The sequence below is a fragment of the Paenibacillus sp. FSL R7-0331 genome, from assembly GCF_000758645.1.
Lineage (GTDB): Bacteria > Bacillota > Bacilli > Paenibacillales > Paenibacillaceae > Paenibacillus_AQ > Paenibacillus_AQ camerounensis.
Genome location: NZ_CP009284.1, coordinates 3,693,323 through 4,616,068 on the forward strand (window position 1 = coordinate 3,693,323; position 922,746 = coordinate 4,616,068).

Consider the following 922,746-nt stretch of genomic DNA (forward strand, 5'->3'; position numbering starts at 1 on the left):
CCAAGCTGTCCTCCGCTATTCAAATTGCCAAACGAACACGTGCCATTGTCTGGCAGAATATTGTGTTCGCCTTGCTTGTTAAAGGCATGTTCCTGCTGTTAGGGGCCTTCGGCATAGCTACCATGTGGGAGGCTGTAATTGCCGATGTGGGTGTAAGCGTGATTGCGGTTCTTAATGCAATGCGTGTGCTGAAAACAAAACCTGTCCTAGCCGAATAAGGCCACCGGATATCCCTGATTTATATCTCTTACCCTTCAACCCTTTCACTTTCTCTGAGGAATGTGGAAGGGTTTTTTGTATAATAGAAATCAGATAATGAACCTGATGAAAAATATTCAAGCAGAAAGGAATACCGAAATGTCTTTACAAACTCTGTGGCCTGCTAGTTTGCTCGGCTTAGTACTCCTGAGCGGGTGTACATACGCCCACAATGAGCCGTTACCGGAGACGGCAGATGCCTATTATGTTGCTGCGGGCGGGGATGATAGTAACCCCGGTACTATTGATTCCCCTTGGAAGACGCTTCAGCATGCTGCCGACAGTGCAGTGCCCGGGAGTTACATCTACATTCGCGGTGGTATATACCACCAGAAGCTATATATCACAAATGGGGGAACGGAGTCAGCCGGACCTGTCGTTTTCTCGGGTTATCCCGGCGAAACAGCCGTTCTGGACGGAGAAGGTCTGTCTGTTGACGGACTGGAGGGACTCGCTGAAATCGATCATGCCAGCTATGTGACGATTCAGGACCTGGAAATCCGCAACTACCAAACGGCGGCACAAGACGAAGTTCCCGCCGGTATTTATGTGCACGGGTCAGGACAAACCATCTCGCTGCTTAATAACCGGATTCACTCCATAGCTAATACAGCCACGCCAGCAGGCAAGGAGCTTTCCGGCAGAGATGCCCATGGCATTGCTGTGTATGGGACAGAAGCAGATGAAACACTCAGTAATCTGAAGATTGACGGCAATGAAGTATATGATCTGGTGCTCGGTTCAAGCGAGGCGCTGGTGGTGAACGGCAACGTGGACTCTTTTGAGATAACGAACAACAGAGTTCATGACACTGACAACATCGGGATCGACATTATCGGGTATGAGGGAACGGCAGGAGACCAGGCTGTGGATCAGGCTCGTAACGGAACGGTTAGCGGAAATGTGGTGTATGGGATATCGTCCAATAATAATCCGTCATATGGGACTTCTCTTCCTAATGATAACTACTCCGCAGGGGGAATTTACATAGACGGGGGCAGAACGATCCTGGTTGAGCAGAACCGCCTGTACGATAATGATATTGGGATTGAGCTTGCATCCGAGCATAAGGGAAGGCTGACCAGTGATATAACTGTCCGGGATAATGTTGTCTACCGCAACCGGCTGACCGGCATTGCCATGGGCGGTTATGACGAAGAGCGTGGAGGCACGAGCGACAGCACTGTGGTGTCTAACACCCTGTATCAGAATGATCTGCTGGGCGGCGGCAATGGTCAGCTGTACCTGCAGGCTAACTTAAGCCGTAATATTATTACCGGTAATATCATCGTGGCCGGCGATACCGGTGTTCTAATTAGCAATGATTATACGAGTAATAAAGATAATACGGTTGATAGTAATCTTTATTATGCAGGAACAGAAGCGGACGAAGCTGTCTGGGTGTGGAACAAGAGGGAGTATAACGGCTTCAGTGCCTATCAGCGCGGAACGGGAAATGACCTGAGCTCACAGTTTGCCGATCCGCAGTTCAAGGATGTAAGCCGTGACGATTTCCGGCTGGAACCGGATTCGCCGGCATTGAAATGAAATCATTTGCAAATCGCTGATGTTCTGGCTATAATTCATTGATTGCAATTAAACGAAATTATTGAAGGAGTTGTACATGAATGAGTTCATCCCAATTTAAAGAAACCCCGCATATTAAGCCAAACGGAGCAGAAATTGCAGAGACCATTTTGCTGCCTGGAGATCCGCTCCGCGCAAAATTCATTGCTGAAACCTATCTGGAGAATCCGGTACAGTTCAACGAAGTACGGGGAATGCTCGGATATACCGGCACCTATAAAGGCAAGAAAATCTCTGTCATGGGTACAGGGATGGGCGTTCCGAGCATTGGTATTTATTCATGGGAGTTAATCAACGTATTCGGTGTAAAGAACTTAATCCGTATCGGCTCAGCCGGTGCGTTACAGGACAACCTGAATCTGTATGATATCGTCTTAGGGATCGGAGCTTCGACCAACTCGAATTACGCTTCCCAGTTCAATCTGCCGGGCCAATATGCCGTTACCGCTTCCTATGAATTGCTGGAAAAGGCCAAGAAAACAGCTGATGCCCAAGGGCAGAAGGTTCATATCGGTAACATCCTTACCAGTGACACTTTCTATAATGCGGACAAGTCTGCAGCAGCTAAGTGGAAGGATATGGGCGTCCTGTGTATCGAGATGGAAGCAGCAGCGCTGTATCTGAATGCAGCTCAAGCAGGTGTTAACGCCCTGTGCATCCTGACGATCAGTGACCACATTTTCCGGGCTGAGGAGACTACCTCTGAAGAACGCCAGACCTCCTTCACTAAAATGATGGAAATTGCTTTAGAGCTGGCTTAATTCCAGCTTGTGCCTGATTTCCCGCAATCTCTTCGATTGCGGGATTTTTTGTATGCAAAAAAAGCTAACCGGCTGTTCATGGCATGATATTCATATAATCGCAGGATTTTATTATTGAAGAGAGACAAGCCTGAATCTAATATAGAATGGTAACCCCATATATTAATATATTTGTTATTTGATTAATAAAAGGAGCGTTTAAATGTGCATGAATTATTGTATGGCGTAGCTTATTATGACGAGTACATGCCTTATGAACGGCTGGATGAGGATATCCGGATGATGAAGGCTGCCGGCATTAATCTGGTCCGGATAGCGGAGTCCACCTGGAGCACACATGAGCCCCAGAACGGTGTATTTGATTTTACCAGCGTAGACCGGGTACTGGATGCGATGCACAAGGCTGGAATTCATGTCATTATCGGAACACCGACCTATGCCGTGCCTACGTGGATGGTCAAGGAGCATCCTGAGGTGCTTGCTGAAACCTCCCGCGGACCCGGCCGTTACGGTGCACGTCAAATTATGGACATCACCAGTCCTGCATACCTCTTCTATTCGGAGCGCATCATCCGCCGGTTAATCAGCCGCGTCAGTAAGCATCCGGCTGTAATCGGCTATCAGGTCGATAATGAAACGAAGCATTACGGAACCTGCGGCCATAATGTACAGCTCAAATTCGTAAAATATATCAAAGACAAGTTCGGAACACCCGAACGGTTGAACGATGAGTTCGGACTCAGCTACTGGAGCAACCGGATCAACAGCTGGGAGGACTTCCCGTCCGTCGTGGGCACAATTAACGGCAGCCTCGGTGCAGAGTTTGCCAGGTTCCAGAGGCAGCTGGTTACTGATTTTCTGGCCTGGCAGGTTTCAATTGTGAATGAGTACAAGCAGGCTAACCAGTTTGTCACCCACAATTTCGATTTTTCCTGGAAAGGTCATTCCTTCGGTGTACAGCCGGATGTCGATCATTTTGCAGCTGCTGCGGCACTGGATATTGCCGGAGTGGATATTTACCATCCTTCGCGCGACGAGCTGACCGGTAAGGAAATTTCGTTCGGCGGAGACTTAACGCGTTCGCTTAAGCAGAGTAACTACTTCGTGCTTGAGACACAGGCGCAGGCCTTTCCGGAATGGACTCCCTACCCGGGACAGCTAAGGCTGCAGGCATTCAGCCATCTGGCATCTGGAGCGAATATGGTTGAATACTGGCACTGGCACTCCATTCACAATTCGATCGAGACCTATTGGAAGGGCTTGCTCAGCCACGACCTGGATACCAATCCAACCTATGAGGAAGCAATGAGCATCGGCCAGGATTTTGCCCGGCTGTCACCTGAATTAATCAGTCTCCAGATTACGAATGAAGCCGCAATTCTCGTAAGCAATGAAGCGTTGACCTCATTAGAATGGTTTAAACTTCCCGGTGGCCAGACTGACTACAACGTTATTGTCCGCTTGCTGTATGACCGGCTGTATGAGATGAATATCGGCTGTGATCTGGTGCACCCCGGTTCGGCGGACGATTTGGACCGGTACAAGCTGATTGTCGTCCCGGCTCTCTATGCAGCATCGGATGAGCTTCTGGAACGGTTGAACCGTTACGTGGACAATGGGGGCCATGTCGTTTATACCTTCAAAAGCGGGTTCGCCAACGAGCACATTCAAGTCAGAAACACAGTCCAGCCAGGTATAATCGGACAGGCGTGCGGCATTAAGTACAGCCAGTTTGTTACGCCAAGTGCAGTCAAGCTGAAGGATGATCCTTTTGGTGCCGGCGAAGAATATAATACTGTAAATACATGGATGGAGTTAATCACTCCGACTACTGCTAACGTTTTGGCCTGGTACGAGCATCCGCACTGGGGGGCATATGCTGCTATAACGGAGAACCGCTATGGTAAAGGGGTTGCCACTTATATCGGGTGTCTGACAACTCCGGAGGTTACAGGCAAGGTATTGGAACGGGCTTGCAGGGAGGCGGGACTATGGGGCCAGGATCAGCAAATCCGTTTCCCGCTGATTGTTAAGTCAGGGAAGAACCTGGCAGGACAGACGATCCGGTACTATTTCAACTATTCCGCAGGCAAACACTCATTCAGCTATCCGCACGGCAACGGCCTTGAACTAGTCAGCAGCCAGCCTATAGCATCAGGAGAAACCATTCTGCTTGAAGCATGGGGCTTTATTATTGTCTTAGAATAATGATCTCTAACGGGTAAACATCAGAAAGGCTATGCTCCCAGCGAAAGCGGAAGCATAGCCTTTATTGTACTGTTACAGCTTTCTTGCCTTCATTACAAACGTTACAGGCAGCACATTTGCTTTTTTGGCAAAGTCGCTGCTGTCGCCCTGAGCCTGCAGTAAATCATCATCTGACTCCTCGACCATCTGTTCGATTACAAATCCTGCTTTGGCGAGTGCATTTACGTAAGTAGACATTTTGCGGTCAGATAAGGATAATGTGTTGCCACCAAGCTCGACAGAATACCAGGATTCATCGAAATAGCTCTTTTTGAATACAAGCATGTCCTTTTCGGCTGCAACACATTTATGTATCGGGTGGGACCAGCTGAAGAGGAATACACCGTCTTTTTTCAGATAAGAAGCGATCCGGGCAAAAGTCCCCTCAAGATCAGTGGTCCAGCCAATAGCGTAAACGGAATAAACGATGTCAAAATAATCCTCAGGCAGGCCGCACTTGTCCTCCATAGGCGCACAGATCAATTCTGCTGACAAACCATGCGACTCCAGGAGCTGCCGGGTTTTGCCGATCTGGTTCTCTGATATATCCGTACCCCACAGCTCAGCTGCCTGGCGTTCACCGAGATACTGGAGGGACTGTCCGCTTCCGCAGCCGATCTCCAGAATCTTTTTACCGCTAACATCACCAAGAAGCCGGTGATTTTCTTCCGAGACAAAAGCGCCGTATAAGGGAAGGGCGGTTGCTCCTAAAACCTCGTTTCCTTTTGTATCCCAGAATAAGCTGTTTGTCTGGTGTATAACGTCCTTATCCATCTCTACAGTTACTGCGACACCAGCCTCGCCGCCGCCTATAATATTTGCCCTGAAATTAGCTTGTTTGCTCATACATAGCCTCCTCACAATAGTATACCTTTCCAGTATATAGAATTCTGATCCAGGAGGTTATGACATTAAGACTCATTTATCAGGCGCAGTGATGTTCCTTTCGCCCCAGGCTACGATTGACTGAATAAGCGGAACTAATTCCCGGCCGGACGGAGTAAGGGAGTATTCCACCCGCGGAGGGATTTCATTGTATTGCTGCCGGTGTACAATTCCGTTATCAATGAGGTCTTTAAGACAGTTTGTCAGTGTCGTACCTGTAATTCCGCTCAGCCTTCTTTTTAATTCGTTGTACCGTATATTTTCTTCCTCACTCAAACAAGCGAGGATGGGCAGATTCCACTTGCCGCCAATCACCTGAAAGGCAAAGGTTGCCGGACAGAGCTGGTCCATACTCATCTCATATTTCATTGTAGATCCTCCAATAGTATATATTTTATACTAGGTATTATTAATAATAGTACTTGTTAAAAATTTTATACAAAATATAATCATACTATAGAAAAGATAGTAAATCATATTCATTAAAATGTAAATGAAGGGTGGATGCAGTAATGAGTGATTCCAATATGATGTGCGACCTTGAGACCGGTATGTGCGGCGTTGCCGGTGAGGATACGATGCAGGTGGTTGATCTGAATGAAATCAAGAAAAAAATAACGCTCTATTATGTTACCGATCCGATTTGTTCCCATTGCTGGGCGTTAGAGCCTGTACTGAACCGCTTTATACAGGAATACGGCCATTATTTTGATGTAACAACTGTTATGGGCGGACTGCTGCCGAGCTGGAAAGGCTTTTCAGATGGAGGGAACGGTATCCACAAGCCTGTAGATGTTGCCGAGCACTGGAGAGAAGTGGGCGAGCATTCCCGCATGCCTATAGACGGTTCACTGTGGCACACCAATCCGATTCTTTCGTCATTCCCGCCTTCCAGAGTGTTTAAAGTTATACAGGATAAGCACACAGGCAGAGCGGAGGAATATCTGAGAAGCGCGCGGGAGGCGGTATTCGTATCCAATCTGAACATCGGTGAAGAGGAAGTGCTGATATCTATCGTTGACAGGCTGGGGCTGGACGGCAGACGTATCGTAGAAGAAGCTGCGCTTGATTCCGCACAGGAGCTGCTGGATGCGGATTTTCAGCTGGCAGCCCGTTTGGGAGTGCGGGGATTTCCATCCCTGATCATGGTGAATGAAGAGAATAAAGGGGTAAAGGTTGCCGGAGCAAGGCCGCTGGCTACTTATATAGAGGCTCTGCAGCAAATTACAGCACAAGAGATTACGCCCAAAGAGAAGCCGCATCTCTCACAGCTGATAAAGGACGGACACAAGCTTTTCTCAAAAGAGATTGAGGAGATGTACGGGCTTGCCGAAGATAAAGTGGAGGCATTTATTGACTCAGAATTACCTGCCGATGCTTACCGGGTCCAGCACATCATGAATGAATTGTATGTTGAGAAAATAGGTTAATGGAGATAAACCGGAATATGCAAGGCAACAGGTTTAATGACCTGTTGCCTTTTTTTATTAATCATTCACTTCTTTATATTCGTTCCCAGTACACCCGCAATAATAAGCAGAGCTCCAATGATGTGATAACCGCTGACCGGCTCATGCAGAATCCAGGCACCGCCGGCAATAGACACCAGTGTGGACAGGTTGCTGAATACGCTCATTTGAGAGGCTTCCAAATGGGTTAGCGCAAAGCTGGATAAGAGGGTCGTGAGCATAGTGGACGCAATTGCCAAGTAGGCCAGTGCCAGGATATAGGTTCCATTGCTCAAGGGCTGCACATATGCATCCAGCGTTCCGCTGTATGCATGCCGGATGAGTGCAGCAGCATTAAAGGAAATACAGCCGGTCATTAAGGTAACCCAGGTAAGCTCAAGCGGCTTGTATTTCCGGGTTAAGGGACGGGCCAGCACGCCATAACCGGCGAAAGAAAGAACCGAGAGCAGAAGCAGCAGGCTGCCTTTGATGCTAATGGAGGACGTAGAGACTAGCCCGCCCTTCATCGCAAAAATAAAAACAACTCCGGAGACAGAGAGCAGCATAAACAGCTTTTGAGCCAATGTCGTCCGTTCCTTCAGGAATATGGAGGCGAGAACCAGCGTGAATACCGGAACCAGTGCCTGGATTATACCGGCTTCTGAGGAATTAGAGGTGACAAGTCCAAAGGTCTGGAAGGCAAAGAACAGGACAGGGGACAGCAGGCCTAGCGGAAGAATCCGCCATATATCCTTTGCAGACAGCCGGATACGCACCAAGCCTAATAAAATGGGGATGCTGACAACGATTAGTGAAAGAGTAAAACGGTGAGCGAGGACATCCAGCGGATGGGTGATCGCCAACGTCATTTTAGCGAACATGAACGATAAACCGATAATCATGGCGTATAAAAGAGCTGCGCCGTAAGCATATGTTTTTACTGTCAAGTGTTTCATGATGTTTCCTCCATCCTGTTGTCTGTGAACATGGATTCAATATACACGCTGACATTTCGTGTTACAATCTAGAAAAACACGAATTGTACCGGTACAGTTGAGGAGGAACCGATATGAAAAAATTTGAAATCATTGCCCGTTCGCTGGAGCAATGGATGCAGGAGCAGACAGCGCTGCTCAGCCAGAACAGCCGGGAGGTGAAAGGCTTTAAGCTCCCGGCTGTCCGGACGCTGGCTAAACAGTATGAATGCAGTATCAGCACGGTTTTACGTGCCTATGAATGGCTCGAACAGCGGCATCTGGTGTACGTTGTTCCACAGTCCGGATACTATACAGTTCCTGCCGGCGGTTTGCCGGCGGAGGCGCAGTGGGAAGGCCCGCTCGATTTCACTTCGGCCGCGCCTGATCCGCGTGTGTTCCCCTATGCGGATTTCCGGCACTGTGTGGATCAGGCGATGAAGCAGAAGCAGGCTGAGCTGTTTCTCTACGGTACCGACCGCGGCTTACCCTCACTTATCGACTTGCTCCGAAAACAATTTGCGGATTATCAGGTGTTTGCCAAGAAAGAGCAGCTATTTATCACATCCGGTGTACAGCAGTCACTTGCCGTGCTGGCGCTGATGCCTTTTCCGAACGGTAAGCAGCAGGTATTGCTGGAGTTACCCGGCTATCACAACATGCCTCCGCTGTTAAAGGGGCTTCATGTGCCTTATGCCGGGGTACACAGAACAACAGAAGGCCTGGATTGGGACGGGCTGGAACGCAGCTTCAGGGAGGACAACATCAAATTTTTCTATGTAATGCCGCGCTTTCATAATCCCCTGGGAACCTCACTGTCAGCCCATGACAAGAAGCGGCTGATTCAGCTTGCTCATAAATATGATGTCTATCTCGTGGAGGATGATTATCTGGCTGATTTGGAAAGCGATTCGAAACAGGACCCGCTTTGGTCAGAAGATACGGAAGGCCGGGTCATTTATCTGAAAAGCTATTCCAAAATCCTCTTTCCCGGACTGCGTCTCGGCGTAGCTGTGCTGCCGCATTCACTCGTACCCTTGTTCGGCGCGCACAAAAGAATGCTCGATATCGACACTTCACTGTTATCACAGGCTGCTCTTGAAATCTATATCCGCAGCGGCATGTTTGCCCACCACGGCAAAGTGATCCGCAGCCGGTACGCCGAGCGTATGCGTAAGGTGCATGAACAGCTGGATGCATTTGCCGACCTGGCTCCGTTCGCTCGCGCACCGCGTACCGGAGGAGAACACACGGTGCTCCCTTTGCCTGACCGCCTGCCTGTGAGCGTATTGGTCTCCCGGCTTACGAAGCGCGGTGTCCTGGCAGACACAACCGAGCGCTATTATCCGCAAGAATACCCCTGGCAGGATAAGATGCTGCGGCTTAACATTTCCAATGTGCCAAGCCTGCGGGTCGCAGAGGGCATGAACATCATCCGGGAGGAAATACTGAAGCTGGCTGGTCCAAACGAGCGTCACCCGCAAGCTTAGTACGATTTATGGATAAAATACCTATAGTCATATAAAGATGTGAATCCCAGGAAGCGAGATAGCATCCGTAGCACGTTATGGCTAATCAAACAATAGCTCGAATGGGTAGTTTCGGTGTAATTCACTGAGTTGTAAAAAAGAGTTGATGCTTTCATGAACGTTTAAAGGCAAAGAGGTGACCGGAACCGTTTTAGTTAAAGATAAAGATATAATAATTTAAAATAACCAAAAGCTTATATAAGGAGGCACTAACGCAATGGGCATCGATACAGTGCTGTGGAGCAGACTGGTGACAGGCTTGACACTGGGCTTCCACGTTATTTTCGCAACGATTGGCGTAGGTGTTCCGCTAATGATTGCAATCGCCGAACTCATGGGAATACGCAAAAAAGATCCGCACTATACGCTGATGGCAAAGAGATGGGCCCGCGGGTTTGTCATTTCTGTTGCAGTTGGTGTTGTTACAGGCACTGCAATTTCACTACAGCTGGCCTTGGTATGGCCGAATTTCATGAAGCTTGCCGGTAATGTTATAGCGCTCCCGTTATTTATGGAAGTATTCGCTTTCTTTTTCGAAGCCATCTTCCTGGGTATTTACCTCTATACTTGGGACCGGTTCAAGAAACCGTACATACACTGGCTCCTTACGATCCCGATTGTCGCCGGTGCAGGGATGTCCGCAGTTTTTATCACGACAGTTAACGGTTTTATGAATCAGCCCGAAGGCTTTGCTATGTCAGGAGGACAATTTACCGCCGTTAATCCGGTACAGGCAATGCTGAATACAGCGACGTTCTCCAAGGTGTTCCATGTATTAAGCTCAGCCTATCTGACCGGAGCCGCACTGCTGGCAGGGATTGCCGCATTTGCACTCCTTAAGAAGGGCGCTTCGGAATACCATAAAAAAGCGCTGAAGCTGATGATGGCCGTTGTTATGGTGTTTGGACTGCTAAACGCATTGGCCGGAGATGTGTCCGCGAAATTTTTGGCTGAGCATCAGCCGGAAAAGCTGGCTGCGGCAGAGTGGCATTTTGAAACCGAAAGCGGAGCAGACCTGATTCTGTTAGGGTGGCTTAACGCAGAGCATGAGGTGCTGGGCGCACTCCATATTCCCAAGCTGCTCAGCTTCCTTGCCTTTGGAGACTTTAATGCAGAAGTGACAGGACTGAATGAATTCCCACTGGACGAGCAGCCGCCGCTTCTGGTGCATTATTTGTTTGACCTGATGGCAGGTGTCGGCTTCACGCTGTTAGGCATTTCATTCCTGTATTTCCTGTTTGTATTCTGGAAAAAGCGCAATGAGCATAACAAGTGGCTGCTGCGTGCGATCGCATTAGGTGCTCCGCTTGCATTTGTGGGAGTCGAGCTGGGCTGGTTTTACGCTGAACTCGGCCGGCAGCCCTGGATTTTACGGGGATATATGCGTGTAGAAGAGGCGGCAACGACCTCACCGAGCGTGAGAATCCTGTTCTTTGTTTTCCTGCTGCTGTACATCCTGTTAGGGACGGTTTGTGTTCTCGTGCTGCGGCGCATGTTCAAAAACAACCCGGCAGAAACCGAGATGGAGAAGTGGAATCAGCATCCCGGTGACAAAACAACAGTAAAGGGTGAGCACGCAAAATGAGTTATGAGTTGATTGGAATTTCCGTGCTCTGGTTGTTTTTATACGGATATTTAATTGTAGCCTCGATAGATTTCGGAGCCGGCTTCTTTGCCTTTTATGCCCGCCTGACAAAGCAGGATCATCTGATTAACCGTCTGATTTCCCGCTACTTATCACCCGTCTGGGAGATCACTAATGTATTTTTCGTCTTTTTTTACATTGGACTTATCGGCTTCTTCCCGGATACCGCTTATTACTACGGCTCAGCGCTGCTTGTTCCGGGAAGCATTGCGGTTATACTGATCGCGATCCGCGGCTCATTCTATGCGTTTGAGAATTACGGCTCCAAGAATAACATCGTATATCTTTTCCTGTACGGAGCTTCAGGGTTGCTTATTCCCGCATCATTGTCAGTGGCGCTCACTCTGTCGGAAGGCGGCTTTATATACAAGCAGGGGGAGACCGTCTCTCTGGATTACTGGGCATTGTTCACAAACCCGTTATCCTGGAGCATTGTAGGCTTGGCGATTGTATCCGTGTTGTTCATCAGCGGCTCCTTTCTGGCCTTTTATGCTTCCCGGGCAGAGGATCATTCCGCACTGAAGCTTATGCGGAGCTATGCGCTGTTCTGGAGCACCCCGACCATTGTTACCGCACTGACAGCCTTCATTTATCTGGGCCAGCACAATGAGCGGCATTTTCAAAATATGATGGATTTATGGTGGCTGCTCGCCCTTTCCGTTGCTTTCTTCATGCTCGCAATGTGGCTGTTGTACAGCGGACGCCGTTACGGATTGGCTTTCATAAGCATCATGCTGCAATTTTTATGCGCCTTTTTCGCTTATGGGATTGGGCAGTACCCTTATATTCTGGATCCGTTCATTACGATCGAGAACAGTATCACTTCACCGGCGATGGGCTTGGCACTGGTCATTGTGTTCATCGGTGGCATGTGTATGCTTGTTCCTTCCCTGATTTTGGTGTTCAAGCTGTTCCTCTTTGACGCAGATTATGTGAAAGGGAAGAAGTAGATGAAGAAGAAAACAAGCCTGATCGCTGAGCAGATGTCAGGGCAACGCAAACAACTTGTTATGCTGACAATCCTTTCGCTCTTGCTGGGCATTGCCATTGTAAGTCAGGCCGGGTTGCTGGCTGAAGCAGTCCAGCGGGTTTTTGTGGAAAAAGCCTCCTTATCATCCGTTGCCCTGCTGCTCGCTCTTCTGCTGTCCGTTATGGCTATCCGCACTTTGCTGTCATACGGAAACGGAAGGGTAGGCTTGCTTATGGCGGCTTCCGCCAAGGCCAATATGCGTTCAGCTGTACTGCAGAAGCTGACCCGTGCTTCCATGCCTTCAACCCTGCAGGGACAGACGGGAGGCAAGGTCAGTGTGGCCCTGGATGCAGTCGACGAGGCTGACAGCTATTTCAGCCATTACATGCCGCGTATGGTCGAAGCCGCGATCATCCCGGTGCTGATTCTGATTGTTACGTTTATCTTACATGCTAATACGGGCTTCATCCTGCTGTTCACAGCACCGTTCATTCCGCTGTTTATGATTCTGGTGGGACTGCAAACGAAAAACAAATCCGAAGAAAAGTATGCGCAGCTTGCAGAATTCTCTGCTACATTCCTTGATTCACTGCAAGGGCTGGTGACACTAAAAATATTCGGACAGGCACGCCGTCAGCAGCAGCGAATTGAGCGCAGCAGCCTGGGCTACCGTGACGCCACAATGGATATTCTGAAGGTTGCCTTTACAAATACCTTTATGCTGGAATCGATTGTGATGCTGAGCATCGGGATCGTTGCCCTCGAACTGGCTATTCAGCTGCTTGTATTTAAATCGATGCCGTTTCACACCGCCTTTCTTGTTCTGCTGCTCGTTCCCGAATTCTTTAACCTGCTTAAGAATACGGGTACCGCTTTTCACAGCGGGCGGACCAGTATGGGGGCGGTTCGTAAGGTTGAGCACATGCTAGCTGAGACGAATGACAGCTCCGGGACACAGCCTGCTGAGGTACAGAAGTCCGTTGCCAAGCTGCTCCCGGCACCTCCGTCCATGGAGCTGAATGATATCCATTTCCATTATGCACCCGGTTCGTTTGAGCTTAAGGCCGGGACGATTTCGATAAAGCCGGGAGAGAATGTCGCTATTGTCGGCAAAAGCGGCTCCGGCAAAACGACTCTGCTCCATCTCTTTGCCGGACTGCTGAAGCCGGTCTCAGGCACGGTCAGGGTGAACGGAAGCCCGCTTGGGCAATTGGACGAAAACGCATGGTTTGAGCAGGTTAGCTACATTACACAGCATCCTTATATTTTTGCAGGAACGCTCGCTGATAATATCACAATCGGTGCCGGACGTAACATCACCAGGGATGAAATCTGGCAGGCAGCAGAGGATGCGGGGCTTGCACCGCTTGTTGCCCAATTAGAACAGGGCTTGGATACCTTTGTCGGTGAAGGAGGCCGGGGACTGTCCGGCGGAGAGAAGCAGCGTCTTGCTTTAGCACGGGCTTTTTTGAAGCGGCCGGCCCTGATCTTGTTTGATGAGCCTACCGTTGGCCTCGATCTGCAGACCGAACAAATTCTGCAGAGCTCCATAACTGTATTAGCCAATAACGCAACGATGATTACAGTCGCACACCGGCTATATACGATCCGGCAGGCCGATCATATTTTGTTTATGGATCATGGGAAATTAGCGGCATCAGGAGTCCATGATGAGCTTCTTGAATGCATACCTCAATATGCCGAAATGGTTGATATTCAGCGAAAGGGAGGTTCAGCATGAATGAGCTGGCGATTTTGTCTAAGGCAATGATATCAGAGCGAAAGGATATTCTCCTTTCGATTCTGGGAGGATTTATTGCCGGCGCAGCCGGTGTGGCTCTCTTTTCTGCGAGCGGGTATCTGATTTCACAGACGGTCTTTATGCCGCCGCTCTACACCTTAATTATCCTTACCTCGCTGGTCAAGCTGCTTGGCCTGCTCCGTGCGGCAAGCCGTTACGGTGAACGTCTTTATTCGCACAGAGCAACGTTCTCCATGCTTAGCCGGCTGCGCACAGCCTTTTTTGACAGGCTGATTCCGTTAACGCCCGGGATATTGAACAAGAACCGCAGCGGCGATCTGCTTGCACGGATCGTCGGGGATGTGGAGAGCCTGCAGAATTATTTTTTGCGCGTCGCATATCCTCCGGTTATCGTTATTACGGTCTTTTTAGCAACCATGGTGTTCAGTGCTTCCTTTTCGTTCTGGATTGCCTGTCTGTTTGTAGCAGGAATGCTGTTAACAGCATTAGTTGTACCGGGCATCGTGCTGCTGGGCCAGCGGTCGATACACGGCCGTGTCCGTAAGCAGCGGGCTCTGCTGTCGACGGAAGTAACGGAGGCATTATACGGCTTCCGGGATCTGAAGGTGTACGGGCAATTACCACAGAGAGAACAGCAGCTCCAGCTTGCCTCTGCAGCATTGACCGCGAAGCAGCAGCGGGCCGCCGTCCATCTGCTGCGCGGCCAGGCTATGCATACCTTTGTTACCTTTTTTATCTCCTGGGGTGTACTGACGCTCGGCGCGTATCTAATTATGGAAGGCGCGCTGGCCGGCGTATTCTTAGCTATGCTTGTCATGGCCTCACAGACCGTCTTTGAAGAAGCCGCGGCAATGGCTACTTTACCTGCTTATAAGCAAGACAGCGAGCACGCGGCTAAACGGCTGACCGAAACCGTATTGACTGCCGGTGATCAGCCATTGCAGCCGGTCCGCACTTTGCCAGCTGAAGAGGCTGTTTCGGTGGAGCTGGCCGGCGTTACGTTCCAATATGAAGATGAATGGCGGCCGGCATTGACGGACCTGTCACTACAGCTCCCGGCTGGCTCCAGAACAGCGATTGTCGGACCGAGCGGGTCCGGCAAATCAACCCTGATCGATTTGCTGCTCAAACTGCGCACGCCTGTATCTGGTGACATACGTTTAAACGGTGTTTCTTTACAGGTGCTGGATGAGGCAAGCATTTGGGAGTCCTCTAATGTCGTGCTGCAGCAAAGTCATTTTTTCCGCGGAACCGTTAGGGACAACCTGCTGCTTAAGGGAGAAGAGCAATCTGACGAGGCATTACTGGATGTTCTCGCTAAAGCCCAGCTGCCGGATCTGGCATTAACCGATGCAATATTCGAAAAAGGAGAAAACCTGTCCGACGGTGAGAAGCAGCGGCTGGCTCTGGCAAGAGTCATGCTCCGCAAAGGGCGGTTATGGCTGCTGGATGAACCGACATCTTCGCTGGATTATGTAACGGAACAACGAGTGTTAACCCATCTCTACGAACAGTCTGCCGGAGATACATTACTGTTCATTTGCCACCGGCTTACTGGCCTGGAAAGTATGGACAGAATTATAGTAATCGAGCAAGGCAGGATAATCGAAGCAGGCTCCTATTCCGAGCTAATGGAACAAGAGGGCTATTTTTACCGGATGAAGCAAATTGAGCTGCAAATGGTTGGCGAGTAATAGGCAGACCAGAAGCCTAAGCAAAACGGAGGTGCAGAGACATGACTAATACCCATAAACGAATTCTGCTGGTAGACGACGAAACTCGAATCCGCACGCTGCTGAGGAAATACTTGGAGAAAGAAGGCTATGTTGTAGACGAAGCGGATAGCGGCGAACAAGCCATTCTGAATTGCTGTATGACCGGCGGAAAATATGATCTGATGGTGCTGGACTGGTTGTTACCCGACATAAGCGGCATAGAGATCTGCAAGCATGTGAAGCTGAACCACCAGGAGATTCCGATCCTGATGCTGTCCGGACGTTCAGAAGAAAAGGACCTGCTCGAAGGCTTTAAGGCAGGCGTTGACGATTATGTCGTCAAGCCGTTTAGTCCGAGGGAAGTTGTATTACGTATCCAAAGTATTTTGGCCCGTGCCCAGGAAGCTTACCCTTTCGACAAAACGGTCTCCGGCAGTCAAATCCTGATTGCAGAAATTGTAATCCAGCCGTCAGCCCGGCGAGTGCTTGTACAGCGCAATGAAATTCATCTGACTCCAAAAGAATATGATCTGCTCTATTTTCTCGTAACCAATCAGGAAACTGCCTTCTCCCGGGAAGCTTTACTCAAGGAAGTATGGAAATCATCCTACCAGGAGATCTATGACCGGCGCACCGTAGATAACCATATCAAACGATTACGGAAAAAGCTGTTTTACCGGTACCCGAAAGGGGATGAATACATTCAGACGATCTGGGGACAAGGCTACATCTTCCGCTCGCCCTAGCTCACTGCGATACCGCACAAGAATTTCCTCCTAAGCAGGATTGTTATAATAGGTGCAAATTCAGCTTGAACCGGTGAAAATCGCGTTGTCAATATACAAAGGAAGCTCCGCGAATTGCGGACTTCCTTTGTTTGTTTAGGACATATAAAAAACACAAGTATCTTTTATACTGGCCTAAACATTGAACCGGGAGTGAAGATTCATGAAAAAGCTGATTCCTTCGGCGTTGACACTGGCCAATCTGCTGGCCGGATTCCTCGCTATTTTATGCATTTACAAACAACACCTGCCCGCAGCCATGCTGTTGATCGGGCTTGGAATGATCTGTGATTTCTTCGACGGCTTCTGCGCGAGAAAGCTGGATGCCGCATCAGAGCTGGGCAAGGAACTGGACTCCCTGGCTGATCTGGTGACATTCGGTATAGCGCCAGCTGCTCTCATCTATGCTGCTTCACTTAATGAAATCCGCGTAGCCGGTGCCATGGGCTGCCTGATTTTTGTCTGCTGCAGTGCGCTGCGGCTGGCACGCTTCAATACCGGCCAGAGTCATGTGCCGGGCTTCGTCGGAATGCCGACCCCAATGGCAGCTATGGCGGTATTACTGCTCACAGTAATTCCGTCAGCATCTGCCGCTGTCATCGGAATGCCGGTAGTCGGCGCACTGATGATTAGCCGCCTGGCTTTTCCCAGCCTGAAAAAAATGAAGCCTGAGCCTGCCGAGGACTGCTGATGGAGAACGTGATGCTTTTCCTGACAGAGTATGGCTATACAGCGATTTACGGACTGCTGGCACTGGGAATTATCGGATTGCCCGTTCCCGATGAGCTGCTTATGACTGGCGTCGGTTATTTAACAGCCATCGGGACAATGAAGCTGCCTTATGCCCTGCTGTTCAGCTTCATGGGCGCTTTGAGCGGAATGATGATCAGCTATCTGATCGGACGTAAGGCAGGGCGGCCGCTGCTGGACCGCTATGGAAAATGGGTGGGGCTGAAGCCGCAGCGGATTGCCAAGGTAGAAGGCTGGATGAACCGCTATGGCCGGCTGTCCCTGATATTCGGCTATTTCATTCCGGGCTTTAGGCATGTCACCTGCTACATGTGCGGAATCAGCCGGATGCCGCTAAGGAAATACAGTTTATTTGCAGCAATCGGCGCCCTGGTGTGGTGTCTGTTTTTTATCATTGCGGGTAAAATATTGGGACATGCAAGTCTTTGAACTTGGGAGAAGGGAGGGTGGTTCTTTGTCAAAGAAAGTCCTGATTGTTGAAGACGAAGTACGGATCCGTGAGCTCATCACGGATTATTTTACCGCGAAGCAATGGCTTGTTGTCCAGGCTTCTGACGGCAGTGAAGGGATGCATGCCTTTGAAACAGAGATCCCGGATCTTGTGATTCTGGATCTGATGATGCCGGAGATGGACGGATGGGAGCTGTGCCGCAGAATCCGGCAGACCTCGGGCGTACCTATCATTATCCTGACCGCAGTGTCCGGTGCTGAACGGCAGATTGAAGGGTATGAGCTGGGAGCCGATGATTACGTGACCAAGCCGTTCAGCCCCAAGGTACTGGTATCCAAGGCGGAAGTGCTGATGCGCAGAGTAGACGGCAACCTTATATCAGCAACACATACGCCTATCAGCTCCGGCGTTCAGCTGAACAACCGCAGTCACGGACTGGAGCGTGAAGGCGAAACCTTTGACTTGACCCCCAAGGAATACGGTATACTGCAGCTGCTGCTGCGCAACCGGGGAATCATCATGTCACGCGATGCCATTCTGGCCTATATCTGGGGAGCTGAATATGAAGGAGATGTGCGCGTTGTCGATACGCATATCAAAAAGCTGAGAGGCAAAATGGGCCCGGCAGCAGACAGTATACGGACTGTATTCGGCATCGGCTACACCTATGAGGAAAAGCCATGAAAAGAGGCGGAATAACCGCTAAGCTCTTTATTGCCACAGCTGCCACCTTTATTCTATTTTATGTTGTTGTGCTGCTGGCCCAGCTGCTGGTCTTCCCGCAATTCTACGAGCACCGCAAAATGGCAAAGCTGGAGCGTGATGCAGCCTATCTCGCTTCTGTCTACCGGAAGAACCCGGAGGAGCTCCGCGCAACAGACTCAGCTGTCATGTTACGGATGCGCCGGGAGGATGTGAACTTTGTACTGACCGATTTTGAAGGAAGCAAGGTGGCCAACGACCCGTTCCGCATGCACATTATCCGTGCTGACGGTACAGCGCTCGATGTTTCACTGATCTATATCTATTTGACATACCGGTCCGAATTTGAACAGCTGAGGCTTGTGCCGGGAGAAGAGGTTACCCTGTACGGTGAACGCGGCGAGACAGGGGACAGCGAGGTTTTTTACCCCTACTATATTGCCAAAGCCGGCGGTGATGATACACCCGCACAATCTGCCGGAGATAAAGGGGAGCAGAATGAATACGATGCGATAAAGGGGACGATTGAAACCGTCAGCGTACCAGGGCTGAACAAGCCGGCGCGGCGCCTGGGGCTTCTGTTTCTGGCACTGGATGAATTTTTCCCCTTATCCGACACCTATACCCGGCAGCTGAAAAGAATGGAGCCGGTCGAGCTGGAATGGATTGATAACTTCGGAGGGAACCGGAGCGGTATTCTGATTCAGCCTGTGCCCGGTGATGACGGTGAAATTAATTTGCTGCTGCTGGTAACCTCCCTGCAGGAAATTAAAGAGACCAACAGCGCGTTACGCCTGTTTTTCGCTTATCTGGGAGCGGGCGGGCTCGTGCTGATTGTGCTGCTCTCCATGCTGTATTCCCGTCTGGTCACGCGTCCGCTTCTGATTCTGAATAAGCGGGCGGAGCAGATGAACAGTCTCGATTTTACCGGAGAGGAGCCTATTCAGCGTAAGGATGAGCTGGGCAATCTCGCAAATACGCTGTACGAGCTGTCAAGCAAGCTGGGATTGACCTTGGATGAGCTGAGTACGGCTAACATCCGGTTAACCAAAGAGATTGAGCAGAACAAGGAGCTGGAGCAGCTGCAGAAGGACTTTTTCGCCAATGCTTCCCATGAGCTAAAGACGCCGCTAAGCATTGTACGCGGGTTCGCGGAAGGCATGCAGGACGGCATCAGCGCGGGCAGACAGGAGCATTACATCAGTGTGATTGTGGAGGAAAGCGAGAAGATGGAGCGGCTTGTTCAGGATATGCTGGAGCTGCTCCGCTTGGATTCGCCGGCAGTTAAGCTGTATAAATCCACAGTATTACTCAGTGAGCTGACGGATGAAGTGCTTCAGAAGCTTGTCTATCAGATGCGGGAAAAAGAACTCACTGCCCAAGTCATCTTACACGAAGAGAGGGCAGTCCAGGTGGATGCCGGGAAAATGGAGCAGGTAATGGTGAATCTGCTGACCAACGCGATTCGTCATGCGGAAGCAGGCAGTACGATCGAAATCGGTATATCGGGTACGGAGGGCAGCTGCTGCTATTACATTCACAATAAGGGGGATAGTATCCCAGAGCCCTATTTGAAACGGATCTGGGAACGGTTTTTCCGTGCAGAAGCCGCAAGGGACCGTAAGAGCGGAGGAACCGGACTAGGCCTTGCTGTTGTAAAACGAATTCTGGAGCTGCACGAGTGCGGCTATACTGTAGAGAACAAAGACGGCGGCGTGACATTCACTTTAATTTTCCGGCTATAAATCTTGCAAACAAGGGGGTGTCTCAAAAGCCATGAAACGGCTGCTTGAGACACCCCTCGTTTTTGAGTTAGAGATACGTTAGCTCGTGGTGAGGACGCTCCGCGAACGGACCGTTGTTCCAATCGCTGTGCTCTCCAGATTTTTTCATTCCCCTTAGCGGTGAAAATCCGGAGACCAAGGCGACCGCTGCCGCTTTTCCACAATCAGTCCGTCCTCTCCGCTGTTTAAGCGAGAATTGATTCTATTTTCTTTTAAAAAGACAACAAAAAAATCGCCCTTTTAGTGAAATGGAGTTACCACACAACCATCTCAAAAAGGAGCGATTTCTTTGTACATTCAATAAACCATGGACCAACTTTACTTGCCAATGGACCTGGAATAAGATATTCCAGAACACCACCTCGTTCGTGTTGTAAAAGCTGCCATCAATCGGCTGGACGCCACCACCTTTGAAGCAAATTAAAACATTTATTGCCTGTAAGAAGGGAAGTCGGAATGGAATAATTACGTCGATAAATCAAATAATAACCTTCGTCAAATCATTTCAAAAATTACGGAGGTTTATCGAATGAAATTACCTGAAGATAATAAGCATAAGATAAGTGCGATGATGACAGAGCAATTAGAAGATTTACGTGATGAAGAACAGATCATAACCGTTTTTGTGGAGAAAGATACTAATATTAGTACTGCATCTTTTAATGAAGAAGTTGAGATGGCTGGGGCTAAAGTAATTGAGCGATTTGATGCAATAAACACAGACGTTGTACAAATAAAAGCAAGTCAACTTAAAAATATTCTTAAAAATTCAGGTGTTAAATCAGTGTCGATGGAGCAAACCTATCATTTAGCATTGGATGTCGCTCGAAAAGTTATAATCGATCCTCAAGGAACTCCTCCAATTGAGACCAATTTAAGTGGAAAAGGAGTGACGATTGCAATTATCGATAGTGGTATATACCCTCATCCAGATTTAAACCTACCTAATAGTCGTATAATTGGTTTTTATGATGTCTTTAAGCAACAAGAGGTTCAGCCTTTCGATGACGGTGGACATGGGACCCATTGTGCAGGGTGTGCCGCTGGCAATGGATACAGTAGTGATGGTAAATACAGGGGGTTAGCTTATCAGGCAAACCTTGTAGGAGTGCGCGTTTTTGAAGGTCGCTCCACAACGACTACGAACATCAGTCGCGGGGTTCAATGGTGTATAGATAATAAAGAAAAGTATGGAATTAAAATTATGTCATGTTCTCTTGGAGGTATGGCAATAAACCCGCCAGAAACTGATCCATTGTGTAAAATTTTGAGAGTGGCTCAAGACCAAGGCATTACAGTCGTGGTCGCAGCAGGCAATGAAGGATCAAGACCACAAACAGTAGGAAGTCCCGGAGTCGACCCCGAATTAATTACTGTTGGCGCCACCAATGATAACAGTACTGAGAATAGTTTAGATGATGTTATAGCTAATTTCTCAAGCCGAGGACCAACAAAGTTTGGTCATCAAAAACCAGACATTGTTGCACCAGGCACAAATATTATCTCACTCCGATCAAAAAACTCTGAGTATGACAATGACTACCCTCAATTTAGAGTTGGAGAATGGTACTGCACTATGGATGGAACTTCAATGGCTACCCCTATCGTTGCTGGATTGATAGCACTTCTATACGAAGCAAAACCAGATGCAACACCCCAAGAAATAAAGGTAGCCGTTCAAAATGGAGCATATGACTTGTTTCATGACGTGAATAGTGCGGGCAAAGGATATTCCAGTCTAAAAGGTGCTTTAGAACATTTAAATATTCCGGTAACTGTATAATATGATTAGTGTAGAAAGAAAATAGATTTTTCCGGCCTATACTTTATTATCTTCTTTCATCATGGAGACAGTGAAGCCTGGAGTCGGTTAGTTTTCGCTTGCCACAATTATATTAAAGCAAGCTGCAAATGACCAAAAAAAGAGCAATAATTCTCCAATGACAGGAGAATTGTTGCTCTTTTGGCTTTTTGGCGGTTTTACAAATGAGAAGGATTTGTCTACTCGTAGAAGACTAGTTTTGGGACAGCCTCTTGTTTGCGTTCAAATCAGGGAATTAAAGGTTTTCTCACGATAATCTAGAATATGTAAAAAAAGATGATAAATACATATCCACGGATGTGAGAAAATGTAGGGAGGTTATGAGAAAAACTATGAGCCATGCAACAAAATGGTTAAAGAGAATCGGCATACCCCTTGTAATAGCAGGTGCTGTCCTGACCGGCCTGCTGCAGATTAAAGCTCCAGCACCTGCAGATTTGAATGCATCTCCCGACTCGTTCTCGGCGGAACGTGCGATGGAGAAGCTCCAAGTAATTGCTAAGGAACCGCACCCGATTCAAACGCCTGAGCATGATAAGGTTCGGGATTATCTGCTGTCAGAGCTGGAAGGACTCGGCTTGCAGCCGGAAATCCAAAAGCCCTTTGTCTCGAACGTATGGAACGGGGAAAGAATTCTCGGATACATCGAAAATATCGTCACGAGAATTCCAGGCACCGATAACAGTAAAGCGGTTATGATTGCAGCCCACTATGATTCTGTAGCCACAGGTCCGGGAGCCGCAGACGATGGTGCAGCAATTGCTGCTATGCTGGAGACAGTGCGTGCATTACAAGTATCCGGTCCGCTGAAAAACGATCTGATCCTGCTGATGACAGATGCCGAGGAACCGGGTATGCTTGGAGCCGAAGCGTTCATGAATGAACATCCATGGGTGAAGGACGTTGGACTCGTGTTTAATTTCGAAGCGCGCGGAAACAAAGGCGCATCGTTTATGTTTGAGACAAGCGGGCAGAATGGCTGGATGGTTCAAGAGTTCTTAAAAGCAGCTCCACAGCCGCTGGCTTACTCTCTCCTCTATGATGTGTATAAACATATGCCTAACGATACTGACCTGACAAAGTTCCGTGAGGGCGGACTAGCCGGATTAAATTTTGCCTTTGCATCGGGTCTCGACACCTATCACCAGCCAACCGATACTCCGGACAATTTGGATCAGGCCAGCCTGCAGCACCACGGGGAATATATGCTTAGCCTAACCCGGCACTTTGGTAACCTCGATCTGACTCAAGTGGAACAAGAAGACCGTGTCTATTTTAACGTAATCGGCTGGAATGTGGTTAGTTATCCGGAGTCTTGGGCTACTGGGTTCACTTTATCAGCTGTATTGCTATTTGTTATAACCTTATGGCACGGGATGCGCAGAAGCCGTATTCGTATGACGGGAATGGCAGGCGGATTCCTGATTACACTGCTGTGTCTGGGAATTACATATGGTGTTATTACGCTTTTATGGAATGTAGTTAAGTCTAATTTGCCCCGAGATGAATACATCTCTTTACTGCTGGATTCTCAATTAAGTTTAACCTATCTCTTAGGATTATTGGTCTTGACGTTGTTTATTTCGTATATCCTAATACATGTGTTATCGCGCTATATCCGTACAGAAAATCTTTGGATGGGTGCATTGTTCCTTTGGCTGTTACTCTGCATTGCCAGCACTGTGTATCTGACTGGCGCCAGTTACTTATTCACGTGGCCTCTTATCTTTAGCCTGATCGGTATGAATTTGTCCTTCTTAAGCCGTGAGGGTGAATGGACATGGCTTTCGGCAGTGTTCGCGTCGGCCGGTTTTATACTGTTATCACCAATGATCCGGCTTGTGAATGATATGATGACGCTCGATTTAGCAGCATTACTTATGACAGCTTCAGCTTTAGGGCTCACTCTCATATATCCCGTGTTCAGTAAAAGGATTATTAGCCCTTAATCTTTTCAAAATTTGGAACATTAACGCTATTAATAACGTATTACCATTTAACAGATAAAGGAGGAATCATAATTATGGATGTTGCTGAAAAGAAATGTACTGCATGTGGCGGAAATTCCTTTGTACAAGCTACGGATTTTATCAATCTTCGCCCGCTGGATAAGAAGCTGGCCATCGGCTCTGAAAAGGTCTATACGATTTGCTCGGACTGCGGAGAGGTTGCTTCCATAAAAGTGAAGAACCCGGAAAAGCTGTTAAAATAATTGAATACCGAAGATGAAGCCAATGATGAATCAACTCATTTATAAATGGGTTGATTTTTTTATGGCCGATTTCCCGGTAACAATCTACTATATTTATTTTGGGGCAAGGAAGTCCAATCTATCATCGAAGCTTCTCAATATGATAACGTATAAACCCGAAATGGAGTGATGATAAATGTCGACCATTATAAGCTATGGCTCTCAGGCAAAAATCCCGTTAGACCCGCTTAACACAGCTGTATCGATTGCCGGAATTGTTGGAGCCGGGGCGGGGCTGGCTGCTGTACAAGTTAATCTAAGCCCCGCCAACCCTGCTTCTTTCTCCAGCAGAGTCGAACTAAATGGCAGCTTTAGTGTCACAGCCCTAGCTGACAGCGAATTTTACGTTATAATACGGCGTGCCGGAGTCGATATTTATCGGTCTTTTTTCCGCTTTACTACCATAACGGATATTCAATTAAATGTTCTGTGGGTAGACGGTCCTTATCTGGGAATCCATAACTATGAACTGGTTATTCAAAACGCCAGCACCCTGCCTATCAATCTGTTCGGACCGATAGCCTTCACAGCAACTGCTATTGGAGGAGAAGGCGTTATTTAGTTAATACAAGCTGAAAGGACCTGTCAGTAAATATACTGATAGGACCTTTCATGTTTAGAGGACCATGAGCTGTTGGTGATAAACAGATTACCATCTATATGTTGACAGAAGACCCATTGTAACTTATATTGTTACATGTAACTATAATAGTTACATTCGAGAAACAGGAGATGCTAATAATGACAACTGAACAGCTTTCATTAATCTATGTATGGGACGCCTATTGCGGATGGTGCTATGGATTCTCAAAAAGCCTGCGCACTTTTCACGAGAATAACCTGGAGCTTCCCGTAAGGATAGTATCCGGCGGTCTATTTACAGGTGAGCGAAGCCAGCCTCTAACCGCATATCCATATATGCCGGAGGCGAATAGCCGGATTAGCCAGCTTACAGGAGCAGTGTTTGGTACCGCCTATGAGCAACTTTTGAAGGAAGGGAGTCTGGTCCTTGACTCAGAAGCAGCCGCTATCGGCTTCTCCGCATTACGTGCGCTTGCTCCTGAACGAGCGCTGGATCTGGCTTCGGCAATGCAGCAGGCATTCTACTTCAATGGCAAAAGCCTAAGTGATGCCGCAACTTATCTGGAGCTTGCAAGCACGTACGGCTTGGATGAACAGCAGCTCATTGAAGGCCTTACTGCACCAGAGACTGTAGCGGAGGCACATGAAGATTTTGAGATAGCCCTTAAGCTTGGAGCAAGAAGCTACCCTACATTGTTATTGCAAAAAGGGGATGAGATATTCGAGCTGGGCGGAGGTGCCATGACAGCTGACAAGCTGGAAGCCCGATTCGCCGGGTTGATTGCACACCAGTAATCATTCTGGATGAACTAAAGCATGCTGCTAAGTACAATTATCTAATTACTTTGAACACCAGATAATTCGAGAATGCAATCGTTATTCTACGTCAATGGGATGATGCAGCTTATCCTTGTAATTATCAAAAAAAAGTTGGCCGTTACTTCCTTTTACAGCGTAGAATACATCCTCAATATGTTGGCCTCTTTCCTTCAGCTGAGAAGAAAGCCAAGATTCAGAAATATGATTAGCCTTGAGATTGACTATCAGCAGCTGCCCGTCAATTATTAGCTCAATTGGGAACTGCTCAGAATGACCGGGCTTTAACTTCAGGTCCTTTAATGTCACAGCTTGCAATTCCTTTTTCTTTTGAACCGATAGCTTGCCGTTAACCTCAAGCAGAGCATATTCTACTTCTTCAATATCAAAAATCTCTTTCTGCCGAAGCTGTTGATTTAATGAATCCATAGACATATTATTTTTCTTTAGATTGTCTTCTAAAATCAGTCCCCCTTCTATGAGAACTGTAGGCGTTCCTTCTGTCCACATCTTAAATCCTCTTAATTTTAAAAACAGCTTGGATAACGCATAAGAAGTACATGTGAAAACGGACAAAGCTATTAAAAGATGGGTAACTTCAATTTTCTCATTAAATGCAAAGTTGGCACCCGTAGCACCTAGAATGACTGCTGTTACAAATTCATGGAAGTTCATATTGGACAGAGTTTGTTTGCCCAATACTCTGGTGATAACCATTAGGATGAAAAAAGCCGATATACTTCTGATCAATATCACGAGATGCTCCATCATACACCAAAATCTCCTTAACAAAAAATAACACACCTGATGTTAAGGATAGCCGGTTTACCGGATAAATAAACTGCCGGCAGGACTACATATAAGTTAATTAGCCCGTGCCATGACTACGGCAAACAAGACGTTCATACCCGCGGGCCGCCGTGGAGGCTTGAACGTCTTTTTACATTTAATCGCACTTTTCTGGTAAGGGATTACGTTACCTTCGCCCCGCGAAGGAACAGGGTGATCAGCTTCTGACCCAGGATCAGAGGAGATTCATATTTATTAAGGACATTCTCACGGTTTCCCATCAGCATCAAGGTCGAGAAGGTCTCTGCCAGGAACATTGGATCTTCTTCACGAAGGAACTGCTGATCCATGGCAAGCCTGAAGTGAACAGCTAACAATTCATGAATATGCTGCTCAGCTTCCCGGATCGCTAGTATCTGCTCTTTTTCAAGAAAAGGCTCGGCTTCTCTCATCATCGTCTCAATCTCAGCATGGGGATTTGCTAATATGACTTCAGCCAGACGCACCAAGCCATGCTCCAGATGATCGGCTTCATCCAGCATTTGAGAAGTAACTGCCAAAATATTTTGGAGCATTGTTGTTATGGCAACCTTGAATAGTTCGGGTTTACTTGCGAAATGATAATAAATAGTCTGTTTGGATACGCCGCAGCGTTGTCCGATCTGCTGAAGCGACACCGTTTCGTAGCCGTATTCCTTAAACAAGGCAGAAGCTGTAGAAATAATAGCCTGGTGAATGGAAATGTTCATGTCAGCCTGCTTGGGCCTGCCCGGCAAACGTTTTGCTGATTTCTCTGGCATTGCACACTCTCCTTCATATTTATATTATGACATTCTCCAGGTATAAGTAAAATCCTCTTGTAATTTTACTCACCGGTAAATATAATTTAATTTGTAGTTAAAATATGAAGTAAAGGTGGTTAACCATTGAAAACGGCTAAGCGCATGAGCAGATGGAAGAAAATACTGATATGGATAAGCGTCGTAGCCGTTGTCCTTGTAGCCGGCGGGTTTATCTTTCTGGCGTCGGTTACTTACAGCCCTTCAGGGCAGGCTGAAGCCGCAATGCAAAGCGACGCTAAGGTTCTTGTCACTAAGATTAAGCAGGGGTACCGGTTTGAGCCGCAGGGAGCAGAAGCAGTTGAGCCGAATATCATTTTTTATCCCGGAGGACTGGTAGAACCGGAAAGCTACTCTCCCCTCGCCAGAACAATGGCCGAACATGGACACAGAGTATACATTGCCAAGATGCCGCTGAATTTAGCCATATTCGGTCTAAACAAGGCAGACTCATTCATTGCTGAGCATCCTGATGAAGCTTTTGTGATTGGCGGACACTCGCTGGGCGGCGCTTTTGCATCCCGTTACGCAGCAGATAACTCCGGTAAGCTCGAAGGAATCTTTTACTTTGCGGCTTATGCCGATGACGGCGGAAGCTTAAGTACAACCGGCTTATCCGCTTTGCAAATTACAGGAACGTCTGATGGTGTACTTAACAAGGAAGAATGGGAGAAGACCAAAACCAACCTTCCCGCAGACACGACATTCGTTAGTATAGAAGGCGGCAATCACGGACAATTCGGATCATACGGTATGCAAAAGGGTGACAATGTACCAGAAATCACCGAGGATGAGCAGCTTAAGGATGTTGTTCAGGCATTGGATGATTGGTTCAGCACGTTAAATAAGTAATTCCCCTATGGAATGTTGGACAGCACGCTCAGACAACGGTACTATTTAAATTGTGCATTACGTCTGATCTCATGCCGTTACATACAGGATTTCGTTAGGGAGGTAAGCATCACATGTCTGAAGTGCATAATCATGAGCATAAATACCGTAAAGATATTATTAATCGGCTGGCTAAGGTAGAGGGACATATCCGTTCTGTCAAAGAAATGACGATCAGCGGACGCCAGTGTCCCGACATTCTGCTGCAGATTGCTGCCGTGCAAAAGGCACTGGATGGAGCAGCTAAGCTGCTGTTGAAGGATCATTTGGAGAATTGTGTGGTAGATGCCGTTCATCATGGCAATGAAGCCCAAGTGATTGCTGAACTGAATGCTGCAATAAACAACTACATCCGATAATTTCGTCCGAGCCGGCTCAATAGGCGTCAGTTAGGCTCTAAAGTCCAGCAGGTATAATCTGCTGGACTTTTTTTGGATTAGCGAAGAGGCCGATTTGATCATTTGCTGAAATCTAAACTACAATGAGCTTAGAATATGAAGGAATACTGGCTGAAGGGGATGGCATTAACATATGATTAGATCTTTATATACAAGGGTGGTATTAATCTTCTTGGCCACAGTAATCGGCGGCACCTTTATTTCCTTTTTACTGGCAGCCTGGGTATTGAAAGATAAGCTGAATGAGAACCTGCAGATACCTATGATTTACTTTGGCCGGGATGTTGCCCGAATATTTGAAACACTCCCTTTGGACAAGGCAAATGCTTATGTGAACGGGATGAGCCTGCTGGAAATGTACAACGTCAGGTTTTTTGATGAAACCGGCCTGTACCAGTCCTTCGGAGGACCTGAGGGATATAAACCGGCTACAATTAAAGAGGCACTATGGAGCAAGGTTTTGGAGGGGAATACGGTTCAGGCAAACCGCGGGGTGGTCAGCACCACACTTGTCGGACTGCCCTTTACAAGTGAAGGGGAGATCAAGGCTATGTTCATAGAGCCCATAACACCAACCTCTAACACAGTGGCCGTAGAATTTTTGCTGATTTTCTCAATCTTTACCCTGGTAACAGGCAGTCTGGTTATTCTGGTTGCTACCAAGTTCCTCGTGAATCCGATTAAAAAGCTGACCGATGCAACCATGCATATCGCCAGCGGGAATTTTAATATCAGGCTAAACATTAAGCAAAAGGGAGAGCTGGGCACGCTGGCTCAGAGCTTTGAAAAGATGACACATGATCTGCAGCAGGTCGAACAGATGCGCAGGGATTTTGTATCCAACGTATCACACGAGGTTCAGTCCCCGCTTACTTCAATTACCGGATATGCCAAAGCGCTGAAACAGATGAACCTCCCGGTCAGCGAGCGGGGACGCTATCTTGATATTATTATCTCTGAAGCGGAACGGATGTCCAAAATGAGTGATAGCCTAATGAAGCTAAGCCTGCTTGAATCACAGTCACAGCAGCTGCAGCCCAGCACCTTCAGCCTCGATGAGCAGATCAGGCGGGTCATTGTGGCGCTTCAGCCGCAATGGTCAGCACGCAGCATCAGCTTTGAGCTTCAGTTAAAGACCTTTCGGATTGAGGCAGATCATGATCTTTTAAATCAGGTCTGGACGAACATTCTCGGCAACAGCATCAAATTCTCGAATGAAGGGGATACCGTCACCGTCAGCATCAGACAGGACGGCAGAAATGTTATCGTCCGTATAACCGACACGGGAATCGGTATATCTCAGGAGGACCAGCAGCGCATTTTCGAAAGGTTCTTTAAGGCGGATCGTTCTCATAGCCGCCAGTACGGCGGCAGCGGCATGGGATTAGCTATTGTGAAGCAGATTATTATGCTGCATTCCGGCGACATCCGGGCAGAAAGTGAGTCCGGCAGCGGGACAAGCATCATAGTTACCTTACCCATCCGGCAGCCGGCAGGGCAGGATCATTCAGCTTAAGCATAGTCATCCCATTCAGAGTAGGAGGAGATACATCTTTGAGGTGTATCTCCTCTTTTTTATGCCCGTTCATACTCCGTTCATATTGCCGTCACGATGGGGACACATTGTCTGGGTACACTTTATCTATGCCGTTATTATTATGGCTCTACAGATATCAGGACAGGAGAAGATGAACGTGACAGAAAAGGCAGACATCAAGAACGGGACGGGAATCCGCAAAAAACGGAGACTATGGTTAAAGATATTGGGAGGCATTGTCGGTGCGCTTGTATTGTTCATGGGCATTGTATTTGTTGTTCATGTGATCAGTAAGGGAATCGAAAAAAAGAAGATTGAGCCTTACGGCCAAACCGTATCTGTGGATGGCAAGCAAATGAACGTGTACATCCAAGGCAGCGGCGCACAGACCATTGTCCTTCTTCCCGGTCAGGGGACCCCGTCGCCAGTGCTTGACTTTAAATTATTGATCGACGAATTGTCTCCAGATTACCGGGTCGTAGCGATAGAACCCTTCGGATACGGACTTAGCGACACAACGGAGAAAGCGCGGACAACGGAGAATATCGTCAGCGAAATTCATGAAGCGGTACAGCAGCTGGATATCGACCGCTACATTCTTATGGGACATTCCATTACCGGACTGTACGGTGTGTCATATGTGAACAGCTACCCTGACGAGGTTCTTGCTTTTGTCGGTATCGACAGCAGTGTTCCGAATCAGCCCGGCATGGATGTCAAATTACCTCTGAAGACGATGCAGTTCATGCAGAAGTCAGGGCTGATGAGATTTCTGCAAAAGGTGAGCGGCGATTCCTATGCGTCGCTTGACTACGATGAGCATACCAAAGAACAGATCCGTCTCATTACAAATAAAGTCGGGAGCAATAAAACATTAATGAACGAGCTAAAGCATCTCGGTTCCAATTTCAAAAACGGAGAGAAGCTGACTTATCCAAACGATCTGCCGCTCCTTCTCTTTGTCCAGTCGAATAACGAACAGAATGACCAGTGGATTCCGCTGCATGAGGCACAAGTCAAACAATCAGCACTGGGCCTTATGATCCCGATGGAAGGCTCCCATTACCTACATCATACGAAATATAAGGAAATCGCCGCTGACTTTAAAGAATACATGAAGACAATCCAAACATCCAACTGATTCCAAAATCATCATGCATTCATTGCATACGCAAGTGCCTCAGAACGGGTTAATTCTGAGCCTTTACTCCAGTATTCATGGAATTTCTGTTATGTAAACACACGAAGAAGCTCATCCAGAGCTTCTTCGTGCTCTATGGAGAAGTTAGCCTGAGTATCCCCGCCAAAGACCGCACGGCCCTTTTCTGCTGCTCCTAAAAGGGTAGCCGCTGCTATATAATCATTTTTCGCACATAATGAGATAGCTAAGCCCTCTATTCCCCGGAAAAAAATCCAGGCTCCATGGTAAATCTGACTGGCAGCGATACATTTTTTGAAACAAGTGGTACCGATTCATTTCAACACGTTTCCGTTTATTTTCAAATGTTGTCCCCATCCTTGTTGGAGCTCCGTCTTCTACAGGGAGAGGGGGCTCTTTGGGTTCATAGGGTAGACAGGCCTGAGTACCCGGCGATGATTGGATGAAGTTTACTTGAATTTAGTTAAAAGTGTGCTACTATTTGGTGTGGAAGAGGCGCTTTATTTCTTTTCTGGAGAAAGTTCGGCTTAAGAGGAGATACGGTTATGATTTCGCAGGAGCATCCATTTCATAAGAAGAAAAAGATTAGCTTATCCGTCGTATTTATAAGTTTTATCAGTCTCTCGATGCTTTTGACGATGATAATTGCTCTTGTCTCCTCGACCGAGACCCAGAAGGAATCATTAATTAATAATACACTGGAACTTAATTACTCCACAGCGCAGCAGATGAGTCAGACTATGGACACGTTATTCGAATCCATGAGTTCCAGTCTTAGGAATGTCTCCCGGACGTTAGTACAGGACGACGGACTGCTGAGTAACACCGAGCTGGCAAATAATCTGAATCTTGTCCGGAGCAGCAGCAGTTCCTTTAACTCCATTATGGCTGTTGACGAAAAGGGGCAGATACGTGCTGTATCTCCTGAAACTGTAGGGGGAGTCGGCGGTTATATTTCATCGGAACAAGCGCTGCATGCCTTGGACTCCAAGAAGCCTTTCATTTCGGAAGTCTATACTACTCCCAGGACCAAACGGAGAATTATACTGGTGACAGAGCCGGTTTTTGATACAAAAGGGAACTACAGAGGTATGATTGGAGGAACAATCTATTTAGAGAACAAAAATATTCTGAATGATATTTTTGGCAGCCAAGTAAAAAAAGACAGAAGCACTTACTTCTATATTGTTGATTCCAGGGGTTTAATTGTATACCACCCTGATAAGGCCCGTATCGGCAAGGATCTCAGCCAGGTATCCGTTGTTCATCAGCTGAACAATGACAGGGAGGGAAAGCAGCAATACACTAACCTGAGTGGGGTCGATTTGCTGGCGGGTTATACCAAAATTTCTTCCACCGACTGGGGGCTGGTCGTTGTTTCGCCTGCCCAGACAATCTATAATCAGCTTTACCGGCATGTAAAGCTCATGCTTTTTTATATGGCCTTACCTCTGCTTATTCTGCTCTTGGTTGTGATATGGTCCGCGTACAGAATCGTTACTCCTTTCATCCTGCTGGCTAATCTCGTCCAGAGGTTTGATCAAGGGAATACAGAGATTCCAGAGATGCGTGCGCACTGGAACCGGGAGGCAGATTTGTTAACACGTACGGTACTGGGAGCACTGCGTAATATTCATAGACAGAATGAACAGCTGAGTCACGAAGCTAAGACGGATACGCTGACAGGCTTAGCAAACCGCAGAGTGTTTGAGGACACATTGAACAGCTGGACAGAACAGGATATTTCCTTTGCGGTTCTGGTCTTGGATATTGACCGTTTCAAAGCGGTTAACGATACTTACGGACATCAGGCGGGAGATGCTGTACTGAAGCATGTGGCGGACATCTTACAGGAGCACATTGCATCTCCTGATTTGAGTGTCCGTTTCGGCGGCGAAGAATTTGTAATCTTACTCAAGAATAAGAATAGTGCCCTGGCTTTCCAGACAGCTGAGCAGGTCCGTCTGGCTGTGGAGGGAACAGCTGTTTCTACACAGCTTCAAGTTACCATATCCGTTGGAATTGCCCTCTTTCCACAACACGCAACCAATCCATCCGAATTATTTCATCTTGCCGATAATGCCATGTACCAGGCAAAGACGGAGGGACGCAACCGTACCGTCGTCATTCAAAATCCACAATCCTAGCATTTTGCAACAGTTGCTAGAATCAAGTCTAGAGCAGATGAGAGTATTACATTCAAAAACCAGACTCCAACATTCGTAAGTAATCCGTTCACGAAGCAATGAAACGTAATGCCCTTTCGCTCCTTTGTGAGAAATGAAAGGGCATTCCTTTTTTTAACCGCCCGAGCTTCTGCAATTGCCGATCATAAAATAAATACATTAAATTGAGTTAAATTAGTGTTACTATGATTATACTCAATCCGTATACAGCCAAGAAGGGGACGACTTATGAAGGAACAAGGCAAATTCAACGGGTGGCCCTTTATTGGAGACATGAGCATGGAGCGCAAACTGCTGCTGGTCTTCCTGGTTATCGTTACACTGCCGCTTTCCATTATCGGCATTATCAGCTATAAGAGCTATTCAGAGTCAATTGAAGCCAATACCGTTGCTTATTCAGAGAAGCTGATTGATCAAATGATGGACGGAATCGACGACTACATAGAAGATATGAAACGGATTTCTTCCATGCCGGCTTATGTAAACGAAATCAAACAAAATCTGATTGCCTCCAACCGTTATCATGAGCAAAAGAGCCTGAGTGAAGGCGACACAGGCAGCAATTCAGTTGCACCGCGGGACTTTGACCTGCTGTTGTCCATCCAGCGGGGGATAGAAGGCAATATCTCTTTTATCAACAATATTAAACGGGGGACGAATTCTGTCTATATTTTTGACGCCTATGGAAACGGATACTATTCTGCCAAAGACGGGGGTGTCAGGCTGGATCTTGATCAGAGCTACAAATTCTGGAGCCTGCAGGCCAGGGATTCCAGCGGTGAGGCCCTGCTCTTTGGCACCCAGGCTTATACGACTAATCTTCAAAGTACACGTTATGCTTATACTGTTGTCCGGAAAATTGTTGACGGCCTCTGGAATCCAATCGGGCTGATCGCGGTAGAGGCTAATATAAGTAATATGGAAGCCCAGGTAGCTGAACTGGACAACGTAACCCGGGGTAAATCCCTGATCGTGGACCAGGATGGTAAGGTTGTTTATGATAGTGACCAGAAACTGCTGACTACGGATATTTCGCAAACCATGCTGTTCCGGAACGCTCAGGGAGCGGCAGGAAGCTTTTATGATACAGTGTCAGGCAAGCAGCGGCTTAATATTTATTCCAGTTCAGCCAAGACAAATTGGAAGGTGATTATATCCATTCCTGTTGATGAACTCACCCGTGACGTCAAGCTCACCCGCAACGCAACCTTATTAGCCACTCTGATTATTATTGTCTTAGCCTTAATCATTTCTATTGTACTGTCATTCGCATTGACCAAACCGCTGAAGCAAATGATTCAGCTGATGAAAAGGGTTCAAAACGGGGATCTTGATGTGAACTTTCTTGTGAAGCGGCGGGACGAAATCGGGCTGCTGGGTCATCAGTTTAACCGGATGCTAGCCCGCATCAGAGAGCTGATTCAGGATATCTACCGGATTGAGGAGCAGAAGAAAGAAGCGGAGCTTCATGCCCTGCAGAGCCAGATCAATCCGCACTTCATATATAATACATTAGAATCCATACGGATGACCGCTGAAATTAATGATGATGTGGAAGCTGCCGATATGATTTCGATTCTGGGTAAGCTGCTGCGTTACAGCACAGGCGAAGTAACCGGCCGCACAACAATGAAGCAGGAGCTTTTGTATGTCCGCAACTATGTTGAGCTGTTAAACAGCAGGTATCCCGGAAGATTTGTGCTGCAGATTGATGTTCCTGAAGAATTAAATGATTACAACATTATCAAGCTGGTGTTCCAGCCGATTATAGAGAATGCCGCCTATCACGGACTGGATGACAGCAAAGAGCACATGCATATCAGTATCAGATGTGAATTCACAGCACATAAACTGCTCTTCCATATCCGCGACGACGGCTGTGGAATGGATCAGCAGACCCTGGATAAACTGAAAGACGATTTGAAGCGGGAGACTCCCCACAAGAAGAGCATTAACGGCGGTATCGGCATGAAAAATGTTCATCAGCGGGTGCAGCTCCATTACGGGACGGCTTATGGTATTGAGCTGTTTAGTAAGCAAGGGGAGGGAACAGATGTAATCCTCACACTGCCGCTCCCCTCATACCGCAAGGAAAGCATGTCTGATACAGAAGGGGGCGATCAGGATTGAAAAGGGTTAAAGAGCATTGGCCGCTGCATACAGTACTGCTTCTCCTTATCCTATTCACAGCGGGCTGTTACAAAACGGGCAGCAAACAGGATCTCTCAGCTACTCCGGCTGCAGATAATGAACAAGCAAGTCTGTCCGGCAGCATTCTTATGCTTACAAACCGGATTGACCTTATAGAGAATGGCACAATGCAGGGTTTCGCTGATCAGTTTAATAAGAAGTATCCCGAGGCTACTGTTGAATTTGAAGGCTTATCCAACTATGCCACAGATATAATGGTCCGGCTCTCTACCAAGGATGCCGGAGATGTACTGCTGCTGCCGGTTAATCTGCCTGCGAAGGAGCTGAGCTATTTCTTCGAACCCCTGAGTGAGGAGATGTCCACTGATGAGAGGTTCAAAAGCTTTACGGCTTTTGACGGCAAGCGGTATGGTCTGTCCACCGGGACAACTACAAGCGGGATTATCTACAATAAGAAAGCATTTGAACAGGCGGGTATCACGGAAATTCCGCAGACTCTGGATGATTTCTACGCAATCTGTGCCCAACTGAAACAAGCCGGTATCATACCGCTATACATGAATTATGGCGCAGTCTGGCCGCTCCGGGAATGGGGCAACAATATGGTCAATTATATGACCGGTGATCCAGAATATCTAAATGAAATGGTTCATACCAACAATCCTTGGCAGCAACATAACGAATGGGGGCGCTCGCTCGGTATCGCCCGTACACTGGTTGCCCGGGGATATGTGGAGGATGAGTTGTTCTCGAATAACTGGGAGGTCTCCAAAACAAGGCTGGCCAAGGGGGAAGCAGGGATGTACCTGAGCGGGAACTGGACAATTCGCCAGGTCCTTGATGCCGGGGCAGCTTCGAAGGATATCGGGTTTTTCCCGTTTCCTTATGATAACGGCCGGACACATCATGCCCCATTGAATCCTGACTGGTTTATCGGCGTCAGCAAATTCAGTAAAAATAAGGAGCTGTCGATGGCTTGGGTGAACTTCCTGGTTAAGGAAACCACTTATTCGGCAGAGAGCTTCCTTCCAGTAGATGGTGCATCAGAGCCTTCGATGGAACAATATACTGAATTTAATTCGTATCATCCTGAACTGGTGGAAGCAGTGGTACAGACAGACGCATTTATTGAAATGGCTAACCGCTCGAAGCTTTCCTTTGCGACCGGGGACTACATACAGGAGCTGATCGCTGCACCTGATCTGCAGAAATCCTTCGATGAGCTCAATGACCGATGGAAGGAAGCCCGCGAAGGGCAGTCCGCTTCCTTTCAGCCTTAAACGGCACAGCAATTCAATCCAAAAAAGGCCAAGCAGCAAAAAGCGGCCCCGGACAGAAAGTTATTCTGCCGGGGCCGCCATTATTGATGCGCAAAAGTTACAGATTACAGCTGCAGATTACGGTCAATCAGTTCTATGCGCTGCTGAACAGAGGCGTAAGAGCGGAGCGGGTCTTCAGGAGTATTCAATACATAATCCAGCATCTGGTCAATGGTTGTAGTCGCAACATGAATACGGGTGTCCGAGGAAGCGTAATAGATATACACCTCTCCGTTATCACGGGCAATAACACCGTTACAGAATACTACATTGGATACATCCCCGACACGTTCTTCGCCATCAGGGGCAATGAAATGGCCGCCGGGCGCATGGGTAACCTTATTAGGCTCCTCCAGATCAGACAGAAAGGCGTATAGCACATAACGCAGACCCGCAGCCGTATTGCGGACGCCATGAGCAATATGGAGCCAGCCGCGAGCTGTCTTGATCGGAGCCGGACCTTGTCCGTTCTTTACTTCCTTGATTGTATGATAGTAACGCTGATCCATGATGGATTCGCTGGCGATGACAGCATTCTCGATGGTGTCAGACAGGCCCCAGCCGATACCGCCGCCGGAACCTGCGTCAATGAAGCCATCCTGAGGGCGTGTATAGAAGGCATATTTGCCCTCTACAAATTCAGGGTGCAGAACAACATTACGCTGCTGGGCAGAACCGGTCTTGAGATCCGGCAGCCGCTCCCAGGTCTTGAGATCTTTGGTGCGGGTGATGCCGCACTGGGCTACAGCGCTGGACAGATCACCGCGTGCAGCTTCCGGGTCTTTACGTTCAGTACAGAATAGCCCGTAAATCCAGCCGTCGGCGTGTTTGACCAGACGCATATCATAGACATTGGTATCAGGAATATCCGTTTCGGGCAGGATGACCGGATAATCCCAGAAGCGGAAGCCGTCTACCCCGCTGTTGCTCTCAGCCACAGCAAAGAAGGATTTGCGGTCGTTGCCTTCCACACGGGCTACTATATAGAATTTGCCGTCCAGTTCAATCGCACCAGGATTAAAAATACCATTCACGCCGATTCTTTCGGCAAAATAAGGATTGGTTACGGGATTAAAATCATAGCGCCAGACTAACGGTGCATGTTCTGCCGTCAGCAGCGGATATTGATAACGGTCATAAATCCCGTTGCCGAAAGGCATCTTTTCATTTTTGCGGTCAATCAGTGCCTCGTAACGTCCGGTTAACAGGGCTTTGCGCTCCTCGAATACTGTTGTCATTACACGGTCTCCTTTTCTCACTCTGCAAATTAAAAAATAACAAAAAAATAACGTTATTAATAAAATACGTATTAGCGATAACAAAACACAATTAAGTTATAACGTTTTTTTCACCGGATTACAAGAGTCTAATATGTAATGTAAAGACAAGACTATAAAAGAGCAATACAACACATTTTATATTGAAGGCATCAGGCCTATAATTAGAATGGTAGCGCCATCATTTTGCACGTGTATTACAACTGGAGGCGATTTTCTAGGTGATCAGAATCATGATTGCGGATGATGAGGAAGTTATCCGCCGCGGGCTTGAGAAAATAACTTCCAGAATGGATCTGGAAGTGAAGGTTATTGGCTCGCACGGCAATGGAATGGAGGCATGGAACCAGCTTTCGACTATAACAGCAGAGGATATTGATCTGTTGATAACGGATATCAAGATGCCCAGGATGGACGGCTTTATGCTGATTGAAAAGGCTAGAGACTGGATGAAGGATCTGCCGATAGCGGTGTTGAGCGGTTTTAGTGATTTTGACTATGCCCGGCGGGCGATACGTTTTGGTGTACTGGATTATCTGCTCAAGCCGATAGAGAAAGCACAGCTGTATGATCTGCTGAAACGTGTAGAGGAGAACAAACAAAGCATTTCTTCCGAACCGCAGCAGCTGGTTGTCCAGACATCTGAAGGTGGTGAGCATTACGTAGTCGAGCAGGCCAAAGGTATTCTTGAAAAGGAGTATGGACATATTTTCGAACTGGAGCGTCTGGCAGAGACAGTAGGAATGAATGCCAGTTATCTTAGCCGCCTGTTTAAGTATAAGACCGGTCAGACGATTACTGATTATCTGATCGGCATACGGATCGCCAAAGCCAAAGAGCTGCTGATCAGCCAGCCTGATCTTAAAAATTATGAAATAGCCGAAAAGGTCGGCTATAGTGATCCCGTATATTTCAACAAGCTGTTTAAGAAAGTATGCGGTGTAACTCCAAAGGATTATAAAAGCGGTTGCAGAGCTCCTAAAGCATAAGCTGCTAAAGCTGCAGCTTCATAGGGAAAATGGATCACTAGAGGGCGAAAAGCCCTCTTTTTCTATTTTATTTTCATAACAAATAATAATATATAAAACAAAAATAACAAATAGAAGACCAGAAAAAGCAATTCAGACCATCGTTTTCATGCTTTCAACGCATTATAATGTGTTTGTAAGCGATAACAACAAGCTTTATAAGACTGAAAAGGAAATATTATTCTTTTTAAGTTATTAATCGTTTGTTATCATATTAAACTTGTTAGTTTTTTGTTATTACAAAGGTTGAATGGAGAGAGGGGTTTTATCAATGAAAAAAACAAAAGCAATTACCGGTCTAGCAGCATTAACACTGATGGCAGGCTTATTCGCAGGCTGTTCATCGAACAATAATGCAGACAATGCCGCAGCAACCAACGCCGGAACGGAAGCAACGGCAGCTCCCGAAGGAGATGCCGCCAAGGACATTAAAGGCAATATCACAGTGATTACGCAAAGAACCGACATTGTTGATACCGTGTTCAAAGATTATGCAGCTAAATTCAATGAACAATATCCGAATGTTAAAGTGAACTTTGAAGCACTCTCGACTTACGAGGATCAGATCAAGATCCGTATGAGCACCGATGATTACGGTGATGTGCTCCTGCTGCCTACAAGCGTGGCTATCAAGGACCTTCCGGAGTTCTTTGAACCGCTGGGCCAAAAAGCGGAGCTTGAGCAGCAATATACCGGTCTTGAGGAACGCAGTGTGGACGGTATTGCTTACGGTATTCCGATTACCGTTAATTACTCAGGAATTATCTACAACAAACAAGTGTTCAAGGATGCAGGCATCACAGAAGTTCCAAGAACCATTGATCAGTTCATGACCTCACTGCAGAGCATTAAAGACAACACGGATGCTGTTCCGCTGTATACAAATTATGCAGCAGGATGGACGCTGACCCAGTGGGAAGCCGTTCTGGCAACAGTTGCCGGCAACCGTGACTATGTAAATATTACTCAGGTCGCTTCAGATGATAACTTTGTGCAGGGACAACCTCACTATGATTTGTACAAGGTAATGTATGATGCGGCAAAGAACGGACTGATTGAAGAAGACCCTACAACCACTGACTGGGAATCCTCCAAGGCTGATCTGGCCAACGGTAAAATCGGGACAATGGTGCTCGGCTCATGGGCGATTGGTCAAGTTAAAGGCTTGGCAACCAATCCTGATGATGTAGGCTTCATGCCGTTTCCTACTAATGCAGAGAAGGTACTTGTACCGCTTGCTGACGATTATAACCTCGGGATCAGCATCCACAGTAAAAACAAAGAAGCAGCCAGAGCATGGGTTGACTGGTTCATTAATGAATCCGGCTATCCGACAACTGAAGGCGGCGGCATGAGTCCTGTAAAAGGTGCTGAGCTTCCGGAAATTCTGAAGCAATTTGACGGTACAGAAGTTACGTTTGACACCCTTGCCCCTGCCAAAGAGGGTGAAGAAGGCTGGGTCGATGCGATTGACAAGGAAGCTGAAATCGGACTTTGGCAGCCTGACTTCAAGAAAGTTATTATTGAAGCAGCAATCGGCAACCGCAAAGATTCTTATGACGATATCATGAAGGACCTGAACGATAAATGGAAAGCAGCAAGAGCAAAAGTTACAGCTGCCCAATAAACCCTGGAAGCTGACGGTATTATCGCAGAGTGAAGACAGAATCAAGAGGTCGGGGGGATGCGCTTAGCGCATTGTCCCCTTCACTTTTGCAGCGTTCATTGAGGATCTGGAGTAAGTAGCATCATGTGTTCTTTCTTGGGAGGTGTGGAGAGCTTGTCTAACTTAAGTTATAAAAATCAGCGTATTTTAATCATCCTTTTATTCTCGCTAGTTCCGGTTGTCCTGCTGTTAACATTCTCATATCTGCCTGTATTAAAAATGTTCCAATACAGCTTCACAAGCTGGGACGGCTTCAGCAAAAAAATGGAGTACGTCGGATTCGACAATTATAAGACTATTTTTACAAGACCGGAGTACTTTGCGGTATTCAAGGTCAGTCTGTATTACTTCTTTGCCACGTTTGTGCAGATGGGGCTGGCTCTCTATTTCGCAACTATTCTGAGCTTTAATGTCAGGCTGAAGAACTGGTTCAAAGGTATTTTGTTCTTTCCAACCTTGCTTAACGGAGTGGCCATCGGTTTTATCTTCCTGTTCTTCTTCAAACCGGAAGGGACGTTGAACACGCTTCTTGATCTGATAGGCCTTGGGGCCTGGCAGCAGAAGTGGCTGCTGAATCCGCATTTAATTAACATTTCGCTTGCGTTCGCTTCAGTGTGGAGATACATGGGGATGAACTTTATTATCTTCCTGGGTGCCATTTCATCCATCGGCAGCGATATTTATGAAGCTTCGGAGATTGACGGCGCCAACCGCTGGCACCAGTTCAGACATATTATTCTTCCAAGCATCAAGCGTATTCTGCAGCTCAATCTGATTCTGGCGGTAAGCGGAGCCATCGGCGTATTCGAAATTCCTTACGTCATGACTGGCGGTTCAAACGGCAGCAGCACCTTTGTCATTCAGACCGTCGATGTGGCCTTTAAATACAGCAAGCTGGGCCTTGCTTCGGCAATGGCAGTAGTTCTGCTGGGTATCGTTGTCATCGTAACTATTCTGCAGCGTGTTCTAATAAAGGAGGAGAAGTAAGAGATGCATACGATTAAATACAGCGCAGCCTCCTTCTTTAAATATCTCACTTTGGTTTTAGGAGCTTTTGCCTCCCTCATTCCAATTATTGTTGTCTTTTTCGCATCACTCAAAACGAATACCGAGTACGCCAATACCGGTCCGCTAACTTTGCCTGAGAACTGGCTCAATTTCAGCAATTACACCAAGGCCTTTGTTGACGGCAACATGCTGCTGGGCTTTATGAATACTATTATCATTGTGCTTATTTCTATAGCGGGAGCGACATTGACCGGATCAATGATGGCCTATATCCTGGCCCGTTTCAAATTCAAAGGCAGCAAGCTGCTGATGGGCGCTTTTCTGCTGGCTACCCTGATTCCGGGAGTAACGACACAGGTTGCCACCTTTCAGATTATCAACTCGCTCGATTTGTTTAATACCCGCTGGGCGCCGATTCTGATGTATCTCGGTACGGATATTATAGCCGTATATATTTTCATGCAGTTCCTGGACTCGATCTCCGAGTCGCTGGATGAATCAGCAATGCTCGACGGCGCCTCATACTGGACGATCTACTGGAGAATTATTCTGCCGCTGCTGAGTCCTGCAATTGTTACGGTCATTATTGTGAAGGGTGTCAACATCTATAACGACTTCTATACCCCTTTTCTGTATATGCCCAAAAGCAGCCTCCAGGTTGTCTCCACCGCGCTTTTTAAATTCAAAGGTCCTTACGGCTCACAATGGGAGGTTATCTGTGCGGCGATTATGATTGCCATTATCCCTACGCTGATTGCCTTCATTTCCTTGCAAAAATATATTTACAACGGCTTTGCCCAAGGCTCGGTAAAATAATATTCGGTAGGCCAAACCAGATTTGAGAGGAGAATGAAAGATGAAACAAGTGAACATAATTGGGAATAATCTGCCGAATATCCCATGGCAGGACAGACCGGCCGGCAACGACAATCCGGTATGGAGACATAATGATAACCCGGTGATCAGACGGAATCCGGCCAAAGGTGTCGCACGGATTTTTAACAGTGCCGTAATTGCTTATGAAGGCAGCTTCCTCGGCGTGTTCCGTGTAGAAGACAATACAACCCGCCCTCACCTGCGGATGGGCTATAGTGCCGACGGCCTGGACTGGAAGATCGGGGATGAGCCGATTCCGTTCATTGATGAAGACGGCAACCCGTACGCACCGCGTTACGCTTACGATCCGCGTCTTGTCAAAGTGGAAGATACGTATTATATCATCTGGTGTACCGATTTTTACGGAGCAGCAATCGGGGTTGCGCGGACACAGGACTTCAAAACCTTTGTGAGCCTCGAAAATCCGTTCCTGCCGTTTAACCGCAACGGGGTACTATTCCCCAAAAAAATTAACGGTAATTTTGTAATGCTGTCCCGTCCTAGTGATAGCGGCCACACGCCGTTCGGTGATGTGTTCCTGAGTGAAAGCCCGGACTTTGTCTATTGGGGCAAGCATCGCCATGTCATGTCCAAGGGCGGACAAGGCTGGTGGCAAAGCACCAAAATCGGCGGCGGACCGGCGCCGATTGAGACAAGTGAAGGCTGGCTGATGTTCTACCATGGCGTAACTACAACCTGTAACGGCCTTGTGTATAGCATGGGCGCAGTAATCCTGGATAAGGATGAGCCATCCAGAGTCAAATTCCGCTCCAGAAACTTCGTCCTGACCCCAGAAGAATGGTATGAGGAGAGAGGCTTCGTTAATAATGTGCTATTCCCTTGCGCAGCTCTTACCGATGCTGAAACAGGCCGTATCGCCATTTACTATGGCGCTGCTGATACTTATGTTGGCGTAGCCTATACGACTGTTCAGGAAATCGTTAACTATGTTATTGAAACCCACGAAGAAGTCGGTGACGATGCCGGGCTTGGCAAAATCTGAGCCGGACATAAGGAGAATCATCCATGAACGAACGATCTTTGCCCCAATTACAAGCCTATGAAGGGATCAGCCCGAAGCCGGCTGATTTTGACCGGTACTGGGAACGCGCCTTAAGTGAATTGGATGCCCAGTCTTTGGAATATGAGCTGGAGCCTGCGGCATTTACAAGTGCGCTTGCGGAATGCTTCCATTTGTATTTTACCGGAGTAGGCGGAGCCAGAATTCACTGTAAATATGTAAGACCGAAGAACCAGACCGAAGCAAAAGGACCGGGTGTCGTCATGTTTCACGGATATGCCTGTGACAGCGGCGACTGGTTCGAGAAAGCGGGTTATGCGGCTCACGGAATCAGCGTACTGGCAATGGATTGCCGCGGTCAGGGCGGGGTGTCCGAGGATAACCTGACTGTTCAAGGCACTACGATACGCGGGCATATTATCCGCGGAATCGATGATCCTGATCCGGATAAGCTGTACTACCGCAATGTATTTCTTGATACAGCACAGGCGGCGCGCATCTTGATGGCCATGCCTGAGGTGGACCCGGAACGCGTCGGTGCATTCGGTCTATCCCAAGGCGGCGGTCTTACGGTTGCCTGTGCTTCGCTGGAGCCCCGAATCAAAATAGCGGTGCCTGTCTATCCGTTCCTCTCCGATTATAAGCGGGCATGGGAAGCAAACATAACGGCGTCCGCCTATGAGGAGCTTAATTACTATTTCCGTTTCTTCGATCCGCATCATCTGCGTGAACAAGATATTTTTAACCGGTTAGGTTATATTGATATTCAAAATCTGGCCGACCGGATAAAAGGAAACGTATTGTGGGTCACAGGACTAATGGACCCGGTTTGTCCGCCATCGACACAATTTGCTGCATATAACAAGATTAAGGCGCCAAAGGAATTACTGGTTTATCATGAATACGGCCATGAGTATCTGCCTTATCTCTCAGACCGGACTCTGCAAATCTTTTTAACTCTGTAAGCAAAATGGCACTTGTTAATGGCTGCAGCCCTTACGACTTGTAGGGGCTGCAGCCATTTCCGTGCGATTTTTAAAATAAATCGTGCATCACCCTCATATGAACTTTCATCTTTAATTGTTACTATAACGGTGTAGCAAGTGAATACAGATTATATTAGGAGGGTTAAAGATGTTGAAATGGAAGCGTTCTCTTACAGTACTGGCCATGACGGCCTTGCTGGGAACGATGGCAGCATGCGGCGGAAACAACGGAACGGAAATGGTGCCACGAACAAGGCAGAGCCTACTAGCGAGCCTGCCAGCACTACTGCAGCTGCGACAGCTGCACCAAGCAGTGAGCCAGTTAAACTGCGTATAATGTGGTGGGGATCACAGCCGCGCCACGAGGCGACCTTGGCTGCGCTGGACTTATACACTAAGAACAATCCTAATGTTACGTTTGAGCCGGAATATTCAGGCATGGATGGATACCTGGATAAATTATCGACACGGGCTGCAGCAAAAAATGCACCGGATATCGTTCAGCTTGACGGTAAGCAATTCGCTGTTCCTCTCGGCTCGGTAGCCTTCGGAATGGTATACGATCAGGCAGCTAACGTGTATCATGCCAGGCCGGTTCCAGATCCGCATGAAGGTGCCGGGGCAGGCGGATTACACGATCCATGCAGGCGAGAAGAATTGGCTCATCATCACAGAGAAGTCATTCTAACGGTAAAGATTATCTGACCTGTTGAAATATAATTACATTAGCTGAATAAGCACTTGGATAATATGGAAAACTTCAAACGTACACAAAGCTGTATGATTTGAATTTCCAGGAGGGTAATTTATGACAACGCAGGATCCAAAGGAGCTTCTAAAGAAAAAACACGAGCTGGATGAGCAAAAACAACAGTTCACAAATTTTGCACGCAGTGCCAGCGGGCATGGTGAGTCAGAAGCAGGCCAGGAATTTAGCCATGACCGGCTGCCTGATGATCAGAACCGTATGAAATCTGTTGAGAACAGACAAGATTGATTATAAGCCTCTTCACAATAAAGCCGATCCCTTCATGGGGTCGGCTTTATAAATGAGTGCAAACTGCGCAGTGTTTATGGACAGTGGCATCATACCGTTCCATATGATGCTCATTGTGAGCTGGGACGAATGGATTACGATACCTTTGGTGGAACAGCAGTCTCTGTACAGCATCATCATATCGATCCGTATGGTCTGGCTTTTGTCGAGGACTCGCTTAGGCTTGCGGAATTGACTGGTAATCCTTCATGGCAGGAAAGGGCAATTGCAGTCTGGGATAATGCAATGCTAGGAATTTTGGACGGCAATAAGAGTGTGATGAGGCTGCCTTTATCCTTCATCTGATTCAGGCTTCTCCCCGTATTCTTTACCGAAATTCTCCATCCCCTTAAGGACAGGCAGCAGCTTGATTCCCTTTTCTGTAAGTGAATATTCAACCCGCGGGGGAACTTCCGGGTACACATCGCGCTTGATAATACCATCTTCCTCGAGTTCCTTGAGCTGCTTTGTGAGCGAGCCTTGGGATAAGCCTCCAAGGAAATATTTAATCTCGGTGAACCGGCGTCTTTCACCTTCCAGATACCAGATAATGAAATATTTCCATCGCCCCGAAAGTATATTTTGAGTAAAGGCTATTGCGTACATATTACTCTTCTCATTAATAAAGTCCTGTTCAAATCCTTCATTACATACCCTCATGATCTCGCTCCCAGTCTAAAAGTACAAATAGATGTACTAAGTTCATCTAATTTGCCTTCTTTGCAAATGAAATATACGGATTTATGATAGTACCCAGGCGGCTTATGGATACAAACATTATTTAATCATTAGCAAGCTAAAGATTATTGTAACATATCCCCCCGCGAAGAGACCCTTTTAGCTCGACATTAATATGCCATTAGGGTGCGAAAGAGAGGATACTAATCATGAACAATCGTGTAACAGAGATTCTTGGTATTGAAAAGCCTATTTTACAAGGACCGATGAGCTGGATTACGAATGCTGAATTTGTTGCTGCCGTGAGTAATGCAGGTGGCTTAGGGATTCTTGGTCCCAATGCCGGTCAAACAACAATTACAGCCTCACCAGAGGAAACCGCAGAACGCATGCGCCGCGAGATTCGTAAGACCAAAGAACTGACGGATAAACCGTTTGGAACAACTTTGATTACTGATGCAGATATGAAGTTCACTTGGCCCATTTTAGAGGTTGTCATAGAAGAAGGGGTTCAAGTTATTCTGCTTAATGGTGTTGAAGGAACGTTAACAGATAAGATCATTACCCCATTGAAGGAAGCAGGCATTAGAATTGTCTACCGTCCTTTGACTCCAACGGTCGAAGACGCAAAAGCTGCTCAAGCCATGGGTGTGGATGTGTATGTGGTTACTGGATTTGATGAAGGCGGGACATTGCCGACAAGTATCATTGGTACGTTTACGATAACCCCGATGATTGTTGACGTGCTTGATATTCCAGTTATCGCTGCTGGTGGGATAGGGGATGCCCGCGGTGTTGCCAGTGCCTTTGCATTGGGGGCAGAGGGTGTCTTTTTAGGAAGCCGTTTTATACCGACTGTTGAAAACCCTGCAGCACAATCCGTAAAGCAACTGATCGTGGATTCATCTGCTGCGGATTTGTTATTGTACCGTACTTTACCAGCTTATTACCGTTCGTTGCCTACACCGTTTGCCGAAAAATTAGTAGCAATGGATAACCAGGGGGCATCTCGTGAAGACATCGCTAAGGCCGGGGGTGGTTCTAGTGTGATCCGCATTGGTATGCTTGAGGGTAACGGGGAAGGCGGCATTATCACGGTTGGTACTGGAATTACGACAATCAAGAAGATCCAAACGGTACAAGAAGTGGTTGACGAGCTGGCAGCTGGTATTAAGTAAATAGACATACAGGGATATACCAAGAAGTAAAGGCCATTAGGAATATGGACACCTCGATTTCACAATGTTATAGTTAGTTCGCTAAATATACTTTATAAGTTGAGGGTAGACTATGAACGATACAGTTGATTGTGATATTCGTCAGTCGTTAGACCGGATTTCTTCCCAAATGCGCCGGGATTACAGTGAATCTTTAAGGGAGCTTAACCTCTATGTGGGCCAGGATAATTTGATGTACCGGCTTTGGTTGGGTGATGGGATTACACAAATGCAAATAAGAGAACATTTGAAATGCGAACCGCCCACGGTTACCAATATGGTTAAGTCACTGGAGCAAAACGGATTTATATACCGCAAGCGTGATGAACAGGATGCACGGGTTATGCGGATTTTTCTGACAGACAGAGGAAAGGAGTTAGAAAAGCCGGTCGAAATTAAGTGGAAGCAGCAGCAGGAAAAATTATTGAAATCCGTTTCACCCGAAGATCGCTTACTGTTGAGGCAGCTTTTGAAGCAAATGGAGAGTAACTTATTATAGGTTCTCTCATTCCATTAAAGTTAGCCTGCTAACTAAACGGAAATGATATGGAGGAATTTAAATGAGATTTGGAATTATAGGTGCAGGACCAATCGCGTCGAATATCTCGAACAAACTGATTGAAAATGGACATGATGTCAAAATTGCAGATGCCCGCGGGATTGAACGGCTGGAAGGAAAAAACCTTTCGGGAACACCGGTGAGTGTAGAAGATGTCATTACAAATATCGAAGTTCTCATTATATCTATACCTTTCCAGGCACTGCGAACCCTTCGCAATGTTATAGAGAAAGTGGGGGAGGAGGTAATCGTGCTAGACACTTCAAATTATTATCCCTATAGAGACAACAAGATTGAAGAAATTGAGCATGGGTTGGTTGAAAGTATTTGGGTATCCAATCAGTTAGGAAGACCTATCATTAAAGCTTTTAACAATTTATTAGCCTATACATTAGAATATAAAGGAACTCCTGAAGGTACTAGCGGGCGTATAGCCATAGCGATTGCCGGTGATAACCAGTCACATAAACAAGTAACCATGAACGTAGTAAATGAGCTTGGCTTCGACCCAGTGGATAGCGGATCATTAAATGACTCGTGGAGACAACAGCCGGGAACCCCGGCTTACTGCACGGAGCTTACCAAAGCGGAACTGATCGAAGCATTACAAAAAGCTAATAAAGAAAAAGCCCCGATTCATCGGGATAAAGTGCTAGAAAAGCTATCGTCAGCTACTGGCGGATATTCGCACCAGGATATTGTGAATCTGAATAGAGAGATCTATAACTCCTGATTAGGATCATCCTATGCTCAAGCCAGGGCTGAAAATTGTGGCAGCAGTAAAAAATGAAATCAAAGCACTGAACGAAAAATAAAGACAAAGCCCCTGTTCTTAATGAACAGAGGCTTTGTCTATTTTATGCTAATAATAGTTGAAGCGCTTCTTTTACACCAGCCGGTTTGCGGCCAAGCAGCATCTCTAAATCAGACGGATTAATATCTAATCCGCCTTCGCGAATGCCTTGCTGAATCATAGTTAACATACCAATCATTTCTGCTGGTAAGTTAGCTTGCTCTAACATCCTACTATAAGTGGCATCATCTACGTTCATCACTGCAATTTCTTTACCCGTCACATCGTTTAAGGCTGTAACAAATTCAGCTTGTGTTAAGTTATCTCCACCTAGTTCATATATTTTGTTGTCGTGACCGCCAGTAGCCAGAACGTTTGCAGTTGCTTCAGCTAGATCAGCACGTAGTACCCAGCCCACTTTACCTTCACCAGCGGAAGTTACCCAAGGTGCACCGTTTAAACATTGTTGTATAGTGGCTAATTCGTTTTCTACATACCAGTTATTACGTACGAATACATATGGAATGCCTGATTCCTTTATGATATTTTCACGTACCAGGTGTGGACCTGCTAAAATAAATGGGCTTACGTCAGCACGCGGGGCAGAAGAATACACCAATTGTTGTACACCTGCTTGTTTTGCAGCTTCAACAGCATTTGTTTGTTGGCGTACGTATAATTCCAGATCACCAAAGGTTGAGACGATAAATACTTTATCGATACCCGTAAATGCTTCTACCAGAGAAGCTTGATCTTCAAAATCTGCTTTACGTACTTCAATTCCTTGAGCTGTTAAACGTAACGCCTTTTCAGAGCCGGGGTTTGTTGTCCCTGCGATAATATCCCCAGCTGGTAATTTTTTCGCTAAAAATTCAATGATTTTTCCACCTAAATGTCCAGTAGCGCCTGATACAAAAATTTTCATGTTAATGTGCCTCCAATAATAACTAGATTTATATTTGCTTAGCGCTATAATAAAGCATTATAAATATTAATATAAGTACGCACATTTTCATGACATAGTCACAAAAATGAGACCTTGGAGGAAGACCTATGGCTAGACATCTGTATGATCAAATAGACGTTTCAACAGACACCATCGAAAAAATCTGTCCGCTGACCTTAGCTCAAGATGTGATTGCAGGACGTTGGAAAATTATCATTTTATCGCATTTGCATGAGCATGGAGTGATTCGGTTTAACGAATTACTGCGTATGGTACCAGGCGTATCAAAAGGTATTCTGACGCGTCAACTGCGCGAACTTGAAGAGGATGGGCTTGTACACCGGGAAGTATATAAGGTTGTTCCCCCGAAAGTAGAGTATTCATTGACCGGGCAAGGCAAACAATTTCAGCCTGTACTAGAAGCTATGCATGTATGGGGGAAAATGATTTTACAAGATAAACAAACGCTAGTATAAACATGTAAAAAGTCACTGTGCCAGTTAGGAGTCGCTATTGTAGCGGCTTTTTTTGGTTGCATCCCGCATTTCCTTCCAGCACATCCGAATAAAATTACATTATTTATGTATTTTAAGACCGTCAAAGAGGATTGACACCGCACGGGAAGGGTATAGCTTGCTGTCTCCAGATGCCTGAAGAATACCGATAAAAATGATTTTAATATCTTCTATCTCAACGTCACTTCTCACATAACCTTCCTGTTGTGCACGGACAAGTAATTTTTCAATACCGCTCCAGTATTCTGATGCAAGCTCTGACCGTCCTATGTCTACATGAAGATTTCCAATAAGGGCATCCGTAATTGCTTTATTAGAAATGCCTTCACGAATAATTTTATCAAGGTAGGAAAAGAATGCTTCACCGGGTTCTTCATGATTGATTAACTGATTTGCCTCTTCAATAAGGCGGGATTTGTGGCTAATCATAACAGCCTCAAACAACTTTTGTTTATTTGGAAAATGACGATATACTGTTCCAACACCAACACCTGCATGCTTTGCAATTTCATCCATAGAAACGGAAATACCTTGGGTTGTGAAGACCTTTTGAGCAATTTCGAGTAAAATATCCCGGTTTCGCCGGGCATCTTTACGTATCCCCTTCTTTGAAGTCTCATTACCTTCATTAGAATTAGACATGTAGAATGAACACCTCACTTTATCCAATAGTATAGCATGTCAGGTGGGTTTGACAAACGGAGGGGTGGTTCCGTATAATCTTAAACGGAACCACCCCTCCGTTTATTCCAAAGGAATATGAATCTAGAGAGGGCTCAAAATTAATTGTATTCTAAGGAGGAAACTACTTATGTCTAATTCAAGCAACAAAAGCGCGCTGTTGGTAATGGATATGCAAAACAGTATTGTTTCACGTTATGTAGATAACGACAAGGTTCTATCCCCATTTCAGCAGTCTATTGCGTTTGCACGTGATCAAGGAATTCCTGTTATTTACGTAAAAGTGGCTTTCCGTGCTGGTTTTCCTGAAATTAATCCCAGTAACAAAATGTTTGGAAACACACGTAATCGGGCAGGATCAATGACAATACCAGAAGAGATGACACAGATTCACCAATCAGTTGAACCCAGAGCGGAAGAGATAATTGTGAACAAACTTCGAGTGAGTGCATTCACGGGTAGCGACCTTGATGTGATTCTCAGATCCAACCATATCGACACACTTATACTTAGCGGTATTGCCACTAGCGGAGTTATTCTGTCGACATTAAGAGAAGCAGCAGATAAGGATTATACTATTAAGGTTTTATCCGATGCTTGTATTGATCCGGATCCAGAGACTCACCGTGTTCTTATCGAGAAGGTATTCCCAGCTCAAGCTGAAGTAGTTACAGTTGATGAGTGGATTATCTCGCAAAGTCATAGTTAGAAAAAAAGGATGATACCACGCCCAAAATTACCGTGGTAAAAGGATTCAAAAGGATTCCTCTTCAGTATAGATGCGAAGAATTATGTGATGACAACATAGGTAACTCGTTATTAAATTGCTGATCGGTTATAATGAGATCGCAAGGCAAGAGACCAATCACATAAATTCTCTGATAAGGAGTTCGAAACATGAAGTTTCAGCGTGCACGATCCGAAGAACAGAAACAAGATCGCATTCAAGAAATCCTTAATGCATCATCTATTATCTACGATACTGCGGGTTATGAAGGATTAAATTTCACTGCTATTTCAGAATATACAAAATTCACGAGGCCCAATCTATATAAATATTTTAAAACAAAAGAAGAAATTATATTATTAATCTTAAATCAGGATCTCAAGTCTTGGATAGCTAAGCTAAGTAAATCTTTTGTAATCAACAAGCTGTATTCTATCCAAGAGATAGGTGAAATATGGACCGAAACTTTAATGGAGTATGAACGACTTATAGAATTGCATGCCATCCTATATACGACTATTGAAAAAAATGTCACTGTGGAAGCACTTGCTGAATTCGAGAAAGCTTCAATTGAAAATAATGAAATGATTAGCAGCTTAGTACGTCAGCTTTTTCCAAAGGCAGATATGGAGAACATAGCGAACTTTATCTATGCCGCTTTTACATTAGCTTTTGGCTTATATCCAATGTGTAAGTTAAGCGATTTACAGATAGAAGCAATCAAATTATCCGGTTCAATTTATACTCCGCCTGATTTCAAGAAAACCTATCTTGCATCCCTCTATCAATTAATGTACTGCCTGGAACATTCAATCCAAATAAAGTAACCTGAATGATAAATTGAATCCAATTGGCCAGTTAGAAGTCGCTATTGTAGCGGCTTTTTTTGGTTGTATTTCGCATTCACCTTCAGTACATCCGATAAAGAACACGAATTTAATTGACTTCGTGTAATTTAAAATGTATATTAAGTTACATGAAGTAATTTATAAATAGTGTTGACTGTTTCTAAAGACAGAATAGCATTGCAAGTTCAATTAAAGGAGTCGATGAAATATGAAAGTAACATAATTCGGCGCATTCATCCCAATGTGAAGATAATCAGAGCGATCTAACGATATTTCGTTGTTTATGTTTGATCAGATTTCAATTCGAGGCTTCGTACGTAAACTCAAGGAGGACAACTTTATGTCACTGCAAACAATTCAAGCAAAAATGGATTTGAAAGAACTGGTGGATATGTACGCAATATTAACGGATGAAAAGCGAATTTCCGATCAAATGCTATTATTTACACCAGACGCGAAATTCAAGGTCTATATGGGTGAGCAATTGGTATCTGATGTAACTGGAACGGTGCAATTGGAACAGGATTTTAATGGTCATGTTGGCTTTGTAAAACGTTATTTCTCCATGAACGGACAGCATGTTGTAAGCGTTGAGGGAGACAATGCGACAGGTATTCTTTTCTCTCAGATGAAAATGCTCCGGGATGAAGAGGGTAGGGAAGTTATAACCGATTACAGCGTTCAATATAATGATGTTTACGTACGTCAAAACGAGAAGTGGCTCATCAAAGAGCGCACCTCCAAATACATTTTCATTCAAGCTAAGGGATAAAGTAAAACGAAATCATTAAATAATAAAATGGGCTGCTGCAGTCTATGACAAATAGGACAGTATAGTACTTGTAATTCGAGTATTATACTGTTTTTTTATTAAGCTTATGGTTGACTTTGTACTTAGTCCTTACTTTATAATTTTGAAATATGATGCAAGACATTTCTTGACGAAATTATATCGCAGAGCGCTCGCATCTAGCAGAATCTCGAACCATTATCAGAGAAGAGGTTAAATATTATGGAATTTTATAATGAAAGCAGTTTTTTTGATCTTCCACATAAACGAATGGTAGATGATGTCATGGAGAGAAACGGACCTGCTACTGAAGAATCTTTCACTCCGTTCAATGGTTGTAATTTTATTATTGGGGAAATAATGAACGGTCCGAGATCCAGGTATCTAAGTTTAGATGAAATAAAGGAGAACATTGAGGAATTTCCAGTAGCTGACAAACCCGAGAACATAAACGAATCCGATCTTGTAAATTACTTGCGAAAAAAACTAACTGACTTAAAGAATAAAATAGATGCCTATCCTGTGGCAGACGAGGATGAAGAGATACAATCTCTAATGTACGATCCAGTTACTGGTGAGTCATTCACGCTATCAGATGTATACGTATCTCCTGAAATTGACAATGGTGATGAATAATGAGTGGGAAAATGAGTTTGAATAAACTTACTAAGCACTTGCTTTTAGAATATTGCATCTATTTTAGCCAAGGAAGTGGAATCCAAAAATCTTATTGCTATAAATATATCAAGAACGATTCCGATACCAATCGTGATAAATATACGGATAAAGATGCTCAAACCGTTGCAAAAGCTCAGTTAATGAAAGAAATATTCAGATTAGGTCAAGGTGGAAAGGGCGGAACAGGGAGAAAGCAAGATCCTGAGCTGGAAGAGAAAATCAATCATTTTGTACAGCATAATTCTAAAGACGCTTTGAGGAGTATATTGAATGTAGAGTTAAGGTTTGACAGGAGAAGAGATTATCTTTTTCAAATTCTGGACTCTTGTAATGAATACAATAGAGATCTTAGTCAAATAAACTGGGGTCTGGTACATAAGGAGTTAGCAATTCAACAAGAAATAATTAAGAAAGGACTGGAAGAAAAAGAAGAGCGCTATTATATGGTGTATATGCTTGAATTGGCCAAGCGACCCTACCCAGATCATTTAGTTGAACAGTTAATTGGATTCCATGCCACTATATTGTTGTCAATATTATTCGTAGATAGCTGTGATCCATTGCTAATGGATTGGCTACTCGATGATCCCGATGAACAAAACGATTATTCAGTTCTCCTGAGGAAGAAGAATTTCAGTGAGGAATCAATTGACTCTTTAAAAGAAGAGTACCGGCATGGGATTCCAGCAGATAAATACGCCGATTTATATTTCAGATATGTACAAAAAAACTATATGAAAATCCACATTTGCACTTCATATTTATTAGATAAATTCGGTTCTAACAAGCTGGATTTATGGGTTTCAGATACATCAGCTATCAAAAAAACAGCTACAGTGATGTTCGGACTAGAGCAACCAAAATTCGAACTGTTGTAAAAGCGATAACATAAGGATTATCGAGTTCTTCCGAATACTGTGATTTAACTTTAACATGCGGGGTTGTTCAATATGACAGATATTCTTTTTCAAGACAAACAGTTCGAGAAATCCGTCCTCACGCAAATAGACAGCTCTAAAGTACGATTAACGCTTGAAGACATTCAACAGATCAATGGAATTCTCATTACGCATAAAGATACATCAAAGGTGTATATCCCATGGTATGACGATACGTGGGAGCTGGATATTCCCATGCGTGATGATTCAAGCCTTCTTTCGGATGAGGATCATTATCCATGGAAGGTTCCGATGATTAGTCCGAATCTCAAGTTCAATGTCGCTATCACAGAGAACGGTCACTGGGAGCAAGATTTAAGACATTTTTCACATATAAAGGCACTGCATCTCTATGCGCCTACGTGTGATCTGAGGCTTCTCGGTGACTTCGCTAATCTTGAAGAGCTATACGTTGTGGATAGTCAAACTAGGGACTGGAGCTTCATCCAAAATTTAATAAATCTCCGTTTGCTCTTCCTCAGTACATGTGATGAAGATATTGACGCAAATCCAATTTGTGAACTATCAAAGAGCCATAATAGATTAAGCCATATAGGGGTGGAGTGCTGCATTGATGGTATTCCATTAGTTAATCCAGTAGCTGAATTCATAGAGCTTGGTGTAAACGCTTCGCTTTCAAATAGGAGCATGCGAGCGGAACTTTGCTGAAAGCTTGTCTATAGCCTTGAGCAATATAACGCAGGGTGTCTGATAAAATAATCTCTCAGGGAATGTACTATAGCACATACCCTGAGAGATTAAAGTGTTATTGCAACGTATTCAAGAGCGATGTTACTGGATCTATTCTTAAGAACCAAAAATAGTTTTTATATGCGGTTGTTGCAACCAATCCTTCAGCGAGGTCAGTTGGAGATCAGGGACAACCACGCGATCTTTCACGTCAAAATAGTTCAGAGAATGAATATTGGCTCCAATCCAACGATAAAAGCCTGCAATACCAGCTGCTTGATCTGCCCCCAGTACTGGAGAAAGTGCTGCTTCAAAATTATCATAGTTCAGGAAATTGAAGCTTATATCTTGTCCCAACGCTTGTGTAAAACGCTCGCCGAGTTCTGCACCAGTAAGTGCTTCTGAACCTGGAGCTAACAGCACTTGTCCTGCCAGCTCAGGATGGGTTAGCGCATAATAATGATATTGCGCTGCGTCTTCGGAGCTGATCCATGGGATCGGTTTATCTGCTGGTACAGGGTAGAAGAGCATCCCATTATTGATCAGACCCGGAATCAAGAAATTTTCCATATAAAGTGTGGGTTTTACCAAAATAGTTGGAATACCGCTTTGTTGTACGTACTCGATCAATTCTCGTTTAACATCCAACGTTTTGGTGTCGGTTGGCTGTTCTGGTAAAAATCCATTCGAATTCACAACGATCAATTTAACTTGAGCTTGTCGCGCAGCTTCAACGGCATTCGTAATTTGTTGCTTCATTAGAGCAGTGTCATACTCGATTGGCATATTCAAGAAGACTTTATCTACACCGTTGTTAACTTCATTCAACGTTTCTGGTACAGACAGATCACCAACAAATGCCTCTATACCTTGCTCTTTTAAAGCAGCTACATTTTTGTCATGACGTGTAATGGTGCGAACAGCTACCCCTTTTGAAGTCAACAATCTTGCTACGGCTCCACCTTGTACCCCTGACGCTCCATAGACTAATATCGTTTCCATATATACAACAGCTCCTTATAGTTACATTCATTTGTTCAGTATCAAACTAAATGTTATATTTATAATAACTAACCCACAAACTTTATGTAAGTACGCACATTCGGGATATCAGGTATCTCTTGTGATACTTTTGGAGGTAAACTTATGGAGATCGAACCATTGGAAAATTGCAGTACTTGTCCGGTTGAATTTGCAGTCAACGCAATCGGCGGCAAGTGGAAAATTCTGATTTTGTACCATTTATTGAATAAAGATATTATACGGTTTAACGAACTACAAAGATCGCTCTCCACGGTGACGCACCGCACACTTACGCGTCAATTGCGTGAGCTTGAAGAAGGTGGGCTAGTGAACCGCGTTGCTTATGCTGAAATGCCTCCTCGTGTCGAATACTCACTAACAGATAAAGGACATAGTCTCACCCCCATTTTGTTACAATTGCAAAACTGGGGTCTACAGCATATGTAAGCACCTTGAACACAGAAATACCATTAAAGTCGCTGTAATAGCGGCTTTTCCTATTATAAGAAGATTATTTACAATTAAGCCATGTTGTCTCCGTCGAATAGCTATTCATTCATAGTTAAAGTGTAAACCAAGTATAATAAGGCTTTAAGAAAAATGATCTAAAAGGGGATAAAAATGATAAAGGATCGATTTAAATTTATAGTCTTTATTTTAGTTATGCTGGTAATTGTAAGTGGTTGTAAAAATATTTCACAACAACAAGAGAGCAAAAGAGAGGAAGATGCTATTAAGACCTAGAGGAATGCTAATTAAGGCAGCGATCCATGGATCCTCGTGGGCTCCCGTAGACATGACTGAAGGACATACAAAGTGCCTATCATTGTTGATGGCTGTTCCTTAAACATCTTGACTTCTTCTAACGTAGGCAAGGCTGCAACAGCTCCGACACGATTTGCAAATGCTGCAAATTCCTGTAGCCGTTGTGCATCGGAGTTGAACTCTTTTGGCTGTCAACTGGGTTCCCCATAGGTTACTATTTTACCCGATTAGGCGGTTCTCAATATTACGAATTTTTTTGAGTATTCATTTGTTGAAACTCAATATAAGGTTTATAAGCCGACAAGCTCTATTGGCAGGGTTGTCGGCATTTTTTTATGGTGAATTTATATTAAAGAAGTTCTTTGTTGTTACAGGTGCACACATCATTTTGTATTCACCTATTGACAAAATGTAATCACTTAGTTACATTTAGAATGTAATCATATCATTACATAAAGAAAGGAGTAAGTTACTTTGATAAGAAATCGGATTAAAGTATTGAGAGCTGAGCGTGATTGGACACAAGCAGATTTAGCTGAAAAGGTTGCTATTTCCAGGCAAGCGGTTGTCTCAATCGAAAAGTATAAGTATACACCATCGCTTGAATTAGCTTTTAACATTGCAAATGCTTTTGGTCTTTCAGTGCATGATGTATTTGAACAGGAGGAGAAGGGTGATGAGTAAATTGATTGTGCTATTATTAATAATAATTGTAGGTGGTTCTCATTTGTATTTAAATATCTATAAGGCAAAAAAACAAATAGACTATAGAAATGACGAGCGCTGGCAAGCTATTCAAATTAAAACAAATGCGATCGGGTCAAGGTATAATGACTTTTTGGTGTTAGGTATTGCAGTCGGCTTAGTAGTATCACTATTCGTTGAGTATAAAATTAATATAAGCTTTGACGAGATACTTATTTATTCCTTTCTGGCCTTGTCGTTTCAAAAAGTAGTTGAGATGATAGCGATAAGCATCTACAATTCGAAAATGTAATTTTAAATTTATGGAGGAATAGAATAATATTATTATGAAACCTAAATAATCTTGAACGAAGGTGTTACCGAATTAATAGATTGGACCACCTGAAGACTATGATGGAGTCATGTGAACGAGCCTTTTCAACGGAATAATTTAGCGATCGGGGGGACGGATACTGAAAGCGTGTAGACCGGTTCCTCGATGGCATCATTTATTTGGATGGCGCAAGGCTAAATATTGTAATGACTCGGGGCTGTTATACTAGCACCGTGCTGGCAGCTTATGATTATGCTGGCATAAACTCGTAAGGCGTTAGACCTTGGATACAAACGAGGTAGCTGAACATTAGAAGGCAATAGGACCAAGTTCTTGTCCTCCGACAACAATTACGTAAAATAATGTTATGACAAATAAGTATCCAACCCAACTACATATGTACAAAATACGGGTTTTGTGAAGAAGTAGTAAGTAAACAATCCGGATCAGGCTGATTTAAGCTGATTTATAGCCTAATCCGGATATTTCAGCATTCTGCATATTATGTAATTTAAGTGCTCTATATCTTTCTTTTATGTATCGTTTATTTAGTTTTGATTATGTTGTTGTTTGTATGTTGTTACTTATGTTTCTACTTGTAATGAAATTTGAATCCATTAATGATCTTTGAATCCATATTTGCAAAACTACATCCAAATCCCAGATTGCCGGTTTAACTGACCGCTCAATTAAAATCCATCATCCAATATTAATTTGCACAATTTTACCATATATTATCCTTTACTGACTTTTAGTTCTCTTTAAGCTTCTTCATCAAAGCCAGAATCCGGTTGTTTTTCGTCTCATCCTTTTTGGCCAATTCGATGTGATTGAGCTGCTCCCGCTTGATATAATCAGGCTGACCCAGGAACTGCTCCAGAAGCTGGTGTTCCTCCAGAATTGTTAATAGGTTATCCGGTACGGTTAAACTACGCTTTTCCTCACATTTCGTTAAAATAACATGAAGCTGATCGCCAATCTCTTTACGCACTTCCCGGCGGATAAATTCATTATATACCAAATAATGCCCATTTTTTGACGGCAGCAAGGTATGCTCGAACTTGTGACCATCCACGGTGATGTGTACGGGCACCTTACCGCTGGTGCTGAAACATTCCTGAACGGAATATGGGAAATAAATCACTTTCCATTTCATTTTACCTTCGAGCATCTTAATCTCACTGTCAAATTCAAAGTTCATGATTAGCAGCACTCCTTATTATAAAAAAGCTGAATTTGATTCTTCGATCAGCAGTATATCCAAGTAATGGGATTACGACTATATTCTAGCCTCAAGAATAAAATCCCTGCTTGCACTCTACTCTGCTATTGGCAGATTTGTGAATCTCCAAGGCTGCAGGATAAACTTGGATCTCATTCTTCATAAACATGGATAAATATAACTTTATTATTTTATAGCCCCCGGGAAATCTTTCATTTTACATGGATAAATATGCTATTAGATAAACTACCCACCTTCTGATCTGTACAAAATATAAAGGCAGCCTCTGCTTATGAGCATCAGCTGCCTCCTCATCATATGAGCACTGTTAATTCATTCGCCTCTCCCTGCTTATCCGTCCAGTAATCTAAAATTACTCATCATCATCCGGAAGACTACCTTAATTATTCCGCCCATAGTAAAGCTTCAGATTGGTCACATCCACCAGATACAGGATATCAATTCCTTTGGGACTACGGTCCACTGCAAGCCGCTCAATCGGGATGCCCGGAGCAAGCGAGGTTTCAGCCCAGCTGCCGCCAGTATTTACTGCCATGAAGGCGCGGTCTGTTCCGCTGCTTTTTACATAATAGATTCTTGCCGCATTACCTGCCCAAGTTACATCTATAGCTGCATTGGTAGGGGCTGCGTTAAAGACCGTCTGCAGGTTCCAGCCGGAAGCATCGTAAGTGGCCAGTTTGACTGCAAAGCTTGCACTGCCCACTTCACGGTAACGGTAAGCGATTACTGGCCGATTGGCGGAATCAATAGTCATTTTTGCGCTTTGAACGCCTGGACCGCCCGGATCGCTGCCGCTCTGTACATAGGCTTCACCAGGAGCCAAAGGCTGCACAATGTCTGCCGTAGTCAGAGTTACCGGAGTTGTTACCACTGTTCCATCTGCTTTGGTAAATTCGTCCATAGCCGGACTATATTTTAAATAGGATAGCTGATGACGCAGCGGACTGGCGGCAAAATGTGCCCATTCAAACAAAATGTGCAAATCTCCATTTGAATCAAATACCAGGTCATCCGGATAGGCAGACCGGTTCAGATGTGTAGCAATCACTTTGACCTGAGTCCATACGGAATCGGCATTGTTCCAGCGGAAAAGCACTGTGTCTCTTTTGCCGGCCGGATCTTTATCTGCCCGTACCATTAAATACAAGTCCCCGTTTGGAGCGGTCGTCACCACCGGATAGGTTACGGTCATGCCCTGAGGCAGTTCATCCGAGTGATTCTGTGGAATGCCGCCGACCGTATCTGAGCGGTAATACCGCCAGGCATTGCTGTGCATGGAAGCAAACACATGAAACCGGCCGCTGCCGTCTCTGGCCATTGATGGCTGATTATGACCAAGATCGTCAAGGTACTCTGCAGGTGCAGCCCCGTCCATAAGCGGAAGCTTGCTCCAATTCCCGTCATTGTCCCGTCTCGCAATAGCTACCGTGTGCTTACCCGGAATAGATCCCGGAGCATTATAAGCCATATAAGCATATTCAAACCCCAGCCCGTACGTAGCAAGCGGTGACCACCACCCGGCCTGATTGCTCGAATCCATCGGAAAAGGAACCGCCTCCAGCACCGGAGCGGCATTACCCGCTCCCGCCGGCACCAGAGTCAGCATTGCCATTATAACGGCCGCCACCTTCCATTTTTTCATTTTGTTCAAAACTTCCGCCTCCCTCATTTAAATACATAGAAGACATTGCAGGTACGTCTTATTTACTCCCGCATAATGTAAACGCATTCAAAACAATTTGTCAACTCCTCCTTTTATCTGAATATTCAAATCCCGCAGCCCAAAGATAGCACGCCGCAAGCGGAAATGTTACTGTACTTTTGCAAGATTGCTGTACATACAGGAGCTTTTGGACAAAAAAAGAAAAGCCCGGAATCCGGACTTTGATTAATTATGAGTAGTATACCTTAGATGTTTCTAAAGGGGAGAAGCATACGTTTCTAAAGCATTAATCGTCATATCTAAAATATCCAGGTACTGTTTGCGGCTGCGGGCTCCGCGGATAAAAGAGGTATCCATCCCTGCTTTGCGCAGTTTCTCGATCCAATCCAGCGCTGCCTCACGTCCCATTCCTTGCTGCAGCATTCCATAATACATATACACCAGCTCATTACTTACATTTGTATTAAAAACCATTGGATCATCCGAGTTTACATTGACCAGCACATTCTCCAGTGCAGAATTACCGGCAGACTGCAGTTTAAAAAGTTGATTCCCAAACACGGAGTCAATTTCTCCGATCGCTTCATTCGATGAGGGATTAACCTCAATAACAATGCCGCTCACAGAGACCTTGTGAATCAGATAATTTTGCATATCGCTCATCATCATCTGTTCAATTTCATCGGTCATTACATAAATGGGCTCTTCCATTTTCAGCAAGGTTTCCTCCTGATGATAGGCTGCATACAGCTTGTCCTGCAGTTTCATTGTGCGCTCGTAATCCTCAGGATTCCTCTTCTTTTCTCTTTCCTGTTGAAGCTTCGTCACCTCTGCTGTGCGCCTTTTAAATCTGCGTTCATAAACGTCATATAATATTGAACTACGTAAATCGCCTGCAGACACAACTTGTTCAAACAACTTTAAAGCAATACGGTCAATCGTTCGCTCCAAATACACCAGGGTCTCTGTCTGCAGTTTGGCTGTATAACTATAAACTCCCCAAATCCAGAGCAAATTGTCCAAGTATTCTCCACGGGGCATAATGACCAGCGGGTTATGCCGTACCCACTCCGGAATATCTACACCTAGCGCGATACCGTGCCCGATCCGGTCTCCGGCATGAAGCTTGCAGTAGCGTATGACTTCATCAATACGGCGAAGACCGGAAATAAGGTGCCGAAAGTCCTCGCCCGCATGAAAAGTAAAGAACAAACTTTGCCGGGGTAAAATATTCCCTTCCGGATCGACGATGCGCAGAGCATCATATTTACTGTCCCGTGCTTCCTCAAACACTGGAGCAAACACCTGCACAGGTGTGTTGTTCTCAAGACTAGCCGCATCCAGACCGACAATAAAGTTTGTAGCCATCGGTATGACTCTGCGAAGCTCCTGCAAATGTTGTACCTGCTTAATATACTGCTCCTGTAAATCGCCGAAGTGCAGCGCTTTTTTCAGCGTATGGTCCCGTTCCCCATCATACTGCCATAAATCCTTATTTGAATTATCTGGCTGCTTAATAAGATGGTATACGATACCAAGCATGGGAAAGTCTACTTGCGGATCATCCTTGACCTTATAATCCTCCTGAAGTACCTCACGGTAAGAGCTTAATATTTCGTACAAAGTCTGCTTATTTGTCTGCAGCTTGTTTTTTATTGAGATACGCAGTTCTACTTTTTTCAGGTAACGGTTTTGGAATAAGGTTCGCAGCATTGTTTTAAAATAGTCCCTATTTTTGGTAATCCCGTCTGTCGCCCGGTCAAAATACCCCCGAAAGAAATCAAGCCCGTGCATAACGGTCGGCTGGGTAACCTGCTGGTAAAATTCGTTCTTAATGGATACGTAAATAAAAAAAGTACGGAAAAATTGTTCGAAATTCTCATTAAACAAAGGCGATTTCTCGATAAGCTGTTTATACGATATAACCAGATGCAAAAAAATATTTTCCCCGTAAGTTTTAATACCACCGTGACTTTTGAAAATATTGAAAATAAAATCTGACGGTTCCGGATCCCCTACATCTATATAAGCAATCCTGACTCGTTCTATGGCGCTTAACAATTCTTCCGGTTTCGCAAATTCACAGCTCTTATCTCTGATTAAGCTCCATAATAGCTCTAGGGTCTGAGTATCCTTATCAAAGCTATTTTTCAGCCAGCTAAAAAACGTTGGATGTTCATGTACCACCGCTTCCGTCTGGCAATTCTCAATATGGTTTCTGTAAACCTGTTCTTTCAGATAGATAGTCATCACTAACCGGAGAAGCCTGGCCGTCAGAATGTAGGACTCTACATTGTGTTTTGAGGTGGCAAGATGATTGGGCAGAAACTTCTGCAAATATCCCGCTCCAATACGGCCGTTCATAACCGTCTGCCACAGGATAGAGAAATTAAATGCAGCCGAAGCATGAATATGATTCTCTGCCACTCCCCGGCGCAAGATGTCATCCAGCGCTGCATCCGCCAGATTGACATGCTGATAGAACTCATGAAGCTGAATAGGATCGTGCAGCCCGTTTTTTATAAAATGCAGCATAATAATCAGGTCAAGCGGGATAAAGCGGCTTATTGCATGAAAAAAATGGACCTTATCCTGTCCCTTGTATTGATCCATAAAGTCAATGAACTTCCACTGCTTGTCTTGATTGATATCGTTCTTCCAATACTTGAACACCACATCTCCGTCACGGTAAGAGATAAGGGCATCACCGAATTCCTCCAGGATGTGAAAATAGTGCAGATATATCTTCTTCTCTATGGGAGGTGGATTCTTGGAGGCTTTAAACCGGAAACCTGATCGATCAGCTTCCTCATCGCTGCAAAGCATCGGGTAAAATTTTTGCATCAGCAAATTGATCTCATCCATACTTTTGGGACGTGCTTTCCGCAAAACCTCATTCTGAATCTCGATCCGAAGCTCCTTTTGAGCTTTTTGACGATCTGCTTTCCCCACTTCACTTTTCTCTTCTATGTAACCCAGAGCCGCCATTATTTTCTTCTGACCAAGGAAACTTAGATTCTGAAACGGGAAAAGGGAGATGTTTATGAGGAGATTGATTTTGTTAATCATTTGTAGGGTCTCCTGGATTCTCCTTTATCTCATTTCTTTTATCTTCCCACAGTATTTGATGCAAGCGCAATTTAGTATTATTTTGTTCAGCCAGTTCTTCAATTTCTAAATCTTCCAATTTCAAGTTATACCCTTTGATATCGGCCAGTGTCTTTGACTGGAATCTATTATGTGCTTCGTGTAGTTTTCGTTGAATAAATTTCTTTGCGTTTTCATAGGCATCCATCTTTGTCTCTACTTCATTGGCTCCTACATATTTAGCGTACTGATGTATTGTATAGCTTTCCTGTTCTGAAAATTCTTCATCTGAGAATCTGGACGCCTTTTTTAATTTAGGAAGAAAAGCAATAGCTTCTGGACGTCCATAGTAAACTTTATTATTTTGCGATAATTTTTCGATTGTTCTAAAGCCAAAGCTATATGTTGTAAAATTTATATGGCTTCTACTATAAAAAATCGGTTCAAATGCTGACTTAGCGTAATTGAATCGGGTATTGTTAATTCCTGCGGGAGCTTCCATAAAAATTCTTGCCTCTTTGTCATCAATGTCCTTCAGTTCAACTGACTTGTCATCACCAGAGAATTTAATTAGAATATCTTTTGCGAACTTTTTCATCCTATTCTCTAATGTTGAATAAATTGCATCAGGCACTTTGGCCGAATTACCACTATTTTTTTTATTACCATTAATTACACTTAGCGTATAACCAATATCAGTAGATTTCAGCTCGGACTTTTTAAGCACAACTGCTTTATTTTTAATAGCAATGGTGGAATTCAAAAACAATGACCGCTTTATTTGTAAATCAATGAACTCATTTAATCTGTTTTTTTGGTGCTCCATGTTAGTAGCAGGTTTTTTCAATTCATTTTGCTTTTTGTCAAGCACAGCGTCCCACTCGTTCATTAATAGTTTAAATTGACGTTCTGCAATAATAACTTCTGCTGTTTCCGCACATAATGAATCCAATAAGTTAAGACTAAAGTTTGCCAGCTTACTATTTATATCATCCTGATTTGAGTATGCTTGGTAATACAGTTTATCAAATATTGTTAACGCATTTTCCCCAGAGTTCCCTCGCTCCTGCCTTTTGAAACTCAACATCATTTCTTCTTGAAGTAAGAGTGTGTGAATCACACCAATAACATATTCGTCCTTTGCTTGAGCATCTTCAGAAGCCCATCTGCTTTTGTAATATAAATCTAGATTTATATTAGATATTAATTCGGATAACAATGCAGAAATTTCAGTATGAGCGAATATTGCCAGTGTCTCGACAAGAAAAAATAATCGGTAATCAGAATTCTGATTATATTTTAAATATCGTTCGTCTATAGCTTGACCTGAATTCCCTCTAATTTCGTTTGGCTTAAATAATAATTGATCCATTACTTCCTTTCGCCAAATAGAATAATGGATTTGATCATAATTTACCCTTGGTAATAAATATGTCACAAGTTCACCGATTACGTATAACGCTACTTTCAAATCATCAATTTCTTTAAACATTCCGTAAGGATAAATTAAATCATGCAACATAGCGTAATGAATAAACGAACTTTTCGCCTCACTCCCCCAAATTATAAATTTCCCGAAAACTAACTCTTGATGAAGCAGCAGTTTTGTATTTGATGAAATCAATGTATCGATAAATGCTTTGGCTAACTGAAAAAATTTGTCCGGATTATTTGCTTGTCCATTCTGCTTTGCCTTTATCAGTTGATTTAGATGATAATAAGCATTAACAATCCCTCTGGGCTTCTCATCAAAGATTATATAACTTCGCTTAATTGGCTTATTAATCGCTTTATTAGCTTCTTCATCCTGGTAACTGAATAAAGACCAATTACCAAACACGCATGTCAGCTGATCCAACAGTGTATTATTTCCAAAAGTAAAATAAGGGATTGTGTTCTCGTTCCACTTTACTAATTGATGACGACTCGCTGGTGGGATGATCTTCTTCAGATATTCATGAGCTAGATTTGTTTTCCGTTTTAGGATGGTCAGTTTCCCTTCTTTATCCGACTCCTGCTCACTATCCTTATCTAACACCTTCAACGATTCATAAGCGCCTAATCCAAGCTCTTTCAGCGGTTCATCCTGCAGCAAAGCCAATGTCAATGATTCAGTTAAAATCTCATAGTCGCCTGACAACACAGTTACAATATGCGGATGATTGGTATACTGTAAAAGCGCCTCCATAAGTTCACGGGTCTTGGAGGTTTTCAAGTCAATATCATCAATAAAAATATAAATCAATGCAACTTGGGATTTACATTCATCTATCCCTCTGTCACATTTATCACTTGGCTCATGAGTCATTAAAGCTTTTTTAACATGCACAATGGTATCTATAAGTATCATTAGCTTCTTTTTAAACTCGATATCAGGAATCAACAGCCGCTCTGACTTGCGGATATGGGTTGCAAGATCAGCATAATTCTGTCCTAACATGTCCCGATATTGCGGTTCAGTGTAAAGATGGTATTCAATAGTTTCATCTATAATCTGTTTGAGTGGATTATTAGGCTTCAATACACCGTTATTAAAATAGAAGCTCAAATCGTCAGGTACATTCATCTCATTCTTTAATAAATGTAGTTGTTTTAATAACTTCTTTCCCTCTTCACACAGCAGCCCGACAATCGACCCGATAATTTTCGTATTTTCACCAAAGTTATCCGGCTCAATTAGCGGAAGTAAGATATTCATGGTGTCTTTAGACAGATAATTCCGAAGCGTATAGAGCGCCGACGATTTACCAGTCCCCCGTGGACCAAAAATACCTACGGTATTATTGAAATCCTGTTTATCGTTTTCATAACAGCGACTTTGCTTTTTAAAAGCTTGCTTAGCAGCAGTCGACCGAATTTCCTTTAGCTGCTCCAATAAAAGATCGTAAGTTGGCATAATCTTATACACTTGCTCGCCTAGTGCTCTGGCACCGAGGATTACTTCCTCTTGACTCTCTGATATATTAGTATTCGAATTCATTTATTGATCTTTCCTTCCATTTTCAATTTATTTACCTTTACCGCAGGCTGCATCCATCTTTCTGTTCAACTCAACCAACTGCTCCAAAAAAGCAATGGTACCCTTGCGCGGATCCGGATCACGCGAAATAATCGGTGTGATCCCGCGGGCTCGCAAAAGTCGCTCCTGAATCGGATTAGGACTGGTCAGGAACATATATACAGGAGGACGTTCAACAGAGGAGTGAAAGGATTTCCATATCTTATCCAACTTATGAAGCAGCACCCGAATATTAATGTCGCTTAGACTGTGACCTAGGAACAGGATCGACTTGCCTAGAATGTCTGAACGAAACTTTATATCCAGCGGAGACTCAAAATCCAGCCGGTCAAAAAAGCTCGACTCGGTCAGGACGATCGTTGATTCATCTTTCGTCTCCATATCACCATGAAATTTAATAATTTGCGTATCGCATCCGCTGCTTTTGGCAATATCCTCTACGTTTGCAATTTTGTGATACTTAGTACATGGGGCATATTCTTCAAAAGCCATCTCTAATCCGTTGTCATAATTAGTCGTATAGATAATTGGGAATTTCAGCTGTACAAGCAATTCATGAACTTTAGAGGCTTTGACCATTTCCGAGCTGACCATCCACTTACTCTGGAATCTTTCCATCAGCGGAGTCATGGAACCTGTTTCTAATAGATAGTACTCAGCTAAAGCCAAGTAATCTTTGTTGCCCAGCTCCCAATAAATCTCTGGATCGAAGCTCAGCTCCTCGGCCAGCTGATTGATTAATTCTTCATATGTAGGAAGTGATAGATTACGGGATACCCCTGCTCCAGCGAACAAAATTGTATTTCCATTCTGAATACTTCGTGCAAGCTTATAGATATAACCATCACTCATCCTCAAATCGCTCCTTTTGACTGCAAATCTTTAAGAAACTTCTTTATCGCTTTTCTGCGCATTGAAGTTCTATTCTTATCCTCAGGTGACATCTCAGCAAAGGTTTCTTTATGACCTTTCGGAATAAACACTTGATCCCAGCCGAAGCCGTTATCTCCGCGCGTCTTTTTTGCCAGTTTTCCTTTGACTTCTCCCACAAACGTATGTATTTTCTTACCGTCGATGTAGCCTATATACGTTTTGGCAACTATTTTACGGTCATCTTCTACCAGCTTCATGAATTGTTCGGGTGTTAATTTACTCCAGATAATCTGTGTCAATCCGCCGGGAAGTTGTCCCCAATCTTTCAAGTGCAGACTCGTGTGCTCGACTAACAAAGGACGTTTAATTTTTTTGAAAGCCTCCATAGCTTTATGATGAATTAACTTGTCCATGTCCTCTGTTTGAATTTCGCTTGTCTCAACTATGTGATGTTTGAACTCAGGTTTAACTTTGCCGGAGAATTGTTGAGTAATCTCCACAAGTTCTCTATATTTATCCTCACTGCTGGTAACAAACCAAATTTCCTTCATGCATTTCCCGTCCCTCTCCTGATAAAAATTAACAATCTCACATTAGATTCTGTCTCGAATGTAATAATCCTGCTTTAGTTTGAAAAAAATGTCGTTTTCTGCCCGGATTTTCATCTAATCCCCCTACTTACGACCTATAAAACAAGACATGGGCATCATTACTGGCAGCCCATGTCTTGTTTTGAATAGATTAGATTAAATACTCAGAACATCTCCCCCACGCCCCAAAAGCTCCAGCGCCGTCTCCTCTGTCGTAACCAGCACATTCATATACCCGCCGCGCAGCGCACCCAGAATTCCAGGAACCTTCTCTTTGGATTCTGCAATACCGACAGACAGCCGCGCCTTCGCAATCTGCTCTAAAGTAATGGTAAGTGTTCTGCCATCCAGACTCGTGTTAACCGGAACCCCTTCACTGTTATAAAAGCGTGAGCAGATATCACCGGCTGCCAGGCCGCTTTCAAGCTCGCTAATAACAGCTTCGCCGTAAAACCCTCTCCAGGCTTCGCTCCCCTGAATTTCTGCGGACCCGATGCCAAATAGCGCGATGTCGATTGTGTCCCAATAGCCGGTGATTTGTTGAAAATATGGAGCCTGCATCAGCAGATCCTTAATCTCGCGATGCTCAGTAACCGCCGGTGCATCAATCATCAGGGAACGGGCACGCCACCTGGAGGCTGCCTGATAACAGAGCGTGTTCACATGGAACCGGCTTTCCAGCCGGCCTGAAGGGCCGCCCACCATCGGGAGAAACGTTATAAACGGCATATGGTCAGCTTGCATAGCCTCAACAACAGCGGCCAGACTGCTCCCCCAGGAGAAGCCGATAACATCCTTGGATTTAACCCTTTGCTGCAGCCAGCGGGCGCAGGCTTGACCCATTGCCTGTCTTTTCAGTTCCCCAGATTGACCGGGATCAACGGTAACTACAATCGCCTCCTGAAGCCCGAAACGCCGGCAAAGCTCCTGTTCCAAGGAGAACTGGTCTTCCGCCTCATCATGAATAGTAATGGTTACAATGCCTTCTTCCCGGACCCGCTTCAGCAGCCGGCTGATCGTAGTGCGGTAAATGCCCAGCACCTTTGAGATTTCACTCTGCGTCATATCCTGCTCATAATACATCCGGGCAATTCTAATTAGCAGCTTTCGCTCGTCCTTTAAGTTCATCGTATCGCCTCTACCCTTCTGAAATGCAATTGACAGATTCAAAGATCACTTATATAATCAACCCGCTCCATTTAGCACACTTTATATCATCCAGCACATATGTGCAACACTATTTTAACCTGGAGATGATTTCTTTGGACAAAGAACAGCTGCGTATGAAAGCGGCCCATGAGGCAATTAGCTACATACAAGAGAATACCGTTATTGGCCTTGGAGGCGGCAGTACGGTTGCCTGTTTGATCCGGCTCCTTCATCAATCCGGCAAGCAGGTTAAAGTAGTAACTCCCTCTGCTTCAACAACATCATTATGTATACAGTACGGCTTGCCTATACTACCATTAGCGTACGTGGAGCGGATCTCGGTTGCTTTTGACGGATGTGATGAGGTTGATGCCCGGTTCAGGGCCTTAAAAAGCGGTGGCGGCATACACACCAGAGAAAAACTGGTCGCGGGCATGGCGGAGCACTATATTTTACTAGTGGATGAGAGCAGGCTGGTGGAAAGTCTGACGTTCAGGCATCCGGTGGTGCTGGAGATTTTGCAGGAGGCATTAGGTTATGTACAGCATTCAGTTAGCTTGCTTGGAGGCACCGGTACAGTACGTACAAGTCCGGCAAAAGACGGCTATACGATTAGTGATAACGGACATCTGCTGCTTGATGTATCGTTCCCTGAATCAGACCGGCTGGACATTGAAGGGCTGCAGGACAATCTAAAAAGTATTAACGGCGTTATCGAAACCTCTCTCTTCATAAAGGAAGTAACCGGAGTGATTGTAGCAGGCGAGCACGGGGTCCGGACGATTTTTCGGGAAACATACGGCAAAATTAATTAAGAACGGAGGATTCAGATGAATCAGTTACAATGGGGAATCATCGGGCCGGGGGCTATTGCCGCAGAATTTGCAGAAGCACTTCTAAGTGTGGGTGGCTCTCTATATTCAGTATCATCTAGAACAACAGTTAAAGCAGAGGATTTTGCCAAACGCCATGGGGCTCTGAACGCTTACGGAGATCATCATGCAATGCTTGCGGACCCTGATCTCGATGTTGTCTACATTGCTACGCCACACAGCCATCATTACCAGTACATCAAGGACAGCCTTATAGCAGGAAAACATGTCTTCTGTGAAAAAGCGATCACCGTAAACAGCACGCAGCTGCGTGAACTGATGCATCTTGCTGAACAGAACCGGTTAATCCTGGCTGAAGCCATGACCATCTACCACATGCCGCTTTATCATAAGCTCCGTCAGCTGATCGATGAAGGTGTGATCGGCCGGCTGAAGATGATTCAGGTCTCGTTCGGGAGCCATAAGGAGTATGATGTGAACAACCGCTTTTTCAATAAAGAGCTTGCTGGAGGAGCACTGCTGGATATAGGTACCTATGCGCTTTCGTTTGCCCGGTATTTTCTCTCGGAGCAGCCGCAGGAGATTCTGACCACCGTTAAGACGTTTGAGACCGGAGTCGATGAGCAGTCAGGTATTCTTTTGCAGAATCATGCTGATGAAATGGCCGTTATATCGCTGACTATGCGGTCCAAAATGCCCAAGTGCGGAATTGTGGCCGGTGAGCTTGGCTTCATTACGGTAGACAATTTCCCCCGTGCCTCAAGTGCTGCCATTCAATATCTGGACGGGCGTCAGGAGCAGATTCAAGCCGGAGACAGCGCCAAAGCACTACAATATGAAATTACAGCAATGCATAGCCTTATTACAGGCAAGAGCAGCAATGAGACGCTCCCGCTCTCGCTGGATGTAATGGATATAATGACCTCGGTAAGAGCACAATGGGGCAATCAGTACAGCTTTGAATAATATGCACCACCCGGGTCATGCAAATGCAAGAAAGACGGTTGCCCCGCAAAGGGCAGCCGTCTCTTCATATCATCAGGATTTTCGCACAGACCGCACGAACCTCTCCAACGCTTCCGTGCTCGTAATGCTATGATTACAGGCAAGATTGTCCATGCAGACATACTGCCCCACAGAGGCGATGTTGTCCTGCGAGGCATGTACAGGCTTGGTTGACACCGAGAGAAAGGCAAGCTCCTGATGCCGGTTGCAGAACAGGCAGTATCCCTTCTTATTCACGGGTAGCAGCCTTCCTTCAATTCCAATGAACCGGCCTTCGTACGGATAGACAATGAACAGCTTATTGGCAGCGATATCTAACCAGCTCAGATAGGTGATGTACCGGAAATCTATAGTACTAAGATCAGGCACCTTCAGCTTCTTGGTCTTGGGAAAAAGCTTCTGGATCTGCTTAAGCGTAACGTCCGGATAAGGAACCATAAGCGGCTCCAGACTGTCAAGAAAACGCTGAAAGTCATAACCCGACTCAAAGACCGAAATCTGTTCCAGCAGCTGCCGCTGGTCCGCAGTCAATTCAGTAAAAGCATTAACCACCGTGTCAGCCGCAGTGTACCTCACCGTCTCCAGTACTCTACGGTCTGCAACTGTCCGCAGCGTGTTCTGCAGGAAATCCGCTTGCTTCTTAATGACGTTAAATTGATGGTTTCTAATAAATGGTGTATTCATAGGTTTTCGCCCCTTAGATATGATAGTTACTCTCATACCGGTGCAAAGCCTACTATTAGAAACGATAAAATCTAGTTTGGGCGACTGGCTTGTAACCTTTTATCGCACCCCACGCAAAGTATCGCCCCTGATCAGGCTTTGCATGAGGACAGCCTAGCTAATGAGCAATTCAATAATGCCATCGGGTTAACCCCCTATTCCGTTCACATGCCAAAAGTATAGCAGGAAAGCGGCATTCGCTCAATCACAGCAAACATGTCTACCGTTCATCCATCATTGCCAGCAGCTGCCCGTAGCGCTCCAAGGTAGCTGCATCCTCTACCCTGACTCCTGACTGATAAAAGACAATATCCCCGCTGGCGTTCTCCAGCAGCTCATTTTTGTCCAGTATCCGCTTCAGATTCCTCGCCGTGCCCAAGCTGCCTGAGATCAGATCAGTGCCTTCCGGGAACAGATCCCGTAGCACATCGGTGAAATAAGGGAAATGGGTGCAGCCTAGCACTACCGTACCATACTGGCATAGATCAAACCGCGACAATTCCTGCCGCAGATAGCTGCCGACTATCTCTTCATTAAACTGATGGCGCTCGGCGAACTCCACCAGACCCGGAAGCGCCAGACAATTAACGATATCCTGATGATCAAGCCGCTTGACCAGGTTATTGAACTTTTCTTCTTTTAACGTCAGATTGGTGGCCAGGACGAGCACCTTTTTGCGGTCAATCTCCCATTTCTGCACAGCCGGCTTCACCGCCGGTTCAATTCCGAGGATTGGAAAAGCATACCGCTCACGCAGCTCCTCAATAGCGACGCTGGTTGCTGTGTTGCAGGCGATGACAAGTGCCTTCACCTGCTGGTCGGCAATGAACTGAACGGCCTGAAATATATATTGTTTGACTTCTTCTTTTGTTTTCTCTCCGTAGGGGACATTCTGCGTATCTGCATAGAACAGGTAATCTTCATTCGGCAGAAGCTTCAAGGCCTGGTGCAGCACCGTAATTCCGCCGATTCCGGAGTCAAAAAAACCAATCCGCATAGTTTCACTCTTTTCGTGCTTGATAATTGCTTATCTATTTTACCACATGTGCCTTTGAATATTTGAAAAAAGACAGCCGTATTCGGCTGCCCCATAATTTATGCAAATTCGCGTAATATGTTCTGCTAAGGTGATAAAGTGTGCTGCTGTACCGCCCTGTTCTTATGTACAAGGATATTACACAGCACCAGGCTAAGGGCGACATATACAGCAATCATGCCGATAATCCCGATCCAGCCGAAATGCCCGTACAGCACACCGCCGCCGGTACCGCTTAGACTTGAGCCCACATAGTAGAAAAAGAGATACAGTGCATTAGCCTGCGATTTGTGTTCATCGGCAACAAGGCCAACCCAGCTGCTGGCAATGGAATGCCCGCCGAAGAAGCCGAAGGCGAACAGCGCCAGGCCGATGATTTTGACCCACAGATACGGATGCAATGTGCAGAGCGCACCGCTCAGAATGATCGCCAGCGCCAGGATGAGCACTCCGGTCCGTCCGTAGCGGTCAGCCAGCCTCCCCATCCAGGTGGAGCTGAAGGTCCCCATAAGATAGACGACAAAAATACTGCCGGCCAGCGACTGGCTCAAATTATACGGCGCACCCGTCAGCTCAAAGCCGATATAGTTGAACAGGGTGACAAAGCTGCCCATTAACAGGAATCCGAGGCCGTACAGACATAAAAGCCGCGGGTTACGGCATTGTGACCAGAGCAGCGGAATAACCCGGCTGAGCTTGCCGGGCTGCTTCACGAAATGGCGTGACGGAGGAATAACCATCCAGAATATGACGGCTGCTGCAAGTCCAAGCACACCGATTCCGCCGACGGCTGCACGCCAGCCGAACCAGTCGGTCAAGAGGCCGCTGATGATCCTCCCGGCCATGCCGCCGATCGAGTTGCCGCTGATATACAGCCCCATTGCATAGCCGAGGCTGGCCGGATCAATCTCTTCCACCAGATAAGTCATCGCAATAGCCGGAAGGCCGGCCAGCGCGATGCCCTGCACAATTCGCAGCAGCAGCAGCACCGGAAACTGCGGGCTGAAGGCAGAGAATACGGCGATTAGAGAAGCTGCAACCAGGGAAGCCGTCATGATGGCCCTGCGCCCTGCCGCATCGGAAACGGAGCCGATGAACAGCATGGTCAGCGCCATCGCGATGGTTGTAACCGACAGGGTAAGACTGGCTTTGGTAGGTGTAATGCCAAAGTCCCCGGTTATTTCCGGCATCAGCGGCTGCAGTGTATACAGCAGTGCAAAGGTAACAAAACCTCCGGCGAACAGGGCCAGGCTGATATTGCGGAATTGCGGTGAACCTTGCTGAATCTTCATGACGTCCAACCTTCTTCATGTTAAGAAGCTCCGGTTGCCTTGACAGGACCGGTTGACCGGAACCTTCTGTTTGTATTTGTGTTTACTTGCGGAACAGCTTGCGTTCCATCGAGGTCAGGAATTCATAGCCGTCTGCCGTAACAACAACCGTATCTTCAATCTGGAAGCCGCCCGCTCCCAGCTCATAGTATGGAACCTCGACACACAGTACCATTCCCGGCTCCAGCACACGGTGGTCACCGGGTGAGAGTGTAATATCATCGTAGAGCTCCAGACCGATGGCATGTCCTACATGCTGGCGGCGGTAATGAGGAATGCCTTCCTTTTGAACTCGCGCTACCGCTGCATTAAAGACTTCAGACGCTTTGACTCCGGGACGCACCGTTTCAAGCGCCTGCTCCCAGCCGCTGCGCACCGCGGCGAAATGCTGCTCCATCCACGGTGTGGGCTCACCAAGCACAACCGTTCTGCCGGTATCGCCCCAATAGCCGTCCAGCTGAAGGCAAAGGTCAAAGCGGACCTGATCCCCGTGCTCGATCTCGCGGAAATAGTTCTCGATCAGCGGCAGCGCACTGCGGGGACCTGCTCCGACAGCGGTCATCGCCGGAGTGCCTCCGGCCTTCATGACAGCAAGCCGGTAATGCTCGGCAATGTCCTTCTCATGCACGCCTGCAGCAATCATATCGATCAGCTGCTGCTCAATCGCTTCATTTAATTGGGCCGCTCTGCGAAGCCGCTCAATTTCAAACGGCGTCTTGATCTGGCGGATCTGACGGAACAGCTTATATGCAGGCATGGCTGTCCCGCCGGGGAGGCCTTCCGAGAATTTAGCCAGCATGTCCGGGGCAATTCTCATCTCATCCACCCCTACCGCCTGCCCTTCCAGGCCCAGATCCTTCAGTGCCGCGTTAAGTGCTTCTACAGGACCGGCATGGCTGGTTGTATTCTGCATCAGGGAATAGAACAAATCGATATCTGGTGTAGATGCTTTGCCAGCGATGGAGCCTTCCACAAAAAAGTCACTGTACACGTACAGATCCGCGCCGGAAATTCCCATCTGGGCGATAACGCCAAGCCGGTTAGTTGGAATGATGACCGCGGGACGGGCGTTAACATCCTGCGGCAGCACCGCATAAATCTGCATCGTCCAGTTGCTGGCCCGCAGCTGGGAGCCGAGGATGTAGTTTATATTTTCCGGCGTTGTCGCTACAAGTGCGGACAAGCCGTGCAGGGCCATATGTTCAGCCGCACGCGGCCGGTTCACTCCGGATACAGAAGATTGCTGCTGATTGTCCATATAGTTCAAGACCTCCTCTTATTCTGTCTGCCTCCGGCCAGTGTATCAAGGCCCGGAGCCGTGCGGATGACCAGTTTGATTGCAAAGAACAGCGCAAGCGCAAATGCAATAAGGACCACAGAAACGACGGCAACCGTCGGGTCCTGCCATTTCTCCATATACAGGAACAGCTGAATCGGCAGAGTATAGCTTCCCTGGCGCAGGATGAGCAGCGCTGTTTCCACCTGGTCAAAGGTAAAGACGAACGCAATCGAGCCTGCGAGCAGCAGAGACAGCTTCAGCTGCGGGAGAGTCACCGTGAAGAAGATCTTCAGCGGTCCTGCTCCTAAATCGGCAGCCGCTTCACGGTGCGCCGGATTAAGGTTAGCCAGCGCGCTGCCTACAATGGACAGCACAAACGGCAGAACAATTACCGCCTCGCCCAGTATCAGGGCAAATAGCCCGCCGGCGATGTGCATTTTGGAGAACAGGATCAGATAGGCAACGCCAAGCGTAATCTTCGGCATCACCATCGGTGACATGAAGAACGCCCGCAGCAGGCCTCTGCCCGGAAAAGAATAATTCACAATCGCCAGCGCAGCGAGCGTGCCGGTAACCAGCGCCAGCAGCACCGCTCCGGCAGATGCGATCATACTGTTGCGGAAAGCCTCCAGGAACTGCGTCTGCTCACCAAGCTTGCTGTACCATTCAAGCGTAAGCCCTTCCGGCGGAAACTTGCTGGCACTCCCGCTGCTTAGCGAGGTCAGCAGGATCATCAGCAGCGGCAGTAACAGATACAGGCCGATGAGTCCGGCAAATGTATAAAGTACCCATTTGTAATTACGGTTTCCTTTACGCATGCTTCTGTCCTCCCGTCCGGATGCGGCGGAACATCAGCCAATCAGCGCCCTTGTTCACAAATAGCGATACCAGAATCGACGAAGCGAACAGGAAAAGGCTGGCTACCGCAGCCATTGGCCAGTTCGTATCCAGCGTGCGCTGATAAATAAGTACGGGAAGTGTCATCACGCGTCCGCCGCCGATCAGCTGCGGTGTTGTAAAGGCCGTCAGGCAGAGCGTAAAGACGATCTGCACTCCGCTGGCAATTCCGCGGGCTGACAAGGGCAGCGTAATGGTGAAGAAGGTCCGCCATTTGCCGGCGCCGAGATCGTGTGCGGCCGCTTTCAGCGTGCCGTCCGTCTGGGTCAGCACATTAAGCAGCGGAAAGACCATAAACGGCAGAAAAATATGTACAAGTGCGACAACTACACCAGTCTCGTTGTACATCATCTCGAATCCGCTGTCTGTCAGTCCAAGCTGGATAAACAGCCAGTTGATGAATCCCTGGCGTGACAGCAGCAGCTGCCAGCCGTAGGATCTGACGACTGCACTGACCAGCAGCGGCAGGAACGTCAGTAGAAGCAGTGTCTGCTTAATCCCCGGCGACTTCAGGCCGGCAATAACATAAGCCAGCGGATAAGCAAGCAGTAGACTCCAAAAGGTGACTAAGGCTGCAACTCTAAACGTGGTGGCGATCAGCTTCCAGTAGTACGGATCGCCAAGAAAGGCACGGTACGTATCCAGATTCCAGTCGCGGACCATCCGTCCGTTCTCATACAGATCAAAGCTGTACCGGCCAAAAATCAGCAGGCCGCCCAGATAGACCACCCCCATCAGGGCAAGCGCCGGCAGCAGCAGCAGAAGCTGCGCCGCCCAGGAGCGGTTCCCTGAGGTGAACAGCCCTGTAAGCCTGCCGGCTGCGCGCATCATAGAGCACCTTCCCGGTCCGTCGACGGATCATCCGGCAGCAGGAGGCCATCCTCGGGATTGAAGCCGGCAGCGAGGGTATCGCCCGGCATATAACGGGCCTCCCCCCGCTGGAACAGGCTGCTCGCCTGCAGCTGGATGTGTCCGCCCAGATCCAGAGTATAGCGGATGCTTGCACCGCCGTATACACTGTCTGTCACCCGGCCCTCCAGCCGGTTTACACATTCTTTGGCTGCATCACCGGTCCGCAGATACTCATAGCGGACCGACAGGAAACCTGTGCTTCCAGCCGGCAGCACAGGTCCTGTTGCCGGCTCCCGGACAGCCAGCTTTAGCCCCCCGGCCTGAACCCATACATTCCCCTGCTCCGTGCCCAGTACTTTAACCTTCAGCAGGTTGGTATCCCCGATGAATTTGGCAACAAAGCTGTCCACCGGCTGCTCATAGATCTCATCCGGGGTGCCATATTGCAGCAGCCTGCCGCCACGCATGACGCCGATCCGGTCGGACATATTCATTGCTTCGTTCTGATCATGGGTAACGAAGATGAAGGTCCCCCCGAAGTCACGCTGAATGCGCTTCAGCTCACGCTGCATGTCCAGCCGCAGCTGCATATCGAGTGCGGAGAGCGGCTCGTCCAGCAGCAGCACCTCCGGCTTGTTGATCAGGGCGCGGGCAATCGCCACGCGCTGGGCCTGGCCGCCGGACAGCTGGGATACAGCGCGCTTGCTGTAATCCCCGAGCTGCACCAGCTCCAGCATGTCATGGACCCGCTTTCTGATCTCGGCCTTTGGTGTTTTTTTCACTTTTAAGCCATAGGCAATATTATTGAAAACATCCATATGGGGAAACAGCGCCAGCTGCTGAAAAATCATGTTGGAATTCCGCCCGTAAGCGGGAATACCGGAAACATCCTGTCCTGAGAGCAGCACTGTGCCCTCATCCGGCTGTTCCAGGCCGCCAAGCATCCGCAGCAGGGTCGTTTTGCCGCAGCCGCTCGGTCCGAGCAGAGAGACGAATTCTCCCCGTTTGACCTGCAGCGATACCCGGTTCACAGCTGTGTTACCCGCATAACGCTTAATGACATCCCGTGTCTCAATGGCAATGGGCCCCTGTCCGCCGCTCATGGTCTTCATCTCCTGTTCCTGCCGGCTGCCTGGAGCAGCCGGGTTATCATCTTACCGCTTTGTTCATTACAGTTCGGTCTTAACCATACGGTCCCACAGTTCCTTCCAGGCTGAGCTGTTCTTCGCAAGGGTATCCCAGTCCGGGTTAATGCCTTTGCTCTGCTCTTCTACGGAGAAGGAAGGGTCCGCCTTGTATTTATCGGGAACTACGGCAGTTGTGCTTGTTACCGGTGTTCCAGTAGCATCAGCATATCGGGACAATGCATCCGCACTCAGCAGCTCATTAATGATTTCATTAGCGACTTTCTGCTGCTCCGGTGTAGAGCCTTTTACGACCTGCAGGGAGTAAGGGAACGAAATAGCGCCTTCCTGCGGATAGGCTACTGCCAGCGGGGAGCCGCCGTCAATCCAGGTCTGCGCCACCTGTGCGCTGAACGGTGCGATCAGGGCATCGCCGGAATCCAGCAGCCCTTTAAGCTGGTCATTGGAGGTTACCAGTGTACCGATCTGGTCGCTGTTGTCAGCCCAGAACTGGAACGCCGGCTCAGGGTTCTCGTAGGACGCACCCAGCTCCTCGCCTTTTACAGCCAGCAGCGGGGACAGGTAGGAATAGAACATGTAATCCCAAAGCGCGGTTTTGCCCTTGAACTCCTCGCTGCTCCACAGGTCATTCCAGCTGGTCGGCGGGGTTTTCACCAGATCCTTGTTATAGACAAGCGCAAAGCTGGAGACGCCCCAGACGATGCCTTTATTGTCAGCGGTGTGGAACTGCTCGGGAATATCCTTCATATTCGTTACAATCGCAGTATCCAGTGGCTCCCACATATCGTCGTTAATACCCTTGGCCGAGGCATCCGCATTAAAGTAGCCGAAGTTTACAACCGGATTATTAGGGTCTGCCTGCTTGCCGGCCAGCATTTTCGGATACATTACGGAGTTAGACGACTCCTCAAAGGTAACCTCAACATTCGGATGATTCTTGACGTACTCTGCTACAACTTCCTTAGGCACCACGTCCTGGTTGGAACCGGCCCAGATGAACATCGTCAGCTTAACTTTTTCCCCGCTGCCTGCGGCACCAGAGCCGTCAGTAGCGGCTGCATTGGTAGGAGATGTATTGCCGGCTGCATTATTGGCGTTATTTCCGCCGCAGGCAGAGAGTGCCACCATCATGGCAAGCGATAATGCAGGTACAAGATAAGTCCGTTTTGTTTTAAACATAGTAGTCATTGGTTGTCTCTCCCTTAGGTTAGATTATTTATGTGGTCATGCTAACCAGCATCTCTGTTCATCAGCGCAGGCCGATTGCCATGCGGAGCTGTTCCATTACTTCAGGTACTGCCTGCGGAGTTACTGCTTCACCCGTACGGGTGAGCTTTTCCACTTCCGCCATCGTCTGACGCTTCAGATAATCACGGAGTGCCAGCGGATATTGGCTTAATGCATTGATAACAGCAAGCTGCATCTCGTCAGCCCACAGCGCCTCGAATGTCTCGCGTGCTTCTCCGAAGCTGAAGGCTTCTGAGCTGCCGGCTGTGCCGGAGCGCAGCAGACCGGTGGCTGCTTCATCGACAGTATTGCCGGCAATTTCTACACCGTAGCCGTCCCGGGCCTGTTCAGCCGACAATAGCCCTTTCAGCACATCCTCAAGCACAAGTTTCGGCTCCCGCTCATACGGATCACCATAACCGCCGCCACCCTGGGACAGGAAGGTTACCGTATCTCCCGGCTGCAGCAGCAGCTCGTCAATCCGGCCAAGGCTCCGTTCACCCGCACGCCCTTCATTCAGGATGGCCTCACCATGCCCCCCAACACCGCCGCCGACACGGCCCCAAGGCTGAAACTCCATCCGTTCCATATTTCTGGCTGTCATCACCGTGTCCGGACTGAGAATCCGCACGCGCAGATCAATGCCGCTGCCGCCTCTGAACCTGCCGGCCCCGGCTGAATCCTTACGCAGTCCGTATTGCTCAATCAGAATTGGCATTTCCGCCTCGACCGTTTCCGCCGGGATATTCCGCAGATGGCCTACTGCAAAGTCCATCCCGTCAATCCCGTCCTTCATCGGCCTTGCCCCTGAGCCGCCGCAGATCGGCTGGATCACGCCGACCTTGCTCTTGCCGTCCGCCGGATCGGTCATCGCCATCATCACGATACACGCCTGGCCGGCTCCCGCCGCAGGCACTTTATTCACCTGTGCCTGGCTGAGCGCGCCGGTAATCACATCCATCACCCGGATAAAGGTTGCAGCCCGTGCGCCGACTGCCGCATTCACCTGCGGATTGAGCAGCGAAGCCGGCGGCGCATAGTTGCTTACCATCCGCACCATTCCTGAATTCCAGGGAATGGTCGGATCCATCGTCCGGAAATAGCGGATCAGCGCCGGGACCAGCATGTAATGCCCCTGCTGGTTATGGGTCGGGATATTAAAGGAGGCTCTGACCTGCGGATCGGTTCCGGTGAAGTCCAGATGGATATCCGAACCGCTGATAGTCATCCGGCAGCGCAGCCGGATCGGGTAACCGCCCGGCCCCTTCTCCAGATAATCCCAGAAGTCATAGGACCCGTCGGGAATATCCTCAATGATTGTCCGGGCTTTCAGCTCGGCATATTCAAGCAGGTTCTCAATGCCCTGCTCCACCTGCTCCGCACCATAGCGTCTGATCAGCTCCTTCAGGCGGACCTCGCCTCTGTTCAGCGCAGCCATCAGGGCATTCAGATCACCCTGGTTCTGCTCCGGTATGCGGCTGTTATCCAGCAGCAGACGAAGGACCTGCCCGTTGAGCCGGCCAGCCTCATACAGCTTGACCGGAGCAATGCGGATTCCTTCCATATGAATGTCATAGGCGGTTGGCGACACGCTGCCGGGAACCTTTCCGCCGACATCGGAGGAATGCACGAAGCATAAGCCGAAGGCGATAATCCGGCCTTCATGGAAATAAGGCTTGATCAGGTGAATGTCCGGCAGATGGGTAACCATGCCTCCGGTGGTATAAGGATCATTGCAGATCACGATGTCGCCTTCCTGCCAGTCCTTAATCGCATTAATGGCAGTTGCTGCGGGAATGCCGAGTGACAGGTTATAACCGGTATCCAGCGGCGAGCCGAAGGTTTCCCCGGCAGGCGAGAGCAGGTATGTGCCGAAATCCCCGGTCTCCTTAACAAAGGCTGTGAAGCCGGTACGGAGGACGACATTAGCCATCTCTTCGACGGCAGCCTGAATCCGGTTATTGAAGATTTCGAGAAAGACTTTATCCGTAATCATAGCTCAGCCTCCCCGATGATGTTGCCGCCGGCGTCTCTGTAGATCGCAAAGCCCGGAGGGATAAAGACGGTCGTATCATATTCCTCAAGAATGACCGGACCGGAAATCCGGCGCTCCGGGCTTAGCTGCTCCCGGCTGAGCACCTTGGCCTGATGCTCCAGTCCGTCAAACCTGATGCTGCGCAGCTCGGCTGGCTTACTGCTGCCGGTTGCCTGCACCAGCTCTACCGTCGGCTTGCTCGGCAGCAGCCCGACAATGCTTGCCCGCAGATTGACGAACATAACCTCAGCATCCGGCTGGCTGATACCGAACACGGACTCATACTGCTGGTGGAACTTAAGCCTGGCTCCATCAGGATTGTTTATTTCCGTTTCTGATAAGGTGACCTCAAGGTCAAAGGCCTGTCCCTCATAACGCATATCCGCACTGTAAATCACATAGGTCCCTTCAAGCTCTACGCCGCCGCTGGCTTCTTCCTCAATCCAGCGCCGTCCCTTCCGCTCAAGCAGGGAGTACTGTGACAGCAGCTCGCCATCCTGCAGATGCCCGCTGCTCTTGTGGAAGGTAAATACGAAATCATTACGCAGGTTAGCGACCGTACAGCCCATGGCACACAGGGTACCCGGTGACGGAGGAATCAGCACCTTACGGATGCCGACTTCACGGGCCATCAGAAAAGCATGCATCGGACCTGCGCCTCCGTATGCCAGCAGGGTGAAGTCACGCGGATCGACACCCTTACGCGCCATCAGCGGCGAGAACTGGGCATACATATTCGCGGTTGCCACATCCAGAATTGCCTGGGCAGTCTGCGTGGCACTCAGTCCGAGCTGACTGCCAAGCCGCGTCAGCGCCTGCTCGGCCAGCTCCGGGTACAGCCGCATCTGGCCGCCAAGGAAGCGGTCAGCCTGAAGAATTCCCAGATGCAGATAGGCATCGGTGGTCGTAGCCTGCTCTCCGCCGCGGTTATAACAGGCCGGACCGGGTGTTGCACCGGCGCTGCGCGGGCCGACCTTCAGCACGCCTACCGAATCGACCCATGCGATGGAGCCGCCGCCCGCCCCAATGGCCGTTACATCGACAGCGGGAATGATAACCGGATAATCGCCGACCTGGTTCTCTGTGGAATAAGCCGGTTCCTTGTCGATCAAGGCGACATCCACGCTGGTTCCGCCCATATCGAAGGTGACAACCTGGCTGATTCCGGCCTGTCCGGCAATGTAAGTTGCCCCGATTACACCGGAGGCGGGACCGGACAGCAGTGTTCTGACCGGCTCGGCCGCAGCACGGGCTGCCGTCATCATGCCGCCGTTAGACATCGTGGACAGCAGTGTCGCCGATACCCCGTATTGACCGATTCCAGCCTGCAGACGTTTAAAATAGGAGCCCATCTGTTCGCCGACATACGCATTCATCACCGTCGCCAGCGTACGCTCGAATTCTCGCTGCTGCGGCCAGATGGCGCTGCTTCTGCAAATGAACAGCTGAGGATAACGCTCACGGATCAGCTGCTCCGCTTGTGCCTCATGAGTATCATTCGCGTAGGAATGCAGGAAGCTGACCGCCAGCGCTGTTACTCCCTGCTGAACCAGCTCCTCCACTGCTGCCAGCAGCTCCTGCTCATCCAGCGGTGTCAGCACAGTGCCGTCGGCAAGCTGGCGTTCATTGATTTCCTTCACCAGCTGCCGGGGAACCAGCGGCGGTGTCTTATCGCCATACAGATTGGTTGTATTCTCGAGGCGCAGCCGGCGGATTTCCAGGACATCCCGGAAGCCCCTGGTGACCAGCAGTCCGGTAACGGCGCCGCTGCGCTCAATCAGTGTGTTAACCCCGAGCGTCGTGCCATGCACAAAAAGATCAATCTGCTTCGTATCCACACCACGATCCTGCAGCTGTTTCAGCGCATTAAATATTGCCTGCTCAGGCGCATCAGCAACCGACGGTGTCTTGAGAGTGGTAACCACCCGGCCCTGATTGTCTGTTACGATGGCATCTGTAAACGTTCCGCCGATATCTATGCCTAAGCGGTACTTGCTGTCCACTGCTTCCACTCCTTTAACCGGAGCAGCCTAAGAACCCGGCTGCTCCTGATTCTGAATTGCATAATAACGTTTGACATCTTCAATCATCTGGTTGATATGCGTGACCATGGCTGCTTCCGCCTGCTCAGCTGAGCCTGCGATTACAGCATCGAGAATGTTGCGGTGATCCACGACGAGCGCACTGCCTACGGTGCGGCGGATATCTGCGGTCTCCAGGAAATCCCTTCCTGTCTGCCAGACCAGCTGAACCGCATGCAGCAGCACCTGGTTACGGGCTGCAAGCGCGAGCAGCATATGGAACTCGCGGTCTTGCTCGTACGGGATGATATCTCTGGACAGCAGCTCCAGCTGGCTGGCGATGGAGGCTTCAAGCAGCGTGATTTCTTCAGGCGTAGCCCGTATGGCCGCAAGCGAGGCTATCTCCCGCTCGAGCGCCCGCCTGGCAACCAGCACATCCAGCAGTGCTGACTCACCGGAATTGTTCAGCAGCCGGAGAAGCTGCGAGTTTACATTCTTTTGCTGCAGCTTTTTTTCCAGATAATGTACCCGGGCAACCCCCTTCTCTGTCAGCACCCGGCCCCTGCGGCCCTTAAGCACGGTATAACCTTCATAATCAAATTCCATCAGCTTGCGCCCGATCGTTGCCTGGCTTAGCGCATATTTCTTGCCGAGTGTATGTACAAGGGTACTGGCTCCCAGCGGAGCCCGGGCTTCCAGCAGTACCTGTAAGAATTCGTATTCCAGCTGTAAAGGTTGAATTTCCAGCGTCATTCAGCCCATCCTTTCCTGTTGTCCGATTAGTGAATGTATACGATGTTATATTGCATTTATCGTTGTTACTCATTGATGATTAATAGGATTATAACTGCAACTCTATAAATTATCAACTATCCGCACCTAATTAGTATGATTAAATTTTATGGAAAAAGCCTCCTGCTCCGGGAAGCAGAAGGCTGCAGGCTTTCACCTTATTTCATAACCCTATTTCATAACCTTATTTCAGATACGTTCCGCTTACACCAATTCCGCCGCTGCCGTTCAGCACATAGACTCTTGCATTGCCTTTGCCGGAGCAGTTCAGCGTAATAGTGCCGTTTGTTACATTTTTGATGTCCCCCGTTACTGCATCTACATAAGTTCCGTTAGGAATGCCTGTGAAGGTAGCATTGCCGGAAATTGTTACGAGCGCAAAGCTGTCGATGCCTTTGGACGCGTCGGTGTATCTTCTTTTAAAAGCCAGATTGCCGCTGACGTTCTCTGTGGAGTATTGTCCCTTTTGCAGGGCAGGCACAGCTCTTCTGATCAGATTCAGCTGACGGATGTGCTTGGCCAGCGGATGATCCAGAGATTCAGCGAGTGTACCTGTAGCGTTCGTATATCTTCCAAAATCCTGTACGGTGACGCTGCCTTCAATGTGATCGCCGAAATAAGCGCGTCCGGTCGTGCTGAGCGGCGCATTCGGGCCGACGTCGATTACTTTCCCCTTCTGGAACTCAATCTCGGAGCCGTAGTAGATAGCCGGGATGCCGCGGAAGGTGAACATCAGCGCCAGATTCTCGGCCCAGGTGTCCTGTGTTCCTGCAAACCGCTGATTTTCCGGTGCCTGGTCAGGGGCATAGTCGTGTGAATCAATATAGGTCACATTCCAGGTAGCATCATTATAGAACTGGTCGCCGCTGCGCATGCTGAACGCTTCCTGCGCTGTTTTGAATGCCCAGTGCATCGGGAAGTCGATGACATCCATCCCCGATTTCATCGAATAATCCGGTGTATGATAAGTATTGCCGATCAAGAAAGCATTGTTCGACGTCGGCTGGCCCGCGGTTGTAGCATTATCCGCCCATTCCTGCTCGACGGACAGCTTATTGGAAGCATAGTCATTTTGACCGTCTCCAGGGTAAGCTTTTGCTGATTTCCAGGTATAGAACGGTGTGGAGATTGCCGGTATGCCGCTGTTCCAGACATCTCTGTACCGGGTCGCCACCTCGCCGAAGATAAAGAAGTTCGAGCCCCCTCTTTCCTTCCACGCCGGAACAAAATACTTGTTAAAAATATACCGGCTGACATGCTTCACCGTATCCACCCGGAAAGCATCTACGCCCATATCAATATACTGGTTGTAGCTGTCAATCAGATACTGGTTGACCACAGGATTCTCCGTGTTAAGGTCCACACAATCCCCGGCGATCTGTCCGGTCTGGACGGTGTACGACTCCCAGGAGAGGCTTTTTTCCGTGTGATAGATATTGTTGTTGGTCTCGGCAGTCTTCATCAGGGCCAGTCTGGCCTGATACTGCTGGTCCGGGGTCATGGAATCGTAGTTGGCCGGCAGCTTGTCGGTTATTTTGAGCAGATTCGCAATCGTGTCCGGCTTGGTTTCGTCCTTCTTGAACATCGGGAACAGGTTCTCCTCGCCGAAGTTACCGGTATGATTAACAACGATATCCTGAATGACCTTAATGCCCTTGGCATGTGCGGCGTTAATCAGTTCCTGGTAGGAGGCGCCTGCGGACTCGTATCGCGGATCGATTTTGGCAAAATTAATCGCGTGATAGCCGTGATAATCATACCCGCTGGCATTCTGCACGACAGGTGTAATCCAGATGGCGCTGAAGCCGAGCGCTTTGATGTAGTCAAGCTTTTGGATCAGGCCCTTGAAATCTCCTCTCCAAGCTGGATCGGAATCCGGGTTGCCGGCCTTGGCATCGTCCCAGGAATGGGCATTGTTGCTGGTATCGCCGTCATAGAAACGTGAAGTGATTACAAAGTATATCGAATCCTCGCGGAAATCCCCCTTGCTGCCGATGCTGTAGACGAAGCTTTGGACCGTCCGGTTGCCAGCGGCGTCAATAACGAGGAATTTCAGTGTTGTCGTCTTGGCGATCAGGATCTGCGGACCGGTCAGCCCGGCCACAACATTACCCGTGAGGTATACTTTGGAGCTGGCAGTAGGCTCTGTGCCGTCCTCAGTATAATAGGCGGTTACCGTTCCAGTCTTATTGTCTTTGATGTTAAAAGAAACATTTACCGCTGTAGCGTTCTGCCCTACCGGCAGGTTCGGCGTAATCACCGGCGGCTGCAGATCGGCATTCAGGTCAATCACATAGGCAAATGAAGACACACTCCCTGCTACGCCGTCCGCATTAACACCAAACGCTTTGATCGTCATCGAGGACGAAACTTGGATTGGTGCGGTGTATAAAGCCGAGGCTGCCGTCGGTGTGGAGCCGTTGGTTGTATAGTAGATTTTGTCGCCGGTATTGCTGCTGGATAGTGCAACCGTTTGTGCAGAATCGTATGTTTTTGGAGCCGGGGAGACCGTGATGACCGGTGTCTTCAGCGCCTCAGGATTCGCGGTATACCAGACGTTGTCTGTGTAGTACCAGCTTTCTTTTACATTACGGGTTAAATCGCCTGTCTGTTTGACGCTGCTGTCGTTAAAAATCAGGCTGGTGCTTGCAGCGCCGGGAATGGTATAGCTGTACCAGTCGTTCCCGTCAGAATTCATCAGAATACCGGGCCAGGCTCCGCTGACAGGTACCGATACCGGGCTCAGGTTCCAGTAATGGATGCGCATTGCCGAATTCCAGCCGGACGGCTTTTTCACATGGACTGTAATGCCTGCTGCAGGTGTCGGGCTGACTGTAGGGCTTGGTGTAGGTGTTACTGCAGGTGTAGGAGTTGCTGTTGGTGTATTCGTAGGTGTGGGTATTGCTGTGGGTACAGGCGTTGGTGTTGGTGTAACCACTGGAGTTGGTGAAGGAGTAGCAGATGGAGTTGCTGTAGGCTGGACTGTCGGCACCGGAGTTGCCGTTGGTGTTGGTGTTGCTCCCGGCAGAACCGTTACATAATCGATATTAATATTTCCGCTGTCCGCCGAATCGTATTTGTAGGTGATGGTGTTGCTGCCTGCCTGCAGATTAAGGGACTCTGTCTGGTCAGCCCAGGAATCCCAGCTGCCCAGACTCGCGAAGGTGGATTGCTTGATTCGGGTCCCGTTCACATATACGGATACCGTCTTGCTGCTGCCTGTCGCGTTCGCATATCGCAAGGTTGTGTTGTAGGTGCCTGCAGCAGAAGCCTGCACTGTAAAAGCTGTAGCTGCCCCGCTGGCCGTATACCCGTCCACAAACCCAGCTCCAGAGTAGCCGGTATGATTGGTGTTTACTTTTGCCCCGCCAGTTAATGCTGCATTCTCCGCTTCATATCTGCCGGCAGAGGGGATCGTTACGGTCCAGTTTTTGCCGCCGTTACTGTCCCAGCTGTCGGTTGGAGCGGTGATGTGATAGCAATACGTCAGGGTAGCACCTTCAGCAACTGATAAGTTCGCCGTGAAGGTCGTTCCGTTTCTTGTCATTGCAGTGTCCGTAATACTCGACCAGTTGTTGGCCGTCCAGTGCAGGGTTACAGCCGTTGCAGTACTGTTGGTGTAAGTAACGGTATAGTTGGTGTTGCTGGCGGATGCACCGCCTGATACACCGAACAAGCTGAAGCAGAGCGCAAAAATGACTAACCAGGAAAGAAAACGCCTCGTTTTATGTTTTACCAAATAGACTACCTCCTGCTCAAATGGTTGAAAACAGAGCTAACCTCTTTAATGCGCAAACGTTTGCAAAAATAAAAATACGAGATTACCCGGCAATCGGCTAAAGCTACCTGCACTACACCATCCATCACCCCCGCGGACTGACGGAAAAGCTCCATTGTATGCGTTTGCAAGATTAGAGTGAAATAAAGCGGCCGTTGCCGCTTTTGCTCCAATGAATTTTTCCTGATTCTGATTATAGTATCCTGGAGCAAGCGCGGTCAATGGATCTTTTGAGCTAAAATTCATAATGATACCTGAGTAATACTCACGCATACTACTAATTTGACATTCAGAAACCGGTTTCCTGTTTTTGATAAAATATCTGCTGACGGAAGCAATGCTATTATTCATCCCGTTTATTATTAACCCTATTAATTATATATACAGGGAAAAAAGAGGGTTCAAAACCCCCTCCTCCCCTGCTGCCAAGCCAACTATTAATTGTTAATAGTCAGATTAAAACCGGACTGGATGTAGTTCAAATCCGGATAGGCAATATTGCTTGTAATGAGATTGTTGAAAGCTGCCGCACCGTTACCTGTATACGTATAAATGGCAGCCCCCTTGTGCGGTCCGGAGAAACGAGAGGTTGTGATTCCGTCAAGTCCCGTTCCGTTAATATTAATGTTATTAAATACGATATTCTCGAATCCGCCTCCATAACCGAGCTGGATTGCATCACGCTGAGTGTTGATGATATCTATATTGCTGAATGTAATATTTTTAACCGCATCATTGGAGGCTTCAAGGTCAATAGCCCCTCTCTCCCCGTTATAAAGGTCCTGGCTGGTGCCGCTGGTGATAATTGTTGTATCCGAGAATACAATGCCCGTGTTGTTCTGGAAATGATAACCCGGAAATACGGTGTTCAGCCGGATACCGGACCCGCCCACCGTATCAATGATGTAGTTATGATCGGCCTTATGGCCGCTTCCCCCGAAGAAGGCTATCGCTGCAGCGCGCCAGTTATTCTCGATCGTATTGTAGGAGAACGTATTATTAACTCCGGCCGGTGCTCCGTTCGTGTTGCTGGTCCATACGGCAAGCCCGTCGTCCCCATTATTGCGGATGCTGCTGTTGCGCACAGTGGAATTACTGGTTCCCTGCGCAAAATTGATGCCGTCGGCCAGATTGTTGCGGATCCGGCTGTTTTCCACTACCAGTCCGTTTGCATAAATCGCTGGTGTGTGCGCATAATCGCCCACCCACATCCCGCATTCAAAATGCTCCACCCACACATCATGGATGACGGAATTAGTACCGAAGTTGTCCATGAAGCCTTTATAAATGGCGTTCTGGCCATATCGTGAGCGTAAATTTGAATTCATGTAGACATTGCTGAAATCCAGCTTGCCGGTGATTCGCAGCGAAATGCCGCCGCCAGCCGCATTCGGATTGGTGAACTGAATATTGGTATGCCATAAGCCGGCGCCGGTTATGGTGATATTGCTGATTTTGCTGCTGACCGAGCCGATCTCCCACATGCCGCTTAGATGGAAGGTGCCCTCCGGAATATACAGCGTCTTGCCGGCAGCCACAGCTGCACTGACCGCAGCTTTGAAGGCGGCGAGATCATCTTTGCCGTCGTTTGCTATTGCCCCGTGGTCGGTAACGGACACTGCACCCGCCGGACGTGCGATAGCTGCAGGCACCGGTTCAATCTCCAGGAAATCTACACCGTATTCATAGGCATCCCCGTTCGTTTTCTGGATACGGATGGTATCTCCGGCCTTGAGCGCAGTGTCCAGCTTGAAGTGTACCTCATCGAAGCGGAACAGCGGGCGTCCTCCGCCCGGAGAATCAGACGGCATATCACCCGAGAAATACTGCCAGTTGAAGTAAGAGGTTAAGGCAACTGTCTTTGCCTTGGTCCCATTGACATAGACATCGAGCGAGCCGCTGAGACCCATTCCGTCTGAGGAATCCGGCATGGTGAAGCGCATGGTTACTCCTGCACCGCCCTGCCCGGATCTGACGGTCCATTCGGCATAGGAGCCATTGGAAGGAAGAGCAATATACTTTTGGCCGGAGGCTTCTGAGGCAGTCAGGGACTGATCGAACGTTGGAGCTGTCCGCAGTGCGGCAGTACCGCCTTTAACCGCATCCTCCGTATCGTACCTGCTATATGGTACGCTGGCTCCACGTTGGGCATAGACAACCAGATTAACCGAGCTTGTATTATTCGTCTGCTTCGCAGGCACCTCGTTTCCGTCTGCTGCTATTGATGTACTGACGGTATAATTTCCGTTTACAGCAGTCCAAGAGCCCGGGATAGCAACATTAACGGATGCCCCCGCAGCAATGACACCGTTATACGAGGTATTAAAGGTCTGAATCGTTGCTCCGGCGGCATTTTTAAGGACAAGCGTTACCGGATGGGCTCCGCCAGCCGAGGCAACAATCCCCTGATTCTTGATGCTGACGGAGAAAGCCACACTGCTGCCTGCTGACGGCATACCGGGAGTCCAGTCGGCCGTAACGGCCAGGTCAGAACTCGAGACAGGATTAACGGCGAGTGCTGCTGCATGGCTATAGCTGTTATTGGCTTCATTCTGCTCTATTACCAGATTGTCTTCATCGGCCTTCGCACTCACTGAATAGCTGCCCGCAGGCTTGCTTCCGGCATTCAGAGATACGGTGGATGAAGCACCTGGAGCCAGTATTCCTACGGCGGCTGACCCGGCAAGCTCATTGTTCAGGTAGAAGTTGACAGTCGTTGCTGCGGAAGCGGCAGTTCCGGCATTTTTTACCACGGCATTCAGCGTAACCGCACTTGCTTCATCCGGAGACCCCGGTGTCCATGACATTCCGGTGATGGTCAGATCCGGATTGGCAGCCGGCACACCGAACACCTGAAATTCGGCAATCTGTCCGGCCGGTGCTCCGCTGTTCGCCGTAATGGTAAGCTGCAGACGCATAACGGTGGCTGTTACCGGAATAGTGACAGTGTTCCCTGAGGCAGGATTAAAGGTATAGCTCTGTGCAGATACCAGATTGCTGAACGTTGTTGTGGTCTGATTATGTCCGAGGACTTGAATCGTCTGGGTCCGGGTCCCCCATTCGGCAGCCGGATTCAGCTTAAGGACGATAGATGTAATATTGTGATTAGCCCCCAGATCCAGAATCAGATGGCTTGGATTTCCGCCGCCTTCCCAGTAGGTTGCGGTATTATTATCGTTTGCATTGAGGGCAGCATAGCTTTGCGTAGAAGAAGAAGCAGTGACTGGTTTGCCGGCAGCGATATTGCTGCCCGGAGGTGTGGAAGGCGTCACAGTAGGTACAGGAGTTGCGGATGGGGACGGTGTAGCTGTAGGTATTGCTGTAGGTATTGCTGTAGGTGCTGTTGTCAGCATAGCTGTAGGTACAGGAGTCGGTGTAGCCGGTAATGGTGTTGGAACCGTTGTCGGGGACGGTGTAGCAGCGGCAGCAGCGTATATTTCAACCTCTGAGAACTGTGCCGCAGGCCAGCCTGTATTGGCCGTTACAGTGATCCGAACATACCGGGTACTGGCAGCATTAAAGTTAACGGATACCGTATTGCCCGATGCGGGATTGAAGACATAAGCAGCACTACCAGCAAGTGTAGTATAAACCGTTCCATTTGAGCTGCCCTGAACAGTCAGTGTCTGGGTGCGGGCTTCCCAAGCGGCCGGCAGCTTCAGCACAACCTGGTCGATGCTTGTACTTGTTCCGAGATCAACCTGAATCCATTGCGGAAATGAGCTGTTTGAACTTTCCCAGTAGGTGCCCGGGTTGCTGTCTTTTACATTACCCGGTGCATACTCCTGAGTGTGGCCGCTTGCCGTTACTGCTTTACCCGGTGTCAGATTCTGCCCGCCGGCGGCATAGGTGATGCCGAACGAACCGGCAGCCAGGTACAGGGTTGAGACCAGCAGCGCTGCTACAAGTGACCAGATGACATACTTATTGCGCATTTTACTCCTCCTCAGCTAAAAATAGTGGGTGTACACCCCCATTATAGTGACCCTTTTAGCCTGGTAATAAGAGGCAATTCTACGGGAAAGGTAGGCATTTCCACGCTCTTTTGCAATAAAACCCCGCACTTGTCTTTATGCAGAATTATGTAGTAGCAGTTACAACCGCAGACAAAAAGTAAGAGAGAGACATCACGGAACTCGGGGAATTTATGCTGCGGATTGCCGGTGTTCCGGCCCACCTGCGACAATCGGCCGCCCGGAACGAATACAATCGTTCCAGGCGGCCGTTATTCACACTACCAGATGCACCGATCCGTCCTCATAGATATCAACCCGCTGGGCGCACAGCAGCATTCCAAGCCCGCTGGCGGCCCCTTTTTCACGGATATCCCTTTGCCTGCGCTCCCAGATTTCCCGGTCATGTATAATATCATACTGGTAATACTGCTCCGCGCCTGCCGCTTCCATAACCTCCACGAAGATAAAATCTCCGCTGAAAAGGGAGCGGAACCATGCTGCCGCCTCCTGGTGGGAGCCAAACGCAGGCAGATCCTGTTCAAACTGTTCCGGCAGATAACGCTGCTTCAGCCTGCCTATTCTGACATAATACGTTTCAAGATTATCCGGAGTAATCACTTGTCTTCCCCCTTGGCATGAAATTTGCCTAAAAATATCATATTCCGGGGCTCGGCTCCTATGACATTGAGCATTCCATCTAATGGAAGGGTTACCCCCATTAACCCCGTTTTATCTCAGCAGACGGAGTCCGCTAAGAATAACTGCCAGCGTGCTCCCTTCATGGCTTACAACGCCCGACGGCAGATTCAGCCCGCCCCAAAAATTCGAGACAACCAGAATCACAATGACCGCCAGCGCAAAGGCAATATTCTGTCTGATCACCCGGCTCGTACGTCTGCCGAGCGTGATTGCATACGGAATTTTTGTAATATCATCATTCATGAGCACCACATTGGCTGTTTCCAGGGCGACATCGCTTCCGGCAGCTCCCATGGCTATACCGACAGAAGCTGCTGCCAGTGCCGGGCCGTCGTTGACCCCGTCACCTACCATGGCAACCTTACCGTATTTCCCGGTTAGCTCTTTAATCATCTCCAGCTTCCCGTCCGGCAGCATTTCAGCATAGACCTCATCAATTCCGCACTGGCGGGCGATGGCTTCAGCGGTATGACGGGCATCCCCGGTGAGCATGATGACCTTCTTGTTCATATTCTTAAGCTGCTTTACCGCCTCTGCCGAATGGCTGCGGACCCTATCCTGAACCGCAAGCATTCCGGCAATATGTCCCCCGGCTTCAACGTAAATCACCGTGTTGCCGTCTGCCTCCAGCTGTGCTGCTATCGCCTGGCTGCGTTCATCCAGCTTTTGAGTTTGGAGCAGGCTTCGTTTGCCGATCATACAGAGGGCACCGTTCACAATCCCGCTGACGCCGAATCCGGTCACATCCTGCATTGCAGTAACCGGCGCAAGCGCAATCCGCTTAGCCCCGGCGCATTCAACTACCGCCCGGGCAACCGGATGCCGGGAGAGCCGCTCCAGTGAAGCCGCAAGCCCTAGCAGCTCTGCTTCCGTCATCCCATCTGCCGGGTACACGGCGGTTATTACAGGCTTGCCTTCTGTGAGTGTTCCGGTTTTATCAAATACAACAGCCTGCACACCGGCCATAGCCTCAAGATGAATGCCTCCCTTAAAAAGAACCCCTTTACGCGCCGCATTGGAAATTCCGGAGAGAATAGCAGGCATGATGGATGACACCAGTGCACAAGGCGAAGCTACTACCAAAAAAATCATTGCCCGGTAGATGGTATCCTCCCATGTCCATTGCAGCAGGTAAGGCGGCAAAATCATCAGCAGCAGCGCTGCTCCCACTACAGTCTTCGCATAGATGCCTTCGAACCGTTCGACAAAAAGCTGGCTTGGCGGGGTCTCATTTTTGGCTTCCTGCACCATATGTATAATTCTTGATAACAGCGTATCTTCCGCCGGTTTTGTAACACGAAGCTTCAGCGCACCCTGTCCGTTGATCGAGCCTGCGTAGACACCGTCGTCCGGCATTTTATCGGCAGGGACGGATTCGCCGGTCAAGGTTGACTGGTCAACGGCAGATACCCCTTCGAGTACAATACCGTCACACGGAATACGCTCACCCGGCCGGACCCGTACGATATCTCCGGTTATAAGCTGAGAGGCTTGGACCGTTACTTCCGTTCCATTCTTCAGCAATACGGCTGTCTCCGGACGGTATTTCAGAATAGCCGCAATATCCTGATTCGTCTTCTCCATCGAATAATCCTCAAGTGCTCCGCTCAGGCAAAAAATAAAGATAAGCACAGCACCATCCAGCCAATATCCGATTGCAGCTGCTCCAATTGCGGCCACGACCATCAGAAGGTCTACATCAAGGTCCTTCTCCTTGATTAACGTCTCCATGCCCTCCCAGGCCTTACGGTATCCGCCCACTGCATAGGCCAGCACGAACAATGTAATGGCTCCTGCCTGCAGACCCTGCCTTTCCAGCAGCCAGGCCAGTGCAATCAGCACCAGACAGGCAGCAGCAATGAAGATCCCGCCGTTTTTCTCCCAGACTACTCGTACTGAACGTTCTTTTACAGCCACTTCTCCCATGATTATCACTCCTTATTTATTATAAATGAGAACTATTATCATGAAATATATCCCCCCGGGGGGCATACTGTATGTGATTTTTGTATCACAGAACTTTGCACATTAAAAAAGCTGAACCCGCATTTTCTGCGTGCCCAGCCTGCAATGTTCAGCCTATCATTCCTGCTCTTTTTAAAAAATGCGAAACTATTTGCTGCTGGTATTTGACCCGCAGGGCAAAATCTAAGCTCCAGCAGGTTTCAACCGTAACAGCCCGGGCGCCCAGCAGCTGCTGGACCGCCATCCGTGAGGTACCGGAGCGCTCCCGGTGCTTAATATTGAAACGGTGAGCGGTAATCCCGACCTTTCGGTTCATCTTATTAATAATCTGGCGGGCTGCAGCAGCTGCACTTGTGCCCTGACTTACCAGCAGGGTCTGGCCTACACGCTTGCGGTTAAGCTGGGACAGTCCGTTAGCTTCATGCAAATCCAGATACCAGGTGGGACGATGCTGCCGGGCTAGACGGAACAGGGCAGCAGACAGCGGATGACCCGCCCGGGAAGCTGAGACATGGGGAAATGTCCGGTTTAGATCCGGTACCCCCCGGCTCTTCTGCCGGTAAGCCCGCTGATTCACCAGCGGAACTATGATCAATCTGCCGCCGGCAAGCACCAGCTCCCTGCGCCGGAATTTCCCTGCCAGCGCCTGCGCTGCGCGGATGCTCGCCGGTTCATTGCCATGGATGCCTGATACCACCATAAAGACCGGACCCGGCCTATGGCCATTGATCACATAATACGGGGTCGCATAGGGCGTATTCGGTGCAAGGATATGCTTTGTAGCGGACACAGGCAGCTCCTCCTTTACGATACTCCGTAACCTGCGTTAAGCAGCATACTCTGCTAATTGCGTGTAAGGATAAGGATATCTTCCTATAATGTATGCAGCCTGCCGCCCCGGGTATGGACATTTGCTGTAAAGGGTTAAACAAAAAAAGCAGAACATCAAATAGATGTTCTGCTGGTTTAATCCCAAATCCATACCCATAATTTACCTTAAAAATAGCTGTTTGACAAGAAAAACAGGCTGATGTGCTGAAAAATCCCCTTTAGCTGCTAAGCTGTACTACCCTTAGCTCTACATGCGCTGATTCCGCCCCAGGCGTGCTTTGCTGTTCATTCAGCAGCCGATCTATACTGAGACTACTCTGCGCAGAGAATCCTTAATCACAAGGAGCCAAAATGTCAGTCAAAACAGCTGTATACCGGCACGTAGTCACTGAAGGTACTCATTATGAGGTCGGCCGCGCACTTGGAGCTTGTTTCAGCCAGAACCGGGAGTTAATAGACTTTCTGACCTCTCCCTTTATGGGAGCAGCACCGTTGAAGCCGGAAGCTGCAGAACGGGCTATGGAGCAATTCGAGCAGTATTGTCCAGGCCTCAATCAGGAAATCCGCGGCTTCGCCGATGAAACCGGCGTTCCGGCAGAGAATATTGTGTTCTACTATTCCTATGTCCAGCCTGCGGGATATTGCAGCCAGGCGGCAGTCAGCACCGGAACAGGCAGCGGGAGCCGTACCTACCATATGCGAACCTATGACTTTGGCTGGGAGGATGCTCCCTACAATCAACTACTGCTCAGTACAACCAGAGTTAAAGGCAAGCCGGCACATACCGGATTTGCGCTTCAATTGTTCGGACGGTATGACGGCATGAATGAAGAAGGATTATGTATAACAACAACGTCCGGGCGGATAAGACCGGCTCTGTCAGAGACTGGTTTTGTTTTTCCGGGGGTGGCACGGGCAGTGCTCGACAGCTGTGCTACAGCCCTCGAAGCTGCTTCTCTACTGCGCAGCATGCCCATCTCCGACTTCAGGAATTTTCTAATCTCTGACAGGCATGGCTGTATGGCACTGGTTGAAACTGCCGGAAGCAGTAAAGACATAGAATATCTTGGTGCAGCAACAGCAGACTCACACAAGCTGGCTGTCTCAGCCAATCACTATACCCTCTCTGCTATGCAGCCGCACAACCTGCAGATCATGCCTAATTCACTGGCCAGAGCCCGGCTTATGCAACATTCCCTGAGCCAGGTAACCGATCCGCAGGAGATAATTGCCGTTATGAAGCAATTAACCGGGAATTCCTTTCCGCAGGGCATCAGCTGTCATCATTACAGTGAAGGCCTGGGTACGCTATGGTCCATGATCTGTGATAATGCAGCCCGCGAGCTGCATGTTTGCTTCGGTTCACCGCAGCTGAATCCGTGGAGAACCTTCGGCTGCAGCAACCCTCCCGGGATCAGTGAATACTATGCCAAGCTGCCAGACGAACCATCCTGCCCTGACTTCTGGCGTGACTGAATACACTTACAATATCTTAGTGAATCGCTGGACCGGAATAAAGTGCCAGCAGCCGTCTCATACTATAGGTTAGCAAACGGAGGTGAAATTCATGCCCAAGAACAGTGCTGACCCAAAATATGACCGCGCAAATAACCGTGCCGACAAAAAACACAACCAGCAGAACCACGCTTCAATAACAGAGATTCCGCAAATGGTTGATCCGGACAAAGCAGCTGATTATGTGCCGAGTCTTAACGGAGTGACCAAAAACGAAACCTAGTTTACAGCCATAGGCTGCTCACAGTCACAATAATGACTTGAGCGGCTTTTTTTACATCTCCTTAAGGCCGCAATATCGCTGCATAGATTGACTTCTTCCGGCCGTGAATGATAGTCTTTTCTTCTAGGATTGTCCACTTTAAAGGAGAATACAGGATGAAAAAAGCAACGATGAAGGATATCGCGCGGCTGGCTAATGTATCAGTAGCTACGGTCAGCTATGTGCTGAATAATGTCAAAAACCAGACGATCCCTGACCCCACCCGCCATAGTATTCTTAGCATAGCCAAAGAGCTGAACTATGTCCCTAATCTGGCTGCACGCTCGCTTGTTGTCCAGCGGACGGGAATGGTAGGCATACTCATTAACAAAGCTCAGAACCTTCCCTATTGGAAGCGCCAGAGCCATATGTCCCTGACCGACACTCTCGAGTCAAAGCTAACTGCAGCAGGCTACCATACACTGGTAATCAGCCTTGATCCGCTCAATCCGGCGATGGATATAATCCGGGAGCGCAAGCTGGATGCTGTGTTTGTTGTGGATGTCATGGATGAGATGTTTTACCGGATCTCCGCTAATTTTGTGGACGGTGTCCCCCTGATTCTGATCGGCAGCCTAATCAACGACCGGATGTTTAATCAGGTTAATTATAATTACCCTCAGGCGCTGCAATCGGCGGTCTCCTCTGCTGCTGCTTCCTGCTGCCTGGTTATGGAGAGCTTTAACAATACAGCACTTGCAAGCTGGATTATGGACAACTCCGGAATTGCCCTGGAAGATATTTATGTATCGGCAGAAGCAGGTCAGGCGTACGAAGAGCTTGAAGCTTTTTTGCAGCGGAACCAGGGTAAGCATGTTATTGTCATGAATGAATTTCTGGCAAAAGCGGTTGGACGCACCGGGCTCGCCGCCTCGGTTACAGTGCTGTGCACATGCGGATTCCCGGAAATTGTGCAGCCGGATGCAAGGATTATCCGGTTTCAGAATGACCGGGCTCAGACTGCTTTTGAACTGATGGTGAAGCTGAATTCTGCACCGGATGATCCTGCTATCGCTGCGGGCAACCAATTTTTAGTTGATGTCGCTCCTTAATTTCTTTATAATAACTTAAACGTTTAAGTTATTATGGGAGGTCACGCTATGATTCCAACTGCCGCCGGAACCGGCCAACCGTTAACCGAGCCGCCCCGTATGTACCCGGCTCTGCACAAGAACAGGGTATTCCTTTTGCTTTTCTCAGCCAGCACCTTGTCTGTTCTGGGGAACGCTTTTCACGCCCTGGCGCTCAGCCTCTGGGTATTGCAGGAAACAGGCAGTGCGCGGATGATGAGCGTATTAACGATCAGTAACCTGCTTCTGTGCTCATTGCTGGGCAGTGTCACCGGTACACTTGCTGACCGCATGAACCGCAGAACGCTGATTTTGTGCTCATATCTTGTGCAGAGCCTAACCGTGCTGGCCATTGCATTCACGCTTACACTGCAATCACCGTCCTATATTCTTATTATCTGCCTAACCGGAATCGTGACAGCAGCCGGACAGTTTCAGGCGCCTGCCTTCCAGGCCTCACTCCTTCCCGTAGTCGGGAAAACTTATATTCAGCAGGCTGCAGGCTGGATGACGCTTTCAGAGAATATTTCGCGGACGACTGGTTATGCCCTGGGCGGTATATTTGTTGCCGCGTTTGGCGGAGCATGGGCGGTATTTGTAGACGGGATGACGTTCATGCTGGCTTTTCTGCTGGTTGCAGCTGCCGGCGCTTTTGCTGCCTATACTCCTGTCACTACTGCGTATCGTTCCTTTAAGCAGGATGTCGCCGGCGGCTTCCGCTATATCTGGAGTCATTCTTTTGCCCGGTCAATACTTATTCTGCTGCCTGTGCTTACCATGTTCTTCCTCTCCTGCCTGATGCTTACCCAGGTGATGGCTGTTCAGGTCTGGAAAGCGTCGCCTTTGTAGTTCGGTCTGCTGGAGAGCAGCATTCCGCTCGGGTACATGCTGGGCTCAGGACTGATCATTCTGGCGGGCAGCAAGCTGAAGCAGCGTGGTAAAGTCATTTCTGCCAGTCTGCTGCTGCTCGGACCGCTCTACCTTCTCCTCTCTTTCACCTCCTCCATGAACACGGCACTTCCCGTCATTCTACTGATCGGCTTCACCTTCTCCTTCAGTACTTTACTGATTAATATCATTCTTAGGCTGGAGGTGCCGGAAGAGCTGCAGGGCCGTATGTTCGGCGTATTGGGTTCGCTGATGAGTGTAGCTCCCCCGCTGGGCTTGGCCGTTTTCTCAGCAGGTGCGGATGTATTTGGCGTCTCACAGGTTTTGGCAGCTGCCGGAGCTCTGCTAAGCCTGTTCGGGACCGCAGCAGTGTTAACGCTTAAGCAGATCCGCAGATATAAGTAGAGCGAGGCAGGATGGTTTGTAGTAAAATATGTGAATTACAAGTACACGGAGGTGATGAAAAAATGAGTAATTATGATACGGTTATGCGTTACCTGCGCAGTAACCCGCTTAAGAACATTACCCCGTTAAAGATGCTGACAGCCTACCATCAGGTGATGGACAGCCATCTTTTGGAGCAAGGAAAAGAGTGGGGAGTGGTCCTGCTTTTGCCGGCAGATGCTTACTATTACGACAGGAAAATATACCCTGAAGCGAATTACGTCGTGCTTATGGATTATACCAGCCCTGAATTGCTTCCTGACCTTATAGGAAGAATTCCTGCTGATGCCAGGCTTGTATTCAAGCTTCAAGAGGAGGCCGGAGAAGCTATTGCTCCTTATTTCCCGCTCACGCCGGTCCGCCGCTTCTACTCTTACAGCTCTGTTCCCGGACACAGCTATATCCCGGACGGCCAGGCCATCGTTAGCAGCCGGTTGGATGAGCGGCTGCTGCCGCTGTGGATGGAGAACGGATATACTACGGTGGAGATAGAGGAATATTTTCAGGACGGCGCCTTCTCGGTGGCTCTTTACGGGGGAGTAACTCCGCTTAGCACCTGTATCGTCTTCCGCAACGAAGAGCAGATTTGGGAGATCGGGGCAGTACATACGGCAGCATCAGGCCGCCGGCAAGGACTTGCAGCACGCGTGCTACGGACAGCGTTACACCATACCCTGGAGAGGGGTTATATTCCCAGATATCAGGTGCAGGATACCAACACGCCATCCATCCGGCTGGCTGAAGCGTCTGGACTCAAGCTGGCAGTAAAACTTCAGCACTGGATAAATTACACACCGCAGCAGAAATAAATGAACCTGAGATCTCCTATAACGGGAACATATGTAATATAATGAACGTATGAGCTTTTTATAAGACGCATTAGCCATCATTTAATTAGAGGAGTTATATCATGAATTATCAACCGTATGGTCAACAACAGGATTACTACCCTCCCCCGCCGCCTCCGCCTGCCCAAACGAACGGCAAATCTATTGCCTCGCTGGTACTGGGGATTCTATCCATCGTCACCCCTTATATCGGCCTGCTGTTCGGAATCGTGGCCATTATTCTGTCTGCCCTCTCCCTGAAGGAGATCCGTAACCGTTACGAGGGAGGCAGAGGCCTGGCCATTGCCGGGCTGGTCTGCGGCATTGTCGGTACGATTATTTACGCGTTGCTTATCATCTTTTTTGTGGTTATTATTTTGTTTGCAGTAGGATCAAGCAATGCCACGTTCAGCAACTTCAATAATATTTAGACGCGAGGAATATAGATTACTAATTTTAATCTAATAGTACAGAAAGAAGCAGCAGACACCGGTTTAATACCGGAATCCGCTGCTTTTTGCTGGAATGGGGCATTACTTTGCACCGGATGTTAATTTACACCTGATGGCGGCTGAATCAGAGATTTAGTTCGATTTTCGCCAGTTAATAGGTGATAGCCTGAAAATAGCTAAAAAAATCGACTTCATTTGATTAGCAGCCTCTGCCGCTCCAATTTTGATAGATCCTGAGCAGCCAGCTTCTTCTCCTCTTACTCCCCGCGTTTCCACCTGTCCAGCACAGACAGCAGTCCGGGCACATCGAGCCCGTCCATGGAAAAAGCCTTGCGCAGCAGGTCATGAGGAATGAACTCATCATATTTGCCGAGATACGGAGCCTCATCCGGCCCAAGCAATGATAACGGATCGGCAGCTGCCGCGCTCTCTGCGATGATCTCTGCTTCCAGCGTCTCCGCATCCGCCTTGCCGGCTACGACCATGTAATAGGGCTCCATCGGCACAACGGAGCGCAGGCCGAGCCGGCCCTTGAGGTTGTTCTTCAGCAGTCGTTCCAGCGTACGGAACTGCCGGCTGCCCGCCCAGGGCAGAATAAAAATTGAATCACCGCCAGCCGGAAGCACCTCGCGGGTCAGCAGCCCGCTCTCCTTCGCCAGCCGTCGCGCCCGCTCCAGCCTGGCAGCCGCGCTTGGCGCAAGGTATGAGTATATTGCTGTTGAGCCGAGCACCTCACGGATCTTGGTCATGATGCGGGTATGCACATCACCGCCTGCGCCAAGCCATAGGGTATCCACCTTGCCGCGCGAGCTTTTGACATAGACCGCTTTGTGGCGGTTATCGACCTCTTCGATCTTCCACAGCTTGCCGGCAAGCGTGAAGCAATAACCCGGCGGCGGCACAGTGGTAATGGAACCGATCTCCTCGGTTCCGTTATATACAACATGCTCTTCATCATCCTTGAACACTGCGTAGAAACGGAAGTTATTGACGATCTTCTCACCGGCCAGGCCGATCAGCACCGTGCCCTCATCCATCCTCTCGATATGACCCATCGCAATCATATAGTCCATAAAAGCATCATAATCCGCAGGATCAATCCCGCGGAAGGAAGGCAGTGTTAATACGGCCTCCTTCAGCTCCTCCGGCTCGGCTTCGCCCATGCTCTTGAGGATGCTCATCGTCTGATGATAGAGCAGCCCTGCCGGCAGCTGCCGTACATTCAGCGGCTCCACCCATTTCTCGCGCACGTACAGCTCGATGACTGCAATTGCCCGCAGCAGCGTCCACGGCATCCGCGCAGGAAGCTGCGCCTCCTCGTCCTCCTCCTCGGGCGTGACGAAGATCATCTCGGACGCGGCATCGCCGCGCCGTCCGGACCGCCCCAGCCGCTGCACGAAGCTCGCGCAGCTGTAAGGCGCGCCGAGCTGCAGCACGCGCTCCAGCTCGCCAAGGTCAATGCCCAGCTCCAGCGTCAGCGTCGCTGCGGCAACAGCAGGGCCGGAGCCCTCGCGGAGCGCGGCCTCCGTCTCCTCGCGCAGCATCGACGAGATGCTGCCGTGGTGCACATGGAACACGTCGCGCTCCCCGCGCTTCGCGGCCACCCGCCGCATCTCGAGGATGGTCTCCTCCGCATCCGTGCGGCTGTTCGTGAAGACCAGCGCCTTCTTCAGATGCGTATGGTCGTAGATGAACCCGTAATAGCTTTGCCGCGCCTGCTCCAGCCGCTCGGCCTGTACCTCGTCCCGCGCATCCGGGAACGAGAAATGCTCCACGCTCAGCCGGAGCTTGCGTCCGCCATGCGGCGCGGATACCTCTACGCTCTCGCGCGTTCCGGCGGCCAGCCACTCCGTCACGGAGGCATAGTCGCTGAGCGTAGCGGAGAGCCCGATCCGCCGCGGATGGCAGCCGGCCATCCGCGAGATCCGCGCCAGCTGGCTGAGCACCTGGATGCCGCGGTCCGCGCCCATAAACGCATGCACTTCATCAACGATGATGAAGCGCAGATCATGGAACAGGGCCGGAATGGCATTCGGCCGGTTCATCAGCAGGCCTTCCAGCGACTCCGGAGTAATCTGGAGGACGCCGGAGGGCTTCTGCATCAGCCTGGTTTTGTCCGCCTGAGGCACGTCGCCGTGCCAGTGCCAGACCGGGATGTTGCCCTCGCGCAGCAGATCATTTAACCGTGTGAACTGATCGTTGATCAGTGCCTTAAGCGGCGCGATATAGAGGATGCCCACGGAATCGGACGGGCGTTCATACAGCTCGGTCAGCGCCGGAAAAAAAGCCGCCTCCGTCTTCCCCGAAGCCGTCCCGGAGGCGATCAGCAGATGATGCGGCGTATCGAACAGCACCCGGCAGGCATCCACCTGGGCCTCGCGCAGCGTCTCCCAGCGGTTCTTGTATATGAACTCTTTAATAAACGGGGCCAGCCTGTAGAACGGGTTGCTGCTCATAGGTCAAACTCCGCCAGCAGGCCGTCCAGATCATTCTCATCTGTTGCATCCGGTTTAATCATCCGCTCACCCACCAGCTTCTCAAAGGACAGCTCAGGATGCTGGCTCAGCGTATGCAGCAGATCCATGAAATCACGCACAATTTCACGCGGGGTCAGCAGCTCATCCGCGCCCAGCCTGCCCACGGCTTCCTCCATGAAATGCACCAGCTGCTCCTGGGTCAGCCTGGCTTCATAGCCGTAGTGCAGGGCGTGAATATCCCGCAGCTTTTGCAGCAGTACCAGAATCTCTTCATGCGAGAGCATCTCCAGCGCAATAATCGGCCCGGTAAAATTATTCAGCCCTGCCCCGCCGTAACGTCCTGCAACCAGCCGCGAACGCAGTGCCTCATAGCTGAACAGGCCGCGCCGTCCGTCTTCAACGAACTGCGGAGTGCCCCCGATAAAGATGCCCAGGCGCTCCGCCTTGCCCTGCATCGTGTCATTAAACATGGTCAGCAGCTTCTCATAGTTACTCTGCCGGGAAATGCTGTTGGTGATTTTGTAGAGATTCACGCCTTCGTCAATAAACAGCAGCAATCCCTTGTATCCGATCGCTCCGGTGAACTCCGCCCAGAGCTTCATATAATCGTACCAGTTATCGTCATCAATGATGACACCGACACCGAGTGCCTTACGTGCCTCTGTACGGGTGGCGAATTCGCCCCGCAGCCAGCGCAGCGCATCCTGCTTCAGCTCATCCTCTGCCAGCTTGTGGCCATTCCAGTAAGACGCCAGCACCTTGGCAAAATCAAAGCCGTGTACCAGTCCGCGCATACCCGAGGCGACCGTATAAATCCGCTGCTCCACTTCCTCCGCCAGCTGCGGGGCATCCGGAGAAATGCCTTTTTCCTGTATCACAGCCTGCTGAAGTCCCATGATCCATTTCTGCAGCATGATCTCCAGTGCTCCTCCATCCGGACGGGTGCGTGTTGACAGGTGGCTCATCAGCTCCCGGTAGGTCGCCAGCCCCTGTCCTTTCGTCCCCACCAGCCTGCGCTCAGGCGACAGGTCGGCATCCGCCACCACAAAGTCACGGTCCATCGCGTAGTTGCGGATAATCTGCAGCAGAAAGCTTTTACCGCTGCCGAACTTGCCGGTAATCAGCTTGAAGGCCGCGCCGCCGTCTGCGATATTCTCCATATCCCGGAGGATCGCTTCGACCTCAGGCCGGCGTCCTACAGCGATATGCTCCAGTCCGATCCGCGGCACGACCCCGGCAGTCAGGGAATTGACCAGTGCCGTTGTCATCCGTTTCGGTATTTTTAATTCACCCATTTAATCATTCACCTCATTAAATAAATACAGCATCGGCTTCCATTCCTCAGCCAGCTCCTCACCGTCGATCAGCAGATCACCGAGTATGTTCACCGCAAGCTCATTGATTTCATCATATACAAGCTCCGGCATCGTTCCGGCCGCAGCAGCAATTCTATTAACCTGTGAAGATCCGTTGTCTGCAGCAAGCGCCAGCAGCACCTTACGGTGCAGCGGAAGCAATTCACCGTTGAGCTCCGCCCATTCGGGAGGAACACCGTCAGATAATTGTACAGCAGGAGTTTCGCCATCAGCAGCAGTATTGACCTCAATCAGCTGGCCGTAATCCTGTTCCGGGCTGTTCTCTTCTTCTATTAAATTCTGTTCCGGTTCATACGCCTGCTCCGTCAACGGCTCATCATATGCCTCTACAGTCAGCAGGCTGCGGACAACCTCTGAATCGCTCTTCAGCTGCTCCAGCTTCGACTGGTCGATAACAACCGCCGGACCTTTAGCCTCCTGCTCCGCTTTGCGGAATTCCCGCTGCAGATATTTCGTGATCAGCTCGTCCATATCCGGGTCAATCCGGATATCCTTCAGCCGGCCGCGGAAGCCCGTCAGCTCTCTCAGCTTGTTCTCGGTCAGCCGGAACAAGCGGGTAATCAGGCTGCGCAGCGGCAGCAGTTTGCTGATCCGTACCACAGGCACAAGTACAGAATAGCCGTATCGCGAGATATCATATACGGCACTGCGGAACAAATAGCGCTCCCGCATAACCGGAGGACCCGGAGGGAATTTTTCAATCAGCCGTGCCCCGTGCTTTCTCGCGACATAGGCATCAATTAAGGCTACCACCTGCGGTATGTAGCGTTCAGCCGCTTCTTTTCCTTCGCCGGCATAGAACTTGGACTTGCTGATATCATAATCGGACATCACCGTCAGGACCTCAAAGGTCAGCTGCTCCGGGGTGGAGGTGAGACAGCGCAGCAGCTCGATCTCCGCCAGGTCGCCGGACAACCCGCGTGTGCGCGCAACAATCAGCGACAGGGGAACATCCAGCTTGTGCACAAACGAAAAATCCGCCATCCAGCTGCCGAGATACTGGTCCAGCCGTTTATATTGGGACCGGTAAGCTTCCCAGATCAGCCCCAGCTGCCGGTAACCCTCCTCCGGCTCTCTCCAGCCGATGCCGTTAATGAGTTCATATACATGCAGAAAGATATAAGACAAATCCGTCTTCGGGAATCTCCCCTGTCTAACCTCATTACGCCAGTAAAAATACCAGCGGCTCTGTTCAGCAGTCATGTGGCTGTAGCTGGGCCAGTAGCTTTTGAACGGAACAAGCTTTGCTTCATCTGCAGTCATATCCTCCAGCTCAGCCGCCTGCTGTACGAATTCGCTTTCCGTCTCCTTTTTGGCGGTGGAAGCGGCTGGCGCTGTACGCGGCAGCGGAGGAGCCGACTTCATCCGGGGTTCTTTTGGCGGAATATTCCACTCTTTCGGCTGATCCGCCTTCTGCACAGACCGTTCCGCGGAAGCGGACGGGCTGCCCTGCTCCAGATCCCACAGCTGCAGCTGCTGCGGAGCAGCTTCGTCAGACTGTCCGCTTTTGTCCGTCTTACTATTAACCTCGCCACTGTTCAGACTGTCTCCGGAACCCCGCGGGGGAACCGCCATATTCTGCTCGCTGCTCTCCCAGACCAGCTCCGAGAAATGCAGGCCCTGCTTATCTTTGGGCATCCGTAATCTCTCCACTCGTATACCATAGTCATTTCAACATTATATCATATACCGCGTCTGCCTGATGCAGCGGTTAAAGGCTTATGTGCTGAATATAAAACAAGACCCTGAGCGCCTCCCTCAAGATCTTGTGATGAGCCTCTGTCAACTCATATAGCCCGCAAACAAGAACATTTGTTTGTATATATTAAGATTGAATATACTATAGTATTCAATAACTCCGCAATAGCAGGACATCATACAAATAAAAAACCGCCGGATCGCTCCGGCGGCAAAGTCAGCTATATGGATGTATATGCCCTGCTTAACTCAGTTCCGTTCCCTTCGTTTCTTTACCAAGCACCAGAACTGCAAGAGCCCCGATAACTATGGTTACGAAGAATAGCATAAAAATCGCACTGATGCTGACATCCTTACCTACCATCACCCCTACCAGCAGCGGGGCAATAATGCCGCCGATCCGCCCGAAGGAGGTGGCCAGTCCTACACCGGTCGAACGGGCTGCTGTCGGATACAGCTCAGGACTATAGGCATACATGCCGCCCCAGGCGCCCAGATTGAAGAAGGACAGGCAGATCCCTGCAGCCATCAGCATGCCTTCAGTTGTGGCGTTGCCGAACCAGGCGGCACTGACAGCGGTCAGAAGGAGATAGATGACAAGCACGAATTTGCGGCCGAACTTTTCAATAAAGTATGCGGCGGTGAAATAGCCGGGCAGTTGGGCCAGCGTCATAATCAGGACATACTCAAAGCTCTTGACCAGGCTGAAGCCCTTCAGCACCATAACTGTAGGAAGCCAGAGAAACATTCCATAGTAGGAGAATACAACCGTAAACCAGAGAATCCACAGCATGATTGTCGATCGGCGGTATTCGGGTGACCAGACCGCTGCTATCCGCTTTCTGAGCGGGACAGGAGCCTGCTTCTTCATCTCTTTGAACCGCGGGGAATCATCAATGGCCTTGCGCAGGTACAGTGCATACAGCGCCGGAACCGCGCCTATGGCAAAAGCGACCCGCCAGCCGTAGTCCGGGATGATGAAGAAAGCGATTAAAGCCGAAGCAATCCAGCCGACCGCCCAAAAGCTCTCCAGCAGAACGACAGCCCGTCCCCTCTCAGCGGCAGGCATACTCTCAGATACCAGCGTCGAGGCTACCGGCAATTCACCGCCCAGCCCGAAGCCGGCAATGAACCGCAGCACGCACAGAATGGCGAACCCTGTAGCAAATGCAGACAAGCCGCTTGCTGCAGAGAAGATTACAAGTGTCCACAGCAGGACTGATTTGCGTCCGAAACGGTCAGCCAGCAATCCGGCCGCCGCTGCACCTACCGCCATTCCGACGGAATTTATACTGGTTAACAGCCCGATCTGCTCCGGACCCAGCTGCCATTCCTTGGCCAGCGCCGCTACGACAAAGGATATCATGCCGACATCCATCGCATCGAACATCCAGCTTAAGCCTGCGCTCAGCAGCAGCTTACGCTGCTTACGATTGCGCAATAGCGTCATTTGACCCATCTTTCCAAGCACCTCTTCCTTACTCCGGCTATGCGGTGCACCCGGAACCATTATATACTCCTACACATTCTAAATTTGCACGGGTCAAAAATCAAGGAATAAAGCGGCATTGCAGTATTGTCTTGCCAGCGACTGAAAATAACAGGTCTGTACAGAAATTGCCGCTATCATCAGCATGTTGCGCACTGCATCCTTCTCTGAAGGGTTAAGGTGCGTAAGCTTGTCCATCATTTTATCCATCGCACCCTTAAGCGTACTGTCGGTCTTCCAGGAATATTGCTTGCTGGCGCTGCGCTCGGCAATCCCCTGCGCCTGCAGCACAGGACTCCGCTTCATATCCTCGATAAGCTCTGCATAACCGAAGTACAGCTCCGCCGGCTCAACCAGATCATCATCATCACGTTCAGGCGCCAGGAACAGGATACGGAACAGCTGGCGTATGCTTTCAAAGTCCAGGGCTGATTTGAGATCATCTATTATAAATAGAAGAGCAGCCTGATTAACAGAGTATTTCCTGCCCAGCCTGGGTGAGCCGAGGTATTCCTTGAAATCGCGCTTGACCCAGTTCTGCATAGCGGTGGCTGATAGGGTGGAATATTCAATCAGCTGGCCCAGGGCCGCAATATCAGCGAGTGACAAACCGTTAATTTTCGTACCTTTAATCATTTTCTGCATAATCGGCGGGATATCAGTGGACAAAAAGGCAGTGAGTGACATCCCCTTACGCACTTCCTCCTGGTGAAACTTCGCCCATGCATCCTGCAGGATGCTCAGTGTATTGCGATCACTTTTTTCCGTCAGGGACAGCAGGAGTGCAGACATTTCCTTACGGCTTAATGAGAAAGCTTGCATTGATGGCATCCCTCCGCCATTTGATTTTTTAACCGAAAGTTCGTACAATGAGTTCATATGAACTCATAATATGAGTATAACCTATTTTAATGACGAGAGGGATGGTAAAGATTTTATGGGTATAGGACTTAGTTTGACGTTGGTGGCTATTTTGATTGTTTTAACCGCTTTTTTTGTAGCAACGGAATTTGCAGTGGTACGGCTTAGAGGCAGCCAGGTAAGCCAGATGGTGCTCGACGGCAAGAAGAATGCTTTGGCTGTGCAGCGTGTAGCGGCTAACCTCGACGGTTATCTCTCCGCGTGTCAGCTGGGGATTACCATCACAGCACTCGGGATCGGGGCACTTGCAGAACCGGCCTTTGAGCAGCTGCTTATGCCACTGTTCGATATGGCGGATATCAGCCACAGCATTAGTGAGCCTATTGCTTTTGCACTGGCATTTATCATCGCCACATTCCTGCACGTTGTCGTGGGTGAGCTTGCTCCGAAGACAGCAGCTATAAACATTCCGGAAAAAATCGGTCAATTTACCTCACCGCTGATCATTTGGTTCTACAAAATTCTTTACCCCTTAATCTGGCTGATGAACGGCTCGGCCAACATGCTTGTCCGCTTGTTCGGGATGAAGCCGGCCAGCGAGCACGGAGATGCGCACTCTGAAGAAGAGATTCGCCTGATCCTCTCCGAGAGCTATGAGAACGGGAAGATTAACAAGGCTGAGTACGGTTACGTGAACCGGATCTTTAATTTTGATGAGATGCTGGCAAAGGAAATTATGGTGCCGCGTACCGACATGATCTGCCTGTTTACTGAGAATAGCCTACAGGAGAATTTCGATATTATCCGCAGAGAGCAATACACCCGCTTCCCGGTGGCGGACGGCAGTAAAGACAATATTATCGGGATGATTAACACAAAGCAGTTGTATCTGCAATATGACAATAATAATGCTGACTTTGATTTCAAAAAACTGATCCAGCCGCTTCTGACTGTATCTGAGGTAACTCCGGTTAAGACCCTTCTGACCCGTATGCAGATGGAACGTGTACATATTGCCCTTCTGCTGGATGAATACGGCGGTACTTCCGGCCTTATCACGATTGAAGATATTCTGGAAGAGATTGTCGGCGAGATCCGAGACGAGTTCGACGGAGACGAGAGCAAAAATGTGGAGCAGCTGGATGATTCCCGTTACCTGTTCGACGGCAAGGTATCTCTAATGGAGCTTAAGCAGCGGGCCGGCATTGATCTTCATGATGATGAAGTAACTACCATCGGCGGCTGGCTGTACAGTCACATGGCGGAACCTGCCATCGGCAAAAGTATGGGACATGAACATATTACATTGACCGTACGTGAGATGAACAAGAACCGGATACGCAAAGTCGAAGTGTTTATCGGCGAGAAGGATGCAGATGGACAGCCAGCGGAATAATACTTATATACAATAGCAAGAGGCGCTCCTGTGACGGGAGCGCCTTTATTTGTGTCCAACAGCTATGCCAGGATTTTACCCATGTAATACTCGTCTATCCATTCACCGTCTATGTATAAGGACTTCTTCTTCAGCCCTTCAACCTCAAAGCCGCATTTCTTATATAGTGCGATTCCACGTTCGTTATGTGCCATAACCGTTAGCTCGAGCCGCACAAGCCCCTTAGCACGCGCCCGGTTCTCCATCTCCCTGAACAGCCCGCTGCCGATTCCAAGGCCCTGAAAGGCTTTCCTGATGCCGATAACAATGTAGGCGCTATGTCTGATCCGCTTTAATCCTTTGCCTTGGAGCGAAATATAGCCGGCCAGCTCACCAGCCACCTCAGCACAGATTAGAACGGAATTAGCTGACTTCCCGGCTGCCTCTATCATTTCCCTGACTTGCTGCACATTTGTCTGCCGTTCATCCGGCTCCAGCAGCATAAATGCCGTCTCCTCATCCAAGGAGTGCTGCAGGCTGAGCAGGCTGCCGGCATCCTCCGGAACAAGCTCTCTGTATACTATACTCATTATAAGATCCTCCGCGAAAATCCAGGTTATTTGTTTCTTAATCCAGATACTTCTTATACAGCCGGCTACCTCCGCCGTCATAGCCCAGACGTTCATAAAAACGGTGGGCGTCTTCCCTGCGGGCATTGCTGGAAAGCAGCAGCACAATTTAATCTACACTCTAGATTATTCGATAATATCTGCCGTTTCCCTGCCCCTCTTAGTGAAGCAGCAGCAACTTATGCTATAATCTTGAAGGATAATTACAAGACTTCGGGGGATTGATGGTTTGGCTAATATATCACTGGGGCATTTAAAACTGACACCGCCCAAAATACTGTCACTTGGCTTCATAGCGCTGATTGCAATCGGCACACTGCTGCTCTGCTTGCCGGCCGCTTCAACCAGTGGACAGATTTCTTTTATCGATGCCTTATTCATGGCTACCTCCGCAACCTGTGTAACCGGTCTTGCGGTAATCGATACCGGAACCCAGCTGACCGTGTTCGGCCAGATCGTCCTGCTGGTGCTTTTCCAGTTCGGCGGACTTGGCTTTGTTACCATGGCCACCTTGATTACGCTCGTCCTGAACAAAAAAATCTCCCTTAAGGAACGCCTTCTGCTGCAGGAATCGATGAATCAGAGCTCGATGCAGGGTATTGTAAAGCTGATCCGCCGGGTGCTTATTTACTCTCTGGTCATTCAGCTCATTGGAGCCTTGCTCTTTACTGTCAGATTCCTGATGGATATGCCTGCCGGGAAGGCCGTTTATTATGGACTCTTCCATAGTGTATCGATCTTCAACAATGCGGGCTTTGACCTGTTCGGCGATCTTCACGGGCCGTTCAGCGGGCTTACGCGTTATGCGGAGGACCCGATTGTCAATATCACCTCCATGCTGCTGATTTTTCTCGGCGGAATCGGCTTCATTGTCTTGTCCGATATCGTCGACTTTCCGAAGCGCAAGCGGCTGACCTTGCATTCCAAAGTCGTGCTCGCTGCCTCGGCAGCGCTGATTCTAATCGGTGCGGTAATCTTTTTTTGGCTGGAGCTGAATCAGTCGCTTAAGCCGCTGCATGCCGGCGGCAAAATCATGGCGTCCTTCCTGCAGGCCATAACACCGCGCTCCGGCGGGGTGACCACCATTGATATTCCGCTGCTGCGCGAATCCACCCAGTTTATGATGATCCTGCTCATGTTCATCGGTGCAGCTCCGGGTTCAACCGGGGGCGGGATCAAAATCACCACCTTTGCCATCCTGGTAGTCACCGCCTACAGCAAAATCAGAGGCAAAGAGGACATCGTCATGTTCCGTCACCGGATTTCCAAGGACAATGTCTATCGAGCCATTACGATGACGCTTCTCTCTCTGATGCTTGTCGTTATAGCTACTATGCTGCTGTCTGTTACGGAAAGTGCTGACTTCCTGACCGTCCTGTTCGAGGCCGTATCCGCCTTCGGTACCTCCGGTATTACGATGGGACTGACACCTGAGCTGACCACCCCGGGTAAAATCCTGGTCATCATCCTGATGTTTGTCGGCCGTACCGGCCCGCTAACGCTGGCGTATGCAATCAAGCCCAAAAAGAACAAAGAGCTCTTCCGTTACCCGGAGGGGAATATTACGATCGGATAACAAAATGCGACCCTTAGCAGGCAGCTGATGCCCTAAGCGGTCGCATTTTTGGATTATTCTACAGGTTCCTCCTGGGTGTCCAGAGCGGCATCCAGCAGCTGGTTAAAGAAATCATCATCATTCTCCAGCAGCCCGTCCACCTCAAGGAACTGCTCCTCACTGCCCGGTTCACCGGCAAAGCTGAGGCTGTAGTCCCATTCACTGCCTCTTTTGCTGAAGAAAGTGATCTCATAAGGAGAAGTGTGCTGCTCTACGGTGAACACGGTTCTCCCGATAAAGCTTCTGTCCTCCTCGCGTTTCAGCTCTGCCTTTACAATTTCCACGTTCATGCTTGTTTCCTGCCTTTCCTCTGATCAATCTCACATCCATAGTATAGCATTTATATACATCAAAATCCTTCCCTTTACGACGCAATTGACTTTTTTCATCCGGCGGTTAATAATTTAGTACAATGCTTTACAGAAGTAAAAATAGAATAAATATGGAGGAAAACCAATGACTGATTTTGCAGCAAAGCTCAGCAAGTATGCAGACCTCGCCGTAGAGATCGGAGTTAACGTCCAGCCGGGCCAGACTCTGGTCGTTAATGCACCGGTTGCCGGAGCCGAATTTGTCCGTCTGATTACAGCCAAAGCCTACAGCCTGGGAGCAAGCCTGGTCAAAGTGAACTGGAGTGATGAGTTTGTTACCCGCCAGCAGTTCGAGCACGCCGCCCCCGAGGTGTTCACCAAACCACCTACCTGGTTTGCCAGAGAAGTAACGGAATTTGCCGAGAACGGCGCAGTCTTCCTGAATGTAATCGCAGAGAACCCCGATGCCCTTAAGGGTATTGATCCCGAGCGGATTGCGGGCTTCCAGAAGACACGGGGAGCTGCACTTAAAAAATACCGTGAGCTGCAGATGTCTGATAAAGTCAGCTGGAGCATCGTTGCGATCCCGTCGCAGGCTTGGGCGGATAAGGTATTCCCTGATGTTCCGGCTGAGGAGCGCGTAGATAAGCTGTGGGAAGCAATCTTCCATACCGTACGCCTGGACCGTGAAGATCCTGTTGCCGCCTGGCAGGAGCATCTTGATAACCTGGAGCAGAAGGCAGATGTTCTTAACGCCAAGAAATACAAAAGCTTGCATTACATAGCACCGGGGACTGACCTTACGATTGAGCTGCCAAAAGGCCATTTGTGGGCACAGGGTGACAGCATTAACGCCCAAGGCCATTCTTTCGTCGCCAATATGCCGACTGAGGAGGTTTTTACAGCACCGCTGAAAACCGGAGTCAACGGAACGGTCAGAGCCACTAAGCCGCTCAGCTACGGCGGTAATATTATCGAAGGCTTCTCCATTACCTTTGAGAACGGCCGTATTATCAGCGTCAGCGCCGAGAAAGGCCAGGATTCACTGGAGTACCTGATCGGACTCGACGAAGGCGCCAAGTATCTGGGCGAGGTTGCGCTTGTGCCGCATAAGTCTCCTATCTCTGAATCGAACATTCTTTATTTCAACACCTTGTTTGACGAAAATGCCTCCAATCACCTTGCGATTGGCACAGCCTACGCTTTCTGTCTGGAAGGCGGCAAAGAAATGACTGAGGATGAGCTGGTTGCAAACGGCCTTAACACAAGTGTTACCCATGTTGACTTCATGATCGGCTCGTCCGAGATGGACATCTACGGAATCCATGAAGACGGCTCACAGGAACCTGTCTTCCTGCAGGGAAACTGGGCATTCTAAAATATACAGACACATTTGAGGGGAGCTGGACCAATGCTGGATTTCAAGCAAAAGCTGGAGAACTATGCACTGCTCGCGGTAAAAGTCGGGGTCAATATCCAACAGGGACAAATCTTGGTTATCAATGCAGATATCGAGTCTGCGGAATTAGTCCGCCTGATTGTGCGGCAGGCCTATGAAGCAGGAGCTAAGCAGGTTAAGGTTAACTATAGTGATGAACGGGTAACCCGGACTCGGTATGAGCTTGCACCGGCCGAAAGCTTTTTGGAGCCGCCGAAGTGGCAAGCGGATGAATTGGAGGATTTAGGTAAAAAGGGGGCTGCTTTCTTAAACGTGGTCTCCACTAACCCCGATCTGCTGAACGGGATCGAAGCCAGCCGGATTGCTGACAATCAGCGTACAGCCGGCACTGCTATGGCTCCTTATCGTGAAATGCTGATGTCCAACCAGATCAGCTGGAGCATCGTGGCCTACCCGTCCCCTACGTGGGCAGCAAAAGTATTTCCGGATGCCCCGGCTGAGGAGCAGGTAGGACTTCTCTGGGATGCAATTTTCAAGGCGGTACGTGCTGATCATGAAAACCCGGTTGAAGCCTGGAGCAAGCATCTTGACGGCTTGAAGCAGCGCTGCGATATCCTGAATGAGCGTAAATACCGCAAGCTGCATTATACAGCTCCAGGTACAGATCTGACTCTTGAGCTTCCGGAAGGACACATCTGGTGTCAAGCCGGTGCGGTTAACGGGCGCGGTGTACCTTTTCTCGCCAACATTCCGACGGAAGAGGTCTTCACTGCTCCGCTCAAGACAGGCGCGAACGGAACCGTCAGCAGCACCAAGCCGCTCAGCTACAGCGGTAATATTATCGACCGCTTTACTCTGACCCTGGAGAATGGTAAAGTAACAGATTTCACTGCAGAAGTGGGCTATGATGCTCTGGCTTCACTGTTAGCTATGGACGAAGGCGCGGCATACTTTGGTGAAGTTGCGCTTGTTCCTTACCATTCACCGATCTCCGAGAGCGGTATTCTTTACTTCACAACCCTGTATGATGAAAATGCTTCCTGTCACCTGGCGCTGGGCGCAGCATACGCCTTCACCCTGCAGGACGGCATTAATATGACGAAGGAACAGCTTGCCGGGCATGGGATGAATCATAGTCTCACGCATGTGGACTTTATGATGGGCTCAGCAGAGATGAACATTGACGGCATCACTGATGACGGTAAGACAGAACCTATTTTCCGCTCAGGAAACTGGGCATAAGGTAACCACCACCTATATTTAACGTATATAAGAAGCTAACAAAATGCCTCCTGTTCCCACTTTAGGAGAAATGGCGAGCATCGGATTGAGCTCCCCTGCCAAACGCTAACCTCAGTCAGTGGGTCCAGGGTCAACTCAGGTTAAGTGTACTTTGTACAATTAAAACAAAGGAAACGAACAATTATAAGGGATTAATTGTATTCTGTACATCTATTTTCCTCGAAAAAGCCGTTTTCGGGCATTTTTAGTTAAAATAAGTGTACAGAGTGCAGTTATAGCCTACAGTGGGGCTAATTAGTCAGGTTTAGCTGCAGAAAGTACAGTTATTTCGGCTCGGCTCACCATTATCCGGTGCCATTAACTATAAAACAGGTCAAGTGCATCACCGAAAAGAAGAAAAGGCGGATACTGCCGCCTTTGTTCGGTTTTATAGATCCCTTCTCTCTGCTTACCTTTAAACTCCATCGAAGGACTTTCGCTGTGGTAGCGATAGAGCGCCTCCTCGTCAGGTTATACGTTCTATATAGCCGAATAGACTGCAAATAGCAAGCCCCCTGCTGTGCTCAATGAGTTCAGCAGGGGGCTATTTGTTCAAATTTAAACTTTTGTTTCATTTACGTTCACAATATCGTTGAATTTTATTCACAAATATGTCACAATACAATCAAGGATTGTATTTCCATATATGATCCATGAATATTGGGAGGGAGCACTATGAAAGAATCGATGTCCCCGGAACAGGAGCAGCCCGAAACCGGGCGACCTAAGCTTCAGCCCCCGACGGATGCAAGCATCGTAGCCTCCAACGCAATCAAATACACAGCCTACATCATGCTTATATTCGGTTTCCTTTATTTTCTGATTGCCTACCTGGCACCCATGCTGTAAGGCTGATTTATGATATACACTTTCTAGTAAGCGCTTACCGGGATGTTGTGCAGGCCGTTTCCGGCCTGCACAACATCCCCCGTTTTTTATAGAGACAATACTTTATTGATCCAGGCTTTTGCCTCATTCGTCCACCGGGCTTCCATAGCCGCTTGCAGCCATTCTGCGGCTTCTTCACGTGATCCCCCGAAGCTATGCAGGTTATTCTCCTTCATCCAGCGGGCGGCTGTCTCAAAGGACGTGCTGTTCCAGCCGTTTACCTCACCCTCTGCATTCCGCCGGGCTTTGACCCCTGAAATGACGATATCTGCTGTGCCCTGCAGCTCGTTCAGCGCGTTATCAAATGCCGTCTTCTTCTCTTTGGCCTTCATCTCCGCCAGCGAACGCAGCTCCCGCGTCTCAATCCCTTCATTATCGCGGATGATCTGCAGCAGCTGTACAGCCTCTCTGCTGGCCAGTCCGTTGTTGTACCGCTCTTCCAGCTCCATTGAGCTCCCCACAGCCTTTACAAAGGCCGGAAACCACTCCCGCGAGACTAACACGGCCTTCTTGCGGATGAACTTGCCGTAGCCCGCCAGCCCTTCCCCGGGGAATCTGGCCCGCCAGGCCCAAGGATCAAGCTCTGAGCCGGTATGCCAATTCTCGGCCTTGGTCAGCCTGTTAAGCGACGGATGTCCGGGGATCAGCTGGGCCAGCGGCAGTATTCCCAGTCTGTTCACCACTTGAGACATTTCTTCAAAGGTGGTTACAATACCTTGCTCGTCCATTCTGAACATCTCTCCCTTAGGATTAATTATCAATCATCAATTCATTTGCGGCTTAATCCCCGGTCCGCATACAGCCGATTCCGGCAATGTAAGCATCGATTAACCGGGTCAGGCTCTCCTCCAGGTCCAGCGGCATCCCGAAGCCGCCCTTGTTCCTGAGAGCAGCGAAGCCGTGCAGAATGCTTCTTAACCCCCGGACTGCATGCAGCTCACCTGACTTGCCCAGCTCATAGCCGGACAGTACACTGATGATTAGCTGCAAGGGCTTTGCGCCTGCTTCCTCAAGGCCGGCATTCCCCTCTTCCGGAGCCTGCAGCGTGGTTTCGTAGAGGCCGGGACGCTGCTGCGCGAACTTTACATAGGCTCTGCTGATGGCGTGGACAGCGTCCCCTCCGCTGACCCCTTTTATTGAGGCTGACATGTCAGCATAAAGCAGCTGCAGTCCGTGTATTGCCAGCAGAATTCGCAGCTCCTTAAGCCCGTTAACATGATTATACAAGGAAGGAGAGCGGACGCCCAGCTTGGCCGCAAGCAAAGCCAGTGTCACTCCTTCCATACCATACTCATCAGCGAGCTCCGCTGCGGCAAGTACCAGTGTTTGTGTATCCAATCCGGCTCTGGGCGACATTTAGCTTCCTGCCTTTCTTAGTGTCTGTTCTGATCTAAGGATCGCTTGTTTCATTGCCTCCATAGGTTCTTTAAGTAAATTGCCATGGCCTACGGCCAGAACCGCCGGTGACAGCTCAGCAAGCTTAACGGCGCTTGCCAGCGCCAGCTCTTTATTCCAGGTAGCCATGGCCGGAAAAGGGAACAGCGGAACCACTGTGCCTGATACAGCTGTCCTGTGGAAAGCCTGAAAGGCATCACCAGCTATTATTGCCCTGGTGCGCGTATCTATAAAGGACATCGAGCCCGGAGTATGGCCCGGTGTGCTGATAGCCTGCAGTGAGCCGATAAGATCCCCTTCCTGCAATACAACATCAGGTCTGGTCTTCAGCTTCTTTGGCACTGATCCCTTAATCGGCATCTGGGGCTCACCCGCCCGCAGAGAACGGTCCCCCCTTAAAAGGGCAGCATCGCGTTCGGAGATGTATACCTTCGCTGCAGGAAGCCGTCTCTTCAGCTCATCCAACGCCCCCACATGGTCGCCGTGGGCATGAGTAAGAACGATCCTTGTAACCGGTTTGTTCAGCTTGGCTGCTGCGCTAATAATACCTTTTACACTAAACGGCAGCGCTGCATCAATCAGGGTCAGCTCATTCTCTTCAACAACAAGATAACAATTCACAGGAAAAAAATCCGGCAGCCAGGTAAGCTGTACCAAGTTCCCAATCTGAGTAGTTCTCATATCGTTCCCCCTAAAACTAATGTCATTAGTTATAATATAAACTAATACCATTAGTTTTACAAGATATAAAAAAGAAGCACCTCTAAGGATGCTTCCCTTCCCTCATGCCTGACACTATCAGCCGAAACGGCCCATGATGTATTCCTGTGTCATCTGGTTCTCCGGATTGCTGAATACCTTCTCAGTCTTGTCATATTCCACAAGCGAACCCAGGTAGAAGTAAGCTGTATAGTCCGAAATACGCGCTGCCTGCTGCATATTGTGTGTAACGATAACAATGCGCAGCTCTTCTTTCAGCTCCTTGATCAGCTCCTCCACCTTACCTGTCGATACAGGGTCAAGTGCGGAAGCAGGCTCATCGAGCAGGAGGATTTGCGGGTTAACCGACAAGGCACGGGCGATGCAGAGGCGCTGCTGCTGGCCGCCTGACAGGGCGAGTGCAGAATCCTTAAGCCGGTCCTTGACTTCATCCCACAGGGCGGCGCGGCGCAGGCTGCTCTCAACGATCTCATCCAGTGCAGCCTTGCCTTTGATGCCATGATATTTTGGACCAAAGGCAATATTGTCATAAATGGATTTGTAGAACGGATTCGGCTTCTGCCAGACCATTCCGATCTTCTGGCGCAGCTTGATAACATCCGTCCCCTGAGCGTTAATATCCACTCCGTCGATCCAGATACTGCCTTTGGTTGTTGAGCCGGAAATATCGTCATTCATCCGGTTCAGTGAACGGAGAAAGGTTGATTTACCGCAGCCTGAGGGTCCAATCAGCGCAGTAACCGTATTTTGGGCAAAAGGCAGGCTAATTCCCTTAACCGCTTCGTAAGTCCCGTAAAAAATGCTAAGATTCTCTGTTTGAAATGATTCGCGTACCGCTGCCGCTGTTCCCATCTCTTACTCCTCCTGTTTATCTCTAATGAATACCTGCTAGTTTATTCTTTTGGATGCTGTCAGCTTGCGGTAGATAAGTCTGCCGAAATACCGGGCCAGCAGGTTGAACAGCAACACTGTAATTACGAGTACCGCCGAGGCTCCGGCTGCAATTTGAATCGCATCAGGTGCAAGGCCCTCACTGTTGATTTTCCAGATATGAACCGCCAGCGTCTCTGCCGGACGGAACGGGTTCAGCGGAGAATTTGCATGCAGCGGATTCCAGTCTGAGAAATTCAGACGCGGGCTGCTCATTCCCGCAGTGAACATCAGCGCTGCCGCTTCACCAAATACACGTCCTGCGGATAGAATAGTTCCGGTAATGATTGTAGGCAAGGCTACCGGAAGCAGCACCGAGGTTACAATCTTCCACTTGGATAAACCGAGAGCGAATCCGGCTTCCTTCTGGGCTTTTGGTACAGTGCGGAAGGCCTGCTCTGTAATACGTACCATCAGCGGCAGATTGAAGAACGTAAGGGCTATAGCACCTGAAATCAATGAGAATCCGAGATCAAAATAGTTCACAATCAGCAAGAGGCCGAACAGTCCGACGATGATCGACGGGAAGGATGACAGTACTTCCACAATCAGACGGATGAAGTTCGTAAGCTTGCCGGGACGGGCATATTCCGCCATGAAGATACCGGCGCCAAGGCCGAGCGGAACGGTAATGAGCAAGGTCAGTACGAGCAGGTAGAGCGAGTTAAAGAGCTGCGGCCCTACCCCGCCGCCTGCGCGGATTTTTTGCGGTGCCGAGGTTAAGAAATCCCAGCTGATATGATTGAGTCCCCGTACCAGGATGTAACCCAAAAGGCCAATCAAGATGGCTACAATAAGCAATGCGAAAAAGACGATGAAGGTAGTGGCGATTTTGTCTGCTGTTTTCGGCTTCAAATCTTATTTCTCCTTTCGAGCATTCTTACGAGGAGGACGAATACGAACGTCATCAGCATAAGAACCAGCGCCATACTCCACAGCGCATTATTTAACGTCGAACCCATTGTTGTGTTCCCCATGCTGAGCGTAATGACACTCGTCAGCGTGGAGGCCGATTCAAAGAGTGAACGCGGCACGAAAGGCGCATTACCGATAACCATCTGGACAGCCAGCGCTTCACCGAATGCGCGGGCCATCCCCAATACTACCCCGGTCATGATGGCCGGCATTGTAGTCGGGAGAATAACCCGTGAGATTGTCTGCCAGCGGGTGGCACCAAGCGCAAATGAAGATTCTTTCAAATTTTGCGGCAAAGAAGCAAGCGCATCTGCAGCCACGCTTGTAATCGTCGGAAGGATCATGACCGACAGCACAAGCGCGCCTGCAGCAACCCCGATGCCCTGGCCGGGAAACGTATCCCGAAGGAACGGAACAATAACACTGAGGCCTACAAAGCCGTATACAACGGATGGAATACCGGAGAGCAGCTCAATGACTGGCTGCAGCAGCTTTTTCCCCCACCCCGGGACAATTTCAGTCATGAACAGTGCTGCACAAATACTCAGCGGGCTAGCAATCAACGCCGCAAGCAGTGTTACCAGGAATGAACCGGAGATGAAGGGCAGCGCCCCGAATGAAGGTGTATCTGCCTCAGGCGCCCATTTTGTTCCAAAGAGGAAATCTGACAGGCTCACTCTGCCGCTGATAAAGTTGGCTAAACCTTTGGACGCTACGAAATAGACCATTGAAACAATGATCACGATCAGAAGCAGCACGCAAAAGGACATATAAATACGTCCAACCAAGTCCTCAATATGATGTTTTTCGATCTTTTTTTTGTTTGTTTTTCCCCGCAAGATGCTCCCTCTTTCTAAAGTGAAAAGAGAGGCAGAAGAGTTCCGCCTCTAATTCACATGAAGTTCTACTGGATAATATCCTGTGTAAAGCCTGGTTTATTTCGCTGTTACGTTACCTTCTACATCACGGGAAACCTGCATTGCAGAAGCAGGAATGTATCCCAGCTCAACAACATCACCGTTCTGTACTTCATCAGTCAGCATGTAATCAAGGAATGCTTTTACAACTTCATTAGGTTCACCGTTAGTGTACATGTGCTGGTACGCCCATACCGGATAATCACCGCTCACTACGTTGTCTACGGAAGGCTCAACGCCGTCATAGTTAATAGTCTTAATAGTGTCATCGAGGTAGGACAATGCAAGGTAACCGATTGCTCCCGGTGTTTCGCCGATCATTTTCTTAACAGTACCGGAGGAATCCTCTTGTACGGAACCTTGAAGGTCTTCTGTCTTCGTTCCGAGTGCGAATGCTTCAAAGGTAGCACGTGTACCGGAGCTGCTTGGACGGTTGATGATCTGAATCGCCTGGTCGGCACCGCCAACTTCGCTCCAGTTAGTGATTTTACCGGTGAAAATATCAACCAGCTGCTGTTTGGTCAAGCTGTCAACACCTGCATCCGGGTTAGATACTGCTGCGATTGCAACAACCGCTACCTGATGGTCAACGAGTGCTTCCGCTTTTGCAGCATCGGCATCCTTCAATTTCTCTTCTGCGAATACGTCAGAGTTACCGATATCTACCTGGCCTTCAGAAACCTGAGTAAGACCGGTACCGCTGCCGCCGCCTTGAACCTGAATATCAACGCCGCTGTTAGCATCCATGAAGCTTTCAGCTGCCAGTTCAACCAATGGTTGTAATGCTGTAGAACCTGAAGCCAGGATCGATCCGCTCAAGTCTGCACCGCTGCTGCTCTCTGTAGGTGTGTTTGTCGCAGCTGCGTTGTTGCCCCCGTTATTAGTTGTCGCATTATTGCTGTTACCGCATGCCGAAAGTGCTACTACGCTTGTTAGTGCCAGAGCCATGATCCACGATTTTCTGAATTGCATTGATTTTGTTCCTCCTAAAGTTTGTGTTTTAGTGCACCATTGAATCTGCTTCTACAAAACTCACTTTGGAAGCTTCCTCTATGTTGTCTCTCCGCTTTACTCTTCTTATTCTAGAACCCGTTCGTTAGATAAAAGTCTGCGTTTTGTAAAGCGAAAGATAAAAATACTAATAGAAAATGTATATTGTTATAGATATAATCTATATTAGATAGATAAAGTAACATCTGTTCACCATTTAAGCGGAGGAAAGTCATGAACATAACGAAACTGCAAATCGTCGTCCTGATCGAAAAATATAAGAAAGTTACAGATGTAGCCGCCGAGCTCGGCCTAAAGCAGCCCACAGTTTCCTTCCATATGAAAAGCCTGGAGACAGAGCTCGGGACCTCCCTGTTCCAATACCGCAGCGGACGTGTTCTGTTGACGGATGCCGGCCGGGCGCTTTACCAGTATGCTGTGCGGATTGTATCGCTTGCGGTGGAAGCTGAACGGAGTCTAAAGCAGTTCTCGTCCCTTTCATCCGGTAATCTGGAGCTGGAAGCTTCCTATATACCTGGTACATATACTTTGCCAAAAATACTGTCCCGATTCATCCACCTTCACCCGGGCATCGATGTCACTCTGAACGTACACAATGACGCTTCGCTCAGAGAGCGGCTGCGCAGCCGGGATATTCAGCTGGCAGTGCTTCACATGACGGATAATGATAATGAAACCTTTCAGACACAGGACATCGCCCCGGATGAGACGGTGCTCATTTTCGCTCCCGAACATCCCCTATCCCAAGAATCAGAGCTGACTCCAGAGCTTGTTGCGCTTGAGCCGTGGATTCAGCACGAACAAGCCACTTATCTGGCTAATGCTGCTGACAGCTGGGCACAGGCCAACGCTGTACGGCTATGGAATCATGCTATTGTAAACTCCCCTGAAGCCTATAAAGGGATGGTCATGGAGGGCGGAGCGATTGGTATATTCGCTAAAGCAGGCATCGAAACCGAGCTGGCTCTGGGCAGGCTGCGTTGTTCTCCCTTGCCCGGAATAGTGCCGCCAGCAGCCCGTTTTGCTTACGCCTGGCGCAAGGATCATGCATTAACGCCGCTGCAGCAGGCTTTTATTGATATGGCCGCAGAAACAAATCACCAGATTAATAATTAACTATATTAAGTATATAAATAATAAAAACGGACTATCCCTTCAGCTTTTAGAAAAAGCGCTAAAGGTACAGTCCGTTTATTTATGTCTATCTCTTTTCGGCCACCAAAGTAAAGGTTTTGGGAATGCCTTTGTCATACACATCGGATGACAGGTTCGGCTCCTCCGCCAGCTCGCAGATAACAAGCCCGCTGCGTGCCGCTGCCGTCACCAGCTCGCCAAGTGTCCAGCGCCGCCAGTATACGACACTTTGCTTCACTTCGCTTCCGGGAACATGGGCGGAAGCCGGGAGGTATTTGGAGTATGAGACCCTCTTCTCCTCCAGTGAAGTATCGAAATAATCGCCGTCCACCTTATGCTTGCGCACCTTGGCGGTGGAGCCTTTTGAGGATATCAGCTTGGTTGTGACCGGGTGAAAATCACGCAGGACGAACCGTCCTCCGGAAGTAAGCAGCCGGCAGACCGTGGCCATGAACGGTGCAAGATCGGTGAAATAATGAATAATGCCCATCTCGGCAAATACAATATCGTAAGAACCGTCCAGCACCTCTTCCGGCAGCTTTAGAACATCTGAGACGATATAATCGAGACCGACTCCGGCTGCTTCTGCCAGCTCTGCCGCATACCTTGCATTAGCCTCGGAGAAATCAGCTACACTTACTTCTGCACCAAGCAGAGCGAGTGCAACTCCCTTCATCCCGTTGGAACCCATGAGATTCATAATCTTCTTGCCCTGAATTTCCCCCAGATAATGATGGAGCGGAAACAATCTGCCCTGCGGGTCTTTGTTCAGCTTGGCAGCCGCTTCTGCCGGTGTCCCGAACCTGCTCGTCCAGGCAGCATACGTATCCTCGTTCCATGTCTCTTCACTGGACGGGACCACAGCCTGCTGCTCCTGTCCCTCATTCAAATTCTGTTCATTCATTATATTAAATACCCCTTTATGTAATTAATGTGAAGCTTGTCCGAGCACTCTTATGATGCGGATGGCAGAGGCTCAGCAGTTTGTGCTGCTTTTTTACGGCCTGCATACAGATAGACAGCCAGTCCGCTCATGACAAGCAGCCCGCCTGTCCACTGCAGGCCGTTGAGCTTCTCACCAAGCAGCAGGAAGGCCAGAATACTGGCACCGACAGGCTCACCGAGAATATTCATGGAGACTGTCGTAGCTGATACGTACTGCAGCAGCCAATTGAACAGGATATGACCGAATACGGTTGGCACAATCGCCAGGAGTACAAAGATGCCCCACTCCTTAGGCGGATAGTCAAAGAACGGGATTCCGGCAACCAGATTGTAAACGGCAAAAACAACGGAAGCAGAGATGAATACAATCAGGCTGTACAAATAAGAAGGCATACGGGAGACCAGACGATGGCCAACCATCATATGTACGGAGACTGCGATTGTACCGCCAACCGACAGCAGGTCACCTTTTATATTATCTGCTGACAGCCCGATGTCGCCCCAACCGATGAATACCGTACCGAATATCGCAATCCCCAGGCCCAGAATCGCTGATTTGGTGCTTCTTTCCTTATACAGCATATACGAACCGATCATAATGAATACCGGCTCCAGCGCCATAATCATCGTTGAACTTGCTACAGAGGTGAACTTAAGCGAGCCCATCCACAGCAGGAAATGCAGTGCCAGCATGAAACCGGAGAATCCGAGCAGGAGCCAGTCTTTCTTCTTAAGTGCGAAGGCAGCTCCGCTGTATGGCCGGACAAAGGGCAGCATCAGCAGTGAGGTGAACAGCAGGCGGTACATGCCCTGTATGGAAGCAGGAGCAGAGGACCATTTTATAAAAATAGCAGAGAATGAGATGGCTACAATTCCGATCAGCATGAGCAGCGGAACCGGAACCGGCGGTTTTTTGAAATTCACAGAGCAGCTTCCTTTCAGATATAAAGAGCATAAATTAAACCTAACTTAGAGCTTATATCCTGGTTACCCTTTCAGTCAACCAAAAAACCCGCCGGATGATCCGGCAGGCTGTCTCTGCTCACTCGCTGTGTCTGCTATGGCTACAGTATAACCTTGATGCAGTCCTCTTCCTTCTCCCCTAACACCTTATAGGCATGCTCTCCCCGGCTGATCGGGAGACGGTGGGTGATAATATCGGTTGCATCGAAGTTGCCGTACGAATCGGAATAACCGAGCATACCGCCGGTATCCTTGGCGTCTAATGTTATAACCCCAAAATCCTGCAGATTATCCCCGATCCGGAAAGTTTAGCAACGATTATAAGGCCCCTTCTTCAGTGCCTGCAGGCGGATACAGCAGCGGCGAATACATCATCAGCGCATGATTCTCAGCCACTGCCTCATCACCGGCCAGCTCACCGCTGCGCGTCAGCACCCGGCGCCGGATCCGGTTGCTGCGGATATAACCGCCCCATGGCTCCAGGCTGATTACATGCTCCGCTTCATATATATCATATTGATACAGCTGCTCTGCATCGCATCTCCACTCCCCGTGCAGATGAGCGTCATCGAGGTAAAGCTTCAGCTGATAAGTATGCTCCGTATGATTGGTAAGCTGCAGATCCAGATAATTATAAGCACAGGTCGCACCGCTGCCAAAGGGCTGGGTGCGCTTCTCATCCGGGAACACATCATAGCTGTGGCGGTGACGCTCGGTCACCGTCAGCGGGGTATGGAGTGCCATCCAGTAGATCAGGTTCGACAGCTGGCATAGACCTCCGCCTGTTCCGGTGCGGAATCCGCCATAGAATAACACCATACCGTCCAGATAACCTTTACGGCGGGTCGGCTTACCGATGCTCTGCCAGTAGGAGAAGGTTTCACCCGGCCTGATCAGCAGTCCGTCAAGCTTCGCGGCAGCCAGTCTTAAGTTCGTAATTTTGTTGTACTGCAGCTGCATGTCCACGTTACGAAGCTTACGAAGCAGCGGGGTTGCATGAGCGGCGGCTGTATAAGCCAGCACCTCTGCACTGTGGGTCCTTGCCCGTGTACCTGAAGCAGTCAGCCACTGCCAGTATCTTGCCCAGGTGTAATACCGCTTGCCGGCAAACAGCCTCAGTCTTGAGCGGCGGATCGGCTTCATTTCCGCTTTGGCCTTTCTCATGCAAAGACGATTTCATCTGCCTTGCGAAGGCTGGCAAATCTTCCTCCAAGCACCCCGTTATGGTGGCGCACGATCTCTTCCCCGCTGAAATTCGCATTATCAAATGTACTATGTGCATCTTGTACCAGAATATTGCTGTACCCCATGCTGTAAGCGCGGCGGCAGGTTGTATCAAGACAGAATTCAGTCTGCATGCCGCAGATGACCAGCCCTGTAACACCTAATCGTTGAAGCTCCTCATGGAGCGTTGTCCGGTGAAATGCATCCCAGGTCGGCTTCTCCACAACAGACTCGCCATCCTGCGGGGTAATCCGGCTACTGATCTCCCAGGTCGGCAGGCCTTTGGTATATTCCTCATCTTCCGTATGCTGTATGTAGACAACAGGCACTCCCGCCGAGCGTGCTTTACCGAGCAGTGCAACAATACGGTCCATCACTTGCTCCCCGTCGTAAAGGCTCATCCCCGGATATGAAAACATCGCTTCCTGCACATCAATAATCAATAATGCTGTAGTCATTAAACATTCCCCCTTGAATTAGTCAGCTGTTCAGGAACTGAATTGATTTGCGGAGCGTTACATTCCATTCTGTTCCTCCCTTTCTGCAAACAATAAATCCAATTTTATACACTCCTAATAGTATAGTAGTAATTCATAGCGGACAACCTCAAAACAACAAAAAGAACATGTGCAAGCATCATCAGATGCTTGCACATGCCCTTAGTTATCATTCGTTTATTTGCCCCGTTTGTTATGCCAGATCAGTGCATGCAGCTGCGGCAGCACTCTGACCCGGTTCATGGCCGGGTCGGCAATGACCAGATTGAACAGCCACTCCAGCCGGCCCAGCAAGCGGGCGGAGATATCTCCCGGCTCCGTGACATCCTCGTTACCAGGCTGCAGATACATCGGAATCTCCGGATAACGCCGGTGAACATTCCGCGCGTAAGCAAAGTCTTCCTCGTTAAATACAACTACCTTCAGGCTATGGGCAGCTTTCCCTGCCAGCCTCAGCCTATTGATAATGTCATCCAGCTTCTCCCAGTCTGTCACCATACCCGAGCTGGGCGGCTTTGGACTGATGGTCAGCACATCAATATCATAGAACCAGTCCTGCCAGCGGCTGCCCTGGGTTTCGATGGCCGCCTGGATGCCGCGTTCATGAAGGAGCTTCACGAAATCAGCCATGCTCTCGCCGATCAGGGCCGGATTGCCCCCGGAGATGGTGACACAATCAAAGTTATCGCCGGCAAGATCCAGCAGCTCATTCAAGATCGCCTCCGGCTCCATCAGCTGCACCTTATCCTTGGCTGAGCCATCCCAGGTGAATGCGGAATCGCACCAGCCGCAGCGGTAATCACAGCCGTAGGTGCGGACGAACATCGTTTTGACGCCAATAACGGCCCCTTCCCCTTGGATCGTAGGGCCGAAGATTTCAATTACAGGAATTTTACTCACAGTCACAGCCCCCGTGCATCCGGTAGGCTGGCCCGTCCTGCGGAATATCCTCGGCCAGCACCTCTGCCCAGGAGGTCGGCGTCTCCCACAGCCTCACGGAGTAAAGCGGCAGCTCCGCCAGCTTCAGCCGGTAGGCGATATAGGCAGACATATTCTCGACGGTTGTGCGGAAGCCCAGCAGCGCCACCTTGGAGCCGGTCTGATTCAACGTCTCCAGCACAGGCTCATTGCCCATAGCCAGAAAAGCATGATCCAGCCGGTCCACCAGCTGCTGCTGTACGGTCGCTTTGATATCGCTGAAATCAATGACGAAGCCCTCATCCGAATGCCCGGCCTCCTCCAGCGGCTTGCCTTTAAGCATAACCTCCAGCTTATACGTATGCCCGTGCAGATTGCTGCATTTACCTTTGTGCCCGATCAGCTGATGCGCAGAATCAAAGGTGAATATTTTGCAGACTGTTACTTCGCCCGGCATTACAGCTCACCCGGCTTTCGTTCTGCCACATACTGCTCAAGCCCGCGCTGGCGCAGCAGACACGCGGGACATGTGCCGCAGCCGCTGCCGATAATGCCGTTATAGCAGGTCAGCGTATGCTCGCGGACATAATCGAAGTGGCCGAGCTCGTCGGCCAGCTTCCATGTTTCTTTTTTATCAAGCCACATCAGCGGAGTGTGAATGACGAACTCATAATCCATCGACAGATTAAGCGTAACATTCAGTGATTTTACGAACACATCCCGGCAGTCGGGATAACCGCTGAAGTCAGTCTGGCACACACCCGTAATAATATTCGCATAGCCCAGCTGCTTCGCCAGAATGGCGGCAAACGACAGGAACAGCAGGTTCCGTCCGTCCACGAATGTGCTCGGCAGCTCCCCGTCCTCTCCGGCTTCAATCGCAATATCATCCCGGGTGAGCGCGTTAGGCGCCAGCTGATTAAGCAGTCCCAGATCAAGAATGTGCTGCTTTACGCCGAATGTAGCGGCGATCTCTTTGGCTACCTCAATCTCTGCCGCATGACGCTGGTTATAGTTAAAAGTAACGACCTGCACCTCTTCAAATTGCTGAAGTGCCCATACGAGGCAGGTGGTGCTGTCTTGTCCGCCGCTGAAGACGACGAGTGCTTTTTTATTCATACGTTTACGCTCTCCTCCCATGCCTTCTGTCTACCGGTTATCCACTTTCTCAGGATACAGATCATGATTCATCAGCCGGTGCCCGGCCATGGCCTCATACTTGGTACCCGGACGCCCCCAGTTGCAGTAAGGATCAATGGAGATGCCGCCGCGCGGTGTGAACTTGCCCCACACTTCAATATAACGCGGATTCATCAGGGAGATCAGGTCATTCATAATAATGTTTACACAGTCCTCATGAAAATCGCCGTGATTGCGGAAGCTGAACAGGTACAGCTTAAGTGATTTCGATTCCACCATTTTGATGTCGGGTATGTACGAGATGTACATCACGCCGAAATCGGGCTGCCCGGTTACCGGACACAGGCTGGTGAACTCCGGACAATTGAATTTGACAAAATAATCGCGGCCGGGATGCTTGTTATCGAACGCTTCCAGCACTTCCGGATCGTATCCAAAATTATACTTGGTTCCCTGGTTACCCAGCTGGGTTACCTCCGGCATTTCCTCTTTCAGTCTGCCTTCTGACATGACAAAAAACCCCTCTCTTTTCCCCCGGCTTGCTACCGGAACAGGAAAGAAGAACGAGATTTCGAAAACCTGGCTCTACTAAATAGTTTTTTATAGAGGGAGTTCGCGAACCTCTCCTGCGTATGAATGCAGAATTCTTCTTATGCTTGTATATTAGCGTCTTGAACTATATCATGTTTCCCCTTCCGCTGGCAAGCGTTACAGGTGATCCAGAATCAGTGAGCACAGCATCCCCATTGCAGCAGCGAGCCCGGTCACCGGTCCGCCATCCTTGTAGGCTTCAGGCATCATACTGGATGACACCATAGCAATAATTCCTCCTCCGGCAAAAGAGGCAATCAGCGCTGTCGTATATCCGTCAGCATGATCCATAAACGCATAGCCTGCTCCGGAAGATGCAGTCGAAATAACCAGTACACTCAGCCAGAGCAATATCACTTTTCCTTTGCTGTATCCGTCCTGCTTGAGTCCTGCGGTACTGGACAGCCCTTCCAGTATACTGCTGAACCGGATTCAGCTCCCCATAATAATGCATCCCACATCAGTGTTCCCTCATTTCACGGAAATTGCGCCGAATACGCATAAACGTATTGTACACATCATCCGCTACCGGCAAACATCCGGAGCCGGATAACCCGGTGGATTCAATCCCGCCGAACGGGGTAACATAGAATATAATCTCCTGCATAAAGGATGGGATCGCTTATGGAACTAGCTGTACAGCAGCTTAAAGATTGGTTGAATTCAGAAGCAGGACAGACGGTAGTCATTACAAAGCAGGAGCTTGACGATGTCGATACCGTCCATTTCAGCCTGGAGTCGGTAGATTACCGCGGGGCTGAGGAGGTCATTGACGATTATCTTGGGGATGCCTTAATTCTCAGGGGAAGCGGAAATACGCTGAACGGGGACGGTGAGCTTGTACCGCTTCCGCAGCCGAGCTATGAAATAGCTGTAAGCGGCTTACAGCTGCATTCGGCGGAAGCCGACAGGGCGGAGCTGCAGACAGACCGGGCTAAATACACCCTCTCCTTCGGACAGGCTTAAAGCAGCATTGTTAATTGGGCAATAAAAAGGAGGCCGCAGCACTTGTCTGCGGCCTCCTGCTCAGTCTTCCCCGATAATTCTGACTTCCGGCTCCAGCTCAATGCCGAATTTATCCTTGACCGCAGCACGGACATGATGGATCAGCCCGATGTAATCATTGGCTGTGGCATTATCCGCATTCACAATAAACCCGGCATGCTTGAGGGATACCTCTGCTCCGCCTATTCTCACACCCTGAAGCCCGCTCTCCTGAATCAGCTGTCCGGCAAATCTGCCCGGCGGCCGTTTAAACACACTTCCGCAGGAAGGGTATTCCAGCGGCTGCTTCGACTCGCGCAGATCGGTCAGCTCATCCATCTTGGCTCTGATAACGGCCGGCTCTCCCGGCTGAAGGGCAAATCTCGCTTCCAGTACAATGTAATCCCCGCCTGCAAAAACACTGTGCCGGTAACCAAATTTCAGCTCCTCACCCAGCAGCGTAACAAGTTCACCGTCTTTATTCACGGCAAGTGCGCTGTGCAGCACATCCTTGATCTCACCGCCGTAAGCACCGGCGTTCATATACAGTGCACCGCCTACTGTTCCCGGGATGCCGCAGGCAAATTCCAGACCCGTCAGCTCCCGCTCAAGCGCATAGGAGGATGCGTCGATAATTTTGGCGCCGCACTGGGCAACCAGCAGACCGTTCTCTATAGTCATCTTATCCAAAATAGAAGTATACAGCACAATTCCGCGGATACCGCCGTCGCGGATAATAACGTTTGATCCGTTACCCAGCACGGTTAGAGGAATATCCTGCTCCTTGGCATAGGTAACCACACGTTGAATTTCTTCATAGCTCGCAGGCGTTGCCAGAATGTCGGCAATGCCGCCGATTTGTGTAAATACATAGGGCTTCAGCATTTCCCGGCTTCTTACCGTTCCGTCCGGAAGAAGCTGCTGCAAATCCTTTTCGGTTTGGCTTATGTTCATCTTTCATGCTCCTTTATAATCAATACATGATCCGGTGATCAGCCTGATTGATGGCATCCACAACTGTAACAACGAACAGGCTCCCTTGTCAATGACGGGAGCCTGTTGCTGCTGCTGTGCTTATAGAGTTTATGCGGACATTTTATGAAATATTATTTCTATGCCTGTCCTGCTGATGCCGGTTTCCTGAACTCCGTCCGGCGTACCGCCCGTTCCTCTTCTTTCAGCCGCGGGCAGGTATAGCAGTAGCTTCCTCCTTCGGTCCGGTAATAGAGGCAGCAGCGGTTGCGCATATTCACGGTCTTATCCGGATCAGCCAGCGATTCAAGCTTGCGCACCTGGACGCGGAACGGATTTTTCTTCAAACCGAATATTTCTGCCGGTATTTCTTCGCACAGGTACCTGTAATCGTCCTGCAGCGTATTCAACAAGCGCTCAGGAAGCCCCCCCGAGGTAAAGACCTCCAGGTAATAGTTAAATTTGGTAGGCAGCTGTCCCCAGATTTCTCCACCGGATAGTCCGGTGACCCGGGACAGCATGGACAGCATCGGAGCAGCCGTATCCCGGTAGAACCGTATCAGCTGCTCATTGCGCCATTCTCTCCGCTGCCCGGCTTCCGCCGGAGCAGGCTCAAATGACCATTCACCCAGAGAAAAGGCCGCACGCCAATATCCATCGGCAGGAATGAGATGTACAGACAACCTCTGCAGACTGACGACAGGGACAGCGGATGCTACGGTGAGCGCATACTGGACTGCAAGAGCAATATTTCCGAATGCTCCGGCAAAGTAGGTTGCTGCCACCTTATCATCCAGCCCTTTTATCAGCGGCCTGTAGCATTCGATAAAGGCTCTCATTCCGGCTTCATCAGCCATATCTCCGGCATTAAATGAATGCTTAGTGCCTTCGGGGATACCGGGATGAAGGTCAAATTTGCTGCCGAAATCCTTTATCTGTTCCTGCTCCTGTTCTTCTGTCATCTCATTTCCTCCTCCTGATGCTTCCCTTAAACTATTTATAATCCGGCTGCCTTGTACGCCGCCAGCTCATACGGCAGGCACAGCGGCACACCGGTCCGCGGATCAGCAACAATGTCACATTCAATCCCGAATACCTTACGAAGCACATCCGGAGTCATAACCTCAGCGGGAGCCCCTTCACTGATGACTGTGCCTGCCTTGATCGCCACCATATGCTGCGCGTAGCGGGAGGCATGGTTCAGGTCATGGACTACCATAATAATGGTCCGGCCTTCCTCCTGGTTCAGCTTCTGCAGCAGCTGCAGCACTTCCAGCTGGTGGGCCATATCGAGGAACGTAGTCGGCTCATCCAGAAACAGAATCTCCGTCTGCTGGGCCAGAGCCATAGCGATCCAGGCACGCTGGCGCTGTCCGCCGGAGAGGCGGTCGATCGGGCGGTCATGGAATTCCTCCATACCGGTCACTGTAATGGCATTAGCGATGATTTCACGGTCTTCCGGCGTCATTGTGCCGAAGCCCTTCTGATGCGGATAACGGCCATAGCTGACCAGCTCGGACACCGTCAACCCGTCCGGTGCCGTCGGGTTCTGCGGCAGGATCGCCAGCTGGCGGGCTACTTCTTTGGTAGACAAGGTATGAATAGATTTGCCGTCAAGCATAACGCTTCCGCTCTTGGGCTTCATGATCCGGGCCATTGTTTTAAGAATTGTAGATTTGCCGGAGCCGTTAGCTCCAACCAGTGCGGTGATTTTCCCGGTTGGAAGTGACAGGTTAAGCCCCTTCACTATTGTTGCTTCCGCGTACCCGATACTAAGCTGTTCTGTATTCAATCGTTCTGACATGTTCTCCACTCCTTAAATACTTATGTATAGTGATGCTTTGAAATTGGATTATCCAATTGAAATCGTTTATCAACCGACTGATATTGTTTCTCAATTACCATTATCGCAAATATATGAAAGTTGTACAAGAGTTCACACAAAAAGGCCGCCTCCGTCATCAACGGGAGCAGCCCTTTTCCTATTCCCCGACTATTTATGCAGATGGTACGGTACTGTTGCAACTACAATATCCTTCTGATTCATGAGGTAAGAGCGGATGAACAGACTGGTCTGATTATGGAGAACCGCCTGCCACCAATGCTTCGTAATAAACTGCGGAATCAGCACCGTAATATGGTCCGTTGAAGCGGTCTTCCACTCTACGGTTTCAATAAACTTGACCAGCGGGCGGATGATGCTGCGGTACCGGGAACGCAGAACGATCAGGCGCACACCCGGATTCCATTCCTCCCACTTCTGCTCCATCCGGTGAATCTCCTCTTCATCAAACCCTACATATACAGCCACCACATTATCCGTCAAGGACTTGGCATAGCTGATTGAATGAAGCACGGCGCGGGTTACACCGGCTACAGGCACGACAACGGTACTTCCTTTAATACACGGCTTATCGGTTGCCGGGCAAATGCGCAGCTGGTCTGCTGTGTTCATGTAATGGCGGTGAATCCGGTGGAACACGAACATGACGACCGGCAGGAAGATGAAGGCCATCCACACGCTGGAGAACTTCGTAATAATGAAGATCATAGTAATTGTGAGTGTAGTGAGCATGCCGACCGTGTTCACTGCAAACTTGTTCTGCCAGCCCTTGGGTCTTGTTTTGAACCAGTGCACCATCATCCCGAGCTGGGACAGTGTGAACGGGATAAATACGCCGACTGCATACAGCGGAATCAGACCTTCTGTATTTCCGTGAAAAGCAGCTACCAGCACCGCCGACAGGACGCCGAGAAAAATAATTCCGTTAGAGAAGCCCAGCCGGTCTCCGCGGACCATAAATGCATGCGGCAGATACTTGTCTTTGGCAAACATGAAGGCCAGCAGCGGGAACGCCGAGTAAGCCGTATTTGCAGCCAGGAAGAGGATGACAGCCGTAACCCCTTGAATGAAGAAGTACAAACCGCCGCGGCCAAAGGTTGACTCCGCAATTTGTGACACTACTGTTGCTTTTTCATCCGGGGTAACCCCATACCAGTAAGCCAGCAGGGTAATACCTGTGAACATCAGACCGAGGATAAGCCCCATCATCATCAGCGTTTTGGCGGCATTTTTTTCAGCCGGAGCCTTGAAGTTCGGGATCGCGTTGGAGACTGCTTCTACCCCGGTCAGTGCCGAACAGCCGGAGCTGAATGCTTTTAATAATAAGAACAGACTGACATTGGACACCGCCGAGCCGATTTCAGGAACACTGGCATGAGCGCCTACAGTCAAGTATTTGAACACCCCTGCACCGATCAGAAAGAAGATCGAAACGACGAATAAATATACCGGGATTGCGATAAAAGAGGCCGATTCCGTAACCCCGCGCAGATTGACGATCGTTAACAATAGAATAACAGAAACAGCAATAAGTACAGTATGATCATGCAAGCCTGGAAAAGCCGATGTGATCGCGTCCGTGCCCGCCGAGGCGCTAACGGCAACGGTAAGAATATAATCGACCAGCAGCGATCCGCCGGCTAACAGGCCAGTGGGTACACCGAGATTGCTTTTGGCTACGATATAGGCTCCTCCGCCCTGCGGATAGGCAAAAATCGTCTGCCGGTAGGATAGAATGAGTATGGCCAGCAGGCCCAATACGGCAAGCGCGATTGGCAGGGAGTACCAGATGGCAGTGAAGCCCGCAGCCACCAGCACCAATAGAATTTGTTCCGTTCCGTAGGCTACAGACGAGAGCGCATCAGAAGACAGGACAGCCAGTGCCTTTACCTTGGATAACTTTTCATGATCGTGTTCGTTCGACTTCATCGGACGTCCGATCAATAGTCGTTTTACCTTGCTTACCATTGTTGTAACAGTTCCTCTCTTTGTTAGTTGAACCGGTTATACCGTGCGCTGTTTTCATCGTTTTCATAGGGGGATTTTCATAAATGCAGGCACAAAAATAAGCATACGGAAATGATCCGCATGCTTCTGGCATGGTCATTATCCCACCTTTGCTTACGAGGTTAGCTGGCGGATTCGGACTGTGGAAAGCCCTACGGTTACAGCCTTTACGGCCTGCTTCCGATTCACCCCGTCGGCCTTTCAGCCGAGTTTGGTTCCCCCGATTTCCCTGCGGAAAATTCAGCGCATATTCAACTTCTCACAAGGCTTAATGATAGTCTACAAAGCATTCCCAGTAAAGCTGTGAAACAAATGAAAAGACATGAAAAAACATCCAAAACACGCAATTCCAAGATCGGGGATGAATGGCTCTTTCATTCTCTTGCATTATCCCTTTGTATCTTGGTTTTAACGTATTTCGGATGTTATTTGTGACAAAAAAATCATGGTTTATTATGTGCTGAAGCCTGCTGTCAGCGGTCTATTCCCCTGCCGTATCTTTGCGTCCTGTCCACAGTAAAATTGTAATCAGCGTGAAGGCGGTCAAGGCCATCAATGGGATGGTAATAAAGCCTAATAGATTCACATAATCAACATTGCAGGGAACGCCTACTGTACAAGGAAGCACCTTGCTCAGTGCAGGAATCTTCTGCTCTGCATAGTGATAGATGGAGATGCTTCCGCCGATGATGCTTAACGGCAAGACGTAAGGAATAATCTTTTTATCCCCGCGGTACGTGGCAATTCCCAGCAGAAACAGCTGCGGATACATGAAGATACGCTGGAACCAGCATAGCTTGCACGGCTCATATTTCAATACTTCGCTCAGATATAAGCTCCCTGCAACCGCAATAATGGATACGAACCAGGCCAGATACAGACAATGACGCCGGCAAAAGGCAGTGAACCTCATCACTGGGCAACCGCCGCTTCGGAAGCGGCCTGAATCTGGGCATCAATAGCCTCCATATTAAACGGCTCATTGACCATTACCCCGTTGACAAACAGCGTTGGTGTAGATGATACGCCGGATGCTGTAGCCAGCTGCACTTCACTCTGGATCTGGCTGTTATACGTTTTGTCTTCAATGTCTTTGCGGAGCAACTCGAAATCAATTGGCAGCTTCTCTTTCTGCGCCAGCTCGACCAGGAAGTCAGGCGTAGCCCATTCCTTATTCTCGTCGCCTTGATTCGCATAGAGAGCATCATAGTATGTCCAGAATGCATCGCTGTTCTGATTATAAACCGACAAGGCTGCAAGGGCTGCCGTTGTTGAGTCAGGACCAAGGAAGGCCAGATTTACAAAGTACAGGGCTGCCTTATCCTGATTTACATATTCCTGAACAATCTGCGGCTTGATTACACCTGCAAACTGGGCGCAAGCCGGGCATTTGTAATCGCCGAATTCCACGATTTTGACCGGTGCATCTTCACTGCCCAGTCTCGACATTTCACTGTAATTGAATTCAACCGGTGCAGCTGGTGTGCCTGCTGTTGAGCTGTCTCTGCCGGCCAGCATAAATAATCCTGCAAAAATAACAGCCACCACCACGATCGTCGAAACAATCACTATCAGTGTTTTCTTCTTTTGGTTCTCCATCTGCGCTACGAGCTTCTCATTTTTGCTCTTCTGGGGAAGTGCAGCGCTTTTGCGTTTGTTTTTGCTCAAGTGAGAGTTCCTTTCTGTCCCGCGGGACCCGTTGAATATGAATCATATAATTTAAAATTATATAATTAAACTTCTCACTTTGGCAAACCTAAGCTTATACAGCCTCCGTTTTCAGCTCCAGGGAGTCCGGCTCACTAAAGTCCCGGGACTCTTCGCCCTCCATCTGTCCTGAATCAAGCATCAGGCTGAAAACAGCCTCAGTCCCGGTACCGGGTTCTGAGTTAATTCTGATGTTCCCGTCCATCAGCTCCACCAGCTTCCTGCAGATCGCAAGCCCAAGCCCGGTGCCCGGATACTGCCGGTTATGTGAGGCATCCAGCTGGGTAAAGGGTTGAAATAACAGCGGCAGCTTATCCGCAGGGATGCCAATACCGGTATCCTTGATGCGAAAAGTATATTCTCCTTTTGTGCCCTCTACTGAGCTGAACCCAACCTCAATTGTCACCCCGCCGTCAGGCGTAAATTTGACGGCATTGCCGATCAGATTCACCAGAATTTGGCGGATTCTCAGGCTGTCCCCTTTTACATATTCAGGAATATCCCCGGTAACCTGCAGCTTCAGCTGCAGTCCCTTTTCCTTCGCAGCCGACTCGAACAGCTCGGAACATTCCGTAAGCAGTGCCTGAAGCGGAAAAGCTTCGCTGCGCAGCTGCAACCCGTCCGAATCCAGCCTGGAGAAGTCCAGCACATCATTCACGACACTCAGCAGCGCCTGACTGCTGTTATACTGCAGCCTCAGCAGCTCCTGCTGACCGGGTTCGGCAATGTCATCGGCAAGGAGCTGATTGATCCCGATTATACCGTTCAGCGGTGTGCGGATCTCGTGGCTCATCGTTGTCAGGAACTCGCTTTTCATCCGGTCTGCGCCTTCTGCGGCTTCCTTGGCTTCAATCAGCTGCTGCTGAAACTGTATAAAGGGCGTAATATCCTCAGCAACCAGATATACCAGCTTCTGGTTGCCGTGAAGAAGCGGGAAAACAGTCGTGCTGCAGATCATGGTTCCGCCGTTTTTTATTATTACTTCAAGTTCAATCTTGGAGGAATGACCCGAAACTGCACGCTCTACCGCTTGTTTCAGCATGGCTTCATCCTTTGGGGTACTGAAAATACTTTTGTAATCACCAAGCTCCTCCTTACGGTAGCCGGTTGTCTGCTGCAGGGAGGGGTTGGAGCTGATCACCTTCCGGCGTACCGGATCTATGCACAGCACCATATCAGGGCTGGAGTCAAACAAGGCTGTATACCGCTGTTCATTGAAGCTGGCCGAGAAAAGGATACGCTGCCGGTCCCTGTACAGCAGTATCAGTACCGCCATGACTATGAATAAAAAGGAAACAGCCAGTACAACTGCCAGCAGGGAATCAGGCAGAAGCGGGACTGTGCCGCTGTAATTAAAGGTCCCTGAAGCGGAGAATACCGCTCCGTCCATTGCAGCATAATGAGATCCGCTCAGGCAGGCAGTAAGTACGAGCACCAGCAGCACTTTTTTTAACGTTAACATATTGTACGGCCCTGCAATCCAGCGCGGATTATACAAGCAGACTACCGCCGGAACAATCAGTGCGAAGCCAAAGGAGTACAGGATGGAGAGCAGGCTCTGCTCATAATTCCCAAAAAATTTCATCGACAGAATGCCGCAATAATGCATAATCAGAATCCCGGCGCTAAAAAGAACACCACCGAACGCCAAAAACAGCCGATTGCGGGTGTACGGGCTGCTGAGCAGCAAAAATAACGCATATGAGGCCGCTACCGGTACGATCAGGGACAATAGCAGCAAAGGAAAATCGTAAGCGACGCTCATATCCGTCCGCATTGCCCGCATCCCGATAAAGTGCATGCTCCACATCCCTGTGCCAAGCAAACCGGACAGCAGCAGAATAAATTTATGTCCCCTATTCTCGCGAATCAGCCGTTCAGCAAGATCCAAAGCTGAAAAGCAGGACAGCAGCGCTATAATAACAGAAAAGAGCACCAGCAGGTCACGGTAATGATCCGGATGTTGCAGCATGCGCTCCTCCCCCTTCTTTTAAAAATGGTACAAATAATGTATTTACCCTACCTTTACCCTCCAAGAAACGTCACGAACCTGCTAAATATTAGATATTATATAATCTGATAATTGATCAAAAAAAAGGCACAGCGCATTTACCTGCGCCATGCCTTATTATACAACCGTTACGCTCCGGCTTCTTCAGCCAGTATCTGCAGCTTCAGCAGCTTGATCCGGGATATCCGTTTGTTTTCGGTTTCCTCTACCACGAACAGATGGCCGTCGAATTCGGCCGTCTGGCCTTTTTGCGGAGGACTTACCTCAAGCTTGGAATACAGCCAGCCTCCAATGGTATCATAATCATCCGTCTCCATATGAAGCCCCAGCATGTCATTGATTTCTTCTATCAGCATAAGACCGTCAATGGAGAACTCGTCTTCCCCCAGCCGCTCAACACCGGGGCGTTCATGGTCGAACTCATCCTGGATTTCGCCGACAATCTCTTCCATGATATCCTCCAGTGTAACCATGCCGGAAGTGCCGCCATACTCATCAATGAGGATAGCAATCTGTGTCTTGGCCCGCTGCATCACCTTTAGCAGAGCGCTGATCTGAATAGACTCAGGCACAGTCAGAATGGGACGAATCAGCTCCGTATACTTCGGCGTATTCTCACGGATCAGGTCCTTGATGTGAATGAAGCCTAGAATATGATCCTTATCGCCGTCGCAGACCGGATAACGTGTTCTCATGCCGTCATAAGCAATCTCAAGATTCTCTTCAGCCGGCAGATGGCTGTTCAGACAGATCATTTCGGTTCGGGGAATCATAATCTCCCGCGCCATTGTATCTGCAAATTCAAAAATGTTGTCTACCAGTGTCATTTCGGTATTGTCGATAAGACCGCTTTTGTTACTCTCCTGCATGATAATACGGATTTCTTCCTCGGTATGCGCAGTGGCCAGCTCCGAAGCAGGAGCCAGACGGAATATGCGCAGCAGCCCCCGGGCCAAACCGTTCACGATCCAGATAAACGGATACATGATCCGGTAAAAAACATTCATGGCTCCCGAGGTTAGCAGAAGCACCGCCTCAGCCTTGTTCACCGCAATTGTCTTCGGAGCAAGCTCACCAAGCACAATATGCAGAACCGTAATGAACATAAAAGCAATAATCAGCGAAATGACATAAACGGCAGTATCGCCAAAGCCCAAACTTGTTACAAGCGGCCCGACAATCGTGGCTACCGCCGGCTCTCCAAGCCAGCCGAGTGCGAGCGAGGCAAGCGTGATGCCAAGCTGGCAGGCGGACAGGTATGCGTCCAGGTTATGCACGATGTCTTTAGCTGCTAGCGCTCTTTTGCTGCCTTCCTCAATCAGTGATTCAATGCGGCCGCTGCGCACCTTGACCATTGCATACTCAACCGAAACAAAAAAGCCGTTAAACAGCACAAGCATGATAATAAGACCTACATGTAATATACCGGGTAAAGGGTCGCTCAAATTATACTCCTATCCACCGAGTCCTTGTTCGGCGGATAGGCCCACCTCCTTCGTTTATTCAGAGTGTCAGTCTGCGTCATAGCAGCCGTTCCTTTCATCGTCAATTTCCCAATGCCTTCATCTCCTGACTGTAATCACGAATGTTAAGATATACTGTATTATATTATTATCCGCGCCACAAAAACAGGTATTATTAGTGTAAAAATATGATTTCGCTGCCAATCTTATGGACATCCCATTCAAATGGATAGATTATGATCCCGTTTATCCGGCAAAAAAAGGACAGTTCCGCTAATTCGGGACTGTCCTTATCAAGGGAATAGCCTCTGTGCCTTACCGGCAGTTGCGGGTAGGCGGATTGCCGATTACGCCGGGATACTGGTAAGCCAGCGGCTCGTCAAAGGTGGCATAATCGAAGTAGATCATCAGCAGCACAGTGCGTTGTCCGGTAACCGGATCACTGATGATGATGTGGTCACGGCCTGCAGCCTCAAGCACGCCTTTATACACTTTTGCATTCCACTCTTTGTTATTTTCGTATGTGTAGTAGAACGTTCCGATCTTGCCGAGATTCAGCCGGAAAATATTTTCGATGTACGATTGTTCAAAAACGGGTGCGGTCGTAGGCACGACTGCTCCGCCCGGGGTCATCGGGCTTCCGCTGGTCACCTGGGGCGGCATGGTTCCCATGGGCATCATTGCCCCGCCGGGGTTGCTGCCGATCATATAAGTAACGGGACGGTAAGGTTGGCTGATCATTTTTGTAAAACCTCCTAAGTAAATGTTGGCTCAGGAGACAGCTCCGGCGGACGGATCCAGCCGCTCTGTCTCCTGCAGCCGGCGGTGCCTAGTATACAGCCGGGCAATCCTCAGCGGTCGGGGTAAAGAAGCAATGGGCCTTGTAACGTCCGGTATTCTGCTGGTTATACCACGTTGCCGGACAGGCTCCGACTGGACGGAAGAACCATAAGGCGTTGGAGGCCGGCCAGGTTCGTTCACCTGCGATAGCCCGTTTGGCCAGCCTGATGTCCGACTCTCTGGCCCGCTGGTAAAAGTAACTCTTCTGCGGGGCCTCAAAGCCGCCTGGACTCTGATACACCATATCGTTCACATTCCGGATGTTGTTGAAGTCCAGACAATTTCCGAGAATCCGGTTGACCCCGACATTGCCGACCATCAGCATGCCGGAAGCCCCATCCTCCTCGGCTTCCGCCCTCATCAGCCGTGCCAGCACCCTCACATCTTCCGAGTTCGTTTTGATAACGGCCATGTGTTCTCCTCCTTCTTTCCTGCTCGCTGTATTGTATGTGCATCCGCCTAAGAGGTGACTGTCCGTTATGAATTTCTCACCGCCTCAGCCTCCCGTTACAGAAGATCATGGCTCATAGATCATCTTGCGGGTCATGCCGCCGTCAATCACCAGCTGTGCCCCGGTAATGAAGTTGTTCTCAGGTGCTGTTAAATACAGGCAGGCCCGGGCTATATCGTCCGGCTTACCGACACGGCCGGCCGGATGCTGCTTATGATCAGCCTCATGCAGCCCGCTATAATCCCCGGTTTCAATCCATCCCGGACTGATACAGTTCACGGTTATACCATCCTTCCCCAAGGTTACAGCCATCGCATGCGTCAGGGCGGTTATCGCTCCCTTAGATGCTGCATAAGCCTCCGTATCAGGCTCGGACATAAGCGCGCGGGTAGAGGACAAGTTGACGACCGACCCGCCGCCCGGGTTACTCCGCATATGTTTTGCCGCCTCCCGGGTCGCAAGAAATACGCTACGGGCGTTTGTATTAAGCACCTTGTCCCAGACATCTGCAGACAGGTCGTACAGCGAAGCCGCATGCGGATTTGCGATCCCGGCATTATTGACCAGAATGTCGACGGTTCCATACTTCTCCGCTGTATGGGCAACAAGCGCTATAATCTGATCTTCCCGGCTGACATCACAGGACACATATTCAGCATGTCCGCCCGCTGCGGTAATCTCCGCTGCCGTCTTTTGGCCCAGGGCGGCTTCCAGCTCTGCCACAACTACCTTTGCCCCTTCCGCGGCGTAAGCAGCAGCTACCGCTCTGCCGATCCCGCGGCCTGCGCCTGTAACAATTACAATTTTATTGGCATATTCCACTATTCATTCTCCTCCTAAGCTGGCTGGTGATAGAGTCATAATATAAATATCCCCTTGTTCCGGTTATGGAATCAAGGGGATTGTACTGTAACCGTACTATATAGTAAATAAGCTGCAGCCGGTACTAACGTCTTGCTTCAACATCCTGTTATTCTGCAGTTGAGTAATGGGGATGCCGCTTGAAGCCATGGTATCTGGTTCCCTGATAGCTTAATATGCCCCTGTCCCCTTCTGCACTCATGCCAAATTCACTGCCGTCCACCTTGAACTCCATCCGGACGCCGTCCTGCAGCTCATAGGTCAGATAATAAGTGGTGCTGGTCCGGCTGGACTGGCTGTCATCCTGAAGCTGCTGCTGGCGGACTTCACTGCGTTTGCTGACAATACGGGCGGGGATAGTGAGCAGGGGAGAGCTGTTATTGCGGCTCCACTGAAACAAGCCTCTGCCTGCAGATACTGCTACAATACCAATCATCACTACAAGGAAGATCGGTATCACTGTTCCGGTAAGATCAAACATCCAAGAAGGATCCGAGCCCATTCCCATGCTTATTCCCCCTCATACCCCAAATACTTGCCGCCCCCTGCACATTCATGGGGATGCTTCTGTACATGTATATGCCTTATCCTTCTAATACAGCATCACTAATAATACAAATGGCCTGAGGCTGCAGAAGTTCCTGATTTACGTTTTGAATGCAAAAAAGACCACTCTGTTCTCAGTTACGAGAACGTATGTGGTCTTTAGCCGCTGCTTGCCGATCTATTATTCTATGCATGCACAAGATCAAGGAATTGTCTGGTTTCATTCTCTTCAGTCGGCATCATACCGTTGTCAGCCCAGCAGGCTCTGCATTGTTCTTCCGTTTCACACAGGTGGGCGTCATCGCAGTTATAGCACAATTGCAGAAGGTTTCTAGTCACATAATCCGTTTCGAAAGTTTTCATTATAATCTCTCCTATTCGTGGATGAAAGTTTGTGAAAAAATGAACTTGTTTTCTATGTGTTAAATATATCACAAGCTTTTTCGTTTGTCATGTGATTTTTTTCACATTTTTAAAGAAAATTTGAAATACGTTTTTTTGTTTAACTTTTGGACAAAGCTTGGATTAGTACAGCCTATTTGTATAGCTGTCGTTGAGTGAGGCTGCCACCTGTTCAGCACTGATCCCGGGCAGCTTCACATGATCTGCTATCATCTTCGGAATATCAGGTAAATGGTCCTTTGCCGGCCAGGATTCCGGATTCCACAGGCTTGAGCGTTTGAACGCTTTGGCACAATGAGTATAGCATTCTTCTACTTCTACCATAATTCCTACCAGCGGAGTCCGCCCGTAAGCCTCCATTTGCTGCAGCAGCTGCTCATCCCGGACAATTGCCGCCCGCCCGTTCACCCGCAACGTCTCTTCAAGCCCAGGTATCATAAAAATCATCCCCGCCCGCGGGTTAGATAAAAGATTAATCAGCGAGTCCATTCTGCGGTTGCCCGGGCGTTCAGGAATGACCAGCCGGCGCTCGTCCAGAATCTGCACAAAACCCGGTGAATCCCCTCTTGGTGAAACATCCACATGACCTTCATGATCTGAAGTAGCCAGCATCAGGATCGGGGACTGGGCGATAAAACGCCGGCAATGCTCATCAATTACACCAATCACCTTGTGCTGTACAAGCTTCCCCGGGAAACCCAGCAAATCACGCAGCTCTGCTTCCGTTTCAATTCTCTGATATTCAGACATAAGCATCCTCCGTATGTACTTATTTCATATGCAAGCTGTCTATTATTGTATCAAAAAAAAGAAGACTGCATAGAGCAGTCCTCCTTCACTCTTATAAATTATGCTACATGACGCGCCAGCTGACCCCGCCGTTCGTTGTCTGCAGCAATATGGACCTGCGGTCCTCTTCCTTCTGGATCAGCAGCCAGCCCACATCCTCTGAAATAAACTGTAGCTTCACGATCTCCGGATATTCAAGCAGCTTTGACTGGAGGACACTGCTGGCCGGCAGTGGCGCCCAAGTCTGGCCCTGATTCACGGTTTTGAAGATCATATTACCGCTCAGCATCCAGCCGGTCCCGGCACTAATAAAAGCAGGCGGAAGATAACGGTTGACTCCAGTCTGGCTGTTCAGCACAAAATCAACAAATTTCCAGTTGTCACCGCCGTTAGCTGTAAAGTAGCCGTTATAAGTGACGCTGTTTTGCTTGTCTGTCTGACAGGCTGCCGGGAGAAAGCCGGCGGCACTGTTTCCGAAAAACTCCGGTTCTCCGGTGATCACCTTGTCACAGCCTCCCCACTCTGCATTAACCAGGATCTCCTGGCCCGGATGCCAGGTAACCCCGCTGTCGCTGGTCATATAGATTTTGGGCAGCGCACCGGTCTGCAGGGTCACCAGTCCATGTGTGGTATTCTTAAAAATCATTCCGGTAACAATACCGGCCATAGGAATGGTGTTGTTCGGCAGGTTCGGATTATACTGTTCATTCTGCATAACCATGGCCCAGGTCGCTCCTCCATCCTTAGTGGCATAGAGCGCCTTGCTTGACTTGGTGGCATTTGCATCCCAGGAGGTCATCAGCCAGCCAGTCTGCGGAGAACTGAAGTAAATAGATGATACCGTGTTCGAATCGGGAAAAGAAGATACCTTCCAGCTCTGGCCGCCGTCTGTGGTCCGCAGAACAACCGTCTCCGTCATCCCGAACGAGCTGCGGATAATCCAGCCGTTATCGGGATCTGTGAAAAAAATTTCTTCACCGTACACCGGATTAGCTAAAAACTGAACATTCGTTGAAGGTGAAATATTAGCCCAGGTTCCGCCGTTATCCTTGGTCATATAGATCCGCAGTTCCTTTTTGGTGACACCCCATGCCAGACCGACCGATTCATTCAGCAGCCTGAAATCGGTCAGACGGGTCTGGATCTGATATTTCGGCGTGCTTTCATTGGTTACGTTTTTGGCATCGCCGGGGGTAATCAGCGTAATCGTCTGCCCTTCCTCCGGCGCTTCCGTCGGCTGAGGAGGCAGAGTCGGTGCTGGCGCCGGGGATGAGGAGCAGGCTGATACAATCAGCAGGATGAAAAGAACCACAGCGGATATTCCCAGCTTCCTGTAACCTGCAGTGTAAGGAAACAATGCTCTCCCCCCTTTCTTTTTGCCTTATTTCTTATTCAGTTTACTGTTTTTATAGCCATAGAGCCAGTAGATCAGTAATCCGAGGACCAGCCAGATGAAAAATCCGATCCAGGTTTCTCTGCCCAGATTATACATCAAATAACCGCAGGCTGCTGCACTCAACAGCGGAATAACCGGAACCCAGGGCACTCTGAACCCCCGTTTGAGCTCTGGATGCGAACGGCGCATGACGATAACACCAAGCGAGACCACGAGGAAGGCGAACAATGTCCCGATACTTGTCAGGTCGGCAAGCCGGTCCAGCGGCACAAAGCCGGTGAATACGGCAATAATACCGCCGACCATCCAGGTGCTGCGCACCGGAGTCTGTGTCTTCGTATTAATCTTCGCCAGGCTTTCGGGAAGCAGCCCGTCCCGGGAAATGGCGAACAGCAGACGGGTCTGTCCAAACAGCAGAACGAGCAGGACAGTCGTCATACCGGCTATGGCCCCGACGGAGATCAGGCCGGCAATCATATTCTGATCCACAAAACGCAGTGCGAAGGAAACCGGATCGCTGACATTAAGGTTCTGATAAGGCACAATTCCGGTCAGCACGAGCGAGACTGAAATATACAGGACAGTGCAGATGGCAAGTGAAGAAATAATTCCGATCGGCAGATCGCGCTGCGGGCGCTTGACCTCTTCAGCTGCCGTCGACAAGGCATCAAAGCCGATATAAGCGAAAAACACCGTCGCCGCCCCGTTAACGACCCCATGGAAGCCATACGGCAGAAACGGGGTCCAGTTCTCCGGCTTAACATAGAAGATACCGGTGAAGATAAACAGCAGGACCACTGCGAGCTTCACCACTACCATTATGGCGTTAAAGCGCGCTGTTTCTTTGACGCCTCTTGTAAGCAGATAAGAAATCAGCAGGATGATAATGACTGCAGGCAGATTAATAAAGGTACCTTTGTCCGCATTATATGCCCCGGACAGCGCAGTAGGCAAATGAATTCCGAAGCCCTCCAGCAGCCCCTGAAAATAGCCGGACCAGCCGCTGCTTACCGCCGCAGCCGCAACTCCGTATTCCAGCACCAGATCCCAGCCGAGAATCCAGGCGAGCAGTTCACCAAATGCAACGTAGCTGTAAGCATAAGCGCTGCCTGATACGGGAAGTGTTGAGGCAAACTCCGAATAGCAGAGTGCAGACAGCACGCAGGCAATTCCGGCAAGTACGAAGGACAGCACCAGGCCGGGTCCGGCATGCTCTGCAGCAGCAACCCCTGTCATTACAAAAATGCCGGTACCGATGATCGCACCCACGCCGAGTGCGGTAAGATCAAGGGCACCCAAGGTTTTGCTGAGCTTGCCGGCATTGTCGCTCACAGGGACAGCCAGCGGTTTCTTTCGGAATAAATCCATACTTCTTTTCTCTCCTGTCAATAATAGTGGTATATCGCTAATGACCATATGGTCAGCAAGCCAAAATAATGCCGGAACCAGGAACCGGCAGCCCTTCTGCCAAATGTTGTTGTTAGCATACCCGCATCCGGGGTAATGGATTAAAAACAGCATGCTTGAAAACACTACATTTAACGATTATGATGGTTAAGATTGGACACAAAAAATTCGAACTTCGGAGGAGATGTATTAATGGCCCCCCCATTTAAGCCCAATCGTGTCGTAGTCATTGGCACCGGTGCAGTAGGAACAACAACCGCTTATACCCTGCTGCTGCGCAGACGTATGCAAGAACTGGTACTTATAGATGTCAATCATCAGAAGGCCCTTGGAGAAGCGCTGGACATGAATCACGGCATGCCGTTTGTCGGCGGCGTGAAGCTATGGGCAGGAACCTATGAAGATTGCCGGGAAGCGGATATCATTATCGTAACCGCCGGTGCATCGCAGAAGCCGGGCGAAACCCGGATCGATCTGCTGCGCAAGAACATTGCCATCTTCAAAGACATCATCCAAAAAATCACCAAATACAACCATCACGCCATCCTGCTGATTGCTACGAATCCGGTGGATATTCTGGCTTATGCCACCCTGAAGATCAGCGGCTTTGACCGCAGACGGGTCATCGGTTCCGGTACTGTGCTCGATAGCGCACGTTTCCGTTACCTGATCGGGAAGCACAAGGAGATTGATCCGCGCAGTATTCATGGACAGATTATCGGGGAGCATGGTGATTCAGAGCTTCCGGTATGGAGTCTCGCCAATATTGCCGGAACTGACCTTGGCTTCGATGAAGCGGAGCGCAAGGATATCTTCGAAGACACCAAAAATGCCGCTTACGAAATTATTGACGCCAAAGGCTCTACGTCTTATGCCATTGCACTGGCACTGGACCGGATTGTTGTCTCAATCCTGGACAATGAAGGCGCTGTACTGAACGTCTCCACCCTGCTTAACAACTACAACGGTGTGTCCGATGTATTCCTCGGTGCGCCTTGTGTCGTTGACCGTTCCGGTGTGCGGGAAGTTCTGGATCTGCCTCTTAATGAGGAAGAGCAGGCCTTGTTCCAGAAATCGGCGGACAAGCTGAAATCAGAGATTTCCAAGCTGGAGCTGTAAAAATAACATTCTCCAATAACAAACAAGGGCTATCTCCCGGTCGCTTTGTCGGACCGGAAGATAGCCCTTGTTTGCGTACACCCGCACACAAAAGAATCCGTCCTTCAGCGTGTATCGCACACACCGCTGTAAAGGACGGAGTTAACTCACCATGTCATTTTGTTAATATAACATGAAACATTTTTATCTGACAATGAAATTAATATCCTGGATGTAATTTCCAGATTAACGAATCACCGGACGCTGGTAATATTCTTTTAACACCTGCTCTGCTTCCTTGCCGTAAATATCAAACCCGACGTTAGTCGCCGCTTCTTCAGCCGGATACAGCTTTGTACTCCAGTCCCACCAGAAGAAACCGGCGAACCAGGATTCATCCCAGAAGGTCTCCAGCGCCGAACGGTAAAAATTCGCCTGCTCCTGCTGGGAAGCCGGAAGCTCCTTGTGGGTGAAATCCCACGGCATCGTGGCACAGCCTAACGCGCTGCGGCAGCCAATTTCAATAAAGACGAGCTTTTTACCGAACCGGTCAGCCAGAGCCTTCAGCCGCGGCTTCTGCTCCTCCCAGGAGGACCGCATATTCTCCAGGGTATCGCCCGGAACGGAAGCTACCGGATAATAAGCGCTTGTTCCGATATAATCAACCTCGTCAAGCCACTCGATTCCTTCTTCTTTACCATGATTAGCATTGTACACAATCGGGCCGTTATACAGGCCTTTGACCTCACTGATCAGATTGCGCCACTCTGTCTCCCGCGATTCTGTAGCCACCATCTCACAGCCGATGCAGAACAGCTCACACTCCAGCTCCTCCGCCAGTTCTGCATAATGCTTAATGAAGTTTGTATAGGACTTGAACCAGGCAGCCCAGTAAACATCCCCGTCCTCAGGAAAACCGATCCGCGCTCTCCAAATTCCGTCTCTTGAGTTCACCACCGGTTTCAGGCACACCTTCAGTCCCAGCTCTTTAGCCAGCTTAACCGTATGCTCTATATCCCGGTCTGTCATTGTATATCCGTAGTCAAAATAAATCTCGGTGGAATGCACCGTGTCCTGCCACGTCCAAAAGGACAGGGCAATCCATTCACTTCCGGTTTCTGCCAGCTTCCGCAGCGATTCCTCCGCATAAGGCTGCCTGTACGCTCCTCTTGTTGATTCCCAGCCATAAGTCATTCCTTTAAAAAATCCTTCTTTCACCGCTGTATCCTCCCGTTGATTAAATTAGCAGCTTCTCTCCGCTTATAACATTTATAATTAATATCTATCTTTTGTTAGGATAATTGAAAAACAAAATAATAACAAGTTATTATTTAATGAATGTTCATCCTAACAAAACTCCGAGTCTATAAATATGAAAAAACCGGCGGACTTTTGGGTCCTCCGGCTGGTTTAAACAAGCATATGATTAGGTAATTCACTGGACTGAACTTAGCTGTTATCATTGGTTACTCCACAACCGCCGCTTCCTTCTCCGGCATGCTAATCTGCAGCCTGGCCATAGCCTCTTCCTTTTCACGGCTCGTAATATGTGTATACACGGTTGTAGTCTGAATCGAGGAGTGGCCAAGCAGCTCCTGTACCGTCCGCAGATCCGCTCCCTTGCGAAGAAGCATTGTAGCGAAGGAATGACGCAGCTTGTGGCTTGAATAAGCTCTACGGTGCGCCTCGGGCACACCCTGCTGGAACCGCTCAAACGTATCCGCAGCAATCCCCTGAATCCCTCGTATGGAGAGTCTCCGGCCTTTCTGCGAGATGAACATGGCTTCTTCTTTACTGCGCCACGGTGTCAGGCGCTCATTGATCGCTTCTTCCAAATAAGGGGCGACAGCTTCCGGGACCGGGACATTCCGCCATTTACGCCCTTTACCAAACACACGCAGCGATCTGCGGTCTGCACTGTAATCATTAAGATTAAGCGTGTGCACCTCCCCTACCCGCAGCCCCATATAGGACATAAGCAGGAAGACTGCGAGGTTACGGCTGCGGTATTTTCCGCTGACTGCTGACAGGAACTGCTGCAGATCACCTTCATCCAGGTAGACCGGCTCACGGTTCTTTTCAGTCTTGGATTTTTTGATGCCCGCAGCCGGATTAACAGTCAGCAGCTCAAGCTCAATCAGCGCCCGGAACAGGCAGTTGATGGAAGCATGCTTCCGGTTCCTGGTCGAGTCACTGACGCCCCGTTCACGCACAGTGGTCAGATAGGAGACTACATGCAGCTTTTTGACGGATTCCAGCCGCTTGCCGTTAAGTCCTTCCAAGAATTCACGCACATCAGCAAGATAAGACTTCTGCGTGTATGCAGTAAATCCGGCATCCTTCATCCAGATCAGAAATGCCTCCAGCTCTTCTTCGTAATCCGTTTCCAGCTCTCTCACCGCCGGTCCCCCCTGTTTGTGCGCCATTCTGCTGCGTGTATCTGAACGATTGCCAGAAATTCATCGAGTGCGGGTGAAACCCATTTTTTGTTATGGTAGGCCATTTGTGTAGCTACCCGCTGAGACTCATCATTCCAATTCAGGCGTGCCAGCTTGCCTTCAGACAGCTCATTTCTGACCGTAATCAGCGGCAGGAAGGAAATACCCAGCCCGGACATCACACACTGCTTAATGGCTTCAATGCTCCAGAATTCCAGATTAGGATCGGGAAATACGCCATGGCTGTTAAGATGGCGCTCAAACAGTGTGCGGTAGGTGCAGCCAGTCTCTGTATGCAGGATAGTCTCCTGCTTCAGATCGAGCGGCATAACGTCCTGTAAAGCGGTCAGCGGATGATCAAGCGGCGCCACCAGCGTCATTTCCTCCTGAATCAGCGTTTCGCAGGTTAAATCCTTGTATTCGGTCTCCGGCTGAAGCAGAAAGACCAGATCAAGCTCGCCGCTACGGACAAACTCCGTCAGCTCCCAGCAGGCTCCGGGCTTCAGCGTAATCCTGACCTGGGGATGAGACATGCGGAATTCCTTGATAATTCCCGGCAGACGGAACGCAGCCAGTGATTCAGGTGCACCGATGCGCAGCACCCCGGACAGCTCCGTTTCCGATCGGAGCGCATCCTCAGCCAGAGCATGCATCCGGGAAATTTCCTGTGCGTAAGGCAGCAGGCGGCGTCCGGCATCGGTCAGGATAATTTTTTTGCTGATCCGGTCAAATAAAGGCTGGCCCAGCTCCGTTTCGAGCGCCTGAATCTGCGCTGTAATGCTCGACTGGGCATAGTCCAGCTTCTGGGCAGCTCTTGTGAAGCTGCCTGCCTCGACTACAACCAGAAAGGTGAATAAATGCCGTGATTCCATAGCTTGCCAGCCAGCCTCCTTATGAATAAGTTATCATCGGTTTTTTGAATAGATAGTATTTAATAATTCCGTTTTTCCAATGGATCTATTATCTGATACTCTATTCATAAATACAAGGAAAGCGGGACAATCAAATATGAAGCAAAGCAATTCTCTGCAACGCAATATCGGCATGCCGCAGGCCATCGCCCTCTACATCGGGGCCGTGCTCGGATCGGGGGTGCTGATCGTTCCCGGCCTGGCGGCCGAAATGGCCGGACCGGCTTCCCTGCTGGCCTGGGGCTTTATGACACTGTTAATTCTTCCATTGGCGCTGTCGATGGGACTGCTGTCTGCCAAATATCCGAATGCCGGCGGCGTATCACACTTTGTAACACTGGCGTTCGGTCCGAGGGCCGGAGCGATGATCGGCTGGTTCTTCCTGATGTCCGTTCCGATCGGCGGACCCGTTGCCGCGCTAACCGGGGCAGGCTATATGACCGCAGCCATGGGCTGGGGCGACGGTGCGAGAATCGCGATTGCTGCCGGTATGCTGGCAGCGGGGCTGATTACGAACTGGATCGGGATGCAGGTGGCCGGCAAAGTGCAAATTGCCGTTGTGATCGCCATTGTCTCTGTGCTGGTCTTCTCCTTTGCCGCGGCGCTGCCACGGATGGAAAGCACTCATTTCACTCCGTTCCTTCCGCACGGCTGGACCAGCATCGGGCAGGCGGCGGCGATCCTCTTCTGGTGCTTCATCGGCTGGGAAGCCGTGTCTCACCTGTCAGAGGAATTTAAAGATCCGCAGCGGGCTGCCATTAAAGGCGTTACCATTGCCGCTGTCATTGTAGGCGTACTCTATTTCCTGTCCGCACTGGCAACAGTTGGCACACAGAGCTATCTCCGCGGCGGAGCGGATTCTTCCCTGGTCTGGATCATCAGCCAGCCGCTGGGAGCATGGGGCGGCTTCATCGCCGGACTCACCGGAATGTTCATTTGTACGGCCACCATCATCGCCTATACAAGTGCAGCTTCACGTGTAGCCTTCGCTTTAGCCCGTCAGGGCTACGCGCCCCGGTGGATGAGCCGGTTATCCTCCCGGTATCAGACACCGTCAGGTGCCACGATGTTCCTTATGGGCTGCTATGCAGTAATCCTGTTTCTGTATGGAAGCGGACTGCTGTCTATAACTACCCTAATCCAGTTTCCTAACGCAACCTTCATCCTGACCTACATCGGCGGCTGCGCGGCAGGCATAAGATTGCTTAAAGGCAGCCGGCTGGGCGTAACAATCAGCTGGATTTCTTTTACTGCGACTGTGGCAGTGTTTCCGTTTACCGGCTGGGCGATCGGGTATCCGCTCGTGATTGCGGCATGCTTTGCGGCCCTTGTCTGGTTCCGGAACAGCCGCCGCTCGCTGTCTGATCTGCCCGAGAAAGAGCTGCAGCAGAAAAAGTCCAATGTAATTTAATACAGATGAGTATGTGTACAACTGCTGTACGTAAACAGGCCGCGAAGCTCCTTAACCGATAAGGAATCGCGGCCTTTAATATTCAATCCATACTATTTAACTTCAACAGCAAACACCGCCGACGTCTGATTTAATGTATATATTCCGTCTTCTGTGGTCCAATTGGCAAAATACATATAGTAGTAAACACCCTTCTCATCCGGTGCTGTAAACCCGCCTTCTGTTAAGGGCACCGGAATATAAGGATTATCCTCCTCAACTGCTGTTACTAATACACTTGACGGCTGCGGCTCATAATTCAGGACAATATCGATTCTATCCCGGGCTGAACAACCGTCAGCGTCTGTCCGTGGTACAGCTGCTTTCCTATGGCAGTATCTAAACACCCCAGATAATCCCAACAGTAGCCGCTCTGCACTGCCGGCCGGAGTGAATCGTTTCAGACTGTTCGCAGCGGGTTATGGATGAAGAAGAGAATTTCTATCATTCATTACACGAAGGAGAGATAATAAATGTCGGATTATAACAAAATCGTACTGGAGCCAGCTGCCCTGCAATTTGCAAATGATAACTCAGAGCCTCCTTTTCTCCCTGACCTCGGGCCGGAAAAGGGCCGGGAAACGGTAAATAATGTTCAGTCCGGTGAAATAGATAAGCCTGCAGTCGACATTCAGGATCTTACCGTCTCTGGCGGTCCCGGCGGTAAAGTGCCTGTGCGGATTATCCGCCCGCTGAACAGAGTCGGTGACGACCTCCCGGTTATCCTCTATATTCATGGCGCAGGCTGGGTGTTCGGCAACAGCCACACCCATGACCGGCTGATCAGGGAGCTGGCGGCCGGTGCGGAAGCTGCGGTTGTTTTTCCAGAATATAGCCTGTCTCCGGAAGCCAAGTATCCTACTGCTATTGAAGAAATCTATGCTGTTCTGGAGTGGATTTCTAAGGAAGGCGGAAAAAACGGACTGGACAGCGGAAATATTACCGTGGCGGGTGACAGTGTCGGCGGTAATATGACAGCCGCCATTACTCTCATGGCCAAGGAGCGCAGCGGGCCGAAAATCGCCAAGCAGCTGCTGTTCTATCCGGTAACGGATGCCGCTTTCGATACTGAATCCTATCATCTGTTCGCAGAAGGCTACTTCCTGCAGCGTACAGGCATGCAATGGTTCTGGGATCAATATACGGCTGACCCGGAAGAACGGGCGCAGATCACCGCCTCTCCGCTCCGGGCCAGCCTCGAACAGCTTAGCGGTCTTCCGGAAGCGCTGATCATTACCGGAGAAGCGGATGTGCTGCGTGATGAAGGCGAAGCCTATGCCAATAAGCTGCGCGAAGCCGGTGTACCGGTTACAGCCGTACGATTCCAAGGCATCATCCATGACTTCGTGATGCTGAATGCAATGGCAGATACCGAAGCGAAAAAAGGCGCCCTGCTGCTGGCAACTGCCTGGTTAAAGCAGTAGATGCGATTCCTTTGACAGCTCAGCCCGCTTTAAACGTACAACAGGCCAGTCCCGATATTTCCGGGGCTGGCCTGTTTGTTATCCTTATATTCTATATAAATGTGCTCCGCTTATTTCCGCTGGGCATAGAATTCAGCCGCTTTCAGCAGCATATCCTTCAGCGAGCCGAACGAGGTCGTTTTGTTCACATGCTCGTCCAGCTGATCCTGGGGCAGCGACTTCAGGTCGTCAGCCGAGGAGCCGGAGAATCCGCCGCTTTGCAGGAGCTCCTTAAGCGACCCGAAGGAGGTAAACTTCTGCAGAAACGGGCTGGACAGCAGCTGCTCCAGCGGCAGCTTGTCCAATAGCTGATCTAACGGAAGCTTATCCAGCGGCAGCTTTTGCAGCAGTTCCCCTATATTCCCGTCTTTAACTGAATTCATAAGACCCTGGACCTTATCGCCCAGTCCGCCAAGATGAAACCCCATGATTGTTCCTCCTCTGAGTTGTAGTTGCTTTTTTATTACCCAAATCCGTTAACTGCGAATATAGGTAACATATACATTATTATGTTAACCTTATATTTTTATTAGGACCAAACAGCAACTAATCGCCTGATCCGGGGGTCAATAAAGTATAATAATATCTATCAAGGAGCTGATCCCCTTGTCCAGAACGACCCTTGGACTCGCTTTACTGCTGGCAGCCGGCCTGCTTACCTACGGTCTCGTCACCGCTTCACATGAAGCGAATTTCAGCCGTAAGGGCCAGGACCCGACGGAAGTTACAGAAGCTGCTTCAGCGAACATAACACCAAAACCGTCTCCGCAAGCTGTCACGCCGCTTAAGGTATTATGGCAGGCTAATACGGAAGGAAGCGGGATATATTCGGATGATCCCCCAGTCTCGGATGGCCGTTTCTACTACTCACACAATAATACCCTGCATGCCGCCAGCCTCAGCTCCGGTTCAATCGCCTGGACTTTTGAGAACGCCGGAACGCCGGAAATCATCAGTGGTAACACTATTTATACCATAAGCGGCAGCGACCACCTCGTTAAGCTGTCAGCGGACACCGGGGAGCAGCTCTGGAGCACGCCAGTTGCCAAGCAGTTTATGGAAATAGGCGGACACGCCCGCTTAATCGGCAAGACCATTATATTTGCCAATGAAAGCGGCGGTATAGCCGCCTACGACCCTGATACAGGCAAGCAGCTGTGGTCAAATCCGGATATCCCGATGTATGCCGGCACCATTCACGGCGGGCATAAAGGTGTACTGATCGTGTCCAGTACTATCGATAATATCCGCTCGCAATACTTTGGGCTGGAACCTGCGACCGGGAAGCAGCTGTGGCGCACAGAAGGTATCTTAAGCCCGGTTACAACATATGAAGATGACTTGGTGCTGCGCGAGACAGCTGCTGATCAGTACATTAACGGGGATTTACCGGCAGCCGGTCACCTCCTGACTCTTGTAAGATTGGATTCTGCGACAGGACAACTGACCGGGCAAGAAAATTATCAGCCTCTGGAAGATGTGCGCCTCACGGGAAGCAGCTTGACCCTAATTGAACAGCCCTATGTCTATACGCTTGACAGCAAGCCGGATCAGGCAGATCGCTCACTCATTCGTTTCACCCTTGGTCAAACGGATGGCTCAGGCGTCAAACGCTATGATGAATACGGTGTTTTGGCAGCCGGGCCTACAGATGGAATGGCTTTTTTCCGGAAAAATAATATGCTGACCGGGGTTCATCTGGCGGATGAGCGGGCCGTTACCTTCGCAGCCCCGGCCAATGGGATTACGCTGATTCAAAAGCAGGGGAATGCTGTATTCGCCAGCTATGATAACGGCAGCTTTTTCATCATGGATGCCCGCACAGGAGCCGCTGTAGGCATACTAGACACCGGTCTATCTTACACTTATTTCAGCAATATCATCATCTCCGGCACAACCGCACTGGTGCGTTTTGAGAACATAACCTTTGCACTGGAACTGCCCGAAGCCTTGTTACAAGACTAATCAAACCAGGAGCCTATAATCATGCCCTTAACCTTTGCACACCCGGCAATCCTACTACCATTTTCCCGCAAAAGCACTTACGTTCATTTTTCCGCGATGGTCCTGGGCAGCATGTCTCCGGATTTCGAGTATTTTGTCAGAGGCAGGCCGGTTGCGGAGATTGGACATTCTTTTACCGGATTCTTCGTATTTAATCTGCCGCTGGTTGCGGTCATTTATCTGATCTATCACTACTTTGTGCACAGGACTTTAATGAGCCATCTGCCGCATTATCTCCAGGACACTTACACACACCGTGCAGCTGCAAATCCTGTTATCCGGGTATTCGTATTCCTCTATTCGGCACTCTTCGGCATGCTCACGCATGTGGCCTGGGATGCTTTTACTCACAAGCAGGGGGTTATGGTGACAAAATTTCCTGGGTTCTTTAATCACATTTTCAGCGTGTACGGTCACAGCATTCCTTTATACAAATTCCTGCAGCATGGCAGTACAGCACTCGGACTCAGTCTGATCTTCGGATATCTGGTTTACAGGAGCCGTTCTAACAAGCAGGAGCCTTCCAGCATATCGGTTAAGCAAAAAGCGATTTTTTGGGCCCCCGTGTGTCTCTTAGCTATCGTCATTCTATTGGTTTGGTACGTTATAGCCCCGGTATCCTTACAAAGCTACGGCGTACATGTCGTGAGAATCGTTGATGCTGCATGCTTAGGACTGCTAGGAATCTGTCTGTTTCAAAAGCTTCGCCCCGCTCAGCCGCAATAAATTACTTCAACACAAAAAGGGCTTCCACCGCGGGAAGTCCTTTTTGTTTTTTCTATTGTAGAGCCTGTACGAAACCGCCGATTCTCTGCGCTGCCTGAACAAGCCGTGCTTCATCCTCCACCAGCGCAATCCGTACAAACCCTTCACCCTGTGCGCCAAAAGCATCCCCCGGGATTACCGCCACTCCGGTCTTAAGCAGCAGCTCCCTCGCAAACCGCCGTGACCGCCCGGTCTGGCCTGCGCAAAACACCTCCGGCAGCGGTGCCCAGATAAACATCGTAGCCTTCGGGCTCGGAACGCTCCAGCCTTCCTCAGCCAGCGCCTGCACGAATATATCCCGCCTGCGTTCATAGAGCGGGGCAACCTCCAGCCTTCCATCTCCCTGCATCGCCAGCTCCAAGGCCAGCACCGCCGCCTCCTGCACCGGATTAAACACGCCGTAATCGACATTACTCTTGAGTTCACGGAGCGCACCCACCGCTTCACGGTTGCCGGTCATGAATCCGATGCGGCAGCCGGCCATGTTGAAGCTTTTGGAAAAGGAATGAAACTCAACCGCTGTATGTATCGCTCCAGGTACCTGCAGGATGCTCAGCGGACGATAGCCGTCAAAGCCCATTTCCGAGTAGGCCAGATCATGGATGATCAGTACCTCCCATTTCAGTGCCAGTGCCACCAGCTTTTCCATGTATGCATAGTCGGCCGTTACCGAAATCGGATTCCCGGGAAAGGCAAGCAGGATGAAAGCAGCCTGCTGCCATACCTCATCCGGAATGCTGTCCAGATCAGGCAGGAAATCATTCTCCGCCAGCAGCGGCAGCGGCCATGCCTTCACCCCGGCGATAGCAAGTGATCCTGAATAAATGGGATACCCCGGATCGGGCACGATTGCCAGGTCACCGGGATTACATACCGCCAAAGCCAGATGGGCCAGCCCGTCCTGTGAACCCATCAGAGACACCAGCTCCTCTCCGGGATCAACCTCCACCCCAAACCGCCAGCTCATCCACTTGGCAGCCTGTTCACGGAATGCACTGCTGCCCTTGGAAGCCGGGTAAGAATAGCTGTCATCCCGGAGCACTGCTGCACTGAGCGCTTCACGAATTTCCCGGGCGGGCGCCTGATCCGGACTGCCTATACCCAGATCAATAATTTCAAGACCGGAGCGGATAGCCTCCTCCTTCCACTCTCCCACCTCAGCAAAAATGGAAGAGCCTAAATGTGAAAGCTTGTCCGATCTCCATTTTTGGACAGCACCTGATTTGCCCGTTGTCATAACTCTCCACCTGTTCGTTTTTGAATCATTATAGCATGACGGATGGAGTTACGGATGAAGTCTATTCATCCCTGGATTATAATGGTAAATCGAACGCTTTTTAAGCCGGATACTTGTCCGTGAGGTGTAATAAAAATCGTTTTAAAGCAAAACAGCGTATAATTTATGTTATACGCTGTTTTTTCGGGGGAAATAGGGGCTGTTTCCGACAGATTATCAACTATGATAAACTATCATATATTGGAAAGCGACTATTAAGGATGTTACTTAAACCATCCTGATTATGTACTACACTCTTATCGTGAAAAAGCATCAATTGGGCCTATTTAGATGAAGGAGGGCTTTATGAAAAAGCTAGTGATCATAAATGGAACCATGGGAGTCGGTAAAAGCACGATTGTCAGTAATCTATACAAACAATTAGAGAACTCAGTATGGCTTGATGGAGATTGGTGTTGGCTAATGAATCCATGGAATATTACAGAAGAAAATAAAACGATGGTGATGAACAATATCCATTATATTTTAAATCAATATCTTGAAAATTCCATGTTTGAGTATATCTTTTTTACTTGGGTAATTCATAGGGAAAGTATATTTGATGAAATTGTAGCAGGCATAAATAGACACGATTATAAGATTGTTAAGATCACATTAACGTGTTCAGAGGAAGAATTAATACATCGTATGCAGCAGGATAGAAGAAGTGAAAAGGAGATAGAAAATAGTCTCAATAGGTTAGGGTTTTACAAAACAATGAATACTCAGAAACTAAATACGGATGGCAAAGATGTAGGGGAGACTGTTAAAGCACTTCTAAAAATGATAGCCGATGAAAGATAAACGAGAGGCCTATGTGAAAAAGATCAATCGCTGATGAGTTTTTTGCTAGTATCTATTAGGTATCAAATTCTTAATTCAACAGAAAAGTACATCAGTGCAGCAAAAAGCCGGTAGAGCCCCTTCACTCTACCGGCTAATTATCTTTACAGCACTATTCTATAGGGCACGGAACTCCCCTGCACTTAACTATCGTCTTCGGCCGGAAATTTCCATATAACTGAAATCAACCTTTTAATCCCACAGCCTCACAACTTCAACCAGCTCAACCCCGTCGAACTCCAGTCTGTATACATCGGGTTTGGACAAGTTCAGCAGGAAATCCAGATCATACTTTGCATCATAAGCATTCATAATTAAGATCATCACAGCACCGTGAGTGCCTATAGCAATCTTTTTCCCCTTATGCTCCTGTAACAGCTCTTTGATCACGGACATAGCCCGGCCCTGACATTCCGCATTCGATTCTCCGCCCGGCAATGAATAATTGGGGTCTATAAAAGACTTCTCCAATAAAGGGACCAACACCTCATCAGGCAGGCGCTTGTCTTCATTCAGAAAAATCCTTTCCTTAAGCTCTTCATACAATAGCACTTCCTTGCCGCTGGCTTGAGCCAAATGCTCAATGGTTAGAATCGCTCTTTGATACGGGCTTGAGACAAAAACCTCTATCTCTTCCCGCTTCAGCAAATCAGTTACCCGGATTACATCCGCTTTTCCCTTCCCGGTCAGCCCTCTGGTTCTTTCGTTGCCTTCAGTCTTTGGTGAATCACCGTGCCTTACCATATAGATGAAAGTATGCATGGCTACCTCCTGTAATCGTTATACCGGATGATTATGAATATACAGGTTTCACACTATATTAGTAATAACTGGTATGTCAATATGAAAAGTACTAGTCAGATCAGGACAGGCATAGGATAGGGTATAACGAGTGAAGGTGGGAATACTCATGTCCAAGAACAAACGCGGTAAAGCACTCTGGCGGATGCCGTCCCGCAGCAGAGGAACCTGTCCAATCTGCGGCAGTACACGGATCAAGCTGCTCTATATCGGCAAAAAAGCGGACGGCGGCAAGCTGGATGTCTGCAAAAAGTGTGACGGCAAGCAGGCGGTCTAACTCGCTGTCCCGGCTTAACACAGTCTGTGTCTAGCACTCATAGTGAAGGGGAGCGCCGTTTTGTACGATACTCCCCTTTTTATTCACGACAGCTATGCAGGTATTGCCGATGGCTGCCGAGCCTGAAAACGTATTCCTTTTTTTAACTAAGCTAATCCAGCGTTCCGTCAGCCGAAACATGACAATATGCAAAATAAAGAGCCCACACCGTAAACGGCATGAGCCCCAGCCCGTTATCATCAAAAACGGTTTAGGTCTGGCCCACCCAATCTGCACCGGCAATACTCCGCCAAAGGCTGCGGATCTCCTCGTACTGCTCTGCAGGCAAAGCACCCCCGCTTAACAGTGCCGCATTCTGCTGCCAGCGTTCAGGCTTGGTAGTACCGACAATGGCTGTATGCACACCTGGTGTACTTAGCGTGAAGCGCAGCGCCGTTCCGACTGCATTTTGCGGGTCCGCTAAAAAACGGTAGGTCAATTCACGCAGCCGTTTCCAGTAAATAAAAGAATAATCACTTTCATCCACGCTTTCGAACATCCAGGCGGCATTGGCGATCGGGCGTTTTGCAGTTACGCCCATATTCCTTTTGACTGCTTCGCCTAATGTCAGGTCAATAGCCTCCTGATCTGCAATGTTGACCGAGATTTGCAGGCTGTCAAACACGCCGGTCTGCACTGCATACAGTGCGTCCTTGCGGTCACCGCTGTAGCCGATATAACGTGTTTTGCCTGCCTCTTTAGCCCGCTGCAGCACTTCAATAACGGCTCCGTCACGAAGCACCTCTTCCCGGCAGCTGTGCAAGTGGATCATATCTACGTAGTCAGTCTGCAGGCGCTTAAGGCTGCGGTCAATACTCTTTTCCAGCATAGCCAGATCCCAATCCGGATATTCCAGACCTGCGGAATGACCGCATTTGGTAAACAGATAATAGTCACTGCGGCGCGAGCCGAGTGCCTTACCGATAAGCTCCTCACTGTCTCCGTAACATTCAGCCGTATCAATCAGATTGAGCCCTGCATCCACTGCGCTTCCCAGCAGACGGTCTACCGTCTTTTGGTCCGAGCTGCCGATTTCTGAGCCGCCGAAGCCCAGCACACTGACTTCCATATCCGTATTCCCGTACTTGCGTTTTTCCATCCTGGCCGCCTCCTGTTATCCTTCGTTATGGTTTCGGGAACGCCTGTGAACTGGCATATCTTATACTTTATACCCTCTGCCGCAAAAAGAAAACGTTAGCCCTCCACGCTCCCCTCCGGAAAGCTTGATTTGATCCACAGCTTTGAAATATCGAGAAAACCAAACGAGCCGGTATGCAGACCGAACAGGCTCTGATTATGCTGGGCTCTCTTGTTCAGATGGCAGCCGTAAAGCACCCAGGCATTATCACGTAAGAGATCCTCCGTCTGCTGCAGCAGACCGCTTCTGCTCTTGTCATCCAGCTCCATGAATGAGCCGACCCTCTGTTTAATTACGGCCAGCTGGCTCTCCAGCAGGAGTCCATGCAGATGGTTAGACCTGTTAACAAAGTAATTGATCATCCCCCACTGCCAGTCATCCTCAAGCACCTCTTCAGAAAATACAAAATCCGCCCGGCTGATGATCTCGTCCAGCTGAAAATCCTTATATTCCAGCAGCTTGAAGGTTATACCTGCTGAAGCTCCGCGGCGCTGCAGCCATTCGGCCTCATCGCGTTCATCCTTTTTGTTGGTATACGCCAAGGTTATATATTCACCGTTATAGCCGCTTAGCTTAAGCTGCTTCTTAATATCATCTGGAGAAGGTTCGCTGAAGTTGGCCTGACGGCTCAGCCAGGGCAAAAAGCTCGCTGCCGGGGTAATCCGGTTCCCGCCGAGCTCCTTCTTTAAGGACAGCGGATGATATAAGAGGCTCATGGCCTGACGGAATTTCCGGTTGTGCTGAAGCCCTTTTTTGCGGAAATTGGTGAGAAGATACCTGCACCCCAGCGCCGGATAATCGATGCTGTTATTGATGCAAGCGGCTGAGGATGGGCGGACCTCCCCCGCTTCCGGCAGCTGATACTGGCGTACGCTGGCCCATTGATCCGGCAACGACCAGATTTCCACCCGGTCCAGCAGTGGACGTATACCGTAGTAATCGTCGAAGGCGGCAAGCTCAACCACATCACCGCTCAGCCTGGTTACCCGGTATGGACCAGTTCCGGTCGGGCTAAGAGGACTAAACTCCAGATCATATGGAACAATGGACATATAGACTGAGCTTAACGTATGCAGAAAAAAACGATTCGGGCGTGACAGGTCAAAACGGATACGATGATCACCAAGCAGCTCTATACCGGCAATATTCTGGAAATGCCATGTCGCCGGACTATTCTGTTCCTTGAGCCGCAGCAGTGTGTGCTTAACATCTGTGGAGGTCATAACCCGGCCGTGATGGAAACGGACGCCTTTACGCAAATAGAACACGTAGCTGGTGCAAGCTTCGTTAACTTCCCACATATGAGCAAGCGCAGGCATAAAGCTATCGCTGGACGCTTCATAGGTTACAAGTGTGCTGTAAATTTGACCAAGTAAAAAAGCTTCAAAAGCGGTGTAGACAGAGGCCGTATCCAGTGCAAGCACGTGCCGGTTGCTGATAATCCGCAGAATATCAAGCCCCGTGGTGGTCTCTGCTTCACTATGGTAGCCCATTTGCTTATTCAGGACGGCCAGCAGCCTTTCCTTCAGCGGACCTTGAACTTCCGGAAGGCCGATTAGCTCTATCCCCTGCTTGACCTTTCCCTTGCCCATCAGTCCCTGCAGCTGCTCTTCCAGCACATCTTCCATGCTGCGCAGAAAAGTGATTGTAGAGAAATGGCCTCTGCCTCTGCCCGGCTGCCAGAGTATCAATTCCTCTTCTTCCAGCCGGCGCAGTATAAATTTGACGTTGCGCGGTGTGCAGCACAGCACCTCAGCCAGTGTATCAATACTTGCCGGAAGCGGCTCCAGCAGCCTGTAAGGACTGCCAGAACCGGCTGCTATCCGCAAATAATGCGAGATATGATTATCCATCCTGATCACTCCTATAAAGGTGAAAGGGAGCGTATAAACCTTACACTTTTATTTCCCCCTTTTTACATTACAATTATACATGACACCGCCTGGAAAGGCAGTCCCTCAAAATTCATACAGCAGATTAGGAGATTCACCGACTTATGAAACAGCGTCTACAGCATATCCATCCATTAGCCTGGACCATTATTATCGGGACCATGTTCGGCCGGCTGGTTACCTCGATGAGTATTCCTTTCTTATCCATCTATTTGACCCAGGTGCTTGGGGCTTCCCCGACCCAGACTGGGTTTACGGTAGCCGTCAGCTCTCTGGCCGGAGTGATGATCAGCTTCTACGGCGGTTATATCTCTGATGTAATCGGCCGCAAAATCGTCATGCTCGTCTCTGTCTTCGGCTGGGCCTGCGTCTTCTTCGGCTTTGCCGCCGCCCAGCATTTATGGGTATTTTTCCTCGTTAATACCTTGAACGGGATCTGCCGTGCGGTATTCGAGCCAACCTCCCGGGCTATGCTATCGGATATTACCCCGCCTGAGCATAAGCTGCTTGTGTTCAACCTCAGATATGCGGCAGTTAACCTCGGTGTCGTGTTCGGGCCTATTATCGGCCTTCAGCTTGGCTCTGCTGAATCGACCTTTCCCTTTGTTATCGCGGGGATTGTCTATATCGCTTACGGGCTGGTATTGTTCATGCAATTTCGGATTCACCATTCAACCCTGCCTGAACGTCCGGCGGCTAAGGCTCCTAAGCTCCGTGCCGCACTGGCTGTTACCAGTCGTGACCGCGTCTTTTTACCGGTGCTGCTGGGTACCATTTTCTGTGTGCTCGGCTACGGACATTTCAGCTCAACGCTGGCGCAATACCTGGCAATGAATCCGCATTTCACTGACGGCGGCAAGGTGTTCTCTTATATGCTGTCGCTGAATGCTGTTACGGTGCTGGTTGTCCAATATCCGATAGTCCGCACAGCAAGTCGTTTTTCGCCGATTGTGCCGCTGATTCTCGGTAATATCTGTGTTGCCCTCAGTATGCTACTGTTCGGTGCCGCAGGGGGGATCGGACTGATGATGGCCGGCGTTATTCTGTTCACCATCGGAGAGGTACTGCTGTTCACTATGATGGACATGCTGATAGACCGGATTGCCAAACCGGAATGGAAAGGAACCTATTTCGGAACAATCGGCTTCAACGGGCTCGGCGGTGTTATGGCCCCCATCCTTGGCGGCCTGCTGCTGGATCAGTTCGGCGCCTCAAGCGGTCCCGCTGTCTTTGTGCCGCTCGCGCTGACTACGGCCCTCGGTCTGCCGTTTCTCATTGTTGCCCATAGAAGGCTTAAAGCCAGAGACCTGACAGAAGCCAAAAGCTGCTCGTAGCGTAAGCAGTCAAAGCGGCTGTATATCATATAAACAGCGGCAGCCGTGGGCCATCAGGTCCTGAGCTGCCGCTGTTTTATTGTATATATTCATTCGATATCCGTTTAAGACTCCAATGCCTTGCCGCATTTCGGGCAGAACTGGTAAGCCGTATTCGTCACCTTACTGCCGCAATAAGGGCAGTAACTTGAGCCGTTCTCACTATTATGATCCTGGGATTCACGGCTGTGAGAAGCGGGACCTGCAGATTTTTGATAAAAACGGTCCAGAGGGTCCGGTTCTTCATTAGATTCTGTGATGTCCAGCAGCGACATCCGCTCCTTTCCAGTAGCGTTTTTAAAATGGTAAATCCCCTGTACAATTGCTAGCCCGACAAAAATGATGCCGAACGCAGCAAAAAATATCGGTGCCCCCATCTGTATAGCCATAATCGTCCAAAAGATTCCGAATATTCCTGCGGCAATGCTTCCTATAGCATTCATACCTGAAGGCCCGCGGCCTGGCTTAATACTCCTCACCGGAAATCACTCCTCTCGTCGGTTAACACACTCAATGTATAATTTTACCTATGCATGATAGGAGAATCAATCATTCTTTGAGAAAAGTCTAAACTCAGCAGTTTGGTTAACATAACATTTAATATGTTAATTCGTTATGAACACATGACACAATTACAAATCAAGTGTATAACTTCTGCAAAAGCAGACTCTTCTCCCTGATATATTCTCTCAGCACTACCGGCTGCAGAACCTCTATACCTATAGGCAAAGCCATCACTTTGTCACACGCCTGCTCATAGCTATACATGTTAACAGTCAGGATCTGAGCCTCCTGTTCAGCTGTAACACTCAACAACTCCAGCCTGCTAACGGCTTTAGGACAAGGCTGGTTCAACCGGATAACCACCGGATAGTATTCCGCTGCCCTGCTGTTATGCTTAAATATATTCTCACGGCCGCGCCAGTACGCCTCCAATGAAAAATCAGCAGGAATATCATAGTCCTCCTCAAGCAGCTCAGCCGCTGTAATCCGTTCACATTTAAAAGTACGCAGATCCTCAGCTGATTCACAAAAGCCGACCAGATACCATTCCCCTTGCTTTACAACAAGTCCATACGGCTGCAGCGTACGGCTGGACCCTGCTCCATTAACCTTACTATATTGGACTCTAATTTTGAGAGAACGCCACAGTGCTGACCGCAGCCTTTCCAGACAGGGAATTGCAGGACGTTCGTTCCACCAAGGCGTATGATCAAAATGAAAAACACTCTTCGCCTTGCGGATATCCGCCTGAAAGGCTTCGGGCAAGGTCTTCTCCAGTTTGAGCAGGGCATTCTTCAGCTGTAAGCCCGATTCTCCCTGCTGCCCTGAATGGAACCCCATTCCCGTTAAATATAAATGGACTACCTCATCGCCATTCAATTGACGCAGATTAAGCGTGTAACCCTCCATCAGGGAGATACCGCCGTTCGGACCGGTTGTAGTCACCATTGGAAGTCCGGCTTCCGCCAGAATATCTATATCCCGGTAAATAGAACGGGCTGACGTCTCCAGGGCGGCCGCGAGCTCACTGGCCTTCATTTTCCCGCGGGATTCAATCAGCAATAAAATTGCTATTAAACGGTGAACACGCATCGCTAACAGGCCTCCTTCATTTCTTTTTACGCCCACCGGATTATTCTTGCCAAACAGTTGTCAACAATTGTAGTTTATTATGAAATGTATCAGACATAAGGAGCTGTTGTAAATGAACATTGGTATATTAGGTACGGGATTCGGGGCTTACCACGCAGGTATTTTAAGAAAATTAGAGAAGGTTAACCGTGTGGTCCTCTTCGGACGGAATGAAGAAAAGCTGCTGAAGCTCAAAAAAGAATTAGACATTGAAATCTCTACTTCTCTGGATGAAGTAATCAACGATCCCGGAATAGATATAATTGATATCTGTCTTCCATCGGAACTACATAAGCAGTATACCCTGCTGGCCCTGCAAGCCGGAAAGCATGTATTCTGCGAAACGCCGGTCTGCCTCACCATGGAAGATGCTATCGCCATGAAACAAGCTGAAGCACAATCGGATAAAAGAGTATTCGTCAACCAGTTCATCAAGTTTGATCCTGCTTACCGGTACCTCTATGAGGCGTTGCAGCAGAAGAAATACGGCCGGCTTCTAAAGGTAAGTTTATCCCGGGAAACGCCGCCATTATGGGGGGATCTGGGCCTTGATAAGATTACCGTTAGCCTGATGATCCATGAGCTTGATTTTATAACCTGGACACTAAAGGATGCTGATTTAACAAGTCTCTGGGGTACAGTGGGTTCACACACCGGCCAATCTCTGGTTCAGGCAGCCTTTGATACACCGCAGATCAATGCTCAGGTTATCGCAGCCTCCTTAATGCCCTCAGCTTATCCCTTTAAGGTCGGTTATGAGGCTTACTTTGAGCAGGCCAAGCTTGAATTTCATGAGAAAGATGATATGCGGGGCGGCATAGATACAGCACTCTATGAATACAGCATCTCCGGGAGACAGGAGATCATTCTGGACAAGGTCAACCCATATGAGGAAAGTCTGCGTTATGCGCTGAACTGCTTCAGGGACGGTACAGAGTCTATTCTTTCGCTGGATCATGCGCTGTCTGCCCTTAACACTGCACTTGAGCTGAAAAAACGGCTGACGTTGGTTCATTAACCTCAGAGTGAATTCTATTTAGGCATCTGTTTGCATAATTAATTTGCTTGTTTCGCTTGTTCTTGAGGAGGGCTTGCCCCTCCTTTTTCGTGTTTTTTGTATCTAGGGAGGTTGTAAGTATGTTTTAGCAATGTGTATCAAGGGAGAATATATTTCGGGCTTTCTATTATGAATTTTTCATATGTTGAAATAATGTTAAAAGGATGTAGGGGGTGATATGATGACGTGAGGATAGAAATAGTTGACATATTTATTATTATGTTAACTATTGGTGATTAATTTTTTTGAGTTTTCAGCTTCCCGCTTCTAGTGCAAAAAAAGGTCAACATAACTATAGCTATGTTAACCTTTACCCTGTTATGGTTACTCCCCTCTTCTTTTCCCGAAAAATGAGCTTGAACAGAGGCGGTACGGCAAAAAAGATAAAGAAGGTCCGGAACAGCTGATAACCAGCCACCGTCGGCAAATCTGCCCCTACCTCATGGGCGATCAGACTCATCTGGTCCATTCCCCCCGGTGCCAGGCTAAGCATTGCCGTAGAAACGGAGACAGCATCAATATATGCAAACCCCAGACTCATCAGATAAGCACCGCCGATCAGCACAACGCTGCTGCCAATAGCCAGTGACAATGTTAGCAGCTTATTGTTAAGCTTACGCGGATCAAGCAGCATGCCAACAAACACTCCTATCATAAGCTGGGCAGCATTCAGCAGGATTGCGGGCAATACCGGTCCTGGCAGTCCGCTGATCTGCAGAATTGAGGTAATTAGCGCCGGACCAAGCAGATAGGCTGTCGGAAATCTTACCTTTTGTCCGGCAATTGCACAGAAGGTACAGGCGGCAGCGTAGATAAGAAAATTCGGATCTATACCCGTCCAGCCGGCCGTGATCTCCGTACCAACAGGGACTGCCGCCCCTATTCCTGAGCTGTGTCCAAAAAGCGGACTAAATATCAGCAGCGGTACCCCAATAATAATCATCATCAGGCGGACCACCTGGATCACAGTCACAACAGTCAGATTAACGTCCTCGGATTCTTCCGCCAGCACAATCATCTGTGTCAAGCCGCCTGGTATGCTTCCGAGCAGGATCGTCTTGTAATTCATACCGGATATTTTGCAGACAATGACGGCAATTCCTGCACAAAAAAGCAGCAGCAGCCCCGTCATCAGGAGCATTGACGGCAGCTGCCCCGCCATTTCTCTCAATGCCGGCGCGGTTAATGAAAGGCCGATGGTGTAGCCGACGATAATCATTCCCGTGTTCCTTAGCGGACTAGGCCAATTATAATATTGCTTGCGCAGATTAGATCCAATCAAGGTTGCAATCATCGGACCGAGCAGCCATGGAACCGGCAGGTTCAGGAGCATGAATATCCCCCCGCCTGCAAGTGCAGTCATCAGTGTTATTGCCAGCTTAAGCGGGCCTGGTACATCTGTTGCTGATTTCATCTAAACCTCATTTCCTGCTTCCGTTCAGAATTAACGCCTCAACGTTATTTTTTTGCTCCGGCTGCATTTACTGTGCTGAAGTACTGGCTTGGATTCCCCTGCCGCGGGTTAAAGCGCTCTTTGAAATCCCCATTGGTGTATTCTCCGATTACCCTGTGCCAGAAATTGCGGGCCGGTGTGTTAGCGCGGATCTGCGAGACCTTCCAGTCTCCGGGGAACATATCAAACAACCTGTGTGCTGCCCATGTTCCTACTCCGCTGCGGCGGTACTTCTGCATAACAAAAAATTCAGTCATATAAAATTGCCCTTCCGGGTCCCGCAGCAGACGGTCCACCAGCGCAAAGCCGGAGATATTCCCGTCTGCAGTAAACAGATAAGCAAATTTATTGTTACCGCTGCTCCAGTATGCTTCAAGGCCCGGATACGCCGGAAAATTGCCCTCATGGTCCACCTGAATGTCCAGATAGCGGGTAAAATCATAAAGATAAAACTGCATCAGCCTGCTGATCATTTCTTTCTGCTCCTTGGGAACCAGCTCGATTCCAAGTTCCATTGGGCTCACCTCTGTGCTTAACGTTTTAATACACATCATATAACTTTATGATAAAATAGACAAACCCACGTAACATACAGCCCTATTTCCTATAAAATTGCAAACTTAGAAAAAGGTGATTGTCATCAGCATTCAAAAAAACAGTGACCGCAAACATCTGGATCAGCGTGTAGTTCACATGCCCTGGTTTGTCCAGCAGTTCATTGACTTTAAACGTCCGGATCTGTCCCCCTCCACCCTGCTGGAATATATCCGGGATTATGAATCCTTTTTCGGCTGGCTCCGGGCAGAGGGGCTGTCCGCTGCGGACAGTAATGCAGGCATTACCCTACTGGAACTGGAAACGCTTCATATGGACAGCATTGTCGGCTACCGCCTGTATCTGACTACCCGCGCTGAGAGTGCCAACTCCAGGGTTACAGTCTCCCGCAAGCTGTCTGCCCTGCGCTCCCTATTCCATTATTTGAGCCAGATTGCCGAGGATGAGAATTTTTATCCGCTGCTGAAACGCAATATTATGGCCAAAGTCGAAATCAAACGCATCCATAAGCCTAAGGACACCGCCGCCAAGCTTAAAGGCAAAATCCTTGAGGAGGAGGAGCTGCTGGAGTTCGTCGGCTATATTTATGAAGGCTACGGTCAGGATGTGGAATCTAACAAGCAGGCCTATTATTCCTTCCAGCAAAACCGGGAACGGGATGGTTGTATTGCCAGCCTGATCCTTAATTCAGGACTGCGGGTATCAGAGGTTGTTAATCTGAATATCGACGATTTGGATGTAAACAACAAGCTGCTCTATGTATACCGTAAAGGTAATAACGATGAAACCTTCAAGACTCCGGTGTATTTCCGTGAGCAGGCCAAAGACGATCTGGCCCAGTATCTGAGCCTCCGCCAGGCCCGTTACAAAACGCCAAAACGTGAAAAAGCGCTTTTCATTGCACTCCCCAACGGCAGTAAGGAAGGTAAACGCATGACTAAGCGGGCGATTCAAGAGATGATTATCAAATACGCCAAACGTTTCGGCAAGCCTTATCTCACCGTCCATAAGCTGCGCCATTCCTTCGCTACCGACTACTATCTGCAGAATGATATTTACAAGACAAAGGAGCAGCTTGGACATGCCTCAACAGAAACGACTGAGGTCTATGCCCACCTGACAGACAAAACGATGTCTGAAGCGATCGAGCGTCGTCAGGACAGCTGAGCCGATCACTATAATGGCACTAATACCTATCTATTATTAATCATTAGTTATATTGCTGGAGGGAATTTCGTTGTTTGAAAAAGAAGAATTTACAAGCTGTTCTGCCGGAGAAAAGCGGCTCAGTCTGCGCACGGACTGTGAACAATGCTTCGGATTATGCTGTGCTGCCCTGCCCTTTGCCCTGTCATCCGATTTTGCAATGGATAAAGCGGCCGGTCAGCCCTGCCACAACCTGAAGGAGGATTTCCGCTGCGGGATTCATACCCGGCTGAGAGAGTCAGGCATGCGCGGCTGCACCGTATATGACTGCTTCGGCGCTGGACAAAAAGTATCGCTGACCACTTATGGCGGAGCTGACTGGCGTAAAGCCCCTTCGACTGCCGGCCAGATGTTCGAGGTCTTCCCGGTAATGCGCCAGCTTCACGAATTGCTGTGGTACATAGCTGAGGCGCTTGGCTGGCCGGCCGCAGAGCCCGTTCATGCCTCACTGGCTGCTGCATGGGACCGGACAGAGCAGCTTACCTTGCTTGACCCGGAATCACTGCTCTCACTTGATATCCCTGTACTCCGCCAGGAGGTTAATGAACTGCTGATTAAGGCAAGCGAGCTTACAAGAGAAGCTGCCCGGAGAGAGCTACAGCCGGCGCCTAAGCGCCAGAAAACCTACGGGCGCGGTGCTGACCTGATCGGAGCACGGCTCAAAGGAGCCGATCTGCGCGGGGTCAGCCTGCGCGGGGCCTGGCTTATCGCCGCCGACCTTAGCGGAGCAGACCTCCGGGCAGCGGATCTGATCGGAGCTGATTTCCGCGATGCCAATATCTGCGGCGCTGATCTTACCAGCAGTCTGTTCCTGACCCAGTTTCAGGTGAATGCCGCCAAGGGGGATGCGGCTACGAAGCTTCCCGGATCTTTGGTCCGGCCTGAGCATTGGACTGGTATGAAGGCACATTAGCCTCTGGTCCACAGTTATCACCTTTTATACTTACATTAATCTTACGTTTTGCGCGGGCGGTGCCGTTTCCCTAACCAGGGGTCTGGCGCCGCCCCTCCTTTATACAGGTGTTAAATAGCTGCTGATCAGCAGCATGCTAATTTTCTGTAAAACTATTGTGAATTTTTCATATGTTGAAATTTTAAAAATTTGAACGTTGATTGTATAAAAAATCAGCCATGCCCGCAATATCATTGATTTCAAAAATCTGTTCACACTGCTGTTGAGCTGTTGTACAGACATATGGGATCATTCGTTCCCATGCCGCTATTGCGGCAATATTACGGGTCTGCTGTAGTAATTCAAGGTCTTCATGCTGTCTTATCAGCACTATTTTCGGGTAAGCTTCCTGCTTGAAGCCTTCCACCAGAACGTAATCATAGCCGGAAAAACCCGCAATCAGCTCTTGCAGGCTGCTGCCCTGCTCTTCAATAACAGATGTGCGTGCTGCACTCGTAATGGCAACCGCCATTGCGCCGGCTTGTCTATGCTTCCAAGTATCTGTATCGGGATGATCCATGTCATAATCATGGCCGTCATGCTTAATGACAGCTACACGCTTACCCTCCTGACTTAGTAATGGGATAAGCCCACAGACCAAGGAGGTTTTTCCGCTGTTTTTGTAGCCGACAATTTGGCATACAGCCGGTTTATTCAAGCTCACTGTATCTCTGTTCCCCGCTGACTGCAAGAAAGTAGTTCTACTCACCTGTACTCCCCGAACGCGCCGTTTGTGCGTCTGCTGCAGGTACTGCCCTCCGCCATTAATGTTATTTTTCCTGCGCTGCAATCGTACTTCCCCCTCTCATTCCTGCCCGCGGAGCTCACCCGGAAGCTTCAATACCTTCACTTTATCCCCGGTCTTAAGTCCGCGTACTTCGGGCGGAACAACGATCAGACAGTCGCTGTCCTTAATGGTAACCATAACAGAGGACTCATCGATATTTGCCGGATAGGCCTGGACAACTCCGTCATGGACTGCCAGCCTGGCCCGTACAAACCGGGTATAATTGTTCACTCTGCTATAATCTGCACCCATAACGGCAGTCCATTCCGGAAGCAAAGGCTGGGTCATTCCCAGCATCAGCGAGATGACTGGCCGGGCAAACAGATGGAACCCTACAAAGCTTGCTCCGGGATTCCCGGACAGAGCGAGCAGCAGCTTCCCTCCGCGTACAGCTGCGGTCGTAACACTTCCGGGACGCATGGTAACCTTGTTGAACAGCATTTCACTGCTTTTTTCACGCACCAGGTCACCCATAATATCATAGTCGCCGACGGAGACTCCCCCGGTTGTGATAACCAAATCGTGGGTCTCAAGCGCCATCTGCACCCTGCTGCGTGCCAGCTCCAGATCATCAGCAATCGCCCCCAGCATAACCGCCTCTCCGCCGGCCTCTCTGACCAGCGCCTCCAGCATCGGCGAATTGCTGTTACGGATTTTACCGGGCTGCAGCGGTTCATCCACCTCCAGCAGTTCCGATCCCGTCGCAAAAACAGCCACTTTCGGACGCCTGTGAACTGTAACCATAGGCACGCCGAAGGCAGCAAGCACGGCGATATCCCCGGCCGAGATGCAACGTCCTGCCGGAAGCACCTGCTCGCTTTCTTTTAATTCAAAACCTTGAGGTGTAATATTGCTGCCCGCCTGCTGCGGTTTGCGGAGACCTACATACACTTGCCCGTCCATTTCTTTGGTTTCGGTGATCTCAACCATCACAACGGCATCTGCACCTTCCGGCACCTGAGCTCCCGTCATAATCCGCGCTGCTGTACCGGATGTTAGCTCTGCTGAAGGCACTGAGCCGCACGGGATGTTATCCACGACCGCAAGCCATACCGGCTGCTCCGTACTGCAGGCTGCAGTATCAGCAGCTATAACTGCATACCCGTCCATACCCGAACGGTTAAACGCCGGAAACGGATGAGGCGCAGTCAACGGCTCTGCCAGTACACGCCCGCAGCTCTGGCTTAGCGGTACTTCCTCTGAACCGAGGGGCTTGGCATATTGCATTACCCGTGCCTGGGCTTCCTGCACCTGCAGTGCTTTACGCTGGAACTTCTGATCCTTTTTATCCCGGTGTCTGTCCATGACTACCTCCGTTATTCCTGATGTTTTTCTCACACTATATTAACATGGGACGGTATAAAGTTAAATTTACAGCTATAAAAGCACAAAAAGGACGCCTTGCGGAACCGCACAGGCATCCTATCTTCTTTAATCGGCTGTGTAAGCTTAAGTTGCCCGGATGACCCGGACATCGGCCGGGATGATTTTCTCCCCGTCGTAGAGCATAAAACGTCCGTTCTGCCACTCCACCCGCAGCAGCCTGTAATCATCTGACTGGTACTGCCAGACATGCTGGGTTCCGCCGTTCATATAAGGAGTCTGGCCGGTAACCGCAGCGTAGCCTTCGTATTCTTCCTCCAGATGAAAGGTGTATCCGTCCAGCTCCAGCGTTGCCGGCACCTCTGCCGGATTGTCCAGACGCCCGTCAATCGGCTGATAGAGCGCGTATTGCAGCTGTTCCCGCTCTTCAACATGCAGATAGGCAATCCGGCTGCCGTCCCGCAGTGTCAGCACGACGGCATTACGTCCGGTGGTCTTCGTCCGCCCGGTTACCTCGTAGGTAACCAGAGATACTTCACAGATATCTCCGGGGGCGAGATTCAGCATGCTTTTGGGCGCTTCCGGTGCCGGAGGCTTGGAGAAGAGATTGCCGATTCTTTTCCAGATGCTCAAGTTCCATCATCCTTTAATAAGTGGTTTAATGATTGTGAAGCTTACGATTCCGTATTATCCGCGGATAAAAGCAGTTATGATCAGAGCCCCGTTCAGGTGAAGAAAGCCTGCCAGCAGACCGTATCCGATTTTACCCAGACGCGTTCCGTGATCGAGGTCGATTTTGCCCCATTTCCCGAGCAGCAGCTCAACGGCTTTTTCTACAATAAACAGCAGACAGAAGGATACGATGGATACGATAAGTGCATCTCCCAGGCTGCTCGATGAAGCGAGAGAGCAAGACAGAATATACCCCTGCGCCAGCAGCTTCAGCAGAAAACGGGCTGTAACTGCCATATTACCTGCTTTCATTTCTTCCAGATCGTTATAACGGGTAAACAGCGAATCCACGTACATCAGCACAAATAGCAGCACTGCGCCGCTCACCGTCCACACAACCATGGACACCAGCGTATGGAAATCCATTTCATTAGCCCCCGCTTGTTCATTTTACCTGTCCGCTACAGCAAGCATAGATAAGGCGAAGGAGATACTGCTTCCGTCTCTCCTCCGCCTGCTGTAACCGGCTCAGGACCGGCTTATCTTATGTTACTGCTTGTCGTACTGCTTCAACAGCGCTGCGAGCTCGTCTTCTACAGCCTGATCCTTGCCAAGCTTCTCGAACTCATCGTCCAGCGACTTCGTACCTGAGTTCATTTCGTTGCTGGCTTCAGCCTGCGCTTCAGCAGCGAGCATCTTCTCTTCCATCCGCTTCAGGCCGGCTGATGCCGAATCAGAGCTGAATCCGCTCATTGCCTTGTTAATTTCAGTCTGTGCCTTGGCTGCATTATAACGGGCAACCAGCGTCTCGCGTTTGTTCTTCATCTGGGTAAGCTGCTTGCGCATTTCATCCAGCTTGGCACGCAGGTTGTCCGCAGAAGCCTTATTCTGATCAAAGCTTGCCTTGTATTCGACCAGCTTCGCTTCAGCCGATTTCTTCTCTTCCAGCGCTCTGCGGGCCAGATCAACGTTACCGGCCTGGGCTGCGGTGTGAGCCTGCTGATTACGCTTGGCAACAAGGGCTTCCTGCTCTTCGTACAGCTGTTTGAATTTCTTCTCAATCGCGATCTGGGCGGCTACCGCCTTCTCCGCATCCTCAAGATCCTCCGTCATATCACGGATATATTGGTCGGTCATCTTGATTGGATCTTCTGCTTTGTCAATAATGGCATTCACATTGGACATGGTCAAATCACGCAAACGTTTAAATATAGACATGGTTCATTCCTCCAAAATAAAAGTTAACTGCTCACTTGGTATTCTTTTACGCAGGGAGTGCCAATATCGTTTCATTTTTGTTGCGCCAAATATTGATCCACTTTATTATTAACCGTCCTGACGACTTGCATGATGCCTTCTTTACTCAAATGATCATAGTGAATGCCCATCACAACCGTTACCGTGCAGTTCAGCGCAGCGGCAGCTCTGCGGGCGATGTCCTCACTGATCGTATGTTCCTTATGATGGGGAACGGCTGTTGTCCCCGCGCTCACTGCCCCCCCGTCGATGAAGGCTGTGCTTGCAGCGCCGATATGGCGGACACCGCCTGTAATGAGCAGCAGCAGGTCGGCTCCGGCTTGAATGGCTGACAGCTCAATATCATCAAACTCCTGTGTCTCCCGTGGCAACTGTGCTCCCCCTGTCTATAATATTAACCTTAGTTCCGGCGGTTGTCTCACTCAAGCAGGATTTAGACAATCCCGCGGATTTCATCCAGGGACGAAATGTTCTCCTCCAGCATGAACTGGTGCAGCTCCTCAACCAGCGTGCTGCCGGCCCGCATGTTCATGAAATTATAGGTTCCGACCTGGACAACCGTAGCGCCGGCCATAATGAATTCAATAATATCTGTCGCTGAAGTAATACCGCCCATTCCGATTACCGGGATGGTTACCCGGTTAGCAACCTGATGCACCATCCGCAAGGCAACCGGCTTAATCGCAGGGCCTGACAGGCCTGCATACAGGTTATTGAATACGCTCCGGCGGCGGCGCACGTCAATCTTCATCCCGGATATGGTATTAATCAGCGAAACAGCATCTGCGCCCTCCGCTTCACACATCTCGGCCATCTCGGCAATATCCTCAGCGTTCGGTGACAGCTTTACAGCAAGCGGCAGGCTTGTAGCGGCCCTCACTGCACGGACAACCTCCTTGGCGGCCGGTGTCTTGACACCGAACGCAATTCCGCCTTCCTTGACGTTAGGGCAGGAAATATTAAGCTCTATCATGTCTACAGCCTTCCTGCCCTCCAGCGCCCGCTGATTAGCATCCCGCTGGATCAGCTCTGCCCCGAGGACATAATCTGCCAGCGTATTGCCGCCAAGATTCACGATGCGTGCGGTGTCCAGTGTCTCCCAGTAAGGCAGCTCCTTGCTCAGGAAGGCCTCAACGCCCGGATTTTCAAGTCCTACACTGTTCAGCAGACCGGATGCTGTCTCATATACCCGGATGCCCGCATTACCGGCCTTGGCCTGCAGAGTAAGCCCCTTGCCGGAGATTCCCCCCAATATGTCAACATCATACAGCTTGCCATATTCCTTGCCGAAGCCAAAGGTCCCTGAAGCCATTACGACCGGGTTCTTAAAATGAACACCAGCAATTGTCGCTGTTGTATTAACCGAAGTACTAATCATGAAAAACAACCTCCTCAGCAAGGAATACAGGTCCGTCTGTGCAAGCCTTCCGCTGTCCGTCACGGCAGGATACGCTGCAGACAAGGCAGGCTCCTATTCCGCAGGCCATCCGGTTCTCCAGAGACAGATACACTTTAGGGTTTCTGCCGCCGGCTCCGGCTGCGGCACCCTTCATCTGAGCCGCCTTCAGCATCGGCTGAGGCCCGCAGACGAAGATATGGTCGTAGCTGTTAAAATCCACACTATTCAGAATAAGTCCGCCGACGTCAACGGTAAGTTCAGCCGCCAAAGGCCGGAAGGCCTCTGTACGGAAGGCTTCTCTGCTGAAGCCCAGATACACATCACTGTCAGGAAGCTGCCGTGCGCAATAATACAGCGGTGCGATCCCGATGCCTCCGCCGATCAGGGCAACCTTCCCTTCTACTTCAGGGAAGCCGTTACCAAAGGGTCCTTCAAGCTGAATGGCATCTCCGGGAGTCAGTTCGGCAAAAATTTCGGTTCCCTCACCAACAACATGATACAGAAATTCCACACCGTCATCATTCACCTGATGTATACTGAGAGGCCTCGACAGCAGCGGATAGGCTCCCCATGCCCGCAGCATGTAGAATTGACCCATTTTACCGCCGTGATCCCCTTCAACCCGAAGGTGATATACTCCATTAGCCAGCCGCTCGTTACTGATTACCGTCGCCACGTTATCAAGCTCCTTCAAATTTTATCTTATTAACCATGCCTTAGAAGAAGCTGAAAATCTGTGACTTACTTCACATTGTTAATAATCTATTTTCTTTTCCATACTCCGCGTTCATATGGCACCGGCACATTGGCTTTATCTACTCCGCCCAGCGCCTCTTCTGCATGCAGCGCCCAATAAGGATCACTCAGCATTGCTCTTCCGACTGCTACCAGCTCTGCCTTTTTCTCCTCAATAACCGCTTGTGCTTCACGGTAGTCATCCAGCTTGCCGACAGCAATAACCGGAATCTGCAGGCCGCTGCGGATATACTCTGCCAGATCTACCTGATATGCCGGTCCGGCATTCGGCACACCTGCCGAGCCAATCGGACCTTCACCGCCTGAAGAGACATGGAACATGTCCACACCGGCCGCTTTATAGCGGCGGCAGAATTCCAGCGCATAGGCTGCATCATAGCCGCCTTCAACATACTCTCTGGCGGAAATACGCATGATCAGCGGCATTTCCGGCGGCAGCACTTCCTTTACCGCCTGGACAACCTGTTCACCGAACAGAAACGGATCAGCCCCGTACTCATCGTCTCTGATATTTGTCAGGGGAGAATGGAACTGATGGATCAGATATCCGTGTGCACCGTGCAGCTCTACCGTGTCAAAGCCTGCCTCTACCGCTCTCCTCGCCCCGTCCCTGTAAGCGGCAATCATCTCGGTTATGCCCTCGGCGCTTAGCGCCTGCGGGGTTTTCGACCGATCATCAAAAGCAATTGCCGAAGGCGCCACTGGCGGATTGGCATCCTGCGCCTTGCGTCCGGCATGTCCCAGCTGAATGGCAATTTTGGTGCCGTAGGCGTGGACTGCATCTGTTATTTTACGGAAAGCAGGAATCTGACCGTCGTCCCAAATGCCTGTGTCCTTATTCGTAATCCGTCCATCCGGATGTATTCCGCTCATCTCTACAATAATAAAGCCGGTGCCGCCGACCGCACGGCTGACATAATGCACAAAATGCCAGTCATTAGGTACGCCATCCTCCATATCTACTGCATACTGGCACATCGGGGGCATAACCACCCGGTTTTTTAAAGTGAGCGCCTTTAACTCATACGGGGTGAACAATTCTGACATTTCCGTTCCCTTCCTTCATTCAGCTTTTTTCATTGCCGGGCTAAACTCCCGGATAACTTTAGTATACACGGAATAAAGACAGTGGTGAAACTTTGCATCCCGCTCAAAGTCCGGCATAAATACCGTGACGGCTGGGGATAACAATGGAATCAGCGATCCTGGAAGATAGAAGCTTTAAGAGGCGAATACAACGTTAAAAGGAGGCGAGGCTGTATGGAGCAGCTGCTAAAAAACCGGAAGCTACATATCCTGCTCTGTCTTCTGCTGCTGTTTGCCGGCAGCATTAGCTCCTCCGGTTATGCTGATGCCGTCTCCGGCTCTGCCTGCACTATGGCTCCGGAACCGGAACAGCTTCAAAAGGAGGAGAAGGATACACCGCAGTCTATCCCTGCAGACTCCCCCCTGAAAGCTGCTGCAGCCCGGCGCAGTAAGCGTAACAAAGGGCTGACCTTAAGCCAGCTGATCCGTAAATATCCGGAGACCCTATTGACCCAGGGCCCGCGGACCAGAATGATCGCGCTGACCTTCGATGATGTTCCAGACCCGCGGTTTACTCCTCAGCTGCTGGATGTCCTGCGTAAATATCAGGTGAAAGCCACTTTTTTTGTAGTCGGCAGCAGGGCTGAACGCCACCCGGAGCTCATTGCGCGGATTATACGTGAAGGACATGTCATTGGAAACCACTCCTATAATCATCCTGAGTTCGGCAAGCTGGGAATGAATGAATTCCGCACCCAGATTATCCGCACTGAAAATATCCTCTCGGCACTGGCCGGCTACAAGCCGAGGCTGATCCGGCCTCCCTACGGGGATATCAGCGAGCCGCAGCTGAAGTGGGCCAAAGCACACGGTTACAAGCTGGTGAACTGGAATGTGGATTCTCTGGACTGGCGGGGCCTGTCTAAAGCCCAGGTCAGGAACAATATTGTAGCCCATGCAGGCAAGGGGGCAATAATTCTGCAGCACGGGGGCGGCGGCAGGGGCAGCAATCTGCAGGGAACCATTCAGGCGCTGCCTGAGGTGATTACAATCATGCGTAAAAGGGGATATACATTTGTGACGGTGCCTCATATGCTGCAGGTCTCCAAGAATAAATAAACAAACAAAACGGATACCCCCTGTGTCAGGACGGTATCCGTTTTGTGCGGTAAAGAATGATGATGTTCATTATCTTTACCTCAAATGCTATTCAATAATGAACAAATTTACGTACTGATAACCAAATTCTGCAACTGAGCTCTGGCTGCCCGGAATAAATATATCAATCCGGTTGCCCTTAATAGCACTGCCTTTATCCGAAGCTATAGCCAGAAAAGCCATCTTCGGTAATCCGGGATGCGAGTGTCCTGTCACAAGCACCTTGGTTCCAAGCGGTATTACGCTCGGATCAACTGCAATGGTACCCAGCTTCAGCGGATTTCCAAAATAATCGACAGCCCCCCATTCACCGTTCTCACTGGCAGCGGAGGAATAAGCGGAGGCTTTGACCTGAATCACCTTGGCATAGCTGAATTCCTTGCCCCAGGCCTCGACAGTATTGGTAGCTGCTTCGACGTTCAGGCTGGCCGAGATAACCGAGGCCTGAGTGACGGCTGCTGTTTCAATTGTTGTTTTGAGCGCAGCTGTTGCTTTGGGAGAGGTAACTCCGGGAATCGTAAGGCTCAGGCCCGGATAGATATTACCCGCTGTAACACCCGGATTAGCATTCATAATTTCATCGACGCTTATGCCATAATAACCTGATAGAGTATAATAGGTAGTACTTCCTCCTGCGATATGTACGCTGTCTGCCTGTACGGGTGCTGAATGCAGCAGTGTGCTGATCCCTATAGCGGCAGCTAATAATGTAACGGCTCTGAATCTGGTCTTCATATGTGCCTCCTTCATTAATGGGGTGTGCAGGAATTTCCCTTTCTCACACCGAAGTAACTCTGGACTTACGTACCTTCATCTTATCCGGCATCTAAAGTGCAGTGCTTTGTTAACTGACAGTAACGAATATATCACAATTTTGTAACCAATGCCTATGAAAATGTTACCATTCTGTTAGAAATGCGTTAACCTTCGCGGTTTGGAGGACGATATTCATTACTTGATGATCATAAATTCTAATGAATTTATCAATATATTAGAAAGTCCGTCAGCCAGCCGTCAAAAATTTTACACAGAGTTAACATTTCTCGCTTTTGCAAATAGTAGAATAATAGAATAAGGTTTTTATTAGATACTGAAGCATACTTGGAGGGTCTATCAACGTGACTACAGATGAAAAAAAGAACATACAAAGCGGTCCTGCAACCGCATATCTTAACCGGGACCTGAGCTGGATTGAATTTAACCGCCGGGTACTGCAGGAAGCGCAGGATATTGAGAATCCGCTGATGGAGCGCGCTAAATTTCTGGCAATCGTATCAAGCAACCTGGATGAATTTATCAGCGTCCGTGTCGCGGGCATTCAGGATCAGATCCGGGCAGGCTACACCAAAAAGGATTTTACAGGATATACGCCCTCGGGCTTATACAAACGCCTGATTAAACGTGTTACTAAAATTATCGCCGACCAGTACCGCACCTTCCGTGATCTGTCCCGGAATCTGCATAAGGAAGGCATTGTATTCGTCAATTATGAGGATCTCACCCATGCGCAGGAGCAGTCTATTGAGCAGTATTACCGCGATATCATTTTCCCTGTTCTAACGCCGATGGCTGTTGACCAGAGCCGGCCGTTTCCGCTTGTTCACAGCCAGTTCATCTATCTGGCCGTTGTGCTTACCCGCAAGAGCACGCAGGATGAGGAGCCTTACTTTGCTATTTTGCAAATTCCGTCTAATCTGCCTAGATGTATTCCTCTGCCCCACCGTTCTAACAGTAAAAAACGCCAGTTCGTATTCATTGAAGATGTGATCCGCCATCATATCCAGACCCTGTTCAGCGGTTACGAGCCTGTAGCGGTCAATGAGTTCCGGCTGACCCGGAATTCCGATCTGACCATTGATGAGGAAGGCGCGGAGGATCTGCTGGAGGAGATTGAAAAGGAGCTGCGCAAACGCCGGCGCGGCGTACCGGCCCGTCTTGAAGTTCAAAAAGGCATCCATCCGTATGCCCTCGAACAGCTGCAGGCTGAATTCGAACTGGAGGATTTCGTATTTGAAATTGACGGTCCGCTGGATCTCGGGTTCCTGCGCGGCTTCGCTAATAGTCTGAAGGGCTTCAATTATTTGTTCGATTCCCCGATTGAGCCGCAGTATCCGGCAGAATTTGATGAGAATGAGGATTTCTTCGAGGTTTTGCGTGAGCGGGATGTACTTGTCTACCATCCTTATGAATCATTTGATGCCATGGTTGATTTTATCACCCAGGCTTCAGAGGACGAGTATGTAATGGCCATCAAAATGACACTGTACCGCGTAAGCGGCAACTCTCCGCTGATTGCTGCGCTTGCCCATGCTGCCGAGTCCGGCAAACAGGTAACTGTTGTGGTTGAGCTAAAAGCCAGGTTCGACGAGGAACGCAACATTGCCTGGGCGCGCAAGCTGGAGCAGTCAGGCTGTCATGTTGTCTATGGTCTTATGGGCCTCAAAACACATGCCAAAGTCACGCTTATCGTCCGCCAGGAAGGCAACGAGCTCCGCCGCTATGTCCACGTCGGCACGGGAAATTATAATGACAGCACCGCCAAGGCTTATACCGACCTCAGCCTGTTTACAGCGAATAGCGAAATCGGCCTTGATGCTTCCGAGCTGTTCAACCAGATGACCGGTTATTCGGCCAACTATAACTGGAACGCTTTTATCGTCGCCCCTACCAATATGAGCCTGTCGCTGCAGAAGCTGATTATGCGCGAAGCCGAGCATGCCGCTGCCGGACGGCCGGCACGGATTATCGCCAAGATGAATTCCCTGTCCAACCAGGAGGTCATAGACAGCCTGTACAGCGCGGCCCAGAGCGGAGTGTCCATCGACCTGATTGTACGCGGCGTCTGCTGCCTCCGTCCGGGCATTGAAGGCCTCAGTGAGCGGATTACAGTACGCAGCATAGTGGACCGGTTCCTGGAGCACTCCCGCATCTATTACTTTGAGAACGGCGGCGATCCTGAGATCTATCTGTCCAGCGCCGACTGGATGACCCGCAACCTCACCCGGCGGATAGAGCTGATGTGCCCGGTGAAGGACACCGTTATCAAGAAAGAGATTGTAAAGGTGCTGGATATGTCGCTCAAGGACAACATGAAAGCAAGCTTTCTCCAGCCGAACGGATACTATGAGCGTCCGGACGACAAAAAGGCCCCGTTCCGGAGCCAGTTCGCCGCTATGGATGTTAGACGCTGGAAAAGTAGCCGAGCTTTACCTTCACCGACCAAGCAGTCCTGAACGCCTTCAGGGCGTTCTCAATGTCCTCCTGGCCGATAAGCACAGTTGTCGTGCCATGCAGCTCCAGATCGAGTGTTCCGCCGTGCAGGCGGACACTTAGATCGCGGATGATACCGATCTCGGTACTATCCAGCGCGATGCTTAGCTGCACAAGTGTTCCCAGCTTATGAATCAGCTCTTCGTCGGAAGCCAGCAAAATGTCCTTATGCGCCAGGGACAATTTCTGCTTCCGGTTTTTTGTGCTGTACGAAGCAATCATTGCGCAGAGAATCAGCTGGCGGTGTGTCAGGCCGCGGATCGGTGAATTCATCAGCCAGTAACGGGTATGCCGCTTGGACTGATAATAGTTAATATTGGAGCCTGTACGATGCAGCATCACAGAGACATAGATGAGCATCTCCTGCTCTGCCTTGTCCCCTCCCGGTTCAAAAGCGCTGAACAAGCGCAATGCCAGCTTATGAATATGATCCAAATGCTGCTTGGAGGTGTGGATGTCAAAGCGGACAATAGTATCCAGGCTGAATTCCAGCGCACTGTCGCGCACGGGCTGCTCCGGCCGCAGGAGATCATGCAGCATCCCTTCACGCAGCCCCTCGCCGCTGATTACCGCCTGGCTTGCCCCGATGTAGTGATACACGGTATGGAAGATAATCAGCCCGGATACGATAATGTCTGCACGGCTCTTGGACAGCCCGTCCTGATCCTTGCGCTTATCAAAGGGCGTCGCCGGCAGAATCTCCATAAACCGGTTGACCGTTTCAGCAGATAAGGTGTAGCCGTGTGAATTCGGCAGCGAATAATCCCTGTTCCTCTGATCCAGCTTGCCAAGGGACCGGAGCGTACCTCCAAGGCCGTAGAGCGGGAGCCCGGCTCCTGTTCCCAGCCAGTCATGCTCAACCAGTCTTCCGGTTACATAGGCCTGAAGCTTCTTGATCTGCTCTGCATTCCAGTTCCCGTTGTGGCTGAACAGCAGATTCGTATTGACTGCACCAAAAGGGAAAGAGATGCTGTGCTGATACCGGCGTCCGCGGAACAGGGTAATCTCCGTGCTGCCACCGCCGATATCAATAACGAATCCGTCCTGCACGTCAGAGGCATTGATAACCCCCAGAAATCCGAAGTAGGCCTCCTGATAGCCGCTGATAATCTCAATTGTAATCGAGGAGTTTGACGATAAATACTCTATAATTTCAGAGGAGTTGGCAGCATTCCGGATTGCTGCTGTGGCTCCGGCGCGGATTTTTTCTACACCGAAGGCACTGCATATCTCCCTGAACTGGCGCAGAACCGGAATAACAGTATCCATATCCTTCCGCTCCAGTCTGCCTTCCTTGGTAATCTTTTCACTCAGACGGGCAGAGTACTTGCACTCCTTGATTATTTTGTAGCCTCCTTCCGGGGTTGTATCATAAATCACGAGTCGGATAGAGTTGGAACCAATATCAATGATGCCAATCCGGCATAGTTCATCTCTCATCTGTATGTACTCCTTTTCAAGTTGATTGGCCATTTGTTATACTATATCACCCAATAGCCCGCCCGCCAAAATAATAAGCCAAAAAAAACGGCTCCCGGATAATCCTCCAGAGGCCGTTATACCTTTATTACAGCACTTTACTCAAGAAATCCCGGGTCCGGACATGCTGCGGATTCCCGAATACCTCAGCCGGAGTCCCCTGCTCGACGATGAACCCGCCGTCCATAAACAGGATACGGTCGCCTACCTCACGCGCAAAGCCCATCTCATGGGTAACAATAACCATGGTCATACCCTGCTCGGCCAGCTTCTTCATTACTTCCAGAACCTCTCCGACCATTTCCGGGTCAAGTGCCGAGGTAGGCTCATCAAACAGCATCACATGCGGCTGCATCGCCAGAGCCCTGGCAATCGCAATGCGCTGCTTCTGACCGCCGGACAGCTGTGCCGGATAAGCATCGCGTTTGTCTTCAAGTCCTACCGTGCGCAGCAGATCAACGGCGATCTTCTGGGCTTCCGCGGTTTGCTGCTTCTTCACTTTTTGCGGGGCAAGCATAATGTTCTGCAGGACGGACATATGCGGGAACAGGTTGAACTGCTGGAACACCATGCCCATTTTTTCACGGGTCTGATTGATGTCATGCTTCTTGCCGGTAATGGATTGGCCTTCAAAGGTAATCTCGCCCCCGGTCGGCTCCTCCAGCAGGTTCAGACAGCGCAGGAAGGTGCTTTTGCCCGATCCGCTGGGACCGATAACAACAACAACCTCACCTTTCTTAATCTCCAGGTCAATTCCTTTGAGAATTTCCAGCTTGCCAAAATGCTTCTGCAGGTTCTTAACGGTGATCATCCGTATTCAGCCTCCGTTCGAGTATGCCCAGCAGCTTGGACAAGGTAAATGTCAGTACAAAATACATCACAGCAATGACAACCAGCGGCGTCAAGCCTTCATAGGTAATCGTCGTAATGGTTCTTGCCTGAAAGAGCAGATCCGCTACCCCGATCATCGACACAATGGAGGATTCCTTAATAATCGTAATGAATTCATTCCCGATCGCCGGAAGCACATTCTTGAGTGCCTGTGGAAGCACAATGTAGCGCATGGTCATCCCCTGCTTCATCCCAAGCGAACGCGCCGCCTCCACCTGGCCCCGGTCCACGCCCTGAATACCGGCGCGGAAGATTTCTGCCAGATAAGCCGAGCTGTTGATCGTTAGGGTAATCGCCCCCGATTGAATCGGAGAGAATTCCAGCCCGAATTCCGGCAGGCCATAATGGATCAGGAACAGCTGCACCAGCATTGGCGTACCGCGTAAAAATTCAACCCAGGCGGTTGCGATAAAACGCAGCACTCTCCATTTGGACATGCGCAGCAGCGAGACGATAATCCCCAGCACGAAGCCGAAGAATACGCCGAGCACAGCCAGCAGCAAGGTATACTTTAATCCTGCAAAGAAAAAATTGCGGTATTCATAAGCCATATTTAAAATATCCATTTGACGGCAAAACCTCCTCTTCCTATCCTTTTCAAAAAAATAGAAAACAGCGTGTTACCGCTATTTTCTACTTAAAGAGCAATGTTTACTTATATTAAAAACTTATTCGCTCTCAGCAAGCTCACTTGCTGCCGCTACATACTCGTCAATCTTGCCTTCGGAGTTCAGGCGGGTCAATGTAGTATTCACTTGGTCAAGCAGCTCTGTATTGCCCTTCTTCACGCCGATTACATAACCGTCATCTTCAACCTCAGGCTTGGCATCGGTAATAACCAGTCCATCAACATTTTTGACAAAGGATTTGGCTACCGGTCCTTCCATAATAGAAGCGTCAACACGGTTAGAGTTCAGCTGCAGGACGATTTCAGAGATTTTACCGAGAGAGGTCAGCTGTGCGCCTTCGATACCTTTGGCAATGTCCTCCTGGATGGAACCGGTCTGAACGCCGATTTTGACTCCCTTCAGGGAATCCATAGTGGCATATTTATCTTTATCGGCTTCACGTACAACTACCGCCTGCTCTGCTTTGTAGTAGATATCAGACAAATCAACAGCTTTTTTGCGTTCTTCTGTCGGGCTAAGGCCGGAAATAACCAGATCAATTCTGCCGCTTGACAGCTCGTTAAGCAGGGAATCGAACGGCAGATCCTTGATTACAAGCTCAGCGCCCATATCAGCTGCAATGTCCTTGGCAATATCAATATCAAAGCCTACGATTGTATCTTTACCGTCGATGACTTTGTGGAATTCGTAAGGCGGGAAGTCTGCACTGGTGCCCAGTGTCAGAGTCTTAGTAGCGGCAGCTCCGGTATTGCCTGCAGCGTTGTCAGTTGTAGCCGCATTATCATTATTGTTGCCGCAGCCTGCCAGAAGTGAAGCCGCAAGCAGCATACCCAGTGAAAGTGTACCCCATTTTTTCATCTTTATATCTCCCCTATTCTCTCATTATGTTATCTATGTTGTTCTTTGACCGATTTATTATAAATCACTGCGCATGAATATGCAAAGACATTTTTTATCATCAAATGCTTATTTGACAGGAAAACGCTATCAGTTTCGTGACGTCCCTACGCTTTTGCACATTCCAGGAAAAGAGGGGTATACTACTACTATCTCCAGCAGCTGACAAATTAACCGGGCTGGTTCACAGCCGGACTGCACGTGGTAATATTTACCTGAAGTTTGCGAAGCCAGTTCACCGATAACCGCATGCTTCCGAAGACAGTTTTGTACGACGTATCTCAGGTAGCCATGCTCACAAAACTAAGCCCATGCTTCCGAAGACAGTTTTGTACGACGTATCTCAGGTAGCCATGCTCACAAAACTTTTAGGAGGTGCTTTCATGCTTTTGGAAGCTATGTACCATGTGCCCCGCGATAAATGGGCCTATGCTTACGATGCAAAGACTATACATCTGCGTGTACGCACCAAAAGGGACGATGTGGACTGTGTTACAGCCCTTACCGGGGACAAATATGACTGGGAGCATACTTGTTACGAAATTATGATGGACAAAGCAGCTTCGGACGATAAATTCGATTATTGGGAGTGCGCCGTCAGGCCCAAATACAAGCGCCTCAGCTACACCTTTCGTGTCAGCAAAGGGACGGATAATGTGTACCTGCTGGACAACAGCATCCGTTCCGAATGTCCGCATCCGCCGGCCCATTTCTATGAGTTTCCTTATATTCATCAGATTGACCTGTTCCAGGTGCCCAAATGGGCCAAGGACGCTGTATTCTATCAGATTATGACGGAGCGTTTCGCAAATGGTGATGCCTCCAACGATCCGGAAAGAACGGAGATCTGGGGCGGCAAGCCGGCGTACCACAATTTTTTTGGCGGGGACCTGCAGGGTGTGCTGGACCATCTGGATGATCTGCACGAGCTCGGTATAAATGCCGTTTATTTCACGCCGCTGTTCGTCTCCCCCTCCAACCATAAATATGACATTGTCGATTATAAAAAAGTTGATCCGCATTTCGGCGACAATGAGCTGCTGAAGCGGGTCGTTGAAGAGTGCCACAGCCGCGGTATCCGTGTGATGCTCGACGCTGTGTTCAACCATTGCAGTGACCAGTTTCCGCCGTTCCAGGACGTTCTGGAAAAAGGAGAGTACTCTGTTTACAAAGACTGGTTCCATATGAACAGCTTCCCTGCTGAAATTGTCGACGGTATTCCGTCGTATGACACTTTCGGCTTTTTTGGCAATATGCCTAAGTTCAATACCGCAAACCGCGAAGTCAAAAACTATCTGCTTGAAGTAGCTGAATACTGGATTAAGGAGATTAAGGTGGACGGCTGGCGGCTGGACGTGGCGAATGAGGTGGATCATCATTTCTGGCGCGATTTCCGCAAGGTCGTAAAGGCTGCCAATCCGGATGCCTACATCGTAGGCGAGGTATGGAGCGACTCCCTCACCTGGCTGCTGGGCGACCAGTTCGACTCCGTTATGAATTATCCTTTTTCCGGTACCGTGCTGGAATTCTTCAACGGGGGCATGGACGGAATTACCTTCGGTCACCGGATCGGCAGCCTCCTTATGCGGTACCCGCAGCAGACGAACGAGGTTGTGTTCAATCTGCTTGGCAGCCATGACACGCCCCGCCTTCTGACGGTAGTCGGTGAAGATAAACGGCGGCTCAAGCTCGCGGTTGTGTTTCTTTTTACATTCATGGGGACACCCTGCATTTATTACGGTGACGAGATCGGCTTAACCGGCCATGAAGACCCTGACTGCCGTAAATGTATGGAATGGGATGTGGAGAAACAGGACCGGGAGCTGTATGATTTTTACCGGATGATGATTGCGCTGCGTAAGCAGCACAAAGCGCTGCGTGAGGGACGTTTCCGCATCCTTCAGGCCTGCGAGAACGATCCCTGCATTGTGTATGAACGGGCCGATGAGCTTATTCATTTTACAGTCTGGATGAACAATTCTCCTGTCCCCCGCATACTCAGCCATCCGATGGAGACCGACGACTGGCAGGATGCGCTGACCGGCGAGCAGGTTATCCCGGATAATGGAATGATGAATATCTCGCTTGATCCGTACGGATACCGCATCCTGAAAAGGAATCTGGAGCAGTATACAGTCTAAAATATAATTCATTTACCTTAGTATTATTTCATCGGGGGGAGCAGCTGTGTCACCTATTAGTGCAAACGATTTACATGAGCTATTCATACAAAAAGGCCAGCTGACCCAGGAGGAAGCATTCAGCTGGTTTGATCAGCTGGAGCCTGTAGAAATGGAGCGGTTATGGGGCAATTGGCGCGGTAGTGAGCTAACCTCAGGACATCCCATGGATGGTCTTCTTGGTTTGACGGGCTGGTACGGTAAAGAATTCCAGGATGCCGAGACGGTCCACCCGCTAATTTTCGAAAAGAAAAACGGCAGGCGGTTTACCGCAGATCCCGGGTTCATTCCGCTTAGCCTTCCCTTTCAGCTTATCCCGCAGCGGATAGTCAGGCCGCTCTTCGCTTTGGTCTCACCATTCATCCGAACCCGTTCCAGTAAAGCCCGGCTGCGGATGATTGAATACCGCGGTAGGATCAGTGCCTCCATGGTCTATGACCAGAAGGCGATCATTGACCATTTTCGGCGGATAGATGAAGACACGCTGCTGGGCGTGATGGATTTTAAAAACCAGCAGGAGCTGGGCTACTTTTTTATTTTGCGGAGGGTGACGAGTTAGGTGGTTAGTGGTGATGATGTACAGCGCCGGGTGGGCGGGTGTGTGTGTTGACAGGCTGATGGATGGATTGGAGCGGGCTGGTGGCGGTTGGTTACTGGCTAATGTTGGGTTGAGGCGGGCTGGTGGTTGGTTACAGGCTGATGGTGGGTTGGAGCGGGCTGGTGGCGGTTGGTTACTGGCTAATGTTGGGTTGAGGCGGGCTGGTGGTTGGTTACAGGCTGATGGTGGGTTGGAGCGGGCTGGTGGCGGTTGGTTACTGGCTAATGTTGGGTTGAGGCGGGCTGGTGGTTGGTTACAGGCTGATGGTGGGTTGGAGCGGGCTGGTGGCGGTTGGTTACTGGCTAATGTTGGTTACCCGCTTGGGCTAGATATTTAAAGGCAAAAATGCCTCTCATTTCGGCTATTCACTGTTCAGGCTGAAATCGAGGGCATTTTTGCCCTTGATTCGCCCGTCGATCATAAGGGATGCTAACAATAAAGGGACTTTTCCCATTAATGTGCTTATCCCCTCCTCAAATCGCCGCCATTAATGGGATTTTTCCGCTTAATCACCCGATTCACCCTGTAATTATCGTCATTAACGGGATTTATCCCCTTTATCACACCCAATTAACACTAAGACAACCGCCTATAAAGGACTTTCCATTTTAATCCCTCCATCAACTTCCCCTTCACTACCTCTATCACCCTTCTACTTTAATCCAGATGCTTCAACTCCTTACTCAAAAACCAAAACACTCCGCAAAGCTGCACGCTTTACGGAGTGTTTTGGGGTGCACAACCGGACAAAGAATGAACGGTCAGCTATTATTCACTTATTTTATTGTAAATATCAATGTACTGCTGCGCGGATACATTCCAGCTGTAATCTCCGGCGAAGGCGTTCTTAGTAACCTTTTTCCAGTGCTCCGGCTTGTGATAGAGTGAAACGGCCCGGCGGAGGGTGAACATCATATCATGGGCATTATAATCCTTAAAGGTGAAGCCGTTCCCCTGCCCCGTCTCTTCAATATAGGACTGGACGGTATCGTTCAGCCCGCCAGTCTCGCGCACAACCGGAATACTGCCGTAACGCAACGCCAGCAGCTGGCTGATGCCGCACGGCTCGAATTTGGACGGCATCAGGAAGATGTCGCTGGCCGCATATATTTTACGGGATAATGCATCATTGAACAGAATTTGCGAGGACAGCTTGGTCGGATAACGCCATGCCGCTTCCCGGAACCAGCGCTCATACGTTTCATCCCCTGTGCCCAGCAGAACGAACTGAATATCGTCGTAGTACAGGATTTCGTCAAGCACCCGGGTCAGCAAATCCAGGCCTTTGGAGTCCACCAGACGGGTAACCATTGCTACCATAGGGATGTAAGGTGCGACCGGCAAGCCCAGCTCCTGCTGCAGACCGAGCTTATTTTCCGCTTTTTTAGCCAGATTCGAACGGTATTTCGTAAAAATTTTATTGTCCGTATTAGGGTTATAGCTCTTAGTATCAATTCCGTTAACGATCCCGCTCAGACTCTCAGCCCGGTGGTTCAGCAGCCCGTCCAGCCCATAGCCGTAATACTGTGTGCGGATTTCCTCGGCATAGGTCGGACTGACAGTAGTGACATGATCACTGTGCACAATCCCGGCCTTCATATAGTTGATGTTACCGTAGTATTCAACACTGTCGTAATAGCTGTGATCGAGGCCGAGCAGTTCCCCGAGCACAGAATACGGAAACACTCCCTGGTACAGCAGGTTATGAATGGTGAAAACAGTACGCATTCCGCTATAGAATTCCAGGTGACGGTAATGTGCCTTCAGCAGCATTGGAATAACCGCCGCATGCCAGTCATGGCAGTGCAGCACATCCGGCTGAAAATCAATGGCCGGCAGGCATTCCAGCACAGCCCGGTTATAGAAAGCAAAGCGTTCGCCGTCATCCATATACCCGTAAATACCGTCCCTGCCGAAATAATACTCATTGTCGATAAAATAGACCGGGATCCCTTCGAATATTATGCGTTCAATCCCGCAATACTGGCTGCGCCAGCCAACCGGCACGTCCACTACGGCCACATGCTCCATCTGAGCTGTGTATGCTTCCGGAATTCCTTTATATTTGGGCAAAATCACCCGTACATCCACTCCCGCACCTTTCAGCGCTTTGGGCAAAGCTCCAATGACATCAGCCAGGCCTCCCGTTTTGACAAACGGATGGGCTTCAGCGGCAGCAAATAAACATTTCATGCAGATTTCCCCCTTTAAAATGTACGGATTTTCTATTCCAACACGGCTTTGGGCTTGCGTCCGGCCTTCTTTAACACCAAAAAGCTTAACGGCGGAATCGTCAGCTCCAGGCTGTTCACCTGGTTATGCCATTCCTTCTTCGAGCTCTTCAGCGGACCGTTATGATAACCTGAACCGCCGAAGTCAGCCGTCTCCGAGCTAAAAATCTCTTCATAAGTGCCAGGACGCGGAACGCCTATCCGATAATTTTTCCGTTCCACCGGCTGAAAATTAGCAATAACAACCAGCGTATCCACCGGCTTTTTGCCTCTGCGGATATATGAAAGCACGCCCTGGTCGTTATCGTCCGCATAAATCCACTGGTAGCCCTCCATGTCATGGTCCAGCTCCCACAGTGCTTTTTCGGTTACATAGAGCTTGTTAAGCCCAGCTGTATAGGCCAGCATCCGGCGGTGAGCCTCGTAATCCAGCAGCAGCCAGTCCAGCTGATCCTGATCCTTCCACTCGATAAACTGCCCGAATTCACCGCCCATGAACAGCAGCTTTTTGCCGGGATGGGAGATCTGATAGCCCAGCAGCAGCCGCAGGCCTGCGAACTTCTGCTCGTAGGTGCCTGGCATTTTGTCCAGCAGCGATTTTTTGCCGTGTACAACCTCGTCGTGGGATAAAGGCAGCGTGTAGTTCTCAGCATAGGCATAGGCAATCGGAAAGGTCAACAAATTATGATGATAGGGACGTACCCCGAAATCATGTTCTATGTAACCTAAGGTGTCATTCATCCAGCCCATATTCCATTTATAGTTGAATCCCAGCCCGCCTTCGTGCGCCGGAGCAGTAACTCCAGGCCAGGCGCTGGATTCCTCCGCCATCATCAGTGCTTTTGGATAGTAATGAAAAATCGTCTTGTTCAGCTGCTGAATAAACCGGATCGCCTCCAGATTCTCCAGCCCTCCGTTAACGTTGCGTCTGTACTGGTGGCTCTGCTTCTCGAAATCAAGACGCAGCATGCTGGTTACCGCATCCACTCTCATACCGTCAATGTGGTATACGTCGTACCAGAAGAGCGCATTAGAGATAAGGAAGGAGAAAATTTCCGGTTTGCTGAAATCAAAGGACAACGTGCCCCAGCCGGGCTTTTCGGCCAGCAGCGGATCGGCATATTCATACAGCGGCGAGCCGTCAAACATCCTTAGCCCGTGTGCATCCTTGGCAAAATGCGCCGGTACCCAGTCCAGAATGACGCTGATGCCGGCTTGGTGCAGCTGGTCAATCAGGTACATCAGCTCCTGCGGTTCACCGTAGCGGCTGGTGGCGGCAAAATAGCCCGTCCCCTGATAACCCCAGGACAAATCATAAGGATGCTCGGCAAGCGGCATAAATTCAACATGCGTATAGCTCATCTCCACTAAATAGGGGATCAGCAGATCAGCCATTTCCTTATACGTGTAGAATTCGCCGTCTTCCTTCTGCTTCCAGGTGCCGAAATGCATTTCATAAATGTTCATCGGTCCGTTATACGGAGCTTTGTTCCTGCGTCTCCACTGGCTGTCTCCCCACTGGTAGCCGCTAAGATCCGTAACCACCGACGCTGTAGCCGGCCTTACTTCGGATTTAAAGGCATAGGGATCTGCCTTTAGGAAGCTTTCGCCGTCAGCCGCGATAATCCTGTATTTGTAAAAAGTTCCCGGCTCCATTCCCGGAAAAAAACGACTCCAAAATCCCGAATCGGGTATCTTAATTAACGAGTCCTCTTCTAGTGTTCCGTCCCAGGCATTATGATTACCAGCCAGTCCTACATATGTCGCATGAGGAGCCCACACGGTAAAGCGTACGCCCTTCATCCCGTCTTCAGCGGCAATGTGCGCGCCCAGCATCGTATAGCTGCGGTAATTTGTGCCCTCATGGAACAGATAAATATCTTCAGTTGACGGGAGGTTTACTGTTTTTGGTATGTCAGGCAAATCATCACCACCTTTTTTATATAAGATGCACCTATAACATTACCCGAATGTCCGGCATTTGAAAATGTGTTTTAAGGAAAAAATAGGTTTTTTCTGAACTAAGAAAATAAAATTGTAATTTTTACAGCAGGACATCAATATATTTCACTTATGTCGTTTCAAGCGCTTGTTGGCAGTTTATATTACAAGCATTGACAAAAAAATGGGAGGGATAACAAATGAGTAAAAAAGAATGTGTCGCCATGCTGCTGGCTGGCGGGGAAGGCCGCAGACTGGCCCCCTTAACCACCACGATGGCTAAACCTGCAGTCCCTTTCGGAGGACAGTATAGAATCATTGACTTTCCCCTCAGCAACTGTGTAAATTCAAGTATTGATACTGTAGGTGTACTGACGCAGTATGAAGCTAACTCTTTGCATCAGCATATTGGTTCAGGGGAGCCATGGGGGCTGCACACTAAACCTGATCAGGGTGTCAGACTGCTGCCATCCGGTGTGGACGGACGCGACACTTATACCGGAACAGCAGATGCCATCTATAAGAACATCGATTTTATTGACAGCCAAAATCCGGAGCATGTGCTGATCCTCTCTGCCGATCATATCTACCATATGGATTACCGCAAAATGCTGGATTATCATATCAGCAAATCCGCCAAGGCGACGATTTCGGTCATGGAGGTGCCTTGGGATGAGGCGAGCCGTTTTGGCGTGATGAATGTTAACGACGAACTGAAAATTTCTGAGTTCGCCGAAAAACCTAAAGTGCCTGAGAGCAATCTGGCGTCGATGGGTATCTATCTGTTCGAATGGGCTTACCTGAAGGACCATTTGCTGCGTGATGCGGCAGCCCCTTCCTCCAGCCATGATTTCGGCAAGGATGTGATCCCGGCGATGCTCGGCAACAATGACGATCTGTTCGCGTACCGCTTCCAGGGCTACTGGAGAGATGTAGGTACGGTTGACAGCCTCTGGGAAGCGCACATGGATCTGCTGCAGGCAGACAACGGCTTCAAACTGGATAACGCTCAGTGGCCGATGTACAGCCGGGCACGCCGGAATAAGCCTTCGGCTGTAAAATCACGTATTCCTGCACATTCTGATGACTGCCTGGTTAATGAGACCTGCCTGCTCGAAGGCAGCCTGCAGCGTTCAGTAATCTTTGGAGGCGTAGAAATCGGCAAGCTCAGCAGAGTCCATCACAGCATTGTAATGCCGGGTGTACATATCGGGCGCGGTGTCCTGATTGAGAATGCCATTATCGGTGAAGGAGCTGTCATTAAGGATGGAGCTGTCATCAAAGGCAGCCCTGACAATATTGTTGTGGTCGGCCCTAATGAGATTGTGGCTGCTAAGCCGGTTATCCGGACCCAGCCTTCACGCCTGCTGCAGGAAGTTTATGAGAAAACCGGCAGACTGCGTGCTGAAGGTCTTCCCTCTTAAGCCTCATTGTCCATCATACACCCGGTAATATAAAAGGGCAGCAATAAGGGTCATCCAGACCCTGTTGCTGCCCTCTTTAAATGCTTTCATTAATATTTGCTGCCTGCATCCTATAATTCGTAATCATCTACGCTATGCGGCTGCGGCTGCTCAGGGGCCGGCGGACGCTCATCGGTCAGCGGCAGAATTACCGTTACCTGTGTGCCTTTACCGAGCTCGCTGTCCATCTCCAGCTTACCTTGATGCAGTTCAACAATCTGCTGGGAAATTGCCAGCCCCAGACCGGTTCCGCCGTTCAAGGCATCCACCTGGAAGAAACGGTCCCGCACTCTGGAGAGATGGGCTTCGCTGATGCCGATCCCGCTGTCTCTGACGATAACAGCCATCTCTGATCCCGATAAACGCTGTGCGGACAGGACGATGCTGGAATCCTCCGGAGAGAATTTGACGGCATTGTCCACAAGATTAAGGAACACCTGCTTGAGCCGGTTCGGATCACCCTTGATGTAGACGGAATCCTCACATTCCAGCACCAGGTGAATCCGCTTCTTCTCTGCCTTGGCCCAAATGTTCAGAATTGTCTCCTGCAGCACTACTCTGATGTCTGTCAATACAATGGACAGCTTCATTTCATTCTGCTGCAGCTTGGAGAAATCCAGGATTTCCTCCACCAGCCCGATCAGACGGTCACTTTCCTTGGAGATGATCCCCATGCCAAGCTTCGTCTCCTCCGGATCGTATCCGCCTGAAATCAGCGTCTCGCTCCAGCCTTTGATGCTGGTCAGCGGAGTCCGCAGCTCGTGGGAGATAGAGGAAATAAAGTCATCCTTGATCTGATTGCTGCGGATGATCTCATCTGCCATGTAATTGAGCGTAGTCGCCAGATCGCCGATTTCATATTTGTAATCTCCCTTGATCCGTGCGTTGAACCTGCCCTTCGCCATCTGCGCTGAGACCGCAGTAATATTGTTCAGCGGCTTGACGATCGAGTTCGCCAGACCGAAGCTGAACAGGACAACGATCACCATAACAGCTGCACCGATACCGATGGATACGAGGGTAAGGTTAAGCAGGTCCTTGTCTATCCGCTCCATGGAGGTGAGATAACGGATTACATACTTGTCACGGGTGTTCACCTGAATCAGCTTGGACACTGCCATAACGCTCTCATTCGTTCCAGCCTGCCTGCCTACCCATTTGCCGATGCTGCCGCCGACAGCCTCCGGAACATCACTCGTCGTGATTGTCCGGTCAGGCTGAAAGCCAGTTGAGCTGGCCAGAATATCTCCGCTGGTGGACAGCACCTCAAGCTCTGTATATTCCAATCCGAAAAGCTCAAGCACCTGCTGCATCTGGTTGGGCGACCGTTCACCTGAAAACTTGAATTTCACGAAGCCTTCAGCTGTGACGATATTGGTCGTAATTTTACTGTATACACTGTCATAATAATACGTCCGGATCGCCAGCAGAAAGATTACCTCTACAAGGAGAAGCGCCACAAAGACTACTAAAATATAATGCAGTACGATCTGTCTGCGCATCCCCTTCTTGATCATTGTACCTGACCTTTCCATTTGTAGCCGTGCCCCCATACAGTCTGCAGATATTCGGGCTCAGACGGGTTGTTTTCAATTTTTTGGCGCAGCCGGCGGATATTCACATCGACGATCTTCGGATCGCCCATATACTCCTTGCCCCAGACATGATCAAGCAGGGAGTCGCGGCTGAGCGGAGTATTCTCTTTCTCAAGGAAAAACTGCACCAGAGAAAATTCTGTCGGCGTCAGCTCAATGGCTTCCCCGCTGCGTTTGAACTGCTTGGAGATCAGATCCAGCGTAAACGGACCCGAGTGAAAGGACACCTTGGCCGACTGCTCCCGGTGGACATTCACCCGGCGCAGCAGCGATTGAATGCGCGCAATCAGCTCGGTAGGGCTGAACGGCTTGCTGACATGATCATCAGCTCCTACAGAAAGCGCATAGACCTTATCCTGCTCCTGCACCTTGGCAGTCAGAAAAATAATCCCGAGACGCTCATTGGTCTCACGGATGCGCCGGCAGACCTCAAAGCCGTCGATTCCCGGAACCATCACATCCAGCAATGCAATATCAATATCAGGCACGGTGGTCAGCTTGTGCAGCGCCTCATTACCGTCAGCTGCCTCCAGCACCTCGAAGCCGTTACGTTTCAGGTTGATTACAATAAAACTGCGGATGGATTCTTCATCCTCCAGTATCAGTACTTTACTCATCGATTCCCTTCCTTTCCATTGGAGCGGTTATTTTATCGCTGTCGCTCCCGCCCGTGCTCTGTACCAGTTCACCCCGGTAGCCGATAATTTTGTCCATGTCCCTGCTGAGCACCTTCCAGCCGCTGCTCTTGACACGGTCCCATTCCTGCTGTGTAAAGAACGTTACCTCTACGACCGTCTCGCCCGTGTCCGACATGATAAACTTCAGTGACTTATCCTGTACGGATTTGGTGTCCACCGTAATCTTGCCGTGCCACTCCGGCAGAAAATCAATCACGAAGCGGTCCGACGGATCGCGGTACTTCTGGGCTGTAAAGCTGAGGCCGTCCTTGCCGTCCCATTTATAATAAGAAGTAAAGTAAGGAATGGCTTCCGGGTCAAAATATTCCCAGCCTCCCGGCGGTTCAAGCATCCCGATCTCAATAATGCCGTCGCCGTCGATGTCCTCACTGACAATCTTGCGGTCCTTAAAGGTCTTGGCATCGCCCGGAATAACTACCCGAAGCTTATTGTTCTCCATCACAACCACAGTGGTATAAGCCGACCGTGAATCCACCGCCGCATCCAGTACAATACCTTCTTTGTGCTCTGCCACTTTACCTGAGACAATATTGTAATAATTATTAAAATAAGGGTCAAGGTCATCGAGCTGGTCCAGTACCTTGAAGCCGTCGTCAAACTGGTAGGTTGTTATTTTGTTCAGCTCATTGCGTTTGAAATAGACCACCGTAATGTCGGCAATATCATCCTCGTTCAGATCATCTATCATAAATCTGGTATAAGGCTGTGACAGCACCTCCTCCAGCTCACCGCCGGAATACGTATAGACGACCATTCCCTTCTCCACGCCGCGCGAATAGCCGGCAATGATATCCAGCTTCCCGTCACCGGTCACATCTCTCAACTCAACCGACTCCAGCTGATTGCCGTCACCGTCAAAATCAAGCTTCTTCACCCAGCCGTCCTCTGTCTTCTCCAGGATCATGCCGTGAATCAGAACCGATTCATTCTCGGTTAAATAGAACACCAGCGTCTCCAATGTGCCGTCCTTATCCAGATCCTCTGTAAAAATCGAGCTATCATCTTCCCCGGCCGGCCGGATTAGCGTAGCGCTGGCCGGCATCTGCGACTTTATCGCTGTCATCAGGGAAGCCTTATCGGCGGTCAACTCAGGCGCCTTCATCTTTGAAACAGGATCGCTGATGAAGGTACAGCCCGACAGTAAGGACAATGACAGAACAGCCGCCGCCAGACGTCTAGCAACACATAGATTCAAGCTTCATCACTCTTTCCTTGTTTCATGCTCATCTCAGCTACAGATTGATGCGCTCCTGGGAGGTCAGGCGGCGTCCCCGCACATCATGCTTAATTCTGCCGTTCTCCAGTACCCACAGCCTGGTTGCATAACGTTCTGCCAGCTCCAGCGGAAGTACGGTGATTACGATCAGCCCCGTTTCTTTGCAGAGCCTGCGCAGTGTCTCCAGAACGCCCTCTGCTGTCCGCGGGTCTAGTCCGGTTACCGGCTCATCGGCCAGGATAACCTTCGCACCATGCACAAGCGCCCGCGCAATGGCAACACGCTGCCGCTCTCCCCCGCTTAGCTGGTTTGTCTTTAGCTTAGCTTTGTCCAGCAGACCAAGTGTATCCAGCTCGTCCATTGCTCCCATATAATCATCCTGACGGACCATTCCTGTCACCATCCGCCATAGCGGCGTCTGCGAGGACTGTCCGATCAGTACATTCTTCAGTGCAGTCCGGTTCGGATTAAGCTCCGCATTCTGCTCCAGATACGCCCATTCCCGGCGGATTTTGCGTCTGCCGGCTAGCGGACTTTTCATGATATCTGTTCCGTCTACCCGGAAATTCCCTCTATCCCATTTCTCACGCAGCGCCAGACAGCGCAGCAGTGTGGACTTGCCGCTTCCGCTGGCTCCCACCAGCACTACGAGCTCCCCCGGCTCTAATTGAAAACCGATATCCTGCAGAACCGGCAGCTTATCTTCTCCGACTGCTTTGGCTAGATGTTCAACTGTAATCATAGTTCAGCCTCTCCCTGTTTTGGTCTCTACTCTATAGTGTACTCTGAAAACGGGACCAATTGCCATGCGTACATCCGTTCTTATCTTAACTCACTTCAGCTGTCTTGGCGAGAATATTAACCCGGTCAAGCCAAACAATATATACAAGCCGCCCAGCAGCGCGAATACACCGCTGCCCCAGCCGTACTCCAGCAGCAGACCTCCGACGCCGGGACCGATGATACTGCCGATACTGAAATGAAAAGAAGAAACAACATTAGCCGCGGGCAGCAGATTACGCGGCAGAATATCCGCTGCATAGCTTAAGCCCAGTGAAAAGAACGAGCCTACAAGGCCCCCCGCCACCAGCAGCACGAACAGTGTCAGCATGAAATGGCTGCCGGCAAGCGGCAGCAGCATAAAGGCTAACCCGCCGGATGTTCCGGCAAAGATCAGGATTTTTTTGCGTCCGTGGCGGTCGCTCCACAGCCCGAGCGGCAGCTGGAGCAGCAGGCCGCCAATGCCTGCAAACGGCAGGAGCGCGGCAATCTGGTCAGTGGTGAAGCCTGAGCGAAGGCCGTAAACCGGGAAGTTGCTGTTCAGGCTCGCCTCCATATACCCGTACAGCAGTGCCGGAATGAGCGCATACCAGGCCAGGCTGTAGCTGCGGCCGAACCGGCGGGCTTGACCTTCGTTCTGCTCTACCTTGTCCGGGCGGGAATTGGGGAGCTTGAATAACACAAGTAGCAGAGCCAGCAGGAATAAGCCGGCCAGAATCAGAAACGGTGCCGCCTGGCCGAAGCGGAGCAGGCTGATTCCTGCCGGACCCAGGCTGAATCCCAGGCCGTAGGACATTCCGTACAGCGAAAGGTTACGCCCCCGGTGCTCTGCCGGTGCCATAAGGAGTACCCATAGCTGGGCTGCATAATTAATGGCTGAATCACCGATGCCGACCAGCAGCCGCAGTACGAACCAGGCGGTAACACCCGGCACCAGCGGGAACAGCAGCAGCGTAACGAGGACCAGGCTTAATCCGGCAGCAATCAGCTTTTTGAAGCCGATAGCGCCGAGGACCCGCTCAGCAACAAGGGTCATAGCAAACGATCCGACATAGAGTGCCGCGGCGTTCAGGCCGTTGAGCGAGGAGGAAACCCCCTTTTGCTCCAGCAGGATAGACAGCACCGGCAGCAGCAGCCCCTGGCTCAGGCCTGCAGCAATGATAACGGTAATAAGAATGAAATAGTTAAGCTTGCTGTTTGAACGTGTAGCTAAAAGCCGGTCTGACACAGATGAATCCTCCTTGAACGGTTATCAGGTAATAGCGGATAAAACCTGCCCTTTAGGGCAAACATGGAACATTATAGTGGACAACCCTCTTCATAACAAGAGATAATATATAGAAGTGACCGATTTCCTGGGGGTGCAAGCTTCATGACTTATGAACTCAAAATTGATGTCTCGCCTGTCTATGAACTGATCGACAGCTTTATGTTATATGTAACGCGCAAATGGATCTCCAACCTGGATATGGGTCCAGACTGGATTCGTGATATTGACGGCCGCATTCCTCCGCAGCAGGTATCTATGCTTAGGCAGGCAGCCGAATGGCCGTTCACCGATTATGATGTCCTGTATGTGTGGGCTTACCGCCGCCGTCCGGCTTCGAAGGTATTGCAATTCCTCTCAGAACTGGAATCACAGTCACTGGAAGATTGCTTTGAGCAGACAGCGCCGCTGTTCCCGGATTTCACAATGGAAGAATGTGCACGGATCAAGCAGGACTATCCGCCGCTTCTGCGGCTCTGGTACGAGCAATATTTCCGCCATACCGAGCAGAAGCTCCTGCCGATTCTGATTGAGGATGCTTCCGAGAAAAAAATGCTGGAGAGCAAAATGGGCCCGGCAGCGCTGATTGAGTATGCCTCAGGCGGTGTGGTCATCGAGGATATTCCTGATCTGCAGACCGTGGTACTGATTCCTACGATTCATAACCGGCCGATTAATATGTATTGCTTCTATAATACTTTAATGATTATCCAGTACCCGGTAGATGTTCCTTCAGATAACGAGGATGAACCGCCGACCGTTCTGCTCCGCCTGACCAAAGCGCTGTCCGATCCTACCCGGCTGAGGCTGCTGCGTTATGCGGCCCATGAGCCCAAGACCTTATGGGAGCTTCAATCTGTACTGGGCCAGACCAGCGATACTATGATGCATCATCTGCTGATGCTGCGTGTTGCCGGACTGCTGCGCGTTCATCTGGGCAGTGAAGGTGAAGGCAATGAGCGTTACAGTGTCCGTCCGGACGGCGCTTCCGATCTGCAGATGTTCCTGGAGTCCTATATTCGTTTATAATAGCTGTACACAAGCAGTGATTGCTGAATAACATACAGGTTTAGGAGTGAGCGTTATGAAATATTTGCCGCAACAAGTTATTTTTGATCTGGACGACACCCTGGTGCATTGCAACAAATATTTTGACCTCATTTTGGGGCAGTATTTCGAGCTCATGTCCGGCTGGTTCGGGGAATACGGCCCGACAACCGGTGAATTCCGCACCAAACAGGTAGAAATAGATGTTGAAACGGTCAGCACCAGCGGACTTGCCAGCGACAATTTCCCCAAATCGCTGATCGCCACCTACCGCTTTTTCTGCGCCAAATATAACCGCCCAATTGATTCCTACCATGAGCAGCAGCTGATGAAGCTGGGACTCAGTGTGTATGATCAGGAGGTAGAAGCCTATCCCGGCATGGTGGAGACCCTGGATGCACTGAAGCATGACGGGCACGATCTGTACCTGTATACCGGCGGGGATGATACCATCCAGCAGCGCAAAATTGAGCAGATGAAGCTCGATGTCTATTTTGACGACCGGATCTTTATCCGCCAGCACAAAAATATTGAATCCCTTGAAAATATCCTGGTCGCCCATCCGTTTGAACGCCAGCGCACCTGGATGATCGGCAATTCCCTGCGTACTGACGTGCTTCCGGCCTTGACTGCCGGCATTAACAGCATCTATCTGAAGCAGCAGAATGAATGGCTGTATAACCTGATTGAGCTTCAGCGCGAGCTTCAGCAGTCGGTCATGACCATTTCCTCGATCAGTGAGGTTCCGCCGGTGATCCGCACCGCTTCCAAGTTCCAAAGTCACGGCTGACAATAACCGGCGTCCTGTTACAAATGCCATAGGCATACTGCACAGGTTACATTTATACTGTTTGAGTAGATTTTCAAACTCATTCAGGAGGTAGGAATGAACAAGCAAGCAAGTCCTAACCGCACACCGAATAAGCAGTCTGTCCGGAACAAAGCCGGCTCCCGTCTGCTGCCCATGCTGCTTGGCATCATCGCAGTCATTCTGGCAGTCGTACTTATCTACGTTATCACGGACGGCAGCTCCAAAGAGGCAGATGTACTCGAGGGTCTGCCTAACTATACGGATGTGAAGGGTACGATTGTGGTTGACGGCCTGAAATATGAGAAGCAGCCGCGTCTGGGCAGTCCTGAGGCCAAAGTCAAGGTCATTGAGTTCGCCGATTTCAAATGCCCCGCCTGCAAGAGATGGACAGAGGCTAATCTGGATAACTTCATCAAAGACTATGCAGATACCGGAAAGGCTGAGCTCTATTTCATGAACTTCGCTTTTATTGACCGTGACTCCTACCTGGCAGCCAGTGCCGGAGAAGCGATCTATAAGCAGAGCAACGAGAAGTTCTGGGAATATGTTCATAAGCTGTACGCCAATCAGGGCGACGAGAGCACCATCTGGGCCACCCAGAAATTTATCCTTAACTTCGTCAAAGAGAACATTGAAGGCATCGATTACGCCTTGTTCGAGCAGGATGTGAAGAACCACACCTACATGTTCGACGTTAAAGAGGATTTCAAAATCGCCGGGGCATACGGAGTTAACGGCACCCCTAAGTTTATGGTGAACGGTGTCCTCCTGCCTGATTCCTCCTATGAGGGACTGACGGCTGCGATCGAGAGCAGTCTGGCTGAGGCAGCGAAATAACGGTTTGTTCCTGTAAAAAAAGAGAATGCAACGTGCCGGATCTACTGCGGCATGGCTGCATCCTCTTTTTTTGCTTGTCTTCCCGTCGACCCTGGAAGGGCGGGATTATTCTACACTGAGCTGCCCGGTATCTGCATTAGCCAGTACCAGCTTGCCTTCAAGCGGCGCTCCGTCCTCGTCAGCCAGCTTGAGCTTACCGGTCTTCCCCTTCTCGATCAGCGCCTTAACCTGGGTGTCCGTCAGTATCCGGCCGTGAGTTTCCTTCCAAATCACGAACTTGCAGCCCTCTTTGTAATGGGAGCAGCCGTAGCCCTTGCGGCCCATGAAGATGGTGCCGCCGCAGCCGGGACGCGGGCAGCTGCCGATAATCTTCGGCCCGCCGCTCCCCTGCTCTGCAGGCTTGGCTGTTCTTGCAGCGGCTGGCTTGGCGCCGGCTCCACCGTCTCCGGCACTGCTGCGCTTGCGTGTAGCGGCCGGCTTGTCCGCGGCTTCCTTAGATGCTGCCCCGCTGCTCCGGCTTTTAGAGCCGGCCCGGACAGAAGGCGTTTCGCCTTCAAAGGAGGTTTTGGCCGCGCGGGACTGGACCTTCACCTTGTCGACGATCATGGAAGCGAAGCGCTTGACGTTCTCCATGAACTGCCCGTCCGCCGCCGTGCCCCGGGCAATTTCATTAAGCCGCCGCTCCCATTGCCCGGTCATCTCCGGTGAGGTCAGCAGCTCGATGCCCGCTCCGCGGATCAATTCGATCGCTGTCCGCCCCTTCTGGGTAATCGCTATCTTTTTGCCCTGCATTTCCACATAACCGACATTTTTCAGCCGCTCAATGGTTGCTGCACGGGTAGCCGGCGTGCCGAGCCCGGAATCCTTCATGACATCGCGCAGCTCCTCGTCCTCAATCTGCTTGCCCGCGCTTTCCATTGCTTTGAGCAGGGTGCCTTCGGTGTAATGCTTGGGCGGCTGCGTATCCTTCTCTTTGACCACCGCATCGCTGCACAGCACTTCATCCGCAGGGGAGACGGAGAACGGCTCATTCACCTCAATCTCCTCTTCCTCCTCCTCGTCCTTGCCTTTTCCTTTGGCCGGCTTCGCCTTATCCTTCTTCTGGTCGGCATAGATCACCTTCCAGCCCAGACTCAGCAGCTCCTTGACCGTAGTCTTAAAGGTCTCGCCCTCCACCTCCGTTAGAACGGTATGCACCTTATACTCGGCGGGCGGATAGAACTGCGACAGGAAACGGCGCACAATCAGATCGTACAGCTTTGCTTCATCTGCACTCAGCCCCGATGCCTTGCGGTTTGTCGGCAGAATCGCATGGTGATCCTCTACCTTTGACGGATTGCAGACAAATTTATTTCCTTTATGGACCAGGCTGCGGTTCGCACCTTTGACCAGCTCATCGTAGGAGGTGCCCTGCAGCGCGTTCAGCGTCTTGTGCATCTCCGGAATATTCTGCTCGGTAACATAGTTGGAGTTCGTCCGCGGATAGGATATAACCTTGTGCTTCTCATAGAGCGCCTGGGCGATATCCAGTGTTTTTTTAGCGGAGAAAGCGTACTTCCCGTTCGCCTCACGCTGCAGCAGAGTCAGATCATACAGCTTGTTCGGATACTCCTTCGTATCCTTAACCTCATAGGAGGCGATCCGGCCGGGTTTTCCCTTGACCTTAAGGGCCAGCGCGTCAGCCTTCTGCTTGTCGGTCAGGCGGTCCCCCTGCCACATGCCTTTATAGACAACCTCATTCTGGGCAAAATGACCCTCCACCTCAAAAAACTTCAGCGACGAAAACGCCTCAATCGTTTTTTGCCGGTCATAGATCAGCGCCAGCACAGGCGTCTGCACCCGTCCAACTGACAGCAGTACATTATGCTTCGTAGTAAAAGCGCGGGAGCCGTTCATCCCGATCAGCCAATCCGCCTCGCTGCGTGCCCGGGCCGCTTTGGTCAGATTCTCATATTCCGAGCCGTCCTTCAGCTCCTGAAAGCCTTTGCGGATCGTCTCCGGCGTCAGGTCTGATATCCACAGCCGCTTTACAGGCTGGTTTAGCTTTAGATGCCGCTGGATCAGTGAGAAAATATGCTGCCCCTCCCGCCCAGCGTCACAGGAATTGACCAGCAGATTGCTGCGTTTTGCCAGCTCGCCAATTACCTTCAGTTGGTCAATGGTACGGGCATTGGGCACCAGCTTGAATTGTTCAGGAATGATCGGCAGGTCGTTAATATTCCACTTTTTGTATTTGACATCATAAGCATCCGGCTCTGCGAGCCCGATAAGATGCCCGATTGCCCAGGTAATGATGTATTGATCCCCTTCCAGATAGGAACGGTGATTTTTGGCCTTCGGTTCTATTGCGGCGGCGATATTCCGCCCCATGTCCGGTTTTTCCGCAATAATGAGTGTTTTCAAAAAAAATCGCTCCTTACCCTTCATTGTTCCAAAATGCATCCAGATTTTTTATTATACCATTTTGCCAAAATAATTACCTGCTATTAATCTTGTATGATCATTGAATAGAAAGAAGTCTTTGGATTATAGTGGAGAAAGAGCTCAAAAACAGGAAGAAGGGAACGTACTATGATTATTAACCGGCAAGAATTTCAGGTAAAGGGTCTTCACTACACAATCCGCTCTGCAATCCCTGAGGATGCAAAGAAGCTGTCTGCCTTAAGACTGCAGGTTGACGGTGAAACAGAGCATATGGACCGGATTCCCGGGGAAGCTTTTATCGATGAGAACGGGTTTAAGGCGATTATTGAGAATGATACGAAGCATCCGCGCAATCTATGCCTGGTGGCGGAAATGAACGGCTCAATCCTGGGCTATTCCAGATGTGAGGGCAATGATCTGAAGCGGTTTATGCATAAGGTAGAATTCGGAGTTGGTGTCCTTAAGGAATACTGGGGATTCCGCATAGGGAGAAATCTGCTGAAAGCTTCTATAGATTGGGCTGACTCTAACGGTATTACCAAAATGATTCTAAGCGGTGTTCTGGAAACGAATGAGCCTGCCGTCCGGCTGTATAAAAGCCTTGGTTTTGAGATCGAAGGTCTGCTGAAGCAGGATCGCATTCTGTCAGACGGAAAATATTACAGTACCTATATAATGGCCAGATATAATAACCCTGCATGAGCATGCTGATCGATCCCTCCAAGTGATGCTGATAAGCAGCCCCCCGCTCATCGGCTGATGCTGATTGGCGGGGCTGCTTAGTCATACAGGAGGACATAACGAAAGTACCAGCTTATCCTTTACGGGGATCAAAGGTTGTTCAATTTACCCCGCACCCTGGATACAGCCTCTGCGCTGCTGACAATCTCTTTCGTACCGCTTTTCCGGTCCCAGAACTCTACCTTCCCTTCACCGGCAGCTTTGCCGATTACCAGCACAACCGGAATGCCGATCAGTCCGGCATCTTTGAACTTCACGCCAGCCCGTTCATCCCGGTCATCCAGCAAGGCTTCAATACCCAGCCCGCCCAGCTCCCCGTATAACGCTTCAGCAAGCAGAGACTGCTCCTGATCCTTGGCGGACAGCTGCAGAATATGCACCTGGTAGGGTGCCAGTGCAGACGGCCAGAGCAGACCTTCCTCATCATGGCTCTGTTCAGCTATTGCGGCCATCAGGCGGGAGACGCCGATACCGTAGCAGCCCATAATGATCGGCTTGCTGCTGCCGGAAGCATCCAGATAGACGGCGCCGAGCTTCTCGCTGTAACGGGTGCCCAGCTTGAAGACATGGCCGATTTCAATTCCTTTATGAAACTTGTATACGCCCGTTCCGCATTTTGGACAAGTCTCACCCTCGGAAGCATTTCTTATATCCGCTATATGCTTCAGCTCGAAATCACGCCCAGGCACAACATGCCGCAGGTGGTAATCCTTTTCCCCGGCACCGGCAACTCCGCCATTCATTGCTGCAACCGCCTTGTCAATAATTAACGGCAACTTTAGGCCGACAGGTCCGACATAACCGCTTTCTACACCTGCTCCTTCCTGAACCGCTTCATAATCAGCAAGGCTTATTTCATCAATGCCCGCTGCAGCAGCCAGCTTAAGTTCATTCACCTCATGGTCGCCGCGGACCAGCACGGCAAAAAGGCTGCCCCCGCCGCTGTAAATCAGCGTCTTGATAATACGGTGCGGTGCGATCTGCAGCTCCTGCTCCAGCTGGCCGATGGTCCGTATACCCGGTGTATGGAATCTTTCTGCTGCAGGCTGGTCTGTCTGATCCGAACCGGTAAGATTCCCTGCTGTGCCACCCTCGGCTTCCTCCAGATTAGCAGCATAATCACAGCTGGTGCACACAGCAAGCGTATCTTCACCTATGTCCGCTAAAGCCATAAACTCATGATTTCCGCCTTCACCGCCCATTGCCCCTGCATTCGCCTGTACAGACTTGAAATTCAGCCCGCAGCGGGTAAAGATGCGCTCATACGCTTTGAATATACGGCTGTAAGCATCATCAAGACCTGCCCAGTCTGCATCAAAGGAATAAGCATCCTTCATCAGGAACTCTCTTCCCCGCAGGAGACCTGAACGCGGACGGAGCTCATCACGGAACTTGGTCTGAATCTGGTACAGCGTAACCGGCAGCTTCCGGTAAGAGCTGATTTCTCCCCGGACCAGCGCGGTTATAGCCTCCTCATGAGTAGGTCCGAGTACAAATTGGCGGTCATGGCGGTCCAGCATGGTCATCAGGTCTTTACCGTAAGGCTCAAAGCGGCCGGACTCTTTCCAGAGCTCGGCAGGCAGCAGGGACGGAAGCAGGACCTCCTGGGCTCCGGCACCGTCCATTTCCTCACGGATAATATGCTCGATCCTGCGCAGCACCCTGCGGCCCAGCGGTAAATAGCTGTATATTCCTGAAGCGAGCATACGGATATATCCGGCACGCAGCAGCAGCCTGTGGCTGGCCGTTTCCGCTTCCGCCGGCGCATCTCGCAGTGTGGTAAGTAACAGTTGGCTTTGACGCATTAAGAATCATCTCCTCTGATAAGTTGCGACAACATTAATAATCCCGGAAATCTGCCGAAACACAAAAAAGACGCATTCGTCAGGGACGAATGCGTCGTGTTACCACCCTGTTTCGACTCCCCGCAAAAAGCCGGGAAATCCTCTATCCGGATAACGGCCGGAGCCGGCAGCAAATAAAGGTTAACCTTCACTGCTGCAGCTTTCAAGGCAGGGTGCGCTCCCGTCGCGGTTCGGAGGACCTTTCAGCCGGTGAATCCTCTCTCTGTTCTAGCGATATTCAGGAATGCAGATCCTTGGTCAACGCTGCTGCGTTATTGAATTGTTATTAACAGTATACTAAGCAACAAATTGCGTCAAGCCCGTCATGAAATGGCCATAATCTATAACGTTTCACGTCTTTTCTTGTATACGCTTACACCTTTTCATACGGTTTGTAAATTAAATGTTTCCTGTAAACGCACTTACATATGAATTTTTTTTGAAAATAAACCGAAATAATGAATAGAGCATTTCAAGAGGAAGCTGCCTGCTGGTCAAGCCTCTATGCATATGCATCCAAGGGGGAGTCATAGCCATGTTCACAAAAATCAAAAATGCTGTTTACAATCTCACATCCCGTTCACTGCAGAGGAAAATGCTGTTGATCTTTACCGTAATGCTGGTTATTCCAGTTGTGCTGGTAAGCTACTTTTCTTACACCAGCTCCAGTAAGCAGCTGGAGTTCAGAATGCAGGAATCCATGCACACTAGCGTAGACCTGCTGGCAGAAGGCATTAGCGAATCAGTTGCTGCCGCCAAACAGAATGTCTCACAGCTCAGCCAGCAGCTGACCTCTGCCAATCTGGATAATAAAACCCCTGCTACACGTACACTTATAGAATTATTTATAAAAGAGCATCCAGAGCTTGAACTCTTTGTCGCCGGCAACGAGAGCGGAGCCTGGATGAAAGCACCGGACCCGGGCCCGCAGGATTATGATCCCCGCACCCGCGACTGGTACACCGCAGCACTTGGTAATCCCGGTAAAGTTACCCTTACCGATCCGACAATATCCATGACAACCGGCAACTATACCCTGTTCATCTCCAAAACACTCCAGGACGGAAAGGGTGCCATCGCCACTACCTTTAATCTGAAGGCATTAAGCGACCGGATCAGTAAAAATAAGCTTGGCAAAGAAGGCTATTACTATGTTGTAGACCGGAATAATAAATTTGTATCCCATCCGCTTAAAAAAGCCGGTGAGGATATCGCTCCTTACGTCGCTGAGCTGCTGGCCAGCGGCAAGGGAAAACTGGCTTACACCAATCCTGATACCGGGCTTGATATGAGCGGCTATTATATGACTGATCCTGAAACAGGCTTCACTGTGGTAGGTGTCATCAAAACCAAAGAATTTTCTGACGCTTCACTCCCTGTATTATTTAACGGGTTAATCGTCCTGGGCTGTGCACTGGTAGTCGCACTCTTTCTGATGTACTTCGTGGTCAGAGCAATTTCGCGTCCTATCATCAGGCTCAACCGTTCTGCCCGCCGCGTCAGCGAAGGATATCTGAATGAACAGATTACCGTAGACCGTGCCGATGAGATCGGTGATCTGGCCAAAAATTATAACCTTATGGTAGAGTCACTGCGCAACATTGTCACTGATATCTCCGAAACCTCCGGACTATTAGCTGCATCCAGCCAGCAGCTGACCGCCACGACTGAAGAGAATGCTACAGCTACAGCTTATGTGGCCCGGATGGTCGAGGATTCATCTGCCGGAGCCGAGACACAGTCCGCGGCCATGGTTGAGACGTCGCGCGCGATGGAGGAAATGTCTTCCGGCATTCAAAAAATTGCCGAAGCAGCGTCTTCCATCGTCAGCTCCTCGGCAGATACGGAAGCAGATGTCCACAGCGGCAGTGAGAAGATTAATCAGGTCAGCCGGCAGATGGATGCAATCCGTGAGTCCACCCACCTCTCATCAGAGCTGATCGGCCAGTTGAACGGCCTGAATTCGCAGGTCTCCGCAATGAGCAGTGCGATTTCAAATATTGCCGCACAGACCAATCTGCTGTCGCTGAATGCCGGGATTGAGGCTGCCCGCGCCGGAGAGCATGGCCGTGGCTTCGCCGTAGTGGCAACTGAAGTGCGTAAGCTGGCTGACCAGTCTAAGACAACGGCCGGTAATATCCAAGATACCATTGAACAGATGACCGTCCTGATTGATCAGACCTATGAGACTATCCATACCCGGGTATCAGCCGATGTGGATCTGGGAATTCAGGTTACAGAAGAAGCAAAAGCGGCATTTGCGAATATTGAACAGTCTGCCGCCAAAATCAACGGCCAGATTCATGATATTTCCGCCGTTACGGAGCAGATGTCAGCCGGAGCTGAAGAGGTTGCCGCTTCGGTTGTTGAGATCTCCAATATTGCACGCAACACCTCAGATGCATTCCAGAGTGTGACGGCAGCTACAGAGGAGCAGCTTGCATCCATGGATGAGATAACTGCCTCCTCAGGCGAGCTGTCCAAGATGGCTTCAGCCCTGCAGGTTAAGATCGAGCGCTTCAAGCTGGAAGACTAAGCCTTACGCCCGTACGAAGGCTGCAATGGTAAAAGGATGCCTCACACTATGTGATGGCATCCTTTTTATACTGCAAAAACAAAAACCGCCCCACCAGCGAATGCCGGAAGGACGGATTGTATACTCAGAGCAAGAGAGGTTAGACGAGAACGGTGGATCCCATCAGATATTTATCAACTTCGCGGGCAGCTGCGCGGCCTTCATTGATCGCCCAGACTACCAGGCTCTGTCCGCGGCGCATATCGCCTGCAGCGAAGACTTTATCAACATTTGTATTGAATTTGCCGTAACGGGCCTTAACGTTACTGCGGCGGTCTGTGTCGAGGTTCAGCTCCTGAATGATATCCTGCTCAGGTCCGTCGAAGCCAATCGCGATCAGCGCAAGCTGAGCCGGATAAACTGCTTCTGTTCCCGGTACAGGCTGGTAAATCTTGCGGCCGGTTTCGTCCACCATACGGCGGATTTGCACCGTGTGCAGCTCCTTCAGGTTGCCCTCCTCATCACCGACAAACTTGGTTGTCATAATGGAGAATTCACGCGGATCGTCACCAAAGATAGCTTTGGCTTCCTGCTGTGCATAGTCAAGGGTATACACATTCGGGAACTGCGGCCAAGGATTGGCAATCGGATCACGCTCAAGCGGCGCTTTGTCATGCGTGCCGAACTGGGTAATGCTCTTACAGCCGTGGCGCAGGGAGGTTGCTACACAGTCGGAGCCGGTATCCCCGCCGCCGAGTACGACAACATCTTTACCTGCCGCTGAGACGTAGTTGCCATCCTCCAGATTCGAGTTCAAGTAGCTCTTGATTGTTCCGGTCAGGTAATCCATTGCGTACATTACACCGTTAAGTTCGCTGCCCTCGACATTGAACCGGCGTGCTTTGGTTGCTCCTCCGCACAGTACTACAGCATCATACTCATCAACGAGCTGCTGTGTGGGGATATCTTTGCCGATCTCGGTGTTCACAACAAAGGTGATGCCTTCAGCAGCCAGCAGATCCACCCGGCGTTGAACGACACGCTTATCCAGCTTCATTGTTGGAATGCCATATGTCAACAAACCGCCGACGCGGTCACTGCGTTCAAATACGGTTACTGTATGTCCGGCTTTGTTAAGCTGCGCTGCAGCGGCAAGCCCGGCAGGCCCGGAGCCGACAACAGCCACTCTTTTACCGGTACGCTTCTCAGGCGGATTAGGGACAACCCAGCCTTCTTCAAAGCCTTTATCGACGATAGCAAGCTCGATGGTCTTGATCGTAACCGGCTGGCCGATCAGACCAACGGTACAAGAGCCTTCGCAGGGTGCAGGACAGATGCTGCCTGTAAATTCCGGGAAATTGTTCGTCTTGTGCAGACGCTCCAGCGCTTCCTTCCACAGCCCGCGGTAGACCAGATTGTTCCACTCGGGAATCAGGTTGTGCACCGGGCAGCCAGATGTACCGCCGGTCATATCAATGCCGGTATGGCAATAGGGGGTTCCGCAGTCCATGCAGCGCGCACCCTGTGTGCGTAGCTCATCCTCGGTAAGGTGATGGTGAAATTCTTCCCAGTCTTTAATGCGCTGCTCAGGATCCCGGTCACCTGGGAGCTGCCGCTTATACTCCATAAATCCAGTAGGTGTAGACATATTTACGTTTCCCCCATCCGTTCTCTTCGTGTTGATGTATAGTACATTGTAGCATACTGCGGCAGATTCGTGTCGATTCAGCGCAATGAAGTACCTGCACATTCTATACTATTTTTAAGTTTAGCAATTCTAATTTTAACTATAGTAGCATTCAATACTTTCGCACTGTAATGGATTAATCTGCTGATTCTTTGTACTATTTCACATGTTGTGTCAGAGAAAACGCTTTTTCGTTAAAGCGTACGTTCATAGACGTAAAAACGGTAATCATACGGGTTCTGCTCATTACGAATTCCCTGAATGCATGAGATCTCTTTCCATTCTTCCCAGCCGACCTCCGGAAATTTCGTCTCTCCGGCAAATTGCTCATGAATCCGGGTCACTAGCAGCTTATCCGCATAGGGAAGCATCATCCCGTAGATTTCAGCTCCGCCGATAATCATCAGCTCACCGTCCTTGCGCCCTTCAGCGACTGCTTCCTCCAGTGAATGAATCACTTCTGCTCCCTCAGGGGCAAAGCCGGTATCCCTTGTTATTACGATGCTCGTTCTGCCCTTGAGCGGCTTGCTGCCGAGCGATTCCCAGGTTTTGCGGCCCATCAGCATCCTTTTGCCCAGCGTCTGTTCTTTAAAATAGGCAAAATCCAGCGGCAGATGCCAAGGCATTTCATTATCTTTGCCGATCACATCATTCTCCGCCATCGCCCAAATCATAGTGATACTCATATTTATGCCCTCCTTTTCCAAGAATCATCATGTCCCGGAAAGATTAAATGGCAACCGGTGCTTTAATCCCCGGGTGATACACATACCCTTCAAACTCAAAGTCTTCAAATGTATAATCAAAAATACTCTCCGGCTTTCTGAGGATGTTCAGCTTAGGCAGCGGATGCGGTTCTCTGGACAGCTGGGTGGCCACCTGCTCCAGATGATTTGTATAAATGTGCACATCGCCTCCGGACCAGATGAAGTCTCCCACCTCATAGCCCGTCTGCTGGGCAACCATATGGGTAAGCAGAGCATAACTTGCAATGTTAAAAGGCAGGCCCAAAAATGTATCCACTGAACGCATAGTCAGCATACAGCTCAGCTTGCCGTCAGCCACATAGAACTGGAACACAAAGTGGCAGGGCGGAAGCTTCATCTGCTCTATCTCCCCTACATTCCACGCGCTTACAATATGACGGCGGGAATCCGGATTGTTCTTAATGGAGTCAATAACCGCAGCGATCTGGTCAATATGCCGGCCGTCACTGCTCTCCCAGGCACGCCACTGCGAGCCGTAGACCGGTCCCAGTTCACCGTTCTCATCTGCCCATTCATCCCAGATCGACACACCGTTTTCTTTCAGATAAGAGATATTGGTATCTCCCTTCAAAAACCACAGGAGCTCATGAACAACGGATTTCAGATGAATGCGCTTGGTCGTAACCAGCGGAAAGCCCTCGGACAGATTGAAGCGGAGCTGACGCCCGAACACGGATATGGTGCCTGTTCCTGTACGGTCGCTTTTTGCCGTGCCGTGATCCAGTACATCCTGAAGTAAGTCTAAGTAGTTGCGCAAAAGTTAAACTCCTCTCCCCTTTTTTTCTTCTCCCAGTTTACCATGACCTGACCACCCTTGTAACTTACTTCAGCGCAGAAAATGCAATTTCCTGTCGTTCTCTATCCTTCTCCGCACAGTGATTTCCTTTGTACGAAAATAGTGGGAAGTCCGGCTGTATTGTTGTTCACCCCGCATACATTTGCTCTGCTGCTATTCCCAAATCAACAAATCTACAGTGTCCGCAGCTGCTGTCAGCTTAGCCTGGCCTCCAACAGGAAAAGTAAATATCGGTGAGGTGTGGCCGAAGTTCACGTCAGCGGCGACCGGAAGATGCAGCAGCTCCTTCTTGCTCTGAATGATTGTAATCAGCATGTCCCTTGTTACCCCGGATTCCCGCTGAAATCTGCCGATAACGAGCCCTCTAACCTGCTCAAAGCCCGGCTGATGAATCAGAGACTGAAGATCACGGTCAAAGACTTCCGGCCCCGATTCAAAATCATCCTCCACAAACAGAATGGCGTCCTTCAGGCTTGGCATGTATTCCGTGCCCTGCAGCAGGTTCAGCGTACACAGATTGCCGCCGATAATGATGCCCTCTGCTGAACCGGAACAGATCGTATATGGCCCTTCACTCGGCTCAAAGCACCTGTTCTCCTGATCCAGGAACCACGCATCATCACTCCAATGTGCCGAAGGCTGCACCAGGACAGGTTCATCCTCCATCATCATCCGGATAAAATGCCGGACCGTATATTCATTGCCGCGGCGCATGGCGAAGGTGGAGAAGTGGGGGCCTGAATAGGTAATCAGTCCAGTCTTCCGGTAAATGGCACCGCTAAGCGCGGTAATATCGGAGAAGCCGCAGAGACGCTTGGGATTGTCTGCAATCAGCCCGTAATCAAGCTCCCGCAGCAGCTGGTTGGCGTTATGCCCTCCCAGTGTGGTTAGTATGCCTTTGACCGCAGGATCACGGAAAGCCTCATGAATATCCTCTACCCTGGAGCGGACTGAAGACGAGGAGAACTGATCCATTTCATAAGCGTGCTCTGCAAATGACACCTTGAAGCCGTAGCCCTCCAGCAGTCTGAGAGAAGCCTCAATTTGTTCCGGTGCAATGATGCCGAGACTATTGGACGGGGAGATGATACGGATTTCGTCGCCGGCCTGCAGTTTAGGTGCTTTCATGGGATGACTCCTCTCCTATTTCATTCTTTATGTAAAAAGAAGAGACCCCCTCAGCCATTACCATGACATTGGGAGTCTCTTCTATGATGATTCTGCCTCACAGCAGACGGTAATGTATTATTTCACTACGTGAATTGGATGGCCTTCTACCAGCTCAGCCGCTTCCATGACAATTTCGCCAAGGGTTGGATGTGCGTGGATTGTCAGAGCGATATCTTCGAGCGTAGCGCCCATTTCAATTGCCAGACCCAGCTCAGCAATCAGGTTGGAAGCTTCCAGACCAACGATTTGCGCACCCAGCACGAGGTTGTTCTCGCTGTTAGCCACAATCTTGATGAAGCCTTCCGGAGCGTTCAGGGAAACCGCACGGCCGTTGCCCGCGAACGGGAATTTGCCGGCTTTTACCTTGTAGCCCTTGTCCTTAGCTTCTTTCTCAGTCAGGCCGACGCTGGAGCACTCAGGATCGGTGAACACAACAGCCGGGATGACTTTGTAGTCAACTATGGATTTGTGGCCGGAGATGGCTTCAGCAGCAATCTTACCTTCGTAGGAAGCTTTGTGTGCCAAAGCAAGTCCTGCAACGATATCGCCGATTGCGTAGATGTTAGGCACGTTAGTGCGGCCCTGATGGTCTACTTTGATCAGACCGCGCTCGTCTAGCTCAACGCCGATCAGGTCAAGACCCAGCTCGCCGTCTGTATTCGGACGACGGCCTACAGTCACAAGCAGGTAGTCCGCTGTAACTTCTTTGGTTTCGCCGCCTACAGAGTACTTAACGGTTACTTCCTTGTCGTTCTGAACTGCACTTTCCGCTTTGGCATTCGTTACGATCTCGATGCCGGTCTTCGCCATGTTCTTGGCAACCAGACGGGTCATATCTTTATCGAAGCCTGGCAGTACAGTATCCAGACCTTCGATGATCGTTACTTTAGTGCCGAATTTGGAGTACATTTGACCAAGCTCAGCGCCGATATAGCCGCCGCCGATTACGATCATGCTCTTAGGAATCTCTGGCAGATCCAGAGCTTCTGTCGAGGACAGGATACGTCCGCCGAACGGGAATGGCTTCAGCTCAATCGGACGGGAGCCTGTAGCGATGATGCAGTTATTGAATTTGTAGCGCGGGGATTCATGGTCATTGAACAAACGGGCTTCGTTTGTGCTGATGAACATTGCTTCGCCGCTGAATACTTCAATCTTGTTGCCCTTCATCAGGCTGGTTACACCGGTGGTCATTCTCTTAACTACACCGTTTTTGAACTCCTGGGTTTTAGCCCAGTCTACCTTTACGTTCTCGGCAGTCACACCGAAAACATCACCGTGCTGTGCAGCCTCATAGCTGTGAGCTGCAGAGATCAGCGCTTTGGAAGGGATACATCCGCGGTTCAGGCAGACACCGCCGAGCTCCGATTTATCTACAATGAGGACTTTTTGGCCGAGCTGGGCGGCACGAATTGCCGCCACATACCCGCCGGGACCTGCACCAATAACCAATGTGTCGATTTCAATTGAAGCGTCTCCGACTACCATTTATTACACCTCCATAACTAACATATCAGGATTTGCAAGCAGGGTCTTAATGTAATTCATGAAGTTCTGTGCAGTTGCACCGTCGATGATACGGTGGTCAAAGCTCAGGGACAGCGCCATAACTGGAGCTGCTACGATTTCACCGTTCTTCACAACAGGCTTCTCAGTGATACGGCCTGTACCCAGAATCGCAACTTCAGGGAAGTTGATGATCGGAGTAAAGAACATACCGCCGGCGGAACCGATATTGGAGATGGAGATCGTGCTGCCCTTCATTTCATTAGCAGTCAGCTTGCCGTCGCGTCCGCGAACAGCCAGATCTGTGATCGCACTTGCGATCATCCAGATGCTCTTACGGTCAGCATCCTTGATTACCGGCACGATCAGACCATTGTCTGTATCTGTAGCGATACCGATGTTGTAGTACTTTTTGTACACAATTTCATTAGTGGTTTCGTCAATCATTGCGTTAAGCGCAGGGAACTGACGGGATGCGGCAACCAGAGCCTTAACGATGAACGGCAGGTAAGTAACCTTAACGCCCTTCTTCTCAGCAACAGGCTTCATGCGGGTACGGAAAGCTACCAGCTCAGTAACATCTACTTCGTCCATGATGGTAACATGCGGCGCTGTGTATGCCGATTTAACCATAGCATTGGAGATTGCTTTGCGGATACCCTTGAATGGTACGCGCTCTTCTTCCAGGCTGGCATTGCCGGATGCAGCCGGTGCTGCCGCAGGCGCTTTAGCTTCTGCTTTTGGAGCAGCTGCTGCAGGTGCAGACGCCGCTGCTGGTGCTGCTGCAGCCGGAGCCGCGGAGCCGCCCTTCAGGAAGGCTGCAACATCGTCATGTGTAATCTTGCCGTTTTTGCCGCTGCCGTTCACCTTCGCAAGATCAACACCTTGCTCACGTGCGGCTTTGCGGACGCTAGGAGTAGCCAGAATATCACGGTTAGGTGCTGGAGCAGCAGCCTGTGCAGCGGCTGGTGCTGCTGCAGCTTCCTGTGCTGCCGGAGCTTCAGCGTGGCCGCCTTCCTGCTGCGGAACTTCACCTTCTGCAGCGATAATCGCTACAACTTCACCTACGCGGCATACCTGGCCGTCTTTAACACGAACTTCAATTACAGTTCCGTTAACCGGGCAAGGCACTTCCACTACAGCTTTGTCGTTCTGTACTTCCATGATGATATCGTCATCGGTAACCTTGTCGCCGACTTTGATGTGCATCTTGATGATTTCACCTTCATGCAGGCCTTCGCCCAGCTCAGGGAAACGGTATTCAAAGTTTACAGCGCCGCCAGCTGATGGAGCACTGGCTGCCGGAGAAGAAGTAGTATCTGCTCCGCCTTTAGCTGCATCTGCTTCCTGGGAAGCTGCTTCTGCCGGATGGCCGCCTTCCTGCTCAGGAACATCGCCTTCTGCATCAATGATTGCTACAACTTCACCAACGCGGCATACCTGGCCGTCTTTAGTGAATACTTCAAGCACTGTGCCGTTAACCGGACAAGGTACTTCTACCACTGCCTTGTCGTTTTGCACTTCCATTACGATATCGTCATCGGTTACTTTGTCGCCGGCTTTGATGTGCATTTTAATAATTTCGCCTTCATGCAAACCTTCGCCCAGCTCCGGGAACCGGTACTCAAATTTTGCCACCTTGATAACCTCCTAAAAGTTTTTAACTTCATTTTGGATAGCGAAAGCATTCGCTTAATGTATAAGTATATTGCAGAAAGTGGTGCCGCCCTTTGTGCAAGGACGGCAGAAATATTCTCTATTAGAATTCCAGAACTTTCTTCACAGCTGCTACTACGCGTGCCGGTGTAGGAATCCAGCTATCTTCGATCTGTGCGAACGGATAGATGGTATCCGGACCTGCCACACGAAGTACAGGTGCTTCAAGGTGCAGAATTGCTTTTTCATTGATTTGCGCGATAACCTCAGCGGCAACACCGGAGCTCTTCTGCGCTTCTTGTACAACAATTGCGCGGTTAGTCTTCTTAACAGAAGCTACGATTGTATCAATATCAATCGGGCTAACCGTCCGCAGGTCGATAATCTCAGCCTTAATGCCTTCCTTTTCCAGCTGATCAGCCGCTTTGGTAGCAGTATGTACCATCAGGCCGTAAGAGATGATTGTTACATCAGAACCTTCACGGACAATATTAGCCTTGCCCAGTTCAACAGTGTACTCACCTTCAGGTACTTCAGCGCGGAACGCATGGTACAGGTTAAGGTGCTCCATGAAGAATACAGGGTCATTATCGCGGATCGATGCGATCATCAGACCTTTGGCATCATAAGGATTGGAAGGAATAACAACCTTGATCCCCGGGCTCTGTGCAATCAGGCCCTCAAGGGAATCCGTATGAAGCTCAGCAGCCTTAACGCCGCCGCCAAATGGAGTACGGAATACGATTGGAGCGTTATATTTACCGCCGGAACGGTAACGAAGGCGTGCAGCCTGGATAACGATCTGGTCAAGTGCTTCATAGATGAAGCCGACAAACTGGATTTCAGCGATTGGACGGAAACCTTGTATTCCGAGGCCAAAAGCCAGACCGCCGATTGCGGACTCAGCGAGCGGTGTATCAAACACACGGTCTTCGCCAAAATCTTTCTGCAGCCCTTCTGTTACGCGGAAAACGCCGCCTACATTACCAACGTCTTCCCCAAAGATCATAACATTAGGGTCGCGATTCAGTTCAACGCGCAGTGCGTCACGAATTGCTTCTTTCATATTCATTTGTGCCATTGCCTGATATCCCCCTTATTCGAAATCGGCTTTTTGCTCTTCCAGATGTTTCGGAGTTACCTCGAACATGCTGTCGATCAAGCCTGAAACGGTCATTTTTTCGGTTTGCTCTGCTTTTTTGATCTGCTCGTTTACAGTCGCTTTCGCTTCTTCTCTTACGCGCAGTGTATCTTCTTCGGTCCACAGGCCTTTCTTCTCCAAATACTTGGCAAGACGGGCGATAGGATCCTTCTCGTTCCATTGGCCTTCTTCATCCTTGGAACGGTATTTGCTGGCGTCATCTGAAAGGGAATGCGGACGGAAACGGTAAGTTACAGCTTCAATCAGCGTAGCGCCTTCGCCTTTGCGTGCACGTTCTGCAGCTTCCTGAACCGCAGCGATTACAGCAAAGACGTCCATGCCGTCTACCTTGATTCCCGGAATACCTACAGCTACTGCTTTGTGGGCAATGGATTTGGATGCTGTCTGCTTAGCAAACGGAGTCGTAATCGCATAGCCGTTGTTCTGTACGAAGAAGATTACCGGCAATTTGAAGCGTCCGGCAAAGTTCAGTCCTTCATAGAAGTCGCCTTCGGAAGAACCGCCGTCACCAGTATAGGTGATTGCAACATTCTGCTGCTTCTTCAGCTTGAAGCCCATCGCAATTCCGGTAGCATGCAGAATCTGCGCGCCGATGATAATCTGCGGCATAAGTACGTTTACGCCGTCCGGAATCTGTCCGCCGTGCTGGTGACCGCGGGAATACAGGAAAGCCTGATATAATGGAAGTCCGTGCCATACCAGCTGTGGAATATCGCGGTAGCCCGGGCATACGAAATCTTCTTTCTGCAGTGCAAATTCACTGCCGATCATGGTTGCTTCCTGTCCGGATACCGGAGCGTAGAAGCCAAGGCGGCCCTGACGGCCAAGGTTAACGGCACGGTCATCCCAAGTACGGGTAAAGACCATACGGTACATAATTTCTTTCAGCTGATCATCGGTAAGTGCAGGCATTTTCTCTTTGTTGATAACCTCTCCATCCGGAGAAAGCACCGAAAGGGCCTCCACGTCCTCTGTATACACTTCATAAGGAACTCTAGTCATCATCTTCACCTCAATAAAAAAATTTGAACATCAGTGGTATCTGTTATAGAATTATTATACACCTGTTTTATCTGTTTCGTCAAAGAAATACGCATAAAATTTATGTTTCCATAAATTTTGTATGTATAACAGGATATTTAATATCATATAACAGATTTAAGTTTTTCAAGCATGTAAATGATTTTTTATACATTTACCGCTTGGGTAATTTTAACGCAAGCGCACGTGTAATGCAAAATTCGACAAGAAAGGCGACGATATAGTCATGAGCGAACCTGTTTTTCTGAAACGTACAATTGTTAAGCAAACCCTCTGGAGTGAACAGCTGCAGGAGGAACGCAAGCTCCGCATTTATCTTCCCCCGGGCTACAATGAAGTACTCAGCTATCCCGTGATCTATTGCCAGGACGGCGAGGAATTCTTCAACTTCGGCCGGATTGCCACTATCGCCGGACAGCTCATTATTGAAGAAGATGTTGAACCCTTCATTATTGTAGGCGTAGAGGTAAACGTTCCCTTCCGGACACAGGAGTATGCCCCCTTCGGCAGCCGGTTCAAGCAGTACCTTTCCTGCTTCGCCGAAGAAATTATTCCCTTCATTGAGCACAATTATCCGGTTCGCCGCACGCCTGATCAGCGTATCATCGCCGGTGACTCTCTGGGCGGCAGTGTTTCGCTGCATCTGGCGCTTGCCTATCCGGGCTTATTCAGCCGTGTGCTTAGCTTATCCGGCGCTTATTATCCTGAATCCCGCGATATCATCGCCCAGGAGGAAGATCTGTCCTGGCTTACAATTAATATGGTAGTAGGACTACAGGAGACGGATTATCAGACCGATACCGGCGTATACGATTTCGTGCAGATGAACCGAGATACCAAAGCCTTGCTTGAATCCCGCGGAGCCACCGTCTCCTACCGGGAGAAGGACGGGAAGCATCTTTGGGGATTTTGGCAAAAAGAACTCCCAGAATCATTACTCTATTTCTTAACCCCATGAAACAGCTTAAAATGACGAAACGGTGAACGAACAGCTAACTTATGTATAGATGCTGACTGTTTACGCTTCCAATATGAGACGGGCACACGGTGCCCGTCCTTTTTTTTCAAGGACGGTTACCGGATATATCTCTCCTTGGCTACAGCCTTTCCTCTGCTATTCTATCCAGCAGTACATCACAGCCGGCATCAATGAGGGCAAAGACTTGTTCAAAGTTACCTGTGAAGTAAGGGTCGGGCACCTCACGAAGTTCTTCATCCGGAAGCAGCTCCATAAAAGTCAGCAGCTCCGCCTTCTCTCCTCCGGGGAGCTTGCGGACATTCACCACGTTTGAATCATCCATACAGACGATATACTGGAAGCTGTCAAAATCATTGCTGCTTACAAGCCGTGCAGTCATATCCGCGTAGCTGATTCCTTTCTGATCGAGAATGCGCCGGGTCCCCTCATGGGGGACGTGCCCGATATGCCAGTCTCCTGTTCCCGCTGAATCCACCTTAATGGACTCCTGCAGGCCGCGCTGCGCAATTTTGCTGCGGAGAACTGCTTCCGCCATCGGCGAACGGCAAATATTGCCCAGACATACGAATAATACGTTTACGATTTCTCTCACCTCCCGGCAGGGTTCTGATGTTACATTTAAGAGCGGTATCTATTCTACCTACTATATATAGAAGGAACCCGCTATATCCATTTTAGCGTTACCGGCTGCAATTGTACAACTTTTAGGATTGCTTTATACTTTGTGGAGGATGACGAACCATAACAACAATAGAGGGAGGGAGATTGCTTTGCCATCCAATCGCGTGGTTATCTTCGCCGGGGGTGAGCTGTCTGCGGACTTTTTACGCCATATTGATGAAGAGGATTTTATTATAGGAGCGGATAGAGGGGCCTTGTTTCTTGTTGAGCATGGCATCACACCTGATATAGCGGTAGGTGATTTTGATTCTGTCAGTCTAGAGGCGCTAGACCGCATCAGGGCAGGCAGCAAAGAAACGGTCACCTGCGATCCGGTAGACAAGGATTTGACAGACAGCGAGCTGGCACTCGATCTGGCGCTGAATACCCGGCCTGAATCCATCCTGCTTATGGGGGTTACTGGTACAAGAATGGATCACACGCTGGCCAGCATCCAGATGATGACGAGAGCGCTGCAGCGCCAGGTATGCTGTTCTATAATGGACACTCATAACTATATTACTCTTACCGGTTCCCAGTCGCTGGTTCATGAACAGGGCTTTACCTATGTCTCCCTGCTTCCGCTGACACCAGAGGTAACAGGGATTACACTGCAGGGCTTCCAGTATCCGCTTGATAACGCGACCCTTAAGCTGGGCCAGTCCTTAGCTGTCAGCAACCGCCTGCTGGAAGAGACCGGTACGGTTACCATTGAAAGCGGACTGCTGCTGATCATTCAGAGCAAGGATTGATACATATCGGAGACATCGTTGTAACCTTTGTTTCAAAAGTGTAAAACCGGGAATCCCCTCTATTTACAAGGGATTTCCGGTTTTTTTGTGGGCCTTACCACCTTAAATATTAATTTTTTGTAACTTTTAATGTTTTTTTAATAAAACGCTTCCAATGTAAGCCCAGCCTGATTTTGAAGTGATACTGGAAAAATATAGGACGTATATAAACTGCTATACTACGAAACAGAGAAAGAAACATCCAAGAAAGATATAAACCTGGGAGGTATTACTACATGAAAAAGCACCAATGGTTTAAACAAGCGGTTGTCGTGGGAATGTGCACTACAATCGGCCTGAGTACTCTGATGGCTACCGGAGCCGGCACAGCACCTGTTGCTGCCGCTTCTGTGACAGCCTCAACCGGACAAAGCATCGTTAACCTGGGCAAAAAATACTTAGGTACCCGCTATCAATTCGGTGCTTCCACTTCGACTACCAAATATTTTGACTGCTCCTCATTTACTAAATATATCTTTGCCAAATATGGCGTTAACCTGCCGCGTACCTCTGTAGCACAATCCAAGGCCGGAAAAGCAGTATCCAAAGCCAATCTGCGCGTCGGCGATCTCGTTTTCTTCTCCAGCGGCAGCCGAGCCAACGGCAAAAACGTTACCCATGTAGCGGTCTACGCCGGCAACGGTAAAATTCTGCACACGTACGGCTCACCGGGCGTAACCGTATCAGACCTGAACTCAGGCAACTGGAAAAAAACGTATCTGAAGGCGCGCCGCGTACTGTAGACCTGCAGACCGGCTGCAGCTCAATGACCCGCAGGGCTGCTTTCCGGCGCCTTCAGCATATATCCCGTTCCGCGCACGGTCTGAATCAGCTTGCTCCGGTGTCCTTTATCCACTTTCATGCGGATGTGTCTGATGTAGACATCGACGACATTGGTATCTGCATGAAAATGGTATCCCCATACATGCTTCAGAATCTCATCCCGCGGACAGATTTCCCCATGACGTACAGCAAGGTAATGAAGCAGATCAAATTCTTTAGGCGTCAGACTGAGCTGAATTCCGTCACGGCTGACCAGCCGCCGGCTGGAGTCCAGCATCAGGCCGTCAATTTTGATCAGGGATTCGAGCCCCCGCCGGCGTCCGGTGAGCCAGAGCAGATTCATTACTCTGCACCTGAATTCTCCGGTGTGCAGCGGCCTCATCATGTATTCATTACCCCCAGCCTCAAATACGGCTACGGCTTCTTCTCCGTCGCCTTCGCCTGCAATCACCATCACCGGTATGAATATCCCCTGTGACCGGTACTCCGATATGATATTCCACCCCTGCCATGCTCCGGCATTGCTGATTTCCGCAAGCAGCAGCACAGGCCGCACCCTGTCCAGTAATAAGCGAAGATCCTCGGGATCTTCGCTTATTACCGTATGGAGCCCAAGCTCACTGAGCAGCTCCTCCATCTGACGGTGCGCCTCTGCCTGCGGCAGGAACCCTCCAGTGCTTCCGCCGGCGGCAGAAGATTGGTCTTCCGTAAACCAGGCGATTATCTCATTCATTCTTTGTACCCCGCATCCATTCAGCCTTGCAGTGCGGTATGACCGCCGCAGTTAGCCCTTAGCGTCCCCATAAAGCAAAAAGACCATTCCGCATGAATGGTCTTTCCGGCTGTTTATTCCGCTTGTCAGGCCTGAAGGATACCTTATCTGATTAATGCCGCAGATCGATCTCCTGAAACTTCACAACCTCAGTCTCCCAGCGCTCCGTAACAAAGGCCTTGTGGGCCGGATCATTGTTGTAGGCATCATACTCTGTCTGGCCTGCAAACTCCATCGAGAAGCAAAAATCATATTGACACTTGCTGCTGATCTGGCGCAGCGCCTCGAACCGGCGCACTACAGGAATTGCACTCAGAATCTCCTTCCCGTTCTTCAAGAAGGCCTCTGCCTCCTTTGAATCCGCCGGATACTTCAGGGTAAAGAGTGCCATATGCCTGATTGTTCCTGTGTCCATTGATATCCTCCCCTTCCTTAGCCAAAATACCTGTGATACACACTGCGCGCAGCAGCAATATCACTGGTTCCATGAATCAGCGCCCGTCCGTCAGCAAAAATCACCAGCCTGTAAGGCTCGTCCGTAAAAGAGACAAGGAACGGATTGCTATCCACTCTGCCGCTTCCCAGCTTACCGAGCCTTGCCGCTGTCTCCTGCAGATCAAGCTGCCTGCGCTGTGCCGGACGGATCTGCACAGTATCCCTGCCGCACAGCACATCGCTGCGCTCCGTATTCGCTGCAGTCAGATAAGGATAGACAGCATGGCTTCCGCAGGAAGGACAATCCGCTTTCTTCGCCGCCTTGACTCCGATCTCCTGATGCTCATTGCGCCATACATCAAAGCTTAGCAGTCTGCCGCGCAGCTGCCCGCGCCGGCCGCCCAGCAGCTTCAGCGCCTCCGCGGTCGCATTGGCAGTCACAAGCTGAACGGCCTGCGGGAGAATGCCGGCAGTATCACAGGTGTCCCCTCCCAGCGGAACCGTACCCAGCAGACAATTCAGGCACGGCGTCTCGCCGGGGATGATGGTATATGTAATTCCGTAGCTGCCGACACAGGCGCCGTAAATCCAGGGGATGTCATGCTTCTGGGCCATATCATTAATGATCAGGCGAGTATCAAAGTTATCTGTGCCGTCCATGATCAGATCCACTCCGGACAACAGGCTCTCCAGCTCTTCCGCCCGTACGTCCATTATATGGGCTTCAATGCGGATCTCCGAATTAATCTGCTCCAGCCTGGCCTTGGCGGCCTCTGCCTTAGGAATCCGCAGGCGTGCGTCTTCTTCGGTGTACAGCTGCTGCCGCTGAAGGTTGCTCCATTCCACATAATCCCGGTCTGCCAGAATCAGCCGCCCGACGCCGCAGCGGGCCAGCGTTTCGGCCATGCCGGTGCCCAGTGCACCCGCTCCCACAATCAGGACACTTGCCGCTGCAAGCCCTGCTTGTCCATCAGCACCGAACGGGGTGAAGCGTACCTGCCGGGAATAGCGGCCGTTCTGGCCGGTCGTTTGGATATTATCACTGTCACTCATTCCTGAACAGCCCCCTGTATTAAAAACCCGGGAAACAGCAGCCTGCATCGGCTGCCTGTACCCGGATTCTGAAATTATTCTATACCTTCTGCGCAGACCACTGCTCAACATTCCATGTTTTCGTTACCCAATCCTCATAGAACTCCGGTTCATGGGAGACCAGCAGAACGGTGCCTTTGTATTCCTGCAGGGCACGCTTCAGCTCAGCCTTGGCGATGATATCAAGGTGGTTAGTCGGCTCATCGAACAGAATCCAGTTGCTCTCACGCATCATCAGCTTGCACAGGCGTACCTTAGCCTGCTCTCCGCCGCTCAGCATGCTCAGCGGACGGGTAATATGCTCGTTTTTCAGCCCGCAGCGGGCCAGATGGCCGCGCACTTCATTCTGGGTAAGACTGGAGAATTCATTCCATACATCATCAATCGGCGTAACATTGGCAGCTTTAACCTCCTGCTGGAAATACGCGGAATTGAGGTAATCACCCAGATAGGTTTTGCCGCTGTACGGCGGAATTACACCCAAAATCGTCTTCAGCAGTGTGGATTTACCTACACCGTTGCTGCCGACAATCGCAATTTTATCACCGCGTTCAATCGTCATGTTCAGCTTCGGCACCAGCGGACGGTCATAGCCGATTTCGAAGTCAATGCCCTCGAATACCGTTTTGCCGCTGGAGCGGCTCTCCTTGAACGAGAAGCTTGGTTTGGCCGCCTCCTCCGGACGGTCGATCCGTTCTATGCGGTCGAGCTGCTTTTCACGGCTTTTCGCCCGGCCTGAGGTCGAGGCACGCGCTTTGTTTTTCTGAATAAACTCCTCTTGCTTCTTGATGAATTCACGCTGCTTCTCATAAGCTTCAATATGCTGGGTCTTATTCATTTCAGCCATATCCAGGAACTTCTCATAATTCGCTGTGTAACGTGTCAGCTTGCCGAATTCCAGATGATAAACCACATTAACAACCTTATTCATAAATTCAGTATCATGGGAGATCAGCATAAAAGCATACGGATACTGCTTCAGGTAGTTAGTCAGCCAGTCGATATGCTCAACGTCCAGGTAGTTGGTCGGCTCATCGAGCAGCAGTACGGTCGGTTTCTCCAGCAGCAGCTTCGCCAGCAGCACCTTGGTCCGTTGTCCCCCGCTCAGCGACGCAACATCACGATCCAGTCCGATTGCCGAGAGGCCGAGGCCGTTGCCCATTTCCTCCACTTTGACATCGATCAGATAAAAATCACCGATATCCAGCTGTTCCTGGATTTCTCCCATCTGCTCCAGCAGCTGCTCAAGCTCCTCAGGCGTGGCATCACCCATCTTATCGGTAATGGCCATCATTTCCTTCTCCAGCTCCAGCAGCGGCAGAAAAGCATCCTTAAGCACATCGCGCACCGTTTTGCCGGGGGAAAGCTTCGTATGCTGATCCAGATAACCATAACGGACCCGCGGTGTCCATTCCACTTTTCCGCTGTCCTTGAGCAGTGTTCCGGTCAAAATATTCATCAGCGTCGATTTGCCGGCGCCGTTCGCACCCACAAACCCGACATGCTCTCCGTCCAGCAGGCGGAAGGATACATCCTTGAACAGCTGCCGGTCACCAAAATTATGTGAAACATCTTCTACAGTAAGTAAACTCATAAATTCTCGTTAAGCTCCTATCTATCTTCTGTCTAATTCCTGTCTATGCTAAGCATGAGGAACAGTCTATTTATGCATATAACGACCATTTTAGCACATGTACATGCTGTGCCGGAATAGGTATTCTCCTGGGTTCAGTTTTTTTTCTGAAACCATCTTTTTCTTTTTGCAGAAACCACCAGCTTTCCGGTGCCATCGAGAAGCTGATCCAGCATCCCAATTAGCTTGCCGCTCCGCTGAAAAGGGTTCACTTGAAGCGGAAGGCTATACACCTGAATCTCTCCCCCCAGCACTGAGGTAAGCAGCGCTGCCGCAGAGCGGCTGGCCAGCGGCAGGCCAATACAGATCTCTGTAAGCGGCGTCAGTCCGCTGCGGCGCAGCCAGTGCAGCGTATCCTCCAGCCGCCAGTCTGCGCCTGAGGCCAGAAGCAGCGGAATATCACTGTCTGCAAACGCCTCAAGCGCTCCGTCATACCCGCCGGTGCCAAGGTCTGCAACGATATAATCATAGTTTTTTTCATACAGCTTGCTTAGGCCGTCCTGTGCCGAACATCGCCAGAAGTCGATGCCCCTCCAGCTTAAAGGTATCTCTGCGGCAGCGGTTTCTGCTGATTCGGGCGGATTATCCAGCAGGCTGCGAATCCGGTCAAAAACCAGTGAATCCGGACTCAGGCCAATCCATGCCGTTCCTCCCTTTCGGGCCAGACAGCTGCTGACAGCCAGTGAGGTGTGGGTAGTACCGAGGCCCGCAGCCACTCCAAGCGCAGCTATCACAACGGGCCGGTGTCTGGAGGGTACATCAGGGTGTACACCCTCTGCAAGACGGGATTTGCCAGGCAGCTCTATCAAGGGCTGAAGCGCCTCTAATACATCTTCTGCACATTGGAACCGCTCTTCGGGATGATACCGCAGCAGCCGGCGGATGACCGGAATAAGGCGTTCAGGCAGCCCGGGCAGCTTCGCCTCCATTCCCGGTTCCCAGCGGCTGAACATTCCGCCCGATGCCATATAGAGCAGCAGTGCGCCCAGACCGTACAGATCTGCCGCCGGCCCGCTCTGCCCGCCTCCGTACTGCTCCGGTGCCGCAAATCCGGCAGTACCAAGCTTCTCTGTATCTTCTCCGGCCCCGGTTCTGAAGCTGCGGGCAATGCCGAAGTCTATCAGCTTCAGTTCGCCGCTGCCTGTCAGCATGATGTTTCCCGGCTTCAGATCACGGTAGATAACCGGCGGCCGGTGTCCGTGCAAATACTGCAGCACCTCAAGCAGCTGACTGGCGCAGGAAATAATCCGCCCTGCAGCAAGCGGCCCCGGGTTCTCCTTCATGTACTCCGCCAGCGTCATCCCCTCGATGTAATCCATGACCAGATAGCAGCAGCCCTGACCATCCGGCGGAAAAAAATCGGCAACCCGCGGAAGCAGACGGTGGTTCAGCGATATCAGCAGCTCTGCTTCAGCTGCCACGGTAGTAGCGCTGCCCGGCAGACTCAAGCTCTCCTTCACCGCCCAGCGCTGCCCCGGCAGCCGCATATCCTCAGCCAGATATACTTGGCTCATTCCTCCGGAGCCGATCCGCCTTACAATCCGGTATCTGCCCCCCAGAACCTGTCCTTCAGCAAGCCTTGAAGCAAAATTCATACTGCTTCTCCCCCATTCTTGGTCACCGTACAAAAAAAAGAAAACCTGCCGCGCTGCGCACGGCGGCACAAGGCCGGCGGCGCAGACAACGGGAGGCTTTCCCTGTTCATCATGCTATTTCACCTGATTAATATTTAATCATATAAAGCGTTATTTCGTCCCGGTTATGGAACAACTGCTTTGCCCGCTGGAGCTGCATCCGCTCTCCCTCAAACATAGCGATGATCTCCTTGATTACAGCCATCGGCTTCTTGTGCATCAGCTTCACCGTTACTACAGCCGTTCCTCCCGGCGCCAGGCTGTGCAGCAGACCGGTAACGAGCTTAGCCATTAGCTTGGGACTCCAGCTCATGTCACAGACAAGCAGATCAAATTCATTCCCGCTGAATTTCACCTCGCCGGCGTTCTTGCGCAGAATCTTCAGGTTCGGCTGTTTCCGGAGCGACTCATGCATCAGCGCCGGATCGATTGCCGTGACCTTAAGGCCGCGCTCCAGCAGAAAGGAGGTCCATCCGCCCGGCGAAGCGCCGATATCCACCGCATTGCGGAAGCTTGAGAATGGAATGGCAAATTCCTTTTCCGCTTCCATCAGCTTGAACTTGGCCCGTGAGATCTGCCCGTCCTCCTTACGGAAGCGGATCATTCCGCCGTTCCAGCTGGACAGATTCTCCTCCGGCCGGGATACCCCGGCATACAGCGCATCACCGTCCGCATAAACGGAGATGACCCAGGAAGGCTCCTGTACAGTGAAATCGGCCTGCAGGCTCTCCAGACGCTCCTGCAGCCAGATCCGCAGTTCTCCGGGACTGTCAGGCCAGAAGGAAGTATTGCCCTTCCGGACATGCAGGGATACCTTCTCACCTTCCAGCTCGCTGCGGCGGCTCAAATATACAGCCAGCCGTTCCAGTGCAGACAGATCCCCCTGGTCCTGGAACTGGACAGGCTGGATATGCCGCAGGAATACCGGCGGATTGTCACTAAGCGCTTGTGACACCTCACCGGAACTTCCCTCCAGCGTGGCCAGAAAAATCTCGCCAGGCAGCAGCAGCGTGCTCTTGACCGCACCAAACAGGCGGCGCAGCTCCTCCTGGGCGTAGGGGGCAAAGCCGTGATTGGCGGTGCAGATATAGCGGGAAATTATTTTGTCTTCGGGAGCAGTTGCCTGCTCTTCGGGTTCTTGGGTTATTTCGTTCAAATCAATTGCCTCCAGGTCTGATTTTGATCCAGGGGCGGCCGCCATCCCATTCGACATTCACCGGAATATCAAATGTTGCCAGGATCATCTCTTTCGTTAATACTTGCTCCTTAGGGCCGGAGCCGGCCAGCTTGCCGTCACGGATCAGCGCCACATGGGTAAAGAGCGGCACGATCTCCTCAACATGATGGGTAACGTAGACAACAGAGACGTTGCGCTGCTTCAGCTTGTCGATCTCAGCAAGCATCTTCTCTCGTTCATACAGGTCAAGTCCGGCACAGGGCTCGTCCATAATGAGAAGCTTCGGCTCAGCCATCAGGCATCTGGCCAGCATCGCCTTTTTGCGTTCACCCTGGGACAGGGTGCCGAAAGGGTGATGCGCAAGACCCCCCAGGTTCATATCCTCAAGCAGCTTGATTGCCTGCTCCTTCACCTGCTGCGGAATCGCCTGATAGAAACGGAGGTAGGCATAGGCTCCGGTAGCCACCACTTCCCAGACCGGGTCGCTGAGTGACAGCTTTTCCATCAGGGAAGGGCCGATATACCCGATCTCCTTACGTACTTCACGGACATCACATTGCCCGAATTTGTAGCCGAGTACTTCCACCGAGCCGCTGCTCGGGAACAGGTAGCCGGTCATCATTTCCAGAATCGTTGTTTTGCCCGAGCCGTTCCGGCCAAGAATAACCCAGTTTTCACCCGGCTTCATTTCAAGCGATACATCATCAAGAATCAGGCTTTGCTCTCTCCGCAGGGTAAGATGTTGTAATGATATCATTTATGAGGTCACTCTCCTTATGTACTCCAGCATCTGCTCCACAGAGCCCATCGAATAATAAATTTCCGGCTCCAGAGTCCGGTCTGCTCCGGCTATCAGCAGAGCCGGCACACTTGATATGCGGTATTGGCCGACTATTCCGGGCAGCATGTTAACATTGGCTTCAGCAATCAGCAGCCCGGGGGGCAGCAGATGTGCTGCCACCTCCAGCATGCGCCTCGCGGCCTTGCATGTTCCGCACAGCGGTGTATGCAGAAAGACAACCAGCGGCTCACCGGCCTGCTCCAGTGCAAGCGTCAGCTCTTGTTCATTCATATGCTTAAATACTTTCATTGTCCGTATTCTCCTGAAGCTGCCGCGGCAATCTCTGCAAGCTGTTCATGACTAAGCGGCCTGTTGTACAGCACCGTTTCCCGGGGTACAGCAGCATAGAGCATTTCATACATTGCCCTGCGCCCCTGAGGGCTTGAGGTATGGAGATAAATTTCACGGGGATACAATTGTTCCAGTACAATCCTCCCGGCAACCTCATCCCCGTTGTAATCGTCCGGTCCCATATCATAATCGAGTGACAGAATATTCACCTCGCACTCCCGCAGGAGCAGCAGACACTCATCAGTTGTCCTCGCCAGCGTAAAGCCCTCAGGACGTCTGCGGCAGTCATCCATAAATATATTAATCACGGCTGTTCCTCCGCTTCATACCAATTCTGCACAGCTGCTATTTCCCGGCGGTGGCTGCCGTCGGTACCCTTGGCGGTCTCCATGGCTACCGCTGCACGGCGGAAAGGCTCTGAGAGCAGCAGCTCCCGCAGCTTCTCTTCACCGATACAGCCCTGCCCGATTCCCGCATGCCTGTCCCTTCGCTGCCCATAGGGGAACATAGAATCATTCAGGTGAACCGCAACGAGATGCGGCCAATATCCCAGCTCAGTCCCGCGTCCCAGCAGTTCCCCTGTCTGTTCAGGGTTCCAGATCCCGGAAGCGAAGGCATGACAGGTATCAAAACAGAATCCGATCTTATCCGGATGACGGCTGAGCTCGCGAACCTTAACCAGCTCTTCCAGCGTCATCCCTTCGCTTCCGTGATTGCCTGCCTGATTCTCGATCAGCAGTCTGGCCCGCCCGTTCCAGGATTCAAGCGTTTCATTCATACATTGTATAATATTTTGATAGCCTTGTAACGGCTCCATCCCGCCAAACGTTCCGAAATGAACCACAATGCCCAGTGAGCCGCATGCTTCGGCGATCTCCAGATCATTGCGCAGCGAGCCGACCATCACCTGTCTTGAGGCAGCACCGGCGGTGCCCGCCGCCATATTGGTCGGATACGGAGTATGCGCAATCGAGACCATTCCATGCTTGCGGCAAAAGGCGGCACAATCCTCGGCATCCCGCCCGTCAAGCGGCTTCAGCTTCAGACTGCGCGGATTCTTCGGAAAATATTGAAAGCATGCCGCACCGCTCTCCCAGGCGAACCGGGCCGCACGGCCGTATCCGCCGCGGATGCTGACATGAGCCCCTATTTTGGGGCTACCCTTCATGCTGGCAGTCCGGACAGTAAAACACTTTGCGCCCGGATTGCTCTACCTTAACAATGGTTCCCCCGCCGCGCAGGCAGGGTTCGCCCTCACGGTCATATACTTTGCACTGGTCATTATACGAGCCGGTCACCGTATCGCCGGTCATAAACGGCATTTCCATGTATCCGCCGATATCCGTCGCTTCTGTCAGCACTTTGCGCACACTGTCATACAGGCGTGTAACAGCTTCCGCTGACAGGTTCTGCACCAGCGTGGACGGCAGCAGTCTGGCTTCAAAGGCAATTTCATCCGCGTAGCAGTTACCGATGCCGGCCATCACCTTCTGATTCACCAGCAGGCTCTTAAGTGCTCCCCGGCGTCCCTTCAGCAGCGCAGCGAACCGCTCCGCCGTCATCCGCCGGTCCAACAATTCAGGTCCCAGCTTACCCATAGCCGCTTCGCCCTCCTTCACCGACAGCAGGTGCAGATAGCCAAGGCGCAGGCCCATGAAATACAGGATATTGTCCCCGAAAGCCAGTTCTACCTGGGTAGTTCGGTCCGGACGCTCCGCCTCGGTGCCATAATACAGCAGTCCGCCCAGCATCAGGTGAAGCAGCAGCCTGCGTCCGTCATGCAGATGGAACAGGATATGCTTGGCCCGGCGTTCAATAAAGACAATACGCGCACCCAGCAGCGCTTTTTGAAAAGCTTCGGTCTCCATATTGATTGTCTTCTCCCGGTTTACAGTCACACCCGTAATCGGCACATTTATAAGATGCTGGCTAAGCAGCCTTCTATAGTTCTCCATTTCCGGTAATTCCGGCATTGATCATCTTCCCTTCTAGGTTGGTCAAAACTCATACCTTTGCCATTATACACCGAGCATCGCCATAAGTTCAGCTAAATCGCCGCAAATTTCATCCGGAGTTACACCGGTAACGCTTTTATAATGCTCCAGATTGTCCGCTGTAGTCAGGCCTGTCAGAACTAATACAGTCCGGCAGCCCGCACTCACTCCAGCTGAAATATCCGTCCGCATGTTATCGCCCACCACAACAGCCTCTTCCGGCTTGATGTCCAGTATAGAAGCCGCATAGGTAATCAGATGGGCTTCCGGCTTGCCAATCACTACCGGTGCCACACCGCTTGCCGCTTCAATTGCAGCGCCTATCGTTCCTGCTCCGGGCATTACTCCGTCATCTGAGGGCAGCATCAGATCCGGATTGGTCAGCACGAACCTTGCACCGCCCATAATCCAGCGGGAAGCCTGGGCCAGTGAATCATATGTAAAAGCCCTGTAGATACCTTGTACCACAAATTGCGGGTCATCCTCAACAATGTTTAAACCCGCAGTCCGGCAGGCATCAATCAGCCCTTCTTCCCCAAGTATCGCCACCCGCGCCTCCGGTAATTCCCCGGCAATATAACGGGCTGCCGCCAGTGAGGAGGTGCATACTTCCTCTGCCTTTGCTTCAATCCCCATATTCCTAAGATGTGCAGCCACACCAGCGGCTGTACGCGAAGAGTTGTTTGTTACGAATAAAAAGGGAATTCCCGCCTTCCGCAGACCTTCAATCAGCATATCTGCACCGGGAATCATCCGCCCTCCATGGAACAGCGTCCCGTCCAGATCGATCAGCAAGCCTCCGATATTGTCCATCTTCGTCCTCCGTCTCCGCATATTTTATTAATACCATTAACCATTAATATTATTAAGTTTACAGAAAACCTTACAGCAAATGCTTCTGCAGGATGATCCTATTAGTCATAATGGACCACCGGGAACGGGCGGCACTGTCCCGGTTTCGTCATAATCTCTACTGCTTCGTGGAGCAAACGATGCCCTTTTACTTAAAATTTAACACACACAGTCGAACGCTAGCGAACTGCTGCGGTGCCGGGCTTTTTTTGACAGCACACTGTCATTTCCTGCGCTTTCCCGGAAAATAATTTTGAGTTCTACGCCTACTTTCTCCGGTGCACCGGGAAGGTGCAGAACTCCTCAGCCAGCAGGGTTTGCGGAAAAATCGCCTGCGCCTCCTCCAAAAGGGGCAGCAGCTCCTCCTGGGAAACATAACGCGAGCTGAAGTGGGTCAGCAGCAGTTCCCGCCCGCCGGCCTGGCTGGCCAGCTCTGCCGCCTGGGCAGCTGTGCTGTGATGATACTGATAAGCCATATCCGCCAGCTCATGGGCAAAGGTCGCCTCATGAATAATCAGATCCGCCCCCTGCGCCAGCGGCAGGCTGCCCGGACACGGCCGGGTATCGCCCAGTATGGTGACAATCCGCCCTTTTTTCGGTTCGCAGACCACATCAGCCGACCGGATAACGGTTCCGTCCTCAGCCGTTATATCCTCGCCTTTTTTCAGCCTGCCGTACACAGGTCCGGGCTTTAGCCCGTAGCTCAGCAGCAGCTCAGTATTCAGGCTGCCCGGACTGTCCTTCTCTGTTACCCGGTATCCGTAGCTGTCAATCCGGTGCTCCAGGAGACCGGCTTCCACCTTGAAGGTGTCATCCTCAAAAATCAGCCCGCCTGTATGCTCAACAATCTCCAGCTTATATGGAACACGCGACTGGCTGACGGATAAGGATACCTCCAGAAAAGCCTTCAATCCAGGCGGCCCGTATACGGTCAGCGGTGCTGTGCCTCCCTGGTAGCCGCGGCTGGACAGCAGTCCCGGCAGCCCGAACAGATGGTCACCATGTAAATGGGTGATGAACAGCTTTTCCAGCTTGCCCAGCCGCAGCGGCGATCGCAACACCTGATGCTGCGTCCCTTCTCCGCAATCGAACATCCAGAAGCTGCGCCGTTCCTCCATCAGCCTGAGGGCAATCGAGGTTACATTGCGCTGCAGTGTAGGTACCCCGGCATTGGTGCCGAGAAAATATATTTCCATTCCAGATCCTCCCTTCATCTATCTGCATCCTTAGGCAGCAATCATTGCTGCCCAGTCTCTGAACTGAATTTTACCCTTTTTGGGCGCTGAAAGCACCTTTCCTTTTGTCCTGCTCCTGTTCAGCTCATCAATACGGGTACAATAACCCCACAAAGCAGGGCCTTTAACCGGATGCTGACCCAGTTACTTTACGTGGCCCCCGTAAACCATAGGTCCGCAAAAAACCTCCCGGTTACGGGAGGTCCGCTTACGAAGGAGGAGCACCTCCCTCGCTTATTTTGGGTTCAGAGCGGGAGATTACTGCTTCTCCACATTGAAATACTGCGCTTCCGGATGGGCAAAGACCATCGCCGAGACTGAGGCCTCCGGCTCCATCATGAAGCCGTCTGTAAGCTCTACTCCGATATCCTCCGGCTTCAGCAGCTTGAACAGGGGACCTTGATCCTCCAGATCCGGGCAGGCCGGATATCCGAAGGATACGCGTATTCCCTGATAGCGTGCGCCGTGCCGCTGCTTCATTGTCATATCTGCCGGATCAGGGAAGCCCCAGGTATCCCGCATCATGTGATGGACGCGCTCGGCCAGCCCTTCGGCTACCTCAAGGGCTACAGCCTGCAGGGCGTGGGATCGCAGGTAGTCACCTTTTTCCTTCAGCTCGGTCGACATTTCGCGGACTCCGTGTCCGGCGGTCACGACCAGGAAGCCGACATAATCCATAACGCCGCTGTCTGCCGGCTTCAGGAAGTCGGCAAGGCACAGATGCGGCTCAACATTCTGCCTTGGGAAAGTAAAGGTATGCAGAATGCTTGACTGATCCTGCGGATCATAGATCAGAATATCGTTGCCGCGCGACTGCGCCGGGAAGAACTGATACAGTGCATGGGGAGCAATTGTCCCTTCGACCATTGCCTGATGCAGAATATCATCCACCGTCTCCTTGAGCTCAACCGTTCGCTGATCTCCGGCAGCAAGCTGGGCTTCCACCGAACCGCGCAGCCCGAGATGATGGCCGAGCAGCATCTGCATGTTCACATAAGGCACAATATGGCCAAGCGGATAATTCCGCAGCACATGACGCTCCAGATCCGGCGGCGTAAATACCGGCGCATCCGCTGAAATCTTCGAGCGTACGGCCCGGGTCAGTTCGGGAAGCTCCTGCTTCGGAGCTACTGCAACCGCAGCCTCAGCTTCCTGACGCACCTCTTCCTCCAGCTTAATCCGCTCCTGCGGATTCATCAGCTTGTTGGCGATATCCAGACCGTCCATGGCATCCTTCGCATACAGTACCAGACCGTCATATTCAGGACGGATACGTGTCTTGGTGAATTTGCGGGTCAACGCAGCGCCTCCTACCAGAATCGGCACATCAATACCCGCAGAGCGCAGATCCTGCGCAGTTGTGACCATCTGCTGCGCCGATTTGACCAGGAGGCCGGATAAACCGATGGCATCTGCTTTTTCGCGGCGGAAGGCTTCGATAATATTCTCAGGCGGCACCTTAATCCCCAGGTTGATGATCTCGTAACCGTTATTGGACAGAATGATCTCCACCAGGTTTTTACCGATGTCATGTACATCGCCCTTGACGGTCGCCAGCATAATCTTGCCTTTCACAGCTGTCTCATCCTTCTGCATGAACTGCTCCAGATGGCCCACCGAGGCCTTCATTACTTCAGCGCTTTGCAGCACCTCAGCAACGATCAGCTCATTGTTATTGAACAGCCGGCCTACTTCAGACATCCCTGCCATAAGCGGCCCGTTGATGATTTCCAGCGGACTGTTTTTACCCAGCGCCTCATTCAGGTCAGGAATAAGCCCCTCCTTGGTCCCTTCAACAACATAGGAAGCCAGCCGCTCTTCCAGGGACAGGTTAGAGATCTTCTCCTTCTTCTCCACTTTTTTCTCGCGGAAGGCGGCGACAAAGGCAGCCAGTGTCTCGTCATTCGTGTTGTAGATCAGCTCTTCAGCAAGCTTGCGTTCTTCATCCGGGATGGAGGCATAACGTTCCACCTTCTCGGTGTTCACAATCGCATAATCCAGCCCGGCCTTTGTGCATTCGTACAGGAACACAGAGTTCAGCACTTCACGTCCGGCCTCCGGCAGCCCGAAGGAGACGTTGCTGATCCCCAGGATGGTGTGCACCCCGGGAAGAGCTTCCTTAATCAGCCTGATACCGTCGATGGTTTCTTTGGCCGACCCGATATATTGCTCATCCCCTGTTCCGACAGGGAACACCAGTGTATCAAAGATCAGATCCTGCGCCTGGAGGCCGTACTTGTTCACCAGCAGATCATGGGAGCGCTTCGCAACTGCAAGCTTGGCATCCGCCTGGATTGCCTGTCCGGTTTCATCAATGGTACCGACTACAATTGCCGCCCCGTACTTATGGATCAGCGGTGTAACATGCTCGAATTTCTCCTCGCCGTCCTCAAGGTTAATGGAGTTAATGATCGCCTTACCCTGACAATACTGCAGTGCGAGATCAATGACCTTAGGGTCCGTGGTATCGATCATCAGTGGCACTTTAACCTTTTTAACTACCAGCTCCAGGAACTTCTTAATATCCTCGCTCTCATCTCGGTCCGGGTCCTGCACACAGACGTCGATGACCTGCGCGCCGCTCTTGACCTGTGCCCGCGCAATCTCTGAGGCTTCTTCATACTTGCCTTCGACAATCAGCCGCTTGAATTTCCGCGAGCCCAATACGTTCGTGCGCTCCCCGACCATATAAGGACGGTTGGCATCCTCTACGTACACCGGCTCAATCCCGGACAGCGCAGGCGGATGAGTCCCGTTCAGCGGACGGGGAGGATAGGTCGTAATCTGCTCTACCATAGCACGGATATGATCCGGTGTCGTTCCGCAGCAGCCGCCGGCGATATTCAGCCAGCCCTTCTCGGCAAAACCTGCCAGCTTACGGGCCAGCGAATCCGGTGACTCATGGTAATTCCCGTTCTCATCCGGAAGTCCGGCATTCGGATAGCAGCTTACAGCCGCCGAAGAAATCTCCGACAGCGACCGGATATGATCACGCATAAACTCAGGACCTGTAGCACAGTTCAGTCCAATCGAGATCGGATTCAGATGCTCAAGCGAGATGTAGAACGCCTCGATATTCTGGCCGGCCAGCGTTGTACCCATCGGCTCAATCGTTCCCGAGATCATTACAGGAAGCGTAATGCCTGTCTGTTCAAAAGCATTGCGGATTCCGATACTGCCCGCCTTCACATTCAGTGTATCCTGCGACGTTTCCAGCAGCAGGGCGTCTACTTTACCGTCGATAAGGGCAACCGCCTGCTCCTGGTAGCTGCCCACCAGCTCCTGGAAGGTCACGCCGCCGGTCACAGACAGTGTCTTGGTCGTCGGCCCCATCGCCCCCACTACATAACGCGGATGCTCAGGTGTATCGTATTTGTCTGCAGCATTGCGGGCCAGCCTTGCCGCCTCCAGGTTAATCTCACGCGCCCGCTGCGGGATATCGTATTCCGCCAGCACGACGGAAGTCGCGCCAAAGGTATTCGTCTCTATCAGATCCGCGCCAGCCTCCAGGTATTTTTCATGAATGCTTTGGATGACCTCCGGACGTGTAAGCACCAGCATTTCATTGCAGCCGTCCAGCTCTTCTCCGCCAAAATCCTCTCCGGTAAGGGGAACCTGTTGAATCATTGTACCCATTGCTCCGTCCAAAATCAGTATGCGCTGCTCCAAGCTCTCAGCAAGTGTATATTTAGCCACTTTTTTATCCCCCCCGAAAACATTAGAGTTAGTTTAGCAGAATAAAGAGAAATCGGAAAGCATTGCTTTCCACTCTGCATAATTGTTATTATTTGGCGGTTGATGCAGAAGGCAGTGCAGCTACGGCTGCACTGTCAGCATTTTGCCGGGCATGGAGTGCTGGGTGCGGGCAGTTACATGTGAAGTAACCTTATATTCGCCGTCCTCTTCAAAGGTCCATTCCGCCTCATACACGCCGTCTCCGGCAGAGACTCCCTTCACTTCAACCTTTACCGTCTCATCCTCACTGCTTACCACTTCAAAAAGAACTTCCCGTGCGTCCTCTACCGCCTCGCCGGCCTGGGTAACCGCCGCCTGAAAAGTTACCGGCTCGCCCGCTTTCGCCTGCTGCGGACTCCAGCTCAATTCCACCTGAATCGGTTCCATAGAAGCATTAGCGGCAGCATGCATATGATTATGCTCCATACGGTTTGACGAACAGCCTGCCAAAGATACCACAGCAATAACGGACAGTGCAGCTGCCAGCTGCTTAGGTCTGATCATCCGGCATCCTCCCGATTGAATAGTAAGGTTCCCTTCGAAGCTTACAACGCGAGTAATCCATTCTGTATCTATTATACATATAATTTTAACTATTGCTCCGGCATTAAATCGTTAACCGCATTAAATACGCATATTCCCGTATCTCCTCTGACTATATCCCCCTCCAATTCACCCTTCTTCCAGTCACTGCATAAGCTGTCGCCATAATGACTGTAGAAGGGTTGTTGAACAGATTGATTAGCAAAGATCCTGTGTATCACATCTTGAAGCTGCTGCAGGAACAGGGAGAGCCTAACTTCAGGCAAACCGGCATGGATGAAAGAGACTTTGCGGCTGCACTGAAGCACATTGTCGACGCGGGTTATACAGACAGCAGCGGAAGCGGTCTCACTCAGGCCGGGCTTGATTACATCACCGGTTACGAAAGAAGAATCAGCGACAGCCGGAACTAAGTGCCACAGCGGGGGGGTCCCATAAGCCATGAAATGGCTGGGACACCCCTTGTTTTGGAGTTGGATGGACGTTTGCGCTCGGTGAGGACGCTCCGCGAACGAAACGTTGTTACAATCGCTGTGCCCTCCAGATTTTTTTCATTCCCCTTAGCGGTGAAAATCCGGAGACCAAGGCGACCGCTATCGCTTTCCACAATTATTCCGTTCTCTCCGCTCTTTAAGCGGGAAATGGAAATGGACTACAATATTTATAAAAACGCAAAAAAAAAAGAAACCTCTCTTTTGGTAAAATGGAGTTGCCACACAACCATTTCAAAGGAGCGGTTTCTTTTGTACATTCAATATACCATGGACCAACTTTGCCTCCAATGAATCTTTTTTGAGTATTAAGCTTTTGAAGATAGAGGCCTGTCTCCGCTAGTATACTTTTGGGACAGCCTTAAATGTACCTGATTATCTCCAGCCTTTCCGGCGGCTGGTGTTATCGGCTTTAATTAGGGCCGGTGCAATTTGTTACGCCGCGCTTCCTTCCTTCGTCTCCGTTTCTTACGGTTAAGGACAAGCTCCAAAAAGAGCTCAACAATAACCCCTACCAGATCAGCCATCAGCTTCCCTCATATTTCGGTGCCAAGAGCACAGCGCTTAGAGATTGCCGTCCTTTTTGACCGTTTCATACCGTTCACGGATTTCCAGGTTTTTGGCATGATTGTATAAATCCAAGGCTGCAATCGCCCTGAGAGCAAGCTTAACGAACAGAACAAAGACAACGATCCCTGCCCCTATGCATGCCAGCCACACTAAAAAGAAAAACACACTGAATGCTCCGCTAACAAAAAATCCGGGTTGGCTTATCATCGTATATATCAGCTCCTTAACATAATGTATTTATTGAGTATACCTTATCTGGAATATTATGTATGTAATGAGCGGTAAATCACACGCTTAAAGGCATTCTAAGCCGCATAAAAACAATAAAAAAGCCGGCCTCCTATGCAGGAGACCGGCCCGGAAAGATTCTATAGTGATTGTACCAGCGGAAGCAGCTCAGAGAGATGACCGATTCTATAATCCGGCTGAATCTCAGGATCAGGCGCTTTCTCTGTCCGGTTGATCCAGACGGTCGTCAGGCCGGCAGACAAGCCGCCAAGAATATCCGTTGTAAGCTTGTCGCCTACCATAATTCCCTGTTCAGGAGCAATATCCAGCAATTCAAGCGCATGCCCGAAAATCGCCTTATCCGGCTTACCCTTGCCGAAGCTGCCTGAGATGACTACATGATCGAAATAAGGAATAAGCTCAGGTACGCCGTCCAGCTTCTCCTGCTGCAGGGCCGGGCAGCCGTTGGTGAGCAGCAGCAGCTTCACTTTACCGCGCAGCTCATCCAGCACCTGCAGTGTTTCTTCATACATATAAGGACGGCTGCGGCGCTCCTCACCGAACTTGGCCGCCAGCCGTTCAGCCAGCGCCTCATCATGTATACCGAGGGATGCCAGGCCGCGGCGCCAGGATTCCTTGCGGTATCCCGGGGCAAGCTGCTCCAGCTGGCGGAATTCCTGTTGCTCTCCGGCAGTAAAGTTTGCCCATAGCGCTTCGAACGGATTAATCCCGATCATCTTCGTGAACGGAAACGTCTCATACGATTCATAGAGGCCTCTGGCCTCCCTACGGACCGCAGCCTCCAGCTCCTGAGGGTCCACTGTCTCGCCCGCTGCTTCGCAGGCGGCACGGAAGGCTTCCTCAACACTCCGCTCATCCCAGAGCAGTGTATCGTCAAGATCAAACAATACGGCGGTAATCGGCATTATATCGCTCCCTCTCCCCATGCTGGTCTATCTTATCTTTCTATTCGTGCACTACTTCGATATTATTCGCTTTGGCGAACTGCTCCAGCCGTGCTCCCATAGCCGCTGTATCATAACGGTTCAGGAATCTGGAGAACACCCACTGCTTGCGCTTGCCTTTATATTTGAGGGAAACCATGCTGCGGGACAGAATAATCTTCTCAATCTCTGCCGCCTGCAGCCAGCGCTCACGATTAAATTTTATAGTGGAAACTCTGGCCCGCTCAACCTTCAGATAAGGACGGCGGAAGAAGATCAGGGCTGCCAGTAAGAAGTAGAGGACAACGCCCAGCCAGTTAGCCAATATCCCCTGGCCTCTCGCTTCGTCAATGGAACCCACTACCCAGAACATAACACCTAGCAGCAGCAGAACGATAGGAAATACAATGTTGCGTCCTTTGAAAATATCGCTGCTTCCTGCAGCTGTCGATGATTTTGAAGCATAAATCGTTTCCTTGCCTTGCTTCTTTCGTTGCATATTAACTTGCTTTGAGTTGCGTTGAACCATTCTTTCCCAAGAACGGGCCATGTGAGTTCCCCCTAGTCATCCTAAAATATCTATGACAAAGACACAGGACTAATGTGTAAGCCCTTTGTTGCCCTGATCATCGTTGTCCACGATCTCAATCGTATCCAGCTGTGCACGGAAGTTCTTGCGGATGTTGCCAAGATAAATCTCGCGGAGCTCGGCGCGTTCGGCCAGTTCCTCTTCACTCAGGCCGCTGCTCTTCTGCTTGCGTGCCAGTTCATTGATGCGTGCGACCAATTCGTCAATATTCAATGCGTTCCCCTCCCTTTAAATTCATTCTAACTTTGCCATGAGAAAAAGAGCTTGTCAAGGTCTCCTCCCTGAAAGCTCTTCCTGTCGTAACTATAATCTCTCTAACCATTAGTATGCAGGCAGCGTAAGCACATCTCCGGCCCGTATTGAGCTCCCCGAAAGCCCGCTTGCCTTCTTAATTCCTTCTATATATACAACCGTCCTCATCTCCGACGGTTTATGTTCAAGCGCAATGCTCCACAGTGAATCTCCGCGTTCTACGACTACACGTTCAGCCGGAGTTATCGGGGATACTGAACCTGCAAACACATTGCCTACCACAGTAAAGCCGGAAATCACCAGCATCAGAATCAGGGCAAGCTTCAACAGTTGGCCTCCGTTGAACAGGCTCATCAGCGACCCGTATAGGGATGCTGATGTATTCTTCAAGCGGGTTACATATTCTAAAACAGAGGCATCGGCAGTCTGAACCTCATGTGTCTCATCATAGATGCTGCGGTAAGTACTGTATTTTAACAATTTCATCGACCTCCAAACACTTGTTCTTAAATTTGAGATTACTATAACACGAACATGTGTTTTGATCAATAGATTTTTTCGAACAATTGTTCCCCTTTTTACTTTGGATCTATTATGCCTCCCTGCCAGTTGCATCCAAATGCTATTAAAAAATAGTTAGAACTTATGTTTGTACGAACGGAAGTTCTATGTTATAATTTTCCCAAACATACTATATGGGGTTGATTCCAATGTCAAAGATTTCGAGTCGTCAGCTGGCGATCCTGGAATTCATACGTAACGAAGTCCGCAGCAAGGGTTATCCTCCGTCCGTCCGTGAAATCGGGGAAGCCGTGGGCCTTGCCTCCAGCTCAACCGTACATGGTCATCTGGACCGTCTCGAGAAGAAGGGCCTGATCCGCCGTGACCCTACTAAGCCTCGCGCAATAGAGCTGCTTGGACAGGAAGATTCAGAGAATGTACATCAGTTCGTACAGACGGTTACCCGCATTCCTGTTGTAGGTAAAGTCACCGCCGGGGTGCCGATTACCGCTACCGAGAATATTGAAGATTATTTCCCGCTGCCTACCCATTATGTCGGTGACAACAAGGTGTTTATGCTCTCCGTATTAGGAGACAGCATGGTGGAAGCCGGAATTATGGACGGCGACTACGTTATTGTCCGCCAGCAGCAGACGGCAGACAACGGGGATATCGTTGTAGCGATGACTGAAGAAGATGAAGCTACTGTTAAGACCTTCTATAAAGAACGTGACCATATCCGCCTGCAGCCGGAGAATCCGGCTTATGAACCGCTCCGCTTGAACCGCGTTACCATTTTAGGCAGAGTCATCGGACTTTTCCGCGATATTCACTAATTCTTTCCACTTGAGGCTGCTCCGCATAATTGCGGAGCAGCCTTTTTCCTGCCTAATCATTTGGATTAACAGCTTGTCCGCCCCCGATACTCCTGCCCCCATCCGTCACTGGTAACCGCATCCGTACTCCGCACATATTCTGGTATGAGAAGGAGTGCTGATAACTATGCCCAATTACCGGATTATTGTTGATCTGTCGCAGCGTATGCTGTATCTCCTGGATAATGATATTGTGACGCGGGGTTTCCCTGTAGGGATTGGCACGATGCTGACTGCTTCACCTGAAGGCGAGTATACCATTATTAACAAGCAGCCTAATCCCGGCGGGCCGTTCGGTGCTTTTTGGATGGGATTGTCCAAACCCCATTACGGTATCCATGGCACGAATGACCCTGCCTCGATCGGCCATATGGTCTCACACGGCTGTATCCGGATGTATAACGAAGACGTACTCGCCCTATCCCGCCTTGTTTCCATCGGAACAAGGGTCACTATCAGGCAGTAATTGCACACAGCAAGGGGCATCCCGAGCAGCCATATTACGGCTTGCGGGATGCCCCTTATTCTTCTATATTCGCGATGTTCTACAGCACGCTGCGCAAAAGTCTGATGGCGATTCGGTTCAAGCGCAGGGCTTCCCGGATCGACACCCTTGCTGCCAGCAATTCACGTCTGGCCCGGCTGGGATTAGGCAATCTGCGCAGATTCTCGTTAATTTCTTCAAGCCGCTCCAGAAGGATAGACCGCTGCGCCAGCAGGACACGGATTGCTCTGCGGATTCTTAAGCGTTCTCTTTCTGCCATATTAACACCTCTTTTACTGTTTTATAGTATAAGAGATGCTGCAGTGGCTCTTCCTGCCTGTGTGAATTGGCAGCTGTTATTTTTCGGGTATACGCACACGGAACTCAAAATCCTTACGCCTGTAGGTCATACCGCCCAGCTCTATGTATTCGGGTGTCCATCTTTGCAGCGGACCGGCACAATCCGCAAAGACCGGCGGCTTCCCCTCCTGCACCTGCAATACATATATATCCGCCTCAGCAAGCGCTGCAGCAAATAAATCCGCATCACATACCAGTACCTTATAAGTCGTGTTCATCCGCTTCCTCCTTGCAGACAGATTCATCTACCTTACGGCCAGCATAAACAAATACTTTTTAAATATAACACAATTGGTAATGTATGTATGTGATAATTTCCTTAGCTTGCAGAAGAAAAAGCATCACCGCAAGCTCTCTGTTAGCGAAAGCCTGCTGATCATGCTTTTTCTACTCTTTATTTCCTAGCCCCAGGTGTAAAAAACCACCAGAACCACAATCATTAACGTCGAAGCAAAGGACAGCCAGGTAAACAGCCGGTCCCAAAAATTATTTTTCATCTGTCTTATATACCACCAATATTGTACTGCGCTGATGCTCAGCCCCGTCACGTGAAGATTTAACGACCGAGCCGTAGCAGATATTCACTACCTGCTCTTCCGCCAAGCCTTTGAGGAATTCATTCGCTTTGTTCTCCGCATAAAAATTATCCCCGTCCACAAACTCTTTTACCTGTATCATGGTATTCTCCTTTTTCGTTGTTCTCATACTTGCTATTGTATTGGTACACATGAATTAGATAGCAGCGAAATGCACATGGCGCATCACCCCTCCACTAACATTTAATGTAAAATAGCCCTAAATGAACAGTAAGACATTCCGCAGAGAGCTGCGAAATGTCTTACTGTCTGCCTAGCTTAACACCCGGTGTAAGAATGGTCAAATACTTTTTACACAATTATACAATGGCCTGTTCTGTCTCATCCCTCCGGTAATCCGGTTTCAGCTTCAACGCCAATAACAGCAAAAACCCGCCAGAATCATTATCCTGGCAGGTTACTCTAAACCTTATATATTTAAGTTTGAGTAAGAAGAAATTTCTGTAGCGCAAGTTCAGTCCTGGCTGCCTCCGCGGCCGCTTCAAGTGACGGAATCCACAGTATGGAATCTTGCCTGATATAATGGAGTACGGCTTCACTGCTCCGGTCAAAATCCATCAGATGCTCACTCCCGGCCCGCTCCATCCGTTGTCTTGCGAGTTCCAAGACCTTGACATAATCAAGCCTCAGCTGCGTCTGTATTTCTCTGTCTACGGACCTTAATTTTGCCCAGGCAAAGACTCCGCCCTCCACAATCTGCTCTGAATCTTTCATATACTCAACACCTGAATGATCCGTAATAAATCTGATAACCCTATCTTCAATCACCCGGTAACGATCTATTATTGTGTTGTCATATTGCATTTAACACTCCCTTCCAACCTAAAATATGCAAGAAGGACCTTTCTGTCGCTCGCGCAGTGAAAGGTCCCTTGGATAAGAATCACACGAATAAGTTAGTTTAACCATAACCTATCTCCGGCTTAATGTATACCTTATCTGCTAATTTCTTTCAAATTAAGGGGATAAGCTGCCGCCGGGCCGCTGACAGAATGCTTTATTTCAACTGCTCCTTAAGCACCGCTCCAAGCTCAGCCGTGTAGCGCGTAAGCCTCAGGCTGATCTCTGTCCGCATAATGTCGCGCGTAAGCCCGAACCGCTCCTGGTAGCCGCGGAAAAAGATTTTATAATACATCAGAAAGTCCTCCTGCTCATCGGCGAGCACCCTGATGTTGCGCTGTCTGAGCTCTTTTTGCAGCCTGTAGGTGTCCTGCATCACCCGGTTTTGGATAAAGCGGCCGCCCATTAAGTACATCTTGGTAAGCATGTTGCCCGACCGTTCGATCTCCTCGATGCTCTTGCTTACCATCGTATCTATGTAAGGCAGCAGAATCAGATCACGGACCATCGTGCGTTCGTCATTTGTGAGCATCGTCCTGCTGTTATTCCCCTTCTCTCCCTTTTCCTGCTGCTCATACTGGTCCACATGCTCGCTCATCAGCATTTTGGTCTTCCATCTCTCGTTTCCGTCTAGCTTGCTCATTTATAATGACCCCCAATCTGTTCGGCACGCTCCAAAGCAACCCCGGATTCAAGCAAGGAGGAGGCACGAATGAGCGCCCGGCTGCCGTATCTGGTTTTGATCTGGTCAATGGCCCGCTCTTTGTTGTAGGTGCGGATCCGGTCATCGAATAAGGTCAGCTGCATTACGCTGTCATCGGTCAGCTGAGAGACGGATATAGCCAGCCGGCTCAGCGGCATCCCGGTCCAGTGATCCACAAACAAACGGTAGGCCGCCGCTGCCACCTCATGTGTCAGAAATGAGGGCTCGGGAAGGGTCATCTGCCGGCTGTAGGAATGGGAAGTGTTGCCGTCCGTCTCGGACACCGCAATCGAAACCACCGAGCCCATATAACGGTACCGCCGCGCCCGCTGGCACACCTCGATCACAAGCTCCAGCAGCACCACCTCAATGTCACTCAGCCTCGTATACAGATTCCAGCGCAGCGCCTTGCCATGGCCCACAGATTTGATCTGGTGCCGGATTCCCGTAACGACAGGACTGGGATCGATGCCGCGGGCTGTCTGCCAGTAATATTCCGCCTGGATATCACTCTGTTTGCCCATGGTCATCCGCATTCTCCGCTTGAACTCCCCCAGCTCCATCCGGGCAATGTCGCCGATCGTGGTTATACCCATCCGGAAAAAGTTTTTGGTCATCCGTCCGCCCACCATAAACATGTCATGGACAGGAAGCGGCCAGAGCGCTTCATCCAGATTGTCGTATCCGAGCCGGAAAACACCGCCCGTCTGCTTCTTGGCCAGATTGTTGGCCATTTTGGCCAGGATTTTGGTCGGCCCGACACCCATCCGGGTCCATACGCCGGTGGATAACATCACATGCTGCTGTATAGCAGAAATGACCTTTTGCAATTCCCCGCCGAAAAAATTCAGCGAGCCCGTCACATCCAGAAACTGCTCATCAATGCTGAACGGCTCGACCATATCTGTATACCTCTCGTAGATCTGTGAGATCAGCAGGGACACCGTGATATACGTCCGCATCCGCGGCCGGATCACGACGAGTCCGGGACATTTGGTCATCGCTTCGCCTACACGCGAGGCGGTAGTAACCCCTTGGGCTTTGGCAAGCGGACAGGCAGCCAGCACAATCCCGTTCATCCGCGCCGGATCACCCACTGCCACCGGCAGATCTTTATATTCAGGATGAGCTGCCTTCTCCACGCTTGCGTAAAAGGACTGGCAGTCCGACAGTACAATAACCCGATCCTTAGGCATATTTCCGCCCCCGTACCGGGTGCCACGCCAGAATATTCGAGAGCAGAAATACCCGCGGCGCCCCCGCCGTTAAACAGGTTGCCCGGATGCGCCCGTCACGGATGGCGAGTACTTCGATCTTCCGCTGAGTGATCTTGCCGGATTTGTCCAGATATACAATTTCAATGATTTGACCCATAGCCATTCTCATGACCGATCGCCCCCAACAAATAAGAACATTTGTTTGTATTATAACCAAACATGTGTTCTCTAATCAATCATGAGTATATTCCTCCACTGTCATTATTATGTATATTAAAAAAATCCGTAAGAACTTGCCCGCTTACACAGGCTCATTCTTACGGATTTCATTCTGCAGCGGCTGCCGCTTCAGGGGCTTCAGAACTCTGCACGGAATGCCGTCTGCTACTTCTTTCGCAAGCATCGGGGAGCGGATTACTCCGCCTCAATAGTAGACAGGGATACTGTCGTCCAAGGACTAAACTGCTCTGCCGAATCTCCCCCCGGATTGTGTATCCGCAGCAGGTAGGCATCTCCGGCCTCATTCTTCCACACCATATAATCCTCCACACCCTTTTCGTTGCTTACCTGGAGGTACAGCTCCGCAAAGCGCAGGGGATGCTCGAACAGTTCCCCGCTGTAGTCTTTAGCGCCGGCAAGCTCGGTTTGTCCCTGCTGCTTCAGGGCAGCAAGATCATAGCCGGCCGGCAGCGGCTCAATCTCCGCATAATAGCTGGAGTCCGCAGTCAGCGACAGACGCCCGGTCTGCGCATCAAAGGTATAGCCGTCAAATATATACAGCGAGTAGCCGTCACCCTGCTCAAGCGTCCCGTCCTGTCCGGGAACACCGCCCTCCTGCTCACCAAAGCTCTGCGTCTGCGGCCGCTCGGCTGACGCAGGTGCGCTCGCCTCCGGACTGGCAGACGCTGCTGCAGGTGTAGCAGACGGCTCAGGACTGGCTGTAGCTTCGCTGACAGGCGTTGCAGCTGGAGCGGATGCTGTAGGCTCCGCCTCATTCACCGCCTCATTATTACTGCATGCGCCCAGAATTGAGGCTGACAAGAGAAGAACACTTGCTGCTGTAGCTAGCATCGATTTTTTCATGTTATACCTCCTCGTCTGATTAATACTTATTACCCACATAGCTGATACATTATCTGTCCCGATAAGGACCGTACTCTAACTAAACGCAAAAAACCGCCGGAATGTTACTCCTGACGGTTCGTTTGTTATGTATAAAAAATAATCCGGCCTGCGAACATTACAGTAAAAAAGGATAACCTGCTCAGATGATTATTTCCAGCAGACTGCCGAATACATAGCCGATCTTATAGGATTCCCTAACCAGCCGCTCCATAACACCTATTGCAAAGGTAGTCATATTAAGCACGGCTGTCAGGGCAAGAATAAAAATAAGGGGGAGCAACGCACGGAATGCTTTGTTTACGTCTTCTTTTTTCATACTAATGTTTCCGCCTTTCAGTAATTTCAGTTCATTCAACAGGGATGCCTGCGTGTGAAAGTATAGTCAGCCTTAGCTTTTCAAAATCAAGATTCTTAAAATCTTCTCTGGAACAATGTGTAAATACTATAGATTTAAGTGTAGATTCAACAGAAAAACTATTGCAAAATCATCTCAATTATTTATAATATTTACCAGATGAATGAAGGGAGACAACATGTGAGCTTGTCTGCTAGAGATACGCTCCCCCTCATGTCTTACTTTAATATTGACCGCAGCTTATATGCACAACCTATTCACAGCTTAAGGCAGAGAACGACCAGGAACCCAAAAAGCATTTCCCGTATTCTTAATTCATTACATGACAGCAACTACATCACCATTGGTGATTTGATGAAGGCTTCATTGACTGAATTGCTTTGCTTGAGGAATTTCGGCGTCACGGGGCAAACGATTGTTATTGAGTTGTTAGAGGCATATGTAAAGACATGTTAAGAGTACTGTCTGAGATGTACTAAGGAACCTTTATTTAAAGGTTCTTTTTTTTCTATAAGAATAATGAGAAAATCCAAACAGTATTGTGACATGGAGAAAAAATCAAGACTATTAACCAAAGCGTAGACAGATGCTAATAATCACGATTCCATAACAGCGGCTTATATTACATTAGATGTTACTTAATTAACGATCGTCCCTATAAAACGTGTGGATTAAATTCGACACAGATCTGTCGTATAGCCTTTTTGCTGTTTCCTCGTTTTGAATATGTCCCCCTAAATACAGGTGAATAACACCATGCAGCGATGCCCAAATAAGATTAACAACAAGCAGGGGTTCCTTCTCGGAAATAACCCCCTGCTCAATGCCATTTGTAATAATGTCGGTTAGTTGTTGCAATGCGGTTACCATAGCCTGTAAACTCTCCGCTTCCGGTTTGAATTCGCTAAAGGCCCCACCAAACATCACCATATAATAACTGGTATACTCCTTCGAAAAATTCCAGTAGGCTTGCCCAAGATTAAGAAGATATTGTTTAAGATCTGCTTGCATGGGAACAGCCTGAAAGGCATCCGCTAGTAATTTGCAACCTTCCATAAAAAGTTCTTTTGCAAGACCTTCCTTACTTCCGAACAAGTTATAAATTATTTTGGTGGGACATTCCATTTTTTCAGCCACTCTGCGAATGGTTACCGCCTCAGGACCGGATTTCTGCATAATCGATGCAGCAGTTTCAATAATATTGCGTCTCAATAGTTCATTATGCTGAATTTTGACTTTTGGGTAGGTTATACGTTGATGATTGTCTGTGGAAGGGAGATCTGATGAATTTTGCATATATTTTCACACCTTTGTGCCTTTAGTTTTATCGCCTTACCTATTTCTCCAGGGCTCATTCTACTGTTCTGGAGGATTAAATGCTGATTTATCATCAATATATTGTACATGTATCTAATTAAATAAGCCAGTTGTCCAACGCTATTAGGCTCTCTAATTGACAGCGTAGGTTCATTCGGATACAATGATTCAAAATGAAACATTGTTTCTAATGGTTAATTAAAAAGGAGAAGTGATCTAATAATGATTGCAATTACAAACAAATGGACGCTGATAACAGGTGCCTCTTCGGGTATAGGTGAAGCCTTTGCACATGAGTTTGCAGCAAGAGGAAGCCACTTGATTTTAGTTGCCCGCTCAGAAACTAAGCTCATTAATTTAGCGGAGAGACTACATAAAAAACACGGTATTCAAGCACAGGTAATGGTTTCTGACTTATCTCACAATGGTTCTGCAGCGGAACTCTATCAGCAATGTGTTCAACGCGGTCTGAATGTTGATTGTTTAATTAATAATGCGGGATTCGCTACCCATGGATTATTCGAACAACTGTCAGGACCAAGACAACATGATGAAGTGATGCTTAATGTAGCGGCTGTTGTAGATCTTACTCATTTATTTTTACCGGATATGTTGAATAAGAAAAGCGGAATGGTTATTAACGTGGCATCAACTGCAGCATTTCAGCCTACTCCTAGTATGGCGGTATATGGGGCTACAAAAGCATTCGTGTTATCATTTACAGAGGCGCTATGGGAAGAAAATCGAAAACGCGGCGTACAATTTCTTGCGTTATGTCCCGGGTCTACGGAAACAGAATTTTTTAACATTGTAGGGACGGATGAAGCCTCTGTCGGTAAGCGGGATACTCCAGAAAATGTGGTTCAGGTTGCACTTCGTGCGCTTCAAGCTAAAAAGGTATATGCAATCCCGGGGATTAAAAACTTTATTTCTGCGCAAATGCCTCGCTTCTTCACAAAAAAACAAATACTTTTTGTTGTCGGGAGAATGCTTCGGACACGTCATTAAACCACCTTATCGATAAGCAACCAACCAGCTCCGATGCACAACAAAAAAACCCCAACGCCAGCGGCGTCAGGGGTTAATTCATCCTAGTAAAGCGTCATGTACTGTGCTCTTTCCCACTCGTGAACCTGGGTCCGGTAGATGTCCCACTCGATTTCCTTCAGTTCATAGAAGTGAGCCAGCGCGTGTTCGCCGAGGGCTTCGGTGATGACATGGCTGCGGATCATTTCGTTCAGGGCTTCCTTCAGATCGGACGGCAAGCTTGGGATGCCTTCTTCGATCCGCTCTTCCTCAGACATCACATAGATGTTGCGGTCGATCGGTGCAGGAAGATCCAGCTGGCGCTTAATTCCGTCAAGACCTGCCTTAAGCATTACAGCCAGTGCGAGGTAAGGGTTAGCTGCCGGGTCCGGATTACGAACCTCAATGCGTGTGCTAAGACCTCTGGAAGCAGGGATACGGATCATAGGGCTGCGGTTGCTCGCAGACCACGCTACGTAGCAAGGCGCTTCGTAACCCGGAACCAGACGCTTGTAAGAGTTAACCGTAGGGTTAGTAATAGCGGCAAAAGCACGGGCATGCTTCAGAATACCTGCCATGTAATAGCGTGCGGTTTTGCTCAGACCCAGTGTATCGCTCTCATCGTAGAACATATTCTCGCTGCCTTTGAACAAGGATTGGTGTGCGTGCATACCGGATCCGTTCATGCCGAAAAGCGGCTTAGGCATAAAAGTAGCATGCAGGCCGTGCTGACGGGCTACCGTCTTCACAACGAGCTTGAAGGTCTGAATCTGGTCAGCGGCTTTGATGGCGTCCGCATATTTGAAGTCGATTTCGTGCTGGCCGGAAGCAACCTCATGGTGGGAAGCTTCAATTTCAAAGCCCATTTCCTCAAGTGTCAATACGATTTCGCGGCGGCAGTTCTCCCCAAGATCCATCGGCGCCAAATCGAAATATCCACCCTGGTCATTCAGTTCCTGTGTCGGGTTACCCTTCTCGTCGGTTCTGAACAGGAAGAATTCCGGCTCCGGTCCAACGTTCATCGCTGTATAGCCCATTTCTTCGGCTTCCTGGAGACAACGCTTCAGAATACCGCGCGGATCGCCGGCAAACGGTGTTCCGTCAGGCATGTACACATCACAAATCAGACGTGCAACCCGGCTGTCTGTCACCCAAGGGAAGATAACCCAAGTGCTAAGATCAGGATACAGGTACATATCGGATTCCTCAATACGTACATAACCTTCGATGGAAGATCCGTCGAACATCATTTTATTGTCGAGTGCTTTTTCAAGCTGACTCACGGGAATTTCAACGTTTTTGATCGTTCCCAGCAGGTCAGTGAACTGCAGACGAATAAAACGGACGTTTTCTTCTTTGGAAATGCGGATAATATCCTCTTTGGAAAAACTCACGATACCCTCTCCCTTTCAACCTCTAATTAGTTGTTTATTTATTAAAAAACCGGGATAGCTCGCCTTGAATAAGAGATACTTGTCCCGGTCTTTTACCGGAAACCAGTTCCTGCTTAAGCAAACGGTGAAGCTGTGAATCAGACAATTCTCTACGTCTAACCTCTGTGTCAGGGGTAATAACCGTAGCCTCTTCGGATTCCTTCGAGACCGGATTCATCACCTGCTTAATGCCGGCAATGTTAACTCCCTTCTCAATCAGTGCTTTGATTTCCAGAAGGCGCTCAACATCATTGAATGAGAACAAACGCTGGTTGCCGGAGGTACGCGCTGGTACGATCAGGCTGTGCTGCTCATAATAACGAATTTGTCTAGCAGATAAATCGGTTAACTTCATTACGATTCCTATAGGAAATAATGCCATATTTCTGCGGATTTCATCACCCATGACTCATCCAACCTTCCAATGATCTTTTTCTCATCTCATTGTACATTTCTTAATTTGGCGTGTCAATGGTATGTAAGTTTTCTTTACAACATTAGTAGACTACTGCGAAACAGAAGGTTACCTGGATGTAAGCTACAAAAGGATGAAGTCTACCGCAGTATATCACATCGGACAATCCGGAAGCAAAAATCGGCCATAGATCTGGCCTGGAAGCCTCCGTCAGTATTTTTCCCGTTTTTCCGGCACATATCCCAATCTGGACAACACCCTGACTTTCGGCGTTAATGTTCCGTGAACGTGAATACGGTAGTGTAAATAACCTATAGAGCTTTTTCCTGTTCAGCGGTAGTGCCTGCAGACAAAAAATATAACCCCGCTTAATAAGCAGGGTTATTACAACAACCCGGTCTCCCGCCGTTAAACGGCTGACCGCCAATATCATTCTCGTCCACGCTATAAAAGCTTCCGCTCCCGCATGCTCTGCAGCGCCATCAGAACGCCGAATTTCACGTGGGAGTATGTCAGTCCGCCCTGCATGTAGCCGATGTACGGCGCACGGATCGGCGCATCTGCAGAGAGCTCCAGGCTGCCGCCCTGGATGAAGGTACCGGCTGCCATAATGACCGGATGCTCATAGCCCGGCATGTCCCACGGCTCAGGAACGACATGGCTGTCCACCGCAGCTGCGCGCTGAATGCCCTGTACGAAGGCGATAAGATGCTCGGCACTGTCAAAAGAAACCGCCTGGATCAGATCCGTACGCGGCTCATCCCAGGCTGGCTTGGTCGTGAACCCGCAGCGCTGGAATACAGCAGCCGCGAAGATACTGCCCTTAACGGCCTGTCCGACCGTGTGAGGGGCCATGAACAGCCCCTGGTAGAGCCCGCGTGTCGTCCCGAGCATCGCACCCACTTCGCCGCCGATGCCCGGAGCTGTCAGCCGGTAGGCTGCCAGCTCTACGAGATCGCTGCGGCCGCAGATGTAGCCGCCGGTCTCGGCTATGCCGCCGCCGGGATTTTTGATCAGCGAGCCGGCGACCAGATCAGCGCCGACCTGCGGCGGCTCCAGCTTTTCGGTAAATTCACCATAGCAGTTGTCCACGAATACAATCACTTCCGGCTTCAGCTCTTTTACCCGGGCCACCATCTCCCCGATCTCAGCCACGGTAAAGGAAGAACGCCAGTCATAGCCGCGTGATCTTTGAATGCCGATTACCTTCGTCCGTTCATTAATAGACAGCTCTACCTCGTCCCAGTCAATCTTGCCGTCTGGTGTGAGCGCCGTCTCTCTATAAGTGATCCCGAAGTCAGCCAAGGAGCCGGTTCCGTCCCCCGGCTTGCCTACCACCTTATGCAGCGTGTCATAAGGACGGCCGGTAATGTACAGCAGCTCGTCTCCGGGCCGCAGCACACCGAACAGCGCCGTAGAGATGGTATGCGTCCCCGAAGCAAAGTGCGGGCGCACCAGCGCGCTTTCCGCACCGAACACCTCGGCGTACACCAGATCCAGCACCTCACGGCCCCGGTCATTATAGGCGTATCCGGTAGAACCGGCAAAATGGAAGTCGCTGACCTTCTGGCGCTGAAACGCCTCGATCACCTTCCATTGATTGTGATCCACAATTTTATCCAGTGCTTTTACCGCACCTTCTATTTCAAGCTCTGCGGCCTCTGCCGCCTGTAAGATATCCTCTGCAAAAACAGCCATTTCCCCTTATTCGCTCCTAACATTATTTACTGCACAACGAATGCTTCCAGCTTATAGCCCCATTTATCGTAATCCTCTTTGTTCAGGCGGACACTGTACAGCACATCGTTCTCTTCGTAATTGGTCTCCAGCACCTCTCCTACCCGGTACAGCAGCGAGGATAGATCCCCCCGGTCCCCGGGAATGCGGAATACCAGCGTATCTCCGGCCAGCTCATCGGCAATCAGATCGGTGACACGGGCCAGATCCTCAGCATTAAAAGCGCTGATCTTCAAATAACCCGGGCCGGCCGGCAGCATCTCCAGCTGCTCCGGCTGGCAGAGATCACACTTGTTGAACAGGACCACCCGCGGCTTGCCGGCAGCTCCAAGCTCCTGAAGAATGGTGTCTACAACCTCCATCTGCTCCTCCCGCATCGGGGAGGAAGCATCCACCACATGCAGCACCAGATTAGCCTCATTCACTTCCTCCAGCGTTGCGCGGAAGGAGGCGACCAGATCATGCGGCAGGTTCTGGATGAACCCGACGGTATCCGTCAGCACAACCTCTTTGCCCGCCGGCAGCTGGAGCACACGTGAGGTAGGGTCCAGCGTTGCGAACAATTGATTCTCAATATAGACGTCGGCATCGGTCAGCTGCTTGAGCAGCGTCGATTTGCCCGCATTGGTGTAGCCCACCAGCGCCACCTGCACTGCCCCGCTTTTGCGGCGGCGTTCACGGTGCAGCTCGCGCGTCTTGACGACCTCATCCAGCTGGCGCTTAAGCTCGGTAATCCGGCCGCGGATATGGCGGCGGTCTGTCTCCAGCTTGCTCTCACCCGGACCTCTGGTGCCGATACCGCCGCCGAGCCTGGACAAATTTTTACCGTGTCCGGACAGACGGGGCAGCAGGTAGGAATGCTGTGCAAGCTCTACCTGAATGATGCCCTCTCTGGTCTTGGCTCTGCCCGCGAATATATCCAGGATCAGCTGCGTACGGTCGATAATTTTCATATCGAGCGCTTCCTCCAGGTTACGAACCTGGGCTCCCGACAGCTCCTGGTCAAAGATCGCCGTATTGGCGCCTAGCCCGTCTGCAGCCATCCGCAGCTCCTCCACCTTACCTTTGCCGATGAACCACCTGGAGTCAGGGGTTTCCTTGTTCTGGCGGAGTACATCCAGCACTTCCACTCCGGCCGTTTCGGCCAGCTGAACCAGCTCCTGCAGGGAGAGCTCAGGATCAATGCCTGTGCGTTTAATTTGGTCCGTGACGAGACTGACGAGAATCGCCCGGTCCTGTACATCTGTCTGTGTATCATGTGTTAGCGACATTAATAGAATGCTCCTTCTTCTTTTACCTGTATCTTTTTGTTTGCCTGGGTTATATTACTGTCTGCCCTTATGCTCTCTTCGATAAACGTTATATCCCTGGGCAGCAGCGTCATCAGATCTTGCCGGGACAATTTGGTCTGCCTGCTCATCAGCCTGACTGCCTGCTGCCTGATTGCTCTTTCTATCACATTCCTGACAAACCGGGCATTGCTAAAAACCGTATCATCCAGCTTCTCATCCAGAATGATCTCCTTAAGCCTGGCTATAGTCTCGGTCATCAGCGTATAATCCCGTTCCCCTGCCATTTTGGCAGCGATCAGCACCAGTTCACTGATGCTGTAGTCATCAAACTCGATTTTTATCGGGAACCGGGACGGCAAGCCGGTATTGGCCTCCAGCAGCATATCCATCTCTTCCGGATAGCCGGCCAGAATGATAATGAGGTCGTTATGCTTATCCTCCATCATTTTTACCATGCAATCAATCGCTTCCTTGCCGAAATCCTTATCACCGCCGCGGGCCAGACTGTATGCCTCGTCAATGAACAGGATGCCGCCGAGTGCTTTTTTAACCAGATCGCGGGTCTTTTGTGCGGTATGCCCGATATATTCACCGACCAGATCCGCGCGCTCCACTTCAATCAGATGCCCTTTGCTGAGCACACCCATCCGCTGGAACAGCTTGGCGACAATTCTGGCGACAGTAGTCTTGCCGGTCCCGGGATTACCCTTAAATACCATATGGTACACATGATGATTAACCTTGAGACCCATTTCCTGTCTTACTTTCTCGATCTGTAAAAGAGCATAGATTTCATAAACCAGCTCCTTCACCCTCTCAAGACCAACCATATCGTCCAGTTCATGAAAAATCTCTTTAATGGAATCCGCATAACCCGGTGCCGGTGCAGCCGCATGTTCGGTAACAGCCACGGTTGCTTTAGCACTTTCCTCAATGCTCTTGAAGGTAATATTCATCCTGGATTCATTAATTGTAATCTGTCTTGCATCATCCAATTCGATCACCTCTATCCGGGGCTGGCTTGCTCTAACTCAAGTCTATTCCGGATAATGGGACGTTATTAGCAGATTCGGGAACTTTATCCTTACCCTGCAGGGTTACATAAACAGCTGCTGGATTTTCCACTTGGTATAGGCCAGAATCTCCCGTGATTTATATTTGAGCATAGACATCGTCTGCGACTCTGTTACGCCCAGCTGCGGAGAAGTGTAGCCGAATTCAGCTGCCATCTCGATCGCCCGCTGCCCGTGAAAGGTGTGGGTGATAATGACAGCGGTTGTCATGCCTTCGCGCTGCATGATCTCCCGGCTGAACTTCAGATTCTCGTAGGTGTTGGTAGATTCATTCTCCATCAGAATGGCTTCATCCGGCACGCCCTGCTCCACCAGATAATTGCGCATCCCCTGGCCTTCCGTGTACTGATAATCCGGATTGTCGAGTCCTCCAGAAACGATGAAGCGGCTGAACTTTCCTTCCTTATAGAGCTCCAGCCCGTAATCCAGGCGTTCCTTCAGGCCGGGGCTGGGCTCGTCCCCCCACATGGACATCCCGAGAATAACCCCCGCGTCAGCAGGTACCATCGGCGACGCCGTCACTGCACCATTCACACGATTGAACACAATTGCGCACCAAAGCAACCCGGCCGCCGCCAGAGTAACACAGGCGATCAGCAGATTGCGTTTGAGCCGGGAACGTCTTCTCCGCGATACTTTGCGTATCGGTGACGTGCCCTTTTGATAAGAATACCATTCCATTTCTATTTCCTCCTGAATTCTCCGTGATGAAACAATTCGGCACGATGCTTCAGAGAAAGGGAAAAATAAGGAAAGGCGTGTGCATCTATGCTGCGCAGGATTCCTTTGGCTGTTGTCCAGGCCAGCTTGTAATCACTGTCTGTAATATCATTGCGTTCCCGCGCCTCCTCAAGCTCATCCTCATCCAGCAAAAATACTTCCCCGTTCCACAGCACCACCACATCCAGATACAAATCATCGAACCATGGAACTCCCTGATCTGTAACCCCCTGGACCTTGCAGGTGTCGATATACCATTGTACGATATTCTGCCGCTCGTCAAACATGGCTGTAACAATATAATGGCTGTCTTTGGGAAAATACTGCAGCCAGGAGTATCCCTTGTCCGCGATACGGTATGTATGCCTGCCATAGCTCTTCCAGAGCGGTTCCTTCAGCCCGTAGATCGTATAAAGTGTAATGTAACCGCTGAATTCCCGGGTCTCCACATAGCGGCAGGCAAAATGGCGGCGCGTAATCCGGCGCCAGTTGGCCCGGTCTCCGAATTTACGTTTCATATGAATGACCCTCTCGAATAATGGTGTATCCAGCTTAACATATTTAGCAGGCACACTCAAAACAAGACTTTCCATAATACGACAACAGCCCTATATTCCCTGACAGCAAAAACAGGCAGGCTCCTTTTAAATAAGGAAGCCCGCCTGCCGGCATCGTTACTGTAACCAGAAAGCCTTCTGCAAAAAGCTATTGTATACTCCCGTCTCCTTCTGCCATTCCTGCAGCCGGGTCGACCGGATCAGCCGTCCCGTTATCCGGTCCGGCATTGCCGCCGCCAGGCACTGCTTCAGGCGGAGCGGTTGGCGCAGGTGTGGCCGGAGGCAGCGTCGGTAAAGCTTCCGGCGTATTTACCGGTACTCCGCCGCCATTACCGTTTCCGTTACCGCCGTTGCCATTACCATTTCCGTTGTTACCATTACCGTTTCCGTTACCATTGCCGTTATTGCCGCCATTGCCGTTGTTGCCGTTTTCTCCGCCGTTTCCGTTACCGTTTTCGCCGCCTGAGGGATCATCGGTCGGCTGATTCGGATCCAGTGTAGGTTCCGGCTCCATTGTCGGCATCTCGTCCTGAACGGATACGGTAACCCTATCGGAAGGCTCACTCTCCTGGTCAAGCTCCGGATAATAAGCTGTGACATAGTATTCGTACGTCAGTCCAGGCATGGCGCTGATATCTCCCACAGTGGCAGACATTGTATTCAAGAGCGCCGTAAATTCGCCCTCCGAGGTCTCGCGCCGGTAGATCCGGTATTCTACACCCTCAACCTGCGCCGGTTCCCAGCTCAGATTAACGGTCATTGTGGACGGATCATACGCGGCAGACAATCCGTTTACAGGCTGCACAGCCTCCGGAGTTACCGTCGGCTCGGGTTCATTCGAGCCTGATGGTGACGGGAAGGATTTGGCCGGAACCCCTTTGAGCGCCTCTTCCATTACCTTGCCCCAGAATGCCGCCGCCAGCGGACTGCTGTTCTTCAGCAGATGCGTCTTGCTTGGCTTGTCATAACCCATCCAGACCGCTGCCGTCCATTCCGGAGTATAGCCGACGAACCAGACATCACGGTTCGAGCTGATTCCGGAGTAACCGCTCTGTGTGGTACCGGTCTTGCCGGCTACCGGACGGCTGATCTTGGCTTTTTTACCCGTACCGTCTGTTACAACCTCCTGCAGCATTTCGGTCATCTGATAAGCGGTATCCTCGCTCATCACCCGCTCAGGATTTGTGTTGGCACGGTAGACCGTATCGCCGTCACTGTTCTCGATTGATTTGATGGAGTACGCCTCGCGCAGCTCACCGCCGTTCGCAAAGGCGCTGTAAGCCTGGGCCATCTCCAGCGTATTGGTGCCTTGCGATACCCCGCCCAGTGCGAGGGCCAGGTTCTTGTCATCGTCACTGAGATTGATACCGAGCTTCTTCGCAAACTGGAAGCCGGTATTTACACCGATTTCATTCAGCAGCCAGACTGCCGGAATATTCTCCGACTTCGTAATCGCCGTGCTCATGCTGATTGTTGAGGAGTACCCGTGCAGATTATTCGGGCAATAGGTGCCGAAGCACTGCTTCTCATTACTCAGCATCGATGAGGTTGTGAACTTACCGGATTCCAGAGCCGGTGCATAAGCCACGATCGGCTTAATGGACGAGCCCGGGGAACGGCGGCTGTCGTTCACACGGCTGAAGCCTTTTTTCTCATAATTACGTCCGCCCATCAGGGCAACAATGCTGCCGTTCTCCTGGTTGATGATCGTCATTGAGCCCTGAACAAGCTCATCGTCAACGCTTTTTTCAAAATTATCGCTGTCGGCAAAAGCATCCTCCACCGTCTGCTGGGCATGTTTATCCATGGTGGTGTAGATTTTGTATCCGCCGATGTTCAGATCATCTTCAGTCAGCCCGAACCGTTCCTCAGCCTCATCAATCGCAAAATCAATAAAGGCCTGATAACGCTGTTTGCTTTCCGGCGGCTTATAGCTATAATCCACCACCTTGGCCTCATCCATCTCTTCCTTGGTGATGTAGTTCTGATCATACATAAGCTGCAGCACGACTGTGCGCCGCTCTTTGGAAAGCTCAGGATTACGCAGCGGATTGTAACGGGAAGGCCCCTTCGGCATCGCTGCCAGCGTAGCCATTTCCCACAGCTCCAGATCGGCCAGGTTGCTCTTGCCGAAATAACGGATAGACGCTGCCTTAATACCGTAAATCGTTCCGCCGAACGGAATACGGTTAAGATACATCGTAATAATTTCATTTTTGGTCTTCGAGTTCTCCAGCGCAACCGCAATGGATACCTCAGTCGCCTTACGGAAGAACGTCTTGTCACGGGTCAAAAAGATATTTTTGGCGAGCTGCTGGGTGATGGTACTGCCGCCCTCCACCATGCTGCGTGCTGCAATATCCTTCACCGCTGCGCGGCCGATGGACCAGAAATCGACGCCCTTGTGATCGAAGAAGCGTTTATCCTCCGTGGCCACGAAGGCGTTGATCAGCTCCTCAGGAATATCTTCATATTCTACCGGATCGCTTTTTTCCAGTGACAGCTCGGCGATCAGATTGGCATTCCGGTCAAAAATCTGCGTCGGCGGATTGACCGTCAGCTTATCCTGGTTCGCGGTCAGCAGCTTCTGACCGTTCAGCATAATGAACATATAGCCGCCAAGCGCACAAAAAATGGCCAGAGCCATCGCAAAAAATAAACTCCACAGCACACGCTTCTTGGTTAGGAACTTTTTCTTTTTCTTGGGCTTAGGCTTTCCTGCGGATTTTGCAGAGCCTGTCTGTCTATTTCTGTTGTTTGTCCTGGATATTTCGTCTCTGGACATACTGCCTCCTGACTCCCTTTCGGAAATATCTTCAAATTTGCGGGCACGAATGAAAAGAACAACCTTCGCAGGTTGCTCTCGCGCACTCTATTCAAACGGTTTATAAACAAAAAAGTTTCGCTTTAAGGCTGTAAAATGTTACTCGTCGCTTCCGTTATCCTGCATCAGTGAGACACTGCGCTGCGGGGTGAAGGTCGAGATCGCATGCTTGTACACCATCTGCTGGCGCCCGTCACTGTCGATCACAATCGTGAAATTATCAAATGCCTTGATGATTCCCCGGATCTGAAAGCCGTTGGTCAAATATACTGTAGCAGGGATATTCTCTTTACGCAGCTGGTTCAAGAACGTATCTTGGATGTTAATGGACTTGTTCATATGACGTACCCCCAATGGTTCAATTAGATTGTTCAGAAGTATATTCAACACTTAAGAGAAACTTTCCTGCTATTATACCACGTAATTTGCGGTTACAGCAATTCGCGAAATAGAGTGAAGTTAAGGTACATAACATGAGCGTTGACACAGCCGGGGCGGCTCCGGCGCATGCAGCGTCCGTTCTCTCTAGAATACATGTTAAATCTTCCGCCCCCTTCCCGTCAATTCCCTACACTCCGGTTAGTGCTGAAGGCCCTCCATTCTTCTACCTCAAATCAGCGGGGATTGAATCAGCGTCGCAAAATTAAAAGCATGCACATGGCCGCTGTTTTCAGAGGTCTCCCCGCTTACAAAATGGACATGCTTGCCGTTTCCCACGGGAATGGCCGGTCCTGTGCGGATTTTTCGCAGCGTGTGGAAGTGGCCGGCGTAATCCGTTTTGCTGAAGTCAATTTCATGGATATGGCTGCTTCCAATCCATATTGACTGGCCTGTAAATCCGGCAAAACGGTGATTATGCCGGTCCGCCCCCTCCTCAGCCAGCTTGGTGCTGCCGGCAAATTCATGTACATGCCTTTGCGCATGTCTTGGATATCCCTTGTTCTGTTTAGATGTGTGCCTGTTATGCATCCTCTGTCCGCCTCCTGCCGATTATGGATTCACTAGCATCCTATTAATAACTTCAAATAGAAGTGCTAGGCTGACCCCGGCGAACAAGAAAGAATCTTAACAGGTTATAACGGCTTCCTTTTATGTAAAAAAAGAGGCCCCGAAGCATGTATGCACACACTTTCAGGACCCTAAAAAACGGCATAAAATATCTAAAGCAGGAAGTGCCGTTCAACTTATCTGCCAAGAGTGCGGGAGATAATCTCACGTACTTTAGCCAGATTATCAGCATAATTCTGTTCGTTAAAATCCTCGATCCACTGTATGTCCTTCATATGGCGGAACCAGGACAGCTGGCGCTTGGCGAAACGGCGGGTATCGCGCTTAAGCAGGGTCACAGCCTCATCATAGGTCAGCTCTCCCTCCAGGTAAGCAGCAATCTCCTTATAGCCGAGTCCCTGCATCGCTACCATGCTGCGGTGATAGCCCTTATCCAGCATTCCCTGCACCTCTGCGATCAGCCCTTGGTCCAGCATCTGGTCAATCCGGTCCTCGATCCGGCCGTAAAGGACCTTCCGGTCCATTGTCAGGCCGATCAGACACAGCTCGTAAGGAGATTCCCTGGTCTGCTCCGCTTTGGAAGCGGACAGGGTAGTATTAGTCTGGTGGTGAATTTCCAGCGCCCGGATAATCCGGCGGCGGTCATTTGGATGCAGCCGCTGCGCGCTGGACGGGTCTACCGCAGCAAGGCGGGCATGCAGCGCCTCAGCGCCGTGAGCCTCAGCATAGGCATCCTGTTCAGCGCGGAAGGCTTCGTCTGCAACCGCTTCGGAGAAGCGGAAGCCGTAGCAGAGTGATTCGATGTACAGCCCTGTTCCGCCTACAATAAAGGGCAGTCTGCCCCGTCCGCTGATCTCAGTGATCAGGCGCTTGCCCTGCTCCTGGAATTCAGCTGCAGAGTAGGCTTCTCCGGGATCATGGATATCTATCAGATGATGGGGAATGCCCTTCATCTCTTCTGCACTGATCTTCGCCGTACCGATATCCATCCCCCGGTAGACCTGCATGGAATCGCCGGAGATAATCTCGGCATTATAGGCCTCGGCCAGCTCCAGGCTCAGCCTTGTTTTGCCGGCGGCCGTCGGACCCAGCAGCACCAGTACCTTGGGTTTTGTCTCAGTTGTCAATGTGGATCACCCCGTACGATATTTTGGCGCTCCCGCGCAGCAGCTCCGTGAAGCCGAGCCGGGTAAATTCACCGCTCAGCGCCTTCTCCTTGAGCAGGACGGTTTTGCGGGCTACCCGGAGCGCTTCGGCTACCGTCTCCTCTGAAAGAGCTGCTGCGTTCGCGAACTGGCGCAGCGGCGAGATCGCCGATGAATCTATCAGCGGCACCCGGAACATCGGGTCAAAATAAACGATATCCACGCTCTTGTCCGGCAGAGCCCGCAGATACTCCAGATGCTCGCCATGCACTACCCGGATTCTTCGAAGCGCTTCATTAACCTTGACCTGGCCTGATGTATAATGCTTCATGCCTTCCGAGAGCAGCGCATACAGCGGGAGAGAGCTCTCAAGTGCGGTAACAGTTGAGTCTGCTCCTCCAAGCACCGAGAACAGAAGCGAGTCGCTGCCGAGTCCGGCCGTACAGTCCAGCACACTGTCACCGGGCTCCATCCGGGATGCTTCAAGCATCGCATCAGGCTCGCCCTTCAGAATCCGCTTAGCGCGGACAAAGCCCATGCTCGGATGGAATTCCATCGGGGGTGTGCCCGGGGTAATCAGCCGGACCGCCTCCTGGACGATGACCAGAATTTCCTCATCTCCGTAGCGCTCAACCAGCCGCGTTACAGATAATTTTCCCCGGGGTACAAATTGGGTTCCGGTATGCTCCGCCAGCGCTTTGGCCCGCTGAACGATTTCCGGTATCGGGTCAAAGCCCGTCGTTATAATCATGTTGCCTCCATTTCCGGTACTCACTTCATTCTTAATCTTACATGACCCGCTTGAACAGCTTCTCCAGGTCATACGCAGAGAACGATACGACGATCGGCCGGCCGTGCGGGCAGGTATAAGGCTGCTTGCAGGCTGCCAGCCGTGAGAGCAGCGCATCGACCTCCGGCTCGGTCAGCTTCTGGTTAGCCTTGATCGAGGCCTTGCAGGAGCAGAGAATCGACGATTTCTCGCGCAGCTTCGCCAGGTCGATCGAACGCTCGCTCAGCACCCATTCGGCCATCTCCTCCACCAATGCCTTCTCTTCCCCTTCCGGGAACCAGTAAGGCAGGGAGCGGACCAGGAACGTCTGGCCCCCGAAATGCTCCAGGTATACACCGGCCTTCTCGAACCAGTGCAGCCGTTCACTGAGCTGGCGGCTCTCCGACGGCGTGAACTCCATTGTGATCGGCAGGAGCAGCTCCTGCGAGGCATCCTCGGGACGCCCGAATTTCTCGTAATAATATTCATAATTAATCCGCTCATGCGCAGCGTGCTGGTCGATCAGATAGAGCCCGCCGTCGTTCTGGGCGATAATATAAGTGCCGTGATGCTGGCCGATATAGTTCAGCTCCGGAAACTGCGGAAGACCGGGATCGGCGCTGCCGCTCGGTGCATACAGCTCCTCGGCTGACGGCAGACTGCCGCGGGCCGGCATTGCTGCTGGCTGCGGGCGGTAGCTGCCTGCCCCCACCTCCGGCCGCGGCCGGGCCGGTGCCTGGGAGAAGCTTCCGCTGTAGGCGGCGGCACTCTCTCTGGCCTGCGGCTGGGTCTGGCCGGGCCGCAGGGCCGAACCGGCATTGCTGCTGAACAGGGGCGCGCTGCTTGCGCCGCCAGGGGACACTGCCGGCGGTGTGTAGCCGCTGGCAGCGGCCCCTGGCGGGCTCTGGGTGCTGCCGGACGGTGTCATCGGCTGCTGGGTGCTGCTGCCGGAGACACTACCAGGCAGCTTTGTATCTGCAGCAGCACTTGATGAGGCATCTGCACCGGGTGCTGCCGCTGAGGCGTTTAAGCCCGGGAGTGCTGCTGAGGCCTCTGCCCCAGGCACTGCTGCCGGGGCGTTGGCGCCGGATTCCTGCGGAGCCGGGACATTCCCTTTGGTGAAGGCAAACTGCTCCTGGATGAAGGAGCTGCTGCCCTTCCCGCCTACCAATTCCCTGCCCGGGCGGGGAATCAGATTCTGCCCGAGCAGCACCTTGCGGAGCTCCTGCTCCACAAAGGCATACAGCTCGGGCTCCTTGCTGAAGCGCACCTCCAGCTTCGCCGGATGCACGTTGACGTCTACTAGTGAGGGATGCATATCCAGCTCCAGTACGAGCAGCGGATAGCGGTTGATCGGCAGGAGCGTATGATACGCGCGCATAATAGCGGCGTTCAGCCCGTTGCTGCGGATGTAACGCCCGCCGACAATCGTAGTTACCGCATTGCGGTTGGACCGGGTCCATTCCGGCCGGCTGATATATCCCGAAATCTTATAATCCGGATCTTCCGCGCTGACCGGCAGCATCGCCTTCGCGGCGGAGGTACCGTAGACAGCAGCAATAACCTGCAGCAGATCGCCATTGCCGAGTGTACGCAGCAGCTGGTTGCCGTTATGCTGCAGTGTAAAAGAGATGTCCGGATGGGCCAGCGCCATCCGGTACATTGCATCCGAGATATGCCCGAGCTCGGTTTGGATGCTCTTCATATATTTCAGCCTTGCCGGTGTATTATAGAATAATTCACGCACAGCCATATCGCTGCCCTTACCGGACGGCTGATCCTCATTCCGGATCAGCTTTCCGCCTTCGATATCAATCTGCCGCCCTTTACCGTCATCGCCGCTGGCCGTCAGCAGCGTAAGCTTCGACACCGCCGCAATACTGGGCAGCGCCTCGCCCCGGAACCCGAGGCTTGTGATCTGGAACAGGTCACGGCCGGTCGCAATCTTGCTTGTCGCATGACGGTAGAACGCCGTCTCGCAGTCATCCGGCTCGATGCCCGAGCCGTTATCCTTGACCCGGATGCTTTGCAGGCCGCCTTCTTCCACGGTGACCTCAATGCGGGTGCTGCCGGCGTCAATTGCGTTCTCCACCAGCTCCTTTACAACAGAAGCCGGCCGCTCCACCACTTCACCGGCAGCAATCTGGTTGGCAATATGCTCGTCCAGCACATGAATTTTGGCCATGGTTCATTCACCTCGCGGTTATATAAATTGATTATAAAATTAGGTTACTTTTATAAAGCATGTTCTAAAGGAAGCCCGGGTAGGACGGGTAAGCAGTATAGCCGGAATGAATCCCGATGATGTGAGTCACGATGCGGTGAATCCCGATGCGGTGAAGTTCCAGCATGACTGTTCATCAGCATGATGAGCCTCCAGTGTGATGAATCATCAGTATGTTGACAAGTGACTGGTACGGAACCCCCGGCCCCCGGAATAACCGCTCCCCGGCATTTAGCTGGATTTCCGTCACCTAATTCTGCTATTTCGCAGCCATTATCAGCATTAGGTGGAAAATGTTCATCTAATTTAGCCAATATCCCGCTTAGGAGGTACACCCCCCGGGATTAAGTAGCGTTTATCAAACTATTATCCTCCTGGCACATGCCAGCCCGGAATTAGATGACAAATTTCCACTTAACTTGGCCAGTCATCCCTCATTCATCATCCGCAGCAGCAGTAATATCAAACGCAGTGAGCGTCTATATAGCTGATTCTAAGGTAGCTCTCTGCAAAGACAGCCCGCTGCTATGGGAGCCGCCGCTTAGCCGCTGCTACATTACAGGCCTTTAGCCTTCAGCTTCAGCTCGTTCAGCAGGCCCATCGCCTGCAGCGGCGTCATGTTCATCAGATCCGCGCCCTGTACGGCGGCGACCAGCTCCTTCAGGACAGGATTCTCCTTGGCCGGGGCCGCTGCAGCGTCCGCACCGCCCTTACGGCCCTTGCGCGGTTCTTCTTCCCCGAAGATGGAGAGCTGGACCACTTCCTGTCCGGCACTCTCCTCCACGGAAGCCAATGATACGGCAGCCTCCGCATAGGCAGAACCGCCGCCGAAGACAGCAGAAGCCGGATGCGCATGGCCTGCAGACTGGGCTTCAGGTTCTGCTAACGGTGACGACTGCGTATCCTGCGCAGCTGATGCCTGCGCACTGTGCAGCTCCCCGGAAGGCTGTGAAGCTTCCTTCACCAGACTGCCCAGGCCGCTGCCGGCACTGCCGCCGTATTTCAAAGCTGCACTCCCCGGAGGCGCCGCCTGCTCAATACTTTGCAGCAGCCCGTACGCACGGTCGATGATGCCCTCCGGCAGGCCGGCCAGCCGGGCACAGTATATCCCGTAGCTGCTGTCAGCTGCTCCCGGCACCAGCTTGCGGAGGAAGTTGACCTTGTCGCCGCTCTCCTGCACAGCCATGGAATAGTTGCGCAGCCCTCCAAGGCTCTGCTCCAGATGAGCCAGCTCATGAAAATGGGTGGATACAAGCGCTTTGCAGGCAATGGTATCATGCACATACTCGATGACCGCCTGGGCAATAGCCATCCCTTCACTCGTCGAGGTTCCCCGGCCAAGCTCATCAATGATAATCAGGCTGCGGGCGGTAGCCTTTTCGGTCATGACCTGTATGTCAGCCATCTCCACCATAAAGGTACTCTGCCCGCCGATCAGGTCATCCGCCGCTCCGATCCGGGTAAAAATCCGGTCAATCAGCGGTACTTCCGCACTGGATGCCGGAACGAAGCAGCCGATCTGCGCCAGAATGCAGATCAGGGCCACCTGGCGCATGTAAGTGCTCTTACCCGCCATATTCGGTCCGGTAATCAGCAGAATATTACCGTCATCTCTGGTCAGCGTGCTGCCGTTAGCCATAAAGCTGGAATCCTTCAGCACCGCCTCCACGACAGGATGGCGTCCGCCCTCCAGCCGCAGGTCGTAACCGTCAGACAGCTTCGGCTTAACGAACCGGTGCTCGGCGCTGACTGCAGCGAGGCACTGGTACACGTCAATTTCCGCCACCTTCTCGGCCAGCGCCTGCAGGCGTGGAATCTGGGCGGCAATCCGGTCTCGCAGCTCCGTGAAGAGGCTGTATTCGATGTCCGTCATTTTGTCCTCGGCTTCGAGAATCAGCGCTTCCTTCTCCTTCAGCTCCGGCGTAACAAAACGCTCGGCATTGGCCAGTGTCTGCTTGCGCTCATAGCGGCCTTCCGGCAAGGAGGACAGGTTGGAGCGGGTAACTTCTATATAGTATCCGAATACTTTGTTGAAGCCGATCTTCAGCGACTTAATGCCTGTAGCGGTACGCTCCTTCGCTTCAAGCTCCGCGAGCCACTGCTTGCCGCTGGTGCTGGCACCACGCAGCTCATCCAGACGTTCATGGTAGCCGGTCCGGATAATGTTGCCGTCCCGCACGGATACCGGCGGGTCCTCTACGATAGCTGAATCAATATCGTCACGCAGCTCGGCGCACACATCCATTGAAGCCGCAATATCCCGCAGTGTGGACGAGCCGGAGCTCAGGCACATCTCCTTCAACGCCGGAATCTGGTCCAGAGACAGCTTAAGAGCATTCATGTCACGGCCGTTGGCGCTGCCGAAGGCAATCCGTCCGACAAGCCGCTCCAGATCATAAATCTCCTTCAGGGCGCCGCGCAGGTCCTCGCGTTCAATGAACTGGTTATACAGATAATCGACGGCCTCCAGCCGCCGCTCAATCGGTGCACGCTGCAGCAGCGGCTTGTCAATCCGGCGGCGCAGCAGGCGTCCGCCCATTGAGGTTTCGGTACGGTCGAGCAGCCAGAGCAGCGAGCCCTTCTTCGAACGTTCGCGCACCGTTTCCGTCAGCTCCAGATTGCGGCGGGTGAACGGGTCAAGAATCATATAGTTGCCCGGCTCATACGGGGAAATCTGGCTAAGCTGTCCAAGCGAACGGCGCTGGGTTTCACTCAGATAGGAGATCAGCAGCGCCAGGCAGCTGCCCCGCTCCTTCTCCAGCCGGACCCAGGCGGCTTCACCGAACTGGCGGCGGGCCAGCTCTTCTTCTTTTTTATCCCAGGGAGTGTACACCACCGGCTTAGCCAGAAGTGAAGCTTCACTGCGCAGTTGTTCCAGCAATGCCGCATCCCCGATAATTTCTGCCGGCTCATAGATGCCGATCTCATCGCGCAGCCATTCTGAACCGGACAGGACAGAGGTCACATACAGCTCACCCGTTGTCAGATCGCAGGCTGCCAGCGCCATCATCCCGTCTTCCTCTGTGACACAGACAAGGTAGTTATTGCTTTTATCCGTAAGAATCTTCCCGTCCATGACAGTTCCGGGTGTAACCACGCGAACAATATCGCGCCGCACCATGCCCTTTGTTACCGCAGGATCGTCGAGCTGCTCGCAGATCGCGACCTTGTAGCCTTTTTCAATCAGACGCTGTATGTAACCTTCGGCCGCATGATAAGGCACTCCGCACATCGGAATTTTCTCATCGGTGCCGCCCTGGCGGCCGGTTAATGCTATCTCAAGCTCCTTCGAGGCAAGGATCGCATCCTCAAAGAACATTTCATAGAAATCGCCCAGCCGGAAAAAAAGGAACGCGTCCTTTGCCCCTTCCTTTACCTTCAAATACTGCTCCATCATCGGCGTATATTTAGCCATCGTTAACCTCCATGCCATTTCTTCAATACTCTCTATTATAGCAGAAAGTCACCGGGCAAAGTTACTCCCGCAGCTAATAGGAAGAAAGAGGTTCGCAGGTACAGAAAGATTACGGTGCAGACGCGCTGCACTTTGATGTAAGATTAGGGGCAGACGTTAAAATATACCATTGGGGAGGACTATGCATGATACGCAGACTGTATGAGGCAGACCGGGAACGGGTGATGGAGCTGGCAGGCCGTAATCCGTCGATCAACCTGTTTATAATCGGGGATGTGGAAAATTTCGGGTTCGAGCAGGAGTTTATGGAGCTGTGGGGCGAATGTGATTCACCGGACGGCCCGCTGCAAGCAGTATTGCTGCGCTTTTACGACAGTTACCTGCCTTATGCGGACGGTGCATTTGATGCAGAGGGTCTGGCGGAGCTGATACGCAGGAACAGTCGTGCTGAGATGATTTCGGGCGATGCCGGGGTTGTTGAGGCTTTTAAAGGCAAGGTTCCGGTACGGGAGGAAAAGCGGATGCTTTTCGCAGAGCTGAAGGAGATGAATGAGAGAATTAGTTCTTCAGCCGCTGTGCCGCTTGCGTTCAAAAAAGCAACCGTGAATGATGTCGAAGCCGTCTGCACACTCACTGACCAGATAGAGGAATTTGCCGGCAGCACTGAGAATTCGCGGAAAAGCCTGCGGACAGCGCTGGAAAGCGGCACCGGCCGTACTTTTTTTGCGGAGCAGGACGGTCAAGTAATCGCCGTGGCATCGACTACCGCTGAAAACTCCCTGTCAGCCATGATAGTAGGGGTCGCTACCCACCCGGATTACCGGGGCCGGGGTCTGGCAGGCAATATGGTGGCACAGCTGTGTGCAGACCTGCTCGCTGAGGGCAAATCGCTGTGCCTGTTCTATGACAATCCCCAGGCCGGCGTGATCTACGAAAGGCTCGGCTTCCAGACAATCGGCTCCTGGACCATGCTGTATATTGACAAGCAGCAGGGGTGAGAGGGGGGCAGCGCGGAAGGATCATGCAATAGCAGGCTGCTATAAGCCGCTTTGGCCTGGAGCCCGGAGGGACGGGGGCTTTTGCTGGGCGGTTTGACGCGCCCTCTGCCCTCTGCCCTCTATTGTCCGCGCTGCCTGTTCTCCCTGATTACCCGCGCGCGTTGTCTATCGCCCGTGCAATAGGGCTTTACGCTTATTAAGCCTGCACTATGCTTACACCTCTACAGAAGCTGCTGGAGCAGCTTCTTTGGTGCGCCACAGTCCGCGGATATCGCGTGACTCATCCCAGGTCCGCTCCGCGGCTATGTAGCCCAGGAGCGGTTCGATATAACGGGCGGCCTGCGTATAGCCGGGCAGCCCTCTCAGCTGCGCCTGCAGCGGGATGAACGCTGCGCGCAGCGGGGGTTTGACGCCGCTGTAATAAGCGGCGTGCAGCTCCTCCCGGTCGAGCGGGCGAAGCGCCAGGTCTTCGTAGCGGCTCACGATCAGGTGAGCCAGGAAGACCGCGCCTCTGGCGATGACCGGGGAGACGAGGAAGCTCGGCAGGGTCCGGTATTCAAAGCCGCCATGCGGCTGAATCCGGAAATCGCCGAGCACGCCGTAACGCGGACGCCGTCCGGCAGCCCCGGCGTCCTCCAACAGCATCAGCGGCAGCGCGAGGTAGTTGTCGAGCGCCCGCAGGAGCGGCGCCGTCAGCGTCACGCCGCTGAAGTGCAGGTGGCCGCCGAGGGCCCAGCCCGGCAGCGGCATGCCTCCCGCCCGCCAGCAGAGCTCGCGGTCGGCAATGAGCCGGTCCGCCGCGCGCACGGCGGACATCAGCTGCGCCAGCAGCGCGCGCGGTTCCCCGCGCGGCTGAGGGCGCAGCTCGGCAACCGGGAACGTGCCGCGCGTTCCCGGAGGTCCGGCGTCGCAGCCCGCGACGCCGTCCAGGGGCAGGTACCGCGACGCGGGCACGACGCGGCCGGTGGATTCCCGGAGCAGAATGAACTCCGGGTCCATGCCCATGAGCAGCCCCGGACGGCCGGACTGCTCAGAGCCAAGAGCAGCGCTCAGAGCCTGTGCAGCCGCCTGATAGAACCCCGGTATTTCACCCGTTGCAACAGAGAACGGGATAACCTCTTCTACCGCATACTGCCTGCCGCCAAGCGCGCTCAGACGGACCTCGCCGCTATCCAGCCCCAGGCTGTACAGCGCGCGTACTGCAGTCTCCCGCAGCTGTCCAGCCGTACCGCGGCGATTGTACCCGTTGCCCGGTCCCGGCACAGCTGCCGTAGCTCCCGCAACACTCCCCTCCTCCGGCCGCACGGCTTCCCCGGCAATTATTCCGCCAATAACTGCCGGCCCCTCCTCAACGCGGATACCTGCCTGCCGGCCCATAGCCTGTCCGGCTCCCAGCCCCTGAATATCCACCACCTGCAGATTAAAGATCCTGACGATGTACTGCTGTCTATGTATGCTGCTTAGTTCTGCGTAATAAGGCTGTGCCGAAGGTTCTCCCGGTGCGGAAATCCCTGACCGTTCCAGCCTTGTCCTGCCGGCAGGAGTCATAGCAGCCTTCAGTCCGCAGCGCCGCAATCTGGCTTCCCGCTGCCGGTCTGTTAACCGGAGAAACACATTCAGTCCCTCATTCATGGCCTGCCTCCTCTACCTTTCCTGCATACACACTATCGGTTATTCAGCAGTAAAATAAAATTAAAAAAGGAGGGCATTCGCCCTCTTCGCCGCCGCTCTCTCCACATATAATGGACTATAACCCACCTGGAAATCAGCGGCGGCGCCCTCCTTCTTTACAGCTCATCATCCAGGGCGTCAGGGTCGAGATCATCATAGTCGAAGCTCTCACCTTCGAAATCATAATCCTTGTCTTCCAGATCGTCGGCCTGATCGCTGACATACACGCGGACCTTGGTTTCAGCCACCAGCTCCGCCTCAAACTCGCGCTCCACACGGAGCGTTACGCTTCCCCCGCCCGGCGATACCCCTGCTTCCACACAGTTCGGCTCCTGCGTTGCCTCCGCAGAGACCTCAACCGTGGAAGCTCGGTGTCTCGGGTCCAGGTATGACAGCGGGATAAGCTCGACATAGGAGACCGTTTCTTTGGCTACCTCAGTCTGCTTGTTTTTGTCATACGAGTACCAGATGTTCACATCGTAAGTACCGATTACTTCAATTCCGTTTCCGGCGGCAACCGCTTCGTACTGGTGGTTAATGATCCAAGCCCCCAGAATACTAGTCGGATGATGTGGCGGAGTCACGGTATGGGTTGCGGTAGAGAACTTACGACCTTTGCCGCAAATTGCCTTCGTAATGATCTCCCTTGTTTGACGTTTATGGCTTAATGACATCTTTGAACCTCCTCCATACAATCATTCACTATCAAGTGTATGCACGTTCTGGGCATTTGTTGATTGTTAGAGTAGAAATAAATTTGGGTAAGCCCTCCACCCGTCCTGTAATAAGCTTTATAGTCCATTTTATTGCTGAAATCACGCCGTTATGATACATAGCCAGCTGCTTTTCCCCGCACAAAAAAACATCAGCGCCTCCGGAGCGGAGTGCGCTGATGTCTTTTATATTACGATGCTGTCTGCTTTTTTGTATGGAATCTCCGTTCCTCAGCCGGGGCTATTGCGGAATGACCTTTACAATGCCCAGATCCCGGTGTCTGCTGAGATCCAGGAACTCCTCGCCGATGTTCACGAGCGGACGCAGCGGATCATGGGCCAGAATGAGGATGATTTTACCGGTCCGTTCGTCGGACAGCACAACTTCATTGCCCAGCATAGACTGCATCAGCTTATTAATGAAGACTCTGCAGATATAAGGGTCCAGCTTGCCGAACACATCGCTCTCCATCTGCCGCAGAACCTCATACAGCGGCGCAGCGGGACGGTAAAACCGTTCCGAGGTCATCGCATGGAAAATATCCGCCACGGCAACGATTTTGCTGAAATCCGTGATGCGGTGCCCCAGTACGCCGAACGGATAACCGCTGCCGTCCATCCGCTCATGATGCTGCAGCGCCACAAGCGCCTGCATATGATTCGTACCCACAGTGTCTCTGATCATCTCATAGCCGTAGGTAGTGTGCTTGCGCATCAGGGCTGTTTCTTCCTCACTCAGCGGACCGGCCTTGGTCAGGATCTCCGAAGGGATCATGATTTTGCCGATATCGTGCAGTGTTGCAGCAATCGTCAGCATTCCAAGCTCCTCCGGCCTCAGCTTAAGCCACATGCCCAGCAGCGTGGATAAAATGCCGACCGCGACATTATGCCTGTATGTATAGTCGTCCTTCGGCTGGAGTGCAGCCAGTATTCCATAGAAATCGTTCTTCTCACTAACCTGCTGGATAAAAGGAATAACTTCATTTCTGAGCTCAATCATCGGTAACCGTTTGCTTTTGTTATAGCGCAGCTGTTCAAAGATATTCTCCATTGCAGCCGTACAATCATCAACCGCAATCTGGTAAAAGGCCGCACTGTCTACCTGAACCACGTCCTGAGGCTCAAGAATAATCTTATGCTGGCCGATCAGACGGATGTGCTCACTGTTCAGCAGTGTCATTGCGGGCAGAACGAACACGCCGGTGCGATTAAAAAGATTGGCTGCAAGCTGCTTGCCGAGAAATTGTTCATTATTAATGTTCATTATCCTCACCTGCCAGAGCAGAAATTCACATAAGCGAACGGTCTGCAGTAATTGAACTTCGTCTCTACATGAACGGCAAAAGGATTACCGGCTCACTTTTTGTGCTTACATTTCTTATCGTAATTTTACACGGCAATGTTAATAGTTGTGTCCATTTTCCTGTTATGTATGTCAGTTCCCCCGGCGGTTCAGCGCGCGCCTGATCGGTTTGACTTCAACCGGAACCTTATGCTGCTTGGCAATTTTCAGATAGAGCGCCAGTTCCCGGCATACCTGCAAAATCGCTGAGCGCACTTCAAATTCCTCACGTGTCGAAGGAAGCTCCATCTGCTGAAACTCCTGCTCGACGCCTTCCAGCAGCCGTTCCGTGCGCCCCGTATATTCTTCGGCCAGTACATCACCGCTCAGCTGGTCGAACAGCTCGGCCACCATATCCCCGTGCGGAAGCTGCCGGTAGACCTGGGAAAGGAGCTGCAGCATATTCTGGATCGATTCCAGCTGCTCCTTGCGCATATAAAAATAGACATTCCAGGCTTCATCCGGATGAATCACATGATTCTCCAGTTCTCTGGTTGCAGCCGTAAGGCCGCGCTGGACTGCAGCATTCGCCCCGATCAGCTCCTTGCCGTCCCATACATAGGAAGGCTCACGGAGCGTTGTCGCCATCTGCTTGAAAATAACCGAGAAATATCCGTCCACCTCCTTGCGGATGCCTGAGATCACGCCGGCGGTCTGCGGCATGTAGATCAGATTGACCAGACCGGCCGAGCCGAGTCCGATTATCAGCAGCTCAATCTGCTGCAGCAGCACATGAAGTGACAGCTCAGCTTGTCCAAACACACGAAACACAATGACGGAGCTGGTGACAATTCCTTCCTTGAAGCCGGATTTCACAATCAGCGGGAAGCCGAACAGCACGTACAGCCCGAGTACCCAGTAATGAAAGCCAAGCAATGCAAATAAGATGCACCCCATAAAAAGCCCTACCAGCGAGGCGGAAAAACGGGCGATAATTGTACGAAGGCTCCTTTTCCGCGTTGTTTCCACCCCGAGAATAGCCAGCAGGCCGGCACTTTGCGCATTGGGAATGCCCACAGCAGCTGCCAGCAGAATGGACAGCAGTGTGGCGGCCGCTGTTTTGATAACCCTGAATCCCATGTAAATACCTCTCCTTGACGATCTGCATCAGCTTGCTTGTAAAGATATAGACATGGTACAGGATTTTTCAGGCAGACACAATATGACATAAGTTTCAAAGCCGCGACAGGATCAGCTTTTCCACGTAGACCACCAGCTGATACATGGCAGTAGCTACGGCTGCTATAATAAGCAGGCTGGACATCACCAGCGTAAAGTTGAACACCTGAAAACCGTATATGATCAGATAGCCGAGCCCGGATTTTGCAACAAGGAATTCACCGACGATGACCCCGACCCACGACATCCCGACATTTACCTTTAATGTGGAGACTACAGCGGGAAAAGAGGCCGGCAGAATCACTTTGTTGAACTCCTGGACCCGCGACGCCCCGAACGAACGTACCACCTTGACCAGATTGGGGTCCACACTGCGGAAGCTGTTATAGACAACCAGTGTAGTGATAATGACGGTTATGGACAAGGTAGTAATAACGATGGCTGTAAAGCCCGCTCCGAACATCACGATAAATATCGGCCCAAGTGCGACCTTAGGCATACTGTTGAACACAACCATATAGGGATCAAGCACTGCCGATAAAAAGGGTGACCACCAGATGATGACCGCAAGCAGCGTGCCGAGCAGAGTGCCGAGTACAAAGCCGACTGCCGTCTCCCCTACCGTCATTCCGAGATGAGGCCACAGGCTTCCGCTGGCCATGTCATTCCAGATCTGCCGGAACACTTTGGTCGGATAGCTGAACAGCAGCTCATCGATCCAGCCCAGTCTGACCCCGGCTTCCCAGAAGAAGAAAAACAGCACCAGCAGACTGGCCCTTACGGCCATGACCCGGCTGTTCCAGCGGCGCTTTTGCTTTTTGTAATCCAGATGCTTTTGCTGCAGCCATGCTCCGCGGGAATCCGGTTCTTCGCCCAGCCCGTTTATTCTCACTGTCCTTCCCTCCCTGCCAGTTCCATTTCCTTCCACACTTCATGAAAAAGCTCGGCAAACCCCGGCAGGTCCCGTGCATAAAGCGGCGGAGTGCTGCGAATATCCTCCGGCACCTCAAAAATTTTGCGGATCCGTCCGGGGTTGCGCTGCAGCAGAATGACCCGGCTGCTGACTGCAATCGCTTCGGATAGGTCGTGGGTCACCAGCACCGCAGTCGTCCCGCGCCGGCGCAGCGTCTCCGACACCAGATCCTCCAGCTGCAGCTTGATCTGATAATCCAGCGCGGAGAACGGCTCATCCAGCAGCAGCAGGCTCGGATTCGTCGCGAGTGTGCGCACCAGGGCAACACGCTGGCGCATTCCGCCGGACAGCTGGGACGGATAAGCCTGTTCTTTGCCGGCCAGGCCCATATCTGCCAGCAGGTCCAGTGTCTTCTGTCTCGATTCCGGAGTCAGATTACCGGTCAGCTCCAGCCCGAGCAGTGCATTGTCCAGAATGGTGCGCCACGGGAAGAGATAATCCTGCTGGAGCATATATCCCACCTCAGGTGACGGCCCCTTAATGATTCGTCCGTTGACTGACACTTCACCAAGCGACGGCTGCAGCAGCCCGGCAATAATAGAGAGCAGCGTTGTTTTGCCGCAGCCGCTCGGTCCAACCAGACTTACAAACTCCCCCTGCTCTACCTCCAGGCTTAAGTCCCCGATGGCAAGAGAAGCCTCGCGGTCGCCCAGATAGGCATGCGTCACGCCCTTCAATTGCACAACTGGCAGCATAATTCAGCTCCTCATTTCCCGGATGAAGTTTTAACTCCGGCTTCCGCCTTTTCTGCGAAGCTGTTATCCACAATATCCTTCAGCGGAATCCGTTTCTGCAGCTCACCGGCATTGTCAATAACATCCAGCAGATTATTCCATTCTGTTTCCTCAATAATAGGATTGAGCGCGTACGTATCCTGCTCCTTGTAACGCTTGATCGCTGAGAGAACAATCCCCTGGTCAGTGTTCTCAAAATACGGCATGACTGCCTCAGCTATTTCCTCGGGGCTGTGCTCATTCACCCATAGCTGGGCCTGCTGGATGGCATTGGTGAATTTCTGCACCGTATCCCCGTTCTTGCTGATATAGCTTTGCTTGGACATGAAGACAGTGTATGGCAGGTAGCCGCTCTCCACCCCGAACGAGGCAACAACTGCACCGCGGCCTTCGCTTTCAAAGATCGAAGCCTGCGGCTCAAACAGCTGCACATAGTCCCCTGTCCCTGACGCGAACGCTCCTGCAATATTGGCAAAATCAATATTCTGAATCAGTGTAAGATCCTTTCCGGCATCGATTCCTTTATTATGGAGGGTAAACGCACCGGCCATTTGCGGCATCCCGCCGGCCCGCTGCCCGAGGAATGTCGAACCCTTGAGCTGATCCCAGCTGAATTCAACCTCTGCCTTGCGGGCAAACAGGAAGGTTCCGTCCCGCTGGGTAAGCTGGGCAAAATTAATAACAGGATCATCCGCCCCCTGCTGGGCTACATAAATTGAAGTCTCTGACCCCACAAGCGCTACATCTATCGCTCCTGAGAGAAGAGCCGTCATCGTCTTATCCCCGCCCGGAATCGTCTGCAGCTCTACATCCAGCCCTTCATCCTTGAAAAATCCCTGTGATAATGCCACATACTCAGGCGCATAAAAGACGGAACGGGTTACTTCGCCGATCTTTACCTTTACTCCCGCCTGTTCTCCGCCGCAGCCGGCGAGCAATGAGAAACACAAGACGAGCAGCATTAGCGGCAGCATCAGCTTTTTCTTGATTGTCATCCTTCATTCTCCTTTCTTCCCGGGTCCTTGGCCCTTACCTAAAGCATATGCACATGCCTACAGATTGGTTAAAAGCGGAAATGACCAGCGTTTGCACTTACTTTCACCCCCCTAATTCCAGGAGAAAGCATCCGCTTTCCTTAATTTCCTTTCTTCTTAAAGTCACAAGAAGCATAATTGGAAGAAATAACGAGAAAGTCAGCGTTTTAAAGAGTAAATTTATTCTTATTGTTCAAAATTGATCATTAATAGCCTAAAATGGTCTTTATAGCGTAGTGCAAACGTTTTACCAAATTCGTTTATTCCTCTACTATATTTAGTGAAGCGCTTACCGGATACATATTAATGTAGAAACCTGAATGGAAGGAGATTCACAGATGATATACGAACCCGGCTTACATAAAGGACGCCGCCTGCTGAACGCACTGGCCATCACCGGATTAGCTGCTGCTATGCTGGCCGGATGCACCGGTAACGGCAATACTGCCGGCATTAATAACAGAGGGAACCAGCCTGCCAATACAGCACAGCCTTCATCTTCACCTGTTAACATGCCTGCCCCTCAAGGATCACAGCAGCCGGGCGCTGAAATGGATGAGCAGCCTTCAACCGTATTTTACGAAGTTTTTGTACGGTCCTTTTATGACTCGGACGGCGACGGCACCGGTGATCTGCGCGGACTGACAGAGAAGCTGGACTATTTAAATGACGGAAACCCGGATACTTCCGGTGACCTGGGTGTCGGCGGCATCTGGCTTATGCCGGTTAACCCGTCCCCCAGCTACCATGGCTACGATGTTACTGACTACCGCAGCATTAATCCGGAATACGGTACACTTGAGGATATGCAGGAGCTGATCAGAGAGGCGCATAAGCGGGGAATCAAAGTTATTATGGATCTTGTCGTCAACCATACTTCGAAGGAGCATCCGTGGTTTGTGGAAGCCGCTGCACAGCAGGACAGCGGATACCGGGATTACTATGTCTGGGCGGAAGACCAGAGCCGCCCTGTCAGCGGAAGCAGCGCAGCGGGCAGCGGAAGCCCGTGGCATTCTGCACGGGGGAGCCACTATATGGGCATTTTCTGGGATGGTATGCCCGATCTCAACTTCGACAATCCGGAAGTCCGCATGGAGATGAAGGACATCGGAAGATTCTGGCTGGAGCAGGGCGTCGACGGCTTCCGGCTGGATGCAGCCAAGCATATTTATGAGGATCTTGTAACCGATAAAAGCGAAGAAACAACCGCTAAAAATGTAGCCTGGTGGCAGGAATTCCGCCAGGCCATGAACGAGGTCAACCCGCAGGCTTATATTGTCGGGGAGGTTTGGGAGAATTCAGCCGTATCGGTTGGTGCTTATCTCGATAAAGCCTTTGATTCCGGCTTTAATTTCGGGCTGGCCGAAACGCTGGTGAACGCCGCCAAAAGCGAAAAGGACAGCGGAGCCGCCTTTACGCTGGAGCGAACCTACAAGCTGTATTCACAGATTTCCGGGGGGAGCTTCACTGATGCCACATTTCTGACTAACCATGACCAGAACAGGGTTATGAGCCAGCTTGATAACAACCCGGACCATGCCAGAACGGCAGCCGCAATGCTGCTTACACTGCCGGGCAATCCTTTTATTTATTACGGGGAGGAAGTCGGCATGCTCGGCCGCAAGCCGGATGAAGGCATCCGGGAGCCGATACCGTGGTCTGCGGACAGAAGCAGTGCCGGCCAGACTGCCTGGGAACCGGACACTAACAATAAAGATAATTCCGGCGCAGATGTGGAGAGCCAGCTTAGCAGCAGCGGTTCGCTGCTTGACTGGTACCGCCAGCTTATAGCTCTGCGTAATGAGGTGCCCGCCCTAAGGGACGGGACTATCCGGGATTTTGCTTCCGGGAATGACGGGGTGATGACATTTGAACGGGTCACTGCAGGACAGCAGGTGCTTGTAGCACTTAACCTGACAGGAAGCAGCCAAACCGTCACCCTGAAGCAGGGAACGAATGGCTATTCCTATACCCGTGTAATCAGATCAATGCCAGAGGATGCCGGACTTACCGGAGCAGAATTGGCACTGCCTCCGTATTCAGCGGTTATTCTGGATTAGCCGCCTGCGGGGCATTCAGCATCCATTCATATAATGCATAGCACACCTCAGCTTTACTTGCAGGGACCGCAATGATCCAGTCCTCGGCGGATTCGCTGCTCATCCGCAGCAGCCAGCCGCCGGAGGCATCCCCGATGTAGCTGGCATGCTGGCTTGTCCAGCTGTCAGTGCCGCGGGAACAGAGTCTCAACTCGCCGTCAGCTGTCCGGTATTTCAATACTCTGGCCAGCTGGGCGGAATAGACAAGATCGCCTGTCTCGGCGGTCAGGGACTCGGCCAAAAAGTACAGGTTGGTGGTGGCCGCCTTGGCCTTAAGCTCATCGAACCTGCTTTTAGACATTTGAATTGCAGGTACCTCTGTACAGCCGGGCTCCGTTTCCATCTGATCAACGCAATTAAACAGATAGTAGCAGGCTCTTTTCACCTTTCCGGGCTCCGTTAGCTCGTAGCCAAAGGAGTCCTCATCATCTATGCTGGAAATAATAGTCCGTTCCTTATGTACTTGCAGACAAAGATCCTGTTTATGCTCCCCCTCACAGTATTTCAGCCGGCATATTCGTTCTGCGGTTACCGCCATTTGCAGCAAGCCGGATATCTCCTTTCCTGGCGTCGTTGCTTCAGGGAACAGAAAACGCGCTAAATATACCTTGTCATTATTATTCACAGTCCTATTTCCTTCCCGGATTCCCAGGAATTCAGGAATCGCCCAGCAATAAAAAAGCGCCAATCTATTAAACTAGCAATCTTTATGTTATCATAAGCTAATTTTAAGGTAAAATTAAGAAATGACGGGTATGATCATACCATGAAATACTTTTAGCGAGGTGATTTCAATTATGAGAATGCTCATCACATTTCAGAACAAGTCAGTCCCGGTATACTTCACTACAGAAAACAAACAGCCTACCCAAAAGGTACTTCGAATCCTGAACAATACACTGGAGCTTAAGATCCAGAAGGGCAAAAGCGCTCTGCAAAAATGTTTGAATTCACTTATTAGTATCGAAATTAAAGGCTCAGAAGCTATATTGCACAGTTACAGTGAAAATGATTCGCTCGCGCTATCCCTCTATTAAACAGAGGGGTAGTTTTTTTTGCCAAAAAAAAGCACGCTTCTCCGCCTGGAAAGAAGGTGCTCTGCTCTATATGCCGGCTGGGCTCTTGTACATCAGCGGCTGTCCTTCAGCTGATCCGGTGATTATTGTTCTCTTCCTTTTCCGCTTTCTGAATACGCAGCTTGAACAACTTCACTAAATTTTTCCGTGTCTGTTCTTCGTGACAGCTGTCCAGTTTTTTGATGATAAAACGGTCAATGGACATGTCAATCGCTCCTTTTTCAATATAGCTTACCGGCAGAGAATGCAGGAAATGATTTCCTGATTGCCTTGTATCACCTATATAACCGGGTCCCCGGAGCCTTAAACTTACTATGATTTAGTAAAATCTGGCTTGTCGCATTGCTTTTACTACATATTGATATTCTGTTCTGTTCTGCCTCCGTGCAGCCGGAGATATGGTGGTTTTGCAGATTATAGCTGTTTGCTGTCGCTGAAAATTATTTTTCTTTCGACGGATATTTACAAACTAAATATTAAATGCTATATTAATTATAGTAAGTATTAAATATATATTTAAGGAGAAATCATAATGTCTAATGTACTTTTCATCAAAGCAAACAACCGTCCAGCAGAGCAAGCAGTAAGTGTTCAACTTTACAACGCCTTCCTCGCAAGCTACAAAGAATCCCATCCTGAAGATCAAATTACCGAGCTGGATCTGTTCGCTGAAGGTCTTCCTTACTATGACAACACCCTGATCACTGGTATGTACAAAGCCGCACAGGGCTATGAAGCAACTCCTGAAGAAGCTGCCGGTGCAGCACTTGTTAAGAAATATCTTGATCAATTCGTAGCTGCTGATAAAGTCGTATTCGGCTTCCCGCTCTGGAACCTGACTGTTCCGGCTGTGCTGCACACCTATATCGACTACTTGAGCCAAGCAGGTACTACATTTAAATACACTGCTGAAGGCCCTGTTGGTCTTTTGACTGGTAAAAAAGCGGTTGTGCTGAACGCCAGAGGCGGAGTTTACTCCGAAGGTCCTGCCGCAAGTGCTGAAATGGCTGTTAACTTCGTAAGTGGCCTGCTGAGCTTCTGGGGTATCCAGGACATCACTAAGGTTATCATCGAAGGCCACAACCAGAACCCGCAGGAATCTGCTAACATCATTGCAAAAGGTCTGGAAGAAGCTAAGTCCGCTGCTGCATCGTTCTAATACAGCACCAGCGTTAAAGGTCCGGTACACGGTTTAGACATCAGGATTATTTATCAGGCATCTGTTATGCTCGCAATCCGGACTTTTATTTATATATAGCATAGGCGCTGCCCTAAGAGCAGCGCCTATGCAGCATAAGAAGGCCATCCTTTACCTGAGCAGCCAACTGCAGGGTATGGATGGCCTTCTTCATTGTTTAAGCAGAATCAGTACTCTTCAAGCTGCCGCTGCCACGATGGATGACGCTCTCTCGGGGCGCTTGTTTTGCCGGCGGAAGTAGCAGCCTTGCGCTTCTGCCTCTGCTCTTTGCTGTTCTGGAAGCGCAGCTCCTTCTGTGTCTTGCGGTAGTTAAGCAGCCGCTTCTCTTCCAGCAGGCCGCCGGCAACCGCCTCCAGCACCGCACAGCCTTCCTCCCGCTCATGGCTGCAGTCGCTATAGCGGCATTTCGCTGCCAGGCTGCTGATATCGCCGAAGGCGAGATCAAGCCCGCCTTCATCCTCCCACAGCTGCAGCTCACGCATCCCGGGGGTGTCCACAATTATTCCGCCTTCGGGCAGTACGAACATTTCCCGGTGCGTAGTTGTATGCCGCCCGCGGCTGTCCCCTTCTCTGATATCCTGGGTAAGCTGCAGGTTTTGGCCGCTGAGCCAGTTAACCATTGTAGACTTTCCGCAGCCTGAGGAACCGGTCAGTGCCACTGTCTGCCCGCTGCGGATATACGGCAGCAGCTCATCGCGGCCGTCGCCCAGCAGGGCACTGACTGCATGTACAGGCACGCCGGGGGCAGCCTGTTCCATCTCTGCGATTCTGTTATCTGCATCAGGACACAAGTCTGCCTTCGTCAGCAGAATGACCGGGTTCGCCCCGCTGTTCCAGGCCATAATCAGATACCGCTCCATCCGCCGCACATTGTAATCGTCGTTCAGGGCGCTGACCAAAAACAGAGTGTCTACATTTGCTGCAACAATCTGTTCAGCCTGTGTATTGCCTGCTGCCTTGCGGGAAATGACACTGTGGCGCGGAAGCACCCCGTGAATGACTGCATGCTCTCCCCCGTCCTGCATAGCGAGGATTACCCAGTCGCCTATGGCCGGATACTCCCCTGAATCTGTAAGGGTATGCCGGAGCTTCCCTGCCAACTCACCCCAGGCTTCCCCCGAATCGGTTATCACCCGGTATTTGCTGCCGAAGTCACCGGTTATTCGTCCTGGAATACGCATATTGCCGGCCTGCTCCTGATTGCTTGCACAGCCGTCCCATTTACCCTGCCACTTTGAATTCCATCCGTATTGTTCAATCCTCATTGTAGTATTATTTCCTCCTGAATGTTGTTTATTTCCATTTCTCCACACAAGTTATCCGGGAACACAAAAAGCCGCCGGAACCTAACGTTCCGGCGGCGGTTTCCAGGCACAGCAAATACGGAATGATCCGCATTTAATAACACCTGGCCACGCAAAAAAGCCGCCGGAACACATACGGTCCCGGACGGCTCTAAAAGGCACTCTAAGAGCTTACCTGCTAAGCTGCTTCACACTTACTGAGCAGTTGCTGTTCCCGGAAGACACGTATCTACAACAGTTGTTACCGATAATGAACGTGCTGTATAAACTGTCATATTACATCGTCTCCTTCCGGTTAATATGCTGTAACTATAAACGTCCCGGCTGTGCCTTGTCAACGCCGGGCCCCGGTAAAGAATTTTTTATAATCAAACGCTGCCTGAAACTTTATATGATGCCCTTCAGCTCATCCAGCTCGTTAATGGTTCTCCACGGCTGCACATCCAGGCCGTCGTCCCACGGATGGTTCCGCTTTAGCCAAACGGTGTCCATACCCGACTTGCCCGCACCCCAGATGTCATTAACCGGATGGTCCCCGATGAACAGCGTCTGCTCTGCAGAAGCACCCAGCTGCTCCAGCGCAAGCTTATAAATGGCCGGGTCCGGCTTGCGGATGCCGACTTCCCCCGAAATCACAATCGCCTTGAAGTAACCGCGCAAGCCAAGCAGATCAATTTTGCCGTCCTGCAGATCCTTATAGCCGTTCGTTACCAGGCCCAGGATGTAGCCCTTCTCCCGGCTGTATTGCAGTATTTCCGCTGCATGCCGCATCGCTGCACCATAGCCGGCATAATTTTTATCATAATAAGCCCGGATCTCCGCTGCACTTAACGGGGTCTGCCAGGGCAGCACCTCACTCAGCTCGGCAAAAAAACCGTTTTTGTCACGGTACCCGTCCGCATCCCGTACAATGATGTCCTCGATTACCTGCTGCGCCTCTTCCTCACTGAGATGCCCGAGAGCATCCTTTACGAACTGTGTGCTGAAGCTGCGAAAGGTTTGGTCACGGTCCATCAGGGTATTGTCCAGATCAAACAGCAAAGCCTCTTTTATCCTCATTCCATAACTCTCCTTATCCGCTTGGATTCCAGAGATTTATTGTACTATGCATGTCCGGTCAAAGAAAAGACTGTCCCGCAGAATAGAGTCACAGACTCACGTCCTGCTGAACAGTCTCCCGTTCCAGATAAAGATGTTCTCAGATCATTCAAAATGTTCCGCCCGGTGGGTCAGCATCATCTCTTCTTCGGTAATATACAGCGGAAACGGCGGTGTCTCCTTCAGATAACGTTCCGTATGAAGCAGCCGGTAGTGAACCTCCGGCAGCCAGGCGTCCTCGATTAACGGCAGCTTGCCGGTATCGCTGATATACAGATCCACCGCAGATTGAACGAGATCGAGATAATACGGCACCAGCCTGTCAGCTTCCTCAAAAATTTCATAGGTTTCACGCGACATATAAAATTTCTGCTCGGGAATCCCGCCCAGGTAGCGTTTCAGCCGGGACACATCAATGCTTTTATCCTCCAGTATCAGTGCGGTACGGTTGATCGGGGCAGGCATATCCTCTTCGAATTGCCTTACAGCCTGCTTGATCTGCGGCAAGGTAACAGTGATCGGCTCAGAGATTGTATTTTTTTTAGCGCGTTTGAATATCATACTGAAAGTCTCCTTTCGAAGTATATGTCAGATAACGCTTACAATTCCAGTTTATTCACTTTTCTAATCCTTTAATCAGCAGAAGCATCAATTGTCACAGAATCTCCTCAAGTATAAGAGCATTAAGTGACAAGAACCGTCTATCTTACATTTTCCCAGCGCGTCCACATTTCTGTCGGGTTCAGCTCATATTTGTCATGCTCGCGGTACATAAACTGATGCATGATGAATTCGCGGCGGATCGTGGCGTAGTCCTCATGATACTGCTTAATGAACTCATTCAATTCCTTCTCGCTGTAGACAGTTCCCGGAGCAAGCTTCTCGGCCATAAATTGCAGCGCAATCAGCTTCTTCTTGTATTGGGCGGGAATCTGGCGCAGCCTTCCGTCTTTGGCAAAAAAGTTGCGGAGCACCGATTCCTTCAAGTTATCATCCGGTGATTCCTGCTCCATCTCCTGCGTTCCTTTGGAGAAAATAAAATTAAGCGAAGCCTCAGAGCCTGCCCGGATAAACTCTGGATTAATTCTGAAATAGACGGTGTTCTTATCCCGGCGCTCTGTAATCATCGCGGCTTCCCGCAGCTTGGCGGCATGATGGGTTACTGTAGGCTGCGACAGGTTCAGACGTTCCGCCAGCGCCTGGCCGTGAATTTCTTCCCCTTTGCACAAGAGCAGCAATATGCGCAGTCTGGTCGGATCGGATAATGCCTTATGGTAATTGACTATTTTATCAAGCTGCACTGAGGGTCACACTCCTGTAACAGTTATAAACCGGAATGAATAGGATTAATAGTTAGATATACATCTAATTATATCAAATTTTAGATGATCCGGCAACCTGAGCAGCAAACTTTCTGGACGGCTTTCGTTAATTTCAAAATTGAGGTACATTTAAAGACAGAACTTATTTACCGGGAGGAGCGCAAGTATCATGAAAGACGTTATTATTATCGGCGCCGGTCCCTGCGGTCTGTCTGCAGCGATTGAATGTCAGCGCCAGGGGCTGTCCACTTTAATTATTGAGAAAAATTTCATCGTACATTCCATCTATCTCTACCCGACCAGCATGCAGTTCTTCAGCACTACCGCGCTGCTCGAAATCGGAGAGGTTCCGTTCACCTCGCCTAATGACAAGCCGTTCCGCCATGAAGCACTTGTCTATTACCGCCGGGCTGCTGAACAGCACGGTCTTGCAATTGCCGCGTATGAAGAAGCGCTTAGTGTGGAAAATAACGAGGATGGCAGCTTTACAGTACATACTGTCAACAAGCGCGGAGAGCGGCATAGCCGTCAGGCTGCCCATGTGGTCATCTCGACCGGATATTTCGACCAGCCGAATATGATCGGCATTCCCGGGGAGGAGCTGCCGAAGGTTACGCATTATTTTGGCGAGGCCCATCCGTATACCGGAATGAAGGTGACTGTCATCGGGGGCAGCAATTCCGCAGTGGATGCGGCGCTGGAGCTGACCCGTGTCGGCGCTTCCGTAGATATGGTCTACCGGGGTGCGAGCATTTCGGACAACATCAAGCCTTGGGTACGGCCTATATTCGAAAGTATGGTGGCAAAAGATAAAATAACCCTGCACCTTGAATCCAGGGTCACCGAAATCACACCGTCCTCGGTCATTGTGACAAAACACAGCGGAGAAACCAGCGAGCTGGACAATGACTTTGTCCTGGCCATGACCGGGTTCCGTCCAAGCAGAGCCTTGCTGTCATCGGCAGGCGTGCTTATGGACGATGAACTGGACAAACCTTCGTTTGATCCATCCACCATGGAGAGTAACATCCCGGGGCTGTATGTTGCGGGAGTTATTGCCTCCGGCCGTAACGCCAATGAGGTGTTCATCGAGACCGGACGCGGGCACGGCAAGCTGATTGCAGATCACATCGTTTCATCCCGGCTACAATAAAACAAGGAGTGCCTCTGCCCATGGATATCACCTCCCTGCTGCTGCTCGGCCTGGCTGCGCTCGGCATTATCAGCAGCAATTCACCGGTTACCATTGCTATGGTTGTATTACTGCTCCTCAGGGTGCTCGGTTTGCAGCAGGCGTTTCCCTGGCTGGAAAAGCACGGCCTGACGGTCGGCATCATCATCCTGACAATCGGAGTCATGACCCCGCTGGCCAGCGGCAAAATCTCGCTGAATACGGTCTGGCAGTCCTTTTTCCACTGGAAATCGCTTACTGCCATCGGCATCGGCATGCTGGTCGCTTACCTCGGCGGCCGCGGCGCCGTGCTGATGGGCAGCCAGCCGACCGTTGTCGCCGGTCTCCTGATCGGCACCGTTCTGGGCGTAGCCCTGTTCAAGGGCGTGCCGGTCGGACCGCTGATCGCCGCCGGCCTGTTGTCGCTGATTATCGGGAGAGGATAATCTCTTTGCCGTACTCCGCCGCATGAATAGGCTGGCCTAATCCGCATGAATCAGGCGTTTAGGCCAGCCTTTATATTTTGCCGGATGCTGGCGCTAGGCCCGTTCACTCCTCATCCTTCTCCTTAAGTGTTAACACTTCCGTCTACACGATACTGCTTCTCCAGTTCGGAACGGTAATGCGGATCAAAGGCTGTCTGCTTACACGGCGGTGTACAATCAACAGATCCGGTGCCGTCTGAGTAATTACGGGCTGTTTTTCCCGTAAGCCCTGCGAGTGCTTTAACTTTATTAACCACTTCCTCGTCAAGCTCAGGCTCCTCCGCTTCCGCGCTTTCAGCTTCCGCTATTCTAAGCGGCAGAGCAAGCTGCTCAGTCTCCTCATTCCCATGCAGATCTGTATACAAGACAACTACACCTAAACTTACTTCACCGCAGAAAACAGCTTCCCCAGTATAAATCTCCACCAGCAGCTCATTCATGCTGGCCAGAGTATACAGAAGCATATTGCCTGAGCCGTCTGTCTCAGACGCCCCGTATGCCTCCCCCATACTAATCCCCTCCGGCAGCAAAAACCGGACTACAGCATGCTCAGACCCTTCAGGCGGAATGATTTGAATAAGCACATGATTCAGCCCCTCCTCATGCTCTAGCACTGATTTGGCCAATCGCGCTGTTATCATCCTTATTGCCCCTCCTTCAGCATACGGGTAATCGTTTCTTGCAGCTCCAGCCTCAGCTCTGCTGAGATCCGCGGGCTGACCGTCAGCATAACATCCTCGCTGACTACAAGCGTATCACCGGACAGCAGCTGCTCCGGCTGCAGAAACTTCAGGCGTCCACCTATTTTGGCTATCTCTTCATCCGGCATGTCCGCCAGCTTGGACTGGATATCCGCCAGACTCTCCCCGCTTCTGGACAAAGTCAGAATTGCCAGCAGCTGCCTGTAATGGCGGTCGGTGTAGACCCGTTTATTACCGTAGAGCGCAAGCGGCGGAAGCAAGCCAATCTGCGTGTAATACCGCACCGTCCGCAGATTCATATCAGGAGCTTCCTGCTGTACCAGCTCAGCCAGCTGTTTGCCGGTATAGGTGTTCATCATACTCAGCCTCCAGATCATATAAAGTTACAGTTATATGTTACAGTTACATGTTTCGGTTACAGTATACTGTAACCGAAAAGATAATGCAATTAAAAACGGCTTCCCTGTTAAAGTTAAGGAAGCCGTCTATAAGATTCACCTACCCGTCCAGCCGCTGCACATTGAACAGCCGGGCATAGCTGCCGTCCAGCAGCATCAGCTCGTCATGTGTCCCGCGCTCCGTAATCTCCCCATTTTCCAGAACTATAATCTGGTCTGCATGGGTAATGGTCGACAGCCGGTGGGCGACGATCAGCGTGGTGCGCTCGGAAGCCAGGGACTGCAGCGACTGCTGGATCAGATGCTCAGATTCCAGATCAAGCGCCGAAGTGGCCTCATCCAGTATCAGCACCTTGGGGTCCTTGAGGAAGACTCTCGCAATCGCTACACGCTGCTTCTGTCCGCCGGACAGCTTCACCCCGCGCTCACCGACCTCGGTATCATAGCCTTCTGGCAGCTGCATGATGAAATCATGGGCATTGGCAGCCTGCGCAGCGGCAATAACCTCTGCCTCACCTGCCTCCGGGTTGCCGAACAGAATATTGTCGCGTACCGAGCCGCTGAACAGGAAATTATCCTGCAGCACCATGCCCACCGTCCGCCGCAGGCTCTCCTGGGTCAGGTCCCGGATATCCTCACCGTCCATCAGCAGCCGGCCTTCACTGATGTCATAGAAACGCGGAATCAGGCTGATCAGGGAGGATTTCCCGCCCCCGCTCATCCCGACAAACGCAACCGTCTGGCCCGGGCTGATACTGAGGCTGATCTCCTTCAGTACCCACTCATTCTCTTCCCTGTATTTGAACCATACCCGGTCGAACTCAATTGCACCGGTTGCATTCTTGAGCGGCTTGGCCCCTGGCCGGTCTGCAATATCATAAGGCTCATCCAGCAGCTCCAGCACCCGCTCCAGCGAAGCTGAGGCCTGGGTCAGTACGGTGGAGGAGTTGATCAGCCGCCGCAGCGGCGCATACATCCGGTCCAGGTAGCCAAAAAAAGCGACAAAGGTACCAATCGTCAGATTGCCGCGGATCACCTCGTAGCCCCCGTACCCGATAACAAGCAGCGGGGCGAGATCCGTCAGCGTATTGATAATGGCGAAGGTGACCGCATTCCAGCGGGTCTGGGCCATCGCTTTTTCCAGGAACCTGCCGTTGATGCCTTCGAACTGCTTCTGATCAGCCTTCTCCATCGTAAAGCTGCGGATGATTGCTATGCCCTGAATGCGTTCATGCAGATAGCCCTGAATGACCGCCAGCGCCTGAGACCGGTCCTTGGTCAGCACCTTCAGGCGTTTGTACAAGGTGTTAACGGCAATGCCGTACAGCGGCAGAACTGCAATCGAGACGAGCGCCAGCACCGGATTAAGATAGAACATGAACCCCAGCGCGAAGACCAGCGTGAACATATCGAGCCAGACGTTCATCATGCCGACCTCGACCAGGTTCTTGGACTGCTCCACATCGTTAATGAACCTGGAGATCGCTTCGCCCACCTTCGTATTCTGGTAATACCGCAGAGACAGACGCTGCAGATGGCTGTACAGCTTGTTGCGCATATCGAACAGCACTCTGCTTGTAATCAGCTGGGCAAAATACTGGCGGTAGTACTCCACCGGACCCCTGATCACAACAAACAGCACGAACGCGCCGCCAAGTACATAGAACAGTTTCGAGATCCGTTCCGCTGTAGTCAGACTTGATGGCGTCAGCAGATCATCGACCACATATTTCATAATCATCGGCAGGGTTAACGGAATGCTGAATTTGATCATGCCGATAATGAGCGTCAGCACAATCCATTTCATATACGGCCGGACAAAGGTGTAAAAAGCTTTCCATTGCTTCACAGAACGTTACGCCCTTTCTTTCTTCATGACCTGCTTGGGTAGTGTTGACATTTGCGGCCTACAGTGTTTTTATATTTTTAGGTCTATAAGTACGATTGCAGTACCGATCTTCAGGAGGATAAAGATGTCTAGACAATTTGTGACGGAAGCAGTCATGATCGCCATATACGGCCAGCTTCTCGTGCCGCAAAGCCCTGTGGAATATATTGTGCCCTACACAACGGTTATGGAGCTGTATGAGCTGCGGGACAGCGATGAGCCGCTGATGAACCGGGCCGACGATGATCTGCATGTCAAAAGCAAAATCCGTGAGCTGATCGCCTATTTCGAGGAGCCGCTTAATTCCAAGAAAATCAACCGCTGCCTGGCTGTTCCCTGGCAGAAGAGCTCCGGTATCCTGCTGGGTGAGCATGCACAGATTACGATCATCAACAGCGTGGATAACGCAGCCTATGGTGAGGCCTTCGACCCGATCGAGACCGAGCTGCTGCTGACTTCCGTGCGCGAGAAATTACCCGTGTTAACCGACCAGTTCGAGCTGATTCAGCGCATTATTGAGGGCGGTATTCCCGTCCAGGTGTATGATATTGACGATTTTGACTTTGCGATGGAGGAAGAAAGCTTCCGCAGCTCGCAGTGATGCTTCAATGTTGTATGCCCCGCTGCCCGCACAGCCGGCGTCCATTCTTAAGAATGGACGCCCTTTTTTTATATCCGTTTATATGCCTAATGAATCAGCTTGCCGTTACGGTTAAGGATAGCGTCTTCCAGTTCTTTGTATGCACCGGACTGGGGGTCAGCATTGCTGCCTGACAGCCTCAGCTTCTTCAACCGGGGAAGCTTAAGGAGCAGGCCCGGATCGGAAAAGGAGGTTTTACATAAATCCAGGACCTCCAGCCCCGTAAGTGTAGAGATGAAATCCCAGGATTCCGGCTTAAGCTTCGTCAGATCGAGGTTCTTTAAGCTGTGCATTCCGGTCAATGGTTCCAGATCCTTCATTGGGGTTTCCCATATCCAGAGTAACTCCAGCTGCGGAAACTGCTCCCGGATGCCATCGATTGATTTCAGTTTGCTTTTTTCCAGATACAGTGTCTTAAGATTAGGACATAACCCCATATCATGAACCTGTTCCACAGATGAGCCCCTAAGCCGTATTTCCTCAATGCGGTCATGCTGAAAAAAAGGGCTTAAATCCGCCGCGGCCGCAAAATTGGCGTCCAGGACCCTCAGCTTCCGGAGCTCGGCGGCATAGGAAAGATCCGCCAGCTTTTTGGGGGCGATCAGCCTGATCTCCTCTACCTCGGGGAAAACACGGAAGGAATCCAGATTCTCCAACTGGCAGGTTTGTCCGCCCAGAGACACCTGCTTCACTCCCTTATGGGGCGCAAAGGCCGGCAGATTCACAATTTCATCAAAGCTCATGCTGACTGTCTCCAGGCTGTCCGGCAGAACCGTCTGGCTGTCATAGTTATACTTCGAAAAGCTGACCGACTTTAATGATTTGAGCGGAGCCAGCAGCTGATCAGGCAGTGTATGCCGGACATAAAAGAGCTGGAGCGATTGCAGATTCTTAAGCTTTGACAAGGCTTCGATATTCTTCTTAATCGTCGATTTGCTTATGAAGCTCAGGTGCTCCAGACTTTCAGCGGCCTCAAGTCCGGCAAGATCGGGGATCGTCATGCTGGAGTCAGTGGTACCGAATTCCAGCTTCTTGAGGCTGGTAAATTCTTTTAACGGCTCAAAGGTTGTGATCTTTTTGACTTGGAGAAGCTTCAGGGTATCCAGCTCATAAAGGGAAGCAGGTTCATGAAACCAGGCGTACTTTTTATATTTCTGGGTGTATAAGTCAGCTTGCTCTGCAATAGCAGCTTTCGATTTGGAGTAATCCATTTCACGGCCTCCTAAGAATTAATATAAGGGCTTCAGCTAATGACACCTTAGCATACAGCCACCTTCATAACAAATACCCGGTTAACAGCTGCTCACAGCAAAAAAATGGCGTCCATTCTGTTAACCTTGAATGGGCGCCATCTTATTCCGGCAGTGATCCGGCTCTGTCTATTCAGCCTGGCCGGCCACGCTGAGCGGCTGGTACACATACTCGATATCATCTTCCCCTGCTATATAAACAATAGACAGGCTGTAGCCCTCCATATACCAGAGATCCTGCTCCTCCATATAAAATACAAGTCCTCCCTGCACCGTCTCAACAGCAGGACGTGCGGGCGGCTCCGTAGCAATTCCCAGCGAAAAACCGGGATGCAGCCCTCCGCCTGAGCTGTACCGCGGAAATAAACGAATGTAATCCCCGGCCTGAAGATTAAGCTCCTTCTTGAACCAGCCGGCAGCCTCCGGGCTAATGGTCATATCCATTTCTGTTTGCACCTCCGTTTTCTTTTATCATACTAAAAGCCGGCGATATTCCAAATCAGCCGTTCCTTCTCTATGATACTCCCTCTTCGCAATTTGTTCAAAATTCTATTTGACATGGCTCAGATACTGATGATAAACTCTGAACATACGAAGCGTCTTGAAGTAATTACCAAAAAATGAACGAAAGGGTGATCTCGGTGTTGACTATTGTACCAGTTGATTTTTATTTGTTTGTCGGCGGCTATACACAACCTCATACCGAAGCAGCCCGAATAGTGGAAACCTTCTGAAGCAAGTACATCCACCGTACTTGAGTTCACCAGGCAAGTCTCTTCCATGTCTTCTGTGCTGCACTAAAGCACCGTGGACATGATTATCACTGTATCTTACAGGCATATCATCCGGTTAACGGAGGGTATGCCTTTTTGTATGCCGTTAATGAGCTTCCGCTATTTCGAACATGCAGAGAGACATTCACCAATAAACCGACAATGACATTACATTCCAAACACGAAAGGAAGGGATTTCCCTTGTTCTCCGTACTCCGCGATCTCGGCTGGTTTTTCCGCCGGGAGAAAAGGCGCTATTCCATCGGCCTGATTTTGCTAATTGTAGTTGGTGTAATGGAGCTGCTGCCTCCGCGTCTGCTTGGCAATGCCATCGACGAAATTGTCCGCGGCTCCATCACCACCGGGTCACTGCTGAAGTACATCGGCGGTATCACCGGGATGATGCTCATTATTTACTGGATCACCTATGTCTGGATGCACAAGCTGTTCGGCGGCTCCAACCTGGTCGAGCGCCTGCTGCGTTCCCGGTTCATGAACCACCTGATGACGATGACCCCCTCTTTCTTTGAAAAAAACCGTACCGGCGACCTGATGGCCCGCGCCACCAATGACATCCGCGCCGTGGCGACCACCGTCGGCTTCGGGATGCTGACGCTTGTTGACTCCACTATCTATCTGAGTGTGGTCCTGCTGGCGATGGGCTTTCTGGTCAGCTGGAAGCTGACACTTGCCGCCGTGCTGCCGCTGCCGCTGATTGCGATCGCAATGATATTCTACGGCAAAGCAATCCACGACCGTTACAGCCTGGCCCAGGATGCCTTCGGGGATATGAATGACCAGGTGCTGGAGTCGGTATCCGGTGTGCGCGTTATCCGCGCTTATGTGCAGGAGCGGCTGGATGAGAAGCGTTTTGCAGATATTACTGAAGATGTGTACCGTAAAAATATGGCGGTTGCACGTGTAGATGCCTTTTTTGAGCCGACGATCCGCTTCTGTGTGGGTCTGAGCTATATCATCGCTCTTACATATGGCATCTATCTCGTATTCCGCAATCAGATCACACTGGGCGACCTAGTCTCGTTCAATATGTATCTGGGGATGATTGTCTGGCCAATGTTCGCGATCGGCGAGCTGATCAACATCATGCAGCGCGGCGGCGCTTCGCTTGAGCGGATCGACGAAACGACTAATACTCGCCCGGATGTGGCAGATGTGGCAAGTCCGGTAGCGGTTGCTCAGCCGACCCGGATCGATTTCGAGGATGTAACCTTCCGTTATCCTACCTCCACTGTCGATAATTTGAGCGGAGTCAGCTTCACCCTGTCCCAGGGCCAGACGCTTGGTGTGGTCGGACGCACAGGCAGCGGGAAATCCACCCTGCTGAAGCAGCTGCTCCATGAATATCCGGCCGGCAAGGGCGATATTAAGATTGCTAATGTTCCCATTGAAAAGATAGCGCTCGACCAGCTGCACGGCTGGATGGGCTATGTTCCGCAGGAGCAGATTCTGTTCTCCAAATCCGTCCGTGAGAATATCCAGTTCGGCTATGACCAGGCCAGTGACGAGCGGATCATGCAGGCCATTACGGCTGCAGCCTTCCAGAACGACCTGGGCACCTTATCCGACGGCCTCGATACGATGGTCGGCGAACGCGGCGTCTCCCTCTCCGGGGGCCAGAAGCAGCGCGTCTCGATCTCCAGGGCTTTTATCGCGAACCCTGACATTCTGATTCTCGACGATGCCCTCTCCGCTGTTGACGCGCGGACCGAAGCCCGGATTATTGAGAACATCCGTGAGGAACGCGCCGGCAAAACGACGCTGATCTCCACCCACCGCCTTTCTGCCGTTGAGCATGCCGATTTGATTCTTGTGCTGGATAACGGGCATATTATTGAGCGCGGCACTCATCAGGAATTGCTGGACAGAAACGGCTGGTACCGTGAGCAGTTCGACCGCCAGCAGGTGGAGAATAACCTGACCGGTGAATAAGGACGGGAGCCGGATGTCTTGCCCGATATTTTATAACCAGAATTAGAACTTGGGACTTACAACCCTTTAGGAGGTGTCACCGTTGACACAGAGTACAGGCAAACGCCTGCTGCAGTATGCACTGACTGCCAAAAAAACCTTTATCGCAGCCCTTCTGCTGCTTACCATCGGCGTGGCCGCCGAGCTGGCGGGCCCTTTTATCGCCAAAAATATGATCGACAACCATCTGCTTGCCATTGAGCAGCCTTACTTCCAGACTGCCTCCCCTGAAGAGGCCGCAGTATATAACAATAACTATTACAAGCGCGGCGACCGCTTTGCCGAGGGTGAAGCCAAGGGCCAGGAGGTCCGGCTGCTGCAGTCAGGCAGAAGCTTCTATTTCATCAATGAAGCAGTTGCCCAGCCTGAAGGCGAACGGACATTTAAGGACGGGGTGCTGGAGGTCAAATACGGAGATCAGATTACCGTCTACCCTGCAGTGAAGCTGTCTGCGGATGAAGTGTTTGCTTTTTACAAGCCGGAATTTCCGGGGATTTATGAGCTGGTAGGGCTATATGCCATCTTCCTGGTCATCTCCATTCTGGCTGAGTTCGGCAAAACCTACTGGCTGCAGTCTTCGGCCAATCAGGTCATCCGCAAGCTGCGTACCGATGTGTATGCGCATATCCAGCGGCTGCCGGTGCACTTTTTTGACAATCTGCCTGCGGGCAAGGTCGTCTCCCGGGTCACCAATGATACAGAGGCCGTCAAGGATCTGTTCATTGCCGTGCTGTCCAACTTTTTTACAGGAATTATCAATATCACCGGTGTATATATCGCGCTCTTCCTGCTCGATGTGAAGCTTGGCCTGATCAGCTTGTTCATCGTGCCGATTATCGTGCTCTGGATCGTGCTCTACCGCAAAGTGGCGACCAAATACAATACGATCATCCGCTCGCGGCTGAGTGAGATCAATGCCATTATCAACGAATCAATCCAGGGCATGTCGATTATCCGGATTTTCCGCCGCCAGAAGCAGAGCCGCGCAGAATTCGAGCACCTGAACGATGATTATATGAAGTATCAGAACAAAATGCTTAACCTGAATGCCTTCACTTCACACAATCTGGTGAACACGCTGCGTAATCTTTCTTTTGTACTGGTCCTGTGGTACTTCGGCTTTGGCAGCTTAGGCGGCTCAACCTTTGTGTCACTGGGCGTGCTGTATGCCTTTGTCGATGTGCTTGGACGGATGTTCCAGCCGATTACCGGAATGGTGAACCAGCTTGCGAACCTGGATAGCTCAATGGTCTCTGCAGGCCGCGTCTTCACCCTGATGGATGAACCGGGAGAACCGGTCACCGACGGCTCGATGCCGAGATACAAAGGGAAGGTCGAATTCAATAACGTATCCTTTGCCTATAAAAAAGATTTCGTGCTGAAGGACATCTCCTTCGAGGCACATCCCGGCGAAACAGTAGCTCTGGTCGGACACACCGGCTCCGGTAAAAGCTCGATCATCAATCTGCTGTTCCGCTTCTATGATCCGCAGCGCGGAAGCATTACGATTGACGGACAAGAGGTTACTTCCATTCCCAAGCAGTGGCTGCGCAGCCATATGGGGATCGTGCTGCAGGACCCTTACCTCTTCACCGGCACCATCGCGTCCAATGTCAGCCTTGGCGATGAACGTATCAGCCGTGAACGGGTGGAACGCGCGCTGCGTGAGGTCGGGGCGGATAAGCTGCTGGCCCACCTGCCGAAGGGCTTTGATGAGCCGGTAGTGGAAAAAGGCAGCACGCTGTCTGCCGGACAGCGCCAGCTGATCTCCTTCGCCCGCGCGCTCTCATTCGATCCGGCGATTCTCATTCTGGATGAAGCAACCTCCAATATTGATACGGAGACGGAGAGCCTCATTCAGGAAGCGCTGGAGGTGCTGAAGAAAGGCCGGACCACCTTCATCATCGCGCACCGCCTGTCGACCATCCGCAGTGCGGACCAGATTCTGGTGCTGCACCACGGCGAGATTGTCGAGCGTGGCAGCCATGAGGAGCTGATGGCGCTGGAAGGCCGCTACTACCGGATGTACCAGCTGCAGCTTGGAGCCGGTGCTGGTACGGCACAGACCGCTGATACTGCGGCACCGGGTAAGCCGGCAGCTGTTCTGCAGCCGTCGCTGAAGCACAGCTAACATATTGGTTATGACCCCTGGGAGCCTAAACGGCTGCCAGGTTTTTTTGCACTTGAATACGGAACATCCGTTCGGATATAATGGGAAATAATACATAATATGCGGGGTGGCAAGAAGATGATTACCTATTCACTCAGCAAGCGGCAGGCCAGACAGTTCCTGCTGCTGCACCAGCGGCTGGTTCCCGGCATGCTGCCGGGCGGCAAGCAGAGCATCTATGATTATGTCCGCCATGTGGGCTGCATCCAGTATGATCCGCTCAGCATTGCGGGGCACAATCATGAGCTTGTGCTGCAGGCACGGGTTCCGGATTTTGTTCCTTCCATGGCGAATGAGCTGCTGTACAGAGACCGGCTGCTGATTGACGGCTGGGACAAGAACATGTCCATTTACTGCACGGAGGACTGGCCCTATTTCAGCCGCCGGCGGGAGGCGGCAGCAGCCAGGCATCAGGGGGATGAGCTTCTGCTCAGGACGATAGAGCAGGTACGGGAAGCGCTGGATGCCCGCGGTCCCCTCTCCTCACTTGATCTGGAAGGCAAAGAGAAGATGGACTGGGCCTGGGCTCCGGCCAGAGTCACCCGCGCCGCGCTGGAGACTCTGTATTTCCGGGGAGAGATATGCGTGCATCACCGGGTGCATACTCGCCGCTATTACGATTTCACTTCCAGGCTGCTGCCGGAATATCTGCTAAATGCAGAGGAGCCGAATCCGCTGCCTGAACAGCATCACGACTGGTACGTGCTGCGCCGGATCGGCAGTATCGGCCTCCAGTGGAACAGGTCCGGCGACGGCTGGCTGGGCATTTCCGGGTTAAAGAGTAAGGAAAGAACTGCTGCTGTGGAACGTCTGCTGCTGGCCGACAGCATACGTGAGGTGCGTGTGGAGGATGTGAAGCTGCCGCTGTATATGCGGACTGCGGATGTTCCCGTGCTTGAGACCATCCTGAACGGGAGCGCTGATGCCGGGGGTAATTCTGCAAATGCTGTTGAGGAAGACGGATTCGCCGCCGTGCTGGCTCCGCTTGATAATCTGCTGTGGGACAGAGAGCTGATTCGCCAGCTGTTCGGCTTCCAGTACCGCTGGGAGGTATACAAGCCGGCGGCAGAGCGGGAATACGGCTACTATGTGCTCCCTCTTCTGTACGGCGACCGGTTTATTGCCCGGTTAGAACCGGTTATGAACAAGAAAAGCGGAGTCCTGAGCATCGTCCGCTGGTGGTGGGAGCCGGGAGAATCCTTAACTGCCGAGCTAATCCCGGCAGCCGCTGCAGCCATCGCAGCACTGGCACGCTGTAACAGAGCGGTCAGCGTCACCTTTGCTCCGGAGGCTGTCCAGAGCTGCGAGTTATCCGGTCTGGAGGAGGCTGTTCAACTAAGATACAGCTCTATTCAATGAACCGTTCCTCTTCCAGCCCCAGCTTGGCGTACATTTCCGTGCAGTAGCCCTGCAGCTTGATTTCCAGTCTGCTGGCCTTGTTCTTGAACCGTTTCAGCTCACGGATCATGTGCGCCCTGCCTGCCGGAGTAAAGGTCTGCTGAATGCGTTCCTTGAAATAATCATGCACGATATGATTACGCTGCTTCCATACATCCTGCAGCTGATTAGTCTCTTCTTCCGAGAATGGAAAATGATGCTGGATTTCTTTGATGAGCTGGCCGAGTGAATTACTGAGCTTACGCTGATACAATTCAGTGAGATCTGCTTCTGTGGGTGTTTTTCCCTGAGACAGCTTCGTGAGCAGCAGCAGATTGGTAAGCTGCTGCTCCAAAGCTTGACAATAATAGACTGCCAGTCCGAAATAAGCAAATAGCTCCTTGGATTGTTCACTCTCCGGTACTTTTGTATCCTTCATCTTTCCTCCCGCCTGTTCACTCTTTATTGATCTATTGTCTCATAAATGCCTGCCATAATCCATGCGTCCGGAGCGGTACAGATAGAATGCGCTGAGCAGCAATATGTAGATTAGTGCATGGGCAAATGTCCCTAGCACCGCAGCCGGGGGCAGTTCATCCGCATGAGTAAGCACATCCATCAGCAATGCAGCCGGAGGCAGCAGCACCGGCACAAAAGGGCCGGGGATTAGCTCAGCCAGCTTAAAGCCGCTAATGGATACAATTAGGATAATCAGCAGCAAGCCTGTGGCATAGCTGGCTTTGGGTACCCAGGCAGCCTGCAGGTAGAGTGAAATAGACACTCCAAGCATGCCCAGCAGCAGATGTCCGGCAAAAGCCAGCGTCAACCGGTAGAGCCCCGCCGGCTCGGCAAAGTTCCCTGTCAGAACGGGATACAACACTACAAGCATAGACAGTACCGACGTTAGAACAGCCAGCGTCAGTATGCCGCCCAGATTGTATTTTACACTGCTGCGCAAATGGACGATTGTAATCTGCCGCTGCACCGCCTGTTCATGATTAAGGAAGCTTATCCCCATCCAGGCGCAGCCGATGAATAATAGAATGCCGGTAGCAGCATAACTGCTCATAACCGGGTTCGGCTTATATGTATATAGAAGTAATACGAATATAATTATCGCAGCTACAGGTGCAAAATAGCGCTGCGAGGTTGAATAGCTTTTCAGCATATAGGCAGTCAGCGGCCTCATCCGGCATTCTCCTCCACACTCTGTTTGGGATCCATCCACTCTTCAAGCAGGTTGCGGCTTCTCCCGTGCTCCACCGAAATGACTGAGCCTCCGCGCTGGAGGATATGCAGGAGAAACGTATCTGCGAAGGCTGTTTCAACAGTCCATTCTGTGCATCGCCCGATCATAGCCGTCTGAACAGAACGGACAGCAATATAACCGGGCATACCTGTGATGAGCTGCTGCTCATGTTGTGCCAGTTCGGTGCAGAGCAGACAAGAAGTGAGCGTTCCCCGCAGCTTGTCTGCACTTGTAACCATTAACGTCCGGCCGGCCTGAAGCACATGCACTCCGGCTTCCAGCGCTTCCACACATAAGGGCTCATGAACGGATAAGACCAGTGCTGTCCCTTTCCGCTTCAGCTCCTGCAGGCAGTCAATCAGGGTATGCTGCGCTGGTAGATCGAGACCGGACAACGGCTCGTCCAGCAGCAGCAGCTGCGGTTCACCCAGGAGGCTCTGAATCAGATTCACCTTTTGCAGCATTCCCTTGGAGAAGCTGATTACTGGCTCTTTCCGGAACGGCTGCAGCTGAAAGGCTTCAAGCAATCCAGTAATCTGGCGTTCCAGCTGAGCATCCGGGATGCCGCTGATCTGTCCCATATAGCGTAAGTATTGCTCAGCCGGCAGCTTCGTTCCTGTAAAGGCTTCCGGCGCATAACCGATTCTAAGCTTAGGCTTTGACTGCTGCAGAACCCCTGAGGAAAGCTTTAGCAGACCGGCCATAACTGCCAGCAGTGTGCTCTTACCGGAACCGTTACGGCCGATCAGAGCGGTGGCTGTACCTGCCTCAATGCTGAGGGAGACTTCATTCAGGACGGCTCTTCGTCCGTATATTTTGGAGGCACCGGTTAGTGTGATTAACGTATTGGATGAAGCCATTCTGATATCTTCCCTTCTGCCCAGACGCGGGAACAGGGCATCACCCTGCGGAGCTGTCTGTTATCTTCTATACAATATTCGCCGGATTCCTTCCTTCTTCCTGTCAGCTTTCAACAATTGCAGCAAGCCGGATATACACAAAAAAACCGGAACACAGCAGCAGAGCCGCAGCGTTCCGGTTTTATGTAGTTTTCATGTCATTAGGCGTATACTTCTACAGCTTCGCTGATCAGGCGGCAGGCCATTGCGGCATTGCGGCAGGCATCAATACATTCCTGGCAATGAGTCTGCCTGTGTCTGCTGCTCTCGTCGGCACAGCGTTCACATATATCCGCGCACAGACGCAGGATTTCAACCACGAACGGACTTTGCCGGGTCATCGCTTGTACGGCATAAGAACAGATATCCGCACATTCACGGTCAAGCCGGATGCTCTCGCGGAGCGAGGCAAGATCATATTCCTTCAGGCTGGAGACATAGCTGTAGTTACAGGCATTCATACATTTAATACATGCGTCGATGCATTCCTGATATTGAATTCGGGTCATAGCCTTAAACCTCCTGCAATTCGAATAGGGTATGCCTATGTATTAACCTGCAAGAAAAGGAACGAACCAATCTAAGAACGTATTACAGGCTTCTTTTGACCGCTGAGGGACGGTTTAAAAGACGATTCTCCAGCTGGAGCAGCTGTGTACGCAGCTCACCGGATGAAAAATGCTCCCCGATAAAGACAGCGACGTCCGGCACCTCTCCCTGGGGGGTGATTTTCATAAAATCAGCTTCCCTGTAGGCATATTGGAATAAAAACCGGCTGGCCGTATCGCTGAAAGTTACGATTCCCTTGGCCCGGTATACATCGCGCGGCAGCTCCTTCACGAAGCGTTCAAACGCCTCACTGTTCACAGCATTTTTAAAATAATGGGTATACGCCATAACGTGATCATGGGTCCGGTGGGCTTTGGCCGGTTGTACGGCAGGTTCATTGGCAGACGCAGCATCGCCGGAAGTTTCCTGGTCCTCACTTCCACCATCCAAATGTACGCCGCCCAGACCGCCAAGCAGGGACTCCGGATCAAGCGCACAGCGCACAGCCGGCAAAATCTCAGCATATGCGTTCCATTTACGCAGCACGCCGGAGATTTCTTCTGCTTCCTCTGCGTTGACTCGGTCTGTTTTGTTCAGAATCAGCACGGAGGCGCAGCGGATCTGCTCCTGCATCAGCCGGTAGGTTGCCCCTGCTGTGAGCGGTACAGCTCCAGCAGATGTGCTGTATCGACAACGGTAATCAGCCCTCTCAGCTCCACCTGCTGATACAGTGAGGTTTCCGTCACCGCATCGACGATTTCGAGCGGGTTCGCAGCGCCGGTAGCTTCAATCACAACGACATCCGGTGCTTCCTTTTTGACAAGTGTAGTCAGCTCTGTGCTGAGATCACCGCGGCTTGTGCAGCAGATGCATCCGCCCAGCAGCTCCGCCATCGGCACCTCCTGCTCCACCAGCAGACCGTCCAGATTAACCTCGCCCAGCTCGTTCATAATAACCGCCGGCCGCAGCCCCTGTCCCTTCCAGTAATCCAGCAGCCGCTGCAGCAGCGTTGTTTTGCCGCTTCCGAGAAATCCTGACAATATATAAACCGGTAAGGTCTCTTGTTCCATGCTTCATCGCTCCCCCAAAAATTCCGTATGGTAGCGAGTGTACTACAGTCTGACTGCACAAGCAAGGCACATAACGCCGCCTCTCTCTCAAGCAATAATATTATTGCATTTACAACAATATTGTTTTTGATTATACTTTGTAAATGATTCATACGCCCAGAAAGGATTGAGACTGAAATGAATATTCAAGCCATTACATCGCTAGAAGATCTAGAAGCTGCATTTTCTATAAGAAAGCAGGTATTTGTTGAGGAGCAGGGAGTCCCCCTTGCTGATGAATTTGATGAATTCGATTCGCTGGACAGCGGGTGCGTGCATATCTTGGCCGTCTTTGAGGGCAGCGGGTGGGCACAGGCAGAATCCGGGCTGCTGACGGAAAAGGAAAGCTGGAGCGTATATGTATTCTGCCTCCGTACCGGGCATTCGGGATCGGAAAGCAAATTATCGCCGGCCTGGAGGAACTCGCTGCCATGAAAGGTCTTTTGCAAGTTAAATTACACGGTCAGACACAGGCAAAAGGATTCTATGAAAAGCTTGGCTATCAGGCTTCATCGGCCGAATTTATGGAAGACGGGATTCCGCATTTTTTAATGACTAAAGAGCTGATTGCTTCACGGATATGAATAGATTACGATTAATGGCAGGCTCTTTGTTCGTCGGCGGACTGTTCATATTAACGCTGGGAATCTCCCTGACCATACAATCCGGCCTTGGCGCATCTCCGTTTGATGCAACCCTGGTCGGGCTTTCCGGCAATGTAGGGCTGACCGTCGGAAGCTGGGAGATCCTGATTGCCGTACTGCTGCTGATATGCAACACCTTCCTGTCCAGAACGAAACCGGAGGTTTTGGGCCTGGCTACTGCTTTTGTAACCGGCCTGGGGATCGATATGTGGCTGTATTTGCTGAATGGCCGGATTGAGCCTGAGCCGCTTGGCGGCAGAGTGGTTTGTTTTGTGTTAGGCTTAATCGTTACAGGGTTAGGGACTGCCGTATATCTGCACGCCAAATTTGCACCCTCCCCTTTAGACAGGTTAACGTTATTGTTACAAAAGCTGACGGGGCGCAGTATCCTTTTTTCCCGGACACTTATTTATTTCGTGTTTCTGATGGCAGCTTTTATATTTAACGGGCCTATCGGGATCGGAACACTGCTGACGGTTTGCCTGGGCGGCTTTATCCTTAATTTTTTCATGCCGGTTGTGCAGAAGGCCCTAGACAAAGATGCAATGAAACACCCCATATAAATTTGGAGATTATGGGTAAATAAGATAATAAGGAACTGACCTTGGACTTTAGGAGTGGATAATATGTCATCTGTCGATGAACACCGCAAGCAAGCCCCGCAGACTGTAGCCTGTTATGTCATTACGGTCTCCGATACCCGGACAATGGACACGGACACCGGAGGACAGCTTCTGGCATCTATGCTGGAAGAAGCCGGTTATCAGGTTATAGGGCGCACTATTGTTAAAGATGACTACGAGGAGATCCGCGAGCTGGTCTATAAAAGCTCTGTCCATTCCGGGATTGAAGCGGTGCTGCTGACCGGCGGTACGGGAATTTCGCCCCGGGATACCACCTATGAGGCGGTGGCATCGCTGCTCGATAAGTCGCTGCCGGGCTTCGGCGAGATTTTCCGGCTGCTCAGCTTCACGGAGGATATCGGCTCTGCCGCCATTCTAAGCCGGGCCATCGCCGGCACAATCGGCAGTACAGCGGTCTTCTCGATGCCCGGCTCCACCGGAGCAATCAAGCTGGCTATGAACCGCCTGATTATCCCGGAGCTGCGCCATGTGATGCGGGAGATTTACAAGAAGGAATAGCATGAAGCCCAAACAGGCCGGATACATGCATCTGCCGATGCATGTACCCGGCCTGTTTGTTATGGCTAATGTGAAGCGTGCAGACCGTCCAGCACTTGATTGAGCAGTGCTTTAACCTTTTCGGTATACTTCCCCTTCTCTTTGTTCATCGAGGTATACAGAAGAACGCGGCTGCTTGAGATGGACGGTTTCAGCATTATATTAGCTGTCCCAGAATGAATGTTAAATAGAATCCCCGCCGTTAATGCACTTACGAGCAGGAATACCATAGGGCTTTTCATAAGCTCCCTCCTCTAAAATAACCTGATCCTAAATCCTGTTATTCTAAGGATGGCTGAGAGATTAGAAAAGTATGCACAGCTTCGTAAACCAATTGCTTCAGTAACCGTTATCTGCCTGCAGCAGCTTTATTCCCCTGGCGGCTCATCGTGGACGTCCGTATCCGGAGCCGTGATTACCCAGCCTGTAAACTCGACTCTGAGTCCGGGTCTGGTCGGGGCACATAGCATCGGTCCGGCTTGTACCCCTGACGTGTAAGGGAATCGGGCGACCCGGATCGTCCGCCAGGGCTGTTCATCGGTTCTGGCTCTGATAATGACTGCATCCTTCAGGCGTGAGGCGCGGATCGTGATTGTACGGCCAGCCCATTCCGGTACCGGTGACAGGGACCAGTCTGAATATTGATCTGTCACCACAGCGCCGATATGCGGCACGCCGTCATTGATTTCGATCCCGGCCTTAATCCACTGCAGCGGGCTGTGCCACAGCATTATACCTGCCTGATCGTACAGCTCGGTAAGGCTTCCCGCCGCGAAGCTGACCTCCACTGCGGTCCCTTCTTCCCATGCCGAGAGCAGCGCATGACCGTTATCATGCTGGAATCCGTACATCGTTTTCTGCCAGTAATCACTGCCCTCCACTGCCTGAACAATCAGCTTACCGTTCTGGTCCGCTACAGAATGTGGTTCATTACTCCAGATGCCAGCCTGCCAGTCCACCTTTTTCATTACCTGCACGCTCCTTTACCGGATTTAATTGAATGAATGCTGAAGCTTAACTGTACCCATTATTAATGCTACTCTATCAAATTCGGCTGAAAACGCAGCTTTCCTTCATCTGCACAAGTGAAAACTTCTCTGCAGGCAAAAACACAGCCTGACAGAGCTCTGTCAGGCTGTGAATGATTATGCTAAAGGATTGCGTTACAGCTTACAAATCAGGGTGCTCATGCTTGGCCTTGAGCTTGCTCCAGCGGCGCTGGACCTCGCTCTCGAAGCTGCGCAGTGCAGGCTCATTCTCCGGCTTGAGCAGATGGCGGGTTTTGCCCATCGTTTTCAGCCAGGCGGATACTTCTACACGCTTGTTCTTGTCTTCAGGATTGTAGGTGATATTGGTAACACCCTGCTCCACCTCATACAACGGGAAGAAACAGGATTCGACAGCCAGGGATACAATGTTAGTCCCTTCCTTGTCATCGCTCATCCAGTTCAGCGGGCAGGCGATCAGAATCTTGCCGTAGACCAGACCTTCATTCTGTGCATACCACTGTGCCTTCGCTGCTTTCTTGAGCAGATCCTGCGGATAGGCTTCGCAGCCGGTGAACACATAAGGAATGTTGGTAGCCGCCATAATCTGGGCAGTATCCTTGTGCTGTGTAACCTTACCCTGCTGGGTTTTGCCGATGCTCGAAGTCGAAGTACGGTGACCTAGCGGAGTCGAATAGGACTGCTGGGCTCCGGTGTTCATATAGCCTTCGTTATCGTACTCGACGATAATCATTTTGTGTCCGCGCAGGGCGGCACCGATTGCAGGCCCCATACCGATATCCATACCGCCGTCGCCGGTAACCATTACGAAGGTAAAGTCCTCTTTCAGACCCAGTCCGTCTAGCTCGCCGCGGCGTTTGCGTTCCCAGAACATCTCTACTACACCGGACAGTGTAGCCGCACCGTTCTGGAACAGGTTGTGAATAAACGTCGATTTATGGGAGGAATACGGATAACCTGTCGTTGTAACCATGGCGCAGCCTGTATGGTACAGCGCAACAATATCCCCTTCAATGCCTCTGAAGAACAGTTCAAGACCGGAGAAAATACCGCAGCCCGGACACGCGCCGTGACCCGGTGACAGACGTCTCGGCTTCTTCATCAGACTGCGTACTGGCGGAACCTTAACGGCCAGCTTGCCGGTTTCTTCATTCTTGGTAACCGTAATCAGGCCGGATTTCAATGCATCGAAATCCATCGGCTTCAGCAGGCGCTTAGGCGCTTTGTCCGGCTCGCCCGGATTGTGGCCATAGTAATCGAACGGCACTTCCACACGGTCGGCAACAACTGCATCCATAGCCAGCTGGAAGAAGTGATGGCCGTCCTCAGCGTAGAAATCTTTACCGCCCAGGCCGTAAATCCGGCTGATGACCTTGGTTGTTGTATTGCCGTGAGTGAACAGGGCTGCCTTGATCTCATTGACCATGTTACCGCCGTGTCCGCCGACGGAGTCTGCACGGTCGCCGACAGTAATAGCTTTGACATTCTTCAATGCTTCGGCAATCTGCTTCTGCGGGAACGGGCGGATCATATTCGGTGAAATCGCTCCGGCCTTAATGCCCTGCAGACGCAGCTGGTCAACGACATCCTTGATGATCTCGGACGCCGAGTTCATCAGGAAGACGGCAACATCGGCATCATCCATCCGGTACTGCTCGATCATCTCATAACGGCGGCCGGTCAGCTCAGCAAATTCCTGGGCGATCTCTTCAAACACCTCACCGGCATTATACATCGCTACAGACTGCTGGTAACGGTTGTTAATATAATCCGGCTCATTCATGTAAGGACCGACGGTAACCGGGTTGTTGCGGTCAAGCGTATCTGTAAAGCCTGCCGGCGGCTGTTCGCCTACGAATTTGTGTACATCCTCACGGTGTGCAAAAGCCTGCACACGGCGCTTCTGGTGTGAGGTGAAATATCCGTCAGAAGCAACCATTACCGGAAGACGGACCTTCGCATGTTCTGCCAGCTTAAGTGCCATCAGATTCATGTCGTAGACCGATTGCGGGTCACGGCACATCAGAATCGGCCAGCCGGTATTGAGTGCAAAATACAAATCGGAGTGATCACCGTGAATATTCAGCGGGCCTGAGATCGAACGGCAGACCAGGTTCATAACCATAGGCATACGCGTACCTGCTTGTACGGGCAGCTGCTCCAGCATGAACATGTAGCCCTGTGCGCTAGTTGCATTGAATACGCGTCCGCCCGCAGTCGAGGCACCGTAACAGATCCCTGCCGAGCTGTGTTCACCGTCTGATGGCACGAGCATAATATCGTGCTGTCCGCTCGCCTTCATTGTATCGAGGAACTGGGCTACCTCGGTCGACGGCGAGATCGGGAAGTATCCCATAACATGATAATTGATCTGGTGCGCAGCATAAGCTGCCATTTCATTGCCTGATTCATAGAGGAACTTCTGCTCTACCTTGGCAGAGCCTATTTCTTTCTCATAATCAATAGCCATTGTTCATTCCGCCCTTCTTACCGAATTTATAATTGCGAGACCAAATCAAACGTATGATGCACCGTATGGCTGTCCGCATAGCCTTCCTGCTCACGGATGATGGACAGGGCCGAGGTCGGGCAGGCGCCGACGCATTTCAGGCAGCCTTTGCAGTACTGGTAATCGATACCCAGCAGGAACATCTGCGAACGCCCCTTGCGGTCAAGCCGTTCTTCCCAGACAAAGCACTGGTCCGGACAGACGGTATCGCACTGTGCACAGTTGATGCAGGACTCGTTCTCATAAGCCGGAATCATACCGGAACGGGAAATACTGAGATTCTTCAGGAAGCTGTTGCCTGGATTGACAATCGATCCGCCCATCGGCTGGGTTTCATAACCAAGCGGAGAGATATCAGAACGAACATATTCAGGCATGCTCTCTCCCTCAGGCAGCTCAAAGTGCATAAACTTCACTTCATTGAAGCCCCGATCGAAGGTTGTAATGGCAGACTGTACAGCCTGCGGATATTTCTTGCCGAGGGATTTCTCAATAACGCCCTTCATCGTTTCGGTGTCAAGGAACGGGCAGAGCCGGAACAGCGCGCCGAGCATCGCCATATTCACGCGGTTCTTCTCTTTCAGCGCAATGCTGGTCGCATCGATGACTGCAATCGTTCCGCCCTTCAGCTTCAGCAATTCTCTGAGTTCTTCCGGCGTCCTGGCCGAGTTCACAAGAACGGTGCTGTCCTCACTGATTCCGCTCGTAACGTTGACGGTCTTGGCAAGTGCTTCATGGAATACGCCAACCACATGCGGGCGCTCTACCGGCGAAGTATCACGGATGTGCGTGTTCAGATCGCAGAACCGGATATGGGCTTTTACAGCTGAACCTTTTTTCTCTGAGCCGTATGATGAGAAGCTCACGCCGTTCAGTCCCGCGCCGACTACACCTGCTTCTGCTAGCATCTTACCGGCCAGGTTCGCCCCTAGCCCTCCGATGGATTCCAGCCGGATTTCAAAGAATCCCAGGCTGTTGACTTTTGGTAGTTGTACCACCGACATAACCCCTTTCGAGTGTCAAATAAAACATTCCTTTTGACTTTTTCAATAATTGTAACGTGATAATGATGGTAACGAATGTGACAAATCTTGCATTTACACGGCTTCGGGAATCACATTAATTTATAGATTTCTAGCGATTTCTTTATATGCGACAGCACTGCGTTACCTCGAAAGAAGATAACCTGCCATAGAAATTGCAGAATGTGAAAATTGTGTGTAATCCGCTGTTTTTCAAAGCTCCGTGGATACAAGGGTCTTCTTAATTTAGCAATAAAATTAAAAATTAAGATGTTAAATTCATCACATTTTTCAATTGAGAATGCATATCAATGACATGGGCGTCAATGATTTTTATAGCTTTTGACAGAGGAATTTTTTACAATCCGCAGGTGCCTGAAGTGATGTCCGCGCAGTAAAAAACAAGGCAAAAAGCCCATCCGGAGATGGGCTGGCCTGCAGTATTATCCGTTTCTAGTACGTCCACCAGTTGCCCGACATTACGATCATCGAAAACAGCTTGATGCTGTCCTCATAATAATCCTCAGCCGCGCTGCCGGCTGTATGGCTCCATAGCGAGTTCAGCCAGCTCTGATTAGAAGAAGAAATCATCGCACTGACGCCGAAGGGGGCGTAAAAAGCTCCGCTGTTATAGCTTCCGAATGTTGTACCGTTCAGCTTATAGCCGTCCTTGATGCTTCCAGGCGAGCTGCTTACCTTTGTCTTGATCCAGCTGTTAAGCTGGGTAAGCTGGCTGATTGCACGGTTATCGCCGGTGATCAGATAGTCCGTCGCAATTCTCCAAGGTGTCCGGCAGGAATTATAATTGTAATTCCCGTCATTGGTATCCTCCAGGAACCCGGCTGCAGCCGGTTTATAGGCACCTCCCGAATAAATAACGAAATCCGGCAGCAGGCCCGTAGAAGCACTGTAGCCAGTATACAGGCTATTAATAATGGAATAGGTCTTGTCGGTCACATTTCCCCAGCGTGCGTCCCCGGAAGCCGTCTTGAAGGCCTTCAGATGACCCAGCATAAAGTCAGAAGGTCTAGTCGCTGTATTATAAGAGCCGCTATTGGCCCAGTCGCCCAAACGGATCGTCCACTGCGTCTGATTAATCTCATTGTCCATGATGGCTCCAATGATATTGCCGGCAGCCGCCAGATAGTTTACAGTGCCAGTGCTGCCCCACTGCCGGTCGGCAAGAAGAAGGGCAAAGGCAATATCCATATCGCCATCCGTAGCGGAGTCCTCCCCCTCAATATTCTGAAAGCTGCTGTTCTGCTTCCAGGACATCAGATACGGGTTAATGGAGCTGGGATGAGCGGTGTAATATTGATAGAGTCCATTGAAATAAGTCTGGGCGTTGGCATCATATCCCGCCATCAGCACAGTGAAGAGCATCCCGTAGCCATGTGCCTCGGATACGGTCTCCCCGTCCGAATTATATTTCACATAATATTTACCTGTGCCGGCCGGCTTCAGATAAGCAGCCTTCCACTCATTCCACTTTGTCTTAACAGCATTGTCCATACTTGCCTGCGTGACATGGTTCGGCTTGATCGTGCCGCTTGTATAGACGGTATGCTGCGGGAACGGTTTATTGACCGCAGCCAGTGCGGAGCCAGCCGGCAGCATAAACAGCGCCAGACAGAGGATTAGCCAGCTTTTCCACCCCAGTGTATGCTTGGTTGTCTTATTAATAACGCTTCACTCCTTAAAATGGGATCAGTCCTGCGGCCAATGCATACATTCACCGCCCTCATAGCGGACTGGCGAAGCTAACAGCTATGCTGAATCAGCATATTTACTATAATATTCCATTTTATCGCTGTCAATATGAAAAAAGCTGCCCTGCCCGCATAGCCTGATTGCGGAAGGACAGCCTGATTTATTCGCATTTAAAAGGGTACATCTGCTACTCGTTATCCAGCTGATCCAGCTGCATATGCTCGGCGATCAGCTGCTGCTTGCGGTTCCAGACCTGCTCGCTGAGGTTAACCCGGTACACCTCAGGATTCAGCTTACGCAGGTATTCCGGCCAGAACAGATCGAGCTGCTGCTCATGATAGCGGCGGATCTCTTCAAGCGGGGGTAAGGAATAGACCTGGAAGCCGTTCACGAAAATCGGCTCCAGCATCGGCAGCGCCTCATACTTGTCGACGTTTTTGCGCAGATAAGGATGCAGGGGGTTAAACAGCTTGATCCGGGCGCCGTTGCGCGGGGCAGCCTCATCAGGGAAGTTAATATAGTCGGCCATCGCTTTACCGTTCGTGCCGACAATGCGGAAGACTTCCTTTTTGCCCGGAGTAGAGACCTTCTCTGGATTGGAGGAGATCTTGATGGTCGGGATCATCTCGCCGGAAGCAGACTCAATCTCTACCAGCTTATACACCCCGCCCAGGGAAGGCTGGTCTGCAGCTGTAATCAGCTGTGTGCCGACACCCCAGGTATCGATTGCCGCACCCTGCAGCTTCAGGTCCATAATCGTATTCTCATCCAGATCGTTAGAGGCTACAATCTTCACGTAGTCCAGTCCCGCTTCGTCCAGCATCTTGCGGGCCTGCTGCGACAGATAGGCCAAATCGCCGCTGTCAAGCCGGATACCGTTCATTCTCTTTCCCTGGGCCTCCAGCTTCTTGGCCGTATTGATCGCATGCGGCACCCCGCTGCGCAGTGTATCAAAAGTATCCACCAGCAGTGTAACGCCGTCCGGCATTACCTTGGCATAAGCGTCGAATGCCTCTTGCTCGCTGCTGAAGCTCTGGACCCAGGAATGGGCATGCGTTCCCTTGGTCGGGATGCCGAACATCCGCCCGGCCAGCATGTTTGAGGTGGCATGGAATCCGCCGATGTAAGCTGCGCGTGCGCCCCACACCGCCGCATCCGCTTCCTGCGCCCTGCGGGTGCCGAACTCAAGCAGAATATCGTTAGGAGCTACCTGCTTAATCCGTGAAGCCTTGGTGGCGATCAGCGTCTGATAGTTCATGAAGTTCAGGATCGCCGTTTCGACGAGCTGAGCCTCCATAATGGTGCCTTCAACCCGAACCAGCGGCTCATCCGGAAAGACAATCGCGCCTTCCTTCATCGCATGAATATTCCCTTTAAAATGGAACTGCAGCAGCTCCTCTAGGAACGCCGGCGCATAGTTCTCTTCCTGTTCCGACAGGTAGCGGACATCTTCCTCCGTGAAACGGAGGTCACTGATATATTGGGTAATCCGCTCCAGTCCGGCGAATACGGCAAAGCCGTTGCCAAAGGGCAGCTTACGGAAGTACGCTTCGAATACCGCTTTACGCTTATGGGTGCCGTTGACCCAATGGGCGTACATCATATTAATCTGATACTTGTCTGTATGTAGAGCAAGCTCTCTCCTCAAATCCTCATCTCCTAGACCTGTCTTATTCTGCATCGGCACGTACCACCTGTGCACCCAGGCTTCCCCGGAAATGCCCCAGCGCCCACGTGTGGCCGTCCGGATTAAAGCTGGCCACCGCATCCTCATGCACGATGATTTCAAAGTTTTTGTTATAAGCATCCACCGCCGTATGCAGCACACAGATATCGGTGCAGACACCGATCAGATGCAGCTCCCTGATGCCCCGCTCACGCAGCTTCAGCTCCAGATCCGTGCCGCAGAAGGCGCTGTAACGCGTTTTGTCCATCCAGTAGATAGACTCACGGTTCTCTTCATAGACAGCCTTCAGACCGCCGTACAGTTCCCGTCCCGGTGTATCCCGCAGGTTGTGGGGCGGAAACAGTCTGGTCTCTGGATGATACGGATCGGCCGCCTCATGCAGGTCCACTGCCATAACCACATAATCCCCGCTCTTCACAAACTGCTCAGTCAATTCGCTCACCCTGGCTGCAATATCAATTCCCGGCTGCCCGACCGGCAGACTGCCGTCAATAAAATCATTGGTGAAATCTATCACGATCAATGCCTTCATTGTACATACCTCCTGGTAAATGGGTAGGTGGTGCATGATGCAGATTCAGTGTGCGCCCTAAGTATAAATAGATAATAACGGCTCATGGTCAGTGAACATATAGAGCTGCGCAGGCCGCTGGGAGTACTGATTCGAGCTGACAGGGTTGCCGGCTTCGTCACGTACTTCTTTTAATATACCCTGCCGGCTGCGGGTTGACGTAATTTTGCGGATAAAATTTGGCTCTTTGAATTCCGGAACTACTGTCTGGATAACCTGATACAGCTCACTCAGCGTAAAATGCCGGGGCAAAAACTGCCGGGCAATCGTCGTCTGCAGCATCTGCTGCTGAATCCGCAGATAAGCATCCGTAATAATATCATGGTGGTCAAAGGCCAGCTCCAGCTCCTCAAGCGCCTCCTGCAGTGTGAACAGCCCGACCTCACCGGCGTCATCCGAGGCTTGTCTCTGCTCAAGCATCCATTCCTCCACCAGCGCAAAAAAAGCATGGCTGATAATCCAGCCGCGCGGATCCCGTCCAGGGGTGCTGTATACGCCGAGGTATTCCAGATGACCGCCGTCAACACCGGTCTCTTCCTTTAATTCACGGGTTGCCGCATCATAGATGGACTCATCCTCCTGGCAGAACCCGCCCGGCAGGGCCCACATGCCGGCACACGGCCATTTCTTGCGCCGGATCAGCATCACCTTCAGCTCACGCAGGGGGAGCGTCTTGGTGACCGTCTTCCGTTCCCGCTTCGTTAAGGTGAACATCACAATGTCAGCCGGAACGCCGTCCGGAGTGCGGTATTTTTTGGCGTTATAGGTTTGTTCCACGTTCTCGCTCACTTTAGATCATCCTTTGCCGCTGGCTTTGTTAACCGTTCGTATCTTTTAATGTACCAAACCTGCTCTTCCAAAAGCAACAAATCTGCCACATTTTGATGATAATAAAGGGACGGATCTGCATCCGCCCCTCTAATAACAGGATTTAATCTCCGCAGGTGGACGGCGGCGCATCCGTGCCGGCCTCCACACTGATTTTATCGGAAACAGTATCCCGGATGACCGAAATCACCATCTGCAGCAGATAATTGATGTCACTCTGGCTCTGCTGGAATTCGTTCACAACCGGAATACCGTCAATCTCATCCTGGAGGTCTTCGATCTCCTGTTCAATCTTTGTTATCATTGCTTTATTGCCGAAGCTTTCAAAGGCGACGATCTCCTTCTGTTTCTTCTTAATAGTGGCAATCAGCCCCTGTACCCGGTCATGATTCTGGATTTTGAGCTCGGCCTGCTGAAAATGCCGCACTTCCTCACTGGTCGAGATCAGTGCTGCAAGCTCCTTTGCTTTGCCCATAATATCTTCTCGCACAATCAGATCACGGGTGTCGAAGCTCTGCATGCCGTATTTATTCACATTCGGACTGTCCTGGCTCACACTCATCGCCCCATTTCACTATAGTTAGAGGACTGCTGCAGCTTCCGCCACATAATCCCCTTTAATATACCAGGTTTTGGTATCTGTAATTCTGACCTGCACAAAGCTGCCGATCAGCTCCTTCGGACCTTCAAAATGAACCAGCTTATTGGCCCGGGAACGACCGGAGAGTACACTTGCATTATTCTTGCTCTCCCCTTCGACCAGCACCTCCACCAGCTCACCGAGCATCCGGTCGTTGCTGACCCGGCTCTGCTCCTTGATAAGGTCATTCAGGCGCTTCAGCCGCCCGTTCTTGACCGGGGTCGGAACATTATCCTCCATTGCTGCAGCCGGCGTACCCTCACGCGGCGAGTAAATGAAGGTATATGCCATATCATAACCTACTTCACGGACCAGGGACAGCGTCTCTTCAAACTGCTCCTCGGTTTCTCCGGGGAAGCCGACAATAATATCCGTGGTCAGCACCGCATCCGGCACACTGGCCTTCAGCTTATAGACCAGCTCAAGATAAGCTTCGCGCGTATATTTACGGCTCATTTTCTTAAGCACAGCTGAGCTTCCCGACTGCACCGGCAGATGGATATGCTCGGCCAGATTGCCGCCCTTGCCCAGTACTTCTATTAATCTATCGTCAAAATCGCGCGGATGCGATGTCATAAAACGGATGCGCGGAATATCGATCTTACGCATATCATCCATCAGATCCCCGAATGTATAGTCTATATCTGTAAAATCCTTGCCGTATGCATTCACATTCTGCCCGAGCAGCGTCACTTCCTTGAAGCCCAGACGGGCCAGCTCGCGCACTTCCGTGATAACGTCCTCCGGACGGCGGCTGCGCTCCTTGCCGCGGGTGAACGGGACGATACAGTAAGTACAGAACTTGTCGCAGCCGTACATAATGTTAACCCAGGCGCGCATGCCTTCCCGCTTCTTGGGAAGATTCTCAATGATGTCGCCTTCCTTGGACCACACCTCGACAACTAGCTCCTTGCTGAACAGCGATTCCTTGATGATCTGCGGCAGGCGGTGAATATTATGTGTACCAAAAATCATATCCACGAAGCCGTGCTTGGCCATGATCCGGTTCACGACGCCTTCCTCCTGGGACATACAGCCGCAGACGCCCAGCAGCAGGCCCGGCTTCTCCAGCTTCAGCGTTTTGAGGTGGCCCAGCTCACCGAATACTTTATCTTCGGCATTTTCACGGATTGCGCAGGTGTTAAGCAGAATAATATCTGCCTCATTCCGGTCTTCCACCGGCTGATAGCCCATTTCCTCCAGCATGCCCTTCATCGTCTCGGTGTCATGCTCATTCATCTGGCAGCCGTAGGTGGCTATAAAATAGTACTGCTGCTTAAGGCTGTTCATTTCACGGAATTGCTCCATAATACGGATCGTTTCAGCATCCTCAAAGTTAATGACCTCGATCTCCTGCTTGCCCCGGCGCTTGCCTTCCTTATAATCCGGGTTGGAGTTGATCTGTACGGTACGGCCTTTGATTCTGTAAGTGGTTTTGCCCTCTTCTTCACTGATGACTTTGGCATCAGAAAAATCAAAATACTTAGAGTAATCCTTCGAACCGCCCTGGCCGGATTTTAAGTCCGGTGAGTTATTCCCCATTGTCATGTTTTCACGTCCTTTATGAATGAAAGCTTCAGTAGTCAAATCGGTTAATTTTATTATCGCCAATAAAAAATTATAGCATAAATAATGGAGGCTAATCCATCTGCGGGCGGCAGGCTCACTCCTGCCTGCTCCAAAGCTAAACCCGTAATACAAATAAGCCTCCTGCCGGAGTCAGCAGAAAGGCTCTGAGTTATACATAGTATGTGGAACATCATTTCGGGCGGCGGATGTACATTCGTAAGTAAACCATTTCAAGCTTAGACTTTTTGACACAGATAAAAAACATCTTCATTTCCGCGAATCATCTCCCCATGAATATAGCTTTACTACAGTCTACCATTGTACCGTTACAGTAACGTTACACTTTTCTACATAAAACCGCATATTATGATAAAATAACAGACTTTATTGCTAGAGCGATTATGAAAATACATAGATTATATGGTCAGACAAAGGGGTACCGAAATGAAGCACATGCTCGAGAACGGTTTACACCTGCATTATGAATATCAAAAGGCCAGACAGGCACATGAAAATACCCGGACGCTTGTACTGATTCATGGTATGGGCTTCGATCACACCTGCTGGGACCGGATCATCCCTTATATGGAAGATGAGTTTCATCTGCTCAGATATGATTTTCGCGGACACGGGCTTAGCGGGACAGACAGCATTGATCCGGCTAGGCTGGCCATCAGCTACGTCGGGCATTTGAACAGTCTGGTGTGTCAGCTCGGCATTGAGGATTTTCATATCGTCTCCCATGGCGCCGGCTGCATCATCGGCCTGTACTACACTAAAGCGTATCCGTCTAAAGTCCGTAGCAATGTACTGCTGTCCCTGCCGCTGTTTAATTCTAACAGCACGGCAAACAAGTATGCGGATTACCGTAAAAATCTGATGAACCATCAGTCCATGCGCGCTTTGGCGGATCATGTTATCCCCAATGCCACCCTGTTTCAGCCGGGATCTCCGGAATTCGCCAGACTGTATGATGCGTTCAGCATGGTAACCATCGACCGTTATATCGAGCTGCTTGATTTCTTTGCCGGTGCGCATGCGGAAATAATGGAGATATTCAGGAAAACTACCGGACCGCTGCTGCTGCTGACAGGTGAACGTGACCCGATGTATCCACCGTACCTGTCCGGACTGATTGCTTCTGCAAATCCGGATTGCCGGTACACAACCATCTATAATGCATCAAATATGCTGTTCTATGACCAGCCTGAAGATACGTATAAGCAGATCAAGGTGTTTTTTGATGCTGAGACAGCCGGTTACCGCACGCCTCTTGATCCTTATCTGCTGGATCTGCATGCCGACTTTATTGGACTGGTCAATCAGGCTGTACAGCCTGAGCCTTCAGCTGTCCGGCTAACGGTAACGCTGCTCAGCTCATTTCAGGTCTTCATTGATGGTAAACCGGTTGTAAGCGGCTGGGGAAGAAGAAGCGCCAAAGATCTGCTGATCTACCTGCTGCTCAATCCGCTAGCCACAAGAGACCAGCTGTGCGAGGACCTGTGGAAGGATATGGGTAAGACTAAAGCCCGCAATCAGCTGCGTGTCTGCCTCAATCATCTTAAACAGCTGCTGAATAATGAAGAGACGAAGCTGATCAGCAGCGATAACCGGCAAATCTCGCTCCAGGCCGCAGTGGAGTGTGATCTGCTTACTTTGCAGGAGAATACCAGACTGGCGCTCAATGAAACGGACCCTGTACAACAGGAAATCCTGATTCAGGAGATTGTCTCGCATATCCGTGACGATCTGTTCCGGCATATTGACCAGGACTGGAATTTAAATCTGCGGATGCGTCTGGAAATACAGCTGGTTACTCTGGCCCACAATCAAGCTGATGTACTGGTGAAGCTCGGTAAGTATACAAGCGCTATTGCCTGCCTGAAATATGTAATCCTGTTTAATCCGGAAGAGTATGATGCCTATGAGCGGATTGCCTCCCTCTATGAACTGATCAATCAGAAGCGTGAAGCCAAAGCATGGCGCAACAAGCTTGTCAAGCTGCAGCCTGTCAAATGATCCCGCTTAGAGTTATTGCGATGAAGGCACGGCTGATATTCGGCTCATCAGGGTTAGTATGCATAGCAGTACTTCCCCCGTTGCTACTGTCTCGTTAAGTATACACAGGCATTGTTGCCGCCATATCCATGGCTGGTTATCAGCACCTCGGCAGACGGCTGCAGCAATGTCTCTGTAATCAGCGGGAGATGCTCATATCCTGACCTGTCCGTCCGGATCGTTCCCGGGATGAATTGATGCTGAAAGCCGAGCAGTGAGGCAATAATCTGTGCCGGACCGCTGACGCTGAACGGATGTCCGGTCAGTCCTTTGATGGAAGTGAGAGGAACACTGTGATCAAACAGCTCCCTTGATACGATCTCTTCAATCCGGTCATTGGCGGCATAGCCCATCGCCTGGCTGTTATAATAATCCGGATATCGTCCTCCTGCCACACGGCTGGCCGCCTGCTTCATCATCCTGCCCGACGGATCATGACCGTTGACTGATTCACCGTCATTATTAGTTGCTATAGCATCAATATACCCGTAGATCATTGCATGCCGCGCTTTTGCACGCTCTTCTGTTTCCAGAATGAGGCATGCTGCCCCTTCTGACAGAACGAATCCTTTGCTGTTTTTGCTGAATGGAGAGCCTGCCGCATCTGCCTGCTGTCCATAAGGCAACGCTCTCATTTTACCAAAACCATAGACCGTCGCTTTATTATTACTGCTGTCTGCTGCGCCGATTATCGCCGTATGGATTCTGCCGTTCTGCAGGTACATCATTGCATCCTCGATAGCCTCAATACCAGCAGTACAGCCGGTGGTTACTGTCTTGGTGATTCCATTCAGCCGATAGTAGCCTGAGACCGCCGATGCCAGACTGTGATAATGAACCAGCCCGCAGCAATATACCGGCATGTCTTTAAACCGGCCAGCTGCTGATAACGTGACCATCTCCTCAAGCGGTGTGATCCCGCCCATGGTTGTTCCCATAAAAACCCCTGTACCTATTGCCGCTTCCTTATCATTCAGGTCCAGTCCGGACATTTCCAGTGCTTCAGAAACAGTACAAATAGCCAGCTTCGCAATCCGCGGCAGCACCCTGTGCTGCTTATCGTCCAGATTACCGAGTCCGCCTGTGACCTCACCGATCACCAGTGTCTCTCCGTTTGGCGCAAGATCATCATTTACAGTAAATCTGTACTCGCCGCTGAGCAAATTCTGCAGCAGTTCACTGCAATTCCCGCCGTTAGGAACCTTTATTCCATACCCGGTAACCGCTATCCGTTCCTTCACCCTCATCCACCCTCTTATGCAAATTAAAAAGAGCAACTTTATAGACAAAAAAAAGAGCTTCCACCCTTGTCTATTTCGGATCTGCATGCCAGATTCCCAATCAAACGGTAGAAGCTCTCTTTGGTAAGACAGTTATGAACCGGAAAAGATTAACTCAATGTCTGGAGCGCAGCCGGAGTAAAGGGGATAATCTCTTCTTTGTGTCCGCTCTGCACCTTGGCCGGCCATGCAGGATCACTGATCAGCGCTCTGCCTACAGCCACCAGATCGAATTCAGACTTCTCCAATCTTTGCAGCAGACGTTCCAGGTTGTCCTCATCATGATGCTCAGCAGCCCCTCCGGTGAACTCGCTGTTCAAGCCAACTGAGCCTACCGTAATTACCGGCTTGCCGGTAATGCGCTTGGTCCAGCCGGCAAGGTTAAGCTCGGAGCCTTCGAATTCAGGCAGCCAGAAGCGGCGGGTGGAGCAGTGGAAGATGTCTACACCGGCATTGCTCAGCGGCGTCAGGAAACGGGTCAGCTCATCCGGTGTCCGGGCCAGCTTGGCCGAATAATCCCCGCTCTTCCACTGCGAGAAGCGCAGGATAATCGGGAAGTCCGGACCGACCGCACGGCGGCAGGCATCAATGATCTCTACGGCAAAGGTCGTACGTGCTTCCAGATCGCCGCCGTACTCATCTGTACGCTGGTTGGTCTTCTCCCAGAAGAACTGGTCAATCAGATAGCCATGGGCACCGTGCAGCTCAATTCCGTCAAAGCCGATTTTCTTGGCATCTGCTGCAGCCCGGGCGAAGGCCGCAACAATCCCGTCGATTTGCTGCTTCGTCATCGGCTCCGTCACCGGTTCTCCGGCGAGGCTAAGCCCGGACGGCCCGATTGGCAGTGCATCCGCATTCGGCAGATCACCAATGGAGCGGGCCATTCCGACATGCCACAGCTGCGGGATAATCTTACCGCCTGCAGCATGCACCTCCTGAACAACATTTGCCCAGCCTTCCAGCGCGGCCTCCCCATGAATATTGGGGATGCTCGGATGGCTGACGGCTGACGGGTGGTTGATTGCAGTGCCCTCGGTTACAATCAGCCCGACTCCGCCCTCCGCACGTCTGCGGTAATATGCAGCCACATCAGGGCCGGCCACTCCCTCCGGCGAATGAGCACGGGTCATCGGAGCCATAACAATTCGGTTAGCAAGCGACAGCGGTCCAGCCTGAAAAGGAGTAAACAATAATTCTGAGTTCATATCGGGCCTCCAATGCATAATATAATTACTTAAAGTAAGTATATTATGATGGCTGACGGGATCAAAAGCAAATAGTACAGCCTGAGCCGGGGCCGAAGTACTTTATAATAGAACGCCCGGAGCTGAGCACCGGGCCAGATTAGCCGATTCAGCCGCCTGGGCTGATATCAAGGGCATTTTTGCCCTTTAGCCGACCAGACAATCGGTCAAAAAAACCGGACATCCGCAAATGAGCTGCTGATGTCCGATTTTGATATTTTAATAAATTCTATTCTACAGATTCAGCACGCCGGCTTTTGGCGTTACGCGGAAGGCTGCAGCCAGATCAGCAAGCTGCTGGTCGGTAATCGACTGCTTGATTTCTCTGCCGCCGATCAGGTTGTAAATAATCGCTGCTTTTTCAATCGTTTCTACCAGACCGAAGGTAGCGTCCATAGTAGAGCCTGTTACGAAAATACCGTGCTGCGGCCAGATTACTACGCGGTAGTCCTTCATCTTGGCGGCTGTTGCCCGGCCGATATCACTGCTGCCCGGAACCATCCAAGGAATAACGCCGATGCCGTCAGGGAAGACAACCAGACATTCTGTGCACATTTCCCAGAGGGTTTTAGTGAATTTCAGCTCATCCAGGTCATGGGTGAACGTCATAGCGATAACATTGGTAGCGTGAGTGTGCAGAACAATACGGTGATTTGCATCAACCTTCAGACGTTCAATATGGCTCATGAAATGGGAAGCCAGCTCGCTTGTAGGTACAGCGTTGTTGCGCAGACCCCACAGCACTTCAACGCTCTCACCTGTAGCGGATACGCGCAGTACGCCCAGGTTAGCTTCCGGGTCTTTGATCACGTTGCGGAAGTATTTACCGGAACCTGTCACGATGAAGTATTTGCCTGCAAGCTCAGTTACAGGAAAAGTAAGCTGAATCGTGCGCAGCGGCTCACGGATATTAATGTACTTAGCCACTTCTTCTTCGTCCAGCAGGTAGCTGATGTTACCGCCGTTCAGCTCATCCCAGCCCAGGGACCACATGTGATGGGTGATTTCGGACATTTCCTGGATAAAAGGGGCTTCGGTTCCGGCAATATAGCCTTTAGTTTCAATAACGGACGTGCTCATATATTATCTCTCCTTTGAATGCAGATCTGTTGGTAGTAGAAATGATGACCATTCAAAAATACAAATTATTGTTTGTTATATAAATAGCCTTATCTGGCAGACAGAACTTCCTTCTCGTAAGCCTTCACATCAGCCAGCCAGCCTTCGCGGACCGGTGTGTTCTGGGAAGCACAGTAGTAATCCCAGATAGCGCCGAACGGATAGGACTTGAATTCCTCTACCAATGCCAGGCGTGAAGTATAGTCGCCTTCCAGCTCAATCTTCTTCAGCTCGGCAATCGGCTCAAGCATAGCACGCAGCAAAGCTTTGATTGTGTTGCGTGTTCCGATTACCCAGGCGGCAACGTGGTTGATACTGCCGTCGAAGAAGTCCAGGCCGATATTAGTGCGCGGCAGCAGATCTCCGCGGACCAGCTCACGGGCGATTTCCAGCAGCTCATCGTCCATTGTTACAACGTGGTCACTGTCCCAGCGTACCGGTCTGCTGACATGCAGCAGCAGCTGCTCGCTGAACATCAGGATCGAGGACAGCTTGTTCGAGATGACTTCGGTCGGGTGGAAATGTCCGGCATCAAGGCAGATGGCTTTGCCGCGGGTCATTCCATAGCCCATGTAGAATTCATGCGAACCGACAACGTAGCTCTCGGAGCCGATGCCGAACAGCTTGCTCTCAACAGCATCGATGTTGTACTGCGGGTCAATTTCTTCGCTGAATACTTCATCCAGTGCATCGCGCAGGCGTGCACGCGGAGCCAGGCGGTCTACCGGAGTATCCTTGTAGCCGTCCGGTACCCAGAAGTTAGTCACACAAGGCTGACCCAGCTCGCGGCCGAAGGACTCGGCGATTTTGCGGGAAGCTTTGCAGTGCTTGATCCAGAAGCTGCGGATCTCTTCGTCAGCATGGCTGAGAGTGAAGCCGTCAGCGGCTTTGGGATGTGAGAAGCAGGTCGGGTTGAAATCAAGGCCCAGCCCCTGTTCTTTAGCCCACTCTACCCAGTTAGAGAAATGGTGCGGCTCCAGCTCATCCAGATCCACCTTCTCATCTGTGTCAGCATAGATAGCGTGCAGATTGACTTTATGTTTACCCGGGATGAGCGACAATGCCTTCTCAAGATCCTTGCGAAGCTCATCAGGTGTTCCGGCGCGTCCAGGGTAGCTGCCGGTTACAGCGATTCCGCCGCTCAGCTCTTTGTCCTTGAACAGGAAGCCCTGTACATCGTCCCCCTGCCAGCAGTGAAGGGAAATCTTAATCTCTGCCAGCTTCTCCAATACTTCATCCACGTTGATGCCGTGGGCTGCGTACAATTTCTTTGCTTCGTTATAGCTGTTGATGATGCTCTGATCCATGTTGGGTTCCTCCTAAAAGTTTTGTGAGCATCTGCTCCACTTGGTTCTACTTCGTACAAAACTGGCTTCGGAAGCATTTGCTTCGTTTTGTGAGCATCTGCTCCATCTGGTTCTACTTCGTACAAAACTGACTTCGGAAGCATTTGCTTCGTTTTGTGAGCATCTGCTCCACCTGGTTCTACTTCGTACAAAACTGACTTCGGAAGCATTTGCTTCGTTTTGTGTGAGCATCTGCTCTATAAATCCTATCTATTGGCTGCCGCCTGCAGCAGACACTGCATGCAGCGCTTCCCAGCGGGCCAGCAGGGCCTCAAGCTGGGGAAGCGGGCGCGGCTGGTAAGACTGTATCTTAAAGGACTTGCCGATGATCGTACGGGCTTCCCTGATATCCGCAACAGCTCCGCTGTGAATCAGCTGAATGGCCAGATTGCCAAGCGCTGTCGATTCTGTAGGGCCAGCCAGCACTTCCCGGCCGATAATATCGGCTGTCAGCTTGCACAGCAGCGTGTTGTTCGCACCGCCGCCGACGATCTGCAGCACCTCTACCGGTCTGCCGGTCAGCTGTTCCAGCTCACCCAGATAACTGCGGTACGAGAGTGCCAGGCTGTCGAAGATGCAGCGGGCAAGCTCGCCCGGCGTTTGCGGGACAGGCTGGCCGCTCTCAGCACAGGCGAGGCGGATCTCTTCAATCATGTTGTCCGGATTCAGGAACCGCGGATCATTGCACGGAATCAGGCTGCGCCAGCCTTCAGCTTCAGCCGCAAGCTCAGCCAGTTCAGCGAAGCTGTAACGCTCCCCGTCCAGTCTGCGCACCTCCTGAATCAGCCAAAGTCCCATAATGTTCTTGAGGAAACGGTAGGTTCCAAAAGCGCCCCACTCATTTGTGTAATTCGCCTGCATTGCCGCCTCTGTATTGACCGGATGATCCAGCTCAACACCGAGCAGCGACCATGTTCCGCTGCTGATGTAAGCAGCGGCACGGTCATCCTGCACAGGCACGCCCAGTACAGCCGAGGCTGTATCGTGTGTAGCTGCGCAGATAAGCTCGCAGTCCGGCAGATCATACTGCTGCTTCAGGTCATCCCTGAGGCTGCCAAGCACTTCACCGGGCTCAGTAAGCGGAGCAAACTGTTCTCTCTTAAGATGAAGCAATGACAGCAGATCTGCATCATACTCACGATCAGCGAGATTAAGCAGCTGCGTCGTCGAAGCATTGGTGACTTCGTTAATCTTCCGGCCGGACAATTTATAGTAGAGATAGTCCGGAACAAGCAGAATCTGGTCGGCTGCCGCCAGCTCTTTAGCGTCATGGGCGTACAGCTGATATAACGTATTAAAGGTTAGCTGCTGAATCCCGGTCTTGGCATACACCTGTTCCGGCGAAATCAGCTTGGCTACTTTCTCCATTACGCCGTCTGTACGGCGGTCACGGTAGGCGTATACCTCCTGCAGCCGGTTGCCCTCAGCATCCAGCAGCACATAGTCTACAGCCCAGGTATCAATACCCAGGGTGCATTTGGTAATACCGGCTGTCTTGGCTTTTTGCAGGCCGCGCAGAATTTCTTCAAATAAATAATCAATATCCCAGAAGCAGGAACCGTCACGTTCGGTAAACCCGTTGCTGAAACGGTGAATTTCCTCCAGCGAGAGAATTCCGTCTGCGATGGTGCCGAGCACAAGCCGCCCGCTGGAGGCGCCGATATCGACGGCAATATGATAGTTCATAAGGAATCTCCTCATCTAAAATATAATAATTTAGAGAATTTTGCGGAACAATGCGATAACTTCTTCTTTGGTCGGAATGAACGGATTGCCAGGTGCGCAGGCATCCTTCATGGCATTCTCAGCCAGCAGATCAAGATCCACTTCGTCAACGCCGAGCTCAGACAGCTTAGCCGGAATGCCGACTTCCTTGGACAGCTCCTTAATCGACTCAATAACGAAGTCTGCACATTCTTTGTCCGACTTGCCTTCTACCTGAAGGCCGATTGCCTTGGCGATAGCCCGGAATTTCTCAGGCACATATTTGGCATTCTCTTCTTCTACATAAGGCAGAAGCATCGCGTTACACACGCCGTGCGGCAGATCATATACACCGCCGAGCTGATGCGCCATTGCATGCACATAGCCTAGTCCGGCGTTGTTGAACGCCAGTCCGCCCAGAAAAATCGCATATACCATCTGTTCACGCGCTTCAATATCATGGCCGTTCTTTACGGTTTTCGCCAGGTTGCCGAAGATTAGCTCAACAGCCGCCAATGCAGTAGCATCCGTAACAGGATAAGCGCCTGGAGTGACCAGTGCTTCAATCGCATGGGTCAATGCGTCCATACCGGTTGCCGCAGTCAGTGCAGCAGGCTTATCGACCATCAGCTCAGGATCATTTACGGAAATGGTGGCGATGCTGTTCTTATCGACCATTACCATCTTCACCTTGCGCTCTTCGTCAGTAATAACGTAGTTAATTGTAACTTCACTGGAGGTTCCGGCAGTTGTATTAACCGCAACAATCGGCAGTGATTTATTCTTGGATTTGTGTACACCTTCATACTCGGCAATATGTCCGCCATTGGTAGCCACGATTCCGATCGCTTTGGCTGTATCCTGCGGTGAACCTCCGCCGATCGAGATCAGATAATCACATTCATGCGATTTAAGGAAATCCACACCGTCATGAACATTCTTACAGGTCGGATTCGGTTTCACTTCATCATATACCACATACTCAATACCGGCTGCATCCAGCACGGACAGCAATTTGCCGGCAATTCCGCTCTTTACCAGGAACTTATCGGTAACTACCAGTGCTTTCTTCAGATTCAGCTCTTGAATGTAAGGAGCGATTTCCTGCAGACAGCCTTTGCCCATAATGTTAATAGAAGGAACATAATAAACACGAGTACTCATTGAATGACCAGCCTCCCGATAATGTTGTCTTGCATAGTGCCTAGTTTATCTTCTTCTCTGTAAGGGTTATCCCGGCTGCGGCACCTCAGGCTGGTCTCTGTAGGTTTCGCAGCGGACCTTTGCTCAGGCGCTTAGTCTAATGAAGCATGCGCTTTCAAAGAGAAAATGAACACTCTTATCGTAGCTCTATAAATCTGTGTTGTCAACAAATAAAATATTATTTGTGTTGTTTTTATTTGTTTACTGTTTGTAAAACGCAGATTATAATGAGTATTATAATAAAACTTGTGTGGTTTTCATCTAATTTATTGCAAAACACAGATATTCAGGTCTATATTTATAGATAATGCTTGGGATTCAGAGTATAGCTCCGGAAAGGTGATTACAAATGCTGGCTGCCGAACGACGCAACAGAATTATAGATCTTGTCCATCAGGATAAAAGAGTGCTGGTCTCCGACCTGAGCCGCATGTTCGAAGTAACGGAAGAAACGATCCGCAGGGATCTGGAGAAGCTTGAAAAGGACGGGATTGTAAGCCGGACTTACGGGGGAGCCATGCTCAACAGGCACACCAACGAGGATCTTCCTTTTGTAACCCGTAATGCGCTCAATACGGATATTAAACGCAACATCGCGCTGAAGGCGCTTGATCTGATTAATGACGGGGATACCCTGATGGTAGACCCCAGCTCGACCTCTTTTGAATTCCTGAAACTGCTGGGTAATAAAAACAATCTGACACTCATCACGAACTCAATCAATATTTTGCAGGAGTTCGCAAATTCCGGAATGAACATCATTTCCACCGGCGGTTCCCTGCGCCACCGTTCCCTCTCGCTGGTTGGCCCGGTTGCCCACGATACGATCCAGCGCTACAATGTGGATACGGCCGTAATCAGCTGTAAGGGGATTGATATGGAGAGGGGCATTACCGATTCCAATGAACCGGAGTGCGAGCTCAAGAAATATATGCTGCGGCAGGCGGAGAAGGTTGTTCTGCTGGCAGATCATACGAAGTTTGACAAGACCGCTTTTACGAAGCTGGTGGAGCTGAACCGGATTGATGTGCTGATCACCGACCGCAAGCCGTCGGAAGCCTGGCTCAAGCGGCTGGCCGAGGAGAATATTGAGGTTCTGTGCTAATGTAAGTGAACGTGTTTCTTCTATATAATATGTGTATCCAAAAAAAGGACATTTCCCTCTTCCCGGGAAATGTCCTTTTAAGTGTAGCTGCTATTAAGCTTTGGACAGCATAATATTGAGAATCGTCTCATCCGTGGCGGCAAGCCCTTCCTGGACAAGCCGTTCCATGTTGCGGATGGTATCCTCTACCTTTTCAAATATGACGCCGTCATTGTCTGTCGGTGATATATTATTCATCGCAAGTGTCGCCGCCTGGATTGCGGCATTGGTAGCAGTGGAGATTTTGAGCGCACAGGTGGATTTGGCCCCGTCACAGATCATGCCGGACAACGAAGCAATCGTATTCTGGATGCCATGCTTGATCTGCTCCAGGCTGCCGCCCATCAGATAGATGATTCCGCTGTTTGCTCCTACTCCGCCGGCAATTCCTGATCCGCACAGCGGCGAGAGCCGGCCGATGTAATGCTTGACATGAACGGTGACCAGATTACTGAGCGCAATGGCCCGGGCCAGCAGCTCATCACTTTTACCCATAAGCTCGGCCAGCTTAATAACAGGCAGTGTTGCAGCGATCCCCTGATTCCCGCTGCCCGCCGTCGTCATGACCGGCATCGCACTGCCGTCCATCCGCGCATCGGAAGCCGCAGCTGTTGCGGCGATTACGGAATTGGCCACATCGTTGCCGAACAGATTGACTGCCGAGCGCTGGCTCATTTTTTTGCCGACCTGAAGACCGTAATTCCCCCGCAGGCCCTCATCTGAAATCGCCTTATTCATTCTGGCGCCTTCCAGCAGAAATTCCAGCTCAGTGAAGTCTGTACCGCAGACAAACTCATAAATCCCTTCAATTGAAACAGCGTATGCTTCTGAACTTAGCTGCTCGTCCTCCCCGCAATCCCCCTTGTCCTTCTGGACATTAATAGGGACTCCATCCTTCTCCAGCAGAACGATATTAGTATGTTCTTTCGCCACCACCGCTGTTGCCCGGTGATTCGCGCTCTGTACCCTTGCTTCTATATACAACTTCTCCGGTGTATCCTTCAACTCCACGGAGAGCAGCTTACGGTCTATAATCGCATTAGCCTGACTAAGCTCATCAGCCGTCAGCCCTGAGAGAATCTCCAGCTTTCTGTGGGAGCGGTGGATTACAGCACCAAGCGCAGCTGCGATCGGCAGCCCGGTCTGTCCTGTCCCTGGAATACCGACCCCCATAGCGTTCTTAATAATATTGCCGCTGAGGAACAGCTGAATTCCTGTAATCTCCTCCTGAAGCAGCTCTGCCGCCAAAGAGACCGCATAGGCTACCGCAATCGGCTCCGTACAGCCTTCCGCCGGAACGATTTCCTTTTTCAATATATCAAGTAAGTTAACCATATATGATCCCCCCTTTTTCTCTGGTTCTCTGTCTGAGCTATCTCTATATACTACATCAGACTGAAGGCTGAGGGAACCGTTTATTCAGCTGCAGAAGGACTGGAAAATACTGTGTGATGCTCTGGTTACAGGCCCGTCTCAAGCCGGTATCCAAGCCCCCGGACAGTCTCAATGCGGAACCCGGCCGATTCGCCGAACCGCTCACGCAGGCGCTTAATATGTACATCCACTGTACGGTCATCCCCGGAGTAATCCATTCCCCAGATCTGCTCAATCAGCTGTCCGCGCGTGAACACCTGACCGGGAGTGGAGGCAAGCTTATAGAGCAGTTCGAACTCTTTTAACGGCAATGTCAGCGCTTCTGTACCCCTAATCACTTTATAGGTCAGCCGGTCAAGGACAATATCACCTAGTGAAACGGTCTGTGTGGTACCGATTTTATAACGCTTCAGCAATGCTCTCACCCGGACGGTCAGCTCTAGCGGATCAAAGGGCTTTGTCAGATAATCATCCGTGCCGAGCTCAAAGCCCTTCACCTTCTCCCAGGTCTCCCCTCTGGCCGTCAGCATCAGCAGCGGTAGGTCCGGGCTGGCCTTTCTCAGCTCTTTGCATAAGGTCCACCCGTCCATCACCGGCATCATAATGTCCAGGATGACCAGATCAACCGGCATTGAAGCGTATACGTCCAGCGCCTCCCTTCCATTAGCAGCCTCTATAGCCGTAAATCCGTCATTACGCAGAAACAGACAGACAAGCTCGCGAATGTTCGCATCGTCATCTGCAACCAATATGGCAGCCATATGATTCCTCCTCTTTTCCCGGCTTTTATCAAAGTAATCATTATACTATACGAAAGCACACCTTTCATGCATACTAACCGCCGGAAAACCAAAAAAGCGCCAAATCTCCCTGCCCGCTCAGGGCTTGGAGACTTGACGCATTTGCATCGTACAGGCCGGACCTGGATGCTTAATTCTTTTCAACTGCATGCCCGCCGAATTCATTACGCAGCGCAGCAACCACCTTGCCGGTAAAAGTGTCCGTCTCAAGCGACCGGTAGCGCATCAGCAGCGACATCGCAATGACCGGTGTGGCCGCCTGCAGGTCAAACGCTGTCTCCAGCGTCCATCTGCCCTCCCCGGAGGAATGCATAACGCCCTTAATGTCATCCAGCTTGGCATCCTTAGAAAAGGCGCGCTCTACCAGCTCCATCAGCCAGGACCGGATGACCGATCCGTTATTCCACACGCGGGCTACCTGCTCGAAATCGAAGTCATAGCCGCTTTTCTCCAGAACCTCAAAGCCCTCGCCGATGGCGGCCATCATGCCGTATTCGATCCCGTTATGGACCATCTTCAGAAAATGGCCGCTGCCCGACTTGCCCGCATACAGGTAGCCGTTCTCCACTGAAGTATCACGGAACAGCGGCTCGGCAACTGCCCAGGCCTCCTCGTCTCCGCCGATCATATAGCAGGCGCCGTTGCGGGCTCCCTCCATACCGCCCGAGGTTCCTGCATCCAGATAGTAGATCCCGGATTGTTCCAGCTCGCCGTGGCGGCGGATCGACTCCTTGTAGTGTGAATTGCCCGCTTCAATAATAATATCTCCCTTAGACAAAAGGGGAGTCAGCTCAGCGATTACAGAATCAACAAACTGGTGCGGTACCATAATCCAGGCAACCCGCGGTGCATCCAGTTTATTTACAAGCTCAGCCAGGCTTGCTGCTCCAGCTGCCCCTTTGGTGCCAAGCTCGGCTACCGCATCAGCGTTTACATCGTATGCCACAACCTCATGACCATGCTCCAGCAGGTTCTGGCCAAGATTGAAGCCCATTTTACCCAGTCCGATTAATCCGACTTTCATATGATATCCCTCCGGTTATATTCTTAATTGATTATTGTCAGTCCATGCTTAACTCCAGCTCTCTTACGCCCCGGCCCGGATAACCTGTTCATCCAGCCTGCCGGTTACTTCAACAATTCCGTCCGGTTTGCTCTCCGGCTCATCCAGCCACCAGTGGTCCTCGCCCAGCAGCACATCTGCTGCAGCCGGACCGTATGAACCCGCAGCATACGTATGGAGCGGAAGCGTACCTTCCTCCACGGCCTCAATAATCGGCTGCACCCACTGCCAGCTCAGCTCCACCTCTTCCCAGTGCGCAAAGAAAGTCGCATCGCCGAGCAGCGCATCATAGATCAGATTCTCATAGGCTTCCGGCAGATCGGGATTCGCTGAATCATGTCTGATGCTTACCGGCTCAAGCGCCCCGTGCTGGCGCGGATTTTTGGTATTTAGCTGCAGCGAAATGCCTTCACCGGGACCAATTTCAATAATCAGCAGATTCGGATCAAGCGGAAGCTTGCCTCTGTTAACGTTATGAGCATCATTAAACGGTTCCTTGAACTCAATAACAATTCTGGTCGATTTCTCCTTCAACCGTTTGCCGGTACGGATATAAAACGGTACATCGCGCCACATCGGATCATCAATCCACAGCCGCGCGGCAATGTACGTATCATTCTGTGAGGAGGACTCAATCCCAGGCTCATCAAGATATGATGATACCGGCTTGCCCTTAATTTCGCCTGCACCGTATTGCCCGCGCACCACATTCTGTCCCAGCTCGTCTTTCAGCAGCGGACGCACGGAGCGGATCACATGGCGTTTTTTGCTGCGGACATCGTCGGGACTGCTGTCTTTGGGCAGCTGCATGGCCATCATCATCAGCAGCTGCAGCATATGGTTCTGGAACATATCGCGCAGCGCACCTGATTTATCATAATAGCCTGCCCGCTCTTCCACTCCGACAGTCTCAGCAGCCGTAATCTGGACGTTAGCGATGTACCGGTTCTGCCAGAGCGCCCGGAGCACCGGGTTGGAGTACTTGAGCACTTCCAGGTTCTGCACCATCGGCTTGCCGAGGAAATGGTCGATCCGGAAGATCTCCTCCTCCCGGAAAGCCGCATTCAGACTCTCATTAAGCTCCCGTGCAGACTGCAGATCCCGGCCGAACGGCTTCTCGATAATCAGTCGCTTCCAGCCTGTGGTATCACCCAGACCGCTGTCATGAATATTAGCGGCAATCGGTCCGAAGAATTCCGGGCCAACGGACAAATAAAACATCCGGTTACCTGAAAGTCCAAGCTCTGCTTCCCGCCGCTGCACATGGGCCAGCAGCTTCGTGTAATCCTCAGGACGTCCAACGTCCAGCACGCTATATTCAAAAGCCAGCAAAAAACGCTGCAGCTCCGCTGAATCCTTCACAGGTCGGCGGGAAAAGGTACGCAGCGAATCCAGCACCTGCGCCTGGAACGTTTCCTTGCTGAGCTCTCTTCTGCCCAGGCCAATTACAGAGAGAGGACTAGAAAGCTTGCCATCGGCAAACAGGTTATATAGTGCCGGATAGATTTTGCGTTTCGCCAGATCTCCGGTAGCGCCAAACAGCACAAAGGTAGATGATTCCACTTTCATTCCTCCCGTTATTATATTAATTATATTAGGTTACTTTTAATTACTCATAAACGTAATAAAACTCATCATACGCCTGCAAATACCATCCGTCAACCTCATTTCGACATTTACGAAAAGTACTTATTTTCACGAAGTTTCTCACTATGGTATAGTAAGCAGGATATTATTAATAACTTCAAAGGGCGGATGTTCGATGGATCAGGAAATCAGGCCGTTACTAGCCAAAGTGGAGCATGCGTATCATATCGTCGGGAAAAAATGGGTCAATTTCATCCTTCATGTGCTGATGGAAGGCCCCAAACGGTTCAGCGAGCTGCACACCCTCATACCGGATCTGAGCAAACGTATCTTGAACGAACGGCTGAAGGAGCTGGAGGGCTGCGGCCTGCTAACCCGTACTGTAATTCCGGACCGGCCGGTCCGGACGGAATATTCGCTGACCGTCAAGGGACAGGAGCTTGGGGCTGCGCTCAGCCATGTGGAAAAGTGGGCGGTTAAATGGCTGTAAGAAGCCTGCTGCAGAGAATACGCACTGTATATAGACAAAAAAAGGAGCAGGACATCGCGTCCCGCTCCTTCTCTTTTCTTTTCACAAGCCTGCCTTCTAAAGACCAGCCGAATGGTAATCAGCCAGCACCGCTTCCGGTGTAAGCACATTGTTATACAGCTTCAGCTCGTCGATCAGACCTTTGAACGGCACATCCCAATAGTTAACCCCTAGCGTAAATACGCCGTTGCTGCTTTTAAAAATATCCGGAAATCCGCTGCCCGAGAACTTTTCCTCCCCGTTAATGTACAGCTTAACCGTCCCGTTGTCTACCGTGATAGTGAGATGCGTCCAGGTCTCCGCAGGAATGATGTAGCCTGCAGTTGCCTCGTAGACCGCATTTGACCATAGTATAGTGGCATCCGAAGGACCCTTCGGCACCAGGCTGATCCAGCTGCTGTTCGAGCTTGCCCCAAAGAAAGCCGTTGTGTATGTCGTTAGCTGGTCCGGATTTAGCCACAGCGAGACTGAATAAGTGTTGGTGTTAATTAGTCCGTCTGGCAGCCTGATCCCGGAAGCACCGTCAAATTGAGCAGCCTGGCCTATTACCCCGTTCCCGTAAGTAATACTGCCGACAGTAGCGCTGCCAATCAGCGCCCCCGTCACCCTGCCTTGACCCGCGAGCTGGAGCGAATCCTTCAGGTCTCCTTCAAAAGAATACACTGCCACCCGTCCGTCCGTAACCTTTACCGTATAACTCGCAGTTATATTGCCTCCGTCAGTGGAAACAGCTGTAATGACCGCTTCACCTGTTGACTTGGCTGTCACTGCTCCGCCAGTCGTATCAACCGCAGCGATCGCGGGTGCACTTGAGGTCCAGGACAAGGCCTGGTTGCCGGCGTTGAGCGGAAGAATAGAGACGGCCGGAGTAAAGGTATTTCCGACAGCGATAACTTTTTGCGCATCAGCAAAGGCAACTGTACTTACCTTCACGTTGGCATCCGGCTCCCCGTTCACGAGCCAGCCAACAGCTTCGGGCGTCAGTGCTTTTTCATAAATGCGAAGCTTATCGATCTGTCCTTTGTATGGGATATCCCAGTAGTTGACCCCAAGTGCAAAGACACTGTCTTCACCTGCAAACAGGTCAGTATAGTTCGTACCTGTATATTTCAGCATTCCGTTCAGGTAAAGCTTAACGGTTCCTGCATCATAGGTGAAGGCGATATGCGACCACTGGCCAACCGGAACCTGGAGCCCGGCATCAGCATCCAGCCAGGTTTCACTGCCGAACCAGACCCGGGTGGTCGCCCCGCCGTTGCCGTAAGGCAGCAGGCTCATCCAGCTGGCAGGGCTTTTGGCACCGAAGAACGCCGGTGTAAAAGCGGTCAGCTCCTGCGGATTCAGCCACAGGCTGAATGTATACGCGCTGCCGTTAATCAGCCCGTCCGGCAGCCGGACACCGGAATTGCCTTCAAGCTTGAGTGACTGCCCGTCCTGGCCGGCTGCATACGCAACCGTTCCATCTGTCGTGTTCAGCAGCTTGCCGGTTACGGTACCGTCAGCCTGCCGGCCGGCGCTCTCCGCCAGACTGTCTTCAAAATCATATGCAGCTACAAGCCCATCCTCCAGCAGCGTCCCGCCCAGCTGAATAACCACTGCAGTGAAGGTCTTCGTGACCGAAGCATCGCCTAGCTTAAGGGTTGCGGTCAGCTGCACCTCGGCATTGCCGCTGCCTGCCTGCGGCCGGGTAACCTTGCCGTCTGCCGCAACAACAGCGGGATTTGAGGATGTCCAGGTAATGACAGCCCCTTGCACACCGGACACCGGCAGCTTCAGGTCTTTATAGACCTTGCTGGTATCGCCAAGCGTCAGGCCGCGGGCAATATTGTCCACCAGCTCTTCATCGCTAAGCTGCCTGATGGCACTGCCCCAGACGGATACGCCCTGGCCGGACATCGCCGTAAAGACCATAACCTGTTCGTTCCGGGTGGAATCCCACTGCTTCACGAATACCCCTTTGTACAGGCGCTGCACCATACTGCCCTTCTCTGTTTCGTTAATCAGCAGATGGGCATAATAATCGCCTGTCAGCTCCCAGGTTCCGCTTACCGCCCCTGCCAGCGTGCCGTCCTCCAGCAGCTGGGCATTTACAGTCGGTTTAATTGTGCCTGAGGTATCCTTGCCGTGATTAACGAACTGGTACGCACCGACGACATCTGCCCGCTGAAGCCTGGCTAGTGTCTCGCCGGAATAACGGTGCGGAGCCACAACCGGCCAGGCATCCTCATTCATGAACATCTGGTGCACCCGGACCTCATGGGTCTCCCCGCGCAGCGGGAACCTGGTATGGAAGAAGTTGAACAGCTTGCCCAGCTCTTCATCATAAAAGACTGAATTATGGCCGGAGGACACGTAGCCGTATGCCGGGAAGTCCGCCTCGCCGTTCAGGTTGCTGAACAGGAAATTGCCGATCAGCTTGTTGCCGATATCCGAGTGATCCCCGTCCGTCGCCAGTACAGCATTCTGCCCCGCAGCATCCATGTAGGGCCCGTCCGGGTTCACTGAGCGGAAGAGACGCATATTGTAGCCGCCGTCAGCAGCCAGCCCCCCGTAGGTTACATACAGATAGTAATAGCCGGTTATGCTGTCATAGACGATATAAGGCCCTTCGCCGGATTTATAATTACCGCCGGATATCTTGGTTCCGAAATAACGGTCGATCATTCTGCCGTCTGCTGTAGCTCCGTCTTTGCCCGGGTATACCGGCTGTCCGGTAGCCGGATCAACCTCCAGCACGAATATCCCGCCCGACCAGGAGCCGTAGGTCATCCACAGCTTGCCTTCCTTGTCATAGAACAGCGTCGCGTCAATCGCATTGGTAAATTGCTTGTTGTTGTACGTGCCGTTTGCATTGAACCACGCCGGATTCATGCCTTCCAGCGTTCCATTGCCGATCAGTGCCTGAATGTTGGTATTAGTCCACTTTTTATTGACTGTGCTGTCGGCATCATACTGCTCATCGAGTGTGAAGCCGGAATAGATCACCGTCCCGCCGTAAACATACGGGCCTTCAATGTTCTGTGAGACAGCAAAGCCGATTGCAGAACGGATATAGGTGGAGGAGGCGCTGTAATAGATCATGTAGGCACCTTTGGTACCATCACCGTTGACATATTCCGCATTCCAGAACACATCCGGTGCCCAGACAGAGAATCCGCCCTTGCTGTCAGAATCGTCCTCCCCGGCCCAGGCGAAGGATTCCGCCAGATTGGCTGACAGATCACCATAAAGCGCATTATCCGGTGTCTTGTAGCCGTTAGTGAACGTACTCCAGTTCAGCAGATCCTGCGACTTGGCCGCTTCAATATGCGAGCCGAAAACATAATACGTCCCGCCCTCCTTCACTACCGAAGGATCATGTACGGATACGTTGCTGAACACCGGTGCAGTGGGTACCGGGGTTGGCGCCGGGGTAGCAACCGGAGTTGGTGCCGGTGTAGCCGCCGGAGTTACTGCCGGCGTTGGCGAAGCTTCGGGACTTGGCGACGACGCCGGCGATCCGGTGCTTCCGCCGTTAATTACCGGAGCTGAAGTAGCTGTAGCTGTTGGCACCGGTGATTCCAGCTTGATTAACCCGCTGAATTTCGGATCATAGCTTACCTTACCGGTGCCCTGAACCGTGATCTGCCCGTTCAGATTAGGGATCAGATTCCTGATCTCGCTTCCGGCCTCCGCACGCAGCGCTGCCATGCGGTTAAGCGTCAATTCCGCGATTACGCCTCTCAGCAGCACAAGCTCCGGTCCTCCGTCAGCATTCACTGCAACAGAATCAAAGCTGCCGCTAAGCTGGATACGCGAACCCGCCGGCAAGGCAGTCTCAAGCTTTACCCGGCTGAAGCCGGCTCCGCTCAGCATCGTATCTTCTTCCAGTACGACGCCGGACTCAGCTGTTACATCCGGCACGGCGCTGCTGCCCTTGAGTACAATCCGCAGCTTACCGTCCGGCTTGTCTGCAATAAGCGACGCTGCTGAGGAATTATTCAGCACGACACTATTTTCCCCGCCGCCGCTGACGATTATTTTGCCGGCAACCTTCACATTATCAAGCAGGATATCGCCGGCCGCGATTCCTTCGGTAAGATACAAATTGCCTGTGATTTCAGCATCCTTAAGTGTCACACCAGCTGTACTTATCACCATATTCTTCGCCTGAGGCTGTGTATAGCTGCCGCTATGCAGAACAATCTCACCGGACAGCTTCCCGATCATCCTTATAGCTTCTGCCCTTGTTACCGGACGTCCTCCTTTAAAGCTGCCGTCCTCATAGCCGCTGAGGAATCCTCCACTCAGCAGCGTGTTAACGGCTTCCCTGCTCCATTCCGGCAGCGCTAAGGCATCCTGAGGCCCCGCTCCTGCTGCAGCGGCGTCAAGCCGGAACAGCCGGTACAGCATGACTGCCGCTTCCTGGCGGCTGACCGTCTGCTTCGGACGGAAGGTTCCGTCACTATAGCCCGATACATATCCTGCAGATAACGCCTTCATTATTTCGCTGTAATACGCCCCGCCCTGCTCCACATCACTAAAGCCGTTTACAGCTGCTGCACTCTGCAGATTAAACACCCGGTTAACAAGGGTAACCCATTCCGCCCGGGTGATGCTCTGATCGGGCTTAAACACACCATTGCCGTAGCCCGTCAGCAGCCCCTTGTCCACCCATGTCTGTAAATCCCCGGCAGCCCAATGTGCTGCATAATCGGGAATTGTTACCGCCTGCTGCTGTCCGGCGGAATTATCATCCTTCCCTGTTCCCGCTGCCCCTAATGCCGGGGAAGGAACGAGCAGCAGTAGTGCAAGAAGCGATGCTGTCAGCCTGCCAGTCCATTTTTTCAAAAGCATATCCCTCCATTTCTAAAAATCGGCCTTAATCAGCCGTCACGAATAAAACGCTTACAAGAGGTTTTTGAAAAAAAGTCTCCGTTAAGTTCTTCTTTTACTTTAGAATAACCTAAACAATAACTCACCAGAAACTCTGTAACCGCTTTTATTTTATAGTGTACACGCTATAAAAGTCAATTCAATATTTTAAATAATATGAATCTTTTTATGTTTTTATTTATTAATTATAAATCCAAGAAAAAGAGCAGCCGCTCGCCCGCATAAGCCGGAGAAGCGCTGCTCTGTTCGTCTTTTTATTCCGATTAACCTTTAGCCAAATGATGTATCGCTCCTTACTGCCTCTCCTGCTCCTGGATCACCTGCTCAATCCCCAGCAGAATTACCTTTAAGCCGAACTCAAATGCCTGATCGGTTCCCATCAGCTCGAACAGCCCGGTCGTAAACATCCTCCGGAACAGTCCCGCATCCTTATCAGTCATTGTGTCCAGCAGCTGAAGCATCTCCTCACCCGGGAGCGCTTCGTGATCCTTAATCATAGCGGAGACATTGCGCTCATGCTGATAGCTGTCCAGAACGAAAAAGAACACATAGTTCATCATCGTGGTAGCTACCTGCATTTTTTGCTCCGGCTCAAGCGGCGTCTCTTCGACGCAGAGCAGCATCCGGTTGGTAAACCGGATAAGATCCGGCTCGTGGGGCAGCGTCATCATCATCAGCTGGGTAGAGCAGGGATACCGGCTAAGCACGCTTCGTACCGTTACCGCCAGTCCCGCCAGCTGCACCTTCCAATCCCCTTCAGAGCGGTATTCCTCCAGAATGATTTTGGATATCTGATTAGCCAGGCTCTGGTACAGATTCTGTTTGCTCTTGAAGTACCAGTACAGGGAGGGCGCCTGAATTCCCACTCTGTCTGCCAACCGTCTCATGCTGAATTTCTCGATGCCATCTTCTCCAAGAAGCTCCCATGACGCCTCCAAAATCCGGTCCTCCGAAATCTGAGGCTGCTGCTTTTTCATTATTATCCGCCCTTTTATCTAACAGTGTAAGTTTATGCTTTACAAGTCTATAAGCCCATGATATCATCTAACACTGTAAGGTTCAATCTAACACTGTTAGACAAAATTAAAAAACAAGAAAGTAGTGATCCGCATGGATGCAGAAAACCTCCATTATTTCGAAAAAGCCCCTGTCGCAAAAGCCGTAGTCCACTTCGCCGTGCCCATGATGCTGGGTATGTCAATGAGTGTCATATACTCCATCCTGAATGCCTATTTTATTGGAACACTCCACAACACGGCAATGTTGACAGCACTCGCGCTAACCTTGCCGTTATTCGCAATCCTTATGGCACTTGGCAACTTTATCGGCATGGGCAGCGGTACCTTCATCTCGCGTCTACTTGGCGAAAAGAAATATGATGACGTAAAGCATGTGTCTTCATTTGCTTTTTACAGCAGCCTGGCACTTGGCCTTATCGTCATTGCTGCCGGTCTCCCGCTCATCCATTCCATTGTCCATAGCCTGGGGGCAACGCCAGAATCGTTCGGATTCACCAAGGACTATGTCACCGTTATGCTGATTGGTTCACCTTTCCTCGTACTATGCTTCACACTGGAAAATATGGTGCGCTCTGAAGGCGCAGCCGTTAAGTCAATGGTTGGTATGATTCTCAGTGTCGTTGTCAATATTATTCTCGATGCGCTGGTCATCTTCGTGTTCCACTGGGATATGATCGGCGTTGCTTCCGCTACAGTCATCTCCAACCTCGTTGCAAGTATATACTACGCTTACCATATGAGATTCAAGAGCCCCTTTTTAACAATCTCCATACGGTGGTTTAAGGCTTCCCGGGAAATTGTCGCCAATGTTACTAAAATCGGAGTTCCCGTCTTCATTATGAGTGTCTTCATGGGGGCAATGTCGCTTATTCTCAACCATTATCTTGTGGAATATGGCGATGCCGCCGTAGCCGCTTACGGCATTTCATCCCGTCTGCTGCAATTTCCGGAGTTTATTATTATGGGCTTATGTGAGGGAGTCGTGCCGCTGATCGCCTTTTCTTTTACAGCCAACAGATTGCGGATGAAGCAGACTATCGGGTTCACAGTCAAAAGCATTGCCATGCTCGCAGTCGCCTTCGGCCTTATCGTCTATCTGATCTCCGGGCATTTAATCGGCTTGTTCACCAATGACCCGCAGTTAATTGAGATGGGCAGCTATATTCTGCATGTGACCTTCTTATCTCTATTTATCTCAGGCACGACCGCATTGTTTACGGGGATCTTCCAGGCTACAGCGCAAGGGACTGCCGCATTTGTTATGTCCATTATTCAGGGCGCTACGCTGATTCCTGTGCTCTACATTGCCAACCGGATGAATGGCTTCCACGGAGTGGTCTGGTCACTCGTTATTGCAGATGCTGCCGCGTTCCTTGTCGGAGCCGGGATGCTATATGTTCTGCGGAATAAATTGCAGCCGGATCTGGAGAGCCTTGCGCATTGAGGGATGCTTGTTCAGAAAAAAGAAAGCCCGCTTCCGCCAACAGCTTGGCGAACACGGGCTTTCTTTTTTCAAATGGTAAGGTCCAGCTTCCTGGTAAGCAGGATTTCGAGCGGCTGTGAATCAAGGATCAGACAGCCTGCATCTGTATAGCCTAATTTTCTGTAAAAATGCTGGGCTCCTTCGTCCGCCTGGGTGGAGGTCATCACCATGTTGAAGCCCTTTTGCTTCATCTGTTCCTCCCAGAACCGGACAACCTGTGCTCCTGTCCCCTGGCCCCGAAAAGGCTCATCGATCCAAAGCAGGTTCATGAACGGGATGTTGTCCCAAAAGTAGCCATACCTCATCCATCCGATGTTACTCCCGTCCTCGTGCCGCAGGATATAGATTTCATTTTCATTCATTTTTGCCGGTATCAGGTCCGCAGGAATATGCCGGTCACGGTCTCTTATGTATTCATAGTCGCGAAAGCGATTTGCATTATTCCCCCCCCTTTTTTTTAGAAATAAGCTCCATAAAGTTAGACTATGATTACCAAAATTTGTTGCGGTGCTATTAGGCTTAAGAGTGTCCAAGCTTGGTCCAACCCATTGCCCTGGAGCACATAAAACATGGTTCACAGCTTGAATATAACGTGTACCCCTGTAAATCGGTTAGATGTGTTTCTGCACAGAAGTTCCGTAGCATATGGCGTTAGCCGTTGGAAGTTCTGGAAGCAGCCATTGCAGTTAAGGCGTTCTCAAAATAGCTATATACTTGATCTGCAATTCCCAGAAACTCTTCCACAAGTACATTACTATCCAAGTAACAAGCGTACAGATAATCAACCAAAGCGGAGTCAATCTCACAATAGTTTAATATGTCATTTTTCATCTTAATAATGTCATCGTGCCATGAACCTGTATCTTCTAAAACCAAAGAGTATAATGCACGAATTAATCTCTTAGAGTAACCTTTAATATATCTGGTTTTCATTGCGTTATCACTAGCATTAGAAAGTAAACTATGTATACGACCTACTTCCTCCTTAGTTTCTGTATTTAAGTCTAAAATGAACTCTGGAGAAATCATTATCGGTGGTACTTTTTCACCGACGTCTTGACCATATACGCAAACACAAATGATCTTTATCCAAAAACCCCACTCATTTGGTTTATTTAATACATCATTAATCGAGCAAACTATCGTATCAATCTTAATTACTACTGGAAATTCTTCCAAAAGCCTGTCTTTAATAGTTGACAATCTTTCGTAATCAATATCTTTGGGATTTACACATACAATAGTAAAGTCTGCATCTGACTTAAAAGGTGTAGCAGTTCCTTTGGGAATCGAGCCACACATATAAATGCTATGAATATTACCTTTGAATTCGGTAAGTATATTATCTATATACTTATCAACAAAATCCTTATATTCACTTTGTATTACAATTCTATTGATAACTTTTTCTAATATCATATAGACTCCTCCTAAACTAAGAACTTCTTTCTGCTATATAGATTGAACTCATAAAATTGAGAACCGCCTAATTGGGTAAAAGATAGTAATGAACCGAAAAGGGCGGGGATCAAAGTGACACATGAAGAAGAGATCGAAAAGCTGACAATGGCGATGAAAGAAACGGAAAGCACACGCATGTACGAAAGATATTTGGCTGTCCGGCTGCATTTGGAAGGCCGGACTTTAACCGAAATTGCAAACATTTTGGGTAGGTCATTTCCTGCTATTAGCGGGTATTGCAACGCTTATCGCAAGCAGGGACTAGAAGGTCTTGAATTTGGTGAGTATCCCGGAGGTATCCGAAAACTTTCTGACAAACAAGAAGAGCGGTTGAAAGAAACCATTGCCAAGCAAAGACCGGTAGATGTTGGATTTGAAGCGAAATACACTTGGACGTTAAGAATCATACGTGCATGGATTCTTCGCGAGTTCGGTGAGAACTATACCCTAAAAGGGATCTCTAAAATGCTAAATCGGCTTGGCTTTAGCTACACAAAAGCTACCTACACTCTGGTACGAGCCAACAAAGAGGAACAGAAACAATTTCGCGAGGTCACTTTACCGGAGCTCAAAGAGCAATTAAACCAAGGAGAAATCGACCATCTTTTATTTGAAGATGAATCCATGATAAGAGCCTATTTGGCTTTGCAGTACAACTGGTTTCCCAAAGGACAACAACGCAAAATTCTAACTCATGGCGAGCATAAAGGAGCAAAACTGTTTGCTGCTATCGACTACGAGACGGGCCACGTGACCCATCGAGAAGAGGAAAAGTTTGATACAGCCGCCTTCCAGCGATTTTTAGTAGATATTCTAGAGAACTACTCGAAAGGCAAACTTGTCATGGTGTTAGACAATGCCCGCACTCATCATGCGGATGCAATTCAGCCGTTCCTGCGAGAAAATCCAAGACTTCAGCTTGTTTTTCTACCCAAGTACAGCCCTGAACTTAATCCTGTCGAAGGATTGTGGAAATGGCTAAAACAAGATGTCGTAAACAATGTCTTTTTTCATAAGTTTTACGTCATCCGTACTCATGTCGCAGCTTTCATGAAACGAGTCAATGAGAGTCCTCTTGAATTGATTGATCGGCTACTGGTTCGGGCGTAAAGATTTTTAGTTCAATCTATATAACGTCTTTTTACAAACTTCGTAAATTCGCCATGACTTAGATTATTCGCGAAATCATTCAACTATCCTGCCCATTGTTAAATGCTGACAGATTCTAAAGCTGGTCTATCGCTACTACAAAAAAGTATCCGAGGTTTTAATGTGTCTGCTACATTAAAATAGCGTTTCCCACTATATAGGTAGCACTGGTGAATTTTTTAGTTTTGGGATTGGCCATGACTCCAGAAAATGTTTGGACTTCCGGCCGCTGCCCTTCTGCAGATTTCTTGATTTGATACCGCTGTTCGCGGTGGAAATCCGCAGACAGCTTATGCTTCCGATGCGAGCTTTTCTGCGAAAAGCTTTCAGGCGGACAATTCCGTTCCTCCAGTTCCAAAGTTCCCTTCCACCACTTTTCCCTTAACTTAAATTTTCAAGTTCAATCTATATAGTTCAATAAGCACACTTTCTTTTACTACACAATATCTTCGTACTGTGACATAAAGAAACGCTTAAGTTATACTAATGGTGAATTAAATATTGAAGGGACTGAACTATGCGCAGATATCGATATCTTAACCCCAAAACAAATAGATATTGGAGGTAATTATATTGATTAAAGAAATACAAACCGAAAGACTAATTTTAAGAAAAATGAAGTTATCGGACTCTGCCAGTTTGTTTAAGATTTGGTCCAATCCTGAGGTTACAGAGTTTATGAATATCAATACTTTTACTGATGAAAGCCAAGCAGTAGAAATGATCGAAATTCTTAATAACCTTTCTCTGGAAAACAGGGCCATTCGCTATTCCATAGTGGAGATGGAATCAAATCGCATCATTGGTTCCTGCGGTTATAATGCTATAGATTCATCAAACGCTAAAGCGGAGATTGGATACGATATTAGTAAAGATTATTGGGGCAAGGGATATGCACCTGAGGCTATCCAATCTCTCATGGATTATGCTTTTAATATATTAAAATTCAACAGGATTGAAGCAAAAGTCGAACCTGAAAATAATAATTCCATGAAAGTTTTACAAAAGTTAAACTTTACATTTGAAGGAACGATGAGAAAGTGCGAAAAGTCCAAAGGAAAGTTTATTGATTTAAGCATTTTCTCGAAATTAGCAACAGATTAACTTTAATGGGTGGGCCTACACTTTATGGTGTAGGCTTTTTATTTAATATATTTTCACGTTGATTCAATTAAAATGAATAGTATGTGTCTACTGCAGTGTATCTTCGTACTGCGCAGCATCTAACGGAACAATTCCTGTCAAAAGAAAAAAGCACTGGACTGTCGAGGGAATTAAGCAAACCGGCAGGATAACATGAAAATAAGTGGAATCATTAACTATCATCAATGAATGGAGTGATAGAATGATCGGGAGGTCTATAAGAGTTCTAGAACGGGACCCTAGCCTCGTCTTTAGTATTTTTTACCCAACTTTCAAGGGAGACCCCGTAAGTGGATTAGATTTATACGCACCTTGTCAAACGGAAGTAGCTACGGTATTAATGGAGATGGGTGTCAATCTTGAAAACCTAAACATTACCGATAATTTAACGACAAGTAAGTCGGCAACTGTAAAGAAAGGGATTTACCCCGTTATACTCTTATCACCTGGATTCGGTGTAGAACGCGATATGTATCTTGGCATTATCTCAAAGATTGTACCAAAGGGATACATGGTTGTTACTATTAGCGCTCCGCATGAATCTGTGTTTACCATATATCCTGACGGTAGCTATATTAAGCAGGCGCTAGAAATGGCGGAAATAGAAAGTACCGACTATTCTAGCTGGGACATTCTCCTAGAATGTCGCATTCAGTCAATAATTTCGATTATAGAGTATCTTGAAACTCTAAACCGAACCGACTCTGAGTTGGAAGGGCTGTTCAATCTAGATAAAGTTGCTGCGGTTGGGCACTCACTTGGTGGTGCAGCTGTCCTAGAAGTCGCCAAGATGGATAACTTAATCAAAGCCGCTATTCTTCTCGATCCAAGTTTTCATCTTATACGTCGAGATAACGAATTAGCATCTGTTCCAGTTTTACTGTTGCGGCAAGAGGCTTCAACTTATATAGAAATGGCAGCATCTATGAATGAGACAATCGCATTCGATTATATCGATGGACAACGTTATGCGTTTAAGTCCCTAAAGAGTGCCACTTTCTGTCGGGTAAATGGGGCTCAGCATATGTCATTTTCCGACGTGCCGCTCCATTACAGTGATCATCATGCATTACATATTCATGCTGTTACGGTAGAAGCTACAACTGCGTTCATTGAAGCTGTCTTTCATAGCGGTCATATGCCATCAGCATTACAACTTAGCGAAACCATCGTTCCAATTAACTCGGACGGTGATCTAATACTGATTAAAAGATAAACCTAATACAGGTCCACAGAGCATGTTGCGCTAACAGGAAACTTTAGTTTAATAAACTAACAGTAATCTAGACTCTTTTTCTCAGTTTAGGACAGCTGTTGGTTTTTATATTGGAGCCCTCAAAACGAGTTCTTTTGGTAGTCACATTGAGCAGTTTGTGTCTACTGCATTATATTTTCGTACAGCGTAGCATCTAACGAAACCATTTTTCTCAAAAGAGAACAAAGCACTAGACTTTCGAGGGTATTAAGCGAACGGCAGGAAAATTTAATAGTTAATCGAATTATTTATCTGTACATAACAACAAAAACCTTTTATCGGGGTGATATTATGGAATGTTTGGGATGTAGGATTGCAAATGGAATTGAACCTAATTTGAATATAATATTTCAAAACGAATTAATTACTTGTGTTCTTGATATTGCTCCATTTAATGAAGGGCACACGCTAATCCTTCCAAAAAAACACTACTTGGATATCGATGAAATCGACCAAGAAACTACTTACAGCATCATGGACGTCTCTAAAATGCTGTCCACTGTCTTAAAATGCTTATATAAACCAGACGGTATTAGAGTGAGTCAGGATAGCGGGATATTCAACGATTTGAATCATTATCACATGCATCTCATACCAAGATACGAAGGCGATGGTTTTACTTGGGGTGAACCGTCACATCCAGATGGTGCTGAATACCGTTTGACACAAACTAAGGAAAAAATAATTAAGGTTTTGAATGAACTATTAAATTCCGATGGAAGAACGCAAACGCCTCCATAATTTGTTAAGTAGGTAGATTAGATTCTTAAAGGTGATAATATTTTTCTTAGACCACTTATTCTCTCGAATGCTGAGGAACTACTATTTTTGCAAAATAAACAAAACGATATTGAATACTATTTTGGCATCTATGACAATAACGCTCATAAGCTCATTGGAACTATCAGTTTATTCCAGGTTGTGCGCGGAGATATTCAAAGTGCCTTCATCAGATACTTCTTAGATCAAGATCAAAAATGGCAAGGGTTTTGCCACAGAATCCGCTATGAGAGTTTTAGAAAAAGCAGGTTTTCATAAGGAAGGAATAGCAATAAAAAAAGTTAACATCAATGAGAATTGAGTAGATCATCTAACGCAAGCCCTTGCTTTATTTCTTGTATCATATACTCAACAAAGGCTAATAAGCTTTGTACATCAGGAGCACTATTGCTGTTTTCTCCGTCTGCAGCTTCGCTGTTGTATGAAGTCAGACAATGCCTGACTAACGGAAGGAAGCGTTGAGGCAGATATGTAATGCCCCATTTCCCGCCCTCCCGCTTTGAAGCTATTTTACCCTCTTTTACGTAATAAAGGACTCGGCAGAGATTCAAGGTCAGGTATGTAGGAGTAAGGTACGCAGGGGGATTGTCCACGATCTCAGCAGCACAGCCCTCCACATCGTTCAAAATGGAGTCAAGGTAATATTGACTATCAACCGGTTCATAAAGCTCACTTAACGGTTCCCCATATAGGGCTATTCCTCGTTCATAGGCAACAACAATCTGAGAGGCTAAATCCTTATCCTCAAAGCCCCCGCAGAGATAATTCTCATCTGCACGATACTTTTCCCTGTGATAATCAGAGTAATGAAACTCAAAAGGTGTGGGATATACAAAAGCGTTTAGATATGTTTCTAAGATGATAGTGAATTCCACTCCACGCTCATTGGAAGCATCCGACATTTCATCATGCAGAGATAACGCTATTTTTGCAATATTAGAATGATTTACCGCAGTAAGTTTGTCTTTTACAACAACTAAAAAATCGACGTCACTTTTCAAGGGATTAAAGCACCCCATTGCTAATGATCCATGCAAATAAATACCTGTCAGGTTTTCTTTAAGCTCTTCTTTAAATAGTGCTGCTATTTGGTCTAATAAAGCCCGGGTGTTCATATCAACACGCCTCCGTTCTTATCCGTTCACCTGAGACTCCCTATTCCTACAACCAAGCCATAATAGTCCCGCCCATCGCCCCCGTTAACACAACGATCCAAGGCGGCAGCTTCCAATAGACCAGCATACTGAACAATACTGCGGCAAAAGCAAAATCAGCAGGTGCCAGAATGGAGCTTGTCCAAATCGGCTGGTAAAAGGCAGAGATTAATATACCTACCACGGCTGCGTTCACGCCCATTAAGGCACCCTTGGCTTTTGGATTCCGGCGCACACTATCCCAAAAAGGCAGGGTTCCCAACACTAATAAAAAGGCCGGCAGGAAAATAGCCGCTGTCGCAAGCAGCCCTCCGTCCCATCCGTTCATTACAGCACCCAGATAGGAGGCAAAGGTAAACAACGGTCCCGGAACAGCTTGAGCTGCCCCGTATCCAGCAAGAAACGCCTCTTCGCTCACCAGGCCGGTTGCTACAAACTCCTGTTCAAGCAATGGCAGGACGACATGCCCACCGCCAAACACCAGAGAGCCTGAGCGGTAGAAGCTGTCAAACATGGCAATCCAGCGGACCGGGGTCGCTTCTCTTAAGACCGGAAGAAGAAGGAGCAGCCCGAAGAATACTGCCAAGCATACTGCTCCCAGGCTGCGCTTAACCGGAAAACGGACCCTGCTGTCTGAATCAGCCGCTTCTTTGCTGTAGATCAGGAATCCCACCAGTGCGGATATCATAATCATTCCAACCTGAGCATACACCGTTTGCCATAATAAGGTAATCGCCATTGCCAATAACGCGATCGCTTTTCTTTTTAGATCCGGGGTCAGCTTCTGAGCCATGCCGATAACCGCGTGGGCTACAACGGCGACAGCTACGATTTTTAAGCCGTGAATCCAGCCTGCGTTCCCTATATCCAAACCCTGAAGCATCAAGGCTAACAGCATTAATGCAAAGACAGAAGGCAGCGTAAAGCCGAGAAAGGAGACGATTCCTCCAAGTATGCCAGCCCGCATGACCCCCATTCCAATCCCCACCTGACTGCTGGCCGGACCGGGCAAGAATTGGCATAATGCTACTAAGTCAGCATAGCTTTTTTCGTCCATCCATTTTCTTTTGCGGATATATTCTTCATGAAAATAACTCAGGTGGGCTATTGGGCCGCCAAAGGAGGTAAACCCCAGCTTCCCGGATACTACTAAAATTTCGAGTAAGGATCTAAATAAACCTTGTTCATTCACTGCCGGCTTGTTCACCTTCATTCTCCCTCCGCAATCTGTCTATATAAACCGCAATTACGATTATAACCTCACATGGGGACAATCTATCGCTTCCACAGCTAAAGTCCTTTATCAGCAGGGTTCCGGTTTGGGATGTACGGTGATAGAAAAACAAGCTGCAAATGCGGATACTCCTTGGGAAACAGCTGTAACTCGGTAGCGTAATGAATCGAGCTGTTGTCCAACATCAAAGCTATTTTTCTGCTGGGGGAAGCAGAGAGAAGATCCTGTAAAACCAAATTAAGGCGGCAGCGTCCGCCTCTCCTTCTTCTCGGTGATGCACTTGCCCTGTTTCGTAGGTAATGGCACGGCATCATGAATGAGCCGGGTTGAAATAACTGTACTTTCGAGACAATTTCATAATTCAAAACCCTTGCTATACCTGGTTTTTTTGAGCATAGAAAAAGGAGTACCTCCCCAAGTTCTCGAAGTTATAGGCGACGAAACCAACACCCGAGAAGAAAAGAGGTAATCCCTATCTATTCTATTCGACAAGAAGAGCTGTTTTCCTTCGAGGAATTGCTCCAAATGCGCCCGGAAGATAAATACAGCCAAATCTTTGATCACTTAAACCTGGCTCCGGTCCTGCACGTCCTCCGGAAAAAGAACCACCGTGGGCGGCCACAGGAGCTAAACCTCCCTGCCATGATCTACTCGCTGCTCATCTCAAAAATGGAGGGCATTGAGTTTGTTTCTTCCTTGGTTAGGCGCCTTAAGCATAGCGAGGAATTTCGGGCGCAGTGCCGATTTACCGGCTCGAACCCTATTCCGAGCCTGGCTTCATACTCCCGTCTGATTTCTGCGCTTGAGCAAACGGGAATGCTTGAGCAACTGCAGGATACCTTGGTGCTGTCTGCCATGGAAGAGGGCTTTACTACGGGCACGCACCTTGCCGTTGACTCCTCCATTGTGGAGGCTTGGGATTGCCAATTCAGTGAATCTGCGTCGAAATGCCGAGCGGCCCGCCGTGCCAAAAAACCAAGCAAAGCTCCAGAAATCCAGCAACTGGAGTTCGAGAATGCCGAGCCAGAGCCTCAGCCAGCGAACGAACCGCTTAAAAAACCAGTCTACCGACGTGGGCGGGCTTCTGCGGAAGAAAAAGAGCGCCGGCGTCTGGAACGGGACGCTTATGAAGAGACCTTAGCGCCCTTTGAGAAAACGATTGAAGCGATGCTATCTTACACCTATAACGAGCTCCTGAGCACGATCCCCCGGCACGCTGCACGCTTTGACAAGAAAAATACAAAGGGCAGACTCACCAGTTACTACGGATTTAAGGCAAACGTACTGGTGGATGCGGATTCTCAGTATGTGCTAAGCGGTGTCTTTAGTTCGGCGAATCTGAATGACCAGCGGATGGCCGTCCTGCTCCTAAAGGGGCTACACCTGAAGTTTCCTGGGCTGAAGGTGAAGCATGTCTTGGGCGACAAAGGGTATGACAGTTCGGCCATTTACCGGTTGATTCATTCCTTAGGCGCTTTTCCTATTATTAAAATGATTCACCACAAAAAACCGCCTGAGGGGATGAACCAGGACTACACCCCTGTGTGCTCACAGGGACACGCCTACCGTTACGACAGTTTCGATGCTAAGTACGAAACGCTGCGTTACACCAAGCCTAACCAGTGCAAAGACTGTCCGTTTTCCGAATCCGGCTGCCAAAAAGTGTTTAAAATCCGAATCCAAACCGATTTGCGTAAGCATGCCAACCCAGCAAGAGGAAGCGAGAGCTTTACGCAACTGTACAAGAAACGAACGGCTGTAGAACGTGTTTTTGCCTATCTCAAAGAGTATTTTGGGATGAAACGCACGCGTCACCGCGGCGTCCGGGCAAGTGTCGATTTCCAGCTCAGCACATTGGCCTACAATTTGAGTAAGTTTGCGCTAGACAAGTTGAACAAGCAGTTAAGAAACTCCCAACAAGTGGCCTGATTTTTTTAAAAACAAACTCAGATTTTGGCCCAGTCTTGCTTTCCAGCAAACTGAATTATGAAATTGTCTCCTTTCTGCAACTAAACTAGGCTAATTAGCTTCGCTGCAGGTTTTAACTGCACTCTATACATTTATATTTGCCGAAAACGCCCCGAACCGGCTTTTTCGCGAAAAATAGATGTATAGAATACAGTTATCTCCTTAAAATGACTAAATTCCCCTGTTTTAATTGCACAAACTACACTTAAAACTCATTTGGCTCCGAACCGACTGACTAAGGTTAGAGCTTTGGCAAGGGAGATCCATCCGCTGCTCAACGCTTTCAGGAGACGGTTTGTTAGTCTATTAATGACGTTCTATATAGCTTTTGCTTATATAGGATGTTACCTGTACACAGGCGTTCCCACAACGGATTAACAGAAAAATGACACTGCCCTAACATTTCTCATACATTTGCAGCAAGTAGAAACGGCTTCGCCGTCCTTCAGGGAAGGCGGCAACCGTTTCTGCGAGAAATATAAGGATTATTGATAGTGTAGAACATATTAATTCTTATATTTCAAAAAAAAAGACCGTCGAACAGACGGCCCTCCCATTATAAGCTTTACAGTTACCTAAACCGTCTGCAGCAGCCAGGCCACCGCTTCCTCCTCATTACTAAACGCCCGGAAGGCAGTACCCTTATTCAGCTCCGTGAGCAGCTCCTTGAATCTGCCTTTATCCGCTTGAGTGCCGGTAATGACTGCCGCGCATCTCACATGGTAATTAATGAATTTTTGCAGTGCTGTTCCCGCAAGACCTGTACGCAGATTGTAAAATGCCTCCGGCAGGGCTGCTTCATGCAGCAGAACGTTGTAGACATCATGGCCCATGCAGGCACCGATCAGATCCAGAATATCCTGCTCTGTACCCAGCCTGCTGTCTGCGGACCGTAATTCTAGGTACCGTTGTCCTTCTTTGGTTATGACTTCAATGTTCATACCCTTCACTTCCGTTTCCCTGGTAATGGCCTGGCGCACCTCTCCGATCCATTTCAGTTCACTGGTATACGCCGACAGCTGGTTAGCCTCGATCAGTCTCCAGATCATTGCTTCACGCGGACTGCGGTCCGGGGCATACTGTCCCTTATCCGCGCGGCCCTGTTCGAGATGAATCAGACTTATGATCTCCTGCCCATAAGCATCCAGCATGGCTAGAATTTCAGCAGTTTCCAGCTGGTCGCTCCAGGCAAGCTGAATGAGAAAGGTTTTTCTGGATTCCGGCTGCTCAGGAGCCGACTGGACCCAGTACTTCAGCTCCGCCCGTCCTTCGGGAGTTATCGTGTACATTTTCTTGGAGGGAGAGCTTTCCTGATGCTGTACTTCGCTGGTGACATATCCATCCTTCAAAAGCTCAACCAGCGCTTTATAAATCTGATTGTTGTTGCCTGACCAGTACATGAACGAAGAATCTTGAATGATCTTCTTCATATCATATCCGGTCAGGGACTGGCTGCTTAGCAGTCCCAGAATGGCATAATTAATCGACATTTCACTCACTCCATATCAGTAACCTATGTTAATAGTAACATAGGTTACTTAAATCATACAAACACAAAATAAGCCATGCACCGGAAACGGCACATGGCTGTCGAGCTTTTAATGGCCGGGCAGCCGGATACCGTACCACCCGCTTACTTCACATTGTCCACATTCATTACTTCCTGCAGTAACCAGTGTTCCGTCTGACTTAAGGCCAAGGGTATGAGAACAGCCTGCTGCTACAGCAACTATATCGTACCAGCTGCCCACCTCGCACTCGCCATGCTTATTCCAGCCCGCAGCTGTTACCGTGCCGTCCTTCTTAAGACCGATTGTATGATGACTGCCTGCCGCTATTCCCACTACTCCGCTCCAGCCGTTCACCTCACATTGGCCCTCTTTATTCCGTCCTGCGGCCACCACCGTGCCGTCAGACAGAAGGCCTGCGGTATGAAGATAGCCTGCAGCTACTGAAATGACGCCGCTCCAGCTGCTTACATTACATTGACCATACCGGTTATTGCCTGTCATGATTAAGCTGCCGTCTGCCTTCAGTCCGGCTGAATGCCAGTCGCCTGCAGCTACAGCCACGATATCCTGCCAGCTGTCCACATTGCATTCGCCTTCCAGATTCCGGCCCGCAGCTACCACGGTGCCATCCGCCTTCAGGCCGATCGTACGGCGCCAGCCTGCGGCTACCGCAATGATTCCGCCCCAGCCGCTCACCTCGCACTCACCGTGCTTGTTCCAGCCTGCGGCCGTAACGGTGCCGTCTGCTCTCAGTCCGACTGTATGGGCATTACCGGTATGCGCATTGCCTGCCGCAACCGCCACAATATCGCGCCAGCCGCCCACATTACATTGGCCGTATTTATTATCTCCGGCAGCAATCACCGTTCCGTCAGCCTTCAGTCCGGCCGAATGACGATAACCCGCCGCCAGGGAAGGCCAGGCTTGCCTGATAATCATAAATCCCGCTCCTTCATCATGGTCAGATGCTTCCTCTCCATTTAACCACAATGAACAGTTATTTGCTGTAAGTCTGCCTGATCAGGAGCGGTTCCCTAAACGTCTTTACCCTTTGGTAGCCCCGGCAGCAATGCCCTTAACGAAGTATTTCTGCAGAGCAACAAACACGATTAGCACCGGTATAACCGACATCGCGGTTCCGGCAAAAATCATATCCCAGCGGGAGGAAAACTCACCGATATACCGGTAGATTTCGACCACCATCGTCTTCGGCTCGCCCGAAGGCAGCACCAGCATCGGCATCAGGAAGTCGTTCCAGATCCCGAGGCCGTTCAGCACGACCATACTGGCCGTAACCGGACCCATCAGCGGGAATACAATCCGCCAGAAGATTCCGTAGCGTGAGCAGCCGTCAATTTCCGCCGCCTCTTCAATTTCCTGCGGAATGCCTTTGACGAAGCTGGTATAGAGCAGACAGCCGAAGCCGACGGCACCGGCGACATAGACCAGAATCGGACCGGCGAGACTGCCGTACAAGCCGAACATTCTCAGCTCCTTGAACAGCGGGATCATGTAAGCCTGGAACGGAATCATCATCCCGGCCAGGAAGTACAGGAACATGAACCTTGTCCAGCGGGTGTTACGCCGTTCAATCGCGTAGCCGGCCATCGGAATGATCAGCACCTGGGCTACAATTGACACCAGCGTCAGGATCAGGCTGTTCAGAATGGCGCGCGGGAATTCCGTCTCGGTCAGCAGATATTTGAAGCTGTCCAGATAGAGACCCTTAGGGAAGGCGATAGCATCCCGCATGATCTCGGCATTGCTTTTGAAGGCTGACATCAGATTGAAGAAGATCGGAAAAAAGAAAAGGATAGCCAGCAGCAAGGTAATGATGAACATGGAGATTTCAGCAATTCTTCTTTTCGTTTGCAGTGTCATGCTACATCTGCACCTCCCGTTTCCGGAGGAACTTCACTTGTATGACCGTAATCAGCATAATGATCAGGAACAGCACCATTGCCAGCGCCGTACCAAAGCCCTGCCGCAGCTCTCCGAAGCCGACTTTATAAATAATATAGGTTAATGTCTCGGTCTCAAAGCCAGGCCCGCCGTCCGTCATGACGGCAATCTGGTCAAAAATCTTCAGCGCGCTGATCATCGCCAGTACCATACATACTGTCATTGAACCGGCCAGCAGCGGGAAGGTGATATGGCGGAACTGCTGGAAGCCGTTTGCCCCGTCTATGCTTGCCGCTTCATTCAGCTCAGGCGGAATGCCCTGCAGCCCGGCCAGATAAATAATCATATAGTACCCTGCGCCCTTCCAGACCGTGGACAAAATAATCGAAAGCATGGCGTACTTCGGATTGCCCAGCCAGTCAACCACCCAGCTGCCCAGTCCGATTGCATCAAGAATCTGATTGAATACGCCGAAGTTATAGTTCAGGATCATTGCCCAGACAAAGCCCATTACAATTCCGCTGAGCAGCGTCGGGAAATAAAAGATGCTTCTGAACAGGTTGCGGAACCACCGGACCTTATCGACAAGAATGGCCATGGCAATCGCCGCGATATTTTCCAGTATGACAAGGCTGATGGTCATCACCAGCGTATTCTTAAGCGCGTTGTGCACACGGGGGCTGTGCCAGATTTCCACGAAATTGGCAAACCCGATATACCGCATATCGTCACTGATTCCGTCCCATGAGGTGAAGCTGAGATAAATGCTGCCTGCCGTCGGCACGATGACAAACAGCGTATAGATCAGAAATGAAGGCAAAATAAACATTAGCGCATACGACTGGAACCGCTTCTTTTTCTTAGGCTTTAGCGCCGTTAGCGGCTTGTCTGCTTGCTGAATTGCTGTAGCCATGGATGCTCTCCCTCCCGGAGATGCTTCCCGGCAAGAGGGCTTGAACCTGCTGAGCAGCAGGACTTCCCTCCCCCGGGGAGCTGTTTCTTTTTGACAAAAACTAATACTGTTATTGCTGGTTTGCTTTTACCTGTGCATCATATTCGGTATCTGCCTGCTTCATGTAATCCGTGACGTTCTCATTCTTCACGACCAGATCCTGCAGCAGCTTGTAGAACCAGTTGCGGAACTGCGGAGGAATGAGATTGTCACCCCACCAGTTGTTGATCGCCAGTGATTTGGTAACATTCGCATCTGCAATCAGGTCAAGGGCAACCTGCATCTGCTCTCCGGTTTCATAGGTAACCTTCTCTTTGGTGGAAGGAATCGCGTTGATGCTGGACAGATATTTGGCGTATTGCTCAGGGGCGAAGAAGAAGCGGATAAAGTCCTTGATCGCCTCTGTTTTGTCCGCGTCCTTGGCTGCTTCGGCGGAGAGCGACCAGCCGGCAGGTGACGGCAGACCGATTACGTTCACTTTGCCCTCACGGTCAGGAATCGCATAGAAACCGAATTCGAAGGCTGGATCAGCCTCCTGAATCTGCGTGAACATCCAGGTACCGGAGAAGAGCTGGGCTGCTTTGCCAGCTACAAGAATGGACGCCGTCTGGTTATCCCCGGTGCTGAGCCAGCCTTTGTCCACATAGTTAGTGAACAGGTCTTTGAAGTCTGTAATGGCCTGTACAACGTTGGCATCGGTGAAGCTTACGGTCTTGGCCGTCCGCTTGGAGTTCCAGTCCGGGTCCTTCGAATACACATCATCGATCAGGAACTTGTTCACCCAGAAGCCCATGTGGAAAATATCCTTGCCGCCGACCACGAGCGGAGTAATCCCGCTGGACTTCAGCTTCTCCTGGATCGCAAGAAACTCGTCATAGGTTTTTGGAAGCTCGGTGATTCCGGCATCCGCATACGCTTTTTTACTGTAGATAATGCCCTGCGGCACGTTGACCGACATCGGTGCATTCCATACCTTGCCGTCTACCTGCGGCGGATTGTCGAACAGCTCCAGCAGGTCGGACGGCAGCTCGACGATTTTGCCGGCATCCGCAAACACCTGGGTGTCACGGATTTCTACGAGATCAGGGAATTCGCCGACCGCATCCTTCGTCTTAAGCCAGTCCAGATAGGCTGCAGAGGAGGTTTCGCTGATATCCTTGATTTTGACGTTTGGATTGGCTTCCATGAATGCTTTGACGGCCTCTGCAATCGCCGCTTTGGTCGCCGGGTCACCGGATGCATAGCCGATGGAGAACTGCACTTCCTTTTTCGCTTCAGTAGTTGCCGCCGGTGCATTGGATGAAGAAGCTGTATTTCCGTTGTTAGAAGCATCTGAAGCATTACTATTGCTGCCGCAGCCCGCCAGAATCGCTGTTGCTGCCAGCAGCGTTGCGGACAACGCGGTTACTGATTTTTTTAACATATGAACAAGACCCCCTATAATTCTCATGATTGAGTGAAAGAGCCGGAAACAGCACCCGATGTGCGCATCATCTTAGAAAGCGTTTCCTTGTGATTACAGAATAGCATTCTGCCCTCCAAGGTTGAATGCAGTTTTTTAAGCTCCGTATGCGGTAATTTTAAGTGAATCCGGGCAGCAAAAAAGGAGATCCGCAGATCTCCCCTTATGCCGTGCTATTTCCCCAAGCCTTCTTCCAGCGCCTGCCGGTCATATTCCCGGTCCGCCTCCTGCATTACGCTGAGCACATCGCCGTCCGTAACAACCAGCTCCTCCAGCAGCTTATAATACCAGTTACGGAATTGCTGGGGCAGGGTATTAGCCCCCCACCAGTTGTTCATCATCCTGGATTTCACAGTCTGCGGATCACTCAGGATGCGCAGCACTTCATTCATTGCCTCGCTTGCCGGATAAGCCGCCTTGGATTTGGTCGCCGGAATGCCGTTAATGGCTGACAGAAACCGGCTGTACTGGGCCGGCTCGAAAAAGTACTGCAAAAAATCAGTGATCGCCGCGCTCTTCAGCGGATCACGGGCGGCTTCCGCCGAGAAGGACCAGCCCGCGGGCGAAGGCAGGCCGGTCACATTCACCTGCCCTTTCCGGTCCGGCACCGCATAGAATCCGAATTCAAAGGCCGGATCAGCGGCTTCAATCGGAGAGAACATCCATGGCCCCGAATAGAGCTGCGCCGCCTTGCCGGTAACGAGATACGAGATCGTCTGGTTGTCCCCGATGTTCTGCCAGCCTTTGTCCACATACCGGGTAAACAACATTTTAAAATCACTTACTGCCTGAAGTACCCCGGCATCGGTAAAGCTCGCCGCTCCGGCTGTTTTACGGGCATTCCAGTCCGGGTCATCCGCATAGACATCATCAATCCAGAATTTGTTGATCCAGAAGCCCAGGTGAAAAAGATCCTTGCCTCCGGCTACCAGCGGTGTAATGCCGGAGGCCTCAAGCTTCTCTTGTACCGCCAGAAATTCCTCATACGTTGCGGGAAGCCTGGTAATTCCGGCTGCCGCATAAGCCTTTTTACTGTAGATGATGCCTTGCGGCGGGGTTTCATACAGCGGAGCGTTCCACACCTGGCCGAATACCTCCACCGGCTGGTCCAGCAGCTCTACCAGCTCAGGCGGGAGCGGGGCGATTTTACCTGCAGCGGCAAAGGCCTCGGTATCACGCATCTCCAGCAGATCGGGAAACTCACCGACCGCATCCTTTATTTTCAGCCAGTCCAGATAGGCATTGGAGGATATTTCACTAGTATCTTTAATCGTCACATGGGGATGTGTCTGCATATAAGCGGCAATGACCGCCTTCAGCGCCTGGGTAGTCGCCATATCCCCGGCTGCATAAGCAATGGAAAAGCTAACCGGCTGCAGCTTCGGCACCTCTTCGCCGCCATTGTCCTGTGAACGGCTGCTGCCGCAGGATACAAGGAGGGCCGCAATAACGAGCATACCGGCTGTTGTTTGAATTCTGCTATTCTTGTACATACATCGCTTGCGCTCCCTCACAGTAGACTAAGCTCCTTGTTCAAGCACGGGAAACAGCAGGGTAACAGAGGTTCCGATATGCTCCCGGCTGCTGACTGTAAGTCCGTACTCTTCCCCGAAGCTTGTACGGATGCGCTCATGGACATTTTTCAATCCGACATTTTTGCTCGGGGCACCCGGGTCCTCCAGGTTCCTCTGAATCTGCGACAGGATCTCCCGGCTCATACCGATTCCGTCATCATATACTGTTACTGCAAGCCCGTCCGCTCTCCGCTCTACCGTGATACCGACGGTCCCCCTGCCCTTCTGGCGCAGGCCGTGCTGTACGGCGTTCTCGACAATCGGCTGCAGCGACAGCTTCAGCACCGGCCAGCTCAGGTCAATCTCCGGCGGAATATCCTGCTGCAGCGTATATCGGTTCTCATAGCGTACGGAAATAATATAGAAGTAATTATGCAGATGCGCGAGCTCGCTGCCGAGGCTGACGCGGTCCTCCCCGTAATCAATGACATATTTCAGCTGATCGGAGAGGGCAAGAATCATATCCGCCACCTCCCCTGCCTCCTTGTCCACCGCATTCATCCGGATGACTTCAAGGGTGTTGTATAAGTAATGGGGCCTGATCTGGCTCTTCAGCGCATTCAGCTCGGTCTGCTTCTGCTTAATCTGGGCGACATAAGCCTCGTCGATATGGATTCGGAGGCGCTCCACCATCCGGTTGAAGCCGTGCGCCAGCCTGCCCATCTCGTCATTGCTGTTCACCGTAAGCTGGGTGTCCAGGTTGCCGGACTCCACAACGGTCATCTGCCTGATCAGCTCCCGGATCGGTGCGGCCAGCCGCCGGGAAAACCACGCACCCATCACAATCATTACGACTGCGCAGATGGCAATCGCAATATAAACGGTTGTCCTCGCCGACAGCAGCTGCTCGAACAGGCTGCCGCGGTGAATCCTGGCGATAACCTGCCCCTCCAGAAAAGGGATGTTCTGACTGAGTGTAATCCGCTCCTCGTCATCAAGGATGGGGTTCACCACTGTGCCTGGAGCCGCATCCTGATTGCTGAAATACACCCTGTTCTGGCCGTCGAGCAAATACAGCTCATCCTTGGGTCCGAGACTCAGCTCCTCGCTAAACTGCCGGAACAGCGACGTGTCGATGTCCAGAAACAGGGTGCCTACAACCTTGGGCTCACGCGTAACCCGGCCCGAGGTATCAATCAGGGTACGCCCGATGGTGAACACCGTTTTGCGGGAATCAAAAAAATAATCGTCTGTATGTGCCGGGAACACCGCCGCCTTGGCGGGATCTGCAGCCATAGCCGCCAGCCATTCCGGCCGGGCGAATGTATCTGCTACCAGCGAGCGGTTCTCCTTCTGCTGCGAGTAGACTCTGCCGTCCGAGCTGCGCACAAACTGCACTCCGGTAATATAAGAGTCGCTGAACAGCAGCGTTTTGAGGAAGCTGTCGATCGGGATGGCATTGATCTGGCCCTGGTCATTGACGTTTGCCGTCTGGTTGCGGCTGTAGCTGTCGATATATCCGTCATAACGGCCGGTATACATCAGCTTGGATATTTCATTGTATTGGTTAAACGCAGAATTCAGATTATAGCTCATATACAGCACCATCTGCTGCAGATTACTGGTCGTGTAGCGCTCCACATAGCCGGAAAAGGTCTGCACGGAAAAAAAACTGAGCGCCAGCAGCGGAATCAGCCCCACCAGCAGAAAAGACGCCGAAAATTTGACAAAAATGCTGCTGCTTCTCCGCCCCCGGTTCAGCACGGTTATTCCTCCTTATCATTAACAGGTGTAAGCAGTTACGGCTTCCATGACTGCTTGTACTCCTGCGGCAGCTTGCCGAATTTCTTCTTGAACATATCGCTGAAGTGGCGGGCATTGTTATAGCCGACCTGCTCGGCAATCTCATAGATCATGAGGCTGCTCTGGAGCAGCAGCCTGCGGGCGTGATTCATCCGGACCTCTGTTAAATAGTGCTTGAAGTTCTGGCCGGTATGCTTCTTGAAAAAGCTGCTGAAATAATACGGGTTCATATATAGCATGGCCGCCATGGATTCCAGCGTAATATTCTCGGAGTAATGCTCTTCTACATAGGCTTTCATCTGCAGCAGCTGGGGCATTTCCTTGCCGCTCAGCCGGCCGGCCAGCTGCCCGAACAGCTGCTGCACAGCAGTGCAGAAAGCAGAACCCAGAGCGGCATAGGTCGGAGCGGCGGTGAACTGCTCCAGCAGCAGCGGACTGGGTCCGTGCTGGGCCGCGGCATCTGCGCTGTATTCGGCAAGCTCCTGCTCAAGCTGCACCACCGTATTGTAAAGATGCGTTACCGCCTGAGCCGGGCTGCCGCCGGAGAGCCGCGCTACCGCCGCCAGCAGCTCTCCGGCGCGCAGCATGCATTCCTCCTTCTCAAGCATCTTCAGCGCTTCTATCAGCGACAGCTGAACTTCTGCAAGCCCGGCGGTCGATGACAGATCATATGCGGCCTGAGCCCCGCTATCATCAGCGATCACCCGGTTCAGTCCGGAGAAATACTTCGATTTGAGCGCTTTCAAAGCGCTGCGGTACGATTCATCCGCCTCCTCAATCCCGCCGGCAGGCCGTCCGACCCCAATGGTTACCTGCAGCTTAAGATAGCTGTTGACCTTCTGGTGCAGATCCTCCATCAGCTCCTGCGGCATGTCCGGCTGTTCATGCTGCAGAAGAATGCAGAGCCGCTCCCCCTTGCGGAATACATACCCGCCGCCGCTTTCCACCGTTTCCTTTATGATATTCGACAGAGCAAACTCCACCAGCTTGCGCTCATGCTCCTCCCAGCGGGAAGAGCCGCTGCTGTATTCATCGGTCTCAACTGCACATACCGTAGCATATCTGGTTATCGACGTATTCCCGATCCGGACCAGGGCAGCGGCTGCCCCTTTATTCCCGTCTGTCAGCTGCTCCAGCAGCTCTTCGATTGTGCCGGTGACATTTTTACGTTCGTAGGATTTGAGCATCTCCTTGTTCCGCTCCTCCTCCGACTCCTGGCGGATCAGTGCCGCAGCCTTGCCTGCCGCCTGCTCCAGCTGGCCGGTGTTGACCGGCTTAATCAGGTAATCCAGAGCGCCGTACTGCAGGGCCTCCCGGGCATAGGTGAATTCCTGGTATGCGCTGATAAACACTACCTTGATTGAACGCCCGGATTCATGTATGCCGCGTATAATATCAATGCCTGAATATCCCGGCATACTAATGTCACTGATAATCAGATCGGGAGCTGCACTGTCAATCAGCGCCTTCAACTCAATCCCGTCACTGGCTTCCCCGACAATTTCAAGACCGAGCGACTCCCAGGCAATCAGCTTTTTGAGACCGCGCAGAATAACCGGCTCATCATCGGCCAATACAACACGTATGCTTCTGTTCATTCTTGTCCCTCCGTGTATATGTCATGCAGCCGTTTCCGGGATTTCCCCACCACTAATGTACCATAGAAGCACGGTCCGGCAGATGCAGCTTTTTAATGGAAAACCGCAGTTTTTTAAGCCTCCTGCCGCTGAAGGGCCTTCCTGGATTTCCGCTGCAGCATGGCACAAACCCTGTACAGCTTGTATACTTGTACAAAAAAGGAAAGGCGGTTTTCCACCTGATCTATTTCATTAAATTCCTCTACAGCTTCGTTCTGCCGCCGGGCCTGTTCGTCCTGCTGTTCACTGCGGCTGCAATCTGGATATGGCGCAAGAACCGCCGTCCTGCCTTGATGCTGCTCATTATAACAGTACTCCTGTACCTGTCCATGACCCCGCTGACGGCTGAGCTGCTGATGGGCGGCCTGGAACGTAAATATGCACAGCCGTCCCGGATCGACGGTGATGTTATTGTTGTCCTGGGCGGCGGGGCGACGAGCGGCACGCCGGATATTGACGGCGAGGGCAATCTGTCCGGCGCTGCAGCCAACCGGCTGCTGACAGCAGCGCGGCTGTACAGGGAAACCGGACTGCCTCTGCTCTTCACCGGAGGCCAGGTATACACCGACAGCGGCAATGAAGCGGATATCGCCAAGCGCCAGCTGATTGGTCTCGGGATACCGGCAGAGGATATTCTGACCGAGAACCAGTCGCTCAATACCGGACAGAACGCTGAGTTTACCGCAGCGCTGATGAAGGAGCGCGGGCTCAGCCGGCCGGTGCTGGTCACCTCCGGCTTCCATATCGTGCGTGGGATGGAGGAATTCCGTAAGGCTGGGTTATCACCTCAGGCTTACCCGAGTGATTATACCGTCAGCCAAGGAGGCTCCTTCTACCTCTCCAAGCTGTTCCCTTCGCCCGGTGCCATGCAGTCCACCGGTGTTGCAATGAAGGAATACCTCGGCCTGCTGGCAGCCGGGCTGTAGACAGGCTTAGTCCCGATCAAATAAAAGCAGTGGTCCAGGGGGAACCCCCAGCCACTGCTTTCTGTAGCCGGCAGCTTATTTCACCAGCCCGCAGAACACGGCGCCGGTCATCCCGGCCAGCTCCTGCGGATCAAGCTCCATCTGCATGCCGATTTTGCCTGCGCTGACCGCAATGGTGTCATACAGCTGTGCGGTCTCCTCAATAAAGGTCGGATACAGCTTTTTCATCCCGACCGGAGAACAACCGCCCCGTACATACCCAGTCCATTTTAGCAGATCCTTCAGCGGCAGCATCTCGATTTTCTTTTCACCGGAGGCTTTGGCCGCACTTTTCAAATCCAGCTCTTCGCCTACCGGAATGACGAACACGTACAGGTTGGGTCCGCCGTGCGCCACCAGGGTCTTAAACACAGTATCCGGGTCAAGGCCGATTTTCTCAGCCACTGCGGTTCCGTGAATAGCCCCATCCTCATTGTCATACAAGTGCACCTCATAGCTGATGCCCTTGGCATCCAGCATGCGCAGTGCATTGGTTTTGCTGATCTGCATCCTGCTCCAACCTTTCCAGCCCGTTTATGTATTAAAAGCTATTATACACGCATTCTATTCCCGCTTGAAGGAAGGAGATTACATGCGCACTGCATTTGATGCCCATATGCATATCATTGACCCCCGTTTTCCGCTGATCGAGAATCAAGGCTATCTACCTGACCCTTTTACCTGCCGGAATTATCTGGACACTGTCCGGGAGCTCCAGCTGATCGGCGGCGCGGTTGTCTCCGGGTCCTTTCAGGGGTTTGACCAGACTTATTTAACAGACGCCCTGCAGTCACTGGGTTCCGGCTTTGTCGGCGTAACACAGCTTCCCCATGATACTACTGACGAAGAGCTGCTTAGGCTGCACAGTTATGGCGTAAGGGCTGTCCGGTTCAATGTCAGGCGCGGCGGCTCGGAAGACTTGTCTCAGCTTGATTACGTGGCCAGGAGAGTCCATGAAATAGCCGGTTGGCATACGGAGCTCTACATCGACTCTGTGAATCTGCCTGGCATCGCCCCGGTGCTGGCTGCCCTTCCAGCTGTATCAGTAGATCATCTAGGCCTGTCGCAGAGCGGTTTTCACCATCTTCTTGACCTTATTGATAAAGGAGTCCGTGTAAAAGCCACTGGCTTCGGCCGCGTCGAGCTTGATGTACCGCAGGCGCTGCGTGCAATCGCTGCCGTTAATCCGGATGCGTTAATGTTCGGGACTGACCTGCCGTCCACCAGGGCACGCCGCCCTTACCATGCTTCAGATATTGAGCTTATTTACGACACACTGGGTGAGGAGCTGGCTGACAAAGTGCTTTATAGAAATGCGTCTGACTGGTACCTGAAATGAGCGATTGTACGGGCATAACAAAAACCCTTGGGTATCCCAAGGGTTCAGTTATTGTACCGCCATTAGACTGCGCCGTCCCGGCTATCTAATCGCGCGGATAATTAACAGCCATAATATCCATGAAAGGGACCTTGAGCAGCTCCTCATTAGAGCTTACATGCACCTTGCCGGTCCGTGAATCCATACCGGTAATCTGCCCGCGCACCTCTTCTTCCTTGCCCCATACGGTGAGCAGGATTACTGACTCCTCCTGCATCGCTTCAGTCAGCTGGTTGCCAAGCTCCTCCAGCACAAATTCATCTCTTGTCGGCCGTTTGGCCACCTTCGCTTTTGCCACGCTATTCCTCCAATAAGCCATCCTGAAAAATACGATCATGCCATCCTATGATTGCTCCTGAATAGTATAACATGTACATGCCCGGCATTAAACCGCACAGCAGGTTATTTTCCCTCCGGTAACTGTATAAATCTGGATTTCACTTACCCTATAATGGCGGGTCTCAGCGCACTGCACAGCAAAAAGGAACCGGACAGCTCCGGTTCCTTTCCTGCTCCAGAAACATACATTCATTTAATCCTCTTTGGTGTCTGTCAGGCTATCCTATAACTATTGAATCGTGGCGCCGATGTTAGTGCCGCTTGGGGTCCCGGACCCAATCAGATCACTGCCAGTGGCCAGTTTCAGGAAATTGCCAAGGCTGAACGAGCCGTCCGCATTCCGTACAACCGCAGGAGTCAGGCTCACGAAATCAGCACTGCTGACCACGAGTCCTTTCCCATTGGTGCTGGCTTTATTCTTCCACCATACATTTGTGCTGGAAACATCCGTTCCGCTAGTCTTGTCGCTTGATGCCCCGGCAAAGCTCAGGTTATTCGTGAAGACATGGGTGCCTGCATCAAAAGCATAGTTGCTTCCGCCATTGCTCCATGACGTATTGTTGGTCATTTTGATGGAGCCGGGGTTACTGTTATAGGTGAACCCGTGTTTTTTGTTCTGGAAGGCAATGCTGTTCGTCACAATATGGTTCACGGAAATGGATTCCCCGCCCAATTTGAAGCCGTTGCCGTCACTATTGGAAGTTGAATTGCCATCAGAAGTTTGGCCGTTCTTATAAGCAATACTGTTCTTAATGGTTACGACGCCGATCGGACCGGTATCCGTCTTGGTGTACAGATCCCAGCCGTCATCTGTATTCCAGGCCGCAATACATCTATCGAATACATTGCCGGGACCGATAGTCAGCTTCGCGGCAAATCCGTCTGCATCCTCCCCGTTGTCCGGGTCAAAATTGTCATGAGAGTATACACCGATAATCTGATTATAGCTCGGCCAGTCGCTCATGCTGGAGGCAGAAGAGGCATAACGGCTGATCTGCAGGCCGGAATCCCGGTTATGGTGCGTCTCCACATTCTCAATAATGTTGTAATTGCCGCCGATAAAGATGCCGTTGTCTCCGGCTCCTTTGACTTCCAGACCCTTCACATGCCAGTAATGGCCGAAGATCTGTAATCCCCGCTCAGTGGATGCAAAGGCTTGTGCAGAGAAATCAAAAACCGGCTTTTCACTGCCATAGGCAACAATGCTCTTGCGGGCACCGGAGGTGCCGCTGTTGTCACGCTCTATGGTTACCGGTGAAGAGAAGGAGTACGTACCGCCGCGTAAGTAAATCGTGCCGCCTGCAGCAACCCGGGTCAATGCAGATTGCAGCGTAGTCGGACTTCCAATGGTACCTGCATTGCCTGCCGCACCATTAGCCGCAACATAAAGTGCACCGGAGACCGGAGTTGCAGTCGGGGCAGCAGTCGGGGCAATTGTAGGAGCCGCAGTCGCTGTTGCTGCAGGAGTTGCAGTAGGCGTAGGTGCTGCTGTTGGCGCTACTGTCGGGGTTGCTGTCGGACTATTAGTAGGTGCTGCTGATGTGCCTGGTGTGGAAGTAGGGACAGCCGTGGCATCGCTTACAATAACGTTATCGAACTTGGCTGCCGTCTTGTATGCAATCAATCCAACTCCGCCGGATGCAATAATGTTATCGTGTGCATTTAATTGCAGCACATTATTTACATACATGCTGATAGAGTCTCCGCTCAATTCAAGCCGGATGTTATACACAGTTCCGGTAGTGATAGCGAAGCCGGTTTTCGATGCCAGTGTAGTGCTTTCGCCGCCCGATTTCTTGCGGATCTCCAATGTGCCTCCGTTCGAGTTGGATATGGAAGCGGCATAATAATTGTTCCCGTCCTGGTATCGGCCGCACACATACGTGCGGTTGTTGCCGTTGAAATTATCAATTTTTACGTCAGCCTTGACGCTATAGTCGGTCCAGGCGCTGCTTCCAGCCGAAGTGCGCCCCTCTGCGCTGCCGGATTGATAATATACATAACTGCCGCCGTCCTGTACTACAGACCAGGTTCCCGTCGTACTAGTCCAGTTACCGGCGCTTCCGGACTCAAAGTCTTCACTGAAGAGGCTTGCCGCATGGACTGACGGGATACCCCACTGCAGGCCTCCAAAGGCGAGCATAGCTGAAAGCGCAATACATGCAGTGAAAGAAAATCTCTTTTTTATTTTCACGTTAACATTTACCTCCAGAATAATATATTTTTTCAGAACCAGTTGCAGCTATTGCATTACACTGTCGTTCTTGGCTGTTTCTACTGATGGATGTACTTATATATTCATCGCATCTCCCCTTTACCACGCAATATGCAGATTGCTGCAAAAATGAATTTTTCGCAGTAACCAATCTAATCTCCACTATAAGTAAATTTTTGGAATTGTACAGATGATTTTTATGTACTTTATTACATATATGTGAAATGTATATATTTACATGGATTTTCAGTATTTCATTACATATCTCGCTCCCCAAAGCTTGTCACCAGTTAGGCCCTTTCCCTTGAACAGCGCAAAAAAAAGCCACCCAAACGGGCAGCTTATAAATGTTCAGCTATTGAGATACTGCTCAACCAGCGCTGTATACTTCCTGTACTGCTCTTCCCAAGCAAGCTTACGGTTAACCGGCACATTTTCGTCCAGCAGAGACTCTATAACTTCCAGACAGACATGCCAGCCGGCCAGATCTTTGGGGGTATGGTCAGTGAATGTGCCGATTGTTTCGATAAGCAGCATACGGCTGCCGCCGGGCACCTCTTCAAGCTCAAAGCGCACCTTATCTGCACCCCAGGCATATTCCAGCACAGAGGCCGGTACATAATCGGAGATTTCCATAAACTCAAAGGTGCCGTCTCCCATATCAAACGTCATACTTCCGCCTGTTCGCAGTTCCCCGGAACGAAGCTCAGGAAACCACTTGGGCAGCAGCTCGTTATCGGTCAGATATGCCCAGACTTGCTCTGCGGAATGCTTGTAATGCCGCTCAATGGTTGCTGTAGTGCCGGCATGCCCCTTCTGCAGTTTGGCGATCATATCCATACCTCCAGTCTCAGTGAAATTGCCCCATCTTACAGAATCGCTGTGTAGATTAAGTGGAATTTTGCAACCTAACTCATAAAGAACTTCCGGTAACAACAGCATTAGGTTGAAATAGGTATCTTAAATTTACTTACTTCCTCTCAAATGAGCCTTACGAATGAAATTAAGGTTCCTTTTTCCATCTAAACGTCCTAAAAGTTACGAAATTCGGAAATTAAGTGGCGAAAATCCAATTAGTACAGCTGGGCCATACTCATTATATGTTATCCAGACCGTCCTCCCGAAAAGAAAAGCAGCTGCACAGCACGTTATCAAGGAAGCTGCGGATACTATACCATATAATCCTCGAAGCTAACCGGACTGCCGTTAATTGCAGCAACAGTGCCGTGATCTGTGCCGGCTTCAAGCCGCAGCAAGTCACCGGTAAAGGCAGTGTGCGCTATTAAGAGTGCTGCTTCCGCTCCACCGGCCCCCACAGTAAATGCAGGCTTGCGTGCTGACATGGCAGCTGCGAACTCCGTCAGGCTGTTCATGCCTGCAGCCGCGGCCTCCCTTGCCGTAACCGCTTCAACCGTCACACCGCCGGGTATTCCTGCAGCCGCAATCTCAAGATATCCCTCTCGGCTCGCCAGCTGATACGCATGCGACAGCCAGACGGCAAAATAAACATCCTTCACCAGGCCGTACACGGCCTGTTCCTGCTGCTGCCACTCCCCTTCCGGGAGCACACCGATAATCGGATTATCCGTTCCTTCAGGTACAGGGAACAATGACAACACCGTCCCCTTATAGTACAGCACTTCCATATAAGGACTCTGGTGGCGGGGATCGCCTGCACGGTAGCCCTCGCCCGGATGGAAGAAAAACAGCCGGTTAACGTCCCTTTTCCCGCTGACCGGCAGGGAATAAGCCCAGCGGAGCTGTTCATTATCAAACTCTTCCACTCTTTCCCATAGGCCGCCTGCCGCATAGTCTTCTGTAATATAAGCATAGGAATGCAAGCGCGGCTGCGGCTGAATGTCGCCGGGAACCACCTTTTGCGTAAGCTTCTGTACTTCAATAGGGTTACGGCGGTCCAGCGCCAGCTCCCTTGCCTGTGCCGGAGCTTCATAGAACAGGAATCCGGCGTACTCTGTACGCGGCATGCTACTGCTAAGCGGGAAATTCCCGAACTGCACATAATCATGCAGCACGTTGCGGTCTGCCGGCACATCATGCGGCCATCCGCGGGAGTGTGCACCAACCCATGCTCCGCGCAGATAGAACGCAGCACGCTCATACCACAGATGGTCAAGCATCTCGCTTAGCGCTGCTTTTACTGCGCTGTCCTCCTCCAGCTCCCAGGCACAGGTGAACGCCTGCACCCAGTGCCAGAACCATGGCAGGCTGCCGTATTCAGGCATGCCATGGTTCTTAATGTAGTCCAGCGTCTGCTTAAGGCTGGCAAGCCCGTCCTGCCGCAGCTCCTCATCTTCAAACACCTGACCGAAGATCAGCTTGGCGGCTGTATACTTGGCTTCGTGGTGTCCGTAATGCACAACCTCTTTACGGAAAAAACCGCTGCGGTAAATATGTCCGGTGGCCGTATGTACAGCCACTCTAAGCGCCGCACTCAGCTGGCTGTTATAGTATTTGCAGAACCAGACCAGCAGACTGCCCATAATCTCCACAGGCAGCTCATGCGGAGCGGCTTCACGGGGCAGCAGACCAAGTCCGAGCGGCCAGTGGCCGTACAGGTGTGTTTCAGGCTGCCGGTTTTGCAGCAGCACGGTTTCCAGCAGCACCGCCTCCGCTTTTTGCTTAGCCGTCTCTCGTTCAGATTCCGGAAGCATTTCATCATCTACAGCAGCCGCGAAAAGATAGCATGCATAATAGAAGTTGTTGCGTACATCGTCATGAAACCACAGGCCGCTGTCCTGCAGCGGCAGCTCCAGTGCCTCAGATGCCGCATTTCGGATAATCTCCCGCTGTCTATATGCATAGGGATTGTCTAGTTTATAGTGTAACTGAGCCGTCATCTTTTCCCCTCCCAGGGTATTATTTCCATCCTATTGTGCACGCTTTCCGTTCATTTAGCAATCACAAAAACCAACAAATAAACTAAAATACACGTACTAAAAAAGATTATCTCTTGCCAAATGAACGTAAATGGATTAAATTGTACCTATACGAACGAAAATATGTTAGTGAAGGGGAATGAATACGAAATGGAAAGACGTTTTGCATCGCATCCGAATGAAGTGAAGCAGTTTGACACAGAGCGCTTGCGCAAGGAGTTCCATATCCCGGTTATTTTTGCTCCGGATGAATTGAAGCTTGTCCTGACCCACGAAGACCGCATGATCGTCGGCGGAGCTAATCCGGTAAACCAGGATGTTGTACTTACAACTGATCTTAAGGAGCTTGGGGTTACTTACTTCCTGGAGCGCCGCGAGCTGGGTATTATCAATGTCGGGGGCAAGGGAACTGTCGTTGTTGACGGTACTGACTATGAGATCGATTACAAAGAATGTCTGTATGTAGGACAAGGCGTCCAGGATGTTGTCTTCAAAAGCGCTGACAGTGCCAAACCAGCCAAATTCTATCTGAACTCGGCTCCTGCACACCAATCCTACCCTACTACTAAAACTACACTGGAAGAATCCGAATCCGGCGCACTCGGCGGACTGGAAAATTCCAATGAGCGTACGATTCACCGCTTCATCCATGCCAACGGCGTACAGAGTGCACAGCTTGTTATGGGTATGACCCAGCTGAAGCCGGGCAGCATGTGGAATACAATGCCATCCCACACTCACCCGCGCCGGATGGAAGCCTACTTCTACTTCGATCTGCCGGACGATTCGATCGCGTTCCACCTGATGGGTGAACCAAACGAAACCCGCCATATCGTTATGCACAACGAGCAGGCTGTTATTTCTCCAAGCTGGTCCATCCACAGCGGTGTAGGTACACACAACTATACCTTCATCTGGAGCATGGCCGGAGATAACAAGCGCTACGATGACATGGACCCTGTAAGCATGAAAGAACTGAAATAGAACATAACCAATTTCGGAAAGACGAGGCAGGCGGATGAACCCGATACGGCGGCACGAGATGATTATGGAAGTTATGCTGAACCAGAAGGATGTTACGGTAAATGAGCTTAGTGACAAACTCCAGGTTAGCGGCAAAACGATTCGCGAGGACCTCAGCAAGCTGGAGGAACAAGGACTGATAATGCGGGTACACGGCGGTGCTGTGCTTGCCCAAAGCGATCAGTTCGGCATCCTCCCGCTCAAGAATCCGCTGGATAAATATGCCGACGACAAAACGGAGATTGCCCTGCGCGCCATTACCCATATCGAGAAGGACGACATCATTGCCCTGGACGGCGGAAGCACGACGCTGGAAATTGCCCGGCGGCTGGACAATATGTCCCTGACGGTTGTTACCAATGATGTGTACATCATCAGCGAGCTCGTTCCAAAAGAAAACATCCGTCTTGTCGTTCCCGGGGGTTACCGTGTCCGCAACATGCTGGCCGGCCCTGAAGCCGTCGCCTACGTCAAAAAGCTAAATATACAGAAAGCTTTCCTGTCGGCTACAGCCGTGCACATCGAGCACGGACTGTCTATCTACACCGGTGATTTGATTGACTTCAAGCAGGCGCTGGTATCCACCGCCCGCAAGGTATTTGCTGCCTGTGATCATCACAAGTTCGGGCAGACTGCACTGCGCACCTTCGCTTCCCTCCGTGAAGTCGATGTGCTGCTTACAGACAGCGGTCTCCCGCCTGAAACGGCAGAGCAGTTCCGGAGTGCAGGCATCAATATTGAAGTCGGGTAATTTAAATAACAGCACATCTAAAGGAGCGAATATTATTATGTCATCACTATTCAGTCTTGCAGGCAAAACAGCAATCGTAACCGGAGCAGCACAAGGTCTTGGACAAGGCATTCTGCTTGCATTCGCTGAGGCAGGCGCAGATGTAGTCTCCATCTCCCTGAACAGCAGCGAAGAATCCGTAAAAGCTGCAGAAGCTTACGGCGTAAAAGCACTTAGCATCGAAGCTGACCTGAGCGATCACACCAAGCTGCAGGGCGCTTTTGACCAGGCACTGGAACTGACCGGCCACGTTGACATTCTTGTTAACTGTGCAGGTATGATCCGTCGCACTCCAGCCAAAGACCACAGTGAAAAAGACTGGTTTGATGTAATTAACCTTAACCAGAACACTGTGTTCCTGCTGTCCCAGATCGCCGGCCGTCACTTCATTGAAAGAGGCACAGGAAAAATCATCAACATCTGCTCCATGCTGTCCTACCAGGGCGGTATCAACGTTCCTGGTTATACTGCAAGTAAGCATGCTGTTGCCGGTCTGACTAAGGCATTCGCTAACGAGTGGGCTCAATTCGGCCTGAACGTTAACGCTATCGCTCCAGGGTACATGGCTACTGAGAACACTGCACCAATCCGTGCCGACCAGAGCCGTTCCGATTCAATCCTTGACCGTATCCCTGCAGGACGTTGGGGAACAGCTGAAGATGTTAAAGGCCCTGCTGTATTCCTGGCATCTGCCGCGTCCGACTACCTGAACGGTCACATTCTGGCTGTAGACGGCGGATGGTTAGCTAGATAATATCTCTTCATTCCTCCGAATGAAGGAGCTTTATCACATACACTTGCACCCGCAGGCCACTGGCCTGCGGGTGCTTTTTTTGCAAAGTATTGTATCAACCCGCTTGAGCATTTCTGCAACATATGGGTCCGGCGTTATTTAAGAGACAACAATTCTTTCCTCATCAGCTCTGCCGCCTGCTCGTTCAACGGATTCTGCGCGTCCAATGCTATATTGGCTGTGATGATGATTAATCCCTTATTGTAATAGGTCTGCTTTTTAAAAATATCCATTACAGCCCTAAGCGGGACAAAGGTCCGCCCGTTTCTGATCTCAACCTTCGGGACAACCGTCTTCTGATTCAGATATACAACAGTGGCCTCCAGCTTGTTCGTATTGACCTCGATGCGGGCACCGAACTTATCAGAAATAAATTTCAGCGGGACCATTGTTGTATTGTTGCGGATATACGGCACCACACTTGAGTTCGCACTGTCTATTGCTGCCGCATTGCCTTTAACCAGCACAGCCGATTGCCCGATGGACAGGACAACCGCATCCTGCAAAATATCATCTGCCAGTCTGTCTACTCCCGGCTGCTCTCCCGAGGACTGGCACGGGCTTCCCTTGTACAGCACCATGTACTCAGTAATAATATTTACCGCACCCTGCCTCAGATCCTTGGTCAGCTCCGTATCATCCAGCACCTGCTCCGTGATGACCCAGCTGCAATCCATATTTTGCTGTGAAGCCGCCAGTGCATGGATCAAGGCGACCGTCTGGCTGTCCGGCAGTGCCTTCTGTGCTGCAGTTATCCAGGTGATATCCGGGTCCAGATAATGATCCAGCACCTTCAAATATCCGATAACAAACAGCTGCTGGGCACTCAGAGCAGACTTATCCAGTGCAGCAGTGGATTTACCGTACACCAGCTGCGAATATTCCTCTGCATGCTCCCTGTCCGACCAGGCCAGGTCTGAATACAAGGCATTAATAGCTGCCGCCTTTACATCCAGCGGATTGCCTGATGAAGCCAGATAGTCGGCTACTGTGCGGTTTAGTCCGCTTTTCTCGGCTGCCGCAACGATATCCACATCCAGATAAGCCTTATAAATAGCGGTTGAAGTGACCGGGGAATCTGCATAGACCATCGTAGCGGCACTGCCGGCAAAAAATCCGGAGAACATAATGGCAGTAGCAAGAATCAGCTTGCTAAGACGGGAGTTTAATAGAGTATTCACTAACATACCTCCTTATTATTATTGAAAAGGCAAAGCATTGCCCGTGAATCAAAGGCTATGTTATATTTAGCCGATGAACAGCAGGCTGTCTACATTACTTAACCAAACACCCTCTAAGTAATCTTAATTACGGCTGCTCCATAACTACATAACAAAAGGGGAACACCCATGAACGATGAATGGCTCACTACATTTGATGAAGACGGGAATATAACCGGTTCTGCCCCCCGCAATGACGTGCACCGGCTCGGACTGTGGCATGAGACCTTTCACTGCTGGCTGGTGAGCCGGGAACCTGACGGGGAAATATCCATCTGGCTCCAGCTGCGCAGCCGGCAGAAACGGGATTATGCCGGCTTGCTGGACATCACAGCCGCAGGACATCTGCTCACCCATGAAACCCCGCAGGACGGCATCCGCGAGCTTGAAGAGGAGCTTGGGATTTCAGTCCCCTTTGCGGCACTGCATCCGCTGGGCATTATTCCATATACCATGGATACGTCGGGCTTCCTTGACCGTGAACGTGCTAACGTCTTTATACTTGAAACGGCCTTACCGATGGAGGCCTTTAACCTGCAGCCTGAAGAGGTCGCCGGCCTCGTCACCGCCAGCTTTACAGACTTTAGCAGTCTATGGGAAGGCAGCAGGAGCTCCATACGGGTCCGGGGCTTCCGTATGGAAGGTACGCTTCGTATACCGATTGACGAAGAAGCGGTTATCAGCTCCTTTGTTCCGCATGAACCATCCTATTACAGGAAGATCATTGCCGGCATTTCTGCCGTATTTGCTTAATTATACCAAATCATACCCGGGATAATGGAGACTTTAATGTAATGAATAAGATTCGGCTCAGCAAATCCTTTTACTACTTATGGGGCACTCAATCTGCGGCAAATGCTGCCGATGTCCTCTATATTATGGCTCTAACTGTGCTGGTACTGGACCATACCGGCAGCCTGATCTCAGCGACGCTGGTCCCTCTGTTCCGCTCACTCTCGCAGATGATCAGCGGCCTGCTCGCCCCCCTGCTGATCGAACGGTTTAAGCTGTCCCGCCTGCTCCTGCTGTCGCAGTCCGGGCAGTTCGTATTCTTTGCCGTGATGGCAGCTTATCTCGGCATACAGGGCGGCAATGCTTCACTGTTCATTGTGTTCCTGCTGATCTTTGCAATGTCCTTTCTGGACGGCTGGACGGTTCCTGCGCGCAATGCACTCGTCCCGAGGCTTACCGCATCACGTGAAGGATTGCTGCGGGCCAACGGCCTGTTATCCGTCAGCGACCAGGTTGTCCAGTTCGCCGGCTGGGGTCTCAGCGGCCTGATTATCATCTGGATCGGAACCTCCTCCACACTCCTGCTAACTGCTGTAATCTACGCCCTGGCTGCCCTGTTCACTCTGCAGATCAGGGAGCCGGAAGCCGGGAATACAGCCCCGGAACCGAGTGCCACCGGCAGTGAAAGCAATCTTCCCCGGAATTCGGGATGGTCGGTACTGAGTGAAGGCTGGAAAATCATCTGGCGCACCCCGGCATTAAGAGCCCTTACCGCTATAGATGCAATCGACATGCTTGGAGGCTCGGTCTGGGTCGGTGCGTTCACCCTGATTTTTGTCCAACAGGCTTTGGGACAGGGTGAAGAATGGTGGGGATTCATTAACGCTGCTTATTTTGCCGGCACCATCGGCGGAGGACTGCTGGTCATTTCGGCTGTACGCCGGATCGGCAGCAGACTGCTGCGCTTTATGCTGATCGGCATGGCCGGTTACGGCCTGCTTACTTTCCTGTACGCGGTCAATACGAACCTTATCCTTGCCCTTGTGCTCGTCCTTCTGATGGGGCCCTTTGCCGAGCTGAGTATCGTAACCCGCCGCACCCTTGTCCAGCACAGCGTGAACAGTGAGCAGCTGCCTAAGGTATTATCCGCACAGGCGACAGTACTCCACCTGTTCTTCTGCATCTCCCTGCTGGGGATGGCCTGGGCGGCAGAGACGTTTGGCATCGTCAGGCTGTATGTGTTTGCCGCTTGCCTGACCTGCTTTGCTGTAGCGGTTGGAATAGTGTACGCCAAATCGCTGCTGAAGGTTGAAGACACTGAGCTTCCCGGCCATTAAACCTGACGGTCAGTTGAGAACTGCCCAGGCCTGCCGGAGGTTTGACAAAAAGAACGGCAGCTCTTATGTTAAATGGAGTGTAAAGGGGGATGTCCTGTGGCATTAGAACAAAGCGAAAACAAAATCACTCCGGCAGCAATTCATACAGTCTCCTCTGTAGCAGAAGCAATCGCGTTACTGTCAAGCTACACTGAGCCTGATCAGCATTTATTTGCACAGCAGGAGCATGAGCTTTTGCAGCAAGCTTTGTCTGCTGAGTCTATTGCCTTTCTTACCGACTGGCGGACACGAAGCAACTGGGACTTCATGAACCTCTATGAATTTTTTATTCCATTCCCGCATTTCAATGAAATCACAACCTTCTCAGATGAATTGTCCAGATTGTCAGACGAGCAGTATCTGTATTATTTATTCGGCGGGGAGCTGACCTTCGGCCAGGTCACTGAAGCCTTACTCCATCCTGACAGAGCTGCGGTTATCGGGCAAAAGGCAGCTTACGTCTTTGGCGATAAACCGGAGTTTATGCAGGTAATGTTCACTGAAATTAAACTGATCCGCATCTCCATCAATCGTCTGATGACAGAGATCGCATTCTCAGCTGTTTTCCGGAAGCACCTGGAGACCAGACAAGGCTTATTTGAAGCCGCCATTCAGTCGGCTAAAGCTTTCGGGCTGGAACCGCTTCCGTTAGCGCAGAAGCTGATGGGCAAAACGTTTCGCAGAATCAGTGACTATCAGGCCTTTTACTATATACCTTCCTATTTCCTGAGCCCCCATCACATCCGGCTGTTTGATGATCATACATGTATCATTATTTACGGCTGCTACGATGCACAGATGGATGTTCTGGAGCAAAGCCAGCATCTGGAGAAGCAGATAAAAGCATTATCAGACCGGAACCGCATCATGATTCTGCGTATCCTTCATCAGCGCAAGGAATACGGGGCACGGCTTGCTAACACTCTCGATTTAACAACCGCGACGATCTCACATCATCTGGAAATATTGAAGCAAGCTGATTTAATTCTTGAAGAGAAGGTCGGCAACATCAAATATTTTGAGCTCAACCATGCCAAATTCAGCAAGCTGCTCAAAGGGCTCCGTTCATTTGTCCAGGCGGAAGAATAATAATACCAGACGATCGCCGGTTGTTTCGGCGGTCGTTTTTTTTCGGCATACATTTCTGCTTGTAATCTACAGGAAAATAATGTTATCTTAATATAAGACGATTATCTTACATATATAAGGAGGTTATCTTATTATGGATGCTGATATCATTCAGGTTCACAATTTAAAACGGACATACCACACAGATGAAGGATTGTTTAAGCGAAAACGGAAAACGGTTGAAGCGCTCCAGGGTATTTCTTTTACCGTTCGTGAAGGGGAGATACTGGGACTCTTAGGTCCAAACGGTGCGGGTAAAACCACAACCATCAAAATTCTGACAACGATGCTTACTCCTACCTCTGGTGAGGTCCGTATTCTCGGGCTTGATCCTGTGAGGGAGTTCAAGAAGCTTCGTTCACAAATCAACTTTATTCTCGGCGGCGAGCGCAATCTGTATTGGCGGCTGTCAGCGTATGATAATCTTGCCTATTTCGCTGATCTGTATAAAGTTCCCCTCCATGTGCAGAAGAGCAGAATTCCGCAATTGCTGAAGCTCGTTGGTCTGACTGAAGTCGCTCACCGCAGAGTGGAGACCTTCTCCAAAGGAATGAAGCAGAAGCTGCAAATTGCCCGCGGTCTAATCAATGAACCAAAAATCCTGTTCCTGGATGAACCGACGATCGGGCTTGACCCGGTGAGCGCGAGGCAGCTGCGTGATATTTTACGTGAGCTGAGGCAACAGGGAACAACAATTCTGTTAACAACGCATTATATGCCGGAAGCCGATGAGCTCTGTGACCGGATCGCTTTTATCAACAATGGGATGATTTCAATCCTGGATACTCCGGAGGTGCTTAAGGGAAGAATTGATCAAATTTCCGCTCTAACCTGCAGTATTTCTGGACTAACAGAGGAAGAACGCACTACAATATCAACTCATCCGGCAATCTATCATCTGCAGGCCGCAACGCCGGATCAGCTGCATCAGCTGCGTATTCAAACCCGCCTGCCGCAAGAGCTCATCATCGAGCTGTATCAGATTGCAGGTGCTGCCAGAATAACAAACATGTCGATCACTACTCCTACTCTAGAGGATGTCTATATTCAGATGTTAGGCGGGGATGTCTCTTGAGCTTCATAATTGCGCCTGACCTGAGATCCTGTTTCCATACCATTAAGGTCCATATGAAGCTGTCGCTCGCCCGTCCGATGTTCCAGTTTATTATTTTCCTGATGCCGCTTCTGTTCTCAACTATAGCCTTATTAGTCTATGGCGACTCCACTTCAGAGCATATTTTTCAGTATGTTGTGCTAGGCTCCGGTTTTATCACCCTGTGGTCCTCCATCGTCTTCTCCTCCGCCAGTGATGTTAACCGGGAGAAGTATTATGGGACGATAGAGCTGCTGTTCGCTGCCCCTGTTCCCTTCTGGCTTACGCTTGCCGGCAAGATTATTGCCAATACCCTGTGGGGATTGCTGTCGATGCTGATTTCTTATTTCTATATAATGGTCATCTACCGCGTTCAGGTAATCATTGAACATCCGCTGTATTTTATATCTGCCTATCTGTTTGCGTTATGTTCGCTGTCGGTGTTCTCCTTCTTTCTGGCAATGTCGTTTACATTATCCCGCCAGGCTTATGCCCTTATGAACATGCTGGAGTACCCTGTGTATCTTATATGCGGCTTTATGTTCCCAATTGCATTACTGCCGGACTGGGTGAAGCCTTTATCCTGGATACTGCCGCCAACTTGGGCAATTAAGCTGCTACGGATTATTAACAGTGAGGATATACATACGGAGGAGCTAATGAGAACTTGGGGGATATTGCTGCTGCTAACAGTTATTTATTTTATAATTTCACTTGCCTACTACCGGCTGGTTGAAAAAAAAGCCAGAATTCATGGGAATTTAGGGGTGTTTTAGATGGAACCGGTTGCCCGCTTTTATCGTCATGCGCATTTATCATTCAAAGCTTTATTCGGCTGGCTTAGCCCCAAAGTCTTTCTGATGGTTATGGTGATCAACCCGTTATGCCAGCTTCTCTTCTTCGCCATGCTTGCCAAATATGCTTTTAACGGAAGCAATCTTGCCGGATATGTCGTCTCTAATGCCCTGCTGTTATGCGTGCTTAATGCTGTATTCGGTATGATGACCGTCATCACCTCTGACCGCCAGATGGGTACGCTTCAGCTGGTAGTAGCAAGCCCGGCTAACAAAATAGCCGTCTTCTTTGCCAGATCGTTATTTCATATGTTCAGCGGCTTGTTTACGGCAGCGCTCGGACTCGCTTTTGGAACGCTGATCTTTGGGCTTTCCTTCTCCGGGGAGCAGCTGATCTGGCTGGGCCTCGTGTGGGCTGTGTCTATTTTTGCAGCCTGCGGGCTCGGGTTTGTAATCTCCAGCTTTGCCCTGTGGTCATCGTCAATGCACATCTGGACTAATCTGCTTGCAGGTCTATTGCTGCTGTTCAGCGGAGCCAGCTTCCCGCGTTCACTAATGCCGGCCTGGATGCACAGACTGTCTGAATTTTTCCCGCTGACAAGAGGGGTAGAAGTCACTAAATCACTCGTTACGCCGGGAGACATCAGCCATACATACCTGCTCAGCAGGATAGCCGAAGAATTCTTGCTTGGAAGTGTCTTCTATCTGGCCGGAATCCTGCTGTTCTTTTATGCCGAATATTTGGCGCGGGTTAAGGGTTCTATGGAGATGGAATAGGACATACAAAAGGTGCGGAGCATCCGGCTTATTACCGTCCGGACGCTTTCGCACCTGATGTATGTCATCTAAATTAAGGCATTAAAATGGCCATCCGGGTCTACTGTTGCCGTCCGCGGGTCCGTCATTCCGATCCCCCGGAGGCCTCCCTTCCATTCCGTGCGCCCGATTGTGCTCACGTTCTGTGCGGGTGAGGAGATCATATCAGCTGATGCAGTGCTCCCGACTTTTTGCGCGAGCTGTACCTCTATCAGCCGGATTTGCCGCTGCAGCTGCTCACGGCGGTTAACCGTATCTGCACCGCCCTGCGCGTTCATCCTTTCCAGCTCCATCATCAGCCGGTCTCGCTGCTTCTCCATGGAACTGACCTCGCTCTGTGTTCCGCCGTAGGCCATTATCACCTGCACCGAACTGATACCGGCTACGTTCTGCATCCCCATTATCTTCCCCTCCGTTTCCCCGGCCGCCACTGGTGATCCAGCCTGTTTTGAATGTCTTGTTAATACCTATTACCCGGTAATACCTGCCATGACAACAATATTGTTAATCACAATTTTCATCTAGCGCCTCTGCTTTATCATCCTTTTGCAAAAAAAGAACACTCAGCCCGTTCACCGTATCCGCATGCTCCAGCGTCAGTGAATGGCTGGCCCCGGCAATGATATGAGTCTCCAGATCGGGAATTAACCCTTTGGCCTTAGCCATCGCCTTCCCGGCCGGGTATATAACCTCCTTATCGCCTATCAGAAGCAGGGTAGGAATATTAAAGCTGCTGAATTCCTTCCGGTCAAAGACAGAGGGCATCAACTGCAGAAGCGGCTTCGCATGGCTGTAGCCCGAGATCACCTGATCACGAAATACAGGGTGTAACGGCTCACCTTTGCCTGAAAACCATAAAAAGGCCTGATCGATCCACTTTTCGGTGTGAAACAATAATGCAGGATATATTTTCACAAAAAACTTCAGGCTCATGGGGTGGAATGTTCCGGCAGGGGCATACAGCAGCAGCTTTGACACACGATCGGGATGGGCGAGCGCAAAGTTCATAGACAGGAAGCCGCCCATCGAATGTCCTGCCAGATCTGCCTTTGAACACTGCAACTGATCCAAAACCTCAAGCAGCCACTCATTGGCAGCCTTCCTGCTTTTTATTGCAGCAGCCGGTTTGCTTTTCCCGAAATCGCCTATTATGTCAACCGCATATACGCAACGTTCTTGAAGCAAAGACTTGATGTTGGGATACCACATCGCGCTGCTCATTGTCATACCGTGGAGGAGAATCAGCGGCCTCTTGCCCGAATCGCCAAAGCAGGTCACATATGTATCTCCGTAAGCCGTCGCAATATAGCGTGACGTCCCCTCTAACTCAAAGTATTCTAGGCTTTTGTCATAGTAATGGTAGTATTCTACCTCGGCTGCTTTACTCCTAAAAATCGATCCCATAAGCCCCCCCGCATTTGACGAATTATATCGTTCTGTTTAATTTCACTTCAAAATCCGGCTTAGTAACATAGTCCATATAGTGTGTTTTCCCGTCAAAATCGAGATAAGCCTGATACCGCGCACGGATAGCCGGGGCTGTAATCAGCTCAAGCACCTGGTCCTTAGCGACCCAGCGGCAGTCTGATGTCTCATCGGAGGTGCATAGCTCCCCGCCAACAGGCTTACAGATAAAGTCCAGCATCACCTTCGTGGGGACCGCAGTCACGCCGTCATACCATTTATGTACACCTGTATTCGAGACTACCCCGTATAGCTGCGAGACGGTTACATCTATTCCGCTTTCCTCTTTTATTTCCCGGATGAGAGCATCCATTAGATTCTCACCGGTTTCTACCTGTCCTCCCGGGCATACCCAGCCACCATGATAAGTCTTCACCAGAAGGATGTACCCCTCTTCATTCTCCACAATCCCGCTGACAGCAACAATATGAGTCGGCCATACCATGAACATTCCTCCATTCCCGGCCCCGGATATGAACGATAGGAGCCGTAATCCAGCATTCCAAATTATACCATGTTTATCTTGTAGCAAAAAACAGGAATAATCACTCAGTAAAAAGAACAGCCCGCTGAGACTGTTCTCTTTCGCTTATCCGTTTCAGAAGCAGGTGAACGAGCTGATCCGGTTCAGATCAACGCCGAAGTATCCCCAGAAGAATCCGTACCATCTGAATCCAGCAATAGAATTACGCCCTACAAATACCGGATAAAACCAGAATTGCTCGCCGTTATTCATCCAGACATAGGTGTTGCGGAACATACAGCGTCTGATCCCGCCGGGATCGACGGCATATGCGGTAGCGGACATTTGCGGTACGAATTGCGGGGGCGGAGCCGTTGGCGGCTGAACGCCTCCCGGTGCACCGCCCGGCCCTCCTGGTCCTGGTCCTGGTCCTGGTCCTCCTGGACCTCCCGGCATACTTGGTCCCCCCGGAAATCCCGGAAACCCTCCGCCGGGTCCCGGCGCTGGAAAAAATCCCATATGTGATCGCTCCTTCCAATTGTTTAGGCATAATCATCATATGCATTCGCGGATATTGCGCTTGGGCGGATGCCAGGATAATAGCCCCGTGGCCTCCGGCGTTATACAGCTTAACCTGTTATAATCGCAGTAAAAAAACCAGCAGCCCGACTCCTCGGGGGACCGCTGGTTTCTTGTAAGCAGGGCATGTTACTGTACAGCCCTTAGCCTTAGTGTGCAGGCTCCATCTCTTTGTCCGGAGCTGTGATGCTGTTAACGGCAGTGCTGTTAATCCATGAAAGCGCAAGTGTTCCTTCGCCCATGTGAACGCCTACAACGGGAACAAAAGTCATGATTTCGGTACGGATAGAAGGTGACATTTCCTTAATGATCAACTCCACGCTCAGCGCCTCTTCAATATTGTTGGCATGCATAATGCAAATATCCTGTATCTGCCGGATATCCTTACGGAGGGTATCCAGCAAGACTTGTTTCGTCTTCTTGTAGGTGCGGATCTTGTCCACAACGACAATTTTACCCTCATCGAACTTCAGCAGCAGATGAATCCGCATCAGCTGGCCCAGCAGCAGCTGAGAGCCGGAGAGCCGCCCGCTGCGGTGCAGCTGGCTTAGGCTGGCAGGAATCAGATAGAAGGACATCTCTTTAATAATATCTTCAATTCTATCCTTGATCTCCAGCGCAGAGCAGCCTGCCTGCTGCCAGTGAACACCGCGGCGGATCATCTCCCTGATCGGATAAGCTCCTACCCTCGAATCAATGCCGATGACATTTACGCCGGCGATGTCTGCCGCCTGCATCGAGGTATGAAACGTACCGCTGAGCTCGGAGGAGCAATGGATCGCAATAATCTCGTCATACTCTTCCTTCAGGCGCTCGTATAGCTCCACGAATTCACCGATCGGCGGCTGGGAGCTGCCTGCCTTGTCGTTTTTGCGCATTTTTTCATAGAACTGATCGGCGCTGATGTCTATATTTTCTTTGTAGCATTCATTATTAACAATAAGACGCAAAGGAATAATATAAATGTGATTGTTCTTGGCGAATTCAGAATCAATGGTGCTCGTGCTGTCGGTTACCCAGGCGATGGATTTCATAGTCATTACTCTCTTTCGTGAGGGATTTGATGTCATTCGGAAGCGGCAGCCTTAAATGTCTGCTTATGCAATAAATTATACAGGAAGCCATGCATCCGTATAGCATTTACGTGAAGATCCCTGCACTTTTTTTCAACTAAATTCGACATATTTTCACATTATATATGATAGATATACCTGTTAATGAACAGGCTGTCTATGGTATGTAAATACAAAAAAATGGATAAACACCTGCTGTTATTAAAAGAAAAGAGCCGCACCATTTCTGTGCAACTCTTCCCCCAACATTCAATATTCAGCCTTCAAGCTCCGTATAGATTTGAAAGGTTACACCGAATTTATCTGTTACATCCCCAAATCCGGGACTGAAGGCTTCTTCGCTGAAAGGTAAATTGACTGTACCGTCTTCAGACAAAGCATCATATATTTTTCTTGATTGCTCTATAGCGTTTGTGGTAATGCAGAGGGTTACACGCTTTCCATCATTAACCGGTGCTCCGCCCGGAGCATCTGAGAACATGAGCTCCGAATTACCGATTTTCAGCTTGGCATGTGCTACGAGACTCTTCAGATCATCCGTGAACGTATCCGGCATACCCGGCATTTCGCCGTAAGTAGTAATGGAGAGAAGCTCTGCACCTATAGCCTGTTCATAAAAATGAATGGCTTCCTTTGAGCGCCCCTCCAGAGTAATATAGGGGGTAAGTTTTACTGTCATGATTGGTTCCTCCTCGAATTTGGATTAAATCGGATTTGTGATTCATTAGTATAGACGTTTCCGCAGCCGGAAAATCATCGGTATGATTCAAAATCCGTCATTCTTTCCGAGTTCAGGCGGCAAACCGAAGCGGTCAAACAATTCGGAATCTATGAAATGATGAATGTGGGCAATCTTACCCCGGCTGATTTCCAGGACATGAATGGCCCACGGCGTCAGCAGCCCCTCTGCTCCAGCCGGAGCATACTGGGCAAAAGCGGGGCTATTCCCGTTAGCACGGACCGGCAGCAGCCTTGATCCCAGACAATGACTGCGTGTTATGCTGTAGAACGATGATAGATCCGAGCTGCCGCGCACCCACATTGTAAACGGCGGCATGGACAGGCTGCCGTCTTCGTTAAACAAGGCGATTAGCGCTTCGATATTGTACTGCTCAAACGCCTCTACATAACTGTCAATCAGCTCCGCGTCTGCTTCGGCAGCTCCCTCCCGCAATTCCTCTGACCGGAGATCCGACCGGTTGACAGCCGCCCTAGCCCGCTGCAAGGCACTGTTGACGGCTGCCGTGCTCATCCCGAGCACTTCTGCGGATTCACCTGCCGACCAGCGGAAGACTTCATTCAGGATCAGCACAGCGCGCTGCCGGGGCGGCAATAGCTGAAGAATGGCGATAAAGGATAACCGGATGCTTTCCCTGCTGATCAGAATATTAGCCGGGTCCCCGCCATCACCGGGGGCCGGCCAAATCCAGGAATCGCGGGGCATGCTGTCCCGGGGCTCCGTTATAACGGCTGCCGGTTCCGACATATCCATCGGAAGTGCCCGGCGTTTGGCAGACCTCAGCCTGTCCAGACAGATGTTGGTGGCAATCCGGTATACCCAGGCTCTGCGCGAGGAATGATCTCTAAGCTGATCCCAGCCCTGCCAGGCGCGGAGCATCGTATCCTGGACCGCATCCTCTGCCTCAAATATCGACCCCATCATCCGGTAACAATATCCCGTTAATTCAGAACGCAATTCTTGGAGCGTGTCCAGTTGATCCTGCTTTTGGCTCATTTTGCGTATCTCCCCTCCAGGAAACTGTAAACGCTGACACCGTTAGAGACCACTCTAAGTGATTTTCCCAATAAATGGGCCATTCCTAATGCTCTCCCTGAAATCCGACTTTATAGGAATCATAGAAGGCAACCTTCAAATCAAGAATAGTCAGGCTCTTTTTTAATTCATCGATTTGGCGCAGCACCTCTTTACGGTGTCCGGTAATCATATCCCGCCGCGTATCCGCAGTATGTTCTCCTTCTATGGCCATTTCGATATACTTTCTGATCTCCTTGATCGGCATTCCTGTATTTTTAAGGCAGCAAATAAATTTCACAAGACCCAGATCACGTTCTGTAAATACCCGGTTTCCCGCCTCATTCCGCCCCACAAAAGGCAATAGCCCTTCCTTGTCATAAAAGCGGAGTGTGTGCGCCGTAACATCACATATCGCAGCTACTTCATTAATGCTGTACACCGTCCGTCACCTCAAACCTTCGTATTTTTATGGCCGCTTGACTTCGATAAATCTCTAAGTGATAGCATTAAGTATATAGAGCAGGCAAAGGTTTATCAATTTTGCAGCTCACTCATTCATAGGCTTTCATAAGAGAATAAAGGAGTGTTAAGAAACATGGAGAAATTCCCAAAGTGGACTGCAGCAGACATTCCCTCTCAGCGCGGCAGATCGGCTGTCGTTACCGGAACCGGGGGATTAGGCTATGAAACGGCACTGGAGCTGGCGAAGCACGGATCAGAGGTTATTCTCGCCGGACGCGATAAAGGTAAAGGAGACGAGGCTATCAATAAAATACGCAGCAGCATATCCTCAGCCAAGATCACCTTTGAAGAGCTGGATCTCGCCGATCTGGCTTCGGTACATGCATTCGGTGAACGGATGAATAAGCAGCGTAAAGATCTTGATCTGCTCATTAACAATGCGGGAGTAATGACGCCGCCGGTACGCAGGACTACAAAAGACGGGTTCGAGCTTCAGCTGGGTACGAATTACCTCGGACATTTCGCCTTGACCGCCCATCTGATGCCCTTGCTCATTAAAGGAGAACAGCCGCGTGTGATCCATCTGAGCAGCATTGCCCACCGCAATGGCACTATTTATTTTGACGATTTGCAATTCGAACGCCGCTATGATGCTTCCAAGGCTTATGCCCAGTCCAAAATTGCGATGATCATGTTCGCTCTGGAGCTTCAAAGACGCAGCGACGCATCCGGCTGGGGACTGCTTAGCATTCCGGTGCATCCGGGCATTTCACGGACGGAGCTGCTTCTTAACGGAGCCGGACCGAACAGTGCTGCAGGAATAACACGAAGGCTGCTGGGTCCGGTTTTATTCCAGCCGGCTGCCCAAGGCGCGCTTCCGGCACTTTTCGCGGCTACATCATCAGACGTAGCAAGCGGAACTTATTACGGACCCGGCGGATTCATGGAACTGAGAGGCCTGCCGCAACCGGGAAAGATGGCTCCGCAAGCATTGGACACTGCCGCCTCAGCCAGATTATGGGAGGTATCCAAGCAGCTTACGCGTGTGGATTTTGATAAGCTTGCTTCAATAAACGCATAGCCCGTACAAGCGATATCCGTCACTGAGTCTCCAATTAGATGAAGGCAACAGGGGGAGGAGTATAGATAATGGTCAGATATCAGTTTCTGTCTACGGCAAACGGGTAAACTCGAATATAATAAACGCGGAACATTAATAGGACCATCCCCTCATAAAAAATGTGGAGTATGGTCCTTTTAACGGCCTGCAGAGCAGACATTATTAAGCTAAAAATGATGTGAAGCCAATTGCAGCAAGCAGCAGCACGCCGATGCCCAGCAAGATGCCTCCGATCAGCGAATACCTGGCCTCCTGATGAAACGACGCAGTACCGGGCCCTCCGGGTGCAGGCGGACCCGGCTTTGCAACCACGCCTTCCTGACCGGTACGACGGCCGGTTCGCCGCCTTTTGTAACCGATTATCAGCAACACGATACCGAGCAGAGACAGGAAGCTGCCTGGATAAACGAATGCCATCCACAGACCACTCATGTTACCCCTCCTTGTTTGGCTGTCTTTCTTAATAGTAAACGCTGCTGCGTTTAGCCAAACAGAAAAAAACATTATTCCTGTTTATTGCGCAGCTTCATCGCATCAATTGCTGCCGGAGTCTGCAGAGGTACAGGGGAATAATGACACGTTAGCTCAAACAAAAGAACCACCTCGTATATAAGCAGGTGGTTCTTGCAAAGCTAGACAGCCGTTTATATTTCCCTGGTTTCTTCCTTCAGCCAAGCGCTCTCTTCCTCATTCAAATAAGGAGCCAGCTTCGTGTAGACCTCTTGGTGATAATGGTTTAACCATTGCTTTTCACTCTCTGTTAACAGTTCTATCTTGATACCAGCCAGATCAATTGGGCAATATGTAATCGTTTCGAATCTCATAAATTGGCCAAACTCTGTTTTCTCGTCCTCAATTACCAGCATCATATTTTCCGTTCGGATTCCATATTTGCCTTCAAGGTAAATACCCGGCTCATTTGTAAGGATCATACCCTTTTCAAGGATAACCGTATTATTTCTAGGGCTTATGCTTTGCGGTCCCTCATGAACATTCAAGAAAAATCCAACCCCATGCCCCGTTCCGCACTTGTAGTCGATTCCATATTGCCATATTGGCTGTCTTGCCAATACATCCAGGTTAGAGCCTGTCGCCCCATACAAAAATTTGACAGAGCTTAATGCAATAAATCCTTTTAATACCAATGTAAAATCTCTTTTTTGCTCATCTGTAAGTTGTCCTAAAACAATCGTCCGCGTAATATCCGTGGTTCCATCATAATACTGTCCGCCTGAGTCAACCAGAAAGAGGCCTTCATTTTTTAGTGTATACTGCGTTTCTGCAGTTGCCTTATAGTGCATGAGCGCAGCATGTTCCCCGTAACCTGCAATCGTATCAAAGCTGGTTCCTACGCATCCTTCCTGTGCCCTTCTGAAATCCTCTAGTTTCTCTTCAGCAGCAATCTCTGTAATTTCTTCCTGGCCCACAGCGGTTTTTAACCATTTAATAAATTTCACCATAGCTGCGCCGTCTTTTAATTCACACCACTTCATATTTTTGATCTCAACCTCATTTTTAACCGCTTTTAAATGGGTTGTGATATCAGGATTCTCCACTTTCTTTGTATTGCTGTTAATGGCGTTATAGACTCTGCTGTTTGTTTTATTGGTATCAAAAATAATAGTGTCTCCGCTTGAAAGATTTCCTAAAAAGCTATGTATTTCATCATACCCCAGTAATGCGATCCCTTCAGCCTCCAGTTCCAATCGGACCACAGGAGGAACCTTGCCGGAATCAATAAACAAATAACTTGTATGTTCTGCTACGATTACATTGGAGATAACAACCGGATTGTTGGGCACATCGGCCCCTCTTATATTTAAAAGCCATGCAATGTCATCCAGGGAGGTTAAACAATAGTAATTGGCTCCCAGCTTGTTCATTTCTGTTCTTACTTCATTTAATTTATCTGTACGCGATTTGCCTGCATATCGTACATCATGGGTAAAGACTGTTCCTTTAGGAATCTCCGGCCGGTTTTCCCACAGAGCACCAATAAAGTCTTGATTCACATTTAAAGTGATGCTCTTTGCCTGTAGATCTTTTTCCATCCTTCTGACCATTTGAATGGAGAAAACATTACCATCAAACCCTACTACGCTTCCTTCTTTAAGAACATCCGCCAGCCATTCCGAATAAAAAGGCACCCCTGGATCTGCCATTCTAAATAATCTGATTCCCGAGCCCGCAAGCTGCTCCTCTGCTTGAATATAGTATCTGCCATCTGTCCATAACCCGGCATCCTCTAATGTAATTACTACTGTGCCTGCTGATCCTGTAAATCCTGAGATCCATTCTCTGCCTTTCCAGTGCTCCGCTACATATTCACTCTGATGTGCATCATAGCTGGGAATGATATAAGCCTCCATCAGATTTGCTCTCATTAGCTGTCTTAGCTGTTCAACCCTATCCTTGATGTTCATTTCTAACCCCTCCACTTTCTTGTAGCCCAAAAGCATTCATATGATATAAAAATGACAAGCCCTTAATGATCTTACTCCTAAAATAAGGGTAAAACAAATACAAGTATCAAAGCGGCATCGGCTTCAAACAAAGGGATTGCTGCAAGTAGAAACGGCTATGCCGTCCTTCAAAGAAGGCGGTAACCGTTCCTGCGAGAAATATAAGGATTATTGATAGCGTAAAACATATAAATTCTTATATTTCAAAAAGAACCCGTACAGCCATCCACCGGCTGTACGGGTCCTTCTCTTACTACTTCGCCTGACGTTTCAGTATTGCCAATCCGTTCACCGGCAGCTCAAGCTCTGCAGGAGCCTCAGCGCCTGTTTCCAGATCGGTATAGCCGCGGCCGTCCAGCTTCACGGTCTGTGCTTCGCCGCTGAAGTTCTGTACGAAAACAAAATCGCTCTCGCCGTCTGTACGCAGCTGAGCAGTTACCCCTACTGGCAGCTCCGACTCCAGGGTGCGGGTAATTCCAGCCTTGGCAGTAATAGCAGCATACAGCTCCACATAGAACGCCAGGTCTTTAACACGGGTTGCCAGATGGTAGGCTTCACCTGCACCAAGCTTGTTAACGGTCAATGCCGGACGTCCGGCATAGAAGTCGGTGCGGTAGTGGCCGAGCGCCTCAGCACCCTCCAGATGAATCAGCTCGGCAATTTCATGCGCGTCATAATCGCCTGACAGGCCTAGAGCGTTGCCGCTATCCATTACCAGACCGTTCAGATCACGGCTGTGCAGGCCTTCTGTCTCTTCCGCCCAGATGCCCAGCGTTTTACGCAGCGGTCCAGGGAAGCCTCCAAGGTGGCACAGATCTGTCTCGCCGACAACACCTGACCAGTAGGTCGCCAGGAAAGTACCGCCCTGCTCTACATACTGCTCAATGTTCTGTCCATCTTTTTCGCTGATCAGGTACAGCATCGGTGCGATAACCAGCTTGTAGCGGGACAGATCATCACCGGAGCCGACGATGTCAACCGGAATGCCCTGCTCCCACAGCGCACGATAGTGCTGCAGTACAGTCTCTTCGAACTTCAGACCGGAATTGCGGATACCTTGGGCATCTTTGATTGCCCAGCGGTTGTCCCAGTCATACAGAATCGCTGTCTGAACCGGTGTGGAGGTACCAACCACATCCGTCAGGCCGGCCAGAACCTGGCCCACTTCGGCAACATCCTTGAATACACGGGTTTCACCATGTCCGCTGTGATCCAGCACGGCACCGTGGAACTTCTCACTGGAGCCGCGGCTCTTGCGCCACTGGAAGTACTGCACGGAATCCGAACCGTGAGCAACCGCCTGCAGGGAAGACAGCTTGTGCATGCCCGGACGCTTCAGCTTGCTGACCGACTGCCAGTTGGTGAGCGAAGGCGTGCTCTCCATCAGCAGGAACGGCTTGTGCTTGAAGGTGCGGAACATATCATGATGCATTGCTGTCCAAGCGGCCAGACGCGCATCATCGTTATCCTCAGTGTAGCCCCAGTCCGGATATGCATCCCAGGAGACGACATCGAGAATCTTAGCCATTTCACGGTAGTCAATACCGTCAATCATGTGCATATTAGTCGTGATAGGCAGCTCGGGATTGTAACTGCGCACAGCAGTCATTTCATGGCTGCAGAAATTAATTGTCTGCTCGCTGACAAACCGGCGCCAGTCCAGATTCAGGCCGTGAACCTGGGTCTCACCGTGCGGAGCCGGGGATTCGATCTGCTCCCATGAAGTATACGTATGACTCCAGAAGGTTGCCCACCAGGCATGGTTAACCTCTTCCAGACTGCCGTTATATTTCACTTTGAGCCAATCTCTGAATGCATTCTGACAATAATCACAGTGACATTCGCCGCCGAACTCATTGGAGATGTGCCAGCCGATAACTGCCGGATGATGAGCGTAACGCTCTGCCAGCTTGGAGTTGATCAGCGCTGTTTTTTCCCGGTAGACCGGGGAAGTGAAGCAGTGATTGTGCCGGACACCGTGCAGATTCCGCACACGGTTGCGCTCTATACGCAATACTTCAGGATATTTAGCTGACATCCATGCCGGGCGCGCACCGCTCGGAGTCGCCAGGAAAGCGAAAATACCATTCTCGGCAAAGGTATCCAGTACATGATCGAGCCATTCGAACGTGAACACGCCCTCTTCCGGCTCCAGGGACACCCAGGAGAAAATGCCGACGGACATTACATTACAGCCTGCCAGCTTCATCAGGCGGATATCCTCTTTAAAAATTTCAGGGTATTTCAGCCATTGCTCAGGATTATAATCGGCTCCATGCAGCATGACCGGGGCCTTGCTGCTGACTGCAGGGGATTTAAGACTCATAGTAGTAGATTCATCCTCTCATCATCTTCCGTGTTAGGATGGGACTTTTCTCTGATTATATTCACTCAGTATCCTTGTCCAAATCACGGATAATCATTTATACTATTTATAATATAGGATAAATACTGTCATACAGTAGGAATAAACTCGCGATTGCATAGTACAAAATGAATATGAGGTGTACACTTTGCTACCATTTTCCCTGGTCGAGCTGCCCCGTCAGCCTGATGAATTTCCGCTCTATCCCTACTCGGTAGGCCATCATATCCAGTATCATCATGTCCGCCCTTCCGGCTTCCCGGTACATCAGGTGTTCCTGATCCGCAGCGGCAGCGGGCTGTTCCGCGATCTTACGGACGGCACCGAAACGGTGCTTAGCCCGGGGATGATATTTGCTTTTCCGCCTGACCGGGGACATGAATATTATCCGCTGTCCCATGAACCGTGGCATTTGGCTTTTATCGGCTTTGACGGCAGCCAGTCTGCCGCAGTACTGGAGGGGCTGCGCCTGCTGCCCTCTGTGCCTGTAATGACCGAACGGTTTGAAGAATGCTGGGACATGATTGCCGGAATCTGGCATACCGTTGACCGGTATAACGCCGCCCGGCTGGATGAGCATACCATGCAGGAGCTGTCTGTCACCCTGTACAGGCTGCTGCTCATGCTGCGCCGGGGGGATTCCTCCCTTAGCCAGACTGAACGGCCGGAAACCGAAACCGTCCGCAATGAGGCGCTGCAAAAAGCGGTCAGCCTCATCAATGAGCACTTTACTGAACCGCTGCTGATTGCCAATCTGGCTTCTGCAGTCGGCTATTCGGTGCAGCATTTCCAGCGCCTGTTCCTGCAGGAGTATGGTGTTACGCCGCATAAATACCTGCAGAACCTGCGGCTGCAGCGTGCGCTCCAGATGATTAACGAGAGCCCGGAGCGGCCGGTACAGGATCTGGCGCTGAACGTCGGGATGGAGACGAATTATTTTATCCGGGTATTCCGCAAGACTTACGGCTGTACACCGGGTGTGATGCGCAGCAGGCTTGCGGCTGAACGCGACGTCCCTCCGGGATAGACTTATCCAGCATGTTGCAGGTGGAGAATCTTTTTATCCGAGAGGCTTGTTCCGAACTATTGAGCTGCTACCCAAAGAAGCCCTCTTATCGAGGGTCTTGGTGTGATATTGGCAGTTAGCTTCTATCAAATCTCGCAGCAGACAGATGCCTGCGTTTCCAGAGCGGTACCGATAATCTTGGCAACAGCCTGATGGGCCGGGTGTATAAGGTATTCCTCCATGTCTGCTAAGGAAGCAAACCTGGTGATTAGGATCAGATCATACGCAGCAGGCCCAGGGCGAACGTTAGTCTCAGCCTGAACATCAAGAAGAACATCTATTATTCCACCCATGCTAAGCAGAACGGTCTGAATGTGCTTGGTATGCTCCGGGCTCCGGTCCTTCAGCTTCAACAGCAGATGATTGACTATCATCTTAGGTCCATCCTGTAGACAGCCGTATTGCTAGCTGCTTAATCTTATCGTCGCGGAGCTGAAAATAAAAATCCAAATACAGAGGGTCCGGGAGTCCTGTTTTGTCAAAATCCCCGTCTACTTTAAAAGCCACTATAGTCTCACCCTCATGCTCTTTATGCTGTTCGGGTTCAAGCGTTATATGAACACTAAAGTGATGTCCGGCACTCCATTTGGATATTGCAGCTTTGCCGGCCCACTCTTTGCCCTCATCGTGAACTATTGCATCTTCTGAAAAGCAGTTCACATAAGCATCCGGATCAGGTTTATTGGCAGCCGTTATAAAATGTTGTATCACCTTCGGAAGCAAACTAGTCTCCATAAGCTCAGCTCCTTTGTAATTTCGTTACACGGTGCGGATGGTTCCGCCGTCAATGACATACTCACAGCCGGTAATATAAGAGGCTCTGTCTGAGGCAAGGAAGGCCGCCAGCTCAGCAACCTCCTCAGGTCTGGCCGGACGGCCGAGGGGAATGCCTCCAAGCTCATCCATTAGCTGCTGGCGGGCGGCTGTATAGTCCGATCCGGCTTGCTCAGCCATTCTCCCAATTAGGCGTTCCGCCGCTTCCGTCTCTGTAAATCCCGGTGCCAGTGTGTTAATTCTTATCCCTTTAGGTCCAAATTGAGTAGCCAGGTTCTTACTATAATTAACAAGTGCCGCTTTGGCAGCAGAATAAGGCATGGTCATGATGCCGGGAAGCTTACGTTGAATAGAGGAGATATGGACAATCACTCCGCTGTGCTGTTCAGCCATGTAAGGAAGAAACCCGCGATCAAGCCGGACGGAAGAAAACAGGTTGGTTGTGAATGTCGTATGCCAATCTTCATCCGTCAGAGCTAATGCTCCTGCTGTACTTGCCCCGGACCCGCCCACATTGTTAATCAAAATATCCAGACCGCCGAGCTGTTTAACCGTCTGCTGAACGATATGATCCACGCCTTCCGGAAGACTCACATCCGCCTGGATGAAATTCACTCCTTCCGGTAAGGTCTCGGGTATGGATCTAGCCGTAGCTATAACCTCAGCTCCCGCTGCATGCAGACGTTGTACGACCGCGAGACCAATTCCCCGGGTGCCGCCGGTCACCAGTGCTCTTTTACCTGCAAATTCTTTGCTCACATCGAGTATATCCGGGCTGTTATTCATTGTTCTGTTGAAGCCTCCTTGGTATGTTGTGACTACTAGGCTAGTGTAATCAACAGAACCTGACAGCTGCGTGTCCAGTTATCCTAAATATTTTCCGGCCATTTTGGCTGTGCGGGCTTTCATCTCCAGCCTGACAGACGCCGGCTCCATAACCTCCAGTAACTCTCCGTAAGAAAGAAGATTTTGAATAAGCCATTCTCCGGAAGGCATATTTGAAGTGACCCGGAAAGACCCATCCTCCTGTTTCACAATATCCTCTTCCCTAAAGTCATCCACGATGCGATAGGCTGCCGCCGGTTCTATTTTTAACACCAGAGCGATTCTCGGCATTTCATTACCCTTATCCTCTTCATGGGAAGTCCCGGCAGACTCCCTCTCCTCCTGTCCAACCCCTAAAAGCTCAGCCCCCTCCCCGTCTAAAATCTGTACATTCGACATTCTTGTAATCTTAAAGGTTCTTGGAGCATTTTTATCAAAACAGTAGGTCACCACGTACCAGGCCCTATCCTTAAATTGCAGCTTCAATGGTACTGCTCTTCGGCTTTGGTGTTCCCCGGCGGCGCCCAAATAAGTAAACGAAATGACTATACGCTCCAAAATAGCCTGCTTCAGCAGGGGATATAGCTCTTTTTGCTTTTGCCCGCTTCCCCATGGGGAAAAATCGACTTCGATCCAACTGGTGCTATTTTTTCTGAACAAGCTGCTCAGCTTTGAGAATACCTCTTCGGAATCAGGCAATCGAGCCGCGGACAAGCTCTGAAGGGCAAACAGGATCTCATCCTGCTCCTTATCAGTGAGCAAGGATTTGTTCAGGACAAATCTGTCCGTAAGTGAAATGCCGCCGCCTTTTCCTTGGCTCGTATAGACCGGAATTCCAGCCTGGCTCAAGGCTTCTACGTCCCTGTAGACTGTTCTGACCGATACCTCGAACCGCTCAGCCAGCTCAGGAGCTGTAACCGTCCCCTTTTCCAGTAAAATATAAGTCATCTGAAGCAGTCTGCTAATTTGCATTCACTCACCTCTTGGATTCAGTATAAACAAAAAAACTTGACAGACTTATGTCAAGTTAGGATTGAGCGTATGATTTCATTATTTCATATATTACGTATTATTCTTCACATGCACCAGGATTTTACAATGATAAGCTTATTATGTATGCCTTACGACAATTTAGGAGGTAATATAATGAGCAAATACGATGAAGCCATGAAGCTGCTGGAAGAACAAGCGGGTAACAAGGACGGCCTAATCACGCTGTCCACCATCGCACTGGAACCAGGGGCTAATGGCAGAAGCCGTCCCGCCTCACGCATTGTGGATGCCTATTATGAGGATGGCGCTTTCTACACCGTCACTTACGCGACCTCAGGAAAGATGCAGCAGATCGCCCAAAACCCCGAAGTCGCCGTTTGTATCATCGTTGAAAATTTCACTGCCGATGGGATCGGTGAAAACCTGGGCTGGGTATGTGACGAGAAGAACACAGAGATAATGACCAAGCTGCGCACCATTTTTGCCGGCTGGTATAACGAAGCCAATAATGACGAAGACCCTAACACCTGTCTGCTGCGCATTCGCCTGACAAGGGGACTGTGGAATGACGCCCATAAAGGGATCAGAAATGAGATCGATTTTGTGAATAAGACGACAAACTGACTGGATGGTGCTGGAGATAGATCAAAGGAAGGGTCCTTGTATTATCTATAACAATATGTCAAAGAGCCATCCCTTTCGGGATGGCTCTCGTATTTGTTTCTTGGGGGATATTGCCGTCATCCACTCGATCTATACTTTGAGCCTTTACCGGCTCGCTGCCTCGATGATCCAGTCGGTGAGTTCGTTGATTTGTCTTTTTACGGCAATCGGGTCACGGTACCAGGATTGGTTCTCCGTCCATAAAAACACCCGATTGTTGCGAATCGGCTCCAGTGATCCCCAGACCGGATCAGCCTGCAGCGATTCCAGACTGGATTCCGTTGTCAGAATCAGATAATCACCCATGTACTCCGAAAGCTTTTCCAGTGAAAATTCATAGTAAGATTCCTTTAGCATGTAGTCAGGAACCGCCACCGGCGGCTTCAGCCCCATGATTTCATACATCAGCCGTCCGCCCCGTCCCGACTTCGGACCAAACAGACTTACGATTCCATCGTACTCCTGCATAATCGAAAGTGTCTTACCTTCAGGAACAGCCTGCTGAACCTTCTCCCGGATGTTAGCAATCTCCTTCTCGAACTCTTCGTTCCATTTCTCCGCTTCCTCACTCCTATCCAGCAAGTCGCCGAAATACAGCATCTCATCCTGAATGGATGCAAACTGATTGTAAGGAACAGATACCGTAGGTGCGATCTTCTGGTATTTCTCGACTACCTCAGGCTGCGGATTATGCGTTATGATCAAATCCGGACCCAGCTCCAGCAGCTTCTCCAACGAGTCGCCTACATCCGTTACGACATCCAGCATGCCCTCGAGATAGGGACTCGACATCAGGAACGATTCCGCTGCGACCGGCTGAACATCCAGCGCAAGTACGGTACCGAGATAAGAAATGGCCGCTACGCGCTGAGGACGTGCAGGAACCTCGACATCACCGAATGCGGTCTTAACTATTTTGGTCTCTGCAGCTGCAGGAGCCTCTGCCTCTTGGGTAATCGCACTTGGAGAGGCGCTGGCGGCAGCTTGATTTGGTGCTGAGGCTCCATTGTTCACCGCCCCGCCGCACGCCGTTAACATCACAGTCAAGCATAACAGCATAACTGTATAGAAACTTCTTGTTGCTCTAGTCATTTTATTCGATCCTTCCCGATGAAATTGATAATCAATATCACTCATATAAAAAGGATAGCCCAATGACCGGCTTGGAACAACGGAGGATTGCGACCTGTTTCTTGCATAATCTGAAACGGGCTGGCCGTTTCGCTTACGATATTGCCCCGGCGTCATGCCGGCATACTTTTTGAACATCCGGTTGAAATACATAAGGTCGGGATAACCGACATGCGATGCGATTTCCTGTTGCGTTGCCCTCGTTCCGGCCAGCAGAGCCATCGCATCTTCCATCCGAAAACGAATGACGTAATCCAGCGGACTAAGTCCAGTCTGCTCCTTACATTTTCTCGAAATGTATTGTTGGCTGTAATTCAATTGCCGCGCAAGCTCCTCAAACGAGATCGTCTTGCGGTAATTTCTGGACAAATACCGAATAACCTGCTCCGACAAGGATAGCTCACCGGCGCCGAACAGGCGCTCTCTCAGAACAACATGGACGAAGCGGATAAAGTCTCCCTTGACCGACAGCCCGGTCAATCCATCATCCGATTCAAGAAAGCCGCCGCGTATTGTCTGAAGCAACTCAAGCATGGCCAGCGGCTCACCGGGCGGGAATCCCCAGCTGTCCAGAAACGGACTGGTTTCCTGAATGATCCTATGTAATTCTTGCGGGGCTGCAGCGGGGAGTGTCGCTTTGTAGAGTACGATATACATATTCAGCCCTTCTCTGCTCCGAACCGTCAGCTGGGAGCCTTTACCGGCATGAAGGACATAGAAACGATCGCACAGCCACACCTCATCATCAACCCACAGCTCGCCTTGTCCTTGGAAAGCAAATATGAACGCGCTTGACGGCAAGCGGTATTGCTGCAAATCACCGTCCACTCCGGCCAGCTTAAACCGCACGTCCAGCACGCGTATACTCACCTGATTCCACATTTGTATAAGTCTCAGAACGTCCATAGCTGATTGGCAAGCTCCCTCTACATTATCTAATAGATAATCATTCTCAATTGAATCATGTTTCTAAAAACAATAACGAATACGGCTAGTACTGTCAACAGGGCGATTACAAGTACCAGAATACGAAATCCTGCTCTCCCCTTGCAAAAACTGATCCACCGCCAGTGAATAACAGAATTCCGGCCTTAGTCAGCGGGATCATTGAAAATATAATTAGTATGAAATATCATACTAATGTGTAGATTGTCCATCAAAGGTGAGAGGCAGATAAAAAGAATGAGCGAATTCTTAAGATTGATGAAGGATCTCCGGTTCAGAAGAACCATGCGGATGATTTTTAAGTTTGCCTGGGCCTTCTGGTGGCTTGGCAAGCAGAAATATTTTATCCCGAGACGGCGCTTAGAAGCGAAAACCAAAGCATTATACCGAAAGCAGGCAACCTATTTCACGAAGACTGCAATGGACATGGGCGGATTAATTATCAAGCTTGGGCAGCATGTTAGTGCGCAAGCAGATATTTTACCGAAGGAAATTCTTGATGAATTATCAAAGCTGCAGGACTCTGTAGACCCAGTAGATTTTTCTGAGATAAAACTTAAGGTAGAGCGTGAACTCAGTGCATCGATCAACGAGATTTTTGCCGAGTTTAATACAACGCCTATTGCAGCGGCTTCCTTGGGTCAGGTACATCGGGCGATATTACGAACAGGTGAACAAGTCGCAGTGAAGGTTATGCGTCCCGGGGTCGAGGATATCATTGAAATTGATTCGAAATCCATACAAATTGCTGTCCGATTAATGAAACGCCAGACCAGGATTGCAGCCTTCATGGACCTCGATGCGGTATATGATGAGTTCTACGATACAGTGATGGACGAGCTCGATTATCAAAAAGAGGGGCGAAATGCAGAAGAATTCCAGCAGCAGTTCACCCATCGGGATGATATCGTTGTTCCAGACATTCATTGGTCCTATACAACCTCAAAGGTGCTAACCATGCAGTTTTTGGAGGGTGTAAAAATCAACAATTTTGCCCAGCTCGATGCCTGGGGTGTGGATCGGACTCAACTTGCGAAGTCATTGATGGAAATTTTAACAGAACAGATTCTGATCAACGGTTTCTTTCACGCAGACCCGCATCCGGGTAATGTTCTCGTGCAGCCCGACGGCACCATCGCATTAATTGATTTTGGAATGGTCGGACAAATAGCAGGTGATATGAAGAAGCAAATGATAGCACTATTAATGGCGGTGTATTTAAAAGATGCCCACGGCGCCATCAATGCCCTGAATCGTTTGAGATTTTTAAGGCGGAATACAGATTTAGAGGTGCTTTCGAGGAATCTTACGTTATTATTTGAACAAGTTAACGGGGATACGTTTGATCTTAGTTTTGTGACGTCAGGTGACAATGCTGAAGATTTACGTGATTTCCTTTATTCTCAGCCCTTTCAGTTACCCGCCAATACAACCTTTTTAGGCAAAGCAATCATTACGGTTTATGGACTGTGTCTGGGACTTGACCCTGAGCTTGATTTGATCGGGACCGCTAAGCCTTATGTTGAAAAGGTTGTGCGTAACGATCTGCGGGGAAGTGTCTTCTCTAACGTTGTAGATGAGGGAAAGAATCTTCTAAAAGGCATCCTTCCTACGACCAAAAAGATCGTTTCTGCAGTAGACAAAATAGATAGCGGAAATTTACGGGTAAAGCTATCCAGTTCTTTTGAGAAAAAATGGATTGATACGCAAAATAAGAACACAAGGCGGATTGTTGCAACGATCATTGGAGCGGTATTTCTTCTGATTGCTTCCAACATGTGGAATGAGGTGGATCATACCGTTTCTTATGTGCTCGGCACCTTGGGGCTGCTCATTATGCTAAGCCAGCTGATAACGGGAGGAAACCGGCGTGAAGTAAGACATGTCCAGCAGATGAACGCCATGCGCGAACATAGCAGACTAGAAAAGTCGAAGTCCGGATCCGATTAATCATAGCCAATCATCGAAGGACCGATATTTAATCGGTCTTTTTTCTATATTTAAGAGGTCAACTAATTATTTTTTCGTTTGTTAACTTCAATCGCAATGAACTCCGGCAAATAATTGGGCGTACAGCCCTTCGATACCATGTCATCTTTATAAAGCCCCGTTACCTCGCCAAGTTCAATACAACGTGCACGATTCTTTTCATCATAGACGCCTATCCAGCCTGCGGTGAAATTCATAGCCCATTGGACTTCCGGTTCTTCCAGCGTAATAGCAGCTTCTAATCTGGGTAGTAAGTCTGCGGTGTTATCCGGCGGTGTCTGTCCGGTCCATCTCAATCGCGCTTGATAATACCAGTAAGTCCGTCTTTGAAGAGCAGAAGGGCTATTGTCCCATGACTCTATCAACGCAATTGTCTTCTTATCTTTGGTGAGCTGATTGGCCATTAACCAATCCATTAAGTTATTTCGCTCAACCAAAGTATGAGTCTGCATATCCTTATCAAGCTTATTTAGCTCTTCCTCTGAAAGAAGCTTTTTATCCATAATTAAGATTGCTAACAGTCTGGGCAAAAACGCTCCGGTTGACCAAAGCTCCTTAGCCAATTCGTGATCTTTTTTAATGTCCTTAGCAATTTTCCGCAAGTCGCCTAGCTTAGTATTACTATTGATCTGTAGTAGAATGTTTTCTGCTTTTGAAGAGCGGTTCATTTCTGAGTTTTTATTCTGATTCATTTGGCACGACTCCTTTATTAAAGCACTGCTGCATAATATGCCCTTGGCTCAGCTCCGTATGAATTTGAAAGACTCTGCCGAACTTGTCCGCCCCATCCCCAAAGCCGGGACTGAACGAGTGTGCATAGAACTGAATAGCTGCCTGCGTGCGCCCGCTTGCCCTGACCCGTCTTCACCGGCGGGAAAAGTTCTCTCATATCTTATGGAATCTGTTCACAGCCCTTCGACAGGAGCCATTCCTGCATCCAGGCGGATACCTCCTCTGCCTCCTGCTCATAGAAGAGAGCCACCTCCTGACGGTTGGCCAGATTTAAGCGGATATAGCCGCCCAGCTGCCGGTAGAACAAAAAGCAGGCATACGGATTCGCGGTGAAGAGATCCGGCGGGAATTCTGCTTGGCACAGGCCTGCCAGCTCCTGAAGATTAAGCCGGCCCGGTCCTGGTGGCATCCGCAGGAAGAGGTGTTCGCGGGTTCCCGTCCAAGGCTCATAATAGACGCATTCTTCCAGTCTCGTCCCGTACCTCTGACGGTAGACTTCATCCAGCAGCGAGGTATACGTCCCGTCACTCTTCTCCTCCCATAACTCCAGCGGCACTGCTTCGATCCGCTCTGCATGCCGGGGCAGCCAGAGCAGCCCGTTGTGCCGGGGATGGACAGCCAGGAAATCACCGTCTACTGTCGTCCCTATGGCTATGCACTCGCCGATCTGTTGCTCTGTAATAGGGCTGTCTTCATCATGCTCCCATAACTCATATTCAGCAAACGGCTGCAGCACCTCAGGGTCAGGCAGCTGAATATTCATCCACCCCCGATACGTCCCTTCGCCGTATTGCTGCAAGAACTGGACATAGCCCGACGGATAAACGGCACCGTTCCCTGCTGCAAGCCGTTGTTGTTGGCAATCAGATAGCCCTTTGGGCTCAGATACGATGTACATGATGACCCCCTTCTCATACCTATTTTATACTTGGGCAGCCTTACTCTGCCGCTTCTGCCAGCCAGGCCTGCATCGCCGGAGACTCTGCCCGGTTCAGCCGCAGGGCCGTTCCGTATTCCCCTCATCCGGCGAGTGTACAGTAATAATAACGTTCCCCATTCGCAAAAAGCACACAAAATGAACTCCGGGCCGCCTCTGTAATCTCTACCGCCAGCAGCTCTGCTTCCTGTGTAGCAGAAGCCTTACTCCATTTCTCTGTTAGACGCTCATACATACGTGTGCCCCTTCTCCCTGCTAAGGGGTGATTATAAATGGTCAGGATGAACTGCGGCAGTCGCACCGTCATTCATGTGCAGCAGGATGTACTCAATCTTGAATCCCCAAAGCCTCACGCTGCTCATTCTTTGACAAGTGCTGGTACTGTTCATAGCTCAGGCTTATATCCAAATAAAGAGTATGATCCCGGCTATCGAACCGCCTTGACGTTCTTCTCTCAAAGCTTTCAGGTAACACGCGAAATACAACAAAGATTGCATAGGGAAAATCCCATGTAAAAGCCGATTCTTCTAGCGGCAGTAGTTCCTCCCTCAGTTCTCCCACACAGGTTCCACCGGTATCCAGCGTAAAAGCAAGTTCCATGCTTAACTACCTTCCTCTCCCGTACTTTACGCATATATTATCCTCACTATTTCCCGTTGAGCATCAGTCCGTATTTACTGAACATCCACGATTGGCTAAGGTCTTGAGCCGCACCCGGGCTGATGCGAACAAAAGGCTTCTGTTCCTTCATGGCCTCAGCGTCCTGCGCTGAGAAGCGGAGCGGCTTGGTTATTTTCCGGATAGCACCGGTGAATTCCTCAAAAAACGCATAGGTAATCGGCTTATGCTCCCGGATGTCCCCGTAGATGTAATACTTTCCGCGTTCGTCTTCCAGATCAATCTGGAACCCTTTGGGATAAGAGATCATTACACACGGCAATATGTCCTCAGCCCACTGTCCGTAACGGGGGAAAAAGATCTCTTCCGGCCTTATATGATATCCCGATTGTTCATCCCCCGGCTGCACAGTAACGGCGTATACGAACAGGGGACGATGGCCCTCCCTTTTCTCCGCTGTCATGAAATATTCATAGTAGCTGCGGTACGCATCCGCCACCTGATCCGAAGTATCTTCACTACGGGAGAAGTTGGTCTGGTAGAATTGTGCCGCCGCAGGCTCCAGCAGCTTCAGCACACTCTGGAACTCTTCCGGCGTAATGAGAAATTTGAGCTTATAGAATCCGCTGTTCTTCAGTCGGTCCATGTCCGTCCCCCATTTCTATGGCTTGTTCAGAATAAATAGGCCTGGAAACGTTCTCTAATGGTCTCTTCATAAGGCACCCACTCATAGTCGCACCACAAAGACATTCCTGCAATCTCTGACAGCCTCTCTACCGCTTGTTCCGGGCTCGTCATGCTGATGAATTCACCGGCCGCCTCATCGTTCATGCCCAGCACTTGCTGCAGGTAACTGTCATGGATACGCTCTTCCCGGAGCTGCTCATACTCCTCCCGGGTCCATGACTCACAAAAGATTCGTTCGGCCTGAATATCCCCTTGCTCAAAAAACGACAGCTCGAAGATTTCCTCATTCATATATCCCACCGTCATTACTGGCGCTTCAATCAGCCGTGACAACGTTCTGCCAACCTCCTTCACTGTACCCCAGACCATATATTCGTGCAGTACGCTGATCCAGCCCCCGGTGCTTTGGCTTACGTACATGACAGGCTTGCTCTCTGGAGTCTTACCCTTAGAGTAACCTAATACTTCACCATATCCGGTGCTTAGCTCTCTTAAAGCTTCAATTGTTTTCTCCAGGTCGTCCGATTTAATATGCAGATTTGCGAATGATCTCCCCATAAAATCCCTCCTCCGGCTAGTTTCTCAATAATATTTATCATATTATTATAGTAACTATATTTCATGCTTTTACCAAATGGATGGAGATAGTCAGGATTCTAAAGCGCATCTAAAAAACACTTCAAGGTAAATACTCCTTGAAGTGTTTTGTCATTTACTCTTTGATTCTGAATTCCGAATATTCAGCTCGCATAAACCTGTTTACAGATTGTTGGCCATAAAGAGCCATCTCCCCCTCCTATGGTGAACATGGTGTACATACAAGCTTCTGCGAGTTTTTGGTTATACGACTTGCCATTACTTATTTATGTTAACCCTTATTGAAAAATCACCTTTGTAATACTTTGCTTATTAAGGATGGAAGAGAAAGAAAACTCTGCAAGATGCTTTTCGCAATCTGTTCACATCATGCGAGTCTTTCTTCTGCTTCTTCTGTGTCCAGATATATCATTACTCTGTATCAAAAAATTTGCTCCTACTTATGATACGGTTCACCGCGATGGCTGTAACGGCAAGTTTTAAGGCCATCCTTTGCCGGATGACCTTGTTTCTGATCTCGCTTTATACAACTATCATTCTCCAATAGGTTAGTGTATATTTTATCCGATTTTCCTCAGATACGCTTCTTCGAGATATTCTTTTAATCCATCACATTGTCCTTTTATCAGTGTCATCCATAAGGTCTTTCCTTTTTCAGCAAGTTCTTCATCACTGTATTGTCCTTTGATAAAAGACCCCCAGTTACCATCCTCTGTGAGTTTGTCCCAGCCAATATAATCGGAATATCTCTTGTTTTCTTCCGGTATTTCAGATCCCATTGCTTCTAACTTTACAAGCTCAGGACATAACCACATTGCCGTACAAACACCAGTTAACCCGCCATGCAATTCATTTCGTCTATCTAGTCCTGCTGCTTTCACTGCATTTTCCCACGAACCGTTATACCCGGGGTATATAACAATGATATCTGGATATTTATAATTCATTTGTTTAATAAACGCGTTATACCAATATGCTCCACCATGCCCTGAACATAGGAGGTATTTCTTAAAACCTTGTCTTCTTAAACCCAATATTATATCTTCAAGCATAGCAGTCAAAATATTAGGACTAACAGTAACGGTTCCTTTGAACTCTGCATGTTCTTCCGAGGTATTGAAGGGTAAGGCAGGCAATACGTATGCATTCAGTGCTTTACCGTACTCATTGGCGTAGAGCTCAGCAATCAAAGTGTCAATATGCATTGGTAAATAAGGCCCAAATTGCTCTGTGGCCCCAACAGATATGACCACAGTGTCTATACTGCTAACTGATAATTCCGTGGTAGTATTCGTATAATTTAACATTTTTATCTCCTTCTATGTTGATCTGTGCTAACCGTTATTTAAGGTACGGTTCAGCGCACTGCTTGAAGCGGCAAGTAAAAAGCACCGTTTCACGGTGCTTTTTACTTACTTTATAAATTCTTTTGCGTATTCGACAAGGTTATCCGCTCGTTTTTCTAGGAATCTGTCATAATCGATATCAAAAGCATCCGGCGGACAAAATCCTGTTTCCAAGATTGCTGGTAAATTAATTGTATCAATTAACATTTTGTACACTGAAGGAGGCTTGTCCTTTATCTTTTGATTATCAGAATTATTTAAGAAGCACATATTTGCAAGTAAATTGATATCCTTCTTGTTGCTTAATTTCAAAGTATTCTCTAAATAATTCACAGGGAAAATATGATGGAATTCATTTTTGCTAACATTTTTTAAAACTTTACTCAAATCAACTTTTGCACCCGAAATGAATGATCTTGGGCCTCTATGAGCTAGCATAGTAATAAAGGTTTTAGTATTAACGGTGTTTACATTGAATTGATTGCTCAAGAAAAAGGACGCATTTACGCTACAATCAAAACTCGCAATGTCGTAATCCTGATTTTTTCGTAATTCATCCATGGCACGTAAATCTGCTTTATGTGCATCGGTAACTCCACTAGAATATCGACGTGAAAAACAAGACCTCCAAAACCATCTTACTAACTGTCTTCGTTGTTTTTCAGTATATAAAACTCCATTGTCTTTCTCTGTTGCAAAAAACCTTGTAAGTGCAACAATCATTGCTGGATATGGCATTGATTTGAGCGAGTAAATATTTAGTTCCTTCTGAAGAAAATCAATACTTGATTTAATACCATTCTTTATTTTAGTAAAGTTATTTCTAACCTCTTCCCCTTTTAAATTTATAATAGCAGCAGGGGCTGTGTCTCCGGAAATAACACCACTACAACATTTTAATTGTAAATCCTTATCGAAAGACAGATCCCCAAATCCAAAGGGTTCTATTTCTTCGGCAAGTTGTGAGAACTCATCTTGTAAGTCAAAATCTGTACTCCAACTCCAAGCTGATAATAACTGGAATGTATCCAACTGTGTACCAAATCTATTAATACGTTCGAAAACAATCGCAACATGATGCTTATCTTCTGTTTCCATTACTTGGATTGGAATATGTGTCTCTTTAAATCGCTCTTGAAGTTTATCAATAACTATTATTGTTTCAGCATCCAGACCTTCTGCCGCTTTCCGATACTTTACCGAATCAAATAAACAATTCATTGGGAAATAACGAGTGGGATCAAATTCTTGTGGCTTTAATGGTACAAATTTACTTTCTTGAATTACATCTCTACTTGTAAAATCAAAATAGATGTCCAACCATTCTTCATTCTGATTTGGGGTTAAATCTGTTTGAAAAACACTAAACAGTGATGTAAGTCTTTGCTGGCCATCAAGCACATAGTCTATAGGATAATCTTTTCGTGGGTCGGGAAGGGTATAATTGCCCAAATCCCTTTCAACCTTCAATCTCTCCCGTGTCCTCCACAATAATATAGTACCGATAGGAAACCCTTTATATATACTGTCAAGCAAATACGAAACTTGCTCAGATGACCATACATATCCCCTTTGAAATGCAGGAATTCTAATTTCACCTGATGTAATTTTTTCTATAACTTTTCTTATCGCAAGTGGCTCTGCCAAATTCCCATCTCCTAGTGTAAATGATTTTCACAAATATTTTATCACAGTATTCCTTAAATTAACAAATTAGTTTATTAAGAACTATCTCTGCTTATCTACTATAACGTATGCAACTTATTGCTTAAAACTATTTCATTCTGTGAAATCTATCCGTATCAATTCGATATTGTGCGTCATTTTTCATTACTAAATCAAGTAAATATATTTAAGTATCTCGAGGGAACATCTTATTTACGTAACATTTCAAATAGAGGTACCCCCTCTAGCTTATGTTAGCCATGACATAGATACAGGCTCCTGTGAGCTTTTCTCCAAAAAACTTGCCCCTACTTATGATACGGTTCACCGCAGTAAACCTTCAACGTATCCACCCAGCAAACACTCATCAAAAGCCTTTCATTTTTTGAGTTCTATTCGCCCACAAGCTCCTCTACCTTTGCTTCAAAAACCTCCCACTTCGTGTCGTACCCTACACCGTAATTCCACCCGCTGAAGCGCAGCTTCTCCCCTAAATCAATGTAATCAGCCCGCTGCTTATCCGTTAAGCTAACCGAGTAGGTAGGGTCATTTACGCTGAACTCCTTCAAGTAATCATGTAATGTCCAGAGAACAGCTTCTTTATCATCGTCTTGCTCCATTCCCATATGCAGGATAACTGAATCAATGGCATCATCTAACTTCTGAGGAACGAGAGGTTCGCTTACCCAGTTATTATCCATTTGATATTGGATAGTCATTTCCAGTTGGGCTAAATCCCGGTAAATGTATGCATTTAACAGCTCATATCTTAGTTCTTGTCTCTGATTGTCAAGCTTATGATGAATAAATATTGCCGCATGGCCGATTAGCGATAATGCTAAGAGTACTTTGATCCAATCTGTTTTCTTCATGCTTTACTTCCTCCAGACTCACGATACCCGCTCAACCGCCTGCGGTAACGTTCTTTCATATTCCTTATGTAACACATAACGTTGGACGCCTCCCGTTGCCTCCACTGCTTCCCTGGCGTGTTTGACTGCAGCTTCGATGTCTCCCGATTTGCGTTCCACTTCTGCGAGCAGTGCCGATCTCATCCACCGCTTTTTAATAGACTCCAGATGCTCCCGCGCCTCAGCATATTTGCCATCCTCCACCAGCAGCGCCGTTTCGTAGTATGCCCGGTAATCGGGATAACGGATATCCTGCACCGCTTCCTGAACAGCAGCCATATCTCTACGGTATAAACCGTAAGCCGCCTTAAAAGGTGCCTGGGCCGCTGGCCGTTTATATTTGTTCATAATCTGCTCCATAACGATTTCTACCTCGTCCTCAAGTTTGTTTGCAACAACATACTGGATGTACAAACCCGGATTGCTTTTTTGGCTGCGCAAAAAAGACTCCACACGATCCACTCGCTTGTCCAAAACCGCCGGATAATAGAATTGGATTGTAAAAGCAATAAGGACCGCTACGATAGTAACCCCTACAATCAGGATCGGTGAAGAGTCATTGAGTACCAGATATAAGACAACCACGAACAGCATGGAATAGATCAAAATGTTCCACTTAAGACGCATCATTATAAATCCCCTTTAACATTATACTTAACAACACATTTGGAAAAATTATACGTTGCTTCCTCCTGGCTAGTCAATGTGCTCACGAATTATATCCTATCAAGCAGCCCTGTTAAATCGTCAGCCTCAGCAACTTATCCGCTTTAACAACGTCCATATTAATATGGAAAACTCTAACTATTTCGGTATGGAGGTTTATATATGCGTTATTTGAAAGTTATTGTGCTGGCGTCTGTTATGCTCGCAGGATGTCAGAAGACCCCTTCAGCAGAACAAGCGGACATTTCTCCGCCGCCTAATTCGGCAACGACCCAGTCAGCTGCAGCTCCGGCGGCCACATCTTCAGCTACGGCATCCTTAAGCCCGGAGGAGCCTTTTCTCTATATCGAGCAGATGACAAGCCTGGAAGGATACGGACAAGTGGTGCAGGTAAAGTCCAATGCCGATATTGACCAAGCATCACTGGAGTCCGCACTGGAAAAAAGCCTGCAGACCAGCAATCCGCAGACAGCGTTCAGTTATACGCTGGAATGGGAGTCACCGAGGTTTGTGCAGATTCGTCTGCAGATGGAGGAGGATAACGCCTGGTCCGGGACCTTCAATCTGGATGAAGCCGCCACCTCAGATGGACGAAGCTATGCGAGCATAGAGCAGCCGTACCGCAATACTGTCGTTGTCAGATCCCTATCTGATCAGGGCAGTATACATTTCAAAGGCATCGTATCCGGCACTCAGCGGATGATTCCGGTCTGGAATACGGGCTGGATCAAAGCTGTCGATAACCAGGAATACTCGGTACCTTCCTTTTTGTTCTATGGACGTGAAGAGCATCATCTGGTTCAGGCTATGACAGGCCGGGAGCTTACAATCCCTTCTTTTCCCCCGGAGGAAGGAGCTTACGGCAACGACTATGGTTATCATGAAATGTATTCCGACCGTTTCTATCCCGGCTTCACTTATATGGTATCGGGCAACAAAACGCTGTACCGGGTAGACCTGAAGGATTTCACCCGCAAGAAGCTACATGTATTTGACAAACCGGTCTATGGAATGTCCTCATCACCAGACGGCACACGTATTGCTGTGTTATACGCACATGATGACTACATTGGCCCCGGAGCAGATTTGCTGGTATTGGATCAAAAGGGAACTACGCTGTTGTCCCGGGAGAACGCAGCCTTCCTCTCACACAGTGACGGCTTCCTGTTCGTATATCCGCTGGCCTGGGAGGACAATACGATCCTGATACTCCCTGCAGACAACGGGGAGGACAATCCGCTAGGCAAAATCCGTTTTGACACCGGCAGCGGAACTTCTAACGTCCTCATGGATGAGCAGATTACGAAGCAGGTTAAAGAGGACATATGGGAGCATGAGCGGCAGCAGGATTACTATCTTCTGTCTACGCTCAAGTGGTCGCCGGACGGCAGGTTCGCAGCTTACACGGCAGGTACAGGTACAATCCGGCTATATGACAAAAAGGAACGGACCATAACATTCGTGGCAGCAGGCGTTCTGCTTGGCTGGATGCCGGACGGGACGCTGGCCTGGGCAGATGTTGGGGGCCATGCTTATACTTTTTGAGCAAATGTGCAATTTAATTATAATCATTTAGTACATTGAATATTTTCCCAGAATAGGATAACTTAAAGAAAGCTTAGTGATAAGCAAGTTCCGTACACGAAAGGGGATGTGATTTTAGTGGCAACTACTTATATGGTGGTTTCGTCTTAGAATCGAATAGCAGGCATACACGAACAACACGGGAGAATGCCCGTATTCTTTGTGATGCCATCCAAAGTAACCTTTCGTGAAAATTGCTGTTTACAGGATACGATGAGGATCGTCTCTTTAGGTGCGTTCTTATGCCGTGTATCAGCAGCTTCTTTAGAGGCTGCTGGTCCGCGGCATTTTTGCGTCCAAAAAACAACATAAAAGGAGCTAACAACGCAACTATGACCGATTTAAAAGCCTATGGCTATATTGAAACAGAAGATATTCAAGAAGGATTAATACCCGGCAGAGTGACGGAGCTGCGGCGCGAGCGTTTTACTGTTATGACCGGATACGGTGAAGTTACAGCGGTGCTCAAAGGAGCCTTTTATCACAGTGCGGATACGCGTTCAGATTATCCGTGTGTCGGTGATTTCGTCCTGCTGCAGTACAACGGGAATGGAGATTCACTCATCGTTACGGTACTCCCCCGCCGGTCCAAGTTCTCACGCGCTGATTACTCCGGGCATGCCGCAGGCTACGCCAAGACCATCCGGGAGCAGGTTGTCGCGACCAACTTTGATTATGTATTTATTCTGACTTCGCTCAATCTGGATTTCAACGTTACCCGTATTATGCGGTATCTGACCCAGGTCAGGCAGAGCGGCGGCCAGCCGGTTATCATTTTGACCAAAGCTGATCTCGTTGATGATTATAATCCAATGCTCGCAGAAGTTATAAATAGCATCCCTGATGTGCCGGTTCACGCCATTTGCAGTCACACCAGCCTTGGGCTGAACGAACTCGCTCCTTACCTGCTGCCGGGCAAAACAGCCGTCTTCCTTGGCATGTCCGGTGTCGGCAAATCGTCTCTGCTAAATGCGCTGATGGAACAGGATGTAATGAAGGTCCAGGCAATCCGGGAAATTGACAGCAGAGGGCGGCATACTACAACACACCGTCAGCTGTTCATGCTCCCCTCCGGTACGATGGTTATTGATACGCCTGGCATGCGTGAGCTTGGGCTTTTTGAGGCCGGTGAAGGCATACATGCAAGCTTTGGCGATGTGGAGGAATGGTTTGGAAAATGCCGTTTTGCCGACTGCCGCCATCAGGCTGAGCCAGGCTGTGCCGTTCTCGCCGCGCTGGAAGACGGTTCGTTGCCGCGTGAACGCTGGGAGCATTATCTTACCCAGCAGCATGAGCACAAATATGTCCAGGACAGGACGGGTTACCTCTTCAGCAAACGGGCCCGTGACAAAATGACTGTCATGCAAGGCAAGCAAACTAAGAAAAATGGGGGATGGAAAAAATGAATATTACAAACGAAACACTGACCTATGCCTTAAGCCGACAGTTGAAGCAGGATATCATCACTGCCGACTACCAGACCCAATCTTTACAAGGCGGAACTGTGGGAAATGTGCAGTTGGTAACAGGAACCGCAGAAGCTGCCGGTGGAGCGAAACTGCCGTATCGTGTTGTGCTTAAAATCCAGAAGAAATGGGAGCGCTACAATGATCCGGGTTCATGGCGCCGGGAGTATGATCTTTATTCATCTGATTTGGGAGTGACTTTTTCGGATACCTTTCGCTGGCCGACTTGTTATTACGCGGAAATGAATGCCGAGCAGGATGAATTCCAGCTGTGGCTGGAATATATCGATGGCGTATCCGGTATAGACTTAACTGGTGATAGGTATGAGCAGGCCGCACTGGAGTTAGGGCGTTATCAGGGCAAGCTGTATGCGGAGCAGCCTGCTGTGCTGGAGAGTCTGACCAACCTGAGCCGGGCAGATCTTATGAAGAACACGTACCTGCATTACCGGTCTTGGCCGGTCGTCTACGACTATATCCGTTCGGAGAATTGTGAATTTCCGCAGCATGTTCGGCAAATGCTTATTGACCTTGACGAGCACGCAGAAGCGATATTCGCCCGTATTGAACAAATGCCTCTTGTGCTGTGCCACCGTGACTTCTGGATCACCAATATCATCAGTGACGGAGGAACAATTGCGCTCATCGACTGGGATACCTCCGGATGGGGCTATCTGGGCGAGGACATCGCCAGCCTGCTTGCCGACGAAGTGGATCTTGATCACATGATCGAATATTACCAGCGATGCATACCTGCGTATTATAGAGGATTTGCAGAGTATGCAGATGCTCCCCCTGTGGCAGATCATTGCGTCTGTGAGCTGATTCTGATTATGTTCGGGTACAGGCTTGTTGAAGGGTATCTCCATGCAAAGAACGATGACGGGAAGACGCTTAGTCTCCAGACACTCCAAAAAATCTATGAAATGAAGAACACCCCTGTCCTGAGCTGACTTTAAAAGCACTAAAAAAGAACTCCGGATACCCGCTTATGCAGCGGGTTTCGGAGTTTCTTTTTACTTAAATTGCTAAGAAAACAAACGTACGCTCACAGCTGCCCCTGAGGTGCTTTTTCCGGCTGATTAGATGAGTTGAGCAGCACCACACCGCCGATAATAGCCGCGATTCCGATGAAGGACACAAAGGTGAACGGATCGCCCCACACCAGCACACCAATTAAGGCTGTAATTGCCGTTCCGACGCCTGACCAGACTGCATAAGCGAAGCTGAGCGGGATAACCCGCAGACTCATGGATAAGCTGAAAAAGGATAACCCCATCCCCACAACTACCCCCATCCCCGGCAGCAGATTCGTGAACCCGTCCGATAACTTAAGCATCGTTGTCCCGAATATTTCAAAGCAGATGGCCATAGCCAGATATATGTAACTCTTCAATTTAATCCCATCCTCTTCATTCCCCGTAGAATCAATGTGTTCCGCCGGTTGCCAGCTTCAGTGTAATCACACCGCCGATGATCAGCAGCAGCCCCAGTATTTTTTTCCGGTTAAGCCGTTCTTTATAAAAGAATACTCCAACCATGGCCGTTAACGCCGTACCCGCCCCGGACCAGATCGCATAAGCCGTGCCGAGTGAGATCGACTGTAGGGCCAGCGACAAAAAGTAAAAGGCTGAGCCGAGTCCAATTACCACCCCAAGAGATGGAAACAGCCGTCTGAAGCCGTTGGATAATTTGAGCAGCGAGCTGCCGCAGACCTCTGACACAATGGCAAAGGCCAATAACACAAAGGGATTCACAATTCTTTTCCTCCTACACCGTCATTTTGAGCAGTTCCTGTATAACCTGTTCGCGCAGCTCTGCATCCAGCTTCCCTAAGCTGAACATTTCAGAGAACCACAGGCCGTCGGCAGCCAGCCGTACAATGGTTGAACGCACAGGGTCGATCCCGTCGTTTTCAATCTCTTTTTGCCATAGTGCATATTGCTCCTGCAGCTTCTCCAGCAGTTCCGGTTTGCTGAATAACGCCGCAGTCAGCGCCGTGCTGATCCCGTTCCCGTCCTTGATATCACAGGCCACAGATTCCGTGTATGCCCGGCTCCATTTCCCTTCATTAACAGCGGAGACCGCTGCCCGCTCCTGGACATCGGTTACGAATCCGTCCGTCAGCTCCTCCACCAGCCCCTGAATCAAAGCATTCTTATTCGGAAAATGGTGCAGCAGCCCCCCCTTACTGACGCCGGCCTCCCTGGCAACCGCCTCAAGGGTAAGCTTCTCTACCCCCTGGCTTCTGATCACGAAGGATGCAGCTGTCAAAATAACCCAGCGCCTCGAATTAACGTTCATATCGTTCACCTCTATATTTACTATACCGTCTGGACGGTTTTTTTGTCAAAACAAAAATGCATGACCTTTGATACAAAATCAGGCTATGTTACCATTATGTTTTATTGCAATTTTAATGACGCTAAATGATCGCAAAAGGAGATAAAGATATAAAAAGGCTGCACACAGTATTGTTATTACTGTGTGCAGCCTTATCTCATAACAATTCCTAGACCGCCGCAAACTGGCTGTTATACAGCTTCGCATAATGCCCGCCGCTGGCCAGCAGCCCCTCATGTGTGCCGCTCTCGACAATGTCCCCGTCCTTCATATAGAGGATAATATCCGACTCGCGGATCGTTGACAGCCTATGGGCGATGACAAAGCTGGTCCGGCCTGAGATCATCCTCAGAAATGCCTTCTGGATACGGATCTCGGTCAGCGTATCAATGCTGCTGGTTGCCTCATCTAGGATCAGCATCGGCGGATCAGCCAGCATGACGCGGGCAATCGTGAGCAGCTGCTTCTGGCCCTGGGACAGATTGTCCCCGGAACCGCTGATTTTGGTCGCATAGCCCTCTGGCAGCCGCTTGATGAAGCTGTGGGCGCTTGCCGCCTTGGCAGCGGTAATAACCTCTTCATCACTCGCCTCCGGCTTGCCGTAGGCGATATTATCGCGGATCGAGCCTCCGAATAGCCATGTATCCTGGAGCACCATTCCGAAGTTCTGCCGCAGGCTGTCACGGGTGATGTGATTGATATCCGCACCGTCAATCCGGATGCTGCCGCTGTCCACATCGTAGAAGCGCATCAGCAGGTTGACGAGCGTCGTCTTCCCTGCTCCTGTCTGGCCGACAATGGCTACACGGGTGCCCGGCTTGACTTCCAGGCTGAAATTACGGATTAGCGGCCGCTCCGGCGTGTACGCAAAGCTTACCTTGTCAAAAATAATCGTCCCTTTGCTTACCCCCAGCACATGAGCGTCAGGGGCATCTGGTATCTCCGGCACCATATCGAGAATCTTGAAGATCCGCTGTGCCGAGGCTGTTGCAGACTGCAGCTGGGTGATAACACCGGTAATTTCATTAAACGGCTTCGCGAACAGATTGGAGTAGATCAGGAAGCTGGACAGGTCCCCGACAGAGAGATGTCCGCCTATTACCAGCACACTGCCGATCATCGCAATGACTGAGAACGTAATATTGTTGACCAGCCGGGTTGTCGGATTGGCGAGAGAGCCGTAAAACTGTGATTTGACGCCAGTCTGATACAGCTCATTGTTGCGTTCAGAAAAGCGTGCAAAGGAACGGTCCTCATAATGGTAGGCCTGCACGACCTTTTGCCCGCCGACAATCTCCTCCACATAGCCGTTAAGTCCGCCAAGAATCTTGGCCTGCTCACGGAACAGCTTCTGGGAGCGGGTGGTAATGAATCTCGCGACATAATAGGTCACTGGCGCAGACAACAGCACCACCACGGTCATAACAGGACTAATGTAGAGCATAAAGCCGATTGCACCTGCAATGGTGACAATACCGGTCAGCAGCGTCGAGAAGCCCTGCAGCAGCCCGTCAGATACGGCATCCATATCGTTGACAAACCGGCTGATGCTGTCGCCCTGCGGGTGATTGTCATGGAATTTGAGCGGCAGGGTATCCAGCTTATCGAATAAGTCACTGCGCAGATCATAGACCGTTTTGTAGGCGATTTTATTGGTGTAATAGGTCAGGAGCCAGCCGAAAAAACTGCCTGTAACATAAACAGCGCCAAGAATCAGCAGCAGCCGGAGAATTTCCGGAAATTCAACATTGTCCGGCCCGATCATCCGGTCGATGGCCTGCCCGATCAGCAGCGGCCCGATCAGACTGGCAGCTACGCTCAGAATGGCACAGATTACAGCACCGATAGAGATGCCGCGGTATTGCCGGGTATAATTCAGCAGTCTTTTCCACGTGTTGTTCGTATTCATTGCGCCACCTCCTGGCTGGACAGCTGTGATTCACAAATCTCGCGGTAGACCGCGCAGGATACAAGCAGCTCCTCATGAGTGCCGGTTCCGGCAATACGTCCCTCATCAAAGACAATGATCTGGTCCGCATGCTGTACCGTGCTGACCCGCTGTGATACGAGCAGTACGGTCATCTCCCGCCCGTATTCCTTAAGCGCCTTGCGGAGCGCCGCATCTGTTGCAAAATCCAGGGCGCTTGAGGAATCATCCAGAATCATAATAGGAGGACGGCCGACCACGGCGCGTGCAATGGTCAGACGCTGCTTCTGTCCGCCTGACAGATTCAGGCCGCCCCGGGCTACCGGTGTTTCCAGTCCTTCCGGAAGCTTGCTGATGAACTCCTCCGCCTGAGCCACCGCAGCAGCCTGCATAAGCTCGTCACGGGTAGCCTCCTGCTTGCCCCAGCGGATGTTATCAGCGATGGTACCTGTGAACAGCAGCGCTTTTTGCGGTACGATGCCTATCAGGCTCCGCAGCTGCTCCAGCGGGTAATCCTTCACATTCACGCCTCTAATCCGGATATCCCCCTGAACGGTATCATAAAAACGCGGAATCAGGTTAACAAACGTCGACTTGCCGGAGCCGGTACTGCCGATCAGCCCGACTGTCTGGCCTTGGTTTATCTTTACCGTGATGTCCTCCAGTGCAAGCTCGCCGGTACGGTTATAACCGAAGGAAACATGCTCGAAGGAGATAAGCGGAACGTCAGAGGCTGCTGTCGCAGTAATCGCAGTATTCCCCTCATCCGGAACCGAGGTTACTGCGGCCAATACTTCATTGACCCGGTTAGCAGAGGATGAGGCCTTGGTGAACAGGATCACCAGATTCGATACGACAATCAGGGCCAGCAGAATCTGGGTCACGTAGTTGATAAAAGCGATAATCTCCCCCTGTGAGAGGCGTCCGGCGTCGATGTGCCAGCCGCCTGCCCAGAGGATGGCGATAATCGCTGCATTGACGACCAGTGTCGTCATCGGTCCGAGCCACGCGGCGATGCGTCCGACCCGGATCGCTGTCGCAGTCAGGTCATCCGATGCCGCAGCAAAACGCTGCTTCTCGCGGCGCGATTTCGCAAAAGCACGGATAACGCGGATACCGGACAGGTTCTCGCTCAGCACCAGCGCCAGGTGATCCAGCTTCTGCTGGTATTTGCGGTACAGCGGGCTGCTTCGGGTGATAATAAAGTACAGGATTACCCCGAATACCGGTGTTGCTGCCAGCAAAATCAGTGACAACTGGAAGTCAAGAATCATTGACATGATGATGGCCCCGATGCAGATGAACGGCGCACGGACAACCAGCCGGATCAGCATCGCTACCGCAAGCTGCAGCTGGTTCACGTCATTGGTAATCCGGTTGATTAAGGAGGGTGTTCCCAGCTTATCCAGCTCTGCATAAGAGAGCGAAGAGACATGCTTGAACATCTTGTTGCGCAGCGATGTGCCGAAGCCCTGCGAAGCACGGGCAGCATAATACTGGCAGACCATGGAGCAGCCGAAGCCAAGCAACGTCATCAGAAGCATTAGCCCGCCCATCCGGTACACATAGGCGCTATCCTGGTTGCCGATGCCGTTATTGACAATCAGCGCAACGATGGTCGGCAGCAGCAGCTCCAGAATGGCTTCCAGCAGCTTGAAAATCGGTCCGAGGATAACCTCTTTTTTGTACGGTTTTAGAAAAACAGCAATTTTAAACATAAATTCTCACCAGCCTATACAGTATGTATCTCTATGCAATTCCTAAAAGACCCGTTATGATTATGTCATATCTTCTACCATATTAATAATATTGGTTTCATATCTCTGCGATACGACAATCATATGTCAATACAATAATACGGAGGTTAGTTATGGATATCCGCCAACTTAAATACTTCCTGGCGATCGCTGAGGAAGGCCAGATTACTTCAGCTGCCAGGCGGCTGCAGATGGCCCAGCCGCCGCTCAGCCAGCAGCTCAAGCTGCTGGAGGAAGAACTGGGAGTCAAGCTCGTAGAGCGCGGTCCGCGCAGCGTACAGCTTACCGAAGCCGGAATAATCCTGCGGGTCCGCGCACAGCAGATTCTGGAGCTGGCAGATTCCACCACCCGCGAGCTGAAGGATTACGTGAAGGGTGTATCAGGCACACTCTCCATCGGTACCGTCTCCTCCTCTGCCGCCACGCTGCTTCAGGAGCGGCTGCTGGAGTTCCACCAGCTTTATTCCGGCGTGAAGTTTGAGATTCACGAAGGCAATACGTATCGTATTCTCGATCTGCTGAGTAAAGGCATCGTTGAGGTAGGCATCGTCCGTACCCCGTTCAGCAGCGCAGGGCTGGAGTGTATTTATACAGCATCAGAACCTATGATTGCCGTGATGTCGCCTGATTATGACTGGACCGGCGGAAGAACGTCCATTGAAACCGGTGAGCTGCAGGAACAGCCGCTCATTATCTACCGCAGGTTTGAACAGCTGATCCGTGAAACCTGCCTGGAGCATGGCTTTGATCCGCATTTTTTCTGCATGAATGACGATGCCCGGACGACCCTGCTGTGGGCCAACGCCGGGCTAGGCGTCGGCATTATCCCAAGATCGGCCTATAATCTTGCCGACAACAGTAACCTTGTCCACAAGGAGATTATTAGCGATTCTCTTAATACCCGGGTGGCGGCCGTCTGGATGAAAGACAAATATCTTTCCGCCTTGGCCGTGAAGTTTATTGAGAATTTCCGGGAGGGGTAAGTCAGGACATATGGAAGCCGTATCTACTTCTGTGGCGGAACCCTGCCCGTACGAAATGTGAAAAACCCGCTCCCGGCAGCGCCGGTAGCGGGTTTTGTCTTTTACAGCCAATCTACAGCAGCATACAGCTGCCGCTTCAGTATTAAACCATAATTTTGCAGATATCGTTAGTGAACTGTACCGGATCATTAACCTGCAGGCCTTCGATCAGCAGCGCCTGGTTGTACAGCAGATTCGTGTACAGGCCCAGCTTCTCCTTGTCACTGTCAGCCGCAGCCTTGAGTGATTTGAAGACGTCATGGTTGACGTTGATTTCCAGCACCTTGTCCGCCTGCACCTCTTGGCCGTTAGGCATTGCTTTGAGGATCTTCTCCATCTCGATGGTCAGCTCGCCTTCAGTGGACAGGCAGACCGGATGGGACTTCAGCCGCTTGGAGGCTTTGACTGCCTTCACCTTGCCGGACAGGATGCCCTGCATCGCTTCGAACAGGTCCTTATTCTCGTTCTGCTCCTCTTCCGACGGCTTGTCCGCAGCATCCTCTTCGATGCCAAGGTCGCCGCTCGAGACATTTCTGAATTCTTTTTCCTTATAGGACATGATCATCTTGATCGCGAACTCATCGATATCGTCGGTGAAGTAGAGAATTTCATAGCCCTTGTCCAGCACGATTTCGGTCTGCGGCAGCTTCTCGATCCGTTCCACCGACTCACCGGAAGCATAGTAGATATACTTCTGGTCTTCCGGCATTCTTTCCACGTATTCAGCCAGCGTAACCTGTTTCTTCTCCTTGGAGGAGTAGAACATCAGCAGGTCCTGGAGGGTTTCTTTTTCCATACCGTAATCATTATATACACCGAACTTCAGCTGTCTGCCAAAAGACTGGTAGAACGTCTCATACTTCTCCCTCTCATCCTTCAGCAGGCTGAGCAGCTGGCTCTTGATCTTGTTCTTGATGTTCTTCGCAATCAGCGTCAGCTGGCGGTCATGCTGCAGCAGTTCGCGGGAGATATTGAGCGACAGGTCCTCGGAATCCACCATCCCTTTGACAAAGCTGAAGTAGTCCGGCAGCAGGTCCGCACATTTGTTCATGATCAGCACGCCGTTGGAGTATAACTCCAGACCTTTTTCGTACTCCTTAGTGTAGTAGTCAAAAGGGGTGTTCTCCGGAATGAACAGAATCGCATTGTACACTACCGCACCGTCGGCGCTGATATGGATGTGCTTAAGCGGCTTGTCGAAGCCGTAGCGCTTCTCGTTGTAGAAGTTGGTGTAGTCCTCTTCAGTCAGCTCGCTTTTGTTCTTGCGCCAGATCGGCACCATGCTGTTGACGGTTTGCTCTTCCTTCGTTTCCTCGAACTCGCCTTCGCTGCCTTCCTTCGGCTTGCTGCCGGTGATGTCCATCTTGATCGGGAAGCGGATGAAGTCAGAATACTTCTTGATGATTGCTTTCAGGCGATACTCTTCCAGGAACTCGTCGTAGTTGTCGTCTTCAGTGTTGGCTTTGATTTTGAGGGTGATCTCAGTACCCACTGTATCCTTCTCCGCAGGCTCGATGGTATAACCGTCTGCCCCCTGGGATTCCCACTTGTACGCCTGCTCGCTGCCCAGCGCCTTACTGATGACCGTAACATCCTCTGCCACCATAAAAGCGGAATAGAAGCCGACCCCGAACTGTCCGATAATGTTATGGCCGTCCTTGGCTTCATTATCCTTCTTGAACGCAAAGGAGCCGCTGTTCGCGATAATCCCCAGATTGTTCTCAAGCTCTTCCTGTGTCATCCCGATCCCTGTATCGGAGATGGTCAGCGTGCGGCTGTCCTTATCGGCAGTCACTTTGATGTAGTAATCCTCTTTATTGAACACCAGGCTGTCGTCGGCCAGTGCTTTGTAATAGATTTTGTCGATAGCATCACTTGCGTTGGAGATCAGCTCCCGCAGGAAGATTTCCCGCTGTGTATAGATGGAGTTAATCATCATTTCCAGTAGTCGTTTGGATTCGGCTTTGAACTCTTTTTTAGACATGAATATAGAATCTCCTCTCAAAAATAGCCTGCTGATTGCTTCCGGATGATTAGCACTCCATAAGGATGAGTGCTAACACTTCCTTTTATATACCATATTGTCGTTTTTGATGTCAATATCTTGCTGTATTTCGGCGGCTAAAAAAGCTCCATCATATATGTAACGTTCCGCCATGGTAGCAGTAATAATGCTGCGCTTTGAGATCCTTCAGCAGCTTCAGGGATTTCTCCGCCTGAGGAAGGTCGAGGCAGTACTGTGGATTGGCTACCAGCAGGTCAGTGCCATTGTCCTCTATGTAGGCGGCATCCCCGGTAATTACGCTGTCCAGCTCCGGGAGGATCAGGGAGATATGGCCTGACGTGTGTCCAGGTGTTGCTATTACCTTGCAAGCCCCGTCAAACAGCCATTCCCCATCCTTGACTGTCTGATCAACCGGAATATGCTGCAGGCTTGTCAGCAGGTCAACGAACGACTGGCCGAAGGCCTTCTGCTCCTCAGGCATTTGCGTAAGCAAAGCCTCTGCCTGCACTAACCGCTCGGACTTAACCTCACCGCTGATATAGACGGCTTCCCGTTCGCTGGAGATCACCGTCACCCAAGGGTATTTTCCCTTAAAAGCATGCAGTGCCCCGATATGATCGTCGTCATAGTGGGTGATCACGATATGCTTGAGCTGTCTCAGGTCATACCCTTTGTGCTCAATTGCGTTCTCAATCAGGGGCAGGAACCCGGGATAGCCAGTGTCAACCAGAATGAGCTCATTATTAAGTTCAATTAGACTCGGATAAAGGTGATACTGGTATTCTTCATATGTGAATTCAACCGGAAGCTCGATAATGTTCATTGTGCCCTCCAAGCGTTGTCGTTTTATAATTTCATTTTGAGCCCGGTGTGAGTCGCTTTAAAGCCCAGACGCTCATAAAAGCGCAAAGCATCACCGCGTGCTGTATCCGTCGTCAGTTGAATCAAGTGACAGCCCCGCTCTTCAGCACGCTCAACCGCCCGCAGAACCAGCTTGCTTCCGATTCCTTTTCCCCTTACGGATGAAGCCGTGCGGACCCCTTCGATTGTCGCTCTCCAGCTGCCCTGATGGGTCAAATGAGGTGTAAAAGTAAGCTGGAGAACACCAACCGCCCGGTCATCCAGACAGGCCACAATTAATTCATTGTTCGGGTCAGTGTCTATCGCATGAAAGGCTCTAAAATAGCTTTCCGGAAGAGGGCTCTCGTAACGTTCTCTAGTTCTGCCTAATTCATCGTCGGCAAGCATCTGAACCATTGCACTGAGATCATCTAGTGTGGCAATCCTGAAATGGACCATAGTACCTCCTTCAAGTGTAAAAGCCTGCTGCAGCTTCGTAGTAGGCTCTCATATCATTATTACACCGCGGCTTTTTTGGCTTCGGCATCGGCAAGCAGCATTTGAATCAGCGACTGCAGCGGCAGCGACTTCCACTTTTTCGGATGGATCAGCAGCTGCAGGTCAAAGTGGATCTCCGGATGGGCAAAAGGCAGCTCAGCCAGATTCCCCCGCTCGATCTCCTCCTCAGCCACTATTCTCGGCAGCAGGGCAATGCCCAGACCGTTACGTACGCAGCGCTTGATCGCCTCCAGATTGGATAGCTCAAAGCCGATGCGGAACACAATACCGTGCTCACGGAGCAGATTCTCGAACATGCTGCGGTAGATACAGCTTTCTTCCGAGACTATCAGCTCACAGTTATTCAGATCCTGCAGCGATACCTCGGCGAGCTTCGCCAGCGGATGACTGGAGGGAGCGACCAGCACCAGCGGCTCATCCCGGATAATCGTCCGCTCCAGCATGGAATCGGTTGTACAGCGGTCCAGCATCAGTCCGATGTCTACCTCGCCGTCCCTGATTTTGGATACGAGATTCGCCTCCTGCTCAGTCTGCAGATGAATGTTTAGGCCGGGAAAGGTCGTCCGCAGCTGCTGCAGAAACGGCGGCAGATAGAACGCAGCCAGCGAGTCGATCGTCCCGATAGTCAGCGTACCGCCGATCTGCTGGGCAATCGTCTCCTTAGAACGGTCATACAGATCAAGAATCTCAACAAACAGCTTCAGCAGCTCTTCGCCCGGCGGAGTCAGGCGCAAAATGCGGCCGTGGCGCTCCATCAGAGTCACTCCGTATTCTTTTTCGATCTTTTGAATCTGCATCGTTACGCTCGACTGGGCATATCCCAGCTCCTCTGCCGCCCGGGTGAAACTCTGCCGCTTCGCCACCTCGCGAAAAGTTCTCATATATGTTAAATCCATTTCATCACCCTAACATCAATATTATTGATGACCCATATCATTTATTATAGCTAACGCCGATGAATAATTCCATGCTACAGTAGAATAAACGGTTATACAAATTTGGAGGACGATATTCATGTTAACAGAAGAGCAGATTTATGGAATCTATGTTCCCGTGGTAACACCGTTCGATGCAGCCGGCGAGATTGATCTGGCTTCGTATCAGCGGTATGTGCAGAACATCATCAAGAACAAAATTCATGGTCTGGTCGTAAATGGAACCACTGGAGAATCGCCGACAGTCAGTATACAAGAATTAGAATTGTTAATTGATGCCTCTAAACAGCTGCTGCAGGGCAGCGATATTCCGCTTGTCATCGGTACAGGCACCAACGACACGATGTCTACGGTCAAACGTACGGAGCTAGCTGCGAATGCCGGAGCTGATGCCGCACTCGTAGTTGTCCCCTATTACAGCCGTCCTTCACAGCAGGGCATTATCGAACACTTCCGCAAAGCCGCCGAGGTCGGGATTCCGGTCATGGCCTACGATATCCCGGGCCGCGCCGGAGTCGGCATGACTTTAGATACTGCGCGCACCATTCTGGAAATGAACAACGTTGTCGGCCTCAAGGACTGCTCCGGCTCGCAGCTGCTCGTCTCAGAGCTGTCGCGTCACGGCTCAAAGCCGATACTGTGCGGCGATGACCTTTCCTTCTTCGACATGCTGGGCTGCGGCGCCGCCGGCGGCATGCTTGCCTCCGCCAATGTGCACACTGCAAGCTTCCTTGGCATTTACGAACAGTATAGAGCCGGCCAGGTTGAGGCTGCCAGAGCCGATTACGACCGGCTGGTACCGCTGATGAAGCTGCTGTTCAAGGAATCCAATCCCGCACCAATTAAATGGCTGCTCAGCGCCACAGGCGAGATCGCATCAGACACTCTGCGCCTGCCAATGACTTCGATCAGTGAAGCGCTGCGCGAGGAGCTTGGTGCCCATCTCGCCGGCTAGTCCTTTGCCTGGGCTATAGCGGCTGGACGCTGTAGACGCAAAACCCCGTATTGTACTCTCAGCTGAGTGTGCAATACGGGGTTTTGTGTTTGTGTTTTGGTGTTTGCAACGCCGGTTACTCACGTCCGCTGCATTCCAGCTGGCTTTCGGACGGCTCTGGTGCCTACGCTTGGCGCGTAGATGCTGCCGTGTTTCCTCTTACTCGCAGCTTTAACTTACTATTATCTTCAACTTACTTGCAGCTCTAACTTACTTGTAGCTCTAACTTACTAACTTAATTGTAGCTCTAACTAACTAACTTACTCATAGCTACCTTACTCGCGGGTTTAACGAGCAACAGGGTTTCCCCTCTGCTGAGCGCCATTTCCATCACCCCAGACGGCTTAACTGCACTCTGTACAACTAAAACGCCTGTTTTCCGTCCAATTATCCGTTTAACTGTATTCCATACAACTAAAACGCCTGAAAGTAGCTGTTTTGAGCAATTTGGCGTTTTATAGTTGCACAAAATACACTTATCTCGCGTCTGCAGCCCATTTTACTGTTTTTAATTGTACGAAATACAGTTATCTTGATCAGCATGCTATAAAAAGTTACTTCAAAGAGTATTGGCAGACAGCGCGTAACGGGTTTGACATTTAACTGGGCAGCAACCGGGAAGAAAATCTGCATGTATGAAAACTCCGCTATGCTCTTCCTCCCGGGATGCTGCTAATGAACTTTGTTCGTCTAGCTCACGTTAAGACTCACACCATGCCTGAACTAATTTCTTCCGCTTCCGCCGGTCCGGCTTCCTGCCGATCTGTCCGCTCCAGCTGTTCGCGCTCCACCTGTTTGTCCTCTGCCTGCTCCTGCAGTCCGCGCTCCGCCAGCGTGCTCTCTGCCCGCTCCAGCAGCGCGTGCTCCGCCACCTTGTCCTCTGCCTGCTCCTGCAGTCCGCGCTCCGCCAGCGTGCTCTCTGCCCGCTCCAGCAGCGCGTGCTCCGCCACCTTGTCCTCTGCCTGCTCCAGCAGCCCGCGCTCCGCCAGCGTGCTCTCTGCCCGCTCCAGCAGCGCGTGCTCCGCCGGCACTGCCATTGTAGTTGCTGCTTGCGTTAGACTCTCCATGCTGTCTGCCACCTGCAGCACCACTCTTGCCGGCACTTTGTCCATTACGCGGGCGGCTGCCCTGCGTGAACCATTCTTCCTTCGGCTTACGGGCAGGGTTGGTTTTTGACTTTGGCTTGGCAGGTGCAGCAGCCTTTGCTGATCCCACACCCTTACTCGCTTTAGCAACCTCTGCCGCCAGCGCCGGATTCACCTTTATCATCGGATAAGGATGATTTTTCACTTCCGGAATGGTTTTGCCAATCAGCTTCTGAATATCTTTCAGGTAAGGCAGCTCCTCCGCTTCGCACAGCGAAATGGCAATGCCGCTCATGCCGGCACGGCCGGTCCGGCCAATCCGGTGCACATACGTCTCCGGAATGTTCGGCAGATTAAAGTTGATCACATGCGACAGCTCATCAATATCAATTCCCCGGGCAGCGATGTCGGTAGCCACCAGCACACGGGTTACCCCGCTTTTGAAATTCCGCAGCGCATTCTGCCGTTCATTCTGCGACTTGTTGCCGTGAATTGCCTGTGCGGTGATATTCACCTTGGCTAAATCACGCGCGACCCGGTCCGCTCCGCGTTTCGTACGGGTAAAGACAAGCGCAGACACTATGGATTTATCCTCCAGCAGCCGGTTCAGCAGCTTTTGCTTAAAGCCGTTTTCCAGCAGATAGACGCATTGCTCAATCCGGTCCACCGTTGAAGAAACCGGGGTGATTTCAATTTTTACCGGATTCACGAGCAGCGTCTTGATCAGCTGTGAAATCTCCTGCGGCATTGTCGCAGAGAAGAACAGCGTCTGCTTCTTGGCCGGCATTTTGGCAATGATCCGTTTTACATCATGGATAAAGCCCATATCGAGCATCCGGTCTGCTTCATCCAGCACCAGCACCTGCACATGCTGCAGATCGGCATGCTTTTGGGAGATCAGGTCAATCAGACGGCCTGGAGTCGCAATCAGGATATCCGCACCCAGCGCCAGCGCACGTTCCTGTGATCTTTGTGAGACACCGCCGACAACTGCTGTAGAACGGATACCGGTAAACTTGCTGTAGACCTGAATGTTTTCATAAATCTGCAGCGCCAGCTCACGGGTAGGAGTGAGAATCAGGGAACGAATTGGGCGTTTTCCGCTCCGGTTAACCGTCTGCTTGCTAAGCAGCTGAATAATCGGCAGGGAAAAAGCTGCCGTCTTGCCCGTTCCCGTCTGTGCACAACCCAGCACGTCTCTTCCGGTCAATGCTGCGGGAATAGCTTCTTTTTGAATCGGTGTAGGTGATGTATAGTTAGCAAGGTCCAGCGCCTTCAGAATTGCGGGGCTCAGACCCAAGTCATTAAAAGTCATAATTGTCTCCTTATATCAAACACATATTGTCAGATTACCCGGACTTGCGGGATTATGCTTATCCATACGATTCCACATGCGCAAAGCTAAGTCATAACACATAATGATACCATACTTCCGTATATAAAATAACCCTGTAATCTCAGCCCCTGCGATAACGCTGATTCAGTCCCATTGCCGCCTGGCGCTTCACCCTTCAAAAACAGCAAAAAGAGCGGAGAAATATTCCCCCGCCCTTCTAAGCTATAAAGATAAGACTAATCTACGATTTCAGCTGTGTCACCGTTGTTGGCACCTGCAGCATTCGCTTCGTCGGTGTCGATGTGCATATCAAGCTTAAAGCTGTCGGATACGCGCGCAAGCACGTTCTCCAGCACCAGGCCGCGTTCGCCGCCAAGGCGTACTTTGAGCAATTGCTTATCAGCGATGCCCCAAGCTTCAGCTTCGGATGTGTGGAAGTGAATGTGACGGCCTGCAATGATTACGCCAGTCTCCAGTTCAACTTCACCGGCTGGTCCTTTAAGTGTAATACCTGGTGTTCCATCGATATGTCCTGACTCACGGACAGGGGCTTTTACGCCAAGGCTGAAAGAGTCAGTGCGGGAAATTTCCAGCTGGGATGCCGGACGCGCAGGTCCGAGAATTCTTACCTTGTCGAACTTGCCTTTGCTGCCGATTACGGCTACTTGCTCGTTTGCTGCGAATTGTCCTGGCTGGGAGAGCGGTTTGAACTCAGTCAATTGGTAACCTGCGCCAAACAATGCTTCCACGTGCTCCTGCGTAAGGTGAATATGTCGGGCCGACACACCTACGGGTACAGTCTTGCTCATTTGTAAGTCACTCCTTGTATTTTCTCTAGTATCTGTACAAGCCACTGAACATTATACATCTTCTTACCCGAAAATAAAAAGGCTCCGCTCACATTCAGCATCCCTTTTTCGACATTTCTCCGACAATTCGCTGTATTATCGCCGTCTCAGTCACGTTTTCGCCATTTTATATTTTTCTCCGGATTTTCGTTCAAGGATTAGGCCGGGAAGGTAGATGAGAGCTCAAGAAGCTCATAGCATTGCCATACAGCCAGCCCCTCACCTGATTCTCAGGATAATGCTTCAGCAGCAGCTCAGCGAATGCCGTATATTTTCCCGGATGCTCTAGTCCCTCCACCCAGGCATCTATGCCGTCAAAATCCGAGCCGAACATCAGCTGCCGTGATCCGCCAAGCGCGCAGATATGATCAATATGCTTCAATACATCCTCAGCTTTTGCGCCTCCTCCATCACGGACAAACCAAGGGACAAAGGTCAGCCCGATCCGTCCGTCCATGGTAATCAGCGCTTTGATCTGCTCATCACTTAAATTCCGGGGATGCCTGCATACAGCTGCCGCATTTGAATGAGATGCAATATAGGGACGGGTACTCCGCTCTGCCAGTTCCCAAAAACCCGCCGGAGCAAGATGTGATACATCCAGCAGCATTCCGCTGGAATTACACCATTCAATAAGCGCCCTGCCCTTTTCCGTAAATCCGCCGTTTCGTGACTCCAGCACCCCGTCTGCCGCCCAATTGGCAACATTCCAGGTAACCCCCAGAAAACGCACACCCAGCTCAAACAGCAGCTCTGCATAAAATAAATTCCCCTCCAGAGCGTCCACACCCTCTAGCGACAGCATTCCCAGGGGCAGTTCAGCAGCAGCGGGTATGACCGCTTCTTCCTTCCAGCGCAGCCATCGCATCTCCCCGCTGCTGATCATACGCTTCCGGAATAGCTCCAGCTGTCCGAGCACCCTATTAAGTCCGGGTTTCCCTCTGGCTTCCGACAAATAAATCGCAAATACCTGCAGCCCTACATTCCCCGCCGCCAGCCGCTCCGCCGTCACATCCATTCTGCTGTCATTTTTGAAATCAATTTCCGGCTCCGCCTGCAGCTTGCTGAGAGCATCACAATGAAAATCCGCAACCTTAAGCATAATTGTTGTCTTCATCTGTTCCACCGCCTTATCTGCTTAGTGTATGTACTCCAGCTCCACTAACAGCTTATGCAGTCACTCCGCCGCTTTACAACGCACAGCAAAAAACCTGTTTACTGTAAGTAAACAGGCCCATCAAAAAAGGTTAATCCATAGAGTTATCTGGGTTCAACAATGAGTTTAATCGCCGTCCGGTCCTCCCCGTCAATTACAATGTCTGTAAAAGCAGGAATGCAGATCAGATCTACACCGCTTGGAGCGACAAATCCCCGGGCGATGGCAACAGCTTTGACTGCCTGGTTCAGTGCTCCGGCTCCAATAGCTTGCAGCTCGGCCGATCCACGTTCTCGAAGAACACCTGCTAATGCGCCGGCAACGGAATTCGGATTGGATTTAGCTGATACTTTTAATACATCCATAGTAAGTACCTCCCCTGGGAAAATGATGGTGTTCTTCCACTACTGTAGATGTTATTCGCGGGAGAAGAAATAATACCTTCTTTTTGCGGACTACGCTGGAGAAAATGGTACAAAAGATACTCTTTTTCGATATAAAAAAGATCACACTTTATCCGAAAACAGCGGATTTCCCCGAATATCCTGCTTTATACTATCCGGGTCTAGCTCATAACCCATTCATCTTCACGCAAACGAATCTTCTCCAGACGTGTCGCTTTACCTGTCGCCTCGTCAATCTCCGCGAATAACCCGTTCAACTGCCATTTACCTTCGTCTACCACAAATCTCGACGGGAGCTGGGTAGTGAATTTATAAAGGACTGCATCCTTTTCCATACCCAGAATTCCTTCTCTTGAACCAACCATGCCCGCATCAGTCAGATATGCCGTTCCGCCGGGCAGAATAACATCGTCGTTGCTCTGCACATGCGTGTGGGTTCCGACTACAATAGATGCCATGCCGTCCATAAAATAACCCATGGCAATCTTCTCCGAAGTCGCTTCGGCATGGAAATCAACGAGAATGCACTTATGACTGCGGCGCAGCTCCTCTACAATCTCTTCTCCGATCCGGAAGGGATCATCAATTGCCGGTAAAAAGGTACGGCCCTGCAGGTTCACAATAGCCAGCTCTTTGCCGTTTCCTTTAACAACGGTATACCCTCTGCCCGGGGTTCCCGGCGGAAAGTTGGCCGGACGGATCATCCGCGGCTCATCGTCGATAAATTCAAAAATATCCTTATTGTCCCACGTATGATTACCCAATGTAATGCCATGTACACCCCAATTAAAAAATTCATTGGCAATTGCCGAGGTAATCCCTCTGCCTGCGGCGGCATTTTCACCGTTGACGATTATAATATGCGGCTGGTATTTGCTCTTGAGCGTCGGCAGCATTTCACGTAGTGCCTTTCTGCCGGTATTGCCTACAATATCACCTATAAATAAAACTTTAATATCGTTCTCCTCCTAATTTAAAAAGAAAAAAGGCCCCGCAGGGGGGCCAATTTCCTTGCTTATTTTGCGTATTCTACAGCCCGTGTCTCGCGGATAACGGTAACCTTGATATGACCCGGATAATCCAGCTCACTCTCGATCATCTTCGTAATGTCGCGTGCCAGGCGGAAGCTTTCCGCATCATCAATCTTCTCAGGCTGCACCATTACGCGAACCTCGCGGCCCGCTTGGATGGCATAAGACTTCTCAACGCCCTCGAAGCTTTCGGAGATCTCTTCCAGCTTCTCCAGACGTTTGATGTAAGTTTCCAGTGTCTCACGGCGTGCGCCCGGACGTGCTGCCGACAATGCGTCAGCTGCTCCGACCAGCATCGCAATAACCGAAGTGGCTTCGCAATCTCCATGGTGAGAAGCGATACTGTTGATAACCACCGGATGCTCCTTGTACTTCTTCGCAAGCTCAACGCCAATTTCAACGTGCGAGCCTTCCACTTCATGATCCAGCGCTTTGCCGATATCATGGAGCAGCCCGGCACGTTTTGCCAGCACGATGTCTTCCCCAAGCTCACCGGCCATAAGTCCAGTCAAATAAGCAACCTCCATGGAGTGCTTAAGTACGTTCTGACCATAGCTCGTACGGAATTTCAGACGGCCCAGAATCTTGATCAGATCCGGGTGCAGACCGTGAACGCCAACCTCAAAGGTAGCTTGTTCACCGTACTCGCGAATCCGTTCATCCACTTCCTTACGGGATTTCTCAACCATTTCTTCAATCCGTGCCGGATGGATACGTCCATCAGCAACCAGCTTCTCAAGTGCCGTACGGGCCACTTCACGGCGGATCGGATCAAAGCCCGACAGAATAACAGCTTCCGGCGTATCATCGATAATGAGATCAATACCAGTAAGAGTTTCCAGTGCCCGGATATTACGGCCTTCACGGCCGATAATCCGGCCCTTCATCTCTTCATTCGGCAAGGTTACGACAGATACCGTAGTCTCTGCAACATGATCAGCTGCACAGCGCTGAATAGCCAGTGTAATGATTTCGCGGGCCTTCTTGTCCGCTTCCTCTTTGGCCTGCTGTTCAATTTCCTTGATCATCTGCGCGGTTTCATGGCGAACTTCCTGCTCTACATTGCTCAGAATGATACTTCTGGCATCATCGATACTCAGGTTGGAGATACGCTCAAGCTCAGTAACCTGCTTCTTGTAAATAACATCAATTTGCTGCTGCGTTTCGTCAATTCGTTTCTCTTTGTTAGCTACTTGTTCTTCTTTTCGTTCAAGCGATTCCATTTTTTTATCCAGTGATTCTTCCTTTTGCAGCAAACGTCTCTCTTGCCGTTGGATTTCATTCCGGCGTTCACGAGTTTCTTTCTCAGCTTCAGTACGGATTCTGTGGACTTCATCCTTAGCTTCGAGTACTGTTTCCTTCTTCAGCGCTTCAGCCTCTTTCTTCGCGTTCTCCACGATGACGAGGGCTTCCTTCTCGGCGCTTTGAATCTTAGCTTCTGCAAGGGATTTACGAATAAAATAACCGAATCCAAAGAATAATGCAGCTACAACGAGAACGATTATGACCCAGATTGCTGTTGGCATCTGTTCACCCCCTCGTTGGTTCCTCCAAGGAACAAGCCTTGGGAATTGTGTGCAGTTGTTAAACTATCCGTTCATCACCATACAAAAAACCGGTAATACACCGATTGCCATACTGCACATGCTGCACATGCACACTGCCCGCCTTATCCGGCGATTACATTTCATATGAGTTGTACGCGAACCGGTTCCTAAGATTCTGCTTTTTGGGAAGGAAAAAGGATTCTTAGTTTATGCCGATTCATGTTATATTTTATTATTTATAAAAAGACATTGTCAAGAGAGTCGATAATGGCATTAAAGTCAAGAGAATGTCAAACGGATCATTCATATTCGTAAAAATCATCATCTCCGCCCTCGGTGTCCTCTTCCTCACGCAGAGTATTAAGCACCTGGCGGACCATTTCACCTGAAAAACCGCGCCGCATCAGGAATGCCCCTGTCTTCCGGCGCTTATCATTAACATCCCCGCGGATCATATTCCACTTCTTGCGCCCGGTCTGCAGAGCGCTCTCCATTTCTTCTTCGGGAGAAATATTCTCCAGCGCTTCGGAGATAAGCGATTTATCGATGCCCTTTTCCCGCAGCTCCTGGCGGATCCACAGCTTGCCCTTGCGCTGATTATTAATACGCTGCTCTGCCCATTGCTTAGCATAGAGCGGATCATCGATTAAGCGCTCCTGCTGCAGACGCTCCAGCACCTCGGCAATAATAGTCTCTCCTATTTCCTTCTCCCTTAAACGGCGGGCCATCTCCTGGGCTGTCCGCGGCTTATGCCCCAGATACTTCAGCCCTTCTATATAGCCCCGCTGGCGCTCGTCGGCAACTACAATCTCCTCCAGGTCAGCCTTCATGAACGCATTGCCCGAGATCATGCGGTATTTAATCATGACATCCTCATGAACAGTCATGTTATAAGCACCAAAATGTATAATATAGCGGTGGTCCGCTTTCTTCTGCCGCTCGACCTTCGTAATCTCCAGCAGCTCCCCTTCCGGGAACCCGGCCAGCACCTGCACGTCCTGTTCTTCCGGTTCAGGATTAAGTTGAATAACCATGGTATTGACTTCACCTCGTGTTCTATCTGTATATAAAAGAATTTGATAAAATAACCCCACAAAGCGGGGTCTCTCATTGATACTGATTCAAGTGCTTCACGGGAACCGAAAAACTTATTATTTCTTCACTACTAAAAAAGCGCCCTGCTGCAGTCATACACAGGGCGCTCTATATTAGCGTAAAGTCTTATTCAATTTCAAGCAGCAGATTATCTTCTTCTTCTTTCTCTGCAGCAGCCTCAGCTTCCGTTGGTGCAGCAACGATGGTTGTCAGGTTGCTCGCTTCACGGATCTTATTCTCGATTACCAGGGCAATTTCCGGATGTTCCTTAAGGAATTGCTTAGCATTCTCACGTCCTTGTCCAAGACGTTCGCCTTCGTAGGAATACCAGGCTCCGCTCTTGTTAACAATATCCATTTCCGTTCCGATATCGACAAGGCTTCCTTCTTTGGAGATGCCTTCACCGTACATAATATCAACATCTGCCTGTTTGAACGGAGGAGCTACCTTGTTCTTCACGACTTTGATCTTGGTACGGTTACCGACAACATCATTACCCATTTTGATGCTCTCAACACGGCGTACGTCAAGACGTACGGAGGAGTAGAACTTCAATGCCCGTCCGCCCGGAGTTGTTTCGGGATTTCCGAACATAACACCGATCTTCTCACGCAGCTGGTTGATGAAGATTGCGATGGTGTTGGATTTGTTGATTGCGCCGGAGAGCTTACGCAGAGCCTGAGACATCAGACGGGCCTGCAGACCAACGTGGGAATCCCCCATGTCGCCTTCAATTTCAGCCTTAGGCACCAGAGCTGCTACAGAGTCAACAACGATGATATCTACCGCACCGCTGCGCACGAGCGCTTCAGCAATTTCCAGCGCCTGTTCGCCTGTGTCCGGCTGGGACAGCAGTAGCTCATCAATATTGACGCCAAGCGCGTTGGCATATTTAGGGTCGAGCGCATGCTCTGCATCGATGAAGGCGGCTTGTCCGCCAACTCTCTGTACTTCTGCAATAGCATGCAGGGCAACCGTTGTTTTACCGGAGGATTCCGGTCCATATACTTCTATGATACGTCCTTTTGGAAGTCCGCCTATGCCCAGGGCAATATCAAGTGCCAAGGAACCGCTAGGAACAACTTCCACTTTCATGTGATTGGACTCACCCAATTTCATGATCGAACCTTTACCAAATTGTTTTTCTATTTGACGAAGCGCCATATCCAGCGCAGCACGACGATCTGACAATCAGACCACTTCCTTCACTTGTTTATAGTAATATAATAGCGTGTTTTAGAGGTCTTGCCAAGCTTTTTTTCGAACATACATTCGTTTTTTTTGACTGCAGGCGCAATACTCCCTTTTATTGTAAGCCTCCTCTCCTGATTATGTACTGTACATAGTCATTAACCATCCGGGGAAGCAGACTCACATTTAGGAGAGCCGCCGGCAATAGAGCCGCGTTCACAAAAAAACAAAAAACCGCAGCAAAAGGTTCACTATGCCACGGTTCTTCCGTATTACCAATTATATAACGCCCTGACAGGCTATTGCAAGGCTGATCCTTCGAGGGGAGTGTCCACCTTACGTTCCTCAAGCCTGCGCCACAGCCGGTACAGCAGCGCTTTTACAGAGCGCAGCCGGATGTTCTCGCGGGTACCCTTGAGGTTAAGCTCAAAGACCTCTGTTGGACGTCCGCGCTCTGCCAGACCGACAAATACCAGACCGACCGGCTTACGCTCCGAATACCCCGGCCCGGCAACCCCGGTAACCGACAATCCGAAGTCGCTGTCGCCCAGCATTCTGACCTGATCAGCCAGCACTTCTGCAACCTCACGGCTGACAGCCCCTACAGCATCAGGCCCCTCCAGGTAGGAAGCAGGCACATTCAGCAGCTTCTTCTTTATTTCGTTGGAGTAGCAGACAATGCCGCCTTTGAACATCGATGCGCTGCCCGGAATGTTCGTAATGCTCTCCATTAATAAACCGCCGGTACAGCTTTCGGCAGCACTGAGTGTAAGTCCGGCATCTGCCATCCAGTCCACCAGCAGCTGTTCGAGCGGCATGTCAATATTGGCATACATGTTTTCAGGAAGAATTGCCTTAATTTTTGCCTCCAGCACGTCAAGCTTCTCCATAGCTTCACGTTCGGAAGGTGCTTTGGTAGAGATCCGGACCGTTACCTCGCCTTCTTTGGCATAAGGCGCAATAGTAGGGTCCGTCTGGCTGCGGATCAGATCAATCAGCTTGTCCTCCAGCAGCGACTCCCCGATACCGGCAAACTTAAGCATCTTGGAGTAGATCGGCATTTCAGTCGTAAGCGCGTGCTGCAGGAGCCAAGGCTTGGCCTTATCGGTAAACATCGGCTTCATCTCACGCGGAGGTCCGGGAAGGACAATATAATATTTGCTCTCATGGGCAAAAGCAAGACCCACGGCCAGCCCGGTTTCATTCGGAAGCGGCGTTGTTCCGTCAATAATGACAGCCTGCTTACGGTTGTTTTCGGTCATTACTATTTTGCGTTCATCAAAAAAGCGCTGAACATGGTCCATGGCCAGCTGGTCGATATGAAGAGTACGTCCCAGCGCCGCAGCCAGCGCATCTTTGGTTAGATCATCTTCAGTAGGCCCGATTCCTCCGGTGAACAGAATAATATCTGCCCGGCCCTGGGCAATTTCGATAGCCTCCTGAATCCGGCTCTTGTTGTCACCGACTACAGTCTGAAAATAGACATCTATCCCCATTGCGGCCAGTTCTACCGATAAAAACTGTCCGTTGCTGTTAACGATCTGTCCGAGCAATAGCTCTGTGCCGACAGCAATTATTTCTGCTTTCATAGCTGGCTCTCTCCTCCTGAGGCTAATGTGGATGAGTAATTACGGATTACGGCTAAGCGTTATGCAGCTCCAGCAGGTCTTTATTTTTGACAAAATAATCAACCCCGGAATAAATCGTAATCAGTGCTGCCGCCCAGATTGCAATATCATCCAGCGGAATGCTGACGAACTGGAACGGGAAGTTGTTAAGCAGCAGCAGGGAGATGGCAACGATCTGCGTTACTGTCTTTATCTTGCCCCATCTGCTGGCAGCCACTACTTTTCCTTCAAGCAGCGCAACCTGGCGCAGTCCGGTCACCGCAAACTCGCGGCTGATAATAACAATGGCAATCCACGAATCGCATCTTCCAAGTTCGACCAGAGAGATCAAAACAGCCGATACCAGCAGCTTGTCAGCAAGCGGATCAAGCAGCTTTCCAAGATTGGTGACCATGTTATACTTCCGGGCAATGTAGCCGTCAATACCGTCTGTGCTTGCGGCGAGCAGGAAGATTACAGCTGCGATCAGATGATTAACCGAGAGCTGGAATGAGCCCCAATGAATCGGCTCCGGATAGAACTTAAAGTCTACCAGCAGAAAGAACATCATAATCGGGATAAGACAAATACGTGCAAGTGTAATACGGTTGGGCAAATTCACTGAAGTTCCTCCCCTGATCCATCCTGATTCCAAAAATATGTAGTTAAAACACCCCGCCGAGGCAGTACGCAGACACTGCGGGGTGCATCAGCTTACTTTAAATTGTTAAACTGCAGATCCAGCGGCAAATCAGCTTTGCGCAGGATTTGGATGATCTGCTGCAGATCATCGCGGCTCTTGCCGGTTACACGGATCGTGTCGCCCTGAATCTGGCTCTTTACCTTCAGCTTGGAATCCCGGATGAGGATATTGATTTTTTTGGCGTTCTCCTGGTCGATGCCCTGCTTGAGGCCGAGACGCTGACGGACCGTACCAAGTGCTGCCGGCTCAATTTTGCCGAAATCGAGATTTTTGAGGGTAATTCCGCGCTTGACCATCTTGGACTGTAGAATATCAATGACAGCGTTCAGCTTATATTCGTCCTCGGAGGCAATAATAAGCGCATCCTTTTCCAGCTTGAGACTGCTCTTGCTGTTTTTAAAATCAAAGCGGTTATCAATTTCCTTCTCTGTCTGGTTAACCGCATTGGTTAATTCCTGCATATCCATCTTGGATACAATGTCAAATGAACTTTCCGAACTCATTCTGCCACGTCCTTTGCTTACAATTATTCTTTACTATTATATGAGAAAGGGCACTTGAAGTCTAATTATGGAAAGAAGCTGCCGGGCATCAAGAAGAAACGGTGCGCCGCCCGGTAAAGGACGGCACCCGTTTCTGCGAGAAAGAATAGATTATTGCCGTCCCCCGGAATTCTAAGGTCCCGGGAGACGTCTGTCTTGGCTTTATCTGCTGCGTGCGGGAGCCCGGAACATATCCAGAATCCCCAGCACAATATGCGCCAGTCCAAAACCCAGAATTCCATAGCCCCAGGCGCCCGGTGTCAAATAATACCCGAGAAGGCTGACAATAATGCCGAGCCCGGTGACAATCCAGCTGACAGTCATGAGATACACCTCACTTTGGCGTAAGAACTGTAAATCATTCTTAGGTTATCCAAAATGCCAAAGTCTATGCAGCTCTTTCCCTACTCGCCGGAATTACTCTCCGTCCCTTCAGCTCCATCCGTCCCTGCGGTGCCGCCCGAAGCGCTGTTATCCAGCTCAAGCAGCAGGCGTGAGGAAGTTTTGCCGTCTGTAATCTCCTGGCCGTTCACCGTAATCGTAGTTGCCGGAGAATAGCCGGATTTGATGTACATGCCCCCGGCACCCAGCGTAAAGCTCAGCGAATCACCCGCTGCCGTATTGCCGAAGCTGAGCTTCTCGCCTTGTGAATTCTCGCCGTTGTAAACCTCAAGCCAGCTTGTACCTGAAGCTGCAATCTTAACCTCAACGGCAGCGCCGGAAGGTGCAGATACTTTGAAAATGGTCGTTTTGCCTGATTTGCGGTCCTCAGTCACCGTAACAGGCGCGTTGGTCGGCGAAGGTGCCGGTGTTGCTGTAGGCGCTACTGTAGGCGAAGCTGAAGCTGTGGCGGTACTGTCACCGCCTGCCGGAGGATTGCTGACAAGCCCGCCGCCAACCGCCGTCGGCGAAGGCTGAATCTTCGACGGGTCCTGCTGCTCGTTCGTCACATTCGATGAATCGACCGTTTTGGGATCGGAATCGTTCATGTTCGATGAGGCATACCAATAAATGACTGCGATGATAAGTACCGGAAAGGTCCACATCAGCACTGTCGGCAGCCACTTTGCATTCCGCTCGGTTTCCGTCCTGCGGCTGCGCTTCTGGATCACCGTTTCCATCGTAGTATCGACAGGAGCTGCCGGAACATTGCCGTGTTCTTCCATCAGCTCGTCCGGATTTACCCCGACTGCCTCCGCATAGGTTTTAATAAAGGCCCGGACATAAAAACTTCCGGGGAGCACTTTGTAATCCCCCGCCTCGATGGCTTCCAAATATTTTTTGCGAATCTTCGTTACTTCCTGGACATCGTCAAGACTCATCCCTTTTTGCAGACGCGCCTCTTTCAAATGCCGGCCCAGTTCCGACATACCATCACCTCCTAAAAGTTTTGTAAGCGATACTTCCATGATTTAACTTCGTACAAAACTCGCTACGGAAGCATAAACTTTGTTTTGTAAGCGATACTTCCATGATTTAACTTCGTACAAAACTCGTTATGGAAGCATAAGCTTATTTACAGATCATCACTGTAGCTCGTTGTGAACGTTTCGTACAATATCTCTTCTGCAGGGTTGTTGCGCAGCTCGATAATGATATCAAAATCATCAAAGCTGTACTCGGATTCCCGCACAAAAATATCCGGATGCTCAATCACCTTGGTGCTTGGCATGCTCATGACCTGCTGAAGAAGATTGTAGTGCTTCTCGTTGGAACGGATCGTGCTTACAATGCCGTCAATAATAAAGACATTGTTCGGATTCATCTCATCCTCAGCCAGCTGGCTGCGTACCGTCTGCCGCAGCAGTGTGGAAGATACAAAGGTCCAGCGCTTCTGTGCACAGACGCTCCCTGCAATAATCGACTCGGTTTTTCCTACACGCGGCATACCTCTAAGTCCTATAACCTGATTGCCTTCCCGCTTAAACAGCTCGCCCAGAAAGTCAACGAGCAGCCCCAGCTCATCCCTGGTGAAGCGGAAGGTCTTACGGTCATCTGAATCCCGGTCTATATATCGTCCATGACGGACGGCGAGCTTATCCACAAGACGCGGTGAGCGCAGCGCCGTAACCGTAATATTATCCACCTTTTTGAGCATTTCGCCCATCAGCATAATTTTCTCATCATCGCTGGTTTCCAGCAGCATGCCGCGGGTTTTGCCTTCCACGCCGTTAATAGTAAGGATGTTCACTTCGAGCATACCGAGCATTGAAGCAATATCGCCGAGCAGACCGGGTCTGTTCTTATGTATCTTGTACTCCATGTACCACTGTTTATATTCCACTGATTTCGCACCTCATAGATTCCTTTTCCCTGCAGAACTGCCATAACCTCAAAAAAACCGGCTTCGGCAAAGCTTCTGAAACACGGGTCATGTTAATGATATATAAAATAAAAATGAAAGGCAAGGACACTGTTGTAATAATTGCAGAAAAGCTCCCGCGAGGGGAGCTTTTCCGCATGCCTATGCGTTTTTCTTCGCCAGCTTGACCATGAGTGAAGCAATGGTGTGCTTCTCATCGTCCGTACCGACATCCCACAGCTCTTTGATTGCCCGGTTGGAATAGTTGCCCGGATCGACTTTTTTATCGAGGAATTCCCCGATTTCAAAAGCCAGCTTGGTGATGGTTTCTTCACTCATCCCCATTTTTTCAGCCTGGATGACCCGTTCACCTAAAAAGCTCTTCCAAGTATCAAAGTTCTTCACTACGGATTCTGTTGACATCTTAAATCCTCCTTCATGTTTACGGTCCGCTGGCCTTTTGGGACCAACAGCCGCCTTACGTGATGATTTAAAAGCAACAGTACTAATATGTCACGTACACCCGCCTTTTATGCTGGAGCTTTTCTCCAAGCCGCCGTTCAAAGTACACAGGCAACACTAAGTAATCCATCCCCCGTTCGGACTAATTACCTGTCCGGTAATATATCCTGATTCAGGCAGGGCCAGAAAATAAACAAGCGAAGCCACCTCATCCGGTGAAGCAAGCCGGCCGGCAGGTATTTCTTCCTCCAGCATCCGCAGCTCTTCCTCCTGCAGATTGTTTAGCATAGCAGTGCTGACAGCTCCGGGTGCGACAGCATTAACTGTCACCCCTGAAGGGGCCAGCTCCTTGGCCAGTGCTTTTGTGAAGGCATTCACACCGCCCTTGCTGGCGGAATAGGCGACCTCACAAGAAGCGCCGGAGATTCCCCAGACCGACGATACATTTATGATACGCCCGTAGCGCTGGGACACCATATAAGGCATGAATATCTGGCTGCACAAAAAAGTGCCCTTGAGGTTGACCGCCATCACTTCGTCCCACTCTTCTTCCGTGACATCGGCCAGCATCCCGTAATGCGCTTTCCCGGCATTATTGACCAGAATGTCCGGAAGCATACCGCTGCTCTCCAGGCGTTCAGCCATACGCAGCAGCTGGCCGCGGTCCTTCATGTCCGCGGCCACTGTCAGCACTTTGGCCCCCAGCGCCAAACAGCGCCGGGCTACATCATTGGCCGCTTCATGCGAATTCATATAATGGATGACAATGTTCATGCCGACGGAAGCAAAACGTTCAGCGATTGCACCGCCGATTCCCCCGCTGCCCCCCGTAATAAGCACGGTCATCTCCTTAATCGGTTTACTGCTCTCTCCCGTTAACGCCATTAAGGACTCACCACAAGCGATACACTTAGCTGCTCCCAGTCTACATGGGCGCGCAGACGGGCATTGACCTCATCCAGTGTAATCGACTCATAAACCGGCAGCACCTCGAACAGATCACCGCCGCAGAACTGGTAGCGGGTGAATTCATGGGCAATACTCTCCGGCGAATTCAGCATGCGCAGATAGCCGCCGATTTTCTTTTTGCGGGCACGCTCAAAATCCTTCTCCGCAAAGCCGGAAGCTAGCACAGCATTGATCTCTTCCTTAATCCGTTTCAGCAGCAGATCCGGGTCTTTGGTATCTCCGCCAATCGCCGAGAACGCATATTGCGGGGAGCTGTTAAATTCATGGCCGAAGCTGTCAGAGATCAGCTCTTCGTCATAGAGCTTCTGATACAGTGCCGTGCTGCTTCCGAGCAGCAGGTCAAGCATAAGCTTCGTAGTCAGGTCACGGCGCACCGCCGCTGCTCCGGTCAGGCCATCCTGCTTTTCTTTGAATCCGAACAGGCATTTCGGCATGGAAACGGCAAGCCGGCTCTCCTTGTGCTTCTGGGCAACCTGAACAGGCTCTTCTGCAAAGATACGTGTAATCTCGCCCTGTTTATCGTAGGACTTGGCAGCCTGATTGCTGCGGACCAGCTCAAATACCTTTTCCGGCTCTACGCCGCCGACAACAAACAGCAGCATATTGCTCGGATGATAAAAGGAGTTGTAGCAGGTATACAGCGTTTCTTTGGTGATGGTGGCAATGGATTCAATCGTACCGGCAATATCAATGTGCACCGGATGCTTGGAGTACATTGCCTCAATTAATCCGAAATAGACGCGCCAGTCCGGATTGTCGGCATACATATTAATCTCCTGGCCGATGATTCCCTTTTCTTTCTCCACATTTTCATCAGTGAAATAAGGGCGCTGCACGAAATCCACCAGTGTGCTGAGGTTCGTCTCAATATTCTCGGTAGCAGAGAAAAGATAAACGGTCTGGTCAAAGCTGGTAAACGCATTGGCCGATGCCCCGTTGGAGGCAAACGTAGCAAAGATATCGCCTTCCGGCTCCTCAAACATTTTGTGCTCAAGAAAATGGGCAATCCCGTCCGGTACAGTAGTCTCATCACCGCCCGCTACTTTAAAGTGATTGTCTACAGATCCGTATTTGGTGGCAAAGGTGGCATAGGTTTTCTTAAAGGCGGGCTTTGGCAGTACATAAACCTTCAGCCCGTTGTCCATAACCTCATAATATAGTGTCTCCTGCAGCTTATCGTAATGGATTTGTTCCATCTGCTATTCCCCCTTCCCTGTCAGGAAATAAATCGTATCCAGCTGGAAGGTGCCGGCGGCCGCCTTAACATCTTCCGCGCCTGTGCTGTCCACTTGAGCCAGCAGCTCCTGGGCAGAGCGGTCTTTTCCGGAAAATTGACGGTTGAAATCGAATGAAATCAGCTCAAAGGCAGAATCCTGGATTTCAGACAAAAGATTGCGGATCATCGCCTTGGTCTGATTCAGCTCCAGATCACTGATATTGCCGGCCTTCAGCTCATCGAGCTGTTTGCGGATAATATCGACAGCCTTATCGTAATTCTGTGTTTCGATCCCTGACTGTATCGTTCCGATTCCCTTATGGCCGTCATAGCGGGATGACGCGTAGTAAGCAAGGCTTTCCTTCTCACGTACGTTAACAAACAGCTTGGAATGCGGGTAGCCGCCCAAAATACCGTTGTACATCAGTGCTGAGGCATATTTGTCGTCTGAATAAGTGATTGAGGTGCGTAAGCCCATATTAAGCTTACCCTGATTGACATCCAGTTTCTCCTCCACCGTGCGGACCTCTGATACGGTTACAGGCTTAAAGTTGGAGGTATAAGCTTCCACCTGCTTGTGGCTGCGGCCGAAATGACGGAGGACCAGCTTCTCGACTTCCTCCGGCGTGGTGTCGCCGACCACATACAGATCCAGAATAGCTCCATCCAGCCAGGCTGAATAGGATTCATATAAGCTGGCTGGAGTGATTCCGTCCAGATCGGATCTTTGCCCAAGCGGATGCAGGCGGTAAGGCTCCTGGCGGCACATCTCCTCAATACAACGCTCCGCGGCATAACGCATTTTATCGTTCACGATCGCTTCCAGCTTCTTGCGTACAGTCTCGCGTTCGGTCGCTACGTACGAAGCACGGAAACTTCCATCCTCCAGTAAAGGACGGGTCAATACCTCGCCGAGAAAAGAAAACGACTCGCCAAGCAGGCTTTCCTTGCTCTGGACAAAAGAATCGTTAATCGTATCCATCCGAAACTGGACAATCTGATAGTCGCCCCGCTTATAGATGTCGAAGCCGAACCCGGCTCCGTAAAGCTCTTCCAGCCGTTCGCGGAACTGTGTAGTTTCCGGGTAGGTGGCTGTGCCTCTGCGGAGGACAAAAGGAGCAAGTGCAGTTGAAGTCACCGTGCTCTCATCCAAAGGTACTCCGGCATAGAGGGAAATGGCGAACGTTTTAAACGCCTTGGTCGGCAGCACATGGATGCGCATGCCTGCGGCGTTGCCATGTTGAAATCCATTGTTTGTCAAGTCCAAAACTCCTTTACGGCGTGGATAGATGCTCTACAATTTAAGTTTATGAAGTATTATCCATTCTAAACCATTCCAAAGTAAGGAAGCAACCGGCAGAAGATTTACCGGTTGCTCTGAGTCAGTGTATAGAGGCGGATTGATGTTCCGCCGGCAGCGGTTGGGTGGTTTTTTACATACAGAAAATATGCTCTCCGATTGTAATCACCTGCGGCCGTGTCCAGATCCACTTGGAGGTCGCTGTCTTCGGATTAAAATAATACAAGCAGCCGCCGGAAGGATCCCAGCCGTTCAGAGCCTGCTGTACAGCCTTGCGGGCCTGTTCATTGGGCTCAAGGTAAATCTGTCCGTCAGCTACGGCCGTGAAAGCGCCGGGCTGGAAAATAACGCCTGACGGGGTGTTGGGAAAGCTCGGGGATTTGACCCGGTTCAATATTACGGCTGCTACCGCAACCTGGCCCTCAAACGGTTCGCCGCGCGATTCACCGTATACAGCATTGGCCATGATCTTCAGATCATTTTCAGAGAGGCCCATTGTATTGCCTGAGGACAGCTCGGCACCGCTGTTCTTTTTTGCGGCATTGCCGGTTTTTGCGGCTGTGTCAGTGTTGCCGGTGTTCTTTTTGGCTGTCGTGGTTGAAGGCTCCGTCGGTTTCCATGCCTTTGTTGCGTTGTACAGCTTCAGCTTTGTTTTTGCACCGACGACGCCGTCGGCCTTCATCCCGAATTTCCACTGGAACCAGGTCACTGCATTTTTCGTTTTTGTGCCAAACTGGCTGTCTATCTTGCCGCTGTAGTACCCGAGATGCTTCAGTCTGCCTTGGAGCTCGTATACATCTTGGCCTGATGAGCCCACCTTGAGCGGGGTAGTCCCGAAAGCAGGCAGTACCTCTTCAGTGTTGATTGGACTGGCAGCTTCCGTCTGCTGCGGATCAGCATAGGCCTCATGATCCTTAAAGAATAACCCTGCAAACGGTGCAGCAGCCAGCGCCAGCGTCATTAAGGCTAATATCCATTGCTTCTGTTTTTTCATTAGAGTCGCTCTACCTTTCTCTTGTAGGTTCAACATGGATGGCTAAAGTTATTATGACGACTGGCAGGACATCCTATGCATGGACAGAATGAGCAGCTAACAAACACAGCAAAAAGCACTCTTCCCGGTAAGGAAAGAGTGCCCTTGTCATTACGCTCAAAAAACCTGTCTAGGAGCTGATCCGGTTCTGCTGGTACTGCTCCAGTGACATCAGTACTTCACGCGGCTTGCTGCCCTCGTAAGGGCCGATAACCGACCGGGCTTCCATAGCATCGATTAGCCTGGCAGCACGGGTGTAGCCTACCCGCATCCGCCGCTGAAGCAGTGAGACGGAGGCCTGCTTCGCTTCCAGTACAATCTGTACAGCCTGTTCGTACAGCTCATCCTGCGGCTCCTGGTCTTCGTTGACCATATCGTCCACCTCGGGTACAAGCGTCTCATCATACTCAGCTTCACCCTGGCTACTTACGAACTGGACGATTGTCTCAACCTCCTGATCACTCATGAAGGCACCCTGGACGCGGACCGGCTTGGAAGCACCCATCGGGAGAAATAGCATGTCCCCCCGTCCGAGCAGCTTCTCTGCGCCGGGCATATCCAGAATGGTCCGGGAATCCACATTGGAGGATACACCGAAAGCAATCCGTGAAGGGATATTCGCCTTGATCAGACCGGTGATCACGTCAACGGAAGGCCGCTGGGTGGCGATAATCAGATGGATACCCGCTGCACGCGCCATTTGCGCCAGCCGGCAGATCGCATCCTCTACATCATTCGCAGCGACCATCATCAAGTCGGCAAGCTCGTCCACAATAACCACAATATACGGAAGAATAGCTGCCGGATTATCTTTCATCAGATTGTTGTATCCTTCCACATTCCGCGTTCCCGATTTGGAGAACAGCTCATAACGCTTCTCCATCTCCACTACGATCTTCTTAAGGGCTAAGCTGGCCCGTTTCGGATCTGTAACTACCGGAGCAAGCAAGTGGGGAATCCCGTTGTATACATTGAGCTCCACCATCTTAGGATCGACCATCAGGAACTTGACCTCGTCAGGCTTGGCTTTGTATAAAATACTGGTGATGATTCCGTTAATGCATACAGACTTCCCTGATCCCGTCGCTCCAGCCACAAGCAGATGGGGCATCTTAGCCAGATTACCGATGATGGTCTGTCCGGAAATGTCACGCCCGAAAGCTATCGACAGCCGCGATTCAGCATCCTGGAAAATCTGGGTTTCCATTACCTCACGCATCGTCACAACGGAAACTTCAGGGTTCGGAACTTCGATCCCTATTGCCGATTTGCCGGGAATCGGCGCTTCCATCCGTATGTCCTTGGCTGCCAGCGCCAATGCGATGTCATCGGTCAGATTAACGATCCGGCTGACCTTAACACCTATATCGGGCTGAATTTCATAGCGGGTTACGGCAGGTCCGCGTACCACCTCAAGCACTTTGGCCCGGACACCGAAGCTCTCCAGTGTTGCCTCCAGCTTACGTGCAGTCTGCATATAATCGTTCTGGTCTCCCGCCTTGCCGCTCCCGTTCGGCTTAGATAGCAGCCGGAACGGGGGAAGCTTATACGGCTTGGGCGGCGGAGGAAGCGGCGGAGCCGGAGCCGGCTCTCCGCCCTCAGCTGTGCCTAAAAGCCCGTCAAGCTCCACTGTAACATCTTCATCCGGCACGTCCGCTGCACCGGCCGGCCGGGCAGCTGCAGGACTGTCTGGAGCAGCCGGACCGCGTGTTCCTGCACTGCGTGCAGCCGGTGAAAAACCGCCCCACTCCTCCCGTTCTTCCTCACTTAACCCCTCTGAACGTATATGTTCAAAGAAATCCCGTATTATCGGTGTTACAGGCCCCTGATCTTCATCTGCATTTTCAGATGACGGATGTTCAGATGCACCACGCGCATTGTCGGCCTCCAGCCCGGAAATAACCGGAAGAGCCTGGGAGGTCAAGCCTGGCGGCGCTCCAGTTGCCTGCAAGCCCTGGTCTGGACCTTCATCAGGCGGAGATTTAGAGGCACCGCTGATCCAGTTGCCGATCCGGCTGATAAACAGAGGCTTGCTTCTTTGCGGCAGGGAAGACTCGTCCTCTTCTTCCTCTTCCTCCTCCTCAATACCCGGAGGCGCTGCCGCCACGGCTCTGTCCGCTCTGGTTTGGCGCGGGGTTACCGGAACCGCTGCCGGGCGGTTGGCCGCACGCTGCCGGAGGTTCTCAATAAGCTTCACCGACCGTAACCGCAGCAGCGAGAAGAGCTCCACATAGGAGAGATTAGTAACCAGCATAAAGCTGATTGCAAGCATGACGATCATAATCAGCTTGGCTCCTAATGTACCAAACAGCCACAACAGGGCTGAGAATACCAGCGCCCCCACATATCCTCCGCTGATATCCTTACCCAGCAGATAGACACTGCTGTCATTTGTACCGGGCTTAAGCGCACCGGAAAGATCATTATGTATTTGTGCCATCACATTGCCGGGATGCAGCATGTTTACAGGTCCCAGCTTCTGCTGCATGGCCGATATTGAACTCATTAGACATAAAGACACTACCAGTAAAACAGCCCCCGTATAACGGCTGTTCCAGCCGGACGGCCACTTTCTGTGTATCATTACCATCAGGCCGTAAATAATGCCGACAAGCGGCAGAACAAAATAAAATCTGCCCAGCAGATATCCGGCCATACTGGACAGGGAACGCCCTACAGCAGCTTCGCCGGACAGGGCAATTACCGAAATGGTAATAAGCATAATTCCGTAAATTTCATATTTAAGAACGCTGCCGATTGTCGCTTTTTTCTTTGACTTTCTTTTTCTCCGTTTAGCCACGCCAGCCACCCCCGGCAACATTATACCATATAATGGCGTGGCGTACCTATGTTCTGTTCTGTAAAAAAATGCAACTTCATGACATTAAATTATTTATCGTAATCAATAACTGCACCGGGAGCGAATGCCGGATTAAGATACTTGTCCAGCGGACACTGCAGCAGCCGGATAATCCGTGCCTGTCTGCCTTCCAGCGGCTCAACCTGCATCAGCATTCCGCAAATCATTACCTCCTCTGCCTGCTGTCCGGAGCTGTAAGCTCCCTCAAACATTTGCTCAATCGGCACCACTGTATAAAAGGTCATTGTGTCAGCCCCCCCTGCAGCAGCCCGCCTGATACAGCCGGTATAGCTGTACCGGCAATCATCCGGTTGAGATGGGACAGCGCGGCACCGATTCCGCCAACCTCATCCATCAGTCCGAATTTAACGGCATCATAGCCGCCGACAGCGGTGCCGATGTCACGGTTAAGCTCACCGGTCTTAAACATCAGATCCTTAAATTGCTGTTCACTGATCCGGGAATGGGAGGTAACGAACCGGACCATCCGCTCCTGCATCCGTTCCATATACTCAAAGGTCTGCGGCACGCCGATAACCAGACCGTTCATCCGGATCGGGTGAATCGTCATCGTTGCGCTCTCGGCAATAATGGAATAGGTTGACGCGACTGCAATCGGCACACCGATGCTGTGTCCCCCGCCGATAACGACCGTTACCGTCGGCTTGGACAGGGAGGCAATCATCTCGGCAATAGCCAGTCCTGCTTCAACATCACCGCCTACCGTGTTGAGAATGATCAGAAGGCCTTTAATATTCTTGTTCTGCTCCGCTGCAACCAGCTGCGGAATGATATGCTCATATTTTGTTGTTTTGTTGTGCGGCGGAAGCACGAAATGCCCTTCGATCTGTCCGATAATGGTCATACAGAAGATATCCGGCTCCGCACTCGGTACCGCCGTCTGGCCCAGCTCTTTAATAATGCCTACAGCAGGCGGAGCGGCATCAGCAGCGGCGGGTTTCACCTCCTCCGGCTGGATTTCACCGTTATTCTCAGTTTCTGGTCCCTGCTTCATCTCCATTTGCAGCTCACCCTTTCCGCTTGCAGCTTATAGACACTGCAGCCGTACTAACTGTGCTTAGTATGACATTTACGGTGAGCCGCTTATGCAGAAACAGCCTTTTAAATTTAGTACTTGTCTACAACTGCCCCCAGAACTGCACCACGGATATAGCTCTGGCCCTGCAGTCTGCTCAGGCCGGAAGCCGTACCTGTAACCACTACACCAAGTATACGTACATCGCTTGCATCCGGCTCATGCTTATCTTTTTTCAGATTCTGATGGATCTCCTTATACTCCTCGTAGTAGATATCCTTACTCGCTAATCCATATTGAACATTACTGAGAAAGTCCTGCGGTGTCACCTTATAACCATCACGGCTGTTTCCGAATCCGTATACCCCATAGCCGGCCATTGGCAAAGGATAGCTTGTTCCGCCGTTCCCGTCATCCCGGGGTTCAAATTGAAATCCTTTACGTTCACCATACGTATCCACCCAATACCATATCTGTGTTATTCCTGCAGGCAGCATGTGCTGCACCTCCGCATATGAATAAGATTTATCAAATGACAACGCCATTTCTGCAAGCATATCAGGCTCCATTTCCCTGAGCAGCGGAAAATCATTAAAAATTCTCCCGTTATAGTCAACCTCCGGAATGTAGTAGAGCATCTCCCGCTGGCCATTGTACGGATTATACTGCCTGCCATAATCATATCCGGCCTGCTCCAGCTCCGAATTGCTGACTGTCAGAGGTGATGAACCGCCATACGCGCCTGTAGCAAATGGAAACCACCATTCATTGTAGTTAGTCCACTCTTGCTCCCAGGGAATAGGAACGCCTTCGATAATTTTATAGGTGTTCGTTTCCAGTACACCGGATAGAAAGCCCCTCGTATCTTTATATCCCGATTCATATTCGTTAGGGCTCGTAATCATCCTGTAACGCCACTCGCTCGTAAGCGTCTCGTATGACCTGTGGTTCACGATCTGGGCAGCACCAAAAAATATAGCGGTTAACGTCACAATCACTACGGCCAGTGAAATTACAATACTGCGCACCGTACTTTTGCGTTTAGCCCTTTTTAACACCTGTGACAGCTGTTTGTCTTCTCCATCATTCCATGGGGCAGTCAATGTGCCTCACCTCCGTAAAATTGTTGAAATTGTTGTCTGGCCCGGTATAGAGACGCTTTAACCGTTCCTTCATTGATCCCCAGCAGTGCTGCGATTTCTTTATACGTGAAGCCCATTTCGTATTTGAGCAGGATCAGCTGACGGTTTGCCGGAACCAGCCGGTTCAGCGTCTCCTCAATCTGTTCCTTCTGCTCACGCTGCAATAACTGTGACTCCGGTTGTTCCCTGTCAGGCGCCGCCTGCTCCTCTGCCTCCATGGTGTACTGAAACCGTTTATGTCTGCGGCACAAATCATAATAGCGGTTAATTGCAACCTTATAGAGCCAGGCGCTGAAATTGCGCTCTTCAATTCCGCTGATATACTGCAGTGCTTTGCAGACTGTATCCTGTACGATATCCTCTGCATCCTCAGGCGCTGCGCCCAGACGGATCAGGTATCTGCGGATCTCGGCCATCTTGGACCCCAGCAGCTGTTCCTTCAGCTTAGCCCCCATTATGCACCTCCCTGGCAGTATAACGATTGAACGGAGGAAATGTTGTCCCATTGTGTTATAAAAATAACAAAGACCCCTTCGTCCCCGGAAACCGTCCAATATTTCCGGGGGGAGAAGGGGCCTATAGGCCCTGCTTATTTAAACAGAAGTAACTGTCTTCTTAAACTTCCATAATGATCGGCAAAATCATCGGTCTGCGGCGTGTCTGTTCGTACAGGAAACGGCCGAGCGAATCTTTTACGCTTGTCTTGAGGGAAGCCCATTCGTTGACCTTCTCGCTCATCAGGCGCTGCAGGGTGCTGGCTACGATGCGGTTGGCTTCGTCCAGAAGTCCTTCGGACTCACGGACATACACAAAGCCGCGGGAAATAATATCCGGCCCGGAGACAATCGCTCCGTTCTGCTTGCTCAGAGTAACAACCACTACCAGGATACCATCCTGGGACAGCAGCTTACGGTCGCGGAGAACGATGTTACCCACATCGCCGACACCCAGACCGTCAATCAGAACGTTTCCTGCAGTAACCTTACCGGCTCTGCGGGCTCCGCCGCCTTGAATTTCAATGACTTCACCGATTTCAGTAATAAAGATGTTGCTTGGCTCCACGCCCACTGATTCTGCCAGAAGCGCATGTCTGCGCTGCATACGGAATTCACCGTGGATCGGAATGAAGTATTTCGGCTTCATGAGGTTCAGCATCAGCTTAAGCTCTTCCTGGCTGCCGTGACCGGATACGTGAACACCGGAGTTCGAGCCGCTGTAGATTACGTTGGCACCGAGACGGAACAGCTCATCAATGGTACGGCCGACATATTTCTCGTTACCAGGAACCGGAGTCGCCGCAATGATAACAGTATCTCCCGGCAGGATATCCACCTTGCGGTGGCTGGAGCGTGCCATGCGTGTAAGTGCAGACATCGGCTCGCCCTGGCTGCCTGTGCAGAGCACGACAACGCGGTTCGCTGCCATCCGGTTCATTTCCTCAGGCTCGATCAGCATACCGTCTGGTACATGCAGGTAACCCAGCTCGGAAGCAATAGCAACTACATTCACCATGCTGCGTCCGATAACAGTGATCTTGCGGCCTGTCGATTCTGCGGCATTCACTACCTGCTGGATACGGTGTACGTTAGAGGCGAAAGTCGCCACGACTACGCGCTGGTCAGCCTTACGGAAAATATCCTCCAGCACGATGCCGACATTTTTCTCCGAAGGGGTAAAGCCCGGCTTCTCGGCATTGGTACTGTCTGACATAAGGGCAAGTACACCCTTCTGGCCGATTTCCGCCATCCGGTGCAGGTTGGCATATTGGCCATTGACTGGTGTATGGTCAAATTTGAAGTCACCTGTATGCACGACATTACCTTCCGGTGTCTCAATGCATACGCCTACGGAATCCGGAATACTGTGGTTTGTTCTGAAGAAAGTCACCTGCAGGGAAGTTCCCAGGTCGATGACAGAATCCTCATTAATCAGAATACGCTTGGTTTCGCCAAGCAGGTTCGCTTCCTTGAGCTTGTTATCGACAAGTCCAAGGGTAAGTCTTGTTCCGTATACCGGAACATTCAAATTCTTGAGCACATAGGACAATCCGCCGATGTGATCTTCGTGTCCGTGAGTAAGGACAATTCCTCTTACCTTGTCACGGTTCTCCGTCAAGTACGAAATATCAGGAATAACGATATCAATACCGAGCATATCCTCTTCTGGGAACTTAAGTCCCGCATCCACGACTACGATGTCATTTCCGTATTGGACTACATACATGTTTTTTCCGATTTCTCCGACTCCGCCTAGTGCGAATATCAGCAGCTTATCATTGTTGTTGTTTTTTTTCGACAAATGAATCTAACCCTCCTATGATGTTGGACGTCATACTTTTTATTTGTAAATATTTAAGCTTCGTTATTTCAGCGGCACTGAACACATTGTTCAAAATTTCCGATAGCTTCCACAACTACAGCGATATTCCTTTATTTAAGTCTGAAAAATTGCGCAGTGCGAAAAATCCCGGATTCCAGGCAGAGAGCAGTTCTTGAAAGGGACAAAACCCGTCAAACTTCACTGCCGCGCCCCTCGCGCGAAAATCAGGCAGCAATAGCACAGACTTATACTAGGACCTATCCTGCATCACAATGTAAAAAAACATTGACGGAAGATTACCGCATATTTAATTAACCGCACCCAGTCACTTAAGAACATTATACATGATTTTTTTGGCAAAAGACAAGTCATCCACTATGTAACGTTATTCTATCCTTAGAATCGGGGCATTATTTGCGGAAATGTTTATGCATACAGCTGATATAATATACCGGAATGCATCAAAAAAACCGGCCCCTTTAATACGGGATACCGGTTTTTAGCAGACGCTTTGGAACACAGAAATGGCTAATTCAGCAGTGCTTCGATAAAAGCGGCCTCGGCTTTATCCGGTCCGACCAGCGGGAGCCGGACAGAGCCGGCGTCTATTCCGCGCAGAGAAAGCGCGTATTTGACTGCGGCCGGATTCGGCAGCGGCTGCGGACACTCGAACAGCCCCTTGAATACCGGGAACAGCTGACGGTGAAGCTCTCCTGCCCGCTTTACATTGCCCGCCAGGTAAGCCTGAATCATCTCAGACATCTGCGATCCGATAATATGGCCCGCCACACTGATGATCCCGTGCCCGCCTACAGCCAGTGTAGCAAGGCCGGCGGAATCATCGCCTGTGTAGACATGAAAATCCTCAGGACAGGCTGAAGCAATCAGCGTTATCTGATCTACGGAGGCGCATTCTTTAGTGGCCACTATATTAGGAACCTCCGCCAGCCGAAGTGTCGTTGCTGCACTCATACTGACGCCTGTACGCCCTGGAACATTATACAGAATGCACGGTAAGGAGGTACTGCCGGCAATTGCCGAAAAATGCTGAAACAGCCCTTCCTGATTAGGTTTGTTGTAATAGGGAACAACCAGCAGAACACCGTCTACGCCGATTTTTTCGGCTTCCCTGGTGAGATGTATGGAATGTCTGGTGCTGTTGGTGCCGGTGCCGGCGATGATTTTGCAGCGCCCGTCTGCCCTGTCCCGGACAAAAGAAAACAGCCGCAGCTTCTCCTCATCGGTTAGAGTAGGCGATTCCCCCGTCGTTCCGCAGACAACCAGCGCTTCGGATTTCTGTTCTTCGATCAAATAATCAACTAACCGGGAAGTAGCCTCCCAGTTGATTTCTCCATCCCCGTCAAAGGGGGTTACCATCGCAGTGATCAGTCTACCGAAATCCACTTTGAATTCCTCCTTGTCAGCGGTGCAATTCAAACTTGGTATGCAGCGCACGCAGCGACTGTACCATATCTTCCTTTTTCACTAGAACCCAGATGGTTGTATTCGAATCCGCCGATTGCAAAATCTGAATGTTCTGCGAGCTGAGCGCCTCAACGATCCGGGCCATAATCCCCGGTACACCGTTAATTCCGCCGCCGATGACCGACACCTTGGCACAGCCGGATAAGCTCTTCGGCCGCAGCCCCAGCTCCTGAAGCGCTGCTATAGCCCGCTCTGATTTGTCGTCATTTACGGTATACAGCGCCTCTGTAGGCGTTACATTGATAAAATCGACACTGATGCCGTTATCAGCCATGCTTTTGAAAATCTGCAGCTGAACGCCTGTACCGTTCCCGTCCGGGCATTCCACGGAAATCTGCGTGATATTGCTTACATAAGCAATTCCCGTAACAAACCGGTCAACAATGCCGTTAGAGACATCATTAAACCCTTCAGGATGGGTAACAAGTGTCCCTTCTAATTCAGAGAAGGTCGAGCGCACACGCACCGGAATATTGGCCTGCATAGCAATCTCCACGGCGCGCGGATGAATGACCTTCGCCCCCTGGTAAGCCATATTGCAGATTTCCGTATAGCTGACATAAGTCAGCGGCTTGGCATCCTCGACAATCCGCGGATCAGCGGTCAGAATCCCGTCAACATCAGTGTAAATGTCGACCATATCTGCACGGAGCGCCGCACCCAGCGCGGTCGCCGAGGTGTCACTGCCGCCTCTGCCAAGGGTCGTGAAATCACCGGCTTCGGTTTGACCCTGGAACCCGGTTACTATTACTACTTTATGCTCGCGGAGCTCGCGTAGAATCCGTTCGGTGCGCACATCAAGAATTCGTGCATTTCCGTAATTGCTGTCTGTCAAAAAGCCCGCCTGGGCTCCTGTTAACACAGTAGAACGGATGCCCTGCTCTTCCAGCAGTCCGCAAAGCGTGGTTGCCGAGATAATCTCACCGCAGCACATCAGCAGATCCTTTTCACGGTCAGGCAGCGCGTTGCCGTTCTGAACTGCCCAGTCCAGCAGCGTATCGGTAGCATAAGGCTCACCCTTGCGGCCCATTGCAGAAACCACCACCACAAGACTGAATCCGCTTGCCAGCTCCCGTCTGACATGACGGATAACATGCTCTCTTGCCGCCGGTGTCGAAAGTGAAGTGCCTCCGAATTTTTGCACTAAAATACCCATTGTATAATTCCTCCATAACTTCTCTAAACAAGCTTAAAAAGTGTTGAACCGCCCTCAAACTGAGGACGGCAAAAGTAGAACCTATGATAAGCCTGCTCCATGCAGACCTCCAAGCTATGCTGAATGAAACCGTTCGATAATCATCGGCTGCAGCTGTTTGCCCTGCAAAGCGGCGTAGCAGGCTTCTGGAATCAGTTCCATGCGTGCTACCAGCGAATTCGGCTTGCCCTCAGGGTTATCCTGGCCGAACGGCACAAAATAAATATGTTTGGCAACCAGAAGCTTCGCGATATTCGCTGCATTAAGGCCCAGCCCGTCATTAGTTGAGATGGCCAGCACAAGCGGACGGCCGTTACGCATCTGCGATTTGGCAGCCATCAGGACGGGACTGTCAGTCATGGCATTAGCCAGCTTACTCGTCGTATTACCTGTGCAGGGAGCTATTGTCAGCACATCGAGCAGCTTGGATGGACCCAGCGGTTCCGCATCAACAATTGTAGAAATGATATCATTCCCCGTTATATCTTTCAACTGTTTTAGCCAATTTTCCGATGTGCCGAACCGGGTATCCGTATTCAGCACAGAGGAGGATACAATCGGCACAACATTTGCGCCCCCGTCCATAAACCGCTGAATTTGCGGCATCACCTCAGCAAAGGTGCAGTGTGAGCCGGTAATCGCATAACCTACTGTTTTTCCGTGCCAATCCATTTATAGGTCCCCCTTGTTTAGAATCTCCTCCGAGATCGACTGCACCAGCGCATTGCCCATAATCATCCCGGCGCTTTTCGGGGCGACAATCCCGGGCAGCCCGGGGGCAAGCATCGCCTTGATGCCGCGCTTCTCCGCATACCGGAAGTCACAGCCGCCGGGAGCCGAGGCCAGATCGATAATGACGCATTGCTTGGGAACCCGGGTAAGAATCTGTGCCGTAATAATCATGCTGGGTATTGTATTAAAAATAAGATCTGTATCGCTCACCTGCTGCAGCAGCTCTCCGGTCATAAACGGCTTCCAGCCCATCTCCTCCGCCCGGGCAAAATGCTCCTGCTTCCGCACGCCCACCTTCACTGTGGAACCCAGGCCCTGCAGCGCCCTTGCCATAGTAAAACCGGTACGCCCCATCCCCAGCACCATCGAGGTAGAGCCATGGATGGTAAAATCAGTATTCTGAATAGCCATGACCAGAGCGCCTTCTGCTGTCGGAATCGAATTATAAATCGCTACATCATCACGGTTAAGCAGCTCAACAAGCTTCAGCTTATGCCTTGCACACAGGCTTCGCAGGTAGCTTTTGGCGATACCCGTATATACTGTGCAGCCCGGCGGCAGGGCCACAGCGTGCTCATCAAGCAGCTGCAGACGACCGTCAGAGAACAATGCATTGATGTTCCCTTCTTCGTCACACCCTACCGTTGGCAGCACCAGCACATCGGCACGGCCCAGCAGCTCCGGCGACAATAGTTCCAGGTTAACCCCCGGGCTAGGGGCATCCCATTTCTCGAACCCGGCGGCGCTTACCGCAGCATCCATTTCCACACATTTTCGAATGACTTCAAGCTGTCTCGCGTCCCCGCCCAGGAACACGATCCTGATGCCAGTAAGCATAGGGATGACGCTCCTTTCCACATACACTATCGACTATAAAGCATCTTATGCCGGGTCCTGCGGATGGGTGAAGAGCGGAGCATAAATACTGGGCGGTCCACATAAATCACAGAAAATTGCCCGGAATCATTCTATAGTTAGTTAAAAATGGAAAAGGAGTATTTATATAATGAAGCCGAAATGGAAGCAGGCTGCCCTGCTGCTGGTATCAGCAGCCGCAGTGGCAGCTGCCGCACTCTATATTAAATCTGCAGATTCCAGGGATAGTAGCGGTCAAGCCGCCGGGACGCCTCCCGCGGCATCAGCCCAAAGCCAGGGCGCTCCGGCCTCAGATGCCCCGGAGAAGCTTGTTAATCCGGAGCAGATGAAGCAGGATCTGGACTTCCTGACAGAAACGCTGGTTCAGGTTCATCCTGCTCTGATAAACGGCTGGAGCAGCGGACAGCAGCAGGTAATCAGCGAAGCATACGACACGATTCAAACGGCACGGACAGAGGAAGAGTTTTACTTCATCGTCAACACGATCACCTCACTGCTCCATGACGGGCACACGAATATGCACTGGGAGCTGCAGAACCAGAAACTGCTCAACCTTCCTCTTTTCTGGAGCCGTGAGGGGCTGATTGTAACGGAAGACCGGGGAACGCTTCATACCGGGGATATTGTTACTGCTATCAGCGGTCGTAGCATCGGTGATCTGGAACAGGAGCTGGCCGGGATTATTCCGGCTGAGAATAACCAGTGGGTCAGAGTACAGGGAACCGTCCTGCTGAGGGTGGAATTTATGCTTCGTCATCTGGGACTGGCTGCAGATAATCAGGTTGAAGTAACAGTAACTCGGGGGAGCGGCAGTATTACCGAAACATTAACACTGACAGATAAACCTCTACAAAAGGAGTACAGCCACTATCCTAAGGGCGAAGTACCCTTCTCCTATTCATTCGAGGACGAGCTGTCGTTAGGCATTTTTCAGTTGAACACATGTGAGAATACGCGGAAGTATCAGTTGACCGTCAAGCAGTTTTTTGACGAGGTGAAGAAGCGGGGTATTCAGCACATTGCGGTGGATCTGCGCAGCAACGGGGGCGGTGCATCATCGGTAATCGGTGAATTCCTATCTTACATGGATGTTAAGTCATACTACAGTTACGGTGCTATTGTCCGCTACTCTCCGCAGGTTAAGGAAGCTTATGGCGAAGATCAGGATAACGGAGTGGTGCAATCACCAAGCCAGCTTATCAAAAATGACCTGAAGACAGAATTTCCATACAAAGGTAAGCTGTATCTCCTGACCTCTGCCCATACCTTCAGCTCTGCCAACATGTTCGCAGTCATTGTCCAGGATAACGGCCTCGGCCAAATTATCGGTGAAGCAACGGGCAATCAGCCTTCATCGTACGGGGATGTTCTTACCTTCCAGCTCCCTGCCTCCGGCATCCATTTCCAGGCCTCTTTTAAACAGTTCACACGTTCCGCACCGGAGCGCGACCCTGCGGATTCCGTACAGCCTGATATTGAAGCCTACACTACAGCCAAAGATATCCTTGAACGCCGGGATGCCCAGCTGGATAAGCTCCGCGAAGTTGTGCGTGCAGACTTGAAATGAACAGTAGCCGCAAATAAAGACCTTACAACAAGAAAAAAGCTTGCAGACAGCGCCGCTAAAAGGCGGTTTGTCTGCAAGCTTTTAAATATGCAATAAATCCTTACTTCCCGGTGTGGCCGAAGCCGCCGGCGCCGCGCTGTGTCTCAGTCAGCTCATCTACCTCAACCAGTGTTACTGCCGGAACAGCCTGGAACACCATCTGGGCGATCCGCTCATTGCGCGCAATTGCAAACGGCTCCTGGCCCAGGTTGATCAGCAGCACCTTGATCTCGCCTCGGTAGTCGGCATCAATCGTTCCCGGTGTGTTGAGGCAGGTTATGCCGTGCTTAAAGGCAAGCCCGCTGCGCGGGCGGATCTGCGCCTCCAGCCCGTCCGGCATAGCCAGGGCAATCCCTGTCGGGATCAGTGCGCGCTCTCCGGGAGCAAGCACTACAGGCTCAGCTACAGAGGCATGCAGGTCAAAGCCAGAAGCCTGCTCCGACATTTTGCGCGGCAGCTGTACATCTTCATTTCCCGGAAGCTTGTTAATTTGAACGTGATAAGACAAGATCATCTCTCCTAACATTGGCAATCGCTTTATCTGTTGAGCCAACCATCGCCAGTGCGAGCGGTTCAGCAAACATATGGTCCAGCAGCAGGTTCACATCTTCCATCGTAACCTTGCTGATTTTGTCAATCATATCATCAAGGGTATCATGCCTGCCCAGCATCAGCTCGTTTTTGCCGATCCGGTTCATCCGGCTGCTGGTGCTCTCCAGGCTAAGAATCAGGCTGCCCTTGAGCTGTTCCTTACCTTTTCTCAATTCATCCTCAGTGATGCCCTTCACAGCGAGCTCCTGCATCATTTCCTTGACCAGCTCGGTTACCTCCTTGGTCTGCTTGGGTGCAGTTCCCGCATACACGGTGAACAGGCCGCTGTCCGCCTGGGAGCTGTGATACGAGTAGACTGAATAAGCCAGCCCGCGCTTCTCACGGATCTCCTGGAACAGGCGCGAGCTCATTCCGCCTCCGACTGCATTGTTCAGCAGCACCATCGGATACTGCAGCGGCCCGCCGCTCCGAACGCCCGGCAGCGAGATACAAATGTGGTTCTGCTCTGTCTTTTTGCGGTGGAACAGCAGGCTGCCCTGGTAATCAGGTGCTGTCAGCTCCGGAGCCTGGCCGTGATTGTCAAAGCCGCCGAAATGGCGCTCCAGCAGATCCACGAGACCCTCGTCGAAGTTACCGGCGACGCTGATCACGGTATTTTCAATCGTATACTGCTCTTTCATATATGCGCGCAGGTCATCCGGGGTCATCTCCTGCAGCCGTTCCTTGAGGCCAAGGATCGAATAGGCGAGCGGATGCTCACCGTAAGCGGCAGCACACATCAGATCATGCACCAGATCATCCGGTGTATCCTCGCACATGGCGATTTCTTCAAGAATGACGTTCTTTTCCTTAGCCAGCTCTTCAGCGTCCATCTTCGAGCGGAAAAACATATCAGAAAGTACATCCACCGCGATTGGCAGATGCTCATCAAGCACTTTTGCATAATAGCATGTGTATTCCTTCGAGGTAAAGGCATTGACGTTGCCGCCGATCGCATCGAACTCCTCCGCAATATCCTTAGCGCTGAAGCGGTCGGTGCCCTTAAACAGCATATGTTCGATGAAGTGGGAGATCCCGTTGTTCAACGGATTCTCATTACGGGAACCGGTTCTGACCCAGATTCCAAAGGAAACGGAACGGCCGGTAGCAATCTTTTCTGTAACCACCCGCAGGCCGTTTGATAGTATGATTTTCTCCAATTCTGCGTCCTCCTGGCATAGCCCTGTGTCTGTACTGCCTATTTATCAAGCGAGTTTAATCCTACCAGAAAATAACGGCTCACTCAACATCATCGGGCATAATCCTATCCGGCGACAACGTCTGGCTGACAGTTCCAAGCCTCAGTCCCTTCGCCTTAACCGCCCGGATCATCCCTCTTAACGCTTTTGAGGTGGAAGCTGTAGGATGCATCAGAACCAGTGTCCCCGGCTCTGCTTTGGCACTGATTTTGGCTACAACGGATTCAGGCGAAGGCTTGCGCCAGTCTACCGTATCCAGCGTCCATAGCACCGTCTTCAGCCCAAGCGCCGCAGCAATCTCCACCGTCTCCTGATCGAAATCCCCTGAAGGCGGGGCAAACCACTGATTGGTGACTCCCAGGCTTTCTTTTAACAGCATCTGCGTCTTCTGTATTTCGGCAGTTGCCCTTGCCCGGCTCAAGGTACTCATATTCGGATGCGTGTAGGCATGGTTCTCCATTTCATGCCCGCGCTTCAGCATTTCTGCGGCAAGCTCCCTGTTCTTGCTCAGCCAGCTTCCATCCAGAAAAAAGGTCACCTTCACCTGCTCTTCATCCAGAATATCCAGCATCGGCTTAATGTACTCGTTCCCCCAGGCTACATTAATCATGAAGGCTACCATAGGCTTGGCCGGATTGCCCCGATAGATCGGGTTGGCTCCCAGGTCGTTTAAAGATATCTTAGGCTTCGTCTGGCGGTAGACCAGCTTCAGCCCTTCCCCCGGAACCTGCTGCAGAGAATTCCGGTAAGTTGCTTCTACATCTACTTCGAGACCGTTATAACCCGGAATTGCCTTCCAGACCCGGTCTACAGCGGCATCCACCGGCGGCACGTTCAGCTCCGCTGCTTTTTGCTCCACCTGGGCCCGCAGATCCTTACTGCTATGTTCTGCCGCCAGGGCAGCCTTTACCGCCAAGGCATCCTGCGGCTTTAGCTGTGCCAGCATCTCCTTTACCGGTCCGCTGGTACTGCCTATTCCGATTACAACAGCCATACAGGCCAGCACAAGCGCTGCCTTGTCCGTCTTCATGCTTAGTCCTCCCCGGCTACATACGGTCTTCACCGTCCCGCACAGCAGGCATAGCATGCACAGGACCCTTTGTCCCAGCCTATGAGGAAGATCAGCAGAATATGATGCTACAACAACAAAAAAGAGCCAGAATGCAAAAGCTTCTGCCTCTTCTTCATATCTATTTCAGACCGCCATTCAGGCTTATGCCTTCGCTCCGCTCTCTGCAGTCAATACAGCCTTGCGGGACAGATTGACACGGCCCTGCTGGTCGATTTCAGTTACTTTTACGGTAATGGTATCCCCGATGGCAACAACATCTTCAACCTTGGCTACGCGCTCAGTCGACAGCTGGGAGATGTGAACCAGACCGTCTTTGCCTGGAATCAGCTCAACGAATGCGCCGAACTTCTCAATGCGGCGAACGGTACCGACATAAATCTCACCGACCTGGACTTCCTTCACGATGCCTTCGATGATACCGCGGGCCTTCTGAATCATCGCTTCGTCGGAAGAACCGATGAATACGCGTCCGTCCTGCTCGATGTCGATCTTCACGCCGGTTTCTTCGATGATCTTGTTGATAATCTTGCCGCCGGCACCGATAACATCACGGATTTTGTCCGGATTGATGTTAATGATGATGATCTTAGGCGCATATTGGGACAGGCTAGGTCTTGGTGCAGAGATAGCTTCCATCATTTTGCCGAGGATGAACAGCCGTCCTTCTCTGGCTTGCTCCAAGGCTTCCTTCAGGATCTTGCGGTCAATGCCGGCAATCTTGATATCCATCTGGATTGCAGTTACGCCTTCTGCAGTTCCTGCTACCTTAAAGTCCATATCTCCGAGGTGATCCTCCATACCCTGGATGTCTGTCAGGATGGAGACATGCTCTCCGTCTTTAATCAGACCCATAGCTACGCCGGCCACAGGGGCCTTGATCGGTACACCCGCATCCATCATTGCCAGAATACTGGCACAGATGCTTGCCTGGGAAGTCGAACCGTTAGATTCAATAGCTTCCGATACCAGACGAATGGTGTACGGGAATTCTGTTTCACTAGGGATAACCTTCGACAAGGCGCGTTCACCCAGTGCCCCGTGACCGATTTCGCGGCGGCCCGGTGCTCTCAGCGGACGTGCTTCCCCTACGCTGAACGGCGGGAAGTTGTAATGATGCATGAAGCGTTTGGTTTCAGTTGGATCGATTCCGTCAAGAATCTGCACATCACCAAGCGCACCAAGTGTACATACGCTGAGGATTTGTGTCTGTCCGCGGGTAAAGAGCCCGGAACCGTGTGTGCGCGGCAGCAGTGCCGTATCACATTCAATCGGACGGATTTCATCCAGCTTACGGCCATCAGGACGTACTTTATCATGCGTGATCAGGCGGCGCACTTCATCCTTGACGATATCATGCAGCACTTCTTTTACATCCTTCAACAGCTCTGGTGTCTCTATGTATTTCTCAACGAAATACTCCACTGTCTCGCTATTGACCAGATCGATAGCATCCTGGCGCGCATGCTTCTCAGCAATCTTAACAGCCTCAACCAGACGGTCTCCGGCAAAAGCACGAACCTCAGTATTCACGTCTGCGTTAACCGCATGAAGCTTCACAGCCATCTTTTCTTTACCGGCTACAGCAACAAGCTCCTCAATCACAGCTACAATCTTGCGGATTTCTTCATGCCCGAACATAATGGCTTCAAGCATCACGTCTTCCGGCACTTCGTTTGCTTCCGCTTCAACCATCATAATGGCATCCTTGGTTCCGGCAACCACAACATAGATGTCACTGGCTTCCTGCTGGGCGAGATCAGGGTTAATGATGAATTGGCCATTAATCCGGCCAACCGCTACTCCGCCGATCGGTCCGTCAAACGGCACATCGGAAATACTCAGGGCTGCAGAAGTACCGATCATCGCAGCAATGTCAGGTGCGCAGTTCTGATCCACACTCATAACCATGTTCAATACTTGAACATCATTACGGAATCCTTCAGGGAACAGAGGGCGGATCGGTCGGTCAGTCAGACGGCTGGACAGAATCGCTTTTTCGCTAGGTCTGCCTTCACGTTTGATGAATCCGCCCGGAATTTTACCTACTGCGTATAGTCTTTCTTCATAGTTCACGGTAAGCGGGAAAAAATCCAGATCTTTAGGCTCACTGGAGGCTGTAACCGTACATAATACTGCGGTATCTCCGTAGCGGACCATAACAGCGGCATTTGCCTGTTTGGCCAGACGCCCGGTTTCCAGCACAAGGCGTCTTCCGCCAAGCTGCATTTCTACACGTTGTTCCATAAAATCCCTCCTTGATTGGTAATATTTCTGTATTCATTCTACAAGCAAAAACGGCTTGTCCTCCTATAGAAGGTAAAGTAGCCGTTTTTGATCATTATATCCTTTTGAAAGCTGGAAAAATCTCCGTAAATTTTCAAAAAGCAACCCGGCTGTCCCGCTGTCGATCGTAAGAAGGACATACGGTATACAACCAGGCTGCTTTAAGGGTACTCTTATGGAAATTAGCGACGCAATCCCAGTCTTTCGATCAGGGCGCTGTAACGTCTGATGTCTTTGTTCTTCAAATACGCCAGCAGTTTACGACGTTGTCCAACCATCTTCAGCAGTCCGCGACGGGAATGATGATCCTTCTTGTGCGTACGCAGGTGGTCAGTCAAATTAACGATGTTCTCCGTAAGGATAGCAACTTGCACCTCAGGGGATCCAGTATCGGATTCGTGAGTTTTGTGCTCGTCAATCAATTGGTGTTTACGTTCTTGAGTCAATGCCATCCTGTTCACCTCCTTCATTATAATCGCCAGTAGCCTCGTCACCGTCGGTGAGAACGTGCAACCAAGCTAAGGTTATGATGCTGTCATTCCAGCAACGTTAATCAGTATAGCATCTTCGCAGACAAAAGTAAACGCATGTCCGGCAGAAGTTTATGAAGAATATCCCAACAGCTCTTTAGCCGTTCCGGCATCCTTCGCTATCTGCGAAATCAGGGCATCGATGGACTCAAACTTCCGTTCCGGACGGATGAAGGCCTGAAGCTCAACCTTCAGCTCCTGTCCATAGATGTCGGAGGCGAAATCAAACAAATGCACTTCAAAGCTGGGTGCCGACATCCCGTCATGAAAAGTAGGCTTAACGCCGACATTCATGACTCCGTACAGAATCTCCTCTTTATAAAAGACCTTTACGGCGTAGACTCCCTTGGCAGGGATCACATAATGGTCTTCAAGCTGAAGATTGGCTGTCGGAAATCCAATGGTGCGTCCGCGCTTCTCGCCATGACCGACAATCCCGCGCAGATGATAACAACGCCCGAACCAGCTGTTCGCCAGGGTAAGATCACCGCTGTGCAGACTTCTGCGGATCCCAGAGCTGCTTACCTTCTCCCCTTCAAGCAGGAATGGAGGCACTGTCTCTACGCTCATTATTCCCTGCCCCAGTTCGCGCAGCATATCCGCATCGCCTTCACCCAGATATCCGAAGCGGAAGTCAAATCCGACCACGGCGGTTACAATCTGCAGCGGCAAAAGCATCACAGACACGAAATCCTGCGGGCTGACCCTGGAAAGCTGCTCATTAAATTCTATTATATACAAAATATCGACGCCCAAACCGGCAAGTATCTCCTGCTTGTCCTTCGGCGGGGTCAAATATCCATCATAATCGCCTTTGCCCATAACATCCTTGGGATGAGGATGAAAGGTCATTACTGCAGCCGGCACGCCTTGCCTCCGGGCCAGAGCAACAGCGGATGTAATGACGCTGGCATGTCCGCGGTGCAGTCCGTCGAACTGTCCCAGGGCGGCTACTTGAGGCTGTGCCCATAAAGCTGCAGTCTCCGGCGGTATTGGATAGCTTAAGGTTACGGTTCTCACGCTGTTTCTCACCTACAATTCACAGATAAAATTAATGATTAGCGCTGGGCGAACACTTTGACCGGTGCAATAGCACCCGTATCGTCCAGCTTGTATATGCCGAGGAACTCACCTGCAGTGTCGTACAGCCGGAAATCTCCGCTGTCCGTTACGGTTGGAGTAACATACCGGACTGAAAGACGCTGTCCCTGCAGGGCAGCCTTCTTCTTCTCCTCGCTCACCGTATGGCGGGAGAGATGAGAAATAGCTTCATCTGCTGCAATCAGATGATGATCCAGTGTCCCGGCTTCCTTGTATTCAGCAATCTGTTCAAGGGTCAGGCAATGGCTGGCAGAAATTCCTGCGGACATTGTCCGGGTAAGCTCTACCATGACACCCGGAAGCCCAAGCGCACGGCCTATATCCACACACAGTGTACGGATATAGGTTCCTTTGGAGCAGAGCACGCGGAAAGTAATATCAGGATAATTGCCGTTCCAGACCATACCCGTCATTTCTATCTCATAGATTTCCACTTCACGGCTCTTGCGCTCAACCGTTTTTCCTTCTCTGGCCAGCTCATAGAGACGCTTGCCGTCAACTTTAACGGCTGAGTACATCGGCGGCACCTGTGAGATAACACCCTTGAATGTATTCAGCACAGCGAGCACTTCAGCTTCTGTCACCTTGACCTCATCCACTGATTCTGTGATCGTCCCCGTCATATCCTCGGTATCACTCGACAGCCCCAGGCGCAGTGTGGCTACATACTCCTTAGGAAGCTCCTGTATGTATTCCACGACCCGTGTAGCCCGTCCAAGACACAGCGGCAGCACCCCGGTCACTTGAGGATCAAGTGTTCCGGTGTGCCCAATCCGCTTCATGCCAAGAATGCGCCGGGCCTTGGCGACTACGTCATGCGATGTAAAACCGGCAGGCTTAAAGACTGCCAACACACCCGTAAGCTCACTCATAGATGGCGTCTAACCTCCTGAAGCACCAGAGCTACCGCTTCATCCAGTGTACCGTCGATACGCGCCCCGGCTGCCCGGGTATGTCCGCCTCCGCCGAATACCTGGGCCAGTGCAGCTACGTCAACCTTGCCGGCTGAGCGCAGGCTCGCTTTGACCGCATGCTCATTGATAACTTTAAACAGGATGCCTACCTCTACACCGCGGATATTACGGGGATAATTCACAATGCCTTCCAGATCTTCATTCGCCGCTCCGCAATCCATCATATCCTGAGGAGTAACATGCAGCCAGGCGATATCCCCTTCGGGGGATAGCTGCAGGGTATTCAGTGCGCGGTTCAGCACCTTCACCTGAGCCAGCGTCATTTCCTCCAGCAGATTCTCAGCCAGCTCCGGACCGTTGACGCCCATCGCCAGAAGCTCCGAAACCGCCGCCATCACCTTAGGTGATGTATTGGTGTAACGGAAACCGCCGGTATCCGTCAGCAGTCCGGTATAGATTGCTGTAGCAATATCAAGGTCCCATTCCACCTGAAACGTCTTCAGCAGGTCGAACAAAATTTCTGCAGTCGCAGCAGCATCCGGCTTAATCAGCGTTATGAATCCGTAACCGTTATTGGTTGGATGATGATCAATATTCACGATAACCGCATCGCTGGAGAAATGGCGCTGGGTCAGTCCCACACGCTGAAAATCCGCACAGTCGACGCAAATGATATTGCTGTACTGACGGGGCAGTTCACCTTCCGCCAGGTTCACGATTTCACCGGCATGCCATAAATATTCCATCCGCTTCGGGATCGGACCTTCATTCAGCATAGTATATTTTTTGCCCAGACATGAGAGAAGCCAGCCCACCGCAAGGGTGGAGCTGACTGCATCTCCGTCCGGCTGAACATGCGACACTACAAGATAATCGTCGTGTTCCAGCAGAAACTCACGGGTCTGCCGGAGACTTTGTTCATAGCTCTGCATTCGCCGTCTCCTTTATGCTTCCTAGCTTTCTTCATGCTTAATTTCGCCCAGCAGCTTCTCAATATGACTTCCGTAAGCTACAGATTCGTCGAACTTGAAGATCAGCTCCGGCGTATGGCGCAGGCGGATAGCCTTACCAAGCTCAGAGCGGAGAAAGCCGTTAGCTTTCTCAATCGCTTTGAGCGAAGCATTCTGCTGCTCCGCATCACCGAACACGCTCAGATACACTTTGGCCTGCGACAGATCGTTCGTCACGTCTACGCCGGTTACGGTAACAAACCCTACACGCGGGTCTTTCAGTCCGCCCTGGATAAGCTGGCTCAGCTCTTTTTTGATCTGTTCGCCAACCCGTCCTGCTCTGATTTTAGACATCTATATCACCTCTTCGCTTAGCGCTCTACCTTTTCCATGATGAACGCTTCGATAACGTCCCCCTCTTGGAGGTCATTATAGCGTTCCAAAGTTATGCCGCATTCATAACCCTGCGCCACTTCTTTTGCATCATCCTTGAAGCGCTTCAAGGTATCGACCTTGCCTTCGAAGACTACAATACCGCCGCGGACCAGACGCATTTCGGCATTGCGGGTGATTTTGCCGTCTGTAACCATACAGCCTGCAACACTGCCCACTTTGCTGATTTTGAAGACGTTGCGCACTTCAGCGTGGCCGATAATATTTTCTTTGAAGATCGGATCAAGCATACCCTTCATGGCACTTTCGATCTCTTCAATTACGTTATAGATGATGTTGTGCAGGCGCACATCAACCTTCTCCTGCTCAGCAGCAGCTTTGGTCTGGGTATCCGGACGAACGTTGAAGCCGATTACGATGGCATTGGATGCTGCAGCCAGTGTAATATCGGATTCCGTGATTGCGCCGGCACCGCTGTGAATAATTTTCACGCGTACGCCTTCTACCTCGATCTTCGCCAGAGAGCCCTTAAGCGCCTCTACCGAACCCTGTACGTCTGCCTTGATGATAACGTTCAGGTCTTTGATCTCGCCGTCCTTGATATGCTTGAACAGATCGTCCAGTGTTACACGGGTGTTCGTGTTCAGCTCAGATTGGCGCTGGGTGATGGAACGTCTGTCGGCAATCGCACGTGCTTTACGCTCGTCTTCGAAGGCCATGAACGGATCGCCCGCCTGCGGCACTTCAGTCAGACCGGTAATTTCCACCGGAGTGGAAGGTCCCGCTTCCTTGATTTTGCGTCCCTTGTCATTTACCATGGCACGGACACGTCCGAAGCAGTTACCTGCTACAAATGCGTCTCCGACCTTCAGCGTACCGTTCTGTACAAGAATACGTGCAACCGGTCCGCGGTTTTTGTCAAGCTCCGCTTCTATTACTGTACCGCGTGCCCGTTTGTCAGGGTTCGCTTTATACTCGTTAACTTCAGCCACGAGCAGAATCATTTCCAGCAGCTCTTCCAGGTTAATGCGCTGCTTGGCTGACAGGTTAACGAAGATAGTGTCTCCGCCCCACTCTTCAGGCACCAGCTCATAGTTAGTAAGCTCCTGCTTAACACGGTCAGGATCTGCGCCCGGCTTGTCGATCTTGTTAACTGCGACAATAATCGGAAGTCCGGCAGCCTTCGCATGGTTGATCGCTTCTACCGTCTGCGGCATAACACCGTCATCAGCAGCTACGACGATAATAGTCATATCCGTTACTTGAGCACCGCGGGCACGCATGGCGGTAAACGCTTCGTGACCCGGAGTATCCAGGAACGTAATTTTCTTGTGATTGATTTCAGCCTGGTACGCGCCGATGTGCTGTGTAATCCCGCCGGCTTCGCCGCCGGTTACGTTCGTTGAACGGATAGCATCCAGCAATGTTGTTTTACCATGGTCAACGTGACCCATGATCGTAACAACAGGCGGACGTGTCATCAATTCCTCATCGGAATCGTTCTCTTCCACCGTTTCGAAGCTATCTTCATCAACAGGGATCTTCACTTCTACTTCTACGCCGAATTCACCGGACAAGAGCAGAATGGTGTCGATATCAAGCTCCTGGTTGATAGTTGCCATTACACCCATCAGGATCAGCTTCTTAATAACTTCTGAAGCATCCTTATGCAGCAGTTTGGCAGTTTCGCCGACGGTCATGCTGCCGCGGACAATAATCTTCTTAGGGGTGTTGTCAATCTTCTCACGCTGTACCATTGGCTGGTTCCGTCCGCCACGGCCGTTCTTGCCGTTGCCGCGGCCGCGATAATTGCCGCCTCTGCCGTCTTCGAACCGTTTTTGACCGCTGTTATTGTTCGGTCTGTTACCCGTAGTGTTCTTCTTCGGTCCTCTGTCGCCGCCGCGGGAGAAATCTCCGCCGCCTTGTCCTTGCGGACGGCTGTCTGTGCGCGGAGCGCTGCTCTGCGGACGGTCTCCGGTACGCGGAGCACCGCCGCCTTGTCCTTGCGGACGGCTGCCTGTACTGCCTCCTTGTGGACGGTTACCTCCGGTAGAGCCGCCTTGCGGACGGTTGCCGCCGGTGGAGCCGCCCTGCGGACGGTTGCCGCCGGTGGAACTGCCCTGCGGACGGTTGCCGCCAGTGGAGCTTCCCTGCGGACGGTTGCCGCCGGTAGAGCTGCCTTGAGGACGGCTACCGCCAGTGGAACTGCCCTGCGGGCGGTTGCCGCCGGTAGAGCTGCCCTGCGGGCGGGAATTCTGGGTGGAGCCTGAGTTCGTTCTGCGGGAATCTTGTCCGCTTTGGGGCCTGGACGACGTTGTCGATTGGTTGTTGTTTTGGTTACTGTTCATACCTACCTGCTTTTCCGGTTGATTTTTGTTGGCATTCTGAGCACTATGGGGTTCGGCGGTTACCGTACCGGCTCCTGCCGGACGGCTGCTGGTGCCGGTGTCCCGTTTGGCTGCAGCGTTTGATTTGATGTCCTTAAAGAACTGCTCCACTTTGTTTACGGAGCCGTCCTCCATCACACTCATATGATTATTCACAGGAACATTCAAACGCTTCAGAATTGTAATAATTTCTTTACTGCTCATATTCAGAGATTTCGCGTATTCATACACGCGCAGTTTATCCTTATTATCTTCTTTAGTCAATAACTCCACCTCCGACAGTATCTCCAAGCGTTCTGGAGATCATTTCCGCGAATCCTTTATCCGTAACGGCCAGCACAACGCGCTGGTCCTTACCAATACTTGCACCGAGTTCATCCCGGTGAAATGCGATTACTAGTGGAATATCGTAGGTTCCGCACTTATCACGGAACTTTTTTTGGGTATTATCTGAAGCGTCACCTGCCAGGACGACCAGCTTCGCCTCTGAAGACCGCACTGCTTTGAGCACAGCCTCATCTCCGGTGACAATCTTGCCTGCTCTCATCGCAAGCCCTAAATAAGAAAGGGTTTTACTCATTGTCCTCACTGTCCTTTGCTGCTAGAAATTCTTCCTCGACGGATGCAAAATCCCTTGCCAGCTGGGCATAGATTTCAGGACTCACCTGACATTTTAATGCACGGTCAAGCGCTTTGTTCTTTTGTGCCAGTTTAAAGCATTCCAGTTTGCCGCAGATGTAAGCGCCCCGGCCTGACTTTTTGCCCGTCAGATCGATCATCACTTCGCCGTCCGGCGTACGGACCACACGGATCAGCTCTTTCTTCGGCATCATCTCCTGGCTGGCAACGCATTTGCGCAGCGGAACCTTCTTTTGCTTCATTTTAATCGCCTCCCGTCAGTCAACAGCCAAATTAATCGATGGAGACGGAATCCTGATGCATTTCATCGCTAAACGTTTTCGGTCTGCCGTACTCCTGCTCCGCCTGCGTCTCGCTCTTGATATCAATTTTCCAGCCGGTCAGCTTAGCGGCAAGACGGGCGTTCTGCCCCTTGATACCAATTGCCAGCGACAGCTGGTAGTCAGGCACGATGACACGGGCCATTTTCTCAGCTTCAAAGACCTGAACCTCAAGTACCTTGGACGGGCTGAGTGCATTGGCTACATATTCCTGCACCGCTTCGGAATAACGCACGATGTCGATCTTCTCGCCGCGCAGCTCGGTTACGATAGTCTGCACGCGTGTACCTCTAGGGCCTACGCATGAGCCGACCGGATCAACCTCCTCATTGCGGGAGAACACGGCAATCTTTGAACGGAAGCCCGCTTCACGGGCCACGGAACGAATCTCAACGACCCCGTCAAAGATTTCAGGAACCTCAAGCTCGAACAGACGCTTCAAAAGGCCCGGATGGCTGCGGGACAGCATAATCTGCGGTCCTTTAGTTGTATTTTCCACCTTGGTAATATAAGCCTTGATCCGCTCGCTCTGCTTGAACTTCTCTCCAGGCATGAGCTCGCTGAGCGGAAGCACAGCTTCGATTTTGCCAAGGTCGACGTAAATATTGCGCATATCCTGGCGCTGCACCAGACCGGTCACAATATCGTCTTCCTTATCAATAAAAGCGTTATAGATAAGTCCGCGCTCCGCTTCACGGATGCGCTGGGTTACGACCTGCTTGGCGGTTTGTGCGGCAATACGTCCGAAATCGCGCGGTGTTACTTCCAGCTCGGCAACATCTTCCAGCTGGAAATGCGGGTTGATTTCTCTTGCGGCAGGCAAGGAAATTTCAGTTCTGGCGTCGAGAACCTCCTCGACAACCAGCTTGCGGGCAAATACCTTAATCACGCCTGTGTTGCGGTTCATATCCACACGCACGTTCTGCGCCGCATTGAAATTGCGTTTATAGCTGGAGATCAGCGCAGCTTCGATGGCTTCAAACAGCACATCCTTGCTGATGCCTTTCTCCCTTTCCAGTTCATTCATAGCTTCAATAAAATCCATACTCATGAAATTCCGGTCCCCCTTTCAAAACATTAAAAAATAATGGCCAATCTCGCGCTGGCGACTTTGGCATACGGCACAACATGTTCTTTTTTTCCCGCGGAGATGAGCAGTTCCTCATTCTCGAACGAGAGCAAACGGCCCTCAAATTCCTTAAGACCCTGAATCGGCTCATAAACCGTTACATATACGTCTTTACCCACAGCTTTGGCTACATCCGCCGCTTTTTTGAGCGGGCGTTCAGCTCCAGGTGAGGAAACCTCCAGGAAATAAGCCTCGGGAATCGGATCGTTCTCATCCAGCTTTGAGCTGAAATATTCGCTGATGGCACCGCAGTCATCAATATCAATGCCGCCTTCTTTATCTACGAATATGCGCAAAAACCAGTTTGAACCTTCCTTAACGTACTCAACGTCCACCAGTTCGAAACCATTGTCCTCAAGATAGGACCCGAGCATCTGCTCTACCGTTTGTTTGATTTTGGATTTCGGTGTGCTCAAAAGAAAATTACCTCCACGAACTTGTCTTTTGCTATATACCAAAGATAAAGAGTGGGTTTCCCCACTCTTTACACAACGGACTTATCTCATTATTACCAAGAAAAATTATACCATAGTGCATCTGCACTGACAAGTACCAGCCCTTGACTGCCTGTCCGGCGCAGCTTTGCGCGGTCCATATTGAGGCGGTCTCCGAAGATCATCCGGTGATTCTCCAGAGCCATCCCTTCACTTTGTTAGGGTCTTAGAATAACGACAGCTGGTTGCTCTCCGGCAATCCGCGGAAGCAGCCCATACCGGTCAGCAGCTCTATTACGGTCTTACTTGCTTTGGATTTCTGCTGGAAATCCTCAATCGACAGGAACTCGCCGGCGTCCTTGGCGGCAGCAATATTAATTGCCGCATTCTCACCGATTCCGGCAAGCGCAGAGAACGGAGGAATCAGGCTTTTGCCGTCAACGGTAAAGCGGTTGGCATCGGAATGGTACAGATCGATATTCTTAAAGCTGAAGCCGCGGGCCGTCATTTCCAGTGCCATCTCGAGCACCGGCAGCATTGCTTTTTCTTTTGGCAGCGCCTGGAAGCCCTTGCCTTCAATCTCGCCGATCTGGCGGTTAATCGCTTCATAGCCCTGGCAGCAGAGCTCGATGTCAAAATCAGCCGCACGTACCGAGAAGTATGTTGCATAATATTCAATCGGATGATAAAGCTTGAAGTAGGCGGTCCGTACTGCAGAGATTACATAAGCGGCGGCATGCGCCTTCGGGAACATGTACTGGATCTTCAGGCAGGAGTCAATGTACCATTGCGGCACCTTGCACTTCTTCATCTCTTCAATCCATTCGGGAGGCAGCCCTTTCCCTTTACGCACGCTTTCCGTAATTTTAAAGGCCAGACTGGCATCCATACCCGCCTTATAGATCAGATACAGCATGATGTCGTCACGGCAGCCGATTACGGTCTTAATGTTACAGGTGTTGTTCTTGATGAGCTCCTGCGCATTACCCAGCCATACCCCCGTACCGTGAGAAAGTCCAGAAATCTGCAGCAAGTCAGCGAAGCTGGACGGCTTCGACTCAATCAGCATCTGGCGGACGAATTTGGTCCCCATTTCCGGTACCCCATAGGTAGCCACAGGCGTCCGGATCTGTTCCGGCCGAACGCCAAGCGCCTCAGTCGAGTTGAACATGCTCATAACCTTCGGGTCATTCATCGGTATGGTGGTCGGGTCAACCCCGGTCAGATCCTGCAGCATACGCATCATGGTCGGATCATCATGGCCCAGAATATCAAGCTTCAGCAGATTGGCATCGAAGGCGTGATAGTCAAAGTGTGTTGTTTTCCACTCTGCCGTAACATCATCCGCAGGGAACTGGACGGGTGTAATATCTTCGATCTCCATATAGTCCGGCAGAACCACGATCCCGCCGGGATGCTGTCCGGTGCTGCGCTTAACGCCAGTACAGCCGGCGGCCAGACGGTTAACCTCGGCACCCCGCCAGCGCTTCTGGTGGTGCTCCTCATATTTCTTGGTGAACCCGAAGGCGGTCTTCTCCGCTACTGTACCAATCGTTCCTGCACGGAAGACGTTATCCGGCCCGAACATTGTTTTGGTGAAGTTATGGGCATTAGGCTGATACTCCCCGGAGAAGTTAAGGTCGATATCGGGAACCTTATCCCCTTTGAAGCCCAGGAAAGTCTCAAACGGTATATCCTGCCCTTCGCCCTTCAGCCGGCCACCGCAATCAGGGCAGGTCTTGTCCGGCAGGTCAAAGCCGCTCGGTATACTGCCGTCCAGAAACCATTCATTGTGCTTGCATTCCGGATTCAGGCAAATATAATGGGCCGGCAGCGGATTAACCTCGGAGATGCCGAGGAAGGTCGCAACGACTGATGAACCGACCGAGCCGCGGGAGCCTACAAGATATCCGTCCTGGTTAGACTTTTTAACAAGCCGCTCCGAGATCAGGTAGTTGGCAGAGAAACCGAATTTGATAATCGGCGCAAGCTCTTTTTCCAGGCGGGCCACTACGACCTCAGGAAGATCCTCACCGTAAATGGACTTGGCCGTGTTATAGCAGGTGCTGCGGATTTCGTCGTCTGCCCCTTCAATATTCGGCGTAAACAGCTCGCTGGGGAACAGATCATATTCCTCAAACCGTTCAGCGAGTGCTACAGTGTTAGTAACAACTACCTCCATCGCTTTTTCCGCGCCCAGGAATTCGAATTCCGTCAGCATTTCATCCGTTGTCCGGAAATGAGCGTCCGGCTTAACCTGATCCTTCAGTGGACTGAATCCGGTAATCCCGTGAATGGTGATGTCACGGAACAGCTTTTGGCGCGGCTCCAGATAATGAACGTTTCCAGTCGCAATGACCGGTTTGTTCATCTGTTCGCCTATTTCGCAGATTTTGCGCACCACATCCCTTAAATCTTCAGCCGTTGCCACAAAGCCCTTATCAACAAGATGCATATACATCGTCAGCGGCTGGATCTCCAGAACATCATAGAACTGGGCAACCTCCATCGCTTCCTCCACCGTCTTGTTGAGCACCGTCTCAAAGAATTCCCCGCGCTCACAGCCGGAAATAACGATCAGCCCGTCGCGGTACTGCTCAAGCTTCGATTTCGGGATACACGGAACGCGCTTGAAGTGCTCTGTATGGCTCATCGAAATTAGCTTATACAGATTCTTTTTACCGGCCGGATTAAGAGCATAGATTCCGCAGTGGAACGGCCGGACATTGGACAGATCATTACCGACATAGTCATTCAGCCGCTCCAGCCGGGTCAGATTCTTCAGCTTCTCGGCATCGTTCAAGAGGCCTGTCAGGATCCCGCCAAGCGCGATGGTATCATCGACCGCCCGGTGATGGCTTTCCAGCAGTACTTTATATTTATCCGCCAGAGTGTTCAGCCGGTGGTTCTTCATGCTGGGATACAGCAGCCGCGCCAGCTCCAGCGTATCCAGAGAAGGATTCGTCAGCTCAGGCCGGCCCAGCTTCAGCAGGGAAGCCTGAATAAAGCCCATATCAAACCGCGCATTGTGCGCAACCAAGATTGCATCGCCAACAAATTCCACAAAGTCCGTCAGCACGGGTGCAAGGTCTGGAGCATCCTTGACCATTTCGTCGGTAATGTTGGTCAGCTGCTGGATATGGTACGGAATTTTTTCATGCGGATTAACGAAAGTTGTATACCGGCCGATCTCCTTGCCTTCGCACATTTTGATAGCAGCAAGCTCGGTAATATTATTACGTGTGATGGACAAACCGGTGGTCTCGATATCGAACACGACATAGGTTGCTGTCTTGAGATCCATCGGCTGTGCATTTTCCACAATATTAACGGCATCGTTGACAACATTGGCCTCCACGCCGTAGAGCATTTTGATTTTATGCTTATGGACAGCATGGTTGGCTTCCGGAAAACTCTGCACGTTCCCGTGATCGGTAACAGCAATGGCCGGATGGCCCCATTTGGCGGCAGTTTTAATGTACTCACCGATCGGAGTAACGGCATCCATTGTGCTCATCGTCGTGTGCAGGTGGAATTCGACCCGTTTTTGCTTGGCATTATCCTTGCGGGCCGGCGGTGCGTTTACCTCGGACAGATCCGATGGAATCATTACCAGCTCAGGAATCTGCATGAACCGGTCGTATTCAACCTTGCCGCGTGCTCTAACCCACTTGCCGTTAGCCAGCTGGCTCATAATTTTCAGGTCTTCCTTGGTTTTGGCGAACATTTTTATCTGCAGGGAATCCGTAAAATCCGTTATAAAGTAGGTGAACAGCGTATTGCCGTTGCGCAGCTCTTTGCTCTCCAGGCCAAAAATCGTACCCTGAATCGTAATTTTCTTCTCCTCATCCTGAATCTGCAGAATTGGCGTAGCCTGCTCCTTGATTTCATAGCCAACCTGGAGCTTGATCACTTCATTTGGATCGGTTTCGTCCTCAGGCTCCTCCGGTTCACTATTCATCATCATTAATTCAACGATTTCACGCTGCTCCTGCTGTAGCTTCTGCTGGAATTCCTCATAGGCATCCGCTTTGCTGGTCTCATTCTCGGCAATCTGCAGCTTGACCTTCAGTTCCATTCCGAAATATTTATTATAAAATTTAATAATGGCGGCTTCGATTCCCTTTTTGCGGGCCAGCTCCAGTGACATCTTATCGTTCAGGCTAAGCACAAGCGTACTGTCCTGAAGCTCCTGTGCAGACCGGGTCAGCCAGCCGTTAACCGAAGGAATTTCCCGCTGTGCCCATTCCAGGAACAGTCCCCAATACTCCTGTACAACCTCTTGCCTGCCAACCTTCTCTACATCATATAAAAACAGGAAGCTGACTTTGGCGATATGCTGCAGCTTCTCACGCATTCTCAAACAAAATGTCCGGTACATCTGCGCCGGAACAAGACTGCTCTTGGTGATGACAATATGCCAGTCCTTATTGCCCCGGCTGATCTCTACCCGCTCAATCTGTCCGTCCAAAAAATAGGGATCAATCAGTGCAGGCGGAATTTCGCCCTGCTTCATCAGGAGCTCGAACCTTCTTCTTCTCTCCGCGTTCTGTTCCATGCTTCCCCCACCCGCTTACGCAATAATAAATTATAAAAAGCTTCCGGGTCGACAAAGTGTTGGGTTCTTTCGGACCGCCGACTCCTCTCGCCAGAAGCTGCATTCAGATACTGTCTATTATACTTATTTCTTGCTTAATAGGCTTTGGCAAAAACAACCGTATGCTTAGCTGGCTTACCGCAGCAGATACAGGTGGTCTTCTGCTCTGCCGGATTAAACGGAATATTGCGGCTGCCTGCACCCGTTACTTCTTTTACCTTATCCTCGCACTCCTCGGTTCCGCACCAGCCTGCAAGAGCAAAGCCGCGCTTCTCCTCCATCGAGGCCTTCATCTCTTCAAGTGTGTCCGAAGAATAGAAGTGATCCTCGCGGAACTTCAGTGCACGCTCGAACATTTCATTATGCACCTGCTCGAGCATGGCCTGCACTTCTTCCACCAGGTTGTCCTGCTGGACAACTTTCTTTTCACCGGTTATACGGGACACGAGCACACAAACGCCGTTCTCCATATCACGCGGACCCAGTTCCAGACGGACAGGCACACCGCGCATTTCATATTCATTGAACTTCCAGCCAGGAGTCAGATCGGCCCGGTCATCTACACGCACACGTACTCCGGCATCCTTCAGCTGCTTGAACAGCTCGTCCGTCCGGCCGATTACCGCTTCGCGGGTCTTAGGCGGTCCGATGGGAATCATGATAACCTGAGTCGGAGCAACCTTCGGCGGAAGCGCAAGTCCGCGGTCATCCCCGTGAACCATAATCAGCGATCCGATCAGGCGGGTTGTAGATCCCCACGAAGTAGTATGCACGTGCTCCAGTACATTTTCGCGGCTCAGATACTGAATTTCAAATGCTTCAGCAAATTTGGTTCCAAGATAATGGGAAGTAGCGGCCTGAACAGCCCGTCCATCCTTCATCATCGCTTCAATCGAGTAAGTGTCCACTGCACCGGCAAAACGCTCTGAAGGCGTCTTCTGGCCGGTAACAACCGGAATTGCCAGGAAGGTCTCGACGAAATCACGGTAGTTCTCCAGCATCCGCATGGTTTCTTCCCGTGCCTCGGTTTCATTCTCATGCGCTGTATGGCCTTCCTGCCACAGGAACTCTGTAGTCCGGATAAAAGGCAGGGTGCGTTTTTCCCAGCGTACCACATTCGCCCACTGGTTGATCAGCACCGGCAGGTCGCGGTAGGACTGAATCCATTTGGAATACATGTGCCCGAACATGGTTTCCGAGGTCGGACGGACAGCCAGACGCTCCTCAAGCACATCTCCGCCGGCCTCTGTTACCCAAGGAAGCTCCGGATTGAAGCCTTCGATGTGATCCTTTTCCTTCTGGAAAAAGCTCTCCGGAATAAACACCGGGAAATAGGCGTTGCGGTGACCGGTAGCCTTCAGGCGGCGGTTCATTTCCTCCTGAATGTGCTCCCAGATTTCGTAGCCCTCCGGTTTGAATACGATACAGCCGCGGACCGGCGAATAATCCATCAGATCTGCTTTTTTGATTACATCAATATACCAGCGCGAGAAATCCTCGCTTTGCGGCGTTATTTCCGTAACGAACTGCTTATCTTTAGCCATGTCATGAAATCCTCCTAAATTGTCAGGCAAATTACAGCCGGCTCCTTAGCCGTCCGGCCTTCATTTGCGGTTCCGCCATAAATCAGCCTGTAATCAGGCGCAATATATCATTATAGGTTACAACGATTACAACCAGGAACAGCAGGGCAAAGCCGACAAAATGGACCATCCCCTCACGGTTCGGATCAACCGGCTTCCCGCGCAGCGCTTCGACACCCAGGAAGACCAGACGGCTTCCGTCCAGCGCCGGAACCGGCAGCAGATTAAAGATCCCTAAGTACAGACTGAGAATGGCAGCCCAGTAAGTGAGATATTCAATACCCTGCTGGGCAATTCTCCCTGTCATCTGCGCTGTCCCTACAGGACCGGAAACATCATCCAGGTTAAAGTTGTTGATCAGCTGCTTGAATCCTGTAAAGATGAGCTCGGTTGTAGTAACCATGGCTGTGCCTGATTTGGTAATCGTCTCGCCAAAGCCGGCTTTTCGTGTCTCTACATCCCGCGTGACCCCAACTTTACCGCCTTCCTGCCCCTCCATCGTCCGGGGAATCATCGTCACTTCATACGTTTCATTCCCGCGCTTCAGCACCCAGTTCATTTCTTCACCTTTGGAAGCAGAGGTCAGGTTGATCATTTTCATATAATCTCCGCCGATTTGTTCACCGTTAACAGAGACTACGATATCCCCCACCTGCAATCCGGCCTCTTCTGCAGGCATGCCAGCAGAAATTTCACCGATTCTGACCACGGTTGGATTCTCGATAGGAATGCCGGCAAGCTGCAGATGCAGCGCAAACAGCACGAAAGCAAGAATGAAGTTCATTACCGGTCCCGCTACAATTGCGAGCGCACGCTGTCCGACAGTTTTACTGCCGAATTGACGGTCCTTAGGCGCGATCTGGGTCTGCTGTCCACCCTTAATCATCATCGCCTGCGGATGCACATCGTAGGTTGTGACCTCACCGTCTACGTCAAGACGGATTTTCAGTTCATCCTCAAGATCGGTAAACTGCGCTTCACCGCGGATTACATTTCTGCGGGTGTCCAGCGAGTCGAGATAAATATTCTTAACCTTGTTGTCCTGACCGAGCCTGACAGCAATCGTCTGCCCCTGGCCGATCTCAACAATTTCGGGATCCTCCCCGGCCATCCGTGCATAACCGCCGAACGGCAGCAGACGGAGCGTGAACTGGGTTTCACCGCGTCTATAAGAAAACAGTTTCGGGCCGAAACCGATAGCAAATTCACGTACAAGTATACCGGCGCGTCTGGCAAAGTAATAATGTCCCCATTCATGGACAGTCACCAGAACAAAAAACATAAGCACCGTTAAAAACACGACCCTTACCATTTCCATCCGTAACATTCCCCCTTTAGGTGTAAGACCGAAGTATGTCCTCTTAATTTATCATTATTCCAAGGTTCGGCACAAGAGAATCAACTGTCTCCGCCTATTTTTACAGGGCAACGTAAATCCACCGCCCCGCTTAAGCCTTCCGCCTGATCAGCGCTTAGAGCTTAGCGGCAATTTCCCGGGTTACTGTATCACAATGCTTAATCTGCTGCAGATCAGGACTGTTAACATTTTGATGCTGCTGCAGCACCTTATCCACGATCTCTTCAATGTGCAAAAACGAAATTTCACGGTTCAGGAAGCGCGCAACCGCAACCTCATTCGCCGCGTTATATGCGGTGCTTGCCGTCCCGCCGGCTTTGCCGCACTCTATCGCCAGCTTAAGCAGCGGATACCGCACAAAGTCCATTTCACGGAAGGTCAGGCGGCCTGTCTCAGCCAGCGACAGCCGGGCTGCCGGTGAAGGCCAGCGGTCCGGATAAGTCAGGGCGTATTGAATCGGAACACGCATGTCCGGGCTGCCGAGCTGGGCAATGATGCTGCTGTCGCAAAATTCCACATAAGAATGAATAATGCTCTCCGGATGCAGCAATACATTAATTTTTTCGTATGGAAGATTGAACAGCCAATGCGCCTCAATGACCTCCAGTCCCTTGTTAACCATCGTAGCCGAGTCAATAGTAATTTTGGCTCCCATGGTCCAATTCGGGTGGCGCAGTGCATCTTCAACAGTAACATTTACCAGCTGGTCACGAGTGTAATCCCGGAATGAGCCGCCGGATGCTGTCACTGTTATAGAGGCAATATCTGCACGGTTCTCACCGTTCAGGCATTGGAAGATAGCGGAATGCTCGCTGTCAACCGGAAGGAGCTTCACTCCCTTACGGCCGGCAAGCTCTGTTACCAGATGGCCTGCAGTGACGAGCGTTTCTTTGTTGGCCAGCCCGATATGGCGGCCGGCTTCTATTGCAGCAAGCGTAGACTCAAGGCCGATGCTGCCCACCAGCGCTGTTACAACCGTCTGGGCATCTCCTCCGGCTGCTATCTCCACCAGACCCTCATTGCCGTAGTAAAGCTCTACACCGGACGGCAGGCTGGACCGTAGTTGATCTGCATGCTGCTTTGTTGAGACCGATACACGGCGCGGGTTAAAGCGGCGGACCTGCTCAAGCAGCAGATCCGTGTTGCTTCCTGCGGCTAACCCCTCCACTGTAAACTGCTCTGGATGCATGGCAACCACATCCAGAGTCTGGGTGCCGATTGAACCGGTGGAGCCGAGTATACTTATTTTTTTCACAGTTATATCTTCTCCCTGTCGTTTAATAGTAAGGCATCAGCATTACGATATGTACGAAAGGAAATACGATAATCCAGCTGTCGCAGCGGTCAAGAATACCACCATGACCAGGCAGCAGCGAGCCTGAATCCTTAATACCGTACACCCGTTTATAGGCAGACTGCACCAGATCACCAAGCTGGCCTAAAACAGCAGCAGACAAGCCGATCAGCAGTGCCCGTCCAATAGTCAGCAGATCAGGAGCGAATAAAGCAAACAGAACAGAAATGATCACAGAAATTGCTACACCGCCGAGCGCGCCCTCGACCGTTTTATTGGGGCTTATAGCCGGCCACAGCTTGTTTTTCCCGAAGCTTCTGCCTACAAAGTAAGCACCGGCATCACTGCCCCAGATGCAGCACAGCAGCATCAGTGTCCAGAACAGCCCGTGGCCGTCGCCTGCAGCGCGGGCGGTACCCATATAGGAAAAACCCGTTCCTATGTATACAATTCCGGTAAACAACAGTGCAATGAGCTTAATATCGAGTTTATTTTTACTAAATACCGTTACAAGCAGAAGAACTAGCAATAATAGCCATACTCCCTGTTCCCATGACAGCCAGGCAGGGACATCCAGCAACTCCCAGGGGATCATGAAGCCGACAATCGAAGCATAACCAAGCAGGGCAGTGCCGCTAAACGGAGTGAGCCCTGTCATTTTGACAAATTCATATAACCCGACAAGCGCCATGGCGGTCAGCAAGAGGTGATAGGACCAGCCTCCAATTGCACAAAGGCCCAAAAACAGCGCCCCGGCCACAATTCCGGTAATGAGTCGTTGCTTCAAAGGTTCTCATCTCCCATCAGGCTACTTCAATCCGCCATAACGGCGTGTACGGCGCTGATATTCTGCCACAGCCTGCGTCAAGTGCTTCTTGTCAAACTCAGGCCAGTAGGCATCAGTAAACCAAAACTCACTGTAGGCAACCTGCCACAGCATGAAATTGCTCAGCCGCATCTCTCCGCTTGTACGGATCAGCAGATCCGGATCAGGCAAGCCGCCGGACAGCAGTCTGCTGTCAATCAGCTCTGAGGTAATGTCCTCCGGTGTTAGCCGGCCGGCCTTGATATCATTACCAAGCTCACGCATACAGTCTTCAAGCTCTTTGCGTCCGCCGTAATTCAGCGCGAAATTCAAAACAAGTCCGTTATTGTGCCGGGTCCGCTCAACGGCTTCTTCCATTGCTTTGCGGGTATGGGAAGGCAGCGCTTCACTGTCGCCCATAACACGTACCTGCACATTTTTTTCGATCAGCTCATCCAGTTCAAGGGCAAGGAATTCTACAGGCAGCTTCATCAGGAAATCAACCTCATCCTTGGGCCGCTTCCAGTTCTCTGTTGAAAAAGCATACATCGTCAGGAACTCTACTCCCAGATCATTAGCTGCGATGGTAGCACGTTTTACAGCCTTCATCCCGTTTTGATGACCGACAATGCGAGGAAGGCCGCGCCGTTTTGCCCAGCGTCCGTTCCCGTCCATAATAATCGCTATATGCCGGGGAATATTGTCCGGTGAGATCTCAGCGGGCTGTTCTTCCTGCCTGTCGTTACGGCTAAGCCATGCTTGAATCCGTTTGATCATTTCCGTTTCCTCCAAGCTCTTATCAGAAAGAGACAAACCCCACCATATGCGGAGGGGCTTTGAGGTCTCTTGATTATCATTATACTTCCATAATCTCTTTTTCTTTGGACAAGAGCACCTTATCAACTTCAGCTATGAACTTATCCGTTGATTTTTGAATATCTTCCTGATGCCCGCGTGACTCATCTTCCGAAATGCCGTTTTTCTCCATCTTCTTGATGTCATCATTGGCATCGCGGCGGATGTTGCGGATAGCAACCTTTGCTTCCTCACCGAACTTTTTGGTGAATTTCACCAGCTCGGTGCGGCGCTCTTCGGTAAGAGCAGGAATGCTGAGGCGGATAATCGTACCGTCATTGGCTGGTGTAAGGCCCAGATCGGATTTCATAATCGCCCGTTCAATATCTGCTACAGAGGATCTGTCCCAAGGCTGGATTAGCAGGGTACGGGAATCCGGGGTACTGATATTGGCCAGTTGGTTAACCGGTGTAGGCGCACCGTAATATTCAACCTGGATCCGATCCAGAAGCGCTGTAGATGCACGACCTGCACGCAAGGTTGCCAGATCACGCTTCAGGGAAGCAATCGCTTTTTCCATACGTTCTTCGGCATTTTTCTTAACCGTCTGTGGCATTAATCTACACTCCCTTTAACAATCGTTCCGATCTTCTCACCGAGAACGACACGTTTGATATTGCCTTGCTCTGTAATAGCAAACACAATGAGCGGTATATTATTATCCATGCACAGAGAGGAGGCTGTGGAATCCATTACTCCCAGATTTTTGTTCAGCACATCCATATAAGTCAGCTGTTCAAATTTCTCGGCTGTAGGATCTTTGAACGGATCTGCTGAGTAGACACCGTCCACCTTGTTCTTCGCCATCAAAATCACTTCTGCTTCAATCTCAGCTGCTCTAAGCGCCGCAGTTGTATCTGTCGAGAAGAAAGGATTTCCTGTTCCGGCGGCAAAAATAACCACACGGCCCTTCTCCAGATGGCGGATGGCCCGGCGGCGGATGTACGGTTCAGCAATCTGCTGCATGGAAATAGAGGTCTGCACCCGGGTAGGAACATCAATCTGCTCCAAAGCATCCTGTAGAGCGAGCGAGTTCATAACAGTAGCAAGCATCCCCATATAGTCGGCAGTTGCACGGTCAATACCGCTTGCACTGCCGGCGATTCCGCGCCAGATGTTGCCGCCTCCGCAGACGATGGCTACTTGAACGCCAAGCTCAACCACTTCCTTAACCTGCTGGGCAATGGAATTGATTGTCTCCGCATCAATACCATATCCGTTTTGTCCCGACAGAGATTCACCACTTACTTTAAGAACGACTCTCTTAAATACCGGCTGTCCCAATTGTATACCCTCACTTTCTTACAAAAGACGGAACACTAGGTGTACGTGTTCCGTTCTTTTGATGCTTGCCTTTATTCAATTCTAACGATGCTTCAATACAGTTTATTGATTATTGTTTAACTTGCGCCATTACTTCATCAACGAAGTTATCAACTTTTTTCTCAAGGCCTTCACCCAGCTCGTAACGAACGAAACGACGGATGGAGATATTTTCGCCGATAGTGCTGATTTTTTCATTCAGCAGCTGAGCGATTGTTTTGTCTGGATCTTTAACGAAAGGCTGCTCAAGCAGGCAGTATTCTTCGTAGAACTTGCTGATGCGGCCTTCAACCATTTTTTCAACGATTTTCTCTGGCTTACCTTCGTTCAGAGCCTGAGCTTTCAGAATTTCTTTTTCTTTCTCAACAGCATCAGCCGGAACTTCTTCACGGCGTACATACTGCGGGCTTGCTGCAGCGATTTGCATAGCGATATCGCGTGCGAACTCTTTGAAGGAATCTGTTTTCCCAACGAAGTCGGTTTCGCAGTTGATTTCTACCAGTACGCCGATACGTCCGCCAGCGTGGATGTAAGATTCTACAGTACCTTCAGTAGCAATACGTCCAGCTTTGTTGGCTGCTGCGGAAAGACCTTTTTCGCGAAGAAGTTCAGCCGCTTTAGTGATATCGCCGTTTGCTTCTTCAAGCGCCTTTTTACAATCAAGCATACCTGCGCCTGTTCTTTCACGAAGTTCTTTTACGGATTTTGCATCTACTGCCATTGTTATTCCCTCCAGGTAATTGTCGTTTTATTCCATTCAAGGCCTTTATCCTAAAAAAAGGGCAGTGAGAGGTTATCCACCTGCCAACCACCCTTTTCATTTAAGTTCTTGTTTATATCCCGGCTGACTATTAAGCAGTAGTTGTATCTTCGCCCTGGTGAGCTTCTACAACAGCATCTGCCATTTTACCAGTCAACAATTTAACGGCGCGGATAGCGTCATCGTTACCTGGAATTACATAGTCAATTTCGTCCGGATCGCAGTTAGTATCAACGATAGCTACGATAGGGATACCCAATTTGCGAGCTTCCGCAACAGCGATACGCTCTTTACGCGGGTCAATAATGAACAACGCGCTTGGCAGGCCCTTCATGTTCTTGATACCGCCCAGGAATTTTTCAAGACGATCTTTCTCTTTGCGGAGAAGGATAACTTCTTTCTTAGGCAGAACTTGGAAGGTACCGTCTTCTTCCCAAGCTTCCAGTTTCTTCAGGCGGTCAATACGCTTCTGAATAGTCTGGAAGTTAGTCAGGGTACCACCCAGCCAACGCTGGTTGATGAAGAACATTCCGGAACGCTCAGCTTCTTCCTTAACGGAATCCTGAGCTTGTTTCTTGGTTCCTACGAAGAGGATTGTGCCGTTGTCGGCAGCTACACTTTTAACAAAGTTGTAAGCTTCCTCTACCTTTTTAACCGTTTTTTGCAGGTCAATAATGTAAATTCCGTTTCTTTCAGTGAAGATATAACGATCCATCTTCGGGTTCCAACGACGGGTCTGGTGACCGAAGTGTACCCCAGCTTCGAGAAGCTGTTTCATGGAGATTACTGCCATCTTCACACACCTCCTAGATTGGTTTATTGTGTGTCTCCTCCGCCGTGCGTCATTTTCCTACAAGACTTTCTTCAGAAGAAAGCACCTCTTGTCGAAATCAACCGGCGTGTGTTTTAACACCGTCAATTACTATACCATATTAAAATACGGGATGCAATGATTAAAGAAATATTTTGTGATTTCTGATGTTCCCTGCGTTATTTCACTGTAATCAGCTTTTCAATAATCGAATCTACACTTTCATTTTTCACAAAATTGTAGCTCCCATATTGAATTTTAGTATTGATTTTACGGCTGACAGCAGTCTGCAAAAACTCGTTTTGATCACTGATGACGCCGGAAGCTGCAAGAATCCGTGCTGTTTCAGTAAGTGTGCTGCCTGCTGGAATACGCACAGCAATGCCTCCGGGCGCCGCAGCCTGCGGTGTAGCCGGAGCAGCCGGAGCATCAGCCTTTCCGCTGCTCGGGGCAGGCTGGGACGGAGAGGCCGGCATGCTAGGCTTGACTGCGGCACTGGGCTTGACCGCAGCGGCCGCTGTAGCTGCGGGAGTAGATGTAGGCACTGGTGTAGCGCCGTTGCCTGCCTGCCCTTCAGGAGCAGGATCAGCTTCCTCTGGCTCTACAGTAGCCAGCGGTGCGGCAGCCGGGTCTGTAACAGTCAGATTAAGCAGTGCAGCCTGCCTGACAAGCTCCTCCCGGGTCAGCGGCGCTGCGCCCCCGGAAATCATCAGCTGCAGGAGCAGCGCTCCTGCAATTAGTCCCGTACCCAGGCCTAGCATGAATGAACGGTTCTTAATCATACCGATTCCTCCTGCTTGGCCAGCTGCAGGATAAGCTGAACTTCACCCCGCTGCAGGCCGGCTGTCTTGGCGATGGAGTCGATAGACTTGCCTTGCTCATGCAGCTCGAACAGACGCGGATAACGCAGCTTAATTGAGCTTACCGGCTTTGCTTTGGGCTCAGGAGCGGCTTCCAGACTTACGGAAGTATCAGCAGCGGCCGGCCGGCCGGCATTTTCTTTGGCGATGGCAGTCAGATGAAGCAGCCCCTTTTCTTCGGCTGTCAGACGGGCATCAAGCAGTGCAGTGCTCTTATGCAGATCTGCAATCTGATCACGCAGTACGCTAATCTCCTCCTGCAAAGCTGCCTTAGTGCTCTGTGACTGCGTTTTGATGCTGCTGACCAGCTGCAGCATCTCACTGTTCTCGCGCTCCAAATCCGCCATGTACAGTTCAAGTGCAGCCTCAGTATCTTTCAGGCTCTGCTTCTCGGCCCCTTCTTCTTTGCGCCGTGCCGGCAGGATAAGCGCGTAGACAATAGCAACTGCTCCTACCAGCACAATGTATATCCATGGTTGCAAATGCGTGTTCTCCTTTACGGTATCATTTGGACAGCTCAGAGGCTCAGGTCAAGCCGCCGCCCTTTATAAGGGTGCTCTGCATCATTAGGGGCTTCGCTTTTGCGCTGCCCTTGTCCTGATGGATGGTTGTCCTGGTCATTCCCCCGTTCTCCGTCATTACGGAGCTTCGCTTCCGAGGACTCATCAATTTCGCCCGTACGCTGGGCCAGTTCTGCAGAATGCTTTACGTTCTGCACGGCCAACTGCTGCTGGTCAAGCATAGGACGGTGAAGCAGCTCGTTCTGGACTTTGCCTGCATCCGTGGTCCGGGGCAGTGCAATTTGCAATTCAACTGGTCTCAGGCTCACAACAGTCCCCTCCCCATAAACCCAATGTACTGTCCCAGCATAAAGGAATGGCCGGCCGCTTGTGCTGCCCGCCTGTTAAATATATGGCGCCAGGGTAATATCGCCGTCGGAATAATGAAAAACAACCCGCTCCGTCGGATCCTTGACAAACCTCGTATATCTGCCGATTACAATCTTGGAGCCGCCATAGATGGTTTTTACAACCTCGACCCTGGCTCTTGCAGTATCCTCCAGCATTTTCTCAATTTCCAGCACACGCTCTTTAATCCGTCTTTCATCACGTATATGGGCCTGTTTGGTCGCATTCAGCTTCACACGCAGCGCTACTTTATCTGAAGACAGCTGTCCGTTGTTAGCCAGCTGATTCAGCAGGTAGAGTGCCTTGTTCGTCTTATCCTCATTCTCCAGCAGCTGACGCAACTCCTGGCGGAGCTCGTTGATTTCGTTACGCAGCTCGGGAACCACACCTACTTCAATTGCAGTAGCAGTTGACATTGTATTCCCGATTGTCCGGGCAACCACTCTTTCTCCCGCCTGAACAATTCCGCCGACAATGAGCCCTTTGGTGCCGTTGCACAAAACATCCCGCCCTGCACGGATATTGGAATGCATAATACTCTGGGATACGATTACATCTTCAGCGGCAAGCACATTGCCGTCCTGAATGAAGCTAACCTTGACATTTTTACCGGCGCTGATAAGGCCTTTATTGTAGCCTATTATGCCGCCCGTTATTTCCACAGAACCGCCGGCAGTCAGCTCAGCGCCCTCTACTCCGCCAACAATGCGGATATCTCCTGCAGATTTTACAGAAAAGCCAGTCAGCACATTGCCACGGATAACCACAGTACCTACAAAGTCGATATTGCCGGTGCTGTAATCCACATCGCCGTTTACCTCATATACGGGAAAGACATTAATTTTACCATTGTCTGTCAGCGTAACTAACCCGTCGATTGCCGCATACATTGCCGTCTCACTCTGGTCAAGCAGCACATTTTTACCAATCTTAAACCGCGCTTCTCTTCCGGGTCTGCAGGGTATCTCTTCACCGGTAACAGCTCTGCCCTTATGGCCGGGCACCGGCGGAATGGCTTCACAGATTAATTGCCCCTTGAGCACATTGTTAAGCCGTACCAGATCCTTGTAATCCACCTTGCCGTCTTCTCTTTCGAGCGGCTTTCGGTCTTCATCCAGATCCATGGCCATAACAACAAGCCCGTCAACGCCATGGACCGGCTCATAGCCGATAGCTACCGGCACTCTGCTGAAAAAATACTCCTCCGGATTGCTGCTGATCCGTTTGACGATGTCGTTCTGAATACCGAACCGAATATCATGACCGTTAAGGAAGCCTTCCAGATCTTCGGCTGAGCAGGAGAAATCCTCATCCTTCTTAGTGAATTCCAGATAAGCAATTCCTTTATCCTCCGAAAACGTAATACTTACGTACTGGTTCAAAGCATGCTGACCGATCAATTACTGCTCCCCCTTGTCACCGTCGTCCGGTTAATCATTTTGCATAAGCAGGTCACGGTTTTTCTCAAGCGTTCCGCGCAGACGCAAAATAGCTTTTGAATGAAGCTGTGAAATCCGCGAAGGTGATAAAGACATGACCTCGGCGATTTCGCTTAAAGATAGATCCTCATAATATAAAAGGGACACTACGGTCCGTTCTTTCACCGTTAATTTTTCGATACCTTTGGTGAGTGTGTCGCGCAAATAAAACTCATTTACTTTACGGTCCGGATTTTTGGCTTTATCGTCCACCAGTATGGACATCCGTGTTTCCGATTCTTCTTCGCGGATCGGGTCTTCCAGAGAGCAGAGCGACATAACGGCCACGTCCTGCAGCATGTTTTGAAACTCGATCTCTGAAATGTTCAGATGCTGGCTCATTTCCTCATCACTGACTGATCTTAAGTATTTCTGCTCCAGCTGCTGATAGGCATCCTCGATTTTTTTGGCTTTTTCCCGGACGGATCTGGGAACCCAGTCGCTCTGGCGCAATGAGTCCAGAATAGCCCCGCGCACACGCCAGGATGCATAAGTCTGAAACTGCAAGCCGCGTTTGTAGTCGAACTTTTCAATGGCATCTATAAGCCCCATTACGCCATTGCTGGCTAAATCATCCTTGGAGACATTTTTGGGCAGTCCGACAGCCAGTCGGCTTGACACATAATCAACAATATGGAGGTAGTTCTCAATCAGTCTTTTTTTGGCCTCAGGGTCACCGTGCTCTTTCCACTGCTCCCATAAACCGTCTGTTACTGCTTGAGAAGCTTTTTGCTCGTTCAATGGCTTTCACCCTTCCCAAAGTTTAGTCAGCGGATATCTGCGCGCTGGAAAGCCGTTAATGCGCGCAAGGACTCCGCTTATTCTTCTTTCAGGTGACGAACGGCCTTGGCCAATTCTTCAGGATCTTTCATGGATACCAGCTTAGGCGGCTGCAGGGGAGTAAAGCCTTCACTGCCCCCGTTATCCTCTTCAGGCTTCTGCTTAAGCAGATTGATTAAATCTTCGTCTTCATCAGGCGTGCTCAGATCAAGATTGCCGCCCAATGCTTCATCAGTATCGGTAAACTCATTGTCCCTGCCTGATACAGATTGTTTAACAATAAAACCCAATACCCATCTCAGGAAGAAAGCAAGCACAAACCAAAGAATAAATCCATAAATCCCCCGAATCAGACTCGTCCCAAGTAAATTATGCCCGTAATTTGATAAAAAGGTAAATAAAAAACCAATCAAACCGGATAAAAGGCTAATTATAATTTTCCCCATCGCTATATTTCCTTAGTGCCTTTTTGGACACTGCGGATATGAAGCAACCCTGAGCTGCAGGCAATTTCGATCGTACGTCCGAAATTCCCGCCCGTATCCTCAGCGATCAGAGGAATACGAAGCGACTCCAGGGCAAGCTTGCAGGATTCGACGTTACGAGGCCCGATCCTCATGGTGTCATTCCCTCCGGCAAAAGCAAACATTTGTGAACCGCCGGCCATTTTGGCTACGATCCGGCTGCGGACCGCACCAAGAGCCAGTAGGCGGGATAGCAGCTCAGGTACTGCAGTATCCGCAAACTTCGCTATGTTAAGCTGGCCCTCACGGGCAATCTCTGACGAAGGAAGCATGACATGTGCCATCCCCGCCAGTTTTTTACCCGGATCAAATAAGGTAAGACCCACGCAGGAACCAAGGCCGGTCGTACGGATCAGACTATCCTGGCTGCCTACGTTAAGATCTGCCATTCCGACTTTAATAATGCTTTGCTCCTCAATCATTATCAAACGGTACTCCTAAAGCTTTGAAGATTTTCGGGAATGACTCGGGATCCGGAATCAGGAAAAATTGGCCTTCAATTTCATTTTGCCCTTCCAAGAAGGTAGTATCAATAAGCAGCGCATCATCACCCATCTGGCCGAATTGCAGCAGCCCGTAGCCGAGAATGGCCCCCGCCATATCCATGGCCAGCGCAGGTACAGTCGGAAACATGGACAGTGAAGTGAAGTCCGCAAGCGATGAAAGATAAGAGCCAGCCAGAATGTTGCCGATCTCACTCAGCGCGGAGAATTCCATCTCCCCCAGCTCCTGATCCGGAAGAATTTCAATTCCGGCAATGCGGTTCAGAAGACTGATGGCCGCATCCGGAGTAAGAATAAAGAAAAGATTACCCGGCGCTTCTCCTTCAACGCGCAGAAACACGGCATAGACCAGTTCCTCTGCTCCGCCAACCTTGTCGGTGATTTCTTCAAAGTTCAGCAGCTGAACCTTGGGTACAGCCATATCAATCGGCTTATTCAAAAGCTGGGATAATGCGGTGGCGGCGTTACCCGCTCCAATATTCCCCACTTCCTTCAAAACATCCATTTTGAAATCCTTGAAATTCTTGAACAGCTCCATAACCTATCCCTCTAGGCTTTCCAATTGCACGATTTCACTCTTGTTCAGCACTTCAGACAGATTAAGCATGATCAACAGACGGTCTTCTCCGATTTTGGCCACTCCGTCCAGATATTTCGCCTTGATCCCGCCCACAACCTCTGGCGGTGTGTCGATAGAATCACGGTTCAGGTCAATAACATCATTAGCCGAATCCACGATGAAGCCGACTTCCATCTCATTGACATTAACGATTATTACACGGGTCTGATCCGTATGCTCAGCCTCTTCAATTGCGAAACGGCCGCGCAGGTTAATTACCGGAATAACGACACCGCGCAGATTAATAACGCCTTTGATGAAGGAATACGTCTTCGGAACGCGTGTAATCGGCATCATGCGCTCGATAGTCTGTACCTTGTCCACTTCAATGCCGTATTCTTCAGATCCAAGCTTAAACACAATTACTTTAATATCCTCAGCCATGGAATGAACCTCCCTGTTCTATCCTGATTATTTTATAAATGCGTTAGGATCAATAATAAGAGCAACCTGCCCGTCACCAAGAATAGTCGCACCGGAGATACCTTGAATCTCCGGCAGATATTTACCGAGATTCTTGATAACAATTTCATTTTGCCCGATGAAATCCTGGACAGCCAAAGCCGCCATCCGGTCACTTTTACGGACAACGATAATCTCTGTTTCCTCTTCTGCGCTATCATCAAAATCAGGAATGGCGTAGAACTTACTGAGCGAGAGCAGCGGAATATGGCTGTTGCGGAACTCGATCATTCTCGTGCCGTGAATGGTACGGATCTGGTTTTTCTTCACAATTCCAGTCTCAACAATCGATGAGAGCGGGATTGCATATTTCTCAGACCCGATCTTTACAAGCATGGCTGCAATGATGGACAGGGTCAGCGGAAGCTGTACCGAGAAGTTCGTACCCTTACCTGGTGTGGAATAGACCACCACGTTACCGCCAAGTGAAGTGATCTTCGATTTGACAACATCCAGTCCGACTCCGCGGCCTGATACGTCAGAGATTACCTCGGCAGTGCTGAAGCCCGCTGCGAACAGCAGCTGAATAGCTTCATCATCTGAATAGCCTGCTGCCTGCTCCTGTGTAATAATTCCTTTTTTGATGGCAGATTGCAGAATTTTCTGGGGCTTAATGCCGGCGCCGTCATCCTCGATTTCAATAAATACATGGTTGCCGCTGTGGAAGGCACGAAGATTAACGGTACCCGTATCGGACTTGCCGGAGGCAACACGGTCTTGAACCGACTCAACACCGTGGTCAACCGCATTACGCAGCAGATGCACCAGCGGATCGCCGATCTCATCAATAACCGTACGGTCAAGCTCAGTCTCAGCACCGGTAACAATAAGATCGATTTTTTTGTCCAGAGATTTAGCAAGGTCACGGACCATCCGCGGGAACCGGTTGAACACAGTGTCCACGGGCACCATTCTCAGCTTCATAACAATGTTCTGCAGATCACCGCTGACACGGCCCATGTGCTCGACTGTCTCAGTTAGATCAGTGTTTTGTACCTCTGAAGCCAGCTGCTCCAGGCGTACCCGGTCAATCAGCAGCTCGCTGAACAGGTTCATCAGCACGTCCAGCCGCTCGATATCAACGCGGATTGTCCGGGAAGGTGCTGCTCCTGTCCGGGAAGGCGCTGCCTTAGCAGCATTTTCTTCTCTGGCTGCTGGAGCTGCCGGAGAAGCCGCCGGGGTGGCAGCTGGGGCTGTCTCTGCCGGAGCAGGCGCTTCAGCAGTAGCAGCGGTCTCCAGCGCCATCTGGGCAAGTGACTCCTGATCAAGTGCTACCGCTGTCACCGTGTCGATTTCCGATACGTTCATTATCATCGACTTCATTTCGTCGGCACCCTTTTGGGTTATGTAATAGAGTGAGAAGCCGTAATCGAATTTCTCCTGCTCTATATCCTGAACCGAAGGGAAGGATTTGATCACTTCTCCTGAACGCTCCAGGAGATCAAAAACCATGTAAGCCCGTACCGCTTTTAGCTGGCAATCCTTTCGGATAGCTACATCGATATACAGCACCTGATGCCCTTCCTGAAGCGACTGCTCCAGGACAGAGTACTGGAATTCATCCAGGGTGATCTGGAGATCACCAGAGGCTTCAGCAGCGGGCACAGCCGCAGCTACGCCCGCCGCAGGAATCTCACCGCGGACAATAGCCTGCAGAGCAGTGACAATCGAGGTTACATCTGCCTTGCCCTCGCCTCCTGCCGTAATATCCTGCACCATGGATTCAAGGGCATCCAGGCTTTTGAACAGGGTGTCAAAAATAAAATCCTGCATCCGCAGTTTATTATTGCGCACCAGGTCGAGCACATTTTCCATCTGGTGGGTAAGAGATGCAAGATCCTCAAACCCCATTGTAGCCGCCATACCCTTTAGGGTGTGCGCAGAGCGGAAAATCACCTGCACTATACTAATATCTTCAGGATTTGCTTCCAGCCCCATCATGCTCTCATTCAATGACTGCAGATGATCATTTGACTCATCAATAAACATGGATAAATATTGATTCATGTCCACTAACGAGCACCTCCCCTTCGAGTTCGCTTTTCCTTTATTTAACAGCCTGTACCAGCCGGGGTGCAATTTCCTGCAGCGGCAGTACATATTTAACACAGTGCAGTTCAACCGCTGAGCGCGGCATTCCATAGACAACGCAGGTCTCTTCGTTCTCGGCGAACGTTGAGGTTACACCAGAATCGTACAGGGCTTTCATCATTCTGGCACCGTCGCTGCCCATTCCGGTCATGATGACCGCATGGCGCTCCAGCCCGGTCAGCGGCAGCAGGGATTCATAGAGCGTATCAACGGATGGACGATGGCCGTTGCGGGCATCTTCACTCGTAAGCTCAATGGCATATTGTCCGCCCGCTGCCGGAACAACCTTCACATGATACCCTCCGGGAGCGATGTAAGCAGCTCCCTGGCGAAGTATCATGCCGTGCTCAGCCTCTGACACTTCAAGCGGACTAAAGGTGTTCAGCCGCTGGGCCAGTGACTTTGTGAAGTTCGGCGGCATATGCTGCACAATTACAATCGGTGCCGGAAAATCCGCCGGAATGTTCTCAAGAAATGTTTTTAGTGCCCGCGGGCCTCCTGTAGAGCAGCCAACCGCAACCAGCTTGCGCAGCCCCTTGGTTCCGGACTTACGGTCACCGGCTGCAGCAGGCGGCCCGGCAGGATAGGAAGCAGTCAGCTCCGGCACTGCAGTAACCTCAAGCGGCGCAGGCGTGACTGCATCAAGCTGACGGCGGCTCTTAAACCTTTCGGTTGCAGCGGGCTTAGGAGGAGATGCCGGAGGTTTAGGCAGCTTCCGGATTGAATCTATTCCTGATTTGGCAGAGCCAGGCAGCTTAGTACCTGATTCCGTGACAGGCGGCTTAGGCTTATCCGCCTCTTGTTTTGCCGGATTCCCTGCTGCTCTCTTCGGAAGATCCGGCATCCGCACCGGCAGCTCAGTTACAGCAGGCTTACTGGTACCCGGCGGACGGAGAGGCTCGGTAAGTGTACTATCAGACGGCTTCTGGGAAGATATCCGTGCCTCACGCTGCTCACGGGCCAGCATTGCCCCTTTCATCTGTTCGATAAGGGAAACACCAACCGCCATTATATCCTGTGAATTGGTTATCGACGGCTTGCGGATAAAATCAAAGGCTCCAGATTCTAGCGCCATGATGGTTTCCCTCATGCCCTCTTCATTAATGCCTGAGAGCATAATAACCGGCAGCGTGTGATTGGCCATAATCACTTTCAACGCTTCCAGACCGTTCATCACAGGCATTTCCACATCCATTGTCACCAGATCAGGCTGAAGCTCGGTCACCTTCGAAATCGCATCACGGCCGTTTACAGCCGTATCGATCACCTTGAAATCAGGATCTTTTTCAATCAAATCAGATATGATCTTACGCATAAATGCGGAATCATCCACAACCAAAACTTTATATGGCCTCATAGCACTTCCACCTCTGTCCATCTAATTCTGAACAATTACTGTTTACGCTTCAACCATTTGTTGATAAATCCCTTGATGCCCTGTACCTTTGTTGTATCCGCCGGTTCGGCAGACAGGTAATTCAGAGCAAGCCGTTGCACGTCTTTGGCTGCTGCACTGTTCGGAAAAGCCACTGAGAATGGAACTTGTTTCTTGACTGCCTGAACCACATGCGCATCACTGCTGATAAAGCCGAGAAAGGGGATATCCAGCTGCAGGAAGCGGCTTGCCGCCATGCGGATTTTGTCGCTGGTGCCCCTTGCTTCCTTTTCATCCCCTGCCTGGTTAACAATGAGCTTGAAAGATACGTCAGGATGAGAATTGTGTACAACCTTCATCAGTGCATATGCATCCGTTATTGCGGTTGGCTCCGGTGTTGTAACCACCAGACAATCATCTGCCGAGGTTATAAATTTTAGCGTTTCCTTCGAAAGACCGGCGCCTGTATCAAACAGGATGAAATCCATGGTGTCAGCAATTTGGGCAATCTGTGCCGTGAAATAATTCAGGTCACTCTCAGACAGTGAGAAAAGCTCATCCATTCCTGAGCCACCTGCAATAAACGGCAGGTCTCCGGGCCCCTTCTGGATAATCTGTGCGATATCCGCTTCTCTTTTCAACAGATGGTACAGGTTATATTTAGCCGTTACGCCCATAAGCACGTCGATGTTCGCCATTCCGATATCCGCATCGAACAAAAGCACACGTCTGCCCATCGCCTTTAGTGTCAATGCGAAATTAAGCGTGAAGTTCGATTTGCCGACACCGCCCTTCCCGCTGCACACAGTAATTATCCGTGCAGTGGGACCGGCTCCTGGCTCGCGTTTGGGGTCACGGCTGGATACCAGCTGCCGTAAAGATTGAGCCTGATCCATCAGTGGCCTCCTGTTCCCAGCAGCATTTCACTGAGTAATTCTTTGGAGGCCATCAGCAGGTCATCCGGAACATTCTGACCGTTCGTCAGGTAAGACAGCTTGAGCGGAAAATCATTCAATACATTGAATAGAGGCCCGTAGCTCCCGGTCTCATCCATTTTGGTAAAAATAACCTTGTCGAGCTGGTAGCGGCCGAAATGCTCGGCTATCAGCTTCATATCCCGGCTTTTCGAGGTCATACTCAGTACCAGGAAGGTTTCGCTCTTCAGTTCCTTAGCGAGCAGGCTCTGAAGCTCGGCAACAAACATTTCATTGCGGTAATTGCGCCCGGCGGTATCCATTAACACCAGGTCACAGCTCTCCAAGCGGAACATTGCTCTCTGCAGATCACCCGGTGACTGTACAACCTCAAGCGGTATATTCAAAATAGCAGCGTAGGTACGCAGCTGCTCCACTGCTGAAATGCGGTATGTGTCAGAGGTAATCAGTCCGACCTTTCGGCCATGCTTGAACAGCTGTTCTGCCGCCAGCTTGGCAATGGAGGTGGTTTTGCCTACGCCAGTTGGCCCGGCAATATAAACAATACTGGTATCTGCAGCAATCCCTCCGGCAATTCTTCCAGCCAGAAACCCGTTTATCTGCTCCTGCAGCATTTCCGGAAAACGCTCAGCGGACCAGGTCCGTCCCTCCTCATTCCAGCGGTCATAAATAGCACTGATCCATTCCTCTACAAGCACTGCGTCGGTATCCTGATCAATCAGCAGACGCTTCAGCTCATCCAGCATCTGCGGCAGCTCAATACCGCTTGAGGAATAACGGGCTATCCGTTCCATCCATTGCTTCATATCCCTTATTTCACGGAGCACGTCACTTTCAGGCTCCGGGGAAACAGCAGGCTCCAGCTCTGCATCCAAGCGTTCATATCGTTCTGATAACGAACACTTGCTCTGTTGGGCAGGAGGATTCAGGATAGGCTGAGCAGGTTTACGCTCCGGCGGCCGGGGAGACTCCTCCTGAGCAACAGCGGGCATTACCGCCACACCACCGCCGGCTTCTCTGGCCTCTGACAGCGCCGCCGCTATTTCAGCAGCAAACGTCTCGGCGGCCGGCCTCTGCTCTTTAGGCGGTGCCTGGGTGGCTGCCACAGCCTTCTGATACGCCTGCGGCACTGCGCTGCGCGGTATACTCGCCGGTGCTGCCGGAGCACTGCCGGCACCAGACGGTTTACGCGCCTCCTCCACTGCAGCTACAACCTCTATCTTTTTTTTCTGGAACATTCCCATAAATCCGCCGATCTTAATCTCCTTGGTACTGAGGATAACGGCATCGCTCCCCAGCTCGCTGCGGATGGAATGCATCGCGTCTGGCATCGTATCGACCACATAACGCTTCACTCTCATAAGTTCACCACCCCAACGCTTTGAATTTCAATATTAGGCTCCAGCTCACTGTAGGATAGCACTGGGATATCTTGCATCGTCCGCTCAATCACCTGGCGCAGATACATCCGGATGGTTGGGGATGTAAGCACAATCGGCTGCTGGCCGGACTGCAGGAGACGGTTAATCTGTTCGGTAAGTCTTTGGTACACCGTTTGAGTTGAGACCGGATCAAGTGCCAGATAACTGCCCTGCTCGGTCTGCTGAACGCTTTCCGAAATTTTCTTTTCCAGATTAGGACCAACCGTAATGACCCGTAAGGTTTCTCCAGTCTGGGAGAACTGCTGGGTAATCTGCCTTGAAAGCGACTGCCGCACATATTCCGTCAGAATATCTGGATCTTTGGTATAAGTGCCGTAATCAGCAAGCGTCTCGAAAATGGTAACCAGATCCCGGATAGAGATTTTCTCCCGCAGCAGCTTGCCCAGCACCTTCTGCACATCACCGATAGCCAGTACAGAAGGAATAAGTTCATCAACCAGCACAGGATAGTTCTCACGCAGATTGTCGACCAGCTGTTTCGTTTCCTGGCGTCCGAGCAGCTCGTGTCCGTGGCGTTTGATAAGCTCTGTCAGATGTGTCGCTACAACAGAAGGCGGATCTACCACAGTATACCCGGACAGCTCTGCCCGGTCTTTAACCGACTCATCGATCCATAAAGCCGGAAGGCCAAAGGACGGTTCGACAGTTTCTATGCCGTTAATCGACTCATCATCATACCCGGGACTCATGGCGAGATAGTGATTAAGTAGTAATTCACCACCGCCGACAGTATTTCCTTTAATTTTTATGACATATTCATTCGGTTTTAGTTGAATATTGTCGCGAATCCGGATAACCGGCACAACTAGTCCCATCTCTAGTGCACATTGCCGCCTGATCATAATTATCCGGTCAAGCAAATCACCGCCCTGCCCGGTATCTGCCAGCGGAATCAGCCCATAGCCAAACTCGAATTCAATCGGATCAACCGTAAGCAGATTAATAACACTTTCCGGACTGCGGACTTCTTCTATTTGCTTTTCTTCAACCAGCTGTTCATCGGCAATCAGTTGTTTATTAGCCTTTTGACCCATACTGTAGGCCGCAAATGCCATAAGTCCTGCCAGTGGTAAAGTGGACATTACGGTAATAGGAGTGAAGAATCCCAGAAAAGCAATCGTTACCGCTACAATATACAACAGCTTCGGATAAGACAGTAGCTGTCCAGTGAGATCCTCAGCCAGGTTGCCTTCAGATGCGGCACGGGTAACAATCAAACCTGACGCTGTCGAAATTAACAGTGCCGGAATCTGGCTGACCAGACCATCCCCGATGGTCAGGACAGAATATGTTGCAAGCGCCTCCTGAAACGAATCCCCGTGAACCGTCATTCCGATAATAAACCCGCCGATGAGGTTAATAAAGAGGATGATGATACTGGCGATTGCGTCACCTTTTACGAATTTGCTGGCACCGTCCATCGCTCCGAAGAAATCAGCTTCCCGTTCTACTTTCCGGCGGCGTTCACGGGCCTGCTGCTCATTGATCATTCCTGCATTCAAGTCGGCATCAATACTCATCTGTTTACCAGGCATCGCATCCAGTGTAAACCGGGCGCCTACCTCGGCAACACGTTCCGAGCCTTTGGTAATTACAATAAACTGTACAACAACCAGAATCAGGAACACGATAAATCCAATGGCAATCTGTCCTCTGGCAATCCAGGCGCCAAACGTTGCTACAACCTCACCCGCATGACCTTCGGAAAGAATCAGCTTGGTCGTTGAGATATTCAGCGCAAGCCGGAACAAGGTCGTAATCAGCAGTAATGACGGGAAAATTGAAAATTGCAACGGATCCCTTGTATTCATCGCTACCAGAATAATAGTTAGTGCTATTGATATATTGACAATTAGCAATACATCCAAAAGCCATTCCGGGATGGGCAGAATCATCATAAGCACTATGCCGATAACACCCAGCAGAACTGTTAGATCTTTACCTTTCACTGCCCTTTTCCTCCCCCGGCTTATCTCCTCTTGCCCTTAAGCTTATATACATAGGCCAGCACTTCGGCAACCGCCTGGAACAAGTCCTGAGGAACGACATCCCCAATCTCTGCCCTTTGGAATAATGCCCGTGCCAGCGGCTTATTCTCGATAGTCATAACGCCGTGCTCCTTAGCCAGTTCCCTCATGCGGAGCGCTACATAATCCTGGCCCTTGGCAATGATCTCCGGAGCTTCCATTTTGGAACCATCATATTTCAGGGCTACGGCAAAATGCGTAGGATTTGTAATAATTACATCTGCATTCGGTACTTCCTGCATCATCCGCTGCATAGCCATTTTGCGTTGGGCAGCCTTTATCTTCCCTTTAATTAAAGGGTCGCCCTCCTGATTTTTATATTCATCCTTTATTTCCTGCTTGGACATACGCAAGCTTTTTTCATGCTCAAACTTTTGATACATATAGTCGAAGGCGGCCATTATAAACAGCGCAGATCCTATTTTAATGCCTAAGTTCATAGTTAATTTTGCGGCAAAATTAAAAGTTCCCTCCGCATCGATTCGTGACAGGGAGGCAAAGCTCTCTTTTTCACCCCATAGTGTGCTATACACCAGGTAGGCAATAATCACTAGTTTAAAAATCGATTTAAGGAACTCTACAAAAGAACGCATAGAGAAGATATTTTTGAATCCTTTAATCGGGTTGATCTTGCTGAATTTTGGGGTTATCCCTTCGCCTGTCGCCATAAATCCAACCTGGGCATAATTAACAATCAATGCAAGCACAAACGTAATGCCGAATAAAGGAGCAAGCAGAATCAGAATCTGCAGCCCATACTCGTTAAACATGAGGGATACATTCTCAGCGGTTACATCCATTTGCATCCGGTTTTGAAAAACATCCATAAACAGCGTAAGCACTTGTTCTTTCATGAATCCGCCAAATATAGTCAGGCTAAGTATCGCTGCCAACAGCACAACTGCCCCTGAAACCTCCGGGCTTTTAGCTATTTGCCCCTTTTTACGGGCATCTTGACGTTTCTTTGGGGTTGCCTTTTCTGTCTTGTCGCCTCCGAAAAGCTGAAGATCAAGCTTATAGCGCCTAAGGCCTGGCATATTCCGTTCACTCCCAACAATCAGCTAAGGACTGCTGCCCAGAAGCTTTAGAAGGTTTTGCATAGACTCAAACATGATTTCAAAAAGATTTTGAAACAAGAACCCTAAGCTTGGCATTAAAATAAGGAACAATGTGAGACCTAAAATAATTTTAAGCGGAACTCCAATTACAAACACATTATATTGCGGGGCGGTTCGTGCCAGAAATGCCAGACCGACATCAGTTAGAAACAATGCAGTAACTAAAGGTGCCGCCATTTGAAAAGCCAGCATAAAGGACTGCGCAAAGCTTCGCACCAGGAAATCTGACAGGCTCCCGTCTAACATTTTTAAAAATATGGTGTTATCTATCGGTACCCAGTTGTAGCTGTAAATGATGGCATCAAGCAAATAGTGATGACCATTCATAATGACAAACATGGTCAGTGCTATCATAAATTTGAAGTTACCAAAAATCGGGGCTGAGGAGCCTGTCATCGGATCTATTACGTTAGCGATACCAAAACCGATTTGAATATCAATAAAAGAACCGGCTGCCTGTATGGTCATGAACATCAGATAACCAAGAAAACCCAGCAGCAGTCCGATTAATACTTCTCTGATAATAAGGATTATATAGGTCAGATCCTGCGGAACCGTAATACTCATCACATTTGAGCTAAATACCACCATAGCTACAAAAAATGACAATCCGATTTTGAACTGCATTGGCACGCTCCGTGAAGAAAACACCGGAACTACAACAAAAAAGGAGGTAATTCGACAAAAAATCAGCAGAAAGACAGGGAAATTTTGCAGCAGGGTGTCCATATCCATATTCTTAACCGATATACATATAGAGACTGCCCAAAATTTGACGGGTAAAATCTACAAGCTTAGTTATTATCCAAGGGCCAAAAACCAGTAAGGCCAGTAGTACAGCAACAATTTTCGGAACAAATGCCAAGGTCTGCTCCTGAATCTGTGTTGTTGCCTGAAAGATACTGACGATAAGTCCCACCACCAAACCAAGAATTAGCATGGGGGCACTTGTTTCAAGTATCAAATATACGGCTTGGCCTGCCAGACCGATGATAAACTCCGCATTCATCCCACACGCCTCCTCTTATTGTCAGGTGTTGAAACTTAGCAGCAGGGACTGAACGACCAGATACCAGCCGTCGACCAGTACAAAGAGCATTATTTTGAAAGGCAATGAGATCATCACCGGGGGAAGCATCATCATCCCCATAGCCATCAAAGTACTTGAAACTACAACATCAATAATCAAAAAGGGGATAAAGATCATGAACCCCATCATAAATGCCTTTTTCATTTCACCGATGGCAAAAGCAGGCACCATAACAGTAAGCGGAATATCGCTGTAGGTTTCAGGCTTAACCGTAGCGTTGCCGCCGGTGTAATTCATAAACAGCAGCAGATCTTTGGTGTTCGTCTGCTTAAACATAAATTCCTTCATCGGATCAGCTGCTCTGGTGAGCGCTTCGGATTGATTAAGCGTCCCGTTCATATAGGGCTGCAAAGCCTGTTCATTCACCTGTGAGAGCGTAGGCGACATTATAAACAGGGTGAGGAACAACGCAAGCCCCACCAGCACCTGGTTCGGGGGCATCTGCTGAGTGCCCAGAGAGGTTCTGACAAAACCAAGCACGATGACAATTCGTGTAAAGCTGGTCATAAGAACTAGAAAAGCAGGGGCCACACTCAAAACTGTCACAAGGAGCAGAATCGAGATGGAGCTGGTACCCCCGCCTGCTGCACTGTCACTGCCTCCGACCTGAATGTTAATATTCGGAATAGGATCTGCGTGAATCGGATGCAAGAGCAGCATACTGAATACACCGAGCAACAGAAAAGAAAGAATCAGCTTTTTGTTCATAAATTCCTCGACTCATCCTTAAGACTATCATCCCGGAGAAGCTCTTCCATTTTCTCTTTACGCTCAGGCGATTGCGCAAGCTTGGATTGCAAGGTCTCATAAAAAGAGGATGTTTCATTCAATTCAATTTCCTGGGAGGGCACCTCTCTGCGTACCTTTGCCTTGATCCTGGACAGGAGCGGTACCAGAAGATTATTCTGTCCTGCCGCCTGATCCTCGAATCTTGAAATGATAATCGCCACTTCGGCAGGATCAGTGATTTTATCCAGCATGGAAATATTCTCACCGACCCCGATTAAGTAGAGGCTGCCCCCGATTTCCAGTATCTGCACTGACTTGTTGGGCCCCATGCCGACCGCTCCAAGCGTCCGGATGGATTGCCCGCTCATTAAAGTCTGATTGCGGTGACCGAGAAAACGGATCAGCAGCACTATAAGTACAACAATGATGGCAAGCACAAAAATAACCTTAATTAAACTCAGCAGGGGATTGCTGTCTCCGAGCATTTCGGAATTGGCTAACATGCCTTATTCCTGCCTATACGCCCAGCGTTTTGTTGATCGCTTCAACAACACGGTCTGCCTGGAAAGGCTTCACAATAAAGTCCTTTGCACCGGCTTGAATAGCATCAATAACCATAGCCTGCTGACCCATGGCTGAGCACATGATGACTTTGGCGTTGGCATCCACTTTTTTAATTTCCTTAAGGGCGGCAATGCCGTCCATTTCAGGCATTGTAATGTCCATTGTAATCAGATCCGGGCGCAGCTCTTTGAACTTCTCGATTGCCTGCGAGCCGTCTTGGGCTTCCCCCACTACTTCAAATCCGTTTTTCGACAAAATGTCACGGATCATCATTCTCATAAATGCTGCATCGTCCACGATTAGAATTCGGTTAGCCATTTTTAAAAAATCCTCCCTAAGTATGTTTATTGTAATTTTTGGATTCGGTCCCACTGGCTGACGATATCCGTAACGCGAACCCCGAAGTTTTCGTCAATAACTACGACTTCCCCTTTGGCGATCAGCTTGTTGTTTACCAGAATGTCAACAGGCTCACCGGCCAGCTTGTCCAGCTCGATAATCGAGCCTTGCGACATTTCCAGAATATCTTTGATCTGCTTTTGGGTCCTTCCTAATTCTACGGTTACTCTCAGTGGTATGTCCATCAATAAATTTAAATTATTTTCATCAACATTGCCAAAAGCTCCTGCACTCAGGTTAGCAAACTGTACAGGCTGTACGTTTACGTTGCGGTTTGGCTGCGGTGTCTGCGGCGGAGCCTGCTCATAAGGCATGCCCTGCTGCGGCATTCCGTACGGAGGCATGCCATATGGCGGCATTCCCGGCATTCCGTAAGCCGGCATTCCTGCTGGAGGATAATAATAGCCCCCCTCCATTCCCGGATACGGCGGCACTCCCTGTGGAGGATACTGCGGCGGAATTCCGCCCTGCTGCGGCGGAGCTTGCTGTGCCGGCGGCATTTGCGGTGCCGGCTCAGAGGCAGGCGGTGCAGAGGCCGCTGGCGCCGGCGGCGCTTCAGTCCGTGCTGCTGCGGTTTCCTGCTCAGGCTGGCCGACATCACCCAGCAGCATGGTTACCATATCCTTAGCGAACTGCACAGGCAGGAGCTGCATGATCGTTGAGTCAATCAAATCCCCGATCTTTAAGCGGAAGGAGATTTGAATGAGCGTTTCATCATCGGGCAGGCTGCCTACACCTTCACCGCTAGACATATTTAGAATATCAATACCCGGAGGAGAAATATTGACGAACCTGTTGAAGATGGTTGACATGGATGTCGCTGAAGAACCCATCATCTGGTTCATGGCTTCCTGCACCGCACTGATGTGAATCTCGTTCAGCTCTTCATCCTTGGGTTCACCTTCACCGCCGAGCATGAGATCTGCGATAACCTGGGCATCACGGATTTTGATAACCAGGGAGTTAATTCCCTGGAATCCATCCACATACTGTACATGAACGGCTACATGCGGCTTCGGAAATGCTTCTTCAAATTCGCTGCGGGTAATAATGGATACCTTCGGAGTAGTAATATCAACCTTTTTGCCAAGCAGGGTAGAGAGTGCAGTTGCTGCACTGCCGAATGTAATATTTCCGATTTCTCCCAAGGCATCCTGCTCAAACGGGGTCAGAAAGTCATCAACTGTCTTAACCTCGGGTGCCAGAGAGCCTTCCGCAGATTGCCTGAGAAGAGCATCGATCTCTTCCTGGGATAAATAATCTTTACTCGTCAAACTCTTCAACTCCTTCACTGACAATCTCGTCTATTTGTACAGCTACTCGATCCTTTATCATCCCGGGACTTCCGATGAATTTTAGCCTGTCCCCTACTTTAATGGACAAGCCTGCATCCACTGTCTTGTTCAGAGAGATAACGTCGCCTACACTAAGCCCGAGAAATTCAGCAATGGATAACCTCGATTCGCCTAGCTCTGCTACAATTGGCAGCTGCGCCATGTTAACTCTCGACCTTATCGCCTCTAATTCAACTTCGTCCCGAACCTTCTTCTCTGATACAAACCATTGATGGACGGAAAGCCTTGACATAATCGGTTCAAGAACGACGTGAGGGATACATAGATTGATCATCCCGGTAGTATCGCCAATTTTGGTACTTAGGGAGATCAGGGCGATCGTTTCATTCGGCGAGACAATCTGCATGAACTGCGGATTGGTCTCGAGCCCTTCCATCCGGGGATTAATGTCAAGCACGGTTTTCCAGGCCTCCTGCAGACTCTCAAAGCACCTGCTAAAGATCCTTTCCATAATGGTTGTTTCGATTTCGGTCAATGTGGTAATTTTGGTGGGAGCTGTGCCGAACCCGCCGAGCATTCTGTCCAGCATTGCAAACGCAATATTCGGATGCACTTCCATCACCATACGGCCTTCCAGCGGCTCCGCTTCAAAAATGTTCAAAATCGTCATTTTGGGAATGGAGCGGATAAACTCATCATAAGGGAGCTGCTCTACTTGAACGACATTGATCTGTACGAAGGTGCGTAATTGGGCCGAGAAATAGGTAGTAAGATAGCGGGCGAAATTGTCATGGATACGCGTAAGACTGCGGATATGATCCTTTGAAAAGCGTACAGCCCGTTTGAAATCGTAAGAACGGATTCTTTTCTGGGTTTCTTCTTTTTTCAGCTCATCGGCATCCATTTCACCCGAAGATAGTGCGGCAAGCAGAGCATCAATTTCATTTTGTGATAGTACATCAACCAATTTATTCACCCCCCTATCAAGGAATTATCCTGTCAGCAGCTAAATGGAAGTCATAATGAAGTTTGTTACTTCAACCTGGGTCAGCTTGCCTTCAGTTAAGGTCTTGTTTATCAGATTTACCAGTTTGCTGCTCAATTGATCCTTGCCGTTCGCCCCGTTTAGTTCCTCAGGCTTTGTATCGGCAAGTGTTTTGATCAGCAGCGGTTTGATCTTGAGGTCCTTGATCTTTTCAAAATCTTCCTTGGCCTTGACGGTATCCAGCTGAAATGCAAAATTTATTAAAACGATATAATCGGTGTCGGCAAGATTAGTTTTGATGTCTGTGATTTCTGATGACAGCTCAACGATTTCGTCAGCGCTTAATCTTTCGACTTCCATATTCTGGACAGCTGCATTTACATCGTTGACATCACTTGGAAAAATCCTATCCATCAGTAAAAATGCGGCAACCAGAATAAGCGTAATTGCCAGTAAAATCGTAATGAGCCACGGCAGCATCTTTTTCATGAAAGCTCCTCCATTGATTGGACTTTAATGGTGGCAGCATATGTGCCTATGTCCCTGTTATAATCCCGAATTTTAGTTATTACCTCTTCTGCCTTCTCAAGCACGATCAATCTTTTACCTGTTACAAGCGTAATGTACGTATCCGGACTTTCTTCTACCATTTCTACAAGCAGGGCATTCAGCCACATGGGCGCCCCGTTCAATCTTGTTACCGAGATCATAACAGGCCTCCTAACAAAAAATAGGGGGAGGAGTTCCCCCCCGCGACTTCGCAATAACAGCTGCGCCAAAAGGCGAAACGTTATTATTATACAGCAAGTTTGTGATGATGGCTAAAAAATTAGCGTTTCAGGTTTACAACTTCCTGAAGGATTTCATCGGAGGTAGTGATGATCCGGGAATTCGCCTGGAAACCGCGCTGAGTTACGATCATCTCCGTAAATTCACCGGTCAGGTCGACGTTGGACATTTCCAGCTGGCCTGCCACGATTGAGCCTGTTCCCACCTCAGCATTATTTGCTGTCGTCGGGGCAAGCTCGCCTTCCGCATTGGCGTTCAATGTCATCCGGAACAGATTACCGCCGATTTTTTCCAGACCCTGCGGGTTGCTTACTTTAGCAACACCGATCTGTACACCAGCCTCCGTAGTGCCGTCAGCCATTGTCTGCACAATGGTACCGTCGCTTGAGATTGAGAATGCAGTTACATCCTCACCGAGCTGAATCGCTTCCCCGTCAGAATCCAGTACATGCATGCCGTCAGAAGTGATCAGGTTACGGCTCGCATCCACATGGAAATCACCGGCCCGCGTCAGGAAAGGGGTCTCCTGGTCATCAGACAGCCGTACCAGGAAGAAGCCGTCTCCGTCAATCCGCAGATCGGTCGGATTGTTGGTGGTCATCGCACTGCCTTGCAGATGAAGAGTATCGACCGAGCCGATGCTTACCCCAAGTCCAACCTGTTTGGCATTTACACCGCCCTGTCCGCCGTCTACAGGTGCAGAGACACCGGAGATCGTCTGGCTCATGATGTCTTTGAACATAACGCGGCCGGATTTGAAGCCGATTGTATTCACGTTGGCAATGTTGTTACCGATAACATCCAGCTTCGTCTGAAATCCGCGCATACCCGAAACGCCTGAATACATAGATCTTAACATTGTTATTGTCCTCCTAGATTGAGAGTCAGCAGACTCTTCATATATTAATGAAATAGGTTCATTCTGACATGGCCGCGTCAGTCGGTCGGCGGCCATTCCGGCTCTCCGGTTAGGACCGGCCGGTTATGAAATGATCACTGCACTGTCAATTTGCGTAAATACATTATCCTTCATTGAATTACCATCCATCGCTGTTACCACTGTACGGTTCGGCACACTTACAATAAGCGCCATGTCCTTCATCAATATCAGAGATTCTTTGCTGCCTTTGGCAGCAGCCTTCTCTACGGCATTCGAAATCTGGTCCAGCTGGCGGCTGCCAAGCTCAATTCCCCGCTGCTCAAGCCGTTTGGCGGCATGGTTGCTGAACTTAAGCATATTCTTCTGCAGCACACTCTCAAAGCTGGCTTCACTGCCGGCGGTTTTAGCCGTGTGTGATCTTTGGAGCACCTGCGGATGAACTGCGCTAGGGTACAGCTGGCCTATAGTCAGCCGCTCACTCATATGCTCTCCCCGCTCTCCCCGCCGCTTTCCTGTGCTTCATTTCCGCTGACAGTTTCGGCTTTTGCAGCTGCATTCATTATTTGGGTAATATTAGTCAGAGCAATACGCTCACTGCCTACAACCGCGTATTGTACACCGCTGCTGACTACAATAGATTCTACATTACCTGACTTCGGCAGCTCTGTAGATACATCAGTCCAGGTAATATCCTTGCCGATCAGCCCGGAAACGGAGCCCAGAGACTGATTCATGGCGGTGAGCTGAGTTGAAATATTCATTAATTGTTCCACTGATGAGAATTGTGCCATCTGAGCGATAAATTCCTTATCCTCCATCGGCTGCATCGGATCCTGGTTCTGCAGCTGAGTGATCAGTATTTTCAAAAACTGGTCTTTGCCCAGCGTAGAGCTACCGGTTGTTTTGGTTGTTTGAGAATTATTTGCTACATAATTCCACTGATTATTATTAGAGACAGGTGTAGTTGATGCCATTTATAATTCACCTCGCAATTCATTTAAGCTATGCCTTGGCCGAAAAGCCTCCGCTCTGGTTCCACATTTCCTGCCGGTTGTTCGCAGCCCATTCCTTAAACTCGCCATTCAGCTCAGCAGCGAGCACTGCATCCTCGATATCCTCACGCCGGTCTCTGGAATTTCTGTTCTGCTGGCCCCCTGAATTTTGCTGGCGCCCCTGCTGATCATTAAACTGCGAGAAAAGCGCTGTGCTCTGTGTTACTTCGAGCTTTTCCACTTGAATTCCCTGAGCTTGAAGAGCTGTTCGAAGCTGGCTCATCTGCTGCTCCAGCATTTCTTTAGCTCCGGAGTGTACCGTTGCAAACTGGGCAATCAAATTCCCGTTCTGCATTGTAATCTTCACATCGACCTGCCCCAGATTTTCAGGGAACAGTGTAATCGTCGCCTCAGCTATTCCGCCTTTGCTTACAATTTCCAGTTTACCACTGATAAATGTATCCATCTGCTGGGCAAATTGACTGACCGGCACCTTGGCTAATTCAGCCTTTAGCGGTGCTGCAAGGCCTTCTCTAATTAGTAATTGGCCGGCTGTCACTACATCACTACTGTCCTCAGTCACTTCTACTTCTGGCATAGAATCTTCTGCTTTAGCGGTAGTGCCATTGTTCGCAGCATGAGCTGTTTTAGACAATACTGTAAGGTTTTTTTCTTCTCCTGCATTTGCTGAAAGTGCCAGGGGAGATACATCAGATTGTTCAGCTGTACCCGCCGGAATTGCAGTTGTAGTTGTAGCAGCTGTTGCGGCAGTTGACGGATTAACAAGGACCGGAACAACTTTTTCAGCAGTCTGTGGCTTGCCTCCGCTTTCTGCTGCGGCATTGTTTTTAACTGGCAGCAGAGCAGTTGGATCTGAATGACTCAATCCCTTACTCTTAGCTTTACTCTCTGGAGCAGCAGCTTCAGTCATGATAGCGGAAAACTGATTTAACAGTTCAGCACCTGAACCTGCCAGCGCCTTATCACCCTCCACAGCTGCCTTCTGCAGCATAGTAACCAGACCGTTAAGCTCATCCTGCACTGCGAAACGGATTGTTTCGGGATTCTGGGCGAGCGGTGATAGCATCACACTTTCTGCTGCTTCGTCAGCTGCTCCCTGACCGGATACTTGTGCTCCGGAAAGCAACTGTGCCGCTTGCAGCAGCCAGCCCTGAAGAGCTGCCAGCAGCGCCGGGTCGGCATCAAGACTTTCATCAAGCTGTTCCATATCGTTTTCAAGACTCTTCATTAAATCAGCATGTCCTGTGCTGTCTGCTCCGCTTGCCTCTTCCCCGCCGGACTGTACGGCAGCCAGCAGACCTTGCAGCAATGAAACAAGGCTTCCGGTTTGAGGTACTGTTACAGCTGTACCGGTTGTTCCGTTCATCGTCTGAACAAGTCTCTGGGCAAAAGGCTGGACTGTTGAAGCAGTACCGGCGGAAGTAGCTTCGGCAGCTGGGGCTGTTCCGCCACTTCCGCTTGCCTGCAGCAGATTGCCGCCTGAAAATGATGGTACAACTAGACTCATATTTGATTTCACCTCCTTTCAAAGCAATTATTTACCGCCCATCAGACGGTTTAGAATTTTCGCTGTAAGCGCACTGTCATTCTTGGTCATCTCACCCAGGATTGAAGATCTTACAGAGTCTCCTACTGTATTCAGCACTGTGATAACCTTGTCCGGACTGACACTGTACATTGAGCCCAGCAATGTCGCCGCTTCAGCAGCCGGCATTGTTGCGAACGTCTGGCTCAGCTTTTCCTGATCCAGATTACCTGATGATGCAGGTGTTGCAGTAGTGCTTGCCTGGTCCTGTTTGAGTCTTGATTGAAGGGCTGCAATAGCCATATCGGTTGAATTGGTTGTTTCCTTTAGCTTTATTGACACTTCTGCAGCTTTTTGGGGATCCATTTTTTCCAGGATTGCCGTTTTACTGGCTGTATTCATGGCACTCATAATCTGTACCTGCTCTTCAGTAGTCAGGTTCTCCATAATCGGTGCTGCCTTGGATGCCTTCATTCCTGAATACAGTTTAGCAAGCTCGGTCACCTTGTCCTGGTAAGGGTCCTCTTCCGCCACGGCAGCCTCAGCAGCCGCAGCTTCTGCTGTCATTGTGTCAATCTGCTTCTGCAGCGCTTCAACCTGTGTAGTCTGCGCAGTCTTTTCATCATTAATCTGCTTCAGCTGGGCATCCTTTTCAGCAACCTGGGCTTTCAGCTCTTTAATTGTTGATTCCGAGCTTTCCGCCTGCTCCTCGCCTGAGGCTGCTTCTTCCTCTGCCGCTTCACTTCCCGGCTCCACAACCGGGTCAGGAATCCATTGATTCACTACCGGAATCTTGTTAGCCACCTCCAGCGCCTTGTTGCGGATGTCCATATTAAAAAGAGTCAGCAGCACTCCAAGCAGCACGAGCGTAAAAATAATCGGTATCATCAGAAACAAAAACCGCTCGAATTTGCTTGCCGACTCTTCGTTTTCAAGTTCCATATCGTTATTAGCCACTGGCGGAAACCTCCCGGGTTAGAGGGATTTCATCGCGAAGCGGACGGTAGCCATCTCATCCAGTTCGTTTTGTTCCCGTAAAATCATATCCTGCTGAAAAATAGTTTTCGCCTTGTCCCTGGCTTTCAGCCAGACCTTCTCGTCCAGCACCTTTGTGCTGAGATGATCCTGCTTATGCTGAACCTCCTGATGGGCACGTCTGATGTCTGTGTGCTTGCGGGCAATACAGGAATCGAGGTACTGCACATAATGCTGCATTTCAATAATTTTGGCCATGGGTGTTTTTTGTTCAGCTGCGTTCTGCAGCGACAGCATCAGTGAACTGCGCTGGGCCATTAATTCATCTAGGCTTTTTTCCTGTGCCTGCAGTTCTCCGAGTGCAGTTGAGAGCATCCACTCTGCCTGTGTTTTCTCGTTGCCCTTCAAATCCACCACTTTTTGAAAAGTATAATGGAACCTCATTGCATATCAACTCCTTGAGAACTGTGAAATTAAAGACTGCTGAACTTCGGACAAGGTTACCTTCTCATTCACCTTCTGTTTGGTGAACTCCCAGATGCTGTCGATATAATGCATGGACTCGTCAATCTGGGCGTTGGAGCCTCTCTGGTAGGCACCGATATTGATTAAGTCTTCAGAATCCTTATACACGGCCATCAGCCGCTTTACATTCTCAGCCGCGGCAATTTGTTCCTCAGGAGCGATATCCTTCATCACTCGGCTTATGCTTGACAGAACGTCGATAGCCGGAAAATGTCCTTTATTGGCAATGCTGCGGTTTAGGACAATGTGTCCGTCCAGAATCCCCCGCACGGCATCAGCAATCGGCTCATTCATGTCATCACCGTCAACGAGCACGGTGTAGAAGGCGGTTATCGAGCCTGTAGGACCGGTTCCTGCCCGTTCCAGAAGCTTAGGTAGACTAGCAAATACAGAAGGTGTATAGCCTCTCATAGCCGGCGGTTCGCCGACCGCAAGTCCAACTTCACGCTGGGCCATCGCATAACGTGTAACCGAGTCCATCATCAGCATGACGTTGAGACCCCGGTCCCGGAAATATTCAGCGATGGTAGTAGCAATCAGTGCCCCCTTGATCCGGATCAGCGCGGGCTGATCAGATGTAGCAACCACGACAACCGACCGCTGCAGTCCTTCAGGACCTAGATCACGTTCAATAAAATCAAGCACTTCTCTTCCGCGTTCCCCTACTAATGCAATAACATTGACATCGGCTGCGGTATTACGGGCAATCATTCCCATCAGCGTACTCTTACCTACCCCTGAGCCTGCGAAAATGCCTACCCGCTGACCCTTACCGATTGTCAGCAAACCGTCAATTGCTCTGACGCCGATGCTGATCGGTTCATGCACACGAGGACGTGTCAGCGGATTGGACGGAATATTAAAGGTAGAGCTGTGCGGCATCCGTGCCGGAATCAATGAGCCGTCAAGCGGCTGTCCAAGTCCGTCTAGCACTTTGCCCAGCAGCTCAGAGCCTACCTGGACGCTCAGCGGTTTGCCGGTCCCAACCACGTCACAGCCAGGCCCGATTGCCTGAAGCTCACCAAGCGGCATTAGCAGCACCTTGTTGTCCCGAAACCCCACCACCTCAGCCTGAAGAGGTTTGTTGCCTTTGGCAGGGTAGATATAGCATACATCACCGATACTGGCATCAGGACCTTCGGATTCCACCATCAATCCTATAACCTGGGTAACCTTACCATTAATCCTAACCGGGTCAAAATTCCGCAAATGTTCTTTATACCGTCCACTGTCAAGCATCGGCTTCCCCATTTCTGTGCTCCTCAGTGTCCAGTGCGATTCTCACCAGTGATTTTTTAATTTCTGAAAGCTGGGTATCAATCCGAGCATCGATACTGCCGAAGGAGGAACGGATGACACATCCCATATCCTTTACTGTTGAATCAGGCAGAATCTGAAGTTCGGCCTGTGAATCCACCGCAAGTGCAAGCTCTTCCCTTGCCGCATTAACAAAGGAGAATTGCGAAGGGGAGACACACAGGGAGATCAATCCCTGCTCCCGTTTGCGCGCCAGATTTTTGCGGATCAGATCCATGGCGAACTGCGGCTCAACCGTCAGCTGCTTGTCCACTATCTTTTCAGCAATAGAGCAGCTCAGCTCCACCAGGAAAGGTTCCGCTTCCTGAATAATGACATCGCGCGCCTTGTAAGCTTCCTGCAGCACCATACGCGCTTCTTCCATCATCTCATTCATTCGTTTGGCCATTTCATGTTCAGCCTGAGTCAGCCCCTCCTGATACCCCTGCTGAAACGCTTCGGATTTGACTGCTTCTATCAGATGCTCGTCCTGCTCCCGTCGCTGGCGCCACCATTCTTCCGCTTCTGTCTTTGCCGATTCCACAATATTTTCAGCTTCCAGCGATGCGCCCCGCACCTGTTCTTCAGCAAATTCCTGAGCATCCTTCAGCATTTGCCGGCGGCTCTGCTCTGCCTCTTCACGGGCCGGGTCATGATAATGGACCTCACCTGCCGAGTCCGACACTGCGGGTTCTTCGGCAATTCCGGCATTCTGTCTGGCTTGTTCCAGCCGTTTGAGCACATCTACCGGAACATATTGGGAGTGTTTTATCAGCTTAGACAATTATGTCATCTCCTCCGCCACGGGCGATGATAATTTCACCGGATTCTTCCAGTCTGCGGATCGTGCCTACGATGCGTGTCTGGGCTTCCTCAACATCACGCAGCCGCACAGGACCCATATACTCCATTTCCTCGCGGAAGGTTTCTGCCATCCGTTTGGACATATTGCGGAAAATAACATCCCGCACCTCTTCGCTTGCCACCTTGAGAGCCAGCTGCAGGTCTGCATTTTCGATATCCTTGATAATCCGCTGGATGGAGCGGTTGTCCACATTGACAATGTCCTCGAATACGAACATCCGCTTTTTGATCTCTTCGGCCAGCTCAGGGTCCTGAATTTCCAGCGAGTCGAGAATGGTACGCTCTGTCCCACGGTCAACCCCGTTCAGGATCTGTACGATCGATTCAATACCGCCGGCATTAGTATAATCCTGAGTCACTGTAGCCGAAAGCTTCTGTTCCAGCACCCGCTCAATTTGGGTAACGACCTCCGGCGAGGTGCTGTCCATAATGGCAATTCTTCTCGCCACCTCAGCCTGCTTCTCCTGAGGCAGGGAAGACAGAATGCTGGCAGCCTGCTCAAACTGCAGATAAGACAGAACAAGGGCGATAGTCTGGACATTCTCATTCTGAATGAAATTCAGAATCTGGTTAGGGTCAGCCTTACGGGCAAAATCGAAAGGCCTGACCTGCAGCGTTGCAGTCAACCGGTTAATAACCTCAAGTGCTTTCGTGGAGCCCAGCGCCTTCTCCAGAATCTCCTTGGCGTAATTGATACCGCCTTGAGAAATATATTCCTGGGCAAGACAGATCTGATGGAATTCAGACATAATCGACTCTTTCTCTCCGCTGTCCACCTTGCGGACATTGGCTATTTCCAGAGTCAGCTGTTCGATTTCTTCGTCACGTAGATGTTTGAATATTTGCGCCGATACCTCGGGCCCTAGTGTGATAAGCAGGATCGCCGCCTTTTGGCGGCCGCTGAGACCCTGCTGGCTAGCTTTTGCCATTAGTTCACCTCTGTTCATCTGCAAGCCATGTACGCAGCAGGTTTACGAATTCATCCGGCTTCTTCTTCGCCAGGCTCTCCAACTGCTTGCGAACCTGACTTTCATTCGTCACGCTCTCCAAGTTAATGGACGGGAATTCGGTAGGTACCTGCAGCGGAATATCTTCTTCCACTTCTTCTTCCAATTGTTTGTTTTTGCGGCTCCGGTAGATCAGGAAACCGCCTCCTGCGCCAACCAGCAGCGCTGCTGCTCCAATCGCCCAGATCATCCAGGTAGCCAGACCGCCTGTGGCTGCTTCAGCTGTACTGCTCCCGAACTGCTGGGAATAAACCGAAACTTTTTTAGTCAAATCAGCGTCTGTATAAGTGACTCCTGAATCTGCCAGTGACGCGCGTACGATGTTAACTAAAATATTCTGGATTGCACCTGAAGTTGCCTCATCCAAATTTGTTTGCCCTGCAGGTGGTTCAACTGCAACATTAATGGTTAAATCTTTAACAGTATATGGGCTTGCGATTATATCCTTTGTAATTCGGTTGACCTCATAGTTTCTCGTTTCCGAAGATTCTTCAGAAGTAGAGGTGCCTGTGTCAGCCCCCGAAGGATAACCCGAGACATCTTCCGATCCCGTACCCGCAACCCCCCCGGTAGTGTTACTCTGACCCGAAAAGGTATTGCTGATAATCTGCGAGCTTATCTCAATCCCCCGCATATTCTCTATATCCACAGGTGTAACAATATCTTCCGTCCGGCTTTCCTTATCGAAATTCAGCTTGGAAAAAACCAGAACATCCACTTTATCAGGACCTGTTAAGGTACTGAGAAATTGCTTTACATTCTTTTTGACTTCCTCTTCAAATTTCTTTTGAAGGGCAAAGTTCTCTTCGACCTGGCTGGATATTCCCGTTTGCCCGCCTCTGGCAGAAGGCATTAATTCAGTTTCGTTACTCGTGATCGTAATGTTGTCAACCGGTAAATTAGGAACGGCAGTCTTCACTAAATTGAAGTATCCGTCGATATTATCCTGTGATGCCCTGAATCCCGGATCAAACGTAAGCACAATTGATGCATAAGCCTGCTCCTGACCCGCCTGAGAAGCAAAAACAGTCTCTTTCGGGAGAGTAATCAGCACTTTGACATCCTTAATCCCCTGCATCCGCCTCATCAGCTGTTCAACTTCCCCATTCAGCGCGTTGTTATATTTAACATTGAACTCGCTGTCTGTCGTGCCGATCATAGATGATGACTCATCAAAAACTTTGTATCCGATGGAGCCCTCCTGCACAATCCCCTGGGAACCAATATCTATTTTAATGCGGTTGGCTTGGGTGCTTGGCACTGAAATGCTTCTGCCGTCTGGACTTAGCCGGTAAGGAATGCCCGCGCCATCCAGGTAGGTCATGACTCCGGCGGAGTCTGTATTGTCCAAATCCCGAAAAGCCACTTCGTATTCCGTCTTCGAAAGCTGCATTGTCAAAACAATAATAATTACAATGATGATAAAGAGTGTAGAAAAGAATAATATTTTTTGCTTACCGCTAAATCTGTTCCAATACTCGGTTGCCTTCTCCCTGTATTGGGCAAATCTTTCATTCACAGTGTCACCCCATCCGAAACTAAGCTAGGATCATTTAGATTTGAGTTCTCATAATTTCCTGATAGGCTTCAATCACTTTGTTCCGGACTTGTGTAGTCAGCTGCAAACTCAGCAATGCCTGTTGTGAAGAAATCATCGCCTCATCGATATTGACTTCTCCCAAAACAAATTTGTTGTTCATATCCTTGGCCTGCTGCTCCTGGGCAGCCACCTGATTCAATGCGTCTTCCAGATAAGTTCCAAAGCTTTGACCGGAACCGGCCGCTCCCCCCGTCTGTGCTGTTGCAGATTTCATGGCAAGAGGCTGGATTGTTTGTGTTCCTATCAAAAGATTCTGTATCAATGATTACCCTCCTAAAGTTCACTCAAGCTATTATTTTCCAATTTCGAGTGCCTTGCTTACCATTGCTTTAGATGCATTCAGCATCGTAATGTTGGCTTCATAAGAACGTGAAGCAGACAGCATATCCACCATCTCTTTAGTCAGATCGATGTTAGGCATGTATACATACCCCTCAGCGTCAGCATCCGGATGGGTCGGATTATAAACCGGCTTCAAGGGTGAATCGTCCTCTATAATTGACTTTACCTTTACCCCTTCAGCACTGTTGCCACTGTTCATTTTGGCATTAAGAATGTTTGAAAAACTGTTGTTCTGCTCGGTTCCAAGCACGACAAGCTTGCGCTTGTACGGAACAGCCTTACCGTCTACTACTGAGGCTCTGGTCGTTTCGGCATTGGCAATGTTGGAGGAAATCACGTCCATCCTGAGCCGCTGGGCGGTTAACGCGGATGCGCTGATTCCAAAGCTGCTACCAAAGTTCACTATATATTACCCTCCCTGCACAACTGTACGCATCATAGTAATCTGACTGTTTAACTGTTCGACATAAGAGTTGTATCTGAGCTGATTCTCAGCACTGAGCGCCATCTCCCTGTCCATATCCACATTGTTGTCGTTGTTATTCATCGAAGTAGAAGCTTCTGTGCTGACAACAGCAGCCGGTGCGGCAGAAACATAACCGAATTGGAAGTGGCGGGAATCCGTTACCTTCGCCCCGAGCGTCGGCTTCAATCCGCTATCCTGCCCGGCGAGTATGCTCTCAAACGAAACGTCGGAGCGTTTAAAGCCCGGTGTATCCGCATTGGCAATGTTGTTGGCCAGAACACTTTGTCGTTTAGTGGCGGCCTCAAGGCCTCCCTGCAATCTCTGAAAACTGACACTATTCAGCAAACCCATCGAAATCCCCCTTCCAAAGCTATCATAATGAAAAGAATTCCACAACTTCTTGCGAATACCTGCTTGATTCGACAAAAAAAGCTAAAAATCTTACTATTTTCTTGAATGAGCAGTCGAAAGGTGTCGATGGATGATTCTATTGGCAATCTCATATACATTGATTTTCGTAGAATTTGTATATTATTACAATAAGAAATAAGCCCTATCTTTTCAGAAAAGAGAGGGCTTAAAGCATGTTTTTTCAAATTGCTACCAGTTATATGCCATAATATGCTTTTATTTAGCATTTTATTACACGTTTTAGCTGTTTCTCAGGACTTTTATGCAAGTCACTAATTCAATATACCTAAATTTAAAGTAAATCCAAATCTTCCATCATTACAGGATATATTGGCTTAAATCGCGGTCCTGCGCGATTCCTGACAGTTTTTCGCGAACATACTCCGGTGTGATCACCATAGTCTCCAGCGTCAGCTCCGGCGCCTCAAACGAAAGGTCTTCTAACAGCTTTTCAAGGATAGTATGCAGACGACGAGCTCCGATGTTCTCCATATTCTGGTTGACAGAGGCAGCAATTCTGGCAATTTCCTGAATCGCATCCGCTTGGAATTGAATTTCAATGTTCTCTGTTTTAAGCAGATTCACATACTGCTTGGTGAGCGCATTCTGCGGCTCAGTCAGAATGGACACAAAGTCCTCCAGCGTCAGACTGCTCAGCTCAACACGAATCGGAAAACGGCCTTGAAGCTCCGGAATAAGATCGGAAGGCTTGGCGATATGGAAAGCCCCTGCCGCAATGAACAGCACGTAGTCAGTCTTCACAGGCCCGTACTTGGTCATAACCGTAGAACCTTCTACGATAGGCAGAATATCACGCTGTACGCCTTCACGCGAGACATCAGGCCCCGATCCTTTCCCCTGGCTGGCTACCTTATCAATTTCATCAATAAAAATAATGCCGGACTGCTCTGCACGGGCAACGGACTCCTGAATCACATCATCCATATCAATCAGCTTGGCAGCCTCATCCTGAATAAGCACCTTGCGCGCTTCCTTGATCGGCAGCTTGCGTTTCTTGGTCCGTTTAGGCAGCAGATTGCCGAACATTTCCTGCATATTCATACCCATCTGGTCATTTCCCTGGCCGGCAAACATATCGAGCATCGTCGGTGCGGTATCCTCCACATCAATCTCAATGATGTCTTCCTCCAGCTGTCCTGCCAGCAGCTTGAATTTGATGCCGCGGCGGCGTTCACTAAGGCTTCCATCCTCCGGCTCCTCCTTAACATCATCGGAAGCACCGGCATTCCCGCCAAAGATCATTTCAAACGGATTGCGCTGGGATTTACTTTTGGAGGAGGATGGTGCCAGAATCGAAACGATCCGTTCATTAGCGAGCTCCTCGGCGCGGTCTTTTACCTTTTCCGTCCGTTCAAGCTTAACCATCCGGATCGAGGTCTCGACCAGATCCCGGACCATCGATTCCACATCTCGGCCAACATAACCGACTTCGGTAAATTTAGTAGCTTCAACTTTAATAAACGGGGCATTAACCAGCTTGGCCAGTCTGCGGGCAATTTCAGTTTTCCCGACGCCTGTAGGCCCGATCATCAAAATGTTTTTTGGAACTATTTCATCACGCAGCTCTTCACTAAGCTGGCTGCGGCGGTAACGGTTACGCAGGGCTACTGCCACTGACTTCTTAGCCTGCTTCTGGCCTACGATATATTTATCAAGTTCAGCGACGATCTGGCGGGGTGTTAGCGATTGATTCACCATTACGACTTCCTCCCTCTTTCTGTGGCACCGTGCCTACAATTGTTCAACTATGATATTGGAATTGGTATACACGCAAATCTCCGAAGCAATCTGCAATGCTTCCTTGGCAATCTCGGCTGCGCTCAGGTCCGGAGCATGACGTTTGAGAGCCCGTCCCGAGGCTAAGGCAAAGTTACCGCCGGAGCCGATAGCAAGCACGTCATCATCCGGCTCAATGATCTCTCCATTACCGGAGATGAGCAACATGCCTTCCTTATTCATCACAATCATTAGAGCCTCAAGCTTACGCAGGATACGGTCCTGCCGCCAGTCTTTAGCAAGCTCGACTGCTGAACGCTGCAGGTTACCGTGGTGCTCCTCCAGCTTACCCTCAAACTTTTCAAACAGAGTGATGGCATCGGCTACGGAACCCGCAAAGCCGGCAATTACTTGTCCTCTGTACAGCCGGCGCACCTTTTTGGCAGTCGTCTTCATAATGACACTTTCTCCGAAAGTAACCTGTCCGTCGCCGGCAATCGCGGCCTGGCCGTTATGTCTTACGGCACAAATAGTAGTTGCATGAAAGCTGGGTAACATAATTTGGCAACCTCCTAGAATAAACTCACTTCAAAACGCAAATGAACTTAAGAATGAAAATTCCGGCATTCTTAAGTTCATCCTCTATAAATCATAAGCTTATGCTGTGCAAACTTCAAATTATGCCTGATCCTGCTCCACAGCCGCTACCGGTTCCTTATAGTCAAGGCCTGTCCGCCTAGCAAATGCAGCCAGGCTATCCAGTGCACGGTGGGCAAGCAGCTCATTTTTCTCTTTTTTGTTGCGGATTTTATTCGGCAGCTTCGGCAGCAGTCCGAAATTGGCGTTCATCGGCTGGAAATGCTTCGGATCTGCAGAAGTAATGTAAGCAGGCATACTGCCCAGGACGCTTTCCTCAGGAAATACTAGGCCTTCTTGGCCCAGCGCTGCTTTGGCTGCATTAATACCTGCAATCATTCCGGAAGCTGCGGATTCCACATAGCCTTCAACACCTGTCATCTGGCCGGCAAAAAACAGTCTTTCATGCCCCTTCATCTGATAGGTTGGATGCAGCAGTTTCGGAGAATTAATGAACGTGTTGCGGTGCATTACACCATAGCGGACGTACTCGGCATTCTCGAGACCCGGAATCATGGAGAACACCCGCTTCTGCTCTCCCCACTTCAGATGAGTCTGGAAGCCTACCAGGTTGTACAGCGTGCCTGCCGCATTATCCTGGCGCAGCTGAACAACTGCGAATGGCAGCTTGCCGGTATGGGGATTCAGCAGACCTACCGGTTTCATAGGTCCAAACAGGGCAGTCTGTTTACCGCGCTTCATCATGATTTCAATCGGCATGCAGCCTTCGAAATAGATTTCCTTCTCAAAATCCTTTAGTGCTGCAGTCTCAGCTGTAATAAGTGCATCATAAAACCGGTCAAACTCCTCTTCATTCATTGGACAGTTCAAATAGGCTGCCTCTCCCTTATCGTACCGGGAAGCCAGATATACCTTACTCATATCAATGCTGTCCTTCTCAACAATCGGAGCCGCAGCATCATAGAAGTAGAAGTACTCTTCGCCAAGCAGTGCCTTGATTTCGGCAGACAGAGCCGGGGAAGTCAAGGGACCGGTGGCAATTACGACAATCCCGTCCTCCGGTAGCTGCGTCAGTTCTTCATTAATAACCTCTACGAGCGGATGGTCGTGCAGCGTGCGGGTGATTTCTCCCGAGAACCCGTCACGGTCAACTGCCAGCGCACCGCCGGCCGGGACCGCATGGCGGTCGGCTGCCCCGAGCACCAGCGAGTTGAGGCGCCGCATTTCCTCCTTCAGTACACCTACTGCATTGCCAAGCCCGTTCGCCCGCAGTGAATTGCTGCACACCAGCTCGGCAAACTGGTCGGTATGGTGGGCCGGTGTTTTAACCACTGGTCTCATTTCATATAGTCTGACCGGAACCCCGTTTGAGGCAATCTGCCATGCAGCCTCGCTGCCTGCGAGGCCCGCTCCGATCACTGTAACTTTTGCTGAGTCTTTCAATTTCTGTTCCTCCTGCTAACGGTCTTTTATTCTGCTAATTCATCGCTCTCAAGCACTGCCTCTGTGTGATCACAGGAAGTACATTGGAGCTTGGTGCCTTGCTTGTTGCGCTTTTCCACCATCCAGGCTCCGCAGGCCGGGCATGGTTTAATGGACGGACGGTCCCAGGACACAAAGTCACAGCCCGGATACTGGTCGCAGCCGTAGAACACCCGCCCTTTTTTACTGCGCCGCTCTACAACCTTGCCTTCGTTACACTTCGGACAGGTGACCCCGATATCCTTCACAATCGGCTTGGTGTTACGGCAGTCCGGGAATCCGGAGCAGGCCAGAAACTTTCCGAACCGGCCAAGCTTATAAACCATCGGCTTGCCGCATTTCTCACAGAGCTCATCCGATACTTCATCCTCAATCTCAATTTCCTTCATTTCTTCTTCCGCGAATTCCAGCCGTTTTTCAAAGGACTCGTAGAATCCGGCCAACACTTTAACCCAGTCCTCCGCCCCTTCCTCCACATGGTCAAGGTCACCTTCCATATGTGCGGTAAATTCCACATCAAGGATTTCCGGGAAGAACTGTTCCATTTGCTCTATAATCAGTTCACCAAGCTCTGTCGGCATGAATTTTTTTTCTTCAATCGCCACATAGCCGCGTTTCTGGATTGTTTCCAGTGTTGGGGCATAAGTACTCGGGCGTCCAATACCCAGCTCCTCCAGCGTTTTAACGAGACGGGCCTCCGTGTAACGCGGCGGCGGCTGGGTAAAATGCTGCTTAGGTTCAATCGCCTGCTTGTCGAGCTCGTCGCCAGCCTTCAGCGGGGGCAGGAATTTCTCCTCATCCGTCGTTCCGTCATCATTGCCTTCCACATAAACCTTCATAAATCCGGGGAAGGACACTTTAGAGCCTACAGCCCGGAAAATAGCAGTTCCTGCAGTGATGTCAACCGAGAGAGTATCAAGAACGGCGGAGGACATCTGACTGGATACAAACCGCTCCCAGACCAGTTTATACAGGCGGAACTGATCCCGGCTCATGTATTCCTTAACAAGCTCAGGCTCGCGCAGGGCAGAGGTAGGACGGATCGCTTCGTGCGCATCCTGTGCTCCTGCCGCTTTTTTGGAATACTGGCGCGGAGCCTCCGGAATGAATTTCTCTCCGTATTTAGCCTGTATCAGTTCCTTTGCCTCATCCTGGGCCGTTGTGGAAATACGGGTAGAGTCGGTACGCATGTATGTGATCAGACCCACTGTACCTTCCTTGCCGAGTTCCACGCCTTCGTACAGCTGCTGGGCTACAGACATAGTTTTGGCGGCGCGGAAGCCAAGCTTACGGGCAGCCTCCTGCTGCAAGGAGCTTGTCGTAAAAGGTGCTGACGGATGACGCTGTCTTTCCTTCTCTTTTACTTCAGCTACCTTAAAGTCAGCATTCTTAATCGCTTCCAGAACTTCCTGGACGTCACTTTCCTTACCCAGCTCTTTCTTCTCACCGTTCAGCCTGTGAAATTTAGCTTCAAAATCCGTACCCTTTACACCAAGCTTTGCAGTAATGCTCCAGTATTCAGTCGGTACAAAAGCAGAAATCTCATTCTCCCGGTCCATAATAATCTTTACCGCTACCGATTGCACCCGGCCGGCCGACAGGCCCTTTTTGACTTTCTTCCATAATAACGGGCTGATCTTATAGCCTACCAGCCGGTCCAGAATACGCCGCGCCTGCTGTGCATTCACCAGATCCATATTGATTTTTCGCGGAGTCTTGAATGCATCCTTTACTGCCTGCTTCGTAATTTCGTTAAAAACAACCCGGCATTCCTGAGTATTGTCCAGATCCAGCGCATGTGCCAGATGCCAGGCAATAGCTTCACCTTCGCGGTCCGGGTCAGCCGCCAGATATACTTTTTTTACTTTTTTACTGGCGTCTTTCAGTTCCTTAAGAATAGATCCTTTACCCCGGATCGTAATATATTTGGGACTAAAATCATTTTCTACTTCAACGCCGATCTGGCTCTTCGGCAAATCTCTGATATGTCCCATAGACGCCTTTACGATATATTTACTGCCTAAATATTTGCCGATTGTCTTCGCTTTGGCAGGCGATTCGACAATGACCAATGTATCCGCCATAGGTTAATCCTCCTAAAAGTATTGTGAGCACGGCCGTCATTCCGGTTATACGGACTGATAGAATGCACTCGATTCTGTTCCTTCTATATTAAATGACCTTATAAATTGCACCCGGCAATTGTGTTACCGCTTTTTTTATGATTAAAGATAACAGAACTGAATGCAAATGTCCAAAATCCCAGCTTGTTCTGGAGAGAAGCTCATCCAGTGTAAACGGGCCTTGATGCAGTATATGGTAAAGGTGCGACTCCTCACTTGTCAATTTCTTTTCGGCAAGCCTGTCACCGTCGCCGGCATCCGAGCGTCTGCTTTGTCCCGAATTTTCAGCCTTTGCCGGCAGATATGCTATATATTCTTCAATAATATCTTCGCCGCAGGTTACAAGTTTTGCCCCTTGCTTAATCAGGTCCAGCGCCCCCCGGCTTTTCGGGGAAGTAACCGGTCCGGGAACAGCAAATACGTCCCTTCCGGCTTCAAGGGCAGCATCAGCAGTAATAAGTGAGCCGCTGCGGGAATCCGCCTCAACAACTACTGTCCCAAGCGTCAGCCCCGCAATAATCCGGTTGCGCTGCGGAAAAAGGCCCGGATGGCTTGGGGTTCCCAGCGGATATTCGCTGAGCACAAGCCCTTTACGGGAAATCTTCCGTTCCAGCTCACGGTTCTCAGGCGGATATACAGTGTCAAGCCCTGTGGCTACAACAGCAATTGTGCTTCCGCCGCAGGCCAGTGCAGCTTCATGGCACACACTGTCAATACCGCGGGCCAAGCCGCTGACAACTGCAAGACCGGAACGGCTGAGCTGCTCCGCCAGCATCTCCCCGATCTTACGGCCATAAGCAGTCGGCACACGGGTTCCCACCATAGCGATTGCCGGCCGGGAAGCAAGCTTCAACAGCCCGCGGTAATAGAGTATCCAAGGCGGCTCGGCTATTTCTTTCAGCATAGCGGGATATTCTTCATCCAGAACGGTTACCATCGCTATTCCGCTTTCTTCCATTAAAAGACGGCGCTCCTTGATCCAGCCTGCATGAAATTCCTCTTCCAGCCGCTGCGACATTTTCGCGCTTAATCCGACCTGAAGCCAATCATCTGCGCGGCAACTAAACGCACGATCCGACAAAAGTCCCGCACGGCGGATTTTGTCGATGCTCTTCCAGCCGATACCCTCCACTTCATTCAGCCCGAATATCAAGTCACGTGTATCCATATGTATACTCTCCCTTTGATTGGAAGGGTCAACCTTCCCTATTTTGTGATAATGCGGATAAAAATGCAAGCTGCCGAAGCAAAGAGCTGATTAAACGCAAAAAAGCAACCTTTTACCCTGCGCACAGGAATAAAAGGTTGCTTACCTTTAACAAATCATACTACTTGGCTGAAGAGAGCACAATCATTATTTAATGAGTGGTAAAAGCGTTGAGTACACCGCGCTCTTCCAGCACACTTACCAGCGTTGATCCCATTTCAGCCGGAGTCGGAGCCACTCTGATTCCACAGGACTCAAGTACTGCAATTTTTTCGCTGGCGGTACCCTTACCTCCGGAAATAATAGCGCCGGCATGGCCCATCCGTTTACCCGGAGGTGCAGTTACACCGCCGATAAATCCGACTACAGGCTTCGTCATGTTCTCTTTAATCCAAAGTGCTGCTTCTTCCTCAGCAGTACCGCCAATCTCGCCGATCATAATGACTGCTTTTGTGCCCGGATCTTCGTTGAAAAGCTTCAAAATATCAATAAACTCTGAGCCTTTTACCGGATCACCGCCGATCCCGACAGCGGAGGACTGCCCGATTCCGCGTTCTGTCAGCTGATGCACCGCCTCATAGGTGAGGGTTCCGCTGCGGGATACTACGCCGACATACCCCGGGGTATGAATATAACCCGGCATGATGCCGATTTTGCATTCCCCTGGTGTAATGACGCCCGGACAGTTAGGACCGATCAGAACCGTCGAACGCCCTTCCATATAACGTGATACCTTGACCATATCCAGCACCGGTATACCTTCCGTGATACAGATAACCAGCTCCAGCTCAGCATCCACAGCCTCCATAATGGAATCTGCGGCAAACGCCGGCGGCACATAAATGACACTTGCTGTTGCGCCGGTCGCAGCCTTGGCCTGGGCTACAGTATCAAATACGGGCAGACTGACCTCGCTTCCATTTTCTAGCGTAATGTTAACAGAGGTTCCTCCTTTACCGGGAGTCACTCCGCCCACCATCTGGGTACCGTAATCCAGCGCGCCTTTGGTATGGAATAAGCCCGTCGAGCCGGTGATTCCCTGTGTGATGACTTTCGTATTTTTATCTACAAGAATGCTCATGATTTAAGTCACATCCCTACTTAGTTTGTCGAATACGAGTACGGCGTTACACCAGAGAAACAATCTTACGGGCACCGTCTGCCATAGAATCTGCTGCCACGATATTCAGTCCGGAGCCGGCCAGAATCTGCTTGCCCAGCGCTACATTGGTGCCTTCAAGCCGCACAACTAGCGGTTTGGTAAGCCCGAGCTGCCGTGCCGCTTCTACTACACCTTCAGCGATGACATCGCAGCGCATAATACCGCCGAATATATTCACAAAGATGCCGTTTACCTTGTCGTCAGACAAAATTATTTTAAATGCTTCAGTAACCTTTTCGGTCGTCGCACCGCCCCCTACATCCAGGAAGTTGGCCGGTTCGCCGCCGTAATATTTGATAATATCCATTGTTGCCATGGCCAGGCCCGCACCATTGACCATACAGCCAATATTACCGTCCAGGGCGATGTAGCTGAGATCAAATTTGGAAGCCTCAATCTCCTTCTCGTCCTCTTCATCAAGGTCACGGAGCTCTTGAATATCCTTATGACGGAACAAGGCATTGGAGTCAAAATTCAGTTTGGCATCAAGCGCCATTACATCTCCGTCATCAGTGACGACCAGCGGATTAATCTCGGCAATGGAGCAATCTTTATCCACAAAAGCCAAATAGAGCGCTTGCATGAACTTGACTGCTTTATTGACCAGCTGATTCGGGATAGCGATGCTGTAAGCCAGCTTACGCGCCTGAAAGGTCTGCAGTCCAACAGCAGGATCAATAATTTCCTTGAAAATCTTCTCGGGATGGGTTGCCGCCACCTCTTCAATTTCTGTTCCGCCTTCTTCGGAGGCCATCATGACCACCCGTCCGGAACTGCGGTCCACGACAATACCGATGTAATATTCCTTTGCAATCCGGCAGCCCTCTTCGATGAGCAGCCTCTTCACTTCCTTGCCTTCCGGTCCGGTCTGATGGGTCACCAGTGTCTTACCAAGGATTTCTCCCGCAAAGGTGCGGACTTCATCCAATGACTTGGCAACCTTAACCCCTCCGGCTTTCCCGCGTCCGCCAGCATGAATCTGAGCCTTCACAACCACCACCGGCGTGCCGAGTGATGCTGCAGCTTCTACTGCTTCCTCCACTGTATAAGCTACTTTTCCGTTCGGTACGGCTACGCCGTACTTCTTAAGTACTTCTTTTCCCTGATACTCGTGGATATTCATACCGGAAGCCTCCTAAAGTGTTGCGGCGGCTTATACAGGCAGCCTGCAGCCATACCGCATTCCGTTTTGATCAGCGGGGTACAGATTTGCACCTACTTATATTATATAAAGTGAAACCCAGAATATTGTAACACGATTTAATCGGGCTTTCCTCAAAAACTTTCACTATTTATACATATTTTTTCGCTTGATTTCATGCCGGAATGCGAACGATTGCATTGACACTGCCCTGGCAATACTATTTAGACGCACTTTTATTTGCTTCATGAATCCGGGAGAGCAGGCCTTTGAACTGGCCCAGCAGATGAACAAACTCCTCAGCCGAGAGCATCGAACCCTCCGCCATCTTTGCTGGAATACAAACGGCCTCACTTTGCAGTTCCCAGCCCTTTTCGGTCAGTGAAATAAGCACCTTCCGCTCATCCTGCAGGGAACGTTCACGGAGAATCAGTCCTGCAGCCTGCAGCCGCTTCAGCAGAGGAGTCAGCGTCCCGGAATCCAGGAAGAGGGCTTCGCCAAGCTCTTTAACGGTGCACTGCTGCTTCTCCCACAGCACGATCATGACCAGGTATTGTGAATAGGTAAGGCCGATTTTGTCCAGATGAGGCTGGTATAGCTTCGTGAATTCACGCGAGCATGCGTAAATGGTGAAGCACAGCTGATTGTCCAGCATTAATTCAGGGGTTGTTGTTTGATTTTGCATTTTCTTCACCTGCCTTTGTGTCATTATTTTAACACAATTCACTTGCAATATCATGATAATAGCAAAAAATTTATTGACTATTATCTTAATTGTGTTAAATTATATTGTGTACAATGTTTATTACAACACGAAACGGAGCGATTAATAATGATGACTATTCAGCAAAAAATGTATGAAACAACTGTAAAGGCCGTCGGCGGAAGAAACGGGTATATTGAGTCCGAAAGTCCTAAGCTGAACCTTACAATCAGCACTCCACGCGAAATGGGCGGTGCCGGCGGCGAAGGCACGAACCCCGAGCAATTATTTGCAGCCGGATATTCAGCTTGCTTTGACAGCGCACTGAACATGGTGGCCCGTCTGGGTAAGGTAAAGATTGAAGGCAGCGAAGTTACAGCTACCGTTAGTTTCGGCAAGGTTGAAGACGGCGGGTTCGGCATCGCTGTGAAGCTTGATGTGCTGGTAAAGGGCGTCGATCAGGAAACAGCCAAGCAGCTTGTAGAAGCAGCTCATGGCGCCTGCCCTTATTCCCGCGCAACCCGCGGTAACATTGAAGTTGAGCTTAATGTCCTATAATCACCGCTCTTGCCGGTGAAACATCGGTCAGGAAACAGAGCAAGCCGTCCGGAGTATTTCCGGACGGCTTGTTTTGCTGCGGGCTGCTAATGCGCAGATTCGCTGAGGAGTTAACGCTGCGAAGAGACATATATAATGAAGGAAAAGATTCAGAACGATTCCTCAGCCAGAACCTTCCTATCCAGATTCCGGTACTGCACAGCCTCAGCCAGATGGGCGGAGCTGATGGAAGCCTCCCCGTCCAGGTCGGCAATCGTCCGGGCGAGCTTAATAATCCGGTCATGTGCCCGCATGCTCAGTCCAAGACTCTCCAATATTCCGTGCAGCAGCACGCTGCTCTCCTTATTCAGGGCCGCGTAATGACGGAGTGCTGCTCCAGACAGCTCGCTGTTCCAGGAAATGGGCAGCTTACTGTAGCGCTCTGCCTGCAGCTGCTGGGCTCTCATTACATCATCACGCATCTCGGCCGTAGAGCGCGAGGGAGCCTGGCCGCTCCATTCCAGCGGACGGGGTACATCCACCTGCATATCGATACGGTCCAGCAGCGGCCCGGAGATTCTGGACCGGTATTGGGCAATCTTGGCCGGACTGCAGGTGCACCGCTGCTGGTTGCCGCTGTTGCCGAGATACCCGCAACTGCACGGATTCATGGAGCATGCAAGTAAAAATCGGGCAGGAAAGGTGAATGCCGCACGCGCACGGCTTATAGTTACTACAGTATCTTCGAGCGGCTGCCGCAGCACCTCTAGCACATTCCGTGAGAATTCCGGCAGCTCATCCAGAAAAAGAATGCCCCTGTGTGCCAGGCTAACCTCACCCGGCTTAGGGATACTCCCTCCACCGATCAGGCCTGCTGCAGATATGGTATGATGCGGGGACCTGAACGGCCTTCCGCGCAAAAGACCGCTGCGGGTATCCGTGAGCTTACCGGCTGCACTGAATATTTTGGTTACCTCCAGTGATTCACTGTCATTCAACGGCGGCAGGATCCCGGGAAGCCGTTTGATCAGCATCGTTTTCCCCGTCCCGGGCGGTCCGATCAGAATAATGTTATGCATACCGGCCGCCGCTATAGTGAGCGCCCGCTTCACATGGCTCTGGCCAATCACATCACTGTAATCCTCTCTCATCAGGGCTTCTGCTGATTGAGTGAAACCGGGGATATCGTATTGCGGGACATACCGCAGGTGTTCAAGATTACACGCAATTACCGGCGGTTTGTCCCGCGCAGGTGTGCCGGGACCATCAATCACGACAACCGGAAAGGGAAGCGGCTGTTCGGATCCGCAAGCAGGCACTGCTGGAATTACAGGCTGAGCATTGCTGCCAGCAGAATCTGGCGGTGGCAGCTCCTGCAGATGGCCGGCTGCATAGACGGCCATCCCGCTGATCAGCGCAGCCTCAGCCGCATTACCGCGCGGCACCAGTACAGCCCCGAAACCAGACCGCCGTGCCGCTTCAACCATTGGCAGCACCCCGGTGACCGGCCTTAAGCTTCCGTCAAGCGCCAGCTCGCCGATCAGGAGCATCTTCTCCGCCGCCGGCATCACCAGCTGGCCGCTGGTCGCCAGAATTCCCAGCGCTATGGCCAGATCGAAGGCAGTCCCCTCCTTGCGCAGATCGGCCGGAGCCAGATTGACTGTGACCCGCTGCTGGGGATAGCGGTAGCCGCAGTTTTTGACAGCTGCCCGAACCCTTTCCACCGCTTCACGGATCGCAGAATCCGGCAGGCCGATAATATGAGTCTGCGGCAAGCCGTTGGCCAGATCAATTTCGACTCCGATCATCACGCCTTCAATACCGTAAAGGCAGGCACTATGCATTTTTCCGTACATAACAAAAAGCACCTCTTCTCCTGAAATACGCCCGCACAGGACGTTATCACATAAGAAAAAGGGTGCTTCCTCATTTTCTGCATTATAGCTGTCTAGTAATAGTATACAGAGACGGTTACGCTTGATCAAGCACTGTAAGGAACATCAGCACACAATACGTTTTTGCACAATTATGAAACCCCCGCCTTTCGGCAGCATAATCTGCGCTTATGTGCATTATCCCTCCTCACTAACTACAACCGTATCTCTAATGGATTCAAAAGACAGCGGTCTATACCCGGTATGCTCTACACAAATATTAAAGTGATTTTTGCCTTCATATTTCTGTCCGTGAATATGACCATGCACATTTACGTAGGGCATATGCTTGTTCATATACATCGGTTCATGGGAGAGAAAGAAAAAATCCTTATACACCAGCGGATATTCACTGACCTCATCAAAACCTGCCTCCAGCCACCAGCTCCGGCCCCGCCCGCGGTCATGATTACCGAGAATCAGTATCTTATAGCCGTTCAAACGGCTGACAATGTCCCGGGTTGCCTCAAGACCTAGAAATGAGAAGTCCCCCAGATGAAAAACGGTATCTCCCGCTGCGACCGCAGCATTCCAGTTCTCAATCATCGCCTCATCCATCTCCTGCACATTTGCGAAGGGCCTTGATTCAAAATCTATAATCAGCTTATGTCCAAAATGATGATCCGATGTAAAAAAGACATCCGGCAACTTATAACCCCCTGTTATGTAACGAATTCTTATACTGTATTGAGAATACACCAAGTTGAAACGGCTTCGCTGTCCAAGACAGAGGGCGGAGTCCGTATCTGCAGGAAAAATAAGGATCTTATAAACTCTTACATTTAAAAACAACCCCACAAAGTGGGGCTTAAGCTTCAATGATCACTCAGGTCCCCCATAAGAAGCGGCTGCCGGCATCAGCATAATCTTTAATTCAGGCTGATACGGCTATGATTTGGGCCAATCCCGTCTGCCGGAGCGCTGGTTGGAATCCAAATGAATTAATTCCGCTAATGACGGTATCTCTTCATGCTCCACCAGCCATTTGCGCATTTCCTTAATCGCCTCAACCTGGCCGTTGCCCCTGTCGCGCCAGGTCAGCAGCTCGATCACCCGGATGACCAGAGACATAAGACTGCTATGGCTGCTCAGGCTCTTTTCGGCTCTGATCTTCTGAATCAGTGCCTCATTCTCCCAGTCGATCAGGATTTCCTCGGCGATAGCCGGACGCATGATGGTAAAGCTCTTGCCGCACTTGCTGCAGCAGATCACCGCTGAAGGCCGCTCTCCCATCTCCACTTCTATTTTGTGATCACAATATTGGCAAGCAAAGCTTACCTGTATATTAACCGGTTGGTTATTCACGGGAACAGCCTCCTCATGGTAGCATTAAAAGTCACAATAATGTTTACCCACTTCCTTGGAGGAATGACCCAATCTGTGCGTCCGCACCAGGTTTGGCCGCTTCGGCAGGCGCAGAAAGAAAGGGCTGAACAGCTCTTTATTCAAAAAGCTTCACGGATATGCCGGAGTGCTGAAACACTTAAGTCCGGATTCAGCTGTACACTGATTACATCAAATGAAACAGCCTGCTCCTGCAGACTCTGCATGTGCAGATATACCTCGGCAGTGCTGCGCACCTGGCGGATTTTGCGGGCATTCACCGATTCCTCAGGCGTTCCCGGCAGCGGACTTCCGCTGCGGCTCCGCACCTCGATAAACACCAGCCCGCCCTGATATTCTGCTATAAGGTCCAGTTCACCGCTGCGGCAGCGCCAATTGGTCTCTAGTACAGTATAGCCCCGTGAGGCCACATAGAGTGCCGCCGCCGCTTCAGCTGCAGCCCCCTTTTGCTTCCGGCTGTACCGTCCGCTTGCCGGAGGTCTGCTCATTGCAGGTTCCGCTTTCCAGCCTGCCGGTCGCTCTGATAGACATAGCTTAAAATTTCTGCCACCAGATTGTAGAGCTCGGACGGAATCTGCTGATCCAGATCGAGCTTAGAGAGCACCTCAACAAGGGCAGCATCCTCCTGTACCGCTACCCCGCTTTCCTTCGCCTTCTGCAGAATGGTATCGGCGATAACACCCTGTCCTTTGGCTACAACGACCGGGGCATCACTTTGGCCGGGGCTATACTTCAGGGCAACTGCCTTTTTCATCCGTGGTGACATTTCCTGCTTCTCCTGCTTGCTCATATGCGGAAATCGACTCCTTTATAGGAATCAGGGGTAAAATCAGAAAGCTTGGCTGACGCTGACAACCCCGATGCCGCCTTTAATTCCGGCAGCGGCTCAGTCCGCAAGCTTAACAGCTGATATCCAATCGATTCAACGGCCGCCGCTACGTCCTCCCGTCTGCCCTCAAGCAGTTCCAGTACCCACGGATCGTTATTATGCAGCTTCAGGCTGACAATCCGGTCTACAACCTGCACGTCCACCAGGGTCTGGCCCAGCTGCTTCATGTCCAGATCAAACCAGAGGCGGCAATTCGCCGCATCCAGCTCGCCCTTTCGGCCCCGCCGCGACTGGATATGCACCGAGGCCGTCTCCTCGCCGTCCGGTCCGCGCAGCGGCAGGAACAGCGTGACCTGCGCGAACGGCGCGGTGCGGTCCGTATTCAGCAGCAGCTGCTGGCCGGTCAGCTGCGCCACAAGCTGGCCCGCGGCATCCTTGACCGCGGGCGGGGCCTCGCTGCTGCCCATAACCTGCAGCAGCACGCCCTTCAGCGTATCGGCGGCGGCATCCGCCCCGCCGCCGGCCGCTGCCTGCAGCGCCGCCGGCGGCAGCGCTGCTTCGCGCCCTCCCGCGGCTGCCATGCCGCCGCGGACCGCCTGCTGCTCGTGCTCCGCACCGAGCAGCTTCAGCACCCGCCCGACCCAAGACTCCGCGTCTTGGGCAGGGGCGGGTGCCTGGCCCGGCTGCTGCGCAGCAGCCGGGCTGTCCCCGCGCGGCGCAGCAGCCGCGCGGGCCGTGTCTTGCCCCGCCGCAGCAGGCGGGGCGTCTCCCTCAGGCTGGGCGGCAGCGCCAGCCTGGTCTGTGAGCTGCGGCAGTGTGCCGCGCAGCTCGGTGAGCACGCCCTGCAGCTTGGTGAGCAGGGCGCCTGCGTTCTTCACTGCGCCTTCCGCATTCCCTGTGCTTTTCGCACTCCCTGCGCCCTCTGCATTCCCTGTGCTTTTCGCACTCTCTGCGCCTTCCGCATTCCCTGTGCTTTTCGCACTCTCTGCGCCTTCCGCATTTCCTGTGCTTTTTGCACTCCCTGCGCCTTCCGCATTCCCTGTGCTTTTTGCACTTCCTGCGCCTTCCGCATTCCCTGTGCTTTTTGCACTTCCTGCAGCTTCCGTATTTCCTGTGCTTTTCGCACTTCCTGCGCCTTCCGCATTCACTGTGCTTTTCGCACTTCCTGCGTCATCCGCATTCCCGGCGCCTGCAGCGGCTGCTGCTCCCTCGGCAGCTCCGCCGGATTTCACTGGCCTGCCGCTTGCCCCGGCAGACTCCGCTGCTTCTGCAGACTGCGGATCAACAGCTGTGGCTGCCGTTTCTGCTGCGGTACGAGCCGCATTGTTATTTTGTGTTCCGGCAGCCCCTTTTACAGCAGCAGTTTCCCCGGCTTCATTCTCTGCCGGCAGCACAGCATCTTCTGCCAGACCGTTAGCCGCCCCTTGCGTGCCCCCCAGTGCCGTCCGCGGCCCGGTTACCGAACGCCCGGATGCATTCTCATTTACCGCACCCTCCAACCCGGCACGGCCAGCTGCAGCCGGTCCACCGGCCTTTCCGTTGCCCGTTTCCTCTTCCTGCTGCACCCATGCTCCAAGCTCTGTTTCCAGCTTGGCCAGCAGCTCATGCAGCTTCGGCCCGAAAACCGCCTGCTGAAGCCCTCTCACGCTCTCAGCTGTAACCGGCAGCCCGCGTTTTACCGAAAGAACTGCCGACTCCAGCCATTCCGATGTCGGAACTCCCTGTGGTTTAGCGTTCATGATAGCATCCAGCTTGGCAGCGTTCTCTTTGGTCAACGGCAGCCCACCGGACTGCATTGCCTGAATAATCTCCTTGCCGGCCTTTGATTCCTTAAGACCCAGCGTTTCCAGCGCTTCGCCCATGCTTTGCGGCGAGAGTAAAGCAGCTTCACCGAGCGACACCGGCTTAAGCACCGGCAGCCCGCCTTCTCCGGGAGGCGCAACCTGCAGGGTCAGCGACTGGCCGGGCTGCAGGGGAGTCTCGAGCTCAGCCCGGACAGGGGTTCCTTGAATTTGTACAACCGCCTCTTTACCGGATTCCGATACACTCTGAACTACACCGCGGACAACCTGCCCTTCCTTCAGCTCAAGTGATTTAGCTTCACCCGGCCTGCTGTCGCCCAGCAGTCCGCGGAACAACGACCCGATGTTCATGCCGCACCTCCCCCTCTCTATAACTCTTCTCTTCTTTTATATCGACATTTGCCGGCCATTTCATAAAAGCCTGGCGCTTCAAAATAGGGTTTGCTGCTCTGCCAGAATTTTCCCGATAAAGCTGCGCCGGTGCATCGGGGTTGGTCCAAGCGAAACAATCTGTTCCCGGTGCAGCTTGGTCGCATAGCCTTTATGTATTTTGATGCCGTAGTCAGGATATAATTCCTCCCACAGCCCTTCACACAGCCGGTCCCTGGTCACTTTGGCGACAATCGACGCTGCAGCGATAGACTGGCTGTTGGCATCCCCCTTTATAATAGACTGCTGCGGCAGCGGCAAGTCCACCTTTTCCGCATCAATAAGCAGATAATCTGCAGCCTCACTTAAGCCCTCGACCGCCTTTTTCATCGCCAATCGAGAGGCCTGCTTAATATTAATTTCATCAATAATTGCAGACTCCACATGACCCACGCAGACAGCGAGCGCCTGTTCCATAATGATCTCGTACAAGGCATCACGCTTCTTAGCCGTCAATTTTTTTGAATCATCCACTCCGTCTATAATCAGGCCCTCCGGCAAAATAACCGCCGCAGCCACTACATCCCCAAACAAACAGCCCCTGCCCACTTCATCCACTCCGGCTATCCGGCGGTACGACTGCTCCCAGCCTGCTTTTTCAAAACTCAACATATCAATACTGCTCATTTTCTCCCCACCGCCATGTCCATTTATCTTACTTTGTTCATCCAGCTTATCATACGAGGACTTCCGGGGTCATCCTTCTTTATCCTTATAATCAGACCGGCCGGCTCTCCCGCCAACAAAAAAAGCCACCCGGTAATCCGGATGGCCCTCATCTCTAATTAACCTTACGGTGTCTCCAGCGTAAATGTACCCAGCTTGCCGGCACGCAGCTCGTGCAGCAGCGTCCGGGACGCCTTCTCCAGGTCGACGCGGCCGCCGCTGATCAGACAGCCGCGCTTACGGCCGACAGCCTCCATAACAGCCACAATTTCGTCCGGATTTTCCACATCCTCAGGAAGCTTATCAATGCCGAAGCGCTCCTGGAACCGTGAACCGTAATCCTTGATCAGATATTTTACCGCATAATAGGCGATATCTTCAACGTTAAGAACCTCTTCTTTGATCGCTCCCGTAATTGCCAGACGGTAACCCACTTCCTGGTCCTCAAACTTCGGCCATAGAATCCCTGGAGTGTCAAGCAGCTCCAGGGTGCCGTCCGTCTTAATCCACTGCTGGCCTTTGGTCACACCCGGGCGGTCGCCGGTCAAGGCGATACTGCGTCCCGCCATCTTATTGATCAGCGTCGATTTGCCGACATTCGGGATGCCGACAATGAGTGCACGGTTCGCCCGCGGGTTCATTCCCTTGGCAATCTGCCGGTCGATCTTCTCCTTCAGCAGCAGCTTAACCTGTTCAGGAATCCCCTTAATGCCTGTTCCTGTGGAAGCATCCACCGGATGGGCTACATGACCTTCAGCTCTGAAATGAGCCAGCCACTTGCGTGTCGCTTCAGGATCGGCCAGATCGCTCTTATTCAGAATGATTAGTCTGGGTTTATCGCGTAAAATATCATCAATCATCGGATTGCGGCTTGAAAGCGGCAGGCGGGAATCGAGCAGCTCAATTGCAACGTCAATCAGCTTCAGCTTGTCCTCAATTTGCCGTCTAGCCCTTGTCATATGACCGGGAAACCATTGAATGGCCATTGCCGTCACCTCCTCTGACTTACTGTCAGCTTAATTTAGTGGTTAATAATTGAAATATCCTGGATCGGCCAGAAAATCAGATCTGCACGGCCGACAATATCGCCCAGCGGCACGTAGCCGATCATCCGGCTGTCCGTACTGTCAGAACGGTTATCTCCCATTACAAATATATGCCCTTCCGGTACAGTACCGTCGGGAACCTCTTCATTCGGGAAGTCTTTGTTATTATAAAGGGAGTTATTGGCGTGTCTGGCATCAATAGCTTCCTGGATATACGTTTCGTCAACAGGCTCGCCGTTAACCGTAACAACATCCCCTTCAACCTTCACCGTATCTCCGGCTACCGCAATAACCCGCTTAATAAAGTCTCTGCCTTCAGAAGGCACATGGAACACAATGACCTCACCGCGATGCGGGGAGCGGATATCATACAGAATTTCATTTACAATAACCCGTTCACCTGTATGAAAATTCGGCTGCATTGAAGGTCCGTCGACTATAAACGGCTTGAACAAAAGCCATCTGATCAGAAACACCAGAACCAATGCAATTGCAATCGCCTTTATCCATTCCAGTACTTCATTTTTCTGTTTCTGGGGGGGCTGGCTGCTCTCGTCCAGTACGTCCCCTTGTCCCTGCTGCAAATCCTGCTGCATAGTTCACCGTCCTCTCTTTATGCTACTCTCACGATACATCCACTATACAACAAAAAAACTCCTGCCAAAAACTCCTCCACGAATACTCCTTCAGGAGGCCTTTTCGGAAGAAGCTGATCCTAAGGCATATATGTTCAAGTCTGGCTTTGTATAAAGGGACCGGGGATGCCGGTAAGAATAAAGAAAGGGGCTTGAATTCAAGCCCCTTTCCTTGCCGCTAATTCTAGCGACGGATTTCTTTAATTCTTGCTGCTTTACCGCGAAGATCACGCAGATAGTACAGTTTCGCACGGCGAACTTTACCACGGCGGGCAACTTCAAGTTTCTCGATCTTAGGCGAGTTGATTGGGAATGTTCTTTCCACACCAACACCGTAAGAGATTTTACGAACTGTAAAAGTCTCACTGATTCCACCGCCGCGGCGTTTGATTACAACGCCTTCGAACAACTGGATCCGTTCACGAGTTCCTTCGATAACTTTTACATGCACCTTCAAAGTATCACCTGGACGAAAACTAGGGATATCTTTACGAAGTTGCTCTTGTGTAATAGCTTGTAGGATATTCATTTAGGACTTCCTCCTTCCGTACAGGTGTTCTTGCCTCTTCCGGAGAGACCCATTGCTCTCCCTCATTATCCGCAGCGGACCACCGTATTCCACACAACAGAAATAATAATATCACAAATAATAGGCAAGTGCAATATAATTATTTGCAGTTTATAGCGGCAGCATATCCCTCTTCTTGGCCTTCATTTTGCAGTCTTTACACAGCCCTACTACACTTCCGTCATCCTGGGCATAAAAAATCAGCTTGCCGTTCTTTTTCTTACAGGAAGAGCACGGCTGCTCTACCGCACTTTGCTTCGCTTTGCGGTGTCTGTCCATGGATATAACATTACTGGCTGTACCCTCTTTCGGCCCCTCCGGCTTGCTGCTGCGGCTCCGGGATCTGAAAGAAACAGCAACAACAACAAGCAACACTACAATTAAGGCTGCATATAGCATTCGCTCATCCGCTCCCTTGACCTTTAATGGCCGCGTGACTGACGGTCTTCTGCCGGCAAGCTCCGCTGCTCATGACAGATAATCTTTAGGCTATTTTACCATAAAAAAGGTTCAATATACAGTTATCCGCCCGCCCCCGACTTTAGTCCAGTGAACAACCCGCCTACAGCCTGTTATTCAATTATTTACCATAATATATACTAATGGTATACATAAGCATTTTAGAAAATATATTTTCCGGAGGGACTATACATTGAGAAAAAAACATAACACTGCAATTGTTGCGGCCGTCACCGTATTTTCGCTTATTCTGCTTACCGGCTGCCGTGAGCTTCCCGGAAAGGAAGCGGCTGATCAGCAGCTTGAAGAAAGCTTATCCAGTAACAGCAGCACAGGCTTTATCGACTCATTAAGTATGGATCTGGGCGGGGCTGCGGAGGATATCGGCAAGGAAATTGCTGATGCAGCAGACGTCGTGCAGGAAGCCGTCCAGGACACTGCCGCAGAGCTCGCAGAACAGATAGACGAAAACACCCTGCAGCAGGAGCTTACAACCTCTCTTCCCGCAGGAAATTCTACTAAGGTTCATCTGGATAATGCGGTAGGCAGGGTAGAGCTCATCTCCGCACAGGGGGATAGCATCAATGTTTCTGCCACAATAGTTGCCCATAACCCGGTGACGCGCAAAACAGACCTGAAGATCATTGATAACGCGGAGGTTTCTATTGAGAATGAAGCCGGCAGGCTGACTGTCTCCACCCATTCCAAGGATAATCCGGATAAGGACCTTTGGACATGGGCTCAAAAGGAATACGGACATTCCGAGTTTAGCATCAACTATGTAATTGAAATTCCCGCCACTATCACTACCTATGACATTACCAGCAATGTTGGTTCAATAGAGCTTAACGGACTCGAGGGCAGCTTCGATGTTACCAGTGATGTCGGCACCATCACACTGAAGGATGCAGTCATTACCGGCAAATCGAAGGTTCAGACCGATACAGGAAGCATCGTCCTCAGCCTTGAAGGAATGGAGACAGGCAGCAGCCTGAAGGCCAGCAGCGACATCGGTGCTATCAAGGCCAGTCTCGCCGCCGGGCTTAAGTGTACCGTGAAGGCGTCGAGCGAGTTAGGCTCCGTTAGCGGAGCAGCAGAGGGCAAACAGGATTACAATGGAGGCGGGCCGCTGCTCTCACTTTCTACGGAGATCGGTGCTATATCAGTCGTACAATAATACAGTCAATAAATAAAAGCGGACTGCCGGAGATTTCCGGACAGTCCGCTTTTTTGTCAGATCAGTGCTATAGCCAGCAGTGTAAACAAGCTTAAGGTTAAAATCTCGCTGCCATAGCCGTAATATCCGCCGTATACGCTGCCGGGATAAAAAGCCGAGGTTTGCATCCGCCCGTTGCCTTTTGTTTTCAGATATACATTATTCCGGTCAACATCGACAATAATACCTTCATGCTTTTTTCCGTCATTAGTCATGATCCGCACCCTTTTGTTTTTGCAATGCAGACAGTTGTAATAAGCTTCCATCAGAATAACCCTCCCCATTCGTTTGCTGTAGTTTATGAGAGACGTGATATTGCGGCAACGGCAGGGGTACAGGTATACGGCAGCAGCCATAATTTTTTTGATTTCAGTGAAGAATGTGAATTTAATGTGAAATAAAGTACTTGTGAACAAAGTGTGTCTTTTCCGGTGAAAAAGGTTTATAATGAATACAAATAGTAAAACGCTTTCGGACTCGTACATCTACTATTACAACTACTATGAGGAGGCAGGAATCATGAGCGCAGCAAGCAGAAAATTTATGAATGAAGGGGTCCTCCGGATCGCTATTTTCATCATGTTCGCGTCCCTCACCTATAGCGTGCGCAATTACACCTGGGCCATTGTTGCCCTGCTGGCAGTGGGAACCTATTCCCTGGTTACCGGCATCATTCAGCTGAAACGCAGCCGGAGAACTATAGAATAGCCGGACAGTTCACACAACAAAAACCGCTTCCTCAGGACTTCCCCTCCTGCAGAAAGCGGTTTTTTATCGGAGTAACAGGGCAAAAATATTATTACAAATTATTATTTAAATTTTATAGATTTTTAAAATGGGCTATGCTATACTCTTGGCACAAGGAAAGGAGGTGCGTTCACATCAATCATGATATGCTGAACGTATCCCTTACCCGGACCAACGGCTGATAGCTCAAGCCTTGGTGGCGCGGGATACGGATCACAGTTTTACAAAGCGCCTCGGGTAAAGAGACCGTCTTCGGACGGTCTCTTTTTATGTTATTTTTATTCGTCAACCGGCGGCACAGCCTCACCAAAAAAGCTTTAAAGCTGCACCCGGCCGGGAACAGCTTTAAAGCTTTTGGTGTTAACCTCTACCTTATTGAATCCGTTACCGGGTCATTCATATGGAGAATTTGGATTTACGGTTTGTGTAGAACTCAATAATATCATTAACGGTGCGGAGCGGCTCCGCTTCCTTGTGGACAGTGTCCACGTCAGGCTTGAGCGGTTCATGCGTATTCGTAGTCACTTGTGTTCATTCCTTTCGATAGTTAAGCTGCTTATGCGGGAGTAGTATTATTACGGCACCTCTATTTATTACCCCAAAATAAGGATACTGACGCACATTTGCTCGCATTTTTTCGTGAAGCTTCTGTGTCTCTTATCTCTGCTTTCGCAGCGCCTGAATTTGCTCCACTGAGATTTATATAACCATTTGAACATAACAAAAAACGCCTCCTCAACGTAATATACGTTAAACAGACGTCTGATATGACTATTATTATAAAAATATGCTCAAGCCTGCTCCTGCTGTTTCAGTGCCTCCAGCGTCTTCTGATCCTTTGCCGTCAGCTCAGCTGTCTCCAGCAGATCAGGTCTGCGTTCCAGAGTACGCTGCAGCGCCTGCTCACGCCGCCATAGCTCGATATTGGCATGATGGCCGCTCAGCAGCATATCCGGCACCTTCCAGCCGCGAAATTCCGCAGGACGTGTATAATGCGGGTATTCCAGCAGCCCCGTGCTGAACGAGTCTGTAATGGCTGAGGTCTCATTGCCAAGTGCTCCAGGCTGCAGCCGCACTACAGAGTCAATAACCGTCAAGGCCGGCAATTCTCCGCCAGTAAGCACATAATCTCCGATCGACAGCTCGTCAGTTACCAGATGCTCTCTGATCCGCTCGTCATAGCCTTCGTAGTGGCCGCATATAAAGATCAGATGCTGCTCCTTAGCCAGCTCTTCCGCTATTTTCTGATTATACGTCTTCCCTTGGGGGCACATAAGGATAATCCGCGGCTTCACCTGGGCCTCTGCTTCCACAACAGAGTTGTCCTCTTTAAGAGACTCTGCCGTAACCGGAGGAATCCCCAATACATGCTCTACCGCTGCAAAAATCGGGTCCGGCTTCAGCACCATCCCCCCGCCTCCGCCATATGGCGTGTCATCTACGGTATTATGCTTATTACCGGAAAAGTCACGGAAATTGACCGCGTTCAGCGAGACGATCCCTTTATCACGGGCTTTGCCCAGAATACTTGTGCTGAATACCCCTTCACACATTTCCGGGAAAAGAGTCAGCACATCGATCCGCATCATGGCAGCAGCCCTTCCATCAGATGCACCGTGATTTTTTTGGCGGCAGTATCTACATCCAGCACGACATCGTCAATGACAGGAATCAGAATATCCTGTCCCTTGGCAGGTTTTACTACCCAGACATCATTAGCACCCGGCTGCAAAATATCTGTAATGGTTCCCAGCGGCTTGTCCGCATCCTGATCGGTATATACTTCGCAGCCCACGATATCATGGAAATAGTATTCGTTCTCCGGAAGTTCGACCAGATCATCCCCTGGAACCTTCAGCATACTGCCTTTATACTTTTCAATTTCGTTAATGTTGGTGTAGCCCTTAAGCTTGGCGATATACATCCCCTTATGTTCTCTTGCCGACTCCACAATAACCTCGAATCTAGGACTGCCGTCTGCCGGAATAACTATCATTTTTTTGCCGGGCGCAAATCTTACTTCCGGAAAATCCGTATGGGACAAAATTTTAATTTCCCCGCGGATGCCATGTGTGTTGACCAGCCTGCCTACCGTTAATTCTTCTGCCATTATATCCACTCCTTTAATATCATTTATCTATATTTGAACAAAAAAGAGCCGGGATATACTATCCCTAGCCCCTTCTTGTGCGTATCAGTTAAGATAAAATATCTACGGTTACGCGTTTATCGCTCTTGACTGCTGCCGATGTGACTACTGTACGGAGCGCTTTGGCGATCCGGCCCTGCTTGCCGATAACCTTACCGACATCATCAGGATGTACGGAGAGCTCATATACAATCAGGTGGTCCTTCTCCACAGTCCGCACCGTCACATCCTCTGGATGATCCACTAAAGCCTTAGCAATAACTCCAACTAATTCTTCCATAGAGGACCCTCGCAATCAGTCATTATTTCTGTTGCTTCAGCTCATGGAACTTCTTCATCACGCCTGCTTTGGAAAGCAAGTTGCGAACGGTATCAGATGCTTGTGCACCTGTCTGAAGCCATTTAAGAGCTTTTTCCTCATCGATCTTAACTACTGCCGGTTGTTCAATCGGATTATAGTAACCGATTTCCTCGATAAAACGACCGTCACGAGGGGACCGGGAATCGGAAACCACTACACGGTAGAAAGGCGCTTTATGTGCACCCATTCTTTTCAAACGAATACGTACTGCCACGAAATTCACCTCCTTAAAAGAATATCGAAAATTGTTCAAGATGTTTGGGAAACCTTTTTCGATCCCTCCCAAACCCTCCCTTCCAAGGGAGGGCCCCAAGGGCTCTGCCCTCTGGACACCCGCTAAGTGCAACTGGCGTGGGTGTTCAGACTGGCGGGATCTTGGAATGATGGATCGGGCATCGCTTTTCGTCCCTGACGGGACCCGCTTGACTACGGCGGTACTGAGCGACAGGTTTAAAGCAAACTAAATATCTTGATCATCTGATGTTGTACTATGTCTGATCTATGGGTAAACCCTTAAAGGGCAATCATTAAAGATTAAGATCAAAAGCTTTAGATCAACGGAACGGGAACTTCATCCCGGCCTTACCGCCAAGACTCTTGAGCTGCTTCATGGCGTTTTTCTTGCCGCCCTTGCCGCTCATTCCGCCCATCATACCGGAGAACTGCTTCATCATCTTGCGCATCTCATCGAACTGCTTGATAAGCCGGTTGACCTCGGCCACGTTCGTTCCGCTGCCGGCGGCAATCCGCTTGCGGCGGTTATGGTTAATGATTTCAGGCTGGGCTTTCTCGGCTTTGGTCATGGAATGAACTATCGCCTCGACGCGGCCCATCTGCTTGTCATCAACCTTCAGGTCCTTCATGCCCTTGGCCTTGTTCATGCCCGGCAGCATATCGAGAATCTGGTCGATCGGGCCAAGCTTCTTGACCTGGTCCATCTGCTCCAGGAAGTCATCGAACGTAAATTCCGCATTGCGCATCTTACGTTCCATTTCCTTCGCTTTCTCGGTGTCGATATTGGCCTGCGCCTTCTCGATCAGGGAGAGCATGTCACCCATACCAAGGATACGGGAAGCCATACGTTCCGGATGGAACGGCTCCAGCGCGTCGATCTTCTCGCCTAGAGCAGCGAATTTGATCGGGCAGCCGGTTACAGCCTTGACGGACAGCGCAGCACCACCGCGTGTGTCGCCGTCAAGCTTGGTCAGTACGACGCCGGTAAGCTCAAGCTGCTTGTTGAAGCTCTCAGCTACGTTGACGGCATCCTGACCGGTCATCGCATCGACTACAAGCAGTACTTCGTCAGGATTTACTACACTGTGGATCTGCTTCAGCTCATCCATCAGCGCTTCATCAATATGCAGGCGGCCTGCGGTATCAATGATCACATAATCCAGATTATTATCCTTCGCATGCTGGATAGCCTGTCTGGCAATCTCTACCGGACTGACCTGATCCCCTAATGCAAATACCGGAACTTTAATCTGTTCACCGAGCACCTGCAGCTGCTTGATCGCTGCCGGGCGGTAAATATCGCCTGCTACGAGCAGCGGGCGGTGATTGCCCTTCTGCAGCAGCTTAGCCAGCTTGCCTGAGGTCGTCGTCTTACCGGCCCCCTGCAGACCCGCCATCATGATTACAGTCGGCGGCTTATTCGACTTAGCCAGCTTCGCCTGGCTTCCGCCCATCAGCTCGGTCAGTTCTTTGTTAACGATGTCGATGATGACCATGCCGGGAGTAAAGCTGTCCATTACTTCCTTGCCGACTGACTTCTCCTTCACCTTGGACACGAAGTCCTTAACGACTTTGAAGTTAACATCGGCTTCGAGAAGCGCCAGACGCACTTCGCGCATGGCTTCGTTTACGTCATCCTCGGATACCTTCCCTTTGCCGCGCAGCTTGCTGAACACATTCTGCAATCTTCCGGTTAAACCTTCAAATGCCATAGGCGGCTTGCTCCCTTCATGCTACTCTAACCTCTGCAAACGATCCACAAGCTCTGTGAACCGCAGTTTATATTGCTCAGGCAGCATCCCATTATCAGGCAGTCTGCGCAGTTCTTCTAAATACCGGTTACGGTCGTCATGTTTGGCCAGCAGGCCAAGCTTCTCTTCATAATTCTCCAGCACCTGCTCGGCACGCTTGATATGCTCATACACGGCCTGGCGGCTGATCTCAAATTCCGCTGCAATCTCTCCCAGGGAGAAATCATCGTGGAAATAATATTTCAGAAACGTTTGCTGTTTATCGGTAAGCAGACGTTCATAGAATGCGAATAACAGGTTAATCCGGTTCGTCTTCTCGAGCCTATTCTCCTGACTCATCAAGGGCACTCCCTTCGTCAAGGAAAAACACTTTACAGCTTCACAACGTCCCTTATGATACCGAAAACAAAGAAAGATGTCAAGCTTTTTTGCTTGTCATCTTTTTTTGTATACAAAATGCATCCGCTCCCTGTTATTTTACGGCTTTTAACGGATCGGCAGCAGGTAGATCAGAACGGCAAAGAAGTGTGTCACACTGCCGGCCAGGACAAAAATATGCCAGACCGCATGGTGGAACGGAAATCCTCTCCACACATAAAAGATCGTTCCCAGCGTATACAGGATACCACCGGTCATCAAGAGCGCCATTCCGCCGCCGGCAACAGCCGCAGATAACGGGCTCCAGGCAATTACGATCAGCCAGCCCATGGCGATGTAAAAGATCGTCGACATAAACAGAAACTTCTTAACGAAGAAGGCCTTGAAGGCTACGCCGAACAACGCTACTCCCCAGACGATACCGAACAGGCTCCAGCCCAGCGGTCCGCGGATCGCAACGAGCAGGAACGGCGTATAGGTACCGGCAATGAACAGATAGATGGAGGAATGATCGAAGAATTCAAAGAGATCCTTCGCTTTGCCTTCCCTCAGACTGTGCACCAGCGTTGAATTGAGATACAGCAGCAGCATTGTTGTCCCGTAGATTGAGAAGCTGACCACATGCCAGGCCGTTCCTTCCAGGCTGGCATAAACAACGAGCAGAACAAGCGCAGCTACACTCAGCACCGTACCGATACCGTGCGTAATTGCATTTGCCACCTCTTCCCTGCGGCTGTAAGTATAAGTATTTGCCATAACAAAATCCTTCCGTGTGCGGTTTTCTTCTATTATATCCTGTTAAGGGCTGTCATTCCAGCCTATACCGGGCACACCCGGCTGCAGCAGAATTACAGATTATAGAGCTCTCTATACTTCGTTTCCAGATAATCCGCCAAATAATCCGGGTTCAGCGGCTCGCCGGTTACCTGCTCAATAATTTGCGACGGAGTCAGGCTTTTGCCGAAGCGGTAGATTTTATCAGTCAGCCACTCCTTAATTGGAACCAGGTTACCTTCAGCAATCAGGCTGTCGAATTCAGGCAGCTCTTTGCGGAGCGTATTCAGGATTTGTGCGGCATACATATTCCCAAGCGAATAGGAGGCAAAATAACCGAAATCTCCCCCTGACCAGTGTACATCCTGCAGCACGCCCAGCGCATCGGATGGCGGAGTAATACCCAGATATTCCTGATATTTGGCATTCCAGGTCTTAGGCAGATCTTTAACCTCCAGCCCTTCATTAAAGATCAGCTTCTCGATTTCATAGCGGATGATGATATGCAGGTTATAGGTCAGCTCGTCTGCTTCAATCCGGATGAAAGAGTTCCCAACACTGTTGATTGCACGGTAGAAGTGCTCCACTTCAATATCGGTGAGCTGTTCCGGGAAATGCTGCTGCAGATCACTGTAGTAACGCTGCCAGAAGGCGCGGCTGCGGCCGATCATATTTTCCCAAAGTCTCGATTGTGATTCATGAATGCCCATCGAGGTCCCTCCGGACAGCGGTGTACCAACCAGATCCTTGCTGATATTCTGCTCATATAGAGCATGCCCGCCTTCATGCAGGGAGCTGAAAATCGCACTGGTCACATTATCCAGCAGATAATTGGTCGTAATCCGCACATCCCCAGGGTTGAGCCCGGTAGCGAACGGATGCACACTCTCGTCAAGCCGCCCTGCATCAAAGTCATAGCCCATCTGCTCCAGAACGAACAGGCCGAACTTCTCCTGCTGCTCTTTAGCGTAGATTTGACTCAGGAACTCTGTATCCGGCTTATCTGGGGCTGCGCTGATCGCTTCCACCAGCGGCACCAGGCGGCTGCGCAGACGGCCGAACAGCTCGTCTACCTTGGCGACAGTCAGATCAGGCTCATACATATCCAGCAGTGTGTCGTAGCGGGTATCCTTAACGCCCCAATAATCGATGAACTCCTGCTTGTAGGCGACGATTTTGCTTAAGAAGGGCTCAAAGGAGGCAAAATCATCATTCGCCTTAGCTTCCTCCCAGATGCTCTGGGAACGGGCAGCCAGCGCGGCATACTCCTCGAATGTTTTGGACGGAATACTTTTGCTGCGTTCATACTCCTTGCGGCAGTCCTTGACGATTTTGTTCTGGATATCGCTCAACTGGCCCGCTACCCCGGGACTGCTGAAAAAAGCTGTAAATTCGCCCATCTCCTCAGACGTTTCCAGCCGGAACAGCTCCCCTGTGAGCATGCCGATCGTTCCTGAGCGGACCTCTACGCCTTTACGGGGCGCACCAGTCTGCATATCCCAGTGCAGAAGTCCAATGGCTTCGCCGTAGCTGCTGATTTTAGATAATAATTCCTGAAATGCTTCCCATCTGTCCTGAACTGCCTGTTCCATTTCCATCCACCAGCTTTCTCTATTTTCCTTATTCTTCTTGATGATACTTTTTTGAATGGGGATAAGCAACTATGCCTGTCACCTGCAAAAAATGAACATCTGCCGTCAGCTGCAATCACATCCGGTTATTGACGACCATCATTTATAATCCTTATAATCATCTCAGAGCTTTCAGCTTCAAATTTGAAATAGTTCATTCATTACCAAATTGGTGAATAGACATTACGTACATACGTAAAGCCTACATTACACAATACTACTTTTAGGAGGAAGCATGGTCATGACACACGTATCGGAGATTTTGGATTTTAATAAGAAGTTTGTTGAGGAAAAAGAATACGAAAGCTATCTGACCAGCCGCTTCCCGGATAAAAAAATGCTGATCATCACCTGTATGGATACGCGGCTGGTTGAGCTTTTGCCAAAAGCGATGAATTTCAAAAACGGTGATGTCAAAATTATCAAAAACGCCGGTGCCGTCATCTCCCAGCCCTTCGGTTCCGTTATGCGAAGCGTCATGGTCGCGCTTTATGAGCTGGATGCGGATGAGGTAATTGTCGTCGGACATTATGAATGCGGTATGGCTTCCCTGAATGCGGACAAGATGATCAACTCCATCAAAGAGCGCGGCATATCCGAAGAAGTATTGTCCACGCTTGAGAATTCGGGAATTAAGCTGACCAAGTGGCTGCGCGGGTTTGACAATGTGAAGGACGGGGTAATTCAGACTGTGGAGCTGATTAAGCGCCATCCCTTACTCCCCCCAAACGTACCTGTTCACGGCATGATCATCGATCCGGCTACCGGAGCGCTTGAGCTTGTATCGGAAGGTTACGTGGAGAACAAGGCAACTCTCTGACAAATGTTTTTGGCGTGGACGATATGTCCACGCACTTTTTTTGTCCGTACATCATCCGGATAAAATAATTTGAAATTATTTTATTTAAAATTGAAACCTCCAAGGACATACTACGTATTACCGGGCAGAACTACAAATCTTGAGACAACCTTAGGAGGGTACTCGTACTAAATGAAATCGATGAAACGTGTAATGATGATCGTAATGGCCTTTACCCTGTTCTTTGCTGTAACCGCTCCCGATTTTGCGGATGCGCGGCGCGGCGGAGGGTTTAAATCCGGCAGCCGCGGCTTTACCACGACTCCGAAGAAATCAACTACGGATAATGTTAAGAAAAGCGATAGCACTACTGGTACGACAGCCGGAACCGCCGGCACGGCAAACCGAGGATTCTTTAGCGGCGGCAGCCTGATGAAAGGCATGATGATCGGCGGTCTTGCCGGTTTCCTGTTCGGCAGCATGTTTGCCGGAATGGGCGCCTTCGGTAATATTCTCGGCTTCCTGGTCAATATGCTTGCCATCTACCTTGTGGTGGTGCTCGTAATGTCCTTCTTCCGCCGCAGAAGAGAAAGACGCAGACTTGAAGAAAGAGACGGCCGCTACTAATGTCTACGACTGTTCTCAGCATGGATGAAATCATTAATTCGATCTGCCTCCACATGGCTGAACGCAAGGGCGTCCGTGTCCAGGACGTCCAGGTCGAGCTCAGCTGGGATGAAGATACCGGCTATTCTGCCGAAGTCTGGATTCAGGGACGCAGCCAATACCTGGTGGAATCCAATATGATTGAAGCCATTCTCCGTTATCTGCACAGCGAGTACGGCATCCGCGCTTACCGCGAGAATGTTCGGCTGGATCTGGATGAGGAAATCACCGCAATTGTGAATATGTAATAAGGAATAAAGAGGCAGCCCGCCGGGCTGCCTCTTTATTCGCGTGTATGCATGTATGTTACTTCTATACTATTCATAGAAATATTGTTTAACCGTCCCCCGGCCGTTAATGACCTCTACCTCAGCATAAGCGCCGTTAACCAGCGTCATTTGCGGCGGAACATGTCCGAAATCAAGGTCATAAAGGACCGGGAGCTGCAACTCTTCCGCCAAATCACGGTATACGTCTTCTGCAGTATAGCCGAGCACCGGCTGGTTCCCCCCGCTCCGTCCGAACAGAATCCCCGAGCAATTGTCAAACCAGCCGGCATATTTCATGTGAACAAGCGAGCGGCGGAGATCTGCCGTATTCAGCTCACAATTTTCCAGATACCAGATAATGGGCTCTCCGCCTGCAAACTGGCTGCTGAAGTGCTGCACATCGCCGTACGGCGTTCCAATGATATGCCGGATGACATCAATGCAGCCGCCGAGCAGGCGGCCTTTTAGCGAGACATCCTGACCGGATACTGTCTTCCACAGCGTCAGCGTATTCTGGCCGAACAGGTATGATGACACTTCAGCTGATGGTTCCCCAGTCCCTTCATGCATTAGTGAGGATTGCTGGACAATACTGCCTCCGGGCGGCGTTGAGAGCACCTTTTGCCACATGGCCGTTGTCTCATCAGTCTTCAGCCCGCGCAAATCCCCGAGACTTGGCCCGTGTGCTGTGGCAATCCCGGTCCGCAAGGTGATAGCAAGCAGCAGCAGGCTGATGTCGGAGAATCCCATCACCCATTTGGGCCGGATCCGGTCAAAATCGATAAACTCCAGCATTTCAATCAGCAGCTCTCCGCCCCATGGCGGAATGATCAGGTCTATATCCTCATCCTGCATCATCTGATTATATTCAGTTCCACGTTCTCTGCCCGGAGCAGACCTTGCTTTGTCATATTTGTAGACGGTCTCACCGAGGGTTACCCGGTAGCCTCTTTGCCTCATACGCTCGACAGCCTCGTCAAAAACATCCCGGTGCGCTTCATCCGCACCAAGTGACGAAGCAGTCACACCCAGTACCGCCCCTGGTTTTAAAATGGGGTATGTAATCATAATATTTCCTCCCTTGGCAGGCAGCACGTGCCCGCAGCATAGCTCAGACAATGCAGCTTTAGCAGGTTCTACGAACCTCCTTTCCATTTTATCACTCAATCGTCAAAAAAAGACATGACCGATTAAGCTGCACCGCTGCAGCCAAAACGGACCATGCCTTTTTTAATACCAATTCTGCGGTTAGATCAAAGAGATGGCAAGCAGCTCGAACAGCACCAGCGGCAGAATGACATTGTTGTTCACAGGTCCCGGATAAGGATAGCCCGGTCCCGGATACGGCTTGTAGTAGGGGTTATAGAATCCGCGCGGTGACTCAACGGTGACAGTAATCATCAGATATATATTTTTGCTGTCCATTCCGGCAATAATGCCTTCGTGTGTCATTCCGTCAAGCGTCTGCACCTTTACCTTGTGGTTTAAGTATGGCTTACAGGACTGATGCAGCGACTCGCGGACCCCGTGTAAATGCTGCACAACCGCCGGATCTGCCTGATAAATGACCGCAGCCGTCTGGCTGGTATTATATGTCGACATAGCGTATGACCTCCGTTAATGGATTTGCTCCATTCTATGCAGATGCCTATACGATGGTGTCATTCAGGCGGCCGCCCGTTGGTCTCTATACAATACTGCCTGAGTATTTTAGAGTCATTCACGCCAAAAAACCGTACATCGGCTGACAGCCAGGTACGGTTCTACGGGCTCTAATTACTATGCGGATGAAACCAGGCACAGCTTAAAATGCTACACCAATTCCGCCTTCACCGGCATATGTCCCCATAACCGGACCCATACTGGAGAATACGACTTCCTTGAAGGGATGCTTTTCGAGAATACGCGATTTGATCTCAAGTGCCAGCTTCTCACAGTTGCTGTGAACGATGGCAATCGCTGCTTTCTCATAATCATACTGCTTCTCGTCCAGCTTGCTCAGCAGCAGATTCAGTGCTTTAGGCAGGCCGCGGGTTTTCTCCACTACCTCAACTTTGCCCTCGTCCTCACTGATCTTCAGCAGCAGCTTAATATTCAGAACCGATGCTACAGCGCCTGACAGACGGTTTAAGCGTCCGCCCTTTATAACGTTTTCTAAAGTGTCGAGTGTGAAATAGGCTGTTGTTTCCCCTACTTGCTTAAGCACCTTTTCCTTTAGTTCGGCCAGGCTGCAAGTGAGTGATAATCTCGCAGCTGTTGCCACAATGAGCGACAGGCCTCCGGAAAATCTTTTGGTATCTATAACTTCAATCGCGTTCGGATGTCCTTCTTCCTCATACATCTCCTTGGCAATCGTGGCTGTCTGATAAGTACTGCTGATATTGGATGACATGCAGAGGACCATAATATCTGTACCAGGTTCCACCTCCTTGAATGCTTCGAGGAAACTTTGCGGGCTTGGACTGGCCGTTGTCGGCAGCTCCTTGGATTCACGCATCATTTCATAAAAGACTTTGGTCTCTGTGTGCTCAGGCATCAGATCATGCCCGAAATGAACCGGCAGATGAACAATCGTCACATTATACTTCTCAACATACTCAAGGGGCAGATCGGAACCGCTGTCCGTAATTATCTTGATGGCCATCAGGGTGCTCTCCTTTCAAATTCTATATCATTATAGACAGGAGTGTAGATTATCAATAGTACATTTTGTAACTTGTCAAAACAACACTTTTATGCTTAGGGCTTGCATTATGGAATTATTCCTTTTATTACCCCATCAGCAGATGAAAATACACAGGCGCTTCTATAGCTCCGGTGCTTTCTAACCTTTTCCTGATGTGATATGGTGTATTAATAAGCAGAATGAAGGAGTGTAACGAGTGAGAAAGAACAATGCATGGAACCGGGGCAAGCACAACGGCGGAGGTCTGCCTAAACGGCAGCACCCGGAAGCAATAGCGGCAAGGACACAGACACCTGATGAAAATACCCAGGAACCCGTTAATCCGCGGATTGACGCCGTTAAGCCGATGAACCGCAGCAACTGGGTCAGCCGTCCGGCGCGGGTGGTTCCAAAGGATAATGGACGTAAAGAGAAATAATAGGGTACAGGAACGGGGCAGCCTGCTTGAATATAGCTAATTTGCCGACAGATAAACATGATTTCAAGAGTATTGAACGGTTGTCCTGCCTGGAGGAATCTGAGGTAATTTCTCTGATTCCTAAGCTTCTGGAGTGGCTGCAGGATATGAACTGGCCGATCGCAACCGCTGTTGCTGATCTGCTGCAAACGTATAAGACGCAGACTGCCCCACATGTGCAAGCAGTGTTTTTACTGCGTGAAGATACGGAATGGATATCCAATATCTTGAATCACTTAATGGATGAATGGGATAGCGGAATTATTTCGACCTTATCTTCAGGTCTTCACAGCCTGGCACAGGCATCGGATATTTATGCGGATAGTGATTTACTGGCCGTTGAATTGCTTTGGAAGCATCGTTTGATTGAAAAGGATGCTGTCAGCATTCTGCTGGAGACAAAGATGAGCGATACGGAAGGCTTAATAAACCCTTTTACAGCTGAACAGAAGGCCTTGTATCAGACAATGGAAAATGAACGGCTGCATATTCTCGATACTGATATTACACAAATTAAGAATCATCTCCTCAATTATAGTGATGAAACACATGGGCAGAAATGGGAGCTGGAAAATTTGCTGCGCCGTCACGAAGAAATAGCAGCAACGATAACCAGAATGATGGAATAGGCTTATCCGACTTCAAGTTCCAACTATCTAGTTGGATTTTCGCCACTTAGTTTCTGTATTTCTCGTCCTCCACAACGATTAGTTGGAAATTCACCACCTATTTCGGGCTATTTTCCGGCTTGAAGGTAATTTCGACATAATTAAGTGGCCTTTTTCCAACTAGATTTTCGATAGCGGGGTTTAGCGGGGAATTAGATGGCGTTTTTCCACTTAGATAAGTTTATTGTGGCCTTCTATTCGGGATAGCCGTAGCATTTGGCCATAGTTCGCGTTATCCAGACATGTACATGACTTCTCGGCAAAAAAAGATGACTCCGTAATACCGGAATCATCTTTTTTCGTTGTTCCTATACGTTTTAGAGCCATTCCTGCTCCTCCAGATGCGTTACAGGCTTACGCTTCTCATCCCCTGCTCCGGATAACGTGTGCCGGCGGCGGTTCCCTTAGGTGCAGCCTCATTGATCCGCTCAAGCTCACCTTCGCTCAGCCGGATCGCCAGTGCGCCCGCATTCTCCTCCAGATACTTGATCCGTTTGGTGCCGGGGATCGGCACAATGTCTTCGCCCTGGGCAAGCAGCCAGGCCAAGGCGAGCTGGGACGGCTGAACCTCATGTGCAGCTGCAATTTCTTTAATACGCTCCACAAGCTCAAGGTTCTTGTTGAAGTTCTCCCCCTGGAAACGAGGGGAATTGCGGCGGTAATCATCCTCAGCCAGATCCTCGAAGGCACGGATCTGCCCGGTCAGAAAGCCTCTGCCGAGCGGGCTGTACGGTACAAAGCCAATGCCAAGCTCACGGCAGACGGGCAGGATCTCATCCTCAACATCCCGGCTCCACAGTGAATATTCTGTCTGCAGCGCTGATATGGGATGTACCTGGTGAGCCCGGCGGATTGTGCCTGCTCCGGCCTCGGACAGGCCGAGGAAACGGACTTTACCAGCCTGAACCAGGTCCGCCATCGCGCCTACGGTCTCTTCTATCGGCGTATCCGGATCTACCCGGTGCTGGTAGTACAGGTCGATATGATCGGCGCCCAGCCGGCGCAGGCTGGCGTCACAGGCCGCTTTTACATATTCCGGCCGGCCGTTGATGCCAAGCATCCTTCCGTCGCTGCTGCGCACATTGCCGAACTTGGTAGCGATAATGACCTCGTTGCGGCGGCCTTTGACGGCCTGGCCTACCAGCTCCTCATTCCGGCCGACTCCATACATATCAGCGGTATCCAGAAAATTAATGCCCAGATCGAACGCCCGGTAAAGGGTCCGGACCGACTCCTGATCATCCCTCCCGCTGTAGAAATCAGACATTCCCATGCAGCCGAGTCCAAGCGCTGATACGTTCAGCCCTTCACGTCCCAGTGTTCTGGTGTTCATTACGTATTCCGCCTCTCCTAAGGATTGGTTGTACAAACAGATTCTCAGATAATCACATTACTCCGCTCAGGAGTAAAAAGCAAAAAAAGGATGCGCGGCTGTAATGGCCGTTCATCCTTTTGCCGTTCTCTCTTAACCCTGCTTTACAGATCCTTGCCCTCATAGCGGAAATGTGCAAAATCCGCGTAGCTGCCTTCGAACTGGTTCATGTCATGGGCAGCAATGCCGACGAAATTACCGGTGAAGCCGCCGGAGAGAAATCCGAGCTCTTGGGTCCCGTAAAGGGCTGCCCATTCTTCCGTATCACCGCTGCGGTAGAAGAATTGCCCCGTTGCACCATCGACGGATACCGCGAGCTGTACAGGCGACTGATCGTCTAACACAACAGCCGCAGGCTCATAGCTGAAGCTGTCCGCCTCGCATTTCATCAGCCGCAGCACACGGCCCTGACCCTGCTCCTTCGTGATGTAAGCATACAGGTAGTTATCCTCATTCAGATAGAGCAGCAGGCCAGCCATCTGCAGATAGCACTGCGGCTGATATTCAAGCTTCGTTTCTGCACGGAAGCTTATATCACTCTGCCGGACCGCCAGGATATGGTGCTTGAACAGGCTCTGCACCGATTCGCCGGCAGTCAGCCGCAGATAACCGGGACGCGCTGTCAGCGAACACCAGCTGTCGTCAGCCAGAATCCGCAGCGTATTCCATGTCTTCTTCAGCTGCGGACCTTCGAAGCTGTCTTCAAACACGCTGCTGCGGGGAGTTCCGTTCACGGTTACACCCTCAGGTGCAGCAAGTGTAAGCTGCGGTTCATTCCCGCCTGCGCTGAGGCGCAGCCAGCCTGCTTCGTCCCAGTACACCTGCTGCAGCGCTGTCTCGCGCCCAAGAATGGCATACTCGCCGTCCACCGGACGGGTGCAGAGATGAGCCATGTACCATTGTCCGCCCGGTGTCTGCACCAGGCTGCCGTGTCCGGCACACTGCAGCGGCAGGTCCGGGTTGTTCCGCGAGGTAAGCATCGGATTGAGCGGGTCCACCTCATAAGGACCTGCAAGCTCCAGGGAGCGGGCTACTGTAACGGCATGCCCTGTGCCTGTTCCGCCTTCGGCGGTAATCAGGTAATAGTAGCCGTTCTGCTTATAAATATGCGGCGCTTCCGTCTTCTTGAGCGGCGTACAGTCGAACAGCTTGGCGGGCTCTCCGATCAGCCGCTGTGCGGCAGCGTCATACTCCTGGATCACAATGCCGCTGGACTTGTTGCCCTCCAGTATGCGGTAATCCCATAGCGCATTGAGCAGCCATTTCCGGCCGTCACTGTCGTGGAACAGGGACGGATCGAAGCCGCTGCTGTTCAGATAGACCGGCTCTGACCAAGGGCCTTCGATGGAGGCTGCCGTCATCAGGTAATTATGGCAGTCCTTGAACGGCCGTTTGGTGCTCTTAACATCGGTGTACAGCAGATAAAACAGATTATCATGATAACTCAGCTGCGGTGCCCAGATGCTGCAGTTCTTGGGATTCCCGCGCAGCTCCACCTGCGAGGTGAGAATGTCGGTGCAATGCTCCCAGTCCGCCAGATTGGCAGATGAATAGATCCGCACCCCCGGCAGCCATTCAAATGATGAAACAGCGATATAATAAGTCTCTCCGACACGCAGAATACACGGGTCCGGATTGAAGCCGGGCAGTATCGGATTACGGATGATTGCAGTCATAAGCCTGTTAAACCACCTTTCAAGTATCTTCTATCACTAATTAACTCGTGCGCTAACCTATTTAAGTGGAAATTCGACACCTGATATTTCATCAAACAACGCCAAAACAATGTTAGTGGTAAAAAAGCCACCTAATGCTGCCGAATCTCCCGTAAGGCTAGATTTTGCCCGAATTAGGTGGCAGATTTCCAACTAATGCCTTTAGTTTCGGCGAAATTGGCAATTTAGATGGCGAAAATCGACCTGATTGCCGGAGCAGTCACACGGTAGCCATTGGCACGCACTCAGCAGGCTAGGGCGCCGGTTATCAGTTTTCACCTCAGCAACTTTCAGCCACCTTCAGTCACCTTCAGCAAACCTTGTAGCACTGTACTCTATAGCCTTCAGCTACTACTCATCCCTACAGATGCTCCGCCAAAAAGGCCTGCCAGGCCACCCGCATTTCCAGCGTCTCCATGTGCCCGCCCGTTGCCGTGACATTCTGCCAGTGCTCCGGCTTGCCGGCGGCCTCATAGGCTGCAGACAGGCCCTCGTCCAGCAGCTTTATTCCTTCGGCCGGGCACATCCGGTCGCTGCGGCCGTTCAGGCTCATCCGCGGCCGCGGCACGATCCGCTGCTGAATCGCAAGCGTCGTGTAGTGCTTGAGCAGGCCTGGAACGTAGGAGTAGAAGCCGTGATAGTCAAGGCCTCTTTTGTCGATCAGGGTCTGGGCATCCACCTGTCCGCAAATATCGACGGTTACCCTGACCCGCTCATCCAGCGCCGCCAGCCACCAGGCCATCAGTCCGCCCATAGACATGCCGATGGTGCCGATCCGCTTAGCGTCAATGTCTTCACGCGAGCACAGATAATCGAGTGCGCGGCGGCTGTCGTACAGCATCATGCCCCACAGTACCTTACCCGTCCAGAGCATTTCTTTTACCAGCTCACTCTCAGCCTTGCCGCTGCGCTCATTGAAGCCCCACATGTCTATGCAGCAGACGGCATAGCCCATATCTGTCAGCGTCCTGGCAAAGGAAGGCGACTGCAGATAAGGGCTGCTGCTAAGCAGCTCCTTACGGCCATTCGTATAATTCCCGCCATGTGAGTGGTTGAACAGCACCAGCGGGAAGGGCCCGTCGCCTTCAAGCGGCTTCACAAGCGTGGCCGGCACCTTTTCCAGCCCGTTCAGCTCCAGCAGCAGAGATTCCAGCCGGAAGCCGTCATGAATTTCCTGCTTCAGCAGCACCGCTTCTACCGGTCCCGGACCGTGCTCCGGCAGATCACCCAGCAGCGACTCTAAAGGAACCTTATGATCACTCATCTGAAGCACCGTCCTAGCTCTTAATATTCAGATCAGCCCCGGCAAGCGTTACCCGCTCTTCCAGCTGCTCCGGCTTGCGTGTGTTCCGCGACTCGCAGCCGATAAGCTCAACCCGGTCACCGTTCTCGATGTAGAAGGCCGGGCCTTCGTGATTCTCAACCGTCACCTGATGGAACCGCACATTCCGCACATTGCCGAGGTAGAACCCGCGGTTATTCATATCCTCCATGCCGGTCATCATATCGGGATGGCCCGGCACCGCATTCTCCGCCATCGAAATATCAACATTGCTGAACGTTACCTCAGACACATACTGCTCGGCCAAGCCGTACAGGAATCCCGCAGCAGCATGCACATTGCGCGCCGTAATATTCGCAAAATGAACGCGGCGGAAGCATGGCGTCTCGTCCGTAATTGGATAAGGATTTTTGTCCCAGACATATTTTTCCTTGCCGCGCGGGCCGCAGAAGTAATATAGATTCATTGTGAACGGACACAGCACATGGTCCATTACAATGTTGGAGATGCGGATATCCTCAACGATTCCGCCCCGGCCGCGCCGTGACTTCATGCGGATACCGCGGTCTGTCTCCTTAAAGATACAGTTACTGATGACGACATTGCGGATGTCTCCGCTCATCTCACTGCCAAGCACTACAGCGCCGTGGCCGTGGGCCATCGTGCAGTTCGTGATCGTAATATTTTCACATGGAATCCGTTCTGCCGTATCCTCGGTACCTGCCTTAATCGCGATACAGTCGTCCCCGACATCTATGCTGCAGTTGCTGATTCGCACACCGTTACATGACTCGGGATCAATGCCGTCCGTATTCGGGGAATCGGCCGGATTGATAATCGACACATTATCCACAGTGACATTGCTGCACTCGATCGGATTAACCGTCCAGCTTGGGGAGTTGAGCAGCGTTACATCCTTGATCGTTACCCGGCTGCAGCGGTCAAAGCTGATCAGCTTCGGACGCGGATAGGCAAGCTCGCCGCGGCGGTTACGGAATACATCCCACCACGGTCCGCCGTTGCCGTCAAGCGTCCCGCTGCCTGTAATCGAGATATTAACGAGGTCGCTGCCGTAGATACAGGAGGCATAGACCTGCTGCCGGACGCCTTCCCACCGGGATTCTACCACCGGATAATCTCCCTGATCCGTACTGAAGGACAGAACAGCCCCAGGGCTTAGATGAAGCTCGATATTGCTTTTCAGAACAATGGCACCGCTAAGAAAACGTCCGGCCGGAACATATACCGTCCCGCCTCCGGCTTCACTTGCTGCTGCAATCGCCTCATTAATCGCGGATGTCGCGAGGATTCCGCTGTCCCGCTGTGCGCCGTAATCGGCAATATTATACTGCAGCATGGGAACCTCCTTGTCCGGAAGCCCCAGAGCCTGCTCTTAGCTGCTCATATTCCGCACAGGCCTGCAGGAATGCCCCAAGACCCTTCTGGTCATTCGTAATGATTGGCTCACTGATATAGTAGGCATACGTTCCATCACGTTTATCCGCGCCGCCGAGCCCGGCAACCTGGCAGTTTTTGTTCAGATTAACCAGGCCTTCCTTCGTAACAAGCACAAATTCGGTGATCAGTCCGGCGTAGCCGCGGTCCAGCATCTCACTCCAGCTGTCATCCAGCACACCGAGACGGATGCCTTTGCCCAGTGCATAGACGATCATGCTCGAAGCCGATGCCTCCAGATAGTTGCCTTTGCGCTCTGCCAGATTAACCACCTGGTACCACACGCCGGTTTCAGCATCCTGATAGTTCTTCAACGCGCCGAGGGTATCCTGCAGAATGCGCACCAGCTCATTATAGTCAGCGTGATCCGCAGGCAGCAGCTCCAGCACATCCACCAGCGCCATCAGGTACCAGCCCATCGAACGGCCCCAGAAATTCTCGGACAGGCCGGTCTGCGGATCGCACCACGGCTGAACCTTTTTTTCATCCCAGGCATGGAACAGCAGGCCGGTTACCGGGTCCTTGGTATGCTTTTCGCACAGAATAAACTGCTTTGTTACATCCCCCAGATCCGCCCCCTCTTCAAAAGCCAGCAGATACTGCAGATAGAACGGCGAACCCATATAAAGGCCGTCGAGCCAAATCTGATACGGATAAATATTTTTGTGCCAGAAGGCGCCCTCAGAAGTCCGGGGATGGGTCCGCAGCTGATCCCGCAGGTGACCCGCCGCCAGCTTGTATTTCTCAAGTCCTGTCTCTTCGTAAAGAGTGAACAGCAGCTTGCCGTTGTTGATATGATCAATATTATTCTCATCCTGGCGGTATCCGCGGATGCTTCCGTCCTCCTGAATGAAGTAATCCATATTATCAGCGATATAGCTGAAATATTTACGGTCGCCGGTCTGCTTCCAGAGCAGTTCATACCCTTTCAATACCACTCCGTAATCGTATGACCATTTACCGTTGTAACCCTTATCCTCATAGAGTCTTGGCAGACGCTCCATTAGCGTATCCGCCATCTTTACAGCCCACTTCTCTCCCACTTTGCATCCTCCTCTTATAGTTATAATAGCGCCTTCAGCATTATCCTTTAACTTCAGCGAATCCAGTCCGTTTCCCCGCCAAAAATGGCCTCAGGCGTAAGCTGCTCCAGCTCACTCTCACTCAGCTGCTTGGACCAGCCAACCCGCTTGTCCGCATGCGCCCCCGGTCCCTCAGAACCGGCTTCAACGTAATGCACGGTATGCCAGACAGCAGCCTTGTCCCAGTCATTCCAGCCCTCACGGCAGATATGCGCCCCCATCCAGCAATCTATAAAGGCCGTACGGGCATAGTCACGCCAGGGTCTCCCCAAATACACACTGCCCCCGGCTGCATCGCTGACCAGCCGGCATTTATGAAACACAAAGCCTGTCTGCTTATCCTCAGGGGTAGCGGCAGCCGTAACGAAGCCGTTAATCTCCTTGCCAAGATTCAGGCTGGTAATTTCGCATTCATGAAAATAAGCCGTCGCCGAGCCGAAAATAAAATCGATATCCCCGGTTATCCGGCAATGCTCAAAATAATTACGTCCGCTCCGGTTCAGCTTCTCTTCCTTCGGCCTGGCCAGATAAAGTGTATCCTGCGCCGCCAGAAAGGTGCAGTTCCGGAAAACAACCCGGTCCGCATCCACATACATGGCAACCGCCTGGCCCACCTCATCGCTGCTGCCGGCCGTATTCTCAAAAATGATATTTACTGCCGTAATGTTATCACCGGTAATGTAAGTGCTGCATGAGCCAAAGGTGCCGATTGGCGTCCCTTCATTCCCCGGCTTACGCGCATAATCGTCATAAGACAATCTGACTTCACCTTGACCAATCAACCGCAAATTAGGTCTATTGATGCGCAGCTTTTCATAATAAATTCCTGCTTCTATGTGCAAGACTGTAATCTCCGCACACTCTTCGGGTATGCTGTCCACCGCCGCCTGAACAGAGCTGAAGTCGCCCCCGCCTGTCCTGCTGATCACTATATGCTTCATCATCTCTCACCTCAGCCCCTGCTAATCCTGCACAACGAACCCACCCGGTGGGGGTGGGCTCGCCGATTGTAACGCAGATTTTGTATCTTACTTCTGGGTCAGCTTGTAGGCTGCTTCATATTCTTCAGTGATCTTGGTACCGCCGGAATCCTTCCAGGTCTGTACCGCCTTTTTGAAGTCAGCTTCATTCGATTGTCCCATGATGTACTTGAAGGTCGCATCAGTAATGATCTTAGCCAGCTCTGTACCCTGCTCGTTGTTTGTTGCGGAATCGAGCGGCACAGTCGGATCAAACACGGCATACTGGTCGTTTTCACGGATCAGTTCATTAGCCAGCTGCTTCTCCGGATTGGCATCCTTCAGCGTATAAGCAATTTCACTTGGTCTGCTGGAGGAGAAAGGCTGTACATCTGCCTGCCAAAGCTCTTTATCAAGAATTTTATAAGCGCCGTTTTCGTCGTACTCGTAATGTGTACCTTCGATACCGCCTGTCATGAGCATGAATGCTTCTTCGTCGATCAGGTCATTAACGAACTGCAGCAGTCTTTTCAGCTGTGCTTCGGTTTTAACCTCGGATTTCGGGAATGCCATCAGACCGCCGACGCCGCTGCCTTCGGACCAGATGTGGTACTTGCCGTCACCGTTCGAGATTTTGTTAATCGGCACGAGCTCAAGGCCTTCCTGGAGATCCTGGGACAGTGTTCTCAGGCTGGAGATATCAACCATACCTGTGTAAATACCGGTTTTACCCTGGGCGAACTGCTGCTGCTGGTCTGTTTTGGCTGTAACTGCGAAGTCCTGGGCCAGGTATCCGTTTTCATACAGCTTCTTGGAGAAATTCAAAGTATCCAAGTATTCCTGGGTATCGAATTCCGGTGTGAATTTGCCGCTCTCATCCACTTTCCAGCCGTTCGGCGTACCGAAGTAGGAGCTCAGTGTTTTAAAGCTGCTGTAACGCAGATCGGAACGGTCACCGAAGCCGGTAGTATCTTTTACACCGTTGCCGTCCGGATCATCCTCTGTAAAAGCTCTTGCCACTTCATATACTTCATCAAGGGTAGTCGGAACCGGCAGGCCCAGCTTATCCAGCCAGTCCTTACGCATGATCAGGCCGGAGCGGGCCAGGTTCTTCTGGAACGGAACACCGTACAGTACGCCTTCAATGGAAGCAGCCTCACGGATTTCCGGAGCAATCTTGGACAGATTGTCATAGTCATCGAGATACGGGCCTACGTCCCAGAACAATCCGGATTTCAGTGAGCTTCTCACTGAAGAGTTGGTCATCATCGTCAAGGTCACGATATCAGCCAGCTCGCCGGAAGCAAGCGCTGTAGTGATACGTTCTTCCTTGGAAGCATCCGGTACCCAGTTGAAGGTAAGCTTAGTGTTGGTATACTCCTCCAGCAGCTTTTTAATTGTTTCTGTGGGAGGTGAAGCGGTGTGCAGGATATTCAGCCAGGTAATCTCCAGCGGTTTACTTTCATCGGCTACGGCGGCATTTTTCTCTGCTTCTTTATCTCCTCCGCAAGCTGACAGTAAGGTGGAAAGCACGGTAACACAGGCAAGCATACTGACCCATCTTTTTTTCATAATTCTTCTCCTTTAAAAGTAGATTAATTGACACTGCCTTAGTAAACGCCGTCTTCGCCCATCTTTTTGGCCAGCTTGTTGGAGGCCATTACGAGGATTAAGCCGACTACACCCTTGAACATACCTACCGTGGTACTGAAGCTGAGCTGACCGTTCTTCAAGCCCGCTGTATAGATGTAGGTGTCAAAAATTTCGGCCACTTCGCGGTTGAGCGAGTTGAGCAGCAAATACATATGTTCAAAGCCAAGATCCAGCGTGCTGCCGATTTTGAGGATCAGCAGGGTGATGATGACTGGACGGATGGCCGGCAGTGTCACATGCCAGGTTTTGCGAAGACGGGCAGCGCCGTCCATTTCTGCAGCTTCATACAGCTGAGGGTCCACCACAGTGATGGCAGCCAGATAGATAATAGTTGACCAGCCGATTTCTTTCCAGATGATCTGGCCGATGTAAATCGTGCGCAGCCATTCCGGGGAAGTCAGGAAGCTGATTTTTTTGAAGCCCATGCTGGCAATCACTTCGTTAATTAACCCGCCGTCCAGAGTCATGAATACGTAGGTAATCGATACAATAATAACCCATGACATGAAGTGGGGGATGTAAATAATGGTTTGAATCCAGCTTTTGAGATGGCGGTTCTTAAGCTCATTTAACATTAAAGCGACAATAATCGGCAACGGGAAGAAAATCACGATATTCAGCGCGAACAGGACGAGCGTGTTGCGCAGCAGCATCATAAAGGTAGGCTCCGTGAACAGCCGGATGAAATGCTTGAACCCTACCCATTCGCTGCCCGTGATTCCAAGGAACGGCTGATAATCCTGAAACGCTATTACAAGTCCGCCCATCGGCAGGTACTTAAATATGATGAAGTACACCAGGCCGGGGAATATCATCAGATATAAGAGCTTGTATTTCTTTGCTGCGGTCAGGAATGCGCTTCCTTTTTTCTTGTCCAGATTCAGATTTGATGGTGCGGTGATACTTGGAACTTTCACTTGTCAGCCTCCTTTGGTCATTCGGGGATTACGCTCCCTAGACTAAAGAATTTCCGGCGTTACGTATATAATCATTATGTGATTGCGTGGCCCGGACCCTTGCGGCTGCGGCGTTTACGCTTTCCTGACCTCCTGTGATGATTACAGAATAAGATAATGATTATGTCATGCTTGTATGGCATATCACGGCCTTTAACCCAATACCTCATGCCCGGATTATATACGTAATTTGTCCCTCTTGTTACAGTTGAAAGGTAACCGAATACGAGGAGGATATGAAATGAACCACAGCTCACGAAGAAAAGAATCACTCAGCGGACAGATCTTTACGATCGTAAACGCCGGTGTCCTGATTCTGCTCGCCCTTGCCTGTCTGTTGCCTTTTGTAAACATTATCGCCAGCTCCTTCGCGACCACCCAGGAAGTGATTGCGAAAAAATTCATTCTGTTCCCGACCACCTTTTCACTGGACGCATACCGCTATATCCTGTCCACACCGACAATCTTCAAGGGTCTGGGCGTATCCGTTGGCGTCACTATTGCAGGTACAATTGTAAGTATGATTCTGACTGCGCTGATGGCCTATGGGCTGTCCAGAAGATACCTGCCGCTTAGAAACACCATTAACTTCATTGTAGTGTTCTCCATGCTGTTCAGCGGGGGCATGATTCCTACATTTCTGGTTGTAAAATCGGTCGGCCTGATCAACTCCTACTGGTCGCTGGTATTCCCGGTGGCGATCAACGCTTTCAATATGATTATCATGCGTAACTTCTTCCAGGCGCTGCCTGACAGCCTTGAGGAATCCGCCAAGATTGACGGAAGCAATGACTTCGGGATTTTCCTGAAAATCATGCTGCCGCTGGCCCTTCCTTCTATCGCTACAATCTCCCTGTTCTATGCCGTTGCTTACTGGAATACGTACATGAACGCTATCCTTTATATTAATGATTCGGTAAAATGGCCGATCCAGGTCCTGCTGCGCCAGATCGTTATCGTCTCCAGCGGTATGCAGGCCGAGGGCACCTCAGTCGATATTATCCCGCCGGCCCAGACGATCAAAATGGCTGTTATCGTTGTCGCAACAGTTCCGATGCTGATCGCTTATCCGTTTGTGCAGAAGCACTTTACCAAGGGTGCACTGATGGGCGCTGTGAAGGGTTAATTGTCTATTACAAAAACGGTACCGCCTTTAACAAAGGGCGGTACCGTTTTTTGTGCACCTTATGCCTGCTATACAGGTTGTGATGATTATTGCAGTAGCCTGAGGATTATATCCCCGCGCTAGGCCTCTTGCTGCAGCTTGCGGTACGTACCCGGTGTAACCTGCTCCTTCTTGCGGAAGGAGCGGATAAAGTTCTGCGGATTATGGTACTGCAGCCGCTCAGCAATCTCGCGGATGGTCATATCCGTCTCCGACAGCCATTTTTTGGCCATCTCCAGCCGGTAATTCATCAGATACTCACTGAATGAGGTGCCGTATTCCTTCTTAAAGATACTGCTGAGATAATTCGGATTATAGTGCAGGCGCTCGCCAATGCCTTCCAGCGTCAGCTCCTGATCAAACTCGGAATGGACAATAGCGGTAATCTTGTCGGACAGGCAGCGGAACTGCTTGCTAGTCTTCTCCTTCATGGCCGTGGTCATCGGGTAGATGACCTCCTGTACCAGCAGGTGTTCAATCTCCTCGGGATTGCGGATATCCAGCACCCGGTGATACAGCTTGTTGTTATCCTGGGTCAGGAGAACCTGAATGCCGAGATGCTGCTCCAGCTGAATCAGATTGTTCACCAGCCTCACCAGCATGACTTCAAAATTAAGCGTGCTTTTGTTCTTGCCGATCAGCTGGGCGAGGAACGGATAGAGTGCTTCTGCTACCTGCTCCTTATCCCCAAGACGGATACCGTTGAACAGCTGTGATTCCAGCTCGGCCGGGTAATGAAGCAGCACCGGACCTGAGACAACCCTGGAGATATCCTCATAAAAGATAATGGATTCCTTGCCGAGATTCAGCCGCTGATGCAGCGCCTGCTTCCCCATCTCCCCGGCCTCCTTGCTCTCCAGCAGATCACTGTAGGACATGCTGAACCCGATGCTGATTGGAACCTTCAGATAATTCCGCACCGTCTTCAGCAGCGCGGTTGCATATTCCAGCAGCTCTTTATTCAGCTCCTGCTCCGTTTGCTCCGGCATAGCCAGGATAGTCGCCTGGGTGTCATCATTCAGGATAATCGGCAGCATCCGCTGACTCTTGGGAATAATCTCTTCTACCATCTTGTTGATGGCCAGCAGCAGCACATCCTTATTCGAGGCTCCCTGGTCTCCAAGGCTGTCCAGCTGTACCAGCATGGTGACGTATTTCCGGCTCCCGTTAGGCGCATAGCCGAACCGCTGCAGATTCTTCTCCAGCTCCTCAGCCGTAACACGGCTGCGGAACAGGTTGAGAATCAGCTGGGTCTCGAGCTGCGGCATCTCTGCTTCAATCAGGCTGGTGAGTGATTCCTTCTCCAGCAGAATCGTATCAATGGACTGGATGATATATTCGAACTCGTTTTTGGTATTCACCGCAGGAACCGCAGACAGACTGCGCTTGATCCGCTGTATCGGTTTTGTAAAATAAGTTGAAACAACATAGGCGACAACCAGAATCAGCAGAATACTCAGCAGCCCCAAAGCGAACAAGCCGAATTTGGTCATTTTGAGCGTACCGGCGATCTCTTCCTGGTCCAGCTCGGTGAGGTATACCCAATTATTATAGGAGGACTTGGAATACAGCAGCTGGAGCGGCTGGTGTCCGCCTGTCTCCAGTTCAGCCTTGCCGTTCTCCCCGCCCGCGGTAATGAAGCTGCTGAGCTCCGCAAGCTGCCCCTGAGTCAGGCTCGTCTCTTTCTGCCCGGAATCGTACAGCAGCTCACCGGATTTAGTGAGAATATACACATTCGCATTCTCATCTGTCCTGATGATCGAATCCAGTGTGTGCTGTGAGATATCAGATAAGGCGATAGCCTGCTTTTTGCTGGAGAAGACAGGCAGTGTATTCACGAACCTTATGCCCTTATCCGTCTTGACCCAGAATAAGCTCTGATTCTGATTAACAATATACTGCTCACGCAGCTGCTCCACATCGTCTTCACTCAGGCTCGTCAGCCGCTCATTCATAATCTGCCAGTTCTGCTCCAGGCTGATCAGCGAATATTCCGTACCTTCCGCCGTCATGGAGGCAATATAGTTCAGCTGTGAATTGACACTACGGTAAGCCTCAAAGTCCTTGACCGTAATTGGGTTCGTCACCAGGTCCTGAAAAGAGCTCGTCGTGCTGAACGTATTGAACGCATATTCAATGCTCTGGATTTTATGCTCCAGATTGTTCTTAACCTGTTCAACATAGCTCTGCTTGCTGCTTGAGAACTGGCCGACCACCGACCGGATCGTGCTGAAATAAATATAGCTGCCAAAGCTGGCAACCAGCCCCACCCCGAGAATTAGAATAGGAATAAAAATCCCGTAGAACATTCTCCCTTTATTCATTGCGCTGCCCCTTTATTTTTGCTCATTAATACTAATTATAGCGCTTTCAAAAAAGGGTTTCCATGATTTTTTTAACGTGTGCAGCAGGTTTTTCTGTAAAATTTGTCAGGTTAGTCTACTTATTGGTCACGTTAACAAAGGATATGGCTGTGTAGAGCCCGGAACAGCACAACTATATACGATATGAATAAAATAATAGGAGCTGCTGCGGCAGACGGATGCTTAATAATGCACAGTTGTGTGCTGCTTGTGGATTTACACCAGAAAACTGGCTCTACTGGCCGCGGATCTGATATAGAATTGTGAACGTGTTCAATATAAATTAGCAATTATAAATTTCATCCATAGTATCCAATTTATCCAGTATATGAATTTGGAGGGGACGTTATAAATCCGGACGACCTAAGCCCGAAGTGATCCATCCCGCGCCCAACCCATACAACAGATAACTGCATTTCGTACAACTAAACCCCCACTTTTTCCCCGAATGATCCGTATAGCTGCACTCCGTACAACTAAAACGCCGCCTAATCCGGTTTTTTAGACAAATCGGGCATTTTTAGTTATATAGAATGCAGTTATACGCTGCTAATGCAAGATTCCGCAAGTTTTAGCTGCACAAAGTGCAGTTAAAGTGCGGAGACGCAGATATTAGAGCGTCAGCGAATAAAAGACTGCTAGATGCACTAAGCGCGGCTCAGCACATCTAGCAGTCCTTTCACTAATACAGCGAGTAGAGATGCGGAGCCGTTCAATTGTGTGTCTACTCTAATCCCCTTTAATCCAGCCGCTGCCGGTCCCCAGTCACTAAGCCGTATACTCTGCCGCCGCTTCATCCCGCGAGGGAGCCTCGCCGGCCATCTGCTTGAGCAGCTTCTTCATCATGACCGAGCCCTTGACCTTCGTGGCCAGGCATGGGGACACTTCAATGGTATACCTTCCCTGCTGTACAGCTGACTTAAGCTCAGCAACGGTTGAGCAGTCCTGCTCCAGCCGGTTCACGACACTGCCATACTGCAGACACTGGTGGCTGTCACTGCCGGCAATGACCGGAATGCCTAGGCGCGCCGCAAACGGTTCAATCAACGCCCGGTACGGCTGCTCGCCCTGCATGTAAATATCCTTGGCATTGAAGTCAAAAGCATCCAGCCGGGACAGCAGCGACGGTTCCAGATGATGCAGCGGTGTTGAGGTGCGGAACGGGTGGGCGCCGATTTTCCATAAGCCGCGGGCGTCGGCAAGCTCCAGCAGCTGGCGGAACGGGATAAAGCTGTCTTCACCGGTGTGGCCTTCAAGGGCATAGCGTGCTTCCAGAATATCCTCCTTTAATCCGATCAGCAGAATGTGTCCGGTCTCGGCAATATCGACCTCCATGCCAGGGAAAATCCGCAGGCCGTCAGCCTCGTAATAATGCCCGTTGTACGGGTACATCCGGTCCAGCGTCTCATACATCCCGAAGAAATTCGAGGTATTAAAATGCTCCGTGAGCGCAAGCGCCTGCAGGCCGTTCGCCAGCGCCTCCTTGACCATGTCACGGAAATAATCTTCCGAAAAGGCTGATTTCTTCGACAGCTTGCCATGGGTATGCAGATCTATTTTCATATAGGGATGACACTCCTTAATTTCCGGGTTTAGTAGAGCGGTTTAGTATAGCAGATTAGGAACAGCAGCTCCCAGCGGGAACAGCAGGCCAATATAGACAACGGTGAAAGCCACAAACAGCCAGTCTCTGCGCTGCATGGCGAGGTAAGAAAGACGCAGCTTTTTAACCTTGGGGTTATTGACTGCATAGGTGTAGCCTCTGGTCTCCAGCGCTTCAACCGTAGTCCGTGAACGTTTGGCGGTATTCAGCATCAGCGGATAGAAGACCAGTACGAGAATCCGCAAGTAATAAGCGGCGGTACGCAGATAGAGGAATCCGTGCTTCGCCGGCCGCTGCCCCCTGAGCCTGAACGAGAGCAGAATCTGGTGGAACTCCTCCAGCAGTGTCGGGAGAATGCGGTAGCCGTACGACAGGCTGAAGGCAAAGGCATCCGGCACGCCGAGCGCAGATAATCCGTCACTCAGGCGCTCAGGGTCAAGGCTGGAAAAGACCGTAATGCTTGCCAGTGAAATCACCGACAGCTTGAGCGTCAGGGTCAGCATTGGCAGCAGCGATTCAGCGCCTCCGCCGAAGAATAGCGACAGCAGGAACATCCAGCCGATCTGGCTGACCAGACCGAGACAGAGGATAAAAACAATGTACGGACTAACCTTGGACAGCACTGTTGTAACCACCATAAAGACAAACATTCCGAGCAGAATCGTGCGGTTATAGATGAACCACGGCGTTATGGCAAAAAATAAATACCAGATCAGCAGCATCCGCGGGTCAAGCCTGCCCAGAAACGTGCTGCTGCTATTATAGGCGGTACCCAGCAGCTCCAGCTTGATGTGCTCAACCGAGATTTTGCCCAGCGCCCGTTTAACAGCTTCCACCATATACAAGCTCCCCCTTTCTCCATTCCGCCGCAGCGGTGAACGCCTCCAGGCTGCTGCAGATCTGCGGCAGGCCCAGCAGCCGGCTCATTTCCATGAGCTGGGTCTCGGCCAAGCCGGCGCGCCGCAGCAGCTGCCCATCGGAGAAGACAGCCTCCTTGTCTCCGTCGGCAATGATCCGGCCTTCGCTCATCACGATGATCCGGCTGGCCCACTCGGCCACCAGAGCCATGTCATGCGTAGCGATGACAACCGTCTCAACATGGCCGCGCAGCGCCTCAAGCACCCGGGTCATCTCCTGCTTCGTCGAAATGTCGAGATTGGCCGTCGGCTCATCCAGCAGCATGACTGCCGGGCGGACGGCAGCGCCAATGGCCAGCGATACCCGGCGCTGCTGCCCTCCACTGAGCAGACGGGCATCCCGCTCAGCCAGCTCCTGCAAGCGGAAGGCCTGCAGCATCCCTTCCACTCTTTCGTCCCTGTCTGCAAGCTTTCTCGCTTTCAGGTAATAAGCGATCTCTCCGCGGACCGAATCGTCGATGAACATATCCTCAGGGTTCTGGAATACATAGGATACGATGCCGGACAGACGTTCCGGCGGCAGACCGTTCACTGTAATACCCTTAACCTGTACAGTTCCGCCGGTCGGAGCAGTAATGCCGGCGATCAGCTTCATCAGCGAGGACTTACCGGCTCCGTTATTGCCGATCAGCGCCACTCGCTCGCCGGCGTACAGCTCCAGATTAATGCCGCCGAGCACCGGCTGCAGCGTCTTGTGAATCGTCCGGAATGAGAGCCGGATCTGCTCCATCCGGACAATCGGTTCTGCCGCGGCCAGGCTAACTGCGGCTTCCGTTGCCGCATGCGGTCCGGTGCCTGGCGGAACCGCCGGAGCACCATCTGAGGAAGCCGCAGCAAGAGACCGGACATCGGCAGCATTGACAGAAGCAGCAGCCACAGCCTCTGCCCGCCGTCTAAACCATGCCCGCCCCTCCTCACAGCTGAGCGGATAATCCCACGCGGCCTGCAGGTCCGGCCGGAGCAGCCAGGCCGCCCTGGTGACATCGGGCGGATAGATGCCGAGGCCCTGCAGCTCCTCCACCGCGGTAAGCGCTTCGCGGACCGGCTTCTGCCAGCGCAGCCGCCCGCCGTCCATCAGCACCACCGAGCGGCAGTACTCCGCAATGAACTCCGCGTGATGCTCAATGACCACAATGGTCTTACCGTGCTGCTCATTGAGCCGGCGTAGTATATCGTAGATCTGACGCGCATGCTGCGGATCGAGCTGGGCCACCGGCTCGTCGATGACGAGAATGTCCGGGTCCATCGCCAGAGCCCCGGCCAGGGCCAGCAGATGCTTCTGTCCTCCGCTGAGCTGCCAGATGAATTCCCGGCTCAAGCCGCTGAGGCCGGTAAGCTCCAGCGCACGCAGCCCCCGCTCGCGGTAATCGGCCAGCCCGTAATTCAGCGGTGTAAAGCACACATCATCCAGCACCGTCGGACGGACCAGCTGGTTCTCGAAATCCTGATACACATAGCCGATATGCCGGGACAGCTCACTGACCCGCTTCTCTTCAGCAGACTCTCCCAGCAGCTTAAGCTCCCCTTCAAAATCTCCCGTATAGTAATGAGGGATGAGGCCGTTGAAGCATTTGCACAACGTCGATTTGCCCGAGCCGTTGCTGCCGATGACAGCAACAAAATCCCCCTGCTGCAGGGTGAACGAAACCTCCAGCAGCACCGGATGCTCAGCACCCGGATAAGTAAAGGACACATTGCTTAATTCCAGCAGCGGCTTATCCATCCAGCTGCCCTGCTTCCTGCCGCCTGCGCGACGCCTTTCGCAGGATCACCGTCAGCACTACCGCCGTAACTGCTGCGGCTGCGAGCATGCTGATCCAGATCAGCATCCCCTCATTCGACTCCGCTCCCGGCAGCTCGAATTCGCCGATGCTCCAGCCTGACTCCGACAGCAGCTCTGCGCCCATCGCAATCAGGGCCAGCAGGATGGCGCCGCCCAGCAGCTTCGGCGAGAGCCAGGACTTGCCGCCGGAGGCATACTGCATGTTCCGTTCGCGCGGCTTCATGCCGAGCAGCGGTTCGATTTTACCGTACAAGCGGGGTACCAGGTACATCGTCGGCAGCAAGGCGAACAGAATGCCCGAGAACAGTACATCATTCAAGAATCCGACACCTTCGATGATGACAATACTCTCAGCTAAGCCTTGAACCGCCTCAAGCTCCTCCACACCGACCCACACCTTGGCAATGTCGATAACCGAGCTGCAGAACTGGTGAATCGCCACTCCGCTGATCGCCGCGATGCCGACCTGTCTGCGGTTTTTGGGATCGGACACCATGCGGCCGGCGATGTACATCGCGAGCGAGAACGTAATGAATTTCTCCAGCTCACCGAGCCCGCCGAACTGCCCCAGCATCAGCTCCCCGAAGATCACCTCGCCAACCGCCGCCCCCACAGCCGCATACAGCGGATGAAACAGCATGCACAGCGTCAGCGGAATGAAGGCAAAATACTCCACTGACAGCTCAATTGGCCCCAGCTGGATACTTGGAATCAGCTCCGTGAACATGTTGGACAATCCGTAGAGCGACATGGACAGCACGAAGATCATCATTTTCTGCGATTGGGTCAGCGTGTAGCGCTTTTTTAACGTACTCATTTCGTAATGGCCCCCTTCAAGAATTTAACTTAAGTATAGAAATAGCGTGTCAGCACAGCTTTTTCCGTTTGTTAAGAGGGTGTAATCTTTTTTCCATGTTTTTTAACGCTGTAAAAATATTTACATCACACTGGCAGGCTATAGTGGAGAAGCATCATCATTCCAGGAGGACAACTGCCTATGTACAAGGACTGGAACCGCCGTCCCTTTTCCCCGAACCAGCGGGTGATTGCCGATTTTATTCAAAAGAATGAGCTCCGCGTCCTCTACATGACCGAGCAGGAAATGGCCGGCGAGCTGGGCATCAGCATTGCCTCGGTCTCCCGCTTCTGGAAAGCGGCCGGCTACCGCCACGCCAAGGATTTCAAGAACAGCCTGCGCTTCCGCTTCGAGTCCACCCCGTCCGAAAAAATGCGCGATGCCATGCAGCGGACCGGCGGCAGCTCCCTCCCGCAAATGCTGCTGGATGTGGCCTCACATCACCTGCAGGAGACAAACCGCTATCTGAACGAAGCCATTCTTGAGCGTGCTGTAGCCGCCTTATCCGCTGCGAGGCAAATCTACATCTACAGTCCCGGACCCTGTGCGGGTCTCGCCGAGCTGATGGCCTACCGGATGGCTCGCTACGGGCTGAATCTGAAACGTATGGCCCCCAGCGGCCATGAGCTGATGGAGTCGCTGATGCATGCCGGTAAAAAAGATGTCGTGCTTGTCTTCGGCTTCGTCCAGCTGCTGCCCGAAACAGAGGTTATTCTCGACTATGCGCGGGAGGCGGGCTATACGGTTATCCTGATTACCGACAGGCTGGTCTTTCCCCGTTCACAGGATGCTGACATTGTGCTGTATGCCGGGCGCGGCGAGGTGTGGGAGTTCCATTCAATGGTCGGACCCACGTACATTATCGAGAATCTGATCCTCGGCGTCGGCCTGCTCAGCAAGGATAGCAGCCTGAAGAAGCTCGACAAGCTCCAGCAGCTGCGTGCGAGATATGGGAGCAGGCTGCCGCGGAGCTGACTGTATGCGCAGCAAAAAGACGCCTGAGGACGGAGCTGTCCGTCGTGCTTTCAGGCGTCTTTTTATGTATCTCAATCAATATAGTTTGATTTTCTCCAGCTAATTCCAGTAATTCTCGGAATTTACGTCTTTTAGCTGGAAAAACGCCAGCTAAATCAGTCCATTCACCCCTCAAGCGGCAATTCCGGTAAAATTAAGTAACCTTTTTCCAACTAGATTCCTCATAGCGAAGCTTATTAGAGAAATAGACGACCAATTTCCACCTAAATGTGCTTAGCTTAACAAAGTGTCCAGTCTGCTAGACCGGTCCGCTTCCTACTAGGCGCATTACACCGCATCCGGCTCCGCCGTAACAATAGTTGGCAGCGTCTCTATCGCTACATTTCCCGCAACAGCCCGCGAGATCATGCACGACTCTTCAGCCTTATATGCCAGCCGCTCCGCCTTCAACCGTTCAGCTCCACTCACATCTGCTCTGAGCACAATCCTCGGCTTATGAGTGATTCGTTCGTAAGTGAACACATTATTCGTGACATCAACAGTGGCCTCAGACTCCAGGGTCAGACTCTCAGGTGTAATCTCAGAACGCTCAAGCATCGCGGCCAGGGTAATCAGATAACAGGTTGCCGCTGCTCCCAGCAGCATCTCATCAGGATTCGTACCTGTTCCCGGCCCGCCCATCTCCTCTGGAATTGAAATGACGGTTTTGAGCCCGCCTGCGTCAATATGCCCCTCACTGTTACGCCCGCCGTTCCATACCGCTTTTAAATGAAAAGGATGCTTCATCCCGCTTCCTCATTCCTCTCTATATAGTTACTGAATTCCCGCTGTACCAAACGTAGCCTCTATAGCGCTTTTATAGTTATTCCATTCAAAATAAAAAGGTCCGGTCTTAACAGGCTCATTATTACTCCCCAGCCGAAAATCCTTCCATATGACCACATCGTCCTCCCTGTCGATTTTAACAGAGATATAGCCGCACTCCTCATCCGCACACCAGGGACAGACCAATATAGGGTATCTGTAGAACATATACTCATGGGGCTCTGCCAGTAAAAAGTAATCGATCATGCGCCGTTGATACGCTTCACTCCCCCAGCCCAGGGATGGAACCAGATCATGCTGTTTGAGCTTCTGGTACAGGGAATGTCCGTCAATAATCAGATCAGCAAACCTGGTATTTTTATTGCCGTCCTGCGCAGGATCGGATTCATCGAACCGGGTTCCGGGTCTAATGACCAAATGATTTATTGTGTTCATTGATTCTCCTTAAGGGTGAAATAATGAAGCCAACGCTACGCCGTATTATACCATGGCACAATAGTATCTCAATGTTCAAATGTATCCTTGTATTTTCAGACTCCATATATTTACATCTTTTGATACATATGCTATATTCTCTATGAAAGCGCCATCATGAATCAGTAGACTACAAGTTATTCATCCTATTTCACTATGGAAAGGAAGATGACGATGAAGAATTTAGTCAAAAAAGCAGGCGCAATGATGCTCGTAGTTACTCTGCTGCTTGGAATGGTGAGGATTGCCCCCGCTCATGCAGAGGCCCCGCTGTTCACGATTGAAAGTGAAAATGCCCAGCTCAGCTCCGATCTCCAAGTGGTTACGCAGATTTACGGAGCACCCAAGCCCGGCTACTCCGGAAGCGGTTTTGTCTGGATGCAGAACTCAGGCACCTTAACCTTCTCAGTGACCGTCCCGGAAACCGGCATGTATTCGATCAGCACCCGGTATATGCAGGAGCTCAGCGCTGACGGCAGACAGCAGTCATTGAATGTTAACGGCGTTACCAAGGGCTCGTATATGCTGCCCTACACAACTGCCTGGAAGGACTTCGATTTCGGCTTCCAAAAGCTGAACCAAGGCGTCAACACCATCCAGATCAAGGCAGGCTGGGGGTTCGCGTATTTCGATACCTTCACTGTCGATTATGCTGATCTCGATCCATTGAACGTACAGCCAGTCCTCTCCGATCCACAGGCTACCCCGGAAACACAGCTGCTGATGAACTATTTAACGGAGGTCTACGGCAATCATATCATCTCCGGCCAGCAGGAGATTTACGGCGGCGGGAATGACGGCAATGCCGAGCTTGAGTTTGACTGGATTCACAATCTGACCGGCAAATATCCCGCCATCCGCGGCTTTGACTTTATGAACTATAATCCGCTATATGGCTGGGAGGACGGAACAACGAGCCGGATGATTGACTGGGTCAATAACCGCGGGGGGATCGCAACAGCCTCCTGGCATATCAATGTGCCCCGCGATTTCACCGCCTATCAGCCGGGTGAATTTGTAGACTGGAAGAAAGCCACCTACAAGCCGACAGAAACCAATTTTAATACGGCCAATGCAGTCGTTCCCGGCACCCGAGAATATGAGTATGTCATGGCGGCTATCGATGATCTGGCGGAGCAGCTGCTGATTCTGCAGGATAACAACGTTCCAGTCCTCTTCCGTCCTTACCATGAGGCAGAGGGCAACGGCGGGCTGAACGGGGAAGGCGCCTGGTTCTGGTGGGCCTCGGCCGGGGCTGAGGTCTACAAGCAGCTATGGGATCAGATCTATACCAAGCTCACTGAAACGTATGGACTGCACAACCTGATCTGGACCTACAACAGCTATGTATACAGCACTTCTCCGGCATGGTACCCGGGCAATGACCAGGTCGATCTGGTCGGTTACGATAAGTACAATACGATCTACAACCGCTATGACGGATTGTCCGGCGTGCCTAATGAGGATGCGATTACTTCGATTTTTTATCAGCTGGTCGATTTAACCGGCGGTACCAAAATGGTAGCGATGACGGAAAACGATACCATCCCGAGCGTAAAGAATCTGACAGAGGAGAAATCCGGCTGGCTCTACTTCCTGCCTTGGTACGGTGAGCATCTTATGAGCAGCGCCTTTAATTATCCGGCGACCCTGACAACGCTCTACCAGAGCAATTATGTCATTACCCTGGATGAGCTGCCTGACCTGAGTGTGAATAACCCGATTCCAAATGCATCCATCACACCGGCAAACATCGAGTTTGACAAATATGCGCCTAATCAGAGCGACAAAGCCATAACCGTGAATCCTAACGGCAATACACTTACCGCTCTCCGGGCAGGAACTGCCGCCCTAACTGCAACTCAGGATTATACTTTAAGCGGAAATACGCTGACTCTGAAAAAAGCGTACCTGGCCCAGCTGCCGGTTGGCGAGCATTCCATCGTGCTGGATTTCAACCAGGGACAAGACCCTGTCTTGAAGGTGAAAGTCATTGATTTAACACCGGGGCCCGGACCGGATGCTTCAATCTCGCCGGTAACCGCAGCTTTTGACAAAGCGGCAGCCCTGCAGCAGGACATTTCCGCAGCGCTTACCTTGAACGGACACCAGCTGACAAGTGTGACGAAAGGAACTGCTGCGCTTGCCTCCGGCCAGGATTATACAGCAACAAGCACTGCAGTTGTTCTGAAAAAATCGTATCTTGCCACACTGCCGGTCGGCCAGCATGTGTTAACCTTTCATTTTAACGCGGGAAATAATGCCGTTCTTACCGTAAATGTAACAGACAGCACCGTAACCGTACCGTCAGGAAACCTGACGATTCAGGCCTTCAATGGCAACACCACTGCCTCCAGCAGCGGCATATCGCCAAAATTCAAAGTAACCAACAACGGAACCTCGGCGATCCAGCTTAGTGACGTCAAGCTCCGGTATTACTATACTATCGACGGGGATAAAGCACAGAGCTTCTGGAGCGACTGGGCCAGTGTCGGTAGCGCAAATGTCACCGCCAATTTTGTGAAGCTGGCAACTCCGGTAACCGGAGCGGATTATGCGCTCGAGATCGGCTTTACGAGTGCAGCGGGAACACTTAATCCCGGCCAGAGCGCAGAAATCCAGACCCGCTTCTCCAAATCCGACTGGTCCAACTACAATCAGGCTGACGATTACTCCTTCAAGGCCTCCGGCACACAGTTCGCCAGCCATGATAAAATCACCGGTTACGTGAGCGGTCAGCTGGTCTGGGGAATTGAGCCTTAAGCAGACCAAAAGAGTGGGTCAGGGGTATCCCTGGTCCACTCTTTTTTTTCACCGGAAAGAACGATTCGATGCTGAATAATGATAGTGTGCGGATTGCCGCCAAAAGTACATCAACATACCCAGCAGCGTTATCAAACCGCCTATAAATTGAGATCCGGAGATGGTTTCTCCCAGAACTATATAAGCCAGTATAATAGCCACAACGGGTTCTCCAATAATGCCTACTGACACGGTTGTGGCTCCTATCGTCTTAAGCAGGCGATTGAATATATACTGACCGAATATTGTAGGAACGATCGCAAGCGTTAGGAAATACGTCCAGTCCGATGAATTGTAATTTGTTAAGGAATAGCCGCTCAGCATACTGTAGATGAACAGAACACTTCCTCCGAGAAAAAAAACCACGACACTATACAAATTAGCATCAATTTTCCGGCTCAACTTTTGTCCGGCCAGCATATAGGCTGAAACCAGTATTGTTCCGATTAGAGATAATCCGTCCCCAATCAGCGCTTCTTTTGAAACCCCGATATCTCCCCAAGCGATGATCACCGAGCCAAACAGCGAGCTCACTAAGCAAATCACACTCAGCATGCCGGCACTCTCCCTGAATACAAAATAGGAACCGGTCATAACAAATAGCGGCTGCAGCGCCAGGATCACCATGGAACTTGCCACGGAAGTATAAACAAGCGATTCCATCCAAAATAAGAAATACAGTCCCAGGAGCAGACCGGCCAGAAGGAACGTCCCCCATTCCTTGGCGCTCAAGCTTAAGGAGCGAATCGTTGTCCAAGGGACGAAAGGAAGCATGATGACCGCTGAAATCAAAAGCCTATACATACCTGCTATGGCGGTTGGCGTATCAGAAGATTTAATCATAATGGAAGAAACGGAAACGGACAGAATGGCGATAAATAGCAGTACGTAAGGATGAAGCAGTAGCGGTGATTTGTGTTCTCTCACTTAAAACCCTCCAAGAGGTCTTATCCGGTCATCTGTGCACAGGCTCTGGTGATAAGCCATAGATTTGATATAATAATATCACCGTTTCTATAATACTTGTGCAAACATATCGCTAATTAATATGGATATATCGTCATAGAAAGAAGGTTTTTGTCATGCCAAAACCGCTTTATGAAACAATTGCATATCCCGACCGTTCGTTTCCTTACATTATGTACACCCATACGCTATATACGAGCATTCCTGATGGACGGGGGTTTAACGACCTGCACTGGCATGAAGAGCTGCAGATTACATTGGTAACAAAAGGGATATTGGTGCTTCAAGTAAACGGGATCGATTATGAGTTAAAGACTGGCCAGGCGATCCTAATCAACAAGGGAATTCTTCATGTAGCGACACAGCTAAGCGATAATGGTGAATATGTAAGTTTTAACTTTCCCGAAAAGCTAATCGCTTTCCACCCGGAAAGTACTATGGAAGAGAACTATGTGTTTCCTTACACCCGTTCATCTCTCGTATCAACCGTTATTGCAGGTAACGCGAATTGGGAAAAGCAAGTATTGGTCATGCTTTGGGACATGCGGAGAGTATTTAATATGGAAAAGCGATGGGGATGGGAATACAATATTTCGATCAGAACGGTACAGCTCTGGTTCCTCTTAATCTCCAACCTTACACTGCCGAAAGAGGAAGCGCCAAAACACGTAAAGCAACAGCAGGAAAGATTGCAACTTATGCTAAGTTTTATCCATAAGAACTACTCTAGTCCTATTACGCTAAGCGAGATTGCGGATAGCGCGCATCTGAGCATCTCAGAATGTACGCGAAGCTTTAAGAAGACGGTTCGTATTACGCCATATGAGTACCTTATTAAATACCGGATCAGAAGAAGCTGCGAACTACTGGTATCCACAGAAGATACGATCACCGAGATATCCGGCAAAGTGGGGTTCAATCATGTAAATCACTTCATCCAGTCCTTTAAAAAAGATCAGGGAAAAACACCTAAAACCTTCAGGGAATTCAGAAGCGGCGCTTCCGGTTAGCCTAATGCGTATTGAGTTAATTCCTCCAAGTCATTTATAATTGCGTCGGCATTAACCTCTAGAAAAAATTGTTTATTTCGCTTCCATACTGCTTTGATACCTACATCGCGACTCGCTCTTATATCGTTTTCCGGGTGGTCACCTACAAACAGTGCGTCTTCTGCTCTCACTCCCAGTTTTGACAGAGCTCGAATGAATATCTCTGGGTTTGGCTTTCGAAGTCCTTCCCATTCTGATATCAGAACCTCGTCGAATAGATGACTAATACCCAGTGCTTTAAAATTATCATACTGGAACTGTCCATAACCATTAGAGATTAGCGCTAACTTTACTCCGTTGTTCTTTAATTGAGTAAGCATAGTCATCATATTAGGGAAACCTATGCAATGCCTTTGAAAACTAATTAAATAATCACTTAGAAGCTCTGTCCACTCTATATCTTGAATGGAGAACTCATCAATAAGCTGCTGGTAAACCTTATCTTTCCAAACATATCCGTGATTATCAAGCTCGATAAACCGCCGTACAAAAATGTCTTTCTCAACTAATTGAAGTTGTGAAAACCGATCGTACTGGTCACGAGCAAAAAAGACAAGCGAGGCATCACGGTTTAATAACGTACCATCTAAATCAAAGAGTACCGCTTTAATATCCATGTCTTTAGCCCTTCTTTAAACCCTAATTTATTCAGGTCCCATCCGTAATAATGTCAAGAGATCATCGGAGATCCCAGGTGTCGTAAATACGACCTCTTCACCATAGAGTTCATTAGGGATGCCATCAGGCACCGCTTGTACATGGCAACTCATGGCTCCCGCCTCCCGTGCAATCAAGCCTGCAGCGGCTACATCCCACGGTGAAAGACTTTCCGTATGTGCATCTAACTTTCCGGATGCCACATAACAAATGTCTACGGTTGGTGCGGCAAAACGCCTAATGTCACGACAGTTTCTTCGGAGCCGGTTCACTCTTTCAATTGCCGGCTGGACTTTTGCTGGATCATGCGGAAAACCTGTAATAATGACGGCATCTAATAGTGAAGTACATTTACGAATTTGTAAACGATCGCCATTGCAATAAGAGCCTTCCCCTTTAATTCCAACATAAGTACAGTTCAGATCCGGCGCATATACGGCTCCTGCGAGCACTACACCCTCCTTATAGAACGTATATACCGCGCGCTCTTTATTGAATTGTTCGGCAAGTTCAATTTTTAAGTTTGTTTCAAAGGAGAGGCTATAATCTGTCTGCTGTATTAAATTGGCGTTTCCCGTTAGACTAAATTATAAAATTTTATTCTTTTTAAGAATAGCTCTTGTAATTAAACTAACAGCGAGTATTGCATATGCATATCCCATTTTTAAATATAGTGCAGCGATCTCGTCCGATGCGCCTGGTTTATCGAAAAAAACAAAGAAGCCTATATATATTACATATCCAATTGAGCAGAATGTAATGATATTCGCAATTAATTTATACGTTTTCTTCGACATGAAGTCACCTCCAGAATTAGAAGAAAAACATCCCCCTACTGTAAATTACTCAGTCCATCCTGATAATAATTTAATCCGAAGTTGAAGAAATCGCCGATTTGAGCATCCTAAGAAGCTAGCCGCCTTTGGAGACTTCGGCCAACCATTGCTCAGTCTTTTCAATAATCTTTTTAATCTCTTTGGTGCGGAATTCGCTCAATGGTTGACTCCAATCAGGAAAGTCCGCATCCAATAAGACGAGTATGTACTCACCATTTGGATTAAACTCGGGGCGCCAACTAAGGTCCAATATTCGTTTCCTGTAAGAATTTTCGAACTGAAAAATATCCTCATTAAACTCCCATCTGTAAATATACTCATCATCAATAAACAATTCAGGGTTTGATTCTGTAAATTGGTTAAATGATATTTTCCATCCCGCTGGGATTCTTAACGGAACTAGAGGGGGAATCATACGAACACCTCGTTTATTTGACCAGCGTTTCCTGTTAGATGAATGATTCTTCGGTTATAAAAAATCCAACAGGATAGTTCGCATCGTCTTCTGTATCTACATCAGGGTATCGATTAAAGGCTGATTGGAAATTATCATGTTTGATCAAATGATCAATTAGTTGTTCAATTCTATCCCTACTTATAATATCAATCAACATCATGTCGCTGGACCAGTAATATGCACCGTTCATGCATTCACCGGTTTGTATGTTCTTTTGCCTTAACGTCTCGATATTTTGGTAAGTGAAAAAACTGGCAATCCATTTGGAGCGATTCGGAAAAACAACAATAACATCAGAGTTGTCATCCTTATGATTCCATGAGCCTACAGGCCACATTTCAGCTTCTATCCATATATAACGGTTCGAAAAGTTCATATCCCGTCTCCTATCTGGGCCTGCATTTAAGCTATTGTTACCAGTTAGCGTAAAACTCTCTACTCCTCAACCTCAAATATTGAATCAATTATGATTGGAAGATTGTCTCTAACCGAAACAGCTCCAAAGACTGAACGTGCATGGACACCTTTTTCTCCGAAAACATCCAGCATAAGATCTGAGCAACCATTCAACACTTTATGATGTTCTTCAAAATTAGCGTCCGCATTAACAAAACCCTGAATTTTAACCACTCGTTTCACTTTATCCAGTGTATCTAAAGCTGTTTTTAGTACAGCCAAAATTTCAATCCCTGTTTGTCGTGCAAACTCATAACCTTCTGCAGTTGTATAATCCTGACCTAACTTACCTTTAGGTGTTCCAGTAGGTCCCTTGCCAGAAACAAACAATAACCCGTTTACTTTTATGAAGTTTGCGTACTTAGCTGCTGGTTCGCTTGCATTGGGAAGAACGATTCCTAATGTTGCTATTCTACTGGCTACTGTTTGTTCAGTCATGTTCAATCTCCTCGCTCATCTGATTTGGAAGAATTATACTACCCTATCAGTAAAGGAGCAACCATTTGTGCTTGACTGGTCTCAGGTGCTTTGATTTTGTGTTTTAACGTTTCGGTGAGAATCTCCTTATTCACATCGATCTACCTGTTATGCTTTTAACGCCAGCGCTTTTCAGCCCGGCTATTTTTATACATCGGCTTATTACCGATAACACGCAGCTGACAGCAGCAAGCCCCATCCATATAAAGACGGAAGAAGACATCCACACGCTGATCATGTAGTAGTTGTATTGAATCAGGTAAGGCCAGATCACAATTAGCACCAGTAGCAGCAGTCTGAGACTTAGAGAGAGACCTGCTATTATTCTTTTTCGGCTTCTTGACCGTTCGTTTTGAATATCCCCCCTGCTCCCTCCAGCCAGTCTGATCCCTTGTAGAGTTATGCTAATAACGGCCAGCAGGACCAAGAACGAAAACACCACATCAATTAGATTATATGTATCATCGTATTTATAGGCTTTCATGGCATTGCCGTTCATATTCTCATATAGATTGTGCGCAATCAGCGACGGAGCCGCCGAATTCAGGTTGGCCAGTACAAACACAGCTGTCTGCTGCTCCAGATTGATGATGACCTGTGAGGAATAGTTGGGATTGCTCCCGCTATGGCGGATTAGCTGCTCATCCTGTTCATTGCTCCAGCCGTACGAATAATATTGACCTTCCGCCTCCAACCCTGCTGTCTCTGGCCTTGCTTCATGTGATTGCCGGATTGCTTTTCTTAAATGATCCGGAATATTCCCGGTATCCAGTTGGGCATGAACCCAGCGCTCTAAATCTTTAACATTCGTTACCAGGTACCCGGCAGCTATATTACCATAGTATCTAGGGGCATCGTACGCTATGCTTTTGCCAAAAAACACACGATAGCCCTTACTGAGCTGCTCCGGTTCCTTTTCCTGCCCTGTTGCAAAATAACTGTCTGACATTCCTAAAGGCATTAGAATATTCTGTGCTACATAATCCTGATAGCTCATACCTGTAACTTGTTCGATGATCAGCGCCAAAATATCATAATTAACCGTCGCATACTGATATCCAGTACCCGGGTATGTATCTAATTCAATGTCAGAAATCTTATGTACAGTGTTACTGAGCATCTCCGCCGTAGTGCCCTCAGGAATTAACCGGATGCTCCAGGCCGGAATTCCGCTGGTATGAGCCAGCAGTTGGTTGATCGTTATACCCGTCTTTGCCCCCTTAAAAGCAGGCCCGAACCATGGCAGATAGTCTGTTACCAGATCTGAATACGAAAGTCGTCCTTCCTGCTGCAGCAAAATAACAGCCAACGCCGTAAAGGCCTTCGTAGTCGAGCCCAGCTCAAAAAGGGTATCTTCAGTGACCTGCTTGTGCTGTTCAGCATCTGCGTAGCCGTATAGCTTAAACTCTGTTTTCCCCTGATTGCTTATTAAGGCCGCTACACCCGGTGTAGCTGTTTTGAGCATAACGCTTTCTGTCATTTCATCTACCGTCCCATACTTTCCTGCCGTGAACAGGCTCCCTAGCCCCTGCCAGCAGAACACCGTAAATATCACGATTATGAGAACCAGACTGCCTATTACCTTCCCTTTTCCCGTAAAAAATCTCCTCATTGCTTCTCTCTCCCCCTGGTCATTCGATCCCTGCAAGCTCCATATTCAGGTATTTCATTACATAGAATTTGACGTTCTACCCTTTCCCTTCACTGCATCTTGTAACCATCTTCACATAAAAAAAGCCCCGCCAAAGATCAGCAGAAGCTTTACACTCTCATTATTCAACTTAAGATTCCCCGTACAGCCTACCGGTTCAAAATCACATTCACTTCCTCAGCCAGCTTATCCAGGCTCTCCTGAATGTTCAGGTTCTCCAGCCAGATCTCGTTAATCCGGCCGCCCATCAGGTCCTCGATCTCGTGGTATGCACCGGTCATTGGACGCATTTTGCTGAATTCGAGCTGGTCGGAAGCTACCTGGTAGCCGGGGAATGCCGCGATCGTTTCTTTCATCAGGTCGGTATCCAGTGAAGACAGGCGGGTCGGCAGATAACCGGTGTTGGCAGAAGCGTAAGCAGCCTGCTCCGTATCGGACAGCCATTTCATGAATTCGAAGGCAGCCGCTTTTTCCTGATCCGATCCGGTATTAGCCAGATACGTATTGGAGCCGCCCACCGGCACGCCCCGCGTTCCATCTTCTCCTGTCGGGATCATCGATACACCCAGCTCAAGCCCGTTCTTTTGCGCCATCCCTGCGAACGTCTTGTAACCGCCGATACTGGCAAAGATCAGGGCTGTGCTTGGCTTGGCAATTGCGGCATAAAAGGCATCTGAGTCGGTAACGCCCAGCACCTTGACCAGTCCTTTGGACTCCAGCTCTTCAATGAAGGTAATCAGCTTAACCGCGCCTTCGCTGTTGATATTCGATTCCGTTTCTTCTGCGTTAACAACTGTAGTCCCGGAGTAGGAATGCAGCAGCGCCTCCATTACCCAGAAATCGTAGTTGAACAGGTACATCGGCGGTTCGCCGGTAGCATCATGTGCTGCCTGCAGGTACGCTTCAAGCTCGGCAAAGGTAGCAGGGCCGTTCGCATTAAGTCCCGCTTTGGCCGCCAGCGTCTTATTCACATACATCACCGGCACACTTCTCATATGCGGGAAGGCGTACAGGTCCTCACCGACGTACAGGTTACCCAGATCTCCGATCTGAAAATCAGACCGGTCAAAGTCCGTTGCCTTAATATAAGGCTCCAAATCTACAATAATATCATTATCGGCAAAACCCTTGGTCATCGCCACTTCGTCCACGAACACATTCGGGAGCGTACCGGCAATGGCCGCGGCATTCACCTTCTGCTGCATCTCCCAGTAGTCGCCCTGATACTCGGCATTAACGTGGATGTTCAGCTCGGCACCTTTGGTTTCATTGAACTGGTCCACCAGCGCCTGGTTCACCTCTTCAACAGCCGAGGTCCAGAATTGCAGCTCTATTGTCTGATCCCCCTTCTCATACGGCGCCGCCGATACTTCAGCATCTGTCTGCGCACAACCAGCTAACCCCATTGTTACAGGAACTGTCATCATTAACGGCAGAACTTTCTTTTTCCACATACTCATTGTCCACTTCTCCTCCTAGAACCTTCTCTAATGTGTACTGCTGAAGCTATGGATCAGCACGGGAGCCTGCGGACGCTGCCGCTACTTCACTCCCATGTAAGTAAACGCCTTGATAATCTGCTTGCGCGCCACCACAAATACGATCAGAATCGGCACAATCAGCATCATATTCCCAGCCATCACAATCTGAGGGCTTAAGCCCTCAATATCCTGCAGCCTCTGAATACCGAGCGGCAGTGTCCGGACAGCATCCGTCGTCGTCCACACCAGCGGAAAAAAGTAACTGTTCCACGTCCCGATAAACGTCAGCAGTGCAAGCGTAGACAGGGTCGGGATTGCGGCGGGCATCATGATGGTGTAGATGATTTTGAATTCTCCGGCATTATCGAGCCGCGCCGCTTCAAGCTGGGAGTCAGGAACCTGCATGAACGTCTGCCGCAGCATGAAGATGGCCGTACCGCTGGCGATAAAAGGGACAATCAGCGACACATAAGTATTCAGCAGTCCGGACTTCGCGAACATAACGAAGATCGGCAGAAAGATCAGCTGTCCGGGAATCATCATTGTCGCCAGCACAGTGCCGAACAGCCAATTTTTCCCCTTAAACTCATATCTCGCAAACGCATAAGCCGCCGGAACAACCACCAGCACCTGACCGATCAGCGTTCCCAGCGTAATAATCAGGGAGTTCCGCGTATAATGCAGGAAATCAATCCGGGTAAAAGCATCCTTAAAGTTCTGCCACTGCAGCGACTGGACCCAGAATTTCGGCGGCATCGCCAGGACTTCGCCCAGTGTTTTGAAGGCGGTCAGGATCATCCAGTAGAACGGCGTCAGGAAGATGACGATCAGCAGCACCGAGATTAGGATACGTAAGGCCAGCCCGGGCGCTCTTATCAATGTTTTCACAAGTCTGCTCCTTTACCGGTAATGGACCCGTCTGTTCAGGGCCTTGAAGTAGAAAATCGTAATCAGCCCCACTATCGCCATCAGCACCACCGCCATCGCCGCCGCATAACCGACCCGGTAGTACTCAAAGCTCTGCTTGTAGATACTGAAGATCAGCGTGTTCGTGGCATTCGCCGGTCCGCCCTGGGTCATGATGTTGATCGTCTCGAATACCTGGAAGGAGCCGATGATGTTCATCAGGATCAGAAAGAACAGGGTCGGGGAGATCATTTTGAGCGTGATTTGGAAAAAGACAGACTGCTTCGATGCATTATCCAGCGCCGCCGCCTCATACAGATGAGCGGGAATCGAGCCGAGGGCCGAGGTAATAATCAGCGCATTGAAGCCGACCGACTTCCAGACCGACACGAGCACCAGTGAAAATAACGCCACCTGCTTATCCGTCAGCCAGCCCACCGGCCCGGCCCCGATCAGGGAGAGCAGATAGTTGAACAGCCCGGTATCGGTATTCATCAGCCACATCCAGATCAGCGAGACCGAGATCAGGGAGATAATGTTCGGCGTGAAGCTCAGCGTCTGGATGAAGCGGTTGATGAACGTGTTTTTCTGCAAAAAGAGGGCTAACAGCATCGCCAGCACCATCACCAGTGTCACATCCATCACCATATAGAGCAGGGTGTTACTCAGGATACCGAGAAAATCGCGGCCCTTGAACAGCTCGATATAATTATCCAGTCCCGCGAACTTCATCGGCCCGCGCATATTCCAGGTGAAGAAGCTCAGGTATACGTTATAGAGAATCGGATAGATGTAAAAAATCGTCAGGATCATTACCGCCGGTGCAACCAGCAGATAAGGCAGCAGCTTCATGCTCTTACTACGGTTCTTCATGCTGTGTCCCCGATGGACGAAACAGTCACGCCTGCTCTGCTGGCGTCTGCCGGTATCCGCTGCTCCTGTGCGTCGAAAAAGAATAAATGCTCCTTGTTCACATACAGCTTAACCGGCTCCAGACTGCGCTCGGGACTGTCGAAGCATTTGACGGATACGCTCTGCCCGCCTGCAAGCACCGCTTTGTAAATCACCTCCGAGCCAAGCAGCTCGCGGCTGCTGAGGACGGCATCCAGCTCAAGCAACTGCTCACACGCAAGCCCCGGCTCGGGCACAAACTTCGCTTTTTCCGGCCGGAACCCGAAGAATTTCGCCCCGTGCGGTGCTTCGCTAAGGATGCCGCCTGACCGGGCAAGCTCCAGAATGTTCATCGGCGGCGTGCCGATAAAATGGCTGGTGAACATATTGCGCGGCTCATTGTAGATCCCGTGCGGCGTATCCTCCTGCATAATCCGCCCGCCGTCCATCAGCACAATCTGTGTGCCCATGCTCATTGCTTCCACCTGATCATGTGTAACGTAGATGAAGGTCGCGCCCAGCTTCTTATGCAGCTCAATCAGCTCGATGCGCATCTGCTGGCGGAGCTTGGCATCGAGGTTCGACAGCGGCTCATCCATAAGGAAGACCGCCGGCTTCTTGACCATCGCCCGGGCCAGCGCGACCCGCTGCCGCTCGCCGCCGGAGAGAAACTCCGGCTTTTTGTGCAGATGCTTGGTTAAACCCACCGTCTCGGCAATCTCGGTGATCAGGCGCTTCCGCTCGGCTTTGGGTACCTTGTTATTTTTCAATCCGTATTCGATATTCTTCTCCACCGTCATTGTGGGATACAGCGCATAATTCTGAAAGACCATCGCCAGATTCCGTTTGCCCGGCTCCACCTGGTTCATGCTTTTGCCGCCGATGGAGATCAGGCCTCCGGTCTGCTCCTCCAGCCCGGCAATCATCCGCAGCGTCGTCGATTTACCGCAGCCGGACGGCCCGACCAGCACGGTGAAGCTTCCGCTCTCAATCGTCAGATTCAATCCTTCTATGATGCTTTTATCGCCGTAGGCTTTGCTTACGTTCTCCAGTACAATGCTGCTCATGGTTTCCTCCTTTGGCGGGGTTAGTATGCGATATGGGCATTTGGGCTTCGCCGTGACTCCAGAGAATGTTTGGACTTCCGGCCGCTGTTGTCTGCAGATTTCTTGGATTGTACCGCTGTTAGCGGTTGAAATCCGCAGACTGCTTATGCTTCCGGAGCTAGCTTTTCTACGAAAAGCTTTTAGGCGGACGCTCCGCTCCTCCAGTTCCAAAATTCCCCTCCGCCACTTTCCCTTATTGTTAGAATTCAGTCCAAACTATACCGTCACCTTGCTCAGCGCCGCCACGCCCACATCCGGCCGGTTGGTCATAATCCTTGTTACTCCGAGCTGCTGCAGCCGCAGAATCTCCGCTTCATCATCCACAGTCCACGGATTCACCTCATACCCGTTGTTCTTGGCTATTTCCATGAACGCAGCGTCCACACCAAGGTAATACGGATGCAGCACATCTGCCCGGCAGCTGGCCGCATATACATCCATCCGGTAATAGCTCTCCATAAAAGCAATCGCGGTCCGCAGCTCCGGATACTCGCGCTTCAGCCGGGCCATTGCGTTATGGTTAATGGAAGAGATTAATGTCTGCTCCTGATAGCCGCTGGCTTTTACCAGCTCTGCTGTGCGGATATTCACTTCTCCGTAAGGGTTAGCATAATCCTTAGTCTCAATGTTGATATACAGCTGATGCTCCTTGGCGAACTGCATGACTTCCTTCAGCTCAGGAATCCGGCTTCCCTCGGTGCTATACTCCCCTTGGAAGGTGTAGGAGAAGTCATATTCCCGCAGCTCCGCCAGCGTCAGTTCGCTTACCCGGCCCTTGCCGTCCGATGTACGGTCGATCGTGTGGTCATGAATAACGGCCAGCTTGCCGTCCCGGGTCAGCTGCACGTCCAGCTCAATGCCTTGTGCCCCCATCCTGCGGGCCAGCTCAAATGAAGCCATCGTGTTCTCCGGCGCATAGGCGCTTGCCCCTCTGTGGGCCAAAATCGTTGTTTTGTTCATCCTGTTAACCTCTCAGCCCGATGCAGACATCCGGCCGGTCCGTAATAATCGCATCCACGCCGGCCGCCAGCATCCAGCCGATATGCTCGGGCTCGTTCACTGTCCAGGCGTTAACCTGTACCCCGGCAGCACGCGCCTCGTCCACAGCCTCACGGTTCACTCCAAAGAACACCGGGTGCAGCGCGTCAGCCTTGGTCAGCCGGGCATATTCAGCCCCCTGGTACAGTCCGGCAATGTACAGCAGCCCTGTTTTCATCTCCGGGTACTCATTCTTCAGCCTCACCATCGAGTAATGGTTGAAGGAGGAGAAAATCACCTGCTCCGTCAGCCCGAATTCCCGCACCAGCTCAGCTGCTGCTCCGGGAAGCCCGGCGTACAGCTCCATTTTGGACAGGATATCCTTGACCTCAATGTTCAGATACAGCCCGTACTCCTTCACCAGCTCCAGTACCTCGCGAAGTGTAGGGATGCGTGCAGTTGTATATTTTTCTGCAAAACCCTTATTGAAATTGAAGGCTTTAAGCTCCTCCAAGGTGTATGAGGTAATGTCACCCTGTCCGTCCGAGGTCCGGTCAATGCTGTCATCATGAATCACGACGATCTCCCCGTCTTTGCTGAGATTAATATCAATTTCAAGACCGTCTGCCCCCTGCTCAACCGCCAGCCGGAAGGCTTCCATCGTATTCTCAGGGGCATAAGCGCTCGCTCCGCGGTGGGCCAAAACCTTGCAGTTGTTCATAATCTGTTCAACCTCCTCATAATGGGTCTAAATAGAACATCATTAACAGACTAGCAAAACGTCTCCTGCTCCCGCTTTAGGGGCGGGCAGCAGTGGATCTCCCCTGCTAAAGCGCCAACCTCAGTCAGTCGGTTCAGAGTCAAATCGGTTTAAGTGTACTTTGTACAATTAAAACAGCAGAAATTAATCATTATTAGAGAATAACTGTATTCCGCGCATCTATTTTCCTTAAAAAGGCCTGTTCCGGGCGTTTTCGGAAAATATAAATGTATAGAGTGCAGTTAAAACCTGCTGCGGAGCTATTTAGCCAGGTTTAGTTGCAGAAAGTACAGTTATTTCAGCCTGGCACATTCATTATGCCGTTTCATTGCCTTCGAACAGGACAAGTGCATCACCGAGAAGAGGAAAGGGCGGGCACTGCCGCCTTTATTTGATTTCATAGGATCTTCTCGCTGTGGAAGCGATAGATCGTCTTCTCATCAGGTTATAAATTTAGTTGGTTGCTAGATAGCTTGTTCTTTCATGCATGATCCCCGGCAGTACAATATCTGCCAGCGTGTCCAGCACATAATGCGGCTGAATCTGCATCCGCTCAATATCCGTGCGGGAGCTCACTCCCGTTAGTACCAGTGCGGTATGCATGCCGCTGCTATGGCCCATCAGAATGTCCGTTTCCAGCCGGTCGCCGACCATCAGGCACTGCTCCGGGGCAAATCCCAGCTTGTGAAGTGCTTCCCGGGCATAGTACAGTGACGGCTTCCCCATCACCAGCTCGGACGGCTTACCGGCTGCGGTCTCAAGGGCTTTGACGATTGCCCAGGTATCAGGAATATAGCCGCCCGGCACCGGGCAGACCGGATCGGGATTCACAGCGACCAGCGCTGCCCCCGATCTCGCCGCCGTCATTCCAAGCCGCAGCTTCTCGTAGGTGAAGCTGCGGTCCATGCCGATCAGCACATGCGTTGCCGCCGCCGGATCGTCCGTAACCGTCACGCCGCACAGCTCCATCTGCCTGCGCATCACGTCTTCACCGACCAGATACAGCCTCGCCCCCGGCTCCAGCCTGGCAAAATACATACCGCTGACATACAACGCGGTCAATATCTCCTCTTCCCGGCAGCTAAGGCCCATTGCGGCCAGCCGGTTCAGACAGTCCAGCGGGGTGTGCACCGCGCTGTTGGTGAGAAAAAGAATTTTTTTGCCGCGCCTGCGCAGCTCTGCCACTGCCTGCTCCACTCCCGGAAGCAGCTGATCCCCGATGAACACAGTTCCATCCAGATCAAAGCAATATGCCTCATACGAAGCGATGTCCATCTGCGGCCACCTCATTTCTCTCATGTTGCCGGTACAACCGGAATTTTGCGCACAAAAAAACCAGCTCCAGAAAGGAAGCCCTCCTCTACGCGTATAGGCATACGTTAGATCGGAACACCGTTTTCTGACCGCTGGGTTTTCTCATCGTCTCCACCCCGGGGTGCTGTATGTAGTTTCAGGTCTTTCCATAATGACGCGTCGCCGATTGATACGTAGTCTGCGCCGCTCTCCAGTGCACTGCTGATCTCTTCCTCGTGCCGGATCAATCCGCCAACAATTAGCGGCTGCCCGATACGCTGCTTCATCTCACTAATAATCCTTGGCATAAGACCGGGCATCAGCTCAACCTCATCAGGATTACTCGACTTAATCATGCGCAGCGCAGTCTCTATTGCCGCCGAGTCGATTGCAAATACCCGCTGGATACTCGCTAGCCCGTGCTGCCTGGCTGTAGCGATGGCATTGCTTTTGGTGGTAATAATCCCGTCTACCTTAAAAGCTTCAGCCAGATACTGGATCGCCGCCGCATCCCGCCCGATTCCGCCGACCATCTCGACATGTACAAAAACCTGCTTGCCCGCTTCCTGCAAAGGCCGTACAAGCTGTCCCAGATTGTTAATGTTGCCGGTCATCAGGTTTACCCTGTTCACCGTGCAGCTTATAGCCTGCCTGATCTGTGATTCTACCGTAATTGAAGCAATGATGGGGTTATGCTTCATGCTGAGGCACACTCCCTTTCGCTTATCGCCTGGTCACCGGCTTGTATCGCTTCCGGCCCTGAAACCAATGTTACAGCTCTTTTGTTGGCCCCGTATTCGGGGGATGTAAAAGTTAGTGTTAACGGGGACGCGAGCATTTTGCCTTCTTTTAACCATATGATCGAGAACCTGCCTGCATCAACGCGTAAAAAAAGACACCACCGGAGTGATGCCTCTCTACGAATCTATATCGTTACAGAAAGTTATAGCTTGTTACAGCTCCAGACTTCCGCCGTATTCAAGGGCTGTACCGGGAATCCCTTCCTTAGCCAAGGCATCCACAAAGCTTGCTACATCCTGACGGATCGGCGGGAAGGTGTTGTAATGCACCGGCAATACATGCTTGGCGTTCAGCCATTTGGCAGCAATCAGCGCATGCTCCGGCCCCATTGTGAAATGTCCGCCCATCGGGAGAATCGCCAGGTCGATGTTATACAGCTCGCCGAACATTTTCATGTCACTGAACAGCCCGGTGTCACCGGCGTGCAGAATGGTTTTGCCTTCCGCTTCAATGATGTAGCCCGCAGGCATGCCGCCGTAAATAATCTGCTGCTCATCGTCAAGTGTAATGCCGCTGGTGTGGAAAGCATGAATCATCGTCGCTTTGGCAAAACCGAGGTCAACCGTTCCCCCGATGTTCATCCCGATCGTCTGCTTAACACCCTTCCATCCGATATACGTAGCCAGCTCCACAGTTGCCACTACCGGCGCGTTATTGGCAATCGCAATCGGCGCAGCATCCAGAATATGGTCCGCATGCGCATGGGTCAGCAGCACCGCATCTGTCTTAATATCCTCAGGCTTCGTCACCGCAGCCGGGTTACCGCTAATAAAAGGATCGATAATCAGCGACTTACCGCCTACCTCAAGCTGTACACAGGAATGGCCGTGAAAAATAACCTTCATCTCTTATCTCTCCTCTTCTGATATTTAGATTGAATTTGAGTTAGTTAATTTCGGGTTGATTCGCAACTCCAGAGAATGTTTGGACTTCCGGCCGCTGCCCTTCTGCAGATTTCTTGATTTGTACCGCTAATTGCGGTGGAAATCCGCAGACTGACTATGCTTCCGTAGCGAGCTTTTCTGCGAAAAGCTTTCAGGCGGACGCTACCGCTCCTACAGTTCCAAAATTCCCTACCATCACTCTTCCCTTTATCTTTTCTAAAATTCAATCTGCATATTTGCTCATGGACTCGCCGTGCAAAAGCATACCGTTTACGTTACAATGACAAAAGAGTATGGACAGGCGCTGCAACAGTTGCGCATTCACTTCTTCCACCACTCAATATATCTATTTTTATAACGAACGTCTATATTTATAATATATTCGTTATCACTACCTGTCAAGAGAGGCGTGAGAACGTGCTGTCTGTCGAAAAAACTATGCTCTTCCTGCTGTCCCGCGTGGACCGGATGAACGTCCAGCAATTCGTGGAAATCTATGAACTGAGAGGCTACACCTCTACCTATATCCGCAACAGCCTGTCCCGTCTGAAAAAAGAGGGCTACATTGCCTCACCGGTCCGTTCCTTGTATTGCATCACCTCTGCCGGACGCGCCTACATCAAGTCCATTAACAGCAAACCGGCCCGTTATGAGCAGCAGTGGGATCATACCTGGGATGTGGTCATGCTCGAGGTCCCGGAGCAGGAGCGCAGGAAACGGGATGCTTTTCGTACCGCCATTCTGCAGCTTGGCTATGGGCTTCTATATAACAGTGTCTACATCTCCCCCTGGAATTATCGCCAGGAAGTGACGGAGTATGTGGAGAGCCTGCAGCTCACCGGCAATGTCTCCATTCTGCGCGGCGAGTTTGCGGAAGGAACGATTACCCCGGCCAAGGCCTGGGACATCTGGCAGCTGGATAAGCTCGAAGCACTGTACTTAGATAAAAGCGCCTGGATCTCCCGGGAGTTTATCCCGCTTGCAGATGAGGCTATCCGCACCGGTGAGGCACTGCCGCTGTTCCTGCTGTTCCTGCAGATCGGCGAGGAGATGAGCGGCCTGATCATGGCCGACCCTTCCCTGCCGGATGAGCTGCTGCCGGCTGGCTGGCCCGGCAAGGCCGTTATCGCCGAGCTTCAGGCCCAGTGGCACAGGGTGGCTGCGGCGATTCCGCGGGATTCCTTTTATGCTCAGTTTACCTGAGATTGCGGGCTGGGTCGGAAACAAAGGGAAAAAGGGGCAGCCCTGTTGCGGGCTGTCCCTTTTGTATTTCTGTTACACCTGCCGGCCGGTGGCCAGCAGCTCTTTGACTGCATCAAGGCTGGTAAGCGGGGCACGGCAGGCAAAATTACGACATTCGTAAGCCGTAGCCTGCCCGTCCACCGCCGGCTTATCCTGTAGATGGAGCAGGAGCTTGTGCAGATCTTCACCATCACTGCCTGCATAGTTGACGATCAGCGAGGCATCCGGCAGGTACGTCTGCTGGACCTGGGCCAGCATGCTATGCAGGACAGGGTCCTCCAGCTTGCCGGACAGCACCCATTCGCGTCCGCCGGACAGCAGCCCCAGATGCGCCTGCAGGTACATCGAATAACCCGGCGGATATTCTCCTGCCGCAGAAGCCAGCACGGCTGCGGTCCGCTCGGCCACCGCCTTCAGCTCCACATCCTGCGTAATCACCGACAGCTTGTACAGCTGCTTGGCTGCAACCGAGTTGCCAGACGGCAGCGCCCCGTCATACAGCTCCTTGGAACGTATTGGCAGCTCTTCCCCGTCTATGCCGGTGAAGAAAAAGCCCCCGCCTTCCTCGTCGCTGAACAGCGCAAGCAATCCATCCTTCAGCTGCAGCGCCCGGTCCAGATGGACCACTTGACCCGTTGCTTCATATAGCTCGGTCAGGCCCCAGATCAGGAAGGCATAATCGTCCACATAGGCCGGAATCGCCGCTTCCCCGTCACGGTATCGGGCCAAGAGGCGGCCATCCTCAGGCCGGCGCAGCTGCTCCCAGATGAAATCCGCCGCTGCTGCCGCTGCCTTGGCATACTCCGGCTTTTGTAGCGCCTTCGCGCCCTTCGCCAGCGCCGCGATCATCAGGCCGTTCCAGGCGGTGAGCACCTTATCATCCTTCAGCGGATGAATCCGCTCCTCGCGGTAAGCGAACAGCTTCTCGCGCCACTCCCCGGTCCGCGTCTTCATGCCGAGCGGATTCATACCCATCCGTTCAGCCATGTCCTCCGGCAGCCCCTGCAGCAGGTTAGGAATATTCGCACCCTCGAAATTGCCCTCAGGTGTAACGCCGTACACATTGCAGTAGGAATGCATGTCCTCCAGATCCAGCGCTTCCGCCAGCTCATCGCGGGTGAAGACATAGAACTTGCCTTCAACACCTTCGGAATCAGCATCCTCGGCAGAGTAAAATGCCCCTTCAGGAGAAGTCATATCGCGCCGCACATACGTAAAAATCTGCTCGGCAATCTCGGCGTACAGCGGCTTCCCGGTAATCTGAAAAGCTTCCAGATAAGCGATGGCCAGCAGCGCGTTATCGTAGAGCATTTTCTCAAAATGCGGCACCAGCCATTCCCGGTCCGTCGAGTAACGGGAAAATCCAAAGCCGATATGATCATATATCCCGCCGCGATACATGCTATCCAGCGTCTTCTCCACCATCCGCAGTGCTTCCGGCTGCTGGTAAGTCTGGCTGTATGCCAGCAGGAACGACAGATTATGCGGCGTCGGGAACTTCGGCGCATTGCCGAACCCGCCGTATTCCTCGTCGAACTGGCGCTGGTATAGCGAGAACGCCTCATGCAGCAGCTCTTCACCGGGCAGCGCTCCGCTACCCCCGCCCGCCTGCTGGGCATTCTTGCGGTCCAGCTCCTGCAGATCTGCTAGCAGCTCATCGCCGAGCTTGTCCAGCGCATCGCCGTCCTGCTCCCACTTTGTATGGATCTGCTCCAGAATATCCATCAATCCAATGCGCCCCAGCATCCGCCTTTTCGGGAAATACGTGCCCGCATAGAACGGCTTCTTGTCCGGCGTCAGCAGCACCGTCAGCGGCCATCCCCCGCTCCCGGTCAACGCCTGACACACCGACATATACAGCCCGTCAATATCCGGCCGCTCCTCGCGGTCGACTTTGATGGCTACGAAGTTGTCGTTGAGTAGCTTGGCGACATCCTGGTCCTCAAAGCTTTCGCGCTCCATTACGTGACACCAATGGCAAGTCGATTAAAGCCTCACTACGAATACCCAATAGATAAGAAGACAGGCTTGTTCTCCTGCTTAGCTTTATCAAAAGCTTCTTCCGACCAAGGAAACCAATCCACCGGGTTATGCGCGTGTTGCAGCAGATAAGGTGATTTCTCCTTAGCTAATCTATTGGGTACTTTTTGAGTTGTCATGGGGCATCACCTCGTTTCGTGTTGGATTTGGGTAAAGTATTGCTTAGGGTTAGTTTACCCAAAAAGGTGGGGGAAGGCACAAGGGGAATCCCGACTGGGGATTTATATTAAGATTTAGCGAAGTTAAAACAATTGAATCAAGCCGAAATAATTTCACAAAAAATTATTTCGACTTGTTAAAATGCCTATTTCTTTAAGAAGAAAGCCTGAACCAATCTTTTATGCTTAATTGAAGTCTTAAAACTTCATCTTCAGCAAGGGGAGAACAATGAGCGATTGGATTCCTTAAGCTATTCAAGCTAAAAAGAACTTTTTCAACAGCCTTCACACTGTTAAATACCCCTCCAAATATAGACCAATTACTCTTAATAATTTCTCCGAGTTGACCAAAAGTAGTATAGTCAATTGGATCGACTGATCGAGGCGTTATTCCAGCATCACGTTCCCTAGACATGTTTTTTGATACTTCTTGTTTAATGACTTCAAGAATAACATTTTTTTCTTCCCACCAATTCTCACCATAAGCTATTTCTAAAATATCAGATATCATTTCTCGTATAGACTTTTCTAGACAATAAAACAATTCATAATGTTTAGCCATCATAGCCGCTTCATTTCTTATTTTCTCATTAAACTGCAAATAATAATTATCTTGTTCCAAAGATTTCTCTTCGTTTGTTATTACCAAACCTTCAATCCCGTATTGTTTTTCAATTGTCAAAAGGTCAGCGATAATTATTTGATTAGTCATTCCAAAAGATTTAATAATTCTATTCATATTCTTCATTGATTAATCAAGTGCTCCTTTAAACTCTTAAAGATAGCATTAAACACCTCAATATTTGTCGTTGCTGGCAAATTTAAATTTATTGTGTAAGATAAATTAATACTTTCTTCACTTTCGACTTTATGTCTGCTTTGGAATTGTGGAAGAAGCTGATTTATAAAAAGATCTGCACTGGGAGAAGGCATCGATTTTTCTTGAATTATTTCTGGTTCAGGTTCTAAATCTCCATCAAATTTCGCCATATCCTTTAACAATTTAAAAGTCGCTAATGTAAATTTTAAAGCGCTAGATTTTTCATCACCACCAGTTAATTGAACTATAAGTCCCATTAACTCCTTATCTGGTAATTCATATGCATATTCATTCTGATAAAAAATGTCGGAATATGCATTTTCCATACCTCTTGCTATAATTATTTCAGACTTCGATTTATTTCGATATTCTTTATACAATTCAGTTGGAATTCCATCCGGCGATACAAAGCCCATTTTCTTTAGAAATGGTACTATTGATTTTGCAGTTCCACCTTTCATTTTTAATTTAGTTTCTACAAAATCCCCTGTAAATCTTTCAGGTAAAATTGATTCTCGAATCTTTTCTAACATTGTTTTTAATGTCCCTGGATTGCTAACATAAGGCAAATTTTTAGTCGCCATTACTTTCCTCCTAAATCATTATTGTTATAAATACCACTGGTATCACGAACATATCTATTACGTCACTACCTTTAGTAATCTTCTGAAATTTCAAGTTGATTTTAGATAGTAAATGATTAAAACGCCAAAAAAATTTTTGGGAAGGTGTATGATTTCGAATCTTCTGCAATTAATATGAAAATTGTACCCAACAGTTCCCCTCCCATGTATTCATGTATAAAAATAATTATTCGACATAGTTATCATTTCCCCTTCCAAAAGAACTAAATTTCTCCATGTAAAAACCCCCTGATTTTTTCAGAGGGTAATTGTTTTCTAAAAATGCTTTTCATTTGATTAATACACACCGTCAACTCCACCCGATTCCCTTCCCGATTATACACAATCCGCTCCACCAGCTTCTTCAGCGCCCTAATTCTTCTCTTCCATTATAGCCGTACCGCGGCGTTCCTCACTTCATTGAAGTGTGACCTTATTGAGATAGTAACTCCATGTGTTCATCCAATTACTCTTCTTCGATATCAAATCTAAAAACTAAATGATCCAAATTTTCTACTTTTACACTAACCGCATCAAATATTTTACCATTCACATCCACTTTTTCAACTTTAGGATACACCCCGACAAAATAGCATCTGATTTCTCCTTCAAATGTTGTGAGCTTTTCAAGTACTTCAAGTAATTGATTTTTCTTATTATATGATTTGATCTGATCTGAATTGAGGTATATGGTCATTTCTAGCGACTGTCCATTTACCCAAGCTTTCTTTATGAATTTTATCTTGTAATTATTACCATATTTTTTTAATTGGGTTACTCCCCCCCAATAGATAAAGCCTTCTCCATCTTGGAAGTATTCACTTTTTTTAAAAAATGAATAATACGATTTCTTTTTCCCATTAATGGTAAGAGATACTGCTTTCAATGTCCGTTCATCGTTATTTCATAACAATCGATTATTTGTTCAAAATAATGAGTTTTTACATTTGAAAACTTATTTGTACTTGATCCAGAACTTTTGGACCGTCTAGTGTTATTCAATGCTGTATCTCTATCATTAGTGTTGCTATTATCGGTTTTTCGGATACTATTTTTTGATAGAGTCGGTTTGACAAGTAAAAACTCTGTAGGGATTATACTTTTTTTCTTATTATTAGACTTCTTCGCATTTACTTCTATAGTAGATTCGAAATCGACATTGTAGTAATAATTACACTTTTTCGGAATCTGAATGTGGTTTATGGAACTTTTTGTTCTAAAATGAATTTTTGTTTTGGTTTTTTCTTGTCTATAAATCGCAACTGGAAGTAACGTTACTCTACAGTTTTCACTAGGACATTGAAAAGTAAGTCTTTTCAAATAATATTCGGAATCTTCACTAAAATATAAATCTCTAGCTTCATATGGATTGATATAATCATTTGTCTCTACACAAAACGCTTTTTCAAATTTCATACTTTCCCTCCATAGTACTTCCAAGAATGATTTTAGTATTAAATAATATCGATTATATAGAACGTAAATAATAAACTAACATAATCTCTCCAGTCGCCAAACTCGGGTAATAGATGGTGAATGAACTCGAGGCGGCGATGAAAACGAGCAACGAAGAGATCGAACGGTTGAATGCGGCAATGAAGCAAACCTCAGACAAACGGCTTTACGAAAGATATTTAGCGGTTCGCCTTCGACTCGAAGGACAAACCTTTGACGAAATCGGTGAGTTACTTAGTCGTGCGCGCCAAACGGTCAGTATTTATTGGCAAGCCTACCAAGCTCAAGAGCTCCCCGATCTAAAGATAGATCATTCGCCTGGACAACCAACGAAATTACGGAAGAACAAACGTCATCGCTTAGCCGCGATGCTGGAGCAGCATACACCTGTTGATGTGGGTTTCGATGCACATTATACCTGGACCCTGCCATTGGTAGCGGAATGGATCAAACGCGAATTTGGTGTCACCATGAGCGCACGTGGAATTAGCGCAATGCTAAAACGGATGAATTTCAGCTTTACCAAAGCTACTTACATGCTTGCCAATGCCAACGAGGAGGCTCAGGCTTACTTTAGAAAGCACACATTCGCTCAGCTCAAGAAACAGGTAGAGGCTGAACAAATTAACCATCTACTCTTTGAAGACGAGTCTATGATTCGCTCGTATCAAGCCCTTCAGTACAATTGGTTTCCTCGCGGCAAACAACGCAAAGTGCCAACGTGCGGTAAACATGAAGGAGCCAAATTATTCGGTGCTATCAACTATGAAACCGGTCAAGTTCATCACCGAGAAGGAGAAAAAGCGGACACAGCCACCTTTATTCGATTTCTACAGGATCTTCTCGCTACCTATTCAAGCGGAAAAATCGCATTGATTTGGGACAACAGTCGGATTCATCATGCCCTAGAGTTACAGCCGTTTTTAAAGGAACATCCGCGTCTAAAGTTGGTCTTTCTACCACCTTACAGTCCAAATCTCGACCCCGTCGAAGGGCTGTTGCTTAAGGCCGATGTGGTGAACAACATCTTCTTCGAAAAATTCTATAAGATTAGACTTCGTGTAAGTCAATTCATGAAGCGAATCAATAAACAACCGTTAGAAACGATAGCTCGCCTTCTTGTAAGGTTATGAACTTAAATGCGTTCTATATAGTTTCTATTATTACAAAGAATGCACCCATGACATGACAAGTAAACATCATGTTTCTCACACTTTGGGTATCCTTTTGGGATTATTGGCCAATCATCGTCTTCTTCAATTTCAGTCCATACTAAATAATTATTTAAATTAACATATTCTTTATCAAAAGCACTTATCATTTGCCGAAACTGTTCTAAGCATTCAATAACCCAATCTCTATGCGGTTCATAACTTAATCTTTCCCATCCTAAACCATTCATTGCATTCGAGATAGCTCGTAAGATAAATTCCTTTTCACTTTCAAAGGAATCAATTGTCCAGGGCATTTCATCTATGTCAAAATCTACGGTACCTGATCCTACTATTGCTTGATCACGTTGTACCAGCCAGATAATTAGTTCCTTTTCTCTATTTGTTCTAGCTAATAATGATCCACTGATAGCTAAAACCTCAATAAACACTGATGTTAATCCATTTGACAAATGTAAGGAGTCAACTAAATGTTCTAATTGTTTAGGTAGTGATATTGCGTTTCCCATGTTTATATTCCTTTCTGTTTTTTCGGTAATTTCATCTAACGTTGTTGTATTCACGAACCCTCACTGGCTTAAGGGGCATAAGCCCCGGGTCCGACGGACTTAGCCAGTGCGGGGTTGTCTGCTGACTCCACTTCCTCGAAATGCATCTGCAGACCAAGGGCCTTATGGCCTGCCGCGTTAATATGTTGTTATGTGACGTGGGATCTGCGAAGTGTTACTTACAATGTATTACATATCTATTCATCTTTAAATAAGTCTTTGTTGTCTTTATCCGAGAAGTTCTTTCAATTCATAAATATATGTTTTTCCATCATTCTTTAACCACATTAATTTATTGCATACTGGACATTCATAGATTCTTTCTGTAATATTTATAATTTTTGCATCTGCACCTATTAGTTTCTCCCATTCTTTGGTTCCTTCTTCTGGGTTTTCGGCACTTAAATTTGCTCTTAGATTCTCCGTTTCTATTAAATCTTCATATTCTATATCATGAACAATAATAAAACCATCATCAGGAATGGCACTTAAATTATGTATATAATTTCCACAGGCACAAACTAATTTGGGCATATAATTGTATCCCTTTCATGTTTAGATCTTTCAATTATTTCTGTTTATATATTTATCGTGTTTAGCCCATGTCATATAACGTTATATTCGCGAAGTTTCGTCAATCTACAGAATACAAATAAATAAACGAACTACCGAGACTCAGATTGTACCTATATACTATGCTCTATTATACAATGAAATGGAAAAATATTACGATCACTAATCCTATGCTTACAAATAAAAAAACTCCCGCCAAAACATCAGCAGAAGCTTATTAATAATTGATTTACACGAACATCCCATCAATGGCAGGTCGAATAGCCGACGGATAGAAATATCGGCTTGTTCTCCGCCTGTGCCTTGGCAAAAGCCTCATCTCCCCATGGATACCAATCCACGGGGTTGTGGGCGTGCTGAAGCAGGTAGGGTGATTCTTCGTTAATTAATCTATTGGGTGCATTTTGAGTTGTCATGGGGTATCCCCTCATTTCGGCTGATTTGGGTAGTACGTCTAGGGTTAGTTTACCCAATTTGGTGGGGGAAGGGCACAAAAGCAGCCTTCTTCCATAAATATTCTTTTAAATTCCATGGCTGTCGCTATCTTTAAATCTCTGGGGCTAAATACTCAAGTTCATTTACTTACCATCTCTATGGAAGAAACTTCATGCCAATCTTCAGAACCAATCTTATTTAAAATTCCTTCCTTGTCTAGTGAGGCCTGATAAGATTCATAGGAATCGTTATAATCAAATTGATTTAAATAGTAATTCCCATCCTTATCAGTTACGTACATATAATACTCCGATTTTGGATCAGCTCCTTCGTATGAATATTGAAGAATATAAATACGATCAACTTTTTCATGGGAAGGCAGGGAAGTCTGGATTCCATCTTCTTTCCAAATGTAAAATTGTTTTAATAGTTTATGATCCCCTATCATATCTATTAATTCTGGTTGAACGTTTGTTGAATCAGTTTTGTAAATGGAGATATAAATGTTGGTGGGGATTTGATTATTCATTGGTTGATGGTTAGTTTCTCCCCCTTTTGAACAAGCTGTCAATAACAAAATAATTAACAAAATCGGGAATAAAAATCTGTTTTTCATATTATCCTCCTTTTTATTTTTTCAAAAAAAGGTTTTTAATGATATTTATAGAAACCTTAGCTTCACCTGAAAATAGAATTTCACATGAGGGAAATGAGTTAACGTCTGTTAGTGAAATAAGGCAATATTTGAAGAGTAACAATCACGTAAATATCCTGCTTTATGATGAATCCGGTAAAATTACTAATTAGTTCCATAGCGACGGTAACGAGATTCAATATCACTATAATTCCGATGGCGATATGATTGAATCTACTGATTCTTTTAACGGCAAACAGGTATATGAGAGAGATGAATCAAAAAAGTTAAGATCAATTAAGACCTATAATAATAATAATAAATTAATGGGGTAGATATGAATCAACTTATTTCAGACGCCCAATTCATAAATACTTCAACCATGTCCTCGACATCAATCCAGGCATTCCTTACATCCAAAAACTCAATATTAAAAGATACAGTACTAATCTACTACTTAGATTCTTCTGGCAAACCCTATTTTAAGGGAGATACAATTAACGCAGCTTCTTCTATTGCAAGTAGTGCGCAGACCTATGGTGTAAATCCTAAAGTTCATTAATTTTGGGGATACTGTAACTTCTAATGGAGTAACTTATAAAAACTACGTTTGGGTAAAAAATAAAGCGACATATTCTTTATATGTATATACTCCACATACAATTGATACTTCATTATTGCCTACAATTGGTGGAGGAAATTATCTATTTGTTAATATTGCTAAAGGCTGGTGAGGAACCACCCTTTGGAACTAAGTGTTAAGAGTAAGCAAACAAGGCTGCCTTCAAAGTCAATTAAAAGACTTTAGGCAGCCTTGTTTTTTATAAAGCATATGTGATTCTGTATGAAGGCAGATAAAATGAGTAATATGCTACGGATGGATCTTTTTATAACGAAGTTGAATTGACACGTACGGTCGTCGATCTAAAGTGATTATATTTTCACAACTAAGTATAGTGGAGAAATAAGTTCAATGTCAGATGCTTGGGCAAATGAGTTTTGCAAAGAAACACTCTCAAATATCCAGGGCAGAAGAATCAATCCCCATCTATATAAAGCATCCTGTGTTACATACTTGTTGGAAGTTAAGAAAGTCCCCATCGAGATCGTATCAAAATATGTAGTTCATCATGAAAACATCGCTACTACTATAGCCCATTATGATTTAAGGGATTTTGCAGAAGAAAGAAATAAGATATTCGGTTAGTATAATGCTGATCTAAATTACGTCTCATAAACACGAGAGCAAGAAAAAGTCGGCTGCATATGACAGCCGACAAATTTTTTAGCTTTGCTGATGATCACTCTTACTTTTTAGGTATACATCAATTTTCTCTATATAGTAGTCATCTGTTGGATAGATACCTAAATTTTCATATTTCCAAACCACTTGTTGAAAATCAGGACCAAGTAAATACTTTCCTTCATAGTCAAAATCAATACCAAATTTACCTGTACTCTCTAAATGCATGGTAACACTGTGCCAAACTTCAGAAGATATTTTTTTATATTCTTCTTGTAAAGTAACAAAATATTTACCCAATTCATCTAATAATTCGGTATAAATATCCCAATCGACTCCGTAAGTACTAGGAATATTATGAGAGTAAATCAACTTATCCAATGATTCTGATTGGTAATAAAAATATATTGTCCTTGAGTCAGATAATGACTCAGCATAAAGATAGATTTTGCTCCAATCATCTGGAATAATTTCAACAAGTTTAGTTGCTATGAATTGATACAATTGTTCTATGTTATTAGTTGGCAAATTCATTCTCCTCCAAAGCGATTTTTTATTGGAACGATTTTAATGTCTTCGTTTCCGATCTGTCCCCCCCCCCCCCAATTTACACCATCAAATCCACAAACCTCACTCTTCCCTATATGATACTCCCTATTTCTTGCATATTGCATATTTGATTGTAATTAGATAAAAGACGAGCCACTTTGAATGAATGGGGGATTATGGGCGTGGTATGGACAAGCTCTATGAGTGGTGCACCCTGGACAAGAAGCAAAATGATGGACGCGACGAAACAGCTGCGGCAGCGGGCGCGTATTTCATTTGTCATTGATATAGACAAGCTCGAAGATTTAGCTGAATTAGATAAGCATGTGTTTGCTATACGTCCGGATTTAGTGCTGTCGATTAGTCAGATTGATCTGAAGGGGCGTTATACCCAGCAATTGTTACAGGCGATAGCGGAATTACAACATATCACTGCCTTGCAGTTAAACCTTCGCCATAGCATTGATTTGAGCATACTTGGTAAGTTAGAGCGGTTGCAGTATTTTTCAATAACCAGTAGACAGCCGGTACATTTAAGCTTTATTTCGAACTTTACAGAACTTAAATATCTTTCGGTGCACGGGAAATTTCACGACTTAACACCAATAGGTGATGCTGCCGGGCTGGATACAATACTTTTGAGCACTACTATTCATGAGCTTGATTTTGTCCGTCAATTACCGAAGCTGAAGTGTCTCTTTATTCATGATTGTACATTGGAAGGCTCACTGGACGCACTGGTCGATTCCACAGTGACAATGCTCAGTTTAGCGGGTATACGTAACTTAACAGACTTAACTGCAATAGAATTAATGTATAAGCTCGTGTACCTGCGATTATCCTTATCAAAGGTGGAATTTTTATGTGATTTTTCTAAAATGCAAGATCTTAGACAGCTTGAACTGGATCAGATGAAAGCTTTACAACAGATCGATCCTTTATGGACAGCACAGCAGCTTGAGCTGTTAAGTCTAAGAGAGATTTCCACAACTGTTAAAGCGAAGGATCTAGAGCCTTTGACCGAAATGGAGCATTTACAACAGCTGGATTTTCAGTTTATTGATTTTAATAAAGGCAGGATTACGGCATTACGGGAATGTCGTTTTGACTTCTCTTCGATGCTTAAATCTTAGCTTTAATGTTGAAAGAAATATAAGAAAAAATAAATAATGCATCCTATAAAGGGATACATATTCGAATGCATCCGTTTAGAACAATCAACTACTTTGGATATGTTGATTAGCTAGATGTATAAAAATGTACCTGCAGTTAGTGAAATTGCAACTCCAGAAATTGCCCAGAAGCCTTCACTTTGCTCAAAAAATAAAGCTGCAATTAGCATACCTAAAATACAAAAAAAAGCTCAGACTGACCAAATATTTAAGTAATCTCAAAGAATTTTCTAACATAGTCCCAAATAATAAAGACAACATAATAACTTCTGTAACTTTATGTAATAGCATAGATGAGATTATAACAGTTGCTATTTGATCTTCCATTAATAGTGCGGTCGTTATAATTGATCCATCGAAAAAACTATGAATCGCTGCCCCTATGAATAGAAACTTGAGAGATGCCGATGAATCCAATTCTTCATTATGTTGATGCCCAAGGTGAAATAGAATTGGGATTAATATACCCAGAACTACAAAAATGAGTCCCTCATGAGAGAATTCGATAGCTGATGGGATGAGTTCTAATATTGTAAAGGTAAGAAGTATTCCCATGTTTATAGAGACAACTTTACCTTGATATCGAGCAATCCATTGAATATTGGAACTTACCAGTACTCCAGCTAGTACTGAAATTAAAATCAGTGCAAGTGTTATCGTAAAATATGCCAATATTTCATCTCCTTTGTCTTACCATTAATGTCGAAAGTTTTAACCACTTCAATGAATTTAACAATCAAATCTTGTTTTAAATCCTCTCGATTCTGTATGTTTGTTTGTTTGATAAAGTGACTTTTTAATTTTCGGTTCAAATCTGTTTATGATATTTAACATAGCTGTGTTATCATCACGTTTAGCTTGAATCAGCAGGTCATATAATTGGTTCATTTTCTGCCTCCTGTTGTTTGGTTGTTTTTAATAACATCAATTAGTTTTCCAATAGTCTCACTTAATACGTCAATCTTTTTTTCAAATCGAACAAGCAGATACAAGGTTACACCTATCGAAAATCCTACATTTGCAATTATTTGCACAAAATTTGGCACATCATCCATTTTCATTCCCTCCACTCAAGTTCGAAGAGTTTCGCAATTTGGTTATTGCATTTTTTTTCGTTTTAGAAATACTTTGCTGAGTTACTCCTAATTTGAGTGCTATGTCAGTATCACTTAAGTTTTGAGACATGGTTAGGTTCAAAATTCTCCTTTCCCGTTTGGTTAGGGCCATAAATGCTGCATATAAACTAGGGGTGCTGATTTGGTCCTCTAAATTTTCAAATAAATGCTCATCTACTATCTGTCCTTCTGTTATATTAGATACCTCTGCTTCTGAAACTTCATCAAAAATCAATGAGAATTTTTCATTATACTTTCGATTTCTTTTGTCTAAATTAATTGAACTATAATGGAGCAGACTAGAGATATAGCTAATGAATCTTCTTTCAATATCTATAATCGCGTTGTTCTCTTCTTCGCCTTTTGAGTTATCGTCATGGATCATAGAATATTCCCCCTTATAATATAAAGAACTTTATCTAGAAAAAATAACAACCAAAAAGAGAACTTATGTTCTCATTATTATGCCATTTTATTTGATTTCGAATAAAAATTTATCAATTATATAAATTGAACTTAAGAATTTATGTTAAGGAATGAGTGGCGGAGGGGAATTTTGGAACTGGAGGAGCGGTAGCGTCCGCCTGAAAGCTTTTCGCAGAAAAGCTCGCATCGGAAGCATAAGCTGTCTGCGGATTTCAACCGTTAAAAACGGTATAAATCAAGAAATCTGCAGAAGGGCAGCGGCTGGAAGTCCAAACATTCTCTGAAGTCACATGCAATCCCAAAACAGCAATATTATTAGTTCAATCTATATAGGATTTTTCTTAACCACTGGTATAGAACAAATAAAACAGCATGTTCAATAGGAATTTGCTGTTTTTAATAAACTGAATTTAACTAAAATCTACATTCCATGACAATATCGTAGCTTATTGTTTCCCCCGATTAAGGATCGAGCACTTTGAATGAGTTTCAAATATACCCCGTATGTAGACTCTAAATTTGTCCAAGATTAGAATGGGTCTTATAGGACTAAAGGCGACTAGATAAAAGTTTAGTTATATTGAAGAGGATTGATACAACGAGGATTTAAAGTATGGTTATTGGTAGCACTCCAGATAGCCAAATAAAAATATCAAGAGAGTTAAGTATTAGACCAGAACTGTTAATATGAAGCAGCGGAAAATAGAAAAGAGGCCTTAATCCATAATTTACAGGACTAAGACCACTATAACTGTTAGATAACGTTCATTTTAAATTTCTATAGGCCACGGGTGAAATGTTAAAGCAACACTTAATTATCTATAAGTTTTTGGAATGCCGGTGAATCAAATCTATCCCCTTGAATAAGCCACTTCTCATTTTCTTTGAATAGAGTTAAAACCCCCTCCAATGGTACCCGTTCCTTTTCTTTTCTATCCTGGTCAAGCAACACTAAATCTACATTGTACCTTAATTCAACGACATCAGGTTTTTGCCCAACGAGATTAAACACAAGATTTTCGGGTTTTAAAGATGCTTGCTGTTTCTTAGCTGCTTGTAGAGGTAGAACAGTTATCCGTAAGTCAACTGCTTGTTTTGAAAAGTACTCAGTATAAAAGCCTTTCATCGTTTCATTACGAGCTTCAATTGATTCTTCTGACAAAATATCCTCAGTCAGTTTAACTTCATACTCTAACTCCTTGTAATCCTTTGCAGCCAAAGTTGCATCATTAATTTCTTTTTCATCTAAATCTGGTTTTTGGCTTTCCGTTGGTGTATTACTATTCGAGGAAGAAGTGGCTACACTTTGAGAAGATTCCGATGCTTTATTATTTTGTTGACATCCACTCATAAAAGTTAAAAGCAAAGCAGTACCAATTAAAATTACCGAGAATTTACGCATGTGATTCCCCCCTGGTTTTTAAGGATAATTATACCATAATCCCTCTAATTCCAATTCCACATTAATTTCGTGGTATGGTTGTTATTTTTGCTTCTCAAAGCTCTTTATAGAGTACAAGGGCGTTCAACTCCGGATTGACGCTTTTGAAAAAAACTCAGGAGTGATTAATATGGCAGAAAATCCTTGTCCAACTTATACTGATGGTCACCATATGGTGGCAAGTCTTAGTCCGCGTGTAGTTGATGAAAATGGTACTCGCCTTTCGGAATTCGATGGCGGTGGCTTTTTTAGATGCAAAGGTTGTGGAGAATATATGGTTGCATCCGGTTCCCCACAACTGGGACATTATGTAGCAGATTATATTACACAACACGGCATTATTTCCGCTGCATCCCAAAGTGGTATCTGGGCAGTAAAGGCTTATCGTAGTGCAGTTCGATATTCGGCAACCACTACTTTACCTGGATACAAGTTCATTGGGTATAATTAAAACACAATAAGTACATTTCACAATTTAATCTTTAGCCGATCCAGTCAAGGTCCTCTTGACTGGATTTTTCCGTTTACTTTGCTATCTACAGCTAAGACTTAATATAAACGGATTCAGTTTAACCAATGATAAAGAATCTTCCGACCAAAAGAGCGAATTTTAAGCATATTTCAGCAAACAGGCCTTGCAAAGGATTACACGCCAATCCACAAATCTCATTCTCCCCTATATAATACTCCCTATTTCTTCACTTGTGGAGTTTAGCAGTCGATACTCAATATGAGGTATAGTAGTAAGTGATTGAATTCCAATTGCTTCTACGATCCTATTTCCTGCATATTGCATATTTGATTCTAATTAGATGTAAGACGAGCCACTTTGAATGAATGGGGGATTAGCTATGGGCGTGGTATGGACAAGCTCTATGAGTGGTGCACCCTGGATAAGAAGCAAAATGATGAACGCGACGAAACAACTGCGGCAGCGGGCGCTTATTTCATTTGTCATTGATATAGACAAGCTCGAAGATTTAGCTGAGTTAGATAAGCATGTGTTTGCTATACGTCCGGATTTAGTGCTGTCGATTAGTCAGGTTGATCTGAAGGGGCGTTATACCCAGCAATTGTTACAGGCGATAGCGGAATTACAACATATCACTACCTTGCAGTTAAACCTTCGTCATAGTATTGATTTGAGTATACTTGGTAAGTTAGAGCGGTTGCAGTATTTTTCAATAACCAGCAGACAGCCGGTACATTTAAGCTTTATTTCGAACTTTACAGAACTTAAATATCTTGCGGTGCATGGGAAATTTCACGACTTAACACCAATAGGTGATGCTACGGGGCTGGATACAATACTTTTGAGCACTACTATTCATGAGCTTGATTTTGTTCGTCAATTACCGAAGCTGAAGTGTCTCTTTATTCATGATTGTACATTGGAAGGCTCACTGGACGCACTGGTCGATTCCACAGTGACAATGCTCAGTTTAGCGGGTATACGTAACTTAACAGACTTAACTGCAATAGAATTAATGTATAAGCTCGTGTACCTGCGATTATCCTTATCAAAGGTGGAATTTTTATGTGATTTTTCTAAAATGCACGATCTTAGACAGCTTGAACTGGATCAGATGAAGGCTTTACAACAGATCGATCCTTTATGGACAGCACAGCAGCTTGAGCTGTTAAGTCTAAGAGAGATTTCCACAACTGTTAAAGCGAAGGATTTAGAGCCTTTGACCGAAATGGAGCATTTACAACAGCTGGATTTTCAGTTTATTGATTTTAATAAAGGCAGGATTACGGCATTACGGGAATGGTTCGCCCAAGCAGGGAAAGCGCATATTCTGTATGAGAATATTCCTGAAGACCAGCGGATGGAGCCCCTGTCGCTATTGCATCTCCAAGAACATTTAGGTCTAGATAAAAGCTAGCCAATAACCCAATCCGTAATAGCCCGCCCCCCCGTTCATGACCGCGCATAATAGATAAGGAGACAGGCTTGTTAGCTCACTTCGCGTTATTCAAAGCCTCTCCTTAGCGATTCTACCTTACACCAATGCTTCCTGAGTCACTTTTAACATATAAGGTATTCTCCCCCAAGCCAATAGTTCCATCAACTCTCTTATTGGTTTTCTCCGTTGTTAAGAGATTATCCAAGCGGACCGTTGTATCACCTTTTCCATTTTCCACTGCCAATTTCAAGCTGGCTGGAACTGTTAGATAATGAACCTGAATATCCCCGGATTTCGTTTCGACTCTCGCCTCCCCTGATTCTTCTACCCCGCTAAGAACGATTTCGCCGCTTTTGGTATACAGATTCATGACTGAACTGATCACATTGTTAAAATAAAGATCATTGCCCCTGCCAGCTACATCGATCCGCTCAAAAGAGCTGTCCTTTACATTCAGGTCCCCTTCTATTAGATTAAAGTCGCCCGAATCTGCTTCCACCTGATTTAAGTGCATGCTGCCAGCTTTATTTTCAATGAGCAAACGATGGGTGACCAGCGCCCGGATCTTGATGTCTCCTTCATTATTGACCATACTGACCTGTTCCACTGTACTTTTAGGAATTAAGACCGTGATCATCCCCTGCTTACGAAAAGAAAAGGCGGAGAATGCCCCTCCAATTTGCTTATCCTGCTGAATTACCAATCTGCCGGACTGGCTTGTCACTGTAACAGGAGCCTTGTTCTTGTCTGTCTGCTTCCCCTTAATGTCTATATGGACTTGATTGTCAGTTGACTCCTTCACCACAAGATTCCATGAATCACCTTTAAGCTCAATGCTCTTAATATCTTGAGCCGGAATCTGTTGTGTCAGCACAAAATCCTGCGGCCTACCCTGCAAGCCTATAACCAAAATCCCCGCCAGAACCAGCACCATCGCTATCCAAATCCACTTATTTGATTTCATAGCTTATACAACATCCTTTCTATCAATCGTCCGGTACGACAGGTAAGCGATAGCCAAACCCAGCAAGCAAAAAACGACAGGTACGCCGATAAATTGAAACATGGATACTGAACGGCTTCCATCTGAAACCATAGAGTTCAGCAGGATTCCCAGGATTACTGAGCTGGTGATTGTGGTGGCAGTAGATTTTTTATGCATGCCGAAAGACAACGGAATAAGACTTAAGCCTGCTGTCATTACGGAAGCAATAAGAAGGGATGGAAGGGTAGCCGCTACGTCTTCCTTTGACGCTGCTGTTTCAAAAAAATGCACAGTGGGATTCAATAAGACGGTCAACACCTCAATAAAGAAGGTAGAGATCACTACACCGAAGAAACAGAAGCCGAACACAATCATTAGCTTTGCTTGCATCATTTTTTTGCGCGGTAAAGGATATGTGAACAGCAATTGAATAGTTTTATTCTTATACTCATCAATCACCAGTCTGGAAATAAGAATGCCTGAAAAAACAACAAAGGTAATGCGAACAAAAATGTTAGCCAGTGACATGAAGGCTGTGAAATCCATAAACATCGGTTCCTCCTGAACATTTGACATTAGCGCCATTCCTGCTACCATTCCAAAAATAATTATCATACAAATCACAGCCCTTATCCCATATCCCGCCAGATTATTTCTCTTCCATTCGATCTTCATTAATCTGAACATGTTATTTGCCTCCATTAATAATATTCAGAAAATAATCTTCAAGGTTGCTTGGCTGTAATTCGATACGATTTATAACGTTAGCATTTTCTCTTCGGATTTCACTCATCTTGACTTCCTTAATGAATTGTCCATGATTAATAATTCCAATCGTATCCGCAATGGACTCAATCTCGGAAATAATATGGCTAGAGAGCAGAATGGTCATCCCGTAGTTATTCTTCAGTTCCAGCAAAAGCATACGGATGTCTCTGATCCCCACAGGGTCCAAACCATTAATCGGCTCATCCAAAATCAGAATTTCCGGTTTGGTAAGAATGGCTCTGGCAATTCCAAGGCGCTGTTTCATCCCAAGCGAGAACTCATGCACTTTTTTGTTCCCGGCTTCTTTTAAGCCTACCGTTTCCAGCACCTCAAGAATGCGCTCCTCATCATGATACTGAGTGTACGCACAATGAACTTTCAGGTTCTCGATGGCTGTTATCCGGTCAAAAAAAACGGGATATTCGATGATGCTGCCGATATGCCGCAAGTATTGATAAGAGGTTGGCGTGATCGTCTGATTCAGCACCACAATCTCGCCTGATGTCGGCTTCAGCAAATTCAGAATCATTTTCATTATTGTTGTTTTCCCCACACCATTGGGTCCCAAGAACCCGTAGATCTCACCTTTTTCAATATGCATAGTTACATCTGAGACAATTTCATTTCCTTTGAATTCCTTTGACAAGTGATTGATCTGGATTATGGATTCCATGACGCTCGCTCCTTATGGGATGTTGTCTGTCTGCTGCCATTCCAGCATAAGGCTTTTATCCACGGTTCAAGATAGCTACATCACCAACAGTCCTTTAACCTTCATAAACGGTACTCTGGATACCAGCACAAAAAGTGCCGGCAGCTATTTATAAAACAGCTTACCGGCACTTTAAGTTATGGTTGTCTTATTGCTTCCATCTTTTCAATGGTTTCCTTCAGCAGCCGTCTTGAAACCAGACAGCTCTCGTTTTGATCAAACAAGATCCATTTGTTCTTTTTATCAACGGACCTGATATTGGCCAAATTGACTACATACGCCCGATGGCAACGAAAGAGCCGTTTATCCTGATCTGCAATTTCATTTAATTCAGCATAAAAATCAAGAACCTTGGTCTTCGTAACCAATCTTATTTTATGAGCAATTTCCATAGTTTCGAAGAAAAAAATATCAGAAAACGGGATTTGAAAGCTGGTGTATTTATTCTCGAAAGAAAAGGTATCGGAACTTACAGGAATAGTCCTTCTAGAATTAGCAATCAACAGACACTCTTCAACTTTATGTATGAAATCAGCTTCCTGTAATTCTTTTTCAATAAAATCCAGAGCAGCTACACGATACTCAAACGTTACCGGCGCAAGCTCGGAATGTGTGGTTACAAATACAATCGTGCCGTAAGGGTCCCTGTTTCTAATCTCCTTAGCGATAGCAAGCCCTTTTTGTTCCTCATGCTTGATCTCCAAATCGAGAAAATACAATTGATGGTCGGCTGCATGCTCCATTTTCTCCAGCAAATGATCAGGTTTTGCAGTTGAAAATAAACTCCGGTAACGAATCCGATGCTTTAGCGCCAAGGTCTTAATGATGCGTTCCAGCCGCTGCTGCTGGATCAGGTTATCCTCTAGTATATAAATGTTCATCTTTGTTCTCCAGCCTTTCTTAGAATAAGCGTTTGAGAGAACAAGCCCGGCTGGACCTCTGTTTCAAGCGATGCGAACTTCATTTCCTTCATCATTTGCTGCACGTTGTATAAACCCAGGCCGCGCCCCTTGCCTTTGGTCGAATATCCCCGCTCCCCCAAATGACGTATACTGACCTTCTCCGCGCTGTTATTCATTATTTTAATCCGTTGAACGGCAGTGTCTTCCAATAATACAATCCACATTTTCGCCTCATCCGTCTGAGCTGCTGCTTCTATTGCATTATCCAATAATATGGAGAGAATCCGCGTAAAAGAAATCAGTTCCATCTGAATCAAATGAATGTGCTCTTCAATTTCTAATGCCACATCAATTTTCATTTGCTGGGCCATTATCATTTTGGCAGCCAGAATGCTTTTGACCTCTGATACATGCATGTTACGCAGCTTGACGAAGCTGTACTCATTCTTGCGCATCAATTGCCCGGTGGGCTTGACGGTCTGATCATATACCTGCTTGACCTGCTCCCAATCCTCCCGGTAAATCCCTTCCTCCAGGGTCAACAGAATGTTGGCATAGTCATGCCGAAACCCTCTGAATTCATCATATATTTTTTCGAGCTGATCTGCATAATCCTTAAGCTGGACCAGCCGCTCATTTCTGGATTTCTCAACTTCTCTTTTTTGGATATGATTATATTGAAACTGCATATACAGCAGGGCAATTACAAAGAGCAGCCACATTCCTATAAGCAGGGTTCTATGAAAGGAACTGAAGTCCCCCGTCTCATTGCCAATGGTCAAAATCGGATACACGGAGAGAAGGATAATGACTAAAAGAAGAATGACCGGCAGCAGAATGATTGTGCTGGATGCCTGCAGAATTTCTTTATTGAGCTGCGGAACATAATGGCGCACCAATCGAAGAACGATTTCATTGATAATGGGCGGCGCCATCGCTGTGAACAGATACGGCAGATATTCAATATTCGCAGATGATTGTTTGAAGATAAATCCGACCAATCCTGTAATTGGATCTGCTGCAAGATAACCGATAAACGAGTTCACTACCAAGGCATAAGCTCCGTAAAATACACCTAATGCAGTAAATGTTCTCTGATTCTTGAAATAGGAAATGACCACAAAACAGAAAAACAGCGTAATTGCGCCCCATACCCCGATAAAATGTGTAGAGACAAAGCCTATGATTACAAATATGGCCAGCCAAGCTGAACTTTCTTTGACCGTAAAAGGATAACGTGAAATAGATTGAAAAATAAAAAAGAAGCTTAGGATTTGAATGATCATGATTACATTAGTCATTTTGACAGCCACCAATCCTTATGTAAAAAAGATACATCTTTCACCGTTATTTTCCAAACTATAAACTAGATCTACTTAACATAATCCTCAAAAGAAATCTTATACTCGCAGAAAAGCAGAAAATGAAAGGTGATCATAGCTGATAAACTTCGAACCTTCTTCAATAGATGAGGTTCTATCATACTTCGCGTATTGGTTACTTGAATATATTGCCACATATCGGTAAGGTGTGTCGATAAAAATATCCATGTATTCGAACATACTATCATTGCTGGTTGAAGACCGTTTCGTTTGTTGTATTTGAGCCGTATGTATTCTCTTCTTCTATGGTATCTTCACTTTGTGGTATTGTTCTGGCTAAAGACACTGATAATAATACAAATAGAATTTTAACCTTCATTACTGTACGCCACCCTTTTCCCGGCACAATGCAATAACCGTACCATAATATTGTATCTCTGTCACACCAAAACAAGCCCTTGTGATAACCACAGGAGCTGTTTTGTTGACGTAAACGGAATGACATGGAACATTAGCTTATAAAATAAATACTATCGCAATCATTATATAGGAGTACCGGATGTTCTTTTTTAACATTATGTATATAAGGCCATATAGAATTGACATGAAGAAAGCATAAACCCCTGTTTGGCCTCCCTGGAGCAAAATGTGTATGAGTCCCCAGGTGAGCGCAAGAAAAATACCTCCGTACGGCAGACCGCCTCTTTTTATGAGTATCTCACCGAATTTTTGTCCAAAAGCAATCGTTAGCAGAATCAAGCCCGCTTCAAACAAGTAATAGATGTTCTGAAAAATGAGTTCAACGATCCCCTTGTATTCTTGAACCGGCTTAAAGCCGCCCCATACTATAGTCGTAGCTGTAATAGCTAAGGCAGAGATTACAACCGCAAGTAACCATCCCTTGGAGTCCGGCGTTTCATTTAGCATCATAATGTCAAAGGAGTACTTCTTCCTCGAAAGGTTTATTAGCAATAGTGCCATACTCCCCCACAAAATGCATGTAAGCACCCAGTGTATACAATGATGGATAAGGGTATATTCCGAACCTCCAACACCGAATAGTACAGGCAAAACCATCGCCAGAACAACTTCAAGACCAAAGCCTGCAAAAGCATACAAGCCTAACGCCAGATAATCGCTTGCTCCAATTTTCTTTTTTTCCATGAGCTGAACCCTCCCTTTAACATAAATTTCCTGTTCCTTTATCATACTCCGAGTTAGCCGGTAAAAGTATTTTTCTTCCATATGGAAATGGTTCGCCATGCTCTTTATTTTGAAACAAATAAGGCTCCCACCAAGTTAGCAGGAGCGTCTGTATTAATTGATTTATGCGAGTATCTGAACTTATTAGTACTTCAGCCAAAATGTGTTATTTCCAGATGTCACTCCACTTTCATCCATAGAGCATTCTGCCGGTCATTTGAACTTGATAAAACGATCATTCCCGATGGATGATCTTCAGGAATTAAAAATCCTACCCAGCCATTAAAGGGTTGTCCTTCTGAAGCGCTGGGCAAGTATTTGGTGAACATAAAAGAAGGAATTCTCTTAAGGGTAGCTGGATCTATATACTCAAATCTGTAATTATTTATTGATAGCGATGCTCCAGACTTTTCAGATGCTAAGATTTCAAGATCTATCTTTAAAAGTAGATAGGTGTAACCGCTTGGAATAGGTTCTTTGTTCTCCTTGAGGATTTTCAAAGCTTCCTTTCCTGTACTCGTTTCTTTAATAGAAACTGAACCTATGAATTTATCATAATTTTCATTTATTTCAAAGTATGCTTTTGAACCCAAATGTAATGGGTTGGACTCATCGTAACCACCGTACATGCTTATGTCTCTTCTCAAAATGCTGATTGTTTTAGACTCGGGTATTACGTTATATGACCCTTTTAAACCTTCTACAACTGTGCGCAAAGGTATATATGTTACTCCATCAATGACTTTTGCTTCCCCTTTAATATCAGCACCATTTACTCTTAAAGAGTACCCTACAGTGCCTGCAAAGACCGTAATGGATAGACATAACACAGAAAATGTTGTAAGAATAACGGAAAGCATTAATTTTTTGTTCACCTTAACACCCCTTTTAACAAAATCGAAAATGTGTTCATAATCTCTTCCTTATAATATAAATCTAAGATTTATATAGAAGTTTACCTACAAGTATCATTCTCAATATTTCTACAATAATCTACTTTTTTCCTCCCATAAAATGCCTAAACATTGAAAAAACCGGGGTGATTAAATCCCATTCGGCTCAGCATTACTTATAGTTTTCTTTTAAGATAAGCAGTTCATCTATTAATTGCTGGCTTTCAGTCTGCAGCTTGTTATTCTTCATTTCTCCCCTACCCGCTTCACGCACTCCCATTGTTCTCTCCTATCCGGTCTGATTTTGCAAAATAAAATCCTAAATATGTATATCTCCTGCACTATATCCTGATACTTTGATGGTCATACCATTTCCTTAACTGCCCCAGCGGAAATGTATTTTAAAGCCCTACTTCACCATCTTAGCGAATTTATCGCTAAATATCAATAGCGAATAATTCGCTAAGCTATGTTTGCTCTGGAGGTGCTTCAGATGTATCAACGTATCCGTAATCTGCGTGAAGACAAAGACATGACGCAAACACAAATGGCCGAAATCTTACAATGCAGCCAGCGTATCTACAGTAATTATGAACGCGGGGATGTGGATATTCCCACGGCCATTCTGATCAAGCTGGCCGATTTTCATCAGACGAGTACAGACTATTTATTAAATAGGACTAATCAGAAGATAGCTTATCCCAATAATTAAACAAACTGGGTAATAACTATGTACTCAAGAATCCGCAATCTGCGCGAAGACAAAGACCTGACACAACAGCAAATCGCTGAGCTTTTGCATATTACACAAACTACTTACTCCCGCTATGAGAATGGTAATTTAGATGTCCCAAGTGCGGTTTTTATTACTCTCGCCAATTTCCACAAGGTAAGCATAGATTACCTATTAGGGCAGACCGACAACCCCAAACGTTACCCGCCAACTAAATAACCCACAACAAAAAAGCTCCAGTGACAGCCACAGGAGCTTTTCCCTTCACATCTTCACTTCGCCAACAGATCCGCCAGCTCTGCCGAATTCTTGACTCTTAGATCGAGCATTCTTTCGCTATCGCTGTCTTTAATCAGGAAGCCGTTTTTGGTTTCAAAATCCATGTATACACTGTATTGCACAGCCTCAGAATCATCATAGGTAACGGTCATCCGGTAAGATGGCGGGCCTACATCAACAGCCCCTGGCACTTTTTTAACAGTCCTTATGGCATCTCCGATGATACGAAGGCTTTCAGGGTCTGTGTAGGTAATTGTGGCTGTGTCGGAAACCAGGCTAACACTAACAATTTCTCGCTTAGGCAGGATCATTATTATGATTACAGTCAACAATACAATGAATGAAATAATGTAGATGATTTTCCTCTTCATAAGCTCTTCCTCCTCACCTTAATCCAAGAGCGCCCATAAACATCCCACTAGAACAACAAGAATTAAATGAATCAACGGCAACAGGGGCAGCTTCGATACAAGAACAGCACCATTCTTGGTTTTGTTTTTGATCCTTTTTATCAGATACAGCACTAAACAAATAATATAGGTTAATGGGTATGAGCTGGTAAGAGTTATGAATAAGAGCACGATTGCTTTTAATATAGACTCTTCTTCTCCTGTCCAACTTCCAGCTAAAGACATTATGTTAGCTAATAATACGAATGGATAGATAAACAAAGGTATCGCACCAACCACAAAAAACGTTATATCCCTTATATTCCTTGGCATTAATACACCTCTTATATTCTAATTATAGGTCCTGCGTCTCCCCGGCATAAACCTCCAAATACCCCATCATCTCTTCGATTCCCTTAAACTGCAGCCTCAGCCGCTCATTCAAATTCTCCAGCGCCAGCTGAAAAGAACGCTCGATCTGCTCATTATCCTGAGTATCTAAATTATTCAGTAAGCTTTTCATATTGTCTATATTATAAACGGTATTTCTCAGGCTGCTGATGACCAGAATTTTGCGAAGCCCGCTATGGAGAACATTCTGAAGCCGTTGTCTTTATTGCGCTGCGATTGAATGAGTCCTTCGGATTCCCAGTGACGGATCGCAGAGGTGTTTACACCTGCTATTGTGGCCGCCTCTCCAATGTTCATCTGTTCTTTCAGGTTTACGTTTTGGTATCTGGTAAAATCGGCATGACGGATCATCGTGAGGATTTCTTCCACCCGCTGCTTCTCCGCCTGAATCTGATACTGCTGCTCATTCACCAGCCACAGGGCCTGCCCCGTCCTCCCCTGCTTAATCATTCTCATTGCTTCATAAACGACAGGGATATCATATCCGAGTAATAAAGCTCTTATGGTCCTAAACGCCTGAACATGAACCTGCCTGTAGAAACGGTGATTGCTTGGGGTTCTCAGTACAGCAGGAATCAGCTCCTGCTCTTCATACTTTCTCAGCGTTGTAGTGCTGACCCGCAGGGTGCAGGCAATCTGTTTCGGGGTATATGTCTCCATCGGCTCTCCCGTCCTTAAAGTAAAACCTTCAAGTTCTACGATAGCATACCGCAAAAACAACCCGCAATATATATAGGTCCTGCTCCGTCAAGCCGGAATATTACATGAATGTTATATGATCATTATATAACTTACTTAGGAGTGATTATATGAACGTGGAAAAGATAATTAAACTCGCTGATTGAACACAGCTAAAAGCAGGCCTTACCGGGAACCCCGGTTCACCGGCAATAATGCTTCCCGTCGCCAAAGAAACTGTATACGGACAAGCAGCTGATCATCTGCGGCTGTGGGGAGTAGACTCTGAGCTTGGGGAGCATTTTGTGGAGGGCTTGCTGATACGTTCCGGGTTTTATTTTTTGACTATGAAGGGCACCGGCTGCAGCATCCCAATCCGGATAAGCTCACACCTGAGAGCATTGTTCATGACCTGCTTACGATCGCTGATGAAATGAACATCGGGAAGTTTAGCTATTATGGTTATTCGTGGCTGGCCTTAGTTGGATTGCAATTGGCTATCCGTACGGATAGACTCGAACGCCTGGTCATGGGCGGATTCCCTCCATTAGACGGTCCATATAAAGAGATGCTGATTGTAACCAACAAAACATACCAGCAAGCTTCCAGTAACCAGAATACCTATGTGGCAGCTGAGCAGGTTCCTATAGACCCGGAGCAGGTGGATTGGGATAACATTCAGGTTCAGATTGATCCGAATCAGACGAAGCAGTTTGTTACGATGTATGAGCATTTGCGAAGGTTTGATGATCGGGCGATTCAGCAGCTGTTAGAGCTCCCGAGACTGGCTTTTGCCGGGGAAAAGGATACGATTGTCTACGGTGAGAACTTCGGGCAAAACAAAGCTGCATTAGAGCAGCTTGGATGGGATGTGGAAATCATAATGGGCAGCGGTATGGACCACACCAAAGCGATGCAGCCCGCAACCGTTCTGCCCTTGCTGAAGCCTTGGCTGATTAGAAATTTAATACTCCTCATCGCTGACTAATGGGATGTCCGGATAATTATTTGCTCGACTTTACGATTCTCAAACAGTACATGGTTTAGATGTGTTATTGGTTGAATGCTGGGTTCATTCGACACTGGGTAGCCCCACAAGAAAAAAACCTTAAGGGAAGTGCCCCTTAAGGTTTTGGATGTTATCTCCAAATTTGTTCAATGGTACTCTCTAAATCAACTTTTTTCTGACCGATCACCACTAAGCAACTATCATCATCAGAGGCAGGCTCAAAACCGATTCTAATTTTGGGAATATCATATTTTTCTTTTAAAACTAAAAGAGATTCTACTATTTTCCTAGCTTTCAGCTTTATTTCAGTTCTCTCCCCTACAAATAACTCTCTTTCTGAAAAATTAAAAGTAATCTCACCCACATCTTCATCAAAGGAAAATATAGTCATTACATTATTTAAGCTACATCCTATTCCGATTTGGTTTAGAAATATATTTCCCGTTCCTATAGGAGAGAGTATTGCCTGAAAACTTTTGATTTGATGAAATTCAATATCTTCTCCATTATTCTTATCAAAGAAATGTGATGACTTCACCTCTGAAGAAGTAATCCTAAGTTCTTCAAATATTAGTCTGTCTAACTCATCTTTTCGGAAGTCCTCTAGAATAATTTCAAGGTTTTCCAAACTATCGACTCCTTTTATTAGTCAATAAAGCCCTTAAATGTTCCGTCTTGATTAAGTCTTACTCCCCGACCATCAGGCAGTTTCTTTTCAAAGAATGAAATGTCCCTATCGTTTGTAACTTTAACGAAGTCTCCTGGAGCATCAATTATCTCCTCTACATGCTTCTGTGCTGTCTGATTTATTTGCTCTGATCCGCCCTTAACTTTGCCCCAAATATCAGGATTTCTTCCTGCATGTTTTTGTAGAGCATGTCCTACAACAGTCCCTCCACCCTTTTAGCCTGTGTTGCTGAGTCAATAATAGTATCACGATTAATACCATTTCCCGTACCCTGAGTCTCACCAGATCCACCCGCAACAGGCTTCTTCGGACTCTCCACGGTCTTCGTTTCTACCGGCTTCCCTTTGACTGTGTTTTTTTGTAAACGTAGTCCACCTCCGCTCAAGGCTCTGATCCCCAATAGACCCCAAGCCTCTGCTCGCTTCGGCAGGATGACCTCCTCTTGATACATTTGGTCTACCTGCGCTAAGGTCATTCCTAATTCATAGTTCATATGATAGATCATGGCTACGCCTTTTGCACTTAGTGTCTTGTCATTTAAAATCTCTTGCGTTACTTTTCCATCATTCGCAATAATGGCAACCAGAATGTATAAGGATTTCTCTACATTCTCATCCCCCATTTCTCGAAGGAACAAATATTCATTCTCGGTAACATGGTAATTCATCGCTAACATGGCATTGGCTGTTCCAGTCTTCACCCCTGTGTTCTTATTATAGGTTTCGATCGATTTGGAGTTCACTGTATATTCGGTTCTACCTATGCTTAGAACAACTTGCGATGTACTTGTTGCAGTGGAAATGGCCCCCTGTGTTTTGTTTGTCTGGGTGATTGTAGGCTTAGGTGCTATTATTCCCACTTGATTCAATGCACGATTCCATTCATTAACATTCAAGTAACCTTTGGCTGACCCTTCTATAATTACTGAAATCTGGTCTCCGTAGATTTTTAATGGCGTATCGACGATTTTTTTATTATTGGAATCATTTCTAATTTCCGTTGCCCGTTGGGAGATCGCCTGCTTCTCTAACGGTGTATTCGACATATAATACGCATTGGTCAGTGCAATAATCTGGGCCTGCGCCTCTACATTCAGCTTCTCGTCCCCTTCCGCTCCCCAATCGAATGTCAGAGACATCAAAGGCTCCAACCTGGTAACAACGGCTTGCGGTTTACCCGTGAAACTTATTTTTGTACGCAACCGGAATAAAAAACGGGAGTGGCTGGCGATTTTAAGTACAGATGTTACGCTAGATGCTGCTGAAATCATACGCATCTATAGTATTCGCTGGAGTATTGAGACCTTTTTCAAAGTCACCAAAAGTTATTTGAAATTAGGAACGGAGTTCCATGGACGCTCTTTGACCAATTGGTTAGTCATACTACGATTGTTTTCAGCCGATATCTGGCAATTGAATACGAGCGGCGTCAGTCGAGTGATGACCGGACACTCGGAGGACTCTTCTTTCTCTTTGCCGACGAGGTCCGCGATCCGGACTATCAAACCGCACTTCAGCAGCTCCTGGGTTTATTTTTCGAATTATCCCAAGCGAAAACAAAGAAGAACAAAATAACTGTTTTTTGTCAACTACAGGAATGGATCTCCGTTTTACCCAGCTACATTAAGGGGTTGTTTAGAGATTTGAGCTGCGAAAGTTGAGATACTTATAAGTTTCATCAGATAAAAAAATAGACGGCTATCATTAAAAATAGCCGCCGCCTAACAAAGTTACATTAGCTTAAGTTAATTTTATTTTTTATTGCTATCAGTAATTCTTTGACTTCCAATTCACAACTAGGATTACGTCGTAAAAAATTATCAACAGCTTCTTGAAGATACCGATAAAACACATTATTATCTACTACCAAAATTTCATCTTTCTCTACTGCCGGATAATCAAAATAGTAGGTAACTCTACGCTTGGGTCGTAAGATCTCTCGCATAAGGACGTAGGTCGATTTACACTGGTATTACATGGGTTAGATGTGTTATTGAATGAATAATGGGTTCATTCGGCACTGGGTAGCCCCCACCTAATTTAGATAGCCTGCCTTCTTAAGCACTGTAATATTGGCAGGAAAAAGTGTCGAATCTTGTGTTTGCTGTTCAATATCAGAAGTTTCGATGAAGGAACAAGTTTCACAGTGCCTATACAAATTCGTGCTTTCAATATCAGTAAGGATTCGTAGATGGTCACTTTTGCATTGAGGACACACTACTGATGATGTAAATGTAATAATATCTTTAACGAGTTTTGAAATTCTACGTAGAACTTCAAGTTCTGACTTTGGGGCTCGGTTAATATAACCTTCAACAATTAATTTAAAATCGTCACCTGTTGTACCAATCACATATTTTTCAGGAGTAATGGTAGAGATAAAGCGAAAGATATTCTTCTCATTTTCCGTAAACTTGTAATTATTGGTTCGTTGCCTACCCTCTAATATTTGGTAAATAGCATCCTGGTTACTCTTCACTATGTCTATTAACCTAGTCAAGAAGCTAGTCAAATCCATATTTTTCATTTCTGAAAACAACCTAACTGATTCTGCCCATAATAAATCTGCTGCTCTTTTATTTTTCATAATCTACAGCCTTTCGCTGATAATAAAAACTCACTTATGGGGGCAAATTCATTGCCCCCATAATCTTAATGTATCATTTTGGTGCAGGTATAGGGTATGTGCTAATCAAATTGCCTCTACTGTCGGTTATAATTTGAATCCATGTGGTTTGTGTGCCACCAACATCAGGAATGCTTGGTTTTACAGTACCGACAACTTTCCCAGTATCTACCACTCGCGAATACTGCCCTGAAGATAATACCGTGGCAGGTGTCTGAATAACATCTTTCCTACCTAATATGCCCTTAACTTCATTCTCACTTACAGTGAATTGACCTGCATTTTTTCCTGGTGACAAGTGTCGGTCAGTAACATGTTCCCAACCTGCATTTTCAGAAGGACTAAATCTAGTCGGTCCATTTGCGATGTTTATTCGATTCTGTACGACCCCAGGAATATTAGCAGTTTTACCAGCGCCCTGAGTTCCACCATTCCCACCCGCAACAGGCTTCTTCGGACTCTCCACGGTCTTCGTTTCTACCGGCTTCCCTTTGACTGTGCTTTTTTGTAAACTTAGTCCGCCTCCGCTCAAGGCTTTGATCCCCAATAGACCCCAAACCTCTGCTCTCTTCGGCAGGATGACTTCCTCTTGATGCATTTGGTCTACCTGCGCTAAAGTCATTCCTAATTCATAGTTCATATGATAGATCATGGCTACGCCTTTTACACTTAGCGTCTTGTCATTTAATATTTCTTTAGTTACTTTTCCACCATTTGCGATAATGGCATCCAGAATGTATAAGGATTTTTCTACATTCTCATCCCCCATTTCTCGAAGGAACAAGTACTCATTCTCGGTAACATGGTAATTCATCGCTAACATGGCATTGGCTGTTCCGGTCTTCACGCCTGTGTTCTTATTATAGGTTTCGATCGATTTGGAGTTCACTGTAAATTCGGTTCGGCCTATGCTTAGAACGACTTGAGATGTACTTGTTGTCGTGGAAATGGACCCCTGCGTTTTGTCTGTCTGGGTGATTGTAGGCTTAGGTGCTATTATTCCCACTTGATTCAATGCACGATTCCATTCATTAACGTCCAGGTAACCCTTCGCTGACCCTTCTATAATTGTTGAAATCTGGTCTCCGTAAATTTTTAATGGCGTATCGACAGTTTTTTTATTATTAGAATCTTTTCTAATTTCCGTTGCCCGTTGGGAGATCGCCTGCTTCTCTAATGGTGTATTCGCCTTATAGTACGCATTGGTCAGTGCAATAATCTGGGCCTGCGCCTCTACATCCAGCTTCTCGTCCCCTTCCGCTCCCCAATCGAATGTCAGACATCAAAGGCTCCAACCTGGTAACAACGGCTTGCGGTTTACCCATGAAACTTATTTTTGTACGCAACCGGAATAAAAAACGGGAGTGGCTGGCGATTTTAAGTACAGATGTTACGCTAGATGCTGCTGAAATCATACGCATCTATAGTATGCGCTGGAGTATTGAGACCTTTTTCAAAGTCACCAAAAGTTATTTGAAATTAGGAACGGAGTTCCATGGACGCTCTTTGACCAATTGATTAGTCATACTAAGATTGTTTTCAGCCGATATCTGGCAATTGAATACGAGCGGCGTCAGTCGAGTGATGACCGGACACTCGGAAGACTCTTCTTTCTCTTTGCCGACGAGGTCCGCGATCCGGACTATCAAACCGCACTTCAGCAGCTCCTGGGTTTATTTTTCGAATTGTCCCAAGCGAAAACAAAGAAGAACAAAATAACTGTTTTTTGTCAACTACAGGAATGGATCTCCGTTTTACCCAGCTATATTAAGGGGTTGTTTAGAGATTTGAGCTGCGAAAGTTGAGATACTTATAAGTTCCATCAGATAAAAAAATAGACGGCTATTATTAAAGATAGCCGCCTAACAAAGTTACATTAGCTTAAGTTAATTTTATTTTTTATTGCTATCAGTAATTCTTTGACTTCCAATTCACAACTAGGATTACGTCGTAAAAATTTATCAACAGCTTCTTGAAGATACCGATAAAACACATTATTATCTACTACCAAAATTTCATCTTTCTCTACTGCCGGATAATCAAAATAGTAGGTAACTCTGTGTTCTCCGAAATAACCTTCTTCCCAAGGTTGAAGTTCTTCAGCAAAAACGCACCAAATTCCCCCTAACCCAAAACCTTCGCCATTCGAATAATTTTTAAGAGCATCTAAAAAATATCCATCTCCTAAGTTGGAATAGTACAGATCAATAAGTTCTAACTCTTTATTCGACTCAATTGACATATTTGCTCTCCTTAAATCACTCATTTTAATGTTGGGAAGAAGTTTGTTATTTCCCCATTATCGATATACCCTTGGAACTTTAATCCGTTTGATGAAGTACCAGTTATTATTCTCCCATTAATAGTTCCGTTTGCCAGTGCTTCTCGGCCCCACTGTAACATTTGCTCATTAGTAATTACGCTTGGGTCGTACACGGTTTTTGGATTAGGGATATTTTTATACTGTCCCGGTATAATGTTTCCCTTTGTATCAACCGCAGGCAACTGATATTTAATCTCATAAACGCCTTTAATAGTGGGATGTGGTGTCTTAGATATTATATTCTCATCAAGACTCCATCCTCTATCAGTAAATGCCTTATTAAAATTGTCCAAATTGTGCCCTCCGACAATTCCTTTATTACCTTTTCGAATCACATCCTCAACTTCTATTAAATGGGTATCATATCCGGACTTTAACTTCAGACCATTACCCAGCCCACCAGATCCACCCGCAACAGGCTTCTTCGGACTCTCCACGGTCTTCGTTTCTACCGGCTTCCCTTTGACTGTGCTTTTTTGTAAACGTAGTCCGCCTCCGCTAGGCTTTGATCCCCAGAAGACCCCAAGCCTCTGCTCTCTTCGGCAGGATGACTTCCTCTTGATACATTTGGTCTACCTGCGCTAAGGTCATTCCTAATTCATAGTTCATATGATAGATCATGGCTACGCCTTTTACACTTAACGTCTTGTCATTTAATATCTCCTTAGTTACTTTCCCGTCGTTGGCGATAATTGCATCCAGAATGTATAAGGATTTCTCGACACTGTCCAGACCCATGTCCACGATAAACAGGTATTCATTTTTCGTGACATTATAATTCATGTTCAGTGATGCTTTGACCAGCTCGGTTTCGGTCTTCTGAATGGTGTTAATGGTTCTTACCGATTGGGAGCTTACGGTAAGATTGGTCCGGTCAATTGTTGTTGTAGTCTGCGTGTAGGAGGTGATCGTATTGGCTGTACCGGATTTTTCACTCAGCGTGTTGTTGGACTCCATTTTTATCCCCACACTGATCAAGGTTTTGCTCCACTCCGCAGAGGTTGCATAGCCTTTAGTAGTGCCATGTACTACAGCCTTAGTAATTTCCTCGGCTTGTATTTTCAGCGGTGTGTCGACTGCTTTATAACTAGCTTATTTCTTGATAATTGATCTGTCAGTATTTGCTCGTACATATCATTTCCTGTTCTATTTACTACATTCCACTGATTTCTTGGAATACATGCTTGAGTTAAAGCCTGTGAAGACCTTGTATTAGGTATAAGCGTATTACCATCTCTAACAATAATCAATTGGTACTTGTGAAGGTTTAATTTCTCCACTTTTCAAAGCACCAACGAGGTCATCAACATTCTTAATAGGTCTTCCTGCAACAGAAGAGTAGTATTTTATTCCATCGTCACTAAATTTACCCGCATTGTAAGTTTTCTTAGCAAAAATTAGCGTTATCCAGTACTGGGTATGATGCCAAGTCCTTTTCATTCATACGAGTTACAGTCATTACATTACAATGGGCATGAATCTCGGGTAATCCCCGCCATTAAATAGACTTGAACTGCACGAAGACAACTGAATGAAATTTTATTCCTTATATTGAAATGAAGGTTCTATCATCCCCCTGCTGATTCAAGGTTAGGTTACGGGTCTAAGAAGAACTATTACGCTCCATTTTTTGTAATTTCCCAATGAAATCTTCGAATATTTTTCGTGTAACCACACCACACTTTGGAAGCAATTTCTCAATTCGTTGTATGGTTAAGTTATCGCTTATAAGTCCAATATTATTTGTACTAACGATCCCTCTTAATGAATCTACACACGTTTCGAACAATTCATCGTTATCAATATTAGATAGCAAAGTTAAAGTATTTATAATGACATCATCGTTAATACCGCTATCTGTACAGTAAGCAAACCTTACTTGCCAGTCTATAGGTTTTGAAAGAACGTTAGTTTGTAGTTTTGCCCAATCACTATTATTGAATTTCTCTAACATATCTCTAGCTATTGAAAATCCCTCATCATACCAATAATCCAATGTAAATACCCCTAATAAATATTCGTCAAGTTCTTCATACATATTTTAGTCCGCCTGTTTTTTTCATATTCCTTACTGAAATCCTGATAACAATGATGTTGCCCCTCCGCCTGTCGGATACCCGGATACCACATTATTACCAATTTTGATAATCTCAACTTGCTAACCACCAACAACAGCTCTGTGTAATGTTGCACCATCCGTGACACGCTGACCAATACTTGGAGTATCTCCGATTTTATAGATACTATCAACAATCTTCTTATCAGACCATGAATCCGGAAATAGCGTGCTTGTCTTGATTTTTGAAACGTTACCGTCTTCAAACTCGGTTAAAAATTTTACTTTCTTTGTGCCATCAGCGTTAATTGATACCACTTCAACTGAATATTTAGGATTTGAATTAGATATAATTGGTGAATGTCCACCAATTAATTCATTCTTATTAAGGTCTTTACGTTGACCATACAATATCTTTTCTTTCAATTCATCACTGATTGTACTTTTATAAGCATTCCCCGCACCCTGAGTCCCGCCATTTCCACCCGCGAGAGGCTTCTTCGGACTCTCAACGGTCTTCGTTTCTATTGGCTTCCCTTTGACTGTGTGTTTTAAAGAATTAGTCCGCCTCTGCTCAAGACTTTTATCCCCAGAAGACCCCAAGCCTCTGCTCTCTTCGGCAGGATGACTTCTACTTGATGCATTTGATCTACCTGCGCTAAGGTCATTCCTAATTCAGAGTTAATATAATACATCATGGCTACGCCTTTTACACTTAGCGTCTTGTCATTTAATATTTCTTTAGTTACTTTTCCACCATTTGCAAAGCATACACAGTGGTCTTCCCCGGGCCCTCAACCTGCTTAATACGGCCTACTTCATCATGAATCATGAGCATACCTGGTACTGTAGCTATCGGTCTTCGTAGTCTGCCGCCCTGCGTCATCATACGTACCAAGGTCACCGACAGCCAGCAGATTGAAGTCAGCTATGGATATGACAGTGCCGGCAATAAGCTATTCATGCTGGACGGACGGGGGAAGCTGACTCAATACAACTACGGCTCGTTTGGATTGCTGCGGTCCGTGGTCGATGCTTCCAATCAGACCACCAGTTATAAGTATGATCTGGCGCTGAACAAGACGCGAGAAACGGACCGGATGCAGCGGGCCATTACATATGCTTATGATAACCGGACTCTGTTGACTGCAAAGAAGGCCGCCGATACCGGGGACCAGGTGCTGTACAGCATATAATTGGCTACGGTTGCCTGATTCAGATCTACTGTGCTTACATAGTATCCTTCTGCCCAAAATTTCCGATTTTCCGTATTAATACTTGAGCTGGGAGTGCTTCTCGAATATCATAAGCGAACTTTTTCCCTTTAGATAGCCCATGAATGTTGAGAGCGCAATTTTCGGTGGGATCGCGACCAGCATGTGTACATGATCCGGCATCATGTGACCTTCTAAAATTTCGGCTCCCTTATACTTACATAGACGTTTGAAAATTTCGATTAGATCTTTCCTCACTTGATTATAGATTTCTTTCCGTCTATACTTCGGGGTGAACACGATATGGTATTTGTACATCCACTTCGTGTGAGCTAGGCTGTAGCTCTTATTTACCATCTTTGAGCATTCCTTTCCTTTGAGCCTTAACATCTCAATTCTATCGCCGTGTTTCACTCGCTTAACTGGCTAAAGCCATAATAAAAACCGGAGGTAAATTCCGCCCCGGTTCGCTGAACTGTGTATCATGCCTACACTTTATTCATATCACCTTCTGTTCCTCACACCGCAAATCATTCAGTGCATTCTCAAAAGAATTTGGTGACTTAGTCCGGAGTCTAAACAACTTCTCCGTTTCCCCGAGTGCAACAGCCTCTTTAATTGCATGAACCCATTTTCCTTGGACATCCATGGTCTTTAAATGAAGTTTTAATTAATACCTTTCAATTTTTTTATTAGAATATCAATAATCTCTTCAATACAATTTTCTCTCAAATCAAGATAACCAACCGTTGGCAAAATCCCTGGTATCTCAGTATCATCCTTCAACTTACCACTAACACATCATTCTTCTTGCTTTTTACAAACAATACCGTAGCAATCAGTTGTATTATAAAGATAAACATTGCTAACCTTACACCAATCAAACATAATACTGGAGAAGTTATCATTACAACAGTTAAGCTTATTCTATAGGCTCCTTTAATTCTTAAGGTATTATTCATAAATAAGGAAATTAGCACCGTTAACAAACCTAAGCTCAATAATGTTGAGGAAAAGGCAATTAGCCAGCAGATACTATCAATATACTTATCTTCTTGAAGGGCATTCATTAAGAATCCAAAGGCTATTACAATAGCGATAAACAAAGCAGAAATCGGCTTCAGCGGTCTAAACAAGCGGGACACTGTATCAAAAACATCAGCAGATGCATCTAGCGCAAGTAGCTTATTCTTCTCCTTATCCAGCTTTGCAGTCTCCACTTTGAGCTTTGTATATAAATATTGAATTGCAACCGGATCACCTTGCCTGCTAATAACTTGAGCTGCAGCTGCTTCTACGACGCAATACAAATCCATTTTTTTCTGAAGTAGCGTTAACTTGCTTCTTTGGTCCGTCTCTAACATGATTTTAAATTCTTTGTATAACCACACTAAGGCAGTACATACAACGGTAATCACAAGTGACCATCCAGGCTGAGTCTTAAAGTATCCAAAAATTTGTTCCAGCATTGAATCCTACACCTCTAGCTTCTCATTAATTATGTAAAGTAGACCTACTTCCACCAATCTCAATATTTCTACATAAACCCACTTTTTCCCTGCCACAAAATGCCTGAACACAAAAAAACCGGAATGAATGTATCACGTCCGGTTCACAATCGTTATAATATAGGCTCTATTTAACATAATCCTCAAAAGAAATCTGAAACTCAGTGTAGTTTGCAGGATTGCTTTTCTCAAATATTCTTAGGACAGCGGGTTCCCGGAAATCTATAGCATCTACGGAAAAACGGATCGTCTTAACATCTCCGATCGCATTATTATCTGTCTTATATGATTTAATTACGGTTCCGTCCTGTATCAATTCAGTGTCTAGCATATTAGCCGTTCCTTCCATCACATAAGCGGAGAATGTAATATAATTATAGGTGATAAGGCTCATAACATCATCAATAGATGCCCTATTATTGTACTTTGCATATTGATTACTTGAATATAATGCTACATTACTATAGGGTGTTTCGATAAAAACGCCCATGTTTTCAAACATTCTATCATTGTTGATCAATAAAGGTATGGGTAACATAAAATCCTCACCATAATACGCCGTATCTTTTGCCCCTTCATCAATCGCCTGAATGATTTTATCATCTGTTAAATAATAGATATATCCGTTATCCGGTGATTCTGTTTCTAAATTCATGTCAACCATGCCGTTTGCTGCATTTGAGCTATATGTATTCTCTTCTTCTAAGACACTTTCACTTGCTGGTAATTCCAACGAATCTACAATTCTATTCGCACTTCCCTTTTCAACCAGTTCATATTTAGTTAATCCGTAAAACAGCACAGCATTGATTACTAACGAAACGGATAATAATATGAATAGAATTTTAACCTTCATTAATAGACGCCACCCTTTAGTTTTGCTATTCGTCATTAGACATAATGCAATTACCCTACCATATTATTGGTTTTCTGTCACTTCAAAAGAGGGTTTAGTAAGATTCTGCACAGCCAAACAAGCTCTTGTGATAATCACAGGGGCCTGTTCAATTGCTTCGAATATCCTAACTAATGATTTACTAAGTATGAAGCATCCAGAATAACGGCTACTTGGCCATTTCCGAGAATCGTTGCTCCAGAGAGATGGTTCATGGCGCCAAGATAAGTACCTAATGTCTTAATGACCACTTCCTGGTTACCGATGATTTCGTCTACGGCAAAGGCTGCACTCTTGTCTACCGAGCGGACAATAACGAGTGAAATGGTCTTGGACTTGCGCTCCATCCGGGGATATTGTAACTTATCCCTCAACCAGGAGAACGGTACAATTCGCCCATGATTCATAATGGCATGTCCACCGTGGATCGTCTGAATGTCATCCGGCGAGATACGAACGATTTCGACAACATTATACATCGGTATAATCAGAACCCTGCCGGAGACCTTAACGAGCAATCCTTTGATAATGGCCAGGGTAAGCGGAAGCCGAATGGTAAAGCAGGTTCCCTTAGAGACGGTAGTGTCAATGTCAATCATCCCGTTCAGACGCCCGATCTGGCTGCGCACAATATCCATGCCCACACCGCGCCCAGACACCTCACTAACTTGGGAAGCCGTTGAGAACCCCGGCTCGAAAATCAGGTGAACCGCTTCCTGCTCATTCATATGGGCCGCCTGTTCCGCAGTAATTAATCCTTTGTCCAGAGCACTGGCTTTGATTTTGTTGCCGTCTATGCCTTTCCCGTCATCTTCAAATTGAATCACTACATGATTCTCCTCGTGGAAGGAGGTTAACGTGATTCTCCCCTTTGCGGGTTTACCTAATGCTGCCCTTTCTTCCGGGCTTTCCAGGCCATGATCTGCACTATTACGGATCAAATGAATGAGCGGATCGCTCAGCTCTTCAATAATCATCCGGTCCAATTCAGTTTCTCCGCCTTGTACAACCAGTTCCATCTCCTTACCCAGCTTCTGCGACAAATCTCTGATAAGCCGCGGGAAGCGACTGAACAGCTGATCAATCGGCAGCATTCGAGTCTTCATCACTCCATCTTGTAATTCTCTGATTACTCCGCCCATGTGATCTGACACCTCACTGATGCTCTCCAGCACCTTAGACGGGTCGCCGCGCCGTCCCAAAGCATTTAGATCGGACAATGAAGTCTGGTCAATCAGCAGCTCACCTACTAGGTTCATCAGGTAATCAAGCCGTTCCACATTTACGCGAACTGTAGGCTGGTTCACCTTGCCCCGATCATCCACTTGCTCAGTCAGCCGGGAAGGAACTGCGACTTCAACCATCCCTTTAGAATCCTCTGTCTTAACAGCTACGGTTGTCAGGAATGGCTGGATTTCCAGCAGTTCCACATCCAGATCCCCTTCAAGCCAGGCCTTCACTTCCACCAATTCTTTAACTGTAGCCGTAATTACAGCAAATCTGCGGTAGCGGTCATCACTATCCCCTTCTGCAGAGACTGGAGACAGTCCGGTAGTAATAATCTCGCCACACTGCTCCTCTATCTGCTTATGAAGAATATGGTATCTTGCCGCTTTCATCTGGCAATCCTGCCTTATGATGATTTGAATAGCCAGCAGCTTCTGTCCAGAAGCACTTGCTTCTTCCGCCTTCCGGATTTCGGACGCACTCAGCACCGGTAAGGGCAGTAGCTTCATTGCAGGCGGTTTACGAATCAGCGCCTGAATCTCTGCAACCACTCCCCGGCAATCCGCAAACGTTGAACCGTCAATATACTGATTACGCAGGAGCTTCATTGCATCCAGGGACCGGAATAGCGTATCAATGAGAAGCGGGCTAATCTCCGGCTTTTTCTCACGGACCCACTCCAGTGCATATTCCACTTCATGGGTCAGATCACTCATTTCGCGAAAATTCATCGTTGCGGCGGAGCCTTTAATCGTATGTGCTGCCCTGAAAAGGATCTGAATCTGCTCAGCTGAAGGAGCATTCTCCAAATTCAGTAAAGACTGGTCCATCCGTTCTAGCTGGTCATTCAATTCTTCTATAAAGATATCGCGGTAGGCCGATAAGTCCATCATCTAATAGTCCTCCTCCTTAGCCGCCTAGTATTCCATCTAACTTCAGAATGCCTATGAGTTCATCGCCGCGCAGGCCGACACCAAAGAAGACGCCATCCAAGTTACGTCCATGTCCGCCCGCAGGCGGATGAATTTCATCGTATGTGGTCACTTTATTAACCTTGTCCACAATCAGACCCACAAATTCTTCACGGTAGCGCACTACAATAATCCGTGTAGCTTTGGTATACGGTTCATCTGCCATGCCCAGCAAGCTCCTCAGGCACATTACACATACCACTTTGCCGCGCAGATTCATCACGCCCTTGACTCCAAAGCGGCTAAATGGAATATCCGTAATACTTAACATTTTAATGATCTCGTGGATCTCTTCAATGCGGATGGCACAGGTCTCGGCCCCTACAGCCAGCTCAATATATTGATCCTTTTGCTGCGAAGTCAATAGGTTCACCTTCAGTCTGTATATTTAGTGGGTGCGGAATGCCGCAGCCGATTGGGCTAGCTCTTCCGAGAGCTGAGCCAGTGATTGGCAAGTCGCCGCCGTCTCTTCAGAAGCTGCAGCTGATTCCTCACTGGAAGCCGAAATCGATTCCACTGAACTCATTACTTCGCCTGCCTGCGCTGCTTCTTCCTCACAAGCTGCAGCAATCTCGTTGACTTTTTGTGCAGAGTTATTCACCATTTGGATAATATGTTCAAAAGCTTCGCCTGTCTTAGAGGACTGCTCCACACTGTCTGACACGGCCCGCACACTCTGCTTCGTATTTTCCTGCATCGCTTTAATAATGGCCGTAATCTCTTTCGTTGCATCGCTGCTGCGCTCCGCAAGCTTGCGAACCTCATCGGCTACCACAGCGAAGCCTCGGCCTTGTTCCCCCGCTCTTGCCGCTTCAATAGCAGCATTCAGTGCGAGCAGATTCGTCTGCTCGGCAATATCGTCAATCACTTCGATGATATTGCCGATTTTACGTGAATCGTCTTCAAGCTGATCCATTTTATGGCTGACGGCCTTCATACCCTTAAGTGAATTTTCGACTACATAACCGCCTTCGCGTGCAGTCTTGACCGTATCATTGGACAGTTCCGCTGCTTCTTCAGCACTAGCCGCTACAGAATTAATGGCAAGCGATAGCTCCTTGAACAGTTCAGATATATTATTGGCCTCAGAGGACTGGTTCGAACTGGTACTGGCAATCTCCTGAGTGCTCGCCGAAATTTCCTGGGATGACGCGGCTACACTCTGCGAATTAAGCACGATGCTGTTGATTAGTTTCTTAAGATTGTCCACCATAAGGTTTAGTGCCCCCGCGAGTTGCCCCACTTCATCCTTAGTTGTAATATCAGATTTGAGGGTCAGGTTGCCGCCGGCTACCTCAGAAGCAAGATTCAGCATTTGCAGTAGCGGTTTGGATATCGACCTTGCAATCCAGTAACCGATAAGAATGCTCAATAGAATAGCCCCCACCACAACCGTGATTGTAATCATCAACGATTTACTATATGAACTATTAGAAACATTATTAGCTTCATCTGCAAGAGACACATTGATCGCAATCAGAGCATCCAGATTCTGAATTACAATATCGCCTTGTGATCGCAGTGTACTTTGGACGAATTGGTTGAATACCTCAAGTTTTCCTTGTTGGCCCAATTGCATTGCTTCTTCAAATGCGAGCAGATATTTTTGATATTCGGTATCTAATGTTCTGAGCAGCTCAGTCTCGCTCTGCGTATAGGCAACCGGTCTGTAATTGTCGACATGATCGTCGAATTCAACTTTAAGATTTGCAATTTGATTCTTAAATCTTTCTTTATCCGACGCAGCAGTTGCTGAGGCCATGTCGCGCAGATTCACTCTAATTCTTTGATAGCTAATTTGTGCGGCAGATAATTCTTTTACAGAAAACAAGTTATTTCCATACATTGAATCACTGATTCCATTCATCGTTCTCATGGTCTTAATTGAATACACACCCAGGCCTGCCAATATTAAAGAAACAATGAGGAATGCGGAGATGATCTTTGTTGCGGTTTTCATATTACCGTACCATTTCATAAATGAACCCTCCTGTTGATGTTAGCTTAGTGTTTGGCTTCCTTACCTTGTTATGTATTATGTATGAGTCTCCCTTCCTCTGTTTGCCGGACGGCATAGGAGATATTTCGACATGTTTCATTCAATTTTGAATAGTCGAAATTCAAAATTCGTAATATGTGCATTCAAAATAATACACACCAGTTCCTTTGGCATAGTGATTATAAGACTAATGAACTGCATTATTTCAAATCACTTTGCATATACGCAAAAAAACAACCTTGCAAAATAAAAACACAGACTCACACTGCAGGATAAATAGGCATAACAGACCAGCTTCCTGACGTAGCAAAAAGACGATACCTATTCGGTTTTTTCCGAATGAATGTCGTCAATTCCTCACTCGCTTGTATGAGAAAAAGCCGGAGTGATTTGATCACACCGGCTCCTATCAAGTTATTGCAATAGTCCACAGCAGGAGGAACCATGGTATGGTAACATGAGCCTTCCCGTAAACAGCGAATACTGCCTCCGGGAGCCGGATACGATATCCGCAATGTTTGTCGTCTGACCTTATTAATTCATCTCCAAGTAGTCAATATAAGCGTCCCAAGTCCCATTGTCAGTAGTCACTTGAGCTTAACTACCTGATTGCCCGTTGCGTACGGAACATTGGATAACGTCTGAACACTCGGGGTTGTTCCGGTGAAGTAGAAGGAGCCCACAGTGGTTCCGCCAATTTGCAGGTCGACTCTGGCTGTGGCGGAATTATTCGATGCTCCGCAGACAGAGAAGTTATGAGTGCTGTTAGCATAATACTGATTGAACGAAGCAGCATCATTATTCGCGTACAACGCAACCCCGCTGAACGGGGTAGTAATCTTCCCTGCATAAGTACCGCTAATCGTCATGTCCTCCGCCTCAACTTTGGTTCCGGTAGAAGCCGCATTTGCGGAGAACTTCCAGTAATCAAAATTAAACAGGTTGCCGGTGCCGGTGCCCGTAAATACGAAGTAAACGTTATGCACGCCAGTTGCGTTACTAACCGTGGTTTCTACTTCAGTCCATGTCTGTACTCCGCCGGTCGGACTTACATTCAGAGTGCCCGCAAGCGGCCCCGTAGTACTGTCCAGACGTATTTCAATCTTGCCGCCAACCATAGACGCGACATTTGCCTTGAAGGATTGCGCGCCTCCGGAACCAAAGTCTGCATTGCCTACTGCAATCCAATCTCCATTGTGAATATTAGTAACATTCATATTGCTGACCGGTCCGCCTGTTGCCTGGGTAGGCTCAGTGCTGATGCCAGCATTCCAGGCAATGGTCTCAGCCTCTGTTCTGATGTACGGATTAAGATTGGCTATCTGGGCCACTCCGGTCAGATTCCCTTGTACCTCCTGAATGGTTCCATCTGCATTATGTACCAGCTTGTTAATATGCGTTGAACGATACCCCTTGCCTTCTCCCAGCTGGGCCTTGGCTACAGTCTGTGCGTGATATGCTACATACCATTGATTATTGAAATTGAATACGGCGTGATGGTTGTTCCCGCCCACCCCGAAGAAGGAGCTTGGATTCTTGAGGAACTTGCCTGTAAAAGTAAAAGGGCCCATCGGGCTGTCACTTACCATGTAGCCGATCTCTCCAGCCGGATAAGCTGCCGGATGGGTAAGTGAGAAGTTGAAGCAATAGGAATAATAATATTTACCGTTGTATTTATGGATGCCCGAGTCTTCAAACATATAAGGGGCATCAATAAGGACCGCACTTCCGACAATGCTGGTCATATCCGCACCAAGCTTAATGACTCTGGCTGTCTTCGGATTGGCAACAACCACAAGGTCTGTATTGCTCGGCAGGCCACCCCCGCAATACAGATAAGCTGTACCATCATCATCTACTAATACAGCAGGATCAAACAGCCAGGTCACTCCAGACATTCCAGGGGTACTGGAATTAATCAGCGCCTTGCCGATAGGATCTGTCCACGGGCCTATCGGAGAGTCAGCAGACAGTACTCCAATCCCGCCGGCGCTGTTAGCAAAATACAGGAAGAATTTCTCCTTGCCGTTAATGGTCTTGTGAGCGGCTGATGGTGCCCAGGACTGGGTTGCCCATTTGGCAATGCCGCTGCTGCCCGCTACCTGAATGGAGCCGTGGTCTGTCCAGTTTCACCATGTCGCTGAAGAGATAACATTTAATTTATTGATCGTGCTGTACTGATTCTCTCTTACAGACCCGTCACTGTTATATAGGTACTGATCTGCTGTCATATACATATACACTCTGCCGTCATAGGTCATGGCAAAAGGATCTGCCCCCAGCTTATGGTCAATCAGCGGATTTTAATTCCCTGGAGTCTTAACAATTGGACTGTTAGCCGCATGGGCAGCAGCCATTGGTAATGTGCTCAATAGTAAAGTAAACCCTAGAGCCAGCAACGCAAACTTTTTAAACATACCGTGTACCTTCCATTTTAAATTTTCCTGCAGCTCACTTTGTTGCCGCCTTCATTTATTCAAAACCGTTTTCCTCCTTATTCTATTCTTGTTCCATTTTTACTAAATTTTGTTATTAAAAATCATTTTATTATGATCATCTCTTCAAAACAATAGAATTTTTTATTCAAACTGTTTCATTTTTTGACTTGTCCCCTTCCATTCATACAAAAGTCACTTAATCTTCTCTGCTGTCACAGGTATGAACGCTTAGGAACGACATAGTTCTTCTTGCCGCGCAGACCGCTTATTTGATCAGATAAAAAACAAATCTAACCGAACAGAAAACGGCGCACTCCCATTACAGGACTGCGCCGTTTTTATATCATTTTCATTCTACGGTTTATTGCATACCCTGCATAATAGCATTGATAATCCCTTGCTGCGTTACCGTGTTATTCGTACGGTTGAACAGGCCAAAGCCATGCTGGCCGTTATAACCATTGTCCCAGTAGACCGGCACTGCGCTGTATTTCTTCGCTGCTGCTGTTACGGCTTTGGCAAATGCTGCACGGTACACATTATTGCTGGAGTCATAGGCCGTTTTATCAATAGAACCGAACTCGCCGAGCACAACCGGATACCCTTGGGTCACAAATGTATTGTACATCGCCTGGAGCTGTGAATTCAGGTAATCCTCCTGACCCCAGGACGATTTCTTCGACGGGTTCGTCGCCGAGGCTCCCCACTGCGTAATGTTCCCTGATTCCTCTCCGGCAAAATCCCACGGGGAATAGTAGTGTGCTGAAATCATAATTCTTTTCTCCGAGCTTGGGATGGTGGAGGAACGATACGTATCGGTTGGCAGAACAAAGCCGTAATTGCCGGCAGTGTAGTCGATATTCGTATTCCAGCCCGGAATCAGCAGCCATCTTGCGCTATTGTTGCCGCTGGTTTGTCTGACCGTATCCACGAAGATTTGATTGTAAGCATTCAGGTTGGCGTAGTAAGCCGCATTCGGATTGCCGTAATTGCCGTCAAACACCTCGTTCATCGACTCAAAAATAAGCCGTTCGTCATAGCCAACAAACTTATTGGCAATCTGCTGCCACACAAGCTTGTATTTCTCTTTGATGGCTGTCTGATTGCCGCTGTTCACCAGCAGCCAGCCGCCCTGAACGGAATTGTATCCGTCCCCGTGAATATTAATGACCACGTACAGCCCTTCGTTATAAGCATAATCGACAACCGTCTTCACCCGGTTCAGCCAAGTCGTATTTATCGTATAGTTAGGTGCGCTTCCAATGTGACTCAGGTATGAGACGGGGATGCGAATCGTTTTGAAGCCCGCAGCCTTCACCTTCTTGATCAGTTCCTGGGTGACAACGGGATTACCCCACGCCGTTTCGCTCGGTGTACCGTTATTGGAAGCTTCAAGCTGATTGCCCAGATTCCATCCGGCGCCCATTTCGCTGACGATTTGTGAAGACGACAGGGATCTGAAATCTGAGGTAATAGGGGTAGCTGCAGTTGCCTTTGCACTCCATCCGGTCACAGCAGCCGAAGCCAGCAAGAGTAGAGACAATCCGTAAAACCCGCATTTTTTCATTTTGGCCAGCATGTCAAAACCTCCGTTTCATTTGTGGTTATGCATCATGCAAACGCTATCAAAAAACCAAATGATTAGACCGCAAAAAAATCCGAGTCCCCCTCCCATAGAACTGGTTTCTATAGCGCAATAAACCGGATGCCACCATCAGAATAACATATATTTGGAAATTATAGTATATTTTTTAAAAAAAATAATAGACTAGAGCAATGGGATAATCCGCAGCAAAAAGCCCTTGTGAATCCACAAGAGCTTTTTGCCATTCGATTAAGAGAAGCTATACTTTCACATCGCTTATTCCAATCAGGCCAGCAACACACCCTCCACCTGGTCCACGATATAATTGATTCCCGTCGGTCCGTAGCACCCGATCCAGGTAGCGGCATCCACCGCATAAATCTGCGGCTGCTCGTCTGCATGAAGCATAACCCGGGCACTCTGCTCTGTCGCAGATATCTCATCCTGTAACGGCTCGCTGCTGAGCAAAAAATAGTGATCCGCATGCACCGCCGGCAGTCTGTCAACCGGAATATGGTAAGCCGTATCGGAGGTATCTGCCACAAACAGCGGAGCAGGCAGCCCCAGATCCCGGTACAGCACAGCACCTGTGCGGTGCGAAGCGGTGTGAACCCGTACCAGTGACTCGCGCGGACGGATCAGAGCCACACTTTGACCGGCCAGCACTTCTGCCAGCTCACCTGACAGCAATGCTGTCCGGCGGTGATAATCCGCAATAATGGCCTCAGCCCTCGCCTGCTTATCCGTCATAATGCCGAACAGGCGTAATATCGTCTGCCAGCTCTCATTCCGTCTGAACATCAGGGTTGGAGCAATCCGGCTTAACCGTTCATAATGAAGGGCGTGCACCTCTGTACAGACTATAAGTTCAGGCTGCAGCCGTCCAACCGCTTCCAGGTCCGGGTGCTCATAGCTTCCGGTCATTTGTGTGGTCTTAAGCCTGTCCCTTATATACTGGGGGAATTGAAGTGAAGCACTGCTGCCCGTGCCGACACTTCCTGCCGGAGTCACATCCAGGGCCAGAAGATGGTCGGCATACTGCACATCGAGCACAGCGATGCGCCTTGGAGCAACGGTGAACCCATATTCGCCCCGCATATGGCGGATTACCGGGCCTTGCAGTGACTCATATGAGGAAGCACAACGTTCACTCAGCCCGCTGTATACCGGAAGCGCCCCGGCTCCATAAGTGGCAGTGCGCCGGTACAGCTGCGGAGGCACACCGAAATATTTCTTAAAGGCCCGGCTGAAGTAGTACATGTCGCGATAGCCTGTTCTTTCAGCGATTTCACTGATCGGAGCATCGGTGTGGCGCAGCATCCGCTGTGCGCTCTCCATCCGCAGCCGGATCACATATTCCATCGGTCCGATCAGCTTCTCCTGCTTGAACCGCCGCTGCAGCTGCCTTGCACTGCAGCCGGCAAGCGCAGCCAGCTCCTTAAGCTCCAGCTCCCGGCGATAATGTCCCGCGATATAGGCAGTTACTACATCCACCATATCCGGACCGGCGCCGCCGCGGCCGCGCTCAACCTCCATTATCAGCTCGTACAGCATGCCTTGCAGCAGAGCATTAACATGAAATCGCTCCAGTCCTTCGCCCCTGCTCCATTTGGCTTCAATTTCTTCTGCCGTCTGATGCAGTCCTGCCTGAGGCTCCAGAAAGTGAACAAAAGAAGTGTATAGCGGGTGATTACGCTGCGGGAGCCGTGTCTGGGCAGCTCCCGCCATTTGGACAGCTTTATAGGTAATAACGGTATAATGAATGCTTTCTGCTCCGGCAGTCAGAGTAAAGGCTGAGCCTTTATCAGCATGGCAGGCAAAAAAGGCCTGGATACGGCAATCCCCGCCGTTCATCACAAGCCTTCCCTGCCCCCCTCCTGCCAGCAGCAGCAGATTGGCAGTCAGGTCTTTATTGCTCAGAACGCCGCCCGGCGGTACAGTACCGCTGCTCACGTCAAGCGTTTTGATTGCCAGATCACTCCATATACTTGCCTGGTCCTGCAGCGGCATCTCTCTCATCTCCTGACAATAGCATCCTGTTGCTCTTTGTCATTTTAATTGAGATTCATTCTCATTGTCAATCTTCGGACACTTTACACAATATTCTCCGGACATCCGGTAATAAAAGCAGCAGGTGCTGCGTTTGCGCCTCGCAACCTGAATCCTGCCGTTATTCTCTGTAAACCGGGTAAACGGATTACGTCTCATGTTAAATGCGTGTCCCGGCGCAATCCGGGTCAGATAAGTAAAATCCTCACGCATCCGCTGCTGTTCTTGCCCGGATTCTTCTGTTCCGGGAGCATACAGCGGAGCAATGCGCACCATAATATTCTCCCAGAGTATCGCCATGGAGACAGGGCCGACAGCGGAAAGAGTCTGCAGCAGCGGAGCAAGGTGTACCGCAAAAATCTCCTTAACCGCCTCTTCACGCCATACTGCCCTGTTGTTATCCAGCGGTGCAGCCGCTGTCAGCAGCCCGCCTAAAGCCAGAAACGGGAACCGAGTATCTCCTTGACCGGCAGATAAATCCGGATGATAGAGGAAGCTTTTATCCATAGAAAATGAGACTTTACGGTTATGAAAGGTCATCGCCGACAGCAGCGGAGCAATCCACAGATAGCCGATACGTTTGGCAAGCATAGAAGCGGCAACCTGCGTATCCGGCGCACCGATATAGTCTTTGAGCCAACTAATATAATCACGGCATGCAGCTTCGTCAAGCAGCTGGCTCAAGGCAATCGTACGGACGCTGTCTGCAGGCGGTTCGCCGGGCAGTATACTGTAATCTTCCGTCATTTGCTTCCAGGAGGCAGACGACAGATAGCTGTCCATATTAATTCGCTCCCAGAAGTGCTTCCGCAGCCTGATCGACAATAATGTTAATGGCAATCGGGCCATAATAAGCGATCCAGAGTGTTGCATTTACGTCGTAGGCACGGTTGTTTTTGACTGCATCCATTGACTTCCAGACCGGGCTATTCGCCAGCTCCGCTGCATCTTTGGCAAACAGATCATCCGACAGCAGGAAATAGCGGTCCGCACCGATATCAGCAACAGTCTCCATAGAAATTTCAACGGAAGTGTCCTCTGTAATCGCTGTAACAAATGCAGGAGCGTTCAATCCCAAATCCTCATACAAAATGCTGCCTGTCCGGTGCTCCGGGCCGTGCACGCGAATCCCTTCCGGTCTCGGACGAATCAGCGCTACCGTATCATCACCAAGCTTCGCTGCCAGCTGCTCCCGCAGACCGACAATTTTGTCCTCGTAAGCCTGCTGCACAGCCACTGCCTCAGCCTGCTTACCTGTTATTTTACCGATAGTCGCCAGCGTATCCCTCCAGTCCTCGTAGAAGTCGAGCACGATTGTTGGCGCTATTTTGCTGACACTCTCATACGCCTCTTCCTGGAAGTCGGTCATCAGAATCAGATCCGGCTTCAGCGCTACAATTGCCTCCAGATTAGGCTCATCCCGTGTACCAAGGACCTGTACATCGTTCAGCTGATCCATCAGATACTCCGGAAACGTGGCTCCCTTTGCTCCGGCAACCACACTGCCTGCAGGCTGCTCGCCGAGCGCTACCAATTGATCGACGAATTTCACATCCAGCGCGGCAATCACCTTCGGCTTCTCAGTCAGTGTATAGTCGCCCTTCATATGAGTGATGGTAACCGGGAAGGCAGCAGCCTGTGCCTCCGGTGTTGCCGAAGCCTGCGTTTCGGGTGCCGGTGACGGCTCGGCCGACGCGGCAGCAGTTGCCTGTGCAGCATTACCCGTATTTGCGTTCCCTCCATTAGTACCGCAAGCCGTAAGTACCAGTACCAGCGCCAGCATCCATACCATTAATAGTGATGATGACTGCCTCTTTGTTGCTCTGTTCATGCTGACTCCCCCTATTTATATGATAATGATTTTCATTATCAGATTTATAAGGTTGAGTATACTCTACCTTTACACACCGGTTCCATGTACTTTTGCGACATTGCAGCCGGATTATTGCGACATTTGTCACTTCAGGAACGCATCAAGCTATCTTTTCAGCCGGATTACATTGTATTTGAATAATAAGGTTATACCTGCGTTCATCATAAAATGCGCCACAAACGGAACAAGCAAATTACCCGTCTGCGCATAGACCCAGCCAAAAACGAGGCCCGGAACAGCAATATTGATCAGCATCAGCGGTTTCTTATAATATTGGACATGAATCCCTACAAACAGCAAAGCTGTAATGATAATGGCAGCCCATTGGTTCCCCGTATAAACGAAAAGCAAATTTTGAACAATGCCCCTGAACAGCAGCTCCTCAAATAAAGCTCCGACAAGCATAAAAGCAAGAATAACGGGTACCGTGTGGTTTTGATAGCTTTTATTCGTATCATCTATGTTCTTAGCAGGAGTGATAAGGGTAAGAATGATCCCGAACAATAGCAGGCCGAGTGAAGATGTGATGGTGCCCCATACTATTGTTGACGGTCCGGCAAAAGACAGCAAATCTTGAAGCGTGATTACGTCATAGACAGTAAGGGCAAACAGAACGGCAGCGCAAATAAACGAAAATGAACTGAATACGAGCGTAGCCTCTTTTAGCTTAACTTCCTTCATAAAAAATCATATGCTCCTTATCATCACGGTAATAGTCCAGCCAGTCCTGCAAGGTACCCGTATGAAACTCAAACAGATGTCCATCCAGATCATAAAAGTAGATAGAGTCCTTGTCTCTGGCATCTCTTGCCCGCCCGGGCAGCACCTCAACATGCAGCTCCTTCAGCTTATTCAGCAGGGTCTCATAGTCAGCTTTATCAATGGTAAAAGCGATATGTGTGTATGTCCGATTATCCCGGTCCCGCACACTTCCGAGTAAAAGGTAATAGACCGCTCCAAATCTGCGACGGACAAGCAAAAGTGGTTGATTCCCTGGATATTCATGTTTGGTGCTCCTTTCGTTTATACAGTTAAACTATCTCCCTTTCACCGCATCCACAATATATCTCTTTGCCTCCGCACGGGTAAAATGGATTGTTAGAACGGACACATGCAATTCTTCCTTCGTCGTCTCATTGTAAACCTGCTTTTCTCCAGGCAAGTCAAGCTCACCCGTCAGCTTATCCTTTAATGATAACAGTCCACGATGGACTACTAGTACCGAGAACTCCTTGTTCTCGCACTCTACTGCATAATAACTTAAACGCCTATATTCGATATAGACTTGGCCCGTCATTTATTACACTCCTTTCATCTTTTCTTCTATATAAATGCGATTGATATGAGCGCCTGAGCCATACATCTCTACAGTACCTGGTGGTGGAGCTGCGAGTTTGTTATTCTCTTACCTGTCAATCAACTTAACTGCACTCTATACATCTAAAACACCTATATTTCCGCCAAATCAGCATTTAGATGTATTCCATACACTTATTTCTCCAGAAAAGGGTGGAATTACGCCAAATCTCCTATTTTAGTTGCACCGAATACACTTAAGTCTGCCCACACCCGATTTTCACCAGATATAGATGTACAAACTACACTTAAACTACTTCCAGCACGCCTAAGGTAATTAATATAAACTAGAAATAACCTCCCACTGCAGCATCATAACCACAATCCGCATCATACCTATGACCACCATCCATCTATGCCATTATATAGAACAAATTATGGAATTTCGTTTCATTTCTATTACATTTTCCTTCTAACACTTTCTGTCTGCGCAAAAAAGCCCCCGGAACTTAGTCCAGAGGCCCTCCCTATTCCGATCAGCTGTGATCAGGTGAATACATATTCACCTTCGCCCACCCGAATGGTCTTACCTTTCAATGCTGCTGACTCTGCTGCAAAAATAACCTGTTTGAACTCGTTCTCGTCCCCCTGCACAAAATCAAACGACTGCGCTCCAGCCTTCAGGCTGAATTTGCCCCCCTCAGACTCTGTAACCGGAAGTCCGAATAATGTGCTCCAATGGCTGGCGGCCGCGGCCGGATCGGAGACGCGGAATACCGCGCTCACGATCTCGACTGCTCCTGCTGGGTGAGGCTGAATGATGCCGGAGGCCGTCATATTATCAAGCCGCTCCTCATCAGTTCCATTCCACTGGATGATAAACGGATAGGCGAGTCCTGCAAAATCACCGTCAATTGTCATCATCCGCCACTCAATTAGTCTGCCGGCGTTATCCAGCCGTTTGCCGTCAATGATCGGAGATAAGGACAAGCCCGCAGTATGCAGGGAAGCAGCTATGGCATCAATATCGTCCGTCCGCAGCACAACTCTGCTTAAGGCTTCATGCTCAGGGAGAAGCTGTACCGCATCCCGCACTACGACATTGTGCTCTGTGGCCTTCGCCAGCTCCAGATTCTCAATGCCGAGGAACTCAATGTAGGTGAGCCCGAAGTAGCTCAAGGAATTATAGGTTCCCCACGCTTTATGAGCGCCCCCTCTGAAGGCAACCAGTCCATGCTCGCGGAAGCTTTCGACCGGCTGATCCAGATCGTTTACATAATGCACCAGGTGATCCCAGGTGATGGTAGCCATTATTTCTTCACTCCCAGCTCAGTGGTCCGCTTAACGGCAGCAAGTACGCTGCGCTGCAGTCCGGCTGCGAAGTCACTGTTATTCAGCTCGTACAAGCCGTGCATGCCGACTCCGCCCGGTGAATTGTTAATATCAAGCAGCTGCCGCGGATGCAGGCCGGTCTGCCGCAGCATCGCAACTGCACCCAGCATGTTCTCCAGTGCTACATTCCACGCCTGCTCCCGCGGAAGTCCTGCCAGCACACCAGCATCTACAAGGGATTCAATGAAATAATAGATATAGTTCGGTCCGGCCACACCGTAACCGGTGAAGATATCGATATAGCCCTCATCCAGATATTGAACCTTGCCGAAGCCGAGCAGGAATTCCTCCACCTGATCCCGCGCAGCATGACTATTCAAGGCAACACCGCTATAGCCGTAGCCTGTATCCGTCAAGGTGTTAGGAATGACCCGGACTATCGGGCGTTCTGCTCCAAAATAACCGCCAAGCTGCGCAATCGTCACCCCTGCCACAATCGAAACGATTGTAGCAGCAGGTGCAGCATGCTGCTGTACAAGCTGGCCAAGTACAGCCAGATCATCTTGCGGACGAACGGCAATCACAATAATGGAAGCTGCAGACAGGCCATGCTCCTGTGAACTGCCCGTATTTACCTTATACTTGTCACTCAGCAGCTGAAGGCGCGCTTCATTTACATCAGTTACACTGATCTCTTCCGCCGACAGGGTACGATTAGCGATACAAGCGCGGATCATGGCTTCCGCCATCTGTCCGCCGCCGATAAAATGAATCTGCTTCTGTGCCACTTATATCCACTTCCTTATCTTAGTTGTTATCCCATGCTTCCGGCAGAATGAAGCCGTCATATTTCTCAAGTCCCTTGATGTATTCCTCGAACGCCGGTGACTCATAAGCCGCCTTCAGATCCTTGGCCCACTGGGTGTTCTCATCCTTTTTGTTAACCGACACAATAATTCTGTGCTGCATAGGCGTGTTCTCGATTTTCAGCGCATCCGTAATCTTTCTGTCCGGCGAGTTGGCAATGTAGTTACCATTAACTACACCGTAGTCCACATCCTGCAGGGAAACCAGAATCTGTGCCGGGTCGAGAATTTTGATATCGATATTGAATTTGTCCGGCTCCATGCTGTTGATGTTGAAGTCGGCTACACCGGCGCCTTCCTTGATTTTGATCCAGCCCAGCTCCTCCAAAATGCGCAGCGCGCGCTCCTGGTTAACCGGGTCATTCGGAACAGCAACCGTTGTACCGTCTTTTACATCATCCAGCGTCGTATGATTTACGGAATACAGGCCCTGCGGAGCTCCCGGAACATAAGCAATTCCCGTCATGTCTGCACCGATTTCTTCATTAATAGCTTCCATGTAAGCTGTACTCTGGAAAATACTTGCGTCAATCGAGCCTTCCTTCATTGCCGGGTTGACCTGCATGTTCTGTGAGAAGGTTTTGATATCCACCTTGTAGCCCTGCTCCTCCAGAATTGGCAGAATTGACTGGCGGAATTGCTCTTCATAGGTTCCTACACCAAATCCGACGGTGATTTCCTTCTTGTCTTCTCCTCCGCTCTCCGCTTCCTTATTGCCGCAGGCTGTCAGCACCGCCATAACCCCGATCAGCATAACCAATAATAATTTCTTCATTACCTTCATCTCCTATTCCAATACTATGTTTTTAAATTGTACTAACGCCTCATCTGTTACGTTCAGGGGGATCGCACAGTTTGGCGAGAGAATAAACGGCTGGTCCTTCATCAAAGTCAAAGCATCTTTAGCCTGCTGCCTGATCTGCGGTATATCGTTTACGGCGAACAGGCCATGATCGACTCCGCCTACTTTGGTTGCTTTCAGATTGGCTCCGAGACCCGGATTGCCTTCGGCAACGGTATCCCAGCTGATGCCGTCGATCCGGTAATCGTTGAATTTCTCCGGCTGTGAATAGGCTCCGCAGGTATGCAGGATGTTTTTGCCGTAGCTGGCAGCTTCCAGTACGATGGAATCATAAGGTCTGGACAGCTCATCGAACATCGCTTCATCGAACAAACCAGGATGCGCTGTACCAGTCACTGCGTAGAACAAGCCGTCGGAACCCGCGTGCTGCAGCTCTTTTACATAATCGGCCAGAGTTAATGAGATCACATGCAGTGCATGATGCGCCGCCGCCCGGTGCTCTTTGAACAGTGATTCCAGTGTCACCGGCTGCTCGATGCCAAACACCGTCTTGGTTACATAAGCAGAGCGGCCTACGATAAACAGCAGCACTGTCAGTGGTGAGAATATCGTCTGAATCAGCGGCGTATCTGGTAATCCCAGGCGTATCTGCTTAACGGCCTCCAAGTGCTCCTGGAACACAGCCGTGTCCGCCGCTTTCTTCACTTCAAGCTCCCACAGGTTCTCTGCTGCCGGAATTACGGTTGTTTTTTGCCGGGGGAATACAGTCTGATAATCTGCAAAATCATACTGGTTACCCCACGCTTCAGCCAGATAGGTTGCTCTCGGATTGATTTTGACCCAGTCCCAATCATATTGCTTCGTGAAGGAAATGGTCGTTGCCGCCAAGTCCTCTGCGGTCTGTTCCTTATCGATAAAATGGCGCCATCCGCTGACAATCGGACGATCTGCCCGCTCTCCGGATAATAAGGCTCTGAAACGGTCCTGCTTACTCCAATTACTCATGTGCCGGCTACCCCCATGTTATATGTAGTGTTTAGTGACGGCGAATTTTGCGCGCCAGTGTGTTGCCCAAAGACTGAATGCCCTGTACCAGAATGATAAGGATAATAACTGTGGCTACCACGACTACGGTGTCAAACCGCTGGTACCCGTAGACGATGGCCAAATCGCCGACCCCGCCGCCGCCGACCGTTCCGGCCATTGCCGTTGCCCCGATCAGACCGATCGTTGCCGTCGTTAACGACAGAATCAGGGATGCGAACGCCTCGGGCAGCAGGAAATGCCAGATCACCTGAAACGGGGTAGAGCCCATGGACTCCGCTGCTTCGAGTATTCCCGGGTTCACTTCAAGCAGGGAGTTCTCAACCAGCCGTCCGATGTAAGGAGCGATGTAGATGATCAGCGGTACAATTGCAGCAGCTGTCCCAATCGAAGTAGAAACAATTGCTCTTGTTAGCGGAATAATGGCCACCAGCAGGATGATAAAAGGCAGCGAGCGTACGATATTAATGACCGGATTAAGCAGGGTATAGGCTGCCTTGTTCTCCAATATTCCGCCCGGACGGGTGATTACGAGCAATATCCCGATAGGAACCCCCAGCAGGGAACCGAAAAACAGGGACACACCTACCATTTGAATGGTTTCAATAAAAGCCGTTAAAAACTGCTCACCGGTTACTGTGGTTGAGAACATGCGGGTCCACCTCCTCTACGTCTACTCCATTGCTTTTCAGGAACGAGACTGCCTTGTTCATCTCTGCTCCCTCACCATCCAGCTGAATAATCACAGTTCCGAGTGTCTTCTCCTGAATCTCTGTTGTATTCGCGAATAAAATGTTGACCTTAACCTCGTTCGCACGGATCATCTCATAGAGCAGCGGTTCAGTGGTGGTGGCTCCGACAAAATTCAGCTTACAGATCCGGCTGCCGGTTCCGGTTTTTATGGATTTTTGTACACTAGGTGTTATGGTATTTTGAATGACGGTTTTCACAAAATTTTGCGTGGTCGGATGCTGCGGATGCCCGAACACATCCAGGACGCTGCCCTGCTCGATGATCCGTCCCTCTTCCATCACTGCCACCTTGTTGCAAATCTCCTGGATGACCGACATTTCATGAGTAATGATCATCACGGTAATGTTGTATTCCGCATTGACCCGCTTCAGCAGCTGCAGAATCGAACGGGTGGTCTGCGGGTCCAGGGCAGAGGTTGCTTCGTCACAGAGGAGAATGGACGGATTGGAGGCAAGCGCTCTGGCAATTCCCACACGCTGCTTCTGTCCGCCGGATAATTCATTCGGGTAGCTTCCGGCCTTGTCGCTTAATCCAACGAATTCCAGCAGCTCCGTTACCCGCTTACGGATCTCCTCTTTGCTCTTGTTCAGCAGGACAAGCGGGATCGCAACGTTATCGAACACCTTCTTGGATTCCAGCAGGTTGAAATGCTGAAAGATCATGCCGATATTTTTTTTGGCTGCACGCAGCTCTTTAACGCTGTAAGCCCCAAGATCATATCCATCGACCAGCACCTGGCCTTCAGTTGGCCGCTCCAGGTAATTGACCAAGCGGATTAGCGTGCTTTTGCCGGCTCCGCTATAGCCGATAACGCCGAAGATGTCGCCCTTTTCAACCTTCAGGCTGATTCCCTTCAGGGCTTCAATCGCGATCCCTTTCCGGGTGAATGTTTTGTGCACATTTCTTATTTCAATCATGTTCATTCCCCCTTATGCTTGCAGCTTCTCCAGTGCCTGTTCTGCCAACGCCGCAAAATATTTAGCTGCAGGCAGGATTGCCGCCTCATCTACATCAAACTGCGGGTGATGCAGCGCATAGCCCGGACCTGCTCCGATATTAACAAATGCGCCGGGAATCTGCTGCAGATACAGTGCGAAATCCTCTCCGCCCATCTGCAGCGCAATATCCTCAACCTTATATCCTGTATCCGAAGCGACCTGCTTCGTAAAATCAGCCCATTCTGCATGGTTCACTGTTGCCGGCGGCCCCGGATACCAGAGCAGTTTCGCCTCAGCGCCGGCTGCTGCCGCAATGCCTTCGATGATACGCGTCATCTGGAGCGGAATCTGGCGGCGGATCTCCTCATTGTAAGTGCGCACTGTACCTTCCAGTTCAACCAGCTCAGGAATTACGTTCCATGTGAAGCCACCGTTAATTCTGGTAACACTTAACACAACCGGCTCGATTGCGCTGCTCTGGCGGCTTACTACCGTCTGCAGCATCGTAATGATCTGCGCCGCAGTTACAATAGTGTCTACCCCTTTTTCCGGTGTAGCGGCATGGGCGCCAACCCCTTTTATCTTGATCTCGAACCGGTCTACGCCTGCCGTCAATGGTCCTGATCTTGTTCCAAACGTTCCTGTAGGCAGCTCCGGTGAATTATGCAGCCCGAATATGGCAGCTACGTCATTCAGACCTCCGGATTCCAGTACACTTTCCGCCCCGTGGCCTGTCTCTTCCGCCGGCTGGAACAAGATTCTGACCCGTCCCGGCAATTCATCCTCACGGGCCTTCAGCAGCAGTGCAGCTCCCAATATAACAGCGGTGTGGAAGTCATGGCCGCAGGCATGCATTTTTCCCGGTATTTCTGAGGCATACGGCAAGCCAGTCTGCTCCTCGATCGGCAGTGCATCAATATCACAGCGTATAGCAACAATTGGCCCGGCGCCGTTACCGATTTCCGCAATCAGTCCGGTTGCTAAAGGCAGGTCTAGAATAGGTATGTGAGCAGCTGTCAGCCAGGCCCGCAGCTTCTCTGTTGTTCTGAACTCTTCATAGGCCAGCTCGGGCTCCCGGTGCAGATTTCTCCGCACCCCGATTAATTCGCCCTCCAGCTCCTGATCATTCTTATAGGTAAGATTCATAGGTTCATAACTCCCCTTTCAGTTGGCAGAGGCTTATGCATTGACCTCAGCTTCAATCCCGCTCATCCGCTCAAGTGCCGTAGCCAGACTGTTCAAAATATGCTCCCGCATCGCTTGCTCTGCACCGTCTTCATTTCTGTCCGCGATCATCTGCAGGATGTCGTTATGCTCTTCATCCGCCTGCGTATTCCAGTCCCCGTGCAGGGAGACATAACGGCAATAACGGAGCGAGCGGTCTCTAAGCTGGTTCAGCACCTTTTCAAAGGTCATTAGCCCGCTTATTTCCGACAGATAATCATGGAATTCAAAGCCGTAGGAGACAAAATCCTGTTTCTCGCCGAGCTGAAAGGATTGCTTGATCTGTGTCATCATCACGGTCAGCTTCTGAATATCTTTATCGGTGGCATTCTTCGCTGCGCTTCTGGCGATATGGCCTTCCAGCATGCTGCGGATCTGAAAAATCTCTTCAACCTCTTTAAGCGATAACGGAGCTACCTTCAACCTGCCGTTGGGCTGGCGGACGAGAAAATCCTCGTTCTCCAGTCTCTGAATCGCTTCTCGTAAGGGAGTCCGGCTGACTCCAAGCATTGCCGACAGGCTTTCTTCATTGACCGCCTGACCCGGCTCCAGCTCGTTGTTAATGATTTTTTGCTTCAATGCATAGTAGGTATTATCCTTTGACAGCCTTCGTGATCGAATCTCCATACCTCTGATGCTCCCTATGTGAAAATGTACTTGATATCATTAAATATAATTGTATAATTGTATACAATTATTATTTTAGTGCTTTAACGGAGTAACTGACTGTTCTCGTTTGGAAAGTTTTCTCTTTTTTCAAGCTTTTTTCATACTATAAACCTATTATTCACACTAGTCAAGTATGATTTATAGGTGATAGAAAGTGCCTTATATCATAACCCTGTTACGAACCTTATTAATATACTAGCTATGTTATTCCTAATACCCAAATCCAAACATTAGGAGCTCACTAGAATGGTATACAAGCAGGATTTCGCACATGCTGGCAAATACGCTATCAACGTAGATGGTGTAAGTAAAACACTCCTCGGCACCAAAATTATCAAAAACGTTTCCTTTCATATCCCGTTTAATAGCATCTACGCCATTATCGGCCCTAACGGTGCCGGCAAAACAACCCTCCTGCGCCTGATCACCAGGCTTTTGCCGTTAGATCAGGGTTACATCCGTTACGGTGTTGATGAGCAGGCGGTATCGGTCCTTTTGGAAAATGACTACTTATTTGAAGCCAAGACCGGCATAGACAACCTGCGGGATTTCGGGATCTACCTTGGAGTAGACTCGGCACAGGTAGAATCCGCCGTTACCCGGTATGCCGGGCTGCTGCAGCTGAACTCCGCACTGGGCCGCAAGGTCGCCAACTATTCCAAGGGTATGAAGCGGAAGCTCTCCCTGCTGATAACATTACTGCGGGGTACAGATATTCTGATACTGGATGAATTAACGTCCGGCGTTGATCAGGAGTCCAGAATGGTCATACGGGGTGTGCTTCAGCAGCTAAAAGCCGAAGGCAAAACGATCGTCATCACATCCCATGATCTGGCGGAGGTCCGGAAGGTCAGTGACTGGATTACTATTCTGGTAGACGGGTGTAACGCTGAGGTTATCAATAACGCGACTTTTGACGGGGATTTGGAAAAACGATTTTTTGACACACTGGAGGAACTTAGATCATGAACCTTCATCCGGTTAACCGGCTTAACCTAAAAGATGTAATGCGCAGTCCCTCTTATCTGAGTATGGCTGTAATTGTACTGCTCGTTCCACTCCAGTCGGTTATACAGATATCCTACGGCAGATCTGATTCAGCTGGATATCCCTTGGCCTATACGCTGCTCATCTTGAATATATCAGTCTATTTTCTGCTAAATATGTTAACGGTTGGCCTGATTGTCATCTCGGAAAAGAGTACCGGACGCTGCGAATATTACCTCGCCAACAAGCTGGAGGTTCATCGCCTTACCTCGATCTACAGCCTGTCCTCCCATTTGCTGTGCATAGGGCCTATTGTGATTCTTAATATTCTCATTATGGGATACGCTTTAATTATGAAGCGGGAGAACCTGCAGGAGCTTTATTTCAGTACAGCCTTTGTCTATTTTGCAATCACTTTTCTGCTGTTCACCCGCTGTGTAACGAGTGTAATGACGCTGGTGTCTATGTTGTCCACAACGCCTGAGCGGATTCGTGCTATTTTGTCTGTTGGTTCTGTGCTGTTCGTATTTGCAGCAACGCTGACCGGAACACTCATTAATAAACTGGGGTTTATTCCCGGCCGCAGCGCCGTTATCTGGACTATCGGTTCAAGCCTGCTTTTGCTCACCATACTGTGTGCCTTAGTTCAGCATGTATTGAAGAAGAGATTAAGCAATGAAGCTGTGATTCTTTCTTTTAGATAATAGCTGCTCTGTACAAAAGATACAAAAAAGCCCCCGCCATTAGGCAGGAGCATATTCATACACAAACACTAAACCTTGAACAGCACAATAATCTCTGTCAGCAGCACCAGACCGGCGGCAGATACACCGAACGAGTTGATCAGCGTGAGCGCCTCCGGATAAGCTTCTTTACGAAACTGGGAGCACAGGGAAACGGTCCACAGCACGGTGAAAAAAAGAGCGACCGATCCGCAGCCCTGCTGCGCCAGAGCACGTCTTCTGCGCGAGAAAAAGGTGCCCAGCCCCGCAAAAGTAAGCAGCATATAAATGACCAGCTCCGCAGTTGAAATCGCGATTATCTCTCCGGCCGAAAAAAGATGCATTAAAGCGTACTGAATGCACAGCCCCATAAACACAAGCAGGTTAAAGGAAACTTTATGTAATCTCAAGTCCTATTCCTCCATTTGCGTAATAATGTATAGCAGCATTTAGATAACGCTTACATTATAATTGCAAAGAGTTTCCTTTTCTGTGATTTATGATTCCCTGTACCTAATATTAATCAGCACCCCTACCAGGCCGATAACCCCGTTCTGAAGTCATTTTCATCGGTCGTGTATTGCACATTGCTGTAGCCCTGTGATTGTGCATTCAAATACAGCTCCGCCAGCTTGTCCTGATCCTTGCAGTAAACCGCAGCATACACACAATCCACCAGGATCAGTACGAGTTGACAGTCACTTTCTATGTACTCATCGTACGTCTGAACATTGACCACCTTCGTCCCCTTCGGAAAAGCCTTCAAGTCGGCAAAAATGACATAGTACTCATTATTTTCTACAATATCTTTGAGCTCGGCACCATCCATGTCAAATAGCTGTTTAGGGAAAAGCGGATCTGTAAGGCTCCCTTCATTACAGAAATAAGCCTCCTCACCCCCGTTATACCATTCATAGGCAGCAGTATCGAACGGTTGCAGCAGCTCGCCCAGGAAACGTCCGCGCTCATTCGGAATCTCACAGGTCAATCCCCTATTCTTCATTCCTGCATCACTTGCAATATTCATTTATGCTCCTCCACTATCATCCAAGTGTCACTATAAGGCTGCTGATCAGCATTACTATCGAAACCGGCGCCCAGATTCTTCGTTCCCGGACGCTTTTGGTAATAAGATTTAGAACAGAAGCTATCACGGAAAAAGCGACTACGAACCAGACCGTCACATCCGCAAGCTCCCGCCAGCTTGGCAAAAGCATCTCCGCTTTACTTAGTACAATCAGCGCGAGCAGAGCAAGAATTACAATCTGGATTAGGCACGCCACTCGCAAAGGAACCGGAAGCCTTCCAGGAAACTTTCCGCCCATTGCATACTCTCCCCAAGGCATACCTGCAGCCAGTGCTGCCTGAAACAGAATGACTATGGTAATCAGGATTGAAAAGACGGTTGCTGCCAGGGTTATGGTCATTGTTGGTGCCTCACTTTTCTGGATGGGTTTGTTAGTACAAACGAATAGTTCAATCTAGTAAGTAGAGAACCACCCGATTAGCTCATCACTGTAAACTTTTCCTTAATGGTTCCGTTACCCTCTTCTTGTATAATGTGATTACTTACTTCTGCCCGTGTAATTCTATTTCCATTACAATCAATAAAATAATATTCGTTCTCCACATAACCATTATCCGGTTCTTTATTAGAGATCTTCAGAACGCCTGTAACGGGAATTTCAAATACATATTGATCATCAACCATTTTGATGTATTGATGAGATTCCTGTCCGTAAATAATTTCAACTGGTCCGGCAAATCCATCAGGTATTAAATAGATACATTGGGGACCCGCATCCACCATCATTGCTTCATAATCTTGATTAAAATCGATTTCATGATATACCTGAATTGACGTACCCTGCGTTTCTTTGAGGAAGAACCTGTTACAAATGTTGCAGCTCCATAATTCTCTAGGGGCATTGGGTAATCCATTTGCAGTATCAGCATCTGAAGTGTATTGATCCATTTCCCTATCAGTATACGCAACGTAATGTGCAAAGTTTGTCCGTTCTCCACATAAACAGCTGGTAAAATGATCAATGCGAGCTTCTGCCAGCGAAAACATCTTATCTACTTTATTAGTTTTAAAAGAATATACTCTTCTGCATAAGGGACAATTCCAGATATCATAGTCCTCATCTAAAAAAATCATTTCTGTATGGTTCTTCACTGCATTAATCCAAGTTTCATTCTTAAACACGCATATTTCAACATCGTTAGGGACAGCGCTATTCCCAAGCAATTCACCACAATTACACCTAAAATGCGCCATAACGTATGCTCCTTTTCTATTTTTTATCCCTTATCTCACGAAGAATCTCTTCAATTCCTTCCATCTTTCTTAACATCTTATTCTGATTCCCAAGCAGACCAGATAAACCAATGACAACAATAATTATAAGAATAATTTCCACTTTTACGCTCCTCTATCAGTTGAAACGGCTTAGAGTCATATACCATAACTATTTGCTGCGGCAATCATGGACTCCCATTTCAACAACGCAAGACACGCCGTCCTTATCAGCTTGGATAACAATAGTGTTAACAAGATGATTGGGGGCAACTCTCACAAAATGATGATCTGTTCCGGAAAAACCAAGCTCATGTAAAGCCGGCGCCAGATATTTCTTGATTAGGTTTCTGAAATCACTTGTTTTCATGGATGGAGTACCTCATGCCTAATATTTATTTTGAATACTCAATAATGGAAGCATGCGGAATCTCGCCGACCTGTCCTACCAAAGTTCGAAAAGCCATGCCGTGTCCGGTGATGATGACCTTTTGAAATCCGGAATACTTGTCGATTACCTGCTCCACCCGCTCCTTAAGCAGCTCTTTAGATTCCCAAACCCTGGGCTCCCCGGGAGGATAAACTCCATGATTTGCATCATAATCGTCCCCCAGTTCTTTAAGCCTCTCCAATGAATCATATTCAAAGGTTAGATCAGGCTGCCATTCCCTTAAATCGAATTCAATTTTTATGTCTAAACCAAGTTCTTTGGTTAATATAGCTGCTGTCTGCAATGCCCTTGGATAAGGAGATGAAAGTATAATTTCAGCTTTTTGTAAACGCTCATCCTGTGCTGCCGCATATACCTGCTCTACTCCTGTATCAGTAAGCGGTACAAGGTCCCGGCCATGCCCCTTTAGATTATATTGTTCGTTGATATCCCACTGAGGTTCTCCATGCCGAATAAGAAAGAATTGAGTCAATACGAATCCCCCACACATACATTTTTTGTATTACTTATTTCGCCTCTACCACTGCGCATTCCTGCCCTGAAAAATAGTCCTGTGCTTACCCTGCTCAACATCACACCACCGCCCACTCAATATGCTATACTTGTTCTGTTAGATGATCTTTACTAGTGAAGACGGCACGGCAGCATGAATTTCAGGAGCTGCAATTAGCTAGCACAATTCCAAAGCACATTTGATAATAAGGAGTTCACCGAATGAGTAAAGGTATTAGAATAGAAGGTTTTATTTTCGCAAAAGACGGTGATATCGACCCAGATGAGTTTTATGAAACGTTTATTGACCTCATGGAAGCTAAAGGCTGGCTTTTTGGCGGCGGGGTCAGATCCAGCAATGAGGATGAAGAGTAACGGCACAAGCGAATATGTACACTCTTCTATAACCTGCCAACAACACAAAAAGCACCGAAAATCTGCGGCTCCTTCCGCTTTCCCGGTGCTAATTACATATTTAGTACGCCTTTGAACAGGCTGACAATTATACACATCTCCGCCGACAAAATTGGCACTCACCGGCTCTTTACCGATCTCCCGCGCCCAGACGGACAGCCGGCCGGTATGGTGGATTTCGTGGGCAATCAGGAGCCGCATAACCTCTCAGACGGATGGAGTAAGCTCTGCCTGGCAGTTATTGCATGTTTGCAGCCTCCTGAAGAGTGTATGGTTAATAATCCGCAGACAGCATTTCCTCTACACGGTCGATCAACTGATGCAGTCCTGCTTCATCTGTAGCATACTGAGAGATATCTCCTTCAAGCTGCTTGCCGACCTGTTCCCTTTCAAAGGTAACGCTGTAGGTTACACTGCCATTTTGATTGGTATCATCTGTGAGCGGGTAGGTGACGGCCCCCATCCGGTCAGTAAGGATATAGGTTATACTGTCCACGTTGTCAATCAGGCTAAAAAGCAAAATGGAATTGCGGTAGAACGCATCGCCGCTGATCGCACCGTTTTTGGTCACACCGGCTGAATCCTGCATGTCATATTTAATAGTCAAGCCATACGGCGGAGCCACCGTCTGGAGCTCCATCCCCGCAGCCTCCAAACCTTCCGGCACCGGCAAGCCGCCGATAATTCCGCCAACCTTGCTGGCAGCACCCACGTAGGGTGTGCGGTTTTTTAGCAGCTGCTCCACGTTGTAGCCTTTATAAGACTGCTGTACCGGAGACACTTCAGGCTTGGGGTTAACTATACAGACAGCAAGGATAACGGTGATTAGGACAAATGTACATGCGGTGATCCAAGGGGACGGCTGGCGGTAGGTGAGAATATTTTTGATTCTGGATTTCACATTCCCCTCGCCAAAAGCAAGCGGACTCCCTGCCGGAACTCCCCTTTTACCTGTTGCAAGTGTAAGTAAAGAAGTTGAGTAGCTCCCTTTAATCCCGCTGCCCAGCTTCCGGACGACCGTTTCATCGCACGACATCTCCATATCTTTGCCCATAAGCGCGTACGCCAGCCACATGAAGGGATTGAACCAGTGAAGGATGAGCAGCAGGAAGGCAAAGGGCTTAATCAGATAATCCCGCCTGCGGATATGCGTCTGTTCGTGCAGTATGATATAGGGCAGCTCCTGACTGCTCATTCCGGTAGGAACGTAAATCTTCGGCTTAATAAAACCGCACACAAAAGGCGCCGCAATCTGGTCCGACTCATAAATATTCTCTTTAACACGCGTTGCTGTCCGTACTCGTGCCGTAATGCGCACGTACGATACAATGCTGTACAGTAAAAGAGCTGCAACGCCTGTCAGCCAGATCATACTTCCCGTCCACAGGATAAGCTGCAGCGGATTTACACTGGCGGTCTGGACAGCACCCGGAAGTGAGCTGTTAATCAGCCTGCTTACTCCGTTAATACCGGCATCTACTGCCGGCTGGAGCTGCAAACCAATACCTGGCGGTACAAAATTCATAAGCCCTGCTCCCGCCCCTGTCTGTGAATGAGGCTGGAACAGCCGCAGCAGACTGAAATCTGAAGTAAAGCTGACGGGCAGAACCAGTCTGATTGCTACAGCAGACCATAACAGATAAGAGAATATTTTGGGGGCTCTCCGTAAAAATACCCTTACCAATAGCACTGCAGCTGCCACATAACCCGCTGTGATACTCATATTTAGGACAGAGATGAACCACTCCGTAATCATCGGGTCGCCTCCTCAATGATCCGCTTCAGCTCCTCCGCCTCCTTTTCGGACAGCTTCTTTTTGCCCAGAAAAGCGGTTAGAAATTGCGGCAGCGATCCGCCAAAGGCTTTTTCCACTACCGTCTCGCTTTCGTATTGCTGTGCCTCTGCTTTTTTGATAATAGCTGTAACGGTTGCATCTTCATTCTTCAGAATTCCCCGCTCACACAGCTTTCTGAGTACTGTATAAGTCGTGGATTTCTTCCAGCCCAGCTTGGTCTGGCTCAGCTTCACCAGCTCTGTTGAATTAATCGGCTCGTTATCCCAGATCAGGCAGGCAAACTTATATTCGGCATCGAACAATTTGTAGGTTTCCATGCAGCTCCTCCTCATTTCAAGTTTACTGTAGTAAACCTCATGTAATGAGTTTATTGCAGTAGACCTCGAAAGTCAAGCCGCTGCTCAGCTCTTTGGCAGACTCACCGGCATTGCCGTTCCGGAAATCCTGATCAGTCTCGCTCCAAGCACAACAAACCACGCTGCAAAAGCCAGCTGACATATAAACGTTGCCGTTGTCCCGGTCAGCCAGGGGAAAGATCCGATTAGATCAAGTATCCCGGCAGCAAAACCCAGATAGGCACAGGGCCTGCCGAGCGGGCTTTTCAGGGTAACCAAGCTCAGTATAACCGTTGCAATTCCCATGATAAGGGCCACCGTGTGCAGCCCTCCGTAATACAGGCTGAACATCAGCTTAAGGCTCTCAGCGGATAATTCAATCTTGAATACAGGGTAAACCACCCTCCCGAGGATGATGACGAGCAGTATGTAAATAGGAATGCTAAGTGCCAGAAGTGCGCAGCCCAGCAGGGTTGTAGTCATATCGGTCTTTACCAGAACATGATATAGCGCCGCAATAGCCGGAATCAGACACAGCGGGGCAAAGAAGAGCAGCTCATCCGCCATGGACATATTAAATTTCCACTCGGCCAGCCATGTCACCAGCTCAGCATCAGAGGTCGTTGGAGGCGATGGCACCGGCAGCATAAACAGATACTGTATAAAAAAGAGGACTCCCGCCAGAATCAGCGCAATGCCGCCGAACTGTACGGCACTGGGCTTCAATTGCATGTGCTTCAGCTCCATCCCTGGTTCATTTAGAGGTAAGGCTTAGTTAAACAGCTCCAACAGATCACAGAAACGGTTAATCGTATAATCCGCACCGCTCACCTCTCCAAATCCATAGCTTGCAAAAACAAACGGAATTCCGGCAAACGCTGCGGCCTTCTGGTCCCCTTCCGTATCGCCCACGTAGACTGGACTCTCCAGATTGTTTCTTTGCATGATCAGCTTGATATTCTCCCCCTTGGGCAGCCCTGTCCGGCCCGGATTCTCATAGTCCGCGAAGAACCTGCCTAGCTGATGATACTCGTAAAAAGCCTCGATATATCCCTTCTGACAGTTGCTAACGATGAACAGCTTGTATTGTGCCGATAAAGCCGTAAGCACTGCTTCAAGCTCTTCATATAACAAGCCGCCCTGCTTAGCCAGGTAATGACACTCGGCTTCACAGCACTCGTCCAGAAGCTTTTGCTGCATTGCCTCTTCCATACCGGGAAGCAGGATTGTGCCAACCTCGGCAGGCTGCAGGCCCATAATCCCCTGTAAATTTTCCTTGGTGATAACATGCGGAATGTCTGCATACTTGCGAAGCACATCATTCCACGCCACCGTCACCACCTCCGAAGAATCCCACATCGTTCCGTCCAGATCAAAAATAATGCTGTCCATGTTAGCCTCCGATACTTTATTTTTCTTCATTATCCGGCTTACTATTTGATTGTTCACTCTGATATTTTAATGGATTGCAGCTGGGGTTTTGCTCCGATCCGCTTATCGAAGGTAATAAAGTATTGATGATTTACTTCAACTACCCCAGATATATCAACCGACGTCTTCAATGTTCTGATCTGCCCGCTCAAATTTACAAACTGAAGCTGTTTGTCATTTATCGCTGTGGCTTTTGCAACTTCGGAGGTGGATGACCTGAGAGAATTCCAGAATAAGTACAATAACAGTATTGTGATTAAAATTCCAAAGGCTTTAGATTTTGAAATCATTGTCCAGCTCCTTGATCATTATTTGCACCGGAAAGTTGCAACTTAGTCTCTTAGTCTCTAATTACAGAGCTTTATCAAACTCCGCTCCTTTTCCGCTGTACAAATAGGTGTATTCTCCATATTTGTACATTTCAGAATCAGAATAGTACTTATTTATTAAGTAAAGAACCTGATTGCGGTACAAGACCGCCTCCTCCATCAAAGAAGCGCCGATTGTTCCGGTTCCGTATGGGCGATCTTTGCCTGGCGCTACAGAGGTATCTGTCCAGTCTGTCCATTCCAGCGTCGATCCCGCTTCAACAAAAGCCTCATACCTCTTCTTATATTCCTTCAATATGTTTTTATCTTCTTCAAACTGGTACTGCTTCGATAACTCTTCGAATAGATGGTTCCATTCCGCCTCCCAGGCAGCCACATATGCATGAGCTACATACCTCACCTCAGCTGTAGCCGACGCTTTTTTGATATCTTCACTGAAAGCACGGTCTATCGGGTTATCTGATGCTGTATCTTTGTCACTCTTTCCGCTGCAGCCAGCGCTAACAAATACCAGTAACATAATTGCCAGCAGGCTTATAAGGCTGCGTTTACTGTTTTTAATAATCATAGCCACTCTTCTTTCTTCGCTTTCGGCCTGCCTGTATCTCTTCTCTCATAACGCCTCCCCTAAGCTCCGGTACCCAATATATTAACAGCTACAGCTCCGCTTACATATAAAGGATTATACAATCCGCCGCTCCACGCAAAAACGGGCCGCCTCACCGAGGCAGCCCGTCACACAGCTTATCATATTAGAATACTTTTGTAGTCCACGACTCACAGTTCCACGTATCGGTTACGATGTCGCGGTAGAACTCCGGTTCGTGGGAGATCAGCAGGATGCTGCCCTTGTACGCTTTGAGCGCACGCTGCAGCTCTTCCTTGGCATCAACGTCAAGGTGGTTCGTCGGCTCATCGAGTACGAGCAGGTTGGATTCGCGGTTGATCAGCTTGCAGAGCCGAACTTTGGCTTTTTCGCCGCCGCTCAGAACCGCGATCTTGCTCTCGATGTGCTTGGTGGTCAGGCCGCACTTGGCAAGCGCCGCGCGGATTTCGAACTGGGTGAAGGAAGGGAACTCCGTCCATATCTCTTCAATACAGGTGTTGTAGTTGGCATCCTTCATCTCCTGCTCGAAGTAGCCGATTTCCAGCAGGTCGCCAAGTCTGGCGGAACCGGAAAGGGTCGGGATCTGGCCCAGAATGCTGCGCAGCAGTGTCGTTTTACCGATACCGTTGGCGCCGACGAGCGCGATCTTTTGTCCCCGTTCCATGCTCAGGTCAAGGGGTCTTGAGAGCGGAGAATCATAACCAATAACCAGATCCTTCGTCTCAAATACAACCTTGCCGGAAGTACGGCCCTGCTTGAAATTGAACTGCGGCTTCGGCTTCTCCTTGGCCAGCTCGATGACTTCCATCTTGTCCAGCTTCTTCTGGCGTGACATCGCCATATTACGGGTAGCCACACTCGCTTTATTCCGGGCAACGAAGTCCTTCAGGTCTGAGATTTCCTGCTGCTGACGCTTGAACGCAGATTCAAGCTGCGACTTCTTCGCCTCATACACCTGCTGGAAATACTCATAATCCCCAACGTAACGGGAAAGCGACTGATTCTCCATATGGTAGATCAGGTTGATTACGCTATTCAGGAACGGAATATCATGGGAGATCAGAATGAACGCATTCTCGTATTCCTGCAGGTAACGCTTCAGCCAGATGATATGCTGCTCATCCAGATAGTTCGTCGGCTCATCGAGGAGCAGAATGTCCGGCTTCTCCAGCAGCAGCTTCGCAAGCAGTACCTTGGTGCGCTGTCCGCCGCTCAGATCGTGAACATCCTTGTCCAGACCGATGTCGGTCAGGCCGAGACCGCGGGCGGTTTCGTCGATTTTGGCGTCGATCATATAGAAGTCCTGGTTAGTCAGCGTATCCTGAATGGTACCGACATCCTCCAGCAGCTGCTCCAGCTCCTCTGGAGTGACATCGCCCATCTTGCCGTACATATCATTCATTTCCTGCTCCATATCGAACAGGTACTGGAAGGCGCTGCGCAGCACATCACGGATCGACTGTCCCTTAGTCAGCGCGGCATGCTGATCCAAATAACCGGCACGCATACGCTTAGCCCATTCTACCTTGCCTTCGTCCGGCTGAAGCTTACCGGTAATAATGTTCATGAAGGTAGACTTTCCTTCACCGTTGGCTCCAATCAGACCGATATGCTCACCCTTCAGCAGGCGGAAGGATACATCCGTGAAAATCGCCCGGTCACCAAACCCGTGACTCAGCTTCTCTACATTTAATATGCTCATGAAGTTAACACCTTTTCCTTTACAAAGTATACTCGTCATATTATAAAGGTTTTGGGGCCGCAACTCCAGAAGGGATTGAAAATATTTGCAGTAAAATATATTTGATTTTTACATAGGCATTTTCAGCATTTTCAGGTAATCTATTAGAGTTGAATTTGGAAGCTGCTATGTAATAGAATGAATTAATTAAAGTGTAAAGGATGCGCATAAGCAATGCGGTTGAAAGAACCACGCACACTCAGTAAACGATCTATACTATTCTTCTCTATCATTATGCTGGCGAAAAGCTACTTTGCCTGGTACTACCTGTTCGAAGACGGGCCGACCTGGAGTACCCTGTTCAAAGAAATCCCCTTTGTCCTGATTATCTTCTGTCTGATTGAGTGGTTCGCCACAAAGCGGAAGATCGCTATTTACATGCTCGTCAACCTGCTGATCACCGTTTTATTCTTTTCACTGATTATCTATCACAATCACTTCGGAATTATTGCCACTTCTCAGGTATTCGGCCAGGCTAAACAGGTGGGTGCCGTTAAAAAGAGTATTTTCGCGGTGCTCCATCCGCAGTATATGCTGATCTTCCTGGATATTATCGTCATCAGCCTGATCATGCTCAGCCGCAAGAAGGCCGTGGCCTGGAAAAAGGCGATGTCACGCCGCAGCAACCGCAAGGTTGTCGCCGTTCTGTTCTGTATTTCACTCGTTTTCTGCATGATGAATATCTTCCCGAACAAAGCCAGTATGAACGAGACGGTTCAGGCCGAGCAGATGGGTATTCTCAATTACGAAGCCTATGCCCTGCTTGCAGATGATAAGGAGGAGCTGATCGACAGCTCGGCGATTACGCAGTCTGTCATTGATCAGACTAAAGGTATTACCGTCCGTTCTGAACCGATTCTGAATGGGGCCGCCAAGGGTAAAAACCTGGTCATTATTCAAATGGAATCCTTCCAGAATTTCCTGATCCATCTTTCCATCGACGGCAAGGAAATTACACCGAACATGAACAAGCTGGCAGACAGCAGCATCTATTTCCCGCGCTTCTTCCAGCAGGTCGGCCAAGGCAACACCTCGGACGCGGAGTTTATCGTCAACACCTCGTTCTATGTACCGCCGGACGGTCCGGCAACCGATATTTATGCGCCCAAGGAGCTTCCAAGCTTACCCAAGCTGCTGCAGGAGCAGGGCTATGACACCGCAACCTTCCATACGAATGAAGTAGATTTCTGGAACCGCGGCGAGCTGTACCGGGCGCTGGGGTTCAACCGTTATTATGATAAAGCTTTCTTTGGCGAGGAAGATACCGTTTTCTACGGCGCCTCTGATGAAGTACTCTATTCCAAAACTTCTGCAGAGCTGGCCCGGATGAATGAGAGCAGCCAGCCGTTCTATTCCCATGTCATTTCAATGTCCTCACATAATCCGTTCACGATTCCGGAGAACAAGTACCAGATGACGCTGCCGGAGCGGTATGAGGGAACCTTTGTTGGCAACTACATTCGCGCCCAGAACTACGCAGACTATGCGCTGGGACAGTTTATCGCTGAGCTCAAGGAGAACGGCGTATGGGATGACAGTCTGGTTGTGTTGTACGGTGACCACCGCGGACTGCCGATTTTCTCATTGAAGGATGAGGATAAGGTACTGCTGCAGGAGATTCTGGGAAAAGAATACACCGAGCGCGACCTGATCAACATTCCGCTGATCATTTCGTCTGCCGGGGTACCTATGGCCAGCGTACAGAACCAGTTAGGCGGTCAGGTGGACATTCTGCCGACAGTAGCCAATCTGCTTGGCCTGCCGCTCGACAATCATATTCACTTTGGCCAGGATATTCTGAACGAAAGAGAATACAACCTGCTGCCGCAGCGTTATTATCTGCCGACCGGTTCCTTCGTCAATAATGAGGAGCTGTTCCTGTCCGGCAGCGGCTTCGAGGACGGCCAGCATTACACGCTGTCCGGCGACGGCGACAAGCCGCTGCAGTCCACCGAAGACGAATTCAATTCGGCGCTGAAGCTGCTTCAGCTGTCTGACAGCTATGTGTCACAGCTTCCGGACCGTGAGATTACGGAGGAACAATAGACCATCCGCATTAAAACAGCCGCTCCTGATGGGGCGGCTGTTTGTTGTATGGGGCCTTAACGAGAAATAAGTGTATTTGCTGCAACTAAATGGGGGAAGTAAGGCCACATTTCAGGAATAAGTGTATTCCGTGCAACTAGATTGGACTAAAAATGCGATTTAGCTCAAAAGGGCCGATAATAGTTGCACCGAGTACACTTAAACCGATAAAAACTCAAAAAGTCGTTGATATAGTTGCACAAAATACAGTTATGCTGCGGGATTGCGGATTACTCCCCTCCCCAAACCTCTCTGCGCACCAGTAGTAACCGTTTCCCGGAGTATGTATAATAAAACAGCTGTTCATCAGGATTAGCATATAAATCCGCCGAAGCCGCGGGTATAATTGCAGCATCAAATGACCACAGTTCATCGCTTTTACCGGTAAAGACCGCCTCCCATGGCTTGCCGCCAGTCGCCTCGTCCGTAAAGTAAATTCCCGCCTGATCATAGCTTTCCGCAAACTGCTCCATGAGACTCCAAATATACGGCTGTACCTCACTTCTCAGCTCACCCGTTTTGTAATCCGCTGTAATCTCCTCCGTCCAGAACAGCAGACTCACCTCAAGCCACGACTCTGCCAGCTCTGAAAACACCTCAGGCGTAAGACCAACCACATAAGGCCGCACATGCAGCGAAAGCCCCTCTACAGGGACCTCCTCTGCATCCGCATTCCCGCCTTGATACATAAAACCGTTGTCCGCCACTTCCCATTTAAGTCCGCTATTGAAATAGCTGTTGTCCAAGCCTGCCCTGGAGAGGAATGCAGCAAACTGCTGTATCACCTCTTTATAGTTACTCTCATCACATTTCACATAAGTCTGAACATGCGAGTATTCCGGCATTACACTTTCCCCCTCGGCCCACCTACTCCTCCAGAACCCAATCCCTCACACGGATCCATGCCCCATCCCTGCTCTCCCGCTCAAAAGCACTGCCAACCTCTCCCTTAAACGGCTCCAGCAAACTCGGGTCCTGATCCATTATGGCATATACGTGCATCAACCGCACATTGTTGGAATTGCCCAGATACGCTTCATCTTCATCCCCGGCAAATAGCCGCCAGCCGCTATCCTGCTCCCGTTCCGGGGCCTGCCGGTACATCCAGTGCACCGCGCTGCCGGGCTCCAGGCATTTCTTTGAGACGAGCGCCATTTTCTCCCCGACCTCCAGCCACAGCGGGTCACCTTCGCGAAGAATGGTGCGGGCAATATGCTTCGGTTCAAATTGTACCGTGTCTCCAAGTTTCAGTGACTTCAGGTATTCCGGTGCATTAGTCAAAATACCGGTATAACGGCAGCTGACAGGGTCTTGTCCGGTAATCTCCACCCACATCCGTTCTGCACGCGGCCCGCCTTCTGCCGGATTCGTTAATACGAAATGCAGTCTGACCAGTCTTCCGGTCTGCTGGGAGCTTCTTTCATGCTCAGAGGGAATAAAGAACGATTCCGGGTGCAGTAGGCTGGTTTCTTCAACATTTTCTAATATCCATTCCACTCAGCATTCCTCCTTACTCGGTTATTACCCGATTTCCGCATATTCACTTGATTATTACAGCAAAATAGACCGTCAGGAACAAACAAGCTCATTTTACTCATCTTATGCCCCCTATGCCCCGGAATATTCAGGAATTCTGTTTATATTCATGTTCAAGCACAGAATAAAGAAAAGAATCATGCCATCCGCCTTTATGCCACATATGCTCCCGCAGATGACCTTCATAGCGCATGCCGATTTTTTGCATGACTTTGGCTGAACCGGTGTTGTCCGGCCGGCAGGTGGCGTAAATCCGGTGCAGCGCAAATTCACCGAATCCGAGATGGAGCAGCGCAGCAGCAGCTTCACTCGTGTATCCCTTTTTCCAGAAAAGAGGGTTAAAGCAATAGCCGATCTCCCCTTGGCGGGGCTCGCTGAGATGAATCCCGCAGCCGCCCATCAACTGACCGGTAGCCTTCAGCACAACTGCAAACTCGTAATCACGGCGCGGCGACTGCTTCTGCAGCTCCATTGTCATGTTAATATAATCTTTTGTCTCGGCTTCCGTATTCGGGCCCCAGATCATATACTTGGCTACCAGCGGGTCTGATGCATAGGCATGGACCTCTTCATAATCCTCATATTCAAACTCCCTGATCAATAACCGTTCCGTCTCAAGCTGCATGCTATGCCACATCCTTTTCTACAGGGGTAACCGACTTTGTTATATTCTCTCAGAAATACAAAAAAGCCACAATGAAAAGCATTGCGGCCGGCTTCCTTTTGTATTAAGCTACGTGCTTTATTTCCGCCAGAAGGTGGCGCAGTCTGCTTTATCCAGAATGTTAAATTCGATCATTTCTTCAAGCAGGGAGTAGTCAACCGGACTTTCCCACTTTATCCGCAGCAGCTGCTTCGTATGGTCATAGCCGGCTTGTACGATCCTCTCGGAGAACCGGTTAATTCCCGCTACCTCCGGGGCTACCGCCATATGCTGCTTGGATACACTAAAACCGATAATATAGGTGCCATGATCGGTGAACATCGGCTGATTCCAGGCTATTTTGGGCTCCAGCTCAGGATAACGTCCGGCTACCCAGCTAAGCACCTCTTCCGTCCGTGTACGGTGTGCAGGATTCTTGATCCCGTCCAGGTATTCTGCAAAAACCTCCATGCTGTTCCTCCTGTCTCTCAACTGCCTTTATCTTGGTTTCAACTATATCGAATACAAGCTGGTTAGTCAAAAAAACGCCACATATCCAGCTATGCAGCTAATGCAGGGAGTTTAGCCTAATTCCTTACTTTTAACAGTAAAGCCGCGTACCTTCATCCATTTGCCGCCGACGGCTTCATCGACTGAGCCGTTTTTGGTCCGGACACAGAATTTATGTGACGTTCCCCGGTCGAAGCCCGTCGCCTCAAACAGCAGATCATCGCCAGCCATCCCCTTGTAATATACCTGCTTCAGCCCGAGCCTGTTCAGAAGCTCCTGCTTCACACTTTCCAGATATGCTCTTGAATATTCCTTTGCCATGATGATTCCTCCCGCGATGTTCATTCGTTCATTCATTCGTTCATTCGTCACTGAACAGCTCCCGCAAAACCGCATTCCGGTTCTCCAGAAACTGTCTCGTAATGATGTAGTGCATTGTATCTTCGTACCGGATCTCTCCGGCAGGATGGCTGTCAAAGTTCAGAATCTGCGAACCCGGATAACCGAGCAGAATCGGCGAATGGGTTGCGATGATAAACTGGGCTTCCTTCTCCAGATCCTTGATGATGCGCAGCAATGACAGCTGTCTTGCGGGGGATAACGCGGCTTCGGGCTCGTCCAGCAGATAGATCGCTTTTTTCCCGAACCGGTTAGTAAAAAGGGACAAAAAGGCCTCCCCGTGCGACTGCTTATGCAGCGACTGCCCCCCGTAATACCGCAGGCTCTCAGGCATCGTATCCAGATGGGAGGCAAAATGGTAAAAGGTCTCCGCCCGCAGAAAAAATCCGTTCGTAATCTTCGGCAGCCAGGATAAGCGGATGTGTTCGCCCAGTGCCGAATGCGAAGCATCTACCTCATAGGCATTGTTCCGGCCGCCGCCGGCCGTATTGAAGCCGCACTGGTAGGCAACCGCCTCCAGCAGAGTGGATTTGCCTGACCCGTTCTCTCCGACCAGAAACGTTACATTGTTCTTAAATTCAAGCCGCTCAAGATTCTTCAAAGCCGGGATCGAGAACGGATAACGCCGGGGCTCGGGTATATTATTCAGCATCATTTCCAGACCGCGCAGGAACAAGCAGCATCCTCTCCCAACCTGTTGTTAGTATATACCTGTTCGCTCAATCTCCGCCGGTTGCTTCATAATAGAGTCCGTCATTCTTCCGCACAAGTGTCCCGTCTTGGGTTAGCTTCATGGACTGGACATCCTTTTGTGCCGGATAGCTCAGCAGCGCCTTGGTTGTCGCTTCCCTGTCCTGCCCGTTACCAATCTGATACACCCCGATGGAATCCTCTTCCTGCTGCAAAATAAGATCATAAGTCCGGAAGCCGCCGTCTTCCCCGGCACTCTGCACCGGATATTCGGCCATGCTCTGCAGGTCCATCCAGGATATCACCGAACGGTGGATACCTGACCCGTAGGAATAAGCATACACAAGATCCTGCGTCCCGTCACCACCCACATCAAAAGGCATAACGCTCGTAACCCCATAGCCGCCAAAGCCGGTTCCCAGCACCGCAGCTTTGCCGTCTGCTACAACATAAGTGTCCAGACTGCTGCCATCCTTAAAAAGCTGGTATCCCGTCTCTTCCCACACGTCCTCCGGCGTAATTTCAGTCAGCTCACCCGAAAGTGCAGCGGTACCCGCCTTTTGTCCCAGTATCTCCCGGATAACCGCTTCAGCATCCTGAACCGACAGCTTAGCGGGCTTGGGCTCAGTATTACATGCTGTAAGCAGCAGTCCTGCCGCTATCATACACACACCTAATCCGGCAAAAGCTTTAGTCTTCATCACATTTTCACCTTCCTTATATCTTTATTGAACCAATGAACATACCCGCAGCGGTCACAGGTCAGAATATTAGCCGAACGGTTCGCAAAATCCAGATTAAAAAAGCTCAGCAAAGCCGTATTCAGCTGGGCAAAGCCATGGTCAAACCGGTCATGCCGGCAATGAACGCAGATGACACGCAGGTTGTTTACCTCATAAGGGGCCGGGGCCCGGATCTCTTTAACATTTTTATAAAACAGCTTTAAAAACCTCTTAGCACTGTTACCCATGGTAACTCCTCCTATCCGCACGTTTTCCCTTATATACGTCTCCTATATGTTGGAAGTTGCGTAAAGAGGAGCAGATTGGTTCATGCGTAGCCCTGCTCTAACTTCTTGCAATCCGCCCGGCTACCCTTTATTCTTGACAGTATTCTTAAATATCCGGGAGGCCACAAGGTGAGTACGATTCCTTTTTATATTGTAGATGTTTTTGGCGAGAAAAAATATGCCGGCAATCAGCTGGCCGTATTCCGCCATACCGCTGATCTTCCGCAGACGCTGCTGCAACAAATCGCCAATGAAACCAATTTTGCTGAAACCACGTTTATCGCGTCAGATGAGCAGGTGAACGGCGGTTATAATGTGCGGATTTTCACCCCGGATACAGAGGTGCCCTTTGCCGGTCATCCTAGTCTGGGGACGGCCTTTATTATCCAGAAGGAGATTGAGCAGCGGAGTGATCAGGAGGAACATGGAGATTCCGGCAGCACCGTTGTGCTGAATCTTGGGGTAGGGCAAATTCCTGTTGCGCCGGACAGCAGCGGCAAGCTGTGGATGAAGCAGAACCCTCCGCAATTTGGAAGAACGGCAGATGCTGCAGTGATTGCCGAAATTCTGGGCATCAGCCCGGATGAGCTGGAGCCGGATTATCCTGTCCAGGAGGTATCCACCGGCCTTGCTTCCATTATTGTGCCGCTGCGCTCGCTGGAGGCTGTGCATTCGTGCCGGATTAATCCTATTGCTTATGAGCGTTTTCTGGCGGATGCTTTTCGGGCGAACCTGCTTGTCTTTTGCAGGGAGACAGTTCATGAGGACAATGATCTTCATGTGCGGGTGTTCTGCGAGGATTCCGGATTCCCGGAGGATGCGGCTACGGGAAGCGCAAACGGCAACTTGGCGGGCTATCTGCTGAAGTATGAGGTTTTGGGCAGCAGCCGGCTGCAATACCGTGTGGAACAGGGGTACATGATCGGCAGACCGTCGTTAATTCATGTTAATGCAGAGAAAATTGATGATCAATTTGCCATTAGCGTCGGGGGACTGGTACATCAAGTTGCCAGAGGAGAATGGATTATCGAATAGGAATACAGCCGCATGAGTCTCGGAGGAGCTCATGCGGCTGCTTTATTTTACCGGAGTAACGGTTTATTATACCCTTTGTCCTCATACGGCTGCAGCTTGTCGAGCCATTGCTTCAGCATCTGCTTGCACTCCCATTTAATATCCGCCATTTCATCGGCTTCTTTCTGCTCCAGCACTTCATAGCTAAAGCTCTCCGCGCCGAGCTCCGTCCAATCCTTCTGCAGGGCTGCATTCGCAAACCGTCCCATGTCCAGCTGCATCTGGAGGGTAAACCATTTGTTCTTCAGGTTGGAGAACGAGTCGATGTAGATTTTGCCGCTGATCTTGTTGGTAATCTGGATAGCTCCCATATAGGTCTTGATCTGTTTGTATTCTTCCTGCAGCTCTTTACGTTTGCTTTTGTCCATGTGATTCTCTCCTCTCTTTAAAATGCGCTCTAATGCTTAATTTATAGGCACGTTCAGCTTTAGTAGCCCATCTCCTTGAGCACCCGTGACAGGACGCTAAGGCGTTCGCCGATCATTTCGCCGTCTTCACCCAGCGCCTGGGCAAACAGCTTAATATCGTTCCCGATCATCGGATTATCGGTACACACCGCCACATTCATCGCGTCGCCCTGCAGTCCGATCCGGTCGATCTGCGGGTTCTCCGCATCATACATATCAGGCAGCCGGTAGGCATCCTGAAAATACTGACTGCTTCTGCAGATCAGAATCGCCAGATCAAGCACCCGGTGCATCGGCAGCTCCTCCGACTGTCTTGACCACTTCTCGCCGGTATGTCTCCACACCTTGGCTGAAATATCCACCTTCCCCCGGTCATTCCACTGGGCTAACCCCAGTGACAAGCCCTGTGCATCCGTATTACCGGCATAACGTCCGTCTACCTGCTCATAATTCTCGGATACAATCACAGGCTTATGCTTCAACGTTGTTGGAATTTTCATGTTCACACGCTCCAGTTAAAAGTAGTTTGGGTTGTTGCGTTGGTATCTCAACTTTACTGATTTAGTAATTTAGTAAATTAGTAATTCCAAAATCATAATACCCCTCAATCCATGATCTGTCAATCTGCATACAAAAAAAGGAATATCCTCAGACTAGCTCCAAGGAACATTCCCCAATTTGTTATTTATTTCTCAACCCTATTATTTTGCTTGCTGACAGCAGGCTGTTTCTGCACACCTAATGGGATATCTCCCTCTATCCGGCACATAGCAGGCCTTCCCGGGCTCACTTAGTGGGATGTTTCAACCCGTTAAGCTCCATGCATCGTCTACAACGTCAATCCCCGGAACCAGCGCTGCAGCTCCTGGCCGATCAGCTGCGGGTTCTCCTCCGTCAGATGATGGAAGCCCTGCCCGATGGGGCATAAGGTCAGATTGCTAAGATTAGTCCGGCACCAGTCCACCTGAGGTCCGCGGATGGTGCAGCCCGGCTCGGCATGGAATAGCAGCTTCGGCAGCGCTGAGCCGGTGAACCAGCGGTTGCGGGCTTCCACCGCCTGCACTACCTCAGACGGTTGGCCCGCTACCGGTATCTGGTTAGGAAAGACCCACATCGGCTTACGGTCTTCCGGGTTGCGGAACGGCTCACGGTAATGCTCGTGTTCCCCGGCACTGAGCTGCCGGTTCATGATGATATGAGGCATACCTTCGACGAACACATTGTTATCGCGCATAAAAGGCCAGCCCTGCTGCGGATCACGCAGCGTCTGGAACAGCTCACGCGATTCTGCCGGCGTGAATTCCTCCCACGATGGCGTCGGGTATAGAGCCTGCGGCTCAAGCATAGCCACCGCGCGTACATTATCCGGGTGAGCTGCTGCATATGCCAAACCGATTGCCATCCCCCAGTCATGGCCGACCAGCACCAGATTGCTCAGGTCCAGCTGTCTGATGAAGCCGGTGATATATGCCGCATGCTCCGCCAGGGTGAAGCCGCATCCGGGCTTGTCCGACCGTCCCATACCTGGCAGATCCACCGCAAGGCAGCGCGCAAACGGCTGCAGATACGGGATAATGTTGCGGTACATATAGCTCCAGGTCGGATTGCCGTGCAGAAAGAGAACGGCCGGGCCCTCGCCTTCATCCACATAATGCAGATTCAGCCCGTCCACTGCAAGGTGGCGGGAGGTGTAAGGAAAACCGGTATGCAGCGGCAGCTCGTGCAGCTCATCCATATGAAACAACCCCTTCTAAGCATTATATTGATCAACTGAATCCAGCATATCAAAAATCCGGAACGCTGCACTTAGTATAGCAAAAAAGACAACCCTTCACTCTTGAAGGATTGTCTCGCTGGAGACAGCCGGCACAATCGTTTACGTCCGGCGCATATAGGCACGCACCGTTATAGGCGCAAAGACTGCCACGATCACAGCGGCGCCAATCAGGGAAAAGACAAGGTCTGAGCCTGCCGTTCCGGTATTGGTCAAATCACGGACTGCGGTGACCAGATGGGAGATCGGGTTGATAGTAACGAACCACTGCAGCCAGTCCGGCATCGTATCTGCCGGTACGAAGGCATTGGACATGAAGGTCAGCGGGAACAGCACAATCATCGAAATGCCTTGTACGCTGGAAGCCGTGCGCGCGATAACACCGAAGAAGGCAAAAATCCAGCTGATTGCCCAAGAACAGCCGATAACCAGCAACGCCGCTATAGCTACATAACCAAGGCCGCCTTCAGGACGATAGCCCATGAGATAACCCATAGTGAAGGTTAGCACCGTAGCAATCGTATAACGGACGGTATCGGCAAGCAGCGCCCCGGCCAGCGGAGCTATGCGTGAGATCGGCAGTGACTTGAAGCGGTCGAAGACCCCTTTTTCCATATCCTCACGAAGCTGCACTCCGGTTACGATGGAGGTCGTAATTACTGTCTGGACCAGAATGCCCGGAATAATGACCGGCAGATAGCTGACCACATCCCCGGAGATCGCCCCGCCGAAGATATAGGTGAACATCAGGGTGAAAATAATCGGCTGCAGCGTAACATCAAACAGCTGCTCGGGTGTACGTTTGATTTTGAGCAGCCCCCGGTAGGCCATCGTTAATGAATTACGCAACGTCTGTCCAAAGCTGGAATGGTTCTTTAGCTGGCGCTCTGCGCCCGGTTTAATGAATGTACTCATACTGCTGTCCCTCCACCTGTTTATCTTTTCCTGACGCCTGTATGGCACTTTCCCCGGTATTGCTGCCGGTAAGTGACAGAAACACCTCATCGAGGGTTGGCTTCTGTACGCTCATTTCTGACAGGGGAATCCCTGCTTCGCGGAGGGCAATCAGCAGATCGGTCACGGCATCTGCATTGCCCATTGGCGCTGTAATGGCTGACGCTTCTGCCGATATGGATGTCTGCACCTTGAGCACACGCTCGACTGTCTGCCGGGCAAGCATCATCTGATGCGGCTCCCGGACTCTGAGGTGCAGCGACGAGCTGCCGATTGAGGATTTCAGAGCATCGACGGTGCCCTCGGCAACTACCCGGCCATGGTCGATCACCGCAATCCGGTCGGCGAGCTGATCCGCTTCCTCCAGATACTGCGTCGTCAGCAGCACGGTCGAGCCCGAGCCTACCAGACGGCGGATGGTATCCCACATCTGGTTGCGGGTCCGCGGGTCCAGCCCGGTCGTCGGCTCATCCAGAAAAATCAGCGGAGGCTGCGCAATCAGGCTTGCCGCCAGATCCAGACGCCGGCGCATCCCGCCGGAGAAATTCTTCAGCGGCCGTCTGGCCGCTTCACTTAGCCCGAACTCCTCCAGCAGCTCAGCCGCCTTGCGCTTGGCCTCCGCACGGCCCAGCCCAAGCAGCCGGGAGAAAATCACCAGGTTCTCGGTGGCGCTGAGTGATTCATCGACCGAGGCATACTGTCCGGTCACCCCGATCAGCTGCCGCACAATCTGCGGCTCCTTCACTACATCATGCCCGAAGATTCTGGCATAGCCGCCGTCAGGTCTGAGCAGGGTAGCCAGCATACGGATTGCGGTTGTTTTTCCTGCGCCATTCGGCCCAAGCACACCGTAAATGGTGCCGGTAGGCACTTTCAGGTCCACTCCATCCACCGCGCGGTTATCTCCAAACCTTTTGACCAGCCCCTGTGCGTCAATCGCTAATTCAACCTGCTGCCGGGCTTTGTTCCCTTGCTGATTCATTTGCTTCTCCTCCTGTACTTCTAATATATAAGGATCTTAAATCCCTTATTTAAACTGAATGTAAACGTGTATGTATCCTTTCAGAACTTTCACTGTTGCCTCATTATACTCCCGCTCTGCGGGCCTGCTTAACGGTCTGTAAGACCATTTATAATTCCGCCTCGGGATGTAGTGACATCACTCAGCCTGTTGTATATACTAATTACGTAACTAGTTACCTTTATTTCAACAATGAGGGGGATGCGCTAATTGAATGAGAATGAACAACAAGAACAACAAGCATACATTCTTGGAACTTTACTCATGCTTGCCAACCGGATACAGGCACTGGGCGATAAGCTTGATGCGCAAATGACGACGAAGCAGTGGCTGCTGATCGCTGTTATTTTGAAGAGCGGCAATACTGCCCCTGCCTTGACCGATCTCGCAGTGATGACCGGAAGCTCCAGGCAAAATGTGAAGAAGATGGCGTTAATACTGGAGAAGCAAGGGCTGGTGGAGCTTGCTAAGGATGCACAGGATGCAAGGATTCTCCGTGTGCGGCTGACTGAGGAATGTATGGTTTATTTTGCGGGAAGAAGCAGGAAAGAGGAGAAGTTCATGGCAGCTTTGTTCAATGATTTCGACGGGGAATTGACGGGCGGTTTGTTCCGCGGATTAGCCGGGCTGAGCCGCAATATCCTCCTGATGGAAGCCGGTTCGCCTGCAGATGAAAAGGAGTAGATTATTCATGATGGTGCTGACCGTTACTGTAATCTGTATATCCGCTGCTGTACTTGTGTTTTGGCGGATTCCGTATTCCGGGACCAGAGCTGAATTTCAGAAGCTGGCCTCCGGCCTGTTGACCGGTGAACCGGCGGCAGATACCGTTTTCACTTCAAAAGATTGGACGCCGCTTCCGCCACCGGTACAGAGGTATTTCGAAACGGCGGGATTTACCGGTTACCCGAAGATGTCCGTCATGCAAGCTGAATTCCGCAACGTTAAGTTTAGCCTGGGTCCCGGCAAACCCTTTATTACCATCGGATATAATCAGGTGAATGCCGTTTCCCGGACGACAAGAATTGCTTTTATTGATACGAAGCTGTACGGCATTCCATTTCAGGGGCTAGATACCTATATAGAGGGTACAGGGGGAATGAAGGGGGTTTTGGGCAAGGTATTCACGCTCTTTAATGAACGGGGTGCTGAAATGGATCAGGCCTGTCTGGTCACCTTTCTCTCGGAAGCCTTACTGCTGCCAAGCGCTGCTCTCCAGAGCTATGTCACCTGGAAGCCGATTGATGATCTGCATGCTGAAGCTGTTATTACCCGGTACGGCAGCACGGCCGGCGGCATTTTCACTTTCCGGGAGAATGGTGAATGCCAGTCCTTTACCACAACCGAACGTACTGCTGTCGGCATGGACGGCTCCAGGCAAAAGGTACGCTGGAGCGCGTATATGGATGACTACAGCATTATTGACGGCATCCGCCAGCCTAACCGGCTTAGAGCCGTATGGCATTATGATGAGGGTGATCTCGTCTATTTTGACAGTGATAATCTCCGACTGGAATACCGTTAAGCCCTGCCCCCGGCTGTCTGCACGTGATCCTTCACCTTGCACAGCCACACCATATGCGGATTGCCGGGACCCCAGTAGTCCTGGGCGGTAACATAAGGCTCGCCGAACTTCTGCAGCCATCTCTGCTGGGCGCGCTTATAGCCGCTGTCCAGACAGAACTGCTCAATGCCCAGAGCGTCCAGCCATTCTGCCATGCTGCGGATCAGCGCCGAGCCGATTCCCCGGTTCTGAAGCTGCGGCAGCACGTAAAGACTGCCCAGCTCACCTACATCGTTCAGCCGGCCGCCGGTGCAGATCCGGATTTCTTCCCCGCAGGGTCCGAAGGATATCGTTCCGGCGGCTTCGCCGTCCAGCCTGGCCAGCAGCAGAAAGGTATCCGTACTTACACGGGAGAACGCCGCCTGGACCAGATGATTTTTACTGTCAATCTCCTGGGCTATATCCTCCCGCAGATCACCAAGCCCTTCCTGTTCAAAGGCATCCGTAATCGAAATCTCAAAAATCCGCGCTGCCGCTCCCCTGTCCCCGGCTGTTAGCTTGCTTATGGTCAGCTCATTATTCATTCTTTTCGACACCTCAGACGCAGATTAAGCATGTGCTTAAGCCTAGTGTACACAAATTCTCCGGAAATGTCGCCGGTTATGCAATCAGCCAGCCTTAGATTTCACCGCTCCGGTCAGCAAGCTCATCCCACACCGGAGTTGCGATCCCAGCCTGCTGCTTCAGCCTGTCAAAAGCGCTGTTCAGCGCCACAAGCTCTTGTGCTGAGCCGGCTACCATCCGGGCCACCGGAAGACTGTGATACAGCTTAAGGAACATATACGTAAGTTTGCGGTAAGAACGGACTGCCTTAACCTGACCCTTCGGGACTACCGAATAACCCAGCTTTTCAAGCACACTGAAGCCTTCATCCATCGCCGTTATAATCTGCTGCAGCAGCTTCTTGTTCCGCGCAAGCTTTTTAACGTCACCTTTTACAGCAAAGGTTGCCAGATTCATCGGCAGAATCGTAATAATATGGCTTTTCAGCCATGTATCCATATCCTCAAGGAAGCTCAGCTTATATTGGGTATGTGCAAAGGACCTCACCAGCATATCCTGAAAAGGAACCGCACCGCCCAGCGCTCCAAGCACCATCTGCCCGCCGGCGCGGACACAGATCATGCGGTCCTTCTCCCTCCGTCCGCCGCTCAGCTGAAATCCGAACGCTATATTTTTCTTATTTCCGCTAAGCTCCTCCAGTATTCTCTGCGTATCATGCGCCTCGGGATTATTGCCCACCAGGATAATATTGCTGCTGGCATTCGCTGCAAGCACCGGCAGGACAGCCGGAAAGTCATTGCATTTCATCACGACAAAAATAAGATCGTAATGCTCTTCCGGCGCAAGCGTGCTGATTACCTTCACTTTGTCAGTGGTCGTCTTAAGCTGAAAATAGTGGCGGATGACAAGTCCTCCCTGCTTCAGCTCTTCCGCACGGCTGCCTCTTGCCAGCATAGTCACATCATTACCGCCGCGGATCAGCACATGCGCCAGATAGCTGCCGAGTACCCCTGCGCCATAAACCAATGTCTTCATCTTAATCCCCTCTTTTTCGAACAAATGTTGTTTTTCAATCATTTGTCCAATATAATTCAGCTTATCCTTATGTTCAATTGTTAAAATCGGCGTTATTGTCGGTTACCCGACAGAATGCACGTAAATGTCCGATAACTTTATATATAGCTGAATCAAAGGGGAGTTTGCGCATGGACAGACGAGTCCGGAAAAGCCAGGAATCCATCATGGAGGCCCTGATCCGCCTGATGGCAGAAAAGGAATTCGAGAAGATTACAATTAATGAAATTGCAGAACGTGCAGACGTCAACCGCGGAACCGTCTATGCCCATTATACGGACAAGTACCACCTGCTGGACTTATGTATCGAGACCCATCTGGATCAGCTCATCGCCAGCTGCATGCCGCTGGAAGGGAATAATGAACCGCCATATCCGACAAAAGACTCGCTGCTGCGTGTATTCACTATGCTGGAGAAGCATACCGCGTTCTACACCACCCTGCTGACAAGCAAGGGGGTTCCCGCCCTGCGCAGCCGCCTGCTTGAGATGATCTGCCTGGGTATCCGGCAGCAATTTACGGAGGAGCAGTTCCCCGCAGGGGTGGATCAGGAGGTACGGATTCAATTTATGGCTTCCGCGACTGTCGGGGTCATTGAATGGTGGTTCACGAACCCGCTGCCTTATTCTGCCGAAGACATTACCGGGCAGCTGTGGGAGATGCTTGAGCAGAATCAGATGCTGCCCGGCAAACAGCTTGTCTGAGGATTAAGCCAATTTGCTGCAATAATGTACTATAGCCCGCCGCGCGTTCCGGTGTACGATTCATGTTGACTACACATCAGGAGGTCCTCATGAATCTTACCGCTTTTCTTGTATATTGCATCGTTGTCACCTTTACTCCGGGACCGACCAATATTGTCATCCTTTGCACAGTCCAGCACAACAGCCTGAAGCAGGCCATGAAATATGTATGGGGCGCAACGCTGGCTTTTGGCCTGCTGCTGGCCGCTTCCGCCCTGCTGAACCGGATGCTGGCCGGCGTGCTGCCCGGTGTTCTCACCGTAATGCAGGCCGTTGGCAGCCTGTATATGCTGTATCTGGCTTATCAGATTTACCGGATGAACACAGCGGAAGCACAGAATCACTATACATCCAGCTTTGCTTCAGGCCTGCTCATGCAGTTTATCAATCCCAAGGTGATTCTGTTTACGCTAACCGTAATTCCCGGCTATGTCCTGCCTTATTACAGCTCTCCGCCAATGCTGACCGTATTCGTCATGGTCATAACTATAATCGGGTTTTTGGCGTTTATGGCCTGGCTGGTATTCGGGGCGGTGTTCCGTGCCTTTCTGCAGGCTCACCGGCGGGCAGCGAACACGGTTATGGCACTGTTTATGATATACTCGGCTGTAATGGTTTCGGGAATTTTGTAAAGGAGGGAGGCGGAAGCTGTGGAGCAGTTTATTTATAAAAAATCAGACGATGTTCTGGCCTTATCCGCAAGCATGAGCGACTTTACGTATAAGAAGCACTGCCACGAGGAATATGCGGTCGGTGTCACTCTGCGCGGTATCCAGCAGTATCAGCTCGGCGGCAGCTTCCAGTCCTCACACCAGGGCGGGGTCATGCTGTTTAACCGGGAGCAGTATCATGACGGCAGCTCCTATGACCGGGACGGGATTGACTATATCATGCTCTATCTCCGGCCGGAGCTCGTGTCTGAGGTGCTTGGCGGCAGGGAGCTGCGCTTTGATGCTCCGATCGTGTATGACCGCGGGCTGGCCCGGCAGATTTGCGCCCTTTCCGGTGCGGTCCAGTCTGGCAGGGAGGAAGTTTTATCCGGTGAGCTGCTGCTGTCGTTGATTGAACGGCTTGCCCGGACAGCTGACGATACAGCCGCAAGCAGGGCGGGAACAGATAACCGGTTTATCGATCAGGCAAAAGAAAGGATGCTGGGCAGCCTTGGCGATGTGCTCAAGCTGGATGAGCTGTGCCTTGCGTTTGGCATGTCGAAGTTCCAGTTCATCCGCGGTTTCAAGCAGCATGCCGGCATCTCCCCCTATCAGTTTTTTCTGAATTGCAAAATCGAGCATGCCAGACGCTCCATCGAACGCACCAAAGATATCTATGCGGCAGTGGCAGATTACGGCTTCTTTGACCTTACCCACCTGAACCGCCATTTCAAAAGCATGTTCGGCATCACCGCCTATGAATATATGTCACAGCTTAGCTAAAATAAACAAAAGCTCCCCGGGAACAATGGTTACCCGCAGGAGCTTTTGCCTGTTACTCTTCGTTTTTCTTGCGCACAGGAATCCAGATTTCACTTCTGTACGCCGGCGAGGATGTATCCTTACTCTCGTTCCACAGGATCTCCGGACCCTCTGCCAGCTCATAATGCGAAGAGGGGAACCATTCGGAGTAGATTCGGCCCCATACATTCTGGAGAGTCTCCGGAAATGGGCCCACCGCTTCAAAAACCGCCCAGGTGCCCGCAGCTACATCCAGCTGTGCGAAGGTCTCCGGACATTCCAGTGTTGTGGCCACCCCGATATAGTGGTCCAGCTCTCCCTTTTCCTCCATCCGCTCTTCAGAAAAGTTAACCGAGGCACTAAGCATCCCGCGCGGAGCCGTATTGGAGAGGGCCTTGAGCTCGCTGATCATCTCCATATTCAGACTCTGCCACATGGCGGCAATCTCCGGGTTCACCCCTTCAAACACAATCGGCACACTCCGGTGCAGACCTGCTATGCGAAAGGCTTCCTTTTCTTCAATCCGGTAATTCATTTCGTTTCCTCCTCTGACCGTTAATTGGAACGTCATCCGGGGAAAGGCCTTCAGCGGCTGTCCATTTAATCTGGCTTCTGAAGGGGTCACACCATGGAACAGCTGAAATGCCTTGGTGAATGCATCGGGCGAGCTGTACCCGTAGGTTACGGCTATGTCAATAACCCGGAGCGTGCTGTGCTGCAGATCAAATGCGGCTAAAGTAAGCCGTCTGCGCCGTACATATTCAGAGAGCGGAAGCCCTGCCAAAAAGGAAAACATCCGTTTAAAATGATACTCCGAGCACATAGCCAGCCTCGCAGCTTCCCTGTAATTAATTTCGCCTACCAGCTGTTCCTCAATATAACCTAGTGCTTTGTTCATATCCTCCAGCAGATTCATGCGCCTGCCTCCTTTCCTTAGCAATAGAGTAACAAAATGAATGCGGCCCGGCCCGACAGTTGGTGCACGGAATAGACGGGTTAATGCGACTGATATCATAACGCGGCTATTATCAGTCTTGCATTACTTACGCATCAGGCTCCTGCAGTGAAATCGTGCTAAGAATATCAATGAACTGCTGCTTGCTCTTCGGGTCTTTATCCAGATTCGTAAAATCAAGAATATAGATCACTTTATCCTTAACCGAAACAACGCCGTAGTATGTATTATGAGTTCCGGTTATACCGGAGGCGGCTGTACCGTTATCGGCATCAAGGGTAATTAACCGGCATGTTCCGGCCGGAAGCTGAATCGTTTCATCGTTAATTATCGAGCTATGATTAGGCATTGCATGCTTGAATTCATAGTTCGCCTCATAGGGACTTGAAGAGATTCTTCCCGCTGCTTCTCCCCGTTCATTCATCATCAGGTAGTTCAGCTTGTCCCCTCTATCCAGCTCCCAACCGGCAGGCAGCTCAATAACGAGTGAAGACAGATCGTAGGCCTGGCTTTCTCCAGCAGAAGCTATGGCTGCCTGGCCGTCCACTTCCACCTGAACCTCCCCCTCTAATCCCGGAGAAAAACATCCCGTAAGGGCAACCAGCAGCGAGAGCGCTGCAATTATTTTTTTACTAGTAGTTAGCATAACCCTTTCATCCTCCACAGCATCTTATCTGATCATTTGGAATCATTATCCCATAGGATTTAAAAGTGTGCAGGGATAAATAACGAAGATTATTGAACAATTGCCTTATTGTCTGTTAAAAGCAAACCTTAGATTGATTTCTAATTAGATGTATGTATAATTAGATTGTATGATATTAAAAATCTTGGAGGGTTCACTAATGAGAAGCAAACTGGACAATTTTCTCGGCAAAGACCGGAAGCTGCGCAGCTGGCCGGCGAAACGCTCCAATCAGAGAATCGTAGTGGAGTATCTGAGCACGAATTTTACAGAGGGTGTGGAGTATACTGAAGCGGAGATTAACGAAATCATTAAAGAGAATCACACCTTCAATGATCACTGCTTCCTGAGAAGAGAGCTGGTAGAGAACAGGCTGCTGGGACGGACCGGGGACGGCAGCAGGTACTGGAAGCTTCCGCTGCCTGCAGACGAGAACCATGCTGAGCAATGACAGCAATAACGAAATAAGCCTGCGGCTGTCCCAAGCGGACTGCCTGCAGGCTTATACTTCACAGAATGTATGCTAAACTTTAATTTTGGCGGTATATTGGTGCACCCAGCGGAGCCGCTCCGGCACCGCCGTCAGCGCTGATGTCTGCACCTTGAATAAAGGAGGAGTCGTCAGAAGCCAGGAACAAAGCAACCTTCGCAATCTCCTCCGGTTCGCCGAGCCGGTTAAGCGGAATCGACAGTGACATGCCTGCTTCCAGCTGCGCCCAGCCTTCCGGTGTAGACTGGCCCCAGATTGGCGTACGGGTTGCGCCCGGAACAACATTGTTGACCCGGATCCCCTTCGGTGACAACTCTGCGGCCAGTACCTTAGTCATGCTGCTAACGGCTCCTTTGCTTGCCGCATAAGCCGAGCCGCCTGGTCTTCCTGCATTTGCCAATACGGATCCGGTAAGGATGACCGAAGCGCCCTTTTGCAGATATGGAAGTGCTGCTTGAACGGTGAAGAAGACACCTGTCACATTCACTCTCAGCACCTCTTCAAAAACAGACAGCTCCGTGCCGCCAAGCGGTGTTGACCCGCTGATGCCTGCATTGGCATAGACAACATCGAGTCTGCCGAATGCTTCAATGGCTGCCGCTACAGCCTTTGCCGAGCTTTCAGGGTCTGTCGCATCTGCTTGAACAGCCAGAGCAGACGCATCCCCCAACTCCTCAACAGCTGCATTCAGCGTACCCGCATTGCGTCCGGTAATTACAACTTTTGCCCCTTCCTTAACGAACAATCTGGCGGCAGCCAGACCAATACCGCTATTCCCTCCAGTGATTAAAGCTACCTTACCATCCAGCTTTCCCATCGTGAACACTCCTTTGTATTTGTAATTCATATTTTAGAATCGCTTGCAGACTAGAGGATTTCATTACGGGAACGATCGGTCTATAATGTTCAAAAAAATTTGTTTTTTGACCTCCGTTTCCCTCATCTAAGGTCAGTTTAGCATATCGGGAACGATCGGTAAATAATTATTTTTTACTTAACGTTCTTAACACTACAAGCACCAATCCGCCCATTCTGTCATACATAGTGGTAATAGGAAGGGCGGGATGCGGGTGAGGAACAACAGCGGATTTGAGCAGCGGGCCATTTTTCTGGCAGCTGTCTGCAGTCAGACGTATGTACAATTCAGTAATCCGGACGGCTTATTTGTAGTACCGCAGAATTATACGCTCAGACATACCATCTACGCCAAAGCCTTCGGCGGCAGGCGCGAACGGTTCGGCTTTATCCTGGAATCTCCGGATGAGATTATTGTTGCCTTCCGCGGCACCAGCCAGCAGGCCGACTGGATATCCGATCTGATCGCCTCGCAGCGCAGCTTCAAATATATCAAGCAGGACTGCCTGACCCACCGGGGATTCACCGACATCTACGCAACCGCCAGAAACGAGCTCATCCCGGCACTCTCTGCCCTGCCATCCTCCAAACCCTTAACCATCACCGGACATAGTCTCGGAGCAGCTCTTGCTACCCTATGTGCAGTGGATACAGCGGCCAATACCGCCTTCACTTCACCGGCGCTGTACACCTATGGTTCACCCAGAGTCGGGGACCCTGCCTTCAAAAAAGCATTCAACTCGTATATCCGTACCAGCTACCGTATCGCCAATACTTTTGACGCTGTAACCTTTGTTCCGCCTACCGTCTACAAGCTGCCCAAGCGGGATAAAAGATATTATTACAGCCATGTTCCCGAGCTTGTCACCCTCACCTTCCAGCTTGGGGCAGTCGGGCTGAATCATATCATCAGCAGCTACTTTGCCGAGCTTGCCAAGCTTGATTCGGTATATGCCGGGCAGCTGTGCCAAGCGAATCCCGGTTTCTGTCCGGGCACCATTCCTGCAGCAGTACCTGTCTCTTTAACCTGATACAGCAGGATGCCTGCCGATGAACCGTAATAGAGTTTGTCCCGCCTCCGCCGGCTGCAGCAGCCAGACATAGGCATGAATTGAATGCGTAATCCTCTCTATTTCAGCCTGCTTCACCAGACCGGCAAAGTGATCCAGGCTGCTGCGGACCCGCTCATTCTCCCACTCTGCTTCACTCGGCAGAAACAGCACCGGGCATCGAACCTGCCGGTAATATTCCTCAAATTTTGAATCCCAGAATTTCTGAATATACTCTGTGCGTACACGGTTCAGGTAGCAGTAGGTATATCTCCCGTCTTCCAGCTGCTGCAGACTGTTCTCATAGAACGGCTGGAAATGCGCATTCCACAGCCCTTCACTTTCCAGCCCGGCACGCTCTTCAGCGACATACTCCTCCCTGCTCATAAATACAGGTTCCTGCATTTCTGCCAGCTCAGCCCGCAAAATCTCTTTCTTCTGTTCAATCTCCTCGGGTGTCCCGTCAAACAAACCGTGCTCACCAAACTCATTGCAGAGTGCGCCTTCGCAGATTAGGGACTGGACAAGCTCCGGATGTGCGGCAGCCAGGCTTAGGCCGATCTCCGCCCCCATCGAGCTGCCGACAACATGACAACGCTCCACCTGCAGCTCCCGCAGCAGCAGATACAGATCCTGTGCCATATCATCTATATGATAGCCGGTCTGGGGCTTATCTGATTTGCCGTGTCCCCGCAAGTCCGGTGCGATGATGCTGTACCGCTCCGCAAACTGCGGGAGCACACCGTTCCACATATGCAGATTGCCGCCGCTGAAGTGGAGGAACAGCACCGTTTCCTTGCCCTCTTGTATTGAATGCATTACGTTTAGCCCGATTTGGCCCAGTTGAATGATTTCCTCAATCATAATGATGTACCTCCTATGTACGGCTTGCTTATGCACCGTTTGAAGATTTTGTATCGCCGGCGTATCTCGTAAAGATATGTAATATCCGGGAACCTGTCAACGATATTTCTTCTATACCCGGCACAAAAAGGCAGCTCAGCATCCGCATGGTGCGGGCTGAGCTGCCTTTTTACATCAGGATCATTTACAGTGAATCTTTGATCACACGCTTGTAATACAGCACAGACAGGAAGCCAAAGATGGAATACAGCACTGTGTACAGCACCATCACCAGAATCATCGGCGTCAGCATTTCCGTACCGAAGAAGAACCAGCCGGATTTGACTGCAAAATAGCTGTGGCTGAGGCCGATTACAAGCGGGATACCGAAGTTGAACAGCTGCTTGAACTGGATACCGCGCAGCAGATCGCCCTGAGTAAAGCCCAGCTTGCGCAGAATGGTATAGCCGCCCTTTTCCTCTTCACCTTCATCCATCTGCTTGAAGTACAGAATGCAGCCCGAGGTAATCAGGAAGGTCAGGCCGAGAAAGCCGACAATGAACATGATCAGGCCCATGTTGCTCCGCTGTTCCAGCTCATACTCATATTGGGAGAAGCTCGGCTGCTCCGGCTTCTGCTCCAAGAAAATCTCATTGGCTTCAGCACGCTGTGAGCGGTCGGCCAGCTCGATTCCGTAATACTCTCTTTTCCCTTCACCTCTTTGTACCTTTGGATTTTGGGCTTGGACAAATTCCTCGTACCTGCTCTCATCCACCACAAAAATGGCACCGCCCCCGCCATAGTAATAGGGTAGAACAGCTTCCGAAGAGTTGCCTTGAACCTGCAGGCTGACCTTTCCGTTTAACGTGTCAAATATCACTTCACCCGTTTCGCTAAGCGACATGAACTGCTGCAGTGCCCCTCCGTAGCCGACAATTGTCGTTTCGTCCGGCTGCAGATCCATACCGCCGAAATCCTTTTCGCTGAGAACAGCCGTTAGAAGCAGACGGTCATCCGGGGATTTGAAAGCAGACTTGTCCATGATACCGCTGGCATCCACTTCCATCATAATGGGCTTCATGTAAATCTCATTGTATTTAATCTGCTGCGCATCCAGCGCCTGGACAAACTTCTCCTTCGCCTCGACCCGTGCAAACCCGAAATCATGCGGTGAACTCTCTTTAGCAGTCGCCTCCGCAGAATAATAAGAGATATAGCTGAGGGATAGCAGTCCGATAGCCAGCGCCGAAACGGTAGTGATAATCGTCAGCAGCAGCGCGTTCGATTTCATCCGGAACATGATCGAGGACAGCGAGAGCACCTCATTGATCGACAGGTAGCCCTGCTTGCTCTTGCGGATGGCATTGAACAGGAAGCTGACCGACCCTTTATAGAACAGGTAGGTTCCAATAATGACCAGGGCCAGAATCGTAATCATCGCCGTCATCAGCTCGGACATTTCTGTATATTTGCCGCTGAACAGCTGGGTTGAAATGTAATAGCCGCCCCCGACAAAAGCGATGCCAAGGAGTCCGAGAACAATCTCCCACAGCGGCATTTTGCGGATGCGCGTCTGCGTGGTTGCATTGACTTTGAACAGGGACAGGATGCTTTGCCCTTTGATAAACGTATAGTTCATCAGCATAATCAGCACATAGATCGCCGCAAAAACGATGATCGTCCGCACCAGCGCCTCAGACGAGAACCGCAGCTCGGCCATCGCGTCAATCTCCAGGATTTTGAACAGGATCATCAGAATCAGGCGCGACATGGCAAATCCGGCGGCAATCCCGGCAACCATTGATCCGAAGTAGAGCATCAGGTTCTCGGCACTCAGCAGTCTGAAGATTTTGCCTTTGGTGAGTCCGATCAGCTGGAACAATCCGATCTCCCGGCTGCGCCGTTTAATAAAGATCGTATTCGCATACAGCAGGAAGATCGCAACGATCGCAACCAGCAGGATCGAAGAGGTTCCAATGGCTGCGCCGCCCTTTACCGAACCGGCAACCTCGTCCATGGAAGGATCAAACTGCAGGGTAACAAAGGAAAAATACAGCGCCACACTGAAAATAAGCGCGAAGACGTACAGGTAATAGTTTTTAAGGTTCTTTTTGAGATTGCGGTACACAATATAATTCAGGTTCATGACTGGACACCGCCCAGTACCCCCTGGGTTTTGATAATATCGTTGAAGAAGGACTGCCGCGGTTCATCCCCCTTGTTCAGCTGGGTGTAAATCTGCCCGTCGCGGATAAAAACGACCCGGCTGCAATAGCTTGCCGCCACTGGATCATGCGTAACCATCACAATGGTCGCCTGGCGTCCCCGGTTCATGTCCGACAGCTTGTTCAGCAGGTCAGAGGCGGATTTGGAATCCAGCGCCCCGGTCGGTTCATCGGCAAAAATAATGCTTGGCTCATGCACGAACGCCCGCGCCGCTGAAGTCCGCTGCTTCTGCCCGCCGGAAATCTCCGCCGGATATTTATTTTGCAGCTCGGCAATCCCCAGCTCGCCGGCAACCTGGGCAAACCGCTGATGCGCTTCCTTCTTGGAGATTCCGGTGATCGAGAGCGGCAGCAGCACATTTTCTTTAACGGTCAATGTATCAAGCAGGTTATACTCCTGAAAAATAAACCCCAGATGATGCTTGCGGAACTCCGCCAGCTGCTTCTCCTTCATTCCGGTGAATTCCTTGCCTTCAATTTCAATTGTCCCCTGGCTGACCCGGTCGATGGAGGACAGCACATTCAGCAGGGTTGTTTTGCCTGAACCGGACGCACCCATTATGCCGACGAACTCGCCTTTATCCACCTGCAGGTCGATCCCCTTCAATACTTCCTGCTTGTTGAATTTATTTCCGTAGGTTTTGTAAATTTTATTGGCTTGTAAAATGACCACTTCGCAACCACTCCTTTTCTGTACCTCAATCATACCGGGGCCGGAGCTAACGTTCCTGCGTTTCACCTAACAATATGAACAGGCATGTGACATTATTGTCACATGCCCGTCTTCACAAAATCATTCTCCCGCGGAAAGGTCAGCGTAAACGCTGTACCTTTTCCGGGCTCCGACTCCACGCTTAGGCTGATCAGCAGCGGTTCCGCCACCTGCTTCGTAAGGTACAGGCCCATCCCCGTTGCTGCGCCCTCCAAACGGCCGAGCACTGAGGTAAACCCTTTATCAAATATACGGGGCAAATCCTTGGGACTGATTCCTTTCCCCTCGTCTCTGATTATCAGCACCACATGCCCGTCCTGCCCGCGGCTCTGTATTACAATATCCGCAGCTTCACTGTACTTCACGGCGTTAGTCAGCAGCTGCCGGAGCATGAAGCCCAGCCACTTGCCGTCTGTCAGCACCATTTCAGCCTCAAGCTCGACATCGAACCCGATGCCCTTCGGGATACACCACGTTCTAAGTCCCCGGATCTCTTTATTCAGAATTGGCCCAAGCGCTGTAAGCTCAATGAAAAGATCGTTACGCATGAACGGAATCCGCTTCTGGTGCAGCTGCTGGTCGAGCAGATGGTGAATCCGCAGCCATTCGTACATCATCTGGGTCTGCAGCGTTTCATCAGGAATGCGCTCGATCATCAGCTGCATCGCTGTGAGCGGTGTCTTCACCTCGTGAATCCAGGCCAGCAGATCGTCCTTTTCCTCCTCAAGCAGCCGGAAGTTTGCGGCCGATTCCCGCCGGTAGCGTTCAGTCTGGAGGGTTACCGCATCCTGCACGATTTGCTCAAACGGACTGTCCGCCTCCCGGAATGCCTCCAGATCATACACCTGATCCCATGCCTCCATCGTCCTGTAGAACCGGGTCTCCTTCTGATACCGGAAGAAAACAAACAGCGTGCAGAGCAGCACATTCAGCAGCACGATATAGAGCACTGGCAGGAATGGGATCGACGCATCTACAAAAGCAACGAATAGAATCAGCAGCTGCATTCCGGCCAGCAAAAGCAGCCAGCTTCTTTTTTCAGCTATGTATTTGGTAATCATAATGCCGCCTCTTCGGTAGCCATGTAGCCCTGTCCGACCCTGGTTTCAATGTAAGCATCGAGCCCGAGCGGCTCCAGCTTTTTGCGCAGCCGGTTCACATTCACGGTTAAGGTATTGTCACTTACAAAGTGCTCATTGTCCCACAGATTCTTAATCAGCTCCTCACGGTCCACAATCCGGTCCTTGTGCTCAATCAGAATTTTGAGGATGAACATTTCGTTTTTGGTCAGCAGGGCTGCGCCCTGGCTGTTGGTTACGGTGTTTTTCACAAATTCGATCGTAGCATCGCGCCATGTTCTCAGCTCAGTCCGTTCGGTGCTGTAGTTATACACCCGCCGGAGCGTAGCCTGGATTTTGGCGATCAGCACATCGAAATGGAACGGCTTCTGCATAAAATCATCGGCGCCCAGCTGCATCGACATCACCATATCACTCGGATGGTCACGCGAGGACAGGAAGATAATCGGCACATTGGAATGCGCCCGGATCATCCGGCACCAATGGAACCCGTCGAACAGCGGCAGCTGAATGTCAATAATGACCAGCTCCGGCTGAACCGCCGTGAACTCCTGCAGCACCTTGGCAAAATCGGTGACACCGAATACTTCATACGACCACTGGGATAAGCGTTCCTTAATTTCAGTAAAAAGGGTAACATCGTCTTCAATCAGCATGATTTTGAACATCTAAGCACTCCGTTTCAGGGTCTTCGTCCTATTAGAAATCGCGGTTTACAGCCATCGCTGAAAACTTTTCTTGGCAACCATGATCTGCCTCTGCTCTGCCCACTGCGTCAATTCCTTTATGTATTTATCGTCTTCATATTGGAAGCAATACTTATACGGTACCAGCAAGTTCCCCTTAGGCCTGATGCCTATGACAGGTACAAAGTAGCCTCTTACAAATACAGTCTTGATTGTGTCTGCCGGGATCATCCGGTTATTGATAACCAGACTGTCCTCATTAAGAAGGATGTCAAAGGATCTTCTGGCTGCAAAAGCGCGGTATATCAAAATGATTTCAACAATAGCAAATAGGGCAAGAATCGTCGATGCTATAAAAATGTTTTGAAAATTCCCTTGAACAATAATGAAAATCCACAGCACTACGTTTACACTTATCGCTGCCAGAAACATTTTTTCTGCGGGTGCTTTGGCCGTGCGTACTATTGGATTGTTCATGTACATCTCCCCCTGCTTTGTCATCAGTCAATCCATTGCCCACCGCTGTCATCAGACCTTCCTGCTCCAAACATTATACTATAAACTGGTAAAAAACGGTTGCTAACCTTCCCGGCCCTGCAATATCATCCAAGAACTGAGCCTACTCTTGTATTATAATTGCTTTACACTACAAAAAAAGAGGGTGAAGCTGTTGTCCCACGAGGTACGGACCGTCGTTTTTGATCAGGATTTGAAGCTGGAAGCCTACCGGTTTGAGGGGATTATGCAGAAGTTCCCTAATCATTTTCATGACTATTATGTCATTGGTTTTATCGAACAGGGTAAAAGACTGCTGCAATGCGGCAATGAGGAATACATTCTGAACAGCGGAGACCTCATTATCTTCAACCCGCAGGACCCGCACTCCTGTGAACAAGTGGACGGGCGGACGCTGGATTACCGCTGTATTAACGTTCAGCCGGAGATCATGCGCCAATATGTACGGGAGATTATAGGGAAAAGCGAATTACCTCGCTTTACACAAGCTGTATTGTTTCAGAGCGAACTGGCTGTGCCGCTACATGATCTGCACCAGATGCTCTTAGAGGAGCAGGCGGATTTTCAGAAAGAGGAGCTGCTGTTATTTTTGCTGGAGCAGCTGCTCCAGGAGTATACGGAAGAAACCGGTACAACCGATCCCGCCGGGGAGGTTACTATAGAAATCAAAACGGTCTGCCGGTACATAGAGGAGCATTACACAGACACTATTACGCTGGGTCAGCTGACGGAATTGACGGGACTTAGCAAGTATCAGCTGCTGCGAATGTTCACTAAGCAAACAGGAATCTCCCCATACCGTTACCTGGAGACCATTCGTATCAATCAGGCCAAACGGCTGCTGGAGCAGGGGACCCTGCCGATGGAGGTTGCCCTGCGGACCGGATTCAGCGACCAGAGCCATTTCAGTAACTTCTTCAAAAAACTGATCGGCTTAACACCTAAGCAATATCTGCGGATCTTCACCCGCCCGGCGGAAAAAGCAGCACTTGCGGTGACTTCATCATGAATGGTAAACGTAGCGCCACCACCGGGCATCTGCTGGCTTTTATTACGATCATCATTTGGGGGACCACCTTTATTTCGACCAAGCTGTTGCTGGCTGATTTTACACCGCTGGAAATTCTGTTCTTCCGCTTTATTCTGGGCTATGCCGTATTGTTCCTGCTTTATCCGCGGCGAATCCGGACGGGCTCTTTTAAGGAAGAGGGATTATTTATTGCGGCCGGACTCTGCGGTGTCACCCTGTATTTTCTGATCGAAAATATTGCCCTTCTCTATACATCTGCCTCTAACGTTGGTGTAATTGTGTCCATCGCCCCGTTCCTCACCGCAGTGATCGCCCATTTTGCTTTATCGGACGAACTCCTTCCCCCTGCCTTCATCACTGGATTCCTCATTGCCCTGAGCGGCATTGTCTGCATTCTGCTGAACGGAAGCCTCCAGCTACAGCTGAATCCGCTCGGTGACCTGCTGGCTCTGCTTGCTCCTGTCGTCTGGGCACTCTACTCTGTATTGATGCGCAAAATCAGCGCACTGCAGCACAATACCATCGGCGTGACCCGCAAAGTATTCTTTTATGGCCTGCTGGGCATGCTGCCGGCTTTGCTACTGTTCGATTTCCGCTTCGGTCTGGACCGGTTCCGTGATCCCTCGAATCTGGCGAATCTACTGTTCCTCGGTCTGGGAGCTTCCGCGCTGTGCTTTGTAACGTGGAACCGGGCAGTCGGTATCCTCGGAGCGGTCAGAACAAGTGTGTATATTTATCTGGTTCCAGTTATCACCGTGGCGGCAGCTGTGTTATTTTTGCAGGAACAGCTCTCCTGGGCTATTGTACTGGGTACTACACTTACTTTAACGGGTTCTGCACTCTCAGAACATAAAGCAAAAACGTTCAACGCCAAAGAAGCCGCTGTGCAAAAATAATATTGAAGTGATTTTTATCCTATGCGCTTTTTCATATATGGGTTATTTTTACATTAAGTGATAACTTAATGTTGTGCTAATGAAGCGAATATTTGATTTTCACTTTAATTTATAACGGAGGCTCAGATGAAACCTACAATTAACGAACAACTCCGGCACAACATCCGCTTCACCTACAACGAGGCGCTTGAATTTATCGTCGCAATGGGCATGGTCGCCTGCGGCGAGCAGATGGTTGCCATGGCTCAGGATTACAAGATTGAAATAGATTCGATGGCTGATGCCTTCTACGAGGATGCCAATGTTCGCCTATCGCCGCATACTTTACGCGAGCTGCAATTTTTCTTTGGCCACAATTTTCTCCATAAGACGCTGGACTTCGGTTTCTATGTGTCCATCTGCAGCAATCCCGAGCCGCAGAATGCGGAAGACTGGATTGCATCACTGGAGGCAGTACCGGCACAATGGATGCTGACAGAGATGGTATTCGGGGTTTACCACGATAAGCTGGAGGAGCTGCTGCAAGGAAGGGACTGGGAAGCATTAAAGGGTGATCTCCGCCTGCTGGCTGCATTAGTTAAGGCTACTCCTCCGCATGAGGAGGTCCTTCAAACGCAGGAACCGCTGCTTGAATGCCTGGCCCACCCCGAAGAATGCAAGATTCGGTACATGCAGCTGCTCCGCCAGTTCTACAAGGATGTATTTATCCACTGGAAAAAGCAGTTTCAGGAGCATTCTGAACAGGCCTCCGCTCATTACGAGGCGGTATTTGCTGCCAAGCCTGAGCAGTTCATCCGTGAAATCCACAAAAATGAACCCGATATTTTCACATCCGTCCCTACTGCTTTTCATGTGAGCCAAGCATCACAGGTCGGTAATCATTTCTTGAACTTCACTACGGAGGCCGGCAATGTCGGCTGGGTTATCTTCGGAATCCACAATGAGCGTGTATTCGGCCCGGCTGCGGACCGCGAACAGACTGAGCTGTTCCTGAAGGCTTTTTCGGATAAGCGGCGGCTTGATTTCGTGCTGTTGCTGAAGGAGCGCCCGCATTACGGACAGGAGATCGCCTCCGCACTCGGCATTACCCCCGCAGCCGTGAACTACCATTCCAACTTCCTGTTCTTCCTCGATCTGATCAGTGTGAAACGGGAGGATCACCGCCTATATTATCATCTGAATGCAGAGCGGTTACGGGAGCTGCTGGCCTTGACAGCAAAAATCATGCTGGATTAGGGCTGAGCTATACAGCAACCTGCAAAAAAGCGTATATCTGATCACAGGGAGGACCCACATTGAAAAGATCAGCAGCTTCCGGCACATTCATCCGCCTGGTGAAGCTTGGCAAGCCATATATCGGCTGGTACATCGCGCTCTGCCTGACCGCAGCCGTAATTTCATTGACTACTGTAGGAATCGCCGAGGCACTGCGGCGGATCATTAACGCAGCTACAGACAAGAACATGTCTAGCCTTGCTTCAAGCGCCCTATTTGCAATGGTGATCGTGTTTGCCGATGTCCTTTTTAATTTTCTCAAAAGCTACTTTTCTGCTGTGCTTGAATACAAATCTACCTCCCGGCTCCAGCTGTCCATGCTCGATAAACTGCTGAAATCGGAGATGAAAGAGCTGGACCGTTATCATTCCGCCGATCTCATCAGCCGGATACACGATTCTGCACCTGCGGCCCAGCAGGGCATTAACCTGAAAACAGTTGAATTGTTCAGCAATCTGCTGCAGGTTCTCTTTTTGCTCACCTATTTGATGTCACTCCAGTTCTCGCTCACTATGGGTACACTGCTGATCTGTGCGCTGCTCCCCCTTGTCATGCTGCCCTTTACACCACGCATCCGCTCCCTGCACCAGAAAAGACAGGAGGTCGAGGCAGCCCAGCAGATGTTTACTCAGGATACTGTGCAGGGGGCCGAGGTGGTTCGCGCTTTCTCCCTGGCACCACGCCTGCAGGAGCAATTCAGGGAACGGGTCCGGCACTATTTCCGGATTCATGTTCCGCTCTCCCGCGTCGAAGCGGCCGGTTATAATATGAACTTTACCGTTGTGCTGGGCGGACTGTTATTTCTGTTGTGCTACGGAGGATATCTCGTAATTGGCGGACGGCTGGATGTAGGGGCAGTAGCAGCCTTTCTGATCAGCTTTGAGCAGATTACGAATCCGGTATCCAGATTGTCAAATCTCTGGACTGAGCTGCAGTCTTCCCTGGCCCAGGGCAGCCGGGTATTTGAAGTGCTGGAACTGCAAAATGAGCGCCAGGAGCAGGAGACCACTCTGGATCAGGAATCTGGCAGAACTGGCTCAGCTGAAGCTGCCAATCAACAACTGATTTCTTTTAACAACGTAAGTTTCAGCTACAATGGCAATCCGGCATTAAGGAATGTACAGCTGATCATTGAACCGGGCAAAGTAACAGCCCTCGCCGGACCAAGCGGCAGCGGCAAAAGTACGCTTCTCCGCCTGCTGCTTGCAGAATATGAGCCTGATGAAGGAGTAATCCTGTGCGGAGCAGAGCCGTTAAGCAGCATACCGCCATATCTCTGGCGCAGCAGTCTGGCTTATGTCTCGCAGGAGCCTTATCTGTTCTCCGGTACTCTGTACGATAATATCGCCTGGGGCAAGCCCGGCGCTGCATATGAAGAGGTTATGCAGGCGGCGCGAAATGCCGGCATTCATGAATTTATTATGAGCACCCCGCAGCAATATGAGACCGCAGTCGGTGAACGGGGAATTACCTTGTCGGGGGGTGAGCGGCAGCGTCTGTCCATTGCCAGGGCATTCGTCCGCGGACCGGGGCTGCTGCTGCTGGATGAGCCGACGGCTGCCCTGGACAGCCACAGCGAAGAGGTTGTCCAGCAGGCACTGCAGAAGCTGATGCAGGGGCGGACCACAGTCGTTATCGCCCACCGGCTGTCTACTATCCGAAATGCCGACGCAATCTATTTTCTGGAATCAGGAGCGGTTGCAGAACAAGGTACACATCAGGAGCTGATGGCAATGGAAGGAAAATACTGCGCAATGGTGCAGACAGTCACCCGGACAGAGCAAAAGCCTGTGCCGGCTGGAGGAGAACGAATATGAAGTCAAAAGATACGCCGGTTCTGCCGCTTAGAGCCGTTCTGCGCCGGATGCTTACCTATGCTAAACCCTATCGCTTCGGGCTCGTGATTGCCATATGCCTGCTCGCTGCCAAGCTGGTAATGGATATCGGACTGGCAGCGGTGCAGCAGCTATTTATTGACACCATTAACAGCGCGGATATGAATTCGCTTGTGCGGCTGACAGCGGTTTGTGCGGCTGTCTGCGCATTCATTCTGGTCTGTCTGATGCTCCAGCATTATTACCGGTTTGTTGTCCAGAGCCGGATGTCCTGGGATCTGCGCGCAGCGCTGTTTGACCAGACCCACCGTCTGCCGTTCAAGCAGATACAGGGCATCCATTCAGGGGATTTAACCTCCCGCAATACCAAAGATGCAGAAGCGGCCATGAGTGTGGTCAGCAGCATTATTTACGATTTGGGCTATAATCTCCTGCTCTGCTTCGTTTCATTTCTGTATCTGGCTTCTATGGATGTCTGGCTCGCTCTGCTCGCCCTCGGCTCAGGTCCGGTTTCTTTTCTGTCCAGCCGCTTTTTTGACCGCAGGCTGCGGAGGTTATCCACAAGGATCTATGAAGCTGAAGCACAGCTGCGCGGTATTCTGCAGGAGACGCTGCAGGGAATGCAGATTGTCCGTGCTTTTTCGCTGGAGACTATGCTGACGTCCAAATACGCGGCTGAACGCATGAAGCTGAACCAAATGCTGCGGCAGCGGGCACTCTTAACAAATCTGCTGTGGAACAGCGCCGCTTTTATCAATAACTTCGTGATGATCATCTGTGCGGGCTTTATTGCGTACTCGGCTATAAATGGCGGGACCTCCGCAGGGGAAGTACTTGCCTTCATTATTCTGATGGGCCGGGTCCAGTGGCCGTTCGTCCATATGTCACGGACCTGGGGCGGTGTCCAGCAAGCGCTCGGTGCAGCAGACCGCGTATTCTCAATACTCGATGCGCCTTCTGAAGATAACACGCAGCATACCTGCGTTCCTACAACAGCTGATTCAGCAGATGAGGCCGCTGCGCTTTCCATTCAAGGCCTGGAATACAGCCACTCCACGGGTCCTGATAATGACGCTGCCTTGTTCTCTAATTTAAATATGAGTATCCGCCATGGCGAAACAGTTGCTCTGGTCGGACCAAGCGGCTCCGGCAAAACGACTCTTATGCGGCTATGCTGCGGCTTATTCCAGCCTGATGCAGGACACATTTCAGTGTACGGCAGGTGTGCAGCCGGGGGACTCCCGGAAATGCGCAGCCAGATCACCTATGTGCCTCAGACCCCCTACTTATTCTCAGGGACCATCAGCGACAATATCGCGTTCGGCAGTGATGCAGCCGGCGAAGAGGAGATTCAGGAGGCCGCCAGGCTTGCAGGCGCTGATGAATTTATTCTGAAGCTGCCGGAAGGATTCAATACAGTAATCGGTGAACGTGGCGCGGGCTTATCCGGAGGACAACGCCAGCGTATCGCCATAGCCAGAGCTTTTTTGCGGAATGCTCCTATATTACTGCTGGATGAGGCCACTTCAGCTCTGGATAATGAGTCCGAGCAGCTCGTCCAGCAGTCCCTTGATCTGCTGATGAAGGACCGCACCACTCTGGTAATTGCCCACCGGCTGTCTACTGTACGGGACGCTTCCAGAATTATTGTGCTGGATAAGGGTGCTGTTGCTGAGGAGGGAACACATGATAGTCTGCTAAGCAGGAACGGGCTATATGCGGAGCTGTACAACCTGCAGTTTAGAGAGCCGGATTACTGCTCATAAATCAGCTGCCTCAGCTGCTCATGAAATTCTGTCTGAATCTCGTAGCCCTGGCTGCTGTCTTCCGTGTCTACCAGCAGCCCGCGAATTGCTTCATCCTTCACGTTGGCGATATTCAGCACATACACCTTCTCTCCAGTCTCTGAATAAGAGACATACATCAGAAAAGAGGTCATGTAATTTAACATCCCGTGCATCTTGCTGGCCTTGTTAACCGCATTCATAAACACACTAATTTCATCCGGTTCTGTAAAAATCTTTTCAGTAAAAAATCCTGCCGGCACCTGTCCGCCTTTGCATAAATCCTTACACTCCAGCCGGATGCTGGTGACTTCGTTCTCCTTCGGCTTACTGCAACCGATAACCGAAATCACCAGCAGACAGGCCAGCAGCAGCATCCATATCCTCAACCCGGCTCCTCCTCATAGATCAGCTCTCTGAGCGCATCATGATTCTCCGCTGGAATCGAATACCCCTGGCCGCTGTTCTCCATATTAACTAACAATCCTTTGGTACCTTCCCCCTTGGAATCAGAGATATTTAATACATATTTCTTTGTCCTGCCATTCTTATAATTCACATCCATCCGGAAAGAAGCGCCGTAATCCAGTTCCCCCTTCATCCGTTTAGCCTTATTTATAGCCGTTACGAACACCTTAATTTCCTGCGGCTCTGTGAAGGTCCTTTCTGCAAAAAGCCCGGCGGGTATCTGCCCGTTATCACATAAATCCGCACACTCCAGCCGGATGCCGGCAATTTCGCTTACTTTCAGCTTGCTGTAGCTCATAACTCCGATAGCCAGCAGACAAATTACGAGCAGCGGAATCCACTTTTTCATATCAGCCCCTCCTTCTATCTGCGTGAAGCAGTCCCTTTCCATATATTTCTATATAAACATATAAAAAGCCTGCAAACCTAATCTCCTTGTCCGGGATTAAGTCTGCAGGCTGTATCTACTCGATCATACGCAGTGTAGAGTTATTATTTCACTTCAGTTGTTCCAGTCACTTTGCCTTCCATCACTGCTGTTGCTTGTACATCAGCACTTGCGAAGTACAGGTTACCGTCAATTGTAGCGTCTTTGTACAGGTTGAAGCCGTTAGCTTCTACATATACATCACCTTTGATTGTACCGCCTTGTACTCTAAAGTTTTCACTTTGAACTGTTACTTTAGGTGCAGTCAGTGTGTAAGTAGCCGTTACATTATGGTCAGCATCCTGTGCATACAGGGCGAGCTTACGGTAGATAGCATTTTCGGCAACGCCTTTATCATGGAACTCACCGGCTACAACAACATCCTGGTCAACAGTAAGATCATTCAGGATTGCGACAATCCAGTTACCTTCTGCACTGACAGCTTTCAGGAATGGATCCTGTTCTTTCACAATGGAAGCAGTGGATACAGCATCGGTCGTTGCAGCAGCAGTTGCAGTGGCAGCCGCTTCATTTCCGGCAGTATCATTATTCGAACCGCAACCTGACAGCAAAGCAGCAGCAACACCGGCAACCAGTAACGTTTTTACAAATTTCATCTCAAATCCCCCAATTTACTTAATTTGATTTCTCTTTAATAACCATATTATATATTAAAATTTGAAAATTATCACGTGAACTTTTTCACAAATTTGTGTCTGTTTCTATTTTTACAGATAATACTGTGCTAATCGCTTAGGAATTTCGCTTTTCCGGCTTTAGGCTGGTACACTGTTAACAGATTTGTACCTCTATACAATGTTTTTATGCTATAACCCGGCATATGAAAGGACTGTAACCGATGGAACTATCCAAACTGTCTGCAGCGATCGCGCCGTATCCGTTACGCAGCTGCCTGATCAGCCGCGAAGGCCGGCTATTCTTTGAATATTATAGAGAACCTGACATAGCAGGCGAGCTGGCCAAAATTAATTCCTGCACCAAAAGCATTCTATCTGCTCTAGTCTGTATTGCGATGGATAAAGGCTTGCTTCCTCAGCCCGATACGCTTCTGGCTGATTATTATCCTCAGCTCCGCCAGGACCCTGATCCGCGCAAGGCGGAAATTACACTGGAGCATCTGCTGACCATGTCGGCCGGCTTTAACTGGACTGAGTTCGGCGGACAGAACTCCTTCCCCCGAATGACGCGTTCTGAAAACTGGATAGACTTTGTGCTGGAGCAACGTCTGGCCCATAATCCCGGTGAACATATGGAATATAATTCCGGCGTGTCGCAGCTTCTTGCAGCTCTTTTGGTTCAGGGTACAGGAATGCCGGTTGCCCGGTTCGCTGAGGAAGAGCTGTTCGGTCCGCTGGGCATAGAACAATATGAATGGGAGCAGGACCCGCAGGGTATTCATACCGGCGGCTTCGGCCTGCGTCTGCGCCCGGTGCATCTCCTGAATTTTGGTCAGCTCTATCTGCAGCGCGGTCAATGGGGCCGCCGGCAGTTAATTACTCCGGAGCTGATTAACCGGTCTACGCAAACTGCCATTACAGCAGAAGCCCCCCGCCAAGGCGGTTACGCCTGGCATTGGTGGACAGACAGCTATGCTCCTCCTGATAAGGAGTCTCCGGAAACAGCATTCCGTTATTATAACGCCCGGGGCTACGGAGGCCAGTTTGTTTATGTTGTGCCTGAGCTTGAGACTGTTGTCGTCTTAACGCAGGATCATCGCGGGAAGCAGAAGCCGCCGGCAGATGTCTTCCGTGAATCCGTCGCACCGTTGCTTGCAAAAGCCCGTATCTAAGCTTCGTAATTTACAAACAGCTGCAAAACACATAAATCCCCGACTACCTTATCAACCTAGGTATCGGGGACTTATGGGTTTATTCCAATATTCAATTCAATCATTTCCTCCAGCCACAATCCATATCCCTGACATGGTAATTGTTCTTTCAAATTCGGTGTTTCCCGTTCGCTCCTAAAAAGGAGTAATGCCCCATGTCCTGCATATGGGATGAGTTCCCCACGTACACGATTACACGAAAAACGTTTTCACGGACGTTTTCCCTACTGTGTCAACCGTAATTGTACGCTTCGCTAACCTGCTTCAACGGAATCACGCTCCTTCGATTGCAAGATGTGTCTTGCCTGAATAGCTTGTCCCTGATTCATGGTTTCTTTGGGAATCTCTCCTTCCTTGAAATACTCACCATCAGTAAGCTTAAACGATAGCCGCTTAGCGGTTATCAATGCAGTTACTTGTTGGTGATGTCACTATAGTAGCGCATATCCGATAAATTTTAAACTGTCATAATTTTTCGTATTTTATCGTATTCCCCGGAAATTCTCAAGTGGTGTAAATCTAGGCGCTTCTAGCCTACAATTCCTTTATTTTTTGCGGTTTTACGTAGAATTTACACTTTTACAATGATTAAGCCGTTTGGTTATACGTTGTACAATCAAACGGCTATAACTCCTTACGGGGCGTTTAACCCGTTCCGGCCTATGCGCTCAGCCGGTTCTCCGGTGCTGTAACGGGCTTTTTGCGGCGCCGCAGGTTGTTGATAAGATAAATGCCGTACAGCAGATACAATACATTCATAATTACAATAGCTATCAGTTCTTTGTCAGGATTCTGAGCGGTCATGAATGCAAGCGCATCGTAGACAAAATGAAAAAGAATCAGCGGAATAATGTTTCTGGTTGTCTCAATCAGCAGAGCGAGAATTAATCCGATCAGGAAGGCATTCACAACCTGGAGCACGACACTTAAAGCGTCCTTTCCGTTCAGCGCATTCACCATATGTAAGATTCCAAAGAAAACCGAGGAGAAAACAATATAAAAAACGGGTCCCTTAACCTTCAGCTTATCCCGAATAATGCCTCTGAAGACAGTCTCCTCTGAAAAACCGACAAACAGTGTAAATACTACGAACAATATAACTTCAGCGGCTGTCAGCTGAACATTGAAGCCGCCAATGAGAGGCTGAACCAAGGCGATGATTAGAAGTGGTATGTAATAGAGCGCATCTTTTGATTCTACTGCTGTAATCGGCTTGAAACCATACCGGGCCCATGTGCGTCCGCCCCTTGTCATATACACAGCTACAATTACAGCCATCACTGCAAATCCAGTTCCTTGGGCGATAATCATCCCATTGTCGCTTAATTCCATAATACTCGCTACGGCCGAAGCAGCTGAAACCAAAAATGTCAGCAAAATACCCAGCAGCAGCGAGAAAATAATCGGGTGATCCTTTTTAATGCTCTTTGTCATATTACGTCTCCTTAATCCTGTATAGTCTCCCCTGTCAGGGCAATAACGGATTAATTGTAATACACGGCAGGTTAACATTCCACATTTTTCTAATTCATCTTCTTATTTTCTATATGTAATTGATTAACATATCGAGCGGACCTTCGTCCCATACCTGAACCTCTATGTATCTCTCCGGCCCGTTAACACCGTCCTTATTCCAGACCTGCGGGAGGCCGTACTTCTGAATTAACGTTACAATCTCACTAGAGGTGTATACTTTTCCGCGGTATTCCCTGCCGTCCTGTACTTTAGGGCTAAACGTCGGAAACAGGTCCCCATAGGAAAAAGAAAGCGTATCCGTATCAAAGCCTGAAATGGGCATATGCACAGCCTCTCCCTCGGCATACCAGGATTTCAGCCACTCACACTCTCCTATGACCATATAGTGCGGGGCTGTCCGGACCGGCTTTCCGCCTTTTGCAATAAACAGTGCCCGGGCCAGCTGTTCGAGCTCTCTTCTTCTTTGCAGGTATCCGTCAGGCCGGTGTGCAGCCATTGTCTTCTTTTTCTGCCTGATTGCAGCGAGCACCTCCTCCGCCTCAGCTGCCGGCAGATCCGACAGATTTCGAAACGGTCCCAGCGCTTTCTCGTAATAATGATACAGTATCACGGCCATCTGCCGCCTCCCTCCAATTGTCAAAAACCCAGCCTATGGCTGAGTCTTTAACAAATCGTATTTATAGATCCGCCCGTCTTGAACGGCCTGGTTCTTGAACTGCAGCACATTCCCTTCACGCTTAATATACTCCAGCCGGTCCCCGTAAAACGGGATGTCATTCGTCTCAGCATATACCTGCTGCTCAGCATCGAGCAATTCTTTATACAGCAAGGTTTGAGCCCCGGTCTTGCGGTCAATCAGCATCAGCAGGCCTTTCTGGTTGGGGCGGATCAGCAGGAAATCATCATCTATTCCCTCGACCAGGTATTTATCGTCTATCCCGCCAAGCTTGACCAGATTGAGCGTCTCTTTTACCTTCCCCGTTCCATCCTCAATCACACGCAAACTCTTTCCATCCGTCAAAATCAGATTATCACCGTACAGCTTCACATTGTCCCCGTAACGGATCCAATACCCTACGCTTGCCTGCCGGATTACTATACCCTCCTTAATGATCAGCGTGTACCACTTGTTGTTGATATGCGGCTCGCCATAGACATCCGTAATCGTAAGATAGATTAGGCCTTTTGCCGTTTTCCGGAAATCAAAGCTGATCATGTCGTACAGCTCAGAGCCCAGGTTTGCAATCAGCCGGGGCTGCCCGGCCGGACTCTGCGCGTACAGTTTTCCAGTCTGCTTATCAACGGTATAGGTTATTCCGCCATAAACGGCACTGCTGCTTGAAAAGGATTGAAAATTTTTCGCGGTATACACACGGGTTTTGGCGTTCCAGCCTACCGTCTCCCCTCCTAATGCCTGCACGATAAAGCGGGCCGGAAGATACAGCTCATCCTTATACATAAAGGGCTTGCCGCCAAGGCTGACAGCCTGTCCGTCCAGCTTCCCTGTTTTACTTGCTGTTGTGACCGTCACTGATTTCTTCCATCCGGTATAAGTATATACAGTGCCGCTGCGCGAACTGCTCTTCGAAGCCTTCAGACCGGCCGACTCCAGCATACCGGCGCTTGCATAGACCGTTCCGTCCTTAAGCAGTGCCGGATTTGTAGATTGGGCTCCATTGTTCCAGATCACGACGAAATAAGCGGTTGAAGCTGCGGAGGATATTGCCGGAAAGCCTATTAATAAGAATACTAACATGGGTAGAAGCAGCCAGCTCTTTTTCATAATAAATCTCCTTTTCCTTAATTTTCAAATTAACTCAATATATTGGACGTCTGGAGCCGTTAAAAGTTGCAGTTCAGTTCTGTTAACATCAGGAGACTTTATATTTAGTCCAATTGAACTAGCTTACCATAACTTCCAGTGGGAAAAGCCCCATTCACATGATATAATCCCTTAAGGTTTATGCGAAATAAACCCATTAAGAAAATGGGTTTGCAGGAGGAGCAGTCACTATGAAAAGTCATATTAAAATTGTGAAAGTCTCCGCCGCGGTAGAAAAAGACGCCTTTGACGTCACTGTAAGCCATTGGAAACTTCTGCTTGAGACCAACCGTTATTATGAAATCAAGGCAGAGGATGGTCCGGTTAAACGGATTTATAAAGAGAAGCTCAATACTGTAGTGGATGAGACGAAGTCGTACAGCGCCGGACAATTGTCCTGCTCAGCTTTTTGCGCGGAAGACCGGATAAATGAAATGCAGATAGAAATCCTCCGTAACCTGCAGCTCAAAATCAATCATTACATGCATGAGCTGAATCTGAATATGAAGGCGATTCAACGGCAGAGCATCTGCCCGGAACATACAAAAAAGCGGGATTAGCTGCATGTGAATCCAAGCACAAAGAGCCGCAGATAGCAGACTTTATAGTCCTGCAGTCCCGGCTCTTCGCATTTTCCCGCTATTACAGCAGTCCCGCGTTTTTCACAGCATGCTCCCAGCTTGGAAAATAGTACAGGGCACTCCGCATTAATTCCGGATCATGCTGCTTAACCTGCTTCTTGTTGATGCTTCCCCCGCCCGTCTGGAGCTGCTTGATCCGGCTGATGACCTCATCTGATCCCATTGTAATATCCAAATTTGCCACTCCCTTCTTCATGATTTCTCCTATTTTTAACCAAGACCAGCCGTTATATACCCTATTAAAAAATAAAAAGAGTGTTCCTCAGCCGTTGTGCGGCTGCCTGGAACACTCTTTGTTAAACGCTGCCCTGCTGTTACTTCCTGCTTCTCTGCCACCCGTATATCTGTACATGAACGATTCCTTTGGTCACCATATTGGCGATGATATAGAGAATCAGGAACACCAGCACCAGCGGCCTGAACACAACCCAGGCAATAATCCAGAGCGTCAGTATCTGCCAGCGCTTCAGTCTGCGGAAATATTTGGTCGGCCACAAAAAAACAGCCAGCAGCTTATGGGTCTGCTGCAATGACTCCAGGAACTCATCCCGCAGCTGCTTGTCATCCGGATCGAGCCTGACCGCATTTCTCATGTACGTCTCTTTCAGCTTATAATCCCCGCGGTGGCCCGCCGCCCAGCCCAGATAGAGCAGAACGTATTCGTTCTCTACACCGGTCTGAACCGCCTGCCGGTCCAGGCTGACCGACTCAGCCATGTTGCCCAGCAGGGCTTCTGTATAGCTTAACGTAGCCAGATAGACAGCATTCTCCGGGCTCAGCTCCAGCGCCTGCAGCAGCTGCTCCCTGGCGTCCTTGTATTTCGCCCGTTTGTTCAGCAGATTGGCCTTGATAAAATAGTAATGGGGCTCATAGGGATCAACCCGCATGGCTTCCGGTAAAACCTCGTCCAGTGCTTTATAATTGCGTATATCATAATAGATACATATCTGCACGAACCAGGCCAGCTGCTGCTCAGGATCGCGGCGCAGCGCTTCGCCTGTCCAGTGCTGTGCTTGTTCGTAGTTCTCCTGCAGAATATAGATATGGGCAATGATTGCAAAAACATCCGGGTCCTCCGGGTCCTCACGCAGCACCTGCTCCGCTTCAACCAGGGCCTCCTTGTACCTCTTCATTTCCATAAGCTCATGTACAGCTGCCAATCCGTAGCCGCTGGATTCATACCCCATATTCAGGACCTCCTGTCCCGCCCGTGCTATTTAATTCCGTGCTTTTTGGCATAGTCCAGAACCACCTGGTAGTCCCGGTTCACATCGCTGAATGTGGCGTAGTTCCGCGCGGTGGCGAACCATTCCAGCGTCGTCGCTTTGCGGTCCTTCGCCGCCTGCCGCAGGTCATTGCCTGTAATCGGCTGAATCTCCCCTGTTGCAAAGGTCCGCTCCATGGCAGATTCTACAGCATCGCTGACCACCTGCTCCAGATCAGCCCCGGAGAAAAACTTCGTCTCCCCGGCAAGCTTGGACAGATTAACCGGCTCCTGCGGCTTGCCGGCCAGCTTCAGGCCGAGAATCGTCTCACGCTCCGCTTCCTCAGGCGGCGGAACAAACACCAGATGGTTGAAGCGGCCGGGACGGCGGAGGGCTGAATCCAGATACCATGGCGTATTGGTCGCACCGATTACAAATACCTGATCGTTCTCCGCCTGCAGCCCGTCCAGCTCCAGCAGCAGCTGATTAACCAGCATCCGGTCATGGTGCTGGCGCATCTGATGCCGGCTGCCGCCCATGGCGTCCAGCTCATCGATGAAGATGACGCAAGGCTTATTTTCCCGTGCTTTGGCGAAAATGTTATGCAGATTGTTTTCGCTCTGCCCCACATACATGGCCAGAATCGCCTGCAGCTCAATATGCATAAAGTTGGCTTCAATCTCCCCCGCTACGGCGCGTGCCAGGAAGGTCTTGCCACAGCCTGGAGGTCCGTACAGCAGCAGGCTGCCGCCCGCCTCTTTGCCGTATGCGGCAAACAGCTCCGGCTGCTGCAGCGGCAGGATGAAGTTCATCCGGATTTTCTTTTTGACATCCTCAAGGCCCCCGACATCGGCAAAGGTCTCTTTGGGCTTATCTGATTCAATGAGTGCATCATCCTCTTTGCTGAATTGAATGAGTTTCAGGTTTTTACGTCTTTTCTCGGCCAGCTCATCATGTTCATCCGCCATATGCATTTCACCCCTATCATTATTGAGATAAGTTTACCATATTTCGGTGCAGGGATAGTCCTCCGTTTGGAGAATATTAACAGAGTAATGAGCAATTGCATATCCGCTTACCGCGGACACTCAGGAGGGAATATAATGGCTAATTTATTTGGCGGTCTACTTGGCAACTACTCAGAGGTAACCATTCCGGAGCTGATGAACCAGTACGGGATTTATCTGATGCCTGACGAGCAGATCCGCACCGGCTTCAAGCTTGTCCGTGATGCATTCATTATTACAGATGAGCGTCTGATTCTAATTGATCATCAGGGGGTGACCGGCAAGAAAACGCGCGTCGCGTCCATTCATCTCGGCTCCATTTATGAAGTAACCATGGAGACCGGCGGCACCGGTTTTGACGACTGCGAGATCAACCTACACTATATTACCTCTCCATATCATAAATCTAACAATCTGCAGACCGCTGCCTATAAATTTGAATTCGCCAAAAAATTCAATGTACAGCCGCTCTACACTGCACTTATAAGCATTGCCCATGAGAACCATAAGCGTTTGAACGGCTGATTTATTTAAAAGAAAGCTAAAAACCTCTCTTATATTCAAATGGCTTGCAGTCCAAGCTCCATTTGATTAAGAGAGGTTTTTTGCCCATAGATTCAGCTGCAATCAGACCTGTCCGGCCAGCTCCAGGCTGAGAGCCCTACTGCTTCTCCAGCGCAAACCGCAGCAGACGGCTGAGTGCTGCCGGAAGAACGCTGACATGGTTCTCTCCGGCGAAATTCACAAGAGAGGCCTCCAGCCCGTGTGCGGCAAGCCGCTCCAGCCGTTCATACACGTTGCCGGCATCCTCGACCATATGCTCAAGCTCCTCAGCACCGATCGTAATCAGCAGCCGTCGCTGCAGCTCTAGCGAAGGATACCCGGCAGCGAATGCATCCAGCTCCTTCAGAACCTTATAATCCCCCCACCAGGAGGAAGGGCTGCCGGCTGCATAGTGGCTGAACAGCGCAGGTCTGGTGAACAGGGCGTGCAACACAAGCAGCCCGCCGAGAGAATGGCCGAATATCGCCTGCCGCTTGCGGTCCACCGGAAACCGTCCGGCAATCAGCGGCATGATCTCCTGCTCCAGCAGCTCCAGGAAGCTGTCGGCACCGCCGTGCTCCGGCCAGTCTGTGCCGTCCGGACGCTGCGGCAAAGTATCTGCCGGTACCGGCATCGTGAAATCATAGCAGCGCCGGGTCATATCAAACGGCTCGCCGGAAGGGTAGCCGACCGCGACAATCAGCACAGGGTCATATCCGTGCGGCTTACGTGTCTGCAGCCGTGCCGCTTCTGCCAGGGTATGAAAAACAGCATGTCCGTCCAAGGCATAAATAACCGGATACCCCTCCGGCGGCGCTTCACCGGCGGGATGCGCCAGCAGCAGCCGGTATTCCGCCTTAAACGGACCGGCTGTCATTCTGATTTCCTCACAGCCTTGGTGCGGATAGGTTAGTTCCTTCACACTGCTCATGGTGCGATGAGCTCCAGCACATCGTCGATAACATTGCTGTAGGCAACCACGCCTCCGCCAAGCCAAAAGCGGTCATCTACATTGTATACATGTCCGGCCTGGGCGGCAGGGACGCTTTTCCAGAGGGAGCTTTCAGTCAGCTCATTATAGAAGGTCTCACCGCTGTTGGCTGTGTCATTAGCCAGGAAGATGTAATCAGCATCAATCTGCGGCAGCAGCTCAAGCGACAGCTCCAGGCTGTTTTCGGCTGCGACCAGCTCACTTTTGGCAATGCCCAGCTGATCCGCCAGCACGAATCCGCCATACACACTGCCCATCAGGAACATGCCTCTTGCATTGAAGCGGATAATTAACGCCTTTTTGCCGTCCATATGCGGTGCCAGCTCCGCTTTGGCAGCTTCAACCTTCTGATGATAGGCTGCCAGCCCATCCGCTGCTGCCTCTTGCTTCCCGATCAGCTCACCGAGGATTGTTACTGAGCTGTCGAGATCACCAGCCGCCTGTTTGAATACATAGACCGGGGCGATCTTAGAGTACTGCTCGTATACCCCGTTCTCCGCATAATTGGCGTTGTGCAGCACAATCAGATCCGGCTGCAGATCCATAACGACCTCCGGTGAAGGCAGTCCGCTGTTAAAGTCAAGCAGCGGCACGCCGGCAAGCTTGTCCTGCAGATAAGCCTGGCCTTGCCCGTTGTTCGCCCACTGGGCCACCGGTTTAACACCCAGCACTACTAACGAATCTTCCAGATATGGGGCGAATATCCGCTGCGGCGCCGCTTCCAGCGTCAGCTCATGGCCCAGCTCATCTGTGACCGTAAGCGGATAAGCTGTTTCCGCTGCCTCTGTAGCAGCCGGTTCAGCAGTCGGTTCAGCGGAAGGCTGAGCGCTTGCGGCGGCAGCTGCAGAGGCTGCATTGTCCGCTCCTACATTTGCTGAATCCTGACTGCACCCGCTCAGAAGCGCAGCGGCAAGCAGCAGGCTGAGTGAAGCCGGAAGCAGTGCTTTTTTTATTTTGCCTGCTGTAATGATCTTGTCTTGCATAATGGATCTCCCCCTAATGATAATCGTTCTCATTAATGGAGATTATAAAGGATATGCATCCGGGTAACCATGGACTCCTGCCTTCTGCAGGCTTGGACTATTTCCCGTAAACATCAGGAGTGTCTCCTCCAGCATCCGGTCTACCGCCACTGCAGAATATTCAAACCACGGATCGGAGGGCAGCACATACACATGCCTGTTGCTTACGGCCTGGAGGCTGCGCCAGCTCTCGTTATGCTGCAGGGACAGCCAGCTCATGCGTGTCGGGGAATCCGGGCAGATCAGCAGCAGGAGCCGCTGCGGGTCCAGAGCGTGCAGTTCACTGAATGAGACAGGTTCATTATAAATAGCGGCGGAATGGGTATACGCCGGACATAAACCAAGCTGCTCATACAGCACATCTCTAATCCCCCTATTACAGTAGGCATACAGCTGGTCTCCGCTGAGACGAAGCACTGTCACTTTGTCTTTACCAACAGCCGCTGAGACCTGCTCTTTAACCAGACCCGCCTTCCGCTCGTAGAGCTCAAGCCACTGTCTGCACTGCTGTTCCCTGTCCAGAAATTCCGCCAGTTTTTGCAGCTGTTCATCCCAGCGCTCCTCCTCCCGGACAATATACAGGGTCTGGGCATTACGCTGCAGGGATTCCTGCCATTCCTCAGCCATTCCGGCGTGTCCGATAACCGCATCCGGCCGGGATCGGATCAGCTTGTCAACCTCCGTCTCCCGGTCGAGCAGATCTACTCTGAGATGCAGCTCAATAAGTGAATAGTACTTATTGTAATAGTAATGTGTCCATTTCGCATCGAGCGGTGCGGCTGCAGGAATGATATCCAGAGCCAGCAGCTGGCCTGTAGCCGCAGCAGAGCAGGCCGCAATCCGCCGCTTCTGCCGCCGGGCGAAGGCGGACGGCGGCATCCCGATTTCTTTTTTAAATTTCCGGCTGAAATAGAACTCATCGCTGTACCCGACCTTCTGGGCTATTTCCCGCAGCAGATAACCGGATTCCTGCAAATATTGCTTCGCTCTGCTGATCCGCAGATCGGTTAAATAATCTATTGCACTCTGCCCGTATGTTTTTTTGAACAGCTCACCGAAATATTTCGGCCTGAGGCCGGCCATGCCGGCCAGCTGGTCAATCGACAGAGGCTCATGAAAATGGCCGGCCATAAAAGCCCGGATACTGTCAAGACCAGTCCGTTCACCAGTCTCTGCATCTCTTATATCCAGCGGTTGCACCCGCTTCATCGGAATCCCTCCATATCAAAACACAGCGCTCATATTTGTGATAATGATAATCATTATCTTGAAATTAATCAACAAAAAGAGCGCACCATGGCGCCCCTCTCCTTACTTGATATGAACGTCTACCGTCTATTACAGGCTCGGACCGATGCTGCCGGCATCGGTCCGGAGCACAAAGAAGATTTCCTGCTGCGCTCCCCCGCTCAGCCCGCTCAGGCGGAAGCCGCGGACGGTCGCACCGGGTTCATAATCTGCCGTGTTTGAGCTTAAGAAAGCAGCGGGATTCATTCCCAGCTCGAAAGATCCCGACCCTTCGCTAATCATGACCGTCTCAGGCCCGTTATCAGGCATTTTGTATTTATAGCTGCCGTCCGGCAGCAGGATTACATCTGTCAGCTCATAATGAGCGCGGTTCTCTTCACCCAGATGAATCTCAACAGTCTCCCCAAGCCGGATATACGGGATATCCGCTTCTTCGATCTGCTCCATAAGAACCCGGTATTGTGCCTGCCTGTCCTCCTGATCAGATTCTCCGTCATCTGCCGTGCGGACCGTTGCCGGAATTTCTGAACCGTCCGCAAGCACTGTAACAGGAGGCCGTTCCGTATTCTCTCCGCCGCTCCAAGCGCTGCAGGAAGTTAGCAGAAACAGCAGCAGCATATTCAATGTCATCAGTCTCCCGGACATTCCGTTTCCTCCCGCCTGTTCATTTGCTTCTTCTGTTCAAGCGTTAAGCGCCATACGCCAGGCGATAATAAGGTAACGTCACCACCGGGCGGAAGCCCAGCTTGTGCGCAAGACGGTAAGATCCGGTATTCTCCAGCCGGCAGGCCCAGACCGGTTCCAGGCCTTGGCTGAGACAGTAATCAATCAGCGCCAGACTGACTGCAAAAGCGTAGCCTTTCCCCCGGTGATCCTGCATCGTCTCAATTCCAATCTCCAGCTGGTTGCCATAAAGGCAGGAAGAGAACGCCGCAGCGGCTATTCCGCCATCCTCGAGCAGTACGAACCCAGCGCCTTCAGCTGTAAAATGTTCAGCATCCCTCCAAAAATAACGGGGCACTACGCCTTGCTCCAGCGCCGTAAAATGCTCTGCGTTCAAACGGATAATCCGCGTGTCCGGCCTGCCGGCCTTATCTTTCGCAGCTGCAAAGGCAGACTGGTCCAGCGCAAAGTTGACTCTAGTATCCTGCTGAATAACTCTTGAGCCAGCCTGCCCCTGCAATCCGGCATCAAGGCCCGCCGCACTATTATGGGAGGCTACTACGTCATCAATGATATCCGCCCATTCTCCGGACGGATCAGCCTGCAGCCACTCCGCCATCTGTCTTGTTCCGTTCTTGTCGGTTATGTAGTCACTAACCCCCCGGGTGAACCCATGGTTACCGGTCCCTCCGAACACAAGCGACATCCCGTAAGGATGAACGATATAATAAGCACCCGGAACGTCAGCATTATCTGTAAAAACCCTGCCGGTAACCGTCTGCTCCAGCACTGCCCTCGCAAATAAAGTATTGATCTCTATTGAATCCAGCAGCGGAAGGACAAGCGCATATTTTCCCGTATCCAGTTCAATCATTGCTTTACCTCATCTCCGCGCTTCAATTGCTGATAGAGCCATCTGAAATTCCAGCCGAACACGTGGGACATTTCCCAATCTGCAAAAGGTACAGGTATACCCTGCTCAAGCCAATAAGCTTCCGGTTCACCGCTTGCTGCCGCCTGCTGCGCATATTCCGGGATTGCTCTCAGGTATCGGGTCATCTCTTCAAGACTGCTGCGGTCAGCGACTTCTCCATGTCCGGGAATCAGCTTGCTGAATTTAAGCTCACGTTCAATCTGCTCAATAATCCTCAGCCAATTCTCCAGGCTTCCGTTCAGCATAGCCGGATGTGTCCGGCTGAGCACCAGATCACCGGCGATTAATACGCCTGCATCCTCTACGTACACCATAGCATCACTTTCTGTATGTCCGCCGCCAAAGGTTAACACGCCAACGGAGCGCGTACTGCCATAAATCATCATTTTATCGGAAAAGGTTAATGACGCCGTTACCCTGCGGATATCCGGAACAGCCTTCAGCAGAGCTGCTTTATCCGCAATTTCATTGGCAAAGGCCGTTTGAAGCCTGTTATCCTGTGCGGCCTGTCTGCCTTGTTCCAAGGCAGTCATTACCTGCTGTAATCCGTCCTGCCAGGCTTCCGCAGTTGGAGCAGCTTCTTTGGTGAGGTAATCACGGGTTATACCTGTCGTTATAATCTGACTGTCCTTAAAAACCTGGTTCCCGTAATGATGATCCCCGTGATAGTGGGTGTTTATAACGTATTGTACCGGTTTTCCGGTCAGTTTCTCAGCCGCCTGCTTCAAAAGCTCCGCCGCCTGCGGAAGACTGAAGGTATCCACAACTACTGTGCTGTCTCCCAGATCAATTATCGCCGCATTTCCTAATGCACCGCTGCCCGGGACAACAATTGCCGCCCAGACTCCGTCTGCCACTGTATGCAAATTAAAAAAATCATTCATGTTCAGCCCCCCTTAGTTATTAATCAGCACTTTTTCATCCTTCTATATATTCGGCTTCAAGGGAATTTTTTCCTTTCTCAAAAACCTGTTGACTTCCTGCTGATTATAAGTTAGCGTTCTCACATAATAGTTTAGACCGAAAGGAACGTACTCATGATTATTCCAACGCCGGAAGTCGATTTTACAGCCTCACCTTTTTATAATCCTACTCTGAAAAATGTCGTTATTCTCGCAACCGGAGGAACGATTGCCGGCAGTGGCGAAGCGCATAAAACCTTAAACTACGAGCCCGGTGCCCTGCCGGTTCAGGATCTGCTGGACAGCGTGCCCCACCTGGAGCGTGTAGCCAACTGCATTGGTATCCAGGTGAGCAATCTGGGCAGTGCAGACATCACCAGCCAGCACTGGCTCACGCTTGCCTCCATTATTAACACGTTAGCGCAGCGGGAGGATATTCACGGCTTTGTCATTACTCATGGAACGGATACGCTCGATGAAACCTCCTACTTTCTCAATCTTGTCATCAAAACCGGCAAGCCGGTCATTATCACCGGTTCCATGCGGCCTGCAACAGCCATTAGCCCGGACGGTCCGCTGAATCTGTTCCAGTCGGTGGCTCTTGCTGCTAATCCGGAGGCGGCCGGCCAGGGGGTTATGGTTGTGTTTGCGGAAGGTATCTATAGCGGGCGCGATGTCCAGAAGGTGAATACTTTTAAGGCTAATGCTTTTGATGAGCGGGATTTCGGCTGCCTGGGGTATATGCGTGACAGTGAGGCTTTTTTCTATACACGTTCCCTGAAAAAGCACACCACCGCCGCCCAGTTCGACGTCTCTACGCTCAGCGGCCTGCCAGAGGTGTCCGTCGCCTATTTCCATGTGGATGCCGATCCCGGCATACTTGATTACCTGTCCACCATTTCCAAAGGGATTGTCATTGCCGGAGCAGGCGGGGGCATCTACAGCAAGCCTTGGATCGATAAGGTCGGCGAGCTGAAGAATAACAATATTCCGGTAGTCCGGTGCTCACGGATTGCCAGCGGCATAACCCTTAAGGATACCTATATTGACCTTTCCGCCAATTCGATTCCCTGCAACAGCCTGGTTCCGCAAAAAGCACGAATACTCCTCTCTCTGGCCCTGACCCAGACGACGCAGTATGATGATATTGCCGAAATGTTTAATGTGTATTAAAAATACAGCCTCCCGCAGGATTTGACGGGCGGCTGTATTTTTTTGCGGCACTCAGCTGAGTTATGCACCGGCCGGGGATTATCCGCCACAGAATCAGCAGCACAGCAAGCCCTCCGGCACAAAAGCACCGGAGGGCTTAAATCCTTTACTGGAACAGGGTTACACGGTTTCTGCCCTCAGCCTTGGATTGATACAGCGCATCATCACCAAGCTTATAAATGTCCTCTTCCCCGGCACTGCCTCCCCGGACACACGCAACGCCGATTGATACGGTAACAATGCCGAACTGCGGACTCATTGTATGCGGTATCCGCAGGTCTGCAATGCTCCGGCGGATAGTCTCGGCATATTCCCGGGACTGCACAGGTGTGAAGCCTGTAACGACAATACCGAACTCTTCTCCTCCCAGCCGGATGGCGAAGCCGTCGGCCCGTTCCGCCAGCTCGTGAAGCATGTTGCCTACTTTGCGCAGCACGTTATCACCTTCATAATGTCCGTAAGTATCGTTGTATTTCTTAAAATAGTCGATGTCCAGCATCAGGTAACCCAGATATTTTTGCGCGGCTGCAGCACTTTCAACTTCCTCCCTAAAGACTTTGTTGAAATATCTGCGGTTATACAGGCCGGTCAGCTCGTCCGTATTCGAAATCTGCTCAATCATCCCGATATACCGGTTGAGCTCCTCGTTGTTCAGCTCAAGCTCTTTGGTCCGCTCAGCAACCAGCTCCTCCAGGTGCTCCTTATGCCGCAGCAGCTCTTCCTCCGCCTGCTTACGCTGGGTAATATCTTTTACCGTCCCCTGGATAGCCAGATTGTTCATATAATTGATAAGCGTAACCTTGTGTATAACGATAACCTCATGGATCTGGTCCTTATGCAGGAGCCGGGTCTCATACTCAAAGGGAACCGACTTGCCTTCCACCCTCCGGCTGTAATAATGCATGACCTTCTCACGCTCCTCCGGACTGAGGAAGCTGTCAAACGGCTGCTCCAGCATTTCCTCTACCTCATAACCAAGCATTCCGGCCAGCGCTTCATTGACATATTTGCATATGAAGTTCTGCGTAATAAAAATGCCGTCCTGCATGTTGTTGACCAGCTCACGGTATTTTTCCTCTGAACGCTCCAGCTCTGAGTACAGGCTGGCATTCTCCAGGGAGAACACCATTTCCCGCGACAGCAGATTAATAATCTTCATCCGTTCCTTGGTAAACACACCGGTTACGAGATTGTTCTCCAGATAGATGACGGCAACGGTCTTGTTCTGGTTAATCAGCGGCATACAGACCATCGATTTAGGGCGGTGCCCCACGATATACGGATCATTAACGAACTGGGTCTCTGAAAAAGCATCATTATAGATCAGCGTCTCGCCGCTCTCCTCAACCTGCCGCAGGATGGAGTCGGGCAGATGATCGAAGGTGCTGCGGCTCTGGACGCCGACGGAGATTCTATCCTCTTCCGCCAGATACTCCCCCTCCACCAGCAGCCCTGAGCCGCCGGTCATTCGGATGCAGCCGCGTTGCGCCCCGGCATTCTTGATGACGATCTGCATCAGCGCCTCCAGCAGGTTGTCCAGCTCAATTTCCTTAGATATGGCCTGGGAGGCCATAATCATAGAGTCAAGGTCAATGCTTTCGGTATAATCCGATACAGTCCGCCCATGCAGAAATTCCTTGGTATTGATTTTGCGGATGATATCGGGATACTTGCTTTTGAGGAACTGAATTTTGGCCTTGGCGCCCCATATGGAATAATAATATACGGATTGTCTAAGCAGATAGGCGGCAAACTCATTAAACTGCTTAGCGTAATAAAATTTAGCTGCGAGCTCGTTCGAAAGCGCCTTATACCGGACGAACGTACCTTGTTCACTGGCCTCTATCGCCAGATCGTAGTACCGCCCTGCTTCATCATCTCGTCCTGATATCCGGGCCCACTCCGCCTTCATCAGCATTTCATGCTGCCTGAAGGTGCCGGGGGCATGCTTTGCCCATTTGCGGACCCTGCCCAGCTCTTTTTTCATTCTTCTTCTGGCCTTGCTCCGTGCTAATCCGCGCAGGCCGGAATAGCTGTAAGCCAGATTCAGGAAGGTGTACAGTGAGAACTCCTCCATAAAAGCCGAACCGGCAAGCGCCCCGATAATAGGATAAGCCTTGTCGATATACCCTAGTGCTTCTTCGTAGCTTTCATAGGTGAACAAGAGCTTCATTTTGTAGATATAATAAATCGCAATGCCGGAATTGTATTTGGCCAGCTCCAAGTCCCGCAGCATGCCTACTTCCTCAAATGAGTCGTCGCTGAACGAGCGGTTATCCCCCATCTCCCCCAGCAGATTGCGGTAATACTGCCGGACCAGCTGCGCTGTTGCCAGTGATTCCTTATATTTGGTGCTCTCAATCATGGCGATCATCCGGTTGCTTTCCTGCAGATTTGTAGCCAGATCCATCTCCGGATTCCATAGGTTGACATAGAAGCAGGAATGGGCCAGATATAGCAAATCTCCAGTACGCAAGCTGGCTTCGATTGAGGTTGTGAACCAATCCTGCAGGGTATCCCAAGGCTCCGTCCAGGTGTGGCTGAAAAGAGTATACAGGACATGTGCAGCCCCCCGCCACTGCAGGTCATTAAATTTGTCATTGATTCTGATGCCCAGCCGGCCGAACTCGAATGCGCCCTTCACATCGCCGAACCCGGACAGCAGCATGGAATAACCGATAAAGGCCAGTGCTGATTCAGGCGAATTGCCGTATTTCAGCGTCAGGCCGACCTTCTTAAGGACAGCCAGGCCAAACAGTGAAGTCTCTCCGGAGATGAAAGCCGGCGGGATAAAATTAATCAGCAGCCTCATAATCAGCAGCATTTCCGGGTCCTTCATCTCTTCGGAGGCAAAGATATCATCGGCGGTCCTGCCCCGGAGCGCAGCCTTGATCTTGACCAGCTCCTTCAGCACAGAAGCCATTCCCACGCGCTGCGGAATCTGGATACCCATCTCCTGCAGCCCCTGTCTTCCGGCAGCAATCGCTTCCTTCATCATCCCGAGATACATATAATGGTCTGCCTGCAGCTCGTAAATCCCGGCACGGTCCATTCTTCCGGCTGTATGCTCCAGCAGAGCAGCGCATGCGGCATCGGCTTCTTCAATATGATGGGTAAGATAACCGCACTGGGCCAGCAGCCGGTATATCTCCGCTGCCGGAAGCTCTGCATCCTCCCAGGCATTATCCGGCAGCTGCGGAAGTACAGATTCCAGCAGCGCATAGGCCGAATCGTAACCGAAGGCTGCTTTTGCTTTGCGTGCTGCCCGCAGGTTAAGCCGGATTACCTCATTGATTTCCGCCCTGCCGCCGATGAACTCCAGCCCTTTGTTCATATGGGCGGCAATATCGACAACCCGTTCTTCCACTTCCTCAGCAGAGAGATTATCCAGCAGTATTTTACCAATTCTAAGATGAAGCTGCCTGCTGTCCCTTTCATCTAACATCTGATAGAAAGCCTGCTGTATACGGTCGTGGGCAAAACGGAATGAAATGCCCAGTTCCTGCTCAGGTCCAGCATCCGTCTCGTCCAAATAACCGGAAAACATCGTATAGCTGGCATCTGACGGGATAATCAGCTCCTCATCAACCGCAGTTGCAATAGCCCGGGCTATACGGCTCCGCGGCTCTCCGCTGATCAGCTTCAGCAGACTGAAGTCGAACCTGCTGCCTGCTGCCGCGCATAACATCAGCATACTGCGGGCTTCCTGCGGCAGATTAATCAGCTTCATCATCAGAAACTCAACAATGTTCTCATTTACAGGCAAACTTAATATCTGTTCCAGCTGCCAGCTCCAATTGCCCTGCAGCTCATCGAAGGTTAAATATCCGCTGCGGTATAATTCCTTCAGCAGTTCGCTGACAAAAAAGGAGTTCCCCTTCGTCCGCTTATAGATTACTTCCGCAAGCATGTCTACCCGCTCACGCGGGCTGTAAAGCGTATCCGAAATCAGCATATTTACATCAAGCACAGTCAGGGGCTCCAGTCTAATGACGCCTACCTGCCGGCTCTTTTCTACCTTTGCAACAGAAGTAAACAGAAGCTGGCCTTCATGGACTTCATTTCCTCTGTATGAGCAGACTATGAACAGCCTGCGCAGCTGATGATCCATAAGCAGCCGTTCGACAAGCTGCAGGCTGGAGTAATCAGCCCACTGCAGGTCGTCCAGGAACAGCACCAGCGGGCGTTCATTCAGAGTGATGCCTTCAATGAATTTGGCAAAGGTAAGGAAGAACCGGTTCGTCTCCTCAGCAGGATTAAGCGGCTCTATCTCAGGCTGTACACCTATCCAGTCAGCAAGCTCCGGTATCAGGCCTGCGATCAGACTGCCGTTCCCGTCCAGCCCAGAGACCAGGGCTTGTGCTATCATCTGCTTATAGCCGGCATCAGGGTTATCCAGCAGCTGGCTGACCAGCCGGCGGAAGGCCTGGATAATAGCGCTGAAAGGAATGTTACGGTTGTACTGGTCAAACTTCCCTTCGGCGAACCAGCCCTTCTCCTCACTGATTGACTTATGCAGCTCATGGACCAGCGCTGTTTTACCGACGCCAGCCTCACCGGTAACCAGCATCAGCTGCGGCTGGCCGCTGACACTTTGCCGGAAGGCCTCTGTAAGCCTGGCCAGCTCCGCTTCACGGCCGTATATTTTTTCGGGAATCCGGAACACATTATGCCGGTCGTCCTCTCCGATTACAAAGCCTGATTCTCCGGCCAGCACTTTTTTCAGATCCGCCTTAATTCCGTAAGCGCTGCGGTATCTCTCCTCCGAAGATTTCTCCATCAGCTTCATTATGATATCGGAAAGCTCACGGGACACTCTGCCGCCGGTCAGCTGATACGGAGGAACGGCCTCCTTGGCGATAATGGAATAGATCTGTTCCAGCATCTCCTGTGTGATATAAGGCCTGCTTCCGGTCATAAGCTCATAGAGCACCACACCCAGCGAGTAGTAATCACTACGGTAATCTATATTGCGGTTCATCCGCCCGGTCTGTTCAGGAGAAATATACTGGATGCTGCCCTCCAGCACGCCGCTGTTCTGGAATTCCCGTTTTTCCTTCGGCAGCTTCACAGCCAGATCAAAATCGATCAGCTGCACCACATCCCGCTCCCTGTTCCAGATAATATTGGAGGGCTTAATGTCCTTATGAATGACGTTATGCTCATGTACCGCACCGAGAATATCTACGATTCTAATCGCCAGCCTGAGCAGCGTTGCCGTATCCGGAGCATCAGTCTCCATAATTTCTTTGAGAGAACGTCCATGGATATCCTCCAGCACCATAACGTAAAAGCCGTTTGTTTCCTCAAGCTTAAGGGGTTTGATTACACCACCCAGCTGTGCGCTGAGCTCCTTCAGCAGCCTGTACTCCTGCTTGAACCTCATCACTGCTTCCGGGTTGGTAAATTCAGCCTTCAGTACTTTTAAAATAACCGTATCACCGGATAAAGGATCTCTGCATCTGTAAACCGATTTCGCATACTGATCTGAAATGGTCTCGAGAATCTGATAGTTGTCCAACGCAATCATGCCCACTCCACCTTTAGCGATTCTTCCCGTTCAACTCAAAATCGGCATCAAATTTAAATACATAGGCTGCGATAAGCCACACAATCCAGCAATTCACGCCAAAGAAAAGATACCCGTAATAACCCAGAATCGGCATCTCGGAGAAAATATGAATCTTATCCAGATACGGGACCGAATACTTCCAGTAATTCGGATTAGTAGGGATGGAATCGTGGAACCATTCACTGCCGAAATTCCAGAACTCCCAGAAGAACCCGTTGCATAAGGTAGCCAGCGCAATCAGAATAATCCGTGACCAGTCACCGTTCTTGACCGGGGTGAACGGAGTCCAGTAGCCGCAGAGAGCCATGGCAGCCGAAAGCATGGGCACAAGAGCGACCCACAGCACCCAGAACAGAAGATAAGGATAATAACCCATACCGAAGGCCAAAAAAAACCCGATTACAAAATAAATGATTAACAGTGCTTTAGATACGTTAAGTTTTGGCCCGTTGCTGTAACGCTCCTTAAGTCCTTTAAAGGTTCCCAGCAGCAGATACCATTCAACGATTGCCGGAAGCACAGTTGTATAGGAAAGCGAAAACCAGAAGACGTTACCGAAGTTAGAGAAGATATCCTCGTTGGGGTAATACCAGTTCTCTATTACAAAAAAATTCAGATATTCAAACGCGAACCAGCTGAAGCAGGATACAACTGCCAACAGCTGCATTAGATGAGGCTTGCGTGAGATGATTGAATTGCCGCCCGTCCGTTTATAGACTATCCCGTCCAAAATCAGGATGAAGGACCACCAGAGCGGGACAAAGGTATAATTCTCTGCCGGCTCAAACAGATCCAGCCGCGCCCACATCAGAAACCAGCTGACCGCAAGCACTGGGAGACTCCACCAGAACCACACAGGAAAAGCAGTCTTACCTGCCGGGCGCCGGGAAATCTGCGGAGAAACCTTGAATCCGAACAAACGGGGAAAAGCAAGCACCAGTGTAATCAGCAATGCAACGATGCAGGCAAGCGAGAAATAGAGCAGGCTGAATCCGGGATCTGCTTCAACTTTCTGCGCAGGAAAATCTCCATAACCGGGTGGAAGGCCCTTCCACTTAGCCAGACTGCCAAGCAGCGGCAGTAAAAAAATCAAAATAAATGTAACAATTAAAAAAATCGTCTTTTGGCCTTTTTTCACGACAATACCCCTCTGATTATGTAGTCTAAAAGTCGAATTTTGTTGATTGCTATCTATTCGCTGCCCCCCCAGATTATTCCTTCTTATTTCCCCCGGGACCTAGAACGAAAGTTGCATTTTTACAGACCTGATTCCATGTACTTCTTCTTCTCCGGCAAGCGGGAGGAAGCCCTGGGACTTATAGAAGCCGACGGAGTTCGGTGATGAATTCACAGTAAGCTGCTCTGCCTTATACTGGGTATGATTCCAGAGTTAATTTTACCCAATACAAACCGAAAAGACACTAGTTATTTCTAGTGTCTTTTCGGGGCAGGAACACGGGGCGGTTTTGCCGAATTCCTTCCATAATATTTCTTTTTCAGGAGGCTTTTTCTTGAGACAATTCATGATCGGACAGTATGGCGGATTTGATAAAGAGAAATACCGGAAGGATTTCCGCAGCGGGTTCTATGGCATTGAAGCTTGTATGTTTACCTCCGAAGAAGATACGTCACTGCTTGTAGACGCGGCCAAAAGCAGAGGCTTTGCGATTGGTGTGCATTTTCCCTTTCGGAAAGACAGCACGAAGCTGAGGGACCCTCTTGTCCTTTCCGCTGACGATGAGGTGCGTGCTGACGCTTTCGGACATATCGCCGGGGAACTGGACTATCTTTCTTCAATCAAGCCAGAATATGTACTGTTCCATTACCCCAAGCCGGTTATTCTCGATGAACGGGTTGACTGGAGCAGCTGGAGATTCGGGGACCGCCGGGAATATATCCATGAGCAAGACACTTCGTCCGGTGAATTGATTACCCGCACTGAGCAGCTGTTTCAATGGCTAGATGTACAGGGACGTAAATATCAGTTCATACCGGTGCTGGAGTTCGATGCCATCAGCCGGCTTATTTATGAGCATGATTTCCTTGAGCAGCTATTGCTCAAATATCCAAGCATCAGGCTATGCCTGGATACGGCGAGGCTGTTTCTGCAGGACAAGCTGGACCGCCGCTTTGACGCCCGCAAAGTCCTTAAGACTTATACAAAGTATGCCTATCTTATTCACCTGTCAAATGTACAGATACTGGACAGTGTACAGAACAGCCACTACCCTGTGCTCCCTGAGCTACATGAGGCCGGGGGCTGGGCACCGATTGAAGCTTATCTGCAGATTATCCGGAAAGAGAATCCTCAGGTCAGAATTATGTTCGAGCACCGCTCCGACCTCATTACGGGGGAACAGCTGGACCGCTGTTATGCCTGGGTGGATGCAATAATTAATGGTGCTTAATCCCGTGCTTGTTACGGAAGCATCCGTACAACCAGACCTTCAAGCATGCGCAGCTTCCATTCTTCTTCGGAGGCGAACTCAGGCTTATGCTGTTCGCTGCTCTCCAGCCCGTACCTACGGAGGCAGTACGCCATCTGGATACAGGCCATCACTGCGTCTCTGGCATGAAGACTCGCTTGACCGCGGGCATCCACTGCTGCTGCCTCCGCTTCCGGGCTGATGCTAATCTCAAACCCGCTGTCCACCTGCGTTCTGAAGCTGAACGGGATGCCCTGGAGAGCATCCGGGGCGCTGCTTTTGAGCTTCAATGCTTTCCAGCCGTGTCCGGGATAGATTTCATATAACCGGGATACGCCTTCCCGGTAAGGCTGAAAAGGATAAACCGCCGCATCCCCTTGCAGATTATGCAGCAGCCGGAGCGCCCCGTAGACCATGGCGTGCATTGCTATCGGTGTCGAGGATACCGGACTTTTGCCGTCCACGGCAATGTCTGTCACGCGGAGATCCCGGCTGCTTTTACCGCTGTGAATCTGGCCGAACCGCTGCTTGAACTGGTCCCTGGTGTCACTGTAAGCCCCTTCTATGAACGTATCCCAGGATGAGGCATACTGCTGCTCCAGATAATATTCAGGTATCGAAAAAGGAAAATCCACCCCCCACGGCGCTCTGCTTGTCCTGATATAATAGTACAGATCCAATCTGTCCTCACAGCTGAAAACCTGTTCAACCGTAAAACGGTTACCGGTCAGCCGGCCCGAGGCAATGAAGATCTTGCCTTCCGGGTTTTTGGCGCCGCTGAAATCGCAGCCGTAGATGTTCATGCTCTCACTCTCCTCTTTTGCCGGCCAGAACATGCTCATTAACTAATCGTTGTAACCGGTCATAATCCAGCTGTACAGCAGGAATGTTATGCTCTATCCGCATGCGGTACAGATTAAAAATCCGGATCTGTTCTTCGTTAAGCTCGTCCTTATTAAGATAAAGATGCATCAGGTTATACACGAACAGCTCCTTCAGCCGGAAGAGCAACGGCCAATAGCTTAGCATCTCTGATGACAGTGTATGCTCCTCCAGATATCCGGCAAGCAGATTCTCTGCGAGTCTCTGGCCGTAATCCCTGATGTTTCCCTGCCCGGCAAATGAGTATTCCAGGGCAGAGTAGAGCGGAACTACCAGGTCATACAGGTAATAATGGCGCTCGCAATCCTGAAAATCAATGATCGTCAGCGAATCCCCCTCAACCAGCACATTTTCCAGCCAGATATCCCCGTGTATTATACCGTATTGCTCTCTATTCCGGGGAATGGAACGGACTTCTTGAAGCACCTGCTGTGCTGCTGCCCGGATTACAGTTTCCTCTTGCGGGATGGACCGCAGGAACTGATACTCCTTATTTTCTATCCAATCCTTAATCTGCTCTGCACGGCCTTGCTCCTGTTCATATCGCGCTCCTTCCCTATGCAGCCTGCCAATTACACCTCCAAGCCGCTTAAACACTTCTCCGTCCCATTCCTTAAGGGGCAGGTGGCTTCCCGGTGCAGCAGCGAACACAACAATATGGACGTCAGCGGCCGAATCCCAGCTTTCTACCAGCTTTCCGTCAAGAGAAGGAATTACCGGTGCAACAAAGGCCCCTGCATTCCGCAAATATCCGAGCAGCTTCACTTCCTCTTCTTGTACTTCATACGGCATATAATGACTGACTCTCGCAAAATAAACCTTGTCTCCCGCCTGGCAACGGTACATTTCCCCGGTTACAGCCGTGGCAGATTGCAGCACCAACGGGTATTTGACATTAAGTACCTGCAGTACGGATTGCTCCTTTTCATTCACTGACAGCTCCCCCTTCATATTCATGTTACACCTCTCATCATATTAGCTGCAAAAGTATATTTTTCTTTGGACAAGGCCATGCTACAATGTGGAAAAAAAGTCCCTGCCTTATGAACTTACGAGGAGTGAAGCCAGTGTCAGTTGATGTGTATATAAATTTCAATGGAAACTGCCGTGAGGCTGTAGAATTTTATGCCAAGATATTCGGTAACAGCGACCCGCAGATTATGACCTTTGGCGAAGCCCCGCCGAATCCGGACTACCCGCTCCCTGAAGCAGCCAAGGCTCTGGTTATGCATGCCCGCCTGGATGTTGACGGCAGCAATGTGATGTTCTCCGATGTATTTCCCGGCATGCCCTTTACTGCAGGCAATAATATCAGTCTGGCGCTGGTGACACGCAACGAGGAGGATGTGAAATCCTGGTTCCATCAGCTGAAGGAAGGCGGAAGCGTGACTATGGAGCTGCAGGAGACCTTCTGGTCTAAATGCTACGGGAGCCTGAAGGATAAATTCGGCATTGAATGGCAGGTCAGCCTTGAAAGCAATGAAACCGCAGGCAAATAAGCCTGCTTAATTCAACCCGAATTCAAAGGATATGTCAGGTCTGGCAGGGGTGGGCACACTGTCCGGAGCGGCATATCTTTTTTTATTACCCTGGACTGCTGTATATTTATTAATGCGCTTTCAATAGAATCTGTGGTTTAATAAACATACAACTCTGCACTCATTCCACTGTAAAGGAGATTAGCCATGGAAATCTCAGCATTTCTGCTGCCCAAGGATCAGGTCGCTTTTATCACCTCCTCCATGTCAATGCTCGAAGCTATCGAACAGCTGGAGCAGCATTATTATTCAGCCATTCCGATTATTGATCATGAAGGAAAGTACGCTGGAACGCTGGCCGAAGGAGATCTGCTATGGAAGCTCAAGAATACAGCAGGGCTCGGCTTCGCTAACATGCATGAGGTTAAGGTTAGCGATATTCAGCTGCATGTGCATAATGAGAGTGTTTACATTAAGGCTCAGATGGAGGATATGCTGACGCTTGCTGCAGACCAGAACTTCGTTCCTGTTGTTGACGGCACCGGCGTTTTTCTCGGTATTATCCGCCGCAAGGACATTATTGAATATTACACCCGGAATATAACAGACTAATCTATAATGGAACAGGGCAGCCCTGCAGACCGGCTTAACGGCGATCTGCGGGGCTGCCCCTCTTTTTATACAAATTGATTAGCTTACTGCTACACTATCTCGAACACATTTGTCAGCCGGGTCAGTTCAAAGATCTTCAGCACATTCGGGTGAAGGGAACGTAAGCGGATCGTACCGCCGTTCTCAACGCATTTTTTGTACAAGCTGACAATTACGCCAAGACCGGTACTGTCGATAAAGGTGCATATCCTGAAGTCCAGCAGAAAGCTGTTCTCGCCGCTGTTAATGTAATCCCTGAGTGTTTCACGGAAAGCACCCGCTTCATCCACAGAGAATATCGCCGGCATATCTATCGTAATCTCCTTCAAGCTACTCACCCCTTATAATAAATTTTTCTACCAGGAATTCCAGCTCATTAGCCATAGCACTGATCTCCTCGGCTGTGGATACGAAATTATTGACAGTAGCTGCCTGTTCCTCTGTTGCACTGGACACGCTCTCTGTGTTTTGGACCGACATTTCGGAAATCGTCCCCATGGAATCAATCAGCCTGATGATCTGGTCAGAGGTAGCTACCTCATCTCTTGTAATCTCAAGAATTTCCTGCACACTTACCGTTATCTGCTCAACCGATTCAATGATATGAATAAAGGCTTCGTCTGTCTCCTTGACGATCTGCACACCGCTGTCCACTGCTTCGGAAGCCCCGCTCATCGCTTCAACAGCCTGGCTGATTCTGCCTAGCATATCGGAGACCAGCCCGCTGATCTCTTCCGCCTGACGATGGGTTTCATCTGACAGCTTTCTGACCTCACCTGCCACCACATTGAAGCCGCGCCCGTGCTCTCCCGCCCGTGCAGCCTCAATCGCCGCATTCAGCGCAAGCAGGTTCGTCTGTCCGGCAATGGCATTAATGGTACCAATAATTGTCGATACCTTATCCGATAGTTCGCTAACGGCAAGCAGCTGTTCCCCGGTGTCTCTGGTACTGCTACTGATTGTATCCATAGCCTCAACCGTATTATTGACACGCGTTCTGCCAGCCTGTGCGGCATCATTCGTATCACTGGCATTCTTTGATGTTGCTGAAGCCTTGCTCTGGGCAAGCTGCACCAGACTGGAGAGCTGTACCAGCACTTGTGAGGCATTAACAACGGAATGGTTATTGTTCTCTGCACCCGAAGCAATCTCCTGGGTACTGGAACTGATCTCTTCAATTGAAGCACTAATCTCCTCAGAGGAAGCTGCCATTTCTTCAGACATTGAGGTCAGCGCCTCTGAGCCGTGCCTTACCTTCTTAATAATGGCTTCCTGTTTGTCGATCATGGCATTAAAGGATTCACTGAGCGCCTGCAGCTCGTCCCTTGTATGTATAGCGGTATGTACGGTCAGATCGCCGTTCCCTGCCCGCGACATAGCTGCCTGCAGCTTCTTGACCGGGTTAATGATGTAGCGGGTGGTGAAGAAATAACCCAGGAGCAGGGCGATCACGATGAACGAAACAACAACCAGGAGCGTTGTGGTGCGGATCTCGGCTGCCGGCTTCATGTACTCGCTGTAATTGGCAGTTGTAGCCACAACCCAGTTACCCGCCGGCTCGAATGATACAAATTTATAGACGCCTTCATATGTATAAAAACCGTGCGAGGTCTCCCCGTTCTTCATCTGCTGAACAAGCGCGTTCAGCTCCTTATTACTGTTACCGTCGAGATTCTCCTTAAGCACCTTATCTGCATCGGGATGATAGATTATGAGCCCGGTCCGGTCAATCATATAGCCGTAACCGCTCTCTCCGACATGCGTCTCAGCAACCGGCGCGGTAATCGTATTGAACAGCACTGTTCCGATTAGAACACCTGTAATGCTGCCGTTCTGGCGCAGCGGCCGGGCCACAGCCACGATATTCTGATTGCTGTCCTTGGATATAAGTACTTCACTGACTGCCTTTTCGCCTGCCAGCGCCTGACGGAAATATTCACGGTCCTGTACATTCAGCTCCGGTGCCTGTGAACTGCTGGTTATCAGAACCTTGCCGTTCACATCGGCAATGATCAGCGATTCCATCAGCAGCGCATTATCCTGCTGAATGCCTGATATATAGGAGAACGCTGACTCTTTCGCATTCTGTACTGACGGATTACCGGCAAAGGCAGCCAGCGAATCATTGCGGCTGGCGACATCCAGGAAGTTGCCTGCAGCTGTAAGCTCGGTCCCGACTGCCTTGGCGGCTGAGCTTGTCGTTCCTTTCAGCTCCTCTTCAATCGTTGTCTGCAGGGCTGTTGAGGCCAGATTGTAGGAGACTACGCCGGAGATCGTCAGCGGGATGCTGATAATCAGGAACAATAGGATACTCATTTTTACCTTGATACTTAACTTCACTACATTCTCCCCTTTTAATCTCAGCACACCTTATACACAGCGGCTGCTTCAGTGAGTGCATATGGACTTGTTAATAAATATCGTATTATGGATCATCTCTGCACTGTCCGAGAAGCAGCGGATCAGGTATAGTCCCCTTCCGCCGTCCTCCAGCAGTTGCTCATCCCCGATCTGATCCGGTATGACCAGTTCACGCGCTCCGGCGCCGGAATCCTGCACCTGCAGATTGAGCAATTCTCCGTTCAGCAGATAACGGATGGTGATCGGCTTGGTACAATCGCTGAGATTCCCGTGATAGTAGGCGTTAGTTACAGCCTCCATCAGAATCAGGCGGATATCAAACGCATATTGCTCCAGATCGAGCTCCTGAATAATGCCTTCGATAATACTCTGGTGGTTTCCCAGACCGCAGAACATCACTTCTTTGTGTAAAGTTTCCATAGTTCACTTCCTTGGCTCAAGTAATATGCAGGCTCAGCCAGGTACAGTCATCCTGCAGTACTGAACCTGTCATTTTGCTTTGAAGATATCCCTGGTCCCGGCAAAGCTCATCTGCATCAAACAGCAGTTCCATGCCGTCACTGTAAAAACAGAAACGGTCGCCTGTCTGAAAACACACCGTTTTCTGCTCAAATTCACTGCTGTCGAACATTCCCAGCGGAGTGCCCTTTACAGTGATCTTCCTCCCGTCCCCCCCGGACGGCACATACATAAATTCGTTGATCCCGGCACCAGCCGCCTTGAGCACGCCTTTGCCAAAATCAAGCTGAAAGCAGCAGCCGGCAATATAATCCTCACCCATGTGCTCTATTGCTTTACGGTTTAAATCCTGCAGTATACGGTCCGGGTCCTGGCCGCTCTGTAAACTGTCCATAAACATAACACGCAGGGCCGAAATGCTGAGTGCCGCGGAAATTCCTTTACCCGCTACATCGCCGATGATACCGAGTACCTCTGATTCATTGATCCGGTGAAAAATAAAAAAGTCCCCGCTAAGCGTATTCGCCGGTATATAGAGCTTGTCCAGAACCGCTCTGCCTTCCAGCGGAAAACTGACAGCGTGCCGCTGCTCCTGAAGCCGGATCGCACGATCAAGCTCCTTTTTCTTCTGTGTAATATCACGGCACACCAGCTGCAGCGCCGAGGTATCATTGTAGCTGATCGGCACGCCGGAAATATCCAGATCATAGATCCGCCGGTCGCTGCGCCGGATATAACGCTGTTCAATCCGGAAGCTGTCCTTTATGCCCGTCATTGCCTTAAGCTTGTTGTATTCTGAGCTGCTGAGCGGCTCCTCGATGAAGAAATCATCGATACTTTTGCCGAGCAGCTCCGCCTTAGGTATGCCGAACAGCTTCTCTGTCCGCTGATTGGCGAACAGAATGGTCCCTCCGCTGTATACCAGTATCACCTCAGGGCACAGCTCAACCAGATCCCTGTACCTCTCCTCGCTCTCCCGCAGCCGCTTCTCCGAAATCATCCTTTCACTGATATCATGAATGACTGTATACACGCAGTTACGGCCAAGAATATTCATGGTCCCGGTATGAATCTCCACATCGGTCAGTCTTCCTGAGGCCAGCCTGTGCCTGGCAAGGAATACCTGATTCCCCCTGTATCTCCCTCCAGGCAGAGCACTGCCTAAAAAGGTTCCGGCTCCGGCTTCCTGCTCTGCACTTAAATCCGAAATCTGCATCTTACGGAAATCACGCAGCCGGTAACCATAATACTGGCAGGCCGCCCGGTTCGCATCCACAATACTGCCGTCCGCCGGGTCAATCATCAGGGTAATCAGATGGTTGTTCTCGTAAATACAGCCGTAATGATCCATACACTGTTCTGCACTGGGCGCTGCCAGCTGATTCTTGCAATTCTTGTCTGTTGCCATGAAGTGATCCTCTATTCCATTCGGCATTAAATTCATATTATTATATACATTCCCGCGTCAGGTTGCCGTGAATTTCGACACATTTAGCCAAATAAGGAGAAATTCCCGAAAAAATAAACCTGGCCGGTATCATGCAAGCATGATACCGGCCAGGTTTATTTAAGTTGATTTTACAGCTGGGTTAGAATAACTGTTCCTTCCGGCGTAATTGCCAGCGTATGCTCATATTGAGCAGACAGCCCGCCGTCAATGGTCCGAGCTGTCCAACCGTCCGCGTCGATCTTAGTCCGGTAGCTTCCGGTATTCAGCATCGGCTCGATCGTGAACACCATACCTTCCTTCAGCCGGGGGCCCTTTCCGGCAGGACCGTAGGAAGGAACATCCGGCTTCTCATGCATCTCCGAGCCGATACCATGACCGATAAAATCACGTACCACCGAGAATCCGTTAGATTCGGCGTACGACTGGATCGCATGGGCAACATCGCCGATACGGTTACCGGCAACCGCCTGCTCGATACCTTTGAACAGGGAATCTTTGGTTACATCGAGCAGCTTCTGCGCCTGCTCGCTGATATTACCTACGCCGTAAGACCAGGCGGAGTCAGCCAGCCAGCCATTCAGGTTAACCACCATATCAACCGTTACAATATCCCCGTCCTTAAGCGGCTCCTTCTTGGGGAAGCCGTGGCAGATGACATCATTTACCGAAGCGCAGGTTGCATATGGATATCCGTGGTAGCCTTTTTGCTCAGGAGTAGCACCCTGGGACAGGATAAACTTTTCAGCAAATTCGTCAATCTCCCAGGTTGTGATACCCGGCTGTATCATTCCGGCAATCTGCCGGTGGCACTCAGCCAGTATTTTGCCGGCTGCCCGCATTTTTCCGATTTCTTCCATCGTTTTCATTATAATCATCTGATTCGCCTCTTCTGTACAGAACACATTACTCACTATAATGGCTCTTATAAATATTTTTGTTGCTTCTATATATTATGTAAGAAAACCGCCGAAAAACCAAATTTAATCTGGCTTAGCAAAAAAACAAACCCGTCCTCCGCTTGGGAGAACAGGTCCGCTCACCTGACTAACGTTTAGCTATGGAAGTTAAGGCCCGAGGTTACGGCAGAGACATAGCCGCTGCGGATGACAAAATCTCCGAAATGCTCGCCGCTTACCCGTTCGCTGGCATAGCGGTAAATCATCGGCTCCAGTGTCTCAACAATTTCCTGCTCGCCGATATTTTCCTTGTACAGCTTATTCAGCCGGTCACCGCTGAAGCCTGCTCCCAGATACATGTTATATTTACCCGGTGATTTACCGATAAAGGAAATCTCGCCGAGTGCCGGGCGGGCACAGCCGTTCGGGCAGCCGGTCATCCGGATGACAATCTCTTCATCTCTAAGGCCAGCCTTATCAATAATCGGCTCCAGCTTATCCAGCAGATGCGGAAGATAGCGCTCAGCCTCTGCCATGGCCAGACCGCAGGTCGGCAGAGCCACACAAGACATGGCGCTGCGCCGCAGCGCTGTATGATGCGCGCCGTCGGTCAGACCGTACTGCTTGGCTAGATCAGCGATTTTGCGTTTCTTTGCACTGCTTACTCCGCCGATAATCAGATTCTGATTCGGGGTAAGCCGGAAATCACCGGTGTGGATTTTGGCAATCTCACGCAGTCCGGTCATCAGCTGATACCCTTCCTCATCCTGAATGCGTCCGCTCTGGATATAGAGAGTCAGGTTCCATTTACCGTCATAACCTTTAACCCAGCCGTACCGGTCACCGTTGTGGTCAAAATGGTATTCCCGTGCAGCTTCAAGCTCCCAGCCCAGCCGCTCCTGCAGCTCACCTTTGAACCACTCCAGCCCGTGGCGGTCAATCGTATATTTGAACCGGGCGTTTTTGCGCACCGATCGGTTGCCGTAGTCCCGCTGGATGGTCACCGTCTTCTCGGCGAGATCAACCATCTGATCCGGCCGGACGAAGCCGATTACCCGGCCAAGCTGCGGATACGTGTTGGTGTCGCCGTGCGTCATCCCCATTCCGCCGCCCACAGCTACATTGAAGCCAATCAGCTTGCCGTCTTCAAGAATGGCGATGAAGCCCAGGTCCTGGGAGAAAACATCGACGTCATTGGAAGGCGGTACCGCCAGACCGATCTTGAATTTGCGGGGCAGATACACCGGACCGTAGATCGGCTCGACCTCAACATCCGCCTTGCTGTCAACCACCTTCTCCCCGTCCAGCCAAATTTCGTGATATGCCGGAGTACGGGGAGCAAGATGATCGCTGAGTTTGCGGGCCCAGTCATAGACCTCGGAATGAACCTCAGACTGGTAAGGGTTCGGGCTGCTCATGACGTTGCGGTTAACGTCACCACAGGCCGCCAATGTGGTCATCAGTGTGTCATTAATGGTCTTGATTGTTTTTTTGAGATTCCATTTAAGTACACCATGCATTTGAAAAGCCTGTCTGGTCGTCAAACGCAGAGTACCGTTGCCGTATTTGTGAGCCAGCTCATCCATTACGAGCCATTGCGCCGCTGAGGCTACACCTCCAGGAGCAACTACGCGAAGCATGAACTGAAAGGCAGGCTCCAGCTTGGAGCGTTCACGCTCATTGCGCAGATCGCGGTCATCCTGCATGTAGCTGCCGTGGAATTTGAGCAGCCGGTTGTCGTCCTCAGGCAGTCCGCCAGTTACAGGATTGCGCAGCGTCGCTTCGAGGGCGCCGCGCAGATAATTACTCTCAAGCTTAATATGTTCAACATCACTTGGCGGTCCGCCGATTGGCTTCACCGCTGATTCATTATTCGCCACTATAAATCTTCTCCTTCCGGTGCCATCCGCTGTCCTTAATATACATCGCGCTGATAACGCTGTTCCTGCTGCAGATTCTCCAGATAAGCTGCTGCGGCCTCGGGGCTCAGGCCGGCCTCCTCTTGAATAACGGTTACGAGTGCAGCATGCACATCATGCGCCATATGCTTCTCGTCACCGCATACATAGACGTGGGCACCTTCCTGCAGCCAGGCATACAGCTCTTTGCTGTGCTCAAGGATACGGTGCTGCACATACACTTTCTCCTCTGTATCCCGGGAGAAGGCTACGTCCAGCTTGTTCAGCACACCTTCATTCAGCATCCGCTGCCAGTCTGTCTGATAGAGGAAGTCGGTTACGAAGTGCCGGTCCCCGTAGAACAGCCAGGTCTTGCCGCCTGCACCCTGCTCGCCGCGTTCCTCAAGGAAGGAACGGAACGGGGCGACTCCCGTGCCCGGGCCGACCATAATGAGCGGAACATCCGGATTAACCGGCAGCTTAAAGTTCGGATTGCTCTGAATATATACCGGCAAGGTATCTCCCGGCTGTACCCGTTCGGCACAATGCACTGAGCATACACCGTAACGCTCACGTCCATGCGTTTCATAGCGCACAGCACGGACTGTAAAATGAACCTCTTCCGGATTGGCGTTATAGCTGCTGGAAATGGAATAAAGTCTGGCCGGCAGCTTGCGCAGAATCGTTACAAAGCTGACTGCAGATGCATTCCAAGGCCCGAAATCATTAATCAGATCCAGCAGATCGCGGCCCTGAATGTATGATTTCAGCTCCTGCTGGGCTTCCGGAGCCAGCAATGCCTGCAGGCCAGGTGCAGCAGACAGCTTCACCGCCTGCTCAAGCAGCGGTTTGGTCAGCACCGTAATCTCGTAATGGCGCAGCAGCGCTTCATGCAGAGTACCTGCATCACCTTTCTTATTCAAAGGCACTGTTTCATCTGCATTCCAGCCCATTGCTGCGATAATATCCGCTACCAGCTGCGGATGGTTCTCCGGATAGACGCCCAGAGAATCACCTGGCTCAAAGGTCAGGCCGGACCCGGCAAGAGACAGCTCCAGATGCCGTGTCTCCCTGTCCGAGCCGCGGCCGTTCAGGTTCAGATTCTCCAGCACTTCGGCCTGGAAAGGCTGATTACGGGAAAATGGAGACTGCGGCTCATCCGCCTTCTCAGCAGCCTGGACGGCCGCGTCAGCAAGCTGCGGCGCATTCTGCGGTCCGTTCAGCGCTTCGAGCACCTTGCCGAACCAGTCTGCCACCGGCTCATCATAATCGAGATCACAATCCGTGCGCGGGCTCAGGCGGCGGCCGCCGAGCTCTTCAAGACGCTGGTCAAAGTCTTTACCGGTCTGGCAGAAGAATTCATAGGAGGTATCCCCCAGCCCAAGAACTGAATAACGAAGGGATTCAAGCTGCGGCGCTCTTTTGCTGTAGAGAAATTCATGAAAGGCCCGGGCGTTGTCCGGCGGTTCCCCTTCACCGTGGGTGCTGACCAGAATCAGCAGGTTCTCCACCTTCTTGAGCGTATTCGGCTTAAAGGCATTCATTGCCGACACGTTTACCTGAAAGCCCTGCTCTTCAAGCTTGCGGGACAGGCTTGCAGCCAGCCGCTGGCAGTTGCCGGTCTGGGAGCCGAATAATACCGTCACTTCACGGGATAATGGAGGGGCGGCAACAGATACTGCGCTTTGGGCTGCCTGCACCAGTGCCGGCTGTTCAACAGCTTCAGGTGCTGCTCCGGCTCCCCGCAGGGACATTGCGGACAAATATCCGCCTAACCAGATTTGCTGCGACTCCGTCAAGGTCGGCAGCAGCCGGTTCAGCAGTTGGACCTGGTTCTCATCAAACGGGCTGTTCGTAACTTGTAGTTGCACCAATATGGACCTCTCCTTAGCAAAAAATCTTCTACTCTTCTAACATCTTGAACTCAGGCTATCACAATTATCAGAAACGATCAACGAGTCTGATCATGACTCATTTTTGTCATTTTTGACATTTAATCCAATAAAATGACGAAAAGCGGCTTAAATCAGAGTAAAACACTCCGATTTGGGCCGCTTCATTATTATTAATGATAAGATGCATTAGATAATCTGATATTAGAATTTTGCAGCCGGCCTTTTTTTAAGGCTTCCAGGCTCTTCCGCAGGTAATCCAACCGGGACAGTTTCCTTTTTACGCCGATGGACAAGCAGCATCAGAGGGAACCCTGTCAGCACCAGCAGCGCTGCAACCAGGAATACATCATTCACTCCCATTGTGAAGGAATGCAGATGCAGCTCAGCGCCTGCGAGCCCGCCTGCCCCGCTCAATTCATGGGCATGTATTACCTCCCTGCTGGAGAGCAGCGAGGTAAACACAGCAATCGCCAGCGAGCTGAGCACATTGCGCACCCAGTTATTGATCGAGGTTGCATGCCCGGACCATTCCGCGGGGATTTCCTCCATGGAGGCAGTGCTGCTTGGTACGTTTGCCAGCCCGATTCCAAGATTCCTCACCATCATTGCCCATAAGATGAAGTTATGGGCGATACCTACGTGGAGCCTGCTCATCAGAAGCAGGCCGGCAAAGATACAGGCAATGCCGGCAGAGATCAGCCTGACCGGCCCAAAACGCGGATAGAGCTTGCCGACTACCGGGCTGAGTAGTGCAAGCAGCACAGAAGACGGAAGCAGAATCAGGCCGGTCTTGAGCGTAGTCGCCCCTTCCACCGTCTGAAGGAACAGCGGGGTCAGATAGGTTCCGGCATACATCGCTACCGTAACGATACTATAGATGCTTAGCATCGCCGTAAAACGGCGGTTCTTCAATACACGAAGGTTAAGCAGCGGCACCTCTGTCTTCAGCTCGCGAAGAACAAAAAGAATGAGCAACACAACTCCGAGTGCGATCATGGATAGTGTCTTCCAGGAGGTCCATCCCCAGCTGCCGCCCTGGCTGAACGCTCCCAGCAGAGACAGGCTGCCGAGCACTACCGTGAGCAGTCCCGGAACATCAAAGGACTTCGGAACATTCATCCGGTAATACGGGATCAGCAGCTGTGTCAGAACAACAGCGGCTGCTCCTACCGGCAGATTAATCAGGAACAGCCAGTGCCAGCTGGCGAACTGGAGCAGCCAGCCGCTGAAGGTGGGACCGACAGCCGGAGCAACCATAGCCGACAGCGACCAGAGGCTTACAGCAAAGGGCCGCCGCTCCTGCGGTATAACCTGAAAGATGATAGTCATCGTACATGCCATAATCAGCCCGCTGCAGGAGCCCTGCAGCATGCGGAATACAATGAGCATTGCAGGATTCCAGGAGACAGCACAGAGCAGCGAAAACAAAGTAAACCCTGCTAACGCAAATGTATATAGCCGTTTATAACTGAATCGGCCGCCCAGGTAGCCGGCCAGCGGCGCTGTAACACCGGTGGCCAGCATAAAGCCGGTAACCATCCACTGCATGGTGTGAAGGCCGGAACCGAATTGATCCATCAGAATCGGCACAGCTATATTAATGGTTGTGGTACTTAGTACGGAGAGAAAATTCCCGAAGAAAATAGCGGTCATTACCGGCCAGAAAGGAATCTTCCCTTTTTCTGCAAATTCCAAGAACAACCCCCCTTTATATTATGTCTATATTTACATATGTAACTTGACTTTATTAATGTTATAGCTACACAATGGTTATGTCAATGCTGACATATAGGCAATATTCGCGATAAAACCGGATGAATATAGACTGGAGGTCACTAGAGTAATGAATACACTGTCTTACGGGCTGCTTGCGCTGCTGACAGCGAATCCGCTGACGGGCTATGAACTGACGCAGGGCATCAAGCCGTTGTGGAGGGCCGGGCACAGCCAGATCTACCCCCTGCTGCAAGGTATGGAATCTAAGGGCTATATCACTCATGAACGGATTGAGCAATCCGACAAGCCGGACAAAAAAATATACACCATTACCGGGGAAGGCATCTCTGTGCTTCAGGAATGGGTAAAGCTTCCGGCTGAGCCGGCCGTCCTGCGCGATGAGCTGCACTTCAAGCTCTACAGCCTGTGGCTCACTGAGCCGGAGGAGGCCAAGACTTTGCTTCAACAGCGTGCTGCATTCAACCGGAGCGAGCTGGACCGGTATAATCTGCTGATCAAGGCCAATGAGGCACTGCGAGATGAACGCGGAGAGACACGGGAGCTGAAAGCGACAACCTTCGGGCGGTATTTGCTGCTCCAGAAGCGGGTAATGGCGATGAAAGCTTCTATTGAGTTCTGCGAGTGGGCAATCGGGGAGCTTGAGCGTGGCAGCCTGCCGCCTGAGGTGTAACACGTTCCAGCCGCTCATTTGCATCCAAAAAGGCCGCCCGGCGAGTCATCTTCATGACTTATCAGGCAGCCTTTTCAATTAAAAGCTATTCAGTTCTCCTTCATTTGCTGCCGCTTATGCCGGCTGGTCTTTACTTGCTCCAGAATCAGATGAAGCAGGAATAGCAGCATTCCGGCATTAATCGCCAGATCCGCCAAATTCATGATCCCCCCGCCCTTACCGAACATAAGGAAATCTGTCACCTGATGATACAGCACCCGGTCGATCCCGTTACCGGCAGCCCCGCCTACCAGAAAACCGCTGGCCGCCTCCAGAAGCGGCCCCTGCAATTCCCCCTTGCGCCGGTAATAGAACACTGCCCCGATAAACAGCAGCGCCACAATGGCGAAGTACTTCCCGTATCCCTGAAAAGAGCTGAAGGCAGCTCCGCTGTTTTCATAATAGGAAAAGGTCAGGTGCCCCTCCCAGAAAGGTACAATCTCCCCGAGCCGCATACTCGCCCGCACAATCCATTTGGCAGCCTGGTCTGCCGCAAATACCGCTATAGCAATCACATAAAAGAGCACAGCAGGCGCCTCCCTTGATCCCTTTACTATCCACTGGCCGGATTCCTGCCTCAAGCTTATCACATGACTGAGGTTGTTTTCATCTTTGTCACATTTACCGCTGCCCTATTTTCTTATAGAGAGTCCAGAATAACCGCCGGGATGAAAGCAGCGGCCCCCTTGATAAAGGAAGCCGCTGCTTTTCTGTTCTACCAGCTAATGCTAATTACCAGGCATAAGCCTCAGGAGCCGGCTTACCCGGACCCGGGAAGATTTCATCCAGCTTCTTCAGCGTCTCCCCGTCCAGCTCAATTTCGGTTATACGCAGAGAATCCTCAAACTGCTGGATGGTTCTCGGACCGATAATCGGCGCTGTAACTGCCGGATTAGCCAGTACCCAGGCCAGGGCAACCTGGTCCTCATGCTCTCCCAGCTCTTTACAGAGCGCGGAGAACTGCTCCAGCTTGCTGCGGTTCTGTTCAAGCTTGGCTGAACGGGCGCTGCGTACACCGCTCCCCACCAGCGCATTCCGGCCCAGCAGCCCGCCTGCGAGCGGACTCCAAGGAATGACGCCCAGACCCAGCTCCTGCGAGGCTGGCAGCACCTCAAGCTCCGGCGTACGCTCAAGCAGATTATACAGATGCTGCTCTGAGACGAGACCGAGAAAATTACGCGCCTTGGCCTGTGCCTGAGCTGCGGCAATATGCCAGCCTGCAAAGTTACTGGAGCCGATATAATCAATCTTCCCCTGGGAAACCGCATTTTCAAAAGCACCCCAGAGCTCATCCCACGAAACATTCCGGTCAACGTGATGCATCTGGTAAAGCTCGATATGATCAGTCTGCAGGCGCTTCAGTGAGCCGTCCAGATGACGTCTGATCTTATAAGCAGACAAGCCGGAGCCGGAGTTGGGCCCGTCAAGCTCATCGAACATATCACCGTAAACCTTCGTCGCCAGCACCACCTTCTCGCGCCGCCCGCCGCCCTGCTTGAACCAGCGTCCGATAATCTCCTCCGTCCAGCCGCGCCGTTCCTGGCCGCCGTAAACGTTGGCCGTATCAAAAAAGTTAATTCCCGCATCCAGTGCGGCATCCATAATCCGGAAAGCATCCTTCTCTTCGGTTTCCGGGCCAAAATTCATCGTGCCGAGACAGAGCTGGCTTACCTTAAGTCCAGATTTACCCAAATAGCTGTACTTCACTTATAATTCCTCCCTTGATCCTTGAATGATTGTCCGCAGTTCATTTCCACTATACCCCTTAGAGTCCACTATAAGGCAAGGCTTTTCTGTCAAAAAAAACAAGCCCTGCTGCCAGGACTTGTTCATGTAATCTCATTGATTATTCTCCTGAATGACCGCTGTCCGGAAACAGCACTTCTCCGGTCCCCTGCCGGATGTTATCCACAATCTCCTGAAGTGTGCCTGTCAGCTCATTGGGCGGATAGGGCTTGGTCAAGTATTTCTGCACATTATTTATCATATTCTTGTCAGCCTTATCCAGTGCAGACGAGATAACGATTGGGACATGCTCGGTGCGTTCGTCATTCTTCAGCATCCGGATCAGATCCCAGCCATCCAGCTCCTCACCCAGCATGAGGTCCACAACAATGGCTACGAACGGTGTCTTGAGCGCCTGGTCAAAGGCCTGCTGCGGGTGATAATGATGGGTTACGCGGAAGCCCTTCCCCTTCAGCTCCTCCGACAGCAGCAGCGACAGGCTGTAGTCATCCTCAACAATCATTACGTTGGGCTTCTGCTCCTTGTCGGTATTCAGCCGGACCGGATCATCTTCATGGCGGCTCCCCGAGGTATACAATACCGGGAGGCTGAACCACACCGTGGAGCCTTCCCCTTCTTCCGATTCAATACCGATGGAGCCCTTCTGCTTCTCAATGATCTCCTTGCAGATGGCCAGCCCCAGGCCGGTTCCGCCGATCCGCTTGGAGGCGCTGTTATCCACTCTTCTGAACTTCTGGAACAGCTGGCCGATCTGATTCTTCGGAATGCCGAGTCCATGATCCTGAATCTGTACGATAATCCGTTCACCCTCGTTATACAGTGAGACCTTAATCTCGCTGGCGCCTGGCGAAAACTTGATTGCATTGCTGAGGAGGTTCGTCATCACTTGTACGATCTTATCCCGGTCAGCCTCAACCTCGGCGTTGTGCGCTTCATCTTCCAGCAAAATAGTGTGGCTAACACTGAGCTTATACTGATTTATGACTCCAAGGATAAGCTCGCTGAGATTCAGCGGTTCCTGATTGTACTGCTGGGTGCCTGATTCCATCCTCTGCAGATCCAGAAAGTCATTGATCAGATCGGTCAGCCGCTGGGCTTCCCGGTGTATGGTCTCCAGATACTTCAGCTGCTTCTCCGGCTTCATTGTTTTGGAGAGCAGCAGCTCTGTGAAGCCCAGAACACTAGACAGCGGTGTCCGCAGCTCATGGCTGACCGTGCTGACCAGCTCCGATTTCATTACATCCAGCTCATATTCACGGGTAATATCGCGGTGAACGAACAGCGTACCGACGCGCGTCTCCCGGCGGAAGACCGGTATGGCGTACATATCCACGTGCTTAAGCGGATCCTTACCGATCGAATACTTCATCGAGCTGGATTCGATGAAATGCTCGGACATGGCCTTCTGATAGAACAGCTCCAGCTCTTCCGATTCATTGGCCATCCGGATGAAGTGCCCGGTCCAGCGCTCTTGCGGAATCAGATCGCCTTCAGACCAATCGTGATATTCAAACAGCTGGGCCAGCGCCTGATTCATCTGGAGCATGTCACCGTCCATCTGTACAAACTGGATGCCCTCATTAACATTATTAACAATATCGCGGTTCAGCCTGCGGCCGTGCTCGATTTCCTCATACATGAACAGGCGCTCGATGGCCAGTCCCACCCGGTTCATCATGCCCTTGATCTCGTTAATCTCTTCGTCACTGAAGGAATGACCGACCCGTGTCCCGCAGAATACGGCAAGCACTTCGTTCTCGGCATTGACAACTGTTGAATAATAATCATAGGATTGGACCGGCTCAGGCGCTATCCCCTGCTCACGATCCGTCGCCGGACGTTTGGTAATATAGGATTTTTCCGTCTGCATCCGGTACAGCATATTGCCGCTCTCACTGCCCAGATACCGCTCAACGTTCGCCTGCGGAACACCCTTAACCACAGTAATCTCATCCTTGACCAGGAAAAAGACGCTGGAGTCGAACGCATACTGCCGGTTCATAAATTCGATGAATTTCTCGGCGAATTCCTGTTTGTCCAGCGTGTAGGTGATGTCATGGTTCAGCTGATTGCTGCGCTCCAGCATGATTTTGGTCAGCTCCGTATTTTTGAGCGTCTCCGCCAGCTTCTGCTGGACATTCTTCATGGACGTAATATTGTTTGCAATCAAAATATACTGGTAGATCTTTCCTTCATCGTTGAGGTACGGCATGATGGTCATATGCAGCCATAACGGTGTCCCGTTCTTCATACCCAGCTCAACCTCGTCGCTCCACACCCCTCCTGTACTCAGCTTGCCGACGATCTGCTGCATCCGCGCAGCTTCCATGTTCTTCAGATCAAGCAGCCGGAAGGTGAAGCCGATCAGCTCCGAGTTTTTGTAGCCCGTATATTCGCTCATGTTCTCGTTAGCATGCGTAAAGATCCCCTTTGGCGAAAGGATTGCTACAGCGGACGACTGGTCGAGCGCCTTCATCATGCTCTCGATTTCACTAAGAGAGCGTTCGAGCTTGAACTGCTGATCCTGAAGCTCATCCTGCTGGGCATGCAGCTCCTCATTCTGCATCATCAGCTCTTCCTCTTTATCCTGGATGCTGTGCGCCATATTGAGGAATGCCTCGTAGAGACGTCCGATCTCATCCTGCTTATGCAGCTTGCCAAGCAGAACAGCCTCACCGGCAGCAAGAGAATTACTGGCAGCTTCGAGCTTCACAATCGGATCAATGAGAATCTTGAGAATCCGCCAGATCATCAGAGTGAACAGCAGCAGCAGCAGTGTACTTAAACCGAAGGCCAGCATAGTGAATTCATTAGTCCGCTTCAGGGAATGATCCACCATGTCGCTAAGCTGCTTGTCAGAGCGCATCTTATATGCCTTGGTATAGGTTAGAAACTCGTTCACTGCCTGAGTGTTGCCTTCACTGGCCAGCGCACGCAGGCTTGTATAGTCATCCTGCTCAACAAAGCTGATTGCTTTGGGCAGGATCACATTCTGGTACTCGTCCACAAAGGTCTCCAGCTCCGCCTTGAAGCTTGCTTCCTCTGCCGACAGCTTCAGTGCAGAGTAATCGCTGAGCACGACCTTCAGCTTGTCCAGCGCATCATAGGCCAGCTGAAGCTCATTGCCGCTTTTGAGCAGGCTGTAGCCCCGGGCCCGGAAAAAAACTTCATTCAGTGTAACGGCCATTTCATTGATGGTGCCTGCCTTATGCTGAAGCGCGTCCTGATTTCGGTCCAGTGTGGCCTGTTCTGCATTTATATAAATAAAAAGTCCCATACCGGACAGAAGAACCAGAGAGATCAGACCGGCAATGATGCGGAAATATTTATTTTTGATACTCATGTTACCAAGGTTATTTCTTATCACCCAGGATCCCCTCCACAATCTGCAAAAGCTCCATGGGGCTAAACGGCTTAGGCATGAAATAGCGGGCGCCCGCTTCTCTTGCCCTGCTCCGGTCACCCTCCTGCGCTTTGGCGGTCAGCATCAGAATCGGGGTAGCCGCCTTCACCTCTTCACTAAGCAGGCCAAGCAGCTCAATACCGGTCAGCTCAGGCATCATATAATCCAGAATAACCAGATCGAAATGGTTCCCGGTCAGCTTATTCATTGCCTCCCGCCCATTCTCGGCCGTATGAAGCTCAACCTCCTCCAGGTCCTCAAGCGTATCCTCAATAAGCATGCGCAAAACATCTTCATCATCGACAATTAATACCTTTTGCATCTTTCTCTCACCTTTCAATTTGCACTGACGCCGTTCAACGCTTAGAATAAAAACCTGTGTGCCAGCCGCTCAACCCTCATCAGCAGCTCAGGCAGGTGGAACGGCTTGATAACATAATCATCCGCACCCATCTGCAGTGCATGAATAATGTCCTGCTGGTCATTACGGCCCGTAAGCATAATAACAAGCAGATTAACCTCCGGATACCGGCTGCGGAGCTGCTCCAGCACCTCAAGCCCGTCCAGACCCGGCATAATACCGTCGAGCAGAACGATATATTTATCATCGGGTGAATACCAGCTGGATTGCAGGAACTGGACCCCGCTTTCGAAGCTGCTCACCTCAACTCTGGAGTTATTGGCCGGCTTCCAGTTCATGAACTGCTGGGCTACAATTCTGCGGATCAGCGCATCATCATCAACCATAATGACCTTTAGCACCCTCTCTGCCTTGCCTGCCGGAAGGTACTCACTGTATAAGGTCGACTGGTTTCTTCCTGCATGCTTGCTGGCATAGAGCGCCTGGTCCGCATCCTCAATCAGCTCATCCGGATCATCCCGGGAAGTGCGGATCTCCGTAACCCCAGCCGAGAAGGTAACATGGAACAGCTCCTGCTTGGCCCAAAATTCCATGTCCGCAAACTGCTTCTGGATCCGTTCAATAACAAGAAGCGCGGATGCTGCGTCTGTATTGGGCATAAACAAGGCAAACTCCTCTCCCCCGTAACGGCAGAAGGTGTCCTCAACACGGATGGAGCTGCGCACCAGCTCAGAGAAAGCCTGCAGCACCTCATCCCCGACCAGATGGCCGTAAGTGTCATTAATTTGCTTAAAATAGTCCAGATCGAGCAGCGCCAGCGAAAAGGTCCGCTCCGTCCGCCGGAAATCGGAAACAAGCTGCTTCATCGTCTGATTGAAAAATTTGCGGTTGTATGCACCTGTCAGCTCATCGATAATAATCGATTTTTGCCACTCCTTTTTTAGCTCGAAGCGGTTCTTAATCAGGGCCAGAAACAGATCTATGTCCACCGGCTTAGGCACATAGTCCATTACACCGAGTGTATATGCGTACAATTGGATATCCTTGGAATGCTCCCCGCTGATGATAATAATCGGAATCCGCTCTTTTTTGGCCTTGCCGATAATCTGGTGCAGCACATCAATTCCGCTCTGGTCCGGCAGCAGAATGTCCAGCAGAATCAGATCCGGGCGGCTTTCATAGAACAGCTTGAGCCCGCGCTCAGCTGACATGGCTATATTCACATAATAAGATTTACGCTCCAGCGATTCCCGCAGGAAAGCAACCAGCTCCACATCATCATCCACAAGCAGAATCTCATATTTTTGTTGTTTGGCGCCGTTCGGCAGATTAGCTTCGTATTTAGCCTCCGGTACGGCCCCCGTCTGCTCCTCGCCTCCGAACAGCCCGAGCAGAGGAAATAAAACCTCGCGCCATTCCGCCTCCAGCCAGACCTTGTCACTGTCATCCGAGAAATACAGGAGCGTGCTGCCGGCAAACTGCTCTACCCGGTCCAAACCGACCGTTCCTGAAGTTCCTTTTAAGTTATGCAGAAAACGGTAAATCTCCCTCTCACCGACCGACTGCTGTCCTGCCCACTTCTCCAGGGTTTGCCTAGTCCGCTGCTCGACAAGCTCTTTATATTTTCTCGTTGTCATCATTACTCCTTTGGAACGTTCTATCAGCTGTCAATTTATCAGTTCATCATTTTTTTCATATTCTGTCAACACTATTCTATAGAATAAAGGCGTCAAGATCAAAAATGTGATCAAACCGACAAAAAAACTTTGGTTGAAGCCTGTGCCGGCATTTGTGATAATGATTGAAACGGTTCATCCCGTTAAAGCGGCGGTCAAGCAGAACCGGCTGCGCCGTCCTAAACAGGACGGCATCCGGTTCTGCGGGAAAGATAAGAATAAAGGATAGTGTGGAACATAACCTTTCTTATCTTTGAACTAGGACTAGAAATAAACAGGAGGCTTTGAAGTGAAGGGAATTATTACTGTACTGGGAAAAGACAAAGTTGGGATTATCGCCAGAGTCTGTACATACCTTGCCGAGCACAATCTGAACATTCTGGATATTTCACAGACGATTGTCCAGGACTATTTTAACATGATGATGATTGTTGATATTTCGGCGCCAAGCAAATCTTTTGAAGAGATCGTCCTGGATCTGCAGCATGTCGGCGAGGATATCGGAGTGGAGATCAAGCTCCAGCATGAGGATATCTTCAATATTATGCACCGCATCTAGCAGCCAAAGGAGACGAAAACAATGATATCACGTGGTGAAGTTCAGGAAACGAATCAGATGATCCGGGAAATGAATCTGGATGTCCGTACCATTACGATGGGAATCAGCCTGATGGACTGCTCCCATACCGACATGCGCGTATTTAACCAGAATGTATACGATAAAATTACCCGTTCTGCCGAAAAGCTCGTCAAGACCGGTGAAGATCTGGAGCGGCAGTTCGGCGTGCCGATTGTCAACAAGCGTATCTCTGTCACTCCCGTCTCCATTGCCGCAGGGGCTGTTCACACGGATTCCTATGTGCCGGTTGCGGAAATTCTGGACAAAGCGGCCAGAGAGGTCGGAGTTAACTTTATCGGCGGCTTCTCCGCGCTTGTACAGAAGGGCTGTACCAAAGGCGACCGGATTCTGATCGACAGCATCCCTGAAGCATTGGCTGTAACCGAGCGTGTGTGCTCTTCTATTAATGTCGGCTCCTCACGCAGCGGAATTAATATGGATGCCGTAAAACTGATGGGCGACATCATCCTGCAGACGGCAGAGCGCACGAAAGACCGTGATTCGATCGGCTGCGCCAAGCTGGTAGTGTTCTGTAACGCCGTGGAGGACAACCCGTTCATGGCCGGAGCCTTCCATGGCGTCGGGGAAAGGGAATGTGTTATTAACGTCGGAGTCAGCGGCCCCGGGGTAATTAAGCGGGCGCTGGAGGAAGTAAAGGGCCAGGACTTTGAAACGCTATGCGAGACGATCAAACGGACCGCCTTCAAGGTAACCCGGGTCGGCCAGCTTGTCGCCCAGGAAGCATCCAAACGGCTCGGTGTTCCGTTCGGCATTATTGATCTGTCACTGGCGCCTACCCCGCTAATCGGGGATTCCATCGCCGAGATCTTCCAGGTCATGGGGCTGGAGGAAGCCGGAGCTCCCGGCACTACAGCAGCGCTGGCGATTCTCAACGACAATGTCAAAAAAGGCGGCGTTATGGCCTCTTCCTACGTCGGCGGATTAAGCGGTGCCTTCATTCCGGTCAGTGAGGACCATGGGATGATTCAAGCCGTGCAGCGCGGTGCGCTGACACTGGAGAAGCTCGAAGCGATGACCTGTGTCTGCTCCGTCGGTCTTGATATGATCGCCATTCCGGGCAGCACCAGCAAAGAAACGCTCTCCGGCATTATCGCAGATGAAGCAGCAATCGGCATGGTTAATAACAAAACAACCGCAGTCCGGCTGATTCCGGTAATCGGCAAGGACGTCGGCGAGATGGTTGAATTCGGCGGTCTGCTCGGCTACGCGCCGGTCATGGCTGTGAATCCGTTCAACTGTGCCGGATTCGTGAACCGCGGCGGCCGGATACCCGCACCGATTCACAGCTTCAAGAACTGATTGTACAAAAACGCCGCCCCCTGAATTCAGGCGGGCGGCGTTTTTGTGGCAGATGCGCTACACGGGAATGACATGCCGTGCAGAGGTACAAGCAGCGGCACTTCCCTCAGTGCAGGGGGGAAGGCCGGACAGGGATATGCCCCAGCTTCTCCGGCCCCACGATTAGGTAGAAGCTCTGAATCTGCCCCCCGCTGCGGCTCAGGCCAAGGCATAGCACAGCCTTGACCACTCCCTGCATGCGGTAGACAAGACTCTCATCCCCGTTGACCAACTCAATCGAAGGCTCCCAGGTTCTCATCTCATTCAGCACTCTGTGCGAGGTCAGCAGGGCAAGCACCCCTTTGCGCCCGGTCATCGGCCGGAGGATGGTATGAACCTCCTGCCCGCCTCCGTCGGCTATGAGCACAGGCTGCTCGGTCAGCAGAGCCAGCATCCCGCTCACATCGTGAGCAGAGAAGGCGGCAGTAAAGCGTTGAAGCATGATTCTTCGGGCCTGACCCGGCGCTGGTGAAAGTACCGCTGCCGCCGGCTCAGCCTGCAGCGTGCGCTTCACGCGGCTGAAGATCTGCCGGCAGTTGCTCTCCCCTTTGCCGACCATCCCGGCAATTGCCTCATATTCGTACTGATAAGCCTCACGGAGGACAAATACGGCTCTTTCAACTGGCGACAGCTTCTCCAGCAGAACCAGAAAAGCAAAGGAGAGCGAATCCTTACGCTCAGCCGCTGCCTCCGGCCCGTCATACAGCTCACTCACCGGCTCGGGCAGCCATTCTCCGATGTAAGTCTCTCTGCGGCTGTGGGCGGAGTTCATGAGGTTCAGGCAGCGGTTGGTAATGCTTTTCGCAATATATGCCTTGATGTTATCAATACCGTCAAGCTCACGGCGCTGCAAATCCGCGAAGCAGTCCTGCAGCACATCCTCTGCATCTGCCGCAGAACCCAGCATACGGTATGCGATGGAGAAGGCATATCTTTTATAGTGAAGGTACAGCTCCTCAAACCTCTCTGCCTGCGTATTGAACACGATTCGCTCTCCCTCCCCGTGTTATTAGAACAAGCCCGGGTACATCCCCGTCGATATAGCAATCCGGTTCCAGCTGTTAATCGTATTGATGCTCATAATCCAGTCTACGTATTGTTCCTCGCTGACAAATTCGCGCACATGGTCATAGACTGCCTGCGGCACTCCGTCCCGGCTGATATGGGTAACCGCCTCGGCAAGCTCCAGCACCGCCCGTTCATGAGGTGTAAAAATAGGAGCCTCACGCCATACACTGACCAGCACCAGCTTATCCTGATAATCTCCCAGCTTCAGCAGGTCCTTGGCGTGCATATCCAGGCAGAACGCACAGCCGTTAATCTGCGACACTCTTATTTTAACCAGCTCGGTAAGCACCTTGTCCAGCCCGCGTCCTCCGTTATGCTGTTCCAATGCCATCATTGCCCGGAATGCCGGTGCGTTAACCTGTCTGTAATTTAACCGTAAGCTCATTTCTGATCGCCTCCATAAGTGTTATTCATTAATGGAGACAATACGGAGCTGGAATGTGTGACAGAAACGGCTAAAAAAGTTTTCATTAAAATGAACCGGCCGCCTTAAGCCCGGGCCCGCTTGCTCCTGCGGATCGAAACCATCCGCCAGCCTGTCAGCAGTGCTGACACGAGGCAAATAGCCGAAGAGGTCATGAACACTACATGCATCCCCGACAGGAAAATATCCGGGCGCCCTTCAACAAGTCCGGTAACCCGGTAACCTGCTTTGCTGCTCATCACATTGAACAGGATTGAGGTGGCGATCGTAATCCCGACTACCATCCCTACATTGCGGACCAAAGAATTCACGCTGCCGGCCGAGCCGAGCTGGGTACGCGGCACCTTGCTCATGATCAGCGAATTGTTCGGTGACTGGAACAGGCCGCTACCGACACCAAGCATGGCGATCCATACACCAACCAGAATGACTGAGCTTCCCTCATGCAGCCGGGCCAGTCCAAACTGGGCAATTACCATGACGATCAATCCGGCAAAGGTCAGAAATTCAGAACCGATTTTATCGGACAGCGCTCCGCTCAGCGGTGCAATAATAACCATCGAGATCGGGAAGAGCATCAGCAGAAATCCGGCGGAGAACGGCGTGAGTCCGAGCATATTCTGCGCATAGAACGGCGAGATAATATTGAAGCAGAAATTAGCCGCGAAAACCAGGAAGGCGCAGAGAATGCTTAGTGAAAATAACGGGTTTTTGAACAAGGACAGCTGCAAAAGCGGTGCGGAGCTGCGAAGCTCAACAAGGAGAAAGGCAGCGAACGAAGCAGCGGCGGCAGCAAGTGCCGTGATGATCCGCACATCGCCATAGCCGAGCTGCTGCCCAAGCAGCAGGCCGGCGAACAAGGTAAGGATAAAGAATGAGAACAGCAGGCTGCCCGGCAGATCTATTTTTGATTGTACTCTGACCAGATCCTTAGGCAGCACCTTCATCCCCAGCACAACCGCGATTATGCCAATCGGCACATTTACCCAAAAAATATATTCCCAGCCCAGCGTAGACACGATAATACCGCCCAGACTCGGGCCGGCGATGCTGCCAAGCGACACAAAGGTACCAATCAGACCGAGTGCCTTTCCTCGTTCACTGGCCGGAAAAATATCCGTCACAATTCCCTGGCTGTTCGCCATCGTCATTGAAGCGCCAACCGCCTGGATTACCCGGGAGACAATGAGAAACGGCAGATTGGTGCTGAGCCCGCAGAGCAGAGAGCCGATGATGAACACAACCGTTCCGATTCTGAAAATCCGGATTTTGCCGGCCATATCCCCCAGCTTGCCGAAGAACAGAATAGCAGCGCATATTGCCATTAAATAACCGGTAGTGACCCATTCAACCTGGGCTACCGGGAGATTGAGCTGCTTCACCAGCACCGGCAGGGCAATGTTGACAATACTCCCGTCCAGTGTGGACATAAAGGTAAATAAATTTAGAACAATCAGGATAATCCAGCGCTTCTTCTGAACCGCCGCATCATCCTGATAGGTTGCACTAATGGAAGACATAAAAAAACACCCTCTTGCCTCAGTTTTCGGATTTAGTTGCGTCCGCAACAATCCACATCACCCAGTGTACAGCAAATTAGTTGCGTACGCAACAGCTTTACGGTAAACTTTCAGCAAGGGCGGATCGCGAGTGCCGCACAAAACCAAAGAGGTGTGTCCGTAGTGAAAAAAGAACCGCTCGGCAAGCTGATCGCTTACCTTCAGCGCCAGAATACCAAAATATTAAGCAGAGAGCTTCAGCCGTACGGCCTTGGCAGCGGCGGACAGCACAGCTTCCTCAAGCTGATTCTCGGCAATCCCGGCATTACCCAGGATCAGATGACCAATGAAATGAAATTTGATAAAGCGACCACGGCCCGCTCGGTGAAGCACCTGGAGCAGCTTGGCTATATTGAACGCCAGCCCGATCCCAAGGACCGGCGCTCCTCCCACCTGTATCCTACCGCGAAGGCACAAGCTTTTGCCCCTGAATTTCAGGCCATTCTGGACGGCCACAATGCCAGAATGACTGCGGAGCTGACGGAGGAGGAGTCCGATACACTGGTGGCGCTGCTCCAGAAGGTCATCCGCAGCACCGAAAAGCTGACTTAGCTGAATAACCCTTTATTATGTGGACCGGCTGGGCCGGTATGAAGAACCTATGTGCCTCTCATTACGCTCAGCCATCCCGGCTGGAACGGAATCAGAGGCATTTTTGCTTATACATTCCGAACCGCTGCTCACGTCAGGCTGATGCCGTCCAGAATATAATCCCAGGTGACATTATCTCCTGCCCTGTTCGGAATACTGAGCGAGCAGATCCCCGGGTATCCCCAGCCGTTGTTAACCACATCTTCGCGCCCGTCGACCCCGTTCACAATCAGAATCAGAAATTCTCCTCCGGTCAAGGTGCTCAGCACCCGCTGAAGCTCGGCGGCCTCCTCATACGTGCTGCCCCAGCGGATGAACAGCGTCCTGCTGCTGGCCCCAAGCTGATCCAGGAGGCGCTGGCTGCGCAGCTCGATTTTACTTTTGAATCCGGGATACACTGCACTCCAATCCTGCCCCTCCAGCACCGGGAAATCATGGACCGATATAACATTGTAATGGAAGTCCTTAATAAAATAAGATCTGACCGGCATGACTACTTCATTCTCCACAAATACATCATTACCATCGACCGGCGACATATTCTCAAGCTCCATATAACCTGCAAAACGGCTGCTGAGCAGCCTGTTCACATCCGTAAGTGATAAGGAAACCACCCAGTCCAGCGGAGAAGAAAAGGTTCTGAGGCCTTTTCTCCGCAAATGCGCCGCCGGTTCACAGGAGCTGCCCAGACTGACGATACAGTCATAGGCTCCCTTTATCTCACCCAAATCCATTTGCCTCACCCCACACTGTTATTTCAATATTAAATGCTTCCGGCGGCTGAAAGGTTTGGATGGTAGATTAAGTTTTCTTTGCCCGGGCTGCAAAAAACGGTTAAAATGTAACCCGGCATGAAAACGTATGAAAGTTCACTGTAAATCATGATTATTCAAAAAAGGAGTGTCAGCACAAGCATCATGAGCCATCATTCATCTAAGAGCCTCCGCACGACAAAGCCGGCTAAAGAACGTTTCCCGTTGTCGCTTCTCTGTCTGACCCTCGGTGCCTTTGCCATCGGTATGACCGAATTCATCATTATGGGGCTGCTACCCAATGTCGCCAGTGATCTAGGTGTGACCATCCCGCAGGCCGGCCAGCTCATTACCAGCTACGCGCTTGGTGTTGCAATCGGGGCACCTATCCTCACGGTATTCACCCATAAGCTGCCGCAGAAAAAGCTGCTCGTTATCCTAATGGGCATCTTCATCCTGGGCAATGCAGTATCTGTTATTGCGCCTACCTATCTGCTGCTGATTATTGCCAGAGTACTGACTGCTTTTGCACACGGCACTTTTCTGGGCGTCGGGACCATTATCGCCGCGAGACTGGTGCATCCGGACAAGCGTGCCGGAGCCGTATCGGTTGTGCTGGCCGGGCTGACTGTCGCGAATATTATCGGCGTTCCGTTCGGAACGTTTATCGGCCAGCAGCTCGGCTGGCGCGCCTCCTTCGGTGCCATTACTGTGCTTGGCATCATCTCCCTGTTCGGCATCATCCGGTTCATCCCGGTAATTGTCCAGCAGGAGACGGCCAATCTCCGCGAGCAGGTGCGGGGTCTTCTAAATCCGCAGGTACTGCTGATTCTGCTCACCGGAGCACTGGGATGTGGAAGCCTGTTCGCGCTGTTCACGTATATTACGCCTATGCTGCAGGGCATCACCGGCTTTAGAGAGCAGAGTGTGACCTGGATTCTGGTATTGTTCGGGGCGGGTGTCACGCTCGGTAACATTGCCGGCGGCAAGCTGGCCGACTGGAAGCTGATGCCCTCACTGATGGTCAACTTCGCAGTGCTTGCCGTTGTCATCTCCACACTGACCGTAACCATGAGCCATCCCGTGCTGGCGGTCAGCAACATTTTCCTCTGGGGAATTGCCGCCTTCGGCATTATGCCGGGCATTCAGCTGCGGATTATGAACCTGGCACATAAAGCTCCGCTGCTCGCCACAACCTCCAGCCACTCTGCGCTTAATCTTGGCAATGCAGCCGGAGCATATCTCGGAGGGGTTGCAATCAGCTCCTTCGGCTTAACTTCCATTCCCTCGCTGTCTGCCGCCCTGGCTGTTCTGGCTCTGGCCGGTGCCTGGTTAAGCTATGCTTTGACTGGCGGAAGAAGATCCGCAACTGCAGCTCCGGGTGATGCCCCGGCCGCCTAAGAACATATTAGCCGCCTAAGCAATACCAAAAAGCCGGATCTCCTGAAACGGAGCTTCCGGCTTTTTTTGTTTGGGGAGCTGCTGACGGACAGCAGCTATCACAAGAATGCACTTCAGCTGGCGGAGCTTAGGCTAATCAGCCGCTGTGTGCCGCTCTTCTGCCTGCTGCTTCGTCAGAATTTGTAATCAGCTGAAGGCTAACGGACACAGTGGACGTTACTTTAAGCAAAACGAACACTCCCGCAGCCTAACGGACACCAGCGCCGTTATTAGGAGAGAAATGCACGTTTTCGGCCGCAAGAGATCGGAATAAAGCACACTGAGTCCGTTAGCGGCAGAAATAACAGGTTTACTGAACAATAAGGACGCTGGTGTCCGTTAGCTTGGTGTGTAGTGGTGCTGGGTGGTGCTGGGTTTATGCTGAGTTAATGTCGGGGCAATGCCGAGTCGGTGTTAGGTCAACTCGGGGTAACCTCGGGGTAACGGTGGTTAGTGGCGGGTCAGCATCGGGATAAACCACAGGGCAACCTCGGGGCAGTATTGGCTGGCCCTGCCATGCGAGTCCTCCTCATTTGCCGGCACTGCCGTTAACCGCCTCCGCCACCTCCTGCGTAATCTGCTCCCCGCCCATGCTCTTCCATTCCTGCACAAATTCATCGAATGCGCTCAGCGGCGTCTCGCCGACGATGATGTTCAGAAACGCCTCGCTCTCCAGTGTCTGCAGCTTCGGCCACAGCCCAGGCATGCTGGGAGTGCTGCCGTAGAATACGCTTTCCACCTCTTCAATCGCGTTTGAAGTCAGAACGGCCGCTCCGTATTTATAAGCGTTGGTGGCCTTCCAGCCCTCAAGATTCTTCTTGGGCTGCTCTTCTTCTGCGATCCAGCGGTCATATAGCAGTCTGGTGTCCGGGTCGAGCAGCTCCGGATCGATCTTGCCGTGCAGCGCCTGTTGCACATCGTTATAGTGCTGCTCAATTGCATCGCTGTAGTCAATCAGCAGGTCGAACGGATAATAGGCGCGCGGCTGGATGCCTGTCTCCGACGAGAAATCATCGAGCGCTTTGACCTCTGCGGTGTTCGGGTCGCGTCTTCTCTCCAGCCGGGTGAACACGTTCAGCAGCTTCACCACAGCCTCGGGGTGCTCGTAGCCCTTGCTGACCACGAGATAACGGTCCGTCGGCGCCGCCATGTGGGCAACGAACTTGCCGCTTGAATCCAGCGGTGCTGCAAAAGCCCGCCACTCTGCCCGGGTATCTGCGGCCACCGCCTCCGACAGCGGGTAATACGGCATCCACCAAGGACCGAAGAACATCCCGGACTGGCCGGCGATGATCGGCTCCTGGGTCTCTTTATAGAGGGCAAAGCCCGGATCAATCAGCCCCTGCTTATACCAGCCGGCGAGCTTGCCGAGGGCAGCCTTGGTTTCAGGCGTGATAGATCCGTATACAATTGAGCCGCTGCTGTCTTTGATCCAGTTGGTCGGAAAAGAGTGAAACGCGCTGAACACGGCATCCAGCCCGTTGATATGCGGCTTCGCCCCGTAGATGATATTTTTGTAGGCGCTGAGCCCGGTGGTATCGCGTTTGCCGTTGCCGTCAGGGTCCTGCTGGATGAACGCCTTGGCAATCCGTTCAATATCCCCGAAGGTTGCGGGCGGCGGAAGCTCCAGCCGGTCCAGCCAGTCCTGGCGGACCCACAGCAGCATCGGGGAGTCGGCCCGGATCGCCACATTCGGCAGGCCGTAAAGCCTGCCGCCGCGTGAGGCATCTTCCAGCGCACGGCCCCCTGTGGAATCGTACATGTCTTTAATCAGCTCCGAACCGTACTGCCCGAAGACCTCAGTCAGATCGGCAATCATCCCGCTGTCCATCAGCTTGTTCAGCTGATCCCGGTCAACGACCATCGCATCCGGCAGATCGTTGCTGTCTATTGCCAGCTGCGCTTTTTGCGTATACGGCTCTTCGCCCTTTGCCTCCCAGGAGTGTGTAACCCTGATATTCGTCTGGCTCTCCAGATAACGGGAGATCGGATTATTATCGTTGCTGTCCCCGTTGTTCAGCCGGGCATCAGGCACCTTGAAGCCGATCCGCATCGTAACCGGCTGCTCATATCTGCCGTAAGCGGCGGCTTCAGCAGCATCAGGCACTGGCGCCTCGGCATCCGGACCGGGCCGGTCTCCGCTGCAGCCCTGAAGCATGAGCGCCGCCAGCATAACAAGTATGAACCTTAACCCCTGTTTCATAGCCCCATCCTTTCTGCACGGCAGTGCATGGCACCAGGCCAGCCAGTAGCAGGCTAGCATGAAGAAGCAGGCGTACAGCCCTTCCTCACAGCTCCGCTCCTTGAGAGCGGTATTCGCTTGGCAGCCGGCCGACCTTCTCCCGGAACAGCCTGCTGAAGTAACGGTCATCCTCAAAGCCTGAGCGGCAGGCGATCTCATGTACCGGATGAGCGGTCTCCAGCAGCAGCGACTTGGCCAGCTCCAGCCGCATGCCGCGCAGTACCTCGCCGAAGCTCTCACCGGCGAAGCGGGCGAAGCACTGGCTGAAATAGCCGCGGCTCATATTGATATGGGCTGCAACATCGCCCTGGTTGATTTTGCGGCCGGTATTCTGCTTCATGTACAGGACGGCGCGGATCAGGCAGAACATGACCTCTTTGCTCAGGCCGAGCTCGATCATCCGCCGCTGCACATGCCCGGCGAACTGACGGAGCCACTGCTTCCAGCTGCACCAGTTCACATTGCCGGCGGAGGCAGCATCAAGCTCAGCCGCCTCTGGCGGACTAAGCAGCAGCGGGCTCCAGTTCTTCAGCAGCGAGCGGCCGAAGGCAGCTACCGCCTCAGCAGCTGGCCGGCGCCGCAGCATTTCCGCAGTGAAGCTGTCCCACTCCTCCCGCTCAAGCGTCCACCTTAGATGCTGAGCCGCTGACGGCAGCGCCGAATCATCTGCCATCCCGCCAGACGGTTCCGCTGCCAGGGCAAGCTCTGCATAATCAAGCCCAGGCGGCTGCTCCTTGCCGCCGTAATAGAACAGCTCCACGCGCGCCGCCTTGCCCAGCACCTGCTCCAGCTCCCGGCACGGTCTGCCCTGCAGTCCGCTGACCAGCGCTGCCTGCCAGCGCCCTGCCGGCAGGGCGCCCAGCTCCCGCTGGATTGCATCGCCGGTTACCCGTCCCTGCAGCGGCAGAATCCACTGCCCCTGCTGGACAATCAGCGGCTGATTCTTCGCCAGGGGGAGCTGGAACAGCTCCTCTTCGCTCTCCTGCCCCTTCAGCGGTACAAAGAGCAGCACCCTGTCAGCGGCCAGGCCTCCGGGTTCTCTACGGCTGAGTGATTCCCGGGTGCTGTCCTCCCATCTCACCCGCTCGACCAGACGGCTGATTGTCGCGTCTGCGTTCTCCACCTCAAGCAGCGTTTTGACAATATAATCGACGGCCCCCAGCCGCAGCGCTTCCTGTACATAGTCAAACTCATGATGGCAGGTCAGCACCACGCAGCGGATAGCCGGAAACTGCTGCCTCACCTGCCGGATCAGCTCAAAACCGGACATGCCCGGCATCGTAATATCCACGAACAAGAGATCGGCCTCCTGCTCACGGAGCAGCGCCAGCGCCGAATTGCCGTCCCCGGCTTCACCAACGATCACCACTCCGAAGGAAGGCCAGTCAATCAGCGAAATAAAGCCCTTGCGTACCAGCCGCTCATCGTCGACCACAATCGCTTTAATCATCAAAGTCCTCCTTGCTTTTGCGCGGAATGATAATAGAGATGTCCGTCCCTTCCCCCACTCCGCTTTTGATCTGCAGGTCCATCTGTCCGCCGTAATAGGTTCGCAGCATCCGCATGACATAAGCGAAGCCGATGCCAAGCCCGCGCTTTTTGGCGCTGTCGTCCGACAGCAGCTCGGCAATCTGGGCATCATTCATCCCGGCCCCGTTATCCCTTACACACAGCTGAATCTCTTCATCACCATGCGCCACGATAATGACATCCACCCGCCCGTGGTCGCTTAGCCCGTGATAGATCGAGTTTTCTACCAGCGGCTGGAGCAGGAACCTCGGCACTGCCGCATCCAGCACCCCGTCTGCCGCCTGTACATTGAATTCGAACTCATAATCATAGCGGATACGCTGCAGCTCCATATAATTGCGGATCGCCTCAATCTCTTCACGGATCGTCACAATAAGGCTCTGCTTGCCCAGATTATAATGCAGCACCTTCACCAGCAGTGTAACCAGCCTGTCAATCTCCTTCTGCCCGTTCAGCCGGGCCAGCCACTGCACCGTATTAAGCGTATTATGCAAAAAATGCGGATTAATCTGGCTGAGCAGCTTTTCTATCTCAAACTGGCTTTTTTGCTTCTCATTGCGCGCTACCGCCTGTATCAGCTCGTTGACCTGATCCTTCATCTGCTGGAAGTTGCTCAGCACAAAATCAAACTCCTCCACATTCGTAAAAGCAACCGGCGCAGTAACATTCTCAGCCATCCGGATAATCTCAACGTTGACCTTGCGCAGCGGACCGTAGATCCGCCTCCAGATCAGCCAGGCCAGCAGACCGGCGAACAGCAGGGTCGAAAGGGCGAGCAGAATCATTTTGTAGAACCAGGCGTAAATTTCGCTGTTGAACACCGATTTTTTGACGGCAGCCACCAGCTTCCAGCCCTGCGGACTCTCGTAACGGAACAGGTGATAGCCCTCCAGCTCCTCATGGGCCGGACGTCCGCTCAGCCCCGCAGCAGTGAGTATCTTGTCAGGCACCTCCCCGTCAATCGCATAGGTCGAGGTCCCCGCCTGATTGACCAGCAGATGGTTCACCGCCATGCCGTAAGCCTGTTCATTAAAAATTTTGCGCAGCAGGCTATAGTTCGTCTCCAGGTAAATATACAGCTCATGCTGGCCGCTCACCCGGACAATCCGCTGCTCCGAGAAGACCACATTGTCGCCGACAGCATACATCGTCCCGTGCGGGCCGAAATAATCCGCCCCGTTGTAGCGCATAAAAGCAGGCAGATTCCCCGTATCGAATCCCCGCCGCATACTCATGTTGGTGAACAGCACCGGGTCCTTGCCGCCGGGCATAACGTAGGCAGTCAACCCGATATAGGGATTGGTGAAATTCACGAGATTAATCTTCTGGTTAATGGAATTCATAATCTGAGATTTGCGGTAAATCTGTTTTTCCTGCAGAAAAGAGGACATTTCCTCCACAATCTGCCCGTCGAGCGCAAACTGCTTGGAGGCGAAGTCCAGATTGTCGATGGCATTCTCCAGGCTCAGTGCTTCCTGACGCAGGCTTGCGCTGATGCCGCTGCCTATTTTGCCGGACAAAATGGAATAGATAGAGGTATAGGATACAATTCCGACAATCAGCAGCGGCAGCAGCGTACCGACCAGCAGGTAGATGACCAGTGTTCTCCTAAGGGATTTCACGGCCGGCGCGAAGCTCCCCTTCTTCATTCTGCGCATTCTGCTAGCCCACTTCGCTTTCTGTAAGCGTTTTATCTGATAGCTTCAGAATACCAGATTTGCCCCGGGTTGAATAGAATAAGGCAGAACAGCTGCTGCGCCGCCCTGCCTCCTCCCTATCTACTTCACACTTTTGCGGGCTTCGAACAGCTCCTCCGCTTTTTTGATGGAGAATTCCATCACTTCGGCATAACCCAGCCCATTCACCTTATCGTGCATTTCCTTGTTCAGCTTATCGAATTCAGCCTGATTTTTGGCAAAAACCATCTTCCAGGACATCTGCTGGATCACGGTGCCGATCTGCTTGTTTTTCTGCTCCAGCGTTTTATCCATCGTCAGCGGCTCTTTACCGGTGAAGCCTTGAGGGGCAACGGCGAGCAGATTATTTTTCTCAAAATACTCCTTAGGCGTCAGCACGCCCATCTTCGCTCTCCAGTCACTGTCCAGCTTGGACGGATTGCGCTCCAGTGTCGTCTGCCACAGATTGTGGTCATACGGCTCATTCGTTTCGGGATTAAGCATCGCCGGCACCACAAACGAGAAGTTCATCTGGTTCGAGCCGTAGTAATAGTCCCCGCCGCCGTATTCCGCCGGAACCTGGGTGTTCTGCTGATCCGTGTATGCCTGCCAGCCAAAATCAGTAACGACCGGCTTGCCGTTTGCGTCTATATCCCAGGTCAGCCCCTTAGGTCCGTTAGGTATAGCTGTTCCGCTGCCTGCCGAGAGCATTGCGCCTTCCGGTGTATACATCCAGTTCAGGAACTCCATAATCCGCGCCGGTTCCTTGGCCTTGGCTCCAATCGCGATAATACCATTGCCGCCGTACACGTTGAAGCCGGTCGAGTACATCAGCTCATCCTTGAACGGCACCATGGCGAAGCCTTTGCCTTCAGCTGTTCTTTCAGCGGTGTTATAGTTGGCGGCGCCGAGCCACGGGAACCAGGAGAACAGCAGGCGGCCGTCTTTATATTTTGCCACAACATCATCAAACTTCTGGGTCAGGGAGTCCGGATCAAGCAGCCCCATCTGGTTGGCGTCGTAGTACAGCTTCAGCGACTTCATATACCAGCTGTCCTCGGACAGGAAGTCGTAATACTTTTCTTCATCGGCTTTGACGAATATCGCTGTCTCCGGAATTTCATCGTAGCCCATCATGTTGGCGAACTGCTTCGCCAAGGTCATTTTGTAGTTGCCGTCCCAGTCAGCCCAGAGTGAGAAGGCATAGTTTTTCTTACCCTGCTCATTTTTCGGCTCCAGCTCCTGCATCTTTTTTAGCACCGGCAGATAATCCTCAATGGAGTTAATCGCAGGTGCGCCGATTTGCTGATACAAATCCCAGCGCAGATCCGGTCCCCAGGTCATGTCCTTGCCCTCGGAAGGTCCGGACGGGTTCGAGGCCACATTGTTCCCGATGCCGAATACCGAATTGCCGCCGCCAAAAGCGACCTTAGCCTTTTCTACAGCCTTCGGAAACTGCTTGGCAATATCAGCGCCGTATTTGTCCAGCAGCCCGTCCTGGGTCCAGTCGAGCAGCAGCTTGCCTTTGATCGCATTCGGATAATGGTTTTTGTCATCCCCGAAAACAATAATGTCGCCCAGGTTACCGGAGGCCATCATTGCTGAAATCTTCGTATCTCCGCCGGTCAGGTTGGACGCAACGATATCCAGCTCGATGTTAAACTTATCCTTGATCACCTTGGCAAACCAGCCGGTCTGCGGCCCTGCATAGTTGGCGGTTGTCGAGAACACGGTCAGCTTCAGCGGCTTGGAATGATCCAGCGCACCGTCATCCGGCGCAGCCGTTGCCTCCGTACCGGCAGTAGCCTCTGCCGCAGGCTTTTCTGTACTCTCAGCCGGACCTGCGTTGCCGCCGTTATTGTTACCCCCGCCGCAGGCTGCCAGCACGAACACCATAATCGCGCTCAGCAGCAGCAGCGGCAATCTTTTCAACTTCATACCTTTACCCCCTAATAAAGTTTAATAGACCTATACATGCATGAAGCCGGCTGCGGCCTCCTCAGCCTTTGACCGCGCCGATCATAATGCCTTTGACAAAAAAGCGCTGGAAGAACGGGTACACAATCAGAATCGGCAGCACGACAATCATCGTCACCGTCATCCGCACAGAGGTCGGCGTCTGCATATTCTGCACGCTTGCCGCCATATCCGGTGAATTACGGATGAGCGCTGCCAGCGAGCTTGATTCGTTCAGATAGCGCCAGAGCAGAAACTGCAGCGTGAAATACTTGGTTTCCGTCATCAGGAACGCCGTATCGATGAAGGAGTTCCACTGGCTAACCGCCGAAAAAATCGTAATCGTCGCCAGAATCGGCGTCGTCAGCGGAACGATAATACTCCAGAACACCCGCAGATAACCTGCCCCGTCAATGCTGGCTGACTCCTCCAGTGAGGGTGGAATCGCCTCAACAAAGGTTTTGACCAGAATGATGTTGAACGGGGTAATAATCGTCGGCAAAATATAAGCCAGATAGTTGTTGGTCAGATGCAGATTGTGCATGGTGATGTACCACGGAATCAGCCCGGCGCTGAAATACATGGTGACAACAATGCTCCGGTACCAGATTTGACGGCCCCACATCTCCTTTTTGGTGAACAGGTAGCCGAGGAAAGCCGATGCACCGACTGTCAGCAGCGTACCCACCACCGTCCGGTAGACTGACACAAGCGCCGCGTGGCTCAGCCCGCTGATCCGCAGTACTTTGGAGTAGTTGTCAAAATGAATATCCCGCGGATAAAACTTGATGTAGCCCGCAGCGCTGAGATCATTGGAGCTGATGGTGTTGATGAACAGGTAGTAGAACGGATATATGCAGCTGAGCGTGAACACTCCGAACAGCACGTAGATGATTCCCTGGAACAGGGCATCGCCTGGCTTCAGCTTTTTGCGCAAATGGAATCACCCCTTAAATAATCGATTCATCCCGTACAACCTTGGACAAGGTGTTGGCTGCGAACAGCAGCGCCACGCTGACGACCGACTTGAGCATGCTGACGGCTGTCGCGAACGGAAAATTGTTGGCAAACGCAATATTGTAGACGTATAAATCCAGCACCTCAATCGTGTCCTTGTTCATCGCGTTCTGGAAAGCGAAGTACTGCTCCATCCCGTTGTTCACGAAGTTTCCGATCGAGAGCAGCAGCAGCACGAAGAACGTGGGGATGAGTCCCGGTACGGTGATATGCCAGATTTTGCGGAACCGGCTGGCCCCGTCCACCTCTGCCGCTTCATACAATTCCTGGTCAATGCCGGCAATCGCCGCCAGATACAGGATCGCTCCCCAGCCGAGCGACTTCCACCAGTACCAGGCAATCATCGTCAGCCAGATATGGGAGCTGGAAGCCAGAAAGTTGAAGCCTTCATCTACCAGTCCAAGCTGAACCAGTACATGGGTCACGACGCCGTTGTCTACAGAAAACAGGGAGAACGCCAGCGCATAAACCAGAATCCAGCTGATAAAGTTGGGGATTGTCGTCAGCGTCTGCACCATTTTGCGGTACCAGCCTGCCTTGATCTCTGTCAGCAGAATGGCGAAGATTACCGGAAACACTGAGGTGACCAGCCCGAGTGAGCTCATCGCCACCGTATTTTTCAGCACACGCAGCACTTCCGCGGTCTGGGTCGGATTCTCCACCATCGTCCGGAACCATTTCAGCCCGACATAGGGCGTATCCGACAAAGGAATACCCGGTATGAAATCATAGAAGGCGTAGATCCACCCGCTGACCGGCAGATAATAGAAAATAAAAGTAATCACAAGAAAAGGTAACGCCATCAGGAACAGCTTATACTTGTTCTGCAGGTTCCCGCGGGTCCGGCGGGCCGGCTCGGCGCTGTGCAGCAGCTTGCCAGAAGGTACTCCCATGCCTCTATCTCCTAATATCCAGATTTTTGTTTACGCTTTCATCGTAGCAGAAGCACCGGCATTGCCGGGATAGAGGCCAGCCACCGGTTAAGCGAGAGCCGTCCGGAAATTGCGGACCATTTTCGCAAGGAAGTGAACCATTTTCACAGTGGGTAGGAGTGTGCTGAGTGAGCGTAGTGGATGAGAACGGTGGTGGGTGCTGCTGTGCGTGATGATGCTGCTGTGCGGACGGGACTGGTGGGGCGGCGGAACGGGACGGGGTTGTGCGATTGGAGCAGATGGTGCGGACCAAGGCAAATTGTCAAGGTTTCCGGTACGTACAATAACCCCGCCAAAGTATTCCCCGGCCGGATGCCGGTTCAGGTGCTTTACGGAGCTGCTCTTTTTATATTCAAAAAAGCCTCCCGTGATGAGAAGCCTGTTGTGTACGTTCATAATAGGTCCGCCGGTTACGCAATAAGCGCCGGCACACTGTTAAACTCCAGTTGCTTCCGCTGGAAGTATGGTGATTCAACAATTAGTTGGATATTCGCCACTTAATTCCATCCATTCTCAACTTTTCTAATCATTAATTGGAAAATCGCCACTTATTTCTGGCCATAAAGCCCATTTTGAATGAAACTCGTATATTTAGGTGGCTTTTTTCCCACTAACACCTTCGCTCCAGGCAGTTTTCCAGAATTAGATGGCGAATTTCCATTTAACTCGATCAGCGATCTTTGCTTGACCAGCAGTCAGCTATCCGCAGTCGCCAGCAGCATCTATACCGCCATTAGAAAATCAACTTAGGTGTACTTTCAGACTGCAGTTATACCTCGCACGTACAACAATTTACTGTTTTTAGTTGCACCATATACACTTTTTCCGACTCTGCCGGCTTAAACGGAGTCTCATCTTTCACTCCGGAAAATATTAGCCACAGTCCCCTGCACGCCAGGCTTGAACCGGAACAGCCCGCCTGTCAGCGGCCAGCGCTCCAGCTCTTCTTCGCTCATCCCGTTGCGTGCTGTCGTGATATACAGCTCATCCAGCGCTTCACCGCCGAAGGTGCACGAAGTTACATTCAGCGCCGGCACCTCAATCCTGCCGATTTGTTCCCCGGTATGGGGATTCCAGCGCGACACGCAGCTGCCGCCCCACTGGGCGACCCAGAGCATGCCTTCACGGTCGATCGTCATCCCGTCAGGGACATCTCTGCCCTCCGGCAGATGGATAATCGCCCGGCGGTTGCTCACCTTTCCGGTCTCCAATTCATAATCCAGAGCATCTACGGCTCTGGTTACAGAATCAATATAGTACATACGGCCAAGCTGGTCATCCCAGGCCAGACCGTTCGAGATGCCGACCCCGTTCAGCACCTGCCGGACCTGCCCGCCATTATCCATCACATACAGGCTGCCCGACGAACGGTCGGAGCCCATACTCATCGAGCCGAACCACAGTCTGCCGCTGCTGTCGCACTTGGCATCGTTCAGCCTGTTGTTTGGAAGCCCGGATTCAATCTCTGCAAGCTGCTCAAGCTGGTCGGGATTGCTGCCGTCATACCTGTAGATGCCTTCCTGAAGCGCCAGAATCCAGCCGCCTGCAGCATCAGGGACAGCTGCTCCGATTCTCTGCGCGAACGTAACCGTCTGCTCCTTGCCTGCCGCCGGATCATAGCTGCGCAGCTGGCAGCCTTCTATATCCACCCAGTACAGCTTGCTGTCTGTGTCATTCCAGTGCGGTCCTTCGCCCAGCACCGCCTGTGCGTCTATAACCAGTTCTGCCCTATCAGTCATCTGACCATTCCTCCCAAATATACGAATAATGATAGGATAGTACACTGCTGTCTATTTTACCTTCGATTGCATAGAGACTCCCAACTTACGCCAGCCGGCTTCTGTTACCTGACTGCCATGAATAAGGAAGGAGACAAATCTTCACTTTCGATTACAATTGCAGTTAAGCCATGGGATGTAATCGTTTCGTGCCACTCCCCCTTCTGCCAGAATACAGCTTCTCCCGCCTGAACCCTTATGTATTCGTTATGCTCACCTCTTACCTTGCCCTCACCTGCAATGATAAGGAGGATTTGAGGGGTTATCGCCTGGTGGTATCCAATAACACCGTCAGCCTCCAGGTAGGTACACCCGATATGGGCAGTTCCATTAAGCTGGATAATCCGGGACATGACAAAATCAGAATTAAATTGAGAGATTTTTTTACCGCACTCTTTATCAAATCTGTACAGCTCCATAACGTGCCTCCTTTTTACCTGTCAAATCTATGTTGAAACCTGCCAATTCAGATTTTCTCACTGTACATTAACCTTATATTACACACATAGCAAGCAGGAAGGAGCAGACAGCTCCAATAAGAGATTGTCTGCTCCTTCCAAATAAATCCACTCTATATCATCCTGCCGTTAAGCCGGATCTTACTCTTCTGTCTTACCCTCATCCGCATCCAGAGCGGCTGACGGTTCTTCAGCAGCTTCGCCTTCAGCAGGCTCCTCATTGGCAATCGGCGGCGAAATCCGCACAATCAGCGTATCCTCAGGGGTCAAGATTTCCCAGCCGTCATGCTTGGGCAGATCGGATACCAGCAGCTGGTCGCCGATTTCCAGATTGCTGATATCCACGTCAAAGGTTGGAGTCAGCTTATCCGGGAGCGTTCTGATATCGAGCTCATACAGCTCAATCTGCTGGATACCGCCCATCTTCACTCCAGATGGATCGCCTGTGAACTGGAACGCTACTTTCGTATCCAGCTCCGCCTTCATATCAATCTGCTGCAGATCCACATGCAGAATATTGCGTGAGAGCGGCTGGCGCTGAATTTCAGCGATTACCGCGTTTTTAGCGCTTGAACCCGGAAGCTCAACCTTGAGAATGGCCCGCGGATTTTTGCTGACAATTTCATTAAGCGCCTTTGCATCCGCCGAAAAGGATTGTGTATCTGAACCTGCACCGTAGACGACAACCGGTACAAAGCCTTTTTTCCGCGTTGCAGAAGCCGAGCCGGATCTTTCAGTCAAACGAACTGTAGTATTCATGATAATTCCTCCTAGAAGTTTTGTTAGCTTCAGCTTCCGTGAGTCTCTTCGGACAAAACTCGCTTCGAAAGCATACGCTATGTTTGGTGAGCTGCAGCATGAATGTACATGCAGTCAGCTTAGCTGCGTCCAATAGTACTTCTGTAGCTGCTGCTGGACTTGCGTATGGAAACAAGACCCGTTAGAAATACAGGTCTAATTAGTTTTTTAATTACCCTGCCAGACACTAAGGGAAACATCCTTATACTGCCTTTTCTCGCTTTTTGCTGCTGGGAATAGTAAAATAAAGCCATATTACAGTGACTGGAGTGAAGAATATGGGACAAATTGTTCAGGGTGAAGGCCGTTTTTATATTGCTGGTGACGGAAAGGATCTTGCCGAGATTACATACAGGCTGGAAGAGGCTACGGGGAACTGGATCGTTGATCACACCTTCGTCTCGGAAGAGCTGCGCGGGCAGGGTACAGGCGAGAAGCTGGTGCGGGCAGTAGTTGATAAGGCCCGTGAAGCACGTGTGAAGATTATTCCGGAATGCCCTTACGCCGCCAAGCAATTCGAACGGCACAAGGAATATTCCGACGTGCTCAGCGGAGACGGAAGCGCATCATAAAGCGTACCCGTTTCCTTGGGAGCATGAAGAGCATGAAGCGTGTTAACGCTCAACATTAGGAGGAAACGGATTGAATACTCAGGATACATTAAAAGAAATTGAAGAGCTCCAGCTGCGCTGCGAGCAATATGAGGGAATCTCCCTGAAACTGAACTGGGACATGCTGGAGCATACCATGGAAGCCGGAGGGACAGAATGGCTCGTGACCTATGAGGAGGATCAGCTCGTCGGCTTCATTGGCCTGTACGGCTTCGGCGGCAGCATGGAAGTGTGCGGTATGGTGCGGCCGGGTTTCCGGCGCAGAGGCATATTTACATCACTCTGGGAGCGGGCACAGAATAAAATCAGACAGCGCAATATCTCTACATTGCTTCTGAATGCTCCGGCAGCCTCGGCATCTGGCGCCGGGTTCCTGAAGAGCCTGCCGCTGGTGTTCGGACATGCCGAATACCAGATGAAATGGGACCCTTCGGCCGCCCTGCAGGGTCCGGGAGAAGCAAGCTCCGCTGCCGGGACAGTTACTCTGCGTCCTGCACGCGAAGATGAATCCGCCATCCTCATTAAGCTGGACAGCTCCGGGTTTAATATGACCGAGGAGGAAGCGGCTGAAATGTTTGAAGAGCAGAACCTTGAAGCGCTTCAGGAGCATATTATCATCGAGCTGAACGGGCAGCCTGCCGGCAAAATGCGGCTCTGGACGGATAACAATGAGACCTGGATCTACGGTCTAACCGTGGACAAGGACCTGCGGGGCCTCGGGATTGGACGAAGCGCCCTGCAGCAGACCATTGAGCGGGAGAGCCGCAACTACAACGGAGTGAATCTTGAAGTGGCCCTGGACAATCCGAACGCGCTGAAGCTGTATGAAAGCTGCGGCTTCGTGATTGTGAACCGGCAGGACTATTACCGCTACACAGGCTCGTTGTAGGACACCATAAAAGCCACCGCCGCCCGGCAGGTTACCGGGCGGCGGTGGCTTTTACATTGTTGTCCCGTAAAATAGTGCAGGCTACATCAGACCGAACCCGCCATAGGCGGTCTCACTTTTCTCATTTCTGCGGCTATCTACACTGACGTTCCGGTCAGCGGTATGATCCTTATTCAGAAACACCGACAGCAGCCGTACATAATCCAGCGATTCGTCAAGCGGAATCCCTGCGCCGTCAAAGATATGCCTCCGTCCGTCCATTAAGGAATAGATTTCAATGGTATCTGCCGGCTCACCGTATGCTTTATGGCAGAACACATTAGCCATATGGAGGAAGCCGGTGATTACATCCTCATGCCCGGACACCATAAATTTCTGTATGTTCAGGCAGCGTCCGCTGCGCTCCGAATTCCAGGCCAGCTGAAAGATCATCGCCAGCTCGACCGACAGCTCAGGAACCTGGGTATGCCACTGTTCATAGAGCATAACAGGGATCTCACCTGTATGATTGACTGGTGCAAGCCGCATGAGCTCATCGCCAACCGCCGTCTTAACATCCCAGTAATGCATCAGCGACGGAAAAGCATCGCTTTTGGGCGGCCAGCGCCGTTCCAGCAGAAATTGAATCGGCGTCTCCCGGCGCACCGCAGGCTGCAGGCTGTAAAAATCATTCAGTGTGTGGCCGATTGCGTACTGAACCTGCTGCCTCCAGCGCGGAAGACCGGTGGCCGCAGCCCCGCCGGCAAGCGATTCTGCGCCGCCCAGTATAATATGCTCCATCCGAAAATCATTTAGCCTGGCATACCGAACCTCCGGCATTTCCGCTTTTTCCGTTTCCCGGCTTCCAACCGCGCCGCCCATTCTTAAGAAACCGCCGCGCAGGTCTCGAGAAATTGGCGTCCGAAGGTACGGCAGGTTTCTTTTTCCGCCGCATTCGGGCCGTACTCAATCTTCAGGCTCTCCTGGACGATCTCTGCCCCGCGCTCCTTCAGCTTCTCTTCAATCAGGTCCACCGCGCCGCAGTATATCGAATAGCCGGTATCCCCGCTGCCAAATGCAGCTGCCTTATATCCGGCCAGATTGAGCTCCTCCATCTCCTCGTAAAAGTCCAGGAATTCGTCCGGAAGCTCACCGTCGCCCCATGTATAGGCGCCCAGCAGCACCGCTTCATAATGATTTATCTCATCCGCATTGCAGTCGGTTACCGATTTCAGAACAGCTTCTCCGCCGGCCTCGCGTATTCCTTCCGCAATCAGTTCAGCAATCTCTTCCGTATTGCCGGTTAAGCTGGCATATGCCACTAGCACCTTAGCCATGATCTGTCCTCCCTAGTTAAGCATGAAGTATATGATGGCTCCATATTGTACCGCAAAGCCAAATTTAATTATCCCTATTTTATTTGATAATGATTCTCATTGTCAACATATAAAAAAAAGCAAACAACAGCCCAGTATCAGGCTCCAGTCCGCTTTTCTGCTTCATCCTATGAGATTACAATGTGCTGTATCCTTTAATATGCGCCTTCAAGCAGTGTAATGCCATTGCCGTCCGGATCGCGGAAATTCATCTCACGGCCTCCGTATTCCATTGTAACCGGCGGCTCACAGTCCAGCCCTCTCTCTTTAAGCTCCGCATAAGTCTCATCCAGGCTGCTGCAAGAGTACACCAGATTAACAACACCAGTCGTATGCTTGCCCCATTTGTGCTCGTCCCAGATAATGATTCCCGGCAGCTTGCCCTCAAATCCGATCTTTGCCCCGTCACCGTTACCGAAACCTTCAAACGGAACAGGGATTCCTAGAACCTCTGAGTAAAAAGCTACAAGAGCAGCGGTATCCTTGGTATACAGATTAATGCCTTCAAATGCCGATATCATAATGGTTCACTCTCTCTTCCTGTTCTAATGTCAGCCTTGTCCGGCTAATAAATTTATTCTACCCTCAGGCTCAGCCCCTGTATTGCAAAAAAACGACATTTATCGCCTTGCATATGCCAGCGCCTCCCTCGGAGTCTGGCCGGCAAAACGCTTGAAGCTGTTGTTAAAATGGGACTGGTGGCTGTAGCCGTAAGCATATACCAGATCCTGAACATCTCTGATCTGCGAAGATGGACGATACAGATTCCGCCAGACATTCTGAAATCTGACCAGATCAGCAACCTGCTTCGGGGATACGCCGGTAGTTTCGCGGAACAGCCGTTCAAGCTGCCGGCTGCTGAGCCCGGAGCTGCTCCCAAGGCTGCTTACCGCAATGACCCCTTTAGCCCGCAGAATATCATGCACGGCATTCATCAGCCCGCTGTGGCTGGCGCGTGCCCGTTCCAATCGGCGCAGCAGAACCCGCTCAGCCACAGCAATACGTTCAGCCATCGACCCGGCAGACGCCAGCTGCTCTTCGAGCTCTCTGCGGAAAAAGCTGAAATACCGCTCCACCCCGCCGTGATAATTAAGTACGGCATTAAGCGGCTCATCCGCGAACAAATGCACCGCCCAAAAATGAAAGCGGATGGCAAAGCGCAGACTGGACGCAGAAGGTTCAGCTCCCTCCACTTCAAAGGGCGTATCATTGATTCCGCAAAAAACGCCGCCGGAAGCTCCGGTATCCGAGTCCCATTCCAATATGATATCCATGCAGGTGTCGGGAATGATGATCTCCCGCGCCGGCTGTTGTCCGGACAGCTTGTCCGGCATGACTGACCGTTCTCCGGGAGCTGCTCCGCACTCTCCCATGCTGCCCCAGTAGCAGCGGATGTACGGCTGCAGCGCCTTACAGGGCATTAGCTCTCCTGCACTGTCCGGCCGTGCTGTAATCGGATAATACAGCTCTGCGAGATTGTACATCTGCTCTCCTCCTCCGTTGTCCCGAATGAACTGTTTCTCTGATCATACACAATGATCGGCTGCCGTGCCAGATCAGGAGAAGCGTCGATCCAATTCCCGGTGTACTATTATGCACAGTCCGGGTGATGGGCAAGCTGGGAATAGTCGCAGCTTTGCAACCTTTTTGTTTGTAGCTGCCCGGTTAAATGTTGTACAATGAAGTCTAAATGAATTTTTGAAGGATGGATTAATGATGTATATTGCAGGCGATTGGAAAGACTACGAAGTTCTGGATACCGGAGGCGGAGAGAAGCTGGAGCGCTGGGGAGATATTATCCTGCGCCGCCCTGATCCGCAGATTATCTGGCCGCTGACCCAAGAGACAGCGAAGTGGCGTGATGTGCACGGACATTATCACCGCAGCTCCTCCGGCGGCGGACAATGGGAAATGAAAAAGACAATTCCGGATGACTGGAAAATCAGCTATGGCAAGCTGAAATTTAATCTGCGTCCGACTAACTTCAAGCATACGGGACTTTTCCCTGAGCAGGCGGCTAACTGGAGCTGGATGATGGACAAGATTGCCGGCGCGAACCGCCCGGTCTCTGTACTTAATCTGTTCGCTTATACGGGCGGAGCTACTGTTGCTGCTGCCAGTGCAGGTGCGTCGGTTGTTCATGTTGACGCAGCCAAGGGCATGGTACAGTGGGCAAAAGAAAATATCCAGCTGTCTGGTTTGGGCGAGCGCCCGGTCCGCTTCATCACTGACGACGTTTTCAAATTCGTCCAGCGTGAACAGCGCCGCGGCAGCAAATACGATGCCATTATTATGGACCCTCCGTCCTATGGACGCGGTCCAGGAGGCGAAATGTGGAAGCTGGAATCCAGCCTCTACCCTTTCCTCGAGAGCTGCATGGAGATTATGAGCGACAGACCGCTCTTTATGCTGATCAATTCTTACACTACCGGCATCTCACCGACCGTGCTGCGGAACATGCTCAATATGACCATGGGCAAGCGTTACGGCGGCAAGCTGACCTCCGGCGAAATCGGCCTGCCGATTACCGCGTCGGGTATGAATCTGCCTTGCGGAATTTTGGGCCGCTGGGAGGCGTAAGCCATGAGTATGCAGCATAGCAATTCAGAGGGTGAGCAGTCCGGCACACAGTCCCGTTTCGAAATTCTATTCGAGGACAATCACCTGCTCGGCATTGTGAAGCCTGTGAACATTCCTGTACAGGAGGATGCTACCGGTGATCCCGATCTGCTCAGCCTGCTCAAGGAGGACGTGAAGGAGCGGTATAATAAACCGGGCAATGTGTTCATGGGCCTGGTTCACCGGCTGGATCGTCCGGTCGGCGGGGCCATGATCTTCGCCAAGACCTCCAAGGCTGCTTCCCGGCTGTCTGAGAGCGTCCGCACCCATGCTTTCCGCAAGGTGTATCTGACTGTCGTCCACGGCAAGCCACCCGCTCCCCATGGACGGCTGATTAATACACTGCTGAAGGATGCCAAGAGCAATACCGTCTCGATCGTCCGTAAAGGCACGCCGGGCGGCAAGGAAGCCATCCTTGATTATACAGTGCTTGGAACAGCTGAAGGCTACAGCCTGCTGAAGATTGACCTGCTGACCGGACGCTCCCACCAGATCCGCGTACAGCTTAGCGGCATCGGCTGTCCGCTGTCCGGAGACCAGAAATACGGCGCCGCCGTGAACCGGCCCGGCCAGCAGATTGCCCTCTGGTCAGCGGTTGTCGGCTTCCCGCATCCGGTCACCAAAGAAGAAATCGAACTGATCTCGCTGCCGCCGCAGGCTCATCCCTGGAGTCTGTGGCCGCAGCAGGTACAGAAACAGGCCATCCGCTGACGGATGGCCTGTTTTTTTATGGAAATAGCACTCTACTAAGAAGTACTGCTTTAAATTAGCTTTTAATCTAGGAGATCAGGGTGTGGAACCTTCCGGAGCCGGGGCAACTGCCATCTTCCCCATCAGGTAGAGCAGGAGCTGCTGGTTGTGCGATGAAATCGGGTCAAGCGCCTCGGCAAAAAAGTCGCTGCGGACCTTGAGTCCACGCGCTGTTTCGGCACGGCCCGTCTCGGTAATGCTTACCCAGACAATCCGCCGGTCTGCAGCATCGCGCTCACGCATAATCAGCCTGTTCTTCTCCATCCGGTCTAACAGCATCGTTACCGCCGCCGGACTTGTCGCCAGATGAGGCGCAAGATCAGAAGGCTTCATCGCATCGCGCTCCTGCAGCAGTTCCAATACGGTGAGCTGGGCGTCTGTAAGTGTAGGGGCAAGGTTACTGTCCATATGTAATTTATAGTCCTTCAATATTTTGTGCCAGATTTTACTGAATTCAGAGGAGTGCACACTTATTCCTTCCTTCCCTGCGGATCTCTATCCGGTATACCTACAAATTCGAGAAATAAATTCCATATCCTGCTAAACAAAAAAATAAATCTGTGTCCGTCAGCTAGGCCATCCGTCTTGGCTCATCCCATAATATAAAAACAGCGCATGCACCGGCTCCAGGGGGAGCTGTACATACGCTGTTACTATATATTTACTGCTATTGGATCTATTGTATTGCCGGGAAAATCGTTGCAATCTCGTCCTTCTTCTCCACCGCAACAAGCAGCTTGCCTATAGAACGGCGCTCGCCAAGCGGTGCAGACTCGGATGAGAAGGTGTGGACTTGTCCGTCACGGGTTATTGCAGTCAGCACCAGCGGCTCCTTGCAATGGAACGCACCCGCGATCCGGCTGCCGTTCGGTTTCACACGCTTCCCTTCCTTGAATTCAAAGGTTGGCATGCCCTTGCCGCCCCGGCTCTGCGACGGATAATCCACAAGCAGGCTGCGCTTGGCATAACCGATATCGGTTACAGTAAGAATCTCGCCTTCATCCTCAGTGACCCAGAAGCAGGATACAACTTCGTCGCCTTCGCGCAGCTGGATTCCTCTAACCCCGCTGGCCACACGGCCCATCGGGTTCACTTCATTCTCCTTAAAGCGGATGCTCATCCCTTCACGGGTTACAAGCACCAGGTCCTTGTCAGAGCTGCTTAACGACACGTTAATGATCTCATCACCTTCTGCAACCTTGCAGGCAGCTACAGCTCCGGAACGGCTGGTAGAGTACTCCTTGAGCTCCGTTCGCTTCACCTGGCCCTTACGTGTGACAAATACAAGGCTGGTACCGGGATCATCCAGATTACCAACCGGCAGCATACTTACGACCCCGTCACCTTTGGCGAGGCCGATTACGTTAACAATCGCCGTGCCCGGGTCCTTCCACTTGAATTCCGGTATCTGATGAACCGGAAGCAGGAAGTACTGGCCTTTTCGGGTAAAGACAAGCAGGCTGTCCCTCGTATTCAGGTCATGCAGCCTCACAATGTGATCGCCGTCCTTAACCCCGGAAGCATTGCGTTCACCGCCTGAACGTGTGAAGGACGGCATGCCGGTCCGCTTGATGTAACCGTCAGCTGACAGTGCAACCAGCACATCCTCGGCGTTGACCAGCACTTCGAGGCTGACCTTCAGCTCCTCCACCTCTCCCTGAATCAATGAGCGGCGGTCGATACCGTATTTGTCGCGGATCTCCAGCAGTTCCTTGCGGATGACGGAAATCAGCTTTTTGTCGCTGTTCAGAATACCCTGAAGAGTATTGATCCGGGCCATCATCTCATCGAGCTCTTTCTGCAGAGAGTTAATCTCCAGATTGGTCAACCGGTAGAGCTGCAAGGTGAGGATCGAATCGGCCTGGCGTTCGCTGAAGCCGAACATCCAGACGAGATTATTCTGGGCATCCTGGCGGTTCTTGGAAGCCTTGATCGCTGCAATAACCTCATCCAGAATGTTAAGCGCCTTAACCAGCCCTTCCAGGACATGCGCACGGTCTTCCGCCCGCTCCAGGTCGAATTGGGTGCGGCGGGTAACCACCTCACGCTGGTGGGCAATATAAGCCTCCAGAATCGCTTTTAGTCCAAGCTGCTGCGGGGCTTTGTTAACGATGGCGACCATGTTGAAGTTATAGGTAACCTGCAGGTCGGTTTTCTTAAGCAGGTAGGCCAACACGCCCTGGGCATCTGCATCCTTTTTAAGCTCCACTACGATGCGCAGGCCTTCCCGCCCGCTCTCGTCACGGACTTCGGCAATCCCGTCGATTTTCTTTTCCAGACGGATATTCTCCATAGAGGTGACAAGCCGTGATTTGACAATCTGGAACGGCACCTCAGTAATCACAATCTGCTGCTTGCCGCCGCGCAAATTCTCAATTTCGGTCTTCGAGCGCAGATAGATCCGCCCTTTGCCGGTACGGTAGGCGTCCATGATGCCGTCGCCGCCCATGATAGTACCCCCCGTAGGGAAATCCGGGCCTTTGATAAAGGTCATGATGTCTTCCAGCGTAATCTCCGGCTTCTGCATCACGGCGATGCAGGCGTCGATAACCTCCCGCAGGTTGTGCGGCGGAATTTCTGTCGCGAAGCCGGCGGAAATCCCGCTTGTCCCGTTAACCAGCAGGTTGGGAAACCGCGAGGGTACGACCACCGGCTCCTTCGCGGAATTGTCAAAGTTGTCCTTAAACAGCACGGTGCGCTTCTCAATGTCGCGCATCATTTCCATCGCAATCGGTGACAGCCGCGCTTCGGTATAACGCATTGCAGCCGCCGGGTCATCGTCCATCGAGCCCCAGTTACCGTGTCCGTCTACGAGCACATGCCCCATCTTCCACGGCTGGGCCATACGGACCATACCGTCATAGATGGAGGAATCGCCATGGGGATGATAGTTACCCATAACGTCACCTACTGTTTTGGCCGATTTGCGGTACGGCTTATCCGGGGTATTGCCCGAGTCGTACATCGCATACAGAATCCGGCGCTGTACAGGCTTCAGCCCGTCCCGCACATCGGGAATCGCCCGGTCCTGAATGATATATTTGGAATACCGGCCAAAGCGGTCACCGACGACCTCTTCCAGAAAAGCCGGCGAAAATTGTTCTGAAAAACTGCTCACTTGGCTCACCTTCTGTTCCTCAATCTATCCGAGCATTTGATTCAGTGATATACGAGGGGCTTCGCAGGCTGGCTTGTTCTTGGTCGCTGCAACTTACAAATTCAAATAATTCAACAATATAGATTGAACCTCGGATTTTTCATTTAGGGCTCCGCCGTGACTCCAGAGAATATTTGGACTTCCGGCCGCTGTTGTCTGCAGATTTCTTGATTAGAACCGCTACTCGCGGTTGAAATCCGCAGACAGCTTATGCTTCCGTAGCTAGCTTTTCTGCGAAAAGCTTTCAGGCGGTCGCTAACGCTCCTACAGTTCCAAAATTCCCCTCCGTCACTTTTACCTAAATATATTTTTTCAGAATCAATCTATATTGTACATTTGAAATTTGAATTTAAACGTACGCTAACGCTCCTAAAGAACAAATCCGCCTGCTCCGCACACGTATCACCAAAATCAACATTCGCGGAAGTTATCGTCACTTCCGCTAAAACCCATGCCGCACAGAATCTGCGGCATGGCTAAAGCAAAGGCGGGTTATTGTGCATCCCGCCGTAAACTGCAGAGCAGAACAGCCGCAGGCGGCCGCTTCTACTCGATTATTTCCGTAAAATCAACATTCTCAACGATCCAGCGCTTGCGCGGGTCAACCTTGTCGCCCATAAGTGTGGAGACGCGGCGCTCCGCCTTGGCGGCATCCTCGATCTGCACCTGGAGCAGGGTACGGGTATCCTGATTCATCGTGGTTTCCCACAGCTGCTCCGGATTCATCTCACCGAGACCCTTGTAACGCTGCAGTTCAAAGTTTTTGCCGAACTCCTTCAGGTAATTCTGCAGCTCTTCATCACTCCAGGCATAACGCACCGTCTCCAGCTTGCCCGATTTGCGGGTTAGCTTGTACAGCGGCGGCTGGGCAATGAAGACCTTGCCGGCATCAATCAGCGGCTTCATATAACGGTAGAAGAAGGTCAGCAAAAGGACCTGGATATGCGCGCCGTCCGTGTCGGCGTCAGTCATAATAATGATTTTGGAATAATTGCTGTCTTCCACGGTAAAATCGGGGCCAATTCCTGCACCGATCGCAGAAATAATGGCTTTGTACTCATCATTCTTCAGAATATCGAGCAGCTTGGCCTTCTCCGGATTCATCGGCTTGCCCTTCAGCGGCAGAATGGCCTGTATCTTGGAGTCACGGCCCTGCTTGGCCGATCCGCCGGCAGAATCCCCTTCGACGATAAACAGCTCGGTTCGGGTAACGTCTTTGGACTGGGCAGGGGACAGCTTGCCGCCGAGACTTAAGCTCTCGCTGCGCTTCTTGCCGCTGCGGATCTCATCACGGGCTTTGCGCGCGGCTTCACGGGCTTTCGAGGCCTGAATTGACTTCTTCAGCAGGCTCTGCGCCACCTGCGGATTCTCTTCGAGAAAACGCGCCATGTTCTCGGCCACGATGTAATCGACGGCACTGCGGGCAGATGCGCTGCCCAGCTGATCCTTGGTCTGGCCGACGAACTCAACCTCAGACATCTTGACGCTGATGACAGCCATCATACCTTCACGAAGGTCATTTCCTTCGAGGTTCTTGTCCTTTTCCTTCAGCAGCTGTGTGCGGCGGGCGTAATCGTTCATCACGCGCGTGTAAGCCGTCTTGAACCCGGTCTCATGGGTTCCGCCGCTGCGGGTCGGAATGGAATTGACGAATGAGGCCAGCGTTTCTGTATAACCGGCGTTATACTGCAGCGCCACTTCAACCTCAATGTCGTCCTTCTCCGAACTGAAATGGACAACATCATGCAGTGTATCCTTACCCTCATTCAGGAACTGGACAAACTGGCTGGCGCCGCCTTCATAAAAGTATTCGTCCTGGCGTCCGCTGCGTTCGTCACTCAAAGCGATCCGCAGACCCGAGTTCAGGAAGGCAATCTCCTGTACCCGCTCCGCAAGCGTATCGTAGCTCAGGGATATACCGTTTGCGAAGACGCGAATATCCGGCTTGAAGGTAATCTTCGTACCGGTCTTGTTCGTATTGCCTAGAACCTCAAGACCGGTTACTGGCTCCCCGACATGCTCCTTGCCGCTCTTGTCTACCCAATATTCAAACCGCTGGCGGTGGGTTTTGCCGTCCCGGTAAATTTCAACCTCCAGCCACTCGGACAGGGCGTTGGTGACAGATGCGCCTACGCCGTGCAGACCGCCGGATTTTTTGTAGCCTGAACCGCCGAATTTACCGCCTGCATGTAGAATGGTAAAAACAACCTGCGGCGTTGGCACTCCTGTTTTGTGCATACCGGTCGGAATCCCCCGGCCGTTATCGATGACGGTCACCGATCCGTCCTTACGCAATGTAATATCAATTTTGGAACAAAATTTGGCTAAATGCTCATCAACGGCGTTATCCACGATTTCCCATACAAGATGGTGCAGTCCCGAAGAACTCGTACTGCCGATATACATGCCGGGCCGTTTGCGGACCGCAACCAGACCTTCGAGCACCTGAATGTCGTCAGCATCGTATCCGGTACGGCCTGCTCCGCCGTCCTTGGAGACTTTTGCAAACATATCGATCTGTTCGAGCATTCATGCTCCCCCTTCATTATCTCACTAACTCTGAAATGCAAACAAACGTTTTCGTTCACTTTGTACATTCTAATTCAAAATATCCCGTTTCGTAAAGACGGCGAACGAAATGATTATCGCGGCGAGTCCCCAAACGGACAGCACCGCCAGTGAAAAGGGCAGTGTCATCCCCTCAATCGGCGCAGGCGTGCCCGCCAAATAACCGGTTAGCCCCAGATTCACCATAAATAAATATTTCGCAGTCGACCAGGCAGCAGCCATATTAGTCAGAATCGATCCGGCAATCAGCGCTGCCATCATCACAACGATACTCGCCGCCGTACTGCGTACCAGAACCGATACCATAAAAGCAAGCAGGGCGACAACAACGCTCACGAACCAGATCAGCCCCCCCTGCATCAGCAGGTATTTCCACTGCGGCACCGAATGCACGCCCGACATGTCCACTGTATCACCGCTTAGCTGGAACCCGGTAAACACCGGAATATTAAAGCCTTTATAACCAAAGGCAAGCCCGGAGATCAGGTAGCTGATTACGAACACGGACAGCACAATTAAGGAGACGAACATGAGCAGCGCTGCCAGCTTGCTGAACAGCACCTTCCAGCGTTTTACCGGACGGGTGAGCAGCATTTTGATCGTCCCTGTTGTCCGTTCACCGGACACAAGATCTGACGCCACCGCCATAATCAGCAGAGGAATGAACAGGGAGACCGAATTATCCAGGAACTCACGCGTGAACGTCACACCGCTAGGCTCGTTGGGATTCACATCATGGTCAAGATAGTACTGCAGCTGCTGGATAAAAATCCGCCGGTACGACTTCCATTCCTCGGGAATTCGGTCACTGCTCAGCGAGTTCTGGTTATCTGTGATCCGCTGCTGGATTTCCAGCCTCCAGTCTGAATTGAACTTGTCCCGGCTCCGTTCAGCTACCCGCATCTGCGCATAGGTGAACATCGGCACGAGTACAAGCAGAATCAGCAGTATAACATAAAAACGTTTCTTTTTAATTATTTTTGTACACTCATTACGGATGAGCGGAAGCAGATTAGTCAATAGATTCACCCTCCGTTAGCTTCAAGAATAGCTGTTCCAGTGTGGGGCTGATTTTATGCACTGCTCTGACCTCGATACCTGCCTTAACCATGTCAGCGACAATGCCGGGAATCAGGGTCTCGTCCATTACTGTTATAACTGAACCTCCGCCCATTCCGGCGATAACGGAATCATCCAGGGTGACTTCATCAAGCTTAAGCAGGGTAATGCCCTGATGACCCTCCAGGATTGCCCTGGCCGCCGGGACCGGCTCAAGATCCCAGAGCACATAAGGGGAATTGCGGGCAACCAGCTCGTCCACACCGCCAACAGCCAGTACCCGTCCCTTGCTGATAATTGCAACCCGGTCGCACAGCAGCTGAATTTCGCTGAGCAGATGGCTGGAGACGAATACGGCCAGACCGCCTTCGGCCAGACTACGGATAAATTCGCGCAGCTCCTTGATCCCTTTGGGGTCCAGCCCGTTCGTCGGCTCATCCAGAATGAGCAGCCGCGGGCGTCCCAGCATGGCCTGGGCAATGCCAAGCCGCTGCCGCATCCCGAGGGAATAGGTGCTGACCTTGTCGTGGATACGCTGGTCCAGCCGGACAATATCAACCACCTCAGTAATCCGCTGCCCGTCCACTCCAGGCTGCATCCGCGCGAAATGCTGCAGATTCTCCCAGCCGGTCAGATACGTGTAGACCTCCGGGTTCTCAACAATCGAGCCGACATATTGGAGCGCTTTTTCCGGATTACGGTTGACATTATAGCCGCAGACTGTAATCGTGCCCTCTGTAGGGCGGATCAGATCCACCAGCATCCGGATGGTCGTCGTTTTACCGGCTCCGTTAGGACCCAGAAACCCAAAGATTTCGCCCTCTTTTACATCAAAAGTAACATCATCAATAATCCATTTCCGGCTTATCTTTTTACGGACGCCTTTGACGGATAGTACAACTTCCCCCGGCTCCGCCGTTCTTTCTTTTGCCATATCCTCACAGCTCCTTGCTGACATTCATCTCTGGTATGGGTTCATTAGCATTAGGTGGTTAACGTATCGCCTGCACAATCCGTTCGCTGATCCGCTGGTAGCCGTCGCCGTTCGGATGAAAATGATCACTTGAGAGATACTTGTCCAGATGGCGGTTGAACAGATCAAAGGTCGGAACCAGGGTCATGCTGCTGTGCGTATTAATAATATCCATCGCCGCATTGTTCCAGGCTGTAACCGCCTGATTCCCCGGTACGAGCAAATCCTCAATATCGCCAAAGGGGTTATACAGCCCCACGTAGTAAACCTGTGCCTGCGGATTAATCTCCGCAATCGTCTCCAGAATCTCACCCAGCCGCTTTGCGGCCTCAGGTAAAGCCGATAACAGCGCCTCTGGTGTCAATTCATCCTCATTCGGCTTCGGAGTGGAAGTAACAAGCGTATCCGATTTCCCGTCCAGAACACCGGTTGGCTGCACCGTAGATGCACTGCCTTCGGCATTATCCGCCGGAAGTTCAGCCGTTCCCGCTGCCTCTCCAGCCTGTACACCTGTTCCGTTTCCCAGAATATCGGAGCCCCGGAACAGGTCGTTTCCGCCGATGGATACGAGCACAACATTTGCCTGCCGCAGTGCATATTGGACGCCCTCCTCCTGCAGCTTCGTCTGCAGTCCGGCCGTAGTCAGCCCGTTAATTCCCATATTGCCGAGCAGACCTGCCTTGGCTCCGCCCTGGGTTAAGCCGTCCAGCGCCCGTCTTACAAAGCCGCTGCCGCTGTTGTCGCCCGTCCCCTTGGCCAGCGAATCGCCCAGTGCCAGAATTTTCAATTCATCTGCTGCCGCAGCTTCCGGAGCCGTTGTCGCCTGTGGCAGAGAACCGGTCAGCGCTTCACCCTGCGGGTTAATAATATCGCCTACTGCGTACACAAAGCCCGCAATTAAAAGTAAGGTCGCCAAGGCGGAAATCAGGCTCACACCGCGCCAGGTCCATTTTGCATCCTTCACAGTAATCCCTCCGTATGCCTCTATTCTCCATTGTTCCACAATTTACAAACTTCTTAACGTATGTAAATAAACATAATTCTTCTATACTCAATTTGCAAATGGACGCGGGGAATTACAATGCCCGTTAATCCTTTTCACCTTCTTTTAATACTCAGGCAGTATGCTGGAGGAAGCTGCAATGCTAAGGGAGGTAAAGAAATGCCTAACATTTGGATGCATCTGGAGTATGGACAACAGCTGGCGGCAGAATTCAGAAGTGAATTTGCTTGTCTGGCTGACTTGAACAACCGCCCGGAGCTGTATCAGCTGGGCTGCCAGGGGCCGGATTTCCTGCTGTATCACAGTTTTCTTCCCTGGAAAAAAGAGAACCGCGCACTCCGGCTCGGCGATGCCATGCATACGGATCATTGCGGTCCTGTGCTGCTCGAATTCTGGGAACGCTCGCTGGCACTGCCTGCTGAAGAAAGCAAGGAAGCACAGCAGTACTTCCTCGGCTTTCTAACCCACCATCTGCTTGACCGCAATCTCCACCCTTTTATTAACTGGAAGGCAGGCTACCGGCACCGCAGTCATCAGCGCTTCGAGATCGTGCTGGACACCCTGTTCATGAAATCATTGAAGCAGACCGATACCTGGCTGCATCCGGCGTGGAAAAAAATCAATATCGGCTCCTGCTTTCCCGGAGCCGTCCAAAGCATTCTGCATAAAACCGCATCCCGGTGGTATCCGGAGTTAAGCAGGCTGCCCGAAGAAATGTGGGATGAAGCTTATCTTGATATGCTGCTGGCCCATAAACTGCTGTACGATCCAAAGGGCTGGAAAAAATCACTGCTGCGGGGCAAAGCCCTCCGCCTTTTCTCTCAGCCGCTCTCCGCGGCCGAGGAGCACCTGGATTATCTGAATGAGCATCACGGCGAGTGGCGGCATTCCGCCCTTTACTCTGAAGTGCGTACAGAAAGTGTCTGGGACCTGTGGGAGCAGGCGCTGGCCGAAGGCCGCACTGTCCTAAGGGCACTGGCTGCCTGGCTGAACAGCACCTCATCTGCGGAGGCCGCCCGGGCGCTGGAGCATTTCAGATTGGTCCTGGGCGACCGCTCCTATGATACAGGCAAGGATTGCAGCAGCCGGCTGAAGAACCTGTATGCCGAGCCGATCTGGGAGGCGGGTATTTCCTGAACCCCGGAACCCGGCAAAAAGGACTGCGCCGGACTAAGCCGCTTTCGCAGCTTGTCCAGGCAGTCCTTTTATTAATTGCTATTATAAGAATGCATAGTCTGGTTTATTTACCGATAAACTCCTGCACCCAGTAGTTATTGTCGTAACCTACTCCGATATAATTAAAGTTCGCGCTCAGGATATTGGCACGGTGACCCGCACTGTTCATCCAGGCTGTCATAACCTCCTGGGGCGTTTTCTGGCCCATAGCGATGTTCTCGCCGGCTGCACGGTACGTTACACCAAAGGACTTCATCATGTCAAAGGGTGATCCGTACGTAGGCGAAGTGTGGGAAAAGTAGTTGTTAACCTTCATATCTGTTGCCTTGGCCGCAGCTACCTTGTTCAGACTGTCCAGCGCGGTAACCGGAGACAGTCCGGCCGCAGCACGCTCCTTGTTCACCAGGTCGACAACCTGCTTCACGTAGGAAGATTGTGCAGCTGCTGTTGCAGCCGGGGCTGCGGTTGCTGCAGGCTTAGCTGTAGCTGCCGGTGTAGCCACAGGCTTAGCCGTTGCTACAGGCGTTGCCGTTGCTGCAGGCGTTGCCACAGGCTTAGCCGTTGCTGCCGGAGCAGCAGTCGCTGTAGGCTTCTGCTGTACAACCGGCGGCTTAAACTTCGTTACCGTTACAGTCGTTCCGTTAAATGCAAAGGCTTTGTTGCTATATTGAGTGAAGTATTGCATGAATTGGGCAAAGCTTGAATTGTCCGCTGCTGCCGAAGACCCGCTGGCTGCATCCGCCTTTAACGGAAGGGAAATGCTGAGGGCCATAACTGCTGCTACGCTTCCACCTATCATTGCTTTTACTGTTTTGCTCTTCATTATGCCATCTCCTTGTTCTTGTTGTATTTTGCAGTGCTGTAAAAGTGCCGGCACCAATTATTACAAAGTTGTCATTTCTTCCTCAGTCATTGTAGCACAAAACTATCAGCTGTGCGCTGCTAAATGTTTACAGTACTAGATTTGCAGGAAAGCTTGTCCAGCAGAAGACGGTATTCGTCCCTCCCTGAGCTGTCACGTCATATACATTTAAAAGACTGCCCACCTCGTTAGAGGCGGCAGTCTTAGCTTTATTGTCAGGCTTCTTATTCTATTAATCGGCTCATTGCGCCGTAATGTTTAGTGAAAGGACTGCCAGAAATCACCTTCGGTCGAGATCAGGCCCATAATTTCAGCATACGGAATCCGGAAAGTCGGAAAGCCTGCCGCGTATGGGGCAATCTCATAAGGTGCAAAATACAGGTACAACGCCTCTTCATCGACATAAAACGGCTGATCGGCAGTAATCCCTTTATACGTATCCGGAAAAACATAGGAATACTGAGGGTCATTAGCGATCTGCTTGCCGACGATCTCACTGAGCTTTTCGACATATCTGCTGCCCGGCTTGAACAGGTCACTAAGCGTATAAAATCTGCCGCTGCGCAGATTGACATGCTCATACAGCATCGTAGGCATACCATGGGCTGCGCCGAACGGGTAGTTGTACCCGCTAAGCTCAAGCACAAGCAGATTTTTGCGGAAAAATTCAACGGCAAAGTCTCCGGTGTAGCTGAAATCCTGCGCAATGCCGCCACTTCCGATACCTTCTGCCTTGGAGAGGCTGCGCAGCCTGCTGTTGACCGTCTTGGATACTTCAATATCTGCGATACCCTCAATAACCGGATAGTAGACCAGATAGTCCCTGTTCGGCTTATATTTCTTCTCCAGCACAGAGTAAGGCGGACGGAGCGGAATGACGCCGTTCTGCCGCCATACCTGCTTACCCCGGCGGTCGTAATAGGCGGTACGCTGATCAATATCTGCACGGATCAGGCTGCCGCTGAAGGATAATGTGCCGGAGCCGGCGATAACGGGCGGCTGGGATGCCTTTTTACCGCTTTTATCGATAAAATAGGTGTCTTTGGCATCATACACGGAAGCCAGCCCATGCTGATAGTTGTTCACTCCGAGCAGCGGATGATTGCTGAGAACCCTGCCGGTCACTGCATCTGCTATTACATACCGCGATCCCCGGTACGGCTGGTCTGCATAGACTGGGGTTCCGAGCGCGACACGGTTTTCCCCCAGCTGCTGCACCTCATAATAGGTAGCCGGAATAATCGGCTTGCCCTGTTTGTCAATCAGCCCGTAGGCATTCCCATAGTCTTCCGCTGTATTAATTACCGCCCGCCCCTCTGAAAAAGGCAGCGCAGACGTAAATTGCGGCTTGACCGCCACACTTCCATCCAGGTTAAGGTAGCCGTATTTACCGTTTTCAGTCTCCTGATAAGCCAGCAGCCCGTCACCGGGATTTCCGACAAAAGGATGTTTATACGTATGCAGCACCGCTCCGTTAAGATCAATCAGCGCATATTCGCCTTCAGCGGCTTTGACCAAAGCCGTCCCATTCATGAAATCGCCCGCATCCAGATACACGGCAGGCAGCACTTCCTTGCCCTGCGCATCAATGTATCCGTAGCGTGAGCCGCCTGCTGTTGTACTTTGCCTGGAAAAGAGTGCCCGCCCTTCATGCAGTGAATTCAGATAATCATACCGCGCCGCAGTGACTTCCCTGCCTTTTTCATCAATCAGCGTATACCCTTTAGCATCCGATACAACCGCCCGCCCTTCAGCAAAGGGGGAAATAAAGGAGTAGATTGGCTTAACTTTTTCGCGGCCGCTGCTGTCAATCAAGCCGCTGCTGTTCTTTCTCTGTACAATAGCAAGCCCGTTCTCCTGAAAATCCTCGGCATACTCATATCGCGGTTCAATTGCGGTCCGGCCTTCATTGTTGATATAGCCCCACAGCGTGCCTTCCTTGGTTTTAAAAGGTGCCGGATGCAGCACTTCCGCCCGCAGACCGCTCACCTCCGCCTCATCCAGGAACTGGAGCGGTTCCAGCGGCTTAATGTAATAATCAACACGGTACAATCCTGCTTCTGCCGGAATGGTCACGAACAGATCATCATCGGCGCGGATGAAATCCTCCTCCTGCTGAGGCACATATTCGTTCCAACCGATCCCGTCCCACTTCCACACTTCCGTCTGCAGCAGGCCGTTATCATTTCCTTTTGCCAGCTCATTCAGCTTAATTCTCAGCATTCCTGTCGCTCCCTTACAAAGGCATTTGCCTATAGAATATGAAGGGGAGGGGGAAAGGGTGTTTCTGTGCCCGGATTTGTAAAAAGTGTGCAGAGCTGCTGGGCTGAGCGACTGTGAGGATAATTTGAGACTGCGGGGATACTGGTGACTGCGGGGATGCTAGGGGACTTCCGCAGTTTTTGGACTTCCGGCCGCTGTTGTCTTCGGATTTCCTTTATTTTTACCGCTGTCAGCGGGTGAAATCCGAAGACAAAGGCGGACACTACCGTTCCTCCAGTTCCAAAATCTGCTCCGTCCCTTTCATCCTCTTCGTCGGGGAGAGAAAAGCACAGAAACACCCTCTCGGTGGGTGTTGCCGGCAGAACAGGGCAGCTTTGCCCTGCCCTTGAAAAACATATGTGAGCTCAGCTTGGGCGAATTGCCTGTGAGATAGCTGAATGAGCAACAGGAATGGGCAATTTGAGTAAACAACGCGAGGGACAGAAAAAGAGTTAATATCATGAGTGAACTATTCGAAGACATTTATATGAGCAAAATGAATGAGCGCTTGAATGGGACTAGCCGAATGGGCGGATGTAATGAACGAGGTTACTGGAATGAGGATATCTGCCCCGCGACTGTGCCGGTCCCCGCTAACGGACTCAGATGACCTTATCAACGAGATTCAGGACGCAAAGTTACTATAACGGACACCAGTGATCTTATTCGGCGCATTATCGTACAAAAATGGGGTCAGGAGCACAAATAGCATCATCTGAGTCCGTTAGAGAGGCAGGAGTGTAAAAAATCAGCAAATAAGAGCTCCTGAGTCCGTTCGGGGCATGAGATCAGGAAAAACACATTATTGTGCCTGAAGACACGTAAGAATCATAGGTACTCCTGATTTTCTATCGCAAAGGGTAGCCTAAATTTAGATACTACTAGGGTTCCTATTGGAATGGGAGCACGTAATCAACAACCTCCGGCAGAGTGTACACTACTTCGCCGACCGGAAGATTAATCAGGACAACTGCTGCGCCAGCTCCCAGATGTGCCTTGCGGGATCAGCGAAGGTAACGGTCCTTACGCCCCAGGACCGGTTCATCGGGCCGTTTAGCAGACGGACTTCCCGTTCTTCCAGTTCCCGGACTGCCTCATCAACATTCTCTACCCGGATTGTGAACTGGAACCGTGAACCGGATTCAGGACCGGCAGGATTCGCAGGCTTAATCAGTCCGTCCGCCTCAGATATATTGAGCAAATTAACGCTCATATTCCCGAAATTGTAAACTGCAGACACCTCATCCTCATACACCGCCGTCAATTGAAATACCTCCTGCTAAAACCCCTTGGTCTTGTGCAGATCCTCTACAAACAGTGTAATTACATCGGCGTTAAGTATGCCTAGATTCATTAAGTTCTCTCCTTCTACATAACTATCTATTCTCGGAGCAAGGACCTTTCACCTGCTGAAATCCTGCTGGAGGTAACTATCGCGAATAAATTCTTTATAGTTGTAATCAAACCGCAACCAACCAGCAGGTATACCCGACAAGTTATTGACCACAAACGCAAGTGAACCGTACGGATAGCCCCGTACGGTTCACATACACTTATAAACATCCCATAACAAATAAGATCCTCAGTCTATTTCCATATCTCGTCTGCAATTTCCTTGATATACGCGAGCTTGTTCCACTGCTGCTCTTCGGTCAGGTGATTGCCTTCCTCCGTGGAGGCGAAGCCGCATTGCGGGCTCAGGCAGATCCGGTTCAGATCAACGTACTGCTTGGCTTCCTCAATCCGCTTCAGAATCTCTTCCTTGTTCTCCAGCTCCCCGAATTTGGAGGAGAACAGGCCGAGTACTACCTGCTGGTTGTCCTTCAGGAACCGCAGCGGCTTGAAGTCCCCCGCACGGTCAGTGTCGAATTCCAGGTAGTAGCCGGAGTAGTTATCAATCCCCAGCAGCGCCTGCACGACCGGCTCATAGCCGCCGCCTACACCGGCATACGTCGAAACATAGTTACCGCGGCATACATGCGTCGTTACAACCAGATCCTCCGGCAGGCCAGATACAACTGCTGCGTTCACTTTGGCCAATTCTTCAGCATAGTCAGCCACATTCACGCCGATCTGCTCCATGATGGTGATAAACTGCTCATCACAGAGGGCACCCCAGGTGCAGTCGTCGAACTGGATGCTGCGGCAGCCGGCATTATACAGGTCAAGAACAGCACTCTTATAGGCTTTGACTGTATCAGCCAGCAGCTCATCGCGGTTCGGGTAGAGCGCATTTGTGCTCTCCTTATTCTCCGCACGGTCCAGCTCGAACAGGAACTGGGCTGCCGCCGGAACAGACTGGCGGGCAACAACGTCATCACCGGCAACGCTCTTGAGGAAGGTATAGTGGGCAACAAACGGATGGCTGCTGTAACTGATTTTACCGCTCAGGCGGGCGGTTTCCGGTCTGGACTGGGCCCCGTTGAACTGATAGCCCTGGTCAATAATCGTCCGCTCAACACCGTCCAAGCCCCAGAAGAAATCGAGATGCCACCAGGAGCGGCGGAATTCGCCGTCCGTCACAGCGAGAAGCCCCACTTCCTTTTGCTTCGCCACAAGCTTGACGATTTCGGCATCCTCAACCTCTTTTAGCTGGCCGGCGGTAATCTCACCGTTCTTAGCTTTCACTCTGGCATCCTTCAAAGCCGCAGGGCGCAGGAAGCTGCCAACAATATCATATCGGAATGGGGTAACAGTACGTTTCAAAGGTGCAGTCTGAGTGCTCATCGGTTAATCTCCTCTACCTGTTAAATTAGTACAGTTACTATAGCATATCCCCCCGGCCATCCCGTTCTACTAATGATCTATCGTCCGTTATAATTATTAGCTATAGCCACATCTGGTGCTGCTGGATGTCAGGAATACGTAGCAGAAGGCAAAGTGACGTTTCGGTCATTTTGCGGCGGAAAAAGAATTCTTAGGCTCAGCCATGGCGGGAATGGTGATCAGAAAGGTTGTTCCGCTCCCCTTTTCACTCTCAACCTCAATGACTCCCTTGACCTTATCAACGGTACTGTAAACCATGAGCATCCCCAGTCCGGTTCCTTCCTCTTTGGTCGAATAGTACGGCTTGCCGAGCCGGGAAATCTCATCTTTGGCCATACCGACCCCAGTGTCCTTGATGCTGATCACGATGTTCTGCTTTTTTTCGGAGATATCAATGGTCAGTGTGCCGCCCTCATCCGCCTTCATAGCTTCTATTCCGTTCTTGTAGAGGTTAATCAGGCATTGCTGGATCTGATTTTTGTCATAGCTTGTATTCAGTGTATTGCTGAACCGGAAATCGACTGTGACCTTATGAATAGTAGCAAAGGGCATAATAATATTCTTGGTATATTCTGCTTCAGCCAGCATGTTGGAGTAGACCATATTATCGGATTGCGGCTTGGCAAAAGAAAGATAGTCGCTTACGATCTTCTCTGCCCGGTTCAGCTCCTGCAGGGACAGCTCGACGTATTCCTTTTCCTCGGGTGAAATGTTTCCGGACTTGTTAAGCAGCTGCAGAAAACCGCTCGTTACCGTCAGCGGATTCCTGATTTCATGGGACACACTGGCCGCCAGCTCGCTGACAACATTCAGACGCTCTGAGTGAATAATCCGGTCCCGGTTCTTGATGTTGGTAATGATCTGTTCAATCAGAATCATAATAATGCTCATTACGCCGACATGCGTTGTCAGCGCATAGAAGGTTAACGACCAGAACTGCCTGTCCAGCGTCCCTTTCATCACGCCGAGCGTGATCAGGTATATCCCCATTGTCAGTGCCGCAATGAAGGTGGCCCAGAATATCCGCCGGTTGGCGCTCTGCCTGATAAACCATTTGCTTAGATAAGGCACAATCAGCAGCACCGCTGTGGAGAACAGGAAGGACGGGAGAATGCCGGCTCCGCCTACATATAACCGGTATACATTCAAGATCAGATACAGCGGCAGCACGTTCCTGTACCCGCCGAATAACGCCACAAGGATGAACGGAACATAACGCAGATCGTAAATAAAGCCCATTTCCAGCCTGATCGGCTTGGCTATGCACAGGATCATCGTGAAGGCGGACATACACACCAGAATTTTGCTATTATAGCGGTTTGCTCTATTTTCGAAGAAAATAACAACAATCAGTACCGGAAATAAAATAAACAGAAAGTTGAGCAATAGGGTCTCAAACAAGATTTAACGTCCTCTCAGTTGTCGTAAAACTATCAATTTCTCTATTATAAGAAAAGTCCAAGCATTTCCGTAGTCCAATTGCTGGAAATTATCAGTTTAGATTATTAAATATAGCTGTTCAATTTATTGACCAGTTTCTTCCAAACAGCTAGAATGTACCTAAATCTTTAAGCCGTAATCCTATTAAAGCAGGTGGTTACATGAAAATCTCAATCGAACAGATCGCCAGAGAACAGGAAGAGGAAATAATAATCCGCTGCCATGAGGAAGATGAAGATATTCAAGGTATTGTACATAGGCTTCAGACAGACCGTCTCGTGCTTCTGGGTTACCAGAATGAACGGGTCCACCGGATCAGGCTCAGGGATATCTATTATTTTGAGGCCGTAGACGGAAAGGTGTTCATTTACTGCAGGAGCAGCGTGTATGAGGTCAAGCAAAAGCTCTACGAGCTGGAGGCCTTGTGCAGCAGGCTGAGCTGCTTTCGCGCATCCAAGTCTACCGTACTGAACATCGCCAAAATCGACATGGTTCGTCCGACAATCAGCGGCCGGTTCGAAGCTGTACTGGACAACGGAGAGCGTGTAGTGATATCCAGACAGTACGTGCCTGTTCTCAAAAACATGCTGGGTTTATAGGGGGAAACGGGATGAAGCCAATGCTAATTATAAAAGAGCTGCTGCGGGACTTTTTGATTATTTTCGGTTCCGTCATCATCATTATTACGGTATTAAGATCCATTTTTGATCCAGCTGCGGCCTTTGATCTGATAACCGTCTATATCATAATGGGGTTCTCACTGGTCAGCACATTAATCGGAATTATCCTGTATACGCCTGACGGGGTAAGCGAGCGGAATATGCGGATTAGGGTTATCATCCACTTTGCCGCTCTGGAGGTGATTCTGTTATCTCTGGCGCTTGTAACCGGCATGTCAAAGGGGTTTATGCCAACAGCCTTTATGGCTGTCCAGATTGCCGCAGTCTACGGGATCGTCCGGCTGTTATCCTGGCAGGAGGATAAAAAGGAAGCAGAGCAGATTAACGAAAAACTCCGGCAGCTGAAATCAGATAACCGGCAGCAATAATGTTTATTGGGGTTAATTGTGCAGCTTATTGCCCTGCAGCTACAGCTTATTCATTATCTATATACATCCTTCCGGCGGTTTCATAAGATGAAGCCATCATTATGATAAGCACCGGAAGGGGACAAACAGAAGATGGAAATAGTATTATTCACAGTTGCGCTTATTGTTGAGATTGCTTTGGCTGTATATTGTCTGGTAACGAAGCAGAAGCACAGGAAATTAACGGGCCGGGTCAGAATGGCTGAATTTATCGTATTGGCAACGCTAATTCTGCTCCCGGTAATTGAATGGAGTTTTTACTGGATACCTATTGCAGGCCTGCTGTTCCTTTTGGCGGTGACAGGCATAATATCGCTTATACGGCGTCCTAAAGCAGATGCCCGTGTATTCAAAAGCTCAGCCATCGCGGCAAAAGCAATTCTAATGCTCATTATGCTGACATTGGCTTTTACGCCTGTTCTGCTTTTTCCGCAGTATCGCTTGCCGGAGGTAACCGGTGAATATCCTGTCGCAACCGTTGTATACACCTACACTGACAAGAACCGGATAGAGCAATTTACGGATACAGGCGGGCACAGACATGTAAATGTGGAATTCTGGTATCCGGAGCAGGCCGAAGGTACTTATCCGCTGCTGGTATTTTCCCACGGGGCGTACGGGGTCAGGTCGAGCAACACCTCAACCTTTACGGAGCTTGCCAGTCACGGTTATGTTGTCGCTTCCATCGACCACCCCTATCATTCTTTTTATACAGAATCCGTGGATGGAGAGCTGACGCTGATCAGCCCGGATTATTTCCGGGAATTCAACAACACCAATAAAGAAGGGGTTTACACAGCTGCGGAGATGTACAGTATCATCCAAAAAAATATGAAACTGCGCACGGACGACATGAGTTTGGTAATCGATACAGTGGTGGAGATGGCTGCACAGGACAACGCCCCTGCTGTATACCAGCTTATTGATCCGGCCAAAATCGGGGTATTCGGCCACTCGATGGGCGGCGCAGCCAGTGTCTGGCTCGGACGTGAGCGTGATGATATCAGTGCCCTGGTCAATCTGGACGGCCCGCTGTTCAGCGAGCTCCGCTTAAACCGGAAGGCAGACCATTTTATCGCGGCTAATGAAGCCTACACCATCCCGCTGCTTAATATTTACTCCGACGATGTCTGGAAGCAGCTTGACTATGTCACTGTATATGCCGGCAACAAAACGGCTGATCATACTTTCTCCGAAAGTTACTCCGTGCATTTTCAGGGAGCCAATCACATGAGCCTGACCGATCTTCCGCTGTTCTCCCCGATTCTGGCAAATATGATGCCGGTCGGAAAAGCGGTCATTGATAAATACTACTGCATTGAAACCATGAATCAGCTGGTGCTGCAGTTTTTTGATTATACACTGAAGGGGATTGGCGGGTTTACGCTGAAGGCGGAGTATTAGTTATTGGCTAATCCATTCTTGTAATATGAAAATGTTCAGCGACAACATAAAAGGAATGTTCTACATTAACGAACAGCAGGATTTGTTCCGTTCCTGTATCGGAGTGGATAATCGGATAGGACTGGAGCGTAACCTGCATGGACTCCTTTTCCAGCACCTTGCGGTAAATATCTGCAATTTCCTGAGGCCCAAAGGTAAGTGAAATAAGGCCTTCAGTGAAACCTGGCTGAAATGACAGGAAATCATGAATTCTATTAACAGCATTATATTTTTTTAAAAAATTAGAAAGTTCTTTAAAAAGTTGACCATAAATTTTTTCGTTTTCCGCCATCTTTTCTGGACCTAAAATCCAAAAGTAGGGCTTGTTGTATTTAAATAAAACCGGATGATCTCTCAAAATCCGCAAATAAAGAAATGAACTGCTGATTCCAAGGTTGTTTTCACGTACATCCTCGCAAATAATGCTCCAGGAGGCATGCTTTCCTACAGTTCTTCCGTAAACCTCCTTGTACATGGTTAGGGTGAGGTGCAAGTCGTTGTCTACCCGTACGGCTTGATCAATAGAGAAATACCCCTCACCTTCTGTTAATTCATCTAGTGCATCAATAATTTGTTGAATCAAATAAATAGCCTCCTTGTTATGAAATAGAACTGACATTGCTCAAATCCGTTATCAAGCATACCTCATCCCGTCATTAAATGAATGGAATGAATTTGTTCAAATACAATAAATTAGGAAGCGTCTGAAAGTTAAATAACATGGTAAGATTTGAGAAAACGAATGGGGCGTCAAGCATGATTCAAAGACGGTACGAAATAAGCGATGAACAGTGGGAACAAATTAAGGGCATGTTTCCACCCTACAAAACAGGGCGTCCGTCAAAATTAAGTGAACGAACCATGTTTAACGCTTTTCTATGGATTGCTCGAAGCGGTACTGCCTGGCGCGATCTACCAGAGGAACGCTATGGTTCATGGAAAACAGTCTACAGTCGCTTCTGCAAGTGGCGAGATACCGGACTGCTTGTCGCGATCTTCCAAACTCTTCAGGTCGAACCTGACTTTGAAAACTTGAACATTGATTCGACATCGGTTAAAGCCCATCAACATAGTGCCGGTGCTAAAAAAACGCCCCAGGACACGAAGTGAATCAGCACATCGGCGTCAGTCGTGGCGTTAAGACAACCAAACTTCACACCGTCGTCGATGGATTAGGAAACCCCCTCGCCTTTCTTCTAACGGGTGGTCAAGTCTACGATTCCGTTCCAGCGATCGATTTACTTCAGAAGCTTGATATTACAGGAAGTCATATTCTTGGCGACAAAGCTTATGGCTCCGAAAGGATTCGGAATTAGATTACAGCTAAGCAGGCATCCTACACCATCCCGCCTAAAACGAATAGTCAAAACCCATGGAAAGTCGATTGGTTTCGCTACAAAGAACGCCATTTAGTGGAGTGCTTTTTTAATAATCAAACACTTTCGCCGTGTGGCTACTCGTTACGATAAGTTGGCCAAGTCATTCGTTAACAAGTAAATTTTTCTATTGTTAAGCAGGAAAGGAGTAGCTTAAATTAACAGCTCGGCAGATTTAGATGTCCTTTCAGACTTTCTCATAGCTCCAACCGATATAGCCCCCATATTTTTTACCGTACATGCTCATAAGATGGCTCTGATAATCAATTTGCGCCAATGCTTCCGTCTTGACAGCTGTAAAAGTAACGGTTCTATCTGTTTTGGAAATCAGGCGAATTTCGAACGTTGTGAAAGCAAGTTCCTTCGCAAATGTAGCAGCGTTCACGGAGGGAATCTCAAAATGATGTATTATCTTACAGGTATTCGTACGTCTAAGATTAATACCAGAGTGAGTAATTTTTTTACTATTGAACTCCCGTCGAGCTTTTTGTTCTTCCTCCGTTTCGATGATTCCCGCAAGACCCTCACCGAAAAAATTATCAATTGTGTACCGGTTATAATCCAGAATCCAATTCCGGTGTTTATGATAAAGAGGCAATAGAACGTCTCTGCCGGAACTGTAAACATCACAGCCACGATCGTCATACATATGAAACAAAATTCCTTTTGTTTTGTTATATAGGTAGATTTGGCCGCCGGCTTCCGGTTTACGCCTGAAATCTATATTTCCAATGCATTCCAGTACGTATGGTATCCGGATTTCTTTGGCTTTGATTTGGGCCTTCCTTTCAAAAGTGTAGAGATCTGTGTCCGATTCATCGAACGCATAAGGCAGAATAGATGAACTTATTTGCTTCAACCGGGTCTTGAAAAAGCGCTTTAGACGTACAGTACTGACACGCTTATCATTTCTGCTAAAACTGGTATGATGTAAAAAAACTACATGGTCCTCGGGATCGAAAATTGACCGGCAAATTAAATTCGCGCGATGCAGACCTTCCCTGCGGTAGGTCTCATCCATCAAGCTTTCCAAACCCAGTTCAAAACGTATGTAAAGAGCATGGGCCGTCAATTCTTTTACAATATTCACTGTTTTGTTCCCTTCCCTTATGTATAATACAAATTCAAAGGCCCATCCCAGGATGGACCTTCTTGTTGAAATGCTATTATTACCCCTGATAATCCCTTTTGGATTCCAGCTCGGCCAGAATATCCTTATCTTCCGCATTGTCTCGGGTAACCTTCTGCACGCCGATCGCACTATACGAAATCAGCAGGATAACAGCGACGTAGTACCCTTTTACATTTAACTGAAATGGAGCGTTGTACAGGCCAATAAAGAACATACCGTAGCCGATAACCAGCCCGGCTATTGCCATTCCTGTAAAAGCTGCCGTATTTCTCATCCGGTGCTTCGGATTCTCCAGGCGGATTTCTCTATCCTCCGTATTGTCCCGGACGACCTTCTGCATAACGATACAGCTGATCGTAATGAGCACCATACACAGAATATAATACCCCTTTACATTCAGCTCCCAGTTGTCGTTGTAGACACCCAGGCAGAATAAGAACAGGCCTGCTGCCAAGGCAAAATAAGAGGCCAAAGTGAAAGCAGTCGTGTTACGCTTGCGGTACGTTTGATTCATCTGCTGAGTTCTCCCCCCACTGCAATATGGAATGCATCATTCCTCCTCCACTATACCCTGAAAGTTCGGTAAAATTCTACCATAATTTATAGATGATAGAGCAGTAAAAGCAGCAGTCCGAATCCTGTGGAGGGATTAATGAACCATGCTGTGATTGGAACACCGGGACGGATTCCATCGTCTCTTATGGCTCCTTGAACCGGCATGTCTTGATATGGCAGTTTATTCAATATACCGCATGGCAAGCTCTGTATGATATCTGGACAGATTCCTTGAAAAATGCTGATCCGGATATCCGCGGTGCAACAGCTTCAGGCCTGCTGAGATTAAGGCGATATGATGATGGAACCGGTAGAACCGCATTCTGTCGGGATCAAGGGAATCGTTCTGCAAATAGCGGTAATACTCGCCGAATCTGAATTCCAGAAAGCTGTGCTCATGCTCGATATCAAAAAACCGCACGCCCTCAATATCAATCAGGTAAGGCTCCAGCCTCTCATTCACCAGCAGATGGTCGGGGCCAAGTTCATCGTGGATCAGCCCGTATTCTGTCCTTGGACTGATCCTGTCTGCAAGCTCATCCAGTTTATCCAGCAGCTTCTCTTTGTTAGTGTTAATGAGGTCGATATACTGCACTGCGTAAGCTAACTGCAGCTTTGCATTATCCTGCAGCACCAGATGACATTGGCCTGTTTTACGTACGTTGCGATGCTGCTCAGGTGCCCCGAAGGTACTTCTTTTAATGTTATGCATTGCAGTAACCAGAGTCCCTACCTGCTGCAAAACATGGTCCTTAACCTCCGGATCAGGATGGCTGAAATAGGCTTCTGCTTTGGGACCGTCAATATACTCAACCAGCGCGTAATCAAACGTATAATCCGTTCTGGAATTATTCAAGTCGTAAAGCGCCGGCGTGCGGATGGAATGTTCCTTCAAAAACCTGTTGCTGGATGCAAACAGGCCGCTGCCGTAAGAGCCTGCACCCAGCGTATTTTGTTCGATTTCCTGCTGAAAAAAATTCATGGACAGGTCCCAGACATAAAGTACACTGCTGAATCCATTCGTGCAGTCTATTTTATAAACTACCTTTTGGGCACCGCCATGCATTCTGGACACACCTGAAACGGTGTATGAGCTTCCAAGCACCTCACTCACATAGTTCTGCAACGCATCAGGGTTAAGGTGACCGCTAACATTCATTGAACAACACTCCAATCATCTGTATTGCCGGCTACCCCAATGTATAATATTCCCGCGCAAAAATATAGACTGTTTCTTTCCGTTCTGCTATGATGTTGAATAAGGTCTTTGTAAAAATGCCCATAATCAGCAGCCCCTCGATTTGATCGAGCGGCTGCTTTTTTGTTGCTGCTCAGCTGCAGGAAAATGATTCAGCTAAACAGTCGCTCCCCTTGTCCTACGCCTATTTTCTTTGCTGACCTTTTGCATGCTCTTCGCGTGTCCTCCGTATGCCATTCGTATATCCTTCGCATTTCCTCTGCATGCCCATCGCCTGCCCTTCGCGTGTCCTTCGCGTGTCCTTCGCATGCCTTTTGCAAGCCCTTCGCATATCCTCCACGTCCCCTCCCGGCTAACGGACTCAGATAACCTTATCCGCCGCAAAATCCCGGGTATCACATTCTAACGGACTCCAGCGCCGTTATTTGTCCAATTCAGCTACACAATAGCCTGTCCGGGGCGAAATAAGGTCAGCTCGGTCCGTTAGCTCCCCCAAATGCGCCGTTTCGCAAAAATAACGGCTGTGGAGTCCGTTAGCCGCCGAAGGAGCGGCCGACGGGTAGCCTCTACAAAGTTTTTTGGGTGTGATGTGCCAGAGTTAGCACTAATGCTGGGAATTGGCGGGCTTGCTTGAGTTTGCACTAGTGGTGAGGTTGGTGCCGCCAGTCGAGGTTACACATTTGCAGTTAGTTTGCTGAGCCGGGGCTTCACTAACATTGCCGTTAGCGTGCTGTGCCGGGGTTACACTAATATTGCCAGTGACATCCTGGGCCGGGCTTTGCACAGGAGCTAGTTGGGCTTTTGGGCTTTTGGGCTTTTGGGCTTTTGGGCTTTTGGGCTTTTGGGCTTTTGGGCTTTTGGGCTTTTTGTTTTTTTGGTTGGTTTTATGTTTCGGAGCGCCAGCAATCGAAACACAAAAAGCGTTTGCTATGCAGTGCTAGCAAACGCTTTTTGCTGCTTTCCCCACCTTGGCGAGGTGATGGGAGTAACGGAGGGAAAGTTTGGAGCTGGAGGAGCGGAGCGTCCGCCTGAAAGCTTTCCGCAGGAAAGCTCACTTCGGAAGCATTAGCTGTTCTCGAATTCTCACCGCCAAGGCGGCATGGAATCAAGGAATTCGAGAACAACAGCGGCCGGAAGCCCAAAGCTTTCCCGGAGTTACGCCCAATCACCGAGCAAAGCATTACTTCTTCGATGAGTATTTCCGCATATCAAACGATACCGCAGCGATAATAATAAGGCCTTTGATGATCAATTGATAGTAAGGGCTGATGCCGATGAAGGTCAGGCCGTAGTTAATGAGAGTGAAAATGATGACCCCGACGAGTACGCCTGGAACAGTACCGATACCGCCTGTGGTGGATACGCCGCCGACTACGCAGGCCGCGATGGCGTCAAGCTCGTACATGTTACCGTAGTTATTGGTTGCGCCGCCTGTTCTTGCAGCTTCGAGCACACCGGCCAGACCGTAAAGGGCGCCAGCAATGGCATAGATGTAGATTAGGTTCTTGGATACATTGATACCGGAAACCTTGGCAGCCTGCATATTGCCGCCGATGGCGTACATGTTTTTGCCAAGCTTGGTTTTGTTGAACAGCACCCAGACTATGGCGGCGACGACTATCGCTATAATGACGATGTACGGTATGGAATACTGGCCGCTGCCGATAAAGCCGGAGCCGATCTTGGTAAAGTCAGGACGCAGACCGCCGATTGGCTGGGACTGGTTCGGGTCCATATCGAAGTACAGGGAATTCAGACCGTATACGATGAGCATGGTGCCCAGAGTAGCAATAAACGGCGGAACATTCAGCTTGGAAACGATGATACCGTTAATTAATCCGCAGAGAAGACCTGCAATGATGGCAATTACGATTGGAAGCAATACATGCACCTGCGGCAGATCCGGGAAGAAGCGGCGGGAATAATCCGGAATTTGCAGCATCGATGCCGAGATAACAGCGGTGAAGCCGACTACACGGCCTGCTGACAAGTCAGTACCTGCTGTAATCAGGATAAAGGCAACCCCAAGAGCAATAATGACGCGGGTTGAGGATTGGATCAGTACATCACGTAACGTATTAATCGACATGAAGCTTGGTTCGTATACGATAATCCCCATGATGAGAATAACAAGTACGATATAGATCGCGTTCTGGGTTATAAAAGATTGTGCTTTTTTTACATCCATGAGTAATGTTCCTCCTTAGTTGTTACGCGAAGTTTAGCTTGTCTATCTTGCGCTGAATCAGCTTAACTGACAGCAAATAGGTCTTCGCTTTTCTTTATGCTGCTCCTATCCTAATGCTGTGCGGCGAGACGCATAACTTCGGTTTCCGTAGCCTGGTCGCCTTCTAATATTCCGGTAAGCCGTCCTTCCGACATGACCATTACACGGTCAGACATGCCCAGCAGCTCCGGCATCTCTGAGGAGATCATGATAATACTCTTCCCCTGCTTCGCCAGATCGGCAATGATGGAGTAAATTTCGAACTTGGCACCAACGTCAATTCCGCGTGTCGGCTCGTCAAGCAGCAGCACCTCCGGCTCAGTCAGCAGCCATCTGGCCAGCAGCACCTTTTGCTGGTTACCGCCTGAGAGGTTCATAATCTGTACCTTGGTAGTCGGTGTCTTCGTGCGGAGCTTCTCAATCATCCGGTCAACCTCAACCTTTTTCTTCTTGCCGTCGAGCAGCAGATAAGGCTTACGGTAGCGGTCCAGATTGGCAATCGCCCCGTTCTCATGGACGGACAGCACCGGGAAAATACCGGTCACGCGGCGTTCTTCCGTCAGCAGGGCCAGTCCATGCTTTTTGGCATCCTGCGGTGAATGGATATTAACCTTTTTACCGTTAATGGAGATGCTGCCGGACTGGATGGCTCTGAGTCCGAACAGGGCTTCAATAACCTCCGTACGCTGTGCGCCCACCAGTCCGCCGATACCGAGAATTTCCCCGCGTCTGAGATTGAATGAGACATCCTTGAACGATCTCGGCTCTGGAGAAGTCAGCCCCTCCACCTTCAGATAGACCTCGCCGGGAACGTTATTGCGTTCCGGGAAGCGGTTGGTCAGGTCGCGTCCGACCATTCTGGAGATAATCAGGTCCGTCGTCAGTTCAGCAGACGGCCAGGTCCCGATCTTTTTACCGTCACGCATTATCGTTACTTCATCAGAGATTTCCAGAATCTCTTCCATCTTGTGAGATATATAGATAATAGCTACGCCTCTTTTTTGCAGGTCCCGGATGATCCGGAACAGATGCTCAACTTCCACGCTTGTCAGAGAAGAGGTCGGCTCATCCATGACAATAACGCGGGAATGAAAAGAAACGGCCTTCGCGATTTCAATGGATTGGATTTTGGATACAGACAGCTTGCCCACCAGCGTTTCGGGATTCAGATCAATGTCCAGATCCTTGAACAGGCTTGCTGTATCCGCATACATTTTTTTGTGGTCAATGAATTGAATCGGCCCGATTCCCCTAGTCGGAAAACGTCCCAGCCAGATGTTCTCCATCACGCTCCGGAACGGTACCGGATGCAGCTCCTGGTGAATCATCGAAATCCCGTGCCCGAGGGCATCGTTAGAATTGGTAATGCTGGCTTTTTCGCCATCCAGAAAGATCTCACCGGCGTCCGGTGAATAAATACCAAAGAGACATTTCATCAGTGTAGATTTACCTGCCCCGTTTTCGCCCATCAGTGCATGTACCGAACCGGGTCTAACCTTGAGGCTTACTCCGTCCAGCGCTTTGACGCCGGGGAATTCTTTTGTAATATTGTTCATTTCCAGCAAAAACTCAGCATTAGCCATGTTGTTACGCCCCCTACGCTTTTTTCTTTTTCCATGAGAGGCACAGCGGTTCTATCCTGCTCCCTACCCTTAAGGAATTCCGGAGAACGGGCGGACCCGCTCCCCGGTTATCATCTTTATCTACAAGTTCTGTTTATGTCTTGAAGCTATTATTGAGCGTCAGCTACGTTGTCTTTAGTAATCTTTTTGTAGGAGATCCATACGTATTGGTTATCCGTGATATCAAAGCCTACATTATCTTTCGTAGGTGTTTCGCCTTTAGCCAGCAGAGCTGCAACTGTAATTGCCGCTTTACCCTGGTTGTTCGCATCATTCAGTACTGTTCCGAGCATTGTTCCGTCCTGCAGAGCCTGAACCGCCGGAGCTGTAGCATCAACGCCTACTACCGGCATATACTTGTCGCCAGTGAAGTAGCCTTGTGCTTTCAGCGCTTCAATTGCGCCCAGTGCCATATCATCGTTGTTAGCCAGAACCGCTTCGATCTTATCGCCGTGGGAGCCAAGGAATGCCGCCATTTTTTCCTGTCCTTTTACGCGGTCCCACATGGCAGTATCTTCAGCCAGCTTCTCAACCTTGATACCGGCATCTTCGATGGCCTGGATGGAGTAAGTGGTGCGCAGCTCAGCATCCTGGTGTCCCGGTTCGCCTTTGAGCATTACGTACTGGAGCACGCCATCGCCGTTTTTGTCAGCTTCAGGGTGAGCATTCCAGTAATCAACGATCAGCTGGCCGGACATCGTGCCGGACTCTTCTGCTTTTGCACCGACATAGTAGACTTTATCCCATTTCTTCATATCTTCAGGCAGCGGTTCGCGGTTCAGGAATACTACCGGAATGTCAGCAGCCTTAGCTTTGTCGATGATTACGCCTGCAGCGGTGCGGTCAACCGGGTTGATCAGCATACCGTCATATTTTTTGGTAACAAACAGGTCAACCTTGTCATTCTGGGTCGGCTGTGAGTTCTGGCTGTCTACGATATCAACCGTTGCAATGCCTTTTGCCGCTGCGTCAATTGCGTTACGGACGCCGGTCATGAAGGTATCATCGAATTTGTAGATGGCAACACCGACTTTTGGAGTTTCACCGCTGCCGGAATTGGCTGTGTCTTTTGCCGCGTTGCCTGCCGGAGCTTTTGTTGCCGCTGTATTGTCAGAGTTGTTATTGCCGCCGCAGCCTGCCAAAGCAGCACCCAGCAATGCACTGGCGAGTAGTACGGAAGTGAGTTTTTTCATAAATTAATGACCTCCTGGTGATATTTCTTTATTAGTGTGACCGTGTGTCTCAGGCACATCCTTATTATGCCTCACGTGAAAACGGTTGCGAATATAAAATACTACTGTCTTTTATGAAAATTCTCATGTTATAAAAATACTATCTTACGAACGGAAACAGCAGCTTCTGGTTCTCCGGGTACAGCATATTGTCCAGATCAATCAGCTTCGTCCCGGTATCCACGCGTTCCGGCACTTCCATCCCCTGCACCGCTTCCACGGCATATTTCACTGCCAGATAGCCGTTGCTGAACGGATTCTGAATGACGGTAGCCTGAACCGTACCGTTTTGGAGAAGCTCCAGCATGGACGGCGAGCTGTCAAAAGCAACCATTTTGATAATATTGTCAAGTCCCTGGCTCTGGATAACCTTGCCTGCTCCCTGGGAGGCCGTTTCATTCAGTGTAGCAATGCCGCGCAGTCCAGGATGCTTCTCCAGCATTTGCCGGGTCAGAGCCTCGGCTTCGGTTGTATTCGAGGAGGTATACGAGATCTGCACCACATCAATGTTAGGATAACGCGCGGCATAGTTCAGAAACCCCTTCTCCCGCTCATCCGCATCTCGCGCACCGTAATCAATGGAGCCTGACACATGCTGCTCATTTAATGAGGCACTGGTAAAGTTAAGAATGCCGATCTCACCCGTGCCGTTCAGCAGCGTTATCAGACGTTCTGCCGATTTCTGTCCGGCCTCATAGCCGTTGGAGCCGACATACGCCCGTACCTTTGCAGAGCCGACTTCGGCATCAACTGAAATAACCGGGATTTTGGAATAGGCAGCCTGGTCAACTACCTGGGCTAATCCCATATAGCTGCTCGCCGCCAGTATGATTGCATCCGCGTGCTGGGTGATCGAATCCTCCACCATGGCCACCTGCTCATCAATCATGCTTTCGGAATCCGGCGCCTTGAAGGTCAGATTGACATTGAACTCCTTGGCGGCTGCTTCCGCCCCCAGCTTGACCGTATTCCAGTAATCGCCCTTATTCATTTTGACAATCATATGGATATTGCGCGTATTTTTCGTGTTGATATATACGGGTGACGAATTGAAAAAGCAGGAGGTCACCGATAGCCAGACCAGCGCGCACATCAGTACTGTCAGCAATATACGTGTAATCTTCATAACGATTCCTCCCCTCCTTTCTCAACCGGGCTGCTGCTGACCGCCGGAAAGACAATAGTCACGATTGTCCCTTCCTCCAGCTCACTTTCGAAGGTAAGCCCGAATTCGCGGCCGTAATAAAGGCTGATCCGTTCATTTACATTCCGTACCCCGACGCCTGAGCCGCCGCCGCTTTTTCCGCTTTTAACACCGCCGCTGAGGATCGTATTCAATATCTCTTTAGACATGCCGATCCCGTTATCGCTGACCTTGATCACAATCAGATCCTGCTGCAGCTCGGCGGTAATCAGTACCAGGCCTTCGTCCGGTGACATTTCAATGCCGTGATACAGGGCGTTCTCCACAATCGGCTGCAGAATCAGCTTAATGGTCTGCAGCTGGAGCACCTCGTCCTGCGCCTTGATCTCGAAGCGGAATTTATTTTTGAAGCGGAAGCTCTGAATCACCAGATAATGGCGGATATGATCCAGCTCCTCCTGCACCGTTATGATGTTATTTCCTTTGCTGAGGCTGATCCGGAAAAACTTCGAGAGAGACTGGATCATCGTGATGACCTCATCATTTTTGCCGCGCTCGGCCAGCCGGACGACAGAATTAAGCGTATTGTACAGAAAATGCGGATTAATCTGCGATTGCAGCACCTCAAGCTCGCCCTTGCGCTTCGTCTCCTGCTCATAGATAATCTGGTCCATCAGCTGGCGGATCCGCTGCAGCATCAGATTAAAGCGCCTCGACAGCTGCTCTACCTCATACGCGCCGCTTACATTAATCGGGGTGTTCAGATCCCCTTCACCAACCAGCTTAACTGTCCGTTCCAGCTTACGGATCGGACCTGCAATCAGCCAGGAGAGGAGGACGGATACGGCGATAACACAGAGAATGACGACAGCAAGGAACCAGATCAGGAACTGGTTGAGATCCCGCTTGGTGGTTACAATCTCATCGTAATAAGCGACACCGACAATCTTCCAGCCGGTCTCCTCGACGGTCCTCACCGTAATAAACCTTTTCTCCCCGGTAGATTCATCCAGGTAGCTCCGGTAGGCATACTCAAGAACCGGCTCCACATTCTCATACTTCAGGCCGGCATAGATCAGCTGCTGCTGAGGGTGATAGACGATATTGCCCAGCGGGTCGAGAATATAAGCGTATCCCCGCTTGCCGAGCTTCACCTGGCGGCTGAGCTGGTCTATCGTCCGGAAGTTAAAATCAATCAGCAGGATACCGGACTTCAGCTCCCCGTCCTGCTTATACTGAATCATTTTGCTGATGGATACGACCCATGTATATTTTCCTTTGAACAAATTCTGGATATGCGGCGCGGAATAGGAGATATCCGGCGATTTCTGGGCACTGGTGAACCAGCTCTGGCTCTGAAGCTGTGTGTTCAGGCGCATCTGCTGGCCCGGAGTTCCGACGACATATTGCCCTTGAGGGGTAAAAACAGCCACCGATACCAGATCCTCACGGCTGCTCATCAGCGTATCCATCCGTTCATAGAGCAGCGGCGAGTCAATGGATGCAATGGTGGTAATCTGCTTCTCTGCCGTATCAAAAATATTGCTCATCCCCTTCACGTACAGCTCCAGGTTGTAATTAACCTGCTCAATAATCTGCTGCATGTTCAGGTTGGCGTTCTCCTCCGCCGTCTTGGCGAATTTGTTGTACAGCATAAAACCGACAATAACCGCAACAAGCACGGCCACTGTCGTGAAGGATAACGTTATGATCAGCTGGATACTGCGCAGCTTGGCCGAGAGGCGCATCCGGCCGCGCTGGCCGGGCTGTGGACGCAGCGGGAAGAAATCCGCCTTGCTTTTGTTCATCTTTTATCCTCCCCGGGAGCTGTTCTTATACTCTTTGGGCGACTGCCCGTATTTTTTGCGGAAGCAGAAGCTGAAATAATTCGGATCGGAGAAGCCGATTTTTTCGGCGATTTCAAACGCCTTCAGCTCTGTGGAGCGGAGCAGCTCCTTGGCCGCCTCCAGGCGGATCTGCAGCAGATAGCTGACAAAGGTCATTTTCATTTCTTTTTTAAAAATACTGCTGAAATAGCCGGTGCTGATGTGCAGATGCTGACAGACACGGCCGATAGAAATATCAGATTCCTCATAGTGGCTGCGGATGTATTCTTTGGCCTGATCCATCAGCTGCTTGTAGCTGGACTGGCGCTCGGAGGCGATGGAGTCCATCAGCCGGGTGCAGATACGGATGATCCACAGCTTCGCCTCACCCATATTATTAAATTTATGCAATTCAGAGAGCGTGGACAGGCCTGAGCCGATAAAATCAGCGGCTTCACTGCCCGACTCCTTGGCAACCCGCAGGATGGACGTAATAATCTCCAGTAAAAAAATCTGATAATCCTGGGTTGAGACCTGAGCGGTATCCAGGCCGCCGAAGAGCTCGTCCACAACCTGCCTCAGCTCATGAACCGTACCCAGCTTAATCGTGCGGATCAGCGACTGCTGGGTCAGCTCATCAAAGGCAGGCAGCTGATGGGCTCTGGACTCGACATCCTCAATCCAGATAACTCTGTTGTTGCCGAGAATAAGCCGGTAGTCCAAAGCCTGCATCGCATCGGAAAAGGAGTTAAACAGCATCGCCGCCGACTGGCAGACTGTACCTGCACCGGCTGTCACCGTCAGCTTGAGAAACCGCTGCACATTCTGGCGGATCTCTTCAAGAATCGCAAAGGTATTGCCGGTAATCTCTGTCTCGTCTGCCGCCCCGCTGACAGAGAGCAGCACTACATCATCCCGGTGAATAAACACCTTGCCGAATGCATGCTTCTGGCATATTTCCCCGGCAATATTCAGAATTGCGAACAGCTGCAGATTATGGTCCCCGGTGTCCCGCAGGGAGATATGCCGGCCGGCAGCCGACCCTTCCGTTTCTCCGGAATGAATATAGTCAATGCTGATAACCGAGGCCTGAAACTGTTTTCCGTCCAGATCAATACTATATTCAGAGCTTTTATCACTGATCTCCTGCAGGGGCAGCCGGCGGGATACCAGCGAGGAGAGGAACTGCTCCCGCAGCACCGGAAGGCTTTTGCGGTAGTGCTCACTGAGGACATATACATTTTCCTTCTCGGCAATTTCTGCTTCAATGACCGCTCTTACCTTGAGCAGCACATCGATCAGCTCCTGTGATGAGAACGGTTTCAAAATATACTCATCAATCTGTAGTTTGATTGCCTTCTGCGCGTATTCAAACTCATCGAAGCCGGTAAGAATAATAATCTTTGTATTGGGATGGCGGCTGCGGATCCACTCGGCCAGCTGCAGGCCGTTCATGAACGGCATCTGAATGTCCGTGACGACTACGTCCGGCATATGGCGGTCCACCGCTTCGGCCGCTTCCCGGCCGTTCTCTGCCTGTTCAACCACTTCAAAGCCGTATTTCTCCCAGTCAATCTGCGCAATGATCCCTTCTCTTACATCTTCCTCGTCTTCGGCGAGAATCAATTTATACATGCTTCATCCCTCTTTGGATTACAGATTTAGACTTAACCTATTATCGTTATATTAGCATGCCAAAACGGGTGTACAGCAGCGAAACGGAACACCGGCTGTTTCGCTTCCCTCCATTTTGTTTAAAAGAATAAGTCTGCTACTATAGCAGCATTTCACTATAATATTAGTTTGCCCGTTTGGCAAGGGTCAACTCAAATAATCCTCCGCCTATGGAATAGGGGAGGAACAAAAAAAACCATCCCGCAGCTCCGGGATGGGGATGATTGCACGTATAAGATTTACACCAGGGCTTTGCTGAAGCGGTAGCCCGCGCTTTTCTCGAACCCGATGTGACGGTAGAACGCATGAGCCGGTGCGCGTTCCACACGGTTGCCGCTTCTGAGGAACAGCTGGCAGCAGCCCTTCTGGCGGGCCCACTCTTCTGCTGCGCTGACCAGTCTTTTGCCGAGCCCCTGTCCTCTAAGATCCTCTGATACGATCAGTGCAGTAATTTCCGTAATGCAGTCTGCCTGCTTATAATAGGATTTTACTTGATGAAGATCAATCATTCCCACAACTTCATTGTCCAGTTCAGCAACCATTGTGCAGTGGAACGGATCATGCTCCATGCCTTCCATTCTCTCTTTCATCACGCTAAGCGTTGTCGGATAGCCGAATTCACGCAAAAGAGCAGTGACTCTCTCCAAATCACATTCACTCCATTTGCGAATTTGCAGTACCTGCTCCTGAGTACTACTGTTCATCCTCATATACCTCCACTTTTAGCATAGACGCCGCCTGTTTGGCTGCCGTCCGCGCGATATTCACATCTTCCGCTGCACTTAAGGTTACTGCCATCCGCCGTCCGTGACGGATTTCAGGTTTACCGAATACCCTTACCTGTGTGCGAGGCAGTGCCAGCGCTTCACCGATACCGGAGATTGTAAAGGCTTGTCCTTCAGCCTCCGCCTTCAGGGTAGCTGATGCCCCCGGTGTGATAAGCGTTACCGAGTCCAGCGGAAATCCAAGAATGGCTCTGACATGCAGAGCAAATTCCGATAAATCCTGTGTAATCATGGTGACCATTCCCGTATCATGAGGCCGCGGCGATACTTCGCTGAACAGCACTCCCTGATCCGTCAAAAACAGCTCCACTCCAAAAATCCCGAGTCCGCCTAGTTGATCTGTTACTGCAAGGGCGATTGCCTGCGCTTCAGCCAGCTGTTCCCCGCTCATCTGATGCGGCTGCCAGGATTCGACATAATCGCCGTCCTTCTGGATATGGCCGATCGGCGGACAGAATACGGTGCCGCTTGCCGTCCGCACCGTCAGCAGTGTAATCTCGCTTTCGAATGTGACGAACCCTTCGACAATAACGCGGGTTCCTTTGGCACGCGCGCCTTCAAGCGCCGTATTCCAGGAGGCTTCCGCATCCTCCGGCTGTCTGCAGATGCTCTGCCCTTTGCCCGATGAGCTCATAATCGGCTTAATAACACAAGGTGTGCCCAGCTCATCAAGCGCAGCGCGCAGCTCTTCCAGACTGTCGGCAAAGCGGTAAGGCGCAGTAGGTAATCCAAGCTCTTCGGCGGCAAGCCGGCGGATGCCCTCACGGTCCATGGTCAGACGGGCTGCACGGGCGGTTGGAACGACATTGTAGCCTTCCTCCTCCAGCTCCAGCAGCGCGTGAGTGGCAATCGCTTCAATCTCCGGCACAATCAGATCCGGCTGCTCCTTACGGATCAGCGCTTTGAGTGCGTCTGCGTCAAGCATATCAATAACATAGGAACGGTGAGCAACGCCCATCGCAGGGGCGTCCGGATAACGGTCTACAGCTACGGTCTCTACGCCAAGGCGCTGAGCTTCGATAATGACTTCTTTACCCAATTCTCCGCTGCCCAGGAGCAGCAGCTTACGGCTTTGGGCGGAAAAAGGAGCTCCCCACATTGTCGATTTCAACCTCTTTCGCAAATTTGACTGCTGATTTTCAAGGTTTCTGTAAACGGACAGCAGTTTCATTGTAAATTTCCAGGCTTCTTTATTTTCTTCCATCAGCCGTTAATTTGCAAGTGTTCTTCGACATTTTCCTACAAACTTCACAGAACTTTATTCAAAAGCTCGTCGAAATTTTGTTCCAGCTGCTGCAGCCGGGAGACAATGTCACCCCAGTGCTCTGCTGAATCACCTCCTTTCAGCAGCTCAGACAGCGCTTCCTCCCGTTCGTTCAGGGCTTCCCTCAGCCTGTCTGCAGCCTCTGCCAGCGCAGTGTTCAAAGCGTCGGCGTAAAAGCCGAGCAGGATCTGCTGCTCCGCTTCTGCCGCCGTAGTGAGCGCCTCTTTCAGCAACGGCTCTGCTGCTGCCCGCAGCTCAGTACGGCCGGGCCCTTCAAAAAAGTGACGGGGCGATCTAAACCGGCTCCAGAGGCCGGACCAGTCGATCGGGGTAAGCGCTGCTTCCAGCTTATCCGGCGCGGCCCAGCGCTCCTGCCCGTTCACCGGCAGCGGCAGCTCCCGGCTGGACAGTGACAGCTCTTCTGCCGCAGCCTGGGCAGCCTGGCTGACCAGCCGGACTCCGGCTGCTTCCAGCCGCAGCGTAGTGGCCCATAATTCCTGCTCCAGCTCCCGCTGCAGCGAGCGTTCCAGTTCCCGGCCGCAGGCAATGAAGATATCCTTCAGATTACGTGCATCCTCGCGCAGCAGCGAAGGGTGGAACGACTCCTGAAAAAAGCTGCCCAGCGCAAAGCCGATCCGCTGGCGGACATGATAGATCAGTTCTTCGCCTTCACGCCGCAAATCGCGGCCTGGCCGTTCTTCCGCAGCGAGCTGGGCCAGACGCTGTGCTGCGGCTTCTTTACGCGCCTGCAGCTCCTCCATCCCTGCTTCCCTGCGGCTTGCTTCGGCTGCGGCCAGCTCCTGCCACTCCTCTGCTCTCAGCCGTACGGAGGTAATGCTGCCTCTGGCGGCATTCAGCGACAGCTGCGGCAGCTCTCCGCCGGCGAACTGCGCCAAGGCTTCCTCAAAGCCGCGGAAGCGGGAGGCCTCATACCGTTCCTGTCCCATTCCCGCCTTGCCTTCCAGCGCGAGCAGGCTGGACAGGGCAAAGATACGCGGCGCAGTCAGTCCGCCGGCCCGCAGATTCCGGACTACATGGCCCTTAACCTCTTCCAGCTCCTCTTCACTGCTTGCCAGGTCAGAGGCATTGATGATAAAGAACATTTTATCCAGGGCAAAGCTGTCCTTGATCCGGCCAAGCTGGGCCAGCAGGCCGCGGTCTGCCTTCGAAAATGCATGATTATAATAGGTCACAAAGCAGATTGCATCCGCATTCTTCATATATCCAAAGGTTACGCCGGTATGGCGTGCATGCAGGGAATCCGCTCCCGGCGTATCGACCAGAATGATACCGCTTGCGGTAAGCGGACAGTCATAATACAGATCCGTCCCCTGGATGAAGCAGGCCCGGGTCTCATCGGCAACCAGACTGCGGTATTCCTGCAAATCGACAGTACGTACAGTACCGAGCAGCCCTTCTGCCTGCTGCCAGCCCGCCGCCGCTGCCCGCAGGAAGCCGATATGCGGCAGTGCCGAAGGATGCAGGCCGCCTGCCTGCAGGTTAGCGGCAGCAGCTGTCCACGTCTGATACTGCGGCAACGGCAGCTGCAGCACACCGAAGGAGTGGACGATGTCGTCCCAGAATTCCTGCTGCGACTTCATGGTAATCACGGCATTCCCGTGCCGGCACTCCCCCTCCGGCGCAAGTATGCGCCCGACGGCGGCTGTGGCGGGATGCGGAGACACAGGCAGCACGTCTTCGCCCAGCAGGGCGTTAGCGAAGGAGGACTTGCCGGCGCTGAATGCCCCGAACAGCGCCAGTGTAAAGCGGCCGCCGGAGAGGTCCTCCGCCCGCGCCGCCAGACTGCGCGCCGCCGAGGCCATCGCCGGCTCGCCGCGCAGCAGCTCCGCCGCAGCGTCCAGCACCGCTGCGGCCTGCCCCAGCCGGCGGCGCCCGCCCGCCGGCGACCCCGCCGCCGGAGAGGCCGGGGCGGCGGAAGGGCCGGCCGCGGCGCTGTGCCGCGGCCGCGCTTCTCGCGGCGCTGCCTCCGGCGCGGCCGCGTAGGCTCTTGCCCTCACCTCCGGCAGGGAGCCGGGGGTGAGGGTGCGGCGCTGCGGCAGCAGCGCCGCAAGGGCTGCCGCGCGGGCCTCCGCCGCGCGGTCAAGTGCCGCAAGCGCAGCGGCGGCATCCGCCTTGCGCAGCAGGGCGGCTTCGCGGCGCGCGAGAGCCTCGCGCCGCTCCCCGATGAGCGGCGGCAGCTTCGCCAGCAGCTCATCGCCGCCGGCGAGCACAGCGCGGCGGTACTGTGCTTTGATCTCTGCCGCAAGTGTGCGGCAGAGATTGAGCAGCGCCTCGCCGCTGCCGGACGTTCCCGGCTTCACCTGGCCCGCGAGCCACTCGCGGGTCACCGCCGGGAAGCTGTCCTTCAGCCGGGCCTCCGCCCCGTCCTCCCAGAGTTCAAGGCCTTCGGCCCATTCGCGCACCGCCTGCAGAAGGTGCCAATCCAGCTGGCCGGAGATTTCCCGGCTCTGCAGCCCCTGCCAGACATCAAGGCGCTTCTCCTGTTCCTTCTCCCGCTTGGCCGCAGTGAACAGCAGCCCGCGCCGGAACCCGGGCGCAAGGCTCTCCACATAAGCACCGGCTGCCTCTCTGACATCCGCAGGCATAAGATTACTGTTAGCCAGCAGAGCATCGAGCCTGCTGCGCAGATGATGCCGCGACGCTTCCGGCAGGCCGGCAAGAGCGTCCTGTTCTCCGGCTAATGCCTCTAGTAGAGCCTTTACTTTGGCTACATCCGCCCCCTGCGTCTCTTCCTCCAGCTGTTCCCTTTGCTCACTCTGCTCTTCCCCATATGCAGTTACCAGTGTATCTGCAAGATGATGGGCTGACCTGGACAGGCTATATTCAAGCAGCTCCTCCCGCCGCTCCAGCAGTGCGGCAATCAGCGCTAACAGCTCCTTCCACTGATTAAGCGGATGGTCCTCCACCTTTAGGGAAGTAAACAGCAGCCCTGCGGCCTGAATGCCCCAGGCATCGAAAGCGCTTTCCAATTGCTGCCTGTATTCCTTGATCGTAATTTCCCGCTCACGGTGCTTGTCGATCTGATTGACTATGAGGTACAGCGGCTTGCCCCAGTCACTGAGGTTCTTGGCAAAGGCCAGATTATTCTCTGACTGCACATGATTGTAATCCATCACATAGAACACCACATCAGCCAGATGCAGGGCCGAACGGGTCGCCGCCTGATGGCCGTCATCGGTTGAATCAACTCCCGGTGTATCCATCAGTACACCGTGCGCTCCAAGCACAGGAACCTGCTCCCACACTTCGATTGATGAATACCCCCCGCCGTTACGGCAATATTCCTGCAGCTGGCCAGGCGTAGTCTCCCAGGGAATGACCGGAATATCCTGATGCTCAGGCACCGGATACAGCACTACACGCGGCTCTCCGCAGCGGATTGATACCACATTTGCACTGGTCGGAACAGGACCCGAAGGCAGCACATCGCTGCCGCACAGCTTGTTGATCATGCTGGATTTGCCCGCAGAGAAATGCCCGCAAAAAGCCAGTGTAAGTTCGTCCTTCTGCCGCTTCATCTGTAAATCCCCGATTACACGGGCCGTCTCATGCTCATCCCACTGCTCCATCAGCTCTTGTAATGATGATAGGGATAAATCCTTTATCTGTTTCTGCTCCAGCTTCGTCTGTTCTGCCCGCACAAGCCCACCTCCGCCGTATCCCTATATATTTCTTCAGCTTATAACTATGTACTTAGCTCATTTTATGTCCATTAAAGAGAAACAACCGCTTTCAAACCTTCAGATCTCTGCGATGTGCAATGTTTTAAAATCTGCTATTTAAAATTTAACACGCCAAAGATTATTTACATTTTATCACCAGTCTGCCATAAATCAAATCATCATCTTTTACAAAATCAGCTATAATCCTCCACAAAATCTCCGTTGCCAATGTTATTACCTTAAAACACAAAGCAGCAGCAATTCAGCTTGACAATGTTATTTTATGGAATTATTATATCCATATAAGATATATCTATAATGGATATATCCAAACGAGATATATTATTTCCCCATACAAAAGAGGTGAGAAAGTGTCCAGAGCCAATTCCTTGCAGACAGAGCAATTAACAGACTCAGCCTACTATATTCTTTTAGCCTTAATTGTCCCCCGGCACGGCTATGCCATTATGAAGTATATTGAAGAGCTGACAGATGGAGAAGTCAAGATCGGACCCGCTACATTATATACACTTATCAAAAAGATGCAGAAGACCGGTTACATTTTACTGAATGAGGATGACGATGACCGGAGGAAAACCTACCAGCTGACCGCCAAGGGTGAATGGGTTATTACCGCTGAGATTGAACGGAGATTGAGAATGGCAAGGCACGGTAATGCTGCACTACATCAATCAAAGGAGGAAGCTTCACATGAAAAAGAATAGGTTACAGACGAAGTATGTGCTTTCTATGGGGTTGGCTTTTGCTGAAGAGACGGATATGAGCAGGCTGAGCAGATTGTCTGCGCAAGGCTGGTTCCTGAATCATTTTTCCCTGTTTGGTTTCGTTGTCTGCAAAGGGCCGGAGCATAAGCTCGATTACTGCCTCGATATACGGCAGCTGCAGCAGGCTGAAGAACAGGAGTACAGAAATCTGTTCACGGACAGCGGGTGGAGTTATGTATGCTCATCAGGCGATCTCCATATGTTCTCGGCAGAACCGGGTACAGTTCCTATCCATACCGACCGCGAGACCCTTTATGACAAATATTCCGGAGTTGTGCGCCAGAGCCGTACAGCAGCTCTTATAGCACTAATGCTGACAGCAGGAGCTTTCACTTTACGGTACCTGTCTGCAACCCTGTGGGAGTATGTACTGATACAGAACATTTCCTTTGTAGCCGTCACGCTCAGTATTATGCTGCTTGTCCCCTCCATCATGGTCTATTTCGGCTTCCGCCGGCGCCTGAAGGCATACTTTTCCTGAACGTGACCAGCAAATGTAGTTAAGCGCACTCTGAACAACTAAGTTATCCGCATTTCATCAAATCACAGGATAATTATAGCTGCACAAAGAACACTAATATGGAGAAGGTTCATCCTTCTACTGGTTTTTAGTGTACAATCTACAGTCATAGCGTTTATTCGGGGTCTGCTGCCTTTGGTGCGGAGAGATCAGTGATTGCCTGAACAGAGAGTTGTAACGCTCGAAGCCTTCTTACCAGAAGCGTTCTTTGCGGACTGCCGGCCTTGGATCTGGCATAGCTGCTTTCAACAGACGGCGTTAGTTCCATTAGAACTTTACGGGCTTCAGCTAATTCTTCAAGGGTATACGGACAAGGCTTTTTCTCCCAGGTATTTTCAAGCACGGCTAAGCCGGCACACATAGCACGGAGCCGTTTTTTAACCAGGGTAGTGTTTGCACCACTTTCAGTCATTTGGCTTAGAGCACTTTCCAGCTTGCGAATCGTTGACTGCAATGCTTGTAATGACTCAATCTGCTCTACGTTTAATTTATTCACAGCTTCTTCTCCCATGATGACGTCCCTCCTTTCCGGTTTTCGGATATTATTAAAAAGAGCCGGCCCCTGCGGGCCGGCTCTGCATGTGAATCCATATTAAGCTGTTTCCAGAACCGGAAGCAGAATTTCGAATACTTTACCGTGCTGGAGAATAGTCAGACCGCGTGACTTGTCCTTCATAACGACAACCTCAGGCTTCTGGGACATACGCTCCAGGTAGTGCTCAGGCACATCTCCGGAATGGCTGATGGTGATGCCTTCTACTTCCTGCTCTTCATTTTCTTCAAGCGGACTTTCTACTACACGGTCAAAAATATCGGAGAAAGTCTCAAAATTATCGGTATACACAGAAATGCACTTCATCTCTATCCCATCCTCTTCTTCATCTCTAACTTCGTTTTTGCTCCCGCCTCAGTCTTAGTTTTCCTGATTGTTGCGGTTTTCATACGTTTTTTACCTTCCCTGCATACGTCCAGCAGCGGACAAACCTGGCATGCCGGATTCTGTGCTTTGCAATGATAGCGTCCGAAAAAAATCAGCCGGTGATGCGTAAGGGTCCACTCCTCACGGGGCACCGCCTTCATCAGCTTCTTCTCCACTTCAAGCACGGAATCATCCCAGCCCGCCAGCGCCAGCCGTTTGGCTACACGCTCCACATGAGTATCAACGGCAATGGCCGGAACTCCGAACGCATTGGAGACTACGACATTGGCTGTCTTCCGCCCGACGCCCGGCAAGGTAACCAGCTGATCATGCGCCTCCGGCACTTCTCCGCCGTATTGCTCAATCAATATGGAGCACAGCTTCTGAATATGCTTGGCTTTGTTACGGAACAATCCGATGCGCCGGATATCATTCTCCAGCTCCTCTAAAGGAACCGAAACATAGTCCAGCGGGGATTGATACTTCTGAAACAGGTCCACTGTCACTTTATTTACTGTTGCGTCCGTACATTGGGCTGACAGCAATACCGCAATCGTCAGCTCGAAGGCGTTCTTGTGGTTCAGCTCACAATGCGCGTCAGGAAATAAGTCTCCAATACTATCCAGAATGTGGCGGACCTCTGCTGCTTTCATAGCGTCCCCTCCACGGAGTGTTTACACTCGGAGATATTCATACGAGCGTACCTTCTCATAATCTGCAGAAATATAAGGATACATTCAGTGATAAGCATACCAGTTCTTATATTTCAAAAAAAACGTCTTGACGCAGTCAGTCTTTCCTCTGCGTCAAGACGGTGTTTCACACGGAAATCCACCATAACATTATTGTTTCACAATTTCAACTACAACATCGTTATTAAAATACAATATAATATTATCATTTTCTTTGAGAGATTGCACGGATAAAGTCGTGTCACCTTGATGAATATATACATTAGCTGCCATTACATAACGATAAGAATCATTAAGCGTGGCGCGTTTGACCTGCAGCTCGTTATTGCCCGCATCTATCCGTGAGAACACCTTGCTGAGCTGCGTCAGCACACGGACCAGAATAACGCCGTCCGAATCCTTCCGTACCTCCACCCGGTCAGCTGTTGTTACACTGGCAAGTGATGTAGTCGTTACACCATCACGTACTACTCTGACACCGCCGGCAGCCGCAAAGGTCTGGGAGGTTCCGGTATAATCCTTAACAGTGAGTGTCGCTGCTGCGGCATCTACCGCTGCTACCTGACCGCTGCTTACCTTAACCGCCTGTATGGAGGTTGGTGAGCTGCCGTCCAATTTCACATTGATAAAGCCGCCTACCTTCAGGTCACTGATTGTAATCGTCTGACCGGCATCATTTGTCATCGGAATGGTCAGGGTATACAGCTCAGTGGTGCCGCCAGACCATTTTACACCCAGTTTATTCGCAGCACTGTTCAGGCTGGTAATTTCAAGCTGTACTGCGGTATGGACACGCAACACAGAGATAACATCCTGATTACCGGCTAGTACAGCTGTAACCTGGCTGTTAACTGCCACATCAGCCATACTGGCCGCCGCTTTGCCGAAATAATCCACAGTCAAAGGATAAGGCAATGTCAGTGACTGGCCATTAGTCAGCTTCAAGACAAGTGTCCGGGCTGTAGCGTTCAGTGATGCCACGGTTCCGCTGTACTTGGTTGTACTTTCTACAGACAGGGCACGGTCTCCGACAGAGTTAACATCTACCTTACGGCCTTCTGTTAATCTTGAGGCTATACCGGCAAGCGTAGGTGAGGCTGCACCGTCATAAGCAAGCTTTGTGCTGGCATTAAGCAGCACTACGTGTGCTTTATTGCTGCTGTCTGTGAAGGTAAGCAGCTGTGTTTTGGTATTATAAGCGACAACCGTTGCTCCGGTATACTGCTCGATCTGGCGGCTCGTCACTTCAATTTTTGTAACCTGGTCGCTGCTGTTCAGTGTAAGCTGAACATTGTCGCCTCCAACCGTATCGGCAATCAGATCGGCTGCAGCCGGATTCGTTACATTAGGAATAACAATGGCCGGGGAAGCGGCAAGCAGCTTGACTTCGCGAGTGCCGTCGGACTTTTTGTATACAATGGTGGAGTCTGTAAGCTCTACAATGTAACCCTGTACAGTCCGTTCAGTAGCAGAAGTAACCTCAACCGAAGTGAGTATGTTATTTCTCACTGTATAATTCACAGCGGAATTGGTTCTGAGATCAGCAGGCTGTAATACGGCATTCTGTGAGCTGAACAGCGTGGTTCCATCCTCCCAGCTGAAGCTCTCTATGGTACCAGCAGCATTTTTGAAGGTGATTTTTTTGCCTGCCGTATCGATGCCTTGAATCGTTCCGGAAGCTGTCTTGTTTACAATTCCGGAAGTCACCTGCAGCTTAACTACCTTACGGGTACCGCTGTAGGTCTCGCGTGTCAGCTTGATCTTGCTGCCTGCAGTAACCGCGGAAGCATTAATGACAGCATCATTTACGTCAGCAAAGACTGTATTCTCATCATAGCTGTATTGATCATATCCGGACGGGGAATCGATCCAGATCACGCCTGGTGTAACTTTGGCAAAGGTTCCTTCAACACTTTCAATCTGTTGCACTGGGTCTGTCAGCTCTACATACGCCGCGTTGTAGGTCGCCCCGATAACCGTAACCTTAGTATACGGCTGAATTTCATTCAGGCTGATTCTGGTTTCAGATGCACTTGTAAAATAAGCCGTCGCAGCCGTCAGATTGTAAGTGGAGTTGGAGCCGCCTCTATATAGCGTAAGCTTTCCGTCCTTCAATGCACTTACCGTCCCGGATACCGTATTGTCAGGCTGGACTGTGCTGTGAGCTTCAGCCCGGCTGAAAAAGGTAGCCAGCTGTGCACGGGTTACCGCGCCCTGCGGATCAAAGCGGTTGCCGTCCAGTCCGTTAGCCAGTCCGAGATCTACCGCTGCATTAATATAGCCGCGCTTATTGGCGGACACCTTCGAATCATCAGCAAATCCTGTGGTTTCTCCTGCGGCAGCCGCTGCCTGCGAGGTTTTGCCTAAGGCCCTGATCAGCAGCTCGGCTACCCATTCCCGTGAAGCTTTACGCGCTCCCCAGGAGGTCTTCAGGTTATCTGCAGCCATTTCAGCCGTCTTGTCCAGCAGACCTGACTGGAATGCAAGTACTACATAAGGCTTGTAGTAGTTATTAACTTCAAAATTGGTTGGAAGTACTACATCTGTAGCACTGTCTACGTTGTCCTGTAATTTCATGAAACGCAGTGCCATCAGGACAGCTTCCTGCTGGGTAACAGAGTCTCCGGGGCGGAACAGCCCGTTGTTGCCGACTACGATTCCCTGGGAAGCCAGCTTGTAGATATGCTTTTCGGCCCAGAAGCCGGTCTTCACATCGCTGAAAATGCTGCTTGCCGCTGCCGCGGTTTGCGTTGTTGTAGTTGAAGTAGCGGACGGAGTAACAGCAGTTTCGGCAAATGCCGTACCTGCTCCGCCAAACGCGATAGCGCCGGCCAGCACGGCAGAAGCCGCCTGGGTAGAATAAGCTCTAAGAGTATGTTTTGATCTTTTTTGACCGGACAATGCGTTATTCCCCTCTCTATTTCCCAAATATTATTCAGTTAGTGATTCGCCAGCTTTCACTTGCTTTCCTGCTTCCAAGGGCTTACAGCCCGCTGTTCTCTCTAGTTATCGGGTGCTCCAGATCCACATGTCCCATCAGGCTCTCCACCTGCTCACCGTCAACAAGCAGCTCAATTGAGCTCACTTCACTGAACTGGAAGAAGGTCTTTGCCAAAGAACTGACAGCCATTGCTTCGCCGCCGGCGCCAAGCTGTGCTTCATCCGGCTTGTGAACATCCAGCGTAACCTGGCCGTCTTTGAACTCAAGCGATTTCAGCTCAATGCCGCCCCAGAGAGTTACCTGATCCGCATTGCTGCTGGTTTGCAGCGCCTTGAAGCTTTCTGTGTATTTCTCAGTCTCGTTGCCGAAGCTGATCGTAACTGTTGCGGGGACCAGGTCCAGCTGCTGCGGGTCGGTAAAGTATACTTCAATGCTCTGGCTCTGCTTCTCCGGCTTAGCCGGTTCAGCGGTTGCAGCCGGAGAAGGACTTGGTTCAGCCTGCGGTGCAACCGATGGTGTAACCGTTCCTTCTGCCCCGTCAGCTCCGTTACCGGTCGTTCCTTCCACTCCGCTTACAGCTGCAGTGCTGCTTGGCGCAGCCTCAGCTGCCGGCGCTGCAGTCGGTTTATCTCCACAGCCGGCAATTACCATCAGAAGCACAGCCGAAACTGCTGTATAAGTTATTTTCTTATTCAACATCATTACCCCCTTTAGATGAATATGGGCAGACAGGACAGCAAAGCCTGTTCAGCCCGCCTCTTCCGGCCGGACAAGACTTTGCGGCCCGCATCTGCCGCGTAGCTGCTATTTCAATCCGAGATATTCCTTAATTCCGCTGACAATGCCAGCCGCTATCTTATTCTGCAGTGATTCTGTGAACAGCGCTGATTCGTCGCCTTTGTTGCTCAGATATCCTGCTTCAAGAAGCACCGCCGGCATCTTCGTTTCACGGATGACGTGGAAATTACCATACCGTACACCGCGGTCGCTAAGTCCTGTAGCCTGTACAAGATACTTATGCATCACATTTGCCAGCGCCTTGCTGGATTCTCTCTGGTAATATGTTTCGGTGCCGCTTGCAGAAGATGAATTACTGCTGTTCGCGTGTACAGAGATAAACAAGTCTGCATTAAGGTTGTTAGCAATCGCTGCACGGTCCTTCAATTCAAGGAAGGTATCATCGCTGCGTGTTAGCACTACGTCAATGTTATTTTCTTTTTTTAGCAGCTCGGCTGTTTTAAGCACGATAGCCAGATTGAAGTTTTTTTCGTATTTGCCGGTCACTCCGACAGCCCCCGAATCCTTGGCTCCGTGTCCGGCATCCAGAACAACCAGCTTCCGGCCGTTGTTACCTGGCTGGGTTGACGGATTGTCAGTAACAACTGCATTCAGATCAACAACAACCAGCCTCGAGGTATCGCCTGTAACCTCAACTGAATAATTCTTGGAGCTGGTCGTATCAATTACAAAACGCACTGTATAAGGGCTTGTACTGTACAGCGAATAACGCACTGCAGTAACATCCGGGTAACCTGTCACGGCAAGACTGCCGTTAAGGTTCGGGTCCAGTACCTGCCCGGTTCCGAACAGATCGGAGAAGGTCGCGTTTTCCAGATCAATTACAATCCGGTCCGGTCCGCCCACCTTGGATACCTTAGGTACCGCATTTCCCTCCATGGCTATGGTCAGCCGGTTCTCATTGAAGCTGATTCCGTTCACCATTGTCAGGTTCTTCGCAGGTTCAGTAGGGGGAACAACTACAGTTGAGCCGCCGTCAGCGGCGCCGCCCTCAGAACCGGTGTTATTTCCCCCGGTTTCAGGGGTAATAAGGGTTACAGTCTTCTGTGTGTTATCCCAGCTGACAGTCAGCCCGAACTGCTCACTGATAAACCGGATAGGCACCAGGGTGGTACCGTTACGGTTAAGCGGGGCGTTAGCGAGAAGAACAGTCTTGTCATCCACAGAAGCGGCAGTCTGGTCTATAACCAGCTTAATGGTTGTCAGCTGCTGGCTGATTGTAACCGTCTTGCTGCTCTGATCCCAGTCCACCTTGTAGCCGAGGTTTTCGGAGATCATTCTCAGCGGCACCATTACGGAACCGCCCACATTCTCGACCGGAGCATTCTGACCAGCAGTCAGTTCCTTTCCGTCGAGAAAAATCTTGTTGTTTGCGGCAGCAGCCTGTCCATGCTCCGGCAACACCAGTACAAAGAGCATCAGCAACAGCGTAAAAGCAAATTTCTTCATCTTTCACCTCTAAGAATCTAGTATTCCGCCAGATAATGGCGTTCATGATGACCTGGCCACTGACAACCTTCGACAATGATTAGACGCCCCGGCAACTCAAAAGTTGCGAATTAATTCCAGATTACGTCCGTTTTCCTCCCAAACTGTCTAGCAAAGCTTCCTCTACAGCCCGAGATATTCATAGATTCCGGCAACAAGCTCCTTTGCCAGATTATTTTGCAGCGTCTCAGTATACATGGCAGCTTCATTTCCGGGATTGGTCAGATAACCGATCTCCAGGAGTACCGCAGGCATAGTCGTCTCACGGGTAACATGAAGGCTTTTACTGCGGACCCCGTTATCCTTGAAGCCGGTTCCTGCTACCAGATGCTTATGCAGAATCTGGGCCAGCGGCAGGCTCTCGGTACGCGAATAATAGGTTTCACTCCCGTTAATCTTCTCCCGGTTAGGGTAGGTTACATCAAGGGAGTTGCCATGAAACGATATGAACAGACTGGCCCTGGCGGCCTCGGCAATCTTCACCCGGTCCGCAAGTCCAAGTGTAAGGTCGGTAGTCCGTGTATATACAACATCTACTTTGCCGTCCTGGGCAAGCAGTGCGCCGACTTTGTTCGCAACTGCAAAATTAACATCCTTCTCCAGCTTACCGTTAGGGCTTACTGCTCCGGGCTGCTTACCGCCGTGTCCGGCATCCAGAACCACGACAGGTTTGCCTAAGCTCCCCGTACCGGAAGCAGGGCTGGTTCCGCTGTTTACCGCATTCAGATCAATCGTTACAAGCCCAGTAGAATCATCTGTGCTCAGCTGATACGGCTGATTTCCGGCTGTCTGGATGACAAAGCGGACAGTCGAAGGACTGGTGCTGAACAGCGCATATCTTACCTCTGTAACCAGCGGATACCCGGTGACATCAAGCTTGCCCTGCGGCGTACCGTTCGGTGCAACGCCTGGCAGGCTGCCTACGAAATCCGCAGCAAAGGATGCACCAGCAAAGTCCACAATAATTCTGTCCGGGCCGCTGAGCCTTGACACCGCAGGCTTGGCGCCTCCAGCTGCGGCTACAATCAGGCGGTTCTCACTGAATACCGCACCCAATACCTGCGGAGTAACAGCTACATTTCCGGCGCTGCCGGGAATTGGGGTCGAGGCCGGACCGGCAGTAATGTCATCATCCTGGCCTGTTACCGCTGTAGGGGCAGGCGCAGCGGACGGTGATGCTGCCGGCTGAGGAGCTGCTGTTGCCATAGGCTGAGGAGCTGCTGTCACCGCCGGGAGCGGGTCTACGGACGGCACGGTGCTCCCTGCCTGTCCGCCGCTCAGATAGACGGTTTTGTCACTGTTATCCCAGCCTACCTTCAAGCCGAATTGCTCACTGACGAAGCGGATCGGTACAAGCACCGTTCCCCCGTTTTGCTTGGGAGCCGCATTAAGCGTCAGGGTCACTCCGTCAGCTTCGGCAGTTTTGCTGCCGACGGCCAGCTGAACGGTTTTGCCGTCCTGCTGTACGGTCACCTTCTTCGACTTCTGCTCCCACAGCACCTCGAATCCCAGATTTTCGACAACGACCCGGATCGGAATCATAACGCTTCCATTTACGTTTTCAAGCCTGATTCCCTGAGGCAGCGACAGCTCCTGATTGTCCATAATGATCCTGCCGGCTCCGCTTCCGGCTGCGGCAGCTTCCCGGCCGGCGAAGGACAGCAGAAGCAGTGGCAGCAGCAATAGTAATAACACACGTTGTCCGGCTCTTCTCATCCCTTACTCTCCCTTCTGGCAAATAATAGTTACTACTAAAAACACAGATAAAGATTAGACGACAGAAATCCCCAAAAGTTGCCTGCACAGGCAATGAATATATCGATTATAGCAAAAAAACTTCTATCTCCGGTACACGGAAATAGAAGTTTTGTGTAAAATTTGTAAAGTTTAAGGATTCTGCTGTCTTTATCTGGCGAACAGCTTGGCAGCATGACGTTCTTCGTACGCTGAGATCTCATCGGCATGCTTGAGGGTCAGCCCGATGTCATCCAGACCCTGGAGGAGGAACTGGCGGCGGTGCTCATCCAGCTCGAAGCTGATGCTCAGCCCGTAATCATCGTTCAGTGTATTATTCTCCAGATCCACATTTAGCTTGTAGCCTTCGTGCTCTGCTGTGCGGATAAAGAGATCATCCACCTGGGCTTCTGTCAGCTTAATCGGCAGGATGCCGTTCTTGAAGCAGTTATTATAGAAAATGTCGGCATAGGACGGTGCAATAACCACTCTGAAGCCGTAATCCATAATAGCCCAAGGTGCATGCTCCCGGGAGGAGCCGCATCCGAAGTTAGCGCGTGAGATCAGCACAGATGCTCCCTCGTAGCGCGGCTTATTCATTTCAAAGGCAGGATTATCATTGCCTTCTTCATCAAAACGCCATTCGTAGAAGAGGAACTGTCCGAAGCCGGTCCGCTCAATCCGCTTCAGGAACTGCTTTGGAATAATAGCATCTGTATCAACATTTACCCGGTCAACCGGGGCAACAATTCCGTGTATTTTTTTGAAGGCTTCCATATTGTTATTTCCTCCCGCTCTCTCTCAAAGTTTCTATGCGTTGACGGCTTCCGTCTTGTAATTCCAGTCACGTACATCAGTAAACCGGCCTTTGATGGCAGCGGCAGCGGCCATTGCCGGGGATACAAGGTGCGTACGTCCTCCGCGTCCCTGGCGGCCTTCAAAGTTACGGTTAGAGGTCGAGGCACAACGCTGTCCGGGCTGGAGAACGTCAGGGTTCATCGCCAGGCACATGCTGCAGCCCGCTTCACGCCATTCAAAGCCTGCTTCAGTGAATACTTTGTCGAGACCTTCCTTCTCCGCCTGCATTTTGACGCGTCCGGAGCCTGGAACTACAATGGCAGTAACTTTGTCAGATACCTTGTGGCCTTTGGCTACCTGTGCGGCAGCACGCAGATCTTCGATCCGACCGTTGGTGCAGGAGCCAATAAAGACATAATCAATGCCGATTTCCGACATCGGGGTGCCTGGTGCAAGATCCATATATTCAAGCGCTTTTTCAGCAGCTTTACGTTCATTTTCGGTAGTGAAATCAGCCGGATTTGGTACGCTTGAGCTGATGTCCGTACCCATGCCCGGGCTTGTGCCCCAGGTTACCTGCGGAATCAGTGTTTCTACATCGAACTCAACAACCGTGTCATACTGCGCACCCTCATCGCTCACCAATGTTCTCCATGTAGCAACAGCAGCGTCAAAAGCTTCACCTTGGGGTACATATTCACGTCCGCGCAGATATTCGAAGGTCGTATCATCCGGAGCAATCAGGCCTGCTCTCGCTCCGCCTTCAATGGACATGTTGCAGACGGTCATGCGCTCTTCCATCGACAGCTCGCGGATTGCTTCGCCGGTGTACTCGATAACATATCCGGTTGCAAAGTCGGTTCCGTATTTGGCGATAACGCCGAGAATCATATCCTTGGCTGTAACGCCTGGATTGCGGCTGCCGGTAAAGCGGACTTCCATCGTCTTGGCTTTGGACTGCTGCAGACACTGTGTAGCGAGCACATGCTCAACTTCACTCGTACCGATACCGAAGGCCAGAGCGCCGAAAGCACCGTGTGTCGAGGTGTGGCTGTCTCCGCAGACAATCGTTTTGCCCGGGTGGGTCAGGCCGATTTCCGGCCCCATAACGTGTACGACCCCTTGGTCAATGTCATTCAGGTCAAACAGTCTGACGCCAAAATCGCGGCAGTTCTGCGACAGTGTGTCAATCTGCTGCTTAGAGATCGGGTCCTTAATATTAAAACGGTCCTTGGTTGGAACATTGTGGTCCATCGTTGCAAAGGTAAGCTCCGGACGGCGGACCTTGCGGCCACTCAGGCGGAGGCCTTCAAAAGCCTGCGGGGAAGTAACCTCGTGCACCAGATGCAGATCGATGTAAATGATGCTCGGCTTGCCTTCTTCAGAATGAATAACGTGATTGTCCCAGATTTTCTCAAACATTGTCTTGTTGCTCATGATTTCACCTCATTAGTAGAATCGTTCATTGGAAGAGAGCGTGGAGTCTCTCTTGAATGCTCTAAATATAACATCGCCGTGTTTATTATTCCAAGATATGATTTCTATTAAACTAATAGCCTGCGCTTATAAGCAGTAAAAGGCCCTTTTTGAATTCACTATCAATTCTGATAGAATCAGTTAACACATAACATTAGACAGATTTAGGAGGAAGGACATGAAGAAACCATTTTATAAGAGCTGGCTGTTCTGGGTAGTTGTAGTTCTCCTGGGCAGTATTGTGGGCCAGCTTGCAGCAAGGAATAAACCGGATGACCAGACCGCTCCGTCTGCCACGCAGCAAGCACAGCGTACGGCGGCTGCCGATACTCCGGCAGACCAGGCGGCCGGCAATCCATCCGTAAGCTGGGAATCCGCAATTAAGCAAATCGCCCAGTCTGACACGGAATCCGCCCAAAAAGCCGATGCCGTTCTAGTCTTAGCTAAAAACTACTCCCCTTCTCCTGAGGAATTGCAGGACTTTGAGTCGCAGATTGTTGAGGAGTATAATGCCGGTAATTATCTGGCGCATATTGAGGATGCCGAGTACATGCTGGTTAATCTTTTTAAAGCTGCTGTGGTTGAAAGCATTCATTCTGACGGGGAACCGGTTAGGGCATTTGCTTCCGGCTTTTCACACAATATCTCGAATATCTTCCGCGGCACTGATACCGTTGAAGGCACTTCTATAAAGGCCAATGAAGCAGAGATGGATAAAACGCTTGCTGAAATGAAGTAAGAGACCCCTTATGGGGTCCTCTTGCTCCTACAGCTATATTAAAAAGACCACTTATAGGCTATACTTATAAGCATTATAAGTATACAAGGGGTACGATTATGGAATTAAGACAATTGCAGTACGCACTGCAAATAGCAGCGGAGCGCAACTTCTCGCGGGCCGCCGAGAAGCTGCATGTAGCCCAGCCCTCACTCAGCCAGCAGCTGTCCAAGCTGGAGAAGGAGCTCGGCGTGATGCTGTTTCAGCGCAACACAAGCTCAGTCGAGCTGACCCATGCCGGAGAACGGTTTGTGGAGCAGGCAGAAGTGATTCTTAGTGCGGTTGAGCTGCTGCGCCAGGAGATGTCCGATATTTCACAGCTGCGCACAGGGCGCGTCGTTGTCGGGAGCATGCCGATTACCGGCGCGCATCTTCTGCCCCATGTTCTGCCTGTATTCAAGCAGAATTACAGTGATGTTGAGATTTCACTGCTTGAGGATTCTTCTATGAATCTTGAAAAGCTGACTGCAGGCGGCCAGACGGATCTCAGCCTGCTGTCCCTCCCGCTGGAGATTCCGACACTGGCGTATGAAGTGCTTGGAGAGGAACGGATCGATCTGGCTGTTCCGCCTGACCACCCGCTGGCATCACGCAAAGCCGCGGGGATCCGGACATCACTTGAGGAGCTGAAGGACGAGCCGTTCATCGTCCTGAAGGAAGGCCAAGGCTTCCGCAAAATGACCATGGAGCTCTGCCGGAAAGCCGGATTTGAGCCGCAGGTTGTATTCCAGAGCAACAATATGGAGACCATACAATCCCTGGTTGCAACAGGAATGGGAGTTACGCTGGTGCCCCATTTCATCGCCCGTGCACCGCGCAGCGAGTTTGTTCCCGTCTACCTGCCTTTGGCTGAGCCGGTGCCAAGCCGCACGCTGGTCATTGCCTACCGCAGGGGCCGCCATTTATCCAAGGCTGCCGAGGTGTTTATTGAAACGTTCAAAAATACTGTTGCCGGGCTTGCAGAAGCATAAAGCTTTTCAAGCTAAGACGGCGGATATAAGGAAAGGCTGCCGGACGTTCGCTCATCAGCGGAAGTCCGGCAGCCTTTGTGCTGTACATATATTCTTTTGGCACATTTACGTCAACCGGTTGTTATCGCCTAGTCGCACATACATCATCTTTACATCTGCCGGTTATGCTGGGTAATCATCCTGTTCTGGTTATCCGGCATACGGGCTGTGCTCTCATCGACCGGTCCTTTGGTTTTGGAGTCCGCTGCCCGTTCCTCAACAAAATCCCGGATAGCCTGATTCTGAAACTCCGCCGCCTCTTTGGCATTTTCCGTCTGTTCCTGCGCGACCTTGCTGTCTTTACTCAAGTGGATGCACCTCCTGGTAACAGATTATAAATACTTTACCCGATCCGCCCGCAGATAAACATGATATTCCGCTGATGCGGCAACGCATAAAAATATTCCTGAGAACTCCCTTTGCAAACCGTACACTGCCATGGTATTCTAATTGTCAAATAGTGAAACGTGCAGACGGGACCAGTAAGAAATGCTATATCCGTGAGCAGAGAGTAAATTCCGGAAGGCTGAGAGAATTTACCGCGGTTGATATTTCCGAAACCTACCCCCGAGCGGCCTGCCTTTGCAGGACGGATACTCCCGTTACGAGAATGAAGTCGGATGATCCCTCATCAATGAAGGTGGTACCGCGGAAGTTAACCATGCTTTCGTCCTTTGCGCAGTCTTAGGATGGGGGCTTTTTGTCGTTTTCTGTTGTTTAATTATAAAGGGGAAGTGAAGATAAAGTGGCGATACGTATTGTAGTCAAAATCGGCAGCAGCTCACTGACCGGACCTGAAGGCGGCTTAAACCGCGAAGCCGTAGCCTTCTTTGCCGCTGAGCTTGCCGCACTGCGGCAGGACGGCTGCGAGGTACTGCTGGTAACCTCCGGGGCAGTGGCTGCCGGATTCCGCGGAATAGGTTATCCTTCCCGGCCGAAGCTGCTTCACGAGAAGCAGGCAGCCGCTGCAGTCGGACAGGTAATGCTGATGCAGGCGTATCAGGAGGCTTTTGCACAGCATGGCCTGCCTACCGCACAAATCCTGCTGACCCGCACAGATTTCTGCAGCCGCCGGGCGATGAATAATGCCATGATGACGGTTGAGGAGCTGCTCAGACAGGGTGCCGTCCCGGTATTTAACGAAAATGATACGGTATCAGTCGATGAGCTCAAATTCGGGGATAATGATACCCTGTCGGCGCTGGTTGCCAATCTGCTCAAAGCCTCGCACCTTCTTGTGCTGACCGATATGGACGGACTGTACAGCGGAGACCCGCGTAAAAACCCTGAGGCCATCCGCTTCAGCCGAATACAGGAGATAACACCTGAAATTTATGCCTATGCAGGCGGAGCCGGCTCCAGTGTCGGTACTGGAGGGATGCGCTCCAAGATTGACGCCGCCAAAATTGCCACCCGCGGCGGAGTGCCGGTCTTCATTGGACGTGCATCCGAACCAGGCGATCTGGGGCTGGCTGCCGCCGGAAACGGAAAGGGAACTTATTTTGACACCACCCTCTCGTCCCTGCCGGTCAAAAAACAATGGCTCGGCTTTATGTCGACACCGCTCGGCTCCCTGTATGTGGATGAAGGAGCGGTCGAGGCCCTGCTGCACGGAGGACACAGCCTCCTGCCGGTCGGCGTCAAAAGGATTGAGGGAAGCTTCCACTCCGGTGATGTCGTGGAGGTTCTTGGGCCGGATGGGGCCTTGCTGGGACGGGGAATCGTCAACTATGATGACGCCCAGCTTCGCAGTATTCAGGGTCTGCCCAGCCGGGAGATTGTTCCAAGGCTCGGCGAAGTCCACCGGCTCGAGGTTATCCACCGGGATGAATGGATCACGCTGCGTTAGCCGGGCAGGCAGCACAATTCATAAAGCTGTCATCTGAATGAATGAGATTATTTAACATAGACCACTTTCCAGGAGGGAACATTATGAGTGAAGTTGTAAAAAAAGCATCGCTTGCAAAACAAACTACAGGAGTACTGGCAGGGCTAACTACAGATCAGAAAAATGAGGCTCTGCTTGTTATGGCTGCTGCGCTGCGGCAGGAAGCTGAATCAATAATTGCCGCTAATGCGGATGATCTGGAACGCGGGCGTAAGGCAGGAACTCCGGAATCCATGCTCGACCGTCTGGCTCTGGATGTCAGCCGGATCAACGGCATTGCGGAAGGCTTACAGCAGATTACCGATCTGCCCGATCCGATTGGAGATACACTCGAGGCCTTTGAGCGCCCGAACGGCTTGTCCATCGAAAAAATCCGTGTTCCGCTCGGGGTCATCGGCATCATTTATGAGGCCCGCCCGAACGTGACAGTAGATGCTGCCGGACTTTGCCTGAAGACAGGCAATGCAGTAGTGCTGCGCGGCGGCTCCTCTGCCCTCTCCTCTAACCGCAGGATCGTTGAAGTACTGCACAAGGCACTGGCCCAAACCTCGTTACCCGCTGACGCTATCCAGCTGATCGAAGATCCGAACCGTTCTTCTGTTGACGAGATGCTGAAGCTTAACGGCCTGCTGGATGTAATCATTCCGCGCGGGGGCAGCTCCTTGATCCAAAACGTTGTGCTTAATGCCACTGTGCCAGTAATTGAAACCGGGGCAGGCATATGCCATACTTATCTGGATAAAGGCAGCGACCCTGAAATGGCCGAACAGATCAGCCTTAATGCCAAAGCCCAGCGTCCCTCCGTCTGTAACTCTATGGAAACCTTGCTCGTCCACCGTGACTACGCCGCTGAGCATTTATCTGCGCTAGGAGAAGCCTTCCGCAAAGTAAATGTGGAGCTGCGCGGCTGTCCGGAAACAGTAGCCCTGATTCCTTGGGCAGTACCTGTAACCGCAGAGGATTTTGCAACCGAATATAATGATTACATTCTCAATATCCAGATCGTCAGCGGACTGGACGAGGCGCTGAAACATATTGACGAATATAGCACTAAGCATTCCGAATGTATTGTTACTGAAAATGCAGAGCACGCTGCCCGGTTCCTGCAGGAGGTTGATGCTGCAGCGGTGTACCATAACGCCTCAACCCGGTTCACCGACGGGTTTGAATTCGGCTTCGGCGCCGAAATCGGCATCAGCACCCAAAAGCTGCATGCGCGCGGACCTATGGGGCTGCCTGCACTTACTTCCTGCAAATATAAAATCCGCGGAACCGGCCAGATCCGGGGATAACCTTCAGTGAGGTTAAGCTCACAAAACTCAAGGCTATGCTTACGAAGCAAGTTTTGTACGCAGATCATTCAGTGAGGTTAAGCTCACAAAACTTTTAGGGGGACTTATACATGTGTCAGCAACCTTCCACTCCGCTTATCAAGGAACAGATTGTCTTTTACGGGGCAGGCTCGATGGCAGAGGCCATTGTACGGGGTATGATCGCCCGCAGCGTTATTGCCTCGGATAGCATTACTATGCTCAACCGCAGCAGCAGTGAGCGGCTTGCCGAGCTGCGCAGCCGTTACGGCGTACAAGCCAGCAACGACCCGCAGCAAAAAACAGAGATCCTCAAGAATGCCCAGGTTATTGTCCTGGCGATGAAACCGAAGGATGCTGCTGAAGCACTGCGCGGGCTTGCCCCTCTGCTGTCGCCGGAACAGATTATCGTGTCTGTTATTGCCGGACTGACCATCCGCACGATCCAGGGTCTGCTCGGCACACAACAGCCGGTCGTACGCACCATGCCGAACACCTCAAGCACAATCGGTCTCGGCGCGACAGGCATCGCCTTCTCTAAGGAAGTAGACGAATCCGGCCGCCGTCTGGGACTGAACATTTTTGAATCAGTCGGTATCACCTCTGTTATTGAAGAAGAACGGATGGAGATTCTCACAGGCATCTCCGGCAGCGGACCTGCTTACATCTATTACATGATGGAAGCCATGACTGCCGCAGGCATCCGCGGCGGCTTGACACCTGAGCAGAGCTCGGAGCTGACCGTACAAAGTGTACTGGGGGCGGCACGTATGGTGCAGCAGACCGGCGAAGATCCGGCATCCCTGCGCAAGAAGGTTACTTCACCTAACGGCTCCACCCAAGCGGCAATTGAAGCACTCGAAAAGGGTGATTTCTTCGAAACCGTCATCTCCGCAGTGAACCGCTGTGCTGAACGTTCCCGTGAGATGGGCGCAGCAGTTGAGAAAGAGCTGTTTAAGAACCAGTAAGGCCCTCAACAGTTCATCATGCCGGCAATTTTCATCCGGCTGCGATATAGGCCGCGCAACATTTTTCACCCGGCATATTTATCAGCCAGCCCGCCTGCGGCACTTTGAAGTTCTTTTAGCATAAGTGTATTTTGTACAACTAAAAGTAGAGATTTTCCGCCTTTGTGTCATATAACTGCACTCCATACAACTAAAACAGCCTAAATGAGCTTAAATCACTCCATTCCGTAATTATAGCTGTATAAACTACACTTAAAAGGCGATTGGTTATAGAATCAGCTGTTTTAATTGCACATAATACATCTAAACGGCAGCAGCACAGTATCCACCTCCGCCGTCATAACCAGCAACACCCCTGTCAGCATCCTCAAGGATGACTGGCAGGGGCGTTTTTATTAGCCGGCTCTATATAAAGATTCAAATCAAACCAGCGGGCCTGTAAGCGGTTCATCCAGAATCAGACGAAAATGTGCCTCTTGAGCAGCGTGGTTCTTGATATACACCCGGTAATTCCCGTCTGCTGGTACCTTTGCAACAAGCACAAAAAACCTGCCGGACTTGGTTTCCCAAGCCGGCAGGCTTCACATAAGGCACCGTCATCTTCCGCCGCCACGGAATTTCTGGTTATAATTCTTGACGTCCTGGGCATTCTTCACCCGGTTACGTGACCATTCCAGCAGGATACGGTCGATATAACGGAAATGAACCTTGCCCGCAAATACAGATTCTTTCAGTGCCAGCAGGATAAGCTCCTCCGGATACCGGTCCTGATCCACCCAGCCGGAGATCGTCTCGCATTCCATCGGGGACAGCGGCCGGCCGAATTCCTTCTCGAATATACTGAACAGATTGCGGCTCTCCGGCTCTGCAGCCGCAGGGGAGTTCCCGGCAATCCGGGTAACAGCATGTCCAGAATGCTGGGCGCCGGAACCTCTGCCATCAGCCGCCTCTTGTGCAGCTTCAGCAAGGACGTTGCCCAGCTTATTGAATAGCCCGGTAAAATTGTACTGCTCGTAATGTAAATCCCTAAGCTCGTCATTGGCTCCATCAATGCTGATAAAGCCTTCCTTCATCAGCTTCTGCAGCTCTCCGGCAATTACGGAGATACTACGTCCGGTCACACTTTGCAGATCCTCTAGCGACGGGAACTCAATGCCCTCCACCTGCCGGAAAGACAGCATATGGATAAGAAGCATCGTTTCATCGCTGCTGAGATTCAGCTTCCGGTAATATTTTAAGAGTGCATAAGGAATGACGGCCATCCCGTGCTGAAGGCCGAACGCTGCACCTTCACCCCAGGTATTCCATCCTTTGCCGTCCATACTTCTGCTCCCTTCACTTTATTTACGGGTATAAACGGTACAGTGTACGAGGGAACGGAATCGTTTCGCGCACATGATCCAGACCGCAGATCCAGGCTACTGTACGCTCAAGGCCCAGCCCGAAGCCGGAGTGAGGCACGGAGCCGTAGGTACGCAGATCCATATACCACTTGTAAGTGTCCATCGACAAATTATGCTCCTTAAAGCGTTGCTCCAGCAATGCCGGATCATCGATACGCTGCGATCCGCCGATAATCTCGCCGTAACCTTCAGGTGCGATCATATCTGCACAGAGTACAACCTCAGGACGTTCAGGGTGCGGTTTCATATAGAATGCTTTGAAGGAAGCCGGATAATGCGTAATGAATACCGGCTTATCGTTGGCTTCGGCAATCGCTGTTTCATGCGGTGCACCGAAGTCATCGCCCCAGGCAATTTCATGACCGTTATCATTCAGGAACTTAATAGCATCATCGTAAGTAATCCGCGGGAACGGTGCTTTGATGTTCTCCAGCTTGGATACATCACGGCCTACCGCTTCAAGCTCGGCGCGGCAATTCGTAAGTACGGATTGAACGATAAAGCTGATGAAATCCTCCTGTACCTTCAGGCTTTCTTCATGGTCAGTAAAGGCCATTTCCGGCTCGATCATCCAGAACTCAATCAGATGGCGGCGGGTCTTGGATTTCTCTGCACGGAAGGTTGGTCCGAAGGAATAAACCTTGCCAAGCGCCATTGCTGCAGCTTCCATATACAGCTGGCCGCTCTGTGTCAGGTAGGCATCCTCATCGAAATACTTTGTATGGAACAGATTGGTGGTTCCTTCAGCCGAAGTTGGTGTCAGGATCGGCGGATCTACCTTGGTAAAATCATTTTCGTTAAAGAACTGCTGAATCGCACGGATAATCTCCGCACGGATAACGAGTACCGCACGCTGCTTCGAGGAGCGAAGCCAGAGGTGACGGTGATCCATCAGGAAGTCAACGCCATGCTCCTTAGGGGTAATCGGATAATTCTCAGTGAGATGCAGCACTTCAATGCCGGTAACCGTCATTTCATATCCGGACTGGCTGCGCGGCTCTTCACGGATAATGCCCGTTACATATAGGGAGCTTTCCTGGGTAAGGCTTTTAGCATCATCCCATACCTGCTCAGGCACTTCTGATTTCACCACAACACCCTGGATATAGCCTGTACCGTCACGAAGCTGCAGGAATTGAATTTTACCGCTGGAGCGCTTGTTGTTTACCCAACAACCGATGACAACACTCTCTCCCACATGCTCATTCACATTCTTGATCACACTTTTGTTAGCCATGCCTAAGATCTCTCCTCTAATTTAGCCGTTAATTCCTTGCACCAGACGATAAGTATCGCGGGCAATGACAAGCTCTTCGTTTGTCGGAACCACCAGCACCTGCACCTTGGAATCAGCTGTAGAGATGCGGCGCGGATCGCCGGAACGAACCTTGTTGGCCTCGACATCAAGCTCAATACCAAGGAACGTCAGATTGTTCAGTACTTTTTCACGCAGCAGCGAAGCATTTTCGCCCACACCGGCAGTGAAGACAATAATATCCACACCGTTCATGGCTGCTGCATAAGAACCGATATATTTGCGCAGACGGTATTCGTACATTTCAAAAGCAAGCGTAGAGTTAGCTTCGCCCTTCTCTGCCCCGTCAATAATATCGCGCATGTCACTGCTCACGCCGGAAATAGCCAGCAGGCCGCTGTGCTTGTTCAGCATGGAGTTGACTTCACCGACAGACAGCTCTTCCTTGTTCATCACATAAGGAACGATAGCCGGATCAAGGTCACCGCTGCGTGTTCCCATCATCAGGCCTTCAAGCGGAGTCATCCCCATCGAAGTGTCTACAGAAACGCCGCCCTGAACCGCGGTTACGCTGGCACCGTTACCGATGTGACAGGTAATGATCTTCAGGTCTTCCAGCGGACGGTCCAGATACTCGGCAGCAGCTTTGCTTACGAAATCATGGGAGGTACCGTGTGCGCCATAGCGGCGGACTTTGTATTTGTTGTACAGCACTCTAGGAATGGCATACATATAAGCTTTTTCAGGCATAGTCTGGTGGAACGCAGTGTCAAAAATAACAGCCTGCGGAACACCCGGCATATTGATTTCAGTTGCTGTAATCCCCATTACTGCAGCAGGGTTGTGCAGCGGAGCAAGGTCGAACAATTGACGGATCTTCGATTTAGCATCGCCGCTCACCAAGGAAGATTCCTTGAAATATTCGCCCCCGTGCACTACACGGTGGCCCACAGCATTAATTTCTTCAATAGAGCTGATTACCCCGTGTACACTGTCAGTCAGACAGGCGAGCACTTTACGGATAGCAGTGTTGTGCTCAAGAATTTCGCTGACTTCGGTTACTTCCTGTTTACCGGTCGGCTTGTGGGTCAGAATGGAGGAATCCATCCCGATACGTTCAACCAGGCCTTTAGCCAGAACGGACTCATCCGTCATATTATACAGCTGATATTTCAGAGAGGAACTGCCGGAGTTAATTACTAAAACGTTCATATACGGTCACCATCCTTGTCATACTTGAAGAAGCCTTCGCCGGATTTCGCACCCAGTTGTCCTGCACGCACCATTTTCTTAAGAATCGTGGACGGACGGTATTTAAGCTCGCCGTATTCACGGAACATGTTCTCAAGTGCGGCAAGTACAGAATCCAGACCGAAGCGGTCAGCCATTTCAAGCGGTCCGTGCTGGAACTGGTAGCCGATACGCATAGCATCATCGATATCTTCAGGCGAAGCGACACCTTCCTGCAGAACATGCATAGCTTCGTTAATGAACAGGCAAATTAGGCGTGAAGTTACAAATCCCGGGGATTCGTAGATCATAACGCCCTTCTTCTCAACGATTTCATCGACAAAGGTTTTGGTATCCTCGAACGTACTCTCCGAAGTTTTCAGGCCGCGCACGATTTCAACGAGATCCACCTTGCCGACAGGATGGATGAAATGCATACCGATAACACGTTCTGGATACATTGTAGAGCTGGCAAGCTCTGTAAGGCTAAGTGTAGACGTATTGCTGGCCAGGATGATATGGCTCGGACATACCTGGTCAAGCTGGTTAAATACTTTTTGCTTATCTTCCAGATCTTCAGTAATCGTTTCGATGACCATATCGCAGGAGCTGAGCTCGGCAAAATGTGTCACTTTCTGGATACGGCTCAGAATCAGCTTCTTCTCAGCCTGGGTAATAGCCCATTTCTCCAGCTGTTTGTCGAGGCTTGTCTCGATCATTTCGTAGGAGTAGTCCAGTCTTTCAGCATTTTTCTCCACTAGTAATACATCCAGGCCTTTGGCTGCCAGCATTTCAGCAATCCCTTGACCCATTGTGCCACCGCCGATGACACCGATTTTTTTAAACTTCATTTAAAAGCCTCCATCCTTTCAGGTATCTATACTTTTGTATTGTACCTTGTCTGTCGAAAAAAATATGTAGCACGACATATAATAATATCTTAGCATGTCTGAAAAGTAAAAAAAAATAACCGGCATAAATATTTATGCCGGTAATTTTACACTGTCACGAAATTGACAACGAAATTGCTCTCCGGAGAGGACTTCTTCCTTCATAAGGATGTCAAGGGAGTAATCAAAGATGTTCCGTTGATGTTCCAGCAGATCACGAGTACGAATCATAAGCTCATCCAGTATTTTACTGTTTTCCTTCATAAGCTCTTCTGTGGTAACCATTTGCAGATTCGCGATGCCCAGTGAGGTGAGGCCGGACTTCATCATAGTCTCTACGATATTAAGCGCCTGGTCAAAATCACCGCGTGAGCCTGTGCTGCGCCCCCCGTAATACATTTCCTCAGAGGCCGCGCCCCCAAGCGCAATCATAATCTGATGCTCCAGATAATCCTTAGTATACAGGTACTGCTCTGTCTGCGGATTGTGCCGTACATAACCGAGTGCCTGTCCCCGCGGAGTCAGCGTTACCTGGCTTACACTTCCCGGACGCAGCAGCTCTGCCATAATCGCATGCCCCAGCTCGTGGATCGCCACCCGGCGTTTTTCTTCCTGGTTGGTTTCGCGGTCGGTTTTCTCACCCATCATGACCTTATCAATCGCGGAGGACAGATGCCGCTGCTCAACCTGGGTCAAATTCTCGCGCATCATATAAATGGCAGCCTCGTTCATAACACTTTCCAGCTGTGCGCCGGAGAAGCCGTAAGCCTCCTCGGCAATTCTGTCCAGATCAACAGCCGGATGCAGCGGCTTATTCTTGGCGTGAAGATCAAGAATTGACTTACGGCCTTTCTTGTCCGGCATATCGACCTGGATGTGACGGTCAAAGCGGCCCGGGCGCAGCAGTGCGGAATCCAGCATTTCTTTGCGGTTCGTTGCCGCAACCAGCAGGATACGCGGTGTATCGCTGTTATAGATCCCGTCCATCTCCGTCAGCAGCTGATTCAGCGTCTGATCATACTCACGCTGCTGTCCGCCTTCACGTTTACCCCCGATAACATCAATCTCATCAATAAAAATAATAGCACTCTGCTTATTTTCCTTAACAGCACGTGTACGGGCATCCTTGAACAGATCACGGATACGTCCGGCACCGACACCTACGTACATTTCCACAAACTCACTGCCTGATGCTGCCACAAATACGGAATTGGTATAATGAGCCGCGGCTTTAGCCATCAGTGTCTTCCCTGTTCCCGGAGGGCCTGTCAGAAGAATCCCTTTGAGCGGGCGGATGCCGAACTTGCTGATCTCCTCATGCCGGATCAAAAAGTCAAGCGCCTCACGCAGCTCCTGCTTTGCGTTATCCTGTCCGCCGATCTCTTCAAAGGTCAGCTTAGACGGTCCGTTCTTCTTACGCTTCTTGTCTGCTCCGGCATTAACAGTCAATCCGCCGCGCAGATGGGCAATCACCAGCAGAGCGGCAACCATACCGGCAGCAATAATCACCGGAACAATATTAATTCCGACAAAAGCCATAAAGATCAGCAGGACCGGCGCAAAACCGGCGAGGACTTCCTTCCAGTACTTAGGCATTATTCCACACTCCCATCGACCCGGGAACCCGCGGTAAAATGATGAATTTGCTCTGTTTACCGTCACTCAGGCTCACGTAGACGTTATTATCATCAATTTCTGTTGTAGCGGTCACGTCTTTATACTCTGTATTTTGTGTTTTGAGTCCGTCAAGCTTAGCCGGAATCAAGGTATATTTGCGGCTTTCCATCGCTTCTGCGACCGAAAACATCGCCTTTTCCCAGTATTCATCCAGCAGCTGGCTTGAGTTCTGGTCAACATCTAGTTTCAGCGTCCGGCCGCCCATGGCCGACTTGCCTTCTGTATTCACATACTGTACAAGCTCACGCAATTTGGTTCCCGGCTCAAGCTCAAGTTTCAAAGTAACTTCATTGCGGTTAATACTAATATGTGATTCATTGACTCCTTCATAGGATGATACAATCTTCTGGAGCGGCTCCTGCACAGCGAACTGGCGATAAGCATACCAGCCTCCAAACAACAGCGCAGCAGACAGCAGAGACGTTAACAGTACAGGCATAAGACGTAATTTCAAGAAACGTCCTCCTCTCAGATGTAAGCCAATCAATATATAATAGATTAAGATAGCATGTCTAGCGTTTTTCATAATCCGGCATGCTCTTTCGCATGTCTTAAGTACAAGCATTAGTATATCATAGGTGTATATACGATTCCGCAAAAAAATGTGAATATATTTAAAATTTTCGGTACTAATTATTGGGTATTACTTCTTTGCTTCTTTTTCATATCGGCAAAAAAGACATGAATGATAAGCTCATTCATGTCTTTTATTTGTGACTTCAGGCATATTCTGTTTAGTATTCCGTCTTATCTGCATTGCTATAGATATACTATAATCATCGGAAATGACAACTCTTTTGTATATCACACAAAGCATATTCCAGTATATTCGACCGTCTTATTGACTAGGCAAGCTATAGCCGTCCCCGATGGCCGTACCATCGGCAAAACGGTAGAACCGGTAATAGTACCGGCCCTCCTGCTTGTAAAAGACCTGCCACACATACTCCCCGTTAAATACGCCGGGCAGGAGCCGCCGGATGTCGGCACCGGGCAGCTCGGCAGCAAGCCGGTCCTGCATCTGCTGCTCGGAAGTGCCGCCGTCCAGCTCAGCCGCATACACATCGTTGTCGCCCCCTGCCGGCTTGCCGTCAAGTGTAAAGCGGACCCATACCATCAGCCTGGTGCCGGCCTCATTGGTGCCCTTAAGCACCCAATAGGCTGAGTTCTCATCCCAGACAGACTTTTGCGCTTTGGTCACTTCAGTCAGCCCTGCACGGGCTCTGGCCACTTCTTTGGCTGCGCTGCGCTCAGCCCACTGGTCCTTCATAATAAAGGCATAGAACTGCCCGAGTCCGAACAAAAGGAGCAGTACCGCGCTGACCGCCAGCGGAAGCCATTTTTTCCTTTTCCTCAAAATACAGCTCCCTTTCCTCTATATAACCTCTGTATCAATAACGGCAGCACCGCTTGTAACTAACCCTCTTACCGTTTGAGCAGGCTTTCGAAAGTCTCCTGCGCTTTGCGGCGGATCTCCTCTTCATCCAGCGTCAGGCACTGGCCGTCCTTCACCACCTGCTTGCCGTTAACCCAGACATGCGCCACGTCTTTTGCACTTGCTGAGTATACCGCGTGGGAGAGCAGGTCGGAATGAGGAAGAAGATGCGGCTGGTCAATGTCAATGGCAATAAAGTCTGCCTTCATGCCTGCAGCCAGGCGGCCCACATTAGCCAGATAGATGGAGGAGGCCCCGTATTCCGTTGCCATCAGCAGCGCTTCCGGTGCAGGCACAGCTGTCGGGTCACCGCTGACGCCTTTGTGGATCAGGGCGGCAAGCCGCATCTCTTCGAACATATCCAGATTGTTGTTGCTGGCTGCCCCGTCGGTGCCGAGTGAAACCTTGACTCCCGCCTTCAGCAGTTCCGGCACACGGGCAACCCCGCTCGCCAGCTTCAGGTTGCTGCCAGGGTTATGGGATACTCCGACATTGTACTTCGCCAGAATCTCAATTTCCTCATCATTCAGATGAACGCCATGGGCAATCAGGGATGGCCGGGTGAACATACCAAGCTTCTCCAGATGTGCCACAGGACGAAGGCCGTAATCAGCGACATTCTGTTCCACTTCATGGCGTGTCTCAGACATATGCGTATGCATCGGCAGATCCAGATCATGGGCTGCCTGTACAAATTTCATGAAGAAATCCGGAGGACAGGTGTACGGCGCATGCGGTGAGAGCATAGCTGTAATTCTGCCGTCCGCCTTACCGTGCCAGCTGCGCGCGAATTCTACAGCTTCTGCCAGCTTCTGATTCTGCACATCTTCAGGACACAGGCCGATCGCGCCGCGCATCAGTACAGCACGAATGCCGGAAAGCTCCGTAACCTCTGCTACCCGGTCCATATGATCGTACATATCAAGGAAGGTTGTTGTTCCGCCCTTTAACATTTCCAGGACAGACAATGCTGTTCCCCAGTACACATCATCACCGGTAAATTTCGCTTCCATCGGCCACATTTTTTCCTGCAGCCAGGTCTGAAGCACCATATCGTCACCATACCCGCGCAGCAGTGACATCGCTGCATGGCCGTGGGTGTTGACCAGTCCCGGCATGAACAGCAGGCGGCTGCCGTCAACCGTCAGAACGCCCTCTTCGGCTGCAGGCTTGTCTTCCCCTATGTATGTGATCAGATCATCCTCTATAGTCATATAACCGCTCAGGACAGGCTTAAGCGAGCCCGGCACAAGAAACCGGCCGTTCACGATTATGGTTTTATTGCTGCTCATCTCTTATTTCGTCCTTTCCGTCATGCAAATAGTAGGCCAAGCTCTGCAGATCCGTTGTAAAATCAGCTGCATGAATACGTATCGTCGGCGGGGTCTTCAAAATAACCGGCGCAAAGTTAAGAATGGCTTCAATGCCCGATTCCACCAGGATATCAGCAACATTCTGCGCTTCGCTGTCGGGTACCGTAATAATACCGATCCGGATTCCCTGTTCACGAATGGTCCGGCCCAGCTCCTCCATCGGCTGAACGGTCAGGGAGTTGATCTTTTGTCCCACTTTAGGAGCGTAGGAATCAAAGATGGCTGTTATTTTCATTGTATCCTTAAGATAGGCATTGTAGTTTGAAAGGGCATGGCCAAGGTTACCGGCTCCTACCAGCGCAACGTTGATCTGCTGGTCAAGCTTGAGGATGTGACGGATTTTTTCGATCAGATAAGACACATCGTAGCCGATGCCCTTCCGGCCGAAATCACCGAAATAAGCCAGATCCTTGCGGATCTGAGCCGGATTAAGATCAAGCTTCTGTCCCAGCTCCTGGGAAGAAACGGTTGCAATTTCACGCTTCTGGAGATCATTCAGGAAACGCAGGTACACAGGGAGCCTGCGTACGACAGCCTCTGATATTTTGTCCGATTTCATGTATTCTCCTCCTAAATTTAGTCTTGCTCTGATGATGCTCAGATGTGTATGAAATCCGCATCCGTCCCCTTATCAATCAACGGGAGACGGAGGCGGGCTCTGGACAATAAATAGATAATGACGCAAAGTCTTTATGAAATGCCGCCTTCCAGCCATTCCTCAATTCTCGGAACCATCTGGTCGGTCAGCATATGCTCCATCTTGGGTCCGGGCAGCGAATAGAGGAAATACTTTCCGTAGTAAGACTCGATTACCCTGGTATCATATACAATGACAATTCCCCGATCCTGAGCGGTACGAACCAGCCGGCCGAAGCCCTGCTTGAAGCGGATAACCGCCTGGGGAACCGACAGCTTCATGAACGGATTCTTTTTCTGCGCCTGGAGCAGCTCTGACTTGGCCTCTGCAAGCGGGTGGTTAGGCGGCTGAAACGGAAGTCTCACAATAGCCAGACAGGTAAGAGCATCACCGGGAATATCCACGCCTTCCCAGAAGCTGCTGGTGCCCAGAAGTACGGCTGCCGGACTGTCCTGGAACCGCCGGATCAGCTTGCTGCGGCTGCCCCCTTCAATTCCTTGTCCAAGTACGGCGATATCCTCCGAGGACAACGCTTCCTTGAGCGGATCGTAGACCTGCCTCAGCATCTTATAAGAAGTAAACAGCACCAGCATGCGTCCTCTCGTTGCAATTGCCGCTTCTGCCAGCGAATGCACAAGCTTGTCAACAAACCGCGCATCCCCCACACTGCCCTTAATACTCGGAAAATCACGCGGAATAACGAGCAGTGCCTGCTCACGGTAATTAAACGGTGAAGGCAGCAGTGCCGTCATCAGCCTGTCCTGCTGCGCGGCTTCGCCCAGACCAAGATTATCAATCATAAACTGAAAGGATTTATCCACAGACAGCGTGGCCGAGGTCAAGGTTATACTCTTTTTCTTATCGAAGAACAGCTCCTTGAGCTGGGTGCTGACATCCACCGGAACAGCATACAGCTGCAGTGATTTGCCGCGGTAGTTGCTGCTGCCCTCCATCCAGTACACAATATTCTCGTCATTCAGACCCATGAAGAAGCGGATCTGCTCCCGGATGGACGTCAGGTCCTTGAACAATCCGCCGATGTCGGTAACCAGGCTGTCTGAGGATGACTGGCTGTCGGTATCACGCATCTCACTGAGCATCTTGTCGCCCCTGCGGATGATATCGCTGAGGCAGAGATTCAACGTATTCTCCAGTGCAGCCAGCTCTTCCCAGTCCCTCGGCTTTTTGCCGGGATGCAGGCGTGACACCAGCTGCCCCGCTTCTCCGGCTGCCGCATCACTGCGGTCAGGCAGCAGGCCGAACAGCTTGTCGCTCAGCACATCCCATGTCTCCTTGACGGTCAGCAGATCCGGATAGATCCGGTCAATGACGCTGCTCCATTCGGAAGCCTGCTCGCTTCCTGAAGACTGCAAAGTCTGGCGCAGCGCCGGAAGCTGACCGTTCTTACTGTCCTTATACAGCCGCGTGAGCGTATGGGCTACTGTAAAATACTTCATCTGCATGCCCAGATGCTTACCGGCCACATCCTCCAGATGATGCGCCTCATCAATGATAAGATGCTCGTAGGCAGGCAGCAGCTGATGCCCGGCCTTCACATCTGCGAACAGCTTGGAATGATTCGTAATGACTACATCGGCAATGCCCGCTTCATGCTTGGCCCGGTGATAATAACATTTCCGGAACCACGGGCAGGCCCGGCCCAGACAGGAATCAGTGTCGCTGGCGACGCTCTCCCAGAAATCGCCGCCCCGGCCGCTTAGATTCAGCTCCTCGTCGTCGCCTGACTGTGTCTGGGTAAGCCACACAAGCATTTGCGCTGCAGTGAGCGATTCTTCCCTGGTGCTCACGAAGTCTTTATTATTTATTTTATGTTCAAACTTGCGCAGACACAAATAGTGCCCTCTTCCTTTAAAGACGGCAGCCTTGAACGGAAACGGAACCACTGTGGTCAGGAGAGGGATATCCCGCTCGCGCAGCTGATCCTGCAGGTTGATAGTATGTGTGCTGACCATTACCTTCTGATCCGTGCGCACACTGTGATAAATTGCCGGCAGCAGATAACCCAGCGATTTGCCGGTTCCGGTGCCTGCTTCAATCAGCAGGTGCTTCTCCTCCTGAAGGGCGGTCTTTACTTCACCAATCATAATCTCCTGCGCTTCACGCGCCTCATACTGCGGCAGCGTATCTTTCAGGCGGACCGTTACCTCGGACATATAGTCCTCAAAGGATACATTCTCCAGAGGGCTGCCTGAACCCTCTTCGCGGGGCGGAGCAAGCTCTGCCCAATCACCGACAGCCAGCGCCAGCTGACGGTGAAACGTAAGCTCACCCTCCGGCTGAAAGGTCTCCATCTCCCGCTCGTGCAGCAGACCGTCAAAGTACCAGGCCAAATCGCTGTCCTCACCGGCAAACAGCTCATTAAGCCGCTGAATCGTCAGCAGCGGAAGGCTGTACAGCTCATCCAGGCATTTAAGCAGCGCAAGCGCAGTAGCGAGCGCATCGCTGTCCGCCTGATGCGGACGGTCATGCGTCAGGCCGAAATGCGCGCTTACTGCACCGAGCTGATACGTGGAGAGCGACGGAAAGCATATTTTGAGAAAATCAATCGTATCGAGAATTCTCCCCTGAAAAGGCAGATAACCGCAGCGGTCCAGGGCATTCTGTAAAAAGTGGAAATCAAAGGCGACATTGTGCCCTACAAGCACAACATCGTCGAGCAGCGGGACCAGCTCCATCATCATCTCATCCAGCTCCGGCGCATCCGCAACATCATCGTCGGTAATGCCGGTCAGGCCTGTAATAAAAGGAGGAATCGGTGTTCCGGGCTTGACATAGGACCCATATACCCGGGAGACGGTCCGGTCTTCTTCTATAATGGCAAGGCCAACCTGGATGATCTCACCCACAGATTGGGTTCCCGTAGTTTCAAAATCAAGCACGGCAAATTTCATTGTAAGTTCTATTCCCTTTCACTTGAGACTCCTTATCAGCATAACAGAAGTTACGTAAAAAGGCGATGCAAGCCGCTTGTTTCAAGTGGATGCACCGCCTAAATAAAATGGCTATTATTACAAAAGCGAAACCAGCTGGTCCCCGAACTGCAGCTTTCCGCCTTTTTTGCGGCAGACCTCCAGATTGATGTTTGGCTCCGGCAATGCCGGATCATGCAGCAAAGACAGACCAAACAGCTCACTTGCTTCATGGAAGCGTTCCTGGGAGGCCCTGATGCAGCCTAGCGCATTATAGACCATAGCCTTAAGCTTGCTCTCACGGATCAGGGCAAGCATATGATTCAGGTGGGCCCAGGCCGCATCTCCTTCGCCTTCCTGCAAATAAGCCATAGCCAGATACAAGCGGGCAGCCAGACTGTCCGGGTACCTCCCGATCACCTCCTGGAACTGCCCGATGCATTTGCCGTACATCAGCAGCTTATAATAACCCTGTCCCCTGACGAAAGATTCCATAGCCAGCTCAGGAGCCTCCTGCTGCGGCATGTCATCCTCAGGCTCAAGCTGCAGCTCGGTCTGCTCCCTGAACTCACTCAGCTTCTCGGCAAAGACCAGCCACTCATCCATAACTTTATCGCTAAGCCTGTGAAGCATGTTGTACTTACGGATCAGATCATTCCGGGACTCCCCCTCCGCAGAAGGGTAGTCACGGGCAATCTCCTGGAGCATCTTGTTCATTTCAGCAAATAAATGTTGAAACATGAGGACATCCCCCTTTACTGAACATGAAATCAGCCTAAGCTTGCCTGCCTTCATTTTTCGCAAAGTCGGGGCCGTTCATCCCTGCCATTGATTACATGGCTTATTTCAAGCGGATCAGGCGATTGTTGCGTGCAATTCGTGGTCAGCCAGTTTAACCGGCTTGTTGTCAGCATCCACAAATACAACCGTAGGCTTGTGTCCGGACAGCTCTTCGGAGGACAGCATTGCATAAGAGATAATGATCACTGTATCACCGGGCTGTACCAGACGGGCTGCTGCCCCGTTCAGGCAGATGACGCCGCTGCCGCGAGGGCCCGGAATCACGTAGGTTTCCAGACGGGAGCCGTTATTATTATCAACAATCTGTACCTTTTCGTTCTCGAGCAGATCGGCCGCTTCCATCAGATTCTCATCGATCGTGATGCTGCCGACGTAATTCAGATTGGCCTCTGTCACGGTCGCACGGTGGATTTTAGATTTCATCATATGTCTAAACAAGGGCGGGTACCTCCTTTGGAATAAATACATTATTATCAATCAGCCGGGTTCTGCCGAATTTGACAGCCAGTGCAATGATAATCTCTCCCTGGACAGCCGCCAGCGGAGAATCCTCCCCCAGCATCTCCAGATCAGGAAAAGACAAGATCTCCGTATAATCAATCACAGCAAGCGGAGCAGCAGAGATTTCCGAAACCAGCAGCTTTTGCGCTTCACTCACAGTGCGCACCGATCCTTCTTCCATTGCCTGGCGCACAGCCCTCAGGGAACGGGAGAGCACAAGCGCCTGGCTGCGCTCCTCTGTAGAAAGATAGACGTTGCGCGAACTGAGCGCCAGCCCGTCATTTTCGCGGACGATCGGACAGGCAATAATCTCTACATTCATATTGAGGTCGGATACCATCCGGCGAAGTACTGCCACCTGCTGGGCATCCTTGAGCCCGAAGAATGCATAATCAGGCTGCACCATATTAAACAGCTTGTTAACAACAGTAGTTACACCGTCGAAATGCCCCGGGCGGGAAGCACCGCAGAGCCGGGTAGTCAGTGAGGATACCGAGATCTTGGTAAGCGTAGGCTGCGGGTACATTTCCTCCACACTTGGAATAAAAACAATATCCGCACCTTCGCGTTCGGCAAGCTCCAGATCACGTGCTTCATCACGCGGATAAGAGGCATAATCCTCATTCGGGCCGAATTGCAGCGGATTGACAAAAATGCTCATCACCACTGTATTGCTCTTCTCACCGGCCTTGCGCAGCAGACTGGCATGTCCTTCATGAAGATAACCCATAGTCGGCACAAACCCGATCGGGGTATGCCCGCCCTGACGCATATAATCAAGCGCTTCGCGCAATTGTGCTACTGTTCTGACTACTCTCATCTTACTTCACTCCTTTTTTGGCAGCGCCGTATAAAGATTCCAGTACTTGCTCATCCGCTTTAAAAACATGGTCCTCAGCCGGGAAGGAACGCTCTTTCACTTCCTTGACGTAGCTGCTGATTCCCTCACGGATGATGCCGCCGACGTCGGCATAGGTTTTGACAAAACGCTTCTCCCGGTATGGCGAGGCATAGCGCACCAGATCATGGAACACAAGCACCTGCCCGTCGCAGTACCGGCCTGCCCCAATGCCAATTGTCGGAATGCTGAGCGCCTTTGTAATGGCTTCCGCCACTTCTTCCGTTACCAGCTCCAGAACAATTCCGAACGCTCCGGCCGCTTCAAGCGCCTTTGCCTCATTCATCAGCCGCTGTGCATCCTCAGGGTCTTTGCCTTGAATCCGGTAGCCGCCGATCATATTGACCGACTGCGGGGTCAGGCCGATATGGCCTAGAACCGGCACGCCCGCCTTCGTAACTGCAGACACGGCATCACAGATTTCAAGCCCCCCCTCCATCTTCACAGCATGGGCACGGCCCTCCTGCATCAGTCTGCGCACACCGCGCAGTGTCTCATCCACACTTCCGTGATAGGTCATGAACGGCATATCTGCCACGATAAATGTGTTCTGCGCTCCCCGGACGACAGAGCGGGTATGGTAGACCATATCATCGATCGTTACCGGCAGTGTCGTATCATAGCCGAGCACTACATTTCCAAGTGAATCACCGACGAGGATCAGGTCAATCCCTGCCTCCTCCGCCAGCAGTGCCGAAGGATAATCATAAGCGGTCAGCATGCTCAGCGGCACACCGTCCGCTTTCATTTTTTTCATTTTTACAATGTTCAGTGCATGTTTGTCAGCCACTCTCTCCATTCCCCTTTTCGCAATTAAAATACGCGTAAACGCGCAAACAAAAAAACCCTTTAGCATAATCGGCTAAATAGGTCCGAAGGGCAAAAAAGAGTCACTCGCGATCGTCCCTTCTGTCTCGGTCCTTACGGCTCAGAGCAGAATCCAACGTAACCGTGTTGTACAGTTATGAAGGTACATCCAAAAGCAATTACTCAATACTTAAAGCCTAGCCGGAGTACAGTTCACAATTCAGCGATACCGTCTCTGTCCATAGTATACCAAAACCTGACGGCAATTACACGAAAAAAATATGACAAGGGATGGAACCCTTGTCATATCAGATCATTTCTATCTCCCCTGACAGGATGCTGGTGATGTTGCCAGCCTCATCCTGCAGCAGCAGTCCGCCGCTCTCATCCAGCCCCACAGCTCTGCCTTCGCAGCGTCCCTGAGGCGTACTGAAGGAAATCTGGCGTCCGAGTGTTACTGACATTGACTCCCAGAGCTGCTTTACCGGCTGGAAGCCCTGTTCTATATATAGAGAGTACAGATACTCCACCTCTGTCAGTACAGCCTGTGTCAGTCGTTCCCGGTCGACCGGAATCCCGCCGCCTTCAATAAGCAGGGAGGTGCCGACACCCTGAAGATGGTCCGGGTAGTCCTCCTCGGTCAGATTAGCCGAAATTCCAATGCCGGCAATGGCATAATGCAGCCCGCCTTCCCGCAGGCAGGATTCCAGCAGAATGCCGCAGATTTTGCGTCCTCCGGCCAGCAGATCATTCGGCCATTTGATTCCGGCAGGCACGCCGGTCACTTCACGGATTGCCGTACAGACGGCAACCCCGGTAAGCAGTGTGAGCTGCGGCGTCAGCGCCAGCGGCAGGTCAGGACGGAGCACGATGCTCATCCAGATACCCTTGCCGCTTGGCGAATGCCACTTCCGGCCCATCCGGCCCCGGCCGCCGGTCTGCTCCTCTGCCCGGACGGCTGTGCCTTCCGGAGCTCCTGCCTCAGCAAGCTTTTTAGCTTCTTCCTGAGTCGATATTACAGAGTCAAGCAGTTGCAGACGATCTGCCCATCCGGAAACGAACGTATCCCGTGCCTGAAATCCGGATGCTGTCTTTCTATCATAATTCATGTATATCCATCCTTCTTGCTTCCTGAAGCAGTACTTGTCGGTCATTCGGGCTGTCTCCTGCCGCCACAGCAAGCAGCAGCTTATTCAGCAGCACGCCGAGCCACGGCCCGGGTGTCTTCTCAAGCAGGCCGGCCAGCTCCTTGCCGGACACCGCCAGATCGGCAAGTGAGCGAATCGGCATCTCTGCGGTCCATGACCGCAGGGCGGCTGGCGGGATGTGCTGGTGTAGGGGCGCTGCGTGGTTAGCAGCACGAGAGACGACATGGTCAGCGTGTGCTGCGTGGTTAGCAGCGCGAGAGACGACATGGTCAGCGTTTGCAGCGTGGTTAGCAGCGCGCAAGGCAGCAGCGTCGGCTGGCGCTGCCATGCCGGCGCCTGAGTCCTGCACAGGCGGCTCCGCGCCGCCTGCACGGCCTGCAGCGGCCTGCGGCAGCGCCGCAAGCAGCGTCACCCACCCATCGGCGGCTTCCGCGCCGATGGACAGCACGGCGGCTATCCAGCGCCGCCGCAGCTGCTCCGTAGCGCCGGGAGTATCCGGCGCTACGGAGGCCAGCGCCGCGTCCCATGCCTCGCGGACGCGGAGCACGGCGGCGATGCTGCTGCGCGCCGCCCCCGGGAACGTCCATGCCCGCAGGAGCTTGTCGGCCGCTTCGGCCGACTGCCCCAGGGCATGGAGGAGGAGCGCCCACCGCAGGCGGGCGCTCTCCAGTTCCCCGATCCCGGCCAGCATGGCGGCGGCAGCCGCCAATGCTTCGCCGGTCCAGGGGAACGGGGCCTTGCCGCGCGCAAGCAGACCGCTGCGCGCAAGCAGGCCGAGGCCGCGCACAGGGTGCGGCCCCTCGACGATGCGCTCCGTCTCGGCGCGTACGCGCTCGACGGCGATATGCGCCAGCTTGTCCCGCTGGCGCAGCAGCCCCCGCCACGTATTCTTGGCGACGGCAAAATCCAGCACCGACGCGAACCGCACACAGCGCAGCATGCGCAGTGCGTCCTCGTCGAAGCGTTCCTCCGCGCTGCCTACGCAGCGGACGCGGCGCGCCCCTAAATCCTGTGCGCCCTGAAACGGGTCAACCAGCTCCCCGTCCAGTCCGCAGCAGATTGCATTGATTGTAAAGTCGCGCCGCCGCAGATCCTCTTTAACATCGCTTACAAAAGATACATGCTCCGGACGGCGGTGATCGGCATAGCCACTCTCCGTCCGGTAAGTGGTCACTTCAAAGCTGAAGCCGTCCTGCAGCACTGTAACCGTCCCGTGGGCAAGCCCTGTCGGGACACAGCGCGGAAAGACGGCCATAACCTCCTCGGGCAGCGCCGAGGTAGTCAGGTCGATATCATGAACCGGCCGGCCCAGCAGCTCATCGCGGATACACCCTCCGACGAAATAAGCCTCACGGCCGCTCTCAAGCAGCCCTGTAATCACCTTGCGGGCTGCCGCCGCCATACCGGCCGGTGCCATTGTCCATTCCATATCGTTCTCCTTACCCCCGGATGGCATCCATTCCGAGTACCTTGCGCCCTAGCACACGGTAATAAATATCCTCATATTGATTCGTAATGCTGTCTCTGCTGAAATCATTGCAGGACCGCAGCAGGCAGGCTTTTCTGAACTGCTCGGCCATTACCTCATCCGACAGCAGCTTTACTGCATACTTGGCCATTGCCGATGTGTCGCCGATAGGTGCGAGGAACCCGGTCTTGCCGTGCTGGACCAGCTCCGGAATGCCGCCAGCCTGTGAACCAATCGTCGGAACACCGCAGGCCATCGCCTCCAGCGCCACCAGCCCAAAGCTCTCCTTCTCCGAAGGGAGCAGCAGCAGATCGGCCAGCGAGATTACCTGTGCGATCTCATCCTGCTTGCCGAGGAAGCGGACCTTATGCTCAAGGCCCATCTCATTGATCTTAGCCTGAATCTTCGGCAGCTCCGGTCCTTCGCCTACAAGCAGGAGCTTGGCTTTGATCTCCCGGCTCACCTTGGCAAAAACATCAACAACATCGCCCACCCGTTTAACCGGCCGGAAATTGCTGATGTGCATCAGAATCTTTTCATCCGGATCGGCGTAATCGCCCCGGAGATCTGTAACATCGCGCGGATAGTACACCCGCTTGTCAACAAAGTTATAAGTCAGGTCGATATCACGTGTAATATCCAGTACCCGCCGGGTTTCGTTGATCAGATCAAGCGAGACAGCCGTTACCGCATCACTTTCATTGATGCCCAGGCGGATCAGGTCCTTCAGTGATTCATCCTGGCCCAGTACCGTAATATCCGTACCATGCAGGGTGGTGACGACCTTCATGTCATTGCCAAGCATCTGCTTGGCGAGAAATGCGCAGACGGCATGAGGCACCGCATAATGCACATGCAGCAGGTCCAGCCCCTGCATTTTGGCTACCTGTGCCATCTTGGTCGCCAAGGCCAGATCATAAGGAGGGTAACGGAATACATAATAATCGTTAACCTCAACCTCATGATAAAATATATTCTTCTGAAACGTTCCAAGCCGGAACGGGATACTGTGTGTAATAAAATGGACTTCATGGCCCTTTTCCGCCAGAAGCTTACCCAGTTCAGTCGCCACTACGCCCGAGCCGCCGAGAGACGGATAACAGGTGATGCCTATTTTTAGCCGGTTCATAGCTCCGTCCCCTTCGTAGACTGATCTCTTACTTTAAGTAATGTCATGGATTTATTATAGTTGCATCGCACAACAAAATAAAGCTATTCCGCTCTGCCCTTGTCAAGGAACAGGTCAACAGCATGGGGAACCCTGGTTGCGAAGCCTTCGGCAAAGGGAATGAGCCTGCGCTGGCCCAGCAGCATATCCCGCGAGCGGACGCGCTCGATGTATCCCTCATTAAGCGGAGTGGACACGACATCCTCACCGGGAGCCTTCTCGAACTGGGAACGGTAACAGGACAGCGCCTGCTCCTTCAGCGCATATTGCTCCGTTACATCCACAATAAGATCAGTACGGCCCAGATCATTAATGAAATAGAAATATAGCAGCGGCGCGGGCACCGCAGGCTTGTCCGGCATATATTTCCTCAGCTTGGCGTTAAATACAGCTTCCTCCACCAGCCTGCTGCAGGCAATATGGTCAGGATGCCTGTCCTCCCAAAAAGGTGCAAATACGACAGCCGGAGCAAACCGGCGGATTTCCGCAGTGACTGCCGACAGATGCTCTTCGGTCATATAGAGACCGCGGTCAGGCAATCCCAGATTAGTACGCACAACAGCGCCCAGCACATCGGCTGCCTGCTGCGCTTCCTGCTTGCGGCGCTCCACTGTGCCGTTCGATGACATTTCCGCAGCCGTCAAGTCACACAAGCCTACTTTGAGCCCGGCCGCAGTGTGCTTGGCGATTGTTCCCGCCATGCCGATTTCGGCATCATCGGCATGAGCGCCGAATACCAGAATATCCAGCTTCATTATTCATCAACACCCGGTTTGTATTTATGTACCAGCTCCCGCCAGCCGAAATCACCGCGGTCGATAGCCTTAACCAGAATTTCTGCTGTAGCGATATTAGTAGCAACCGGAATACCGTATACATCGCACAGGCGGAGCAGCGCCGTAATATCCGGCTCGTGCGGCTGTGCCATCAGCGGATCACGCAGAAATATAATCAGGTCCAGCTCATCCTGTGCTACCAGAGAGCCGATCTGCTGGTCGCCGCCCAGCGGGCCGGACATGAACCGGTTAATCTTCAGCTGAGTGGCTTCCATAATCCTCTGGCCTGTTGTGCCGGTCGAATACAGCTCCAGCCCGGTAAACACATTTTCATATGCGGTAACGAAATTGACCATTTCTTCTTTTTTTCGGTCATGCGCAATAAAGGCAATCTTTAGCATATTGATTTCTCCCCTGTCTATTCTATAAAATGCTCAAAGCCGTAAATCAGACCGGTATACCCCATAACCTTCTGGACACCCAGCTTAACCCCCGGCATATAACCTGCCCGTTCGTACGAATCATGACGGATTTTGAGCGACTGCCCGTAGCCGCCAAACACCACTTCCTCCTGGGCGAATACTCCCGGAAGACGCACACTGTGAATACGGAAGCCGTTGTAATAGCCGCCGCGTGAGCCTTCAATAAGCTCTTCCTCCTCAGGATGGCCCTGACGGAGCTCCGCTCTGGCCTCTGAGATCATTTCTGCCGTCTTAATTGCTGTACCTGAAGGAGCATCGAGCTTCTGATCTCCATGATACTCGATAATTTCCAGATGCGGGAAATATTTCGCTGCCTGAGCGGCAAATTTCATCATTAGAATCGCTCCGATGGAGAAGTTGGGAGCAATCAGCCCGCCGATACCCTGCTCCTGACATTGCTTGTCCAGCCCGGCAATCTGCTCCGGCGTGAATCCGGTAGTTCCGATAACCGGACGCACCCCGTATTTAATTGCAAGCGAAGTATTCGCATAAGCAGATTGCGGAATAGTAAAATCAACCATTACATCTCCGCGGCTCCCTGCTAAGGCAGCTTCCAGATCGGAAGTAACGGTTATTCCGCATTCCTCCAGACCCACCATACGTCCGGCATCCTTCTCGCCTGCAGAACGGTCTACCGCTGCTGCCAGCTCCAGACCTTCATCCTCCAGCACCAGCTTAACAACCTCTTTACCCATTTTGCCTCCTGCTCCGGAGACAATTACTCTGATCTTGTCGCTCACCTTTAACTCCTCCTCGCTTTCACTGGTTCCATTAGTTAGTGGATATATTTTTGCAATGACCTTTGCAGGTCTTTCATCAGCTGGCGCAATCCCGTGTCATCCGGATGAAGCGCAATAACCTCTTTCATGGCGGCAATCGCCTGCACATGCTCATTCATCCGGCTGTGCGCAATCGCCAGCCACACATAGGCGTCTCCATATAAGGGGTCCAGCGTAATCGCTTCTTTAAGAAGCGTGACCGGATGGTACGGATTGTACGTCCCAGCCGCGTCATCCTCCAGCAGCCGTTTGGCCTCCTGCACAAGCTGCAGCGCCTGCAGATGCTGAAGATGCAGCTGGTATTCAGGCTTTGTATCATCCAGCTTAACTGCTGCAACAGCATGCTCCAGCGCCTTCTCAACCATTCCGCTGCGGGCATACGTAATGGAGCAGCGGTATCTGACCTCGGCATCATCGGGACTGGCCGAAATCGCTGCCTCAAAAAAAGCAATCGCCTGTGCGAAATCACTGCGCAGTATGGAGCGGTATGCCGCCTTGACATAATCATTATGATTCATATCCTCACCATCCTTACGGCTAAATCCCGTTCGTTTGGTACAGCATATGATATAGTGGCCTAATCGGTGTTTTTAAGGGTCCAGCGGCCTGCATCCCGGGTATTGAACTTGTGCATTACTCTATTGTGGGCTTCCGTCAGGTCGATGCCCAGCGAATTCGCAAAGCATACTGTAATGAACAGGATATCACCCAGCTCCAGTTCAATGGAGTTATCAGCTTCATCCGCTTTTTTAGGCTTTTCGCCAAACTGGTGGTTCACTTCGCGCGCCAGCTCGCCCACTTCCTCGGACATCCGGGCCAGCATGGACAGCGGGCTGAAGTAACCTTCTTTAAACTGTGAGATATAAGCGTCAACCTCACGCTGAATATCGGCTAGACTTTTTTCCATAATTTTCAGCTGCGCCCCCCTGTATGTTCTTGCCTTATGTTTGCCCCTATGTTATCGTAAAGACGTTTTGAAGACAAATCTTTTTTATATTTACAGCTTCACTCCATACAAGCAAGACATCTATATTCTGCCCGCTCAAGGGCTTAGGCGAGGGATTAAATGAAATCATTAAAGATTATGAATATCAGCAAAACCATTGCACCCATCATGCTGGGTACAGCCGTATACGCGTTCGGGCTACTGTACTTTATTGTGCCTAACCAGCTGATGGAGGGCGGCGTTACCGGGATCACCATTTTGCTCAACTATGCATTTAACATCCCGATCTTCCTCACTACACTGCTGCTCAATCTTCCTCTATTCCTGGTCGGCTGGAAGGTGCTTGGTTCGAATCAGATTGTTTATACCGGGCTCGGGATCGGCTCCCTGACCTTTTTCCTGTGGGTATTTGAACAGGCGATTGCAAAAGGCTGGCTCGTCCCGTTCAGTACAGAGCATGATTTTATTCTCGCTTCATTATATGCAGGCGTGACGCTCGGCCTCGGTCTGGGTATCGTATTCCGTTACGGCGGTACAACCGGAGGGGTAGATATCGTGGCACGTATTCTCGGCCGCAAATTCGGCTGGAGCATGGGCCAGATCATTCTGGTTGTCGACATTATCATTATCGGCGCTTCCCTGCTCTACATACCCCGCGAAAAGATTTTGTACACCCTCGTAGCTGTCTTTATCGCTTCGCGCGTCATTGACTTTATTCAGGAAGGGGCATATGCCGCCAAAGCCTTCACGATAATCAGTGACGAAGCGCCGCAGATTGCCGACCTGATTACGGCAGAGATGGAGCGCGGTGTAACGCTGATTCCGGCTATAGGCGCCTACTCGAAGCAGGCCAAGCATATGGTATACTGCGTAGTCTCCCGCCAGGAGATCCGCCGTCTCAGCCAGCTGGTCAAGTCCGTCGATCCTACGGCTTTTGTTATTATCAGCGATGTCCATGATGTCATGGGCGAAGGCTTCCGGGAATCCTGAGCCGCAGCTGTTAACTGTAGTTTGTACAACTAGTTCCCTTGTTTTTAAGCTGACAGCAGCTTTAAGTGTAGTCTGTGCAACTATATTCGTTCTTTTGAAGCAAAATCGTATATTCTGGCTGATTTAGTTGCACCAACTACACTTATTCCTGCAACAACAGCGATTTTATCCTTTTTAGTTGCAGAAAATACACTTATCTCACTAAGGCACGTATCGCAAAAAGACTCCTCTCCCCGCGGCTAACGGGAAAAGGAGTCTTTGTACGTGATCCATTCATTGATAACTGCGCTTTGCTTGTTGTGCACACGCCGGGCGGAGAATCCGTCCCTCAGCTACACCGGCTTCAAGTCCTCCTGCTCACCCCGGTATTTGCGGTAAGCGGCGTAGGCCAGGGCAGTGATAATGAAGGCACCGCCCAGCAGTCCCCAGGCGCCGTATTCTCTCGGCGCCAGCGGCAGGGATAAGGCCGGCTCATCCCGTTCCTTGCCGAACAGGACTCTTACGGCATCCTGGCCGTAAGAGACGATTTCCAGCAGTCTGGACCGCCCGGGCGGCTGGGCACTAGACGAGATACCTGCTGCATACGACAGCCAGGAATCAAAGGCATTAACCGTTTCCGGCCGGCTTGAGATGACAACCGCCGGCCGGATGGTGTCATACCTGCTCTGAAGCCGGGTGACGGCTGTTTTCCAGTCTTCCGGCTTACCGGCTGCGGCGCTCTGTTCCATATCATTCAGATCCTCACGGATCAGCTTGTAATACTGCTGCCACATCGGCTGGCGGGGATGGTTCAGGCTGTTGGCGGCAAGCCGCATTTTGGCTGCTGCCGCCTCCCACTTTTCAGGATCAATCTGTGCAGCCGCCAGAGCAGCCTTAAGATCAACAATCACACCGGACAAGGCATTAATTCCCTCAACCGAGGTTAAGCCTTCAAATGAGGAAGACTCAAAAATCCGTTCAATCTCCCCGCTCTCCTGTCTCGCTTTAACCACATCACCCTCCAGAACATGACTGTACAAGGCTTCCGCAGCCTTCTCCAGCCGTTCAGCCCCGGTCCTGCCCGTTAATACGGGTGCCTCCACTGCCTGTCCGCTCCCGCTGTTTGCGGCTCCGCCAGTAGTGTCAGCATCATATCCATTCGCAACCCCGCTGTTCATGCCGGCAAGCAGCCAGCATACAATCAATCCAGTCAGCACAATGTATCTCCTGCGCGGCATGAGACATCCCTCCTACCCTAATCTATGGCAGGAGGACAAGAGTTAGAACACAGCCTGTCAGTGCCGGTCTCCGCTCTTCCGCTGCGGCAGCATCCGCCTGATTTTGGGGCTGGCAGCCCAGGCAGCGGCGGCGCTTAACAGGGTCAGGAGAATGGTAAGATTCTGCACCTCGGTTAGGTCATCATCCAGGACGGACGGCAGCCACGGGTACACCCCGGCTGAATAATCCACCATATCATTTGCCAGCGTCCAGAGCAGGGCAACAGGCAGCAGCCGCCGGAAGGAGAAGAAACGTGCATAGATCAGCGCCTCAACCGCCATGCCGGTATGCGACACTACCAGCATCCAGTCCTTCCAGGTTATAACATCCCCTTGAGCCCCACCGGCAAAAATAACACCGACCGCCCATATCCCGTACTTCACCGAAGTGACTACAGCAAGCGCTTCAATCAGCTCGCGCACAAGCGTTCCCTTCAGGCCTTTCGGCGGATACAGCAGCAGCAGCAGTGCAATGGTAAAGAACAGGCTTGCCGTCGGGCTGTCCGGAACGAACGGCAGCAGCCATGCCGGGTAATTGTCAGCCGTATACGCCAATTGATTGCCATACCATATGTATCCGTAAATCGTGCCGAGGAAGTTGACGATAAAGAGCAGCCATATCACTCCCCGGTGCTTAAAAACCTTGTCCAGCAGGTTAACCGACATACACCATTTCACCCTCCCGAATCATAACCTCTGACTTCTTTGACACACATAAAAACCTGACCGCAAGAATACGATCAGGTTCGCGTTATCATTATTTTACTGTCCGCTTTTTTGTTTGGCAAGCCAGGCGGCCAGTGAGTCAATATCTTCATCTGACAGTCCGGCTCCCAGTGCCGTTTCGTACATCGGCGGCATTTGTCCCTGTCCCTCCTTGATAATAGACAGGATTGCAGCCTGGTCAAGTGTATCTCCTACTCCCCGCAGCGACGGCCCGCCTCCACCCTTCAGATCGACAGCATGACAGCTGACACAGGTTGCCTGCTTGAACAGTGCCATTGCCGGATCATCCTTGTCCACGATTGCAATATCCTCAGTCTGTACAACGCTGGTGGCAGGCAAGCCTTTGGCCCTTTTCTCCGCCGCCTGCTCCTCGCGCTGTACATCCTCCGCAATCTGCCCGGTCTCGGCCATTTCGTGTTTGTACTCAGTCCATGCTGTATTCGTCAAATAGATGATAGCCGCAAGAGACAAAAACATCAGTGAGGAGGCAATCGGACGCTTATAGAATCGCCGTTCACGGCCGGTGTCAAGAAACGGGGCGAGCAGGAGAGCGCCAAAGGCCACACCTGTAACTCCCAGAGTCCCCAGTACAATATAATCCCCAGAGGCATAAGGCAGCTTCAGATATTGATAGAGAAACAGAAAATACCAGTCGGGAATCGGAATAACGGTCGCCCTGGCATCTGCGGGAAATCCAAGCGGCGCAGGCTCAGAAATGGTGAGCACAAGAATCCCTACCAGTACGACAACGCCAACCATCCATTCCTTAAGCAGAAAATTCGGGATGAACGCCTCTGACTTACCCGGGTAGGCTGTATAATCAGGAGGTGTAATGAATCCGCTGCCCCTCCTCACCCGGGAGTCGCCGACATAGACAATCTTTTCTTCGGAGCTGTCCTTGCCCTTATGTGCCATTGCGGAGTCCCTCCTTTTGCGGATTGGCTTACAGCGGGCCGGATATGCCCTGTCTGCGGATCATAATAAAGTGTCCGACCAGCAGTATAAGCAGGACCGCCGGGAGGAAGAATACATGGAGGGCGAAGAAGCGGGTAAGTGTCTCTGCACCGACAATCGTTCCGCCCTGCATCAGTTCTTTTAGCACAGGACCCATTACCGGCACAGAGTTGGCAATCTCAAGTGTAACCTTTGTAGCGAAATAAGCTTTATTGTCCCATGGCAGCAGGTAACCGGTAAGCCCCAGTCCCAGCATGACGAAGAAAATCAGCATGCCAACCACCCAGTTCATCTCGCGCGGAGCTTTATAGGAGCCGGTGAAGAACACCCGCATCGTATGCAGGAACATCATCACAATTACAAGACTCGCTCCCCAGTGGTGCATGCCGCGCACGATCTGCCCGAAAGCAACCTTGGTCTGCAGGTATTCCACACTGGCATAGGCATTAATAATATCCGGTACATAATACATCGTCAGGAACATACCCGACAGTATTTGAATAACCGTTATGAAAAAAGTAAGGCCGCCAAAACAGTATACGAATGCTGAAAAGTGATGGGCCGGGTTGACATGCTCAGGAACCTCATGGTCGGCGACATCTCTCCAGATCGGCGTAATATCCAGACGTTCATCAATCCAGTTGTAGATGTTTTTAAACATCAGGATCACGCCTCCTTATTAGCTTCACTGTTGGCAACGATATCGCCCAGGTACACCCAGCCGCCGTCAATTTTGATACGGTACTGGTCCAGCGGCTTAGCTGCGACAGCGAGCTGTTTACCGGACCTGGTATAGCGTGCACCATGGCAGGGACAGTGGTATTCATCCGGAAAAGCCTTATCATTGTTCCATCCTACAGTGCAGCCGAGGTGCTTACAGACCGGTGAAAGCGCATAAATCTTTCCGCCCGCATCTTTACGGATCCAGGCTGTGAGCGTAGCCGTGCTGGCATACCAGCCATCCTGCTGCTTCAGTTCAAAATTAAATTCCTGCGGGACATCCGTAATCTGCGAGGCTTCCACTACCTTGATGAAATCCCCTTCCCCCCGCTTATGTAAAATAGGATCTACAGCAAACCGCGCCATCGGCAAAAATACGCCCATTCCCATAAAAGCAGTTGCTCCGCCAAGCGTATAAGTTAAAAACTGTCTGCGGGACATCTCCTTGCGGCTGGGCGGTTTGGGCGGATCGACTTCATTCTCTTCATTGTAGCTGCTCATACGGTGTATAACCCCCTTATTAAAAATGGAGAAGTCACCTGCAGGAAATACAATTAATGTAAGTAATACGGTTACAATGACATAAATCACACGCCATATCAATTCACCCTTATCATAGCTTAGGCACCATTACCCGTCAATAATTTTGTCTATTTTGTGACAGGCATTAAATTCGTTTTTTATAAAATTGTTGATTTTTCGTCACATTTATCTTTATTTACAGACTGCCATACCGCTTGTATTTTCCTGCTTATTTTAAGCCTTATATCCGTTTCTGAAATAGCATTCATATCAGACACAGCAATGAATAAACCGCTTTCAACATTCTCACCTTCCGAAGCCTCCGCCACAGCCCAGCTATAATCGCGTATTGGCAGTTATTGGATTTGACTTTTTCGGTAAAATGCATATATAATATCCGTTCCTTCTTCTTCTATATCAAAAAAAGAAATGCGCTTAGCGCATTTCTTATGCCAGACTCTTCAGTTCTTCAGTAAGATAACGGAACGCCGCTTTATCTCCGGCCGCCAGCGCCGTGTCGATCTCCCGGTACAAGATGTCGGTACGACGCTTTCGCAGCGCTTCATCCCACACCATTTCTGCCGCAAGCCCTAGCATCACTTCATAGGTAGCCTTCATTTTGTCCATTCGATACACCTCCGCTGTTTAGAAGATTCCATATTCCTTTGCTTTGATCACATAGCTTTCACAAGTACGCTTCATCCGGAGCAGATCCTGCTCTGTCAGTTCACGGACAATTTTTGCAGGAGAACCCAAAGACAATGTGTACGGCGGGATGACTTTGTTTTCGGTTACAACGGAACCGGCTCCTATTAAAGCATATTCACCAATTTCTGCTCCGTTCAAAACAATTGCCCCCATTCCGATTAATGTGCCTTCGCCTATCCTGCAGCCGTGGATGATTGCGGAATGCCCCACCGATATCCCGTCACCCAGGATCAGCGGCAAGCCCTCCCCGACATGGCCCACAGCCCCGTCCTGAATATTGCAGCGTTCCCCGATGACTACCGGAGCAAGATCACCCCGGAGCACGGCGTTGAACCAGATGCTTGAATGCTGTCCCACCGACACATCGCCTACCAGCTTGGCGCCTTCTGCCACGTATACAGATTCATCAGTCCGCGGTATGTACTTCCCGTAAGCAATCCGCATATTCCTCCCCCTTACTTAGGCAGTCTCCTTGGAGTGGCCGCTTCCATTCCCCATGGGGTCATTATGACTACCGGCCCTTCAGAAGTTTCTCCCAGCCGCACCATCCCAAGATGCAGCATCATTCGTAATATGCGCTGTTCCAGGATAGACGCAGCATCATCATAGTAGAATGGCCTGATCAGCCAGCCTATACCTTCCACCAGGGAAGAGAGGCTTACCCAATCTCGCGCACTCTTACTAATCCAGTATACGATTGACGGAAGATTTGGAACAGCACCTTTATACAGTTTTAACCAAAAGAAGAATATCTGCATCAGCTTTTCCGTTTTTCCTTCAGCCAGCAGCGCTTCCCCGGAGGCGGCCAGCTTCAGACAGTAGCCTTCTTCGGAAATAAAACGGCGGTGTCTGGCATAATCATACAAAAGGGCCAACCGCGGCGGATAATGCTCACACGCCCTGCCATAGCCGAATCTCCATCCGCCTTTTCCGAGCAGCGGCTCCGGGATCTGCAGCGCATTCATCAGTCCCTGCTGATACCGCTTATAAAGCGCACCTTCCTGGTTCAGCTCAGGCTCATTCTCCTTCACGTAACGCAGCAGCAGCAGCAGATCGGCTCCCATTAAGTCTCCTTCGGCACGATATACAGCGGGTTCACTGCTGCCGGAAACCTTTTCACGGATAAAATGCTCCATCTGTTCAAGAAAGCGGCGTTTTAAATCCTCAGGTACCTGGTACAGATACTTGCTTTGCTGCGAGGTGCCGCTGAACAGCCAGCCTCCGTTTTTGAAACGGCTGATCATTTCACGGTGGCCGCCGTCAATACCGTCAGGACGGTCAAAGGAAGCCTGCTTTGCCGCCGCCAGCAGATCCTCAAGGCTAAAATGGCTGCGTTCATCAAAAAGCAGTGTGTTCAGAAACCGTAATTCCTCCGGCTTACAGCTCCGGATATGGGACTCCATGAAATCCCGGCTTCCAAGCAGGATGAGGAGACTCTGGATCAAATCATGTTTTGAGTTTCGTTTGCAATCGCACTGGTAGCGCCCCGCCATTGCGGTGAGCTGGCCAATGTCCGCGTATGTGAGCATATCCGCCAGATTCATCATTCATCGCCTCACTGTTTTACTACCATTATGGGAAATACAGCCCTTTTTATTCCTTTTTCTCAAAAAAAATAACCCGAAAGCTCGGGTTACCGCTGGTTCTGCAAAATATGGCGTGTACAATTATACAAAAGCGCGTTCCACTCCTGCTCGCTTTTCTCGATAATGGTCAGAGACAGATTCCCCAGACGTTCCGTGTACTTGTCCTTATACAGCGCCACATAGAGCTGGGCCAGAAACCCGCCATGGGAAATGACAAGTATGTTACTGTCCGGGTAACGCGCGGTAATATCCTCCATAAATGCAAGCCCCCGCAGCTGCAGCTGCTCATCGGATTCCTGCCCAAGCTCCTGCAGATTCCACTCCTTGCCCCATTTGGCCTCGCGCTCCAGTGCAGTCAGTCCTTCAACCTGGCCGTAGGCGCGCTCCCGGATCCGTTCATCCGGCTCTATTAGAGGGATACCCAGCTTGGCAGCAATGATTCTGCCAGTCTCTTCAGCGCGGGACAAGCCGCTTGTAATACAGAAATCCCAGCGGTAGGGCTCCAGTAGCAGCCGGTCACCGAGCATCTCAGCCTGCTTCCGGCCTTCCTCATTAAGCGGAATATCACTTTGCCCCTGAATTCTGCCTGCTGCGTTCCAATCCGTAAGTCCATGGCGTATCAAGCCGATCAGCATCGCCTATCACCCTTCCATCCAGTTTGTTTGCTTACTAATGTATCATGAATGAAAACAAATGTCTTCTTTTTGAAGCAGTACGGTTTGCTGCACTGTGCTTACAGCTGTGAGTATAACAAAAAAGTCCGCTTTACCAGGGTAAAGGGACCTTGTCATTGTCTACGGTAACGGTTAAGCCGGGTCAATAAAAAAATCGACAGCGCCACACCCAGCGTGGATAATACCATCCAGTACTGCGGATGTGTCGGTCCCATGCTCACAACAAGCGGCTCAATGATTCCGCCTCCCGTTTGTGTGGCAGGATAAGAAGAAGACCACTCCAGCGAAAGTCCGGCTACTCCGGTCTCAATAATACCGCTCTGTGCGGAGCTCGTATTCGCAGAGGTCTTGAACATGGTGAAATACAGAAAACTTGATAAAAACACGGCCAGAAAGCAGGCAATCCACAGGCTCAGCCGGCGGCGGAACACAGTCGTGCTGCCGGCGGATTTCCCGTCCCCGGGCATTAGCCAAGGGCTTTCCAGATAAATCCGCTCCATAACCTTCTGATTGATAGCCTCAGCACGTTCCGCGCTGATCTCTACCCTTATATCTTGCATAAGCTCATTGCTCTCCTGCCACAATGTCCATTCGGCAGCACAATAAGAACAACCGGCGATATGCCTTTCCAGCTCAATCCGCTTAGGGTCTGTAGGGGGAGCGTCCCACAACAGCGGAATGAAATCCTGCGCTTCCCTGCAGTTCATAGGCCTTACACCCTCTCAGCCTGCTCTTCTGCCTCAGGCTCATAAAAATAGGATTCGAGTTGGAGCTTCACACTGCTCCTTGCACGGAACAACAGTGATTTCACGGAGCTGACACTCTGATCCAATATAACGGCAATTTCCTGGTAATCCATCTGGTCATATTCACGTAAAATCAGCGCAGAGCGCTGCTTCTCCGGAAGATTATTGATTGCTTCACGGACCAGATTCATCCGTTCCTTCCGCAGTGCAGCCTGTTCAGGCGCCACCTCTGCCGGTGCTACAGGTGTATAGCCGCTCTCTTCGAGCGATACATTTCCGGCACGGTTCTTGCGCAGCTCACTGAGCACAGTGTTGCGGGCAATAGTATACAGCCATGTCGAGAAAGAAGCATCCACTTCGCGGAAAGAATGCAGGCTGCGGAACGCTTTGTAGAAGGTCTCTGAGCAGAGATCCTCTGCGATCAGCTCCATATGCGAATTTTTGAGCATATGATACACAAAAGCCAGTATCTTTCGTTGGTATCTTCGCATTAGTTCCGAATATAGTTCTGTGTTTCCTTGCTTGATTAACTGGATCAACTGGGAATCCGTCATGGTGAGTTTGGCCCTCCTCGCCCTTTGCACGTTTATCCCCGTCCGGTCCGTATGTATATACCGGCTTGGGGTAAAAAAGTTGCGGTGATTCCTCCAAATTTGCAATACCATACAACGTGAAATAACTTCTTCGTATATAAGGCAATACTTCCTATGTATATTCAGCGTTTGGGCAAATAAGATATGCTGTATGTAAATACAGAAATTAAAACTCATATTCATAAATTTCCAATCAGGAAGTCTATAAACATACTTAACCAAGTATAGCACACATTCTATCAGGATGAAATTAGTAGACTTTTGTAAAGCTGTTCTCTACCTTGCTGCAGGAAAAAGTCGAAAACCGTAAAAACGCCTCCTGAGCAGCTAAAGTCTCTGGTAAAATAAGTTTAAAGAAAGTGTTGACAAAATGTAAACGGATACATATAATAAAAGTACAGTATGGTTTCTCTCCACTCCTATCCAAACACTGTACGATTCCAATATCTATTGTGAATTGTAGCCGCTTACTTTGTAAGCGGTTCTTTTTTTTGTAAACACTAGGTGCATTTATAATCAAAAACAGCGCGAGCCGGCTCAAGCCGGCTCGCGCTGTTTTTGATTGACTGCTTGACCTGTGTATTGCATCCCTGTGACTGATGCTAAGCGGGCCGCCGTCTATACGTATACCGTATAATCGTTATGCTGGAGAAGCATTTTGGCCCGCTCCATATCGTGCTCCTGGCGGAATGACAGGCGCATGATCCCGGGTACATCCTCACGGCTCTCAATGATCTGCACGTTGCTTAAGTTAATGCCCTGATCCCCCAGCTCGGTAGCGATCCGGCCGATAATCCCCGGATGATCGGGAACATCGATATGCAGATCAAACAGCGGAGTAATCATTCCTTTACGCCGTTCCGGCAGCTGGCTGCGGAATCCGTTCGCTTCATGGAAGGCTTCCTCTATTCCGGTACCGTCCGAGCTCTCCAGCATCTGAATGAAGGAGGAGACCTCCTCATTCCAGTCCTTTAGAAGGCGCAGCATCACTGAACGGTTATTCAGCAGGATGTCACGCCAGATAATCGGATCACTGGAGGCAATCCGGGTAATATCACGGAATCCGCCGGCAGCAAGTGTACTGTACAGCGAATCCTCTGAATCATAGGCATGAACCTGATTAACAAGAGCTACTGCGATAATATGCGGCAGATGGCTGATTGCTCCGACAATTTCGTCATGACGCTCCGGATCAAGCCGGACAATCTGTGCTCTCGTATGTAGTAACAGGGATTTCAGTGCCTCGTAAGCTTCCTCCGGCACTCCGGGCGGCGGAGTCAGCACGTAATAAGCATTCTCGAACAGCAACGATGAGGCGGCTTCCACACCGGAACGCTCTGAACCGGCCATTGGATGGCCGCCTATGAAATGGACGCCGGGCATATCCAGGGATACCGCACAGGCTGCGATACTGGCCTTGGTGCTGCCTACATCCGTAATGATGCAGCCGGGCTTGAGCGGGAGCTTACTCAGTTGTTGCAGATAACCCTCCAGCATGCCTACCGGCACACAGAGGAAAATATAATCGGCATCAAGCGCCGCTTCCTCAACAGACAGTGTCGCCTGATCGACCACGCCTCTGTTAACATATTTTACCGCGGATTCAGGACGGTGGGCATGGCCGACGACGGTCAGGCCCTCCTTGCCTTTGAAGCAAAGGGCCAGTGAGCCTCCGATCAGACCGACACCGAAGATTGCTATTTTTGTCGTCATGTCTAAGTACTACCTGCCTTCTATTGTTTCGTCTATGAACGTATACGGTTACGCCCGTACCTCCTGCTCAGACAGCGTCTGCTCAAGTGCAGTAATAAATGCCTTGTTCTGCTCAGCTGAGCCTACCGTTACACGGATATAGGTCGGGTACAGACGGTGGCCCGCGCGTACAATGATGCCGAGACGCAGCAGGGCGTCGAATACCTCAAGAGCCGGCTTGCGTACATCAACCATGATGAAATTACCGTTAGCCGGGAATGCATGCAGGCCCAGGCGCCGGAACTCAGTCTGCAACTGTACAATGCCTTCACTGTTAAGCCGGCGGCATTCAGCCACATACTCCTGATCCGCCAGCGCTGCAAGTGCACCTGCCTGTGCCAGACGGGACGTATTGAAAGGCTCACGTACCTTGTTGATCAGGTTAATGATCTGCGGACTGGCCACACCATATCCGATGCGGAGGGCAGCGAGACCATATATCTTGGAAAAGGTCCGCAGCACGACAAGATTCGGATACTGCTCCAGCAGCTTGATTCCATCCGAGTAGACCGGGTCAGTCACATACTCAAAGTAGGCTTCGTCCAGTACGACCATAACCCCGGAAGGTACTGCATTCAGGAAGGTCACCAGTGCCTCATGCGCAACGATGGTACCGGTAGGGTTGTTCGGATTACAGATCCAGATGACTTTGGTCTTGTCTGTAATACGTGCAAGCATGCCGTTCAGGTCATGAGTTCCGTCCGCCAGAGGTACTTCTATCGATACGGCACCTTCAATATCAGCATTGCTCTTGTATACGGAGAAGGTCTGATCGGCCATAATGGTCTCGTCCCCCGGCAGGAAAAAAGCACGGCAGATCAAGGCGATAATCTCGTCTGATCCGCAGCCAAAGATGATGTTCTCGCTCTGTACACCGAGATGCCCGGCCAAAGCAGCTGTCAGTTCGGCAGCTGAGCCGTCGGGATACAGGAACAAATTGTCCAGATCCGCGATGATCGCGGCTTTGGCGCTCGGTGAAGCCCCGTAAGGATTTTCATTGGATGCCAGTTTGATGACATCATCCAGTCCAAGCTCCTTTTTCACCTCTTCAATTGGTTTTCCCGGCTTGTAAACAGGAAGATTAACGATATTCGGTTTCGGATTCATCTGTATTCCTCGCTCTCCGTGCATTTTCATAGCATATTTTAGGTCAGCCGACCTTTATGATTTTAATTGTGCCACAAATTCACGAATTTGCAACAGCCCGTCACTTCTTGTGGCAGGGTTATCCAGCAGTGGAATAACCTCCTCCACCTTACGGACAATCGCACTGCCCACAACTACACCGTCACAGATCTGCGAGAAGCGCTCAACCTGCTCGCTGGTTGAAATCCCGAAGCCAACGGCTACCGGGAGATCCGTTACCCGGCGGACAGAGGCAATAAATTCATCTACACCGCTGTGAAAAGTGGATCGCTCCCCCGTTACTCCCAGCGAGGATACGCAGTAGACAAAGCCGCTTGCACCTGACACGATCCGTTCAATCCGTTCACTGGAGGTCGGTGCTACCAGCGGTATGAGATTCACGCCTGCCTCACGGCTGCGAATACGCATCTCCTCTGACTCCTCCACAGGCAGGTCTGGAATAATCAGCCCGCTGATTTCATGGGCGTCCAGCTCAGCAAAGAAGGTATCCAGACCCATCTGCAGCACAGGATTGTAGTATGTGAACAGGATGAAGGGCAGCTTACTGCCGTTCTGCCGGGCCTTCAGTGCGGTTTCCATACAGGTTCGCAGATGGACCTTGCCGCGCAGCGCCCTGGACGAAGCCCGCTGGATTACCGGGCCGTCTGCCAGCGGATCGGAATAAGGAACCCCTAGTTCAAGAATATCCGCGCCGGCTGCTTCCAGCTCAGCAATGATATCAAGTGTAGTTGTAAGATCCGGGTCGCCTACGGTGAGGAAAGGAATCAGGGCAGTTGTGCCTTCAGCTTTGAGCTTACGGAAGGTCAGATCCATTCTGTTGGTCGTTTCCGTTGTCATTACAGCTCACTCCCTTCCGTATAGGCCATGATTGACTCGACATCCTTGTCCCCGCGCCCCGAGAGGCAGATGATGACAATATCATCCTTGGTGAGCCCGGGAGCAATCTTGACCACATGCGCAATGGCATGAGCCGATTCCAGTGCAGGAATAATTCCCTCCGTTACACACAGCAGCTTAAGGGCATCCAGCGCTTCCTTGTCCGTAACAGGGACATACTTGGCCCGCTCGATATCCTTCAGATAAGAGTGCTCAGGTCCTACTCCCGGATAATCCAGTCCGGCAGAGATGGAATGCGCTTCAATAACCTGGCCGTATTCATCCTGCAGCAGATAACTCATGGAGCCCTGGAATACACCATGGCTGCCTTTACTCATTGTTGCAGCGTGGAACGGGGTATCGACACCTTTGCCGGCAGCCTCAACGCCGATCATGCCGACACTCTCATCTTCCATGAACGGATAGAACATGCCGATAGCATTGCTGCCGCCGCCGACAGCGGCAACCAGCAGATCCGGCAGCCGGCCTTCGGCCTCCAGAATCTGGCGCCGTGTCTCATCGCCGATGATCCGCTGGAAATTGCGGACCATCATCGGATAAGGGTGCGGGCCGACTGCTGAACCAAGAATATAAAAGGTATCCTCGACATTACTGACCCAGTAGCGCAGCGCTTCATTACCGGCATCCTTGAGTGTCCGGGAACCGGAAGTCACCGGAATAACCTCTGCGCCGAGCAGCTTCATGCGGAATACATTAAGTGCCTGGCGGCGGGTATCCTCTTCGCCCATGAACACTTTGCATTCCAGACCCAGAAGTGCCGCGACTGTTGCGGTTGCCACACCATGCTGGCCGGCGCCTGTCTCGGCAATGACCTTGGTTTTGCCCATTCTTTTAGCCAGAATGCCCTGCCCGATAGCATTGTTGATCTTGTGTGCCCCGGTATGGTTCAGATCCTCGCGCTTCAGATAGATTTTGGCCTCACCCAGCTGCTTACTAAGCCGTTCTGCATAATACAAAGGGGTTTCACGCCCGGAATACTGCTTCAGCAGATAGTCTATTTCCTCCTGAAAGGCCGGGTCCGCCGAATACTTCGCATAGGACTCCTCCAGCTCAATCAGTGCATTCATCAGGGTTTCAGGAACGAAGCGGCCTCCGAAAGAACCAAAACGCCCGTACTTGTCCGGTACTTGTATCATGATTGCTTCACCCTTTCCACGAAAGAAGTCATTTTGACAATATCTTTAACACCATTAGTCTCGACACCGCTGGAGATATCTACTCCGTCAGGCTGGTAGTCTGTAAGAAGTTCACCCACATTGTCCGGATGAAGTCCGCCGGCGATAAATAAAGGCAGCCCAAGCTTGGCAGCCGCCTGCCGGAACAGAGGAATCTGCCCCCAGTCAAAAGTACGTCCGGAGCCTCCGCTGCTCTGGGGATCATAGGTGTCCAGCAGCAATGCATCAACAGTTCCCGCATAGCTGTTCACAACGGTATGTGCCTCGGAACCGCCTACTGAAATAGCTTTCCAGACCTGAATATGCGGAAAAGCCTGCTTGACCTCACGGCAAAACTCCGGTCCTTCCTGTCCGTGCAGCTGGATTACATCCAGCGGTACAGCTGCAAGCAGCTCCTGCAGCTCAGCAAGCCCCGGATTTACGAAGACTCCGGCCGCACCGGGAGCCTTGCCCGTCTCCCAGCCGGCCAGCTCTGCAGTAAGAAGAGCAGCCTGCGCCGCGGTGACTCTGCGGCGGCTGGGCGCAAATACAAAGCCGATATAATCAATTGGTAATGACTTCATAGATTTTAGCACTTCAACGTCCTGAAGTCCACAGATTTTTACCTCCGCTTCAGCCATGCAGGGCACGATCCTTTCCGGCAGTAAGCGGTCCAAGCAGCCCGTACACAGCTTCCTTTACATCATCCTGCCGCATCAGGTATTCTCCGACCAGCACGCCGATTGCGCCGCTTGTACTTAAATAGTTAATATCAGCAGGACCGGCTATTCCGCTCTCGCTGATGACAGGCACTCCGGCCGGAACCAGAGCCGCCAGCTCGGCAGTTGTATCCAGCCGTGTCTCAAAGGTGCGCAGATTGCGGTTATTGATGCCGAGCAGCACATTTGGGTGTTCTATTTGCCCTGTGCTAATCACCAGCTCCAGTTCACTCCGGTCATGCACCTCAATCAGCACATCCATTCCGAGGGAGGCTGCCAATTCAGTATAAGAAGCCAATTGTTCTGCAGTTAGAATGGCTGCAATCAGCAGAATGGCATCCGCTCCCAGAATCCTCGCCTCATAAATCTGGCGTTCATCAATGATAAAGTCCTTGCGCAGCAGCGGAAGATCCACCGCTTCTCTTACCTGCTGCAGGAATGCGTTACTGCCCTGGAAATAATCCTGGTCAGTCAATACCGAAAGGCAATCAGCCCCCCCAGCTTCATATCCGCGGGCGATAGCTTCCGGGTCAAAATCCGCGCGGATCAGCCCTTTGGAGGGTGAAGCCTTCTTCACTTCGGCAATCAGTCCCATATCCCGGTTCCGGCGCTTTACCAGCGCTTCCCGGAAGCCTTTGGTGGCCGGAAGTCCGGCAATAACCTCTTCCGCTGCATCTGCAGAGAACATCAGGCTGAGCGCTTCAACCTCTTTAATTTTGGTGGCGACAATTTTATCAAGATACATAGTCAAGCTCCTTTGTCATAGCTTTGAGCTGCTCCAGCTTGAGCAGTGCTTTACCGGAATCGATCATCTGCCGCGCCTGCGCTACACCTTCACTGAGGCTGTCTGCCAGACCGGCAACATAGATACAGGCACCGGCATTGGCCAGAACAATGTCACGGTACGGCGTGAGCGCTCCCTGCAGCACCGCAGTAATAATAGCTGCATTCTCGGCTGCGTCACCGCCCAGCACAGCCTCCAGCGGGTGCCGGCTCAGGCCGAGCGCCTCTGGAGTAATCTCATAGGTTGTTACAATGCCGTTCTTTAGTTCAGATACCTGGGTAGGCGCCGATATGCTGATTTCATCCAGGCCGTCGAGACTGCTGACGATCATCGCCCGCTTTGAGCCCAGCTCCTTCAGCACATTAGCTACAATCTCCGTCTTATTCCGGTCGTAGATGCCCATCAGCTGCCGGTCAGCCCCTGCCGGGTTAGTCAGCGGACCCAGCATATTGAATACAGTCCGCACACCAAGCTCACGGCGCGGTGCGGCTGCGTATTTCATAGAAGGATGATAAATCTGGGCAAACAGAAAGCAGATGCCGATACTATCCAGGCAGCGGCGGGCCTGCTCCGCATTCAGATGGATGTTCACGCCAAGCGCCTCCAGCACATCCGCACTGCCTGCTCTGCCTGAAGCCGAACGGTTGCCGTGCTTAGCAACACGCACAGAAGCCGCTGATGAGATGATCGCCGAGGCGGTGGAGATGTTGAACTTGTGAATGCCTGAGCCGCCTGTTCCGCAGGTGTCCAGCAGCCGGGTACGCTCTGTAAGCACCGGGGTTCCGAATCCGCGCATCGCTTCCGCGAAGCCGGTAATTTCCTCTACCGTCTCGCCCTTGATACGCAGCGCAGTCAACAGAGCGCCAATCTGCGCCGCCGTCGCGGTTCCTTCCATTATCGTCCCCATTATTTCACGGGCCTGCGCCCGGCTGAGGTTATGCCCCTCAATTAATCCCGCAATTCCTGCTTGTATTAACTGGCTCGCTTCCATAGTCTTTGTCCTCCTAAAAGTTTTGTAGGCATATCCTTCTCACGATTCCGCATCGGCAAAACTCGCTTCGGAAGCATATGCTAAAAGTTTTATGGAGCATTCTCTGCTCGGCTCTTCTTCGTAATAAAACTAGCTTCGAAAGCATCCGCTTAGGTATGGAGCATTCTCTGCTCGGCTCATCTATTCTTCACTGCTTCTCTCGCTTACGGGGTATACTCATACATGTAATCCTGATTGATTACCTGCGGCTCTCTGATCTCTGCCGGGAACATGGCCTCTGCCATCCGGATTGCTTTTAACATCGCCTTTGCTTTGTTAAGGGTCTCTTCGTATTCCTTCTCAGGCACCGAATCCCAGACAATTCCCGCTCCGGCCTGTACGTAAGCACGGCCTTTGCGGAAGATGATGGTACGGATCGTGATGCAGGAATCCATATTACCGGAGAATCCGAGGTAGCCGATAGCTCCGGCATAAGCGCCTCTCGCTTCCCGTTCAAGCTCGGAGATAATCTCCATCGCCCGCAGCTTCGGTGCCCCCGAGACGGTTCCTGCCGGCAGGCAGGACAGGAATGCGTCGAAGAAATCCTTGTTCTCGTCCAGTGTTCCCGTTACATTCGATACCATGTGCATAACATGGGAGTATTTCTCTATTTCCATAAAGGAGTCACATTTCACCGTGCCGAACTTGGATACCCGGCCCAGATCATTGCGGCCCAGATCAACCAGCATCAGATGCTCCGCCCGCTCCTTTTCGTCCTCCAGCAGCTCCTGGGCCAGCGCCCGGTCTTCCGCCTCATTTGCCCCCCGCGGCCTGGTGCCGGCAATCGGCCGGGTTGCTACCCGGCTGCCGTCCACCTTTACCAGCGCTTCCGGAGAGGTGCCTACGATAATTTCCTCATCCATCTTGAGATAGTACATATATGGCGACGGGTTCAGGGTACGCAGCATCCGGTAGACATGCAGCGGGGATACCTCAGTCTCAATATGCAGCCGCTGCGACAGCACTACCTGGAAAATATCACCGGCCCGGATGTACTCCTTGGCTTGCTCAACATTCGCGATATATTGCTCTTTGGTCAGGTTAGAATGAATCTGGCCCAGCTCAATATCCTCTGGAATACTGCGGCGGTTGACGTTCTCCTTCGGCCCTTCCTTCTGCAGCTCCTCGGCGAAGTCCTCCAGCCTGCTGTTCAGGGCTTCATAGGCGGCCCGGATATCGGAATCCGTATCGCCTTCTTTGATATGCAGGTTGCCTATCAGCAGAATCTGCTGCTTCACATGATCGAATACGATGATGCGGTCACAGAACATGAACCGGATATCATCCGTCCCCAGATCATCTACTGCGTGCGGGGACAGCTTCTCGTAATATTGCAGCAGGTCGTATCCGAAGAATCCGATCGCACCGCCGGTAAAAGGAGGCATCCCTTCCAGCTTCGGACTGCGGTACGAGCGGAGCAGCGCTTTTAGCTCCTCGATTGGTTTGCCGGTGAGCCGCTTCTGCTCTCCCCCCACTTTTACGTGGATAACGTTCTTTTTACCCGAAATGGTCAGAAACGGATCGCTGCCGATAAAAGAATAACGCGCCCACTGGATGCCGCCCTCTACACTTTCCAGCAGGAAAGCATGGGATTCTCCGGCAAACCGCTGAAACAGCCGGATCGGCGTCTCCATATCAGCCAGCAGTCTTTTTACTACAGGAATCAGGTTATACTCCCGCGACAGCTTTACCGCTTCTTCAACGCTAGGGTTCGTCATTTGGGATACCTCCTTGGAATGGTTGGATCTATAGTCCGGAATACAAAAAAACCTCTACCGGAGTAGAGGTTGTGTAGGCAAGTATATGATAAAGCGCACTGGATCAGGACACTGCTCCGTAATAAACATGGTTGCCCATTAAAGGATAGACGGGTAGCACAAAACTACCAGAATATAATCCATACGGACATATGTAAATAAACGGAATGCCTCGGATAAACATCCTGCACTCATCTCTGCTATACTCAACTAGGCTCTAACTAAACTCTACTTCTCTCGGCTAACTACACTATACATGATGACGGTGTTCATTGACAACCCGCTGCGGTAAAATAATTACTTGCTTTGTGAGAGATCAGGACGAAGCTTCTTCGCTTCATTCAGATAGATGTGACGGATATCCCGCTGGGACTTGTCTGTGTTAACCTGTACCATCAGGCGGATACACTTCGGCAGCCCGCCCTTTACGGGAATCTCAACAGAGCACATGAGCGGCACCAGCTCCCAGCCTTCGATCTCACGGATTGCCCGCGCCGGAAACGTCGCATCCAGATCACCGGTAACAGTAATCCAGACACTGCAGATATCCTCGGCAATTACATCATTACGCTCAACAATTTCCCTGAGCAGCACTACGGTCTCACGCAAAATTTCAGTTTCCTCATTATTGACTACGGTAGTTGCACCGCGAATCCCCCGGTTTACCATGGGCTCCCCTCCTTCTTAAGCTGTGCGATAACCTCACGCACGTCACTCTGCTGCACATCATTAACGATGCTCACTGCCCCGATTGAATCGGGCACGATAAAGGTCATTTTGCCTTCCTTGAACTTCTTGTCATGCATCATCGCGTCCATCAGCTCATCCCCGCTGTACTCCGCCGGAAGTCCTACGGGCAGAGAAAGCGCGGACAGCATGGATACGGTATCCTCGTAGATTCCACGGTCCCTGCCCAGCTTGGCCGCCAGCAGCGCCGAACCGGCCATACCGACGGCAATTGCTTCCCCATGCAGGAATACACCGTATCCGCCGACTGCTTCAATGGCGTGGCCGATCGTATGACCCAGGTTGAGAATCGCCCGCAGGCCGTTCTCACGCTCATCCGTACCGACCACCCGGGCCTTAATCGCGCATCCGCGTTCCAGCGCATAGCCCAGCGCCCCAGCATCCAGGGCCAGCAGCTCTGAAGCATGCTCACGGCACCAGTAAGCAAACTCTTTATCAAGGATAAGGCCATGCTTCACCACTTCAGCTAGTCCTGAGGCCACCTCACGGGGCGGCAGCGTACGCAGCGTATCCAAATCATACAGAACCATGGACGGCTGATAAAAAGCACCGATCATATTCTTAGCCAGCGGATGGTTGACAGCCACCTTACCGCCGACGCTGCTGTCATGCGCAAGTATGGTCGTTGGAATCTGAACAAAGCCGATCCCCCGCATATAAGTAGCGGCAACATATCCGGCCAGATCTCCGACAACACCTCCGCCAAGCGCCAGAACAGCAGAGCTGCGGTCCAGTCCGGCCTGAATGGCTGTAGTAATTACTTCTTCATATACTGCCAGCGATTTAGATGCTTCACCGGACGGTATTACATGACTAACAACAGTATAGCCCTGTCCGCGCAGGGAGGCTTCGACCACATCCAGATATCGCGGGGCTACCTCACTGTCACTGACCACCAGCAGCGGGCTGCGTACCGGATACCCTGCTTCCAGGCAACGCGCGCCAATAGACCCCAGCAATCCGCTGCCGATCAGAATCGGATAAGAGCGTTCCCCCAAATCCACAGTAATGCTGCGCATAATCAGTAGCTCTCCAGCTGCGCCAGATAGCTGTTGTAGTTGGCTCTGATTTCTTCAATAGAATCCCCGCCGAACTTATCAAGGAATGCTTTGGCAAGCTCCCAGGCTACAACGTTCTCTAGTACCACGCAGGCTGCAGGAACCGCACAGGCATCCGAACGCTCCACCTGCGCCGTGAACGGCTCCTTGGTGTCAATGTCAACGCTTTGCAGCGGCTTGTATAATGTCGGGATCGGCTTCATAACGCCGCGGACAACAACCGGCATTCCATTGGTCATCCCGCCTTCAAATCCGCCCAGACGGTTGCTGGCCCGGTAGTATCCTCGTGACGGATCGTACATGATCTCATCATGCACCTGCGAGCCGCGAAGAACACCCGCTTTAAACCCGATACCGATTTCCACGCCCTTGAACGCGTTAATCGACATAACCGCTCCGGCGATTGCCGCATCCAGCTTGCGGTCATACTGTACATAGCTGCCGAGACCGATAGGCAGGCCTTCCACGACGCATTCCACAATTCCGCCGATGGAGTCGCCTTCCTCCTTGATCTTGTCTATGTATGCCTCCATCTTAAGCTCCGTCTCTTTATCAACGACTCTGACAGATGATTCTTCCGTCTTCGCAATCAGTTCATCGATAGGGAGATTGTTCGCAGGCGCTTCGATCTCGCCGATCCGGATGACCTGTCCGGCAATCTTCACACCGAACTCAGCCAGCAGCTGGCGGGCAACAGCCCCAACTGCTACTCTTGCAGCTGTCTCGCGGGCGCTGGAGCGCTCCAGCACGTTACGCAGATCTGTATGGTTGTACTTGAGTCCGCCGTTAAGGTCCGCATGCCCGGGACGCGGGCGGTTTACGCGCCGCTTCTCTTCATCACTGCCCGGAATCGGCTCGATATTCATAATATTCTTCCAGTGTGTCCAGTCTTTGTTCTCGACTATAAGGGCTACCGGAGCACCTGTTGTATACCCGTGGCGTACTCCGCCGGCGATCTGTGCCGTATCCTTCTCGATCTGCATGCGGCGTCCGCGGCCGTAGCCCTTCTGTCTGCGGTGCAGCTGAAAATTAAGCTCTTCAAAATTAAGTGTCAGATTGCTGGGCAATCCCTCGATAATGGCTGTAAGCTGGGGGCCGTGCGTTTCCCCCGCTGTTAAGTAGCGTAAACTCATGCTGCGTTCCCCTTTCACACTTTTAAACTGTAAACCGCTAAATTATAAAAACTCTTGACTCATTATAGTATAGCCTACACGCTTTGACAAGAAAGGATAAGGCCAAACAAAAGGTGGCTTCTCATACAAGAACAGCGCCGCCCTACTCTTTCGAGCTTAGGCGGCGCTGCCTGCGCGTTACAGTTCAGAGCTTGCTAATCTAGCTACCGATCCTCTGCTGCGCCTGTGAAACGTTCTGCTTGCCTTCCTCCTGCCTAAGCAGGCTCTGCAGCTGAAGCTCCTCGAGGCCAAGAATTTGCCCGCACTCGCGGACGGTCAGAAACCCGCGTCTGTACGCGGCAATGACCTTGCTTTTGTCCATCTGGATTAACGACCTTTCGCATAGCATACGGTATCTACTTTCCATTATCACTGAAAAGCGGGTAATGTATACCTTGCTCCGGGAAGAATGCTCAGACCGTGCATACAACTATTTTTTACGGTAAAAGAAGGTCTCCGTTGATTCAAAGCCGAATTGTGCCGGTGTAAATATCTGCTCCGTACTGCCTACGAACAAATATCCTCCGGGACGCAGGCTTGCCGAAAATTTGTGATACAGCTTGTTCTTCGCATCTTCTGTGAAATAGATCATCACATTTCGGCAGATAATCAGATCAAAGCCGTCATCGAATTTGTCCAGCAGCAGGTTCTGCTTGCGGAATTCAATATTTTTTTTGAGTGTTTCACTCACCTTGAATACCGGACCTTCCGGTGAAAAATAGCGGTTTGCCACATCCTTCGGCACATCCTTAAGCGAACGCTCCAGATAGAGCCCCTGCTTCGCTTTGGCCAGCGCCCCGTCATCAATATCTGTAGCCAGAATGCCGGTCTGGGCCAGCAGATTCTTGTCCGAAAGAATCATGGCGAGCGTATACGGCTCTTCTCCTGTAGAACAGGCTGCACTCCACAGCTTCATCCGGCGGCCGGATTGCTGCAGTTCAGGTAAAATAACGTCCCGCAGCACTTCCCAGCGGTTCGGATTGCGCCAGAACTCGGACACGTTAATCGTCATCCGGTCCAAAAATTCATAGAATAAGGCCTTGTCCTTCATCATTGCAGCAAAAAAGTCCGTAAACGAATGATACCCGTTCTTCATCCGCAGTGTTGTCAGACGGCGCTTCATCTGTGCTTCCTTATATTGGGCAAGGTCGATTCCCGTGCTCTGCTTAATGTTTTGAATGAACCCGCTGTAATCCGGGTCCGGTGCTGTTATTTCTTCACGCTCAGCCATTAATAATCCCCTGCCTCCTGCCCGGATCTACATCCAGACCGCGATGTCTTTATTGTAGTCATTCAGTTCATCGGGAGCAAAGAAGTTGGCGATTTCCCGCTCTGCACTTTCCGGAGAATCCGAACCGTGAATCAGGTTAAGCGGAGTATGGCTGGCAAAGTCACCGCGGATTGTCCCCGGCAGCGCTTCCCCCACTTTGGTTTTGCCGATCAGCAGGCGGGACAGGGCGATTACATCATCACCTTCCCAGACCATTGCAAATACCGGACCCGAAGTGATGAAGCCTACCAGCTCCGCAAAAAAGTCCTTGCCTTCGTGCTCTGCATAATGCTTCTTGGCTTGCTCTTCTGTAACTGTAATCAGCTTAGCAGCAACCAGCTTGAAGCCCTTGTCCTCCAGACGGGCGACAATACGTCCGATTAATCCGCGCTGTACACCATCCGGTTTGATCATCAGGTACGTCTTTTCCATAGAGCCACTCTCCATTTTCGCATATTATTTTCTGATATTATCAGAAAGCTTGCCATCTGTGAACGCTTATTATTCCCGCAAGCTGGAGTCTAGTAAGCCCGTCCGGTCACAAAATAGGCAATATCGCGCAAATTACGTCTGGTTTTATTGCTTGGAAGCTGCTCCAGCGCGGCCAGCGCCTTGTCGATGTAGCGGGAGGCCAGCTCCTCTGCCCTGGATATGCCGTCGCCGGAAAGAATCAAATCGACGGCACGTCCGACTCCGGCCTGTCCGCTGCGGATCAGCGCAAGCTCCTCCAGCAGCGGTGAGCGCAAGCGGCTGTCCTCCAGGCTGTAAATAACCGGCAGTGTGATATTCCCCTGCCTCATATCACTGCCCGGGGGCTTGCCGATCTGCTTCTCAGTGCCTGACAGATCCAGCAGGTCATCACGGATCTGAAAGGCCATCCCGACGTTGTATCCGTAATTGTACAGCAGGCGGGCTGTTTCAGGCTCGCTGTCGGCTGCCAGTGCCCCAAGCTCACAGCTGATCGCTATCAGCAGCGCTGTTTTGCGGCGGATGCGGCGCAGGTAATGGCGTACGCTCTGCCCGCTGTTGAAGAAATCGCGGATCTGCTCCATCTCCCCGACCGACATCTCTACCATTGCTTTGGACAGGATATGATGAATACGCGGATTCTTGAGCTCTGAAGCCATAACAAGTGCCTTCGCATAAATATAATCACCGGTATACATAGCGATTTTGTTGCCCCACTTGGCCTTCACTGTGAGTTCTCCGCGCCGCAGCTCAGCATCGTCAATCACGTCATCGTGCACCAGCGAAGCGCTATGTATAAGCTCAAGCGGAATAGCAACCCGCTTCAGCTTCTCCAGATCATATTGTCCGAATTTGCCGCCCATTAGCACAAACACCGGACGCAGCCGCTTTCCGCCGGCCTTCAGCAGATGAAGTGATGTTTCCGTAAGGAGCTCATCGTCGCCCTGCACACTGCGGTACAGATCCTTTTCAATCTGATCCATGTCCTTACTCAGCATTCCAAAAATTTGCATTCGCTTCATTCGTTCACCCGTGTCAGCAGATTGCGGTCCCATAGCTCCATTGTGACTGCCTGCGGCAGCAGGCCCATCTCATAGGCATAGCGGAAATAGAGATTCAGACCTTCCTGCTGCCTTTCTCCAAAGTCATAACATAGATTACTGAAGTAGCCGTCCCAGTATTCCGCTGTGCCGCCGACCCGCGAGCAGGCTTCACGGATGATCGGCCCAAGATTGTTAACTCCCAGCTGCTTGCTCTCCACAAGAGCCGCTGCAATCTCTGCCACCGCCTCCGGCATGTCCCTTGCAGCCTCACGGTTGACCGCCCAGACGGCAAAGGTCATGCTGTGTCCGGTCCAGTCCTTCCATACCTGCCCCAGATCAGTGACCAGATAGCCCTGATCCTGCCAGGCGGCCTTGATGGCATGGTCGCCGATCAGCAGACAGGCATCCGCCTGGTCCATCATACTGTCCAGATCCGGATCAGCCGTGACATACTCAGGACTGCCGCCGATTGCTTTCTCCATCAGAATTTTGAGCAGATTAACCGAAGTCGCCGAAGTGTTGGTTACTGCAATCCGTCCGTTACCTATCTGCTCAGCCGGCACTCTGGAGAAGAGCAGGATCGACTTCACCGGACCGTCTGCACTTACAGACAGGTCAGGCAGCAGCAGCAGACGGCCGCTCGCCTCCGCATAAGCAAAGGAGGACAGAGCACCGACATGAATCGTCCCGCTGGACATCCCCTGATTAAGAATGGCAGGCACTTCACTCACCATCTCTGCCGGATGCTTCAGGGCAGAGGGGTTAAAATTGTGAAATACCGGCCATGAGTTGGTATAACTGATTTTTCCGATTACGGTACACCGGCAGTCCCTCATTCCTCTTCCCCCCATCTGCGGAATAGACTGTGTTCAATGCCAAGGCTGTCAAGCACCTTGCCGACCATGAAGTCCACCAGATCATCCATGCTGCGCGGACCGAAATAAAAGGCCGGCATCGCCGGAATCAGCTTCACTCCAAGGCGTGACAGCTTCAGCATGTTCTCCAGATGGATCGCATGCAGCGGGGTCTCGCGGGGCACCAGCACAAGCGGCCGCCCTTCCTTCAGCATCACATCAGCAGCCCGTGTCATCAGATTGTCCGAGCTTCCATGCGCTACCGCAGACAGTGTGCCCATGGAGCAAGGCATAATAATCATTCCTTCCGTCCGGAAGGAGCCGCTGGCTATGGAGGCCCCGATATCAGCAACCGGGTGATAATGCAGAGAACCGGGATAGCCGCTGAACTGTCCGTTCAGAAAGCCCTCCCGGTCAGAGGCCGTAAATCCCAATTCTTCCTTAAAGACCCGCCAGCCCGCATTGCTGACTACAAGATGAACGGTGTATCCCATAGACAATAGGGTTTCTGTCAGACGGACACCGTATATCCCGCCGCTTGCCCCGGTAATGCCAACAACGAAATGTTTCGGTTTCAGTCCGCTCATCTGAACTGCACCACCAGGTCAATCAGGGTAAAAGAAAACACAACGATGCTGAGCACACCGTTCATTGTGAAGAAGGCAGTCTGAAGACGGCTCAAATCACTCGGAGAAACGATATGATGCTCATAAAACAGAATAATATAGGCAATAACCATTCCCGCCACATACCACCAGCTGAGATCCGTCATAAAGAGCAGTGAAACGAACCCGATGCCTGTTAAAATATGAAGTCCTTTGGCAATATCCAGCGCACGGGCAACTCCAAAGCGCACCGGGATCGAATAAAGCCCCTCCTGCTTGTCAAACTCGACATCCTGGCAGGAATAGATAATATCAAATCCTGCGGTCCAGAATACGATTGTGAAATAAAAGATCATCGCGGTCCAGTCCACGTTTCCCGTAACCGCTACCCAGCCGCCCAGCGGGGCAAGCGCGATGGTCAGCCCGAGGATCAGATGGCAGGTCCAGGTGAATCGCTTGGTGAAGGAATAGAACACAAGCAGAAAAACAGCAACCGGCAGTAGTTTGGCCGACAGGGGATTCAGCTTGAAGGCAGCCCAGAATAATAAGAAGAAGGAAATAGCAATAAAGACCGATACTTCTCCGACCTTCAGCAGGCCGGCAGGAATGGCTCTCCCAGATGTCCGGGGATTCTTCGCATCACTGATCCGGTCAATCAGCCGGTTCAGACCCATGGCCGCGCTCCGGGCGCCGAACATGGCGACAACAATCCAGCCGATCTTCGGCCAGGACGGCAGCTCGCCGAACATGACAACCGATCCGAGCAATGCGCCCATAAAAGCGAACGGTAAAGCAAAAACAGTGTGTTCAAACTTGATCATTTGTAGAAAAACGCCAACTTTTTTAAACATTACAGTTCTCCTTGAACCCAATATGTAGTGCTGCGATGCCTCCGGTCAAGGGGAAGGATTCCACTTTCGTCAGTCCGGTCTCACGGAAAATCACCGCAAGCTGCTCTCTGTCCGGGAAGAGGGCCAGTGATTCGGGTAGCCATTTATACTGCTCATACCGCTTGGCAAATAATTTGCCGAGAAGCGGAAGCACCCGTTGGAAATAAAAATAATAAATGCCCTTAAAGGGCTGCTTCATCGGCTTGGACAGCTCCAGACAGACAACCATTCCTCCGGGTTTCACCACACGCTTCATTTCATTCAGCACTTGAACGAGATCAGGCACATTGCGAAGCCCGAAGCCTATTGTTGCGTAGTCAAAGGAGTTGTCGCCGAAGGGCAGGTCCATTGCATTGCCCTGTATAAGTGAAATCCGGTCCTGAAGCCCTTGAGCCTCCACCTTGCCGCGCCCGACTTCAAGCATCCCCGCACTGAAGTCAAGCCCGACGACAGAGCCGGTCCGGCTTGCTTCGGCCAGGGCAATGCTCCAGTCACAGGTTCCGCAGCACAGATCCACTGCAGAATCCCCGCGCTTCATCGCCATCTTGCGCATTGTGAACTTGCGCCAGGCCTTGTGACGGCGGAAGCTCAAAATATCGTTCATCAGATCATATTTGCCTGCAATGCTCTCGAAAACAGAGTGCACAAATTGCTCTTTCGGCTTAACGTTCGTATCTCCCAGTGCGGAAGTTTTCTCTGTAGTCATCCTTTACCCCTCCACGGCTGCTTGTCCGGATATTTTCATCTGCAGGAGAAAGCGGTCAAGAAGGGTGCTGAGCTCACTGATCAGATGCTCGTCTTTAATACCCTGTAGGAGTCCTTGAATGGACTGAACCGACTGATGCAGCTTGTCGGTCAGCAGGGTATCACATTTATATTTCATTTTGAGCTTTTTCCAGTCCTTCAGGTCCAGCTCCTGATCCCGCAGCAATACCGACTCTTCCTCTAAAGCGTTCTCCATTATTCTCCAGTAGCAATACCCCTCATATGCCGATGCCGGATCATTGCCCCGCCGCAGTTCGGCGCATACGGTTTCACATAGGCTGAATTCGGCCAGCAGCTTTTCCCATAAGCCGGTGAGACTGCCCTCAATAAGCGGTGTAAAAGAAAGGAACAGCCGCATATTGAGCTGTACCGTATGCCGCAGGTATTGTTCCGAGGAGAGCAGCTGCTCCTTCATCTTGCTGTACAGGCGGGCCTTGAGCACATTGAAATCGGCGATGGCAGAGCTTAAGCTGCCCACCATCTCAATCTGGCCGCTCTTGGCCAGCAGATGATAGAACCAGCTGCTGAAGTAATCGCCGGCCAGCACTTTGAGCTGCCGGGAACGCATCTGGTCCCCTCCCGGATCATCACTTACGTGCTCTATGCTCTCATGCGTATCGAGAGCAAGCTGTACAAGTCCGGTAACCAGTGTATAAAGCTCCTTGTTACGGTCTTCGCCCGCATTCTCGTAACTCAGAAAAATATATAACAAATGACTGCGCCCGTCTGAAAACGGCGGCAATTCCGTATGCCGCTGAATCATGTCGTAGTCTGTGTAGGGTTTAGCTAATTGCGGTATGCGGTACGGTTTCATTTCAGCCTCCGGAGCCATTGACGTTATTACAATATCTTTGTTCACAATCTTGTCTATTATATCACATGTTTTTTTGCGGCGCACTTGGACGTCCTAGTTTCTTTTACCCACATCAGGGATAAATGAACTGCTTGCGCCAGAGCTCGCTTTCACTTATACGGAACCCTTTCTTCAGAACATCAGGCATCGGCTTGTTACCTGTCTTCAGCAGCAGCTGCTGCAGCTGAAGCGACCATTCCCCGCGGCGGATGTCGCCGGCCAGCAGCAGACGGCGGCTGTCCAGCCACTTGTCCTCAGCGACAATCCGCAGCAGCAGCTGATTGACATTGTCCGTATCCTCGAAGGCAAAGGAAATAGCCAGCGCCATGTTCCGGTATAGCTCTTCCGGCTTATGGTCATTACCGGTTACCTTCAGATCCAGAGACAGTACACCGTTTTTCCAGCCTACGCTCCCGATAACCAGGCTGAAGGGCAGGCTGCTTACCAAATCTACGATATTCTCCTCTGCAAGCGAAGCTCCGCCTCCGCCAAGCGCTTGCGCGGCGTACTGCGGCAGCGCAGGCTCCAGGGCGGCCAGCTGCGGCAGCACAACAGGAATCGCAACGGTCACCAGCAATACTGTTCCGATCAGCCAGCCCCGGTTCATAGCCTGCCCCCTTATCCATAGTGTCCGCCAAGCCGTGACATTATACGAGCTTGCCCATTAGCCTATATCTAGTTATATTTTGAAAAAAAGCAGGCTATGCCTGCTTTTCAGCTTTCGCTTTCAAGTTGTCCGTGCTTGCTCCAGATTTCTGCTTTGCCACGGATTTTCATCGCTGAGGTATGGTCGGTAAATTGGGCAATGAGGACCTCGCCCTTATCCAGCTTCTCCGTATGGTGAAACCGTGTGTCCAGCCCGCGGGTAAGGCCGATTACCTGAACACCGTTTTCTTTGGCTTTTACCACAATGTATTCACTGCCCGAAGGTGCGGGGTTCCCGCTGCTATTCTTCTCAGTCATGTCTGATCCTCCTAAAAGTATGATGACTCCGGTGAATCCTCTTCGGAAAAACAAATGCCGCCTTGAAGGGCGGCATCGTAATGACTCGGAAAAACTATAGGATCGATATGTAGAAATCTCTATTTGATTCCGTCTTTGAGCGCTTTACCTGGTTTGAAAGCAGGTACTTTGCTGGAAGGAATTTCGATTTCTTCACCAGTCTGCGGGTTGCGGCCTTTACGTGCGGAACGTTCGCGCACTTCAAAGTTTCCGAAGCCAACCAGCTGAACTTTGTCACCGCTCTGCAGGGCATTAGTGATTGCTTCGAAAACGGCGTCTACCGCTTTAGTAGCATCCTTCTTGGGAAGTTCAGTTGCTTCTGTAACCACGTTGATCAAATCTGATTTATTCATGTCTTCTCACCTCCCTGGGTAAATTTCCGGTATCATACACTCTTTCCGTTTCAACGCAAAATATACGTGATAATCCCGTTAATTACTAGATACTGGCGCCTCTTTCCTAGAAGCGCAACAAACTTATAGTAATACAGCCCACCCATAATTTCAAGGCGTTACTTAAAAAAGGAGCAGAAAGTAGCATTTCAATAGGTCCGCCACCCTGAAATGATAGACTAATAATGTTAGATTCTTCTACCAGAGTACAAAAAAGAGAGCGGATCGCTCCGCCCTCCTGTTTGAACAGGCTGTTTATAAATATGTGTTCTATAAAATGATGGCGATAAGTCCGCCCGAGCCCTCATTGATGATCCGGCCAAGCGTCTCCTGCAGCTTATAGCGGGCATTGTCCGGCATCATGGCAATCTTGCCCTGGATGCCTTCGCGTACGATGGAGTGCAGCGAGCGGCCGAAAATATCGGACTCCCAGATTTTAATCGGGTCATTCTCGAAATCCTGCATCAGGTAGCGCACCAGCTCTTCACTCTGCTTCTCCGTACCGATAATCGGCGAGAACTCCGATTCCACATCTACACGGATCATATGAATGGACGGTGCTGTCGCCTTCAGCCGGACTCCGAAGCGGGAGCCCTGACGGATCAGCTCCGGCTCATCCAGGGCCATTTCAGCCAGTGACGGGGCGGCTATGCCGTAGCCGGTCGTTTTAACCATTTCCAGCGCTTCCGAGAAGCGGTCATATTCACGCTTGGCATGTGAGAAATCCTGCATCAGCTGCAGCAAATGATCTTTGCCGCGAATTTCCACGCCTACCACTTCCATCAGCACCTGATCATACAGCTCCTCTGGTGCATACAGGTCAATCTCCGCCACACCCTGGCCCATGTTCATGCCGCTGAGGCCTGCGCGGTCGATGAAGTCATATTCAGTAAACTGTTCGACCAGACGGTCCACATCCCGCAGACGGCGGATATCTTTTACCGTATCACGGACAGAATTTTCATATGCGCTGCGCAGCCAGTGATTCTCGCCAAGCACCATGACCCAGCTCGGGAGATTGACATTGACTTCGTGAACAGGGAATTCATACAGCACCTCCCGCAGCACACCAGTCACATCATCCTCGGACATATTAGCGGCGCTAAGCGTCATGACCGGAATATCATATTTGGCAGCCAGCTCACCGCGGAGCTGCTGGGTCTCCTCACTGCGCGGCCGGGTAGAGTTGATCACAAGCACAAAGGGCTTGCCGACCTCCTTCAGCTCAGCGATTACCCGCTCTTCCGAGTCAATGTACGAGTGCCGCGGAATTTCAGCAATAGTTCCGTCTGTTGTGACGACTACACCCAGTGTGGAATGCTCCTGAATGACCTTGCGGGTGCCGATTTCCGCCGCTTCCTGGAAAGGAATCGGCTCCTCAAACCAAGGGGTAGAAATCATCCGCGGGCCGTTTTCATCCTCATACCCTTTAGCGCCTTCTACGGCGTAGCCTACACAGTCGACCAGCCGCACATTTACTTCCAGGCCTTCCGCAACCTTGATCTGCACCGCGTTGTTCGGCACAAATTTCGGCTCGGTTGTCATGATTGTTTTGCCGGCTGCGCTCTGAGGCAGTTCATCCACAGCTCTTACCCGGTCTGCTTCGCTCGTAATGTTCGGCAGAACAATTGTCTCCATGAAGCGTTTAATGAATGTCGATTTTCCCGTGCGAACCGCGCCGACGACGCCAAGATAAATGTCTCCGCCGGTACGCTCGGCAATGTCCTTGAAAATATCCACTTTTTCCAAAAGAGATCCCCTCCTCATATTACTCCGAAGAAAAAATGCCTGAAGAGCATCGACTTCGCGTTCCGCCGGTAAACGGACCCTTGCAGGACATCCACCGGACTTTGGCATTGCCCGCCAGGGAGCCTAGCCTGCCTAAGCGGAACATTCTTGCCCCGCGCTAAACTCCGAATGCTCGGACATGCATTTGGACTAGTATCATCATATGTATCCGGAACGGATTTATGACCCGCAGCTGCGCATTTTATGCAGAAATTTCAGCAGTAGCAGCATTCATGTACGCAAAGGGCGCCAGGATGCCCGGAAACCTTCTCATCCAGCATATGAACGGGAAATAAGAGATAGAACTCACCGTGCTGCTTATATATATCCAACTCCATTTGGAAGATAAAAAAGCCCCCTGATGAAGGGGGCCGGATATCACGTTTATAGATGTTCAAAGGGCTGGGGAACCGGCTGGCCGCCGATCCAACGGTAGGCCAGCGACTTTACAGGCACATAATAGGAAGCTGCTTCAAGCAGAGTCCTCAGATCCTCTTCTGCGTCGGGACTGGAACCGCTCTGCCGGACAGCAGTCATAATATCAGCTGCATAATCGGCAAATACATTGCCTTGCCCGTCCATGATGAATTCCAGCAAATCACCGGAATAGACGCTGCTTAGTGTAACTGAAGTCGTCCCGGCGGCTTTGGAATCGACGGCAAAAAGCCCGGGATACAGCTCTTCGCCTGCCGGAAGGCGGCCGCTGTGAGCAGACTTATAGCGGTTCACCTGCCGCTGGACATCGTTGACCTTCTGCACAGTGACCAGATCCATCAGCTTCACTGCAGGCGATGTTTCTTCATCCAGAAGGAGAAAATAGAAATTCCCGCCCTGTTCGAATGCAGCAGACGGAATTTCATCCAGATACCCCTGCCGCTTTAGCTTTGACAAATCGACCACAAATTTTTCATAACGCGGAGTATCCGCGGTGCTGTTAAGAATGGGCAGCAGTCCTTCCTGCTGCTGATAATCATCAACAGCAGCCTGCACCCGCCTGACGCTCTCCCTGCTTGCGTTCTCAGGCTGCTGCTGCTTCTCCGGATACATACAGCCGGCCAGGGCACATAACAGCAATATAGCCGCCATCTGCCGCAGGCCGGAAGACAGCATACTGGCCTTACGTCCGTAATTATACACAGCCATCACCTCCCTGTGCTTTCAACAGGCGGTACATTCTATAATCAGGCCGTTTCGGGTTAAATCTGCCAGCCCTCTACCACAGCTCGTCCATTTCGCCGCGCCGTGCAGCTTCCAATCTGCGCCTCACGGCAGCCTTAAGCGGATCTTCCGGCACAGTGACACTCAGATCATCCCATACCGCAGTCTGGCAGCCAAGACGTATGCCCTGCTCCAGCAGACTGCCGAGCTTGCGCCTCTCTGCCTCCTCCGGCGGGCGTACAGCTCCGGCATAATCCGCTCCTACAGTCACCTTGCACATTAGACAGGCTGATTTGCCGCCGCAGCGCGTCGGCAGCACTACACCAGCCTTACGCGCAGCCTCCAGAAGTGATGTACCTTGCTTAACAACAGCCCTGCGGTCACCCGGCCGAAACGTAACGGTAATTCCATTTTGCGGTTTCATCGTGCAGTTTCCTTCCTGAATTCTGTTTCCGGCGGCTGCCTCAGCAATCCATGCAGCTCTGCCAGGCAGGAGGAGGCAAGCCCGTTCTGATCGGCCAGCTTGTTCAGCAGCAGAGTGTGCAGCTGCCGGCTGCTGTGCATCCTTCCGGCAATAGCGCGGCAGCGTTCCATTCTACCGCGCAGCATGTTATACAAAAGCTCATGTGCAAGCGGCATCAGCCGGATCGGGCGGAGAGTGTTAATCCGGCTGACAGGGGCATAGCGGAGCAGCGTGTGTACATCCACCGTATAACCAAAAGGCGGCACACCGATCCGAAAGCCGCAGACCAGCTCGACCTTCACCCCGCAGACCAAATAACGGCTGCGCCTTGAGTAGCAGTTGCCGCTGTAGTCCTCCTCAGGCCCTTCATCTGCCGAATAACAGCTTAACGCCTGGTGCAGGAGCACTGCATCCTCCAGATCAGCGTACAGGTCTATGTCAGCAGGCGGCTTGCCAAGCGCCACGTTATGCAGCAGCAGCGCACAGCTCCCTCCCAGCAGCCAGACCGGAGGCTGCTCCATCCGGCTTAAATCCAGTGCTTCCGCAATCCTCATGAGTGCTGTCTCGTGTATTTGCCGCATCCCTGTTCCCGTCATCTGTGCACGCCCCATTCCTGAGTAATCGGTAACCGATTGTTCCAGAAAACACATCTGACTGAGCCCGGTTGTAAATGCTTACATAATTGAAGCCGCTCCGCTGAGCAGGCCTACCAGCATAACGATAAACGCGATGATGGACAAAATAGCTCTGAGCAGGCCCTTCGTCCTGCTGCGCGCAAATGTGATCAGAAATACGGATACGCCCATAATCAGTATCGCAGTCAGCGACAACCACATCTTCGTCATCGGATCCATAGCCGCCCTACCTCCTGCCGCTTATATTGAATTGCAAATATTATAGCATGAACATCCGGCGGCGAAACCTGCAAAGTTCTATCTGCAGCAAAAAAAGAGCCAAAAACCGGAATCAGTCAGACTCCGGATTTTGCTCTTTTGAAAGGCAGAAAAAGAAGGTGCTATTTTTTCATCAGCATTTTCATCAATGACTCCATCGTACCGGAACCAGTGCCGCCTTTTTTGACCGCATTGACAATTTCCTGCACTGTAGCCTCAGTGACCGGCACTTTTGCCATTGCTGACACCTGCTTGATCAATTGGCGAAGCTGGGCTTCATTTTGCGTGGTTCCCGGCTTCACCGTGCTTGCGAGCTTTTTAACAGCACCCGGTGTTATATTCTTGCCCGTTTTTTTGTTGATGGCGTTCAGGGCATCCTTGGAAAAATCTCTGTTCACTCTTCTTCCCTCCTCCGTCAATCCCCACTACAACATATGAGAATATCCGGCAAAAGGTGAACAATCTCAGGAATGCCACTGTTCCCAGGTTTCCTGCGAAATAGCCTCCATCTCCGTTTTGCGGTCACGGCCCATTAGGGCTTCCACCGCGCTGCGCGGTGTTCTGCCCTTAAACAGCACATGATAAATCTGATCGGTTATCGGCATCTGTACACCCAAATTAACAGAAATAGCGTAGGCGGCTTCCGTCGTCCGGATTCCCTCCACAACCATTCCCATGGACTCAAGTACCTCGGCAAGCGGCTTGCCCTGCCCCAGCATCGACCCAGCACGCCAATTCCGGCTGTGCTGGCTGGTTGCCGTCACCACAAGGTCGCCGAGTCCGGCAAGCCCGGAGAAGGTCAGCGGGTTCGCACCAAGCTCAACACCGACACGGGAAATCTCGGCAAGCCCGCGGGTTAGCAGTGCTGCCTTGGCGTTATCCCCGAAGCCGAGACCATCGGATAAGCCGGCTCCAAGGGCGATGATATTCTTCAGCGCTCCCGCCAGCTCTACGCCAAGCTGATCCCGGTTAGTATATACACGGAAATCATTATTGATGAACAGACCCTGTGCAGCGACAGCGCGTTCCTCATCTGCTGATGCGACAACTACCGTAGTCGGGCAGAGGCGCACAACCTCCTCGGCATGGCTCGGTCCGGAAAGGACAACGACCTCACCTTCCTTGCAGCCCAGCTCCTCGGAAATAACCGTGGACATCCGTTTCATGGTTTCTGTCTCAAAACCTTTAGTGGCATGAATACAGAGCATATCTGCCTTCCAGAACGGCTTCAGGCTGCGTGCCACCTGACGCATACCGGAGGAAGGCGAGACAATAACCACCGCTTTGGTGCCGGCAGCAGCCAGCTCCATATCTGTGGTGGCAATGATGTTCTCCGGCAGGCGAATCCCCGGCAAAAAGTGTTCGTTCGTGTGGTGCTCATTGATTTCGGCAGCTTGTTCGGGCCTGCGTGTCCAAAGATAAACTTCCTTGTGGTTAGCCGCCAGAACAGATGCCAGTGCAGTTCCCCAGCTGCCTGCAACTAGCACAGTTACTTTATCAGACAACACGATTCCCCTCCTTGGCTTTGGAGCCGATTTTATTTTCTTTTCCCTGTGAGAGCTTTATGATATTGCTGCGGTGGCGCCAAAAAGCAAAGACTGCGATAATCAGACTGCCCCACAGCTCCGGTGTTGTGTAATCGGCAAACAAAAGGAAGACCGGAGTGAGCGCTACAAAAATCAGGGAACCGAGGGATACATAGCGGGTAATTACAATAGACAGAATGGCCAGGATACCCGCAGCCAGTGCGGGCCAGAAGAACAGTGTCGCCATGACGCCGATCGCCGTAGCAACACCCTTGCCCCCGCGGAAGTGGAAATACAGCGGCCAGTTATGTCCAATAATAGCTGCGATTCCGCAGCCGACCGCAACCCAGCCTCCCCAGCCGCCGGCCCATGTTCCAAGCCAGACTGCGGCAACTCCCTTCAGCACGTCCAGAACCAGCACCAGAATAGCCGGTCCTTTCCCCAGCACCCTCAGCGTATTAGTTGCACCGGCATTGCCGCTTCCGTACTGGCGGATATCAATTCCCTTAAGCAGCCGGGCAAGCAATACGCTGAAGCTGACAGAGCCAAGCAAATAGCTTACAACGATAACCAGAAGTTCAAACGCCACTACTCTTCTCCCCTAACTTTCGTTATCAGATTTACGCCGTGTAAACAGGCGGATTGGTGTGCCTTCGAAATTGAATGCAGCGCGGATTTTATTCTCCAGATAACGTTCATAGGAGAAATGCATCAGCGACGGATCATTTACGAATACCACAATCGTCGGCGGCTTCACGGCAACCTGGGTTACGTAGTTAATGCGCAGGCGGCGTCCTTTGTCTGTTGGCGGCGGGTTGATTGCAACGGCATCAGATACCACATCGTTGACCAGGTGGGTTGTAATCCGCAGGGCATGCTGCTGTGCAACATGCTGCACGACCGGCAGCAGTTTCTGCAGGCGCTGCTTCGTTAATGCAGACAGGAACACAACCGGAGCATACGACATGAACAGGAAATGATCACGGATCGTATTTTCAAAATGCTGCATGGTCTTGTCATCCTTCTCAACGACATCCCATTTGTTCACAACAAAAATAGAAGCTTTACCAGCATCATGGGCATAACCGGCAATATGCTTATCCTGATCGATGATGCCTTCCTCGCCGTTGATGACAACCAGTACCACATCTGCCCGTTCTATAGCACGCATAGCACGCATAACGCTGTATTTCTCCGTGCTTTCATAGACCTTTCCGCGCTTACGCATACCCGCTGTATCAATCAGGACATATTTCTGCCCGTCCCGTTCAAAAGGAGTATCGATTGCATCGCGTGTAGTGCCCGCCACATCACTGACAATAACGCGCTCTTCTCCGAGAATAGCGTTAACCAGTGAGGACTTGCCTACGTTAGGCCGTCCGATCAGGGCAACACGAATTACATCATCATCGTATTCCTCATCAGTCTTGTCCGGAAGCTTCTCAACAACAGCATCCAGCAGATCGCCGACACCTGTACCATGGCTGCCGGAAATACCAATCGGATCGCCGATGCCCAGCCCGTAGAATTCATAGATATCATCCGCACGCTTCATATTGTCCACTTTATTAATGGCCAGAACAATCGGCTTACCTGACCGAAACAGAATCTGCGCTACCTCTTCATCCGCATTTGTCAGTCCGCTCTTGGCCTCACACATAAAGATGATTACATCCGCTTCCTCAATAGCCAGCTCGGCCTGGACGCGGATGGACTTCAGGATGAAATCCTCGCCGTCTACCTCAATCCCCCCGGTATCAATAACACTGAAGGATTTGCCGTTCCAATCAGAAATTCCGTAAATCCGGTCACGGGTAATACCCGGTTTATCTTCTACAATGGCCAGTTTATCACCAATCAGCCTGTTAAATATCGTCGACTTACCGACGTTAGGCCTCCCTACAATGGCCACAACGGGTCTTGCCATATTCCATTCCTCCTGTCTTACTTACGTCTCTCATCATAGCAAAAAACAATTCAATTGGCTAACACCGTTAAAACACAATCGGCGAACCCCCAAGTGAGGGCTCGCCGATTACTTTACCCGGTATGACACCGCATATAAGAGCGCATAAGTCACCCTATGCAGCATTCTTATGCTACGATGCAAAGCTTAATGTAAGGGATTAGTTGTTACCCTTGAATTTATCCAGCTTGTCGCCGAAACGCTCAGCCAGAGTAAAGCTGAGGCCTTCGTTGCTAAGCGATACGTTAGGATTGTTCAGAACTTCTTTTGGAGCTCTGTCCTGTTTTTCTCTGCGTTCAGGTCTAGCCGTAGGAGCCGGAGCTTCTTCGGTTTCCTTAATGCTGAGGCTTACGCGCTTCTCGGATGGATTGAAGTCCAGAACCTTAACCTGAACTTCTTGTCCTTCTTTAAGTACTTCATGCGGAGTTCCGATGTGCTTGTGGGAAATCTGCGAGATGTGCACAAGGCCTTCAACACCTGGAAGCAGTTCAACAAATGCTCCGAAGTTTACAAGGCGTTTTACTTCGCCTGTTACTACATCGCCAATGTTGATCTTGCCTGCAGCGGAATCCCAAGGACCTGGAGCGGCAGCCTTGATGCTCAGGCTGATTTTACCCTTTTCAGGATCTACTTTAAGTACTTTAACAGTAACCTTGTCGCCTTCGGACACAACGTCAGACGGCTTCTCAACGTGGTTCCAAGCGATCTCGGATACGTGAACCAGACCGTCAACGCCGCCCACATCAACAAATGCGCCGAACTGGGTCAGACGTTGTACTGTTCCTTCGATAACCTGTCCTTCAGTCAGCTCGGACATGATTTTTTGCTTGTTAGCTTCGAATTCTTCTTCCAGCACTTCCTTGGCAGAAAGAATAACCTTGCTGTTCTCGCGGTCCAGTTCTTTCACTTTTACGCGAAGTGTACGGCCTTTGTAGTCGCTGAAATCTTCTACGAAGTGACGTTCAACCATGGAAGCCGGAATAAATCCGCGCGCGCCGACATCAGCTACGAGGCCGCCTTTGACAACGTCAGCCACAGTAACTTCGATCACTTCCTGGGAAGCAAAGTACTTCTCAAGATCTTCCCATGATTTTTCGCTGTCAATTGCACGCTTGGAGAGCACAAGGCTTTCCTTGTTGTCGTTGACGCTTACTACTTTGCATTCCACTTCTTGTCCAACTTCAACCGCTGCAGCAGCGTTGTCCAGCTGTACGGAAGAAAGTTCGCGAATCGGAATCACACCGTCGTATTTATATCCAATGCTTACATAAGCTTGGTTATCTTCGATTTTGACGATTGTTCCTTTCACGGTATCGCCTTTTTTCACAGAAATGATTTCCAAACCTTCTTGGCTAGTCACTTCTTCTTCGTTGCTGGCAACAGGTGCAGCGGTTTCCACAGCTTCTGTCACTTCTGCAGCTTCGTTGTTCTCAACATTAGCCGCAGCTTCCTGATTTTTAATTTCTTCAGACATGTGATTACCCTCCTCGATTCAAAACCCCATTTATTTAAACCCGCGTAAGAGCAGGGTTCAAAACAATCAATACATGTATAACATTTACAGTATTAAGATAGTATGTGCCAAAAAATAGCGGTTATCCCGTTATCCCTAAGCAACTGTAAAAACCTTAAGTAACCGGATTTAATTGGCGCTGGGCTTACCGGTCTTGATCATCTCATGAATCCGTCCCATGATAACATCGGTAACTTCTTCAAGCGAATCACTTCCCGCTCCGTCAAAGGCGCTCAGGTCAATGGGCTTTCCGTAAATAACCGTCATCCGGCGGAAAGGTTTGTAAGAGCCGATAATAGCGGCTGGGACAACTGCTGCCCCGCTGCGGAGCGCAAAGCTGGCCGCACCCTTCTTCGCCACTCCGGTATCAGAGTTGCGCGTTCCTTCCGGGAAGATACCCATAACATTTCCGCCGCGAAGCGTATTAAGGGCCGTTTTTATGGATTCTTTGCTTACGCCGCCACGTTTGACAGGAAAAGCGCCCAGCTTCCTGATAAGCCAGCCCAGCACAGGAACTGCAAACAGCTCAGCCTTGGCCATATACTTGACCTGACGTTCCAGCTTAATCCCGATCGTCATCGGATCGAGTAGGCTGATGTGGTTAGCGCAGAGCAGTACCCCGCCCTCCTTTGGCACATTTTCTTTTCCCACAATTCTAAGCGGGAACAGGATGGCATAAATCAAGCGAAGCAATCCACGGCAAATTACATAAATCATGAATGATTTCTCTCCCCGTCAACATGAGATCTGCAGTGGGAGACAATGGCTTCCACGGCTTGATTGATATCCATAAAGGTCGTGTCCAGAAGAATGGCATCCTCTGCACGGCGCAGCGGTGATATTTCCCGCCCTTCATCAAGACGGTCACGTGCTGCAATATCGTGTTCAAGCTGTTCGAGAGTCACTGTTTCCGTATCCTTCAGCTCTTTATAACGCCGGAGAGCCCGCTCCTCCACGCTTGCCGTCATGAAAATCTTCACTTCGGCATCAGGCAGCACGGTCGTACCGATGTCGCGGCCGTCCATGACTACCCCCTTGCGGAGTGCCATCTGACGCTGCAGATGACTGAGTCTGGAACGCACTCCCTCAAGCTTCGAGTACTGCGACACTTGGCCGCTGACCTGAAGACTGCGGATATGCGGTGTTACGTCTTCCCCGCCTAGCAGCACCTTCTGTACATCTTCCTCGGGAATGAGCTCAATTACCATGTCCCGGACAATCCGGTCCACTTGACTCTCATCCTCCGGCGGTATGCCTTCACGGAGCATATACCAGGTAATTGCACGGTACATGGCACCGGTATCAACATAAATGTAAGAAAGCTTACGTGCTACCAATCGGGCAACAGTGCTCTTGCCTGCCCCGGCAGGTCCGTCGATGGCGACGTTAATTCTGTCGTAAGTATGTGTACCCTGCCTGTCCAACGGGGCATTCCTCCTCAAACACTCTTTCAGCCGAGGTTCCGGCTGGCTGCAGATTCCCAAGGAATCTGCTAATATTATCAAGAAAAAAGCAGGCATTGCCTGCGACTTATAAAATTATACCACAGTTTGGAACACAGTGCAAAACCGCTTAAAGGGCAAAACGTGCAAAAATATACAAAAAAAACGTCAGCGGTTGCGGAAATCGAACTGCCGTTCGAAGCAATAACGGATAATTTTTTGCCGCTCCGCATCAGTAATCGCCGAAAATTTCAGCATGACAAGATTGCGCCCGTTATCCAGCTCCTTCATCCGCACAATCTCTCCTTCAAAATTCGCATGCTCAATACTGCCGTTACGGTATGGCAGGAGTATCCAGCAGTTCAGCTTGTCAGCCAGCGCAAATTTCACCTTTCCGTCACTGAGAAAAGAGGTTCCGCCACCCCCGATATCGTCGGTGCGGACCAGTATCCGGCTGCCCAGCGTATCCTTTACGGCCAGCTCCAGCTCCGCGTTTACCCGCAGAAAGCTGCGGCGCTGAATCTTGAAGATATGCTCTGCCTCCGGCTTACGGATCCGGATCATCCGGATCACATCTTCTTTGAATCCGATAACATGAGTGTTGAAATAATTTTTGATGCCGCCCTCAGTCAGAAAATAAACAGAGAGTTCATCGCCCATAAACAGCTTTTTTAGGCGGGCTTTGCCGATCTGCATTGGAATTTCAATCAGAATGGCTTCATCCTCGATATCCGCAATTCTGGATCTGTATTCATTCTCTCCTTCTGCCCCGTCACTGGAGGCAACCTGTATGTAAAGATGTTCATTAATTTTGGGATACAATCCGGTCACCGCCACAAGTTAGTAATTAAGCATATTACTGATTATAGCACGGGCTTTTGATAGCGGGTTAGTAAAAATTGCCGGGCGGCCGGCCTGATTACAAACAAAAGAAAAAGGAGCGTTCCCGGCGGAACCGCTCCTCCTTCAATCTGCATGCTTTATTGCTTATCCTGAGCCCCTGAGGAGGTACGCACTTCTTCGACCGCTTCCTCATTGCCGTCAGCCGCGTTCAGGTATATCCGGTACTGTGAGCCGTTGATTTTGCCTCCGAATTCATAGGTCAGCAGTTCTACAGCATCCTCATTTTCGATCCAGGCCAGCCGGTGGTACAGCTCCCTGAATTCCGGGTTCAGATTCTTTCTCACACTCTCAAGCGATAGACCGGGCTTTGGAATCTGCCGTTTTTCCTGATGCTCCTTGGCATAATCGCTGGCCTGGAAGCCCGTAGGCTGTCCCGTATCCAGCCCGACGCGCACTGTTATTTTTTCCGGATAGATCAGTACACCGTCCTGGCTGCTTACAAAGGTCATATTCCCCAGATTATCATACCGGTCCGCGCTGACTGCCGTCATCCCCGGATACCCTTTTTTTGCGAGGAACTCACCGGCCTTCACTGCAGCCTGCTCCAGTGAGACTTTGGCTTCCCCAACCTCCCGGTTGTCATTATAGCCGATTAGAAGCCCGCCTTCTTTGGTGAAGTTCATGGTAACCGGCTTCTTATGGTCCGGACTGGTCACCGTAGCGGTGTATGAAGCCCACTCGGTATCCTTCCCGTTCTCGCTGATATCCACCTTCGCATTTCCGCCCGCACCGGCAAGCTTCACAGCCTTGGTTCTGATGTCCTCAGCCGTGACCGGCTTGCCGCCGAGCTTCTTCACAGACCGTTTATCGTATATACTCGCCACAGACGGCCCCCAGTCCAGCTCCGGGTAAGCAGCAACCCGTTTATCCACAGTTTTGAACCCGTCGATAATCGTGTTGTCCTCTGCCTTCTCCTCGGTCGCAAGCGCAGACTCCACATCCATCCACCGCAGCTTTTTGCCGATAACCTTTTCCTGAACCTCCTGGAGGTCCTTGGAGATTTCACCTGAGTTTTTGTAGAGCGCCATCAGATTAGCCATCTCACCTTCGGTCAGCGGCTTCTTGGTGAAATCACGGACAGCGGCCTTATAAGAGAAATTGGATATTTTGGACAGAAACTCTTCCGTCTCACTAAACGGCAGCAGTGTAAGCGGAAGCTGGTTAATCTCGTTCTGTGCTTCACTGGTCAGCCGCCACACGTTAACCAGACCTTTGCGGTGCATCCCGTTAGAGGCGGAATTCACAGCCAGCGTATTACCGAGCTCACCATGGAGCCGCTCCACGTGATAGGACAGATCATGAAAAGCACGCTGATACTGGTTCTCCGCTTTAATGAGAATCGAATTTTTCTCCTGGTTCTCCTGATATCCCCAGACGAGCGCTCCGACCAGCAGCAATGTGGTGAGCGGGAACATTATGGCACTTAATCTTTTGTACATAGGGCTGCAAGACTCCTTTCAGTAGCTTATTGCCGTTAGTTTGACAATAACTGAGAAGAGTTATGCACCTCGCAGGCCTGCAAAAAAAAGAGATTACTTCCAAATGCAGCTTCGTTCAGGCCCGCTCCTCAATATCAAAGCCGGTGCTGCTGCTGCAAAGACACTGCTTAAAGCCGGTCTGAATGACCCCCTGCTCCCTGCTGCCTCTTAATATGTAGGATTCTCCACACTGTCTGCATACAATCCGAACCTTTACACGCAAAAAAAAGACACCCCCTCTCTTCTCTGGAATTCCAGCTTCTGCGGAACTTCCCGGGTAAGAATAAGTGTGTCCATCTCTATTAAAGGTTAACCTCTTCCTCGCGCTTCAAAAAGCGGAACGGTGAACGGCTGTTGGCCCGTGCCACCTTCCCCATGCCGCCATACCACAATACCGCCATTAAAGGCACGATGAACCAGATCCAGTAGTTCGACATTGTGGCGAGGATAAAATCATATATTCCGTGCCATAGCCAGGGCAGCAGCAAGGATACAAGCAGTATCCCTCTTGGTTTCTTGCCCTTCGTGAACTTGGCCCGGCCCATATGATAGCCCATAATGACCCCGAACATCGCATGGCCGGATACCGGAAGCAGCGCCCTGATAAACATGGAGCCCAGCGAAGCATGGCTGTACCACGCATACATCACATTCTCAATTGTTGCAAAGCCGAGCGAGATCGCTACAGCGTATAGTATTCCATCATAAGGCTCGTCAAATTCGGTATGATTATAAATCATGTGGTACAGCATAAACCACTTGAGGCATTCTTCAACTCCTGCGGAGATCAGGAACGAATCAACATAAGCACCGCCGCCCAGCCCGAGCACCAGACCACGCTGGATGATCATGACCGGGAAGACGATTAGCAGGCCAAGCAGAAATACCTTAAGAACCATATGCAGCGGCTCCTGGTCGTACTTGTCTTTCAGATAGAAAAAAGTCAGCAGCGCAAGTCCCGGTGCAACTGCCGACGTAATAACCGATAACAAAAGCACCGAGCTTTCCTCCCCCAAACTTTCACCTGTAATTCTGCTTCCTGTCAATCTGCAGAAAAAGGCCTGGCAGTTGCCCAGGCCCGTTAATCCCGCTTATTCCTGGCGTTTGAAATGCGTGCACAGCAGCTGAATGGCATTCTCAGCCATCACTGTCTTGCCGTATTCGTCCAGCACAGCTTCAGTTACCGGGGAAGAATCCCCGAATTCTGACAACACTGCAACCAGCCCTGTAAGCACAGCTTCCTCGTATTCCTTAGGATCGAAGTAGAGATACCATTTATTATTATAAGAATACAGCTTTCCTTGGGAAGTAATATTGCCGATGAGTACATGAGCCGCTTCAACCAGAATCTCAAAATCGCGGAATGCATACACAATGGAGTCGCTTTGTTCGAGAGTAACTTCCATTTCGTAAATCTCTTCAGGCATTTCTTCTTCCCCGGCTCCACCGTACTGATGGTGATCATATTTCCCCCGGGTCACTATAACGACCATACCTTGCGCGGGCAATGCGAACACTTCCACGGCAAGCGGACCTGTAGCGTCAAAACCAAGTTCACTGTACGCCTGATCCATCATTTCCGTAAAAAGGTCATGCACCTTGGGAACTTCCTGCCACATATCTTCCTTCTGGATGCCCCGCTCGCTCAGGTCGTCAAAAGTGAGGAAAATCCGTATCTTATCTTGACCTAATCGCTCTATTCTCATGACAGGATCCTCCTTTTGCAAGCTCATTTAATATTAATGTATGATGAGTCCCGAGTAATGAGCCAAAAATGGTTACTATGTAAGTATGTTATCATTTTGGCGGAGTAAATGCACGCAAATAAATATATTTAATCATTCATTACCACGCTGCTGCTTGTCTGAATACAAAAAAGAATCATTCTGAAGATGGAATCATCTCCAAAATGATTCTGAGCTGCTTTCTTGCGGTTACAAACCGGGTATGACTATATGCGTATCCTTGAGGATCTGCTCCACTTCATGTTTTACATCGGGATTTGTACGGATGAAATCCTTCAGCATATTCAGGTTGGATTCTTTGGACTTTAGGACATCTTCATCTTTATGTGCTGCGGTATTATGCTCTGCTTTGTCTTCTTTGTCATGCGGTCCCTCCGCAGCAGTGCTGCCGAATCCGGTCATCGCCATGCCCATTATTTTGTCACGCGCCTTTTCACCGGCCCCCTGATGCTGGCCTCCTGAATGCATGAGCGAAGACATCATGGCGCTGCGTTTTTTGGACATAATCATACTGGCGGCGGCACCAAGCACTACTCCGCACAGAAATGACGAAGTATTCATATCTCTAACCTCCTTGTATGGTAAAATCATGCTTAGTGTTCGCGGAAAGATTCCGGCTCATACAGCCAAACAACAAGAAAGCGAGATGAAAAAAGTGGGTAAAGCAATTTCAGTACTGCTCCTGGCAACCCTGCTGCTGTCGGCCTGCAGCAGCGGGAATAACAACGGGGAACTTACACAGGGCAGCGCTACCCAGGCCCCAGCCGGCACACAGACGGCTGCGCCAGCCGCAACCGCACAGGCAACGGCCGGCAGCACAGCGGCACAGGATATGTCCCCAGCACCGTCACCCGCAGCAACCGTTGCACCGGCTGATTCAGCAGCAGGGACTGCTGCACCGTCAGACAGCGGACCGGCTCCTACAGAGATTCCTCAGCTGTACCATATGAACAAAAATTACGATATTGTTCCTAATGAGGAAGGTACGGACAAAAAGGTTGTCCTCCTAAGCTTTGATGACGGTCCAAAGGATGCTGAAATGATTAATGCGCTGATGGATACACTGGACAAGCACCAGGCAAAAGCCATCTTCTTTGTCAATGGCTACCGGGTAAAGGAGCATCCCGAGCTGCTGGAGCTGCTGCATGACCGCGGCGGCATTATCGGCAATCACAGCTGGGACCATATCGTACTTAAGGATAAGGGTTACGCAGAAGTGAAAAAACAGATCGAGGATGTTCAAAGCATCGTTAAAGAGATTACCGGTGAAGCACCGGATTTCTTCCGTCCGCCGCACGGCGCAGGCGGGGATGTGGGCAAGCAGGTTGCAGCCGAAAACGGGATGCTCTATATGACCTGGTCCGTAGGATCACTGGACTGGGAAATGAAAGAAAAGGATACGGGCAAGACCGAGACACTGGTCAAAAACGTGACGGATCAGCTGCATTCCGGCAGCAATATCCTAATGCACGAGCTTCCGTGGACGGTCGAGGCGCTGGATACGCTGCTGACCACGCTTGAAGGCAAAGGCTACAGCTTTGTCGATCCGCGCAGCATTGAGCTCAAGATGCGCTAAGCACAAAGTACTTAGCCGATTCCAGAAAAAGGGACCCCTGGCACTATTGCCGGGGGTCCCTTTTCTGCGTTTACAATAATACTATACATAAAATCAAATATTTGTTGCTTTACGAAGCGTGAGCACGTGCATCTCTGCGGGACTGCGCCAGCGGAGCGGAAGATGCGCGGTGCCGAAGCCCCGGCTGATCAGCAGACTGGCTTCTGCTCCGCTGCCATCATTTCTGGGAATGCTGTACATGCCTGCATTGTATGTACGGTAGAACGGATCGGCATGCATCTGCAGGCCGAACGGCAGTACAACCTGGCCGCCATGAGTATGACCGGCAAGTATAAGATCCGCAGCGACAGCATCCTGTCCGGAGAGCCAGAGCGGATCATGCACCAGAATGATCCGGCAATACGGAGTCTCCCTGTAGGGTGCCGCCGGTAATGGGGCGTATCCTTTCTTCCCTCCCTGCTTCGGGAAATCCATACCGGTCAACACCAGTCTTTGGCTGTTATGTTCTATAAAGACATTCTCGTTCATGAGCAGCCTTATTCCGCTCCCGCGGACGATGTTATCAGCCAAAGCAGTATTAGCCTTGTAGTCATGATTGCCGTGAACCGCATATGCAGGAGCCAATGAAGCCGCAAGCTTCATATTCTCTGCCAGCCTGGCCGGAGCATTGCCCTTCTCTGTGAGATCACCGCCCAGAAATACGGCATCCACCTTTCCTGCCAGGGGGGCCAGAAGAGCCCGGGGAAGGCGCCGGCGGTGAATGTCGGTAATAAAAAGGATGCGGAAGCCGTCAAATCCGGCAGGCAGTGTGCTGAGAAATATTTCCTCGGCAATAATCCTCTTCCTGAAGGCGTTCACGATCATCACAGCAGCCAGGATACCTGTAACCAGCAGAATGGCTGCGACGGCAATCCACACGGCTACCATAACGTCCTCAGCGCAGGTGCGTCATTGATTCCCCACCAAATGAGGAATCCAAGCAGCAGAATAAACAGGACATACAGCGAGTTGACGAATATTTTGCTGAGCCTTAAGCGCTCTGACGGATAGCTCTGGGAACGGGATGGAGTATCCTCTGTCTCCTGAGTTGCTGTCTGCTTTTGCCTGTCCGGCTTTACAGGGGAAGCTGCCGCCCCGTGTCTTGCTTTTCTGGAAAGGCCGGCAGGCTGTTCGGCAGTTTCCTGCCGGACCTCAGGGGATACAGCAGTTGTCTGTTTTTGATTCGTTCCGGCCGCAGAACGTTTTTTGCGGTCTGACGACTTGTGGTCTGCTGATTTGCGGCGGGATTTAACACGGCTAAGTTCCTCGCTCATGACTCCCTCCTGTAGCGGATCACAAGACCTGAGAACAAGTCGATTAAGAAGTGGCATAATATAGGTGCCCATAAGGTTCCTGTGTGAATGTAAATGTAACCCAAACCGTAGCTGCTCAGAAATACCCAGCCCGTCGGAAGCCAATGGCGCAGATAGCGGACATGGATTACAGCAAACAGAATGCTCGTCCAGTAAGGGCCGAAGGCGTGCTGAATGGCTCCCCGGAACAGCAGTTCCTCACACACTGCGACCATTGCCGCAATAATGATGATATGCCAGACCGGACGGTTTCCGAACAGGAGCTCGTTAATCCCTCCGTCATCCATGCTGTCCTGCGGTGCAATATAAGTTAACAAAAAATCCACAACCAGCATAATTCCTGCTAAACCAAGGCCCCAGAGCACAAATTGCGCACTGTCAGGAAAATTTAATATGTCAATGGGATTTCTTTTCTGCAATAATATCCATATCAGACCGATAAATAAAGTAAGGCCCTGTGTAATATACAGATTAAGCAGAAGCAGCTTGTCAGTCAGCTGCTGTGGATCGGCTTTTTTAATTTTGATGTTGCCTAATTTGAATTTTTTCATTGTAACCTGCCTGTTCTATATTGTTTTTACATAAGATCATTTTTCCAGAAGAAGGAGCACTAAATTATGAATAGCAGTAACTCCCGCACTCAAATGTTATACACACTAGGTTTTCTATTTTTCCTGATCTGCGCATTTGCCGCATTTTTTACGGGAGTGAAGGTTGGAGCTGACAAGACGGAGGCTAAATATGCCCACCTGACCGGTACTGAAGGGGCTGTGGAGGAATTCTCCGGTTCATACCAGCAGCAAGATCTTGTTGCTTTCTATCATAACGTATTTTTGCCTTATCGGGAATTCAAGCGGAATTGGAACAGCGAAGTGGATAATCTGGCCCGCAGCTCAGATGCGCGCACCAATGCGGCAACGCTCAAAAATCTCGGTCTTCTGGCTGACAAACAGTACGGAAAAGTCAGTAAAGACTCCCTGTTTACCAACTCGCCTCTGCTGTCCCAGGCTCAGCTTAATATTCTCAAGAGTCTGACGCTCTTCTCTCAGGCTTCCAGCAAGGTGACCGCCGGCAGCTCCGGTTCTGAGACCGCCAAGGCGCTTAAGAATGACAATTTTACAGCAAGTGCCATCAAGTTCGGGCTGCTGGGACAGAAAGACTTCTATGATTCCATGCTTAAGTGGGGCTCCAAAACCAGCAGCACGATTCCAGCGGCAACAGGCGAACTCAAAACGTTATCCTTTGTAGCATGGAAAAAGATGCCGCTGCTGCTCAAAAATGCGACAGTCGCTAACATCATGCTGAACCGCAAAATATACGGCGCTTATGATCCGCAGGATATTTCGGCCAAGATTGATGATATGATCTATTCCGGTACCGCCAGCTCGCTCGGCTTGAAGGATGTTCAATCTTCTATCACGCTGCTTATCTCTACAGGCGCCGTTCAGGAGCAGGACTTTATGAAGTGGCGTGAGCAATATTACGGCAAGGAAATCGTACCGCAGCTGCCGTTCTTTTATGAGTAGAACCAGCTATTGCATCATAACGAAAAATAAAGCTCACTTCAAGACAACCCGAGCAGAATAAGCCTATTGACACAGTTGGCATCACCATGTTACATTATGAAAAATTAATCACGCAAAACCGATGAAGGAACAAAGATTCTGAAGGTCTTCAGAGAGCCGGTGGTTGGTGCAAACCGGTGGCGGACAGTGTTCTTTAGCGCTCCTGAGATATTGTATCGAACGAACAGTAGATGCAATCGGATCAACTCCGTTATCAGTGTGGCCTTTTGACGGCCAATGAGGCTGCTTCTGAACAGTTGCAGTGAATTAGGGTGGTACCACGACAACTCTCGTCCCTTACTACGGCAGTAGTATGGGGTTGGGAGTTTTTTTGTTACCCAAATTCATTATAATTGGTCTAAAAGGCCCATGCTCTGTTTTCCCGGTACATCTGCACGCTTTTTCTTTTATGCGACAGCGCGTTACCCCGTTATTTCGGCATTGTTTTCCAATTTGTCTCACTGATTCTGGTACTGTGGACTGCCTCATACGGGCATCCTTAGGCATATTAGCTTTTTACTTTTAAGGGGGATAAGAAACCATGTTTAAAGTATTAGTGTCGGATCCGATCAGCGATTTGGGTATTCAGCAATTGATGGACGCAAGCGATGTAATTGTGGATAAGAAAACAGGACTGAGCGAAGACGAACTGGTCGCTATCATCGGCGAATATGACGGTCTGCTTGTCCGCAGCCAGACAACGGTTACCGAGAAGATAATCGCTGCCGGCACCAACCTGAAGGTTATCGGCCGTGCCGGAGTCGGAGTTGACAACATTAAGCTGGAGGCGGCCACCCAGCGCGGCGTCGTAGTTATCAACGCTCCTGACGGAAATACCATCACGACCTGTGAGCATGCATTTGCCATGATGATGGCGCTGGCCCGCCATATTCCGCAGGCTTATGCCAAGACGATTAACGGGGTCTGGGACAGAAAGACCTTCCTCGGCGTTGAGCTGCGCGGTAAAACTTTGGGTGTACTCGGAATGGGCCGGATCGGCAGCGAAGTTGCCAAACGCGCCAAAGCATTCGGCATGAGCATTCTCGCTTATGACCCGTTCCTGACCGCCGACCGTGCCGAGAAGCTGGAAGTGAAGCTTGCTTCGGTTGACGACATTGTGCGCGGCGCTGATTTTATTACTGTACACACACCGCTGACTCCTGAAACACGCCATATGATTTCCCGTCCGCAGTTCGAAGTAATGAAAAAAGGCATGCGCATCATCAACTGTGCCCGCGGCGGTGTTATTGATGAAATGGCACTGGTTGAAGCCATTGACAGCGGCATTGTAGCCGGAGCAGCGTTTGATGTATTTGAGAAGGAGCCGCCTCAGGCTGATCACCCGTTCCTGTCGCATCCAAAGGTCATCGTCACCCCGCATCTGGGCGCTTCGACTGTTGAAGCCCAGGAGAATGTAGCCATCGACGTTTCCGAGCAGGTCCTGCACATTCTGCGCAATGAGCCGTTCATCAACGCCGTCAACATCCCGCCGGTTGCTCCAAGCGTGATGAACAAGCTTCAGCCGTACTTCACGCTCGGTGAGAAGCTGGGAAGCTTTGCAACACAGCTTACACACGGAGCTATCAGAGAGATCAGTGTGGAATATGCCGGCGACCTGTCCGATGTGGATACCCAGCCTCTGACCCGCTATATTGTCAAAGGTGTGCTGTCCCGCCACTTTGCCGGCGATGTCAATATCGTTAACTCCATGCACCTGGCCAAAACCAGAGACGTGAATGTAGTTGTAACGAAATCGCCTAAGACCAAAGGCTTCACAAACCTGATTACCGTTACACTGAAGGCTGACCCTGATGAAGTACGCCTGGTTGCCGGCACGCTGCTGCAGGGCTATGGAGAACGCATTGTCCAGGTGAACAACTTCCCGGTTGATATCGCGCCGGAAGGCCACCAGATTCTGATCTCCCACAACGATAAGCCGGGTATTATCGGTCTCGTCGGCACCCTGCTGGGTGAAAATGACGTCAACATCGCATCGATGCAGGTCGGCCGTAAAATCGTCGGCGGAGCAGCGATCATGCTGCTGACTGTAGACAAAGCAGTGCCGCAGCATGTTCTTGTGAAGCTCGCCGGACTGCCGGAAATTAATACTGCCGAAGAAGTCATTCTGCTCTAGCAGAAGCACCCGCTTAAAGAAATAACGCCCGTCCGGAATGCGCGCTTATCAGCCGCAGTTCCAGACGGGCGTTTCGTTTATGCCAGGCCTGTTCCGCCTACTCCATCCGGAAGACCGGGACTTTGCGCCCGTCCGAATCCGTGAAACCGTATCGTTCCGCCAATGCGCCAACCTGCTGAGGAATGCCCGAAAGTGACAATCTATCCGGTTCTTCTGCCAGAGCGACAACAGCACGGCCAATATAAGCAGTAGACTCCGTGTTCTTCAGCGCCTCTACCTCCTGCCAATGATCCTCATCCGTCCCGAATTCCTCTAACACATGCTCAGTCCGCATCCAGCCGGGTGAGAGCGGAATAACTGCAATGCCGTCTGCGGCAAGCTCAACTGACAATCCGTAGGCCATACGGGTCAGCGCATTTTTAGCCAGATCATAATAGATATTCCCGGTATATTTATCCCTGTCCCAGAAGGTGGTATGAATAATCAGCCCGCCGTTTTCTTCAGTCCTGCGCATAAGCGGAACCGCATAATAATTCGTCATCAGCTGTGCTCTGACTCCTGCCTCAAACATATTGTTCCAGTGGGCTGGCGGCTGTTCCCAGAACGGTTCGAGGCCGATCGGAAGCCGGTTGCCGCCCCACACATTATTGACCAGAATATCAAGCCTGCCCTGTTCATTGGCAATCTGACGGATAGCTGCCTCTGTCTCCTGATCACGGGTATGATCACAGCGGATTGCGGCGCCTTCACCGCCGTTCTCCACAATTTCACTGCAGACCGAATCTATCGTTCCTCTTAGCTGTCCAGCCTGCTTTAGTCCTGTGCTTCTGCCGGTAACATAAACAAAAGCTCCTGCCCGTGCCAATTCCAGTGCGATTCCCCGCCCTGCCCCTCTGCTTCCTCCGGTGACTAAAGCAACTTTTCCTTTGAGTGTTGTCATCTTTGTATCCTGCTCCTTCCAATTATAAAGTGGTCCATTGCCTGTGCTTCTCAGCTTTCTATTCATATTATATCCTTTATATATGTCACCAATTGACATATATAAAGGATATAATAAAAAATAAAAGGGTTTCGAGCGGAAAGGAGCTTAACCATGAGGGCTGACCGTTTATTATCCATACTGCTTCTGCTGCAGGCCCGCGGCAAAGTCAGCTCTCGCGAGCTGGCCGGACTTCTTGAGGTCTCTGAACGGACTATAGTGCGTGATATGGAGGCACTTAGCGCGTCCGGCGTTCCAGTATTCGCCGAAAGAGGACGAGACGGCGGCTGGTTGCTGCCGGCAGGCTACAGAACCGCCTTAACCGGGATGAAGCCGGGGGAGATAGGTTCACTGCTCCTGACAGCCGATTCTGCTGTCATAGAAGCACTTGGCATCAAGGAGGACTATTCCTCTGCCGTCCGTAAGCTGGAAGCGGCTGCCGCCCAGCCGCAGCACTCACAGATCCAGCTGCTTAACCAGCGCATTCATATCGACGGCGCAGGCTGGCATCCTTCCGGCGAAGCGTATCCTTACCTTACTCTCCTGCAGGAAGCTGTATGGACAGATCATAAAGTCTTGATTGTATACAGTAATAACGATGAGCGCAAAGAGCGGCTGATCTCCCCGCTGGGTCTCATAGCCAAACGCGGTGTCTGGTATGCCGCTGCCCAAAGCGGCGGGGAGCTGCGGACTTTCCGGGTATCCCGGATTATTTCTGCTGAATTAACTGATGACGCCTTTACCCGTCCGGCAGGCTTTGATCTGGCCCGTTACTGGGAGGAATCCACCGCTTCATTTAAGGCAGCACTGCCCCGGTATCCTGCTACCCTGCTGCTCAGCATCTCCGGCATGAAATCCCTCAGGCAGGAGCGTTATGCAGCCGTACTGACTGCAGTGCCTTCTTCCAAAGCAGGCTGGCAGAAGGTTCAGGCTGAGTTTCACACACCGGAATCAGCCTGCAAAATCATTTTGTCTCTGGGACAGGAGGCTGTTGCAACCGCGCCTGAGGAGCTGGTGAACATGCTGGTAGAATCATTACGGGGAACCTCTTTTTTATATGAAGAAATTGCGCAATCCGCCTCAGCCGGAGAATCTGGAGTTTGAAGTTTTATGTCAGTTTTTACAATAGACTGTTTCCCCGCAGATCACCTATACTATTACAATACACACCATCTTTTTTAGGGGGAATTTTATTATGGACTGGATGACCAAGCTTCCGTTAAAGCAGAGAATCGTTGCCGGCTGTTACCTTGTTGCCGCTTTGTTCGCTGTTCCGGTTTTAATCACTCTTGTAATGATTGGCAAAATCGTTCTCGGCATTATCCTTATTGCTGCACTGGCCGGTCTGACTTATCCTCTCGCGCGTTTCGTTGAGAGAACGCTTACATCTTCATTTGATGAATTCTCCAATGTTACCCACACCATTGCCAAGGGCGATTTTACAAGCCGGGCTGATGAGAACGGGTCGATGGGCGAGGTCAGCCGCTCCTTCAACGTTATGATTGACAAGCTCAAGAGAATTCTGACCGAAGCGTCACAGATCACACGCCATGTAATGGATGCCAGCAGAGGCATCGAGGACAAGAATCACAGCCTGAAAATTGTAATGGCCCAGGTGGCCTCCTCCTCCAACGAGCTGGCGGTCGGCGCCAATGAGATCTCAGCGGATATTGCGGACATGACGGAATCCATCAAGGATATTGAAACCAAGGTGGCCAACTACACACACTCCACCAAGGAAATGAATAAACGCTCCATACATACGCTTGAATTGGTTGAGCAGGGACGTCTGTCAGTAGATACCCAAGCAGAAGGCATGCGCAAAAACATCGAGGCTACCAATAAGGTTGCCGGTACCATTGAGGCGCTCTCCCAGAACGCACGCGGCATTTCCATGATAGCCAAGTCCATTACCGAAATCGCTGAGCAGACCAATCTGCTGTCGCTGAATGCTTCAATTGAGGCGGCACGCGCAGGTGAGCACGGACGCGGCTTTGCCGTTGTCGCCCAGGAGGTCCGCAAGCTTGCAGAGGAGTCAACCGCCTCAACCAAAGAAGTCTTCGGCCTGATCCGCAGCATTGAAACCGATATTAAGCAGGCTGTAGAGAATATCGCGATTAACGAAGAGGTTGTACAGGTACAGAATGAACTGATCGTGGAAACGGCCCATATCTTCTCCCAGATCGTCCAAAGCGTTCAATACATAACCGAGCAGATCGCCGCCTTTTCCCAGGAAAGTGACCTTATGCTGGAGAGCGCCCTCAAAATTTCCGGTGCCATTGAAAATATATCGGCAATTACCCAGCAGACGGCAGCCGGTACTGAAGAGGTGTCCGCAGCCATGAATGAACAGATCAACGCTCTCCAATCCGTTGCTGATGAGACAGACAAAATGACCCAGGCAGTATTCCAGCTGCAAAAAACCATTCACATTTTCAAGTTCTAAGCAAGCATTACTTCAGTCCTAGAGCTGCCGCTTACATCATGCGGCAGCTCTTTTGGTTTTTGTAAGACGGATTCACTGAATTGTCCTGCAATTCGTCAATTTTCGCACTTTTCTGCATAATTGTATTGACAATGATAGAGTTAAAAATATATTGTAAAAGTAAATTTAACCAAAGAAATATTATCCAACTTAGTACCTAACCAAATATCGGCAAAGTTCTCCGAAAGGAAATGACGCAAAGCCATGGATCTACAGTCTCAAATCTTGGGGCCAGGATAGCCAGGTTGCAGCCGGGACGTTAGAATAATTACGTTCTTAACGGCTATACGTGCAACTGGCCTGTGCTCATTAGAGCACAGGCATTCTATTGTCACTGGAGTCGCTAGAAAAATACACAACGGATAGGGTGGAACTCTTGAAAACAGTCGCAGATTATATGGCTGAGGCACTTTACAACCTTGGCGTAACACATTCCTTTGGTATTATCGGCAAATCTATTTGTCCTATAGCTCTTAAGATGGTTGATTACGGCATTGAATTTATTCCGGGCAGACATGAGTCCAGCTGCGGCTTCGAAGCCGCCGGCTATGCACTCAAAACCGGAGGGCTTGGTGTTGCCTTCGGGACCTCAGGCCCGGGCGGAACCAACCTCCTTACTGCAGCAGCACATGCCAAAGCCAATAACCTCCCTGTTCTGTTCATTACCGGTCACCAGTCCATTAAAGAGCTCGGAATTCCCCAGTGCCAGGACTCTTCATCCTATCTGGCTGATCTGGCGGATATGTTCAGACCGGCTACCTTATTCAGCAAGCTGGTAGAGCGCGGAGATCATTTCAGTACGATTTTTAATCATGCCATTTCTATAGCCCTGAGCGGCAAACGCGGACCGGTACATCTGTGCATCCCTTTTGATGTGCAGACCGAAATGCTTGAGGAATGCCGCATTGTCATTCCAGAGCGCGAGACTGTTGTCAGCACTGGTAATTTCGAACGCGTAATCGCTGCTATTAACGAATCAACCCGTCCGCTTATTATCGCCGGTAAAGGCGTTAACCGGTCAGGAACACACCAGGAGCTTATTCAACTGGCCGAAACCTTTAATATCCCTGTTGTTACCTCGCCGGGCGGAAAAGGCGCTATCGCCTGGGACCATCCGCTGTACCACGGCCCGTGCGGTGTAGGCGGCTGCAAACACGGGGATGACATGCTGAACAGCAGCGATCTTTATATTGTGCTCGGCTCACGCCTGAGTGATATGACAATCTGCAATCTAAAAGCCGAGAATCATCCGGCAACACTGATTCAATTCGATTCCGATCCTACCTTTGTCGGCAAAATCTTGAATTCGCAGACGATTTCGGTCAGCGGTGATCTGCGTGACAACCTGAGCTACTATCTTCAGCATATCGACAGGGATACCGTTATCAGACATGAAATTACAGCAGATGCTAATTACCATGACGAATTGCCTATATTGCCTAAGCTCTCGATTGCTTCGGTCCTAAGTACACTAAGCGATCAGATTCCTTATAACAGCTCGGTATTTGTAGATGATGGCAGCCACGGCTTCCATGCCGTGAAATGGTACAATGTTAAGAAGCCGGGAAGCTTTATCTTTGATGCCTATTTTGCCTGCATGGGCAACGCTATCGGCATGTCGATCGGCGCCAAGGCAGCATCACCTGATGAGACCGTTCTCTGCATCACAGGAGACGGCTGCTTTATGATGCTGGGCGCAGAGATCAATACTGCAGTCTGCAAGAACATTCCGGTTATTTTCATCGTGGTTAATAACATGCAGCTGGATATGGCACTCAAGGGTATGGAAAAGACAACCGGCAGAATCGACGGTACCCTCTTCGAGGTTCCGATGGATGCAGCGAAATTCGGTGAGTCCCTCGGCGCCGTAGGCTATAAGTGTGAAACTGCGGAGCAATTTGCCGCAGCTATTGATGACGCAGTTGCTTCAGGAAAGGTAGCTGTTATTGAACTGCTTACTGACCGTGACGAAATGCCTCCGACGGCGCACCGGGTATTGAATCTTTAATAACATTATTCAGGGGGTTTTCTTAAGTGGAAAGTTCAGTGAACAGCGGGCTCAAGCATTTTACCAATCTCTCCGGAGACTACGGCAACAAGCAGTTAGCGCCGATTAAAGAACATTTTCCGGAATTGGCTGAGTATATTATGGGCAATGCCTACGGCGATATTTTTCAGCGTACAACGATCGGCTCAGACTGGAAGGAAATTGCCGTCATTTCAGCCCTGATCACAATGGGCCAGTTCGAGCAGCTTGGCGTTCATTATGTAATGGCCCTGCGTGTCGGCATGACTGTAGATCAGATCAAAGGCATCCTGCTGCATCTGGTTCCGGCTATCGGTGCTCCAAAGGTCATCTCTGCCTTCAATGTACTGCTTGCCACGCTGGAGGAAATCAAGTAGCTTTTGAATATGTAGAACATCCCTATCTTGTTTTGGAGGCTTGAGCAAATGGGCAAATATGTACTAAAAACCGATCCTGAGAACAAAAAGCTGCATATTTATCTGGAAGGAACCTTTTCCAATGAGGACGGCCTCAGATCAATTCAAGCCTACCAGCAGGTCGTTAATCCGATTATCCCCTCTGAATATGAGCTGCAGATCGACTGCCGCAAGCTGAATGTCACAGCTCCGGATGTGGTTCCTTTGCTGGAAAGCTGCTTTGTCATGTTCAAATCGGACGGTTTTCAGCAGGTTACCCTTGCTCTCGAAAACAATCCGCTGCTCAAGATGCAGCTCTCCCGGCTTGGACGTAAAGCCGGGCTTGAGAGCATGCTGATTGTTCCTACTTTTCAAGCTTAATTACTCAATAATGCTCTAATCAACAAAAGCAACCTGCGGACAAGTGATAACTTGCCTGCAGGTTGCTTTTGTTATGGCGGATACCCTTATTTCGATTCCTGCCAAAACGAGAATCAGAAAGCGTCTAATGCCTTGCTTCATGCTTCTCCCAGCCCATAGTCCGCTCTACTGCGTCTTTCCACACGTTATAGCGTTGCTCCCTCTCTTCTCCGTCCATCCGGGGCTCAAAGTCACGCTCCGCTTTATTGAAGCTCTCCAGCTGCTCTCTGGACCAGATTCCGGAGGTCAGACCGGCCAGCAGTGCTGCACCCAGCGCTGTTGTTTCGGCATAGGTGGTACGGGTCACTGTGCTGCCGAGAATATCCGCCTGGAACTGCATCAGCAGATCATTGCGCACGGCCCCGCCGTCAACCCGCAATCCCGTAAGCGGCATACCGGCGTCCTTCTCCATTGCGCCGATTACATCACGGGACTGGAACGCCAGTGCCTCCAGCGTAGCCCGTACGAGATGACCGGCGGTTGTGCCCCGGGTGAGGCCGAAGACGGCCCCGCGGGCATACATATCCCAGTACGGGGCGCCAAGCCCAGTGAACGCAGGTACTACTACTACGCCTTCACTGTCTTCCACCTCAGCAGCCTTCTGCTCGGAATCAGCCGGCCCGTCGATCAGGCCAAGCCCTTCATGCAGCCACTGCACAGCGGCTCCGGCTACAAATACACTGCCTTCAAGCGCATAATACAGCTCGTCTCCCATTCCCCACGCAACGGTGGTCAGCAGGCCGTGCTTGGAGGTAACAGCTTCTGTTCCGGTGTTCATGAGTATGAAGCAGCCTGTACCGTATGTATTTTTGGCACTGCCCGCTTCCAGGCAGGTATGGCCGAACAACGCAGCCTGCTGATCGCCGAGCACAGACCGGATAGGAATTTCCGCACCGAACCAGCGGGTATCCGCGATGCCGAAATCTCCGCCGGACATGCGGACTTCCGGCAGCATCGCCCGGGGGATATTCAATTCCTGAATCAGCAGATCGTCCCATCTGCGTTCATGCAGGTTATACAGCATCGTCCGTGAAGCATTGGTCACATCTGTCGCATGCACAGCGCCGCCTGTAAGCTTCCAAATGAGCCAGGTGTCCACAGTACCGGCCAGCAGCTCCCCGCGTTCAGCACGCGCTCTGGAGCCCTCCACGTGGTCCAGAATCCAGGCCAGCTTGGTCGCAGAGAAGTAAGCATCAACCACCAGGCCTGTCTTGCCGGCAATCTCCCGGGCCAGCCCCTGGCGCTTGATCTCCTCACACTGCGGTGCTGTACGCCGGTCCTGCCATACGATCGCCGGATACACCGGCTCCCCCGTCTCCCTGTCCCAGATCAGCGCCGTTTCACGCTGATTGGTGATGCCGATCGCCGAAATGTCCGCAGGCGCAACAGAGCTTGCCTGAATCGCATCTCTGGCTGCCGCCAGCTGGCTCTCCCAGATTTGCTCCGGATCATGCTCCACCCAGCCGGGCCGGGGAAAGGACTGCTTAATATCATATTGCCCCTGGCCTACCATACCGGCTTCTTGGTCAAACAGTATAGCCCTGGAGCTGGTAGTCCCTTGATCCAATGATAAAATCATCAATAATTGCCTCCTAAAGTGACGGGTATGTTATGTTCCACGTTGAACAAGATTAAAGGAGTCCTTTCAACAAAAAGCACCTCTGCATTCAGAGGCGCTGTCAGTCTAAGTCTGAATTTACTGTTTTTCGACAGGAAGCCGTAGCGTAAAGGTCGTGCCTTCGCCAAGCCTGCTTGCGGCAAATATCTGTCCGTGATGTGATTCGACGATATTTTTAACAATGGCCAAGCCAAGTCCGGTACCGCCAGACTCCCCGCGGACACGGGCCTTATCAGCCTTGTAGAAGCGTTCAAAGATAAAAGACAGGTCATCCGGATGAATTCCGGCGCCCTGGTCGCGAATCGCAAGCTCCAGATAACGGCGGCCCTCCAGCACGATGGAACTGCCTGTAATAGAGATCTGCTTGTCGGCCGGAGTGTGTCGGAATGCATTATCCAGCAGATTCGTCAGAACCTGTTCCAGCTTGTCTACATCCGCAAACTTAAGCAGCAGTTGCCCCTCAGGCTTGTGCAGCTCCAGAATGATATCACGTTCCTTGGCACGCACGGTAAATTTGCGGTAGATACGTTCGAGCAGCTCGCCCATATCCACCTGCCCCATCATCATATCGGTATGACCCGCTTCCATCCGGGCGAGATCAAGCAAATCCTTGACCAGCCTGCCCATTCGAAGCGATTCATCATGAATAACCTGTACCAGCTCATTCCTCTCCTCCGGAGAGGAAGCCATTCCGTCCAGCAGTGCTTCACTGTAGCCCTGCATCATGGAGAGCGGTGTACGGATCTCATGTGATACATTTGCCACGAAGTCGCGGCGCATCTTCTCCAGCCGTACTTCCTCCGTTACATCCCGGAGTACAGCTACCGCACCACGGATGCGCTCATCCGAATAGAGCGGAGCCATATGTACAGACCATACCCCCTGGCGGACATGGACATTAGCACGCTGATCCCCGCCCTGCCTAAGCGTATCCATAAACAATGGACGCAGCGGCAGCGGAACTGCGCTGAAATGCGCATGTTCTTCTCCAGGTCCGGCATCGCCTTCCGGCTGATGCTCCAGGCTCAAATCGCTCCATATCTCCAGCAGCTTCTGCCCGTGCGGATTCGTGAGGATAACCTGGCCTTCATTATCAAAGGTAATTACAGGATCAGTCATGCTGCGAAGCACACTGGACAAATGCCCCTTCTCATGATTCAGGCTGCGGATATTCTCCTCAAGCTCTGCCGCCATATGATTAAATGACGTTGCCAGCTGGCCAATCTCATCACTGGTCCGCAGCTTCAGCCTGGTGCCGTATTGGCCGCGGCGGATATTATTCGCCGCTTCTATAACCTGCTGCATCGGCTGCGTGATCTTCGTAAACAGGAATAACGCAAAAAACGTCGTCAATGAAAATCCGATCATACAGGCATAAGTAAATAAACGTTTGATCGCCCCGGAATTGGCGAAGTTACTGTCGATATAAGGAAGCAGGAACAGCCCTACTGTGATCAGCACGACAGCAACAAGGCAGATGATCGTAGCCCACAGCTTGCCGACAAGGCTTCTCCAGAAACTCACCTATTTGGGTACCTCGAGCTTGTAGCCGACTCCCCAGACTGTAGTGATCATTGCCGCCGATTCCGGTGATACTTTATTCAGCTTTTCGCGGAGTCTTTTGACATGGGTGTCAACCGTACGCAGATCTCCGAAAAATTCGTAGTTCCAGACATCCTTCAGCAGCTCCTCACGGGAAAACACCTTGTCCGGCGATATAGCCAGATAATGCAGCAGCTCATATTCCTTCGGAGTCAGGCTGACCTCCTGTCCGCCGGCCGTGACGCGGTGGGCATCATGCTCAATAATGAGATGCGGAAATACAATATTATTGCTGGAATTGCTCTCTTTGGATAAAAAGGCTGTCGCCGATGAACGGCGCATAATAGCCTTGACCCGGTAAATGACCTCGCGCGGGCTGAACGGCTTAACCACGTAGTCGTCTGCCCCCATTTCGAAGCCCTGAACGCGGTTGATCTCTTCGCCCTTGGCGGTCAGCATCAGAACCGGAGTGGACTTGACGCCTCTAAGTCTGGTCAGCACTTCGATCCCGTCGATCCCCGGCAGCATAACGTCAAGCAGGATTAGGCCGTAATCATTGGCTGTTGCCTTGCGCAGCGCAATTTCACCGTCCTCCGCTTCGTCGATTTCGTAGCCTTCTTTTTCAAGATACATTTTTAGCAGGCGGCGAATCCGCTCCTCGTCATCTACCACCAGAATTCTATTCAGATGCTCAGCCATTAACAACAACCCCTTCATCAATTACAGTTGAACATTACCCTAATACGCATCACGCCTGAAGGCATGGGATTTACATTACTATAACGCAAAATATCATGGTATAAACGAATTCAGTCCGTTCCCGCATAGGAATGAAGTCCGGCAATAACCAGATTTACACCTATCAGGGTAAACATGACCACCAGAAAGCCCAATACGGCAAGCCACGCAGATCTGCGCCCCTGCCAGCCGCGGGCAAGCCGCAAATGCAGATAAGCGCTATAGAACAGCCACGTGACAAGAGCCCATACCTCCTTCGGGTCCCAGCCCCAGAACCGTCCCCAGGCAATCTGCGCCCAGATCATAGCAAAAATCAATGCTCCGAGCGTAAAGATCGGAAAGCCGATCGCAATCGCCCTGTACGTAATCTCATCGAGATCATTCTCGTCAATCCCGTCCAGCACCGGATGAATTGCCTTACCCAGCGGCCTGCGGACGATCAGGCGGAGCATAGTATAGAGAATCAGCCCGGAGAGCAGCGACCAGATGACTGTGTTGAATTTGCGCCCTGCATTAACACCGTTCATCCAGGAGGGTGCTTCAAACAGCGGCTTCGTTATGCCGAGAAACGGCTGAAAAACCTCTGTTTTGCTCTGGTAAGGTGCCACAATCGGCGGCATTTTATAACTCACTTTCTCTATTGTACTATCTCCCTGCCCGGAGCTGTCAATCGTTACGTTGCTGCGGACAAAAACAGATTCGTACCCTGCTCCGCGGAAGGCGAACACACTCCCGAGAAATCCAATTATAACAATGATCGAGAAGAGAGTAAATTCAACCAGCCGCTGCTGTTTGCGGTCACTGCGTGCTGTACTGTCAAAATTCACAGTGCGCAGCAGGTACATCAGGCCGGCGGCAAAGCCGACAGCAAAAAAGGACTCGCCCAGCGCCGCAAGCGTAACATGGATATTCAGGTAAATAGACTTCAGGGAAGGGATCAGCGGCTGTACCTCCTGAGGAAACACCGCTGCATAAGCCATTACTATTATAGATACCGGAACCGCAAACACACCGAGAATGATAGTACGGTAGATGGCAAATATCACGGTGAAGGCAACCATAATCATCATCGATAAAAAAGTCATGAATTCATACATATTGCTGACCGGAATATGGCCTGAGCCTATCCAGCGGGTAATGAAGTAAGCGAGATGACAGAGTAGCCCGAGTGATGAGGCGATAAAGGCAGCCCTGCCCCAGCGGGCGGTATGCTCCTCAGGCTTCCTGCCGGACCAACGGCGGCCCATAATAGCGATCGTGAACAGCATAAACGCACCGCTGTACAAAAAGAAGGCAATTATAAACACATCACTGCTGAAATCGAGCAGGCTCATGCCAGACCTCCCCCGTTGTCCAATGATTTTTCATCGACTATCAGGTCTACCTTGTGCAGAACGGCTGCAATCTCGCGCCGGAAGCCGAACCAGTTCTTATTGGTATGTCCTCCAAGCACAAGCTCTCTGTCTTCCACACGGAGCCAGATGCGTCTGTGCTGCCAGTAGAAGCCCAGCACTAGCCCCAGCATGACAATTCCCGCTCCAGTCCAGACAAACGGCATTGCCCGGTCTATGCGGACATTGAGGTACGACGTCGATGCTGCAAAGTCAACATCACTCATGTCCTGCACCTCAAGCTCCAGAAAACGTCCGCTGCCGCCCAGCCGCTCATTAATCGCCTGCTGCTGGAACTGCTCCTTATCCACCTGCTTCGGAAAATAAAAATACTGCTGTCCTTCTTCGGGCAGTCCCGGACCGTTAATCAGAAACAGAAAAGCCGGCGCATTCGGATACGGTGACTTAGACACCGGCCGTCCCTCCTCATTCAGGCCGAAGTCCATGTATTTCTCTTTAAGGGAAAGGGTATAAGGGCCGGACTGGAACGTGCGCTCCGGATTCCTCATATCAAGCTTGAACTTGCCGTATGCCTCTCCGGTTAACGAATTGAACAGCTCCGGCTGTACTGAACGCAGCACCGGTGTCAGGTCATAATCAAACTGATACGCTTTCATACCTTTGTAGCTGAGCGGTGAATTCACTCTGATGTCGTGCCTTGCGACCTCTGCAAGCACCGGCTCCCGGGCAGGGTCGGTACAGTCCGCTGTACACTCATAGAGTACTGCCTGGGTCTCATAGAGCTTGGGCAGCACCTTTTTGCCGCGGAACTCTTCCGGCATCTCTTCATCACTGTAGAACTCCACAGTAAACTGTTCATTTTTCAGATAATAGGTGGTCTCCGGAATTCTCGCAGCCTCACCCTGCGGAAAAGCAAGATGCTGATCCATATTAAGCCCAGGCAATCCCCGCGCCAATACAGCAAGCAAAAAAATAATCAGGCCAATATGTATAACGTAAGGCCCCCAGCGGCTAAAACGGTGCTTCTCGGCTAGCAGAGCACCCCCTTCCGTCTTGACACGGTAACCCCGCTTCTTCAGCGGCTCTGACAGTGCAGCAACCCAGGCTTCAGGGTCAGCCTCCAGCGGTGATACCAGCACAACCTTCTGACGGGTCAGAAATTGGCGGTGCTTGCGGACCTTCTGGCGGGTAAGTGCCTTATATAGCGGAAGCACACGGTCCAGACTGCAGATCACCAGCGAAGCGCCGATCATTACAAGCAGGGTAATAAACCACCAGGATTCATAGGTGTGCGAAAGGCCGAGTCTATAATATATATTCCCGGCTGTTCCGTACATTTCTTTATAGTAGGTTGATGCATCGATGTTCAGAAACGTGCTCTCCTGCGGAAAAACTGTGCCCAGCATAGAGCCGAGCAGCGTTATCACAATCAGATAAACCGCGATTTTGACAGAGGAAAAGAAGTTCCATATCCGGTCTATGACGCCCGGCCTGATACGCTGTGAGCGGCGGGCAACACCGTCATAACGCATTTCCAGGTTCCCTTCCGCTCCAAGCTCCTTCTCTTCCTGAGGCTTGCCGCAGGCTTCGCACAGCACGGTTCCAACAGGATTCTGATGTCCGCAGTCGCATTTGGTATTGCTGACCAAAGGCTCCCGCGGAGTCATGGGTCTACCAGCTTCCCTATCTGGACATCCAGCGTATCCAGCTCCAGCTGCCCGATGTGAATGCTGTCCACCCTGCCTTTTGCATTAATGAAAAAGGTGGTCGGCAGCGGGGAAACACCATAGCTGCGAACCGCATCACGCCCGGTATCCATAACAACTGGAAAGTGAATATCGACCTGCTTGACAAAATTCTCTACTGTCAGCTGGTCTTCCCCGACGTTAACGCCTACAACAACTACCCCTTGTTCCTTCCACTTCTCATACTGCGCCTGCAGGGCAGGCATTTCCTTCACGCAGGGACCGCACCAGGAGCCCCAGAAATTCAGCACGATCGGCTGTCCCTTGTACTCATCCAGCGTGTGGGTCAGGCCGTCAAGCCCCAGCAGCTCATAGGACGGTGCCTTGCTGCCTTCCTGCGGTTTCCCGTCTCCGCCGAACACCGAAGTGCCGATTGCATAACCTCCAAGCAAAAGTATCAGAAAAAGAATTACGATTTGAACCGGCTTTCTCGCTTTGCCCACACGCGAAGCCCCCTTCTGTGACGCAATTCATACTTTAGTTGTCAGGTGTGAACATCCTATGAACATTATACCGAATATTGCCACAGTTTTAGGAGGAGAAATTGTGAACTTTATGTGTCTTTGCGGGTCTGATTTGACTTAAGCGCTCCTGCCTTAGCGATCTGCTGCAGATGGTTTACTTCATCCTTAGTCAAATGGCGGTAAGAGCCGCGCTTGAGATTTTGCAGCAGAATATCACCGAAGGAAATCCGCTTCAGCCGGATAACCGGATGAGAAATCGCCTCAAACATCCGGCGCACCTGGCGGTTGCGTCCTTCGTGGATGGTAATACTGATAACTGTTTCCTTATTGGCTTCGTCTATATCCTTGTATTCCACTTCTGCCGGTGCGGTCATGCCGTCCTCCAGCTTGATGCCTGCCTTAAGCTTGTCCAAGGCAGTACCATGCGGAGTACCCTTGACCGTAGCCAGATACGTCTTCGGCACGTGATGCTTCGGATGGGTTAGCAGATTAGCAAATTCCCCGTCATTCGTCAGCAGCAGCAGCCCTTCAGTGTCATAATCCAGCCGGCCTACAGGGTATACCCGCTCCTTGATGCCTTTCAAATAATCCGTTACTACCTTACGGCCCTTATCATCAGATGCGCTTGTAATGACACCCTTGGGCTTGTTGAACATGATGTAGATTTTATTTTCGCCCCGGATCAATCTTCCGGCCACTTTAATAATATCCTGCTCGGGGTCCACCTTTGTACCTAGCGTAGTTACAACTTCCCCGTTGACCTCCACTTTACCGGCCAAAATCATTTCTTCACACTTGCGTCTGGACGCAACACCTGCTTGCGCCAAAATTTTCTGTAATCTTTCCATTTTCGACTACTCACCTCAGGTTAATGATAACCATCAGCGGGATAAATCACAAGTTCATTCCACGGAAAAAAATTTCCCGGACAAGTTTTATTGTGCGGCTCGATCAGCAGCGGCGAAATCTGGTAGCGCGCTGTCAGCTCCAGAATGAGCTTACCTGCGGCAAACAGCTGCTCCCGGCGTTCCCATTGCTGCGGAACGTTATCTTTCTCGGCGTAATTGCCCTCCAGACAGATATGGATATAATCCGGGTCTGTCAGCAGCGGCGCGGCGTAAATTCCGCCGTCCTTCCCCACCCAAAAATCAAATCCCTTGCCGTTTATCGACGGACAGCGGGAATGATGCAGAATAAATCCCTTATATTCCAACGCATGCCGGCCTCCCTCCGTATTGCTGCAATAGCATATGATCGGGTGACGGGCGGGGTGACGGGTTGCTTTCTTAAAAAATCGGGGGGGATGGGCTGCAGCCGTAACTGCGGGAAGTTTTGGACCTCCGGCCGCTGTTAGGTTTGGATTTCCTGATTTTGATCCGCTGGCCGCGGTAGAAATCCAAACCTAAAGGCGGTCGCTGACGCTCCTACAGTTCCAAAATTCCCTCCGTTCCTTTCGCCCATCCGCTGCGCTTTAAGGCAAAAGCAAACCCTCACCCCGCTGAGGGTGAGGGTAGAATGAGGGCAAGCGGCTTGGCAGCGCTTGCTGGCTTCACAGGCAAAGGAAGGATCCTCTGCCTGTGAAGCCAGCAAGATGTTACAACACCATTTTGTAAAGCTTGCTCCGGGTGGCCTGCCCAATAACCAAAGGTTAATCCCCCGGTATATCGCCAGAAGGGGCTAGAATGAGCGCTCCAAAAAAATAGGTGGAAAAAGTTAAGCTAATTTACTCTATTTTAGTGAAAAATGGGTTTTAGGTGGAAAAAGCATACTTAAATCCTCGAAGAATCTGCATTTGAGCAAAAAGAGCGAAATTAGTTAGCCTTTTTCCCACTAAATCCGAAAAACGTGCACGCCTCCCTAATGTAAGCGGATTATTTCCAATAAATTGATTGGAACTGGAGCTGTCTCCGCCACTCCGGAGTACAGCTAACACAAAAAACCGGTGCCCGAATACCTGCAAGGGCAGGTATCGGAACACCAGTTTTTCATTTGTCTGCAGTAAGATCAGTCTCATGAGCAGGCGGCATTCAGCCAGCTTACTCCTGAACCTCGCCCAGCCCTTCCTTAACCATAACCTCCTGCAACGCGCTCAGCGCTTCTTCAGCCTGGCCGCCTTCAGCAATCAGACTTAGCGTATCGCCGGGCTCAAGGCCGAGCGACAGCACGCCGAGAATTGATTTGAGGGTAACCTTCTTGCCGCCGCTTTCAGCGAACACCTCAGTGTCTTTAAATTTGGTAGCTGTGTTTACCAGTGCGGTGGCCGGACGGGCATGAATACCGTCTTCATCAACGATTTTGAATGTCTTTTGCATAACGGATTATCTCCTTTTCTTCATTATAATGATGTTGTTAATATTCTAAGCCTGTACAGTATACAGAAGCTCTTGCTCTTTCACGGCAGTACGGCCTCCGGGTTTGATGGAGCTGTACTCGGCAATATTAGTGATAATTACCGGAGTAATGGTGCTATAGCCTGCTTTTTCAATTTCAGCCCGGTCGAATTCCATCAGCAGGTCACCGACAGATACTTTGGTGCCGGCTGTAACCTTAGGAGAGAAATGCAGGCCTTTCAGCTTCACGGTATCAATACCGATGTGAATCAGCATTTCAGCGCCGTTGTCGCTGACCAGGCCAATGGCATGTCCGCTCTTCGATAAGGAGAACACTGTACCGTTTACAGGAGATACTACGCGTCCTTCCGATGGCTGAATCGCAAATCCCTTACCCATAATTTCTTCGGAAAATGCCGGATCGTTCACTTCACTAAGCGGCTTCACTTCACCTGTAATCGGGCTATAGATATCCTCGGTAACCTTAAGAGCAGCTTCTGCTTCCAGTGCATCAGCAATTACAGCTGAGTTCACAGAGGCAGTTGCGGCAGACGCTGCTGCCGCAGCAGCTTCAGGCTCATCTTCAAAGCCCATAATGTAAGTTGCAACTGCAGCTACAACAATACCGATTGCAAATCCGATCAATGAGTAGACAAACGTTGCACCTAGTACCATCGGAATCCCTGATAACCCGGCCAGACCGCCGATAACATAAGCTTTAACCTTGAACAGGCTCAGGAATGCGCCGCCGGCAGCTCCACCGATCAATGCAGCGATAAACGGCTTTTTGAACCGCATATTTACACCATACATTGCCGGCTCGGTAATCCCCATCATCGCAGTAACGCTCGTAGAGAGCGCCAGCGGCTTCAGCTTGCTGTTCTTCGTTTTCAGATACACACCAAAGGTCGCACCGGCCTGGGCAAAGTTGGCAACCATCATGATCGGAATCATGTAGTCATATCCCAGCGTGGCAATCGATCCGATCATAATCGGGATCAGTGCATAGTGCATTCCTGTAATGATCAGCAGGGACATTGTACCGCCCAGCAGCAGACCTGCAAACAATCCTGTATTATCAAACAGCCAGGAAATCCCGTCGGTCAGGCCATTACCTACGATAACACCAATCGGACCAACAGCAATCAGGGTCAGCGGTACAATTACGAGCAGTGTAACGGTCGGAACAATAATCAGCTTAAGCGATGCATGTGTAACTTTATCGACCGCTTTTTCCACATAGGAAGCCAGCCATACGGCAATGATGATCGGAATAACCGACGAGGAGTACGTTGCTGCAACAACCGGCAGGCTGGCAAAAGTAACCGGTTCACCTGCGCCCAGCAGCGTGGTTATCGTGGGGTGCAGAATAGCTGCACCGATTGCAGCGCCAATATACATATTACTGCCCAGCTTACGGGCGGCACTTACCGCCAGAATAATCGGCAGGAAGTAAAATGCGCCGTCGCCGATGGCCGAAAGAATAACATAGGTTGAACTGGTGCTGCCCATCCAGCCCAGAGCTACCAGCAGGGCAATAATCCCTTTGATCATCCCTGCGCCGGTAATAGCCGGCAGAATCGGTGTGAAGCTTCCGGAGATGAAATCAAGAATGCTGCTCAGGACACTCTTTTTCTTCTTGTCTCCGGCATCAGCTGAGGACGAGCTTACTTTTCCCTCGGGAGCGCCCTTCATATTCTTTACCAGCTCGTTATATACGACCGGCACATCGTTACCGATGATAACCTGGAACTGGCCCCCGTTGATCATTACACCCATAACGCCATCCGTTTTCTGCAGTGCCGCTTTATCCGCCTTCTTATTGTCATTAAGGTTGAAACGCAAGCGGGTCATACAGTGGGTAACCTGTTCGATATTCTCTTCCCCGCCCACCAGCTTCAATATATCCTTGGAGAGTGCTGTTTTATCCATCTCAATGTGCTCCTTTAATTCCGAGTTTTTTGGAACAAAAAAACCTAAACACCCATAGTATCGCGATAATGCCGCTTATACTATTCAGCGTTTAGGTTTTGCCTGCTTAGAGTAACAATCCCGTCTTGCTTGCTCTTATTCTGTTGTCTCTTCACTTCTGACAATCCGTTCAATGTGAATCGTCATGTACAAAATTTCTTCCTTGGACAAATTCCGTTTGTAGATCTTGCGGGTATAATCCGCAATTTTTGCTGCGCAGGCATAAGCCTCCGGGTATTGCACACGGACAAGATCGTGCAGTGCATGATCCCTGTCCCTGTCGTCAACCGGTGAACCGCGAACCACCCGCTGGGCAAAGAATTTCAGGTGAGTCAGAAAGCGGTAATAGCTTAATGACTCCTCATCCAGCTCAATCAAAAAGCTGCGCCTCACAATATTGGAAATATCCTTCACAATATTCGTGATGCTGACCGTTTCACGCATCTCCCCGTTCAGCTGGGCATTAACCAGATGCATTGCAATGAAAGCGCACTCGTCTTCCGGCAACAATACGCCGAGCCGGTCTTCAATAATTTGCAGCGCTTTTAGGCCGATCGAGAACTCCTTACGGTACATTCTCTTGATCTCCCACAGCAGCGCATTCTTAAGCTGAAGCCCCTGGCGGTGCCGGTCAATGGCGAAATGGATATGGTCTGTAAGCGAGATGTACACACTGTCGTGGAGCTTATCGCCCAGAACCGTCTCCGCATAGCGGATCACTTCATCGGAGCATTCAACATATTCAATTGGAATATCCGACAGCAGCGTCATAAGCTTTTGCGAGACTTCTTTGTTATCCAGTGAGAATACCTTTTCTATCTTGGTCTCATCAAGACTATCGCCGGTATGCTTCTTGAAGGCAATCCCCCGTCCCATGATAACCAGCTCATTCTGGCTGGCATCCAGCACGGTCACGACATTATTGTTGAGCACCTTCTCAATTTTCATCCCATCACCTTACGCCGTCAGAGTAGTAAAAAGGCAAAACCAAAACAGGCACATAATGCCAGCTTCTGGTTTTGCCTGAAAGTTCAGTAACAATCCAGTTTTAGTTTTCCCGTATATGCATATTATCACATTGTCCTCAGATTGACAACGTTAAAATGAAAACGTTTTATAATACTTCGCCGTTCGATTCGATTACCTTTTTGTACCAGTCAAAAGAATCCTTTTTGCT

Annotated in this window: 886 protein-coding genes, 19 pseudogenes, 3 riboswitches and 1 other annotated feature (2 of these 909 only partly in view); of the genes and pseudogenes, 218 read left to right on the forward strand and 687 right to left on the reverse strand. The window is 50.2% G+C overall.

The window, feature by feature from the left end; translation table 11 throughout:
• From R70331_RS15485 to R70331_RS15500, 4 genes are all read left to right on the forward strand, one after another.
• Positions 1-218, forward strand: partial view of a heavy metal translocating P-type ATPase gene (locus R70331_RS15485; RefSeq protein WP_042176983.1) — the final stretch only. Its footprint begins 2,077 nt before the window's first position; 218 of the gene's 2,295 nt are visible here — the last part of the coding sequence; the start codon falls outside the window, past its left edge; the stop codon is at positions 216-218.
• Positions 219-357: 139 nt separating this feature from the next.
• Complete coding sequence (locus R70331_RS15490) at positions 358-1,806, forward strand: right-handed parallel beta-helix repeat-containing protein (RefSeq protein WP_052419298.1); 1,449 nt, start codon at positions 358-360, stop codon at positions 1,804-1,806.
• A gap of 80 nt (positions 1,807-1,886) precedes the next feature.
• Positions 1,887-2,606 carry a purine-nucleoside phosphorylase gene (gene deoD, locus R70331_RS15495; RefSeq protein WP_042176986.1) on the forward strand — a complete coding sequence of 240 codons (720 nt, stop codon included), beginning with the start codon at positions 1,887-1,889 and terminating at the stop codon, positions 2,604-2,606.
• Between the two features lie 204 nt (positions 2,607-2,810).
• Entirely contained in the window at positions 2,811-4,814 is a 2,004-nt protein-coding gene (locus R70331_RS15500) for a beta-galactosidase (RefSeq protein ID WP_042176988.1), read from the forward strand.
• A gap of 72 nt (positions 4,815-4,886) precedes the next feature.
• Here R70331_RS15500 and R70331_RS15505 read toward each other — a convergent pair whose 3' ends face one another.
• Together R70331_RS15505 and R70331_RS15510 are read right to left on the reverse strand one after the other, a co-directional pair.
• Positions 4,887-5,699: a class I SAM-dependent methyltransferase gene (locus R70331_RS15505; RefSeq protein ID WP_042176991.1), complete on the reverse strand. Its 813-nt coding sequence runs from the start codon at positions 5,697-5,699 to the stop codon at positions 4,887-4,889.
• Between the two features lie 72 nt (positions 5,700-5,771).
• Positions 5,772-6,107: a winged helix-turn-helix transcriptional regulator gene (locus R70331_RS15510; RefSeq protein ID WP_042176993.1), complete on the reverse strand. Its 336-nt coding sequence runs from the start codon at positions 6,105-6,107 to the stop codon at positions 5,772-5,774.
• 143 nt (positions 6,108-6,250) lie between these two features.
• Between R70331_RS15510 and R70331_RS15515 the strand changes: the two genes are divergently transcribed.
• On the forward strand, positions 6,251-7,168 hold the full coding sequence (locus R70331_RS15515) for a DsbA family oxidoreductase (RefSeq protein WP_042176995.1): 918 nt from the start codon (positions 6,251-6,253) through the stop codon (positions 7,166-7,168).
• Positions 7,169-7,233: 65 nt separating this feature from the next.
• Here the strand turns inward: R70331_RS15515 and R70331_RS15520 are convergent, their stop codons facing one another.
• Positions 7,234-8,142 (reverse strand): DMT family transporter, encoded by a 909-nt coding sequence (locus R70331_RS15520; protein WP_042176998.1) that lies wholly within the window; start codon positions 8,140-8,142, stop codon positions 7,234-7,236.
• Positions 8,143-8,255: 113 nt separating this feature from the next.
• Between R70331_RS15520 and R70331_RS15525 the strand changes: the two genes are divergently transcribed.
• From R70331_RS15525 to R70331_RS15595, 15 genes are all read left to right on the forward strand, one after another.
• On the forward strand, positions 8,256-9,650 hold the full coding sequence (locus tag R70331_RS15525) for an aminotransferase-like domain-containing protein (RefSeq protein WP_042177001.1): 1,395 nt from the start codon (positions 8,256-8,258) through the stop codon (positions 9,648-9,650).
• A gap of 256 nt (positions 9,651-9,906) precedes the next feature.
• Positions 9,907-11,274: a cytochrome ubiquinol oxidase subunit I gene (locus R70331_RS15530; RefSeq protein WP_042177003.1), complete on the forward strand. Its 1,368-nt coding sequence runs from the start codon at positions 9,907-9,909 to the stop codon at positions 11,272-11,274.
• Positions 11,271-12,284: a cytochrome d ubiquinol oxidase subunit II gene (locus tag R70331_RS15535; protein WP_042177004.1), complete on the forward strand. Its 1,014-nt coding sequence runs from the start codon at positions 11,271-11,273 to the stop codon at positions 12,282-12,284. Before R70331_RS15530 ends, R70331_RS15535 begins: the two co-directional genes overlap by 4 nt.
• Complete coding sequence (gene cydD / locus R70331_RS15540) at positions 12,285-14,045, forward strand: thiol reductant ABC exporter subunit CydD (protein WP_042177006.1); 1,761 nt, start codon at positions 12,285-12,287, stop codon at positions 14,043-14,045.
• On the forward strand, positions 14,042-15,760 hold the full coding sequence (gene cydC / locus R70331_RS15545) for a thiol reductant ABC exporter subunit CydC (RefSeq protein ID WP_042177008.1): 1,719 nt from the start codon (positions 14,042-14,044) through the stop codon (positions 15,758-15,760). Before cydD ends, cydC begins: the two co-directional genes overlap by 4 nt.
• A gap of 41 nt (positions 15,761-15,801) precedes the next feature.
• Positions 15,802-16,527 carry a response regulator transcription factor gene (locus tag R70331_RS15550; protein ID WP_042177010.1) on the forward strand — a complete coding sequence of 242 codons (726 nt, stop codon included), beginning with the start codon at positions 15,802-15,804 and terminating at the stop codon, positions 16,525-16,527.
• 202 nt (positions 16,528-16,729) lie between these two features.
• Positions 16,730-17,257: a CDP-diacylglycerol--serine O-phosphatidyltransferase gene (gene pssA / locus R70331_RS15555; protein WP_042177013.1), complete on the forward strand. Its 528-nt coding sequence runs from the start codon at positions 16,730-16,732 to the stop codon at positions 17,255-17,257.
• Positions 17,257-17,745, forward strand: coding sequence for a DedA family protein (locus R70331_RS15560; protein WP_042177016.1), 489 nt, complete (start codon positions 17,257-17,259; stop codon positions 17,743-17,745). The genes pssA and R70331_RS15560 overlap by 1 nt, the downstream gene beginning before the upstream one ends.
• A gap of 25 nt (positions 17,746-17,770) precedes the next feature.
• On the forward strand, positions 17,771-18,451 hold the full coding sequence (locus tag R70331_RS15565) for a response regulator transcription factor (RefSeq protein ID WP_042177018.1): 681 nt from the start codon (positions 17,771-17,773) through the stop codon (positions 18,449-18,451).
• Complete coding sequence (locus R70331_RS15570; RefSeq protein WP_042177021.1) at positions 18,448-20,214, forward strand: sensor histidine kinase; 1,767 nt, start codon at positions 18,448-18,450, stop codon at positions 20,212-20,214. The genes R70331_RS15565 and R70331_RS15570 overlap by 4 nt, the downstream gene beginning before the upstream one ends.
• Before the next feature lie 568 nt (positions 20,215-20,782).
• Positions 20,783-22,036, forward strand: coding sequence for a S8 family peptidase (locus R70331_RS15575; RefSeq protein ID WP_052419075.1), 1,254 nt, complete (start codon positions 20,783-20,785; stop codon positions 22,034-22,036).
• Between the two features lie 371 nt (positions 22,037-22,407).
• Positions 22,408-24,024, forward strand: a complete 1,617-nt coding sequence (locus R70331_RS15580) for a M20/M25/M40 family metallo-hydrolase (protein ID WP_231576297.1) — start codon at positions 22,408-22,410, stop codon at positions 24,022-24,024.
• Between the two features lie 74 nt (positions 24,025-24,098).
• Positions 24,099-24,287: a hypothetical protein gene (locus R70331_RS15585; protein ID WP_042177025.1), complete on the forward strand. Its 189-nt coding sequence runs from the start codon at positions 24,099-24,101 to the stop codon at positions 24,285-24,287.
• A gap of 175 nt (positions 24,288-24,462) precedes the next feature.
• Positions 24,463-24,888 (forward strand): hypothetical protein, encoded by a 426-nt coding sequence (locus R70331_RS15590; RefSeq protein WP_042177027.1) that lies wholly within the window; start codon positions 24,463-24,465, stop codon positions 24,886-24,888.
• Between the two features lie 179 nt (positions 24,889-25,067).
• The gene (locus tag R70331_RS15595; RefSeq protein ID WP_042177030.1) at positions 25,068-25,703 is read left to right on the forward strand and encodes a DsbA family protein; all 636 of its coding nucleotides are present in this window, start codon (positions 25,068-25,070) and stop codon (positions 25,701-25,703) included.
• Positions 25,704-25,784: 81 nt separating this feature from the next.
• Here R70331_RS15595 and R70331_RS15600 read toward each other — a convergent pair whose 3' ends face one another.
• Entirely contained in the window at positions 25,785-26,495 is a 711-nt protein-coding gene (locus R70331_RS15600) for a DUF421 domain-containing protein (RefSeq protein WP_042177032.1), read from the reverse strand.
• 200 nt (positions 26,496-26,695) lie between these two features.
• Positions 26,696-27,313 (reverse strand): TetR/AcrR family transcriptional regulator, encoded by a 618-nt coding sequence (locus R70331_RS15605; RefSeq protein ID WP_042177035.1) that lies wholly within the window; start codon positions 27,311-27,313, stop codon positions 26,696-26,698.
• Positions 27,314-27,439: 126 nt separating this feature from the next.
• On the opposite strand from R70331_RS15605, the gene R70331_RS15610 reads away from it, so the two are divergent.
• The 7 genes from R70331_RS15610 to R70331_RS15640 all read left to right on the forward strand — a co-directional run bounded on the left by R70331_RS15610 (position 27,440) and on the right by R70331_RS15640 (position 36,954).
• Complete coding sequence (locus R70331_RS15610; protein ID WP_081947631.1) at positions 27,440-28,204, forward strand: alpha/beta hydrolase; 765 nt, start codon at positions 27,440-27,442, stop codon at positions 28,202-28,204.
• Between the two features lie 113 nt (positions 28,205-28,317).
• On the forward strand, positions 28,318-28,602 hold the full coding sequence (locus tag R70331_RS15615; RefSeq protein ID WP_197071337.1) for a metal-sensing transcriptional repressor: 285 nt from the start codon (positions 28,318-28,320) through the stop codon (positions 28,600-28,602).
• A 172-nt stretch (positions 28,603-28,774) separates the two neighbouring features.
• On the forward strand, positions 28,775-30,157 hold the full coding sequence (locus tag R70331_RS15620) for a sensor histidine kinase (RefSeq protein WP_042177038.1): 1,383 nt from the start codon (positions 28,775-28,777) through the stop codon (positions 30,155-30,157).
• Positions 30,158-30,329: 172 nt separating this feature from the next.
• A complete protein-coding gene (locus tag R70331_RS15625; protein WP_042177040.1) occupies positions 30,330-31,319 on the forward strand; it encodes an alpha/beta hydrolase in 990 nt (329 codons plus the stop codon).
• A gap of 563 nt (positions 31,320-31,882) precedes the next feature.
• Complete coding sequence (locus R70331_RS15630; RefSeq protein WP_042177041.1) at positions 31,883-33,484, forward strand: sensor domain-containing diguanylate cyclase; 1,602 nt, start codon at positions 31,883-31,885, stop codon at positions 33,482-33,484.
• Between the two features lie 318 nt (positions 33,485-33,802).
• Positions 33,803-35,653, forward strand: a complete 1,851-nt coding sequence (locus R70331_RS15635) for a sensor histidine kinase (RefSeq protein WP_231576298.1) — start codon at positions 33,803-33,805, stop codon at positions 35,651-35,653.
• Positions 35,650-36,954 carry an ABC transporter substrate-binding protein gene (locus R70331_RS15640; RefSeq protein WP_042177044.1) on the forward strand — a complete coding sequence of 435 codons (1,305 nt, stop codon included), beginning with the start codon at positions 35,650-35,652 and terminating at the stop codon, positions 36,952-36,954. The genes R70331_RS15635 and R70331_RS15640 overlap by 4 nt, the downstream gene beginning before the upstream one ends.
• A gap of 104 nt (positions 36,955-37,058) precedes the next feature.
• Here the strand turns inward: R70331_RS15640 and R70331_RS15645 are convergent, their stop codons facing one another.
• Entirely contained in the window at positions 37,059-38,231 is a 1,173-nt protein-coding gene (locus tag R70331_RS15645) for a glycoside hydrolase family 130 protein (protein ID WP_042177046.1), read from the reverse strand.
• 260 nt (positions 38,232-38,491) lie between these two features.
• On the opposite strand from R70331_RS15645, the gene R70331_RS15650 reads away from it, so the two are divergent.
• The 9 genes and pseudogenes from R70331_RS15650 (at position 38,492) to R70331_RS15690 (ending at position 46,197) form a co-directional block, all read left to right on the forward strand.
• Positions 38,492-39,259 (forward strand): response regulator transcription factor, encoded by a 768-nt coding sequence (locus tag R70331_RS15650; protein WP_052419076.1) that lies wholly within the window; start codon positions 38,492-38,494, stop codon positions 39,257-39,259.
• Between the two features lie 310 nt (positions 39,260-39,569).
• The gene (locus R70331_RS15655; protein ID WP_042177047.1) at positions 39,570-40,925 is read left to right on the forward strand and encodes an extracellular solute-binding protein; all 1,356 of its coding nucleotides are present in this window, start codon (positions 39,570-39,572) and stop codon (positions 40,923-40,925) included.
• A 144-nt stretch (positions 40,926-41,069) separates the two neighbouring features.
• Entirely contained in the window at positions 41,070-41,951 is an 882-nt protein-coding gene (locus R70331_RS15660; protein WP_156131254.1) for a carbohydrate ABC transporter permease, read from the forward strand.
• 3 nt (positions 41,952-41,954) lie between these two features.
• Complete coding sequence (locus R70331_RS15665) at positions 41,955-42,788, forward strand: carbohydrate ABC transporter permease (RefSeq protein ID WP_042177051.1); 834 nt, start codon at positions 41,955-41,957, stop codon at positions 42,786-42,788.
• Positions 42,789-42,828: 40 nt separating this feature from the next.
• Entirely contained in the window at positions 42,829-43,851 is a 1,023-nt protein-coding gene (locus R70331_RS15670; RefSeq protein WP_042177052.1) for a glycoside hydrolase family 130 protein, read from the forward strand.
• A 23-nt stretch (positions 43,852-43,874) separates the two neighbouring features.
• Positions 43,875-44,834 (forward strand): acetylxylan esterase, encoded by a 960-nt coding sequence (locus tag R70331_RS15675; protein ID WP_042177054.1) that lies wholly within the window; start codon positions 43,875-43,877, stop codon positions 44,832-44,834.
• A 169-nt stretch (positions 44,835-45,003) separates the two neighbouring features.
• Positions 45,004-45,428, forward strand: a pseudogene (locus tag R70331_RS15680) (extracellular solute-binding protein); the annotation flags it as partial.
• Between the two features lie 235 nt (positions 45,429-45,663).
• On the forward strand, positions 45,664-45,852 hold the full coding sequence (locus R70331_RS15685) for a hypothetical protein (protein ID WP_042177060.1): 189 nt from the start codon (positions 45,664-45,666) through the stop codon (positions 45,850-45,852).
• Positions 45,853-45,981: 129 nt separating this feature from the next.
• Entirely contained in the window at positions 45,982-46,197 is a 216-nt protein-coding gene (locus tag R70331_RS15690; protein ID WP_042177062.1) for a hypothetical protein, read from the forward strand.
• Here R70331_RS15690 and R70331_RS15695 read toward each other — a convergent pair.
• Positions 46,183-46,551 carry a winged helix-turn-helix transcriptional regulator gene (locus tag R70331_RS15695; protein WP_081947632.1) on the reverse strand — a complete coding sequence of 123 codons (369 nt, stop codon included), beginning with the start codon at positions 46,549-46,551 and terminating at the stop codon, positions 46,183-46,185. The two genes, R70331_RS15690 and R70331_RS15695, sit on opposite strands and share 15 nt — an antisense overlap.
• 227 nt (positions 46,552-46,778) lie before the next feature.
• On the opposite strand from R70331_RS15695, the gene R70331_RS15700 reads away from it, so the two are divergent.
• The 3 genes from R70331_RS15700 to R70331_RS15710 all read left to right on the forward strand — a co-directional run bounded on the left by R70331_RS15700 (position 46,779) and on the right by R70331_RS15710 (position 49,078).
• Positions 46,779-47,747, forward strand: coding sequence for an NAD(P)H-dependent flavin oxidoreductase (locus R70331_RS15700; RefSeq protein ID WP_042177066.1), 969 nt, complete (start codon positions 46,779-46,781; stop codon positions 47,745-47,747).
• Between the two features lie 112 nt (positions 47,748-47,859).
• A complete protein-coding gene (locus R70331_RS15705) occupies positions 47,860-48,285 on the forward strand; it encodes a MarR family winged helix-turn-helix transcriptional regulator (RefSeq protein WP_042177069.1) in 426 nt (141 codons plus the stop codon).
• Between the two features lie 61 nt (positions 48,286-48,346).
• On the forward strand, positions 48,347-49,078 hold the full coding sequence (locus R70331_RS15710; protein ID WP_042177071.1) for an NADPH-dependent F420 reductase: 732 nt from the start codon (positions 48,347-48,349) through the stop codon (positions 49,076-49,078).
• Positions 49,079-49,202: 124 nt separating this feature from the next.
• Here the strand turns inward: R70331_RS15710 and R70331_RS15715 are convergent, their stop codons facing one another.
• Positions 49,203-50,063 carry an SDR family oxidoreductase gene (locus R70331_RS15715; protein ID WP_042177074.1) on the reverse strand — a complete coding sequence of 287 codons (861 nt, stop codon included), beginning with the start codon at positions 50,061-50,063 and terminating at the stop codon, positions 49,203-49,205.
• Positions 50,064-50,191: 128 nt separating this feature from the next.
• On the opposite strand from R70331_RS15715, the gene R70331_RS15720 reads away from it, so the two are divergent.
• A complete protein-coding gene (locus tag R70331_RS15720; RefSeq protein WP_042177076.1) occupies positions 50,192-50,560 on the forward strand; it encodes a winged helix-turn-helix transcriptional regulator in 369 nt (122 codons plus the stop codon).
• 99 nt (positions 50,561-50,659) lie between these two features.
• On the opposite strand, the gene R70331_RS15725 is transcribed toward R70331_RS15720, so the two are convergent.
• Positions 50,660-51,241, reverse strand: a complete 582-nt coding sequence (locus tag R70331_RS15725; RefSeq protein WP_042177078.1) for a TetR/AcrR family transcriptional regulator — start codon at positions 51,239-51,241, stop codon at positions 50,660-50,662.
• Between the two features lie 169 nt (positions 51,242-51,410).
• Between R70331_RS15725 and R70331_RS15730 the strand changes: the two genes are divergently transcribed.
• From R70331_RS15730 to R70331_RS15755, 6 genes are all read left to right on the forward strand, one after another.
• The gene (locus R70331_RS15730) at positions 51,411-51,989 is read left to right on the forward strand and encodes a cysteine hydrolase family protein (RefSeq protein ID WP_042177079.1); all 579 of its coding nucleotides are present in this window, start codon (positions 51,411-51,413) and stop codon (positions 51,987-51,989) included.
• A 188-nt stretch (positions 51,990-52,177) separates the two neighbouring features.
• Complete coding sequence (locus R70331_RS15735; RefSeq protein WP_042177081.1) at positions 52,178-52,834, forward strand: TetR/AcrR family transcriptional regulator; 657 nt, start codon at positions 52,178-52,180, stop codon at positions 52,832-52,834.
• A 361-nt stretch (positions 52,835-53,195) separates the two neighbouring features.
• Positions 53,196-53,627 carry a nuclear transport factor 2 family protein gene (locus R70331_RS15740; RefSeq protein WP_042177083.1) on the forward strand — a complete coding sequence of 144 codons (432 nt, stop codon included), beginning with the start codon at positions 53,196-53,198 and terminating at the stop codon, positions 53,625-53,627.
• Between the two features lie 240 nt (positions 53,628-53,867).
• On the forward strand, positions 53,868-54,281 hold the full coding sequence (locus R70331_RS15745; RefSeq protein ID WP_042177085.1) for a hypothetical protein: 414 nt from the start codon (positions 53,868-53,870) through the stop codon (positions 54,279-54,281).
• A complete protein-coding gene (locus R70331_RS15750) occupies positions 54,281-55,201 on the forward strand; it encodes a hypothetical protein (protein ID WP_042177087.1) in 921 nt (306 codons plus the stop codon). Before R70331_RS15745 ends, R70331_RS15750 begins: the two co-directional genes overlap by 1 nt.
• Before the next feature lie 72 nt (positions 55,202-55,273).
• Complete coding sequence (locus R70331_RS15755) at positions 55,274-55,930, forward strand: hypothetical protein (protein ID WP_042177089.1); 657 nt, start codon at positions 55,274-55,276, stop codon at positions 55,928-55,930.
• A 138-nt stretch (positions 55,931-56,068) separates the two neighbouring features.
• Here R70331_RS15755 and R70331_RS15760 read toward each other — a convergent pair whose 3' ends face one another.
• On the reverse strand, positions 56,069-56,953 hold the full coding sequence (locus R70331_RS15760; RefSeq protein WP_042177091.1) for an SDR family oxidoreductase: 885 nt from the start codon (positions 56,951-56,953) through the stop codon (positions 56,069-56,071).
• 144 nt (positions 56,954-57,097) lie between these two features.
• On the opposite strand from R70331_RS15760, the gene R70331_RS15765 reads away from it, so the two are divergent.
• The 4 genes and pseudogenes from R70331_RS15765 to R70331_RS32425 form a co-directional block, all read left to right on the forward strand.
• Positions 57,098-57,421 carry a winged helix-turn-helix transcriptional regulator gene (locus tag R70331_RS15765; protein ID WP_042177092.1) on the forward strand — a complete coding sequence of 108 codons (324 nt, stop codon included), beginning with the start codon at positions 57,098-57,100 and terminating at the stop codon, positions 57,419-57,421.
• A 792-nt stretch (positions 57,422-58,213) separates the two neighbouring features.
• Positions 58,214-58,423, forward strand: a complete 210-nt coding sequence (locus tag R70331_RS15770; protein WP_042177094.1) for a helix-turn-helix transcriptional regulator — start codon at positions 58,214-58,216, stop codon at positions 58,421-58,423.
• A complete protein-coding gene (locus tag R70331_RS15775; RefSeq protein WP_042177096.1) occupies positions 58,416-58,736 on the forward strand; it encodes a hypothetical protein in 321 nt (106 codons plus the stop codon). The genes R70331_RS15770 and R70331_RS15775 overlap by 8 nt, the downstream gene beginning before the upstream one ends.
• 179 nt (positions 58,737-58,915) lie before the next feature.
• Positions 58,916-59,029, forward strand: a pseudogene (locus R70331_RS32425) (rhamnogalacturonan lyase family protein); the annotation flags it as partial.
• A 479-nt stretch (positions 59,030-59,508) separates the two neighbouring features.
• Here the strand turns inward: R70331_RS32425 and R70331_RS30530 are convergent.
• The 7 genes from R70331_RS30530 to R70331_RS15810 all read right to left on the reverse strand — a co-directional run bounded on the left by R70331_RS30530 (position 59,509) and on the right by R70331_RS15810 (position 70,360).
• Positions 59,509-59,958: a YdeI/OmpD-associated family protein gene (locus R70331_RS30530; RefSeq protein WP_052419077.1), complete on the reverse strand. Its 450-nt coding sequence runs from the start codon at positions 59,956-59,958 to the stop codon at positions 59,509-59,511.
• A 421-nt stretch (positions 59,959-60,379) separates the two neighbouring features.
• Complete coding sequence (locus R70331_RS15785; RefSeq protein ID WP_052419299.1) at positions 60,380-61,642, reverse strand: BNR-4 repeat-containing protein; 1,263 nt, start codon at positions 61,640-61,642, stop codon at positions 60,380-60,382.
• 276 nt (positions 61,643-61,918) lie between these two features.
• Positions 61,919-64,732: an amidohydrolase family protein gene (locus R70331_RS15790; RefSeq protein WP_042177100.1), complete on the reverse strand. Its 2,814-nt coding sequence runs from the start codon at positions 64,730-64,732 to the stop codon at positions 61,919-61,921.
• The gene (locus tag R70331_RS15795) at positions 64,725-67,730 is read right to left on the reverse strand and encodes a hypothetical protein (RefSeq protein WP_042177102.1); all 3,006 of its coding nucleotides are present in this window, start codon (positions 67,728-67,730) and stop codon (positions 64,725-64,727) included. Before R70331_RS15795 ends, R70331_RS15790 begins: the two co-directional genes overlap by 8 nt.
• Positions 67,731-67,757: 27 nt before the next feature.
• On the reverse strand, positions 67,758-68,621 hold the full coding sequence (locus R70331_RS15800) for an SIR2 family protein (RefSeq protein ID WP_042177104.1): 864 nt from the start codon (positions 68,619-68,621) through the stop codon (positions 67,758-67,760).
• A gap of 2 nt (positions 68,622-68,623) precedes the next feature.
• The gene (locus R70331_RS15805) at positions 68,624-69,193 is read right to left on the reverse strand and encodes a non-canonical purine NTP pyrophosphatase (protein WP_042177106.1); all 570 of its coding nucleotides are present in this window, start codon (positions 69,191-69,193) and stop codon (positions 68,624-68,626) included.
• Positions 69,194-69,388: 195 nt separating this feature from the next.
• Positions 69,389-70,360, reverse strand: coding sequence for a sugar-binding transcriptional regulator (locus tag R70331_RS15810; protein ID WP_042177108.1), 972 nt, complete (start codon positions 70,358-70,360; stop codon positions 69,389-69,391).
• Positions 70,361-70,494: 134 nt separating this feature from the next.
• Here R70331_RS15810 and rpiA point away from each other — a divergent pair, with 134 nt between their 5' ends.
• A complete protein-coding gene (rpiA, locus tag R70331_RS15815; RefSeq protein ID WP_231576300.1) occupies positions 70,495-71,196 on the forward strand; it encodes a ribose 5-phosphate isomerase A in 702 nt (233 codons plus the stop codon).
• 15 nt (positions 71,197-71,211) lie between these two features.
• Positions 71,212-72,180, forward strand: coding sequence for a Gfo/Idh/MocA family protein (locus R70331_RS15820; RefSeq protein ID WP_042177109.1), 969 nt, complete (start codon positions 71,212-71,214; stop codon positions 72,178-72,180).
• 72 nt (positions 72,181-72,252) lie between these two features.
• Here the strand turns inward: R70331_RS15820 and R70331_RS15825 are convergent, their stop codons facing one another.
• The 17 genes from R70331_RS15825 to R70331_RS15900 all read right to left on the reverse strand — a co-directional run bounded on the left by R70331_RS15825 (position 72,253) and on the right by R70331_RS15900 (position 96,745).
• The gene (locus R70331_RS15825) at positions 72,253-72,903 is read right to left on the reverse strand and encodes a FusB/FusC family EF-G-binding protein (RefSeq protein WP_042177110.1); all 651 of its coding nucleotides are present in this window, start codon (positions 72,901-72,903) and stop codon (positions 72,253-72,255) included.
• Positions 72,904-73,162: 259 nt separating this feature from the next.
• The gene (gene murI / locus R70331_RS15830; protein WP_042177112.1) at positions 73,163-73,939 is read right to left on the reverse strand and encodes a glutamate racemase; all 777 of its coding nucleotides are present in this window, start codon (positions 73,937-73,939) and stop codon (positions 73,163-73,165) included.
• Positions 73,940-74,064: 125 nt separating this feature from the next.
• Positions 74,065-75,270, reverse strand: coding sequence for an MFS transporter (locus R70331_RS15835; RefSeq protein WP_042177114.1), 1,206 nt, complete (start codon positions 75,268-75,270; stop codon positions 74,065-74,067).
• A gap of 82 nt (positions 75,271-75,352) precedes the next feature.
• The gene (locus R70331_RS15840; protein WP_042177115.1) at positions 75,353-76,567 is read right to left on the reverse strand and encodes a M24 family metallopeptidase; all 1,215 of its coding nucleotides are present in this window, start codon (positions 76,565-76,567) and stop codon (positions 75,353-75,355) included.
• A gap of 5 nt (positions 76,568-76,572) precedes the next feature.
• Positions 76,573-77,406 (reverse strand): ABC transporter permease, encoded by an 834-nt coding sequence (locus tag R70331_RS15845; RefSeq protein ID WP_042177116.1) that lies wholly within the window; start codon positions 77,404-77,406, stop codon positions 76,573-76,575.
• A complete protein-coding gene (locus tag R70331_RS15850) occupies positions 77,399-78,316 on the reverse strand; it encodes an ABC transporter permease (RefSeq protein WP_042177119.1) in 918 nt (305 codons plus the stop codon). Before R70331_RS15850 ends, R70331_RS15845 begins: the two co-directional genes overlap by 8 nt.
• Positions 78,313-79,440: an ABC transporter ATP-binding protein gene (locus tag R70331_RS15855; protein ID WP_042177121.1), complete on the reverse strand. Its 1,128-nt coding sequence runs from the start codon at positions 79,438-79,440 to the stop codon at positions 78,313-78,315. Before R70331_RS15855 ends, R70331_RS15850 begins: the two co-directional genes overlap by 4 nt.
• 66 nt (positions 79,441-79,506) lie before the next feature.
• Complete coding sequence (locus tag R70331_RS15860) at positions 79,507-80,670, reverse strand: ABC transporter substrate-binding protein (RefSeq protein ID WP_042177123.1); 1,164 nt, start codon at positions 80,668-80,670, stop codon at positions 79,507-79,509.
• Positions 80,671-80,731: 61 nt separating this feature from the next.
• Complete coding sequence (locus tag R70331_RS15865) at positions 80,732-82,705, reverse strand: hydantoinase B/oxoprolinase family protein (protein WP_042177125.1); 1,974 nt, start codon at positions 82,703-82,705, stop codon at positions 80,732-80,734.
• A complete protein-coding gene (locus R70331_RS15870; protein ID WP_042177127.1) occupies positions 82,702-84,747 on the reverse strand; it encodes a hydantoinase/oxoprolinase family protein in 2,046 nt (681 codons plus the stop codon). The genes R70331_RS15865 and R70331_RS15870 overlap by 4 nt, the downstream gene beginning before the upstream one ends.
• A 27-nt stretch (positions 84,748-84,774) precedes the next feature.
• Positions 84,775-85,518: an FCD domain-containing protein gene (locus tag R70331_RS15875; RefSeq protein WP_042177128.1), complete on the reverse strand. Its 744-nt coding sequence runs from the start codon at positions 85,516-85,518 to the stop codon at positions 84,775-84,777.
• A 223-nt stretch (positions 85,519-85,741) separates the two neighbouring features.
• Positions 85,742-89,296, reverse strand: coding sequence for an alpha-amylase family glycosyl hydrolase (locus tag R70331_RS15880; protein ID WP_042177130.1), 3,555 nt, complete (start codon positions 89,294-89,296; stop codon positions 85,742-85,744).
• A 45-nt stretch (positions 89,297-89,341) separates the two neighbouring features.
• Entirely contained in the window at positions 89,342-89,686 is a 345-nt protein-coding gene (locus tag R70331_RS31565; protein ID WP_156131138.1) for a hypothetical protein, read from the reverse strand.
• An 86-nt stretch (positions 89,687-89,772) separates the two neighbouring features.
• On the reverse strand, positions 89,773-93,270 hold the full coding sequence (locus tag R70331_RS15885) for a discoidin domain-containing protein (protein ID WP_042177132.1): 3,498 nt from the start codon (positions 93,268-93,270) through the stop codon (positions 89,773-89,775).
• Between the two features lie 294 nt (positions 93,271-93,564).
• On the reverse strand, positions 93,565-93,909 hold the full coding sequence (locus tag R70331_RS15890; RefSeq protein ID WP_042177134.1) for a hypothetical protein: 345 nt from the start codon (positions 93,907-93,909) through the stop codon (positions 93,565-93,567).
• A 111-nt stretch (positions 93,910-94,020) separates the two neighbouring features.
• A complete protein-coding gene (locus R70331_RS15895; protein WP_042177136.1) occupies positions 94,021-95,916 on the reverse strand; it encodes a heavy metal translocating P-type ATPase in 1,896 nt (631 codons plus the stop codon).
• Between the two features lie 148 nt (positions 95,917-96,064).
• Complete coding sequence (locus R70331_RS15900; protein WP_042177138.1) at positions 96,065-96,745, reverse strand: succinylglutamate desuccinylase/aspartoacylase family protein; 681 nt, start codon at positions 96,743-96,745, stop codon at positions 96,065-96,067.
• A 392-nt stretch (positions 96,746-97,137) separates the two neighbouring features.
• Between R70331_RS15900 and R70331_RS15905 the strand changes: the two genes are divergently transcribed.
• The 7 genes from R70331_RS15905 (at position 97,138) to R70331_RS15925 (ending at position 102,223) form a co-directional block, all read left to right on the forward strand.
• Positions 97,138-98,262, forward strand: a complete 1,125-nt coding sequence (locus tag R70331_RS15905) for a C45 family autoproteolytic acyltransferase/hydrolase (RefSeq protein ID WP_042177140.1) — start codon at positions 97,138-97,140, stop codon at positions 98,260-98,262.
• A 91-nt stretch (positions 98,263-98,353) separates the two neighbouring features.
• Entirely contained in the window at positions 98,354-98,524 is a 171-nt protein-coding gene (locus tag R70331_RS31850; protein WP_167336660.1) for a hypothetical protein, read from the forward strand.
• Positions 98,525-98,679: 155 nt separating this feature from the next.
• Positions 98,680-99,615: a LacI family DNA-binding transcriptional regulator gene (locus R70331_RS15910; RefSeq protein ID WP_052419078.1), complete on the forward strand. Its 936-nt coding sequence runs from the start codon at positions 98,680-98,682 to the stop codon at positions 99,613-99,615.
• A 48-nt stretch (positions 99,616-99,663) separates the two neighbouring features.
• The gene (locus R70331_RS30535; RefSeq protein WP_052419079.1) at positions 99,664-100,482 is read left to right on the forward strand and encodes an MFS transporter; all 819 of its coding nucleotides are present in this window, start codon (positions 99,664-99,666) and stop codon (positions 100,480-100,482) included.
• Positions 100,483-100,518: 36 nt separating this feature from the next.
• Positions 100,519-100,926 carry an MFS transporter gene (locus R70331_RS30540; RefSeq protein WP_052419080.1) on the forward strand — a complete coding sequence of 136 codons (408 nt, stop codon included), beginning with the start codon at positions 100,519-100,521 and terminating at the stop codon, positions 100,924-100,926.
• Between the two features lie 62 nt (positions 100,927-100,988).
• Positions 100,989-101,774 (forward strand): GNAT family N-acetyltransferase, encoded by a 786-nt coding sequence (locus tag R70331_RS15920; protein ID WP_042177142.1) that lies wholly within the window; start codon positions 100,989-100,991, stop codon positions 101,772-101,774.
• A gap of 101 nt (positions 101,775-101,875) precedes the next feature.
• Complete coding sequence (locus R70331_RS15925) at positions 101,876-102,223, forward strand: DUF4190 domain-containing protein (RefSeq protein ID WP_042177144.1); 348 nt, start codon at positions 101,876-101,878, stop codon at positions 102,221-102,223.
• Between the two features lie 278 nt (positions 102,224-102,501).
• Here R70331_RS15925 and R70331_RS15930 read toward each other — a convergent pair whose 3' ends face one another.
• From R70331_RS15930 to R70331_RS15950, 5 genes are all read right to left on the reverse strand, one after another.
• Positions 102,502-104,700 (reverse strand): DEAD/DEAH box helicase, encoded by a 2,199-nt coding sequence (locus R70331_RS15930; protein ID WP_042177146.1) that lies wholly within the window; start codon positions 104,698-104,700, stop codon positions 102,502-102,504.
• On the reverse strand, positions 104,697-106,016 hold the full coding sequence (locus R70331_RS15935) for an ATP-binding protein (protein ID WP_042177148.1): 1,320 nt from the start codon (positions 106,014-106,016) through the stop codon (positions 104,697-104,699). The genes R70331_RS15930 and R70331_RS15935 overlap by 4 nt, the downstream gene beginning before the upstream one ends.
• Complete coding sequence (locus R70331_RS15940) at positions 106,017-107,735, reverse strand: TerB N-terminal domain-containing protein (protein ID WP_052419081.1); 1,719 nt, start codon at positions 107,733-107,735, stop codon at positions 106,017-106,019.
• 304 nt (positions 107,736-108,039) lie between these two features.
• Positions 108,040-109,254, reverse strand: a complete 1,215-nt coding sequence (locus R70331_RS15945) for an MFS transporter (protein ID WP_042182772.1) — start codon at positions 109,252-109,254, stop codon at positions 108,040-108,042.
• Positions 109,255-109,338: 84 nt separating this feature from the next.
• A complete protein-coding gene (locus R70331_RS15950; RefSeq protein ID WP_042177150.1) occupies positions 109,339-110,106 on the reverse strand; it encodes a DUF1836 domain-containing protein in 768 nt (255 codons plus the stop codon).
• A gap of 115 nt (positions 110,107-110,221) precedes the next feature.
• Between R70331_RS15950 and R70331_RS15955 the strand changes: the two genes are divergently transcribed.
• Positions 110,222-111,541 carry a hemolysin family protein gene (locus R70331_RS15955; RefSeq protein ID WP_042177152.1) on the forward strand — a complete coding sequence of 440 codons (1,320 nt, stop codon included), beginning with the start codon at positions 110,222-110,224 and terminating at the stop codon, positions 111,539-111,541.
• A 62-nt stretch (positions 111,542-111,603) separates the two neighbouring features.
• Here the strand turns inward: R70331_RS15955 and R70331_RS15960 are convergent, their stop codons facing one another.
• Entirely contained in the window at positions 111,604-112,110 is a 507-nt protein-coding gene (locus R70331_RS15960; protein ID WP_042177153.1) for a GNAT family N-acetyltransferase, read from the reverse strand.
• 268 nt (positions 112,111-112,378) lie between these two features.
• Here R70331_RS15960 and R70331_RS15965 point away from each other — a divergent pair, with 268 nt between their 5' ends.
• A complete protein-coding gene (locus tag R70331_RS15965) occupies positions 112,379-113,725 on the forward strand; it encodes a TrkH family potassium uptake protein (protein ID WP_042177154.1) in 1,347 nt (448 codons plus the stop codon).
• A 53-nt stretch (positions 113,726-113,778) separates the two neighbouring features.
• Here the strand turns inward: R70331_RS15965 and R70331_RS15970 are convergent, their stop codons facing one another.
• Positions 113,779-114,054 (reverse strand): hypothetical protein, encoded by a 276-nt coding sequence (locus R70331_RS15970; RefSeq protein WP_042177157.1) that lies wholly within the window; start codon positions 114,052-114,054, stop codon positions 113,779-113,781.
• Between the two features lie 166 nt (positions 114,055-114,220).
• Between R70331_RS15970 and R70331_RS15975 the strand changes: the two genes are divergently transcribed.
• The 3 genes from R70331_RS15975 to R70331_RS31570 all read left to right on the forward strand — a co-directional run bounded on the left by R70331_RS15975 (position 114,221) and on the right by R70331_RS31570 (position 117,604).
• Entirely contained in the window at positions 114,221-115,453 is a 1,233-nt protein-coding gene (locus R70331_RS15975) for an aminopeptidase (protein ID WP_042177159.1), read from the forward strand.
• A gap of 33 nt (positions 115,454-115,486) precedes the next feature.
• The gene (locus tag R70331_RS15980; RefSeq protein WP_042177161.1) at positions 115,487-116,716 is read left to right on the forward strand and encodes an aminopeptidase; all 1,230 of its coding nucleotides are present in this window, start codon (positions 115,487-115,489) and stop codon (positions 116,714-116,716) included.
• 714 nt (positions 116,717-117,430) lie between these two features.
• Positions 117,431-117,604: a hypothetical protein gene (locus R70331_RS31570; RefSeq protein WP_156131139.1), complete on the forward strand. Its 174-nt coding sequence runs from the start codon at positions 117,431-117,433 to the stop codon at positions 117,602-117,604.
• Between the two features lie 86 nt (positions 117,605-117,690).
• Here R70331_RS31570 and R70331_RS15985 read toward each other — a convergent pair whose 3' ends face one another.
• The 7 genes from R70331_RS15985 to R70331_RS16015 all read right to left on the reverse strand — a co-directional run bounded on the left by R70331_RS15985 (position 117,691) and on the right by R70331_RS16015 (position 123,492).
• Entirely contained in the window at positions 117,691-118,371 is a 681-nt protein-coding gene (locus R70331_RS15985; protein ID WP_042177163.1) for an AlkZ-related protein, read from the reverse strand.
• A gap of 52 nt (positions 118,372-118,423) precedes the next feature.
• Positions 118,424-118,999: a TetR/AcrR family transcriptional regulator gene (locus tag R70331_RS15990; RefSeq protein ID WP_042177164.1), complete on the reverse strand. Its 576-nt coding sequence runs from the start codon at positions 118,997-118,999 to the stop codon at positions 118,424-118,426.
• Complete coding sequence (locus tag R70331_RS15995) at positions 119,000-119,719, reverse strand: MBL fold metallo-hydrolase (RefSeq protein ID WP_042177165.1); 720 nt, start codon at positions 119,717-119,719, stop codon at positions 119,000-119,002.
• 117 nt (positions 119,720-119,836) lie between these two features.
• A complete protein-coding gene (gene pstB, locus R70331_RS16000; RefSeq protein ID WP_042177166.1) occupies positions 119,837-120,610 on the reverse strand; it encodes a phosphate ABC transporter ATP-binding protein PstB in 774 nt (257 codons plus the stop codon).
• A 36-nt stretch (positions 120,611-120,646) separates the two neighbouring features.
• Positions 120,647-121,543, reverse strand: a complete 897-nt coding sequence (gene pstA / locus R70331_RS16005; RefSeq protein WP_042177168.1) for a phosphate ABC transporter permease PstA — start codon at positions 121,541-121,543, stop codon at positions 120,647-120,649.
• Positions 121,540-122,442, reverse strand: a complete 903-nt coding sequence (gene pstC, locus R70331_RS16010) for a phosphate ABC transporter permease subunit PstC (protein ID WP_197071339.1) — start codon at positions 122,440-122,442, stop codon at positions 121,540-121,542. Before pstC ends, pstA begins: the two co-directional genes overlap by 4 nt.
• Before the next feature lie 96 nt (positions 122,443-122,538).
• Entirely contained in the window at positions 122,539-123,492 is a 954-nt protein-coding gene (locus tag R70331_RS16015) for a phosphate ABC transporter substrate-binding protein PstS family protein (protein ID WP_042177172.1), read from the reverse strand.
• A 252-nt stretch (positions 123,493-123,744) separates the two neighbouring features.
• On the opposite strand from R70331_RS16015, the gene R70331_RS16020 reads away from it, so the two are divergent.
• The gene (locus R70331_RS16020) at positions 123,745-124,647 is read left to right on the forward strand and encodes a LysR family transcriptional regulator (protein WP_042177174.1); all 903 of its coding nucleotides are present in this window, start codon (positions 123,745-123,747) and stop codon (positions 124,645-124,647) included.
• Between the two features lie 85 nt (positions 124,648-124,732).
• Here the strand turns inward: R70331_RS16020 and R70331_RS16025 are convergent, their stop codons facing one another.
• The 10 genes from R70331_RS16025 to R70331_RS16065 form a co-directional block, all read right to left on the reverse strand.
• Positions 124,733-125,569, reverse strand: a complete 837-nt coding sequence (locus tag R70331_RS16025; RefSeq protein ID WP_042177175.1) for a class I SAM-dependent methyltransferase — start codon at positions 125,567-125,569, stop codon at positions 124,733-124,735.
• Positions 125,570-125,619: 50 nt separating this feature from the next.
• Positions 125,620-126,534, reverse strand: a complete 915-nt coding sequence (locus R70331_RS16030) for a DMT family transporter (RefSeq protein ID WP_197071340.1) — start codon at positions 126,532-126,534, stop codon at positions 125,620-125,622.
• A 140-nt stretch (positions 126,535-126,674) separates the two neighbouring features.
• Complete coding sequence (locus R70331_RS31575; RefSeq protein WP_156131140.1) at positions 126,675-126,812, reverse strand: hypothetical protein; 138 nt, start codon at positions 126,810-126,812, stop codon at positions 126,675-126,677.
• 79 nt (positions 126,813-126,891) lie between these two features.
• On the reverse strand, positions 126,892-127,737 hold the full coding sequence (locus R70331_RS16035; protein ID WP_231576301.1) for a VanW family protein: 846 nt from the start codon (positions 127,735-127,737) through the stop codon (positions 126,892-126,894).
• Positions 127,734-128,255: a cysteine hydrolase family protein gene (locus R70331_RS16040; protein WP_042177177.1), complete on the reverse strand. Its 522-nt coding sequence runs from the start codon at positions 128,253-128,255 to the stop codon at positions 127,734-127,736. Before R70331_RS16040 ends, R70331_RS16035 begins: the two co-directional genes overlap by 4 nt.
• Before the next feature lie 216 nt (positions 128,256-128,471).
• On the reverse strand, positions 128,472-129,194 hold the full coding sequence (gene queE / locus R70331_RS16045; RefSeq protein WP_042177179.1) for a 7-carboxy-7-deazaguanine synthase QueE: 723 nt from the start codon (positions 129,192-129,194) through the stop codon (positions 128,472-128,474).
• Positions 129,187-129,669: a 6-pyruvoyl trahydropterin synthase family protein gene (locus R70331_RS16050; protein ID WP_042177181.1), complete on the reverse strand. Its 483-nt coding sequence runs from the start codon at positions 129,667-129,669 to the stop codon at positions 129,187-129,189. Before R70331_RS16050 ends, queE begins: the two co-directional genes overlap by 8 nt.
• Positions 129,669-130,331: a 7-cyano-7-deazaguanine synthase QueC gene (gene queC / locus R70331_RS16055; protein ID WP_042177184.1), complete on the reverse strand. Its 663-nt coding sequence runs from the start codon at positions 130,329-130,331 to the stop codon at positions 129,669-129,671. The genes R70331_RS16050 and queC overlap by 1 nt, the downstream gene beginning before the upstream one ends.
• Before the next feature lie 30 nt (positions 130,332-130,361).
• Entirely contained in the window at positions 130,362-130,862 is a 501-nt protein-coding gene (queF, locus tag R70331_RS16060; protein ID WP_042177185.1) for a preQ(1) synthase, read from the reverse strand.
• Between the two features lie 76 nt (positions 130,863-130,938).
• Positions 130,939-130,982, reverse strand: a riboswitch (PreQ1 riboswitch).
• A gap of 78 nt (positions 130,983-131,060) precedes the next feature.
• Positions 131,061-131,294, reverse strand: a complete 234-nt coding sequence (locus R70331_RS16065) for a hypothetical protein (protein ID WP_052419083.1) — start codon at positions 131,292-131,294, stop codon at positions 131,061-131,063.
• 273 nt (positions 131,295-131,567) lie between these two features.
• Between R70331_RS16065 and R70331_RS16070 the strand changes: the two genes are divergently transcribed.
• Positions 131,568-131,909, forward strand: coding sequence for a protein YmzB (locus R70331_RS16070; RefSeq protein ID WP_042177186.1), 342 nt, complete (start codon positions 131,568-131,570; stop codon positions 131,907-131,909).
• Between the two features lie 60 nt (positions 131,910-131,969).
• Here R70331_RS16070 and murB read toward each other — a convergent pair whose 3' ends face one another.
• The 16 genes from murB to R70331_RS16145 form a co-directional block, all read right to left on the reverse strand.
• Positions 131,970-132,881, reverse strand: coding sequence for a UDP-N-acetylmuramate dehydrogenase (gene murB / locus R70331_RS16075; RefSeq protein ID WP_042177189.1), 912 nt, complete (start codon positions 132,879-132,881; stop codon positions 131,970-131,972).
• Positions 132,882-133,039: 158 nt separating this feature from the next.
• Complete coding sequence (locus R70331_RS16080) at positions 133,040-133,861, reverse strand: (2Fe-2S)-binding protein (RefSeq protein WP_042177190.1); 822 nt, start codon at positions 133,859-133,861, stop codon at positions 133,040-133,042.
• Between the two features lie 35 nt (positions 133,862-133,896).
• Positions 133,897-134,703, reverse strand: a complete 807-nt coding sequence (locus R70331_RS16085; RefSeq protein WP_042177192.1) for an ABC transporter ATP-binding protein — start codon at positions 134,701-134,703, stop codon at positions 133,897-133,899.
• A gap of 189 nt (positions 134,704-134,892) precedes the next feature.
• Positions 134,893-136,710: an APC family permease gene (locus R70331_RS16090; RefSeq protein ID WP_042177193.1), complete on the reverse strand. Its 1,818-nt coding sequence runs from the start codon at positions 136,708-136,710 to the stop codon at positions 134,893-134,895.
• A gap of 135 nt (positions 136,711-136,845) precedes the next feature.
• A riboswitch (cyclic di-AMP (ydaO/yuaA leader) is annotated at positions 136,846-137,005 on the reverse strand.
• A gap of 225 nt (positions 137,006-137,230) precedes the next feature.
• Positions 137,231-137,662 carry a disulfide oxidoreductase gene (locus R70331_RS16095; RefSeq protein WP_042177194.1) on the reverse strand — a complete coding sequence of 144 codons (432 nt, stop codon included), beginning with the start codon at positions 137,660-137,662 and terminating at the stop codon, positions 137,231-137,233.
• Positions 137,662-138,417, reverse strand: a complete 756-nt coding sequence (locus R70331_RS16100) for a DsbA family protein (RefSeq protein WP_042177195.1) — start codon at positions 138,415-138,417, stop codon at positions 137,662-137,664. The genes R70331_RS16095 and R70331_RS16100 overlap by 1 nt, the downstream gene beginning before the upstream one ends.
• A 94-nt stretch (positions 138,418-138,511) precedes the next feature.
• Entirely contained in the window at positions 138,512-140,428 is a 1,917-nt protein-coding gene (locus R70331_RS16105) for an ATP-binding protein (protein ID WP_052419084.1), read from the reverse strand.
• A gap of 167 nt (positions 140,429-140,595) precedes the next feature.
• A complete protein-coding gene (locus R70331_RS16110) occupies positions 140,596-141,912 on the reverse strand; it encodes a hemolysin family protein (protein WP_042177198.1) in 1,317 nt (438 codons plus the stop codon).
• A gap of 333 nt (positions 141,913-142,245) precedes the next feature.
• Positions 142,246-142,671, reverse strand: coding sequence for a spore coat protein GerQ (gene gerQ / locus R70331_RS16115; RefSeq protein WP_042177199.1), 426 nt, complete (start codon positions 142,669-142,671; stop codon positions 142,246-142,248).
• An 88-nt stretch (positions 142,672-142,759) separates the two neighbouring features.
• Positions 142,760-143,182, reverse strand: a complete 423-nt coding sequence (locus R70331_RS16120) for a cell wall hydrolase (RefSeq protein WP_042177202.1) — start codon at positions 143,180-143,182, stop codon at positions 142,760-142,762.
• 105 nt (positions 143,183-143,287) lie between these two features.
• On the reverse strand, positions 143,288-144,043 hold the full coding sequence (locus R70331_RS16125) for an SDR family NAD(P)-dependent oxidoreductase (protein WP_042177204.1): 756 nt from the start codon (positions 144,041-144,043) through the stop codon (positions 143,288-143,290).
• 148 nt (positions 144,044-144,191) lie between these two features.
• Positions 144,192-144,590, reverse strand: a complete 399-nt coding sequence (locus R70331_RS16130; RefSeq protein WP_081947636.1) for a DUF2500 domain-containing protein — start codon at positions 144,588-144,590, stop codon at positions 144,192-144,194.
• 224 nt (positions 144,591-144,814) lie between these two features.
• Positions 144,815-144,991: a hypothetical protein gene (locus tag R70331_RS31855; RefSeq protein WP_197071341.1), complete on the reverse strand. Its 177-nt coding sequence runs from the start codon at positions 144,989-144,991 to the stop codon at positions 144,815-144,817.
• 162 nt (positions 144,992-145,153) lie between these two features.
• Positions 145,154-145,780 (reverse strand): pyridoxamine 5'-phosphate oxidase family protein, encoded by a 627-nt coding sequence (locus tag R70331_RS16135; protein WP_042177206.1) that lies wholly within the window; start codon positions 145,778-145,780, stop codon positions 145,154-145,156.
• Between the two features lie 103 nt (positions 145,781-145,883).
• Positions 145,884-147,176, reverse strand: coding sequence for a WD40/YVTN/BNR-like repeat-containing protein (locus R70331_RS16140; RefSeq protein ID WP_042177208.1), 1,293 nt, complete (start codon positions 147,174-147,176; stop codon positions 145,884-145,886).
• A gap of 24 nt (positions 147,177-147,200) precedes the next feature.
• Entirely contained in the window at positions 147,201-148,583 is a 1,383-nt protein-coding gene (locus R70331_RS16145) for a branched-chain amino acid transporter BcaP (RefSeq protein WP_042177209.1), read from the reverse strand.
• Between the two features lie 231 nt (positions 148,584-148,814).
• Between R70331_RS16145 and R70331_RS16150 the strand changes: the two genes are divergently transcribed.
• Positions 148,815-149,741: an L-lactate dehydrogenase gene (locus tag R70331_RS16150; protein WP_042177214.1), complete on the forward strand. Its 927-nt coding sequence runs from the start codon at positions 148,815-148,817 to the stop codon at positions 149,739-149,741.
• A gap of 225 nt (positions 149,742-149,966) precedes the next feature.
• On the opposite strand, the gene R70331_RS16155 is transcribed toward R70331_RS16150, so the two are convergent.
• The 3 genes from R70331_RS16155 to R70331_RS16165 all read right to left on the reverse strand — a co-directional run bounded on the left by R70331_RS16155 (position 149,967) and on the right by R70331_RS16165 (position 153,030).
• Positions 149,967-150,938: a glycoside hydrolase family 113 gene (locus R70331_RS16155; RefSeq protein ID WP_042177216.1), complete on the reverse strand. Its 972-nt coding sequence runs from the start codon at positions 150,936-150,938 to the stop codon at positions 149,967-149,969.
• A gap of 248 nt (positions 150,939-151,186) precedes the next feature.
• Positions 151,187-152,146 (reverse strand): tyrosine-type recombinase/integrase, encoded by a 960-nt coding sequence (locus R70331_RS16160; protein WP_042177217.1) that lies wholly within the window; start codon positions 152,144-152,146, stop codon positions 151,187-151,189.
• The gene (locus R70331_RS16165) at positions 152,116-153,030 is read right to left on the reverse strand and encodes a LysR family transcriptional regulator (protein ID WP_042177218.1); all 915 of its coding nucleotides are present in this window, start codon (positions 153,028-153,030) and stop codon (positions 152,116-152,118) included. Before R70331_RS16165 ends, R70331_RS16160 begins: the two co-directional genes overlap by 31 nt.
• A 136-nt stretch (positions 153,031-153,166) precedes the next feature.
• On the opposite strand from R70331_RS16165, the gene R70331_RS16170 reads away from it, so the two are divergent.
• Together R70331_RS16170 and R70331_RS16180 are read left to right on the forward strand one after the other, a co-directional pair.
• Complete coding sequence (locus R70331_RS16170) at positions 153,167-154,480, forward strand: amino acid permease (protein ID WP_042177219.1); 1,314 nt, start codon at positions 153,167-153,169, stop codon at positions 154,478-154,480.
• Between the two features lie 512 nt (positions 154,481-154,992).
• Positions 154,993-155,943 (forward strand): alpha/beta hydrolase, encoded by a 951-nt coding sequence (locus R70331_RS16180; protein WP_042177223.1) that lies wholly within the window; start codon positions 154,993-154,995, stop codon positions 155,941-155,943.
• Positions 155,944-156,053: 110 nt separating this feature from the next.
• On the opposite strand, the gene R70331_RS16185 is transcribed toward R70331_RS16180, so the two are convergent.
• On the reverse strand, positions 156,054-156,410 hold the full coding sequence (locus tag R70331_RS16185; protein WP_052380423.1) for a hypothetical protein: 357 nt from the start codon (positions 156,408-156,410) through the stop codon (positions 156,054-156,056).
• A gap of 178 nt (positions 156,411-156,588) precedes the next feature.
• Between R70331_RS16185 and R70331_RS16190 the strand changes: the two genes are divergently transcribed.
• The gene (locus R70331_RS16190) at positions 156,589-157,947 is read left to right on the forward strand and encodes an outer membrane protein assembly factor BamB family protein (RefSeq protein WP_042177224.1); all 1,359 of its coding nucleotides are present in this window, start codon (positions 156,589-156,591) and stop codon (positions 157,945-157,947) included.
• 21 nt (positions 157,948-157,968) lie between these two features.
• Positions 157,969-158,712 (forward strand): DUF4184 family protein, encoded by a 744-nt coding sequence (locus tag R70331_RS16195; protein ID WP_042177225.1) that lies wholly within the window; start codon positions 157,969-157,971, stop codon positions 158,710-158,712.
• A gap of 52 nt (positions 158,713-158,764) precedes the next feature.
• Here R70331_RS16195 and R70331_RS16200 read toward each other — a convergent pair whose 3' ends face one another.
• Entirely contained in the window at positions 158,765-159,988 is a 1,224-nt protein-coding gene (locus tag R70331_RS16200) for an aminotransferase class I/II-fold pyridoxal phosphate-dependent enzyme (protein ID WP_042177226.1), read from the reverse strand.
• Between the two features lie 345 nt (positions 159,989-160,333).
• Here R70331_RS16200 and R70331_RS16205 point away from each other — a divergent pair, with 345 nt between their 5' ends.
• Positions 160,334-160,831: an AAA family ATPase gene (locus R70331_RS16205; RefSeq protein WP_042177227.1), complete on the forward strand. Its 498-nt coding sequence runs from the start codon at positions 160,334-160,336 to the stop codon at positions 160,829-160,831.
• A 231-nt stretch (positions 160,832-161,062) separates the two neighbouring features.
• On the opposite strand, the gene R70331_RS16210 is transcribed toward R70331_RS16205, so the two are convergent.
• Positions 161,063-161,632, reverse strand: coding sequence for a histidine phosphatase family protein (locus R70331_RS16210; protein WP_042177228.1), 570 nt, complete (start codon positions 161,630-161,632; stop codon positions 161,063-161,065).
• Positions 161,633-161,780: 148 nt separating this feature from the next.
• Here R70331_RS16210 and R70331_RS31860 point away from each other — a divergent pair, with 148 nt between their 5' ends.
• The gene (locus R70331_RS31860) at positions 161,781-161,948 is read left to right on the forward strand and encodes a hypothetical protein (protein ID WP_167336658.1); all 168 of its coding nucleotides are present in this window, start codon (positions 161,781-161,783) and stop codon (positions 161,946-161,948) included.
• 250 nt (positions 161,949-162,198) lie between these two features.
• Here R70331_RS31860 and R70331_RS16215 read toward each other — a convergent pair whose 3' ends face one another.
• Together R70331_RS16215 and R70331_RS16220 are read right to left on the reverse strand one after the other, a co-directional pair.
• Positions 162,199-163,086, reverse strand: coding sequence for an aldo/keto reductase (locus R70331_RS16215; RefSeq protein ID WP_042177229.1), 888 nt, complete (start codon positions 163,084-163,086; stop codon positions 162,199-162,201).
• A 95-nt stretch (positions 163,087-163,181) separates the two neighbouring features.
• Entirely contained in the window at positions 163,182-164,978 is a 1,797-nt protein-coding gene (locus tag R70331_RS16220; protein ID WP_052419085.1) for an ABC transporter substrate-binding protein, read from the reverse strand.
• A gap of 143 nt (positions 164,979-165,121) precedes the next feature.
• Here R70331_RS16220 and R70331_RS16225 point away from each other — a divergent pair, with 143 nt between their 5' ends.
• Positions 165,122-166,351 (forward strand): MDR family MFS transporter, encoded by a 1,230-nt coding sequence (locus R70331_RS16225; RefSeq protein ID WP_042177231.1) that lies wholly within the window; start codon positions 165,122-165,124, stop codon positions 166,349-166,351.
• Positions 166,352-166,455: 104 nt separating this feature from the next.
• Here R70331_RS16225 and R70331_RS16230 read toward each other — a convergent pair whose 3' ends face one another.
• Both R70331_RS16230 and R70331_RS16235 read right to left on the reverse strand, forming a co-directional pair.
• Entirely contained in the window at positions 166,456-166,869 is a 414-nt protein-coding gene (locus R70331_RS16230) for a zinc ribbon domain-containing protein (protein WP_042177233.1), read from the reverse strand.
• 160 nt (positions 166,870-167,029) lie between these two features.
• The gene (locus R70331_RS16235) at positions 167,030-167,986 is read right to left on the reverse strand and encodes a helix-turn-helix transcriptional regulator (protein ID WP_042177234.1); all 957 of its coding nucleotides are present in this window, start codon (positions 167,984-167,986) and stop codon (positions 167,030-167,032) included.
• Between the two features lie 112 nt (positions 167,987-168,098).
• On the opposite strand from R70331_RS16235, the gene R70331_RS16240 reads away from it, so the two are divergent.
• Positions 168,099-169,043 (forward strand): Gfo/Idh/MocA family protein, encoded by a 945-nt coding sequence (locus R70331_RS16240; protein ID WP_042177236.1) that lies wholly within the window; start codon positions 168,099-168,101, stop codon positions 169,041-169,043.
• Positions 169,044-169,392: 349 nt separating this feature from the next.
• On the opposite strand, the gene R70331_RS16245 is transcribed toward R70331_RS16240, so the two are convergent.
• Both R70331_RS16245 and R70331_RS16250 read right to left on the reverse strand, forming a co-directional pair.
• A complete protein-coding gene (locus tag R70331_RS16245; RefSeq protein ID WP_042177237.1) occupies positions 169,393-170,496 on the reverse strand; it encodes an AbrB family transcriptional regulator in 1,104 nt (367 codons plus the stop codon).
• Between the two features lie 44 nt (positions 170,497-170,540).
• On the reverse strand, positions 170,541-171,050 hold the full coding sequence (locus R70331_RS16250) for a GNAT family N-acetyltransferase (RefSeq protein WP_042177238.1): 510 nt from the start codon (positions 171,048-171,050) through the stop codon (positions 170,541-170,543).
• Between the two features lie 124 nt (positions 171,051-171,174).
• Between R70331_RS16250 and xerS the strand changes: the two genes are divergently transcribed.
• Both xerS and R70331_RS16260 read left to right on the forward strand, forming a co-directional pair.
• Positions 171,175-172,257 (forward strand): tyrosine recombinase XerS, encoded by a 1,083-nt coding sequence (xerS, locus tag R70331_RS16255; RefSeq protein WP_042182786.1) that lies wholly within the window; start codon positions 171,175-171,177, stop codon positions 172,255-172,257.
• 70 nt (positions 172,258-172,327) lie between these two features.
• Positions 172,328-173,209 carry a pentapeptide repeat-containing protein gene (locus tag R70331_RS16260; protein WP_042177240.1) on the forward strand — a complete coding sequence of 294 codons (882 nt, stop codon included), beginning with the start codon at positions 172,328-172,330 and terminating at the stop codon, positions 173,207-173,209.
• A 181-nt stretch (positions 173,210-173,390) separates the two neighbouring features.
• Here R70331_RS16260 and mobB read toward each other — a convergent pair whose 3' ends face one another.
• The 9 genes from mobB to R70331_RS16305 all read right to left on the reverse strand — a co-directional run bounded on the left by mobB (position 173,391) and on the right by R70331_RS16305 (position 180,489).
• Positions 173,391-174,038: a molybdopterin-guanine dinucleotide biosynthesis protein B gene (gene mobB, locus R70331_RS16265; RefSeq protein ID WP_052419086.1), complete on the reverse strand. Its 648-nt coding sequence runs from the start codon at positions 174,036-174,038 to the stop codon at positions 173,391-173,393.
• A 15-nt stretch (positions 174,039-174,053) separates the two neighbouring features.
• A complete protein-coding gene (locus tag R70331_RS16270) occupies positions 174,054-175,340 on the reverse strand; it encodes a molybdopterin molybdotransferase MoeA (RefSeq protein WP_042177243.1) in 1,287 nt (428 codons plus the stop codon).
• Between the two features lie 144 nt (positions 175,341-175,484).
• On the reverse strand, positions 175,485-175,991 hold the full coding sequence (locus tag R70331_RS16275; protein ID WP_042177245.1) for a DUF4178 domain-containing protein: 507 nt from the start codon (positions 175,989-175,991) through the stop codon (positions 175,485-175,487).
• Between the two features lie 54 nt (positions 175,992-176,045).
• A complete protein-coding gene (locus R70331_RS16280; protein ID WP_042177246.1) occupies positions 176,046-176,456 on the reverse strand; it encodes a DUF350 domain-containing protein in 411 nt (136 codons plus the stop codon).
• 123 nt (positions 176,457-176,579) lie between these two features.
• Complete coding sequence (locus tag R70331_RS16285; protein ID WP_042177247.1) at positions 176,580-177,248, reverse strand: PspA/IM30 family protein; 669 nt, start codon at positions 177,246-177,248, stop codon at positions 176,580-176,582.
• Positions 177,249-177,319: 71 nt separating this feature from the next.
• Positions 177,320-177,658 (reverse strand): prenylated flavin chaperone LpdD, encoded by a 339-nt coding sequence (locus R70331_RS16290; protein ID WP_042177249.1) that lies wholly within the window; start codon positions 177,656-177,658, stop codon positions 177,320-177,322.
• Positions 177,659-177,720: 62 nt separating this feature from the next.
• Positions 177,721-178,665: a dihydroorotate dehydrogenase gene (locus R70331_RS16295; RefSeq protein ID WP_042177251.1), complete on the reverse strand. Its 945-nt coding sequence runs from the start codon at positions 178,663-178,665 to the stop codon at positions 177,721-177,723.
• A complete protein-coding gene (locus tag R70331_RS16300; protein WP_042177253.1) occupies positions 178,658-179,362 on the reverse strand; it encodes a dihydroorotate dehydrogenase electron transfer subunit in 705 nt (234 codons plus the stop codon). Before R70331_RS16300 ends, R70331_RS16295 begins: the two co-directional genes overlap by 8 nt.
• 86 nt (positions 179,363-179,448) lie before the next feature.
• On the reverse strand, positions 179,449-180,489 hold the full coding sequence (locus R70331_RS16305) for an NADH:flavin oxidoreductase/NADH oxidase (RefSeq protein WP_042177254.1): 1,041 nt from the start codon (positions 180,487-180,489) through the stop codon (positions 179,449-179,451).
• Positions 180,490-180,702: 213 nt separating this feature from the next.
• Between R70331_RS16305 and R70331_RS16310 the strand changes: the two genes are divergently transcribed.
• Positions 180,703-181,587, forward strand: coding sequence for a polysaccharide deacetylase family protein (locus R70331_RS16310; RefSeq protein WP_081947638.1), 885 nt, complete (start codon positions 180,703-180,705; stop codon positions 181,585-181,587).
• 87 nt (positions 181,588-181,674) lie between these two features.
• Here R70331_RS16310 and R70331_RS16315 read toward each other — a convergent pair whose 3' ends face one another.
• Positions 181,675-182,361 carry a 3D domain-containing protein gene (locus tag R70331_RS16315; RefSeq protein ID WP_052419087.1) on the reverse strand — a complete coding sequence of 229 codons (687 nt, stop codon included), beginning with the start codon at positions 182,359-182,361 and terminating at the stop codon, positions 181,675-181,677.
• A gap of 383 nt (positions 182,362-182,744) precedes the next feature.
• Here R70331_RS16315 and ppk1 point away from each other — a divergent pair, with 383 nt between their 5' ends.
• On the forward strand, positions 182,745-184,859 hold the full coding sequence (gene ppk1, locus R70331_RS16320; RefSeq protein ID WP_042177258.1) for a polyphosphate kinase 1: 2,115 nt from the start codon (positions 182,745-182,747) through the stop codon (positions 184,857-184,859).
• Here the strand turns inward: ppk1 and R70331_RS16325 are convergent.
• The 4 genes from R70331_RS16325 to R70331_RS32100 form a co-directional block, all read right to left on the reverse strand.
• Complete coding sequence (locus R70331_RS16325) at positions 184,807-186,336, reverse strand: Ppx/GppA phosphatase family protein (protein ID WP_042177260.1); 1,530 nt, start codon at positions 186,334-186,336, stop codon at positions 184,807-184,809. The two genes, ppk1 and R70331_RS16325, sit on opposite strands and share 53 nt — an antisense overlap.
• A gap of 127 nt (positions 186,337-186,463) precedes the next feature.
• Entirely contained in the window at positions 186,464-187,186 is a 723-nt protein-coding gene (locus R70331_RS16330) for an amino acid ABC transporter ATP-binding protein (RefSeq protein ID WP_042177262.1), read from the reverse strand.
• Complete coding sequence (locus R70331_RS32095; RefSeq protein WP_042177263.1) at positions 187,173-187,832, reverse strand: amino acid ABC transporter permease; 660 nt, start codon at positions 187,830-187,832, stop codon at positions 187,173-187,175. Before R70331_RS32095 ends, R70331_RS16330 begins: the two co-directional genes overlap by 14 nt.
• A gap of 102 nt (positions 187,833-187,934) precedes the next feature.
• Complete coding sequence (locus R70331_RS32100; RefSeq protein WP_042177265.1) at positions 187,935-188,753, reverse strand: transporter substrate-binding domain-containing protein; 819 nt, start codon at positions 188,751-188,753, stop codon at positions 187,935-187,937.
• Between the two features lie 422 nt (positions 188,754-189,175).
• On the opposite strand from R70331_RS32100, the gene R70331_RS16345 reads away from it, so the two are divergent.
• Positions 189,176-190,933 carry an alpha-glycosidase gene (locus R70331_RS16345; RefSeq protein WP_042177266.1) on the forward strand — a complete coding sequence of 586 codons (1,758 nt, stop codon included), beginning with the start codon at positions 189,176-189,178 and terminating at the stop codon, positions 190,931-190,933.
• Between the two features lie 46 nt (positions 190,934-190,979).
• Positions 190,980-191,531: a DUF4334 domain-containing protein gene (locus R70331_RS16350; RefSeq protein WP_231576302.1), complete on the forward strand. Its 552-nt coding sequence runs from the start codon at positions 190,980-190,982 to the stop codon at positions 191,529-191,531.
• Positions 191,532-192,338: 807 nt separating this feature from the next.
• Here R70331_RS16350 and glgA read toward each other — a convergent pair.
• Positions 192,339-193,763 carry a glycogen synthase GlgA gene (glgA, locus tag R70331_RS16360; protein WP_042177269.1) on the reverse strand — a complete coding sequence of 475 codons (1,425 nt, stop codon included), beginning with the start codon at positions 193,761-193,763 and terminating at the stop codon, positions 192,339-192,341.
• A gap of 32 nt (positions 193,764-193,795) precedes the next feature.
• A complete protein-coding gene (glgB, locus tag R70331_RS16365) occupies positions 193,796-195,724 on the reverse strand; it encodes a 1,4-alpha-glucan branching protein GlgB (protein ID WP_042177271.1) in 1,929 nt (642 codons plus the stop codon).
• A gap of 218 nt (positions 195,725-195,942) precedes the next feature.
• Here glgB and R70331_RS16370 point away from each other — a divergent pair, with 218 nt between their 5' ends.
• Positions 195,943-197,166, forward strand: a complete 1,224-nt coding sequence (locus tag R70331_RS16370) for a glucose-1-phosphate adenylyltransferase (RefSeq protein WP_042177272.1) — start codon at positions 195,943-195,945, stop codon at positions 197,164-197,166.
• 110 nt (positions 197,167-197,276) lie between these two features.
• Here R70331_RS16370 and R70331_RS16375 read toward each other — a convergent pair whose 3' ends face one another.
• The 5 genes from R70331_RS16375 to R70331_RS16395 form a co-directional block, all read right to left on the reverse strand.
• Positions 197,277-198,722, reverse strand: coding sequence for a sensor histidine kinase (locus R70331_RS16375; RefSeq protein WP_042177274.1), 1,446 nt, complete (start codon positions 198,720-198,722; stop codon positions 197,277-197,279).
• On the reverse strand, positions 198,719-199,417 hold the full coding sequence (locus R70331_RS16380) for a response regulator transcription factor (RefSeq protein WP_042177275.1): 699 nt from the start codon (positions 199,415-199,417) through the stop codon (positions 198,719-198,721). Before R70331_RS16380 ends, R70331_RS16375 begins: the two co-directional genes overlap by 4 nt.
• On the reverse strand, positions 199,410-200,693 hold the full coding sequence (locus tag R70331_RS16385; protein WP_042177277.1) for a hypothetical protein: 1,284 nt from the start codon (positions 200,691-200,693) through the stop codon (positions 199,410-199,412). The genes R70331_RS16380 and R70331_RS16385 overlap by 8 nt, the downstream gene beginning before the upstream one ends.
• Before the next feature lie 37 nt (positions 200,694-200,730).
• Entirely contained in the window at positions 200,731-201,456 is a 726-nt protein-coding gene (locus R70331_RS16390; protein ID WP_042177278.1) for a phosphonate ABC transporter ATP-binding protein, read from the reverse strand.
• Positions 201,457-201,546: 90 nt separating this feature from the next.
• Positions 201,547-202,722 carry an MFS transporter gene (locus R70331_RS16395; protein WP_042177279.1) on the reverse strand — a complete coding sequence of 392 codons (1,176 nt, stop codon included), beginning with the start codon at positions 202,720-202,722 and terminating at the stop codon, positions 201,547-201,549.
• A gap of 144 nt (positions 202,723-202,866) precedes the next feature.
• Between R70331_RS16395 and R70331_RS16400 the strand changes: the two genes are divergently transcribed.
• From R70331_RS16400 to R70331_RS16410, 3 genes are all read left to right on the forward strand, one after another.
• Positions 202,867-203,790 carry an ArsR/SmtB family transcription factor gene (locus tag R70331_RS16400; protein ID WP_042177280.1) on the forward strand — a complete coding sequence of 308 codons (924 nt, stop codon included), beginning with the start codon at positions 202,867-202,869 and terminating at the stop codon, positions 203,788-203,790.
• 55 nt (positions 203,791-203,845) lie between these two features.
• On the forward strand, positions 203,846-204,598 hold the full coding sequence (locus R70331_RS16405) for an HAD family hydrolase (protein WP_042177281.1): 753 nt from the start codon (positions 203,846-203,848) through the stop codon (positions 204,596-204,598).
• Positions 204,599-204,694: 96 nt separating this feature from the next.
• Positions 204,695-205,456: a DsbA family protein gene (locus R70331_RS16410; RefSeq protein WP_042177282.1), complete on the forward strand. Its 762-nt coding sequence runs from the start codon at positions 204,695-204,697 to the stop codon at positions 205,454-205,456.
• 105 nt (positions 205,457-205,561) lie between these two features.
• Here R70331_RS16410 and R70331_RS16415 read toward each other — a convergent pair whose 3' ends face one another.
• On the reverse strand, positions 205,562-207,859 hold the full coding sequence (locus tag R70331_RS16415; RefSeq protein WP_042177283.1) for a type IA DNA topoisomerase: 2,298 nt from the start codon (positions 207,857-207,859) through the stop codon (positions 205,562-205,564).
• A 168-nt stretch (positions 207,860-208,027) separates the two neighbouring features.
• Between R70331_RS16415 and R70331_RS16420 the strand changes: the two genes are divergently transcribed.
• On the forward strand, positions 208,028-208,582 hold the full coding sequence (locus R70331_RS16420) for a GNAT family N-acetyltransferase (protein WP_042177284.1): 555 nt from the start codon (positions 208,028-208,030) through the stop codon (positions 208,580-208,582).
• 128 nt (positions 208,583-208,710) lie between these two features.
• Here R70331_RS16420 and R70331_RS16425 read toward each other — a convergent pair whose 3' ends face one another.
• On the reverse strand, positions 208,711-210,426 hold the full coding sequence (locus R70331_RS16425) for a proline--tRNA ligase (RefSeq protein WP_042177285.1): 1,716 nt from the start codon (positions 210,424-210,426) through the stop codon (positions 208,711-208,713).
• Positions 210,427-211,000: 574 nt separating this feature from the next.
• Here R70331_RS16425 and R70331_RS16430 point away from each other — a divergent pair.
• Positions 211,001-213,001: a methyl-accepting chemotaxis protein gene (locus R70331_RS16430; protein WP_042177286.1), complete on the forward strand. Its 2,001-nt coding sequence runs from the start codon at positions 211,001-211,003 to the stop codon at positions 212,999-213,001.
• Positions 213,002-213,140: 139 nt separating this feature from the next.
• Here R70331_RS16430 and R70331_RS16435 read toward each other — a convergent pair whose 3' ends face one another.
• From R70331_RS16435 to pdhA, 8 genes are all read right to left on the reverse strand, one after another.
• The gene (locus R70331_RS16435; protein ID WP_042177287.1) at positions 213,141-214,628 is read right to left on the reverse strand and encodes a glutamate synthase subunit beta; all 1,488 of its coding nucleotides are present in this window, start codon (positions 214,626-214,628) and stop codon (positions 213,141-213,143) included.
• Between the two features lie 233 nt (positions 214,629-214,861).
• Complete coding sequence (locus R70331_RS16440; protein WP_042177288.1) at positions 214,862-215,353, reverse strand: dihydrofolate reductase; 492 nt, start codon at positions 215,351-215,353, stop codon at positions 214,862-214,864.
• Between the two features lie 43 nt (positions 215,354-215,396).
• On the reverse strand, positions 215,397-216,191 hold the full coding sequence (gene thyA, locus R70331_RS16445; protein ID WP_042177289.1) for a thymidylate synthase: 795 nt from the start codon (positions 216,189-216,191) through the stop codon (positions 215,397-215,399).
• Positions 216,192-216,383: 192 nt separating this feature from the next.
• Positions 216,384-217,358: a S66 peptidase family protein gene (locus R70331_RS16450; RefSeq protein ID WP_042177290.1), complete on the reverse strand. Its 975-nt coding sequence runs from the start codon at positions 217,356-217,358 to the stop codon at positions 216,384-216,386.
• A gap of 117 nt (positions 217,359-217,475) precedes the next feature.
• A complete protein-coding gene (gene lpdA / locus R70331_RS16455) occupies positions 217,476-218,888 on the reverse strand; it encodes a dihydrolipoyl dehydrogenase (protein WP_042177291.1) in 1,413 nt (470 codons plus the stop codon).
• 3 nt (positions 218,889-218,891) lie between these two features.
• Positions 218,892-220,544: a 2-oxo acid dehydrogenase subunit E2 gene (locus tag R70331_RS16460; RefSeq protein ID WP_042177292.1), complete on the reverse strand. Its 1,653-nt coding sequence runs from the start codon at positions 220,542-220,544 to the stop codon at positions 218,892-218,894.
• 121 nt (positions 220,545-220,665) lie between these two features.
• The gene (locus tag R70331_RS16465; protein WP_042177293.1) at positions 220,666-221,643 is read right to left on the reverse strand and encodes an alpha-ketoacid dehydrogenase subunit beta; all 978 of its coding nucleotides are present in this window, start codon (positions 221,641-221,643) and stop codon (positions 220,666-220,668) included.
• A 15-nt stretch (positions 221,644-221,658) separates the two neighbouring features.
• On the reverse strand, positions 221,659-222,726 hold the full coding sequence (pdhA, locus tag R70331_RS16470) for a pyruvate dehydrogenase (acetyl-transferring) E1 component subunit alpha (protein WP_042177294.1): 1,068 nt from the start codon (positions 222,724-222,726) through the stop codon (positions 221,659-221,661).
• A gap of 265 nt (positions 222,727-222,991) precedes the next feature.
• Between pdhA and R70331_RS16475 the strand changes: the two genes are divergently transcribed.
• Positions 222,992-223,723, forward strand: a complete 732-nt coding sequence (locus R70331_RS16475) for an alpha/beta hydrolase (RefSeq protein WP_042177295.1) — start codon at positions 222,992-222,994, stop codon at positions 223,721-223,723.
• A 139-nt stretch (positions 223,724-223,862) separates the two neighbouring features.
• Here the strand turns inward: R70331_RS16475 and R70331_RS16480 are convergent, their stop codons facing one another.
• Positions 223,863-224,327, reverse strand: coding sequence for a low molecular weight protein-tyrosine-phosphatase (locus R70331_RS16480; RefSeq protein ID WP_042182793.1), 465 nt, complete (start codon positions 224,325-224,327; stop codon positions 223,863-223,865).
• A gap of 187 nt (positions 224,328-224,514) precedes the next feature.
• On the opposite strand from R70331_RS16480, the gene R70331_RS16485 reads away from it, so the two are divergent.
• Together R70331_RS16485 and R70331_RS16490 are read left to right on the forward strand one after the other, a co-directional pair.
• Positions 224,515-225,156: a thiamine diphosphokinase gene (locus R70331_RS16485; protein WP_156131141.1), complete on the forward strand. Its 642-nt coding sequence runs from the start codon at positions 224,515-224,517 to the stop codon at positions 225,154-225,156.
• A gap of 275 nt (positions 225,157-225,431) precedes the next feature.
• Positions 225,432-225,938 (forward strand): C40 family peptidase, encoded by a 507-nt coding sequence (locus R70331_RS16490; protein ID WP_042177297.1) that lies wholly within the window; start codon positions 225,432-225,434, stop codon positions 225,936-225,938.
• Positions 225,939-225,958: 20 nt separating this feature from the next.
• Here R70331_RS16490 and R70331_RS16495 read toward each other — a convergent pair whose 3' ends face one another.
• From R70331_RS16495 to R70331_RS16565, 15 genes are all read right to left on the reverse strand, one after another.
• On the reverse strand, positions 225,959-226,711 hold the full coding sequence (locus R70331_RS16495; protein WP_052419089.1) for a response regulator transcription factor: 753 nt from the start codon (positions 226,709-226,711) through the stop codon (positions 225,959-225,961).
• 151 nt (positions 226,712-226,862) lie between these two features.
• Positions 226,863-227,165 (reverse strand): Dabb family protein, encoded by a 303-nt coding sequence (locus R70331_RS16500; RefSeq protein ID WP_042177298.1) that lies wholly within the window; start codon positions 227,163-227,165, stop codon positions 226,863-226,865.
• Between the two features lie 17 nt (positions 227,166-227,182).
• The gene (locus R70331_RS16505) at positions 227,183-228,238 is read right to left on the reverse strand and encodes a ThiF family adenylyltransferase (RefSeq protein WP_042177299.1); all 1,056 of its coding nucleotides are present in this window, start codon (positions 228,236-228,238) and stop codon (positions 227,183-227,185) included.
• A 79-nt stretch (positions 228,239-228,317) separates the two neighbouring features.
• A complete protein-coding gene (locus R70331_RS16510; protein WP_042177300.1) occupies positions 228,318-229,871 on the reverse strand; it encodes an ABC-F family ATP-binding cassette domain-containing protein in 1,554 nt (517 codons plus the stop codon).
• Between the two features lie 134 nt (positions 229,872-230,005).
• Positions 230,006-231,505 (reverse strand): serine/threonine protein kinase, encoded by a 1,500-nt coding sequence (locus R70331_RS16515; protein WP_042177301.1) that lies wholly within the window; start codon positions 231,503-231,505, stop codon positions 230,006-230,008.
• Between the two features lie 127 nt (positions 231,506-231,632).
• The gene (locus R70331_RS16520; RefSeq protein ID WP_042182798.1) at positions 231,633-232,706 is read right to left on the reverse strand and encodes an SAM-dependent methyltransferase; all 1,074 of its coding nucleotides are present in this window, start codon (positions 232,704-232,706) and stop codon (positions 231,633-231,635) included.
• A complete protein-coding gene (locus R70331_RS16525; protein ID WP_042177302.1) occupies positions 232,702-233,478 on the reverse strand; it encodes an ABC transporter ATP-binding protein in 777 nt (258 codons plus the stop codon). Before R70331_RS16525 ends, R70331_RS16520 begins: the two co-directional genes overlap by 5 nt.
• Positions 233,479-233,811, reverse strand: a complete 333-nt coding sequence (locus R70331_RS16530; protein WP_042177303.1) for a thioredoxin family protein — start codon at positions 233,809-233,811, stop codon at positions 233,479-233,481.
• Positions 233,808-234,158: a cyclic-phosphate processing receiver domain-containing protein gene (locus R70331_RS16535; protein ID WP_042182800.1), complete on the reverse strand. Its 351-nt coding sequence runs from the start codon at positions 234,156-234,158 to the stop codon at positions 233,808-233,810. Before R70331_RS16535 ends, R70331_RS16530 begins: the two co-directional genes overlap by 4 nt.
• Positions 234,158-235,021 carry a deoxyribonuclease IV gene (locus tag R70331_RS16540; protein WP_042177304.1) on the reverse strand — a complete coding sequence of 288 codons (864 nt, stop codon included), beginning with the start codon at positions 235,019-235,021 and terminating at the stop codon, positions 234,158-234,160. Before R70331_RS16540 ends, R70331_RS16535 begins: the two co-directional genes overlap by 1 nt.
• Entirely contained in the window at positions 235,011-235,826 is an 816-nt protein-coding gene (locus R70331_RS16545) for an Fpg/Nei family DNA glycosylase (RefSeq protein WP_042177305.1), read from the reverse strand. The genes R70331_RS16540 and R70331_RS16545 overlap by 11 nt, the downstream gene beginning before the upstream one ends.
• A 45-nt stretch (positions 235,827-235,871) precedes the next feature.
• A complete protein-coding gene (locus tag R70331_RS16550) occupies positions 235,872-236,660 on the reverse strand; it encodes an HAD-IIA family hydrolase (protein WP_042177306.1) in 789 nt (262 codons plus the stop codon).
• 305 nt (positions 236,661-236,965) lie between these two features.
• Positions 236,966-237,895 (reverse strand): ribonuclease Z, encoded by a 930-nt coding sequence (rnz, locus tag R70331_RS16555; RefSeq protein WP_042177307.1) that lies wholly within the window; start codon positions 237,893-237,895, stop codon positions 236,966-236,968.
• Between the two features lie 297 nt (positions 237,896-238,192).
• The gene (metH, locus tag R70331_RS16560; protein WP_442950584.1) at positions 238,193-241,570 is read right to left on the reverse strand and encodes a methionine synthase; all 3,378 of its coding nucleotides are present in this window, start codon (positions 241,568-241,570) and stop codon (positions 238,193-238,195) included.
• Between the two features lie 180 nt (positions 241,571-241,750).
• Positions 241,751-242,173, reverse strand: coding sequence for a FixH family protein (locus R70331_RS16565; protein ID WP_042177309.1), 423 nt, complete (start codon positions 242,171-242,173; stop codon positions 241,751-241,753).
• A gap of 224 nt (positions 242,174-242,397) precedes the next feature.
• On the opposite strand from R70331_RS16565, the gene R70331_RS16570 reads away from it, so the two are divergent.
• Positions 242,398-242,625 carry a hypothetical protein gene (locus R70331_RS16570; protein ID WP_156131142.1) on the forward strand — a complete coding sequence of 76 codons (228 nt, stop codon included), beginning with the start codon at positions 242,398-242,400 and terminating at the stop codon, positions 242,623-242,625.
• Positions 242,626-243,267: 642 nt separating this feature from the next.
• Here R70331_RS16570 and R70331_RS16575 read toward each other — a convergent pair.
• From R70331_RS16575 to R70331_RS16595, 5 genes are all read right to left on the reverse strand, one after another.
• Positions 243,268-243,480: a hypothetical protein gene (locus R70331_RS16575; RefSeq protein ID WP_042177311.1), complete on the reverse strand. Its 213-nt coding sequence runs from the start codon at positions 243,478-243,480 to the stop codon at positions 243,268-243,270.
• Between the two features lie 161 nt (positions 243,481-243,641).
• Positions 243,642-244,427, reverse strand: coding sequence for an HAD family hydrolase (locus R70331_RS16580; protein ID WP_042177312.1), 786 nt, complete (start codon positions 244,425-244,427; stop codon positions 243,642-243,644).
• A gap of 40 nt (positions 244,428-244,467) precedes the next feature.
• Positions 244,468-244,995 carry a hypothetical protein gene (locus R70331_RS16585; protein ID WP_042177313.1) on the reverse strand — a complete coding sequence of 176 codons (528 nt, stop codon included), beginning with the start codon at positions 244,993-244,995 and terminating at the stop codon, positions 244,468-244,470.
• 48 nt (positions 244,996-245,043) lie between these two features.
• A complete protein-coding gene (locus R70331_RS16590) occupies positions 245,044-245,247 on the reverse strand; it encodes a DUF896 domain-containing protein (protein WP_042177314.1) in 204 nt (67 codons plus the stop codon).
• A 108-nt stretch (positions 245,248-245,355) separates the two neighbouring features.
• Complete coding sequence (locus R70331_RS16595) at positions 245,356-245,766, reverse strand: LysM peptidoglycan-binding domain-containing protein (protein WP_042177315.1); 411 nt, start codon at positions 245,764-245,766, stop codon at positions 245,356-245,358.
• 230 nt (positions 245,767-245,996) lie between these two features.
• Between R70331_RS16595 and lexA the strand changes: the two genes are divergently transcribed.
• Positions 245,997-246,623, forward strand: coding sequence for a transcriptional repressor LexA (gene lexA / locus R70331_RS16600; RefSeq protein WP_039873792.1), 627 nt, complete (start codon positions 245,997-245,999; stop codon positions 246,621-246,623).
• Between the two features lie 166 nt (positions 246,624-246,789).
• Positions 246,790-247,128 (forward strand): L,D-transpeptidase, encoded by a 339-nt coding sequence (locus R70331_RS16605; RefSeq protein ID WP_042177316.1) that lies wholly within the window; start codon positions 246,790-246,792, stop codon positions 247,126-247,128.
• Positions 247,129-247,207: 79 nt separating this feature from the next.
• Here the strand turns inward: R70331_RS16605 and R70331_RS16610 are convergent, their stop codons facing one another.
• The 9 genes from R70331_RS16610 to R70331_RS16650 all read right to left on the reverse strand — a co-directional run bounded on the left by R70331_RS16610 (position 247,208) and on the right by R70331_RS16650 (position 252,303).
• Positions 247,208-247,426: a hypothetical protein gene (locus R70331_RS16610; protein ID WP_042177317.1), complete on the reverse strand. Its 219-nt coding sequence runs from the start codon at positions 247,424-247,426 to the stop codon at positions 247,208-247,210.
• Between the two features lie 76 nt (positions 247,427-247,502).
• Positions 247,503-247,724 (reverse strand): hypothetical protein, encoded by a 222-nt coding sequence (locus R70331_RS16615; protein WP_042177318.1) that lies wholly within the window; start codon positions 247,722-247,724, stop codon positions 247,503-247,505.
• A gap of 268 nt (positions 247,725-247,992) precedes the next feature.
• Positions 247,993-248,184, reverse strand: coding sequence for a sporulation protein Cse60 (locus R70331_RS16620; protein WP_042177319.1), 192 nt, complete (start codon positions 248,182-248,184; stop codon positions 247,993-247,995).
• 335 nt (positions 248,185-248,519) lie between these two features.
• Positions 248,520-248,816 carry a hypothetical protein gene (locus R70331_RS16625; RefSeq protein WP_156131143.1) on the reverse strand — a complete coding sequence of 99 codons (297 nt, stop codon included), beginning with the start codon at positions 248,814-248,816 and terminating at the stop codon, positions 248,520-248,522.
• Between the two features lie 283 nt (positions 248,817-249,099).
• A complete protein-coding gene (locus R70331_RS16630) occupies positions 249,100-249,585 on the reverse strand; it encodes a YhjD family protein (protein WP_042177321.1) in 486 nt (161 codons plus the stop codon).
• Complete coding sequence (locus R70331_RS16635; RefSeq protein ID WP_042177322.1) at positions 249,582-250,841, reverse strand: DNA polymerase IV; 1,260 nt, start codon at positions 250,839-250,841, stop codon at positions 249,582-249,584. Before R70331_RS16635 ends, R70331_RS16630 begins: the two co-directional genes overlap by 4 nt.
• A complete protein-coding gene (locus R70331_RS16640; protein WP_042177323.1) occupies positions 250,834-251,031 on the reverse strand; it encodes a hypothetical protein in 198 nt (65 codons plus the stop codon). The genes R70331_RS16635 and R70331_RS16640 overlap by 8 nt, the downstream gene beginning before the upstream one ends.
• Positions 251,032-251,276: 245 nt before the next feature.
• Complete coding sequence (locus tag R70331_RS16645; protein WP_042177324.1) at positions 251,277-251,945, reverse strand: DUF8580 domain-containing lipoprotein; 669 nt, start codon at positions 251,943-251,945, stop codon at positions 251,277-251,279.
• 181 nt (positions 251,946-252,126) lie between these two features.
• Complete coding sequence (locus R70331_RS16650) at positions 252,127-252,303, reverse strand: hypothetical protein (protein ID WP_156131144.1); 177 nt, start codon at positions 252,301-252,303, stop codon at positions 252,127-252,129.
• 252 nt (positions 252,304-252,555) lie between these two features.
• Between R70331_RS16650 and R70331_RS32505 the strand changes: the two genes are divergently transcribed.
• Positions 252,556-252,798 (forward strand): DNA-directed RNA polymerase subunit alpha C-terminal domain-containing protein, encoded by a 243-nt coding sequence (locus tag R70331_RS32505; protein ID WP_442950585.1) that lies wholly within the window; start codon positions 252,556-252,558, stop codon positions 252,796-252,798.
• A 186-nt stretch (positions 252,799-252,984) separates the two neighbouring features.
• Here R70331_RS32505 and R70331_RS16655 read toward each other — a convergent pair whose 3' ends face one another.
• On the reverse strand, positions 252,985-253,638 hold the full coding sequence (locus R70331_RS16655; protein WP_042177326.1) for a TetR/AcrR family transcriptional regulator: 654 nt from the start codon (positions 253,636-253,638) through the stop codon (positions 252,985-252,987).
• Positions 253,639-253,881: 243 nt separating this feature from the next.
• Here R70331_RS16655 and R70331_RS16660 point away from each other — a divergent pair, with 243 nt between their 5' ends.
• Positions 253,882-254,667: an SDR family NAD(P)-dependent oxidoreductase gene (locus tag R70331_RS16660; protein ID WP_042177327.1), complete on the forward strand. Its 786-nt coding sequence runs from the start codon at positions 253,882-253,884 to the stop codon at positions 254,665-254,667.
• Positions 254,668-254,750: 83 nt separating this feature from the next.
• Here R70331_RS16660 and glnA read toward each other — a convergent pair whose 3' ends face one another.
• The 14 genes from glnA to mutS all read right to left on the reverse strand — a co-directional run bounded on the left by glnA (position 254,751) and on the right by mutS (position 273,297).
• On the reverse strand, positions 254,751-256,079 hold the full coding sequence (glnA, locus tag R70331_RS16665) for a type I glutamate--ammonia ligase (protein WP_042177328.1): 1,329 nt from the start codon (positions 256,077-256,079) through the stop codon (positions 254,751-254,753).
• 34 nt (positions 256,080-256,113) lie between these two features.
• Positions 256,114-256,524: a MerR family transcriptional regulator gene (locus R70331_RS16670; protein ID WP_019910684.1), complete on the reverse strand. Its 411-nt coding sequence runs from the start codon at positions 256,522-256,524 to the stop codon at positions 256,114-256,116.
• Between the two features lie 453 nt (positions 256,525-256,977).
• Entirely contained in the window at positions 256,978-258,231 is a 1,254-nt protein-coding gene (locus tag R70331_RS16675; protein ID WP_042177329.1) for a methionine gamma-lyase family protein, read from the reverse strand.
• 26 nt (positions 258,232-258,257) lie between these two features.
• A complete protein-coding gene (hflX, locus tag R70331_RS16680; protein WP_042177330.1) occupies positions 258,258-259,541 on the reverse strand; it encodes a GTPase HflX in 1,284 nt (427 codons plus the stop codon).
• A complete protein-coding gene (locus R70331_RS16685; RefSeq protein WP_081947858.1) occupies positions 259,541-260,518 on the reverse strand; it encodes an AAA family ATPase in 978 nt (325 codons plus the stop codon). Before R70331_RS16685 ends, hflX begins: the two co-directional genes overlap by 1 nt.
• Before the next feature lie 141 nt (positions 260,519-260,659).
• Positions 260,660-261,316, reverse strand: a complete 657-nt coding sequence (locus R70331_RS16690) for a YdcF family protein (protein WP_042177331.1) — start codon at positions 261,314-261,316, stop codon at positions 260,660-260,662.
• A 2-nt stretch (positions 261,317-261,318) separates the two neighbouring features.
• Positions 261,319-261,873 carry a ribonuclease FAU-1 family protein gene (locus tag R70331_RS16695; RefSeq protein ID WP_039873814.1) on the reverse strand — a complete coding sequence of 185 codons (555 nt, stop codon included), beginning with the start codon at positions 261,871-261,873 and terminating at the stop codon, positions 261,319-261,321.
• A gap of 187 nt (positions 261,874-262,060) precedes the next feature.
• Positions 262,061-264,697: a transglycosylase domain-containing protein gene (locus tag R70331_RS16700; RefSeq protein WP_042177332.1), complete on the reverse strand. Its 2,637-nt coding sequence runs from the start codon at positions 264,695-264,697 to the stop codon at positions 262,061-262,063.
• A gap of 138 nt (positions 264,698-264,835) precedes the next feature.
• Positions 264,836-265,075, reverse strand: a complete 240-nt coding sequence (hfq, locus tag R70331_RS16705) for an RNA chaperone Hfq (protein ID WP_039873818.1) — start codon at positions 265,073-265,075, stop codon at positions 264,836-264,838.
• Positions 265,076-265,345: 270 nt separating this feature from the next.
• Positions 265,346-265,705 (reverse strand): YmaF family protein, encoded by a 360-nt coding sequence (locus R70331_RS16710; RefSeq protein WP_042177333.1) that lies wholly within the window; start codon positions 265,703-265,705, stop codon positions 265,346-265,348.
• A gap of 215 nt (positions 265,706-265,920) precedes the next feature.
• Entirely contained in the window at positions 265,921-266,871 is a 951-nt protein-coding gene (gene miaA / locus R70331_RS16715; RefSeq protein ID WP_042177334.1) for a tRNA (adenosine(37)-N6)-dimethylallyltransferase MiaA, read from the reverse strand.
• On the reverse strand, positions 266,861-267,640 hold the full coding sequence (locus R70331_RS16720; protein ID WP_042177335.1) for a class I SAM-dependent methyltransferase: 780 nt from the start codon (positions 267,638-267,640) through the stop codon (positions 266,861-266,863). Before R70331_RS16720 ends, miaA begins: the two co-directional genes overlap by 11 nt.
• Positions 267,641-267,677: 37 nt before the next feature.
• A complete protein-coding gene (mutL, locus tag R70331_RS16725) occupies positions 267,678-269,843 on the reverse strand; it encodes a DNA mismatch repair endonuclease MutL (protein ID WP_042177336.1) in 2,166 nt (721 codons plus the stop codon).
• A gap of 595 nt (positions 269,844-270,438) precedes the next feature.
• The gene (gene mutS / locus R70331_RS16730; protein ID WP_042177337.1) at positions 270,439-273,297 is read right to left on the reverse strand and encodes a DNA mismatch repair protein MutS; all 2,859 of its coding nucleotides are present in this window, start codon (positions 273,295-273,297) and stop codon (positions 270,439-270,441) included.
• Positions 273,298-273,482: 185 nt separating this feature from the next.
• Here mutS and R70331_RS16735 point away from each other — a divergent pair, with 185 nt between their 5' ends.
• Positions 273,483-274,295 carry a GNAT family N-acetyltransferase gene (locus R70331_RS16735; protein ID WP_042177338.1) on the forward strand — a complete coding sequence of 271 codons (813 nt, stop codon included), beginning with the start codon at positions 273,483-273,485 and terminating at the stop codon, positions 274,293-274,295.
• A 213-nt stretch (positions 274,296-274,508) separates the two neighbouring features.
• Here R70331_RS16735 and R70331_RS16740 read toward each other — a convergent pair whose 3' ends face one another.
• From R70331_RS16740 to R70331_RS16770, 7 genes are all read right to left on the reverse strand, one after another.
• Entirely contained in the window at positions 274,509-275,927 is a 1,419-nt protein-coding gene (locus R70331_RS16740) for a putative amidoligase domain-containing protein (protein ID WP_052419091.1), read from the reverse strand.
• Positions 275,928-276,082: 155 nt separating this feature from the next.
• Positions 276,083-276,640, reverse strand: a complete 558-nt coding sequence (locus R70331_RS16745; protein ID WP_039873832.1) for an outer spore coat protein CotE — start codon at positions 276,638-276,640, stop codon at positions 276,083-276,085.
• A gap of 280 nt (positions 276,641-276,920) precedes the next feature.
• Positions 276,921-277,943, reverse strand: a complete 1,023-nt coding sequence (locus R70331_RS16750) for an HD-GYP domain-containing protein (RefSeq protein ID WP_042177339.1) — start codon at positions 277,941-277,943, stop codon at positions 276,921-276,923.
• A 171-nt stretch (positions 277,944-278,114) separates the two neighbouring features.
• On the reverse strand, positions 278,115-279,101 hold the full coding sequence (locus R70331_RS16755) for an aromatic acid exporter family protein (protein ID WP_042177340.1): 987 nt from the start codon (positions 279,099-279,101) through the stop codon (positions 278,115-278,117).
• Positions 279,102-279,195: 94 nt separating this feature from the next.
• Entirely contained in the window at positions 279,196-280,032 is an 837-nt protein-coding gene (locus tag R70331_RS16760; RefSeq protein ID WP_442950550.1) for an ABC transporter permease, read from the reverse strand.
• Positions 280,029-280,808, reverse strand: a complete 780-nt coding sequence (locus tag R70331_RS16765) for an ABC transporter ATP-binding protein (RefSeq protein ID WP_042177341.1) — start codon at positions 280,806-280,808, stop codon at positions 280,029-280,031. The genes R70331_RS16760 and R70331_RS16765 overlap by 4 nt, the downstream gene beginning before the upstream one ends.
• A gap of 11 nt (positions 280,809-280,819) precedes the next feature.
• Positions 280,820-281,842 (reverse strand): ABC transporter substrate-binding protein, encoded by a 1,023-nt coding sequence (locus tag R70331_RS16770; protein ID WP_042177342.1) that lies wholly within the window; start codon positions 281,840-281,842, stop codon positions 280,820-280,822.
• Positions 281,843-282,219: 377 nt separating this feature from the next.
• Here R70331_RS16770 and R70331_RS16775 point away from each other — a divergent pair, with 377 nt between their 5' ends.
• Entirely contained in the window at positions 282,220-283,941 is a 1,722-nt protein-coding gene (locus R70331_RS16775) for an alpha-amylase family glycosyl hydrolase (RefSeq protein ID WP_042177343.1), read from the forward strand.
• Here R70331_RS16775 and R70331_RS16780 read toward each other — a convergent pair.
• On the reverse strand, positions 283,928-284,527 hold the full coding sequence (locus R70331_RS16780; RefSeq protein WP_156131146.1) for a hypothetical protein: 600 nt from the start codon (positions 284,525-284,527) through the stop codon (positions 283,928-283,930). The genes R70331_RS16775 and R70331_RS16780 overlap by 14 nt on opposite strands.
• 250 nt (positions 284,528-284,777) lie before the next feature.
• Here R70331_RS16780 and R70331_RS32105 point away from each other — a divergent pair, with 250 nt between their 5' ends.
• Positions 284,778-285,017, forward strand: a complete 240-nt coding sequence (locus R70331_RS32105) for a hypothetical protein (protein WP_039873859.1) — start codon at positions 284,778-284,780, stop codon at positions 285,015-285,017.
• A 106-nt stretch (positions 285,018-285,123) separates the two neighbouring features.
• Here R70331_RS32105 and R70331_RS31865 read toward each other — a convergent pair whose 3' ends face one another.
• A complete protein-coding gene (locus R70331_RS31865) occupies positions 285,124-285,261 on the reverse strand; it encodes a hypothetical protein (RefSeq protein WP_167336693.1) in 138 nt (45 codons plus the stop codon).
• A 327-nt stretch (positions 285,262-285,588) separates the two neighbouring features.
• Between R70331_RS31865 and R70331_RS16790 the strand changes: the two genes are divergently transcribed.
• Entirely contained in the window at positions 285,589-286,215 is a 627-nt protein-coding gene (locus R70331_RS16790; RefSeq protein WP_042177345.1) for an FMN-dependent NADH-azoreductase, read from the forward strand.
• A gap of 206 nt (positions 286,216-286,421) precedes the next feature.
• On the opposite strand, the gene rsgA (R70331_RS16795) is transcribed toward R70331_RS16790, so the two are convergent.
• The 4 genes from rsgA (R70331_RS16795) to R70331_RS16810 form a co-directional block, all read right to left on the reverse strand.
• A complete protein-coding gene (gene rsgA / locus R70331_RS16795; RefSeq protein ID WP_042177346.1) occupies positions 286,422-287,519 on the reverse strand; it encodes a ribosome small subunit-dependent GTPase A in 1,098 nt (365 codons plus the stop codon).
• Positions 287,520-287,945: 426 nt separating this feature from the next.
• On the reverse strand, positions 287,946-288,617 hold the full coding sequence (locus R70331_RS16800) for an HAD family hydrolase (RefSeq protein ID WP_042177347.1): 672 nt from the start codon (positions 288,615-288,617) through the stop codon (positions 287,946-287,948).
• Between the two features lie 144 nt (positions 288,618-288,761).
• Positions 288,762-289,217 (reverse strand): DUF3939 domain-containing protein, encoded by a 456-nt coding sequence (locus tag R70331_RS16805; RefSeq protein WP_042177348.1) that lies wholly within the window; start codon positions 289,215-289,217, stop codon positions 288,762-288,764.
• A gap of 140 nt (positions 289,218-289,357) precedes the next feature.
• Complete coding sequence (locus R70331_RS16810) at positions 289,358-289,957, reverse strand: DUF2087 domain-containing protein (RefSeq protein WP_042177349.1); 600 nt, start codon at positions 289,955-289,957, stop codon at positions 289,358-289,360.
• A gap of 190 nt (positions 289,958-290,147) precedes the next feature.
• Here R70331_RS16810 and R70331_RS16815 point away from each other — a divergent pair, with 190 nt between their 5' ends.
• Both R70331_RS16815 and R70331_RS16820 read left to right on the forward strand, forming a co-directional pair.
• On the forward strand, positions 290,148-291,131 hold the full coding sequence (locus R70331_RS16815; protein ID WP_042177350.1) for a YpdA family putative bacillithiol disulfide reductase: 984 nt from the start codon (positions 290,148-290,150) through the stop codon (positions 291,129-291,131).
• A gap of 20 nt (positions 291,132-291,151) precedes the next feature.
• A complete protein-coding gene (locus R70331_RS16820) occupies positions 291,152-291,595 on the forward strand; it encodes a DUF441 domain-containing protein (RefSeq protein ID WP_042177351.1) in 444 nt (147 codons plus the stop codon).
• 122 nt (positions 291,596-291,717) lie between these two features.
• Here R70331_RS16820 and R70331_RS16825 read toward each other — a convergent pair whose 3' ends face one another.
• The 3 genes from R70331_RS16825 to R70331_RS16835 form a co-directional block, all read right to left on the reverse strand.
• Entirely contained in the window at positions 291,718-292,275 is a 558-nt protein-coding gene (locus R70331_RS16825) for a hypothetical protein (protein ID WP_042177352.1), read from the reverse strand.
• Between the two features lie 2 nt (positions 292,276-292,277).
• Positions 292,278-292,694, reverse strand: a complete 417-nt coding sequence (locus tag R70331_RS16830; RefSeq protein ID WP_231576304.1) for a MerR family transcriptional regulator — start codon at positions 292,692-292,694, stop codon at positions 292,278-292,280.
• 139 nt (positions 292,695-292,833) lie between these two features.
• Positions 292,834-294,582, reverse strand: coding sequence for an ABC transporter ATP-binding protein (locus tag R70331_RS16835; protein WP_042177353.1), 1,749 nt, complete (start codon positions 294,580-294,582; stop codon positions 292,834-292,836).
• Positions 294,583-294,706: 124 nt separating this feature from the next.
• Between R70331_RS16835 and R70331_RS16840 the strand changes: the two genes are divergently transcribed.
• Positions 294,707-295,222: a hypothetical protein gene (locus tag R70331_RS16840; RefSeq protein ID WP_042177354.1), complete on the forward strand. Its 516-nt coding sequence runs from the start codon at positions 294,707-294,709 to the stop codon at positions 295,220-295,222.
• An 86-nt stretch (positions 295,223-295,308) separates the two neighbouring features.
• Here R70331_RS16840 and R70331_RS16845 read toward each other — a convergent pair whose 3' ends face one another.
• Both R70331_RS16845 and R70331_RS16850 read right to left on the reverse strand, forming a co-directional pair.
• Positions 295,309-296,472, reverse strand: a complete 1,164-nt coding sequence (locus R70331_RS16845) for a leucine-rich repeat domain-containing protein (RefSeq protein ID WP_042177355.1) — start codon at positions 296,470-296,472, stop codon at positions 295,309-295,311.
• Between the two features lie 168 nt (positions 296,473-296,640).
• Entirely contained in the window at positions 296,641-296,955 is a 315-nt protein-coding gene (locus R70331_RS16850; protein ID WP_042177356.1) for a HesB/YadR/YfhF family protein, read from the reverse strand.
• A 530-nt stretch (positions 296,956-297,485) separates the two neighbouring features.
• Here R70331_RS16850 and R70331_RS16855 point away from each other — a divergent pair.
• From R70331_RS16855 to R70331_RS16865, 3 genes are all read left to right on the forward strand, one after another.
• Entirely contained in the window at positions 297,486-299,234 is a 1,749-nt protein-coding gene (locus R70331_RS16855) for an ABC transporter ATP-binding protein (protein WP_042177357.1), read from the forward strand.
• An 82-nt stretch (positions 299,235-299,316) separates the two neighbouring features.
• On the forward strand, positions 299,317-301,404 hold the full coding sequence (locus R70331_RS16860; protein WP_156131147.1) for an ABC transporter ATP-binding protein: 2,088 nt from the start codon (positions 299,317-299,319) through the stop codon (positions 301,402-301,404).
• Between the two features lie 117 nt (positions 301,405-301,521).
• The gene (locus R70331_RS16865) at positions 301,522-302,802 is read left to right on the forward strand and encodes a DNA glycosylase AlkZ-like family protein (RefSeq protein WP_042177359.1); all 1,281 of its coding nucleotides are present in this window, start codon (positions 301,522-301,524) and stop codon (positions 302,800-302,802) included.
• Here the strand turns inward: R70331_RS16865 and R70331_RS16870 are convergent.
• The 5 genes and pseudogenes from R70331_RS16870 to R70331_RS32510 all read right to left on the reverse strand — a co-directional run bounded on the left by R70331_RS16870 (position 302,792) and on the right by R70331_RS32510 (position 306,587).
• Positions 302,792-303,259 (reverse strand): hypothetical protein, encoded by a 468-nt coding sequence (locus R70331_RS16870; RefSeq protein WP_042177360.1) that lies wholly within the window; start codon positions 303,257-303,259, stop codon positions 302,792-302,794. The two genes, R70331_RS16865 and R70331_RS16870, sit on opposite strands and share 11 nt — an antisense overlap.
• A 39-nt stretch (positions 303,260-303,298) precedes the next feature.
• Entirely contained in the window at positions 303,299-304,009 is a 711-nt protein-coding gene (locus R70331_RS16875) for a hypothetical protein (protein WP_042177361.1), read from the reverse strand.
• A complete protein-coding gene (locus R70331_RS30545; protein WP_052419092.1) occupies positions 304,006-304,929 on the reverse strand; it encodes an ATP-binding cassette domain-containing protein in 924 nt (307 codons plus the stop codon). Before R70331_RS30545 ends, R70331_RS16875 begins: the two co-directional genes overlap by 4 nt.
• A 200-nt stretch (positions 304,930-305,129) precedes the next feature.
• Positions 305,130-305,477, reverse strand: coding sequence for a four-helix bundle copper-binding protein (locus tag R70331_RS16885; RefSeq protein ID WP_042177362.1), 348 nt, complete (start codon positions 305,475-305,477; stop codon positions 305,130-305,132).
• Positions 305,478-305,559: 82 nt separating this feature from the next.
• A pseudogene (locus tag R70331_RS32510) lies at positions 305,560-306,587 on the reverse strand (CobW family GTP-binding protein).
• A 177-nt stretch (positions 306,588-306,764) separates the two neighbouring features.
• Here R70331_RS32510 and R70331_RS16895 point away from each other — a divergent pair.
• The 3 genes and pseudogenes from R70331_RS16895 (at position 306,765) to R70331_RS16905 (ending at position 308,412) form a co-directional block, all read left to right on the forward strand.
• Positions 306,765-307,210: pseudogene (locus R70331_RS16895) on the forward strand (GNAT family N-acetyltransferase).
• Positions 307,207-307,833: a YczE/YyaS/YitT family protein gene (locus R70331_RS16900; RefSeq protein WP_231576305.1), complete on the forward strand. Its 627-nt coding sequence runs from the start codon at positions 307,207-307,209 to the stop codon at positions 307,831-307,833. The pseudogene R70331_RS16895 and the gene R70331_RS16900 overlap by 4 nt, the downstream one beginning before the upstream one ends.
• A gap of 63 nt (positions 307,834-307,896) precedes the next feature.
• A complete protein-coding gene (locus R70331_RS16905) occupies positions 307,897-308,412 on the forward strand; it encodes a MogA/MoaB family molybdenum cofactor biosynthesis protein (RefSeq protein WP_042177364.1) in 516 nt (171 codons plus the stop codon).
• Positions 308,413-308,477: 65 nt separating this feature from the next.
• On the opposite strand, the gene R70331_RS16910 is transcribed toward R70331_RS16905, so the two are convergent.
• The 10 genes from R70331_RS16910 to miaB all read right to left on the reverse strand — a co-directional run bounded on the left by R70331_RS16910 (position 308,478) and on the right by miaB (position 319,973).
• Positions 308,478-308,693, reverse strand: coding sequence for a hypothetical protein (locus tag R70331_RS16910; protein WP_042177365.1), 216 nt, complete (start codon positions 308,691-308,693; stop codon positions 308,478-308,480).
• Between the two features lie 126 nt (positions 308,694-308,819).
• Positions 308,820-309,419: a DUF1349 domain-containing protein gene (locus R70331_RS16915; protein ID WP_042177366.1), complete on the reverse strand. Its 600-nt coding sequence runs from the start codon at positions 309,417-309,419 to the stop codon at positions 308,820-308,822.
• Between the two features lie 202 nt (positions 309,420-309,621).
• Positions 309,622-311,928 (reverse strand): thiamine pyrophosphate-dependent enzyme, encoded by a 2,307-nt coding sequence (locus tag R70331_RS16920; RefSeq protein ID WP_042177367.1) that lies wholly within the window; start codon positions 311,926-311,928, stop codon positions 309,622-309,624.
• 26 nt (positions 311,929-311,954) lie between these two features.
• Entirely contained in the window at positions 311,955-312,965 is a 1,011-nt protein-coding gene (locus tag R70331_RS16925; RefSeq protein WP_042177368.1) for a 2-oxoacid:acceptor oxidoreductase family protein, read from the reverse strand.
• Between the two features lie 477 nt (positions 312,966-313,442).
• Positions 313,443-314,606, reverse strand: coding sequence for a family 8 glycosyl hydrolase (locus tag R70331_RS16930; RefSeq protein WP_081947642.1), 1,164 nt, complete (start codon positions 314,604-314,606; stop codon positions 313,443-313,445).
• A gap of 280 nt (positions 314,607-314,886) precedes the next feature.
• Entirely contained in the window at positions 314,887-316,380 is a 1,494-nt protein-coding gene (locus tag R70331_RS16935; protein WP_042177370.1) for a nicotinate phosphoribosyltransferase, read from the reverse strand.
• Complete coding sequence (locus R70331_RS16940) at positions 316,370-316,918, reverse strand: cysteine hydrolase family protein (RefSeq protein WP_042177371.1); 549 nt, start codon at positions 316,916-316,918, stop codon at positions 316,370-316,372. The genes R70331_RS16935 and R70331_RS16940 overlap by 11 nt, the downstream gene beginning before the upstream one ends.
• 57 nt (positions 316,919-316,975) lie before the next feature.
• Entirely contained in the window at positions 316,976-317,746 is a 771-nt protein-coding gene (locus tag R70331_RS16945) for an NUDIX domain-containing protein (RefSeq protein ID WP_042177372.1), read from the reverse strand.
• A gap of 142 nt (positions 317,747-317,888) precedes the next feature.
• Positions 317,889-318,347 (reverse strand): YlbF/YmcA family competence regulator, encoded by a 459-nt coding sequence (locus tag R70331_RS16950; protein WP_042177373.1) that lies wholly within the window; start codon positions 318,345-318,347, stop codon positions 317,889-317,891.
• Between the two features lie 18 nt (positions 318,348-318,365).
• Positions 318,366-319,973 carry a tRNA (N6-isopentenyl adenosine(37)-C2)-methylthiotransferase MiaB gene (miaB, locus tag R70331_RS16955; protein WP_081947860.1) on the reverse strand — a complete coding sequence of 536 codons (1,608 nt, stop codon included), beginning with the start codon at positions 319,971-319,973 and terminating at the stop codon, positions 318,366-318,368.
• A 465-nt stretch (positions 319,974-320,438) separates the two neighbouring features.
• Between miaB and R70331_RS16960 the strand changes: the two genes are divergently transcribed.
• Positions 320,439-322,013, forward strand: a complete 1,575-nt coding sequence (locus tag R70331_RS16960; RefSeq protein WP_042177374.1) for an alpha/beta fold hydrolase — start codon at positions 320,439-320,441, stop codon at positions 322,011-322,013.
• 83 nt (positions 322,014-322,096) lie between these two features.
• On the opposite strand, the gene R70331_RS16965 is transcribed toward R70331_RS16960, so the two are convergent.
• From R70331_RS16965 to R70331_RS16990, 6 genes are all read right to left on the reverse strand, one after another.
• Positions 322,097-323,293, reverse strand: a complete 1,197-nt coding sequence (locus R70331_RS16965) for a beta-ketoacyl-[acyl-carrier-protein] synthase family protein (RefSeq protein WP_052419093.1) — start codon at positions 323,291-323,293, stop codon at positions 322,097-322,099.
• 149 nt (positions 323,294-323,442) lie between these two features.
• On the reverse strand, positions 323,443-324,537 hold the full coding sequence (locus tag R70331_RS16970; protein WP_156131148.1) for an NADH:flavin oxidoreductase: 1,095 nt from the start codon (positions 324,535-324,537) through the stop codon (positions 323,443-323,445).
• Between the two features lie 273 nt (positions 324,538-324,810).
• A complete protein-coding gene (gene rhaD / locus R70331_RS16975) occupies positions 324,811-325,656 on the reverse strand; it encodes a rhamnulose-1-phosphate aldolase (protein WP_042177377.1) in 846 nt (281 codons plus the stop codon).
• 89 nt (positions 325,657-325,745) lie between these two features.
• Complete coding sequence (gene rhaA, locus R70331_RS16980; protein WP_042177378.1) at positions 325,746-327,002, reverse strand: L-rhamnose isomerase; 1,257 nt, start codon at positions 327,000-327,002, stop codon at positions 325,746-325,748.
• Positions 327,003-327,251: 249 nt separating this feature from the next.
• Entirely contained in the window at positions 327,252-328,727 is a 1,476-nt protein-coding gene (gene rhaB, locus R70331_RS16985; RefSeq protein ID WP_042177379.1) for a rhamnulokinase, read from the reverse strand.
• Between the two features lie 30 nt (positions 328,728-328,757).
• On the reverse strand, positions 328,758-329,909 hold the full coding sequence (locus R70331_RS16990) for an iron-containing alcohol dehydrogenase (RefSeq protein WP_039873951.1): 1,152 nt from the start codon (positions 329,907-329,909) through the stop codon (positions 328,758-328,760).
• A gap of 388 nt (positions 329,910-330,297) precedes the next feature.
• Here R70331_RS16990 and R70331_RS16995 point away from each other — a divergent pair, with 388 nt between their 5' ends.
• A complete protein-coding gene (locus R70331_RS16995; RefSeq protein ID WP_042177380.1) occupies positions 330,298-331,053 on the forward strand; it encodes a DeoR/GlpR family DNA-binding transcription regulator in 756 nt (251 codons plus the stop codon).
• Positions 331,054-331,146: 93 nt separating this feature from the next.
• On the opposite strand, the gene R70331_RS17000 is transcribed toward R70331_RS16995, so the two are convergent.
• The 4 genes from R70331_RS17000 to zwf form a co-directional block, all read right to left on the reverse strand.
• Positions 331,147-332,427: an L-cysteine desulfidase family protein gene (locus R70331_RS17000; protein ID WP_042177381.1), complete on the reverse strand. Its 1,281-nt coding sequence runs from the start codon at positions 332,425-332,427 to the stop codon at positions 331,147-331,149.
• Positions 332,428-332,552: 125 nt separating this feature from the next.
• Positions 332,553-333,227, reverse strand: a complete 675-nt coding sequence (locus R70331_RS17005; RefSeq protein ID WP_042177382.1) for a response regulator transcription factor — start codon at positions 333,225-333,227, stop codon at positions 332,553-332,555.
• Between the two features lie 169 nt (positions 333,228-333,396).
• Positions 333,397-334,290: a phosphogluconate dehydrogenase (NAD(+)-dependent, decarboxylating) gene (gene gnd, locus R70331_RS17010; protein ID WP_042177383.1), complete on the reverse strand. Its 894-nt coding sequence runs from the start codon at positions 334,288-334,290 to the stop codon at positions 333,397-333,399.
• A 63-nt stretch (positions 334,291-334,353) separates the two neighbouring features.
• Positions 334,354-335,892, reverse strand: a complete 1,539-nt coding sequence (gene zwf, locus R70331_RS17015) for a glucose-6-phosphate dehydrogenase (protein ID WP_042177384.1) — start codon at positions 335,890-335,892, stop codon at positions 334,354-334,356.
• Between the two features lie 199 nt (positions 335,893-336,091).
• Between zwf and R70331_RS17020 the strand changes: the two genes are divergently transcribed.
• Positions 336,092-336,406, forward strand: coding sequence for a winged helix-turn-helix transcriptional regulator (locus R70331_RS17020; protein ID WP_042177385.1), 315 nt, complete (start codon positions 336,092-336,094; stop codon positions 336,404-336,406).
• A gap of 96 nt (positions 336,407-336,502) precedes the next feature.
• On the opposite strand, the gene R70331_RS32515 is transcribed toward R70331_RS17020, so the two are convergent.
• From R70331_RS32515 to R70331_RS17035, 4 genes and pseudogenes are all read right to left on the reverse strand, one after another.
• Entirely contained in the window at positions 336,503-337,402 is a 900-nt protein-coding gene (locus R70331_RS32515; protein WP_442950586.1) for a LamG-like jellyroll fold domain-containing protein, read from the reverse strand.
• An 18-nt stretch (positions 337,403-337,420) separates the two neighbouring features.
• A pseudogene (locus R70331_RS32520) lies at positions 337,421-339,889 on the reverse strand (LamG-like jellyroll fold domain-containing protein); the annotation flags it as partial.
• 780 nt (positions 339,890-340,669) lie between these two features.
• A pseudogene (locus R70331_RS32525) lies at positions 340,670-341,281 on the reverse strand (S-layer homology domain-containing protein); the annotation flags it as partial.
• A 332-nt stretch (positions 341,282-341,613) separates the two neighbouring features.
• Complete coding sequence (locus tag R70331_RS17035) at positions 341,614-342,297, reverse strand: TetR/AcrR family transcriptional regulator (protein WP_042177386.1); 684 nt, start codon at positions 342,295-342,297, stop codon at positions 341,614-341,616.
• Between the two features lie 133 nt (positions 342,298-342,430).
• On the opposite strand from R70331_RS17035, the gene R70331_RS17040 reads away from it, so the two are divergent.
• Positions 342,431-343,783 (forward strand): MATE family efflux transporter, encoded by a 1,353-nt coding sequence (locus R70331_RS17040; RefSeq protein WP_042177387.1) that lies wholly within the window; start codon positions 342,431-342,433, stop codon positions 343,781-343,783.
• A gap of 68 nt (positions 343,784-343,851) precedes the next feature.
• On the opposite strand, the gene R70331_RS17045 is transcribed toward R70331_RS17040, so the two are convergent.
• From R70331_RS17045 to R70331_RS17050, 3 genes are all read right to left on the reverse strand, one after another.
• Positions 343,852-344,232 (reverse strand): GNAT family N-acetyltransferase, encoded by a 381-nt coding sequence (locus tag R70331_RS17045; protein ID WP_042182818.1) that lies wholly within the window; start codon positions 344,230-344,232, stop codon positions 343,852-343,854.
• A 109-nt stretch (positions 344,233-344,341) separates the two neighbouring features.
• Complete coding sequence (locus tag R70331_RS31585) at positions 344,342-344,467, reverse strand: cytidine/deoxycytidylate deaminase family protein (RefSeq protein WP_156131149.1); 126 nt, start codon at positions 344,465-344,467, stop codon at positions 344,342-344,344.
• A 6-nt stretch (positions 344,468-344,473) separates the two neighbouring features.
• Entirely contained in the window at positions 344,474-345,241 is a 768-nt protein-coding gene (locus R70331_RS17050) for a nucleotidyltransferase domain-containing protein (protein ID WP_042177388.1), read from the reverse strand.
• Between the two features lie 108 nt (positions 345,242-345,349).
• On the opposite strand from R70331_RS17050, the gene R70331_RS17055 reads away from it, so the two are divergent.
• Positions 345,350-346,393: an IS630 family transposase gene (locus R70331_RS17055; protein WP_156131059.1), complete on the forward strand. Its 1,044-nt coding sequence runs from the start codon at positions 345,350-345,352 to the stop codon at positions 346,391-346,393.
• Positions 346,394-346,562: 169 nt separating this feature from the next.
• Here the strand turns inward: R70331_RS17055 and R70331_RS17060 are convergent, their stop codons facing one another.
• A complete protein-coding gene (locus R70331_RS17060; RefSeq protein WP_042177389.1) occupies positions 346,563-346,790 on the reverse strand; it encodes a hypothetical protein in 228 nt (75 codons plus the stop codon).
• A 215-nt stretch (positions 346,791-347,005) separates the two neighbouring features.
• On the opposite strand from R70331_RS17060, the gene R70331_RS17065 reads away from it, so the two are divergent.
• The 4 genes and pseudogenes from R70331_RS17065 (at position 347,006) to R70331_RS32110 (ending at position 349,911) form a co-directional block, all read left to right on the forward strand.
• Positions 347,006-347,536, forward strand: a complete 531-nt coding sequence (locus R70331_RS17065) for a GNAT family N-acetyltransferase (protein WP_042177390.1) — start codon at positions 347,006-347,008, stop codon at positions 347,534-347,536.
• Positions 347,537-347,738: 202 nt separating this feature from the next.
• Positions 347,739-348,791, forward strand: coding sequence for an alpha/beta hydrolase family protein (locus tag R70331_RS17070; RefSeq protein ID WP_156131150.1), 1,053 nt, complete (start codon positions 347,739-347,741; stop codon positions 348,789-348,791).
• A 330-nt stretch (positions 348,792-349,121) separates the two neighbouring features.
• Positions 349,122-349,571, forward strand: coding sequence for an HIT family protein (locus R70331_RS17075; protein WP_042177392.1), 450 nt, complete (start codon positions 349,122-349,124; stop codon positions 349,569-349,571).
• Between the two features lie 21 nt (positions 349,572-349,592).
• Positions 349,593-349,911: pseudogene (locus tag R70331_RS32110) on the forward strand (GNAT family N-acetyltransferase).
• Here R70331_RS32110 and R70331_RS17085 read toward each other — a convergent pair.
• Both R70331_RS17085 and chrA read right to left on the reverse strand, forming a co-directional pair.
• On the reverse strand, positions 349,898-350,725 hold the full coding sequence (locus R70331_RS17085; RefSeq protein WP_042177393.1) for an aminoglycoside adenylyltransferase domain-containing protein: 828 nt from the start codon (positions 350,723-350,725) through the stop codon (positions 349,898-349,900). The pseudogene R70331_RS32110 and the gene R70331_RS17085 overlap by 14 nt on opposite strands.
• A gap of 46 nt (positions 350,726-350,771) precedes the next feature.
• The gene (chrA, locus tag R70331_RS17090) at positions 350,772-351,977 is read right to left on the reverse strand and encodes a chromate efflux transporter (protein ID WP_042177394.1); all 1,206 of its coding nucleotides are present in this window, start codon (positions 351,975-351,977) and stop codon (positions 350,772-350,774) included.
• 546 nt (positions 351,978-352,523) lie between these two features.
• Here chrA and R70331_RS17095 point away from each other — a divergent pair.
• Positions 352,524-353,927, forward strand: a complete 1,404-nt coding sequence (locus R70331_RS17095) for a transposase (RefSeq protein WP_052418870.1) — start codon at positions 352,524-352,526, stop codon at positions 353,925-353,927.
• Between the two features lie 614 nt (positions 353,928-354,541).
• Here the strand turns inward: R70331_RS17095 and R70331_RS17100 are convergent.
• The 8 genes from R70331_RS17100 to R70331_RS17135 form a co-directional block, all read right to left on the reverse strand.
• A complete protein-coding gene (locus tag R70331_RS17100) occupies positions 354,542-355,456 on the reverse strand; it encodes a PadR family transcriptional regulator (protein WP_042177395.1) in 915 nt (304 codons plus the stop codon).
• 108 nt (positions 355,457-355,564) lie between these two features.
• A complete protein-coding gene (locus R70331_RS17105; protein ID WP_042177396.1) occupies positions 355,565-356,416 on the reverse strand; it encodes an RCC1 domain-containing protein in 852 nt (283 codons plus the stop codon).
• 105 nt (positions 356,417-356,521) lie between these two features.
• Positions 356,522-357,358, reverse strand: a complete 837-nt coding sequence (locus tag R70331_RS17110) for a carbohydrate ABC transporter permease (RefSeq protein ID WP_197071343.1) — start codon at positions 357,356-357,358, stop codon at positions 356,522-356,524.
• Position 357,359: 1 nt separating this feature from the next.
• Positions 357,360-358,292 carry a carbohydrate ABC transporter permease gene (locus R70331_RS17115; RefSeq protein ID WP_042177397.1) on the reverse strand — a complete coding sequence of 311 codons (933 nt, stop codon included), beginning with the start codon at positions 358,290-358,292 and terminating at the stop codon, positions 357,360-357,362.
• 109 nt (positions 358,293-358,401) lie between these two features.
• On the reverse strand, positions 358,402-359,754 hold the full coding sequence (locus R70331_RS17120; RefSeq protein ID WP_042177398.1) for an ABC transporter substrate-binding protein: 1,353 nt from the start codon (positions 359,752-359,754) through the stop codon (positions 358,402-358,404).
• A 212-nt stretch (positions 359,755-359,966) separates the two neighbouring features.
• Positions 359,967-361,286, reverse strand: a complete 1,320-nt coding sequence (locus tag R70331_RS17125) for an ABC transporter substrate-binding protein (protein WP_042177399.1) — start codon at positions 361,284-361,286, stop codon at positions 359,967-359,969.
• Between the two features lie 27 nt (positions 361,287-361,313).
• Entirely contained in the window at positions 361,314-363,071 is a 1,758-nt protein-coding gene (locus tag R70331_RS17130) for a cache domain-containing sensor histidine kinase (RefSeq protein WP_156131151.1), read from the reverse strand.
• A gap of 35 nt (positions 363,072-363,106) precedes the next feature.
• On the reverse strand, positions 363,107-364,708 hold the full coding sequence (locus tag R70331_RS17135) for a response regulator (protein ID WP_042177401.1): 1,602 nt from the start codon (positions 364,706-364,708) through the stop codon (positions 363,107-363,109).
• A gap of 218 nt (positions 364,709-364,926) precedes the next feature.
• Here R70331_RS17135 and R70331_RS17140 point away from each other — a divergent pair, with 218 nt between their 5' ends.
• On the forward strand, positions 364,927-365,673 hold the full coding sequence (locus tag R70331_RS17140) for a YdcF family protein (protein WP_042182822.1): 747 nt from the start codon (positions 364,927-364,929) through the stop codon (positions 365,671-365,673).
• A gap of 75 nt (positions 365,674-365,748) precedes the next feature.
• On the opposite strand, the gene ybaK is transcribed toward R70331_RS17140, so the two are convergent.
• Positions 365,749-366,222 carry a Cys-tRNA(Pro) deacylase gene (gene ybaK / locus R70331_RS17145; RefSeq protein ID WP_042177402.1) on the reverse strand — a complete coding sequence of 158 codons (474 nt, stop codon included), beginning with the start codon at positions 366,220-366,222 and terminating at the stop codon, positions 365,749-365,751.
• Between the two features lie 82 nt (positions 366,223-366,304).
• On the opposite strand from ybaK, the gene R70331_RS17150 reads away from it, so the two are divergent.
• Positions 366,305-367,051, forward strand: coding sequence for an amidohydrolase family protein (locus R70331_RS17150; RefSeq protein WP_042177403.1), 747 nt, complete (start codon positions 366,305-366,307; stop codon positions 367,049-367,051).
• Positions 367,052-367,136: 85 nt separating this feature from the next.
• On the opposite strand, the gene R70331_RS17155 is transcribed toward R70331_RS17150, so the two are convergent.
• From R70331_RS17155 to R70331_RS17170, 4 genes are all read right to left on the reverse strand, one after another.
• Positions 367,137-367,388 (reverse strand): YolD-like family protein, encoded by a 252-nt coding sequence (locus tag R70331_RS17155; RefSeq protein WP_042177404.1) that lies wholly within the window; start codon positions 367,386-367,388, stop codon positions 367,137-367,139.
• 270 nt (positions 367,389-367,658) lie between these two features.
• Positions 367,659-368,864: a right-handed parallel beta-helix repeat-containing protein gene (locus tag R70331_RS31590; protein ID WP_156131255.1), complete on the reverse strand. Its 1,206-nt coding sequence runs from the start codon at positions 368,862-368,864 to the stop codon at positions 367,659-367,661.
• Between the two features lie 1,131 nt (positions 368,865-369,995).
• The gene (locus R70331_RS17165; protein WP_042177405.1) at positions 369,996-370,478 is read right to left on the reverse strand and encodes an SRPBCC family protein; all 483 of its coding nucleotides are present in this window, start codon (positions 370,476-370,478) and stop codon (positions 369,996-369,998) included.
• Between the two features lie 335 nt (positions 370,479-370,813).
• A complete protein-coding gene (locus R70331_RS17170) occupies positions 370,814-372,502 on the reverse strand; it encodes a hypothetical protein (protein ID WP_042177406.1) in 1,689 nt (562 codons plus the stop codon).
• 189 nt (positions 372,503-372,691) lie between these two features.
• On the opposite strand from R70331_RS17170, the gene kduI reads away from it, so the two are divergent.
• From kduI to kduD, 3 genes are read left to right on the forward strand one after another with little or no spacing between them, the layout of a single operon-like run.
• A complete protein-coding gene (kduI, locus tag R70331_RS17175) occupies positions 372,692-373,525 on the forward strand; it encodes a 5-dehydro-4-deoxy-D-glucuronate isomerase (RefSeq protein ID WP_042177407.1) in 834 nt (277 codons plus the stop codon).
• 34 nt (positions 373,526-373,559) lie between these two features.
• Entirely contained in the window at positions 373,560-374,315 is a 756-nt protein-coding gene (locus R70331_RS17180; protein ID WP_042177408.1) for a DeoR/GlpR family DNA-binding transcription regulator, read from the forward strand.
• A 37-nt stretch (positions 374,316-374,352) separates the two neighbouring features.
• Complete coding sequence (kduD, locus tag R70331_RS17185) at positions 374,353-375,108, forward strand: 2-dehydro-3-deoxy-D-gluconate 5-dehydrogenase KduD (protein WP_042177409.1); 756 nt, start codon at positions 374,353-374,355, stop codon at positions 375,106-375,108.
• A gap of 134 nt (positions 375,109-375,242) precedes the next feature.
• Here the strand turns inward: kduD and R70331_RS30555 are convergent, their stop codons facing one another.
• Positions 375,243-376,328 carry a stalk domain-containing protein gene (locus R70331_RS30555; RefSeq protein ID WP_052419095.1) on the reverse strand — a complete coding sequence of 362 codons (1,086 nt, stop codon included), beginning with the start codon at positions 376,326-376,328 and terminating at the stop codon, positions 375,243-375,245.
• Positions 376,329-376,496: 168 nt separating this feature from the next.
• Here R70331_RS30555 and R70331_RS17195 point away from each other — a divergent pair, with 168 nt between their 5' ends.
• The 6 genes from R70331_RS17195 to R70331_RS17220 all read left to right on the forward strand — a co-directional run bounded on the left by R70331_RS17195 (position 376,497) and on the right by R70331_RS17220 (position 382,267).
• On the forward strand, positions 376,497-377,120 hold the full coding sequence (locus R70331_RS17195) for an NUDIX hydrolase (RefSeq protein ID WP_042177410.1): 624 nt from the start codon (positions 376,497-376,499) through the stop codon (positions 377,118-377,120).
• A 41-nt stretch (positions 377,121-377,161) separates the two neighbouring features.
• Entirely contained in the window at positions 377,162-378,436 is a 1,275-nt protein-coding gene (locus R70331_RS17200) for an MFS transporter (RefSeq protein ID WP_042177411.1), read from the forward strand.
• A gap of 96 nt (positions 378,437-378,532) precedes the next feature.
• A complete protein-coding gene (locus R70331_RS30560; RefSeq protein WP_052419096.1) occupies positions 378,533-379,564 on the forward strand; it encodes an ArsR/SmtB family transcription factor in 1,032 nt (343 codons plus the stop codon).
• 133 nt (positions 379,565-379,697) lie between these two features.
• The gene (locus R70331_RS17210) at positions 379,698-380,678 is read left to right on the forward strand and encodes an ABC transporter ATP-binding protein (protein WP_042177412.1); all 981 of its coding nucleotides are present in this window, start codon (positions 379,698-379,700) and stop codon (positions 380,676-380,678) included.
• Positions 380,675-381,472, forward strand: a complete 798-nt coding sequence (locus R70331_RS17215; protein ID WP_042177413.1) for an ABC transporter permease — start codon at positions 380,675-380,677, stop codon at positions 381,470-381,472. Before R70331_RS17210 ends, R70331_RS17215 begins: the two co-directional genes overlap by 4 nt.
• On the forward strand, positions 381,473-382,267 hold the full coding sequence (locus R70331_RS17220) for an ABC transporter permease (RefSeq protein ID WP_042177414.1): 795 nt from the start codon (positions 381,473-381,475) through the stop codon (positions 382,265-382,267). It begins immediately after the preceding gene.
• A gap of 68 nt (positions 382,268-382,335) precedes the next feature.
• Here the strand turns inward: R70331_RS17220 and R70331_RS17225 are convergent, their stop codons facing one another.
• From R70331_RS17225 to R70331_RS17260, 8 genes are all read right to left on the reverse strand, one after another.
• Positions 382,336-382,707: a hypothetical protein gene (locus R70331_RS17225; RefSeq protein ID WP_042177415.1), complete on the reverse strand. Its 372-nt coding sequence runs from the start codon at positions 382,705-382,707 to the stop codon at positions 382,336-382,338.
• A gap of 103 nt (positions 382,708-382,810) precedes the next feature.
• Positions 382,811-383,710, reverse strand: a complete 900-nt coding sequence (locus R70331_RS17230) for an alpha/beta fold hydrolase (protein ID WP_042177416.1) — start codon at positions 383,708-383,710, stop codon at positions 382,811-382,813.
• Between the two features lie 22 nt (positions 383,711-383,732).
• Positions 383,733-384,215 (reverse strand): NUDIX hydrolase, encoded by a 483-nt coding sequence (locus R70331_RS17235; RefSeq protein WP_042177417.1) that lies wholly within the window; start codon positions 384,213-384,215, stop codon positions 383,733-383,735.
• A 153-nt stretch (positions 384,216-384,368) separates the two neighbouring features.
• Positions 384,369-384,752, reverse strand: coding sequence for a hypothetical protein (locus tag R70331_RS17240; RefSeq protein ID WP_042177418.1), 384 nt, complete (start codon positions 384,750-384,752; stop codon positions 384,369-384,371).
• 209 nt (positions 384,753-384,961) lie between these two features.
• The gene (locus tag R70331_RS17245; RefSeq protein ID WP_042177419.1) at positions 384,962-385,846 is read right to left on the reverse strand and encodes a DegV family protein; all 885 of its coding nucleotides are present in this window, start codon (positions 385,844-385,846) and stop codon (positions 384,962-384,964) included.
• Between the two features lie 295 nt (positions 385,847-386,141).
• Complete coding sequence (locus tag R70331_RS17250; RefSeq protein WP_042177420.1) at positions 386,142-386,564, reverse strand: VOC family protein; 423 nt, start codon at positions 386,562-386,564, stop codon at positions 386,142-386,144.
• An 87-nt stretch (positions 386,565-386,651) separates the two neighbouring features.
• Positions 386,652-387,620 carry a sigma-70 family RNA polymerase sigma factor gene (locus tag R70331_RS17255; RefSeq protein WP_042177421.1) on the reverse strand — a complete coding sequence of 323 codons (969 nt, stop codon included), beginning with the start codon at positions 387,618-387,620 and terminating at the stop codon, positions 386,652-386,654.
• 85 nt (positions 387,621-387,705) lie between these two features.
• Positions 387,706-388,080: a MerR family transcriptional regulator gene (locus R70331_RS17260; protein ID WP_042177422.1), complete on the reverse strand. Its 375-nt coding sequence runs from the start codon at positions 388,078-388,080 to the stop codon at positions 387,706-387,708.
• Positions 388,081-388,236: 156 nt separating this feature from the next.
• Here R70331_RS17260 and R70331_RS17265 point away from each other — a divergent pair, with 156 nt between their 5' ends.
• Complete coding sequence (locus tag R70331_RS17265) at positions 388,237-389,184, forward strand: SDR family oxidoreductase (protein ID WP_042177423.1); 948 nt, start codon at positions 388,237-388,239, stop codon at positions 389,182-389,184.
• 201 nt (positions 389,185-389,385) lie between these two features.
• On the opposite strand, the gene R70331_RS17270 is transcribed toward R70331_RS17265, so the two are convergent.
• The 3 genes from R70331_RS17270 to R70331_RS17280 all read right to left on the reverse strand — a co-directional run bounded on the left by R70331_RS17270 (position 389,386) and on the right by R70331_RS17280 (position 394,011).
• The gene (locus tag R70331_RS17270) at positions 389,386-389,655 is read right to left on the reverse strand and encodes a hypothetical protein (RefSeq protein ID WP_042177424.1); all 270 of its coding nucleotides are present in this window, start codon (positions 389,653-389,655) and stop codon (positions 389,386-389,388) included.
• Between the two features lie 212 nt (positions 389,656-389,867).
• Positions 389,868-391,646 (reverse strand): aminopeptidase P family protein, encoded by a 1,779-nt coding sequence (locus tag R70331_RS17275; RefSeq protein ID WP_042177425.1) that lies wholly within the window; start codon positions 391,644-391,646, stop codon positions 389,868-389,870.
• A 292-nt stretch (positions 391,647-391,938) separates the two neighbouring features.
• Positions 391,939-394,011: a beta-galactosidase gene (locus R70331_RS17280; RefSeq protein WP_042177426.1), complete on the reverse strand. Its 2,073-nt coding sequence runs from the start codon at positions 394,009-394,011 to the stop codon at positions 391,939-391,941.
• Between the two features lie 187 nt (positions 394,012-394,198).
• On the opposite strand from R70331_RS17280, the gene R70331_RS17285 reads away from it, so the two are divergent.
• The gene (locus R70331_RS17285) at positions 394,199-395,077 is read left to right on the forward strand and encodes an AraC family transcriptional regulator (protein ID WP_042177427.1); all 879 of its coding nucleotides are present in this window, start codon (positions 394,199-394,201) and stop codon (positions 395,075-395,077) included.
• A 125-nt stretch (positions 395,078-395,202) separates the two neighbouring features.
• Here R70331_RS17285 and R70331_RS17290 read toward each other — a convergent pair whose 3' ends face one another.
• The 4 genes from R70331_RS17290 to R70331_RS17305 form a co-directional block, all read right to left on the reverse strand.
• The gene (locus R70331_RS17290) at positions 395,203-395,490 is read right to left on the reverse strand and encodes a Dabb family protein (protein WP_042177428.1); all 288 of its coding nucleotides are present in this window, start codon (positions 395,488-395,490) and stop codon (positions 395,203-395,205) included.
• Position 395,491: 1 nt separating this feature from the next.
• A complete protein-coding gene (locus R70331_RS17295) occupies positions 395,492-395,851 on the reverse strand; it encodes a nuclear transport factor 2 family protein (protein ID WP_042177429.1) in 360 nt (119 codons plus the stop codon).
• A gap of 24 nt (positions 395,852-395,875) precedes the next feature.
• Complete coding sequence (locus R70331_RS17300) at positions 395,876-396,676, reverse strand: SDR family oxidoreductase (RefSeq protein ID WP_042177430.1); 801 nt, start codon at positions 396,674-396,676, stop codon at positions 395,876-395,878.
• Between the two features lie 78 nt (positions 396,677-396,754).
• Complete coding sequence (locus R70331_RS17305) at positions 396,755-397,687, reverse strand: helix-turn-helix transcriptional regulator (protein ID WP_042177431.1); 933 nt, start codon at positions 397,685-397,687, stop codon at positions 396,755-396,757.
• 174 nt (positions 397,688-397,861) lie between these two features.
• Between R70331_RS17305 and R70331_RS17310 the strand changes: the two genes are divergently transcribed.
• Positions 397,862-398,332, forward strand: a complete 471-nt coding sequence (locus tag R70331_RS17310; protein WP_042177432.1) for a pyridoxamine 5'-phosphate oxidase family protein — start codon at positions 397,862-397,864, stop codon at positions 398,330-398,332.
• Positions 398,333-398,476: 144 nt separating this feature from the next.
• Here R70331_RS17310 and R70331_RS17315 read toward each other — a convergent pair whose 3' ends face one another.
• Complete coding sequence (locus tag R70331_RS17315; RefSeq protein WP_042177433.1) at positions 398,477-400,408, reverse strand: AraC family transcriptional regulator; 1,932 nt, start codon at positions 400,406-400,408, stop codon at positions 398,477-398,479.
• Between the two features lie 276 nt (positions 400,409-400,684).
• Here R70331_RS17315 and R70331_RS17320 point away from each other — a divergent pair, with 276 nt between their 5' ends.
• Positions 400,685-402,397, forward strand: a complete 1,713-nt coding sequence (locus tag R70331_RS17320) for an ABC1 kinase family protein (RefSeq protein ID WP_052419097.1) — start codon at positions 400,685-400,687, stop codon at positions 402,395-402,397.
• A 62-nt stretch (positions 402,398-402,459) separates the two neighbouring features.
• On the opposite strand, the gene R70331_RS17325 is transcribed toward R70331_RS17320, so the two are convergent.
• The 10 genes from R70331_RS17325 to R70331_RS17365 all read right to left on the reverse strand — a co-directional run bounded on the left by R70331_RS17325 (position 402,460) and on the right by R70331_RS17365 (position 410,559).
• Positions 402,460-403,128: a DNA alkylation repair protein gene (locus tag R70331_RS17325; protein WP_042177434.1), complete on the reverse strand. Its 669-nt coding sequence runs from the start codon at positions 403,126-403,128 to the stop codon at positions 402,460-402,462.
• 200 nt (positions 403,129-403,328) lie between these two features.
• Entirely contained in the window at positions 403,329-404,066 is a 738-nt protein-coding gene (locus R70331_RS17330) for a hypothetical protein (protein WP_042177435.1), read from the reverse strand.
• 121 nt (positions 404,067-404,187) lie between these two features.
• Positions 404,188-404,340 (reverse strand): hypothetical protein, encoded by a 153-nt coding sequence (locus R70331_RS31595; RefSeq protein WP_156131152.1) that lies wholly within the window; start codon positions 404,338-404,340, stop codon positions 404,188-404,190.
• A 92-nt stretch (positions 404,341-404,432) separates the two neighbouring features.
• Positions 404,433-404,705, reverse strand: coding sequence for an Imm44 family immunity protein (locus R70331_RS17335; RefSeq protein WP_231576307.1), 273 nt, complete (start codon positions 404,703-404,705; stop codon positions 404,433-404,435).
• A gap of 46 nt (positions 404,706-404,751) precedes the next feature.
• Positions 404,752-405,369: a hypothetical protein gene (locus R70331_RS17340; protein ID WP_042177436.1), complete on the reverse strand. Its 618-nt coding sequence runs from the start codon at positions 405,367-405,369 to the stop codon at positions 404,752-404,754.
• Positions 405,370-405,395: 26 nt separating this feature from the next.
• On the reverse strand, positions 405,396-405,968 hold the full coding sequence (locus tag R70331_RS17345; RefSeq protein ID WP_042177437.1) for a hypothetical protein: 573 nt from the start codon (positions 405,966-405,968) through the stop codon (positions 405,396-405,398).
• A 599-nt stretch (positions 405,969-406,567) separates the two neighbouring features.
• Entirely contained in the window at positions 406,568-407,314 is a 747-nt protein-coding gene (locus R70331_RS17350) for a creatininase family protein (RefSeq protein ID WP_042177438.1), read from the reverse strand.
• 105 nt (positions 407,315-407,419) lie between these two features.
• Positions 407,420-409,000, reverse strand: coding sequence for a DUF262 domain-containing protein (locus tag R70331_RS17355; protein WP_042177439.1), 1,581 nt, complete (start codon positions 408,998-409,000; stop codon positions 407,420-407,422).
• A 410-nt stretch (positions 409,001-409,410) separates the two neighbouring features.
• Entirely contained in the window at positions 409,411-409,890 is a 480-nt protein-coding gene (locus R70331_RS17360; protein WP_042177440.1) for a hypothetical protein, read from the reverse strand.
• A gap of 18 nt (positions 409,891-409,908) precedes the next feature.
• Positions 409,909-410,559: a hypothetical protein gene (locus R70331_RS17365; protein ID WP_042177441.1), complete on the reverse strand. Its 651-nt coding sequence runs from the start codon at positions 410,557-410,559 to the stop codon at positions 409,909-409,911.
• Between the two features lie 198 nt (positions 410,560-410,757).
• Between R70331_RS17365 and R70331_RS17370 the strand changes: the two genes are divergently transcribed.
• The 3 genes from R70331_RS17370 to R70331_RS17380 all read left to right on the forward strand — a co-directional run bounded on the left by R70331_RS17370 (position 410,758) and on the right by R70331_RS17380 (position 414,598).
• On the forward strand, positions 410,758-412,140 hold the full coding sequence (locus R70331_RS17370) for a WD40 repeat domain-containing protein (RefSeq protein WP_042177442.1): 1,383 nt from the start codon (positions 410,758-410,760) through the stop codon (positions 412,138-412,140).
• Positions 412,141-412,511: 371 nt separating this feature from the next.
• On the forward strand, positions 412,512-413,585 hold the full coding sequence (rsgA, locus tag R70331_RS17375) for a ribosome small subunit-dependent GTPase A (protein ID WP_042177443.1): 1,074 nt from the start codon (positions 412,512-412,514) through the stop codon (positions 413,583-413,585).
• Positions 413,582-414,598: an aminoglycoside phosphotransferase family protein gene (locus R70331_RS17380; protein ID WP_042177444.1), complete on the forward strand. Its 1,017-nt coding sequence runs from the start codon at positions 413,582-413,584 to the stop codon at positions 414,596-414,598. The genes rsgA (R70331_RS17375) and R70331_RS17380 overlap by 4 nt, the downstream gene beginning before the upstream one ends.
• 95 nt (positions 414,599-414,693) lie before the next feature.
• Here the strand turns inward: R70331_RS17380 and R70331_RS17385 are convergent, their stop codons facing one another.
• The 5 genes from R70331_RS17385 to R70331_RS17405 form a co-directional block, all read right to left on the reverse strand.
• Positions 414,694-415,041 (reverse strand): DMT family transporter, encoded by a 348-nt coding sequence (locus R70331_RS17385; RefSeq protein ID WP_042177445.1) that lies wholly within the window; start codon positions 415,039-415,041, stop codon positions 414,694-414,696.
• A gap of 31 nt (positions 415,042-415,072) precedes the next feature.
• A complete protein-coding gene (locus R70331_RS17390) occupies positions 415,073-415,402 on the reverse strand; it encodes a DMT family transporter (RefSeq protein ID WP_042177446.1) in 330 nt (109 codons plus the stop codon).
• Between the two features lie 13 nt (positions 415,403-415,415).
• The gene (locus R70331_RS17395; RefSeq protein WP_042177447.1) at positions 415,416-415,949 is read right to left on the reverse strand and encodes a TetR/AcrR family transcriptional regulator; all 534 of its coding nucleotides are present in this window, start codon (positions 415,947-415,949) and stop codon (positions 415,416-415,418) included.
• 208 nt (positions 415,950-416,157) lie between these two features.
• Positions 416,158-417,897: an ABC transporter ATP-binding protein gene (locus R70331_RS17400; RefSeq protein WP_042177448.1), complete on the reverse strand. Its 1,740-nt coding sequence runs from the start codon at positions 417,895-417,897 to the stop codon at positions 416,158-416,160.
• Positions 417,894-419,633, reverse strand: a complete 1,740-nt coding sequence (locus R70331_RS17405; RefSeq protein WP_042177449.1) for an ABC transporter ATP-binding protein — start codon at positions 419,631-419,633, stop codon at positions 417,894-417,896. Before R70331_RS17405 ends, R70331_RS17400 begins: the two co-directional genes overlap by 4 nt.
• 152 nt (positions 419,634-419,785) lie before the next feature.
• Here R70331_RS17405 and R70331_RS17410 point away from each other — a divergent pair, with 152 nt between their 5' ends.
• Complete coding sequence (locus R70331_RS17410; protein WP_042177450.1) at positions 419,786-420,655, forward strand: LysR family transcriptional regulator; 870 nt, start codon at positions 419,786-419,788, stop codon at positions 420,653-420,655.
• Between the two features lie 142 nt (positions 420,656-420,797).
• Here the strand turns inward: R70331_RS17410 and htpG are convergent, their stop codons facing one another.
• From htpG to R70331_RS17430, 4 genes are all read right to left on the reverse strand, one after another.
• On the reverse strand, positions 420,798-422,678 hold the full coding sequence (gene htpG, locus R70331_RS17415) for a molecular chaperone HtpG (RefSeq protein ID WP_042177451.1): 1,881 nt from the start codon (positions 422,676-422,678) through the stop codon (positions 420,798-420,800).
• A 151-nt stretch (positions 422,679-422,829) separates the two neighbouring features.
• On the reverse strand, positions 422,830-423,522 hold the full coding sequence (locus tag R70331_RS17420) for an MBL fold metallo-hydrolase (protein WP_042177452.1): 693 nt from the start codon (positions 423,520-423,522) through the stop codon (positions 422,830-422,832).
• Positions 423,523-423,545: 23 nt separating this feature from the next.
• The gene (locus R70331_RS17425; RefSeq protein WP_042177453.1) at positions 423,546-423,998 is read right to left on the reverse strand and encodes a GNAT family N-acetyltransferase; all 453 of its coding nucleotides are present in this window, start codon (positions 423,996-423,998) and stop codon (positions 423,546-423,548) included.
• Between the two features lie 59 nt (positions 423,999-424,057).
• Positions 424,058-424,954 (reverse strand): LysR family transcriptional regulator, encoded by an 897-nt coding sequence (locus R70331_RS17430; RefSeq protein ID WP_042177454.1) that lies wholly within the window; start codon positions 424,952-424,954, stop codon positions 424,058-424,060.
• A gap of 118 nt (positions 424,955-425,072) precedes the next feature.
• On the opposite strand from R70331_RS17430, the gene dapA (R70331_RS17435) reads away from it, so the two are divergent.
• Positions 425,073-425,948, forward strand: coding sequence for a 4-hydroxy-tetrahydrodipicolinate synthase (dapA, locus tag R70331_RS17435; protein ID WP_042177455.1), 876 nt, complete (start codon positions 425,073-425,075; stop codon positions 425,946-425,948).
• Between the two features lie 762 nt (positions 425,949-426,710).
• Here the strand turns inward: dapA (R70331_RS17435) and R70331_RS17445 are convergent.
• From R70331_RS17445 to dpsA, 29 genes are all read right to left on the reverse strand, one after another.
• A complete protein-coding gene (locus tag R70331_RS17445) occupies positions 426,711-428,387 on the reverse strand; it encodes a DEAD/DEAH box helicase (RefSeq protein WP_081947650.1) in 1,677 nt (558 codons plus the stop codon).
• 257 nt (positions 428,388-428,644) lie between these two features.
• Positions 428,645-429,217 (reverse strand): phosphate propanoyltransferase, encoded by a 573-nt coding sequence (gene pduL, locus R70331_RS17450; RefSeq protein WP_042177457.1) that lies wholly within the window; start codon positions 429,215-429,217, stop codon positions 428,645-428,647.
• A gap of 190 nt (positions 429,218-429,407) precedes the next feature.
• Positions 429,408-430,373, reverse strand: coding sequence for a dipeptidase (locus R70331_RS17455; protein WP_042177458.1), 966 nt, complete (start codon positions 430,371-430,373; stop codon positions 429,408-429,410).
• Positions 430,374-430,516: 143 nt separating this feature from the next.
• Positions 430,517-430,777 (reverse strand): stage V sporulation protein S, encoded by a 261-nt coding sequence (locus tag R70331_RS17460; protein ID WP_019910496.1) that lies wholly within the window; start codon positions 430,775-430,777, stop codon positions 430,517-430,519.
• Positions 430,778-430,977: 200 nt separating this feature from the next.
• On the reverse strand, positions 430,978-431,772 hold the full coding sequence (locus tag R70331_RS17465; RefSeq protein WP_042177459.1) for a TIGR00282 family metallophosphoesterase: 795 nt from the start codon (positions 431,770-431,772) through the stop codon (positions 430,978-430,980).
• A 59-nt stretch (positions 431,773-431,831) separates the two neighbouring features.
• Positions 431,832-433,373 (reverse strand): ribonuclease Y, encoded by a 1,542-nt coding sequence (gene rny / locus R70331_RS17470; RefSeq protein WP_042177460.1) that lies wholly within the window; start codon positions 433,371-433,373, stop codon positions 431,832-431,834.
• A 320-nt stretch (positions 433,374-433,693) separates the two neighbouring features.
• Positions 433,694-434,428 (reverse strand): regulatory protein RecX, encoded by a 735-nt coding sequence (locus R70331_RS17475; protein ID WP_042177461.1) that lies wholly within the window; start codon positions 434,426-434,428, stop codon positions 433,694-433,696.
• Positions 434,429-434,615: 187 nt separating this feature from the next.
• A complete protein-coding gene (recA, locus tag R70331_RS17480) occupies positions 434,616-435,680 on the reverse strand; it encodes a recombinase RecA (RefSeq protein WP_042177462.1) in 1,065 nt (354 codons plus the stop codon).
• Positions 435,681-435,979: 299 nt separating this feature from the next.
• Entirely contained in the window at positions 435,980-437,269 is a 1,290-nt protein-coding gene (locus tag R70331_RS17485) for a competence/damage-inducible protein A (protein ID WP_042177463.1), read from the reverse strand.
• A 52-nt stretch (positions 437,270-437,321) separates the two neighbouring features.
• On the reverse strand, positions 437,322-437,909 hold the full coding sequence (pgsA, locus tag R70331_RS17490; RefSeq protein WP_042177464.1) for a CDP-diacylglycerol--glycerol-3-phosphate 3-phosphatidyltransferase: 588 nt from the start codon (positions 437,907-437,909) through the stop codon (positions 437,322-437,324).
• A gap of 92 nt (positions 437,910-438,001) precedes the next feature.
• Positions 438,002-438,493, reverse strand: a complete 492-nt coding sequence (locus R70331_RS17495) for a YajQ family cyclic di-GMP-binding protein (protein ID WP_042177465.1) — start codon at positions 438,491-438,493, stop codon at positions 438,002-438,004.
• A 201-nt stretch (positions 438,494-438,694) separates the two neighbouring features.
• A complete protein-coding gene (locus tag R70331_RS31870; RefSeq protein ID WP_167336664.1) occupies positions 438,695-438,856 on the reverse strand; it encodes a hypothetical protein in 162 nt (53 codons plus the stop codon).
• An 80-nt stretch (positions 438,857-438,936) separates the two neighbouring features.
• Positions 438,937-439,902 (reverse strand): helix-turn-helix domain-containing protein, encoded by a 966-nt coding sequence (locus R70331_RS17500; protein ID WP_042177466.1) that lies wholly within the window; start codon positions 439,900-439,902, stop codon positions 438,937-438,939.
• A 146-nt stretch (positions 439,903-440,048) separates the two neighbouring features.
• Positions 440,049-440,816: a DUF3388 domain-containing protein gene (locus tag R70331_RS17505; protein WP_042177467.1), complete on the reverse strand. Its 768-nt coding sequence runs from the start codon at positions 440,814-440,816 to the stop codon at positions 440,049-440,051.
• Between the two features lie 180 nt (positions 440,817-440,996).
• Positions 440,997-441,257, reverse strand: coding sequence for a DUF3243 domain-containing protein (locus tag R70331_RS17510; RefSeq protein WP_042177468.1), 261 nt, complete (start codon positions 441,255-441,257; stop codon positions 440,997-440,999).
• A 156-nt stretch (positions 441,258-441,413) separates the two neighbouring features.
• Complete coding sequence (gene ymfI / locus R70331_RS17515; RefSeq protein ID WP_042177469.1) at positions 441,414-442,181, reverse strand: elongation factor P 5-aminopentanone reductase; 768 nt, start codon at positions 442,179-442,181, stop codon at positions 441,414-441,416.
• The gene (gene yfmH / locus R70331_RS17520) at positions 442,181-443,461 is read right to left on the reverse strand and encodes an EF-P 5-aminopentanol modification-associated protein YfmH (RefSeq protein ID WP_042177470.1); all 1,281 of its coding nucleotides are present in this window, start codon (positions 443,459-443,461) and stop codon (positions 442,181-442,183) included. The genes ymfI and yfmH overlap by 1 nt, the downstream gene beginning before the upstream one ends.
• A 3-nt stretch (positions 443,462-443,464) precedes the next feature.
• Entirely contained in the window at positions 443,465-444,703 is a 1,239-nt protein-coding gene (gene yfmF / locus R70331_RS17525) for an EF-P 5-aminopentanol modification-associated protein YfmF (protein WP_197071494.1), read from the reverse strand.
• Between the two features lie 211 nt (positions 444,704-444,914).
• On the reverse strand, positions 444,915-445,775 hold the full coding sequence (gene sleB / locus R70331_RS17530; RefSeq protein ID WP_042177472.1) for a spore cortex-lytic enzyme: 861 nt from the start codon (positions 445,773-445,775) through the stop codon (positions 444,915-444,917).
• A gap of 169 nt (positions 445,776-445,944) precedes the next feature.
• On the reverse strand, positions 445,945-448,614 hold the full coding sequence (locus R70331_RS17535) for an FtsK/SpoIIIE family DNA translocase (RefSeq protein WP_231576308.1): 2,670 nt from the start codon (positions 448,612-448,614) through the stop codon (positions 445,945-445,947).
• 89 nt (positions 448,615-448,703) lie between these two features.
• Entirely contained in the window at positions 448,704-448,919 is a 216-nt protein-coding gene (locus R70331_RS17540) for a YlzJ-like family protein (RefSeq protein WP_042177474.1), read from the reverse strand.
• The gene (locus tag R70331_RS17545) at positions 448,916-449,695 is read right to left on the reverse strand and encodes a ClpP family protease (RefSeq protein ID WP_081947651.1); all 780 of its coding nucleotides are present in this window, start codon (positions 449,693-449,695) and stop codon (positions 448,916-448,918) included. Before R70331_RS17545 ends, R70331_RS17540 begins: the two co-directional genes overlap by 4 nt.
• Positions 449,696-449,802: 107 nt before the next feature.
• Positions 449,803-450,813, reverse strand: a complete 1,011-nt coding sequence (locus R70331_RS17550) for an anti sigma factor C-terminal domain-containing protein (protein WP_042177475.1) — start codon at positions 450,811-450,813, stop codon at positions 449,803-449,805.
• Positions 450,810-451,307 carry an RNA polymerase sigma factor gene (locus tag R70331_RS17555; protein WP_042177476.1) on the reverse strand — a complete coding sequence of 166 codons (498 nt, stop codon included), beginning with the start codon at positions 451,305-451,307 and terminating at the stop codon, positions 450,810-450,812. Before R70331_RS17555 ends, R70331_RS17550 begins: the two co-directional genes overlap by 4 nt.
• Before the next feature lie 160 nt (positions 451,308-451,467).
• Positions 451,468-453,150, reverse strand: coding sequence for a ribonuclease J (locus R70331_RS17560; protein WP_042177477.1), 1,683 nt, complete (start codon positions 453,148-453,150; stop codon positions 451,468-451,470).
• 549 nt (positions 453,151-453,699) lie between these two features.
• On the reverse strand, positions 453,700-454,575 hold the full coding sequence (dapA, locus tag R70331_RS17565) for a 4-hydroxy-tetrahydrodipicolinate synthase (protein ID WP_042177478.1): 876 nt from the start codon (positions 454,573-454,575) through the stop codon (positions 453,700-453,702).
• 16 nt (positions 454,576-454,591) lie between these two features.
• A complete protein-coding gene (gene dapG, locus R70331_RS17570) occupies positions 454,592-455,812 on the reverse strand; it encodes an aspartate kinase (protein ID WP_042177479.1) in 1,221 nt (406 codons plus the stop codon).
• A gap of 114 nt (positions 455,813-455,926) precedes the next feature.
• A complete protein-coding gene (locus R70331_RS17575; protein WP_042177480.1) occupies positions 455,927-456,523 on the reverse strand; it encodes a dipicolinate synthase subunit B in 597 nt (198 codons plus the stop codon).
• The gene (gene dpsA / locus R70331_RS17580; RefSeq protein ID WP_042177481.1) at positions 456,524-457,420 is read right to left on the reverse strand and encodes a dipicolinate synthase subunit DpsA; all 897 of its coding nucleotides are present in this window, start codon (positions 457,418-457,420) and stop codon (positions 456,524-456,526) included.
• 169 nt (positions 457,421-457,589) lie between these two features.
• On the opposite strand from dpsA, the gene R70331_RS17585 reads away from it, so the two are divergent.
• Positions 457,590-459,026 carry a S41 family peptidase gene (locus tag R70331_RS17585; protein WP_042177482.1) on the forward strand — a complete coding sequence of 479 codons (1,437 nt, stop codon included), beginning with the start codon at positions 457,590-457,592 and terminating at the stop codon, positions 459,024-459,026.
• Between the two features lie 100 nt (positions 459,027-459,126).
• On the opposite strand, the gene dut is transcribed toward R70331_RS17585, so the two are convergent.
• The 69 genes from dut to R70331_RS17930 form a co-directional block, all read right to left on the reverse strand.
• Positions 459,127-459,579 carry a dUTP diphosphatase gene (gene dut / locus R70331_RS17590; protein WP_042177483.1) on the reverse strand — a complete coding sequence of 151 codons (453 nt, stop codon included), beginning with the start codon at positions 459,577-459,579 and terminating at the stop codon, positions 459,127-459,129.
• Complete coding sequence (locus R70331_RS17595) at positions 459,551-460,816, reverse strand: M16 family metallopeptidase (protein ID WP_042177484.1); 1,266 nt, start codon at positions 460,814-460,816, stop codon at positions 459,551-459,553. The genes dut and R70331_RS17595 overlap by 29 nt, the downstream gene beginning before the upstream one ends.
• A 79-nt stretch (positions 460,817-460,895) precedes the next feature.
• Entirely contained in the window at positions 460,896-461,885 is a 990-nt protein-coding gene (locus R70331_RS17600; RefSeq protein ID WP_042177485.1) for a polysaccharide deacetylase family protein, read from the reverse strand.
• A gap of 183 nt (positions 461,886-462,068) precedes the next feature.
• Positions 462,069-464,171, reverse strand: coding sequence for a polyribonucleotide nucleotidyltransferase (gene pnp / locus R70331_RS17605; RefSeq protein WP_042177486.1), 2,103 nt, complete (start codon positions 464,169-464,171; stop codon positions 462,069-462,071).
• 221 nt (positions 464,172-464,392) lie between these two features.
• Positions 464,393-464,662, reverse strand: a complete 270-nt coding sequence (gene rpsO / locus R70331_RS17610; protein ID WP_036656390.1) for a 30S ribosomal protein S15 — start codon at positions 464,660-464,662, stop codon at positions 464,393-464,395.
• A 150-nt stretch (positions 464,663-464,812) separates the two neighbouring features.
• Complete coding sequence (locus R70331_RS17615; protein ID WP_042177487.1) at positions 464,813-465,760, reverse strand: bifunctional riboflavin kinase/FAD synthetase; 948 nt, start codon at positions 465,758-465,760, stop codon at positions 464,813-464,815.
• A gap of 38 nt (positions 465,761-465,798) precedes the next feature.
• Positions 465,799-466,713, reverse strand: a complete 915-nt coding sequence (gene truB, locus R70331_RS17620; protein WP_042177488.1) for a tRNA pseudouridine(55) synthase TruB — start codon at positions 466,711-466,713, stop codon at positions 465,799-465,801.
• Positions 466,710-467,687: a DHH family phosphoesterase gene (locus R70331_RS17625; RefSeq protein ID WP_042177489.1), complete on the reverse strand. Its 978-nt coding sequence runs from the start codon at positions 467,685-467,687 to the stop codon at positions 466,710-466,712. The genes truB and R70331_RS17625 overlap by 4 nt, the downstream gene beginning before the upstream one ends.
• A 21-nt stretch (positions 467,688-467,708) precedes the next feature.
• Entirely contained in the window at positions 467,709-468,059 is a 351-nt protein-coding gene (gene rbfA / locus R70331_RS17630; protein WP_042177490.1) for a 30S ribosome-binding factor RbfA, read from the reverse strand.
• Between the two features lie 17 nt (positions 468,060-468,076).
• Positions 468,077-470,749, reverse strand: coding sequence for a translation initiation factor IF-2 (infB, locus tag R70331_RS17635; protein WP_042177491.1), 2,673 nt, complete (start codon positions 470,747-470,749; stop codon positions 468,077-468,079).
• Positions 470,742-471,065: a YlxQ family RNA-binding protein gene (locus tag R70331_RS31875; protein WP_036724725.1), complete on the reverse strand. Its 324-nt coding sequence runs from the start codon at positions 471,063-471,065 to the stop codon at positions 470,742-470,744. Before R70331_RS31875 ends, infB begins: the two co-directional genes overlap by 8 nt.
• Complete coding sequence (rnpM, locus tag R70331_RS17645; protein ID WP_042177492.1) at positions 471,058-471,366, reverse strand: RNase P modulator RnpM; 309 nt, start codon at positions 471,364-471,366, stop codon at positions 471,058-471,060. The genes R70331_RS31875 and rnpM overlap by 8 nt, the downstream gene beginning before the upstream one ends.
• A gap of 31 nt (positions 471,367-471,397) precedes the next feature.
• Complete coding sequence (nusA, locus tag R70331_RS17650) at positions 471,398-472,495, reverse strand: transcription termination factor NusA (RefSeq protein WP_042177493.1); 1,098 nt, start codon at positions 472,493-472,495, stop codon at positions 471,398-471,400.
• 26 nt (positions 472,496-472,521) lie between these two features.
• On the reverse strand, positions 472,522-472,989 hold the full coding sequence (gene rimP, locus R70331_RS17655; protein WP_038593427.1) for a ribosome maturation factor RimP: 468 nt from the start codon (positions 472,987-472,989) through the stop codon (positions 472,522-472,524).
• 244 nt (positions 472,990-473,233) lie between these two features.
• The gene (locus R70331_RS17660; RefSeq protein ID WP_042177494.1) at positions 473,234-477,565 is read right to left on the reverse strand and encodes a PolC-type DNA polymerase III; all 4,332 of its coding nucleotides are present in this window, start codon (positions 477,563-477,565) and stop codon (positions 473,234-473,236) included.
• 134 nt (positions 477,566-477,699) lie between these two features.
• Positions 477,700-479,148: a proline--tRNA ligase gene (proS, locus tag R70331_RS17665; RefSeq protein WP_042177495.1), complete on the reverse strand. Its 1,449-nt coding sequence runs from the start codon at positions 479,146-479,148 to the stop codon at positions 477,700-477,702.
• Between the two features lie 82 nt (positions 479,149-479,230).
• Positions 479,231-480,505: an RIP metalloprotease RseP gene (gene rseP, locus R70331_RS17670; protein ID WP_042177496.1), complete on the reverse strand. Its 1,275-nt coding sequence runs from the start codon at positions 480,503-480,505 to the stop codon at positions 479,231-479,233.
• Positions 480,506-480,659: 154 nt separating this feature from the next.
• The gene (locus R70331_RS17675; RefSeq protein WP_042177497.1) at positions 480,660-481,799 is read right to left on the reverse strand and encodes a 1-deoxy-D-xylulose-5-phosphate reductoisomerase; all 1,140 of its coding nucleotides are present in this window, start codon (positions 481,797-481,799) and stop codon (positions 480,660-480,662) included.
• 22 nt (positions 481,800-481,821) lie between these two features.
• On the reverse strand, positions 481,822-482,625 hold the full coding sequence (locus R70331_RS17680) for a phosphatidate cytidylyltransferase (protein ID WP_042177498.1): 804 nt from the start codon (positions 482,623-482,625) through the stop codon (positions 481,822-481,824).
• Positions 482,626-482,646: 21 nt separating this feature from the next.
• Entirely contained in the window at positions 482,647-483,420 is a 774-nt protein-coding gene (locus tag R70331_RS17685; RefSeq protein WP_042177499.1) for an undecaprenyl pyrophosphate synthase, read from the reverse strand.
• A 79-nt stretch (positions 483,421-483,499) separates the two neighbouring features.
• Positions 483,500-484,054, reverse strand: coding sequence for a ribosome recycling factor (gene frr / locus R70331_RS17690; RefSeq protein WP_042177500.1), 555 nt, complete (start codon positions 484,052-484,054; stop codon positions 483,500-483,502).
• The gene (gene pyrH, locus R70331_RS17695) at positions 484,054-484,782 is read right to left on the reverse strand and encodes a UMP kinase (RefSeq protein WP_042177501.1); all 729 of its coding nucleotides are present in this window, start codon (positions 484,780-484,782) and stop codon (positions 484,054-484,056) included. The genes frr and pyrH overlap by 1 nt, the downstream gene beginning before the upstream one ends.
• A 109-nt stretch (positions 484,783-484,891) precedes the next feature.
• Positions 484,892-485,542: a translation elongation factor Ts gene (tsf, locus tag R70331_RS17700; protein WP_042177502.1), complete on the reverse strand. Its 651-nt coding sequence runs from the start codon at positions 485,540-485,542 to the stop codon at positions 484,892-484,894.
• A gap of 130 nt (positions 485,543-485,672) precedes the next feature.
• On the reverse strand, positions 485,673-486,374 hold the full coding sequence (gene rpsB, locus R70331_RS17705) for a 30S ribosomal protein S2 (protein WP_039874217.1): 702 nt from the start codon (positions 486,372-486,374) through the stop codon (positions 485,673-485,675).
• Positions 486,375-486,571: 197 nt separating this feature from the next.
• Positions 486,572-487,174, reverse strand: coding sequence for a hypothetical protein (locus R70331_RS17710; RefSeq protein ID WP_042177503.1), 603 nt, complete (start codon positions 487,172-487,174; stop codon positions 486,572-486,574).
• On the reverse strand, positions 487,171-487,734 hold the full coding sequence (locus R70331_RS17715) for a hypothetical protein (RefSeq protein WP_042177504.1): 564 nt from the start codon (positions 487,732-487,734) through the stop codon (positions 487,171-487,173). Before R70331_RS17715 ends, R70331_RS17710 begins: the two co-directional genes overlap by 4 nt.
• A gap of 35 nt (positions 487,735-487,769) precedes the next feature.
• Positions 487,770-488,081: a hypothetical protein gene (locus R70331_RS17720; RefSeq protein WP_042177505.1), complete on the reverse strand. Its 312-nt coding sequence runs from the start codon at positions 488,079-488,081 to the stop codon at positions 487,770-487,772.
• A gap of 75 nt (positions 488,082-488,156) precedes the next feature.
• Positions 488,157-489,560, reverse strand: coding sequence for a flagellar assembly protein A (locus R70331_RS17725; RefSeq protein WP_042177506.1), 1,404 nt, complete (start codon positions 489,558-489,560; stop codon positions 488,157-488,159).
• Between the two features lie 30 nt (positions 489,561-489,590).
• Complete coding sequence (locus R70331_RS17730; RefSeq protein WP_042177507.1) at positions 489,591-490,379, reverse strand: FliA/WhiG family RNA polymerase sigma factor; 789 nt, start codon at positions 490,377-490,379, stop codon at positions 489,591-489,593.
• Positions 490,380-490,456: 77 nt separating this feature from the next.
• Entirely contained in the window at positions 490,457-490,864 is a 408-nt protein-coding gene (locus R70331_RS17735) for a hypothetical protein (RefSeq protein ID WP_042177508.1), read from the reverse strand.
• 2 nt (positions 490,865-490,866) lie between these two features.
• A complete protein-coding gene (locus R70331_RS17740) occupies positions 490,867-491,364 on the reverse strand; it encodes a chemotaxis protein CheD (RefSeq protein WP_042177509.1) in 498 nt (165 codons plus the stop codon).
• Positions 491,357-491,983: a chemotaxis protein CheC gene (locus R70331_RS17745; RefSeq protein WP_042177510.1), complete on the reverse strand. Its 627-nt coding sequence runs from the start codon at positions 491,981-491,983 to the stop codon at positions 491,357-491,359. The genes R70331_RS17740 and R70331_RS17745 overlap by 8 nt, the downstream gene beginning before the upstream one ends.
• A gap of 3 nt (positions 491,984-491,986) precedes the next feature.
• Complete coding sequence (locus R70331_RS17750) at positions 491,987-492,448, reverse strand: chemotaxis protein CheW (RefSeq protein ID WP_042177511.1); 462 nt, start codon at positions 492,446-492,448, stop codon at positions 491,987-491,989.
• Positions 492,449-492,475: 27 nt separating this feature from the next.
• The gene (locus R70331_RS17755; RefSeq protein ID WP_042177512.1) at positions 492,476-494,539 is read right to left on the reverse strand and encodes a chemotaxis protein CheA; all 2,064 of its coding nucleotides are present in this window, start codon (positions 494,537-494,539) and stop codon (positions 492,476-492,478) included.
• 34 nt (positions 494,540-494,573) lie between these two features.
• Entirely contained in the window at positions 494,574-495,974 is a 1,401-nt protein-coding gene (locus R70331_RS17760; RefSeq protein ID WP_042177513.1) for a protein-glutamate methylesterase/protein-glutamine glutaminase, read from the reverse strand.
• 35 nt (positions 495,975-496,009) lie between these two features.
• Entirely contained in the window at positions 496,010-496,891 is an 882-nt protein-coding gene (locus tag R70331_RS17765) for a MinD/ParA family protein (protein WP_042177514.1), read from the reverse strand.
• Entirely contained in the window at positions 496,888-498,288 is a 1,401-nt protein-coding gene (gene flhF, locus R70331_RS17770; protein WP_042177515.1) for a flagellar biosynthesis GTPase FlhF, read from the reverse strand. Before flhF ends, R70331_RS17765 begins: the two co-directional genes overlap by 4 nt.
• Positions 498,285-500,318, reverse strand: a complete 2,034-nt coding sequence (flhA, locus tag R70331_RS17775; protein WP_042177516.1) for a flagellar biosynthesis protein FlhA — start codon at positions 500,316-500,318, stop codon at positions 498,285-498,287. Before flhA ends, flhF begins: the two co-directional genes overlap by 4 nt.
• A gap of 20 nt (positions 500,319-500,338) precedes the next feature.
• Entirely contained in the window at positions 500,339-501,433 is a 1,095-nt protein-coding gene (flhB, locus tag R70331_RS17780; RefSeq protein ID WP_042177517.1) for a flagellar biosynthesis protein FlhB, read from the reverse strand.
• Between the two features lie 24 nt (positions 501,434-501,457).
• On the reverse strand, positions 501,458-502,243 hold the full coding sequence (fliR, locus tag R70331_RS17785; RefSeq protein WP_042177518.1) for a flagellar biosynthetic protein FliR: 786 nt from the start codon (positions 502,241-502,243) through the stop codon (positions 501,458-501,460).
• 10 nt (positions 502,244-502,253) lie between these two features.
• Entirely contained in the window at positions 502,254-502,523 is a 270-nt protein-coding gene (gene fliQ / locus R70331_RS17790; protein WP_042177519.1) for a flagellar biosynthesis protein FliQ, read from the reverse strand.
• A 21-nt stretch (positions 502,524-502,544) separates the two neighbouring features.
• A complete protein-coding gene (fliP, locus tag R70331_RS17795) occupies positions 502,545-503,312 on the reverse strand; it encodes a flagellar type III secretion system pore protein FliP (protein ID WP_042177520.1) in 768 nt (255 codons plus the stop codon).
• Positions 503,309-503,836 carry a flagellar biosynthetic protein FliO gene (locus tag R70331_RS17800; protein ID WP_042177521.1) on the reverse strand — a complete coding sequence of 176 codons (528 nt, stop codon included), beginning with the start codon at positions 503,834-503,836 and terminating at the stop codon, positions 503,309-503,311. The genes fliP and R70331_RS17800 overlap by 4 nt, the downstream gene beginning before the upstream one ends.
• A gap of 13 nt (positions 503,837-503,849) precedes the next feature.
• Positions 503,850-504,215 (reverse strand): response regulator, encoded by a 366-nt coding sequence (locus R70331_RS17805; protein ID WP_039874260.1) that lies wholly within the window; start codon positions 504,213-504,215, stop codon positions 503,850-503,852.
• A gap of 26 nt (positions 504,216-504,241) precedes the next feature.
• Positions 504,242-505,570, reverse strand: a complete 1,329-nt coding sequence (gene fliY / locus R70331_RS17810; protein WP_042177522.1) for a flagellar motor switch phosphatase FliY — start codon at positions 505,568-505,570, stop codon at positions 504,242-504,244.
• Positions 505,560-506,558: a flagellar motor switch protein FliM gene (gene fliM / locus R70331_RS17815; RefSeq protein WP_042177523.1), complete on the reverse strand. Its 999-nt coding sequence runs from the start codon at positions 506,556-506,558 to the stop codon at positions 505,560-505,562. The genes fliY and fliM overlap by 11 nt, the downstream gene beginning before the upstream one ends.
• 39 nt (positions 506,559-506,597) lie before the next feature.
• A complete protein-coding gene (locus R70331_RS17820) occupies positions 506,598-507,065 on the reverse strand; it encodes a flagellar basal body-associated FliL family protein (RefSeq protein WP_042177524.1) in 468 nt (155 codons plus the stop codon).
• On the reverse strand, positions 507,062-507,286 hold the full coding sequence (locus R70331_RS17825) for a flagellar FlbD family protein (protein WP_039874275.1): 225 nt from the start codon (positions 507,284-507,286) through the stop codon (positions 507,062-507,064). Before R70331_RS17825 ends, R70331_RS17820 begins: the two co-directional genes overlap by 4 nt.
• A gap of 119 nt (positions 507,287-507,405) precedes the next feature.
• Positions 507,406-508,224 carry a flagellar basal body rod protein FlgG gene (gene flgG / locus R70331_RS17830; protein WP_042177525.1) on the reverse strand — a complete coding sequence of 273 codons (819 nt, stop codon included), beginning with the start codon at positions 508,222-508,224 and terminating at the stop codon, positions 507,406-507,408.
• 123 nt (positions 508,225-508,347) lie between these two features.
• Positions 508,348-508,728 carry a TIGR02530 family flagellar biosynthesis protein gene (locus R70331_RS17835; RefSeq protein WP_042177526.1) on the reverse strand — a complete coding sequence of 127 codons (381 nt, stop codon included), beginning with the start codon at positions 508,726-508,728 and terminating at the stop codon, positions 508,348-508,350.
• The gene (gene flgD, locus R70331_RS17840; protein WP_042177527.1) at positions 508,725-509,219 is read right to left on the reverse strand and encodes a flagellar hook assembly protein FlgD; all 495 of its coding nucleotides are present in this window, start codon (positions 509,217-509,219) and stop codon (positions 508,725-508,727) included. Before flgD ends, R70331_RS17835 begins: the two co-directional genes overlap by 4 nt.
• 28 nt (positions 509,220-509,247) lie before the next feature.
• Positions 509,248-510,765 carry a flagellar hook-length control protein FliK gene (locus R70331_RS30565; RefSeq protein WP_052419098.1) on the reverse strand — a complete coding sequence of 506 codons (1,518 nt, stop codon included), beginning with the start codon at positions 510,763-510,765 and terminating at the stop codon, positions 509,248-509,250.
• 27 nt (positions 510,766-510,792) lie between these two features.
• Entirely contained in the window at positions 510,793-511,740 is a 948-nt protein-coding gene (locus tag R70331_RS17850) for a MotE family protein (protein WP_052419099.1), read from the reverse strand.
• An 18-nt stretch (positions 511,741-511,758) separates the two neighbouring features.
• Positions 511,759-512,202: a flagellar export protein FliJ gene (gene fliJ / locus R70331_RS17855; RefSeq protein WP_042177528.1), complete on the reverse strand. Its 444-nt coding sequence runs from the start codon at positions 512,200-512,202 to the stop codon at positions 511,759-511,761.
• A gap of 6 nt (positions 512,203-512,208) precedes the next feature.
• Positions 512,209-513,522: a flagellar protein export ATPase FliI gene (fliI, locus tag R70331_RS17860; RefSeq protein ID WP_039878987.1), complete on the reverse strand. Its 1,314-nt coding sequence runs from the start codon at positions 513,520-513,522 to the stop codon at positions 512,209-512,211.
• Positions 513,515-514,363, reverse strand: coding sequence for a FliH/SctL family protein (locus tag R70331_RS17865; protein ID WP_042177530.1), 849 nt, complete (start codon positions 514,361-514,363; stop codon positions 513,515-513,517). Before R70331_RS17865 ends, fliI begins: the two co-directional genes overlap by 8 nt.
• Positions 514,356-515,372, reverse strand: coding sequence for a flagellar motor switch protein FliG (gene fliG, locus R70331_RS17870; RefSeq protein WP_042177531.1), 1,017 nt, complete (start codon positions 515,370-515,372; stop codon positions 514,356-514,358). The genes R70331_RS17865 and fliG overlap by 8 nt, the downstream gene beginning before the upstream one ends.
• 4 nt (positions 515,373-515,376) lie before the next feature.
• Positions 515,377-516,969, reverse strand: a complete 1,593-nt coding sequence (gene fliF / locus R70331_RS17875; RefSeq protein ID WP_042177532.1) for a flagellar basal-body MS-ring/collar protein FliF — start codon at positions 516,967-516,969, stop codon at positions 515,377-515,379.
• A gap of 34 nt (positions 516,970-517,003) precedes the next feature.
• The gene (gene fliE, locus R70331_RS17880; RefSeq protein WP_042177534.1) at positions 517,004-517,312 is read right to left on the reverse strand and encodes a flagellar hook-basal body complex protein FliE; all 309 of its coding nucleotides are present in this window, start codon (positions 517,310-517,312) and stop codon (positions 517,004-517,006) included.
• A 30-nt stretch (positions 517,313-517,342) separates the two neighbouring features.
• Positions 517,343-517,795, reverse strand: a complete 453-nt coding sequence (gene flgC, locus R70331_RS17885; protein ID WP_042177536.1) for a flagellar basal body rod protein FlgC — start codon at positions 517,793-517,795, stop codon at positions 517,343-517,345.
• Positions 517,796-517,801: 6 nt separating this feature from the next.
• On the reverse strand, positions 517,802-518,209 hold the full coding sequence (gene flgB, locus R70331_RS17890) for a flagellar basal body rod protein FlgB (RefSeq protein WP_042177538.1): 408 nt from the start codon (positions 518,207-518,209) through the stop codon (positions 517,802-517,804).
• Positions 518,210-518,587: 378 nt separating this feature from the next.
• Positions 518,588-519,988 (reverse strand): ATP-dependent protease ATPase subunit HslU, encoded by a 1,401-nt coding sequence (hslU, locus tag R70331_RS17895; RefSeq protein WP_042177541.1) that lies wholly within the window; start codon positions 519,986-519,988, stop codon positions 518,588-518,590.
• Between the two features lie 33 nt (positions 519,989-520,021).
• Positions 520,022-520,564 (reverse strand): ATP-dependent protease subunit HslV, encoded by a 543-nt coding sequence (gene hslV, locus R70331_RS17900; protein WP_042177543.1) that lies wholly within the window; start codon positions 520,562-520,564, stop codon positions 520,022-520,024.
• A 120-nt stretch (positions 520,565-520,684) separates the two neighbouring features.
• Positions 520,685-522,046 (reverse strand): FADH(2)-oxidizing methylenetetrahydrofolate--tRNA-(uracil(54)-C(5))-methyltransferase TrmFO, encoded by a 1,362-nt coding sequence (gene trmFO, locus R70331_RS17905; protein ID WP_042177546.1) that lies wholly within the window; start codon positions 522,044-522,046, stop codon positions 520,685-520,687.
• Between the two features lie 26 nt (positions 522,047-522,072).
• A complete protein-coding gene (topA, locus tag R70331_RS17910; RefSeq protein ID WP_042177548.1) occupies positions 522,073-524,169 on the reverse strand; it encodes a type I DNA topoisomerase in 2,097 nt (698 codons plus the stop codon).
• 88 nt (positions 524,170-524,257) lie between these two features.
• Complete coding sequence (dprA, locus tag R70331_RS17915; RefSeq protein ID WP_197071344.1) at positions 524,258-525,376, reverse strand: DNA-processing protein DprA; 1,119 nt, start codon at positions 525,374-525,376, stop codon at positions 524,258-524,260.
• Between the two features lie 190 nt (positions 525,377-525,566).
• Entirely contained in the window at positions 525,567-526,496 is a 930-nt protein-coding gene (sucD, locus tag R70331_RS17920) for a succinate--CoA ligase subunit alpha (RefSeq protein WP_042177551.1), read from the reverse strand.
• Between the two features lie 46 nt (positions 526,497-526,542).
• A complete protein-coding gene (gene sucC, locus R70331_RS17925; protein ID WP_042177553.1) occupies positions 526,543-527,700 on the reverse strand; it encodes an ADP-forming succinate--CoA ligase subunit beta in 1,158 nt (385 codons plus the stop codon).
• Between the two features lie 238 nt (positions 527,701-527,938).
• Complete coding sequence (locus R70331_RS17930) at positions 527,939-528,403, reverse strand: MarR family winged helix-turn-helix transcriptional regulator (protein ID WP_042177555.1); 465 nt, start codon at positions 528,401-528,403, stop codon at positions 527,939-527,941.
• Between the two features lie 147 nt (positions 528,404-528,550).
• Between R70331_RS17930 and R70331_RS17935 the strand changes: the two genes are divergently transcribed.
• A complete protein-coding gene (locus R70331_RS17935; protein WP_042177558.1) occupies positions 528,551-528,979 on the forward strand; it encodes an organic hydroperoxide resistance protein in 429 nt (142 codons plus the stop codon).
• Between the two features lie 149 nt (positions 528,980-529,128).
• Here the strand turns inward: R70331_RS17935 and R70331_RS17940 are convergent, their stop codons facing one another.
• The 11 genes from R70331_RS17940 to R70331_RS17990 all read right to left on the reverse strand — a co-directional run bounded on the left by R70331_RS17940 (position 529,129) and on the right by R70331_RS17990 (position 538,610).
• The gene (locus tag R70331_RS17940) at positions 529,129-530,814 is read right to left on the reverse strand and encodes a YifB family Mg chelatase-like AAA ATPase (RefSeq protein ID WP_042177560.1); all 1,686 of its coding nucleotides are present in this window, start codon (positions 530,812-530,814) and stop codon (positions 529,129-529,131) included.
• 216 nt (positions 530,815-531,030) lie between these two features.
• The gene (locus R70331_RS17945; protein ID WP_042177561.1) at positions 531,031-531,540 is read right to left on the reverse strand and encodes a metallophosphoesterase; all 510 of its coding nucleotides are present in this window, start codon (positions 531,538-531,540) and stop codon (positions 531,031-531,033) included.
• Positions 531,541-531,780: 240 nt separating this feature from the next.
• Positions 531,781-532,197 carry a hypothetical protein gene (locus tag R70331_RS17950; RefSeq protein ID WP_052419100.1) on the reverse strand — a complete coding sequence of 139 codons (417 nt, stop codon included), beginning with the start codon at positions 532,195-532,197 and terminating at the stop codon, positions 531,781-531,783.
• A gap of 140 nt (positions 532,198-532,337) precedes the next feature.
• A complete protein-coding gene (locus tag R70331_RS17955) occupies positions 532,338-532,724 on the reverse strand; it encodes a YraN family protein (protein WP_042177564.1) in 387 nt (128 codons plus the stop codon).
• A complete protein-coding gene (locus R70331_RS17960; RefSeq protein WP_042177567.1) occupies positions 532,721-533,026 on the reverse strand; it encodes an EscU/YscU/HrcU family type III secretion system export apparatus switch protein in 306 nt (101 codons plus the stop codon). Before R70331_RS17960 ends, R70331_RS17955 begins: the two co-directional genes overlap by 4 nt.
• Complete coding sequence (locus R70331_RS17965; protein WP_042177569.1) at positions 533,023-535,218, reverse strand: hypothetical protein; 2,196 nt, start codon at positions 535,216-535,218, stop codon at positions 533,023-533,025. Before R70331_RS17965 ends, R70331_RS17960 begins: the two co-directional genes overlap by 4 nt.
• 78 nt (positions 535,219-535,296) lie before the next feature.
• A complete protein-coding gene (locus tag R70331_RS17970) occupies positions 535,297-535,923 on the reverse strand; it encodes a ribonuclease HII (protein WP_042177571.1) in 627 nt (208 codons plus the stop codon).
• A gap of 164 nt (positions 535,924-536,087) precedes the next feature.
• A complete protein-coding gene (gene ylqF, locus R70331_RS17975; protein WP_042177573.1) occupies positions 536,088-536,948 on the reverse strand; it encodes a ribosome biogenesis GTPase YlqF in 861 nt (286 codons plus the stop codon).
• 35 nt (positions 536,949-536,983) lie between these two features.
• Positions 536,984-537,604, reverse strand: coding sequence for a signal peptidase I (lepB, locus tag R70331_RS17980; RefSeq protein ID WP_042177576.1), 621 nt, complete (start codon positions 537,602-537,604; stop codon positions 536,984-536,986).
• A gap of 223 nt (positions 537,605-537,827) precedes the next feature.
• Positions 537,828-538,172, reverse strand: a complete 345-nt coding sequence (gene rplS / locus R70331_RS17985) for a 50S ribosomal protein L19 (protein WP_042177579.1) — start codon at positions 538,170-538,172, stop codon at positions 537,828-537,830.
• Positions 538,173-538,322: 150 nt separating this feature from the next.
• Positions 538,323-538,610, reverse strand: a complete 288-nt coding sequence (locus tag R70331_RS17990) for a hypothetical protein (RefSeq protein WP_042177582.1) — start codon at positions 538,608-538,610, stop codon at positions 538,323-538,325.
• A 253-nt stretch (positions 538,611-538,863) separates the two neighbouring features.
• On the opposite strand from R70331_RS17990, the gene R70331_RS17995 reads away from it, so the two are divergent.
• Positions 538,864-539,847, forward strand: coding sequence for a DUF4097 family beta strand repeat-containing protein (locus R70331_RS17995; protein WP_042177585.1), 984 nt, complete (start codon positions 538,864-538,866; stop codon positions 539,845-539,847).
• Positions 539,848-539,903: 56 nt separating this feature from the next.
• On the opposite strand, the gene R70331_RS18000 is transcribed toward R70331_RS17995, so the two are convergent.
• A complete protein-coding gene (locus R70331_RS18000) occupies positions 539,904-540,152 on the reverse strand; it encodes an LSm family protein (RefSeq protein ID WP_042177587.1) in 249 nt (82 codons plus the stop codon).
• A gap of 253 nt (positions 540,153-540,405) precedes the next feature.
• On the opposite strand from R70331_RS18000, the gene R70331_RS18005 reads away from it, so the two are divergent.
• Positions 540,406-540,594 carry a hypothetical protein gene (locus R70331_RS18005; protein ID WP_042177589.1) on the forward strand — a complete coding sequence of 63 codons (189 nt, stop codon included), beginning with the start codon at positions 540,406-540,408 and terminating at the stop codon, positions 540,592-540,594.
• 435 nt (positions 540,595-541,029) lie between these two features.
• Here R70331_RS18005 and R70331_RS32315 read toward each other — a convergent pair whose 3' ends face one another.
• The 9 genes from R70331_RS32315 to R70331_RS18045 form a co-directional block, all read right to left on the reverse strand.
• Entirely contained in the window at positions 541,030-541,158 is a 129-nt protein-coding gene (locus R70331_RS32315; RefSeq protein WP_260509852.1) for a hypothetical protein, read from the reverse strand.
• Positions 541,159-541,424: 266 nt separating this feature from the next.
• Positions 541,425-542,219: a tRNA (guanosine(37)-N1)-methyltransferase TrmD gene (trmD, locus tag R70331_RS18010; protein WP_042182846.1), complete on the reverse strand. Its 795-nt coding sequence runs from the start codon at positions 542,217-542,219 to the stop codon at positions 541,425-541,427.
• A complete protein-coding gene (rimM, locus tag R70331_RS18015; protein WP_042177592.1) occupies positions 542,219-542,743 on the reverse strand; it encodes a ribosome maturation factor RimM in 525 nt (174 codons plus the stop codon). Before rimM ends, trmD begins: the two co-directional genes overlap by 1 nt.
• 88 nt (positions 542,744-542,831) lie before the next feature.
• Positions 542,832-543,062: a KH domain-containing protein gene (locus R70331_RS18020; RefSeq protein WP_019910364.1), complete on the reverse strand. Its 231-nt coding sequence runs from the start codon at positions 543,060-543,062 to the stop codon at positions 542,832-542,834.
• Positions 543,063-543,084: 22 nt separating this feature from the next.
• A complete protein-coding gene (gene rpsP / locus R70331_RS18025; protein ID WP_036688604.1) occupies positions 543,085-543,357 on the reverse strand; it encodes a 30S ribosomal protein S16 in 273 nt (90 codons plus the stop codon).
• A 340-nt stretch (positions 543,358-543,697) separates the two neighbouring features.
• Complete coding sequence (gene ffh / locus R70331_RS18030; protein ID WP_042177595.1) at positions 543,698-545,089, reverse strand: signal recognition particle protein; 1,392 nt, start codon at positions 545,087-545,089, stop codon at positions 543,698-543,700.
• A gap of 21 nt (positions 545,090-545,110) precedes the next feature.
• Positions 545,111-545,467: a putative DNA-binding protein gene (locus R70331_RS18035; RefSeq protein WP_042177597.1), complete on the reverse strand. Its 357-nt coding sequence runs from the start codon at positions 545,465-545,467 to the stop codon at positions 545,111-545,113.
• A gap of 147 nt (positions 545,468-545,614) precedes the next feature.
• Positions 545,615-546,262: a PAQR family membrane homeostasis protein TrhA gene (trhA, locus tag R70331_RS18040; RefSeq protein WP_042177599.1), complete on the reverse strand. Its 648-nt coding sequence runs from the start codon at positions 546,260-546,262 to the stop codon at positions 545,615-545,617.
• Positions 546,263-546,354: 92 nt separating this feature from the next.
• Positions 546,355-547,872, reverse strand: coding sequence for a carboxypeptidase M32 (locus tag R70331_RS18045; protein ID WP_042182848.1), 1,518 nt, complete (start codon positions 547,870-547,872; stop codon positions 546,355-546,357).
• 280 nt (positions 547,873-548,152) lie between these two features.
• On the opposite strand from R70331_RS18045, the gene R70331_RS18050 reads away from it, so the two are divergent.
• From R70331_RS18050 to R70331_RS18060, 3 genes are all read left to right on the forward strand, one after another.
• Entirely contained in the window at positions 548,153-548,731 is a 579-nt protein-coding gene (locus R70331_RS18050; protein ID WP_042177601.1) for a beta-class carbonic anhydrase, read from the forward strand.
• Positions 548,732-548,911: 180 nt separating this feature from the next.
• Positions 548,912-549,337, forward strand: a complete 426-nt coding sequence (locus R70331_RS18055; RefSeq protein WP_042182850.1) for a membrane protein — start codon at positions 548,912-548,914, stop codon at positions 549,335-549,337.
• Positions 549,337-549,624, forward strand: a complete 288-nt coding sequence (locus R70331_RS18060; protein WP_042177603.1) for a YxcD family protein — start codon at positions 549,337-549,339, stop codon at positions 549,622-549,624. Before R70331_RS18055 ends, R70331_RS18060 begins: the two co-directional genes overlap by 1 nt.
• 69 nt (positions 549,625-549,693) lie before the next feature.
• Here the strand turns inward: R70331_RS18060 and R70331_RS18065 are convergent, their stop codons facing one another.
• From R70331_RS18065 to R70331_RS18075, 3 genes are all read right to left on the reverse strand, one after another.
• Complete coding sequence (locus R70331_RS18065) at positions 549,694-550,713, reverse strand: S66 family peptidase (protein ID WP_042177605.1); 1,020 nt, start codon at positions 550,711-550,713, stop codon at positions 549,694-549,696.
• Between the two features lie 180 nt (positions 550,714-550,893).
• Positions 550,894-551,247, reverse strand: coding sequence for a hypothetical protein (locus R70331_RS18070; protein WP_039874364.1), 354 nt, complete (start codon positions 551,245-551,247; stop codon positions 550,894-550,896).
• 202 nt (positions 551,248-551,449) lie between these two features.
• On the reverse strand, positions 551,450-552,289 hold the full coding sequence (locus R70331_RS18075) for a DegV family protein (RefSeq protein ID WP_042177607.1): 840 nt from the start codon (positions 552,287-552,289) through the stop codon (positions 551,450-551,452).
• A 238-nt stretch (positions 552,290-552,527) separates the two neighbouring features.
• Here R70331_RS18075 and R70331_RS18080 point away from each other — a divergent pair, with 238 nt between their 5' ends.
• Together R70331_RS18080 and R70331_RS30570 are read left to right on the forward strand one after the other, a co-directional pair.
• Positions 552,528-552,749 (forward strand): hypothetical protein, encoded by a 222-nt coding sequence (locus R70331_RS18080; protein WP_042177609.1) that lies wholly within the window; start codon positions 552,528-552,530, stop codon positions 552,747-552,749.
• 26 nt (positions 552,750-552,775) lie between these two features.
• Positions 552,776-553,417, forward strand: a complete 642-nt coding sequence (locus R70331_RS30570) for a DUF5071 domain-containing protein (protein ID WP_156131154.1) — start codon at positions 552,776-552,778, stop codon at positions 553,415-553,417.
• Positions 553,418-553,802: 385 nt separating this feature from the next.
• On the opposite strand, the gene R70331_RS18090 is transcribed toward R70331_RS30570, so the two are convergent.
• The 8 genes from R70331_RS18090 to R70331_RS18125 all read right to left on the reverse strand — a co-directional run bounded on the left by R70331_RS18090 (position 553,803) and on the right by R70331_RS18125 (position 563,891).
• A complete protein-coding gene (locus R70331_RS18090) occupies positions 553,803-554,789 on the reverse strand; it encodes an aldo/keto reductase (RefSeq protein ID WP_042177611.1) in 987 nt (328 codons plus the stop codon).
• 143 nt (positions 554,790-554,932) lie between these two features.
• Positions 554,933-556,504, reverse strand: coding sequence for a glycoside hydrolase family 43 protein (locus R70331_RS18095; RefSeq protein WP_042177613.1), 1,572 nt, complete (start codon positions 556,502-556,504; stop codon positions 554,933-554,935).
• Positions 556,505-556,904: 400 nt separating this feature from the next.
• The gene (locus R70331_RS18100) at positions 556,905-557,807 is read right to left on the reverse strand and encodes a dienelactone hydrolase family protein (RefSeq protein WP_042177615.1); all 903 of its coding nucleotides are present in this window, start codon (positions 557,805-557,807) and stop codon (positions 556,905-556,907) included.
• 13 nt (positions 557,808-557,820) lie between these two features.
• Positions 557,821-559,182: a glycoside hydrolase family 28 protein gene (locus tag R70331_RS18105; protein WP_042177617.1), complete on the reverse strand. Its 1,362-nt coding sequence runs from the start codon at positions 559,180-559,182 to the stop codon at positions 557,821-557,823.
• A complete protein-coding gene (locus R70331_RS18110; protein WP_042182854.1) occupies positions 559,169-560,299 on the reverse strand; it encodes a glycoside hydrolase family 88/105 protein in 1,131 nt (376 codons plus the stop codon). The genes R70331_RS18105 and R70331_RS18110 overlap by 14 nt, the downstream gene beginning before the upstream one ends.
• Before the next feature lie 77 nt (positions 560,300-560,376).
• Positions 560,377-561,306, reverse strand: a complete 930-nt coding sequence (locus tag R70331_RS18115) for a pectinesterase family protein (protein ID WP_052419102.1) — start codon at positions 561,304-561,306, stop codon at positions 560,377-560,379.
• Positions 561,307-561,390: 84 nt separating this feature from the next.
• Entirely contained in the window at positions 561,391-562,893 is a 1,503-nt protein-coding gene (locus R70331_RS18120) for an extracellular solute-binding protein (protein ID WP_042177619.1), read from the reverse strand.
• A 38-nt stretch (positions 562,894-562,931) separates the two neighbouring features.
• On the reverse strand, positions 562,932-563,891 hold the full coding sequence (locus tag R70331_RS18125) for an ABC transporter permease (RefSeq protein WP_269322196.1): 960 nt from the start codon (positions 563,889-563,891) through the stop codon (positions 562,932-562,934).
• 280 nt (positions 563,892-564,171) lie between these two features.
• Between R70331_RS18125 and R70331_RS18130 the strand changes: the two genes are divergently transcribed.
• A complete protein-coding gene (locus R70331_RS18130) occupies positions 564,172-565,056 on the forward strand; it encodes a carbohydrate ABC transporter permease (protein WP_042177622.1) in 885 nt (294 codons plus the stop codon).
• Between the two features lie 119 nt (positions 565,057-565,175).
• Here R70331_RS18130 and R70331_RS18135 read toward each other — a convergent pair whose 3' ends face one another.
• The 5 genes from R70331_RS18135 to R70331_RS18155 all read right to left on the reverse strand — a co-directional run bounded on the left by R70331_RS18135 (position 565,176) and on the right by R70331_RS18155 (position 572,578).
• Positions 565,176-567,419: an AraC family transcriptional regulator gene (locus tag R70331_RS18135; protein ID WP_042177624.1), complete on the reverse strand. Its 2,244-nt coding sequence runs from the start codon at positions 567,417-567,419 to the stop codon at positions 565,176-565,178.
• Positions 567,420-568,226: 807 nt separating this feature from the next.
• Entirely contained in the window at positions 568,227-569,021 is a 795-nt protein-coding gene (locus R70331_RS18140; protein WP_042177627.1) for a PHP domain-containing protein, read from the reverse strand.
• A gap of 42 nt (positions 569,022-569,063) precedes the next feature.
• Complete coding sequence (locus R70331_RS18145) at positions 569,064-569,900, reverse strand: energy-coupling factor transporter transmembrane component T family protein (RefSeq protein ID WP_156131155.1); 837 nt, start codon at positions 569,898-569,900, stop codon at positions 569,064-569,066.
• Positions 569,884-571,701: an ABC transporter ATP-binding protein gene (locus tag R70331_RS18150; RefSeq protein WP_042177630.1), complete on the reverse strand. Its 1,818-nt coding sequence runs from the start codon at positions 571,699-571,701 to the stop codon at positions 569,884-569,886. The genes R70331_RS18145 and R70331_RS18150 overlap by 17 nt, the downstream gene beginning before the upstream one ends.
• Positions 571,694-572,578: a DUF8171 family membrane protein gene (locus R70331_RS18155; RefSeq protein ID WP_042177632.1), complete on the reverse strand. Its 885-nt coding sequence runs from the start codon at positions 572,576-572,578 to the stop codon at positions 571,694-571,696. Before R70331_RS18155 ends, R70331_RS18150 begins: the two co-directional genes overlap by 8 nt.
• Before the next feature lie 180 nt (positions 572,579-572,758).
• Between R70331_RS18155 and R70331_RS18160 the strand changes: the two genes are divergently transcribed.
• Positions 572,759-573,592, forward strand: a complete 834-nt coding sequence (locus R70331_RS18160; RefSeq protein WP_042177635.1) for a MurR/RpiR family transcriptional regulator — start codon at positions 572,759-572,761, stop codon at positions 573,590-573,592.
• Positions 573,593-573,919: 327 nt separating this feature from the next.
• Here R70331_RS18160 and R70331_RS18165 read toward each other — a convergent pair whose 3' ends face one another.
• Positions 573,920-574,378, reverse strand: coding sequence for an OsmC family protein (locus R70331_RS18165; RefSeq protein WP_042177637.1), 459 nt, complete (start codon positions 574,376-574,378; stop codon positions 573,920-573,922).
• 27 nt (positions 574,379-574,405) lie between these two features.
• Positions 574,406-574,852, reverse strand: a complete 447-nt coding sequence (locus R70331_RS18170; RefSeq protein ID WP_042177640.1) for a hypothetical protein — start codon at positions 574,850-574,852, stop codon at positions 574,406-574,408.
• A 213-nt stretch (positions 574,853-575,065) separates the two neighbouring features.
• On the opposite strand from R70331_RS18170, the gene R70331_RS18175 reads away from it, so the two are divergent.
• Positions 575,066-577,654 carry a glycosyl hydrolase gene (locus R70331_RS18175; protein WP_042177642.1) on the forward strand — a complete coding sequence of 863 codons (2,589 nt, stop codon included), beginning with the start codon at positions 575,066-575,068 and terminating at the stop codon, positions 577,652-577,654.
• Between the two features lie 48 nt (positions 577,655-577,702).
• Here the strand turns inward: R70331_RS18175 and R70331_RS18180 are convergent, their stop codons facing one another.
• Positions 577,703-578,620, reverse strand: a complete 918-nt coding sequence (locus R70331_RS18180) for a DMT family transporter (protein ID WP_042177645.1) — start codon at positions 578,618-578,620, stop codon at positions 577,703-577,705.
• Between the two features lie 155 nt (positions 578,621-578,775).
• Between R70331_RS18180 and R70331_RS18185 the strand changes: the two genes are divergently transcribed.
• Complete coding sequence (locus tag R70331_RS18185) at positions 578,776-579,669, forward strand: AraC family transcriptional regulator (RefSeq protein WP_042177648.1); 894 nt, start codon at positions 578,776-578,778, stop codon at positions 579,667-579,669.
• Here the strand turns inward: R70331_RS18185 and R70331_RS18190 are convergent.
• From R70331_RS18190 to R70331_RS18265, 15 genes are all read right to left on the reverse strand, one after another.
• Complete coding sequence (locus R70331_RS18190) at positions 579,666-580,325, reverse strand: HAD family hydrolase (RefSeq protein ID WP_042177650.1); 660 nt, start codon at positions 580,323-580,325, stop codon at positions 579,666-579,668. The two genes, R70331_RS18185 and R70331_RS18190, sit on opposite strands and share 4 nt — an antisense overlap.
• Before the next feature lie 27 nt (positions 580,326-580,352).
• Positions 580,353-580,925: an inositol monophosphatase family protein gene (locus tag R70331_RS18195; protein ID WP_081947653.1), complete on the reverse strand. Its 573-nt coding sequence runs from the start codon at positions 580,923-580,925 to the stop codon at positions 580,353-580,355.
• A gap of 352 nt (positions 580,926-581,277) precedes the next feature.
• Positions 581,278-581,616, reverse strand: coding sequence for a hypothetical protein (locus R70331_RS18205; RefSeq protein ID WP_042177654.1), 339 nt, complete (start codon positions 581,614-581,616; stop codon positions 581,278-581,280).
• 34 nt (positions 581,617-581,650) lie between these two features.
• A complete protein-coding gene (locus R70331_RS18210) occupies positions 581,651-582,034 on the reverse strand; it encodes a hypothetical protein (protein WP_042177656.1) in 384 nt (127 codons plus the stop codon).
• Between the two features lie 59 nt (positions 582,035-582,093).
• On the reverse strand, positions 582,094-582,552 hold the full coding sequence (locus R70331_RS18215; protein WP_042177658.1) for a RidA family protein: 459 nt from the start codon (positions 582,550-582,552) through the stop codon (positions 582,094-582,096).
• Between the two features lie 130 nt (positions 582,553-582,682).
• The gene (locus R70331_RS18220; RefSeq protein ID WP_042177660.1) at positions 582,683-584,203 is read right to left on the reverse strand and encodes a serine hydrolase domain-containing protein; all 1,521 of its coding nucleotides are present in this window, start codon (positions 584,201-584,203) and stop codon (positions 582,683-582,685) included.
• A gap of 188 nt (positions 584,204-584,391) precedes the next feature.
• Positions 584,392-585,702, reverse strand: coding sequence for an ABC transporter substrate-binding protein (locus R70331_RS18225; protein WP_042177663.1), 1,311 nt, complete (start codon positions 585,700-585,702; stop codon positions 584,392-584,394).
• 81 nt (positions 585,703-585,783) lie between these two features.
• Entirely contained in the window at positions 585,784-586,611 is an 828-nt protein-coding gene (locus R70331_RS18230; protein ID WP_231576309.1) for a carbohydrate ABC transporter permease, read from the reverse strand.
• Between the two features lie 12 nt (positions 586,612-586,623).
• On the reverse strand, positions 586,624-587,502 hold the full coding sequence (locus tag R70331_RS18235; RefSeq protein ID WP_042177666.1) for a carbohydrate ABC transporter permease: 879 nt from the start codon (positions 587,500-587,502) through the stop codon (positions 586,624-586,626).
• The gene (locus R70331_RS18240) at positions 587,499-588,587 is read right to left on the reverse strand and encodes an ABC transporter ATP-binding protein (RefSeq protein WP_042177670.1); all 1,089 of its coding nucleotides are present in this window, start codon (positions 588,585-588,587) and stop codon (positions 587,499-587,501) included. The genes R70331_RS18235 and R70331_RS18240 overlap by 4 nt, the downstream gene beginning before the upstream one ends.
• A gap of 255 nt (positions 588,588-588,842) precedes the next feature.
• Positions 588,843-589,586: a glycerophosphodiester phosphodiesterase gene (locus R70331_RS18245; protein WP_042177674.1), complete on the reverse strand. Its 744-nt coding sequence runs from the start codon at positions 589,584-589,586 to the stop codon at positions 588,843-588,845.
• A 4-nt stretch (positions 589,587-589,590) separates the two neighbouring features.
• Positions 589,591-590,325 carry a glycerophosphodiester phosphodiesterase gene (locus R70331_RS18250; RefSeq protein ID WP_042177677.1) on the reverse strand — a complete coding sequence of 245 codons (735 nt, stop codon included), beginning with the start codon at positions 590,323-590,325 and terminating at the stop codon, positions 589,591-589,593.
• Between the two features lie 492 nt (positions 590,326-590,817).
• Positions 590,818-591,639: an HAD-IIA family hydrolase gene (locus R70331_RS18255; protein ID WP_042177679.1), complete on the reverse strand. Its 822-nt coding sequence runs from the start codon at positions 591,637-591,639 to the stop codon at positions 590,818-590,820.
• Between the two features lie 104 nt (positions 591,640-591,743).
• The gene (locus tag R70331_RS18260; RefSeq protein ID WP_081947654.1) at positions 591,744-592,358 is read right to left on the reverse strand and encodes a glycerol-3-phosphate responsive antiterminator; all 615 of its coding nucleotides are present in this window, start codon (positions 592,356-592,358) and stop codon (positions 591,744-591,746) included.
• Positions 592,359-592,610: 252 nt separating this feature from the next.
• A complete protein-coding gene (locus tag R70331_RS18265) occupies positions 592,611-593,303 on the reverse strand; it encodes a metal-dependent hydrolase (RefSeq protein ID WP_042177682.1) in 693 nt (230 codons plus the stop codon).
• Positions 593,304-593,759: 456 nt separating this feature from the next.
• Between R70331_RS18265 and R70331_RS18270 the strand changes: the two genes are divergently transcribed.
• A complete protein-coding gene (locus tag R70331_RS18270) occupies positions 593,760-594,545 on the forward strand; it encodes a PaaX family transcriptional regulator C-terminal domain-containing protein (protein WP_042177685.1) in 786 nt (261 codons plus the stop codon).
• 72 nt (positions 594,546-594,617) lie between these two features.
• Here the strand turns inward: R70331_RS18270 and R70331_RS18275 are convergent, their stop codons facing one another.
• The 6 genes from R70331_RS18275 to R70331_RS18295 all read right to left on the reverse strand — a co-directional run bounded on the left by R70331_RS18275 (position 594,618) and on the right by R70331_RS18295 (position 599,641).
• Positions 594,618-596,546 (reverse strand): thioredoxin domain-containing protein, encoded by a 1,929-nt coding sequence (locus tag R70331_RS18275; protein WP_042177687.1) that lies wholly within the window; start codon positions 596,544-596,546, stop codon positions 594,618-594,620.
• A gap of 35 nt (positions 596,547-596,581) precedes the next feature.
• Positions 596,582-596,743, reverse strand: a complete 162-nt coding sequence (locus tag R70331_RS32320) for a DUF255 domain-containing protein (protein ID WP_197071345.1) — start codon at positions 596,741-596,743, stop codon at positions 596,582-596,584.
• 193 nt (positions 596,744-596,936) lie between these two features.
• Positions 596,937-597,530, reverse strand: coding sequence for a Swt1 family HEPN domain-containing protein (locus R70331_RS18280; protein ID WP_042177690.1), 594 nt, complete (start codon positions 597,528-597,530; stop codon positions 596,937-596,939).
• Positions 597,527-598,186 (reverse strand): DUF5343 domain-containing protein, encoded by a 660-nt coding sequence (locus tag R70331_RS18285; protein ID WP_042177693.1) that lies wholly within the window; start codon positions 598,184-598,186, stop codon positions 597,527-597,529. The genes R70331_RS18280 and R70331_RS18285 overlap by 4 nt, the downstream gene beginning before the upstream one ends.
• Before the next feature lie 505 nt (positions 598,187-598,691).
• Positions 598,692-599,111 carry a hypothetical protein gene (locus R70331_RS18290; protein WP_042177696.1) on the reverse strand — a complete coding sequence of 140 codons (420 nt, stop codon included), beginning with the start codon at positions 599,109-599,111 and terminating at the stop codon, positions 598,692-598,694.
• Entirely contained in the window at positions 599,108-599,641 is a 534-nt protein-coding gene (locus tag R70331_RS18295) for a hypothetical protein (RefSeq protein WP_042177699.1), read from the reverse strand. Before R70331_RS18295 ends, R70331_RS18290 begins: the two co-directional genes overlap by 4 nt.
• Before the next feature lie 137 nt (positions 599,642-599,778).
• Here R70331_RS18295 and R70331_RS18300 point away from each other — a divergent pair, with 137 nt between their 5' ends.
• Positions 599,779-600,813 carry an IS630 family transposase gene (locus R70331_RS18300; RefSeq protein ID WP_042182867.1) on the forward strand — a complete coding sequence of 345 codons (1,035 nt, stop codon included), beginning with the start codon at positions 599,779-599,781 and terminating at the stop codon, positions 600,811-600,813.
• Between the two features lie 2 nt (positions 600,814-600,815).
• On the opposite strand, the gene R70331_RS18305 is transcribed toward R70331_RS18300, so the two are convergent.
• The 4 genes and pseudogenes from R70331_RS18305 to R70331_RS18315 all read right to left on the reverse strand — a co-directional run bounded on the left by R70331_RS18305 (position 600,816) and on the right by R70331_RS18315 (position 603,024).
• On the reverse strand, positions 600,816-601,415 hold the full coding sequence (locus R70331_RS18305; protein WP_331281483.1) for a hypothetical protein: 600 nt from the start codon (positions 601,413-601,415) through the stop codon (positions 600,816-600,818).
• Between the two features lie 213 nt (positions 601,416-601,628).
• On the reverse strand, positions 601,629-601,934 hold the full coding sequence (locus tag R70331_RS18310; protein WP_042177703.1) for a DUF8617 domain-containing protein: 306 nt from the start codon (positions 601,932-601,934) through the stop codon (positions 601,629-601,631).
• A 287-nt stretch (positions 601,935-602,221) separates the two neighbouring features.
• Positions 602,222-602,389 (reverse strand): annotated as a pseudogene (locus R70331_RS31115) (DUF255 domain-containing protein); the annotation flags it as partial.
• A 158-nt stretch (positions 602,390-602,547) separates the two neighbouring features.
• The gene (locus R70331_RS18315; RefSeq protein ID WP_042177705.1) at positions 602,548-603,024 is read right to left on the reverse strand and encodes a hypothetical protein; all 477 of its coding nucleotides are present in this window, start codon (positions 603,022-603,024) and stop codon (positions 602,548-602,550) included.
• Between the two features lie 949 nt (positions 603,025-603,973).
• Between R70331_RS18315 and R70331_RS18320 the strand changes: the two are divergent.
• A pseudogene (locus tag R70331_RS18320) lies at positions 603,974-604,249 on the forward strand (tyrosine-type recombinase/integrase); the annotation flags it as partial.
• A gap of 78 nt (positions 604,250-604,327) precedes the next feature.
• Here R70331_RS18320 and R70331_RS18325 read toward each other — a convergent pair.
• Entirely contained in the window at positions 604,328-604,813 is a 486-nt protein-coding gene (locus R70331_RS18325) for an immunity protein YezG family protein (protein ID WP_042177709.1), read from the reverse strand.
• Between the two features lie 197 nt (positions 604,814-605,010).
• Between R70331_RS18325 and R70331_RS18330 the strand changes: the two genes are divergently transcribed.
• The gene (locus R70331_RS18330; RefSeq protein ID WP_156131156.1) at positions 605,011-605,967 is read left to right on the forward strand and encodes a leucine-rich repeat domain-containing protein; all 957 of its coding nucleotides are present in this window, start codon (positions 605,011-605,013) and stop codon (positions 605,965-605,967) included.
• A 183-nt stretch (positions 605,968-606,150) separates the two neighbouring features.
• Here the strand turns inward: R70331_RS18330 and R70331_RS18335 are convergent, their stop codons facing one another.
• From R70331_RS18335 to R70331_RS18345, 5 genes are all read right to left on the reverse strand, one after another.
• Positions 606,151-606,678, reverse strand: coding sequence for a ZIP family metal transporter (locus tag R70331_RS18335; RefSeq protein ID WP_042177711.1), 528 nt, complete (start codon positions 606,676-606,678; stop codon positions 606,151-606,153).
• A 57-nt stretch (positions 606,679-606,735) separates the two neighbouring features.
• Entirely contained in the window at positions 606,736-606,894 is a 159-nt protein-coding gene (locus tag R70331_RS31600) for a helix-turn-helix domain-containing protein (protein ID WP_156131157.1), read from the reverse strand.
• On the reverse strand, positions 606,891-607,061 hold the full coding sequence (locus R70331_RS31125) for a YvrJ family protein (RefSeq protein WP_156131158.1): 171 nt from the start codon (positions 607,059-607,061) through the stop codon (positions 606,891-606,893). The genes R70331_RS31600 and R70331_RS31125 overlap by 4 nt, the downstream gene beginning before the upstream one ends.
• On the reverse strand, positions 607,054-607,506 hold the full coding sequence (locus tag R70331_RS18340) for a sigma-70 family RNA polymerase sigma factor (RefSeq protein ID WP_042177713.1): 453 nt from the start codon (positions 607,504-607,506) through the stop codon (positions 607,054-607,056). The genes R70331_RS31125 and R70331_RS18340 overlap by 8 nt, the downstream gene beginning before the upstream one ends.
• An 852-nt stretch (positions 607,507-608,358) precedes the next feature.
• Complete coding sequence (locus R70331_RS18345) at positions 608,359-608,949, reverse strand: hypothetical protein (protein ID WP_042177715.1); 591 nt, start codon at positions 608,947-608,949, stop codon at positions 608,359-608,361.
• A 169-nt stretch (positions 608,950-609,118) separates the two neighbouring features.
• Here R70331_RS18345 and R70331_RS31605 point away from each other — a divergent pair, with 169 nt between their 5' ends.
• Together R70331_RS31605 and R70331_RS18350 are read left to right on the forward strand one after the other, a co-directional pair.
• Complete coding sequence (locus R70331_RS31605; RefSeq protein ID WP_156131159.1) at positions 609,119-609,439, forward strand: hypothetical protein; 321 nt, start codon at positions 609,119-609,121, stop codon at positions 609,437-609,439.
• Between the two features lie 400 nt (positions 609,440-609,839).
• Positions 609,840-610,877 carry a hypothetical protein gene (locus R70331_RS18350; RefSeq protein WP_042177718.1) on the forward strand — a complete coding sequence of 346 codons (1,038 nt, stop codon included), beginning with the start codon at positions 609,840-609,842 and terminating at the stop codon, positions 610,875-610,877.
• Positions 610,878-610,989: 112 nt separating this feature from the next.
• Here the strand turns inward: R70331_RS18350 and R70331_RS18355 are convergent, their stop codons facing one another.
• The 7 genes from R70331_RS18355 to R70331_RS18385 form a co-directional block, all read right to left on the reverse strand.
• Complete coding sequence (locus R70331_RS18355) at positions 610,990-611,862, reverse strand: DUF4097 family beta strand repeat-containing protein (protein WP_042177720.1); 873 nt, start codon at positions 611,860-611,862, stop codon at positions 610,990-610,992.
• Between the two features lie 3 nt (positions 611,863-611,865).
• Entirely contained in the window at positions 611,866-612,570 is a 705-nt protein-coding gene (locus tag R70331_RS18360; protein ID WP_042177722.1) for an ABC transporter permease, read from the reverse strand.
• Position 612,571: 1 nt separating this feature from the next.
• On the reverse strand, positions 612,572-613,324 hold the full coding sequence (locus R70331_RS18365) for an ABC transporter ATP-binding protein (RefSeq protein WP_042177725.1): 753 nt from the start codon (positions 613,322-613,324) through the stop codon (positions 612,572-612,574).
• A 176-nt stretch (positions 613,325-613,500) separates the two neighbouring features.
• Entirely contained in the window at positions 613,501-614,244 is a 744-nt protein-coding gene (locus R70331_RS18370; protein ID WP_042177728.1) for a response regulator transcription factor, read from the reverse strand.
• Complete coding sequence (locus R70331_RS18375; protein WP_042177730.1) at positions 614,241-615,566, reverse strand: sensor histidine kinase; 1,326 nt, start codon at positions 615,564-615,566, stop codon at positions 614,241-614,243. The genes R70331_RS18370 and R70331_RS18375 overlap by 4 nt, the downstream gene beginning before the upstream one ends.
• A 537-nt stretch (positions 615,567-616,103) precedes the next feature.
• Positions 616,104-616,751 carry a hypothetical protein gene (locus R70331_RS18380; protein WP_042182871.1) on the reverse strand — a complete coding sequence of 216 codons (648 nt, stop codon included), beginning with the start codon at positions 616,749-616,751 and terminating at the stop codon, positions 616,104-616,106.
• 218 nt (positions 616,752-616,969) lie between these two features.
• Positions 616,970-617,665: a stalk domain-containing protein gene (locus tag R70331_RS18385; protein ID WP_042177732.1), complete on the reverse strand. Its 696-nt coding sequence runs from the start codon at positions 617,663-617,665 to the stop codon at positions 616,970-616,972.
• Between the two features lie 511 nt (positions 617,666-618,176).
• Here R70331_RS18385 and R70331_RS18390 point away from each other — a divergent pair.
• Positions 618,177-618,395 carry a helix-turn-helix domain-containing protein gene (locus tag R70331_RS18390; protein WP_042177735.1) on the forward strand — a complete coding sequence of 73 codons (219 nt, stop codon included), beginning with the start codon at positions 618,177-618,179 and terminating at the stop codon, positions 618,393-618,395.
• Positions 618,396-618,413: 18 nt separating this feature from the next.
• Positions 618,414-618,635: a helix-turn-helix domain-containing protein gene (locus tag R70331_RS31130; RefSeq protein WP_042177737.1), complete on the forward strand. Its 222-nt coding sequence runs from the start codon at positions 618,414-618,416 to the stop codon at positions 618,633-618,635.
• Between the two features lie 53 nt (positions 618,636-618,688).
• On the opposite strand, the gene R70331_RS18400 is transcribed toward R70331_RS31130, so the two are convergent.
• Together R70331_RS18400 and R70331_RS18410 are read right to left on the reverse strand one after the other, a co-directional pair.
• On the reverse strand, positions 618,689-619,066 hold the full coding sequence (locus tag R70331_RS18400; RefSeq protein ID WP_042177740.1) for a YhfM domain-containing protein: 378 nt from the start codon (positions 619,064-619,066) through the stop codon (positions 618,689-618,691).
• A gap of 373 nt (positions 619,067-619,439) precedes the next feature.
• A pseudogene (locus R70331_RS18410) lies at positions 619,440-620,155 on the reverse strand (MerR family transcriptional regulator).
• A gap of 155 nt (positions 620,156-620,310) precedes the next feature.
• Between R70331_RS18410 and R70331_RS18415 the strand changes: the two are divergent.
• Positions 620,311-621,161 (forward strand): annotated as a pseudogene (locus R70331_RS18415) (alpha/beta fold hydrolase).
• A 151-nt stretch (positions 621,162-621,312) separates the two neighbouring features.
• On the opposite strand, the gene R70331_RS18420 reads toward R70331_RS18415, so the two are convergent.
• Positions 621,313-621,810 carry a hypothetical protein gene (locus tag R70331_RS18420; protein WP_042177744.1) on the reverse strand — a complete coding sequence of 166 codons (498 nt, stop codon included), beginning with the start codon at positions 621,808-621,810 and terminating at the stop codon, positions 621,313-621,315.
• 253 nt (positions 621,811-622,063) lie between these two features.
• Positions 622,064-623,008: a hypothetical protein gene (locus R70331_RS31885; protein WP_052419106.1), complete on the reverse strand. Its 945-nt coding sequence runs from the start codon at positions 623,006-623,008 to the stop codon at positions 622,064-622,066.
• On the opposite strand from R70331_RS31885, the pseudogene R70331_RS31140 reads away from it, so the two are divergent.
• Positions 623,001-623,530: pseudogene (locus R70331_RS31140) on the forward strand (transposase); the annotation flags it as partial. The gene R70331_RS31885 and the pseudogene R70331_RS31140 overlap by 8 nt on opposite strands.
• Positions 623,531-623,904: 374 nt before the next feature.
• Here the strand turns inward: R70331_RS31140 and R70331_RS18435 are convergent.
• Positions 623,905-624,456 (reverse strand): hypothetical protein, encoded by a 552-nt coding sequence (locus R70331_RS18435; RefSeq protein ID WP_042177748.1) that lies wholly within the window; start codon positions 624,454-624,456, stop codon positions 623,905-623,907.
• A gap of 73 nt (positions 624,457-624,529) precedes the next feature.
• Positions 624,530-625,510, reverse strand: coding sequence for a hypothetical protein (locus R70331_RS30580; protein ID WP_052419108.1), 981 nt, complete (start codon positions 625,508-625,510; stop codon positions 624,530-624,532).
• 263 nt (positions 625,511-625,773) lie between these two features.
• Here R70331_RS30580 and R70331_RS32530 point away from each other — a divergent pair.
• Positions 625,774-626,300: pseudogene (locus R70331_RS32530) on the forward strand (IS4 family transposase); the annotation flags it as partial.
• Positions 626,301-626,371: 71 nt separating this feature from the next.
• On the opposite strand, the gene cdiI reads toward R70331_RS32530, so the two are convergent.
• From cdiI to R70331_RS32120, 5 genes are all read right to left on the reverse strand, one after another.
• The gene (cdiI, locus tag R70331_RS18450; RefSeq protein WP_042177751.1) at positions 626,372-626,737 is read right to left on the reverse strand and encodes a ribonuclease toxin immunity protein CdiI; all 366 of its coding nucleotides are present in this window, start codon (positions 626,735-626,737) and stop codon (positions 626,372-626,374) included.
• A 20-nt stretch (positions 626,738-626,757) separates the two neighbouring features.
• Complete coding sequence (locus R70331_RS18455) at positions 626,758-627,255, reverse strand: CdiA family toxin C-terminal domain-containing protein (RefSeq protein WP_052419110.1); 498 nt, start codon at positions 627,253-627,255, stop codon at positions 626,758-626,760.
• Between the two features lie 61 nt (positions 627,256-627,316).
• Positions 627,317-627,775 carry a hypothetical protein gene (locus tag R70331_RS18460; RefSeq protein WP_156131160.1) on the reverse strand — a complete coding sequence of 153 codons (459 nt, stop codon included), beginning with the start codon at positions 627,773-627,775 and terminating at the stop codon, positions 627,317-627,319.
• Positions 627,776-628,421: 646 nt separating this feature from the next.
• Positions 628,422-628,856 (reverse strand): hypothetical protein, encoded by a 435-nt coding sequence (locus R70331_RS18465; RefSeq protein ID WP_042177756.1) that lies wholly within the window; start codon positions 628,854-628,856, stop codon positions 628,422-628,424.
• 120 nt (positions 628,857-628,976) lie between these two features.
• Positions 628,977-629,477, reverse strand: a complete 501-nt coding sequence (locus tag R70331_RS32120) for an EndoU domain-containing protein (RefSeq protein WP_231576312.1) — start codon at positions 629,475-629,477, stop codon at positions 628,977-628,979.
• Between the two features lie 227 nt (positions 629,478-629,704).
• Between R70331_RS32120 and R70331_RS31150 the strand changes: the two genes are divergently transcribed.
• A complete protein-coding gene (locus R70331_RS31150) occupies positions 629,705-630,070 on the forward strand; it encodes a hypothetical protein (RefSeq protein ID WP_081947659.1) in 366 nt (121 codons plus the stop codon).
• Here the strand turns inward: R70331_RS31150 and tnpA are convergent.
• The 22 genes and pseudogenes from tnpA to R70331_RS18580 all read right to left on the reverse strand — a co-directional run.
• Positions 630,064-630,445 (reverse strand): annotated as a pseudogene (gene tnpA, locus R70331_RS18475) (IS200/IS605 family transposase); the annotation flags it as partial. The gene R70331_RS31150 and the pseudogene tnpA overlap by 7 nt on opposite strands.
• A 425-nt stretch (positions 630,446-630,870) precedes the next feature.
• Positions 630,871-631,557 carry a hypothetical protein gene (locus R70331_RS18480; protein WP_042177759.1) on the reverse strand — a complete coding sequence of 229 codons (687 nt, stop codon included), beginning with the start codon at positions 631,555-631,557 and terminating at the stop codon, positions 630,871-630,873.
• A gap of 166 nt (positions 631,558-631,723) precedes the next feature.
• Positions 631,724-632,452, reverse strand: coding sequence for a hypothetical protein (locus tag R70331_RS18485; protein ID WP_042177761.1), 729 nt, complete (start codon positions 632,450-632,452; stop codon positions 631,724-631,726).
• Between the two features lie 170 nt (positions 632,453-632,622).
• Positions 632,623-634,611: a chemotaxis protein CheA gene (locus R70331_RS18490; RefSeq protein WP_042177763.1), complete on the reverse strand. Its 1,989-nt coding sequence runs from the start codon at positions 634,609-634,611 to the stop codon at positions 632,623-632,625.
• A 16-nt stretch (positions 634,612-634,627) separates the two neighbouring features.
• The gene (locus R70331_RS18495) at positions 634,628-635,062 is read right to left on the reverse strand and encodes a chemotaxis protein CheW (RefSeq protein ID WP_442950551.1); all 435 of its coding nucleotides are present in this window, start codon (positions 635,060-635,062) and stop codon (positions 634,628-634,630) included.
• A gap of 15 nt (positions 635,063-635,077) precedes the next feature.
• Positions 635,078-636,667, reverse strand: a complete 1,590-nt coding sequence (locus tag R70331_RS18500; RefSeq protein ID WP_042177768.1) for a methyl-accepting chemotaxis protein — start codon at positions 636,665-636,667, stop codon at positions 635,078-635,080.
• A gap of 555 nt (positions 636,668-637,222) precedes the next feature.
• A pseudogene (locus R70331_RS18505) lies at positions 637,223-639,105 on the reverse strand (carbohydrate-binding protein).
• A 382-nt stretch (positions 639,106-639,487) separates the two neighbouring features.
• The gene (locus R70331_RS18510) at positions 639,488-640,705 is read right to left on the reverse strand and encodes a glycoside hydrolase family 5 protein (RefSeq protein ID WP_197071347.1); all 1,218 of its coding nucleotides are present in this window, start codon (positions 640,703-640,705) and stop codon (positions 639,488-639,490) included.
• A 291-nt stretch (positions 640,706-640,996) separates the two neighbouring features.
• Positions 640,997-642,721 carry a helix-turn-helix domain-containing protein gene (locus R70331_RS18515; protein WP_042177771.1) on the reverse strand — a complete coding sequence of 575 codons (1,725 nt, stop codon included), beginning with the start codon at positions 642,719-642,721 and terminating at the stop codon, positions 640,997-640,999.
• 39 nt (positions 642,722-642,760) lie between these two features.
• Entirely contained in the window at positions 642,761-643,543 is a 783-nt protein-coding gene (locus R70331_RS18520) for a (2Fe-2S)-binding protein (RefSeq protein ID WP_042177773.1), read from the reverse strand.
• Position 643,544: 1 nt separating this feature from the next.
• Positions 643,545-644,591: an ABC transporter substrate-binding protein gene (locus R70331_RS18525; RefSeq protein ID WP_042177775.1), complete on the reverse strand. Its 1,047-nt coding sequence runs from the start codon at positions 644,589-644,591 to the stop codon at positions 643,545-643,547.
• Between the two features lie 147 nt (positions 644,592-644,738).
• Positions 644,739-645,314, reverse strand: a complete 576-nt coding sequence (locus R70331_RS18530) for a CPBP family intramembrane glutamic endopeptidase (protein ID WP_042177777.1) — start codon at positions 645,312-645,314, stop codon at positions 644,739-644,741.
• Positions 645,301-645,638 (reverse strand): annotated as a pseudogene (locus R70331_RS18535) (VOC family protein). Before R70331_RS18535 ends, R70331_RS18530 begins: the two are co-directional and overlap by 14 nt.
• Positions 645,639-645,669: 31 nt before the next feature.
• Positions 645,670-645,930 (reverse strand): hypothetical protein, encoded by a 261-nt coding sequence (locus R70331_RS18540; RefSeq protein WP_042177779.1) that lies wholly within the window; start codon positions 645,928-645,930, stop codon positions 645,670-645,672.
• Between the two features lie 545 nt (positions 645,931-646,475).
• Entirely contained in the window at positions 646,476-647,240 is a 765-nt protein-coding gene (locus R70331_RS18545) for a VOC family protein (protein ID WP_042177781.1), read from the reverse strand.
• Entirely contained in the window at positions 647,240-648,049 is an 810-nt protein-coding gene (proC, locus tag R70331_RS18550) for a pyrroline-5-carboxylate reductase (protein WP_081947660.1), read from the reverse strand. Before proC (R70331_RS18550) ends, R70331_RS18545 begins: the two co-directional genes overlap by 1 nt.
• Before the next feature lie 19 nt (positions 648,050-648,068).
• Positions 648,069-648,902: a MetQ/NlpA family ABC transporter substrate-binding protein gene (locus R70331_RS18555; protein ID WP_042177784.1), complete on the reverse strand. Its 834-nt coding sequence runs from the start codon at positions 648,900-648,902 to the stop codon at positions 648,069-648,071.
• A gap of 12 nt (positions 648,903-648,914) precedes the next feature.
• Entirely contained in the window at positions 648,915-649,934 is a 1,020-nt protein-coding gene (locus R70331_RS18560) for a uroporphyrinogen decarboxylase family protein (RefSeq protein WP_042177787.1), read from the reverse strand.
• Between the two features lie 31 nt (positions 649,935-649,965).
• Complete coding sequence (locus tag R70331_RS18565) at positions 649,966-650,625, reverse strand: methionine ABC transporter permease (protein ID WP_042177790.1); 660 nt, start codon at positions 650,623-650,625, stop codon at positions 649,966-649,968.
• The gene (locus R70331_RS18570) at positions 650,600-651,643 is read right to left on the reverse strand and encodes a methionine ABC transporter ATP-binding protein (RefSeq protein WP_042177793.1); all 1,044 of its coding nucleotides are present in this window, start codon (positions 651,641-651,643) and stop codon (positions 650,600-650,602) included. Before R70331_RS18570 ends, R70331_RS18565 begins: the two co-directional genes overlap by 26 nt.
• Positions 651,644-651,655: 12 nt before the next feature.
• Positions 651,656-652,810, reverse strand: a complete 1,155-nt coding sequence (locus tag R70331_RS18575) for an amidohydrolase (RefSeq protein ID WP_042177795.1) — start codon at positions 652,808-652,810, stop codon at positions 651,656-651,658.
• A 33-nt stretch (positions 652,811-652,843) separates the two neighbouring features.
• Positions 652,844-653,515: a GntR family transcriptional regulator gene (locus R70331_RS18580; RefSeq protein ID WP_042177798.1), complete on the reverse strand. Its 672-nt coding sequence runs from the start codon at positions 653,513-653,515 to the stop codon at positions 652,844-652,846.
• A gap of 288 nt (positions 653,516-653,803) precedes the next feature.
• Here R70331_RS18580 and R70331_RS18585 point away from each other — a divergent pair, with 288 nt between their 5' ends.
• Positions 653,804-654,526, forward strand: a complete 723-nt coding sequence (locus tag R70331_RS18585; protein ID WP_052419111.1) for an ATP-binding cassette domain-containing protein — start codon at positions 653,804-653,806, stop codon at positions 654,524-654,526.
• Complete coding sequence (locus R70331_RS18590) at positions 654,523-655,248, forward strand: hypothetical protein (RefSeq protein WP_042177801.1); 726 nt, start codon at positions 654,523-654,525, stop codon at positions 655,246-655,248. Before R70331_RS18585 ends, R70331_RS18590 begins: the two co-directional genes overlap by 4 nt.
• Before the next feature lie 68 nt (positions 655,249-655,316).
• Here R70331_RS18590 and R70331_RS18595 read toward each other — a convergent pair whose 3' ends face one another.
• The 7 genes from R70331_RS18595 to R70331_RS18620 all read right to left on the reverse strand — a co-directional run bounded on the left by R70331_RS18595 (position 655,317) and on the right by R70331_RS18620 (position 658,488).
• Positions 655,317-655,676, reverse strand: a complete 360-nt coding sequence (locus R70331_RS18595) for a hypothetical protein (RefSeq protein WP_042177803.1) — start codon at positions 655,674-655,676, stop codon at positions 655,317-655,319.
• Positions 655,677-655,798: 122 nt separating this feature from the next.
• Positions 655,799-656,293 carry a DUF2691 family protein gene (locus tag R70331_RS18600; RefSeq protein WP_231576313.1) on the reverse strand — a complete coding sequence of 165 codons (495 nt, stop codon included), beginning with the start codon at positions 656,291-656,293 and terminating at the stop codon, positions 655,799-655,801.
• A 16-nt stretch (positions 656,294-656,309) separates the two neighbouring features.
• Positions 656,310-656,693 (reverse strand): hypothetical protein, encoded by a 384-nt coding sequence (locus R70331_RS18605; RefSeq protein ID WP_042177806.1) that lies wholly within the window; start codon positions 656,691-656,693, stop codon positions 656,310-656,312.
• A gap of 77 nt (positions 656,694-656,770) precedes the next feature.
• Positions 656,771-657,547, reverse strand: coding sequence for a DUF8617 domain-containing protein (locus R70331_RS30590; RefSeq protein WP_052419112.1), 777 nt, complete (start codon positions 657,545-657,547; stop codon positions 656,771-656,773).
• Positions 657,548-657,563: 16 nt separating this feature from the next.
• Positions 657,564-657,689 carry a hypothetical protein gene (locus R70331_RS32325; RefSeq protein ID WP_269322197.1) on the reverse strand — a complete coding sequence of 42 codons (126 nt, stop codon included), beginning with the start codon at positions 657,687-657,689 and terminating at the stop codon, positions 657,564-657,566.
• A gap of 48 nt (positions 657,690-657,737) precedes the next feature.
• On the reverse strand, positions 657,738-657,935 hold the full coding sequence (locus R70331_RS18615) for a DUF4304 domain-containing protein (RefSeq protein WP_042177808.1): 198 nt from the start codon (positions 657,933-657,935) through the stop codon (positions 657,738-657,740).
• Positions 657,936-657,960: 25 nt separating this feature from the next.
• Positions 657,961-658,488 (reverse strand): histidine phosphatase family protein, encoded by a 528-nt coding sequence (locus R70331_RS18620; protein ID WP_042177813.1) that lies wholly within the window; start codon positions 658,486-658,488, stop codon positions 657,961-657,963.
• 242 nt (positions 658,489-658,730) lie between these two features.
• Between R70331_RS18620 and R70331_RS31895 the strand changes: the two genes are divergently transcribed.
• Positions 658,731-658,883, forward strand: coding sequence for a hypothetical protein (locus tag R70331_RS31895; RefSeq protein WP_197071348.1), 153 nt, complete (start codon positions 658,731-658,733; stop codon positions 658,881-658,883).
• 141 nt (positions 658,884-659,024) lie between these two features.
• Here R70331_RS31895 and R70331_RS31155 read toward each other — a convergent pair.
• The 8 genes and pseudogenes from R70331_RS31155 to R70331_RS18655 all read right to left on the reverse strand — a co-directional run.
• Positions 659,025-659,129, reverse strand: a pseudogene (locus R70331_RS31155) (DinB family protein); the annotation flags it as partial.
• A gap of 67 nt (positions 659,130-659,196) precedes the next feature.
• Positions 659,197-660,678 (reverse strand): M56 family metallopeptidase, encoded by a 1,482-nt coding sequence (locus R70331_RS18625; RefSeq protein ID WP_042177815.1) that lies wholly within the window; start codon positions 660,676-660,678, stop codon positions 659,197-659,199.
• Positions 660,675-661,034 (reverse strand): BlaI/MecI/CopY family transcriptional regulator, encoded by a 360-nt coding sequence (locus tag R70331_RS18630; RefSeq protein ID WP_042177817.1) that lies wholly within the window; start codon positions 661,032-661,034, stop codon positions 660,675-660,677. Before R70331_RS18630 ends, R70331_RS18625 begins: the two co-directional genes overlap by 4 nt.
• Before the next feature lie 84 nt (positions 661,035-661,118).
• Positions 661,119-661,784 (reverse strand): hypothetical protein, encoded by a 666-nt coding sequence (locus tag R70331_RS18635; RefSeq protein ID WP_042177819.1) that lies wholly within the window; start codon positions 661,782-661,784, stop codon positions 661,119-661,121.
• A gap of 39 nt (positions 661,785-661,823) precedes the next feature.
• On the reverse strand, positions 661,824-662,444 hold the full coding sequence (locus tag R70331_RS18640; protein WP_042177821.1) for an HAD family hydrolase: 621 nt from the start codon (positions 662,442-662,444) through the stop codon (positions 661,824-661,826).
• A 53-nt stretch (positions 662,445-662,497) separates the two neighbouring features.
• Positions 662,498-662,773 carry a hypothetical protein gene (locus tag R70331_RS18645; protein WP_042177823.1) on the reverse strand — a complete coding sequence of 92 codons (276 nt, stop codon included), beginning with the start codon at positions 662,771-662,773 and terminating at the stop codon, positions 662,498-662,500.
• A gap of 61 nt (positions 662,774-662,834) precedes the next feature.
• Positions 662,835-663,380, reverse strand: a complete 546-nt coding sequence (locus R70331_RS18650; RefSeq protein ID WP_042177825.1) for a hypothetical protein — start codon at positions 663,378-663,380, stop codon at positions 662,835-662,837.
• 184 nt (positions 663,381-663,564) lie between these two features.
• On the reverse strand, positions 663,565-665,121 hold the full coding sequence (locus tag R70331_RS18655; RefSeq protein ID WP_039874528.1) for an ABC-F family ATP-binding cassette domain-containing protein: 1,557 nt from the start codon (positions 665,119-665,121) through the stop codon (positions 663,565-663,567).
• A gap of 213 nt (positions 665,122-665,334) precedes the next feature.
• On the opposite strand from R70331_RS18655, the gene R70331_RS18660 reads away from it, so the two are divergent.
• Positions 665,335-667,206 carry an LTA synthase family protein gene (locus R70331_RS18660; protein WP_042177827.1) on the forward strand — a complete coding sequence of 624 codons (1,872 nt, stop codon included), beginning with the start codon at positions 665,335-665,337 and terminating at the stop codon, positions 667,204-667,206.
• Positions 667,207-667,475: 269 nt separating this feature from the next.
• Here R70331_RS18660 and R70331_RS18665 read toward each other — a convergent pair whose 3' ends face one another.
• The 8 genes from R70331_RS18665 to R70331_RS18700 all read right to left on the reverse strand — a co-directional run bounded on the left by R70331_RS18665 (position 667,476) and on the right by R70331_RS18700 (position 671,993).
• On the reverse strand, positions 667,476-668,090 hold the full coding sequence (locus tag R70331_RS18665; protein WP_042177830.1) for a hypothetical protein: 615 nt from the start codon (positions 668,088-668,090) through the stop codon (positions 667,476-667,478).
• Positions 668,091-668,112: 22 nt separating this feature from the next.
• Positions 668,113-668,742, reverse strand: a complete 630-nt coding sequence (locus R70331_RS18670) for an immunity protein Imm33 domain-containing protein (protein WP_052419113.1) — start codon at positions 668,740-668,742, stop codon at positions 668,113-668,115.
• A 127-nt stretch (positions 668,743-668,869) separates the two neighbouring features.
• The gene (locus tag R70331_RS18675; RefSeq protein ID WP_042177832.1) at positions 668,870-669,406 is read right to left on the reverse strand and encodes a GNAT family N-acetyltransferase; all 537 of its coding nucleotides are present in this window, start codon (positions 669,404-669,406) and stop codon (positions 668,870-668,872) included.
• A gap of 117 nt (positions 669,407-669,523) precedes the next feature.
• Complete coding sequence (locus R70331_RS18680; protein ID WP_042177834.1) at positions 669,524-669,895, reverse strand: iron chaperone; 372 nt, start codon at positions 669,893-669,895, stop codon at positions 669,524-669,526.
• Between the two features lie 111 nt (positions 669,896-670,006).
• A complete protein-coding gene (locus tag R70331_RS18685; RefSeq protein WP_039874536.1) occupies positions 670,007-670,255 on the reverse strand; it encodes a hypothetical protein in 249 nt (82 codons plus the stop codon).
• A gap of 40 nt (positions 670,256-670,295) precedes the next feature.
• Positions 670,296-671,009 (reverse strand): AAA family ATPase, encoded by a 714-nt coding sequence (locus R70331_RS18690; RefSeq protein WP_042177836.1) that lies wholly within the window; start codon positions 671,007-671,009, stop codon positions 670,296-670,298.
• Between the two features lie 43 nt (positions 671,010-671,052).
• Positions 671,053-671,727, reverse strand: a complete 675-nt coding sequence (locus R70331_RS18695; RefSeq protein ID WP_156131161.1) for a hypothetical protein — start codon at positions 671,725-671,727, stop codon at positions 671,053-671,055.
• Positions 671,724-671,993 carry a hypothetical protein gene (locus R70331_RS18700; protein WP_197071349.1) on the reverse strand — a complete coding sequence of 90 codons (270 nt, stop codon included), beginning with the start codon at positions 671,991-671,993 and terminating at the stop codon, positions 671,724-671,726. The genes R70331_RS18695 and R70331_RS18700 overlap by 4 nt, the downstream gene beginning before the upstream one ends.
• A 168-nt stretch (positions 671,994-672,161) precedes the next feature.
• Here R70331_RS18700 and R70331_RS18705 point away from each other — a divergent pair, with 168 nt between their 5' ends.
• On the forward strand, positions 672,162-673,067 hold the full coding sequence (locus tag R70331_RS18705; protein WP_042177839.1) for a PhzF family phenazine biosynthesis protein: 906 nt from the start codon (positions 672,162-672,164) through the stop codon (positions 673,065-673,067).
• A gap of 47 nt (positions 673,068-673,114) precedes the next feature.
• On the opposite strand, the gene R70331_RS18710 is transcribed toward R70331_RS18705, so the two are convergent.
• From R70331_RS18710 to R70331_RS18730, 5 genes are all read right to left on the reverse strand, one after another.
• Positions 673,115-673,474: a GIY-YIG nuclease family protein gene (locus R70331_RS18710; RefSeq protein ID WP_042177841.1), complete on the reverse strand. Its 360-nt coding sequence runs from the start codon at positions 673,472-673,474 to the stop codon at positions 673,115-673,117.
• 59 nt (positions 673,475-673,533) lie between these two features.
• On the reverse strand, positions 673,534-674,013 hold the full coding sequence (locus R70331_RS18715; RefSeq protein ID WP_042177843.1) for a DUF6530 family protein: 480 nt from the start codon (positions 674,011-674,013) through the stop codon (positions 673,534-673,536).
• Between the two features lie 329 nt (positions 674,014-674,342).
• On the reverse strand, positions 674,343-675,248 hold the full coding sequence (locus R70331_RS18720) for a haloalkane dehalogenase (RefSeq protein ID WP_042177845.1): 906 nt from the start codon (positions 675,246-675,248) through the stop codon (positions 674,343-674,345).
• Positions 675,249-675,389: 141 nt separating this feature from the next.
• Positions 675,390-676,202 carry an ABC transporter permease gene (locus R70331_RS18725; RefSeq protein ID WP_042177847.1) on the reverse strand — a complete coding sequence of 271 codons (813 nt, stop codon included), beginning with the start codon at positions 676,200-676,202 and terminating at the stop codon, positions 675,390-675,392.
• Positions 676,186-677,223: a daunorubicin resistance protein DrrA family ABC transporter ATP-binding protein gene (locus tag R70331_RS18730; RefSeq protein WP_042177849.1), complete on the reverse strand. Its 1,038-nt coding sequence runs from the start codon at positions 677,221-677,223 to the stop codon at positions 676,186-676,188. Before R70331_RS18730 ends, R70331_RS18725 begins: the two co-directional genes overlap by 17 nt.
• Positions 677,224-677,472: 249 nt before the next feature.
• Here R70331_RS18730 and R70331_RS18735 point away from each other — a divergent pair, with 249 nt between their 5' ends.
• Both R70331_RS18735 and R70331_RS18740 read left to right on the forward strand, forming a co-directional pair.
• On the forward strand, positions 677,473-677,946 hold the full coding sequence (locus R70331_RS18735) for a MarR family winged helix-turn-helix transcriptional regulator (RefSeq protein ID WP_231576314.1): 474 nt from the start codon (positions 677,473-677,475) through the stop codon (positions 677,944-677,946).
• Positions 677,947-677,953: 7 nt separating this feature from the next.
• On the forward strand, positions 677,954-678,787 hold the full coding sequence (locus R70331_RS18740; protein ID WP_052419114.1) for a DUF6544 family protein: 834 nt from the start codon (positions 677,954-677,956) through the stop codon (positions 678,785-678,787).
• Here R70331_RS18740 and R70331_RS18745 read toward each other — a convergent pair.
• Together R70331_RS18745 and R70331_RS18750 are read right to left on the reverse strand one after the other, a co-directional pair.
• Complete coding sequence (locus R70331_RS18745) at positions 678,784-679,350, reverse strand: GNAT family N-acetyltransferase (protein WP_042177853.1); 567 nt, start codon at positions 679,348-679,350, stop codon at positions 678,784-678,786. The two genes, R70331_RS18740 and R70331_RS18745, sit on opposite strands and share 4 nt — an antisense overlap.
• A 94-nt stretch (positions 679,351-679,444) precedes the next feature.
• Positions 679,445-680,365, reverse strand: coding sequence for a ketopantoate reductase family protein (locus tag R70331_RS18750; RefSeq protein WP_042177855.1), 921 nt, complete (start codon positions 680,363-680,365; stop codon positions 679,445-679,447).
• A gap of 170 nt (positions 680,366-680,535) precedes the next feature.
• On the opposite strand from R70331_RS18750, the gene R70331_RS18755 reads away from it, so the two are divergent.
• The 3 genes from R70331_RS18755 to R70331_RS18765 all read left to right on the forward strand — a co-directional run bounded on the left by R70331_RS18755 (position 680,536) and on the right by R70331_RS18765 (position 682,580).
• Complete coding sequence (locus R70331_RS18755) at positions 680,536-681,108, forward strand: TetR/AcrR family transcriptional regulator (protein ID WP_042177857.1); 573 nt, start codon at positions 680,536-680,538, stop codon at positions 681,106-681,108.
• Between the two features lie 89 nt (positions 681,109-681,197).
• Entirely contained in the window at positions 681,198-681,779 is a 582-nt protein-coding gene (locus R70331_RS18760) for a LysE family translocator (RefSeq protein WP_042177859.1), read from the forward strand.
• Positions 681,780-681,797: 18 nt separating this feature from the next.
• Positions 681,798-682,580, forward strand: a complete 783-nt coding sequence (locus tag R70331_RS18765; protein WP_042177861.1) for a helix-turn-helix transcriptional regulator — start codon at positions 681,798-681,800, stop codon at positions 682,578-682,580.
• Positions 682,581-682,632: 52 nt separating this feature from the next.
• On the opposite strand, the gene R70331_RS18770 is transcribed toward R70331_RS18765, so the two are convergent.
• Both R70331_RS18770 and R70331_RS18775 read right to left on the reverse strand, forming a co-directional pair.
• Positions 682,633-683,514, reverse strand: a complete 882-nt coding sequence (locus R70331_RS18770; RefSeq protein WP_042177863.1) for an AraC family transcriptional regulator — start codon at positions 683,512-683,514, stop codon at positions 682,633-682,635.
• Between the two features lie 127 nt (positions 683,515-683,641).
• Entirely contained in the window at positions 683,642-684,199 is a 558-nt protein-coding gene (locus R70331_RS18775) for a hypothetical protein (protein WP_042177865.1), read from the reverse strand.
• A gap of 199 nt (positions 684,200-684,398) precedes the next feature.
• Here R70331_RS18775 and R70331_RS18780 point away from each other — a divergent pair, with 199 nt between their 5' ends.
• Positions 684,399-684,689, forward strand: coding sequence for a DUF2087 domain-containing protein (locus R70331_RS18780; RefSeq protein ID WP_052419115.1), 291 nt, complete (start codon positions 684,399-684,401; stop codon positions 684,687-684,689).
• A 79-nt stretch (positions 684,690-684,768) separates the two neighbouring features.
• On the opposite strand, the gene R70331_RS18785 is transcribed toward R70331_RS18780, so the two are convergent.
• The gene (locus R70331_RS18785; protein ID WP_042177869.1) at positions 684,769-685,545 is read right to left on the reverse strand and encodes an SDR family NAD(P)-dependent oxidoreductase; all 777 of its coding nucleotides are present in this window, start codon (positions 685,543-685,545) and stop codon (positions 684,769-684,771) included.
• 253 nt (positions 685,546-685,798) lie between these two features.
• On the opposite strand from R70331_RS18785, the gene R70331_RS18790 reads away from it, so the two are divergent.
• Positions 685,799-686,614 carry a lipase family protein gene (locus tag R70331_RS18790; RefSeq protein WP_442950552.1) on the forward strand — a complete coding sequence of 272 codons (816 nt, stop codon included), beginning with the start codon at positions 685,799-685,801 and terminating at the stop codon, positions 686,612-686,614.
• Here R70331_RS18790 and R70331_RS30595 read toward each other — a convergent pair.
• The 6 genes from R70331_RS30595 to R70331_RS18820 form a co-directional block, all read right to left on the reverse strand.
• On the reverse strand, positions 686,606-687,496 hold the full coding sequence (locus tag R70331_RS30595; protein WP_052419116.1) for an alpha/beta fold hydrolase: 891 nt from the start codon (positions 687,494-687,496) through the stop codon (positions 686,606-686,608). The genes R70331_RS18790 and R70331_RS30595 overlap by 9 nt on opposite strands.
• 184 nt (positions 687,497-687,680) lie before the next feature.
• Positions 687,681-689,621, reverse strand: a complete 1,941-nt coding sequence (locus R70331_RS18800; RefSeq protein ID WP_042177873.1) for an FtsX-like permease family protein — start codon at positions 689,619-689,621, stop codon at positions 687,681-687,683.
• Positions 689,618-690,373: an ABC transporter ATP-binding protein gene (locus tag R70331_RS18805; protein ID WP_042177875.1), complete on the reverse strand. Its 756-nt coding sequence runs from the start codon at positions 690,371-690,373 to the stop codon at positions 689,618-689,620. The genes R70331_RS18800 and R70331_RS18805 overlap by 4 nt, the downstream gene beginning before the upstream one ends.
• 98 nt (positions 690,374-690,471) lie before the next feature.
• Positions 690,472-691,473, reverse strand: coding sequence for a sensor histidine kinase (locus tag R70331_RS18810; protein WP_042177877.1), 1,002 nt, complete (start codon positions 691,471-691,473; stop codon positions 690,472-690,474).
• The gene (locus tag R70331_RS18815; RefSeq protein ID WP_042177880.1) at positions 691,470-692,159 is read right to left on the reverse strand and encodes a response regulator transcription factor; all 690 of its coding nucleotides are present in this window, start codon (positions 692,157-692,159) and stop codon (positions 691,470-691,472) included. Before R70331_RS18815 ends, R70331_RS18810 begins: the two co-directional genes overlap by 4 nt.
• A gap of 45 nt (positions 692,160-692,204) precedes the next feature.
• Entirely contained in the window at positions 692,205-692,654 is a 450-nt protein-coding gene (locus R70331_RS18820) for a hypothetical protein (protein WP_042177883.1), read from the reverse strand.
• Positions 692,655-692,847: 193 nt separating this feature from the next.
• Here R70331_RS18820 and R70331_RS18825 point away from each other — a divergent pair, with 193 nt between their 5' ends.
• The 5 genes from R70331_RS18825 to R70331_RS18845 all read left to right on the forward strand — a co-directional run bounded on the left by R70331_RS18825 (position 692,848) and on the right by R70331_RS18845 (position 699,495).
• The gene (locus R70331_RS18825) at positions 692,848-693,702 is read left to right on the forward strand and encodes an AraC family ligand binding domain-containing protein (protein WP_042177886.1); all 855 of its coding nucleotides are present in this window, start codon (positions 692,848-692,850) and stop codon (positions 693,700-693,702) included.
• Positions 693,699-694,619: a DMT family transporter gene (locus tag R70331_RS18830; RefSeq protein ID WP_042177889.1), complete on the forward strand. Its 921-nt coding sequence runs from the start codon at positions 693,699-693,701 to the stop codon at positions 694,617-694,619. Before R70331_RS18825 ends, R70331_RS18830 begins: the two co-directional genes overlap by 4 nt.
• 126 nt (positions 694,620-694,745) lie before the next feature.
• Complete coding sequence (locus tag R70331_RS18835; protein ID WP_042177892.1) at positions 694,746-695,855, forward strand: ArsR/SmtB family transcription factor; 1,110 nt, start codon at positions 694,746-694,748, stop codon at positions 695,853-695,855.
• 59 nt (positions 695,856-695,914) lie between these two features.
• Positions 695,915-697,711 carry an ABC transporter ATP-binding protein gene (locus R70331_RS18840; protein ID WP_042177894.1) on the forward strand — a complete coding sequence of 599 codons (1,797 nt, stop codon included), beginning with the start codon at positions 695,915-695,917 and terminating at the stop codon, positions 697,709-697,711.
• Positions 697,708-699,495 carry an ABC transporter ATP-binding protein gene (locus R70331_RS18845; protein ID WP_042177897.1) on the forward strand — a complete coding sequence of 596 codons (1,788 nt, stop codon included), beginning with the start codon at positions 697,708-697,710 and terminating at the stop codon, positions 699,493-699,495. Before R70331_RS18840 ends, R70331_RS18845 begins: the two co-directional genes overlap by 4 nt.
• Here R70331_RS18845 and R70331_RS18850 read toward each other — a convergent pair.
• The 3 genes from R70331_RS18850 to R70331_RS18860 all read right to left on the reverse strand — a co-directional run bounded on the left by R70331_RS18850 (position 699,483) and on the right by R70331_RS18860 (position 701,025).
• On the reverse strand, positions 699,483-699,902 hold the full coding sequence (locus R70331_RS18850; RefSeq protein ID WP_042177899.1) for a hypothetical protein: 420 nt from the start codon (positions 699,900-699,902) through the stop codon (positions 699,483-699,485). The two genes, R70331_RS18845 and R70331_RS18850, sit on opposite strands and share 13 nt — an antisense overlap.
• The gene (locus R70331_RS18855; protein ID WP_042177900.1) at positions 699,899-700,330 is read right to left on the reverse strand and encodes a YhfM domain-containing protein; all 432 of its coding nucleotides are present in this window, start codon (positions 700,328-700,330) and stop codon (positions 699,899-699,901) included. Before R70331_RS18855 ends, R70331_RS18850 begins: the two co-directional genes overlap by 4 nt.
• A 143-nt stretch (positions 700,331-700,473) precedes the next feature.
• Positions 700,474-701,025: a polymer-forming cytoskeletal protein gene (locus R70331_RS18860; RefSeq protein WP_042177902.1), complete on the reverse strand. Its 552-nt coding sequence runs from the start codon at positions 701,023-701,025 to the stop codon at positions 700,474-700,476.
• A gap of 242 nt (positions 701,026-701,267) precedes the next feature.
• On the opposite strand from R70331_RS18860, the gene R70331_RS18865 reads away from it, so the two are divergent.
• Positions 701,268-702,218: a serine hydrolase domain-containing protein gene (locus R70331_RS18865; protein WP_042177903.1), complete on the forward strand. Its 951-nt coding sequence runs from the start codon at positions 701,268-701,270 to the stop codon at positions 702,216-702,218.
• Positions 702,219-702,917: 699 nt separating this feature from the next.
• On the opposite strand, the gene R70331_RS18870 is transcribed toward R70331_RS18865, so the two are convergent.
• The 3 genes from R70331_RS18870 to R70331_RS18880 form a co-directional block, all read right to left on the reverse strand.
• Positions 702,918-703,691: a CPBP family intramembrane glutamic endopeptidase gene (locus R70331_RS18870; RefSeq protein WP_042177906.1), complete on the reverse strand. Its 774-nt coding sequence runs from the start codon at positions 703,689-703,691 to the stop codon at positions 702,918-702,920.
• A gap of 109 nt (positions 703,692-703,800) precedes the next feature.
• Positions 703,801-704,349 carry a hypothetical protein gene (locus R70331_RS18875; RefSeq protein WP_042177908.1) on the reverse strand — a complete coding sequence of 183 codons (549 nt, stop codon included), beginning with the start codon at positions 704,347-704,349 and terminating at the stop codon, positions 703,801-703,803.
• A 33-nt stretch (positions 704,350-704,382) separates the two neighbouring features.
• Positions 704,383-705,516 (reverse strand): stalk domain-containing protein, encoded by a 1,134-nt coding sequence (locus R70331_RS18880; RefSeq protein WP_052419117.1) that lies wholly within the window; start codon positions 705,514-705,516, stop codon positions 704,383-704,385.
• 230 nt (positions 705,517-705,746) lie between these two features.
• On the opposite strand from R70331_RS18880, the gene R70331_RS18885 reads away from it, so the two are divergent.
• On the forward strand, positions 705,747-706,115 hold the full coding sequence (locus tag R70331_RS18885; RefSeq protein WP_052419118.1) for a hypothetical protein: 369 nt from the start codon (positions 705,747-705,749) through the stop codon (positions 706,113-706,115).
• 82 nt (positions 706,116-706,197) lie between these two features.
• Here the strand turns inward: R70331_RS18885 and R70331_RS18890 are convergent, their stop codons facing one another.
• From R70331_RS18890 to R70331_RS18900, 3 genes are all read right to left on the reverse strand, one after another.
• Positions 706,198-706,392, reverse strand: a complete 195-nt coding sequence (locus R70331_RS18890; RefSeq protein ID WP_042177910.1) for a hypothetical protein — start codon at positions 706,390-706,392, stop codon at positions 706,198-706,200.
• 118 nt (positions 706,393-706,510) lie between these two features.
• Entirely contained in the window at positions 706,511-707,383 is an 873-nt protein-coding gene (locus R70331_RS18895; RefSeq protein WP_042177912.1) for a tetratricopeptide repeat protein, read from the reverse strand.
• Positions 707,384-707,409: 26 nt separating this feature from the next.
• Complete coding sequence (locus tag R70331_RS18900) at positions 707,410-708,369, reverse strand: ATP-binding protein (protein WP_042177914.1); 960 nt, start codon at positions 708,367-708,369, stop codon at positions 707,410-707,412.
• 135 nt (positions 708,370-708,504) lie between these two features.
• Here R70331_RS18900 and R70331_RS18905 point away from each other — a divergent pair, with 135 nt between their 5' ends.
• The gene (locus R70331_RS18905) at positions 708,505-708,933 is read left to right on the forward strand and encodes a PH domain-containing protein (protein ID WP_042177917.1); all 429 of its coding nucleotides are present in this window, start codon (positions 708,505-708,507) and stop codon (positions 708,931-708,933) included.
• Between the two features lie 136 nt (positions 708,934-709,069).
• Here the strand turns inward: R70331_RS18905 and R70331_RS18910 are convergent, their stop codons facing one another.
• The 6 genes from R70331_RS18910 to R70331_RS18935 form a co-directional block, all read right to left on the reverse strand.
• Entirely contained in the window at positions 709,070-709,882 is an 813-nt protein-coding gene (locus R70331_RS18910) for an alpha/beta hydrolase (protein ID WP_042177920.1), read from the reverse strand.
• Positions 709,879-710,925 carry an ABC transporter substrate-binding protein gene (locus R70331_RS18915; RefSeq protein WP_042177923.1) on the reverse strand — a complete coding sequence of 349 codons (1,047 nt, stop codon included), beginning with the start codon at positions 710,923-710,925 and terminating at the stop codon, positions 709,879-709,881. Before R70331_RS18915 ends, R70331_RS18910 begins: the two co-directional genes overlap by 4 nt.
• Positions 710,926-710,967: 42 nt before the next feature.
• Positions 710,968-712,173: an ABC transporter substrate-binding protein gene (locus tag R70331_RS18920; RefSeq protein WP_042177926.1), complete on the reverse strand. Its 1,206-nt coding sequence runs from the start codon at positions 712,171-712,173 to the stop codon at positions 710,968-710,970.
• 129 nt (positions 712,174-712,302) lie between these two features.
• Positions 712,303-712,857 (reverse strand): hypothetical protein, encoded by a 555-nt coding sequence (locus R70331_RS18925; RefSeq protein WP_042177929.1) that lies wholly within the window; start codon positions 712,855-712,857, stop codon positions 712,303-712,305.
• A 43-nt stretch (positions 712,858-712,900) separates the two neighbouring features.
• The gene (locus R70331_RS18930) at positions 712,901-713,749 is read right to left on the reverse strand and encodes a GNAT family N-acetyltransferase (RefSeq protein WP_042177932.1); all 849 of its coding nucleotides are present in this window, start codon (positions 713,747-713,749) and stop codon (positions 712,901-712,903) included.
• Positions 713,746-714,693, reverse strand: coding sequence for an MBL fold metallo-hydrolase (locus tag R70331_RS18935; RefSeq protein WP_052419119.1), 948 nt, complete (start codon positions 714,691-714,693; stop codon positions 713,746-713,748). The genes R70331_RS18930 and R70331_RS18935 overlap by 4 nt, the downstream gene beginning before the upstream one ends.
• Before the next feature lie 153 nt (positions 714,694-714,846).
• On the opposite strand from R70331_RS18935, the gene R70331_RS18940 reads away from it, so the two are divergent.
• A complete protein-coding gene (locus tag R70331_RS18940; RefSeq protein ID WP_042177935.1) occupies positions 714,847-715,884 on the forward strand; it encodes an asparaginase in 1,038 nt (345 codons plus the stop codon).
• A 145-nt stretch (positions 715,885-716,029) separates the two neighbouring features.
• Here R70331_RS18940 and R70331_RS18945 read toward each other — a convergent pair whose 3' ends face one another.
• The 3 genes and pseudogenes from R70331_RS18945 to R70331_RS32535 form a co-directional block, all read right to left on the reverse strand.
• Positions 716,030-721,453, reverse strand: coding sequence for a diguanylate cyclase (locus R70331_RS18945; protein WP_042177938.1), 5,424 nt, complete (start codon positions 721,451-721,453; stop codon positions 716,030-716,032).
• A gap of 13 nt (positions 721,454-721,466) precedes the next feature.
• On the reverse strand, positions 721,467-722,633 hold the full coding sequence (locus tag R70331_RS18950) for a hypothetical protein (RefSeq protein WP_052419120.1): 1,167 nt from the start codon (positions 722,631-722,633) through the stop codon (positions 721,467-721,469).
• Positions 722,634-722,732: 99 nt separating this feature from the next.
• Positions 722,733-722,858: pseudogene (locus R70331_RS32535) on the reverse strand (GNAT family N-acetyltransferase); the annotation flags it as partial.
• Positions 722,859-723,006: 148 nt separating this feature from the next.
• Here R70331_RS32535 and R70331_RS18955 point away from each other — a divergent pair.
• Positions 723,007-723,903 (forward strand): hypothetical protein, encoded by an 897-nt coding sequence (locus R70331_RS18955; RefSeq protein WP_042177940.1) that lies wholly within the window; start codon positions 723,007-723,009, stop codon positions 723,901-723,903.
• A gap of 11 nt (positions 723,904-723,914) precedes the next feature.
• Here the strand turns inward: R70331_RS18955 and R70331_RS18960 are convergent, their stop codons facing one another.
• Positions 723,915-724,724 carry a hypothetical protein gene (locus R70331_RS18960; protein WP_042177943.1) on the reverse strand — a complete coding sequence of 270 codons (810 nt, stop codon included), beginning with the start codon at positions 724,722-724,724 and terminating at the stop codon, positions 723,915-723,917.
• A gap of 4 nt (positions 724,725-724,728) precedes the next feature.
• Positions 724,729-725,760, reverse strand: coding sequence for a phosphotransferase enzyme family protein (locus tag R70331_RS18965; RefSeq protein WP_231576315.1), 1,032 nt, complete (start codon positions 725,758-725,760; stop codon positions 724,729-724,731).
• A 110-nt stretch (positions 725,761-725,870) separates the two neighbouring features.
• On the opposite strand from R70331_RS18965, the gene R70331_RS18970 reads away from it, so the two are divergent.
• Together R70331_RS18970 and R70331_RS18975 are read left to right on the forward strand one after the other, a co-directional pair.
• Positions 725,871-726,302: a VOC family protein gene (locus tag R70331_RS18970; protein ID WP_042177945.1), complete on the forward strand. Its 432-nt coding sequence runs from the start codon at positions 725,871-725,873 to the stop codon at positions 726,300-726,302.
• A gap of 186 nt (positions 726,303-726,488) precedes the next feature.
• A complete protein-coding gene (locus tag R70331_RS18975; protein WP_042177948.1) occupies positions 726,489-726,893 on the forward strand; it encodes a CBS domain-containing protein in 405 nt (134 codons plus the stop codon).
• A gap of 89 nt (positions 726,894-726,982) precedes the next feature.
• On the opposite strand, the gene R70331_RS18980 is transcribed toward R70331_RS18975, so the two are convergent.
• From R70331_RS18980 to R70331_RS19015, 8 genes are all read right to left on the reverse strand, one after another.
• Positions 726,983-727,261, reverse strand: coding sequence for an STAS domain-containing protein (locus R70331_RS18980; protein ID WP_197071350.1), 279 nt, complete (start codon positions 727,259-727,261; stop codon positions 726,983-726,985).
• 1 nt (position 727,262) lies between these two features.
• Complete coding sequence (locus tag R70331_RS18985; protein WP_042177950.1) at positions 727,263-729,272, reverse strand: methyl-accepting chemotaxis protein; 2,010 nt, start codon at positions 729,270-729,272, stop codon at positions 727,263-727,265.
• 48 nt (positions 729,273-729,320) lie between these two features.
• Positions 729,321-729,713 carry an ATP-binding protein gene (locus R70331_RS18990; protein WP_042177952.1) on the reverse strand — a complete coding sequence of 131 codons (393 nt, stop codon included), beginning with the start codon at positions 729,711-729,713 and terminating at the stop codon, positions 729,321-729,323.
• A gap of 16 nt (positions 729,714-729,729) precedes the next feature.
• A complete protein-coding gene (locus tag R70331_RS18995) occupies positions 729,730-731,160 on the reverse strand; it encodes a SpoIIE family protein phosphatase (RefSeq protein WP_042177955.1) in 1,431 nt (476 codons plus the stop codon).
• A gap of 170 nt (positions 731,161-731,330) precedes the next feature.
• Positions 731,331-732,077, reverse strand: coding sequence for a type I methionyl aminopeptidase (gene map / locus R70331_RS19000; protein ID WP_042177957.1), 747 nt, complete (start codon positions 732,075-732,077; stop codon positions 731,331-731,333).
• 176 nt (positions 732,078-732,253) lie between these two features.
• Entirely contained in the window at positions 732,254-733,978 is a 1,725-nt protein-coding gene (gene cysI / locus R70331_RS19005) for an assimilatory sulfite reductase (NADPH) hemoprotein subunit (protein WP_042177959.1), read from the reverse strand.
• Positions 733,979-734,013: 35 nt separating this feature from the next.
• Entirely contained in the window at positions 734,014-735,867 is a 1,854-nt protein-coding gene (locus R70331_RS19010) for an assimilatory sulfite reductase (NADPH) flavoprotein subunit (RefSeq protein WP_042182897.1), read from the reverse strand.
• 225 nt (positions 735,868-736,092) lie between these two features.
• On the reverse strand, positions 736,093-737,586 hold the full coding sequence (locus R70331_RS19015) for an MDR family MFS transporter (protein WP_231576316.1): 1,494 nt from the start codon (positions 737,584-737,586) through the stop codon (positions 736,093-736,095).
• Between the two features lie 148 nt (positions 737,587-737,734).
• Here R70331_RS19015 and R70331_RS19020 point away from each other — a divergent pair, with 148 nt between their 5' ends.
• Positions 737,735-738,298: a PadR family transcriptional regulator gene (locus tag R70331_RS19020; RefSeq protein WP_042177961.1), complete on the forward strand. Its 564-nt coding sequence runs from the start codon at positions 737,735-737,737 to the stop codon at positions 738,296-738,298.
• A gap of 89 nt (positions 738,299-738,387) precedes the next feature.
• Here the strand turns inward: R70331_RS19020 and lspA are convergent, their stop codons facing one another.
• From lspA to R70331_RS19045, 5 genes are all read right to left on the reverse strand, one after another.
• On the reverse strand, positions 738,388-738,864 hold the full coding sequence (lspA, locus tag R70331_RS19025; RefSeq protein ID WP_042177963.1) for a signal peptidase II: 477 nt from the start codon (positions 738,862-738,864) through the stop codon (positions 738,388-738,390).
• Positions 738,865-739,069: 205 nt separating this feature from the next.
• Complete coding sequence (locus tag R70331_RS19030) at positions 739,070-740,044, reverse strand: aldo/keto reductase (protein WP_042177965.1); 975 nt, start codon at positions 740,042-740,044, stop codon at positions 739,070-739,072.
• A 139-nt stretch (positions 740,045-740,183) separates the two neighbouring features.
• Positions 740,184-743,450, reverse strand: coding sequence for an ATP-binding protein (locus tag R70331_RS30600; protein ID WP_156131162.1), 3,267 nt, complete (start codon positions 743,448-743,450; stop codon positions 740,184-740,186).
• Entirely contained in the window at positions 743,437-743,808 is a 372-nt protein-coding gene (locus R70331_RS19040; RefSeq protein WP_042177967.1) for a response regulator, read from the reverse strand. Before R70331_RS19040 ends, R70331_RS30600 begins: the two co-directional genes overlap by 14 nt.
• A 41-nt stretch (positions 743,809-743,849) precedes the next feature.
• A complete protein-coding gene (locus R70331_RS19045) occupies positions 743,850-745,487 on the reverse strand; it encodes a GGDEF domain-containing response regulator (RefSeq protein ID WP_081947664.1) in 1,638 nt (545 codons plus the stop codon).
• A gap of 325 nt (positions 745,488-745,812) precedes the next feature.
• Between R70331_RS19045 and R70331_RS19050 the strand changes: the two genes are divergently transcribed.
• Both R70331_RS19050 and R70331_RS19055 read left to right on the forward strand, forming a co-directional pair.
• Positions 745,813-746,082, forward strand: a complete 270-nt coding sequence (locus R70331_RS19050; protein WP_042177971.1) for an ACT domain-containing protein — start codon at positions 745,813-745,815, stop codon at positions 746,080-746,082.
• 24 nt (positions 746,083-746,106) lie between these two features.
• Positions 746,107-747,462, forward strand: coding sequence for a PFL family protein (locus R70331_RS19055; RefSeq protein WP_269322352.1), 1,356 nt, complete (start codon positions 746,107-746,109; stop codon positions 747,460-747,462).
• Positions 747,463-747,568: 106 nt separating this feature from the next.
• On the opposite strand, the gene R70331_RS19060 is transcribed toward R70331_RS19055, so the two are convergent.
• From R70331_RS19060 to R70331_RS19070, 3 genes are all read right to left on the reverse strand, one after another.
• Positions 747,569-748,486: a sigma-70 family RNA polymerase sigma factor gene (locus R70331_RS19060; RefSeq protein WP_231576317.1), complete on the reverse strand. Its 918-nt coding sequence runs from the start codon at positions 748,484-748,486 to the stop codon at positions 747,569-747,571.
• 24 nt (positions 748,487-748,510) lie between these two features.
• Complete coding sequence (locus tag R70331_RS19065; protein WP_042177977.1) at positions 748,511-748,954, reverse strand: carboxymuconolactone decarboxylase family protein; 444 nt, start codon at positions 748,952-748,954, stop codon at positions 748,511-748,513.
• A 104-nt stretch (positions 748,955-749,058) separates the two neighbouring features.
• Positions 749,059-750,513, reverse strand: a complete 1,455-nt coding sequence (locus R70331_RS19070) for an MFS transporter (RefSeq protein WP_042177979.1) — start codon at positions 750,511-750,513, stop codon at positions 749,059-749,061.
• Between the two features lie 162 nt (positions 750,514-750,675).
• On the opposite strand from R70331_RS19070, the gene R70331_RS19075 reads away from it, so the two are divergent.
• A complete protein-coding gene (locus R70331_RS19075) occupies positions 750,676-751,104 on the forward strand; it encodes a MarR family winged helix-turn-helix transcriptional regulator (RefSeq protein WP_042177980.1) in 429 nt (142 codons plus the stop codon).
• Positions 751,105-751,232: 128 nt separating this feature from the next.
• Here R70331_RS19075 and R70331_RS19080 read toward each other — a convergent pair whose 3' ends face one another.
• Entirely contained in the window at positions 751,233-751,877 is a 645-nt protein-coding gene (locus R70331_RS19080) for a DUF1796 family putative cysteine peptidase (protein ID WP_042177982.1), read from the reverse strand.
• Positions 751,878-752,060: 183 nt separating this feature from the next.
• Between R70331_RS19080 and R70331_RS19085 the strand changes: the two genes are divergently transcribed.
• On the forward strand, positions 752,061-753,296 hold the full coding sequence (locus tag R70331_RS19085) for an MFS transporter (RefSeq protein WP_042177985.1): 1,236 nt from the start codon (positions 752,061-752,063) through the stop codon (positions 753,294-753,296).
• 568 nt (positions 753,297-753,864) lie between these two features.
• On the opposite strand, the gene R70331_RS19090 is transcribed toward R70331_RS19085, so the two are convergent.
• From R70331_RS19090 to R70331_RS19135, 9 genes are all read right to left on the reverse strand, one after another.
• Entirely contained in the window at positions 753,865-755,538 is a 1,674-nt protein-coding gene (locus tag R70331_RS19090; protein ID WP_052419122.1) for an extracellular solute-binding protein, read from the reverse strand.
• An 85-nt stretch (positions 755,539-755,623) separates the two neighbouring features.
• Positions 755,624-757,027: a response regulator transcription factor gene (locus tag R70331_RS19095; protein WP_042177987.1), complete on the reverse strand. Its 1,404-nt coding sequence runs from the start codon at positions 757,025-757,027 to the stop codon at positions 755,624-755,626.
• Positions 757,020-758,765, reverse strand: a complete 1,746-nt coding sequence (locus tag R70331_RS19100; RefSeq protein WP_081947667.1) for a sensor histidine kinase — start codon at positions 758,763-758,765, stop codon at positions 757,020-757,022. Before R70331_RS19100 ends, R70331_RS19095 begins: the two co-directional genes overlap by 8 nt.
• Before the next feature lie 120 nt (positions 758,766-758,885).
• On the reverse strand, positions 758,886-760,721 hold the full coding sequence (locus R70331_RS19105) for a type 2 periplasmic-binding domain-containing protein (RefSeq protein WP_042177992.1): 1,836 nt from the start codon (positions 760,719-760,721) through the stop codon (positions 758,886-758,888).
• 61 nt (positions 760,722-760,782) lie between these two features.
• On the reverse strand, positions 760,783-761,676 hold the full coding sequence (locus R70331_RS19110; protein WP_042177994.1) for a carbohydrate ABC transporter permease: 894 nt from the start codon (positions 761,674-761,676) through the stop codon (positions 760,783-760,785).
• A 13-nt stretch (positions 761,677-761,689) separates the two neighbouring features.
• The gene (locus R70331_RS19115) at positions 761,690-762,649 is read right to left on the reverse strand and encodes an ABC transporter permease (protein ID WP_081947668.1); all 960 of its coding nucleotides are present in this window, start codon (positions 762,647-762,649) and stop codon (positions 761,690-761,692) included.
• Between the two features lie 890 nt (positions 762,650-763,539).
• Entirely contained in the window at positions 763,540-764,427 is an 888-nt protein-coding gene (locus R70331_RS19125) for an SMP-30/gluconolactonase/LRE family protein (protein ID WP_042177998.1), read from the reverse strand.
• 104 nt (positions 764,428-764,531) lie between these two features.
• Positions 764,532-764,885, reverse strand: coding sequence for a cupin domain-containing protein (locus R70331_RS19130; RefSeq protein ID WP_042178001.1), 354 nt, complete (start codon positions 764,883-764,885; stop codon positions 764,532-764,534).
• Positions 764,886-765,065: 180 nt separating this feature from the next.
• Positions 765,066-765,683, reverse strand: coding sequence for a 50S ribosomal protein L25 (locus R70331_RS19135; protein WP_042178003.1), 618 nt, complete (start codon positions 765,681-765,683; stop codon positions 765,066-765,068).
• 317 nt (positions 765,684-766,000) lie between these two features.
• Between R70331_RS19135 and R70331_RS19140 the strand changes: the two genes are divergently transcribed.
• Both R70331_RS19140 and R70331_RS19145 read left to right on the forward strand, forming a co-directional pair.
• Positions 766,001-766,294 (forward strand): GNAT family N-acetyltransferase, encoded by a 294-nt coding sequence (locus R70331_RS19140; protein WP_042178006.1) that lies wholly within the window; start codon positions 766,001-766,003, stop codon positions 766,292-766,294.
• Positions 766,295-766,364: 70 nt separating this feature from the next.
• Positions 766,365-767,222, forward strand: coding sequence for a GNAT family N-acetyltransferase (locus tag R70331_RS19145; RefSeq protein WP_042178008.1), 858 nt, complete (start codon positions 766,365-766,367; stop codon positions 767,220-767,222).
• Positions 767,223-767,303: 81 nt separating this feature from the next.
• On the opposite strand, the gene R70331_RS19150 is transcribed toward R70331_RS19145, so the two are convergent.
• The 4 genes from R70331_RS19150 to R70331_RS19165 all read right to left on the reverse strand — a co-directional run bounded on the left by R70331_RS19150 (position 767,304) and on the right by R70331_RS19165 (position 770,061).
• Entirely contained in the window at positions 767,304-768,083 is a 780-nt protein-coding gene (locus R70331_RS19150) for a hypothetical protein (protein WP_052419123.1), read from the reverse strand.
• A 2-nt stretch (positions 768,084-768,085) separates the two neighbouring features.
• Complete coding sequence (locus R70331_RS19155; protein ID WP_042178010.1) at positions 768,086-768,538, reverse strand: flavodoxin; 453 nt, start codon at positions 768,536-768,538, stop codon at positions 768,086-768,088.
• A 194-nt stretch (positions 768,539-768,732) separates the two neighbouring features.
• The gene (locus R70331_RS19160; RefSeq protein WP_042178013.1) at positions 768,733-769,098 is read right to left on the reverse strand and encodes a VOC family protein; all 366 of its coding nucleotides are present in this window, start codon (positions 769,096-769,098) and stop codon (positions 768,733-768,735) included.
• A gap of 99 nt (positions 769,099-769,197) precedes the next feature.
• Positions 769,198-770,061 carry a helix-turn-helix domain-containing protein gene (locus R70331_RS19165; RefSeq protein WP_042178015.1) on the reverse strand — a complete coding sequence of 288 codons (864 nt, stop codon included), beginning with the start codon at positions 770,059-770,061 and terminating at the stop codon, positions 769,198-769,200.
• 232 nt (positions 770,062-770,293) lie between these two features.
• Between R70331_RS19165 and R70331_RS19170 the strand changes: the two genes are divergently transcribed.
• Together R70331_RS19170 and R70331_RS19175 are read left to right on the forward strand one after the other, a co-directional pair.
• Positions 770,294-771,157 (forward strand): class I SAM-dependent methyltransferase, encoded by an 864-nt coding sequence (locus R70331_RS19170; protein WP_042178017.1) that lies wholly within the window; start codon positions 770,294-770,296, stop codon positions 771,155-771,157.
• Between the two features lie 9 nt (positions 771,158-771,166).
• Positions 771,167-771,907 (forward strand): RluA family pseudouridine synthase, encoded by a 741-nt coding sequence (locus tag R70331_RS19175; RefSeq protein ID WP_442950587.1) that lies wholly within the window; start codon positions 771,167-771,169, stop codon positions 771,905-771,907.
• Between the two features lie 75 nt (positions 771,908-771,982).
• Here R70331_RS19175 and R70331_RS19180 read toward each other — a convergent pair whose 3' ends face one another.
• The 6 genes from R70331_RS19180 to R70331_RS19205 form a co-directional block, all read right to left on the reverse strand.
• Positions 771,983-772,414 (reverse strand): MarR family winged helix-turn-helix transcriptional regulator, encoded by a 432-nt coding sequence (locus tag R70331_RS19180; RefSeq protein WP_042178022.1) that lies wholly within the window; start codon positions 772,412-772,414, stop codon positions 771,983-771,985.
• Positions 772,415-772,622: 208 nt separating this feature from the next.
• Positions 772,623-775,064, reverse strand: a complete 2,442-nt coding sequence (gene gyrA, locus R70331_RS19185) for a DNA gyrase subunit A (RefSeq protein ID WP_042178025.1) — start codon at positions 775,062-775,064, stop codon at positions 772,623-772,625.
• A gap of 585 nt (positions 775,065-775,649) precedes the next feature.
• Positions 775,650-777,632 (reverse strand): DNA topoisomerase IV subunit B, encoded by a 1,983-nt coding sequence (gene parE, locus R70331_RS19190; RefSeq protein ID WP_042178028.1) that lies wholly within the window; start codon positions 777,630-777,632, stop codon positions 775,650-775,652.
• A gap of 69 nt (positions 777,633-777,701) precedes the next feature.
• Positions 777,702-778,691: an ABC transporter permease gene (locus R70331_RS19195; RefSeq protein WP_042178030.1), complete on the reverse strand. Its 990-nt coding sequence runs from the start codon at positions 778,689-778,691 to the stop codon at positions 777,702-777,704.
• The gene (locus R70331_RS19200) at positions 778,684-779,664 is read right to left on the reverse strand and encodes an ABC transporter ATP-binding protein (protein ID WP_042178032.1); all 981 of its coding nucleotides are present in this window, start codon (positions 779,662-779,664) and stop codon (positions 778,684-778,686) included. The genes R70331_RS19195 and R70331_RS19200 overlap by 8 nt, the downstream gene beginning before the upstream one ends.
• Before the next feature lie 58 nt (positions 779,665-779,722).
• A complete protein-coding gene (locus R70331_RS19205; RefSeq protein WP_042178034.1) occupies positions 779,723-780,667 on the reverse strand; it encodes a GDSL-type esterase/lipase family protein in 945 nt (314 codons plus the stop codon).
• 198 nt (positions 780,668-780,865) lie between these two features.
• Here R70331_RS19205 and R70331_RS19210 point away from each other — a divergent pair, with 198 nt between their 5' ends.
• Positions 780,866-781,843: a zinc dependent phospholipase C family protein gene (locus R70331_RS19210; protein WP_042178037.1), complete on the forward strand. Its 978-nt coding sequence runs from the start codon at positions 780,866-780,868 to the stop codon at positions 781,841-781,843.
• 103 nt (positions 781,844-781,946) lie between these two features.
• On the opposite strand, the gene R70331_RS19215 is transcribed toward R70331_RS19210, so the two are convergent.
• From R70331_RS19215 to R70331_RS19235, 5 genes are all read right to left on the reverse strand, one after another.
• A complete protein-coding gene (locus R70331_RS19215; RefSeq protein ID WP_042178039.1) occupies positions 781,947-782,705 on the reverse strand; it encodes a CAP domain-containing protein in 759 nt (252 codons plus the stop codon).
• A 297-nt stretch (positions 782,706-783,002) separates the two neighbouring features.
• Positions 783,003-784,967: a WG repeat-containing protein gene (locus R70331_RS19220; protein ID WP_042178041.1), complete on the reverse strand. Its 1,965-nt coding sequence runs from the start codon at positions 784,965-784,967 to the stop codon at positions 783,003-783,005.
• Between the two features lie 1,000 nt (positions 784,968-785,967).
• Entirely contained in the window at positions 785,968-786,261 is a 294-nt protein-coding gene (locus R70331_RS19225) for a VOC family protein (RefSeq protein ID WP_331281514.1), read from the reverse strand.
• A gap of 332 nt (positions 786,262-786,593) precedes the next feature.
• A complete protein-coding gene (locus tag R70331_RS19230) occupies positions 786,594-787,733 on the reverse strand; it encodes a 5-methyltetrahydropteroyltriglutamate--homocysteine S-methyltransferase (RefSeq protein ID WP_042178043.1) in 1,140 nt (379 codons plus the stop codon).
• Between the two features lie 165 nt (positions 787,734-787,898).
• Complete coding sequence (locus tag R70331_RS19235; protein WP_042178046.1) at positions 787,899-789,173, reverse strand: ATP-binding protein; 1,275 nt, start codon at positions 789,171-789,173, stop codon at positions 787,899-787,901.
• 200 nt (positions 789,174-789,373) lie between these two features.
• On the opposite strand from R70331_RS19235, the gene R70331_RS19240 reads away from it, so the two are divergent.
• The 3 genes from R70331_RS19240 (at position 789,374) to R70331_RS19250 (ending at position 791,703) form a co-directional block, all read left to right on the forward strand.
• Complete coding sequence (locus R70331_RS19240) at positions 789,374-789,811, forward strand: LytTR family DNA-binding domain-containing protein (RefSeq protein WP_042178048.1); 438 nt, start codon at positions 789,374-789,376, stop codon at positions 789,809-789,811.
• An 11-nt stretch (positions 789,812-789,822) separates the two neighbouring features.
• A complete protein-coding gene (locus R70331_RS19245; protein ID WP_042178051.1) occupies positions 789,823-790,260 on the forward strand; it encodes a DUF3021 family protein in 438 nt (145 codons plus the stop codon).
• A 132-nt stretch (positions 790,261-790,392) separates the two neighbouring features.
• A complete protein-coding gene (locus tag R70331_RS19250) occupies positions 790,393-791,703 on the forward strand; it encodes an alpha/beta hydrolase family protein (protein WP_042178054.1) in 1,311 nt (436 codons plus the stop codon).
• 7 nt (positions 791,704-791,710) lie between these two features.
• Here R70331_RS19250 and R70331_RS19255 read toward each other — a convergent pair whose 3' ends face one another.
• Positions 791,711-792,325 carry a hypothetical protein gene (locus R70331_RS19255; RefSeq protein WP_042178057.1) on the reverse strand — a complete coding sequence of 205 codons (615 nt, stop codon included), beginning with the start codon at positions 792,323-792,325 and terminating at the stop codon, positions 791,711-791,713.
• A 173-nt stretch (positions 792,326-792,498) separates the two neighbouring features.
• Here R70331_RS19255 and R70331_RS32330 point away from each other — a divergent pair, with 173 nt between their 5' ends.
• Both R70331_RS32330 and R70331_RS32335 read left to right on the forward strand, forming a co-directional pair.
• Positions 792,499-792,852, forward strand: coding sequence for an IS5 family transposase (locus R70331_RS32330; RefSeq protein ID WP_042178060.1), 354 nt, complete (start codon positions 792,499-792,501; stop codon positions 792,850-792,852).
• On the forward strand, positions 792,849-793,058 hold the full coding sequence (locus tag R70331_RS32335; protein WP_269322198.1) for a transposase: 210 nt from the start codon (positions 792,849-792,851) through the stop codon (positions 793,056-793,058). The genes R70331_RS32330 and R70331_RS32335 overlap by 4 nt, the downstream gene beginning before the upstream one ends.
• Positions 793,059-793,305: 247 nt before the next feature.
• Here R70331_RS32335 and R70331_RS30605 read toward each other — a convergent pair whose 3' ends face one another.
• From R70331_RS30605 to R70331_RS32340, 13 genes and pseudogenes are all read right to left on the reverse strand, one after another.
• Positions 793,306-794,208 carry a DUF3885 domain-containing protein gene (locus tag R70331_RS30605; protein WP_052419124.1) on the reverse strand — a complete coding sequence of 301 codons (903 nt, stop codon included), beginning with the start codon at positions 794,206-794,208 and terminating at the stop codon, positions 793,306-793,308.
• Between the two features lie 79 nt (positions 794,209-794,287).
• Positions 794,288-794,590 carry a YiaA/YiaB family inner membrane protein gene (locus R70331_RS32540; protein ID WP_425280445.1) on the reverse strand — a complete coding sequence of 101 codons (303 nt, stop codon included), beginning with the start codon at positions 794,588-794,590 and terminating at the stop codon, positions 794,288-794,290.
• Positions 794,582-794,764: pseudogene (locus R70331_RS32545) on the reverse strand (YiaA/YiaB family inner membrane protein); the annotation flags it as partial. The gene R70331_RS32540 and the pseudogene R70331_RS32545, both read right to left, overlap by 9 nt.
• Before the next feature lie 222 nt (positions 794,765-794,986).
• Complete coding sequence (locus tag R70331_RS19275; protein ID WP_231576319.1) at positions 794,987-795,964, reverse strand: phosphotransferase; 978 nt, start codon at positions 795,962-795,964, stop codon at positions 794,987-794,989.
• Positions 795,965-797,183: 1,219 nt separating this feature from the next.
• Positions 797,184-798,191, reverse strand: coding sequence for a galactose/methyl galactoside ABC transporter permease MglC (mglC, locus tag R70331_RS19285; RefSeq protein WP_042178067.1), 1,008 nt, complete (start codon positions 798,189-798,191; stop codon positions 797,184-797,186).
• A gap of 110 nt (positions 798,192-798,301) precedes the next feature.
• Positions 798,302-799,813 (reverse strand): sugar ABC transporter ATP-binding protein, encoded by a 1,512-nt coding sequence (locus R70331_RS19290; protein ID WP_042178071.1) that lies wholly within the window; start codon positions 799,811-799,813, stop codon positions 798,302-798,304.
• A gap of 149 nt (positions 799,814-799,962) precedes the next feature.
• Entirely contained in the window at positions 799,963-801,045 is a 1,083-nt protein-coding gene (locus tag R70331_RS19295) for a galactose ABC transporter substrate-binding protein (protein WP_042178073.1), read from the reverse strand.
• A gap of 139 nt (positions 801,046-801,184) precedes the next feature.
• Positions 801,185-802,210, reverse strand: coding sequence for a substrate-binding domain-containing protein (locus R70331_RS19300; RefSeq protein WP_042178075.1), 1,026 nt, complete (start codon positions 802,208-802,210; stop codon positions 801,185-801,187).
• Complete coding sequence (locus R70331_RS19305; protein ID WP_081947671.1) at positions 802,207-804,036, reverse strand: sensor histidine kinase; 1,830 nt, start codon at positions 804,034-804,036, stop codon at positions 802,207-802,209. Before R70331_RS19305 ends, R70331_RS19300 begins: the two co-directional genes overlap by 4 nt.
• Positions 804,037-804,039: 3 nt before the next feature.
• Positions 804,040-805,689 (reverse strand): response regulator, encoded by a 1,650-nt coding sequence (locus R70331_RS19310; RefSeq protein WP_042178078.1) that lies wholly within the window; start codon positions 805,687-805,689, stop codon positions 804,040-804,042.
• 278 nt (positions 805,690-805,967) lie between these two features.
• Entirely contained in the window at positions 805,968-806,432 is a 465-nt protein-coding gene (locus R70331_RS19315; protein WP_156131163.1) for a GNAT family N-acetyltransferase, read from the reverse strand.
• Positions 806,422-807,612, reverse strand: a complete 1,191-nt coding sequence (gene purT / locus R70331_RS19320) for a formate-dependent phosphoribosylglycinamide formyltransferase (protein WP_042178083.1) — start codon at positions 807,610-807,612, stop codon at positions 806,422-806,424. Before purT ends, R70331_RS19315 begins: the two co-directional genes overlap by 11 nt.
• Before the next feature lie 149 nt (positions 807,613-807,761).
• A complete protein-coding gene (locus R70331_RS32340) occupies positions 807,762-811,439 on the reverse strand; it encodes a dynamin family protein (RefSeq protein WP_269322199.1) in 3,678 nt (1,225 codons plus the stop codon).
• 392 nt (positions 811,440-811,831) lie between these two features.
• Here R70331_RS32340 and R70331_RS19330 point away from each other — a divergent pair, with 392 nt between their 5' ends.
• The gene (locus R70331_RS19330) at positions 811,832-812,185 is read left to right on the forward strand and encodes a PadR family transcriptional regulator (protein ID WP_042178085.1); all 354 of its coding nucleotides are present in this window, start codon (positions 811,832-811,834) and stop codon (positions 812,183-812,185) included.
• Positions 812,172-812,726 (forward strand): DUF2812 domain-containing protein, encoded by a 555-nt coding sequence (locus R70331_RS19335; RefSeq protein ID WP_052419125.1) that lies wholly within the window; start codon positions 812,172-812,174, stop codon positions 812,724-812,726. The genes R70331_RS19330 and R70331_RS19335 overlap by 14 nt, the downstream gene beginning before the upstream one ends.
• Positions 812,727-812,880: 154 nt before the next feature.
• On the opposite strand, the gene R70331_RS19340 is transcribed toward R70331_RS19335, so the two are convergent.
• From R70331_RS19340 to leuC, 9 genes are all read right to left on the reverse strand, one after another.
• Positions 812,881-813,276 carry a hypothetical protein gene (locus R70331_RS19340; protein WP_042178087.1) on the reverse strand — a complete coding sequence of 132 codons (396 nt, stop codon included), beginning with the start codon at positions 813,274-813,276 and terminating at the stop codon, positions 812,881-812,883.
• An 81-nt stretch (positions 813,277-813,357) separates the two neighbouring features.
• Positions 813,358-813,624, reverse strand: coding sequence for a hypothetical protein (locus R70331_RS19345; RefSeq protein WP_042178089.1), 267 nt, complete (start codon positions 813,622-813,624; stop codon positions 813,358-813,360).
• A gap of 2 nt (positions 813,625-813,626) precedes the next feature.
• Positions 813,627-814,337, reverse strand: coding sequence for an endonuclease III (nth, locus tag R70331_RS19350; RefSeq protein WP_042178091.1), 711 nt, complete (start codon positions 814,335-814,337; stop codon positions 813,627-813,629).
• Between the two features lie 189 nt (positions 814,338-814,526).
• Entirely contained in the window at positions 814,527-817,277 is a 2,751-nt protein-coding gene (locus R70331_RS19355) for an S-layer homology domain-containing protein (RefSeq protein WP_042178093.1), read from the reverse strand.
• Positions 817,278-817,359: 82 nt separating this feature from the next.
• Complete coding sequence (locus R70331_RS19360; RefSeq protein WP_042178096.1) at positions 817,360-818,013, reverse strand: GerMN domain-containing protein; 654 nt, start codon at positions 818,011-818,013, stop codon at positions 817,360-817,362.
• A 108-nt stretch (positions 818,014-818,121) separates the two neighbouring features.
• Positions 818,122-819,564, reverse strand: coding sequence for an N-acetylmuramoyl-L-alanine amidase family protein (locus tag R70331_RS19365; RefSeq protein WP_042178098.1), 1,443 nt, complete (start codon positions 819,562-819,564; stop codon positions 818,122-818,124).
• Between the two features lie 162 nt (positions 819,565-819,726).
• Positions 819,727-821,319, reverse strand: coding sequence for an N-acetylmuramoyl-L-alanine amidase family protein (locus tag R70331_RS19370; protein WP_042178100.1), 1,593 nt, complete (start codon positions 821,317-821,319; stop codon positions 819,727-819,729).
• 189 nt (positions 821,320-821,508) lie between these two features.
• Entirely contained in the window at positions 821,509-822,114 is a 606-nt protein-coding gene (leuD, locus tag R70331_RS19375) for a 3-isopropylmalate dehydratase small subunit (RefSeq protein WP_042178103.1), read from the reverse strand.
• Between the two features lie 33 nt (positions 822,115-822,147).
• On the reverse strand, positions 822,148-823,572 hold the full coding sequence (gene leuC / locus R70331_RS19380; protein ID WP_042178105.1) for a 3-isopropylmalate dehydratase large subunit: 1,425 nt from the start codon (positions 823,570-823,572) through the stop codon (positions 822,148-822,150).
• Positions 823,573-823,789: 217 nt separating this feature from the next.
• Here leuC and R70331_RS19385 point away from each other — a divergent pair, with 217 nt between their 5' ends.
• Together R70331_RS19385 and R70331_RS19390 are read left to right on the forward strand one after the other, a co-directional pair.
• Positions 823,790-824,350 (forward strand): hypothetical protein, encoded by a 561-nt coding sequence (locus R70331_RS19385; RefSeq protein ID WP_042178107.1) that lies wholly within the window; start codon positions 823,790-823,792, stop codon positions 824,348-824,350.
• Positions 824,351-824,448: 98 nt separating this feature from the next.
• A complete protein-coding gene (locus tag R70331_RS19390) occupies positions 824,449-825,360 on the forward strand; it encodes a LysR family transcriptional regulator (RefSeq protein WP_042178109.1) in 912 nt (303 codons plus the stop codon).
• Positions 825,361-825,509: 149 nt separating this feature from the next.
• Here R70331_RS19390 and R70331_RS19395 read toward each other — a convergent pair whose 3' ends face one another.
• Positions 825,510-825,707 carry a hypothetical protein gene (locus R70331_RS19395; RefSeq protein WP_042178111.1) on the reverse strand — a complete coding sequence of 66 codons (198 nt, stop codon included), beginning with the start codon at positions 825,705-825,707 and terminating at the stop codon, positions 825,510-825,512.
• A gap of 437 nt (positions 825,708-826,144) precedes the next feature.
• Between R70331_RS19395 and proB the strand changes: the two genes are divergently transcribed.
• The 3 genes from proB to proC (R70331_RS19410) all read left to right on the forward strand — a co-directional run bounded on the left by proB (position 826,145) and on the right by proC (R70331_RS19410) (position 829,565).
• Positions 826,145-827,248, forward strand: coding sequence for a glutamate 5-kinase (gene proB / locus R70331_RS19400; protein ID WP_042178113.1), 1,104 nt, complete (start codon positions 826,145-826,147; stop codon positions 827,246-827,248).
• Positions 827,249-827,331: 83 nt separating this feature from the next.
• Positions 827,332-828,579, forward strand: coding sequence for a glutamate-5-semialdehyde dehydrogenase (locus R70331_RS19405; RefSeq protein WP_042178115.1), 1,248 nt, complete (start codon positions 827,332-827,334; stop codon positions 828,577-828,579).
• A gap of 110 nt (positions 828,580-828,689) precedes the next feature.
• Positions 828,690-829,565 (forward strand): pyrroline-5-carboxylate reductase, encoded by an 876-nt coding sequence (gene proC, locus R70331_RS19410; protein ID WP_042178117.1) that lies wholly within the window; start codon positions 828,690-828,692, stop codon positions 829,563-829,565.
• Between the two features lie 596 nt (positions 829,566-830,161).
• Here proC (R70331_RS19410) and R70331_RS19415 read toward each other — a convergent pair.
• The 22 genes from R70331_RS19415 to R70331_RS19520 form a co-directional block, all read right to left on the reverse strand.
• A complete protein-coding gene (locus R70331_RS19415; protein ID WP_042178118.1) occupies positions 830,162-830,887 on the reverse strand; it encodes a DnaD domain-containing protein in 726 nt (241 codons plus the stop codon).
• Between the two features lie 22 nt (positions 830,888-830,909).
• The gene (gene asnS, locus R70331_RS19420; RefSeq protein WP_042178120.1) at positions 830,910-832,205 is read right to left on the reverse strand and encodes an asparagine--tRNA ligase; all 1,296 of its coding nucleotides are present in this window, start codon (positions 832,203-832,205) and stop codon (positions 830,910-830,912) included.
• A gap of 21 nt (positions 832,206-832,226) precedes the next feature.
• A complete protein-coding gene (locus R70331_RS19425; RefSeq protein ID WP_042178122.1) occupies positions 832,227-833,435 on the reverse strand; it encodes an acetate/propionate family kinase in 1,209 nt (402 codons plus the stop codon).
• Positions 833,432-834,304: a 3-hydroxyacyl-CoA dehydrogenase family protein gene (locus R70331_RS19430; RefSeq protein WP_042178124.1), complete on the reverse strand. Its 873-nt coding sequence runs from the start codon at positions 834,302-834,304 to the stop codon at positions 833,432-833,434. Before R70331_RS19430 ends, R70331_RS19425 begins: the two co-directional genes overlap by 4 nt.
• A gap of 132 nt (positions 834,305-834,436) precedes the next feature.
• Entirely contained in the window at positions 834,437-835,939 is a 1,503-nt protein-coding gene (locus R70331_RS19435; RefSeq protein ID WP_042178126.1) for an AAA family ATPase, read from the reverse strand.
• Positions 835,932-836,474 carry a hypothetical protein gene (locus tag R70331_RS19440; protein ID WP_042178130.1) on the reverse strand — a complete coding sequence of 181 codons (543 nt, stop codon included), beginning with the start codon at positions 836,472-836,474 and terminating at the stop codon, positions 835,932-835,934. The genes R70331_RS19435 and R70331_RS19440 overlap by 8 nt, the downstream gene beginning before the upstream one ends.
• Positions 836,475-836,858: 384 nt before the next feature.
• A complete protein-coding gene (locus tag R70331_RS19445) occupies positions 836,859-837,377 on the reverse strand; it encodes a cell wall elongation regulator TseB-like domain-containing protein (RefSeq protein ID WP_042178131.1) in 519 nt (172 codons plus the stop codon).
• A 68-nt stretch (positions 837,378-837,445) separates the two neighbouring features.
• Positions 837,446-838,747, reverse strand: a complete 1,302-nt coding sequence (locus R70331_RS19450; RefSeq protein ID WP_042178135.1) for an amidohydrolase — start codon at positions 838,745-838,747, stop codon at positions 837,446-837,448.
• On the reverse strand, positions 838,734-839,387 hold the full coding sequence (locus R70331_RS19455; RefSeq protein WP_042178137.1) for a redox-sensing transcriptional repressor Rex: 654 nt from the start codon (positions 839,385-839,387) through the stop codon (positions 838,734-838,736). The genes R70331_RS19450 and R70331_RS19455 overlap by 14 nt, the downstream gene beginning before the upstream one ends.
• Positions 839,388-839,518: 131 nt before the next feature.
• Complete coding sequence (gene dinG / locus R70331_RS19460; protein ID WP_042178139.1) at positions 839,519-842,377, reverse strand: ATP-dependent DNA helicase DinG; 2,859 nt, start codon at positions 842,375-842,377, stop codon at positions 839,519-839,521.
• Between the two features lie 117 nt (positions 842,378-842,494).
• Positions 842,495-843,136, reverse strand: coding sequence for a tetratricopeptide repeat protein (locus R70331_RS19465; protein WP_042178141.1), 642 nt, complete (start codon positions 843,134-843,136; stop codon positions 842,495-842,497).
• A gap of 114 nt (positions 843,137-843,250) precedes the next feature.
• Positions 843,251-843,634 (reverse strand): aspartate 1-decarboxylase, encoded by a 384-nt coding sequence (gene panD / locus R70331_RS19470; protein ID WP_042178143.1) that lies wholly within the window; start codon positions 843,632-843,634, stop codon positions 843,251-843,253.
• Complete coding sequence (gene panC / locus R70331_RS19475) at positions 843,627-844,469, reverse strand: pantoate--beta-alanine ligase (RefSeq protein WP_442950588.1); 843 nt, start codon at positions 844,467-844,469, stop codon at positions 843,627-843,629. The genes panD and panC overlap by 8 nt, the downstream gene beginning before the upstream one ends.
• Positions 844,470-844,518: 49 nt before the next feature.
• Positions 844,519-845,385 carry a 3-methyl-2-oxobutanoate hydroxymethyltransferase gene (gene panB, locus R70331_RS19480; protein WP_042178147.1) on the reverse strand — a complete coding sequence of 289 codons (867 nt, stop codon included), beginning with the start codon at positions 845,383-845,385 and terminating at the stop codon, positions 844,519-844,521.
• Positions 845,386-845,710: 325 nt separating this feature from the next.
• Positions 845,711-846,511, reverse strand: a complete 801-nt coding sequence (locus R70331_RS19485) for a biotin--[acetyl-CoA-carboxylase] ligase (protein ID WP_052419127.1) — start codon at positions 846,509-846,511, stop codon at positions 845,711-845,713.
• Positions 846,501-847,979, reverse strand: coding sequence for a CCA tRNA nucleotidyltransferase (locus R70331_RS19490; RefSeq protein ID WP_042178149.1), 1,479 nt, complete (start codon positions 847,977-847,979; stop codon positions 846,501-846,503). The genes R70331_RS19485 and R70331_RS19490 overlap by 11 nt, the downstream gene beginning before the upstream one ends.
• 10 nt (positions 847,980-847,989) lie before the next feature.
• Entirely contained in the window at positions 847,990-849,147 is a 1,158-nt protein-coding gene (gene bshA, locus R70331_RS19495; RefSeq protein ID WP_042178150.1) for an N-acetyl-alpha-D-glucosaminyl L-malate synthase BshA, read from the reverse strand.
• A gap of 83 nt (positions 849,148-849,230) precedes the next feature.
• Positions 849,231-849,941, reverse strand: a complete 711-nt coding sequence (gene bshB1, locus R70331_RS19500; RefSeq protein ID WP_042178152.1) for a bacillithiol biosynthesis deacetylase BshB1 — start codon at positions 849,939-849,941, stop codon at positions 849,231-849,233.
• Positions 849,941-850,363 (reverse strand): methylglyoxal synthase, encoded by a 423-nt coding sequence (mgsA, locus tag R70331_RS19505; protein ID WP_042178154.1) that lies wholly within the window; start codon positions 850,361-850,363, stop codon positions 849,941-849,943. The genes bshB1 and mgsA overlap by 1 nt, the downstream gene beginning before the upstream one ends.
• Before the next feature lie 17 nt (positions 850,364-850,380).
• Positions 850,381-851,184 carry a 4-hydroxy-tetrahydrodipicolinate reductase gene (gene dapB / locus R70331_RS19510; protein WP_042178156.1) on the reverse strand — a complete coding sequence of 268 codons (804 nt, stop codon included), beginning with the start codon at positions 851,182-851,184 and terminating at the stop codon, positions 850,381-850,383.
• A 35-nt stretch (positions 851,185-851,219) separates the two neighbouring features.
• Positions 851,220-851,741, reverse strand: a complete 522-nt coding sequence (locus tag R70331_RS19515) for a tetratricopeptide repeat protein (RefSeq protein WP_042178158.1) — start codon at positions 851,739-851,741, stop codon at positions 851,220-851,222.
• Between the two features lie 59 nt (positions 851,742-851,800).
• Complete coding sequence (locus tag R70331_RS19520) at positions 851,801-852,130, reverse strand: nucleotide pyrophosphohydrolase (protein WP_042178160.1); 330 nt, start codon at positions 852,128-852,130, stop codon at positions 851,801-851,803.
• A 159-nt stretch (positions 852,131-852,289) separates the two neighbouring features.
• Here R70331_RS19520 and R70331_RS19525 point away from each other — a divergent pair, with 159 nt between their 5' ends.
• Positions 852,290-853,159: a YitT family protein gene (locus R70331_RS19525; RefSeq protein WP_042178162.1), complete on the forward strand. Its 870-nt coding sequence runs from the start codon at positions 852,290-852,292 to the stop codon at positions 853,157-853,159.
• A gap of 332 nt (positions 853,160-853,491) precedes the next feature.
• Here the strand turns inward: R70331_RS19525 and R70331_RS19530 are convergent, their stop codons facing one another.
• The 52 genes from R70331_RS19530 to R70331_RS19780 all read right to left on the reverse strand — a co-directional run bounded on the left by R70331_RS19530 (position 853,492) and on the right by R70331_RS19780 (position 897,438).
• Positions 853,492-854,376, reverse strand: coding sequence for a sporulation protein YpjB (locus R70331_RS19530; RefSeq protein WP_052419128.1), 885 nt, complete (start codon positions 854,374-854,376; stop codon positions 853,492-853,494).
• Positions 854,377-854,433: 57 nt separating this feature from the next.
• On the reverse strand, positions 854,434-855,081 hold the full coding sequence (locus tag R70331_RS19535; RefSeq protein ID WP_042178164.1) for a DUF1405 domain-containing protein: 648 nt from the start codon (positions 855,079-855,081) through the stop codon (positions 854,434-854,436).
• 96 nt (positions 855,082-855,177) lie between these two features.
• Positions 855,178-856,056 (reverse strand): menaquinol-cytochrome c reductase cytochrome b/c subunit, encoded by an 879-nt coding sequence (locus tag R70331_RS19540; protein WP_042178166.1) that lies wholly within the window; start codon positions 856,054-856,056, stop codon positions 855,178-855,180.
• Positions 856,057-856,084: 28 nt separating this feature from the next.
• Positions 856,085-856,756 (reverse strand): menaquinol-cytochrome c reductase cytochrome b subunit, encoded by a 672-nt coding sequence (gene qcrB, locus R70331_RS19545; protein WP_042178168.1) that lies wholly within the window; start codon positions 856,754-856,756, stop codon positions 856,085-856,087.
• Between the two features lie 5 nt (positions 856,757-856,761).
• A complete protein-coding gene (locus tag R70331_RS19550; RefSeq protein ID WP_042178170.1) occupies positions 856,762-857,316 on the reverse strand; it encodes a Rieske (2Fe-2S) protein in 555 nt (184 codons plus the stop codon).
• Between the two features lie 468 nt (positions 857,317-857,784).
• Positions 857,785-857,964 (reverse strand): IDEAL domain-containing protein, encoded by a 180-nt coding sequence (locus tag R70331_RS19555; protein WP_038594463.1) that lies wholly within the window; start codon positions 857,962-857,964, stop codon positions 857,785-857,787.
• An 18-nt stretch (positions 857,965-857,982) separates the two neighbouring features.
• Positions 857,983-858,489: a gamma carbonic anhydrase family protein gene (locus tag R70331_RS19560; RefSeq protein WP_042178172.1), complete on the reverse strand. Its 507-nt coding sequence runs from the start codon at positions 858,487-858,489 to the stop codon at positions 857,983-857,985.
• Between the two features lie 11 nt (positions 858,490-858,500).
• Positions 858,501-859,589, reverse strand: coding sequence for a hypothetical protein (locus R70331_RS19565; protein WP_042182921.1), 1,089 nt, complete (start codon positions 859,587-859,589; stop codon positions 858,501-858,503).
• An 89-nt stretch (positions 859,590-859,678) separates the two neighbouring features.
• Positions 859,679-860,266, reverse strand: a complete 588-nt coding sequence (locus tag R70331_RS19570) for a histidine phosphatase family protein (RefSeq protein ID WP_042178174.1) — start codon at positions 860,264-860,266, stop codon at positions 859,679-859,681.
• A gap of 152 nt (positions 860,267-860,418) precedes the next feature.
• Positions 860,419-861,012, reverse strand: a complete 594-nt coding sequence (locus R70331_RS19575; protein WP_042178176.1) for an anti-sigma factor family protein — start codon at positions 861,010-861,012, stop codon at positions 860,419-860,421.
• A gap of 5 nt (positions 861,013-861,017) precedes the next feature.
• Positions 861,018-861,605 (reverse strand): RNA polymerase sigma factor, encoded by a 588-nt coding sequence (locus R70331_RS19580; protein ID WP_042178178.1) that lies wholly within the window; start codon positions 861,603-861,605, stop codon positions 861,018-861,020.
• Positions 861,606-862,262: 657 nt separating this feature from the next.
• Positions 862,263-863,357 carry a prephenate dehydrogenase gene (locus R70331_RS19585; protein ID WP_042178181.1) on the reverse strand — a complete coding sequence of 365 codons (1,095 nt, stop codon included), beginning with the start codon at positions 863,355-863,357 and terminating at the stop codon, positions 862,263-862,265.
• A 48-nt stretch (positions 863,358-863,405) separates the two neighbouring features.
• The gene (gene hisC / locus R70331_RS19590; RefSeq protein ID WP_042178183.1) at positions 863,406-864,503 is read right to left on the reverse strand and encodes a histidinol-phosphate transaminase; all 1,098 of its coding nucleotides are present in this window, start codon (positions 864,501-864,503) and stop codon (positions 863,406-863,408) included.
• Between the two features lie 54 nt (positions 864,504-864,557).
• Positions 864,558-865,379 carry a tryptophan synthase subunit alpha gene (gene trpA, locus R70331_RS19595; RefSeq protein WP_042178185.1) on the reverse strand — a complete coding sequence of 274 codons (822 nt, stop codon included), beginning with the start codon at positions 865,377-865,379 and terminating at the stop codon, positions 864,558-864,560.
• Positions 865,379-866,575 carry a tryptophan synthase subunit beta gene (gene trpB, locus R70331_RS19600; protein ID WP_042178188.1) on the reverse strand — a complete coding sequence of 399 codons (1,197 nt, stop codon included), beginning with the start codon at positions 866,573-866,575 and terminating at the stop codon, positions 865,379-865,381. Before trpB ends, trpA begins: the two co-directional genes overlap by 1 nt.
• Positions 866,572-867,234, reverse strand: coding sequence for a phosphoribosylanthranilate isomerase (locus tag R70331_RS19605; RefSeq protein ID WP_042178190.1), 663 nt, complete (start codon positions 867,232-867,234; stop codon positions 866,572-866,574). The genes trpB and R70331_RS19605 overlap by 4 nt, the downstream gene beginning before the upstream one ends.
• Positions 867,227-868,057: an indole-3-glycerol phosphate synthase TrpC gene (trpC, locus tag R70331_RS19610; RefSeq protein ID WP_042178192.1), complete on the reverse strand. Its 831-nt coding sequence runs from the start codon at positions 868,055-868,057 to the stop codon at positions 867,227-867,229. Before trpC ends, R70331_RS19605 begins: the two co-directional genes overlap by 8 nt.
• Positions 868,047-869,087 (reverse strand): anthranilate phosphoribosyltransferase, encoded by a 1,041-nt coding sequence (gene trpD, locus R70331_RS19615; RefSeq protein WP_042178194.1) that lies wholly within the window; start codon positions 869,085-869,087, stop codon positions 868,047-868,049. The genes trpC and trpD overlap by 11 nt, the downstream gene beginning before the upstream one ends.
• A gap of 203 nt (positions 869,088-869,290) precedes the next feature.
• Entirely contained in the window at positions 869,291-870,844 is a 1,554-nt protein-coding gene (trpE, locus tag R70331_RS19620) for an anthranilate synthase component I (protein WP_042178196.1), read from the reverse strand.
• A 336-nt stretch (positions 870,845-871,180) separates the two neighbouring features.
• Positions 871,181-871,552, reverse strand: a complete 372-nt coding sequence (gene aroH / locus R70331_RS19625) for a chorismate mutase (protein ID WP_042178198.1) — start codon at positions 871,550-871,552, stop codon at positions 871,181-871,183.
• Positions 871,546-872,649 (reverse strand): 3-dehydroquinate synthase, encoded by a 1,104-nt coding sequence (gene aroB, locus R70331_RS19630; RefSeq protein WP_042178200.1) that lies wholly within the window; start codon positions 872,647-872,649, stop codon positions 871,546-871,548. Before aroB ends, aroH begins: the two co-directional genes overlap by 7 nt.
• A 2-nt stretch (positions 872,650-872,651) precedes the next feature.
• The gene (aroC, locus tag R70331_RS19635; RefSeq protein WP_042178202.1) at positions 872,652-873,821 is read right to left on the reverse strand and encodes a chorismate synthase; all 1,170 of its coding nucleotides are present in this window, start codon (positions 873,819-873,821) and stop codon (positions 872,652-872,654) included.
• Positions 873,822-874,020: 199 nt separating this feature from the next.
• Positions 874,021-874,182 carry a hypothetical protein gene (locus tag R70331_RS31900; RefSeq protein WP_167336696.1) on the reverse strand — a complete coding sequence of 54 codons (162 nt, stop codon included), beginning with the start codon at positions 874,180-874,182 and terminating at the stop codon, positions 874,021-874,023.
• Positions 874,183-874,290: 108 nt separating this feature from the next.
• Positions 874,291-875,091 (reverse strand): CheR family methyltransferase, encoded by an 801-nt coding sequence (locus R70331_RS19645; RefSeq protein ID WP_042178205.1) that lies wholly within the window; start codon positions 875,089-875,091, stop codon positions 874,291-874,293.
• A gap of 27 nt (positions 875,092-875,118) precedes the next feature.
• Positions 875,119-875,562: a nucleoside-diphosphate kinase gene (gene ndk, locus R70331_RS19650; protein WP_042178207.1), complete on the reverse strand. Its 444-nt coding sequence runs from the start codon at positions 875,560-875,562 to the stop codon at positions 875,119-875,121.
• An 89-nt stretch (positions 875,563-875,651) separates the two neighbouring features.
• Complete coding sequence (locus R70331_RS19655; RefSeq protein WP_042178208.1) at positions 875,652-876,620, reverse strand: polyprenyl synthetase family protein; 969 nt, start codon at positions 876,618-876,620, stop codon at positions 875,652-875,654.
• Positions 876,617-877,477: a menaquinone biosynthesis protein gene (locus R70331_RS19660; RefSeq protein WP_042178211.1), complete on the reverse strand. Its 861-nt coding sequence runs from the start codon at positions 877,475-877,477 to the stop codon at positions 876,617-876,619. Before R70331_RS19660 ends, R70331_RS19655 begins: the two co-directional genes overlap by 4 nt.
• Positions 877,474-878,082 carry a UbiX family flavin prenyltransferase gene (locus tag R70331_RS19665; RefSeq protein ID WP_042178214.1) on the reverse strand — a complete coding sequence of 203 codons (609 nt, stop codon included), beginning with the start codon at positions 878,080-878,082 and terminating at the stop codon, positions 877,474-877,476. Before R70331_RS19665 ends, R70331_RS19660 begins: the two co-directional genes overlap by 4 nt.
• Positions 878,079-878,951 carry a UbiA-like polyprenyltransferase gene (locus R70331_RS19670; RefSeq protein WP_042178216.1) on the reverse strand — a complete coding sequence of 291 codons (873 nt, stop codon included), beginning with the start codon at positions 878,949-878,951 and terminating at the stop codon, positions 878,079-878,081. Before R70331_RS19670 ends, R70331_RS19665 begins: the two co-directional genes overlap by 4 nt.
• Positions 878,944-879,696 (reverse strand): demethylmenaquinone methyltransferase, encoded by a 753-nt coding sequence (locus R70331_RS19675; RefSeq protein WP_042178219.1) that lies wholly within the window; start codon positions 879,694-879,696, stop codon positions 878,944-878,946. Before R70331_RS19675 ends, R70331_RS19670 begins: the two co-directional genes overlap by 8 nt.
• A 3-nt stretch (positions 879,697-879,699) precedes the next feature.
• A complete protein-coding gene (locus R70331_RS19680) occupies positions 879,700-880,569 on the reverse strand; it encodes a heptaprenyl diphosphate synthase component 1 (RefSeq protein ID WP_042178222.1) in 870 nt (289 codons plus the stop codon).
• Between the two features lie 112 nt (positions 880,570-880,681).
• Positions 880,682-881,215 (reverse strand): hypothetical protein, encoded by a 534-nt coding sequence (locus R70331_RS19685; RefSeq protein WP_042178225.1) that lies wholly within the window; start codon positions 881,213-881,215, stop codon positions 880,682-880,684.
• 107 nt (positions 881,216-881,322) lie between these two features.
• Positions 881,323-881,571, reverse strand: a complete 249-nt coding sequence (gene mtrB, locus R70331_RS19690; protein ID WP_042178227.1) for a trp RNA-binding attenuation protein MtrB — start codon at positions 881,569-881,571, stop codon at positions 881,323-881,325.
• A 119-nt stretch (positions 881,572-881,690) separates the two neighbouring features.
• A complete protein-coding gene (locus tag R70331_RS19695; protein ID WP_042178229.1) occupies positions 881,691-881,963 on the reverse strand; it encodes an HU family DNA-binding protein in 273 nt (90 codons plus the stop codon).
• A 309-nt stretch (positions 881,964-882,272) separates the two neighbouring features.
• Positions 882,273-883,751 (reverse strand): stage IV sporulation protein A, encoded by a 1,479-nt coding sequence (spoIVA, locus tag R70331_RS19700; RefSeq protein ID WP_042178231.1) that lies wholly within the window; start codon positions 883,749-883,751, stop codon positions 882,273-882,275.
• Positions 883,752-884,174: 423 nt separating this feature from the next.
• A complete protein-coding gene (locus R70331_RS19705) occupies positions 884,175-884,927 on the reverse strand; it encodes a YphF family lipoprotein (protein WP_442950553.1) in 753 nt (250 codons plus the stop codon).
• Positions 884,928-885,003: 76 nt separating this feature from the next.
• Entirely contained in the window at positions 885,004-885,372 is a 369-nt protein-coding gene (locus R70331_RS19710; protein WP_042178234.1) for a 2Fe-2S iron-sulfur cluster-binding protein, read from the reverse strand.
• The gene (locus R70331_RS19715; RefSeq protein WP_042182926.1) at positions 885,369-885,965 is read right to left on the reverse strand and encodes a hypothetical protein; all 597 of its coding nucleotides are present in this window, start codon (positions 885,963-885,965) and stop codon (positions 885,369-885,371) included. The genes R70331_RS19710 and R70331_RS19715 overlap by 4 nt, the downstream gene beginning before the upstream one ends.
• A 120-nt stretch (positions 885,966-886,085) precedes the next feature.
• A complete protein-coding gene (locus R70331_RS19720; protein WP_042178236.1) occupies positions 886,086-886,265 on the reverse strand; it encodes a DUF2768 family protein in 180 nt (59 codons plus the stop codon).
• A 161-nt stretch (positions 886,266-886,426) separates the two neighbouring features.
• Positions 886,427-886,702: a stage VI sporulation protein F gene (locus R70331_RS19725; RefSeq protein ID WP_042178239.1), complete on the reverse strand. Its 276-nt coding sequence runs from the start codon at positions 886,700-886,702 to the stop codon at positions 886,427-886,429.
• A 66-nt stretch (positions 886,703-886,768) separates the two neighbouring features.
• Positions 886,769-887,809: an NAD(P)H-dependent glycerol-3-phosphate dehydrogenase gene (locus R70331_RS19730; RefSeq protein WP_042178241.1), complete on the reverse strand. Its 1,041-nt coding sequence runs from the start codon at positions 887,807-887,809 to the stop codon at positions 886,769-886,771.
• A complete protein-coding gene (gene plsY / locus R70331_RS19735; protein WP_042178244.1) occupies positions 887,802-888,419 on the reverse strand; it encodes a glycerol-3-phosphate 1-O-acyltransferase PlsY in 618 nt (205 codons plus the stop codon). Before plsY ends, R70331_RS19730 begins: the two co-directional genes overlap by 8 nt.
• A gap of 12 nt (positions 888,420-888,431) precedes the next feature.
• On the reverse strand, positions 888,432-889,757 hold the full coding sequence (gene der, locus R70331_RS19740) for a ribosome biogenesis GTPase Der (RefSeq protein ID WP_042178247.1): 1,326 nt from the start codon (positions 889,755-889,757) through the stop codon (positions 888,432-888,434).
• A gap of 199 nt (positions 889,758-889,956) precedes the next feature.
• Positions 889,957-891,270 carry a 30S ribosomal protein S1 gene (gene rpsA, locus R70331_RS19745; RefSeq protein ID WP_231576320.1) on the reverse strand — a complete coding sequence of 438 codons (1,314 nt, stop codon included), beginning with the start codon at positions 891,268-891,270 and terminating at the stop codon, positions 889,957-889,959.
• A gap of 168 nt (positions 891,271-891,438) precedes the next feature.
• Complete coding sequence (locus R70331_RS19750; RefSeq protein ID WP_042178249.1) at positions 891,439-892,026, reverse strand: lysophospholipid acyltransferase family protein; 588 nt, start codon at positions 892,024-892,026, stop codon at positions 891,439-891,441.
• Positions 892,023-892,733: a (d)CMP kinase gene (cmk, locus tag R70331_RS19755; RefSeq protein WP_042178252.1), complete on the reverse strand. Its 711-nt coding sequence runs from the start codon at positions 892,731-892,733 to the stop codon at positions 892,023-892,025. Before cmk ends, R70331_RS19750 begins: the two co-directional genes overlap by 4 nt.
• A 186-nt stretch (positions 892,734-892,919) precedes the next feature.
• Positions 892,920-893,573 (reverse strand): flagellar brake protein, encoded by a 654-nt coding sequence (locus R70331_RS19760; RefSeq protein ID WP_197071351.1) that lies wholly within the window; start codon positions 893,571-893,573, stop codon positions 892,920-892,922.
• 158 nt (positions 893,574-893,731) lie between these two features.
• Positions 893,732-895,093 (reverse strand): germination protein YpeB, encoded by a 1,362-nt coding sequence (gene ypeB / locus R70331_RS19765; protein WP_042178257.1) that lies wholly within the window; start codon positions 895,091-895,093, stop codon positions 893,732-893,734.
• Positions 895,094-895,208: 115 nt separating this feature from the next.
• The gene (locus R70331_RS31905) at positions 895,209-895,355 is read right to left on the reverse strand and encodes a hypothetical protein (RefSeq protein ID WP_167336697.1); all 147 of its coding nucleotides are present in this window, start codon (positions 895,353-895,355) and stop codon (positions 895,209-895,211) included.
• Positions 895,356-895,434: 79 nt separating this feature from the next.
• Positions 895,435-896,130, reverse strand: a complete 696-nt coding sequence (gene prsW / locus R70331_RS19770) for a glutamic-type intramembrane protease PrsW (protein WP_042178260.1) — start codon at positions 896,128-896,130, stop codon at positions 895,435-895,437.
• A 93-nt stretch (positions 896,131-896,223) separates the two neighbouring features.
• Positions 896,224-896,838, reverse strand: coding sequence for a genetic competence negative regulator (locus R70331_RS19775; RefSeq protein ID WP_042178262.1), 615 nt, complete (start codon positions 896,836-896,838; stop codon positions 896,224-896,226).
• Between the two features lie 228 nt (positions 896,839-897,066).
• Positions 897,067-897,438 carry a hypothetical protein gene (locus R70331_RS19780; RefSeq protein ID WP_042178264.1) on the reverse strand — a complete coding sequence of 124 codons (372 nt, stop codon included), beginning with the start codon at positions 897,436-897,438 and terminating at the stop codon, positions 897,067-897,069.
• Positions 897,439-897,523: 85 nt separating this feature from the next.
• Between R70331_RS19780 and R70331_RS19785 the strand changes: the two genes are divergently transcribed.
• Positions 897,524-898,453, forward strand: a complete 930-nt coding sequence (locus tag R70331_RS19785) for a polysaccharide deacetylase family protein (protein WP_442950554.1) — start codon at positions 897,524-897,526, stop codon at positions 898,451-898,453.
• 93 nt (positions 898,454-898,546) lie between these two features.
• On the opposite strand, the gene R70331_RS19790 is transcribed toward R70331_RS19785, so the two are convergent.
• Genes R70331_RS19790 through R70331_RS19800 form a run of 3 tightly spaced genes read right to left on the reverse strand, consistent with a single transcriptional unit; the run spans position 898,547 to position 900,356 of the window.
• Complete coding sequence (locus tag R70331_RS19790; RefSeq protein WP_042178267.1) at positions 898,547-899,380, reverse strand: metallophosphoesterase; 834 nt, start codon at positions 899,378-899,380, stop codon at positions 898,547-898,549.
• Entirely contained in the window at positions 899,374-899,766 is a 393-nt protein-coding gene (locus R70331_RS19795; protein WP_042178269.1) for a hypothetical protein, read from the reverse strand. The genes R70331_RS19790 and R70331_RS19795 overlap by 7 nt, the downstream gene beginning before the upstream one ends.
• Positions 899,763-900,356, reverse strand: a complete 594-nt coding sequence (locus R70331_RS19800) for a CPBP family intramembrane glutamic endopeptidase (protein ID WP_042178271.1) — start codon at positions 900,354-900,356, stop codon at positions 899,763-899,765. The genes R70331_RS19795 and R70331_RS19800 overlap by 4 nt, the downstream gene beginning before the upstream one ends.
• A gap of 66 nt (positions 900,357-900,422) precedes the next feature.
• Here R70331_RS19800 and R70331_RS19805 point away from each other — a divergent pair, with 66 nt between their 5' ends.
• On the forward strand, positions 900,423-901,331 hold the full coding sequence (locus R70331_RS19805) for a hypothetical protein (protein WP_042178273.1): 909 nt from the start codon (positions 900,423-900,425) through the stop codon (positions 901,329-901,331).
• Between the two features lie 112 nt (positions 901,332-901,443).
• Positions 901,444-901,671 (forward strand) — a binding site (T-box leader).
• 240 nt (positions 901,672-901,911) lie between these two features.
• Positions 901,912-903,504, forward strand: coding sequence for a phosphoglycerate dehydrogenase (gene serA / locus R70331_RS19810; RefSeq protein WP_042178275.1), 1,593 nt, complete (start codon positions 901,912-901,914; stop codon positions 903,502-903,504).
• A gap of 97 nt (positions 903,505-903,601) precedes the next feature.
• Here serA and R70331_RS19815 read toward each other — a convergent pair whose 3' ends face one another.
• Positions 903,602-904,444, reverse strand: coding sequence for an SDR family NAD(P)-dependent oxidoreductase (locus R70331_RS19815; RefSeq protein WP_042178277.1), 843 nt, complete (start codon positions 904,442-904,444; stop codon positions 903,602-903,604).
• A 153-nt stretch (positions 904,445-904,597) separates the two neighbouring features.
• On the opposite strand from R70331_RS19815, the gene R70331_RS19820 reads away from it, so the two are divergent.
• The 5 genes from R70331_RS19820 (at position 904,598) to R70331_RS19840 (ending at position 909,770) form a co-directional block, all read left to right on the forward strand.
• Positions 904,598-905,587 (forward strand): helix-turn-helix transcriptional regulator, encoded by a 990-nt coding sequence (locus tag R70331_RS19820; RefSeq protein WP_042178279.1) that lies wholly within the window; start codon positions 904,598-904,600, stop codon positions 905,585-905,587.
• Positions 905,588-905,678: 91 nt separating this feature from the next.
• The gene (locus tag R70331_RS19825; RefSeq protein ID WP_042178281.1) at positions 905,679-906,929 is read left to right on the forward strand and encodes a methyl-accepting chemotaxis protein; all 1,251 of its coding nucleotides are present in this window, start codon (positions 905,679-905,681) and stop codon (positions 906,927-906,929) included.
• Between the two features lie 199 nt (positions 906,930-907,128).
• Positions 907,129-907,221: riboswitch (cyclic di-GMP riboswitch) on the forward strand.
• Between the two features lie 114 nt (positions 907,222-907,335).
• Positions 907,336-908,976 carry a thiamine pyrophosphate-binding protein gene (locus R70331_RS19830; RefSeq protein WP_052419131.1) on the forward strand — a complete coding sequence of 547 codons (1,641 nt, stop codon included), beginning with the start codon at positions 907,336-907,338 and terminating at the stop codon, positions 908,974-908,976.
• Positions 908,977-909,002: 26 nt separating this feature from the next.
• Complete coding sequence (locus R70331_RS19835; RefSeq protein WP_042178285.1) at positions 909,003-909,371, forward strand: carboxymuconolactone decarboxylase family protein; 369 nt, start codon at positions 909,003-909,005, stop codon at positions 909,369-909,371.
• 48 nt (positions 909,372-909,419) lie between these two features.
• Complete coding sequence (locus R70331_RS19840) at positions 909,420-909,770, forward strand: hypothetical protein (protein ID WP_042178288.1); 351 nt, start codon at positions 909,420-909,422, stop codon at positions 909,768-909,770.
• A 124-nt stretch (positions 909,771-909,894) separates the two neighbouring features.
• Here the strand turns inward: R70331_RS19840 and glpK are convergent, their stop codons facing one another.
• From glpK to R70331_RS19900, 12 genes are all read right to left on the reverse strand, one after another.
• The gene (glpK, locus tag R70331_RS19845; protein ID WP_042178291.1) at positions 909,895-911,388 is read right to left on the reverse strand and encodes a glycerol kinase GlpK; all 1,494 of its coding nucleotides are present in this window, start codon (positions 911,386-911,388) and stop codon (positions 909,895-909,897) included.
• 117 nt (positions 911,389-911,505) lie between these two features.
• Positions 911,506-912,951, reverse strand: a complete 1,446-nt coding sequence (locus tag R70331_RS19850; RefSeq protein ID WP_042178293.1) for an ATP-binding protein — start codon at positions 912,949-912,951, stop codon at positions 911,506-911,508.
• Complete coding sequence (locus R70331_RS19855) at positions 912,952-913,668, reverse strand: response regulator transcription factor (RefSeq protein ID WP_020427515.1); 717 nt, start codon at positions 913,666-913,668, stop codon at positions 912,952-912,954.
• Positions 913,669-913,778: 110 nt separating this feature from the next.
• Positions 913,779-915,041: a cytochrome c biogenesis protein CcsA gene (gene ccsA / locus R70331_RS19860; protein ID WP_042178296.1), complete on the reverse strand. Its 1,263-nt coding sequence runs from the start codon at positions 915,039-915,041 to the stop codon at positions 913,779-913,781.
• Positions 915,038-916,726 carry a cytochrome c biogenesis protein ResB gene (gene resB, locus R70331_RS19865; protein WP_042178299.1) on the reverse strand — a complete coding sequence of 563 codons (1,689 nt, stop codon included), beginning with the start codon at positions 916,724-916,726 and terminating at the stop codon, positions 915,038-915,040. The genes ccsA and resB overlap by 4 nt, the downstream gene beginning before the upstream one ends.
• On the reverse strand, positions 916,723-917,247 hold the full coding sequence (locus R70331_RS19870) for a redoxin domain-containing protein (RefSeq protein WP_042178302.1): 525 nt from the start codon (positions 917,245-917,247) through the stop codon (positions 916,723-916,725). The genes resB and R70331_RS19870 overlap by 4 nt, the downstream gene beginning before the upstream one ends.
• Before the next feature lie 110 nt (positions 917,248-917,357).
• Positions 917,358-918,116, reverse strand: coding sequence for a pseudouridine synthase (locus tag R70331_RS19875; protein WP_042178304.1), 759 nt, complete (start codon positions 918,114-918,116; stop codon positions 917,358-917,360).
• A 20-nt stretch (positions 918,117-918,136) separates the two neighbouring features.
• Positions 918,137-918,481: a peptidoglycan recognition protein family protein gene (locus R70331_RS19880; RefSeq protein WP_042178307.1), complete on the reverse strand. Its 345-nt coding sequence runs from the start codon at positions 918,479-918,481 to the stop codon at positions 918,137-918,139.
• Between the two features lie 823 nt (positions 918,482-919,304).
• Positions 919,305-919,580, reverse strand: coding sequence for an HPr family phosphocarrier protein (locus tag R70331_RS19885; protein WP_042178311.1), 276 nt, complete (start codon positions 919,578-919,580; stop codon positions 919,305-919,307).
• A 45-nt stretch (positions 919,581-919,625) separates the two neighbouring features.
• The gene (locus R70331_RS19890) at positions 919,626-921,530 is read right to left on the reverse strand and encodes a beta-glucoside-specific PTS transporter subunit IIABC (protein WP_042178313.1); all 1,905 of its coding nucleotides are present in this window, start codon (positions 921,528-921,530) and stop codon (positions 919,626-919,628) included.
• Between the two features lie 135 nt (positions 921,531-921,665).
• The gene (gene licT, locus R70331_RS19895) at positions 921,666-922,517 is read right to left on the reverse strand and encodes a BglG family transcription antiterminator LicT (protein WP_042178315.1); all 852 of its coding nucleotides are present in this window, start codon (positions 922,515-922,517) and stop codon (positions 921,666-921,668) included.
• Between the two features lie 166 nt (positions 922,518-922,683).
• A protein-coding gene (locus R70331_RS19900; protein WP_042178318.1) for a glycoside hydrolase family 1 protein crosses the window boundary here: on the reverse strand, positions 922,684-922,746 show its end. 1,395 nt of this gene lie beyond the right edge of the window; 63 of the gene's 1,458 nt are visible here — the last part of the coding sequence; its start codon lies off the right edge, out of view — the gene reads right to left on this strand; it ends in the stop codon at positions 922,684-922,686.

Bases quoted from the DNA above. Each gene is read 5' to 3' on its own strand.
- R70331_RS16870 (WP_042177360.1), bottom strand. From the start codon at position 303,259: ATGAAGGATACAAAAGTACCGGAGAGTGAACAATCCAAGGAGCTATTT.
- proS (WP_042177495.1), bottom strand. From the start codon at position 479,148: ATGGCTAAAGATAAGCAGTTCGTTACGGAAATAACGCCGCAAAGCGAG.
- R70331_RS19065 (WP_042177977.1), bottom strand. From the start codon at position 748,954: ATGAGCTTACGGTTAAATTACAGACAGGTTAACGCACCGGCATTCCGG.
- chrA (WP_042177394.1), bottom strand. From the start codon at position 351,977: ATGAAGGTGAACAAGCCGGCAGTGAATGAACAAGGTTTATTTAGATCC.
- R70331_RS15885 (WP_042177132.1), bottom strand. From the start codon at position 93,270: ATGCGCAATAAGTATGTCATCTGGTCACTTGTAGCAGCGCTGCTGGTC.
- R70331_RS17345 (WP_042177437.1), bottom strand. From the start codon at position 405,968: ATGGGGAGATCATTCGCAAATCTGCATATTAAATCGGACGACCTGGAG.
- R70331_RS19875 (WP_042178304.1), bottom strand. From the start codon at position 918,116: ATGGAAAGATTACAGAAAATTTTGGCGCAAGCAGGTGTTGCGTCCAGA.
- R70331_RS16425 (WP_042177285.1), bottom strand. From the start codon at position 210,426: ATGCGTCAAAGCCAACTGTTACTTACCACACTGCGAGATGCGCCGGCG.
- R70331_RS18115 (WP_052419102.1), bottom strand. From the start codon at position 561,306: ATGATGAAGCATATAGTGATCAGCAGGACAGGCGGGGGCGACTTCAGC.
- R70331_RS19575 (WP_042178176.1), bottom strand. From the start codon at position 861,012: ATGAACTGCAGGGAAGCGCAGGATTTCATTCCGCTGTTGTGGGACGCT.
- R70331_RS18530 (WP_042177777.1), bottom strand. From the start codon at position 645,314: ATGAAGGAAGTTAAGCTAAAAGAGGCTACGCTCGTATTCAGTTCATTT.
- R70331_RS18860 (WP_042177902.1), bottom strand. From the start codon at position 701,025: ATGAAATTTGTAAAAACGTTACTGGTTGCCGGTGTTGCTGCTGCTTTG.
- R70331_RS31870 (WP_167336664.1), bottom strand. From the start codon at position 438,856: ATGACTGTCAGCTGGATTGTCACCGGGCTCGGCATTATTGTCAGCCTT.
- R70331_RS18060 (WP_042177603.1), top strand. From the start codon at position 549,337: ATGTCTACGACTGTTCTCAGCATGGATGAAATCATTAATTCGATCTGC.
- hisC (WP_042178183.1), bottom strand. From the start codon at position 864,503: ATGAATCCGAAACCGAATATCGTTAATCTTCCTGTTTACAAGCCGGGA.
- R70331_RS17545 (WP_081947651.1), bottom strand. From the start codon at position 449,695: ATGGAGATGAAGCAGGGACCAGAAACTGAGAATAACGGTGAAATCCAG.
- R70331_RS17350 (WP_042177438.1), bottom strand. From the start codon at position 407,314: ATGTTAAATTATACGAATACTACCACGGAATTATCAGTTAGCAGTATA.
- R70331_RS16135 (WP_042177206.1), bottom strand. From the start codon at position 145,780: ATGTCTGAATATCAGAGAATTGAAACGGAAGCAGAGCTGCGTGATTTG.
- R70331_RS18910 (WP_042177920.1), bottom strand. From the start codon at position 709,882: ATGAGCAGTGTGAAGGAACTAACCTATCCGCACCAAGGCTGTGAGGAA.
- R70331_RS18000 (WP_042177587.1), bottom strand. From the start codon at position 540,152: ATGGAAGCTTATTACAACTGTCTGCATTGCAAAAACAAAAGGGTGCGG.
- metH (WP_442950584.1), bottom strand. From the start codon at position 241,570: ATGGGTACAATGATTCAACAGGTTCCCCTTACCGGAGAGGATTTTGGC.
- licT (WP_042178315.1), bottom strand. From the start codon at position 922,517: ATGAAAATTGAGAAGGTGCTCAACAATAATGTCGTGACCGTGCTGGAT.
- R70331_RS15570 (WP_042177021.1), top strand. From the start codon at position 18,448: ATGAAAAGAGGCGGAATAACCGCTAAGCTCTTTATTGCCACAGCTGCC.
- R70331_RS16915 (WP_042177366.1), bottom strand. From the start codon at position 309,419: ATGAAAAAGGTGGACTGGCAGGCTGGCATCTGGAGTAATGAACCACAT.
- lepB (WP_042177576.1), bottom strand. From the start codon at position 537,604: ATGCAGCAGGATTTGCAGCAGGGACAAGGGGACGTACTGGACGAGAGC.
- R70331_RS16605 (WP_042177316.1), top strand. From the start codon at position 246,790: ATGCCCAATTACCGGATTATTGTTGATCTGTCGCAGCGTATGCTGTAT.
- R70331_RS31575 (WP_156131140.1), bottom strand. From the start codon at position 126,812: ATGCTCGGTTATTCCGATTCGTACGGCAACTTCGATGCAACCGATATT.
- R70331_RS18275 (WP_042177687.1), bottom strand. From the start codon at position 596,546: ATGGAGCGCGAAAGCTTTGAGGACCAGGATGTCGCCAAGCTACTCAAC.
- leuC (WP_042178105.1), bottom strand. From the start codon at position 823,572: ATGAGCAACAAGACAATGTTTGAGAAAATCTGGGACAATCACGTTATT.
- R70331_RS18020 (WP_019910364.1), bottom strand. From the start codon at position 543,062: ATGGAAGAATTAGTTGGAGTTATTGCTAAGGCTTTAGTGGATCATCCA.
- R70331_RS15960 (WP_042177153.1), bottom strand. From the start codon at position 112,110: ATGAGTATAGTATACAGAGAGCTTGTTCCGGAGGATGCCGGCAGCCTG.
- R70331_RS30535 (WP_052419079.1), top strand. From the start codon at position 99,664: ATGATTCCAACTGCCGCCGGAACCGGCCAACCGTTAACCGAGCCGCCC.
- R70331_RS18745 (WP_042177853.1), bottom strand. From the start codon at position 679,350: ATGAATAATGAGCTGACCATAAGCAAGCTAACAGCCGGGGACAGGGGA.
- R70331_RS16405 (WP_042177281.1), top strand. From the start codon at position 203,846: ATGAAATATTTGCCGCAACAAGTTATTTTTGATCTGGACGACACCCTG.
- trpA (WP_042178185.1), bottom strand. From the start codon at position 865,379: ATGACAACGGAAACGACCAACAGAATGGATCTGACCTTCCGTAAGCTC.
- R70331_RS15730 (WP_042177079.1), top strand. From the start codon at position 51,411: ATGTCTAATTCAAGCAACAAAAGCGCGCTGTTGGTAATGGATATGCAA.
- R70331_RS16495 (WP_052419089.1), bottom strand. From the start codon at position 226,711: ATGAATGAGATAATCGCCTGGTTTACGGAAGACCAATCTTCTGCCGCC.
- dpsA (WP_042177481.1), bottom strand. From the start codon at position 457,420: ATGCTTACTGGCATCAGGATCGTGTTCCTGGGCGGGGACGCGAGACAG.
- ymfI (WP_042177469.1), bottom strand. From the start codon at position 442,181: ATGGCGTTAACGGGAGAGAGCAGTAAACCGATTAAGGAGATGACCGTG.
- R70331_RS19245 (WP_042178051.1), top strand. From the start codon at position 789,823: ATGAAGCCAATGCTAATTATAAAAGAGCTGCTGCGGGACTTTTTGATT.
- R70331_RS16295 (WP_042177251.1), bottom strand. From the start codon at position 178,665: ATGATTAGTACTTCGGTTAATACAACAGCGACAATTGCTGGTGTTCAT.
- R70331_RS18675 (WP_042177832.1), bottom strand. From the start codon at position 669,406: ATGCAGCTTGAGACGGAACGGTTATTGATCAGGGAGTTTGAATATGAG.
- R70331_RS15615 (WP_197071337.1), top strand. From the start codon at position 28,318: ATGTCTGAAGTGCATAATCATGAGCATAAATACCGTAAAGATATTATT.
- R70331_RS16105 (WP_052419084.1), bottom strand. From the start codon at position 140,428: ATGCTGCAACATCCGGATCATTACCGTGACCTGCTGGTGCTCTTTTCT.
- dut (WP_042177483.1), bottom strand. From the start codon at position 459,579: ATGATCTTGTCTTATCACGTTCAAATTAACAAGCTTCCGGGAAATGAA.
- R70331_RS18170 (WP_042177640.1), bottom strand. From the start codon at position 574,852: ATGAACACAATAAATCATTTGGTCATTAGACCCGGAACCCGGTTCGAT.
- R70331_RS18905 (WP_042177917.1), top strand. From the start codon at position 708,505: ATGGCTAATTTATTTGGCGGTCTACTTGGCAACTACTCAGAGGTAACC.
- R70331_RS19370 (WP_042178100.1), bottom strand. From the start codon at position 821,319: ATGAGAAGAGCCGGACAACGTGTGTTATTACTATTGCTGCTGCCACTG.
- R70331_RS17325 (WP_042177434.1), bottom strand. From the start codon at position 403,128: ATGAATCAGAATAAAAACTCAGAAATGAACCGCTCTTCAAAAGCAGAA.
- R70331_RS31885 (WP_052419106.1), bottom strand. From the start codon at position 623,008: ATGTCTCTGACATTCGATTGGGGAGCGGAAGGGGACGAGAAGCTGAAT.
- asnS (WP_042178120.1), bottom strand. From the start codon at position 832,205: ATGGCTAACAAAAGTGTGATCAAGAATGTGAATGAGCATGTGGGAGAG.
- R70331_RS18700 (WP_197071349.1), bottom strand. From the start codon at position 671,993: ATGGGTAACAGTGCTAAGAGGTTTTTAAAGCTGTTTTATAAAAATGTT.
- kduI (WP_042177407.1), top strand. From the start codon at position 372,692: ATGGAAAGACGTTTTGCATCGCATCCGAATGAAGTGAAGCAGTTTGAC.
- R70331_RS17965 (WP_042177569.1), bottom strand. From the start codon at position 535,218: ATGAACATCGGGTCGTTGTTCCGCGGACTGCTGGGCGACAGCAGGCCG.
- R70331_RS16085 (WP_042177192.1), bottom strand. From the start codon at position 134,703: ATGTCAGAACGATTGAATACAGAACAGCTTAGTATCGGGTACGCGGAA.
- R70331_RS16545 (WP_042177305.1), bottom strand. From the start codon at position 235,826: ATGCCGGAATTACCGGAAATGGAGAACTATAGAAGGCTGCTTAGCCAG.
- R70331_RS15530 (WP_042177003.1), top strand. From the start codon at position 9,907: ATGGGCATCGATACAGTGCTGTGGAGCAGACTGGTGACAGGCTTGACA.
- R70331_RS16805 (WP_042177348.1), bottom strand. From the start codon at position 289,217: ATGATATTCAAACGCGCTAAAAAAAATACAATCTCTGAGCCGATCACT.
- R70331_RS17750 (WP_042177511.1), bottom strand. From the start codon at position 492,448: ATGGCTGAGGATATTAAAGTAATTGTGTTTAAGCTTGGATCTGAAGAA.
- R70331_RS15670 (WP_042177052.1), top strand. From the start codon at position 42,829: ATGAAACAAGTGAACATAATTGGGAATAATCTGCCGAATATCCCATGG.
- R70331_RS19645 (WP_042178205.1), bottom strand. From the start codon at position 875,091: ATGGCTGAGCGTGAAGAAATAACAGCACCGGACCCGGATTACAGCGGG.
- R70331_RS17200 (WP_042177411.1), top strand. From the start codon at position 377,162: ATGAATAAGATTCGGCTCAGCAAATCCTTTTACTACTTATGGGGCACT.
- R70331_RS17195 (WP_042177410.1), top strand. From the start codon at position 376,497: ATGAACGATGAATGGCTCACTACATTTGATGAAGACGGGAATATAACC.
- R70331_RS31585 (WP_156131149.1), bottom strand. From the start codon at position 344,467: ATGCTACGGAACTTCTGTGCAGAAACACATCTAACCGATTTACAGGGG.
- R70331_RS17585 (WP_042177482.1), top strand. From the start codon at position 457,590: ATGAAGCCGAAATGGAAGCAGGCTGCCCTGCTGCTGGTATCAGCAGCC.
- R70331_RS16675 (WP_042177329.1), bottom strand. From the start codon at position 258,231: ATGGCTGTTTTTGCAGAGGATATCTTACAGGCGGCAGAGGCCGCAGAG.
- R70331_RS18160 (WP_042177635.1), top strand. From the start codon at position 572,759: ATGTACAAGGACTGGAACCGCCGTCCCTTTTCCCCGAACCAGCGGGTG.
- R70331_RS16050 (WP_042177181.1), bottom strand. From the start codon at position 129,669: ATGCCGGGCGAAGTAACAGTCTGCAAAATATTCACCTTTGATTCTGCG.
- R70331_RS19490 (WP_042178149.1), bottom strand. From the start codon at position 847,979: ATGGAATGGACAATGGCACCGGCCGGTATGGCGGCGGCAGCCCGCAAG.
- R70331_RS19155 (WP_042178010.1), bottom strand. From the start codon at position 768,538: ATGGCTAAGGTGCTAGTGGCATATGCCAGCTTAACCGGCAATACGGAA.
- R70331_RS18035 (WP_042177597.1), bottom strand. From the start codon at position 545,467: ATGAGTCAGGAGAATAGGCTCGAGAAGACGAACCGGATTAACCTGTTA.
- sucC (WP_042177553.1), bottom strand. From the start codon at position 527,700: ATGAATATCCACGAGTATCAGGGAAAAGAAGTACTTAAGAAGTACGGC.
- R70331_RS17685 (WP_042177499.1), bottom strand. From the start codon at position 483,420: ATGATCAAACGGATTCAAGCATGGCTTAGCCGTAACGACAGGCAGGAA.
- R70331_RS18485 (WP_042177761.1), bottom strand. From the start codon at position 632,452: ATGAAGGTTAAAATTCTATTCATATTATTATCCGTTTCGTTAGTAATC.
- R70331_RS19790 (WP_042178267.1), bottom strand. From the start codon at position 899,380: ATGGTAGCCGTGTGGATTGCCGTCGCAGCCATTCTGCTGGTTACAGGT.
- R70331_RS16285 (WP_042177247.1), bottom strand. From the start codon at position 177,248: ATGTCTATATTTAAACGTTTGCGTGATTTGACCATGTCCAATGTGAAT.
- R70331_RS19890 (WP_042178313.1), bottom strand. From the start codon at position 921,530: ATGGATAAAACAGCACTCTCCAAGGATATATTGAAGCTGGTGGGCGGG.
- rnpM (WP_042177492.1), bottom strand. From the start codon at position 471,366: ATGAAGCAAAAGAAGGTTCCGCTGCGCAAATGCGTTGCCAGCCAGGAG.
- R70331_RS16185 (WP_052380423.1), bottom strand. From the start codon at position 156,410: ATGGGGTTTCATCTTGGCGGACTGGGCGATAAGGTCCAGGGTCTTATG.
- R70331_RS16820 (WP_042177351.1), top strand. From the start codon at position 291,152: ATGGATATCACCTCCCTGCTGCTGCTCGGCCTGGCTGCGCTCGGCATT.
- R70331_RS18835 (WP_042177892.1), top strand. From the start codon at position 694,746: ATGAAACCTACAATTAACGAACAACTCCGGCACAACATCCGCTTCACC.
- R70331_RS15595 (WP_042177030.1), top strand. From the start codon at position 25,068: ATGACAACTGAACAGCTTTCATTAATCTATGTATGGGACGCCTATTGC.
- R70331_RS16930 (WP_081947642.1), bottom strand. From the start codon at position 314,606: ATGCTGCCGGCTGGCTCCGCACTGGCTGCGGTCAATAAACCGTTCCCG.
- R70331_RS16310 (WP_081947638.1), top strand. From the start codon at position 180,703: ATGGAGCAGCTGCTAAAAAACCGGAAGCTACATATCCTGCTCTGTCTT.
- hfq (WP_039873818.1), bottom strand. From the start codon at position 265,075: ATGAACAAGTCCATTAACATCCAAGATACGTTCTTGAACCAGCTGCGT.
- R70331_RS19450 (WP_042178135.1), bottom strand. From the start codon at position 838,747: ATGAGCAGCAATAAAACCATAATCGTGAACGGCCGGTTTCTTGTGCCG.
- R70331_RS31600 (WP_156131157.1), bottom strand. From the start codon at position 606,894: ATGAACCAATTATATGACCTGCTGATTCAAGCTAAACGTGATGATAAC.
- R70331_RS18105 (WP_042177617.1), bottom strand. From the start codon at position 559,182: ATGCTGCAGTATAATATTGCCGATTACGGCGCACAGCGGGACAGCGGA.
- R70331_RS19200 (WP_042178032.1), bottom strand. From the start codon at position 779,664: ATGGCAAAAGAAAGAACGGCGGAGCCGGGGGAAGTTGTACTATCCGTC.
- R70331_RS17220 (WP_042177414.1), top strand. From the start codon at position 381,473: ATGGAACCGGTTGCCCGCTTTTATCGTCATGCGCATTTATCATTCAAA.
- R70331_RS19095 (WP_042177987.1), bottom strand. From the start codon at position 757,027: ATGATTAAAGCGATTGTGGTCGACGATGAGCGGCTGGTACGCAAGGGC.
- R70331_RS16080 (WP_042177190.1), bottom strand. From the start codon at position 133,861: ATGACAGAAGAACAGGAGCAGGAACAGATAAAGGATTTCGGCAGCAAA.
- R70331_RS19435 (WP_042178126.1), bottom strand. From the start codon at position 835,939: ATGCCTAAGTACTGGAAGGAAGTCCTCGCCGGTTTTGCGCCGGTCCTG.
- R70331_RS19290 (WP_042178071.1), bottom strand. From the start codon at position 799,813: ATGGCTAATGCTGAGTTTTTGCTGGAAATGAACAATATTACAAAAGAA.
- R70331_RS19605 (WP_042178190.1), bottom strand. From the start codon at position 867,234: ATGGCTGAAGCGGAGGTAAAAATCTGTGGACTTCAGGACGTTGAAGTG.
- R70331_RS16720 (WP_042177335.1), bottom strand. From the start codon at position 267,640: ATGATTATAACGACGGGCTTTGACCCGATACCGGAAATCGTTCAGCGG.
- R70331_RS17135 (WP_042177401.1), bottom strand. From the start codon at position 364,708: ATGAACAGAAGCATACGTGTTGTATTGGCCGATGATGAGCCGGTTATT.
- R70331_RS17400 (WP_042177448.1), bottom strand. From the start codon at position 417,897: ATGAATACGAACAACACGTGGAAAAGACTGCTGAATTATACCCGGCAA.
- R70331_RS16530 (WP_042177303.1), bottom strand. From the start codon at position 233,811: ATGAAAGTATTTAAGCATATGAATGAACAAGAGCTGACGCTTGCACTG.
- R70331_RS19540 (WP_042178166.1), bottom strand. From the start codon at position 856,056: ATGGCACATAAGGGCAAGGACAGCTCCGAAGAAAAGATTGTCTATGTC.
- R70331_RS18585 (WP_052419111.1), top strand. From the start codon at position 653,804: ATGGTATACAAGCAGGATTTCGCACATGCTGGCAAATACGCTATCAAC.
- R70331_RS15995 (WP_042177165.1), bottom strand. From the start codon at position 119,719: ATGAGAACTACTCAGATTGGGAACTTGGTACAGCTTACCTGGCTGCCG.
- trpB (WP_042178188.1), bottom strand. From the start codon at position 866,575: ATGATACAAGTACCGGACAAGTACGGGCGTTTTGGTTCTTTCGGAGGC.
- R70331_RS18725 (WP_042177847.1), bottom strand. From the start codon at position 676,202: ATGAGTACATTCATTAAACCGGGCGCAGAGCGCCAGCTAAAGAACCAT.
- R70331_RS19390 (WP_042178109.1), top strand. From the start codon at position 824,449: ATGGAATTAAGACAATTGCAGTACGCACTGCAAATAGCAGCGGAGCGC.
- R70331_RS16015 (WP_042177172.1), bottom strand. From the start codon at position 123,492: ATGCAATTCAGAAAATCGTGGATCATGGCTCTGGCACTAACAAGCGTA.
- R70331_RS15490 (WP_052419298.1), top strand. From the start codon at position 358: ATGTCTTTACAAACTCTGTGGCCTGCTAGTTTGCTCGGCTTAGTACTC.
- R70331_RS17320 (WP_052419097.1), top strand. From the start codon at position 400,685: ATGAGCGAATTCTTAAGATTGATGAAGGATCTCCGGTTCAGAAGAACC.
- R70331_RS18995 (WP_042177955.1), bottom strand. From the start codon at position 731,160: ATGGCAACAGACAAGAATTGCAAGAATCAGCTGGCAGCGCCCAGTGCA.
- rny (WP_042177460.1), bottom strand. From the start codon at position 433,373: ATGCCAACAGCAATCTGGGTCATAATCGTTCTCGTTGTAGCTGCATTA.
- rnz (WP_042177307.1), bottom strand. From the start codon at position 237,895: ATGGAAATATATTTTCTCGGCACCAATGCCGGGGTACCTACACTGCAG.
- R70331_RS17100 (WP_042177395.1), bottom strand. From the start codon at position 355,456: ATGTCGATTAATTATGCCATTCTGGGACTGCTAAGCAGCCAGTCCCTG.
- R70331_RS18110 (WP_042182854.1), bottom strand. From the start codon at position 560,299: ATGGCGGATACGCTAATGGAGCGTCTGCCAAGACTCTATGAGGATAAG.
- R70331_RS18120 (WP_042177619.1), bottom strand. From the start codon at position 562,893: ATGAAAAAAAGATGGGTCAGTATGCTTGCCTGTGTTACCGTGCTTTCC.
- R70331_RS18685 (WP_039874536.1), bottom strand. From the start codon at position 670,255: ATGGCAAAGGAATATTCAAGAGCATATCTGGAAAGTGTGAAGCAGGAG.
- R70331_RS17310 (WP_042177432.1), top strand. From the start codon at position 397,862: ATGAGCAAATACGATGAAGCCATGAAGCTGCTGGAAGAACAAGCGGGT.
- R70331_RS15635 (WP_231576298.1), top strand. From the start codon at position 33,803: ATGGAGCGCAAACTGCTGCTGGTCTTCCTGGTTATCGTTACACTGCCG.
- R70331_RS19090 (WP_052419122.1), bottom strand. From the start codon at position 755,538: ATGAAACAGGGGTTAAGGTTCATACTTGTTATGCTGGCGGCGCTCATG.
- R70331_RS19210 (WP_042178037.1), top strand. From the start codon at position 780,866: ATGCCTAACATTTGGATGCATCTGGAGTATGGACAACAGCTGGCGGCA.
- topA (WP_042177548.1), bottom strand. From the start codon at position 524,169: ATGGCGGATACATTGGTCATTGTCGAATCGCCTGCCAAAGCGAAGACA.
- R70331_RS16910 (WP_042177365.1), bottom strand. From the start codon at position 308,693: ATGAAAAGCCCTATGGTATTCCTGCTCGTAAGTGCATTAACGGCGGGG.
- R70331_RS31900 (WP_167336696.1), bottom strand. From the start codon at position 874,182: ATGGACAAAAGCAAGGTCATTGCCGCGTACAGACGCGGGTTTCTGACC.
- R70331_RS18050 (WP_042177601.1), top strand. From the start codon at position 548,153: ATGACACACGTATCGGAGATTTTGGATTTTAATAAGAAGTTTGTTGAG.
- aroB (WP_042178200.1), bottom strand. From the start codon at position 872,649: ATGCGCAGCATTACTGTGGATTTGGGGGAACGCTCTTATCCGATTCTG.
- R70331_RS19160 (WP_042178013.1), bottom strand. From the start codon at position 769,098: ATGATATCGGCATTTGAAGGCATTAATCTGTATACCAAGGATACCGCT.
- R70331_RS17510 (WP_042177468.1), bottom strand. From the start codon at position 441,257: ATGTCAACAGAATCCGTAGTGAAGAACTTTGATACTTGGAAGAGCTTT.
- yfmH (WP_042177470.1), bottom strand. From the start codon at position 443,461: ATGGAACAAATCCATTACGATAAGCTGCAGGAGACACTATATTATGAG.
- rbfA (WP_042177490.1), bottom strand. From the start codon at position 468,059: ATGTCTAAAATCAGAGCAGGACGGGTTGGCGAACAGATCAAAAAAGAG.
- R70331_RS18480 (WP_042177759.1), bottom strand. From the start codon at position 631,557: ATGCTGGAACAAATTTTTGGATACTTTAAGACTCAGCCTGGATGGTCA.
- R70331_RS17245 (WP_042177419.1), bottom strand. From the start codon at position 385,846: ATGAAATCCATCGCCTGGGTAACCGACAGCACGAGCACCATTGATTCT.
- R70331_RS15505 (WP_042176991.1), bottom strand. From the start codon at position 5,699: ATGAGCAAACAAGCTAATTTCAGGGCAAATATTATAGGCGGCGGCGAG.
- R70331_RS18095 (WP_042177613.1), bottom strand. From the start codon at position 556,504: ATGACTGCAATCATCCGTAATCCGATACTGCCCGGCTTCAATCCGGAC.
- R70331_RS19130 (WP_042178001.1), bottom strand. From the start codon at position 764,885: ATGGAGCTGTACAGATTTGATAAAGAGTGCGGTAAAAAAATCTCTCAA.
- R70331_RS19660 (WP_042178211.1), bottom strand. From the start codon at position 877,477: ATGAGGGACTGCCGGTGTACCGTAATCGGAAAAATCAGTTATACCAAC.
- R70331_RS17800 (WP_042177521.1), bottom strand. From the start codon at position 503,836: ATGTTAGCCAATTCCGAAATGCTCGGAGACAGCAATCCCCTGCTGAGT.
- fliQ (WP_042177519.1), bottom strand. From the start codon at position 502,523: ATGAATGCGGAGTTTATCATCGGTCTGGCAGGCCAAGCCGTATATTTG.
- R70331_RS19455 (WP_042178137.1), bottom strand. From the start codon at position 839,387: ATGAAATCGGACAAAATATCAGAGGCTGTCGTACGCAGGCTCCCTGTG.
- R70331_RS15910 (WP_052419078.1), top strand. From the start codon at position 98,680: ATGAAAAAAGCAACGATGAAGGATATCGCGCGGCTGGCTAATGTATCA.
- R70331_RS16490 (WP_042177297.1), top strand. From the start codon at position 225,432: ATGAAAAAGCACCAATGGTTTAAACAAGCGGTTGTCGTGGGAATGTGC.
- gnd (WP_042177383.1), bottom strand. From the start codon at position 334,290: ATGAAAGTCGGATTAATCGGACTGGGTAAAATGGGCTTCAATCTTGGC.
- R70331_RS15850 (WP_042177119.1), bottom strand. From the start codon at position 78,316: ATGATGCGCGCAGCCGGCAGGCTTACAGGGCTGTTCACCTCAGGGAAC.
- R70331_RS18265 (WP_042177682.1), bottom strand. From the start codon at position 593,303: ATGAAGGTTATTTTTCACGGCCATTCCTGTGTACAGCTTGAGGTAGGC.
- R70331_RS18630 (WP_042177817.1), bottom strand. From the start codon at position 661,034: ATGGAAACCTACAAATTGTTCGATGCCGAATATAAGTTTGCCTGCCTG.
- R70331_RS17150 (WP_042177403.1), top strand. From the start codon at position 366,305: ATGCGCACTGCATTTGATGCCCATATGCATATCATTGACCCCCGTTTT.
- R70331_RS15765 (WP_042177092.1), top strand. From the start codon at position 57,098: ATGGAGATCGAACCATTGGAAAATTGCAGTACTTGTCCGGTTGAATTT.
- fliI (WP_039878987.1), bottom strand. From the start codon at position 513,522: ATGCTTGACAGTGGACGGTATAAAGAACATTTGCGGAATTTTGACCCG.
- R70331_RS18155 (WP_042177632.1), bottom strand. From the start codon at position 572,578: ATGAGTACGTTAAAAAAGCGCTACACGCTGACCCAATCGCAGAAAATG.
- R70331_RS16390 (WP_042177278.1), bottom strand. From the start codon at position 201,456: ATGATTACAGTTGAACATCTAGCCAAAGCAGTCGGAGAAGATAAGCTG.
- R70331_RS17275 (WP_042177425.1), bottom strand. From the start codon at position 391,646: ATGAACATCAAGGATAGGGTTGAACAGCTAAGACAGCTAATGAGAGCA.
- murI (WP_042177112.1), bottom strand. From the start codon at position 73,939: ATGCGGATTGGTTTTTTTGACTCCGGAATCGGCGGAATTACGGTGCTG.
- R70331_RS17405 (WP_042177449.1), bottom strand. From the start codon at position 419,633: ATGTTTAAAATTGCTGTTTTTCTAAAACCGTACAAAAAAGAGGTTATC.
- R70331_RS18065 (WP_042177605.1), bottom strand. From the start codon at position 550,713: ATGATTACATACCCCATTTTAAAACCAGGGGCGGTACTGGGTGTGACT.
- rpsB (WP_039874217.1), bottom strand. From the start codon at position 486,374: ATGGCAGTAATCTCCATGAAACAGCTTCTCGAAGCTGGGGTACACTTC.
- R70331_RS19535 (WP_042178164.1), bottom strand. From the start codon at position 855,081: ATGTCGGTTAACCTGCTGGACAAGGTTTTTAAGCACCGGGGAGTGATA.
- R70331_RS17600 (WP_042177485.1), bottom strand. From the start codon at position 461,885: ATGAAGACGGACAAGGCAGCGCTTGTGCTGGCCTGTATGGCTGTTGTA.
- R70331_RS17295 (WP_042177429.1), bottom strand. From the start codon at position 395,851: ATGGAGACTAGTTTGCTTCCGAAGGTGATACAACATTTTATAACGGCT.
- R70331_RS18355 (WP_042177720.1), bottom strand. From the start codon at position 611,862: ATGAAATCAAATAAGTGGATTTGGATAGCGATGGTGCTGGTTCTGGCG.
- R70331_RS16280 (WP_042177246.1), bottom strand. From the start codon at position 176,456: ATGGATTTCCATACGCTGGTGTCCATGGTTGTGTGGACGGTGAGCGGC.
- R70331_RS15735 (WP_042177081.1), top strand. From the start codon at position 52,178: ATGAAGTTTCAGCGTGCACGATCCGAAGAACAGAAACAAGATCGCATT.
- R70331_RS18235 (WP_042177666.1), bottom strand. From the start codon at position 587,502: ATGAAGAACCGTAGTAAGAGCATGAAGCTGCTGCCTTATCTGCTGGTT.
- flhF (WP_042177515.1), bottom strand. From the start codon at position 498,288: ATGAGAGTGAAGCGTTATGTGGTCGATACGATGCCAGACGCGATGCAT.
- mglC (WP_042178067.1), bottom strand. From the start codon at position 798,191: ATGGATGTAAAAAAAGCACAATCTTTTATAACCCAGAACGCGATCTAT.
- R70331_RS30545 (WP_052419092.1), bottom strand. From the start codon at position 304,929: ATGGCTTCATCCAATACGTTAATCACACTAACCGGTGCCTCCAAAATA.
- R70331_RS15605 (WP_042177035.1), bottom strand. From the start codon at position 27,313: ATGCCAGAGAAATCAGCAAAACGTTTGCCGGGCAGGCCCAAGCAGGCT.
- R70331_RS15775 (WP_042177096.1), top strand. From the start codon at position 58,416: ATGAGTAAATTGATTGTGCTATTATTAATAATAATTGTAGGTGGTTCT.
- R70331_RS19670 (WP_042178216.1), bottom strand. From the start codon at position 878,951: ATGTTTAAAAAAGTTGGCGTTTTTCTACAAATGATCAAGTTTGAACAC.
- R70331_RS17805 (WP_039874260.1), bottom strand. From the start codon at position 504,215: ATGGCTAACCGAATTCTAATCGTGGACGATGCAGCATTTATGAGAATG.
- R70331_RS18575 (WP_042177795.1), bottom strand. From the start codon at position 652,810: ATGAATCTTACCTATAAGAATGATCAGGAGCTGGAGGGCGAATTAATC.
- R70331_RS15955 (WP_042177152.1), top strand. From the start codon at position 110,222: ATGGGTATAGGACTTAGTTTGACGTTGGTGGCTATTTTGATTGTTTTA.
- R70331_RS18920 (WP_042177926.1), bottom strand. From the start codon at position 712,173: ATGAAGCGGGTGCAACCGCTGGATATAAGAGATGCAGAGACTGGTGAA.
- R70331_RS17240 (WP_042177418.1), bottom strand. From the start codon at position 384,752: ATGGGATTTTTTCCAGCGCCGGGACCCGGCGGAGGGTTTCCGGGATTT.
- R70331_RS18870 (WP_042177906.1), bottom strand. From the start codon at position 703,691: ATGACAAAGAGCATTAAAAAGGATCACCCGATTATTTTCTCGCTGCTG.
- R70331_RS16640 (WP_042177323.1), bottom strand. From the start codon at position 251,031: ATGAGAATGGCTATGGGTCAAATCATTGAAATTGTATATCTGGACAAA.
- R70331_RS19045 (WP_081947664.1), bottom strand. From the start codon at position 745,487: ATGATGACAACGAGAAAATATAAAGAGCTTGTCGAGCAGCGGACTAGG.
- R70331_RS18215 (WP_042177658.1), bottom strand. From the start codon at position 582,552: ATGACTGAACAAACAGTAGCCAGTAGAATAGCAACATTAGGAATCGTT.
- R70331_RS17105 (WP_042177396.1), bottom strand. From the start codon at position 356,416: ATGATTATCAGGCAAGCCTGGCCTTCCCTGGCGGCGGGTTATCGTCAT.
- R70331_RS16240 (WP_042177236.1), top strand. From the start codon at position 168,099: ATGAACATTGGTATATTAGGTACGGGATTCGGGGCTTACCACGCAGGT.
- R70331_RS17940 (WP_042177560.1), bottom strand. From the start codon at position 530,814: ATGTACGGAAAAATGCATAGTGCCTGCCTTTACGGTATTGAAGGCGTG.
- R70331_RS19675 (WP_042178219.1), bottom strand. From the start codon at position 879,696: ATGACTACAGAGAAAACTTCCGCACTGGGAGATACGAACGTTAAGCCG.
- R70331_RS19365 (WP_042178098.1), bottom strand. From the start codon at position 819,564: ATGAAGAAATTTGCTTTTACGCTGTTGCTGATGCTCTTTGTACTGGTG.
- R70331_RS15875 (WP_042177128.1), bottom strand. From the start codon at position 85,518: ATGACGCTGGAAATTCAACCTTTACAGCTGGAATACGAATTCTTACAG.
- R70331_RS19165 (WP_042178015.1), bottom strand. From the start codon at position 770,061: ATGTACAATCTCGCAGAGCTGTATTATCCGATTACAGCACGGCCGGAC.
- R70331_RS16775 (WP_042177343.1), top strand. From the start codon at position 282,220: ATGATATACGAACCCGGCTTACATAAAGGACGCCGCCTGCTGAACGCA.
- R70331_RS18605 (WP_042177806.1), bottom strand. From the start codon at position 656,693: ATGACCATAACCCTGGCAGCAACCGTCTTTTCAATCCTGATTACCATA.
- R70331_RS17335 (WP_231576307.1), bottom strand. From the start codon at position 404,705: ATGGAACTTGCTTTTACGCTGGATACCGGTGGAACCTGTGTGGGAGAA.
- trhA (WP_042177599.1), bottom strand. From the start codon at position 546,262: ATGGCAAATACTTATACTTACAGCCGCAGGGAAGAGGTGGCAAATGCA.
- R70331_RS18375 (WP_042177730.1), bottom strand. From the start codon at position 615,566: ATGACTAATGTAATCATGATCATTCAAATCCTAAGCTTCTTTTTTATT.
- R70331_RS15740 (WP_042177083.1), top strand. From the start codon at position 53,196: ATGTCACTGCAAACAATTCAAGCAAAAATGGATTTGAAAGAACTGGTG.
- mutS (WP_042177337.1), bottom strand. From the start codon at position 273,297: ATGGCTAAATATACGCCGATGATGGAGCAGTATTTGAAGGTAAAGGAA.
- flgB (WP_042177538.1), bottom strand. From the start codon at position 518,209: ATGGGTTTGCTGAATAGTGTCAGTTTTCAGAGATTGCAGGGAGGCCTT.
- R70331_RS15590 (WP_042177027.1), top strand. From the start codon at position 24,463: ATGTCGACCATTATAAGCTATGGCTCTCAGGCAAAAATCCCGTTAGAC.
- R70331_RS15560 (WP_042177016.1), top strand. From the start codon at position 17,257: ATGGAGAACGTGATGCTTTTCCTGACAGAGTATGGCTATACAGCGATT.
- R70331_RS17000 (WP_042177381.1), bottom strand. From the start codon at position 332,427: ATGGTTAACTTACTTGATATATTGAAAAAGGAAATCGTTCCGGCGGAA.
- R70331_RS19855 (WP_020427515.1), bottom strand. From the start codon at position 913,668: ATGGCTGAGCATCTGAATAGAATTCTGGTGGTAGATGACGAGGAGCGG.
- R70331_RS16790 (WP_042177345.1), top strand. From the start codon at position 285,589: ATGTCTAATGTACTTTTCATCAAAGCAAACAACCGTCCAGCAGAGCAA.
- R70331_RS18240 (WP_042177670.1), bottom strand. From the start codon at position 588,587: ATGAGCAGCATTGTACTGGAGAACGTAAGCAAAGCCTACGGCGATAAA.
- R70331_RS19115 (WP_081947668.1), bottom strand. From the start codon at position 762,649: ATGGGAGTACCTTCTGGCAAGCTGCTGCACAGCGCCGAGCCGGCCCGC.
- nth (WP_042178091.1), bottom strand. From the start codon at position 814,337: ATGAAAGCAGCAGAGGTCCGCCACATTCTGGATAGTATTGGAGACTTA.
- rseP (WP_042177496.1), bottom strand. From the start codon at position 480,505: ATGGAAATGGTAAGGGTCGTGTTTTTAACGGTGCTTATGTTTTTTGTT.
- R70331_RS18130 (WP_042177622.1), top strand. From the start codon at position 564,172: ATGAACCACAGCTCACGAAGAAAAGAATCACTCAGCGGACAGATCTTT.
- R70331_RS18775 (WP_042177865.1), bottom strand. From the start codon at position 684,199: ATGCTAACTACTAGTAAAAAAATAATTGCAGCGCTCTCGCTGCTGGTT.
- R70331_RS16960 (WP_042177374.1), top strand. From the start codon at position 320,439: ATGAAGCACATGCTCGAGAACGGTTTACACCTGCATTATGAATATCAA.
- R70331_RS16940 (WP_042177371.1), bottom strand. From the start codon at position 316,918: ATGAAGGCATTGATCGTGATAGATTTCACCAATGATTTTATTGACGGC.
- R70331_RS32330 (WP_042178060.1), top strand. From the start codon at position 792,499: ATGATTCAAAGACGGTACGAAATAAGCGATGAACAGTGGGAACAAATT.
- deoD (WP_042176986.1), top strand. From the start codon at position 1,887: ATGAGTTCATCCCAATTTAAAGAAACCCCGCATATTAAGCCAAACGGA.
- R70331_RS19315 (WP_156131163.1), bottom strand. From the start codon at position 806,432: ATGAACAGTAGTACTCAGGAGCAGGTACTGCAAATTCGCAAATGGAGT.
- R70331_RS18625 (WP_042177815.1), bottom strand. From the start codon at position 660,678: ATGATTACGGAGTGGTTCATCTCTGTCCTAAATATGAGTATCACAGCG.
- R70331_RS15975 (WP_042177159.1), top strand. From the start codon at position 114,221: ATGACTGATTTTGCAGCAAAGCTCAGCAAGTATGCAGACCTCGCCGTA.
- R70331_RS19230 (WP_042178043.1), bottom strand. From the start codon at position 787,733: ATGAGCACTCAGACTGCACCTTTGAAACGTACTGTTACCCCATTCCGA.
- ccsA (WP_042178296.1), bottom strand. From the start codon at position 915,041: ATGAGCCTGCTCGATTTCAGCAGTGATGTGTTTATAATTGCCTTCTTT.
- R70331_RS15945 (WP_042182772.1), bottom strand. From the start codon at position 109,254: ATGGGTCAAATGACGCTATTGCGCAATCGTAAGCAGCGTAAGCTGCTG.
- R70331_RS30540 (WP_052419080.1), top strand. From the start codon at position 100,519: ATGCTGGGCTCAGGACTGATCATTCTGGCGGGCAGCAAGCTGAAGCAG.
- R70331_RS32095 (WP_042177263.1), bottom strand. From the start codon at position 187,832: ATGGATATTTTAAATATGGCTTATGAATACCGCAATTTTTTCTTTGCA.
- R70331_RS18660 (WP_042177827.1), top strand. From the start codon at position 665,335: ATGCGGTTGAAAGAACCACGCACACTCAGTAAACGATCTATACTATTC.
- R70331_RS16330 (WP_042177262.1), bottom strand. From the start codon at position 187,186: ATGATCACCGTTAAGAACCTGCAGAAGCATTTTGGCAAGCTGGAAATT.
- R70331_RS19560 (WP_042178172.1), bottom strand. From the start codon at position 858,489: ATGCGGATTGCTTACGGGAAGTACATACCGCGGACTGATGAATCTGTA.
- R70331_RS15980 (WP_042177161.1), top strand. From the start codon at position 115,487: ATGCTGGATTTCAAGCAAAAGCTGGAGAACTATGCACTGCTCGCGGTA.
- R70331_RS16655 (WP_042177326.1), bottom strand. From the start codon at position 253,638: ATGCAAAATTCATCAGATCTCCCTTCCACAGACAATCATCAACGTATA.
- R70331_RS31875 (WP_036724725.1), bottom strand. From the start codon at position 471,065: ATGAGTAAAACCCTTTCTTATTTAGGGCTTGCGATGAGAGCAGGCAAG.
- R70331_RS16740 (WP_052419091.1), bottom strand. From the start codon at position 275,927: ATGAATGAGGGACTGAATGTGTTTCTCCGGTTAACAGACCGGCAGCGG.
- R70331_RS17555 (WP_042177476.1), bottom strand. From the start codon at position 451,307: ATGGGGGCTAAGCTGAAGGAACAGCTGCTGGGGTCCAAGATGGCCGAG.
- R70331_RS18915 (WP_042177923.1), bottom strand. From the start codon at position 710,925: ATGCAAGACAAGATCATTACAGCAGGCAAAATAAAAAAAGCACTGCTT.
- frr (WP_042177500.1), bottom strand. From the start codon at position 484,054: ATGCCACAGACGGTTAAGAAAAATGCCGAAGAACGTATGGAAAAAGCG.
- R70331_RS16865 (WP_042177359.1), top strand. From the start codon at position 301,522: ATGATTACCTATTCACTCAGCAAGCGGCAGGCCAGACAGTTCCTGCTG.
- R70331_RS15990 (WP_042177164.1), bottom strand. From the start codon at position 118,999: ATGTCGCCCAGAGCCGGATTGGATACACAAACACTGGTACTTGCCGCA.
- R70331_RS18940 (WP_042177935.1), top strand. From the start codon at position 714,847: ATGATTATTCCAACGCCGGAAGTCGATTTTACAGCCTCACCTTTTTAT.
- R70331_RS19695 (WP_042178229.1), bottom strand. From the start codon at position 881,963: ATGAATAAATCAGATTTGATCAACGTGGTTACAGAAGCAACTGAACTT.
- R70331_RS18710 (WP_042177841.1), bottom strand. From the start codon at position 673,474: ATGGACAAAAGCAAACGTAAAGAGCTGCAGGAAGAATACAAACAGATC.
- R70331_RS16150 (WP_042177214.1), top strand. From the start codon at position 148,815: ATGGCCCCCCCATTTAAGCCCAATCGTGTCGTAGTCATTGGCACCGGT.
- R70331_RS16950 (WP_042177373.1), bottom strand. From the start codon at position 318,347: ATGAGTGTGAGCCAGGACAGTCCGAATGTGAATAAATACGGCATGCAG.
- R70331_RS17170 (WP_042177406.1), bottom strand. From the start codon at position 372,502: ATGACGGCTCAGTTACACTATAAACTAGACAATCCCTATGCATATAGA.
- R70331_RS17735 (WP_042177508.1), bottom strand. From the start codon at position 490,864: ATGGGGAAAATTATAATTAGCCTTTTATCCGGTTTGATTGGTTTTTTA.
- R70331_RS19220 (WP_042178041.1), bottom strand. From the start codon at position 784,967: ATGCTGAGAATTAAGCTGAATGAGCTGGCAAAAGGAAATGATAACGGC.
- purT (WP_042178083.1), bottom strand. From the start codon at position 807,612: ATGTGGGGAGCTCCTTTTTCCGCCCAAAGCCGTAAGCTGCTGCTCCTG.
- R70331_RS18640 (WP_042177821.1), bottom strand. From the start codon at position 662,444: ATGGACAGCATTATTTTTGATCTGGACGGAACGATGTGGGATTCTTCG.
- R70331_RS16660 (WP_042177327.1), top strand. From the start codon at position 253,882: ATGATTGCAATTACAAACAAATGGACGCTGATAACAGGTGCCTCTTCG.
- pduL (WP_042177457.1), bottom strand. From the start codon at position 429,217: ATGAGCAAGACTGTACCCGTAGGTGTGTCGGCCCGACATATTCACCTT.
- R70331_RS19485 (WP_052419127.1), bottom strand. From the start codon at position 846,511: ATGAATTATGATAGAAAGACAGCATCCGGATTTCAGGCACGGGATACG.
- R70331_RS18330 (WP_156131156.1), top strand. From the start codon at position 605,011: ATGGGCGTGGTATGGACAAGCTCTATGAGTGGTGCACCCTGGACAAGA.
- R70331_RS15810 (WP_042177108.1), bottom strand. From the start codon at position 70,360: ATGAACTTAAAGGACGAGCGAAAGCTGCTAATTAGAATTGCCCGGATG.
- R70331_RS16670 (WP_019910684.1), bottom strand. From the start codon at position 256,524: ATGGGTGATGAAATCCGCAGAAATATGGCATTATTTCCTATAGGAATC.
- R70331_RS17820 (WP_042177524.1), bottom strand. From the start codon at position 507,065: ATGAAAAAGATGCTGCCGTGGCTCATTACGATTTTACTGGCAATTACG.
- R70331_RS19250 (WP_042178054.1), top strand. From the start codon at position 790,393: ATGGAAATAGTATTATTCACAGTTGCGCTTATTGTTGAGATTGCTTTG.
- R70331_RS16620 (WP_042177319.1), bottom strand. From the start codon at position 248,184: ATGATACAGGTAAAAGAGTTTGTGGACGGGGATAATTTTTATGCGGAG.
- ndk (WP_042178207.1), bottom strand. From the start codon at position 875,562: ATGGAAAAGACGTACCTGATGATCAAACCGGATGGTGTACAGCGCGGA.
- R70331_RS16575 (WP_042177311.1), bottom strand. From the start codon at position 243,480: ATGATAAGCCAACCCGGATTTTTTGTTAGCGGAGCATTCAGTGTGTTT.
- mgsA (WP_042178154.1), bottom strand. From the start codon at position 850,363: ATGCTAAAGATTGCCTTTATTGCGCATGACCGAAAAAAAGAAGAAATG.
- R70331_RS18730 (WP_042177849.1), bottom strand. From the start codon at position 677,223: ATGAATCAGCAAGGGAACAAAGCCCGGCAGCAGGTTGAATTAGCGATT.
- R70331_RS19150 (WP_052419123.1), bottom strand. From the start codon at position 768,083: ATGGGCGGCGCGGTTGGAAGCCGGGAAACGGAAAAAGCGGAAATGCCG.
- R70331_RS16095 (WP_042177194.1), bottom strand. From the start codon at position 137,662: ATGAGGTTCACTGCCTTTTGCCGGCGTCATTGTCTGTATCTGGCCTGG.
- R70331_RS18750 (WP_042177855.1), bottom strand. From the start codon at position 680,365: ATGAAGACATTGGTTTATGGCGCAGGGGTACTCGGCAGCTATCTGGCG.
- R70331_RS16475 (WP_042177295.1), top strand. From the start codon at position 222,992: ATGAGCGAACCTGTTTTTCTGAAACGTACAATTGTTAAGCAAACCCTC.
- R70331_RS16690 (WP_042177331.1), bottom strand. From the start codon at position 261,316: ATGGAATGGTATTCTTATCAAAAGGGCACGTCACCGATACGCAAAGTA.
- pssA (WP_042177013.1), top strand. From the start codon at position 16,730: ATGAAAAAGCTGATTCCTTCGGCGTTGACACTGGCCAATCTGCTGGCC.
- R70331_RS17425 (WP_042177453.1), bottom strand. From the start codon at position 423,998: ATGGTCCATTTCAGGATTGCCACACTAGATGATCTCAGTGCAATGGTT.
- R70331_RS31605 (WP_156131159.1), top strand. From the start codon at position 609,119: ATGGCAGAAAATCCTTGTCCAACTTATACTGATGGTCACCATATGGTG.
- R70331_RS17740 (WP_042177509.1), bottom strand. From the start codon at position 491,364: ATGATTGAGGAGCAAAGCATTATTAAAGTCGGAATGGCAGATCTTAAC.
- R70331_RS18315 (WP_042177705.1), bottom strand. From the start codon at position 603,024: ATGAAAAACAGATTTTTATTCCCGATTTTGTTAATTATTTTGTTATTG.
- R70331_RS19405 (WP_042178115.1), top strand. From the start codon at position 827,332: ATGAGTGAAGTTGTAAAAAAAGCATCGCTTGCAAAACAAACTACAGGA.
- R70331_RS31895 (WP_197071348.1), top strand. From the start codon at position 658,731: ATGAGTAAAGGTATTAGAATAGAAGGTTTTATTTTCGCAAAAGACGGT.
- R70331_RS16210 (WP_042177228.1), bottom strand. From the start codon at position 161,632: ATGCATACTTTCATCTATATGGTAAGGCACGGTGATTCACCAAAGACT.
- R70331_RS19125 (WP_042177998.1), bottom strand. From the start codon at position 764,427: ATGACTGATAGGGCAGAACTGGTTATAGACGCACAGGCGGTGCTGGGC.
- R70331_RS17970 (WP_042177571.1), bottom strand. From the start codon at position 535,923: ATGAGCAGTATTGATATGTTGAGTTTTGAAAAAGCAGGCTGGGAGCAG.
- R70331_RS16040 (WP_042177177.1), bottom strand. From the start codon at position 128,255: ATGACTACAGCATTATTGATTATTGATGTGCAGGAAGCGATGTTTTCA.
- R70331_RS19555 (WP_038594463.1), bottom strand. From the start codon at position 857,964: ATGGACAAAATGAAGGCTACCTATGAAGTGATGCTAGGGCTTGCGGCA.
- R70331_RS15950 (WP_042177150.1), bottom strand. From the start codon at position 110,106: ATGCAAGCTTTCTCATTAAGCCGTAAGGAAATGTCTGCACTCCTGCTG.
- R70331_RS15930 (WP_042177146.1), bottom strand. From the start codon at position 104,700: ATGAGCAGCAACCCGTTCTACAGGCTGGCCCCGTTTATTAAAGAGTTC.
- R70331_RS17290 (WP_042177428.1), bottom strand. From the start codon at position 395,490: ATGATAGTCAATCATCTGCTGTTGAAGCTGAAGGACCGGAGCCCGGAG.
- R70331_RS18590 (WP_042177801.1), top strand. From the start codon at position 654,523: ATGAACCTTCATCCGGTTAACCGGCTTAACCTAAAAGATGTAATGCGC.
- R70331_RS19800 (WP_042178271.1), bottom strand. From the start codon at position 900,356: ATGAAAAAATTCAAATTAGGCAACATCAAAATTAAAAAAGCCGATCCA.
- fliR (WP_042177518.1), bottom strand. From the start codon at position 502,243: ATGGACACCCTGCTGCAAAATTTCCCTGTCTTTCTGCTGATTTTTTGT.
- R70331_RS18820 (WP_042177883.1), bottom strand. From the start codon at position 692,654: ATGAACAATCCAATAGTACGCACGGCCAAAGCACCCGCAGAAAAAATG.
- R70331_RS17395 (WP_042177447.1), bottom strand. From the start codon at position 415,949: ATGAACGTTAATTCGAGGCGCTGGGTTATTTTGACAGCTGCATCCTTC.
- R70331_RS19275 (WP_231576319.1), bottom strand. From the start codon at position 795,964: ATGAATGTTAGCGGTCACCTTAACCCTGATGCGTTGCAGAACTATGTG.
- R70331_RS19720 (WP_042178236.1), bottom strand. From the start codon at position 886,265: ATGGATCCGATGACGAAGATGTGGTTGTCGCTGACTGCGATACTGATT.
- R70331_RS18650 (WP_042177825.1), bottom strand. From the start codon at position 663,380: ATGATTATTAAAAACAGTAAACGCAGCCTTATAAGCCTGCTGGCAATT.
- R70331_RS18845 (WP_042177897.1), top strand. From the start codon at position 697,708: ATGAAGTCAAAAGATACGCCGGTTCTGCCGCTTAGAGCCGTTCTGCGC.
- R70331_RS16345 (WP_042177266.1), top strand. From the start codon at position 189,176: ATGCTTTTGGAAGCTATGTACCATGTGCCCCGCGATAAATGGGCCTAT.
- R70331_RS18185 (WP_042177648.1), top strand. From the start codon at position 578,776: ATGCCAAAACCGCTTTATGAAACAATTGCATATCCCGACCGTTCGTTT.
- R70331_RS16020 (WP_042177174.1), top strand. From the start codon at position 123,745: ATGAACATAACGAAACTGCAAATCGTCGTCCTGATCGAAAAATATAAG.
- R70331_RS15750 (WP_042177087.1), top strand. From the start codon at position 54,281: ATGAGTGGGAAAATGAGTTTGAATAAACTTACTAAGCACTTGCTTTTA.
- R70331_RS31150 (WP_081947659.1), top strand. From the start codon at position 629,705: ATGAGCATACCTGGTACTGTAGCTATCGGTCTTCGTAGTCTGCCGCCC.
- R70331_RS17330 (WP_042177435.1), bottom strand. From the start codon at position 404,066: ATGTACATCGTATCTGAGCCCAAAGGGCTATCTGATTGCCAACAACAA.
- R70331_RS17835 (WP_042177526.1), bottom strand. From the start codon at position 508,728: ATGAGTGAGCGGCTGACTATAGGCCAGCTGTACCCTAGCGCAGTTCAT.
- R70331_RS19415 (WP_042178118.1), bottom strand. From the start codon at position 830,887: ATGGACGGCAAAGGATGGAATACCTGGGGTGAAGGTGCAGCGTTCGGC.
- R70331_RS15600 (WP_042177032.1), bottom strand. From the start codon at position 26,495: ATGATGGAGCATCTCGTGATATTGATCAGAAGTATATCGGCTTTTTTC.
- R70331_RS18580 (WP_042177798.1), bottom strand. From the start codon at position 653,515: ATGGAGATTCGATCACGAAGGCTGTCAAAGGATAATACCTACTATGCA.
- aroH (WP_042178198.1), bottom strand. From the start codon at position 871,552: ATGGTAAACCGGGGGATTCGCGGTGCAACTACCGTAGTCAATAATGAG.
- R70331_RS19425 (WP_042178122.1), bottom strand. From the start codon at position 833,435: ATGAACGTTTTAGTAATTAACTCCGGCAGTTCCTCTCTGAAATATCAG.
- ylqF (WP_042177573.1), bottom strand. From the start codon at position 536,948: ATGGCCATTCAATGGTTTCCCGGTCATATGACAAGGGCTAGACGGCAA.
- R70331_RS19825 (WP_042178281.1), top strand. From the start codon at position 905,679: ATGGACTGGATGACCAAGCTTCCGTTAAAGCAGAGAATCGTTGCCGGC.
- R70331_RS16885 (WP_042177362.1), bottom strand. From the start codon at position 305,477: ATGACCCGAATTCAATATCAGGAATGCATCGACGCATGTATTAAATGT.
- resB (WP_042178299.1), bottom strand. From the start codon at position 916,726: ATGACTCCGCGGGAGCCTTTGGTCAGCAATACCAAATGCGACTGCGGA.
- R70331_RS17270 (WP_042177424.1), bottom strand. From the start codon at position 389,655: ATGAGTGGTCTGTGGATGGCATTCGTTTATCCAGGCAGCTTCCTGTCT.
- R70331_RS16610 (WP_042177317.1), bottom strand. From the start codon at position 247,426: ATGGCAGAAAGAGAACGCTTAAGAATCCGCAGAGCAATCCGTGTCCTG.
- mutL (WP_042177336.1), bottom strand. From the start codon at position 269,843: ATGGCCAAAATTCATGTGCTGGACGAGCATATTGCCAACCAGATTGCT.
- R70331_RS16435 (WP_042177287.1), bottom strand. From the start codon at position 214,628: ATGTCTACACCTACTGGATTTATGGAGTATAAGCGGCAGCTCCCAGGT.
- R70331_RS32505 (WP_442950585.1), top strand. From the start codon at position 252,556: ATGTCTTACTTTAATATTGACCGCAGCTTATATGCACAACCTATTCAC.
- R70331_RS18570 (WP_042177793.1), bottom strand. From the start codon at position 651,643: ATGATTGAAATAAGAAATGTGCACAAAACATTCACCCGGAAAGGGATC.
- R70331_RS19430 (WP_042178124.1), bottom strand. From the start codon at position 834,304: ATGAAGTTTAAAAAAATCGGTGTCATCGGCGGTGGCACAATGGGTCAA.
- ybaK (WP_042177402.1), bottom strand. From the start codon at position 366,222: ATGCAGATCAGCAAAACCAATGCACTGCGCATGCTGGATGCCAAGGGC.
- R70331_RS16550 (WP_042177306.1), bottom strand. From the start codon at position 236,660: ATGGACAATATCGGAGGCTTGCTGATCGATCTGGACGGGACGCTGTTC.
- R70331_RS17475 (WP_042177461.1), bottom strand. From the start codon at position 434,428: ATGGTTATTCAACTTAATCCTGAACCGGAAGAACAGGACGTGCAGGTG.
- R70331_RS18930 (WP_042177932.1), bottom strand. From the start codon at position 713,749: ATGATTGAACTGGATACGGGAAAATATGCGCTTGTCCTTCCGCTGCTG.
- R70331_RS19680 (WP_042178222.1), bottom strand. From the start codon at position 880,569: ATGAAACCGTACCGCATACCGCAATTAGCTAAACCCTACACAGACTAC.
- R70331_RS18390 (WP_042177735.1), top strand. From the start codon at position 618,177: ATGTATCAACGTATCCGTAATCTGCGTGAAGACAAAGACATGACGCAA.
- dinG (WP_042178139.1), bottom strand. From the start codon at position 842,377: ATGAAATTTGCCGTGCTTGATTTTGAAACTACGGGAACCCAATCTGTG.
- R70331_RS16830 (WP_231576304.1), bottom strand. From the start codon at position 292,694: ATGATGAACACCTATACCGGCAAACAGCTGGCTGAGCTGGTACAGCAG.
- R70331_RS31865 (WP_167336693.1), bottom strand. From the start codon at position 285,261: ATGTCCATTGACCGTTTTATCATCAAAAAACTGGACAGCTGTCACGAA.
- R70331_RS16160 (WP_042177217.1), bottom strand. From the start codon at position 152,146: ATGGCGCACAAACAGGGGGGACCGGCGGTGAGAGAGCTGGAAACGGAT.
- panC (WP_442950588.1), bottom strand. From the start codon at position 844,469: ATGCGTCAGGGCGGGCATACCCCGATCGGGTTTGTGCCGACTATGGGT.
- R70331_RS15550 (WP_042177010.1), top strand. From the start codon at position 15,802: ATGACTAATACCCATAAACGAATTCTGCTGGTAGACGACGAAACTCGA.
- map (WP_042177957.1), bottom strand. From the start codon at position 732,077: ATGATTATAATGAAAACGATGGAAGAAATCGGAAAAATGCGGGCAGCC.
- R70331_RS18760 (WP_042177859.1), top strand. From the start codon at position 681,198: ATGAATCTTACCGCTTTTCTTGTATATTGCATCGTTGTCACCTTTACT.
- R70331_RS17235 (WP_042177417.1), bottom strand. From the start codon at position 384,215: ATGGTATGGCCGACTCATATTGTTGCTGTCAGCGGGATTGTGGAGAAT.
- R70331_RS15580 (WP_231576297.1), top strand. From the start codon at position 22,408: ATGAGCCATGCAACAAAATGGTTAAAGAGAATCGGCATACCCCTTGTA.
- R70331_RS18865 (WP_042177903.1), top strand. From the start codon at position 701,268: ATGGAACTATCCAAACTGTCTGCAGCGATCGCGCCGTATCCGTTACGC.
- cydC (WP_042177008.1), top strand. From the start codon at position 14,042: ATGAATGAGCTGGCGATTTTGTCTAAGGCAATGATATCAGAGCGAAAG.
- R70331_RS18140 (WP_042177627.1), bottom strand. From the start codon at position 569,021: ATGAAAATAGATCTGCATACCCATGGCAAGCTGTCGAAGAAATCAGCC.
- R70331_RS16430 (WP_042177286.1), top strand. From the start codon at position 211,001: ATGTTCACAAAAATCAAAAATGCTGTTTACAATCTCACATCCCGTTCA.
- R70331_RS18755 (WP_042177857.1), top strand. From the start codon at position 680,536: ATGGACAGACGAGTCCGGAAAAGCCAGGAATCCATCATGGAGGCCCTG.
- R70331_RS30530 (WP_052419077.1), bottom strand. From the start codon at position 59,958: ATGAACTTTGAATTTGACAGTGAGATTAAGATGCTCGAAGGTAAAATG.
- proC (WP_042178117.1), top strand. From the start codon at position 828,690: ATGTGTCAGCAACCTTCCACTCCGCTTATCAAGGAACAGATTGTCTTT.
- R70331_RS17035 (WP_042177386.1), bottom strand. From the start codon at position 342,297: ATGAAAAAGCAGCAGCCTCAGATTTCGGAGGACCGGATTTTGGAGGCG.
- R70331_RS16825 (WP_042177352.1), bottom strand. From the start codon at position 292,275: ATGATAACAGCGCGATTGGCCAAATCAGTGCTAGAGCATGAGGAGGGG.
- trpD (WP_042178194.1), bottom strand. From the start codon at position 869,087: ATGGAAGCGAGCCAGTTAATACAAGCAGGAATTGCGGGATTAATTGAG.
- R70331_RS16400 (WP_042177280.1), top strand. From the start codon at position 202,867: ATGACTTATGAACTCAAAATTGATGTCTCGCCTGTCTATGAACTGATC.
- R70331_RS17930 (WP_042177555.1), bottom strand. From the start codon at position 528,403: ATGCAAAATCAAACAACAACCCCTGAATTAATGCTGGACAATCAGCTG.
- R70331_RS18830 (WP_042177889.1), top strand. From the start codon at position 693,699: ATGAATGGTAAACGTAGCGCCACCACCGGGCATCTGCTGGCTTTTATT.
- R70331_RS18900 (WP_042177914.1), bottom strand. From the start codon at position 708,369: ATGGCGGATGAACATGATGAGCTGGCCGAGAAAAGACGTAAAAACCTG.
- R70331_RS17410 (WP_042177450.1), top strand. From the start codon at position 419,786: ATGGATATCCGCCAACTTAAATACTTCCTGGCGATCGCTGAGGAAGGC.
- R70331_RS16920 (WP_042177367.1), bottom strand. From the start codon at position 311,928: ATGGCTATTGATTATGAGAAAGAAATAGGCTCTGCCAAGGTAGAGCAG.
- R70331_RS15790 (WP_042177100.1), bottom strand. From the start codon at position 64,732: ATGATTAACAAAATCAATCTCCTCATAAACATCTCCCTTTTCCCGTTT.
- R70331_RS19840 (WP_042178288.1), top strand. From the start codon at position 909,420: ATGGGCAAATATGTACTAAAAACCGATCCTGAGAACAAAAAGCTGCAT.
- R70331_RS18350 (WP_042177718.1), top strand. From the start codon at position 609,840: ATGGGCGTGGTATGGACAAGCTCTATGAGTGGTGCACCCTGGATAAGA.
- R70331_RS16815 (WP_042177350.1), top strand. From the start codon at position 290,148: ATGAAAGACGTTATTATTATCGGCGCCGGTCCCTGCGGTCTGTCTGCA.
- R70331_RS15865 (WP_042177125.1), bottom strand. From the start codon at position 82,705: ATGATTACGGATAAAGTCTTTCTCGAAATCTTCAATAACCGGATTCAG.
- R70331_RS19780 (WP_042178264.1), bottom strand. From the start codon at position 897,438: ATGAATACTTCGTCATTTCTGTGCGGAGTAGTGCTTGGTGCCGCCGCC.
- R70331_RS16905 (WP_042177364.1), top strand. From the start codon at position 307,897: ATGTCATCTGTCGATGAACACCGCAAGCAAGCCCCGCAGACTGTAGCC.
- R70331_RS19105 (WP_042177992.1), bottom strand. From the start codon at position 760,721: ATGAAGTTGAAAAGATTGCCGCTGCTGCTGCTGAGCGCGATTATGGTG.
- R70331_RS15755 (WP_042177089.1), top strand. From the start codon at position 55,274: ATGACAGATATTCTTTTTCAAGACAAACAGTTCGAGAAATCCGTCCTC.
- R70331_RS19240 (WP_042178048.1), top strand. From the start codon at position 789,374: ATGAAAATCTCAATCGAACAGATCGCCAGAGAACAGGAAGAGGAAATA.
- pnp (WP_042177486.1), bottom strand. From the start codon at position 464,171: ATGGAACAACGTGTAGAAATGCAGCTTGGCGGAAGACGCCTTGTGCTG.
- dapA (WP_042177455.1), top strand. From the start codon at position 425,073: ATGTTAACAGAAGAGCAGATTTATGGAATCTATGTTCCCGTGGTAACA.
- R70331_RS15785 (WP_052419299.1), bottom strand. From the start codon at position 61,642: ATGAAAAAATGGAAGGTGGCGGCCGTTATAATGGCAATGCTGACTCTG.
- R70331_RS17575 (WP_042177480.1), bottom strand. From the start codon at position 456,523: ATGGATTGGCACGGAAAAACAGTAGGTTATGCGATTACCGGCTCACAC.
- R70331_RS16220 (WP_052419085.1), bottom strand. From the start codon at position 164,978: ATGGATAATCATATCTCGCATTATTTGCGGATAGCAGCCGGTTCTGGC.
- R70331_RS15575 (WP_052419075.1), top strand. From the start codon at position 20,783: ATGAAATTACCTGAAGATAATAAGCATAAGATAAGTGCGATGATGACA.
- R70331_RS18295 (WP_042177699.1), bottom strand. From the start codon at position 599,641: ATGAAATTTGAAAAAGCGTTTTGTGTAGAGACAAATGATTATATCAAT.
- kduD (WP_042177409.1), top strand. From the start codon at position 374,353: ATGTCATCACTATTCAGTCTTGCAGGCAAAACAGCAATCGTAACCGGA.
- R70331_RS19215 (WP_042178039.1), bottom strand. From the start codon at position 782,705: ATGAAGAGCAAAACAGTAAAAGCAATGATAGGTGGAAGCGTAGCAGCA.
- R70331_RS17075 (WP_042177392.1), top strand. From the start codon at position 349,122: ATGGAATGTTTGGGATGTAGGATTGCAAATGGAATTGAACCTAATTTG.
- R70331_RS16500 (WP_042177298.1), bottom strand. From the start codon at position 227,165: ATGGACACAGGAACAATCAGGCATATGGCACTCTTTACCCTGAAGTAT.
- R70331_RS17540 (WP_042177474.1), bottom strand. From the start codon at position 448,919: ATGACCTTTTATACAGTGGTGCCGATTGAGCAAATGTTTGAGGGAGCT.
- R70331_RS17115 (WP_042177397.1), bottom strand. From the start codon at position 358,292: ATGGCTACAGCAATTCAGCAAGCAGACAAGCCGCTAACGGCGCTAAAG.
- gerQ (WP_042177199.1), bottom strand. From the start codon at position 142,671: ATGATCAGCCAACCTTACCGTCCCGTTACTTATATGATCGGCAGCAAC.
- flgG (WP_042177525.1), bottom strand. From the start codon at position 508,224: ATGTTAAGATCTATGTATTCAGGCGTTTCGGGTATGCGCGGATTTCAG.
- nusA (WP_042177493.1), bottom strand. From the start codon at position 472,495: ATGAGTATGGATTTTATTGAAGCTATGAATGAACTGGAAAGGGAGAAA.
- R70331_RS18210 (WP_042177656.1), bottom strand. From the start codon at position 582,034: ATGAACTTTTCGAACCGTTATATATGGATAGAAGCTGAAATGTGGCCT.
- R70331_RS18150 (WP_042177630.1), bottom strand. From the start codon at position 571,701: ATGGATAAGCCGCTGCTGGAATTAAGCAATGTGTCCTTTACTTATCCG.
- R70331_RS17445 (WP_081947650.1), bottom strand. From the start codon at position 428,387: ATGACTTTTAATGACTTGGGTCTGAGCCCCGCAATTCTGAAGGCGCTG.
- sleB (WP_042177472.1), bottom strand. From the start codon at position 445,775: ATGAAAAAACAGAAGCAATGGATATTAGCCTTAATGACGCTGGCGCTG.
- R70331_RS16995 (WP_042177380.1), top strand. From the start codon at position 330,298: ATGCTGGCTGCCGAACGACGCAACAGAATTATAGATCTTGTCCATCAG.
- R70331_RS16165 (WP_042177218.1), bottom strand. From the start codon at position 153,030: ATGGAATCACGGCATTTATTCACCTTTCTGGTTGTAGTCGAGGCAGGC.
- R70331_RS17495 (WP_042177465.1), bottom strand. From the start codon at position 438,493: ATGAGTTCGGAAAGTTCATTTGACATTGTATCCAAGATGGATATGCAG.
- R70331_RS16900 (WP_231576305.1), top strand. From the start codon at position 307,207: ATGAATAGATTACGATTAATGGCAGGCTCTTTGTTCGTCGGCGGACTG.
- R70331_RS18510 (WP_197071347.1), bottom strand. From the start codon at position 640,705: ATGCTGGCCAAAATGAAAAAATGCGGGTTTTACGGATTGTCTCTACTC.
- truB (WP_042177488.1), bottom strand. From the start codon at position 466,713: ATGAGTGAGCTTACGGGTGTGTTGGCAGTCTTTAAGCCTGCCGGTTTT.
- R70331_RS17050 (WP_042177388.1), bottom strand. From the start codon at position 345,241: ATGATATTAGAAAAAGTTATCAATAGAATTGTAATACAAAGTGAATAT.
- trmD (WP_042182846.1), bottom strand. From the start codon at position 542,219: ATGCGGATCGATGTGCTGACTCTTTTCCCGGAAATGTGTGAAGGGGTA.
- R70331_RS16035 (WP_231576301.1), bottom strand. From the start codon at position 127,737: ATGAGAAAGGCCAAAGCGGAAATGAAGCCGATCCGCCGCTCAAGACTG.
- R70331_RS15835 (WP_042177114.1), bottom strand. From the start codon at position 75,270: ATGAAGATTCAGCAAGGTTCACCGCAATTCCGCAATATCAGCCTGGCC.
- R70331_RS15690 (WP_042177062.1), top strand. From the start codon at position 45,982: ATGGATTACGATACCTTTGGTGGAACAGCAGTCTCTGTACAGCATCAT.
- R70331_RS19580 (WP_042178178.1), bottom strand. From the start codon at position 861,605: ATGACGGATTCCCAGTTGATCCAGTTAATCAAGCAAGGAAACACAGAA.
- R70331_RS19080 (WP_042177982.1), bottom strand. From the start codon at position 751,877: ATGGATTTGGGTGAGATAAAGGGAGCCTATGACTGTATCGTCAGTCTG.
- R70331_RS19085 (WP_042177985.1), top strand. From the start codon at position 752,061: ATGAGCCATCATTCATCTAAGAGCCTCCGCACGACAAAGCCGGCTAAA.
- R70331_RS19515 (WP_042178158.1), bottom strand. From the start codon at position 851,741: ATGAATCATAATGATTATGTCAAGGCGGCATACCGCTCCATACTGCGC.
- R70331_RS16645 (WP_042177324.1), bottom strand. From the start codon at position 251,945: ATGAAAAAATCGATGCTAGCTACAGCAGCAAGTGTTCTTCTCTTGTCA.
- R70331_RS16450 (WP_042177290.1), bottom strand. From the start codon at position 217,358: ATGAAAGCACCTAAACTGCAGGCCGGCGACGAAATCCGTATCATCTCC.
- R70331_RS17745 (WP_042177510.1), bottom strand. From the start codon at position 491,983: ATGGAGCTGTTCAAGAATTTCAAGGATTTCAAAATGGATGTTTTGAAG.
- R70331_RS16765 (WP_042177341.1), bottom strand. From the start codon at position 280,808: ATGCTGCCAGTTGTGCAATTGAAGGGCGTGACGCATGCCTATCTGGGC.
- murB (WP_042177189.1), bottom strand. From the start codon at position 132,881: ATGAACATAAGCCAAACCGAAAAGGATTTGCAGCAGCTTCTTCCGGAC.
- R70331_RS15935 (WP_042177148.1), bottom strand. From the start codon at position 106,016: ATGGGTGAATTAAAAATACCGAAACGGATGACAACGGCACTGGTCAAT.
- R70331_RS16130 (WP_081947636.1), bottom strand. From the start codon at position 144,590: ATGGGAATGGGCTCGGATCCTTCTTGGATGTTTGATCTTACCGGAACA.
- R70331_RS16935 (WP_042177370.1), bottom strand. From the start codon at position 316,380: ATGCAGAATAAGACAGGTCTAGGAGATGAGGATTTGAGGAGAGAGCTT.
- rsgA (WP_042177346.1), bottom strand. From the start codon at position 287,519: ATGAGGATTGAACAATACGGATGGAATTCAAAGTGGCAGGGTAAATGG.
- R70331_RS16710 (WP_042177333.1), bottom strand. From the start codon at position 265,705: ATGCATAACAGGCACACATCTAAACAGAACAAGGGATATCCAAGACAT.
- R70331_RS15525 (WP_042177001.1), top strand. From the start codon at position 8,256: ATGAAAAAATTTGAAATCATTGCCCGTTCGCTGGAGCAATGGATGCAG.
- R70331_RS19305 (WP_081947671.1), bottom strand. From the start codon at position 804,036: ATGAACAAAAGCAAGGCGGATTTCTTCCCGCTGCGTCCACAGCCCGGC.
- R70331_RS16410 (WP_042177282.1), top strand. From the start codon at position 204,695: ATGAACAAGCAAGCAAGTCCTAACCGCACACCGAATAAGCAGTCTGTC.
- R70331_RS17500 (WP_042177466.1), bottom strand. From the start codon at position 439,902: ATGTCGGAACTGGGCCGGCATTTGAAAGAGGCGCGTCTGCAAAAAGGG.
- R70331_RS18205 (WP_042177654.1), bottom strand. From the start codon at position 581,616: ATGATTCCCCCTCTAGTTCCGTTAAGAATCCCAGCGGGATGGAAAATA.
- R70331_RS17370 (WP_042177442.1), top strand. From the start codon at position 410,758: ATGCGTTATTTGAAAGTTATTGTGCTGGCGTCTGTTATGCTCGCAGGA.
- R70331_RS17340 (WP_042177436.1), bottom strand. From the start codon at position 405,369: ATGGACCGACTGAAGAACAGCGGATTCTATAAGCTCAAATTTCTCATT.
- R70331_RS18360 (WP_042177722.1), bottom strand. From the start codon at position 612,570: ATGTTCAGATTAATGAAGATCGAATGGAAGAGAAATAATCTGGCGGGA.
- R70331_RS18895 (WP_042177912.1), bottom strand. From the start codon at position 707,383: ATGGGGTATGAATCCAGCGGCTACGGATTGGCAGCTGTACATGAGCTT.
- R70331_RS15800 (WP_042177104.1), bottom strand. From the start codon at position 68,621: ATGAGTGATGGTTATATCTATAAGCTTGCACGAAGTATTCAGAATGGA.
- R70331_RS18645 (WP_042177823.1), bottom strand. From the start codon at position 662,773: ATGATTTCAAAATCTAAAGCCTTTGGAATTTTAATCACAATACTGTTA.
- R70331_RS17095 (WP_052418870.1), top strand. From the start codon at position 352,524: ATGCGCCCGGAAGATAAATACAGCCAAATCTTTGATCACTTAAACCTG.
- R70331_RS18945 (WP_042177938.1), bottom strand. From the start codon at position 721,453: ATGATTGCGTTGGACAACTATCAGATTCTCGAGACCATTTCAGATCAG.
- R70331_RS16120 (WP_042177202.1), bottom strand. From the start codon at position 143,182: ATGGCCGTTATCAAAACGAACTCGGAAGATGTGAGGGTGCTGGCACGG.
- R70331_RS19140 (WP_042178006.1), top strand. From the start codon at position 766,001: ATGGGACAAATTGTTCAGGGTGAAGGCCGTTTTTATATTGCTGGTGAC.
- R70331_RS18490 (WP_042177763.1), bottom strand. From the start codon at position 634,611: ATGATGGACTTATCGGCCTACCGCGATATCTTTATAGAAGAATTGAAT.
- qcrB (WP_042178168.1), bottom strand. From the start codon at position 856,756: ATGTTTAAAAACATCTACAACTGGATTGATGAACGTCTGGATATTACG.
- R70331_RS16755 (WP_042177340.1), bottom strand. From the start codon at position 279,101: ATGGGATTCAGGGTTATCAAAACAGCGGCCGCCACACTGCTGTCCATT.
- der (WP_042178247.1), bottom strand. From the start codon at position 889,757: ATGGCAAGACCCGTTGTGGCCATTGTAGGGAGGCCTAACGTCGGTAAG.
- R70331_RS19750 (WP_042178249.1), bottom strand. From the start codon at position 892,026: ATGATTTATGTAATTTGCCGTGGATTGCTTCGCTTGATTTATGCCATC.
- R70331_RS16515 (WP_042177301.1), bottom strand. From the start codon at position 231,505: ATGAATTTTGCTTCAAGGCTTGCTGAAGGACAGGTTCTGGGGGGCAGA.
- R70331_RS17180 (WP_042177408.1), top strand. From the start codon at position 373,560: ATGAACCCGATACGGCGGCACGAGATGATTATGGAAGTTATGCTGAAC.
- flhB (WP_042177517.1), bottom strand. From the start codon at position 501,433: ATGCCAGGCCTTAGGCGCTATAAGCTTGATCTTCAGCTTTTCGGAGGC.
- R70331_RS16205 (WP_042177227.1), top strand. From the start codon at position 160,334: ATGAAAAAGCTAGTGATCATAAATGGAACCATGGGAGTCGGTAAAAGC.
- R70331_RS15925 (WP_042177144.1), top strand. From the start codon at position 101,876: ATGAATTATCAACCGTATGGTCAACAACAGGATTACTACCCTCCCCCG.
- fliJ (WP_042177528.1), bottom strand. From the start codon at position 512,202: ATGAGGTTCCATTATACTTTTCAAAAAGTGGTGGATTTGAAGGGCAAC.
- R70331_RS18655 (WP_039874528.1), bottom strand. From the start codon at position 665,121: ATGAGCATATTAAATGTAGAGAAGCTGAGTCACGGGTTTGGTGACCGG.
- R70331_RS18245 (WP_042177674.1), bottom strand. From the start codon at position 589,586: ATGAACAAAACAACGATTTTGGCCCACAGAGGGGCAAGCGCCTATGCG.
- R70331_RS17020 (WP_042177385.1), top strand. From the start codon at position 336,092: ATGGATCAGGAAATCAGGCCGTTACTAGCCAAAGTGGAGCATGCGTAT.
- R70331_RS17360 (WP_042177440.1), bottom strand. From the start codon at position 409,890: ATGAAGAAAACAGATTGGATCAAAGTACTCTTAGCATTATCGCTAATC.
- R70331_RS18990 (WP_042177952.1), bottom strand. From the start codon at position 729,713: ATGGAAACTTTACACAAAGAAGTGATGTTCTGCGGTCTGGGAAACCAC.
- R70331_RS16845 (WP_042177355.1), bottom strand. From the start codon at position 296,472: ATGGATTACTCCAAATCGAAAGCTGCTATTGCAGAGCAAGCTGACTTA.
- R70331_RS19775 (WP_042178262.1), bottom strand. From the start codon at position 896,838: ATGAGAATAGAGCGATTAGGTCAAGATAAGATACGGATTTTCCTCACT.
- R70331_RS16735 (WP_042177338.1), top strand. From the start codon at position 273,483: ATGATACGCAGACTGTATGAGGCAGACCGGGAACGGGTGATGGAGCTG.
- rpsA (WP_231576320.1), bottom strand. From the start codon at position 891,270: ATGTCTGAAGAAATTAAAAATCAGGAAGCTGCGGCTAATGTTGAGAAC.
- R70331_RS16370 (WP_042177272.1), top strand. From the start codon at position 195,943: ATGAGTAAAAAAGAATGTGTCGCCATGCTGCTGGCTGGCGGGGAAGGC.
- R70331_RS19340 (WP_042178087.1), bottom strand. From the start codon at position 813,276: ATGGGAGAAGAAGCTGTGAATAAATTAAACGTAGAGCAGATTGAGTCA.
- R70331_RS31125 (WP_156131158.1), bottom strand. From the start codon at position 607,061: ATGGATGATGTGCCAAATTTTGTGCAAATAATTGCAAATGTAGGATTT.
- R70331_RS18310 (WP_042177703.1), bottom strand. From the start codon at position 601,934: ATGCCCAAATTAGTTTGTGCCTGTGGAAATTATATACATAATTTAAGT.
- R70331_RS19520 (WP_042178160.1), bottom strand. From the start codon at position 852,130: ATGGAAAAAAGTCTAGCCGATATTCAGCGTGAGGTTGACGCTTATATC.
- R70331_RS18285 (WP_042177693.1), bottom strand. From the start codon at position 598,186: ATGGCGACTAAAAATTTGCCTTATGTTAGCAATCCAGGGACATTAAAA.
- R70331_RS18520 (WP_042177773.1), bottom strand. From the start codon at position 643,543: ATGGACAGCTATCTGTCGTCTGCCTCCTGGAAGCAAATGACGGAAGAT.
- R70331_RS15795 (WP_042177102.1), bottom strand. From the start codon at position 67,730: ATGAATTCGAATACTAATATATCAGAGAGTCAAGAGGAAGTAATCCTC.
- R70331_RS16585 (WP_042177313.1), bottom strand. From the start codon at position 244,995: ATGGCCCGTTCTTGGGAAAGAATGGTTCAACGCAACTCAAAGCAAGTT.
- R70331_RS18525 (WP_042177775.1), bottom strand. From the start codon at position 644,591: ATGAACAGAGCAACAAAGAGGCAGTCATCATCACTATTAATGGTATGG.
- R70331_RS19070 (WP_042177979.1), bottom strand. From the start codon at position 750,513: ATGTCTTCCATTAGTGCAACCTATCAGGATGATGCGGCGGTTCAGAAG.
- bshB1 (WP_042178152.1), bottom strand. From the start codon at position 849,941: ATGAAGCTGGATATTCTGGTATTCGGCGCTCATGCCGATGATGCCGAA.
- leuD (WP_042178103.1), bottom strand. From the start codon at position 822,114: ATGGAAGCCTTCAAAAAAATACACGGAATTGTTGCCCCGGTTGACCGG.
- R70331_RS17710 (WP_042177503.1), bottom strand. From the start codon at position 487,174: ATGATTAAGAACCGTTCATTCATGCTAGGCCTGGGTACGGGACTAATT.
- R70331_RS15585 (WP_042177025.1), top strand. From the start codon at position 24,099: ATGGATGTTGCTGAAAAGAAATGTACTGCATGTGGCGGAAATTCCTTT.
- trpE (WP_042178196.1), bottom strand. From the start codon at position 870,844: ATGACGAACCCTAGCGTTGAAGAAGCGGTAAAGCTGTCGCGGGAGTAT.
- R70331_RS15985 (WP_042177163.1), bottom strand. From the start codon at position 118,371: ATGGACGAGCAAGGTATTGTAACCACCTTTGAAGAAATGTCTCAAGTG.
- R70331_RS15715 (WP_042177074.1), bottom strand. From the start codon at position 50,063: ATGAAAATTTTTGTATCAGGCGCTACTGGACATTTAGGTGGAAAAATC.
- rplS (WP_042177579.1), bottom strand. From the start codon at position 538,172: ATGAATATCCTACAAGCTATTACACAAGAGCAACTTCGTAAAGATATC.
- R70331_RS16375 (WP_042177274.1), bottom strand. From the start codon at position 198,722: ATGATCAAGAAGGGGATGCGCAGACAGATCGTACTGCATTATATTTTA.
- fliP (WP_042177520.1), bottom strand. From the start codon at position 503,312: ATGAACAAAAAGCTGATTCTTTCTTTTCTGTTGCTCGGTGTATTCAGT.
- R70331_RS15535 (WP_042177004.1), top strand. From the start codon at position 11,271: ATGAGTTATGAGTTGATTGGAATTTCCGTGCTCTGGTTGTTTTTATAC.
- miaB (WP_081947860.1), bottom strand. From the start codon at position 319,973: ATGACAATGGGGAATAACTCACCGGACTTAAAATCCGGCCAGGGCGGT.
- rhaD (WP_042177377.1), bottom strand. From the start codon at position 325,656: ATGAGCACGTCCGTTATTGAAACTAAAGGCTATATTGCCGGAACCGAA.
- R70331_RS18875 (WP_042177908.1), bottom strand. From the start codon at position 704,349: ATGGCCGTGATACTGTATCATTATTACGAGAAAGCGCTGGGACCGTTT.
- R70331_RS18720 (WP_042177845.1), bottom strand. From the start codon at position 675,248: ATGGATGAGCTGCACGAGCTGCCGCTGCATACCGGTTTTCCTTACACC.
- R70331_RS18815 (WP_042177880.1), bottom strand. From the start codon at position 692,159: ATGTTCAAAATCATGCTGATTGAAGACGATGTTACCCTTTTTACTGAA.
- aroC (WP_042178202.1), bottom strand. From the start codon at position 873,821: ATGAGTTTACGCTACTTAACAGCGGGGGAAACGCACGGCCCCCAGCTT.
- R70331_RS30565 (WP_052419098.1), bottom strand. From the start codon at position 510,765: ATGAGTCTAGTTGTACCATCATTTTCAGGCGGCAATCTGCTGCAGGCA.
- R70331_RS32105 (WP_039873859.1), top strand. From the start codon at position 284,778: ATGAGAATGCTCATCACATTTCAGAACAAGTCAGTCCCGGTATACTTC.
- R70331_RS16315 (WP_052419087.1), bottom strand. From the start codon at position 182,361: ATGAAGACCAGATTCAGAGCCGTTACATTATTAGCTGCCGCTATAGGG.
- R70331_RS16540 (WP_042177304.1), bottom strand. From the start codon at position 235,021: ATGAAGGGTAGCCCCAAAATAGGGGCTCATGTCAGCATCCGCGGCGGA.
- R70331_RS17110 (WP_197071343.1), bottom strand. From the start codon at position 357,358: ATGACACTGCAAACGAAAAGAAGAATTGCTGAAATCTCCATGTTCATC.
- hslV (WP_042177543.1), bottom strand. From the start codon at position 520,564: ATGTTACCCAGCTTTCATGCAACTACTATTTGTGCCGTAAGACATAAC.
- R70331_RS15840 (WP_042177115.1), bottom strand. From the start codon at position 76,567: ATGGACAATCAGCAGCAATCTTCTGTATCCGGAGTGAACCGGCCGCGT.
- R70331_RS18465 (WP_042177756.1), bottom strand. From the start codon at position 628,856: ATGTATGAAGAACTTGACGAATATTTATTAGGGGTATTTACATTGGAT.
- R70331_RS31570 (WP_156131139.1), top strand. From the start codon at position 117,431: ATGAAAGAATCGATGTCCCCGGAACAGGAGCAGCCCGAAACCGGGCGA.
- R70331_RS16180 (WP_042177223.1), top strand. From the start codon at position 154,993: ATGTCGGATTATAACAAAATCGTACTGGAGCCAGCTGCCCTGCAATTT.
- dapG (WP_042177479.1), bottom strand. From the start codon at position 455,812: ATGGGTATTTTAGTGCAAAAATTCGGAGGCACTTCACTTTCGACACCG.
- R70331_RS18635 (WP_042177819.1), bottom strand. From the start codon at position 661,784: ATGCAATTGAAGCCCAGTGCCGTACAGTTCGGCGGCATTGCGCTGATT.
- R70331_RS17265 (WP_042177423.1), top strand. From the start codon at position 388,237: ATGGAGAAATTCCCAAAGTGGACTGCAGCAGACATTCCCTCTCAGCGC.
- R70331_RS18665 (WP_042177830.1), bottom strand. From the start codon at position 668,090: ATGCCGGAATACTCGCATGTTCAGACTTATGTGAAATGTGATGAGAGT.
- R70331_RS17460 (WP_019910496.1), bottom strand. From the start codon at position 430,777: ATGGATGTATTAAAAGTATCAGCTAAATCCAATCCGAATTCCGTTGCC.
- R70331_RS16800 (WP_042177347.1), bottom strand. From the start codon at position 288,617: ATGAGGATAAAAGAGGCTTTGCTGTTTGATCTGGACAATACCCTGATG.
- R70331_RS18975 (WP_042177948.1), top strand. From the start codon at position 726,489: ATGGAAATCTCAGCATTTCTGCTGCCCAAGGATCAGGTCGCTTTTATC.
- R70331_RS15940 (WP_052419081.1), bottom strand. From the start codon at position 107,735: ATGCCCAAAGATAAGCAGGGCCTGCATTTCTCGGAGCTGGTCTGGGAG.
- R70331_RS17120 (WP_042177398.1), bottom strand. From the start codon at position 359,754: ATGTTAAAAAAATCAGTAACCGCGTTGTCCGCAACGCTGCTGGCAGCA.
- R70331_RS18960 (WP_042177943.1), bottom strand. From the start codon at position 724,724: ATGAACATCTACGGCTGCGATTTCAGCGGCGCCAAAAACCCGGAAGGC.
- R70331_RS16630 (WP_042177321.1), bottom strand. From the start codon at position 249,585: ATGAGCAAGCTAGACGGAAACGAGAGATGGAAGACCAAAATGCTGATG.
- R70331_RS17255 (WP_042177421.1), bottom strand. From the start codon at position 387,620: ATGAGCCAAAAGCAGGATCAACTGGACACGCTCCAAGAATTGCGTTCT.
- R70331_RS19665 (WP_042178214.1), bottom strand. From the start codon at position 878,082: ATGAGCGGACTGAAACCGAAACATTTCGTTGTTGGCATTACCGGGGCA.
- R70331_RS18890 (WP_042177910.1), bottom strand. From the start codon at position 706,392: ATGAAGAAGGGAGTGGCAAATTTGGATATTACAATGGGATCAGATGAG.
- R70331_RS15920 (WP_042177142.1), top strand. From the start codon at position 100,989: ATGAGTAATTATGATACGGTTATGCGTTACCTGCGCAGTAACCCGCTT.
- R70331_RS16200 (WP_042177226.1), bottom strand. From the start codon at position 159,988: ATGACAACGGGCAAATCAGGTGCTGTCCAAAAATGGAGATCGGACAAG.
- R70331_RS19550 (WP_042178170.1), bottom strand. From the start codon at position 857,316: ATGAGCAGCTACAATGAAGAGAATGAAGTCGATCCGCCCAAACCGCCC.
- R70331_RS18300 (WP_042182867.1), top strand. From the start codon at position 599,779: ATGAAAACGAGCAACGAAGAGATCGAACGGTTGAATGCGGCAATGAAG.
- R70331_RS17935 (WP_042177558.1), top strand. From the start codon at position 528,551: ATGATGACTATTCAGCAAAAAATGTATGAAACAACTGTAAAGGCCGTC.
- R70331_RS17485 (WP_042177463.1), bottom strand. From the start codon at position 437,269: ATGAAAGCAGAAATAATTGCTGTCGGCACAGAGCTATTGCTCGGACAG.
- R70331_RS15510 (WP_042176993.1), bottom strand. From the start codon at position 6,107: ATGAAATATGAGATGAGTATGGACCAGCTCTGTCCGGCAACCTTTGCC.
- R70331_RS16215 (WP_042177229.1), bottom strand. From the start codon at position 163,086: ATGGAAAAACGCAAGTACGGGAATACGGATATGGAAGTCAGTGTGCTG.
- R70331_RS16170 (WP_042177219.1), top strand. From the start codon at position 153,167: ATGAAGCAAAGCAATTCTCTGCAACGCAATATCGGCATGCCGCAGGCC.
- R70331_RS17210 (WP_042177412.1), top strand. From the start codon at position 379,698: ATGGATGCTGATATCATTCAGGTTCACAATTTAAAACGGACATACCAC.
- cdiI (WP_042177751.1), bottom strand. From the start codon at position 626,737: ATGTCAATTGAGTCGAATAAAGAGTTAGAACTTATTGATCTGTACTAT.
- R70331_RS17250 (WP_042177420.1), bottom strand. From the start codon at position 386,564: ATGACAGTAAAACTTACCCCCTATATTACTCTGGAGGGGCGCTCAAAG.
- R70331_RS17230 (WP_042177416.1), bottom strand. From the start codon at position 383,710: ATGGGATCGATTTTTAGGAGTAAAGCAGCCGAGGTAGAATACTACCAT.
- R70331_RS17365 (WP_042177441.1), bottom strand. From the start codon at position 410,559: ATGATGCGTCTTAAGTGGAACATTTTGATCTATTCCATGCTGTTCGTG.
- R70331_RS18800 (WP_042177873.1), bottom strand. From the start codon at position 689,621: ATGAACCTGAATTATATTGTGTACCGCAATCTCAAAAAGAACCTTAAA.
- R70331_RS19020 (WP_042177961.1), top strand. From the start codon at position 737,735: ATGAATACACTGTCTTACGGGCTGCTTGCGCTGCTGACAGCGAATCCG.
- R70331_RS19525 (WP_042178162.1), top strand. From the start codon at position 852,290: ATGAAATCATTAAAGATTATGAATATCAGCAAAACCATTGCACCCATC.
- R70331_RS15655 (WP_042177047.1), top strand. From the start codon at position 39,570: ATGAAAAAAACAAAAGCAATTACCGGTCTAGCAGCATTAACACTGATG.
- R70331_RS16465 (WP_042177293.1), bottom strand. From the start codon at position 221,643: ATGGCACAAATGAATATGAAAGAAGCAATTCGTGACGCACTGCGCGTT.
- R70331_RS16635 (WP_042177322.1), bottom strand. From the start codon at position 250,841: ATGCCTAAGGATCGGGTTATTGTACTGTCGGACTGCCAGTCCTTTTAC.
- R70331_RS17225 (WP_042177415.1), bottom strand. From the start codon at position 382,707: ATGGGGATGCAGAACGTAGCCGGTATCAGTTCGGTGCAGGTGATAATG.
- R70331_RS18880 (WP_052419117.1), bottom strand. From the start codon at position 705,516: ATGAAAAAGAGCTGGCTGCTTCTACCCATGTTAGTATTCTTATTAATA.
- R70331_RS19385 (WP_042178107.1), top strand. From the start codon at position 823,790: ATGAAGAAACCATTTTATAAGAGCTGGCTGTTCTGGGTAGTTGTAGTT.
- R70331_RS18460 (WP_156131160.1), bottom strand. From the start codon at position 627,775: ATGGAGTCCAACAACACGCTGAGTGAAAAATCCGGTACAGCCAATACG.
- cydD (WP_042177006.1), top strand. From the start codon at position 12,285: ATGAAGAAGAAAACAAGCCTGATCGCTGAGCAGATGTCAGGGCAACGC.
- R70331_RS15665 (WP_042177051.1), top strand. From the start codon at position 41,955: ATGCATACGATTAAATACAGCGCAGCCTCCTTCTTTAAATATCTCACT.
- R70331_RS15805 (WP_042177106.1), bottom strand. From the start codon at position 69,193: ATGAAGGAAATTTGGTTTGTTACCAGCAGTGAGGATAAATATAGAGAA.
- R70331_RS18225 (WP_042177663.1), bottom strand. From the start codon at position 585,702: ATGAGTATGTGGAAAAAGAAAGTTCTGCCGTTAATGATGACAGTTCCT.
- R70331_RS16195 (WP_042177225.1), top strand. From the start codon at position 157,969: ATGCCCTTAACCTTTGCACACCCGGCAATCCTACTACCATTTTCCCGC.
- rimM (WP_042177592.1), bottom strand. From the start codon at position 542,743: ATGGCAGAAGAATTAACGGTAGGCAGGCTGGTCAACACACATGGCATC.
- R70331_RS18925 (WP_042177929.1), bottom strand. From the start codon at position 712,857: ATGTCCGGGAGACTGATGACATTGAATATGCTGCTGCTGTTTCTGCTA.
- ypeB (WP_042178257.1), bottom strand. From the start codon at position 895,093: ATGTACAAAAGATTAAGTGCCATAATGTTCCCGCTCACCACATTGCTG.
- R70331_RS31130 (WP_042177737.1), top strand. From the start codon at position 618,414: ATGTACTCAAGAATCCGCAATCTGCGCGAAGACAAAGACCTGACACAA.
- R70331_RS19570 (WP_042178174.1), bottom strand. From the start codon at position 860,266: ATGCTGATCGGCTTGATACGCCATGGACTTACGGATTGGAACGCAGCA.
- R70331_RS18340 (WP_042177713.1), bottom strand. From the start codon at position 607,506: ATGATCCATGACGATAACTCAAAAGGCGAAGAAGAGAACAACGCGATT.
- R70331_RS16145 (WP_042177209.1), bottom strand. From the start codon at position 148,583: ATGGATTTATTCCGAAAGAAACCGCTGGCTGTCCCTGTGAGCGACAAT.
- R70331_RS16850 (WP_042177356.1), bottom strand. From the start codon at position 296,955: ATGGATATGACCATTAGCCCGGAGGCTGCCGGCTGGTTCAAGAAGGAG.
- R70331_RS16525 (WP_042177302.1), bottom strand. From the start codon at position 233,478: ATGATATCATTACAACATCTTACCCTGCGGAGAGAGCAAAGCCTGATT.
- R70331_RS18780 (WP_052419115.1), top strand. From the start codon at position 684,399: ATGAGAAGCAAACTGGACAATTTTCTCGGCAAAGACCGGAAGCTGCGC.
- R70331_RS19100 (WP_081947667.1), bottom strand. From the start codon at position 758,765: ATGCGCAGAATGAAGAAGGGGAGCTTCGCGCCGGCCGTGAAATCCCTT.
- R70331_RS15700 (WP_042177066.1), top strand. From the start codon at position 46,779: ATGAACAATCGTGTAACAGAGATTCTTGGTATTGAAAAGCCTATTTTA.
- R70331_RS16750 (WP_042177339.1), bottom strand. From the start codon at position 277,943: ATGAACATTAATAATGAACAATTTCTCGGCAAGCAGCTTGCAGCCAAT.
- R70331_RS19795 (WP_042178269.1), bottom strand. From the start codon at position 899,766: ATGAGCGAGGAACTTAGCCGTGTTAAATCCCGCCGCAAATCAGCAGAC.
- R70331_RS31595 (WP_156131152.1), bottom strand. From the start codon at position 404,340: ATGTATGAGCGTCTAACAGAGAAATGGAGTAAGGCTTCTGCTACACAG.
- R70331_RS16615 (WP_042177318.1), bottom strand. From the start codon at position 247,724: ATGAACACGACTTATAAGGTACTGGTATGTGATGCGGATTTATTTGCT.
- R70331_RS15520 (WP_042176998.1), bottom strand. From the start codon at position 8,142: ATGAAACACTTGACAGTAAAAACATATGCTTACGGCGCAGCTCTTTTA.
- R70331_RS16990 (WP_039873951.1), bottom strand. From the start codon at position 329,909: ATGAGTACTCGTGTTTATTATGTTCCTTCTATTAACATTATGGGCAAA.
- R70331_RS19530 (WP_052419128.1), bottom strand. From the start codon at position 854,376: ATGCCGCGCAGGAGATACATTGTGCTGACTGGATTGATTGTATGCTGG.
- R70331_RS19345 (WP_042178089.1), bottom strand. From the start codon at position 813,624: ATGAAGTGCATTTCTGTGTATACCGATAATTTTGAGACTTTCTCCGAT.
- rpsO (WP_036656390.1), bottom strand. From the start codon at position 464,662: ATGGCATTGACTCAAGAACGTAAACACCAATTGATTGACGAGCACAAA.
- R70331_RS15895 (WP_042177136.1), bottom strand. From the start codon at position 95,916: ATGGGAGAAGTGGCTGTAAAAGAACGTTCAGTACGAGTAGTCTGGGAG.
- R70331_RS18680 (WP_042177834.1), bottom strand. From the start codon at position 669,895: ATGGAGGTTTTTGCAGAATACCTGGACGGGATCAAGAATCCTGCACAC.
- R70331_RS18770 (WP_042177863.1), bottom strand. From the start codon at position 683,514: ATGAATCTGCTGGAGGATATGAACAAAGCACTAGGTTATATTGAGGAA.
- R70331_RS17625 (WP_042177489.1), bottom strand. From the start codon at position 467,687: ATGCAGAGCTATGAACAAAGTCTCCGGCAGACCCGTGAGTTTCTGCTG.
- R70331_RS18280 (WP_042177690.1), bottom strand. From the start codon at position 597,530: ATGAAGAATATGAATAGAATTATTAAATCTTTTGGAATGACTAATCAA.
- R70331_RS15855 (WP_042177121.1), bottom strand. From the start codon at position 79,440: ATGAGCGGCGGACAGGGGCCCATTGCCATTGAGACACGGGATGTCATT.
- queF (WP_042177185.1), bottom strand. From the start codon at position 130,862: ATGTCAGAAGGCAGACTGAAAGAGGAAATGCCGGAGGTAACCCAGCTG.
- R70331_RS17005 (WP_042177382.1), bottom strand. From the start codon at position 333,227: ATGGCTGCCATATTGGTTGCAGATGACGATGCGAACATTCGCGAGCTT.
- rhaB (WP_042177379.1), bottom strand. From the start codon at position 328,727: ATGAACTATCATATTGCCGTCGATATCGGCGCCTCCAGCGGGCGGCTT.
- R70331_RS16245 (WP_042177237.1), bottom strand. From the start codon at position 170,496: ATGAAATCAGCAACAGATGTACCAGGCCCGCTTAAGCTGGCAATAACA.
- R70331_RS31850 (WP_167336660.1), top strand. From the start codon at position 98,354: ATGCCCAAGAACAGTGCTGACCCAAAATATGACCGCGCAAATAACCGT.
- R70331_RS30590 (WP_052419112.1), bottom strand. From the start codon at position 657,547: ATGGCGCATTTTAGGTGTAATTGTGGTGAATTGCTTGGGAATAGCGCT.
- R70331_RS16420 (WP_042177284.1), top strand. From the start codon at position 208,028: ATGATTATTAACCGGCAAGAATTTCAGGTAAAGGGTCTTCACTACACA.
- R70331_RS16565 (WP_042177309.1), bottom strand. From the start codon at position 242,173: ATGATCAGACCTAAGCAGCTGGCAGCTGCACTGTCCGTTATTGCTGTG.
- R70331_RS16875 (WP_042177361.1), bottom strand. From the start codon at position 304,009: ATGAGGCCGCTGACTGCCTATATGCTGAAAAGCTATTCAACCTCGCAG.
- trpC (WP_042178192.1), bottom strand. From the start codon at position 868,057: ATGTATCTTGATAAAATTGTCGCCACCAAAATTAAAGAGGTTGAAGCG.
- pstB (WP_042177166.1), bottom strand. From the start codon at position 120,610: ATGGGAACAGCGGCAGCGGTACGCGAATCATTTCAAACAGAGAATCTT.
- R70331_RS19885 (WP_042178311.1), bottom strand. From the start codon at position 919,580: ATGCAAAAGACATTCAAAATCGTTGATGAAGACGGTATTCATGCCCGT.
- R70331_RS17300 (WP_042177430.1), bottom strand. From the start codon at position 396,676: ATGAATAACAGCCCGGATATACTCGATGTGAGCAAAGAATTTGCAGGT.
- R70331_RS17305 (WP_042177431.1), bottom strand. From the start codon at position 397,687: ATGCAAATTAGCAGACTGCTTCAGATGACTTATATTTTACTGGAAAAG.
- R70331_RS16325 (WP_042177260.1), bottom strand. From the start codon at position 186,336: ATGAGAGATGAACTATGCCGGATTGGCATCATTGATATTGGTTCCAAC.
- R70331_RS15820 (WP_042177109.1), top strand. From the start codon at position 71,212: ATGAATCAGTTACAATGGGGAATCATCGGGCCGGGGGCTATTGCCGCA.
- R70331_RS16700 (WP_042177332.1), bottom strand. From the start codon at position 264,697: ATGTCCAGAGACGAAATATCCAGGACAAACAACAGAAATAGACAGACA.
- R70331_RS19585 (WP_042178181.1), bottom strand. From the start codon at position 863,357: ATGACGACAAAAATAGCAATCTTCGGTGTCGGTCTGATCGGAGGCTCA.
- R70331_RS15905 (WP_042177140.1), top strand. From the start codon at position 97,138: ATGTCAGTCAAAACAGCTGTATACCGGCACGTAGTCACTGAAGGTACT.
- R70331_RS17315 (WP_042177433.1), bottom strand. From the start codon at position 400,408: ATGGACGTTCTGAGACTTATACAAATGTGGAATCAGGTGAGTATACGC.
- R70331_RS18345 (WP_042177715.1), bottom strand. From the start codon at position 608,949: ATGCGTAAATTCTCGGTAATTTTAATTGGTACTGCTTTGCTTTTAACT.
- R70331_RS16510 (WP_042177300.1), bottom strand. From the start codon at position 229,871: ATGAGTTTACTTACTGTAGAAGATGTTTCACATAATTTTGGTGACCGG.
- R70331_RS15695 (WP_081947632.1), bottom strand. From the start codon at position 46,551: ATGAGGGTATGTAATGAAGGATTTGAACAGGACTTTATTAATGAGAAG.
- R70331_RS16625 (WP_156131143.1), bottom strand. From the start codon at position 248,816: ATGAAAGATTCAGAGCAGATTGTGGAGGGCGGAGTCTTTGCCTGGGCA.
- sucD (WP_042177551.1), bottom strand. From the start codon at position 526,496: ATGAGCATTCTTGTAGATAAAAATACGAAAGTCATCACACAGGGAATC.
- R70331_RS16505 (WP_042177299.1), bottom strand. From the start codon at position 228,238: ATGAGTGACAGTGATAATATCCAAACGACCGGCCAGAACGGCCGCTAT.
- R70331_RS19175 (WP_442950587.1), top strand. From the start codon at position 771,167: ATGCAGCATAGCAATTCAGAGGGTGAGCAGTCCGGCACACAGTCCCGT.
- tsf (WP_042177502.1), bottom strand. From the start codon at position 485,542: ATGGCAGTAGATGCAAAATCCGTAAAAGAACTTCGTGAAAGAACAGGC.
- R70331_RS17825 (WP_039874275.1), bottom strand. From the start codon at position 507,286: ATGATCTCGGTAACAAGATTGAACGGGGCGCCCATGTGGCTGAATGCC.
- R70331_RS19815 (WP_042178277.1), bottom strand. From the start codon at position 904,444: ATGACAACACTCAAAGGAAAAGTTGCTTTAGTCACCGGAGGAAGCAGA.
- R70331_RS19040 (WP_042177967.1), bottom strand. From the start codon at position 743,808: ATGCAAAAGGTATTAATTGTCGATGATGAAGATGTTTTGCGCATGCTT.
- R70331_RS15725 (WP_042177078.1), bottom strand. From the start codon at position 51,241: ATGTCTAATTCTAATGAAGGTAATGAGACTTCAAAGAAGGGGATACGT.
- R70331_RS16250 (WP_042177238.1), bottom strand. From the start codon at position 171,050: ATGGAACTTGGAATCGAGCTGGTTCCCAAGGAGCAGAAAGAAATGATC.
- R70331_RS18545 (WP_042177781.1), bottom strand. From the start codon at position 647,240: ATGGCTACCATCACCTGGGATCACCTGGTGCATTATGTAAACGATCTG.
- R70331_RS18380 (WP_042182871.1), bottom strand. From the start codon at position 616,751: ATGGAAAAAAAGAAAATTGGAGCAAGCGATTATCTGGCGTTAGGCTTG.
- R70331_RS15825 (WP_042177110.1), bottom strand. From the start codon at position 72,903: ATGAATACACCATTTATTAGAAACCATCAATTTAACGTCATTAAGAAG.
- hflX (WP_042177330.1), bottom strand. From the start codon at position 259,541: ATGTCGCTAACACATGATACACAGACAGATGTACAGGACCGGGCGATT.
- R70331_RS18555 (WP_042177784.1), bottom strand. From the start codon at position 648,902: ATGAAGAAATTATTATTGGTTATGCTGATCGGGGTTATGGCGGTGCTG.
- R70331_RS19820 (WP_042178279.1), top strand. From the start codon at position 904,598: ATGAGGGCTGACCGTTTATTATCCATACTGCTTCTGCTGCAGGCCCGC.
- R70331_RS17455 (WP_042177458.1), bottom strand. From the start codon at position 430,373: ATGAAGACAACAATTATGCTTAAGGTTGCGGATTTTCATTGTGATGCT.
- R70331_RS18740 (WP_052419114.1), top strand. From the start codon at position 677,954: ATGATGGTGCTGACCGTTACTGTAATCTGTATATCCGCTGCTGTACTT.
- R70331_RS18435 (WP_042177748.1), bottom strand. From the start codon at position 624,456: ATGAAAAATAAAAGAGCAGCAGATTTATTATGGGCAGAATCAGTTAGG.
- R70331_RS18855 (WP_042177900.1), bottom strand. From the start codon at position 700,330: ATGAAAAAGTGGATTCCGCTGCTCGTAATTTGTCTGCTGGCTATCGGA.
- R70331_RS18885 (WP_052419118.1), top strand. From the start codon at position 705,747: ATGAAAAGTCATATTAAAATTGTGAAAGTCTCCGCCGCGGTAGAAAAA.
- R70331_RS17125 (WP_042177399.1), bottom strand. From the start codon at position 361,286: ATGTACAAGAATAGCAGAATTCAAACAACAGCCGGTATGCTCGTTATT.
- lexA (WP_039873792.1), top strand. From the start codon at position 245,997: ATGTCAAAGATTTCGAGTCGTCAGCTGGCGATCCTGGAATTCATACGT.
- R70331_RS18565 (WP_042177790.1), bottom strand. From the start codon at position 650,625: ATGTTCTCAACCACAGTAACCGGTGAGCAGTTTTTAACGGCTTTTATT.
- queC (WP_042177184.1), bottom strand. From the start codon at position 130,331: ATGAATAAAAAAGCACTCGTCGTCTTCAGCGGCGGACAAGACAGCACC.
- R70331_RS18810 (WP_042177877.1), bottom strand. From the start codon at position 691,473: ATGATTACCAAATACATAGCTGAAAAAAGAAGCTGGCTGCTTTTGCTG.
- R70331_RS17280 (WP_042177426.1), bottom strand. From the start codon at position 394,011: ATGAGTCTTAAATCCCCTGCAGTCAGCAGCAAGGCCCCGGTCATGCTG.
- R70331_RS16650 (WP_156131144.1), bottom strand. From the start codon at position 252,303: ATGAAAAAAGAAGACGTAAACAAAGCATTCCGTGCGTTGCTCCCCCTT.
- R70331_RS16580 (WP_042177312.1), bottom strand. From the start codon at position 244,427: ATGCCGATTACCGCCGTATTGTTTGATCTTGACGATACACTGCTCTGG.
- R70331_RS18175 (WP_042177642.1), top strand. From the start codon at position 575,066: ATGAAGAATTTAGTCAAAAAAGCAGGCGCAATGATGCTCGTAGTTACT.
- serA (WP_042178275.1), top strand. From the start codon at position 901,912: ATGTTTAAAGTATTAGTGTCGGATCCGATCAGCGATTTGGGTATTCAG.
- R70331_RS18560 (WP_042177787.1), bottom strand. From the start codon at position 649,934: ATGAGTAATTGGAGTAAGCAGGACCGTTTCAGAGCCTTATTATCCGGA.
- R70331_RS17380 (WP_042177444.1), top strand. From the start codon at position 413,582: ATGAATATTACAAACGAAACACTGACCTATGCCTTAAGCCGACAGTTG.
- R70331_RS18250 (WP_042177677.1), bottom strand. From the start codon at position 590,325: ATGAACAACTGCAAGGTTTTGGCCCACCGCGGAGCGAGCGCTTATGCC.
- R70331_RS18600 (WP_231576313.1), bottom strand. From the start codon at position 656,293: ATGAATATTGCAAGTGATGCAGGAATGAAGAATAGGGGATTGACCTGT.
- R70331_RS17990 (WP_042177582.1), bottom strand. From the start codon at position 538,610: ATGCTATATGCAGCCTTAATTGTAGTGTTGCTTGTTGTTGTTGCTGTT.
- R70331_RS15630 (WP_042177041.1), top strand. From the start codon at position 31,883: ATGATTTCGCAGGAGCATCCATTTCATAAGAAGAAAAAGATTAGCTTA.
- R70331_RS19335 (WP_052419125.1), top strand. From the start codon at position 812,172: ATGAAAAAGAATAGGTTACAGACGAAGTATGTGCTTTCTATGGGGTTG.
- R70331_RS15515 (WP_042176995.1), top strand. From the start codon at position 6,251: ATGAGTGATTCCAATATGATGTGCGACCTTGAGACCGGTATGTGCGGC.
- R70331_RS16235 (WP_042177234.1), bottom strand. From the start codon at position 167,986: ATGCGTGTTCACCGTTTAATAGCAATTTTATTGCTGATTGAATCCCGC.
- R70331_RS18515 (WP_042177771.1), bottom strand. From the start codon at position 642,721: ATGCCGCTGCAGGACCAGGCAAGTATATGGAGTGATCTGGCAATCAAA.
- pdhA (WP_042177294.1), bottom strand. From the start codon at position 222,726: ATGACTAGAGTTCCTTATGAAGTGTATACAGAGGACGTGGAGGCCCTT.
- R70331_RS15620 (WP_042177038.1), top strand. From the start codon at position 28,775: ATGATTAGATCTTTATATACAAGGGTGGTATTAATCTTCTTGGCCACA.
- R70331_RS16770 (WP_042177342.1), bottom strand. From the start codon at position 281,842: ATGACAATCAAGAAAAAGCTGATGCTGCCGCTAATGCTGCTCGTCTTG.
- ffh (WP_042177595.1), bottom strand. From the start codon at position 545,089: ATGGCATTTGAAGGTTTAACCGGAAGATTGCAGAATGTGTTCAGCAAG.
- R70331_RS32100 (WP_042177265.1), bottom strand. From the start codon at position 188,753: ATGAAAAAATGGGGTACACTTTCACTGGGTATGCTGCTTGCGGCTTCA.
- R70331_RS18785 (WP_042177869.1), bottom strand. From the start codon at position 685,545: ATGGGAAAGCTGGATGGTAAGGTAGCTTTAATCACTGGAGGGAATAGC.
- R70331_RS16090 (WP_042177193.1), bottom strand. From the start codon at position 136,710: ATGGTAAGCAAGGTAAAACGACTATTGATCGGACGTCCGATGAAGTCG.
- R70331_RS18935 (WP_052419119.1), bottom strand. From the start codon at position 714,693: ATGAATGATTTTTTTAATTTGCATACAGTGGCAGACGGAGTCTGGGCG.
- R70331_RS16305 (WP_042177254.1), bottom strand. From the start codon at position 180,489: ATGTCAGAATTGTTCACCCCGTATGAGTTAAAGGCGCTCACTTTAAAA.
- R70331_RS18365 (WP_042177725.1), bottom strand. From the start codon at position 613,324: ATGGAATCCATAATCCAGATCAATCACTTGTCAAAGGAATTCAAAGGA.
- R70331_RS15675 (WP_042177054.1), top strand. From the start codon at position 43,875: ATGAACGAACGATCTTTGCCCCAATTACAAGCCTATGAAGGGATCAGC.
- R70331_RS18055 (WP_042182850.1), top strand. From the start codon at position 548,912: ATGAAACGTGTAATGATGATCGTAATGGCCTTTACCCTGTTCTTTGCT.
- R70331_RS32320 (WP_197071345.1), bottom strand. From the start codon at position 596,743: ATGACAACTCAAAAAGTACCCAATAGATTAGCTAAGGAGAAATCACCT.
- R70331_RS15705 (WP_042177069.1), top strand. From the start codon at position 47,860: ATGAACGATACAGTTGATTGTGATATTCGTCAGTCGTTAGACCGGATT.
- R70331_RS19805 (WP_042178273.1), top strand. From the start codon at position 900,423: ATGAATAGCAGTAACTCCCGCACTCAAATGTTATACACACTAGGTTTT.
- R70331_RS15625 (WP_042177040.1), top strand. From the start codon at position 30,330: ATGAACGTGACAGAAAAGGCAGACATCAAGAACGGGACGGGAATCCGC.
- R70331_RS30595 (WP_052419116.1), bottom strand. From the start codon at position 687,496: ATGATTGAGGAAATCATTCAACTGGGCCAAATCGGGCTAAACGTAATG.
- R70331_RS16685 (WP_081947858.1), bottom strand. From the start codon at position 260,518: ATGAATATTACCTTCAAGAGCATTGAGGAAAGTGCTAAAGCAACCGTG.
- R70331_RS16270 (WP_042177243.1), bottom strand. From the start codon at position 175,340: ATGGACAGACACCGGGATAAAAAGGATCAGAAGTTCCAGCGTAAAGCA.
- R70331_RS17955 (WP_042177564.1), bottom strand. From the start codon at position 532,724: ATGAGCAGACCTCCGGCAAGCGGACGGTACAGCCGGAAGCAAAAGGGG.
- R70331_RS18165 (WP_042177637.1), bottom strand. From the start codon at position 574,378: ATGAAGCATCCTTTTCATTTAAAAGCGGTATGGAACGGCGGGCGTAAC.
- R70331_RS18370 (WP_042177728.1), bottom strand. From the start codon at position 614,244: ATGAACATTTATATACTAGAGGATAACCTGATCCAGCAGCAGCGGCTG.
- R70331_RS16695 (WP_039873814.1), bottom strand. From the start codon at position 261,873: ATGAAACGTAAATTCGGAGACCGGGCCAACTGGCGCCGGATTACGCGC.
- R70331_RS18615 (WP_042177808.1), bottom strand. From the start codon at position 657,935: ATGAAAACAAGTGATTTCAGAAACCTAATCAAGAAATATCTGGCGCCG.
- R70331_RS16745 (WP_039873832.1), bottom strand. From the start codon at position 276,640: ATGTCATTAAGCCATAAACGTCAAACAAGGGAGATCATTACGAAGGCA.
- R70331_RS15710 (WP_042177071.1), top strand. From the start codon at position 48,347: ATGAGATTTGGAATTATAGGTGCAGGACCAATCGCGTCGAATATCTCG.
- R70331_RS17430 (WP_042177454.1), bottom strand. From the start codon at position 424,954: ATGGATTTAACATATATGAGAACTTTTCGCGAGGTGGCGAAGCGGCAG.
- glgA (WP_042177269.1), bottom strand. From the start codon at position 193,763: ATGAAATGTTTATTTGCTGCCGCTGAAGCCCATCCGTTTGTCAAAACG.
- glpK (WP_042178291.1), bottom strand. From the start codon at position 911,388: ATGATTTTATCATTGGATCAAGGGACTACCAGCTCCAGGGCTATACTG.
- R70331_RS19685 (WP_042178225.1), bottom strand. From the start codon at position 881,215: ATGAACCGGGGCTGGCTGATCGGAACAGTATTGCTGGTGACCGTTGCG.
- bshA (WP_042178150.1), bottom strand. From the start codon at position 849,147: ATGAACCGGCTAAAAATAGGCATCACCTGTTATCCGTCTCTCGGCGGC.
- R70331_RS16380 (WP_042177275.1), bottom strand. From the start codon at position 199,417: ATGAGTAAAGTACTGATACTGGAGGATGAAGAATCCATCCGCAGTTTT.
- R70331_RS19710 (WP_042178234.1), bottom strand. From the start codon at position 885,372: ATGAAACCGCAAAATGGAATTACCGTTACGTTTCGGCCGGGTGACCGC.
- R70331_RS18500 (WP_042177768.1), bottom strand. From the start codon at position 636,667: ATGAAATGGTACGGTAATATGAAAACCGCAACAAAGATCATCTCCGCA.
- R70331_RS18070 (WP_039874364.1), bottom strand. From the start codon at position 551,247: ATGTCGACATATAATACCAGCCAGACGGCTGCGGTCATTTATCAGGCA.
- hslU (WP_042177541.1), bottom strand. From the start codon at position 519,988: ATGGTGAATCAATCGCTAACACCCCGCCAGATCGTCGCTGAACTTGAT.
- R70331_RS15970 (WP_042177157.1), bottom strand. From the start codon at position 114,054: ATGAACGTGGAAATTGTAAAGGCAGAGCTGAAACGCGAGGAGGACAGA.
- R70331_RS32540 (WP_425280445.1), bottom strand. From the start codon at position 794,590: ATGCAGAAGGTCGTCCGGGACAATACGGAGGATAGAGAAATCCGCCTG.
- flgD (WP_042177527.1), bottom strand. From the start codon at position 509,219: ATGGCATCAACTACACCTGTCTCTAATAATAATCAGTGGAATTATGTA.
- R70331_RS17165 (WP_042177405.1), bottom strand. From the start codon at position 370,478: ATGATCGCCAAACTGCAGAAGGGGCATGCCGGCACTACAGCAACCATT.
- R70331_RS19135 (WP_042178003.1), bottom strand. From the start codon at position 765,683: ATGAATACTACAGTTCGTTTGACTGAAAGATCCGGCTCGGCTTCTGCA.
- lpdA (WP_042177291.1), bottom strand. From the start codon at position 218,888: ATGGTAGTCGGAGACGCTTCAATTGAAATCGACACATTGGTTATTGGT.
- htpG (WP_042177451.1), bottom strand. From the start codon at position 422,678: ATGTCTAAAAAAGAGTTCAAAGCCGAATCCAAACGACTACTGGAAATG.
- R70331_RS18135 (WP_042177624.1), bottom strand. From the start codon at position 567,419: ATGAATAAAGGGAGAATGTTCTACGGGATTTTTATTCCTATTCTAATT.
- R70331_RS15860 (WP_042177123.1), bottom strand. From the start codon at position 80,670: ATGACTACTATGTTTAAAACAAAACGGACTTATCTTGTACCTGCATTA.
- R70331_RS16440 (WP_042177288.1), bottom strand. From the start codon at position 215,353: ATGAGTATCACTATGATTTGGGCGATGGCGGAGAATGATGTGATCGGC.
- R70331_RS18540 (WP_042177779.1), bottom strand. From the start codon at position 645,930: ATGACGGGCCAAGTCTATATCGAATATAGGCGTTTAAGTTATTATGCA.
- R70331_RS19295 (WP_042178073.1), bottom strand. From the start codon at position 801,045: ATGAAAAAACTCACTTCCGTACTACTCGCCAGTGCATTGCTGGGTGCT.
- yfmF (WP_197071494.1), bottom strand. From the start codon at position 444,703: ATGCGCATCCATGTGCTGCCGACCAAGGCGTTTAAAACGTTCGCCATT.
- R70331_RS31860 (WP_167336658.1), top strand. From the start codon at position 161,781: ATGTCCAAGAACAAACGCGGTAAAGCACTCTGGCGGATGCCGTCCCGC.
- R70331_RS16070 (WP_042177186.1), top strand. From the start codon at position 131,568: ATGGAACTAGCTGTACAGCAGCTTAAAGATTGGTTGAATTCAGAAGCA.
- R70331_RS16840 (WP_042177354.1), top strand. From the start codon at position 294,707: ATGTCTAGACAATTTGTGACGGAAGCAGTCATGATCGCCATATACGGC.
- R70331_RS17660 (WP_042177494.1), bottom strand. From the start codon at position 477,565: ATGGAACAGAACGCGGAGAGAAGAAGAAGGTTCGAGCTCCTGATGAAG.
- R70331_RS17420 (WP_042177452.1), bottom strand. From the start codon at position 423,522: ATGAACATTATCGAGCTTCCGGTTGAATTCACATATGAAGAATACCAG.
- R70331_RS18400 (WP_042177740.1), bottom strand. From the start codon at position 619,066: ATGAAGAGGAAAATCATCTACATTATTTCATTCATTGTATTGTTGACT.
- R70331_RS18715 (WP_042177843.1), bottom strand. From the start codon at position 674,013: ATGAAAATTCCAACAACGTTGAAGCATAAGCCTGTGATTGTATCCGAG.
- mtrB (WP_042178227.1), bottom strand. From the start codon at position 881,571: ATGACTGAGAAGAATAGCAGCGGGAACCCCGCACCTTCGGGCAGTGAA.
- dprA (WP_197071344.1), bottom strand. From the start codon at position 525,376: ATGGATACACGTGACTTGATATTCGGGCTGAATGAAGTGGAGGGTATC.
- rsgA (WP_042177443.1), top strand. From the start codon at position 412,512: ATGACCGATTTAAAAGCCTATGGCTATATTGAAACAGAAGATATTCAA.
- R70331_RS19465 (WP_042178141.1), bottom strand. From the start codon at position 843,136: ATGTTTCAACATTTATTTGCTGAAATGAACAAGATGCTCCAGGAGATT.
- R70331_RS18100 (WP_042177615.1), bottom strand. From the start codon at position 557,807: ATGAGTGATCATAAGGTTCCTTTAGAGTCGCTGCTGGGTGATCTGCCG.
- R70331_RS31855 (WP_197071341.1), bottom strand. From the start codon at position 144,991: ATGAAAACTTTCGAAACGGATTATGTGACTAGAAACCTTCTGCAATTG.
- R70331_RS19655 (WP_042178208.1), bottom strand. From the start codon at position 876,620: ATGAAGCGAATGCAAATTTTTGGAATGCTGAGTAAGGACATGGATCAG.
- rhaA (WP_042177378.1), bottom strand. From the start codon at position 327,002: ATGGATCAGAGCATCATCAACAGCTATAACGAAGCAAAGAAATTGTAC.
- R70331_RS18190 (WP_042177650.1), bottom strand. From the start codon at position 580,325: ATGGATATTAAAGCGGTACTCTTTGATTTAGATGGTACGTTATTAAAC.
- R70331_RS19715 (WP_042182926.1), bottom strand. From the start codon at position 885,965: ATGAGGATTGCGGAAGCACTGGATTTAAGCCGGATGGAGCAGCCTCCG.
- R70331_RS15720 (WP_042177076.1), top strand. From the start codon at position 50,192: ATGGCTAGACATCTGTATGATCAAATAGACGTTTCAACAGACACCATC.
- R70331_RS18260 (WP_081947654.1), bottom strand. From the start codon at position 592,358: ATGAAGCATAACCCCATCATTGCTTCAATTACGGTAGAATCACAGATC.
- R70331_RS16025 (WP_042177175.1), bottom strand. From the start codon at position 125,569: ATGAATGAACAGAATTTGAATGAGGGACAGGAGCAGCAGGCTGTGGTC.
- R70331_RS19170 (WP_042178017.1), top strand. From the start codon at position 770,294: ATGTATATTGCAGGCGATTGGAAAGACTACGAAGTTCTGGATACCGGA.
- R70331_RS18045 (WP_042182848.1), bottom strand. From the start codon at position 547,872: ATGGAACAGGCAGTTCAGGACAGATGGGAAGCATTTCAGGAATTATTA.
- R70331_RS18220 (WP_042177660.1), bottom strand. From the start codon at position 584,203: ATGAGGAGATTTTTTACGGGAAAAGGGAAGGTAATAGGCAGTCTGGTT.
- R70331_RS15685 (WP_042177060.1), top strand. From the start codon at position 45,664: ATGACAACGCAGGATCCAAAGGAGCTTCTAAAGAAAAAACACGAGCTG.
- R70331_RS19310 (WP_042178078.1), bottom strand. From the start codon at position 805,689: ATGTATAAATTGATTCTCGCCGAAGACGAGGAAGATGTAAGAGAAGGG.
- R70331_RS17960 (WP_042177567.1), bottom strand. From the start codon at position 533,026: ATGAGCAAGCAGGAGAAGCAGGAAATGTCACCACGGATGAAAAAGGCA.
- R70331_RS18255 (WP_042177679.1), bottom strand. From the start codon at position 591,639: ATGGACATCGCTTCGTATGAGGCATATTGCTTTGATCTGGATGGAACT.
- parE (WP_042178028.1), bottom strand. From the start codon at position 777,632: ATGCTCGAACAGATCGATATGTTTGCAAAAGTCTCCAAGGACGGCGGA.
- R70331_RS18090 (WP_042177611.1), bottom strand. From the start codon at position 554,789: ATGAACACCAGAACACTGGGACGTGAAGGGCTGAACGTATCAGCGCTT.
- R70331_RS16970 (WP_156131148.1), bottom strand. From the start codon at position 324,537: ATGAACTCAGAATTATTGTTTACTCCTTTTCAGGCTGGACCGCTGTCG.
- R70331_RS18965 (WP_231576315.1), bottom strand. From the start codon at position 725,760: ATGAATATGAAGGGGGAGCTGTCAGTGAATGAAAAGGAGCAATCCGTA.
- R70331_RS15745 (WP_042177085.1), top strand. From the start codon at position 53,868: ATGGAATTTTATAATGAAAGCAGTTTTTTTGATCTTCCACATAAACGA.
- R70331_RS15845 (WP_042177116.1), bottom strand. From the start codon at position 77,406: ATGCGTAAAGGAAACCGTAATTACAAATGGGTACTTTATACATTTGCC.
- R70331_RS18075 (WP_042177607.1), bottom strand. From the start codon at position 552,289: ATGGCCATCAAGATAATTACGGACAGCGGTTCCGATCTGCCCCTTGAG.
- R70331_RS18145 (WP_156131155.1), bottom strand. From the start codon at position 569,900: ATGGTGGAAGCTGTTAAACGGGCGCTGGGCAAAATCTCGGTTGAGCAC.
- R70331_RS16225 (WP_042177231.1), top strand. From the start codon at position 165,122: ATGAAACAGCGTCTACAGCATATCCATCCATTAGCCTGGACCATTATT.
- R70331_RS17085 (WP_042177393.1), bottom strand. From the start codon at position 350,725: ATGAACACCCGGGCTTTATTAGACCAAATAGCAGCACTATTTAAAGAA.
- fliG (WP_042177531.1), bottom strand. From the start codon at position 515,372: ATGGCAAAAGCTAGCCAGCAGGGTCTCAGCGGCCGCCAAAAGGCGGCG.
- R70331_RS15645 (WP_042177046.1), bottom strand. From the start codon at position 38,231: ATGACAACAGTATTCGAGGAGCGCAAAGCCCTGTTAACCGGACGTTAC.
- R70331_RS31565 (WP_156131138.1), bottom strand. From the start codon at position 89,686: ATGAATAATAGCATTGCTTCCGTCAGCAGATATTTTATCAAAAACAGG.
- R70331_RS15760 (WP_042177091.1), bottom strand. From the start codon at position 56,953: ATGGAAACGATATTAGTCTATGGAGCGTCAGGGGTACAAGGTGGAGCC.
- R70331_RS19300 (WP_042178075.1), bottom strand. From the start codon at position 802,210: ATGAAGATTACACGTATATTGCTGACAGTACTGATGTGCGCGCTGGTC.
- R70331_RS19785 (WP_442950554.1), top strand. From the start codon at position 897,524: ATGAAAAAAGTGGGTAAAGCAATTTCAGTACTGCTCCTGGCAACCCTG.
- R70331_RS17040 (WP_042177387.1), top strand. From the start codon at position 342,431: ATGGATGCAGAAAACCTCCATTATTTCGAAAAAGCCCCTGTCGCAAAA.
- R70331_RS19565 (WP_042182921.1), bottom strand. From the start codon at position 859,589: ATGAATCTGGCGGATATGCTCACATACGCGGACATTGGCCAGCTCACC.
- R70331_RS17760 (WP_042177513.1), bottom strand. From the start codon at position 495,974: ATGAGGCCATATAAAGTTTTGGTTGTGGATGATTCCGCATTTATGCGT.
- R70331_RS18005 (WP_042177589.1), top strand. From the start codon at position 540,406: ATGAGCGCAGCAAGCAGAAAATTTATGAATGAAGGGGTCCTCCGGATC.